General features: G+C 43.4%; 790 protein-coding genes, 7 tRNA genes and 5 pseudogenes (2 of these 802 running past the window's edge). 497 read left to right on the top strand and 305 right to left on the bottom strand.

Annotated features, from left to right (window positions below; genetic code table 11):
* Window positions 1-655, top strand: partial view of a GDSL-type esterase/lipase family protein gene (locus ABID99_RS18045; RefSeq protein WP_373614651.1) — the end only. 893 nt of this gene lie to the left of the window's left edge; the window shows 655 of its 1,548 coding nt (coding positions 894-1,548); its start codon lies beyond the left edge, outside the window; the stop codon is at window positions 653-655.
* A 94-nt stretch (window positions 656-749) separates the two neighbouring features.
* Here ABID99_RS18045 and ABID99_RS18040 read toward each other — a convergent pair whose 3' ends face one another.
* Both ABID99_RS18040 and ABID99_RS18035 read right to left on the bottom strand, forming a co-directional pair.
* Window positions 750-1,409: a hypothetical protein gene (locus ABID99_RS18040; protein WP_373614650.1), complete on the bottom strand. Its 660-nt coding sequence runs from the start codon at window positions 1,407-1,409 to the stop codon at window positions 750-752.
* 337 nt (window positions 1,410-1,746) lie between these two features.
* A complete protein-coding gene (locus ABID99_RS18035) occupies window positions 1,747-2,013 on the bottom strand; it encodes a hypothetical protein (protein WP_373614649.1) in 267 nt (88 codons plus the stop codon).
* 447 nt (window positions 2,014-2,460) lie between these two features.
* Here ABID99_RS18035 and ABID99_RS18030 point away from each other — a divergent pair, with 447 nt between their 5' ends.
* From ABID99_RS18030 to ABID99_RS17995, 8 genes are all read left to right on the top strand, one after another.
* Entirely contained in the window at window positions 2,461-4,002 is a 1,542-nt protein-coding gene (locus ABID99_RS18030) for a glycoside hydrolase family 28 protein (RefSeq protein WP_373614648.1), read from the top strand.
* A gap of 26 nt (window positions 4,003-4,028) precedes the next feature.
* On the top strand, window positions 4,029-5,879 hold the full coding sequence (locus ABID99_RS18025) for a glycoside hydrolase family 36 protein (RefSeq protein ID WP_373614647.1): 1,851 nt from the start codon (window positions 4,029-4,031) through the stop codon (window positions 5,877-5,879).
* Between the two features lie 142 nt (window positions 5,880-6,021).
* Window positions 6,022-6,648, top strand: a complete 627-nt coding sequence (locus tag ABID99_RS18020) for an RNA polymerase sigma-70 factor (RefSeq protein ID WP_373614646.1) — start codon at window positions 6,022-6,024, stop codon at window positions 6,646-6,648.
* A gap of 278 nt (window positions 6,649-6,926) precedes the next feature.
* On the top strand, window positions 6,927-8,138 hold the full coding sequence (locus ABID99_RS18015; protein ID WP_373614645.1) for a FecR family protein: 1,212 nt from the start codon (window positions 6,927-6,929) through the stop codon (window positions 8,136-8,138).
* Window positions 8,139-8,277: 139 nt separating this feature from the next.
* Window positions 8,278-11,664 (top strand): TonB-dependent receptor, encoded by a 3,387-nt coding sequence (locus ABID99_RS18010; protein ID WP_373614644.1) that lies wholly within the window; start codon window positions 8,278-8,280, stop codon window positions 11,662-11,664.
* A gap of 16 nt (window positions 11,665-11,680) precedes the next feature.
* Window positions 11,681-13,165: a RagB/SusD family nutrient uptake outer membrane protein gene (locus ABID99_RS18005; protein WP_373614643.1), complete on the top strand. Its 1,485-nt coding sequence runs from the start codon at window positions 11,681-11,683 to the stop codon at window positions 13,163-13,165.
* Window positions 13,166-13,449: 284 nt separating this feature from the next.
* Window positions 13,450-15,024 (top strand): FAD-dependent oxidoreductase, encoded by a 1,575-nt coding sequence (locus ABID99_RS18000; protein ID WP_373614642.1) that lies wholly within the window; start codon window positions 13,450-13,452, stop codon window positions 15,022-15,024.
* Window positions 15,025-15,326: 302 nt separating this feature from the next.
* Complete coding sequence (locus tag ABID99_RS17995) at window positions 15,327-16,772, top strand: hypothetical protein (protein ID WP_373614641.1); 1,446 nt, start codon at window positions 15,327-15,329, stop codon at window positions 16,770-16,772.
* Window positions 16,773-17,025: 253 nt separating this feature from the next.
* On the opposite strand, the gene ABID99_RS17990 is transcribed toward ABID99_RS17995, so the two are convergent.
* The 3 genes from ABID99_RS17990 to ABID99_RS17980 all read right to left on the bottom strand — a co-directional run bounded on the left by ABID99_RS17990 (window position 17,026) and on the right by ABID99_RS17980 (window position 20,451).
* Complete coding sequence (locus ABID99_RS17990) at window positions 17,026-19,179, bottom strand: TIM-barrel domain-containing protein (RefSeq protein ID WP_373614640.1); 2,154 nt, start codon at window positions 19,177-19,179, stop codon at window positions 17,026-17,028.
* Window positions 19,180-19,450: 271 nt separating this feature from the next.
* Window positions 19,451-19,960 (bottom strand): hypothetical protein, encoded by a 510-nt coding sequence (locus ABID99_RS17985; protein ID WP_373614639.1) that lies wholly within the window; start codon window positions 19,958-19,960, stop codon window positions 19,451-19,453.
* 218 nt (window positions 19,961-20,178) lie between these two features.
* Window positions 20,179-20,451, bottom strand: a complete 273-nt coding sequence (locus tag ABID99_RS17980; RefSeq protein WP_176628728.1) for a helix-turn-helix domain-containing protein — start codon at window positions 20,449-20,451, stop codon at window positions 20,179-20,181.
* 303 nt (window positions 20,452-20,754) lie between these two features.
* On the opposite strand from ABID99_RS17980, the gene ABID99_RS17975 reads away from it, so the two are divergent.
* Entirely contained in the window at window positions 20,755-20,949 is a 195-nt protein-coding gene (locus ABID99_RS17975) for a hypothetical protein (protein WP_373614638.1), read from the top strand.
* A 20-nt stretch (window positions 20,950-20,969) separates the two neighbouring features.
* Here the strand turns inward: ABID99_RS17975 and ABID99_RS17970 are convergent, their stop codons facing one another.
* The 15 genes from ABID99_RS17970 to ABID99_RS17900 form a co-directional block, all read right to left on the bottom strand.
* Window positions 20,970-21,860 carry a hypothetical protein gene (locus ABID99_RS17970; RefSeq protein ID WP_373614637.1) on the bottom strand — a complete coding sequence of 297 codons (891 nt, stop codon included), beginning with the start codon at window positions 21,858-21,860 and terminating at the stop codon, window positions 20,970-20,972.
* 80 nt (window positions 21,861-21,940) lie between these two features.
* Window positions 21,941-22,741: a hypothetical protein gene (locus tag ABID99_RS17965; protein ID WP_373614636.1), complete on the bottom strand. Its 801-nt coding sequence runs from the start codon at window positions 22,739-22,741 to the stop codon at window positions 21,941-21,943.
* Between the two features lie 10 nt (window positions 22,742-22,751).
* Window positions 22,752-23,864 (bottom strand): conjugative transposon protein TraM, encoded by a 1,113-nt coding sequence (locus tag ABID99_RS17960; RefSeq protein WP_373614635.1) that lies wholly within the window; start codon window positions 23,862-23,864, stop codon window positions 22,752-22,754.
* A gap of 1 nt (window position 23,865) precedes the next feature.
* Entirely contained in the window at window positions 23,866-24,483 is a 618-nt protein-coding gene (gene traK / locus ABID99_RS17955) for a conjugative transposon protein TraK (RefSeq protein WP_373614634.1), read from the bottom strand.
* A 2-nt stretch (window positions 24,484-24,485) separates the two neighbouring features.
* The gene (traJ, locus tag ABID99_RS17950) at window positions 24,486-25,610 is read right to left on the bottom strand and encodes a conjugative transposon protein TraJ (RefSeq protein WP_373614633.1); all 1,125 of its coding nucleotides are present in this window, start codon (window positions 25,608-25,610) and stop codon (window positions 24,486-24,488) included.
* Window positions 25,611-25,614: 4 nt separating this feature from the next.
* Window positions 25,615-26,262, bottom strand: a complete 648-nt coding sequence (locus tag ABID99_RS17945) for a TerB family tellurite resistance protein (protein ID WP_373614631.1) — start codon at window positions 26,260-26,262, stop codon at window positions 25,615-25,617.
* A gap of 33 nt (window positions 26,263-26,295) precedes the next feature.
* Window positions 26,296-26,967, bottom strand: a complete 672-nt coding sequence (locus ABID99_RS17940) for a hypothetical protein (RefSeq protein ID WP_373614630.1) — start codon at window positions 26,965-26,967, stop codon at window positions 26,296-26,298.
* A gap of 10 nt (window positions 26,968-26,977) precedes the next feature.
* A complete protein-coding gene (locus tag ABID99_RS17935) occupies window positions 26,978-27,652 on the bottom strand; it encodes a conjugal transfer protein TraI (RefSeq protein WP_373614629.1) in 675 nt (224 codons plus the stop codon).
* 1 nt (window position 27,653) lies between these two features.
* A complete protein-coding gene (locus ABID99_RS17930; RefSeq protein WP_373614628.1) occupies window positions 27,654-30,101 on the bottom strand; it encodes a TraG family conjugative transposon ATPase in 2,448 nt (815 codons plus the stop codon).
* Between the two features lie 60 nt (window positions 30,102-30,161).
* Window positions 30,162-30,956, bottom strand: coding sequence for a hypothetical protein (locus tag ABID99_RS17925; protein WP_373614627.1), 795 nt, complete (start codon window positions 30,954-30,956; stop codon window positions 30,162-30,164).
* Window positions 30,953-31,432, bottom strand: a complete 480-nt coding sequence (locus tag ABID99_RS17920; RefSeq protein ID WP_373614626.1) for a DUF4133 domain-containing protein — start codon at window positions 31,430-31,432, stop codon at window positions 30,953-30,955. Before ABID99_RS17920 ends, ABID99_RS17925 begins: the two co-directional genes overlap by 4 nt.
* A 6-nt stretch (window positions 31,433-31,438) precedes the next feature.
* Window positions 31,439-31,885, bottom strand: a complete 447-nt coding sequence (locus ABID99_RS17915) for a DUF1896 family protein (protein WP_373614625.1) — start codon at window positions 31,883-31,885, stop codon at window positions 31,439-31,441.
* A 46-nt stretch (window positions 31,886-31,931) separates the two neighbouring features.
* Window positions 31,932-32,264, bottom strand: a complete 333-nt coding sequence (locus ABID99_RS17910) for a DUF4134 domain-containing protein (protein ID WP_373614624.1) — start codon at window positions 32,262-32,264, stop codon at window positions 31,932-31,934.
* A gap of 263 nt (window positions 32,265-32,527) precedes the next feature.
* Complete coding sequence (locus tag ABID99_RS17905) at window positions 32,528-33,025, bottom strand: hypothetical protein (protein ID WP_373614623.1); 498 nt, start codon at window positions 33,023-33,025, stop codon at window positions 32,528-32,530.
* Between the two features lie 569 nt (window positions 33,026-33,594).
* On the bottom strand, window positions 33,595-34,917 hold the full coding sequence (locus ABID99_RS17900; RefSeq protein WP_373614622.1) for a WD40/YVTN/BNR-like repeat-containing protein: 1,323 nt from the start codon (window positions 34,915-34,917) through the stop codon (window positions 33,595-33,597).
* A 377-nt stretch (window positions 34,918-35,294) separates the two neighbouring features.
* On the opposite strand from ABID99_RS17900, the gene ABID99_RS17895 reads away from it, so the two are divergent.
* Genes ABID99_RS17895 through ABID99_RS17885 form a run of 3 tightly spaced genes read left to right on the top strand, consistent with a single transcriptional unit; the run spans window position 35,295 to window position 38,423 of the window.
* The gene (locus tag ABID99_RS17895; RefSeq protein WP_373614621.1) at window positions 35,295-35,834 is read left to right on the top strand and encodes a M15 family metallopeptidase; all 540 of its coding nucleotides are present in this window, start codon (window positions 35,295-35,297) and stop codon (window positions 35,832-35,834) included.
* A 52-nt stretch (window positions 35,835-35,886) separates the two neighbouring features.
* Window positions 35,887-36,684, top strand: coding sequence for a hypothetical protein (locus ABID99_RS17890; protein WP_373614620.1), 798 nt, complete (start codon window positions 35,887-35,889; stop codon window positions 36,682-36,684).
* 11 nt (window positions 36,685-36,695) lie between these two features.
* Window positions 36,696-38,423: a patatin-like phospholipase family protein gene (locus tag ABID99_RS17885; RefSeq protein WP_373614619.1), complete on the top strand. Its 1,728-nt coding sequence runs from the start codon at window positions 36,696-36,698 to the stop codon at window positions 38,421-38,423.
* On the opposite strand, the gene ABID99_RS17880 is transcribed toward ABID99_RS17885, so the two are convergent.
* Both ABID99_RS17880 and ABID99_RS17875 read right to left on the bottom strand, forming a co-directional pair.
* Window positions 38,383-39,603 carry a hypothetical protein gene (locus ABID99_RS17880; RefSeq protein ID WP_373614618.1) on the bottom strand — a complete coding sequence of 407 codons (1,221 nt, stop codon included), beginning with the start codon at window positions 39,601-39,603 and terminating at the stop codon, window positions 38,383-38,385. The genes ABID99_RS17885 and ABID99_RS17880 overlap by 41 nt on opposite strands.
* A 104-nt stretch (window positions 39,604-39,707) precedes the next feature.
* Entirely contained in the window at window positions 39,708-40,535 is an 828-nt protein-coding gene (locus tag ABID99_RS17875) for a hypothetical protein (RefSeq protein ID WP_373614617.1), read from the bottom strand.
* Window positions 40,536-40,853: 318 nt separating this feature from the next.
* On the opposite strand from ABID99_RS17875, the gene ABID99_RS17870 reads away from it, so the two are divergent.
* Together ABID99_RS17870 and ABID99_RS17865 are read left to right on the top strand one after the other, a co-directional pair.
* A complete protein-coding gene (locus ABID99_RS17870; protein ID WP_255485463.1) occupies window positions 40,854-41,165 on the top strand; it encodes an LLM class flavin-dependent oxidoreductase in 312 nt (103 codons plus the stop codon).
* 593 nt (window positions 41,166-41,758) lie between these two features.
* Window positions 41,759-45,169: an ABC transporter permease gene (locus ABID99_RS17865; RefSeq protein WP_373614616.1), complete on the top strand. Its 3,411-nt coding sequence runs from the start codon at window positions 41,759-41,761 to the stop codon at window positions 45,167-45,169.
* A gap of 723 nt (window positions 45,170-45,892) precedes the next feature.
* Here the strand turns inward: ABID99_RS17865 and ABID99_RS17860 are convergent.
* The gene (locus ABID99_RS17860) at window positions 45,893-46,291 is read right to left on the bottom strand and encodes a helix-turn-helix domain-containing protein (protein WP_373614615.1); all 399 of its coding nucleotides are present in this window, start codon (window positions 46,289-46,291) and stop codon (window positions 45,893-45,895) included.
* 691 nt (window positions 46,292-46,982) lie between these two features.
* On the opposite strand from ABID99_RS17860, the gene ABID99_RS17855 reads away from it, so the two are divergent.
* Window positions 46,983-48,251 carry a hypothetical protein gene (locus ABID99_RS17855; RefSeq protein WP_373614614.1) on the top strand — a complete coding sequence of 423 codons (1,269 nt, stop codon included), beginning with the start codon at window positions 46,983-46,985 and terminating at the stop codon, window positions 48,249-48,251.
* Window positions 48,252-48,614: 363 nt separating this feature from the next.
* Here the strand turns inward: ABID99_RS17855 and ABID99_RS17850 are convergent, their stop codons facing one another.
* Window positions 48,615-48,974 carry a hypothetical protein gene (locus ABID99_RS17850; protein ID WP_176628107.1) on the bottom strand — a complete coding sequence of 120 codons (360 nt, stop codon included), beginning with the start codon at window positions 48,972-48,974 and terminating at the stop codon, window positions 48,615-48,617.
* Window positions 48,975-49,466: 492 nt separating this feature from the next.
* Between ABID99_RS17850 and ABID99_RS17845 the strand changes: the two genes are divergently transcribed.
* Complete coding sequence (locus ABID99_RS17845; RefSeq protein ID WP_176628108.1) at window positions 49,467-49,922, top strand: hypothetical protein; 456 nt, start codon at window positions 49,467-49,469, stop codon at window positions 49,920-49,922.
* Window positions 49,923-50,100: 178 nt separating this feature from the next.
* Here ABID99_RS17845 and ABID99_RS17840 read toward each other — a convergent pair whose 3' ends face one another.
* Together ABID99_RS17840 and ABID99_RS17835 are read right to left on the bottom strand one after the other, a co-directional pair.
* Window positions 50,101-50,370, bottom strand: a complete 270-nt coding sequence (locus ABID99_RS17840) for a hypothetical protein (RefSeq protein WP_373614613.1) — start codon at window positions 50,368-50,370, stop codon at window positions 50,101-50,103.
* A 150-nt stretch (window positions 50,371-50,520) separates the two neighbouring features.
* A complete protein-coding gene (locus ABID99_RS17835) occupies window positions 50,521-51,063 on the bottom strand; it encodes a UpxY family transcription antiterminator (protein ID WP_373614612.1) in 543 nt (180 codons plus the stop codon).
* A gap of 439 nt (window positions 51,064-51,502) precedes the next feature.
* Here ABID99_RS17835 and ABID99_RS17830 point away from each other — a divergent pair, with 439 nt between their 5' ends.
* From ABID99_RS17830 to ABID99_RS17750, 17 genes and pseudogenes are all read left to right on the top strand, one after another.
* Window positions 51,503-55,969 carry an Ig-like domain-containing protein gene (locus tag ABID99_RS17830; protein ID WP_373614611.1) on the top strand — a complete coding sequence of 1,489 codons (4,467 nt, stop codon included), beginning with the start codon at window positions 51,503-51,505 and terminating at the stop codon, window positions 55,967-55,969.
* A gap of 48 nt (window positions 55,970-56,017) precedes the next feature.
* The gene (locus ABID99_RS17825; protein WP_373614610.1) at window positions 56,018-58,858 is read left to right on the top strand and encodes an Ig-like domain-containing protein; all 2,841 of its coding nucleotides are present in this window, start codon (window positions 56,018-56,020) and stop codon (window positions 58,856-58,858) included.
* Window positions 58,859-58,952: 94 nt separating this feature from the next.
* Window positions 58,953-62,801 carry a malectin domain-containing carbohydrate-binding protein gene (locus ABID99_RS17820; protein ID WP_373614609.1) on the top strand — a complete coding sequence of 1,283 codons (3,849 nt, stop codon included), beginning with the start codon at window positions 58,953-58,955 and terminating at the stop codon, window positions 62,799-62,801.
* A 398-nt stretch (window positions 62,802-63,199) separates the two neighbouring features.
* Window positions 63,200-63,994, top strand: a complete 795-nt coding sequence (locus ABID99_RS17815; protein ID WP_176628114.1) for a polysaccharide biosynthesis/export family protein — start codon at window positions 63,200-63,202, stop codon at window positions 63,992-63,994.
* A gap of 52 nt (window positions 63,995-64,046) precedes the next feature.
* Entirely contained in the window at window positions 64,047-66,341 is a 2,295-nt protein-coding gene (locus ABID99_RS17810; protein WP_373614608.1) for a GumC family protein, read from the top strand.
* A 61-nt stretch (window positions 66,342-66,402) separates the two neighbouring features.
* Window positions 66,403-67,389, top strand: coding sequence for a glycosyl hydrolase (locus ABID99_RS17805; RefSeq protein ID WP_373614607.1), 987 nt, complete (start codon window positions 66,403-66,405; stop codon window positions 67,387-67,389).
* A gap of 103 nt (window positions 67,390-67,492) precedes the next feature.
* On the top strand, window positions 67,493-68,662 hold the full coding sequence (locus ABID99_RS17800) for a glycosyltransferase (RefSeq protein ID WP_373614606.1): 1,170 nt from the start codon (window positions 67,493-67,495) through the stop codon (window positions 68,660-68,662).
* On the top strand, window positions 68,659-69,864 hold the full coding sequence (locus ABID99_RS17795) for a glycosyltransferase family 4 protein (protein WP_373614605.1): 1,206 nt from the start codon (window positions 68,659-68,661) through the stop codon (window positions 69,862-69,864). Before ABID99_RS17800 ends, ABID99_RS17795 begins: the two co-directional genes overlap by 4 nt.
* Before the next feature lie 43 nt (window positions 69,865-69,907).
* Entirely contained in the window at window positions 69,908-71,410 is a 1,503-nt protein-coding gene (locus tag ABID99_RS17790; RefSeq protein WP_176628118.1) for a lipopolysaccharide biosynthesis protein, read from the top strand.
* A 7-nt stretch (window positions 71,411-71,417) separates the two neighbouring features.
* Window positions 71,418-72,335 carry a glycosyltransferase family 2 protein gene (locus ABID99_RS17785; protein ID WP_373614604.1) on the top strand — a complete coding sequence of 306 codons (918 nt, stop codon included), beginning with the start codon at window positions 71,418-71,420 and terminating at the stop codon, window positions 72,333-72,335.
* A gap of 23 nt (window positions 72,336-72,358) precedes the next feature.
* Window positions 72,359-73,252, top strand: a complete 894-nt coding sequence (locus tag ABID99_RS17780; RefSeq protein ID WP_176628120.1) for a glycosyltransferase family 2 protein — start codon at window positions 72,359-72,361, stop codon at window positions 73,250-73,252.
* Between the two features lie 43 nt (window positions 73,253-73,295).
* A pseudogene (locus tag ABID99_RS17775) lies at window positions 73,296-74,628 on the top strand (UDP-glucose/GDP-mannose dehydrogenase family protein).
* A 259-nt stretch (window positions 74,629-74,887) separates the two neighbouring features.
* Window positions 74,888-76,264, top strand: coding sequence for an undecaprenyl-phosphate glucose phosphotransferase (locus tag ABID99_RS17770; RefSeq protein WP_176628122.1), 1,377 nt, complete (start codon window positions 74,888-74,890; stop codon window positions 76,262-76,264).
* A gap of 29 nt (window positions 76,265-76,293) precedes the next feature.
* Window positions 76,294-77,298 carry a D-glycero-beta-D-manno-heptose-7-phosphate kinase gene (gene rfaE1 / locus ABID99_RS17765; RefSeq protein ID WP_176628123.1) on the top strand — a complete coding sequence of 335 codons (1,005 nt, stop codon included), beginning with the start codon at window positions 76,294-76,296 and terminating at the stop codon, window positions 77,296-77,298.
* A 35-nt stretch (window positions 77,299-77,333) separates the two neighbouring features.
* The gene (locus ABID99_RS17760) at window positions 77,334-77,891 is read left to right on the top strand and encodes a D-sedoheptulose 7-phosphate isomerase (RefSeq protein ID WP_176628124.1); all 558 of its coding nucleotides are present in this window, start codon (window positions 77,334-77,336) and stop codon (window positions 77,889-77,891) included.
* 13 nt (window positions 77,892-77,904) lie between these two features.
* A complete protein-coding gene (rfaE2, locus tag ABID99_RS17755; protein ID WP_176628125.1) occupies window positions 77,905-78,411 on the top strand; it encodes a D-glycero-beta-D-manno-heptose 1-phosphate adenylyltransferase in 507 nt (168 codons plus the stop codon).
* An 86-nt stretch (window positions 78,412-78,497) separates the two neighbouring features.
* Window positions 78,498-79,661, top strand: coding sequence for a glycosyltransferase family 9 protein (locus ABID99_RS17750; RefSeq protein WP_373614603.1), 1,164 nt, complete (start codon window positions 78,498-78,500; stop codon window positions 79,659-79,661).
* Here ABID99_RS17750 and ABID99_RS17745 read toward each other — a convergent pair.
* On the bottom strand, window positions 79,658-80,008 hold the full coding sequence (locus ABID99_RS17745) for a hypothetical protein (RefSeq protein ID WP_176628127.1): 351 nt from the start codon (window positions 80,006-80,008) through the stop codon (window positions 79,658-79,660). The two genes, ABID99_RS17750 and ABID99_RS17745, sit on opposite strands and share 4 nt — an antisense overlap.
* Before the next feature lie 954 nt (window positions 80,009-80,962).
* On the opposite strand from ABID99_RS17745, the gene ABID99_RS17740 reads away from it, so the two are divergent.
* The 3 genes from ABID99_RS17740 (at window position 80,963) to ABID99_RS17730 (ending at window position 84,154) form a co-directional block, all read left to right on the top strand.
* A complete protein-coding gene (locus ABID99_RS17740) occupies window positions 80,963-81,550 on the top strand; it encodes a response regulator (RefSeq protein WP_373614602.1) in 588 nt (195 codons plus the stop codon).
* A 417-nt stretch (window positions 81,551-81,967) separates the two neighbouring features.
* Entirely contained in the window at window positions 81,968-83,212 is a 1,245-nt protein-coding gene (locus tag ABID99_RS17735) for an MBOAT family protein (RefSeq protein ID WP_255485415.1), read from the top strand.
* Window positions 83,213-83,215: 3 nt separating this feature from the next.
* Window positions 83,216-84,154, top strand: coding sequence for a hypothetical protein (locus ABID99_RS17730; RefSeq protein ID WP_176628130.1), 939 nt, complete (start codon window positions 83,216-83,218; stop codon window positions 84,152-84,154).
* A gap of 82 nt (window positions 84,155-84,236) precedes the next feature.
* On the opposite strand, the gene ABID99_RS17725 is transcribed toward ABID99_RS17730, so the two are convergent.
* Both ABID99_RS17725 and ABID99_RS17720 read right to left on the bottom strand, forming a co-directional pair.
* Complete coding sequence (locus tag ABID99_RS17725; protein WP_176628131.1) at window positions 84,237-85,220, bottom strand: UDP-glucuronic acid decarboxylase family protein; 984 nt, start codon at window positions 85,218-85,220, stop codon at window positions 84,237-84,239.
* A gap of 313 nt (window positions 85,221-85,533) precedes the next feature.
* Entirely contained in the window at window positions 85,534-85,902 is a 369-nt protein-coding gene (locus tag ABID99_RS17720) for a helix-turn-helix domain-containing protein (protein ID WP_373614601.1), read from the bottom strand.
* 400 nt (window positions 85,903-86,302) lie between these two features.
* On the opposite strand from ABID99_RS17720, the gene ABID99_RS17715 reads away from it, so the two are divergent.
* The 4 genes from ABID99_RS17715 to ABID99_RS17700 all read left to right on the top strand — a co-directional run bounded on the left by ABID99_RS17715 (window position 86,303) and on the right by ABID99_RS17700 (window position 89,567).
* Window positions 86,303-86,698: a response regulator gene (locus ABID99_RS17715; RefSeq protein ID WP_373614600.1), complete on the top strand. Its 396-nt coding sequence runs from the start codon at window positions 86,303-86,305 to the stop codon at window positions 86,696-86,698.
* Window positions 86,699-86,866: 168 nt separating this feature from the next.
* Window positions 86,867-87,337, top strand: a complete 471-nt coding sequence (locus ABID99_RS17710; RefSeq protein ID WP_373614599.1) for an acyltransferase family protein — start codon at window positions 86,867-86,869, stop codon at window positions 87,335-87,337.
* An 85-nt stretch (window positions 87,338-87,422) separates the two neighbouring features.
* Entirely contained in the window at window positions 87,423-87,962 is a 540-nt protein-coding gene (locus ABID99_RS17705; protein ID WP_373614598.1) for a hypothetical protein, read from the top strand.
* An 873-nt stretch (window positions 87,963-88,835) separates the two neighbouring features.
* Entirely contained in the window at window positions 88,836-89,567 is a 732-nt protein-coding gene (locus ABID99_RS17700) for a hypothetical protein (protein ID WP_373614597.1), read from the top strand.
* Window positions 89,568-89,638: 71 nt separating this feature from the next.
* On the opposite strand, the gene ABID99_RS17695 is transcribed toward ABID99_RS17700, so the two are convergent.
* Complete coding sequence (locus tag ABID99_RS17695) at window positions 89,639-90,730, bottom strand: glycosyl hydrolase (RefSeq protein WP_373614596.1); 1,092 nt, start codon at window positions 90,728-90,730, stop codon at window positions 89,639-89,641.
* A gap of 1,245 nt (window positions 90,731-91,975) precedes the next feature.
* On the opposite strand from ABID99_RS17695, the gene ABID99_RS17690 reads away from it, so the two are divergent.
* On the top strand, window positions 91,976-93,028 hold the full coding sequence (locus ABID99_RS17690; RefSeq protein WP_373614595.1) for a hypothetical protein: 1,053 nt from the start codon (window positions 91,976-91,978) through the stop codon (window positions 93,026-93,028).
* Between the two features lie 232 nt (window positions 93,029-93,260).
* Here the strand turns inward: ABID99_RS17690 and ABID99_RS17685 are convergent, their stop codons facing one another.
* Window positions 93,261-93,680, bottom strand: a complete 420-nt coding sequence (locus ABID99_RS17685; protein ID WP_373614594.1) for a hypothetical protein — start codon at window positions 93,678-93,680, stop codon at window positions 93,261-93,263.
* A 568-nt stretch (window positions 93,681-94,248) separates the two neighbouring features.
* Here ABID99_RS17685 and ABID99_RS17680 point away from each other — a divergent pair.
* Window positions 94,249-94,407, top strand: a complete 159-nt coding sequence (locus ABID99_RS17680; RefSeq protein WP_176628483.1) for a Na+/H+ antiporter NhaA — start codon at window positions 94,249-94,251, stop codon at window positions 94,405-94,407.
* Between the two features lie 163 nt (window positions 94,408-94,570).
* Here ABID99_RS17680 and ABID99_RS17675 read toward each other — a convergent pair whose 3' ends face one another.
* Window positions 94,571-95,035, bottom strand: coding sequence for an alpha/beta hydrolase (locus tag ABID99_RS17675; protein WP_373614593.1), 465 nt, complete (start codon window positions 95,033-95,035; stop codon window positions 94,571-94,573).
* Window positions 95,036-96,032: 997 nt separating this feature from the next.
* Here ABID99_RS17675 and ABID99_RS17670 point away from each other — a divergent pair.
* From ABID99_RS17670 to ABID99_RS17660, 3 genes are all read left to right on the top strand, one after another.
* Window positions 96,033-100,268 carry a two-component regulator propeller domain-containing protein gene (locus ABID99_RS17670; protein ID WP_373614592.1) on the top strand — a complete coding sequence of 1,412 codons (4,236 nt, stop codon included), beginning with the start codon at window positions 96,033-96,035 and terminating at the stop codon, window positions 100,266-100,268.
* 348 nt (window positions 100,269-100,616) lie between these two features.
* Window positions 100,617-100,895, top strand: coding sequence for a DUF72 domain-containing protein (locus tag ABID99_RS17665; RefSeq protein WP_373615914.1), 279 nt, complete (start codon window positions 100,617-100,619; stop codon window positions 100,893-100,895).
* 49 nt (window positions 100,896-100,944) lie between these two features.
* Window positions 100,945-101,838, top strand: coding sequence for an alpha/beta hydrolase (locus ABID99_RS17660; RefSeq protein ID WP_373614591.1), 894 nt, complete (start codon window positions 100,945-100,947; stop codon window positions 101,836-101,838).
* 245 nt (window positions 101,839-102,083) lie between these two features.
* Here the strand turns inward: ABID99_RS17660 and ABID99_RS17655 are convergent, their stop codons facing one another.
* The 5 genes from ABID99_RS17655 to ABID99_RS17635 all read right to left on the bottom strand — a co-directional run bounded on the left by ABID99_RS17655 (window position 102,084) and on the right by ABID99_RS17635 (window position 104,917).
* A complete protein-coding gene (locus ABID99_RS17655) occupies window positions 102,084-102,611 on the bottom strand; it encodes an SDR family oxidoreductase (protein ID WP_373615913.1) in 528 nt (175 codons plus the stop codon).
* Window positions 102,612-102,620: 9 nt separating this feature from the next.
* The gene (locus tag ABID99_RS17650) at window positions 102,621-103,274 is read right to left on the bottom strand and encodes a hypothetical protein (RefSeq protein ID WP_373614590.1); all 654 of its coding nucleotides are present in this window, start codon (window positions 103,272-103,274) and stop codon (window positions 102,621-102,623) included.
* A 31-nt stretch (window positions 103,275-103,305) separates the two neighbouring features.
* Entirely contained in the window at window positions 103,306-103,842 is a 537-nt protein-coding gene (locus ABID99_RS17645) for a hypothetical protein (protein ID WP_373614589.1), read from the bottom strand.
* Window positions 103,843-103,933: 91 nt separating this feature from the next.
* The gene (locus tag ABID99_RS17640; protein WP_373614588.1) at window positions 103,934-104,383 is read right to left on the bottom strand and encodes a hypothetical protein; all 450 of its coding nucleotides are present in this window, start codon (window positions 104,381-104,383) and stop codon (window positions 103,934-103,936) included.
* A gap of 57 nt (window positions 104,384-104,440) precedes the next feature.
* Entirely contained in the window at window positions 104,441-104,917 is a 477-nt protein-coding gene (locus ABID99_RS17635) for a hypothetical protein (RefSeq protein ID WP_373614587.1), read from the bottom strand.
* A gap of 198 nt (window positions 104,918-105,115) precedes the next feature.
* Here ABID99_RS17635 and ABID99_RS17630 point away from each other — a divergent pair, with 198 nt between their 5' ends.
* Together ABID99_RS17630 and ABID99_RS17625 are read left to right on the top strand one after the other, a co-directional pair.
* Window positions 105,116-107,119 carry a sensor histidine kinase gene (locus tag ABID99_RS17630; protein WP_373614586.1) on the top strand — a complete coding sequence of 668 codons (2,004 nt, stop codon included), beginning with the start codon at window positions 105,116-105,118 and terminating at the stop codon, window positions 107,117-107,119.
* Window positions 107,112-107,741, top strand: coding sequence for a response regulator transcription factor (locus tag ABID99_RS17625; RefSeq protein WP_176628148.1), 630 nt, complete (start codon window positions 107,112-107,114; stop codon window positions 107,739-107,741). The genes ABID99_RS17630 and ABID99_RS17625 overlap by 8 nt, the downstream gene beginning before the upstream one ends.
* Window positions 107,742-107,842: 101 nt before the next feature.
* Here the strand turns inward: ABID99_RS17625 and ABID99_RS17620 are convergent, their stop codons facing one another.
* Window positions 107,843-109,084 (bottom strand): hypothetical protein, encoded by a 1,242-nt coding sequence (locus tag ABID99_RS17620; protein WP_373614585.1) that lies wholly within the window; start codon window positions 109,082-109,084, stop codon window positions 107,843-107,845.
* Between the two features lie 110 nt (window positions 109,085-109,194).
* Between ABID99_RS17620 and ABID99_RS17615 the strand changes: the two genes are divergently transcribed.
* The 5 genes from ABID99_RS17615 (at window position 109,195) to ABID99_RS17595 (ending at window position 114,300) form a co-directional block, all read left to right on the top strand.
* Window positions 109,195-110,196, top strand: a complete 1,002-nt coding sequence (locus ABID99_RS17615; protein WP_373614584.1) for a sensor histidine kinase — start codon at window positions 109,195-109,197, stop codon at window positions 110,194-110,196.
* Window positions 110,181-110,900: a LytR/AlgR family response regulator transcription factor gene (locus ABID99_RS17610; RefSeq protein ID WP_373614583.1), complete on the top strand. Its 720-nt coding sequence runs from the start codon at window positions 110,181-110,183 to the stop codon at window positions 110,898-110,900. Before ABID99_RS17615 ends, ABID99_RS17610 begins: the two co-directional genes overlap by 16 nt.
* 221 nt (window positions 110,901-111,121) lie before the next feature.
* Window positions 111,122-112,192, top strand: a complete 1,071-nt coding sequence (locus ABID99_RS17605) for a helix-turn-helix domain-containing protein (protein WP_373614582.1) — start codon at window positions 111,122-111,124, stop codon at window positions 112,190-112,192.
* Window positions 112,193-112,316: 124 nt separating this feature from the next.
* A complete protein-coding gene (locus ABID99_RS17600) occupies window positions 112,317-112,946 on the top strand; it encodes a DUF2306 domain-containing protein (protein WP_373614581.1) in 630 nt (209 codons plus the stop codon).
* 928 nt (window positions 112,947-113,874) lie between these two features.
* A complete protein-coding gene (locus tag ABID99_RS17595) occupies window positions 113,875-114,300 on the top strand; it encodes a hypothetical protein (protein ID WP_373614580.1) in 426 nt (141 codons plus the stop codon).
* Between the two features lie 72 nt (window positions 114,301-114,372).
* Here the strand turns inward: ABID99_RS17595 and ABID99_RS17590 are convergent, their stop codons facing one another.
* On the bottom strand, window positions 114,373-115,050 hold the full coding sequence (locus ABID99_RS17590) for an SGNH/GDSL hydrolase family protein (RefSeq protein ID WP_373614579.1): 678 nt from the start codon (window positions 115,048-115,050) through the stop codon (window positions 114,373-114,375).
* A gap of 124 nt (window positions 115,051-115,174) precedes the next feature.
* Window positions 115,175-115,771 (bottom strand): hypothetical protein, encoded by a 597-nt coding sequence (locus ABID99_RS17585; RefSeq protein WP_373614578.1) that lies wholly within the window; start codon window positions 115,769-115,771, stop codon window positions 115,175-115,177.
* 214 nt (window positions 115,772-115,985) lie between these two features.
* Here ABID99_RS17585 and ABID99_RS17580 point away from each other — a divergent pair, with 214 nt between their 5' ends.
* On the top strand, window positions 115,986-117,530 hold the full coding sequence (locus tag ABID99_RS17580; protein WP_373614577.1) for an IS630 family transposase: 1,545 nt from the start codon (window positions 115,986-115,988) through the stop codon (window positions 117,528-117,530).
* A 411-nt stretch (window positions 117,531-117,941) separates the two neighbouring features.
* Here ABID99_RS17580 and ABID99_RS17575 read toward each other — a convergent pair whose 3' ends face one another.
* Entirely contained in the window at window positions 117,942-118,796 is an 855-nt protein-coding gene (locus ABID99_RS17575) for a nucleotidyl transferase AbiEii/AbiGii toxin family protein (RefSeq protein WP_373614576.1), read from the bottom strand.
* Window positions 118,793-119,431, bottom strand: a complete 639-nt coding sequence (locus ABID99_RS17570) for a hypothetical protein (protein ID WP_373614575.1) — start codon at window positions 119,429-119,431, stop codon at window positions 118,793-118,795. The genes ABID99_RS17575 and ABID99_RS17570 overlap by 4 nt, the downstream gene beginning before the upstream one ends.
* Before the next feature lie 75 nt (window positions 119,432-119,506).
* On the opposite strand from ABID99_RS17570, the gene ABID99_RS17565 reads away from it, so the two are divergent.
* The 3 genes from ABID99_RS17565 (at window position 119,507) to ABID99_RS17555 (ending at window position 121,324) form a co-directional block, all read left to right on the top strand.
* Window positions 119,507-120,271 (top strand): hypothetical protein, encoded by a 765-nt coding sequence (locus ABID99_RS17565; protein ID WP_373614574.1) that lies wholly within the window; start codon window positions 119,507-119,509, stop codon window positions 120,269-120,271.
* 131 nt (window positions 120,272-120,402) lie between these two features.
* A complete protein-coding gene (locus ABID99_RS17560; RefSeq protein ID WP_373614573.1) occupies window positions 120,403-120,897 on the top strand; it encodes a hypothetical protein in 495 nt (164 codons plus the stop codon).
* Window positions 120,898-120,928: 31 nt separating this feature from the next.
* Window positions 120,929-121,324, top strand: coding sequence for a hypothetical protein (locus tag ABID99_RS17555; RefSeq protein ID WP_373614572.1), 396 nt, complete (start codon window positions 120,929-120,931; stop codon window positions 121,322-121,324).
* Window positions 121,325-121,799: 475 nt separating this feature from the next.
* On the opposite strand, the gene ABID99_RS17550 is transcribed toward ABID99_RS17555, so the two are convergent.
* On the bottom strand, window positions 121,800-122,984 hold the full coding sequence (locus tag ABID99_RS17550) for a DUF3738 domain-containing protein (RefSeq protein ID WP_373614571.1): 1,185 nt from the start codon (window positions 122,982-122,984) through the stop codon (window positions 121,800-121,802).
* 122 nt (window positions 122,985-123,106) lie between these two features.
* On the opposite strand from ABID99_RS17550, the gene ABID99_RS17545 reads away from it, so the two are divergent.
* Both ABID99_RS17545 and ABID99_RS17540 read left to right on the top strand, forming a co-directional pair.
* On the top strand, window positions 123,107-124,570 hold the full coding sequence (locus tag ABID99_RS17545; protein WP_373614570.1) for a sensor histidine kinase: 1,464 nt from the start codon (window positions 123,107-123,109) through the stop codon (window positions 124,568-124,570).
* Window positions 124,570-125,256 carry a response regulator transcription factor gene (locus tag ABID99_RS17540; RefSeq protein WP_373614569.1) on the top strand — a complete coding sequence of 229 codons (687 nt, stop codon included), beginning with the start codon at window positions 124,570-124,572 and terminating at the stop codon, window positions 125,254-125,256. Before ABID99_RS17545 ends, ABID99_RS17540 begins: the two co-directional genes overlap by 1 nt.
* A 49-nt stretch (window positions 125,257-125,305) precedes the next feature.
* Here the strand turns inward: ABID99_RS17540 and ABID99_RS17535 are convergent, their stop codons facing one another.
* The 7 genes from ABID99_RS17535 to ABID99_RS17505 form a co-directional block, all read right to left on the bottom strand.
* Window positions 125,306-127,588, bottom strand: a complete 2,283-nt coding sequence (locus ABID99_RS17535) for an outer membrane beta-barrel protein (protein ID WP_373614568.1) — start codon at window positions 127,586-127,588, stop codon at window positions 125,306-125,308.
* Window positions 127,554-127,985, bottom strand: coding sequence for a MauE/DoxX family redox-associated membrane protein (locus tag ABID99_RS17530; protein WP_373614567.1), 432 nt, complete (start codon window positions 127,983-127,985; stop codon window positions 127,554-127,556). Before ABID99_RS17530 ends, ABID99_RS17535 begins: the two co-directional genes overlap by 35 nt.
* Window positions 127,975-128,997, bottom strand: a complete 1,023-nt coding sequence (locus ABID99_RS17525; protein WP_373614566.1) for a hypothetical protein — start codon at window positions 128,995-128,997, stop codon at window positions 127,975-127,977. Before ABID99_RS17525 ends, ABID99_RS17530 begins: the two co-directional genes overlap by 11 nt.
* A gap of 2,392 nt (window positions 128,998-131,389) precedes the next feature.
* Window positions 131,390-134,311 carry an ATP-binding protein gene (locus ABID99_RS17520; RefSeq protein WP_373614565.1) on the bottom strand — a complete coding sequence of 974 codons (2,922 nt, stop codon included), beginning with the start codon at window positions 134,309-134,311 and terminating at the stop codon, window positions 131,390-131,392.
* A gap of 42 nt (window positions 134,312-134,353) precedes the next feature.
* Window positions 134,354-135,244, bottom strand: a complete 891-nt coding sequence (locus ABID99_RS17515) for a hypothetical protein (protein WP_373614564.1) — start codon at window positions 135,242-135,244, stop codon at window positions 134,354-134,356.
* 17 nt (window positions 135,245-135,261) lie between these two features.
* Window positions 135,262-136,182: a hypothetical protein gene (locus ABID99_RS17510; protein WP_373614563.1), complete on the bottom strand. Its 921-nt coding sequence runs from the start codon at window positions 136,180-136,182 to the stop codon at window positions 135,262-135,264.
* A 67-nt stretch (window positions 136,183-136,249) separates the two neighbouring features.
* Entirely contained in the window at window positions 136,250-136,519 is a 270-nt protein-coding gene (locus ABID99_RS17505) for a hypothetical protein (RefSeq protein WP_373614562.1), read from the bottom strand.
* Between the two features lie 116 nt (window positions 136,520-136,635).
* On the opposite strand from ABID99_RS17505, the gene ABID99_RS17500 reads away from it, so the two are divergent.
* The 5 genes from ABID99_RS17500 to ABID99_RS17480 all read left to right on the top strand — a co-directional run bounded on the left by ABID99_RS17500 (window position 136,636) and on the right by ABID99_RS17480 (window position 138,824).
* Window positions 136,636-137,094: a PA2169 family four-helix-bundle protein gene (locus tag ABID99_RS17500; RefSeq protein ID WP_373614561.1), complete on the top strand. Its 459-nt coding sequence runs from the start codon at window positions 136,636-136,638 to the stop codon at window positions 137,092-137,094.
* A 138-nt stretch (window positions 137,095-137,232) separates the two neighbouring features.
* Window positions 137,233-137,391 (top strand): lmo0937 family membrane protein, encoded by a 159-nt coding sequence (locus ABID99_RS17495; protein ID WP_143020773.1) that lies wholly within the window; start codon window positions 137,233-137,235, stop codon window positions 137,389-137,391.
* A 56-nt stretch (window positions 137,392-137,447) separates the two neighbouring features.
* Window positions 137,448-137,726, top strand: coding sequence for a hypothetical protein (locus tag ABID99_RS17490; protein WP_373614560.1), 279 nt, complete (start codon window positions 137,448-137,450; stop codon window positions 137,724-137,726).
* Window positions 137,723-138,493, top strand: coding sequence for a Ku protein (locus ABID99_RS17485; RefSeq protein WP_373614559.1), 771 nt, complete (start codon window positions 137,723-137,725; stop codon window positions 138,491-138,493). Before ABID99_RS17490 ends, ABID99_RS17485 begins: the two co-directional genes overlap by 4 nt.
* Before the next feature lies 1 nt (window position 138,494).
* Complete coding sequence (locus ABID99_RS17480) at window positions 138,495-138,824, top strand: cupin domain-containing protein (RefSeq protein ID WP_373614558.1); 330 nt, start codon at window positions 138,495-138,497, stop codon at window positions 138,822-138,824.
* Between the two features lie 716 nt (window positions 138,825-139,540).
* On the opposite strand, the gene ABID99_RS17475 is transcribed toward ABID99_RS17480, so the two are convergent.
* Both ABID99_RS17475 and ABID99_RS17470 read right to left on the bottom strand, forming a co-directional pair.
* Entirely contained in the window at window positions 139,541-139,768 is a 228-nt protein-coding gene (locus ABID99_RS17475; RefSeq protein ID WP_373614557.1) for a hypothetical protein, read from the bottom strand.
* 1,023 nt (window positions 139,769-140,791) lie between these two features.
* Window positions 140,792-141,907: a S1/P1 nuclease gene (locus ABID99_RS17470; RefSeq protein WP_373614556.1), complete on the bottom strand. Its 1,116-nt coding sequence runs from the start codon at window positions 141,905-141,907 to the stop codon at window positions 140,792-140,794.
* Window positions 141,908-142,056: 149 nt separating this feature from the next.
* Between ABID99_RS17470 and ABID99_RS17465 the strand changes: the two genes are divergently transcribed.
* Window positions 142,057-142,200 (top strand): hypothetical protein, encoded by a 144-nt coding sequence (locus tag ABID99_RS17465; protein WP_373614555.1) that lies wholly within the window; start codon window positions 142,057-142,059, stop codon window positions 142,198-142,200.
* Window positions 142,201-142,597: 397 nt separating this feature from the next.
* Here ABID99_RS17465 and ABID99_RS17460 read toward each other — a convergent pair whose 3' ends face one another.
* Window positions 142,598-143,572, bottom strand: coding sequence for a hypothetical protein (locus ABID99_RS17460; RefSeq protein ID WP_373614554.1), 975 nt, complete (start codon window positions 143,570-143,572; stop codon window positions 142,598-142,600).
* Between the two features lie 367 nt (window positions 143,573-143,939).
* Between ABID99_RS17460 and ABID99_RS17455 the strand changes: the two genes are divergently transcribed.
* The 12 genes from ABID99_RS17455 to ABID99_RS17400 all read left to right on the top strand — a co-directional run bounded on the left by ABID99_RS17455 (window position 143,940) and on the right by ABID99_RS17400 (window position 156,278).
* Window positions 143,940-144,098 (top strand): hypothetical protein, encoded by a 159-nt coding sequence (locus ABID99_RS17455; protein ID WP_373614553.1) that lies wholly within the window; start codon window positions 143,940-143,942, stop codon window positions 144,096-144,098.
* Window positions 144,099-144,185: 87 nt separating this feature from the next.
* On the top strand, window positions 144,186-145,865 hold the full coding sequence (locus ABID99_RS17450; RefSeq protein WP_373614552.1) for an ATP-binding protein: 1,680 nt from the start codon (window positions 144,186-144,188) through the stop codon (window positions 145,863-145,865).
* A 7-nt stretch (window positions 145,866-145,872) separates the two neighbouring features.
* Window positions 145,873-146,541 carry a response regulator gene (locus ABID99_RS17445; RefSeq protein ID WP_373614551.1) on the top strand — a complete coding sequence of 223 codons (669 nt, stop codon included), beginning with the start codon at window positions 145,873-145,875 and terminating at the stop codon, window positions 146,539-146,541.
* 412 nt (window positions 146,542-146,953) lie between these two features.
* A complete protein-coding gene (locus tag ABID99_RS17440; protein ID WP_373614550.1) occupies window positions 146,954-147,160 on the top strand; it encodes a hypothetical protein in 207 nt (68 codons plus the stop codon).
* A gap of 322 nt (window positions 147,161-147,482) precedes the next feature.
* Window positions 147,483-149,480: a phospholipase D-like domain-containing protein gene (locus ABID99_RS17435; RefSeq protein WP_373614549.1), complete on the top strand. Its 1,998-nt coding sequence runs from the start codon at window positions 147,483-147,485 to the stop codon at window positions 149,478-149,480.
* Window positions 149,473-149,784 carry a hypothetical protein gene (locus ABID99_RS17430; protein ID WP_373614548.1) on the top strand — a complete coding sequence of 104 codons (312 nt, stop codon included), beginning with the start codon at window positions 149,473-149,475 and terminating at the stop codon, window positions 149,782-149,784. The genes ABID99_RS17435 and ABID99_RS17430 overlap by 8 nt, the downstream gene beginning before the upstream one ends.
* A gap of 120 nt (window positions 149,785-149,904) precedes the next feature.
* Window positions 149,905-150,474 (top strand): hypothetical protein, encoded by a 570-nt coding sequence (locus ABID99_RS17425; RefSeq protein ID WP_373614547.1) that lies wholly within the window; start codon window positions 149,905-149,907, stop codon window positions 150,472-150,474.
* 33 nt (window positions 150,475-150,507) lie between these two features.
* Window positions 150,508-151,878 carry a DUF4236 domain-containing protein gene (locus ABID99_RS17420; RefSeq protein WP_373614546.1) on the top strand — a complete coding sequence of 457 codons (1,371 nt, stop codon included), beginning with the start codon at window positions 150,508-150,510 and terminating at the stop codon, window positions 151,876-151,878.
* 99 nt (window positions 151,879-151,977) lie between these two features.
* Window positions 151,978-153,051: a type I restriction endonuclease gene (locus tag ABID99_RS17415; RefSeq protein ID WP_373614545.1), complete on the top strand. Its 1,074-nt coding sequence runs from the start codon at window positions 151,978-151,980 to the stop codon at window positions 153,049-153,051.
* Window positions 153,052-153,062: 11 nt separating this feature from the next.
* On the top strand, window positions 153,063-153,758 hold the full coding sequence (locus tag ABID99_RS17410) for a hypothetical protein (protein ID WP_373614544.1): 696 nt from the start codon (window positions 153,063-153,065) through the stop codon (window positions 153,756-153,758).
* A 135-nt stretch (window positions 153,759-153,893) separates the two neighbouring features.
* Window positions 153,894-154,445, top strand: a complete 552-nt coding sequence (locus ABID99_RS17405) for a hypothetical protein (protein WP_373614543.1) — start codon at window positions 153,894-153,896, stop codon at window positions 154,443-154,445.
* Window positions 154,446-154,514: 69 nt separating this feature from the next.
* Window positions 154,515-156,278, top strand: a complete 1,764-nt coding sequence (locus ABID99_RS17400) for an ATP-dependent endonuclease (RefSeq protein WP_373614542.1) — start codon at window positions 154,515-154,517, stop codon at window positions 156,276-156,278.
* Between the two features lie 756 nt (window positions 156,279-157,034).
* On the opposite strand, the gene ABID99_RS17395 is transcribed toward ABID99_RS17400, so the two are convergent.
* Both ABID99_RS17395 and ABID99_RS17390 read right to left on the bottom strand, forming a co-directional pair.
* A complete protein-coding gene (locus ABID99_RS17395; RefSeq protein ID WP_373614541.1) occupies window positions 157,035-157,310 on the bottom strand; it encodes a potassium channel family protein in 276 nt (91 codons plus the stop codon).
* The gene (locus tag ABID99_RS17390) at window positions 157,291-157,884 is read right to left on the bottom strand and encodes an ion transporter (RefSeq protein WP_373614540.1); all 594 of its coding nucleotides are present in this window, start codon (window positions 157,882-157,884) and stop codon (window positions 157,291-157,293) included. The genes ABID99_RS17395 and ABID99_RS17390 overlap by 20 nt, the downstream gene beginning before the upstream one ends.
* Window positions 157,885-158,033: 149 nt before the next feature.
* Between ABID99_RS17390 and ABID99_RS17385 the strand changes: the two genes are divergently transcribed.
* Together ABID99_RS17385 and ABID99_RS17380 are read left to right on the top strand one after the other, a co-directional pair.
* Complete coding sequence (locus ABID99_RS17385) at window positions 158,034-158,828, top strand: hypothetical protein (RefSeq protein WP_373614539.1); 795 nt, start codon at window positions 158,034-158,036, stop codon at window positions 158,826-158,828.
* 94 nt (window positions 158,829-158,922) lie between these two features.
* Entirely contained in the window at window positions 158,923-160,218 is a 1,296-nt protein-coding gene (locus ABID99_RS17380) for an Ig-like domain-containing protein (RefSeq protein WP_373614538.1), read from the top strand.
* Between the two features lie 256 nt (window positions 160,219-160,474).
* Here ABID99_RS17380 and ABID99_RS17375 read toward each other — a convergent pair whose 3' ends face one another.
* Together ABID99_RS17375 and ABID99_RS17370 are read right to left on the bottom strand one after the other, a co-directional pair.
* The gene (locus ABID99_RS17375) at window positions 160,475-162,163 is read right to left on the bottom strand and encodes a P-loop NTPase fold protein (protein ID WP_373614537.1); all 1,689 of its coding nucleotides are present in this window, start codon (window positions 162,161-162,163) and stop codon (window positions 160,475-160,477) included.
* Window positions 162,164-162,166: 3 nt separating this feature from the next.
* Window positions 162,167-164,896 (bottom strand): hypothetical protein, encoded by a 2,730-nt coding sequence (locus ABID99_RS17370; RefSeq protein WP_373614536.1) that lies wholly within the window; start codon window positions 164,894-164,896, stop codon window positions 162,167-162,169.
* Window positions 164,897-165,331: 435 nt separating this feature from the next.
* On the opposite strand from ABID99_RS17370, the pseudogene ABID99_RS17365 reads away from it, so the two are divergent.
* The 8 genes and pseudogenes from ABID99_RS17365 to ABID99_RS17330 all read left to right on the top strand — a co-directional run.
* Window positions 165,332-166,480 (top strand): annotated as a pseudogene (locus tag ABID99_RS17365) (TraM recognition domain-containing protein); the annotation flags it as partial.
* Between the two features lie 57 nt (window positions 166,481-166,537).
* On the top strand, window positions 166,538-166,828 hold the full coding sequence (locus ABID99_RS17360; protein WP_373614535.1) for a helix-turn-helix domain-containing protein: 291 nt from the start codon (window positions 166,538-166,540) through the stop codon (window positions 166,826-166,828).
* Between the two features lie 3 nt (window positions 166,829-166,831).
* Window positions 166,832-168,700 carry a site-specific DNA-methyltransferase gene (locus tag ABID99_RS17355; protein WP_373614534.1) on the top strand — a complete coding sequence of 623 codons (1,869 nt, stop codon included), beginning with the start codon at window positions 166,832-166,834 and terminating at the stop codon, window positions 168,698-168,700.
* A 4-nt stretch (window positions 168,701-168,704) separates the two neighbouring features.
* Window positions 168,705-169,616, top strand: coding sequence for a hypothetical protein (locus tag ABID99_RS17350; protein ID WP_373614533.1), 912 nt, complete (start codon window positions 168,705-168,707; stop codon window positions 169,614-169,616).
* Window positions 169,606-172,365, top strand: coding sequence for a DEAD/DEAH box helicase family protein (locus ABID99_RS17345; RefSeq protein ID WP_373614532.1), 2,760 nt, complete (start codon window positions 169,606-169,608; stop codon window positions 172,363-172,365). The genes ABID99_RS17350 and ABID99_RS17345 overlap by 11 nt, the downstream gene beginning before the upstream one ends.
* A 23-nt stretch (window positions 172,366-172,388) precedes the next feature.
* Window positions 172,389-177,239 carry a DEAD/DEAH box helicase gene (locus ABID99_RS17340; protein ID WP_373614531.1) on the top strand — a complete coding sequence of 1,617 codons (4,851 nt, stop codon included), beginning with the start codon at window positions 172,389-172,391 and terminating at the stop codon, window positions 177,237-177,239.
* Window positions 177,240-177,405: 166 nt separating this feature from the next.
* On the top strand, window positions 177,406-179,307 hold the full coding sequence (locus ABID99_RS17335) for a Piwi domain-containing protein (RefSeq protein WP_373614530.1): 1,902 nt from the start codon (window positions 177,406-177,408) through the stop codon (window positions 179,305-179,307).
* 7 nt (window positions 179,308-179,314) lie between these two features.
* Window positions 179,315-180,364, top strand: a complete 1,050-nt coding sequence (locus ABID99_RS17330) for an SIR2 family protein (protein WP_373614529.1) — start codon at window positions 179,315-179,317, stop codon at window positions 180,362-180,364.
* 1,175 nt (window positions 180,365-181,539) lie between these two features.
* Here the strand turns inward: ABID99_RS17330 and ABID99_RS17325 are convergent.
* Window positions 181,540-181,944, bottom strand: a complete 405-nt coding sequence (locus tag ABID99_RS17325) for a helix-turn-helix domain-containing protein (RefSeq protein ID WP_373614528.1) — start codon at window positions 181,942-181,944, stop codon at window positions 181,540-181,542.
* Between the two features lie 8 nt (window positions 181,945-181,952).
* A complete protein-coding gene (locus ABID99_RS17320; RefSeq protein WP_373614527.1) occupies window positions 181,953-182,336 on the bottom strand; it encodes a helix-turn-helix domain-containing protein in 384 nt (127 codons plus the stop codon).
* A gap of 509 nt (window positions 182,337-182,845) precedes the next feature.
* Between ABID99_RS17320 and ABID99_RS17315 the strand changes: the two genes are divergently transcribed.
* From ABID99_RS17315 to ABID99_RS17300, 4 genes are read left to right on the top strand one after another with little or no spacing between them, the layout of a single operon-like run.
* Window positions 182,846-183,103, top strand: a complete 258-nt coding sequence (locus tag ABID99_RS17315) for a hypothetical protein (protein WP_373614526.1) — start codon at window positions 182,846-182,848, stop codon at window positions 183,101-183,103.
* A gap of 58 nt (window positions 183,104-183,161) precedes the next feature.
* Window positions 183,162-184,484, top strand: a complete 1,323-nt coding sequence (locus ABID99_RS17310; protein ID WP_373614525.1) for a TlpA family protein disulfide reductase — start codon at window positions 183,162-183,164, stop codon at window positions 184,482-184,484.
* A 24-nt stretch (window positions 184,485-184,508) separates the two neighbouring features.
* Complete coding sequence (locus ABID99_RS17305) at window positions 184,509-187,784, top strand: SusC/RagA family TonB-linked outer membrane protein (RefSeq protein WP_373614523.1); 3,276 nt, start codon at window positions 184,509-184,511, stop codon at window positions 187,782-187,784.
* A gap of 11 nt (window positions 187,785-187,795) precedes the next feature.
* Window positions 187,796-189,172 (top strand): RagB/SusD family nutrient uptake outer membrane protein, encoded by a 1,377-nt coding sequence (locus ABID99_RS17300; RefSeq protein ID WP_373614522.1) that lies wholly within the window; start codon window positions 187,796-187,798, stop codon window positions 189,170-189,172.
* Between the two features lie 44 nt (window positions 189,173-189,216).
* Here ABID99_RS17300 and ABID99_RS17295 read toward each other — a convergent pair whose 3' ends face one another.
* Both ABID99_RS17295 and ABID99_RS17290 read right to left on the bottom strand, forming a co-directional pair.
* Window positions 189,217-189,453 carry a DUF6520 family protein gene (locus ABID99_RS17295; protein WP_373614521.1) on the bottom strand — a complete coding sequence of 79 codons (237 nt, stop codon included), beginning with the start codon at window positions 189,451-189,453 and terminating at the stop codon, window positions 189,217-189,219.
* Window positions 189,454-189,564: 111 nt separating this feature from the next.
* On the bottom strand, window positions 189,565-189,999 hold the full coding sequence (locus tag ABID99_RS17290) for a MauE/DoxX family redox-associated membrane protein (RefSeq protein ID WP_373614519.1): 435 nt from the start codon (window positions 189,997-189,999) through the stop codon (window positions 189,565-189,567).
* Window positions 190,000-190,088: 89 nt separating this feature from the next.
* Between ABID99_RS17290 and ABID99_RS17285 the strand changes: the two genes are divergently transcribed.
* Entirely contained in the window at window positions 190,089-193,112 is a 3,024-nt protein-coding gene (locus tag ABID99_RS17285; protein ID WP_373614518.1) for a lantibiotic dehydratase, read from the top strand.
* A 2-nt stretch (window positions 193,113-193,114) separates the two neighbouring features.
* On the opposite strand, the gene ABID99_RS17280 is transcribed toward ABID99_RS17285, so the two are convergent.
* Together ABID99_RS17280 and ABID99_RS17275 are read right to left on the bottom strand one after the other, a co-directional pair.
* On the bottom strand, window positions 193,115-193,840 hold the full coding sequence (locus tag ABID99_RS17280; RefSeq protein ID WP_373614517.1) for a LytR/AlgR family response regulator transcription factor: 726 nt from the start codon (window positions 193,838-193,840) through the stop codon (window positions 193,115-193,117).
* Window positions 193,837-194,838: a sensor histidine kinase gene (locus ABID99_RS17275; protein WP_373614515.1), complete on the bottom strand. Its 1,002-nt coding sequence runs from the start codon at window positions 194,836-194,838 to the stop codon at window positions 193,837-193,839. Before ABID99_RS17275 ends, ABID99_RS17280 begins: the two co-directional genes overlap by 4 nt.
* 294 nt (window positions 194,839-195,132) lie before the next feature.
* Between ABID99_RS17275 and ABID99_RS17270 the strand changes: the two genes are divergently transcribed.
* From ABID99_RS17270 to ABID99_RS17260, 3 genes and pseudogenes are all read left to right on the top strand, one after another.
* On the top strand, window positions 195,133-196,299 hold the full coding sequence (locus ABID99_RS17270) for a hypothetical protein (RefSeq protein WP_373614514.1): 1,167 nt from the start codon (window positions 195,133-195,135) through the stop codon (window positions 196,297-196,299).
* 285 nt (window positions 196,300-196,584) lie between these two features.
* On the top strand, window positions 196,585-196,845 hold the full coding sequence (locus ABID99_RS17265) for a helix-turn-helix domain-containing protein (protein ID WP_373614513.1): 261 nt from the start codon (window positions 196,585-196,587) through the stop codon (window positions 196,843-196,845).
* A 1,088-nt stretch (window positions 196,846-197,933) separates the two neighbouring features.
* Window positions 197,934-198,152: pseudogene (locus ABID99_RS17260) on the top strand (helix-turn-helix domain-containing protein); the annotation flags it as partial.
* Window positions 198,153-198,168: 16 nt separating this feature from the next.
* On the opposite strand, the gene ABID99_RS17255 reads toward ABID99_RS17260, so the two are convergent.
* The 9 genes from ABID99_RS17255 to ABID99_RS17215 all read right to left on the bottom strand — a co-directional run bounded on the left by ABID99_RS17255 (window position 198,169) and on the right by ABID99_RS17215 (window position 202,971).
* On the bottom strand, window positions 198,169-198,744 hold the full coding sequence (locus tag ABID99_RS17255; RefSeq protein WP_176628208.1) for a Crp/Fnr family transcriptional regulator: 576 nt from the start codon (window positions 198,742-198,744) through the stop codon (window positions 198,169-198,171).
* Window positions 198,745-198,760: 16 nt separating this feature from the next.
* Entirely contained in the window at window positions 198,761-199,117 is a 357-nt protein-coding gene (locus tag ABID99_RS17250; protein WP_176628209.1) for a DUF1330 domain-containing protein, read from the bottom strand.
* A 62-nt stretch (window positions 199,118-199,179) separates the two neighbouring features.
* The gene (locus ABID99_RS17245; protein WP_373614512.1) at window positions 199,180-200,088 is read right to left on the bottom strand and encodes a helix-turn-helix domain-containing protein; all 909 of its coding nucleotides are present in this window, start codon (window positions 200,086-200,088) and stop codon (window positions 199,180-199,182) included.
* A gap of 13 nt (window positions 200,089-200,101) precedes the next feature.
* Window positions 200,102-200,455, bottom strand: coding sequence for a hypothetical protein (locus ABID99_RS17240; protein WP_176628211.1), 354 nt, complete (start codon window positions 200,453-200,455; stop codon window positions 200,102-200,104).
* Window positions 200,456-200,457: 2 nt separating this feature from the next.
* On the bottom strand, window positions 200,458-200,658 hold the full coding sequence (locus ABID99_RS17235; RefSeq protein ID WP_373614511.1) for a hypothetical protein: 201 nt from the start codon (window positions 200,656-200,658) through the stop codon (window positions 200,458-200,460).
* A 20-nt stretch (window positions 200,659-200,678) separates the two neighbouring features.
* Complete coding sequence (locus tag ABID99_RS17230) at window positions 200,679-201,113, bottom strand: DUF2147 domain-containing protein (protein WP_373614510.1); 435 nt, start codon at window positions 201,111-201,113, stop codon at window positions 200,679-200,681.
* Window positions 201,110-201,913, bottom strand: coding sequence for an SDR family oxidoreductase (locus ABID99_RS17225; RefSeq protein WP_373614509.1), 804 nt, complete (start codon window positions 201,911-201,913; stop codon window positions 201,110-201,112). The genes ABID99_RS17230 and ABID99_RS17225 overlap by 4 nt, the downstream gene beginning before the upstream one ends.
* Window positions 201,914-202,016: 103 nt before the next feature.
* Entirely contained in the window at window positions 202,017-202,391 is a 375-nt protein-coding gene (locus tag ABID99_RS17220; protein ID WP_373614508.1) for a hypothetical protein, read from the bottom strand.
* Between the two features lie 28 nt (window positions 202,392-202,419).
* On the bottom strand, window positions 202,420-202,971 hold the full coding sequence (locus ABID99_RS17215; RefSeq protein WP_373614507.1) for a hypothetical protein: 552 nt from the start codon (window positions 202,969-202,971) through the stop codon (window positions 202,420-202,422).
* 187 nt (window positions 202,972-203,158) lie between these two features.
* On the opposite strand from ABID99_RS17215, the gene ABID99_RS17210 reads away from it, so the two are divergent.
* From ABID99_RS17210 to ABID99_RS17190, 5 genes are all read left to right on the top strand, one after another.
* Window positions 203,159-204,010 (top strand): helix-turn-helix domain-containing protein, encoded by an 852-nt coding sequence (locus tag ABID99_RS17210; RefSeq protein ID WP_373614506.1) that lies wholly within the window; start codon window positions 203,159-203,161, stop codon window positions 204,008-204,010.
* A gap of 63 nt (window positions 204,011-204,073) precedes the next feature.
* On the top strand, window positions 204,074-204,910 hold the full coding sequence (locus tag ABID99_RS17205) for an NAD-dependent epimerase/dehydratase family protein (RefSeq protein ID WP_373614505.1): 837 nt from the start codon (window positions 204,074-204,076) through the stop codon (window positions 204,908-204,910).
* Window positions 204,911-205,091: 181 nt separating this feature from the next.
* The gene (locus tag ABID99_RS17200) at window positions 205,092-205,292 is read left to right on the top strand and encodes a hypothetical protein (RefSeq protein WP_373614504.1); all 201 of its coding nucleotides are present in this window, start codon (window positions 205,092-205,094) and stop codon (window positions 205,290-205,292) included.
* On the top strand, window positions 205,255-206,091 hold the full coding sequence (locus tag ABID99_RS17195) for an aldo/keto reductase (RefSeq protein WP_373614503.1): 837 nt from the start codon (window positions 205,255-205,257) through the stop codon (window positions 206,089-206,091). The genes ABID99_RS17200 and ABID99_RS17195 overlap by 38 nt, the downstream gene beginning before the upstream one ends.
* Before the next feature lie 8 nt (window positions 206,092-206,099).
* Window positions 206,100-206,987: a helix-turn-helix domain-containing protein gene (locus ABID99_RS17190; protein ID WP_373614502.1), complete on the top strand. Its 888-nt coding sequence runs from the start codon at window positions 206,100-206,102 to the stop codon at window positions 206,985-206,987.
* Window positions 206,988-207,033: 46 nt separating this feature from the next.
* Here the strand turns inward: ABID99_RS17190 and ABID99_RS17185 are convergent, their stop codons facing one another.
* Window positions 207,034-207,963: a PHB depolymerase family esterase gene (locus ABID99_RS17185; protein ID WP_373614501.1), complete on the bottom strand. Its 930-nt coding sequence runs from the start codon at window positions 207,961-207,963 to the stop codon at window positions 207,034-207,036.
* A 96-nt stretch (window positions 207,964-208,059) separates the two neighbouring features.
* Here ABID99_RS17185 and ABID99_RS17180 point away from each other — a divergent pair, with 96 nt between their 5' ends.
* Window positions 208,060-208,260: a hypothetical protein gene (locus ABID99_RS17180; protein WP_373614500.1), complete on the top strand. Its 201-nt coding sequence runs from the start codon at window positions 208,060-208,062 to the stop codon at window positions 208,258-208,260.
* Window positions 208,261-208,300: 40 nt separating this feature from the next.
* Here the strand turns inward: ABID99_RS17180 and ABID99_RS17175 are convergent, their stop codons facing one another.
* On the bottom strand, window positions 208,301-209,512 hold the full coding sequence (locus ABID99_RS17175) for an epoxide hydrolase family protein (RefSeq protein ID WP_373614499.1): 1,212 nt from the start codon (window positions 209,510-209,512) through the stop codon (window positions 208,301-208,303).
* 273 nt (window positions 209,513-209,785) lie between these two features.
* Between ABID99_RS17175 and ABID99_RS17170 the strand changes: the two genes are divergently transcribed.
* Both ABID99_RS17170 and ABID99_RS17165 read left to right on the top strand, forming a co-directional pair.
* Window positions 209,786-210,529: a sulfite exporter TauE/SafE family protein gene (locus ABID99_RS17170; RefSeq protein ID WP_218117298.1), complete on the top strand. Its 744-nt coding sequence runs from the start codon at window positions 209,786-209,788 to the stop codon at window positions 210,527-210,529.
* Between the two features lie 479 nt (window positions 210,530-211,008).
* The gene (locus ABID99_RS17165; protein ID WP_373614496.1) at window positions 211,009-211,494 is read left to right on the top strand and encodes a DoxX family protein; all 486 of its coding nucleotides are present in this window, start codon (window positions 211,009-211,011) and stop codon (window positions 211,492-211,494) included.
* Between the two features lie 256 nt (window positions 211,495-211,750).
* Here ABID99_RS17165 and ABID99_RS17160 read toward each other — a convergent pair whose 3' ends face one another.
* Together ABID99_RS17160 and ABID99_RS17155 are read right to left on the bottom strand one after the other, a co-directional pair.
* Window positions 211,751-212,482, bottom strand: coding sequence for an NAD-dependent dehydratase (locus ABID99_RS17160; RefSeq protein WP_373614495.1), 732 nt, complete (start codon window positions 212,480-212,482; stop codon window positions 211,751-211,753).
* A gap of 26 nt (window positions 212,483-212,508) precedes the next feature.
* A complete protein-coding gene (locus ABID99_RS17155) occupies window positions 212,509-212,637 on the bottom strand; it encodes an NAD(P)-binding domain-containing protein (protein ID WP_373614494.1) in 129 nt (42 codons plus the stop codon).
* Window positions 212,638-212,643: 6 nt separating this feature from the next.
* Between ABID99_RS17155 and ABID99_RS17150 the strand changes: the two genes are divergently transcribed.
* Window positions 212,644-213,096 carry a winged helix-turn-helix transcriptional regulator gene (locus tag ABID99_RS17150; RefSeq protein ID WP_373614493.1) on the top strand — a complete coding sequence of 151 codons (453 nt, stop codon included), beginning with the start codon at window positions 212,644-212,646 and terminating at the stop codon, window positions 213,094-213,096.
* A gap of 204 nt (window positions 213,097-213,300) precedes the next feature.
* A complete protein-coding gene (locus ABID99_RS17145; RefSeq protein WP_373614492.1) occupies window positions 213,301-214,605 on the top strand; it encodes a spondin domain-containing protein in 1,305 nt (434 codons plus the stop codon).
* A 141-nt stretch (window positions 214,606-214,746) separates the two neighbouring features.
* Here the strand turns inward: ABID99_RS17145 and ABID99_RS17140 are convergent, their stop codons facing one another.
* Window positions 214,747-215,040 carry a putative quinol monooxygenase gene (locus ABID99_RS17140; protein ID WP_373614491.1) on the bottom strand — a complete coding sequence of 98 codons (294 nt, stop codon included), beginning with the start codon at window positions 215,038-215,040 and terminating at the stop codon, window positions 214,747-214,749.
* Between the two features lie 182 nt (window positions 215,041-215,222).
* Between ABID99_RS17140 and ABID99_RS17135 the strand changes: the two genes are divergently transcribed.
* From ABID99_RS17135 to ABID99_RS17125, 3 genes are read left to right on the top strand one after another with little or no spacing between them, the layout of a single operon-like run.
* Window positions 215,223-215,417 carry a hypothetical protein gene (locus tag ABID99_RS17135; protein WP_373614490.1) on the top strand — a complete coding sequence of 65 codons (195 nt, stop codon included), beginning with the start codon at window positions 215,223-215,225 and terminating at the stop codon, window positions 215,415-215,417.
* 60 nt (window positions 215,418-215,477) lie between these two features.
* Window positions 215,478-216,158, top strand: coding sequence for a peroxiredoxin-like family protein (locus tag ABID99_RS17130; protein WP_373614489.1), 681 nt, complete (start codon window positions 215,478-215,480; stop codon window positions 216,156-216,158).
* Complete coding sequence (locus ABID99_RS17125) at window positions 216,139-216,600, top strand: thioredoxin family protein (protein ID WP_373614488.1); 462 nt, start codon at window positions 216,139-216,141, stop codon at window positions 216,598-216,600. Before ABID99_RS17130 ends, ABID99_RS17125 begins: the two co-directional genes overlap by 20 nt.
* 55 nt (window positions 216,601-216,655) lie before the next feature.
* Here the strand turns inward: ABID99_RS17125 and ABID99_RS17120 are convergent, their stop codons facing one another.
* The 3 genes from ABID99_RS17120 to ABID99_RS17110 form a co-directional block, all read right to left on the bottom strand.
* Window positions 216,656-219,649 (bottom strand): glycosyl hydrolase 115 family protein, encoded by a 2,994-nt coding sequence (locus ABID99_RS17120; protein ID WP_373614487.1) that lies wholly within the window; start codon window positions 219,647-219,649, stop codon window positions 216,656-216,658.
* A gap of 1,506 nt (window positions 219,650-221,155) precedes the next feature.
* The gene (locus ABID99_RS17115) at window positions 221,156-221,440 is read right to left on the bottom strand and encodes a hypothetical protein (RefSeq protein ID WP_373614486.1); all 285 of its coding nucleotides are present in this window, start codon (window positions 221,438-221,440) and stop codon (window positions 221,156-221,158) included.
* Between the two features lie 959 nt (window positions 221,441-222,399).
* Window positions 222,400-222,921 carry a helix-turn-helix domain-containing protein gene (locus ABID99_RS17110; protein ID WP_373614485.1) on the bottom strand — a complete coding sequence of 174 codons (522 nt, stop codon included), beginning with the start codon at window positions 222,919-222,921 and terminating at the stop codon, window positions 222,400-222,402.
* A gap of 761 nt (window positions 222,922-223,682) precedes the next feature.
* Here ABID99_RS17110 and ABID99_RS17105 point away from each other — a divergent pair.
* From ABID99_RS17105 to ABID99_RS17015, 19 genes and pseudogenes are all read left to right on the top strand, one after another.
* A complete protein-coding gene (locus ABID99_RS17105; RefSeq protein WP_373614484.1) occupies window positions 223,683-224,264 on the top strand; it encodes an RNA polymerase sigma-70 factor in 582 nt (193 codons plus the stop codon).
* 178 nt (window positions 224,265-224,442) lie between these two features.
* Window positions 224,443-225,489, top strand: a complete 1,047-nt coding sequence (locus ABID99_RS17100) for a FecR family protein (RefSeq protein ID WP_373614483.1) — start codon at window positions 224,443-224,445, stop codon at window positions 225,487-225,489.
* 250 nt (window positions 225,490-225,739) lie between these two features.
* On the top strand, window positions 225,740-226,258 hold the full coding sequence (locus ABID99_RS17095; RefSeq protein ID WP_373614482.1) for a carboxypeptidase-like regulatory domain-containing protein: 519 nt from the start codon (window positions 225,740-225,742) through the stop codon (window positions 226,256-226,258).
* Window positions 226,200-229,031, top strand: a complete 2,832-nt coding sequence (locus ABID99_RS17090) for a SusC/RagA family TonB-linked outer membrane protein (RefSeq protein ID WP_373614481.1) — start codon at window positions 226,200-226,202, stop codon at window positions 229,029-229,031. The genes ABID99_RS17095 and ABID99_RS17090 overlap by 59 nt, the downstream gene beginning before the upstream one ends.
* An 11-nt stretch (window positions 229,032-229,042) precedes the next feature.
* The gene (locus ABID99_RS17085; RefSeq protein WP_373614480.1) at window positions 229,043-230,680 is read left to right on the top strand and encodes a RagB/SusD family nutrient uptake outer membrane protein; all 1,638 of its coding nucleotides are present in this window, start codon (window positions 229,043-229,045) and stop codon (window positions 230,678-230,680) included.
* Window positions 230,681-230,749: 69 nt separating this feature from the next.
* A complete protein-coding gene (locus tag ABID99_RS17080) occupies window positions 230,750-232,729 on the top strand; it encodes a glycoside hydrolase family 127 protein (protein ID WP_373614478.1) in 1,980 nt (659 codons plus the stop codon).
* 4 nt (window positions 232,730-232,733) lie between these two features.
* The gene (locus ABID99_RS17075; protein WP_373614476.1) at window positions 232,734-234,557 is read left to right on the top strand and encodes a hypothetical protein; all 1,824 of its coding nucleotides are present in this window, start codon (window positions 232,734-232,736) and stop codon (window positions 234,555-234,557) included.
* Window positions 234,554-234,931: an SxtJ family membrane protein gene (locus ABID99_RS17070; protein ID WP_373614475.1), complete on the top strand. Its 378-nt coding sequence runs from the start codon at window positions 234,554-234,556 to the stop codon at window positions 234,929-234,931. The genes ABID99_RS17075 and ABID99_RS17070 overlap by 4 nt, the downstream gene beginning before the upstream one ends.
* Window positions 234,932-234,942: 11 nt before the next feature.
* The gene (locus tag ABID99_RS17065) at window positions 234,943-235,092 is read left to right on the top strand and encodes a DUF5989 family protein (protein ID WP_373614474.1); all 150 of its coding nucleotides are present in this window, start codon (window positions 234,943-234,945) and stop codon (window positions 235,090-235,092) included.
* Window positions 235,093-235,096: 4 nt separating this feature from the next.
* Entirely contained in the window at window positions 235,097-236,905 is a 1,809-nt protein-coding gene (locus ABID99_RS17060) for a carbamoyltransferase (RefSeq protein WP_373614472.1), read from the top strand.
* A 405-nt stretch (window positions 236,906-237,310) separates the two neighbouring features.
* Window positions 237,311-237,682: pseudogene (locus ABID99_RS17055) on the top strand (integrase core domain-containing protein); the annotation flags it as partial.
* A 718-nt stretch (window positions 237,683-238,400) separates the two neighbouring features.
* Complete coding sequence (locus ABID99_RS17050; protein ID WP_373614471.1) at window positions 238,401-240,272, top strand: DUF4859 domain-containing protein; 1,872 nt, start codon at window positions 238,401-238,403, stop codon at window positions 240,270-240,272.
* Between the two features lie 500 nt (window positions 240,273-240,772).
* Entirely contained in the window at window positions 240,773-241,672 is a 900-nt protein-coding gene (locus ABID99_RS17045; RefSeq protein WP_373614470.1) for an AraC family transcriptional regulator, read from the top strand.
* 349 nt (window positions 241,673-242,021) lie between these two features.
* A complete protein-coding gene (locus tag ABID99_RS17040; RefSeq protein ID WP_373614469.1) occupies window positions 242,022-242,171 on the top strand; it encodes a hypothetical protein in 150 nt (49 codons plus the stop codon).
* Between the two features lie 696 nt (window positions 242,172-242,867).
* On the top strand, window positions 242,868-246,053 hold the full coding sequence (locus ABID99_RS17035) for a SusC/RagA family TonB-linked outer membrane protein (RefSeq protein WP_373614468.1): 3,186 nt from the start codon (window positions 242,868-242,870) through the stop codon (window positions 246,051-246,053).
* 51 nt (window positions 246,054-246,104) lie between these two features.
* Window positions 246,105-247,604, top strand: a complete 1,500-nt coding sequence (locus ABID99_RS17030) for a RagB/SusD family nutrient uptake outer membrane protein (RefSeq protein ID WP_373614467.1) — start codon at window positions 246,105-246,107, stop codon at window positions 247,602-247,604.
* Window positions 247,605-247,628: 24 nt separating this feature from the next.
* Entirely contained in the window at window positions 247,629-248,324 is a 696-nt protein-coding gene (locus ABID99_RS17025) for a hypothetical protein (protein WP_373614466.1), read from the top strand.
* Window positions 248,325-248,356: 32 nt separating this feature from the next.
* Entirely contained in the window at window positions 248,357-249,331 is a 975-nt protein-coding gene (locus ABID99_RS17020; RefSeq protein ID WP_373614465.1) for a hypothetical protein, read from the top strand.
* A gap of 43 nt (window positions 249,332-249,374) precedes the next feature.
* A complete protein-coding gene (locus ABID99_RS17015) occupies window positions 249,375-249,668 on the top strand; it encodes a hypothetical protein (RefSeq protein WP_373614463.1) in 294 nt (97 codons plus the stop codon).
* Between the two features lie 553 nt (window positions 249,669-250,221).
* On the opposite strand, the gene ABID99_RS17010 is transcribed toward ABID99_RS17015, so the two are convergent.
* Window positions 250,222-251,682, bottom strand: coding sequence for a PAS domain-containing protein (locus tag ABID99_RS17010; protein WP_373614462.1), 1,461 nt, complete (start codon window positions 251,680-251,682; stop codon window positions 250,222-250,224).
* Window positions 251,683-252,173: 491 nt separating this feature from the next.
* Here ABID99_RS17010 and ABID99_RS17005 point away from each other — a divergent pair, with 491 nt between their 5' ends.
* The 5 genes from ABID99_RS17005 to ABID99_RS16985 all read left to right on the top strand — a co-directional run bounded on the left by ABID99_RS17005 (window position 252,174) and on the right by ABID99_RS16985 (window position 254,978).
* Window positions 252,174-252,317, top strand: coding sequence for a hypothetical protein (locus ABID99_RS17005; protein ID WP_373614461.1), 144 nt, complete (start codon window positions 252,174-252,176; stop codon window positions 252,315-252,317).
* 60 nt (window positions 252,318-252,377) lie between these two features.
* Complete coding sequence (locus ABID99_RS17000; protein ID WP_373614460.1) at window positions 252,378-252,539, top strand: hypothetical protein; 162 nt, start codon at window positions 252,378-252,380, stop codon at window positions 252,537-252,539.
* 258 nt (window positions 252,540-252,797) lie between these two features.
* Window positions 252,798-253,181, top strand: a complete 384-nt coding sequence (locus ABID99_RS16995; protein ID WP_373614459.1) for a hypothetical protein — start codon at window positions 252,798-252,800, stop codon at window positions 253,179-253,181.
* A 421-nt stretch (window positions 253,182-253,602) separates the two neighbouring features.
* Window positions 253,603-253,998, top strand: coding sequence for a hypothetical protein (locus ABID99_RS16990; RefSeq protein ID WP_373614458.1), 396 nt, complete (start codon window positions 253,603-253,605; stop codon window positions 253,996-253,998).
* 5 nt (window positions 253,999-254,003) lie between these two features.
* Entirely contained in the window at window positions 254,004-254,978 is a 975-nt protein-coding gene (locus ABID99_RS16985) for a cytochrome-c peroxidase (RefSeq protein ID WP_373614457.1), read from the top strand.
* A gap of 197 nt (window positions 254,979-255,175) precedes the next feature.
* Here the strand turns inward: ABID99_RS16985 and ABID99_RS16980 are convergent, their stop codons facing one another.
* The 7 genes from ABID99_RS16980 to ABID99_RS16950 all read right to left on the bottom strand — a co-directional run bounded on the left by ABID99_RS16980 (window position 255,176) and on the right by ABID99_RS16950 (window position 260,190).
* On the bottom strand, window positions 255,176-256,066 hold the full coding sequence (locus tag ABID99_RS16980; RefSeq protein WP_373614456.1) for a helix-turn-helix domain-containing protein: 891 nt from the start codon (window positions 256,064-256,066) through the stop codon (window positions 255,176-255,178).
* Between the two features lie 20 nt (window positions 256,067-256,086).
* On the bottom strand, window positions 256,087-256,674 hold the full coding sequence (locus ABID99_RS16975) for a DUF1569 domain-containing protein (protein WP_373614455.1): 588 nt from the start codon (window positions 256,672-256,674) through the stop codon (window positions 256,087-256,089).
* Window positions 256,634-257,470, bottom strand: coding sequence for an oxidoreductase (locus ABID99_RS16970; RefSeq protein ID WP_373614454.1), 837 nt, complete (start codon window positions 257,468-257,470; stop codon window positions 256,634-256,636). The genes ABID99_RS16975 and ABID99_RS16970 overlap by 41 nt, the downstream gene beginning before the upstream one ends.
* A 22-nt stretch (window positions 257,471-257,492) precedes the next feature.
* Window positions 257,493-258,371 carry an NmrA family NAD(P)-binding protein gene (locus tag ABID99_RS16965; protein WP_373614453.1) on the bottom strand — a complete coding sequence of 293 codons (879 nt, stop codon included), beginning with the start codon at window positions 258,369-258,371 and terminating at the stop codon, window positions 257,493-257,495.
* 75 nt (window positions 258,372-258,446) lie between these two features.
* The gene (locus ABID99_RS16960) at window positions 258,447-258,968 is read right to left on the bottom strand and encodes a DUF420 domain-containing protein (RefSeq protein WP_373614452.1); all 522 of its coding nucleotides are present in this window, start codon (window positions 258,966-258,968) and stop codon (window positions 258,447-258,449) included.
* The gene (locus tag ABID99_RS16955; protein WP_373614451.1) at window positions 258,968-259,597 is read right to left on the bottom strand and encodes an HD domain-containing protein; all 630 of its coding nucleotides are present in this window, start codon (window positions 259,595-259,597) and stop codon (window positions 258,968-258,970) included. The genes ABID99_RS16960 and ABID99_RS16955 overlap by 1 nt, the downstream gene beginning before the upstream one ends.
* A complete protein-coding gene (locus tag ABID99_RS16950) occupies window positions 259,594-260,190 on the bottom strand; it encodes a carbonic anhydrase (RefSeq protein ID WP_373614450.1) in 597 nt (198 codons plus the stop codon). Before ABID99_RS16950 ends, ABID99_RS16955 begins: the two co-directional genes overlap by 4 nt.
* 123 nt (window positions 260,191-260,313) lie before the next feature.
* On the opposite strand from ABID99_RS16950, the gene ABID99_RS16945 reads away from it, so the two are divergent.
* The 4 genes from ABID99_RS16945 to ABID99_RS16930 all read left to right on the top strand — a co-directional run bounded on the left by ABID99_RS16945 (window position 260,314) and on the right by ABID99_RS16930 (window position 265,730).
* The gene (locus ABID99_RS16945) at window positions 260,314-260,922 is read left to right on the top strand and encodes a TetR/AcrR family transcriptional regulator (RefSeq protein WP_373614449.1); all 609 of its coding nucleotides are present in this window, start codon (window positions 260,314-260,316) and stop codon (window positions 260,920-260,922) included.
* A 620-nt stretch (window positions 260,923-261,542) separates the two neighbouring features.
* Window positions 261,543-262,517, top strand: coding sequence for a helix-turn-helix domain-containing protein (locus ABID99_RS16940; protein ID WP_373614448.1), 975 nt, complete (start codon window positions 261,543-261,545; stop codon window positions 262,515-262,517).
* 56 nt (window positions 262,518-262,573) lie between these two features.
* Window positions 262,574-264,979 carry an ABC transporter permease gene (locus tag ABID99_RS16935; RefSeq protein WP_373614447.1) on the top strand — a complete coding sequence of 802 codons (2,406 nt, stop codon included), beginning with the start codon at window positions 262,574-262,576 and terminating at the stop codon, window positions 264,977-264,979.
* A 313-nt stretch (window positions 264,980-265,292) separates the two neighbouring features.
* Complete coding sequence (locus ABID99_RS16930; RefSeq protein ID WP_373614446.1) at window positions 265,293-265,730, top strand: DinB family protein; 438 nt, start codon at window positions 265,293-265,295, stop codon at window positions 265,728-265,730.
* A gap of 418 nt (window positions 265,731-266,148) precedes the next feature.
* On the opposite strand, the gene ABID99_RS16925 is transcribed toward ABID99_RS16930, so the two are convergent.
* From ABID99_RS16925 to ABID99_RS16855, 15 genes are all read right to left on the bottom strand, one after another.
* Window positions 266,149-266,469, bottom strand: a complete 321-nt coding sequence (locus ABID99_RS16925) for a hypothetical protein (RefSeq protein WP_373614445.1) — start codon at window positions 266,467-266,469, stop codon at window positions 266,149-266,151.
* 13 nt (window positions 266,470-266,482) lie between these two features.
* Window positions 266,483-267,796, bottom strand: coding sequence for a hypothetical protein (locus ABID99_RS16920; protein ID WP_373614444.1), 1,314 nt, complete (start codon window positions 267,794-267,796; stop codon window positions 266,483-266,485).
* Between the two features lie 37 nt (window positions 267,797-267,833).
* The gene (locus ABID99_RS16915; protein WP_255485421.1) at window positions 267,834-268,433 is read right to left on the bottom strand and encodes a Crp/Fnr family transcriptional regulator; all 600 of its coding nucleotides are present in this window, start codon (window positions 268,431-268,433) and stop codon (window positions 267,834-267,836) included.
* A gap of 220 nt (window positions 268,434-268,653) precedes the next feature.
* On the bottom strand, window positions 268,654-269,181 hold the full coding sequence (locus ABID99_RS16910; protein WP_176628251.1) for a GNAT family N-acetyltransferase: 528 nt from the start codon (window positions 269,179-269,181) through the stop codon (window positions 268,654-268,656).
* A gap of 15 nt (window positions 269,182-269,196) precedes the next feature.
* The gene (locus ABID99_RS16905) at window positions 269,197-269,406 is read right to left on the bottom strand and encodes a hypothetical protein (protein ID WP_373614443.1); all 210 of its coding nucleotides are present in this window, start codon (window positions 269,404-269,406) and stop codon (window positions 269,197-269,199) included.
* 268 nt (window positions 269,407-269,674) lie between these two features.
* Complete coding sequence (locus ABID99_RS16900) at window positions 269,675-270,364, bottom strand: hypothetical protein (RefSeq protein ID WP_373614442.1); 690 nt, start codon at window positions 270,362-270,364, stop codon at window positions 269,675-269,677.
* Window positions 270,365-270,683: 319 nt separating this feature from the next.
* Window positions 270,684-270,926, bottom strand: coding sequence for a hypothetical protein (locus tag ABID99_RS16895; protein WP_176628254.1), 243 nt, complete (start codon window positions 270,924-270,926; stop codon window positions 270,684-270,686).
* A 112-nt stretch (window positions 270,927-271,038) separates the two neighbouring features.
* Complete coding sequence (locus tag ABID99_RS16890) at window positions 271,039-271,182, bottom strand: DUF1810 family protein (protein WP_373614441.1); 144 nt, start codon at window positions 271,180-271,182, stop codon at window positions 271,039-271,041.
* The gene (locus ABID99_RS16885) at window positions 271,179-271,379 is read right to left on the bottom strand and encodes a hypothetical protein (RefSeq protein WP_176628256.1); all 201 of its coding nucleotides are present in this window, start codon (window positions 271,377-271,379) and stop codon (window positions 271,179-271,181) included. The genes ABID99_RS16890 and ABID99_RS16885 overlap by 4 nt, the downstream gene beginning before the upstream one ends.
* 97 nt (window positions 271,380-271,476) lie before the next feature.
* Window positions 271,477-272,256, bottom strand: a complete 780-nt coding sequence (locus ABID99_RS16880; protein ID WP_373614440.1) for an HAD-IIA family hydrolase — start codon at window positions 272,254-272,256, stop codon at window positions 271,477-271,479.
* Window positions 272,257-272,304: 48 nt separating this feature from the next.
* Window positions 272,305-273,195, bottom strand: a complete 891-nt coding sequence (locus tag ABID99_RS16875; protein ID WP_373614439.1) for an amidohydrolase family protein — start codon at window positions 273,193-273,195, stop codon at window positions 272,305-272,307.
* A gap of 23 nt (window positions 273,196-273,218) precedes the next feature.
* The gene (locus tag ABID99_RS16870) at window positions 273,219-273,755 is read right to left on the bottom strand and encodes an ester cyclase (protein WP_373614438.1); all 537 of its coding nucleotides are present in this window, start codon (window positions 273,753-273,755) and stop codon (window positions 273,219-273,221) included.
* A gap of 7 nt (window positions 273,756-273,762) precedes the next feature.
* Complete coding sequence (locus ABID99_RS16865) at window positions 273,763-274,362, bottom strand: DNA polymerase domain-containing protein (protein WP_373615912.1); 600 nt, start codon at window positions 274,360-274,362, stop codon at window positions 273,763-273,765.
* 90 nt (window positions 274,363-274,452) lie between these two features.
* Window positions 274,453-274,617 (bottom strand): DUF3606 domain-containing protein, encoded by a 165-nt coding sequence (locus ABID99_RS16860; protein WP_373614437.1) that lies wholly within the window; start codon window positions 274,615-274,617, stop codon window positions 274,453-274,455.
* 85 nt (window positions 274,618-274,702) lie between these two features.
* On the bottom strand, window positions 274,703-277,612 hold the full coding sequence (locus tag ABID99_RS16855; protein WP_373614435.1) for a PAS domain-containing protein: 2,910 nt from the start codon (window positions 277,610-277,612) through the stop codon (window positions 274,703-274,705).
* Between the two features lie 327 nt (window positions 277,613-277,939).
* Here ABID99_RS16855 and ABID99_RS16850 point away from each other — a divergent pair, with 327 nt between their 5' ends.
* Entirely contained in the window at window positions 277,940-278,179 is a 240-nt protein-coding gene (locus tag ABID99_RS16850; protein WP_373614434.1) for a hypothetical protein, read from the top strand.
* Window positions 278,180-278,819: 640 nt separating this feature from the next.
* Here ABID99_RS16850 and ABID99_RS16845 read toward each other — a convergent pair.
* The 3 genes from ABID99_RS16845 to ABID99_RS16835 form a co-directional block, all read right to left on the bottom strand.
* On the bottom strand, window positions 278,820-278,963 hold the full coding sequence (locus tag ABID99_RS16845; RefSeq protein ID WP_373614432.1) for a hypothetical protein: 144 nt from the start codon (window positions 278,961-278,963) through the stop codon (window positions 278,820-278,822).
* A gap of 70 nt (window positions 278,964-279,033) precedes the next feature.
* On the bottom strand, window positions 279,034-281,358 hold the full coding sequence (locus ABID99_RS16840; protein WP_373614431.1) for a histidine kinase dimerization/phosphoacceptor domain -containing protein: 2,325 nt from the start codon (window positions 281,356-281,358) through the stop codon (window positions 279,034-279,036).
* Window positions 281,359-281,553: 195 nt separating this feature from the next.
* Window positions 281,554-284,157: a sigma-54 interaction domain-containing protein gene (locus ABID99_RS16835; RefSeq protein WP_373614430.1), complete on the bottom strand. Its 2,604-nt coding sequence runs from the start codon at window positions 284,155-284,157 to the stop codon at window positions 281,554-281,556.
* A 405-nt stretch (window positions 284,158-284,562) separates the two neighbouring features.
* On the opposite strand from ABID99_RS16835, the gene ABID99_RS16830 reads away from it, so the two are divergent.
* Entirely contained in the window at window positions 284,563-285,978 is a 1,416-nt protein-coding gene (locus ABID99_RS16830) for a sigma-54-dependent transcriptional regulator (RefSeq protein WP_373614429.1), read from the top strand.
* Window positions 285,979-286,087: 109 nt separating this feature from the next.
* On the opposite strand, the gene ABID99_RS16825 is transcribed toward ABID99_RS16830, so the two are convergent.
* The 4 genes from ABID99_RS16825 to ABID99_RS16810 all read right to left on the bottom strand — a co-directional run bounded on the left by ABID99_RS16825 (window position 286,088) and on the right by ABID99_RS16810 (window position 289,325).
* The gene (locus ABID99_RS16825; RefSeq protein ID WP_373614428.1) at window positions 286,088-286,774 is read right to left on the bottom strand and encodes an alpha/beta hydrolase; all 687 of its coding nucleotides are present in this window, start codon (window positions 286,772-286,774) and stop codon (window positions 286,088-286,090) included.
* A gap of 82 nt (window positions 286,775-286,856) precedes the next feature.
* Window positions 286,857-287,552, bottom strand: coding sequence for an alpha/beta hydrolase (locus tag ABID99_RS16820; protein ID WP_373614427.1), 696 nt, complete (start codon window positions 287,550-287,552; stop codon window positions 286,857-286,859).
* Window positions 287,553-287,686: 134 nt separating this feature from the next.
* A complete protein-coding gene (locus ABID99_RS16815; protein WP_373614426.1) occupies window positions 287,687-288,178 on the bottom strand; it encodes a Dps family protein in 492 nt (163 codons plus the stop codon).
* Between the two features lie 724 nt (window positions 288,179-288,902).
* The gene (locus tag ABID99_RS16810; RefSeq protein WP_373614425.1) at window positions 288,903-289,325 is read right to left on the bottom strand and encodes a hypothetical protein; all 423 of its coding nucleotides are present in this window, start codon (window positions 289,323-289,325) and stop codon (window positions 288,903-288,905) included.
* 104 nt (window positions 289,326-289,429) lie between these two features.
* Here ABID99_RS16810 and ABID99_RS16805 point away from each other — a divergent pair, with 104 nt between their 5' ends.
* Both ABID99_RS16805 and ABID99_RS16800 read left to right on the top strand, forming a co-directional pair.
* Entirely contained in the window at window positions 289,430-290,026 is a 597-nt protein-coding gene (locus ABID99_RS16805) for a UPF0758 domain-containing protein (protein WP_373614424.1), read from the top strand.
* A 118-nt stretch (window positions 290,027-290,144) separates the two neighbouring features.
* Window positions 290,145-290,741: a hypothetical protein gene (locus tag ABID99_RS16800; RefSeq protein ID WP_373614423.1), complete on the top strand. Its 597-nt coding sequence runs from the start codon at window positions 290,145-290,147 to the stop codon at window positions 290,739-290,741.
* Between the two features lie 123 nt (window positions 290,742-290,864).
* Here the strand turns inward: ABID99_RS16800 and ABID99_RS16795 are convergent, their stop codons facing one another.
* The gene (locus ABID99_RS16795) at window positions 290,865-291,134 is read right to left on the bottom strand and encodes a hypothetical protein (RefSeq protein WP_373614422.1); all 270 of its coding nucleotides are present in this window, start codon (window positions 291,132-291,134) and stop codon (window positions 290,865-290,867) included.
* An 84-nt stretch (window positions 291,135-291,218) separates the two neighbouring features.
* Here ABID99_RS16795 and ABID99_RS16790 point away from each other — a divergent pair, with 84 nt between their 5' ends.
* The 6 genes and pseudogenes from ABID99_RS16790 to ABID99_RS16765 all read left to right on the top strand — a co-directional run.
* Window positions 291,219-292,178 (top strand): toprim domain-containing protein, encoded by a 960-nt coding sequence (locus tag ABID99_RS16790; protein WP_373614421.1) that lies wholly within the window; start codon window positions 291,219-291,221, stop codon window positions 292,176-292,178.
* 191 nt (window positions 292,179-292,369) lie between these two features.
* On the top strand, window positions 292,370-292,771 hold the full coding sequence (locus ABID99_RS16785; RefSeq protein WP_373614420.1) for a plasmid mobilization relaxosome protein MobC: 402 nt from the start codon (window positions 292,370-292,372) through the stop codon (window positions 292,769-292,771).
* 17 nt (window positions 292,772-292,788) lie between these two features.
* Window positions 292,789-294,048: a relaxase/mobilization nuclease domain-containing protein gene (locus ABID99_RS16780; RefSeq protein ID WP_373614419.1), complete on the top strand. Its 1,260-nt coding sequence runs from the start codon at window positions 292,789-292,791 to the stop codon at window positions 294,046-294,048.
* Between the two features lie 117 nt (window positions 294,049-294,165).
* The gene (mobC, locus tag ABID99_RS16775; RefSeq protein WP_373614417.1) at window positions 294,166-296,151 is read left to right on the top strand and encodes a conjugal transfer protein MobC; all 1,986 of its coding nucleotides are present in this window, start codon (window positions 294,166-294,168) and stop codon (window positions 296,149-296,151) included.
* A gap of 217 nt (window positions 296,152-296,368) precedes the next feature.
* On the top strand, window positions 296,369-296,539 hold the full coding sequence (locus ABID99_RS16770; RefSeq protein WP_373614416.1) for a hypothetical protein: 171 nt from the start codon (window positions 296,369-296,371) through the stop codon (window positions 296,537-296,539).
* A 94-nt stretch (window positions 296,540-296,633) separates the two neighbouring features.
* Window positions 296,634-297,416 (top strand): annotated as a pseudogene (locus ABID99_RS16765) (recombinase family protein); the annotation flags it as partial.
* Window positions 297,417-298,152: 736 nt separating this feature from the next.
* Here the strand turns inward: ABID99_RS16765 and ABID99_RS16760 are convergent.
* The 3 genes from ABID99_RS16760 to ABID99_RS16750 form a co-directional block, all read right to left on the bottom strand.
* Window positions 298,153-298,225 (bottom strand) — tRNA-Lys (locus ABID99_RS16760).
* An 87-nt stretch (window positions 298,226-298,312) separates the two neighbouring features.
* Window positions 298,313-298,385 (bottom strand) — tRNA-Lys (locus ABID99_RS16755).
* Between the two features lie 132 nt (window positions 298,386-298,517).
* Window positions 298,518-299,540 carry a WD40/YVTN/BNR-like repeat-containing protein gene (locus ABID99_RS16750; protein WP_373614415.1) on the bottom strand — a complete coding sequence of 341 codons (1,023 nt, stop codon included), beginning with the start codon at window positions 299,538-299,540 and terminating at the stop codon, window positions 298,518-298,520.
* Window positions 299,541-299,680: 140 nt separating this feature from the next.
* Here ABID99_RS16750 and ABID99_RS16745 point away from each other — a divergent pair.
* Both ABID99_RS16745 and ABID99_RS16740 read left to right on the top strand, forming a co-directional pair.
* Window positions 299,681-299,764 (top strand) — tRNA-Leu (locus ABID99_RS16745).
* Between the two features lie 63 nt (window positions 299,765-299,827).
* Window positions 299,828-299,911 (top strand) — tRNA-Leu (locus tag ABID99_RS16740).
* A 68-nt stretch (window positions 299,912-299,979) separates the two neighbouring features.
* Here the strand turns inward: ABID99_RS16740 and ABID99_RS16735 are convergent.
* Window positions 299,980-300,324, bottom strand: coding sequence for a hypothetical protein (locus tag ABID99_RS16735; RefSeq protein ID WP_373614414.1), 345 nt, complete (start codon window positions 300,322-300,324; stop codon window positions 299,980-299,982).
* A 48-nt stretch (window positions 300,325-300,372) separates the two neighbouring features.
* Complete coding sequence (locus ABID99_RS16730; protein ID WP_175489880.1) at window positions 300,373-300,840, bottom strand: terminase small subunit; 468 nt, start codon at window positions 300,838-300,840, stop codon at window positions 300,373-300,375.
* A 175-nt stretch (window positions 300,841-301,015) separates the two neighbouring features.
* Here ABID99_RS16730 and ABID99_RS16725 point away from each other — a divergent pair, with 175 nt between their 5' ends.
* The 5 genes from ABID99_RS16725 to ABID99_RS16705 all read left to right on the top strand — a co-directional run bounded on the left by ABID99_RS16725 (window position 301,016) and on the right by ABID99_RS16705 (window position 304,716).
* Complete coding sequence (locus ABID99_RS16725; RefSeq protein WP_090523737.1) at window positions 301,016-301,519, top strand: antitoxin Xre/MbcA/ParS toxin-binding domain-containing protein; 504 nt, start codon at window positions 301,016-301,018, stop codon at window positions 301,517-301,519.
* A gap of 97 nt (window positions 301,520-301,616) precedes the next feature.
* Window positions 301,617-302,081, top strand: coding sequence for an RES family NAD+ phosphorylase (locus ABID99_RS16720; RefSeq protein WP_167516197.1), 465 nt, complete (start codon window positions 301,617-301,619; stop codon window positions 302,079-302,081).
* Between the two features lie 83 nt (window positions 302,082-302,164).
* Window positions 302,165-303,409, top strand: a complete 1,245-nt coding sequence (locus ABID99_RS16715; protein WP_090523743.1) for a hypothetical protein — start codon at window positions 302,165-302,167, stop codon at window positions 303,407-303,409.
* Window positions 303,410-303,683: 274 nt separating this feature from the next.
* A complete protein-coding gene (locus tag ABID99_RS16710) occupies window positions 303,684-304,280 on the top strand; it encodes a hypothetical protein (RefSeq protein WP_090523746.1) in 597 nt (198 codons plus the stop codon).
* A gap of 145 nt (window positions 304,281-304,425) precedes the next feature.
* Complete coding sequence (locus ABID99_RS16705; protein ID WP_090523751.1) at window positions 304,426-304,716, top strand: RNA-binding protein; 291 nt, start codon at window positions 304,426-304,428, stop codon at window positions 304,714-304,716.
* 282 nt (window positions 304,717-304,998) lie between these two features.
* On the opposite strand, the gene ABID99_RS16700 is transcribed toward ABID99_RS16705, so the two are convergent.
* The 4 genes from ABID99_RS16700 to ABID99_RS16685 all read right to left on the bottom strand — a co-directional run bounded on the left by ABID99_RS16700 (window position 304,999) and on the right by ABID99_RS16685 (window position 306,985).
* Window positions 304,999-305,346: a hypothetical protein gene (locus ABID99_RS16700; protein WP_090523753.1), complete on the bottom strand. Its 348-nt coding sequence runs from the start codon at window positions 305,344-305,346 to the stop codon at window positions 304,999-305,001.
* A 217-nt stretch (window positions 305,347-305,563) separates the two neighbouring features.
* Window positions 305,564-306,076: a GNAT family N-acetyltransferase gene (locus ABID99_RS16695; protein WP_090523755.1), complete on the bottom strand. Its 513-nt coding sequence runs from the start codon at window positions 306,074-306,076 to the stop codon at window positions 305,564-305,566.
* A gap of 1 nt (window position 306,077) precedes the next feature.
* Window positions 306,078-306,278: a hypothetical protein gene (locus tag ABID99_RS16690; RefSeq protein ID WP_090523758.1), complete on the bottom strand. Its 201-nt coding sequence runs from the start codon at window positions 306,276-306,278 to the stop codon at window positions 306,078-306,080.
* Between the two features lie 5 nt (window positions 306,279-306,283).
* Window positions 306,284-306,985 carry a S24 family peptidase gene (locus tag ABID99_RS16685; RefSeq protein WP_090523761.1) on the bottom strand — a complete coding sequence of 234 codons (702 nt, stop codon included), beginning with the start codon at window positions 306,983-306,985 and terminating at the stop codon, window positions 306,284-306,286.
* 206 nt (window positions 306,986-307,191) lie between these two features.
* Between ABID99_RS16685 and ABID99_RS16680 the strand changes: the two genes are divergently transcribed.
* Together ABID99_RS16680 and ABID99_RS16675 are read left to right on the top strand one after the other, a co-directional pair.
* Window positions 307,192-307,386 carry a hypothetical protein gene (locus ABID99_RS16680; protein WP_373614413.1) on the top strand — a complete coding sequence of 65 codons (195 nt, stop codon included), beginning with the start codon at window positions 307,192-307,194 and terminating at the stop codon, window positions 307,384-307,386.
* Between the two features lie 67 nt (window positions 307,387-307,453).
* Entirely contained in the window at window positions 307,454-307,870 is a 417-nt protein-coding gene (locus tag ABID99_RS16675) for a hypothetical protein (RefSeq protein WP_373614412.1), read from the top strand.
* Between the two features lie 92 nt (window positions 307,871-307,962).
* Here the strand turns inward: ABID99_RS16675 and ABID99_RS16670 are convergent, their stop codons facing one another.
* Both ABID99_RS16670 and ABID99_RS16665 read right to left on the bottom strand, forming a co-directional pair.
* Window positions 307,963-308,271 (bottom strand): alpha/beta fold hydrolase, encoded by a 309-nt coding sequence (locus ABID99_RS16670; RefSeq protein ID WP_373614411.1) that lies wholly within the window; start codon window positions 308,269-308,271, stop codon window positions 307,963-307,965.
* Between the two features lie 133 nt (window positions 308,272-308,404).
* Window positions 308,405-308,743, bottom strand: coding sequence for a hypothetical protein (locus ABID99_RS16665; RefSeq protein ID WP_091163246.1), 339 nt, complete (start codon window positions 308,741-308,743; stop codon window positions 308,405-308,407).
* 197 nt (window positions 308,744-308,940) lie between these two features.
* Here ABID99_RS16665 and ABID99_RS16660 point away from each other — a divergent pair, with 197 nt between their 5' ends.
* Both ABID99_RS16660 and ABID99_RS16655 read left to right on the top strand, forming a co-directional pair.
* Entirely contained in the window at window positions 308,941-309,276 is a 336-nt protein-coding gene (locus ABID99_RS16660) for a hypothetical protein (protein WP_176623330.1), read from the top strand.
* 171 nt (window positions 309,277-309,447) lie between these two features.
* Window positions 309,448-309,810 (top strand): helix-turn-helix transcriptional regulator, encoded by a 363-nt coding sequence (locus ABID99_RS16655; protein ID WP_090523778.1) that lies wholly within the window; start codon window positions 309,448-309,450, stop codon window positions 309,808-309,810.
* A 108-nt stretch (window positions 309,811-309,918) separates the two neighbouring features.
* Here the strand turns inward: ABID99_RS16655 and ABID99_RS16650 are convergent, their stop codons facing one another.
* Complete coding sequence (locus tag ABID99_RS16650) at window positions 309,919-312,153, bottom strand: tetratricopeptide repeat protein (protein ID WP_373614409.1); 2,235 nt, start codon at window positions 312,151-312,153, stop codon at window positions 309,919-309,921.
* 206 nt (window positions 312,154-312,359) lie between these two features.
* The gene (locus ABID99_RS16645) at window positions 312,360-312,581 is read right to left on the bottom strand and encodes a hypothetical protein (protein WP_139159906.1); all 222 of its coding nucleotides are present in this window, start codon (window positions 312,579-312,581) and stop codon (window positions 312,360-312,362) included.
* A gap of 311 nt (window positions 312,582-312,892) precedes the next feature.
* On the opposite strand from ABID99_RS16645, the gene ABID99_RS16640 reads away from it, so the two are divergent.
* From ABID99_RS16640 to ABID99_RS16605, 8 genes are all read left to right on the top strand, one after another.
* Window positions 312,893-313,483 (top strand): TetR/AcrR family transcriptional regulator, encoded by a 591-nt coding sequence (locus ABID99_RS16640; RefSeq protein ID WP_373614408.1) that lies wholly within the window; start codon window positions 312,893-312,895, stop codon window positions 313,481-313,483.
* Window positions 313,484-313,487: 4 nt separating this feature from the next.
* Window positions 313,488-313,871 carry a VOC family protein gene (locus ABID99_RS16635; RefSeq protein ID WP_229701616.1) on the top strand — a complete coding sequence of 128 codons (384 nt, stop codon included), beginning with the start codon at window positions 313,488-313,490 and terminating at the stop codon, window positions 313,869-313,871.
* Between the two features lie 39 nt (window positions 313,872-313,910).
* Window positions 313,911-314,192 (top strand): YciI family protein, encoded by a 282-nt coding sequence (locus tag ABID99_RS16630; protein ID WP_090523789.1) that lies wholly within the window; start codon window positions 313,911-313,913, stop codon window positions 314,190-314,192.
* 106 nt (window positions 314,193-314,298) lie between these two features.
* Window positions 314,299-314,514, top strand: a complete 216-nt coding sequence (locus ABID99_RS16625) for a hypothetical protein (RefSeq protein ID WP_373614407.1) — start codon at window positions 314,299-314,301, stop codon at window positions 314,512-314,514.
* Window positions 314,515-314,643: 129 nt separating this feature from the next.
* A complete protein-coding gene (locus ABID99_RS16620; protein ID WP_090523794.1) occupies window positions 314,644-314,859 on the top strand; it encodes a hypothetical protein in 216 nt (71 codons plus the stop codon).
* 185 nt (window positions 314,860-315,044) lie between these two features.
* Window positions 315,045-315,794 carry an outer membrane beta-barrel protein gene (locus ABID99_RS16615; protein WP_373614406.1) on the top strand — a complete coding sequence of 250 codons (750 nt, stop codon included), beginning with the start codon at window positions 315,045-315,047 and terminating at the stop codon, window positions 315,792-315,794.
* An 85-nt stretch (window positions 315,795-315,879) separates the two neighbouring features.
* Window positions 315,880-316,251 (top strand): DMT family protein, encoded by a 372-nt coding sequence (locus ABID99_RS16610; RefSeq protein WP_090523799.1) that lies wholly within the window; start codon window positions 315,880-315,882, stop codon window positions 316,249-316,251.
* A gap of 167 nt (window positions 316,252-316,418) precedes the next feature.
* Window positions 316,419-316,817, top strand: coding sequence for a GNAT family N-acetyltransferase (locus tag ABID99_RS16605; protein ID WP_176623364.1), 399 nt, complete (start codon window positions 316,419-316,421; stop codon window positions 316,815-316,817).
* A gap of 48 nt (window positions 316,818-316,865) precedes the next feature.
* On the opposite strand, the gene ABID99_RS16600 is transcribed toward ABID99_RS16605, so the two are convergent.
* Window positions 316,866-317,687: an N-acetylmuramoyl-L-alanine amidase gene (locus tag ABID99_RS16600; RefSeq protein ID WP_373614405.1), complete on the bottom strand. Its 822-nt coding sequence runs from the start codon at window positions 317,685-317,687 to the stop codon at window positions 316,866-316,868.
* A gap of 223 nt (window positions 317,688-317,910) precedes the next feature.
* On the opposite strand from ABID99_RS16600, the gene ABID99_RS16595 reads away from it, so the two are divergent.
* The 3 genes from ABID99_RS16595 to ABID99_RS16585 all read left to right on the top strand — a co-directional run bounded on the left by ABID99_RS16595 (window position 317,911) and on the right by ABID99_RS16585 (window position 320,119).
* Entirely contained in the window at window positions 317,911-318,732 is an 822-nt protein-coding gene (locus ABID99_RS16595; protein ID WP_217633090.1) for an alpha/beta fold hydrolase, read from the top strand.
* A gap of 419 nt (window positions 318,733-319,151) precedes the next feature.
* Window positions 319,152-319,316 carry a YdeI/OmpD-associated family protein gene (locus ABID99_RS16590; RefSeq protein WP_176623366.1) on the top strand — a complete coding sequence of 55 codons (165 nt, stop codon included), beginning with the start codon at window positions 319,152-319,154 and terminating at the stop codon, window positions 319,314-319,316.
* Window positions 319,317-319,543: 227 nt separating this feature from the next.
* On the top strand, window positions 319,544-320,119 hold the full coding sequence (locus tag ABID99_RS16585) for a YceI family protein (RefSeq protein ID WP_090523809.1): 576 nt from the start codon (window positions 319,544-319,546) through the stop codon (window positions 320,117-320,119).
* Between the two features lie 472 nt (window positions 320,120-320,591).
* Here ABID99_RS16585 and ABID99_RS16580 read toward each other — a convergent pair whose 3' ends face one another.
* Complete coding sequence (locus ABID99_RS16580) at window positions 320,592-320,990, bottom strand: hypothetical protein (RefSeq protein WP_129568859.1); 399 nt, start codon at window positions 320,988-320,990, stop codon at window positions 320,592-320,594.
* 238 nt (window positions 320,991-321,228) lie between these two features.
* Between ABID99_RS16580 and ABID99_RS16575 the strand changes: the two genes are divergently transcribed.
* Together ABID99_RS16575 and ABID99_RS16570 are read left to right on the top strand one after the other, a co-directional pair.
* On the top strand, window positions 321,229-322,479 hold the full coding sequence (locus ABID99_RS16575) for a DUF2130 domain-containing protein (protein ID WP_175489883.1): 1,251 nt from the start codon (window positions 321,229-321,231) through the stop codon (window positions 322,477-322,479).
* Window positions 322,480-322,916: 437 nt separating this feature from the next.
* Window positions 322,917-325,901, top strand: a complete 2,985-nt coding sequence (locus tag ABID99_RS16570) for a lantibiotic dehydratase (RefSeq protein WP_373614404.1) — start codon at window positions 322,917-322,919, stop codon at window positions 325,899-325,901.
* A 1-nt stretch (window position 325,902) separates the two neighbouring features.
* Here ABID99_RS16570 and ABID99_RS16565 read toward each other — a convergent pair whose 3' ends face one another.
* A complete protein-coding gene (locus tag ABID99_RS16565) occupies window positions 325,903-326,640 on the bottom strand; it encodes a LytTR family DNA-binding domain-containing protein (RefSeq protein WP_090523820.1) in 738 nt (245 codons plus the stop codon).
* Complete coding sequence (locus tag ABID99_RS16560) at window positions 326,627-327,709, bottom strand: sensor histidine kinase (protein ID WP_090523823.1); 1,083 nt, start codon at window positions 327,707-327,709, stop codon at window positions 326,627-326,629. Before ABID99_RS16560 ends, ABID99_RS16565 begins: the two co-directional genes overlap by 14 nt.
* A 145-nt stretch (window positions 327,710-327,854) precedes the next feature.
* Here ABID99_RS16560 and ABID99_RS16555 point away from each other — a divergent pair, with 145 nt between their 5' ends.
* From ABID99_RS16555 to ABID99_RS16545, 3 genes are all read left to right on the top strand, one after another.
* Window positions 327,855-328,022, top strand: coding sequence for a hypothetical protein (locus ABID99_RS16555; RefSeq protein ID WP_373614403.1), 168 nt, complete (start codon window positions 327,855-327,857; stop codon window positions 328,020-328,022).
* Between the two features lie 63 nt (window positions 328,023-328,085).
* The gene (locus ABID99_RS16550) at window positions 328,086-331,199 is read left to right on the top strand and encodes a lantibiotic dehydratase (RefSeq protein WP_373614402.1); all 3,114 of its coding nucleotides are present in this window, start codon (window positions 328,086-328,088) and stop codon (window positions 331,197-331,199) included.
* Window positions 331,200-331,410: 211 nt separating this feature from the next.
* The gene (locus ABID99_RS16545) at window positions 331,411-332,313 is read left to right on the top strand and encodes a metallophosphoesterase (RefSeq protein WP_373614401.1); all 903 of its coding nucleotides are present in this window, start codon (window positions 331,411-331,413) and stop codon (window positions 332,311-332,313) included.
* 62 nt (window positions 332,314-332,375) lie between these two features.
* Here the strand turns inward: ABID99_RS16545 and ABID99_RS16540 are convergent, their stop codons facing one another.
* Entirely contained in the window at window positions 332,376-335,435 is a 3,060-nt protein-coding gene (locus ABID99_RS16540) for a DUF2723 domain-containing protein (RefSeq protein WP_373614400.1), read from the bottom strand.
* Between the two features lie 172 nt (window positions 335,436-335,607).
* Here ABID99_RS16540 and ABID99_RS16535 point away from each other — a divergent pair, with 172 nt between their 5' ends.
* From ABID99_RS16535 to ABID99_RS16525, 3 genes are all read left to right on the top strand, one after another.
* Window positions 335,608-336,393, top strand: a complete 786-nt coding sequence (locus ABID99_RS16535) for a mechanosensitive ion channel family protein (protein WP_373614399.1) — start codon at window positions 335,608-335,610, stop codon at window positions 336,391-336,393.
* Window positions 336,394-336,404: 11 nt separating this feature from the next.
* Window positions 336,405-336,908, top strand: coding sequence for an inorganic diphosphatase (locus ABID99_RS16530; RefSeq protein ID WP_373614398.1), 504 nt, complete (start codon window positions 336,405-336,407; stop codon window positions 336,906-336,908).
* A gap of 80 nt (window positions 336,909-336,988) precedes the next feature.
* Entirely contained in the window at window positions 336,989-337,171 is a 183-nt protein-coding gene (locus tag ABID99_RS16525) for a hypothetical protein (protein WP_354481372.1), read from the top strand.
* 80 nt (window positions 337,172-337,251) lie between these two features.
* Here the strand turns inward: ABID99_RS16525 and ABID99_RS16520 are convergent, their stop codons facing one another.
* The gene (locus ABID99_RS16520) at window positions 337,252-337,653 is read right to left on the bottom strand and encodes a helix-turn-helix domain-containing protein (RefSeq protein WP_090523849.1); all 402 of its coding nucleotides are present in this window, start codon (window positions 337,651-337,653) and stop codon (window positions 337,252-337,254) included.
* 92 nt (window positions 337,654-337,745) lie between these two features.
* Between ABID99_RS16520 and ABID99_RS16515 the strand changes: the two genes are divergently transcribed.
* Window positions 337,746-338,105: a DoxX family protein gene (locus ABID99_RS16515; protein ID WP_373614397.1), complete on the top strand. Its 360-nt coding sequence runs from the start codon at window positions 337,746-337,748 to the stop codon at window positions 338,103-338,105.
* Between the two features lie 126 nt (window positions 338,106-338,231).
* Here the strand turns inward: ABID99_RS16515 and ABID99_RS16510 are convergent, their stop codons facing one another.
* On the bottom strand, window positions 338,232-339,107 hold the full coding sequence (locus ABID99_RS16510; protein ID WP_373614396.1) for a glycoside hydrolase family 25 protein: 876 nt from the start codon (window positions 339,105-339,107) through the stop codon (window positions 338,232-338,234).
* A 216-nt stretch (window positions 339,108-339,323) separates the two neighbouring features.
* Between ABID99_RS16510 and ABID99_RS16505 the strand changes: the two genes are divergently transcribed.
* The 4 genes from ABID99_RS16505 (at window position 339,324) to ABID99_RS16490 (ending at window position 342,488) form a co-directional block, all read left to right on the top strand.
* The gene (locus ABID99_RS16505) at window positions 339,324-339,761 is read left to right on the top strand and encodes a MarR family winged helix-turn-helix transcriptional regulator (RefSeq protein WP_373614395.1); all 438 of its coding nucleotides are present in this window, start codon (window positions 339,324-339,326) and stop codon (window positions 339,759-339,761) included.
* Between the two features lie 27 nt (window positions 339,762-339,788).
* Window positions 339,789-341,048 (top strand): MFS transporter, encoded by a 1,260-nt coding sequence (locus ABID99_RS16500; protein ID WP_373614394.1) that lies wholly within the window; start codon window positions 339,789-339,791, stop codon window positions 341,046-341,048.
* A gap of 13 nt (window positions 341,049-341,061) precedes the next feature.
* Window positions 341,062-341,622 carry an isochorismatase family protein gene (locus ABID99_RS16495; protein ID WP_354481386.1) on the top strand — a complete coding sequence of 187 codons (561 nt, stop codon included), beginning with the start codon at window positions 341,062-341,064 and terminating at the stop codon, window positions 341,620-341,622.
* Between the two features lie 209 nt (window positions 341,623-341,831).
* Complete coding sequence (locus ABID99_RS16490) at window positions 341,832-342,488, top strand: phosphatase PAP2 family protein (RefSeq protein ID WP_254780040.1); 657 nt, start codon at window positions 341,832-341,834, stop codon at window positions 342,486-342,488.
* A gap of 167 nt (window positions 342,489-342,655) precedes the next feature.
* Here ABID99_RS16490 and ABID99_RS16485 read toward each other — a convergent pair whose 3' ends face one another.
* Window positions 342,656-344,065, bottom strand: coding sequence for a hypothetical protein (locus tag ABID99_RS16485; RefSeq protein ID WP_354481391.1), 1,410 nt, complete (start codon window positions 344,063-344,065; stop codon window positions 342,656-342,658).
* Window positions 344,066-344,388: 323 nt separating this feature from the next.
* On the opposite strand from ABID99_RS16485, the gene ABID99_RS16480 reads away from it, so the two are divergent.
* The gene (locus ABID99_RS16480; RefSeq protein WP_090523867.1) at window positions 344,389-345,198 is read left to right on the top strand and encodes a patatin-like phospholipase family protein; all 810 of its coding nucleotides are present in this window, start codon (window positions 344,389-344,391) and stop codon (window positions 345,196-345,198) included.
* Window positions 345,199-345,416: 218 nt separating this feature from the next.
* The gene (locus ABID99_RS16475; RefSeq protein ID WP_188833120.1) at window positions 345,417-345,821 is read left to right on the top strand and encodes a VOC family protein; all 405 of its coding nucleotides are present in this window, start codon (window positions 345,417-345,419) and stop codon (window positions 345,819-345,821) included.
* A 95-nt stretch (window positions 345,822-345,916) separates the two neighbouring features.
* Here ABID99_RS16475 and ABID99_RS16470 read toward each other — a convergent pair whose 3' ends face one another.
* Both ABID99_RS16470 and ABID99_RS16465 read right to left on the bottom strand, forming a co-directional pair.
* Complete coding sequence (locus ABID99_RS16470; RefSeq protein ID WP_373614393.1) at window positions 345,917-347,236, bottom strand: SGNH/GDSL hydrolase family protein; 1,320 nt, start codon at window positions 347,234-347,236, stop codon at window positions 345,917-345,919.
* Between the two features lie 19 nt (window positions 347,237-347,255).
* Window positions 347,256-348,479 carry an OmpP1/FadL family transporter gene (locus ABID99_RS16465; RefSeq protein WP_090523876.1) on the bottom strand — a complete coding sequence of 408 codons (1,224 nt, stop codon included), beginning with the start codon at window positions 348,477-348,479 and terminating at the stop codon, window positions 347,256-347,258.
* Window positions 348,480-348,694: 215 nt separating this feature from the next.
* On the opposite strand from ABID99_RS16465, the gene ABID99_RS16460 reads away from it, so the two are divergent.
* The 15 genes from ABID99_RS16460 (at window position 348,695) to ABID99_RS16390 (ending at window position 368,903) form a co-directional block, all read left to right on the top strand.
* Window positions 348,695-349,582 (top strand): AraC family transcriptional regulator, encoded by an 888-nt coding sequence (locus tag ABID99_RS16460; protein WP_090523879.1) that lies wholly within the window; start codon window positions 348,695-348,697, stop codon window positions 349,580-349,582.
* Window positions 349,583-350,095: 513 nt separating this feature from the next.
* Window positions 350,096-351,892 carry an acyl-CoA dehydrogenase family protein gene (locus tag ABID99_RS16455; RefSeq protein WP_373614392.1) on the top strand — a complete coding sequence of 599 codons (1,797 nt, stop codon included), beginning with the start codon at window positions 350,096-350,098 and terminating at the stop codon, window positions 351,890-351,892.
* A 222-nt stretch (window positions 351,893-352,114) separates the two neighbouring features.
* On the top strand, window positions 352,115-352,858 hold the full coding sequence (locus tag ABID99_RS16450) for an electron transfer flavoprotein beta subunit/FixA family protein (RefSeq protein WP_373614391.1): 744 nt from the start codon (window positions 352,115-352,117) through the stop codon (window positions 352,856-352,858).
* A gap of 317 nt (window positions 352,859-353,175) precedes the next feature.
* The gene (locus ABID99_RS16445) at window positions 353,176-354,153 is read left to right on the top strand and encodes an electron transfer flavoprotein subunit alpha/FixB family protein (protein ID WP_373614390.1); all 978 of its coding nucleotides are present in this window, start codon (window positions 353,176-353,178) and stop codon (window positions 354,151-354,153) included.
* 12 nt (window positions 354,154-354,165) lie between these two features.
* Window positions 354,166-354,609, top strand: a complete 444-nt coding sequence (locus ABID99_RS16440; protein ID WP_373614389.1) for an acyl-CoA thioesterase — start codon at window positions 354,166-354,168, stop codon at window positions 354,607-354,609.
* A gap of 79 nt (window positions 354,610-354,688) precedes the next feature.
* Window positions 354,689-354,958 (top strand): acyl-CoA-binding protein, encoded by a 270-nt coding sequence (locus ABID99_RS16435; RefSeq protein ID WP_373614388.1) that lies wholly within the window; start codon window positions 354,689-354,691, stop codon window positions 354,956-354,958.
* A gap of 320 nt (window positions 354,959-355,278) precedes the next feature.
* Window positions 355,279-355,731: a DUF2147 domain-containing protein gene (locus tag ABID99_RS16430; RefSeq protein WP_373614387.1), complete on the top strand. Its 453-nt coding sequence runs from the start codon at window positions 355,279-355,281 to the stop codon at window positions 355,729-355,731.
* Between the two features lie 39 nt (window positions 355,732-355,770).
* The gene (locus ABID99_RS16425) at window positions 355,771-358,149 is read left to right on the top strand and encodes a 3-hydroxyacyl-CoA dehydrogenase/enoyl-CoA hydratase family protein (RefSeq protein WP_373614386.1); all 2,379 of its coding nucleotides are present in this window, start codon (window positions 355,771-355,773) and stop codon (window positions 358,147-358,149) included.
* Between the two features lie 27 nt (window positions 358,150-358,176).
* Window positions 358,177-359,352, top strand: a complete 1,176-nt coding sequence (locus ABID99_RS16420; protein WP_373614385.1) for an acetyl-CoA C-acyltransferase — start codon at window positions 358,177-358,179, stop codon at window positions 359,350-359,352.
* A gap of 30 nt (window positions 359,353-359,382) precedes the next feature.
* The gene (locus ABID99_RS16415; RefSeq protein WP_373614384.1) at window positions 359,383-361,197 is read left to right on the top strand and encodes a long-chain fatty acid--CoA ligase; all 1,815 of its coding nucleotides are present in this window, start codon (window positions 359,383-359,385) and stop codon (window positions 361,195-361,197) included.
* A gap of 3 nt (window positions 361,198-361,200) precedes the next feature.
* Window positions 361,201-361,977 carry an enoyl-CoA hydratase/isomerase family protein gene (locus tag ABID99_RS16410; RefSeq protein ID WP_373614383.1) on the top strand — a complete coding sequence of 259 codons (777 nt, stop codon included), beginning with the start codon at window positions 361,201-361,203 and terminating at the stop codon, window positions 361,975-361,977.
* A gap of 6 nt (window positions 361,978-361,983) precedes the next feature.
* Window positions 361,984-362,895, top strand: coding sequence for an SDR family oxidoreductase (locus tag ABID99_RS16405; RefSeq protein WP_373615911.1), 912 nt, complete (start codon window positions 361,984-361,986; stop codon window positions 362,893-362,895).
* 158 nt (window positions 362,896-363,053) lie between these two features.
* The gene (locus ABID99_RS16400; RefSeq protein ID WP_175489885.1) at window positions 363,054-363,569 is read left to right on the top strand and encodes an SHOCT domain-containing protein; all 516 of its coding nucleotides are present in this window, start codon (window positions 363,054-363,056) and stop codon (window positions 363,567-363,569) included.
* Between the two features lie 603 nt (window positions 363,570-364,172).
* Window positions 364,173-367,160: a SusC/RagA family TonB-linked outer membrane protein gene (locus tag ABID99_RS16395; protein WP_373614382.1), complete on the top strand. Its 2,988-nt coding sequence runs from the start codon at window positions 364,173-364,175 to the stop codon at window positions 367,158-367,160.
* A gap of 12 nt (window positions 367,161-367,172) precedes the next feature.
* Entirely contained in the window at window positions 367,173-368,903 is a 1,731-nt protein-coding gene (locus ABID99_RS16390; RefSeq protein WP_373614381.1) for a RagB/SusD family nutrient uptake outer membrane protein, read from the top strand.
* A gap of 63 nt (window positions 368,904-368,966) precedes the next feature.
* Here ABID99_RS16390 and ABID99_RS16385 read toward each other — a convergent pair whose 3' ends face one another.
* A complete protein-coding gene (locus tag ABID99_RS16385) occupies window positions 368,967-370,601 on the bottom strand; it encodes a DUF6377 domain-containing protein (protein WP_373614379.1) in 1,635 nt (544 codons plus the stop codon).
* A 390-nt stretch (window positions 370,602-370,991) separates the two neighbouring features.
* On the opposite strand from ABID99_RS16385, the gene ABID99_RS16380 reads away from it, so the two are divergent.
* Window positions 370,992-373,157, top strand: a complete 2,166-nt coding sequence (locus ABID99_RS16380) for a TIM-barrel domain-containing protein (protein ID WP_373614378.1) — start codon at window positions 370,992-370,994, stop codon at window positions 373,155-373,157.
* A 134-nt stretch (window positions 373,158-373,291) separates the two neighbouring features.
* On the opposite strand, the gene ABID99_RS16375 is transcribed toward ABID99_RS16380, so the two are convergent.
* Window positions 373,292-374,209, bottom strand: a complete 918-nt coding sequence (locus ABID99_RS16375) for a helix-turn-helix domain-containing protein (protein ID WP_373615910.1) — start codon at window positions 374,207-374,209, stop codon at window positions 373,292-373,294.
* A gap of 62 nt (window positions 374,210-374,271) precedes the next feature.
* Window positions 374,272-375,099, bottom strand: coding sequence for an SDR family NAD(P)-dependent oxidoreductase (locus ABID99_RS16370; RefSeq protein WP_373614377.1), 828 nt, complete (start codon window positions 375,097-375,099; stop codon window positions 374,272-374,274).
* Window positions 375,100-375,616: 517 nt separating this feature from the next.
* Here ABID99_RS16370 and ABID99_RS16365 point away from each other — a divergent pair.
* The 11 genes from ABID99_RS16365 (at window position 375,617) to ABID99_RS16315 (ending at window position 389,349) form a co-directional block, all read left to right on the top strand.
* Window positions 375,617-375,793: a hypothetical protein gene (locus ABID99_RS16365; protein WP_175489886.1), complete on the top strand. Its 177-nt coding sequence runs from the start codon at window positions 375,617-375,619 to the stop codon at window positions 375,791-375,793.
* Complete coding sequence (locus ABID99_RS16360) at window positions 375,790-375,987, top strand: hypothetical protein (RefSeq protein ID WP_090523922.1); 198 nt, start codon at window positions 375,790-375,792, stop codon at window positions 375,985-375,987. Before ABID99_RS16365 ends, ABID99_RS16360 begins: the two co-directional genes overlap by 4 nt.
* Window positions 375,980-376,945: a sterol desaturase family protein gene (locus tag ABID99_RS16355; protein WP_090523924.1), complete on the top strand. Its 966-nt coding sequence runs from the start codon at window positions 375,980-375,982 to the stop codon at window positions 376,943-376,945. The genes ABID99_RS16360 and ABID99_RS16355 overlap by 8 nt, the downstream gene beginning before the upstream one ends.
* Window positions 376,945-378,087, top strand: a complete 1,143-nt coding sequence (locus ABID99_RS16350) for a formylglycine-generating enzyme family protein (RefSeq protein WP_090523928.1) — start codon at window positions 376,945-376,947, stop codon at window positions 378,085-378,087. Before ABID99_RS16355 ends, ABID99_RS16350 begins: the two co-directional genes overlap by 1 nt.
* Window positions 378,088-378,280: 193 nt before the next feature.
* Complete coding sequence (locus tag ABID99_RS16345) at window positions 378,281-378,457, top strand: hypothetical protein (RefSeq protein WP_373614376.1); 177 nt, start codon at window positions 378,281-378,283, stop codon at window positions 378,455-378,457.
* Window positions 378,454-381,543, top strand: coding sequence for a SusC/RagA family TonB-linked outer membrane protein (locus tag ABID99_RS16340; RefSeq protein ID WP_373614375.1), 3,090 nt, complete (start codon window positions 378,454-378,456; stop codon window positions 381,541-381,543). Before ABID99_RS16345 ends, ABID99_RS16340 begins: the two co-directional genes overlap by 4 nt.
* Before the next feature lie 25 nt (window positions 381,544-381,568).
* Entirely contained in the window at window positions 381,569-383,125 is a 1,557-nt protein-coding gene (locus ABID99_RS16335; protein WP_373614374.1) for a RagB/SusD family nutrient uptake outer membrane protein, read from the top strand.
* 88 nt (window positions 383,126-383,213) lie between these two features.
* Window positions 383,214-385,049, top strand: a complete 1,836-nt coding sequence (locus ABID99_RS16330) for an arylsulfatase (protein ID WP_373614372.1) — start codon at window positions 383,214-383,216, stop codon at window positions 385,047-385,049.
* A gap of 93 nt (window positions 385,050-385,142) precedes the next feature.
* A complete protein-coding gene (locus tag ABID99_RS16325; RefSeq protein WP_373614371.1) occupies window positions 385,143-387,023 on the top strand; it encodes an arylsulfatase in 1,881 nt (626 codons plus the stop codon).
* 2 nt (window positions 387,024-387,025) lie between these two features.
* Window positions 387,026-387,757, top strand: coding sequence for a thioredoxin domain-containing protein (locus tag ABID99_RS16320; RefSeq protein ID WP_090523942.1), 732 nt, complete (start codon window positions 387,026-387,028; stop codon window positions 387,755-387,757).
* A gap of 8 nt (window positions 387,758-387,765) precedes the next feature.
* The gene (locus ABID99_RS16315; RefSeq protein WP_373614370.1) at window positions 387,766-389,349 is read left to right on the top strand and encodes an arylsulfatase; all 1,584 of its coding nucleotides are present in this window, start codon (window positions 387,766-387,768) and stop codon (window positions 389,347-389,349) included.
* Between the two features lie 385 nt (window positions 389,350-389,734).
* Here the strand turns inward: ABID99_RS16315 and ABID99_RS16310 are convergent, their stop codons facing one another.
* The gene (locus tag ABID99_RS16310; RefSeq protein WP_090526149.1) at window positions 389,735-390,214 is read right to left on the bottom strand and encodes a Dps family protein; all 480 of its coding nucleotides are present in this window, start codon (window positions 390,212-390,214) and stop codon (window positions 389,735-389,737) included.
* Between the two features lie 95 nt (window positions 390,215-390,309).
* On the opposite strand from ABID99_RS16310, the gene ABID99_RS16305 reads away from it, so the two are divergent.
* From ABID99_RS16305 to ABID99_RS16295, 3 genes are read left to right on the top strand one after another with little or no spacing between them, the layout of a single operon-like run.
* Window positions 390,310-391,074, top strand: coding sequence for a DUF4905 domain-containing protein (locus ABID99_RS16305; protein WP_176623441.1), 765 nt, complete (start codon window positions 390,310-390,312; stop codon window positions 391,072-391,074).
* A 21-nt stretch (window positions 391,075-391,095) separates the two neighbouring features.
* Window positions 391,096-392,109, top strand: coding sequence for a LysM peptidoglycan-binding domain-containing protein (locus ABID99_RS16300; RefSeq protein ID WP_090523953.1), 1,014 nt, complete (start codon window positions 391,096-391,098; stop codon window positions 392,107-392,109).
* On the top strand, window positions 392,102-392,734 hold the full coding sequence (locus ABID99_RS16295; RefSeq protein ID WP_091163301.1) for a uridine kinase: 633 nt from the start codon (window positions 392,102-392,104) through the stop codon (window positions 392,732-392,734). The genes ABID99_RS16300 and ABID99_RS16295 overlap by 8 nt, the downstream gene beginning before the upstream one ends.
* On the opposite strand, the gene ABID99_RS16290 is transcribed toward ABID99_RS16295, so the two are convergent.
* The 3 genes from ABID99_RS16290 to ABID99_RS16280 all read right to left on the bottom strand — a co-directional run bounded on the left by ABID99_RS16290 (window position 392,731) and on the right by ABID99_RS16280 (window position 395,123).
* Window positions 392,731-393,069 carry a superinfection immunity protein gene (locus ABID99_RS16290; RefSeq protein ID WP_090523962.1) on the bottom strand — a complete coding sequence of 113 codons (339 nt, stop codon included), beginning with the start codon at window positions 393,067-393,069 and terminating at the stop codon, window positions 392,731-392,733. The two genes, ABID99_RS16295 and ABID99_RS16290, sit on opposite strands and share 4 nt — an antisense overlap.
* Before the next feature lie 409 nt (window positions 393,070-393,478).
* Window positions 393,479-394,135, bottom strand: a complete 657-nt coding sequence (locus tag ABID99_RS16285) for a 3-oxoacid CoA-transferase subunit B (RefSeq protein WP_090523970.1) — start codon at window positions 394,133-394,135, stop codon at window positions 393,479-393,481.
* Between the two features lie 289 nt (window positions 394,136-394,424).
* Entirely contained in the window at window positions 394,425-395,123 is a 699-nt protein-coding gene (locus tag ABID99_RS16280; RefSeq protein WP_373614369.1) for a CoA transferase subunit A, read from the bottom strand.
* Window positions 395,124-395,291: 168 nt separating this feature from the next.
* On the opposite strand from ABID99_RS16280, the gene ABID99_RS16275 reads away from it, so the two are divergent.
* Window positions 395,292-395,849: a hypothetical protein gene (locus tag ABID99_RS16275; RefSeq protein WP_373614368.1), complete on the top strand. Its 558-nt coding sequence runs from the start codon at window positions 395,292-395,294 to the stop codon at window positions 395,847-395,849.
* Between the two features lie 128 nt (window positions 395,850-395,977).
* Here ABID99_RS16275 and ABID99_RS16270 read toward each other — a convergent pair whose 3' ends face one another.
* The 4 genes from ABID99_RS16270 to ABID99_RS16255 all read right to left on the bottom strand — a co-directional run bounded on the left by ABID99_RS16270 (window position 395,978) and on the right by ABID99_RS16255 (window position 401,405).
* Window positions 395,978-397,063 carry an SGNH/GDSL hydrolase family protein gene (locus tag ABID99_RS16270; protein WP_373614366.1) on the bottom strand — a complete coding sequence of 362 codons (1,086 nt, stop codon included), beginning with the start codon at window positions 397,061-397,063 and terminating at the stop codon, window positions 395,978-395,980.
* A gap of 847 nt (window positions 397,064-397,910) precedes the next feature.
* Entirely contained in the window at window positions 397,911-398,273 is a 363-nt protein-coding gene (locus ABID99_RS16265; RefSeq protein ID WP_208102442.1) for a VOC family protein, read from the bottom strand.
* Window positions 398,274-398,461: 188 nt separating this feature from the next.
* Window positions 398,462-400,825 carry an endonuclease MutS2 gene (locus ABID99_RS16260; protein ID WP_373614364.1) on the bottom strand — a complete coding sequence of 788 codons (2,364 nt, stop codon included), beginning with the start codon at window positions 400,823-400,825 and terminating at the stop codon, window positions 398,462-398,464.
* A gap of 4 nt (window positions 400,826-400,829) precedes the next feature.
* A complete protein-coding gene (locus ABID99_RS16255) occupies window positions 400,830-401,405 on the bottom strand; it encodes a DUF4296 domain-containing protein (RefSeq protein WP_090523992.1) in 576 nt (191 codons plus the stop codon).
* A 43-nt stretch (window positions 401,406-401,448) separates the two neighbouring features.
* Between ABID99_RS16255 and ABID99_RS16250 the strand changes: the two genes are divergently transcribed.
* The 5 genes from ABID99_RS16250 to ABID99_RS16230 all read left to right on the top strand — a co-directional run bounded on the left by ABID99_RS16250 (window position 401,449) and on the right by ABID99_RS16230 (window position 405,577).
* Entirely contained in the window at window positions 401,449-402,138 is a 690-nt protein-coding gene (locus ABID99_RS16250; RefSeq protein ID WP_090523995.1) for a YggS family pyridoxal phosphate-dependent enzyme, read from the top strand.
* Window positions 402,139-402,530: 392 nt separating this feature from the next.
* A complete protein-coding gene (locus ABID99_RS16245; protein WP_090523998.1) occupies window positions 402,531-403,049 on the top strand; it encodes a GNAT family N-acetyltransferase in 519 nt (172 codons plus the stop codon).
* Between the two features lie 10 nt (window positions 403,050-403,059).
* Window positions 403,060-403,857 (top strand): DUF3298 domain-containing protein, encoded by a 798-nt coding sequence (locus ABID99_RS16240; protein WP_373614363.1) that lies wholly within the window; start codon window positions 403,060-403,062, stop codon window positions 403,855-403,857.
* The gene (locus ABID99_RS16235) at window positions 403,858-405,114 is read left to right on the top strand and encodes an aspartate kinase (protein ID WP_373614362.1); all 1,257 of its coding nucleotides are present in this window, start codon (window positions 403,858-403,860) and stop codon (window positions 405,112-405,114) included. It begins immediately after the preceding gene.
* A gap of 10 nt (window positions 405,115-405,124) precedes the next feature.
* Window positions 405,125-405,577: a DUF6756 family protein gene (locus tag ABID99_RS16230; protein ID WP_373614361.1), complete on the top strand. Its 453-nt coding sequence runs from the start codon at window positions 405,125-405,127 to the stop codon at window positions 405,575-405,577.
* Window positions 405,578-405,685: 108 nt separating this feature from the next.
* Here the strand turns inward: ABID99_RS16230 and ABID99_RS16225 are convergent, their stop codons facing one another.
* Window positions 405,686-405,913 (bottom strand): hypothetical protein, encoded by a 228-nt coding sequence (locus tag ABID99_RS16225; protein WP_373614360.1) that lies wholly within the window; start codon window positions 405,911-405,913, stop codon window positions 405,686-405,688.
* Between the two features lie 189 nt (window positions 405,914-406,102).
* Between ABID99_RS16225 and ABID99_RS16220 the strand changes: the two genes are divergently transcribed.
* Window positions 406,103-406,963, top strand: coding sequence for a YitT family protein (locus ABID99_RS16220; RefSeq protein ID WP_188833151.1), 861 nt, complete (start codon window positions 406,103-406,105; stop codon window positions 406,961-406,963).
* 97 nt (window positions 406,964-407,060) lie between these two features.
* On the opposite strand, the gene ABID99_RS16215 is transcribed toward ABID99_RS16220, so the two are convergent.
* Both ABID99_RS16215 and ABID99_RS16210 read right to left on the bottom strand, forming a co-directional pair.
* The gene (locus ABID99_RS16215; RefSeq protein ID WP_090524011.1) at window positions 407,061-407,444 is read right to left on the bottom strand and encodes an acyl-CoA thioesterase; all 384 of its coding nucleotides are present in this window, start codon (window positions 407,442-407,444) and stop codon (window positions 407,061-407,063) included.
* Window positions 407,445-407,495: 51 nt separating this feature from the next.
* Window positions 407,496-408,494 (bottom strand): beta-ketoacyl-ACP synthase III, encoded by a 999-nt coding sequence (locus ABID99_RS16210; RefSeq protein WP_176623466.1) that lies wholly within the window; start codon window positions 408,492-408,494, stop codon window positions 407,496-407,498.
* Window positions 408,495-408,715: 221 nt separating this feature from the next.
* On the opposite strand from ABID99_RS16210, the gene ABID99_RS16205 reads away from it, so the two are divergent.
* From ABID99_RS16205 to ABID99_RS16195, 3 genes are read left to right on the top strand one after another with little or no spacing between them, the layout of a single operon-like run.
* Window positions 408,716-409,444: an intradiol ring-cleavage dioxygenase gene (locus ABID99_RS16205; RefSeq protein WP_176623468.1), complete on the top strand. Its 729-nt coding sequence runs from the start codon at window positions 408,716-408,718 to the stop codon at window positions 409,442-409,444.
* Window positions 409,445-409,472: 28 nt separating this feature from the next.
* Window positions 409,473-409,994, top strand: a complete 522-nt coding sequence (locus tag ABID99_RS16200; protein ID WP_373614359.1) for a hypothetical protein — start codon at window positions 409,473-409,475, stop codon at window positions 409,992-409,994.
* 1 nt (window position 409,995) lies between these two features.
* The gene (locus tag ABID99_RS16195) at window positions 409,996-410,697 is read left to right on the top strand and encodes a hypothetical protein (protein ID WP_373614358.1); all 702 of its coding nucleotides are present in this window, start codon (window positions 409,996-409,998) and stop codon (window positions 410,695-410,697) included.
* 115 nt (window positions 410,698-410,812) lie between these two features.
* Here the strand turns inward: ABID99_RS16195 and ABID99_RS16190 are convergent, their stop codons facing one another.
* Both ABID99_RS16190 and ABID99_RS16185 read right to left on the bottom strand, forming a co-directional pair.
* Window positions 410,813-411,577 carry an SDR family NAD(P)-dependent oxidoreductase gene (locus ABID99_RS16190; protein ID WP_373614357.1) on the bottom strand — a complete coding sequence of 255 codons (765 nt, stop codon included), beginning with the start codon at window positions 411,575-411,577 and terminating at the stop codon, window positions 410,813-410,815.
* Window positions 411,578-411,684: 107 nt separating this feature from the next.
* On the bottom strand, window positions 411,685-412,476 hold the full coding sequence (locus ABID99_RS16185; protein WP_176623475.1) for a carbon-nitrogen hydrolase family protein: 792 nt from the start codon (window positions 412,474-412,476) through the stop codon (window positions 411,685-411,687).
* A gap of 189 nt (window positions 412,477-412,665) precedes the next feature.
* On the opposite strand from ABID99_RS16185, the gene ABID99_RS16180 reads away from it, so the two are divergent.
* The 8 genes from ABID99_RS16180 to ABID99_RS16145 all read left to right on the top strand — a co-directional run bounded on the left by ABID99_RS16180 (window position 412,666) and on the right by ABID99_RS16145 (window position 422,538).
* Window positions 412,666-413,709 (top strand): NAD(P)-dependent alcohol dehydrogenase, encoded by a 1,044-nt coding sequence (locus ABID99_RS16180; RefSeq protein ID WP_090524030.1) that lies wholly within the window; start codon window positions 412,666-412,668, stop codon window positions 413,707-413,709.
* A gap of 148 nt (window positions 413,710-413,857) precedes the next feature.
* Entirely contained in the window at window positions 413,858-414,418 is a 561-nt protein-coding gene (locus ABID99_RS16175; protein WP_373614356.1) for a dihydrofolate reductase family protein, read from the top strand.
* A 103-nt stretch (window positions 414,419-414,521) separates the two neighbouring features.
* Entirely contained in the window at window positions 414,522-415,058 is a 537-nt protein-coding gene (locus ABID99_RS16170; protein ID WP_176623479.1) for a hypothetical protein, read from the top strand.
* A gap of 186 nt (window positions 415,059-415,244) precedes the next feature.
* Complete coding sequence (locus ABID99_RS16165) at window positions 415,245-416,555, top strand: SWIM zinc finger domain-containing protein (protein ID WP_373614355.1); 1,311 nt, start codon at window positions 415,245-415,247, stop codon at window positions 416,553-416,555.
* Window positions 416,555-418,036 carry a DUF5691 domain-containing protein gene (locus ABID99_RS16160; protein ID WP_373614354.1) on the top strand — a complete coding sequence of 494 codons (1,482 nt, stop codon included), beginning with the start codon at window positions 416,555-416,557 and terminating at the stop codon, window positions 418,034-418,036. Before ABID99_RS16165 ends, ABID99_RS16160 begins: the two co-directional genes overlap by 1 nt.
* Before the next feature lie 10 nt (window positions 418,037-418,046).
* Window positions 418,047-419,123 carry an AAA family ATPase gene (locus tag ABID99_RS16155; RefSeq protein ID WP_354481509.1) on the top strand — a complete coding sequence of 359 codons (1,077 nt, stop codon included), beginning with the start codon at window positions 418,047-418,049 and terminating at the stop codon, window positions 419,121-419,123.
* A gap of 18 nt (window positions 419,124-419,141) precedes the next feature.
* Entirely contained in the window at window positions 419,142-421,406 is a 2,265-nt protein-coding gene (locus tag ABID99_RS16150; protein WP_373614353.1) for a DUF5682 family protein, read from the top strand.
* The gene (locus tag ABID99_RS16145; protein ID WP_373614352.1) at window positions 421,396-422,538 is read left to right on the top strand and encodes a VWA domain-containing protein; all 1,143 of its coding nucleotides are present in this window, start codon (window positions 421,396-421,398) and stop codon (window positions 422,536-422,538) included. Before ABID99_RS16150 ends, ABID99_RS16145 begins: the two co-directional genes overlap by 11 nt.
* Window positions 422,539-422,649: 111 nt before the next feature.
* On the opposite strand, the gene ABID99_RS16140 is transcribed toward ABID99_RS16145, so the two are convergent.
* On the bottom strand, window positions 422,650-424,329 hold the full coding sequence (locus tag ABID99_RS16140; protein ID WP_373614351.1) for a beta-xylosidase: 1,680 nt from the start codon (window positions 424,327-424,329) through the stop codon (window positions 422,650-422,652).
* 232 nt (window positions 424,330-424,561) lie between these two features.
* On the opposite strand from ABID99_RS16140, the gene ABID99_RS16135 reads away from it, so the two are divergent.
* The 4 genes from ABID99_RS16135 (at window position 424,562) to ABID99_RS16120 (ending at window position 428,566) form a co-directional block, all read left to right on the top strand.
* The gene (locus ABID99_RS16135; RefSeq protein WP_373614350.1) at window positions 424,562-425,398 is read left to right on the top strand and encodes a phosphatase PAP2 family protein; all 837 of its coding nucleotides are present in this window, start codon (window positions 424,562-424,564) and stop codon (window positions 425,396-425,398) included.
* A 129-nt stretch (window positions 425,399-425,527) separates the two neighbouring features.
* The gene (locus ABID99_RS16130; RefSeq protein ID WP_090524054.1) at window positions 425,528-425,929 is read left to right on the top strand and encodes a BlaI/MecI/CopY family transcriptional regulator; all 402 of its coding nucleotides are present in this window, start codon (window positions 425,528-425,530) and stop codon (window positions 425,927-425,929) included.
* Between the two features lie 15 nt (window positions 425,930-425,944).
* Window positions 425,945-427,537, top strand: coding sequence for a M56 family metallopeptidase (locus tag ABID99_RS16125; RefSeq protein ID WP_373614349.1), 1,593 nt, complete (start codon window positions 425,945-425,947; stop codon window positions 427,535-427,537).
* A 159-nt stretch (window positions 427,538-427,696) separates the two neighbouring features.
* Window positions 427,697-428,566, top strand: a complete 870-nt coding sequence (locus ABID99_RS16120) for a hypothetical protein (RefSeq protein WP_373614348.1) — start codon at window positions 427,697-427,699, stop codon at window positions 428,564-428,566.
* 142 nt (window positions 428,567-428,708) lie between these two features.
* Here the strand turns inward: ABID99_RS16120 and ABID99_RS16115 are convergent, their stop codons facing one another.
* Complete coding sequence (locus ABID99_RS16115) at window positions 428,709-429,287, bottom strand: Crp/Fnr family transcriptional regulator (protein ID WP_373614347.1); 579 nt, start codon at window positions 429,285-429,287, stop codon at window positions 428,709-428,711.
* Between the two features lie 135 nt (window positions 429,288-429,422).
* Between ABID99_RS16115 and mgrA the strand changes: the two genes are divergently transcribed.
* From mgrA to ABID99_RS16070, 9 genes are all read left to right on the top strand, one after another.
* The gene (gene mgrA / locus ABID99_RS16110) at window positions 429,423-430,421 is read left to right on the top strand and encodes an L-glyceraldehyde 3-phosphate reductase (RefSeq protein WP_373614346.1); all 999 of its coding nucleotides are present in this window, start codon (window positions 429,423-429,425) and stop codon (window positions 430,419-430,421) included.
* Window positions 430,422-430,883: 462 nt separating this feature from the next.
* On the top strand, window positions 430,884-431,477 hold the full coding sequence (locus ABID99_RS16105; protein ID WP_354481528.1) for an RNA polymerase sigma-70 factor: 594 nt from the start codon (window positions 430,884-430,886) through the stop codon (window positions 431,475-431,477).
* A gap of 55 nt (window positions 431,478-431,532) precedes the next feature.
* On the top strand, window positions 431,533-432,615 hold the full coding sequence (locus ABID99_RS16100) for a FecR family protein (protein WP_373614345.1): 1,083 nt from the start codon (window positions 431,533-431,535) through the stop codon (window positions 432,613-432,615).
* Between the two features lie 160 nt (window positions 432,616-432,775).
* Window positions 432,776-433,840 (top strand): carboxypeptidase-like regulatory domain-containing protein, encoded by a 1,065-nt coding sequence (locus ABID99_RS16095; protein WP_373614343.1) that lies wholly within the window; start codon window positions 432,776-432,778, stop codon window positions 433,838-433,840.
* Window positions 433,794-436,124 (top strand): SusC/RagA family TonB-linked outer membrane protein, encoded by a 2,331-nt coding sequence (locus tag ABID99_RS16090; protein ID WP_373614342.1) that lies wholly within the window; start codon window positions 433,794-433,796, stop codon window positions 436,122-436,124. Before ABID99_RS16095 ends, ABID99_RS16090 begins: the two co-directional genes overlap by 47 nt.
* A 28-nt stretch (window positions 436,125-436,152) precedes the next feature.
* A complete protein-coding gene (locus ABID99_RS16085; RefSeq protein WP_090524070.1) occupies window positions 436,153-437,709 on the top strand; it encodes a RagB/SusD family nutrient uptake outer membrane protein in 1,557 nt (518 codons plus the stop codon).
* A gap of 170 nt (window positions 437,710-437,879) precedes the next feature.
* Complete coding sequence (locus tag ABID99_RS16080; protein WP_217633091.1) at window positions 437,880-439,367, top strand: arabinan endo-1,5-alpha-L-arabinosidase; 1,488 nt, start codon at window positions 437,880-437,882, stop codon at window positions 439,365-439,367.
* 537 nt (window positions 439,368-439,904) lie between these two features.
* Window positions 439,905-440,339 carry a CBS domain-containing protein gene (locus ABID99_RS16075; RefSeq protein WP_090524079.1) on the top strand — a complete coding sequence of 145 codons (435 nt, stop codon included), beginning with the start codon at window positions 439,905-439,907 and terminating at the stop codon, window positions 440,337-440,339.
* Between the two features lie 100 nt (window positions 440,340-440,439).
* On the top strand, window positions 440,440-441,732 hold the full coding sequence (locus tag ABID99_RS16070) for a DUF885 domain-containing protein (protein WP_373614341.1): 1,293 nt from the start codon (window positions 440,440-440,442) through the stop codon (window positions 441,730-441,732).
* Between the two features lie 123 nt (window positions 441,733-441,855).
* On the opposite strand, the gene ABID99_RS16065 is transcribed toward ABID99_RS16070, so the two are convergent.
* Window positions 441,856-442,482, bottom strand: coding sequence for a CatA-like O-acetyltransferase (locus ABID99_RS16065; protein WP_373614340.1), 627 nt, complete (start codon window positions 442,480-442,482; stop codon window positions 441,856-441,858).
* 144 nt (window positions 442,483-442,626) lie between these two features.
* Between ABID99_RS16065 and ABID99_RS16060 the strand changes: the two genes are divergently transcribed.
* Entirely contained in the window at window positions 442,627-443,469 is an 843-nt protein-coding gene (locus ABID99_RS16060) for an oxaloacetate decarboxylase (protein ID WP_373614338.1), read from the top strand.
* Here the strand turns inward: ABID99_RS16060 and ABID99_RS16055 are convergent, their stop codons facing one another.
* The gene (locus ABID99_RS16055) at window positions 443,470-443,952 is read right to left on the bottom strand and encodes a hypothetical protein (protein ID WP_090524087.1); all 483 of its coding nucleotides are present in this window, start codon (window positions 443,950-443,952) and stop codon (window positions 443,470-443,472) included.
* Window positions 443,953-444,060: 108 nt separating this feature from the next.
* Here ABID99_RS16055 and fabF point away from each other — a divergent pair, with 108 nt between their 5' ends.
* Window positions 444,061-445,305, top strand: coding sequence for a beta-ketoacyl-ACP synthase II (fabF, locus tag ABID99_RS16050; RefSeq protein WP_090526151.1), 1,245 nt, complete (start codon window positions 444,061-444,063; stop codon window positions 445,303-445,305).
* A gap of 87 nt (window positions 445,306-445,392) precedes the next feature.
* On the opposite strand, the gene ABID99_RS16045 is transcribed toward fabF, so the two are convergent.
* Window positions 445,393-447,066 carry a patatin-like phospholipase family protein gene (locus ABID99_RS16045; RefSeq protein ID WP_090524090.1) on the bottom strand — a complete coding sequence of 558 codons (1,674 nt, stop codon included), beginning with the start codon at window positions 447,064-447,066 and terminating at the stop codon, window positions 445,393-445,395.
* Window positions 447,067-447,160: 94 nt separating this feature from the next.
* On the bottom strand, window positions 447,161-447,334 hold the full coding sequence (locus ABID99_RS16040; RefSeq protein ID WP_175489889.1) for a hypothetical protein: 174 nt from the start codon (window positions 447,332-447,334) through the stop codon (window positions 447,161-447,163).
* A gap of 126 nt (window positions 447,335-447,460) precedes the next feature.
* Between ABID99_RS16040 and ABID99_RS16035 the strand changes: the two genes are divergently transcribed.
* Window positions 447,461-447,853, top strand: a complete 393-nt coding sequence (locus ABID99_RS16035; RefSeq protein ID WP_090524093.1) for a VOC family protein — start codon at window positions 447,461-447,463, stop codon at window positions 447,851-447,853.
* A gap of 14 nt (window positions 447,854-447,867) precedes the next feature.
* Here ABID99_RS16035 and ABID99_RS16030 read toward each other — a convergent pair whose 3' ends face one another.
* The gene (locus ABID99_RS16030; protein WP_090526152.1) at window positions 447,868-448,695 is read right to left on the bottom strand and encodes a hypothetical protein; all 828 of its coding nucleotides are present in this window, start codon (window positions 448,693-448,695) and stop codon (window positions 447,868-447,870) included.
* A 14-nt stretch (window positions 448,696-448,709) separates the two neighbouring features.
* The gene (locus ABID99_RS16025; protein WP_090524095.1) at window positions 448,710-450,527 is read right to left on the bottom strand and encodes an ATP-binding protein; all 1,818 of its coding nucleotides are present in this window, start codon (window positions 450,525-450,527) and stop codon (window positions 448,710-448,712) included.
* A gap of 275 nt (window positions 450,528-450,802) precedes the next feature.
* Here ABID99_RS16025 and ABID99_RS16020 point away from each other — a divergent pair, with 275 nt between their 5' ends.
* The 6 genes from ABID99_RS16020 (at window position 450,803) to ABID99_RS15995 (ending at window position 457,335) form a co-directional block, all read left to right on the top strand.
* Window positions 450,803-451,270, top strand: a complete 468-nt coding sequence (locus tag ABID99_RS16020; RefSeq protein ID WP_139159908.1) for a nuclear transport factor 2 family protein — start codon at window positions 450,803-450,805, stop codon at window positions 451,268-451,270.
* 122 nt (window positions 451,271-451,392) lie between these two features.
* Window positions 451,393-454,353, top strand: coding sequence for a two-component regulator propeller domain-containing protein (locus ABID99_RS16015; RefSeq protein WP_373614336.1), 2,961 nt, complete (start codon window positions 451,393-451,395; stop codon window positions 454,351-454,353).
* A 2-nt stretch (window positions 454,354-454,355) separates the two neighbouring features.
* On the top strand, window positions 454,356-454,982 hold the full coding sequence (locus ABID99_RS16010; protein WP_090524105.1) for a response regulator: 627 nt from the start codon (window positions 454,356-454,358) through the stop codon (window positions 454,980-454,982).
* Window positions 454,983-455,615: 633 nt separating this feature from the next.
* Window positions 455,616-455,981 (top strand): VOC family protein, encoded by a 366-nt coding sequence (locus ABID99_RS16005; RefSeq protein WP_091171082.1) that lies wholly within the window; start codon window positions 455,616-455,618, stop codon window positions 455,979-455,981.
* A 12-nt stretch (window positions 455,982-455,993) separates the two neighbouring features.
* A complete protein-coding gene (locus tag ABID99_RS16000; protein WP_373614335.1) occupies window positions 455,994-456,860 on the top strand; it encodes a helix-turn-helix transcriptional regulator in 867 nt (288 codons plus the stop codon).
* Between the two features lie 301 nt (window positions 456,861-457,161).
* A complete protein-coding gene (locus ABID99_RS15995) occupies window positions 457,162-457,335 on the top strand; it encodes a hypothetical protein (protein WP_373614334.1) in 174 nt (57 codons plus the stop codon).
* An 80-nt stretch (window positions 457,336-457,415) separates the two neighbouring features.
* On the opposite strand, the gene ABID99_RS15990 is transcribed toward ABID99_RS15995, so the two are convergent.
* The 11 genes from ABID99_RS15990 to ABID99_RS15940 form a co-directional block, all read right to left on the bottom strand.
* A complete protein-coding gene (locus ABID99_RS15990) occupies window positions 457,416-459,479 on the bottom strand; it encodes an alpha-galactosidase (RefSeq protein ID WP_373614333.1) in 2,064 nt (687 codons plus the stop codon).
* 75 nt (window positions 459,480-459,554) lie between these two features.
* A complete protein-coding gene (locus tag ABID99_RS15985) occupies window positions 459,555-461,894 on the bottom strand; it encodes a glycoside hydrolase N-terminal domain-containing protein (protein ID WP_373614332.1) in 2,340 nt (779 codons plus the stop codon).
* Window positions 461,895-461,924: 30 nt separating this feature from the next.
* Window positions 461,925-463,232 carry an alpha-L-fucosidase gene (locus ABID99_RS15980; protein ID WP_373614331.1) on the bottom strand — a complete coding sequence of 436 codons (1,308 nt, stop codon included), beginning with the start codon at window positions 463,230-463,232 and terminating at the stop codon, window positions 461,925-461,927.
* A gap of 96 nt (window positions 463,233-463,328) precedes the next feature.
* Window positions 463,329-464,558, bottom strand: coding sequence for a DUF4998 domain-containing protein (locus tag ABID99_RS15975; RefSeq protein WP_373614330.1), 1,230 nt, complete (start codon window positions 464,556-464,558; stop codon window positions 463,329-463,331).
* Between the two features lie 27 nt (window positions 464,559-464,585).
* Complete coding sequence (locus ABID99_RS15970; RefSeq protein ID WP_175489891.1) at window positions 464,586-465,824, bottom strand: DUF5000 domain-containing lipoprotein; 1,239 nt, start codon at window positions 465,822-465,824, stop codon at window positions 464,586-464,588.
* 43 nt (window positions 465,825-465,867) lie between these two features.
* Window positions 465,868-467,778, bottom strand: coding sequence for a RagB/SusD family nutrient uptake outer membrane protein (locus ABID99_RS15965; protein WP_373614329.1), 1,911 nt, complete (start codon window positions 467,776-467,778; stop codon window positions 465,868-465,870).
* 26 nt (window positions 467,779-467,804) lie between these two features.
* The gene (locus ABID99_RS15960; protein WP_373614328.1) at window positions 467,805-471,122 is read right to left on the bottom strand and encodes a SusC/RagA family TonB-linked outer membrane protein; all 3,318 of its coding nucleotides are present in this window, start codon (window positions 471,120-471,122) and stop codon (window positions 467,805-467,807) included.
* Window positions 471,123-471,315: 193 nt separating this feature from the next.
* On the bottom strand, window positions 471,316-473,304 hold the full coding sequence (locus ABID99_RS15955) for a GDSL-type esterase/lipase family protein (protein WP_373614327.1): 1,989 nt from the start codon (window positions 473,302-473,304) through the stop codon (window positions 471,316-471,318).
* Between the two features lie 397 nt (window positions 473,305-473,701).
* The gene (fucP, locus tag ABID99_RS15950) at window positions 473,702-475,000 is read right to left on the bottom strand and encodes an L-fucose:H+ symporter permease (RefSeq protein WP_373614326.1); all 1,299 of its coding nucleotides are present in this window, start codon (window positions 474,998-475,000) and stop codon (window positions 473,702-473,704) included.
* Between the two features lie 15 nt (window positions 475,001-475,015).
* On the bottom strand, window positions 475,016-475,780 hold the full coding sequence (locus ABID99_RS15945; protein ID WP_373614325.1) for an SDR family NAD(P)-dependent oxidoreductase: 765 nt from the start codon (window positions 475,778-475,780) through the stop codon (window positions 475,016-475,018).
* 9 nt (window positions 475,781-475,789) lie between these two features.
* Entirely contained in the window at window positions 475,790-477,019 is a 1,230-nt protein-coding gene (locus ABID99_RS15940) for an enolase C-terminal domain-like protein (RefSeq protein WP_373614324.1), read from the bottom strand.
* A 220-nt stretch (window positions 477,020-477,239) separates the two neighbouring features.
* Here ABID99_RS15940 and ABID99_RS15935 point away from each other — a divergent pair, with 220 nt between their 5' ends.
* The 4 genes from ABID99_RS15935 (at window position 477,240) to ABID99_RS15920 (ending at window position 483,849) form a co-directional block, all read left to right on the top strand.
* Complete coding sequence (locus ABID99_RS15935) at window positions 477,240-478,115, top strand: AraC family transcriptional regulator (RefSeq protein ID WP_373614323.1); 876 nt, start codon at window positions 477,240-477,242, stop codon at window positions 478,113-478,115.
* A 375-nt stretch (window positions 478,116-478,490) separates the two neighbouring features.
* Window positions 478,491-481,931 (top strand): ThuA domain-containing protein, encoded by a 3,441-nt coding sequence (locus tag ABID99_RS15930; RefSeq protein ID WP_373614322.1) that lies wholly within the window; start codon window positions 478,491-478,493, stop codon window positions 481,929-481,931.
* Window positions 481,932-482,052: 121 nt separating this feature from the next.
* The gene (locus tag ABID99_RS15925; protein ID WP_373614321.1) at window positions 482,053-482,910 is read left to right on the top strand and encodes a sugar phosphate isomerase/epimerase family protein; all 858 of its coding nucleotides are present in this window, start codon (window positions 482,053-482,055) and stop codon (window positions 482,908-482,910) included.
* A gap of 3 nt (window positions 482,911-482,913) precedes the next feature.
* Complete coding sequence (locus ABID99_RS15920) at window positions 482,914-483,849, top strand: sugar phosphate isomerase/epimerase family protein (protein ID WP_373614320.1); 936 nt, start codon at window positions 482,914-482,916, stop codon at window positions 483,847-483,849.
* 195 nt (window positions 483,850-484,044) lie between these two features.
* On the opposite strand, the gene ABID99_RS15915 is transcribed toward ABID99_RS15920, so the two are convergent.
* Complete coding sequence (locus ABID99_RS15915) at window positions 484,045-484,566, bottom strand: protease (protein ID WP_373614318.1); 522 nt, start codon at window positions 484,564-484,566, stop codon at window positions 484,045-484,047.
* Between the two features lie 143 nt (window positions 484,567-484,709).
* On the opposite strand from ABID99_RS15915, the gene ABID99_RS15910 reads away from it, so the two are divergent.
* Complete coding sequence (locus ABID99_RS15910) at window positions 484,710-485,822, top strand: metallophosphoesterase (RefSeq protein WP_373614317.1); 1,113 nt, start codon at window positions 484,710-484,712, stop codon at window positions 485,820-485,822.
* 48 nt (window positions 485,823-485,870) lie between these two features.
* Here ABID99_RS15910 and ABID99_RS15905 read toward each other — a convergent pair whose 3' ends face one another.
* A complete protein-coding gene (locus ABID99_RS15905; protein ID WP_176623573.1) occupies window positions 485,871-486,467 on the bottom strand; it encodes an FMN-dependent NADH-azoreductase in 597 nt (198 codons plus the stop codon).
* Window positions 486,468-486,872: 405 nt separating this feature from the next.
* Here ABID99_RS15905 and ABID99_RS15900 point away from each other — a divergent pair, with 405 nt between their 5' ends.
* The 28 genes from ABID99_RS15900 (at window position 486,873) to ABID99_RS15765 (ending at window position 526,099) form a co-directional block, all read left to right on the top strand.
* Window positions 486,873-487,457 (top strand): DUF4255 domain-containing protein, encoded by a 585-nt coding sequence (locus tag ABID99_RS15900; RefSeq protein ID WP_090524152.1) that lies wholly within the window; start codon window positions 486,873-486,875, stop codon window positions 487,455-487,457.
* 39 nt (window positions 487,458-487,496) lie between these two features.
* Window positions 487,497-488,681: a hypothetical protein gene (locus ABID99_RS15895; RefSeq protein WP_373614315.1), complete on the top strand. Its 1,185-nt coding sequence runs from the start codon at window positions 487,497-487,499 to the stop codon at window positions 488,679-488,681.
* 18 nt (window positions 488,682-488,699) lie between these two features.
* Complete coding sequence (locus tag ABID99_RS15890; RefSeq protein WP_176623577.1) at window positions 488,700-490,154, top strand: phage tail sheath C-terminal domain-containing protein; 1,455 nt, start codon at window positions 488,700-488,702, stop codon at window positions 490,152-490,154.
* An 11-nt stretch (window positions 490,155-490,165) separates the two neighbouring features.
* A complete protein-coding gene (locus ABID99_RS15885; RefSeq protein WP_373614314.1) occupies window positions 490,166-492,157 on the top strand; it encodes a phage tail sheath C-terminal domain-containing protein in 1,992 nt (663 codons plus the stop codon).
* Window positions 492,158-492,269: 112 nt separating this feature from the next.
* Window positions 492,270-492,701, top strand: coding sequence for a phage tail protein (locus tag ABID99_RS15880; RefSeq protein ID WP_090524162.1), 432 nt, complete (start codon window positions 492,270-492,272; stop codon window positions 492,699-492,701).
* Window positions 492,702-492,703: 2 nt separating this feature from the next.
* A complete protein-coding gene (locus ABID99_RS15875) occupies window positions 492,704-493,162 on the top strand; it encodes a phage tail protein (RefSeq protein ID WP_373614313.1) in 459 nt (152 codons plus the stop codon).
* 4 nt (window positions 493,163-493,166) lie between these two features.
* The gene (locus ABID99_RS15870) at window positions 493,167-493,349 is read left to right on the top strand and encodes a DUF5908 family protein (RefSeq protein WP_090524169.1); all 183 of its coding nucleotides are present in this window, start codon (window positions 493,167-493,169) and stop codon (window positions 493,347-493,349) included.
* A complete protein-coding gene (locus ABID99_RS15865) occupies window positions 493,349-494,020 on the top strand; it encodes a LysM peptidoglycan-binding domain-containing protein (RefSeq protein WP_373614312.1) in 672 nt (223 codons plus the stop codon). The genes ABID99_RS15870 and ABID99_RS15865 overlap by 1 nt, the downstream gene beginning before the upstream one ends.
* A 6-nt stretch (window positions 494,021-494,026) precedes the next feature.
* Complete coding sequence (vgrG, locus tag ABID99_RS15860; protein ID WP_373614311.1) at window positions 494,027-495,778, top strand: type VI secretion system tip protein VgrG; 1,752 nt, start codon at window positions 494,027-494,029, stop codon at window positions 495,776-495,778.
* 9 nt (window positions 495,779-495,787) lie between these two features.
* The gene (locus ABID99_RS15855) at window positions 495,788-496,078 is read left to right on the top strand and encodes a PAAR domain-containing protein (RefSeq protein WP_091171180.1); all 291 of its coding nucleotides are present in this window, start codon (window positions 495,788-495,790) and stop codon (window positions 496,076-496,078) included.
* 3 nt (window positions 496,079-496,081) lie between these two features.
* Window positions 496,082-496,504, top strand: a complete 423-nt coding sequence (locus tag ABID99_RS15850) for a GPW/gp25 family protein (protein ID WP_373614310.1) — start codon at window positions 496,082-496,084, stop codon at window positions 496,502-496,504.
* Between the two features lie 9 nt (window positions 496,505-496,513).
* Window positions 496,514-499,813: a baseplate J/gp47 family protein gene (locus ABID99_RS15845; protein WP_373614308.1), complete on the top strand. Its 3,300-nt coding sequence runs from the start codon at window positions 496,514-496,516 to the stop codon at window positions 499,811-499,813.
* The gene (locus tag ABID99_RS15840) at window positions 499,810-502,521 is read left to right on the top strand and encodes a hypothetical protein (RefSeq protein WP_373614307.1); all 2,712 of its coding nucleotides are present in this window, start codon (window positions 499,810-499,812) and stop codon (window positions 502,519-502,521) included. The genes ABID99_RS15845 and ABID99_RS15840 overlap by 4 nt, the downstream gene beginning before the upstream one ends.
* 18 nt (window positions 502,522-502,539) lie before the next feature.
* Window positions 502,540-506,718 (top strand): hypothetical protein, encoded by a 4,179-nt coding sequence (locus ABID99_RS15835; protein ID WP_373614306.1) that lies wholly within the window; start codon window positions 502,540-502,542, stop codon window positions 506,716-506,718.
* A gap of 9 nt (window positions 506,719-506,727) precedes the next feature.
* The gene (locus ABID99_RS15830; RefSeq protein WP_373614305.1) at window positions 506,728-508,215 is read left to right on the top strand and encodes a contractile injection system tape measure protein; all 1,488 of its coding nucleotides are present in this window, start codon (window positions 506,728-506,730) and stop codon (window positions 508,213-508,215) included.
* Window positions 508,212-510,770 carry a DUF4157 domain-containing protein gene (locus tag ABID99_RS15825; protein ID WP_373614304.1) on the top strand — a complete coding sequence of 853 codons (2,559 nt, stop codon included), beginning with the start codon at window positions 508,212-508,214 and terminating at the stop codon, window positions 510,768-510,770. Before ABID99_RS15830 ends, ABID99_RS15825 begins: the two co-directional genes overlap by 4 nt.
* Window positions 510,742-511,803 (top strand): hypothetical protein, encoded by a 1,062-nt coding sequence (locus ABID99_RS15820; protein WP_373614303.1) that lies wholly within the window; start codon window positions 510,742-510,744, stop codon window positions 511,801-511,803. Before ABID99_RS15825 ends, ABID99_RS15820 begins: the two co-directional genes overlap by 29 nt.
* Window positions 511,800-512,783, top strand: a complete 984-nt coding sequence (locus ABID99_RS15815; RefSeq protein WP_373614302.1) for a tetratricopeptide repeat protein — start codon at window positions 511,800-511,802, stop codon at window positions 512,781-512,783. Before ABID99_RS15820 ends, ABID99_RS15815 begins: the two co-directional genes overlap by 4 nt.
* Window positions 512,784-512,790: 7 nt before the next feature.
* Window positions 512,791-513,744: a DUF4157 domain-containing protein gene (locus ABID99_RS15810; RefSeq protein WP_373614301.1), complete on the top strand. Its 954-nt coding sequence runs from the start codon at window positions 512,791-512,793 to the stop codon at window positions 513,742-513,744.
* Window positions 513,713-515,074: an ATP-binding protein gene (locus tag ABID99_RS15805; RefSeq protein ID WP_373614300.1), complete on the top strand. Its 1,362-nt coding sequence runs from the start codon at window positions 513,713-513,715 to the stop codon at window positions 515,072-515,074. The genes ABID99_RS15810 and ABID99_RS15805 overlap by 32 nt, the downstream gene beginning before the upstream one ends.
* Before the next feature lie 289 nt (window positions 515,075-515,363).
* Window positions 515,364-517,676 carry a histidine kinase dimerization/phosphoacceptor domain -containing protein gene (locus ABID99_RS15800; RefSeq protein WP_373614299.1) on the top strand — a complete coding sequence of 771 codons (2,313 nt, stop codon included), beginning with the start codon at window positions 515,364-515,366 and terminating at the stop codon, window positions 517,674-517,676.
* 3 nt (window positions 517,677-517,679) lie between these two features.
* Window positions 517,680-519,629, top strand: coding sequence for a sigma 54-interacting transcriptional regulator (locus ABID99_RS15795; protein WP_373614298.1), 1,950 nt, complete (start codon window positions 517,680-517,682; stop codon window positions 519,627-519,629).
* Window positions 519,630-520,159: 530 nt separating this feature from the next.
* Complete coding sequence (locus ABID99_RS15790; RefSeq protein WP_373614297.1) at window positions 520,160-520,342, top strand: hypothetical protein; 183 nt, start codon at window positions 520,160-520,162, stop codon at window positions 520,340-520,342.
* 208 nt (window positions 520,343-520,550) lie between these two features.
* Window positions 520,551-521,096 carry an N-acetyltransferase gene (locus tag ABID99_RS15785; RefSeq protein ID WP_090524217.1) on the top strand — a complete coding sequence of 182 codons (546 nt, stop codon included), beginning with the start codon at window positions 520,551-520,553 and terminating at the stop codon, window positions 521,094-521,096.
* Between the two features lie 6 nt (window positions 521,097-521,102).
* The gene (locus ABID99_RS15780; protein ID WP_373614295.1) at window positions 521,103-522,275 is read left to right on the top strand and encodes a M20/M25/M40 family metallo-hydrolase; all 1,173 of its coding nucleotides are present in this window, start codon (window positions 521,103-521,105) and stop codon (window positions 522,273-522,275) included.
* A complete protein-coding gene (locus ABID99_RS15775; RefSeq protein WP_373614294.1) occupies window positions 522,250-523,590 on the top strand; it encodes a sigma-54-dependent transcriptional regulator in 1,341 nt (446 codons plus the stop codon). Before ABID99_RS15780 ends, ABID99_RS15775 begins: the two co-directional genes overlap by 26 nt.
* Window positions 523,591-523,954: 364 nt before the next feature.
* Window positions 523,955-525,346, top strand: a complete 1,392-nt coding sequence (locus tag ABID99_RS15770) for an outer membrane beta-barrel protein (protein WP_373614293.1) — start codon at window positions 523,955-523,957, stop codon at window positions 525,344-525,346.
* 150 nt (window positions 525,347-525,496) lie between these two features.
* Window positions 525,497-526,099, top strand: coding sequence for a hypothetical protein (locus tag ABID99_RS15765; RefSeq protein WP_373614292.1), 603 nt, complete (start codon window positions 525,497-525,499; stop codon window positions 526,097-526,099).
* 57 nt (window positions 526,100-526,156) lie between these two features.
* On the opposite strand, the gene ABID99_RS15760 is transcribed toward ABID99_RS15765, so the two are convergent.
* Both ABID99_RS15760 and ABID99_RS15755 read right to left on the bottom strand, forming a co-directional pair.
* Window positions 526,157-527,314 carry a PLP-dependent aspartate aminotransferase family protein gene (locus ABID99_RS15760; RefSeq protein ID WP_373614291.1) on the bottom strand — a complete coding sequence of 386 codons (1,158 nt, stop codon included), beginning with the start codon at window positions 527,312-527,314 and terminating at the stop codon, window positions 526,157-526,159.
* Between the two features lie 2 nt (window positions 527,315-527,316).
* Complete coding sequence (locus tag ABID99_RS15755; protein ID WP_090524233.1) at window positions 527,317-528,645, bottom strand: APC family permease; 1,329 nt, start codon at window positions 528,643-528,645, stop codon at window positions 527,317-527,319.
* Window positions 528,646-529,042: 397 nt separating this feature from the next.
* Between ABID99_RS15755 and ABID99_RS15750 the strand changes: the two genes are divergently transcribed.
* The 3 genes from ABID99_RS15750 (at window position 529,043) to ABID99_RS15740 (ending at window position 533,537) form a co-directional block, all read left to right on the top strand.
* Window positions 529,043-530,074 (top strand): LacI family DNA-binding transcriptional regulator, encoded by a 1,032-nt coding sequence (locus ABID99_RS15750; RefSeq protein ID WP_373614290.1) that lies wholly within the window; start codon window positions 529,043-529,045, stop codon window positions 530,072-530,074.
* 338 nt (window positions 530,075-530,412) lie between these two features.
* Window positions 530,413-531,084 (top strand): basic secretory protein-like protein, encoded by a 672-nt coding sequence (locus tag ABID99_RS15745; RefSeq protein WP_090526159.1) that lies wholly within the window; start codon window positions 530,413-530,415, stop codon window positions 531,082-531,084.
* Between the two features lie 143 nt (window positions 531,085-531,227).
* Entirely contained in the window at window positions 531,228-533,537 is a 2,310-nt protein-coding gene (locus ABID99_RS15740) for a GH92 family glycosyl hydrolase (RefSeq protein ID WP_373614289.1), read from the top strand.
* A gap of 1,233 nt (window positions 533,538-534,770) precedes the next feature.
* Here the strand turns inward: ABID99_RS15740 and ABID99_RS15735 are convergent.
* Both ABID99_RS15735 and ABID99_RS15730 read right to left on the bottom strand, forming a co-directional pair.
* The gene (locus tag ABID99_RS15735) at window positions 534,771-536,342 is read right to left on the bottom strand and encodes a TROVE domain-containing protein (protein ID WP_373614288.1); all 1,572 of its coding nucleotides are present in this window, start codon (window positions 536,340-536,342) and stop codon (window positions 534,771-534,773) included.
* A gap of 297 nt (window positions 536,343-536,639) precedes the next feature.
* Window positions 536,640-537,680, bottom strand: a complete 1,041-nt coding sequence (locus tag ABID99_RS15730) for an IS110 family transposase (protein ID WP_091169225.1) — start codon at window positions 537,678-537,680, stop codon at window positions 536,640-536,642.
* 759 nt (window positions 537,681-538,439) lie between these two features.
* On the opposite strand from ABID99_RS15730, the gene ABID99_RS15725 reads away from it, so the two are divergent.
* From ABID99_RS15725 to ABID99_RS15715, 3 genes are all read left to right on the top strand, one after another.
* A tRNA-Pro gene (locus ABID99_RS15725) sits at window positions 538,440-538,513 on the top strand.
* 13 nt (window positions 538,514-538,526) lie between these two features.
* Window positions 538,527-538,599, top strand: a tRNA-Ile gene (locus ABID99_RS15720).
* Window positions 538,600-538,605: 6 nt separating this feature from the next.
* Window positions 538,606-538,679, top strand: a tRNA-Cys gene (locus tag ABID99_RS15715).
* 331 nt (window positions 538,680-539,010) lie between these two features.
* On the opposite strand, the gene ABID99_RS15710 is transcribed toward ABID99_RS15715, so the two are convergent.
* Together ABID99_RS15710 and ABID99_RS15705 are read right to left on the bottom strand one after the other, a co-directional pair.
* Window positions 539,011-539,175 carry a hypothetical protein gene (locus ABID99_RS15710; protein ID WP_176623620.1) on the bottom strand — a complete coding sequence of 55 codons (165 nt, stop codon included), beginning with the start codon at window positions 539,173-539,175 and terminating at the stop codon, window positions 539,011-539,013.
* A 107-nt stretch (window positions 539,176-539,282) separates the two neighbouring features.
* Window positions 539,283-540,074, bottom strand: a complete 792-nt coding sequence (locus tag ABID99_RS15705; protein WP_373614287.1) for an NIPSNAP family protein — start codon at window positions 540,072-540,074, stop codon at window positions 539,283-539,285.
* 191 nt (window positions 540,075-540,265) lie between these two features.
* Between ABID99_RS15705 and ABID99_RS15700 the strand changes: the two genes are divergently transcribed.
* Window positions 540,266-540,952, top strand: coding sequence for a DUF2461 domain-containing protein (locus tag ABID99_RS15700; RefSeq protein WP_373614286.1), 687 nt, complete (start codon window positions 540,266-540,268; stop codon window positions 540,950-540,952).
* A gap of 3 nt (window positions 540,953-540,955) precedes the next feature.
* Here ABID99_RS15700 and ABID99_RS15695 read toward each other — a convergent pair whose 3' ends face one another.
* Both ABID99_RS15695 and ABID99_RS15690 read right to left on the bottom strand, forming a co-directional pair.
* The gene (locus ABID99_RS15695) at window positions 540,956-541,273 is read right to left on the bottom strand and encodes a hypothetical protein (RefSeq protein WP_373614285.1); all 318 of its coding nucleotides are present in this window, start codon (window positions 541,271-541,273) and stop codon (window positions 540,956-540,958) included.
* Window positions 541,274-541,399: 126 nt separating this feature from the next.
* Window positions 541,400-541,555, bottom strand: a complete 156-nt coding sequence (locus tag ABID99_RS15690) for a lmo0937 family membrane protein (protein ID WP_112652139.1) — start codon at window positions 541,553-541,555, stop codon at window positions 541,400-541,402.
* Window positions 541,556-541,717: 162 nt separating this feature from the next.
* Between ABID99_RS15690 and ABID99_RS15685 the strand changes: the two genes are divergently transcribed.
* Window positions 541,718-542,053 carry a hypothetical protein gene (locus ABID99_RS15685; RefSeq protein ID WP_090524273.1) on the top strand — a complete coding sequence of 112 codons (336 nt, stop codon included), beginning with the start codon at window positions 541,718-541,720 and terminating at the stop codon, window positions 542,051-542,053.
* Window positions 542,054-542,138: 85 nt separating this feature from the next.
* Here ABID99_RS15685 and ABID99_RS15680 read toward each other — a convergent pair whose 3' ends face one another.
* The 4 genes from ABID99_RS15680 to ABID99_RS15665 form a co-directional block, all read right to left on the bottom strand.
* Window positions 542,139-543,272 carry a glycoside hydrolase family 76 protein gene (locus tag ABID99_RS15680; RefSeq protein ID WP_373614284.1) on the bottom strand — a complete coding sequence of 378 codons (1,134 nt, stop codon included), beginning with the start codon at window positions 543,270-543,272 and terminating at the stop codon, window positions 542,139-542,141.
* A gap of 505 nt (window positions 543,273-543,777) precedes the next feature.
* Complete coding sequence (locus ABID99_RS15675) at window positions 543,778-545,211, bottom strand: tetratricopeptide repeat protein (RefSeq protein ID WP_373614283.1); 1,434 nt, start codon at window positions 545,209-545,211, stop codon at window positions 543,778-543,780.
* Window positions 545,212-545,294: 83 nt separating this feature from the next.
* Entirely contained in the window at window positions 545,295-545,474 is a 180-nt protein-coding gene (locus tag ABID99_RS15670; protein ID WP_373614282.1) for a hypothetical protein, read from the bottom strand.
* A gap of 231 nt (window positions 545,475-545,705) precedes the next feature.
* Window positions 545,706-546,308 carry an NUDIX hydrolase N-terminal domain-containing protein gene (locus tag ABID99_RS15665; protein ID WP_373614281.1) on the bottom strand — a complete coding sequence of 201 codons (603 nt, stop codon included), beginning with the start codon at window positions 546,306-546,308 and terminating at the stop codon, window positions 545,706-545,708.
* A 373-nt stretch (window positions 546,309-546,681) separates the two neighbouring features.
* On the opposite strand from ABID99_RS15665, the gene ABID99_RS15660 reads away from it, so the two are divergent.
* Window positions 546,682-547,275, top strand: a complete 594-nt coding sequence (locus tag ABID99_RS15660; protein WP_373614280.1) for a dihydrofolate reductase family protein — start codon at window positions 546,682-546,684, stop codon at window positions 547,273-547,275.
* A gap of 20 nt (window positions 547,276-547,295) precedes the next feature.
* Here the strand turns inward: ABID99_RS15660 and ABID99_RS15655 are convergent, their stop codons facing one another.
* The 4 genes from ABID99_RS15655 to ABID99_RS15640 form a co-directional block, all read right to left on the bottom strand.
* Window positions 547,296-548,039 carry an AAA family ATPase gene (locus ABID99_RS15655; RefSeq protein WP_373614279.1) on the bottom strand — a complete coding sequence of 248 codons (744 nt, stop codon included), beginning with the start codon at window positions 548,037-548,039 and terminating at the stop codon, window positions 547,296-547,298.
* A 157-nt stretch (window positions 548,040-548,196) separates the two neighbouring features.
* Window positions 548,197-548,856 carry a hypothetical protein gene (locus ABID99_RS15650; RefSeq protein ID WP_373614278.1) on the bottom strand — a complete coding sequence of 220 codons (660 nt, stop codon included), beginning with the start codon at window positions 548,854-548,856 and terminating at the stop codon, window positions 548,197-548,199.
* An 81-nt stretch (window positions 548,857-548,937) separates the two neighbouring features.
* Window positions 548,938-549,378, bottom strand: a complete 441-nt coding sequence (locus ABID99_RS15645) for a hypothetical protein (RefSeq protein WP_373614277.1) — start codon at window positions 549,376-549,378, stop codon at window positions 548,938-548,940.
* 89 nt (window positions 549,379-549,467) lie between these two features.
* On the bottom strand, window positions 549,468-550,922 hold the full coding sequence (locus tag ABID99_RS15640; protein WP_373614276.1) for an RtcB family protein: 1,455 nt from the start codon (window positions 550,920-550,922) through the stop codon (window positions 549,468-549,470).
* 306 nt (window positions 550,923-551,228) lie between these two features.
* On the opposite strand from ABID99_RS15640, the gene ABID99_RS15635 reads away from it, so the two are divergent.
* From ABID99_RS15635 to ABID99_RS15625, 3 genes are all read left to right on the top strand, one after another.
* A complete protein-coding gene (locus ABID99_RS15635; RefSeq protein ID WP_373614275.1) occupies window positions 551,229-552,290 on the top strand; it encodes a helix-turn-helix transcriptional regulator in 1,062 nt (353 codons plus the stop codon).
* 24 nt (window positions 552,291-552,314) lie between these two features.
* A complete protein-coding gene (locus tag ABID99_RS15630; RefSeq protein ID WP_373614274.1) occupies window positions 552,315-552,869 on the top strand; it encodes an RNA 2'-phosphotransferase in 555 nt (184 codons plus the stop codon).
* Window positions 552,870-553,164: 295 nt separating this feature from the next.
* A complete protein-coding gene (locus ABID99_RS15625; RefSeq protein WP_167516184.1) occupies window positions 553,165-553,302 on the top strand; it encodes a hypothetical protein in 138 nt (45 codons plus the stop codon).
* Window positions 553,303-553,536: 234 nt separating this feature from the next.
* Here ABID99_RS15625 and ABID99_RS15620 read toward each other — a convergent pair whose 3' ends face one another.
* Window positions 553,537-555,102 carry a M20/M25/M40 family metallo-hydrolase gene (locus ABID99_RS15620; RefSeq protein WP_373614273.1) on the bottom strand — a complete coding sequence of 522 codons (1,566 nt, stop codon included), beginning with the start codon at window positions 555,100-555,102 and terminating at the stop codon, window positions 553,537-553,539.
* A 355-nt stretch (window positions 555,103-555,457) separates the two neighbouring features.
* Between ABID99_RS15620 and ABID99_RS15615 the strand changes: the two genes are divergently transcribed.
* Complete coding sequence (locus ABID99_RS15615) at window positions 555,458-555,922, top strand: hypothetical protein (RefSeq protein ID WP_139159911.1); 465 nt, start codon at window positions 555,458-555,460, stop codon at window positions 555,920-555,922.
* A gap of 294 nt (window positions 555,923-556,216) precedes the next feature.
* Window positions 556,217-557,083: a ChbG/HpnK family deacetylase gene (locus ABID99_RS15610; RefSeq protein ID WP_373614272.1), complete on the top strand. Its 867-nt coding sequence runs from the start codon at window positions 556,217-556,219 to the stop codon at window positions 557,081-557,083.
* A gap of 23 nt (window positions 557,084-557,106) precedes the next feature.
* On the opposite strand, the gene ABID99_RS15605 is transcribed toward ABID99_RS15610, so the two are convergent.
* A complete protein-coding gene (locus tag ABID99_RS15605) occupies window positions 557,107-557,316 on the bottom strand; it encodes a hypothetical protein (RefSeq protein ID WP_090524308.1) in 210 nt (69 codons plus the stop codon).
* Window positions 557,317-557,487: 171 nt separating this feature from the next.
* On the opposite strand from ABID99_RS15605, the gene ABID99_RS15600 reads away from it, so the two are divergent.
* The gene (locus ABID99_RS15600; RefSeq protein WP_373614271.1) at window positions 557,488-558,495 is read left to right on the top strand and encodes an ABC transporter ATP-binding protein; all 1,008 of its coding nucleotides are present in this window, start codon (window positions 557,488-557,490) and stop codon (window positions 558,493-558,495) included.
* A gap of 161 nt (window positions 558,496-558,656) precedes the next feature.
* Here ABID99_RS15600 and ABID99_RS15595 read toward each other — a convergent pair whose 3' ends face one another.
* Both ABID99_RS15595 and ABID99_RS15590 read right to left on the bottom strand, forming a co-directional pair.
* A complete protein-coding gene (locus ABID99_RS15595) occupies window positions 558,657-559,613 on the bottom strand; it encodes an EamA family transporter (protein ID WP_373614270.1) in 957 nt (318 codons plus the stop codon).
* Window positions 559,614-559,619: 6 nt separating this feature from the next.
* Complete coding sequence (locus tag ABID99_RS15590) at window positions 559,620-560,099, bottom strand: Lrp/AsnC family transcriptional regulator (RefSeq protein ID WP_090524317.1); 480 nt, start codon at window positions 560,097-560,099, stop codon at window positions 559,620-559,622.
* Window positions 560,100-560,335: 236 nt separating this feature from the next.
* Here ABID99_RS15590 and ABID99_RS15585 point away from each other — a divergent pair, with 236 nt between their 5' ends.
* The 4 genes from ABID99_RS15585 to ABID99_RS15570 all read left to right on the top strand — a co-directional run bounded on the left by ABID99_RS15585 (window position 560,336) and on the right by ABID99_RS15570 (window position 561,920).
* On the top strand, window positions 560,336-560,911 hold the full coding sequence (locus ABID99_RS15585; protein ID WP_243770747.1) for an RNA polymerase sigma factor: 576 nt from the start codon (window positions 560,336-560,338) through the stop codon (window positions 560,909-560,911).
* A 20-nt stretch (window positions 560,912-560,931) separates the two neighbouring features.
* Window positions 560,932-561,333 carry a hypothetical protein gene (locus ABID99_RS15580; RefSeq protein ID WP_373614269.1) on the top strand — a complete coding sequence of 134 codons (402 nt, stop codon included), beginning with the start codon at window positions 560,932-560,934 and terminating at the stop codon, window positions 561,331-561,333.
* 149 nt (window positions 561,334-561,482) lie between these two features.
* Complete coding sequence (locus ABID99_RS15575) at window positions 561,483-561,698, top strand: hypothetical protein (protein ID WP_354481722.1); 216 nt, start codon at window positions 561,483-561,485, stop codon at window positions 561,696-561,698.
* A 12-nt stretch (window positions 561,699-561,710) separates the two neighbouring features.
* On the top strand, window positions 561,711-561,920 hold the full coding sequence (locus ABID99_RS15570; protein ID WP_176623663.1) for a hypothetical protein: 210 nt from the start codon (window positions 561,711-561,713) through the stop codon (window positions 561,918-561,920).
* A 17-nt stretch (window positions 561,921-561,937) separates the two neighbouring features.
* Here the strand turns inward: ABID99_RS15570 and ABID99_RS15565 are convergent, their stop codons facing one another.
* On the bottom strand, window positions 561,938-562,426 hold the full coding sequence (locus tag ABID99_RS15565; protein WP_354481725.1) for a VOC family protein: 489 nt from the start codon (window positions 562,424-562,426) through the stop codon (window positions 561,938-561,940).
* Window positions 562,427-563,223: 797 nt separating this feature from the next.
* Between ABID99_RS15565 and ABID99_RS15560 the strand changes: the two genes are divergently transcribed.
* Complete coding sequence (locus tag ABID99_RS15560) at window positions 563,224-563,370, top strand: hypothetical protein (RefSeq protein ID WP_175489897.1); 147 nt, start codon at window positions 563,224-563,226, stop codon at window positions 563,368-563,370.
* An 89-nt stretch (window positions 563,371-563,459) separates the two neighbouring features.
* Here the strand turns inward: ABID99_RS15560 and ABID99_RS15555 are convergent, their stop codons facing one another.
* Together ABID99_RS15555 and ABID99_RS15550 are read right to left on the bottom strand one after the other, a co-directional pair.
* Window positions 563,460-563,660, bottom strand: coding sequence for a hypothetical protein (locus ABID99_RS15555; protein WP_090524329.1), 201 nt, complete (start codon window positions 563,658-563,660; stop codon window positions 563,460-563,462).
* Between the two features lie 110 nt (window positions 563,661-563,770).
* The gene (locus ABID99_RS15550) at window positions 563,771-564,628 is read right to left on the bottom strand and encodes a family 16 glycosylhydrolase (RefSeq protein WP_373614268.1); all 858 of its coding nucleotides are present in this window, start codon (window positions 564,626-564,628) and stop codon (window positions 563,771-563,773) included.
* Window positions 564,629-565,189: 561 nt separating this feature from the next.
* Here ABID99_RS15550 and ABID99_RS15545 point away from each other — a divergent pair.
* The 3 genes from ABID99_RS15545 to ABID99_RS15535 all read left to right on the top strand — a co-directional run bounded on the left by ABID99_RS15545 (window position 565,190) and on the right by ABID99_RS15535 (window position 569,956).
* Window positions 565,190-566,455, top strand: a complete 1,266-nt coding sequence (locus ABID99_RS15545) for a metallophosphoesterase (protein WP_373614267.1) — start codon at window positions 565,190-565,192, stop codon at window positions 566,453-566,455.
* 85 nt (window positions 566,456-566,540) lie between these two features.
* Window positions 566,541-566,756, top strand: a complete 216-nt coding sequence (locus ABID99_RS15540; RefSeq protein WP_090524337.1) for a hypothetical protein — start codon at window positions 566,541-566,543, stop codon at window positions 566,754-566,756.
* Window positions 566,757-567,112: 356 nt separating this feature from the next.
* Window positions 567,113-569,956, top strand: coding sequence for a hypothetical protein (locus ABID99_RS15535; RefSeq protein ID WP_373614266.1), 2,844 nt, complete (start codon window positions 567,113-567,115; stop codon window positions 569,954-569,956).
* A gap of 12 nt (window positions 569,957-569,968) precedes the next feature.
* On the opposite strand, the gene ABID99_RS15530 is transcribed toward ABID99_RS15535, so the two are convergent.
* From ABID99_RS15530 to ABID99_RS15515, 4 genes are all read right to left on the bottom strand, one after another.
* Window positions 569,969-570,730, bottom strand: a complete 762-nt coding sequence (locus ABID99_RS15530; protein ID WP_176623673.1) for a hypothetical protein — start codon at window positions 570,728-570,730, stop codon at window positions 569,969-569,971.
* Window positions 570,731-570,734: 4 nt separating this feature from the next.
* A complete protein-coding gene (locus ABID99_RS15525; protein WP_176623675.1) occupies window positions 570,735-571,481 on the bottom strand; it encodes a copper homeostasis protein CutC in 747 nt (248 codons plus the stop codon).
* Between the two features lie 148 nt (window positions 571,482-571,629).
* Complete coding sequence (locus ABID99_RS15520; protein ID WP_090524345.1) at window positions 571,630-572,640, bottom strand: N(4)-(beta-N-acetylglucosaminyl)-L-asparaginase; 1,011 nt, start codon at window positions 572,638-572,640, stop codon at window positions 571,630-571,632.
* Between the two features lie 151 nt (window positions 572,641-572,791).
* Window positions 572,792-573,232, bottom strand: coding sequence for a DUF2007 domain-containing protein (locus ABID99_RS15515; protein ID WP_090524347.1), 441 nt, complete (start codon window positions 573,230-573,232; stop codon window positions 572,792-572,794).
* Between the two features lie 53 nt (window positions 573,233-573,285).
* On the opposite strand from ABID99_RS15515, the gene ABID99_RS15510 reads away from it, so the two are divergent.
* The 4 genes from ABID99_RS15510 to ABID99_RS15495 all read left to right on the top strand — a co-directional run bounded on the left by ABID99_RS15510 (window position 573,286) and on the right by ABID99_RS15495 (window position 575,774).
* Complete coding sequence (locus tag ABID99_RS15510) at window positions 573,286-574,233, top strand: helix-turn-helix transcriptional regulator (protein ID WP_373614265.1); 948 nt, start codon at window positions 573,286-573,288, stop codon at window positions 574,231-574,233.
* Between the two features lie 122 nt (window positions 574,234-574,355).
* Window positions 574,356-574,811 carry an EVE domain-containing protein gene (locus ABID99_RS15505; RefSeq protein WP_090524351.1) on the top strand — a complete coding sequence of 152 codons (456 nt, stop codon included), beginning with the start codon at window positions 574,356-574,358 and terminating at the stop codon, window positions 574,809-574,811.
* Window positions 574,799-575,221, top strand: a complete 423-nt coding sequence (locus ABID99_RS15500) for an SRPBCC family protein (RefSeq protein WP_373614264.1) — start codon at window positions 574,799-574,801, stop codon at window positions 575,219-575,221. The genes ABID99_RS15505 and ABID99_RS15500 overlap by 13 nt, the downstream gene beginning before the upstream one ends.
* Window positions 575,222-575,315: 94 nt before the next feature.
* Window positions 575,316-575,774, top strand: coding sequence for a GyrI-like domain-containing protein (locus ABID99_RS15495; protein WP_373614263.1), 459 nt, complete (start codon window positions 575,316-575,318; stop codon window positions 575,772-575,774).
* Window positions 575,775-575,940: 166 nt separating this feature from the next.
* Here ABID99_RS15495 and ABID99_RS15490 read toward each other — a convergent pair whose 3' ends face one another.
* Together ABID99_RS15490 and ABID99_RS15485 are read right to left on the bottom strand one after the other, a co-directional pair.
* On the bottom strand, window positions 575,941-577,275 hold the full coding sequence (locus ABID99_RS15490; RefSeq protein WP_176623683.1) for a dihydroorotase: 1,335 nt from the start codon (window positions 577,273-577,275) through the stop codon (window positions 575,941-575,943).
* Window positions 577,276-577,340: 65 nt separating this feature from the next.
* The gene (locus ABID99_RS15485; protein ID WP_090524359.1) at window positions 577,341-577,787 is read right to left on the bottom strand and encodes a helix-turn-helix domain-containing protein; all 447 of its coding nucleotides are present in this window, start codon (window positions 577,785-577,787) and stop codon (window positions 577,341-577,343) included.
* A gap of 80 nt (window positions 577,788-577,867) precedes the next feature.
* Here ABID99_RS15485 and ABID99_RS15480 point away from each other — a divergent pair, with 80 nt between their 5' ends.
* The 11 genes from ABID99_RS15480 (at window position 577,868) to ABID99_RS15430 (ending at window position 589,436) form a co-directional block, all read left to right on the top strand.
* Complete coding sequence (locus ABID99_RS15480) at window positions 577,868-578,752, top strand: NAD(P)H-binding protein (RefSeq protein ID WP_090524361.1); 885 nt, start codon at window positions 577,868-577,870, stop codon at window positions 578,750-578,752.
* A gap of 243 nt (window positions 578,753-578,995) precedes the next feature.
* Window positions 578,996-579,463 (top strand): MarR family winged helix-turn-helix transcriptional regulator, encoded by a 468-nt coding sequence (locus tag ABID99_RS15475; RefSeq protein ID WP_373614262.1) that lies wholly within the window; start codon window positions 578,996-578,998, stop codon window positions 579,461-579,463.
* A gap of 5 nt (window positions 579,464-579,468) precedes the next feature.
* On the top strand, window positions 579,469-579,972 hold the full coding sequence (locus ABID99_RS15470; RefSeq protein WP_373614261.1) for a transposase: 504 nt from the start codon (window positions 579,469-579,471) through the stop codon (window positions 579,970-579,972).
* A gap of 136 nt (window positions 579,973-580,108) precedes the next feature.
* Window positions 580,109-581,461: a DEAD/DEAH box helicase gene (locus ABID99_RS15465; protein WP_188831552.1), complete on the top strand. Its 1,353-nt coding sequence runs from the start codon at window positions 580,109-580,111 to the stop codon at window positions 581,459-581,461.
* Window positions 581,462-581,470: 9 nt separating this feature from the next.
* Window positions 581,471-581,737 (top strand): hypothetical protein, encoded by a 267-nt coding sequence (locus ABID99_RS15460; RefSeq protein WP_090524369.1) that lies wholly within the window; start codon window positions 581,471-581,473, stop codon window positions 581,735-581,737.
* A gap of 8 nt (window positions 581,738-581,745) precedes the next feature.
* Window positions 581,746-582,078 (top strand): gliding motility protein GldC, encoded by a 333-nt coding sequence (gldC, locus tag ABID99_RS15455; protein ID WP_090524371.1) that lies wholly within the window; start codon window positions 581,746-581,748, stop codon window positions 582,076-582,078.
* A 9-nt stretch (window positions 582,079-582,087) separates the two neighbouring features.
* Window positions 582,088-582,522 carry a hypothetical protein gene (locus tag ABID99_RS15450; protein ID WP_176623693.1) on the top strand — a complete coding sequence of 145 codons (435 nt, stop codon included), beginning with the start codon at window positions 582,088-582,090 and terminating at the stop codon, window positions 582,520-582,522.
* A gap of 88 nt (window positions 582,523-582,610) precedes the next feature.
* Window positions 582,611-586,069, top strand: coding sequence for a response regulator (locus ABID99_RS15445; protein ID WP_373614260.1), 3,459 nt, complete (start codon window positions 582,611-582,613; stop codon window positions 586,067-586,069).
* A gap of 2 nt (window positions 586,070-586,071) precedes the next feature.
* Window positions 586,072-586,902, top strand: a complete 831-nt coding sequence (locus ABID99_RS15440) for a protein-glutamate O-methyltransferase CheR (RefSeq protein WP_176623697.1) — start codon at window positions 586,072-586,074, stop codon at window positions 586,900-586,902.
* Window positions 586,892-587,479 carry a chemotaxis protein CheB gene (locus tag ABID99_RS15435; protein ID WP_176623699.1) on the top strand — a complete coding sequence of 196 codons (588 nt, stop codon included), beginning with the start codon at window positions 586,892-586,894 and terminating at the stop codon, window positions 587,477-587,479. The genes ABID99_RS15440 and ABID99_RS15435 overlap by 11 nt, the downstream gene beginning before the upstream one ends.
* A gap of 28 nt (window positions 587,480-587,507) precedes the next feature.
* Complete coding sequence (locus ABID99_RS15430) at window positions 587,508-589,436, top strand: response regulator (RefSeq protein ID WP_373614259.1); 1,929 nt, start codon at window positions 587,508-587,510, stop codon at window positions 589,434-589,436.
* Here the strand turns inward: ABID99_RS15430 and ABID99_RS15425 are convergent.
* Window positions 589,433-589,918, bottom strand: a complete 486-nt coding sequence (locus ABID99_RS15425) for a methylated-DNA--[protein]-cysteine S-methyltransferase (protein WP_373614258.1) — start codon at window positions 589,916-589,918, stop codon at window positions 589,433-589,435. The genes ABID99_RS15430 and ABID99_RS15425 overlap by 4 nt on opposite strands.
* Before the next feature lie 92 nt (window positions 589,919-590,010).
* On the opposite strand from ABID99_RS15425, the gene ABID99_RS15420 reads away from it, so the two are divergent.
* The 14 genes from ABID99_RS15420 to ABID99_RS15355 all read left to right on the top strand — a co-directional run bounded on the left by ABID99_RS15420 (window position 590,011) and on the right by ABID99_RS15355 (window position 605,061).
* Window positions 590,011-590,694 (top strand): heme exporter protein CcmB, encoded by a 684-nt coding sequence (locus ABID99_RS15420; protein WP_188831556.1) that lies wholly within the window; start codon window positions 590,011-590,013, stop codon window positions 590,692-590,694.
* A 201-nt stretch (window positions 590,695-590,895) separates the two neighbouring features.
* Window positions 590,896-592,137: a hypothetical protein gene (locus ABID99_RS15415; RefSeq protein ID WP_373614257.1), complete on the top strand. Its 1,242-nt coding sequence runs from the start codon at window positions 590,896-590,898 to the stop codon at window positions 592,135-592,137.
* An 11-nt stretch (window positions 592,138-592,148) separates the two neighbouring features.
* Window positions 592,149-592,574, top strand: a complete 426-nt coding sequence (locus ABID99_RS15410) for a ubiquinol-cytochrome c reductase iron-sulfur subunit (RefSeq protein ID WP_090524386.1) — start codon at window positions 592,149-592,151, stop codon at window positions 592,572-592,574.
* Window positions 592,575-592,583: 9 nt separating this feature from the next.
* A complete protein-coding gene (locus ABID99_RS15405) occupies window positions 592,584-593,654 on the top strand; it encodes an imelysin family protein (RefSeq protein WP_090524388.1) in 1,071 nt (356 codons plus the stop codon).
* 8 nt (window positions 593,655-593,662) lie between these two features.
* Entirely contained in the window at window positions 593,663-595,036 is a 1,374-nt protein-coding gene (locus ABID99_RS15400; RefSeq protein ID WP_188831558.1) for a di-heme oxidoredictase family protein, read from the top strand.
* A gap of 375 nt (window positions 595,037-595,411) precedes the next feature.
* On the top strand, window positions 595,412-596,596 hold the full coding sequence (locus tag ABID99_RS15395; RefSeq protein ID WP_176623706.1) for a carboxypeptidase-like regulatory domain-containing protein: 1,185 nt from the start codon (window positions 595,412-595,414) through the stop codon (window positions 596,594-596,596).
* A gap of 133 nt (window positions 596,597-596,729) precedes the next feature.
* The gene (locus tag ABID99_RS15390; protein ID WP_373614256.1) at window positions 596,730-597,437 is read left to right on the top strand and encodes a hypothetical protein; all 708 of its coding nucleotides are present in this window, start codon (window positions 596,730-596,732) and stop codon (window positions 597,435-597,437) included.
* Window positions 597,438-597,694: 257 nt separating this feature from the next.
* Window positions 597,695-598,351 carry a hypothetical protein gene (locus ABID99_RS15385; protein WP_373614255.1) on the top strand — a complete coding sequence of 219 codons (657 nt, stop codon included), beginning with the start codon at window positions 597,695-597,697 and terminating at the stop codon, window positions 598,349-598,351.
* A 240-nt stretch (window positions 598,352-598,591) separates the two neighbouring features.
* Window positions 598,592-599,266, top strand: a complete 675-nt coding sequence (ccsA, locus tag ABID99_RS15380; protein ID WP_373614254.1) for a cytochrome c biogenesis protein CcsA — start codon at window positions 598,592-598,594, stop codon at window positions 599,264-599,266.
* Window position 599,267: 1 nt separating this feature from the next.
* Window positions 599,268-599,477, top strand: a complete 210-nt coding sequence (locus ABID99_RS15375) for a CcmD family protein (protein WP_090524403.1) — start codon at window positions 599,268-599,270, stop codon at window positions 599,475-599,477.
* A gap of 152 nt (window positions 599,478-599,629) precedes the next feature.
* Window positions 599,630-601,066, top strand: a complete 1,437-nt coding sequence (locus tag ABID99_RS15370; protein ID WP_373614253.1) for a Glu/Leu/Phe/Val dehydrogenase — start codon at window positions 599,630-599,632, stop codon at window positions 601,064-601,066.
* A gap of 391 nt (window positions 601,067-601,457) precedes the next feature.
* Entirely contained in the window at window positions 601,458-601,868 is a 411-nt protein-coding gene (locus tag ABID99_RS15365) for a cytochrome c maturation protein CcmE (RefSeq protein ID WP_091171412.1), read from the top strand.
* 9 nt (window positions 601,869-601,877) lie between these two features.
* Complete coding sequence (gene ccsA / locus ABID99_RS15360; protein ID WP_373614252.1) at window positions 601,878-604,340, top strand: cytochrome c biogenesis protein CcsA; 2,463 nt, start codon at window positions 601,878-601,880, stop codon at window positions 604,338-604,340.
* A 10-nt stretch (window positions 604,341-604,350) separates the two neighbouring features.
* On the top strand, window positions 604,351-605,061 hold the full coding sequence (locus tag ABID99_RS15355) for a phytanoyl-CoA dioxygenase family protein (protein WP_373614251.1): 711 nt from the start codon (window positions 604,351-604,353) through the stop codon (window positions 605,059-605,061).
* On the opposite strand, the gene ABID99_RS15350 is transcribed toward ABID99_RS15355, so the two are convergent.
* Together ABID99_RS15350 and ABID99_RS15345 are read right to left on the bottom strand one after the other, a co-directional pair.
* Window positions 605,058-605,801, bottom strand: coding sequence for a hypothetical protein (locus ABID99_RS15350; protein ID WP_373614250.1), 744 nt, complete (start codon window positions 605,799-605,801; stop codon window positions 605,058-605,060). The genes ABID99_RS15355 and ABID99_RS15350 overlap by 4 nt on opposite strands.
* A 30-nt stretch (window positions 605,802-605,831) precedes the next feature.
* A complete protein-coding gene (locus ABID99_RS15345; RefSeq protein WP_373614249.1) occupies window positions 605,832-606,752 on the bottom strand; it encodes an alpha/beta fold hydrolase in 921 nt (306 codons plus the stop codon).
* An 82-nt stretch (window positions 606,753-606,834) separates the two neighbouring features.
* On the opposite strand from ABID99_RS15345, the gene ABID99_RS15340 reads away from it, so the two are divergent.
* The 6 genes from ABID99_RS15340 (at window position 606,835) to ABID99_RS15315 (ending at window position 610,595) form a co-directional block, all read left to right on the top strand.
* Window positions 606,835-607,617 (top strand): Rossmann-like and DUF2520 domain-containing protein, encoded by a 783-nt coding sequence (locus ABID99_RS15340; RefSeq protein ID WP_373614248.1) that lies wholly within the window; start codon window positions 606,835-606,837, stop codon window positions 607,615-607,617.
* Between the two features lie 19 nt (window positions 607,618-607,636).
* Window positions 607,637-607,969, top strand: coding sequence for a 2Fe-2S iron-sulfur cluster-binding protein (locus ABID99_RS15335; protein WP_090524420.1), 333 nt, complete (start codon window positions 607,637-607,639; stop codon window positions 607,967-607,969).
* A 90-nt stretch (window positions 607,970-608,059) separates the two neighbouring features.
* Complete coding sequence (gene iscX / locus ABID99_RS15330; RefSeq protein ID WP_090524422.1) at window positions 608,060-608,302, top strand: Fe-S cluster assembly protein IscX; 243 nt, start codon at window positions 608,060-608,062, stop codon at window positions 608,300-608,302.
* Window positions 608,303-608,451: 149 nt separating this feature from the next.
* Window positions 608,452-608,973, top strand: a complete 522-nt coding sequence (locus ABID99_RS15325) for an HAD family hydrolase (RefSeq protein ID WP_090524424.1) — start codon at window positions 608,452-608,454, stop codon at window positions 608,971-608,973.
* A gap of 171 nt (window positions 608,974-609,144) precedes the next feature.
* Window positions 609,145-609,717 carry a nucleoside triphosphate pyrophosphatase gene (locus ABID99_RS15320; protein ID WP_176623720.1) on the top strand — a complete coding sequence of 191 codons (573 nt, stop codon included), beginning with the start codon at window positions 609,145-609,147 and terminating at the stop codon, window positions 609,715-609,717.
* Window positions 609,718-609,929: 212 nt separating this feature from the next.
* Window positions 609,930-610,595 carry a DUF4136 domain-containing protein gene (locus ABID99_RS15315; RefSeq protein WP_373614247.1) on the top strand — a complete coding sequence of 222 codons (666 nt, stop codon included), beginning with the start codon at window positions 609,930-609,932 and terminating at the stop codon, window positions 610,593-610,595.
* Between the two features lie 48 nt (window positions 610,596-610,643).
* On the opposite strand, the gene ABID99_RS15310 is transcribed toward ABID99_RS15315, so the two are convergent.
* From ABID99_RS15310 to ABID99_RS15300, 3 genes are all read right to left on the bottom strand, one after another.
* On the bottom strand, window positions 610,644-610,844 hold the full coding sequence (locus ABID99_RS15310) for a hypothetical protein (RefSeq protein WP_090524429.1): 201 nt from the start codon (window positions 610,842-610,844) through the stop codon (window positions 610,644-610,646).
* A gap of 16 nt (window positions 610,845-610,860) precedes the next feature.
* Complete coding sequence (locus ABID99_RS15305) at window positions 610,861-615,558, bottom strand: T9SS type A sorting domain-containing protein (RefSeq protein WP_373614246.1); 4,698 nt, start codon at window positions 615,556-615,558, stop codon at window positions 610,861-610,863.
* 631 nt (window positions 615,559-616,189) lie between these two features.
* Entirely contained in the window at window positions 616,190-618,175 is a 1,986-nt protein-coding gene (locus ABID99_RS15300; protein ID WP_373614245.1) for a M1 family metallopeptidase, read from the bottom strand.
* Window positions 618,176-618,335: 160 nt separating this feature from the next.
* Here ABID99_RS15300 and ABID99_RS15295 point away from each other — a divergent pair, with 160 nt between their 5' ends.
* The 4 genes from ABID99_RS15295 to ABID99_RS15280 are packed head-to-tail and all read left to right on the top strand — an operon-like array spanning window position 618,336 to window position 621,522.
* Window positions 618,336-619,043, top strand: coding sequence for a carboxypeptidase-like regulatory domain-containing protein (locus tag ABID99_RS15295; RefSeq protein ID WP_373614244.1), 708 nt, complete (start codon window positions 618,336-618,338; stop codon window positions 619,041-619,043).
* A gap of 22 nt (window positions 619,044-619,065) precedes the next feature.
* Window positions 619,066-619,818, top strand: coding sequence for a prolipoprotein diacylglyceryl transferase (locus ABID99_RS15290; protein ID WP_373614243.1), 753 nt, complete (start codon window positions 619,066-619,068; stop codon window positions 619,816-619,818).
* Window positions 619,811-621,208 (top strand): radical SAM protein, encoded by a 1,398-nt coding sequence (locus tag ABID99_RS15285; protein WP_373614242.1) that lies wholly within the window; start codon window positions 619,811-619,813, stop codon window positions 621,206-621,208. Before ABID99_RS15290 ends, ABID99_RS15285 begins: the two co-directional genes overlap by 8 nt.
* Complete coding sequence (locus ABID99_RS15280) at window positions 621,205-621,522, top strand: hypothetical protein (protein WP_373614241.1); 318 nt, start codon at window positions 621,205-621,207, stop codon at window positions 621,520-621,522. The genes ABID99_RS15285 and ABID99_RS15280 overlap by 4 nt, the downstream gene beginning before the upstream one ends.
* Here ABID99_RS15280 and ABID99_RS15275 read toward each other — a convergent pair.
* The 5 genes from ABID99_RS15275 to ABID99_RS15255 form a co-directional block, all read right to left on the bottom strand.
* The gene (locus ABID99_RS15275; protein ID WP_373614240.1) at window positions 621,519-622,454 is read right to left on the bottom strand and encodes an exopolyphosphatase; all 936 of its coding nucleotides are present in this window, start codon (window positions 622,452-622,454) and stop codon (window positions 621,519-621,521) included. The genes ABID99_RS15280 and ABID99_RS15275 overlap by 4 nt on opposite strands.
* A 97-nt stretch (window positions 622,455-622,551) precedes the next feature.
* Window positions 622,552-623,805 (bottom strand): ABC transporter permease, encoded by a 1,254-nt coding sequence (locus ABID99_RS15270; RefSeq protein ID WP_188831573.1) that lies wholly within the window; start codon window positions 623,803-623,805, stop codon window positions 622,552-622,554.
* Window positions 623,798-624,718, bottom strand: coding sequence for an ABC transporter ATP-binding protein (locus ABID99_RS15265; RefSeq protein WP_188831574.1), 921 nt, complete (start codon window positions 624,716-624,718; stop codon window positions 623,798-623,800). The genes ABID99_RS15270 and ABID99_RS15265 overlap by 8 nt, the downstream gene beginning before the upstream one ends.
* Window positions 624,719-624,772: 54 nt before the next feature.
* Window positions 624,773-625,429, bottom strand: coding sequence for a hypothetical protein (locus tag ABID99_RS15260; RefSeq protein WP_188831575.1), 657 nt, complete (start codon window positions 625,427-625,429; stop codon window positions 624,773-624,775).
* 145 nt (window positions 625,430-625,574) lie between these two features.
* Window positions 625,575-626,723 carry an exo-alpha-sialidase gene (locus ABID99_RS15255; RefSeq protein ID WP_188831576.1) on the bottom strand — a complete coding sequence of 383 codons (1,149 nt, stop codon included), beginning with the start codon at window positions 626,721-626,723 and terminating at the stop codon, window positions 625,575-625,577.
* 181 nt (window positions 626,724-626,904) lie between these two features.
* Here ABID99_RS15255 and ABID99_RS15250 point away from each other — a divergent pair, with 181 nt between their 5' ends.
* Both ABID99_RS15250 and ABID99_RS15245 read left to right on the top strand, forming a co-directional pair.
* On the top strand, window positions 626,905-628,878 hold the full coding sequence (locus ABID99_RS15250) for a S9 family peptidase (protein ID WP_188831577.1): 1,974 nt from the start codon (window positions 626,905-626,907) through the stop codon (window positions 628,876-628,878).
* Between the two features lie 38 nt (window positions 628,879-628,916).
* Complete coding sequence (locus tag ABID99_RS15245) at window positions 628,917-630,917, top strand: prolyl oligopeptidase family serine peptidase (protein ID WP_373614239.1); 2,001 nt, start codon at window positions 628,917-628,919, stop codon at window positions 630,915-630,917.
* 104 nt (window positions 630,918-631,021) lie between these two features.
* On the opposite strand, the gene ABID99_RS15240 is transcribed toward ABID99_RS15245, so the two are convergent.
* From ABID99_RS15240 to ABID99_RS15225, 4 genes are all read right to left on the bottom strand, one after another.
* A complete protein-coding gene (locus ABID99_RS15240) occupies window positions 631,022-631,558 on the bottom strand; it encodes a pyridoxamine 5'-phosphate oxidase family protein (RefSeq protein ID WP_188831579.1) in 537 nt (178 codons plus the stop codon).
* A gap of 118 nt (window positions 631,559-631,676) precedes the next feature.
* Complete coding sequence (locus ABID99_RS15235; RefSeq protein ID WP_090524459.1) at window positions 631,677-633,041, bottom strand: exonuclease domain-containing protein; 1,365 nt, start codon at window positions 633,039-633,041, stop codon at window positions 631,677-631,679.
* A 215-nt stretch (window positions 633,042-633,256) separates the two neighbouring features.
* Entirely contained in the window at window positions 633,257-635,104 is a 1,848-nt protein-coding gene (yidC, locus tag ABID99_RS15230; protein WP_373614238.1) for a membrane protein insertase YidC, read from the bottom strand.
* A 22-nt stretch (window positions 635,105-635,126) separates the two neighbouring features.
* Complete coding sequence (locus tag ABID99_RS15225) at window positions 635,127-636,737, bottom strand: CTP synthase (protein WP_373614237.1); 1,611 nt, start codon at window positions 636,735-636,737, stop codon at window positions 635,127-635,129.
* Window positions 636,738-637,033: 296 nt separating this feature from the next.
* On the opposite strand from ABID99_RS15225, the gene ABID99_RS15220 reads away from it, so the two are divergent.
* On the top strand, window positions 637,034-638,611 hold the full coding sequence (locus ABID99_RS15220) for an IPT/TIG domain-containing protein (RefSeq protein ID WP_373614236.1): 1,578 nt from the start codon (window positions 637,034-637,036) through the stop codon (window positions 638,609-638,611).
* A 58-nt stretch (window positions 638,612-638,669) separates the two neighbouring features.
* On the opposite strand, the gene ABID99_RS15215 is transcribed toward ABID99_RS15220, so the two are convergent.
* The 6 genes from ABID99_RS15215 to trpS all read right to left on the bottom strand — a co-directional run bounded on the left by ABID99_RS15215 (window position 638,670) and on the right by trpS (window position 644,748).
* Complete coding sequence (locus tag ABID99_RS15215; RefSeq protein ID WP_373614235.1) at window positions 638,670-640,202, bottom strand: ATP-binding protein; 1,533 nt, start codon at window positions 640,200-640,202, stop codon at window positions 638,670-638,672.
* 3 nt (window positions 640,203-640,205) lie between these two features.
* Window positions 640,206-641,342, bottom strand: coding sequence for an FIST signal transduction protein (locus tag ABID99_RS15210; protein WP_373614234.1), 1,137 nt, complete (start codon window positions 641,340-641,342; stop codon window positions 640,206-640,208).
* A gap of 250 nt (window positions 641,343-641,592) precedes the next feature.
* Window positions 641,593-642,327 carry a 3-deoxy-manno-octulosonate cytidylyltransferase gene (gene kdsB / locus ABID99_RS15205; protein ID WP_373614233.1) on the bottom strand — a complete coding sequence of 245 codons (735 nt, stop codon included), beginning with the start codon at window positions 642,325-642,327 and terminating at the stop codon, window positions 641,593-641,595.
* A complete protein-coding gene (locus tag ABID99_RS15200) occupies window positions 642,324-642,998 on the bottom strand; it encodes a hypothetical protein (protein ID WP_090524474.1) in 675 nt (224 codons plus the stop codon). Before ABID99_RS15200 ends, kdsB begins: the two co-directional genes overlap by 4 nt.
* 14 nt (window positions 642,999-643,012) lie before the next feature.
* The gene (locus tag ABID99_RS15195; RefSeq protein WP_090524476.1) at window positions 643,013-643,627 is read right to left on the bottom strand and encodes a deoxynucleoside kinase; all 615 of its coding nucleotides are present in this window, start codon (window positions 643,625-643,627) and stop codon (window positions 643,013-643,015) included.
* A gap of 125 nt (window positions 643,628-643,752) precedes the next feature.
* Window positions 643,753-644,748 (bottom strand): tryptophan--tRNA ligase, encoded by a 996-nt coding sequence (trpS, locus tag ABID99_RS15190; RefSeq protein ID WP_373614232.1) that lies wholly within the window; start codon window positions 644,746-644,748, stop codon window positions 643,753-643,755.
* Window positions 644,749-644,785: 37 nt separating this feature from the next.
* Between trpS and ABID99_RS15185 the strand changes: the two genes are divergently transcribed.
* From ABID99_RS15185 to ABID99_RS15165, 5 genes are all read left to right on the top strand, one after another.
* A complete protein-coding gene (locus tag ABID99_RS15185; protein WP_373614231.1) occupies window positions 644,786-645,541 on the top strand; it encodes a lysophospholipid acyltransferase family protein in 756 nt (251 codons plus the stop codon).
* 40 nt (window positions 645,542-645,581) lie between these two features.
* Entirely contained in the window at window positions 645,582-645,968 is a 387-nt protein-coding gene (gatC, locus tag ABID99_RS15180; RefSeq protein ID WP_371328316.1) for an Asp-tRNA(Asn)/Glu-tRNA(Gln) amidotransferase subunit GatC, read from the top strand.
* A 171-nt stretch (window positions 645,969-646,139) separates the two neighbouring features.
* A complete protein-coding gene (locus ABID99_RS15175) occupies window positions 646,140-646,880 on the top strand; it encodes an ABC transporter ATP-binding protein (RefSeq protein WP_090524482.1) in 741 nt (246 codons plus the stop codon).
* Window positions 646,881-646,946: 66 nt separating this feature from the next.
* Window positions 646,947-647,762, top strand: a complete 816-nt coding sequence (locus tag ABID99_RS15170; protein ID WP_373614230.1) for a helix-turn-helix domain-containing protein — start codon at window positions 646,947-646,949, stop codon at window positions 647,760-647,762.
* 58 nt (window positions 647,763-647,820) lie between these two features.
* Window positions 647,821-649,470, top strand: a complete 1,650-nt coding sequence (locus ABID99_RS15165; protein ID WP_373614229.1) for a serine hydrolase domain-containing protein — start codon at window positions 647,821-647,823, stop codon at window positions 649,468-649,470.
* A gap of 138 nt (window positions 649,471-649,608) precedes the next feature.
* On the opposite strand, the gene ABID99_RS15160 is transcribed toward ABID99_RS15165, so the two are convergent.
* Together ABID99_RS15160 and ABID99_RS15155 are read right to left on the bottom strand one after the other, a co-directional pair.
* The gene (locus tag ABID99_RS15160; RefSeq protein WP_354481827.1) at window positions 649,609-650,232 is read right to left on the bottom strand and encodes a hypothetical protein; all 624 of its coding nucleotides are present in this window, start codon (window positions 650,230-650,232) and stop codon (window positions 649,609-649,611) included.
* Window positions 650,233-650,305: 73 nt separating this feature from the next.
* Window positions 650,306-651,331: a chitinase gene (locus tag ABID99_RS15155; protein ID WP_373614228.1), complete on the bottom strand. Its 1,026-nt coding sequence runs from the start codon at window positions 651,329-651,331 to the stop codon at window positions 650,306-650,308.
* 241 nt (window positions 651,332-651,572) lie between these two features.
* Here ABID99_RS15155 and ABID99_RS15150 point away from each other — a divergent pair, with 241 nt between their 5' ends.
* The 3 genes from ABID99_RS15150 (at window position 651,573) to ABID99_RS15140 (ending at window position 652,697) form a co-directional block, all read left to right on the top strand.
* Window positions 651,573-652,121 carry a cob(I)yrinic acid a,c-diamide adenosyltransferase gene (locus tag ABID99_RS15150; protein ID WP_090526166.1) on the top strand — a complete coding sequence of 183 codons (549 nt, stop codon included), beginning with the start codon at window positions 651,573-651,575 and terminating at the stop codon, window positions 652,119-652,121.
* A 94-nt stretch (window positions 652,122-652,215) separates the two neighbouring features.
* Window positions 652,216-652,437, top strand: a complete 222-nt coding sequence (locus ABID99_RS15145) for a DUF2795 domain-containing protein (protein WP_002996718.1) — start codon at window positions 652,216-652,218, stop codon at window positions 652,435-652,437.
* 110 nt (window positions 652,438-652,547) lie between these two features.
* Window positions 652,548-652,697: a lmo0937 family membrane protein gene (locus ABID99_RS15140; protein WP_110585189.1), complete on the top strand. Its 150-nt coding sequence runs from the start codon at window positions 652,548-652,550 to the stop codon at window positions 652,695-652,697.
* 41 nt (window positions 652,698-652,738) lie between these two features.
* On the opposite strand, the gene ABID99_RS15135 is transcribed toward ABID99_RS15140, so the two are convergent.
* Complete coding sequence (locus ABID99_RS15135; RefSeq protein WP_354481830.1) at window positions 652,739-653,467, bottom strand: 2-C-methyl-D-erythritol 4-phosphate cytidylyltransferase; 729 nt, start codon at window positions 653,465-653,467, stop codon at window positions 652,739-652,741.
* A gap of 100 nt (window positions 653,468-653,567) precedes the next feature.
* On the bottom strand, window positions 653,568-654,617 hold the full coding sequence (gene queA, locus ABID99_RS15130) for a tRNA preQ1(34) S-adenosylmethionine ribosyltransferase-isomerase QueA (RefSeq protein ID WP_090524496.1): 1,050 nt from the start codon (window positions 654,615-654,617) through the stop codon (window positions 653,568-653,570).
* Window positions 654,618-654,877: 260 nt separating this feature from the next.
* Between queA and ABID99_RS15125 the strand changes: the two genes are divergently transcribed.
* Window positions 654,878-656,125: an ABC transporter permease gene (locus ABID99_RS15125; protein ID WP_091171548.1), complete on the top strand. Its 1,248-nt coding sequence runs from the start codon at window positions 654,878-654,880 to the stop codon at window positions 656,123-656,125.
* 7 nt (window positions 656,126-656,132) lie between these two features.
* A complete protein-coding gene (locus tag ABID99_RS15120) occupies window positions 656,133-656,666 on the top strand; it encodes a DUF3347 domain-containing protein (protein ID WP_176623784.1) in 534 nt (177 codons plus the stop codon).
* A 385-nt stretch (window positions 656,667-657,051) separates the two neighbouring features.
* Here ABID99_RS15120 and ABID99_RS15115 read toward each other — a convergent pair whose 3' ends face one another.
* Complete coding sequence (locus ABID99_RS15115; RefSeq protein WP_373614227.1) at window positions 657,052-660,333, bottom strand: PAS domain S-box protein; 3,282 nt, start codon at window positions 660,331-660,333, stop codon at window positions 657,052-657,054.
* 132 nt (window positions 660,334-660,465) lie between these two features.
* On the opposite strand from ABID99_RS15115, the gene ABID99_RS15110 reads away from it, so the two are divergent.
* Window positions 660,466-661,752, top strand: coding sequence for a citrate synthase (locus ABID99_RS15110; RefSeq protein ID WP_373614226.1), 1,287 nt, complete (start codon window positions 660,466-660,468; stop codon window positions 661,750-661,752).
* A gap of 281 nt (window positions 661,753-662,033) precedes the next feature.
* On the opposite strand, the gene ABID99_RS15105 is transcribed toward ABID99_RS15110, so the two are convergent.
* The 3 genes from ABID99_RS15105 to ABID99_RS15095 are packed head-to-tail and all read right to left on the bottom strand — an operon-like array spanning window position 662,034 to window position 667,775.
* Window positions 662,034-663,062 carry a SusE domain-containing protein gene (locus tag ABID99_RS15105; protein WP_354481837.1) on the bottom strand — a complete coding sequence of 343 codons (1,029 nt, stop codon included), beginning with the start codon at window positions 663,060-663,062 and terminating at the stop codon, window positions 662,034-662,036.
* 60 nt (window positions 663,063-663,122) lie between these two features.
* A complete protein-coding gene (locus tag ABID99_RS15100; protein WP_373614225.1) occupies window positions 663,123-664,706 on the bottom strand; it encodes a RagB/SusD family nutrient uptake outer membrane protein in 1,584 nt (527 codons plus the stop codon).
* 30 nt (window positions 664,707-664,736) lie between these two features.
* Window positions 664,737-667,775, bottom strand: a complete 3,039-nt coding sequence (locus ABID99_RS15095; RefSeq protein ID WP_090524510.1) for a TonB-dependent receptor — start codon at window positions 667,773-667,775, stop codon at window positions 664,737-664,739.
* Between the two features lie 413 nt (window positions 667,776-668,188).
* Between ABID99_RS15095 and ABID99_RS15090 the strand changes: the two genes are divergently transcribed.
* The 8 genes from ABID99_RS15090 (at window position 668,189) to ABID99_RS15055 (ending at window position 676,352) form a co-directional block, all read left to right on the top strand.
* The gene (locus ABID99_RS15090; RefSeq protein ID WP_373614224.1) at window positions 668,189-669,262 is read left to right on the top strand and encodes an alpha/beta hydrolase; all 1,074 of its coding nucleotides are present in this window, start codon (window positions 668,189-668,191) and stop codon (window positions 669,260-669,262) included.
* A 153-nt stretch (window positions 669,263-669,415) separates the two neighbouring features.
* Window positions 669,416-671,311: an ATP-dependent DNA helicase RecQ gene (locus tag ABID99_RS15085; protein WP_373614223.1), complete on the top strand. Its 1,896-nt coding sequence runs from the start codon at window positions 669,416-669,418 to the stop codon at window positions 671,309-671,311.
* A gap of 368 nt (window positions 671,312-671,679) precedes the next feature.
* Window positions 671,680-672,279 carry a GIN domain-containing protein gene (locus ABID99_RS15080; RefSeq protein WP_373614222.1) on the top strand — a complete coding sequence of 200 codons (600 nt, stop codon included), beginning with the start codon at window positions 671,680-671,682 and terminating at the stop codon, window positions 672,277-672,279.
* Between the two features lie 425 nt (window positions 672,280-672,704).
* Window positions 672,705-673,046, top strand: a complete 342-nt coding sequence (locus tag ABID99_RS15075) for a helix-turn-helix transcriptional regulator (protein WP_090524524.1) — start codon at window positions 672,705-672,707, stop codon at window positions 673,044-673,046.
* Window positions 673,027-673,491, top strand: coding sequence for an SRPBCC family protein (locus ABID99_RS15070; protein WP_090526167.1), 465 nt, complete (start codon window positions 673,027-673,029; stop codon window positions 673,489-673,491). Before ABID99_RS15075 ends, ABID99_RS15070 begins: the two co-directional genes overlap by 20 nt.
* 339 nt (window positions 673,492-673,830) lie before the next feature.
* Window positions 673,831-674,439 carry a GIN domain-containing protein gene (locus ABID99_RS15065; RefSeq protein WP_090524526.1) on the top strand — a complete coding sequence of 203 codons (609 nt, stop codon included), beginning with the start codon at window positions 673,831-673,833 and terminating at the stop codon, window positions 674,437-674,439.
* 116 nt (window positions 674,440-674,555) lie between these two features.
* Window positions 674,556-675,278: a head GIN domain-containing protein gene (locus ABID99_RS15060; protein ID WP_090524528.1), complete on the top strand. Its 723-nt coding sequence runs from the start codon at window positions 674,556-674,558 to the stop codon at window positions 675,276-675,278.
* Window positions 675,279-675,368: 90 nt separating this feature from the next.
* Complete coding sequence (locus ABID99_RS15055) at window positions 675,369-676,352, top strand: cytochrome c (RefSeq protein ID WP_373614221.1); 984 nt, start codon at window positions 675,369-675,371, stop codon at window positions 676,350-676,352.
* A 157-nt stretch (window positions 676,353-676,509) separates the two neighbouring features.
* Here the strand turns inward: ABID99_RS15055 and ABID99_RS15050 are convergent, their stop codons facing one another.
* Window positions 676,510-677,550: an IS110 family transposase gene (locus ABID99_RS15050; protein WP_091169225.1), complete on the bottom strand. Its 1,041-nt coding sequence runs from the start codon at window positions 677,548-677,550 to the stop codon at window positions 676,510-676,512.
* 637 nt (window positions 677,551-678,187) lie between these two features.
* On the opposite strand from ABID99_RS15050, the gene tig reads away from it, so the two are divergent.
* The 4 genes from tig to ABID99_RS15030 all read left to right on the top strand — a co-directional run bounded on the left by tig (window position 678,188) and on the right by ABID99_RS15030 (window position 683,057).
* The gene (tig, locus tag ABID99_RS15045) at window positions 678,188-679,546 is read left to right on the top strand and encodes a trigger factor (protein ID WP_373614220.1); all 1,359 of its coding nucleotides are present in this window, start codon (window positions 678,188-678,190) and stop codon (window positions 679,544-679,546) included.
* A 436-nt stretch (window positions 679,547-679,982) separates the two neighbouring features.
* Complete coding sequence (locus ABID99_RS15040; RefSeq protein WP_112574025.1) at window positions 679,983-680,711, top strand: ATP-dependent Clp protease proteolytic subunit; 729 nt, start codon at window positions 679,983-679,985, stop codon at window positions 680,709-680,711.
* 158 nt (window positions 680,712-680,869) lie between these two features.
* On the top strand, window positions 680,870-682,108 hold the full coding sequence (gene clpX, locus ABID99_RS15035; RefSeq protein WP_373615909.1) for an ATP-dependent Clp protease ATP-binding subunit ClpX: 1,239 nt from the start codon (window positions 680,870-680,872) through the stop codon (window positions 682,106-682,108).
* Window positions 682,109-682,199: 91 nt separating this feature from the next.
* Window positions 682,200-683,057 carry an AMP nucleosidase gene (locus tag ABID99_RS15030; RefSeq protein WP_090524536.1) on the top strand — a complete coding sequence of 286 codons (858 nt, stop codon included), beginning with the start codon at window positions 682,200-682,202 and terminating at the stop codon, window positions 683,055-683,057.
* Between the two features lie 113 nt (window positions 683,058-683,170).
* Here ABID99_RS15030 and ABID99_RS15025 read toward each other — a convergent pair whose 3' ends face one another.
* Together ABID99_RS15025 and ABID99_RS15020 are read right to left on the bottom strand one after the other, a co-directional pair.
* Entirely contained in the window at window positions 683,171-683,968 is a 798-nt protein-coding gene (locus ABID99_RS15025; RefSeq protein ID WP_373614219.1) for a hypothetical protein, read from the bottom strand.
* A 35-nt stretch (window positions 683,969-684,003) separates the two neighbouring features.
* Complete coding sequence (locus ABID99_RS15020; protein WP_373614218.1) at window positions 684,004-689,052, bottom strand: alpha-2-macroglobulin family protein; 5,049 nt, start codon at window positions 689,050-689,052, stop codon at window positions 684,004-684,006.
* Between the two features lie 170 nt (window positions 689,053-689,222).
* Here ABID99_RS15020 and ABID99_RS15015 point away from each other — a divergent pair, with 170 nt between their 5' ends.
* Window positions 689,223-690,584: a cystathionine beta-synthase gene (locus ABID99_RS15015; protein WP_188831600.1), complete on the top strand. Its 1,362-nt coding sequence runs from the start codon at window positions 689,223-689,225 to the stop codon at window positions 690,582-690,584.
* 70 nt (window positions 690,585-690,654) lie between these two features.
* The gene (locus ABID99_RS15010) at window positions 690,655-691,026 is read left to right on the top strand and encodes an NTF2 fold immunity protein (protein WP_188831601.1); all 372 of its coding nucleotides are present in this window, start codon (window positions 690,655-690,657) and stop codon (window positions 691,024-691,026) included.
* Between the two features lie 44 nt (window positions 691,027-691,070).
* Here ABID99_RS15010 and ABID99_RS15005 read toward each other — a convergent pair whose 3' ends face one another.
* The 3 genes from ABID99_RS15005 to ABID99_RS14995 all read right to left on the bottom strand — a co-directional run bounded on the left by ABID99_RS15005 (window position 691,071) and on the right by ABID99_RS14995 (window position 695,185).
* On the bottom strand, window positions 691,071-692,633 hold the full coding sequence (locus ABID99_RS15005) for a glycosyltransferase family 39 protein (RefSeq protein WP_188831602.1): 1,563 nt from the start codon (window positions 692,631-692,633) through the stop codon (window positions 691,071-691,073).
* 238 nt (window positions 692,634-692,871) lie between these two features.
* Window positions 692,872-694,179: a UDP-N-acetylglucosamine 1-carboxyvinyltransferase gene (murA, locus tag ABID99_RS15000; protein WP_373614217.1), complete on the bottom strand. Its 1,308-nt coding sequence runs from the start codon at window positions 694,177-694,179 to the stop codon at window positions 692,872-692,874.
* A gap of 265 nt (window positions 694,180-694,444) precedes the next feature.
* Window positions 694,445-695,185, bottom strand: a complete 741-nt coding sequence (locus ABID99_RS14995; RefSeq protein WP_090524547.1) for a DUF4290 domain-containing protein — start codon at window positions 695,183-695,185, stop codon at window positions 694,445-694,447.
* Between the two features lie 206 nt (window positions 695,186-695,391).
* Between ABID99_RS14995 and ABID99_RS14990 the strand changes: the two genes are divergently transcribed.
* Together ABID99_RS14990 and ABID99_RS14985 are read left to right on the top strand one after the other, a co-directional pair.
* Window positions 695,392-696,489, top strand: a complete 1,098-nt coding sequence (locus ABID99_RS14990; RefSeq protein ID WP_354484328.1) for a dipeptide epimerase — start codon at window positions 695,392-695,394, stop codon at window positions 696,487-696,489.
* Between the two features lie 5 nt (window positions 696,490-696,494).
* The gene (locus ABID99_RS14985; RefSeq protein WP_373614216.1) at window positions 696,495-696,950 is read left to right on the top strand and encodes an N-acetyltransferase family protein; all 456 of its coding nucleotides are present in this window, start codon (window positions 696,495-696,497) and stop codon (window positions 696,948-696,950) included.
* A 62-nt stretch (window positions 696,951-697,012) separates the two neighbouring features.
* On the opposite strand, the gene ABID99_RS14980 is transcribed toward ABID99_RS14985, so the two are convergent.
* The 7 genes from ABID99_RS14980 to ABID99_RS14950 form a co-directional block, all read right to left on the bottom strand.
* Window positions 697,013-697,150: a hypothetical protein gene (locus ABID99_RS14980; RefSeq protein WP_188831604.1), complete on the bottom strand. Its 138-nt coding sequence runs from the start codon at window positions 697,148-697,150 to the stop codon at window positions 697,013-697,015.
* Window positions 697,151-697,254: 104 nt separating this feature from the next.
* On the bottom strand, window positions 697,255-698,625 hold the full coding sequence (locus ABID99_RS14975; RefSeq protein ID WP_090524552.1) for a dipeptidase: 1,371 nt from the start codon (window positions 698,623-698,625) through the stop codon (window positions 697,255-697,257).
* 122 nt (window positions 698,626-698,747) lie between these two features.
* Window positions 698,748-698,915 carry a hypothetical protein gene (locus tag ABID99_RS14970; protein ID WP_354481868.1) on the bottom strand — a complete coding sequence of 56 codons (168 nt, stop codon included), beginning with the start codon at window positions 698,913-698,915 and terminating at the stop codon, window positions 698,748-698,750.
* 60 nt (window positions 698,916-698,975) lie between these two features.
* On the bottom strand, window positions 698,976-699,884 hold the full coding sequence (locus ABID99_RS14965) for a hypothetical protein (RefSeq protein WP_373614215.1): 909 nt from the start codon (window positions 699,882-699,884) through the stop codon (window positions 698,976-698,978).
* 69 nt (window positions 699,885-699,953) lie between these two features.
* Complete coding sequence (locus ABID99_RS14960; protein ID WP_167516176.1) at window positions 699,954-700,106, bottom strand: hypothetical protein; 153 nt, start codon at window positions 700,104-700,106, stop codon at window positions 699,954-699,956.
* 35 nt (window positions 700,107-700,141) lie between these two features.
* Window positions 700,142-700,285, bottom strand: a complete 144-nt coding sequence (locus ABID99_RS14955) for a hypothetical protein (RefSeq protein ID WP_175489904.1) — start codon at window positions 700,283-700,285, stop codon at window positions 700,142-700,144.
* A 50-nt stretch (window positions 700,286-700,335) separates the two neighbouring features.
* Window positions 700,336-700,497 carry a hypothetical protein gene (locus ABID99_RS14950; protein ID WP_175489905.1) on the bottom strand — a complete coding sequence of 54 codons (162 nt, stop codon included), beginning with the start codon at window positions 700,495-700,497 and terminating at the stop codon, window positions 700,336-700,338.
* Between the two features lie 567 nt (window positions 700,498-701,064).
* Here ABID99_RS14950 and ABID99_RS14945 point away from each other — a divergent pair.
* Window positions 701,065-702,495 carry a tetratricopeptide repeat protein gene (locus ABID99_RS14945; RefSeq protein WP_373614214.1) on the top strand — a complete coding sequence of 477 codons (1,431 nt, stop codon included), beginning with the start codon at window positions 701,065-701,067 and terminating at the stop codon, window positions 702,493-702,495.
* 27 nt (window positions 702,496-702,522) lie between these two features.
* Here the strand turns inward: ABID99_RS14945 and ABID99_RS14940 are convergent, their stop codons facing one another.
* The 3 genes from ABID99_RS14940 to ABID99_RS14930 all read right to left on the bottom strand — a co-directional run bounded on the left by ABID99_RS14940 (window position 702,523) and on the right by ABID99_RS14930 (window position 705,863).
* Window positions 702,523-702,822 (bottom strand): hypothetical protein, encoded by a 300-nt coding sequence (locus ABID99_RS14940; RefSeq protein ID WP_373614213.1) that lies wholly within the window; start codon window positions 702,820-702,822, stop codon window positions 702,523-702,525.
* Between the two features lie 220 nt (window positions 702,823-703,042).
* The gene (locus ABID99_RS14935; RefSeq protein WP_373614212.1) at window positions 703,043-703,411 is read right to left on the bottom strand and encodes a helix-turn-helix domain-containing protein; all 369 of its coding nucleotides are present in this window, start codon (window positions 703,409-703,411) and stop codon (window positions 703,043-703,045) included.
* Between the two features lie 166 nt (window positions 703,412-703,577).
* Window positions 703,578-705,863: an ATP-dependent helicase gene (locus ABID99_RS14930; RefSeq protein WP_373614211.1), complete on the bottom strand. Its 2,286-nt coding sequence runs from the start codon at window positions 705,861-705,863 to the stop codon at window positions 703,578-703,580.
* Window positions 705,864-706,014: 151 nt separating this feature from the next.
* Here ABID99_RS14930 and ABID99_RS14925 point away from each other — a divergent pair, with 151 nt between their 5' ends.
* A complete protein-coding gene (locus ABID99_RS14925; protein WP_373614210.1) occupies window positions 706,015-706,518 on the top strand; it encodes a hypothetical protein in 504 nt (167 codons plus the stop codon).
* Between the two features lie 9 nt (window positions 706,519-706,527).
* Here the strand turns inward: ABID99_RS14925 and ABID99_RS14920 are convergent, their stop codons facing one another.
* Window positions 706,528-706,887: a two-component system response regulator gene (locus ABID99_RS14920; RefSeq protein ID WP_373614209.1), complete on the bottom strand. Its 360-nt coding sequence runs from the start codon at window positions 706,885-706,887 to the stop codon at window positions 706,528-706,530.
* Window positions 706,888-707,324: 437 nt separating this feature from the next.
* Entirely contained in the window at window positions 707,325-709,289 is a 1,965-nt protein-coding gene (locus tag ABID99_RS14915) for a M1 family metallopeptidase (RefSeq protein WP_373614208.1), read from the bottom strand.
* Between the two features lie 269 nt (window positions 709,290-709,558).
* Here ABID99_RS14915 and ABID99_RS14910 point away from each other — a divergent pair, with 269 nt between their 5' ends.
* Together ABID99_RS14910 and ABID99_RS14905 are read left to right on the top strand one after the other, a co-directional pair.
* Entirely contained in the window at window positions 709,559-711,580 is a 2,022-nt protein-coding gene (locus tag ABID99_RS14910) for a thioredoxin domain-containing protein (RefSeq protein WP_373614207.1), read from the top strand.
* A 12-nt stretch (window positions 711,581-711,592) separates the two neighbouring features.
* A complete protein-coding gene (locus ABID99_RS14905) occupies window positions 711,593-712,096 on the top strand; it encodes a peptidylprolyl isomerase (RefSeq protein WP_176623843.1) in 504 nt (167 codons plus the stop codon).
* A gap of 141 nt (window positions 712,097-712,237) precedes the next feature.
* Here ABID99_RS14905 and ABID99_RS14900 read toward each other — a convergent pair whose 3' ends face one another.
* Window positions 712,238-712,954, bottom strand: coding sequence for a hypothetical protein (locus ABID99_RS14900; RefSeq protein WP_373614206.1), 717 nt, complete (start codon window positions 712,952-712,954; stop codon window positions 712,238-712,240).
* A 68-nt stretch (window positions 712,955-713,022) separates the two neighbouring features.
* A complete protein-coding gene (locus ABID99_RS14895) occupies window positions 713,023-715,812 on the bottom strand; it encodes a TonB-dependent receptor domain-containing protein (protein ID WP_373614205.1) in 2,790 nt (929 codons plus the stop codon).
* A 128-nt stretch (window positions 715,813-715,940) separates the two neighbouring features.
* Between ABID99_RS14895 and ABID99_RS14890 the strand changes: the two genes are divergently transcribed.
* The 29 genes from ABID99_RS14890 (at window position 715,941) to uxuA (ending at window position 756,493) form a co-directional block, all read left to right on the top strand.
* Entirely contained in the window at window positions 715,941-716,507 is a 567-nt protein-coding gene (locus ABID99_RS14890) for an acyl-CoA thioesterase (RefSeq protein WP_090524579.1), read from the top strand.
* 52 nt (window positions 716,508-716,559) lie between these two features.
* Entirely contained in the window at window positions 716,560-718,464 is a 1,905-nt protein-coding gene (locus ABID99_RS14885; RefSeq protein ID WP_373614204.1) for an ATP-binding protein, read from the top strand.
* A gap of 258 nt (window positions 718,465-718,722) precedes the next feature.
* Window positions 718,723-719,793: a fatty acid desaturase gene (locus ABID99_RS14880; RefSeq protein WP_373614203.1), complete on the top strand. Its 1,071-nt coding sequence runs from the start codon at window positions 718,723-718,725 to the stop codon at window positions 719,791-719,793.
* 569 nt (window positions 719,794-720,362) lie between these two features.
* Window positions 720,363-721,892, top strand: coding sequence for a TolB family protein (locus ABID99_RS14875; RefSeq protein WP_373614202.1), 1,530 nt, complete (start codon window positions 720,363-720,365; stop codon window positions 721,890-721,892).
* A gap of 16 nt (window positions 721,893-721,908) precedes the next feature.
* A complete protein-coding gene (locus tag ABID99_RS14870; RefSeq protein WP_091175478.1) occupies window positions 721,909-722,823 on the top strand; it encodes a TIM barrel protein in 915 nt (304 codons plus the stop codon).
* Between the two features lie 180 nt (window positions 722,824-723,003).
* Window positions 723,004-723,615, top strand: coding sequence for a gluconate 2-dehydrogenase subunit 3 family protein (locus tag ABID99_RS14865; RefSeq protein ID WP_354481894.1), 612 nt, complete (start codon window positions 723,004-723,006; stop codon window positions 723,613-723,615).
* 3 nt (window positions 723,616-723,618) lie between these two features.
* Window positions 723,619-725,337 (top strand): GMC oxidoreductase, encoded by a 1,719-nt coding sequence (locus tag ABID99_RS14860; RefSeq protein ID WP_373614201.1) that lies wholly within the window; start codon window positions 723,619-723,621, stop codon window positions 725,335-725,337.
* A 184-nt stretch (window positions 725,338-725,521) separates the two neighbouring features.
* A complete protein-coding gene (locus ABID99_RS14855) occupies window positions 725,522-727,201 on the top strand; it encodes a GMC family oxidoreductase (protein WP_354481899.1) in 1,680 nt (559 codons plus the stop codon).
* A 36-nt stretch (window positions 727,202-727,237) separates the two neighbouring features.
* A complete protein-coding gene (locus ABID99_RS14850; RefSeq protein ID WP_188831618.1) occupies window positions 727,238-728,665 on the top strand; it encodes a Gfo/Idh/MocA family protein in 1,428 nt (475 codons plus the stop codon).
* A 125-nt stretch (window positions 728,666-728,790) separates the two neighbouring features.
* Window positions 728,791-729,357 carry a gluconate 2-dehydrogenase subunit 3 family protein gene (locus tag ABID99_RS14845; RefSeq protein ID WP_090524595.1) on the top strand — a complete coding sequence of 189 codons (567 nt, stop codon included), beginning with the start codon at window positions 728,791-728,793 and terminating at the stop codon, window positions 729,355-729,357.
* Between the two features lie 150 nt (window positions 729,358-729,507).
* Window positions 729,508-730,659: a Gfo/Idh/MocA family protein gene (locus tag ABID99_RS14840; protein ID WP_373614200.1), complete on the top strand. Its 1,152-nt coding sequence runs from the start codon at window positions 729,508-729,510 to the stop codon at window positions 730,657-730,659.
* 26 nt (window positions 730,660-730,685) lie between these two features.
* Window positions 730,686-731,738 carry a sugar phosphate isomerase/epimerase gene (locus tag ABID99_RS14835; RefSeq protein WP_176623863.1) on the top strand — a complete coding sequence of 351 codons (1,053 nt, stop codon included), beginning with the start codon at window positions 730,686-730,688 and terminating at the stop codon, window positions 731,736-731,738.
* Between the two features lie 437 nt (window positions 731,739-732,175).
* Window positions 732,176-733,483 (top strand): sugar MFS transporter, encoded by a 1,308-nt coding sequence (locus ABID99_RS14830; protein WP_090524599.1) that lies wholly within the window; start codon window positions 732,176-732,178, stop codon window positions 733,481-733,483.
* Between the two features lie 142 nt (window positions 733,484-733,625).
* Complete coding sequence (locus tag ABID99_RS14825) at window positions 733,626-734,069, top strand: c-type cytochrome (RefSeq protein ID WP_090524602.1); 444 nt, start codon at window positions 733,626-733,628, stop codon at window positions 734,067-734,069.
* A 34-nt stretch (window positions 734,070-734,103) separates the two neighbouring features.
* Window positions 734,104-735,354, top strand: a complete 1,251-nt coding sequence (locus ABID99_RS14820) for a nucleoside permease (protein WP_090524604.1) — start codon at window positions 734,104-734,106, stop codon at window positions 735,352-735,354.
* Window positions 735,355-735,356: 2 nt separating this feature from the next.
* Window positions 735,357-736,250 (top strand): hydroxypyruvate isomerase family protein, encoded by an 894-nt coding sequence (locus ABID99_RS14815; protein ID WP_090524605.1) that lies wholly within the window; start codon window positions 735,357-735,359, stop codon window positions 736,248-736,250.
* 50 nt (window positions 736,251-736,300) lie between these two features.
* Window positions 736,301-737,176 (top strand): sugar phosphate isomerase/epimerase, encoded by an 876-nt coding sequence (locus ABID99_RS14810; protein WP_090524607.1) that lies wholly within the window; start codon window positions 736,301-736,303, stop codon window positions 737,174-737,176.
* A gap of 18 nt (window positions 737,177-737,194) precedes the next feature.
* On the top strand, window positions 737,195-737,965 hold the full coding sequence (locus ABID99_RS14805; protein WP_090524609.1) for a DUF1080 domain-containing protein: 771 nt from the start codon (window positions 737,195-737,197) through the stop codon (window positions 737,963-737,965).
* 314 nt (window positions 737,966-738,279) lie between these two features.
* Window positions 738,280-742,470 (top strand): two-component regulator propeller domain-containing protein, encoded by a 4,191-nt coding sequence (locus ABID99_RS14800; protein WP_373614199.1) that lies wholly within the window; start codon window positions 738,280-738,282, stop codon window positions 742,468-742,470.
* 32 nt (window positions 742,471-742,502) lie between these two features.
* Complete coding sequence (locus ABID99_RS14795) at window positions 742,503-743,285, top strand: NIPSNAP family protein (protein WP_139159914.1); 783 nt, start codon at window positions 742,503-742,505, stop codon at window positions 743,283-743,285.
* A 452-nt stretch (window positions 743,286-743,737) separates the two neighbouring features.
* On the top strand, window positions 743,738-744,982 hold the full coding sequence (locus ABID99_RS14790) for an efflux RND transporter periplasmic adaptor subunit (protein WP_090524613.1): 1,245 nt from the start codon (window positions 743,738-743,740) through the stop codon (window positions 744,980-744,982).
* Window positions 744,983-745,102: 120 nt separating this feature from the next.
* Window positions 745,103-746,560: a TolC family protein gene (locus ABID99_RS14785; protein ID WP_090524615.1), complete on the top strand. Its 1,458-nt coding sequence runs from the start codon at window positions 745,103-745,105 to the stop codon at window positions 746,558-746,560.
* 79 nt (window positions 746,561-746,639) lie between these two features.
* Window positions 746,640-747,305, top strand: coding sequence for an ABC transporter ATP-binding protein (locus ABID99_RS14780; RefSeq protein WP_090524617.1), 666 nt, complete (start codon window positions 746,640-746,642; stop codon window positions 747,303-747,305).
* A 25-nt stretch (window positions 747,306-747,330) separates the two neighbouring features.
* Window positions 747,331-748,566, top strand: a complete 1,236-nt coding sequence (locus ABID99_RS14775; protein ID WP_090524619.1) for an ABC transporter permease — start codon at window positions 747,331-747,333, stop codon at window positions 748,564-748,566.
* A 31-nt stretch (window positions 748,567-748,597) separates the two neighbouring features.
* Entirely contained in the window at window positions 748,598-749,788 is a 1,191-nt protein-coding gene (locus ABID99_RS14770; protein ID WP_090524621.1) for an ABC transporter permease, read from the top strand.
* A 21-nt stretch (window positions 749,789-749,809) separates the two neighbouring features.
* Window positions 749,810-751,183: a sigma-54 dependent transcriptional regulator gene (locus tag ABID99_RS14765; RefSeq protein WP_090524622.1), complete on the top strand. Its 1,374-nt coding sequence runs from the start codon at window positions 749,810-749,812 to the stop codon at window positions 751,181-751,183.
* On the top strand, window positions 751,167-752,465 hold the full coding sequence (locus ABID99_RS14760) for a PAS domain-containing sensor histidine kinase (protein ID WP_373614198.1): 1,299 nt from the start codon (window positions 751,167-751,169) through the stop codon (window positions 752,463-752,465). Before ABID99_RS14765 ends, ABID99_RS14760 begins: the two co-directional genes overlap by 17 nt.
* A 385-nt stretch (window positions 752,466-752,850) precedes the next feature.
* Window positions 752,851-754,521, top strand: coding sequence for a hypothetical protein (locus tag ABID99_RS14755; protein WP_373614197.1), 1,671 nt, complete (start codon window positions 752,851-752,853; stop codon window positions 754,519-754,521).
* 778 nt (window positions 754,522-755,299) lie between these two features.
* On the top strand, window positions 755,300-756,493 hold the full coding sequence (uxuA, locus tag ABID99_RS14750) for a mannonate dehydratase (RefSeq protein ID WP_373614196.1): 1,194 nt from the start codon (window positions 755,300-755,302) through the stop codon (window positions 756,491-756,493).
* An 83-nt stretch (window positions 756,494-756,576) separates the two neighbouring features.
* Here the strand turns inward: uxuA and ABID99_RS14745 are convergent, their stop codons facing one another.
* Complete coding sequence (locus ABID99_RS14745; RefSeq protein WP_090524628.1) at window positions 756,577-756,939, bottom strand: nuclear transport factor 2 family protein; 363 nt, start codon at window positions 756,937-756,939, stop codon at window positions 756,577-756,579.
* 180 nt (window positions 756,940-757,119) lie between these two features.
* On the opposite strand from ABID99_RS14745, the gene ABID99_RS14740 reads away from it, so the two are divergent.
* The 5 genes from ABID99_RS14740 to ABID99_RS14720 all read left to right on the top strand — a co-directional run bounded on the left by ABID99_RS14740 (window position 757,120) and on the right by ABID99_RS14720 (window position 761,084).
* A complete protein-coding gene (locus ABID99_RS14740) occupies window positions 757,120-757,668 on the top strand; it encodes an RNA polymerase sigma factor (RefSeq protein WP_373614195.1) in 549 nt (182 codons plus the stop codon).
* Between the two features lie 12 nt (window positions 757,669-757,680).
* Entirely contained in the window at window positions 757,681-758,496 is an 816-nt protein-coding gene (locus ABID99_RS14735) for a zf-HC2 domain-containing protein (RefSeq protein WP_373614194.1), read from the top strand.
* Window positions 758,497-758,510: 14 nt separating this feature from the next.
* Window positions 758,511-759,374, top strand: a complete 864-nt coding sequence (locus tag ABID99_RS14730; protein ID WP_373614193.1) for a hypothetical protein — start codon at window positions 758,511-758,513, stop codon at window positions 759,372-759,374.
* A gap of 11 nt (window positions 759,375-759,385) precedes the next feature.
* A complete protein-coding gene (locus tag ABID99_RS14725; protein ID WP_373614192.1) occupies window positions 759,386-760,210 on the top strand; it encodes a DUF4097 domain-containing protein in 825 nt (274 codons plus the stop codon).
* Window positions 760,211-760,673: 463 nt separating this feature from the next.
* A complete protein-coding gene (locus ABID99_RS14720; protein ID WP_090524634.1) occupies window positions 760,674-761,084 on the top strand; it encodes a hypothetical protein in 411 nt (136 codons plus the stop codon).
* An 87-nt stretch (window positions 761,085-761,171) separates the two neighbouring features.
* Here the strand turns inward: ABID99_RS14720 and ABID99_RS14715 are convergent, their stop codons facing one another.
* Window positions 761,172-762,515, bottom strand: a complete 1,344-nt coding sequence (locus tag ABID99_RS14715) for an FAD-binding protein (RefSeq protein WP_373614191.1) — start codon at window positions 762,513-762,515, stop codon at window positions 761,172-761,174.
* Between the two features lie 251 nt (window positions 762,516-762,766).
* Between ABID99_RS14715 and ABID99_RS14710 the strand changes: the two genes are divergently transcribed.
* From ABID99_RS14710 to ligD, 4 genes are all read left to right on the top strand, one after another.
* Complete coding sequence (locus tag ABID99_RS14710) at window positions 762,767-763,411, top strand: carbohydrate-binding family 9-like protein (protein WP_373614190.1); 645 nt, start codon at window positions 762,767-762,769, stop codon at window positions 763,409-763,411.
* Window positions 763,412-763,442: 31 nt separating this feature from the next.
* Window positions 763,443-764,738, top strand: a complete 1,296-nt coding sequence (locus ABID99_RS14705; RefSeq protein WP_373614189.1) for a sugar MFS transporter — start codon at window positions 763,443-763,445, stop codon at window positions 764,736-764,738.
* 498 nt (window positions 764,739-765,236) lie between these two features.
* Window positions 765,237-765,413 carry a DUF3606 domain-containing protein gene (locus ABID99_RS14700; protein WP_175489907.1) on the top strand — a complete coding sequence of 59 codons (177 nt, stop codon included), beginning with the start codon at window positions 765,237-765,239 and terminating at the stop codon, window positions 765,411-765,413.
* 7 nt (window positions 765,414-765,420) lie between these two features.
* The gene (gene ligD / locus ABID99_RS14695; RefSeq protein ID WP_373614188.1) at window positions 765,421-768,147 is read left to right on the top strand and encodes a DNA ligase D; all 2,727 of its coding nucleotides are present in this window, start codon (window positions 765,421-765,423) and stop codon (window positions 768,145-768,147) included.
* Between the two features lie 131 nt (window positions 768,148-768,278).
* Here the strand turns inward: ligD and ABID99_RS14690 are convergent, their stop codons facing one another.
* Entirely contained in the window at window positions 768,279-768,785 is a 507-nt protein-coding gene (locus ABID99_RS14690; RefSeq protein ID WP_373614187.1) for a hypothetical protein, read from the bottom strand.
* A gap of 208 nt (window positions 768,786-768,993) precedes the next feature.
* Between ABID99_RS14690 and msrA the strand changes: the two genes are divergently transcribed.
* The 3 genes from msrA to ABID99_RS14675 all read left to right on the top strand — a co-directional run bounded on the left by msrA (window position 768,994) and on the right by ABID99_RS14675 (window position 771,300).
* Window positions 768,994-769,602, top strand: coding sequence for a peptide-methionine (S)-S-oxide reductase MsrA (msrA, locus tag ABID99_RS14685; RefSeq protein WP_373614186.1), 609 nt, complete (start codon window positions 768,994-768,996; stop codon window positions 769,600-769,602).
* On the top strand, window positions 769,602-770,120 hold the full coding sequence (msrB, locus tag ABID99_RS14680) for a peptide-methionine (R)-S-oxide reductase MsrB (protein ID WP_188831636.1): 519 nt from the start codon (window positions 769,602-769,604) through the stop codon (window positions 770,118-770,120). Before msrA ends, msrB begins: the two co-directional genes overlap by 1 nt.
* Window positions 770,121-770,268: 148 nt before the next feature.
* Window positions 770,269-771,300: a class I fructose-bisphosphate aldolase gene (locus ABID99_RS14675; RefSeq protein ID WP_188831637.1), complete on the top strand. Its 1,032-nt coding sequence runs from the start codon at window positions 770,269-770,271 to the stop codon at window positions 771,298-771,300.
* 47 nt (window positions 771,301-771,347) lie between these two features.
* On the opposite strand, the gene ABID99_RS14670 is transcribed toward ABID99_RS14675, so the two are convergent.
* Both ABID99_RS14670 and ABID99_RS14665 read right to left on the bottom strand, forming a co-directional pair.
* Complete coding sequence (locus ABID99_RS14670; RefSeq protein WP_373614185.1) at window positions 771,348-772,445, bottom strand: alginate lyase family protein; 1,098 nt, start codon at window positions 772,443-772,445, stop codon at window positions 771,348-771,350.
* A 7-nt stretch (window positions 772,446-772,452) separates the two neighbouring features.
* Window positions 772,453-774,015: a M20/M25/M40 family metallo-hydrolase gene (locus ABID99_RS14665; RefSeq protein ID WP_254780048.1), complete on the bottom strand. Its 1,563-nt coding sequence runs from the start codon at window positions 774,013-774,015 to the stop codon at window positions 772,453-772,455.
* A gap of 206 nt (window positions 774,016-774,221) precedes the next feature.
* Between ABID99_RS14665 and ABID99_RS14660 the strand changes: the two genes are divergently transcribed.
* The 7 genes from ABID99_RS14660 to ABID99_RS14630 all read left to right on the top strand — a co-directional run bounded on the left by ABID99_RS14660 (window position 774,222) and on the right by ABID99_RS14630 (window position 789,402).
* Entirely contained in the window at window positions 774,222-775,508 is a 1,287-nt protein-coding gene (locus tag ABID99_RS14660; protein ID WP_373614184.1) for an esterase-like activity of phytase family protein, read from the top strand.
* A 417-nt stretch (window positions 775,509-775,925) separates the two neighbouring features.
* Window positions 775,926-779,126, top strand: coding sequence for a SusC/RagA family TonB-linked outer membrane protein (locus tag ABID99_RS14655; RefSeq protein WP_373614183.1), 3,201 nt, complete (start codon window positions 775,926-775,928; stop codon window positions 779,124-779,126).
* 26 nt (window positions 779,127-779,152) lie between these two features.
* Window positions 779,153-780,892, top strand: coding sequence for a RagB/SusD family nutrient uptake outer membrane protein (locus ABID99_RS14650; RefSeq protein ID WP_373614182.1), 1,740 nt, complete (start codon window positions 779,153-779,155; stop codon window positions 780,890-780,892).
* Between the two features lie 97 nt (window positions 780,893-780,989).
* The gene (locus ABID99_RS14645) at window positions 780,990-784,559 is read left to right on the top strand and encodes a VCBS repeat-containing protein (RefSeq protein WP_373614181.1); all 3,570 of its coding nucleotides are present in this window, start codon (window positions 780,990-780,992) and stop codon (window positions 784,557-784,559) included.
* Between the two features lie 141 nt (window positions 784,560-784,700).
* Complete coding sequence (locus tag ABID99_RS14640; protein ID WP_373614180.1) at window positions 784,701-786,536, top strand: family 16 glycoside hydrolase; 1,836 nt, start codon at window positions 784,701-784,703, stop codon at window positions 786,534-786,536.
* Window positions 786,537-786,548: 12 nt separating this feature from the next.
* A complete protein-coding gene (locus ABID99_RS14635; RefSeq protein WP_354481962.1) occupies window positions 786,549-788,513 on the top strand; it encodes a c-type cytochrome in 1,965 nt (654 codons plus the stop codon).
* 118 nt (window positions 788,514-788,631) lie between these two features.
* Window positions 788,632-789,402 (top strand): DUF1080 domain-containing protein, encoded by a 771-nt coding sequence (locus tag ABID99_RS14630; RefSeq protein WP_176623915.1) that lies wholly within the window; start codon window positions 788,632-788,634, stop codon window positions 789,400-789,402.
* Between the two features lie 261 nt (window positions 789,403-789,663).
* On the opposite strand, the gene ABID99_RS14625 is transcribed toward ABID99_RS14630, so the two are convergent.
* Window positions 789,664-790,893 carry an MFS transporter gene (locus ABID99_RS14625; protein WP_354481965.1) on the bottom strand — a complete coding sequence of 410 codons (1,230 nt, stop codon included), beginning with the start codon at window positions 790,891-790,893 and terminating at the stop codon, window positions 789,664-789,666.
* A gap of 56 nt (window positions 790,894-790,949) precedes the next feature.
* Window positions 790,950-791,603 carry a FadR/GntR family transcriptional regulator gene (locus tag ABID99_RS14620; protein ID WP_176623919.1) on the bottom strand — a complete coding sequence of 218 codons (654 nt, stop codon included), beginning with the start codon at window positions 791,601-791,603 and terminating at the stop codon, window positions 790,950-790,952.
* 186 nt (window positions 791,604-791,789) lie between these two features.
* Here ABID99_RS14620 and ABID99_RS14615 point away from each other — a divergent pair, with 186 nt between their 5' ends.
* From ABID99_RS14615 to ABID99_RS14595, 5 genes are all read left to right on the top strand, one after another.
* Complete coding sequence (locus ABID99_RS14615; protein WP_354481968.1) at window positions 791,790-792,398, top strand: sigma-70 family RNA polymerase sigma factor; 609 nt, start codon at window positions 791,790-791,792, stop codon at window positions 792,396-792,398.
* A 48-nt stretch (window positions 792,399-792,446) separates the two neighbouring features.
* Window positions 792,447-793,385 (top strand): FecR family protein, encoded by a 939-nt coding sequence (locus ABID99_RS14610; RefSeq protein WP_176623923.1) that lies wholly within the window; start codon window positions 792,447-792,449, stop codon window positions 793,383-793,385.
* Window positions 793,386-793,495: 110 nt separating this feature from the next.
* The gene (locus ABID99_RS14605; protein WP_373614179.1) at window positions 793,496-796,855 is read left to right on the top strand and encodes a SusC/RagA family TonB-linked outer membrane protein; all 3,360 of its coding nucleotides are present in this window, start codon (window positions 793,496-793,498) and stop codon (window positions 796,853-796,855) included.
* 33 nt (window positions 796,856-796,888) lie between these two features.
* Window positions 796,889-798,403: a RagB/SusD family nutrient uptake outer membrane protein gene (locus tag ABID99_RS14600; RefSeq protein ID WP_373614178.1), complete on the top strand. Its 1,515-nt coding sequence runs from the start codon at window positions 796,889-796,891 to the stop codon at window positions 798,401-798,403.
* Window positions 798,404-798,461: 58 nt separating this feature from the next.
* Entirely contained in the window at window positions 798,462-800,297 is a 1,836-nt protein-coding gene (locus ABID99_RS14595; protein ID WP_373614177.1) for an alkaline phosphatase, read from the top strand.
* A 91-nt stretch (window positions 800,298-800,388) separates the two neighbouring features.
* Here ABID99_RS14595 and ABID99_RS14590 read toward each other — a convergent pair whose 3' ends face one another.
* The 3 genes from ABID99_RS14590 to ABID99_RS14580 are packed head-to-tail and all read right to left on the bottom strand — an operon-like array spanning window position 800,389 to window position 804,297.
* A complete protein-coding gene (locus ABID99_RS14590; RefSeq protein WP_373614176.1) occupies window positions 800,389-801,120 on the bottom strand; it encodes an MIP/aquaporin family protein in 732 nt (243 codons plus the stop codon).
* Between the two features lie 24 nt (window positions 801,121-801,144).
* Window positions 801,145-802,659 (bottom strand): glycerol kinase GlpK, encoded by a 1,515-nt coding sequence (glpK, locus tag ABID99_RS14585; RefSeq protein ID WP_373614175.1) that lies wholly within the window; start codon window positions 802,657-802,659, stop codon window positions 801,145-801,147.
* 57 nt (window positions 802,660-802,716) lie between these two features.
* Window positions 802,717-804,297, bottom strand: a complete 1,581-nt coding sequence (locus ABID99_RS14580; RefSeq protein WP_373614174.1) for a glycerol-3-phosphate dehydrogenase/oxidase — start codon at window positions 804,295-804,297, stop codon at window positions 802,717-802,719.
* 152 nt (window positions 804,298-804,449) lie between these two features.
* Here ABID99_RS14580 and ABID99_RS14575 point away from each other — a divergent pair, with 152 nt between their 5' ends.
* Window positions 804,450-805,214, top strand: a complete 765-nt coding sequence (locus ABID99_RS14575) for a DeoR/GlpR family DNA-binding transcription regulator (protein ID WP_373614173.1) — start codon at window positions 804,450-804,452, stop codon at window positions 805,212-805,214.
* 4 nt (window positions 805,215-805,218) lie between these two features.
* Here the strand turns inward: ABID99_RS14575 and ABID99_RS14570 are convergent, their stop codons facing one another.
* Window positions 805,219-806,247 carry a LacI family DNA-binding transcriptional regulator gene (locus ABID99_RS14570; protein WP_373614172.1) on the bottom strand — a complete coding sequence of 343 codons (1,029 nt, stop codon included), beginning with the start codon at window positions 806,245-806,247 and terminating at the stop codon, window positions 805,219-805,221.
* Between the two features lie 258 nt (window positions 806,248-806,505).
* On the opposite strand from ABID99_RS14570, the gene ABID99_RS14565 reads away from it, so the two are divergent.
* From ABID99_RS14565 to ABID99_RS14545, 5 genes are all read left to right on the top strand, one after another.
* Window positions 806,506-807,126, top strand: a complete 621-nt coding sequence (locus ABID99_RS14565) for an RNA polymerase sigma factor (RefSeq protein WP_373614171.1) — start codon at window positions 806,506-806,508, stop codon at window positions 807,124-807,126.
* 79 nt (window positions 807,127-807,205) lie between these two features.
* On the top strand, window positions 807,206-808,240 hold the full coding sequence (locus ABID99_RS14560; protein ID WP_373614170.1) for a FecR family protein: 1,035 nt from the start codon (window positions 807,206-807,208) through the stop codon (window positions 808,238-808,240).
* Between the two features lie 11 nt (window positions 808,241-808,251).
* Window positions 808,252-811,704 carry a SusC/RagA family TonB-linked outer membrane protein gene (locus ABID99_RS14555; RefSeq protein ID WP_373614169.1) on the top strand — a complete coding sequence of 1,151 codons (3,453 nt, stop codon included), beginning with the start codon at window positions 808,252-808,254 and terminating at the stop codon, window positions 811,702-811,704.
* A gap of 17 nt (window positions 811,705-811,721) precedes the next feature.
* Entirely contained in the window at window positions 811,722-813,254 is a 1,533-nt protein-coding gene (locus ABID99_RS14550; protein ID WP_176623948.1) for a SusD/RagB family nutrient-binding outer membrane lipoprotein, read from the top strand.
* A gap of 83 nt (window positions 813,255-813,337) precedes the next feature.
* Window positions 813,338-814,966, top strand: a complete 1,629-nt coding sequence (locus ABID99_RS14545) for an alpha-L-fucosidase (protein WP_373614168.1) — start codon at window positions 813,338-813,340, stop codon at window positions 814,964-814,966.
* Between the two features lie 57 nt (window positions 814,967-815,023).
* On the opposite strand, the gene ABID99_RS14540 is transcribed toward ABID99_RS14545, so the two are convergent.
* From ABID99_RS14540 to ABID99_RS14515, 6 genes are read right to left on the bottom strand one after another with little or no spacing between them, the layout of a single operon-like run.
* Window positions 815,024-818,662: a hypothetical protein gene (locus tag ABID99_RS14540; RefSeq protein WP_373614167.1), complete on the bottom strand. Its 3,639-nt coding sequence runs from the start codon at window positions 818,660-818,662 to the stop codon at window positions 815,024-815,026.
* Window positions 818,663-818,684: 22 nt separating this feature from the next.
* Window positions 818,685-819,572 carry an ABC transporter ATP-binding protein gene (locus tag ABID99_RS14535; protein ID WP_373614166.1) on the bottom strand — a complete coding sequence of 296 codons (888 nt, stop codon included), beginning with the start codon at window positions 819,570-819,572 and terminating at the stop codon, window positions 818,685-818,687.
* A gap of 17 nt (window positions 819,573-819,589) precedes the next feature.
* Complete coding sequence (locus tag ABID99_RS14530) at window positions 819,590-820,327, bottom strand: hypothetical protein (RefSeq protein ID WP_373614165.1); 738 nt, start codon at window positions 820,325-820,327, stop codon at window positions 819,590-819,592.
* The gene (locus tag ABID99_RS14525; protein WP_373614164.1) at window positions 820,311-820,718 is read right to left on the bottom strand and encodes a GntR family transcriptional regulator; all 408 of its coding nucleotides are present in this window, start codon (window positions 820,716-820,718) and stop codon (window positions 820,311-820,313) included. The genes ABID99_RS14530 and ABID99_RS14525 overlap by 17 nt, the downstream gene beginning before the upstream one ends.
* Window positions 820,719-820,729: 11 nt before the next feature.
* Window positions 820,730-821,500: a hypothetical protein gene (locus tag ABID99_RS14520; RefSeq protein ID WP_176623957.1), complete on the bottom strand. Its 771-nt coding sequence runs from the start codon at window positions 821,498-821,500 to the stop codon at window positions 820,730-820,732.
* Entirely contained in the window at window positions 821,493-822,341 is an 849-nt protein-coding gene (locus tag ABID99_RS14515; RefSeq protein WP_176623959.1) for an ATP-binding cassette domain-containing protein, read from the bottom strand. The genes ABID99_RS14520 and ABID99_RS14515 overlap by 8 nt, the downstream gene beginning before the upstream one ends.
* A gap of 183 nt (window positions 822,342-822,524) precedes the next feature.
* Here ABID99_RS14515 and ABID99_RS14510 point away from each other — a divergent pair, with 183 nt between their 5' ends.
* From ABID99_RS14510 to xth, 3 genes are all read left to right on the top strand, one after another.
* Window positions 822,525-823,541 carry a hypothetical protein gene (locus tag ABID99_RS14510; RefSeq protein WP_354482020.1) on the top strand — a complete coding sequence of 339 codons (1,017 nt, stop codon included), beginning with the start codon at window positions 822,525-822,527 and terminating at the stop codon, window positions 823,539-823,541.
* Between the two features lie 42 nt (window positions 823,542-823,583).
* Entirely contained in the window at window positions 823,584-823,775 is a 192-nt protein-coding gene (locus ABID99_RS14505) for a hypothetical protein (RefSeq protein ID WP_139159915.1), read from the top strand.
* Between the two features lie 111 nt (window positions 823,776-823,886).
* Window positions 823,887-824,666, top strand: coding sequence for an exodeoxyribonuclease III (xth, locus tag ABID99_RS14500; RefSeq protein WP_090524720.1), 780 nt, complete (start codon window positions 823,887-823,889; stop codon window positions 824,664-824,666).
* A gap of 66 nt (window positions 824,667-824,732) precedes the next feature.
* Here the strand turns inward: xth and ABID99_RS14495 are convergent, their stop codons facing one another.
* The 4 genes from ABID99_RS14495 to ABID99_RS14480 form a co-directional block, all read right to left on the bottom strand.
* A complete protein-coding gene (locus tag ABID99_RS14495; protein WP_090524723.1) occupies window positions 824,733-825,344 on the bottom strand; it encodes a hypothetical protein in 612 nt (203 codons plus the stop codon).
* A 151-nt stretch (window positions 825,345-825,495) separates the two neighbouring features.
* A complete protein-coding gene (gene topB / locus ABID99_RS14490; RefSeq protein ID WP_373614163.1) occupies window positions 825,496-827,355 on the bottom strand; it encodes a DNA topoisomerase III in 1,860 nt (619 codons plus the stop codon).
* A gap of 115 nt (window positions 827,356-827,470) precedes the next feature.
* Window positions 827,471-828,556 carry a phosphotransferase enzyme family protein gene (locus ABID99_RS14485; protein ID WP_373614162.1) on the bottom strand — a complete coding sequence of 362 codons (1,086 nt, stop codon included), beginning with the start codon at window positions 828,554-828,556 and terminating at the stop codon, window positions 827,471-827,473.
* Between the two features lie 82 nt (window positions 828,557-828,638).
* The gene (locus tag ABID99_RS14480; protein ID WP_090524728.1) at window positions 828,639-829,664 is read right to left on the bottom strand and encodes a LacI family DNA-binding transcriptional regulator; all 1,026 of its coding nucleotides are present in this window, start codon (window positions 829,662-829,664) and stop codon (window positions 828,639-828,641) included.
* Window positions 829,665-830,053: 389 nt separating this feature from the next.
* On the opposite strand from ABID99_RS14480, the gene ABID99_RS14475 reads away from it, so the two are divergent.
* The 9 genes from ABID99_RS14475 (at window position 830,054) to ABID99_RS14435 (ending at window position 845,933) form a co-directional block, all read left to right on the top strand.
* Window positions 830,054-831,394, top strand: a complete 1,341-nt coding sequence (locus ABID99_RS14475; protein ID WP_373614161.1) for a DUF3472 domain-containing protein — start codon at window positions 830,054-830,056, stop codon at window positions 831,392-831,394.
* A gap of 25 nt (window positions 831,395-831,419) precedes the next feature.
* On the top strand, window positions 831,420-832,769 hold the full coding sequence (locus tag ABID99_RS14470; RefSeq protein WP_373614160.1) for a Gfo/Idh/MocA family protein: 1,350 nt from the start codon (window positions 831,420-831,422) through the stop codon (window positions 832,767-832,769).
* Window positions 832,770-833,359: 590 nt separating this feature from the next.
* Window positions 833,360-836,470 carry a SusC/RagA family TonB-linked outer membrane protein gene (locus tag ABID99_RS14465; protein ID WP_373614159.1) on the top strand — a complete coding sequence of 1,037 codons (3,111 nt, stop codon included), beginning with the start codon at window positions 833,360-833,362 and terminating at the stop codon, window positions 836,468-836,470.
* 40 nt (window positions 836,471-836,510) lie between these two features.
* On the top strand, window positions 836,511-838,031 hold the full coding sequence (locus ABID99_RS14460; protein ID WP_373614158.1) for a RagB/SusD family nutrient uptake outer membrane protein: 1,521 nt from the start codon (window positions 836,511-836,513) through the stop codon (window positions 838,029-838,031).
* Window positions 838,032-838,118: 87 nt separating this feature from the next.
* Window positions 838,119-839,519: an aryl-sulfate sulfotransferase gene (locus ABID99_RS14455; RefSeq protein ID WP_188831669.1), complete on the top strand. Its 1,401-nt coding sequence runs from the start codon at window positions 838,119-838,121 to the stop codon at window positions 839,517-839,519.
* A gap of 10 nt (window positions 839,520-839,529) precedes the next feature.
* Entirely contained in the window at window positions 839,530-840,546 is a 1,017-nt protein-coding gene (locus ABID99_RS14450; protein WP_229701476.1) for a c-type cytochrome, read from the top strand.
* A gap of 153 nt (window positions 840,547-840,699) precedes the next feature.
* Window positions 840,700-843,681 carry a glycoside hydrolase domain-containing protein gene (locus ABID99_RS14445; protein WP_373614157.1) on the top strand — a complete coding sequence of 994 codons (2,982 nt, stop codon included), beginning with the start codon at window positions 840,700-840,702 and terminating at the stop codon, window positions 843,679-843,681.
* Between the two features lie 315 nt (window positions 843,682-843,996).
* Complete coding sequence (locus ABID99_RS14440) at window positions 843,997-844,557, top strand: inorganic diphosphatase (RefSeq protein ID WP_090524744.1); 561 nt, start codon at window positions 843,997-843,999, stop codon at window positions 844,555-844,557.
* Window positions 844,558-844,811: 254 nt separating this feature from the next.
* On the top strand, window positions 844,812-845,933 hold the full coding sequence (locus ABID99_RS14435) for an XrtY-associated glycosyltransferase XYAG1 (protein WP_373614156.1): 1,122 nt from the start codon (window positions 844,812-844,814) through the stop codon (window positions 845,931-845,933).
* Window positions 845,934-846,039: 106 nt separating this feature from the next.
* Here the strand turns inward: ABID99_RS14435 and ABID99_RS14430 are convergent, their stop codons facing one another.
* The 3 genes from ABID99_RS14430 to ABID99_RS14420 are packed head-to-tail and all read right to left on the bottom strand — an operon-like array spanning window position 846,040 to window position 848,377.
* Entirely contained in the window at window positions 846,040-846,363 is a 324-nt protein-coding gene (locus ABID99_RS14430) for a hypothetical protein (RefSeq protein WP_188831673.1), read from the bottom strand.
* Between the two features lie 35 nt (window positions 846,364-846,398).
* Window positions 846,399-847,331 carry a cation diffusion facilitator family transporter gene (locus ABID99_RS14425; protein WP_373614155.1) on the bottom strand — a complete coding sequence of 311 codons (933 nt, stop codon included), beginning with the start codon at window positions 847,329-847,331 and terminating at the stop codon, window positions 846,399-846,401.
* A gap of 5 nt (window positions 847,332-847,336) precedes the next feature.
* Window positions 847,337-848,377, bottom strand: coding sequence for an AI-2E family transporter (locus tag ABID99_RS14420; RefSeq protein WP_373614154.1), 1,041 nt, complete (start codon window positions 848,375-848,377; stop codon window positions 847,337-847,339).
* A 227-nt stretch (window positions 848,378-848,604) separates the two neighbouring features.
* Here ABID99_RS14420 and ABID99_RS14415 point away from each other — a divergent pair, with 227 nt between their 5' ends.
* From ABID99_RS14415 to ABID99_RS14380, 8 genes are all read left to right on the top strand, one after another.
* Entirely contained in the window at window positions 848,605-849,843 is a 1,239-nt protein-coding gene (locus ABID99_RS14415; protein ID WP_373614153.1) for an MFS transporter, read from the top strand.
* Window positions 849,844-849,850: 7 nt separating this feature from the next.
* Window positions 849,851-850,705, top strand: coding sequence for an ROK family protein (locus ABID99_RS14410; protein WP_373614152.1), 855 nt, complete (start codon window positions 849,851-849,853; stop codon window positions 850,703-850,705).
* Between the two features lie 12 nt (window positions 850,706-850,717).
* Window positions 850,718-853,378, top strand: coding sequence for a glycoside hydrolase family 2 protein (locus ABID99_RS14405; protein WP_373614151.1), 2,661 nt, complete (start codon window positions 850,718-850,720; stop codon window positions 853,376-853,378).
* A gap of 163 nt (window positions 853,379-853,541) precedes the next feature.
* Entirely contained in the window at window positions 853,542-855,344 is a 1,803-nt protein-coding gene (locus ABID99_RS14400; RefSeq protein ID WP_373614150.1) for a M61 family metallopeptidase, read from the top strand.
* A gap of 107 nt (window positions 855,345-855,451) precedes the next feature.
* Complete coding sequence (locus ABID99_RS14395) at window positions 855,452-856,408, top strand: adenylyltransferase/cytidyltransferase family protein (protein WP_373614149.1); 957 nt, start codon at window positions 855,452-855,454, stop codon at window positions 856,406-856,408.
* A gap of 390 nt (window positions 856,409-856,798) precedes the next feature.
* Window positions 856,799-857,077: a 30S ribosomal protein S15 gene (gene rpsO / locus ABID99_RS14390; RefSeq protein ID WP_090524765.1), complete on the top strand. Its 279-nt coding sequence runs from the start codon at window positions 856,799-856,801 to the stop codon at window positions 857,075-857,077.
* Window positions 857,078-857,204: 127 nt separating this feature from the next.
* Entirely contained in the window at window positions 857,205-859,337 is a 2,133-nt protein-coding gene (pnp, locus tag ABID99_RS14385; RefSeq protein WP_354482072.1) for a polyribonucleotide nucleotidyltransferase, read from the top strand.
* A gap of 155 nt (window positions 859,338-859,492) precedes the next feature.
* Window positions 859,493-859,765: a hypothetical protein gene (locus ABID99_RS14380; RefSeq protein ID WP_090524767.1), complete on the top strand. Its 273-nt coding sequence runs from the start codon at window positions 859,493-859,495 to the stop codon at window positions 859,763-859,765.
* 151 nt (window positions 859,766-859,916) lie between these two features.
* On the opposite strand, the gene ABID99_RS14375 is transcribed toward ABID99_RS14380, so the two are convergent.
* Entirely contained in the window at window positions 859,917-861,083 is a 1,167-nt protein-coding gene (locus tag ABID99_RS14375) for a putative sensor domain DACNV-containing protein (protein WP_090524769.1), read from the bottom strand.
* Between the two features lie 240 nt (window positions 861,084-861,323).
* On the opposite strand from ABID99_RS14375, the gene ABID99_RS14370 reads away from it, so the two are divergent.
* The 8 genes from ABID99_RS14370 (at window position 861,324) to ABID99_RS14335 (ending at window position 870,350) form a co-directional block, all read left to right on the top strand.
* A complete protein-coding gene (locus tag ABID99_RS14370) occupies window positions 861,324-861,494 on the top strand; it encodes a hypothetical protein (RefSeq protein WP_373614148.1) in 171 nt (56 codons plus the stop codon).
* Window positions 861,495-861,565: 71 nt separating this feature from the next.
* Entirely contained in the window at window positions 861,566-862,726 is a 1,161-nt protein-coding gene (locus ABID99_RS14365; RefSeq protein ID WP_090524771.1) for an MFS transporter, read from the top strand.
* Between the two features lie 95 nt (window positions 862,727-862,821).
* The gene (locus ABID99_RS14360) at window positions 862,822-863,337 is read left to right on the top strand and encodes a DinB family protein (RefSeq protein ID WP_373614147.1); all 516 of its coding nucleotides are present in this window, start codon (window positions 862,822-862,824) and stop codon (window positions 863,335-863,337) included.
* Window positions 863,338-863,478: 141 nt separating this feature from the next.
* Complete coding sequence (locus ABID99_RS14355) at window positions 863,479-864,081, top strand: TetR/AcrR family transcriptional regulator (protein WP_090524775.1); 603 nt, start codon at window positions 863,479-863,481, stop codon at window positions 864,079-864,081.
* Window positions 864,082-864,498: 417 nt separating this feature from the next.
* Entirely contained in the window at window positions 864,499-865,644 is a 1,146-nt protein-coding gene (locus ABID99_RS14350; protein ID WP_373614146.1) for an efflux RND transporter periplasmic adaptor subunit, read from the top strand.
* A 24-nt stretch (window positions 865,645-865,668) separates the two neighbouring features.
* Entirely contained in the window at window positions 865,669-868,869 is a 3,201-nt protein-coding gene (locus ABID99_RS14345) for an efflux RND transporter permease subunit (RefSeq protein WP_373614145.1), read from the top strand.
* Between the two features lie 67 nt (window positions 868,870-868,936).
* Window positions 868,937-869,746, top strand: coding sequence for a TolC family protein (locus tag ABID99_RS14340; protein ID WP_373614144.1), 810 nt, complete (start codon window positions 868,937-868,939; stop codon window positions 869,744-869,746).
* Window positions 869,724-870,350, top strand: coding sequence for a TolC family protein (locus ABID99_RS14335; protein ID WP_373614142.1), 627 nt, complete (start codon window positions 869,724-869,726; stop codon window positions 870,348-870,350). The genes ABID99_RS14340 and ABID99_RS14335 overlap by 23 nt, the downstream gene beginning before the upstream one ends.
* 90 nt (window positions 870,351-870,440) lie before the next feature.
* Here the strand turns inward: ABID99_RS14335 and ABID99_RS14330 are convergent, their stop codons facing one another.
* Window positions 870,441-871,994: a hypothetical protein gene (locus tag ABID99_RS14330; RefSeq protein WP_373614140.1), complete on the bottom strand. Its 1,554-nt coding sequence runs from the start codon at window positions 871,992-871,994 to the stop codon at window positions 870,441-870,443.
* A gap of 323 nt (window positions 871,995-872,317) precedes the next feature.
* Between ABID99_RS14330 and ABID99_RS14325 the strand changes: the two genes are divergently transcribed.
* Window positions 872,318-874,105, top strand: a complete 1,788-nt coding sequence (locus ABID99_RS14325; RefSeq protein ID WP_373614139.1) for a beta-N-acetylhexosaminidase — start codon at window positions 872,318-872,320, stop codon at window positions 874,103-874,105.
* Between the two features lie 45 nt (window positions 874,106-874,150).
* On the opposite strand, the gene ABID99_RS14320 is transcribed toward ABID99_RS14325, so the two are convergent.
* Window positions 874,151-874,492, bottom strand: coding sequence for a hypothetical protein (locus ABID99_RS14320; RefSeq protein ID WP_176624006.1), 342 nt, complete (start codon window positions 874,490-874,492; stop codon window positions 874,151-874,153).
* A 333-nt stretch (window positions 874,493-874,825) separates the two neighbouring features.
* On the opposite strand from ABID99_RS14320, the gene ABID99_RS14315 reads away from it, so the two are divergent.
* Window positions 874,826-876,601 (top strand): glycoside hydrolase family 9 protein, encoded by a 1,776-nt coding sequence (locus tag ABID99_RS14315; protein ID WP_373614137.1) that lies wholly within the window; start codon window positions 874,826-874,828, stop codon window positions 876,599-876,601.
* Between the two features lie 99 nt (window positions 876,602-876,700).
* Window positions 876,701-877,486 carry an alpha/beta fold hydrolase gene (locus ABID99_RS14310; RefSeq protein WP_373614136.1) on the top strand — a complete coding sequence of 262 codons (786 nt, stop codon included), beginning with the start codon at window positions 876,701-876,703 and terminating at the stop codon, window positions 877,484-877,486.
* Here ABID99_RS14310 and ABID99_RS14305 read toward each other — a convergent pair.
* The 4 genes from ABID99_RS14305 to ABID99_RS14290 all read right to left on the bottom strand — a co-directional run bounded on the left by ABID99_RS14305 (window position 877,483) and on the right by ABID99_RS14290 (window position 883,589).
* On the bottom strand, window positions 877,483-878,520 hold the full coding sequence (locus tag ABID99_RS14305) for an Atu2307/SP_0267 family LLM class monooxygenase (protein ID WP_373614134.1): 1,038 nt from the start codon (window positions 878,518-878,520) through the stop codon (window positions 877,483-877,485). The two genes, ABID99_RS14310 and ABID99_RS14305, sit on opposite strands and share 4 nt — an antisense overlap.
* A 3-nt stretch (window positions 878,521-878,523) precedes the next feature.
* Window positions 878,524-880,851: a family 20 glycosylhydrolase gene (locus ABID99_RS14300; protein WP_373614132.1), complete on the bottom strand. Its 2,328-nt coding sequence runs from the start codon at window positions 880,849-880,851 to the stop codon at window positions 878,524-878,526.
* Window positions 880,852-880,939: 88 nt separating this feature from the next.
* The gene (locus ABID99_RS14295; protein WP_373614131.1) at window positions 880,940-882,850 is read right to left on the bottom strand and encodes an AAA domain-containing protein; all 1,911 of its coding nucleotides are present in this window, start codon (window positions 882,848-882,850) and stop codon (window positions 880,940-880,942) included.
* 94 nt (window positions 882,851-882,944) lie between these two features.
* Window positions 882,945-883,589, bottom strand: coding sequence for a two-component system response regulator (locus tag ABID99_RS14290; protein ID WP_090524795.1), 645 nt, complete (start codon window positions 883,587-883,589; stop codon window positions 882,945-882,947).
* Between the two features lie 444 nt (window positions 883,590-884,033).
* Between ABID99_RS14290 and ABID99_RS14285 the strand changes: the two genes are divergently transcribed.
* Window positions 884,034-884,567, top strand: coding sequence for a DUF4142 domain-containing protein (locus ABID99_RS14285; RefSeq protein WP_090524797.1), 534 nt, complete (start codon window positions 884,034-884,036; stop codon window positions 884,565-884,567).
* Here the strand turns inward: ABID99_RS14285 and ABID99_RS14280 are convergent.
* The gene (locus tag ABID99_RS14280; protein ID WP_373614130.1) at window positions 884,559-885,761 is read right to left on the bottom strand and encodes a DUF763 domain-containing protein; all 1,203 of its coding nucleotides are present in this window, start codon (window positions 885,759-885,761) and stop codon (window positions 884,559-884,561) included. The genes ABID99_RS14285 and ABID99_RS14280 overlap by 9 nt on opposite strands.
* 196 nt (window positions 885,762-885,957) lie before the next feature.
* Window positions 885,958-887,868: a long-chain fatty acid--CoA ligase gene (locus ABID99_RS14275; protein WP_373614129.1), complete on the bottom strand. Its 1,911-nt coding sequence runs from the start codon at window positions 887,866-887,868 to the stop codon at window positions 885,958-885,960.
* A gap of 146 nt (window positions 887,869-888,014) precedes the next feature.
* On the opposite strand from ABID99_RS14275, the gene ABID99_RS14270 reads away from it, so the two are divergent.
* Together ABID99_RS14270 and ABID99_RS14265 are read left to right on the top strand one after the other, a co-directional pair.
* Entirely contained in the window at window positions 888,015-888,611 is a 597-nt protein-coding gene (locus ABID99_RS14270; protein ID WP_176624024.1) for a short chain dehydrogenase, read from the top strand.
* A 221-nt stretch (window positions 888,612-888,832) separates the two neighbouring features.
* Window positions 888,833-889,663, top strand: a complete 831-nt coding sequence (locus ABID99_RS14265) for a nuclear transport factor 2 family protein (RefSeq protein WP_373614127.1) — start codon at window positions 888,833-888,835, stop codon at window positions 889,661-889,663.
* A 111-nt stretch (window positions 889,664-889,774) separates the two neighbouring features.
* Here ABID99_RS14265 and ABID99_RS14260 read toward each other — a convergent pair whose 3' ends face one another.
* The 3 genes from ABID99_RS14260 to ABID99_RS14250 form a co-directional block, all read right to left on the bottom strand.
* A complete protein-coding gene (locus tag ABID99_RS14260; protein ID WP_091168048.1) occupies window positions 889,775-890,101 on the bottom strand; it encodes an iron-sulfur cluster assembly accessory protein in 327 nt (108 codons plus the stop codon).
* Window positions 890,102-890,235: 134 nt separating this feature from the next.
* Entirely contained in the window at window positions 890,236-890,649 is a 414-nt protein-coding gene (gene iscU, locus ABID99_RS14255) for a Fe-S cluster assembly scaffold IscU (protein ID WP_076378185.1), read from the bottom strand.
* 121 nt (window positions 890,650-890,770) lie between these two features.
* A complete protein-coding gene (locus ABID99_RS14250) occupies window positions 890,771-891,982 on the bottom strand; it encodes an IscS subfamily cysteine desulfurase (protein ID WP_188831696.1) in 1,212 nt (403 codons plus the stop codon).
* A gap of 110 nt (window positions 891,983-892,092) precedes the next feature.
* Between ABID99_RS14250 and ABID99_RS14245 the strand changes: the two genes are divergently transcribed.
* Both ABID99_RS14245 and ABID99_RS14240 read left to right on the top strand, forming a co-directional pair.
* Entirely contained in the window at window positions 892,093-892,245 is a 153-nt protein-coding gene (locus ABID99_RS14245; RefSeq protein WP_373614126.1) for a hypothetical protein, read from the top strand.
* Between the two features lie 7 nt (window positions 892,246-892,252).
* Window positions 892,253-892,492 carry a VOC family protein gene (locus tag ABID99_RS14240; protein WP_373614124.1) on the top strand — a complete coding sequence of 80 codons (240 nt, stop codon included), beginning with the start codon at window positions 892,253-892,255 and terminating at the stop codon, window positions 892,490-892,492.
* A 13-nt stretch (window positions 892,493-892,505) separates the two neighbouring features.
* Here ABID99_RS14240 and ABID99_RS14235 read toward each other — a convergent pair whose 3' ends face one another.
* Window positions 892,506-893,615, bottom strand: coding sequence for an NHL repeat-containing protein (locus ABID99_RS14235; RefSeq protein WP_373614122.1), 1,110 nt, complete (start codon window positions 893,613-893,615; stop codon window positions 892,506-892,508).
* A gap of 242 nt (window positions 893,616-893,857) precedes the next feature.
* On the opposite strand from ABID99_RS14235, the gene ABID99_RS14230 reads away from it, so the two are divergent.
* The 5 genes from ABID99_RS14230 to prmA all read left to right on the top strand — a co-directional run bounded on the left by ABID99_RS14230 (window position 893,858) and on the right by prmA (window position 897,719).
* Complete coding sequence (locus ABID99_RS14230) at window positions 893,858-894,106, top strand: type B 50S ribosomal protein L31 (protein WP_090524811.1); 249 nt, start codon at window positions 893,858-893,860, stop codon at window positions 894,104-894,106.
* A 64-nt stretch (window positions 894,107-894,170) separates the two neighbouring features.
* On the top strand, window positions 894,171-895,355 hold the full coding sequence (locus ABID99_RS14225) for a GlmU family protein (protein WP_354482121.1): 1,185 nt from the start codon (window positions 894,171-894,173) through the stop codon (window positions 895,353-895,355).
* Between the two features lie 116 nt (window positions 895,356-895,471).
* The gene (gene tpiA / locus ABID99_RS14220; protein WP_090524814.1) at window positions 895,472-896,236 is read left to right on the top strand and encodes a triose-phosphate isomerase; all 765 of its coding nucleotides are present in this window, start codon (window positions 895,472-895,474) and stop codon (window positions 896,234-896,236) included.
* Between the two features lie 120 nt (window positions 896,237-896,356).
* Window positions 896,357-896,827: a hypothetical protein gene (locus ABID99_RS14215; RefSeq protein WP_090524816.1), complete on the top strand. Its 471-nt coding sequence runs from the start codon at window positions 896,357-896,359 to the stop codon at window positions 896,825-896,827.
* 55 nt (window positions 896,828-896,882) lie between these two features.
* Window positions 896,883-897,719, top strand: a complete 837-nt coding sequence (gene prmA, locus ABID99_RS14210; RefSeq protein ID WP_354482124.1) for a 50S ribosomal protein L11 methyltransferase — start codon at window positions 896,883-896,885, stop codon at window positions 897,717-897,719.
* 87 nt (window positions 897,720-897,806) lie between these two features.
* Here the strand turns inward: prmA and ABID99_RS14205 are convergent, their stop codons facing one another.
* Entirely contained in the window at window positions 897,807-898,448 is a 642-nt protein-coding gene (locus ABID99_RS14205; RefSeq protein ID WP_354482127.1) for an NAD(P)-dependent oxidoreductase, read from the bottom strand.
* A gap of 53 nt (window positions 898,449-898,501) precedes the next feature.
* On the bottom strand, window positions 898,502-898,909 hold the full coding sequence (locus ABID99_RS14200) for an Rrf2 family transcriptional regulator (RefSeq protein WP_354482130.1): 408 nt from the start codon (window positions 898,907-898,909) through the stop codon (window positions 898,502-898,504).
* Between the two features lie 386 nt (window positions 898,910-899,295).
* Here ABID99_RS14200 and ABID99_RS14195 point away from each other — a divergent pair, with 386 nt between their 5' ends.
* A complete protein-coding gene (locus tag ABID99_RS14195) occupies window positions 899,296-899,562 on the top strand; it encodes a helix-turn-helix domain-containing protein (RefSeq protein WP_373614121.1) in 267 nt (88 codons plus the stop codon).
* A 23-nt stretch (window positions 899,563-899,585) separates the two neighbouring features.
* Here ABID99_RS14195 and ABID99_RS14190 read toward each other — a convergent pair whose 3' ends face one another.
* The 6 genes from ABID99_RS14190 to ABID99_RS14165 form a co-directional block, all read right to left on the bottom strand.
* A complete protein-coding gene (locus ABID99_RS14190; protein ID WP_176624046.1) occupies window positions 899,586-900,707 on the bottom strand; it encodes a GNAT family N-acetyltransferase in 1,122 nt (373 codons plus the stop codon).
* An 84-nt stretch (window positions 900,708-900,791) separates the two neighbouring features.
* On the bottom strand, window positions 900,792-900,986 hold the full coding sequence (locus ABID99_RS14185) for a hypothetical protein (RefSeq protein ID WP_090524826.1): 195 nt from the start codon (window positions 900,984-900,986) through the stop codon (window positions 900,792-900,794).
* Window positions 900,987-901,126: 140 nt separating this feature from the next.
* Complete coding sequence (scpB, locus tag ABID99_RS14180) at window positions 901,127-901,678, bottom strand: SMC-Scp complex subunit ScpB (RefSeq protein WP_090524828.1); 552 nt, start codon at window positions 901,676-901,678, stop codon at window positions 901,127-901,129.
* A gap of 72 nt (window positions 901,679-901,750) precedes the next feature.
* A complete protein-coding gene (gene mqnC / locus ABID99_RS14175; protein WP_176624050.1) occupies window positions 901,751-902,875 on the bottom strand; it encodes a cyclic dehypoxanthinyl futalosine synthase in 1,125 nt (374 codons plus the stop codon).
* 146 nt (window positions 902,876-903,021) lie between these two features.
* Window positions 903,022-904,524, bottom strand: a complete 1,503-nt coding sequence (locus ABID99_RS14170) for an ATP-binding cassette domain-containing protein (protein WP_373614118.1) — start codon at window positions 904,522-904,524, stop codon at window positions 903,022-903,024.
* A gap of 97 nt (window positions 904,525-904,621) precedes the next feature.
* The gene (locus ABID99_RS14165) at window positions 904,622-904,846 is read right to left on the bottom strand and encodes a hypothetical protein (RefSeq protein ID WP_090524834.1); all 225 of its coding nucleotides are present in this window, start codon (window positions 904,844-904,846) and stop codon (window positions 904,622-904,624) included.
* Window positions 904,847-905,208: 362 nt separating this feature from the next.
* Here ABID99_RS14165 and ABID99_RS14160 point away from each other — a divergent pair, with 362 nt between their 5' ends.
* Window positions 905,209-905,376: a hypothetical protein gene (locus ABID99_RS14160; RefSeq protein ID WP_175489913.1), complete on the top strand. Its 168-nt coding sequence runs from the start codon at window positions 905,209-905,211 to the stop codon at window positions 905,374-905,376.
* 82 nt (window positions 905,377-905,458) lie between these two features.
* Window positions 905,459-905,914: a PA2169 family four-helix-bundle protein gene (locus ABID99_RS14155; RefSeq protein WP_373614117.1), complete on the top strand. Its 456-nt coding sequence runs from the start codon at window positions 905,459-905,461 to the stop codon at window positions 905,912-905,914.
* Between the two features lie 79 nt (window positions 905,915-905,993).
* Here the strand turns inward: ABID99_RS14155 and ABID99_RS14150 are convergent, their stop codons facing one another.
* A complete protein-coding gene (locus ABID99_RS14150) occupies window positions 905,994-906,437 on the bottom strand; it encodes a hypothetical protein (protein ID WP_090524839.1) in 444 nt (147 codons plus the stop codon).
* A 126-nt stretch (window positions 906,438-906,563) separates the two neighbouring features.
* Here ABID99_RS14150 and ABID99_RS14145 point away from each other — a divergent pair, with 126 nt between their 5' ends.
* Window positions 906,564-906,764 carry a hypothetical protein gene (locus tag ABID99_RS14145; protein ID WP_373614115.1) on the top strand — a complete coding sequence of 67 codons (201 nt, stop codon included), beginning with the start codon at window positions 906,564-906,566 and terminating at the stop codon, window positions 906,762-906,764.
* A 172-nt stretch (window positions 906,765-906,936) separates the two neighbouring features.
* On the opposite strand, the gene ABID99_RS14140 is transcribed toward ABID99_RS14145, so the two are convergent.
* Window positions 906,937-907,140: a hypothetical protein gene (locus tag ABID99_RS14140; RefSeq protein ID WP_090524841.1), complete on the bottom strand. Its 204-nt coding sequence runs from the start codon at window positions 907,138-907,140 to the stop codon at window positions 906,937-906,939.
* A 329-nt stretch (window positions 907,141-907,469) separates the two neighbouring features.
* Between ABID99_RS14140 and ABID99_RS14135 the strand changes: the two genes are divergently transcribed.
* Together ABID99_RS14135 and ABID99_RS14130 are read left to right on the top strand one after the other, a co-directional pair.
* Window positions 907,470-908,039: an RNA polymerase sigma factor gene (locus ABID99_RS14135; protein ID WP_090524843.1), complete on the top strand. Its 570-nt coding sequence runs from the start codon at window positions 907,470-907,472 to the stop codon at window positions 908,037-908,039.
* Window positions 908,040-908,051: 12 nt separating this feature from the next.
* Window positions 908,052-909,143 (top strand): S1C family serine protease, encoded by a 1,092-nt coding sequence (locus ABID99_RS14130; RefSeq protein ID WP_373614113.1) that lies wholly within the window; start codon window positions 908,052-908,054, stop codon window positions 909,141-909,143.
* 192 nt (window positions 909,144-909,335) lie between these two features.
* On the opposite strand, the gene ABID99_RS14125 is transcribed toward ABID99_RS14130, so the two are convergent.
* The 3 genes from ABID99_RS14125 to pdxH all read right to left on the bottom strand — a co-directional run bounded on the left by ABID99_RS14125 (window position 909,336) and on the right by pdxH (window position 911,867).
* Complete coding sequence (locus ABID99_RS14125) at window positions 909,336-910,460, bottom strand: NADH-quinone oxidoreductase subunit D (protein WP_090526184.1); 1,125 nt, start codon at window positions 910,458-910,460, stop codon at window positions 909,336-909,338.
* A 265-nt stretch (window positions 910,461-910,725) separates the two neighbouring features.
* Window positions 910,726-911,223: an NADH-quinone oxidoreductase subunit C gene (locus ABID99_RS14120; RefSeq protein ID WP_090524846.1), complete on the bottom strand. Its 498-nt coding sequence runs from the start codon at window positions 911,221-911,223 to the stop codon at window positions 910,726-910,728.
* Complete coding sequence (gene pdxH / locus ABID99_RS14115; protein ID WP_090524848.1) at window positions 911,220-911,867, bottom strand: pyridoxamine 5'-phosphate oxidase; 648 nt, start codon at window positions 911,865-911,867, stop codon at window positions 911,220-911,222. Before pdxH ends, ABID99_RS14120 begins: the two co-directional genes overlap by 4 nt.
* 108 nt (window positions 911,868-911,975) lie before the next feature.
* On the opposite strand from pdxH, the gene ABID99_RS14110 reads away from it, so the two are divergent.
* Window positions 911,976-912,539 carry a YqgE/AlgH family protein gene (locus ABID99_RS14110; RefSeq protein WP_090524850.1) on the top strand — a complete coding sequence of 188 codons (564 nt, stop codon included), beginning with the start codon at window positions 911,976-911,978 and terminating at the stop codon, window positions 912,537-912,539.
* A gap of 175 nt (window positions 912,540-912,714) precedes the next feature.
* Here the strand turns inward: ABID99_RS14110 and purE are convergent, their stop codons facing one another.
* From purE to ABID99_RS14090, 4 genes are all read right to left on the bottom strand, one after another.
* Window positions 912,715-913,215: a 5-(carboxyamino)imidazole ribonucleotide mutase gene (gene purE / locus ABID99_RS14105; RefSeq protein WP_090526185.1), complete on the bottom strand. Its 501-nt coding sequence runs from the start codon at window positions 913,213-913,215 to the stop codon at window positions 912,715-912,717.
* Window positions 913,216-913,254: 39 nt separating this feature from the next.
* Window positions 913,255-913,605, bottom strand: a complete 351-nt coding sequence (locus ABID99_RS14100; RefSeq protein WP_090524853.1) for a four helix bundle protein — start codon at window positions 913,603-913,605, stop codon at window positions 913,255-913,257.
* 40 nt (window positions 913,606-913,645) lie between these two features.
* Window positions 913,646-914,785, bottom strand: coding sequence for a 5-(carboxyamino)imidazole ribonucleotide synthase (locus ABID99_RS14095; RefSeq protein WP_090524854.1), 1,140 nt, complete (start codon window positions 914,783-914,785; stop codon window positions 913,646-913,648).
* A gap of 65 nt (window positions 914,786-914,850) precedes the next feature.
* Window positions 914,851-915,240, bottom strand: a complete 390-nt coding sequence (locus ABID99_RS14090; RefSeq protein ID WP_090524856.1) for a hypothetical protein — start codon at window positions 915,238-915,240, stop codon at window positions 914,851-914,853.
* A 194-nt stretch (window positions 915,241-915,434) separates the two neighbouring features.
* On the opposite strand from ABID99_RS14090, the gene ABID99_RS14085 reads away from it, so the two are divergent.
* Window positions 915,435-916,316, top strand: coding sequence for a glycosyltransferase family 2 protein (locus ABID99_RS14085; protein ID WP_373614112.1), 882 nt, complete (start codon window positions 915,435-915,437; stop codon window positions 916,314-916,316).
* 490 nt (window positions 916,317-916,806) lie between these two features.
* On the opposite strand, the gene ABID99_RS14080 is transcribed toward ABID99_RS14085, so the two are convergent.
* Entirely contained in the window at window positions 916,807-918,021 is a 1,215-nt protein-coding gene (locus tag ABID99_RS14080; RefSeq protein ID WP_373614111.1) for an NAD(P)/FAD-dependent oxidoreductase, read from the bottom strand.
* Here ABID99_RS14080 and ABID99_RS14075 point away from each other — a divergent pair.
* The 7 genes from ABID99_RS14075 (at window position 918,020) to ABID99_RS14045 (ending at window position 922,118) form a co-directional block, all read left to right on the top strand.
* Window positions 918,020-918,631: an NADH-quinone oxidoreductase subunit A gene (locus ABID99_RS14075; protein WP_373614110.1), complete on the top strand. Its 612-nt coding sequence runs from the start codon at window positions 918,020-918,022 to the stop codon at window positions 918,629-918,631. The genes ABID99_RS14080 and ABID99_RS14075 overlap by 2 nt on opposite strands.
* Window positions 918,624-919,106, top strand: coding sequence for an NADH-quinone oxidoreductase subunit B (locus ABID99_RS14070; RefSeq protein ID WP_176624065.1), 483 nt, complete (start codon window positions 918,624-918,626; stop codon window positions 919,104-919,106). The genes ABID99_RS14075 and ABID99_RS14070 overlap by 8 nt, the downstream gene beginning before the upstream one ends.
* 17 nt (window positions 919,107-919,123) lie before the next feature.
* Complete coding sequence (locus tag ABID99_RS14065) at window positions 919,124-919,552, top strand: ankyrin repeat domain-containing protein (protein ID WP_373614109.1); 429 nt, start codon at window positions 919,124-919,126, stop codon at window positions 919,550-919,552.
* Window positions 919,553-919,555: 3 nt separating this feature from the next.
* Window positions 919,556-920,008 carry a hypothetical protein gene (locus tag ABID99_RS14060; RefSeq protein ID WP_373614108.1) on the top strand — a complete coding sequence of 151 codons (453 nt, stop codon included), beginning with the start codon at window positions 919,556-919,558 and terminating at the stop codon, window positions 920,006-920,008.
* Between the two features lie 47 nt (window positions 920,009-920,055).
* Window positions 920,056-920,964: an alpha/beta hydrolase fold domain-containing protein gene (locus ABID99_RS14055; protein WP_373614107.1), complete on the top strand. Its 909-nt coding sequence runs from the start codon at window positions 920,056-920,058 to the stop codon at window positions 920,962-920,964.
* A 120-nt stretch (window positions 920,965-921,084) separates the two neighbouring features.
* Window positions 921,085-921,570 carry a hypothetical protein gene (locus ABID99_RS14050; RefSeq protein WP_373614106.1) on the top strand — a complete coding sequence of 162 codons (486 nt, stop codon included), beginning with the start codon at window positions 921,085-921,087 and terminating at the stop codon, window positions 921,568-921,570.
* A 14-nt stretch (window positions 921,571-921,584) separates the two neighbouring features.
* Window positions 921,585-922,118 carry a GNAT family N-acetyltransferase gene (locus ABID99_RS14045; RefSeq protein WP_373614105.1) on the top strand — a complete coding sequence of 178 codons (534 nt, stop codon included), beginning with the start codon at window positions 921,585-921,587 and terminating at the stop codon, window positions 922,116-922,118.
* Window positions 922,119-922,184: 66 nt separating this feature from the next.
* Here ABID99_RS14045 and ABID99_RS14040 read toward each other — a convergent pair whose 3' ends face one another.
* On the bottom strand, window positions 922,185-922,746 hold the 3' portion of the coding sequence (locus ABID99_RS14040) for a fasciclin domain-containing protein (protein ID WP_373614104.1). 20 nt of this gene lie beyond the right edge of the window; the window shows 562 of its 582 coding nt (coding positions 21-582); its start codon lies beyond the right edge, outside the window; it ends in the stop codon at window positions 922,185-922,187.

Here is a 922,746-nt window from a genome sequence, read left to right as displayed (position 1 = left end):
CGAGGGAGATGTTTCAACCATGAAACCTTTAACCCAGCACCGTGACAGAAATTATGACTGGCGGCAAAGGCATGCAGATCAACTCGCTTTGATCAAAACAGGGTTCCCCAAAAATATCATATTTGCCAATTCTATTATTCACTACTGGGGTGGGCTGCCGCAATCAACCATGGCAAGGGGAAAAGATTCGTGGGATACTTATTTGCAGCCCTTAGCGGTACAAAATATGGGTTTTGGCTGGGACAGGATTGAAAATGTACTCTGGCGGATCTATCATGATGAGTTGGATGGCTTTAAGGCCGGGCACATTTTATTGATGGCAGGCACAAATAATCTGCAATCGAATACCGACCAAGAAATTATCAAGGGGCTTAGGCAGCTTATTATTGCTGCTAAAACGAGGCAGCCTCAAAGCGGGTTACTCATTTCCGGTATCATGCCGCGCCGTAACCTGGAGGCAAGGATCGCTGTGCTTAACGGCGGCATTGAAAAGCTTGCTTCAGAAATGAATATTAAATACATTAATCCCGGGGCAGTGTTACTTGACGATGCCGGCAAAATTAAGGAGGAATTATTTGGTGACGGTCTTCATCCTAATGCAACCGGCTATCGCCTGCTTGCTCCGCTCATCAAGAAAGCATTCAACGAAAACTAAGCTTAAAAAGAGCAAATAGCTTAGGGCTTAAAGCTGGTACTGTACAGACTCCTTCCTGTTTTATAATACCATTAACCGGGTTTAAAATATCCGGTTATTGGTTAAACTCGTCACCATATACCAAATGATGCTGTTGATCATATACCCTGATAAGATCAAGTTGTCCTGTTCCTTTAAACCGGCAAAAAAGTCCGCGGATGTTGCCTATTGGAGTGTTGTAAACCGTTTTGTATTTAAAAACGTTGTTTATATAAACCATGCTGGTTTTATTTCGCGTTTCGATGCGTACCACGGTCCATTTTGACAGATCAATTCCCAATGACGATAAGTTGTGGAAGTTTCCGGTTAACTGGGTATCTCCAAACTCGGTATCAGCAAACTGGGTACAGCCGGGTTTAACAAATTTGAAACGGCCCCGCCCGCTTTCTCCTGTAAACTCCAGGCTGGTGTCAAAGCAATCGAATCCACCCATGTCCTGGCTATTGCGCAAACGAAATTCAACAGTCATTTGATCTCCGTCCACATGGAAATTTTTGATGTTTCGATAGTCAACCCAATATTCCTCTTTGGTGTCAATATTAAGACCGCTTATTACTGCCGGTGCAAAATACAGGGACGTTTTATCGCTGAATTTGTTTGAGTCGATTACTACCCTTGCATTCTGGTCATTATTGCCAACATAACAAACCCATCCGTTTGTTTGTACATCAACCGCGTTTTTTGCCAATACGCGGCCATCAACAATCAGCCTCATTTTGTAAAAGTTAGGTGTTTTGTACTGATAGGTAAGCTCGCCTTTGGCGCCGAGCAGCAGTTTATATTCACCTCCGCTCCCAAAATCTATAAACGCGTTTTTATAATTTAAACCGGATAGGTCATAACTAATGGCAGCGGTTAACGGGGCATGTCCCGAAGTGTTCTTTACGTTGAAGGTAATATCGGGTTGATGGAAAAAAAATGTTATCCCAATTGTGGCGACGATTAACAGAAGCCCGCCGGCAATCCAAAAGCCCCGATTACTTTTTTTACCAGTGACCGGAATATCTGGATTAACAACACTGGCCGGAATTTCAACAGGTTTGGCCTCCTTTTCAAAATTTTTCTTTTAAAAAAAACGCCCAGTCCTTATAACCAAGGTATTGCGCCATCGCGTTTTTAGTTGCGATTTGCGGTTCGTAATTATCGTTTACCTTGAAAATACGTTTCAGTGTACGTACACTGATCGAAATTTTGGTTGCCTCAAAAATCTGGTCATGAAGCATGGTATAATTGTAATCAATCCAGTCGCTGCTCGGGCCCGACTGCATTTTATCCTCAATTAACTGAGTACATTTTAGCAAATAATCAGGGTTTTTCATTTCAGGTCAACGATCGTGCAAAAAAAATCAGCGGTGGAGCAATTAGGTTGTTAGGGGGCTCTCAAATATGCTAAAATGCGATCTTAATTTGTTACAGTTGGTGTTGTTTTTTAAAGTTTTTTTGCGCCGGTACTTTGGCTTGTTAATTGGAAGCATCAGTCCGGTTAACAATAATACAGGTAAAATAATAAAAAATTAAGGAAGGCTCATTGTGCTTGACTCTGCCCGAGAATGCATTTAACCTGAAATATACTATTTGATAGTTTCGCTGTCATTGTCTCCCGGTCCTGTGCTGGAGGCTTTACCAATTTGAACAATGAATGGATTATGAGAAACTATTTTCTGTCGTCATTTTTTCTTTTTGCCGGTACCCACCTGCTGGCATGGCCCGCCGAATCTGCACAAAGCCGGCAACGCTCAAACAGCAAACAATCAAATTAAATAACGATGAAGAAGATCATTGCCCTGCTCTTTGTTAGTATTGCTTTCCCCTGTATAGCACTTGCCACCGACTACCTTATCACAGATTATGGCGCGATAGGAAACGGCAGTCAATTATCCACAAAGTATATTCAGAAAGCTATTGATGCGTGCAGCGCTAATGGCGGCGGGCGGGTAGTGGTGCCTTCAGGAGATTTTTTGACGGGGACAATATATTTAAAAAGCCATGTTGAACTTTATGTGAACAGCGGGGCCAAAATTTCGGGGAGCAGGAATCGTGCTGATTACCCCAAAGTTTCCGGTGAGCGGGGGCTGATATTCGCTTTGGAAGCCACCGACGTAGGCATTACCGGCAGCGGTGAGATCAATGGGAACGGGGGCTCCTTTTATAAAGGCGATAACGCACCCGACAGGCCATTCCTGGTCCTGATCAAGAAATGCAGTAAGGTATTGGTTTCCGGCATCAGCCTTAAAAACCCGGCTTTCTGGACCTTTCGCCTGCTGTATAATGACCGGGTGAATGTTGAAGGTATCTATATATACGCCCACGTTAATTTTAATAACGACGGATTGGATATCGACAGTAAGAATGTAACCGTTAGTAACTGCATCATCGATACTGACGATGATGCTTTGTGTTTTAAAAGCGACAGCAGTTTCATTTGCCAAAATGTAACCGTATCCAACTGTGTGCTCGCCTCCAATTGCAATTTTATTAAAATGGGTACCGCCTCTGTAGGAGGCTTCAAAAATATCAGTATAAGCAGCTGTATTTTGCAGAGGGCTTCCGAATCGCGTTTGCGCTTTTGGGAACGAAGTGTGCCCGGGGTAACGGAACCGGTGACGGGGCTGGCAGGGATTGCGCTGGAGATAGTTGACGGTGGGGTGATGGATGGCATTAATATCAACAATATTGTGATGGATGGCGTACAGACACCGCTATTTGTCAGGTTGGGTAGCAGGAGTAATGCCGCGGGCATTGTCAGGAATGTAATGATCAGCAATATAACCGCCAAAAGCGTAAGCAGGATAGCGAGTAGTATTACAGCAATTCCGGGTTTCCGGATAGAGAATGTCGTGTTGCGCGACATCAACATTCAAAGTCCCGGGGGAGGAAGTGAAACCGATTATACCGCTATAATCCCGGAGCAGGAACGTGCTTATCCCGAAAATCGGATGTTCGGCGTCATTTTGCCTGCCTATGGGATATATCTCAGGCACGTTGGTGGTATCAGCCTTTATAACGTTCAGTTCAGGCCAGCTGCGGGCGAGGCCCGGCCCGCTGTGTACGTTGAGGATGGACGTGAAATCCGGGTTTCTGACCTAAAAGCAACGGCACCCATACAACATGCTCCATTGGTTGAACTAAATGATGTTTCGGGATTTAGTTTTGAAGGCGATACAGCTGATCAAATAATCCCGCTCCTTTTCCGGATCCGCGGTGCGCGATCAAACCACATCAGTATAACCGGGAAGTACGATGACCATATCCACCGCCTTTATGAATTAAAAGATTCGGCATCGAAAAAGGCGCTTACCATCAGATAAATATTTATTGATACCTGAATAAGCAAATGAAAATTACCATATCTAAACCTGAAAGCAAAAAAGGCGCTGAAACTGCTCCTGTTTTTAAACTGCTGTTATTCGTATTTTGCTTTGTGTGTATACAAGGCAAAGCCCAGGAATACCAGGTGGGCGCTTTCACATTTACTGTTCCAAAGCAGGAAGGCCTGAACGTTAATATCAGTCATGCTTACGCTAAAGCCGGGGTTTTACTCCTCACCTGCCGCTTTACTGCTACAGGAACATTTAAGAATGAAATTAACATTCAATGGAGCTCGCCGCTTCGCGACATTACAGGTTTGTGGACTACTAATGGTAACGAAGCACGTTTTATGCACGCAGGCTTTAAAACGCAAGCTAACCTTGCCAGCCAGGCACCGGTTTTGGCCATGTATAACGATGCCGGGCGAAACCGGTTAACGGTAGCTTTGTCTGATGCATTTCACAAAACTGTATTATCTGCCGGTGTAAATGAAGATAATTCAGTACTTAATTGCAGTGCCGCCATCGAACTCACCGGCGAAGAGCGGAACAGCAGGTCGTACCAGGTTACCGTGATGCTGAATGACCGGGATGAAAGGTATGAGGGAGCGTTAGGCCGCGTAGCCGCCTGGTGGTCTGCTATGCCTGAGTATCATCCTGCGGTAATCCCGACGGCGGCGAAACAACCTTTATATTCGACATGGTATAGTTATCATCAAAATTTTAACGAGGCCTTATTGCTTAAAGAATGCATAGAAGCCCGTAAACTGGGTTATACCGGAATTATTGTTGATGACGGCTGGCAAACGGTCAGCCATGCGGGTGGCTATGGCTTTACCGGCGACTGGAAGCCGGAGCGACTTGTACATATGGCTGATTTTGTGAAGAAGGTACATGCAACCGGGATGAAATGCCTGCTTTGGTATTCGGTACCTTTTATGGGTTATCACGCCGAAGCTTATGAACGTTTTGAAAATAAATTTTTATATAAAAGCGACCGTCAATCTGCCGCGGTACTTGATCCCAGGTATCCAGAGGTGCGAAAGTTTATAGTTGATCGTTATGTGTCGGCCTTGAGAACATGGAAGCTCGACGGCTTTAAACTTGATTTTATTGACAGTTTTACGAATCAACCAGGTGAGCCACCAAGTGTTAGTAAAGATGCAGATTATCAATCGGTTTATGCAGGTCTTGATGCGTTGATGTCAGAGATAAAGAACGCGCTCACTTCCGTCAAACCAGATATCCTGATCGAGTTTAGGCAATCATACACTGGACCTGCAATGCGTAAATATGGCAACATGTTCAGGGCAGGCGATTGTGCTGCGGCTGCGCTTACAAACCGTATCAGGATAACAGATATCAGGCTGCTGGCAGGTGCAACAGCAGTTCATTCTGATATGCTCACCTGGAATTATAATGATACGCCGGATGTTGCGGCCCTGCAGTTCCTGAATGTGATTTTCTCCGTTCCCCAGCTTTCCGTACGGTTAGGTGACATTCCTACGTCACATCTGAATATGATCCGGTTTTATACCCGTTACTGGCTCAAAAACAAAGATGTTCTGATAAAAGGTAGGTTCCGGGCTTACGGGCCGGAAATGAATTACCCGGTGCTCAGCAGCGAAAAAGGAGGTAAGCTGATCGCCGGTATTTATAGCGATCAAAGCCAACCGCTTCTTTTAAATAAACCGTTTGTAGATATCATTAACGGGAAAACCACCGGCGGAGTATTGATAAAGTTAATGGCAGCCCGAAGCTATAGCGCAGCGATATTTAACTGTGAAGGGAAAAAAATACGGGTTAGCAAATTAAAAGGTGGTTCAGGTATTCAAAGGTTGAGTATTCCGCCTTCAGGGATAGCTTACTTACGGTAACTGGATTACAGATCTGGCCATATAAATAAGTGTTTAATAGCTACTAAGCCGGCTCCCAATAGGATCCTTCCAGTTAGCAAAGTTAGATCCGGCTTCGCTCAAACGCGTTGACATTTTTAGTTTTAATTGTATAGATTTGTATTTGGGTGTACTTTCCCCCGACGCCATGGCGGTTGATCAATTAAAAAACCTGAATGAAAATGAATTAATGCACAGGCTGCAACTTGGCGACATACAAGCGTTTGATCATGTTTTCGAAAAGTTTTATAACGCCCTGTGCTTTTATGCGACCAGGCTAACATCTGATAGATTTGCAGCAGAAGAGATTGTTCAGGATATTTTTTATAAGCTATGGAACAAGCATGCCGATTTTATTTCTCTGAACTCGATAAAAGCTTTTTTATACATCAGCACCCGTAACGCTTCGATTAATTTTCTAAATAAAGAACAACGGAAAATAAAGCATGACGCTGAGTTCGGCTTACTGGAACATGAATTTCAGGAACCGGTAATTAATGAGATTATTTACACGGAGGTATTACGTGAGATTGCGATTGAAGTAGATGCCCTCCCTGAACAATGCGCGAAAATCATTAAGATGATCTTTGAAGACGGTCTGCAACCTAAGGAAGTTGCGGACAAACTTAATATAACGACAAGCACCGTTTACAACCAAAAAATGCGGGGGCTTTCGATTTTAAAGAAACGTCTTTCGGGAAGATCATTTAGTATTTTAACTTCCGTGATGCTATCCATGTATTTCAAATAAGAAACAATTCCGGTCTTAAAGTTTTAAGGTTACGTTGCCCGGTATGTTCTAATTCCCTATTACATGCAGTTGCCCGGCTTTCTGTACTATGCTGCTATATCATCACCTTTTTTTATTGTTTCAATTGGCACGCTTTTCACAAGGGACTGACTGTAAATTGAATAAGGTTTTCCTCACTGAATACGACGAGTATTTAAGAACGTAAATATTTTTTTCAATGTTTTAGAGGAAACACCCGTATGCATTGTTTCTATAACATTAACACCAATTCATAGGCCATGTCGAATAAAAAGTTGTATGATTCATTTCATATAAGCAAACTTTTAGCAGGGAAACTTAGTGATACCCTCACAGCAGCAGAAGAGGCCGAACTGGAGGCGTGGTTAGACAGGAACGCCGGCAACAGGGAAATCCTTGAAAGGTTGTTAAGTGAAAATATCCGCGACGGCGATATCGGGCTCCTGCTGGAATTTAATGTTGAAAATGCATTAAGGAATATGAAAGCCCGGATCGCTCATGACCGAGACCATGACCTGAGATCTGAAAGAACAAAAAGCTATCCCTTGAGGATTGCTGTAGCAGCAACGGTTCTTATAGCGCTATCTGTTGGCTTCTGGTTATACAAAGGCAAGCCGCGTAAAGAGCAGCTATCGCTTCGTGTTAAAAAGATCGAGATTACGCCGGGTGTCAATAAAGCAATATTGGTTTTGTCCAATGGAACTAAAATAGATCTTCAAGCAGCCCAAAGAGGAAATATCACTAATCAGGCGGGCGCCGTTGTCCGTAAAGAGGCGGACGGCAAAATAGCCTATCGGGACGCCGGTTCTGCAGGCACTCAACCGGATACAGAGAACGAATTAAACACTTTGTATGTTCCCAAAGGGGGGCAATATCAGGTGACCCTTCCGGATGGTACCCGCGTCTGGCTTAATGCGGCGTCATCATTAACCTATCCAGTTGCCTTCAAAGGCAAAGAACGCCAGGTAAAATTAGCCGGGGAGGCCTATTTCGAAGTGGCTAAGAATCCCGAAAAGCCATTTCATGTCAACGTAGGAAGCAAGCAAACGGTGGAAGTATTGGGGACGCATTTTGAAATCAAGGCTTATGATGATGATGCCGATATCAGGACAACTTTACTGGAGGGCTCGGTAAAAGTAAGCTGTAAAAACAGCCATGTCATTATAAAGCCGGGCCAGATGGCCGTGAATAATCTGAAAGAGCCTTTAACTATCAGAAATGCCGACCTGGATGAGGTGATGGCTTGGAAAAATGGCCTGTTTGTTTTTAACGATGAGCGGATTGAGGACGTATTAAAGATAGCTGCAAGATGGTACGATGTGGATGTGGAGTACCGCGCCGGTGCAGGCCAAAAGAAACTAAGGGGTATTGTATCCAAATACAAGAACATTACGGAACTGCTTGATAACATAACCATAACATCCGGGATTCACTATAAAATAGAAGGAAGGAGGGTAATCTTGATGAATTAATATTCTACTAAAAGAGATTACCGGAAAAAGACCAGGGGCGTTGCAACCGCCCCTGGTGAACACAGTCTTGAGAACTGTGTAAGCAGGTAATCAGTATGATCGCTGTTAACAACCAATTATTAATTAACCTAAGATTCAAATGTATAAAATTTATACAGCATTTGAGCGTGGGCGTATGTTCCATGTTCATCCTAAATTATGGAGAGTAATGAAACTTTCTTTTTTTATCTGTCTTATCGCTTTCGTTCAGGTAAGTGCTTCCTCTCTTGCTCAAAAGATTAACCTGAATAAAAGGAATGCCCCGCTATGGGAAACCTTAAACGATATCCACAAACAAACTGGTTACAGTGTTCTTTGCGACCCGGAAATTTTAAGCAATGCCAAACCTGTTACGGTTAAAATAAAAGACGGATCATTGGAAGAGACCTTAAAAGCGTGTTTTATTGACCAGCCCTTCCAATATGTGATCAATCAAAAAACGATATTAATCACACCCGCAAAATCGCCTGTGCCTATCCTCAGTGAATCTGTCGCCGCTATCAAATTAACGGGCAAAGTGACGGATGAGCAAGGAGATCTGCCCGGAGTAAGCATCAAATTCAAGGATTCCAATATAGGGACGATATCAGATGCCAAAGGCAATTATGCTCTCAGTGTTCCCGATGGTAAGGGAACACTTGTTTTTACCTGTGTCGGTTATTTGACCCAGGAAATTCCTATTGAAGGGCGCACTACAATTAATGTTCAGTTAAAAGTGGAAGCAAAGGGATTGAACCAAATCGTAGTGATCGGTTATGGTACGGTCCGCAAAAAAGACCTAACGGGTTCGGTTTCCTCAATAGGGGCCAATGAAATCAAATCGCAACCGATTAACTCGTTTAACCAGGCATTGCAAGGGAAAGTGTCCGGTGTGCAGATTACTCAGGCATCTAATGCACCCGGCGGGGGGATAACTATTCGCGTGCGTGGCGGCAATTCTATCTCTGCCAGCAATGATCCTTTATATGTCATTGACGGTTTTCCAATTTCGGTTCCTGTCGCTGCAAACGGTGCCAGTGGCAGCGGAGCCAGCTATGCTAACCCCCTCTCTACCATTAACCCGAATGATATTGAGTCAATAGAGGTTTTGAAAGATGCTTCAGCTACTGCAATATATGGTTCGAGGGGAGCGAATGGTGTGGTATTGGTAACCACCAGGCGTGGAAAACTTGGACAAGCTAATATTGAATTCGAAACCTATGCCGGTGAACAGCAGGTCGTTAAAAAACTAAAGCTAGGGAATGCAATGGATCATCTCAATTTGAAGAATGAGCAACTTGTCAATCTCGGCTTCCCGTTACGGTTTGGAAACCCCGGTGGTGCTTATCCTCAACCTGTTGCCTCATATGGAGAGGGTACCGACTGGCAAAGAGAAATCTTTAGGACCGCCCCGGTGCAAAGCTATCAATTGTCCATTACCGGTGGCTCCGATAAAGTAAAATACCTGGTTAGCGGGAATTATTTAAATCAGGACGGCATTGTCATAGTCAACAACTTTAAACGCTACGCATCGAGGATAAACTTAGACGCCACCTTGAGCGGGCACGTTAAAATTGGGTCCAACCTTGCTGCATCGCGGACAGTTAATAACGGCGTGTCAGAAGGCCTGGTTGCGGGTCCTATATACGAGGCGCTGACGATATCACCAGCCAGCCCCGTTTACGCAGCGGATGGTAACTATCAGTTATTGAATTTAGGCCCCGGAACAGGTTTCGCGAGTACGCCCAACCCGGTTGCTGTGCAAAATACATCAACGAATTTGCTTACAACTGACAGAATGCTGGGTAATGTATTTGGCGATTTCGGCCTAACAGAAGGCCTGAAGGCCCATATCAGTTTTGGTGCGGACGTTCAAAATTCATTCAGAAACGTATTCTTTACCCCACAAACTCTTGCAGGGAGTGGCCGAAACGGCTACGGCAGTAACGGCACTTCTGAAAACATCAATACGTTGAATGAAAACACGCTTACGTATACCAGGAAAATAAATGCTAATCACGCATTTGATATACTTGCTGGCGTCACCTTTCAAAGCAACAGGCTGCAAACAACCTATCAGGAAGCGGAAAATTTCCCGAACTATGTATTGGGTGCCAATAACTTATCGGCAGCCAATACACTTGATATTACAAGCAGCAGGCTGGAGAAGTGGGGCCTGAATTCCTATTTGGCCAGGATAAATTACCGTTTTAAAGGCCGTTACCTGTTCACGGTTAGTGCACGCGAAGACGGCTCGTCACGCTTCGGTGCCAATAATAAGTATGGATTTTTCCCCTCCGGCGCATTTGCCTGGCGTATTTCTGACGAGAATTTCTTAAGAAACAATCCTGCTATAAGCGACCTCAAGTTTAGGGCCAGTTACGGTATTACCGGGAATGATGGAATTGGCTTATATAATTCGCTTCCTCAATACACCATCGGGAAAACTGTATTTAATGATATCGAAGTACTTACCAACCAAGTCTCGCGTATTGAAAACCCGGATCTGAAATGGGAAAAAACCGCACAACTGGATATCGGTCTCGATGCTGGTTTTTGGAATAACCGAATCACCGTTGTCGGAGATTATTACTTGAAAAAAACCAGCGGTTTATTGTTATATGTGGATTTACCCGCAACAACAGGCGCTACCAGCGTCTTGCGTAATATTGGCAGTGTACAAAATAAAGGGTTTGAATTGGCAATTACGTCTGTAAATATTGACAAAGGTGCAAACGGGTTTAAATGGACTACGGCCGGTAACGTTTCTTACAACGAAAACAAAGTCACCGCACTAGCTAATGGCGTAGATCATTATTTTTCCGGGTTAACGATAATTGAGGTTGGGAAACCCCTTGGGTCCTTTTACGGTAATGTATTTGATGGCGTGTGGCAAACAACGCAACAGATTGCGGCCGCGGGTCCGTTGGCACAAGCGGGTAGTTTGCCTGGCGCGTATCGCTGGAAAGACGTAAATGGTGATGGTGTCTACAATGAATCGACAGATCGTCAGGTATTGGGAAACGGCCTCCCTAAATTTGTTTTTGGCCTCACCAATAATTTCGCATACAAAGGGTTCGACTTCTCGTTTTTCCTGCAGGGTGTTCAAGGCAATAAAATTTACAACACGTTCACGACTTTGATAGATGCGCAATACAACCACCTCAAATCATACTACGAGAATCATTGGACACAAAGTAACCCGAGTAACACTGTTGGAGGTATACGTCAGTGGGTTTTGCCTGCGGTTTCGAACTTTGCGATAGCGGATGGCTCGTTTATACGCTTAAAAAATGTTACGTTCGGGTACCAATTGCCAACATTTACGAAAATTATCAAGAAAGCCCGTGTCTACTTTAGCGCGCAAAACCTGCTTACGTTCACTAAGTACAGCGGCTATGATCCTGAAGTCAACGGCGATTTCAACAGTAACACCGTGTACGGAAGAGATAATTTCAATTATCCGCCGTCAAGGATCTATATGCTTGGTCTGTCTGCTACATTTTAAATTAAATCTGATAAACATGAAACCACAATATAAATTTTTGAGCAAAATGCTGCTTTTCAAGGGGCGCACTCTTTGGTGCGGTTTACTGGCTTTGGTGTTGATACTGGGAGGCAGTTGCAAAAACAATCTCGTCGAAAAGCCTTATTCGTTTTTAGGGGAGGAAAATTCTTTTAAAACCGCAAGTGATGCTACGGTTGCACTTGATGCCGTATATGACCGGTTAAGAACCATATATGGTATGACAATGATTAACCTGGCTGATCTTAATTCAGAAGAATTGAACGTTGAGTCAACCGTTGGCGCCACGATATTAGATTTTAAAACCAATACCTATTCCTCCTCCAACCCTACTTTTGATTCTTTTTACACCAACTGTTACCTGTTGATTGACCGGGCAAACCGTGTGATCAAAAACGTTCCGGGGATTGCGATGGATGCTACCGCTAAAGCGCAGGTAATAGGGGAGGCGAAGTTCCTGAGGGCACTGACATACTTTAACCTGGTACAGGCATTCGGGGACGTGCCGTTGGTTACTACACCTACTTCCGATGTCGTGAATGTTAGTATACCGCGGACTGCCGCTAATGATATCTACACGCAGATCATTAATGATTTAAAAGATGCGGATGCCGCAGGGCTGCCGCTGAAATACACTGCCGCCGGGACGATCGGGCGGGCGACAAGCGGCGCCGTGAAGTCGATTCTTGCAAAAGTTTACCTTACCCGCAAGGACTACACCAATGCGGTTCTGTATGCCAAGCAAGTAATTGATTCTAAGTTATATAGCCTGTTTTTGGATTATAAGAACATTTTTCCGCCTGAAAACAAGAATGGCCAGGAGCATATTTTTTCAGCACAATACAGTTGTGTAAAGACGGCTTATGGCAGTCCGATGGCTGAATTTTTTTCAATTTATTTTTCATATCCTATCAACCAGGGCGGTGGGTCATACAATGTAGAACCCGCCTATGTAAATTCTTACCTGTCAGGCGACTATCGCAAACAAGTTACTATCATCACTCAAAAAGTAAATCCGGCAAACAATCAGTTGGTATCTGCCCGCAACGGCCCTTGTGTTGATAAATACTGGGACCCCTTACCTTGCGCGGAATTTGATGCGCGGAATAATTTTATGATTATACGTTATGCTGACGTGCTGCTTATGTATGCCGAAGCGATTAATGAAGTCAATGGTCCAACGCCTGATGCCTATGATGCCATTAATCAGGTGCGTACGCGTGCAAGAAACGGCAATTCATCAGCCAATCCTCAAAACCTGACCGGCTTATCGCAGGCTCAGTTCAGGGATGCGGTTTTACAGGAACGGGGCTGGGAGCTTTGTTTTGAGGGGCATCGCCGCTGGGATTTGTTAAGGACGGGCAAATATATTAGCACTTTGCAAGCTGCAGGAATACCGGTTTCACAAAAAAATCTGCTTTACCCTATCCCGCAGCACCAGATCGATGTAAATCCGGCACTTACACAAAATCCCGGTTATTGATCAGGTCCTGATCAAGGATAATCGCGAATGAAATGGGTTGAGAGGGTACTCGTTCTGAATTGGATTAAGCGGTTCGTATAGCAAAAGCATGATGATTATCTGTCTGACGCTGATTTTGCCGTAAGATTCAAATCAACTATCCTGCTTCATTTCCGACCGGAAAATCAGAAATCGAAAGCTTGTTGCCTTGGTTACCGGTACTGAGATACCAAAAGATGCATATCGTCCGGTAAACTTAAGCAGCGGCTGTTACCGATAGGCAAACCTGTATTATAACTAAACAGATGAAAAAAACATATAGAGTAATTGTATTGCTGATACTTTACGCTTTCAGGTCAAACGCTTCCGACAGGCCTACCGTAGTAGTTTATGGTGGAACGCCCGGCGGGATATCAGCTGCAGTAGCGGCGGCCAGACAGGGTGCTAAAGTCATTTTAATTGAGCAGACCCGCCATGTAGGTGGTATGAATACCAGTGGAATCGGAACTGCGGAAACCGAACATATGATTGAGGAAACGATCTCGGGAATTCCGCTGGAGGTCTATACCCGAATTGGTAAGGCTTACGGAATGAATAAACCCGCTTTTTACTTTGAATCGCATGTTGCAGAAAAAATATTTGTTGCTATGCTAACCGAACAGCATATCTCCGTTGTTTACGGTGCTTTTGTTCATATCGTAAATAAAAGAGGCGGCGCTATCCAAAGTATAACATTGACCAACGGAAAAAGAATAAGCGGAGATACTTTTATTGATGCAACTTATGAAGGCGATTTAATGGCAAGGGCAGGCGTATCCTATACCTTTGGGCGGGAAAGCAAAATGCAGTATGGCGAATCGCTTGCCGGTATACGTTTGTTGGATAAACCTATAGACGTTTCGCCCTATGATGACAATGGAAATTTACTTCCCGGATTTGCAGCAGCAAAAAATTTAATAAACGGGGAAGCCAGTAAAAGGATCATCAATTATAATTTCCGGTTGATGATGTCTACCAACACCGATAAGGTACCGTTTCCTCCGCCATCGCATTACGATGCAAACCGTTTCCTTACGCTCAGGCGCCTGCTGGCTAAGCATCCTGATACCATACTGGCAGATATTATCGATTTATATTCCTGGAACTATCCGCCGGGAAAGTTTGAAGCCAATAATAAACAAAATTCGGTTATCTCACTTGGGCTTTTTGGCGGTAACACCAGTTATCCGGATGCCGGGTACGAAAAGCGGAAACAAATTTTCCAGGATCATAAGGATTGGACATTAGGCCTTCTCTATTTTTTGCAGCATGATCAGTCCGTGCCAAAACAATTACTCGATGAGGCGAACAGATACGGTTTGGCGCCTGATGAATTTAAGGACAACCATAACTTTCCTTATTACTTGTATATCCGCGAAGCGCGCCGAATGATCGGAAGTTATGTACAAACACAAAAAGACATTTTTGAAGAAACTGCAAAAAATGATGCGATTGCATTGGGATCTCATTTTGTGGATTGCCATCACGTGCAAAAAGTGGCGATATCCAAAACACAATACATAAATGAAGGCCGTATCTGGGTTAAAGTCGACAAGCCGTATGAACTTGCTTATCGCATTATTACCCCGAAGCGAAATGACTGTACCAATTTATTGGTGCCGGTTTGTGTCTCCGCTTCCCACGTCGGTTTTTGCTCCATCAGGGTTGAGGTAACTTGGATGCAACTTGGCCAGGCCGCAGGTATAGCAGCAGTGATGGCTGCTAAAAACAAACAGCCTGTACAGGAAGTGAATACCAGGAAGCTGCAGGAGATTTTAAAACATGAGGGCGTTTTGTTTAATCGGGATGAGAAACAATGGATATCGAATGATAAACAGTGACAACCGGATTCTAAAGTCTGCTACCTTAATTGGGATTAACCCGATGGTCTTTGGTCCGGATAGCTGATCCTTCCATACCGCGGCAGGTAACTTTAAAATGACGGATCCCAATCGGCTGCGGTTCGCATCAAATTAAAGGGCAGAGGCTACAGTGATTTTGCGGATAGTGATCCTGTTGGGGGCCGCCTGATAATTAAGGTCGTTCGATTTGTCGGCTGTTACCCGAATAAAGCAAATGTAAACACTCGTAAATAATAAAGTTCACGGGTCGCAAGCTATATGATATTTAAAAACTTACAACAATGAAAAAGACACCATTGCTATATACCACTTTGTTAGCGGCGCTGGCAACGCTTTTGTTTTCCTGTAAAACAGAAAAGCCTTCAATTGCAGATCCTCCAAATAATCAAAGCAAGGCTTTGTCCGGCCAGGTCCAAATTACCCAGACGCCACTTGCCGCGTCCGACTTTGTCAATTCCGTTGGCGTTAATGTCCATCTCAGGTTTCCGATATATAAAAGCAGATTTGATGACGTTGTTTATCCGTCATTGAAGACGCTGGGGATTAAAAATATTCGTGATGCAGTGCCTTATCATGCTTTTATACCTTCCGCAGATACAGATTTGATTAAAAATCGGTTCATTAAACTTTATGAGGAACTGGGCATTAAAGTAAGTTATCTCCTGGATAGCAGAAAGGTGGTAGATAGTTTAAATTTACGCGATGATGCCGCATACCTTTCGATATTTAAAAATTCAGCCCGGCTGCGGCAAACTATACAGCATCTGGAAGGCTTTAATGAACCGGATCTAACTATCAACAGCTGGTATCCCAATGGATGGGATACCTTGACTTATAAAATTCAAAAAGCGCTATACACCAGGGCGCATGCTATGCCCGAGTTAGCAGGAATCAGGATAGTTAATACAAGCCTGGTAACTTACTGGAGTCTGCCCTCAAAACCCAATAAAGTAGCAGCTATTTCACCTTCGATCAGCAATTATTGCGATTACATAAATTTTCATACTTATGATAGCGGTAGCTCGAACTGGAAAATGTTTCCGGGAACTTATTTTGATTTAACAAAAGGCTTTTTTCCACCAATCCAAAATGGAAAACCTTTTATGATTACCGAGATTGGTTATGAAAATGCCCGTAATTATAACCTGCCCACATCAGCGGAGTACAATGCCAATGCGTATCATTATTTGTCCGAACTCAGTTCCGGGAAGTACTATTCCGTTTTATTTATGGAGCAGTTGAAGCGGGGAGCGGTTAAGACCTACGCCTATGAACTAATGGATCAAAACAGTAATGATCCCAATAATAGTGAGAATAACTTTGGTTTGATTCACACGGATGGTAGTGTTAAGCCGGCATTTACGGCCATCAAAAATACAATTGATTTACTGAAAGACGTTTCCGGTAGCATTACACTGGCCCCACTGACATATACAGTTGCCGGAGACACGACCAATCTCCGAACTTTGTTATTTCAAAAAAACACCGGCAGTTACTATTTAGCGCTCTGGCAGGGACAGCCCGCAGGTGTCAATTATGATTTTAAAAATTTTCAAGATTTGCCGGATGATGTGCAAAATATTTCAATAACATTCCCGCATAGTTTTTCGGTTGTAAAAACATACCAGCCACTGAGCTCTGTTAATGCAATCACAACAAGTACTCATATTTCAACTTTGGCTTTAGGCGTACCAGATCAATTGCTGATTGTTGAGCTTCAACCTTAACAGCTATGAAAATAATAGAAGCTATGCAGTTACCTTACCCTGTATGATATATCCTCTGAACCTTGAAAGGTAATCAGATAGTGTGCCGTTATCATTAAGGTTTTATTTAAGAACTGTTTAATCCCGGCAGAAGGGAGGCAATATTGATGAATTAATAAACTTGTAGTAAGACAGATGATCAAAAAGCCACCGGGGTCGTTGCAACCGCCCCGGTGGCATACAGGCCAGAGCGCTGTATAAGCAGGTAGTCGCTTCAATTAATTACGATCCATTTTTTAACCTTGTATCTGTTGCCTTTAAAACCGCCGGCCCTTTTAACGGAACCTTTACCTTTGGTGTAATTCAATGTCAAAAGGTTGAAGTTCCCTTTTTCAAAATTAAAACTGACACCGTCATCTTCGAATAAGGATGCAGGCTCTGCCCGTTCACCATACACCTGGCAAGTCAGCTCGAAGCGGGTATCCGGGCCTATATGGTCAACAGGTTCGGCCAGTGGTAATATAGTCCCTTCTTTAATAAAAACAGGCAGGTCGGTCAATCCGATTTTAACGGTGTATGCTTTTCCGCCAACGTATTTTTTTTGGGTGTTAAAGTCGTACCAGTTTCCGGCTGGCAGGTAAACCTTCCGTTCCTCCATGTCTTCGGTAAGCGGAGCGGCCAAAATTCCTTGTCCGATCATATATTCATCGTCAATATTAAAAACTTTTGCGTCTTCCGGGTAGTCGACCACCAAGGCCCTGAAAGGCGGAACGCCTTTGTTATGGTAATCAGCAAATGCGTTATAAAGATAAGGGACCAGGCTCATCCGGAAATCAAGCAGTTTACGTACGGCTGCTTCGACTGACTTTGCATTTTCCATCAATTGGTCCTTATTATTTTTTTCAATATCGATTTGAAGCCAGGGGGGATTTTGAAGGTACCAGGAGTTGTAAAGGGTTTGAGCAGAAAGTACGGCTGTTTGACTCCTGCGCAGCAGATCAGCGACAGACCTGGATTCCCTGACCTCAGGCGACCATAGTAGCCCGGAAAAACCGGCGTTACTGATCATTTGAATGTATTGATGATGATCGTAGGTATCGCTGTAAAGGGATGCCGGATAAGAGGAAGCAAACGCATTTGAGGCCCTGACATCCAAATAAGTGCGTGTATTTAATGCTTTGTAGATGCTATAGATCGCCTTTTGGTAAACGATGCCAAAGACCTGATGCATTTGCTCTCCGTTAATGCCAGACGGGAAGCGGCTGTGCTCAGGGAAACTCCAGGTTGCATCGCCCATCGTCAGGTTGGAGTTATCGCACTCGTCCATTTTAAAGCCTGATATGCCCTTTTGCACGAAGGTTTGTTTATGATAATCCGCAAATAATTTACTGGCGGAACTATCAACAAAATCTGGAACGAGCCCATTCCAGACCAAATAGTTCCCCGATTTATCTTTAAGTGCTGGGTAAAGGGGCGATTTGGGGTTTACGAAGGCATGCTCCCATAAATTTATGTGATAGCCTTTGGTCTTCATCGTGTCTATAAACTTATCATGCGACGGAAAAAAATCTTTGTTCCATACATAAGAACATGAGTAGGCCGTAGTCTGCCATTTGGGTTCCAGGCCAAGCACATCGCACGGAATTTTGTTTGCCCGGAAATAATCTGCCATTTTACCAACTTGCTGCTGGTTAAAATTACCTTTTACACGATACTTAACGCCTAATCCCCATAACGCCGGCAAAGCCCCGCCACCAGAAAAAAGATTATAGCGCTGCAAAACTTCCAGCATCTGCGGCCCTTCAAACACATAAACTTCCACGCCCTTTACGCCCGGCACATCTACCGCAACATAACCGGATGCCCTGCTTTCATTCTTGTATAATTCCTCCACTGAATTGCCATCTTTCGCGTCTTTTAACTTTACTATACCGGTATTCTTTGCCGTGCTGCCACAGTAAAAAGTGGTGTAATGAGACGTATTAACCAGGATGCCATACCCTTTATTAGATATATAAAATGGTTCGGGTGCATGAGTATAGCCCAAGTTATGCGAAGGGTTATCATTGACGATTGGCTTCTTTCTGAGTCCTTTTTGATTGAACGAGCCCATTTGTAAACCAAACCCATAAAGTTGCTCCTCGTCGGTCAGCGGAATTTCCACGACTATGCCGCGGTCAGATGCAGTTATTTTAATTTCATCCGTGTTAAAAGGCAGTTTACCCGCCGGCAGTTTAGCCATGGCATCTGTCATAGGTTTTGTACTGCAAAAACTATATGGCGAAAATTGTTCCGGTATGCCACATGTCAGTTTTTTTACACCAGGGGCAACGGTTGTGACCTGAATAGCTTGCTGAGAAACAGCGACCAAAGTCATGCGCTGAAAAAAGAACAACACCAAGTTGATTCGTAGTAAAAGCTTCATCATTTAATTACTCAATTATACTGGTTTTTAAAATGCGTTCAAATGTAAGGAGGCGTCAAACATCACCTCAGCCAATGCTAAATCGTTTGAACCGGATGGCCTTGGCCCGGTAATTTTTGAATATGCTGAAACCGGACGCAGCTTATGTTGAATCCAGTCGATACTAAATTTTGCGTTAAATTAATCGAATCATGGGCTAAATGTCAAGGTTTAATAAATTATCTTAGAAAAAGCACCATACCGGGTTCAGACAAATCGCCTTTTGTGGCACTCCTCAAACAACTTTGTCTATTAAGTTACCTGGGATAGCCAGTTCGTTAGGTCTGATGATTACTTTTTGGGTGATATCAACTGGTTTACTGCCTGCCAGGTCCCGCGCAATGATTTTCTTGCATCGTGTTGTGGATGCGTTCCGGATGGTTAACTGATTGTAGCAACCAGATATACCAAGTGGTTTATCAAGAAAATCCACCTTGAACAGCACATTTGCGCGCGCTGTAATGTAAGCCCGCTTTATTGTCCTTCCGATGGATGATACGACGATGGCCATATCGGGATATTTTGAAGTCAGCATATATGGCTGTAGAGTATCACCTTTACCGTTCAAAGAAAATTTGAGAGACGAATTAGGGCAGGTGATCCACGTAAACGGCGGCGAAGTAGTGAACGGATAAAAAATTAACAGGTTGAGCTGGCGAACAAATTGATTGCTATATCGCGAGCAACAGTTCCACTCGGCTACCGAGGCGCGGGTGGTAAGATGGTGTGTACCTGATATAGCCATAGTCCTGAAGCTGGCTAATGCATTTGTGATAAGTGATGTTACTTTGAATGCGAGACAACTTCATAAGTTTCCTTCGGGAAACATTTATAGATTTTTTCATGCCGGCGGATTGCCATAAAAAGTAAATCGCCATATAGAGACTCAGGTGCCCGGCGGTAATCCGGGCGTCTTCGCTGAAGCAGTGAAATAGACGGGATAAATGTTGAGCAGCGGACATGTTAACGAAATGCCTCCCTGCTGTTTTCCAATAATTTAATGATGTCCCGATGGCGATAATAATAAGTTCCCCCAATCTTGGAGTAAGATAATCTACCCCCTGTCCGGAGATTTTGCAAAGTGCCCTGTGATACTTTCAACAGTTGCCTGACTTCAGCACCTTTGAGCCATTCTTTTTGGATATCTTTTTTTGTGTTCAACAAATCATTGATATCATTAAGTAATTGCAGCCTGAAATGCTGCAGATCTTCTTTGGTAATAATCTCTACACTCATGGTCTATACGATATGGTAATGTTGTTGAATGGATTTCTTTTGAATGATGGTATTGATAAATATTCCGAGGTCGAGCAGACACAGGATACGCTTACGATAATTCATACTACCTGAATTCTTTGCGATATTTATAATTTTATATGCAATGGTTCTCGTCATGTTGTACATCGGGCATTATGATTTTTTTTAATTTCCTGCAATTACTTTTTATCGCTTGCAAACAGGTAGATCCCGGGGAACAAGAATGATTTTACTGCGCCTCTTCTTGTTGAAAGATGGGAAATATTGTAAATAACCAAAGTCATGCAGGTCCCGGATACAGCGATGATAAGTAGCCCGAGAAGAAATCCGGGCCACCTCCATCACCTCGTAACTATAAACCTCGATATGATCCGTAAACCCGCCACGCTGCCACAACTGCAGGAGCGTAGCAAAAAGGCCAATATGGGCAATACAGATCCGGGGATCGCTGCCGACCCGTTCAAAGAATACCCATAAAGGCCTGCACAGCTCCATACTCAGATCTTAACAGCTTGCTTGCGCTGCGGGGCCGGTTCCTGTTTTTGCCCGGTTGCTGCTTTCTGACCTGCTGGTGCTGCCTCATCCGCCGCTTGGGTGCCATCTTTGGCTGCGGTTACTTTAGCTATAGCCGCCCGTTGCACTTCCTGCGGTGATAGATCCGACTTTTGGCTTTGTCCAAAGGCCTGCCTGTTCACCGGTTTGATATCCAGCTTTTGGCCGTTCTCATCATAAAAGTCGATGCGCATCATCGGCGCATTCACCACCATTTGAGCTTTTACCTCCTGGCCGTCCTTTAATACGTTAACTTCAACCTGGTTTCCTTTTTGCAATTGCGCCAGCAAACGCGCCTGCATGTATTTCTCTTCCGCGCCGACAATCGGGAATTTTTCCAGTGCCTTACCCTGGTCATGCCAGCGGATCATCTTGGGTAAAAAGTTCCCGTGCTGATCGGCCTCTTTAAAGTTGAGCGCCCGCCAGGCCCAGTAAGTTTCACCGGTCGGCACCATTTTCAGTTTACCGTCCATTTCTTTCCTTTCCAAAACAGGTTGTTCCCGGTAAACCGCACGACCGTCCATCATATTGTAGCGTTCCTGGAGCGTGTAGTTATATTTCGGCCCGACAAAGAAGGTCTGCGAAAGGTCTTCCATACCTTCTTTTTTTAGCGTCGAAGTGAAACGGTTAAAAAACGTAAGGTCTTTAGCGGTATCATCGCCCTTAGAGAAATACAGCACCGAATGCAGTTCGTCCTTTCCGAACTTTCGTGTGTGGTCCAGTGTAAACTCGGTCAGGTTCTGTTCCATTTTTGTATGTAAGGATTTCGCGATTTCTTCGCCAAAGCCCAGATACTGAAGTTGCTCCCTGTTGTACTCAAAACTTTCCTGATTCATAATACTTAAATTTTAATGGTTAATACTTCTTTGATTAAATGTGTGGGATAGGTTGAAGCAGCTAAAAGCCTTGGATCCGTCTATTGCAACTGATCATCATGCAGCCTGATGGCACCGCCGCTATGGTATAAGCGGGCATACAGCCTTTGTTCGATGGTCAGCGGAGGGTATAGCGAATGGGGCGTTGAGCATTGCAGCCTGCCGTCCCGGTTGCCATGAACCCTGAACAGGGCGATACCGCAGTGCTTTTCCGGGTAACTGTCCGGGTCCGGGTTGAGCAAGCGCCCGCGGTATTCCCCTACCAGGATCAGATCGGCAGGCTTTTTATCCGTCGCCAGTCCTTTGGCTTTTTCACGCTGAAAAATTGCGCCGTCCGCCTGGCTCTTGAAATGTTTTAAAATAGCCACCTCGTGCCCGATCTCATAAATGTGGTGCCCCGGATGGGTATGCTTGATCACCAGAAAGCGCTTCACTTCTTTTCGCGGCTCGATATCCTGCCGCCAGTGCACGGGGATAAACATCTCCGTCTGCAGGTAAGGGCCGAGGCCGTCTATTTTGCAAAAGGGTTGCAGCTCCACATCAAGTTCCGCTAATTGCTGCCTGATATCCGGCAGGTTACCTTCACCTATCACTGGTTTTTGATCGAAGCCTGCCGCCAGGTTGGCCACCGGAATAAGGGCATCATCCGCCGCTGCAAAACCCTGCATGAGATAATCGAATACATTGTTCGATGCCGACCAGAATTCCGAAGCTTCACCGATGGAAACATACCCATGAAAGACAGGTTGATCCCTGCTCCGGTCAAAGGCCGCCCGGTTCCATTTTTGCTCCGCGGCTTTGGAAAAAAAATTGGCAATGGCTTTGCGATCCGTTAATTCCATAGCCAAAAGATTAATGCAATACCTTGTTGTCGCGCAGCAGCAGTTCGTGCCCGTCCTTCAGTTTTCCTTTCACGCGTTTGACCTTTTTGGAGAAAAGCCCTTTGGCCGTATTGATCCCGGCCGTCGTCAGCTGCGCTGTCACCGAGGGGTCGAGGCTCAGCATATCCATGGACTGCACCCCGCTGACGGCGCCTTCGCGCAGCGCTTCACCGGTTACGGCTTCCGGCACGCTGATGCCCTCCATACCGTCCGTCCGGTCATACACGGTCAGGTCGACGGGGATAATGTTCAGTCCCACATGGATCAGTTTGATATTGATTTTTACCCGCTGGTTATAGAGGTCGCCGCTGCCATAGATCAGTTGCCCTTTGGCGAAGAGTTGCCCGTTCAGCCTTACCGAGTCCAGCAGGCGTATGCGGATCACCGTGCCCTGCACGATCTTCTGGTTGCCATCGATCACTGCGGGGATCGCCTGGAATTGTTCCGGTGCAGTTTTTACAACGATGTCCTCTTTTTTATCCTTCAGCCGCTCCGGGTGCTGGATATCCAGGATTTTTTCCAGTAAGCCGTTCATCTGTTTCATTTCCGGGTCTTCGCTTAGGGGCGCAGGATATCGCATGGAATCCGGGCGGCGGTTAAGCGCTGGTTTAGGTATTGTTGTACACACTGGCGCAGGCGGTTTGTTGATCACCGATTGTAACTGTTTTAACCGCTGGCTGATCTTGGCGGCATTAACCGCCGGGTCACCGTTATTGCGGGAAACCTGGTCGTCCAAAAGCGAGGGCTGGCGAGGGGAAAAAGGGAGGTTGTCGTCCGGCGGGGCGAAGGCCCCGCTGTCCGCGCCGCGTTTGAAAAAAGGGTCTGTCTTGCGCAGTTGCGCCTGTTTATCGGAGTCGGCACGGGCACGGTCGTAAAAGCTCATTTTATCGCCGTCCTGGTTGCCGCCCAGCAGCGCGGGTGGTATTTTGTACCGGAGGTTTTGCCGGACCGTGCTTTGCCGTTCCGGGCCTTTGCCGCCGTCGAAGGCCCAGAAGCATACGGTGCTCAGGCAGAAAATAATAAGCGGCATGACCAGCAGGGCTTTCCGCTGGCGTTGCAGTTTTAAAGGGTTTTTGGTTTCCATATTAATGATTGCTGATGGTTAAAACTTTGTTTTCTATGGTGCTCCAGTGCTCGATGAGGAAGCCGAGGAGGTTGTTGTCGCTGCGTTCCACTTCGCGGAGGTCGCCTTCGGTGATGAGGCTTTGCGCGACCTGGCTGGTGGAGCGGATAATGCGCAGGGTGGCATAGCACCGGAAATGGTAAGGACTGGCGCGGGTATCGACCTGTACGCTGTCGACGTTGAGGCGCTGGCTGATATTGCCGGCGATGATATTGGCATAATAGCCGCTGACGGAAAGGCTGTCGTAGACTTTGCGGGCGGAATTGTCCGCGAGGTAAAGGGCGCGGGACAGGTTGCGTTTGTTGACCTTTTCGTCGGGGTCGAGGGTGAAGAACAGCTCGTGGAAGGCGCGGACATGGCCGCGGGCGGCGAGGGGCAGGTACTCGGCGCGTTCGACGGCTTTGGCTGACCAGGCGGTATTGCCGGAAAGGACGTAGACCTTTTTTTGCAGGGCGACCGATTCGGATTTCAGCAGCCAGGCCATGAAGCAGACGGCGGCAAAGGCCAGCAGGATGATGGCGATGCTGAAAACGCGTACATGCTGGAACGCGGTCTCCAGGTTTTTGAGTTTTTTAAACATGGTCAGGATGTTTTACCGGAGCCACCTTTCAGCTTTTCCGTGTTGTAATTGTTGTTTTGCGTTTGTTTGCTGCTGTTTTGCTGGTTATTGACCTGGCTGTTGCCGGAAAAAGCGTTCCGTATGACGGAGCCGCTGAACCAGGATACGGCCATCGAGGCCACCGCCGAGGTTTTGTTGAACAGGGCGTGCCCGCCGACGTTCATGATGTAATTCGCGATGCTCGGTACGGTGAAGTATCCGAGGATACCGATCAGCAGGAAGATCAGGTAGGCCGTGCTCGTATTGCCGAATTCGTTGCCGCCGGGGTTACCGCTCTGGATGGCCAGCAGCATGTTCACCTGGATCCTGGCGATGATGGCCCCGAAAATATTGGCGACGGGCAGCCACATGAACACGTTGACATAACGGGCGATCCATTGCTTCAGCGTGTGCTGGAAGCCGTCGAAAATGCTCAGCCCGAAGCAAAGCGGTCCGAGAATGGCCAGCACGATGAGTTTAAACGTACGGATCGTGTCAAGGCATAGTGCCGCGGCCTGGAAGAGTACGTTAAGTACTTCATAGATGAATTTACGCGCCCAGTTCTTGATGCTCCAGCCGGAAAAGGCATCCGAAATGGGGTTGCCCGCGCTGGCATCGGTACCGTCGGGGTGGCTGTACTGGTACCATTTGTCCGGGTCGGAATTGAGTTCGCCGGGCGTTTGCTCGTTATCGTTTTGCGGTTGTTCACTAAGCAGGCGCTCGATGGCCTGGTTGGAATTGGTCACCATATTTTCCGTGGCGGTCACTACGGGCTGGAGCAAGCCGTTCATCAGGCGGAGTACCAGCGGAAAGAAGGCGACGCAAAAGCCGATGCCGAACGGGCGCAGGAGGGGATAATAATCGATGGGTTCGGCTGCGGCGAGGTGTTTCCAAACACGGGCGGCGATATACCATAAAGCGGCGAAACCACCGATGGCGCGGGCGACGCCGATCATGCCGCTGCAAAGCGGGATCATCTGGTCGTAAAGCTGACTGAGCATGTCCTGCAGGCTGTGCAGGTCGTAGGCTACGCCCTCGGCATGGGAAAGTAAAGGGCAAAGCACGCCCAGGGTTGCCAATGTCGCAACTGTTAACGTTTTCTTTTTCATAAGATCAGGGTTTAATGCCGTAAATAGAATGCAGCGCCTGCCTGTCCTGTTCGATCAGCGCGCGTTGTTTCACCATAGCCGATGCCTGCCCATTAAAGCGCCGCAGGTAAGTCAGCTGATTGTGGCTTTCGTGGTACAGCCGGTCGATGGCCCTGAGCCGCTCCGCATCGCTCATCCGCAGCTGGCTGTCTGTAATGATCATCACCAGGTTATCGAGGTTTTGCAGGCTGGCACTGACGAGGTTATTATAAACGGTCATCATATAAGTCAGTTCATCGGGCTTGAACCGGCCGCTGCGGCTGAATGAACCGGACGCTTGCCGGTATTCGCTGACGAGCGTCGCCTGGTCGTTGATGATATCCGTGATGCGGGGGTACTTGCGTACGGCAGGGCTGATGAGGTAAAGCCCGTCGAGAAATGCCTCGTGCAGGCTGAAGTTACCCTGCGCGACACCTTTTACGGCGCTATATCCTTTGGACAATACCTCGTAGCCCTGGTACATCTGGCTGAGGATGTTTTTCAGACTGGCCAGTTTTTCATAGTCGAGTATGAGCTGCTGGATGCAATCATCGACCGATTGCGCTTTTGATTGTCGCGGCAGCATGCCGCAAAGCCCCGCCGTCAGCAGGATCATAAAAATTAACTTTTTCATCGCTTTCAAGATCTCTTTTCATGTTTGTTTTGGCTATTGTATGCCGTAAAGTTTTTTCATCTGCGCCCGGTCTTTTTGCTGCTTTTGCCGGTTCAGCGCCAGCTTGCGGCATTTATTGCTGAAGTAAGTAGCAAAGGCCTGCTTGTCTTTCATGCGTGCGTAGAGCTGATCCAGCCGGCTGAGGCGCTCGGCGTCGCTTAGCTGCAACCTGCCCGGCGTCAGCACGTCGGTTAGTTCGTCCATATCCGTTTTACATTTGGCCAGCAGGCCGGCGCTTACTTTGTCGAGGTATCGCAGCTCGGTCAGGGTCAATAAGTTTTGTTTGGCCTGCCATTGTTTTTCGTTCGCGAACAGCGAACGGATATGCCGGTACAGGCTGTCGGTGGCCCGGCCTTTCGGGTCGTTTTTCACCACGGGCGCTACCTGCTGCAAAGCATTGAAATAAGCCGTATGCAGGCTGAAAGTGCTGTTCTTCAGGTCATGCGCTACCGTCAGGCCTTTACCGGCGATGGTGTAACCGGTTTTGATAGCGCTCAGGTAAAGCTGGTAACCGGCGACTTGTTCGGTCATCAGTTTTTTCTTCGTGGCCTGCTGGCTGAAGAAGCCGCCCAGGAACTGGGCTTTGGCCTGCATAATGCCGGGGCTGGCGAGGGAAAAAATAAGGACGGCGGCTGAGCGCGCGGGTTTGCTGAATAGGTTTTTCATATCATTAGGTTTATTGTATCCAATAAAATTGCTTCACCGCCGCGCGGTCACGTCCGTCTTTGGCCCGGAGCAGGCTGAGGCTTGTGTTCTGCCTGTTGAACTGCCGCAGGTGGCCGAGGTTAGTTTGCATGGCTTTGGCCGCCAGGTTGATCCGCTCCAGGCGTTCGGCATCGTCCATCTGCGCCGCCAGGTCGCTGATAACCGTGATGGTTTCGTCGAGGTTACGCAGGCTTTCCTGTAAGATGCCGTTATAGATATTGCCCATGTACTTCAATTCCGTGGGGCTGAAATGCGGGTCGCGATTGAACTGCGCGCTGGCGTTCCGGTATTCACTGACAAGCTGGCTTTGCTGGATGACGATGCGTTTGACCGCATCATAACTGGCGATCAGTCGCCTGACTTTGGAGAGTTCCTGGTAATAACCGGCATAGAGATCCTTTTCCTTGCTGAGCCAGTCCGAGATCCCGTTCAGGCTGTTGAGGTGCAAAGTGTTTTCGATCTGCTTTTCGGCGTTTTGCAGCGCGATGGTCCGGTTTTGCAGGCGCTGCACTTTGATGTCGATGGCGACGATCACCTTTTTGATCAGGCCGGTAAAGGCGCTGGCTGCAGGTACTTGCGCTTTGGCTTCAGGCGGGCACAGGAAAAACAACACGCAGCCCACCAGGATGAGAATATATCTTTTCATGCTATTTCTGATTAAGTTTTTCGGCAACCAGCGCGGCGATGCCCGCCTCGATGCCGCCGTGTTTTTCCGCGTATTCCCTTACCTGAACCCGCTCGCGGCCCTCGGTAGTAAAAGCGTAATATTCTTCGGGGCAGAGTTCGTTTTTGTAGACCTTCATGACCTGCCCGCCGATGTCCACGAAAATCTCCCGGTTATCTTTATTCACTGACAGCAGGATGGTTTTCCCTTTATCCGATAAACCCAGCGCGTTTTGCAGTTTGTCGAACTTGCCCTGGAACTTGCGCATGTCCATCAGGATTTTAATATCCGCGTTATTGATAATGGCATCCTTGATAACCGGTGAGGAAATCAGGTCGTCCAGTTCCTGCGTACTCACGATAGGCACCCCGTTGAACTTACGGATGGTTTTAAAAGCGTAACGCAGGAACTCGGCCATGCCCGATTTGGCGATGGCCTTCCAGGCTTCGTCTATCGTAAGGACTTTACGGACGCCGGCCAGTTTGCGCATTTTGGAAATGAACAGTTCCATAATGATGAGCGTCACGACCGGGAAAAGGATCGGGTGGTCCTTGATCTGGTCGAGCTCGAACACAATGAACGGCTGGCTGAGCAGGTCGAGGTTCTCCCGGGCGTTCAGCAGGTAATCGAATTCCCCGCCTTTGTAATAAGGCCGTAATACATACAGGAAATTGTCCATATCAAACGCACTTTCTTTTACCCGGTGGCTTTTCAGCACTTCGCGGTAGTCGCGTTCAAGATATTCATAGAAAGAATCGAAGCCGGGGAATACCGGGGTGTTTTGGGCGAGGTATTCATAATAACCCTGCAAGGCGTTGGATAGGGCCACGTATTCCGCCCGGTTGAACGTTTCGTTTTCGCCTTTCCAAAGGGAAACCAGCAAGGCTTTTAAACTTTCTTTTTTCTCGGTGTCGAGCACTTCGCCTTTGGAAAGATAGAACGGGTTAAAACGGATCGGGTCCGTTTCGGTATAGCTGAAATAATAGCCCTTCACGGTATCGCAGAGGCCAAGGTAACTGCCTCCGATATCGACGGTTACGCAATGTGCGCCCTGGTCATAGAGCGAACGCAGGATATGGTTAACGGTCATGGATTTGCCGCCGCCCGATGTACCGCACACCAGCGTGCCCATATTGGAGGTGATGCCTTCTTTGCGCGGTGCATCGAAAAGATCGGCATAGACCGGGCGGCCGGAAAGGCGGTCGCAGAAGCGAATGCCTGCACCGGCCGGGCCGCTCTGATAATTGCTTTCGAGGTTCAGGAAGCAGGCGGCCTGTTCGGCGAAGGTATCGAAAGTGTCATTGACCGGGAAATCGCCTGCATTGCCGGGAATGCCCGCCCACCAGATCTGCGCCGCGCCGTCAGTTTCCGGTTTGGCGGAGGCATCCATAGCGGCGAGCGCCGATAAGACCTGGTTGCCTTTGCTTAACAGCTGTTCCCGGTCATCCGACCAGACCATCACGTTAAAGTGTGCTTTGACCGGCAGGCGCTGGCGGCTGATGGCCTCGTTCAGGTATTCGTTCGTGGCCTCCAGCGAGATAGCATTCTCCCGGGAATAAGCCGAGAGCGATTGCAGCCGCAGCCTTTTCTTTTCCAGTTGTTTGAGTGTAGCCTGCGCATCACCAACAAAAATGTACTGGTTATAGATATGGCTGGTTTGCAGCAGCAGGCCGAGCCGGGCGGCGAAGCTGACCGGGAATTTGGTCTGGTCGGTAGAATAGGTTTCGTAGGTCAAGCGCGAACCGCAGTTGGCCGGCAGGCTTTCGGTATCGCCAAGGGTATAAATGGCCATTTGCCGGTTGCCGATACGTACTGCTTCGTCAAAGCTGATATCCTGGTATAAAGCCGGGTCATCCCTTTCCGCTAAAAAACAATAGCGTTCGATCAGTCCGGTTTTTTTTAGCTGGCTTTGCAGGTCGGCGGCGGTTAAGGGCGTAACGCTCATCAGTCGGGTATCTTCCAGCAGGCGTTTGAACCGGGCGCCCACATCGCGAAATTCTCGGACGGCTTGTGCGCCCAATAATTCTTTGGGTACCAGGGTCTGCCGGATCAGGCTGGAAAACAGCGAGCCGGTGGGTTTGCTGCCCTGCGGTTTTTTGGTCAGGTAAACGACGCAGTCATGCGCCAGGTATTTCCGGCCTTCAAAGTAACGGGCGCTGGCCTGGTTCAGAAAGCTTTGACCGCAGCAGGTTTCGCCCTGCGTGGTTTCTCTTTGTAAAAACCAGTCCTGTTTATGCAGCACGCTGTCTTTGGGCAGTACCCGGATGGCTTTTACCCAGGCCTGGTGCAGGTGCTCGTAATCCTCATCCGAGAGCGTAAACACTTCCGGCAGGCTGATGCGGAAGGCCAGTGTAAACGCCCCTTGTTTGGAGAGTATAGCGTCGTTTTCGATCCCGAGGATGGGCAGTATGTTTTTGAGTTGTTTTTCCATGTCACGTATCTTTTTCACATCATTTATAGCCCTCTCCTTTGGGGAGGGTTGGGTGGGGTTTCAAAAGCGGTGGCGGTTGCGTGGCCTGGCCTTTTGCATGTTTTCCTGGTGGTCACGCTGCAATTGTTCTTTATTCTGCCGGATCATCCTCGGGATATCCGTTTCGGTCAGCGGAATAATTTCGGCTTTCAGCTCTTTTTGGATTGGATGGCGGCGCAGCAGCTCGCGTTCGTCCATGCCGTAGATCTGCGCTGCACCTACCGGGTCGAGCCCGATGTCGTTGGGCAGTATGATCTTGATCACCCCTTGCGGGAATTCGAGCAGTTTCGGGTCGATCTCCACCACCTGTTTCATCAGCGGCTCATAAAAAGCCTCGTAATTCCAGCCGTCATCGGTCAGTTCAAATGACTTCAGGCTGATCACCGGGAAGAAGTGCTGTGCGTGGCGGAGTTCGTGCATGCGCAGGTCGACGACGAATTGCTCGCCGGCAATATCGATCTGCGGGAGAATGTTTTGTTTGCGGCCCGCCAGTACCTGTTGGTCAATGATGACCTCGAAGTCGCTCATGGATTGCAGCTTTTCGACCGGGATGCTGTATTTTTCAAACATGCCTTGCGGGTCAAGCTGGACGAGCTGTGGAATGATATAAGCTGCTGCTTCCTCCGGATCGGTGGTGACCTGTTTGGTGTTTTCGTTCCAGGCGAGCAGATAATGATCACCGAAATCGGTCAAATCCCTGATGAAGGATATCTCGTTTTCGGGCTTATCCGTTTGACGGAGCACCTGCTTGTCGATGTCTACAACAAAGCTGGTACGGTCGATGCTGTAAATAACGGGTTCTCTGAACTTGCTCATAACAGGTTTTCTTTATGGATTAATTGCTGGAAAAAGCGGCGGCCGTAAGATTTCAGAACGCGGGGCACGCGTTTGCGGGCCATGGCCTTCATCAGGCCGTGTTCGCCGTACCTGCGGCTTAAGGCAAATATTTTCATAGCGCCGAATAGCGCTGCCGGTCCGCAAACGGCGAGGCAGATGATGGTGCCGGCGCCGATGATATACAGAACAGCGAACAGGATCATCAAAGTGAGCGCCAGCCCGGCGAAATACCAGATGTATTGCGCCCGCAGGCCGTGGAACTCGATGCATTTGTTGATGCCTTTATTAATGGTATAGATGCTGTTGTTCATGGTATGTTCTTTTTTCGTAAACTTTGGTGCGGATCGCCAGGGCGCTTTGATAAACGTGGATAACACATCGCCTGGCTGGTAGGCCAGCGCGGTGCGGATCGCTTCGATGTTATCGCGTAGTTTATGGAATGGGTTAAACGACATGCCGGTTTAGTTTTCGGGTTGCTGGTTTTCGAGGTATTCGGCGATCAGGCCGGTGATGGCGGCGCGCAGGCCGCGGTGGTCTTGGTGTTCTTCTCCGAAACCGAAGATTTCGAAAATGGGTTCGCAGGCACCTATCAGGTTGATCAATTCGTAGGTCAGGATGCCGCTGCGGTTAAGCCGCTGGCAGTCCTCCGGAAATTCTTCCTCCAGCAGCTCGCGCATCCAGCTGAAGCGGGAAGGGCGCAGGTCTCGGGTAAGTTCTTCGAGGCAAAGCGCTTCGATGACATAGGCCGGGCGGTTGTCCCGTTGCAGCTCTTCGATCAGTCCGCTGATGGAATCGATCTTGGTGCTGAGGTAATGGTTCAGCCGGTGGTCTTCCTGCAAAGCGATGAGCAGGTCGGTATGGTGCTGCACCATATAGTTATGCAGCTTGCCGATGAGTAATGTTTTCATTTGCTTGTTTTTAAAGCCCTCCCTTCCGGGCAGGGTTGGGTGGGGCTTACAGGCCGAAGAATGATTTGATGATGGTGGCCACGACGACCAAAAAAATGCAGGAGCCGAACCAGGCTGCAGCGACTTTGGAGGTATCCTGGTCCCCGCTGTTCCACTTCTGGTAGACTTTGACTGCACCGATCAGGCCGACGATGGCCCCGATGCCGTACATCAGGTTGGTGCCGCTTTCAAAATAGCTCCTGACCTGGGTGTTGGCCTCCTGGATGCCGGCGTTGCCGTCCTGGGCCTGGGTAGTTAAATAAGTCAGGGTGATCAATACCACGCACAGGGTGGTTTTTGGGAGGGGGCTGCTCCACGATTTTCTCTTGCACTTTTCCATTTCACTATCGTTTTGTTGTTATTGATGTCGGTTCCGGCTTGGCGCTTTCTCCTTTTTGCTTTCAGCTTTCCTCCTTTTTGAGCAGGGGTTTCCCATACCCGCTCCCGGTGGTTTCCGGGAGGGGCGGGGAAAAGCTGCAGCCCTAACTCATTCCTTTGCGGTCATGGCGCTACAGCACGGGGCCGGGGCAGCTTATTTTTTTGGGCTTTGGTTTCCCCTTTATTGGCCCCGCGGGTTGCGGGGCCGGGGAAAGGCACGGCGGGCTAAGCGTTCCACCACTGATCCACTTCACCTTCACTCAGCAGCGCCGTGCCGGTATTGTCACATTCGCTGACGACAAGGGTGTTGATCTTTTCGCGGTCGGTTGTCGCAGCGACATCAGGGTAATCATGGAGTATTTTCCGGAGTGCGGGGATGAGCAGCTGTGGTGCGAAGGGTCCCTCAGCGGCGTCATAGATGCACTGCCGGAGTTGCCGGGCGAGGTCGCTCGCAGTTCCGCTGAAGGGCAGCTTCTGGCTGTAGGCTTCTTCGGACGAGATGACCGCTGGATTAACCTGTTCCGGCTCAATCTGTTCTGACGGGTATTGCAATACAGCAGGCCGCTCTTCCGGAGCGCCGGCTTTGGCACGCAGCCTGGCGATCAGTTGCCTGATCTCATGACGGTAATATTTCCAGGCGATAAAGGCGTAATAAAAGACCGCTGCTGCAAAAGCGGCGTATAGGTATTGTTTCCAGGTAGTGTTGTTCAATAGATGCTCCATGTTGTTATTGCTTTAATATTTGTTTTGAGCAGGTTACTGCCGTTTATTGATACAAAGCAAGGTGATAATGACATGCTGATAAACTTCAAGATGATACTGAAGTTTTTTTTGCTATTATCGAAGCCTGTTTTAAATGAGGTTGTTAGGATGTTTTTATGAAAAACGATGTGTAATACAAGTTTCCATGTACCCTGCGATTGACACATGGGAGGAAGTTTGGGATTAGTCGCGCTGAGTTAATTTATTTTTTTGAGTAGCGCCTGAGTGGGGCTTGAAAGCGTGGTGTTTGTGATGGTATTTCGAAGGGCACGGAAGCGGTTTTATCCTCGGAATAGTGGTGTCCGCGGTTATTTCCATACCTTATCCCAGCTTACGTTGATGCTTTGCAGTATAACGAATAGTAGCAGGCCTTCAGTTAATAAGAATGAAAAACGGCCTCAACGTGCGTTAACCCGGCCTGAAGCTTGACGGATTTAATTAGAAAGTGTTGTTCCCTGAAACTACGCTGCTTTTGGTAGCCGTAAATTAGATTCTTGTCGTTAGCCAATGCGCTGCGGCCATCCCCCCAATCATTTACTATAATACCTGATATAAGGTTTTCCCCAGTTGGCTACGATCAAATTGCCATTTTTTGCAACAATATAAGGCTGCAGCCCTGTGCCCTTAAACGGGAATACCAATGTGCTATTGTTATAGTTATTAAGCATATAAAGGCCATTGCTGTCATCTTCAAAATAAAACCTTCCATCACCCTGTACACTCATATTGCCATACTTTTGACCACCAATCATATAACCAGTATAGCCCGTTCCTTCATCCTCTGATATATATATTCCGTTGGTATGAAAGATGGAACAGACAAAAAAATTATTGTTCGGGCCAATGTAAAAAGAATAAAATATACAGGGAGTAACGCTTCCGCCTATAGGCACAGCGTACCACGTGATGCCGGCGTCCCCCGATTTAAAAAGGTTCATGTTATAGGCGTCTGTTACATATATGTTTCCTTCCTTGTCCTCTGACGGGCAGTCAAAATAGGGCTCGATGGGCTGGGCTGCGGGGAAAGCAGCCTTTGTCGTGGTGGTCCAGGTTTTACCTTTGTCACCGGAAACAAATGCAGCTGCCGGTTCGCTGGTCGTCACCACCAGTTTTCCGCCATGTGTTGCAGCTGCAGCATTTATGGTGGCGGCATCAAAAGGACTGGCACCTGAGTTCGTCCAGTTCTGACCGGCATCCTTTGAGTAAAATACGCCATCGGTTGTTAATGCATAAACTTCATCCGCAGCGCTCGACACAACGTAGTTGATCTGGTGACTGTTGCCCAACGGCACGACAGCGTTCCAGTTTGCGCCATTATCGTCTGAATATCCTAGTGAAGCCTTGCCTCCTGCGAAACAGGTAAATAACCTTCCTGTGCTTAACTTACAAAAGCTGGCAGGGCTTAGCCCTGTTTGTATTGTACAGCCTCCATTGTGCCAGCCCGCTGCCCCGGCAATAGCAGTAGCTTTGATTTTAACCGAATCTACTTTTTGATAATCTGAATTAAGCACATAAGCGGTTAAGATCTGTTGTCCCACATTGCCCGAAAGCGACCATGTATAATAAGCCATTCCGTCTTTGCGACTGATATCCGGTACCGTGTTACCGAGGTTGCAGCCAGATCCTTTGAATTCAATTGAATAGCCGGCTAACGGAACACCATTCGCAGTAACCTGTACAGCTATTGGATTCGTCAAAGGATCACCTATTGTGTCCGTTTGCCCATCCCCGCTGACAAGTTTTATTTTAAGTGTGCCCATGGTCAGAATGTCCTTGTTGCCGGACCCTGATTTCGAGCAACCCAACGGAACAGTACACGCAACCACAATCAATAAAATAAAACATTTTTTCATGGTAAAGTATTGGTACCCTAAATATAATAATAAATTAACGTGAGTTCGGGTTAAGCGACTAACAAAAATTGGTTATCGTGGTCCCCAAAAAGTAAAAAATAGGAGAGATAAATAAAACCTTTTACCTGTTTTTTGACAGGGGAGGTTTCAGTAATGGTATACCTGCATATCATTAATAACTATCAGAACACTAATAAGTCGGAGAAATGCTATGCACCATAACTACCGCAATGTTTAAGCTGCCCCGGCCGGCCCAATGTACTTTGGCGGGAATTATTAAAAAAAGGGTGTTTTTCCGGTAGGTTTTGTATGGCGTATTGCTTAAATTAGCTTGCAAATCACTTATTCACAATTTGTTAAACCCTATACCTGATCCGATGAACACCCCAAACGGTTACAAAGAAATCAATGCCTTGTTCGGCAACCCCGCCAATCCCGATGGTTCTGAAAACAAAGCCTGGGTACACGCGCACATCCAGCTCGTCAAACCGCCTGCCGGCTGGAAACTATACTACCTGGGCGACAGTGGTTCACTGACCCCTTACCCGGGTTTACAGATGCATGTGCTGCTGGCACCGGTATTCACGACGGTCATGAACGAGATCTGGGCCTATGCCGCAGGACAACTCAAAAACCCGGGTGACGATGATGTCCGCGCCTGGTTGCACCAGCACCGCCTGGACATTACTGCCGGCTGTTTTAATTTCCGGCCAAGTTCCGGGGACCATACCAAGCTGTCCTTACACAGTTACGGGATCGCGATCGACTGGGACCCGTTACATAACCCGCATAAAAAGCCGCTGACCAAAACCCTGCCGGACTGGTGGTACGCGATCTGGCAAAAGCATGGCTTTAGCGATGGCCGGCATTTCAAGACGCCGGACCCGATGCACGTGCAGTTTGCCACCGGGGCTTAATCGGCCAGGCGCTAAGGTCCCCTGATTTATACAAACCTGAAAATCAATCACCATGACCAAGATCCGAATCCTGTTCATCATCCTCGGCGGTTTCCTGTTGCCGGAGCTCACCGCCGCACAGAACCCGGCCCTGGACGTGACCTATGTCCGTGCGCTCCAGCAGAAATACCCGTCGGTCAGCTCGCCGCTTTGCGCCGCCTGCAAACTGTGGGAGAATCCCTACTTCAAATCCATTGCGGATACCGCGGCGCACCGCCCTGTCGTGACCTTTTATGTCTATACCCGGGAACACCGGCTGGCGCAGGAAGCGCTGAACATCCCCCGCACCGGGATACCCGCCGCCTGGAGTTCCGGTTACGGACAGCCCGACGAGACGATGATCTACCGGGCCGCCAATAAAGAATCAACTGACATGATCGCCAAAGGCCATTGCCAGGCCTGGATCCTGCTGGCCTGGTGCCTGGATGCCGCCATCCTGTCGGATACCTACACCTTTAATGCCGGTATGGAATTCCAGGGACAGAACATCGGCACCGAACTGGCCACCGAAGAACTCTGCCGCAAACTGACCGGCTTCAAAGGGCAGGCTGTGACCGACAGCGTACAGATCTGGTGCGGCACCAGCGGCGCACAGCACATCTACAGCCAGGGTGCACTTTCAGTCACGATGCCCGAGGCCTATTATAAGATCATTACTTATAAAGACTTGGTCACTCACCAGCCGGTCCAGCTCTGTTACTGGCTGCCCAACCAACCATCCGAAAAGCGGGATAAACTGCCGCAGCGCATAATTGAATTCAGCGCTTTAGTTAAAAAACTGGGATTTGATCCGACCATTGTATTACACTAACACCTTTGATCATGAGCAATACGAAAATTTCAACACACCCGCTGGAGAAGATCGACCTCAGCTGTTCCGGCGGCGGTTACCGCGCTGCCAGCTACCACCTCGGCGCCATGTCCTACCTGAACCGGCTGCAGTACCGGGGCAAGCCCCTGCTGGAAAATGTAAAAATGATCTCCACCGTATCCGGCGGGACCATCACCGGGATCGTCTATGCCCTGGGTAAAGCCCATAAGGACGAATTCGAAACGATCTTCAACTTCCTGATCAGCCAGCTCAAGCAGCTCGACCTGGTGAAGGCGGGCATCAGCCAGCTGAACCCGGACGCGGTCTGGGCCAATACCGCCAAAAGCAGAAACCTGGTCAACGCCTTCGCCCTGCAGTATGATGAACACCTGACCCGGCACGCCACGATCGCCGACCTGGACCTCAGCCAAACCCACCTGGAAGCCGCTGTCTTCAATACCACCGAATTTACCAATGCCGTCGATTTCCGTTTCCGTAATAAAGGAGCCGGTTATTGCGGTAATTTTTACCTGAAGGTAGATGCGGCGACCGCGGCGGAAACCAGACTGGGCGATGTGATGGCCGCCTCATCCTGTTTCCCGGGCGGTTTCGAGCCCATCCTCTGGCCCCAGGATTTTGTTCATGAGCAGGCTCCAAGGCTTAAAGCACTGGCGGCAGCGAACAAGCCCACCGGCCTGATGGATGGCGGCATATATGATAATCAGGGCATCAGCTCGATCCTGAACTACCGCAAGAATGACGCAGAGCCCTATTTCGATCTCATCATCGTTTCTGATGTCGCCTCACCCTATATGGAAGCCTACCAGCCGGTGCCCGAGGCTGCGAAAACCGGTTTTTACAAATGGACGCTCAAAGACTTGGCCACCAGATCCGCTTCGGTCAGCAACCGGGCAAGCTATGTGCTGCTGGGTATTGTCCTGCTCGGTTTGATCATCCCCGTATTTACGCAGTACAGGCTTAATTTCGGCAATGGCCTGTCGCTGGGCTTTGCGGCCGCTGCACTGATCTTGTGGATCGGCAAGGTGCTGGCCGTCAAAAGGCTGCGCGCTGCTTTATCCTGGACCTTTGATCGACTGACGCAAAAGATACCGGGCTTCTACCGCGATAAACTCGCCCACCTGCATGTAGAAGACCTGTCCCTCCACCGGATAGAGCCCTTGGCACTGAACCGGCTGGTGTCGCTGGTGGACCTGCTTATGAACGTCTTTCTGAAAGTCGTACGCCGGCTCAACTACAATATCCTTTATCATAATCCTGCATTTGATTACCGCCGGATCGGCAACCTGATCAAACAGCTGACCGAAGAAGATTTTGTGAACAGCCGCGAGCGGCTTGAGCAGGACGGCGGGCCGGACCCCAATGTGGCGGAACACAGCGTGCTTACCGGAACCTACCAGGAGGTCATCGGACCTGAACTTCAAAAGATCAGCGAGGAAGCGGCCAGTTTCGGCACCACGCTTTGGTTTACCGACCAGGACGTGGTCAGCGACATGCTGGATAAACTGATCATCACCGGGCAGGCCACCATGTGCTATAACCTGGTGGAATACCTGGAACAGCTCATTTATACCACCGGCAACGGTTTTGCCGCGCTGCCTTCGGAAGGGCAGCAGGCTATACAGGAAACCTATGATCAGTGCAAGACCGACTGGAAGAAATTCAGGGAGGCTCCGGGATTTATGCTGAAGCCTGGTCCGCAGGAGCAGGGGAAGGTGTGACCGGGCTGCCCGCCGCAGCTACGGGGCGCGCAGCATTTGTATTCTCCGGCCCCTTGGCGCCCAGGTAAGAGGCCGAACTGATCCCCGCTAAAAAGAGAATCGTGGAAGAGAATTCCGGCATGCTCTTGTTATCGATCGTATAGATGATGAAATACATACCGAGCACCAGGTTCCAGGCAAAGGCCTGGATGCGCTGCACGCTGTAGCCGTTCCCGTCCGTGAGGATGTCTTTTAAGAAGGTGGCATGCTGCTTTTGCGGCGCTCCCGGGTTGTTCTTCGCGAAATTACTGTCGATCACATAAGCCAGGCCGGTGGTACCCGCGCTGACGCCCAGGAGCAGCAGGATAGACGTATTAAAAGTGGTCACGATATCCGTCAGCACCAGGGTATAGATAAAAGCCCCGATCACCAGTGTTGTCCAGAACATCAGCTGGCTTAAGGACAGGCTGTACGCGCCGCCGCGGCCGCCGTCCTTCAGCGCATCGGTAAAGACGCAGATATAAACGAAAAGCCCCAGCACGATCACAAAAAGCAGCATCCAGCAGACAAACACCCAGATCCGGTAATAGATGATGGTCACCCGCGGCGTGCCGGGTACTTTCTGCAGCTCCGACATGCCCTGCCAGCCGATGGAAGCATTCAGGTTGGCAAAGTTATCATAGAAGTGGCCGGTATTGCTGTAAAAGAACTGCCAGGCATTCCGCGTGCTGTCATTCCGCCGCAAAGCAATAAAGATATCCGCGGTATTCCCCAATGCCGGTAATTGGCCGGCATTGATCTGCAGCCGGGTGATCTGGCTCATCCAGTCGGACACAATGCCTTTCATCTCCACCCCGTTTACATAAAGCACTACTTTGCTGTTATCAGCCGGACGGGTGTTTAGAAAAGCCATGGGGTTGCTGATCGTGAACCGGATGATATTGCCCGGATAGACCGCGACTGACTGGGTGCTGTTATTGATCGACAGATTGTCTTCCCGGGCCGTCTGCTCCTGGGAAACTACCGAATAAACCGGCTTGATGGCCAGCACTTGCGGCAGGACAACTGTGGCCGGTTCCGTACCGGGCGAGGGGTCAGGCAGCACCGTTTTCGGTACCTGGGCGTTATCCAGCGCCAACGAAGGTCCGGTCCAGAAACACACAGCAAACAAGGCAGCGAACAAAGCGGTGAACTTTTTCATGATGGAAGAGTTAGGTGGCTTAAAGATAGGCATTTACGATTTAAATTATTCACAAGTCCGATAAAACGCCGAAATCTGTCATTGACCGGTCCGCCCGCTGCAGATTAATTATTGTTATTTACTTCGGGTTTTAACTGACTGCCGGAATTGATGGTGGTCAAAAACTCGCGCAGTCTGGATAATTTATCAGTAGTAATCAGATCTACCCCGCATTGTAATAATTGATGCCATACCAAAGGGCTGTCTGGCGAATGCCATAAACGCACTTTGGCGCCGCATAAATGCGCTTGTCTAACGTAAGTCGTCAGCTTCAGGCTATCTTTTAGTGACAGGGCGCCTGTTCCTTTCCACTTTAAAAGTTTAGAATATTTACAGCTGGCCATGGCCAGCAGCTTATCGTCGGCCGCGGTGCGGTTAATTTTACATAAATCGGCATCAAGCGTTACCAATTTGGCGGTATCGGCAATTACCTGGCCGTATGGTTTATTTCCGGAAAGCACAATGCTCACTTGTCCGTTAAGCGCTGTATGATATTCCTCCAGCAAGGGTTTCAGCAACTGATAGGTTTTCACCGGATCAGACTTGATGTCAATCATCAGGGTAATCGGTTGGTTATAGCCTGGATAGATTTGCCCCTTGTTGCCGCTGATATATTTGGCCAGAGGGGCAAGGTATAAACCTTCTAACGTGCGCCGGTGATGAATAAGCGGAAGAACATGCGTAACTACCAGGCGGTTCTTGTGCACATAAACATCGGCTTCAATATAGGTATAACCGTTATTGAGCGCTTCAAAAAGCGGTAGTTTATGTTGGTAATCGTTATGTGAAAATGCATTTGCGAGCGGTATGTTTTGAGCCCGGCTATAACGGGGTAAAAAAAATAGAATTAAAGCCGTCAGCATCAAAGGGATGATATCAAATGTCTTCATCATTCATTAATTATGGTACGCTAATTTATTTGCGTTTCATGAATTTATGATGATGATTTTGAAAGTGGACAAGTGAAAAGACGGACCTTCGGTAGCCGACGGCCTGTTGCACGCTCGGTTATCCCGCGCTGTAGCTTATTCCCCGAGATGGCGGTACAGGTCGGGGACGGTATTAAGGATGCGAATTGTCGTTGATGCCAATAGGTGTTCAAAAAATAGAACCCGGCAGTCTCCGCTGGAGTTCAGGTCGCATTTAAGTGATTGTCGTTAAAATGGGACTGATTTGACAGAAGCCGGCCTGCGGCCTGTTAACTTTGCGGCATGGCAGCGATCAACTATTCAGTGCTCGACCTGGCAACGGTCATCCAGGGACATACCATTGCGGACAGTTTTAATTATAGCGTAGCGAATGCACAACAGGCGGAAGCTTTAGGCTACACGCGTTACTGGTTCGCCGAACATCATAATATGGTGAGCGTGGCCAGTTCCGCTACCAGTTTGCTGATCGGGCATATCGCCGGTAAGACCTCCACGATCCGTGTCGGCTCGGGCGGTATTATGTTGCCCAATCACTCACCTCTGGTAGTCGCCGAGCAGTTCGGTACGCTGAAGGAAATGCCATGTGTACATTGATGTAAGCTTTTCAAGTGGCCGGCATTTCTTCAATACCTGAAAGTAAATCAGAGGGCCTAAACCCATGAGGCTGTCTGGCAGATCAACAGGGAACCGCCCTTTTATAGCCACGATGCTCACAAGGGAAAATTGCATCAAGACCAGGGCCACTGCTAATGGCCAGCAATCCTTCCTCGGGCTTCTTTTATCAACAACCAGAAGTGCAGCCATACCCAGGCTACTATAGATCGCTCCCAGGTAAACTATCTCAGTAATGCCGATCTTTATTGTAAAGTTTTCCAATAAAAAGTTTGCAACAATACGCATTCCATGGGTGAATATTATTGAAAATTAATTATTTATGATAAGGTAGCAAAAACAGGTTGTAACGAAAACGGACGATTTGTGTTCGATTCCGGCAACTTCTGGATTTACTCTCAAATCTGTATAGCTATTTCAGGACGGGTCAATCATCCTATTTCAACGAACACCTATTGTGCGATTTCGTTACATTTGTCCTGAATTCATTTAATTTAAAATACTATTGATCAGGTTCTTATTAGTTTGGAATATGTCTTGACGCGAGAAAAGGAATGAACGGATACCAGTTGCATATGAATTTAGATGACATGTTGCTGGTCGGCCTGGTATTTATCGGGCTGGCTTTTGCAGCGTTGTTATGGCTGATTAAGGGGCCCGAGACAAAAGCCAACAGGTTTCTGGGGTTGGCACTTCTTGGTGTAAGCTTTTGGCTGATCCGGGTCATGGGCGGACAGCTATGGCCGCTCAAACTTTCACTGGCAATCGGGCCGCTGCTCTACTTTTATGTGCGTCAGCTAACCCAGCCGGATCAACAGAATCGCTACAAGGATTTTCTGCATTTCGTTCCTGCGCTGGCGGAACTGTCCTTGCAACTTGCAGGCCGGGACCTGAGCCCGGGCTTTACCATTTGTTCTGCCGGCGTTTATTTATACCTGTCGAGCCGTGCCGTGACTTGGTTTTATAATGCCCAGCAATTTCAGGAAGGTGACCGTTATCGTAACTGCTTGAAAAACGTTCAGATCTCGTTGGGCCTATTAGGAATTGCTGTACTATTAGCGTTAGGTCACGGTATGGTCAACCTGTTTTTTTACCGGTTAAACTTAACTTATACGCCTTGCTACCTATTACCAGCGGCAATGCTGATCCGCATGGCAGGGATGTCAATCATTAAACCGGTGACCCGGCCGGTAGCGACGGTTGTACCAGTTACCCAGCGCCGGTCGGAACTGAAGCGTGAGGCGGCCTGGTTAAAAAGGTCGGTACAAAGCGGTCACTATCACCGGAACCCGGAACTGACACTGAACAGCCTTGCCGAAAAGTTGCTGCTGACCACGCATGAACTTTCCCGGCTGATCAATCAGGGGTTGAAAAAGAGCTTTAACGATTTTATCAATGAACGCCGGGTAGCCGAAGTTATCCAAAAAATGCAGGATCCGGCTTTTGATGAGTTTACCCTGGAGGGCATAGCCTTCGATTCTGGTTTTAACTCGCCCAGCACCTTTCATCGCGCATTCAAGCAGGTGACCGGAAAAACCCCTGCGGCGTATAAAAAACAACTGTCATCTTATAACTTGACATATGGTTCCCGGCCTGCAGTGGTAATTTCGGACCAGGTAAACCGCAATCATATGTTTAAAAATTATTTGAAAATTGCCTGGCGAAATACGACCAGGAACAAAGTTTCTTCCTTCATCAATATCAGCGGCCTTGCCGTAGGGATGACTGTGGCCATGCTGATCGGTTTATGGATCTGGGACGAAGTGTCGTTCAACAAATTTAACACGAATTATAAACGAATCGTGCAAGTGCTGGCCAACAAGAACGTCAGCAGCGGCCTGGCAACGCAGGCTTCACAGCCCTTTCCGCTTTCAGCAGCATTGCGTGACCAGTATGGCAGCGACTTTAAAGCTGTCGCCGCCGCAGTGACCTACGAACAGAATATCAATTACCAAAACCACGCCTTTTCCCGTACCGGCTGTTTCGCAGAGCCTGCAATGACCGATATTATTACGCTGAATGTGGTGAAGGGATCGAAAACAGCGTTTAAGCGACCGGGTATCATACTAATCAGTGAATCGCTTGCCCGCTCGGTGTTCGGAAACGCCGATCCCATTGGCAAAATATTAAAGATCAGCAATAATTACCTGGTCCAGATAGGTGGAGTGTATCAGGACTTGCCTCAGAACACGCACTTTGGCAATGTTGAGTTTATAGCGCCAATCCGTCTGCTGTTTAATAGTACCAATGACATGAATAACTGGTACGACAGCTCATACCAGATTTTTGCCTTGCTGAATGAGGGAAGCCAGTTGCAGCAAGTAACACATAAAATACAATACCTCCTCAATGAACGCAGGAAAGATCCTACGAAGCCCGCGCTGACTTTATTTCCGATGCGGGCTTGGCATCTTTATGAGTTTAAGGACGGCGTTGCCGTGCCGGGAAGGCTGCAGTTCTTATGGCTTTTTGGCATTATTGGCTTATTTGTTCTGCTGCTGGCCTGCATCAATTTTATGAACCTGAGCACAGCGCGAAGCGAAAAGCGCGCAAAAGAGGTGGGCATACGCAAAGCCATTGGCTCCCTGCGCGGTCAGTTGGTGGCGCAGTTCCTAAGCGAATCCTTTTTGATTGTTGCCGTGTCATTTCTGTTCGCCATCCTGCTCGCGTGGCTCAGCCTGCCCTTGTTTAATGATATTTCGGGTAAGCGGCTGCACCTGATCTGGACAAACCCGCTGGTCTGGCTGATCTGCTTTTGTTTCTGCCTTTGTACAGGGCTTATCGCAGGCAGTTACCCGGCGCTTTACTTATCTTCATTTAACGCGGTAAAAGTATTAAAGGGCACTTTCAAAGCGGGGCCCGCCGCCGCCATGCCCCGAAAAATATTAGTGGTCATTCAATTCGCTGTGTCAGTCACCATTATCATCGGCACCATCGTAGTTTTCAAACAAATTGAATTCGCAAAAGACAGGCCGGTAGGTTATGACCGGGACCACCTGGTATCGATTCCTTATAATGCAATCAAGGAGTATAGCGCTTTCCGTCAGGAACTGATGAACACAGGCGCGGTGTCCGGCGTATCCCCATCGGGCAATCCGACGACAGGGGTCTGGTCGAGCGCGGATAACCTGAGCTGGCGAGGAAAAGACCCCAACCGACAGGAGGTATTCGGCACGGTGCTGATCGATCCGGATTTTGGCAGTGTGGTTGGCTGGAAAATGAAGGAAGGCCGGGATTTCTCCAGGCAGTTCCTGAGTGATTCCTCGGGCTTTATATTTAATGAAGCGGCCATCAGGCAAATGGGTCTAAAAGAACCGATAGGTGAAATCATCAAATGGCACGGTAAAGACTGGAAGGTACTGGGTGTGGTGAAAGACATGGTGATGAATTCGCCCTTCGACCCGGTGACACCCGTTGTATTTTTGATGGATGACCGGGAACGGTCATTCAATGTGATCAATTTAAAACTCAGGGCGGGCATGCCCGTTGCCGGTGCATTGGCCAGGATCGAAGCGGTGTTTAAAAAATTTGCGCCGGAAGCGCCTTTCAATTACAAATTCGTGGATAGTGAATATGCGCAAAAATTCTTAGCGGAAGAACGTACCGGTAAACTCGCTTCTGTCTTCGCTGTGCTAGCTATTTTCATATCCTGCCTTGGATTATTCGGTGTGGCATCATTTATAGCCGAGCAGCGGATCAAAGAGATCGGTATCCGCAAGGTACTGGGCGCATCGGTAATGAGCATCTGGGGCTCATTGTCAAAAGAGTTTGTCATGTTGGTAGGAATCGCCCTGCTCATCGCCGGTCCGTTCTCCTGGTATTTCATGCATCAGTGGCTTCAGCGTTATACATATCGTGCCGGGTTGTCGTGGTGGGTTTTTGCATTGACCGGTGCCGGGGCGTTACTGATCACTTTGCTCACCGTTAGTTATCACAGCATCAAAGCCGCATTGACCAACCCGGTGAAAAGCCTCCGGTCGGAGTAATGACGCCACAAGCACTTAGCGGAGGCCGGGATCTAGTTGAATCTGATTTGGTCCTGAGTGAGATACATTATTAGTGGTATACAATTTGGTAAACAGGTATTTACCAGATTGCCTACTGACAAGTTATCATACGGCAATCCAGGCTACGACAGGGATTTATGAAAATAAAAAGCATTTGATATTATTCAATATGAATTCACCTGGCAAATGCAATTAAGCCAGAATGCTATCTTTAGCAGGTTTTGCAGGGTCAGTTAGGAAACCAAACTCACCAAAATGAAGATTATACTTGAAAAACCATAGCCTAACCAGGAATGACTGCTAAAAGGGTGAACATTTTCAGCGTTTTCATAAGCTCGAATTTTGGTGAATGATGCATCAAAATTAGCTGGCTGAAGAAGACGCCTCAATAGAACAACGATAGAATCCTAATAGATTTTCGCGCTGTAAATGCTATCATGGACGATAACAATTTTCCAATCATTTCATAAAGTGTTGGTGCTTTTTTTGAGCAAATGCGATTTTACCCAATAAAAGTATGAATGCGATTAATAAAGATTGTTTCATGTCGGATTAATGTTGGCAAGGGTTTGCGGGGGATTATAAGAAAGTACTGGCGGAGACAGTTGCAGAAACCGGAGGTTATGACATTAATAAGCTTTTAACTCAACTAAAACATCAAATTATTCGGGGAACAAGTGATTTGTGAAACCTGTAATTTATTTATTTAAAGTCGTCCCGGGGTTTATCTGCCCCCTCATCTGCCAATTCATTAAATTCGATAGAACGCAGGTAGCTATTGAAATCGTTTAATAGCGTCTGATATTTTTTTTGCCAGTTATTTATCCTATCCGCACCATTGCAACAATTATTATTGATAAATAAATCAGATTGTTCTGAAATAGCGAAGTCAGCGGGAACAAAATATTCGGGAAATTCTTTCGAAAAGTCGTGTCTTATAACAAGACCTATCTTCCGGATATTTGGCGGAGGGAGATTTTTTTGTTGAAACCAATTGTAACAAGAGCGGCGATTTATCTGTAATGCCCGTGCCAGGTCACTGATATTATAACCGTTCTTCCGTACTATGTACTCCGTAATTTGCCCGTTATGTTTCTCCATAATTATAAGTTGCATTTTTACAATACAAAATTCCGACCGAAAATGAAGAAACACCGTTTTTAAAAGCTAATGGTTTAAGATTTTTCCGTTCATTGTATTTATTTTCTTAAAACGAAAATAAAGTTTAGTGTTTTAACGATTACCGGATCTGGTGGATGTTTTATGATACAAAAATGCTCACAAAAAAAGACTTTCCCATACATGGCGTTTTGTATATATAATATTTTGTTAATCAGTCTTTTATCTTATTTAAATAAGGAATTGACGCAAAGTAAACTGTGGGTTAATAACTGTTTTTAACTGGGAGTTTAAAAAATAATGAATACAAACGATTCAGCTACTAAGTGTTTGCTGAATTTCATTTAACGATAATTAATTTGTTATTACTTTATTGATGTCAGGGATATTTTTAATCAAAAGATTATAAAAAGCATACATTGAAAAAAAAAGCCTGTTATTAAAGAAAACTTACAGCAATTATATAAAATGATGTAAATTAAGTCAATTCATTTGAAACATGGAAAGACCCCGATACCAAAGCGTTACAATCCCAATAATATTGTCTTTCCTCTTGATAATTATAACGTTTTCCTATGGCATTTGCACTGCTATTGACGTCGAACAAGACGAATTGGGCGCTTTAATAAATACATTTGTTCCGCTTGTTCTTGGAGGGGTAAGTTTGGTTATTATGGCAATAGTGTTAATTTTTTCGAGGAAGGAAAGAATTGCCTTTTACACGCTGATATTTTTAGCTGCAGTTAACTTAGCTACAGCAGTTTTTCTTAAGTTCAATTTTAAAGATTTCTCACCGCTAAATTCTGATCACGGCTTAACTACGTCAAAAATTCTGCTCTCTTCGGTTTTAACACCAGTTAACGAGCGTAGCAAAATTATAATTGAAAATCTAGACGGCTTGCCTGATAATGATGTTCTCGCATTTTCATTTGTGCATAAATCCGGTATTGCCGGTAGTGATATCCGCAAAAAAACCTTTGACCATCAGGAAGTAACGGTCTGTTTAACCAATAATGCGTCTTCTGATTTGATAATCAGCGGTATGGCGCTATCTGACGATGAACTTTGGCATATTAAATCAATAAAAAAGGATGACAAAATACAAAGTACTTATCCTTTAGTAATCACGCCTTCAGGCCATGTATACATAACAGTCGAATTCACCGCAGCTAAGATCGAACAGCGCATCAAAGCCCCGTGGTGGAAATATCTGCTTAAAGCTCAAAATTTTTTGGCTGTACAATCAAGAAATTTCAATTATCAGAAATTGAGAGGCGCTACCTGTATCAATACAAACGGGCTTTTGGTTTTAAAAACCGACAGTAAAACGGAGCCATACCGTAATATTCATCTAAATGGTTTATGGCAATATAAAGTAGAGGGAGACTGGGAACCAGATTTGCAAAGAGTGGTTAATACGTTAGGCTTCGGGACCGTAATAGGCTTTAAAAATTTCGACAACGGTTTAAATGGGGATAAGCTTGTTCCTTTTTCTGACGAGGTTACAGGTAGCTGTTTCACTGTTGCCGACCAGAATAAATCCGTAAGGGTAACTAAGATAGCCGCCTATCACGGCTGTTGTTCTGTCGAGGCTCTGGATTCTGCCTGTTACTATTATCCTGCAAAAAATAAAATGTTTCCTTTGTTTGTGTCAATGCCGCGCACCGGGCAAATGCTGTTTCCTAATGGCTATAATATGGGTGTAAATTCAGTTTGTTTTAAACCGGATTATCCGTTTGTTTTAAAAGTTGGCAAATCTGATATGGAGAGAAAACGAAACTTTCAGAGTAAAATTGGATTGAGGATATGGAAAGCCCGCGATTTAAACGGCTCACCTATTTCAAACGCCTTTATTTTAGGTGCTGATCATTTAGGTGCAAAAGGCACCAATTATGATTATCAGGATGAGGTTCTTTATATAGAAAATGTTAAAATTAAGTGACGCTCTTTGTAATTGCATTGCCGGTAAAATAAAGATACTAAAGACATCAACCTCCCATAAATTAATGATTTAATAATTTATTTTACCTGACTCAATGTGTCCTCCTGGCCTTTAAACTGTTAAGTACATCGTCTGTTATAATTCTGAAATTTTTGACTGATATATTTCCTTTACAATGCTAAGTATTTTGAATTGTCTAACTTAAACATATAGCTGTCTGATGTTAGAATTATCGTAAAATTTAAAAACATTTAACACGCGTTTTACTGCATTTTTTAACAGTTGCATACGTACTACGCAGGTTGTAATGTTACGGCTAAGCCTATCGAAAAAAACGACATTTAACTATAAATACATCGGAAACTACAGGTAAGCACGGTCTTGCAGGATCAGGTCATTGAATTCTTGTAGTAAGTGTAAATATTTCTCTTTCCAAAAATCATTTTGGCTTTGTGTAAAATTACTGATATAAATTACCGGGGCATCCTGCATTTGATGGATAGATTTAAAATCATCCCTATTGAAAAATTCCGGAAACTCGTGCGAGAAATCATGCTTTATTGTTAATCCTATCCTGAGAATGATTTCTTCCTTTAGGCGTTTAGAATTAAACCAATTGTATACTGATCTCCGATTTATGTTGCATGCTTTGGCTAAATCACTAATACAATAAGCATTTTTTCTTACTCTATATTCCACAATTTGCCCGTGATGCTTTTCCATAAATTTAAGATATTGATAGTTGGCTATAATTTGTTGTTTATAAATGGTCAAAAAAGATTTACATTACTGGTGGTTCGATAGCTAATTAAAAAATATTGGCAGACATTACGGCACATCCCTGTGTTGTTTATTATAGACATAGACAATTATATTTAATAATACTAATGATGTAACTAATGCCTCCATAAGGGTAGCGTAAAAGGTTAAAATATCAATGGAAGTCAAATTTAACTAACGCGACAACGAAAATCTACAATTTACTACCTCGCAATTTGATACAATAATATGCTCATAAATGACCCTTTTTTGTGATGGTTTCTCGTTTTCTAAGCGGGAAGCAAGTACTAAAACTCATTATTGGTCTTCATTTATAAATACAATTAAGATATGCTGGGTTGGATTTACAATTATTCTCATAATGTTATACACTTTTGTGTATGAGGCATTTCGTTGGTTTTGATGTACTATTTTTACTAAAAAAAGATCAAGATTATGGAAATTTTAGACAAAAAATTAAAGTTAGGGATGTTAAGCCAAGGGAGTGCAAATGCTTTAAATGTAACTACATTTATTAAACGAGTGGGATGTTTATTTTTAGCGGCCGTATCGTTTTTTGCAAATTCAGGATGTAGAAAGTTATCAGATGAGGATATACAAAATAAAGGCAGCTATTATGGTTACGGCAAACTTGTAGTAACTTGCGGCGGAGAATGTAACGTGTCGTTTGGAGAAGTTGGAAAAATGAATGTCTATACTGTTAGCTCAACAACAGCTACATATAGCTTCAGGTATCAAACCAAATACCAGCTCGGAATTTCTATCACTCCGACAGATAAGGACCAAAGCATAAAAATGGATGTATATAGCAGGGAAGAGAAGCAAATTTTTCACAACACCGTCAATCAAAAGGTTAATGTTCCATGGCAATCACAGATTCTGGTACCATAATACTAAACATGGTGCTGATACCCCGAGAGTTTAATTGAAGTTTAAAATATTTTTAATAAGGTTTAATTGAATCCGCCTCCAAAGGGCCTGGTGCACAAGTATCAGGCCTTAATTAGTTGGATGGCTATAAAAAAAGGGACCCTATAAGGGTAATTGCAATTGAAATGATTATGACCGGTTAAGAATGCCGGTTACTTTCAACCCTGCTTCTCAATAGGGTATTGTATTTCTCAAGTAATTCAATGTATTTGTCCTTCCAGATAGCGTTTACATTTTCGGACGGATAATCGCTATGAAAACCACCCTGTGTTTGCATAAAATCGCTTTTTCTAAATAATTCAGGAAACTCTGCGGAAAAATCATGCGAAATTAATATACCTATTTCATGAATAATTTCCTGCTTTAAATATTTTTGGTTGAACCAATTATAAACAGATCTTCTGTTCATGTTTGTCATTCTGGCCAGTTGGCTTATACTGACCCCTTTTTTTCTGATGACTAATTCAACTATTTGCCCATAATGCTTGTCCATGCCGGTAGAAATTTGGAGGTTAGGTTATACAAATTACTCAAATGAGTATATAAATAAAAACGCAGATCAAACTTGTTGATATGCACGGAGGTTTTGCAACGGTTCACCAACCCGAGACAGATGCTCCGGCTTGATTTTAACAGTTAATGCAAATCCCAGATTTTTAATCGTCAAAATAACCAACCTACCGTTGTAAGCTGTTACAGTACCCTGGTGATGGGATAACAAACCATCTTTAACTTTTATTTGCTCGCCTAATCTATAAGGCTGCACTGAAACAACCTCAATATCTGTATAAGTGCGTATTGTTGATTTTATATTTTCAATTTCCTGAATTGTAATAACCACCGGATTGCCGCAGTGCTTCACCACGTGTAACACACCTGATATCTGCATAATTTTAGCGATATCATAATTATTGGCTAAAACAAAGGTATAAGATGGAAAAAGTGGTATTTCCACAGATTTTAAGCGGTCTGCCCATTTTCTGGTAACGCGTAACAAGGGGCAGAATGATTTGAAGCTATGATCTTTTAAAGCCTGGTCGATTTTTTTTTCCCACCTCGGTCGTGTGTATAAAACAAGCCATTTCTTTTCAATCTGATCCATTTTTGTAAAAGATTTTATCTTTTTAAGCGATTTCCGGTTGGTTTCAAATGTGTGTTTAACTAATTCTTCACAACAATTGTTTCTAAAGATAAACGAAAACTGGTACGGGATTGTGCAAGATGGGAAATTTGTGTATGAACATGAGAAATGGTGAGAAGCAGAATAGAAAATATGTTACAGTCTATTACAAACAAAGCATTTACTACATTTCTTGTCCGGGTCGCTGTTGCTTATTAGTTTCTCACATTTATACAATTCAGCATCAACGATGCTTAATATCGGCTTTTTATGTCATTTTATAGGTAAAATTGCTATCGAGGGTATTACAAATAAAATGATTTAGCCAAGGCGGTGAAGTTATCTCTTATGCTATTGTAAAAGGTAGTTATCAATAACAACTCAAATGGGTATTAATGATCGACCATAAAAAACAGAACATATGACCAGATTTTTCCCCATATTGTTTTTGCTGCTTATAAACTTTATTCATCTCAGCGCGGCTACCGGTATTATTAATCATAAAGTTTTGCGCGGCGGGATAAAGACAAAACCGGATACCTGCAGCAGTATCAGCACATTGCCCTGTAGTGCCCTTACCGTTACCCTTCCTTTCAAATTATCATTCGATGCCTCAGTCCCCAATACTATTATTGATAGAAATGGCCAGGGAACAGGTTTTACAACGGTAAACAAGTACTCTGGTGTAAGATTGGCGGCTGATGGTAATCCGTCAAACCCAGTCATGCCTGGTTATGAAGCATCAAGAATAACCGTAATGGGCGGAATTTTACAGCTGGTTACCAATAAGGGCATTGATATATTAACTAATAACAACCAACTAAATGTTTTGGGTGTAAAGGTTAATCCGGTAAAAAAACTACAGATAGATGTGAAGGTTATCAACCCTGTGAATGGAGCACAGGCCCAGCAGGCAGGTATTTGGTTCGGATTAAATGATAAAACATATCTTAAACTGGATGTAAGCAATAATAAAATTGAATTAAGAAAAGAGATTAATGATGTTACCAGTTCAATATCTGGTATTGCTAACCCGGATCAACGTATTACGCCAACTATCACGGCTTTAAGTGCCAAAACAGTAAGCCTGAGGTTAGTGATCGATTCTGTAGCCAAAACAGCAGAAGGCTTTTATTCAACCGACGGGGTAAATTTTTTAAGCACTGGGGCGGGCTATGCGGCGCCCTATATCAGTATTGATAGTACTGGTATAATTAACAATGCAAATTACGCAGGCATTTTTGGAACGCACCGTAACGCCAGCGGGGCGGTAACCTATAGTTTTGACGACTTCTCGATCACCGATATAGGTTCAAATTCAAAAGTGCTTTCCTTTTCTCAAAACATACTCAATATATCAATAATCAAAAAAGGGCTGGTATATCCGCAAACAGTGAATATTACTTCAAACGTTGCTTTGCCGGCAGCTTACACGCTAACTAAAACAGATGCAAATTGGTTGAATTTACCACAACCTAAAAATAACCTGTTAACCTTTGGTGCCAACGCAATCGATTCAAATACAAATGCAGGTAGTTATCAGGCTGTCGTTACCTGCGCCGCCACCGGTTACAAATCTGCAACATTACTGGTAAACCTTAACGTAGTTGACGGTCAATTCTCACAACCGATAAATGTTAATTTTCAAGACCCGGCAACAGTTCCGCCTGTAAATTATATGAGAGATTATGGCCAGGGCTATGCCCTGCGTACAGCGCCATTACAGGGGAGTGGGTTGGAATTTGGTTGGCGACGAAAATCTGATGGCTCGGCGATAAATATAACCGGTAATGGCCGGAATAGAAATAACCCCGAAGACGTATTGTTGGCCACCTTAATTCATATGCAAGCCAATACCATCAGCGGATCGTTTAGCGGCACCAAGGTCGAATCGTTTTGGGAAATTAAGGTTCCCAATGGTATTTATGATGTAACGGCATCTGTTGGTGATGGTTATGTGGGTTCGGCACCCGAGTTTCATTCGTTAAATATTGAAGGCGTTAATGTGATAAACCGCTTCTCGCCGATTGGTAAGGAAGGCTCGATAGGGCGATTTAAGGCCGTAACCAGCCGCATAACCGTTAATGACGAAAAACTAACTATAACAGCAGATGGCGGTACAAATACCAAAATAAACTATATTAATATAGTGCCATATTCTTTGAGTTCGTATTTGTTTTGGGGCAAGGGCAATCAAAATTTGATTGTGAATGCAGGAGCAAAAGATGTAAGCACATTCTCCATACCGTTAGGCAGCTCAAATAACCAGGCAACATCGTACACCGTTAGCGCAAGTTATACAGGCGTGAATAATAACTGGCTTACTTTTACTCCCTCGCAAACGGGCGTGCAACCCGAAGTTTTCTTTAACTATACTGCCACAAAAAACTTACCAATAGGTAATTACAAAGCCGTGATTACGGCGAAAGCGCCACAGTTTACGAGCAGTACACTTATTGTGCAGGTAAATGTTGTTGATAGTTTAAGGCCCTATGTGATATCATCATCGCCGGCCAACGGGGCAACGAAAGTGCCGTTAAATTTGGTTAGTATAGCCGCGAATAATTTACATGTGCCTGTGGCTGCCGGGTATCACGGCGGTGTGGATAACAGCACCATCACTAATAATACTGTTAAATTATTTAAACTTGTTGATACATCATATATTGAAGTGCCGGGTGTTGTGCAAGGTACCGGTGGGGGCGACGCTATCAGTATTTCGCCTTCGGCATCCTTAGATCCTAATGCCATTTATAAGTTTGTTATAACTTCGGGAGTAAAATCGTACGCAAACATCCCTTTTGTGCCTTATGAGATGACGTTTACTACCGATGCTGCGCAGGTAGATTCGTCGGCTCTTTTAAACGCTCAGTTTACCAAGGTGCCCATTGCAGGAACACAGAATAAAAAGTATAGTTCGTTAGCTATCGCCCCCGACGGTAAATTTTATGCTCTGCGCCTGGATGGAACGATCGAGCGTTATTTAATGAACCACACCGACGGATCCCTTACGCTGGATAAAACAATGAGCACCTTGGTAACCAAATATGGCGAGCGGACAGCTATTGGCTTAACCTTTGATCCTATGTCTACCTCAAGCAACGTAATTGTATGGGTTTCTCATTCTTCAGGCGGATTGACTGCGGCCCCGTCATATGATGGAAACATATCTAAATTATGGGGAGATAGTTTACAATTTGAACAGTTGGTAATAACAAAGCTACCTCGGTCAACCCGCGACCATATGGTAAACAGCTTGGCATTCGGACCTGATCACGCACTTTATATATGCCAGGGCAGTAACAGTTCGGCCGGATCTTACGATAATGACTGGCAGCGTAATGAAACATTATTATCAGGGGCTATATTACGATTGGATTTAAACAAGCTTAATAGTTTTGTTTTACCACTAAACGTGCAAACTACCTCTAACCAAACGGTGATAAACGCCGCTCCCGGCAACACTGCTGCCATGTCTGACGGAACGTATAATCCTTATAGCACGGTTTCGCCGCTAACTATTTATGCTTCAGGGGTGCGCAACGCTTTTGATATGGTTTGGCATAGCAACGGGCAGTTGTATTTGCCAACCAATGGCTCGGGCGGTGGAGGTAATTCGCCGGCATCCGTTGCCGGTACCCGCAGACCTGACGGCAGTTTTTATCACGGGCCGGCAGTTGCCGCTACCGTTGGTGTAAAAGTACAAAACGACTGGCTGTTCAGGGTAAATCCCGATTTGCCTGTTGGTTTTTTTGGTCATCCCAATCCGTTGCGCGGCGAATATGTTATCAATAGGGGATATCCCGATAACCCGCTTTATTCACCTACGGTTAATCCCGATTCCAATTACAGGGCGGCATATAGCTTTGGTTTAAATAACTCGCCGGATGGTGCTTTGGAATATAAAAGCAACACTTTTAACGGCGCTTTAAAAGGGAAATTATTAGTATGCAGGTTTAGCGGCGGTGGTGATATCATTGTGATGGAGCCCGGCGCGATGACTAAAACTACTTACTCCGGAACTAATGATCATATCTATGATATAGTAAAAGTTACCACCGGATCAAGTAACAGTGGCTTAATAGGTATGTCGGGCTTTGCAAATCCTCTTGATATAGTGGAAGATGCAGTAAATGGGAATTTGTATGTAAACGAATTTAACTGGAATAACAATACAAATCTTATTTCGCAGATAACCTTATTAAAGGTTTCAAGCCCTGCTCCGCCAATGCCGGTTTTGGCGGTTAGTGCCGTGTCCCGCTCATCTGTTAATGATAACGATGATAAAGAATACCAGATAACACTGACTAATAAAGGAGATGGGGTATTAAAGATCAAGAATATACGGCTATCGGGGCGTGATGCCGGACGTTTTGCGATCAGCAATATTCAACTGCCATCTGAACGGTCACTACTTGTGCTTAATAAAAACAGATCTTTAAGTTTCAAGGTTAACTCCAAAACTAAGCTCGATGGCAACTTAAATGCCTTATTAAAAGTAACGAGCATTGACGATACCACTAAAACAGTTCAAATAGATAATTCTGCGCATGTAGATTCGGTTATCATCAAAAAAAGTACTGATGAATTTAAATCGGTGGCTGCAAGTGGCGACGAACGTGTGTTGCAGGCTTATCCTAACCCCATAACAAACGGAATAGCGAACGTTAAGCTATCGCATTTCAAGCCAAATGAGCCTGTATCGATTTATGTTTTTGATATGACGGGCAAGAAACTCAAAACAAACAAAGCCCAGGTAGATGAAAAAGGGTCTTTAAATACAAAATTCGAGTTGGAACAGCGGGGGCTTAATAAATTCTACATTATCAGGGCCGTATACAAATCCGGTTACAAGTATGCCAAAATAATTGTTGATGGTGGCAATTAATAAAACAGCTGCCAAATGGCAGCTATATAACTATAAAGATTGTTTTAGATGAGGCGGTTTTTAAAAAAAAGTTTAAGAGTTTATTTAATTTATTTAACAGCGTTTGGCTGTATCGTATTCCTGTTTTGCAGTAATTATGAAACAGTAATTAAGCCTTCAATTTATAAACATGATGAAAAACTTGTTTCATCACTGCTTTGCATAGCCGAGAACCCCGTTATAGAGCCTGTTAAGATAAATTTTCAGGATGAAAAAACCGTACCGCCTCCGGGGTGGCTTAAAGATTTTGGCGGCCAGTTTGAAAACAGGCCGGGTGTGTATGAGGGATCGCAGTTAATGTATGGCTGGAAACGTGTTGATAACGGGCAACCGGTAGACATAACCGGTAATGGACGTGCGAGAAATGAACCAGAAGATGTTCTGCTGTCAACCTTTGTACATATGCAGGCCAATGATATTAATACGCTGTTTTATGGAATTTTTAAGGGGAAAAAAATAGATAGCTACTGGGAGCTTAAACTGCTAAATGGAGTTTACAAAGTTACCGTAGCGGTTGGAGATGGAGAAGTTGGCAGGGCTGCCGAAAAGGATTGTATAAATGTTGAAGGCGTAAAAACGATTTATAATTTCACGCCGATGGGACGCGTTCGAAGCCCCGGGAGATTTAAAACCTCTACCGTAACTGTTACCGTAAGTGATGGCGCATTAACGATAGATGCGATAGGAGGTACCAATACCAAGATCTGTTATGTAGAAGTTGATCCCGTTAGCATATCACCATATGTTTATTTATCAGCAGGTTCTCAAAACCTTCTGGTTGATAAAAATAATAAAGACAGTAATACGATAGACGTCAATATCCATAATTCATTAAACACTAACATAAAGTACGAAGTATCAACAAGCTATGACAAGGAAAGCAATGGGGTTGGCTGGTTAAACAAATTAAAAAATGTTAAAGAGGGAGATTCAGTTATAACTTTTGATTATTCGGCAGCAAGAGCAATGCCTACAGGCACTTATACAGCCTCTGTACACGTTTCGGCCAATGGATACAGTAATGCCGTTATAAATTTAGCCTTGCGGGTTGTAGATCATAAACGGCCGTATGTTATATCCGCTACACCAATAAATGGCTCAAGCGTAACCTGCAATAATATCACTATAGCGGCCAACAACCTGTTTATACCTGTTGCCAAAGGAGTAAAAGGAGGGGTTAATAATTCAACAATAACCAACGAAACCGTAAAACTCCTGAAAATAAGCAACGGTGAAAGTATAGAAGTGGCTGGAAATGTGCAAGGTACGGGTGGCGGCGATGCGATCAGTTTTGCGCCTGCAAAGCCGCTTGAACCCAACACCATTTATAAGTTTGTTATCACAAGCGGCGTAAAGTCATACGCGGGAACATCTTTTATGCCTTTTGAAACTGCTTTTTCAACTGCTTCAGCGCCCGTTGATTCTGCCAATCTTCTGAATGCTTCTTTTACCAAAATTTCTATCCCCGGCACACAGAATAAAAAATACACCTCGCTAACTTTTGGGCCCGACGGGAAGTTTTACGCCTTGAAAATGGACGGAAGCATAGAGCGGTTTGACGTAGACCATACAAGTGGAATGTTAACCAACATGACACTCATCAATACGCTTGTCGCAAAATATGGTGAAATAACCGCCATCGGATTAACATTCGATCCGGGTTCAACGTCATCAAACCTTGTAGCTTGGATTTCTTTTTCCTCATCGGGCCTTACGGCAGCCCCGGTTTTTGATGGTAACATAACCAGGCTAAGCGGTAATGCTCTGAAAGATGAGCAGCTTATGGTTACCAGGTTGCCACGCTCAACACGTGATCATATGGTAAATAGTATGGCTTTTGGTCCGGATGGCGCTTTGTATATATCAGTAGGCAGCAATAGTTCGGCCGGCGAATATGACAAGGGATGGCAAAGGGATGAAACGTTGCTGGCCGGTGCAATTTTAAGGCTTGATTTAAAAAAATTAAGAGATGTAAAGTTGCCGCTTAATGTACAAACAACTGCTAATCAGGGTCTGATAAACCAGGCATCTGATCTGGCCTTGAAGTTACCAGACGGTACTTATAATCCTTATTGCTTAACAGCGCCGCTTACAATCTTTGCTTCAGGCATACGTAACGCGTATGATATGGTTTGGCATACCAACGGCCAGTTATATGTCCCGGCGAATGGGTCAGGCGGTGGTGGTAATTCACCAGCATCTGTAAAAGGAACCAGGAGACCGGATGGTACATACTACACCGGTGCCGAAATACCTTCTACCAGGAGTGTGCCGGTTCAGCATGATTGGTTATTCAGGGTAAATCCTAACAAACCGGTTGGTTTCTTCGGGCATCCTAACCCTTTAAGAGGCGAATATGTAATTAACCGTGGTTCGGTGGATAATCCTAATTACCAGTCAAACACAAAGCCTGATATCAATTACAGGGGTGCTGCATACGATTTTGGGTTTAATAAATCGCCAAATGGTGTGATCGAATACCGGAGCAACAATTTTAACGGGGCCCTTAAAGGTAAATTATTGGTTTGCAGGTTTAGCGGTGGTGGCGATATTATGGTTTTAGAGCCGGGATCGATGCTAAAGCAAAATAACAAAGGGGCATCTACCGATGATCACATTTATGACATAACTCATGCTGCAACCGGTGCAAGTAACTATGGGCTTGAAGGGATGAACGGATTTGCCAATCCGTTGGATTTAGTAGAAGATACCATAACCGGCAATTTATATATCAGTGAGTTTAACTGGAATGAGAACCCAAACTCTATTTCACAAATAACTCTGTTAAAAGCTAATAAAAAAGATATAGAACAATCTAAACCCACTGTGTATGCGTCGGGTAAGCGTTGATCTTGTCGCGTGTGGATGGCATTAAAGCAATTTGTAATGTTTTTTAGTCAATAATTATCATAAGATACGCTAATAAATTTAAATCTCCTTTTTCATGGAAAAACACAGGTACATTTTAATTGACAGCTCAATAAGTAAGCGGTGTTACAGTGTTTTAATTTTATTATGCCTCGGGATAGGCATTGCTTATGGAGCAGATAGAACAGCAGTGAAAGACTCTGTCAAAGGTATTACCGATCGCGTTTTGATTCAGGCAGCTGATGGGTGCATACCTATTAGTACGCTGCCATGTTCGGCAATTACAGTGAGTTTGCCATATAGCTTGTCATTTACCAGCAGCGTAGCCTCCTCCATTGTTGATAAAAATGGTTTAGGTACAGGCTTTACTACGGTTAATAGTTATTCAGGTACACGATTATCTGAAGATGGTACACCTACTGATCCATCGGTTCCGGGCTATGTACCTTCAAAGATAACTGTAACAGGAGGCAGGCTTCAACTGGTTACCAATAAAGGCATAGACATGCTTACTAACAATAACCAGTTGAATGTACTTGGGGTTAAAATTGTTGCAGTATCAAAATTGCGATTAGACGTAAAAATAATAAATCCCGCAAATGGTACCCAATCACAACAGGCGGGGTTGTGGTATGGGCTAAATGATAAAACCTATCTCAAACTGGATATTAGCGGCAATAAAATAGAGTTAAGAAAAGAATTTAACGATGTTTCCAGTTCAGTATCCGGCACCACTAACCCGGACCAACGGATCACGTCAGTAATTAGCGGATTGAACACTCAAACTGTTAGCTTAAGGCTAATAATCGATTCGACAACCAATACGGCGGAGGGCTTTTACTCTGTAGACGGCGTAAATTATTTAAGCACGGGCGCCGCTTATTCAATTGCAGGGTTAAATATTGCCGGAACAGGCTTAACAACAGGGGAGCAATTTGCAGGCGTTTTTGCAACCCATCGTAATTCATCAACGGCACTTACATATACTTTTGACGATTTTGCAGTGAGTAGCATTGCGGTTCCAATCACCACTAATATTGATTTTTTACCTGCCGGTTCAACTGCTCCGGCAGGTTTCACTGCAGATAATGGCTTGCCTTATGATGCGACAAGAAAATACGGGTGGGTTAACCCGGTAACAAAGGTTCCTATAGATCTAAGTGCCAATATGCGCTTGCGTACAGGCACAACCGATGCAAAACTGCGGTCTGTAGTTCAGATGCAAGCCAGCACCAACGGGCAAAATCCGGGTACCTGGGAATATGTTGTTCCAAACGGAAAGTATAATGTAACAGTAAGCGCGGGCGATGATGGCTATTACGACAGCAACCATCAAATTAATGTAGAAGGTTTACCTACAATAAGCGACTTCACGCCTTCAGCTTCAAATAAGTACAAATCAGGAAATGCAACTGTGCAGGTAAGCGATGGGAAATTGACTATCGATGCCAATGGCGGTACTAATACCAAAATGAACTATCTGACATTTGCTCCATTTAGTGCCGTAACGGATAACACGGCGCCTACAGCCAGTGTCAGAACGGTTGGTTCGCTAAAGTCAACCGGCGTTTACTATGACCTGGTGCGGGTTTACATCACAGCGGGCGATGTTGGTGGATCGGGCTTAAGTTCATTGCAATATTCAATAAATAATGGCGCCTATGTTAATTATACGGTGCCATTTTTCTTAACAGCTACCGGTGCCTACAAAATACAGGTAAAAGCTACGGATGGTAACAATAACCAGGTAATTACAAACGCCTACAACTTTAGTATCGTCCCTTCTTCGGGTGCATTTATGGTATTGAACAACCCGGATGCTTTTCCAAGCAATGATCGTTTGGTGTTTTCACGTATTCAAACGCCATGGAGAAGAACCAGCCCGGATACCACTGCTTATAATGCCAATCACGATAAAGTGAAGTTACGGATAAACAATAAAGGTACAGGCAACCTGGTGTTAAGTAACCTTACTTTATCAAATAGTACAGCCTGGAAAATAGCATCTGTTAATACAGATACAAACAGTGTTGTCCCTATAAGTATAGCGCCTTTATCGTATGCGGATGTTACTGTGCAATTCATAGCCCAAAATGCGGCCACAAGGCTTAAAGTATTTAATGATACTTTAACTATAGCGAGTAATGATAGTATCAGTCCGCAAAAAAAGGTTGTCTTAGGTGGGATATGGCAAGTGGCAGGGGAGAGTACTAACGAACCCTATGCGCAGCAAATAATAACGGCGTTTGGTTTTAATACCAGTACAGGCTATGGGCATGATGACGGCGATATAGACGGCACAACAAGGGTTCCTAATTCGAGCGAAGTAAACGCGGGGTATTTTGTAATTGCAGATCCAAGTAAGCCGATAACGGTTCATCAACTTGCTGCTTATCACGGTTGCTGCTCGGCGGTAGAAACTTTTGCCTATTACAAAAAAGGATCGAACACGCTTACCACATTGTTTACGCATAGTAATTTGGATGGGCAATCTGTTTTGCCGCGATTAACAAATACAACAAAAGGGTCGGCACAAGGTTCGTTCACCATATCGGGATCTTTTGGAATTAAAGTTGGTACATCATATTCTGATCGTACTAAAAATTTCAACGGCCTTATAGGCATAAGATTTTTAAAGGTATATGGACCTGATGGTAACATTGTTCCGGATGCCTATATTTTAGATTGCGATTATTTAGGTACATCTGCCACCAATTATGATTACCAGGACAATGTTTATTACGTTGATAATATTAAACCGGATTCTGGTTCGCTGCATCATTCTGAATTGGCGGCCTTACCCAACACGGCTGTTAATTTCGACCCCATTAAAACCGGTACATCTTCATCATTTGTAGTAACGATAAAAAATCAGGGTATTACCTATCCGGACGGCACCGGCGATTCGCCAATTACATTAAAAAGCGCGGTTATATCAGGGCCGGATGCTTCGGAGTTTACTGTAAGTGCATTAAAAACTGCTACTTTGGCCGAGCAGGCGACTACCACGCTTACCGTTAAATACACACCTGCTTCTGTTGGTATTAAAAATGCTGCCTTGCTTGTAAACTATAATAGTGATGCTTCACCATTGAGGGTGCCATTATACGCTATAGCCAATAATGCAAATAGCACGGTTAGTATTGTAAAACGCATTAAAGGGGGCTCTGACGTAAACCTGACTATCGGCAATCAGGTTTATGAAGCTGACAAAAATTATCGTTCCGGATCGATCAAATTTGATTCCCAACAGGTACTTACCGGGGTTGCCGGAACTGATATCGATTCATTGTATATAAGTTATTTGTCGGCAGCGGCAGATCAAGCACAAACGAGATATGAGATCCCGGTAACAAATGGGGATTACTTACTAAGGTTACATTTTGTAGAGAACTTTTGGACGGCACCCGGCTCACGGATCTTTAATACGACAATAGAAAATAAAGTAGGATTGCAAAATTTTGATATTTTTAGTGAGGTTGGATACCGTACGGCATTGGTTAAAGATTTTACTACCACTGTAACCGACGGTTCATTAAGTGTAAAATTTGACCCGACCGCAAATAGGGTTGCGTTGGCCGGTCTTGAGCTGTTTAAGGTGAGCACACAGGCTGCCTCATTGGCATCCACATTTATCGCGCCTGCGGGACCACCTATCACCACCAAAAAAATTGTTGTGTTCCCTAACCCAAATTTCGGAGCATCATTTAGTCTTAACGCTGCAAATTTCCCCGTGAATGAACCAGTTCAATTATCGATAAGTAATATAAGCGGTAAATTGATCCAAACACAAACGTTTACGACCGATAAGTTTGGCGCTGCGGGGATACAAGTTACTTTTAAAAATAAGTTGGAACGGGGTGTATATATAATTAATACACATTCTTCTTCCGGAAATCTTTATTCGAAATTGCTGGTTCAATAGCCAGGTGATTTTTAATAATCATCGAGTTGAATTTGGCAGGAAACCTGTCAGATTCAACTTTTTTTTTTGAGGATTTTCAATTAAAAAGATGCCAATAAAACCGCTGTGCTACCTGTACATTATCGCTGGTTTTCACACCTATTCTCACAATTCTACATTAAAGTATCAATGCTCAAAACCAGGCCTTAATAATTGATATTTTGATAATATTTGTTGGAGATCAATGAGGAAATGCTTCAATAACTCATGAAATATTAAATTGATCGTAACTGATAGCCAAAACCTTACACGCTGTAAGCGAGATGGCAACGCTGTATCGAATCAATAACAATATATATATTTTACAAAACTATACAGATTAATAAGTAAAACGAGAAATGATTATAAAATACCTATACATGAAAAATAACCGTTACTTCCTTGCTTCAATAGTTGCACTTGTTGGCTTCATGTTATGTTCATGCGGAAGCACAAAAAAGCTAATTTACGCGCAAGACGTTTCACAGGCGTCTACGCCAACTTCCCTGGCACTTGGTAACTATACAGAGCCTGTAATTCAGCCGGATGATATCCTGGCGATAAATATAAATACAACCGACCCAAATGCGACCTTGAGCATCAATAATAAAAATGGTGTTTATGCAAACGGCGGCACCTCAACCAATGGCTCTTCAAATCCGCTCGCGGGTTATTTGGTAGCAAAGGATGGAAATGTTGATATCCCGGTTCTGGGAACAGTGAAACTTGCCGGTTTAACAACGTTTGAAGCTCGTAAGACGCTAAAGGCTGTTGCTAAAAAATCCTTTGAGAACCCAACCGTTGATGTTAGGTTTTCGAACTTTAAGATCACTGTTTTAGGCGAAGTGAATCATCCTGCGGCTTATATCGTGCCTAACGAGCAAGTGACAATTTTAGATGCCTTAGGATATGCCGGTGACTTGACAATTTACGGACGCCGCACAAACGTATTGCTTATACGCAAAAACCCCAATGGCAATGACTTTTCTGTAAGGCTGGATATGACGAGAAAGGAATTTTTGAACTCGCCATACTACTACCTGAAGCAAAACGATGTATTATACGTGGAACCGCTTAAAACAAAGGTTCTTAACAATGATAATAATCTGGTTAAATACTTGTCGTTGGCAGCTACCTTACTTACTGCTGCAATATTTGCAAAACGCTATTTGTAGTAACTGTTTAACGCAAGTTAATTCTCTATCTATAATTCACCCCAGGAAACAAATGAAAACAAGATATTTAAACGGGAACGATAAAAATGACAATAAGTTACTGTCGCAACTAAAGTCCTATTGGTATTTATTCTTACTATGCCCGATACTATTTGTGGCATTGGCATATTTTTTTACCATTTATGCCACTCAACAGTACCTTGTAAGCAGTTCGATGTTATTGCAGCAGCAGCCTAATAATCCAGATGCCAGCTCCGCATATGCAAACGGCGGCGCAACATCTGCATTAAATCTGAGTGAGATTATAAAAAATGAAGGTGATGTGCTCCGGTCACGCAACCTGATTCAGGAAGTGGAGCAAAAGCTGCACCTCAACATTAAACTGTTCGCTAATAGTGGATTGTTCGCAACAGAGATCTATGAAGAATCGCCTTTTGACGTAAAAATAGCCAAAACTAAAGTCGACTCTTTGAAAAGGCGGGAGTACGTAATTACTCCGGTGGATGGTACCCATTTAAACATTGCCAACTCAAAAGAGAACGTAAACTTAAATGTAAGCTACGGAGCTGCTATCAAATTGCCCCAGTATGACCTGATAGTTAACAAGAAACCGAACGTGCCGGTTTTGTTAAGCGAATATTCTACACAAATTGTATCTGATGATGACGCCATAGCGGATATTACCCGCAACTACGACGCGGAGTTTATCGATAAAGGTACTACCACCGTTGCGCTAACGCTATATTATCCAAATTCAAAGAAAGGTGAAGTGATATTGCAATCCTTAATGAATCAATATCTTGAGGATAACCTTACACAGAAAAAAGCATCGATTGACAGTACTATTAACTTTATTAACTCTCGCCTGGGGGTTGTGGAAGATGAGTTAACTAACGTTGAGAAAAACTACCAAAACTACCGTAGCAGTAATAATATCGCGGATCTTGATGAACAGTCGAAAGTTTTGGTTGGCTCCGCAAGCGAAAACACCAATAAATACCAGCAACAACAAATTCAGTTATCTATAATTAAGGATATAAAAAGCAGGCTCGACGATCCTAACAATAAGCAGGTTATTCCAAGCTCGTTGAATATCCAAAACGCTTCGTTTGCAGCAAGCTTATCCCAGTACAACAATTTGTTGAATGAAAGAATAAAACAGCGTTTATCCTTCACAGAAACCAATCCGGTTATCGTTAATATAGATCAACAGATACAAACAGTACGGCATAATTTGTTGCAAAGCATTGACAGTTACAAAAATGAAATGGTTTTGAACAGCTCAGGAATTAATGCTCAAACTAATATACTGAGTAACTCCATCAAACAGGTTCCGGGCAAGCAACGTACTATTATGGATTTTAACAGGCAGCAGGAGCTTAAACAGCAACTATATGTATACCTGTTACAAAAAAGAGAAGAAACTTCGATGGCCAAGGCGGCCAATATATCTTATTCCAGGATAATTGATAACGCTAAAAGTTCAAAAGATCCTGTTAAACCTATCAAGCCGCTTATTTACGCCATGGGCTTTTTTATGGGGCTGATAGTGCCTTTCGGTATAGTTAATTCTAAAAAGCTGATACAGTCAAAAATTGTTTCTGAGGGAGATATAGAGCAACAAACCGATGTTGCGATTATAGGTAAAATTGGGCATCAATCGCTAAAACTCAATTCAAAATCAGATCAATTGGCCCGGACACAGGTTACAGAAAGCATGCGCACATTGCGAACTAAACTTAGGAATATATTGGATAGCGGCCAGTCCAGTGTGATAATGGTTACCTCGAGTGTAAACGGCGAAGGGAAGACTTTTCTGACCAAGAACCTGGGTGGCACTTTTGCAATGGCCGGGAAAAAAGTATTACTGATGGAATTAGACCTCCGGAAACCTAAGCTCTCATCCGTATTGAATGTTGATAACGCAGATCTCGGTTTTTCCAACTACGTTTTAGAAAACATCAATGCCGATGATCTTATCAAGCCCAGCGGATTTGATGATAACTGCTTTGTAATAACATCGGGACCGGTTGTTTCAAATGCCAGTGAACTTTTGTTGACAGATAAATTGGGTGAACTTATAACCGAAATGAGAAATAAGTTTGATTACGTTATTATCGATAGTTCGCCGGTAGGGCTGGTATCAGATGCCCTTGTGATCCAAAAGCATGTTGATATGACCATTTATGTTTGCCGTCATAATTACACAAATAAATCCCAGATTGAAATCATAAACGAAATTAAGGAGAAGGATAACGTGGATAACCTGTACCTGGTTATTAATGACGTTAATTTTTCGAAAGCAGGTTATTTCGGGTATGGATACGGTATTGGCTACGGCGATTGATCTACTGATATAGTCTCATTAATATAAAAAGCTTCAATACATCTTTTAAAAGCTCGTTTTTATGATGAAAGTATCATTTGTGGTTACCACGTGCGTGTTGCTGTTTTACACATGCCGTGCGCAAAGCCCTAAATCTCAGTTTGTATGGGGTATAAATGGGCATCCCTTAACACAAAAGGACTATAGTAATAATTTAGATGACCAAATAACAGCTTTAAAAGATTTGAATGTTTCCAGCTATCGTTTTGACGTAATCCTCACCAAGGATGGTTATGCAAAAAATCAGCCGGCGTTCATGAAATTGCTTCAAACGCTTAAGCAAAACAATATTTTGCCTTTTGCCGCCGTGATGCAAACAGGTGTTGGCGGGATGCTACCAGATTCCGTCTATCAAATCGCGTTTTCACAGGGGAAGAATTTTGGTGTAGCCTACGGTGATTATTTTACCGTGCTTGAAGTAAACAACGAAGTTGATAACAAGATCAGGGTAAGAAATGTACCGGACGGAGTTAGTCCTGATGCCGGGTATGATATCGAAAAAAGTAAGCGTTTCATGGCGCAGATATCAGGCTTTATAGATGGTGTCAAAACGGTTAAGCCCTCTATAAAGATCTCGCTGTCAGTTAGCTTTACCCATTTTTACTATCTGGAGCTATTGAAGGAAAACAAAGTGAACTATGATATAATTGGCTGCCATTGGTATTCCAACATGGGAGACATGCTTGCTCAAAAACTACCAATAGCAAATGTGCTTTCCTATATACAAGGGCATTTCAATAAACCGATCTGGATTACGGAGTTTAATAGGTTTAAAGGCACAGGGGCAGTGAGTTTTGCTATGCAAAGCCAATACATAACCGATAATATCCCTAAGCTGATAGCGCAGAAGAAAATAGGTGCATTTTTCGTTTACGAGCTTTTTGATGAACAGTCTTTATCCGCAAAATTCCCGTTAGAAGCAAACTATGGTATCATGTATAAGGATGCTTCGGGTAATTATGTTAAAAAAGATTCTTACTATGGATATAAAGGCTTGATATACAGGTGAATAAATAAAGTATTGAAAGTGGTTGACTACGGCTCTGATATCACCAGGCTGCTAACCAACCCAATAATTTAAGTATTGCGTTAAAATTACAAATCTCACAGCTATGAAAATCGCAATTGTACATGATGACTTGGTGCGTAAAGGTGGCGCAGAACAGGTGGCTTTAAGTTTTCACCATGCATACCCGTCGGCACCAATTTATACGCTTTCTTATGATGCCGCCAATACTTATCCGGAGTTCAAATCGTGCGATATCAGGACAAGCTGGTTTGGTAAGTTCATAAAAAAAGAAAAAAACATGAAGCGTTTTTTCTATCCTCTTGGGGTGATGGCCATGCAAAGACTGGATTTAACTGACTATGACGTTATACTTCAATCAACAACACATTGCGCTAAATATGTCAAAGCGGGTGCTAATACACTGGTAATTACCTATTGCCACAATCCCTTCAGATTGGTTTGGAGCCCAGATTCTTACGAAAAAGTTAGAGAATCAGGCAACCTAAAAAGGAGGTTATTAAACAAGGTGCTGGCCACTTTGAAAAGCATCGATATCGAGGCGGCCGATCGTACAGACTGGTTTATCACAAATGCAAGGGAGGTTGTATCAAGAATTGAGAAAGCTTACCACCCAAAAAATCCAATAGTGGTTATCAACCCTCCCGTGCGGATTGAGAATTTCTATGTTTCAAATTCCGTGAGCGATTATTTTTTGGTGGTTTCCCGTTTCGAGTCCTATAAAAAAGTAGACCTGGTAATTGAGACATTCAACCAGATGCCAAACAAAAAACTTTTGATTGTAGGCAAAGGCTCAAGAGAAAAGGAACTAAAGGAAATAGCCAATAGTAATATAACATTTTTGAGCGGGCTTGATGCCCGCAACCTTGCCAAGCTTTATGCTAATTGTAAAGCGTTCATTTTTCCACAATTGGAAGATTATGGTATAACCCCCTTAGAAGCAAATGCATCGGGCAGGCCCGTTATAGCTTATAACAAGGGGGGAGTATTGGATACAATGATCCCCTATACCGATAATCCGATGAAATCAACAGCAATTTTCTTTGAACACCAGACTGTCGAATCGTTAAAAGAAGCCATTTTATTATTTGAGCAATTGGAGTTTGATACCGCCTTTATAAGCGCGCACGCGCGCGGTTTTGATGAAAATCATTTTATTGAAAAAATAAGGGCCTTTGTTTCAGAAAAATATAGCGGCAGCACTGGTGAACCAAGCTTCAAAGAGACGATAAAAGTGGAGAAAGTTCGTATATGAGAGTTTTGCTAACAAACAGTTTTTATTACCCTGCTTTTGTGGGCGGTGCCGAAGTTTCTGTTAAAATTCTGGCAGAAGGTCTTGTAAATGCCGGTCACCAGGTATATGTATTAACAACCGGATTGGATGATCAGGTTTACCGGGTAAATGGAGTAATTGTAATCAGCCTGAAACAACGAAATATTTTCTCAATATATGGCGGTACTGACGGCGTCTCTAATCTGAAGAAAAGCATTTGGCATTTAATTGATTCTTGTAACCTGTTTTATCACACCCGGATCATCTCTATATTAAAAAGGATCTCGCCCGATATAGTAAATACAAATACCATACAGGGGTTTTCACCGGTCTTGTGGCTTACAATCAAAAAGCTCAAAATCCCGCTGGTACACACCATGCGCGATTATTATTTATTGTGTCACAAATGCAGCATGTTTAACAACGGTAATTGTGCCACTTTATGTGCACCATGCAAGGTTACCCATCAGGTAAAAAAAAACTTTTTATCATACCCAGACCATTACATTGCTATCAGTGATTTCATTTTGAGAAAGCACCGTCAGTTTTTCAATATAGCAGATGGCCACGCTACTACAATTTACAATGCGGTATTAAAGGCTGGAAACACTAAGCACAACACCGAAACCGGAAAGTTCAGGTTAGGCTATATAGGAAGGGTGGCAGCTGATAAAGGGGTGAGATACCTTGTTGATGAGTTGTTAAAGCTTCCTGATGACAAAAAAGATATGCTAAAAATTATTTTCGCCGGAAAAGGCGACCCCGAATTTGTAGCACAATTACAAATTGAACTTACAGGAATTGAACATGCGTTTCTGGGCGTTATAAGTCCAGCCGATTTTTATGGGCGTATTGATACCCTGATCGTCCCGGCGCTTTGGAACGAGCCTTTCGGCCGTACGGTAATTGAGTCCCTATCTTTTGGCGTGCCAGTATGCCAAAGCGACAGGGGAGGCCTGGAGGAGATTTTTAGTGCTGATTGCTCCTGGCTGTTTTCACCGGATGAGGGTAACCTTTTAGACTTACTTCAGTATGTTTTAGATAACCGTGATGAGGTAGAGCGAAAAAAGCAAAATTGCATCCGTCGGTCACGTGATTTTTCGGCAGATAACTATATCAAAAATTACCTGGAATTATATCATAAAATACTTGTACCCTCGGCCTTACTCCAATCTGCAAATTGATTTACTGCCGGCGATAAAACACCGTCCTATTTTTTTAACTTATATGGATAATGCAATTCTATCAAACGAAAACACACAAGAACTCAATATCAAAAAAACAGGATCTGACAAAAAAGTTGTAGTGTCCGGTATCTTTTGGAATTTTGTTCAGTTAGTCGTTAATCAATCCTTCAATTTTCTGCTAAAACTGGTATTAGCAAAATTGCTTTTTCCCGGCGAGTTTGGAATAGTAGGCATGGCAACCGTGTTTACGGGCTTTGTACAGGTATTGAATGATTTGGGCGTTGGTGCAGCGTTGGTACAGAAAAAAGAAGACACTTTACGCGCGGAGCATTATCATACCGCCTTTTGGACCGGGGTTGGCTGGTCGCTGTTTTTGTTTCTGGTGATGAGTTTTGCGGTAGCGCCCCTGGCTGCAATATTTTATAACAAACCTATTCTCGAATCAGTAATACCGGTACTTAGTATAGGTATTTTAATAAGCCCGGTTAATTTAGTTCATAAGGCCCAGCTTACAAAGCAAATGGCTTTTAAAAAGCTGGCTTATATTGATAATGTATCAAATATTGTAGTTGGTTTGATAGCCCTGGTAATGGCGTTTAAAGGGGCCGGGGTTTGGGCTTTGGTTTTTAACTCAGTTGGTAATGTGTTTTTTGCCATGCCTTTGTTTTTCAGGGCAACCAGGTGGAAACCGGCCTTCATTTGCGAAAAAAAAGCATTTAAGGAAATATTTGGATTTGGTGTTTACACAACCGGCTCCAATATCTTAAACTATTTATACAATAACATTGATTATTTGTTAATCGGCAAGCTTTTAGGCGCATCTGCCCTGGGTTTGTATACGTTGGCTTTTGTGCTTACAGATACTTTTCGCGGAAGGTTGATGGCTGTTATCAATAACGTGATGTATCCTATTTATGGAAAAAAGCAAAACGATCTGGTGGCAATTAAAAAGTATTATCTAAAAGTAGTTTTATTCAATTGTTTACTGGTTTTTCCGGTAATGATCTTTTTTATCGTAAATGGTGAGCCCTTTATTATCCATGTTTTTGGTGCCAAATGGCACGACACCGTAGCTCCTTTACAGATTTTATCGGGTTCTGTCATGCTGCATATTCTCGTTAGCGGGAACACTTCTTTGTTGAGAGGTTTAGGACGGCCAGGCATGGAGATGAAGCAGCAGCTTCTAAAAGCCGCGATATTTCTCCCTTCTCTGGCATTTGGGATATACTACGATGGACTTGTTGGAGCAGCCTGGGCAATTTTAATCAATAAACTTTTTGTAGTGCTTATAGCACAATATGGGTTTAGCTTTTTATTGACGGTTAAAATTTCTGTAAAAGACTTTTTTACAGAATTAAAGGTTCCGTTCATCGCGGCGGCGGTTTCATTCATCACCATTTATTTGTTAAAAATGGTTGGGGTAAACTTTATTATAAACGGTATTTGCCTTTGCATAGTGTACTTCGGCCTGGTTTATTTGCTGATGGGCGATGAGTTAAAGAGACTTTATCAAGGATTTAAAACGAAGAGGACGCAATCTTAAATTTATAATGATATCTGTTATAATACCATGTCATAATGCTGCAAGGTTTGTTGAACGGGCCATTAGGAGTGTATTGGTTCAAAGTTATAAACACATCGAAATTATCCTGGTAAATAATAATTCGACGGATAATACTTTGCAGATATTAGAGCGTTATGCTGCCTCTTATCCCGGTAAAGTATGGGTTTTAGACGAGAAGAAACCAGGTGCACCGGCAGCGCGCAATACCGGCCTTAAAAAAGCTCGTGGTGAATGGATTCAGTACTTGGACGCGGATGATGAACTGATGCCCAGTAAACTCAGCCATCAGTTCAATATTACCGCACTACACCCGGAGGCGGGTGTTATTGCAGGTGGGTGCATACTGAATTATTATAATACCGGTAATCCGGAGGAAATCATAAGGACTGTTGATCACCACATTTGGCGGGGGCTGATCAACTCTAACTTGGGTATCACCAGTTCCAACCTTTGGAACAGGGCAGCTTTAAATGACGCAGGCGGCTGGGATGAGAATATTACATCGTCGCAAGAATATGATTTACTGTTTAGATTGCTAAAAAATGGAGTTGTAATAATTACAGATCCTGGTGTTAATACGATAATACATTTTTCAGATAATTCCATCTCTAAAAGCAAGGACAAAGAAAAAATCAAAAGGATTTTAGATAACCGTATCAACTTCCGGATCCGGATCCGAACAGAACTTAAGTCGATTGGTATGTTAACTGCCGAATTAGAGGAATGCATTGACAACTACATCTACATGGAAATTATGCGCAATTACTTTGATGTGCCTGCTTACGCTAAAGTTTTGCTTAAGAAATTCCCTTATAGAATACCTTTTCACCGTGCCGCTTTACTTAAATCAAAAATGCAGGTTAAGCGGCTGCGAACACGAATTAGAAATTACATCATCCGCTAATATCTCAATCACATTTTGCCTGTATGAACAATAAAAAAGTTACGATAATAATTCCAACTTATAAAGACTGGAGTAGATTGTCGTTGTGCTTAAACGCCCTTGAGGCACAAACCTATGATCACGATTTATTTGAAATCATTGTTGTTAATAATTACCCAAACGACAAAATACCTGCTGATTATTTTATACCTCAGAATTGCAAGATCATTGTTGAAGGCAAGCCAGGCTCATACGCTGCCCGGAATGCCGGAATCGCAATGTCTACCGGCAATATCATCGGTTTTACTGACTCTGACTGTATCCCCGATATAAACTGGGTAAAAAATGCTGTTACCTTTATGGAAGCAAATCCCGATTGCGATAGAATAGCCGGCAGTATAAAGCTATACTACCATTCAAATAAACTTACAGAAGCCGAATTGTACGAGAAAATTTATGCCTTTAACCAGGACATCTATGTCCATAGGGATGGAACCGGTGTTACAGGAAACATGTATAGCTATCGCCATGTATTTGATGCTGTTGGCATTTTTAAGGATGATTTAATGTCGGGTGGCGATTATGAGTGGTCGATAAGGGCAAGGGATGCCGGGTATAAAATCAAATACGCCGAGGATGTTATAGTAAATCATCCGGCAAGGAAAAATATATCTGAACTGATAAATAAGGCCAAGCGAGTTGGTGGAGGACAATCCGGGTTTAATTCGACCTCTGGCAAAAACAAGTTCAAAACCATTGTTAGCTTCCTTTATGATCTGAGGCCTCCAATTAAAAGCATAAAACTGATAGTGAAGAAAGGCAAAGATCTTCATTTAACACAAAAGCTTACCGTGTTTTATATCCGTTATTACCTTTCAATTATCACTGCACGCGAAAAATTTATGGTAAGCCTCGGCAAAAGTGCCCAACGCCAATAAATATTATAACTCATTTAAATAATAACCTTAAAAAAACATCATTATGAAAATTGCTATTGTCGGAACCGGCTATGTTGGATTAGTAACCGGAACATGTTTATCAGAAACTGGAAATGATGTAACCTGCGTTGATATAAACAAACAAAAGGTTATGATGATGCAGCAAGGTCAGCTGCCAATTTATGAGCCCGGATTAGAGGCATTGTTCCAAAGAAACATCATTCATGAAAGATTACGTTTTACAGACAACCTGAACGAAGCGATAGAACACGCCGAGGTAATATTTCTCGCGTTGCCAACCCCTCCGGGCGGAGACGGATCAGCAGATTTAAGCTATGTGCTGGGCGCAGCTAAAGATATTGCTAATTTGATAACCGATTACAAAGTAATAGTCACAAAATCAACGGTGCCGGTTGGCACAGCCGATAAAGTAAGGGCCGTTTTCAAACAGCATACTGATATTGAAGTCGCTGTGGTATCTAATCCGGAATTTTTAAGGGAGAGGCGTTGCCGTTGAAGACTTTATGAAGCCTGACCGCGTTGTCGTTGGCACGACGGATGAAAGGGCCAGAAAATTGATGGCGGAATTATACGCGCCATATGTAAGGCAAGGTAACCCCATAATTTTCATGGATGAGAGATCATCTGAATTAACAAAATATGCAGCTAATTCATTTTTAGCCACAAAAATCACTTTCATGAATGAAATAGCCAATTTGTGCGAGCTTGTTGGTGCCAACGTGGATATGGTACGATTGGGGGTTGGCTCGGATGATCGTATTGGCAAGCGCTTTTTATTTCCGGGTATAGGATACGGCGGTAGCTGCTTTCCAAAAGACGTTCAGGCGCTTGCAAAGTCGGCAGAAGACAATGATTATCATTTCCGGATATTGAATGCCGTTATGGAAACGAATACCATACAGAAAAAAGTTATGGTTGAGAAGTTAAAAAAGTACTATAACGATGATTTGAAAGGCAGAAAGTTTGCTATTTGGGGGCTTGCTTTTAAACCCGAGACTGACGATATCAGAGAAGCTCCAGCCCTGGAAATTATTGGCGAATTGCTTCATGAAGGCGCTCAAATTGTAGCGTTCGACCCGGAAGCCGCCAATAACGTAAAATACCTGCTTGGTGATAAGATCGAATATGTTGATGACCATTATGATGCACTGGCAGGTGCAGACGCCTTGTTAATATTAACTGAGTGGAGTATTTTCAGGAACCCGGACTTTGCGCTAATCCAAAAAAGCTTGAAAGCGAAAGTGATTTTCGATGGCCGGAATCTCTACGACCTTGATAAAATGACCGAATTAGGATTCTATTATAACAGTATTGGGCGGAAAACTATTAACGATTCTGTGCCTTCTGTTGCGTAATGGCAGCGTGGTGATTATACCTTCATTCAACCACGATTTACCGTAACAATTTGAGATTGCACAGTTTTATACATATTAGTGCCAGAATCATAATTTGCCTGAAAGAGTAGCGTGTATATTGTATTATTGTTAAAGAATTCGCCATTAGTTTGTTAACTTTTTCTATTTGAGTTGTTAAGCTTATTATTTTTTTATTTTAAATATTTAGGCGAAGTTAATTTGAAAGCATTCTAAACATGGTATTTTAAAAAACACTCCTATGAAGACACGCTACCTTTTTTTAATTTATTTTGTGATGGCCGCCACCGATCTTGCTGTAATTAACCTGTCATTTTTGCTGGTCGTTGATTTGCTGGGTTATGATAAGACAGGTGTTGATATTGGATCGATGATGAGTGCAAACTACCTGTGGTTGCTCGCAGCCCTGTTGTCCGGCCTTTATACGAGTAAATCAATTCATCGTCTTGACAATATTTACCGGTTAACAGTAAAGAGCTTCATTGTATTTTCTGTGCTGTTTTCGTCATTCATCGTATTGTCAAAAGCGCATCAATTCTCCTTCACTTTAATTTTCCTGTTTTATTTACTGGTTCTGGTAGGCCTCGCGTTGAGCCGGGTTTTAGGAGCCGCTTTTGAACGGACACTTAAAAAGAATTTCAACATCACGCGATCTGTCGCTGTAATAGGTTTGAATTCGATGGGGCTTCGGTTGGCCGGCTTTTTTCAAGATACTGATAATCACTTTTCCTTTCAGGGATTTTTAAACCAGGAGGATAACTCAATACTTGATAAAGGCGGTGAGCTGTTGGAATCTGTTAAAGAGCAGATTGTTAGCGCAGCAAATTCTGGCATAAGAGATGTTTACGTGTCCCTATCCCCAGAGCGTATCACTGAATATAATAAACTACAAGAGGAGGCGGATAAATCCTGCCTTAGGTTAAAACTTGTACCGGATATATCAAATTCAACTGTGAATAGCTTGAAACTAAGTTACATGGGGGATTTTGCGGTATTAAGTAATCGTAACGAGCCATTGGAAGAGATTGAAAACCGTTTTAAAAAGAGGGTTTTTGATATTTTGTTCAGTTTGTTGGTCATTGTCTTTTTGTTAAGTTGGTTATACCCACTTATCGGGCTGCTGATCAAGCTTGAAAGCCGCGGTCCGGTGATGTTTAAACAGTTAAGAAGCGGCAGGGACAACAAGTCATTTTTGTGTTATAAGTTCAGGAGCATGAAAGTGAATAACCAGGCAGATTTACAAGCCACTAAAAATGATAGCCGGGTTACGAAAATAGGAACTTTCCTGCGGCGTACCAGCCTCGATGAGTTACCACAGTTTTTTAATGTATTGCTTGGCGATATGAGCGTTGTTGGCCCGCGTCCGCATCCGCTTAACATGACAAAGCAATATAGCCAGATCATTGATAAATATATGGTAAGGCATTTTCTAAAAGCTGGGATAACCGGCTGGGCCCAGGTAAATGGTTTCAGAGGTGAAACCCACGATCCTGCCCTGATGGAACAGCGAGTTAAACACGATATCTGGTACCTGGAAAATTGGTCGATGTGGCTCGAGTTGAAAATAGTTTATAAAACCGTTTACAACATTATAAAAGGCGAGGAAAACGCCTACTAACAAAATTTTTAACTTAAAAGCCAAGCTTTATGTTAACACAAAAACTATCAGAGATACAATTCAAACAAAAACCTAAAATATTGGTAGTTGGCGATTTGATGATTGACCGTTACATATATGGTAGTTCGAGCCGGTTATCGCCCGAGGCACCCGTTCCAATTGTTAATGTTCAAAATGAATCGATTACACTGGGCGGTGCTGCTAATGTGATCCAAAACCTGGTTAGTTTAGGCGCAAATGTTAGCGTAGCCGGAATGATTGGGAATGATAATGCCGGTGTTCAGTTAATTGACCGTTTAAAGATCGATTTTTTAGAAACAGACCTTATAGTAAAAGATAACACCAGGGTTACCACGTTAAAAACGAGGGTTTTGGTTGGAAACCATCAGTTGCTCAGGCTTGACAACGAAGTTGTCCATCCGATTTCCACAGCGCTTGAGAATGAATTGATAGACAAAATCAATGATGCGGTTCAGGAAACCGATCTGGTCGTGCTATCCGATTATAATAAGGGATTGTTTACAGAATCTTTCACAAACCGCGTTGTTGCATTGGCCACACAGCATGGCAAACGAGTTATTGTTGATCCCAAAGGCCTTGATTACAAAAAGTACAAAGGGGCCTTCCTTATAAAACCAAATAGAAAAGAACTTGCTGAAGCTTCAAAATCTGAAAATATTAATTCAATTGAAAAGCTGAAGAATGCAGCTAACGTTATATTCGATCAAACCGAAGTGCCTTACCTGGTAGTTACACTATCAGAACAGGGGATGGTTCTCCTCTCGCCCGACTCGCATGTTGAGCTGCCGGTAAAAGCTACAGAAGTTTTTGATGTTACCGGTGCCGGAGATACCGTAATTGCCTGTATAGCTTACTTCATTTCATTAGGCATGGATTTGGCGGATGCCTGCGAACTTGCCAATCATGCGGCTGCTATTGTAATTCGTCGTTTAGGCGCGGTTACTACTACGGTTGAGGAGATCCTGGCAAATCTTACCCAAAGAGGAGTGCAAGGCGTTCAGCTGGTACCTTAAATCTTTACATTATAACATCTACAACTTAAATTATCATGATTTCTGATGAATTAAAAGATCACGGTGACGTTATCACGAAGGTGATTGACAACCTTGTTCCTGATATTGAAGCCGCCTGTGCCATAATTTGTGAAGTTATTAAGGCCGGTAATAAAGTTTTACTTGCCGGAAATGGCGGAAGTGCTGCCGATGCGCAGCACATTGCCGCCGAACTTACCGGCCGGTTTGTTAAAGAGCGAAAACCATTACCCGGTATAGCACTTACTACCGATACTTCTGCACTCACAGCTATAGCCAATGATTACGGTTATGATCAGGTTTTTTCCAGGCAATTAGAAGGCTTGGCGTCTGCAGGTGATTTATTTATTGGCATATCAACGAGTGGTAACAGTGCTGGTATTATTAAGGCTTTTGACGTAGCCAGGGCTTTAAATTGTAAAACCTTAGGCTTATCTGGCCGTGATGGAGGAAAAATGAATGATTGTTGTGACCTGAATATCATTGTCCCTTCAGTCGTTACTGCCAGAATACAGGAAATGCACATTTTAATTGGGCATATTTTATGCAAAGCAGTCGATAATTTATTCGAATAATATCCTGTAAACAATGGAAAACAGCCTTTCTGCATTATTAAGCAAAAAAGTATATAATTTACCGGCATTACTGCAGCAGGTAACAAACTGGAAAGATGAAGGTCAACAAATTGTTTTTACAAACGGAGTTTTTGATGTTCTACATATTGGACATGTTAGTTACTTGCTCAAGGCTAAGGAATTAGGAGATAAACTTATTATCGGCCTTAATTCTGATACCTCTGTTAGCCGGCTGAAAGGGCCTAATCGCCCTATAAACAACCAGCACGACAGGGCGGCTCTGTTATCCGCATTATATTTTGTTGATGCCATAGTTGGATTTGAAGATGATACCCCACTTAACCTGATCACCAATATCAATCCTGATATACTTGTAAAAGGAGGGGATTACACTGTGGAAAACATAGTTGGAAGCCAGGAAGTGCAAGCCAGGGGGGGGCGGGTAGAAACAATCATTTTTGTTGAGGGCGTTTCATCAACGAAAATTATTGAAAAACTTCAGGCCCAGGCTTCTGAATGACAATCGAGGACACACAATTTCCTGCTTACCTGGGAATGTGACAATACCGTTTCTTTATTAAATATTTTAAAAGCGAAAACACAACAATGAAAACGCCGGTTAATTATCGATTCTATCCTGATTCGTCAGAAAGATCTATCAAGATCATTAAGTTGATCGACCGGATAACCTATTTTTTTAAAAGCGAAAACGATCATAGATTTAAGGGTGATGAAAAAGAAGAGATCACACTTGTACAGTTAGCTCATATTGGTGATATGATATTAATGCTACCCGCCATAAAGGCTTTAAAAATTATGACGGGGGCCAAAATAAGCCTGGTAGTTAGCAGCGGAAATTTTAAAATAGCTACCAAAGTGCCTTTTATAGATGCGGTGTATGTTGCCGACGCCCCTTATTTTTCAAGAGACAAAAAAATATCCTATCTGAAATTTTTGGATCAACTACGCAGAATAAAGACAGGGATACTGTTTGACGTGAGAGGGGATCTAAGAAATAATTTATTTTTAAAGCTTTTTGCAAAAAAAAAAATATTTGCCGGTTATAACGTTGGGGGCGGCGGTGCTTTACTGGATGCAGAATTACCTTATGTGCACCGAGGGCATGTATCAAAAAGGATTAATCCGCTTTTTAACTATCTGAATTTGCCCGATCCCGTGTTTTCAGAATACTGGGAACCGAACGATTTACCCTGTGTTCCCATTGAAGACGTAACATTACCCGAAAAATTTGTGTTGGTGCATTTAGGCACTGGAGCACAGGCGCGGAAATGGCCGGTCCAAAATTTTATTCAGGTAATTAAAGGGATAGCGTTATACTTTCCAGTATATGTGATGGGAACAGAGGCTGATTTATCGCCAGATGAAATGACGGAGATTTCCCTGCTTAATAATGTCACCAACTGTGTTGGCAAATTTTCAATGTTACAGTCAATTTCCGTCGTTAAAAGATGCACATTGTTTTTAGGTTTAGATTCGGGCTTTTCACATATAGCAGCGTTGCTTTATCGAAAAATAGTTTTAATATTTAGCGGGACTGTTAATGTCGATGAATGGAAACCAATATCCTTATACAAGGATCAGGTAACTATTATAAAAGAAACTGTTGATTGTGATTTTACTACCGGCTGCGGGAAATTAAAATGCAGCCATAATATATGTATGACTCGTATATCGCCACATAGGGTTGGTGAAGCAGTACTACGTAATGCACACGAAGCACCTGCTATAAATAAACGTGAAATAAATTAACCAGTCCGCTGATCTGTATTGAAAGAACCGGTATCCACGTCGCTGCTACTGTCTACCTTCTTAATAAGAAGGTCTAACTCTTGATGATAATTATCGAGGCTCATTTTTGCCTTGCCCATCTTATCAAACAATGATTCCAACTCAATTTTGAGTAGCTCATTTTTATTGAGGCCGTCAATTACTTTAAGCGTACCCATGGAGTAAGAAATGAATTCAGGTTCCTGGAAAAAATTAAGTTCTTTTTTAAGGTATTCAATTTTTTCTTTTTCGAGCTTAACCAAGTTCAAAACCGCTAAGTTTTTTTTGGTTCGGATAATGTTCAAAGCGCGTTTTCGTTGGTTGCTCATTTTATAATGTCTAAAAGGAGGTGCATTTTTTGATAAACATCGTGAGTTTCTTGCTGTATGTATTTATACGCAATCAATTGGTGTTTGTTGTGTTTATTTAAAAATAATCAGTAATAATAACTAAAAAAAAGCACTAATTTTCAATGAAAAAAAATGGACAAACTGCAGGCAAATGACCTTCGCAATACACTCTTGCAAAGCTGGTTTATAATCATGAAGAATGAATGAATTCATTGTTTACTTGTTGGCAACCTCCCGAACAATTTCTAATTTAAATTCGGCCCGATTTTTTCCTCATCGCGGCGGTTTTACCGGAATTCTTAAATAAATTAGCCCTTCGATCGGGCAAGCGCCGGGCCCCTGCGCAGGTACCGATAGAATCCGCAGGCCTCCGTATCGCTGATGCGTAATTTCCAGGCAACATTCACCAGGCTAATTGGACTAACCGTTCTCTATTTTCATGGATTTACCCTATGTCCGGGTGATCAAGAAAATATATTGAAACAAAAAGGCATGTTAAAATGAGTTTATCTTTCGTGATATCAGCAATTGGATACTATTCAAAGTAATTAGCATTCCAGGTGCTTTGATTTAGAGGTATCTTGTTTGTATATTAGTTTTAGTATTTAAGCTGGATTTGTATAGGGCTATGTTAAATTTGTTGCTTTTTAAAGTTGGATAAATGCAAAAAAACATATATCGCCTGAGGCTAATAAAGAAAACAATCAGTAATCCAATAACTCAATAAATTAATATAAAGAAATGAGCATATGTGTGTAATATATTGTGTACCAGTGAGAAGGTTATTGCCGCCCCCTTTTATTACTTTTGAAAGTGGATTTTTAAATTGTGATTTATACGATATAGAATAGGCCCTGAAGCGCTTATTCTATTTTTTAAGTAAAGAGATAGGAAAAACCCTGGTTTGAGCTTTTACTCAGATAAGTTGTTGTGATGAAAAATTCGACATTTACAATTTGTTATTGCTTTAATAAAGACTGTCCGAATTCGGTATACGGTTACCAATGTGTGCCCGTTAAATTGAGTGAGGAAGCGGTGCTTACTCAATCGTTCGGTTGTGCTACTTGTGGTTCCGAACTTTTATCTTCTGTCACGCTCGATTTGCAAATTAAGCTTTTTTCGATGCTAAATCACAGGCCAATAAAATCAATAGCGATAGTCGATGACGACCTGATCTATCATTATTCTGTTAAGAACCTGCTTCGAAATGCGCCTTTTATCAAAGCAGATTTTTATAAAAATGGAAAAATGCTTCTCCATGACCTGGAAATTAATTTAAAAAACAAAAGTGGTTTACCCGCTATTATATTTTTAGATATACACATGCCGGTTATGGATGGTTGGGAGTTTCTTGAACATTTTGAAAAAATTAATAACAATTTAGTTGTTCCTATACACGTTCATCTCGTTTCAAATTCAATTGAACCTTTAGATAATATTATAAATCAGCGTTACCCTTTTATTAAAAGCTATATACCCAAACCTTTAACAATGCAGTTGTTAACACAAGTGTTAACCTGAAGCATTAAAACCCGTGCCACATCTCTTACTATTATATGCGCTTGGTTTTTGCGCATAATTGCTCACAATTTGTGCATTAAACTGTCGCTTCAAAAAAGCTTTTTGTTAATATAATCCTACTATTTTTATCGATAGCAAAAGGAGCTAAAATGAATTCGATTTTCGATGCAATCCATTTATATTTAGCTACTTAGCTGGTTGTATTTAAAATAATAGCCTATGCTTTTTAATTCACTTAACTTCGCCTTTTTTTTACCAATCATTTTCTGTTTATACTGGTTAACAAATAAAAATGGATTAAAAATTCAAAATATACTTTTGTTAGCAGCCAGCTATTATTTTTATTCTTGCTGGGACTACAGGTTTCTTTTTTTACTGATCTTTTCAACCTTACTTGATTATTTCACCGGGTTGAAAATGGAGGACGCAAAGAGCTTAAAACTAAAGCGGTTTTGGTTTTGGCTAAGTGTAACCGTTAACCTTGGTTTTTTAGGTGTATTTAAATACTATAACTTTTTCGCTGAATCGTTGATTTCAAGTTTCAGCCATTTCGGAATAAAGCTTCATGCTTCTACAATTAATGTAATTCTACCGGTAGGTATTTCGTTTTACACATTTCATGGACTATCCTATGTTATCGATATATATAAAGGACGGATCAAACCGGAGCGTAATTTTGTAGATTATTCCTTATTCGTGAGTTTTTTCCCACTGCTGGTAGCAGGCCCAATTGAAAGGGCGACTCACTTATTACCGCAAATAAAGCAGAAAAGGGTTTTTGATTACAGTAAGGCAATAGACGGATGCCGGCAAATTTTGTGGGGACTTTTCAAGAAAGTGATTATCGCCGACAATTGCGCCGAATATGCCAATATGGTTTTTAATCATTCTTCAAATTATACAGGCAGTACGTTAGCATTAGGGGCCTTGATGTTTACGTTTCAAATATATGGCGATTTTTCAGGCTACTCAGATATCGCTATCGGAACGGCTAAGCTCTTTGGCATTGACCTGCTTCGGAATTTTGCGTTTCCTTACTTTTCGCGCGATATGGCAGAATTCTGGAGACGATGGCATATCTCGTTATCAAGCTGGTTTAAGGATTATTTGTATATCCCTTTAGGCGGAAGCAAAGGAAACCTTTGGATGCGGATAAGAAACACTTTTATCATATTTATAGTAAGTGGTTTCTGGCATGGCGCAAACTGGACATTTATAATCTGGGGTTTTTTAAACGCGTTGTTTATCATACCATCCATAGTGATGAAAACAAACCGGAGCAATCTCGAAATCGTAGCCCAGGGTCGTTTGCTACCATCATTTAAGGAATTAATGCAAATGGTTGCCACATTTTCGTTAACTGTAATTGCGTGGATATTTTTCCGATCAGCCAGTATTGGCCAGGCTTTTCAAATTATAAGAGACCTTTTTAACCGCACCTTGTTCACTGCTCCCCATAATCCTCCCCGCCCGGTAATGTTATTGATCCTGGTTGTTTTTATGGCGATTGAATGGATTGGAAGGGAGGGTAGATATGCTATAGAGAATGTTGGTTTGAGATGGCCACCCATTTTGCGTTGGAGCTTTTATTCAATTATCATAGTTTTTATAGGAATGTACATGCAAACGGGTGGTTCTGATTTTATTTATTTTCAGTTTTAGATCATGAAAAAATTTGTATTCAGATTTTTCTTTTTTTCTGTGTTTTGCAGTTTATTTTATGTTGTACTAATACTATTATATGGCACGATAGTGCCTGCATCATTTGCAGTGAATTTTAATTATTTCGGTGGGATGGGGTTTACCAGGCAACGATTTGATGAAGTTTCGAAAATAAAAAATGTTGATTTGGTGGTAGCCGGGTCGTCGCACGCTTATCGCGGGTACGATCCCAGGATATTCAAAAAATCGGGGATATCAATGTTTAATTTAGGGTCAAGCTCGCAATCGCCCTTACAAACGCGTTATGTTTTAGGTAAGTACGTAACAAAATTAAAACCTAAATTGGTTATTGTTGATGTTTATCCGGTTTTGTTCGGCGTTGATGGGCTTGAATCGCAAATAGACCTCATATCAAGCGGGCTAATAGATAAAGATATTGTTGCTTTATCCTTTAAAATTAACAACATCAAATTATACAATACCTTACTGTTTGGTGCTTTCAACAATGAATTTCACATAAAAAAGCAGAAGCTATCAGACAATCAAGGAGATACCTACATACCCGGAGGATATGTCCAATCTTTCAGGCATTTGCAATTCAAAAAAACAAGATTTAAACAAAACGTTAATATCTCTGCCACACAGTTGGAAGCTTTTAAAGCAGGCTTAAATGAGTTGCGGTCGCAACAAATAAAATTCGTAATTATCCAGGCACCCTTTTCAAGAAGCAATTATGCTTCATATCAAAATAATGATGAAATAGATAGGGTATTTTCCAGCCTTGGTGAATACTATAATTTCAATAAAATATTAAACCTTCCGGATAGCATGTACTATGATGATAGCCATCTAAACCAACGGGGGGTAAATATTTACAATGCTAAACTTATTGATACACTGTCAAAAAGAGGGCACTTTCGAAAGTTGTCAATGAATAATTAGCCGTCGTACGATGATATAATGCAGGGACTTCATAAATAGCATAATGCCGGTAAGCCAAAAGCACACCGGCATTGTCATTTTGTTATTTGTTATAGTAGTAAAAATCCTTATGCTCAATCTCCATTTTTGAAAGAGATTTGAAATACTCAAGCGTTATTTTTAATCCTTCGCTTCGTGAAACCTGCGGCTCCCATCCCAATATAGCTTTAGCTTTTGTAATATCGGGCCTGCGTTGTTTCGGATCATCGGTCGGCAATGGTAAACAAATTAGTTCCTGGTCGCTCCCCGTTAATTTAAGTATTTCTTCTCCAAACTGGCGTATCGTTATTTCATCGGGGTTACCGATATTCATGGGTTGAACATAGCTGCTATGCAGGAGGCGATATATTCCTTCAATCAAATCATCGACATAGCAAAAAGAACGGGTTTGCGAACCATCGCCAAATATAGTTAAAGGCTCTTCCCGTAAAGCCTGCCCAATAAAGGCTGGCAGCACGCGGCCGTCATTTAATCTCATCCTTGGCCCATATGTGTTAAATATCCTCACAATTCTTGTTTCCACACCATGAAATGTATGGTAAGCCATTGTAATGGCCTCCTGAAAACGTTTCGCTTCATCATAAACGCCTCTTGGTCCCACAGGATTTACATTGCCCCAATATTCTTCGGGCTGGGGGTTAACGGAAGGATCTCCATATACCTCAGAGGTTGAAGCTATAAGAATCCTGGCATTTTTAGCCCGGGCCAATCCCAATAAATTGTGAGTGCCCAGCGAGCCCACTTTTAAAGTCTGTATGGGGATTTTTAAGTAATCAATAGGACTTGCTGGTGATGCAAAATGTAAAATATAATCTAATTCTCCCGGAACGAAAATGAATTTAGATACGTCATGGTGATAAAATTCAAAGTTTTCCAGTTTGAACAGGTGTTCTATGTTGCGGAGTTCCCCGGTAATTAAATTGTCCATCCCTATAACATGATAATCCTCCAGGATAAATCTATCACAGAGATGAGAGCCTAAAAAACCTGCGGCTCCGGTGATCAAAATTCTTTTTTGTTTTCCCATTTTGCTGAATTTCCAGCTATTTTAACAAAAAAAAATGCCGTTACAGCTGCTGAAATGAGATTGCGATTTTATTGAGAATAATTGAGCAAATGTGTACAACAGCGCGTGGTGATTTAAAATCAGTCTCTTGTATATTGTGTGTGGGGGTATCGTAGCATTTATAAAATACTATAATAGAGGTATTTATTCGGCCTGAAACGCGCAGTTATGAGGCGGAAAGTTTCTCAGTTATGTGTATTTAGCATAAAATTATACACAATAACTTTAATAATAAAGTTGATGGAAGAGCTATTTGTCGGCGAAAAAAGAAAATTTATTTTACGTTCACTAATCGCTTTTTGTCGGCAATTAGTACTGCGGTATCATATTCTTCTAGCAGGCGTAAATATTTTTCCTTCCAATCCGTTAATTGTTGTGGAGTGGTTGAAACCAAGATGTTATCAGCATAACGTTGATTGATAAACTTAAAATCATCTTTAGTAAACATATCAGGAAATTCAATTGAAAAATCATGCCGTATAACATTTCCAATTTTAAAGATATGTGCGGCACTCAGGTCCTTTTGATTAAACCAGTTATACAACGATCTTCTGTTGATGTCTAAACTTCGGGCCAGATCGCTTATATTAAAGCCTTTTTTCCTGATAACGTATTCAATTATTTGTCCGTAATGTTTTTCCATATGTCAATAAAGTTTAGTTGTTTAATATCCAAGTTAGAAGTAGGTTAACAAGTGGATATATGCTCCAAGATAAGCTATTTTTTTCTTAATGTGAAAAAGATTATGAACAATTTGCGAGTTCCGTAGTCAAATAGTTGCCGGCAGAGGTAAATTTAAATCCAAATCGAGAATATTTTATAAAAATTTAGCGGTGAAAGAATAAAAAAAACTCTTAACACCGGGTTAACATTAATTTGGTAGGTTTTGCTATAAAAAATGGCGTTATTATCACAATTTTTAACCAATTATTTCACTAAAAATGAGCATTTTGGGGTTTTTAGAAGTAGCAGCATTAAATATTTCAGATAAATTGATAGGTTAGTATCGTTGAAGATTAGGGTGTTGTACAGGCTTTGAATATATGTTGAAAAATGTCTTATATATTGATGATAATCAGTTGGACCTTTATATTCTGACACTTCTGCAAAGAAAATATCATTTATTTAAATCCTGTATTACAACAGTAGATGCGGTTGGCGCACTTCGGGAATTAAAGGAATGTGCGACTGATAAAGATCATTTGCCTGAAATTATATTTTTGGACTTGTACATGCCTAAGTTTAATGGCTATCAATTTTTGGATAAGTTTGAGCAGATCTATCCCTTGTTTACAAAAAATATTGAAGTTCATATATTATCTTCGTCAATGAGTCCTAAGGATATGCAACGATGTATGCTGTACCCGCATGTTTGCACATATCATGTAAAACCGATAACCATCGAACAGCTTTTAAGTGTTATCGGAAGTAAACCATAACTGTTTCTATAAAATAATGTTGAGCAGATCCCGAAAGTGAGTAGTTGTATTCTGTTTATTAATTCTTAATATCTCATAAATACACATTTTAGTATCAATTGTATTTAAGTGAGATTAACTTTAGTTAAAACCCGTTAGTTTAGTTTTTTCGCAAACAGAAAGTTTTATATGCAGAGCTACATCCAAGCACAAACACCAGGGGTAACTAAGCTCCATAACCTAAGCGATAGATTGTTGTGGGTTGATTATGCTAAAGGAGTGGGGATTGTGTTGGTTGTTTACGGCCATGTGTTGCGCGAGATCAGGCCGGTAAAAGGATTATTTAGCCAATATGCAAGCTTCTTTGAGTTGTCTGATAAATTTATCTATAGCTTCCATATGCCTTTGTTTTTTATGTTGTCCGGATACTTTTTTATGTCGTCGTTATACAAAAAGGATTTTCTGTTCGACAAAATTAGGGGATTGGTTTATCCGTTTATTATCTGGTCTATACTGCAAACATCGGCCGAGATCCTAATTTCTACCATGAGCCCCTATACCAATAAGCAAACACCCTTAAACCGAATTAATTACCTGTCTGATAATACCAAGAGATCAGTTCTGGTTTTTATATGCGTTGTTTTTCATTACAATGATTAATTATTTTTTATTCCGGATAAACGCTGCGGCCGGGATCTATTTTTCAACAGCATTATGGGTTGCATATGTTTTATTCAGGCGGTTTGTGCCCGAAACATTTAATAACACTTTTCAATTTTTAATATTTTTCAATATAGGGATATTATTTTCTCAAAGCCGGAGGTTTATTTTAATAATAGGACAGTGGAGTTTTTTGTTGGCAGGGATAATTGCTTTTGCGGCAACGGAATACTTTTATTTATCCGGAATTTCTCCTTTCAACTCAACAATCTTGTCGAAGTTTTTAGTGGGTGTTGCAGGATCGGTGTTGGTAGTTCAGCTTTCAAGGCTTGCATTAGCAGCAAATTTTCTTTCGATACTTAGTTATATCGGAAAACGGTCACTGCCTATTTACCTTGCCCATATGCTTGTTGCAAGTGGAACGCGCATTTTTTTATTAAAAATTTTAAAAGTAGATAATTTGGCTATTAATTGTGTAGCAGGTACATTAGCGGGCATATTTATACCTCTGTTTTTGTATAAGATAATAGTGAAGAACGAGTATACCGCCTGGTTATTTATGTTCCCAAAAAAAATCGACAAAAAGCGCGGGTCAATAAGGCAAACTATTATAAAAACCGCCTGAATCTATGGGTTTGGTGTTTTTGTAATTACCGGTACCATCAAAGGCGGTAAGTCCTAACCGTAGGAGGGAATGTAAATTTAGCACACTATTATACAATATTTCACATAAAGCACCCAATCAATCAAGCCCGGTTATTAATGGATAAAACTTTGCAATATTTGCTTAAATACTTATTTAACAAGTATTGCGCAATAAGACAAATGCTTCCTTATTCAATTATAGCACATGAAGAACTTAATGATAAATGGGCCGGCCTATATGTTGGATGCCAATGCTGATGCAGCTTTTGTAAAGAGATGTGTTAATTTTTTGATGCTTTTTTTTCCGATTACAACCTTCGTGCTTGTACCCTCAATACCTGGTACTACTATTATAACAGTTTTTGCGGGTTTGCTATTTCCGTTTATTCCGCTGTTGCCATCAATAGCAAGTAAAAGGCGTTTTTTTCGGGAATTCGCCTGTTTTTTTTGCGTAATGCTAATATTCGCCTTTTCATCACAATTGATCAACTTGCTTATAAATTTAAAATTAACTAACGACCTGTTGCTGATCAACAAAAACAATTTTACTAAAACTTTCTTTCGTACCTCGTTAATTACCCAATCGCTGTCATTGATAGTCGGGTTTGTTATTTATTTGTACGTCAAGAACTTTTCTAATGATAAGATAATCAATTTTATATACTTCGGATTAAGATTGTTGTGTTTTTATGCGTTATATGAATTTGTGCTTTATGCGGCAACAGGTATAAATGGTGATTTTATGGTTAATCGAACTTTTGGAGACGATGCCTCATCAGGTTCCCTGTTTCAAACAGTTAGCCTTGGCGGCATAGGGCTGATGAGGTTAAAAGGCTATACCGGTGAGCCCTCTATGTTTGTTTATACCGTTTTTCCTTTTTGGGTGTTAGCTTTTGGCTTAAAAAGGAATTACGATATCTGGCTCCTATTTACTTGCTTATTATTTACCTTTTCAACAACCGCATATGCATCAATGCTATTGTTTTTGGGTTTTTGGGTATTGTATAAAAGAAATTTTCAAATATTCTTCTATGCATGTGGTCTTATGGTTATCATATGCGCGGTACTGCAAATGGACAAATTTCAGCACCTTTTGGATAGTGTATATGATTTTACATTTGGAAACAAATTGGGCGGTCAAAGTTCGTCTTCTGAATCAAGAGGTAAGGATTTTGTTAATCATATTTCGTTTTGGGCTAACCTCAACGGTTGGAGTCAGGCTTTAGGTATCGGCTTTGGCTATGTTCGCTCCGGAGACTATTTTTCAACCTTAATGCTTAATAATGGCATTATAGGATTTTTAGTATTTAGCTGGTTTGTTCTAAGGAATATGTTTCTGTCAATTCCAATTAAGTTGGTTTCAATTGGATATAAATTAGGTTTGGTGATGGTTTTCCTGATCTTAATGACCACGGTACCTGAATTTGCCTACCCATCCTTTTGGATATATTTAGCGTTGGGCTTTGTGTTGGAGCGCCTGGATGTACCGCGTAAAACAAGCGATAAACAAACAACCGTGCACCCATCAAAAAGCGCAACACTTGTAATAGCTGACAATGAAAAAGTGGCTGTTTCTACCGTATGAGATCAGCCACTTTTTCGGTTCTTTTATTTTGGCCTAGCCTTCAAAATGTTTGAAAGCGGATGATGGCCACCTTAGTAAATGGTTAAGTTGGTTGCTACCTGTTTCTTTGCCCAGCTGGTATAAGGAGTGGTCCATTTCAAAAATCCGTAGCTGCCTTCCTGCGCGCTTTTTAAAGGCTCATCAAATAATTCGTAAAACATCAATACTTTAACCTGGGGGTTGGCTTTACATTTGGCTACAAAGTTGGCTACGAAAGTATTTTGATTTTGCTCTTTTTCGCTTTGTGTCTGGGTGCTGCTGTACCTGATGTTAGATTCTGTGATCCAGATTGGTTTTTTAGGGAATAAACTTCCAAGCTTCACTGTAATGTCGTTTATCTTGTAGTTAGGAGCAAGCCTTTCCATTTCTGAGTACCAATGGTAAGCTACCACGTTAAATTTTACGCCATAGGTGTCGCACATTCTTAAAAACGCGTATTGTAACCAACCAGCAGAAATCATGGTTTTTGCATTAGGGTCTTGAGATTTTAAACCCTCATCCATACCTTTTAGATATGCTGCCGTTCTGTTAAATTTCGTCCTGTCAAAATCGTACTGACTCCAGCCTACTTTTCCTGGAAGCAACAAATCTAAGGTAAGGTCGTTTCCGAGATCATAGTACTCAAAGTTTTGCGCATACTTGGCACCAAAATTAGTCCCCAGTTTTTTGCCAGCCTCGTAATTGTAGCTTTGGCTTTTGGTTAGATCCATGGTTCTGGTGTAAAGCATTGGTAAAATGTTTACTTTACCGGCTGCGGCGGCATCTAACAAAGGGCTTAACAGGTGTGGTACGGTAATCGTACCGTCAGATTGTGCCATGCAATCTATCCTGTACCAGTTCATACCCATCCCCTTTAAAAGGGAAATTTGTTTGGTAGCGGGAGTTTGGATGTAAGGCTGATCGCCAAGCGGGTGGCCGTTGATGCCTAATTGGAGTGTTGAGCCGGCAACGGTAATTTTTGATGAAACCGTGGTAGTTGCCGTGCTTGCGAAAACCGTTGATTGATTTTCAGGGATTGTAGCCATGTGGGCGGGTTGTACGTCATCTTTAATTGAACAAGATGCCAGACAACATCCGGCCGTGACGCCAAGTGCCCATAGTTTTGTACGATCGAACTTTAACATGATATGGGATTTAATTAATAGTTAGGGGTCAAACGGTGATTTTGTTATAGATGTTGCATTGATTTTGGTAATTATTTGAAAAAAATGAATTAATTGGAACCTTAATGATAATTGTTTGCTTTTTTATTAGTTGTTATTGCCTGTTTTTGAGTTAGTTATATTGTTGCATAGTGTAATGGAATTGTTGCAAAAAAAAAATAAAAAATTCATATTTTTTTTGCATTAAATGATGATGTTAACTAGTGGGCAATAGTTTTTCAGGGAATTTATCCCCAAAAACTTAATTATTGTCAGCATTGACGCCGGCATGTCTTTCAAACATAATGCATTTCAAGTCAGGCTGCGAGCTTAGCCTATGACCGGTATCGGCTTGGATGCGCCCGTATAGTGTTATAACTACACAAAGATAGGCCGAACCCCTAAAAACATAATGTGGCTTTTTGACCAAAAAAAACACATTTTTTGGTCAAGAATAATGAAATTGTGAAATTTTCTGTGTATTTGAAAGGTTTTGCTCCTTTTTTCAAAATGGTGTTAAACGTTAAATGACGCTTTGGTTTTTTAAAAAACACATGATGTCCACAATATATCTTGTGTGTGGATTAGGCCATAGAAAAATGGCGCTTCGAATTTAGGTTATTTCTCATTGATACACAAATTGTTATACGTTTGTGACCTACATGCAATCGCCTGTTAAATACTTTGTAATATTGCCGCATGTAAACCTACAATTCGGCTATAGGTAAGAAAAAAAATAATGTTATTGCGTTTGGTTGCGTTTTGCTGGTTGTAGAACAGGCCGTGTTAAGACCGTAACTCCCCCTGATATTAATGCGTCACTGGCTGTAAAGAAACCCTGTGTACCGGAAATTAAGGTGGGAGTCATAGCCGGAAATTTATTTCAGTAGGCAGGTGCCCTTTTAATTAAACAGGTCGGACCTGACGCTAAATTTTGGAACCATTTGCCACATGAATAGGTATTGATGGAAGCATATACACAGCCGACTTTTTGGACGTCTAATAAGAATAGAGATATCAGTACCAACAACGTACCAACCACGGCGGTACCTAATGCCTTTCCACCGTTACGAGAAAATAGTGAATTGGGGGTGATGGCATCTTTTATATTGTATCGGCAGGGCAGGCGGTCGGGATTTATAACGGAAATCGAATTGATTTAACAAAAGTATTGGCAATGCCAATTCGGATTTGGATATTAAATGGATGACAATTAATTGAATATAAATGAGGTATTTAACCATTTGCTTGACGTTTTGCATATTGCTTTGCGTTATCGTTTCCTGTAAAAAGAATTCGGAGTATGCTCCGGGCAATTTAGCATTAACTAACACCGCCGAGGCCGTTTTTACGTCAAAAACCAGTAATACACTTGCTGTTACGACAATTGCCGGCACATTTAATACAGAAGGATATCGGGACGGTGTGGGGAAGAACGCGTTATTTATGTCGACGGTTGGGATTGAACTGGCAAATGATGGAAGCCTTTTGGTGGCTGATACAAGAAACAATAAAATCAGGAAGATCACGCAAGAAGGGGATGTATCTACCTTGGGTGTGCCGCACGCTAGAGACGGATCAAGATTAATTAATCCCTATTTTGTTAAACAGGCAAATGATGGAACAATTACAATTTTTGCCAAGCAAGTTGATTTGGATTTAAAATATAAATTTTGGGTATGGAAACCAGGAGGCTTGACTATAGCTGTTAAGGCAAATAAAAATGCTGATTACGGTGGCTGGTCAAGTGACCCGTTTAATGACTATTACTGGACTTGCGGTTTGGAGTATACCGCGGCCGGGTTTAAAGGATTTATTGAACAGTTTCTGCCTGGCGGAAGGCAGGGTGTAAATCCATATTATTTAGCTGAATCTTCGCTGCTCCCCGCCGATCAAAAATTTCCGGTTGTTTCTAAAATCTTTTCTGCCTATAATGGTGTAAAATATTTGGTGGTTAATAACACGCATATTTACAAATATACTTCATCCGGCGAATTGACCCGACTTGCCACGCCCGTTGCTTTTGGTATAATAGACGATATTATAGCAAATAAAGATAGCAGAACCATATACCTTACATCTGGAGGCCGAATTTATGGCCTTTTTAACGGTGAGGTACATTACCTGGTGGGGCCACATATGCCGGAAGATGGGCATGACGGCATTGGTAATGGTGCAGACGTGCACGCGTTTAACCTGGCGCTATCCAAAGATGAAAATACGCTTTATTTTACTGATAATAGAACTGTTCGTAAATTGATCCTCAGAGCAAACCGATGATGTCAATAAAAAGAGTGGGTGAGTGGATGTTCGTTGATTCGCAGGGTGCAGTAGATGAGTAAGTTGGCTATTAGTTGTTTAGTTGGCAAAGATGATTCAGCCGGTCTGTATTATACTGCAAGCTACGTGAATTGTGATACCATTGATTGAACGATGTAACCTGCCATATCTAAAGTTAACCTATCCACCTTTGCCGGACATCCTTCCATGCAGCTAACCAAAGCAATTGGATTCAATCCATTTTACAATTTAGAGTTTCGTTATATCTCTCCAGCAAGCGAATATATTTTTCCATCCAGTAATGTACCGCCTCCTGTTCTTTATCAGTGTAAAAAGCTTTAGTTCCCTGGATTTTCAAGCCTGATAGGCTTTTCTCATTGATCTCAGAAGGAAATTCTTTTAAAAAGTTGTGATTTTTAGCAAGGCCGGCCTTCATCATATTGCTCGTTTCAAGGTCTTCTTTTTCAAACCAGTTATACAATGTCCCCCGGCTGACGCCGACTTTTCGCGAGACTTCGCTCAAACCCATTGATTGACGACGTATAGTAAGTTCTACAATTTTACCGCGGTGGGGATTCCGCTCTTTCCTTGTTTCAGCCTGCTTTGTTAATCTGCCAGGCGTGCTAATCATTAGACTGACCACTTTTGCCATATCACTACTTGTTTTTAAAATAACTGAAACTACCGGTTAATAAAGATGCTAATTCAGTAGCCATTTCGTTCTGTTACTTCCTTACACAGAATGGAGCTTTAAATAATTATTTGTTAATATTTTGACTGCTAATTTAAATGTCATCAAAGATGATGCTTGCTGGATAGTATGATTGTATACCGAAATGTATATCAGTTGGGAAGTTTTTGCGAGCCACAATGCATTCAATATACCGCAATTAACACCTCAGTCTTGGCTTAACGTTAGATTTAATGACTGCGTACTGTTAATCCGTTGTTTCAATAACAAGTAAATGTGGGTTTTGTACAAAGAATAGTCCGTTTAATTTAAACATTGGGGTACTCTTTAAGCTAAATTTCACTTACCAAATATAACTGCTTTATAGTGGGGACTCAAGATTGACTGCCATGCTACTTTCTGTCCGGATTTGTTATATCCCTTAAGCAATAACAAAAGATTTATGCTGTATGTAGTAATCAACGTTCTGGCTTGCGCTGTTATCCGTTAAGTCTCAAACATTTGTACGTTAGCGCCAATTATCATCCGCATGATGATAAAGGCCAGGAGCATCCGGCCGGTAAGCAAATTTATTCACTTGGAGTATACAAGTGGGATGGTTTTATTCTTGGCGGTAGTGCTTGCTATCATCTGGGTTAATTCCCCTTTTGCGGATGCTTACCATCACAAGCTCAAGTTTCACGCTTAACCTTCATGATCTTCCTTAAAGTCCGGTAGCACCGAAAATAGCCAGCTGCTAATCGCCTGGTGAAGGGTCAGTATCTTTTCCGCGTACGTCCACCTGCTCCTAAATGTTCGGGGGGGGGGATAAAATGACCTTCAGCTAATGCACGCTCGATGCCGAACCGTTTTCATGAAATTATTTGTTTTGTATCTGTAGCAGCTGCAATAATCAACTGAGCTACCTCTTTAGCGTGCGAAATGTAAACGGAATGGCCGGCTCCTTCTATTTCCACAACATGACTTTTTGCACGTTTTGCGTACATCCGTTCAAGATCCGGGTTGATGATACGGTCTGACTTAGCTACCATATACCAGCTTGGCTTCATTTTTCCGGCAGGATTGCGGATGATCGCATGGAATACGGTATCTGCTGTTGGCGGTTGCGAGTTAGCCATAAAATCCGCTCTTGAAGCTGGCAGGTCCCCTGAAAAGTCAGCTGCGAAAAATTTTGGGTCGATATAATCCCAGCCGTCCTTTCCCTTGATCAGCGACCTGTAAGCGGAAGGATGCATCTTACCGTGATTTGCCTCCGACTCCCCATCATCAGGGGGCATGCGCAGCGATATATACCAAGCCGGCCACTTTGGGGTCATTGCCGGCTACAGTCATAACGGCTCCCCCGTAGCTATGGCCAACCAGGATACAGTGACATTTTGGGTATTATTCAGTTATTTTTTTATTTTGGGGCTGCTGGGATGATGTACGGACTAAAGCATAGCAAGTCATTGTCTTTCTCCGTCGCTGCTGCTACCCCAACAGGTCCTGCCGTTTGCGGGGCTCAGCCCAGCTTTCGAAGAACCAGCCATCCAGCCAGGCGATACTTTCCACTGGCAACAGTTCAAGCGGGCAAGCCGGCACGCTCGAATTCGGAGATCAGCGCGGAAGACGATGATAAAATGTTGCAGGCTGCATGCCGGGAACACCCGGAGCCGGCCGATGAATTCCTGATACTAACTATGCTCTGCACATAGCTGACACATCTGGGTTATGGATCAGGCTGCTTTGCAACGCCGCTACCAGGGATGCAGAATGGGTGATAGCAGACCTCAGCAGAACACCGTTACTTTTCAATATCCTACCGGCTTCCCACAGGTGAGCAATACGGTCTGCTTGTTGCTGCAAATGGTATAAGGACATGCAGGACCATCAGGTCCTGGCTTTTATCCGCTAAAGGCAGATTATATATCGACAGTATATATGGGTACCCAAAAGGCAAATCATCCTCATATGAGCAGCCCCGGAAGTTGTAACCCTTTTTGTTTGTTTTTCGTTATAGGATAAAAACAGCGCATGGAAAAAACAGCGTTGATGTAAATTGTTATTTTCCTGTTAATTAATTCCGGGATTGACAGTATATCTGCGCTTGTCTGCCTGGTATTGTTCGGGGCACTGACGGCAAATTTATACAGCAGGGCCTGCTTACCGGTGTTTACATCAAACAGTTAATTCAGGATTGCGAAACCCGGATGGAATCACTCAATATGTTGCTCAAAAAAAGTTGAAACTTAACTTAAACATGACTATCCTGTTAATGACGGACCTTTGTAGAAATGCGTCACGTATAACAAGTGTCCGCTCAATTTTACTGGCATGCGCAAAATAACCGCAGGTTATCTTACCCTATTTGTATTACTCTTTATTATCCGGCCTGTAAAAGCTCAAAAGCCGATTTTAAATTTTTCTATCTTAACCAGCTCCGATGGTTTATCGCAGAATAGTGTGCAATGCCTGTTGAAAGATAGCTATGGTTTTTTGTGGGTTGGAACACAAAACGGGCTAAATAAATATGATGGATACAGCTTTATGGTTTACAGGCACAAGTTCGGCGACAACCATAGTGTTAATGCCAATGGGATCAATTGCCTGGCAGAGGACCACGAAGGGAATATCTGGATTGGTACACGTCTTGGCGGTCTGAGTAAATATGACCGGAAATTAAATACATTTACAAATTATCGACACAGCTCAAGTGATGCGTCAAGCCTTTCCAACAATAATGTTAATTGCATTCTGGAAGATAAGGATCAGCAAATATGGGTCGGGACAGAGGATGGTCTGAACAGATTAAATGTTGGAACAAGCCGGTTCGACCGTTTTTCCGGTAAACGCGGGCTGTCGAGTAATTGGATCACTTGTCTTTTCCAGGATAAAGACGGTCTTTTATGGGTTGGTACAGACTTTGGCTTGAATTTGTACAATTCCAGGGCCGGTTCTTTTTCATCTTACCGGCATCATCAATACGGTTCTAAAAGTATCAGTGACAATATGGTAGCGCATATCAATACTGATTTTCGTGGCAATTTATGGATAGCAACCTATCATGGTTTAAATCGGTTCAACAAAAAAGACAAATCTTTCGAGAGATACTATCCGTTGGCAGATAGAAATTCAGTAACCGGCAAGAATCCAATATATAGTATCAGGCGAAAAGGTTCTGCGCACGCATTTTGGGTTGCCACCAACACGACCATTCAAATATTCGACCTGGATACAAAGAGGTTTCATTCATTGGGTAAAGAATACGTACTGGGGACTGTTGAACCTGATGATGCACAAAATGATATTATTGAGGATAAAAACGGGATACTTTGGGTAGCCACTTCCTCTCTGGGTATCTATAAGTTCGATAGCCACCTGACTTATTTCCCATCTTATAAATACGCCCGCAACAACGCACCTTCAGCAGCAAATATTATCCGTGGAATCGCTGCCGATAACAAACAGGGACTTTACCTGGCTACAGATTCGGGGGTAGATTATCTGAACAAACTGACCGGATACAGCAGGCATTTTAGCCATCATGCGGAGGATGCAGCCAGCCTATCCAATAACTACACGCTGTCCGTCCTGGTGAACAGGCAAAATACTAAGGTTTGGATAGGGACATATACGTCAGGGCTAAATTGTTTGGATATCAAATCCGGCAAAATAAAGCGCTTTGTGAAGGGGAACAAGTCGTATAACCTGAACAATAATTCTGTTTACGCTTTGCTGGAAGACAGCGAAGGCATGATTTGGGCGGGCACAGCAAGCGGTGGTATAAATGTGTTTGACCCTCGGGCAAGAAAATTCATTAAAATCGTAAATGACGCCCATGATGAACACAGCCTCGGAGATAATGGGGTAGACGCCCTTTACGAGGATAAAGCAGGGAATATTTGGGTCGGCGGTTATTCCAACGGTATCAGTATCTTCAACAGGCAGACCCGGAAATTTACCAGGTATAATATGGGTAATAGCGGATTAAACTGCAATACAATCAATTGTTTTTTTGAAGATGATCAGGGCCGTATGTGGATCGGTACGATGGAGGGTGGGTTAAACTTTTTCGACAGGCATTCGAAATCGTTCAAACATTATACTGAAAGGGACGGGCTCGCCGATAATGATGTCAATTATATCAGCCGGGACCACACAGGTAAAATCTGGCTAAGTACTTTGAAAGGCATTTCTCAGTTTGATCCCGCTAATCAGAAATTCAGGAATTTTAATCGTTACAACGGGTTGAAGAGCGAAGAATTCAATCCGGGTGCGGGCATTAAGGTGCCCACGGGAGAAATTGCTTTTGGCAGCATCAACGGTTTTGTGGTTGTCCGCCCGGAAGATGTGTTTCTAAATTATAATAAGCCCGCGGTCGTATTAACAGGACTTGAAATATTCAATAAGTCCGAAGACTTTGGTGAACGGAATTCACCTTTGAAACAAAGCATATCGACCACCAGCGAGTTGGTATTGCCTTATGCACAGGCGGTGATCACATTCAAATATTCTGCACTGAATTTTACGGTGACGCCGCTGAACCGATACGCTTATAAGCTGGAAGGTTTTGACAAGGAATGGGTGTATGCAGGCGAACAGCGGCAGGCTACCTATACTAACCTTGATCCGGGCACCTATTTTTTCAAAGTCAGGGCAGCAAATAATGATGGTGTATGGAGTACCAGGCCGCTCATGCTCAAGCTTGTCATTGTCCCCCCGTTCTACCTGACATGGTGGTTTCGGCTAATGTTTTTTAGCGCGATTCTTCTCGGTGCATACGGCCTTAACCGTTATCGTCTGCGGGAAGTAAGGCTTCAGAATGACAAGCTGGAATCGCTGGTGAAAATCCGGACGGATGAAGTTCAGGCCCAGTCCCGGGAAATTCAGGCCCAGTCTGAAGAACTGATGTCCATCAATGAAGAACTAAAGGCCCAGTCTGAGGAGTTGCTGGAACAAAAGGCCGAGGAATTGAAATCCCGGCGGAAAGCGGAGGAAGCAAGACTGGAGGCTGAGCGGGCTAACGAGGCGAAGACTGCATTTCTTTCCACGATGAGCCATGAAATACGCACGCCGCTCAATGGTGTGATCGGTATGTCTTCCTTGCTGGCCGAGACAAGGCTTAATGAAGAGCAAAAGGAATATACTGCTATGATCCTGGCAAGTGGAGAAACGTTATTGAACGTCATTAATGATGTTCTCGATTTTTCAAAAATTGAGGCGGGCCAAATGGAAGTTGAGCACCATGTTTTTAATTTAAGAACTTGCGTCGAAGAAGTAATTGATCTGTTTCTTCAGAAAACCATGAATTCGCCGATCGATCTGATATATATGATCGATCGTAGTGTGCCAGAAAGTATCGTTGGGGACAGTTTCCATCTAAAGCAAATCCTGACCAATTTAATAGGAAACGCATTTAAGTTTACGACAGAAGGTGATATCTATATCGGCATAAGTGCTGTCAGCCGAAACGACGGCACGCACTTGCTTAAAGTCGAAGTCAGGGATACCGGCATAGGTATAGCTGAAGAAAAGGTTGATAAATTATTCAAGTCATTTTCGCAGGTCGACTCGTCTACGACCAGAAAATATGGCGGGTCTGGTCTTGGACTGGCCATATGCCAGCGACTCGTCACGTTGATGGGAGGGACTATTAATGTCAAAAGTATCCCAGGGAAAGGAACTGCTTTCTTTTTTGAGGTATCCTATTCGGTGCCTGTTGGGCTGCCCGTAGCATCCCTGCTGAAAAATTTCCAGTTTGACAGGGAACGAAAAGTTTTGATTATCGACGACAACCTAACCCAACTGGAAACATTAGCCAAACAACTGACAGACTGGAAATTGAAGTGTATAATTACCCAATCCCCGATACAGGCATTGCAAATTCTCCGTGAAAGCGAAGCCTTTGATGTGGTGATTACCGATTACAGTATGCAGGAAATGGATGGAGTAATCCTGGCATCGAGGATCAGGGAACTTTATCCGCAGGTCCCTGTGATATTGTTAAACCCTCTAGGTGGTCAGACAGGCAAAATAAACATGGCTATCTTTTCTGGTATAGTCAGCAAGCCCATTAAACAGCGTCAGCTATTTAATACGCTTGAAGGAGTGCTAACAAGGACTGCGACGAACATCCTGTCTGGTGGAACTGATAGAAAGCGATTGAGCGAACCTTTTGCAGTAGATCATCCTTTTGATATCCTGATCGCTGAGGATAATATCATTAATCAAAAATTAATCGTCAGAATCTTATCAAAGCTGGGCTATAGTCCTGATACTGCAGCTGACGGTGTCGAAGTATTAAACATGCTGGAAAAGAAAAAGTATGATTTAATTTTAATGGATATCCAAATGCCTCATATGGATGGCATCGAAGCTGCCGGTGCGATTCGCAGGAATTATGTACAAATGCCTTTTATAGTAGCAATGACCGCGAACGCTTTTGACGAAGACCGGGAACGTTGCCTGAAAGCCGGCATGGACGACTATATAGCAAAACCGTTTAAACTAGAGGTGCTCTTAACTGTGCTGACAAGGTTGTCGCTCAAAAAAAATACTATATATATATAATCCAAGCCAAAATCCCGATATGGCTATCAGAAGAAATAACTTGCAGGCCGTTTGGTTAAGATAACATGCCTGACAATGCCTATCTGCGAATTAGCGTCAAAGAGACTTTTAATTAAAGCGGCTTTTCTACCAAAAAAACAAGCGGGAGAGAACATGAATATAAACCTGTGCGGTCATGCAAAGCGACGGAAGCGTGTTAATGCTGCTTCACGCTAACGTGTTTCACGCGGATATGCCAGCATGTTGACCATACCGTTCGGGCCATCAGACCAATGTGTTGTTGCGTAGTCATTTTCAAATATCTGGTTTAGGAAAGCAGCATGGTCAACATGTAACGGAACGCCCTGAATTCCTATCTGGAACGCATGGATCGCGCCGGATCGACTGGCAAGGGTGTTGGATCAGCTCGATCCGGGGTTTGATAATGTGCTGGAATTTCGCCATCCGGGCTGGTGGCGGGAAGAGGTTTACAGCGCTTTACGACAACGGGGTGTGGCCTTTTGCGGGATAAGCCACCCGGAATTGCTGGACGAAGCGATGGTGACCGGCCGGTGGCCTATTACCGTTTTCACGGCGCGCCCGACCTGTACCGTTCGTTTTACAGTGATGAGGCGCTGGCTGGATTAAAACAAATCAGCAATCAGCATAGTTTTGTTAATATCATTTACAAATTACAATGCCTGAAATAAAATATGCGGTTACTCCGGCGCTTAAAATTGCCTATTTGGAGTTTGGTTCTGCACAGGGCTGGCCGGTCGTCCTGACCCACGGGTTTCCCTACGACGTTCACGCATTTGACGAGGTAGCTGCCATTCTTGTGAACAATGGCGCCAGGGTAATCCTGCCGTATATTCGCGGATTTGGCCAGACAAGCTTTATTTCAGCAGAAATAATTCGCAGCGGTCAGCAGGCTGCAAGAGGCAGCGATCTGATCAGGCTGATTGAGGTACTGGGGTTAACAAAGCCCATCATAGGAGGTTATGACTGGGGCGGCAATGCGTCCTGCGTTGCCGCCGCATTATGGCCGGATCATATCGGTGGCCTTGTTTCCTACGCAGGTTATGACATTATTGATATCGTCGAACAGCAGCATCCCTTTCCCGCGTCCCTGGAACGAATATGCTGGTATCAGCACCTCTTCCAAAGTGAGCGTGGGCGCGAATGTCTGAACCAAGACCGTCACGCTTTATGCCGTATCTTATGGCAGGAATGGTCTCCGGAATGGGCCTTTGATGAGGATATATTCGAGCGGTCTGCTGCTTCGTTCGATAATCCTGATTTTGTGGATGTCGTGCTACATAGTTACAGACACATGCACGGTTCGGAAAAGGGTGATCCGCAATTTGAATCGCTGGAAATAATTCTCGCCGGAAAGCCTTCGATCAGTATTCCTTCAATAACGCTCGACGGCCATTCCGACCCGCTGAAGCCTGGAGGAACCGCAGATCACGCGAAGTATTTTTCAGGACAATACGAGCACCGTTCATTTGCCTGCGGCCATAATTTTCCGCAGGAAGAGCCAACCGGATTTGCCGAAGCCGTGCTCACTGTAAGGGATTGGATAAGCTAGAACGAAATGCAAGCCCTGACCAATTGCATCAGATAACCCGGAAATTTATTGAGTGCAAGGTATTGGCATGAGGCACGACCCTTGCTCATAAGGCGTAATTTTATGACCTGTAAAACGGCCGGCAGGTTAAAGAAAAGCTGTTTAATTCGATTGTGCAGCGTTTACCTGATGGATGAACAGGCATGTTAACGGCAAAAAGCAGCAAGCCGGAATGCCCGGCTTGCTGCACATTAAGGCGTTCGATCTTAACCAAACATAGTTATGTTAGTCACACCACCATCTGAAATGAGTTCGGTGCCAACTACAAATGTGGAATCGTCCGAAGCAAGAAACACTGCGGCATTACCTAAATCTGATGGTTGCCCGATACGTCCTGCAGGAATAAGGTCAGTCCAGATTTTTTTAACGGCATTAACCTGTTCTTCCGGAAAGAACTTGTCGAACACAGGTGTATCAATCGTACCTGGTGACAAGGTATTAACCCGGATCTTCCTGTCCAGCAGATCTAACGAAAATCCTCTCGCGAAGGAAATCACGGCGGCTTTCGATGCACCATAAACTGGCACGCCGGGGAAGGCCCGGTGCCCTGCTATTGAACCGACCAATATGATCGAAGCACCATCGTTCATGTGTGGCAGCGCTTTATGCACTGTGAAATAAACACTCTTTATGTTGAGGTCGATGTAGGCGTTAAAATCAGCCTCACCGGTATCAGCAACTGAACCCATTTTCGTCTTCTGTTTAAAAGCTAAACGGTTACCTTCTCGCTGTATTGAAATCGATCACGAACCGGCAATTTTTAGATTGCTGATAAATAATTTTGCACCGTTTTCAGATTGATTAGGGCCGCTGATATAAAAATACCTGGCTGATCCGGGTTGAAACAGCACAGTATCTGACAACTTGGTGTTATCCAAATATACGGCCATTTGAGTGCCGCTTACTACCAGCTTGACATGCAGTGGACGATTAGCCGTCGCAGAAAGATCAAACTTCGTATTTGCCTCCTTGCTTAGGTCGTAGTTACCAATGTTCACAGCGTCCGCATCATAATAATGCAGTTGCACAAAAGCCCCGCCATTGCTGATGTACTCCCGGGCGGCATTGTCTTTTACAAAACCGAATGATATCGGCGACATATCCTTGATTTGCTCCGCCTGTGCCAGTATATCAAACTCAAAAATAAAGCTCTTGGGAAGGGAAGCAGGCCGGTTAAGCTTATAGGTGATGTTATCCTGAAGTGACAGCCATTTACCTTCCTGGCCGGTGGGCCGGGCAATCGTGGCCGCGCCATTTGTTTTAATACTGCGCGGGGTAGCGCCGATTTGGTACTTAGAGAAATCTTCGCTAAAATCGATATTTTGCGCCGCCGCCCGAAATACTGCAAGGCTGCTAAAAACAATAACCAGTCCCGTGATTAAAAAATATTTTTTCATAGATGAGATACATGAAAGATCAAGTAAAAAATCAATTATAGGGTGCTGAGAATTTACCTTCTGTAACCGTAAGATATTCTTCGCCACCGAGCAGTTTTAGCTTTCCTGAGAAGGTTCCTTTAACACCCCATTTCGTGAAACTGGTTATGGTTAAGGTAAAGCTGCTTCCATCAAGGTCCCCGCCATTATAGATAGTAGTACCCACGATTTTACCATCCTTCATATTCTGGATGTAGTATTTACCGGCAAGTAACAGGTCGCTTGCATCGTTGGCAGTGTAGGTAGTCTCCTTCGCACCTTCCTTCAGGTGCATGTCTATGCCAAATCCGGTAACCATGTCCTGCTTTTCCCATCCGCCAATTACTACAAAATGTACGGTGTCCGTAGCAGGTTTATCATTGGCATTCACACTGTAATTAAACTCGTGCAACTTGCCGTTGATCTTACAGGTAAGATATTTTTCGCCGTCTCCCGCTACTGCACCACCGTTCTTTTTGCAGGCAGACAGACCCATTATGACCAGCGCCATGAGGCAGGAAAGTTGAGCCTTCCTTATTGTATTTTTCATATGGTGTTAATTTGATTTAAATAAGCTGTTCGATGAAGATGATCAGGTTCAGCAAACAGCAAGTCCGGTATAATCCCTGGTCCGGTGATGGTTATTTCAGTTTAATGGATATCTCACCGTCATCCATGCCCTCAATATTTTTTTCCGCAAACGCTTCCGGAGAAGCTTTTTGGAGGGTTTTAAGAATGTCTGATGTAGAACCTGAATGCTGAAGCGTAATCGAAGACCCCGATGCGCCGTATTTCATCTTGGTGCTTTCAATCCCTTTCGCTGCCTGCAGTTTATCATTAATGTTCCGTAAGGTTGCAAAGTCAACGCCGCTAATTTTCACTGTAGTTTTTGTTTCTGATGAAGAGCCGTTCTTCTTTTTTCCAAAAAAACCCAGGATTTTGTCGCCGGTACTTTTTGTTTTGTCTGCGGTATGACCCGCACGGCCGGCTTTGTCGTTTGCCCTGTCGATTTTATCCAAAACTGCTTGTGCCCTGGTTGTTGTGAAGCTGAATAACAGCAGCGCCGAACAAATGATCATGATCTTTTTCATCGTTGTTTATTTTAGTGTAGATGTTAGCTATTAAACCATTGTATGGTATTCACCTTTTTAATAGGTATAATCGTGGGTAAAATCTGTGCTTTGGGTAACCGTAAAATCTTTTTCATCGTTTTTAACCTCACCGTTTATTTCTGCTTTGTAACTAATTTTGTAAGGCGAGTTTTCCACGTTTAAACACTGCACTCCTACACTGATCGCACTTAATGGCTTAATAGATTCAATGACATAAGTTTTAGTAGTTCCGCTAAAGTTATTTTTACCGAGGCTAACTGAATTCTCGCTGTTTTGTACCACACCGTTTACTTTCCAAACAGTACCTTCTTTCGGGTCGTTGGTTAAACCTACCATTACAAAGGAGATATAAGCGGATGACGGTGCGCCGGTCACGGTAACCGTAAACTTGGCATTACGCCCGTCTGAGGGTGTAGGATCGCCGCTGCTTTTTTTGCTGCATGATGAGAAACCTGCAAACAAAACGGCACAAATAGTAAAGGCAATTAAATTTTTAAAAATGGCTTTTTTCATAGTTATTTGATTAAGATAATAGATAGACCGCAAAGCTATTCGTTGGCCTTAGTACTTAAAATCCCCTAATTGGTGGTTTTTTTTCTCCTGATTTTTAGGTATTTTATCAACAGCGGCCGTAACTTTTAGCAGGTTCTGAATTTTTAGCTGCATATTTAAAACCGGCAGGCCATATCTGTTGACCTGCCGGTGATTGAAATGAAGAAGATTTATCTGATCCCAGTCTGCCTGCTGATAACCGTCTACGCTTTAGCACAGCAACAGATCCCTCTAAATGAAAGACAGCACGTCGACAGTTTGGAAAAAGTCCTGCGGTCAAATGGACCGGATAGTGCAAAGGCCAATGCTAATTTCCAATTGGTGGAATACTGGAAATTCAGGGATACCGTGAAAAGTAAAACGTATTTAATGCGCGGCAAACAACTTGCAGCGAAATATCCCTATTTTAAAGCATTGGCGCATTTTTATGAAGGGCAGTATTATTTTAACTGGAACGCGGCTAAAGCTGCTGCTGCCTTTAAAAAAGCGGAAGAGGCCTTTTCGGCGTTTAACACCCCGAAAGCACACGGCAGGCGTGCAGCTGCATGGTTCAATTACGCTATAATGAACAGGGAAACTAAAGGATACGAGTTTATTACCCGCATTATACTTGAAAAAGTTCTGCCGGAAGCGGAAAAAGCTGGTGAAAAAGTAATGCTGGCGCATTTCTACACGCAGCTCTCTACCGTATTGATGAACAATTACCAGTTCGCCAAGGCGGCGACCTATAATCAAAAGGCAATTGAGCTGTTGCAGACCGAAAGCCCGCGCTCAACCAATCTTTTGTTTGCTTATCTGAGTGGTGTAAGTATCTATTGCTATGACGGCAAACCAGCAAAGGCAAAGGCTTTGTTAGCAAAAGCTAAAGCGATAATAAGTGCCTATCCCGAATCCGTAAACTATCCGCTGTATTATTATAACGAAGCTTTATACTATTTTACTGTTAAATCTTTTGAACAGTCGCTGGTGAGCGCTGATAAGGGAATTGTTCTTGCAAAAAAATACAATCAGAAACAATTGCATCAGCAGTTCCTGTTCAGAAAATATGAAGTCTACGGACAGCAGAAAGCGTATGCCAAAGCCAGACAAATTTTACTGGATATTGCGAAGGATGGCACGCTTATGGCAACCGCTAATGATAAGGCGACGATTTACGCAGAATTGTCAAAAACCAGCAAAAACCTGAATGACTACAAAGCCGCTTACTTCTGGATGAATAAGTATCAGGTATTAACAGATAGTATCCACAAGGACCAGACCGCGCTAAAGATCAATGAACTGGAGACCAAATACCGCACTGCGGAAAACCATCAGAAAATTGCTGCTTTACAGGCGCAAAACAAACAAGCAGCATTGAAAGCCAGGAATGAGCATTTATACAACTGGCTGCTGGCCATCGGTTGTTTATCGCTGCTCATTACGCTTGGACTGGTGATCCTGAATGCGAAAAACAACCGGAAACTTGCGGCTCAAAAAGAGATCAACTACCAGCAGCAACTCCATGAACTGGAGCAAAAGCAACAGCTTAAAGTAACCAAGGCCATGCTGGATGGCGAAGAGCATGAACGGGAACGCGTTGCCCGCGACCTTCATGACGGACTGGGCGGAATGCTGGCGGGTGTAAAAATAGGTTTATCGGGTTGGTCAAACAATAACTCGGACCTATCCGAGGACAAAGACCTGAACCACATTATTGGCCAACTGGACTCTTCGGTTTCGGAGCTGAGGCGTATCGCCCGTAATTTGTTACCGGAAACGCTTCTGAAGTTTGGGCTGGAAGTGGCATTGAAAGACTTGTGTGAGTTTTATATGCGCGATGAGTTACACATTGATTTTCAGACTTTTCATATCCAAAAAAATATCGCTTTGAGTATTCAGCTGAATATTTATCGCATCATTCAGGAACTGATCTCCAATGCTGTTAAACATGCCGGGGCATCAAATATCATGTTGCAGTGCAGCCAGAATGATGGCGTTTTTTTTGTCACCTTTGAAGATGATGGCTGCGGATTCGATACGGCTATGCTGGAAAATAAGAAGGGTATGGGTTTAGATAACCTTAAAAACCGGATCACTTTCTTAAATGGCAGGTTTGAGCTAAAATCTGTGATTGGCGAGGGAACTACCATTAATATAGAGCTTAATACAAACGTCGATGGCTAAACTACTGACCGCTATAGTTGATGATCATCCTATTGTGATCGAAGGATTAAAGGTTCTGCTTCAGCATGAGGAAAACCTGCAACTTGTTGGCGGTTTCTGCAGCGGCTCGGCTATTCTGTCTTACCTAAACATCAACCGGGTTGACCTTATTCTACTTGATATTACGTTGCCCGATATCAATGGCATTGAGCTGTGTCAACGAATAAAAGAAGTATCTGTAGCAACTGTCGTCCTCATCTTGAGCAATCATACCGAAAGGAGTATTATAATGCAAACGATTCAAAACGGAGCAAGCGGCTATCTGCTTAAAAATAGTTCCATTGATGAATTGCGGCATTGCATCTCAGAAGGGCTTAAGGGTAATATCTGCTACACTAAAGAGGTCATGGAAATTATCAGCAGGCCTTCTAAAAATCAAATACAGGGCATGCCCCGTCTTACACGCCGGGAAAAGGAGATACTGGCCTTAATCGCAGCAGGTAAGACCAGTCAGGTGATCGGCCAGGAATTATTTCTGAGCCCGCTGACCATAGATACGCACCGTAAAAACCTGATCCAGAAATTTGGTGTGAAAAATGTTGCTGAACTGATCATGGCTGCTACACAACAGCAAATACTGTAGATTACCCGGCTACTGATATCATACCCGGTTCTTTTATGACAGGAAAAACAATCAAATCGCGCGCAGCCGGGCGTTACGTCTACCCAACAGCTTGCGGTTTGTCAATTTGAACTAAGCGTGTAATGCAAGTCGTCGTTTTTGACAAGGTGCCAGCCGTCCGCCAGATCCAGCACCCAACCGTCACCCTCTAAGCTCCGGGCGGCCAGATCCAGCTGGCCGCTTACTGATACGCTTACGATGTGCCAATCTTTGAGCAACATTCCGCCTTTATTTACTTTGAGGTGTCCCCAGTTATCTTTAACTTCACCCGTTGGGTAGATGGTACCGTAAGTGCCGAGGTCGAAAAGTGTGTTGGGGTTGAAGATCACGCTCATTTTGACCAATGTAATGCGCAGCACCGGCCTTTGCGTAAAAGTTTCGGTATAGGCGGCCACAGTTTCCAGACGAATGGTTTCTTTGTGTTGTTCGGATGATCGGATGACCGTCCCATTATAGATCGATTCGTCCGGCGCGTTGCTGGCTTTGACCTGGTAATAGCGGCTGATGAGGTCCGGGAAATCAGCATTGGAGTCGATCTGCTGTGTCCAGTGCCTCGCTTTTTCCTGTAAGAGCAGGCCATAGATTGGCCCGGTTAGATAGGCAAAGGAACGGATCAGCGACTTTCGGTTAGCGGCCGTATCGATCTGTGCATACAAATGCGGTCGCAGATCGCTGCGGCCAAGCGATGCGCCTGTGTATTCGGCCAGCCCTTCGTTCATTTCCAGCATACGTTCATTGGCAAACGCTTTGGGAAACAATCGTTCCCGGTTTTGACGGAAAGCTAAAGCATTAGCCAGGTCTGTTTGCCTGCGATTGACCGGTTTCTGCAGCGCCGTTTTAAGTGCTTGCAGCTCCAAAAAGAAATATATGCGTCCCTCCATAGTGCTTAAATGATCGGCGGTCGGGCTTTTAGCGGGGAAACCGATCTGTTCCTGGATGCGGTGAAAAGATTCATGTAACAGCAGGTTAACCCGTTCATTGCGGCCTTCCGGCAAAGGCCATAATAGCACCGACCAGCTGCGGCCGCCCCACTGAATGGACGTATTGGCGACCATCACATCTTTTGGCAGCGAACCGACATAAATCCCGCTATCTGATTTCAGTATTCCAGCGCTGTCGGGCATATTGGCGTAAGTGAGCCGGCTTTGCTGATCGACAAAGAGCATCGGGCCGTAGAGCGGTACTTTCCATAACTGTTGTTTTTGAGCGGCGGCGGCCACTTCCTTGAAATAGGATGCAGCCAAAGGCACCTGTGCAACAGCGGTACCGGCGAAAAACAGTAAACAGATCAATAGCTTTTTCATGGCACCAAAATAATGGCTTGTTATGAGCGGGTGCCACGTTATTATACCAATGGTGCTAAATTTTATACGAGCGGTAAGACGCCTTTGGCTGATGATGCGTACTTTAGACTATGCGTAAATTTGGGGTGCATGCGGGCTTTTGGCTGGTGTTCTTTTTGATCTGGGACCGGCTTTTGTATTTTTATGTCAATAACGAATGGAACCGGCTGTATTTTTCGGCCCTGGATACCGGGCTTATACTGCTGACCTTTTATGCGATGTATACTTATTTGATGCCCGATTATTTTCGGCGAAAGAGTCTGGGCAGGTTGATCATATTGTCGGTTTTGCTGGTGTTGGTTTTGGCGGCCCTGGCTGCGTGGATCATGGGGTTGCTGTTGCAAAACATGATCGTGCCCATCCATTTTGATTTTAGCTGGACATACAAGGATATGCAGTATAACCGGTTGTTCATGGCGTTTTTAGGTGTACTGGCTGGTATATTCGTTAAACTGGCGCTGGACCGTTTCGAGTTGCGGCGCAGTTTAGCGGCGCTGGAAAAAGAACGCAGCGCGGCGGAATTGACCTATCTGAAAAACCAGCTAAACCCGCATTTTCTGTTTAATTCACTCAATAGCCTATACAGCCAACTGGAACTTGGAACAGGTGATCCGAAGCAGACGTTGTCGGCACTAGCCGATATGCTGCGGTACCAGTTGTATGATTCGGGGCAGGACCTGGCCTCTTTAAATAAGGAACTGGCTTATTTAGCCGATTATATCGCTTTGCAAAAGATGCGGATGGATAATTGCGCGGTCACTTACGCCGTAGCCGGCGATATAACAAGTCAGGGAATCGCGCCGCTTTTGCTGATCACCTTTGTAGAAAATGCATTCAAGCACGTTTCCGATAATTTGACAAAAAACTTTATTGATGTCCAAATTCGGATTAATGAAGGTCAACTCGATTTCAATTGCCGGAATAGCTACGAAGCCGGTGTTACAGGCAAGGGAATTGGCCTGGGCAATGTACGTAAGCGCCTGTCGCTGATCTATGGCGGCCGCCAGCAATTGCAGATCAGGCAAGAGAATAATGTTTACGAGGTAAAATTATCGCTATGCTTAAAGTCCTGATCGTTGATGATGAACCGCTGGCGCGGCAGCAACTGGAAGCCTACGTCAGCCGCCTGCCCTTCCTGCAATTGGCGGGGGTGGCACGTAATACGGTGGTAGCAAACGGTATTTTGCATAGTACGCCGGTCGACCTGATCTTTTTGGATATCCAGATGCCGCAAACGAGCGGAATTGAATTTCTAAAAAGTCAGGAGATCGTACAGCAAGTCATCCTGGTCACGGCTTTTCCCGAATACGCGATAGAAGGTTTCGAACTGGCAGTTACGGATTATTTATTGAAGCCGGTGACTTTCGAGCGTTTCACCATGGCCTGTGAACGGGCTCTGGCCAATGTCAGCGGCCAGGGTCATGTGAATTTATTAAAACAACAGCCTGGCTATTTATATATCAGATATGATCAGCGCCTGCAAAAGATCCGCATTGCCGATATCCTGTTTATAGAGGCGATGGCCAACTATGTGCATATAGTTTTAGGGGATCAAAAGTACACGGTCTATTCCAGCTTAAAGGGTTTGGAAGCTCAACTACCGGCCGGCGCTTTTGTCCTGACCCACCGGTCTTTCTTAGCGGCGGTCAGTCATATTGATAATGTGGGCCGGGCAGAAGTCTTAATCGGCGAACATCGCCTGCCACTCAGCCGTTCGCAGCGCAAACTCGTGCAGTTGCTTATTCTTAAAAAAAACGTCATCAGGTCAAAGCGCTGATTAGCGATCAGGGCAGCCACTTATTGATGCTCTTATTGATCTGCATACCTCTCAACAAAGCTCATAAACATGATAAACGCTATTTGTTTTTCCAGACCAAAGCATGAGTTTGGAAACAGTAGCTAACCGCTGAATTCATGCATCTACATTTGTTTATCGTTTATATTTGAAGAATAATTACCTGTTACCGCATGTTGCATATCACCGGAATAATTATTTCCTTGTTTCTTTCCATCCTTCTTTTTACCAAAAAAGGTAAATCTGGAGCAGATTTGCTACTGGCTTTCTGGCTGCTATTAATTTCATTGCACCTGGTCACTTATTATCTGTTAGCCACAGGAAAGTTCATCGAATTTCCTTATTTATTGGGTGTTGAAATTGCTTTTCCGTTTATTCACGGCCCTTTTTTATATCTGTATACCTCCCTTCTAACGGGAAAGAAAATCACTAATCTAAAGTTCGGTCTTCATTTTATCCCAACATTATTAGTATACGTGGTATTATTAAAATTCTTCCTGTTACCTATAGCTGAAAAAATTCTCGTTTATGAAAATCAGGGCGCCGGTTATACAACCATATTAAAAATCATCCATTTTGCCGTAATACCTTCGGGAGTTGTATATATCGTGCTTTCGTTATTGTTGTTAAAAGAACATCGCAAAATCATTTCAAATCAGCTTTCCGCTGTAGAGAAAATCAATTTAAATTGGTTAAGCAAGCCAATGATTGGTATGGGCCTGATCTGGCTGTCTGTTCTTTTTGGCAACGATAGGACTACTTTTACCTGTGTCGATTTATTTATCCTGTACATTGGCTATTTTGGTGTGAAACAGGTGGGCATCTTTACCAATAAAATAGATGAGCAGCCACTCCCTCATGAAGAGATCGCATTCCCGGTCAAATATCAGAAATCAGCCATCGGAGAAGTGCTTTTGTCAGAGATACATGCTGAGCTTTTAAAACTAATGGAGCAAAAAAAACTCTTTAGAGATCCGGAGTTAAGTTTGAACGAACTCGCTAAACAGTTGTGCGTGCATCCAAATAGCTTATCCCAGGTTATCAATACTCTGGAGCACAAGAATTTTTACGATTATATCAACGCGCTAAGAATAAATGAGTTTAAAACAATCATGCTTTTTCCTGAGAATCAAAAGTTCACCATGCTGTCACTAGCTTATGAAGTTGGTTTTAACTCGAAAACTTCCTTCAACAGAAATTTCAAAAAGATCACAGGATTATCGCCAACAGCGTATTTAAAACAACATAAAATTCGGCTCCAAGTCACAATTTAAACAGCAAATAAGTGCCACCTTACAAAGTGGAACTATTTAAATGCCAACAAGACACATCTTTGTGCATAATGTTGGTCAGGCTTATGTTATGAGTTGCCTGTCTGGTTTAAATAGATTAATTGAAATGAAAAAAAAGATCTTTTGGATTCCGTTTGCTGTATTGTCTGTCCTTATTGGGCTATATCCGCTTAAATATCTTTTAAATGCGGGGAAAATTGGGATATTAAATGGCAAACCGGACTGGCTCTTAAATAGTGAAACCTGGAAGCTTTCCTTTTATACACATATTGTTTTGGGCGGAGTGGCATTACTTATCGGATGGATCCAGTTCAATAAGAAGCTCAGACTCCATAAGCCTTATGTTCATCAATTCATCGGCAAAATATATGTTGTGTCGGTTTTACTAAGTTCCTTTTCGGGCTTTTATATTGCCCTGTTTGCAGACCAGGGGCTGTGGGCTTCACTTGGCTTCAGCTGCCTGGCTGTAATTTGGTTCTATACTACCTTGATGGCTTATTTAGCAGTTAGAAATAAACAGTTTTTAAGACATCAAAATATGATGATCTATAGCTATGCAGCCTGTTTTGCAGCTGTAACACTGAGGATTTGGTTACCTGTTTTAATTATCATTATTGGTGACTATGGCACATGCTATATTATTGTGGCCTGGTTATCCTGGATTCCCAATCTGTTTGTTGCTTATTTAATTGTAAAAAGAGCAGCGTTCAACAATATTCTTATCGCTAAATCTTAAATCATTACATCTTGCCTCCAGAATGTCCAATATAATCGATCAAAATATCAAATCCACGCCTGTACTTAAATAATCGTGATAGCGTTCTTTGTCAAATTTGTAAAGCCATGGAGAACGATGCGCCCCTATTTTTTTGTTTCTTTCAACTTGATCAGGATGCCGTTTTTCATTAATTTCTTCGTGATCACCGCGTTCTGGAAAAAGAGTGCAGTGTGTTCTGTTACACTTTGCTATTGTTAAATAGCTGATTTAAAATTTTTGAAACTATTATTCAACCAGACAACTCATTGACCTAATTCGCACGGAACAGCATGGTCAAGTATGACCGAACGTCCAGCTTGATATGCCAAGGGGACCAGAGCCGGCCGATCCCGCTGCTGGCACCGGTAATAACGAATACTTTTCCTTCAATCCCTTTTTTCATGATCTTTGTATCCATTAAGGCAAATTTCCGGAATCCGCTGATTTCGGATGTAGCCGATCTGGTGAGATGTGTAGCCGGTCTGGCAGCAGGACTAAGGATAAAAAGGAAATAACAGCGTGTTTTCTGCCATCCCCTTTCTAAACGTAGGTTTTGTAAGCAGAACCAAACAGGCTTTGACTTATACGCCTGGCGCTTTAGCGAACGGAGTTCCTGTTATAGCAGGGGGGGGATGCCTATAATTCCGTAACAAATCCGAATATTGACAATATAACCGACCATTTTATAGTGTTGGTCGGACCGGCAATGATTCAAACGGAAATTTTATCCGGTTTATCGATAACCAGACAAGCCGCCTGTCTGCAGGAACCAGTTCAGAAAACAAATTATATTGTAACGCGACCACTGGTGTTATTTCGGGGAAGAAGTCAAACGACTTATGGAAATGACCCGCATGGGCTGCTTATAGAGTAACTCAGTCAGGAAAAGTATTCATAAATAAAAAGTATGAAAAAGATAATTTTGATAATCGAACGTGCTTTTTGTTCAATAAATCTATTTGGACAGCAAAGAGCATTTAATGAGGGGTGCGATTTCCTAAAAAATCCGCAGTATAAAAATGGCTCTGATACCGTGACTGTTTTAGGTAAGCTGACCGAGCTGAGTAAGGTTAATATCTATGGGGATTTGATGAAGCTCGCAAAGAAGACAAACACGGACATCAAAGACTATAATACTGGTATTGTTATTCAACCGGTCAATTGCGGTAAAGAATATTTGGTCGCGGCATACCTGAAAAGTCTTGGAAAAAACGGCATTTCATTGATGAAACCGGACGAGAACATAATACTCAAATTTAGATGTATTATTTTCGAAGGCTATTTCAGTGGCATCCAACCTTTATTCATTGTTGATAAGGTTTCTAAACCATGATTTATTAAAAAGCATTTTGTTGTCCCGCCGATAAATGGAAATAACTCTAAGATTCTTTAGATTGATAATTAACTAATTAACATATTTATTTATAAGCCGCCGCCAATTGAAATACCCGGCGTCTGATAAATGAGTGCCGTCAATTGTTAAATCAGGATCTATCTTGTTACCTCTTAAAAATTCGGAATAAAGGTCGATAAAAGTTACAGCTCTCATTAAACAGATATTTTTCGCTTCTTTATTGTACCTGACGATTTTATTATTCAAACTGTCAATATTAGTTGGCAAAACAGACTGTACATAAACACCCGTATTGGGAGATTTATCCTTTATCAGATCTAGCATTGAAACCAGGTGGGCTTTTACCGTATCCATACTTATACCGTATTTAAAGTCATTTACACCAAACTCAATAAATAGCTTTTTAGGTTTACGGTATATCAGTTTGTTTATCGCCTGGATGCCGTTTTCAGATATACTCCCGGCAAAGCCCATGTTTTTAACAAGTGGATTACTGAACTCATATTTAACATTAAAGTCTTCCGTAATGCTCGTGCCTAAAAATATAATTTCTCCTGTACCCGCTTTTGACTTCAGAAAATCAGCCCAACGTTCATCTTTGGTTATAACGTGATGAAAAAGCGATTGATGACTGTAATAAAACCGTTTGCCAATAAAAAATAATACAAATATGATATTGAGTGATAAAGAAACTGTCGCCAGGCCTCGTTTGAATCGATTATTAAACATTAATGGTATATTATTATAAACGAAGATATAATTTATTACATTTTTATGCATCTAATCGCTATTATATTTAAGACGTTCGACGCTGTCTTCGTTAACGCGGGCATTTGAAAGATACCTCCTGTACTTATACCTGAAAGCTTTGATGCAACGCTGTTTTTACTTTGTCCATATCGCTTGCCAGGATATCGTATATTTCATCATACTGATTGCACAAATCAAATATGCCTACGCTGTATTGACCAAGATACCGCTCGCTGTCTTCTTCGCTATCTGCGGCCCGTAATTTACTCCCGATATCCAATATCTTCAAATACAGCTCATGTGATTTATTATTGGCGGCAATCAGTTCATCATAGGATAAAGTGACATCGAAGTAAAGCCCGATAAGGTTATGCCTCCAGTTAGCGACATTCATTTGTTTTAGCCGGGCATCAGCTTCCGCTAAACTTTCTGTCATCGATTTATAACTTGCCTCGCTTCGTTGTAGATTTCTACCCTTCCATAGTTGAACGCTTTTTTTTAGGATAGACATCGTTTCGCCAGTCACATAATAATAATGCTCCGCTATCTCGACCTTTTTTGCCCTGTAATCTTTCTTAATTTCAATATCAGCCTTTCTTTTATCACCAACGTAAGCAAATAAGCCAGTTAAAGCTTGTGTTATTAAAGCGCCTGCAAGACCTGAGAATGCGCTGACAATTAGGGTTGTGTTTTCTGCCATGTTAATTTATATGTTTATTACAGATGAGCGAATGAAACGTTTCGGCGTTTTGATAAATTTCGCTGACTTCGGATATGATTTTCTTAATTAAAACTACCATTATAAAATAGCAGATGAATCGGCGACTGATGGTTACAATGCCGGGTAAGCCAGCTTTGGTGAAACAATTGTTTAGCCGTTTGGTTCAAATTCATATAATCAACGGCTAACGGCCATGAGACGGCACCAGATTCCTCAAAAGCAAATTGACATTATGCGGCGGCAGTTCATACGAGGCGATGAAACAGGCTACCGGATCGCAAAAAAACTGGGCATTTCGACGGTTACTTCCTGGAGATACATGACTGAGTTTAAGCGCATCAAAGCAGCTTACCCGGAAAAACTAAAAAATATGAAGTTTTTTATGCCTGAAGAAGCTAAGCAGCATAGAATGACTCCATTGTATGTTCAATTTCTCAGAGTTTTACCACGTCTATTAGCCGACGAGGTACCTGGAGTGAAAGCAAAACCCGTTTGGAGGAAATACCGAAAGTTATACCCTGAAGGCTACGCCTATTTACCGTTCACTGAATTATTTTACATATGGATTAAAGAAAACGATGTGCCGGGAAAACCTAAGATAATTCAATCTTTACCGGAGAAAGACCTGAAGGTTTTGAAAAAATGGAAGCGTTCGGCAATTCGAAGGAATTGGCAAATCGCTACTACGCTGCTCATGGCGCTGGAAACTTCCTGTTACAAGGATATCACTGATAAAACAGAGGCAACATTTCAAACGATAAAAAGCTGGATCAGTACCTACGAAGAGAAAGGTTTAAGTGCATTTGCGTTGCCTAAGCACAAAATCTTTCCTACCGTAATCAAGCGGATGAACGCGCGTGCCGGCAAGGTCATCAAATTGCTTCATGAATCTCCGAAAATGCACGGGTTGAACCGTACCAGCTGGACTATAACTGCTTTGGCAGAGACCTACGAAAAGGTATATGCTGAGAAAATCTCCTGGGGTCAAATATCTTATACGCTCAAACAAAACGGGTACCGTTTTAAAAAGTCGCGGGACATGCTCACTAGTCAAGACCCTAAGTTCCGCGAAAAAATCAACAGATTGCAAAACGTCCTGAGGCGTTTGAAGAAAGATGAAAAGTTCTTCTCTATCGATGAATATGGCCCTGTTGGCGTTAAAATCAAAGGTGGCCGAATGCTAAAGAAAAAGAACGAAGACTATCAAATACCGGATAAGCAGAAGCACAAGGGCGTGGTGATATGCACCGCCGCACTCGAGTTATCTACTAATCAGGTAACCCATTTTTATTCCACCAGGAAAAATACCTTCGAAACCATGAAGCTCGTCGAGATGCTGATATCTAAATATTCGGATCAAAGGCGTATTTTTCTTTGTTGGGATAACGTAAGTTGGCACCGGTCAAATATCCTGCTCGGGTTTATCAAAGAACATAATAACCAAAGTCGTCCGCTGGTGGTGCCGATGCCCTTACCCTCCAGTGCCCAGTTCCTGAACGTGATTGAATCTGTTTTTGGCGGCCTCGCAAGAGCTGTTATACACAACAGTAACTATGAGGGTCTTGAAGATTGCAAGGCCGCCATTGACAGGCATTTTATGGAACGAAATGAGTATTTTAAAAACCACCCGAAACGTGCGGGTAATAAAATATGGGGTAAAGAGCCCGTAGCGCCCAGGTTTTGTGAGACGCAGAAGTGCCGGGACAGAAGAGCGATGCGCGGTGCTGATCAAAAGTAATAAGCCTGTGGAAATTGTAATTTTGCCGCACCTGCGCTACCTCCTCCGATTTAACTTACCAGCGATAAACACTACTGGCAGTGCCTTAGTTGGATATTACGGCAGGCTTGACCATATTGTTCCGCGCTTTTTAGAGCAACGAGTTGTGTTAATGGATTTCTAATTTAGCAATCTAAGGGAAGAAGATAGCATAGTCAGCGTGTAACGGAATGCCCTGTCTTATTTTTCGGAATGAATTGGTCAACGGTTCCGGAATATCCGCCTGCTGGTACTGATTCTTCCAGTTTGTACGGTAAAAACGTCAATCGGTTCGGACCATATTCCTTAAAGATCACCTTACCTTCCATGTCTTTAAGTTACATAAAATCCGCCTTAAAATATAAAAAGCCGGCTTATGAGACAACCTCTACATCATTCTTCAAACTTCAAATTCGCGATGAGGTCGCTGAAGTATTTCGGCCCCCAGATTTCTAAAACGCTGTCATCTGCAATGAAGCGTACCACATCATCCTTTATGCTATCGAAATCCACGCTGTTGATCCTGTCCCGTAAGCGTTGCAGAAACTGTTCTTTGGTGATCGTTTCTTCTGTCCAGTTACCGCTGTCTTTCGCTCGCAAAAGGAAGTGCCCCAGGTCAAGTTTTACACCTTTACGGATATACCATTCCAGGTCGTACCAATCCCTGCCTTTGACCCGGTTCTGCCATTTGCGGAACAACAGCGCATGCATCTTTCCTGCAAAAAGGCTCGGCAAGGTAAAGGTCTTCGCATAAAAGGAAAACGGGCGGGTCAGCAGCTTTTCTTCCGTCTGAAAGCCGAGCGGAGGCTCGGTATCCACCTCGATCTTTATCTTCAGGTCCGGCATCATCTTCAGGCCGGTCTGCGGTACCACACCTTCGAGGACAAGCTCTTTCCAAATGGTATCAGATTTTAAAAAAGCCGATTCGACGTTGGACCGCTTCGCCTTACTCTTTTCATTAATACTAACCTGTATGCCGAGCGCCTCGAACTCTGCCTTAATGGCATCGAAATAAGGCTCCAGTGAAAATTCAGGATCGGCAGCCAGAAGCGAAAAGTCCAGGTCTTCCGAGTAACGGTTAAGCCCGTAGAAGATGCGGAGTGCCGTGCCGCCGTAGAAAGCGGCTTTTTCAAAAAAACCTGCGCGGCTGAGCCCGGCTAATGCGATCTCCTGCATGATCTCGCGCATGGCGTCAAATGCCTCCTGCTGATTCTGCGCGTTATATGTTTTCAACCAATCTGCTATCATAGAGTACTTAATGCCTTTGTTAACATCTTTAAACTGTTTCGCTTGGGCGCATCGGCAATCCAGGATGCCAGCATTTGGTTATTCAACCCCCTCAGGCGATCCTCATCGATACGCAGGTCTTCGGTCAAAAAGGAAATCGCCTGCGCCGGGCTGCGGAGCTGGATGCCTGGTGTCATCACGATCTTATCGCAGATTGCCTTTTCCGGTGAAGCGATCAACACTACCTGCTTTTCCGATAAGCTTACATTCTTGATCCCAAAAGTGTAGTATGGCAGACCTGCATGCCGGTAAGTGAACCTCCCAGCCTTCGTGCGGTACTTCTTGGATAGCTTCGTGGTGACGGAGCTGATCTCGTAAACCTTTTCCGGTATGAAGCCCCAATAAGACAGTGCGGTTTCAAATGAAACGTAGCTGGGCCCCCAGAGATGATTGGCGATCAGTAGGGGTTCCGGCTTGGCAATCCTGCTCTTCCGGCCCGGGATGTACAGGCCATTCTTCACGCTGGTCAGTTCTTCGCTCTTCAGCAATTCACCGATCTTGTCATTAGGCCGTTTGTAATCCTTTAGTAAGGCGAGCATCAGCTGTCGGGTAAGGGGTTCCTCTGCGTACATTTCCAACTGTTCCTGAAATTTCATAATGTGAAATTATGAATAAATAATCGGATTTATTCCGTTTTTTTATTGATAATTTTACAAGTAGTGTTAATGTGGATGAACCACTACTTATTGAGCCTTGTCGGCCAATTTGACTTTTACACTGCCAGGCAGGCTTTAGTCGATTCAGAACTGATTGCAAATATGACGGAGAACGACCTGAAAGTGCTGAAGGAAGGAATGTTAAGATTTGAAAAAGCCCTGGAGAAATACCGGGGAAATGAGTTGATGCTACGGGGGATCGGACGAGCGAAGGCTGCGTTAAAGTTTTACGATGATGCTGATCTAAAACTCGAAATATCAAATCCGTCGCTTGCACATCGCCTTAGATTTACGGATGATTTTGGAGATATATCTCTGGAGTTCATCCTGAAATTAAAGCTAAATAATCAGGAATATGTCTCTTACTGGAGCCAGCTAAGCGACGCAGAGAAAGCAATCGCGAGGGCTGATGAGTACAACTATTTCAAGAACTGGTACAATGAGAAAATTGATACTATAGTACAAGGTTGGAAGGACTGGGTTGATGGAGACAAAAACTTTGGATATAAGATATATGAATTGCAAACCTTAGCAGAGATGGAAGTAAAATACAAAGCTGGATTTAGGCCGACTACTAAAGGAGAAGCGGGTGACGCAATTGCCACTACGGGGCCGCTTGCCGGCAAAAGCTTCGACGCTTTCGGAACACCCGCATCTGCTTTTGAATCAGATAGGTGGAAATTTAAATATAATAGGTCTTTAAAAGAACTGAATGAAGCAGTTGATGTCCATTTTGCAAAAAATAGCAACACCTCAATTAGGGCGGCCACCGTTGGATAAATTTATCCTCGATTTTAAAAATTACAATGATGAATTGAGAAAAATCGTGTTGGACAGAATTTATGACCCGACATACCCATATAAACAATGGGTTATTCCTGAACATTTTGAAATTATAAACTAAAAATATTATGGCACGAGAAACAATACTGAAATACAATGAAAAAGGTATTTGGATAGATCAGGATTTTGTCCAAGTATTAAGCTACTTTATCTGCAAAGCTTTTGAAATTAAAGGTTTAGATACCTTTCCGCCAAATTTGAAAGGAATTTATGACGATTGCTATTACAACAGAAATGGCGAAAGCGCAGGGATGGTTAATATATTATTTGATGATTCAATAACCGGTCTAGCGGAAAAGGATGCGCTATTTGAAATATTCCAAGATGCCAGAAGTTTGGTATCCGCCTACGGAGAAGCCATCAGTGTAAATATTTTAAATCAATTTGAAGATTTAAAAACTTATCCGGAATTTAAATCATTGTGGACTATTCCAATAAAAACCCAGAGTCTGATAACGACCTTAAACATTATCGAGCAAATGATAGACGGTACTTTGCAACCGTCACTGACTTCTATTTATTATTCAGGGTTTAATAACCCAGACGGAGTGCCTGAGGTTTAACATGCTAAACAATCTATAATGGTTAACTAATATGGCAGAGGAATCAAATATTATTTACAAGGGAAAGGGATTTTGGATACCCGAGGGGTTTATAGAAGTTTTAAGCCAATACATTTGCGAAACTTTTGAAAATATTGGTGTCAATACATTTTCAGCAAACCTTAAGAAAATTTATGGGAGTTGTGATGGGAACAGATCCGGTGGTTATTCAGGTATGGTTTCTATTCCCTTAGACCAATGCATAATTGACCAAACGGACAAGAGTGATTTTATTCATGTATTGGACAAGGTAAAATCATTACTTCAATCTAAGGGCACTAAGCTTAGTATAACCATTCTTAACCAGTTCGAAAATAACAAAATAGACCCATACTTCATTGACCGGATGGAAATTTTTATACGTTGGATAATTTTACCATGTTGTTGAGGCAGATTTCCTTGCAAGGAAAAGCAACTACCATAACGAAGAATTTACCGGTTACTGACGGCTTGGGGGTTGACAGTAAATAAAAGTGGTTCGAGCCCGGTTTGGGGAAGGGGCAAGATACTTTTGGTGTTACAAAAAGACATCTTGCTGTTGAAGAATCAACGGAATTTTGGATTATGTTTTTACCTTTTTTGTATGTTTTAACAAAGTATAAAGTTCGTTTTTAGATTATCATTTATTAATTACAATCTGATAAAATTATATGTTTAGCATTTTGTAGTGCCATTAACGCAATATTCTGCTTTTCTCCAAGAAGCAAAAAATCCACATATATTTTTTGTGCCAATCTTGGCCGCCACTGTTGCTTTTGGTAGCTTCTGTAGCAGTACTTTCGGGAACTATCACAATAAAAACTTCTCGCACTTCATTTTTGGTAATTTGAAGCATTTGGCTGGCTAAATAGCTAAATTGCATTTTATGGATTATACAGCAACAGGAAATTAATTTCTCGTTGCTCTTTCTTTAGTCCAAGCCCGAGATTGTCTAATACTCGGGTTAAACTTGCTGGATCTTCTGGCTGAAAGGAAAATTTAATATCAAATTTGTCATGCTGGTTGGTTTCATTCACTACAGATAGATTTCTAACACCATAATTTTCAAGGTAATCGGCAAATTCATCCATGGTAATTGCCTGTTGATCAATCTTTCCGTGGCTCGAATTATAGGTTCTGATGTTCGAAGTATTGAGCGGTATTCTCCTTAATTTTCCTAAATCTGTTACCGTAAGAACGTAAACGTCCTTGAGTTTGGATTCTATTTTCGCTTTTAGGTCGAAGCGATTTAAAAGCTCCTTTTGTAAGGTAGGTAAAAGATCCGCTTTATTCTCAACAATGAGGTCAAGACAATAGCTTGGTTCATTAATTGATTTCTTACTACAATCGATTATCCGGTTACTGGAAAAGCCGCCAAAAGCAATATTATATAATGTTTGTATTGATAAGTTGACACAAAATAACCTTCTTCCATTAAAGATACTATCAGAAAAGTGAGTGGTACTTACTGTTAAGGCCCCCTTGATTTCAGTTTGCATTATAAACCTGTTTTTAACCGTATCTTGTGCGAAGAAGTATTGTTTAACCAATTCTTCCGGTCCACTCAGATTGTCTTTTTTTTGAGGGATATGCACATGCCTTTTGTTCCATAAACTATCTATGATTCGTCCGGATATCAGTTCAGGACTGGTATTGGCAATTAACTTTCCGTCCCTCCCGATGAGTACCGTGTGCGGTATGATGCGATGAGGAAATATATTTGCTATCGCGCGATCAGTATCTATGGCAAACCATAAATTGGAAGGCTGGAATCTTAAGTATTGCATCGTCCGACTTACCGTTTCGTCGGTCACTGCGATTATCTGTAACTTGTGCGGATACTTTTTTTGCAGCTGTTTTAAATGGGACATAGCATCGATACAAGGGGCGCACCATGTTGCCCAAAACTCAATAATCACAATTTTCCCTTTTAGCTGACTAAGCCCAATACGGCGAACAGGCGCATTCAGAATAGTTTTAAATTTCAGATTTGAAGTTGGTCCGATATTTTTAGCGATGATCAAGGTGCAATTGATCAAAAGGATTAACGTTAAGACCATTTTTTTCATAAGTATTTTGTTTCTCCAAAGGACGGTTGAATTGCTTTTGAGGCAGGTTAATCCAGGTTAATTAAAGTTAATTAGAGTTAACGCCGTCCGGAATATAAAAAAGGGATGCTACATTTATCGCTATGAAAAAACGTATTGTTTTGATTTTGATATCCATGTCACTATGTGTTGCCGGCATCACCGGACTGCAACTGTTTTGGAACTATCAAAATTACAGGAACACCGTTAAGACCTTTAACCATGATATTAATGATGCGCTAAACACCGCTGTAAACAAAGAGATCGATCAGAGACAGCAAAAGATCATCTCAGTATTTAAACAATGGTTAGCAGATACCTCGTTTGTAATGATCACCTGTAATATTGATAATCGGAATAGTATAACCGCTTTTCATATAATGGATTCACATCCGTATTTGAAAGGTGAAAAAGGCATCACACTGAGTTTTATAGATTTTAAAGAAAAATTAAAGCAAATCACGCCATCGGCCAAAGCATATTTTATTGAGCGCTTTAGCAATACCAGGCTACGAAGTGATTTGATAAATGGCGATGTTTATTACTATACGCAGCGATTAGGAGATAGCTTATCTAATATTTACGCTAAAAGTAAGTTGAATACTGTCTCTCTATGCGAATTGTATAAAGCAGAACTTTCGTTAAAAGGCATTAACACTTCATTTAATTTAACCAAAGCAGCGTCAAATAATTCAAATTTATTTCTGACAAATCAAGTAAATGCCGCTTTGCGCAGGCCATATCAAAAGGAACTTATCCAGGCGGCGTTTCAGAGCCCAGGTGTCTATTTTATCAAGGAAATGAAGTGGATTATCATCAGCTCCTTTTTACTTATTGCAATCACTATAACATGTTTTGCATATACCCTAAAGACGCTCTTGTCGCAACACAAATTAGCTGAATTAAAAGATGATTTTATCAATAATATGACCCACGAGATAAATACTCCTGTATCTTCAATAAAAATAACAACAGAAGCATTAAAAACCTTTGACCTTGATCAAAGAACACGAAAAGAATACTTGGATATTATTAGCTATCAAGCCGAAAAATTGACCACACTAACGGAGCAAATATTAAATATAAGCAAGCTTGGTCAGGTAAAAACGGAGAGCAACACCCGTATTGAACTTAACAAGTTGATTAGAAACGCAATTTACGATATCGGTCCTCTCGATAATGATAGAATTATCAATTTTCAACCCGTTCATCAGGAAATATACATCTGGGGAGATGCTTCGAGTATACTGAACTCTTTTATCAATATCATAGACAATGCTTTGAAATACAATGAGGGCATTGCTTCAGTTGACATTAAATTGTCTTCTAATAAAAATACAGTTGAAGTGATTTTTACCGATAACGGGATTGGTATTCCGGTAGAATACAGGGACAAGATCTTTGATAAATTTTTCAGAGTCCCCAAAGGTAACACGCACGACGTGAAAGGATATGGTTTAGGTTTAAATTATGTAAAACAAACTATTGAACAACATAGAGGCTCTATTGCTGTTAGGGCAAATGTGTCGTGCGGAAGTATATTTACTATCAGATTACCTTTGATCTAATGGAACAAACTCATATACTGTTAGTAGAGGATGAGCATTTTTTGGCCAAGGTAGTCAAAGATAGCCTGGAACAGCGAGCTTTTAAAGTTACTCATGCTGCAGACGGAAGAAGAGCTTATAGCTTATTTCAAAACAATATCTTCTCCCTTTGTATAGTAGATGTCATGTTGCCATATACCGACGGGTTTACGCTTGTTAAACAAATCAGAGCTTACAATACCCATATTCCCATATTATTTTTAACCGCCAAAACAGCTACAGAAGATATCGTTGAAGGGTATAAAAGTGGAGGCAACGACTACTTAAAGAAGCCTTTTGGCCTGGAGGAACTTTTTCTCAGAGTTAATGAGTTGTTAAAAAGGGGAATCATTGAACGTCAAACGAACGAGGAACAATTGTTTATTGGCGAGTTCATATTATTCCCCAATAAACAATTGTTACAATTCCGGCAGGGTACAGAGCAAAAGTTATCCTTTAGAGAAACCCAGCTACTGCAAATGTTGTATGATCACAAAAACACGTTATTGGAAAGAAGAAAGGTCTTATTAACTATCTGGGGAGATGATAGTTTTTTTAATACGCGTACGATGGATGTATTTATAACGAAATTGCGTAAACATTTAAAACAAGATGCATCTGTGGAGATCTTAAATATTCGGGGCATGGGGTATAAATTAATATGTTGAGTTCATAAATTAAACCGTCACACCGGCTGTGTACGGATTTCGGCATTTGTTATAGGTGTTTTTCCTGTTTTAAATCGGTGTTTTCTACATTTTTGGTCTTGGGCCTTTCATCTTTCGATTTCCCAAAGATAAAGGCGTAAGCTAAAGCAACTCCTCTGCCCAGGTAATAACTATTACCTGAGTATACAAAGCCTGCTCCGTTCCCATTAGAAGATTGATTGATCTTATTGATAATCGGGTTTGTCAACTGTATCAAAAATGATGAGTTCTTATACTGATACCTGGCCATTACATCCATAAAACTACTATTTCCCGATTTTCCTTGCAAGTAAATATAGTTCCCTAAATAGTTAGCAGACAAATCAATTGATAGCCTTTGTGAAGCGTTCAACGTGAGACCCGTATTTATATCTTTAATCAAACCTTTATTAGTTTGTGATCCATCAGTGATATAATAAGGTTTTAAACTACCTGAAAAGTTCATATATAACTTCTCTTTGACAATAGGAGAATTCAAACTGAAATAGCCTTCCAATGAATGTGATTTTGAGAAATTTCCATAGAAAGTATTAATTATATAAGATTCAACATTTCTTTTACTGCTAATCAAATTTTTACCTTTAACATAAGAAAATGATAAGGAAAGATTGCTGCTGCCCAGTACAAGATCATCTTCCAAGCTTGCAGTTGTAAAAACTTCATTGACTAATGCCGGATTTCCTGTTACTGTGTTTAGCGGATTATCCTGATTGATAAAATTACTTAATAAAAAGAAGGCTGGCCGGCTGATGCTTTTTCTGTAAACCAGTTTAATCGAATGATTTTGGGTAAGATCATAAGTCATCAGGACATTGGGAAGTATATTGAACGTTGAGTTTTGATTGCCATTAAACTGGTTATTGGTGTTTTCAAAACGTGTGCCTATTCGGATGTAGATTTTTTTTTGACTCTTACTTAGTGAAAAATAGCCGCTTGCTATCGTTTGATTAAAGTGAAGTTCATTTCCAGGTATATCATTATATATTGGAGAAAGATCATAGAGCCGATCAATGAATTTACCGCCGAATTCGGTTTTAAGCCCTCCTTTGAAAGAAAGTCCGTAATCAAGTTGTGATGTAAACTCTTTGTTGGTCGTTACAGACCGATTATTAAAGTAAGTCGATGGGCTATAAGATTTCAAATCATAGTGATCATGGCTTATATTTAAGAGATTAGAGAAACTAATCTTTGAAGATTTGCTGATCTTTCTAGCGTAATTTAAATTCAGGCCAGTGTTAAAGTCATTGCTGTTGGTTATGTTATTTGAAATTAAGATGGCTTCGTTCGGCAGGATTTTTGAATTATATGAGGAGTTTAATTTATTGCTTTGAAACCCAACTTTTGCACCGACACCCAAAAACTGGTCTTTAGGAAGCGTCCATTCTGTAACATAATTTACCAGGAATGAAGGTGCTTTGTTTTTGGAGACCATCTGTTGCCTGGTATTGAATACGGTATCCTGAAAAAGTGTAGTTTGATTGTCATTCCCGGCGGTGACACGATCATACGAAAGATCCACATTTAGATTGGTATTAGTCAATTTACTGGTATTGGAATAGGATGCCCCGATCGAACTTGACCTGGTGCCAAGCCTGGAGAAAAACGACCCGCCCTGAAATCTATCGTCTTTTTTAAATACGACATTGATAATACTTTTAAGTGTTCCGTCATATTGTGCGGATGGTGAAGTGATTAACTCAATGGAATCAATTCTGCCGGCAGGCATTGATCTTAAATCTTGTATCGTTAGATTGCTGGGATTGCCATTTTTCAAGATAATATAGTCTGTATTTCCCTTAATTAAAAACTGGTCACTGGTCACCGCAATAAATGGGATATTCTTCATCACATCTATAATCTTTTTCCCCTTTGCTGCCTTTGAGGTAACACGGTAAACCATTCTGTCGTGTTTGTTCTCGATAATCGATTTCTCAGCCGTAATATGAATATCGGCTAACTGAGTTGTAGCTGATTGTAGATTAACCTGGATGCTAGTATCTCCTGCCAGATGCAGTTTTTGGGAATATTCCTTATAGCCGACATATGTGATCTTTAATACCTGATTGTGCCCTGTATAAAACTTCAGGTCAATATCTCCGTTCGGGTCTGAAAACCCATTTAAAGACTTTAATGAAATTTCATCGGTTAGTATAATACTAGCCGAAGCTATAGGGGATTTTAAAACAGAATCTTTTATCGTGATTTTAATATGCCCTTGCGAAAAGCAAGAGGTATATGTCAGTAGAAACAGAACGGTGTTAAATAAGAGATACTGCAGTTTCAGTTTTTTCATATAGGTAAAGAGCGAATCCAGCTAGTAATGTAAAGGAGATATTGAAAGCGATATGAACAGGATAATCCATTCCACTTAGAATTCCCCCGCAGGCACAGGGCGGTTTTGAGTATAAGGTAAATAGCATAATTAAATAGGTGCTGAAAAACAACATCAAACTAAAGGACACCCATAAAAGCACATGCTCCAACTTGGCTGACAGGATCATTAGAAGCCCTAGTACGATTTCAAACAACGGAGCACCAAAAGCTAAATAAGGTACTATAAATGAGGGTAATAATGGCGATTGATACATCTGGGACGCAAACAAGCTTACATCGGTTATTTTATAGGTTCCCGCATAAATAAATAATATGGAAAGAAGGTATTTGACAACAGTGATATACTTAGTTTTCATTGTTTAAAAGTTTAGAGAGGTCGTAATGAACAATGTTTTTCCCATAACAAGCATATAATGTTTTGTTATCGGCGATAGCGAAATCTGATGCATTCTCACCTGAAAACCTGGGCAAATAGAAGCTGTGTATATATTTCCCGTCCTCGTTAGCGTATACATCAATCGTGGAGTTATCTTTAAAATCACTTTGAGATTGATTTTCAGAACGTACATAGCTTAAAATAAATAGGCGCGATTTGGAAGAGAAAGCACAAGGCCTGATAAAATTTGCGTCAGGGCTGAGATAGAATAAATTATTCTCTTTAATGATCTTTAGCTTCTGGTTCTGAAAATCAATTGGCTTGAATTGATATCTGATCCTGCCACTGGAGTTAAAGCAAAGGATATGATCATCATAAAACGGAACGAAGAAATAGCTGTCCTTCTGTTGTGAAATAGTCCATAAACCGGAATATTTCATTCCCGACCCCGCATCCTTTGAAAATAAAGACCGGTCAACGGTGTCACGATTATGATCATAGTCTATATAATGCACCTGCATCGAGGCATTGCCCAATACGCTTTCTAAAAAGATGAAAGAGTTATTTTTTAACTTAACAAAATAGGTAATGGGAAAACTAAAGTTAAGACTGCTTTGTGATGAATCCTTTGCATTAAAGAAGTTGATCGTTTTTGTATTAGCCTGATAATAATATAAACTATCATGTTGCACATAAAAATTAATTATCGGTCTTTTATCAACACTGTATTTCGCAGGAATGATGATCTGCTGCTTGCCATCTTTATTATATTTAACGATATAGGCACGCTTGTTTATCCATAAATTATTTTTATCCGCATAAATACCGTCTGAAACTTCCGCTGCTCCTAATTTTATAGTATCCAATGCAGGTATTTTTTGAGTCACGAAAGTCCGGTGGAAACTCCCCTGTAAAGCGCTTTTTTTTGTTTTAAAATATAATGCAACAAGAATAATTACCGGGATAGCAATAAATAAGTACTTTTTTTTCATTCAACAATGTTAGAATAGATGAAAAATGCCTTGGAGGACTAACCGCTATTTTGATGTCCAGAATCTCGTCCCGAACACTCGCTAAAAATGTCAATCGCTCCAAGACATCTTAAATGGGCGAATTCTGTTTTTAGTTAGCCGGGGCCTTAGTGTAGTACATTGCTCCAAAAACATCTTTACAACATTGGTCTTTACCTCCTCCACATTCTGAATTTCCACAAGCAAATGAAGTGTAAACGCCTAAGCAACAAGCAGCTGCAAACAGTACGATTTTAAGTTTCATAAAAAGAATTTATTTTGTTTGTGCCTACTCTATTTATGATTTTCGGCTTCCTCATTTATTTTCAATATTGTGGTATTAATTACCTTCAGTAAAAGGCTCAAGAGAGCCATTATAGGTTAATATATGATTAGTTAACCGGCGGCTTTTGATAGTAAGTAATACCATCCACTGTTCTACAACAAACATTTGCCCCCGGAACAGGGCACTCACTGGCACTACACGCCAAAGAGGCATATGCGCCTATGCATAAAGCAAAAGAAAAGACTGCTATTTTGAATTTCATAAAATTTGAATTTGTGCCTACTTACTTTTTGTGGGTTTTCGGCTTCCCTGATAAGCTTTGAATTATTTACTATCTTCGATTCCTTCCGTAGGGAAGAAAATCTAGTTTACTGGCTTTTTAAGATAATAGGTAGCGCCAAAGCCATCCTTACAGCAGAAGTCGGGACCTCCACCGCATGTAGATTTACCACAGGCGAATGAAGAATAAATACCTAAACAACAGGCAATTGAAAACAGTGCGATTTTAAGTTTCATAAAAAAATAAATATTTAGTTATGCCTACTCTTTTAATGATTTTCGGCGTCCTCATTCATCGTATTTTCCGCAAAAAATGGCGGTCTACTAATTCTTATTCATAGCGATTCCATTAGGCACAAAAAGTCCATTTCAAATAATATCATAATTGAGCACCTTATTTACTTGTAAATAATAAGACTTTTAGAAAATAACTGAGTGAATTTAGGATGCGTGAAGAATAGCCCTCTCATATGCTATTTCGCATCCCTTACATCAATACCCCCTTGTGTTGGCCAAGTGGAGACAAAGTGAATCGGCTTAGTTATTTTTATAAAGGTAGTAGTAGATGTATTTTAATATTATCAATATATTAACATGATATAGCCGGATTTTATCCAAATGCCGATGATATTAAAAGAAATAACGCCAATCATTGGGTTTATGACAAAAACGCAAATATTTCTCAGTTTAGATACCTAATGTAGAAAACTACTCATAATCCCGATATTACTAAAAGCCTAATCATACTTTCATGAAACCATCTAGCGCGAGATTGTGTTAGGTGAAGAAGTAGCTCGGATTGAAAGTGAATAGCCTAAACAGCAGAACAAAATTTTTCGGTATAGGGAAACATGACGCGGAAATAAAATTCCCATTTGGGAGACCGTTAAAAGCTCAGGAGGGAACCAGAACCCCAAATTAGTTACTGACTTTTATGACAAAATGCCTTCCCATCGAAATGCCTCCTCCATTACTATAGCATCCCTTATTGTTCTAGCATTGGGATTATTAAAAATCGTTGTTGCGATATCCCCTTCCCTAATTTTGTAAATATTACGATCTTTAGTCTTAAAGCTTTAAAGGAAACGCCCCATACGATTGTTCCTAGCAATGTTAAGCTTAAAAATACCAGTGGAGTGTTTGGATAACAGAAAACCCCATTTTAACGCACGATTGAAAGCGTAGCGCTTATGCTCTCAATATTTGACCCGGTATTATTAAAAAAATAATGTAAAATTCCTCAATCGGACCTAGTATATGCACTAAGAATGGCTCTAGGTCTTGCCTAGCTATAAAATAATTTTCGTCGCTTAACTGGGTTATTCTAGAAAAATGGTCATCAGCGTCCAATAAAATTGCCTCCATATTTGATGAGGGATATGGCTAAGTTTTAGGTACAATATCGGTTATCAATATTTTTTGCATTTCCATCTTTTGGAAAACTAAAAATAACCGCAGTTAAAATATTATGCAATAGGTGTTTTCACGCTATCTATCTAATTTTTTAAATAAGGATTTACGATATGCCTCTCTTAAAGAGTCAATGTGGATGAACCACTGTATATTGACCCCAGCCGGCCAATTTGGTTTTGACCACTTTTGGCTATTAGAACCAAATAGTTAAGGATGTAAATGAAATTGGCCGACAGGGGGCGATCAAAATGGTTTTTCCAATTTACCGCTAATCTTCGGTAAGTGGTATGGAAGTCATCATAACTTGGGCGGCAGCAACCTGTACCGGTTCCAGGGCAAGGAGCTGGTTTCGGTCGAACCCAACGCATCTGACTGCTGAATATTTATTATACCACGTCAATGATCATTTTTTACATCTCTTGGCGCATAACCGAAATAGTTGGAAAAACTGGTTGAGAAACTGGCCGGACTGCCAAAACCGACGCTATATGCAATCTCTGCCACGGTAAGGTCTCCTGATTTCAATAGTTGCAGTGCTTGCTGGAGGCGTATCATGCGGATCAAGTCTCCGGGTGAATGACCTAGTGTATTTTTGAGTTTGCGGTGCAGTTGTGCCTTGCTTAGTCCGATGCTATCGCATAACTGATCCACCCCGAATAACTCGTTAGCTAAATTCGAATTTATAAGGTTACGTACTTTCTCTAAGAAGCGCAGTTCCTGAGGCGGCAAAACACCGGCAGCAGGCTTCCAGGCCTCCTCGCGCCGGTAACGCTCCTGTAACAACAGCCTGTTCCCGATGAGTCCGTCTGCCAGCGCAAGTAGTTCCGCCCGTTCAAAAGGTTTTGACAAGTAGGCATCTGCACCTGCGCTCCATCCTTTGTTACGGCTTTCCAATGCATTTTTGGCAGTGACCATCATTACCGGTATATGACTGGTTAGTTCCTGCATTTTCAATTTACCGCAAACCTCATAGCCGTCCATTCCCGGCATCATCAGGTCGGTGATGACAAGATCAGGAATATGCTTTTTGGCCAGCTGTATCCCTTCCTCGCCATTTCGCGCAGTTAATGTTCTGAACTTTACGTTTAGCGTTTCGCTTATAAATGCCCGAAGCTGATCATGATCCTCAATAATGAGCAGTAAGGGGCCATCGTTGGTAAGATCATCTTTCTCATCCGTTTGCGTAGCGCCCTTTTCGGCTTGCAGTGACAAATCTCCATCGCCGATGTTGGCCAGTGTAATGTTCACCGGCAGTCTTATGCGGACAACCGTACCAACATTTTCCGTACTGTTGATAGCGATCGTACCGTTCATTAACTCAACTAGTTCCCTGGTAAGCGCCAAGCCAATGCCGCTGCCTTCATTTGAGCGGGTATCAGAGGAATCTGCCTGATAAAACCGGTCAAAAACGTATGGTAATTTAGCTGCCGAAATACCAATGCCCTGATCAGCGACAGTAAAGACCAACGCAGTAGGTTGCTGAGCTTTTTCCAAATCAACCGTTACATGTATTTCACCGCCGGGCAAACTGAACTTGATAGCGTTTGATAACACATTCCTTAGTATCATGGTTAACTTCCCCTCATCAACTACTCCCCTTAACTTGCTAAACCGGCTTTTGAGTGCAAGCGTAACCTGCTTTTGCATAGCGGCGTTGCTAAACGGAAGCAATACTGCTGTAGATATTCCGAGGATATCGGCTTCGGCATTTACGATTTCCATTTTGCCTTCTTCCAGTTTGCTTAGATCAAGCAATTGGTTGATCAGGAGCAACAATTGCTGCGCATTCTCTTGGATGAGCTTGCCCTGTTTTCGTTCAGCGTCGGTGCCGGCGTTTTCCGCTATCAGGCCGGCCGGTCCGATGATCAATGATAAAGGCGTGCGGAATTCGTGGGTCAGGTTAACGATGAACCGGGATTTGAGTGCATCCATCTCCTGTAATTTTTGAGCCTGGCTGCGTACCTCCAGCGTACGTGCCGCTACCGTTTTTTCCAGTTGATCGGCCTGTCCGGCCAATATTCTGTTCTTTTCCGTTTCCTGCGCCAGGCTTAATTCAGACAGTTCCTGTACTTCTTTCAGCCGTGCGCTCAGGCTGCGATTAACAGCCGAAAAATCAAGCGCAAGGTACACCGAAAAGCTTAATGGGATGGCCAGCAGCCCGATGCTCATCCATTTACCAATTAACTCATCATTACCCTTCATCAGCCCAAAAAGGTCGCTGCCCACCACCAGATAAAACAGGGTTAAGGTGAGCATGCCCGTGCCGATAAGCCAGATCCTCGGCTTCCGGCGGAGCATTGCCCTCACCAGCGCAAATAAACCATCGGCCATTACCAGCAGGAAGTAAAAGATTTCCAGCCAAAAGATAGTCGCTCCGGAAGCATTACGATACTGCAGGAAATAATCCAGTAAGGTCAACGAACCTAACACGGCACTAATGAGTATACGCTTGCGTGGCAGGTGATCATCACTCACGCCATATAAAAGAATTGCGGCAAGGAAGGCGGCCACAATGATCCCTGTTTCAAAAAGATCGGCGGTTATCCGCTGCAGGTAGGGATCGCTTGTACCAACGGTTAAATAGCGCAGGTAAAGCACCGCTGAAGTAGCAAATAGAAAAAGGCTGTAATAAAGATTCAGCCGCTGTTTGGGATAAAAGGCAAATAGCGCCAGGTGCAGCAATACGAACGCCAGTTGCGCGCCAATACTGGCCAGTAAAAAGCTGTTCATCTTTAAGCTATCAAGTGCCCGGCTGGCCAATTGCTCATAGGTACCTGCCCATAACCGGAATGCGACATATTCCGGGAACGGCGGCTGCTCATTAACATATCTGACCGCGAGCAGGTGCTGCCGATGATCCGATAGGATAAAGGGATATACGCTGAAAGGGGCACGGGCAGAATGAGTTTCTTTGTTTGTTTTGCCGATTGTACCGGCTTCGCCGATCCTTTTTCCATCAAGATAGATCTCTGCGGCCCCGGTTTGGCTGATCCGGAATGCCAGCACCTTATCGATCAGGTTGTCATCTGCTTTTAACCATAACCTGAACCAGCCGCTTCCATTCCAGCCATTGGGTTGCCCGGTGCGGCCAAAGGCTGTTGTTGTAACCGCCCATGTGCTGTCCGGGATAGCAGGGTCGCTATAGTCTCTTCCATCCATCGTGTGGAAGCGCCAGGAAAAAGTATGGAGTGCAAAGCCTTCCTTATGGGCTTTTAAACTGTCTGTGAGAAGTACAGGAAGCCGGCTCATACCCTGCGGATGGCCCGCATTAAGCAGGAACAGACAGGTCAACAGAACATAAAACCGTAATCCGGGCATAGGTAAATTTATGATTTTTGAAATAATTGCCAAAGAAGCGGCTCAGGGACATTCCGGACGGGTATACAGCAGTTTAATTCCCATGAAATAAAACATGATAAAAGGGATGGCCGGTATGGAAACCAGATAGCTCATCGTGGAAAAAAAATCCGGCGCGGAAGGGGGCACTAAATTGAGCAGGCCTGCACAGAGGCTGATGATCACATAAGCACGTACGGCCCGAAACTTAAGGTACCCGGTCCTGCCCAAGGCCATTGCAAACATGGCAGTCGCCAGATAAATCAGCGAAACCTCCGCTGTGCTGATCACGAAGAATAGTTCGCGAAAAGCAAGATACCAGTCAGGCCGGTTTGACGTTTTGAAACTTTGGAAAGACGCGGAAAGAAAACTCCCCCAATAGGCCATATTGATCAAAAAAAGAGGTATCGCCAATGTCATTAAAGCGAGGCCCAGTGCTGCAAATGTTTTTTCCTTATGTTGCAGTAATTGATAAAGCGATGTGGTGCCGAGGTAGGCCAGTATCCCGCCAAGGATCAGCAGGTTAAACCTGGTATGCTGCTCTCCCTCCAGGTCCAGCCAGCCCTGAATGGTTTGCGGCGGTCTCCCCATTCCGGCAAAAAGAGGGAAAATGATCCAGGGAGCGATGAGCAATAGCGCGGTAACAATAGCTAACCGGCTACCAGAAGGATGGGATCTAGGCAGTTGACGCATGGCCAGCGCCATTATCAGGATATTGATCAGCCAGGCCGGCACATACCATTGCCAGTTTACATGGCCTACACCGAAACCCAATAGAAAGGTTAAAAAGGGTACCGAAAAGAGGTAAGTTAAGCTTACTTTTTGGATAGCATTTAGGTGACGTCTACCAGAAGCTCCAGGCGTGGCACCGCCATCTGCGTTTGGAGCGCTTAATACTTTTTCTGTGATCATCATTCAAATAGTTGTCGATGTTATTGATACGAATAGTTATAGGTTGTGACGTAATGGGTATTTAACCCGGTAAAATAACTGGTATTTATCGTGATCTGCGTGGGATAGCCTTTATCGTTATAAACGTAGGCCAGATCATCCTGCTGATATTTAACAAGGGCGTTTTTAACCTGGTCATATATTTCTGTAACGATCTGTTTAGGGTTGTTTTTACAATAAGCCAACGCAAATTCAGGAATATACCCCTGGGGATACGACGCTACCCAATAGTACCTGATCGCCGAAAAAGGTGAAGGCTTATCGTCGAACCCAGTAAAAGTTATACGCTGGTACATTTCACCAACCCGGACACCCGACAGGCGTACAAATTCGGCCGTTGCCAGGTTGCCCTTATCGTCGTACCTGTAATTATAGTTGAAGCCACCCCCATCAGCAGTAATCGACTTCAACGGCAAGCCCTCTTTATTGTTTTCAAATTGCCATAGGCCACCGGGCTTGGTTTTCGAAACCCCGCTCGCGACGTCCTTGTCGATATAGGTATAAGTAACCTGAGTTGGTGCGGTTTTATAAATATTAACAGGCTTATCGGGCAATCCGACCAGATTATAAAGAAAACTTGTAGTGCTTACATGAACCAGCTCCTTAAATGAATTATACTCGTTAACATTTAGGTCAACCTGACTGGTGCCAACATTGCAGGTCACCACATTATCGGTCCGCGCATATTTTACCAGGTTGTTATCCTTATCATATTCATACTTATAAACATAAGTATTAGTCCCATCGTTCTTCGACTGACTGAGCGGGTACATGACCTGAACCTGGTTACTGTCAACCGGAGAAACGGGCTTTGGGTTGATATTTTTTTTCTGGCAATTGCTTAATAAAAGGATTGTGCATCCTGCAAGTGCATAAACTAATGTTTTAATAATTTTTTTCATGGTAAATGAGTCTTTTTAATAGCGTTAAATGGGCTGAGGCGATCAGATCACCATTGAGGATCACCAGTTAATGCCCGGCACAAATAAACGTCAAAGGCGAAAGGAACACTTTCGAATTTGTTGCAATTGCATTCGAATTTTTACCGCTATTTTCGGCAACAATACGCTTAGGTAGCATCCACCTGCCATTAAGATCAGCCATATTATTTAACGGACAGTGGCGATACTGACCTCCATCGCCGTTGCATGGATAAGCGCAGGCTATCAGGCAGTGGTTGGCTCGCCAGCCAACCCGGTGAAAGTTTGAGCGGCTGGTAGGTCTGATCCGACATTCCATTCGTTTAGAAAAAAATACGCCTCTAGTATTTTTTATTGAAATTTCTTACGGATTAAATTTATTTCTTATAAATGGCACGGTATTGGAGATAAGTCAAGCCTATCAAAAAGAAAAACATGATGAGTACTACAACAGCAGCAACAGGCGTAATTAATGACCTGATCGAGATCAACAACGACCGCGTAGCCGGTTTTGAAAAAGCAATCGCGGATATCAAAGACGAAAATATTGACCTTAAGGAACTGTTTCAGCGTTATGCTGCACAGAGCCGCAAAAACAGCCAGGAACTGGCGGCGCTGGTAGGCAACGTCGACGACGTAGAAACCGGTAACAGTGTTAGCGGTACCTTGCACCGCGCCTGGATCGATGTCAAATCTTTATTTGGGGGCAGCGACCGTGCCGGAATCTTATCGGAAGCGGAAAGGGGTGAGGATGCGATCAAAAAAGCCTATCAGGATGCTTTGAACAGTGAAGACCTGCCGGTAAACGCCCGCGAAACAGTCAGCAGTCAGGCACAGGAGATCAGTGCTGCACATGATCAGATCAGAGCCTTGCGGGATGCCGCAAAAATCTAATTTCCGTGTAGTTTTTATAGGGCTGTCTTTAGGGACAGCTTTTTTAAAATGCTATGCAGCGAAAAGAAATTTCTACCTGGCAAGGCAATTGAAACAGCTTTGCATGTTTATCATATCATCTACTTAAAGAAAAATAAAATGAGATCATTACTGTACATCGTAGCCGTCATCCTTATCATCGGATGGGCTATCGGAACATTTGCATACGCAGCCGGGGGGCTGATCCATGTATTATTGGTTATCGCGATTATATCCTTAATCCTGGGGTTCCTCAGGAGGGATACCACGGTAGTTTAATTTATTGACAACCAAATAACCCGGTTTATTTACCGGGTTATTTATTATGAAACCTTATGGCCAATTACCCCATCACTATAACATTAGATAAAGAGGTTCATCACTTTGAGGTCGGAGAATATCCGCACCACGACGAAACCCGGTGCCGTTATCATGTCTACGAGGGAGGTAGCATGGTAGCCAGCTTTGAACCGGATGCACAGGATTTCCTTCATATATGCCAGAACAAAGCCGGGTTCAAAGAAGAATTACTTTATTTGCTGGCTGACCAGATCGAAGCTCAATTACAGCATCCCGGCAATAAGCACCTGGACTTTAAAAACAAGGAGCAATGAGATCAATCTGGACAGGATCAATCGGTTTTGGGCTCGTAAGTATCCCGATCAAGCTTTTCTCAGCTGTGCAGGAAACAAGGCTTGACCTGGATATGCTTGACAGCCGTGACCATGCGAACATCAAGTTCATGCGAGTGAATGAAAACACCAGGAAGGAAGTTCCCTACGACAAAATTGTCAAAGGCTATAAGTATGATGATGATTACTTAATCATCGAAGAGGCAGACTTTGAGGCGGCAGCGCCGGAAAAAACCAAAGTGATCGAGATCGAAAATTTTGTCGATCTGGCTTCGGTCAACCCGATGTATTATGAAAGTTCCTATTATACCCAGCCGGCCACGAGGAAAAACAAGGCCTATGCGCTGTTGCTGGAGGCGCTGAAAAAGTCGGGCAAGGCGGGCTTAGCGCGTTTCGTGCTGAGGAGCACAGAGAGCCTTTGTATCGTACACCCGGTGGATAAGGATATCGTGGTTACCCGTATCCGCTTTCAACAACAGATCCGCAACCAGGAAGACCTGGCGCTCGATGATGACATCACCGTGAGTAAAAAAGAACTGGACATGGGCCTGGCGCTCATCAACCAATATGCGGAGCCGCTGGACCTATCCAAATATAAAGATCAGTACCACGATGAGCTGATGAAGATCATTGAGGCAAAAGCGAAAGGTAAACGGCCGACGATCAAAAAACTTAAACCAAAAGCAGCCAAGAGCGATGACCTTTACGATCAGCTGATGAGCAGTTTGAAAGCAAAAAAGGGGGCCTGATATGAGGATGCAATTGATCGATCCACTTTCGTTGCCGGCAGCCAACAGTAGCCCATATTTGAATACGGCCATCAGCGAATTGAATGACCATGTGGTGCGCATGGGGGTAATGACAGCACCCTACCCCTGGCATTATCATCCGAATTCGGACGAAACCTTTATCGGCTCGGAGGGCGTGGTCATCATTGAAACACCAAACCGGATTTTTGAGTTATCGCCCGGCATGGTGCTCACCATCCCCCAAGGTGTCCCTCACTGTACCCGGCCGAAGGGTGAACACAGCGTTAATTTAACGATAGAGCGTTCGGATATGGAAACAATATTTACCTGAAATTACATTTGATCTTGCAATATTGGTTCTACGCAATTTGCAGATCGTTTAAACTGCAATTTTTCATTTGAATGCGATAGGTTGAATAATAGTTGGGTTAATATTGCCTTGTATTGGAAATGGGTTATAATTACCACCTTATTTTGTTGTCCGGTATATACTATATTATCGTTTTCTCGTCTGTTTCGACCACAGTCCCTTGTGATATCAGAATTGTTGTATGTTTTTTTTGGCCATAACAGGGTTGGAGGTTTTGAAGATGTATGACAGGTGGATACGGTTTGGATGTTTTCTGACCGGTTATAAATACGAAGTATTAAACGGTCGCAGCGAGGTCGCGCACCGCGCAGTTAAACGCTATCCAACCGCATTGCTCATCATCTTCATCTTGTGGGGCTTTATTGGTTAGGCCTGTGTTAGCAAATATCTGGCAGTCAGTTGGTATTACGCGATATCAGGCGCAGCCCGCTTTATCGTCGTCATCCTTCAGGTAGAACGGCAAATCATACTTTCCCATTCAATGAGCCGGTGGAAATATGGCGTGCGTACTTTTATCGTCCTGATCATGGCGGTCATCCCTCGATTATTATCGACCGGATCTTTTTTGGGACGCAGGAATATAACTAAGTCGTTGATAATCTAAAAAAACGACCGACAAAGCCGCGTTAGACATTAAATTAGCCGAAGAGCGAGCCCTCCGGCTTAACACTTACAACTTAGCAAGGATCTTTTCTCCAATGATCCGGAATATCCCTGTTTTGTAAGTGGCGCTCACGCGCGACATGAACCGGACTGTAACCTTGCTTACAAGCATAGTCCTTGGCTTCTCGTTGGGTATCAAATTTGCCGCCAACGGAAGCACCATTAACGATAACGACATGATGGTCGACAGCCGCATTCTTGTCTGAAGAAATTGGCCTGTGTTCTACATAAGCTGCTGCCATGATAAAATTATTTAAATATAGAATCAAAACTAAGTCCTTAACAAATCATTTTTTTACGGATTCCCGCATATTCCAAAACAGCAACCTCTTGCTTGTTTTGGAAGCGAACTGTCCACAATGAGCAAGTGAAGACCTTGATAGGACCTTTGTGAAGTCAACGTTGACCCGTTACAAAGCAGATCATACCCCCCAACTTCATCTGTTGGAAGTATACGAAAGAGGGTATTGAACTCAATGACCTGAATTATGAATTTGTAAGCCATTTGGACTACCTGGCTGAACTGAAAGGAAATGCAAAAAGTATGTTGCTTTAAAATATATCTGTAATCTGAAAAAGGTCGTGCTTTACACTCAGCTAAATCAATATCATTATTAAAAACCCATACCGTGTAGTCACAGCTTAACGCAGTTGGGCACAAAATTAATATAGGTTGGGCCTCCACTTCGAATTTACCCAACATGTAAGCAAATTAGTATAGTTGTTTCTAATCAATAATATCGCTTTAACAATTTGTGAATGGTTATTGGAATTTATGTTCTTTAAATTGCCTGTTAATTAAAACAAAGCGCTCGATCTCGAAATTTTTATTTTGAAAATAAACTATAAAACACATCTGCGCTGTAATCACCTCTAATACTTACATTTTAGATACCCAATATTTAGATCTATCTCCAACTGCAAGGCGTGCTTTCGTAACGCATGAACCATCTTTGTTAAACAGGCCCACTCGTAATTGTTTTTAGTGATTGTACGATCGATTTGTGCATCCTATGCCATAAATAAAGGATAACTGAACATTTATCTTTTATACATAGAATTAATTGGAGTTGTTATCGTAAAAGAACGGCTTTTGTCGCCAAAAGTAATGCTTTGGAAAGGAACGAATTTGGAGTTATAAGGTTAAGTGAAATTAGTGAGGGGGCAAGTGGTTGCAGCAGACAATTGAAAAAAAACATATAAAATAAACGCCAGACCTGATCAGCCTGGCGTTTCCTGTTCCAAAATACTATAGCTTCGTTAAATCAATTTTCAATACTTAAAGCGTGCGTATCCTCAACAACAATCTCAGGCTTGCCCTGATATTCAATTATCTTTCCCTGTACTGTTACAGTTCTATTTGCTATTTGAGATGTTAATTGCCTGGCATCGCCCTTTAACACGACTGTCAGCAGCTGCTTGGGGTAAGGCGCACCGAGGTTAACCAATACCATGCTCTTGATATCTTTGCTACTAAACACTTTCCCGGTAACAGAAACAGCTTTCCCAACATTATTTTTTACATCCTCAAGTTTGATCTTCTGAGCCGGAGCTGAATTGTTTGATAGAGTAGGAGTACTTGCCGGGTCAGCTTTAATCGCCTTCACTTTGGTATCACTAAATAACTTATTCAGTTCTCCCGCCAACCTGATGCCAGCCTGACCGATCCGTAAGTGTACGGTTGGAATATACTTCTTATAATAAGCTTCATCAATATTTTGCCCTGATTTAATATCCGCGTAAAGTTCAGAACTGATCTGATAGCTCTCCCAAAGCCATTCCATCGGGCTGGCCGCCTGCCATTTCTCGATTTGCGCATCATTGGCCCAGTCATATTGTTTGGCGATCTCTTTCTCACTTAATCCCTCATGATCGATTAACTTGCTGTCCCATAAACTGTGCAGGTTAGTCCCTGCATGATCAAATCGCACCTGGATCGTATTGCCTCCCTTATCTTCGGCACGGCTGACATGCATAGGCTGATGCGCATCACCGACTAAATGGATCAGGTATTTAAGCGCGCTGTTCTTTTGATCCGGTGTCGAAGCCTGATCTTTTAAAATAGCTTCCTCTTTAAGTATGGCCCCGTAAACATTATCATTGCTTTGCTGGTTAACAAAGTCAACAAATTGCTGGTGGCTTAGACCCAAAGGGAGGTTTAAAAAGTGCCACTTACCCGTTGTAGGGTTGCGATGGTCATCAGCCCAGGTGCTCACATCCGCCATGCTTTCGCCTTTCAAATAAGCGGAAACCGCATAGGCGGTATTTGAAGTTAAATGCTTTTGTGCTATCGTCGCCACCGCCCTGTGCCCTTTGTATCCCCATGAAATTAAAGCCGCCGATATCGCTATCAATGCTCCTGATAATACTTGTTTTCTCATGTGGCAAATGTAGGAAAGCAAATGACAGATGAAAATCTTTATTTGAAATTTTGCTAATTAATTTAGTATGGTCTTTCTGAAATCAGAAGTCACGACGGCAAAAAGCCCGGAAAAGGGTTTAAAAAGCCAGCCTTGATAAACGTATTTTAATGAAGCTAAGTATTTGTTTATCAAATGACTTTGACGGGTTTGATTTGTCAGGTGGGTTTGGTAAGTTTAGCAACCAAAAACTGAATGATCATGAAAAGACACCTTATCCTGCTGTTCCTGATTGCCGGAACGTTATTGTGTAAAGCAAGCTTTAATTCAACTGTTAAAACCTCGAATAGCAGCTTCGCGACCTGCAAGGGAGAGAACCCATGCAGGGCCTGCAAGAATTGCAAATATTGTAAGCGTTGTGCTAAGCAGGGGCTGACCTGCGGGGTTTGCAAAAAATAGGCTGAACGCCTTAACCAGATACAAGGCTGGCTGCCCGGGTTGTTGGTAGTAGCAGGGCATGCTTTTGCGGGATTTTGACTGGTGGGAGGCCTGTCAACGCCCGTTTTCATTATAGAATTATCGGCGAAAGCTAGAGGCTGATGGCAATCATATCCGCTTTCCTGCCTGTCTGGTAATCGTATATCCGGCCGGCATTCGTTGCCGTTGCCGTGTTGGAAGCGAAGCGCCTTCCATGCTGATGAAAACTTGCCATTAGTTCTTTGCCACCGTTGCCGGCGCAGCGTGGCTGGCGTATTTGTTCAGGATGTATATGGTCACCGGCTTCAGCTTTCGTTCCCGGTGAACCGGGTGAAAGCCGCCCGCGGTATAAAATTCGACATCTCCGTCGATTTTGGAATACCAGACATGGCCCAGCGACCTTTGGCTGAGCGTGTCCGGCCTGGTGATTTTTCTGAAATGGGCCATTTGCAGGCTGTCCATCCCAAAAATATCCGAACCGCTCAATTTCTCCCGGCAGGAGATGGAACGGTAATGGTCCCCTGCCCAGCACATGCACTGTTCCTTAATTTTCTTCGCGTTCCAGGCCCAAAAGATCCCTCCGCCTGAGGCACACAATAACAACAGTAAAACAGCCGTATTTCTTAACCTTGAGTTTCGGGAAGTTTTAATCGTGAGCGGGCGAAGAACAGCCTGGTCATGCGTTTCCGCTGCGTGGTGACCGGGCAACTGATTTTTTGTCTGTGCAGGTACACCGGGCGTAGTCATGACAGCTCGCCCTTCCTTTTCTTCTTCCCGCTTTTCCTCTTCTAAGATCCTCCCCGGCAAATCCATTTGTCCGGCTTCAGGATGATGCGCCCTTTCTAATTCCACATAGGAACGGTCCCACGCGTAGGGGCGGGGGCTGAAGTCGACCAGCCAGGCCAAAAGCTCGATGTTTTTTTCCTGAGTGACGGAGGTACCCCCCTTTAAAAAATTATCAAGCGGTTTGAATTTCTCTGCTTTAAGATTGGTGATCGCCCGCAAATACGCGGCCGCATCTTCGCGATGCCCGAAGAATTGCCGGAGTATTTTTTCGTCATGATGGTGGTCGTAGCGCGCGGTAAAAACGGCCATACATTCCTCCCGCAACCTGCCGGGCGTGGTATTGACCAAATTGGGCGAAAGCCGGTTCGCCGTTTTCTTTTCGTGATAGGTCAGCAGGACTTGCTTTTGATAATCAGCAAACATTTTCCAAAAAAATTTAAAGTAAAACTAAGGGAATTTTCGGAATTCCGGTAGCATTTACGGAATCCTGCCGGAATGACCGGAATTACCGGAATTCCTTGCTGCAAAGCGGTTTAGGCCGCTATACATTTGCTTTCGTAATCAGACGGGCAGCCCGATAGCTAAGGGAAAACCTCCCCGCCAGGTTTCAAAAAAAGAGCAGCGAAAGCGGCGGCCGCTAACCGGCTTGGGAAGCGGTAACCCGGCTTCTGCGATCGTTGCCCGCACTTCCCAAAAAAATGTAAGAAGCGCTTCTTACGCAGTTTGCCAGGCCCGGGACCGATCCCCCCGGGTGCCGGCCATTAGCTTACTTATTTAAATTTTTTGGAAAATGTTTAATCTATTCTTTGCAATATTTATGGCATTCGCATGCCCTGCACATAACCATCAGACCGGAACAGGCAACGGCACAGTAACGATTAATGCCGACAGCGGCGGCGATAACGGGCACCTGCCCCCTCCGCCACCTCCGCCGCCAGGTGGTTTTTAAATACTGTTATCAAGGCAGGCCCGGAAGGCCTGCCTTTTTTGTTTCCGTCCTGTAGTACTTCAAAGCTTTTTCCTACATTTAGCTCCCATGATCACACCGGGAAAGCTGTCTTTATGCATAGGCCTCTGCCTGGCGGTACTGTGTTCCTGCCGGGAAGCCAAACGGCCGGTTCCGAAGGCGAACTGGGATACTTACCGGAAAGCCTACGCTTTCCTTTCCAGCCGGCCAGACTCCGCTTTTTACTATTTCAATGAGGTCGTATCGGCTTCCAAAGACAGCCAGCAGGTGGCCATGGCCTATACCAATATGGGGATGATCCAGTCGGAAGCGGGGGATGATTTTGGTGCGCAGGAAAGCCTGCTGCTCTCGCTGAAGTTCCTGGATGAAAAGGATGGCAAAGACCACAGCAGCCTGGTCAATGATTACAACGAGCTGGGCATGACCAGCTTCAACCTGAAGAACTACGGGGCCGCGATCAGCTTTTATGACCGGGCGCTCGCTGCCACGACCGATGAGCAGCTGAAGCTGGTGATCCTGAACAATAAGGCCAATGCTTACCGGGAGCAGAAAGCCTATAGACCCGCGCTGAACATCTATCGGACAATTACGGCGAAAACCGGGAAGGATAAGGCTGCTTACGCGCGGGCGCTGACCAATATGGCGGCCACCCAATGGCTGAGTAATCCCCGTTATGATGCCGCACCGGACCTTTTAAAAGCGCTTGCTATCCGCGTGGAGGAAAAAGATGAATGGGGGCAGAACTCGAGTTTTGCGCACCTGGCGGATTATTATGCCCCCAGCCGCCCGGATTTGGCCTTAAGTTACGCCCGCAGGCTTTATGCTGTGGCGCAACGGCTTCAAAGCCCGGACAACCGGCTGGACGCCCTGGAAAAACTGGTCAGGCTGGCACCCCCGAAAGAAAGCAGGGGCTATTTTGTAAAATACCGGGAGCTCGGGGATAGTATACAAACCGCACGCAATGCATCCAAGAACCAGTTCGCCCTGATCCGTTATAATGTACAGAAAGAACGGGCGGACAAGCTCAAACTGCAAAAAGAAAATACGGAGAAAAAGTACCAGATCGACCGGCAAAGGGTGGTCATTGTAGGGACTTTTGTCCTGATCGTTTTGGGCGTGTTCTTTTTGCGGTTCTGGTATCGTAAAAGGAGGCAACGGTTGGAGCTGGAGGCGGCGAACGCGATCAGGGAAAGTGAGCTGAAAACCTCCAAAAAAGTACACGATGTGGTGGCCAACGGCCTTTACCGGATCATGAAGGAAGTCGAAAACGGGTCCGGAATAGACAAGGCGGTGCTGCTGGACAGTATCGACAACCTGTATGAAAGGTCCAGGGATATTTCCTATGAGGATCAAAGGCCCCAGGTAACACCATTCCATCAGCGTGTCGCCGCCATGCTGAATTCCTTTGCCACAGACCGGATCCGGGTGCTGTCCGCGGGTAATACGGAAAATTTCTGGGCACATACCGGTCCGGAACAGCAGGATGAACTCTGGGCAGTCCTGCAGGAGCTCATGGTCAATATGCGCAAACACAGCCAGGCGGAAAACGTAGCCCTCCGGTTCAATGTCGAAGACAAAAAAATACATATCCACTACACCGACGATGGCAGGGGCATCAGCGGCATCCTGAAAAAAAAGAACGGCCTGCGGAATACGGGAAACCGTATCAAAAGCATTGGCGGGGAACTTAACTTTGACACTGACCAGGAAAAGGGCCTGAAAATCCATATCACCTTCCCGGCCATCTAAAAGCTGTATGATGTTTAAAAACGTATTGATCGCCGAAGACCATGAAAGTGCCAGCATTTCCGTCAGGAAGACGCTGGCGGATTTGGGGGTGCCGGACCCGGACTTTGCTTATTACTGTGACGAGGCCCTGAAAAGGGTGACGATTGAACTGAGAAACAAACGGCCTTACGGGCTGTTGGTTACGGACCTGTTTTTTGAACCGGATGATAACCCGCAGCGGCTGGCGGATGGCGAAGCGCTGATCAGGGCGGTGCGGCAGGTGCAGCCGGACCTGAAGGTATTGGTGTTTTCAGCGGAACACAGGGCGGGGGTGATCGAACCGTTATTCGAAGGACTGAAAGTCGACGGCTACGTCCGCAAGGCACGTCATGACGCGCAGGAGCTGCGCACCGCTATTGAAACCATTTTTTCCGGGAAAGTACATTACCCCACACACCTCCGGCAGGTTACAGCCCGAAAGAATGCCTACGATTTCACCGAGCTGGACGTAATGATCATCACCCTGTTGTCCCAGGGGGTGCTCCAGAAAAATATCCCCGATTATCTGCAACAAAAGAACATGCAGTCCTCAGCTTTACGCAGCGTTGAAAAACGCCTGAAGCAAATGCGGGACGCCCTGAACTTTTCGAAGAACGAGCAGCTTGTGATTTTCTGCAAGGATATGGGCATCATCTGAAACAAGCAATACGTAGGCCGCTCATACCAGTTCGGGATAAAACATAAAAAATAACAGGGGACGCAGCATCGCGCCGGTCCCCTGTAAACCTAAACCTTATCACAAATCGGGCCGGATGGCCCTTTTCTTTTGCTAAAGTAAGCAATTTCATGCGTAAATAACACCTTTTATCTTTCAGGCAGCGAAGCCTGCTTTTGAACAGCTTCAGGGCATCCGCGGTGTTTTCTGGTATCAGCTTCTTTTTTTTAGTGTAGCCCCAAATTCATTTTCTTCCTTTCAGGCCTGCCCGGTTAGCCCTATAACCCCTCAGTCGTCGGATGAACTGCAAAGCCCTAATCCCGGGCGGTTTCCCGCAAAAAAGGGGGCTTCGGGAGCGCTAATTTTGAACAGACACTAATTAACAAACATGGTTATGAAAACTTATTACGTAAATACCAAGCCCCAGGCTAACGGAGATCATGAGGTTCATCAGGATGATTGCCGGTTCCTGCCGGCACCGCAAAACCGGAAACATTTGGGTGCTTTTGCTTCCTGTAGGGGAGCCGTCACTGAGGCGAAAAAAACCTATCCGACGGCGGATGGCTGTGCTTTTTGTTCGCCGGATTGTAATAAAGGATAATCTACTGCGATTGCTGATTCCATCTTTCCGGTATCGATACAATTGTAAACGGTTGTCAAACCCCGTCAACAAAAGAGATGAAATCATTTCCACTTGCTCTTATTCCTTACTGATGCAGGGTGTAAAGGTTTGGATATCGTATCGGTTTGTGTGTCGGTTTAAATGCGGAAAACACCATTACAAAGCGCATTGCCGGAACAGGAGCTTGTTGTTGACAAATGATAAAACGACGCTGGGAAAGGCGGGCCATAACGTTTTTGTTGCCCGGGAAAATAGCTTTCGGGGGCGCATGAAACATCAAAAATTTAAATCTTAAATTTCAATGGAGCTGATCGATCAACAGGTTATCAACGATAACAAGGACATTTATGCCAGGATACAGACAGAGTTGCTCAAAGCAGAATTCGAGATCCTTATCGCAACGGCCTGGTTTACGGACGAGGATCTCTTTAATATCCTGGTCACCAAACTATCCGAAGGTATTCACCTCGAAATCATTGTTGCTGATAATCAGGAAAATGAAAAGCTGGATTTTAGCCTTTTGAGTTCAAAAGGGGCCATCGTTCATAAGATCAAAAATATTGGCTACGGTATCATGAATCAGAAGTTCTGTGTGATCGATAAACGGATCGCCCTGCACGGCTCTTATAACTGGACGGTGAACGCCCGGAAAAACAACCATGAAAGTATCATTAGTACGAACCACCAGGAAACCGTAGCCTCACTGATTGAGAATTTTGAGGCTATAAAAAAGAGAATTGAAGCGGTAAAAGGGGAGACTGCTGACGGTCGATCTCCTGTTGCCAAAAATGAAAGACCGAAGGGGATTCCCATCGAAGTGCCGGCAAAGGTAGGCGCGGAGTTCGAAAAAGTGCTGGATTCAATGATCGCGGCTGAAGTAGGAAGTTTCGACAGGCGGTTATTGCGGGAACAGGGATACGAACGGTGCAGCGCAAACAATGGAGACCACCAGGTATTGCACAAGGCTTTTGATACGTTATATTCTGTTTTTATCAACGATATTGATGTGATCGACGATAAAAAGAAACGCTTATTGACCAAGATCGAGGAACACCGCGTAAAAAACCTGGATCTTCTGGCGAAAAATTGCGAACTCCAGATTGATTTCCTGCAGCGGGAGCATGAGATCAGCAAGTCGAACCTGGAAACCAGGCGTACCGGATTGGAAGTTGAAGCGGATGTTGCTTTAAAAAATATCGATGATCTGAAGCTCATCAAAATACCCTTTCTCGAAAACAAGAATGCGGAGCTCGATCAGCAGATCAAACTGTCGGAGCGGGAATTTATCAAACCAAAGTTTAAATGGTTTGACTTTATTCCTACGGCTATATTCAATCTGACGCTGCTGGTCTACCTGATCGTTTTTTATTCGTCCGCTGCTTATATTTTACTGTTCAGCGTCGCTGATGCCAGGGAGGCGGAAGCGCAGGGCATGCCCATAGCGGCTGCCCAGATTTTTAATCCGGACGCAATGGGCAGAGCACTGCATAAAAGTGGTACCGCCCCGCTCTTTATATTTCTATTTGTGATTATACCGCTTGCTTTTGCTGTCATCGATCGTTTTCTGACCAACAAGTGGGCTGTGATCGCCGGGTTTATTTTCGGCATTGTCTTGCTAGACGGGGCTGTTGCTTTCAAAGTCACACAGGCGGTATATGAGGTCAACTTCGCAAAGGGGAACGTCACGGAAGCCTGGCGCAATGGAATGGCTTTTACAGATACTAATTTCTATCTCGTATTTGTTTTCGGCGCATTTGGCCTTTTGCTGTTCAAGCTCGCTTTTAAAAAGCTGATGGGGATTTTCGAAGACCGGAACCCGGACATTGCAATGCAGCGTAATCAGTTGCTTATTGCGCACCTGCGGGAAGAAATCAACCTTAATGGTGAAAAGATAATGCAGCTCAAAGAGGATGTATCCGCCTTGGAAAAGAAGATCATCCAGTTTAAAGCCGATATTAAACTCAGTGAAAACGAGCTGGCCGGATTGCCTGTAATCCTGAACCAGAACCTGCAAAAGAAAAAAAGCCAGCTGATTACGGACAACAATATCATAGACCAGATCGCTGCCATTTATACAGTGCATATCCAGTCAGATAACCTGCCGATTTCGGTTGACGCATTGAAGGACCGTATTAATGTTTTTCTGGAGGGTTGGAACGATTTTCTATTCAATGAATACGCCATAGCAAAAGCATCCTTAAAAACTTCCGAGGCAGCCAGCGTCGCGCTTGCCTGGCAGAACGAAAAACTAAATATGAACAAACTCGACAAGAGGGTAAAATTAAATACAGGTGAATAAGCTTATCATTTCAGGGGCTATCGCGCTGCTTTCGCTGAACTGCAGCAGCCCGTTAAAAAGCGAAAAAGAGCCGGCCGCGCCGTCAAAAAGAAATTATGTGATCACGCATTACAATATCACTTTTGCGCCGGATCTGTCTAACCGGGTCAACCCTAACTTATACAGGCGGCCGCTCAACGATGTACAGATCCTGAACATCATTACCGCTGACATGTACCCGCAGATTCTGCGCACCCACCGGTCAGAGAACCAAAAGGATAAGCTGCTGGTCGATTTTGTCAATAAAGGGCTGATCACCGAGTAAGCCGTACAAACCGACAAGCTCTTCATTGATTTCGGGCGTTTCCCCAACCAGATCGAACGCATAAGTTATATCTTAAACAAGGTACCTGCCAAGCCTACTTTAAAACAGGATATCGGTAAAATGTCGGCAGAGTTCACGCGGATCAACCAGGCGGCTGGCAGCAAAAATTTCGGCGCCGATATTTGGACTTATTTCAACCAGGGAATCGATGACAAACGCGTGCTCCCGGCAGAGGCGCCCAGGAAGGATGAGGAACTGACCGTTGTGAATACTTACCGCAACGTGTTGGTTTTGACAACAGACGGTTACATCGAGGCGGGAATATTCGGGAAAGGTTTCGATCTGAGCCAGAAAACCATAAACGGTTTCAGAAAGGCTTTCCTGGCTTCCGGCGAAAATGATATCAAAGTTTTTTTCCGGAAAAACAAATCGTTCCGCATCAGGCCGGTCAATAATGAGAACCTTAAAAACCTGGAGGTGCTGGTCATGGAGCTTTATGACCGCTCGATGTCGAAAGGGGGCAGTGCGACCGTTCAGCCGACAGATATGGAGATCATGAAACTTTTCTGGACGGACTGGCTGGAGCAATCCAGGGTAAAGCGCTTCGAACTGCATCCATACGCTAATTCCGCAGGTGAGGCTGAACAGATCATTCTGAATTTTCTTGGCGTTAGCAAAATTCAATCCTGAACTTCTTAATGAACAACCTAAACCTTATCAAATATGAGCTGGTCATATCGTAAGTCTTTCGGATCGGGGCCGTTCCGGGTCAATTTTTCTAAAAGCGGTATCAGCTATTCTCTGGGTGTGAAAGGGGCCCGCGTTAACGTCGGGCCCAAAGGTACCTTCGTCAGCCTGAGTGCACATGGTATTACTTACCGGAGGAAATTACAGGGGCCAGCATCGGCAGGGGCACCAGAAAAGCATCGGGCATTAGCCCCCGTAATTGACAAAGGCCATGATATCGCTTCCGCAGCTATCGGGCAACTGACAGATACAGATTCTATGGACTTCGTAGCTGAACTGACCCGGAAAGCGGGCCTGATAGCTTATGTGAACTGGCTGGGCATTCCGCCGCTTTTGATTTTTATTGCGGCCATGCTGTGGACTTCTTTTGGCAGCCGGACTGTGGTCAGGCGGCCTGCAAGGGATAGCATCTCGGTTATGGTGACCTCCTATGAAGGTGTAAACATCCGGAAGCGCGCGGATGCCGGTTCTGACATTGTCAGAGCGGCAGTTTACGACGAAGCTTTTCGTTTGACCGATTCGACCAATACAAAATGGGTTGGCGTAGGCTTCCATGATTCTACCGGATATATCAACCGGCGTTTTGTGCGTATTGATCATGTGCCATTGGAAGCGGTTGCAGAAACGCAGGCCTTCCTGGCCAATCCATATGCCGTTTATGAATTCCTGCTGGGCATCCTTGTTTTTACGGTACTTATCCGCTGGTTGCGGAAGCTGGACAAAGAGCGCTTTGAGATGGAACTGCATTACGACATGGATCCGCAGTTTCGAAAGGTGTATGAACAGTTTGGTGTTCATTTTGCCCGGTTTTCCGGTTCAGCAAGAATCTGGCAGTATCTGAACGCGCAACAAACCAGCGATTATAAACGGAATGCCGGAGCGGGTAAGCTCATCAAACGAAAACCATTACGCGGTGTCTTCACCAATAAACCTCCACTTCCGTATTTCATCACCAACGTATCCACGCCCTGCATTAAACTGAACACCCTTGAATTTTATTTTCTGCCGGAAAGGCTGCTGATCAGGGAAGGAAACTCATTCGCGGCGGTGTTCTATAAAAATCTGCGGATAACCGGGTATACGACGCGTTTTATTGAAAGTGAATGGCTGCCACCGGATGCACAGGTAATTGATCAAACCTGGCGGTATGTCAATAAACGCGGAGGACCGGACAGGCGCTTTAACAATAACCGGCAAATCCCCATTTGCGCTTATTCTGAGTATACCCTGACTTCCGATACCGGGATTTACGAAATCATCTCCACCTCGAAGAAAGGTGCGATGGACGATTTCGCAAGCTTTCTGGGACAGATCGGCAACCTCCAGGCAAGGATGCCCACGGGTTAAGCCGAAGGCTCGAAACCAATCAGGCAGATGAAAAGTGCCCATGAAAAGCGCACAGGAATTAATGATTCAATTTTGCTACAGCTAAAACTTAATACGATAATGGATTTTAAAGATCAGATACTGCAATTAGCCTCCCGTGTCGAGAAATTGATCCCACAGCTCAAGACCGAGGAAGCCACCAAAAACGCCCTTATCATGCCTTTCATACAGGTATTGGGCTACGACGTATTCAACCCCTTCGAAGTTAACCCCGAATTTATCGCCGATATCGGCATCAAGAAAGGGGAAAAGGTCGACTACGCTATCATGAAAGACAGCGAACCCGCCATCCTCATCGAATGCAAGCACCACCTCGAAGACCTTGATCCGCACAATTCGCAGCTGTTCCGGTATTTCCATACCACCAAAGCGAAATTCGGGCTGCTGACCAACGGGCTGAACTACCGGTTCTACACGGACCTCGTAGAAAAGAACAAGATGGATGCGACCCCTTTCTTCGAGTTCAATATTACGGAGATCAAGGAAACAGAAATTGTGGAACTGAAAAAGTTCCATAAATCCTATTTCGACGTGGAAAGCATCACGAACACCGCCAGCGAGCTGAAGTACCTGAATGAACTAAAAAGCCTGCTGAACAAAGAAATGATCCTGCCTTCGGAGGCATTTGTGACCTTCCTGACCAAACAGGTTTATTCCGGCGTGATCACGACCAAGGTAAGAGAGCAGTTTACCCCGATCGTCAAGCGTTCGCTGAACCTGCTGGTCAGCGATGCGATCAGCGAGCGGCTGAAGTCTGCATTGAACCAGGAAAAGCAAATGGAAGTCGCCGAGGCCGTGAAAATGGAAGAAGCCGTAGCTGAACCGCAGAACGGTATCGTCACCACCGAAGAGGAAATCGAAGGCTTCCATATCGTCAAATCCATGCTCCGGCAGCATGTGGGGGCCAACCGGATTACTTACCGGGACGCTTTATCCTATTTCGCCATCCTGCTGGACGACAACAACCGCAAGACCATCTGCCGGCTGTATCTCGGTACAGGCAGGAAATTCCTCGTGGTACTGGATGAAGCCAAGAAAGAAGTCAGGCATGAGATTCAGTCCGTAGATGAAATCTACGGCTACCTGGACGCATTGCTGGTGGTTATCCAAAGGTTGGAAAAAGTTAAAGTTTAAATCTTGTCGAGATGCCTTACCGGTTTGAAGAGTATAGGGCCGCGGTGCTCCGGGATTACGAGGAGCAAAAAGCGTCGGGCAAACTGCCGCTGAAGCTTGCTTTTCCCACAGTGGTTAATTTAAAAGAACATGCGCTTTCAGCCTGTAAAGAACGGTTTCTGCGCCAGGATGAGAACGTGCTGATTTCATTCTTTGAGCGACAGTCAGATCCGGACGCCTATATAGATGCAATCAATAAGGCTGATGCTGACATTTTCCGGCCGGTAAACTATTTTTTAAAAGGGAGGACACAAAGCCCGGAGGAAAAGCAGATCGAACTACTGGCCTGGTTAACCGATTTCGAAAACCGGCCGTACTCGAATTACATTTCGAAAGTGGCAGAAAAAAAAGGAGTCCGGACCCTCATAACTCATATTGGATCCATTCCCCAAACCCTTTGGGAACATATCCCCAAAAAGTATTTAAAGCTTTGCATGTATGTAATAATACCGGTTCTTTTTTTAACCCTGTTCCTGTTGAATAATACGGATGGACCAGAGCACTCTGTACCCGGGTTTGTCTACGTTTGCGAAAGCTCAACCGCAATAAGATATCATCTGCGGAATAACTGTATAGGCTTACGTAATTGTCAACATCGCATTATAAAAATCAGCGTGAACGAAGCAAAGAAAACCGGGCGGACGCTTTGCCACCTGGAAGGTGGTTAGTGACAGATCCGTTAAATAAAACGGATCTGAATTTTTTGACTCGTTGTAGTAAAAACGAAAAATTACTTAACAAGTTTTTTCGGGCTTCTGTTACCGAGGTAAATATTAAAAATCAACCATTTTTAAAACCATACAATGAATATTAAACTTACCCACATTTTTGCACCTCTCATGGTTGTCCTGTCATCATGTGCTAACAATAATACCCAGATCGCGGAGAACACTTTTATTCACGGGGATAAGATCTATAAACTGATCGATAATGAATTAAGGGAGATTGGCGATCTGAATGCCAAAGAGATTAAAAAGTTCGAGATATCAAAGCCTAAACAACGGGATTTAGGTTTGGCTTCCCTGAACTTTGTTAAAAAGGGAGCCTATACAACACTCAAAGCCTTGTACAGGGGCAACTTTTTATACTATGCGTTGAAAGTACAAGGGTTGAACGACTTGCGTGATAATTACCAGCCCGGACGGATCACCATAGAATTTATCGACGAATTTGGCTTTATACTCCATTCGATCGAAATACCGGTTTCAGATCTGACCGCCATAGTTGGTGATGACGGCAAACCGGCGGAGTTCGTCTACAATGGCAAGACCGAAATGAGCACTGAAATAAACGCTGCTATTAAATCCTATGACGTTACAGCGGGTATAAGACGTAAATCCTTTTATGGCTATTAACGAACTCAACCTTGGAGATCACGATATAGCTGTTAAATTAAAATAAACCAATAAATAAACTTTATAACAATGGCAAAACCAAAGGCTACAGCAACAGAGGAAGTATTGCTGGATTCTGGTAATCCAGCAATAAACAGACCAAGACTTACCAAACTCATTATTAAAAACTTTCGGGCTATTGGCAATAAACCGGTTGAGATAGATCTCAATGATATCGTAGTCCTGGTTGGTGGAAATAACGTCGGTAAAAGCACCATATTAAAGGCCTATGAAATTGCCATGTGCCAGGGCTCAAGTAATGGAATACTCTCCATAGATGATTTTCCACGGGGAGAGGTGACTTTAGATGAGCTGCCTGAGATTGAAATTCAAACTGTTGTATTTGACAATGCGCCTGGGGAAGAATGGATCACCGTGACAGATCAGGGTGAAAGGTTAGTACGAGAGAAATTTACATGGTCGGAACCAGGAAAGTCTTCCAAAAGACAAGGATGGGATTCGAAGAAGGAGATCTGGAGCGAAAAGGTCCCCTGGGGGGCGCCTAATGTTGCTAACTCCAGGAGACCCGAACCACACCGGGTCGACGCTTTTGATGATCCTGCAAAACAGGCGGAAGAAATTAAGAAACTTCTCAGAAAGGTACTTGATGATAAAGTAAAGCAACATAAAGGGTTTGAGGATCAGGAGAGCGTGTATAATTCATTATTAAAACAGGTAGAAAAGCTGCAGCGTGCTATAGTCGCCGAAGCTGAAAGTGAAATAAAGGAAATCAACCACGAATTATCGCGAATGATCGGTCAGGTCTTCCCTAACTATAAAGTTGACTTTGATCCGAGGACGACTGACGGAATCGATAAGACGATCAGTTTATTTAAAGGCGAGGCGCAATTGTTGATGGGACCTGAAGACGGTTACATGAGCAGTATAGAAAAACAGGGCAGCGGTGCCAGGAGAACATTGCTTTGGTCGGCATTGAAATATATTTCAGAAACGAAATCAAAGAAGAACGACGATGGAACACCAGTTCGTCCGCATTTGCTGTTATTAGACGAACCCGAAATTTGCTTGCATCCGAACGCCATCCGGGAGGCCTGTAATGTGCTTTACAATTTGCCAAATAACCATTGGCAGGTAATGGTGACTACCCATTCGCCTATTTTTATTGACCTTTCCAAGGATAACACAACAATTGTAAAGGTAGAACGTAAAGCGGATGATTCTATCGTTGGTACAACCGTTTACAGGCCCGACCGCTTAAAATTAAGTCCGGATGATAGATTAAATCTCAAATTATTAAACATTTTCGACCCTTACGTCGCCGAGTTTTTCTTCGGAGGTAAAACCATTATCGTGGAGGGGGATACGGAGTTTACTGCCTTCAAGTATGTCATACAAATGAAGCCCGAAGCATATAAGGATATCCATATCATAAGGGCGAGGGGTAAAGCTACTATTGTATCAATGATAAAGGTTTTGAACCAGTTCGGGGCTGATTATGCTATTCTTCATGATGCTGATTCGAAACTGGCAAGCAATGGCAATGCTAATCCGGCCTGGAAGATTAATGAAAATATCCTGAACGAAGTACAACTAAAGCCGGAAGGTGTCAAAGTAAGATTACTTTCCTCTATTACAACTTTTGAGGCTGCGTACTTTGATGAAGAGATAAAAAGTGAAAAGCCTTATAACGCTTTGCAACAGCTGAGCACAAACCCGGTTTTTTTTAATCGGATTGAACGGTTGTTGTTGTGCCTCATTGATCATGCTGCAAGTCTTCCCGAAAAGTGTATGGAATGGAAATCAATGGAAGAACTTGAAATGGCTTGTCAATAAATGGCTTTCGGTTAATACTTAAAGCCCTGCAACAAAGTCCTGCGGATGGAGTCTTTCAGTTGCTGGGTAGGTTTTACTTTTGGATTTTTGCGTTTAAATCGTTGTACAATGCGGATTCCCAGTCTTCATACGCCAGGTTAGGTTAGGGAATACGATATACCTCTCACGCCAAAAATGTGTCAGGCTGTCAACTTCATGATTTCTGCGGCTGTTATCCTGACTCAGGGTACCTTGTTTATCGAATGCTTTATTGATATCAGTCAGGTTATTTCCTAAAAGCAGGATGATCGTATTTTTTAAGCTGATTTGTTGCCATCTGGTTTCTTTACTGCTTGGCGTATTGCGACGCTGAAACTTAAAACGGCAGGTATCGGCAGGGGTGCAGTAGGGGAACCCGAGTTCTGCCTACCCCGTAGTGTAAAGACACAGACTGAATCATCGTATTCACTATAATCGGTATCGAAATCACCGGCGCGGAGATTGGAAAGCGGGATCTTTTTCAATGTCTCTTCACATGCGTGCTGGCCAAATGCCGGGAGCCGACAAATTAGTATGAGCAAAAAAACGAAACATATTCTGTGCATGACCGGTAAAGGTTGTTGTACCTAAATTACCAATTAAGCTGCTTATATAAAAGGGGATTGTTCGAAGGGAAAATAAATTATTCGCTTTTGTTTTTATCCATCAGCGTGATTACCCGTCAGTAGGTATATACCTGCAATAGCCGGGAACTAAAAACCCTGGATGTGCTAATAGTTAACCATGCAGTTCTTTCCCGCAATGAGGGCAGGTCGCATGTGATGTATTTCTTCGCTTAAATTCATCGGAAAACCCGGAAGCTAAAATACCGGCAGGAAGGGCGAACACGCCGATGCCTAGTATGGAAATGCATGCGGTGAGCGTCTTACCGATGGTTGTTATCGGATAAACGTCGCCGTATCCTACGGTTGTGAGAGTTGCGACACTCCACCACATTGTTTCGGGGATACTCGAAAACTTATCTGGCTGGACATCATGTTCTACAAAGTACATGACGCTGGATGCCAGTATGATCAACGAAAGCACGATGAGCATACTGACGATCAGTTCTTCCTTTTTTTGCTTCAAAGACGCGCCGGATCACCCGAGACGCATTGAGGAAACGACCTAATTTAAAGAAACGTACAAAGCGGATCATTCTGATCAGCCGTAAGGAGCGTAGATCGAGGCCGGATATCAAAGGTAGGTAAAAGGGGAGGATCGCTGCCAGGTCCACAAGCGACCCAGGTGAGATGAGGTATTTTAATCTTCCTTTAACCGGGTGCCGGTATTTTTTCATACTTGTGCATGACCAGATGCGTAGAAGATACTCCAGTGAGAATATGAAGATGGAAAAAAGTTCAAAATCTTTGAACCAAATCTGGTTGGCGCGGTAGTAACTGTCGACAGTTTCCAAGCATACGGCGATGAGATTGAGGAGGATGAGGCTGACGATGATGCTGTTGATGATGCGGTCCCACCTGGTGCCGCCGTCTGAAGGATCAAGTAAAAGGTGTACTTTTTTCTTAATCTGGTTATAGCGGCGGCTCTTTTGATTCTTTTGTAAGGTTTGGGTTAAGCTGTACATTGGTGATCGGTTTAAACAGTTGAAAATACAAAGTCGCAGCTTAATTATTATTGGTCAGCATAAATATTTAGTTGAGGTGAAAAATACCTATAGATTTGCCCGGATTTTCAGAAAGTATTATTTTGGCTGCATAAACATAAACCTTATCCATGTTAAAATATTTATTAGCCGCTTTTTTAATTATTTCTGTTTACAATGCCTTTGCCCAAACTTATGTGGATGTAGCGAATCAGACTATTACTCTCAACTCTACTTCTAATCTGACCGGTAATAACCGGAATTATGTGCGTGTCGATTTCCCTGATAAAACAGCAGCTTATATTTGTCGGATCACAATTAGTCCCAAAGACCGAAACCAGCAGATAAACCATCTTTTCGAACTGATCAACAAACTTGCGCCGGCTGAGCTGGCTGTTAGCGCTAATTTGGCCAGATATGCCGTTAATACCAATGATGGTTCAGCGGTGGACACCTATGTTTTTTCCAATACTTATGACGCTGATAGCTTCGTGCAAAAAAAAGACGAAAACCTTTCTGCATGCCAACAAAGTAATAATGTTGTCAATACTTGTTATGCCTCGAACCAATGTTTGAACCCTTCGCTATATTTTGGCTTCCGGAATAATAACTTGGTAAACGGGCTGGATGTGCATTTAGAGGTAGTGGCGCTGGTTGATTCCGGAAAAAAGGGGAATTCTTATACCTATTCAATCGCCAATGGTGCTAAACAGGAAGTAAAATGCCTTGTTAGCGCAGACAGGCAGCATTGGGAGAACGTAAGTTTAAGGCAGGGTTATTCAATCACTTTCACTAAGGAGCTACCAGTACTCTATTTCCGGATGTTTACTTCTGTACTCAATTTTGTGAACTATGATCTGCGACCGGATGAGCGATATAAAATTATCTGGAGCAGCACCAATAAATGGGACTTGATAAGGTATTGATTGCAAGGGCGACGGAAATAGCCGGTGCGTTCCGCGTGTTAAACAATCAGATTTGGATGTAACATAATTAAATTAGATTCGTCTATGAATTACCATGAAATATATTTACCTACTCGCTGTCACTTTTTGTTTTCCTTTACTAATTCAAGCGCAACAACGCAATTTGAAGATCGTTTATACCGATGATGTTGACCGATTTTGGCAAGCCTATGATAGTGTCGCGACTACAAGTGATACAACAAAGCAAGTAGAATTTATTCAACGTATTTACGTGGATAAGGGCACACCGGGCCTGAAAGCTTTTATGAAAGCCCGCGACTACAATGCAAGGTTGTGGATTACACTGATTCATAAATACCCTAAGTTTTGGAAAAGCATCAGGAGTAACACATTGAATATCAAAAATCAAATTCCTGCTATTACGAAAAGTATTGATAATTTCAGAAAGTTATACCCCGAAATCCGCCCGGCGAAGATGTACTTTACAGTGGGAGGTTTACGCTCAGGAGGCACCACTACTGATGATATGGTACTTATTGGTACAGAAATCGCAACAGCAGACGAAACTACTGATGCTTCGGAATTGAACGATTGGTTAAAGAATGTTTTCAAGAACCAACAGCCGTCAAACCTTGTTGCGCTAAATGTTCATGAATATGTGCATACCCAGCAAAAGGCTGGTGAAGGGCAGCTGTTGCTTGCGCAAACCATAATGGAAGGATCCGCAGACTTTGTTGCAGAACTGGTTACTCACAAGAAAGACAATAACGCTTATATGATTTATGGCCGGAACCATGAGCAAGAGCTAAAAGAAAAATTTCTCGTTGAGATGTTTAGCACAGCGACACGTAACTGGTTATATAATGGCTCCAACAACTCACATCCGGACCTTGGTTATTTCATGGGTTACGTTATATGCCAGAATTACTATTTGAATCATACTGACAAAAGGCAGGCGATAAAAAAGATCATCGAATTAGATTACAACAACGAACAGCAGGTTACAGATTTTCTCAGGGAATCAAGGTTTTATACAGAGCCGATTGACAAGCAGGCGCTGTTAAGCAAATTTGAAAAACTGCAACCGCAGGTAGTTAGCCTTACTCCGAACATTAATAAGCAAGAGGATGTTTCGTCCTCACTCACGGAGGTTACCATTAACTTTTCTGAACCTATGGGTGAAGGCTATTCTTTTAATTTTGGCGAAGGTGGTAAAGAGCATTTTCCCATTTCAGGGGTAGCAGGATTTACGAATGATCGCAAATCATTTAAACTCAAATTAAATTTAAAATCCGGACATAGGTATGATTTTGTAATTACTGACAGATCATTTCAATCTAAAACAGGCTATCCTCTACAACCTTACAACGTGCATTTTGAAGTAAAGTAGTTTATTTTTAGAGGAACCTTATTGCAATTTAAGCATGGTTAGCTTAAGAGATTTTTAAACTACGATCTTTAGATGTCATCCTAAAGGTAATGTCAGCTATAGGATAAAGCTTTTATATCAGAAATTTCAGGAACAAGGACACATGTTACCTTGTGCAGAAAACGAGCCTTTTCAGGTTAGTGCCTTTTGGAAATTGAATATTTGAACCGTCGTACGGGGTAATTGCGTTGGTAAATTTAAGTCAAGAAAATCATCATTACTTCATGGTGACTGTATCTCCGCTGGAAGGTGGCCGTGTCGTGGTCGTAGTCCGGCCAGAAAAACTACCCGAAGTGGGATTATCATTAGGTGCGGGGATCTCAGGTGGTATAAAATCATCGGTTTCCGTGTTGATTTTGTAAGTAGGTGTAGTTTCTAATAGCGGCATCCAATTGATCTCTTTCATGTCCCACGCTGGGTAATGAGCAAGATCATCAGGTTCAGCAAATAATAAACCCCTCAGTCCCTCATGCTCTATCCATGGGGCGTATGCTGGTCCTGAATTCTTGGCCAGTGTCTTATCTAAAAAATCAGGGTCTTTTTCCAGGCTTATGATAAAATCCGGATAGAGCATCGTCAGCGCGACAAACTTTCCCAATTGTGGAATGGTTAAAGCCTTTCTGCCATTATTTTCATCACTTTCCGTGAACAACCCGGTACTATTTGAAATATGGGCCTTCAATCTGAAAATATTGACAAATTGCTTCATCCGCCTTGGATTATGATCAAAGAACGATGCGAGTTCAAAAACGACCTCACGAAATTCCGCTGCGTCCTGTCCCTCGGTGATTTGTAACATGGGTTTATAGGTCACCGGCGTGTTATTGGTTTGTACTTGAATGCCGCTAAGGGATTCAATGAATGCGCGTGTATAGTTGGATGAAGGCCGGGGCACTTCAAAAGATAGTTGAATAAACTTCTCGATAAAACGGTAGCCATAATCGCGGGCATTGCGGAAGCTTTCCGGGCTATTCAGCGGCCCTTTATCCGGGTACAGGAAAGGCAGTAAGTCCTTATATTTTGCAGAGACACCGGCGGCTACTTTTTCCCGGTCCATACCAATAATGAATATCAGCCTTGGTGAATCGGCGATCATCATATTGAGCCCCTGCATTAACTCCGCAGCTTTAGGTACATCGGCCCTGTCCAAGTCATCCACAAATACGAATATTTTTTCCTTGTCGTCTGTCAAAACGTCGATGATATGCGCAAAATCTTTGTGAAACTCTTCAATAAAAGATACGTTACCTTCGTATTTGGGGGTATTTACAAATTTTTCGAGGTCATTCTTAAAAGGATTACCGAATATTTCTGCCAATTGTTTTAATACCAGCGGAAATATGACCAGGGTTCCGGCAGTACCCAAGACTTTGATAATGCTGCCAAGATCTGCCTTATCTTCTTTTAGAAATTGGGACAGGCTTGGCGAGCTATTGAGCAGTTCAAAAAGAATATAGCCATAAATTAATACCATAGCCGCTACCTTGATGATGCTGAGCCAGCCTTTATGCCATTCAAACCTTTTGGCACGGAGTCTTAAATTGGCTATCCAACGCTCACAGAAACAGCGCCTGGCCAGCAGTTTTTCCATAAAAGTCAGCGCAAAAGCCGCCCACATGGATTCTACTTTATCCTGGCGCCAGGCATTAAAGCGAATGGTTTGGTAACCACCGGCTTTCAGTGAATCTTCTAATTGCAACATGAAAGACGATTTACCCGAGCCCCATTCCCCTTCTATAGACAAAGTAAATGGGGCTTTCGTTTCCGGGTTAACCAGAAAAGAATAAACCCCTTCCACGTACGGCCTGAAACCGAGGTAGTCATTTTTTAAAGAGGCGGGTGTATCTTCATTACCGGCCCCACCAATCTCCATGGTGCCACCGGCATTGATCTGTATATTTGCCATCGTTTAGTGCTTGTTATGGGTAATGGCATTCACGGATCTGCATAACTGACTGATGCGCACTGCCTCTTTGTTGTTTGCTATACTTTTTTGCATTTGCTCCAATGCGAAGTCCGATATCTGCCATCCCAGTGGCAATACCGGCCAAACTTTTCTACTTGTACCTACCGCTATCATTTCCGGCCTGATCTGGGTATAACCATAGTTTTTTCTAAAGGCGAACGATTTGTTGTCTCCTTCCCGCGCTTCCGCAACGGTGTTGATCAAACTGACCAGCCCGATAGGAGGCACCAATGGTTCAAAAAGGTGAACCGGTGCATGACTCCTGAGGATAGGTACACTGTTGGGCAGAGACAGAAATTGGATGTTGATCTGCCGGTAAACCGTATCTCGCGCGGACAAGCGTTCAAGAGCCCTGGCAAACACGCGATAGACCTGCGCAGAGGTCTCGGCGCCGGAATTGTCCCAGGTCCCTCCATCCGTAAAATTATGTTCCCCGTAAAGTTTCGCGGTAGGGCTTACATAAGGAAACCGGGCGCTTAAAAATGCCGCGGTGCTCAGGCGGATATCATCTCCTTTTTTTAGGCCGGAGGCCACAAACACGGCCCCTGGAAAATCGAGTGAATCAACCAAGACCGGCGCGATGACGCCTTTTTTGCCTACCCTCGCATCATGGGTATTGGGAAAGAATAAGGGTAATTCATACCGGGTGTTTTTTTGGAGTTCACCTAGCTTAACGCCCAGGGGTATACCCAAATTCCCGCAATGTCTTTCCCAGTCTTCTTCCTGGAGCCTCCCTCTGTCTTTCCATGCCGAGAGGCCAAAGGCAGAGGCCCAGGCGTCACGCCCCAATAAGGCAACAATATCGGCTGTCAAATAATCGTATTGGAATACTTTTAAAATTCGATTGGGATAGAGGGCACGGTCCTTACCCGGGCAGTCGAGGTGCATCTTGCTGGAAGCAACGACTAAAGATAAGCCGATCGAGCCGCCCGAGGCCCCCGAATAGGAAAACACATAGTGCTCGAAGTTTTTGGCGGAGGGGTCGCTGTCGTTTCCTTGAATTACCAAACTGTCCAGGGAACCCATTACCATGGCTGTCCAGGCTGTGGCCCGTATACCGCCGCCAAAGGCATTGACAAAAAACACCGGATAGGGTTTTTTACTGCCGTTTTTGGACAGTGTTTCGAGTTCCGGCCTTCTGTTCTCCAGCCAACGGGTGGCATAAGTTTCCAGGCTATCCGGGAAGCGCGTATACCTGGGATCGTGCTCTACGAGGATATTGTGGTAATCCGTTATTTTAAAAACGGCAAAGCAAGTCATGATCACCAGCAAAAGGCTGACATACTGCACCCCGCGGCGTTTACCGAGGTACATGAGAAAGGCAAAGAACAACAGATAACCGGCAATGCCGCAAAACACGACCGGCATCGTCCAGAAGCGGTCGATCAAGGTCAATTCCCGCTGAATAGATCTGATATTAAAACTAAGAAATATGACCCCGAGAAAAACGCCGCTGACTGTGATCCATGGAGTGATCTTCCAGTTGCCAAGAACAATATCACAGGTACGCAATGTGGTGGTGATCAAAAAAGCAAGGGACAATAATAATAAGTCAAGGCTTAAATAAACCAGGTAATAAGGTTTGGTGTTGCGTTCTGCATCATCCAGTCCCCAATAGATGATCAGGGCGAATATCACGCCCATGCTGATCCAGTAAAAAGGGCGGTTAACACCTGCTCCCTTTTTATAAATACGATCGATCAGGTGGTAACGCAAGATAATGGTATAGATGGCCAAAAAGATAAAGGGGATCGAGATCGGCGGGATTTCTGACAAAAAATAATCCATATGGTATTTTTGCATGGTCTGAAGAATGCCCGCGGCGGGTATTAAAAAAGCTAAAGCCCCCAACAGTCTCCCGATATCAATCTTCGCTGATGGCCGGCCGGCAGCAGCGCCACCAGACTTAAAATCCACCTTCCCGAACCAAAATTGGCAGAAAGTAATCTGTTTCGCATTATCAATCGCCTTCGGCAAATGCCAGCACAGCAAAGCTAAAATGGTAACGGTAAAAAGGAAACAAATGCAAGCCTTGCGGGTACTGTTAATGGTGATCAGCAGGTCCTGCCCCTGATCACTCAGGAACAATACCAGAAAATAGAGTATTAACGTAATCAAAACGATCCGGAAACGCCACATAAGGATCAGCACAGCGATCAGGTTGTCCGAAAGCTCTTTTATCCATCCGTTCCATTTTTGCAAATGAAAGGCTTGACTTACCAGGTAAATTAAGAGTAAAGCGATGGTTACCCACTTGATCAAGGCAGGCAGGAAGATACATAAACTATTGATCCCATCCGGAGCCGCAAGAATGGCCCGATGTGTTCCCCAATCCTCCAGCACGTCCGTTAAGCCTGCTAGTAAGATCATCCCGGCAAACAAGCCGATAGATTTGATGTGCCGGTGGTATGCCAGCCTCAAAAAAATAAGGAAGAATAAAAACACATACAAGCCGATAAAAAAGTAATCCATTGTATTCTGATCGTCGGCTACTTTCAAACCGGTAAAGGTTCGTCGAATCAGGCTGTCACCAAAAAGCTGAATGGTTTCCGTGTGATTTTTCCAGTCCGATAATACCGCCCGCTGGATACCATTGCTCGGATTAAGCTCCCAGGAGATAATACCTGCGGGTAAATGGCCTGAAGCCAACATCCAGGAGTCCTTGTTCATCATGATCGTAGTGATGATTAGTCCGCCAGCCAATAGCAAAAAAAGAGGCCTGAAATTGGTTGTACACCAAGCTTGGAGTTTTTGATAAAAGCCCATCGTCAAAAGGTTAAAGGTTACATGAAGATACGAAAAATATTACAAAATACTCAAAGACAGGCTTTTATTAGTTACCTCGCTCTACTAACAGCACCAGCCGAAAACAGAAGTAAAAGAGAAGCAAGCTTTCGTGGGCGTAGGGGATTATGGATGCCTTAAACTTTAACCCTCAATCTTTGGGATTCGATAATAAATAGTTATCTATTGTTCGGCAATGAACATTTAAATGATTGATATGCTCAACCTGATTTAGTTATGAGATTATAGTTAAAAACTAATGAGAGCTAAAGCATACAAGCGCAACATAAGGTCATTTTTAGAGGTGAAAACTATGTTTAGTAGCTTGCCCCCGCTTCCATGTTTGATATAACGGATGCGGCAGAGTCAGCTAGAACCATATTGTTGGGCTTAAACCGTGAGTGGATCAAAAGGCAAGGCGACTTCTTCGTGGAATCACCTATAAGCTTTCTGACTGCTATCATTTGGTTCTCAAAAAGTATGAAATGGCGAATACTGCACTCTACCGCACGTTATTGAACTGATGCAAATGGATTACGATAGTTTGTTTACTGTTTTAAGAACAGAGAAGGAAATTGAAGTCTTGATCAATCCCTTTGTGAATGCTTACTTGAATGATGTAATGGAACAATTGGAAGGCCAAATCGCATAGGCAAAGATTGTAATGGCGAAGTTGTCCTCCCCTCAGCTTATTATGTATTGTCCGGTTCAGATTTCACCTTGGACATAAATGATATAGAAAAGCCAAAGCTGGTTTGCATGGGAAATAATCCCCAGAAGTTCCAGATTTACGGTGCTGTCCTGTCACTATATGTAAAGAGGTTAGTGAAACTGGTTAACATGAAGGGCAAGCTTAAAAGCAGCCTGATATTCGATGAGTTTCCTGCAATCTATCTCAATAATATGGATACCTTAATTGCAACAGCTCGTAGCAATAAAGTGGCTGCTTGCTTAGGTATCCAGGACTTCAGCCAGTTAAGAAAGGACTATGGTCGTGAGCAAGCGAACGTCATTGTGAACATTGTCGGAAATATTGTTTCCGGCCAGGTAACCGGGGATACAGCTAAACAACTAAGCGACCGATTCGGCAAATTCATGCAGGACAGACAAAGCCTTTCAATAAACAGCCAGAACACTTAAATAAGCAAATCAAAGCAATTAGAAGCAGCTGTACCTCCTTCAAAGATTTCTGGTTTAAGTTCCGGAGAATTTGTTGGGATGGTTGCTGATAATCCAGATGAAAAATTGACTTAAAAGCGTTTCACTGCGACATAAATTAATAATCATGCTGCAATAAAAGCTTAATATGAAAATTACAATGCAATACCAATATTCTCCAGTGTTATTCCGCAAATCGTCCAAGCAAATTACCTACAAGTAAAGGGATATGTAAGAAATATTATTGAGTCAGAAATTGAGCGATTAACAGCCGACCTATCAATGACTCATCTAATAATCGGTAAACATGAATGAATTAAACATCGGGATAAAACATTTATTATATTTGACAAATAGTGACAAGTCAATATCATGAAACGAAAGTCTTTTGGTGAAACTGTAAGAGAATTGAGAGAAAAAAAAGGTTTGCTTTTAAGGCAAGTAGCTGCCGATTTGGAAGTAGATACAGCATTAGTAAGCAAAATAGAACGAGGTGAAAGGACAGCTCAAAAAGAACAGGTATTAAAACTTGCCATGGTTCTAGAGTACAATCTAGACGATCTTTTGGTTACATGGCTTTCGGATAAAATCGTTAATATATTAGAGGAAGAGCCACTTGCACAAAAAGCATTGAAAAATTCAGAAAAAAGATTAAAAAAATAAGACATGGACGGTAAGTCATTCAATATAACCACGAATTTAATAGCACAATTAAAAAATATTATTCCGGCCGCGTTTACAGAGGATAAATTAGACATTGAACAACTGAAGCAGTTGTTTGGCGAAAACGTTAACACCGATAATGAACGGTATCAGCTTAATTGGGCAGGAAAAAATGAAGCCTACAAAGTGTTGCAGTTACCGACGACCGCAACGCTTATTCCCGACAAGATTAATTCTCTTAACTGGGAAACCACTGAAAATATTTTCATTGAAGGAGAAAACCTGGAAGCCTTAAAGATCCTTCAGAAAGCTTACTATGGTAAGGTGAAAGCGATTTGTATCGATCCCCCGTATAATACCGGGTACGATAGCTTTATATATCCCGACAAATTTTCAGAAACCAAGGAAGAGTATGCCCGACGGGTTCGGGATAAGGATGAAGATGGTCTGATGATGAAAGAGGGGCTGTTTCGCCAGAATAAAAAAGAGAATGGACAATTTCATTCCAATTGGCTTTCTATGATGCTGCCCCGCCTTTTTCTCGCCAAAAACCTTCTTTGCGATGATGGCGTGATTTTTATCAATATCGACGATAATGAACTGGCGAATTTAAAGCTCTTGATGGATGAGGTCTTTGGTGAAGAAAATAAAGAGGCAATTATCACGTGGAGACGTCGTCATAATCAACCGAATGATAAATCCAAAATGATTTCTAAAGTTGCGGAGTACATCCTTGTTTATGCGAAAAACTCCGAAGCCTTAAAGCGGAAAAACACTTTTTATGGCCTGCCACTATCCGATGCGCGGCAAGGCAGTTACTCTAATCCGGACAATGATCCGCTAGGCCCGTGGGACTCCAAACCTTGGAAAGCGGGTTCCGGCCAATCAGGTTCCAGATATAAAATTAAAACGCCCACCGGAAAAGTCTTGGATGAAGAATGGATGGGCGCAGAAACCACTTACGCACAATTACTGGCAGCGGGTAAGATATATTTCCCGAGCGGCGGAGATGGTTGGCCGCGTAAAAAGTTCTATTTAAGTGAGCGGATGGCGGAAGGCCAGTGTGCACATAACTTTTGGGGGCACCAGGATTTCGGGAGTAACCAGGAAGGGTCAGCGGAGTTAGCAGAGATATTTAACGGTAAAAATGTTTTTGACAATCCTAAGCCGACTAAACTATTAAAAGCATTGATAAAAATAGCCACCGGCAAAGATGATATTATATTGGACTTTTTCGGCGGCTCCGGTTCCACAGCGCATGCGATCTATGAACTTAATGAAGAAGAAGGTGCCAATAGAAAATTCATACTGGTACAGCTTCCTGAAAAAATAAGTGAATCTGAAGAGGCTTATAAATATGGATTCCGGACCATAGCTGAAGTAACCAGTGCTCGCTTAACAAAGATCGTCCAACAACATAACGAACAACTGGGCAAAGGGCTGAATTTTGACAAAACAGCACCTGTAGGTTTCCGTTACTTCCGGCTGGCGGACTCTAATTTCAAGATTTGGCGCGGAGACTTTTTAAAAACAGAAGCTGATATTGTTGAACAGTTGCAAATGTTCAACACGTTGGAGAAACAACGCTCCTCCGGCGAAAATATGTCTTGGGAGATCGCTATCAAAAATGGAGTTCGTTTGTCCGCTGCATGTTCTGTGCTGGAACTAACAAATGACAGATTTTACTATTATCCTGAAAGGGAACTGATCATCGGTACGGATGCGATAGAATCAGCATCCGCCAAAGAGGTCATCAATCGAAAACCCGCTACTTTCATCTGTCTTGATTCGATATTCAAAAAGAATGATAAAGACAAAACCAATATTCAACTCCTGTTCGAAGACGCGGGAATAACTTTTCATACCATCTGACACTATGATCCTATTGATACCCGGCAACAGAATTTGTCAAGGAAAACAAACACGGTTCCCTATAACAGGCTATAACCCTGTTCTATGGCTGAAAACTGAGAATGAAAATTATTCCGTCATTAGTATTGACGGATTTATCGTTAACAACCAAAATACAGTTAACGGGATATTTAAGAAACTGGAATATACTGAAGAAACACCGGGTGAAGATATTTCCTTGAATGATATCAGAACACTCGTCTCTGGCAATGAGCTGGCGCTTATCAAACAGTTGGCTGATGTCCTGCAATGCCGCTTTTATATTTTCATATGGCCGGAAAATTATCCGGAGGGGTACGACAAAGACCAGGCTTTGATCCACTCCATAACACTTACGCTGGAAGATGGGGAATTAAAGTTCAATACACACAGGAAAGTTAATCTTGATACGCTGGAAAAAGGGATACGAACCATGCGTGGCTTTACGTTCCGTCATGTAAAAAATCTGAATTCCGCTTCCTCAAACCTGGAATGCTATCTCGCCAATCACACCACTAACCCCTGGCCGGGGGATATTGATGCGATGATCTACAATTTGGGGACGGGGCGTTTCGAGGCGATCATCGAATTTAAAACACATAATATGGACGCCCCTGTACAGAATGAATGGATAGGGAAATATGGCGATGAGGACTGGCGCAGGTTCAATGTACTTTTCGACCTGATAGATAACTTTAATAACCGCCTGGGCTACCGGCCAAAACTATTTTTTATCGTTTGGGGGACAAATGCAGCCAACCCTAATCACGCAAATATTAAGGTCGACCTCATTGAACGGGGCCGGGTAATCAGGTCAGTGCTTTTCCCCCGGCCTCCCTACAATGTTTTTTCGAATGATCTATTCAATTATTTAACCGGCGTTATCAATGAAGTTTAAGTTTGATAAAAACCAGCCTTATCAGTTAGCCGCTATCCAATCTGTTATTGAACTGTTCGAAGGTCAGCAACTGAGTAATTCGGATTTTGAGTTTTCTTATACTTCCAGCGATAGCGGAAGCATAAAATTCAGCGATACAGGTATCGCTAACAACCTGATGATCACTGAAGATGAACTGTTGAAAAACTTGAATAAAGTACAGGTCGAAAACGAACTTCGTGCTGATGAGCTGTCGACCTCAATCGAGAAATTGTGGTATTACGATGATGGAAGACCGCAACTTTCAGGGCCCGATTCTATTATTGCAACTGAATTTCCCAATTTTTCTATTGAAATGGAAACGGGAACGGGAAAGACATATGTATACCTGCGTACCATTTATGAACTGAATAAAACCTATGGTTTTAAAAAGTTCGTGATCGTCGTTCCTTCGGTCGCTATACGAGAGGGCGTATTAAAGAGCCTTTTGATCACATTCGATCATTTCCAGGATATTTACGAAAAGCAGCCTGCGGAATTTCGGATGTATGATGCCACAAAGTTTACGGAACTGGCCAATTTTGCGAAAGGTAATTCCATTCAAATACTGGTGATCAATATTGATAGTTTTACCAAGGATGCCAATGTGATCAATCAAGTCCGGGAAACAGGGATAAAGCCGATAGAATATATTCAGCGTTCCCGTCCCATTGTGATCATCGATGAGCCGCAGAACATGGAAACCGACATCCGTAAAAGGGCTATTGCCAATTTAAACCCTTTGTTTGCGTTAAGGTACTCCGCGACGCACAAGAACCTGTATAATCTCATCTACAAGATAGATCCCGTAAAGGCATACGATCTCGGCCTGGTCAAGCAAATAGAGGTAGACTCTGTCGTGGCTAAGAATGACATTTCCGGCGCGTATGTCAGCATAGACAGTTTTAAAACTGCAAAAAGGTCGGTTATGGCTAAGATCACTCTTTTCAGTAACGAAAAGGGCGGCGTACAGAAAAAGCAAGTTTCCGCAAAGACCGGTGATGACCTGTATCACCTTTCTAAAGAATGGGATATTTATAAGGATGGCTACGTAATCAATGAAATAGATGCAGAAAACGGCTTTGTTGAGTTCTCGAGCGGCAAAATAATTTATCGAGGGGATGCAACAGGTGGTTTAACCGATCAGATACTCAAGGAGATGATCGACGCAACGGTAGAGAACCACTTTAAAAAGGAGAAAGAGCTTATGCTCCAAGGGATCAAGGTCTTATCCGTTTTTTTCATTGATCGTGTGGCTAACTACCGCAGTTATGATGATAAGGGAGCCGCGCAAATGGGAAAATTTGCTTTATGGTTCGAAGAGAGTTTCTCGAAATGGCAAAATATGCCAGCCTATCGCGGATTATACCCTTATGAAGGGAAAGATGTTCATAATGGTTATTTCAGCCAGGACAAAGGAAAATACAGGGATTCCAAGGAAGGTAAATCATCGAAAGCTGATGATGAGACTTTCAAGCTAATCATGCAGGACAAAGAAAGACTTTTAGATATTCACACGCCGCTCCGATTCATATTTAGTCATTCGGCATTAAGAGAGGGCTGGGATAATCCGAATGTTTTTCAGATATGTACGCTGAACGAAACGAGATCTGATCTGAAAAAACGACAGGAGATCGGCCGCGGCCTGCGCTTGTGTGTTGACCAGAACGGGGAACGTAACTTAGAACGTTCAGTGAATAGGCTCACTGTGATCGCCAATGAATCCTACGACGCTTTTTCCAAAGCACTCCAATCAGAAATTGAAGAGGACACGGGGGTGAAATTTGAAGGCCGGATCAAAAATGCCCGTGAGCGAAAGAAAGTACAGTTAAAAACAAAATGGCTGGAGGATAGCCTTTTCCTGGAGCTTTGGGAAAAGATCAGGTATCAAACCGAATACAAAGTTAACTATGATACTGATGAGTTAATCCGCAACTGCGTAAGCGCATTACAGCAAATGTCTCCTATTGAAAAACCCGTAATTTACCGGGAACGTAATGTCGCTAAATTCATACGGGACAAAAATGGTCACCTGATAGAGCTTGGAGGGGAACAGAAAGGGTCCAAAGAGAAAATAGTCAGGGATGCCCAATATGAAATACCTGATTTTATTGCCTATATCCAATCTAAGACGGAGCTTACGCGAAATACGATCACGCAGATCATATTAGCGTCGGGACGCTTAAAGGATATTTTCAGTAATCCTCAGTTATTTATGGATGCTGTCGTTAAAACGGTCAGACAGGAATTTGATAAGATCAAGATCAACGGTATCGAATATAAAAAGATCGGCGGGCAGGTGTATGAAATGAAACTGTTCGAAGCGGCCGAAATCGAACAATATATGGACAATCTTATCTCCGTTAAAGATCAGGCAAAAACACTTTATAATTATATCGTTATCGATTCCCTGAGCAGCCCGGAAAAAAAATTTGCGGAAGATTGCGAATCAAGAGACGATGTACTTTTTTATGTTAAGCTTCCCGCTAAATTCCAGATCAAAACACCCATCGGCCCCTATAATCCAGATTGGGCACTTATTAAAAAGGAAGACGGGGAGGAAACCAGGATCTATTTTATTGCCGAAACAAAAGATCATAAATCTGTTGTGGATAGTTCACTTTTAAGAGATAAAGAGCGAATGAAAATTGCCTGTGCTCAAAAACACTTTGCGGTAATTGACGATGTCCATTACCGCGTAGTAAGCGCTGTTAATGAGCTGAAAATATAACCTAACAATTTCAACCTTATTGCATGAACAATCAGTATTTTAACACACTTCGTGAAATCAAAAACAATGATGTAAAAGTCCTTTTAAAAAAATCTTATCGGGGCATTTGGGAAACCGCCATAAAAAAATATTCCGACTCGGCGCACTTTATCTATGAACTCTTACAGAACGCAGACGATACAAAGGCGAGCTGGGTGGAGTTTGAACTGCAAAAAAACGGCCTTTGGTTCAGGCATAACGGCTCAGTTCGTTTTACGATCTCCGATCCTGAGCATGAAGAACCGGATTCCGAAAGCGGCGCGCTTGGCCATATCAATGCGATCACGTCTATCGGTAATTCAACGAAGATCGATCAGCAAAAGATCGGCAAGTTCGGGATCGGGTTCAAGGCCGTTTTCGCGTACAGTGATACCCCGCATATTTATGACGATGCTTTTTCTTTCAAACTGGAGAATTATATCGTACCCCACGTGATCGACCCGGACGGAGTGAAACGGAAACAGGGTGAAACGCTCTTCTTTTTTCCGTTTAACCATAAATCAAAATCTCCCGACGAAGCCTATCAGGAGATTGAAGCAAAACTGGATAACCTGTTTCAGCCTATTCTTTTCCTTAACAACGTAGAAAAGATCGCCTGGCGATCCTCCAGCAAAAATGGTGCTTACAATAAGAAAGAAATCGAAGAAACACAACACGGGGGCATCACGGCGCAATTGCTGGAAGTGAACAGCAGTGCCAACAGTGAAGAAATGAATGAACAGCTATGGCTTTTCGGCAAAAATATTGTTCAAACTTCTACCAATTCGAAGTTCAAAATAGCTGTTGGCTTTTTTGTGCTTGATGGCAACAAGAAACTGGAGACTGGTTATACGTACGAAGCATTCTGCTTTTTTCCTACCAAGGAAGATACGAAACTTGGGTTCATCATCCAGGCCCCGTTCCTGCTAACGGACAGCCGGGAAGGTATTAAAACAGGCGATACCTGGAACACATCCCTGATCCAATTAATTGCCGAACTATCAGCCCAATCCATCGGGATACTGAAGGACATCGGCATAAAAAACTCTTCCTACTTTTTGGATGATTCCATATTGGATATTATACCCTACAATCCTAACGTTTATAGCCAGCAGGGAAATTCATTAAAAATATCTTTTTCACCTTTTCATACAGAAATAAAAAAAGTTTTTCAAACGCAGCAGATCATACCCGGTAACAAAGGAAAGTATTTTCTGAGATCCAAAGCCTATTGGGCGGCGGATACTGAACTTTCTGAGTTGTTCAGCGATGAGCAGATAAGCGATCTGTTCAATAATCCGGGAGCAGGCTGGGTATTCGTATCCAAAGGACAAAAGCAACTTAACCAGGCGAATAAACCTATGGAATCATTTATTGACGGGATCATTCAGGATACCATTGATGCCAAAAAGCTGCTGCGCTTATTTACGAAACAGTTTGTGGAAAAACAGACAGATGAGTGGCTCATTCAATTGTACACTTACTTAGCTGACCGTAAATATTTGTGGGATGATAAGGACAAACTGGCGGTACGGCAACCCATTTTGCTTAACCAGGAAAGAAAGGCCATTTCTCCTTTAAATGCTGATCAGACAGCCAACCAGATATTTCTCCCTGTAGACAGGGTATCCAGCTATGATACGGTTTATCAGCCCTTTGTTGACGATCCTCATGCACTGGCCTTTTTAAAGGCCATCGGTATAGACAAGCCGGACGTTCAGGCGGAAATTTTCAATGCTATCATTCCTGAATATACCAATGGCTTTGACTATGCTAACACAGATAAGATCCTACAGCACTTTGAAACTTTTCTGAATTACTATGATAATTGCTCCTCATCACAGCAAGCCGACCTTATTTTAAAACTCAGGGAAATCCCATTTATTGCTACGCGGAAAGGTAACGAATCCGGAACAGCTTTTTTTGTAAAACCCACAATTGCCTATTTCAATGACGAGAAACTGGAGATATATTTTTCGGACACTGCGGATATCCATTTTCTTGATGACCAGTTTTATGCAGAATTTCTATCGGGAAATCAACAACAGACCACAAAGCGCTTTTTAGATGATCTGGGCATCGCTATTTATCCACGGTTGTTTAGCGAGCAGCTGAACGCTGACACGGAGACCAAGGAAATGTTTGGCCTGGACTCGATATTGATCTCATTTAAATATGCAGACGATCAGGAGCTAACCGACAAATCCCTGGACGGATTAGGCAACGCGATCAAAAGTATCACTGAAGAACGCTCAGTTCTTATTTGGGAATACCTGTTGCATTTTGCCAAAGGGCAAACCGTAAGTTTATTAAAAAGCAAATTTTCAGGAACGTTCAGATATTACCCGCGCAATGCCAGCTATAAATACACGGCCAACTTTGATTCTACACTTGCTGCCGCGCTCAGAAATGATAAATGGTTGCTTAATAAAAACGGGGAATGGGTTTCTGCTGCTGAATTAAACATTGATGAGATCAATGCGTGTTATCACCTTGACGATCCTTATGCCGGCATATTATTAGAATATCTCGGTGTAACCAATCCGGATGCCGGTCTTGAGTTAAATGAAGAGCAAAAGAAAGCCTACGACCTCGGCAAAAAATTACTGGCTGAGAATATAACCACGGAAGAATTAAACAACTGGCTGGAAGATCTCGCCCGAAGAAGAAACGTTAATCCATCAGTAGATGAGTCTGCTGAACCGGATGATGAAATTCCGATAAGTGAGCACGATCTGCAAAAGACGCTTACGGGTATTAATAAGGGGATAAGAAAAGCCCGAAAGCAAAAAGAAGATCAAAGGAATAGAAATGATGGACAAAAAGAAGAACCAATTCCTTCTCAACCGGATCTGGCTTTTGAAGAAGCCGACATGCCGGAGGCAGATCAGGATGATTTCACCAAGCCGTCAGTAGACCTGGGAAAAAGGATCGAAAAGTTAAAGCTGCAGGCAGAAGCCCAGATCGAAGAACTCACGCGCATTGAAAAATTAACAGAACTCGCCAATACTTCGGAAAAATATTCCTATGGTTGGTTCAAAGCGCTCCTGGAACTCGAATACCTGAATAGCTCTGAAGCAAACGCACAGGGTAAACAGATATCTATACAATTTGCAAAGATAGAACTGGAAGCGGGAACTGAACGGACGCTGGTCCTTAAGCACCCCAACCGTTATATCCCGCAATCTATCGAAGATATAGGTGATATGCAGATCCGCATCTACCAGGGAGATCAAACGACAGCTGTAACGGTGGAGGTCGTAAATGTTAAGGAATATACACTGCGTGCGAAACTGAAAAAATCTGCGGACATAACAGCCATCGACCTGGAAAAAGTTTCAAGAGCCGTTATTGATATTAAAAATCCGGTTTTTATTCTGGAGGAATTGAGAAAAGCCTTTTACCAACTTCATTTAGATGACAACTTTAACCTACAGCAAAATCTAACTAAAAATATCCGGTTTATTTTTGGACCTCCGGGAACAGGTAAAACCACTTACCTTGCTGCTGAAGAGATCATTCCTTTGATGAATGACGACGAAGATCTGAAGGTTTTGGTATTAACGCCTACGAATAAGGCAGCAGATGTCCTCACAAAAAGGATAGTTGAAAAGATGGGAGATGACGAAAGTTATTACCACTGGTTGTTACGCTTCGGAACGACAGGCGATTCCGAGCTGGAGAATAGCGGACTGGTCGTTGATAAAAGTTTTGATATACGCAAGAGACCTAAGAATACAACGATCACCACGATTGCCAGGTTCGCTTATGATTATTTTCAACCGGAAGAACACGAAGAAAGGTTACATCTGAAATTTCTTGAATGGGATTACATCATTATTGATGAAGCCTCTATGATCAACATTGCTAGCATCGCTTATGTTTTGTATCAAAAGCCCCAAACCAAGTTTATTATTGCTGGGGATCCTTTTCAAATACAGCCTATCACTCAAATTGAGCAATGGAAAGATCTCAATATATATGAGATGGTACATCTGACAAGATTTGTTGATCCCGTAACCGTTCCCCATGCCTACGAGATCGTTAATCTTAATAAGCAATACAGGAGCCTGCCTACTATCGGAGCGGTATTCAGTCATTTTACTTATGGCGGTACACTTTTGCATCATCGCGAATTGTCCAGTCAAAAGCCCTTAAATATCCCGGGACTACCACTCCAGGATATCAGCATCATTAAATTTCCGGTACAGAAGTATGAAAGTATCTATAAGCCGAATTCTCTGAATAAGTCCAACTATCAGGTTTATTCTGCCCTGTTCGCTGTAGAATTTGTCATGCAATTGATCAGACATATCCGGCAAAGTCATCACGAAAAGTTCCGGATCGGGATCATTTGCCCATACAAAGCCCAGGCAACGATCATCGAGAAATTACTGGCAAGGGTTCATGACGATGACGAGAAAGCAGAAATATTAATCGGAACCATACATGGGTTCCAGGGTGACGAATGTGATATCATTGTGTCGCTATTCAACCCTCCATTTAACATTAGCAGACATCCTTCGATGTTTCTCAATAAACAAAATGTCTTGAATGTTGCAATAAGCCGTGCAAAAGATTATTTATTCATACTCATACCAGACGATCGAACGGACAGCGTGGAGAACTTGTACAGGATTAAGAAAATAGAAAAACTGGCACACACCCATGCTGCAGGAAGAATAGCAGTATATGATGCAGAACTGGTCGAAGAAAATTTGCTAGGCTCAAAAACCTACATTTATGACAATTCATTTGCCACCTCTCATCAATCTGTCAATGTATATTCCAAACCTGAAAAGAAATATGAGGTGCGCTGCGAAGAAATTGCCGTTGATGTACAACTAAAGCCCTAAATGTAAACGCCATTGAAATAGCATATGAAACTCAATTGCTTTATCAACCACAAATCAAGTTACCCGTCTGCAGGTAACTTGATTAACCTACCGGATGAAGCTATTTATTAACAATGGTTAAATTTCCCCGTTTCCTTATTACTTTTATAATAGCAATTTTTAATACATGGCGGGAATAAAGCTTAATTTTTTACCACTCAAAAAAAACAAATTTGAATTTTCGATTTACAAGCGTCTGAAACAGGATACTGACGAAAAAACCGATGACTTGTTTTTCTATCATTTAGCAGATGATGCAAATCCAGGTGCAAAGGCTCAATATGCTATCTCTTTTAAAAATTTTGATGGAGCGACTTTCGCCACCGTTTCATCATTTGAATCCATTGACCTTACCAAAAGGTATTTGTTAAGTGCGCTGGAATCCGAACTATCGGGTAAAGAAACTATATTTCCTTTCGAAGTTCGTCATCGCCTGGCGACACACCAGGTAGAATTTACAATAGGCGAAGTTCCGGAAGGGAAGAAAATTATTTACTTATCTCCTTACTTTCTGGAGGACCAATCTAAATTCGGGTTTATCATCGATTACAAGTTTGCAAAAGCACCTGACGTAGTTTTCGATAAAAGCATACAATTTCACAGTTTGAGCCTGGATCACCAATATAGAAGCAATAAAAACTTTTATGCAGACAAATTTCATCTGTTGGCAAATTTCATTGAAAAGACCTATAAAGATTGGGGGATAATTACAACTTCAGGGGGAGATGCCATTGAAGTAGCCGGACAGCTAAATGAATCGCCTGTTTTTTCCCTGAGTAAAAAAGAATACATTTTTAATAATAACAATACAGCATATTCGCAGTTCCAGGGTATCAAAAATTATGGGCCTTTCCGAAAGCTCGCGGAAGATGTCATTTTCGTTTTCCTATTCGAAGAACGATTTAAGTCTTTTGCCAATGAACTTTATCTAAGTTTAGTTGGAAAATCCAATCCCGGGACGTTTCCCGGCTTTGAACCTATTTTCAAAGTGACCATTAATGTACAGAACGTAAAACAGGTGCGCCTTGAAAATTATCAGCCTGAAAGTCTAAAATTGGCGATTGATAAGGTGAAAGAATTTCAGCAACCCGGCAAAAAAATCATCGGTATTTATTTAGAGGATTATGATAATGACCGGGAGGGACCGGCATCTCATGCGTATTATTTTTTAAAATATCAATTTATAAAGAATGATATTCCTTTGCAAACCGTTAACTACCGGAAACTTGGTGATAAAAATGCTTTGAAGTGGTCAACCTCAAATATCGCTTTAGCGATATTTTCTAAACTTGGCGGGATACCGTGGCTGGTGAAGCCAAACAATAATAATTGCTTGATCCTGGGTATAGGCAGCGCACACAAGAAAGATCCCAATACAAATAAGGTAAGCAAATATTTTGCCTATAGTGTCTGTTTGGATTCAAGCGGATTGTATAAAAAACTTGAGGTACTGGCTGATGAAGATAATCAGGAACATTATTTGGAAAGACTACAATCTAACCTGGTCAATTTACTTAAGTCTGATCTACTGGCCAATTATAAATCCTGTGTATTGCATCTACCCTTTAAAATTAAAAGAGACGAAATAAAAGCACTGTCACAGGCAGCACAGTCTGTGAAGGAGTTACAATTTGTTGCTATTAAAATCAATACTGATAATAAATTCTTCGGGTTCAGCAACCATAACACTTTTGTCCCGTATGAAAGTAACTTTATTAAGCTGGCTAAAGAACAGTATTTGGTTTGGTTTGAGGGTTTACAATTCGGAAGAGAGGTTGTCGATAAGCGGTTAGCTAGCCCGGTGCATATTGAATTTCTGAATATGGACAAAGAAGAAGAGCAGGACGAGAAAAGTTTCCTTCAGGATGTCTTAAATCTTTCCGGTGCAAACTGGCGCGGGTTTAATGCCAAGGCGATACCTATTTCTATTTATTATTCACAAATAATTGCGTCATATATGGAAGGCTTTGAAAATCTCGAAGATTACGAAGAGCAATCACTATCAAACGAAAAGCCGTGGTTCTTATAGTATTAAGATGGAAATAAAAGGTGAAGATATCGTTTTCTTACTTGGAGCAGGTGCCAGTGTGGAGGCCGGCATACCCATTTCAAATAAAATGGTTGAGGAAATTGAAGACTTGGTCAAAACTAATCGTGAATGGAAGGTCTACAAAGACCTATATTATTACCTGAGAAGTAGTATACACTATTCGGATGGTATAATGGGCAAATTTGCGGAGCCTTTTAATGTTGAACGGCTCCTAGTTGTGATCTCCCAGATCGAGGAGAGGGAACGTAATATTATGTATCCATTTATTGGTGCGTGGAATAGTAGGCTAATTGACTTGGCAGGTGTCAATTTTGAGAACGTTTCCAAATTTAAAGAGCTGATCAGGAAAAGGCTTTATGAATGGGTGGGCTTGCGAAATTATGAATCGGCCAGCTACTATCAATCCTTTAATACATTAGCAAGTGATGTTGGGACCCTCATCAAAGTTTTTACCTTAAATTATGATCTATGTTTTGAAACGGTCGTCGGCAAAGGTAAGGAAATCAAGTTAGGCTTTACAAAAAGTAGTAGCGAATGGCATTATTCTAACTTTGACAGTGACGAAGGAGTCAGCTTTAACCTGTATAAACTGCACGGTTCTATAGATTGGTATATCAATAATAACAAACTATATAAAAGTGAAAGATTAGAACAAAACCCTGAACTGATCTTCGGTATCATGCATAAGATGACCTCCGTCGACCCGTATTTTTATTATTCTTCCAAATTGCGCGAAGTTTGTTTTAATGAAGCTAAGATCATAGTTATTATAGGTTATTCCTATGCAGATGAATATGTAAACGTCATATTAGCACAAGCCCTGAACGCCAAAAGTAATCTTCGGATCATCAACGTTTCGCCGTGGAAAGAAGGTCTGGAGATAATAAAAAAAGATATAGCCCAAAAATTACATATAGAAAACCCTGATCAGATAATTCCGGTTCAAGCGACGGCAAAGCAATTCTTAACGGATATAATGAACAAGGAATATTTGGCTAGCCAACTCGCTGAACCCGACGATGTACCTTTTAATTAGACATAAGGATAATTAAGTTTTACTTCATTAATATAACTCAAAAGCTGCGAAAATGTGCATGTTGTGAATATTAAAGATTTGCAACGGAACATTAAAAATCCTCAAGCTGAGGATAGAATTGCATTTGCCAAAAGAGAACTAACAGTAATTTCGGAAAGTTTAACTGATTATATTATAGTTGGAACGACCCAATCATTAATGCTACAATGTAAGGGTTCACTTAATATTCATATAAGATAGTTCAAAATATTCTTAATGGCATACTTTAAGCCACATAATCAGCAGGTGCCATTATTTTCGACGTACTTGCACTCTGAAAAAGGATTGCCATCGCTGCAAAAAATGACTAAGGTAGTGCTAACATTAAAGATGAGAATGATTATTACAAGGGGTGAACCATCCCGCTTTGTAGTTAGGCGGATTTACAATATAATGCAAAACAGTTATTTGCAATATATCAACGACAAATAAAAAGAACATACCCTAGGACAACAATTACAATAACTGGATAGACCTTACCGATGACAGCAGTGAAGAATGGCTTTTTGAAGTAAAGTCCTTTGAAAGCAATATCCCTGCATCAGGAAGATATTGAGCAATTTGTGAATTAGTATGTCTGTTCGAAAGCAATGAGAATTTGATTATTATCATCGTTGACCCGAAGATACCGAAAACGGCTGGCTAGCGTTTCACCAAACATGTTAAGGGAACATTAGGTGCTACACGCGGATATTTACATTCTATTATCCCAATCATCCCTATGCGTATCACGATGGGGCAATAAAGATAACTGAACATTATCGTAAGTGCCCTAATAAATTAGAAGATGTCGCAAACATTCCATAAATTTAGCAAACCAATAAGGGATAACTAATAATTATCATATGTGAATATGGATAAAATAATCAATGCTGTAAACATCGCACAAGCACAGCATGATTTATTGCGGAAAGTCCCGCTAGCTATGTTGCAGTTCAGGGCACAATGGAAGGCGTTAAACGAATTGATGCATAGCATCATAAAACTATCTCAACTGAATTATTGTTGCTGCATACTTTTTACAGGAAACACATAAAAGAAACGCCAGGCTTAATCAGCCTGGCGTTTCCTGTTCCAACATAAAGTTATGGAAATGATCTCTATGAATCACACAATTATTTTTTCAACAACTATAGTTAATCCTTTCGCTTAAGTGCCTCATCTATTTTGCTTTGAATAGTAGAAAGTTGTTTTTCATATAATTCAATCACTTCCTTTAATGGATTATTGATAACATTTTCGACATTAGCACTAACTGTTGTTGCCGCGACGCCGCTATTCTCATAGAAATTTATAGTATTATAGAGTACTTTTTCTTCATTGAAGTTTTTCAATCCGTCAAAAGTGACGCCTAAAGCAAAGGCTATATCCTTTAATCTTTCATCGTCGATGTCTTCTGATTGTTCTATTTTCGATACAGCTTGCTTGCTTATACCTCCTAATTTTTCGCCCAAATCGGACTGCGTCATACCACGCAGTTTCCGTACTCGCTCTATCTTCCTGCCTTTATGAAGAGTAATTGTATTGGATATTATTTCCATAACTAATTTTATAATTTAGTTTCGATCAGTTTAGCCTTTTCTTTTTCACTTGCAAGTAGTCGTTCATACAATTCGATAATTTTTTCGATTGGATTGAATTCTTGCTGGATCGCGATTGAAGAATCAGCGAATGTATTATTCTCTACATTATTGTTGATGGTATAAATTGCTAAATTATCATCAAAGCTTTCAATTGCATCGGGGCTAACTCGCAGTGCAATTGCTATTTTATTAAGGATTTCGGCGTCTACATGTCCAGTTTGTTCTATTTGAGAAACTTCTTGCTGACTAATACCTACTTCCAATGCCAATGCTTCTTGCTTTATTCCTCTCAATGATCGAATCATTGATATCTTATAACCGAGATGTTTAGTTTGATCACTGTGTTCCATGGTAAATTGATTTCAAATATTGGTAAAGATATTAAAAGTCAACCAAAAAACAGTATAAGTCAACTCGTAATTATTATTTATTTATAATTTATACTGTATTTTAGTATTCATATGCAAATGACTACTAATGTGAAATATAGTTTTTTTTCGTCTGTTGAAATTTGTCATTTCAGGACGAATCGATTATATCACAGATTGCATTTGCAACTTCGCGAAATTGAAGCTTCGAATCTCTCCAAGAATCTTCATGCAACGATAATTAAAAGCCCAACTTAAATACCGAAAACGGCAGCTCCGTTAATAGTTAATCAAAACCGGCTGCCGTTTTCTTTCTTTTTGCCTGACCGTGAAACCACAGGTTTTTCACCGGAAGGGTTGTGCTATGTCGTTAGTTTATGGTTTATTTCCTGGTCGTATATGGGTGCTATAGTTGTGGATTTGAAAGATATGGGTGTGCGGACGCCGGAGCAGGCGGTTCGCGTATTTTTTGAAAGTTTCGGCCTGAAGAAGTGAGGGTAGGGCTGTGGGAGGCCTTTCGCGGGTTTGCCCTGGCATCGGGTTCCACAACGGGCAAAGCGCTGCCTGATATTGAGGATGTAGCCATGCTTTTTGATGGGCTGATCAGCCTGGTCAATGGTATTTACGATCTGCAAATTAAAACAAGCGGCCGCTGTGTGATCTGCGGGAGAAGGGGGGATGTTGGTCTTAGTGGAAAGGGTGGAAGCAGTGGTGACGATGATGATGATGATCCGCATAATGCGGGTTAGTGATCCGGCTTTGCCGGTTTGTTCTGGTTAAATAATTTATTTTTTAATGTGATTTAAAATGAAGCGATTTTTTTGCTTCCTGGCCTTGCTTTACTTTTTTTTCGGAGCGGGGGCACAGGAAAATACGGATATAAAGGCGGGTGCCGGCATGGTAGTTCCGCTGAAAATTGGGGATAAAGTGCCACCAGTGGCACTGTCCGGTTTGATCAATGGTGCGGGCTTATCGGGGAAAGACCTGTCGGCGTTTAAAGGTAAACTGCTGGTGTTGGATTTCTGGGCTACCTGGTGCGGCCCCTGCGTGTCCATGATGCCTAAAATGGATTCGCTGCAGGCGGTATATGCCGGGAAAGTACAGTTTCTTCCGGTGGCCTACCAGCATAAAACAGCGGTGGAAACTTTCCTGGCGAAGCTGGAAAAACAGAAGGGGCGTAAAGAGCAATTACCGGTACTTACCGGCGATACGCTGTTGGTCAGATTGTTCCCGCATTCGGTATTGCCGCACCTGGTCTGGATCGGCGCTGAGGGAACTGTGAAAGCGATTACCGATCAGGATGCGTTAGTTGGCACGGTGATCGAACGCCTGCTTGCCGGTAAAGACCCTGGCGTACGGATGAAAAAGGACGAGGCGATGACCTATGACCAGGGTTCGCGTCTTTTTTCAGCAAGTGACGGATCGGAGCCCGGCGTTTCCTTTGCCATCTCCGGCTATAAGGAAGGGGCGGGCCGGGGTTTCTATAACGATACCATGATCCCGGGTAACGGTGCCGACAGGCGGATAACGGCCCGGAACAATACCTTGCCGGAGCTGTACAGGCTGGCTTATGCCAAGCAAAAGAAAGAGACGGTGCTGGAACTGGCCGATACCTCCGTGGTATCCGCAGAAAAACTGCATGGCGACAGCTTCCTCGACTGGCTGAAACAGGGACATGCCTACTGCATGGAACTTGTATTGCCCGATAGCGCCAGGGCCAATGCGTATAACATTTTGCGGAAACGGCTGGACAGTTATTTCAGGGCTTATAGCGCCTCGCTTGAAAAAAGACATGTCAAATGCCTGGCACTGGTCAGAACGTCCGCTGCAGACAAGCTGAAATCTGCAGGGGGCAAGCCTGCCGTGGTACAGGATGCTTTCGGTGCAAAGTTTGAGAACTGTTACCTGCGTGTTTTTATGAGCCGGATGCAGCTGCCTTTGCAGTTTAACCCGCTCCCGCTGGTAGATGAAACGGGTTATACCGGCAAGGCCGACATCGAGTTGAGCGGTGACCTGTCGAACCTGTCGGAGCTGAACAGCGAACTGGCGAAATATGACCTCCGTTTTGAGGAAAAGCCCGCCAATCTCGAAATGCTCGTTATCCGGGATGCCGCTGCCCTTAAACCATGATGATCCACCTAAACCCAGCCAATCATGAAAATTAAACGTTTACGAACTGTAGCTGACTTTGTCCATCGCCGGTCCCCGGTCTTTCCTGTACTTGTGGTTTTGTTTTTCATTTTTTTAGTGGGGGCGTTTTTCCTGCCGCTGAAAGCTTGCGCGCAGGAAGGTACGGTCAGGGGACGGGTCGTTTCTGAAGCGGGTTCGCCGCTGCAGGGAGCCACCGTATGGGTGAAAGGAGGAACCTTGATGAGCCTAACGGATACCGCCGGGAACTTTGCCATCCGGTTATCCGGTAAAACCGTGCTGCTGGTCTCTTATGTCGGTTATATCCCGCAGGAGATCAGCGTGAGCGCAGGGGCTGCAGGCCCGCTGCTGATCGTGCTGCGGCCGATGGCTGCCGAATTGAAAGAAGTTGTCGTTTCCACCGGCTACCAGTCCATCCCTGCCGAACGGGCGACCGGCTCTTTCGTGCAGGTGGACAATAAGCTGCTTAACCGGCGGGTGAGCACCGGTGTCCTCGACCGGCTGGAGGACGTCACGCCGGGCCTGGTATTTAACAAAAACAAATCGGCCGGCGGCAACCTGATCAGCATCCGCGGGCAGAACACCATCTACGGGAACGCGAACCCTTTGATCGTCATCGACAATTTCCCTTATGACGGGGATATCAGCAATATCAACCCGAATGATGTGGAGAGCATCACCGTGCTCAAAGATGCCGCCGCAGCCTCGATCTGGGGATCACGGGCAGGGAACGGCGTGATCGTGATCACCACGAAAAAGGCGGCGTTCAAACAGCCGCTGCGGGTGTCCTTTAACGCCAATACCACAGTAGGCGGGGAGCCGGATGCCTTTTACCAGCCGCGGATGTCTTCTTCGGATTTTATCGATGTGGAGAAAATGCTGTTCGCCAAAGGCTACTACAAAAGCCAGGAGAACGGTTATAACCACCCGGCGCTGACGCCCGTGGTGGAGCTGCTGATCGCGGGCAGGGATGGTAAGCTGAGCGCTGATGAGGTTAACAACCAGGTGGACGCCTTGCGCGGACTGGATGTGCGGAACGATTTCGGTAAATACTTTTACCAGAAAAGCATCAATCAGCAGTATGCGCTCAACCTGAGCGGTGGCGGGGAGAACCAGCGTTTTTATATCGGGGGCGGTTATGACCTTAACCGGGATAACTTAACGGCCAACGGCTATCAGCGTTATACGCTGAACACCAGCCAGACGGTGTCCATGCTCAAAAGGAAGCTGGAACTGACAACGGCGTTCTACCTGACGGAAAGCAATAAGCAGCAAGGCAATGCCGGTACCGGACTGATCGGGCTGAAAACCGGTAACGGCGCTTCGTTGTATCCTTATGCGCAGCTGGCAGATGCCGCAGGTAACCCGCTGGCCATCGCCCATGACCACCGGCAGGTATTTATCAATAGTGCGGAACAGGCAGGCCTGCTGGACTGGGCTTACCGCCCGCTGGAAGAACTGCGGCTGGCGGACAACACAGTCAAAGTGACCGACTACCGCCTGAACACGACCTTGAGCTATAAGATCACAACAGATCTGTCTGCGTCTGTATTGTACCAGTACGGGCATACCATGACCACCGGCAGGATCCTGCAGGGGGAAGGGACTTATTATGCCCGTGACCTGGTGAACAGCTATACCCAGGCGGATGATGCCGGAGCACTGAGCTACGGTATCCCCAAAGGCGGCATCCTTGACCTCGCGAATACTTCGGCAACCAACCAGAGTTTCCGGGCACAGCTGAATTTTAACAGGAACTGGCAGGACAAGCACGGGCTGAGCGCTATCGCGGGTTACGAACTGCGGGATTTTCATACGGTGACCAATAATAACCGCTCCTATGGTTATGACAATGAACATGCCACGGCGCTGCCGGTCGATTATGTCACCCAGTTTCCGCAATACCCGGCACCGGGTAACGCGGTGGCCGTACCTTATTACAACAGCCTGTCGGACCTGACAGACCGGAACATTTCCTATTACGCCAACGCAGCCTATACCTATGCTTATAAATATACGGTTTCGGCCAGTGCGCGGCTCGACCGGAGCAACCTGTTCGGGGTGAACGCCAACCAGCAGGGGGTACCCCTGTACTCAGCAGGGATCAGCTGGAACATGGATAAGGAGGATTTTTATAAACTGGACTGGCTTCCCTATTTAAAACTGCGGGCAACCTATGGCTATAACGGGAATGTCAACAAATCGCTGTCCGCTTATACGACCGCGCAATACCTGGACGGTAACCCGATCAATACGATCTATGCCGAAGTGCGCAACCCGCCCAACCCGGACCTGCGCTGGGAACGTGTCCGGGTGATCAATGCCGGGCTGGATTTTGAGACGGCAGGGAACCGGATCAGCGGCACCATCGAACCTTACTGGAAAAGGGGAAGCGACCTGATCGGCGATATCGCTTTTGCGCCCTCTACCGGTGTCACGACTTTTCGCGGCAATACCGCCAACACGAAAGGCCGGGGCATCGACCTGACGATCAATACGCATAACCTCAGCGGCGCTTTTAAATGGCAGACAACTTTATTGTTCAGCCATGTGACCGACGAGGTGACGGGATACGCTTTTCAGCAGGCAGCCAGCCGGATCTCCACGCTGGGCGACAGCCAGGTATTCCCGGTGAACGGCAGGCCGTTCTATGCGCTGTACAGTTATAAATGGGCCGGCCTCGACCCGCAGACCGGCGACCCGCAGGGTTATATTGGCGGTCAGGTGAGCAAGAACTACGCGCAGCTCATTAATTCGGCAACGGCAGACAGTCTGCAGTACAATGGCCCGGCAAGGCCGACAACCTATGGTGCCCTGCGCAATACCTTTTCTTTCCGGCGTTTTTCGCTGTCGGTGAATATCAGCTACCGCTTCGGTTATTATTTCCGGCAGCAGGGGATCGCTTATAACAGTATCCTTACGGGACAGGGTTATTTCTTTGGCCGGTATGCTGACCGCTGGCAAAAGCCGGGTGACGAACGGCATACCAATGTGCCCTCCATGCCTTCCGGGCTGAATGCCTCCAGGGATAATTTTTATAACTATTCCGCTGCGCTGGTGGAAAAAGGGGACCATATCCGCCTGCAGGACCTGAGCTTCAGTTACACGCTGGACCGGTCGGCCTGGAAAGGCTCGCCCTTCCGTCAGCTGCAGGTGTATGTATATGCCAATAACCTGGGGATATTCTGGAAGGCGACCAAAACAAAATTTGACCCGGACTATGCGTCGGCTGCCTACCCGCCGGTGAAAACGGTAGCCCTGGGTATTAAAGCAGATTTTTAACAAGACAGGACATGAAAAGAATGACGACCAACAGCATCAATGGATTATATATCGTACTGCTTGCAGTCATGCTGGCGTCCTGCCAGAAAGGCTACCTCGGTAAAAAGCCGGATAAGTCTTTACTGGTACCCAAAACGCCGGCGGACTTCCAGTCCTTGCTGGATAATTTTAATGTGTTTAATGTCAGCCCGGGCTTGAATGTCATCTCGGGTGATGAACTGGCGATCCCGGACGAATTGCTGGACGGTTTCGGCAATACGACGGAAAAGAATTGCTATTTATGGGCAAAAGACCTTTACGGCGGCGAGCAGGGTTACGAATGGAACCTGCCCTATCAGCAGGTGTTTTACACGAACATTATCCTGGACGGGCTGCCTGCGGTTAACGGCAGTTCGCCGGCTGATGCCAGAAAGGTCAGGGGAGAGGCGCTGTTTTACCGGGCTTTTGCTTATTTCAACCTGGTCCAGGATTTTGCCAAAGCCTATGACCCGGCTACTGCCACCATCGATCCCGGGGTGATATTACGGCTGCGCTCAGATGTCAACGACAAACCCGGACGGGCGAGCGTAGCGCAGGTTTATGACCAGGTGCTTAAAGACCTTGCGGAAGCGGAGGCGCTGCTGCCGCTTACTGCGCCGTACCAGAGCCGGCCGGTCAAAGCTGCGGCACAGGCCCTCCTCGCCCGGGTTTATCTCCAGATGGGGCAATACGATAAAGCATTAGCCTGGGCGACTTCGGCACTGAAGCTGCACCCGGAACTGATCGATTACAATACGCTGGATGAATCGGCGGATATGCCGTTTCCGAATTCCCCGGCGGTCAGCAATGCCGAGGTCATCCTGTACACCAGGAATGCCGCCTATGAGTACAGCATTGCCAGCAATACCATTGTATCCCCGGAACTGTACGCCCTTTACGGGGATAACGATCTGCGGAAAAGTATCTTTTTCAGCGGAGGGGAGGTCAATTATTTTAAGGGAAGGTATACCGGGTCGGGGTATGACCTGTTCGGCGGTTTCGCTACAGATGAGCTTTACCTGATCAGGGCAGAGTGTTCGGCAAGAGCCGGCGATGGTGCATCGGCACTCGCGGACCTCAATACCCTGCTCATGGCCAGATGGAAGACGGGTACGTATATCCCCTATACCACAGGGAATGCCGGGAATGTATTGAGCCTGGTATTGTCGGAGCGGCGAAAGGAACTGGCCTGCCGGGGCCTGCGCTGGGAGGACCTGAAGCGGCTGAACAGGGAACCGGGCTTTGCAAAAACACTGGTCCATCTGCACGGGGGACAGGATTACAGTCTGGCGCCCGGGGATCCGCGTTATGTGTTCCCGATCCCCGCGCAGGAAATTACGATTAGCGGGATCGCGCAGAACGAAAGATAAAAAAAGACCGGCGCGGGGCCGGTCTGGATCAGGAAGGGCAGGCATTATTGGAAAGTGCCGGTTTCCTGGCTGACAGGGTTGCTTGGGTCCAGGTTCGGGTCCTGTCCGGCAGGGTAGGTGACGGTACAAATGTTGGATGAAGTGATACAACGGTAAGTACCTGTTACCTGTTGGTAGCCGCTGGCGGTCAGGTGCCATTTTACATTGGCAGGTTTTGCGGAAGTGGCGAATGCGGCACCGGTGCCTAATAATACCGCGATGGCGGCGAGGTTTAATTTCATGCCTTTCATGATGTGGGAACGCTTTATTGGATCAAAAAGCATTCAGAAAAACTTTGGTTAAGAAATGGTTGCCTACTCTTTTCGCAGGTTTTCGGCTTTCCCCTGTTTGGATCAGTCAGTTAATAGAGGCTGTTGCTTTCGTTCAGGAAGTTGCAGGTATATGGCGATCAGGTTCAAAATCAGGAAAAACCAGTTGAAAATGAGATGCGCTGTCCAGGACATGTGGCTCAGGATACCGCCGCAGGAACAAGGCATGCGGTCCCAGTAATGCAGCATCACCAGGGAAATGTAACCCGTGAAGGCAACAAGCAGTATTGCCGAGAGAAAAAGCCCGGCCAGTACCGTCCGCTTAAAGCAAAGAAAGCCGGCAGTTATGATCTCGGCGCCAGGCAGGAAATAAGTTAGGAATGCCGCAAAACCGTGTGAGAAGTTCTGATTGTATAACTGCTGCCTGAAGTCTGAAAAGGTCAGCAGCTTACTTAAAGCAGCATAGATAAACAGCATGATCAGCAGTGAAATAAGCAAGGATTGAATGGTTGTTTTCATGTTCCGGTGATTGTCTGGAACAAAGTACGGGACGACCGAAATAGTAAAACAGTGGTAAATGGGTTGCATACCCTTTTTTAATAATGTATATGGCTGTAATTGAGTATTATAATTTTTTTGACCGGGTGTTTTTACGGGCACCGTTCTATAGTTTTGAAAATTATGACCTGGGGAAAGTATCCCGGGTGCTCAGCGATCCCGCCTTCCGGGACGCGGTCTGGCTGGCCAGTCCTGTTTATCACCGGGAATTGGAAAAGAAAGGGTTTGACTTCAACCTTTTATCGGAGAAGGAGCGGTTTACGCTGTATAAGTATTATAACCGGATGTCTTTTCGTTGTACGCCTTTTGGCGCGTTTGCGTCATGTACAATGGCCGGTTGGTCAGCAACAGACGGGCTTGTACTTGAAAAAAAAGCTGTTCTTTATGTACTGCCTTCCTGGAAATGGTTGCAGGCGAGAAATGCTGTATTAAAAGAAAGCTCCGGGGATTTCATGATCTGCAGTAACCCGTCATTGTACCGGCAGGGAAATTTCTGGCGGTACACCGTCTCCCGGGCGGGCGCCAATGGGAAACTTGACTTTTCCATGCAGGGAATAGCAGCGGAGCCTCTGAATAATTACCTGATACAGTGGGCGGCCGGGAGTCCCCTTAAGCGTTCCGAACTGGTCACTTTGCTTATGGAACGTTCGGGATGCAGCGTTGACGATGCGGTAACTTATGTTGCTTTTCTGATCGATGAGCAGGTGTTGCTTTCTGAATTTGACGGGTCATTGCTTGAAAATGAGTTGATGGACAGAAACAGAACTGATCCCGAGCTGGCTGCGAAATTTTGGGAGGAGCAAAGATCAGTCGTTATACCCGCGGCACCGGCTATTGCGGAGCGTGCGGCGAAGTTGCGTGAATTGAATATGGTCTCCGGGATAAACGGCGGTGCAGACCTGTTCTATGCGGGTGTGGGGCGGGCCCTGAAAACGGGCGGTATAGGAGAATGGCAGCAGCACGAACTCGGGCAAGCTATCGGATTTCTGGCAAGGCTCGTTCGGCCGTTTAACCCGCCCGCGATGCAGGATTTTATAACCGCATTTAAGCGCCGCTTTGAAGGCCGGCGGGTGCCATTATTGGAGGCGCTGGACCCGGATACCGGGATTAGTTACGACGGTCTCCATAATGAGGCAGCGGGTAATGGTTTGCTCGCAGGTTTGAGCTTTCCGGCAAGTAACAAGACGGTTGCCAGTCATGATTGGGATGCGGTAAGGCAACTTTTTCTCAGGATATGGTTACAGGACAGGAAAAGGGGGGAATGGGATAAAGTAGTTCTTCGCCAAGAAGATTTGAGCTTCCCGGTGAGCGCTGAAGAAAGACGCCTGAAGATGCCGCCCTCCCTGTCGGTATTATACAGCAGGGCGGGAGACCAATTAGTGCTGGATAATGTCGGCGGAGCAAGTGCTACCGCACTAACTGGCCGGTTTTCGGTTTTTACAGGCGAATTGAGTGCTTTCTGCAGGCAAATCGCCCTGGCGGAAAAAAATGCGAACCCGGATATTTTGTTCGCTGAACTGCACCAGTTATCCCATGAGCATGTAGATAACATCAACAGAAGGGTGCAAATATACGATCACGTCATAGCATTATCCGGATATCCCACGGCTAAAGCAGCCGGGATAGTGCTTCCAGCAGATCTCCTGCTGTCTGTTCAGGGGGATGAGCTTATCCTGGAATCGGTGTCCCTGGGAAAGCGCTTAATCCCCCGGCTACCGACTGCCTATAACTATCATCATAATGAAACACCAGTTTTCCGGCTGCTTGCCCATCTTCAGTTTCAGGGGCTGCAGGTAAATTTTAATTTCGACCCGGAGAAGCTTTTTCCCGGATTGCCATTTTACCCGCGGGTTGAATTCCGGCGCTGTATTTTTTCATTAGCAAAATGGATCTTGAGCGGCGAGGATATCAGGTTCCTTTCGGACAAACCGGTTTCCCTTGGCCGGTTACATCAGTTTCGGCAGGAAAGAGGGATTCCGGCTTTTGTCTCCCTTGGAGGAACGGATCAGCAATTGGTCTTCGATCTGGTCAATGATTCAGAAGCAGTTTTTTTTCTGGATTGTCTCCGGGGAGCCGGCAGAACCGTGCTGCATGAATTTCTGCACCCAGGTGCAACGGTTTCGGACGGATCGGATTCATTCGCCGCGCAAAGCATCGCTGTATTGGTCAATCCTATGCCTGTATACAGCTGTCTGTCACGAAGCTATCCAGTTCGAATGAAACTGCCGCAACGGCGGTTTATGCCGGGCAGCGGGTGGCTCTATATACGGATGGCATGCACAGAAAGGAGCGCTGATCAGTTATTGACAGGGGTTGTGGTTCCCGTCATCCGTAAAAATGAAGCTATTATCGATCAATGGTTTTTTGTCCGTTACTATGACCCGGATCACCACATCCGCCTGAGGTTTAAAGTAAATTCCGAAGATACCGGCCGTCTACTTTCCGCATTTCATGCCGGTTTCTCCAAAGAAATATACAGCCCGATGGTAAAGGAACTTCGTACAGAAACCTATATCCGGGAACTGGAACGCTACGGCCCTGAAATAATCGGAGAGGTGGAGGCATTTTTCTTTGCTTCAAGCGAGTGGGTGATTAACTATCTCGGAATGAAAGAGCACCTGGATGCCAGAGCAGATGAGCTCCTGCCGATAATTTTGGTTTATAGAATGTGCGGGGCATTCTTCCAGGATCTAAAGCAGTTTGAAACCTTTCTCACGGTTGCGGATGCCGGGTTTCGCCGTGAGTTTGACGCAGATAAAACACTGTTGGTCGGGATGGATGGCAAATACAGACAACTCGCCAGAGATCTTACCCGCATGCTGGAAGACGGACCGTTAGAAGCTGAATTGTCGGCCGCCGGAACCGGACGGATGTTGCAGATGCTGGAGCATTTCAGGAAATTGTGTAAAAATTGGGAACAGGCACGGCAGGAACGGTTGCTGGCAGATCTTGTACATATGCACCTTAACCGTTTCTTTTCTTTCCGGCAACGGCAGCAGGAAGGACTCGTTTACTTTTGCCTCCGGAAATATGTATCTTCCCTGGTGGTACGAAAACGGGATGGCACCAAATAATATCACTGTTCCCGGTAACTTGAAAACACGGGATCGCTGATGTTTTGCAAAAAGGCTTTTTTGTAATCACGACCGATAGGTACGATATGATCCTGTTCCAGGAACACTTGGCCGGCTTCAATAGACTTTATCCTGGCGGGGTTAATAATAAAGGACCGGTGTATTCTCAGGAACATGTTGTGGGGTAATTTCTCCATGATTTCGCGAAGGGTAAGATAAGCAGAGATGACTTGTCCTGAAAGGTATATTTTTACGTAATTGCCGTCTGCTTCAATAAACAGAATATCCTGAGCGATAATCCTTTGCAGTTTGCCTTTTGCTTCGGTCTTTACAAAAAAGGAAAAGCTGTTATTGGTTGACATGGTTTCGGATATCGCGTCGGTTCGGATGCTGTGGATGCATTCCAGAAAACGCTCAAAAGTGATCGGCTTGAGCAGATAATCATCGGCCTTTAAGTCATAAGATTCGGGGCCGTATTCCCTGTAAGAGGTGGTAAAAACAATTCTGGTAACATTGCGGATCAGTTTGGCCAGTGTTAACCCGTTCATGACCGGCATGCCAATATCGAGGAATGTTACTTCAGGCTTTATGGCGGTTATTCTTTCCAGGGCCTCTAAAGGGTCACCGGATGTTCCGGCCAATATCAGACCGGGTGTATTCAGAACGTATCCTTTGAGTTGTTCTACGGCATGATACTCGTCATCGACTATAAAAATGGAGATGTTCATAATTGAATTTGTAAAGAAAGTTGAAAAAAGTTTGGCAGCGTGTCGTCAATGTGCAGTCGGTGGGAGGGATAAGCGTATGCTAACCGTAACCGTGTGTTGTGCAGGCCGGTGCCTTCTTTCAGATATGCGTTTCCCTGGTAGGACTTTTTGTTCCTTGTTTCAAATGTCAAGTAACCTGATGCCGTCACGGACAGACTGATAAAAATGTCTTCATCTTTCAGAATACCATGTTTGAAAATATTTTCGGTCAGCGTGAGCAGGACAAAAGGTATGATGGAATATGTTTTAGTGTCACTTTTATAATCGAACCGGATATTGAGCGGATAATCAAATCTTGCCCGGTTGATCATGATCAGATTGTTGATCTGCTCTACTTCATGACTTAATGCTACTTTAATATCTAATTGAGACGCAGATATGCTGAAGCGGAGTATCTCAGTAAGCCGGTAGATAACATCGGCGGCTTTTTCCGAATGTTTATAAACGCTGTAATGGACAAAGTTAAGTGCATTAAAGACCAGGTGCGGATTGATCCGTTGTTGTAACAAAGCGTTTCGGGTATTACCTAATTGTATCGTCGTTTCTGCGGCCTCTTTTTCAAGGCGTGAAAAACCGCTTGCTGACCAGTACAGGGTGCCGAGCCCCAAAAAGTACACATTTCGAAAAAGATCCAATATGATATACTTGCGGAACAGTGCTGAATTGTTGATGTGAGTTTTTGCAGCATCAAAAAAATATTCCCCGGCGGATTTCAATAGGAGGAAGAATACAACCGCTCCGAGGACCGAAATAAAGCGTTCAGTATATCTTCGTCTGCGAGGCCCGTGACTCATCTTATTTAATATGTAAATATACATATAAAACAAGCCAATATTGCAAAGGAAATAATAAAGGTAAGAAAATGAAAGCCCTGATTTGTTATTTAAAAACCAAACGAAGGCCTGCTCGTAGACGGCGAAAACTAACCAGCCAGTTATATGAACGATGATTTTACGCATTGAAATAATTGGTTTGAAGCGTGCAGTTCCCCGACCTGGTTTAACGTTTACATGCCTAATACTGTCGTTTGCGTAGCGAATTGCGATCACTGTGATATTATTGTAATATAGAAAAAAAAATATAATATGAAAACAAATAAAAACAAGTTGCCTAAAAAAGGCGTGGTGAAGTTCTACAATTACAACAGCAAGCCAATCAGTAATGGGTTGGAAACCTCGACTGCTAGTGATCCGACAACGACTTGCACGACTGTCCTTACAACGACGCATTAATTGCTTAGAAAAAGTAACCTTATGGGCCCGCTCAAAAATGAATTGGTATCAGTGATGGAAAGTACAAAGTTGCCTTCAAGCGCAACTTCCATCTCAGATTGCAGTTCAGGGAATTCCGCGGGCCCTGATTTTTTATGCTTCAGCCAACTCTGTGAGCAGGTGCGCGAAGGCTGGGCCGATGCGGTATTTTCCGATGCCACCGACGAGGCCTTAAGTCGTTATTTTAACTACCACTTCGATCTTCTACGTGATTTATTAAGCAACTCCCAACTAACAGCGACTGAGATTTCGCAACTGTTGGCCCTGATGGACCATCTGCTGCTGTTCTTTAAAAAGTACCTCGATTGGGAAAGACTGTTACCAGCTGCTTACCTGTCGTTTAAATTTTCCGATATAAAAGAACAGCAAAGTTCAATCAAAAATGTGCTTAACAGATTTCCTGTTGATGACGCACTCCGCAAATGTCTTAAGAAATACTTTTCCGGCATACTGGACGCAATAATGGGCGGTTGTTTATCTTTAGGTGAATTTATCTTTGCCAATAAACTGCTGAATGAACTAGCTGTTAAGCTAAAAATGTCCGGTAAGGAAGGTATAAACCAAAGCATTTCAGAAGTACTGATCCATCTGAATTTTAATCATCTTGATTTTTTTGTCTACCTGAAAAATAGGACCAATGCCGAACTGGCCGCCTTTGCTGAACCGGAACGTATTCAAGTGCTCAAGCAAAAAGCCGCAGAAATTCAGCTTAACGGAAGCTCTCTCCGTTGTATTTATGATCAAAACTTAGCGCCTATATTAGTGATGTTAAAAGGCTGGATGACAGAGGAAGCTGTGTTAATGGAGGCTGCATTGGAGAAAAACAAAGTCAGCATTCCTGATGCCTGGCCGGGGAAGGTCGGCCTTCGGCTTTCTGTTCCGCAATTGGCTTGTCTGATCCACGTTTTTTATGAAGCCGGTATTTATGCCACTTCCAATCTTACCCAAATATTTAAATCTGCCGCGTTTAATTACAGTACCATCAAACAAGAAAATATATCCCCGGATAGTTTAAGTAAGGAGTTATATGGTATCACCCAAAATACCGCGAAAAAAGTAATGGAGCTGCTGTTACAGATGGCCGAATTTATTAAACTTTCTTACTTCCCGGTAGTGGCTGTAATAAGTGTAACAATCCTTTGTCGCTAAGGTATTCGCTCAATTCAGCAAGCCAGTGGTAATTAAACTCTTTTTTTTGTTGCAATGCCGGTAGTCCGCAGTCAATAATCTCAGCCATTGTCCGACATCCCATTTCTTTTGAAGTAACGACGAACCGGGGACTGAGCCCCAGCACTTCGAGTGATTGTTGTAAAACCTGCTGATCTTCCATGCCTGGATATGAATCGCAATTTAAGCATAATTTATATAATGCCTATTATAATAGGTATAATATAATAGGTAAGATTAAAACAGGTATTTCGGTTTCTTTGCCCTATGTGCGCGGGAAGGAAAAAGCTAATCGACGAAGATCAGTCGGAATACTACAAAAAAGTAGGCCGGCGTCTGAAGCATTTCAGAAAGCTTCGGGGCTTCAGCGACTACGATAAGTTTTCTTACGCACACGATCTTAACCGGTCCCAGTATGGTGACTATGAAAAAGGCAAAAATCTGAATATCGGCACTTTGCATAAACTGCTGAAGTTGCTGCAAATCAACGAATCTATATTTTATGGCGAAGGCTACGAAGAGACATAAGACACAAAAGAGCATCAACCCGGAGTTCTTTATAGGATGAGGCAGTTAACAGATAATGATTGCCATAAAAAAGGAGAGTTGGTTGACTCTCCTTTTTTTTATACAGATTTATTGCTTTGGTGTTAACGAAAACCTTTCCTTCGGAAACTTAATTATCTCCTTTATACGGCAGCCGGTAAGGTGCACTGATTAGCATTTTCGATCGTTGCAAAAAACGCCAGGGCTTAATGGTATCGGGGAAAGGGCGATGATTTCGCCGCCTCCAAGGTCGACATTTATGTTGAACAGATCTGCTCAACATAAATGACGGCGTCGCCGTCGACATACCATTTAACCCATGTTGGTCATTTATTTCGTAAAATTAGCCTTGCACTTTTACCCGGCGGATCATATTTGAAAATGACTCTTCGGCTTCCATGGTTTCCTTTATTACACAGAAGCCTTCTAAAGAATACATGGAAGCCGTGCTCAAGACAGAACTGCTGTATATGGACAGGACGGATTTTTGGTAGATACGCTCCCTGTATAGGAAAAATTCTACCGCCATCAGCTGAATATGCTTATGTGATCAACACGAACAGGCTGATGCGTTTTATCACCAATGATGCCACAGAACGTTAACTTGCCTTGCTGAAGGAAAACCCGGAAATCGTCAGACGGTTGCCTAACCGGCTGGTGGCTAATTACCTGAACATAACGCAGGAAGGGCTGAGCAGGCTGAAGTCGAAATTATAGTGTTCCAACGGACAAAAAAGACTTTTCAAACAGCTCAGAAACAGGAGAAGAGTTATCGTATAAAAGCGCAGCCTTATCCTGTTTTGAACCGAGTAAGATATCATGTCGTTTAACAGAAACTTTAAGAAATGGATGATTGCGGGCTTCGCTGACAATTAGATGACCCCTTTTATTGAAATACGCGGATTTTTACGTTTGTTGATATACATCAACGTCCGTTAAAAGTTTGAAGGGTAAATTTGTATCGAAAATCTCAGCCATTATCGGGACAATCCTGGAACTGGCCACAAGTCTGACTTGCATGTTTTTTAAAGCAGGAAGCTTATGCAAAAGTTTACCGGCAGCATTACCTTTCCGCTATGCTTAAGTCTCTGACCGGAAAAACCACACAGCAGCACATTCATTTAGCATTGACCGATAAAGCAAAAGTGCTGTTGAACCAAACCGGCCTTACTACGGCCGAGATCGCTTACCGGCTGGGTTTTGAACATCCACAATCGTTCAATAGACTTTTTAAGCAGCGCACCAATCTATCGCTGGTACAATACCGGGATCGATTACGGGGGAATTGAATTGTCCATAGATATCTTAAAGGTCTTTTTCCTTCCGCATCATACTGAGGAAGGCGGCGGTGATCCCCAGATAGCTGGCAATATGTTTTTGATTGATCCGCTGCTCAAGCCCGGGATAATGCCTGCGAAATTCAAGGTATCGCTGTTCTGCTGTCAGTGAAAGACTGGACGTGAGCCGTCGCTGGAACATGTCAAACCCGTTCTGGATCAGAATCCGGAAGAACCGCTCCAGTTTTGGAACGCGGTTGAAAAGATCTTCCAGATCTGGCAAGGTAAAATAACATAGCGCTGAATCTTCCAGCGCTTGTATGGTATGGGTTGCAGGTTTCCTCTTGAAAAAGCTTACGTTATCGCAAGCCCACCAATTCTCCGGATAAAAGCAAAGGTTATGTTCCTGGCCATCCGTATCAGTATGAAACATCCGCAAGCACCCTTCCTCAACAAAGTAAATGTGCCGTTCTGTTTCCCCGGGAGAGACTAACAGCTCCCGCTTCCTGGCGGTTTTATGATGCATCAATGCAAGTACCTGCTCCTCTTCCTCAGGAGCAAGTACGACGTGCAACGCGAAATTACGCAGGATAAGTGGAGACATTGCGCAAGTATAACTTTTAAAAGTCAATTTGCCGGGTCATGATCAGTTTAAGTTCCGCGGTGCCGGCCAAGCGGAGCGGGTTTGCTATAGTTTGGTAAACCCCGCTTTGCGCAATGGTCATGAACGCTTCGGCACTTGGATATTCAACAAGTACAACCTCGTCCCATTGTTCATCCTCATCGGCAACTATGTTTGCTATCACTTCGCTTACAAACCTCACATTAACACCTTCAATACCCAACTGCTGTACTACTTGCCCAAAGGCTGGGATGTAGTCTTCGAAATAGACTTTCTTGTCTTTAAACTTTATCAGGTTCAGCATCACCACAGGTCCCTGACCTGGTTTGATATCGGGAAATTTGATCTCTTCCATAACACAAAGGTCGCCAGTCATTGCCGGAATAAAGTTCAGGTAGTTGAAGAGTTTTTTTGATCTCAGTTGAACGAAGCCCTGAACTCCAGCGGCGATTGCTTGGTTTTGCTTTTGAACAACTTGCTGAAAGACTGGGAATGTTCGAATCCGAGACTATAGGCGATCTCACTTACCGATAACATCGTGGTCGATAATTGCTCTTTGGCTTTCTCGATCATTTTCTCGTGGATGACCTGCTGGGTAGTCTGCCCCGTGAGCTGTTTTAACAGGCTGCTCAGGTATTTTGGTGAAACGTTCAGCGTGTCAGCGAGGTATTGCACGGTCGGTGCGCTTTTGGATAGCAAAGCTTCATCGCTAAGGTAGTCCTTTAACAGGTTCTCAACCTTCTCCAGTATCTTATGATTGGTGATCTTACGGGTAATAAACTGGCGCTGGTAAAAGCGTTCCGCATAGTTCAGCAGCGTTTCCAGGTTGGCGATAATAATATCCTGGCTGAATTTGTCAATGTTGGAATGATATTCGTTCCTGATATTTCTAACCAGGTCATTGATAACCGATTCTTCTTTGTCAGACAGGAATAAAGCTTCATGGGTAGCATACCCGAAGTAATCGTATCTCTTGATTTTGGATGCAAGCGATGTGTTCCATAAAAAATCCGGGTGAACGAAAAGCATCCAGCCTTCCAGGCTGGCAGGTATCCCGTTCTCATCTCCCCGTAAGAGCTGACCGGGTGATAAAAAGGCCATTAAGCCTTCGTCAAAATCATATTTCTGCTGCCCGTAGATGAGGTTGTCGCAGCCTCTTTTCATCGAGATCACGTACAGGTCAAATACAACAGCATTAATGTCGTGATCATTTTTCAGGCCTTTCAGGTCAACGATACTGATCAGCGGATGTTGCGGTTTGGGCAGTGCCATGAGCCGGTGTATCTCGGTGATAGAACTGATCCTGTATGGCTGAGCGTTTGGCATATGGCAAGTTAGTTTAATTTTTGAAAGGATATTTCAACCATATCATTATTAATGGCATGAACAGGAACGGAATCTCGATCAGGGTCATTCTGATATTTCCTGCTCGTAATGCCAGCCCTATGACCAGGATGATGGTCATCGCGTTGAGCATGTTTCCAATAAAAAATGTTTTTGGGAGCAGCAAAAGTATGCCTGTCATAACGGCCAAAATTACGAAGACCGGGATCATGGATATGCTAATGCCCAGGCTTTCCATCATTTTGAAAGATTCCGGGTTGCCTTGGTAATGCGCCGTATCCCAGGCATGTTTAAAGCTTAATGATACGGATACAATGAGCAACAATAAAGAGATAAGGTTTTTGATCATGATCATTTTAATAGGTGTGTATTGATAATATAGCTCATCACCAGTGCCATAGGCACGCCGATCATCGCACTGGTCAATGCCCTGTTGGCTTTTTTTGGATGGTTTTTTCTGTGTTTAAAGTATAGGAATACACCTACCGGAGGTACGGCATTGGAAACCATGAACCAGAACCTCGACAATTCGTCTTTTTGCATGTCTTTCATGTTTGTTAATTTATAATGAACTATTGAACCCGTTTCCACTTAAAGGTTTTACCCAACATTGGCACGCCTTTATAGCCGCGTGTTTCCAGGTCATTGATGCCGTTCAATTTGCCTTTCAGACTATACGTATTACCATCTTGTACGCTATACAACTTACCATCTGCATACCCGCTGTCCTTGAATACCAGCGCTGTGATGTGGGTAAGCCCTTGTACCGGCCTGTCCCTAAGTTTTACATCAGGATTCTTACTATCTTTCTTTGATGTTTTGCCGTCAGCCTCGAACATATCTTTTGACCAGAGCAGCTTTGCGGAATAAGTATTCCCGGATCTATAAACCTCCATCCTATAATCGCTGCATTGCCAGGTGCCCAGTATCTGGTCGGCCGGAAGCTTTTGGGCGAATGATGTTATCGCTGCGAACAGCAGGATGACCGCTAAAATTGTTCTCTTCATTTTGCTGATCGGTTTGATTGAACATTTAGTTGCTTGAATTTTTCGAATTGTTGATGGCCGAAATTGATCAGGGTGCCTGGGGTGATCCTGCTTAGCCACTTGATCACCGTGATCAGAAATGGCTTAAGTTCCGGCCTATCCTGTTGAATGCCTTTGATCGTAACTTCCACCATCTTGTCCACCTCCATCGTCATGGATGATTTCGTATCCGTTGAGATCACCCAATCTTTTTGCAGGTTGGTTTTTATGCCCGGAGGGATCATTTCAAAGACTTTAACGTTCGTGCCTTTAAGCTGTAAGCGTAAAGCCTGCGTGTAAGCCCGTACACCTGCTTTGGAAGCGCTGTAAACCGGTGCAACCGAAAAAGGCATGAAAGCAATTCCGGAGGAAACATTGACGATGGCTGCTGAATGCTGTTTTATCAAATGCGGCAGGAACTGGTGAACCATCTGTATCGTCCCGGAAAGATTGATATCGATCTCACGGGTCATGTTCTCTAAACTATTGCTGGTATCCTGCAGGTCAAGCAACCGCATTTCACCGGCGTTATTGATCAGGATATTTAGTTCGGGAAATTGCCGGGTGGCATCAGCATATAACTCGGCTATATTTTGCGAATTGCTGACATCATTCTGAAATATATGGATCGCTGGAAATTGCTTTTTGGTCTCTTTAAGTTTATCCGGATCCCGACCCGTGATAATGATGTTCGCCCCAATTTGAGTGAGCTGTCTGACCATCTCTAAACCGATACCGCTGCTGCCTCCGGTGATCAGTACCGTACTATGTTGTAAATCCATATTGCTGTAATTTTATACAGCAAAGTTGCCGGATCACGAGTGACAGAATGTGTTCAAAATTCGCAACATTGTAGCCAAAAGTCACCATATGATATTTACAACTTCAGACAAAAGAAAGTTTGCTGCTGCAACAACCAACTCCGTCGGCCAATTTGCTGCCTCGCCAGGCTCTTTTCGAATACCATGACCAATTCTGTGGAGGGGCCGGAGTTCTACTCAGATTGGTTTTCAGCAATATCGGGAAAAAGATGCAGTGATCTGATCTTACCATTTGCTGTTGCCGCAATATCCATTCCTGTAGCCAGGGGTGGTTGGCCGGATATACGGGACGTGTCAGCTCAAACCTAAATTCAAGGGGCCATTGCTCCTGCAGTTTGGCGATCAGCTCAATGATTGACTCGTAAAACACGATGTCATCTGTGTAAACCGCTTTCATTGCCGCCAGCCTGCTTTCGGCTTGCCTGTCATTCCATATCATTGCAGGGGGATTGCGGTAGGTTGTTGTGCTAACCGACCTTTTCGAATACGGTTTTCCAGGCGCGCGCTTTACTGTATAGGCCTGACCGGGCATTTGCCTGCACGGTAATCGACTTACCATTGGGACTCAGGTTCCAAACCTCTGTAACGTATACTTCTGTTTGCTTTTGATCGATGATCAGGCGCACCGTCGAGTTCACCGTCAGCGTTCGTCCATCAGCTGACCACTTGACGGTAAACTTTTTTCCTCTTCCCCGGCCATGAGCAATTTCGCTGGCTTTACCGTCGAAGGACATTTTTTCCAGGCCGGCCACCGGTGCTGTACCCGGAAACCCGCTGGACACCGCTACGGTCAGCCCGCCTGCCTGCGGTGCTATTTTCATCGTTTGCGCGAGCAGGCGGTCACCTGGGTCAAAACAGCAAACGATATTGCCACCCATCGCTATCGATGTTTTGGCGCGCCATTCGCCTGAAAAGTCAGCGCGTTGCGCACCATTTTTTTGCCCGGCTTGTACCGGAACATACATCATGACAGCCAGTACCATCGCCAGGCTGTACCAAACATTGCTTTTATTTTTCATGTCTTTTGAAATTGATTCAGCGAATCTAAGTCGACATTTTTCGGCGCGGCGAATTTGGATTGTAAATAAAAATGTAAACTTTGTAAATAAAATCTTGACATGATGCCTTTTTAGCCGAAATCATGGCGTTATACCAATTCCAGTTGTCACATTACATTTCAAGGTTTGATTTTGTTAACTTTGCCGGATGACAGAGGAAATTCCGGGCGTGAATATGGCAGACTTGCGGCTGAAAGGCTTCCGGGTACATGCCCTGCAGGCCTCGCAGGAACTCCCGCTTCGCCGAGGCCGCCGCGACTTTTATAAAATGGGCCTGGTCAACGGCGACATGACCGTCCAATATGGCGGGAAACTGCTGGAGCTCAAGGGCACCGTGCTCTTCTTTGTGAACCCCAAAGTGCCGCATTCGGTGGTCAGCCGAGTGAACCGGACCAGCGGCTATGCCTGCCTGTTCACCGAAGCTTTTATGAACAGCCGCGAACTGCACGATTCGCCGCTGTTCCGTGCCGGCGACAACCCCGTGATCCCGCTCGACAGCGCACAGGCCGCTTTTATGGACGGCATTTTCCGCGAAATGCTGTCGGTGTACCAGGAAGACTATCCTTATAAAAGTGACCTGATCCGCAACTGCATTTCCGTGGTCTTGCATGAAGCGTTGCGCATCCAGCCGCCGAAACAGGCCGCGGCTTTTCAAAACGGCGCGGGGAGGGTGACGCATTTGTTCCTGGACCTCCTGGAAAGACAGTTCCCGATCGAACGGCCGAATGAGCCGCTGCGGTTGCGCAATCCACAGCAATTTGCAAACAGGCTTTCCCTGCATGTCAATTACCTGAACCGGGCGGTCAAATCGGTCACCGGTAAACCGACCTCAGTTCATATCGCCGCGCGCATAGCTGCCGAAGCCAGGGCGCTTTTGCAGTATACCGACTGGAGCGTAGCCGACATTGCCTATGCGCTGGGTTTTGAATACCCCGCCTATTTTAATAATTATTTCAAGCGCTTGATCGGCACCACGCCCAATACCTTCCGGAAGGTTTGAAATTCATAGTTTTTGGTTTGATTATCGATTGTGGACGTGCGTCTTTCCGGTCAACTTTGTGCCATGAAAATATTAGTTACAGGAGCTACAGGAAAAGTTGGCAGCCGTTTGGTGCCACGCCTTTTAGCAAAGGGGTATGATGTCACCATTTTAGTACGCGATGCCGCTCAGGTAATACCCGGTACCCGGGCAGTCGCCGGCGATCTTTTTGACCCGGACACCTTGCCTGCAGCCGTAGCGGGTATGGATGTGGTCATCCATCTGGCGGCCTTATTCCGGACTTTTACCGATAACGAAGGCATTGTCAAAACCAATCATTCGGGTACCGTCGCTTTAGCCCGGGCGGCGGTGGCCGCCGGCGTGAAGCGCTTTGTCTTTACGAGCACCAGCAATGTTTACCATGCCGGATACGGCCATCCGGCCAAAGAGACCGATCCGGTGGATATCAATGATCCGCGGGCCTATGCGGCCAGCAAGATCGCCGCCGAACAGGAATTATTAATTCTCCATCACGATGTAAGGATCTTACGCCTGGGCTTTGTCTATGGCGACCGCGACCCGCATATCGAAGAGATCATGCCGGTCCTCAAGCAGTGGAAACGCCATCCCGGGTACCGCATGCATATGGTTCACCACCTGGATGTGGCCCAGGCGCTGCTGATCCTGCTTCAGCACGACGGACTAAACGGCGAGATCTTCAATATCGCAGATGACGCCCCGATCAGCCTGTACGAACTGGCCGACTCGGTCGGAAAGGCAGCGGAAACGTTCGATACTGAGCCCGGCCCACTCAGCGACCCCTTCGAAGGCGTCCTGGACAGTTCCAAGCTGCGCAGCCGGACCGGCTTCCGTCCGCTGGTGCCCAGCTATTACGTGGCGCGGGATATGGACCTGCTATAAGGAAACTATAAGACGGTACGGTTTTCCGCCCAGCCTGCTTTAACAGCCGGCACATCGCATCGTAAGATCATCGCAAACCAATCATGAAGCTCAGGCGAAAAATATTCCTTGATTTGCTTACAAGCCTCAGGGGTTTGCATACATTGGCCTGTTTGAGTTTATCGAATTTTGCGTCATGGAATTGAAACAAATAGCACTGGGCAGCCAGGGATTGGTGGTGCCGGTGATCGGATTGGGCTGTATGGGTATGACCGGTTTTGAAGAAGGGCATATGTACGGCCCTGCCGATGAGCAGGAAGCCGTCGCGACGATCCATCGTTCGCTGGAGCTGGGTGGTAATTTTTTTGGACACGGCCGATCTGTACGGGCCGCTGAAAAATGAGCAGTTGATTGCCAGAGCTATTAGCGGCAAACGTGATCAGTTTATCCTGGCCACGAAGTTTGGCTGGGAGATCGATGATAACAAAAAAGTAACCTGGGCCATCAATGGTAAAAAAGACTATGTAAAGAAATCGATAGAACGATCGCTCAAAAATCTTAATACCGATTACATAGATCTTTATTATATGCACCGTTTGGATAAAAGCACGCCGATAGAAGAAACGGTTGGAGCCATGGCAGAACTGGTTAAGGAAGGTAAGGTAGGTTATATCGGTCTGTCGGAAGTCTCTTCTGAGACCGTTAAGCGGGCAAACGCGGTTCATCCCCTTACTGCTGTACAAAGCGAATATTCCTTGTTTGAGCGGACGGTGGAAGAACGCGGGGTTTTGGCTACCTTAACGGAACTGGGTATAGGATTTGTCGCTTACTCGCCGCTGGGCCGGGGCTTTTTGTCAGGTCAGATCAAAAGTGAGGCCGACCTGCCGGATAATGATTTCCGCCGGGGCATGCCGCGTTTCCAGGGGGAACACTTCGCCAAAAACATTGAACTGGTCAAGGCCATTGAAGCTATGGCGGCAGCAAAGGACGTCACTTCCTCACAACTGGCTTTGGCCTGGATCATGAACAAGGGGATCGTGCCGATCCCGGGAACGAAACGGAGGACATACCTGGAACAAAACTTGGCGGCGACTACGATTGCCTTAACAGACGCCGATCTGTCACAACTGGAAAGCATAGTGCCTTTAGGTACGGATACCGGTGCACCTTATGATGAGTTTGGGATGGGATTAAATGATTAAATTTGTTTATGAATGCCATCAATTCCATATCCGAGTTTCATCGCTTGCTGTCCTTACCCGGGCCCCGTCACCCGCTGGTGAGTGTGATCAACCTGGCGGAAAGTGTTTTCCTGGAGGACGAGGTATGGAAAGGTTTTGTGAATCGCTTTTATTGCATGGCGCTCAAACGCGAAGCCAAAGGTAAGATCAGGTATGGGCAGCAGCATTATGATTACGATAAAGGCGTTTTAAGTTTTACTGCACCTAACCAGGTGCAACAACTGGACCTGCAAAATATGGAATGCGGGTCCGGCTATCTCCTGATCTTTCATCCGGACTTCCTGTTACATCATGCGCTGACGGGCAACATTCACCACTACGGATTTTTTGATTACGCGGTGAATGAGGCGCTGCACCTTTCAGCCCAGGAAGAAAATGACCTGATCGTTATTCTCCATAAGATCGATCAGGAATGCCGGCATATCGACCGGCATACACAGGAGATCATCTTAACCCAAATTGAACTACTGCTTAATTATTCCAAACGCTTTTATGAAAGACAGTTCATAACACGTAAGTACAACAATTCCGACTTGCTGGTCAAATTCGAAAAGATCGTGGACGAATATTTTATGGGAGAGGTAGCTGGTTTGCTTACCGTGCAATATCTGGCTACGCAAATGAATCTGTCGCCGAACTACCTGAGCGACCTGCTTCGGGTCCATACCGGGCGGAATACGCAGCAACATATCCATGAAAAACTGATCGCGAAGGCCAAAGAAAAACTGTCTACGACCAGTCTGTCCGTCAGCGAGATCGCTTATGCGCTGGGCTTTGAGCATGCGCAATCCTTCAGCACGCTTTTTAAAAAGAAAACGGATTTATCACCGATGGAATTCCGGCAATCTTTTAACTGACCGTTCTGTCAACTATCGTTGGTCCAATCCCCAGAATGCGATGGCTTTACGGGCGGCGCTGAAATCTCTGTTCACTTTTCCCATCAGTCTTGGGAATTTGGCTGTCGTTTGTGGGACGACATGGCCGCCCCCATAAACCGTATAATTCAACGACCTTTTGTTCGCCCTGTGACCAGGTCTTGCGTTCAACACTTGTCGGATCATGTGGATCTAAGTGGGGCAGGCGTTCAATCTGTATGGTCTTCGGCCCTGCGTGGGTTTCGGCAATTGCTTCGGCAGTAGCTGATGCGCTGAGGACATTGCCAAGATCCTTGCCAAAGAACCTGACCCGGCCGCCGTCATATGGAATAATTGGATCTTTGGTGCCATGGATCATCATCACCCGGGGCATGGGTGCCTGAATATCGTCTGTGCGGTTATCGGGTGTCGGCAGGTTGGCACCCACGATAGCAATGCCGGCCAGCAAGCCAGGTACCGATGCCGCCAGCCGGAGCGCCATCATACCGCCATTGGAGTAGCCGAACACATAGACCTGCTGCAGGGCTATGTTGTGGGAGACCTGGAAACTTTCAATGAGCGACCGGATAAAACCGGCGTCATCGATATTTTTCTGCTTTGCGGGAAAGGGCGCGTTCTTACGGATATCGTTCCAGCTGCGCTGATAACCATCCGGATAAGCCACCGCGAAACCATATTGATCCGCCAGTTGGTCAAACGCATAACCGGTCCAGGCCCGTATTTTGACCCCATTGATACCAGAGCCGTGCAAAACAATGACCAGCGGCACCTTTTGTTTTCCCAGAGCGCCGGGAGCGTATTTCCAACAGGTACGTTTTTCGGCGCCGACCGTCAATGCTTCACGGGATAGTTTTGCCGATAAGCTAGGCACTTTTGGCGTAGGTGCATAAGCCCAATACCAGAATAAAATGGATGCAGTGAGGGCTAACAAGCCGGAAATGGCTACCACAATCATCATGGCTGCTAAATTTTAATTTCGGTCAAAGATAGCTACCTTTACTTACCAAAATCCAGTAGTTTACAAAAGGTAACTACTAACCTTAAGGTAAGCAGTATGTCAAAAAAAGAAGAAATCAGGGTACGGGAACTCGGCTGCGCCGAAAAGTTACAGGCCGTTGGCGACTCCTTGTATGCGATCGGCGGCAAGTGGAAGCTCCGGGTCATCATTGCGCTTTCACAGGGCACAAGCGGTGTACTTACAGTCGCAGGTGACAGCTTTCGACGTGCAGTTTTTCCATTCTCCTGGTGCCGTTGATTTGCTCCCGCCATCATTGTCTTTTTACATACCCTTGTATTTAAAAAGTTAAATCGCGGAAAGTTGCCCTGAGATCATGAACGACTGCTTCGGTGTTTTCATAATAGCCAAAATGACCGCCTTTTTCATGAGCATTCAAATAATGGACATTGTATAGCTGATATTTTGGGCCTTTCTTGAACGCACTCACGCGCTGGTCTGTCGTAACACCTGCCGGGTTTTCACCACCCAGAAAGGTAATACCGACCGGAGCCTCTATAATTGGCGTACGACCATGAGCCGGCTGCCAGGGATACTTTGCGCTGTCCGCGTAGAAACGCATCGAAGATGCTACCGTCCCGGTTATCCAATAGAGCATTGTGTTCGTAATCATATGTTCTTTGGGAAACACAGTTTCAATATTTCCATTTCCAGTTTGCGCCCAACTCTTCCAGCGTTCAAGCAACCAGGCAAGCAATCCTACAGGTGAATCCTGCAAGCCATAGGCCAGCGTTTGAGGGTCAAGCATATGTACTGCATAATGGCTCACAAAGATCTTCATCCTTTCCAGGCTCTGCTGCCTGATGTGGACAGGTGTCGTCTCGGCAGTTTTATGGCCTGCAAATACATCCCACGGCCTTTCCTTATTGAATTGATCCAGCTCCATGGTATGCATTAAATGTATGCCGTACAAACTATCTGCATATTTATGGCCAAGCTGAGAAGTAATTAACGCTCCCCAGTCGCCGCCACTTGCTGCATATTTCTGATAACCTAATGTTTCGGTCATTAACGTATGCCATAAATCTGCTGTCTTCCAGAAGTTAATGCCGGCTGGCGTCGGGGTCGAAAATCCATACCCTGGCACCGATGGTACAATCACATCGAACGCGTCTTTCTCATCACCGCCAAAAGCTTTTGGGTTAGTCAGCGGCCCGATTATCTTATGCATGTCCCAAAATGACCAGGGCCATCCGTGGGTTAGGATCAACGCTTTACAGTTTTTACCAACTCCCCGTTGATAAATAAAATGAACCGGCACGCCATTGACGGGAATACGATATTGCGGGTATGAATTGATGCGCTGTTCTGCCAGACGCCAATCATAATCATTCGCCCAGTAACTAACTAAGCTTTCAAGATACTTTCTATTTACGCCATATTTCCAGTCGACATTATCAACATCCGTCGGCCACTTAACATGTGTTAAACGATATTTTAAATCAATAAGGTTACTTTCCGATATGTGTATCTTAAATGAGTATTCTTCCATGCGTAGAAATCTGCTTAAGTAAATGATCAATGTAATAGCTTAAATCCTTATGGATTTTAGTCGAAAGACAAGCGATACCCTTACGAACAATAATTATTTAAGCTAAAAAATGTCAATTCTAATTTATTTCAAAATTTTTGTAAGGATTAGTAAAGCTATCCGTCAAAAATACCATAAGCTTTATAAACTATTATTAGGGGATCGTTGTCGATGCTTAATTTGTAAAAAATGAATATTTAATTTGTAATAAACTAAAGTCGGAAAATAGTGGGTTTGATCAATGCGACCGTTATAAAAATAGACATCATCATTTTTTTTGCTACGATATTCCGTTCCGCCTTTGGGTTTGGCGAATCTATCATAGCGGTACCACTGCTCGCCTTATTTATGCCGCTTGAGGTTGCCGTTCCGCTGTCGGTATTTATATCTGTTACGATCGCAGGCTTCGTAGTTGTTCAGGACCGGAAAAAAATACATTTTAAAAGTGCGGGCTGGCTGATCGTATATGCGATAATCGGCATACCCCTCGGCTTATGGTTGTTAACCCATGTGAGTGAAGCCTGGGTGAAATGTATTTTGGGAACGGTGATCATCGCATTTTCTATTTATTTGTTGACTGGCACCAGACTTAAAGCACTAAAGCAAGATGATGGTCGTTGGCTGTTTGGATGCGGGCTACTGTCTGGTATTTTAGGCGGCGCTTATGGTATAAACGGCCCTCCGCTGGTTATTTATGGTGCGAAACGTGGGTGGACCGCGCAGCATTTCCGGGCAACTCTGCAGGCCTATTTTCTTGCTGCAAGTTTGGCGGGCGTGTTGGGCTATTGGTACAGTAATTTAATCACCCGGGAGTTAATGTGCTATTTTTTGTTCGCCTTACCAGTGCTTGTACCTGCCATTCTTATCGGTCGTTACATTAACTCTAAAATGCAGGGAAGCCAGTTTTTTAGATACAGTTATATTGTTCTGTTACTGCTGGGGACTATGCTCTTGGTGAATGTGTTCGTTTCGAAATAAAAATTTATAAGGAAATGGCAAGAAGTAAAAGACTCATTTACGGGAAAAACAAGTTTATGGGCATAGCGTTGATCGCAATGTTTTTAAGCCTGAGTTTCTGCCCATTGCGGAATACGCTGTTTGCAGTGATTGCTCATTCCATAAATTCAGTACCCAAAACAAGTGGTGCGCACCTGCTAAACGCCCAGGATGATTGCAAAACGACTGCCTTAAATGTTATAACAAACGCACAACGTTCAAATAGCTGGCATCCGCCTTTACCGTGTTGTGTCGTTTCCGTTTATTTATTCATCGCGGCAATCTTATTTTTGAAATGCCGGGATACTTCGCTCAACGCTGTTGATCGTCGCCCGCAGACAGTGCCGCTGTACACTCTTAATTGTACGTTTCTAATCTGATGATATGTTGTCATTGGTATAAACAACTGATAATGGATATGCTGTTGTCGGCAAATCTCAAACAACTTAAAATCAAATGCAATGAACAACAATATTTTTTCTATAACTGGTAAAAATTACCAGCAATTTGCGCCTTTGCTTTTGCGCCTTATTATCGGATTCGGATTCTTAGCCCATGGATGGGCAAAGCTCATGCGTGGTCCTGAAGCTTTTTCCCATTTGCTCACCCAACTGCATGTACCTGCCCCGGAGCTGGTGGCATGGATATCTACGCTCACGGAGGTCTTCGGCGGCATAATGATTATGGCCGGCCTTTTTACCAGTATAATGGCATTGCCTCTTATTGGGACCATGCTGGTAGCTATGTTCACGATTCATATCCATTATGGCTTCAGTGCCGTGAAGACTATTGGCCTGACTCCTCAAGGTCCGGTATTCGGACCGCCGGGATATGAAATAAATTTAGTTTACATAGCTGGCTTACTGGCTTTAATTTTACTCGGAGCGGGACGTTATTCATTAGACGCGTTGTTAGCCAACCGATTGATTGCGAAACGAGATCAATAATTTAATAAAAAAGCCGTCTCATAAGTGAATTACGAGGCGGCTTTTTTATTTCAAGTGATTGAGATAAGCTAACTGATCAGGGTAATATTTCTTTAAGACAACTTTTTCGCTTATGTCTTTAAGATACTCCAAATTTTCGTAAGAGTAACGCGGCCGCCTCACTTTGAGACAACCTCGTTTAGTTTGAGCTGTTTTTTGTGTGTTAATTTATACCGCATAAGTAAGTGATTACCAAAAAGTATGAACCTAATTTAGGTTACGCCTGATGATATACTTTTGCAAATTCTATGGCAAACTCTTCAAATTTTCTTTTGCTTAAAACTGGTTTATTCTTATAAAACTCTTCTGTAATCCTCCCGTTTCCTAAGGCTATTCCCATTTCTGCTAAACCTTCCGCCGCATGCTTCGAAAGATGCCCGCTCTGCAGCAAGCCGCCAATAAATTGCTCATTGGTAAATTCAACCCATTTCAAATCTGGTTTGCCAATGGCATTTCCTAAAATGCGGGCAACTTCTGTTCCGGTTTTTTCGTCGCTGGCAACGAAACGAATTTTATTACTGGAAAAGGGGCCCGTAATTTCTTCAAATGCCGCGTCAGCAATATCCAGCGGGTGTGTTAATAGCAACTTTGTAGTGCCCGGATAATTAGAGCCCATCATTCCTGTATTCCTGATCAGGGGTATACTGTTATAATAATTGATGTAAAATGAGGCGGGGCGGAGATGCTTTACTACTAAACCGTCCATGTTATTAAAAATAGCCTCGTCATAGAACATGGATGAAATCGGTCCGGCACCTTCTTTCAGGTGAGCACCATTACTACTTAAATTAACAAGTTGTGATACGCCGGCAGCTGCAAGTGCATTTGCGTATGTTTGGGCAATTTGCGTTATGTAGTCTGTATAATTTGATACCTGAAGGTTATCGGGTATCATGGTATACACCACATCAGCGCCTTTAAAAGTTGCTGCTAAAAATGCTTCATCCATTATCGAACCTATAGCCGCATTTGCGCCTATGTTTGGATTACTTCTTTTTTATTTTCATTGCTGCTTATAACCGTTACGTTATGCCCGGCTTTTACAAGCCGCCCGGTTAGTGACCGGCCGATATTTCCTAATGATCCTGTAATTATGATTTTCATGATAATATGATTTTATTTGGCAGCAAATCTATATTTGCAGCTAACGTTGCACAAGAACTTACCCCAAGGTATGCCCGTATGACTAAAGTAAAAGAAACCTCGACACGTCAACATAACAAGGCCAAAAGGAAGATTACCTGTCCGCTTACCTATGCCGTGAATAAGATTGCGGGCCATTGGAAATTAATCATTATAAAAGAGTTAAGAGGCGGCCCGCTACGTTACTATGAGTTAAGGAAAAGCATGCCTGACATTAGCGAGAAGGTATTAATTCAGCAATTAAAACAACTACAGACAGATGAAATTGTGATTAGACGTGCTGTGGAGGTAATACCCCCTGAAGTGAGTTATGAACTCAGTGATTCGGGAAAAGAATTGACTGAAGTGTTGGATGTAATGGCTGCCTGGGGTCGCAGAGAAAGCAAACGGCAAAATGACAAAGAACATACAATGGGTTAATAACATTACCTAATAATCATCATAATCAAATAGCAATTAAAAACCTGGCTGATAAATAAGCCACGTTAAAGCTGACTTATGACACGGCCTCATTCTTTTCGACATTTATTCGAAGCGCCATGATAATGTCAGCGTTCGCTTTTTTTTGAAAAAGCATTGTAAGAAATTTCCAGACCGAGCGACAAACCTGGAAAATCTTATAATATGAATCTACTTAAAAACCCCAAATCAATTTTACTGGCAGCAATTGCTCCATTAGCATTAACAGCCTGCAAAAAAGACAACAACAATGGCTCAGTAACAACTCAACAAAGCACAATCACTGTCGAAAACGTGCTTCAGTCCCAACCGCTGGTAGAATCGGGCACTTTCCAGGGCACAGGGACACCGGCATTAATTCAACCAGGGCAGTCGACGACAATCACATTCTCAGCCGCAAAGGGTGAGGCCTTGTCTTTCGCCACCATGTACGGCGCCTCAAACGACCTTTTCTTTGCCCCGGACAACCCAGGTATCCAGGTTTATGATAGCAACGGCAACCCGATTGAAGGTGACGTTTCAGCACAGGTCAAGCTTTGGGACAACGGAACCAGAGTTAATCAAAAACCAGGTGCAGGAGTGACTCACCCCGGCGTCGCGGAAACAAAAAATATCTCTGAAGTAACCGGCGCAGATGCACAGGGAAATACCTACCTCGCTGCATCTAAGCTGGTTAAAGCAACACTGAAGTACAATGGTAATTCGACCTTTGCATTGACGCTGCAAAACACCTCCGGAGGTACGGCCAACGAGACACCGCTAAGCCCGGGCGTATGGAGCGTTTCTTACATCGTTGGTGGAACGCTGCAAGCTCCAAAGCCGCTTTACACATCCGGTCAGCCGACAGTGAATGGTTTAACGAACATCGCCGAAGCCGGTGATAACATGGCGCTAAGCGCATACGTTAAATCAATTACAGGCATTTTCACCCCGCTGTCTCCAATCCTCGTAGTAGTTTATAACGGAATCGACAACCCAATATATAAAGCGGGCACAATCGATGCTGGTAAAGGGCTTACGACATTGGCCCAGAAGGGTAATGCAGATACGCTGGCGGCTTATTTAAAAACAGTTAAAGGAGTTAAGGCAGTTTATGTTTTACCTGCGCCGAATACCAAGGTGTTACTGCCAAGTATAGCCGGTAAGCAAGGAGGCGTCGTATCACAGCAGCTTAACGTTGCCGCAGGAGACCGTTTGGCCATTGCCACCATGTACGGCTTTTCAAACGACTGGTTCTTTGCTTCTGCCGATAATGGTGTAGATGCTACTCAAAAGGGTGACATATCAGGTACCATTAAATTATTTGATGATGGGACGGCTATCAATCAATTTCCCGGTGCCGGCTTAACCCAGTTCAATCTTGCTGGAATGCCATTAAAGGAGAGTCAACCAATTGCTGCGGTTCCAAATCCAAATGCATTTACCACACTGCCGCCAGTTACCGGTATTATCAAAGTAACCCTTAAATAATCTAATTACGGGCTGCCTGTCAGGCAGCCTTACATTGTTTTATAATAGGTGTTACTGGCTTGCCAGTTGATTTTCCACCTGCTCCGGTGATTTAATACGTAAATTAGATAAAGAAGTGCGGCCTTGGCCGCACTTCTTGTTTTACTTCGCAGTTAGTATATCGACCTTCTCAATGACAGGGCTGGCAGACAGCAATTCTGGAGCTTTAGCCATTAACGCTGCAGCAATCGGTCCGTTTAAGTGTGCGTCGCGCGCTGCTTCCGTTTCGAACGAATCAAAAATACCGAAAGTTGAAGGCCCTATTTGAAGGGCATACCAGGTAACCGTTCCGGTTTCCTGTTGAGCTAATGGCAATGCGCTTTTAAGGAAATCACTTAATTCTTGTTCTTTTCCTGCTTTTGCTTCAAGCCTGACCAATAATGAAAATTTTACCATGGTGGATGTTTGTTATTTAATAATGTAAGTTGACAAATTAAGCCGCGTGTATGCCACTTAATGCAATGGTTAGTCGTAATTACGACAAGATCCTTACAATGAACATTTGAAATTTTTATCAGAAATATTGTAAGGTATCGCATAGTATTCCTACTAACAGGAAAAACTAAACTAAAAACAAAATGAAAGCATTAAAATTAAAAGCTCTTTCGGTAATGGCAGTTGCCGCAATCTGTTTAACATTAAGCGTGAATGCGCAGGATAAAATGGCTCCAATGAAAAAAGACACCATGAAAATGTCCAAAATGAGCCATCAGAAAATGAGCAAAAAATCGGGCAAGATGTCGAAAGTGAAAAAAGACACGACCAAAATGTAATGTCATTCGCCTGCAGAGAAAGCTCTGCTGGCAATTTTTAATCCTATTAATTCAATCTAAATGAAACCACAGGTCAACCGCAATTTTTTTTATTTAACCATCTTTACCACGGTATTGTTAGGTTTTACAGCTTTTAATGCTGCTGCCATATCATCAAATGTGCGCGATACGACAGCCATGCAGCAATACCCGAAGCAATCAACGGATATCAGTCCGCTTCTAATCGGCGAAAAAATCCCTTTGGTGAACATTCCGGATGCCAACGGCAAGCCCTTTGATCTGAATGCACATGTTGCGGACAAGTCAACCATTTTAATTTTCTATCGTGGAGGCTGGTGCCCGTTCTGCAATAAGGAATTAGCAGGCTTACAAGGCATCCAGGCGCAGTTGGTAAAAATGGGCTATCAAATCATTGCCATAAGCACCGATAGCCCTGAAAATTTGAACAAGAGCATTGACAAACACCAGTTATCTTATACTTTGCTTTCCGACGCTGACCTTGCGGCATCCAAGCAGTTCGGCATCGCATTTAAAGCACCGGCCGCTTACGATAAGACAATCGCTGAAGGCTCGGCAGGCAAGGATGTAGATAAATTATTGCCTGTACCATCCGTTTTTATTTTAGACAAAGGCGGCATTATTCAATTTGAATACATCAATCCTGACTATAAGCGGCGCATTAGTCCAACGCTTTTGGAAGCTGTAGCCACGGCATTGAAAAATGAAAATCCTATTAGGTAACTTTATAATGATTTTTAATAAAAAACATCCAGGGCTTATTTGCGCCTTGATACTACTGCTGAGCGGACATAGTTACGCGCAGCAGCCTAATAAAAAAAGCGGCGTTAGCTTTAAAGGCGGAAATCTCGACGCTGCGCTATCGGAGGCGAAACGGCAGCATAAGCCAGTTTTTGTAGATGCCTACGCGGTATGGTGTGCGCCATGCCAACAGCTTAAAAAGACGACCTTCCAGGATAAGACATTGTCTGCCTACTTTAATTCACATTTTGTGAACCTTTCTATTGATGTAGAAAAAGGAGACGGTGAAAAGTTTGCTGAACGCTACGATGTTAATAGTTACCCTACATTGTTGTTTATCGATGAAGACGGGAAAACGATTACCAAAATTGAAGGATTTGTTGAAGCCAAATCATTGCTAAAGACCGCAACATCCCTCAAATGATGATTCAGGATTTCGCCAAATTTGCCTTATTTAGACGCATTCAAACAAGGCTTAACTAAGGTTCAGATGTTACACCACTCGCCGCCTTGTGCTGAATGTCCGGCGCACCGAAATAGCTTGGATACCTATTATCTGGATTAATAACTATTCGTTCCAAAACAATCTCAGGATCTACCATGTATACCTTGAGGGTGTGCATACCCGGTTTTTTCACATTTACGTCTACGTCCAGCCAACGCAGGTTGTCAAAAATCTCATTCCGCCTGGGTTGTCTGCGTGAAACCAGCGCATAATCCGGCCCCAAAGGAGGTAGAGCCTTTAACACAAGAGAATGCGAAAGATTAGCCGGGGTGTATTCGTTAAAGGTGTCAACATAGCCTTTACGGGCATCTAATATAACAGGTTTTCCACCGTCAATAGCGACACCAATTCTTAAACCCCGGGCGGGGTTTACATCCTGCGAGGGTAATACACCCAGGCAAACCCTGGTACCACCTCTCCGGGGCAGGAATATGTTATACTCTAATCGCGGAGCTTTATCCGGTGTCGCGCTTGGAGCAGTAACAGGGTAAATTCCCATGCAGGCTTCAGTCCGGCCAAGGCCGGGCAGTAATATCCACTTTGCGCCTTTTCCTGCAATTTTGGCATTGTACTTTCCTGCCGGAATAGAGAACTCTCCCGAAAAGCCGCCATAATATGCTTGCTTGGTAACAGGACCTGCCTTTTTAAGAATATTCACAAGTATCGGGACTTTTGTATCGCCCTGAGCAATTTCAATAATCCCATTTGCAGCGCCTTCCGGTGCGGTCTTCCAGTCAATAGTTACCGAAATACGTTGCTCCTTTGCTACAACTCCTTCAAACGAACTTACTTTTATCCAGGGTTTATCAGTTTTGGCAGTATACTGAACAATACCCATCCCCCGGTTGAATATATCAATATAATAAGACTGTTTATCAAGCATATCAAATTGTGGCAACTCGGCTTTAGTTATTGCGCCAGGCCAGGCATCTGTACTGCCTTCTACAGCTACGCCCAAAGTAGGTTCTGTTAATGGCGTAACTAGGGATAAAGAAGGTAAAGTGTTTTGACGCGGCATGGACCATTGTTTGTAACCAATATGCACATCGATCATCATATTCTGCCATTTTCCGCCAGCGATAGAATCGTTATAACGATTACTTAACCGTTGGTCAAGTTCAAATAAATCATTAGCTTGCTTGGCGTAGTCGTTAGCGCTTGTTCTTCCTTGTTTGGCAAATAAATTATTGCGCCCGGCAGCTATATAAATCCCGGCAACTCCCGCTGATGCTCTGGCGGGATAAAGAACCAATTGATAATAAGCATCTTTAGCATCAGCTGGCATCTTTTTTTCAAGCGACTCAGCTTTTGCAACCAGATCCCTCCACTGTTTGAGTACCCTGTCTGCCTCATTATAATTTACGAAGCTAAAGATTCGGGGGGCTTCCACTTCTGGTTTACGCATTAGATTGTACTTGGAATAGTTGGATACGATATCTGCAATTTCTCTGGCATGTTCTTGCCCAAAAATCCCCGTAGCCCAATCTGTTAAATAATTGAAGGTTTGATTAGCTGATAGTGTAGTAGGGTTCCAGGCATACCGCATGATAAAGTCAATCGGCATCTCCTTCGGTTTCAGATCACCTACATTCACAATCCAAATCCGGTCAATACCGGTTTGATATGCCAAATTAAGTTGTTCACGTAACTTGGGAATAGTAGTCGTGTTGATCCAACGATCATTCCAAGGACCGCCATTCATATCAATGTGATAATACATACCAAGGCCTCCTTTGCGCTTGAGTTCCTTTGCTGGCCCTGTGCGACGTATGTAGCCCCAATTGTTATCACAAAATAAAAGTGTAACATCGTCAGGGACATTCAATCCAGCATCATAATAACGCTGTACCTCGGTGAAAATGGCCCATAGTTGTGGTACTTCAGACGGATCTTTATGGTATACATTTTTGATGATAGTACGCTGATCTGCAATCACCTTTTTTAGCGTATTTATATTTTCGGCATCATCTCCTTTGCCCATAGCTACATCGCCGTCCCCGCGCATTCCGATGGTAATTAAGTTGTCATAGGCTTTATTACGTTCCAATCCGTCTGTCCAGAATTTCTTCAAATTGTCTGCATTGGCGACATAATCCCAGGGACCTACTTCTTTTTTTCGATTAGTATACTCTTTTTGGGCGCGCATCATGGGCTCATGATGTGATGTCCCCATTACAATGCCATATTCATTGGCAAGAACGGGGCTCATCGGGTCATCCTCATTAAAGGCATTACCCCACATGGCGGGCCAAAGGTAATTTGCCTTTAAACGTAATAGCAGTTCAAATATATGGACATAAGCTTTAGAGTTGATTCCTCCAAACTTAGCATGTGCCCAGCCAGAAAATGAGGGGCTTTCATCATTAATAAATATGCCGCGATATTTTACCTTTGGCGAGTTCTGAACGTATGTACCGCTTTTAACGTACAAATTCTTGCTTTTTTTTACAGGTGCATCTGTCCACCAGTACCACGGAGAAACCCCTATCTTTTCAGAGATGTCATAAATGCCGTAAATTGTGCCTCGCTTATCGCTTCCTGCAACAACAAGATCATCTCCCACCGTTTGTATGATAAAGGATTCCCATTTCCCTTTGATCTTGCTTACATCAATTTTTTTCTCAGCAATAAGCTGATCTATGATATGGCTTTTACCAATGGTGCCTACAAGGATGGCATTCTTGCTAATAGTATTACTTTCCAGAACCTGGGCCGCGTTTCCAGTTACTTTTCTTACGTCATCGCCCAAATCACCCGCTGCGCGAATCACACCTTTCCAGTCCTCCGGATCTACATAAATGGTTGCCGCTTTTCCTCCGTCTGCAATGGTAAATTGCTTTGTGTTTGATTTAACAGTAATATATTGTGGTAGCGTCCACAAAAGGTTAGAACGCGTTGTCTGACTAAAAGCCGGGTTAAAAAAAGTTATAATTGCAAAAACGCTGAACTTGATCTTTTTCCTAAACATATCCTAACTGTTAAGCTATTTATCCGCAAGTCAAAAAATATTTTATCTATTAAGATGCCTCCATGATTTTATTTCATCGGTGCACAATTCAGACAAACTTTATTCAAACCCGGACGGTGAAAATAACGGATCAAAACTATTTAACCCGGGTCAGAGCCACTATCACGAATTGATATATTGATAGGACAAATGTAATTTACACTGTCTTGCTCTCTGGTTAATAAAATTGACATCACAGTATGATGGCCCTGTGTATTCAGCAATCTGCGCTATCGAAATCTCTATTTATCCGGTAGCGAACTCATGACAGGTTTTTTAAACAAAATACGATTTCACTTATACTGTTAATAATTTCGACGATAATCAGCGTGACGTTGAGGCTATTGAATCCAAACATCGATCTGGAATGTTTCGTTCTTACTTAAATATGACCAACGAAGTAACGCTATGCCACATTTGTGCTATACATAAACAAACGTCATACTGATCGACTTTAATTGGTCGTAACTTAGAACGTTGAAAAATCAGATATGCCTGTTTCGATCGGATGCACTTGGCTGCCTTCAACCGTCTGAATTATTATATGGGACTATCAGACCATAACGGGAATAATGTCAGAAGCATCATCAATCTTGCGCAATGGTATCGCCCGCCCGATCCGCAGGACGGCGGCTTCGGGTAAGGGACGGCCACTGCTAATCCGGCTAATCACAGCGTTCGTAAAATATTCATTGTCATTTAATCAAAATCCTTTGCGCAAGCAGATATACTGGGTTATTAATTTAAAGTATAAACGAAACAGATAATAATAATAATGAATTTAATATTTGGAATGTCGTTCGATAAGTCGTGTTATTCCTGCTACTCGTATTTACCGGCCAAAAACTTGCTGCTCAAACGGTGATCTCAGATGAACGGCCAGCCTTTATCAAGGGAACTCTAAGAGGCCCTGAATATGTAAAATCCGGTGTTTTCAAATATATTAATCCGGTTATAAGCGACTCAGCGATTGCCATGAGGGATCATTTTATCTTAAAGGTTGGGCATACCCTGAGACGGCCTTCCCATTCCAGCCATTTACCGTGGTTAAGGGCTCAACGGAGAGTTATTTGCTTACAAGGGTAATACTTGTATTGTTAGATGGACTAACCGATCCATGAATGCCGATGCTTATGTGAGCTTTTTTGAAGATGAGAATGGAAAAGTAACGGGTTTTAAAATGAAAGCGATTTCCCCTGAGACAGATTTTAGCTACGACTTTCAGGATTTGGATTATCATCGGAAATGATAAATCTTGACAAATTCTGCGGAATGAACCGAAGGGTATCATCGTCTGAGAGCAGTTGATAGATTTCTTTGACCCGGTCGTCATAATGAGCGAGGTCCTCAGGACCGGTGGGACGAAGCAGGCATTCGTTCTCCAGGGAGAATGTAGTTAGCATATAGCCGGCGAAATATTAATCTTTAGTGTTGACTGCAAGTTTCATCGTAAATTTCCAATAAAATTCAACCCGCGGATTTCCAGATTTTGAAGCTGTTTTCATAGATACCCTCTGCATCACGGATGATCAGGGAAAGGTTTTCCTGCCTTATGGGTATATGCTGGTCTACAAGCTGGTAGATCTGTTGCAATATATTACCCAGCCGGTTCTCTACCTCGAAACGTGACAGGGAAACAATGACCTGGTTCGCGACTGAGGTGACATGCCCGGATACGCCTAATTCTGATTTGATCAGGCCTGTAACTGCGTTGCAGAGTTCTGCCAGATGGGTTATTTCAAGAGGGTTCATATACTGCTCCTTTAACCGTAAAATGAATTCCTTGTTTTCGGAAATTCCGAATCATGTGATTTCACCGTCTAAAATAACATAAAACCGACATTTATGCTATCAGGGAGGAGTACTAACCGAAATTTTACAGGCAGAAAAATCACCAAAGTATGGCAGGCTGGGAACGTGAAGGTGCTTTGATTTCCTCTTTAAGCCTCGCTGATGCCGTTACCTCCGGTCCGGGCTTTTCTTTGCAATCGTTTTAAAAGAATTTTCGCCGCGATCCCAAACGGATTATTGGTTTGAGGTTAAAAAAACAAGCTAAAGTATTCGGAGCGATGTTTAAATTTAAGCTTACCGGCAGTCGGCTGTAACGTATATTAGCGGTTAGCTATAAGATAATGATTGCCGCAAAAAAGGAGAGTTGGTTGACTCTCCTTTTTTATACAGATTTACAGCTTTGGTGTTTTAACGAAAACCTTTCCTTCGGAAACCTGATTATCTCCTTTATAGGGTAGCCAATAGCGTTCGCTGAATAGCATTTTCGACCATTCCCGAAAACGCAAGGGCTTAATGGTATCGGGGGAAAGGCCGATACCTCCGCTGATTTCGCCGCCTCCAAGGTCGACACAAGAAGTTGAACAGATCTGCTCAGCATAGATGACGGCGTTGCCGTCACCGTCGACATAACCATATAAATCTTGTTGGTCATATATTGCGTAAAATTAGCCCTGCACTTTTACCGGGCCTTAAAAAGTACTATCCGAACCCGTATAATGAAATAACAAATTATATTCATCAGATTATTTATCTACTGGTGAAAGAAAATATACAGCAGGGATTCAGGAAGGATTATATCGGGAAGAGTTTATCCGGAAGCTATTGCAGGCTTTCTTTTAAAAACTTTAAGAACCTGCTTTGTGCGGGACCTACGCCATTAAAAAAGCGTTCTACGATGAACGGTTCGCTGCTGTTCGTTGTCAGGCGGAAACCCGGGTGCGTGCGGGCGCTGTTCCGGTGTATTTTTTAAAGAAATTGGTAAAGTATGCTGGTTCTTCGAAGCCAAGTCCCCCGGCAATTTGCGCAACGCTCCAGTCGGTATGCTGCAGCAGCGCCTGGGCTTCTTTGATCATGCGGTCTGAGATCACGCGGCTGGTCGTGCGCCCGGTGACCATTTTAACTGAACGGTTCAAATGATTGGTATGAACAGCCAATCCCTGGGCAAACGCTGCCGGGGTGCGTAAGGCCATCGACTGTCCGGGCGAATCGATGGGGAACTGCCGCTCCAGCAAGGCCAGAAACTGTGCGGTGATACGCGCCGCGGCCCCAGCATGGCTGTCTGCCGGAACAACCGGAAGCATGTTGAGTGATTCGTGCATGAGTATACGCAGATAACTGCGCAGCATATCATATTTAGCGCGGTAATCGGATGCCATGACGGCACGCATACGGTTCAACAGGCCGGAAACCAGCGCTAATTGCGGCTCGTCAAGTTCCAGCACATGCCCCTTATCTGCCTGGAATAGCGGAAACTCGGGTAGACGCCCCTTGTTGTTTGTTAATTTATTCGATTTAGCTCTAAAGGCTGCTGAGTTCTTAAATATGGCAGTTCAGACGTTTTATGGCAAGGTTAGTCGGAAAGAAATTCCTGTAAATAAACAATGAAAGCATTTACATTTTTATGTTTCTGAGTTAGAAGACTGGCTACAACGAGGAAGGAAAGAACTGTTGACGAGATCAAAGAGAATGTTTTTAGTTTCCAAGAAGGCAGGATAATCTGAGACGTTCTCCGGGGGTGCTGAGAGCCTTTTTTCTAAATTAGAGCGAGGAGGGTTAGGGAACAATAACTGGATTAATTTCCGCTATAAATCAATGCTTTGCATTTTCATTCAATTAGAGGTCACCTAATAGATCACCTTATAGAACTAAATCGCTTGTGCATATTTAACAAAGATAAAGGTATCGGTACATACTTTAACAGGTCAACCTCATATGGTTTATTATTAAAGAAAATCGCTAAAAGGATTCTTATTAATTTTTATTAGTGTTGTAAGTACAATTAATTTGCTTTTTCAATGTAAATTATTCTTATATTGGCTTCGTTATAACCTAAAATAATTTATTCTTTTGCATTAATATTCGCTTAGGGGGTACAAACGTAAACAGTAGTCTGAATTGATTAAATTTATTGCGTTTTATTAAATGTGATTTAAACGCTTATAATGCCGTGTGTGTAATGCCGGTAAACATGATTTTATCTTGAATGAAAAGGCTTAGTGATCATACGGATGTTCAATTAACCGAGCTCTTTACGCTTGGAGATATTGATGCGTTTGAAGAAATCTACAACAGGTATTGGCTAAAGCTTTACTCAGCCGCATATAAACGCATAAAAGAAAGAGCGACTGCGCAGGAAATTGTACAGGATTTTTTTACCAGCTTTTGGATCAACAGGGAGCAGGTAAAAATCCAGACATCATTGCAGGGGTATCTTTTTACCTCTATCAAATATCTTGTATTAAACTACAAAAGGGCCCAGGCAGTTAGAAATTCATATGCCGAAATCTTGCTGATGGTCAATAACAGCTTTGATAATTCAACAGAAGAGAATTACAACTACAAAGAGCTATTGGAACGTGTTGAAACAGAAGTGAATCAATTACCTCCAAAATGCCGCAATGTATTTGAGCTAAGCCGCAAGCAATACAAAACCAATAAGGAAATAGCCCAATTGATGGGTATTTCAGAAAAAACCGTCGAGAATCATCTTACCAAAGCATTAAGATATTTAAGGGTTAATCTTAATAGCCTGCTTTTACTTACTTTCCTATTTCTGCGCAGATAGCTATTTTCCGTTTTACAAAAACGAGACGTTGTTTAGGTATTCAGAGCTCTTATATCTTTTTTCCTAATCGTACTTCCCTGAATTTTTTGAAAAAAATAACAATCAGAGTAGGGGGTGGGCCTTACCTGGGTTACATCTTATTATAAACCATAATAATTCTTGTCCTAAAACAAGCTCAATGAAGAAGAATTTACCTGCCGAACTATTGGATAAATATTTTGCTGGCACCTGCAATGAGCAGGAGTTGGCTTCAGTTCATGCCTGGTATGCTTCTTATCAAAATACACCAGATGATATAGCTGTTTTACCCGAAGATGAACAGCGGTTATTTAAGGCCCTGATGTGGGAAAATATCAAACAGAACATTAATGTTGCAGCAAATGAAAATGTGGTTTCGCTACAGCCTGGAAAGTCCAGACTGAAACAGGCAGTTTATTGGCTATCGGGTGTGGCCGCTGTGTTGATAGCAGTGTTTTTTGTTCGGCTAAGAACGTCTCCTGCTGGAAGTGCGCTTAAAACATTTAACGATCAGCAACTGGTATTTACCAATACAACCGGTGCTATCAGGCAAATCACCTTATCAGACGGCAGCAGGGTATGGGTGAGCCCTAATTCAACCTTAACCTATTTAAAAGCCTTTGAAAAGCAAAGCCGGAAGGTATCGTTAAGCGGCGAGGCTTTTTTTGAGGTTACTAAAGATCATAAGCGCCCGTTCTCTATTTATACTGGCAACGTGATAACCAAGGTATGGGGGACAAGTTTCCGCATTCGGGCCTATGCAGGCGATAAAACAACCAAGGTTGATGTAGTTACCGGAAAAGTATCCGTATCGGTTGCCGGGAAAGGCGTTGCACAGGTAAATAATGCCCAGGCTGTTATTGCCGGTTCGGGCGATGGCGTAATGTTGCTGCCCAACCAGGAGGCGGTTTATGATAAACCTGCCGATAACCTGAAAAAGAACATGGAAATTAAAGATGTTTCAATAGGTATGTGGAAAAAAACAAGCCTGTCTTTTAATAACACTCCCCTTAAAGAGGTGTTCAGGGTATTAAACAAAAGCTTCAATGTAAACATCAGTTCGGTTGACGAAAGTATTAATACCGATAACCTGAAAGCCGATTTTACAAACGAAAACCTGCCGACAATACTGGAGATCCTGAAAAAAACGCTGAATGTAACCTACCGTGTTAACGGCAACCAGTTTGTGTTGGAGAGTACTAAATAACCAATTATAAAACACCAATAAAACCCTAATTAACCTATATGGAGAAAAGAACCGATACGTAAACCATCCCCTCAAATTTTCCTGGAAAAGGAAATAGGAGTGCTGGAGACACTCCTATAAACTTTTAATCCCCGGTGTGCAACGCCTTTTACAAGGTGATCCGGGAATCCTTTGTCTCAATTTTTTTCAAAAAGAAACACTTAAATGTATGAAGATTTATTTACAAAACCACTTTGACTGGTGTAAAATTATGAGAATCACTTTTAGTCAAATTATAATCCTGCTCGTTTTCACAGGCGTTTCCCTGGCTAATCCCAGCAAGGGGCAGAGCCTGCTTGACAGGCGCGTGGATTATACTATTCAAAATGCAAGCCTCATCAAAGCAATCCAACAGCTGGAAAAAGCCACCAGCCTCAAGTTTGTTTATCATATGAACCTGGTTGAAAAAGAACAGGGGCTTTCGCTTGACGCTAAACAGGAAAAACTGGGCGAAGTGCTTGACAAATTGCTAACCCCAAGAGGAATCACTTTTGATATTATTGGTGATCAGATAGTATTAGGTAAGGCAAAATCAGTTATCCGGCAAAATAACACCGATGATAAAGAAAACGAATCGCTTGCCGTTGCCAAAACCATAACGGGTAAGGTAACTGACGATCATGATCAGCCCCTGCCAGGCGTTACAGTAGCGCTAAAAGGTACCACTACCGGTGCCCAGACAGATATCAACGGAAAATATAGTATCAATATACCTGATTCAGAAACCTGAAAGGGCAATTTTGTTATTCTCATTCATCGGTTTTACATCGCAGGAAATTCCGGCTGGCGGCCGTACGGTGATCAATGTACAGTTAAAAGCTACTCCAAGTTCATTGAACGAGGTTATTGTGATTGGTTACGGCAGTCAGCGTAAAGGAGATGTAACCAGCTCGGTAGCCACAGTTAAAGCCGAGAATTTTGTTAAGGGCCCGGTACTGGATGCCGGTCAGCTTTTGCAGGGCAAAGTAGCCGGTCTTACAGTATCAGCCCCAAGCGGTGACCCTACATCAGGTTCGCAGATAGCATTAAGAGGGAATACTACATTATTTGGCGCCAATTCAGATCCCCTGGTTTTGGTTGATGGCGTGCCGGGAAGCTTAAAAACAGTAGTACCTGAAGATATTGAAACCATCGACGTATTGAAAGACGGTTCGGCGGCGGCAATTTACGGTGTACGCGGTACAAACGGGGTTATCATTATTACTACCAAAAGGGCAACAGGGAACTTTACCAATGCTGTTGATTACAGCGGATACGTAAGTACCCAAACGCTTGCCCGTGAACCTAAGCTATTTACAGCAGCCGATTACCGCGGGCAGATCGCGGCTGGTACAAGGGATAAGTCATATGACAATGGCAGTTCAACAGACTGGCTTAAAGCTATATCTAATAATTTGCCTGTTACCACGGTACATAATTTGACGTTACGTGGTGGCACCAGCAAAACCAATTACCTGGCTTCAGTTAATTATCGCTCATTGAATGGTATTTTCCAAAAGTCGGACAATAAAACATTTTCGGGCAGGGTTGATATCAATCACTACATGTTTGATGATAAGGTAAAGATCAACTTTGGTTTACTGCAGCAAAATAACAGCTTTACCCAAACTCAGGATGGAGGCACTTTCAATGGCTATACTTATCGCCAGGCCATATTACAAAATCCTACATCGCCAATAAAAAATGGCGATGGTACTTATTTTGAGCAGCCAAGCATTTTCAATTACCAAAACCCGGTGTCAATGTTGTACAACAGCGATGGCCGTACATCTAATACAACCTCAAAATATAACTCAACCATAACCTACACGCCAATTACCGGACTTAAACTTTCGGCACTGGGCTCGTATACCCGTTTTAACCAAGTGGCAGGTTATTCAGAAAATAAGCAACATATCTCCAATATCCGCGATCACCTGAATGGTTATGCAGGTGTAGGTCAAACCCAATCAGTTGACAGGTTATTAGAGCTAACAGCCGAATACCGTAAAACTATCGGTAGTCATAGCTTTTCGGTCTTAGGCGGCTATAGCTACCAGGATAATGACACATTCGGTTTTTTTGAACAAAACCATGATTTTCCTACCGATATCTTTAGTTATAACAACATTGGCCTTGGCCGTGCCGCTGCTAAAGGTTTGGGTGTGGAAGGTAGCTCAAGGTCCCAAACAAACCTCATCAGCTTTTTCGGTCGTGCAACTTATAACTATAAAGACAGGTACTTGTTGTTAGCCAGTGTACGCCGTGAAGAAGCGAGCCAACTATATGGAACCAAAGAACCCTGGGGTACATTCCCGGCAGTACAGGTAGGCTGGCGTTTAACCAAAGAGCCGTTTATGCAGGCCCAGCATATTTTCGATGATTTGAAATTTCGTGCGGGTTACGGTGTTACCGGTAACCAGCCAAGCCAGGGATTTTTGGGTGTTGGTTTATTGGGATACGGAAACTATGTACTATCAAACGGGCAATGGATCCAAACGCTTGGTCCGTCACAAAATCCAAATCCTGATTTGAAATGGGAGGAGAAGCACGAGGCTGACCTTGGTTTGGATTTTAGTTTGCTAAAAGGCGTGGTTACAGGTTCGGTGGACTTATATGACCGCAAAATCAAAGGCTTGTTATATGACTATGCGGTACCAAGCCCTCCAAACTTATACAGCAGCACAAGGGCTAATGTGGGTACGATGCAAAATAAAGGTTTTGAGGCGATTGTGAATATTACACCGATCCGTTCGGCAAATTTTCAGTGGACAACCAGCTTTAATTTCTCAACCAACTCTAATAAACTCATCAGTTTGTCAAACAGCATTTATAAAACTACCAGCGATTATTTTACTACAGGCGGCACAGGCGAGCCAATCCAAACCTTTACCAACATAGTAAGGATAGGTAAGAATATAGGCGATTTTTATGGTTTTAAAGTTACCGGGGTATCGCAGGACGGCCAGTGGATTTACGAAGATGCCAATGGCAAATCGGTCGCTTATAAAGATTTTACTCACTCGTTTGAAGATAAACGGGTACTTGGCAATGGTTTACCTAAATACTATGCAGGCTGGAACAACAATATCCGGTATAAAGACTGGGATTTTAGCGTAACCATTCGTGGCGCTTTTGATTACCAAATCCTGAACTTTCAGCGCATGTATTATGAGAATACCTCTATTCAATACTATAACCGTTTAAAATCAGCTAAAGACAAAGTTTTTGGAACTGCGGTACTGAATAATACCATGCCACTTGAGTTTAACAGCTACTATATTGAAAACGGCGATTTCTGGAAAATTGATAACATAAACCTTGGCTACACCTTTAATAACCTTAAGTCTAAATATGTACATGGGCTGCGTGTTTATGTATCAACGCTTAATACGTTCGTGATAACCGGGTACAAAGGTATTGATCCGGAGGTTGACAGGAGCGGACTTGCTCCGGGTAACGATGGCCGCGACAAGTATCCAACTACAAGGACATTTACTTTAGGTGCAAGCGCAAGCTTTTAATCATTAACATCATGAAAAAGATATTTTATATACTAAGCAGTATCATCATAATCAGTGTAATTACCTTTACATTTTCCTGTACGAAATTAAAGGACAAGGATTATGCAACCATTGTAGCCAGTGACTTTAAACCCGGTACCGAAGATCTTGCATCATTGCTTGGCGCAGGATATACCTATTGGCGCCCGCTTGAACTTGGCCGCAGTGCAAACTCAGTTTTCAGGACCAATGAGATTTCAGCCGATGAGTTAGTAATCCCGGAACGTCCTAACGGATGGGTTGACGGTGGCATCTATCGCCGTATGCACGAACATAAATGGACCTCAGACGAAGATAACAGCTACCAGATCTGGAACAATGCCTATGCCGGTATCACTACCTGTAACCGTGTTATCTACCAGATTGAAAATGGCCTTATCCCGATGACGACGGGTAAAGAAGCTGCTCTGGCCGAACTGAAAGTGCTGCGTGCTTCATTCTATTACCCGCTGTGCGATTTTTTCGGCGGTGTACCTATCATTACCAAATTTGATCTGCCATCGGGATTTTTGCCTACGCAAAGCACCCGTCAACAAGTTTATGATTTCATCGTATCCGAGGTTACCACCAACTTGCCGCAATTGAGCGCTGCTAATGATCAAACTACCTACGGTAAATTTAACCAGTGGGCGGCCCATGCTTTATTAGCGAAAGTGTACCTGAATGCAGGCGTTTATACCGGTACTCCGGCCTGGGACAAATGTATTACCGAATGTAATGCCATTATCAATTCGGGCGTAGGCTTTGGTTTGGAATCAAACCAAAGTTCAGTTTTTGCAACAGAAAACGAACTTTCAAAAGAGATCATTTTTGCCATCCCTTTTGATGAGAAATTTACACCTGATAATGCCAACGCTTTTGCTTTGCACATGGAAAGCCTTGAGCCAGAAAATCAGGCAACTTATAATTTCCAATATTCGCCATGGGGCGGCATCTGCGCGATACCGCAGTTCATCAATACGTTTGATCCTGACGACAGCCGCCTGAAAAATAACTGGATCCAGGGGCAGCAGTATACGCTGGCCGGGTTGCCTATCAACGGTTCGTTAGGCGCATACACCGGTAAACCGTTAAATTATATCAACGTGGTGCCGGGTGTTGATTCAACAGAAGAAGTGCATGGCTTCCGTTTAGGTAAGTTTGAATATAAACAGGGTGCTTTATTAGGTTTGAGTAATGACTTCCCGTTATTCCGTTATGCCGATGTGCTGATGATGAAGGCTGAATGTTTGCTGCGTACAGGTGATGCCAACGGTGCTGCCACATTGGTTACCCAGGTTAGGCAAAGGGATTTTACAGCTAACCCGTCAAAAGCAATCGTTACCGGTGCTCAACTGCAAGCCGGCAGTGTATATGATTATGGTTTGAGAAACCACATCAAAACCACAACTGAGGGTGGGGCCGATATTCAATACGGAAGATTTCTGGATGAGCTTGGCTGGGAATTTAATACCGAAGGCCGCCGCAGGCAGGATCTGATCCGCTTTGGCGTATTTACCAAAAAATCCTGGCTTTCACATGCGCCTAATGGCGATTACCGGGTTTTGTTGCCGCTGCCAAGGCAGGAGGTTGTTAAAAATCCTAACCTGAAACAAAATACAGGCTACTAATAAAATTAATACCAGGCACAGGATGGTCGGCTGATCTCCTGTGTTTTTTTGAACTTATATATCATCAGGATGAAAAAAAGATTACTTATTGCATTATCATTTTATTGCGGCATTGCTTACGCGCAAACTAAGGATTATCCCATTAAGCCGGTATCATTTACCAATGTGAAGCTTAACGATAAGTTTTGGACCTCGCGTATTGAAACCAACCGTACGGTCACCATCCCGGCATCATTTGCCCGGTGCGAGAATACCGGCAGGGTTAAAAATTTTGAAATGGCGGCTGCCCGCAGCGGTAAGTTTTGTACTAAGTTTCCTTTTGATGATACGGATATTTATAAAACCATTGAAGGCGCATCTTATTCTATGGCCGTTCATCCGGATGCAAAGCTGGATGCCTATGTCGATTCATTGATCACGATAGTAGGGAAAGCGCAGGAGCCGGACGGATATCTTTATACTGCCCGTACTATTGACCCATTGCATCCGCACGCATGGTCGGGCCCGGAGCGTTGGGTAAAAGAGAACGAGCTGAGCCACGAGCTATATAACTCCGGACACATGTTTGAGGCCGCGGCCGCACATTACCTGGCTACCAACAAGCGCAATTTTTTAGATATCGCCCTTAAGAATGCTGACCTGCTGGTTAAAACTTTTGGGCCGGGTAAAAGGCATGTAGCGCCCGGACATGAGATTGTGGAAATGGGCCTGGTACGCTTGTACCGCATCACCGGCAAAAAAGAATATCTCGATCTTGCTAAATTTTTTATTGACGAAAGGGGGCATCGCACCTATGATAAAACCAGTACCGACGAATGGAAGAACGGGATGTACTGGCAGGACAATGAACCTGTTATAGCACAGGAAGATGCCGAAGGTCATGCCGTAAGGGCAATGTACCTGTACTCGGGCATGGCCGATGTTGCCGCTTTAACCGGTGACAAGGAATACATTACCGCCATTGATAAGATCTGGAACAACATGGTTGGCAAAAAAATCTACGTACAGGGTGGCATCGGAGCAGTACCGGGCGGTGAACGTTTCGGAGCCGATTACGAGCTGCCAAATACTACCGCTTATAATGAAACCTGTGCGGCAATAGGTGATGTGTTCTGGAACCAGAGGATGTTCCTGCTGCACGGCGAGTCGAAATATATTGATGTGATGGAAAAGGTTTTATATAACGGGTTAATTTCGGGTGTTGGGCTGGATGGCAAGACATTCTTCTACACCAATGCCATGCAGGTAACCAATGGGGTTACACATCATGAACTTGAGCCCGAGCGTTCCGGCTGGTTTGAGTGCTCATGCTGCCCAACCAATATGGCGCGTTTCCTGCCCTCATTGTCAGGCTATATGTATGCCCAAAAGAATAATAGTGTATTTGTAAACCTGTTTATTGCCGGTACAGCCAATATGGAGGTAAGTAATAAAAAAGTGAGCATTGTTCAAAGCAATAATTACCCATGGAGTGGCGCCCTGTCGTTTGCCGTAACACCGGAAACTCCAACTAATTTTGCCATGCACATCCGGATCCCGGGTTGGGCAAGGGCAGAGGCGATCCCGTCTGATCTGTATGCTTTCCAAAATAAATCAGCCGCAAAAATCAGTCTGAAACTAAACGGCAAAGCGGTTGCTTATAAAGTTGAAAATGGCTACGCTGTAATTAACAGGCAATGGAAAAAAGGTGATAACATCCAATTAAACCTGCCAATGGAAGTTAAAAAGGTTATAGCCAATAAGGCATTGGTTGATGATAAAGGTAAAACAGCCCTGCAACGCGGCCCGATCATATACTGCGCCGAGTGGAAAGATAACGGCGGAACGGTGAGCAATTTAGCAATCCCTGCAAACGCAGCTTTTAAACCTGTAACCGAACCGAACCTGTTAACTGGCGTAACTGTTTTAAAAGGAGAGATCCTGAGTAAAACAAAAGGCGAAGCTGCTAAAAAGGTAGAGCTTACGGCCATTCCTTATTATTCATGGGCAAACCGGGGTAAAGGCGAAATGACCGTTTGGTTTCCCGAAGTAAATGCCGCTGCCAAATAAATATATGAAGCCTCAGCAGTTATCACGCAAAAAATTAAGATGGTTCAGGGTAACAGCTTTCAGCATCCCCGTACTTATTTTGCTGCTTGCCGAAGGATTGCTGAGGCTTTTCAATTACGGACATGACACCAGCCTGTTTGTCAAATACCCCGATGACCATAACTACTGGGTGATCAATAAATACGCATCCGAAAAATATTTTACCGATACTGCCAATGCCACCCAAGGCAATATTGAGCCTTTTAAGGTTGAAAAAGCGAAAAACACTTTTAGAATATTCGTACTTGGCGAATCAACAACAGCCGGGTATCCGTATTTGCACAACGGTTCATTTCACCGCTGGCTGCAATATAGGCTCATGCATACTTACCCCGATATTAACTTTGAAGTGATCAATGTATCATTAACGGCTGTAAATTCCTATACGGTACTTGATTTTGGCAAGCAGGTGGTTAATTACCAGCCCGATGCAATATTGATTTATACCGGCCATAACGAATATTACGGTGCTTTGGGCATTGGTTCAACCAGTCATATTGCCAACAACAGGTTTTTGGTGCAAACCGTGCTGGCGCTTAAGCAGTTCCGATTGGTTCAATTGGTCAATGATATAATTGGCAGCTTAAAACCTGCAGCAAACCCTGATCAGCGCGAAAACCTGATGAAGCGCATGGCGCGCCACCAGGGCATTCCTTACCGGTCCGAATCTTATAAGGCAGGGATAGCTCAGTTTAAGAACAATATGACCGAACTATGCCAGTTTATGCATGATAAAAATGTGCCTGTATTTTTGAGCACGCTGGTCAACAATGAAAAAGACCTGAAACCTTTTATCGGCGACGGATCTGATACTTCTGCCAATATGATGTATGCAGGGGCAAATGATGCGTATCAATCGGGTAAATATGTGCAGGCCAAACAGGAATATATCAAAGCAAAGGAGTTTGACCTTTTACGCTTTCGCGCTCCCGAAGCGATGAATGGAATTATAACGGCTCTGTCTAAACAATACAGCAATGTGCATTTGGTGAATTGCCGGGCTGTTTTTGAGCAGCATTCGCCAAACGGCATTTTGGGCAAAGAAACCTTGCTGGAGCATGTACATCCAAATTTATATGGTTATGCCCTGATGTCGGAAGCTTTTTATCAATCCGTAAAAAACGCCCGATTGATTAAAGCTCGTCCCGACAAGGAAATGAGTTTAGCTGAATTACTCAACCGGATGCCTGTTACCAAAATTGATTCGTTGTATGGCGCTTATACCATCATGATGCTTGAAACCGGCTGGCCATTTAATAAGCCTATCCCTGCCGGGTTTAGACGCGGAGATGATATCGCTTCACAACTGGCTGGTGCACTATCGGTAAACCGGATCAACTGGCTGGATGCTATGGATCAACTGTTCAAATACAGTATGAAAGCGGGTGATAAAAAGACGGCGCTGAAAGCAGTTGAAGCCGTTATGCTCGAAAAGCCTCAAAACACAACTTATCCCATTTATGCAGGCAGGTTAAGCTTTGAACTGGGCGATCATGAAGGCGCCGCTTTTTACTTTAAAAAAGCCTATGAGCTTGATCCTTCTTTTGCCAACACGCAAAATATGTACCTGGTATTTTTAAAAAGCGATCAGCCCGCAAAGGCTATTCCCTACATTGATTCGGCGATACAACAGCATCCTTCGGATATTGAACTGGTGAATTTAAAAGCTATAGTGGCAGAGATCATCCGCCTAAAAAACATGGCCGGTAAAAAATCCAACATGCAGATAGCTGCGGACTACCATGCCATTGGCGCAGACGAGGCCGCTACGAAATATAAACAGCAATGAACATCAGGAAGGTAAATCAGAAATTTGGCTCGGTAGCCGGCGGTGCATGTTTGCTTATGGTCGCATGGCAATATTTTGTACACCATCATTCTATAATCTGGCTGTTAGCAACAGGGGTACTGTTAGTGTTACTTGCTGTCATCATCCCTCAAATTTTAAATCCTTTACGATTAGTTTGGGATAGGATAGGCCATGTCTTAGCTGTGATCAATACTGCCATTATGCTATTTTTACTGTATTTCCTGATCATCACGCCAGTTGGTCTCATCATGCGTTTACTTGGTAAAAATGGCTTGGATTTAAAGTTTGAGCGTAGTGCAGCCACTTATTGGAAGCCGGTAACCAGCCAAAGTTCAATGAAACAACAATTTTAACACACGGCATCATGGAAGTAATAGCAGAGTTTTTTGTATTTCTGAAAGCAAGAAAACGATTTTGGCTTTGGCCTTTATTTATTCTATTGTTTTTACTAAGCCTGCTGCTGGTTTTAGCGCAGGGGTCGGCATTGGCGCCTTTCATCTATTCCTTGTTTTAGGTTTATGTATATTCTTGGTATTTCGGCTTATTTCCATGACAGCGCGGCCTGTTTACTTAAGGATGATTACATTGCAGCAGCTGCCCAGGAGGAGCGTTTTACCCGCAAAAAGAACGACGAAAGCTTTCCTGTAAATGCTATAAAATATTGCTTACTTGAGGCAGGGATCTCTTTAAATAAGATTGACTATATCGTTTTTTACGAAAAACCGTTCCTGAAGTTTGAGCGCTTGGTAGAAACTTATCTGTCCTTTGCTCCATCGGGTTTTATTTCTTTTATGAAAGCTATGCCGGTATGGCTTAAGGATAAACTGTTTCTGAAAAAAAACATCCTCAAACAGCTCAAATCAATTGATGGTTCCTGGGACGAAAAAAATGCGAACCTGTTATTTACTACACATCACCAGTCGCATGCAGCGTCGGCTTTTTATCCTTCACCATTTAATAAGGCCGTTATCCTTACTGTGGATGGTGCAGGGGAATGGACTACCACCTCGGTTTCTATTGGAACGGGCAATAAAATAGAACAGGTCAAAGAAATTTGTTTTCCGCACTCTATCGGTCTGCTTTATTCGGCATTTACCTATTACCTTGGTTTTAAAGTTAACTGCGATGAGTATAAGGTAATGGGGCTGGCGCCTTACGGTAAGCCTGTTTATGTTGATCTGATATTTAAATACCTGGTAGATCTAAGGGGAGATGGTTCATTCCGATTGGATATGCAGTATTTCAATTATTGCCAGGGGCTCACCATGACCTCGCCTTGTTTTGATAAGTTATTTGGATCTCCGGCCCGTAAACCGACGGAGGCGATCAACCAGTTTTACATGGATCTTGCGTGCTCAGTACAAATTGCCTCCGAGCGTATCATGCTCACCCTAGCCAGGGGGTTGTTTAACGAATACCATATTGATAATCTGTGTATGGCAGGGGGTGTGGCGCTTAACTGCGTGATAAATAGTAAAATATTAAAGCAATCGGGATTTAAGCAGTTGTGGGTGCAGCCCGCTTCAGGTGACGCAGGTGGCGCTTTAGGAGCAGCCTATGCAGTTTATCATCAATATTTGGGGAATAGGCGTGATGAAGAAGAAGGGACAGATAAAATGCAAAATGCGTTGCTTGGGCCCTCATTTGATGATCATGATGTAAGGGAATGTTTAGTGGCCAATAATCTCCGGTTTAAAAAAGTAAATAGATTCGATCTGCATAAAGGAATTGCTAACCACCTTAATGAGGGTAAAGTGGTTGGGTATTTTAGAGGTCGTGCGGAATTTGGACCTAGGGCGTTGGGTGCTCGAAGCATTCTTGCCGATCCGAGGCGGGCTGACATGCAATCGGTTTTGAATCAGAAGATCAAATTCCGGGAATCGTTCAGGCCATTCGCACCCGCGGTTTTAGCGGAATATGTTTCAACTTATTTTGACCCGGAGATAGCAAGCCCATATATGTTGCTGGTTAATACGGTTAAACCCGAATTCAGGATCGCCCTGGCTGATGAGAGCAGGTTGAGCGGATTTGATTTATTAAAGATCAAAAGCTCTGTTATTCCAGCGGTAACGCATGTTGATCATACCGCCCGTGTGCAATCAGTAAATCAAAATAGTCACCCTGACTTTTATAGCCTTATTAAAGCTTTTTACGATTTAACAGGTTGCCCCACCCTGGTTAATACTTCATTTAACCGGATGGACGAGCCTATCGTAAACACACCACAGGAAGCGATAAACTGTTTTCTCCAAACTAATATAGACATCCTGGTAATTGAAGGCTATTGTATAAAAAAAGAAGACATACGCAGAAATAGCCGGGGGTAATTGTTAACCTGCAAAACCCCGCCATTTACAGGTAGCTGACTTAGATTAGCGACAAGTGGCTGTTGACCAGCAGCGCTGCGCTGTTCGCAGAGCAACTGTATTATAATAAGGAACCAATAAGCATTATAACGGCAATAACGTTTACCGGTTTTGGGGATACCGGGCACCGTGGACAAACACTATAGCTATAATTGAACAGGCTGCAGCAAGGTTATAGCTCGACGGGAGATCATGAACGGCATTACTTATGACCTGATGGGTAATATCAGGACCCTGTATCGTTATGCGGCCACATCTACTACGTTGATCGACCGTTTAACCTATAATTACCCGGCAAACTTGAATCAGTCTGGTAGTGTTACAGATGATAGTGGCAATGTATTGAGGCAAAACCGGGAACGGTTGCAGCATGAGTTCCGGTTATACCTGGCCATTGAAGATATAGACCATACCAAAACAAAGGCCAAAAGCCCACAAACGAATGGTATCTGCGACCGCTTTCACCGCACTATTCAGGATGTATTCTACGTTATTGCTTTCAGAAAAAAGAGCTATCGCAGCATAGCTGAACTACAGGCTGATCTGGACAGACGGATGTGCAATTATAATAATGAACGAACGCATAGCGGGAAATATTGTTTTGGTAAAACGCCCATGCAAACACTCATCGACAGTATCTCTTTGGCTCAGGGAAAGTTACTGGAGAGGCCCGGCGAAGACCAGATTCTTCAGAACCCTCACAAAAAGGCGCAGAAGAATATGAGTCGATGCATTTAGACGAGAAAAAGCTATATTCACAATAATATCTGACCACTTATAAAACTAACCAACTGTCAAATTAAATCGTGATTATCTCACTTTAAATTATCAAACACCCCAAGTAGTTCATCAACAAAAAATCCCTGCTGGTATTAACCAACAAGGATGATCTTTAAATCATTGATTTCTGTCAACCTATTTTAGGGACGACTCATTATTGTTTCGGCGGTTATTGTAAATGTGCGGTCTAAACACAGTGGAGAAGCCGACCGATTCATGTGAACCTTAACAGCTTCTTTCTCTTCCTGTCATTTTTACCCAGCCGGGTTGATTTTGCGCATGTTGTCAAATAATAGCATTCCCATTCTAATTTGAACCCGAAGCCTTCATTTAGTCGCATATCATGCTAAATGAACACGGCCATATTGGCCACCTTTTTTTGACTAAGTTAAATGTTCCGAATTGTCACATCTGCCAGCCCGGTTTATAAGAGGTTAATAATTGATTCTCATTGGATAATTCTTGGGTGAACTGATAACCAATTGTTTGATAGAATTGCCAAGTCTTTTAACTGGTATATAGACAGAGCTTAAGGTTCTTATGTTCTAAAAAAGTTAAAATCAAGATAAGCAATATTTAGAAGGACAGGCTTTTGCCCCACATAAATTTTGTAGTAAACCGCAGCATTTTTGTTTAACCTGTATAACCATTTTTAATTATTATAAATCGAATCACTATGAACAATTTTTCTATCACGGCAATAACAAAAACTTTTTTTGTTGTCCTATGTCTATCCTTACTTGTATCCTTAAACGGCTGCAAAAAACAAATAACCAAACCCAATGATCCCGAAACGGCAGTTGTAAAGCCCCAAGCTCAGACGCTTGCCATCTATAAACCGATAGAAATGCAGAATATGAACTGGGATTCTGACACCAGCAAATTCTGCTATGCACGTTCAAAACAATCAGCTCATTTTATCCTTTTTTGGTCTAAAGAATATGGCAAGGATCTGCCTTCCGCAAGTACTGTACCTGATGCCTACCGGGTAGACATCGAAGACCTTTTAAGTAAAGCAGAAACCTTTTATGACCTGAACGTGAATAAACTCAAGTTTGCCGACATAAGCAGCGGAACCTCCAAACTGAGTAAATACAAAATGCTGATCTTTCTTTACCACCGGGATGCCTGGCTGGCAACTGGTTCGGGGTATGATGATACAATTGGTGCTTTATGGGTTAGCCCTTCAACCTGTAAACCTGTAGGCTCGGTAATTGCCCACGAGATCGGCCATAGCTTCCAATATCAGGTATCATGCGATTTGGGTCTAACCCATGGTTTCAGATATGGATACGGGCCGGACGCTTCCGGTGGAAACGGATATTGGGAACAAACCGCGCAATGGCAGGCATTTCAGGCTTATCCGTCAGAAACATTTACCGCCTGGGAATTTGCAGATTACTATAAGAATTACAATAAACATCTCCTTCATGAAGATTATCGTTATGCAAGTTACATCATTAATGATTTTTGGGCCCAGAAACACGGGGTGGATATTATCGCCAGGATATGGCGGCAGTCTGCTAAGCCTGAAGACCCGATTCAGGCATACCAAAGACTAACCGGAATTGATAACAACAAATTCAATGATGAAATTTACGAGCAGGCAAGTAAAGTAGTTACATGGGATTTGGATGTTTTAAGGAACGATGGCAGGCCTTATATTGGGAAACTGTATTACAAAATGACCTCGCTGGACAAAGGATGGTTTCAGCCCGATTATAGCTTTTGCCCGCAAACAACCGGATTTAACGCGCTTCCATTGAACGTACCCGAGGGAAGCACAACGGTAAGTGCCGATTTTGTTGGTATGGCAAATGCTGCAGGTTTTAATCAGGTAGCCAATCCTGCAAATGCTGGTTGGCGATATGGTTTTGTGGCATTGATGAAGGACGGAACTCGTGTTTATAGTAGCATGTTCAACAAAAATAATGGTAAAGCAACTTTTGCCGTACCGGCCAACTGCGACCGCCTGTGGTTTGTGGTTACGGGAGCGCCTAAAACGTATTCCCCACATGCCTGGGACGATAATAACAGCAACGATGAGCAATGGCCCTATAAGGTGAAGTTTACCAGCACAAACCTTTTAGGCTATGCAACCCCAGGTAGCTCTGCCATTCCCAAAGATGTATCTTTTTCATATGATGTGTCTATAGCCCATGATGGCATTAATTACGCCTCGACGCAGATAAATGTTGATGTTTCAAAACTTATCAGTGCATTTTTGTTGCAGTCCGATCAGTTGACGAGCCTCATGGGCTCGAGTATTAAGTTTTATGCTGTTGAAAGTAATGGACAATTAAATGCAACTACGACTGCCAACGGATACGGCCAATGGTTTAATACCTCCGGTAACGTAGTACCATGGGGAACGGACGCAGTGGTCTGGTCCGAATATGATGAGAAGAACTTTATTTTTACTGTGGGCCAATATCCGGGACATGTGAAAGCAGGTGATAAATATACAATCAAGCAAGCTCTGATATACACCACACCAAGCAACAATAGCGCAAAGGCAACCTTTACGTTTAACGTTACTATTTTGTAATAAATTTTGAAGATGCGCGGCGTTTTCGAAAAGTTAAAAACACAAAGCTGTATCACTATTCGAAGTGTAACCGAAAAGTTAGACAAAATAATTTAATTATTCATGATGAGCCCGGTATTTATCGGGCTCATTTCTTTTAAGGTGAATTTAATTCTATTGTGGTATTTGATAGCCGGCAAGGCTGCAATACAAGATGTACATAGTTTGGGAATGCCAGCGTGAAATTATTTAGTACGGCATTTAAGTTCTATTGTTTTCTAATCAACCTGGATTCAGGTAGGTATATCGTTAATCAATTAGCTAATATTACCGCATCTCCTTGATTGTTTATAAACGTATAAAATACAATTATAATTATCAACAATTCTATAAAATTTCACTTTTAAGGCATATGCGGCAATAAATTATCCTTTCATTATATTAAATTATCCAAAAACTTTAAAGGCTTGTTTCGTGATATTTATTAATTGTAAATTAAACAACAATTAATAAGCCCCTGTATGAAAGTTTTGCAGTTTACCATCCCTGTCGCTTACGATAAAACTGTGATCGCAGAAAAAGTTTGCCAGAAACACCATTATCCTTATCTGCACCGCCATAAAGAAATACAAATTACCTGGATCAGAAAAGGAGAAGGAACGTTGATAGCGGGAAACCATATGCATGATTATACCGCCGGCGATATGTTTTTTATCGGAGCTAATATGCCACACGTTTTCAAGAGTAACCCGGATTATTTTCTTACAAGCCCGGATAAGGAAGTAGAGGCTCTTACCATATTCTTTAACCCGGAGGGAGGACTCACCCAATTGTTTGGCCTTCCGGAAATGAAGCAAACATTATTTTTTATACAGCAGCATCAGCAAGGGTTTAAATTTCCGGCTTATCTGCGGGGAAAAATATCAAGCGCTATGGTTAATTTAGAACAGGTTTCCGGGATTGACCAGTTAATTGCCTTCTTCGACCTGCTTAAATTGGTTGTTGATATAAAAACAAAACTTGATCCATTGTCCTGTGGAAATCTTCCTGCAATTACTGATCATGAAGGTATCCGGATTGGCACCATTTACGACTATATTATCCACCATTATGGTAAGGAACTAACCTTGGAGGATGTCGCGAAAATAGCATTTATGACCCCGGAATCATTTTGCAGATATTTTAAAAAGCATACCGGACACACGTTTGTTTCTTTTTTAAATGAAGTGAGAATTAATGAGGCTTGTAAAAAGCTTGTAGCAAACAGATTTGAAACCATAAATACCGTTGCCTATAAATGCGGATTTAAAAGCATCACCAATTTTAACCGGGTGTTTAAATTAATTATCGGCATAACACCCAAAAATTATATGGACAATTATAACCAAAATATTTTAGCATTTAACGTCCAGGCAGGTTGATGTTTCACGTTTCTAACCGTAAGTACGATTAAATTATTACTTACTTAAAGTACGATAAACCAGTGTGAAAAGAATTATTGATGGGAACCCTTTTACGTTCGGCAGTAAACTTAACTTCAGTCGTTTCAGCCTCAAAACCGTTATGGGTGTGGAAGAGCCCGGGGCCATAATGGGCCTTTGTTGCTGATGCATTATTCACAACGATCAAAAAGATCAACTGGAACTGTAACTTCCTTGCGGTCCTTTTATTTATAAAACTTTACTGGCGATTTCGTTAAAGAAGCCGGGCTGCGGGCCTGAGCGGTGCATAGAACGATCAGCAACAGGCAATCATATTTTAAAGCCGGTGATGCGCAAATCAGCCTCCCGGCAAACGGAGACGCAGGGCAGATACTATTTCAAAACAACCGTTCCCGGCGGGGAATTGCAGTGGGCTGTTTACCTGTTTTCAACCGGGCCGGCGCGTGCAAACCAATACGCAGGACGGCTGGAGTTTTAACAAGTATTTACAACTTCAACGATCAGGGAATCTGTGATCAGGTCTGATATATGGTAAAACCTGGAACAACATTCCGGGGCGTCAGGTGATCTTGATTATCAGCCATAGCTGCGAACGCCGTGCTGTTAACCGGAGTAACCTTCGGGCGCTTCTCAATGATCGGAACTGAAATCTTTCGGTGCGGCAATACCCGCCTTGCTTAGGCATAAGTTTCACGGCTCATCTAAACTTTAAGTACAGCGATATATTCAATTAATCATTGGTGTGGTTCGCTCTTGTATAAATGGTCGATTTCTATCGATGTATGCATGCTGCGTCGACTGTAACCGGTACAACCGGTCCGGGTAGGTTTGTTATTGAAATGCGCCCGCCGCCGGCGTATTTAGCCTGCATTTATTCATTCAAATAATTTACAAAATGTTATTATCAAAGGGTAATTTCTGACTAAATGGCGGTTTAATATCTGTTTACATTTGGTTAACAGCAAGTTATTGTCGGGAATTAAAACAGCCATTACAAAACTAAAACTGAATACCCGGCAGTAATATACCGATTCAACGGCGGTTAAACTGATTATTTAAAATTAAGATTTGCCTATGACATAACAACAAACGGTGGCATTCCACGGATGTTACCAGTACATCAACCTGTTAATTAAAGTTCAACATTCACTAATTAAATTTAAACATCAACGAAATGGGAAAACGTTTACTAATTTTAATGCTTTGCTACTTTTTCTGCAATAGTGTTACAAAAGTTCTGGCGCAGACCAATGCCGTAACCGGCGTAGTTAAGGACAACGAGGGTAAAGCGGTGCCGGGAGCTACTGTGGCCGAAAAAGGAATGGCCACTAACGGTACTACCACCGATCTTAATGGTAAATTTCAGCTTACCTTAAAAGGCAATTTAAATACTATCACCGTCAGTCTAATCGGTTTTAGAAGGCAGGAAATTAAAGTGGACGGCAAACCATTAATAATAACCCTGCAAATTCAGGAAAATTCTTTATCAGATATCGTTATTGTAGGATACCAGAAACAAAACAGACGGGAAGTCACCGCGGCGATATCTTCCTTAAGTGGAAAGGACATTGCCAATATACCGGCGGCAAGTTTCGATCAGACGCTTCAAGGGCGCCTTGCCGGTGTGAGCGTTTTGTCAAGCACTGGTGAACTGGGGTCAAAGCCCGCTATTGTAATCCGGGGGTCAGCCAATATAGACTTTGGGAACGCTAACGGTGGGAACACAGGACCCCTATATGTCATAGACGGTATTATTTTCGACGTCAATGCTATGGGTAGCGCTTATGGGAATAACAATCCTTTATCACTCATCAACCCTAACGATATTGAATCGATAGATGTGCTAAAAGACGCTTCCGCGGCTGCCATATATGGTGCACGGGCGGGTAATGGGGTAATTATTGTAAAAACAAAGTCAGCCAAGCAAGGAAAGCCTCAGGTTACCGTATCCGCTTTTGTAGGTTCGGTTACCAAGCCTAATTTTATCAAAGTTTCGACGGGAGCGGCAGAGAGGTCGCTTAAGCTTGCATTGTTGCAGCAGCTTACCTATGGTGACCGGCAACTTGGTGTCATACCGCTGGCTATAACCGATAGTCTCAATTCCGCTTTTAACAACGATGTTGATTGGCAGGGCTTGCTTGTTCGGCAACAATCACTGGTCAATAGCCAGGATGTAGCAATTTCTGCAATCACTGGTTCGACATCATACCGGTTATCTATCAACCACTATAACGAACAGGGCGTTTTGCACGGTTATGGGCTGGAAAAGTTTTCTCCTCACTTAAATCTTACAATCAAACCGCTGAAAGGCATGGAATTAACCGCCGACCTGTTAATGTCTTCTCAGCGCCAGCAACATGGGGTTGGAGGAGCAGGAGCCAATCTTTTTGGTGCATGGAATTTTCCAACTTCTTTTGCACCGTTGACACAGGCCCAATATGACGTTTACACCGGCAAAAAACACTATTATGATGATGATCGTGCATTTTCAATTATCGGCTCTTTACAATTGAAACAACAGATCACTCCTGACCTTATATTTAACAGCACCTACGGGTCGACCAATTATACCAATAAATACGGTTACTTTTCTCCGGTTGAATTAAATGGCACATTAAATACAGCTTACGATATTTATGCCAGCAACCCATCCTGGTCATTTGAGAATTTTCTGCAATACAACAAACGGATTGGCAGGCACAACTTTCTGCTTGCCGCAGGGGCTTCGCTCTATAGCTATGAAAATTACTATAATTATGCTTCTGCAGCAGGTATTTCCGTTTCGGGGATAAGTACTGTTCAGACCGTCCCTCCGGGAACGAACCTGAATGCGTCTACCTCTTATCAGCGAAAAACAACCGAGTCTTATTATACCCGCATTAACTATGATTATGCCGGCAGGTACCTTTTAACCGCCAGCATACGCAGAGACGCAAGTTCTATATATAGTTCAGCCTATAGATGGGCCACTTTTCCAGCTGTTGCTGCCGGGTGGATTGCTTCGGACGAATCATTTTTTGAGCCAATAAAAAAAACTGTCAATTTCTTTAAGATCCGTGCAAGCTACGGCATAACCGGAAAAGATCCTGGGCAATGGTATTCTAAATACCAGTCACTGTCAAACGATGCAAGCTACTTCGGCGGTACAAACGGAACAATTAACAACTTTGGGCAGTTGGGTGGAAATGCCAGCACTTATAACGGCACTACGGTTGTATCTCCTTTTTCTTATTACAATAACTTTTCGAACTATGGAACAAAGGCAAATTCAACGGTAAGGTGGGAAAGGGACCCCCAACTGGATTTTGGTGCTGATGTGGAGCTTTTTAACAGCCGGGTTAATTTAACTTTTGACTGGTACCGGAAAGATTCAAAAGATGTATTCTTCTATAATGTCCCCGCTCAGGCGACGAGTGGCTATCAATATCAATCCGGTAACTATGTCGACTTGCGTAACCAGGGCCTGGAGTTTGCTGCCAACATCAACGTTTTAGGTGCCAAGTCCCCTTTTCAGTGGAACTTCAACTTCAACATTTCCTTCAACAAAAACATGGTGACCAAATTGCCAAATAACAACCGCGATTTCTTGTTTGATGTGCCATGGTTTTACAAAACATTAACCTTAGGCAAACCGATATTCAGTTACCGGATATTCCATACCAACGGTGTTTATGCTACAGATGCGGAAGTTCCTATTGATCCGACTACGGGCGCAAAAGAAACCGCTAACGGTGTGCCATTGAAAGCCGGTGATCCAAGATATGTCGATGTAAATGGCGATTATAACATTAACAATGACGATAAGTATGACGGAGGTAACCCCAATCCTAAATACACAGGGGGGCTCGGTAGTACATTCCGATACAAGCGCATTTCGCTGAGCTTCTTCGCATCGTATGTCTTTGGAAGGAAAATATTAAACGGAGCGCTTTCCGACGAGTTAAATGGCAGCAAATACCCAGGTAGTTATGGTACTACAGCGGGGCCGGCTACCTATGTCAGCCTGCTTAACCAGTTCTGGCAAAATCCTGGGGACCAAACTAAATATGCGAGGTTAGTTTACAGTAACGCGGACGCCAACGTGAAGGATCCCTGGAATATAGGAAACGAATACTTTGTGGAGGACGGAAGCTTTGTAAAACTCAAAAACGTGACTTTAGGCTATGATCTGCCAGACAGATGGATTAAAAAACTCGGTATGAACAGATTTAATATATACGTAATGGGCGACAATCTGGCCATGTGGAAAAAAGCCAAGGATATAGCAGATCCCGAATTGGTAGACCCGACAACAGGCTCCGCAAACATCATATATCCGACAGCGGCGAAATTTACCCTTGGTGTTAACATCGGTTTTTAAAAGAGCGGGATAAACCTTAATTCTAGCAAATAACTTATAAATCATACTCCAATGAAAAGAAAATACATATTGATATATATCGTGGCTGCGGCGTTATTTACTGCTTCCTGCCGCAAATTTCTTGATCAAACGCCCGTAAGCACACCTACAGATGCGACTACATGGCAAGCCGACGGTGATGCGAATACCGGCGTAGCGGCTTGCTACTCCCTGATCAGAGCGGCATTTAACGCTTCCATAGGATATTATGCATATGGAGATCTTGCGTCGGGCGAATTCAGCAGCTCCGACCAGCCCGACTTTCAAAAAGTGATTGACTTTAACCTTGGCGCGGGAGTAGCTTCAACGGCTACCGATAACCCGTTGTTAAAATTAAGGTTATGGACTCCGTTTTTTACCGCCATTGCACAAAGTAACAGGGCAATATCGTTTATTACAGCCATGCCGGTCACCGTTTTTAACGGGACATCAGATGCCGAAAAACTTGCCCAAAAGAACAAATATCTGGGCGAAGCTTATTTTACCAGAGCATTTTGTTATTTCACAATGGCCAGGATATGGGGAGATGTTCCTTTGGTGTTGGAGAATAGCGACGCGACGGCGGCTCAACAGTATGCAAGGTCTCCGCAAACTGATGTGCTTAAGCAGGTAATCAAAGATGTTAACCTGGCCATTCAATACCTAAATTGGAAGGACAGTGGTTCGTCTGATCGTTCAGTTCGCGCAGATAAGGGTGCAGCTTACGCTTTGCTTGCTCATATTTACGCATGGATGGGTGATTATCCGGCCTGCAATACCGCCTGTGACGCCATTATTAACTCCGGGTCATATTCCCTAATGCCTGCAGCATCCTTTATGGATATTTATAAAGGCCAGTCGCAGGAAAGTATTTTTGAAATTGCGCAAAACACGCTGGCGGAAGGTTACAATGCAAACGTTTATTACACCCTGGCATCCCAGACACTTACTGCTCCTTATTTAAATAACACTGTTCCGGTCTGGCATGTGAATAATTCGCTTGTTCAGAGCTTATACAGCGATACGGCTGACGTACGCTTAAAAAAGGGATTTATAATAGTAAAAAATGGAACGACATCTTTTTACGAATGTGTCAAATATACCAACATTCAAACAGTTAATAACAATACCGCGTTAAAGGTTGCGCTTAATAATATAGTGATATTCAGACTGGCTGATATCATATTATTAAAAGCGGAGGCATTAAGTGCCGGACATACCGCCAACTATGCTGCAGCGTTATCTCTTGTTAATGCGGTGCGTAGTGCCAGAAATGCCAGACCCCTGGCCGGCGTCTCGGGCACGGCAGTTGTTCAAGCCGTAACCGATGAAAGAGGGCGTGAATTGTTCCTGGAAGGACACAGAACATTTGACCTGATCAGGCTGGAAAGAATAACGAAGCAACAACAGTTTGACAATGTCACGCCGGGCGAATTTGCAGCGGGGAAAACTTATTGGCCTATCGATCCAAATTTGTTTCTCAATAATTCTAAAATTATCCAGACCCCGTTCTGGATCGGGAAAGTTAATTGATCCACAAATAAATAAAGACATACGATGAAAAAATCAAATCATTATTTAAGTATTGTGCCGGTGGCACTATTGCTCCTGCTTTGTTTAGGTGCCTGTAAAAAGAATAGCTACCTTACCGACGGCGGCCTTCAAAAAGCTGCGACTCCGTTCTCAACATATGATTATCTGAAAAACAACAAATTTCACCAGTTTGACACCTTGCTTACTTTAATTGATTTCTACAAATTAAAGGACAGCATAAATAACAGTAAGACCTTTTTTGCACCTCCCGATATGGCTATCAACTTGTTAATGAAAAGAATAACTGTAAAGAGGGAAGTAGATGGTGCCATACTTTCCAGTCCAATTACCAATCTGAAACAGCTTACAGATTCTGTCAGTGCCAATCTGTTTAAACAATATATGTTTAACCAAACCATTACGCTCGACGGGGCAGGTATTACAGCGGTTTCTTACGCCAACAAAGCGGGTTCCGCCGCCCCGTGTGCTATAAAAAAAGTTGCAGGAATAAGCTCTGTCTATTTGTCCAACAGCGCTTTAAGTTATAATTATTATACGTTAGAGTATGTAGTGGTGAACGGTACGATAGATGGCCCCTCCGGTCCGTCTCCAGGCGACCTGGTCGACGCCAGTTTACCCTGCCAGACGTCAGGTATCCAAACCAGTACGGGCACCACGCTTCACGTGCTGGCTAACTTTGCCGTATTGAGAAAGTTATAATATAAATTATCAAGTTATTTAAATTAATTATCATGCGTAAGAATTTTACATATTGGATAGCAGTAACGCTGCTGCTGACGATAGCAACCTTCAGTTGCAATAAAATAAAAACAGGGTTTATAAGCGACAACATCTACTATAATGTCAATCCGTTTACTGTAGCACAAGGAATTACAACCGTGTCCGCCGGCTTAGTGATTGATGGTTCCACGACACCCGTCAATGTAAAATTGCTGGCAGTCAGAGATATGGCAACAGGCGCTGACGCTTCTAAATATCTGCTGACAAAGGATACTGTGCGGGTATATAAAGGCAATGTTACTGCTGACGACTCTACGATTGCATTGTTGAGTACAAAACTTAAGGATAGTACACTAGCTCCATTTAGTATTAATCCAATAGGTGGACGCCTTCAGTTTACGCAAGCGTCCAAGTTTGTTCCTGTAGGGTCTTACAATATCGATTTACAGGTATCTAACGTCAGAGGAACACGGATATTAACGAACGCCTGCAAAATAAACGTAGTAGGTAGCATACCTGATACGATAAGTTACAAAGCATATAACCATTCTGACGCAACGTATACTAGCTTCGTGGGTTTTTCGGCTTCGTTATTAGATATTAAAGTTACCTATAAGCCGGACGGGCCGGACAAAATCATCTATGTATGGAAAGATAAAAATGGCAAACCTTGGAACCCGGCCAACGGGGAAGTTATCGGACGGCCTGGAAGACCGAATTTTTCGGACTTCGACCCTTATTATCCAGTGGCGAAAACAGATACCTCATTAGAATACAAGTATCCGGGCGGTGTTCCAGTTTTCCCGGTTTTTACCACTTCAAAAAACTATCCCGGTTTTGTCGGTGGACCTTATTATTACAGTATTGTTGGAAAGCACACTGACGTTGCAATGGCTGTTAATACGACTTTAACTGTAGGTTTTTTTCTGACAAAGGGAACTTTTGTTGTTACAACTAAGGTAACAGACGTAACCAGAGTCCCTTAAGTAAGGTCATTTTCCGGCTGTATTCATTATCTCGTAAAGTGCAATGAAACTAGTCTTTAATCCTTGTCAATTTGCGCAAAACAGTTCCTTGCGGTTTCCTTTCAGGGAAGACCTTAAAAAAGACTTTCTGTTGATCGGTGTATGCCTGCACCGATCAGCAGATGGTGAACTTTTCTTCTTAATGGAGGCTATTCCGCGATTTCCCTTACCTGAGTTTGTCAATGTTTATGCTATGGAGCGTATTATGATGAAAAATACGAGGAAATACGGTGTAATAAATTTCTCTATCCTTGCTCCTGTAAATGAATTATTGCCGATAGCAAAGATAATACCGTGACGAGGCGAGGGACCCTTTTCACGAATTTTAGTCGGCCTTTTTGGTGTTGCTGCCGGACTGGCCCTTTCCGGAACCTTGCAAAATTTTGCCAGCGGGAAGTCATCTAATTGTAAGCTGCATTTAAAAAGATGTGCTGATCGTTAGATTATTACTATTGGTTAGCCGGATAGACCAGTCGGCGTTGTCGCTTTTCCTGATGTCCATCAGCACGTCATTCTGGTAGCTTTTGCCATTATAATCAAAACTGACGTCGGCATGGCCGAGACTATTGTTAGCGCTGTCATGAGGCCGGTAGGAGCGGCTGCTGTGACTGGAGGTAACGCAGCCTGAACTGGAGCAGTTGATGCGATATCGCTATAATCAAAGAAGCGTGCAGTGCCATTTAAACGCAAACCGTTCCATTAAAAGTAATGGTCACATCCTAATACATCATTTTTCCTTGTCCCGATTTTTCGAAGGTCATGCTGAAAAGCGATGGAGTCGTTTAGGTTATGCACCTATCGACATTCCTTTATAGGCCCGCCATTAGTAAATATCGTAATGGTGGCAAAAACTACAAAATCAAAGTAAAGGTTGTCCCCTTGCCGACTTCACTATCTACCGATATATCACCTTCGAGCGCTGTGACGTGGCTTTTTACGAGAAACAATCCAAGTCCTTTTCCTTCTCTGCTAAAATCAAATCGCTTGTAAGGTTTAAACAGGTCTCCACCATGTTTATCGATGTCGATCCCTATCCCGTTATCACCAATCTTGATGATGGCCTTGTTGCCGTTTATTTGTATATTCACCATTATCTCCGGCGTTTGCGTCGACCTGTATTTTAAAGCATTGCTGATGATGTTAAAAAAGATGCTGTGGAGATAAGCTTTATGCGATGGAATGATAAACGAACCTTCTGGAAGATGAAGCAGCGCACCCGATTTGTCGATATTATTTGTTAAATCCGCTTTCACATTTTGTAAGATTTCAAGCAGATCGACCGGCTCCCTGTTAATCTCTGCAGAACCGTCACTTACGGATAAAATTTTACTTAGGTCCACTATTATCTGGTCCAGCCGATTAACGGAGGTCTTGAGATTTTCAATACAATGTTCCATGACCTCAGGGTTATCTTTTTCCATTCCCATCAGGTCACTGATGCCTATAATATTTGCTACCGGAGACCGAAGGTTGTGTGATACCACGTAGGCAAACTGCTGTAGTTCACGGTTGCGGACAAAAAGATCATCAGCAAATTGCTTCATTTCTTTGAGCGACTTCTTCCGCTCGGAAATATCATGCATTGCGCCGACCATCCTCACCGCTTTCCCATCAACGCCCCTGATTACAAAGCCACGGTCAACTACATCAGCATATGTTCCATCTGCCCGCTGGTAGCGGTATTCGTCTTTCCAATTAGTTTCAGTACCGTAAATCACCGCGTAAACACTGGCGACTACGCGGTCAAGGTCTTCAGGATGTATATGATCGGTCCAAGAATGTAGATCCGGGATTACTTGATTTTTAGGATAACCGAATATTGCCTCGAAGCCCTCGCCCCAAAATAAGGTGTTTTTTTTCAGGTCCCAATCCCATATGGCATCTGATGTGGCCTTTGTCACATATTCATAGCGCTGGTTACTTTCCTGAAGCGAAAGTCGGAGTAATTCCCCCTGGCGTTTAACAGTGCCGTCACGCGCGATACAATGCAGTTCTTTTTCTTCCTCATCCCAACTGGCAGACCATAACATCGGTATGTGCTTTCCCGCTCTATGTATACAACGGTTCTCAAACCTGTTTGAGGAACCTTCATTCATTATATCAGCTATAGATGCTCGGGTTAATTCTAAATCATCAGGATGGATAAGTTCGAGATAAGTTGTAGCAGTAAGTTCTGAAGGGCTATAGCCTAGTAAAGTGTTAACGGCGGAACTCACTCTTAAAAAGCGCCCATGCTGGTCAATCGTACAAATAATATCGAGTGAAAACTCAAATATCTTATCAAGTTCCCGTTGGGTCTTCTCTAATGGCATGCAGTGTTACTTTTGTTGGTGTAAACCGACTCGTTTATTTGGTTAGTTACTGTCTTTGTACGGAGTGTCACCCTAAAAGGATTTGTATATTAACTATTCGCCTGTGACCTAATTGATCGTACTGCCGGTTGGACTGGAGCATCGCTGTCGGCACTCAAAGCAACCTCTTGCTAAGGATTTACATGCTGAGGCTTTTAGTACTCACACATTTCATCTTGTAGATTATTATTCTGCGCAAATAGATCACGCAACAAGTTTTTTTACGATCTAACACCAAATTATGGCAAATCAAACGATTCCGTAAAGTATGGGGCAACTGTCATGTTAGCTATCATTATTGGCTTAGTGTTAGGCTACCTATTAAGGGGCCGCCGCCGCTCCGTTTATCCGTTTTCGCCAACCGTTGCGCAAACGAAAACCTTCCGAAAATATTTTTGTCATAATTAAATCACTTACCTGGAAAAGAAAATATAGCAGCAAGAGGATCAAAAGTGGAAAGAAATTCCGTATCGGAACAGTCACACGAGCTAAAATACGAGGCAAAGAAAACGGGGACTTCCAGTAAGGAAGTAGAAGCCGCAAAGAAATCAGCCAGCACCAATCAGCGTAAAGCTGTTGAGAAAAAGCTAAAGTAAGCTGAGCCGCGACAAAAAACAAAAAGCCCCGAAAGGGGTTTTTGCATCAAACAGGAATTTATGAGCAGTGCATTTGTAAAAGAAGGCGAATCCGACCAAGGCATAGACATCACGCCAAATATGGCTTCTTTGCTGATCTTTCTAAAAAGAGAGAATGGCGGACCAGTTCGTGAACTGCAAAACCGTTTCAGGGATAGACATCAAAAGGAAGTCCATAAATGAGCGATTGCCTTATATGATCAACGATTAGAACCAATGGCAGGTCATACTAGAGTAGCATGGCAGAAAAAGCTCCAAGTACCCAAGTCGCCATTTATCAATAAAATACTCTATACGAAAGGCGCCAAAATTTACTATGTGAAACCGGAATAAGTAGCCAACTTTGAATTCGCTACCTGGACAAAGACCGGTCGCATCCGCAAGCCGACCACCTTCCTCGGTTAGCCTGATTAACTTCGCTTTCACTTAACGAAAAGTTTCGTGGACGAAAGCAAGGATAGCCAAACCGTGAAAGTAGATGGCTGCCCATTAACGTTTAACCACCTGAGTAAAGTTTATTGGCCGGAGGATACCATTACCAAACGGGATATGTTTAATTATTATGATCAGGTCGCCGAGTATATGGTGCCTTATCTGAAAGACCGCCCCATGTCGCTCAACCGTCTTCCCAACGGTATCCATGGTCCGAATTTTAATCAAAAGAACGTAAAAGATAAAGTGCCGGATTGTATGGCAACGATGCCACATACCAATGATAAAGGTGAAGAAAAAGAATACCTGGTGGCTATCAATAAAGCCAGCCTGTTGTGGATGGCCTCTTTTCATCAGATACCGCTTGATGAGAGCAAGCATAGTTACATGTAACTGTTGTTTGAACAAACTTGCTTTAAATAATTCACGGAACCTATAGAGACTGAGAATTCGGCGTAAGAAGCTCCATTCTCCGTTGATTGAAAACCCTCCGATGACGCAGAACACAATCATGAGTATGAACAGTATTTTCATAATATGACGTATTTACGTATTAATTACATGCTCCATGACTTTTCGGTGCCTGTCCCGGTTTGGTATTTACGCCTCAAGAGTTAGTGTTACTGCAATTCTCTTATTCATAAGGCGTGTATTTGGTTCGTTGAAGATTTAACTGCTCTCGAATTTATAAAGTCTTGTTGCGCAAACTTCATAAGCTATGCAACAAATTCGAAAGTAATTGTAACATGCGCTAAAGTGCCTTTATGAAATATGACTTTTATTTGCGATAGTCAAAGGCCTTAAAATCAACTCAATGAGAACAAAATCTCTGTTAACCATTTTCAGTATTGTTTTATTTGCCGCCGTTTCATTTACTAGCCAAACCAATCCGCTGGTAGGGAAATGGGAAAATTCCGGAGTGTTCAAAGGCGATCCTTACAAGTTTCTTGCCATTTTCAGGGCAAACGGAACCTTTGATGGTTTTATGAATAACAAGGAATTCGTAAGCGGGACGTATCATATGAACCACGATACACTTTATATGTCGGACCCTACCTGTAACGCGAAATACGAAGGCAAGTACAAAGTTGAATTTTTCGGGCAACTTGATTCCCTGAAATTTCATGTCATCCAGGATACCTGTAAAGGACGTGTAGAAGGAACAAATGGATTCTTATTTAAAAGAGTTCGCCAGGCAGTTAAGAAATAATTTTAATGAAAAAGTTTTGGATCATCCTTTTAACATTGGGTATCTCCCTGATCATTTCGCAAGGTGCATTCAAAGAACCTGATTCAATAACTGCTGTCATGTTAGGACGGAAACTTTTTTTTGATCCTATACTTTCACGTAATGGTAAGATCAGCTGCGCATCCTGCCATAAAGAGGAATTCGCCTTTTCAGATACTTCTCCCATAAGCTTAGGCGTACATAACAGAAAAGGTGTGAGAAACACACCATCAGCCATGAATATGAGATTGCAGGTAGCTTTCTTTTGGGACGGGAGGGCCACTACGCTGGAACAACAGGCTTTGATCCCACTCCAAAACCCGATTGAAATGGATCTTCCTTTAGCTACGGCGATATCTCGTCTCCAAAACAATGCTTACTATAAAAAGGCTTTCCAATCTGTTTTTCATTCACTACCAAATGCAAATAATTTAGCTAAAGCAATAGCATCATTTGAACGGGCCCTTGAAACCAGCGATTCACCATTTGACGATTGGCGCATGAACGATAATGAAGATGCAGTAAGCGAATCTGCAAAACGGGGCTTTGCCATTTTCAATGGCAAAGGACGTTGCATCCAGTGCCATTTCGGACCAGACTTCAATGATGTTGAATTTCGTTCCATCGGCCTGTATGATGCTAAAACATTACAAGACAGCGGTCGGGCCTGCGTTACGAAGAAAAAAACAGACCTTGGCCGGTTTAAAATAGGTGCCTTGCGAAATATTGCAATTACCGCCCCTTATATACACAACGGCATGTTTAAGACTTTGCGACAGGTAATTGACTACTATAACGATCCGGATAAAATAGTTCCTCACTCGATTAATCGCGACACCTTACTCAATACTCCAATGGGCCTGAGCGAACAGGAGAAAATCGATTTGGAGAGTTTCCTGGTTTCTTTGACAGATAAGCGTTTTGCATCAAAAGCTAAAAAATCCCAATCTTTTAAAAAGTAAATTACTTATGAATATCAAAAAACAACCTTAAATGGAAATATTCTGTTTCTTCGCCCCACCTGATTTACAAGTTATCAGACTTATAAGACCGTAATGTAATTTCACCGGGATCTTTTTGAAGAGATAGACCTGCCTATCAATGATCAGTAATCACCACATTGGGACGTTCAATCTTTTTTTGATAACAATTTACTGCTTTAATTTACAAGCCGTTTTTTAAAATCTTTAGGGGTGGTCCCAACCTCTTTTTTGAACAGCCGGGCGAAGTAAGACATATTTTCAAAGCCGAGGGAATAGGCGATCTCGGAGACGTGGTCGCCGGATTCCCGCAACCGGTTCTTGGCGACTGAGATCAGGGCGATATGGATCAGTTCCTGCGCGGTTTTGCCGGTCTCCAGCTTCAGCGCGTTGCTGAGGTAACGGGGAGACATATTCAGCTCAGCGGCGAGGGTGGACACGGAGGGCAGCCCTTCTTTCATCAATTTGTCCTGGCTGACGAGATCATCCAGCAGCCTTTGGAAAGCCGTGACCGTCTTACCGCTGAGTTCCCGGCGGTTGATGAACTGCCGTTTATAAAATCGCTCAGCATATTTCAATAAGGAATCGATATTGACCAGGATAATATCACGGCTGAATTCGTCCTGATTATTACTATATTCGGTGTCGATCGATTCGAACAGGCGCATGATGATCTTTTCTTCTTTGGGTGCCAGGTGTAAGGCTTCGTCCGCCTCATAGTCAAAAAACGAATACCGCCCGATCTCGCGCTGCAGGGCGCTGCCCAGTAAGAAATCTTCATGAAACAGCAGGATATAGCCGCCCTCTTCCAGCTCCAGGTTATGGATCTCGATGACCTGTCGCGGTTTCCAGAATACCATCGAACCTTTTTCATGATCGAATCGCGTGCGCCCGTACAGCCAGTGCCCGGCTTTGATGTGTTTGAGGCCGATCATGTAGCAGTCGCAAGTGAACTCCCTGAAGTTTAGCACCAGGCCGGGCGTGATCCTGATCAGGCTGAGCATGGGATGCTCCGGTTCGGGCAGGCCATTGTCGCGGTGCATCTCGCTTAAGGAACGGTAATGTTTCATCAGGTCTAATTTAAAAAAGATCAGGCACTAAATTGTCTTAAATGGTAATCGATATGGATCAGCGCCAGTTTACCCCATTGTTTGCGGGTTAGCCGTCCGAACAGCGGATGCGGCCCCCAGGCTTCGGTTGGCGTGGTCCAGGCTTTGTCCAGAATCTCCGGCAATAGCTTTTGCTCCTGCTCGAAATCATATGGTGCGTCATGTGGTATCACAAAGTTAAGCGGCATGCGCAGGCCACGCGGCTGCTCAGGGAAGAAGTCCACCAGCAGGCATTTGAATACCGAACGGCTGAGTCCGTAACTCTCGTCCCAAAGATCGAAATAACCCAGCGCCCCGCCCAGCGACAGGTTGAGATGGTGCAGCATTTGCGCTGCAGCCATCGTACCCCATGCCCGTTTGGAACCGGGCGTCAGGCTTTGCACCCGCCGCCGGAACTCCGCCTGCTTTTGCGGGCTGTAAAACAGCAGTCCGTCTACCTGTGGCGTGATCAGGGCTTTGGGAAAATATTTCAGGATAGCGATAAAGGAATACCACAGTTCCTTATTGATCAGGTTACGTTTCATGGCTTTAGATCTCTGTAGGGCTGAACTTTCCGGCCCAGGCCTCAATTTCCTGGCTGGTTTTATCGCGGTTGGTCCGGTAGGTTTGGAGGGAATCCAGTCCGACCGGTAAATGAAGCGGCGGATTTTCGGTGTTTGCCAACTCCAGGATCACCTGCGCCAGTTTGGCTGGGTCGCCGGGTTGGTTGCCATGCAGGGCTTCCGGAACTGCTTTCATCTGGCCTACTACGGTAGGTTGATAGTCTGCAATTGATTCCTTAGTAAGGGAATAGCTTTGCGCGTTCAGGAATTGTGTACGGAACAAGCCTGGTGCCAGGGCAGTAACCTTGATGTTAAATGGTGCTAGTTCCAGGGCCAAACCTTCGGATAAGCCTTCAACGGCGTATTTGGTCGAGCCATACAGGGCCCAGCCTGCTAAGGCACCGTAACCGAAGAGCGACGAAATATTAATAATGTGTCCAGCCTTTCTTTCCCGCATACCGGGCAACACCGCGCGGACCAGGTTCAGCACGCCGAACACATTAGTGTCATACTGCCGCCTCACTTCTTCAGCCGAAGCTTCCTCAATGGCGCCGACGATGCCGAAACCGGCATTGTTGACCAGCACGTCAATCTGCCCGAACTTCGCCAGGCCTTCGCCGACCCCTTTTTGTACTTCAGCCTCCTGGGTAACATCCAGGTTGACGACCAGCAGATCGGCCGGGTTTCCTAAAGCTGCCTGCAAGCCGGCGGCATCATTCCTGACGGTAGCGATCACCTTGTCGCCCGCTGCGAGAACGGTTTTTACGATTTCCAGGCCGAAGCCTTTGCCGGCACCTGTAACCAGCCAAATTTTCTGTTTCATGGTTATTGATTTTTAAAATGATTTAATTAAATACAGCTTTATTTTTACTAAAAAACGCTGCCAGTGTTTCCGGCTGCTGGCCGGTGATCGTTTCGATCAGGTCGTTCGTCCCGGCGAAAATGCCGTTCACACAATCTTCCGCGACGTGGGTCACATGCTGGATGAAATGCTCACTGGCCGGTCTTTTGGCATTGCGTTCAAAAAATTCCGCGATGCTCACGGGTTGGTACCTGATCATTCTGCCGAGTTCGCCTGAGATGACCGCGGCCATTTCCGCCAGGTTGTATTCCTGCGGGCCGTAGAGTTGAAGGATCTGCCCGGCATAGGCGTTGATATGGGTGGCTACTTTGGCGACCACGCGTCCCAGGTCGGCGGAATCCACCGGAGCCCAGCGTCCATTGCCGAAAGGCAGGGCGATCTCGTTGTTTTCCCGGATCAGGTCCCGGATATACAGGAACCAATCGTCGAAAAAGGTCGGCCTTAAATGCACGGTAGGGATGCCGGTGGCGTTGAGCAATTGCTCGCCGGCCCAATGATCCTGGGCGGCGTTACTTTTGGCATCCCGCCTGGCCGAGATCTGCGACATGTTGACGATGCCTTTCAGGCCGTTTTCTTTAGCTGCAATGGCAAAGTAAGCGGTGGCCTGTAATACGCCGGGTACCAGCACAGGGTAACACAGGTAGGCCGTGTCGACGCCCTGCATGGCGGCCGAGATGTCATCCAGGTTTAACAGGTCACCGGCGACTACCTCAACACCTTTGGCGGCCAGTTGAGCTGAACGTTCGTCTAGCTGGTGAACGAGCGCCCGTACCGGGTAGCCCATTTTTAACAACTCATCGACAGCGGCGCCGCCGCTCTTGCCGGTCGCGCCGGTGATGAGTACTTTAATTTGCTTTTCCATTTGTTTTGAATTGAATACTCAAAGGTAGCCCTGGCTTAGCCGGGGCTGCTAACCCGGAACCGCCAATTACTGACACTAATTGACGTAATAAGGTGCGATCATCAGGTAGACGATCACACCCGTGAGACTGACGTAAAGCCAGATCGGCATCGTCCAGCGGGCGAGTTTCCGGTGCCGGCCGATCTCGTCTTTGAGGGCCAGCGCCATGGTATACATCGCCAGGGGTACAATGACGATGGCCAGCAGGATATGCGTGGTCAGGATCAAGTAATACACATGCCGCAGGATGCCGGCACCGCCGTAGCGGACCGACGGCGTGGTGAAATGATAGGCCAGGTAACTGACGAGGAACAGGCTGGTTGCAGCAAAAGCGACGCCAATGAAACGACGGTGCCAGCCGCGGCGCTTACGCCGTATAGAAAGTAGTGCAACCAGTAAGGCCGCAAAGGTCAACCCGTTAAGAACGGCGTTGACCTTTGGCAGCAAGCTCACGTTTATGCCGGCAAGCATGGTCGCTTTGGGTAAGAAAACGGAGAGGGCAATCAACCCGTTGATGGCCAGGGCGAGTGCCCAAATGTATCGTTGCTCTTTTTTCATCAGTCGGCAAATGGGGCGCTACCTAAAAAATCTTCCGGTTTCGGGATATTGAGCGTATGTGTACGGTGATGCTCAATACAACTGCAGAAATGAAAGCGGTGCGGGTAAGGCTGTTTGCTGTCCAGTTCTCTGGTAAAGAGCTCCAAAAAAACCTGCTTGAAACCGAGGCGCGGATAATGGTGAAGCACTTCGGCAACATCTTTGGGATCAAGGGATAACTCCGGCGGTAATGCCGTAAGATCGTACAGGATACCCTGTTGCATCAAACGCGTCGGTTCATCTTTAAACAGGTTCAGGTCGCCCACGTGAAGGGCTATATTATGCCACACCTGCCAGGCCCGGTCATCCGGCACGCCGTGATCCAAAAGGAACTTTCTGGCCGCGTGCGCACCTTCCACTTCGAAGCGGTGCGGCCCTTTTCCGGCTTCGGTAAAACCCAGGTCATGCAGCACGGCAGATACAAACATGAGCTCATGATCAACTTTAATACCTCTCTTCCGGGCAAACAGCTCCCCGAAAAAATAGCAGCGCATGACGTGATTAAACAGTACGTCGCTTGAATACTCGCGTGCATATTGCTCCGCCTGGCGTGCAATGGCCGAGTTAGGCGCTTTGATACCTGCGATCATGACCCCGACCTTTCGCTGGCGGGTACACGGACCACCTCGGTCAGCTGGCCGGAATTGATCTCATAAAAGAAACCATAGAGATTGAGGTGTTTGGGTACGAGCGGACTATGATCGAGCAGATCTACGTCGTGTTTGATGGTCTTCTCATAGTCTTCGATAGCCATGTCCTCGTGGTCCCACAAGCCGGAAATATCTGTATGGTGATGAATGTGGAACTTCTCGATCAAAAGCTCGGGCGTATAAGAGGTCATGCCACAGAAAGAGTGGTGAACAATGACCACATTTTGATAATGGAACAGGTAGTCCATCGTGGCGATGGATTGCAAGGATTGCAATGCGCGGCCGCCTCCGTTCGATAAAGCGAATAAGGTCCGTGTATGGCCGATTCGCACACCATTCTCATCCGTGATGTTCTCGCCCGGGTAAACCTCATCACCCAGGTAATCGGCTACGGCTTTTGGGACTTCCGCGGCCCTGGGGTCAAAGCAATAGATTACGAGCGTTTTCATCGGGATGGCTTTATCAAAACCATCAAAAGTGTTCTGGTCGAACCCAGGCAAGTTCCTGAATTCGAATTGGCTGAAATTTGTCATGTCTTTTAATTTTATGGATCAAATGTATACAGGTCTGTCTACTTTAGCAATTAAAAGTATACAAGTCTGTCTACTTTGACAATTCGCTGATATTTCCTGCGGTTAAAAGGCTTAATTTTGGGTATGGCAGATACAATGAGCCCGTTCCGTGACTTGCGATCAGAAAGGATCGACACCCTGAAACCGCGCGAACGGATATTAAAGACGGCTCTACGACTATTCAATGAGCATGATGTGCATACCATTGGTATCGACCGGATCATTGCGGAAAGTTTGGTATCCAAAAGAACCTTCTACAGTTATTTCCCATCAAAATCAGACCTCGTCGGCGCTTACCTTGACTTTTGGGATGCATTTCGTTTTGATATCCTGGAAAAACGGGTGGCGACTGCGGGCGATGATCCTAAAGCCCAGCTGCTGGCGGCCTTTGATGCGGTGGATGACTGGATCGCCGACCGGGATTTCAATGGTTGTGTCTTTACGCGGGGCTTAAGTGATTTCAGCACGGAGGAGGAGAAACCGCTTCGGGCAAAGGTGGACGGGCACCTGGAAAAAGCGGCAGTATTTATACAGCAACGTTTAGATCAATTAGTTGAACCGGCTCAGGCTAAAATGCTGCTGCCGCAGTTGCTCAGTCTCATACTTGGGGCGATGGTTGTAGCGCAGGCGACGGGCCATAAAGATGCAGCCCTGTTTAATAAATCTTTGGTTAGCGAAATACTCAAGCGCTAACATATCGATTGTTAATGCGCCCTCGATAACGCCTTGCATAGATGATCACCACTTACATGATCCTAAAAGGCTGTGTATACTACATCATTTACTGAAAATGAACTCCTTCTTGCTTTTTGGGTGCTTAAGCGTCAAGCTGATAAAAACAGCACCTAAAAACGCAATGTCATAAAATGTAAAATGGAGTGTAAAGGGCATCAACTGAGTTTAGGTAGTTTGTCGCTTTCTCAAACCTAAGAAAATATTGATACAAATTCAATGAGCTATTGACTAAAGGACTCATTTAAAACATTTTTTCTGCTAAACCAATTTGTTTATCAGTTGTGAAGCCATAAAAAAAAGTTGCCGATAAAATTGACAACTTGCCTAAAAACGTGATCCCGACTTTACAAATCTCGAACTATTTGCTGCTTGATTTGCGTTTGTTAGCAGATTTGGATGCATAGAAAATATAAAATGTTTGGGATCAAAAGAGCTGCATTGGCAAAATATCGATCAGTGAGGTAGAGGAATCTAATTTACTTTTTCGTTTCATTTACGGGAGACCTTATTTATGATCGCATAATTTTTATATAATAATATATTTTAAATTTGGAACAGCCCTTAGCTATGTCAATAATTTGAATCCTGATATTTTTAATACTAACCTTTCACATGTAGCCGCGATGGCAACCCTGTTTTCGGGTTCTACACTCGCGTTGCTTTTGGCATTAGCAAAAAGAGAAGGCCAAATAGCCAACCTGTTTTTAAGTGCCGCTTTAATTGTAATTGTAATGAAGACTGGCGGGATTACGCCTTTTGTTTTACCGGCGCTGGGTCCGCTGTTTTATTGCTATATACGGCAGCTAACCGGTACTAACCAGAAATTTGGCCGCAAGGATATACTTCATTTTTTTCCGTTGCTGGTGGCATATTGGATGCCGGGTTGGCTTTTGCCAGTTTCGTTTGTCATTTATTTATATCTGTCGTACCGATTGATACAACATTTTTATAGCCGCTTGCAGCCAACTTTAATGGATAAGCCGCGATCTGAATTTCGACAGTTAGAAAAGTTCGTTCACTGGCTCGGCTTGCTTTGTGTGTTATGGTTATTTAATGATGCCGTTAGTTTTATCATTGCTTTTGTGCTTATTGGATTGGCTGCAGGAGTGATACTTAAATTGGATGGCAACGCACAAATAGCCACGGCGTTAACTGATAGGCATGATGCAAAAGAAAAAAGCCGCAGATTAAAGGCGGCGGTGGCCAATAACCGGTTTTATGAGGATGCTGAATTAACATTGACTACCCTGGCACTAAAGCTTAATATGCATCCGCATGATGTATCACGGATTATTAATGTTGGATTGGGTAAAAACTTCAGCGACTTTATTAATGAATTCAGGGTTCGTGAAATAGCCCGGAAGATGCGCGAACCGGCCTTCGCCAATTTAACGCTCCTTGGAATCGCCTACGAATCGGGGTTTAATTCGCAAAGAACTTTTAATAGGGTTTTCAAAGAGATGACCGGCAAAACCCCCGTAGAATACAAGAACGGGCTGAAAAAAGAGTTGCCAATTCATAAATGGCTACACCTGTACACTTATCGCCGGTAGTATTGCGTTCAGGAAGCCCGCCAGGTTGGGCTGCTGTAAAACTAAATCGCAATTTTATGATTAAAAGTTATTTTAAAATAGCCCTTCGCGCGCTGGCAAAACAAAAGGTGTTGTCCTTCATCAACATATTTGGGTTATCTGTCGGGATTGCCTGTTTCAGTTTGTTTATGCTTTATGCTATAAATGAATTTAGTTTTGATGGTTTCCACAAAAATGCAACTAACACTTATCTTGTTTTAGACGCAAATGGAAAGCAAAATATCAAAGCACTTGCAGGAGTTGTTTATACCCCGATGCCCCTGGGGCCTGCCATGAAACAGGAGCTACCCGGAGTAGCGAATTATGTTCGTTATATTCAGCCTTATGAAACATTTGTAAAAATAAAAAATGAGACGAGGCGAGAAAATATCGCCTATGCCGACTCGTCCTTTTATCATGTTTTTTCATTTAAATTTAGATACGGGAATGCTAAATCGGCTATAAATGGTTTGCACAGCATTGTATTAACTGAAAATACTGCTGAAAGGCTTTTTGGTAAAACAAATGCTATTGGGGAATCATTGCAGGTAAAGATAGGGGATGTGCTCGAAAGCTTCATAGTTACAGCAATTGCCGAAAACCCGCCATCCAACTCTTCCTTCCAGTATAGTATGCTTATCAACTTTGATTGTTTTGGTAAAACAAGATCAGGGAAAATGGGTGCAAATGATTGGTGGATGAATGTGTTTGTAACCATTGTTCAGCTAAAGCCCGGAAGCACATTGGCGGGTAACAGCAAGTTGTTGAGCAGTTTTTGGCAGAGGCATTTCCCCACAGAAAAATCAGGCGGGTATAACCTGGTACCAATCAGAAATATTCACACCAGTGCGGCGCTGGCTGGTATGAAAGTTCCACCGGTCGATCCAAAATCGATTTGGATCTTACTCAGTATAGCAGGCGGCGTTTTATTAATCGCTTGTATTAATTTTACCACGCTCGCAATGGGCCGTTCGGCAAGCCGCGCAAAAGAAGTAGGTATTCGCAAAGTTATCGGCGGGACTAAAAAGGCGTTGGCAGTTCAGTTTTTGACAGAGTCATTGTTGCTTGCTTTTTTTTCGACGATGATAGGCCTGATACTTGTATACCTGCTTTTACCTTACTTTAACCAATTATCCGGCAGAGAACTGAGTTTCTCTTTTGCGCAATTCCCAATGTTAACCGTTTTAATAGCTGGCCTGGTACTGGTTGTTGGCGTACTTTCCGGATGCTACCCGGCTTTAGTGTTGGCTGGCTTCAACACGGTAGAAGTGTTGAGGGCCAAAATCAGGTTAGGTGGGGCAAATTTTTTTACAAAGGGATTGGTCACTTTTCAATTTGTACTATCCGCAACGCTTATTGTTTCTGCCATTATTATCACGCAGCAATTACATTACATGGAATCAAGAAGCCCTGGTTTTAATAAAGAAAACGTACTTGTTGTGGGTACGTTAGGAGTGCCGGGTTCGAAACAGTTATTCCCTCTTTTCAAGCAGGAATTATCCAGGTATCCAGGCATTTCAGGTTTGGCAAGTGCCGACATTGGCCTTGGCGAGCATGAGGGGACGGGTTTTGCAGATTTTAGCTACAATGGCAAGCCAATAAATACCAAACAATTTCATATCGATCCCGGGTATATCCCTACATTGGGGATGCATTTGCTTGCGGGAAGAAATTTCGACCCGGTAATTGCCTCAGATACCGTGAACGCTGTAATAATTAATGAATCTATGATGAAAGAATTGGGGTGGCGGTTAGAAAGCTGTATCGGCAGACAATTGGAAGGTTACGGCGACCTTGGCTTTAAAAATCCAACAGTGGTAGGCGTTGTGCGGGATTTTAACTTTCAGCCCCTTACAGATCGTGTACAACCAGCTTTGTTTCATCAATTTGAAAGAAGCAGGGAAAGCCTTAATTTTTTTTATGTGCGCCTGCAGCCGGGCAATCCTTCAAAAGCTTTGGCCGCGGTGCAATCCGCATGGAAAAAAATTGCGCCCGATTACCCGTTACAATATAATTTTCTCGACGAAGATATTAACCGCTTCTATCAAGCAGAAGCGAGGCTGGGCAATATCATTAGCTGGGCAGGGGGGATTGCCATTTTTCTGGGATGTCTGGGCTTGCTGGGGCTTTCAGCGCTTGCAGTTGTCAATCGCACTAAGGAGATCGGCATACGCAGAGTGCTTGGAGCATCGGTTCCGGCCATCATTAACCTTATTTCAAAAGATTTTTTAGGACTTGTTGTAGGCGCGTTTCTTATTTCCACTCCAATAACCTGGTGGTTTATGAATAAATGGCTACAGGCCTATGTGTATAGGGTAAGTATTGAATGGTGGTTTTTTTGCCTGGGCTACATAGCAATCATCTTAGTAGCGTTGCTTACACTACTTTTCCAGGCAATCAAGGCAGCCATTGGAAATCCGGTAAAGAGTTTGCGGACGGAATGATTGTTAAAAATACCATTTGGCAAATGGGGGGGATGGGCTAACCGGTATTGTGATACTGTTAGCCCCAATGGTGGGACCAATTATAAAAAAGTTGTCAATGAGATTGACAACTTTTTTATGGATTGAGTAATTGTGGATAACCGACTCTACCTCTTGAGATAATCGCTATATGGAGCGATAGCATGACAGATCATGCATCGCATCCCACGATCACCACATTCATACGCCGGAGAACCCGATAACCTGCAATCCCGCTTGTTGATACCGGTTGCTATCGCTACCTTGTGAAAAAAATAATATGCTTACCGATATTTTGCAATCGCTCTTATGCCGCGACCTGAATAAACTGAAAGAAGAATTGGAGCTTTACCGGGATGAAGCCAACATCTGGCTTATAGACGGCAACATCCTGAATTCAGCGGGCAACCTGTGCCTGCATCTGGTTGGCAACCTCAATACCTATATCGGCGCAATTCTCGGCGACTCCGGCTACGTCCGTAACCGACCGGAAGAGTTTTCATTGAAATATATACCCAGAAACGAACTTGTTCGTAAGATTAAGCAAACGATTGCCGTTATCGAGGCAACACTACCGCTTGTCACTGACGCTCAAATGCAAAGCGAATACCCGCAGGAAATAAACGGTGGTAAACAGACTACCGGGTATTTTCTTGTTCACCTCGCTACGCACCTCAGTTATCACCTGGGGCAGGTCAATTATCACAGGCGGCTTCTTGACCGTAAAGCATGATACTTAGTAAATAAGTCAGAACAATTTCGCTTCCCTGCTGCGTTTTCAATATCTCGCGGGAACTTAGCTTGAAGTTTGACTTTGCTTTCCCATAGCCCGTACTTTTTCAATATGGGGCCGGTATTCATGGTGTGTGAAGGCGACCTGATAGGCGGCGCTTGTTTCAGTAAGGCCTCAGCCAGGTGCAGCCGCACGCGGTATAGACAACGCCCGGCCTGAAAGTGGCCGGCGAAGCGCAGTAAGCGGCATCACCAACCAGCACTGGCACTCCGGTCAGCCGCCCGGCGTATGGGGATATGCGATACCGCTTGAAGAATTGCGTCGTCTTCGCTATCCTCAATAAATAGTACCTGACGGAGAGGCAGGATATGGTCTATTACCATTTGCTTAACACTTGGTGAAACAGCTACTTTTTATACTATTTGTTAGTTTTTTCTTTATAAGGGAGGCGATAGCGTTCACTGAACAACATTTGGGACCATTCCCAGAAGCGCCAGGGCTTGATGGTAAAGCTGCGGTAAAGGCGGTTGTCGCCCTGGTCTTTTTCGGGGTGTTCACATAGAAAATGTCCATAAGACCTAACACAGCCTATAAAAGATTTTCCTTTTCCAGACTCTTCTGTATACGTAAATGAAGAATCAAAATTTTGGTATTGATAGTTTTCTTGAAAGAGGAAATTGAAGATCGGTAGATTGCTGATTAATAAGATCGCTGCGATGATAATTAATGTTTTTTTCATTTCAATTCATTATTTAATTACATGGCCCTTTACTAAAAGGAGTATTTCCACCCGTAGTATTGACATTTGGATCGCCTTTTTGTTGCGCGATACTGCTGCCGAGCGCTGCGGGCGCGGGTACCGGGTGGGCGGGGTATAGGGATGAATAAGCAAAAGGGTTGGGGATTATGACGTTGCCAGCCAGGCAGGCACTGTTAACAAAACTGGTGCAGTTGAATTCAGTGATGTCGTACGTGGCGGGCGGGTTACTGATGTAATTGACGATCCTGTTGAAGTTTTCGGCCGTGACCTGGTAAGTGATGCTCACATTGTATTCGAGGTCGCCGCCGTTGTCGACGATTTTGGATGGGGCATGCATTTTATCGAGGCCGCTGGCGTCGGGGTAAAAGCCGACGGTCTGAGTAATGCTTGTACGGCCATTGCTTTTGGTCAGGCTGATGGCGGTATGGCCCACGCTGTTTGGGCCTACATTGAAGGTGGTGCCGGGCCAGGGTTCCTGAACGTATATGGTGATTTTCATGATCGCACCGTTGTCCGGCATATTTTGAAAGCATTTCATAAAATCTTTGGGATTGATCCCATTTTTATTTTCGTCCGGGAGATTAGAGGGCTCCGGTGCGGAAGCCGGGGCTGCGCCTCCGCCGGCCGTAGGTGCAGCAGGCTGTCCGCTGAATGGGTCTGGGCTCCCCGGGCCGTCACCGCTTCCCATGTCCAGGAAGTTAACTGCGCAGAGCCTTTCGGAATAGATGACCGCGTTTCCATCGCCGTCGACATAATTATTATCGGTCCAGCCGCAGGTTACCACGGGTTCGAGCCTGTCGGCTTTAACGGGCTTTGCTGCGGAGTTTGCCGGTTTGATCTCCCCGGCGAGTTTGCCGGTAACGTAGATCCTGCCGTACAACAAGCGGTAGGTGGAATCGTAGGTAAACACTCTCCCGGTGAAATCTGCCTGGCTGATCTGCTTTTTACGCTGGAGATAGATCACATCGGGGATGATCTCCAGGATCCGGCTGTTTATTTTTCCGTCTTTGTTTTTATAAAATGTCATGGACCGGTAGCCAAGGCCGAGGGAGTCGAAGCGGGGCCTTCCGGGGAAACCGACCAGCCAGTAGGGGTTAGGCTTGGCAGCGATATAGATGGCTTTATCCCAATAGAGATGACGCCTGGTATCAGTTTGACTTGCTTTGACTTGCTCAAGGCTGAGGCTTGCCGTTGCTGTGGTTGTTTCCTCCGGTCGCCGGGTTTCTTTCCGGCAGGCTAATAAGAGGAACAGCAACAAGGTGAAGTAGCTTGTTTTTGTTTTCATATTGCGGTGATGTCTGAACAAAATTGGGATATTGTTCCGGGGAATAATTTGATTTAAATCAAATATCTCTCCTGGCGCGGATCCGGCTAAGGGTCTCGAGCGTGATGCCGAGAAAGGAAGCGATCTGGCCCAAAGAGGCGTGCTGGGTGATATCGGGCTGTTTTTGCAGCAGCAGTTTATAGCGTTCGGCGGGTTGTTTGTTACGCAGTAAAATGGCGCGCTCCTCGGCCATGATGTAATACTTTTCGGTAACGAGCCGGCCATGGAAATTATATTCGGGGAACTCGGCATATATGATCTGCAGCTGGTCCCAAGTCATCGACAAAAGCGTGGAATCTTCGAGGAGTTCGATATACTCGGCAGCGGGTTGCTGGGTATAGAAGCTATAAACTGAGATCATCAGGTCATATTTGCTCATGAACCAGGTCGTGTGTTCCCGACCTTCGCGGTCCAGGTGATAGGCGCGGGCGGAACCTTCGGCGATAAAATAGATCCGCCGGGAAATCTCGCCTTCACGCAGGAGCAGGTGTTTTTTCTTGTATTGCCTGGTGATGATAAAATCTTCAAACCGTTTCCGCAGTGCACCCGATAAGGGCGCGATCATGGTCAGGATCTGGAAAAGCATGTCAAGTGCTGTCGGCTGGTCAATATTATCCATAATAATTTGATTAAGATCAAACCGTCGGATATTACAGGATTTAGCTTTTGATTAACAGATAATAAGTTGAAGTTAATAAATTATATTTTATAATAAATAATTATTATAAAAATAAGTGAAATGATACGGTGCCCCGGGGCGTATCTATCATATATCATGTGGCAGGTAATTTGCCATCCAGGCTCCCCGGGGGAAAAAGTACTTCAAGTTGCCGGGCAATTTAAAACAGGTAAATATCCTGGAGCGCATCAAACTTTCCCTGAAGCCGGAAGCCCGAACGTTTCAGTACTTTATGCGCCGCCAGGTTTTGCCTGTTGACCACCGCGGCAAGCTCGTCTATGCCCTCGTTTCGGAGATGCGCTGCGACCTTTGGCAATAAACGCGACATCAATGCATTGCCCCTGGCGCTGCTTTTCAGATAAAATTCAATAAAATACGGATATTTTGTTAAGCGGTAATGGTCCCGGGCTACACACGGCGGTATCAGGTCAATAATACCCATAAGGGTGCCCGTCCCTTTTGACCGGATCAGATGTACCTGGTTGCGGCCGGAATGAAAGTTCAGGAGGGCGGTGTTCAGCCAGCTTTTTGCCGCTGCTACGGAACCCAGCTTTTTTTCTGGCAGGAATTGCAGGGTAAGTTCATCAGAAAGCAACTGATAGATTTCCCCGGCCAGCTCCTCATATTGTTGCAGGTCGCTTGCCCCCAGCGGGGCGATACGATAGCTCTCGTTTTCTATAGTGGTCATATACTCATTGCAGCATTACAACTGAGTTAGGGCGGTAACCGGCCCGCGGGATACCCCATCATTCTGCGCCCCCGGTAAGCTGCATTGGCTGTCTTTGATCATGGAGCGAGTCATGCTTTTTAACAACAGGATAATCAACCCGGTTTTGCAGCGGTCTGAGGCGTCGTTCGGGGTTCCGAAGGTGTGATCATTACATTCAAGGCTGTTGCATAAAAGGTGTACCATAACAAGCGGCTTAAATTATGGTTTTTTTTTAACCGCTCAAACAAATTTATCGGCGTTATCGTGCAGACTGGGGCAAGCGCCTACGGATACTTCTTAGCTTCAGCAAGTTGCGCGGATGCAGGCATGTCAGTATTTGTTTGCCCTTGACGTTTCTTCCTGCGCTATCGCCCGGTCGGTTGCTGTGGGAAAAGCGTAAGACAAGGAATGTAAATGATATGATCTTCAACAGTGCTGTCGCAGAAAAGAAACCAGCCGCTTTATGGCGCTCTCAATAGTTTTTGATTCGTTTGATCAGTTGCTCCAGCGCGGCCGTGGCCACCTGTTTGTCCCTGTCTTCCATTTTCATCGTGCTGCTCCTGGCGCTTTTCCAGGAGAAATCCTGCATCCTTTCGGTGGAAAGATACGGCGTTATACTGCGCAGTACGAGACTGAAGGACCTTGCGGTCAGCAGCCTGGTATCATCTGCCGCCTTGAGTATAATGGCGATTTGATCTACGCTAAGCCTGCATGTCACTTTGTAAACGGGGGGTGTTCTTTCGGTTGTACCGGCATGCCGGACGGAGTTAGTTGGAGGACAATCAGTAAGATAACGGGCGTATCGCCGTTGGAATTGCGTTTGTAACTGCCCGAGCTCAATAAGGACCTGCCCGCAAAAGGCATTGAGCGGATCGTCTTCCGGGTAAGCGGCCATGTTGACCATGGCCTGCCGTTTGAGTTCCTCTAAGCAGTCCTGGTAATGCGTCAACATGGTACTTACCTTTTTGGAACTGAGTAAAGAAAAAGCTTGTGATTTCAGGTTTTTCCAGACGCTGCTGGTTTCTGACCGGAGTCGGTGCTGCCAGCCTGTTAGTTCCTCCTGTTTAATCCGGGATCCAGCCGGATGTTGCGGGTTGAGGTCTTTGCCGATTACTTCATCAAGCCAGTCAAAGGGGTAATGTGCCAGGTCCTTGTTTTCCATATCCATATTTTAAAAGATGGTCGCGGAGGTTTCCTAATTTTTTCCTGATTTTTATAAGATTGTCGTAGCGCCGGTACTGTTCGCCGGCGCTTGCTGCTATCAAAGTTAGGCAGGGTGGGGGTAGTGTCGGTTGATCGAGATCAAATTTTGATATAACCGGTTTTGCATTCGTCATTAGTGCCCTGATCGTTTGTAACAGGTGTTTTTTGCCCCTGGGAATGCTGGTTTCCAAGTGTGCAATAACACTGTCGCTACCTCTTGAATAAACGTGCGGCGGGTCATAGAGATTTCGGGCTGGTACGCCTGATCGCGCTTCACACTACGGCATTTGATTTCGATCAAGAATAAGCTCAGCGCTGCTATGGTTATTTCGCAGCCGCGGCGTCAGCACCTCTTTGTCATACATATTTTGTACTGTCTGTTTCGAGGGTGCCGTTGCCATGAACTTTTGCAGGAGGTCATCACGCTCCCCGGGCTGAACAAACCCGGAAAATATTCCAAAAAATTGGTGGGCAGGCCCCTTGCTTTGTCCCGCCTCCGCAAATAATGCCGGTTGTTCCATTATTCCCCCAGTGGTTTTTACGTAAGGTAATCTTCAGGTTTTCTGAAGACAGGGATGGTTGCGAAGGAAATTTATTCACTTCGGTCCGTCGGGGTCTGGATTGATCCCGTGCTTAATGTGCGCGCGTTCCAAGACCGGCGACCTGCGGAAAGATATGCCACATCCAGTGCCTGCATTTCCGGCCGCCACGGGTCCCGGCTAATGCGGTCGCGTAATTTCGCTGCTGCGCGTCCGGAAACCAGTGCAGACCGTTCATTGTTTTGCTTCTTCTTTGGGCACTTCTTCCGGGTGTTCCTCAAAATGTTTGCGCGCATGCGACAGCCCGGTGGCGATAGCCTCGCCTTCGTTACCGGTAGACTTTAACACTTCGTTCGCGATCTCGACCGCTTTATCGCGCAGGTATTTGGGTTGGTTCTTATAAGATGGCGGGTAGTCGCCGTTATACCAGGGCATAGCTCCTCCTTTTTAAAGGACAACAACAGGAATAAAGATTGGTTTCCCGTCGCCGGAATGATTGATCCGGGAAGGCGCCGATCAGCGATTAGTTGCATTACTTCCACCAGTCGAGCGGGAACCGGATATCCTTGACCGCATCCACCACGAGGCTTGGTTTGTAGCCATAATGGTTGAGCTGATCTTTATCCGCAATGCCTGACAAAACCAATATGGTTTTATAGCCCATATAGATGCCTGCTTTGATATCGGTTTCCATGGTATCACCCAGCACGGTGGTCTGTTCAGGGGAGAGTCCCATGTAAGCGCTGGCATAGCGCATCATGACGGGGCTGGGTTTCCCGATCACAAATGCATGACGGCCGCTGCCTTCCTCGATCATGGCGGCCGTAGCTGCGATACCGAGGTTGTTCCAGCCTTCCCTGCGCGGTGAGGGATCTCGGTTTGTGGTGATGAACCTTGCACCGGCGATAATCATATCCACGGCTTTGTGCACCATCTTCAGATCGAATTGATGTCCCTCGCCCAAAATGACAAAGTCGGGTTGTCTGTCGACCAGCCTGATCCCGGCATGTTCCAGGCTTTTGAGCAGGCCGCCCTCGCCCAGCACATAGGCGCTGCAGCCGGGAAATTCGTCTTTCAGGAAGGCGGCGGTTGCCATGGCGCTGGTATAAATGTGATCTTCAGTGATTCCTTTGACGCCCACGTTTTCCAGTTTTTCGACGGCTTCCCGGCGGGATCGCGAACTGTTGTTCGACAGGAAAATAAAATCGATCTTTTCTTTGAGGATCCGCGCGACAAAGCGGTCCGCATCTTTGATGAGTTCTTCGCCGGCGTAGATCACGCCGTCCATATCGATCATGAGTCCTTGTTTCATTTTCTTGATGGTTTGGTGTTTGGGCAAGAGGTATACACGATCGCTGGCTCAGGTGTTTAATTTTAATAACCTGTCGGCATTGCCGTGGGCGAGTTTGGACAGGTCGGCATCGGGCAGATCGATCCGGCGAAAAAATTCCATACCTTGCTCGTTGGTACTGAAGGGGTAATCTATGGAAAACATCAGGTTGTCGATGCCGAAAGTATCCAGCGCGATTTGTAGGGGTGGCAGGGTAAAGAAGCCGCTGGTGGTGATATGAACCTGCTGGCGCAGGGTATCACTTAGCTTGCGCTGGTTGGCGCCGCCCGCGCCTGGCTGAAAGGCCCGCTCTGACCTGGCCATCTGGAAAGGCAGCATTTCACCCATATGACCGATGATGATTTGCAATTTGGGGTATTGATCGAAGATGCCGGCATAAACCAGGCGCAGGATGTGGAGCGCGGTTTCAGCATGCCAGCCCCAGCCATAGGCAGCGAGGGCTTCCGCTATGCCAGCATGATTGGGCAGGCCGCTGTAATAAATATCTGCGACGCCTTTAGGCGGCAGACCGGGATGCAGATAGATAGGTACCTCCAATTTTTCGGCGCGTTCCAGTATGGGGGAGAACCTGGGATGGTCCAGGAACTGGTCTTCCGTCAGCCCGCGGATCATGGCACCCCGGAAATGATGTTCTTTTACTGTTCGCTCCAGTTCATCGGCGGCGGCAGCCGGCGCAGTCATCGGCAAATGGGCAAACGCGTTGAACCGCGTTTCATAACCCCTGATCCTTTCTGCGATCAAATCATTATACTGCATGGCAAATGCCGGGCCTGTATCTTCGGCCAGCAGGTTGGCGCCCGAACTGTCCACCGATAATATCTGCATGCTGATGCCATTGGCATCCATGGATGTTAAACGGTCCCCGGTGATATCCGCCAGTTTGGGTACCAGCTGTTTCATTCTTTCGTTTTGACCAAACCCACCTAGTTTTTCCGTAGGTATCTGGCCGGCCATTTCCGGAAACGAGAGGTGTTCTTCAAGTGTAACGATACGCATGTCCAATAAACCAAGACCAGGAGCAGATTGTTTGAGGGCGGTCTGCGGGCTACAATATACTTTATGGTATTTGTTGAAAAGGCCTGCTCGCGGATCGCGTCTTTATCGATCAGCGACCAGACCTCGCTGATTTTATCGTCGCGAAGCCTGTAAAATACGTGTTCTGAAAATAGAACTCTCGGGTCATTGACCGGGATATCCATAAACCGGCCAGCCGGTGTACAATCGAACAGCAACCGGCTGGCTATATGGTTGTCTCCGGCCACGATAAGCTCGGCCTTGAAATATAGATTCGGTATATCGCTTATGTTGTGTACAAGCACCTCCCGGTAATCATTTAATGCCATGTCCGTTCCATCGTAGGTGAGCTGTTGATGTACAAAAGCGCCTAAATTTTCCAGCCTTCGGCTGTTCAGGCAATCGAGATAGGCTAAATACAAACTGCGGAGATCTGAAGCGTTCATAACGGTTTTAAAAGATGCTTTGTGCTTTTTGAATGGTTTGTGACAAGTCGATACCCACGCCTAACACGCCTTTGAAGAGGTCGTCGGTTTCTTTAAGCCTTGGAATGGCGTTATGAATGGTAAAGTGGCGCATGGTCAGGCCGGGCTTTACTTCCTCCCAATCCAGTGGCATGGAAACGGTGACGCCGGGTTTGGGCCACAGGGAGTAAACGCCGGCTATGGTCGCGTCCGACCGGTTTTGTAAAAAATCCAGGTACATCTTGCCGCCGCGGTTTTTGACCATCCGTTCGAGGCTGGTGTATTCCGGGATTTGCTTGTGCACCTGTGTCACAATGATCCTGGCGAACATTTCGGACTGGTCGTAAGTGTATTTTGCGCCGAGCGGGATGTAGATGTGCATACCCGTCGAGCCGGACGTTTTGGGGTAAGCCCTGACGCCGACGGCATCCAGCACTTTTTTGACTTCCAGTGCGGCGCTGATCACCTGGTCGAAATGCTGCTTATCGGGGTCGAGGTCGATGACGCAGAAATCGGGGTAGCCGGGTGAATCGACGCGGCTGAACCAGGGGTTGATCTCGATACAGCCAAGCGAGGCCATCCAATGCAGGCTGGGGACTGCGCTTTATTCATCGGAAATCGTTTAGACAAAAAAGCCCCGGTCCGGAGCTCTTTGAATAATTAAAGTATCGGCTATCGCTTATTTCAGCTTTTTCTCTACGGCTTTGCGCTGGTTGGAACCGGCTGATTTTTTAGCGGCTTCCACTTCTTTGGTGCTGGTGCCCGTTTTGCGGGCTTCATACTTTAGTTCGTGGGACTGTTTCGATACGGAATGGCGTTCCACTTTTGATCCTCTTGTGCTCATAGGTATATGATTTTGTTCGTTTAAATAATTAATAAATATCATTCCATAGGGTTTTCTGGTTGCGCTTATCCGCTCAGGTTGTCTTTTAGCTTTTAACTAACCATTTTAAAGCTTCGGCTTTATCATCAAAGAAAGCGACCTGTACCGCATCGTATTCAGAGGGCAGGCTTTTGTTGGCTGCGATGCGGCTGAAGGTGCTGGGCGAATAGATCCAGGCGAACCTTTTCAGGCCGGCCTCGGCCATGGCGGGGAACCAGTATTCAGCGCCCCAGTCGGATGCTTCCGACCAGTTGCCTTTGACATGGGTGTTGTCATTGAGTACCCAGCGGCAATCATTCTTTTTCAGCAGGTCCAGCATGACCTCGCAGCCTTTCACGACCGACTCATAGTTTTGGTAGCCCTGCCAGTCCACATCCAGATAACCGGCTTCAGGGACATATTTCATATCGATGAAACTACCGCTGTAAAAGGTCTGACCGTCACCGTCGGTATCGTAAAATTCCTGACGGCCATTGAGCGGCAATAAAAAGAAGAAGGTGGAGCCTTTACCGGGTTCGCTTTCGATCCAGAAGCTGCCGCCGTGCCTTTTAACGATCTCGTTGGCAATGAACAGGCCGAGGCCCAAACCCTGGAAACGTGCCGATGAATTATCGACCCGGTAAAAGCGGTCAAATAAACCTTTCAGGTGTTCCCCCGCGATCCCGATACCGAAATCCTGCACGGATACAATGATATTCCGGTTCTCCAGTTCACAGCGTACGATGATCCGGTCAGCTCCCGGCGAATACTTGATCGCATTGTTCAGCAGGTTGATGAGTACCTGTTCCAAACGGTGCTGGTCGCCGTGATAGTCGATTTTACAGTCGTTCTCTAGTTCGATGTGGTGTCCCGGCGCTGTTTGCTGCACGCTTTCCGCCGTGTCGGCCAGGAGCTTACCAAAATCGAAGGCTTCCTTATTGTAGACCATCTTTCCGGCATTGATCTTGGAGACATCCAGCAGGTCCTCGATCAGCCGGCCAAGGCGTTCGATCTGCCGCTCCGCTTTACCGACAAATGGGTTGAGTTTACCTGGTGCACCGGTATCGCGTTTACTTAACTGGAAAAAGGCCTTGATCGTGGTGAGCGGCGTTTTCAGCTCGTGGCTGGCGATGCTGATGAATTCGTCCTTGCGCTGCTCATTGGCCTTTTGCTGGTCGATGTTCGTATTGGTGCCCAGCCAGAAGGTCACAGTGTCATCCTTGACCATCGGTATCGCCCGGGTGAGGTGCCAGTAATAATTACCATCGGCGAAGCGCAGGCGATATTCGGTCAGGTATTCGCGGCGGGATTGCAGCGAACGCTTCCACCTGGAAAGCGCGCCGGGCAGGTCGTCCGGGTGCACAAAAGCCTGCCAGCCCTGGCCTACGATCGCTTCGGCGCTTTCTGCAAAATCAGTGGTAACGACCTCGTTAACGTAATTCAAGGTGCCATCGGCACGGGCGGTCCAGACTTGTTGCGGCATGGCATCCAGCAGGAAGCGGAAGCGGCGCTCGTTCTCTTCGCTCTGCAGGCGCGCCAGGACCTGTTCGGTGACATCAATGGTGATGGCGATTACGCCCAGCACCTCGCCGTTAGCATTGCGGTAGGGTTCGTAAACAAAGTTTTGATATACGGTCTCGGGCCGACCTTTGCGCAGCAGGTGGACGGGCATTTCGCTGGCCCGGAAGGTTTCGCCATTTTGATAGACGTCTGCCAGTACCTGCTCCAGGCCCTGGCCGCGGGCATCCGGCAAAGCCTCGAAGATCGGCTTGTTCATGACCCCCGCTTCGGGCTTGCCCCACAATTCAATGATCAGCGGGTTGGCCACGCTGATCACGTGTTCCGGGCCCAACATAATGCACATCGCGACCGGCGCCTGCAGGATCATGTTATGCAGGTTACGTTCGCTTTGTTCCACTTGTTGGCGCGCCAGGACCATATCGGTGACTTCGGCCGCCGTGTTCATCACGCCGTAAATGCGGCCTTGCTGGTCGAACAGGGGCGTAAAACTGTAATTGAAGTAGAAGGGTTGTAAGCGGCCGTCCACGACCAGGTCCACCCGCTGCGCGCGTGTGTGAAAGGGGACTCCGGTGGTAAATACGCCATCAAGTTGCTCGTAGATACCTGTTCCGGCCAGTTCCGGGAGGACCTCGGCATAAGTTTTACCGGAAACATCATTGCCTTTACCCCAGACGTCCATGATCGACTGGTTGGCCAGTTCAATGCGCATCTCCCGGCCGGTATAAACGCCGATCGGGAAGGGTGCGCTGGCCACCACGCTGCGCAATCTATGTTCGCTGATCTCAAGGTCAGTAACCGCCTCCTGCAGGCGGGCCTGGGTATTCCGCAGGTCGTCATTTGTTGCCGTCAACTCTTCATTGATCGAGATCAGTTCTTCATTCAGGGCCTGCAATTCCGCTTCGCTGGCTGCCAGGGCAGTCGTCCGCGCCTGCACTTTTTGTTCCAGTTCGGCATTCAGGCGCGCCAAAGTGGCCTGCGCCTGAGCGAGTTCTTCATTGGTCGATGCCAGCTTCTCATTCAATTGCTGTTCACGGCTGAGCGCATCAAGCTGGACGTCAATGTCGCGCAGGGCCTGTTCGCCCCGCAGTTTATCGGTAACATCCGACGCCGTGTGCAGGATCAGCCGTTGCTGTCCCTCCGGCAGATCGACCGCCAGGTACTGGTACGCGTACTGGCGGCTGACCAGTTCACCACCGATCAGGGTCTCTGCCGGAATAACGCCCTCATCGGTGATACCGGTGCACATGACCTCCTGGAGCATGGCCTTCAATGGTTTGCCCTTAAGCTCAGGCACGCCTTCTTCTAATGGTTGACCAATAATGCGCTCATCTTTTCCCCAAAAGGCCAGCATGGCGCTGTTGGCAAATTCAATGACAATATCTTCGCCGCTGTAAACGGCGGTCGCATTGGCGGAGCGCGAAAGGACCTGAAGCAGATTGGCGGTAGAAAAAGACATCAAACCACCAACATTTTCGGCAGCAAAATGTTTGTCTTGACGATCTCAATGCCGTTTCACGCGCCATTTACACTTCGCTCCATACCAAAATTTCGGCTGTTCCGGACCGTTCCGGCCTCATTGTTTGTACCGGCAATCTGAATTTGTCATGCGCGACATTCGTCAATATAGTAATCAGCATTCAATTTGCTTATCTTCGCCTATGATACGCCTTTGGAATTCCGGTATTCCCTGAATTAATGATCAATGCTTCGCCTGCTGTAAGGTGATCGACTATAAGGGCAAGCCGGAGATCGTGGTGACGAGTAAGGATCAATTGAAAGTGCAATGAACGAGCCGTTCACTTTAGAAATCACTTATCAGAACAAGCCGCTGGAGTTCCCGGCCGCTTTTCAGCGTTTCGGCTATACCTACCGGATAGTTGTATCGATCAATGATGTATCTTATGTTTTTGAGCCGGATAAAGAAGGGCAGTACCGGCTATTAGCTGCGCCGGCTGATGTGCAGCCGGATGTGGGCCTGTTGCGGGCGATTGCCGAAAAGTTACAGCGATTGGGAAATTTATAATTGGTTTTGCTGCGGTAAAAGCCAGTTCACCTTCGCGCTGCGCGCTGGCGCGCCAGCCGCTGCGGTTCACCCGCTATTATCGCCGACGCAACCGCCGCCGTTTTGGGTACGCTGCGCCGGCGCAGGCGGCTGAAGCCGTACCTGCACCGCTCAAAACCACGGCCGTTGCTGTGTTATTTATTTTTCTGATATGATTTATCCGAAATGATCTGCGCTTCGAGCGTATGGCCGTGTGAGCAGCGGAAAAAAATGCCGTTGGGGGGCCTCAATGGTCCTTTCATTAAATTCCTTTTTTGTTAGTTCGTGGAGGAAATAGCCTTCCCAACCGTACAATAATTCATTACGTATAACATGGTTACAGTGTGGGCAATGGTTCATCCACGCTTTATTCTTATCTACAGGGGCACGGTCTTTAAAATAAGTTGGCGCTGACCGGGCCAGCTGGCTGGCCATCGGTTATCCATGTGATATCGTACAGCGTTAAAGTTTAGCCCGCTGGCCCCTTTCGGTTTGGTTGGGATAGGTTTCCTTTACGTGATAATCCAGCGTGTTCAGCCCGTAAATTGTGATTGGCTAATCGCAGGCGGGCTAAATGCGGTTGTGCTGAAAGTTGACATAAATAAAATAAGGTCGGGGGATTTTAGCGGGAACTAGCGTTCATAGATATCAGGCCGTTAAACACATCCTCCGGAACAAATGATTGCTGCGTTAGCGGATCAAATTCGGCGTCGGTCTCCTGAACTTTTGCCTGGTCGTACCACGGCACTTTTAATCTCAGCGGCATAGCGTCAGTTGAAGTAGATCTCGTTACCGCAATAGTGATATAAACACTGCAGAGATGCATTTGTTCCGGATTAATTTATATCCAAATCCGGCAAGTGATTTAGTGCAATGTCGAGGTTGATTTCTTCCTGAGGGGTTTCGTTGTTGCAAACCACGATGATTCTGGTTCCTGAAGTATTTTGAAAGGTGACCCTGGCATCGATGTCCTCGCACAAACCGTGGATCAGTTTTAAGCCCATGCCGCTGTTCTTCTTTGTTTTTTCCTGGGTGTTCATACCCTTACCGTTATCGGCGATTTCCAACCTGTATTGTTCCTTAACCCTTGCAAATGCCACATAGATCTCTCCATTTTTTTGATCCGGGAATGCATATTTAAAAGCATTGGTTACCGCTTCGTTGACAATAAGGGCCAATGGCAGCGCCAGGGAAACATCGATGATCAATTCTTCTGCCCTTACCCTGACATTAACCTGGGTGGCTCCTTGAAAAGTATCTTTAATATGCCCCACCAGTTGTGGGAGGAACAGGCCCATATTAATCGATGTTAACTGGGATGATTCGATCAGTTTATCATGTACCAGCGACATCGCATAAATGCGGTGCCGGCTGATGTTTACGGCATCAAAAGCTTCTCCTTCGAGACTCGCTGCCTGGTTTTCCAATAATAACATGACGGACTGCAGGTTGTTTTTTACCCGGTGGTTAACCTCTCTAAACAGTAACTCTTTTTCTTGCAGCAATTCATCCTTATCCTTCAGGAGCTCGTTTTTATCTACGATCAGTTGTTGAAGGATATTATTCTTATGGTCAATTTCTTCTTTTTGCGAGGTCAGCAAAGCATTGCTGCGTTGCTTCAGCCGATAGCGGCTGTAGATCAGACCCGTAATAATCAGCAGCAGCACAGCTCCGCAGAAAGTGACCTTCTGAATAAGCTGGTTGCGCTTCAGCTTGACCGCCTTCAATTGTGCATCTATGGTCAGCGAATCGATATGCCTGTTTTTTTCGAGGGATTCATTTTCCATATCCAGCAGGAATATCTGATAAGCTTTTACTTTATTATAAGCGGAATCTCTGATTTCCTGCTCTTTAAAAAACTGTCCGATAACGGACTTTGTATTGCGGTTCAATTTAACCAACTTGTAATACCGGCCTTCATCCACGGTGATATCTTCCATATGATTGAACTTGTGGGCCATTACGGCATATAATTCCGCGTAATGATAAGCTTGTTTGAAGTGATTGATTTCCGAGTAATAGGATGCAAGCGCATTATAGGCGTCCATTTTCGCCGTGTTGTTATCAGATGGAATTCCTGAGAGCAGTTTTTTTACTTCCTGTGCGTACCGGCCAGCTTGTGAAAGTTGCTTTGCATAAATCAGCGTATTGAGAAAAGCCACGCTTACAGAAAGTTTATCCAGATCGCTGCCGGCCTTGCTTTTCATTTCATTAAGTATGGATAAAGCTTTGGACAGCCTGTTCGTATGTGTGTATTCAAAAGCAAGCACTGAAGATTCCGTATTAACGAAGTCTGCTTCATGATAACGTTTTGCCGTCTCCAAAGCTTCAATAGAATACGGGATAGCGCGTTCGTAATCTTCCGCTTTGATATAGGTTGAAGCAATCAGATGCTTTATCCAAACAGCCTGTATGGTCGTATCATTGACCTCATGCGCAGTTTTGAGTGCCAACAGGTTATATTTTAAGGCATTGGTATGGTCCCCTATGCGTATGGATATTCTGCCGATATTCCAGTAAATCCCCTCGACGGTCCTTCGGCTTACAGCTTTTCCGAGGTTTAAAGCTTCGAACAGTAATTTAAGTCCTTCGGTAGTTCGTCCCGCCTGAGCTAACAGGTCCGCATTTTGGGTCAGCAAATAGGAAAGCCAGAGGTTGTTGCGGTTTTTCCGGAATGCGGCTATGGCCTGGTTCATGTAAAATATCCTGTTCCGAAGGGACACGGAATCAGCAGGTGTGTAGTATTGCGCTATCAGATGATAGGATCGTCCCTCGCCATTACTGTTATGATGCATTTTGGAAAAGGAAAGCGCTGTTTTAGCGATTGCCAACCCTTCTTCCTTTTTTCCCCGGTGATAGCATGTTTCGGTACTCAACAGCATCGCATTGATTATACCAAACTCATAGTTGAGCTTATGGCTGAGCGCGGCTGCCTGAGCCGAAAAAGATCCCGCCGAATCAATGTCCTTTTCTCCGCTGGTCGCCTTCAAAAACATTAGATGCCCTAAGGCCAGTTGTAACTTGACTTTATTCGTATCGTTGGCGCTTAAGGAAAGTTTCTCTCTTAATACCGGCAAGGGCAACTCGTCAAAGTCGCTTGTTTGTGCAAGAGCTGGTTTTGCAAAGAATAGCAGCAGTATAAACAGATGGCACTTTTTCATAAATGTACAGGTAACAAATGTTCATCGACAGCATCAATCTATAGATGAAAATACGCATAAATAGTGAATATCAGTTTTTAAAATTCGTGGTCTGTGCAGCCACATTTTATCGTGGTGCCGGTGAAACAGCATCAGCAGGGGCTGCAACATGCAAGACAATCATGCAAACCTGTCGGGCGAAGTAAAATGTTCCCACTATTCTATTTTAGCATTTTTGGTGATACCGAGTTTTCTCATTTTGGAGTTTAGTGTTGATGGGGGGAGCTTTAATAGTTCGGCCGCGCCTCCTTTTCCGGATATCTTTCCGCTGCACTGCCGCAGGATATTAATGATGTGTTGTTTTTCAACGGATGCCAGGTTAATGGCGTGTTTATCCTGCCCGCCGGGTACAGTGTCGTTCAGATCCGGCAAAGATATTTTGGTTAGTATTTTACCGTTGGAAAGCAATATGCTTCGCTCGATCAGGTGTTCAAGCTCGCGGACATTTCCGGGCCAGTGGTAAGCTTTCAGCTCGTTTATGGCGGCAGCCGAGATACCGGTCACTTTACATCGGTGATTGTTGTTATATCTTTCAAGAAAGAAATGCGCCAGGGATGGAATGTCTTCACGCCGCTCACGCAAAGGAGGCATGGCGATAGGAAACACATTCAGCCGGTAGTAAAGGTCGGAACGAAATCGTCCGGCATTTACCTCCGCCAAAAGATTGCGGTTAGTTGCCGCGATTATCCGGACATCGACTTTGATAGAAGTTTTACCACCTAACCTTTCAAATTCCCGTTCCTGTAAAACGCGCAACAGTTTTACCTGGACTTCTAAGGGCAATTCGCCGATTTCGTCAAGAAACAGGGTGCCATGATGCGCAAGTTCAAACTTCCCGATCCTTCGCTCGAACGCGCCGGTAAATGCCCCCCGCTCGTAACCGAATAGCTCGGACTCTATTAGTGTCAGCGGAAGCGCTGCACAGTTCACTTTAACCATCAGCTTGTTCTTTCGCGGGGATGATTCGTGAATGCCACGGGCAATCAGTTCTTTACCCGTACCGGTTTCACCCTGAATAAGCACGGTTGCGTTGGAATGCGCTACCAGTGACATTAATTGATAAACACGTTGCATCGGCGGACTCGTCCCTATGATATCAGAAAAATTATAGATCGACTTGATTTGCTCCTGCAAATGTTCATTTTCAATTTCCAGTAGTTGCTTATACTGGATAAGCTGTTCGTTTGCCATAATATTCGACATGGCTATCGAAATCTGGGCGCACATGCTATCCATCATTTCGATATCCGGTTCATCTGAATCGACCCAGAAAATTCCCAGCTTTTGGGTTGCCGTCTGTAAGGGTGTCGCCACACATTTCTCTACGCTCATGCTTCTCCAGAATTGAAAATAGGAAGGTGCGTTTCCTTTATCGATCCATTCCTGCAAATCAAATACGATCGTGGCATTTCCCGCTAAAACAAGATCGGATATGCCATCCGCTATCGGATAAACGGCATCCAGCACGAAATAGTGGCCGAGCTCTTCAATAGCCGTTTTTACATGCTTGTCATATAAAAAAAGGCTCATGGTTTTTTGATCTTCATTGATTCCCCGGATCACGAACCTGGATATGCTGGATAACTGGCTGACTACTTTCTCTATCGCCTTGGTGAGGTCATCCTTATTACGGACTGCTGCAATATCGTGGCTTAATGAAAGCAGAAGCGCCCGGTGTTTTTCTTTACGTCCCAACTCTTCATTGGCCAGGATATTCGAAACGGTGGTAGCGAGGTGGCGGGAAATACACTGTGTAATGTGCCGGTCAAGAGGGTCAAACACGTTTTTTTTGTATGAAATAAGGATCAGTCCATACTTGGAATCGTTATTTTCCGAAAGGATCTTCAACATGATTTCGCCGCCATTATGCCTATCGGCCGGATCAAGGCATGGAGGGGCATCATGGAAATCGATATCTTCAACGTTGATAATGACCGGAGCGGTTGTATTGGCCGTTTGTTGCCAAACAGTTTCGTTGGTCATATTTGTCCGGATCCAGTCCAGCAGTTCCGGTTGCGGACCAAGGCTGGTCAGCAAGATGGTATCGCTGTTGCGGGGAGGGGCAAAAGTGATGATCAGGAACTCGTCAAAATGAAAAAGCTTTTTCAGATCACGTTCCATAACGAGATGAAGCTCTTGCCGCGTACGTATGGCAGATAAATCATAGCTGAAGTTTAAAAGCATATCATTGATCCATCCCCGGGGATCAAGCATTTCATGAATGATCGTATTGGATACTGCGTACGCCAGTTCTGTCGACAGACTATCCATAATATGGATAAATGTGCTGCTGAACGAGTTTGATTTGTCAGACCAGCAATAGCATATGCCCACGATGTCGCTTTTGATCTTCAGGGGAGTGACTAATACTTCCCTGAGGCCATAATCTATATTCACGCGCAACCAATAGGGAATGGGTTCGGCACAGGCAAAATCATTTAAGCAAACGATAAAACTGTTAGCAGCGACGATTGCATCACGGATGATCGGATCGTCTAAGGAGGCCCTGGCGTTTGAAAGTGCTTTGAATTCACTGAGGTTTCTTGCGCCTGATTTTTGATCTAGAAAGAAAGGAAAGTAGGTGTTGGTGCGATGGTCGACTGAATGGATGCGGACGCTGGAAAATTCGTTTACGCTATGCAACGAATCTGACAACAGTTTAATGAGGTCATTGCGTTCCCGCACATCCGCAATTTGCTTTCTTAATTCAGGGATGAAATGGGCAAAATTATTTTTCCATTCACTTTTAGGCTCTTTCATGGTCTTATTCTTTCGAAGAAAGCTCTTGAAAAACTTCTTCCAGGAGCAATTTTTTAAACAATCTATGCTGCTTCAGCAAAAAAATCATTGGTGATCATGATCTATTTTGCAAATAGCATGCCTTTTGGTAAGTTATTGAGAAGTAGAAAGTTGGCTTTGAGTTCGGGCTTTGGTTTGTTGATATAGCATCAAAACTGATTTGTTGTTTGGTGTTATATCAACAAACTTAAGAAAGGATTGTGTAAATGATCAGGGAAGTACTTTGGGAGCCTTTAAGCGGTTCATAGAATTGTCTGAAATTGCTTAATATTACTTGAAAATTAAGATTTGTGTAGTTAAAGATCGGCAAGATACACTGGCAGGCGAGATGAGTCCGGTCCGATCAAGAACTAAAGAATTATCAGGATGAAATACAAGGCTAAAATTCTGATCGTAGAAGATCAATACATGGAAGCTAATAATCTTGAGGTGATGTTGAGGAGGGCGGATTACCGGGTATGTACCGTTGCCAGGTCCGTTTCAGCTGCCGTTAAAATCATTGAGCAGGAAGGTCCCGACCTGGTGCTGCTTGATATTCAGCTCAAGGGAAGATTGAACGGGATCGATCTGGCTAAATTGCTTTCACGAAAAAATATCGCTTTTATATACCTCTCGGGAAACTCGAAACAGCAATTTCTTGATGCGGCGAAAATAACCCGGCCTTACGGCTTTCTGGCTAAGCCATACCGGGAAAAAGATATTCTGATCATGCTGGAGGTTGCCTTATATGCGCACCAGGAAAATCTCTATTTGACCAAGCAACGACTGGACGCCACTGCGGACCGGAATATGGATAACCAGGCATTCGCAGGCATGATCGGGCAGTCAGACCAAATCCGGGCCCTGCAACAACAAATGCTAAGGATCGCATCGTCCGATGTTTCGGTAATGATTTTTGGTGAAAGCGGCACCGGAAAGGAACTGATCGCACGCCATATTCATTTGTTGTCCACGCGGGCCAGGCAACCGTTAATTTGTATCAATTGTGCGGCATTGCCCCCAAGCCTGATCGAGTCTGAACTTTTCGGGCATGAAAAAGGCGCTTTCACCAACGCATTGGATAAACGGATCGGCCGGTTTGAGCAGGCCGATGGCGGGACGATCTTTCTCGACGAGATCGGCGAATTACCTGTTGATGTTCAGGCCAAGTTTTTAAGAGTATTACAGGAAAAGGAGATCGAAGTGATTGGTGGCAAAACCAAGAAGGTCAATGTTCGCGTTATCGCAGCGACTAATCGCAATCTTCAGGAGGATATAATTGCGGGTAGATTCCGGGCGGATTTGTATTACCGGCTCAACGTATTTCCACTGGTCTCACCGCCATTGCGTGAAAGAAAAGGGGATCTGCCGTTACTGATCGATCATTTCATTGCCAAAATAAGCAAAGTAGAAGGCCGTAGTGTTACCGGTATCAGTGATGTGGCGATGCGGGAGGCTCTGAATTATGATTGGCCGGGCAATATCCGCGAGCTCGAAAATGTGGTCCACCGCAGTATCCTGTTAAGCACGGCATCCATCATTTCGACATTTGGCCATCTTCCGGAGCCTGCAGGTAAAACTGCCATAGAAAAAAGTCATTTGAGGACGATAGAAGAAGTGGAACGTGATCATATCATCGCGGTGCTGGAAAAATGCAATTGGAAAGTATACGGGCCTGGAGGGGCGGCCGAAATATTGGGAGTAAAAGTGCCTACGCTTAATTCCCGGCTCAAGAAACTCCATATTGAGAAAGTCCGGGTCAAATCTTCTGACAAGGGTCTCAGAAGCCATCATAAAGGCTGATTACCGGAAATAATTGAAAGTATATAAGCTGTTCCGGTTACTTATTCATTTCTTTATACGCATAGAGATCGCTAAAGCGGTCTCTATGCGTATAATTGATATAAATTTGTTAAACAGCTGACACCGCCTCGCAGATCACATCAACAACGGCTTCGGGGTGAGATAACATTGGCACGTGGCTGCTTTTTATCTCGGTCACTTTTGCACCCATACGTTCAGAAACCCAACGCTGCAGCTCGGGATTTACCGTGTGGTCTTCGGTACATAGGATATACCAGCTTGGTTTGGTATCCCAGGTGATCTCCTTTATGCATTGCTGGTCAAACAACTCTACAGATGGTGCATAATGTGTCGCCCATACTACTTTTTGCTCGTCTTCCGGAAGGTCGCCGGCAAAGAATTCGGTTCCTGACGGAAGCATCCAAACGCGGCCGTCAGCCACTTCAATACGGGTGAAGATGTCAGACGGGAATTTTTTAAGCTGGCCATTAACCGTTTCACCCGGAGCAGGTGCCACTGCGGCAATGTATACCAATCCAACTACACGGTCATCACTTGCGGCGGCAGTGATTGTTGCACCGCCGTATGAGTGGCCAACCAGGATTACGGGGCTGCTTACGCGGCTGATCGTACGTTTAATTGCTGCGACATCATGGTCAAAGTTTGTCAGTCCGTATTGAACGGAGATTACTTCATGCCCGCGGGCAATCAGGATGGGGATGATCTTGTTGAAGCAGGAAGCATCGGCCCATATGCCATGGCATAATACGATTGAAGGTTTTTTCTGAGAGCTCATAATGATTAAATTTTAAGAATTTGATATGTTTTGTTTAAAGAAATTTTACTTTGTGGAAACTGGTAGCATTGCATGTGATTAATTAGCTGGCAACGCTTTCTGCTGCTTCGACAATAACCTGAGCTACCAGTTCCGGATGGGACATGAAGATGACATGGCTGCCTTTTATCTCCGTGATTTTGGTGTTTGAACGGCTGTACATATTGCGCTGAATATCGGGGTTAATGGTTTTGTCCTCAGTCGCGACGCACCCCCAGCAGGGTTTGTTTCTCCAGGCCGCGTTCGTAACTGGTGTCGCAAATGCGCTCGCGTAAAACGCGCCTTGTGAAGCGCACATAAACTCGGCTTTTTTTGCGTCGAGATCCGCACAGAAAGCGGCGTGGAATTTTTCTTTGGCGATATAAACGATCCCGTTATCATCCGGAGGGAGGATGCCGTTTTCCGGCAAAGGCGGCAGCGAAGAAATGCAATCCAGTGCTGACTGACCTTTATCGGGTTGTAAAGCTGCAACATATACTAAAGCTGCGGCGTTCGTGTGGCTTCCAGCCTCGGTGATCACGGTACCACCCCAGGAATGTCCGACCAGCACTGCTGGGCTGCCGATCCGGTCCAGAACGATGTTTACCTGTTCGACATCCGCCTCCAGGGAGCTCAAAGGATTTTGTACAATTAGAACATTAAAGCCTTTGACTGTCAGGTTGTGGTACAAGGCTTCATAACCAGAGCCGTCAGCAAATGCGCCATGGACGAGCACTACATTTTTGATTGGTGTTTTCATTGTCGCTAGATTTGTTATTGTAATAGGAGAGTGGATTAGATTTTTCAGTGTTAAAGGCGTGTTTTCTTTAGCCGGGACGATAGATTATATCCGAAGTATGAATTATTCCCGGTAACCCTGCCTGTTATCGATGATCAGATACTCGTGAGCTTGTCGTTCAAATGCGCGCTGAGCATCCAGGCCATTTTTTCATGCTCAACGATCAATGAGGTCAGGAAATCGCTGCTTCCATAATCTTTGTATTCGGTTGCAAACAGATCGATATTCGCTCTCAGGGTTATCATGAGGCTTTGATGGTCGTTTGACAGGTTTTTTATAAAAGATACTGCTGAATGATCACCTTGTATGGTTTCTGATAACCGGGCATGTTGCAGGAAATCTTTCAGCGAGGCCAGTGAGAAATGCCCCAGGGATCTGATGCGTTCTGCAATCCGATCTACGATTTCATCGATTTGAATGAATTGGCCTTCAAAAAATGCGTGCAACCCGTGAAATCCAATTCCCTCTACGTTCCAATGCGCATTTTTTGTTTTTGTAAAGAGCATGAACTCATCAGCCAATAGCTTTGATAATTCATCGACTACTTTTCTGGTGCTCGTTTCGCTAATCCCGATATTGATTTTCATACTTCCTGTTATGCTAATCCCATTCCAAGTTACATTGTATTGATTGTCAATTGCATAGGAAACGATAGCTCGAAAATATTTGCGACATTAGACGATTAAGCGGTCGAATTGTTGAAATATTGAAGATGATGGTATTGAATTAAAACAGTGATCACCGGAACTAAAAATCAAAGGTTGTGCGTGGCGAAACTGTTAACAAATACGGAAGCTAATGCGCTGACAGGCATGGGTTGCACATTAGTAATGATCGGGCGATGTGCTGTTGCTGATGTTGGATATACAAATGCGGCAAGAATAAATGAAAAATAAGATGAGCACTCCCCGTATTGTTCACGAGTAGCTAAAATAATAATTTGTTGGTACTAGGATCGGCGAAAAGCCAGTTCACCTATGCTCTGCGCGCTGTCGCGCACGCCGCTCCGGCTCACCCGCTTTTCGCCGCCGACGCAACAGCCTCCATTTTGGGTGCGCTTCGCCGGTGCAGGCGGCTATCGCCGACCTGCACCGCCCAAAATCATGGCCGTTGCTGTTTTATTTGGTGCGTTCTTTTAAAAATAATTCAGTTAATTTTTGCTGCGCACAATACATGCATGGTTCCTATGAGCAGGACGCGAAGAATCAGCAAGTCGATTATTTATATTTTCTGCGGGTGTCGATCCTGATCCTCATCAAGCTTCGTGACGATGCTGTTTTGAAGCGTAGGTGGTTTTCGGATTGATTTTAATCAGCAGAAGATTTCCTGTACGTTTTCCTCGATGTAAACCCTGCCGGTGGAGGTGATATGATACCCATAGTCGAAGCAGAAGTTAAATGTGCCGACTTCTGGCATTTCGTACTGGCTGGTAAAATATTTCAGGTTAAGGCCTTTGCCGAGCAGGTCGCGGAGCATGTAGGGTTCGTCTTTGTAAAGACTGTGCATCATCAGTAGCTCCCGGTTGCTTAATAATATTTCGTAGATCTTCCGGAAGTTGGGGCTGTCCCGGTGGTCTGCTTCGGGTTCCTTTTGGTTGTCTTTGCGCCTGCGGTTGTTATAGGCGGTCCGGCAAATATCATTGCAGAATTTGCGGTCGTCACGGCCTGCACCAAGCGGCTGGCCGCATTCAAGGCAGGCCTTTTCATTTGTGTTATTGAGGTTATAAGTTATCATTGGATCGGCTGGGTTTGAAACGTTTATAATCGTTTAAATAACAGTGTTGTGTCTTTTTTGATTGATTTACTGTGGAGTTTTGTGCTTTACTAATTCAAACGGTCATGGAAAAAGCACAGCGCACAACAAATTATCCCAACCTGGCGAGTGAAAATTTCGCTCATGGGAAGAAGCGTTATTTTATCGATGTGAAGAAGGCGGCGAATGACAGTCATTTTTTGCTGATCACCTCAAGTGAGCAGTATGGAGAAGGTGAATATCACCGGCAGACGGTCCAGCTCTGGGAAGAGGATCTGGGGATGTTTGTAGAAGGTTTGTCGATGGTGCTGCGCCGGTTGGCACATGGCGACCTGGCTACTGCGGAACCGGTGATGAAACTGGTCAAAGATGTTACGGGTATGGAGGCTGTGGCGCTGGAAGACAGGCCACGGGAGAAGCTGCATGCTTTTGGGGCAGCTGCGCTAAGTAATACGGAGTTGCTGGCGATCCTGTTTTGTACGGGCAGTTCAGAACTGTCGGTGCTGGATTTGTGCGGACAGGTGATGGCATCTATCGGTGGTGAGGCGGCGGGTTTGAGGAGGATGACGACGGAGCAGCTGTGCGCATTTAAAGGCGTTGGTGCGGCAAAAGCGGCCACGTTGCTGGCGGCGCTGGAGTTGGGGCGCCGGGCGTTCACTTCGTCCATCAGCCAAAGTTTTTAGGGCAGGCAAAGGTCGCGCGGGCACAACCTGTCCGTCAAGGGTCTATAAACCGGGGCTTTGCCCCGGCCCTTGACAGACAGGCCGTGCCGCGCGGTTGGGCCTTAAAAAACTTTAGCTTATGGAAAAGTTCGCATTAACCCTGCAATCCCGGCCCGACATCGATGAGCGCCTCGCCGGGCGCCTGGTGCCTTATGAGCGTGAAATATTGAATGAAATTGCGGCTGCTATCCGTTCGGGAAACCTGGAAACATTGCAATGGTTCGCCGGTTTTGGCGATAGCCTCAGGGCGATACTGATGAATGTTCATGCTTACCGGAAGGGGTTGGCGTTTGGTTTTACGGAGATCGCGTTTGATCAATATGGCTGGTTTGTCCGCCCGCGGTTTTTGGATTACGAAGTCGTAAAGTTAGGGAATATCGCCCTTTATGGCGAGTATAGCGAGATCCGTATTGGTCGCGGTGTTAACGGGATCTGGTCGTTTGCACTGAGCTATAGTTTTGGCTGCGCAGGCGGCGGCTCTGCCTTATCTGTTTATGATCCGCCATTTGCGAGCCGCGAGGCTGCGCTGACCACGGCGCTTAGTAAGCTGAAAGTGATGTTTACTGAAAAGATTGGTGCAACAGATACGACTAATTACAAACAGGATGTGATCTTAAAAACTTTGAAAGCCATTGAAGGGGCACAGGTTAATATGGTACAACTGAGCCTCTTTTAGGGGCTTGATTTTTTATTTTTCTTTCATCAATAAGGTGATCCGGCAGATTAATGAACGGATATTGGCTATCCGTTGGCAAGGCTGATTGACGGTAATTAAAAGGGGTGGTGCCCACCCCTGATTTTAAAATAATTTGATCTTTTCGCTCAGTTCTTTGAGCCCAGCCTTTTTCAGGCATTCATCAGAAAAGTTCCTGAGTTCTTCTACATCTGCCGGAGGAACCAGGGCCAGCAGGTTAGCTTTTGCCTGATCGGGTTGCAGGCCGTTTTCGATCACGCTGCTGAATAGTAATACAACCTTTCGACTAACCTTAAGGTCGATTTTCACGCCTTCATTCATCCCCGGTGTACATAACAGGGTTTCGTACACTGTTCCCAACACATCTTTTGCCATGTCGTAAAATTTAAATGGTTAAATAATGGGACAAAGCTAAGGTGTAGCATCGAAACGATCCTGTTCAAAATTTAGTCGGGATGTGTGGATGTCGTTTGGCCGCTTTACTTTTGGTTGTTCGTGATGATGGGGGAGATGGATATGGAAGCGGAACGGATGTCATTGGATCAGATCAGGGCGCTGGATATAGTGGCCTGGCTGGCGGGTCTGGGCTTTGAGCCGGAAGTGGTGAAAATGGGTTGTGAGTACTGGTACCGGTCGCCTTTACGGGAGGAGGCGGACGCCAGTTTCAAGGTCAACCAGCGGCTGAACCGCTGGTATGATTTCGGGCTGGCTGCGGGTGGTAACCTGGTGGATCTGGGGTTGCGTTATTTTGGCTGCACGGTTAGTGAACTGCTGGTGCGGTTTAATAATGGTGAGGGGGCTGGCGGGCAGGTGCTGCACACCAGGAAGCCGGTGGTTGCGGAGCCGCAATTGGTGGTTAATAATGTGCGGCCGATCTTTTCTTTCCCGTTCAAGAATTACCTGCATGAGCGGGGTATCCCGGTGGCGGTTGCGGATGAGTTTTGTGTGGAGGTTCGCTATAAGGTGGGCGGTCACGAATTGTATGGCATCGGGTTTAAAAATGATGCCGGGGGGTATGAGATCCGGAGCAAGATTGCTAAGTGCTGTTGCTCGCCAAAAACGATCACAACTTATAATTATGGGGCGCCTTCGGTGCAGGTTTTCGAGGGCTTTTTTGATTTGCTTTCCTGGCGGGTATTGCACCCTTATGATGATCCCCGGGCGACGAACCTGGTGGTGCTGAACAGCGCGGCTTTGTTCGGGCGGGCGCTGCCTTTTCTGGAATCGCATGAACGGGTGCATCTATGGCTGGACAATGATGCTACCGGTAAGCGTTACCGGAGCGAGGCCCTGGCTTTGGGAAAGCGTTATTGGGATGAGAGCGGTTTTTACAGCCAGTTTAAGGATTTAAACGAGTGGCTCTGCCGTAAGGGGTTGGTGCCGGAACAGCGTCAACGCCTGAAGGTCGGCGGTTTGTGAAGCGGGTAGGCGGTTTATTCTTTTTCCCCTCGCCAGCCCGTGGTTTGAGTTTGCCTTGTGCGCAAACGGCAAGATGTATAGTTGTCTTACAACTATTTCCTGCCGCCCTCGGAACTCGGGCGGCTTCGTGTGGAGAAATTGAGCTGTTATTGGGTGTCTATACTGATTTTGGGCTGTTTTAATTGGATGTGATGGATGAGGTAAAAGCGCAGAAAAAGACGGGTCGCTGGAGGGTGATCAACTTTCGGCTAACGACCGAGGAGTATGATTTGCTGTCTGGGCGCTGGAAGCAAACGACGCTGAAAAAGCTGAGTGCTTATGTCCGGCAGGTATTGTTCGGGCGGAAGCTGACGGTGAAAACGCGCAATGTTTCGGCGGATGAGCTGGTGGCGGAATTGGTGCTGCTGAAGAAAGAGCTGAATGCTATCGGCGTGAATTTTAACCAGGCGGTACACCGGCTGCATACGCTCGATCATGCGCCGCAGATGCAGGATTGGCTGCGGCGCTGGGATGCGGATAAGGTGGTTTTATTTAAGCAGTTGTCGGCCATATATGCGCGGATGGCGGTGATCGAATCGGCGTGGTTGCAGTAATCCATAACAGCACTTCGATGACCCGGGTGATCAGCTATAATGAGCATAAAGTTAAAACGGATCAGGCCGACCGGCTGGAGGCTTCGGGCTTTCTGAAACATCCTTCTTTATTGGGTTTTACGGAGTTGCTGCGGCGCTTTGAAAAGCTGACGGAATTGAACCAGCGGACGAGGGTAAATAGTCTGCATATCTCGTTGAATTTCGATCCTTCGGAGCAGCTTTCGGAAGACAAATTGCTGGCGATTGCGCGCGACTACCTGGAACGGATCGGCTTTGGGGAGCAGCCGTTTTTAGTCTACCGGCACCGGGATGCAGGGCATCCGCACCTGCATTTGGTGACAACGAATATCCGGCCGGATGGCAGTGCGATTACCCTGCATAAACTGGGTGTGAACAAGTCGGAGCCGGCGAGGCTTGCAATGGAGGAAAAGTATGGCTTGGTGCCGGCGGAAAGTAAACAAAGACGGGCCGTGTTAAAGCCCGAGGCTATTGACGCCACGCGGGTATTGTATGGGAAATCGGAGACGAAAAAAGCTATTGGCAGGGTGCTGTGTTTTGTGCTGAAGGAGTATAAGTTCGCGTCTCTGCCGGAATTGAATGCGGTGCTGGGTTTGTATAACGTGGTGGCCGATCCGGGTGCGGTGGATAGCCGGGTCAGGCGGCAGGAGGGGCTGGTGTTCCGCGTGCTGGATGCGGATGGGAATAAGGTGGGTACGCCGCTTAAAGCGAGTTTATTTGCGGGTAAGCCTGTTTTGAAAAACCTACGGGCTAAGTTTGAACGGAATAAGGTTAAACCAGTTGAGGGACAACGGCATTTGCGGACGGTTATCGACCTGGCTTTGTCGGGAAGAGAGCTGGAATTGGATGCGTTAAAAGCGGTTTTGCAAAAAGAGGGTATTGATCTGGTTTTGCGGCAGAATGAGGCAGGGCTGGTTTACGGGATCACGTATGTGGATCATGTTCACCGGGTGGCGATGAATGGTAGTGAGCTGGGAAAAAACTATAGTGCCAAAGCGATGCTGGAGCGCTGCAAAGGTCTGGTTGCGAGTGAGGGGAAAAAACAAAGCGGCGAGGCGCAGCGGCCGGGTGGCGGGGCATGGCGGGTCGGCGAACCGGTGCACGGGTATGGTGGATATGGGAGGGCTGGCGAGGGAAAAAGAGAACCTGCGGCCGGGTTGGTGGAGGTATTGCTGGATACCGGTTACCAGCCGGAGGCGATGGACTGGGAGTTGAGACGCACGAAGCGTAAGAAAAAACGGCGTTTGTCGCCGGGGTAGTTCCTGAATTTTTTGGTGTTGAGCAGGCCGTTTTTCCGGTGAGGAAAAGCTGGCAGGCTATTGTTGTGCCCAAATTTTCGGGTGAGAGTTGAGGATTGATCAGGTGAGGAGGATAAGATGCAGACGGGAGAGAATGATCAGGCCATGCGCCAGATCCTGGATATGACGCGGCTGATTGCAATTGTGCTGTTGGCTTTACACTTTTATGTGGTTTGTTATGGGGCGTTTGCCGGATGGCGGCTGACGGCGCCATTAGTGGATCGCATGCTCGAAAATGTGGGGCGAACGGGTTTGCTGGATGGGTTTAACCGGCCTAAGTTTTTCGCACTGGGGTTCCTGGTGATCGCGTTGATCGGGGTGCGGGGGAAGAAGGATGAAAAGCAGACCTGGAAGACGGCAGCGCTTTATCTGGCGGTTGGGCTGGTGCTGTTTTTTGGGAGTGAGCTGGTCTTGCTGACCAGAGGTAATCTGCAGTTGGTGGCTGCTGGCTATATGGGGCTTTGCAGCCTCGGTTTCCTGTTGTTCCTGAGCGGCGGGACGATGCTATCGCGGATCATCCGGGACAGGCTTTCGGGGGATATTTTTAACCGGGACAACGAGACTTTTCCGCAGGAGGAGCGGCTGCTGGAAAATGAGTTTTCGGTGAACCTGCCGACGCGTTACCGGTTGCGGGGGAAATGGCGGGTTGGCTGGCTGAATATTATCAACCCCTTCCGTTCGACGGCGGTGATCGGTAGTCCGGGGGCGGGTAAGAGTTATTTCCTGATCCGGCATTTTATTACGCAACATATCCGCAAGGGCTTTGCGATGTTCGTGTATGATTTCAAGATGCCCGACCTCTCGGTCATCGCTTATAATACCTGGCTGAAATATAAGGGTGGTTATAAGGTCACGCCGGATTTCTATAGTATCAATTTTGATGACCTGGCGCACAGCCATCGCTGCAACCCGCTGGATCCTTCGGCGATGCACGATATCACCGATGCGGTGGAATCTGCGCGGACGATCCTGCTGGGGCTGAACCGGGAATGGGTGAAGAAGCAGGGGGACTTCTTTGTGGAATCACCGATTAACTTTTTGACGGCGATTATCTGGTTTCTGCGGCGTTACCAGGACGGCGAGTTTTGCACACTGCCGCATGTGGTCGAGTTGATGCAGGCGGAATATGATAAGCTGTTTACGGTGCTGCGCACGGAACAGGAGATCGATGTGCTGATCAACCCTTTTGTCAGCGCTTACCTGCGGGACGCGGTAGAGCAACTGGAGGGGCAGATCGCTTCGGCGAAGATCACCATGTCACGGATTGCGTCACCGCAGCTGTATTATATCCTGTCGGGCAACGAGTTTACGCTGGATATCAACGACCCTGCCAAACCGAAGATCGTTTGCATGGGCAACAACCCGCAGAAAATACAGATCTACGGGGCGGTGCTGTCGCTTTTTGTGAACCGCCTGCTGAAGATCATCAACCAGAAAAACCGGTTGAAGTGCAGTTTGATTTTGGATGAGTATCCCAGCCTGGTGGCGGATGTAATTTCTACGATTGCAACCGGGCGAAGTAACCTGATCAGTACCTGTTTGGGGATACAGGATGCCAGTCAGTTGCGCAAGGAGTATGGCCGTGAAGCGGCCGATGTGATCATGAATATTGTCGGCAATATGGCGGTAGGGCAGGTGGCGGGCGATACCGCCAAAATGGTTTCCGAAAAAATCGGGCGGATCATGCAGGACCGGGAGAGTTTATCTATCAACCGGAGCGATACTTCGATCAGCCGGTCTAAGCAGTTGGAAGCGGCGGTGCCGGCCTCGCGGATCTCGGCATTGAGTTCAGGTGAGTTCGTTGGGTTGGTTGCGGATAACCCTGATGAAAAGATTGAACTGAAGGCCTTTCATTGTGAGATTGTGAACGACCATGAGGCTTTGAAGAAAGAGGCGGATGGCTATAAACCGATACCGGCTGTGCGGGTGATCAATGCGGGTATCGTCCAGCGTAATTATTTGCAGATCAAACAGGATGTCAGGGAAATTATCGAGGAGATATTTGAACGGTTATTGAATGATCCGGCGAAGGCTCATCTGGTGATCAGGAAAAGCACCAGATGACAACTGATAAGCGATCAACTGTCGAATTTCAAGGGATAATTCAAATACGCATGATGGCTTCAATGTTGAATATAAATTTTAAAGTAGAGCTTCTCCCAAGTCCAGTCGTAGAAACTTATTGGTGAAGTTGTATTTAACATGTTTACAGATTGAACAAGGAGAAGACAAACGCTGAATCTATTTTTATTATCAGCTTATAGTTCGAAGAATTAAAATTATGATTTGGGAAAACGAGGGTGAAAAGATTTCTATTCCAAAAGCAATATCGATACTTGAAAAGGATGGTATTAAGGTAAATGAAGATCAGGCAAAAATAATAGTCGATTTTCTCACTGTAATGGCAAATATCGTAGTGGCGCAATATTTAAGAAAAGAAAGAAGTGATTAGTTTATTTTGTAAATCCTAATTTTAATAGTAATTAAAGGTTTATAATAGCACGAAACAAAGTGTTTTAGACGTTAATATTTCAAATGAAGCTACAATGAAACGTATCGCCAACTTGTACATCCGCGTTAGCACTGACGAACAAGCTGAGAAGGGGTTTTCCCAACGGGATCAGGCAGAACGCTTAATAAAATATTGTCAAGTCAACGGAATCGAAATTTCAGAATTGATTTACGAAGATCACTCAGCCAAAACATTCAACAGGCCGGAATGGAAAAGAATGTTGACCGATATTAAAAAGTCTTCCTGTAAAGTTAATCTAATCTTATTCACGAAATGGGATCGGTTTAGCAGGAATACTGGCGATGCTTACCAAATGATCAGTATTTTGACACGGTACGGGGTTGAACCCCAGGCGATAGAACAGCCTTTGGATATGGAAATTCCCGAAAGTAAAATGATGCTTGCAGTTTACCTGGCTGCACCAGAGGTGGAAAATGACCGAAGGGCATTGAATGTATTTTACGGGATGAGGCGAGCACGTAAAGAAGGAAGATATATTTCGACAGCACCAGTGGGATACATTAACCGGCATACTGAAGATGGTAAAAAATACATCGCAATACATGAGAGTGAAGGAAATATACTGCGCTGGGCGTTTTCGGAATTGGCTAACGGAAAAACAAGTACCGAACAGGTTTGGAAAGCAGCCCGGGAGAAAGGGCTAACCAGGGGAAGCAAAAATAATTTTTGGGTTGCTATCAGAAACCCACTTTATTGTGGTAAAATCTTTGTTCCAAAATTCAAGGGCGAAGAAGCGTATTTCGTACCAGGGCAACATGAGGCTCTTATCTCTGAAGAGTTGTTCAACGAAGTCCAATTGGTTTTGGACGGAAAGACAAAAAACCAACGTCCTAAACAGGCTATCGATGACAATTTGCCATTAAGAGGATTTTTAATTTGTCCTAATTGTAATAAGATGCTCACTGGAAGTGCGTCAAAAGGCCGTAGCAGATACTACTATTATTACCACTGCAGCTCCGAATGTGGCGTAAGGTTTAAAGCAGAATATGTAAACATTGAATTTAAAAAAGAGCTCAGAAAGTATACAACCACATTACCAAATCTAACGCTATACAGAGAGGCCATTAAGATTAGCTACAAGTCTCAGACTGCCGCAACACGGCAAATATCGGATTTATTAAAAAAACAGTTAGCGGATGTTAATTCAAAATTGTCAAAGGCGAGAGATCTCTTGCTGTCGGATGCAATAGGGGCAGACGATTTTAAAGTCATTAAAACAGATTGTGAAAGTAAAATAGCACTATTCGAAGAGCAGCTATTCTTAAAACCTAAAAATGCGCCAGATTTGGCTCCTCTATGGGAAATGGCCATTTCAAGCCTTTCTAACATAGAAAAAGTTTATGAAGAAGGCACAATCGAAGAGCAACGACTTATAATTGGTTCGATGTTCCCCGAAAAATTGACATTCGACGGAACACAACATCGAACCGCACGTGTTAATGAAATTGCAAAAATTATCTCTTTGATTGACAGTAGTTTCGGTGGGAAAAAAAATGGGACAAGTCGTGGCTTTTTTGACTTGTCCCAAGAGGTGATCCCGCTGGGACTCGAACCCAGGACCCCAACATTAAAAGTGTTATGCTCTACCGGCTGAGCTACGGAATCATTCTTTAAATTTTTCGCTTACTAAGGCGTGGCTGTTTAAAGGCAGCTTTTGTTTTTAAATAAAAAAGCCTCTTTTCAAAGGCTTTGTGATCCCGCTGGGACTCGAACCCAGGACCCCAACATTAAAAGTGTTATGCTCTACCGGCTGAGCTACGGAATCATTCTTTAAACTTCTTGGTTCGGTTAACCGTTTCCGTTTAAAGTGGTGCAAATATAGGGTTCTTAATTATTCCCTGCAAGCTATTTTTTAAATTAATGTTAAGGTTTTTTTAAGCCGTTAAAAACCAGTAAACTACAATTTTAGAACGGCTATTTTACCACTATTCCCGGCTAATAATACAAGCTTACCATGTTTTGCCTTACGGCAAACGTTAAAACTTGTGCTATCTATTTGTTTCCATGTTTGGCCGCCGTTTGTTGTAATATTGCTCCCGGGTGTGCCTGTAGAAAGAAACATTCCGGATTTTATGAGCTCAACACTTGATTGAAAACCTGCCGGCCCTGTTTGGGGTTGTGTAAATGTGAGGACAGGGTGAACCGCCAGGATAGTCGCCACTGAATCTGTTTTTTTTTCACTGGCATAATCACCTCCGACAATAATGCCGGCATTTTGCCCTATCGATATTGAAAAAGCGCCTTCACTGCTTTTTCCATGTGTAAGAGAAAGGTTTGAATACTGCCATTGGTTATTATAAGGCTGCAAGGAAATAAGCCTGGCGTTGCTACCTCCTGAAACGATGTATATTGCCTCTTTGCCTGATACTCTCAGACATGTGCCGCTTGCGGCAAATGATGCCTCTCCGGGCAATGCATCCGGGGCATTTTTTGACTCGTTCCAGGTTTCACCGCCGTCTTTGGTTTCCAGTAATAAAAATTTATTGTTGATCGGGTCGCCTAATATGTAGCCATGAAGGTTATCGGCAAAATCCATGGCGTCTAAAAAATAGGTGGTATCTGTTTTTCGATATTTTTCCTGCCAGGTTTGGCCGCCATCAACCGTTTTTAAGATGAGGGACGGCGTGCCCGAACTCATGATCACGGCTTCCTGATCATTGAATGCTTCGATATCCCGAAAGTCGGATTTTTCATATCCCTTTATTTGTTGCCAGCTCCAGGTTTTGCCGCCATCGTTTGTTTTGGCGATGTATCCTTTGCTGCCGCTTATCCATGCCGTATTATCATCAACTACAGATAAACCACGGATGCTTGTTGGCTTATCCTGTTGTAAAACGGTAATAGTTTGTGCTTTCAGGACAGAATTGAACCACAAAGAAAAAAGTAGGGTACCTGAAATAAAAATGCGGTTTAGTTTCATTACGTTTGATATAAAGAGTTTTATGAAACCTAAGTTAGATTTTCAAAGGCCGTTAAACAACATAATATTGATTTTTTAATTTATTAAGTTGCAATTTGCCGGAAACGATTATATTTGCACGCTTGTTAATAAAACGATAAGCCCGGATGGCGAAATTGGTAAACGTTGCGGTCTCAGAAGCCGTTGAGAATTGTCTCTTGAGAGTTCGAGTCTCTCTTCGGGCACGCCTTTTTTAAAGTAAGAAAAATTAGAATGTGAGAATTGAAAGATTCTCACATTTTTTAAAAGCCCAGGTGGCGAAATTGGTAGACGCACCATCTTGAGGGGGTGGCATTCGTAAGGATGTACGAGTTCGAATCTCGTTCTGGGCACACCTCTTAAACAATGTATTTAAGATCTCTTCCCGTCTTTTAATCCACGGACTTCCTGCTGTAAAACATTAACTGCTACCGTTGAGAAACTCGAAAATACGGTCGCTTTTATTATAGCTTTTAATTTTTGCCTGTAATACCGGCGAAGAGCTGTATATATTTAGAGCATCGCGCAGGGCGCCTGCTTTAAGGTTAGGGATATCCTGTCCAACTATGGTGATCACCTGTTTGGGGTTTTCGCAGGCAAGGCAAAACAGCGCCTGCTCAATGGCAAATGTTTTACCGCTGCTGGTGCCTCCCTGGTTAATTACCACATGCGCGGTTGAAAGATAATTTTGTTTGAACAGGACAGAGCAGTGAAAACCTTCCGGTTCTTTAAATGGAATGTCGGTGATTATTTCTTCATCGGTCATTGTTACTGATTTTAATCTGATAGCTGAGGTTGCAAACGGGTACCGGAGTTATAGTTTTACTTCTTTTTCGCTGCCGGCAGGGGGAGGTCCTGAGCTAAAGACCTTTACTGTTAAAATGTTCCCTGCTTCTGTATTTGGTAATTGATCATGTTTTTCGCTCCACCCCATATTTTTTAGCGCGAACATTGCCCCGGTTACATTTTGGTGCAGATGGGCTTCATAGCAGGCTTCTACGCGTAAAACGCCCTGTTTAACTGCCTGTGAAAACGGGCCGTGCTGTACATAAGTATAAAACTCCTGCCGGCTGCTAAAGCCAAGGGCAAGGGCCAGCCCTGATAATGTTGCAGGTTCGGGTTCACGGTCCCAAACCTTTTGTTCAATAGTTTCTGCATTGTCTTTACTGTTTTTTACCGGTTTTTGTTCAATATGATATTTCCCCTTTATATAGGCGAAATATTTGTCAATAAGCCGCTCAACCTGGGCCGCGTTATCAAAGGAAGATATATAGGGCTTCATTATGTTGTAAATGCCGATTGGCATAAAGAATAATCAAATGTCGGGAATATTTTTTACAATTGCTAATTTTATTGGTGATTTTTTATTTAAGCAGATATAAGTGGATAGGCATAGGCGGTGGAATAAATAAAATGTAAATATTTTCTTTTTTAATAGAAAATATTTACATTTGTGTATGAGCAAAGCAATTAAACGTAATACAGCTATTGAAGGCAGGCAAGGGCAGGCTGCATCCCGCCCGTATGTATTTACCGATGCGCCTATGCAGGTTTTTAATGATCTGCTGATGCCTTATGAAACCTATTTTAAATCGCCTTTGGCCAAGCTTGGGGCTATAAAACAAGGGTTGCGTTCAAATTCCATCACTGATTTAGTAAAGGTAACCGGTGCTACTCAAAGTGATATTGCCAAATGGTTGCATATAACCGAGCCTACTTTGCGTAAGCATTTACAAAGCACACATGAGCTAAACCAGGGGCTGAGTGAGCACATCATTCAACTGTTTGAGCTTTTTGACAAGGGCCTGGATACCTTTGGCTCCCTTGATGAGTTTAAAGGCTGGCTAAAACATTATAATCCGGGTATTGATGCTATCCCATTTGATTTACTCGATACCATAACAGGCATTGGTATTGTAATAAGTCAGCTTATCCGTATTGATTACGGTGTGCTTGCCTAAAAATAATTATTGAATTAATGATTTAGTGAATTATTGATTGCATTTTTAACGCAAATTTATGATCACTAAATAGGTTATTAATCTTTCCTTCTATCTTTTGAACGTTTACCGGATAAGTCAAACCAAATATGCCCATGACCGCAAAGGCTCAGGAATTGACGGCCGATGGAATTCATTGGGACAATATATGATCTATACAGGCGGTTCATTGGCTCTTTCATGCCTTGAAAAACTGGCGCACTCGCCTGGCACTGCTTTATATGCAGGTGATTTTTCGGTTATTATATTTCAGATACCGGATAACCTGCCTGTTTTTGAAATCACTGTAAACAAACTCCAAAAACTTAATGCCAATTGGCACAAGGTAATTAACTACCCGGTTACTCAATTGCTTGGCGATACCTGGCTTCGTAAAATGGAAACGGCCGTATTAAAAGTACCATCGGCAATTATTGACCTAGAATATAATTACCTGCTTAATCCGGCCCATCCCGATTATAACAAAATAACTATCAGCAGTGTAAATAAGTTCACTTTTGATCCGCGGCTTAAAGCTCAATAAAATCTTGTACAAACAAATAACTTAAATAATTATTTTATAATTGCACGGATAAACCTTTACTTTTCCTGCATCGAATAATTATAATGGGTATTAATAAAACAAGCATTTTAATTTTTGCAGGCCTGCTCATAAGTATCAGAGTACACGCCCAGGATAAAAGATACATCCCGATAGGGCACACTAAATATAAAGATACAATACTGGTTACCCATCCCGATACCACTTTTGAAAAAGATATATTTGACGTTATAGGATCCATTTTTGGTGAAAGCAAGAAGCCCGGCAAAGTTGATTCTGTAACTTCAAAACCGGTAATATCAATTATTCCGGCTATAGGTTACACTTTACAAACAGGGCTGGCGGGTACTATATCAGGCAATGTGATTTTCAGATTAGCACCCGATACCCGGATCTCCACCATAACAGTAAACCCTGCCTACACTCAAAATAAGCAGGTGATCGTCCCCATCCAATCAAACATATGGTCGAAAAATAATAAATATGATTTTATAGGCGATTTCAGGTTTTACAAATATCCGCAAAGCAGTTTTGGCTTAGGCAGTAATTCTGACAGGGATAATGAAAATCCCCTGGTTTATAGTTTTTTTCGTTTTCATGAAACTGTTTTGCGCAATATAACCGGAAATTTTTACGCCGGTTTGGGATATATTTTTGATGACAGGTGGAATATGTACGAGAAAGGGCAGTTAAACGGAAAAACGTCCGACTATGAAAGGTACGGCCCTGTTAGCCGCGCTATATCAACCGGGATAACGTTTAGCGGGCTCTATGACAGTCGCGATAACCCGATCAATGCGTCGCGCGGATTTTACACCTCGTTACAGTACCGGGATAATTATACTTTTTTAGGTAGTACAACTGCCTGGCGCTCTTTAATTGTTGATGTGCGCAAATACTTCAGGTTTCCGGAAAGCTCGGATAACGTGCTGGCCTTTTGGTCATATAATTGGCTGGTAATTAATGGACGGCCGGCATATCTCGATCTGCCCGCTACAGGGCACGACCCAGGCTTTACTACCGGGCGCGGATACATACAGGGCAGGTTTAGAGGGGCGCAAATGGTTTACCTTGAAAGCGAATACCGGTTTAAAATAACCCGTAATGGTTTACTTGGAGGGGTAGCTTTTGTAAACGGCGAGTCGTTTTCGGCGGCGCCGGGTACGGCTTTGCAAACTGTGCAACCCGGTTTTGGGGCCGGTTTAAGGGTTAAACTAAATAAGGTATCCAAAACAAACATAGCCATTGATTATGGTTTCGGGCGCGAAGGGTCAAAAGGCTTGTTTATTAATGTGGGCGAAGTGTTTTAATTGGCCGATATTGATTTGATTAACAGTATGTTGCCTGTAATTTGTATTTTAATTTTTACATTTTGGATGGTGAAAATTCCTGAAAATAGGCCGTAGCTTGTCTGTTTTTTGCATTTTTATTAAAAGTGCATTACCGCGCGTAAACCGGCAACTTTAGCATGACTATTGACGTATATTCATATAAAAGTTAAAAAAAGTTAAAAAATTAATTCGTTTAACCATATTTAATGAAATTTGTAATTATTTATTGCTATGTTTATTTGCCAATAAGCCTATGATACGTACCAGTTTTACTAAATGGTTTGTTTTACTAAGTTTATCCATCTCGGTGGCTTTAACTTCCTGCCAAAAAGACGAGGAAGTGAAAGATATCAGCGCGGTTAAAACATCAGGCAGTAAGGACAGCGTATCGTCAGTAAACATTATCAATACTCCGGGTAATTTTCTTGCAGGCAAAGGTACTTTAAAAGTTACCATCGAAGATTCAACTTACACTTTCGATGCCAGCCAGGATTCAATTGCATTCATAAACGTGCATAATGGCGATAACAAATACTTTGGCATCACAGCGATCAATAAAGCGCATAACATGAGTTTTGGCATCAGCTCGTTAGGATTGGCTTCTGTGAAAACCAGCAGCGACGTAGCCGGAAGTCAGTTTTTGTTTAAGGTTGATGAAAAAAAACCTTTGCTTCAATATACCCTGACCAAATATGCCGGACAACAGGATTTTGGTAAGATTGATATAGATCAGTATAATCACGAAAATATGATTGCTAAAGGTACTTTCTTTACCTTTTTAGCTAAAGACGATAAGTCTGACTCTCCTTTTTACCGCGTTGAGGGAAGCTTCGAGCTACAACTCAAATAAAATCCGGTTCTGTTTTTAACATTGGTTTGGAAATTTTACTCAGTAATATGAAGGTAAAAAAGCCATTACCTAATCATCATTAGTGCCGGGCGAGGCAGGAATCCGGCTCTTTTTTTGTACCTTTACGCAAATTTTAAAAACATTGATGAAAGTATTTATTGCAGGTCTTCCTTTAGAAGTAGATGAGGCCGAATTAACAGCTGTTTTTGGTGATTTTGGGCCGGTTAAATCGCTCAGGATTATTAAAGATCGCGAAACAAAAGAGAGTAAGGGTTTTGGTTTTGTGGAGATGGTTAACGAGGATGAAGCGAAAGAAGCGATACGTTGCATGAATGGAGCAAGTTATTATGGCCGCAGGATCACGGTTAACGTAGCCGAAGATAAAGGTCCTGGCTTTAACGGCGGTGGCCAAAAAGGTGGCTTCAGACGTAATTAATACCAACTAAAACATTATTCTTCTTTTTTAAAAATATTAGCCGGCTTAGTCCGGCTTTTTTGTTTTTGGTGATGTCGGATTTTATAATTTAAATTAATTTGTTGCTTTCCAAACAACAGCCCTGAAATTGATCTGTTTACGTGCGCAATTTAATGGGTACGTGCTGCCGGCCGGGACTTATTATTACGTGGTTGATCTTAAAGATGGTAAGAAACCGCTGTCGGGGTATGTAACACTTTTAAAGTGATATATGCGAGCCGGCGCAATTAAGTAACTTATTGTTTATGATGCTTGTGCCAGTGAATTGTTAACATCGAGGTTACTAAGTAAGTTGTCAAGCTTGAGGTTAAATTCTTTCAATTTGATATCGCCTTTTTCAAAAGCCCCTGTTAAGCGTGTTAACTCCTGTTCAATACTTGTTACAATGGTATTGTTGGTATTGGCAGCATTCTTTTGCAAATCTTCAATTACTTCTATTTTATGTTCTGCAGCTTTAAGCAGGTATAGCTGTTGCACATCGGCGGTTATATGACTACTATCGCCAGCTTTTGTGTTTTGCCGTTTGTTAAATTCAACTAAAATTATGGCAGCAATAATAGCCGCGATTACCAGTATCATGATAGGTTCCATCTTCTTCTCTTTTATTACAACTTTATCACTCCGGCAGAGGCCTGCGGTTTATAATTACTATAAATATAATTGAATAAAGAATAAACTAAAAAGCTATTGTTGATAAAATGCCCATTTGTGAATAACTATTGAGAAATGGTTGTAAGTTTTGTGTAAATATGTGAAGCTTTAAATAGATGGAAACAGGTTAGCCATGCCGGATAGCTGTTGTAATTTGTTATTGTTTGCTATTGAGCCGCTTTTCGTAGCACAAAAAACTTAAACCCGGCCTTATATCCAGGCTAATTTCGCCGGCCAAAACATAGCCCAGCTTTGGGAATAGCTTTTGCGTTGCCATGTTCGCAGTATTGGTGTCAATTCGTAATGTATTTATTCCTCGCTGTATAGCTTCATGTTCGGCCTGCTTGAGAAGTGCTGTGGCGACGCCCCGGCCCTGGTAGTTAATGTTTACAGCAAGCCGATGCGTAACTATAGCAGCTTCACCGATATCAAGCCCGGCCTGCGCATATTCTGCATCCTGATCGGTAGTTAGGGCAGCCACACCCGCAATTGCTCCTGTAACTTCGGCCACCCAAAGTTGGTTAAGGTTAATGTCATCTGTAAATACTTGTTTATTGGGATAGTCGTCATTCCATTGAAAATTACCTGCTGCTTTCATGCCAGGTATTACTTCAGCTACAAAAGCTAATATCTGGGGTATATCATTGAGGGTAGCCAGCCGGATTGTCATTTTATCTGTCAAATAAATTGTAATTAAAAATAGGGAAGTGTTTAAGATATGATAGCTTGCCTTTTGTAATAATGATCAGCTTATTTCGCCGTAGGGTTTTTATACGGTTTTCGGTATTCATTTTATAAGTATGATAACTGGTCACCGGGCAGGTAATAATGGCGGTAGAATTTGTTTTTCTTTTAACAAATTCTACCGCCATGCGGGTTAATGGTTATGCTTTTTGTGGATATCTTTAACAAGGCAAAGTTTTTTGATGTCGGCTACTTTTATAATAAATGGGGCATATTTAAGCCGGTTGCCAACCATCTCGGTTGTATTATCTGAATGTGCAATTACTTCATCAGGGCTATCCCCTGCAAGCAGGCGTTTATACATGCGGTAATCTCCCCACTCAATGTAATAAACCTCGCCGGGTAGGATCTTTTTGTCATGAATTATTTTTAGTGCAACCCAGCAGCCGTTTTCAAGGTATGGATACATGCTGTGCCCCCAAACCGGAAGTGCGAAATCGCAGTCCTCAATGCCCGGGAAATTCATATGACCAACAGGCTGTGAATCATTAATGTCGTTATATACTTCTACGCCTGAAGCGGTTGCAGAAATTTCATACATAGGTATGCCCTCACTGTGTTTGGATACAGGCTTTGATTCAGGAAAATTCTGTGTTTTATCTCCTGCTATGTAGTCTTTGTATTTTTCTTTGAAAATACGGAGTTTTTCTGGATCTATGTTCTGTCGGCTCTTTATTATTTCAGTGATCGAGCTTGGTGAATTAAAGCCTAACGCTTCAGCTAATTGAGCATTTCCGTTAAAAGCTTTTCCCTTAAGCTGATTATAAAGTATGATGAACTCCAATGTTTCGGGCCGTACAATCTTTATTTTGTTTGGTTTTATCTCGTTTTCCATGGATGAAAATAATTTAAAGATTTTTCTTGATTATAATAAAGATTATTCTGTATATTTGTTTCGTTGATAATTGCTAATGTAAGTCAAATTATTCACAAATCAAAATGATCGGTTCGTTTTATAAAGAGTATTCTTTTAGTGAAATACAATGTTCTGTAATTTAAAATCAAGAAATAATATCAATAAATAATCAATATCATACTACCATGCATATAGCATTTTCGGCCTTGCGGCAATTGACAGGAGGTAATAACAATCAAGATAGTCGGGATACTTTGAATGAACATGAGGCTTTACAGCGCTTTGAGGGTTACAAAACTGCATGTGAAAAATATAGAAATGAAATTGCTGCTATCCAAAAGTATATGCCGGGATGGATGCCCGTTTTTAAACGGTCATAACCTGGTTGCAGGTATTGCGGTCTAAAATGCTCAATTAAAATAATATGAAATCAATACACTAATTATCATGATAAAAATTTCTCAAAAACTTAAAAGCCAGCTTTGGTGGCTTATTATATCGGTTGATTATGATTACAGCCGGATAACTATTGCCGAACACGATATTACTGATGAAGTGCTTACTTTGTGGCTGGAGGATAAACAGGATTTTAAAAACTCAATTGATGAATGCCTTCAGGTAGATATCCGGATCCGTGACCTTGCCCGGATCATTAAAGCCGAAAATCTGAATAGTTACGAGGGTGCCAAATTACACCCAACCAAAAACTTTGCCTACAAGGCCCGCATCGAAATTAACACCCCCTTGCAATGGTATAAAGAGGATGCCTCGTCACCCGAACAGCAATGGACCCGCGAAGCTGTATTAAAAGCTTTGCTTACACAACTTGTAGAAGAGGGTGCAGCAAGCGATTATACTTATTAAATTAGCTATAAAATATGCTATTTGGCATTTGTTACATAGTTGACCGTGTTGTTAAAATTGCTTTAAATACTGTTTAACAGGCTTGAAATCATTCACCGTCCATGAGTTGCGGTTTTTCTTGATTGGCCATAACCAGGCAAATCAATCGTAACAACCCGGTATTTATTACCAAAGTATTTTACCTGATTGTTGTTAAAGTAGCTTTTGTCAATGCGCCATCCATGTACAAAAAGCAATGCGGTATCACCTTTACCCGAATCTGTGTAAGCAATGTTAACTTCATGGTTGCTGATTTTTACAGCAGACTTATCAACAGCGTTTTTGTTTTTCGGGTGCTGGGTGTAGGCATACCACAATCCAATTGAGGTTGCCAGTGAAAACAATGCGGGTAACTTTTTCATACAGACCGATAATTATATGCAGCAGTTTCGCTATATAAATATCCGTTTATGAATAGGTTGCGGCCAAATGTTTAACTTATTTTAACAAAGTAATATTATTGCCTGAAGGAAGGCCGGCATGCAGGTCCCGAGGCTATTTTACTTTTACCAGCTGTTGTTCTTTTTCAATATGCTCAACAAGCTCCAAATCTTCGCTAACAGCTTCGGCTTCAGGACTTGCATAGTTTAGTTTGCGGAAACGCCACTGGGCAAAAGCAGGTTCCTGGAAGCGGTTTATCAGTTTAAAAAATTTGGGGAAATTGTGTACTTCTTCCAACAACAGGCCGGTTACAATACCATTGTTATCAAGTATTTCGCGTATGGTGTATTCCTTATCTTTGGTGATCCAAATCTCAAAGTCCTGTCGTATTTCAGCCATCTTTTCAGGATCTATTTTGTCGTTTATACAAATTACCTTATCGCCCGGTTTCATAATGATCGCAATTTTATGTGTCTCTTTTGTTAAGAGATTGTGAATGTAAAGGTCGGCTTTTTATGCGTATTTTAAAATTTGTGCAGAAGGATTTTTGTCGTAGAGAAATATTTGAAAAAAGTTTTAAATATTATGCAACCTTATTTTATTGGCTTCGTATTAAAATGTATAATGAATGTTTAATATCAGTGCTTTATATGGATTATTTTTATTTGTTTATGATAGCGGGGCTCGGACTGGTATTTGTTATTTTACAGTTTGACAAGCAACAACGCAGCAGGGTTAATTTATTGCTGAAAAACGCGAATGATGTGCAGCCGTTACTGATGAAACGATGCATGGATCAAAAAATAAGTAAAATTAATGCCGGGCTCAGTGCTGATACCTGTCATATGAATATTCGTAACGATGCGAAGCAAAAAATAGGGACAAACCTGCAACAGATAGCAGATGAGTACCATGCAGGAAAGATCAGTTTGCCGGTTTATAATGATAAGCTTGGCGAGCTGCTTGAAAATTTAGGAAATAAATAATTTATGGTTTAACCTGAGTTTATTTTATTGTCATATATAGTTTTTGTTGGTTAGTTTTACTTTAAGGTCATTTGCTGTTGGGGCATTTGACCTTTTTTGTTTTGGGTGCTTATTCAATAAAGTAATTATATATTGCATGGATAAACAAAATGATTATTATTGCAGTCACTTATGTCTGACGAAGCGATTATAAAACGGTTAAAGGTAGTTGTAAAAGAGCACGGCGGCCAGCTGGGGCTTGCCGGGGCCATTGGTGTTGATCAGGGTTTCATTAGCAAGGTGATCAACAAAAAGCAGGATATTAGCTATTATCTTATCCGGAAGCTCTGTTTTCAGCTTAAATACTCGCCCGAATGGCTTATTCTTGGTACGGGCGAAAAAATGATCAATAAACCCGAATCGGCCAAGCTTATTACCGAAATACAAATGATGCGTACCGAGGTTGATATTTTACAGGCCCGTATGCGCGCCTACGAAATGGAATTGAAAGAGCTGCGCGCGCAATTACATATAGAAGATAAGAAGGCGGTATAACCACTCCAAATCCGCGTAAATGTAAAAGCCCCTTTCGGGGCTTGATTGTTATTTATAGATCAGTTAATAGTTACTTATTATACGAGTATTGTAAATGAAAAGTTATTGTTATTTGCAATATTTTATAATAAAATCAGATGCTTCTTTTACGCCCATACTTAAAGCTTTATTCATATCGGCGCAGCCGCCCGTTCTATCATCAAGGGCTATTTTTGCAAGCCCCCTTTGTAAATAGGCCCGGCCATTTTTCGCGTCAAGGCTTATAGCGGTATTACAGTCTAAAATTGCTCCGTTCAGATCTTTTAAATTTATTTTGGCGGCAGCCCTGTCAATATATAGATCAGGATTGTTAGGGGCAAGTTTAACCACGGCTGCAAAATCTTCTTTCACTCCCTGGGCATCCCCGAGATTACTTTTAGCAATACCGCTATGTGAGTAAGCTTTTACATTGGTATCGTTCATATAAATGGCATTATGATAATCATCGGCAGCGCCGGCATAATCCTTCATAGCCATTTTAGTATCGCCCCTGATTAAAAAGGTTTCGTCGTTTGAGTAAATTGACACGGCACGGTCGAGATCAGCGAGGGCGCCTTTATAGTTTTTAAGTTTGGCTTTTACAAAACCCCGCGCTTGCCATACTAAAGCCGTTGAATCTGATAATGAGTCAATTTTTAGTGCGTTGTTCAAATCGGCTATGGCGCCGTTGTTGTCTTCAGCGTCTGCTTTGGCCAGGCCCCGCTTCAACAATAGCGTTATATTTTTAGGGGCTTTTAGTACACCGGTATTATAATCGGCCATGGCCCCTTTGGCATCGCCGGTGGCGGCTTTTGCTTCACCCCGATAAAGGTAAAAATCAGCATTTGCAGGGTTAAGTGCTATAGCCTTGTTAAATATTTGTACGCCATTGTTAGTGTATTTATAAAAATTATTGATTTTACCCAATCGTGAATAACCATTTTGTTGTTGTGGGGCAATACTGATCAGTTTTTCGAGGTCATTTACAGCCGCGGCATAATCGCCCAGTTTGCTTTTTTCAATGGCCCGGTTTAAAAAGGCGTAAGTATAAACCGGGTTTATAGCAATGGCCTTGGTATAGTCGTTAATAGCAGCTAAGGGAACCCCCAAATCGCGATAAGCATCGCCGCGCGACAGGTAAGCTTCATCACTTTTACCGTTCAGGCTGATTGCTTTTGTTAAATCGGCAATCACTCCCGCGGTATCTTTCATGGCCATTTTAGCTTTGCTCAAGGTTACGTAAGCACTTATGCTGTTGGGGTTTATTTTAATTGCCGAATCGGCATCAGCTCTGGCGCCTTCGTAATTGCCTAATGCCAGCTTTGAAAATGAACGACTTTGGTATGCATCGCCGTTTTTGTGGTCAAGGGCAATGGCTTTGTTAAAATCTTCCAACGCGGCATTATTATCTTTTTTGTCGCTTTTAATAATTCCACGATAAAGGTACAGATTTGCATTCCGGGGAAATTGAGCAATTGCCTTGTTGAAATAATCAAGAGCGCCATTTGAATCGCCCAGGCTGCTTTGGGCATTGGCCATGTAAAGCAAAAGGTTTTTAAGGTTGGGGTTGATAGCGGCCGCTTTTTTATAATCATCAACCGCGCCTTTAAAATCATTTAGTTTTGCCCTGGTATTTGCCCGATAAAAATATGCTTCAGCGTTATCGGGATTAAGCGATAATGTTTTGGTATAATCAGCAATAGCGCCATTATAATCGTTTATGCTGGCCTTGCTGCCTGCCATGTATTGATAGATTTCGGCGCTGTTAGGGCTTAGTTTAACAGCCATATTATAATCAGCAATGGCCCCGGTAAAATCGTTATTATTGTTTTTGGCCAGGCCCCGGTACTTGTAAAGATCGGCGTTGTTTGGTGTAAATTGAAGTGCCGTGGTAAAATCGGCAATAGCGCCGGTATAATCGCTCATGTTACTTTTAGCATTGCCTCTGTAGTGGAACATGTCTGGAGTTTTTGGTCCCAGCGCTATCGCACGGTCAAAATCAATAATGGCCGCCTGATAGTCTTGCATGGCAGCCTCTGCATTGGCTTTATACAGGTAGGCGTTGGTCAAATCGGCTTTCAGGGCAATGGCCTGAGCATAATCATTAATAGCTGCTTTATAGTCTTTGAGGTTGCCATATGCATTGGCCCTGTAATAAAAAACGTCCGCGTTTTTGTTGTTTAATTCTATAGCACGTGTAAAATCTTGTATGGCATCTTTGTAATTCCCTACATTGGCTTTTGAGTTTCCCTCCTGAATATACTTACTTGCTGTTTGGGCAAGTGAACATAGCGGCAAAAAAAGCAGAAATAGAATTTTTTTCATGAACACGGCAGCGGTTTATCAAATATCAATAAAAAACTGTTATTGACTATGGCAAAACTTATACCATCATTAAATATCTAAAACTAATAAGAAAGGAGCGGGGGGGGCAGTGGGCATTGGGGGTAAAATTGGGGCGTAAAAGCCCCAATTTTAAAGAGTTTAATTACAACCGGACAGGAATATTCCTTTATTTTTTAATCAATGGATCAGGAAAAAGAAGCTTCGTTCGTTCTGTCCTGATTCCGTTTTTTTCCATATGCTATTGCGGCTGTACAAAGCGCAATGCACACCAATAATGCTACCTCAATTACAATGTGAATTACCGGAACCTTCCCAGGGAAGTTTGACAACAAAATACCTGCATCCGGAACCAACAGACCAACAAGCGGGAAGCAAAAGAACATTCTTAATATTATTAATTTTTCCATAATTATTAACATTTAGTATGACAATGCTAAGGTACGTATTATTTATTTGTAATTTAAATAAAATTGCATTCATTTAATTGAAACCTTCAAAACCAGCCGGGTAACTATTTTGAAGGCATCTTTATAAAATGCCTCTTCATTTTTTAGTAATTATTAATTAAGTGATGATAGAACATTGCATTCCCGGTTATTGTTTTAACGTTCGTGTTTTTTTTAGATTTTTTTAGGATGATACAAGTTTTTAGCCTATATCCGAAAGGAATAAAAATAAATTTTTAAATAAGCGAACGCTCACTTATCTTTGTGTTGAAATGAGGCCACGTGACGGACATAAAGAATACCAAATACGCCAGAAGGCGATAGAATTGATAGTGGCTGAAGGTCTTGACGGTTTTGGGGTGAATAAGCTTGCGCGGTCGGCAGGAGTGTCACCAGCTACCATCTATATCTATTATAAGGATAAAGAAGAATTAATAAGCAGTATTTGCGTTGGTGTAGCCGAAAAGATGATGACTTTTAGTCTTCAAAATTTTTCGCCTGATATGGATTTTGCAGATGGGCTGAGGGTACAATGGCGCAACCGTCTCGAGTATTTCATGCAATGTCCGTTAGATATGGAGTTTATTGAAATTATGCGCTATACACATTTTTATGAAAAAGTAACCGCTATGCTTACCGTTAATTTTGGGCAGGTACTGGGCGCATTTATGCGTAATGCAGAAGAAAAGCAGCAATTGATGCCACTGCCTTTTGAGGTTTATTGGGCAGTAGCATATGCGCCGCTTTATCAGCTCATCAAATTTCATAACCAGGGCAACAGCTATGTGAACAGTAGTTTTAAATTGGATGATAAACTGATGGAACAAGCACTGGGGTTGGTTTTAAAAGCATTAAAGCCCTAATAATATGTCAGCAACAACTATTAAACTTAATCATGTTAATTTGCCGGTGACCGATGTTGCCGCCTGCTCCGAATTTTTTGAGCAATATTTTAACTTTAAATGTACCGGTGTAAAAGGTAATAATATGCTGGCCGTAATGGAAGGCAAGGATGGTTTTATCCTGGTGCTTATGGCTGATACCTTTAACCGGAATGGCAATAACAGTTACCCCGATGCTTTTCATATCGGTTTTTTGGTTGACAGCCATGAACAGGTTGCCGAAGTTTATGACCGGCTGGTAAAAGGGGGAGTAGCTGTAACGCAAGCTCCTGCGCCTTTGCGTGGTGGCTATGGGTTTTATTTTAATGCTCCGGGTAATATATTAACAGAGGTTACTTGTTTAGCTTAATCAGTTTAATAATTAAGTATTAAATAAAATAGTCAACTTATGGTACATGCATCAGCCTATAAAGACCCGCATCACGTGATGCTTTTTTTTGAAGAGATTGGCAGCCTTGCGGATAACGAACAATGTTTAGTTGATAGAAATGGTTATTACGCTGACCTTAAAAGCAATGGCAAAGTTGTTATAAGCGGTAGTTTCTGGAACCAGGATAAAAATTTTGTAATTGTTTCTGTATCAGACGATGATGAGCTTGTTCAGATCATTGAAAACGATCCTGCAATAAAACAAAATGTACTTGAATTGGTAAAAGCAATGCCTTTTTAACCCTTTTTTAGGGTGAAAATACGTAGTGTAAAATGGGTTAAAATACGGGGTGCGTGGAGCTTGTATATCCGTATACTGCACAATATTTTTGTGTAAACGGATGCCCATGGAGCCTTTTGAACTAAGAGTTAATAAGCGGACTTATAAAATTATACCTTCGGTTGTTAATGAAACTACCTTCAGTGTATTAAACTACTCGGCTTTTTACATCATAACCCGGTTAACAAAAGGTTACTGGGAAATTATTGAGCATCGTTTTGGAGATCATCTGATCCCGCTGCAGGAAATAGGCCGCTCAATTGAGGAATATTATAAACTCTGATGCCGTTTAAATCTATAAAAGCTTAAATTAACCATATCGAAAATATTTATTGCTTTTTAATAAATATTATTTTTTTTATTGCTTTCTAAAGTGTTAAATTAGACGTATTAACTGATACCTTAAAATATTATGGAAAAATTAGCAATTTTAAGAATGTTTGCCGGCTTTCCATTGTTCGGCTTATTACTGCCTGATATTTCTACTTTTATAGTTGGCCGTTTTCAAGATATTTCGCCGTTTCATATATACATTGAATGCTTTTTATTTCTTTTTATAATTGCTTGTACATTGGGCATAGCCTATATCCGGAAACTTGGCGACAGGCCTGGTTCGCAGTTGCAATAATAAATTACGGGCCTCGGCCGGTTACCCGTAGTTTTTAACATTAATCATTATAAACCAAATATATTGTTTAGTACCCTTAAAGCCCTGTTGCCCGGTTTATTTAGGCCGGGCTTTTTTGTGGCTTTACATGTTATGAAATTAATTTACTGTTCGGGGTTAACTTTTTTTTTTATTTTTACGGGTAAATGAACCCTAAACACCATTATCTAACTTCTACCCGTAAGGCGCACTTACTCCTCATGAAAAAATCAGCTGTCTGTTTTAAGATATTTTTAATAGTTATACTGTTTTGTTGTTTTAATGCTGCTATGGCCCAGCATCATTCAAGCCGGGCATTAACATATGGTGGGGGAGGCAGCGGCGCTGTTAATTTTAGCGATGGCTGGGGCATAGCCGCAGGTACAGGTGTCGATATTCCGCAAGGTAACTTTAATTATACCTTTAAACCTGCCATTAATTTTAATGCCAGCGTTTACAGGTTCTTAGGCCCTTTTACAGCAAATCTGAGCGTAGGGTACATGAATTTTAAGCCCGATGAATATTTAATTTCAGAAGAAGTTGAAGGTACCGGCTCAACTGCAAATACGTATTATGCGGATATGCCCGTAATTGCCGCGTATGGCGGTGCTGCTTATAATATTGATATAGCCGATAACTTCAGGGTATATGGCGGCGTGAACTTAGGGGTATATTTTACTGATTTTGCTGTGGGGTATGAAATTGATGGCGTAGATCCATTTGTTTATGATAAATGGTCGCATTCATTATATTATGCTCCTAAGGTAGGGGTAATATTTCCGATAACTCCTAAATTAGGGATCAGCATCGAATCAAAATACAATTTCTTTTCCCAGAAACTAACTTTGGGTGATGTTTCGGGAAAACAAAACTGGAACTCGCTTTCGCTTGGTGCCGAACTGGTTTTTAAATTTTAAATTGTTATAAATAATAGCATAACAATTTACAGCCCCTGGTGTTATCAATCTCAATTTATTGATATTTGCACAAAAAATTGTATTGATGAAAGGCTTGCGTACTGTTACATTTCTGTTTATATCCAACACCTTTATGACATTTGCGTGGTATGGGCACCTTAAGTTTAAGGAGTATGATTGGGGCAAAAACCTAAGCTTAATAGCCATTATACTTATAAGCTGGGGATTGGCGTTTTTTGAATACCTGTTCCAGGTACCTGCTAACGAAGGAGGCTTTAAGGAAAACGGCGGCCCCTTTACCCTGGTTGAATTAAAAACCATTCAGGAAGCCATTACACTTACGGTGTTTATGATATTCACAACCCTGCTTTTCAAAAATGAAAAACTGGGCTGGAACCATTTGGTAGGCTTCGGGCTAATTGTGCTGGCGGTATTTGTTATTTTTAAAAAATGGTAATTAACTAACACTTAGGTAAAGCGGTCTGAATGATACGCTGTAAAACTTACTGCCCGCTTCCCGTTTTCATATTTGCTGGACTACCTGCTTTCTTAATCCTGGCTTATTGGGATAATGCGGATGCTGTTTACATTTGATTAAAAGCTTGTAAACAACTCAATAACAATATGGAAATAACTTATAAAACCGGTACAATACCATCCGCCCGGCAAGTGATAGAACTTTATGATACAGCCGGGCTGAAACGCCCAACGAATGACGAGCAGCGGATTGCCAGGATGTACCAAAACTCAAACCTTGTGGTAAGCGCCTGGGATGGTGATAAACTGGTAGGCATATCTCGAGCGCTGACCGATTTTTGTTACAGCTGCTATCTTTCAGACCTGGCAGTTACTAAAGCTTATCAAAAAGAAGGGATAGGCAAAAAGCTGATTGAACTAACTAAGGAAGCCATTGGCGATGAAACTATGCTTTTACTGCTTTCGGCCACAACCGCTATGGAATATTACCCTAAAGTAGGTATGGAAACTGTTCATAACGGCTTTATCATCCATAGGGTAAAATAAAATAAGGGCAGCAGGGATATAAATGTTGCCTCCTGCCTTCATTTATTTTTAGTTACCCTCCAAATTATTACGGTATTGCTTTAGCGCTGTTAGAATTGATCGTACAATTTCGTTTTGTCCGCTGGCCGAGTTCAGGTATGCTTCATCAGATGGATTATTGATAAACCCGGTTTCAACCAATACGGCGGGCATACCGCTTTGTGCTAATACCAAAACACCCTGCTCCTTTACACCCAAACTATGCCTTCCATTGGTTTTGCGGAACTGGCTATCAACCAAATCGCCAAACTGGATGCTTTGCTTGCGGTATTTTTGCTGAAACGCGTTAAGTACAATAGTATTTACCGCAGCGTCATCGCCATAGCCATTATATTTTTCTTTGTAATCCTTCTCTATAAATATCGAAGCATTTTCGCGCAAGGCTTCACGCTGCTCCTGGCTGCGGTGAAAGCCGTATACAAGCAACAATGTTCCTCTCGATGATCCTTTTCGCTGGGGGGATGAATTACAATGAATGGAAATGAACAGGTTGCCGTGATTGTCGTTAGCGATATCGGTACGTTTGTGCAACTCAATAAAAACATCGGTACTGCGGGTCATTACTACTTTAATGCCGCTCATTTCATCATTTATGGCATCCCTTAACTTTTTGGCGATACTTAATGAAACGTTTTTTTCCTTTGAATAAGCCCCGTGCGATCCTGGGTCTTTTCCTCCGTGCCCGGCATCGATAATAACTGTTTTAAATTTGAAACGATTGGGGCTTGCTGTTGCAGACTGTTGCCCGAAACACCTGGCGGCGAAAAGCACGCATAGCAAAGAAAAAAGCGAAATAAATATTTTATATTTTTTAGGAAAGGAAGCAGGCATGAACATATATGTATACAGGTTTATAAACATTCATTCTATAACAAATAATTATAGGTATGATATTGTTTTAACCGTATGGTTTAAAAAGCGCATTTGTTAAAGTGCGCAAATATAATACATGTTTGATTTACAGCACTATCTAAAAAATAATAGCCTGGGTCCGTAACAGAAGTTTAAACTTTGCATTATGTATGTATATTTAATGACTTAAACAGGTGTGATCATGATGTTAAAAAAGTTGTTGTTAATTGTATTGGTATGTCAGGCATTTTTGGCCTGCAGCCAGCAAAAAGGTATTGTTTATGGCGATAATGCCGCTGCCGGTAAGTATTATGATGTTAGGGGGATAAAACTTTATGCCGAAGTTTATGGTAAAGGCAAACCCCTGCTGATGATACATGGCAACAGTAGCAGCATCAATGCCTTTAAAAAAAATATACCCTATTTTGCAAAGAAGTACAAAGTAATAGCTGTTGACAGCCGTGCACATGGCAAGTCCACCGATCCGCGCGATTCACTTACTTTTGAAATGATGGCCGATGATTTTGCTGCTTTGCTCGATTTAATGCATATCGATTCGGCTTATGTGATAGGATGGAGTGACGGTGGCATTAACGCGCTGGTGATGGCTATGCGCCATCCCAACAAAGTAATAAAACTGGCCTCGACCGGTGCCAACCTCTGGCCCGATTCTACAGCGCTGATCCCTTCCTTATGGAAGGATATGGAAAAGGAATATGCCAGCAAAAAGGATTATCATTTTATCACTGCCAAAGAAAAGAACGACAGGAAGGTGTTTCTGCTTGATTATAAAGAACCCAATATTAAACTATCGGCATTGAAAACTATTAAATGCCCGTCGCTTATTATTGCCGGCGACCATGACCTTATCGTAACAACACACACCGTTCAGATAGCCGAGAATATTCCGAACGCTTATTTATGGATCCTGCCCAATTCGGGTCATGGCACATTGGTCGAACATACCGATGAGTTTAATAAAAAAGTGGATGAGTTTTTTGAGCAACCGTTTCACCGGCGTTAAAGGAATATAAAAAGAGGGGTAATTGGTTATAAAGCCTTTAAAAAAAAGATAGCCCGGTTATTAGGCCGGGCTATCTCACATAATTACTTTATTTTAGTAAAATCTCAATTATTGTTAGGTAACAATTTTATTTGCCTTAGGTTTTATAAAATTTGCGTTACATAGGCTTTTGGTGCAAAAATACTATAATAATTACGGCCTGCTGCCGTTTTCACAATAACTCAACCGTAAGCTAACCTGCAGCTTTTACTGTTTAAGTAAAGTAATATGGAATCAAAAAACCAAAGGCTGCTTATCGACACGCTCTTAGCTATCTCATTTCTTTTAATAGTTTTACTTGCCGTAATTATGGTTTTTCAGCCCGGTGTTTATGCCAATTAATATTATCTTTATCGGCAAGTAAACCCAGATGAAAAACCGTGCTTAAACCCGGCGAACATATTGAAGGTATACCTGCCGAACTGCAGGCCCTGCTTGGCAACGATGCTGAAGCCCATGTATTTTTTGCAAGCCTGTCCAAATCATACAAACAAGGTTATTGTGATTGGGTAGGTTCGGCTAAACAGGAGGCTCCCGTAAAGTAAGGGCCGATAAGGCATTGAGCATGCTCCGTAACAAACAAAAAACCTTAAAAACCCAAGTATAAATCTCCCCGGAAATAGTTTGTTTTTCTTGTAAGTTCTACTAAAATGGTAGTATATTGTCATCCGATTTCAATAAAAACATGTTTAAACATTTATTTTATTTGAAGTCCGGATCATTTACATACTTTTGAGCCATAAATCAAAAACAAAAAAAAGAAATTAAAACAATGAAAAAGATTTTTATCCTGTTAGCAGCAGCATTCACCTACACGGCAGCATCAGCACAAACTACCTGGACTGTAGACAAAGCTCACTCAAACGTTAAATTTACAGTAACCCACTTAATGGTATCTGATGTTGATGGTATTTTTAAAAACTATGATGCAACCATCACTGCCGCTAAACCTGATTTCAGCGACGCTAAATTTCAGATCAGCATACAAACAGCCTCAGTAACTACAGATAATGATCAGCGCGATAAACACATCACAAGCCCTGATTTTTTTGATGTTGCTACTTACCCAACTATTACTTTTACCAGCACCGGTATCACCAAAACATCTGATAAGCACTACAAACTTACCGGTAACTTAACTTTACACGGTGTAACCAAACCGGCTTCATTTGATTTATGGTACCGTGGTACTATCCAAAACCCAATGAGCAAAGCTGATGATGCAGGTTTCCAGTTAACCGGCACCATCAAACGTTCTGATTTTAACTTCGGGTCAAAATTTGGCAACGCTATGGTAAGCGACGAAGTTGCTATTAAAGCAAATGGTGAGTTTGGCAAAGCCAAATAATTGCAAAAATATATTAACAGGAACGGCGCGGATAACCCGCGCCGTTTTCTTGTTTTATGATACAGGCAGTGGAAGATCTATGCTTAGGAATGCAGATACTGCATTTTTAATCCTTGTTTTTTTTGATAGCGGATTATTAAGGAGCAAATGCTAATTATTGAAATAAGGGCCGCGCTTGCTACAACATGTGTAAAGGGTACTTTAAACTCCGGATTGATAAGCGTTTCGGTTATGTCAGGAATGATGATTGCGATGAGGGGCAGGCAGGAGAATAGCCTCAGGAAACCAAGTTTTTTCATAAAAAAGTGATAATGGTATTTAGCGCAAATAATGCGCTGCAAATATGTCACTATGTTTCTTTTTATAAAATACCCGTTACACGGTATTTTTACAACCTGAATTGGTAATTTGCTGAGCAACTGCTTAGCTTTGAAAGAAGCGCCGGTAAAAAGAGGGAGAAAAGAAGATCTGCTTAGGCCTTGCGGGAAAGCAGTTGTTTTAGGGTATTAAACCACAATTGATTTTTAGCTCCAAAAAGAGTATGATCAACAATAAGATATAAGGTGATAAGCTCTTCTTTTAGCCTGTAGCGTAATCTTAACGGCTGCCAGAATAAACCATTGTTCCGTACCATCGAACGTTTGTAAAGCTCGTCAAAACCTAAATATAACTGCTCAAGGCTATCAAGCGGGATATGTTCATAACTATCGCCGTCAAGTACAAGGCTTTTAGGGGTAAGTATAATTTCACCGTTATAATGGTGTGGTGGCGGGGTAAATGCAAATAATGCTCCTCCGTCATTTGCCAACCCTAATGTGGCCAGGTCATAATCGTGACTCCACATTACCTTTCCAATTCTCAGTATCTGCATGTTATAAACTTCGGTATTTTAAACGGCATTTACAACAGATTGTTATCATTGTAGTTTCATTTTGTTACAATAATGTTAATACCCCTTATGGGTTACCATATCATGTGCTAAACAGTAAAATCCCTATCTTTGATTTATAGGAAATATTTTCCTCTTATTAAGTAATTGAATAATATCAATAATCAAGTTATTAGCTTAAAGCTTTGTGCATTCAGCTCTCAGCTTTTATATAAATAATATGGCTACAGAAGTTAAGTGCCCAAGTTGTGGTTTCGGTTTTCCGATAGAGGAGGTAATGGCCGAGGAGTATAAAAAAGAGCTCAGGGTTAAAATGATGGATTATACCCGTCAAAAAGAAGAAGAATACCGCAAAAAGGATGAGGAGTTTTTAAATAAGGAGCGCCAGCAGCAGGCAGCCTTTGAACAAAGGCTTAACAACGAAAAAAAGCAATTGCAGCAAACGCTTGAAGACAACCTGCGTAAAACCATAAGCCAGGATTTTGAGAACCAGCTTGTACTGCTCAAAAATTCAGCAGCTGAAACTGAGGAAAAACTAAAAATATCACGCCAGAAAGAGCTGGAATTTTTGCAGCGCGAGAAACAACTGCATCAAAAGGAAGAGGAAATGGAGCTTGCCGTACAGCGCAAGCTGCAGGAGCAGCGGAACGAACTTACCGATCAGATCCGCAAGCAGGAAGCTGAGCGTCACAGCATTAAAGATACCGAATACCAGCTAAAGGTAAAGGAGCTTGAAAAACAGCTTGACGACCAGAAGAAACTGGCCGATGAAATGAAGCGCAAAGCCGAGCAGGGTTCTATGCAGCTGCAGGGCGAAGCCCAGGAGCTGATACTGGAAGAGTTATTACGCAATTATTTCCCGTTCGATATCATAAGCGAAGTAGGGAAGGGCGTACGTGGTGCCGACTGCGTACAAACTGTGCGTAACCAGTTTGGCCAGGAATGCGGCCGCATTATTTATGAAAGCAAGCGTACCAATGCTTTTTCGGCAGATTGGATCGAGAAGCTTAAAAAAGATATGCGCAGCATGGGGGTTGATGTAGCCGTTATTGTAACCCAATGCTACCCAAAAGGCATGGATTGTTTTGGCGAGCGTGACGGGGTTTGGATTTGTAGTTTTGATGAGGTGAAGGCAGTATCCTACATTTTAAGGGATGGGGTGATGAAATTATCAAACCTGGCCAAATCACAGGATAATAAAGGTGATAAAATGCACCTGTTGTATGATTACCTTACCAGCAGCGAGTTTTCGGAGCAATGGAAGGCTATTCGCGAAGGATATATGAGCATGCGCCAATCCATTCAGCGCGAACGCGATGCCATGGAAAAACTCTGGAAAGCCCGCGAAAAGCAATTGGATAAAGTGCTGCTAAGTGCCGCTCACATCCGCGGCAGTATTGAAGGGATTGCGGGGAGTGATACTATTCAGCTTAACCTTACCGATGATGAGGATGCGTTGCTGTTGGAGTAATTAATGTAGTTTCAGTCGGTCCATATGCTATCGCGAACGTCGTCGCTTGTGGTTATCATGCCGTATCATGCGGATTGCTTGCGAATTGATAACCTGAACCTCGGCTATAAGTGAAGGCCCAGGAATCAAATGTTCTTAATTACCGAAGGATGATATTTTGTAAGTTTTTGCTGCCTTATTTTGGATAATGTACTTGCATGGCAATTATTTTGATCGCCTCGTTAATATATCAATTTTTGCGTTAAATACAAAGGCATGAAGCAGGGCGATATTAACTAAATTGATTAATCATTCTTGTTGAAATGATTAATCAATTTAGTTTTATAGTAACCATATTATAAACAAAGAAATAGACAGCACCCATAACAAACCTGCCAATAAAAATAGCTTTTACTTAAATTAGCTGTTTACATACTGAACCTTGCCTGTACATCCAGATGAAAGTTAATTTTATTAACGGTTTAATTTTACGCTCGGCTGCTTTGTCGTACAGGCAAAAGCTTGATAAAAAAAGCTTGCTTACATTATGGAATAACAGGTTAATCAAAGAAAGTATTTACCTGGCAAGTAAATCGCTTTATAATGAACTGGATGCTTTTTTTGCAAACGGGCAGCAAACGAAAGCTAAAGAAGCTCAATTACTATCAAGTTTTTATAAATATATGGCCCGTATGGCAAACCGGGCTACGCCGTTTGGGCTGTTTGCGGGTTGTTCATCGGTTTACTGGGGGGCTGCAAATAAAGTAAAACTTACGGCAAAGTTCAGGAGACATGTAGTGCCCGACGCTGTGGTGAGTTTCTCGCTTGCCAAACAAATTGAAAATGCCAATCAAATATCTGCAGGATATAAGCTAAATAATACCCTTTATAAAGTGGGGGACGATTTACGATTTATTACTTATCAAATTATTGATAACCAAAGGGTTTACCAGGTGAGCGCCATTGCCTGCAATGAGGTGCTTGATGACATAATTACCGTTGTTGGTGATAAAATATGGAGTAAACAGCAACTGCTCGAAAAATTCCCGGATTTTGAGCCTGATGATTTCATTGTGTTTATTAATGACCTTATTGAAGGGCAACTGCTAAAACCGGCATTTGAGCCGGCAATAGGGTATGATTTTCCAGTCTTTTTGCAAAAGACTGATGATCCGGGATTAAGGGATACCATTAATGAATTGGTCGATTTGCTTAATAAAATTAATAATGGAGATGTTGAAAGCTCAAACTGGTTTTCGTTATATACTGCTATTGAACAAATTACTAATCACATAACCGGCAGGGAACTTAAAGACCAGGTACATGTAACCAGGTTTAACGAGATGGAAAGCCGGGAGCTTGACCAATCATTGCAATGGAAAATAACTAAGGCGATTGTATTGCTTAATAATGTGAGTGCCGTGGCTCCCAATAAAAGGATTGAGCAGTTTAAAGGCAGGTTCAGGAAAAGGTATGAGGAGCAGAGCGTACCGCTGCTGGAGGCATTTGACACCGATACAGGAATCGAATACGGACAATGGTATGAGCATGAAACCCTTTTTACAGAAGGGCTGTACACCGGAAGTGAAGGGGGCCCTTCGTGGGTGGATTATACAGAAATAGATTTTAAAATGCTCAACCTGTTAAACCGCGCCAAAATTGAAAAACAGTATAAAGTTATTATACCTGATAATTTTGCCAGGGAACGCAGCCCGGATCATTTGCCATTTTCCATGTCGGCGGTTTTTCAGCTTTTTGAAAACGATATGGTATACCTGGAGAGAGTTACCGGGCCCGGCGCTTTAAACATGATAGCACGGTTTGCAGTTGGGGATGCCGAAATTTATAAAACAGGTTTAGAGATAGCGGCAAAGGAGATCGCCAACTGCCCGGATGCCATGTTTGCCGAAGTGATCCATATGCCCGAAGAACGGATCTTAAACGTCATGATGCACCCGCCTTTCTGGCCCCATGAACTGGCTTATATTGATGATGCCAAGGGAAGTTCAGTTTTGAGGCTTGACGATATCTACATAAAGCTTGAGCAGGGCGTTTTTAAATTGTTTTCAAAAAAACATCAGTGGGAAGTAGTTCCGCGCTTAAGCAGTGCTTATAATTATAACAGGTCGCAGCACCCCATTTACACCTTTTTGTGCGATATCCAGCATCAGCGGGGCAATGGCAGCTTAAGTTTTAACTGGGGGGCACTCTCTACAGATTTTGTATTTTTTCCACGCGTTGAAACCAGCTTTGGCGTTATCCTGCACCGTGCCACCTGGAAGTTTACGCCCGCTATCTTGGGTGAACTTTGCAAGGCTGAAAAATTCATGGATAAATTCGGCGATTTGTTTAACAGCTTTAGGAATGAGTGGTTACTGCCCGATAAATTTTATATAATAAAGGGCGATAATGAATTACTGATTGATACTGAAAATGAGATTAGTATACAGGTACTTGCAAAGGAAATAGCAAGGCAGGACCCGGTTTTGATTTTATCTGAATGTATTCACCTTCAGCATGAGGCTATTGTACGAGATGTGGATGGCGATCCTTACATGCACCAGTTTGTTGCACCCTTCCATTTCGACAGGCCTTTAAAGCCTCCATATTTTCAATATATCGAAAATACACTTCAGCGTAATTTTTTTCCCGGCAGCGAGTGGTTGTTTATCAAGCTATACCTCAGCAGTAACATCGCCAACGAGGTGCTGTTAAAATTGGATGAACTGTTAAATTATTCAGGTACTGTTAAAATAAAACAATGGTTTTTTATCCGGTACCATGACCCGGATAATCACATTCGGGTTAGGATTAATTTGCTTGATGAAGGTGATTTTCAGGATGTTTACCTGGCTGTGCGCGAGGTGTTGTCGCCATTTTTGACAAGCGGGCAGCTTCATGTCGTACAGCTTGATACCTACGTGCGCGAACTGGAACGTTACGGGCAACAAATTGAACAAGCCGAGGGCCTTTTTTGCATTGAAACTTCGTTTTGCTGCAGCGTATTCAGGCTGCTTGAAAGCAACCGCTATGATACGGAAGACTGGCTCCTGATTTTTTGGCTGATCAAAGATTACCTAAACCTGATGAGCAATGACCTAAACGACCAACTGCAATTTGTTGAAAGGCAGCAGGCTTATTTTTTTGCCGAGTTTGATGATAAGGCGGTTAAAATACAGATTGATCAATTATATAGAAAATATCATGGCAGCCTTAATAACCTGCTTTTAGCATATGATGACCTGCTTCGGCAAAAAAGAATGCAGGTAGAATTACTGCTGCAAAACTACACTATTGATTGGAATGCGAAGTTTTTGAGCAGCGTGATCCACATGGCAGTTAACCGCTATTTTAGCAGCCGGCAGCGCCTGCATGAGTGCATCCTGTACGGGATGCTCTTAAAGTTCCTTAAATCGGAAAAAGCCCGTAAAGGGAAAGTATAGCTTACTTGAACATCTTATTATTGAGCAGTGCGAAAAAGCTGTCGCGGTAAGTAACCCCTATGGGGATCTTTTCTTTAATCTTATCAAAGATCACCATGTTGCCATCAATAGCTTTAATGCGTTTTAAAGCAATAATGTACGATTTATGGGTCCGCGCAAAATTTTCCTGGGGTAGGGTATCAACCAAGGTTTTCATGCTCACCAACGAGATATGCCGTTCATTTTCTGTAAAAACCGAACAGTAATTTTTAAGTCCTTCTATATAAATGATATCCTCAAAGTTGATGCGCACAATTTTACCGTGATCGGTTTTCAGGTAAAATGAGTCGGGCTTTGGCTGCAGGTCAATTACCGGCGCTGGCTTATTAGATGAAAGCAGTATTAGCTTATCAAGGGCTTTTTGTGAAGCCTGTAAAAACCTGTCGAAAGCGAAGGGCTTAAGCAGGTAATCGAGCACATTGTTTTCAAATCCCGCCAGCGCAAATTCACTAAAGGCTGATGTTATGATGATCTCCGTGCTTTTAGGCAGCATTTTAATAAGGTCGATACCTGAAAGCTCAGGCATGTTTATATCAAGAAAAATGAGGTCAGTGGCTGATCCTTTTAAATATAATAGTGCTTCAATAGGATTGGTAAACGTTTCGGTAAGGTTAATGAAAGGCACTTTTGATATAAAATCGCTTAAAATATCAATGGCATAAGGCTCGTCCTCAACTATAATACAGTTAATTACTTTCATGATATTTTAAAGGCATGGTAAGTTTGCATTCATAGCTATTGTGCGTTTCATCCACCAGTAGTTCATATCCGTCCCGGCCATATTCGTCCGTTAATCTTTCGCGAATATAATTTAATCCTATCCCGTTCGATTGTATTTTGTTAACGCTGTTATTGTTTTTATAATTAAGCGAATAAAAATGCAGCTTCCCATCTACAACGGTAATGCTCAACACAGCCTCCTTTGTGCTTTGATTGAAAATGCCGTGCTTAAACATGTTTTCGATGAGGGTAATTAAAACCAATGATACTACCTTATACGGAATAACACCGCTTTCGATACTTATCTTCATAAAAAAAGCTTTGCTGCGGTCTTCATGAATTTTTATGAAGTCTTTGATATAGGCAAGCTCACTTTCAAGGCTGCTAAACCCGTCCTCATTTTTGGTTAATGCATACCGCATAATGTTTGAAAGTGTGATGATTGATTGTCCTACTTCCGGGAGTTTCTTATAAGTTTCAGCATATAAAAAGCCGAGTGTATTAAATACAAAGTGCGGATTGATCTGTGATTTTATTACATTTAGTTCGGCCTGAAGGGCTTTCTTTTCAAGCTTTTGCTGTTGTTCAAGTATCTGAGCCTTTTCTATGCTGTGTTGAGCCACTTCGCGTTCCCGTTGTATCAGTTCTCTTGCAAAGCCAAATGCAGCCCCCATTCCGCCAAAATATATTGTGCGCATAATAAGGCTGGAGATTTTATCAGGATCGGCCGAAACCTGAAACGACGTATGGTATATCAATGCATCAACCTCAAGCTTAAACAATACCGTTATAGCAATGATAGCCGTGGATACTACAAATAAAACAGGTGCCAGAAAAAAAACATTAGTGATCTTCTTACTTATGGCCCTTAAAATTTTCCAGGTGTTATAAAATATAATGGCATTTACAATAAAAGCAAAAACAGTGCTTATGTCAATTTTTGAAAAATAGACAACGGCCTCTTCATATAATATATAAATAAGCCATCCAAGCAGGTGTTGAAAGAATACCCTTATCCTGGATTTTGGCCGCTCTGCATTCGTTGTCATAAATTTTTTGTCCTGCTTTTAATGGGTTTGGTCGTCCCCAACGGCGCATTGGTACTAATTTTTTCCTCTCCTGCATCCGCTTAGCCACATTTATCCTATAACAACAGATAAATCATCATTCACACCCTTTAAAAAGCTTAAAAGTATGAAAAATTATAGCAAAGCATCTTTACCAAAGATCCAAATTAAACAAGTGCAAATTTTAAACCGGGCACTTACAAATAACATTGGAAAAAATGGTGGCACTGTAGATTTCTATATGACTATGACGGGTACTACAACAGAAAAAACTTCAAGTTCAACAGGGTTCTAAGGACGAACTTAGATCATATTAAGTATGTCTGTTTTATGATAAGAACCATCAGAGGTAACTACAATGAAAACAGCCAAATTATCCGAACAATATAAATTCTCATCGGGCCTGATGTTCAGGTTTCCTGCATTTGATTGCGTGGAAACAGTTGATAAAGAAACCATCAGGGCATTCACAAAAGATGAATTGTTTATGCAGGCGCTTTGGCTTACCTCTAAAAACTTGTATGAAGCGGTTTTGCATATAGATGATATTACAGATGCGAAAAAACTGGAGAAGCTTGAAATAACCTTGGCCAAATTTATTAACAGGAGCGCTACTGGCACCAATCCATCAGGGTTATTTGCAGGTTGCGCTCCTGTTACCTGGGGGAATACGACCGATTTACAGCTTGGTAATGCTTACCAGCATGTAAGGCTTAATGTTGCCGCAGCGGTTAATTTGAACGGTCAGATTTTAAATAATCGCCTCATACGGACATTGTTAAGTTACAAGGTAAATAAAACAATGTATACCTTAAACGGGACCTACCGTAAAATTGACCGTCAAACTGTAAACCGTGGTAAATACAAAGCATCGCCGGTAAAGATATCTGACGATCTGCAGGCGGTTATCGGGTTTTGTGAAAACGCCAGGACATACAATTCGATAGGCTTATTTATAACGCAAAAACTTGGCAAAAATCCGGAATGTGCCGCTGCTTTTTTGGATCAATTGATTAAAAACCAGGTTTTGTGGAGTGAGCTTGAACCGTGTATTGACAGCGGGGAATACCTTGACCAGGCCATCGGCATTTTTACCCGGTTGGCACATCAAAGTATGCAAGCGCAAAGCTATTTGTCAAAACTGAATACCGTTAAGCAGGTACTGACGGGCACCGATAATGTAATTACAAAAAATAATAAGGTTGCTATGATTTTGAAAGATTTGCCAGGTGATGCCTCACAGGGGACATTGCTGCAGGTTGATTATTTTAGGCAGGCAGATTCGGCTACGCTTGATAAAGCTTATGCTGATAAATTGCTCGATGCCATTGATCTGCTTAACCGGATCACACCCAGGCATCAAAGTAAAAACCTGGAAACGTTTATAAAACGCTTCCGCGACCGGTATCATGAGCGGGAGATTTTGCTAACAGAAGTGCTTGATCCTGAAAAAGGTATCGGCTATGCCATAAACTGTTATACAGAATCCTCCGGCTCTGCAACTGATGGTGAAAATCTGCAATATACTAGTGCCGTGAAGTGGCTTATCGGGCAAATTGTTAACAATCCCGGGCAGGAAATTATCCATTTGCAAAAGTCACAGTTTGAAAACGTTAAAGCTTACGATGATGAGTTGCCGCCAAGTTTTTCGGTAATGTTTCGTATTTCGGGTCATGATGAGCCCTTGCTGTATCTTGAATATTGCGGGTGGCCGGCCGGTACCTCCATGTTTGGCCGTTTGGCTAATGCCGAGCGGAATTTTGGCCAGATCCTTGATGAAATATCCGAAACAGAAACCCGTATTTATGAGCCGGCTATAGTTGCCGAAATTGTACACACGCCTGATGACTACCTGGGGAGCTTTACCTCTGCACCATATCGGGATTACCAGTTTCAAACGCCGGTAAAGGCCGGTGACCAGGAGGTTAATTTAACAGATCTGCTTGTATCTGTTAAAGGGAACAACGTTGTGCTGCGTTCGGCCAAATTAGGCAAAAGGATTATCCCACGCTTAAATACAGCATATAATTACGGTATGACGGCCTTACCAGTGTACCAGTTCCTGGCCGATCTGCAATGCCAGGATTCAAAATACGAGCTTGGGTTTAATCTTGACATATTACCTAAACTTGGGGTAACCAAAACGCCAAGGGTAGTTTATGAAGGTGTAATATTAGCCTTAAAAACCTGGTACATCACCAATGCTGATTTACAGCAGCTGTTAAAAGAACTGGCTGTTGATTACAACGAAGCGTGGGCGAAGTTTGTTAAATACTGGGATCTGCCTGAGGCTTTTGTTTTTACAGATATTGATAGTGAATTGGTCGTACATACTAACAGCAGGCTTGAGGTTGCTGCATGGCTTTCGTCATGCAAGAAAAAGAATGAAATTATTTTAAAGGAATACATTGGCGAACGCGATAATATCATGCTTAAAAAGAAGGATGAAAAGCTTATCGGTAACCAATTTGTGGCTGTTTTAAAACGGGGCGAAAAGATAGCCGGCAAGTATACCGGTATGGGGCCGCTTAGTACAAATGCAGCTAAACGTCAGTTTTTCCCGGGGGATGAATGGTTGTATGTAAAACTGTATTGCGGTATTGAAACTGCCGAGCATGTGATAGGCAATGAGCTGATACAGCTAAGCAAAAAGCTTTACCATGAAGACTTGATTGATCAGTGGTTTTATGTACGTTATGCTGATCCTGAACCTCATATTCGTTTCAGGGTCCATCTGGCTTCTGTATTTGCATTGGGCAGGGTCATTCAAAATATTAACAATTGCTTTTCGGCCTTAATTAAATCAAAGCAGATCTGGAAGGTTCAGTTTGATACCTACGAGCGCGAACTGGAACGTTACGGAGAAGCATCCATTGAGCTTGTTGAACAGTTGTTTTTTAACGATAGCCTTGCCATAGCCAGCCTCATATCAAGAGCGGATGTGACCGAAAACTTTGAAGAGGTGAGGTGGCTCTGGGGACTGTTATCAATTGACAGGCTGTTGAATGATTTTGATTTTCAGATCGAACAAAAAAACGAGCTTATGGAGCTGCTTGTAGCCTCATCATATCCGGACGTTAATTATGATAACCTGCTTTCAAAGCAACTGACTTTTAAATACAGGCATTACCGCAACAAGATTGAGGGCCTTTTTGCCGAAGGTGCCGCGGTTGCAGGCAACGACCTGCTCAGGTACCGGAGTTTAAACAACAGACCGGCAGCTTTATTGCTCGCCGAGCTTATTTCATCCGGAACGGTACCGCAGGATTTGAACCTGCTTGTGATCAGCCTTATTCAAATGAGTATGAAGCGCTTGTTTAAAACCAGACAGCAGGTTCGCGAACTGGGTGTGTACGATTTTCTGCTGCTTTATTATAAATCCGTTTTACAAAACAAAGAAACGGGTTACGATAATAAATACATTGCCGGGGCTGTAAATGAGTACATGGCAGGCAGGCCATATCTTCAATAATTAATAGCTAAGCGTCTCGAAATAATATTTTAACCTTCCCTACACAAATCTATTAAGTCTTCTGCTAACGCGGAAGGCTTTTTGTTTTATACAGATGTTTCGGTCATTATTTTCTTAATAAAAGTTTAACAGAAATTCCCGCGACCTACCAATATTATAAATGTATTTTTAACCCCAAAATTGCCTGAACCCGGGAGGCAGCTTTTATATTATGGAAAGAAGATCAGCATTAAAAAATATAGGTGGCCTGCTTCTGGCACCTTCATTAGCACTTGGCAATACAACACCGGCTGCAAAGCCATCATTGCGAATAGCCCACATTACCGATGTGCACCTGAAGGATAAGTTTGATGCCCCTGCCAGGTTTACCAGGTGCCTTCACCACCTGCAGCAACAAACGCCAAAGGTTGATATGGTATTAAATGGCGGCGACATTGTTTTTGATATGAACAAGGAAAACATCAGTACCATCAATGATCAATGGAAGCTGGTGCAAAACATCATGAAAAACGAATGCAGTTTGCCCGTTCATTATTGTTTGGGCAACCACGATATCTGGTGGTACGAGGACGACAAGGGTCAGGCCATCTACGGAAAAAAATACGCACTGGATAAACTGCAGCTTGTAAAGCCTTATTACAGCACGGAAAAAAACGGCTGGAAGATCATTGTGTTGGACAGTGTGCACTTAGATATTGATAATACCTGGTATATAGGCAAGCTGGGCGATGAACAGCTTAACTGGCTTAGCGATGAACTGAAAGCTACAGATGCCAATATGCCGGTAATGGTCATGTCGCACATACCGATATTGACCGCTTTACTGATGATAGAGGATGATATTGTAAACAAGTGGACAATGCTTGGCGGCGACATGCATACTGATACTGCTAAAATCATCAACCTGTTTTACCAGTACCCTAACGTAAAATTATGTCTGAGCGGTCACCTGCACATGCGCGATAAGGTGGTTTATAACAATGTTACTTACCTGTGCAACGGCGCCGTTTCCGGTGCATGGTGGGAGGGTAACCGCCGGGAAACAGCCCCAGGCTATGGTTTGATAGACCTGTATGCCGATGGTACTTTTGAAGAAAAGTATGTGAATTATTAAAATATAAAAAAGGGGCAGGCTAAATCAAATAGCCTGCCCCATAGCATATATATGTTGGTTGTTTAGAGCTGGAGAATACTTTTAAACTTTTCGGCATAATCATTAAGCTGGGCAACTAATTGTCCGCTTAGTTCTTTTTGATTGCCGTTATGGGTGATGGCAACCATGTTGTTCAACAGCGACATGCTGATCTGCACATCGCGCGGACTTAACCGGCCTGTATCTTTTTGTAATTGATGGTAGTTATAATCAAGCTGATCGGTTAGGTAGCTGTTAACACTTTTAATCAATTTATTACCCAGCTTGGCATAGTCCAACTTATACGAGGTATCGGCCATTGTTATTTTGCCTTGTGCGGTCATGAAATTGGGGTTGATATCAGGCATTACCTCTTCATATTTGTGCAGGGTATTAAGTGCCAGGTTACGATGGCCCTCTTTCAGTAATGTCGCCGACAGATCAGAAAAAGCAGACACCATTTGCGGAAAAAACATGGTTGTTGATTGCTGATCAAGGTATTTGGCTGTTTTGAAATTGCCGAATTTAAACTTATCCATCATGTTGCTGTACATCACCAGGCTGTTGATTTTTGAAAGCTGATCTGCCAACGATGAATCAGTTTTGAAAGGCAACAAGCGGTAAGTAAACCCTTCCTGGTATAAATATGGCTGTAAACCAACCATGCTTGTTTGCCCAATGGATATAGTGAAGCAAATTGGACGCTTCCAATCATTGTGCGCCAGTATATCTATCATGGCAAGGTTTTCTTTGGTGATATAATTAGGAGGGAATTTCCATTTCATGGTATCCGTTAGCATGCCTTTTTGCTCAGGTGTAATAACCTTGTTTTTCATTACATCATCAGCATTAACCGCCAGCTTGAAGTTTTTGGTAGGCAGATAATTTTCGGTGGTGCCGTTGGTGTACTCAACGTGAGTACGTTTATCATCTGATGTGATAAAATCAAAAATATCTTTTACGTCAACATAACCCGGTACTTTGGCATCATTATACCTGATCACGTCACGGGTACCGAGCTTGTATTTATCAAAGCTCATGGTGATGGGCAGCGCATCGGCCTGGTTTATTTTGCGTTGCATTTGCCTTACCGACCAATCGGCGCTCAATAGGCTCAGGTTTACAATACGCACATCGGGCCGGATGTTCTCCACCTCCTGGTCGTACCATAACGAGTAGGTGTCGTTATCACCCAAATCAAACAAAATGGCATTTTTTGGGCAGGACATGAGGTAATTGTAAGCCATATCATGCGCCGCCATTTTGGTTGAGCGGTCGTGGTTTTTCCACTCCTTGCTTGCCAGTAAAATAGGGCCAACAATTGTACAAATAACCATAGCGCCAATGGTGGCAAACCGCGGACTGATTTTTTTAGGCATCATGTCAATCAGCGCTATCAATCCTAAACCAATCCAAATGGCAAAGGCATAAAATGAGCCAACGTACGAGTAATCGCGTTCACGGGGCTGTACAGACGGCTGGTTAACATATAATACTATAGCCAACCCGGTGAAAAAGAATAGCAACGTTATTACCAGCGCGTCTTTCTTTCGCTTTTTGAAATGGTAGAGCATGCCTAACAAACCAACCACTAAAGGCAGTGCATAAAGCGGCGTATAGGTAACATTATTCAATACAAACTTAGGCGTATTGGAGGCGTTGTTGAACAAGCCCGATGTCCAGTTGCCGCCGATGCCATTCATATTGGTTTGGCCTTCCATATCATCGTCATTATAACGGCCAACAAAGTTCCACATAAAGTAGCGCCAGTACATCTGGTACATTTGCCAGCTGAACATCCATCTTAAATTATCCGAAAAGGAAGGCGTAGCGTTATCGCTCAACTGCAGCCAGTCGCGGTAAAACTGGGCATCCTGGGCGTAGGTGGTATTCTCCTCTGTCGACCACATGCGGGGCAGAATGCTGGTGTGGTCATAAACATAATTGGGCTTATTATAGGCTACCTCGTATTTCGTCTTTCCTTTGCGGTAAAGCGGTGTACCATCGGTAACATCCGTTATTTTGGCATCGAAGTAAGGGCCCTTAAGCAATGGTGTTTCACCATATTGGGTACGGTTAAGATATTCATACATCGTAAAGGCGTCGCTGGGGTGTGAGTTGTTCAGATTGGTTCCTGCCGATGCCCTGATAGGGATATAAACAAAAGAACTGTATCCAAAATAAACAAACACAATGCATAGCAGGCTTATATTTAAAAGATGTTTCTGCTTGCGGATGCTGTACTGGATCCCGGCGATAAGCAAGCCGATGATCAGCAAGAAAAAGAACAATACGCCGCTGCCAAAACCAAGTCCAAGGCTGTTTACAAAAAAAAGATCGAACCGGGCGGCGAGGCCAATGGTATATCCTCTTATACCAAACTGAACAAAGGCCAGGATCAGGATGCTGACGGCGAATGCCCAAAGTCCGCTTTTAACATTAATGTTTTTATGCCTGCGGAAATAATAAACCATTACCAAAGCAGGTATGGTTAATAAATTAAGCAGGTGAATGCCGATAGAAAGGCCGATTACATAAGCTATAAAAACCAGCCATCTGTCGGCTCGCGGCTCATCGGCAACGGCATCCCATTTTAAAATAGCCCAGAATACTATAGCTGTACATAACGATGCCCAGGCAAAAACAATGGTTTCAACTGCCGAAAACCAAAAGGTATCGGTAAAGGTAAATGCAAGGGCGCCGGTTAGCCCGGCACCCATTATTTGTAAGGTTTGGGTTGTATTAACAGGAGTATTTTTTATAGCAAGCAGTTTTTTGGCAAGGGCGGTTATGCTCCAGAATAAAAACATAATGGTAGCCCCGCTGGCCAGTGCCGAACCAAGGTTGGTAAAGTAGGCAACTTTTGTCCTTTCGCCCATGGAGAGCAGGGAAAAGGCTTTGCCTATCATAGCAAAAAGCGGGTAACCCGGTTGGTGCGATACCTGGAGTTTGTAGGCACAGGAAATGAATTCGCCACAGTCCCAAAAACTTACAGAGGGTTCTAAAGTAAGGATGTAAGTTAAGGATGCAAGGGTAAAACAAAGCCAGCCCAAAAGGTTGTTGATCTTGTTGTAGCTCATGATAAAGTGTAAAAGTTTTTTCAAATATTTAACACCAAATTAGGGCTTAAAATTGGTAACGTATTGAAATTTAACACTTTTAACATTTGTTAACACTTGTAGGGTTGAAGTGTTAAATGGTTGTTAAAACAAACCCTTACCCCAAATATGCGTTAAGCATAGGGGGTTTTTATGCGGAAGCTAAACGATTTGTTTTATGAAGATTGAAAAGTTTTATGAACAGGTATACATTTGGGTGATCCGTTACGCACCCAGTTTTTTGATTGGGCTGGTAGTTTTGTTCATCGGCCTTTGGCTGATTAACCTGCTGCTGAAATGGTGGCAGGGGCATATGCAGAAAAAGGAAATAGATCCTACCATTAAACCCTTTTTGCAAAGCCTTGTGGGCGTTATATTACGTGTGTTGCTGATTTTAGGAGTTGTGCAGATCATGGGCGTGCCTATTACCTTGTTTACCGCGCTTGTTGGTGCTTTTGGTGTGGCGGCCGGTTTGGCACTTTCAGGTACTTTGCAAAATTTTGCAAGCGGTGTGTTGATACTACTGCTCAAGCCCTTTGTTGTGGGCGATAATATTATAGCTCAAGGACTTGAAGGCACTGTTACCGCTATCCAGATCTTTTATACCGTTGTTAAAACCTTCGATAACAGGATAGTTATAATGCCTAACAGTAAGCTCTCAAACGAAGTGATCATCAATATCAGCAGGGAAGGTACCCGCAGGCTTGATATCGAGCTGAAGTTTACCAATAATATTGACTTTAATGAGGTAAAATCGGTTATTAACTCTTCTATCGATAAATCAAAGAACATATTGGAAACTCCGGACAGGAGGATAGGTATTGCCGGTTTAGATCCTGATGGTTATCGTGTAGGGATTAATGTTTGGGTTCATGCACACGGTTTCCAGGATACCAAACTGGCCGTACAGGAAAACATTTTGCAGGACTTGAAAGCTTCCGGGGTTAAAATACCGGGTTTATAAAATATGTGTACATGGATAATTTAGAAAACAAGATCACGGTGATTGTTGAAACGCCTAAAGGCTGCGGCCACAAGTATGATTATGATGCCACCACAAATCAGTTCAGGCTTAAAAAACTACTGCCTGCAGGTATGGTTTTTCCTTTTGATTTTGGCTTTATACCCAATACAGTTGGGGGCGACGGCGATCCGCTGGATGTACTGGTCATATCGGAGATCAGTACTTTTCCGGGCTGTGTGATAGATTGCCGGCTGATAGGGGCTTTTAAAGTAGAACAAGCCGGTCCGGATGGGAAACGCTACCGGAACGACAGGTTGCTGGCAGTGCCCATTGTATCAAAAATTTTTACCGGTTTGCATGATGCCGCGCAACTGCCGCACAGCCTTACCGACCAGATAGAGGCTTTTTTTACAAACTATAACCGTCTCGAATCTAAAGAATTTAATTTAATGGAACGCCTTGGTGCAGAGGGAGCTATGGAACTTCTTAATAATGCAACTACCGGTAATGGATAGTGGGGGCTAATTTTATAAAACCCAATTACTGTTTGCTTGTAGTAACTATATAAACATTGTTGAATTTAAATATAGCTACTATGAAAGGTCAACAGCATTTTAAGAATAACACCGATGCACAGGGCAAACCAACTGCCGATCGTGCCTTTGCTAACCACAATGATGCCCAAAAGCAAAAAGGTATCAGTAATGCGGGCGGGCAGCGATCCGATCAAACATCAAGCCGGGATAGCGCTCATCGCCCCGAGAAGAAAAAAGCGTAATGTTATTGTTTATAAAAGCGCTTTTGCTTACCAGGCAAAGGCGCTTTGTGCTTCTAAATTCTGAAGAGCTATTTACTACATTATAATGAAACTGCCATTGTTTTTTTGGCATCGGCTTCAGCCCGGCTCATTTGTTTAATATGTTCACGATGGTTCATGCCCCATTCGCGCAATTCTGAAACAACCTTACCAAGCGTATCAGCATATTCGGTACGTTCATAAATTACAGTTACCGGTGTGGTATCATAAACCGTCCGTTTAACAAAGCCATTTAGTTCAAGCTCCCTTAACTCTTTCGAAAGTATTTTAGGCGTGATGCTTTCCAGGTCGCGCTGAAGTTCCTTAAACCGTTTAGGGCCGGTCATCAGGCTTACCAGCATCGGCAGCTTCCATTTACCGTTTACTACATAAAGCGTATCGCGTACTGCGGTTACAGAAGCTTTGCAGGTCTCTTTATTGTGAATGATTTGTTCGTTATTCATACTTGCTATCCTTAACGATACCGGTATCCTTTAGGATAGTAGTATCTTTTTAATAGCAAAGGTAGTTAAGTTTGCGACAAATAATTCATTAAATGAAAGCAACTAAAATTTTTTACTGGATACTAACCGCTATTGTAGCATTGATAATGGCTTTTTCATGCTATTCATACTTAGCTAAACCCGAAATGGCTGCAGCCTTTCATCATTTAGGCTTCCCTGATTATTTTAGGGTTGAACTGGCAATAGCAAAGCTTATCGGTGCAATATTATTATTGGCACCAGTGCCTGCCAGGTTAAAAGAGTGGACTTATGCAGGATTTACCTTTGTATTTGTTTCGGCGTTTATTGCACATAGTGCATCAGGTGATCCGGTAGCAAACCGTGTGATGCCGTTGGTGTTTCTGGCGATTTTGGGAGGATCGTATATTTTTAACTATAAGAAGCAGCAGTAATGTGAGGGATGTTCCCACCACGTCATTGCGAGGAACGAAGCAATCCCCATGAAGTAGAGCGACTATGCAAGTCTCCCTGTAGAGTCGAGGATTGCTTCGTTCTTTGCAGTGATGTTAGATACAATCCTACGGCACCAGCAATTTCTCAAACTCCGTACTATCGCCCTTAAACACATTAAAATCCACAACATGGTTAATGCCGTTAACATGGGCCTTATCCGAGTGTTGCCAAAACTTCCAGTTGGTTTTGTTGGATACAAGCAGCTTGGGCTGGTAGTAATGTGCAATCCACAGGGTATAACCATCAAAATAACCTTCCAGGTAATCCTGGTAAAATTTTAGGTTAGTATAGATGATGGGCTTAATCCCTGTACGGTTTTCAATGGTTTTGATAAAACTCTCCAGTTGCTCTCGCATCTTTTCAGGACTGGTACGATATAATCGTTCCACGTCTACCACCATAGGCAGGTCGCCTTTTTCGGTTTTTACGGTTTGCAGGAAAAATTTGGCCTGCCATACACCACTTTTTTGCGGAAGAAAAAAATGATAGGCGCCGCACATGATCCCCGCCTTAGGTGCTTCGCGCCAGTTACGCTGAAAATATGGATCGACACTTAGCACGCCCTCGGTAGCTTTTATAAATGCAAAACTGATATGAACATCGCCCTCGCGCATGGCCTTTACCTGTTTCCAGTTAATGCGGCCCTGGTAGGATGACACATCAATACCATATACCGAATAACCGTCGGGAATATGGATAGCAAAGTTCTTATATTTTCGGTAATGGGTATCCTCACCCGCATCCATGATCCACCGCCAGGTGGCACTGCCGAATTTTAAAATATAACCATAATAAAAAGGGGAGAGCAGGATAAGGAGCAAAGCCCCGATAGCCACCGCCCACTGTGTAGAAAAGCCAACTTGCTGTTTTGCTTTAGTCGCTGGTTTTTTGCGGGCAGGCGCTTTCTTTCTTACAGGTGTTTTCTTTTCAGGAGCAGGCACGGGGTAAAAATAGCAAATCTGAACCGGGATTTGAACCTTGATTTTTAGGATTAATGGATTCCCCTGATAGCAGGTTGTTTACCATTAAAATTATTGAGCAGTATCCAAAACCTAAATCAGGAAATCTTCAAATCAAGAAAATCAAGGTTTACATTCCCTTAACAAAATAATCTCTATATTTGTAAGGTAAACTTACAAGTTTAACTGATTAATTGTATGAGCGACGAAAAAGAGATCCAACTGGCTTCCGAATTGAGGTTTATCATAGGGAGGCTGAGTAAAAAAATTAGGAAGACTTCGGCTACTGCTGAAAAGCTTTCGCTTACCGAGCGGTCGACCATGGCGCTGATCTTTCAGCATGAAGAGATCCTGCCCAATGAGTTGGCAGCTATGGAGAAGATCACCACGCAATCCATGTCGCAGATCCTGAGTAACCTGCTCAACCTTGGGTTGATCAAAAGGCGTATCTCCGAGCTGGATAAGCGTAAGGTGATCATTTCACTATCGGAAGCTGGGATCAGCCTCATCCACAAATCCAGGAGTGAAAAGGATGAATGGCTTAACCGTGCGCTCGAAACTACCTGTACTGCCGAAGAGCAGGCAGTTTTAAAGAAAGCCCTGGCACCCCTGGCCAAACTTGTTGACTTTGATTAATTAATAAAAACTGACAGAAAGGGATAAATGAGTAAGTTAAGTACATTCAACGCTTTTAAAAGCCGCAACTACCGGCTGTATTTTGCCGGGCAATCCGTTTCATTGTTGGGTACCTGGATGCAGAAAACCGCTGTAAGCTGGGTGATCTATTCGCAAACACACTCCAAGTTTATGTTGGGGCTAACCTTGTTTGCAAGTTTGTTCCCCTCGTTTCTTTTTTCGTTTTTGGGCGGTGTGGTTTCTGACAGGTATAACCGCTTTAAAGTATTGTTGTTTACGCAAGTGGCTTCCATGGTACAAGCCATTTTGCTCACCGTGCTGGTGTTTTTTGGGTATTATTCGGTTTGGGCTATCATGGCTTTGACTGCTGTTTTAGGGCTGATCAACGCATTTGATGTTCCGGCAAGACAATCGTTGGTATATGAAATGGTTGATGATAAATCCGACCTGCCTAATGCGCTTGCCCTTAACTCTTCCATGGTGAACCTGTCGCGGTTAATGGGGCCGGGGATAGCGGGCCTGATTATTGAAAAATTTGGCGATTCGGTTTGTTTTGGGGCCAATGCTCTGAGCTTTATTGCGGTAATTGGCTCATTGCTGATGATGCGTTTGCCCGAATTTATGCCCAAGCCCCACGGTAAAAACGTATTTGCCGATCTAAAAGACGGCTTCGAATATATCCGCAATACCCCCACTATAAAGTTCATGTTACTGATGCTTGCTTCCATAAGCTTGTTTGTACTGCCTTTCAGTACGCTGATACCGGTTTATGCTAAGGACATATTTAAGGGAACGGCCTCTACTTTTGGGGTTATAGATAGTGTTATAGGGCTTGGTGCTTTTGGCGGCGGGATTTTCCTGGCCTCATTAAGTGCCGGTACCGATCTAAAAAAGATTCTGGCCGTTAATACGCTGATATTTGCCGCGGGGCTAATCGCATTTTCGCATATGCACAATTATCCTGTTGCGCTGTTTTTTTCAGCAATTATCGGTTTTGGTATGATGTCGCAGGTTACCATTGGTAATACCATTATCCAAACTACTGCGACTCCCGAAATGCGAGGCCGGGTAATCAGTTATTACGCTATGTCTTTTTTTGGGATGCAGCCGCTTGGTGGACTGCTTATTGGCGCAGTTTCACAAAAGATAGGCGTGCCCGATACCGTTATGGCCGAAGGTATGATAGCACTGCTTTTAGGGGTTTTACATTTTGCTTTTTTAAGGCGCAGCAGGCTTAAAAAGAAAACTATGGAAGCCATGCAGCAGCCCGCCGAAGCAATTTCTTAAACAATCAACTACCATGATAACTACATTAGATCAAAATACAGCACTGGTGCTGATAGATTTGCAGAAATACATTGTACAGCTTACATGTGCCCACCCAATGGCCGGCATTTTGGAAAAGTCGGCTCAATTGGTTGAAGCCTTTCGTAAGGCCGGTAAGCCTATTGTTGTTGTTCATGTAGAACCTATAGGTGCGGCTTTTAAAACCAGGCGCGACAACAATAGAAACAGCATGACCGAACTCCCCGCCGATTGGAACGAAATTGCGCCTGAAATTGAGACCGGGCCAACGGATATTTTTATCACCAAAAAAACCTGGGGCGCTTTTTATAATACAGGTCTGCACGAGGAATTGCAAAAGAGAGGCGTCACGCAAATTGTACTGGCCGGCGTAGCCACCAGCATAGGTGTTGAAGCTACTGCCCGCTCGGCCAACGAGCATGCCTACAATATAGCCTTTGCTAGTGATGCCATGACAGATATGTTTCCCGAAGCGCATGCCCACAGCTTTAAATACATTTTCCCGAGAATAGGGCAGGTGGGTACTACCGCCGAGATTATTGAGAAGTTGGGATAGATGAGGGTAAGTGTATAATAGGACGCATCTTTGCTTTGTATCTACCCTTAGTAAGTTGAAGAATAAGACTTACAAAGCTTCAAAAATTTCGTAAGTCTTATTCTTCTGGTCATCCATTCTTTGTGGTTCTGTTTCGGCGAACAAACAATCTCTATGCAATAGGCATTTATAGTTAAATTAGCAGTGTGGATATTGCTACTAAACCGCCTATGAAAAAGATCTCCCCGCTTAAATCCCTGGTAGTTTTAATTCATTTGCAGTGCTTATTTATTTGCTTCACAAACAAAGCTTTCGCTCAGGCGGATTCGGCGAAAGTCACCGTAAATAGTCCTGCATTTATTCCCCCCGCTGTTCAGCGCTGGGACGACCGTGTCATGATCGATCTGCAAAATCAACGCACACCCGGCCAAACAGGTTTTTTCATGTTCCTGAGCAAGAATGTTTTGTACGGCGATATCGGGATCCCGGCGGGCTTACTGGTAGGAGGTATTGCAAGCAATAATAAAGAAATGCGCCAAAACGCAGGTTATGTAGCCAGCAGCACGGCCATATCATATGGTTTTATGCTGCTGATCAAGCATCTGGTGAAAAGGCCGCGGCCATTTATTCAAAATATCAATATCACGCCGGTTTACCGGGCGGGCGGTACCTCGTTCCCCTCGGGGCATACTTCATCAAGCTTCGCTACGGCTACGGCTTTATCGGCGGCTTATCCTAAATGGTATGTGATAGCGCCATCTTTCTTTTGGGCGGGCGCCACCAGCTATTCAAGAATGTATCTCGGTGTTCATTATCCAACCGATGTGGCAGCCGGGCTAACAGTAGGGGCGGGAAGTGCGGCGGCTATGTCGTTTTTGAAAAAGTAGAGGTAATTTATCGCCTGAAAGTCTTTTAGTTATGATTTAATCGCTATCTTTAGTTATCAATTTGTCAGATATATGATTGCCATACTTGATTTTTTAGCTGGATTATTACTCACCGACTGGAAGCGTATCCAGAGGCTTAAATGGAACCGCAACAGCTAAGTATACACTTAGCTTCCCGGCATTTTCCAACTATCTTCGGTTAAAACAGGATTAAACTCGATAGAGGTCGTGTTTGACACCAGTTTGTTTTTTCCGTCGGATGATTCGGTGGTAGCAGGATAGGTGATGCCATTGGCTTTTGTGAAATCTTTGTAGATAGAAATATTAGCAGGCGCTGAATTGATGGAGTAAGCATTTCCTTTCAGGCTATAATCACTACCAATCAGGTACAACAGTTTATTCTTACTTCTGTAAAAAGTGACGATATAATCATCGCCCGATGCGGATACTGTGCCTGTAAGGAAAGAGCTGTTTAGTTTTTTATGCAAGCCCAGGATCCCCTGGTACAGGCTTAAGGTTAGTTCGTCTTTTTCATCCTGCGTTAAAGGCTTTTTTGTGCCGTTCATCCATTGCCAGCCTTCGTTTCCGTCCAGCTGTTTTACCAGTAGTAACTTGCCGTTCTGTCTTACTTCTGCACGGATCCTGTTATTAAGGATATCGGTTAAAGCGATAATTTGCATGTTACCTGTTACCGTAGCCGTTTCCCTAACAGTTGTTAACTTGTCTATGTTTTCGCCACCATATTGTGCCCTGAGTTGGGTAAGCAAACGGGCCGGCGCAGGCAGGCCGGTTGCTGCAGGTTCACTTGTATTTGTCTTTGAACCAACGGAGGTTCCTTGTGTAATTGCAGGCTTTTCTTTTTCGTCGTCCTCTCTGAAATAGAATTCACCATTCAATAAAACCAGGTCTTCTTCATTTGGCGGACTGTAAAAGAAGCTGTGTTTGGCAACAGTGCCATTACCAAATGTTAAAGTTATTTCTTCATCGCCCAATTTATAAGTTCCACTGGTTTTACCGTTTTTTTCAAATTTACCACCTATAGTACCGCCCACTGCATCACCCGTTACACCAACAACGCTCGACCGTTCTGTTGAAAAATTTCCTTTACCATCAAAATAAATTAAATCAGAAGAAAAAGCGCCCACCGCCGGCATTCCCGTACCTATTCCCCCACTGGTGGAAGCGCTTCTTTTTTCATATAGCCCGGCAGGGATAACAGTTACTTTTTTAACCTTATACAAGGTATGTTTTATCCCTGCTGTACTTTCAAGGTGTCCATTAGCTGCCAGTTTATATTTTTTGCTTTCGTCGCCGTTTTTAAATGTGAGTTGTACAAGGTTGTTCTTAACTGTGTAAGAACCGCTGGATTTGGTTTTCCAGTCTGCCTGGTTCAATGCGTTATTGAAAGTGCCATCGCTCCGGAAACTGATCACGATATTGTTGATCTGCATGCCGTTAAAAGGCGTGTTGTATAACTCTGCACCAATGTATACGCCATTGAGCGTTGGTGATTGTGCGCACACTAAGGAGGTTTTTACAATAAACAGGCACAGGAAGAGGAGAAGGTTTTTTGTCATCAGGTAAAGAACCCGAAAAACTGTACCAAAGAACCTGTAGTAAAATTAATTTTCCGTTAAATCTTTAAAAGATATGATATTTTCTTCGGTGAGATAAATACGTATATGATATATTGATTGTATTCTTAATTGATAACAAAAAACAAGGGCGGCACCATTTGATACAGTTGATGTATAGAAATTATGCCATCTGTCGTCCGGCGAATAAGATTAATAAAGTTGATCATTTAAAAAATTAACATTATTAAATTAAAAAAGTAATATCTTGACCTCAACGGTCCGATGATTTTCCCGGGTAACGGACTGGTGGTAATCTATAAAAAATGAATACAAATATTGATCAAAACGGCTCAAGAAAGATAGGATTAGTGTTGTCTGGCGGGGGGGTAAGAGGGGTGGCCCATTTGGGGGTGATGCAGGCCCTAACCGATTATGGTATCAAATTCTCGCATATCTCGGGCACAAGTGCAGGCGCAATAGCTGCGGCTTTTTTTGCAGAGGGATATACCCCAAAAGAAATTTTACGCGTCATCAAAGACAACAGCCTGCTCAAATTGCTGCGCCCGGCATTTGGCAGCAACGGTTTGATCTCAATAACACATGCCAGGGTATTGATCAATAAATATATTCCACATAATTCCTTTCAAAGCCTCAAAACACGTGTTACCATTCCGGCGGTCGACATTGGAGAAGCAAAACTGGTTTATTTTACCGAGGGCGAGTTGGATATAGCAATTTTAGCGTCATGCTGTTTGCCAGGTATTTTTAGGCCCATCATCATTAACGATCATATGTTTGTTGATGGCGGCATACTCAATAATTTTCCGGTTGAACCATTGGTGGGCAATTGTGACCTCATCATAGGTTCATGCTGTAACCATTTGCCTGTTGTTTCAACAATTAAATCCTTTGTGAACCTGGTTGACAGGGCGGCCATGATAACGATTAATTCGGGCCTCAATGCGCATAAAATGTTGTGCGATATAGTTATCGAGCCGCGTGGCTTGGGTGGTTATGGTATTTTTGATACCGATGCCGCCGAAGAAATTTATATGATAGGGTATGAAGAGGGTTTAAAAACCATCAACAGCAACGAAAAGTTAAAAGAGGTTATTCATAGGCTGAAAGGGTAAGAACCTGTCCGCAAACGATACTGCAGTGTAGCTTTAAAATTGTCGTTAGTATTGGATAAACGATCTGAAAACAGATTTGGTAATGTCTTAAAATAGATGGAAATTGCTCAGGAAGCTGTGCATAAAGAAGTATTTAACAGGTGTTAAATAGCATTCAAAATACTGTACAACTTTCCTTCTATGTTATAGCAACTTAATCATACAAACAGAATTAAACTATGAAAAAAGTAACGGGCCTTGGAGGCGTATTTTTTAAATGCGACGATCCGAAAGGTATGAACGAATGGTATGTCAAAAACCTTGGACTGCCTTCCGGCCAATACGGGACAACGTTTGAGTGGCGGCATGCAGATGATCCGTCGAAAATAGGGTCCACCTCCTGGTGTACGTTCCCGCAGGATACCAAATATTTTAATCCGTCGACTAAGCCTTTTATGATTAATTACCGGGTAGAAAATCTTGTTGCACTGGTAGACGAATTAAAAAAAGATGGCGTAACCATTATTGACGAGATTGCCGAGTATGATTATGGCAAATTTGTTCATATTCTCGATCCGGAAGGGAACATTATTGAGCTTTGGGAGCCAGGCGATGAATCGGAACCGGATAGTGCTGCGGGATAATTTAGTTCTAAGTTGAAAGTCTTGAGTTCTAAGTTAGGATTTATCCCTATCGACTTAGAACTTAAGACTTTCGACTTAAGACTTCTTACTAACGATCAGGGAAACTTAACCCCGTTATAATCTGATATATTCACCTGTGGTATTGATGAATTATATTTATCATTGATGGCTTTGATAAATTCATTGGCCACAATTGCATACCCGCGCGGTGTAAGGTGTACTCCATCCAATGAGAACAGACCGCCGCTGATGTAATTTGAATTAACGCTTACCCCGTCAACCACCAGACCGTTCAGTTTAACATTTTGCAGAAAGGTATATGCATCAAATACAGCCAGGCCTTTTGCTGCCGCTATAGATTTTATGGTGGTGTTATAAGAAGTTACATAATCCTCGGTAAGGGCAACCTCCTTTTCGTCAAGTACATATTGGTTATCTATCGGCGTATACGGCGTTAAACCGTAAGGCAGGTTGCCAACAGGAGTTGCAACCGGCTGCCCGATCTTGCTCGTCGGAAAGGTAAGTACGATAAGATCGTTAGGCGTTGCTGCGCGCGGCGCATAAGTACTGCCCGAAACCAACGCGTTGATATACAATGCTTTTGCACTTGGATTGGCTTTTTGTACGCCAGCCAGTATTGCAGAAACGGTGATGGTATTAAAATAAGGTATTGAGGTTACATCCGGTACGGTTGCAACTACGCCTTTCTGTCCCTTAGCAGTGAGGGTGTTGATCAATACATTATACAAGGCAGCAAAAGTGTTTTTATCTGTCAGCACGTCGCCGGCCCCACCGGATGTGGCGTAACTTAAAGCGTCATTGTTCCCCAGCCAGTTTGAGAAGAAAGTGAATGGCTTCGACATTACAAAATTGAGATAAGAGGTGGAGTTTGTTGGCGCGTTACCGGGCAACAGTCGTTCAAAATACCCGTTAAGGTTGCCATAAGGTGCGTAGGTGATATGCATCAGCTTAATGCCGGGCACACCGTAATTATTGATATCGCCGGTGTATTTGGTATATAAAGTCACGTTTCCGAAGCCGGGTACAGGCAATAAGCCGCGTACTGCCAGATTGGTAGTTACAGGAGTTGTAATCGGTGTGCCATCGGCATTAAAGCCGGTAAGTGATAAATACCCGGACCCATTTGCCTGGGCCGTGCTGAATAGCGGCTGCGTAAATGTACCCCCGCCCACCGACTGCATTTGCTTGCCGATGATGCTGGGATAAGATACCTGCTGACCTGCAAGGTATAAGCCCCCATCGGCATAACCGGCAGTGAGCGAATTACCCAACGCAATGTATCTTGAAAAATCGACAGAACCTGCGGATGGTTTTGGCGTATGGATTTCGGGCTTGCAGGCACCTAATAACAGTAACCCTGCAACAATATAAATATGTAGTTTAAACGTTTTCATGAACTGATTTCTTTAAGGATTACCAATGATAGGCTAATGAGATACCTGGTATGTAAACATCGGTTTTAAATGTTCCCGATAATTGCGATTCGATATTGGTTTGCGTGCGCTTCATTAGGTGCTCGTACTCAAAGGAGATATCTATATCCAGGCGTTTGGCTACGGTATAACCTAAGCCCAGGGTACCATAAACCCGGTTGGCATCCGGCACTTCGGGAGTTACATAGCCATCTAAAACGGCGGTGCCGCCATAGCCACCGCCAAAACGCAGGGCCAGTTTATCGGTAGCCTTATATTGAGCGCCCCCGCGTAAGCTAAACGCCTGTTGGTAGTTCCGGGCGGAGTGGGTGTCCTGTAATACAGCCGTATTGTTTTTATAATCAAACGATAGCGTTTTATAACTATCCCAGTTAACCAGGTTAACATCAATGGCCAATATCCATTTGCTGCTGGGGTAAAAGCCGAAACCGATGGAGTTAGTGGCCGGTAAGGGTATGGTTGAACTAAAGGTATTGGGCTGAGGGAAACTACTTTGCAGCGATGCAGGTACAGTAAAAATAGCGTTCCCTGCCGAAATTGTGGTATTTACCTGCGAGCGGTGTGTGATCCCTATGGTAATACCTGCTTCTGTTTTGAAGTAAACGCCCGCGTTCCACCCGTAGCCTTTGCCGCTGCCTTTCAACCGGGCCTGTCCCGGGTCGCCGTTGCTGTTTGCAAGTGGGATAGCCCGCGTCAGATCAACGCTGCCATGGTTGTAAACGAAGCCTCCGCCGATGCTCATCCAGTCGGCCAGTTTTATACTTAGTGTTGGCTGAATATAAATGGCTTTCAGGTCGAGGCTTTCCAGTACATATTTGCCCTGCCAGGTATTGCCCCAGTCGGTTAAACCGCCAAAAGGGGTATAAACGCCAAGTCCCAGTTTCCAGAAGGAAGATTTAGGGCCCCATACCGCATAAGCATGGAACGGAGTAGCAACTTTATTAGAGGTATGGTCCTGTATTGATGTCCCCGAGGGGTTGAAAACAGATTTGAACAGTAAAGGGCTTATTCCTCCCTGTATGTAATTTTCGGGCAGCATGGCTACTGCGCCGGGGTTAAAAAATACGGAAGCTCCATCCTGTACGATACCCGTACCTGTATGGCCCATTCCTATTTGCTTTTGTCCCCCAAGGTTCACCTGGAAACCCTGGGAAAAAGCTAACAGCGGTGCTGCGGTGAGCACCAATAGTAGAATTTTTCTCATAAAAATATAATTGGTTCGTGACAGGAAATTGCTTGTAGGTTACAATTTGAAACTGTCAGGGATAAAATTAGTTTGGATTAAAAAGAAAAAAAGGGCTATAATGCGGAGATATTAGTCAAAAAGTCGGATAAAGCTTATTTTTAATATCAGATAAGAAAATTGCTTTACAATCGTCTTTAATAAATACAATAGTTAAAATTATATATCTAAACTATATGAATAATAAAGTTGGACAATTAAGCCTGTCGAAATTTGCAGATCTTTATGCAGACAAGCTGGCTGGTGCCGATTTTTTTGTTGTTGACGAAAAGCAATTATTGAGCCTGAGCGAATATCCTTATCGTTCGGACGGTTATATTATAGGCATTTGTACCAGGGGCACAGCCAAAGTAGAAGTAAACCTGCAGGTTTACGATGCCCGGCCGGATGCCATGCTTCTGGCAACCCCCTTTCATGTTTTGAGGATTTACGATAGCAGTGCCGATTTTTTATGCCGGTTTGTTGTTTTCAGCAAAGCCTTTTTAATCGAAAATAACGCCAATAGCCATTTCCTTGAATCATTCAGTTATTTTAACAGCGCATCTATCCCGGTAATTTATCCGGGCAATGCCGATGCCAAAATGATACTGGAAATTTATTTATTGATCCAGCGCAAATTAGCGCGCGAAGGGCATCCTTATGATGTTGAAATATCCAGGAGCATATTAATGACGCTGCTTTACGAAATACAGGCCATTTACGAAAAGCAACACCTGATAATAAAAGGTAAACAAACCAGGAAACAGGAACTGAATGTACTTTTCCAATCCCTCATTTTCCATCATTATAAAGAACACCGCAGCGTGCAATACTATGCCGACGCGCTGTATGTATCTCCCAAACATTTAACCGAAACCATTAAGGAAGTAACCGGGCGAACCGCGGGCGAATGGATAGACGACGCGGTAATATTGGAAGCCAAAGTATTACTGAGGAATCACGAGATCAGCATCGCCCGCGCCGCCGAGAGCATCCATTTCCCCGACCAATCATCGTTTGGCAAATATTTTAAGAAACATACCGGCATGTCGCCTTCTGACTATAGAGCGATATCTGCGCATTGATTGTTGTCGTTTAGACAAAAACATCTCATTGCAAATAACGAGCAGGGCACCCGGAAAAATCGTGATAACGTATAAAATATTTTTTAGCGATGGTGCGAGGGGTTGCGTTAGGGATGGGAGCGGATACCGGCCTGTGGCTAAGGCCTGTGTAGTATGAGCGTACAGCCCGGGCCGCAGGCAACGCCATAATTAATGCGGATCCGGTCGTGTGTTTGATAATCAATGACTTAAAACGGCGCCATTATAGGCGGAGTGTGGTAATGCACAGAAGTGTACCCATCTTGTGTAACATGCAAAGCCTTCGCGCACGAAATAAACTAAGGGATAGGTTAATCCTTCTATCAATGACATTTTTTTCCTCTGAGCACTTCTGCTTTATCGTTATACCACATTTTTCAAACCTGATCATCCCCTCTTCTTTCCGACTTTTTGACTAATATCTCCGCATTGCTGCCCTTTCTTTGGCTTAATAATGCCTCTAATTTTACTCCTGATTATAAACCAAAAAACTTTATGAATGCCACAGAACCGATGAAAGCCATAAAAGGAGGGGAGTTTCTGATCAGGGAAACTTCTGCGGATAGCATTTTTATTCCCGAAGAATGGAATGAAGAGCAGTTAATGATCGCCGAAACATGTACCAATTTTTTGGCACAGCAAGTAACACCAAACCTACAGCGCATTGACGAGCAGGAAGAGGGATTAATGCGTCATTTAATGGACGAAGCAGGCGCACTTGGATTGTTAGGTATCTCCGTGCCCGAAGAATACGGCGGTTTTGGTAAAGATTTTAAAACCGCCATGCTGGTTACCGAAAAGCTGGGTGCCGGTCACTCATTTTCGGTTGCTTTTTCGGCGCATACGGGTATCGGCACCATGCCTATATTATACTATGGCAACGATGCCCAAAAACAAAAATATATTCCTAAACTGGCCAGCGGCGAGTGGAAAGGGGCGTATTGCCTTACAGAGCCAGCCGCAGGCTCAGACGCCAATTCGGGTAAAACCAGGGCAAAACTTTCTGCTGATGGCAAGTACTATCTCATCACCGGGCAAAAAATGTGGATCACCAATGCCGGTTTTGCCGATGTGTTTACCGTTTTCGCCAAAATAGACGACGATGAAAACCTGAGCGCGTTTATTGTTGAAAAGGATTTTGAGGGTCTTTCGCTAAATACGGAAGAACACAAAATGGGGATCAAAGGGAGCTCAACGCGCCAGGTGTTTTTTAACGATTGCAAGGTGCCGGTTGAAAACCTCCTTTCCGAACGGCAGAATGGTTTTAAGATAGCAGTTAACATCCTGAATCTCGGCCGCATCAAATTAGGCGGCGGCACCGTTGGGGCCAGTAAGGATGTGATCACCTCATCGGTACGTTATGCTAATGAGCGGGAGCAGTTCGGTCGCGCTATTTCCAAATATGGGGCGATAAGATATAAACTGGCCGAACAGGCTATCCGTACTTACGCGGCAGAATCGGCCGTATACAGGGCCAGCCAGAATATGGAAGAGGCTACAGAAATGTTAATGGCATCGGGCCTTGATGAAAACAAAGCCAAGCTGAAGGGGACTGAGCAATTTGCCATCGAAGCAGCTATCCTAAAAGTTCATGCTTCGGAGGTTCTGGACTATGTAACCGATGAAGGTGTGCAGATTTACGGTGGCATGGGCTACAGCGCAGAGGCGCCGATGGATAGGTCGTACCGCGATTCCAGAATCAACCGGATCTTTGAGGGCACCAATGAAATCAACAGGTTGTTAACCGTTGATATGATGCTGAAACGTGCCATGAAGGGTGAGCTTGACCTGATGGGGCCAGCCCAGAAAGTAGCCGGTGAATTGATGAGCATCCCCGATTTTGGCGCAACGGAAGAAGATGGCCTGTTTACTAAAGAAAAGAAATACATAGCCAATTTTAAAAAGGCCATATTGATGGTAGCCGGTAGCGCTGTTCAAAAACTAATGATGCAATTGAGCAAAGAGCAGGAAGTATTGATGAACCTGGCCGATATGCTGATAGAGCTTTATGTAAGCGAATCGCTGCAATTGAGGGTAGAGAAATTGGTTAGCTTAAGGGGCGAAGAAGCGTGTAAAGAACAACTAGACATAATGCGGGTGTACATCAATGACGCAGCCGAACATATTGCCAAATCGGGTAAAGAAGCACTGAACTCATTTGCCGAAGGCGATGAAAGAAGGATGATGCTCATGGGACTTAAGCGTTTCACCAAAACCGAAGATATTAATACTACCCAGGCACGCAGAAATATCGCTTCAAAATTGATTGCTGAAAATAAATATTGTTTTTAGTGCTGCATTTAAGCTAAAAAAAATCCCCTCTTGAGAGGGGGCGCGAAGGAACGAGTGATAGCAGGGGTGTGTTTATGCTGTATGCTTATCAAAGCAGAGACACACCCCTCCGCCCCTCTCAAGAGGGGAATCGCGCGTTCCCATGCTTTTTACTCTATAGATTAACGGCAACGGTACTTCATTTCCCTAAATAATATCAACCTAAAAAACAAAATTCTGATAATGAAAATATTAGTGTGTATAAGCCAGGTGCCCGACACCAGCACCAAAATTGTATTAAAAAATAATAATACTTCTGTTAACAGCGATGGGGTTACTTATGTGATTAACCCGTATGATGAATGGTACGCGTTGATTAGGGCTATCGAATTAAAAGAAAGCGGTATCGCCACCGAAATTCATTTGATAACTGTAGGTAAGGCCGATGTTGAGCCCGTGATCAGGAAAGCGTTGGCGTTGGGTGGCGATGAAGCTATCCGTATTGATGCTGAGAGCAATGACCCTTATGAAACGGCTCATTATATAGCCGAATATGCGGCCGGGGTAGGTTATGACCTTATTTTATGCGGTAAAGAATCTATCGATTACAATAACGGTACTACAGGCACCATGCTGGCCGAATTGCTTGATCTCGATTATATTGGTTTTGCAACCGGGATCGGCATAGAGGCCAATACTGCTGTGATAAATCGTGAAATAGAAGGCGGTGAAGAAACAGATGCCTGTAATTTACCGCTGGTTATTTCCTGCCAGAAAGGTGTAGCCGAAGCCCGCATTCCCAATATGCGCGGCATCATGGCAGCACGTACGCGTCCGTTAAGGGTCATTACGCCTTCAGGAATAGCTGCTGTAACCGAAATACTGTCGTACGAATTGCCGCCTGCCAAGGCCGGTATCAAGCTGGTAAGCCCGGATGATATGGATGAACTGGTGCAGTTGCTGCACACGGAAGCTAAGGTGATTTAATAATCATTCTTATTTACCCGGCGATGGGTGACCGGAAGATTTAAAAGGCATGGGGATTGTGCGATTCCCTCCCTTGGGAGGGTGTAGGGAGGGGTTTCGGCGAGATGCCTTGTCGTTACAAAGGCGTATAAACCCCTCCCTGCCACTGCTCAACCAGCCGCACCCCTCCCGAGGGAGGGAATTAAAAAATCTTCCGAACACTTATAGTGTGAGCAGCGGGGCATCTTATAGGGGATGTGATAATAGCATTTGATAACCAAATTATTGGCTTTAAGCTTTGTGCATTCGGCTTTAAGCTTTTATCTAACTAAAAAAAAATGTCTGTAATAGTATTGGTAGAACATACCGAAGGAATTATAAAAAAACAAAGCTTTGAGGCTGTGCAATATGCCGCTCAGATAGCCGAAAAAATGGGAACCACAGTAACAGCAGTTGCTTTAGGCAGCATTGCCGGAGCCGAAATGGAAAACCTTGGCCAGTATGGTGCACAAAAAGTGCTGCACGTTGCCGATAGCCGGTTGGACGAGTTACATTCAAGGGCCTATGCCGGCGCCTTAATAGCCGCGGCACAAAAGGAGAATAGTAAAGTAATTGTAACCCTTCATGATATTAAGGGCAGGGCGGTAGCGCCGCGGGTAGCTGTAAAATTAAAAGCAGGCCTGGTAGCCGGTGCGCTTTCATTCCCGGATACGGAAAAAGGCTTTGTGATCAAAAAAGCCGTGTTTTCGGGCAAGGCATTTGCCTATGTAAACATTTTAAGCGACGTAAAGGTGATTATGCTGATGCCTAACACTTTTCCCCCTAAAAAGGAGGAGGGTAAGGCGATTGTTGAGCAACTGGATGTTAGCTTAAGCGAAAAGGATTTTGGCGTAAAAGTGAAATCGGTAAATAAAGTGACCGGCGAAGTACCGCTTGCCGATGCCGAGCTGGTTGTTTCGGGTGGCCGTGGTTTAAAAGGTCCTGAAAACTGGGGCATACTGGAAGACCTGGCGAAGGAGTTAGGCGCTGCTACTGCCTGCTCGCGCCCGGTAGCCGATTCGCACTGGCGGCCGCATCATGAACATGTGGGCCAAACAGGTGGCACCGTTCGCCCAAATCTGTATATCGCGGTGGGAATATCCGGGGCTATCCAGCACTTGGCCGGGGTTAACGGTTCAAAAACCATTGTTGTGATTAACAAGGATCCCGAAGCCCCATTTTTTAAAGCAGCCAATTATGGTGTAGTTGGTGACGCGTTGGAGATTCTGCCACGACTAACGGCAGCTGTTAAAAAGTTCAAGGAACATCATCAATAAATAATCAGGGTTATGGAGTTTTTTTATGAAGGACAGGTGCTGTGGTCGCAGATAGATTCGAACCAGCACATGCGGCATTCTGCATATGCCGATCTTGCAGCACAGGCGCGCATCACCATGCTCGAAAGCCTGGGTTTAAAACTGCCTACACTTTATGAATACAAAATAGGGCCTGTATTATTCAGGGAAGAAATGATTTACCTGAGAGAGATCGGGATCAATGAGCAGATCAGGGTAACCTGCCAGCTTACCAAATCCAGGCCTGATGGTTCCCGCTGGGCAATCAGGCATGAGCTGTACCGGGGCGACGGTGTTAAAGCCGCAATCGTAAATGCCGAAGGTTCATGGATAGATATGGAAAAGCGTAAGCTGGCCGTATTGCCCTCAAAACTAAGCCAGATGTTTATGAAGGCGCCCCGGAGCAGCGATTATGTGGAAGAGGCCAATCTAGCCTGAAATAATTAAATAGTGTTGAATATCAGTTTATAAGCTTTGGGCTTTATGCCTTCTGCTTTTAGCTTTAAATAATTTATCTATGACCGATCTGAAAGGCACTTTTGAAAGGGCCGTTAAAGAGAGTAAGGAACTACCCTCAAAACCTGATAATGAAACATTATTACGCCTGTACAGTTTATATAAGCAAGCAACGGAAGGCGATATAAATACAGAAAACCCTCCGGGTATGTTTGATTTTGTAGCTAAAGCAAAATATGATGCCTGGCTAAAACAGAAGGGCACTACCGCCGATCATGCCATGCAGCAATATATCCAGCTTGTAACGCAATTATCAAATAAAACCAGCTAACTTTAATTCCGAAATATTGACAAATGTTTCCGCCGTTTAGACCTTTATAAAGCACCGCAGAAATAGATATTTGTTATTATAAACCATCCCGGTATCGGGGATATGATTAGAATCTATTAATTCACATAGATAATTAAATAATAATAACCAGGCTATTAGCTTTAAGCCTTGTGCATGCTGCTTTTAGCTTTATATAAACCATTTTATAATTCTACTCTGTCTCTTTTTAGGTGGCTTCCAATACCCGTATTGATATTGGGTAAGTGCGACAGATGACCTAAAAACCGACTTGTTTTTAACTATAAAAAACACCTAAGGCAATGTCAGCATCAAAAAAACATTTCACCCGTTTTGTATTAATCCTGCTAACCATTGTGGCGGTCAGCATCAACGCAAAAGCGCAAACCGATAAAATTGAAGGTTTATGGTACAACGACGTAAAAACCGCCAAAATCCAGATCTCTAAAGAAAGCAACGGTAAGTTTTATGGTAAGGTGGTATGGCTTAAGGAATCATTAAAAGATGGGAAGCCGAAAGTTGACGAAATGAATAGTGACGAAAAATTGCGTTCAAGGCCGAGGCTGGGATTACCCGTACTGGCTGATTTTGTGAAAGATGGGGATAACAAATACTCGGGCGGAACAATTTACGATCCTAATAACGGCAAAACGTACTCCTGTAAAATGACCTATAAAGGTAAAACCCTGGATATCCGCGGATACATTGGTATTTCGCTTTTCGGGCGGACAACAACCTGGTCGCGGGCAGAGTAAATTAAAGATAAAGAGTTTTAATAACACAAGCAGATACTAATGAATGCTAAACGAATTATAAAAAAGGTTGCAGTATTGGGGTCGGGAGTAATGGGCAGTCGTATCGCCTGCCACTTTGCAAATATCGGCGTACAGGTACTGTTGCTTGATATTGTACCCAAGGATGCCCCGGCAGATAAAAAAGCGCGGAATAAAATTGTTAATGACGCGCTGGACTTCGCGTTAAAGTCAAACCCCTCGCCCATCTACCTTAAATCATTCGCAAAACGTATCATAACCGGCAATTTTGAAGATGATATGCCCAAAATTGCGGATTGCGACTGGGTGATAGAGGTAGTTGTGGAACGGCTGGATATAAAACAACATGTCTTTGAAACAGTAGAAAAATACCGGAAACCCGGCACGCTGATCACTTCCAATACATCCGGTATCCCGATACATTTAATGGCCGAAGGCAGGAGCGATGACTTTAAAAAATATTTCTGTGGAAGCCATTTCTTTAACCCTCCCCGGTATTTAAAATTACTGGAGATCATTCCCACAAAAGACACCTTAGCGGGCGTTGTGGATTTTTTGATGGACTATGGCGCAAAATACCTGGGAAAAACTACAGTGTTAGCCAAAGATACGCCGGCATTTATCGGTAACCGCATCGGGGTTTTCAGCATCATGAGTGTGCTGCATTATGTGGAGCAAACCGGTATGACGGTTGAAGAGGTTGATAAACTGACAGGGCCTGTAATAGGTCACCCAAAATCGGCCACCTTCCGCACCAATGATGTGGTGGGTTTAGATACGATGGTACATGTTGCCAACGGTCTTTACAAAAACGCACCTGATGATGAGGCAAGGGAACTATTTAAAATTCCTTCATTTGTTGAGGGAATGCTAAAAAATAACTGGCTGGGCAGTAAAACCGGCCAGGGTTTTTATAAGAAGGAAAAAGGCGAAGGTGGAAACCAGTTTTATGCGCTCGATCTGAAAACGCTTGAGTACAAACCCTCTCAAAAAGTAAAATTCGCTTCGCTTGAAACTACAAAGGCGGTTGATAACTTAAAAGATAGGCTCAGGATCCTGGTTACAGCAAAAGACAAAGCCGGCGATTTTTACCGCGCTACCTTTTATCAGTTATTTGCCTATGCCAGTAACCGCATCCCCGAAATAGCCGACGAACTTTATAAAATAGACGCAGCCATGAATGCGGGCTTCGGCTGGGAACTGGGCCCGTTTGAAAAATGGGACGCGCTTGGTGTTGAGGATACGGTAAAAGCCATGGAAGCCGTGGGAAACAAACCGGCCCAATGGGTATATGACATGCTTGCGGCGGGTGCCAAAAGCTTTTATAAAATAGAAGATGGCAAACGCCTGTATTATGATATTCCGTCGAAAAGCTACAAGGTGATTCCTGGTACCGAAGGCCTTATTTTGCTCAGTAATATCCGGGAAACAAATACGGTGTGGAAAAATAGCGGTACTACCATTACCGATATTGGTGATGGTATCCTGAACCTTGAGTTTCACACCAAAATGAATACAATAGGCGGTGAGGTGATTGAAGGCATCAATAAAGCCATCACCCTTGCCGAGGCAAGCTATAAAGGCTTAATTATATCAAACGAGGGCGCAAATTTTAGCGCAGGGGCCAATGTGGGCATGATATTTATGATGGCCGTTGAGCAGGAGTTTGACGAGCTCAATATGGTGATCAAAGCCTTCCAGAATACAATGATGCGCATCCGTTATTCATCGATCCCGGTGGTTATAGCACCTCATCAAATGGCCCTGGGTGGTGGCTGCGAAATGTGCCTGCATGCCGATAAGGTAGTGGCACATGCCGAGCTATACATGGGTTTGGTTGAGTTTGGTGTTGGCTTGATTCCCGGAGGTGGGGGCACAAAGGAATTTGCCCTGCGCCTTTCAGACGAACTACAGGAAGGTGACGTAGAACTCAATAATTTCCGCGACCGTTTTTTAACCATCGGCCAGGCCAAAGTATCCACTTCGGCTTATGAGGCATTTGAATTTGGCTATCTTAAAAAGGGCAGGGACATAGTGGTAGTATCGCGCGAGCGGCTCCTTGCCGAAGCTAAACAGCAATGCCTGCAGATGGCGAACGAAGGGTACATACAGCCTATTCCGCGCGGAGATATCAGGGTGCTGGGTAAGCAGGCCCTGGGTTTGGGTTATGTAGGGGCCAATACCATGTACAGTGGTAATTACATAAGCGAGCACGATGTGAAAATTTCGCAGAAACTGGCTTATGTGCTTTCGGGCGGTGATCTGTCCCAGCCTTCAATGGTGAGCGAGGAATATTTGCTGGGGTTGGAGCGTGAAGCCTTTGTTTCGCTTTGCACCGAAAAGAAAACGCTTGAACGCATTCAATCCATTTTAACCGGCGGAAAAGTGTTAAGGAACTAATTTTTTTAAGTATAAAATCTCAATAAAATGAACGCATATATAGTGGCAGCCAGCCGCAGCGCTGTTGGAAAAGCTACCCGGGGCGGGTTTAGGTTTACCCGTCCGGATACGCTTGCGGCGGATGTGATCAGGCATCTGCTGGCATCAGTGCCGAATGTTGATAAAGAACAGATTGATGATGTAATTGTAGGCAATGCTACACCCGAAGCCGAACAGGGATTGAATGTTGCGAGGCTGATTTCATTAATGGCGCTTGATACCGATAAAGTACCCGGCATGACGGTGAACCGCTATTGCTCGTCGGGGCTGGAAACAATTGCCATTGCCTCTGCAAAAATACACAGTGGCATTGCCGATTGTATTATCGCGGGTGGTGTAGAAAGTATGAGCCTGATCCCGATGGGGGGCTGGCGCATTGTTCCTAACGCCGATATTGCCCTTGCACATCCCGATTATTACTGGGGCATGGGCCTCACTGCCGAAGCTGTTGCTAAAGAATATCATATCGGCCGCGAAGAGCAGGACCAGTTTGCTTATAACTCCCACCAAAAAGCCATCAATGCTATTAAAGAAGGCAAGTTTAAAGATGAAATAGCGCCGGTAAATATTGTGGAAACCTATGTAGATGAGAGCGGCAAAAAAGCGAAAAGGGAATTTAAGATAGATACAGATGAAGGTCCGCGCAGCGATACCTCAATTGACGCGCTGGCAAAGCTTAAACCGGTATTTGATGCAAAGGGAGTGGTAACTGCCGGTAATTCGTCGCAAACCAGTGATGGGGCGGCCTTTGTCATGGTGGTTAGCGAACGTTTTATGAAACAGAACAACCTTAAACCTATTGCCCGGCTGGTTAATTACGCGGTTGCAGGTGTTCCGCCCCGGATCATGGGGATAGGCCCGCTGGTGGCGATCCCAAAAGTGTTGAAAATGGCCGGGATGAAACAGCAGGATATTGACCTGATAGAACTGAATGAAGCTTTTGCTTCACAATCACTGGCCATAATAAAAGAGCTGGAGCTTAATCCCGACATTGTAAATGTAAACGGCGGTGCTATATCGCTTGGTCACCCGCTTGGTTGTACCGGCGCCAAACTTTCTGTTCAGCTTTTTAACGAATTGAAACGGCGGGAGAAAAAGTATGGCATGGTTACCATGTGTGTAGGCACCGGGCAGGGTGCGGCGGGTGTATTTGAACTATTATAGGAATTTACCTTTATCTAAACCATTGCAAGCATGGAAAAGGCGATAAGATTGTTTGATTGCATGATTACCCAGGCTAAAGAGCCTAAGGTGGATCTTTTGAATGCGAAGGAGAATGGTTCCTGGAGGTCATACAGTACCCAAGAAGTGCATGCCATGATCAACCAGCTATCCGCGGCCCTGTTGGCCCTGGGAGTTTCAGGCGGTGACGGCACTACCGAAGACCGTGATAAAATAGGTTTGATAAGCAACGGCAGGCCTGAGTGGATCATAACCGATCTGGCAGTACAGCAAACGGGTGCCATATTGGTCCCGCTATACCCTAATACAGGGACTAAAGAAATTGAGCAGATCCTGAACGAGGCCGGAGTTAAATATGTATTTGTAAGCAGTAAAGATTTATGCGATAAGGTTAAGGAAGTTCATTTAAATATCCCCTCGTTAAAAGGCATATTTACTTTCGATAACATCGATGGCTGTGATTATTGGGGCACATTGCTTAAGCCTTTGCAAGAAGGTTATCAGCAAAAAATACAGCAGATCAATGATCAGATTACTGAAGATGATGTGGCAACCATCATTTATACTTCGGGCACTACGGGCCGGCCAAAAGGGGTAATGCTTACGCATAAAAACATCATGACCAATGCCTCGGCATCCGGCGACATTCTTAGCCGGATCCCGGTTACAGAAAAACGTGCTTTGAGCTTTTTACCACTGAACCACATTTTTGAAAAGATGTGTACCTATGTTTATCTATACTACGGTTTTTCTATTTATTACGCCGAAAGTATGGACACCATCGGCGCAAATATGAAAGAGGTAAAGCCTTCACTTTTTACCGCGGTTCCCCGCTTGCTCGAAAAAGTGTTTGAGAAAATTATGGTGCAGGGGCAGAAACTAACCGGTATTAAAAGGAAGATCTTTTTCTGGTCGGTAAAACTGGCCGAAGCTTATGAAATTAATAATACCAGCCTACCGTATAAGATCAAACTGGCCATAGCCGATAAATTGGTTTACAGCAAATGGCGTGCTGCTATAGGCGGAAATATAAAAGCCATCGTAGTCGGCAGTTCGGCCTGCCCCATTAAGCTGGAAAGAATTTTTACCGCTGCCAATATTGTGATTATGGAAGGTTATGGGCTTACCGAAACATCGCCTGTAATTGCTGTTAACTGTTATGAAAAAAGCGGGAGGAAATTTGGCACCGTAGGTCGTTTGCTTAGCGGTGTACAGGTGAAGATCGCTGCCGATGGCGAGATCCTCTGCAAAGGCCCGAATGTGATGCTGGGCTATTATAAAAACCCTGAACTAACGGCAGAGGTACTGGAAGACGGCTGGTTCCATACCGGGGATATAGGCGAACTGGACCGGGATTCGTTCCTGAAAATAACAGACCGTAAAAAAGAGATCTTTAAAACCTCGGGCGGTAAATACGTGGCCCCGCTACCCATCGAAAATAAGATGAAGGAAAATTATTTTATTGAACAGATGATGGTTGTTGGTGCGGAAAAGAAATTTGTCGCGGCGCTCATTGTACCATCCTACACTCATTTAAAACCCTGGTGTAAGGAAAATGACATCACTTTTTCATCCAATAGTGAATTGGTGAAAAATGCGAAGGTGATTGAATTGTATCAATCCATTATCAATAACTATAATCCCGAATTTAACCATGTTGAACAGGTGAAGAAGATAACCTTGCTTCCCAACGAATGGTCGATAGATAGCGGTGAACTGACGCCAACCGGAAAAATGAAGCGAAAGGTGATCACCGAAAAATACAAAACCGAGATAGATAAAATGTATCCCTGCGAAGTAAGTGAGGATCCAACTCTTGTCAATTAACCGATGAATACATTTCAAACAACAATACAGGGACGATTGGTAGTGATTTCGCTTGACAGGGGTCGGTCAAATGCCATTAATCATGAAATGGTTAAAGAACTGGCGGCCTGTATCAAAACATTGGAGCATGATGACAACGTGGGCGGGGTTATTTTAACCGGCAAGGAAGGTTTTTTCTCGTCGGGGATAGACCTGATTGAGGCATATGATTATGATGAAGCGCAAAGCCGCCAATTTTGGGTGGATTTTTTGGCGTTACAAAATACTTTAGCCGCTTTCAGGAAACCTTTGGTAGCTGCTATAAGTGGCCATAGCCCGGCAGGAGGTTGCATATTAGCCATTTGCTGCGATTTCCGGGTAATGGCAGAAGGTACGTTCATTATCGGGTTAAATGAAGTTCCGGTTGGTATTATCGTTCCTGATAGCGTTTTTAGCTTATATGCCTTTTGGCTTGGCCAACGTAAAGCTTATCAATATTTGATGGAAGGGAAGCTGCTTAAGGTAGACGAAGCTTTGGAAGCCGGGCTGATCGATGAAGTTGTTTCACCGGATAAGTTAATGAACGCTGCAATAGAAAAGGTAACAGCCTTTATGAAACTGAACCCGGTTACCTGGACTGAAAGCAAACTGAACTTGCATAAAGAGTTGATAGGTAAACTAAAAGCCGATCAAACCGACACCCTGGACAAAATGCTGAAGCAATGGTGGGCACCCGAAACCAGGCAAGGCCTGCAAATGATGATCCAGAATTTAAAATCAAAAAATACAGCTGTTAAATAATTGATGATGACTGATCCGACAACTTCAAATAATGCCGCAAACCATAATCCCGCAACTGCCGGTGGAATGTTAAGAGATGATGCTTTAAAAGGAAAAACCATCATTGTAACCGGCGGCGGAACAGGGTTAGGTAAAGCAATGGGGGCTTACTTTTTGCATTTGGGTGCTAACCTGGTAATTACCAGTCGCAAATTGGATGTGCTGCAACAAACCGCTGCCGAAATGGAAGCCGAAACCGGGCGTAAAGTATTGCCAATAGCCTGCGACGTGCGGAAGTACGACGAGGTGGAAGCAATGTTGCAGCAAGCTATTGAAACATTTGGGCAGGTTGATGCACTATTGAATAACGCGGCAGGTAATTTTATTTCGCCTACCGAGCGTTTATCGGCAAACGCGTTTTCGGCTATTATCGATATTGTTTTAAAAGGCTCGGCTAATTGTTCGCTGGCTTTGGGCAAATATTGGATCAAGGAGAAAATGCCCGGAAACATATTGAATATTATTACCACTTATGCTTTTACCGGTTCGGCGTATGTCGTGCCCTCGGCCTGTGCAAAAGGCGGTGTGCTGGCCATGACCAGGTCCTTAGCCGTTGAGTGGGGCAGGCATGGCATCCGTGCCAATGCCATTGCGCCGGGCCCATTTCCCACCAAAGGCGCATGGGAAAGATTATTGCCCGGAGATATGGCCCAAAAGTTTGATTTTAAAAACAGGGTGCCCCTTAAACGTGTAGGCGAACACCAGGAGCTGGCTAACCTGGCCGCTTTTTTGGTATCCGATTATTCAGGATACATTAATGGTGAGGTGATTACCATCGATGGGGGAGAATGGCTGCAGGGTGCCGGTCAGTTCAGCGGGCTCGAAATGATACCGGATGAAATGTGGGATGATATTGAGAAGGCTACGAGGTCGGCGTAGGGTGGTCGGTAGTTAATAAATAGATTTTTTCAAAAAAACTCCGTGTAATTTGTTAATTGCTCCCAATATATTTCTTCATGCAAGTATGTTAGGTAAAGTTTGTCAACTTGGAAAAGTTTAGGGTAATGGCTAAGTTTATAGTCACCAAGCTAAATCACATGAGAAAAACTTTACTCTTAATCTTTTTATGTATTCCGCAATTATTATTGGCTCAAATTCCGGGCGGCAAGTGGGATGGCCCTTTGATTACGAAATACGGCACATTTCACAAGGGAGATACGCTAAAAGTAGGTTTGGGTTCTGATCCGAATGGCGATTTTAAATTTATCTATCAACCTGCAAACGATTTGCTTGGAACTGATCAAGTGAACTTCCCAAAAATGTATGCAAGTACAAGGCTTATCGTAAAATATTTTAAAGAATGGGAATCTCACAAATTCGGGCTTAAACAATTTACCGTTGTAGGTTTCCCATCAAGAAATGGTGTAGTCGAATTAGAAGCAGCTATCGAAGCTGGAGAGATAATCGTGCCAAATTTCAAGCCTAAACAATTAAATCAAGTCCCACAATTCAGTGTCGCCGACGAGTTAACAAAACTTAAAAGACTATTTGACGATGGTGTTTTAACGAAGGATGAATACGAATCGCAAAAGAAAAAGTTATTGGGAAACTAAAAAATCCAGTCTTTTTAACAGCTCATTCTAACAATGAAAAAGCCCGCCGCTTAACGAAACGCTTTCCAAAACAAGTTTTCCTACAAGGGCTCGAACCTCAATCTTCAAACATAGTGGCAAAACCTTTCAGATCATAAATTGGTTCGTGGGAGTGTCGGGCTTGCGTACTATTTTGGGCAAGTTGTCAACTCGACTGACAACTTTTTCTATGGAATGAACTTTAGCTCCTCACACGCGCCTTACTTTCCCCTGTTACATCAATTCGGTTTGATCTGTGCTCAATTGAAAATGATAACTTGTTTTTAATTGAGATTTTTCTCGTTTTTATTTGAGTTATATACTTGTTATGCAGGTATTTGTATTTATTTGTTGTGAGATTTTTTGCGGATGCCGGCCACGATTATGTATTTGGGATTACTAACTTTCTAATTTCACAACATACCAATTTGCGCTTTGCCAATACCTGGCGGCCATCAAAATCTCACTTTATGAAAACAGAAAACCGGGCACATTCCCCGCCTTAATGGCACTCATTTTCGTCGTGGCCGGAGGCCTTATTTCACGGCCAAATTAACCTCAAAAATCAATCTATAATTTCTTTTTATGTACAAGAAACTTTTACTCAGGCTAAGCGCCATAGTGCTCTGTTGCATTTTTACCGGGACGGCGCTGGCACAAAACAGAACTATATCCGGTACTGTTACAGATGCTGCCGACGGTTCGCCTTTACCAGGTGTAAGTATTGTGGTAACCGGGATGTCGGTAGGTACTACATCCAATGCTAAGGGCGTTTATACGCTTAGCGTTCCCGCATCTGCTAAAACGATCTCTTTTTCATATATCGGCTACACCTCCAAACAAATGCCGTTAACTGCCGATGCCACATTAAACGTAGCCCTTTCTGCGGCAAATAATTCATTGCAGGAGGTGGTTGTTGTAAGCGTTGGCTATGGCACGCTTGATAAACGTGAAGTATCGAGCGCTATTACACACGTTTCCTCAAAAGATCTGCTTCCGGTAGCCTCAAACAGCCCCCTAATGTCGTTACAGGGAAAGGTTGCAGGACTTAGTATTACCAATACTTCCGGTGCAGATCCCAATTCATCGCCCAGTGTTCAGTTGCGGGGCGTTTCATCGCGTAACGCAGGTTTAGGGCCGCTGTATGTGGTGAATGGTGTACCCGGCGGCAACATTGATAATATCAACCAAAATGATATTGAAAGCATCGATGTGCTTAAAGGCGGCGCCGCATCGGCTATTTACGGTACACGCGGAAGCAACGGCGTTATCATCATCACCACAAAAAAAGGCTCATCGCAGGCGCGTACGTTTTATGAAGGTTATGCCAGTTTTGACTATTTAACTAATCAACTGCAAAACCTTACACCCGAACAGTTTATTGCCGACAGGGTAAAAAATAGCCAGGGACAGGATTACGGCGCTAAAACAAACTGGATGGATGCGGTTACCAATTCGCCGGCATTTGCTCAAAAACATACAGTTCAATTGTCGGGTGGTTCTGGTAAAACGAATTACTTCGCATCGGCCGACTACCGCAATGCGGATGGAATTGACTTGCGGGCGCATAAAAAGGAATATGGCGCGAGGATCAACGTAAACCATACATCAGACAATGGCGTTTTCGTGGCTTCCTTGAATATCGCGCCCAGGTATATGAATACCAAAAACTCTGATCAGGGTAATTTCAACAACGCGCTCACTTTAAATCCGACTTATCCAATTTACGATAACGCGGGAAGGTACAACTATATCAATACCGGCTTTTTCTCCAATAATCCGGTTGAGAACGCTAATGTGATCAAATCTGAAGCGCAAATCAAAGAAATGGATCTTAACGGATCGTTAAAGGTAAATATTCTTAAAAGCCTGAGCACAACGGTAACGATATCTGAAATCAGTAAATCGACCAGGAGCTTCAATTTTACCCCTTCAACATTATCATCAATTTTGCACGCGGGCAAAATAACCCAAACCAATTTCGCATCGCAGCGGCAGGAAGAGAATGACCAAAAAAACGTGGAATGGACAGGAAATTATTCGCTCAATCTCGGTCGACATCACCTCAAAGCCTTAGGCGGTTATTCATATACCCTTTACAACTATAATACCTTTTACGCCCAGAATTATGATTTTCCATTCGATTCATACCTGTGGAACAATCTTGGCTCGGGTTTATACAACGGTGGTGCCGCCGGGCAGGGTCAATCTGCCGTAAGTTCAACGCAGAATGGCTCAACATTGATCTCATTCTTCGGTCGTTTGAATTATGATTTTAACAATCGTTATATTCTTACGGCAAGCTTGCGTAGGGAAGGATCATCCAAATTCGGTATAAAAAACAAATGGGGTAATTTTCCCGCAGCTTCGGCTGCCTGGCGTGTATCCGAAGAAAGTTTCATGAAAGGTGCGCTGCCATGGGTAAACGATCTTAAACTACGTGCAGATTACGGCGTTACAGGTAACCAGGATTTCGACAGTTATCTTTCATTGCTGCTATATGGTGGTGCGGGCTATTTTCCGTACAACGGTCAAACTTACCAGGTTTATGGCCCTACATCAAACGTAAACCCCGATTTGAAATGGGAGAAATCGATCAACTTTAACGCTGGTATTGATTTTTCTATCCTGGATAACCGCATCTCTGGTTCACTTGATTATTATATCCGTAAAAACAAGGATTTGCTTGGTTATTATAACGTGCCTTTGCCGCCAAACTCCCAATCGCAAACCTTCGCCAACGTAGGTACTATGAAAAACTACGGCCTGGAATTGGCTTTGAATGGCAGCGTAATCAGGCAGCCGGATTTCAGTTATAACATAACCGCGGCGTTGGCTTATAACCGTAACAAGTTCATTTCCTTCTCTAACGATGTTTACAAAGGCGCGCCATTTGTTGAATTGGCCGGTTTGCCTGCTCCGGGATCGCCGGGTAATATACAGCGTATCCAGGAAGGACGTAGCATTGGCGAGTTTTATACGCTGCGCTCGGCAGGGGTGAATAAGGATGGGGCTTTGCAGGTTTATAAAAAAGATGGCACCATAGTTCAGGCCAACCAGGCATCATCAGATGATAAACAATTTGTAGGGAACGGTTTACCAAAGTTTATCGGTTCCATTGGCAATACTTTCAGGTACAAAAGGTTTGATCTGGGGATATTTCTGCGCGGCACATTTGGTTATAAAATATTCAATACCGCTGCCTTCTACATAGGTACACCATCAAGCCAAAGCGATGCTAACGTGTTGCGATCGGCCTATGATAGTAAAAGTAAATACTCGTTGTTAACTAATCCGGCAACAACAGCTATCGCTTCAGATTATTTCCTGGAGAACGGCTCGTTTGTAAAAATAGATAACGTGGCTTTAGGTTATACCCAGCCGTTTAAAACCAAATACCTTAAATCAATACGTATTTACGCCACCGGCAGAAACCTGCACACCTTTACAAGCTTTACCGGCGGCGATCCTGACCTGGTACAGGTTAACGGACTTACACCGGGCGTGAACACCTCGCTGAATTATTATCCGGCTACACTTCAACTAATCCTTGGCCTGCAGGCAACCTTTTAAAATTGAAAAGACATGAAAAAATATAAAGTATATATCAGCGGTATTTTACTGTCGGCCATGCTGACTGCCAGCTGTACAAAACTCGACGAGCACGTGTATGATAAGGTAGATGCCGCGAGTTTTTTGAGCAGGAGGGATGATGTGATCAGGGATTTTTTACGCCCATTTGAACACGCGTACTGGAGTATCCAGGGCAACGATGTTTATGCTGCAGGCGAAGATTGTACCGACGAAATGGCTACCTACAACCGCCAGGGCGATTGGCAGGATGGTGGCTACTATCAACGTATGCATTACCATACCTGGACTATTACAGATGGCTTTACAAGCGGTGCATGGACAAACTTTTACCAGGGCATTGTGCTGGCAACCAACTCGCTTACCGATATGGAAGGCATCAAAGACCCGGCAAAACTCAGTGTTACAGATGCAGAATTAACCGATTTTAAATCAGAACTGCATACCTTACGGGCTTGGTTTTATTTACGGGCATTTGATTTTTATCGCAATATTGAAATTGTTACCGATGTAAAAACAGCTACACACGGTAACCCGCAATCTACCCCGCAGGAAATGTTTAATTACATCGAATCGGAATTGAAAGGCGCTATCGATGGATTGCCCACCCGGCAACAGCTTGGTGCAGCAGGTATAGGGCGCTGGACCAAAGCTGGTGCTGCATCATTGCTGGCCCGACTTTATCTCAACGCCAAAGTTTATACCGGTACCGATAAATATGCCGAATGCGAAGCCGTTTGCCGTGACATCATTAGCGGTAAATACGGCGCTTATCAACTTGATACGCGATGGGATGCCCCTTTCGATTATACCAACACCACATTAAACTCGGAAGTGATCTACGGTTTCCCAGGCTCACTGGCGCGCACACACTGGCAGTACGATGGCGGGATGTTTTTTTGGGGAATGACTTACGACGCAGCTCCGCTATACTGCGGATTTACAGATTTCGGGCAGGCTAACCCGCGCTATGCATTACAACCCGGGCATGATATAGATAGCGTTGAGTACGCTTTTCAGTTGGGCAAACCTTTTGTTAAATTTCATAAATACCCCGATGACCTGCGGTTAAAGAAATATAAAAACCTGGGCAACAGTACTCGCGAGGGTATGTTTTTGTATGGCTATCTGCCTTATACGCATTTGGTAAACGGTGTAAGTCGCACCGATACTGTTAAAGGCAATAAGGGCCCTTATCCACTTTACATCCGCGACCAGGTGGGAATGTTCCTCGGCGCAAAACCGGGAACCAAAATTGCAGATAAGGAGTCGGATATGAATCATGCCGACCATAACTCAGGTATTTTCATGGTGAAATATCCTATTTATCCAACTCCAGATCCTAACAGGATCACTTCAGCTTACGCGGAGATCAGGTTATCAGAAATTTATTACACCCTGGCCGAGTGCCGTTATAGGGCGGGTGATAAAGCCAGTGCCGCCAATTATCTGAACCAGGTAAGACGACGCAACTATCCTGATGGGTCTTCAAGCCTTTATAAACCGGATGGTAGCCAGCTCACCGACCAGGAAATGCTTGACGAGTGGGGCCGGGAATTTCTTGGTGAAAACCGGAGACGTACCGACCTGATCCGTTGGGGAGTGTTCAACACCGGTACCTGGTGGGATAAGAAACCTGATGGAGACAAGCATACCGAGATATTTCCTATCGGGCGGGATATTATGAACGTTAACCCGCAATTCAAACAAAACCCCGGCTATTAAGCGGTTGGTTTAACCCATAGCCACCGGATATTTCAGGATCCGGTGGCTGTTTGCTTTGGCACCTTAGGTCAATAACGATGCACCGACAGGTTGCAGATCATCTATAAATTTGATCTCCATTATTTTTCGCTCAAAATCCTCGGCAGGTACCATTGCCTTCACTTTTACCCGGTTTTTGTAGGTGTACACCGTGCTTACGCTATAATCAAGTATTTGGGCAATAGTTTCTAATTCGCTTACCCCCAGGCGCACCAAAGCAAAGATCCGGAGGGTGGCATTCAGCATTTCACCGCTTTTAGGCCAGATCTGGTCTTCGGTTTTTAACAGGGCATTGAAAGATGTTATAAAATTGGGGAAGAGCGTTAAAAACATGGTATCCAGAGTGTCATACAATTGATCTTTTTCTTTGTCTACCTGTACTTTGTCAAGCACCGCGTTGGCTTCATTGTATTTGCCAAGCTTAATATTATGCTGCGTACGGCGTTTAACTTTATCAAGTGTTTCGATATAAGATGAACAGGTTTTAAAAAACAAGCCAATAAATTCTTCTTTAATTCTTGATGATTCCCAAAGCTTGCCGTTAATGCTTTTTAGGTCGCTGTTAATTTCCTTAATTACACGCTCGTTATTTTTAATGCGTTCAATCTGCTTCCGGTAAATCACCAGTAAAAAGAAAAGTACTACAGCAACAATCAAAAATATCAGGAAGCCTATCAGTAATTTATCCCTTTCGTGTTGTTTCTGGTCGATAACCTTACCGGCAACAAGTGGTAATATGGATTCTATCTGCACCTCCCGGCTCCGGGCTCCGTAAAACTTTGCATTTTTTACAGCATGCTGCATCATAATATATGCGTCTTCGGTTTTGCTCCGCTTAAACAGTTCCTGCCCCAGCAGAAATATCGCCAGTGTTTCTTTGGTTGACGATCGAATATCGTTTATCGCGGCAAGTGCCAGGAACAAGATCCGGTTATCGCCGGTGTAGGCAAAACTGAGCCTGGTGGCAACCATAGCCACTTTGTGTTCGGGCAAGTCCTTACTAATGATAAAGTTATAGTAAAAATCGGGGGTTAGTTTTTTGTCCCTGATCGAGTCGGGTTGAAATGCCATGTTAATGGTTTTTTCAAACTCATTTGATGGCGTTGCGACCTCGGCATTTTTAAAATCTTCGTCAGATCGCTGACGATAGATCTTCGAAAAATAAGCGTCATCATCATAATCACCAATCCCCGCGTTTAGCCTTGCGCGGAGGTTAAAATAATCTGCTTTTAACGAATCGGATAAGCCATGAATATTAATGGCCTCAACAGCATCAAAAGCCTCTTTATAAAAACCGGAGTTAAGCAACGTGCTGCCGAGCTGTACCTGGCTCCTGATTAGTTTGTTGGTATTGTTAAACTTTTCTGAAAGGGTGATCATCTTCCTCGCGTACATAAATGCCGAATCAAACTTAAAGGAATGGTATTCATCAAAAATCTGGCTGCAAAGGGCGTATTGGGCATTAAAGTTCTTTTTGTCGCTGAGGTTAAGCTGAATGCGGAGCTGTTTTATGCGGTCTTCTTTTTTAAGATCGTACGAGTTCTCTTTTTCGAGTTCAGATTTCAGAACAGCTAATATTTTATCAGATCTCAGTTCCTGCGAATAGCAGCGAACTACCAGGGATAATGAGGTAATAACAAGCAGTAAATTTTTCTTCATTTTCAACTATATAAATTTGAATGATTTCGGCAGATGTTGTGTTTGCATGATAATATACTAAGGCGGCAAAAACCAATTTTGAAAACAAAAGAGGGATGCTTTATGCAAACGGGGATAAAATTACATCTAAAATTTACAAGCTCTGTTTTAAGGAAAGGGATATTCGCTCGAAAAACGCGGTTTTTTAAGCTATGCATTGGCTGGTTGCGCGGTTTTTATGAGATTTTTTTTATGTGGATTCTGTTTAAATGGCTGAATATCAAATTGTTAATTAAATATATTGCTGGATTTTTTGACCTGTAGAAACAACTTGTTGCTCACGGTGCTGCCTTCATGTTTTACTTTGATCCTGTAATGTTCAGGATTAAAATTCATCAACTAAAACTTTATATGACAACATCTATCAGGTATTATCTGATTCTCTTTTTTCTGCTGGTCTTTTCTTGGGGCAATGCAAAAAATATCCCTATCCGGCAATCGGGCCTCATCGGCAAATCCATTGTCGAATTTGTTCCTGAAGGTTTCGATCAATCTAAAGTTCCATCTCTGATGCTCCAAAGGGAACCTTCTATTAAAAGAGCTGTTCCGGCAGGATGGCGTATTTTTCCTGAGTTTAATTTGAATGAGGGGAAGGCAAGCGCTGTTGTTCATTTGGAGGGCGACATTAGCCTATATGGCGGTGGAGAAGTCACTGGCCCGCTATTAAGGAACGGCCAAACTATAAAACTTTGGAATACCGATAACGGTGCTTATGGCACAGATAATGGAAAACGCCTTTATCAAACCCATCCCTGGGTAATGGGTGTACGGAAAGACGGCACCGCTTTCGGAATTCTTTTTGATAGCTATTGGAAAGCGGAGCTGAAAACGGATTCGAAAGAAATAACCTACAATACCGAAGGTCCGTTATTTCGTGTCTTTGTGATCGATCGTCAATCACCGCAAGAGGTGGTTAAGGGGCTGGCCGAAATGACCGGCACTATAGAAATGCCGCCAAGGTGGGCTTTAGGTTATCAGCAGTGCCGTTTTTCATACGTTTCAGAGCAACGTGTGAGGGAAATAGCCAACACCTTCAGGGAAAAGCAAATACCTTGCGATGCCATTTGGATGGATATTGATTACATGGAAGGTTTCCGTGTTTTTACCTTCAATAAAAATAATTTTCCAAATCCTAAGCAACTGAACGATGATCTGCATGCCAAAGGTTTTCATTCTGTTTTTATGATAGATCCAGGTGTTAAGGCTGATAGTTCATATACGGTTTATCAATCCGGATCAGCTAACGATATTTGGGTTAAAGACCCTGGCGGTAGGGAATATCACGGCAAAGTTTGGCCGGGCGATTGTGCTTTCCCTGATTTTACCATGCCTGCAGCGCGTAGATGGTGGGCGGATTTGTATCATCAATTTATGGCTACCGGGGTTGATGGTGTATGGAACGATATGAACGAGCCGGCGGTAAATGACGAGGCTTTACCGAAAGAGCAGAGATTAGGTACCATGCCTTATAATAACCAACACAGGGGTGGAGATGCACTCCCCGCCGGGCCGCATTTGTTATACCATAATGCTTATGGGCGGTTGATGGTTCAGGCTACCCGGCAGGGCGTGATGGAGGCCAATCCAAATAAGCGGCCGTTTATTTTAACAAGAGCCAATTTGCTGGGTGGCCAGCGCTTCGCCGCAACCTGGACGGGAGATAATTTAGCCGACGAACGGTTTATGAAAGTATCAGTACCGATGTCCCTTACCCTTGGTTTGTCAGGTCAGCCTTTCAGCGGGCCCGATATTGGTGGCTTTTTGGGTAATACCAGTCCTGATCTGTGGGCCAAATGGCTCGGCTTCGGTGTGTTTTTGCCGTTTGCCCGGGGGCACGCCTGCGCGGGTACTAACAACAAAGAGCCATGGGCATTTGGCGATGCCGTTGAAACAACTTCGAAGATCGCAATTAGTCGTCGGTATCGCTTATTGCCATTGTTTTATACGCTGTTTTACAATGCCCACAAAACCGGCTTGCCGGTAATGCAACCATCCTTTTTTGCCGATCCGAAAGATTTAAGTTTAAGAAGTGAAGAGCAGTCATTTTTATTAGGCAACAACCTTCTGGTAGTTCCATCTTTTGCTAAAGATATCAAACTGCCTGCCGGAAAATGGGAGAAGGTAACGCTTGTTGATGGCGAAGAATCAGATCCTTATCAGGCTAAATTATTGCTGAAAAGCGGTGCTATTATTCCTGCCGGAAACGTTATCCAAAATACAGGCGAGAAATCGTTGAACACTTTAACGCTATATATTAATCCAGATGCAAAAGGCAACGCTACGGGCGAACTTTACTGGGATAGGGGCGAAGGTTGGGAATTTAAGAAAAAGCAGTACAGCAAAATCAAATTCAAGGCAACAAAAAGCGGCCACGAAATCATGTTGCGTGTGGTTGCCCAGGAGGGCAATTATCCCATTAATAAGGAGGTTGCCCATTTAAAAGTTGTCGTTCTTAAAGATGGCAAAGAATATTTTGGCGCAGGTAATTTGAAAAAGGGCGTTTCTGTGCAAATGTAAACGTTTCTGGCGACTGCAAACCCCGGTAGTTCAAGTTGCGGAACAACCGGCAATTCTGGCAGCTGCAAAAAACGGGTCAACTGTTATCTGCCAAACGTTTAATTATTAAAATGATAGCGGATAACAGTAAGTTGTCAATTAAAAGATTTCCTGAATTCCAGCGGCGAGAGATTCGTCCTGGTCTTAAATAGCTTACTGAACGACTGTGAATGCTCAAAACCTAAGGCATAGGCCACCTCGCTGACCGACAGGCTGGTGGTGGACAATTTTTCCTTCGCTTTTTCAATGAGATGGTCATGAATGTGCTGCTGGGCGCTTTGTCCGGTCAGTGATCGCAGCATGTCACTCAGGTAGTTAGGCGAAAGGTTCAGTTTTTCGGCCAGGTAAGCAACGGTAGGAATGCCGCGGCTCAACGTCAGTTCATTATTGAAATACGCGTCCAGTGTTTCCTCCAACCGTTGCAGGATATCGGTGCTGGCCGCTTTGCGCGTCAGGAACTGCCGCTTATAAAAACGGTTGGCATAACTGAGCAGCAGTTCAATCTGGGAGATCATCACCTCCTGGCTGAAGTCGTCGATCCGGCCGTCGAGTTCCTTTTCCATAAAGCTAAAGATAGCCAGGACCGTGTTTTTTTCTTCTTCCGAGAGATGCAGTGTTTCGTTGGTGCTGTAGGAAAAGAAGCCATATTGCTTGATCTTTTTGGCCAGTGGGTACCCCAAAAAGAAATCCGGGTGGATGATCAGGGTGTACTCTGAGCATACCGTCCCCTCCAGGTCGTTACCGCCGATGATCTGCCCCGGTGCGGCGAATAACAAACCGCCGTTATCAAAATCATAATAACCCTGGCCATATTTCAACTTACCGCCCAGCCTGGGCTTGTAAGCGATCTTGTAATAGGCCAGCACATGCCGGGTGGGCAATTTGCCTTCCAACAAGATGTGTGCGCCGTTAATCAGGCTGATCAGTGGGTGTTTAGGCTGCGGCAAGCCGAACATCCGGTGCGCCTCGGTCAGCGACTCCAGTTTCAAGGGCGGGTTCTCATCCTTTTTCATCATAGCTAAGTTAAGGACACCAGGCCGTAATTTGCAGTGGCTGGTGTCCGTATTTTGTAATTTCATTGCGCCGAGCGCGAAACTTCATCCCAGGCTTCCCAGGTGGCAATGCGCTCCGTATAGGCAGCTTTCAGGCCGGTAAGGTTATGGCTACCAAGGTTAAAACGTAGCGGCGGGTTTTCAGAGTCCACCACTTTGAACAGCGCCTGCGAGGTAGCGGCCGGGTTGCCTCTCTCCATGCCTTTTAGTCCCTCCATGAATTTCGCTTTAAAATCGTGGTAGACCGGATTTCCTTCGAAAACCTTCGGGATCTGATCGCTACCAAATTCTGTTGCATATGCGCCCGGTTCAATGATGGTGACTTTGATACCGAACTGCGCCACTTCCAGGGCCAGGCTTTCATGGATCGCTTCAAACGCCCATTTGGATGAGCAGTAATAGCCCAGGATCGGCATGGCCAGATGCCCCAGGTTACTGGAAGTACCCAGGATATGTCCGTAACCTTGCCCACGCAGCAGCGGCAAAGCCGCCTGGATAACACTAACAGGGCCTATCACGTTGGTTTCGTAAAGGGCGCGGATATCGCCGGCACTGCCGTCCTCGATCGTCCCGATCAGTGGGTATCCCGCGTTATTCAACACGATGTCCAACCGGCCAAAATGCTCATGCGCTTTATTTACGACTTCTTTAACCTGAGCAGGGTTAGTCACGTCGAGTTCCAGTGTCAATACCCGATCGCCATATTGTTCTTTTAATGCAGCGATGCTGCTCAGTTCGCGGGCCGTCGCGGCCACCTGATCCCCGCGCTCCAATGCCGCTTCTGTCCATATACGTCCCAGACCGCGCGAAGCGCCAGTGATGAACCATATTTTATTCGTTTGCTGTGTCATACTATATTTTATTTGATGAAAGCAAAGTTCGGGGAACAAGCCTTTTGCTTTGTAGCCTAATTACGGTTCTTTGTAGGCTGATCTCTGTATTTGTTCAGGTAATCCGGGACGTAGCCAGAGGTATCTCAAAAAAGCGCCGGGACATCTTTATTTTTACCCATAAATTATTATTATATAATTTCTATAGAATTAGTAGTATTTATCAAATCTTTTTTTACATTTGCCTCAGAAAATTAATAACAACAAATTAAAATCTTTAAAAGCACCCATCATGCAACCCGAACTTTTACCTAAATACGGCCTTGCTAATTATCAGTTAATCGCTGTTGCTTTTACTTCCTGTTGTTATTCTTGTTGTTGCTGCTAATCAGTACAAGGGGTAATCCCTCCTCCATAATCGTGCGTTGATCGCACGGTACTCAATTTTTCAATTCATTACATTATTTACCAGGCATTGCTGCTTTATGCGGATTGCTATGCAACGCCTGCATTGTTAATCACTTAATATAAGTTCATTATGACCATTAACGACGTTTCCCTGATTGGGAAAAAGGTGTTGGTAGGCGTTATAGTAACCCTCATACCTTTTGTTATCATTTTCGGCGGGCTGTGGCTTGGCCGTAAGCTATTGGAAAAAGGCCCTGCAACTAAAACAGCGCAAATTGTTCAACCTCAAAACAGTACACCCTCATGAAACTGGATCAATCAACCAAAAAGCAGATTATCAAAAACGCTTCATTGAGCCTGCTGCTTTATATCCTGCCTATCGCGCTCATGTTTGGCACTTTCGCCATCACCGGTCAGCGCCCATGGGAAAAGAAGCAACATCAGCATAAACAGGAAAACACCATAAAAACTAAAACATCAAACTCGCCAGACAATGATTGATCAGATAAAGCAAATAATAGAAAACCTTAACGGCTATGGCTTTTCCGTTTTGGTATTGGTACTCGGTGTATTGGAATTTTCGTTCGGCCTTTATAAAAAGCGCTGGAACAAAAATGAAAAATGGGTTGATATTGCCTGCTTTACCATCCCTAAACTGGTGGTAAAACCATTGGTGGCCTATTACGGATTAAAAGTGCTGCCGGCTGTATTACCAGGATTAAAGAACACCTTTGATTGGGTTCCGTTTTTCTGGGGATTCATCATCATCGCGGTAGCCGATGATCTTACCCAATACTGGTATCATCGTTTACACCATCAGGTGCCCTGGCTATGGCGTTTTCACCGTACACACCACTCGGCATCGTACATGGGTATGGCAATGGCCAGCAGGCAAAATATCATTTATACCATCTTTTTTTCGCAGACCTATTTAACAACAGCTTTGGTTTATCTCGGCTTAGGCATCCCGGCTGTAGTGGTGAAAGGTATTAAAGGTACTATTACCACCCTGGCGCATTCAAGTATTCCCTGGGATAAACCATTTTATCAGTATAAAATATTACACCCCCTGGCCTGGATCCTTGAACGTACCATTTCAACGCCTGCAACGCATCATGCGCACCATGCAGCTACTACCGATGACGGGGTAGGCTATTATAAAGGTAATTTTGGTAATATGTTCTTTTGGTGGGACATTATTTTCGGTACGGCTCATATCTCGCGTCAGTATCCTAAAGCTTATGGTATTTCGCATTATGAAGGTGACCAATGGTATGCACAACTGGCCTGGCCTTTATTTAAATCAAAGATACCCGGAAGTGAACTTGCGGCCGATGGCCCGATGATTAGAGAAGATGTGCCTTTGCAACCTCATCACTTATACCGACCCGATGTTGCAGTGCAGCCCGAAGCTGAACAGGTTGACACAGCATTTCAATTGCAACCTGTAAAAGCATAATGAATAAGATTGTACTTATACTTTTTAGTACCGTATGGTTAGCATCATGTAAACAACCGGCGAAACCAGTGGCGGGTATTGCGGTTGCCACGGTTCCCGGTGCTAAAAAGAAACTTTGCTGCGAATCAAATATTCCCAACAGGTTTAAGGCAGCAGGACTAAACGGTGCGGCGCTTAGTTTGCCTGATACCGGTAATACTCATGCCAGCCATGCGGGGATGGCATGGGTACCAGCTGGAAGTTTCAGAATGGGGGCCGATAACCAGCAGGCTGAGCCTGATGAATACCCCAAACACGATGTAAGTGTCGATGGTTTTTGGATAGATAAAACCGAGGTTACCAATGCCCAGTTCGAAAAATTTGTGAAAGCCACAGGCTATATCACTACAGCCGAGCGTAAACCCGACTGGAACGAGCTCAAAAAGCAAATGCCCCCGGGTACCGAAAAGCCTGCTGATAGTTTGCTGGTCGCGGCCTCGCTGATATTTGTGCCGGCAAATAAACCGGTTAACCTGAACGATTACAGCCAATGGTGGGCGTGGAAGACAGGTGCCAACTGGAAACATCCACACGGGCCGGGTAGCGATATTAAGGGTAAAGATAATTATCCGGTAGTACAGGTTTCATGGTACGATGCTGTGGCCTACAGCAAATGGGCAGGCAAACGTTTACCAACCGAAGCAGAATGGGAGCGGGCGGCGAGGGGCGGTCTTGAAGATAAGATCTATCCCTGGGGAAATGAAAAAGTGAACGAAGGGCAGCCCAAGGCAAATACCTGGGAGGGAAGTTTCCCCTATAAAAACACTCAGCGCGATCATTACTATTATTTGGCTCCGGTTAGTTCATTTGCGCCCAATGGTTACGGTTTGTATGATATGGCCGGTAATGTATGGGAGTGGTGTGCCGATTTGTACAATAACAACTACTACAAAATAGTAAGCAGCCCGGCGGGAGTTAAAAACCCCAAAGGCGCTTCAAAATCATATGATCCGGATGAGCCTTATGCCATAAAAAGGGTAGTGCGCGGTGGCTCTTTTTTGTGTAACGATAGTTATTGTTCAGGCTACCGGGTGTCGCGCCGGATGAAAACTACCGAAGACAGTGGTATGGAGCACCTTGGCTTTCGTTGTGTAAGCAATTAAAATAATACCCCTAAAATAAATGATTGATTGGCCTGCTTCAACAGGCATAACCAGAAAGGAACATGAAAAAGTAAACAATTACATTCTTCAAATAAGGGAAAAGCAAAGCCTTTCCCTCAGTCATTAAAACAACGAAACAGGGATCGATTGGCGTTGAGCCTGTTTCAATTGAGTCATTTTAATATTCAAATCTATGCAAAATATTGCAAATGCAGGGATTGGCTATGCGTTGCCTTTTCCGCTGCACGCGGCATCTTTTACGCTGCAAATTATTGAGGATGTCTTTCATCCGCAGCAATTATACAGGCCCTTTAATGCGGTTACTGATCAGTCGTCCGGTTTTTCATCTTCTAAAAACCTGTCGACATGAAAAAACTGCTATTAATCCCATTTCTGTTGTTGATCGCTTTTCCGCTGTTAACCATCGCGCAGCAAACGCAGCCTACCATCAATTCGCACCTGGTTGGCCGTGTAATTGACAGCACAACCCGCGAGCCATTACCCGGTGCCGTGGTCAAGATCCAGGGTACCACGCACGTAGTTTCAACCGATATCGAAGGTAAATTCAGCTTTATAACCGGCCAGAAATTTCCATATAAACTTATTATCACCTTTACCGGCTACGAAAGGAAAGAATTTATTGCTGATGGCAGCCCGGTTGAAATTAAGCTTAAAGATGCCCAAACCCAGCTAAACCAGGTGGTTGTGGTGGGTTACGGTTCCCAAAAACGTAAGGATATCACCGGTTCGGTAGCGTCGGTACCTGCGCTTGCTTTGAAGCAGCCGGTCCCTTCGCTCGACAGGGCTTTGCAGGGCTCTGTTTCGGGCATCCAGGTTACTCAGGCTACCGGGCAGCCGGGAGCGGGCGTAACTGTACAGATCCGCGGTGTAAACTCTATCAATGCCGTTGCCGAACCATTATATATTATTGATGGTTTCCCTACTTCTAACAGCAACTCGCTTACCGATGCAGGTGTAACCAACGGTCCTAAGATCAACCCATTGGCGTCTATCAATACTTCGGATATTGAAAGTATCGAGGTTTTAAAAGACGCTTCAGCCACGGCTATTTATGGTACACGCGGGGCAAACGGTGTAATTATCATCACAACCAAAAAAGGAAAAGCCGGTGTATCATCTATCAATTACGACGGTAGCTACGGCAAGCAGGAGGTAATTAAAACCTTGTCGCTGCTTAACACCCCGCAATGGGAAGCATTGCGTAACGATGCTTTGGTAAACACGGGTAAAACCGCTCAAACAGAGGCTCAGCTTAATCCTTACAATGCCAATACCGACTGGCAGGCCGCTGCCTTCCGTAAGGGGACTTCACAAAATCATAGTCTTTCAATATTTTCTGGTACCGAGCGTACAAGGCTTGCATTTTCCGGCAATTACTTTAAACAGGATGGTATTTTACAAAACACCAACTTTGAGCGTTACGCCGGTCGGGTGAATGTAGAGCACGATTATAACGACAGGTTTAAGATTTCATCATATATCACGGGCAGCCGTACTACTGCACAAATTGCACCGCAGGGTGTGGTACCTGCTATTTTGCTGATGACGCCAACTACGCCTGTTTACAATAGCGATGGTTCATTCTTTATCAAAAACGTATTTGAAGGCACTTACGGAAACCCGATCAATACACTATATAATCAAACCAATACCACTACCACGAGCCGCATTTTAGGTAATATAGCCGGCGATTATAAGATCACCGAAAACCTTACTGCAAGGGTATTGGCCGGTGTGGATATTATCGACAATAAGCAAAACCGTTACCTGCCTGCTACCGTTTATGAGGGTTCGGGCTATTCAGGCCTTGGCGAAGTTGGTACACTAAACTCGTTTAACTGGCTTAATGAGAACACGCTTACCTATAACAAAAAGTTTGGCAAACACTCGTTAAATGTATTAGCAGGTTTTACCCAGCAGCAGTTTAAGGCCGAAGGCGCCATAACAGGTTCATCGGGCTTTGTGAGCGATTATGATACTTTCAATAACCTCGGTTCGGGTAGTGTAACCAACGTTTCAGGAAGTGGTTTCGCGATAGCGCCATCCTCATCATCAAATACCTGGGCCTTAAAATCCTATCTGGGCAGGATCAATTATGGTTTTAACAGCAAATACCTGTTAACCTTAACCCTGCGTGCCGATGGCTCGTCAAAATTCGCGCCAGGGCATCAGTGGGCATCTTTCCCGTCGGCAGCCATAGCCTGGAATGCATCCAGCGAAGATTTTCTGAAAAATGTAACTGCCATCAGCCAGTTGAAACTGAGGTTGAGTGCGGGACAAACAGGTAACAGCGATATCCCGGCTTACCAGTCGTACTCGCAGTTGGGTTACTATCGCTATAATTTTGGTAACGCTACGGTTGCAGGTTTCGCGCCAAATAGTTTGTATAATCCGAACCTAACCTGGGAAAAAACAAGCCAGTACGATTTTGGCTTCGACCTGGGCTTGTTTAAAGACAGGGTTACTGTAACGGCCGACGTGTATTACAAGAAAACCACTAATTTATTACTGTATCTGCCTTTACCGGCAACAAGCGGTTTAACTATCATTACCAATACGGCTATTACCAACCCGCAGCAGTATGAAAACGTAGGTTCGGTACAGAATAAAGGTTTTGAGATCGGCATAAACTCGCGCAATCTTGTTGGCAGTTTTGTATGGAACACCAACCTGGTGTTTGCACTTAACCGCAATAAGGTATTAAGCCTTGGCGGCAACGGTGTTAATCAGTTTATCCCCGATTCGTCGCTGCCGTCCATCATCAAAGTTGGCGAACCTATAGGTTCATTTATCGGTTACAAAACCAATGGCCTTATCCAGGCTGGCGGGCCGGTACTTACCCCGGCGGCTAATACTTCACCGGGCGGTCAAAACTACCAGGATATTAATGGCGATGGTAAAATAACACAAAGCGGCGACCGGGTAATTCTTGGCAACTCGCAGCCTAAATTTACCGGAGGTATCACTAACACTTTTGCCTATAAAGGCTTTGACTTGAGTGTGTTTTTACAGGGATCTTACGGTAATAAGATCTACAATCAGCAAAGAGGTGTTTTGGAATTAGGAACAGGCTATACCAATGCTACAACTACCTTGCTAAACCGCTGGACACCAATCAACACCAATACCGATGTTCACAGCGCATACCAGGACCCTGCGCCAACTATATCGGATAGATTTGTGGAGAATGGCTCATACCTGCGCCTTAAAAGCCTTGGTTTTGGTTACACTTTTCCGCAGTCGGTACTTTCCAGGTCGCCTATCAAGAAAGTCAGGATCTACATGAGTGCTCAAAACCTGGCAACCTGGACCAAATATACCGGTTACGACCCTGAAGTAAGCAGCAACGAGCAATCGGCCATTACATCAGGAGTTGATAACGGTGCTTACCCGAACAATAAATCTGTAATAGTTGGCATAGGGCTTACCCTGTAACGGCTAAACCTTGATTTTTTAAGATATGAAGACGAAAAATATTAAATACCTTATTATACTGGTTGCTTTTGCCGCTGTTTCATGCGCCAAACTTAAGGAAGACCCTCGGTCGTTCATTCCCGCAAGCCAGTTTTATAAAACCCAGGCCGATGCCGTAGCGGCAGTCACTGCGGCTTACTCTCTGCTTAATGCTGGTGCAAACGCGGTGCAAACACCATACAATACCCTTTTTAACACAGGTATGAATTTTATGGGCGATGATGAAGGCCCGGGCCCAGGTGCTACCAACGCAGATGTTCGTTCACAGTCGGTATTGGGCCATTCTGCATCAGGATTGCGAATCCTGCAGATCTGGCAGCAGCATTACGCGGCTATTAAAAAAGCTAATATCGCCATTGATACCATTCCTGATATCAAATTTGATGCTACGCTAAATAAAAGGCTTGTTGCCGAGTCGAAGTTTTTGAGGGCATTGTATTATTTTAATTTAGTGCGTTTGTATGGCGATGTGCCTCTGGTATTGCACGATCAAACATCAATTAATCTATCTGATCTGCAAATTCCGAGAACAGCCGCGGCTACCGTTTATGCACAAATAGAAACCGATTTAACCAATGCAGCTGCCGATTTGCCAAATAACTATACCGGTCCGGATGTAGGCAGGGCTACAGCAGGCGCAGCTAATTCATTACTTGCTAAGGTTTACCTTACCGAACGTAAATGGGATAAGGCTGTGGCGCAGGCCGAAGCTGTAATTAATGGCCCATACGGCTATGACCTGTTTGCCAACTATGCCGATGTGTTTTTGCCTGCAACTAAAAACGGAAAGGAGCATATTTTTTCGGCGCAGTTTAAATCAAACTCACAGGGACAGGGCAACAACCAGGCTCCGCGATCAATATTGAACGGTATCCCGGGTATAGTGGGCAGCTATGCCGATCAGGTGGTGTTTTACCCGGTACCTGATGCTACCAAACCCGGCGGCGTAGATAAGTTTTTCAGCATTTATAAGTCGTATCCGGCCAATGATAAGCGTAAGCGGGTGAGTTTTGTAACGCGCTTTCAAAGTCCTGCAACTAATCTGTGGTATGGTAAGCTGAATGACGCTACTATTCCCAACGACTCTATCCCTTTCTTTAATAAATATTATGATCCGGGCGTGGCATCTAACGAAGCCGAGTCGGGCGCCAATGTGCCTATCATCCGCTTTTCGGATGTGTTGCTGATCCATGCCGAAGCAGAAAATGAATTAAACGGGCCAACTGCCAAAGCATATGCTTCTATCAACAGGGTGAGAAAACGTGCCGGGCTGGACGATCTTGCCGGGCTTGACCAGGCTTCATTTCGTAACGCGGTTTATTTAGAGCGCAGACTGGAATTTGTATTTGAATACCAGCGTTGGTTTGATCTGATCCGCGAGCGGGATGCATCGGGTAAAGGCATTCTTGAGGCAAGTCTGCTGAAAGTTGGCAAAACCAATGTAAGCAAAGGCGCGGCTGGCAAATTTTACCTGTTCCCGATACCGCAGCAGGAAATTGACAATAGCAATGGTAAGCTTACGCAAAATCCCGGCTGGCAGTAATCTCAATTAGCATTATACATATTAACCAAAGAAAATGGTCGCTGGGGCGTGAAGTTTCGGTCCGGCTATGCCGAATAAACTATTACCAATGAAAACAAAGAAAATAACATTGCTCCTGTCGCTTGGCTTGCTTGCAGCATTTACAGCCAAAGCACAAAACGGACAAACGCCGGTATTTGGCGGCACGGTGGGCAAAACGCTTGATGATTCGAAGGAGTGGTGGCCTGAGCCTCATAAAGCGCCCACCGGCGCGCCAAACGTATTATGGATCATTTTGGACGACGTGGGCTTTGGTGCTACAAGCACCTTTGGCGGCATCATCAAAACCCCCAATTTTGATACGTTGGCCAATAATGGCTTACGGTATACCAATTTTCACACTGCGGGGATCTGCGCGCCAACGCGATCAGCTTTGTTAACCGGACGTAACCATCATTATGTTCACGAGGGTGGTTTTTCGCATGTAACTTTGTCGGCCGGTTTTCCGGGTTATGATGGGCGGATCCCATCAGATAAAGGGACCATAGCAGAGATCTTGCGCGAGAATGGTTATAACACATTCGCGGTTGGCAAATATGGTTTAACACCCGATGAGGACGCTACCGACGCAGGCCCGTTTGACCGCTGGCCTACAGGTAAAGGCTTTGATCATTTCTTCGGATTTTTAGGGTCAGCTACAGATCAGTATAAACCCGATTTGGTTGAGGACAATGCCCACGTAACACCCGATGGCCGTCACCTTACCGATCAAATCACGGATAAGGCTATCTTCTATTTAACACGCCAGCATAAGGTTGCGTCTGATAAACCCTTCTTTTTATATTATGCGCCGGGTGCCACGCATTCGCCCCACCAGGTAGCAAAGGAATGGAGCGATCTGTACAAAGGCCAGTTTGACAGCGGCTGGGACGATTTTAGGGAGAAAGTTATCGCAAGGCAAAAGCAATTGGGTATTATCCCGGCATACGCCAAACTACCCGAGCGTAACTCTCGCATCCCGGCCTGGAAATCATTACCCGATGCCGAGAAAAAACTGTACGCCCGTTTCATGGAAGTTTATGCCGGATATTTGACCTATACCGATCATGAGGTCGGCAGGCTCATCAATCACCTGAAACAAAGCGGTCAGCTGGATAATACGCTGGTATTTGTGATCATTGGCGATAATGGAGCCAGTAAAGAGGGGACGGTTCATGGTGTTATCAACCCTAAAAAGAACTCGGCTAAACTTGTTGCAGAAGACGCGTACCTAAAAACCAATATTGAAGACATTGACGATATCGGTACACCACAGGCCAGCACTAACTACCCGTTAGGCTGGGCACAGGCGGCCAATACACCATTTAAATACTGGAAACAGGATGCCAACTCCGAAGGTGGTACCCGTAACCCACTGATAGTTTACTATCCAAAAGGCATTAAAGACAAAGGCACTATCCGCACCCAATACGGGCATGTGATTGACGTATTGCCTACTACATTGGAGTATACCGGTATTAAACTGCCCGAGTATATCCGCGGCATTAAACAGGATACTTTGCAGGGCACTTCTTTGGTGTATTCATTTGATCATCCCGAAGCAAAATCAAAACATGTTTTGCAGCACTATTACATTTTTGGTTCGAGGTCGATTTATAGCGATGGCTGGAAGGCCGAAGCTGCACACCACCCGGATAACGTAGAACTGGGTGACTTTAAAGTTGGACAAAATGTGCCCGATAAGAGCTTTGATGAGGATACCTGGGAGCTATATAACCTGAACGAGGATTTCAACGAGCGGATTGATCTCGCCAAAAAATATCCCGAAAAACTGAAAGAGTTGAAGGCTGTATTTGAAGCACAGGCTAAAAAAAATAACCTGTATCCATTTATCGACTGGTATGATGTTTACCACCAGCGTATCCACAAAAACTATAAAAAGTAACTAATAACATGAAAGCTAAAAACGGAAGGCAGAAAGCCCAAAGCTAATAGCTTGATTGGATTAATTAAAAAACTTATATAACCATTTACAATTATGAAATCCGTTTATCAACGTATTGTCGCCATGTCGGCAATGGCCGTTGCCTTCAGCGCACCTGTTTTTGCGCAACTGCCGCATGTAAAGGTAATACCGGCCAACATAGCGCCAATTGATCCCGCTAATTACAAGGGCGTGGAAGGCAAAACGCTTGCCGAATCAAAAGAGTGGTGGAATAAACCACTCAAAGCACCAAAAGGTGCGCCAAACATCGTTTGGATTTTGCTTGATGACGTAGGCTTCGGCGCGTCAGGAACCTTTGGCGGGCTCATCAGTACGCCCAATTTTGATACGCTGGCCAACAACGGCTTACGCTATGTTAACTTCCATACGGCAGGCATTTGCGCACCAACACGGTCGTCGCTGCTTACCGGGCGTAACCATCATTATGTACACATGGGTAACTTTGCCCACGCTTCAACTGCTGCCGGTTTCCCGGGGTATGACGGCCGCATCCCGCCTGATAAAGGCACCATTGCCGAGGCGCTTCGTGCTAACGGCTACAGCACCTTTGCTGTAGGTAAATGGGGCGTAACTCCTGATGAGGATACCACCGCCGTCGGTCCGTTTGACCGCTGGCCTACCGGTAAAGGCTTTGATCATCACTTTGGTTTCCTTGAATCGGCTACTGATCAGTATAACCCGCCGCATTTGGTGGAGGATAATTTCCACATCAAACCTGATGGCCGTAACCTGAACGAGCAGATCACTGATAAGGCTATCGCCTATATCGATGCCGCTCATAAAGCTGCACCTGATCAGCCTTTCTTTTTATATTATGCACCGGGAGCTACCCATGCGCCACACCAGGTGAGCCATGAATGGAGCGACCTGTATAAAGGTAAGTTTGATGAGGGATGGGATGTCTATCGCCAAAAGGTTTTTGACAATCAAAAGAAAGCCGGCTACATTCCTGCTTATGCAAAACTGCCCGAGCGCAACGAACGGATCCAGGCCTGGAACAGCCTGCCTGCCGATCAGAAAAAATTGTATGCCCGGTTTATGGAGGTTTATGCAGGATATCTGACTTACATCGATCACCAGGTTGGCCGCGTGATTAACTATCTGAAAGCTTCCGCGCAGTTTGATAATACCTTGGTTTTTGTGATGATAGGGGATAACGGTGCAAGTAAAGAAGGAACTGTACACGGCGTTATCAATCCTAAAAACTCGGCTGCAACCACACCTGAGGCCGATTATATCAAAAAGAATGAAAGCGATTACGAAACCATTGGTACGCCGGAAGCTTCCACTAATTATCCTTTAGGCTGGGCACAGGCTGCCAATACGCCTTTCAAATACTGGAAATCGGATGCTGACGCTGAGGGTGGTACCCATAACCCGCTGATAGTTTATTACCCGAAACTCATTACCGAAAAAGGCGGCATCCGTACACAATACAGCCATGTATCTGATGTATTCCCGACCACTATTGAAGCTGCCGGTTTAAAACTGCCGGAGTACGTTAAGGGCATTAAGCAGGATACGTTGCAGGGCAAGTCATTTTTTAGCTCGTTTAACAACGCACAGGCAAAAACATTGCATACGCAGCAGTACTATTACATTTTTACTTCCCGCTCTATCTACAAAGATGGCTGGAAGGCCGAGGCTGCACACCGCCCGGATAATGTGGATCTGCTGAACTTCCCGAAAGAGAAAACCATCCCGGAGCGTAATTACGATAAGGATGTTTGGAAGCTTTATAACCTGAACGAGGATTTTAACGAGCGTGTTGACCTCGCCAAAAAATATCCTGAAAAATTAAAGGAACTGAAAGATATGTTTGACGCGGAAGCCAAAAAGAACCACATCTATCCATTTATTGATCGCGATGACATCAACAACAAACGGATCCATAAACTCGAAAACAATAATTAATCATGAAAAACCTGAAAATCGCTTTATTGGCCCTGCTGGTAATTTTTACCGGCGAAATAAAAGCCCAATCACCTGCTTTATTATCGCTTGAAGCATTTACGGCCAAACTAAAACAGGCAAAAGAACCGCAGATCTTAGATGCCCGTTCGGCAGAAGAGTTTGCGCAAAATCATATCAAAGGTGCAGTAAATGTTGACGCAAAAGGGGCAGACTATCAGCAAAAACTGGATGGTTTGGATAAAGGAAAACCAACGTTTGTATACTCGATAGCTAATGGTCGCAGTACAGTACTTTCGCGCGAGCTGAGGGCTAAAGGATTTAAGGATGTAGAGGAATTGCCCGGTGGTTTAGCCAATTGGATAGGTTCGGGTTATCCTATCATTTCTACAACCCAAAAAGGCGTTTCATTATCAAAGGCCCAATTTGATGAGCTGGCGGCTTCATCACAATTAGTGTTGGTTGATTTTGGGTCGAAGTATTGCGGGGCCTGCAAAAAGCTGGTACCTGTATTGGATTCACTCAAAGCAAATTCGGCTTTTACGCCTAAAGTTATCAGTATCGAAGTTTACGACAACACTAATCTGGCCAAAGAGCTAAAGGTAAATGTATTGCCAACGCTGGTACTGTATAAAAGTGGCAAGGAAGTTTGGAAAAAACAGGGCTTTTCATCAACTGCCCAGGTTATCGCAACAACCGAACTGGCCAAAAACGGATTGGCCGCCAATAATAAATAAGCTGTAACATGATCAAATACATTGGCTACCTACTGGTAGTTATATTTTGCACGGGGCCTGTATTTGGGCAGGCCCCTAAGCAAAAGCCCAATATCGTCATTATTTTGGCCGACGATATGGGCTTTTCTGATATAGGCTGCTTTGGCTCAGAGATCAACACGCCTAATATTGACAGACTTGCCCGGGAAGGTTTAAAAATGACCCAGTTTTATAACGCGGGCAGGTGCTGTCCGTCACGTGCGGCATTGCTTACCGGTTTGTATCCGCACCAGGCAGGTGTGGGTGATATGGTAAAATACAAAGGTTCTCCGGCATACCAGGGATACCTGAATGAGCATAGCGCCACCATCGCCGAATTGCTGAAAGATGAGGCGGGTTATAACACCATCGTATCGGGTAAATGGCATGTTGGGTTGCAGCAATCTGCACTGGCCTATAACCGCGGGTTTGATCAATCATTCACCATGCTGAACAACGGGAGTAGTTATTTCAACTCGGCACCGCTTTATAATGATGGCAGCAAGATCACTTTTATGCTGAATGATAAAGAGATCACCCGCAGCGATACTTCAAAATATCTTACGCAAGCTATTACCGATTTCGCGATCAGATCATTGTATGAGATCAAAGATCAGCAGAAACCATTCTTTATGTATGTAGCTTACAATGCCCCGCACTGGCCTATTCAGGCACTGCCACAGGATATTGCAAAGTTTAAAGGCCAATACCTTAAGGGCTGGGATGTTTTGCGGAAACAGCGGTATGTGAAACAATTAGCTACAGGTATCATTAAAAAACAATGGCAGCTATCAACCCGAGATAAACGTGCCCCTGCATGGGATTCATTATCTCCCGATGAAAAAGATAAATGGGATACCCGGATGGCTATTTATGCCGCCATGGTTTACCGCATGGATGCCTGCATAGGTGAGATTATGACCAAATTGAAGCAACTGGGAAAAGACAAAAATACCATTGTCCTTTTTGCATCAGACAATGGAGGCAGCGCCGATGAGGTTAAAAGCCTGGCAACAGTAATACAAAAGAACGGCCCCCCCGGCTCCGTAAATTCGATCGACAGTTATGAGATACCCTGGGCAAATCTGAGCAATACACCATTTAAGTTGTTTAAACGCAACACACATGAAGGTGGTATAGCCACTCCGTTGATTGCCTGGTATCCGGGACATATCAAAGCCGGGACTACCAATAGCAGCACTGGCCACTTGATCGATCTGATGCCTACCTGTTTGGAACTGGCCGGGGTAACTTATCCGGCTCTGTTTAAAAACAGGCGCCTTACAACATTGGCCGGTACCAGTTTGCTTAATGTTTTTAAAGGCAAAGCTGCGTCAGGTAATGAAACTTTATTTTGGGAGCATGAAGGTAGCAGGGCCATAAGAAAAGGCCAATGGAAGCTCGTAGCCGAACCGAAGCAACCCTGGGAGTTATATGATCTGGAAGCAGACCGATCTGAAACGAAGGACCTGGCTACGAAATATCGCGCAAAGGTTATTAAACTGGAAAAGGAATACCTGGCCTGGGCAAATAAAGTTGGCGTGGTTGACTGGGAAACAATAAAGAATTTGTAACTCAACTGTCAGATTAAATCGTGCCTATCTCACGTTAATAGATATAAGTTTTTTGTTTTACATAATTTTCAAATGATATAGGCATGTTTTCTTTATAATGTCTTTAATAAAGGCTACAAAATGCAAAAAAAGCCCTTAGCGATACGCTAAGAGCTTTCCAAAACAAGTTTTCCTACAAGGGCTCGAACCTCAATCTTCAGAGCCAGAATCTGACGTGCTACCATTACACCATAGGAAAATAAACAGAACATCTGCCACTTAAAGTGATGGCATTTTGTTTAGTGCAAATATACGAAATATGCAAACCGGTGTAAACCTCGTTTTAAAAAAAGCCACATCCGGATTGTCCGTGATGTGGCTTTTTTACAGTAAGATTATGTGCGGGTTAGTCCTCGTTCACGAATGAACGCAGCATCCAGGTGTTTTTTTCGTTGAATTGCATGAAGCGGTTGATCATGTCGTTAGTGCCATCGTCTCCAGCATCGGCGGTGATGGTCAATATCTCGCGTTCCATTTTTATCAGCGCAGCCAGGTCCTCAATAATAGCTTTCACCATCAGGGTATCCTTTAGGCCGATGGTCTGGATCTCTTTGATGCTTGATGTTTCAATATAATCTTTAAAAGTACTGATAGGAGGTTTGCCAAGGCTCAGGATCCTTTCGGCAAGCTCATCAATAGTAACCAGCGCGGCAGTGTACAGCTCTTCAAATTTCAGGTGCAGGGTAAAAAAACTTGTGCCTTTAACGTTCCAGTGGCAGCCGCGCAGTTTTTGGTAATGGATATGGTAATTAGCCAGCAGGTCGTTCAGGTGGTCAACTACGGGTTTTACTTTAACTTCTTCGAGGCTTATTTCTTTAGCATTCATAAATAAATTTGATGTTTTTAAGTGTAACATGCCTTTGCGGGCAATGTTTGGTAAAGGTAAACAGTTTTAATTTTAATGAGCATATTTGCAACTTTATGACTTCGCTTTTACCCTTCATCATCAAAAATTACCAAGCCCCGGTTTGGCGTATGGAAATTGACGAAAGCAGCCAAACGCTGTTTCTGGAGATCAGGGACCATGCCGATAAGCAGGTTAGTTTTTCGGCCCTGAACCTGCAAACCGGTGAGGTTTATTTTGAAGGTTTAACTACCCCCGAGCGCTGGCTTACTGGTATTGAAGCTGCTTATGGTGGCGTATTACTACTCCATAATTACCAATCGGCCACAGGGCCGGTACATAAGGGCTTGACAGCTATTGAAGCTACAACGGGCAAGGCATTATGGAGTAATTTTACTTTAGCTTTTGATCATCTGTCGGTAAATGGCCCTGTAGTTTACAATGCCCAGCTACAACCAAAGAAATTATTTTTACTTGATGTTAAAACCGGCAATACACTAAGAGGATACGAGCCGGTTCCTGATCAACCGCTGAATAATCAGATCATTAGCCCTGAACTGTTGCCCTCAGCGGAAGTAAATAGTTTATATTTACCGCTCAGCGTATATGCAAATGCGGTTCATTATATCAGCTACAATAGATTCAGAATTGTATCTTTGCACACGCTTTTGCAGGAGCATCTTGAACAGCACTTGTTTGTATTTAACGAGGAGGGTACCCTTTTGTATCACGATTTGTTACATAACGCTATACAAAAAATGCAGCCCGAGGCGTTTGTACTACATAATAATCAGCTCATCTATTTAAAAAACAGATCGGGCTTAATAGTGTTGAACTTGTAAATTACTGTATTATAATTTATTATGAAATTTAAGATTTTATTATTGGTCGCTCCCTTACTCACACTCTCCATATCGCTTTTTGCAAACCCAGTTGTTGATTCAATTGGTGTTGAAAACCTGAACGGCAAAAAAGTGATCGTTCACAAGCTTGATCCCAAAGACAATTACTACTCTATAGGCCGTCGCTACAACGTCAGCCCTAAAGCTATTATACAGTTTAATAATAACGCCCCGCTTAAAATTGGCGGCATTGTTAAAGTACCTACCGAATTACCTTTTTCAGGTGAAGCTGCTGCACAGCCTGCCGTAACTGCGCCTGCAAAACAGGTAGCAACTACTTCTGCGCCTGTACAACAAAAGCCGGTTACCCAGGCCCCTGTTCAGCAAAACAAACCACAGGTACAAGCTCCGGTTAGCTCACCTGCGCCTGTAGCCCAAGCTACAGTAAATAAAACACAGCAAGCAGCTGCCGATACCGTTAAAAAAGTAAGCATGCTTAATGTGCAGCAATACAAAGTATCGGCGGGCGAAACCTTGTTTTCTATCGCCAAGCGTTTTAATACATCTGTTGAGGATATCAAAGCACTTAATAAACTAAGCTCTGATTCATTAGCACCTAACCAGGTGATTAATGTGCGCAGCGGTTTACCTCCCGAAGAGGTTAAACAGCCAGTAATGCAGCGCGATTCAACTTCTGTTGCTGCGCAGCAGGACACCACCGGCGACCATGGCAAAGCTAACCGTTTTGGTTTATACGAGAAAGTTGAAAAAGGCGTGGCTACCTGGATGGATGACGCCGGTTTAGATCCTAAAAAGGAGTTGGTGCTGCACCGTACAGCACCAATAGGCACCATCATTAAAATTACCAACCCTATGAACAATCATACCACCTTTGCAAAGGTTGTTGGCCGTTTTACCGATAACGAAACAAACAAAAATGTTTTGATCATCATGACCAAGAACACTGCCGATGCTTTAGGTGCTTTAGATAAACGTTTCCAGGTAAATATCAGCTACGGCAGCCCGAATGAATAAACCTTATATTATTGGAATTGCCGGCGGAAGCGGCTCAGGCAAAACCTTTTTTTTAAAGTGCTTTTTAGAACATTTTACTGCCGACGAGGTGAGCCTCGTATCGCAGGATGATTATTACATCCCGGTAGCACATAACATGACCAAGGAGGAGAACAAAGAATATAATTTTGATCTTCCTTCAACTATTGATCATGAACATTTTCAGCAGGATATCAGCAAGCTTTTAAATAAGGAAGCTATCCTGAAACAAGAATACACTTTCAATAACCCCGATGCTATCCCCAAAATGATAGAGATCAAGCCTGCACCTATTTTGATAGTGGAGGGCTTGTTTATCCTGCATTTTAAAGATATATCGGAGCTGCTTGATTTGAAAGTGTTTATTGATGCTGATGAAGACATCGCCCTGCAGCGCCGCCTTAAACGCGACCTGATAGAACGCGGCTATTCGCATGATGATGTGATGTACAAATGGATCAACCACGTGGTGCCGGCCTACAAAGAATACCTGCTGCCCTACAAAGATGAATGCGATCGCGTGATCACCAATAACACCCACGTTGCCGAGGATATTATGGTGATAACAGAAGAAATTTCGGCTGATTTGAGGGGACGTTTATTTTAAGACAGATCGCCTAAAATCTCTTTCAGTGCTTTGTCGTAATCGGCTTTGGTAATAACGCCGGCATCAAATTGTTTGTATAGTTCATGCAGCTTCAGCGCTTTTTCGGTTGTATAACCAGGATAGCCGGCTTTATAATAATCTAAAGGCGCTTTTTCCTTTTCAAACGACCAGATAAGCGCCCAAATCCAGCCGATAATAGTCCAGCCCAGAAACAGGTTTAACAGGAAGATTAATTTAAAGTCGGCTTTTTCGCGGGCAATTATAGCGGGTATAAAATACAGCAGTGCGCCAATTGCCATGCCCATCATTCCAGCAATGCCAAAGATGAAATTCATGTTTTAAAGATAGGAGTTTCTTTGAGGGATGCTATAGCGTTTTACTAAATCGTCATTGCGAGGAACGAAGCAATCGCGAGCTATACAGAGCGGACTTGCTTATTGGGGATTATTAATAATTGTAATTTGATTTTTATAGGTATTAATGAGCTCCCTACGGTCGGTTGTCTTCGTGCCTTATGATGACGTCATCGTAAATAATTGATTATCAAGTTGGTTTTTTGGGGCCTGTTTTGTGATATGGGCGTTGCCTGTGGCCCGCGCTATACGCTCATACTGCACGGGCATTAGCCACAAGGCCGGTATCCGCTACTATCGCTAACGCGCCCGGCGCACCATCGCTAAGATATATTTTATACGTCATCGCGGTGTTTTTCAGGGTTTCCTTGATGGTTACTCAATGACGTGACTACAGAATTATTTCCGGCACGTCGCCTTCAATAATAAGCTTCCCTGCCGTAGCCTGTTTTATTTCTTCAACACTTACTCCCGGAGCCCTTTCAATAAGCCTGAAGCCACCTTCGGGCAAAACGTCAAATACACCCAGCTCCGTCACAATTTTTTTAACGCAGTGTACACCGGTGAGGGGCAGTGTACATTGAGGCAGCAGCTTTGATTCGCCTGCTTTGTTTACGTGCTGCATGGCTACAATGATGTTTTCGGCCGATGCTACAAGGTCCATAGCGCCGCCCATACCCTTAACCATTTTACCGGGGATTTTCCAGTTGGCAATGTCGCCGTTTTCGGATACTTCCATAGCACCCAGGATGGTAAGGTTTACCTTTTTAGCCCTGATCATCCCAAAGCTCATCGCCGAATCAAATATTGCCGAGCCGGGTAGCATGGTAATGGTTTGTTTGCCTGCATTAATGGTATCAGGGTCTTCCTCCCCTTCAAATGGGAAAGGCCCCATACCCAATAAACCATTTTCGGACTGTAATACCACATCCATAGTATCCGGTATATAATTGGCTACCAGCGTAGGGATCCCAATGCCAAGGTTAACGTAGTAACCGTCTTTTATTTCTTTTGCAATTCGCTTTGCGATGCCTTGTTTGTCTAACATAATTCAATTTGAAAATGTGTTTTGTAGCTCCCGTCATTGCGAGGAACGAAGCAATCCCCAACAAGCGCAGCAGCGAAGCAAGTACCCCTGTATAGTTCGCGATTGCTTCGTACTTACCCATGACATAATTAAAAAAGGGTGTCATGCTGAGCTTGTCGAAGCATAGCGGGGTGGGCCTCTGCACGCGTCCTTCGACAAGCTCAGGATGACAAGCCATCCACGCCTAATGTCATTTCACCTTCAGAGGACTTCGGATTTTACCTACTCACAATGACGTGATGTTTTAAGCTTAGTTTTTACTCCTTACCGTCGCATGCTCTATGCGTTTTTCATAGTTACTTCCTTTGAAAATCCTGTGTACATAAATACCCGGTGTATGGATATGATCCGGATCAAGTTCGCCGGGTTGCACCAGTTCTTCTACTTCGGCAATGGTTATTTTTCCGGCCATGGCCATTACCGGGTTAAAATTGCGGGCGGTTGAGCGGTATACAAGATTACCCATAGTATCACCTTTCCAGGCCTTTACAATGGCAAAGTCGGCATTAAAAGCCATCTCCATTAAATAATCCTTACCATTAAAGTTGCGCACTTCCTTGCCTTCGGCCACTTCGGTGCCAATACCTGCGGGGGTGAATATGGCGGGCATGCCGTAACCGGCGGCCATACAGCGGGTGGCCAGCGTACCTTGTGGTATCAGTTCCACTTCAAGCTCGCCGCTTAGCAACTGGCGTTCAAATTCGGCGTTTTCGCCCACGTACGATGAGATCATTTTTTTTACCTGGCGCTGCTTCAGCATTAAGCCGATACCAAAGTCATCAACCCCGGCATTATTGGAGATACAGGTGAGATGCTTAACCCCTTTTTTTACCAGGGCGGCAATACAATTTTCGGGCAATCCGCATAATCCGAATCCGCCGAGCATAAGGGTCATGCCGTCGGTAATATCGCGGATGGCCTCATCAGCACCACTAACTACTTTATTCATATATTATAATTGGTTGCTATAAATTTAAGTAAAATAAGCTTAATGCTTATTGTTATGTAGATAACTTCCTACCGCACCACTGTGTTTTTATAAATGATGTTTTATAGGTTTTATAAAACAATTGGAAATTAATTGTATTAATAATTAATACATCAAATATCAAAACCTATGGAATTACGAGATGACGAGTTCAGGAGCGACGAGCTTAAACGCCCCGAACATGAAGGAAATAAACCCAATGCTTACCGGGTAGATGACGACAATAATGAGGATGAAAAAGACCTGAAACGAAGTTATTTGTTTGGCAGCTCAGAAATGAAAAGCCCAAATGACCCGGGTATGGAAGGAAACGGTATGGGAGGCCAAAACTTTGGCCAAAACAATATCACCCCGGCGGGTAATGATAAAGACAACCCCTCGCAAATGGCGGGCAATAATAACGAATACTTTAACCGCACCCAGCCTGCCGAAGAACATCCCGAAAACAGCAATTTTAAAGATCCTAACCAGGCAGGTAACGCCAACTACGGCAATGTGATCAACGTGTCACAAAACGGCCGTTCGGATGAAGACAGCGGACAAACGGAAATCAGTAATAGCAAGCCCAACCCGCAGCAGCAATACCAGGAAGGAACTGCTGACGATGACGGGGATGCCAGCAAAAAGCAACAAACCAATATTCCCGGGCCTAATGAGTTGCCTGATCAGCAGAGGGTAGGAGAGTAGGATAGAGTCTTGCGCTCGTTTGTAACGAGCGCTTAACCTGGGTTAGCGTTTATAACGCGACTGGCGATGCAATCGCCAACCATAGTAAGCGCTCGTTGCAAACGAGCGCAAGAAATAAGGATATCATTTTACCACTTAACCGTCTTCTCCATAAAAGCGGTCAAATCATCGGCCATAGCTTGCTGCTCTTTCAGGCTCGGATGCCCCGGTGTATTTTTATAAGGAATAAAGTGCGTGTAAATGCCTTTATCGTTTAAAGCAGCAACGGCCTTTTCGATATAACCAGGCCATGGCGATCCTGCTTTGGTTGCATCCATGCTGCCCAGCGCGCAAATGATCTGTGCTTTAGGATATACCTTGCGGATATTTTTTACAAACTCTTTATAAGCTTTAATGATCTGCTCCGGCTCGGGGGCTTTACTGCCAAAGCGCTCTTTAAACTGTGGATTGTTGGGTTGGTTTACAATCCACGAATCATTTTGAAACAGGTTGATCACTACTACATCGGGCGTATATTTTTTGAAATTCCAGGTGCTTGTTGGGTCTGTTGGATCAAGGCGGTTATACATTTCGGGCATAATGAGCGGGAACCAGCTCACCGTAATGCCGATACCGCTTTTAGAGGTGCAAACATACTGTGCATCAAAGTGACGGGCGGTAAGGGCTGCATAGCTAAGGTAGCCGTTTTCGTAAGGGGCGCTGCCGCGGTCTTGCCCGGTGGTGTCCTCATCGGCATAGCCGCAGGTAATGGAGTTGCCGAAAAATTCGATCTTACGTTTTTGGGTCTCCGGAGGAGGAAGGGCAGTGGCGTCTTTAGCTAAGGTAAACTGATAAAAAAAGGTTTTGCCTTTGTCCCATTCAGTTCGTTTAAACAGCTCGAGGGTGTGCTTGCCCGCTGGCAGATTTTCGGCAAGGGTATAAGCCTGCTTGGTATTATCAAGGTGAATGGTGTTTACAACCTTGTCATCAACAATGATGGTAAAATAGTTTTCGCCCCGTTCATCCTGCATCACAGCCGATGCGCCTGTTCCGTCAAAACTAATTTTTAATGATGAGCCCGTCCAGTACAGTTCGGCAGCTTCATCAGTTTGATTGATCCGCCCGGTGTAACGGATGCGCTGATCTTTGCTCTTTAAAATAATATTTTGAGCAAGACAGCTTGTTATTGAACCGGTAAATGCAATGAAAAGTACAAGAAAATATAATCTGCGCATCTTTATTAGGGTTTGGCCGCCCTAAAAATAGGAAACTTATACAAAATCAATGCAGCAAAAAAAATCTCCTCTATGCCTGCCGTTGTTGGTGTTGTCACCAACAACTTCTAAATTATGTTTTTTAATTACGTTACCGTTAATAAAACTGGTAAGCAAATGTTGTTGGTGACAACACCAACAACGGCGGGGGGAAACTTATACAAAATTAATGCAGCAAAAAAATCTCCTCTTGAGAGGGGGCGCGTAAGGAAGGTGTGTTGGCAGGGGTGTGCTTATGCGATTGACTTGCCAAAGCAAAACATACCCTTTTATGTCGTTGTTTGGTGTTGTTAGGAAACTATATACCTGTTAGATCATGGTTATCCAACTGAATGATATTTTATAATGTGGAGTATTTCAAAAAATAACAACAATCCCACTAAAGTAATGCCCGCATAAATAATGAACCACCATATTTTTAGAGAGGTTGTCTTATTCGAAATTTTTTTTCCATTTATTAAATACAAGATTGTTGCACCGATCAGTACGAGTATTAAGGCCATAAGCTATTGCTTCTTAGGTTTGTCTGTGCCGTTGTTGGTGTTGTCACCATAGGTGTTCGGAAGATTTTTAATTCCCTCCCTTGGGAGGGGTGCGGCTGGATTTCGTGGTGGCAGGGAGGGGTTTATACGTCATTTCAGGCTAATAAGTCTGTGAATGAAACCCCTCCCTACACCCTCCCAGGGGAGGGAATCGCACAATCCCTCGCTTTTTTTATTTCTTCCGAACACTTCTGGTGTTGTCACCAACAACGGCGGGGAAGCGGATAAGTCATTGGCTTATCCACTAAATATTTGTTAAGAAACTATCATTCAATCGGCATCCCAAACTGCAGCAGGTAACCATTATAGTCAAAAACGCCGAACTCGCGCATGCCGTAATTAAAATCTTCAATGGGGTAGCAAATTACTGCCCTGTCTTTCAGTTCGCTCCACAAGAGGTCAACCTTATCCGTGCGGATATAAAATGAGCCGGTAAATTTGGGCACGGTGAACGATGCATTATCAACAGGCAAAGCTAACATGATCTCGATATCATCACGGCTTACCGTGGCCCAGCCCCAGTCCTCATCATAGCCAATACAGGTAAAACCAAGGTTATTAATGTAAAAATCAACACTTTCCCGAACCTGCCGGGTGTATAACATAGGAGCAATAGATTTTAAAGACATAGTTTATTTGAAATAAGTTAAGGTTGAATAGGTAAATTAATGCTAACAATCGTGAACCGTCATTGCGAGGTACGAAGCAATCCCCGATTGGCAGAGCGAATATGCAAATGCGCTTTGTATAGTTTGGGATTGCTTTGTACCTTATAATGACATTCCTTGTTATTTGGTTATTTATTTTAACCTTGCGTTTACTTCAAATATACATAAGTTATTCCATCTCCGCCACGGTCGGCATGTTCATCTTCCATCCGGTCAACCTGCTCATATTTTTTAAGATATTGCCTGATCATTTTACGCAAAATCCCATCGCCCTTGCCATGAATGATCTTGAGGTTGTTAAAGCCCATCATCAGTGCGCGGTCAAACAGTTTTTCAATGGCGTGAAGCGCATCTTCGGTGCGCTGGCCACGCACATCAATCTCCGGACTAAAACTGGCCATATCACTGGTATGCGAACTAAAATTACGCCTGATCTCTTTAGGTACCGATGATTTGGAAACTTTGATCACGCGTTTCTTTTTAGCAACCGTACGCAAATCGCCTATAGCAATCACCACATTTTCTTTAATGATCTCTATCACCTGGCCTGTAGTTTCCGAATCGGTGAGTTTCACCCAGTCGCCGGGTTTTAGCTCCTCATCAACAGGAGCAGCAGGTTTTGGGGCCTCAGTTTTAACGGTGTTCTTTTTAAGCTCAACATTCAGATTTTCGCGCAGCTGCTTTGTTTTTTCTTTATCGGCATTGCTGCTCTTTATTTCGGATATGGTATTTTCAACCAGCTTGTTTGCGTTCAGGATAATGTTCTTGGCCTGATCCTTGGCTTCCTTAATCAGTGTGCGTTTATTTTCTTCGAGATAGCTTTTCAGTTTCTCGTTTTCTGCAAGCAGCTCATTAACCTTTCGTTGTTGTTTGTCCAGTTTTTGTTTGGTTTCAAAAATGGAGCGTTTTTCACGTTCAAGATCAACCAGCAGGGTGTCCACCTTTTTTTGCCCTTCGCTTATTTTGTTTTTGGCGAGGTTAAGCACGTTGGCCGGTAATCCTATTTTTTGGGCAATTTCAAAAGCATATGAGCTGCCGGGCTTGCCAATCTCCAACTGGTACAGCGGCCTCATCTCAATGTTATTGAACAGCATAGAGGCATTTTCAATGCCCTCGGTATTGCTGGCAAATATTTTAAGGTTGGAGTAGTGCGTGGTTACCATTCCCTTAACTTTTTTTTGATTGAGTGATTCCAACACAGCTTCGGCAATTGGCCCGCCAAATTGCGGATCAGTACCGGTACCAAACTCATCTATCAGGATCAGGGTTTTGCCGTTGGCCTGCTCCACAAAATTTTTCATTTTGGACAGGTGGGCGCTATACGTACTCAAATCACTTTCTATCGACTGGTCATCGCCTATATCAACAAAAAGTTGCTTGAACACACCTACGACACTGGCTTCATCCGCGGGGATGAGTAAGCCGGCCTGTACCATCATCTGTAATAAACCAACGGTTTTCATACAAACAGATTTACCGCCGGCGTTGGGGCCCGATACCACGATGATGCGGGTACCTTCGTCTATCTGCATATTGAGTGGGACAACCGTTTTTTTCTCTGCCTTAAAATTCAGGAACAATAGCGGGTGACGGGCATTGTATAATTTAACCCTGGCCTCGTTTATCACCTGCGGCATTTCGGCCTCAATATCAATGGCAAACAGGGCTTTGGCGCGCACAAAATCAAGCTTGGTTAACAGGCCGTGATAGGAGAGCAGCAAAGGCACATAGGGCCTTAATTCGGTGGTTAAAGCGGTCAGAATTTTTACTATTTCCCGGCGGCGTTCAAATTCCAGGTCGCGGATGCGGTTGTTGAGTACAAATACCTCTTCGGGCTCAATGTAAACTGTTTGGCCCGAGGCCGACTCATCGTGTACAAAGCCTTTCAGCTTGCGTTTGTTTTCGGCCAGCAGGGGGATCACCAACCTGCCATCACGTACAGTTAATGAACCATCGGCAGCCCAACCGTTTGATGTGGCATTTTTAAAAACCATATCAATTTTTTTGCGGGCTTCCTGTTCGGCTTTGGCAATGCCTGTGGTAATTTCCATCAGTTCGCGCGATGCATTGGGCCTGATCTTGCCTTTTTGGTCAATCACGGCGTCTATCTTTTTAAGGATCGCCTTTTCAATAGGCAGGTGCTCAAAAAGGGCTTCAAGGTTAGGGTACAGGCCTTCACGCTCGTTAAAATAAGCAATAACGGCAAATACCGTGGTTAACGAAGCCTGAACCTGGTAAAACTCTTCTTCGCTTAAAAAAACGCCCTCTATACGGGCTTTATTGGCAAGGGACTTTATATCGAAAAAATGCTGAATAGGCAGCGCCTCATCATTAACCAGGATATTCTTAAACTCGTTTGCCTGGCTCAGGAATTTATGGATCTGGTCGTAATTGCTCATCACCTGGATCTTGTCAACCATTTGTTGACCCATTTCGCTCAGGCAATGTGCTTTTATCAGTTCTTTTATCTCGGTAAAACCCAGCTTATCTACACTGTTTTGGGGGTAAAGCATCAGGTTATGACTTTAAGTTTTTTAACGAGTCGGCTTTGCGGGCTTTCTTGCTTTTGCGGGGATGGAATCTCCTTGCCGAGTCGGTTTTTAGTTTAGTTTTTAAATTTTTCAATGAGTCGGCTTTGCGGGCTTCCGTGTTTTCATGAGGATGCATTTTTCTTGCCGAATCTATTTTAGTTTTAATATTTAAGTTTTTTAACGAATCGAGCTTACGCGTAGCCTTGCTCTGCTCTGTTTGCACTTTGGCAAGCGAATCGGTTTTACTTTTAATTTTTATATCCACCTGGTCATAAATGGCCAGCAGTTTATCGGGCTGCATGGCGTAGTACCGCATGCTGCGGTTAAAATGCGCGGTATCGGTATGCAGGCGCTGAAACATGGCAATGTATTTACCCGCGCCGTATTTATACAAACTATCGGGTATTTGCGTAGTATTATACAGGCTGCCGTCGATGATGTGCATTTCGGTTAACACCGCTGCCATAGCGTCGGGTTTGAGGACGTCGTTGGGAATACTTTTGCCATTGCAGGCACATAAAAAAAGTGCTGCAGAAAAAAACAAGGTTATATATTTATGCATTCAGTAATTTAGCGGCTGATTAATTAAGCAAATTTACGGATAAATGAGCATTGCAGATAACATCAGAAGCTTAAAAAAGGAAACGGAAGCAGATAAGGTAATATTATTGGCCGTATCAAAAACAAAACCTGCCAGCGATGTACAGGAAGCCTATGATGCCGGACAGCGCCTTTTTGGCGAAAACATAGTGCAAGAAATGGTTGAGAAGTATGAGCAACTGCCTAAAGATATCGAATGGCATTTGATTGGTCACCTGCAAACCAATAAGGTAAAGTATATAGCGCCTTTCGTAAGTATGATCCAGTCTGTTGATAGCCTGAAGCTTTTGCATGAGATCAACAAACATGCTGAAAAAGCCGGAAGGGTAATTGATTGCCTTTTGCAAATTTATATAGCCGACGAAGAAACCAAATACGGATTGGGCTTTGATGAAGCCATAGAATTGCTGCGCTCTGAAGAGTTTGCTGCGATGAAAAACATCCGCATCCGCGGATTGATGGGCATTGCTACAAACACCGATAACGAAAAGCAGATCAAGGAAGAATATTACGAGCTGAATACCTTTTTTGAAGGCATAAAATTGAGCTATTTCCGGAAAGAGGAAAGTTTTGATATCCTGTCGATGGGTATGTCGTCGGATTATAAACTGGCTATTGAGCAAGGCAGTAATATGGTAAGGCTGGGCAGCACGATATTCGGAGGTAGGGTGATCAAGCACTGGAAGAATAATTAATAAGCCCATCATGTCATTGCGAGCGCAGCGCGGCAATCGCACGAAGGCATAGCCGCCTTGTGTAGTATGCGATTGCTTCGTCATTCTTGCTATGGCCGTTGTTGGTGTTGTTACCAGCAACATGTTTTTTGCAATGAAATTTGAGTGTTCAATTTTTCAAAAACGGGTGTTCAACTTTTAAAGTTGCAAAAAGTTAAGTGGTTGATTGTCAGTTATTATGCGTTCATTGTTGCTTGAATGTGCAGCGGGTGGTAAATTAAATATCTGATTATCAATTAGTTTTGTTTTGAAGGTAACTATGAGTGTTCACACCTAAAAAAGTTGAACACCTGTTAAAATAAATATAAAATTGTTGGTGACAACACCAACAACTGCGAAGCGAAAAGATAAAAATGAATAATACAGAAAATAAAATTGAAAGTCAGCCCCCTCTTCAGGGGGCCGGGGCATTAATTATAAGGGAAGCTATTCAAACCGACTGTCCGCGCCTGATGGAGCTGGTGCATGAGCTTGCCCTCTATGAAAAAGCCCCGGACGAGGTTACCGTAACCTTGCAGCATTTTGAAGAAACCGGGTTTGGCCCTAACCCGGTATGGAAAGCTTTTGTGGCCGAAGTTGACGGCGTTGTGGTTGGTTTTGCCTTGTACTATGTTCGCTACTCTACCTGGAAAGGCTCCCGCATGTACCTGGAAGATCTCATTGTAACTGAAGATATGCGTGGCAAAAAGATCGGCAAACTACTTTTCGACAGGTTGATCCAGGAAGCTAAAGAAAGAGGTTTCAGCGGTATGGTTTGGCAGGTGCTCGACTGGAATGAACCGGCCATTAACTTTTACAATAAGTACGGCGCGAATATTGAGGCGGGCTGGTTAAATGCTTCGCTTTCAAAAGAGCAGTTGTTAAACTACTAATACTATACCTATGAAAAATCTGGGCCTGTTGTTTTTTATGGCGATGGGATTATCATCGTGTCAGTGGGGCGTTCCTAATAAAATCCCCGAAAAGTCATTTGATACCCTGCGTTATGCTTATAAAGTCATCAAAGCGCGGGCGGCAGATTGCGGCACTAAATCCGATAGCGCCTGTACGGTAGTGAAAATTAACTACCCAGTTTTTGACAGCGCCAAAACTTTAAATGATACCGTAACCCGTAAGCTTACATTGATGTTTGCTACGGATGGAAGGCCCGACACCAGCCTGGAGCTGATGAGCAAAAAGTTCCTGAAATCATATGATGATTTCAGGAAGACTAACGCGCGGTCGGGAATGTTTTTTACGCTGGATGATTCCGTTAAGGTAATCCACCAGGATTCGAGCTTAACAACGCTCGAAGTTCGGGGTTATTCATATACTGGCGGTGCTCATGGCAGCACATCTGTCGGCTTTATAAACTGGGATACCAAAGCCGGTAAAAACCTCAAACTTGATGATGTTCTGGTTGAAGGGTATCATGATAAATTAAATGCCGTTGCCGAGAAAATCTTCAGAAAGAATGAAAAATTAAGTGATACCGCATCTCTCACCACCAATTACTTTTTTAAGGATAACAAATTCGCGCTCAATACCAATTTTTCCATTACGCCACTCGGGATTAAATTTTTGTATAATCAGTATGACATTAAACCATACGCGGCCGGTATTACCGAACTGTTTATTCCTTACGCACAGATCAAATCATTAGTACAGCCGGGTTCGGTTGTAAGTCAATTCATTAAATAAATGCTTGTTTTTAAATTCGGAGGGGCATCAGTTAAAGATGCTGCGGGTGTTACCAACCTTGCTAATGTTGTAAAACAATATACTGATCAACAATTGCTCATCGTGGTATCGGCCATGGGCAAAACCACCAATGCGCTCGAAAAGCTTACCAAAGCCTACATGGAGCAAACCGATGATATGCACGGGATCTTTAACGAAATCAAAGAATATCACTACAACATTTTGAGCGGATTATTTGAACCGGGGCACCCTGTATTTGATGAAGTTGCCAATACCTTTGTGGAGATTGACTGGGCCATAGAGGATGAGCCACACGATAGCTATGATTTTGTATATGATCAGATCGTATCCATTGGCGAACTGGTGTCAACCCGGATTGTTAACGCCTACCTGAACCAGGTTGGCCTCAAAAGTAAATGGCTTGATGTACGCGGATATGTGCATACCGATAATACATACAGAGAAGGCGTAGTTGACTGGGATAAAACTAAAGAAAGCATCAATAAAGATCTCCCGGCTATGCTCGAAAAAGGTATTGTAATAACCCAGGGCTTTTTAGGCGGCACTTCTGAAAATTTTACAACTACACTTGGCCGTGAGGGCTCTGATTATACCGCATCCATATTTGCAGCCTGTTTAGAAGCAGAATCGGTAACTGCCTGGAAGGATGTACCCGGCATTCTGAATGCTGATCCGAGATACTTTAACGACACGGTAAAATTTGATGAGCTCTCCTATACCGAAGCCATTGAAATGACCTATTACGGGGCCAGTGTCATCCACCCGAAAACTATCAAACCCTTACAAAATGCTAAAATACCTCTGCTGGTAAAGCCGTTTACAGATCCATCCGCACCAGGTACGGTAATTAAAGAAGATGGACATAATCAGTTTACCAAACCGGTGATCATCCTGAAACAAAATCAGGTATTGCTGTCAGTATCAGGCAAGGATTACTCATTTATAACGGAAGATCATCTGAGCGATGTATTTCGCCTGTTTGCGCAAAACAATGTTAAGGTAAATGTGATGCAAACCTCAGCACTAAGTTTTTCGGTTTGCTTTGATTTAAACGAAGAACGTTTTGAAAAGTTGCTGAACGGCCTAAAACGAGACTTTAAAGTGAAGTATAATGATGGGTTAACGCTCATCACAGTACGCCATGATGGCGCTAATACCATCAAGAAATTAACCGAAGGCAAAACTATTTTGTTGGAACAAATTAGCAGGAATACGATTCAGGTGGTGGTTAAGTAAACAATTTAATATGGGTGAAGTTACGAAGGAAGTAGAAGAAGCGATAGCTACTCTAAAACTGGATAAAAACATCATTTCCAAAATTGATGCCCGATATAACGATATACTTTATTTTGATCTCCTTGCCCATTTTGTAAATGGTAAAGATCGGCGATGGTGGTGGGAAGCATTTAAATCATCGTTTAGCTTTAAAACATTTGACTATCCTCCTGACCGCTTTTCAGAGATTATTCCCGACCTCACCCGAAAGGTATGGCTAATGGTTGAAGATGATCAGGAAAAGTTTTATCCGATCTATGATGTTGACCCGAAATACATTTGCGGCATTTTAAATGAGTGTTTTGGGTTTGAATATTATATCATAGATAAAGATTACAAGTGGCTATTGTGTGAGAATCACCATGGTCGTCTTATTGGCGTCGGGGAGGTGTTAAAAAAGCACAATTTGTCTTTGTTAATTTAATACTCTAATTTGATAAGACTTAGGTAAATCAGCAAGGTCTCCTTCCATCGATGGGTATTTTTTGCAAGCCGTTTTAATTCTTTACTAAAACTTGCTATAGGTATAATATTAAAGCTCATCAAGTAATTCTCTTGCTGTCTTAAATTTTGTTTTTCCTTCCAGATGTAATTTGATCTCATGAAAAGCTCCTTCAAGATCAGCTTTAAATTTTTTCTTTAGAGAAGAATCTTTGGAATTGTCTGTATTTATAACCTTAACTTTTCCTCCCAGTTTTGAGATGACTTTCAAAATCATTTCAGTGTCTTTTTCTTTCAATTTCACTTCAGCGGTTATCATAAACAATTATTCAAATAAAGATAAGGAATTTGTATAAAACAAACTGGTTTGTTGAGCAACAACGATACTTAACTAAGTTCTTTTCCTAAAAAGGGTTTAGCTGAGTATTGTTTACGATTTCGGCTGCTCTGTTTTTGCCTATTCATCCTTATTATACCCGCTTTTAGCTCCAAAAAGCTATATTTGGGCATGAAGGCAATCAACACGATCAGGGATTCAGCAAATATCGGACTCGGGATTTTATCGGCAGCTTTTGGTCTTAAGGGATTTTTATTATCGAGCCACTTTATCGACGGAGGTGCTACCGGGGTATCCATGCTGATATCTGATATAACCTCCATCCCCATATCTGTTTTGATCTTTGTTATCAACGTGCCTTTTTTGTGGATCGGTTACCGGAAGCTTGGGCTTTGGTTTGCTATTAAAAGTACCGCCGCCATTGCTTTGCTTTCATTATGCCTTGCAGTTGTTCAGTTTCCGGATGTTACTCATGATAAATTGCTTACCGCGGTATTTGGCGGCGTGTTTATTGGTACCGGCAGCGGCCTGGCCATGCGTGGTGGAGCGGTGCTTGATGGTACTGAAATAGCCGCTGTACTGGTAAGTAAAAAGACTCAACTGCTAAAGGTAAGCGATTTTATTTTGCTGCTCAACGTCTTAATATTTGGGGTTGCGGCGTCGGTATTGGGTGTTGAACCGGCCATGTATTCAATATTAACCTATATGGCTGCCGCCAAAATGATCGACTTTTTGCTGAACGGTATCGAGCAATATTCGGGTATTACCGTAATCTCGACTAAAAGCGATGCGATACGGAGGGCGATAACAGTTACGCTTGGTCGGGGTGTTACTATCTACCAGGGTAAAAGCGGTTATGGAAAGGATGGTCATGTCAATGATCCCCGCGATATTGTGTTCACTGTCGCCACCCGTTTGGAAATTCCATCATTAAAACAAACTATTTTACGGATAGACCCCAAAGCCTTTATTGTACAGCAAAGTATTGACGACACAACAGGTGGGTTGTTGAAGCGCAAGAAACTACATTAAGAAGCTAAAAAAGAGCTTGGAGCATAAGGCTGAAAGCTCAAAGCAGTTTTGTATACGGGAAAATCGGGCTTTAGGCCTTAGGCTTTCCGCTTTAAGCTTACAAAACGCTTACCGGGTGCTTATGATCATCAATGGCAACAAACGTAAAAGTGCCGGTGATAGCTTTTTCGCGCACAAAAGAGTACATTTCTTCAATATAGATTTCAACCAAAACTTTTAGGCTGGTATTGCCGATATGGGATATACGGCCAACAAGTTCAATAATGGTACCTGCCGGGATAGGACGGTTAAAGTCGATCCTGTCGGATGATACGGTAACCATTTTTTTACGGGTGAAGCGGGTGGCCGTAATGAAAGCTACCTCATCCATCATGGCCATTGCCGAACCGCCAAAAAGCGTGTCATAATGATTGGTATCGCTTGGGAATACGGTTTTGAATATCCGTGATTCGGCTTCTTTAATTCGTTCTTCAGTAGTCATTGAGTTGAATTTTAACTCCCTCTCCAAAGGAGAGGGTTGGGATGAGGTTGATTATCTCAATTTACCCCATTTTAAATAAGTAGCGCCCCATGAAAACCCTGCGCCAAATGCTGTCAGGATTATGTTATCGTTCTCTTTAAAATCTTCTTTATAATCCCACAACGCCAGCGGGATAGTGGCGGCTGTGGTGTTACCATAACGGTCGATGTTGATCTTAACACGGCTTTCAGGCAGGCCCAAAGCATCACCTACGGCGTGGATAATGCGGTAATTGGCCTGGTGGGGGATTAGCCAGTTAATATCATCTATGGTAAGGTTGTTACGCTGCAGCACAGATGTGCAGCTTTCGGTCATGCCTTTAATGGCCGCTTTAAAAACTACGCGACCGTCCTGACGTATATAGTGCAGTTTACCATCGAGGGTTTCTTCTGATGCAGGGTTCATAGAGCCGCCGCCAGGTACATATAAATGTTCCCGCCCGTGACCATCAGTTTTAAATACACTGTCAATAACGCCCAGATCTTCAGAAGATGGTTCAAGCAATACCGCGCCGGCGCCATCGCCAAAGAGGATACAAGTGTTGCGGTCGGCATAGTTTACAATGGCGCTGTTTTGATCGGCACCGATAACTATTACTTTTTTATAACGGTTGCTTTCAACCAGGCTCGAGCCAAGGGTAAAGGCATAAAGGAAACCACTGCAGGCCGCATTAACGTCAGACGCCCAGGCATTGCTTAAACCGCATTTATCACAAACGATGCTGGCGGTAGAAATAAGCAGATAATCGGGTGTTGAAGTGGCTACAATAACACAGTCAATTTCAGAAGGATCAACTTGGGCATTTTCAAGTAAATTTTTTACCGCAAAGGCAGCCATGTCTGAAGTAGCGAGTGTTCTGTCGGCGAGGATTCTTCTTTCTTTGATCCCTGTACGTGAAACTATCCAGTCGCTGTTAGTTTCAACCATTTTTTCTAAATCACTGTTAGTTAAAATGTTGTCGGGAACATATCCACCTACACCGGTAATCACCGCACTGCTTTTTAATGCCATAAATATTATATACTCTCAAAAAAACATGCAAAGATAGAGAAATTTGACGGTTTAAAGCTGTCATGCAACTGTATGTTTATACAATCTCATCTTTTCGCACACCGATAATTTGCTGTTTATCGACACAAAAACGCATCTAACCGACACATGTTTTAACACTTATTGTACTGCTTTTACTTTTGAATCAACGATTTAGATTAAACTTAAAAGGAGAACAAACAATGGAAAGAAAGAACTTTTTAAAAAGCCTGGTAATTGGCGCAGTGTCATCGTCGGTATTGGTTGAGGCCTGCAAAAAAGATGCTGATACCGTCACAACTACTACCACTTCATCTTCCGGCAGTACCTCGGGTTCAACCGACACAGGCAGTTGCAGTGTTGCGCCTACCGAAACGGAAGGTCCATATCCAACACATTCGCCTGCTTCATATGTAAGGAGCGATATTACCGATGGCCGTACCGGGTATAAACTTACCGTGAAAATTACAATCAACAATAGCAATAATAGCTGTAGCGCGCTATCGTCAGCGTTGGTTGATATCTGGCATTGCGATGCGGAAGGCAATTATTCTGAATATGGCGGCAGCGGTACACAATCAACAAATTATACATCAGTTCATTTTTTACGTGGCAGGCAAACTACCGATTCAAATGGCCTGGTAACTTTTACATCTATATTTCCAGGGTGGTATACGGGCAGGGCTACACATATTCACGTTCATGTGTATAACTCATCGGGTACATCATTGAAAGTAACACAGATCGCTTTTCCGGAAGGTTCCGGCACGGCCCTGGCGGCTGTTAATGGTTATGCTAAAGGCATGAGCGGATATACGTATAACGCGAGTGATAATGTGTTTAGCGATGGATATACGCTTGAAACTGCTACTGTTACCGGTAGCACCACCGCCGGTTTTGTATTGGCTATCAGCTTAAGTGTACCTGCTTAAAAAACCATTTTGTTTTTTGAACCATCATATGCAAAAGCGCGTCATCATTCTATGTTATCGTAAAATCATCGATATCCGGTCGGCCAAGCAATGGGATAAGCTGGTTTTTGAAAGCACCTACCTGGAATTTAAAATGCAGGCCCAAAACTTTAGCCAGGGAACAGCCTATACTTCCTATGCCGAATTGTTAAGAAATGTGCCCAATGCCCAACGCTTAGCTGGTATGGTCACCCCATCGCTTACAGGTTACATTCAGCAGCTTGGCAGCATTATGCCCGATGTTTTAAACAATATTGGCAGGCGGTTCCTTACGTTCAGCAAGTTTCAGTTGGAGATCATCAATTCGGATATTAGTGATAAGGATAAACACCAGGTGGCTGTTAATTTTTATTCCGAACCATTGTTTTGGCATGATACCATAGATAATTACCTGCTCATATCCGCTCAACAGGCCGAAAATCAGTTAAATGTCGAAAATAATTGCATATCTACCAACCTTATGCAATTGCAGCCGTATATAAACATAACTTCATTGCAATATCACAATTAACATGGAAAAGATCTCACCGGGACAAATACATTTGGCCGACCAAAGAGGTTTCACGAAAACCGCAACCCTGCGGCGTTACAGTAGTTTCAATTATGATAACTATTTTAACGAGCATCGTAAACCCTTTGGCCGGTTGGAGGTATGGAATGATGAAATGCTGGCGGGCGGCAGTTCGATTGATGTCGCCGTCGAAAACTCCGGCTGGTTTGTTTTGATGCCGGTTACAGGTGAAGTGCTACTAAAAAGGGTAAACGGAGATATCCGCCTGATTGATGTTGGAGAGCTGTTTGTAGGTTATGCTGTTGCCGGTGAGCGTCTTGAATTAACTAATCTTTATAAAAGCGATTGGATCAATTACATTTATTTTCAGTTAAAAGATGATGAGGTTATAGATCTACCGCGCGACGCCGTTTTTAAATTTGATATTACCAACAGACAAAATGAACTGATCGACCTGGTCCCCACCAGCGGAATGCATCCGTTTCGATTGCATGCAGGGGTATTTGGCGGGAGGGCTGATGCGCTTTATCAACTTCAAAACAATAAATCGTTATTTTACGCATTTGTGCTTGCCGGGGCTTTTGAGCTGCAGGGCCGCCTGATGCACGAGCGTGACGGATTGGCGTTATGGCAGTTGGAAGAGGCTGACATGGAAGCGTTAAGCAATAACGCGGTGATTGCGATATTGGAAATATTAAAATAAATCGCCTGTTGTAGGGACGCATAATTGACACTTTTTGTAATATACAGCAGGCCCCTTACAAAAAGGGTACCTCATTAATTTAACGAGGTACCCGACTAATCAAGATGTTTCTCATTTAAATTGCCATACCGCCCGATGCTTCAATACGCTGGCCATTAACCCAACGCGCATCTTCAGTACAAAGGAAAGCTACAACGCCGCCAACGTCCTCCGCAACGCCTGGTCTGCCCAGTGCAGTTATGCTGCTTACCATTTTTTGTGTTTCTTCGCTGTTGCGCAAATGGCCGCCGCCAAAATCGGTCATGATGGCGCCGGGGGCAACCACATTGGCCCTGATACCTCTTCCGCCAAGTTCTTTAGCCAGGTAACGGGTGAAAATTTCTACCGCCCCCTTCATAGATGCATAGGCCGAAGAACGCGGAACCGATACCCGCGTCAACCCGGATGATACGTTGACAATCCCACCGCCATCGGCCATCAACGGGATCAGTTTTTGAGTTAAAAAGTATACACCTTTAAAGTGCACGTTCAACAAATCATCAAAGAATTCCTCGGTAACATCGCTGATGGCGCTGTAACCGCCTTGTCCCGCATTATTAATTAAAAAGTCGATATGATCGGTTCCAAATTTATCCGTCAAAACTTCACGCAGTTTTTCGGTAAATGCATCAAAGCTTTTAATTACTCCGGTATTGAGTTGCAATGCTGCTGCCTTTGCGCCGCTTTGTTCTGCAAGGTTAACTACCTTGGCTGCCTCCTCTGCATTGGTATTGTAGCTTATAATAACATCTATTCCTTTTTCGGCAAGTCTTAAGGCCATGTCCCGGCCTAAGCCACGGCTGCCGCCGGTTACCACGGCAATTTTATTTCTGTTTTCCATTTTCTTTTTTGTTTTGATACAAAAGTAAAACAGATGGGAGGGGAGTCGTTTTAATAAATCAATCCATTATTTACAAAATTCAAATAATGGTTAAAATATCGGCGCCTTTAATAATCGTACAACTGTGGTTTAAATCTTTTAGCCAGGTAGCCAGTAGCTTTTTCTAAATCGATATCAGCTATAATTACGCCAGTTGTGCCGTAAGCCTGGTAAACTAAACAGGTGCCATCCGGTGCTATAACTGAGCTTGCCGATTCGGGGTAAAGCGAACCATAATTGGAACTGGCAAAATAGATGGTGTTTTCCAGCGCCCGCATCATCATCGCCTTTTCGTAATAAGGGTTGGTCATGCTACCCCACTCGGTAAGCAGCACGCCTTCGGTATTACTGCCCGAAAAATGCGGGTGGAAAACGATGTGCGCGCCATTACGCGCCGCCCATCTTACCGATTCGGGATAACGGAACCCTTCGTGGCAAATGGTAACGCCAAATTTTAAGCCATTTACCTCGAAAATATTTCGTTGTGTGCCCGGCACCCAAATGGCGTCTTCCGATGGGTCTAATTGGTTTTTAGTTTGATATCCAAGTACCTTGCCGGTTTGGGATATCACATGTGCAATGTTTAAAAGCCCGTCTTCGCTGTACCAATCCATAGGCATAATTACCGCTATATTATTTTCGGCGGCAATCTTGCATACTTCATCCAGCGCCGATTGCAGTATCTCCGGCGATGTTGGCTCCGGATCGGCTATCATACCCGGATATCCAGGTATATATGATTCAGGGAAACAGATAACCTCTGCCTGTTGTGACGCTGCATCTTTAATCAGCTTTTCGGCTTGTTGCAGACCGTCATTAATTGATTTCGGAAAAGGCGGAGTAGCAATGGCTATTTTCATGCGGTGTTAATCTGTATGCTAAATTAAATGATTGCTTTTATCTGTGGTTAATATTTATCCCCTCATGTGTCACTTTTTTATTTCAACCCATACTTGGCCGATATTTATAAAATTATCATTGTACATTTGTTATGGAGATCCTTTCCAGACTCAATAAATCATCATTCACACTACTTAACGTTTACTACTATGATTGAAACTAAAGCGTATGCTGCGCAAGATGAAAATACACCGCTTGCCCCCTGGACTTTTGAGAGGCGCGAAGTGGGTGCTCATGACGTGCAGTTTGATATTTTGTACTGTGGCGTTTGCCACTCCGATTTACACCAGATCAAAAACGACTGGTTCCCCGGCATTTTTCCTATGGTGCCCGGACATGAAATTGTTGGCCGCGTAGTTAAAGTTGGCGAGCATGTAAAAGGTTTTAAAGTTGGCGACCTTGCCGCTACCGGCTGTTTGGTTGACTCATGTCGTACATGCGAAAACTGTAAACGCGACCTTGAGCAATATTGCCTCAATGGCAACTCCCAAACTTATAATGGCCTTGAACAGGATCATAAAACACCTACTTATGGTGGTTACTCAAACACCATTGTTGTTAATGAGGATTTTGTGCTGCACCTTAAGGAAGGCGTTGATCTGGCCGCCGTTGCCCCGTTGTTATGCGCCGGCATTACAACCTACTCGCCGCTAAGGCACTGGAAAGTTGGCAAAGGCCATAAGCTTGCCGTGCTTGGCTTAGGCGGCTTAGGCCACATGGCTGTTAAATTTGGTGTTGCCTTTGGTGCCGATGTTACCGTATTAAGTACATCGCCTAAGAAAGAAGAAGACGCTAAAAAATTAGGCGCTCACCATTTTGTGGTAACTACCGATCCAAAACAGGTTGAAGCAGCTAAAAACTCCTTCGATTTTATTTTGGATACCGTATCGGCCGAGCATGACTTTAACATGTACCTGTCGTTATTACGTACCGATGGTGTTCATATTTGTGTGGGCGTTCCGCCTAAACCAGCTCAGATTGCTGCCTTCAGCTTATTGGGCGGCCGTAAAAGCTTAGCGGGTTCAGGAATTGGCGGCATTAAAGAAACCCAGGAAATGCTTGATTTCTGTGCCGAAAATAACATTGTTTCGGATATTGAAATGATTGATATCAAAGATATTCACACCGCTTATGACCGTATGGAAAAAGGCGATGTGCGTTACAGGTTTGTAATTGATATGGCTACGTTGTAAAGTAATTTATAATTGATAACAGAAGACCGTGCGAGAGCATGGCCTTTTTACTATAGTCATATTTACACCCTTTAAAAGTCGCTTTAGCCCCCTGCATACGAAGGAGCACCGGTTTAATTTTGATATGAAAAATATAACCACTGATATTATGAGAAACTTAGTATTGTTTATGCACATTTCGCTCGACGGTATGGTTGCCCGCACTGATGGCGCTATGGACTGGATAAAAGTGAGCAATGAGCTGTTTGAGTATGCCAACGCCCGCACACAGGTAGCTGACACCGCCCTATATGGCCGTAAAACCTTTGAAATGATGGATGCCTACTGGCCAACAGCGGCCAATGGGCCAAACCCCTCAAAGCATACTATTGAACACGCAACATGGTATAATAATACACTTAAGTATGTGGTGTCTGAAAATGCTGCCGGGCAAAATACCGATAAGATTAAATTTATCAGTGATGATGTAAAGGCGCGGATTTCAGACCTCAAAAAGCAGGAAGGCGGCGAGATCATCATGTTCGGCAGCCCCGGCCTTGCCCGTTATTTGATGCAGGAAGGATTGATTGATGAATTTTGGCTGTTTGTAAACCCGATAGTGCTTGGTGCCGGTATTCCGCTGTTTCCTAATACCGAGATAAAGCTCAAACTGGCAAAAAGCACCACTTTTGCCGATGGTGTTCTCGGGGTGCATTATATAAAAGAGTAGTATTTTGCAGGGAGATATCTTACCGTTATAAAAAAATCTGCAACCTGAGGCAACGCCTTTGCTAAAATGGTAGTAATCATTATGTACACAAACATATTACTACATGAAATTACTATCAAAGTTAACAGCAGCGGCCCTTGTGACAGGAGCACTGTTTTTTTCAAATACGGTAAAAGCGCAAACTACTCCTGCAAATGCGTTCCGTTTAGGTTTAGGAATTGAAACCGGCTTACCTACAGGTGTAGCAAAAATTGGCACTACTTTTACCTTAGGTGGTACAGCCCGTTTGCAATATGGTATAAGCAATAGTTTTGCGCTTACTTATACTATGGGCGGGTATCATTTTTTTCAGAAAGAAAATCCTGCTACGGGTAAACGCTATCCGAGCTATGGCGAAATCCCTATTAAATTCGGTTTCAAAGAGTTTTTTGTACCAAGTGTATATGTTGCCGGCGAAGCTGGTATCGCTTACGAAAAACTGGAAGAAGGCTGGGGCCCGCACAGGCTTGATCTTTCGCCTGGTATAGGCTGGGCCAATAAAACCTGGGATGTAAGTGTACGCTATGAAAACTTTTCGGGCGCTAACCAGGATCATTTTGGTATGGTTGGCCTGCGCTTAGCTTACGGATTTGCTTTATAATTTCGCACTTAATGTAACTATTAACTAACAGGCCCCGACTCACCCGGGCACGTTAGGTTGGCTGACCCTCTTTCGGTTATTACCGGAGGAGGGTTTTTGTTTATTTTCGGGTTGACAGCTAATTATTTTATCCTGATTTTAGGAACGAGAAACCTAACCCGTTTTTTTTACTAAATATCACAAGTTTTGCAGCTAACAGAAGATCAGATATACGCTCTCGCACCTGATGAAGCTTCAAAAAAAGCAGGTCGTGATTTGGCTAACCCGGCCAAATGGGGAAGTAAAGGGATTAGTGAAGAAGCCCTTTGGGGCGAATGCCAGGGCAGCGGCAGCAAACCTTACCAAACCCAGGTTGATCTTGGCGCTATCGCCTTTAAATGTTCATGCCCCAGTCGTAAATTTCCATGTAAGCATGGCTTAGGCTTAATGCTTTTATGTGAGAGGGAACCAGGCTTATTTGCCAAATCAACAATGCCTGCCTGGGTAAGCGACTGGATAAACAAACGAGCCGAAAAAGAAGAAAAAAAAGTTGAAAAGGCGGCCGAAAAATCTGTAGATGAAAACGCTCAGGCTAAACGTGTACAGGCACGTGAACAAAAAGTAAGCGCAGGGATAGCCGAGCTAATGGTTTGGATCAAGGATATTGTACGCGGCGGAATTTTAACCATCCCCGAAAAAGCGCCGGCTTACTGGGATAATATGGCCCGCCGTATGGTTGATGCCCAGGCATCGGGATTGGCTGGTATGGTGAGGAACCTTGGCGCTACCAACTTTTGGAACGACGGCTGGCAAAGTGGCTTTATAGATAAATTACTCCAATTATATTTAATTGCAGAGGGGTACAATAACATTCAAAATATTGACCCGGATTTGCAGCAGGATTTACGCACTGTCATAGGTTTCACCACCAACCAGGAAGAGCTGCGGGCGCAAACAGGTGTAAGTGATACCTGGCTTGTTATTGGAAAGGAAAGCCGCGATGAGCAGCAACTGACCATTGAGCAAAACTGGCTTTACGGTTTAAAAACCAACAGTTATGCGCTGGTGCTGCAATTTACGGTTAAAGGGCAATTCCCGCCGCTTAACTTTTCGCCGGGGATGTACCTGGATGCTACCCTGGTGTATTTCCCGTCGGCCCTGCCGTATCGTGCTATCGTTAAGGATTATAATATCATAAGGCAAATCGATAACGTTAACATAAAAACATTTGCAGGCTGGCAGCAAGTTGCCGGTTATGAAACTATACTAAACAGCCGTTTGCCATTTCGTAGTGAAATGCCCCTTGTTATAGCGTCGCTAACACCGGTTTTCTACCAAAAGCAATGGTGGCTACAGGATAGCGAAGGCTGCCTCTGCAAAATATCAGCAAGTTATACCAACATCTGGCAACTGATTGCCATAAGCGGAGGCGACCCGGTAAATATGGCCGTCATCGGTAGAGAAAATGAATATCGCCCGATTGGCGTTTGGCATCAAAATAATTACAAAAGTATCTGATGAAGGCCTGGGAAAGTATCATAAACACCGCAATGCTGGGTACTGATAAACCTACACCTGCTATTGCTGATTTGCCGGAAGAAGTAGCCCTGATCGCTAATGCGATAGAGGCTTCAGCAGGCTTAGATAAAGAAGAACGCTACCTGCAAAAAGCTGCTGTGATCTACAATTACAGGCAATCGGGTTTTATACCATTTCAAAAAAATGATCTGCCGGCTAATAAAGCGCTTGCAGAAACAAAACCGTACTGTTCACCCGAAGCTGCCGGGATTTTGAACGCCATATTGGGCGAGGAGAACGATCAATTACTACAATTGTGGTTAATGCAATGTTGTAAATCAGGGCAATTACTAATGCCTGATGTGTTGCCGGTCGTATTTGAAAAAGCACAAAAGGAGATGGTATTGCGCAAAGCTGTTATTGAATGCAGCGGTAACAGGGGAGTTTGGCTTAGTAAAATGAACCCTGCGTGGAACTGGTTTACTACTATAGCCGATGAGGAACTATGGCAAATGGGTACGTCGGCCCAGCGTTCAGAAATATTGAAAAGCTTAAGACTGAATGAGCCCGCCAAAGCTTTAGAATGGCTGCAGCAAACGTGGGAGCAGGAGAATGCAGCCGGTAAATTGGAATTGCTTAAAGCCATGAAAGTGAATAGTAATGCTAATGACCTGCCATGGTTGGAGGGCTTGCTCAACGAAAAAGGGCAAAAGGTTAAAGATGAAGCTTTGGCCCTGCTCAAAAGTATTTCTGGTTCGTCGGTTGTTAAACAGTATCAGCAGTTGCTGCGTGAATCTGTATCGCTAAAAAAAGAAAAGGCCTTATTAGGTTTAACTACTAAAACTTCCATCCAAATAAAACTTCCCGCCGTAGTTGACGAAAGCATCTACAAATCGGGCATCGAAAAATTATCGGGGCCTAAAAGTACGGTAACTGACGAAAACTATGTTATTTATCAGCTCATCAGCAGCGTGCCGCCGGCGTTTTGGGAAGATCAGTTTGAAGCAACGCCCATTCAGATAGTTGAATATTTTGAAAAATATGCACCTGCTATGGTACCGGCTTTGGCCAATGCGGTAGCAAAGTTTGGGCAAAAGAATTGGGTGCCGTTTTTTCTCGGGCAAAGTATGTTCTACCCGGATTTTGTTGAAATGCTAAGCGGCAGAGAACAGGAAAAATACCTGCTGAAAGCCTTGGGCAATGATCCGCAAAATACAATTGCTCAGGCCATCCGCATTAGTGATGAATGGGGCACCGAGTTTGCGGTTTCGGCCTTGCTAAAAATGGCTAACTGGCCTTACGAATATAATCGTGGTTTTTTTACCCGGCATATCAGCCTGATCCCTGTCGGGGCTTTGAAACATGTCGAAAACATAACATCGCAGCAGGTTAACCTCCAGCCAACCTGGGACAAAACCCGCAATCACTTAATTAATTTACTCAACTTAAAACAGCAAACGCTTAAAGCCTTTAACGCATAAAAACTTTAACATGTCACAGATATTACGTCAGCATGCAGAGCAATTATTTGCACACGAACTGGAAGAATTGAAAAAGCAGGACGGTGATAAGCGTCCGGCCAACTGGATACTTTCTCCTCAATCAGTAGTAACCTACCTGGTTGGCGGGAAGCTGAAGAATGGCTTTGAGGTTTCGCCAAAATATATTGGCAACCGCCGCTTAATGGAAATAGCGGTAGCTACGCTCACAACAGATCGTGCCCTGCTATTATACGGTTTGCCCGGTACAGCAAAAAGCTGGGTGAGTGAGCATTTGGCAGCGGCTGTAAGCGGCGATTCAACCATGATTATCCAGGGAACAGCCGGTACAAGTGAAGAGGCTATCCGCTATGGCTGGAACTATGCCCGCCTGATAGCACAAGGCCCATCGCCAGATGCGCTGGTAGAAACGCCTGTAATGCGCGGGATGAAAGATGGTAAAATAGTTCGTTTAGAAGAGCTTACCCGTATTGGCGCCGACGTGCAGGATACACTGATCACCATTCTTTCTGAAAAAACACTGCCCGTACCTGAGCTCAATATCGAAGTGCAGGCTGTTAAAGGTTTTAATATCATAGCCACAGCCAATAATCGTGATAAAGGTGTAAATGAATTATCAAGCGCGTTAAAGCGCCGTTTCAATACCGTTATCCTTCCCTTGCCTGATTCGGTGGAAGAGGAGATAGACATCGTACGCCGCCGGGTTGAAAGCTTTGAAAAAGTAATGGAACTGCCGGCCGAACCGCCGGCATTGCAGGAGATCCGCCGGATAGTGACCATCTTCCGTGAACTTCGTGCAGGCGTTACGCTTGATGGCAAAACCAAGATCAAAGTGCCGTCAGGTACCTTAAGTACTGCCGAAGCTATCTCCGTTGTGAACAGCGGTTTATCAATGGCTGCTTATTTTGGCGATGGACAATTGAAGGCAGCAGATCTTGCCGCGGGCATCATCGGTTCGGTAATTAAAGACCCGGTGCAGGATAAACTGGTTTGGCAGGAATACCTGGAAACTGTAGTAAAACCACGTACCGATTGGGCCGACATTTACCGTGCCTGCCGCGATCTGTAATCAAAAAACCTTAAGCCAATGGCAGTACATATTTTAGGCATAAGGCACCACGGGCCGGGTTCGGCGCGTAACGTGAAAGCTTTTCTGGAAACGGTTAGGCCCGATATTGTTTTGGTTGAGGGGCCACCGGAAGCTGATGCCATGCTGCAATGGGTAAGCAACGAAGGTTTGAAACCACCTGTAGCGCTGCTTTGCTATCAGCCGGATTACCCGCAACGCTCGGTGTTTTATCCCTTTGCCGATTTCTCGCCCGAATGGCAGGCAATTCTTTATGCCCGCAGGCAAAATATCCATGTGCGTTTTATGGATCTCCCTGCCGGTAACCAGATGCTTGTTGAAAAGGAGCAAAAGGTTGTTGAACAACAACAAGATCCGGATACAGTTCACATCAATAGCGAGGGACAAAGCCTTGAGCAACTCTATAAAAGTCCGATAAGTTATCTGGCAGATGCCGCCGGCTTTGCCGATGATGAAAAATGGTGGGAGCATACGTTTGAGTACCGCAATAATAACGATGAGGTTTTTAATGCGGTATCTGAAGCTATGCAGGCGCTCCGCGAGAGTTTTCCTAAAAAGGATAAAAAGCTTGAACAGATGCGCGAAGCATACATGCGTCGCACTATCCGCCAGGCCGAAAAGGAAATGTTTCATACCATAGCCGTAATTTGTGGAGCATGGCACGCACCAGCTTTACAGGGAAAATCATCGCAAAAAGATGATAACGAAATACTGAAGGGGCTTCCAAAAGTAAAAACAGAGTGCACCTGGATTCCCTGGACTTTTAACCGTTTAAGCTTCCGTAGCGGCTACGGTGCCGGTATCAATTCGCCGGGGTGGTACAACCACATCTGGAACCATCCGCTTGATGATGGTACCTTGTGGATGGCCAAGGTGGCACAACTTTTCCGTAAGCAGCAGATGGACACCTCCGTTGCCCATATTATTGAAGCGGTAAGGTTGGCCGGTGCGCTCGCTTCATTGCGGGGTTTGCCCAAAGTAGGGTTAGAGGAACTGAATGAGGCCACGCTGAGCGTGCTTTGTAACGGCGAGAGCATTTTGCTAAAACTGGTACATGACGAATTAATAGTTGGCCACCAGATAGGCGAGGTGCCGGTTGAGATTCCCAAACCGCCGCTGCAACTCGATATTGAAAAACAACAAAAGAAATTAAGGCTGCCCGCAACAGCTGATTACAAAGATTATACACTCGACCTGAGGAAAGATACCGACCTGGAGCGGAGTATCTTCCTGCACCGCCTGCAATTATTGGGCATTAATTGGGGCAGGCAGCAATACACCAGCGGTAGGGGTACTTTTAAAGAGCAATGGCGCCTGCAATGGGACCCCGGCTATTCGGTGGAGATTATTGAACGCGGCAATTTGGGCAATACCGTAGCTGAAGCGGCCGCGAATAGCGTCCTCAACCAGGCAAAAGAAGCAAAGGAACTGAAAGTTATAGGCGATCTGCTTGAAAAAACGATTCCGGCAGAATTGCCGGGAGCCATTGAAGCGTTGATTAGTCAGCTTAATAATCTCGCTGCGGCCTCTGCCGATGTTATCGAACTCATGGAGGTGGTGCCTGGCCTGATAACTGTGGCAAGGTATGGCAATGTACGCAAAACAGATGCCGAATTGGTGATCAGCATTATCAATAGCATTATTACCCGCGTTTGTATCAGTTTGCCCAATGCCTGTATCGCTATTGATGAAGATGCCTCTCAAAAGCTGCTGGAACTGTTTTTTAAACTGAACGATGGCATTAACCTATTGCAGGATACGGGCATAATTAACATGTGGCAGCAAACGCTGTTGACTATAGCAGCTAATAAAAACACCTCGGCGGTTATAGGAGGATATAGTACCCGTTTGCTGCATGACGCCCGTAAATTGGAGGGCGACCAACTGATGCAGTATTTCAGTTTTGCTATGTCATCGGCCACGGCCCCGGTCATCGCCGCAGCCTGGCTCGAAGGCTTTTTGAAAGGCAGCGGTACTTTATTGTTGCTTGATCAGGACCTTTGGCAAGTGATCGACAATTGGGTAGCCAGTCTTGCCGGTGAGGTTTTTATGCAAGTGCTGCCTTTACTGCGCCGCACCTTTGCCAATTTTACCAATCCTGAAAGGAGAAAGCTTGGCGAAAAGGCCAGATCCGGCGGTGGGACGGGGCATCAGCATACAAACATCAGCGCTAATTTTGATGGCGAAAGAGCTAAGCAAGGTTTGCCGGTTATTATGCAATTATTGGGTTTAACCATAAATATTAACGACACAAATGGAAATTGAACCGGAGCACCTGCGCAAATGGCGGTTAATACTGGGCGGTAATCAAAATGAAGGCACCGGATTTAGCCTCGATGATGCCGACCTTAAAGTTGACCGCACACTTGAAGCTTTATATGACAGCGACAGAACCGGAGGCCTCGGTGTATCATCACCGAATGTAAGCCGTTGGCTGGGGGATATCCGTACCTTCTTCCCATCAAGCGTAGTACAGGTAATGCAGCAGGATGCATTAAAGCGCCTGAACCTGACCCAAATGCTGTTTGAAAAGGAGATGTTGGAAAATGTAGAGCCAGATGTTCACCTGGTAGCAACTTTGATGACATTGAGCCGCGTTATTCCCGATAAAACAAAAGATACCGCCAGGCAGGTAGTACGTAAAGTTGTTGACCAACTGGTAAAAAAGTTAGCCGAGCCCACGCGCCAGGCCATAACCGGTAGTTTAAATCGTAGTACCCGCAATACAAGGCCGCGGCATAATGAAATAAACTGGGGGGCAACTATTCTTAAAAACCTTAAGCATTATCAACCCGAATATCAAACCATTATTCCCGAAACAAGGATTGGTTACGGTCGTAAGCGCTCATCATTAAAGGATGTGATCCTCTGTCTTGACCAAAGCGGATCGATGGGATCATCAGTGGTTTATTCGGGGATTTTTGGAAGCGTTATGGCTTCTATCCCAGCCATAAAAACTAAAATGGTGGTTTTTGATACGGCTGTAGCCGATTTAACCGAAGAGTTAACCGACCCGGTTGAGTTATTATTCGGCGTGCAATTAGGTGGTGGCACGGATATCAATGCAGCTTTAACATATTGCCAGCAGATAGCTCCCCGGCCCACGGATACCGTGTTGGTGCTCATTACCGATCTTTACGAAGGAGGTAACGTTGCCGAAATGCGCCGTCGTGCGGTAGAACTGGTTGCGGCAGGTGTGCAATTGGTAGTATTGCTTGCTTTAAGCGATGACGGCTCTCCATCGTATGATCATGGCAATGCACAGTTCCTGGCCGATATGGGGGTGCCCGTTTTTGCCTGCACACCCGATAAATTTCCCGATCTGATGGCCGCCGCGCTCACTAAACAGGATATTGGTATGTGGGCGGCCAGGGAAGACCTTATTATAAAAAAGTAAAGGATTGGCGATTTTACCGATAACCCACCCACCTATACGCTCGATACTTTATCAAAAGTATTACGGTTAGGCAGGCTGGAACAATTTTATAGTTTGATAGATGCTGTTTGCTTACCAGCTAAACTTTAAAAGAGCCACCCCTTGCCTTGGTAACAATACGGTGGCACCTGCCAGCCCTGATTTAGCCTGCAGCGTAACCTGTTTGCCAAACTGTTGTAATTGCCCTGCTTTTTCAAGTTCCTTAATTTGCGCAGCTGTAGGTTTTTGCGGTGAACCCATCTTTTTCCATACCTCATAAGCATTGCTGTGTTCGTCATCAATGCGGTATTGGGTAAGTTTAACGAAGGTTGGTGGCAGGTGTTCTATCCTGATCTTTACGGTTTTTCCCGCATCGTGCAGGTCATCATCATGGTAGTTCCACAGCAATACGGTCATTTCTTTTTTATCTGCTGCTGCCAAGGCACCGATATCTGTATTATTTCCCCTGATGCTTGAATCAGCTACGGTTTTAAGCGAATACATCTGGTCGCCGGTTACTTTCAGGCGTTTGCCTTTCATCATGCCCAACATCCGGAAAACGTTAATTACCGGTTTATCAACTCCGTTGGTGGCCAAATCGCGAAAGCCATAAAACCAGGGCTGATTTTCAAACTCGAACGACCATGATACCGAGCCCATAAAGTTTACACCTAATGAGTCGGCCAGTTGGTATTCGCGGGCTATGGAAGCTGCCGTATAGCTCGAATACATAGTGCCATTACGGTAAGCATTTGAAGGGTTGGTAGCCATACCGCAGGCCGCGCAGCCTTCAGGGTCCGATTCGCCTATTACTATGGGCGTGTTTTTAGTTTCGGGGTGAGATGCTACAATTTTAAAGCCTTCCCTGATATCGCGGATCTGCGGGGCCATGTTCATGCGCACCCGGCCATTGATCAGCGTAGGCTGCCCTTTGGCATGGAAAGAGATCACATCAATAGGCGAACCTATTTTGCCTGTTGCGTAATTGGTATCAGCAATACAATGTTTGATAAATGCGTTCAGGAATTTCATTCCGCCGGGGCTTGAGCCACCTGCAACTTCCGGTCCGCCCACGTGCGCGGTAGGGAGGGCGCGTTTTACACCATGGGCGGCATAATCGTACAGTTTAAAGAACTCTTTCATAGTACCTTTCCAGTAGCCTATGTTTGGTTCGTTCCACACTTCCCAGTACCAGCTTTCAACCTCGGCCTGGCCGTAGCGCTGTACACAATGCTTTACCCATTGATAAATAAGCTCTTCCCATTTATTGTAATCTTTGGGAGGATAAGCCCAGCCGGTATAAACATCATCATAGTTATCGCCGGGTTTCCAGTAATGGCGATAAGGTTTGGGGTGGGTTGACAAGGCCTCGGGCATAAAACCTATCTGGGCATAAGGTTTCATACCCAGTTTAACGTAAGTGTCAAATATGCTGTCAACCAGGTGCCAGTTATAAATAGGTTTGCCGCTGGCATCCTCAGTATAGGCATTGGTTGATCCCCACTTTAACGCGGCTGTACCATCGCCGGTGGTAAGCAGGTTGTGCACACGCATGCGTACCGGTACCGGGCTCAAAGCGGCCAACTCCGACAATAGTTTACGGCCATCCTTCATGTAGGTATAGTTAGGCTCGTCGTGACCAAACCATGCCCAAAAGGGGTACATATCGCCAATTTTATCATTTAGGCTGATGGCGATATTGGCCTGGTTCTGGGCAAAAATACGGCCGCTGATAAATAATAAAAGGAAGGAGATAAGTTTGATGGTCTTCATTCAGGTAGTTTGGTGATTTATAAGGAGTACAGATCAAACATAGGTAATTTTATTTATTGTAAAAAGAACAATTAAAATAAGGGGCTGGCCTTTCAATCAATTTTAAATCACATACAACATATTGAATATTATTTACGTTAACAGCGTGTTAATTTATTGTTTACGCGCTTCAGAAATTCTACAGAATTAAATTGTATAATTGTGCTTACCAGCGCTTAATAAGGGGGATTCTTTGCAAAAGTTTAGGTTTTATTTTATTTCGATGCTATTGGCGGCTTCATCTTCGCTGCCTGTTTATGCCCAAGTTAAGGATACATTACAAAAAGTTGCCGTAAAGAAGGATTCCCTGCAGAAAGACTCTGCAAGGAATATCCTGACATTGCCCGATACGGTTAAACACCTTCAAAGTAAGTTTCCATCATACATACCGCCGGCGGCTTTTATTACTTATGGCCTGCTATCCTTAAAAGTAGGATTTATACGTAATATCGATTATCGTGTACGAAATGACATGAACAAGGATCATCCTGATTTTCACACTAAGGTTGATAACTACATGCAATACGCGCCTATCGTGTCTGTTTATGCGCTTAACCTGGCTGGTGTTCATGGTAAAAATACATTTATCGACCGTACCATGCTGCTCGTGCTTTCCGAAGCCATATTTGCCGGTACCACTTTTGGCTTAAAACGTGTTACCCACCGTGAGCGGCCCGATGGCTCTGATAAGTTTTCGTTCCCTTCAGGCCATACCGGTAACGCTTTTGTTTCTGCCGAGTTTATGGCCCAGGAGTACGGCGACCGCTCGCCCATATACGGTGGGGTAGGCTATGCATTTGCAACTACCACTGCTATTTTGCGTGTATATAACAACAAGCATTGGTTTAGCGACATCATAGCAGGAGCCGGTTTTGGGATCTTATCAACAAAAGCGGCTTATTACCTGTACCCGCTTATCCGTAATGGCATATTCCGTGGGGGGAATGAGAAAGGAAAAAACAACAACTCCTTATTGTTGCCAACTTACCAGGACGGAAGGGTTGGATTAACTTTCGCCAAGAGTTTTTAAACGACTGATCTTATATTTATAATGTACAACCACCTTAGTATTAGGGTGGTTGTTTTGTTTTAGAGTTTTTTTTTAATAAAAAATAACTTAGCTATTGCAACGTACGTTTTTGATACGTACCTTTGGTTTATGAGTTTGTTTAAAAAGGATATTACTGCTGATTTAACGCCAACCAAAACAGAAATGGACGTTTTGCGGGTGTTGTGGCAGCATGGCCCGTCGACGGTGAGGTTTGTGCATGATAAGCTTAATGAACAAAAGGAAGCGGTAATTTACACCAGTACCCTTAAGCTGATGCAGGTAATGAAAGAGAAGGGGATGCTTGAACGTGACGAAACCAATATGAAGCACATTTACAGCGCCGCAGTTGAAGAAGACAAAGTGAAAGGGAACATGCTTGGGCGCTTTGTTGATTCGATGTATAATGGTTCGCCGAGCGATTTGATGGTAGCCCTGTTGGGTAACGACAAAACATCGGCCGAAGAACTCAGAAAAATAAAAGAGCTGCTCAAAAAAATGGACGATCAATAATTAAACTTTACAGATATGTACCTGCTCCTTAACACCAACACCATTTCCCACAGCCTGATACAGGCTTTTAGCTGGATGCTGATCCATTCGCTATGGCAAGGGATGTTGCTGGCGGTTATCAGCGCGGCGGTGATGTTCTTCACCAAAAAAGCAAGCGCGGCAGTAAGGTACAACCTGGTACTTGTACAGTTTTTATTATTTGTTGGGGCCTGCCTGTTCACTTTTGTTTGGGAATGGAACAAGCAGCCGCAGCAAAATATGGTACAGTTTGGTGATGCGATGGGCGGCAGGGCATCAGCTTTATTGAGCCTTAATGCTGATGGGATCCGAGTTTTTGCCAGTACCTGTATCGGTTATTTTACAGCCAACGCGCCAATGGTTGTGCTGCTGTGGTTTGTGTTTTTCCTGTTTCGGTCGGTACGGATGATGCGCGGGCTCATGTTTATCCATAATGCCAAACACAGGCAGGTATCCGAACCTGTTGGATATTGGAAAAACAGAGTGGAACTGCTTTGCAAAAAGCTGCAGCTGAAGCAGGCGGTTAAACTGCTTGAATCGGGTTATGTGAAAATACCCATGGTTATCGGGCACCTGAAACCGGTAATCCTGATCCCGGCGGGTTTATTGGCAGGGCTGCCGCCCGAACAGGTGGAAGCTGTACTGCTGCACGAACTGGCGCACATTCGCAGGCATGATTATTTCGTTAACTTTTTACAAACCATTGCCGAAACCGTATTTTTCTTTAATCCCGGCTTATTGTGGATCTCGTCCCTGCTTCGGGATGAGCGGGAAAACTGCTGTGATGATATCGCCCTCGCCCAAACAAAAAACAAACGCGATTTTATACAGGCATTGATCAGCTTTAAAGAACATTCGCTTTACGGTGCAAATTATGCGGTTGCATTTCCTGGTAAAAAGAACCAGTTGTTGCAAAGGGTAAGCCGTATCCTTGGTAATAAAAACAAAACGGTAAGCCAGGGTGATAAAGTATTTTTGATAAGTGGTGTTGTTATCCTTTCGGCAATAATAGCTACGGCGACTATCGCGCAGATCCGGCAAGTTAATAATCCCGGTAATGATAAAACTTATGTGTATAAACAGGAGCGGCATATCACACCATCTGCAGGTGTACAGCCGGTTGCACCCGTTAAATCTGTCGATAAACCAAAACACCCAAAGCGCAGAAACATTGCAGTAGCTCAGAAGCCTGTTGCTGCAAATGAAAATGTGATTATAGCTAATACTGAGCCGCGTTCTCCGCAGGAGCAGCTTGAAGCTGATGCGAAGCTCGCAAAACAACAGGCCGAAAAAGAAAGCCAACAAGTTTCGGCCGATAAAACCGAATATAACCGCGGGCAGGAACAGGCCCGCCGGGATCAGGAACATGCCAAAGTAGATCAGGACCAGGCTCGTCGCGACCAGGAGCAGGCTAAACGTGATCAGGAACAAGCCATGCGGGATCAGGCGCAGGCTAAACTTGACCAGGAACAGGCCGAAAGGGACCAGGTACAAGCTAAGCGCGATCAGGAGCAGGCGCGCCGTGACCAGGCACAGGTAAGTAAACCCAAAACAGAACCTATAAAAAGCAAAGTAAGCGTTCAGAATTAAGGAGGTACATTTCTTATTTGATTCGTAAAGCAGGAGTGCACCCCGTTTTATCGGCCGGACTATGCAGTAATTAGTCATATTAACAATCAATTTTTAACCTGCCCCTGGGCGGAAGGAAAATCTATTGCCCAAATTTTAAACTTTTAAATCGACAGAAAAATGAAAACCAATTATTTAACAAGCGCGCTGTTGTTGATTGCGGCAACGGCATTAACAACTGCAGCAAATGCACAGAAGCCGGGAAAAAAAACGGCCTTCAACGCCTATAACAATTACGATACTTTTGATGGTAAGGGGCGCGAACGCATCCAAACTAACTGGAAGGGTAAAACCTACCAAATGGAGCTGGCGAACAACAAGCTGGTGGCCCTGGCAGTCGACGGTGAGATTATCCCATCAACCCAATGGAACGAATACAATACGGTTATAGCAGCTATCCGCGAGCAGATCAGGAAGGACAGGATCCAGGCAAAAAAGGATCAGGCGCAGGCTAAACGTGATCAGGAGCAGGCCGGTAGAGATCAGCAGCAGGCTAAACGCGACCAGGAGCAGGCAGAACGTGATCAGCGACAAGCAAAAGTTGAACAGGAAGAAGCCGAGCGCGACCAGCAACAAGCTAAGCGTGACCAAGAACAAGCATCCAAAGACCAGGTTCAGGCCAAACGCGATCAGGAGCAAGCCAAACGCGATCAGGAACAGGCCAGCCGAGATCAGGTACAAGCTAAACACGACCAGGAACAGGCGCACTTAGATCAGATTCAGGCCAAAAAAGATCAGGAACGCGCCGCCGAAGATCAACGGCTGCTAAAACAGATGACAGGTGATTTGGTAGCTGATCATATTATTCCCAATGCGGAAGCTTTGCATGAGCTTTCATTTAACGGCGAGGAACTAATCGTTAACGGAGTGAAGCAACCTGAGAGCGTATTTAAGAAATACAGTGCAAAATATCCGCGCTTTGCCCAAGGCAATACCAGTTATGAAAATGGCAAACGGCAGTTTAACGGCTTGCATATTCATAGGAATTAAGTATAATGCAGATGCTATAACTTTAAAATTGTTAAAGGCAAACTAAGGGCGTCATTGCTGGGAGGTACAAAGCAATGACGCTTTTATATATTAAATGCGTGAGTTAAAGTATTAAAGAGTAAAGCTAAGGTCAGCTCGCCAGTTACTTTTTCAAATTCCTCGCCCTCAATTTACTCAAAAACTCGGGCGAGATCCCCAAATACGAGGCTATATAATGCTGTGGCACCCTTTGCGGAATGCCAGGGTAGCGATTAATAAACTCCAGGTATTTTTCCATAGCGGTGGTTGCCATGGTTTTAAATAACCGTTTTTGAACTACGGTAAGATGCCTTTGCAGCATGAGCCTGAACATGCGTTCCAGTTTGGGAACTTCGTTAAGCAGCTTTTCTTTTGAGTCGCGGGTGAGGATGAGCAGTTCGCAATCTTCCAATGTTTCAATATTCATGTGGGCAGGGCCTTGATCCTGGAAGCTGGCCAGGTCGCTTACCCACCAGTCTTCAATGGCAAATTGCAGGGTTACTTGTGCGCCGTTCTCATCAATGATGTATTCGCGGATGCAGCCTTTGTTTATGTACGCTTCAAAATTACAAACGTCACCAGCCTGGAGCAGGCGGGTCTTTTTAGGAACTTTTCTGTATTCCAATATCTCATTGAAAAGGGCTGTTTCCTCTGCAGTTAAACTAACTGACCGTGCCGCGTAATTATTGATGTTTTGAAACATGGCTCAAATATAAGCGCGGTTAGGGTTATACCCGCAAACATCGGGGCGCTAAATAATTTCATTTCTTGTTCCAGTTCAATGGATTTTTAGGATAGATAAGTCAATTTTGCCTCTTATAATTTTTATTAATCAAATATGACCTATCTACCCAATCAAAACCGTTACCAGGATATGGAGTACCGCCGTTGCGGTAACAGTGGTTTAAAACTGCCGGCAGTATCGCTTGGCTTATGGCATAACTTCGGCGGTATCGACAGCCTTGAGAATGCCCGTAGCATTTTACGTTTAGCCTTTGATAAAGGCATCACCCATTTTGACCTGGCCAACAACTATGGCCCGCCGCCGGGCTCGGCCGAGGAAAGTTTTGGCCGTATTTTTAAAGATGATTTTAAAAACTACCGCGACGAGCTTATCATTTCAAGCAAAGCCGGATGGGGTATGTGGGAAGGCCCGTATGGCGACTGGGGCTCAAAAAAATATTTGGCAGCCAGTTTAGATCAAAGCCTTAAACGTATGGGGCTTGATTATGTAGATATTTTCTATCATCACCGTCCTGACCCTGAAACTCCCATCGAAGAAACTATGGGCGCGTTGGATCTGATAGTACGCCAGGGCAAAGCTTTATATGTTGGGATCTCAAGCTATAGCGCTTCTGAAACAGAAAAAGCCATCGCGGTGTTGAAAGAACTTGGTACACCTTGCCTCATCCATCAGCCTAAATATTCCATGTTCGACAGGTGGGTTGAAGGTGGTTTGCTTGATGTGCTGGAAGATAAAGGTGTTGGCTGTATTCCATTTTCGCCACTGGCCCAGGGTTTATTAACCAATAAATACCTGAAAGGTATCCCCGAAGGCTCGCGGGCTGCAGCTCATCGTGGTAATGGTGCTATTGATGAAGATGCTATAACCGAACAAAATATAGCCAAAGCAGCAAAGCTGAATGAAATTGCATTGCAGCGTGGTCAAAACCTGGCGCAAATGGCATTATCATGGATTTTGAAAGATAAACGCATTACCTCGGTATTGATTGGTGCAAGCAAGCCCGAACAGGTAACTGATTCTATCGGTTGTTTAGCCAATATTTCATTTAGCGATGAGGAGTTGAAGTTGATCAATAATATATTGGCGTATTAGTGTCAAGTTCTGAGCCTTAAGTCTTCAGTTAAAAGTACAGAAAAGAAAAGCCTGACTAAAGACTTATAGCTAAAAAACGCAGGCCCCGCCGAAAGCCGGGGCTTTTTTGTTGTAAGTTTTTGCAAAATCTATTCCGGCTTTATATTAATTATTGTTTAAATGACACTTTATTTATAGGTTAATATGCCTTGAAAGAGCGAGAAGATTAACTAATTTTAAAGTTGAATTCTTAACAGATGCTTCCGTTAGTTATCTTTTGTAGAATAATTTAGGAGGGTGTTTTTTGGGTATTTGATTTTTTACTAAAAATATTTTAATTGTTTTTTGAACAATTAAAATAAATATTATACCTTAGATTTTCATTAGCGTGATAACCTCGCTTTAATGAAGCCAATTATATTAATTTAAACCATACTTAACCCGTACCGGGTTTTGATATAAGTAATTACAACCGATAAGGAGATGCTGGACACCGAGATTAGGTACTTGCTTAATGACATTGCTTTAAACAGCAGCAGGGCTTCCTTTAAAAGGCTGTACTTATTTTACTATGGTAAATTGTTTAGCCTCGCAAAATCGCTGGTTAAACAGGATGAACTGGCTGAAGAGATCACCAACGACGTTTTTATGAATCTGTGGACACGCCGTGCCTCGCTGCCTGAAATCAATAACTTTACTTATTACTGCTACACATCGGTTAAAAACAAATCGCTTACCTGTCTTGCCAAAAATCAGCTTAAAAGTGTGAATATTGATGATGTGCATGCAGATGTTGCCGATTCAAGCGCAACAGGGGAGGACAAACTGGTTTGCGAGGACCTTACCAAACTGATCAATACTACATTGAGCAAACTATCCGATCAATGCCGCCTTGTTTTTAAGTTGATAAAGGAAGACGACCTGAAATATCGTGAAGTAGCCGATTTACTCGATATCTCCATAAAAACTGTTGAGTACCACATGGGCAACGCCCTGAAAACGCTTGTGCTGGGGCTAAAGGATGCCCAAAAATTGCCTGGCACAGTTAGCCCCGAAAAAATTTCAAAAAATATTTAATTCTACACTGGGGTATCCCGATTATTTACAGTCTTTATATATAGAGCCGTAAATAATGATTAATAACATCTGGATACTTATTGGTAAAAAGTTAAATGGTGAAGCTTCGCCCGAAGAGTTACTTGAACTTGAGCAACTGTTACAGCAACAGGGGGATACCGTTATGTACCCGATGGATGAGCTGGAGGAAATCTGGAAAAATGATCAGCAAATTGCCGAGGATGAAAAACTGCTAAGCAAGTGGGCTGCTTTTGACGCCGAACTTGATGCTGTTGAAGAAAAGGAAGCTGAAGAGGCTGCGCAGGTTATCGCTGTTCAAACCAAAAAGAAAAAAGCCAGGATCATTAAACTGGGCTCATTGCTGGCCGCGGCCTGTTTAATGTTGGGTGTTTTCTGGTTTACCCGTAAAGAAACCATGGTGCCGGGAAAGTCCAACGAAATAACTGCTCCTAAAAACGGGATCAGTAAAATTCAATTGCCCGATGGCAGCCGTGTTTGGCTCAATATGGGCAGCAAGCTTACTTATAATAATGATTTTGGTACCGAGGAAAGAAAAGTATCCCTGGTAGGTGAAGCCTTTTTTGATGTAGTTAAAGATCCGCAGCACCCTTTTGTAGTTACTACCACAACCATCAGCATCAGGGTGTTAGGTACTAAATTCAATGTGCGTTCATACAATAATGATAAAACATCCGAAGCCGCACTCATTCGCGGAAAAATTGAACTTACCGTTTTAAAAAATCCCGAAAAAAAGATCATCCTTAACCCATCAGAAAAAATTACGGTAATCAACAACCAGGAACTACAACTTAAAAGTAATACCCCAGCGTATAAGATAGCTGAAGAAACTCCGCTTATAGCACTGAGCCGTATCCACCAGGCCAAAAAGGACACTTTGCCATCAGAAGCCTTATGGCTTGAAAATAAACTGGCCTTTGACGCTGAAGACTTTGAAAATATCGCCCAAAAAATGGAGCGCAGATATAATGTGAACATCGTTTTTGAAAATGAGGATATAAAAAAGCTGCGCTTTACCGGTAAGTTTGAAAAAGAATCGATTAATAAGGCTTTATTGAGCCTGCAGAAAACGGCGGCTTTTCATTATAAAATTGACACTAACCAAATTGTAATTTATTAATTAATAAACCTTTATGAAAGAGCCTATGCGTAAATAAGTATCAAATCTGAAACCATAAAAAATGGGAAGATGTTCCCGCATCCCCCCATTATAATGTGGTACAAATTAACTACCAGTCCTTCTATAAACCAAATAGTTAAAGTAACCTTAATGCTAAATTATGAAAAAAAATGCACACCGCATTAACCCATTGCGGCTGAACCAATTTTTGAAAGTACTTCTTATGTTTAAATTTATCTGTATCCTGGTACTCGCCTCCTCGTTGCAGGCGTTTTCAAAGGGATATGGTCAGACCCGCATCAACGTTAATTTCCAAAACATGCCCCTGAAAAAGGCGTTAAAGGAAATCGAAAAAAAGTCTGACTATCGCTTTTTGTATAACGACGATATGTTGTTGAAAAACGATATGCCCGCCAGTTTAAATACAAAAGATGCATCGCTTGAAGAGGTGATGAAAATTGTACTTAGCAATACCAACCTGAGTTATACACTGGGTGATAATAACCTGGTTATACTTACAGAAAAGGGCAAGGCAATGGCCCCGGGCACAGTGAGTGGTAAAGTGACCGACGAGGCCGACCTGCCCATGCCTGGTGTTACCGTGAAGGTAAAGGGCACCAATGTTAGCGCCCAAACCGATTTGCAGGGGCGTTATACCTTAAATATTCCCGATAATAATACAGGTGGTGTAGTGCTTGTATTTTCGTTTGTTGGCTATGTCTCGCAGGAAATAACAGTTACCGGCAACTCGTTGATCAATGTACAGTTAAAAGCAGCATCCAATTCTTTAAACGAAGTAATTGTGGTTGGTTATGGCACTCAAAAAAAGGAAAACCTTACAGGTTCGGTTGCTGTGGTAAATCTTAAAGACGCCAATAAACGTGTAACACCTGATGTTGCCAGGGCTTTACAAGGCCAGGTTGCGGGTGTACAGGTAAATGGTTCGGGTGTGCCAGGCGAAGGCGTTTCTATCCGTATCCGCGGTGTAAGCTCATTAAATAGCAATAACCCGTTGTTTATAATTGACGGTGTGCCAACATTTGAGCCTTTTGACTTCCCGAATACTGATATTGAAAGTTTGCAAGTGATTAAAGATGCATCTGCGGGCGCAATTTATGGGTTTCGTGGTGCTAATGGGTGTAGTTATCATCACCACCAAACGGGGCAAAAATGGTCCGATGAAGATCAACTACAACGGTTATGCAGGCTTTCAGAAAAACCCTAAAACGTTATCCGTTACTGATAGGGTAGGTTACCAGAAAATTGTCAATGCCGCTGAAACCAACGCGGGTTTATCTTTAGCGCCGGGTAATGACCCATCATCGAGCAAATTTATTAGTAATGTAAATACCGACTGGCAAAAGTCAGGTTTCAGAACCGGCTATACGCAAAGCCATGACCTTGGTTTATCAGGCGGTAATGATAATATGAGCTATAACGTTGCTTTTGATTATTTTAACCAAACCGGTACAACCGTATCAGGCCCTTCATATACCCGTTATAACCTGAGCGGTAATATCCAGGGCAAAAAAGGTATCGTATCCTTCGGTACAAAGTTTGCCTATACCGAAGGTGATTATAACAACCTCGCATATCCGCACCTGCACGGTACAGGTAACCAGATAGTTGACCTGGTTACCGCTATCCCAACCATGCCTATTTACGATCCTAACCGCGTTGGCGGCTACGGGGGCGTTGATCAAAATACGCAAAGGGCTATCTCGCTCAATATTATAGGTGTCAATAATTTATTGAACAGCACAGGCCAGCGTAACCGTATGATGGCATCGGCCTGGATGGAGGTAGATATACTTAAGAACCTAAAATACCGCATCAGCGGAAGTTACGATCGCAACGATTTTAGAAACACTTATTTTGATCCTATTTATGATTTGGGCTGGTTTTATCCTAATACAACTGCTTACTACAGTGATGCCAGGGGCAACTATTATACCCAATTGATAGAAAACACGCTGAGCTATAAACTGAATGTTAAAAAGCATAATTTTGAGATTTTGGCAGGTACCGCGTATCAGAAAAATGCTACCAGCAATTTAACAGGTGTAGCATTAAACTTGCCCCAGCCTTATTTATTCTCACTTGACAACGTAAGTAACCCGGCTAATAAAACAGCTTACAGCAACAGCTTTATTACCAAATTTTATTCGCCGATATTTGCACGTATCAATTACAATTATGATGACAGGTATCTGTTAACCTTTAACTATAGGCGAGACGGTAGCTCCCAACTTACTCAACAGCATCGTTATGGGAATTTTCCGGGAGCATCAATCGGTTGGAACATCAATAAAGAAAAATTTATACACCTGCCAGAGGCTATTACGCAGTTAAAACTTAAAGCCGGGTACGGAATATTGGGTAACATAAACGCTTTATCTAATCCATATCCTTACCAAACCATTGTAAATGGAAATGCAAGCTATGTGTTTGGTAATACACTTGCTACAGGAACAACCCAAACCCAGGTGTTTGACCAAACCAATAAATGGGAAGGTAAAAAAACAACCAACATCGGCCTTGATTTAAGCTTGTTTCATGACCAGCTTGCATTTTCATCAGAATATTATATCAATAAAATTACCGGTGTATTGTTAGGGGTGCCTATTCCGCCTTCGGTAGGGGCAATTAATACGCCGCTGGTTAATGCTGCCTCTTTTACCAATAAAGGTATCGAGTTTACGGTAACTTATCGCAGCAGGGATACCGGTCCGTTCAATTACACCATTAGCGCAAATGCTTCAACCGTTAAGAATAAGGTGACATCATTAGGCAATGGCGGTAACCCGATATATGGTGCGTACAGCAAAACAGCAGTAGGCGGCGAAGTTGGTGAGCTATATGCTTTTAAAACCGAAGGCATTTTTAAAAATGCTGCCGAAGTGGCCGCCCATGCTACTCAAACAGGTGCCGCTCCCGGCGATGTTAAGTTTGTTGATACCGACCATAACGGTATTATCAATGATGATGACCGTGTTTATCTGGGCTCTGCAATTCCAAAACTTTACTATGGATTCAATTTTAGCGCCAACTATAAAAACATTGATGCGTCAATATTTATACAGGGTAATTACGGCAGCAAAATTGCCAATGGTGTTTATCAGGCTTTAATGACCGGTCAGTATGGCAATCAAAGTACTGATGAATTAAATTACTGGACACCATCCAATACCAATACTAATGTGCCAAGGCCAATTATCGGCGATCCGAACGCGAATGGTCGCAATTCGGATAGGTTCATTCAAAGTGCCTCATATGCCCGCCTGCAAACTGCACAATTAGGTTATACGTTGCCTGCTGCTTTATTAAACCGCACACACATATTCAGGAGCGTAAGGGTCTATTTGTCAGGGCAAAATCTTTACACAATAACCAAATACAAAGGTTACGATCCTGATTTTATTAATGATGGTACAATTAACCGCGGTTTTGATTATGGTTCGTTCCCTAATCCGCGCACTTTGCTGGTTGGTTTACAGATAGGCTTATAATTATTGATAAACATTAAACATTAGTATAATGAAAAATATATTTAAAAAGGCCATAGTTACTGGTTTAGTACTGTCGGCTTTTGCAATGGGGTGTAAAAAAAGTGATTTAAATACTGTAAACCCTAACGCGCAAACAACCCAAACGTTTTGGCAAACTTCTGATGATGCTGTAAAAGGGATAAATGCGGTATATGGCAGTTTAATTATTGATGGTTCATACATGCGTTTTTCGCCGATAGTGGAAAACACCAGGGGCGATGATGCTACAAGCTACAGTCCATGGGACCAGATCTATAACATGGGTAAGTTCAATATGCAAAGCAGTGGCGCGGGCGTACTGTTTTCATGGACAGCCTATTACCAGGGTATTTTACGCGCAAACGAAGTGCTGAAATATGTACCCGCCATTAATATGGATGCCGAACTAAAAAAACGTGTATTGGGTCAGGCCTATTTTCTGCGTGGCCTGTACTATTTTCACCTGGCCGATTTTTATAAAAACGTGCCTATGCCGTTGGTTCCTGCCGGCTCAAGTGCCGATTATTTCCAAAAACAACAGCCCCAGGATGTAGTTTGGGCACAGGTGATCAGCGATTTTAAAGCTGCCGAAGGCATGCTGCCAACAACTTACAGCGGCTTATCGCCCGATGGACAGATAGGTCGCGCTACCAGGGGAGCTGCAGCAGCGTTTCTGGGGAAAACCTACCTGTTTACAAAGAAATATGCCGAGGCGGCTGCCGAGTTCAAATCAGTTATTGATATGGGTACTTATAGCCTTGTGCCTAATTACTACGATAACTTTTTTGCCAATAATGAAAATAACTCCGAATCAATTTTTGAAGTTCAGTTTTCAAGGGATGCCGGAGGTACTGATCTGGGCTGGGGAGGCGATCCGTCATCAGGATGGGGCCGTACATCTGCCCGTGCCATCACCTTTGGCGCGGCAAGTTTTGGTTTTACAGATGTGCAGCCAACGCCTGCATTATACAATGAATATCTGCAGGAAAAAACAACCAGCGGCGGTGTTGATCCCCGTTTGGATGTAACCATGTATTACAACAAACCCGGCGAAAAATTATATAACCAGGATTTTGCCGCACGATACGCCGGCAGTTCCTCATTAAATGCCCTGTTTTGCCATAAGTATGAAAACGGCGACAGCGGCCAGGCCGATGAGTATGACTGGAGATCAGGTATCAACGAAAGATTGATGCGTTATGCTGATGTACTGCTGATGTACGCTGAGTGTTTAAACGAATTGGGCCAAACAAATGATGCTTATCAATACATCCAGCGGGTACGCAGCCGTGTTGGTTTGCCAAACTTAGCTACGGTAAAACCGGGCATGAGCCAGGCTGAGATGCGCGATCAGATAGGTCACGAACGTTTCCTTGAATTTTCGTTGGAGGGTCACCGTTTTGATGATATCCGTCGCTGGGGCTGGTTACAGGATGCAGCTAAACTGGCCTGGCTAAAGTCCCGCGACCCGGAATTTAATACCTACACCGCAGGTAAGGAGTATTTGCCGATACCGCTTAGTGAGGTGCAAACCAATGTTGGTTTGGTACAAAATACAGGGTATTAGAAAAAAGAGCGGGGGAGGTGCGATTCCTTCCCTGGGGAAGGAGGAGGAAGGGGTTTATGAATCATGGCAAATATACTGCTTGTATAAACCCCTCCCTGCCACTTCACAGTCCACCACACCCCTCCCGCGGGAGGGAATTAAAAAATTAAGTGAAAGAGATGACTAAGACGATGAATACAGCGAAAAATCTATACTTAATAACCGCACTGGCAACAATGCTGTTTTCTTGCTCAAAAAAGGAGACACCTGCGCCAACTAAAACGGATACTACCACAACTCCACCGGTAACAACAGCGTTTGATATCAACAGTATCAGTGATACTTATGCGGATATTGCGGCATTTACCTATTATCCTAAGTGGACAGTGTATAACGTGCATGACCCATCCATTAAAAAGTTTGGTGATTATTATTATTGCTACAGTACCGATGTGGCTTTTGGTACTGATGTAAGGCCGGGCTTGCAAATCCGCAGGTCGAAGGATTTGGTGCAGTGGGAGTATGTGGGTTGGGTATTTTCGTCATTGCCGGCGCAGGGATCTGCCTATATTGCGGGTAAAGGCGGTACGCCTTACAACGCCTTATGGGCACCTTATGTAATGAAGGTGGGTTCAGAGTACAGATTGTATTATTCGCTTTCATCGCCTGTAGCACGCCTGAGTGTTATCGGTATGGCGACGGCTTCATCGCCTGACGGCCCCTGGACGGAGAAAGGCCTCGTTGTAACATCAGCCAATGATGCCAGTATCCAAACAAACGCTATCGACCCAACCGTAATAACTACAACCACCGGCGAGCAGTATATGTACTACGGCTCGGCATGGGACGGCATCTATATCCTTAAACTTGACCCTTCAACCGGTTTGGCGGCCAATTCGGGCGATAAGGGCAAGCGCATTGCCAACCGGGGTTTCACCGGCGGCAAATACAATGGCAATATTGAAGGCGCGGAAGTGATCTACAACCCCGATCTGAAAAAGTATTTCCTGTTTATCAGTTATGACTGGCTGCAAACCAAGTATAATGTTAGGGTGGGGCGGGGCGATAGCCCGACCGGTCCGTTTTATGATTATAACGGGCATGACATCAATACCGATGAGGATCATGGCCCCATGATCCTTGCGCCATACCAGTTCAGCAACCAAAGCGGCTGGCAGGGCACAGGGCATTGTGCAGTGTTTGACAACGGTAGCGGGCAATATTACATGGCGCACCAGGGCAGGCCGGGTATTAACTCCTACTTTATGGACCTGCACGTTCGTAAAATATCATGGACAACCGACGGCTGGCCAATAGTATCGCCTGAGCGATATGCCAATGTTGCTCAAACAACTATAGCTGCAACCGATGTGGCAGGGACCTATGAAAAAATTACGCTGAATTATCATGTTGTACCGGGTTATGGTACCGAGCAAACCAATCCGGATTTCCAGGTTTCAACAACCTTTAAACTGGATGCTGCCGGTACTATTGATGGTAACGCTGCTGATAAATGGACATTTACCGCTCCGTGGCTTGAGCTTAAATACAGCAACGGCGATACTTACAAACTAAAAGTTGAACGTGAGCGCGACTGGGAAAATAAAATAACATCAACCCTGATATTTACCGGGTTAGATAACCATGGCACTGCCATTTGGGGAAAGAGAAAACAATAGGTTTGTTTTTATATAGGTTGGTAGCCCTTCGGTTTAATTATCGGGGGGCTTTTTTAATAAAATAAATTGAGATTGTTGGTGAAGCTATTTTGTCAGCGCCTTTTATTATTGGGGTAACTTATTCAAAAAATTACGATAAAAACAAAAAAACAAGTTGAATAAACATGGCGTCAAATCTTCTGTAAAATACGTATTGTTTTATTCTTATTAGTTTTATTTACTGACTATCAGTTAGTTGAATGTGTTTTACTGAATGGGTTAATTGTTTGATTATCAATTTGTTTCATTTTTATGCTGTCCTGCGTTTCAGACTCAAAAAATGGAACATTTATTTTTCTGCAAAAAAGACAGCTGGCGCTTCTTTAATTTTTTTTCGGGAATCAAAAAATTGGGACGCCCGTTTTGTTACAATATAAGGATTGGTTTAACTGCATGGCCGAACGGTTTTTTTAGCCTGAATAGATTTTGTTTTCCACAATCCATTGTTTTTCTGTTACTTATTCGTATCTTGAATTTACCAAATTAACCTGAGTATTTATGAAAAGTGTAAAGCATATCCTGGCCCGTAAGGGGAACAACGTTACTGCAGTACCTGCCGATACCACCGTGTTTAACGTGTTGAAACTGATGGCCGAAAAAAACATCGGCTCGGTAGTGGTAACCGAAAATGGCAGGTATATGGGCCTGATGACAGAGAGAGATTACTCCCGTAAAATCATTTTAATGGGTAAACACTCCGACGAAACCACCGCCGGCGAGATCATAAGTACCAATTTCCCGAGGATCACCCCCGAATCATCAGTTGATGAATGCATGCTGATCATGAGCGAAAATAATATCAGGTATTTACCGGTGTTTGATGTGGCCGATCAGCTATGCGGTATTATTTCAATGAGTGATGTGGTGTACGAAACTATCCATTCGCAAAGGGAAACCATTGAGCAGTTGCATAGCTATATCCAGTCAACATAAGCAAAAATGCTTTTGGATTGCTGATAATGGTTAACAGGAGATTTGTTTTTGCATAAATTAATCAAAGCAAATATTTAGGTTTGTTAACCACTCCGTTGTTATGAGGCGACCTCTTGTTTTTTTGTTTTTTATTTTAACTTCTTCTTTTGCTTTTGGTCAGCAAACGTTTGATGCTTTTTGCAATGATTTTGTAGCCGGCTACACCAAATTGCATTTACCACAATTGGAGTTAAGCTACGTAAGTGGCTTAGAGCATATTGGCACAGCCGCCGATGTGCAAAAGCAACTGGACTTTTTTACAAAAGTCAAAACCGGCTTATCGGCTTTTAAGGCAGATCAGCTCAGCGAACCGGAAAAAGTAGATTATCAGCTGATCAGTTATGAAACCGGTCTAAACCTGGAACGGATTGCCCTTGAACAGGATTGGTTAAAAAACAAACCGGCGGCTGTTCCAACCAATGGTATTATCAACCTCCCTAACGGAAAAGCCTGGTATGCCTACCTGCTTAAACGCTGGACCAGTGCCAGCGCCACTCCTGATGAGATCTACCAGTTTGGCCTTACCGAAGTGGCCCGCGTTCAAAAGCATATTGAAGCTATCCGCCTGCAAACCGGGTTAAGCCAGGACGATTTTTATAAACACATCAATGATCCTTCCTTTTTTATCAGTGACCCGAAGGCAGTTCAGCAAGCCTTCGAAAATACCAAAGCGGTCATTTATGCCAACATGCCCAAACTGTTTAGCAATACCAATATAGCCCCGCTAAAAATTGTAAAAGGCGAAAGCAGGCAACTGGCACAAACACCCGGCTATTACGATAGTAATGTGTTTTATTATAACCTTTTTGATACCCCATACAATAAGCGGCAGGTCGACTGGCTTTTTATGCACGAGGGCGTTCCCGGTCACCATTACCAGGCGAGTATGGAGGCACTAACCAAAACATCAGCCGTGCAGCAGCTTTTTTATTATATGGGCTTTGCTGAGGGTTGGGCGGCATATACCGAAGAGTTAGGCAAACAACTTGGCATATACAAAACGCCTTATGATGAGCTGGGTAAATGGGAGTGGGACATTGTACGGTCGGTACGTGTACCCTTGGATGTAGCGCTTAATTATTACGGCTGGACAGATGAACAGGCGCTGGCATTTTGGAAAAAGAACATCCGGGGACAGGATGATATTGCCATGCGCGAAATTGCCCGCATGCGCCGCTGGCCGGCACAGGTAGTTACCTACAAGTATGGCGCATTACAAATACTGCATTGGAAAGAGGAATTGCAGCAAAAGCAGGGTGCGCAATTTAACATCAGGGATTTCCATTCGCGCGTGCTTGATCATGGCTCGCTGCCGTTGTTTATGGTTAAGGAGAATGTGTTTAAAAAAAGTTAAACTTTTTATCTTGTAAATCAATAGATGGAAAGATAGCACCAGAGGTGCTAAAGGGTTGTAGAACAATTATTAAAGGGTTTTAGCGTGCCTGAGGTACGCAACGTCTGCGCGTTTTACGGCAGCCTAAAATCCTTTGTTCAGCAGCTCCTGGTAACAATCTATATACTGGCCCACGTGGATGCCATCAATCAACGCGTGATTTACATGGATGGATACCGGCATGGTGCGCTTACCATGATGTTCGGTCATTTTACCAAACGAAACCTTGGGGCAGCTGTCCATAAATGAAAACATGCGCGCATGCGACAGTGAGGTAAAATTGATCCAGGGTAGCGAAGAAAAACGGATCACATTGTTTAAAGCTTTGCGTTCAAGTAGGTTGTTACTTTGCACGCGTTCAATTTCTTTATTTGCATCGCGGGCAAAATCTTCGTACAACGGATGAAAAGGCCATTCACCAAAGCCAAATGTGCCATTAGCCCGCGGAACGGTTGAGCTGGCATCAATCTGGTCGTAAATAAAAACATCATTGCCCTCCATACGATATTTGAAAGGCTCAATAATTTGCGAGGCAGCTAAAGACTGGTACATGGTATAAAGGAAAAACGAGATCCCGTTATCCTTCACAAACTTATAGGCGGCTGTTACATCAACGTTTACGTTTATGCCATAATAGGGCTCTTCAAACTGTTTAAAAAAGTTGTAATGCTCTTTCCTGGTCCAGTTTTCAATATCTACTTTTTGTTTCATAACTATTGCTGTTGCAATAATAGGGATATTAAGTCGGAAGTTAGAAGTCGTAAGTCTTAAGTCAAAAAGCAAATTTCTGGCTTAAGACTTGTGATTGCAGGCTAACTTTTGCTTAATTTCGATAAACACTAATCTAACCTTCAAATGTCATCTGCAATAAACAATTACCAATATCAAAAAGCCGAAGTTTTTAAAGCTCTGCATGAACGTGATGGCCTGTTTGTTATCCCTAATCCATGGGATGCAGGTTCGGCTAAAATTTTAGCCGGTTTAGGCTTTGAAGCTTTTACTACTACCAGTGCCGGGTTGGCTTATGCACTGGGCCGGCCAGATGGTTATGCCCTGATCAGCCGCAGTGAAACACTGGATAATGCCCACGCCATTATTAACGCAACCCATTTACCGGTAGCCGCCGATTTGGAGAATGGTTTTGGCGATACGCCGGAGATTTGTGCCGAAACTATCTTAGCCGCAGCGGAAATGGGACTGGTTGGCGGTTCGATAGAGGATGCTACGGGAAATGATAAAGATCCCATTTACAATTTCGACCTTTCGGTTGCACGGGTAAAGGCTGCTGTTGAAGCTGCGCGAAGCCTTCATTTTCATTTTACATTGACCGCCAGGGCCGAAAATATGATCCACGGGAAAATAGACCTGCAGGACACCATAAAACGCCTTGTTGCTTATGCCGATGTAGGTGCCGATGTGCTTTTTGCGCCGGGCCTCAAAACGAGGGAACAAATAAGCGAAGTAGTAAAGGCCGTTGCGCCTAAGCCCGTGAATATTGTACTTGGCGCAGCAGGTTTTGATATTAGCTTCAATGAACTTGCCGACCTGGGTGTAAAAAGGGTAAGTCTTGGTTCGGCATTGGCAAGGGCTGCTTTGGGCGCTTTTCAGCGGGCCGCTGTTGAACTTTCACAGGGAAGTTATGGTTTTGTAAATGATGCTGTTCCTTACTCGGAATTAAATAAGATTTTTGGGAAGTGATTAAACAATTTGCTTGTCATATTTAGCTAATACCCGTTGAACGGCAGGTTGTATATGCCATAGACCGATAGGAAAAAAAATAAGACAAATTATTGCTTTAAGGGCATCGCTATTGCCAACTATTTCTCCTTCAATTACTGATTCAAGCATTTTGCCTGCAAAACCACAGGCACATATGAAACCTATAACATAAATAATTCCTCCTGTTGCAGAAAACCATATTGCTAAATTATCTCCGCCAACTTGCGCAATCCTGGAGATTATTAATGCAATTATGATCAGCAGTAAAGAGAACCGAAAATATTTTATATCAGGTTTTATTACTGGAATTAAAGAATGCATAGTAACGCCTATAGCATAAATCCAGCTAAGGCCTATTAATAAGCTCAAATACATGAGTACTGTGTAGCTATTAGGGACGAAAGCCGGTATTACAATGAGAGCGAATAATTGCCATGATTTGAGTTTTAATAAAAAACGCATTTCAGATGTTTATGCATCGAAGATATGTAAAATTACACTATTTAAATGTTGAGCAAAATACCAAGTGGTATATATTTATATCTTTGCGCCGATTTTAATAAAACCATCATGTTAAACAGAGTAGTTATAACAGGTCTGGGCGCTTTAACACCGCTTGGAAATAATGTAGAAACTTATTGGCAAAACTTAATTGCCGGTAAAAGCGGTGCTGCAACCATCACCCGTTTTGATGCATCATTATTCCGTACGCAATTTGCCTGCGAACTGAAAGATTTCAATATCAAAGATCACCTTGATAAGGCCGAATTAAAACGTACCGATACCTTTACCCAGTACGCGCTTGTTGCAGCCGATGAAGCTATCAAAGATTCGGGTTTTGATCTGAGCAAAATGGATCCCTTTGATGTTGGTATTATCTGGGGCAGCGGACAAGGCGGTATGGAAACTTTTGAGGAGCAGGTAACTGAATACGCCAAAGGTAACGGACAGCCAAGGTTTAGCCCTTTCTTTGTGCCGAAGTTTATTTCAAACATGGCTTCGGGCATGATCTCTATCCGTAACGGTTTTATGGGGATCAATTATACCACGGTTTCGGCCTGTGCTACGTCCAATACCGCTATTATGGATGCCTTTAACTACATCCGTTTAGGTAAGGCTAAAATTATTGTTACTGGCGGTTCAGAAGCGCCTATTACGCCTGCTTCCATTGGAGGTTTCAGCTCAATGAAAGCGATGTCGGGCCGCAATAACGATCCGCAGCATGCTTCACGGCCATTTGATATTGATCGTGATGGTTTTGTTATGGGTGAAGGCGCCGGTGCCTTGGTACTTGAAGACTATGATCATGCAGTTGCCCGCGGCGCACATATTTACGCAGAGGTGACCGGGGCATCTATGACTGCTGATGCATACCACATGACAGCCACTCATCCGGAAGGATTAGGTGCTGCCCGTGCCATGCAGCAGGCATTGACCGAATCGGGTTTAAGCATTGAGGATGTAGATTACCTGAATATGCACGCCACATCAACGCCGGTTGGCGACTTATCTGAAATTAACGCTTTGCTTGCTGTTACAAAAGGTAAAGAAACAAACACCATCATCGGTTCAACCAAATCAATGACTGGTCACCTGCTTGGTGCCGCCGGTGCTATTGAAGCCATAGCTGCTATAAAATCAATTGAAAATCAAATAATCCCGCCAACAATCAATACCACAACTTTAGACCCCGCTATTCCGGATAATTTGAAGTTTGTATTGAAAGATGCCATCGACCATAAAGTGAAAGTAGCCATGAGCAATACTTTTGGCTTTGGCGGGCATAACGGGATAGTTGTATTTAAAGCTATTTAAAGCTCAAATGAGAAAGCTATTGAAGACTTACGAAGTTTTTTAAACTTCGTAAGTCTGGATTTTAGTAAGTTTAATTTCATGTGCTGCTTACGGCAGTAGCTTCCAGGTTTTTAGTTCGCCTTTTATCACCACCATAATTTTATTGGTTACCATTTTATTGAGGATCACCTTAGCGCCTATCCACAACAGGCTTTTGGTAAGCCACCCTAGATCTGCTACATTGAGCATAATGGTTTGAGCCCGATTTTTTAATCCATCACTAAAACGGTCTATATCCTGTTCTTTAATAGTGGGCCAGTTGTTGCCCGAACTAAATTTAATATCCGGGAATTTGATATCTTCTTCAAATACAGGGATGATCTGGTAACTATCACTTTGGGTTGATTTAAATTTGGCTTTGTCGGCATTAGCATAGCCATCTTTAAAAATAGGGTTGGTGGTAAGTGCTTTGGCTGGTATGGTAAAGTAATCGCGCAAAAAGATCTTACAATTGTGCCGGCCTAAAAAGAAATCATGCACCCTGAATTCTTTATTTAAAAAACCGCTAAATCCGCTCAGCGCACCGCAGGCTATGGCTTGCTCGCCGGTTAGGTCTGTCGATTTGCCATCGGGCGTATCTACGCGGCGCGATGGCGTGATCAGGTACTGACCTGCGCAATCCTCGTCCATAGCGTCTTTAATATTAACAGCCTTTGAGCGCATTTGCGATAGCATAGATGACAACGTTAAACCTACTACGTTTGATATAGACCTTGACTGTGAAATTGGCGTGGGCGCCTGGGTAGGGAAAGGTTCAATCATCAGCACAGTTGAAACAAACTTGTTAAAGTTGTTGTAGTCCACATCGGGCTGACCGGTAAGATCGTCCAAAACACTTCTGACTTTATCAAAAGGTTCGTTATTGATCATGCCGCCATCAACGTTGAGAGTTTGGTATGCACCGGCATCAATAGGGGTATTAACCAGGTAATTGCTTAACCATGGGTTATTGTTAACATATTGGGCATCGCGTTTAACTATCCTTGATTGCAATCCAACCGGAAAGGCGCCGGTGGCCATTGCAGCGTCGGCGGCTATATCCGTATTAATATTATTTTTCAGGTCAAGCGGCATCCAGCCGTTATTATGCCCGGCAATGGCGTTTTCTGTAAGTTCAAAGCATGCGTAATCATTATGGATGCGCATGTTATATTTGGTACGCTGCGGCGATGACGAATTAAACGGAACATTGTAGGCGTAGCCCTGCAGGTTTGTAAGCGTGGTAAAGATCTTTAAACCGGGTTTAATATAAGCGGGCAGCGGCTGCCATTGTTTTGGATCGGCAGCAACTACGCGTTTGGCAACATCATTAATAAAATCAGAATTAAGTGCCGATATTACACCCGAGCTTTTGATGTCGCTGGTATCCAGCATTTTTGTGAACATATCAGCCTGCACAAGGTCAACCCAGGAGTGGTAGAGCTTGTTTTCGGGATGTTCGGTTAAAAGATCTCCTGATGGCTTGTCGATATGGGTTATCGGGTTGTTAAGGGAGGATGCGGCCATGATACTGGTCATACCGCCTGCCGACGCGCCGCCCATTACCGGGATCTGCACCCTGTGCGATGGGACACCGGGTTCATTGCGATGCTTTTCCCATTCTGCTAATGCCTGAAGCAGGTAATCAATAACGCCTGCTGTATAGGCTCCGGCAGATACGGCGCCGGCCATACAAAGTCCTACATAAAATACTTGCTGATCTGAAGTTTTATCTGCTGCCATGAGATAGATATTAGGTTGGGTTGTTAAATTTAAAAAAAAGGATCGTACAAAATGATACGTGAAACTACGCGAGTTGATAGCGGGTTTTACCCGATCACATGGCTTTATGGGCTTTTTGAGGTTTGGGGTGTTCCCTTGGTTTAAGTTCCCGGTCAATGATCTGCCTTTCAAAGTCTTTTTCGTCTTCACGGTTAGTTTTAACTATCCATATCATTAATGCTATTAACAGGGTTGTCACAATGGCTACTATGAAATAATTGATCTGCATGTTTATATATTTGGTTAGCTCAATTTACTCCGGCTGTATTAACTGGCGATTAAATTTGAGTGTGAAATAAAATCAGCCAGGAACCCTGATTTCATGATTGGATAGGATCTAATAAAAAAATATACAATGCAGGCCCATCTAACCGCCATTACTCTTGCAGTTAAAGATCTTGACGAGGTCAAGGCATTTTATACCGGGAAATTCGGATGGCAGATGCTTGCCGAAAACGAAAAGGTAATAATGTTAAAGCTTGATAATTTGGTGCTTACCCTGTGCAGTGAGCTGCTTTTTTCAAAGTACACAAATATAAGCAATAATGCCGGAAGCAATCGTTTTTATCTTACTATAAATCTGGCTTCAAAAGCTGATGTTGAAACCAAAATAGCCCAATTGAGGTTGGCAGAAGTACAAATCCTGAAGCATCCGGCTGAAACTTTCTGGGGCGGTTATGCCGGTTTTATTGCCGACCCTGAAGGGAATTGCTGGGAGATCTGTTATAATCCGTATGTTGAAAATTAATAAATGCTTTAAATCTATAGTTGTACATGAATATGGTCGTCATGCCTTACTGCACGGCATCCGTGAAATCGTAGCTTTGGTGTTTGGATGCCCAGACGATTTTTTAAATGAGGTTCGATAAATATTTTTTTGATGACATTTTTCGATGCAAAGAGGGTTACAAGTGCCTTTGTTCGTAAACTGTCAAAAGTAAAATTAACTTTATTGCTCTGGGGAACCATTTTAGTCAAAAAGCTGTACTGCCAATAACCCTTTATCAGGCAAGCCTGTGTTGTGTTGATTTCCCCGGCGCGCGGCTCTTCACTAATTCCGTATCCGATTGGCGAAGGTGTTTTATCGGTTTCTGAGCCTGTTTTGTTATCAATATAAAAAAATGCGAGATCGAGTTTTTTACCATCGTTATGACTCAGGTGGGGCATAAGCGGAAACCCATTAATGAACGGAAAGCTCGCGTCAAGATAATTCAGGGTACTTCCCGGATACTTATCGTTCATTTCGGCGGCTACGGCAAATGCAGCCTGCTTAAGTTGCGGGCGAACATAATTATGGTTGAACAGGCAGGTTAGCCGGTTTAGCGGCTTTAAATGATTGATTTGGGAGAAGGGGAGCGGCACCCTGCCCGAAAGCCTGGCAAGCGGAGGTACAATTAAAAAAGTGGTAAGGCAATATAACACCATAAAAACTGCAGCCTTGGTGATTTGCCGGTAATATTTATTATTTACGGTTTTGTTGATTAGTTTATGCAGGCTAATTGAAATGAGATAAACCAGCCCACCAATTTGTGTAAAAACAGTGAGCAGGCAAAACAATAAAACGATGATTATGGGTTTTACTATTTTCAATCGGGATTTAAATTTCAATTTAACGGTATCGTAAACCAAAAGGTACTGCCTTTATCTACTTCGCTTTCAACCCCCATTTCGCCGCCGTGAAGCTCAATGATCTCCGCGCTGATATACAAGCCAAGTCCAAGCCCTGAGTATTGAATACCCGAGGTATCAACCCGGTAGTAGCGTTCAAATAAATGCGGGATATTCTCCGGCGGGATCCCCCGGCCAAAATCCTGTACCGATATTTTGGCCATGTTGTCCTGTTTACTGATATTGATGACAATCCGGTTGCTGTCGGGTGCATATTTAACCGCATTGTTTACAAAATTAACAACAACCTGGTCTATCCGTTGTCTGTCGGCGTATAGTTCCAGATCGGTGTCACCTGTAAGTTCAAGTTCATGTGTACCTGCAAGCCTCACGTGGTCGCAGCACTCATTGATCATTTGGGCTGCCAAAAAACGTGTTTTATGAAGTGCAAGCTGCCCCGCGGTAATTTTTGAAACATTAAGCAAGCTATCAACCAGTTGCTGCATTTTATTCAGGCTGCTATTGCCGCGGCTAATAAACTGGGGGATCTTATCAGATGAGGGATCAACCTTGATCAACCTGTCCAGCAATTGCATCGATGCTTTGATCGATGTCATTGGCGTTTTTAGCTCATGGCTGGCAACGCTGATAAAATCGTCTTTTTGCTGCTGCAAATGTTTAAACTCGGTAATATCAAGCAAGGTGCCCAGTATACGCAACGGTTTGTTTATTGAGCCATAATAAACCTTACCCTGCGTCCTGATCCAGCGTATAGAGCCGTTTGGCCAGATGATCCTCGCTTCATAAAACAGTTTTCCGGTAGTAAGAGCTGTTTTATGGGCATTATTGCGTAGTTCAAGGTCATCGGGATGCAGTGCTTTCAAAAATAAATCGCGGGGGGCATCACGCCCAACTCCAAAAATAATGTTAAACCTTTCAGATGTAAGTATCTCGTCGGTAACGAGGTCAAGATCAAAGGTGCCGATTTCAGCAGCTTCAACGGCCAGCCTGGCCCTTTCTTCGGCTTCCTCAATTTTGCGGCGTGCAAAAACTTTTTCAGTTACATCAATGGCAATTACCATAATAGCGCTTATCTCGCCGTCAAACCCTTTAACAGGCTCATAAACAAAATCAATAAATACCATTTCGGGTACGCCATTGCGTACAAGCAGCAGTTTATGCTCCTTGGCGGTAATCGGTTGCCCTGTTTCAATAACATTATCCATTACGGGGGCATACAATTCGGCCGTTTCGGGGATGGCTTCCCAAACGCCCCTGTTTTCCATTTCTGCACGTTTACGGCCTACCAGCTCAAGATACGAGTCATTCACTACTTCAATTACCAGGTTATCACTGTTTATAATGCAAATGCCCACGGGGGCTTGCCTCACCATGTTATACAAGGTATGCCTGCTCTCTTCCATGGCCTGTCGAGCATGTTCAATTTCGGTAACATCGGTCGAGAAACAAATAACGCCAACTATCTTACCGCGCGAGTTACGTACAGCCTGGTAAGTAAACTTGTAATAATTAATTTGCCGTTTGCCGTTAATTATAAATTCGGCAGGTGCATTGTTGCCGTGATAAGTTTCGCCGGTACGGTATACTTCGCTTATGAGGCTGCTGAACGGCTGGCCCTGAAGGTCGGGCAGCGCCTCGTCAAATGGTTTCCCAATTATCGATTTGTCTTTTCCCCATGCTTTCAAGGTAGCATCATTGGCTATGGCAATGAGCTTATCCGGCCCCATACACATATACACCGGAAAAGGCGAGGCCTCAATAATGCTTCGGAAAAAGTTTTCAGTCGGTTCCAAGTTATGGCGTGGTTTTAATCGGTGAAAGATGCTCTCAAAAATAAAAATATTTTCGTACAGATTTAAATATGCAGGACAGGTTCTGCTATGGTTTATTGATAATTAAAGAATTATCTGAACAGATTTTCAGATTAATTGCAGATCTGCTCAAAAAGTGCAAAAAATGACCTTTATAGGCGAAAGGCACCAGCCTGCTGTATGGCCGGGTTGCTTGGTGTGATAGGCATATTTTTTTGATCAAAGCCTGCCCACATTTGATCAAAAAAATATCACAAATGAAAAATAAATTTTTATTGGCATGCATAGTAGGGTTATTATCTGCCAGCACCATGTATGGCCGTCCGGCCGCCGAAACAGGATACGCCAGCGTGATCCGCGACTTCATTGACAGCCACATGACCTCCAACTTTAAAAAATTAAAATCAATCATGAGCGATAATTCCGTATTAAAGTTACCCCGTGGTGAAAAGGTACTTGTACAGGAAAAAGACGACCTGGTAAGCATGATGAAAAAGGATGCCGGGACCCAGCAAAATTGCCAGTCGAATTACGAAGTGCTTGCCAAAAGCGATGCCATGGTAATTGCACGGGTTGATTTTAACTACGAAAACTGCACGCAGCATGATTACCTCATCATCGAGAAAAATGACCGGCACGACTGGAAAATTACACAGGTTTGCAAAATGTTTGAGGACATAAAAACGCCTTTAAACAATGGCAATTCTGTTGTAGCCAAAAATTAAAATTTACTCCCGTAACTGATAATAATTAATCACCCTATTGGGGTGATTTTTTTTATTTTAATTAGCTTTAATTTAACTTTTTAATTGTACCCCCATACAGGTAATTTAATTTACGTTTTTAATTGAATAAGCTATCGCGTTTCCCCGTTTTTCTGATTTTGTGTTTCCTTGCAGGTATGCTGTTGTTTACAAGCCAGGTCCATGCACAGAAATACATTTTTGCGCACTATGATATTGAGGATGGGCTCATCCAGTCGCAAATAAACAAGCTTTCCATGGATACCGATCATCGCCTTTGGATAGGTACCTTTGGCGGGGCCTGCCGTTTTGATGGTAAAGACTTTACCGCATATACCCGCTTAACCGGTTTGCCGGATAACTATGTTGCAACCATTTTTTCGGATAAAGGGGGCTGTACCTGGTTTGGTACCATGAACGGGCTTGCAAGGCTTTATAATGGCCGGATTGTGAAGTATAAACCAGATATACCGGTTAAACGCTCTTTTGTAGGCAACATAACCCAGGATGGAGAGGGAACTATCTGGGTTACAGCAGCCGGGATGCTGTTCAGGATAAAAAATGATAAGATGCAGCATGTCCCTATTAATGATGATCCTGATATTTTTATCACCAGTTTGGCTGTTAACAGCGCAGGTTCGTTATACGTGTCTGTTTACAAAAAAGGTATTTATCGCCTAAAAGGACAAAAATGGGAGCATGTAATTGATATTGATTCCCAATATAGTGAGCAAATTATCAAAAGGATTTTTTTCGACCGTTTTGATAAAAGCAAAACCTATCTTTTAACCCGCTCGGGTTTGTTATGCGCCAGGAATGGTATGGCTAAACCACTGGATATAAAAAATATTACGGGAAAAATAAAAGGTCAGTTATTGTGCATTGAACAGGACGCTGATGCCAATATTTGGCTGGGTACCGATAATGGAGCATATTGTATTATGAGTGATGGTGTGATCCACTATAACTCATCAAACGGACTTACCGATAACTCTGTCCCTGATATTTATTTTGATGCCGATAAAAACCTGTGGCTGGGCAGTCTTGGTAACGGTCTTTACCGCTGCGAAGGCGACCGGTATACTATTTTTGACCGCACACAAGGTATTCCCGAATCAAAAATCGTAATGTCGGTAACTGAAGACTGGAACAAAAATGTTTTAATGGGGATTGATGGTGGTGGCATTTTGCGATATGATGGAAAAAGGACCAGCGAAGTGCCCGTACCAACCGGTTCGCCATATTTAAAGGGGGTGCAAAGTTTATATACCGATAAAAACGGCACTGTTTGGATTGGTACCGGGCAAACTGGTTTATGGCAGTATGATAAAAAGGGTTTCAGACAGGTAAAAAACAGTTCATCTTTTGCTTGTAATTTTATTACTGCCGATGACAGTGGTACTATATGGCTGGGCACGTCAATGGGCTGTTTCTATTACCAAAACGGCGAGCTGAAACAATTGGAAGGTATTCCCCCTTATTCGTCCGCAATGCTTCGCCTGGGGCGCGATTCTCTTTTGATAGGCACCCAAAACGGTGTTATGCTGGCCGTAAATAAAAAAATAGTTCCGGGGTTTAAACTTAAATCATTTCCGGCTACCGCGGTTTACAGCATGATTCGATATCGCGACCTGCTGCTGGTTGGTACAGATGATAGCGGTTTATACACCTGGGATATGACAACCGGAGCGGTAAATATTTATAATGTTGATGACGGGCTCAAAGCCAATAGTATTTACAGCCTTGCTGCTGATGAACGTGGCCGCCTTTGGATGGGTACCGGCAGGGGAATTAACCGGATGCAATACGACCCTGCAAAGAAAACTTTTTGGGTAATTGATAACATAGGCTCAAAGGAACCGGTGGTAGAGGCCAACCAGAATGCCATTATGCACCGCGGACACGAGATTTGGATCAGTACCACCAAGGCTGTTATGGTGTATAATACCATGACAAAAATGGTTCCCTCGCCGCCGCCGCATGTGTTCATCAAATCGGTACAGTTGATGAAGGAGGATGGCGAAAAACGCTCTTCTATCGACCTTAATGACTGGGCTGAGCTTAAACATAATCAAAATCATTTGTCGATATCTTTTCTTGGTGTTTACCTCAAAAATCCTGACGCGGTATCTTACCAGTATAAACTGGTTGGGCTGGATAGTGCTTTTAGTTCGCCCATGCGCAATAATGTGGTCAATTATCCTTCGCTGCCGCCCGGTACATATACTTTCAAGGTAAAAGCCATAAGCCCCGACGGGCAGGTATCGCCGAAGATGGCCAGTTTCAGTTTTGTGATCATTCCGCCTTTTTATCAAACTTTTACCTTTAGGTTATTAGTCATTATATTTTTAGTTCTGCTGGGTTTCGGAGTGCAAAATTTAGTGCATCAGCGTAAAATAAAACGTCAAAAGGCAATTGAAGCCATGAAGCGGGAAGAGAAGTTAAAGATCCGCCAGCAAACAGCCGAAGATTTTCATGACGATCTGGGTAACAAATTAACCCGCATCACCGTCTTATCAGAAATACTGAATGCCAAAATAGATAAGGAGCAGGCGGATCAGCGTGGAATCGTGGATCAGATCAAGCAAAACGCGGCATCACTATACAACGGTACAAAGGATATCCTGTGGGCGCTCGACCCTAAAAGTGATAACTTATATGAAACCCTGAACCATATCCGCGAGATAGGGATAGAGGTTTTTCATGATGTACCGGTTGATTTTGAGTTTGCTGCCGTTGATGAAGATATCCAGCTGGTAAAACTGCCTATGGAATACAGCCGTAACATCACCATGATATTTAAGGAGCTATTAAATAACATCCTTAAACATGCCGATGCCGGACAGGTAGTTTTTGAGCTTGATCAGAGCGATAAAAGCGCGATAGCACTCCGGGTTACCGATGATGGTAAAGGGTTTGATAGCAGCGCAGCTCATCGCGGCCGGGGGATCAATAACATTCATGCCCGCGCAAAACGGATCAACGCATCACTGCTCATTAATTCGGAAGCAGACAAAGGCACATCAGTAACTTTAAAGTTTAGTAAAAATCAGTTAAGCAATTAAGCATGGCCCGTAACATTAAGGTAAGTATTATTGAGGATGATGAAACCCTGCGCGATGGCTATGCCTTTTTAATTGGTGCTACCGAGGGCTATGATGTGATCAGTACCTATTGTTCATATGACGAGGCTGCTAAAAAAATAGCTGCGGATAAACCCGATGTAATCCTGCTGGATATAGAGCTGCCCGGAGTTAACGGCATTGACGCTATACCCAAATTAAAAAAGCTTTTGCCCAACTGCTATATCTTAATTCTAACTGTTTACGAATCTGAAAAACAGATTTTTAACGCGCTGGCCAACGGGGCATCGGGCTATCTTACAAAAAACACCCCGTCAACCAAGATCATCGAATCGATAAAAGAAGTACGTGAAGGCGGCGGCCCTATGAGTATCAACATTGCACGCCTGGTAATCCGCTCGTTCCAAAAAAATCAGGAATCGCCGTTATCTAAACGTGAAACCCAGATCCTGGAGCTGATAGGCGAAGGTAAAAGCCGCGGCCAGATAGCTAATGAATTGTTTATTGACCTGGAAACCGTTCGGAGCCACATCAAAAACATCTACCTAAAACTCGATGTAAACTCGCGTGCCGATGCTATTAAGCTGGCAAGGCAGAATAAACTGATATAGGCTTAGAGGATGTTTGAGGGGGGCGCAGATTTTCGTATATAATTAAGTTGATGAAAAATGTTGGTGACAACACCTACGTTGGCAGCGCTAATGTCGAAAAATGTCATTGCGAGGAACGAAGCAATCGCATATTATACAGGGCGGTTACGCTTCCGTGCGATTGCTTCGTTTTTTATAATGGTGTGATTGTAGGTTGTTGATTATTAGCTTTTTTTTGATTTGTTTCGTAACATGGGCGTTGCCTGCGGCCGGGCTGTACGCTCATACTGCACAAAGCCTTAGCCACGGGCCGGTATCCGCTTCCATCCCTAACGCAGACCCATGCACCATCTCTAAAATATATCTTAGATTTCATTAAGATTTTTTCCGGGGGGGCTGATGTTACAGCAATGACATGATTAATCACTAATAGCCGTTATCGTCCGGTAATAAATGCTCCAAACCCTACTAATTCACAAATCCCCCAAATAGGGGGATACTATCCCCCTGCAGGTAAAGTACCTTTGATATGTTAAGTAGTTTTAACTGACCGGCTACTGTAAACCCGCTTCAAAAATTATCCTGTTTGCTGCCCCTGGCCAACAGGTTGGTTTCCATCATTACAATCTGGTTTCCGTTAATAGCTACTGTAAAATGAAATTGAAATATATACCTGTGTATACAGCCGACTTTGAGGGACAAATTGATTTTTATACTCAAAAATTAGGTTTCAAAATAACAGGTACAATGACATTTTACGAGGGCAGGGAAAGCACGGTGATCCAGTCGGATAAATTAAATGTGGCGTTGCTTGTAACTAATAACGATAGCAACAGTGATAAGAGTAATATTATCATTAACACTGCCGACTGTTTGAACGATTATCATGTGCTCCGTACGGCCGGCGTATTTTTTTGCAAGTCGCCTGCATATTTACCAGCCGGACTGGCAGCCGAATTTTTGGATCCGGCGGGCAACAAATTCATGTTACTGGAAGAAAGAAATTATAACGAACAATAAAATCATATCACAATGGACTATTCAAAAGTATTACGCAACAATAATAAGATTGTAAGCCGCACCGGCGGTCAGAGACAGGGGCCGCAGTATACTTCAGATTTAAGCCTTCGCTTTGTATTAAGCGGTAATGAACGTTATGATATTGGCCGCAGGCATTTGTCCATATATCCCGATTCGTTCCTGATCCTGAACAGGGGTACACAATATTCAACCGACACAGATCTTGGCCAGCAGGTACAATCATTTGCCATCAATTTTGATCAGCAGTTTTTGCAGGATTTTAAAGATTGCTGGACCTTTGACAATGACACTTTGTTAACTAAGGGCTATGGTAACGGCAAAATACAGCCGGAGTTTAATGAAACTATATATCCGTTTGCGGGCGATATCAAGTACAATGTATTTCACCTGAAACAACACCTTGACAATGGCATGCAGGATGAAATGCTGATCAACGAATACCTGCACCATACGCTCATCAATTATTTTCATATTTATAATGATGAGATCTGTAAAAAAGCCGAAAAGCTCGATTTTTTAAACCAGGGTACCAGGGTTGAGATCCTGCGGCGTCTTAACCTGGCTAAAGAGTACTTGTACAGTAATTATAACCAAAACATTAGCCTTGAAGATCTTGCCGAACATGCCTGTCTTTCGGTTAACCATTTGCTGCGCACTTTTAAGCAGGCTTTTGGTTTAACACCGCACCAGTTTTTGATCCAGCTGCGTTTAAAACGCTCACTAATGCTGCTGAAAGATACTCGTTATCCTGTAAATGAAGTAGTTGGTATGGTAGGTTTTGAATGCCCAAGTTCGTTCATCAGGTTATTCCGCACGCATTATAAGATAACACCATTAAAATACAGGCAATCAGCATGATATGAAAATGTTTTTTGTGTGCCAAGATGGTGCTTTTCACACATGTAGCACGTACTTAACACACTATGTTTGCAGTACCAGATAGTTTTTTGTTAAGGATATTTGGTCAGTTAATAGTTAATGAAAAAGTCAGTAACGCGAGGTCACTGACTTTTTGTTTTTGAGGGGTAGGAGGATGAGGAGAACATAAAAATGACATTGAATGATGGTCCTGTTAAAAAAATATGCGAAAATCAACATTTGGCTAATTAACTGTAACATTCGCAAAAAAACATCGTCTCTTAAGTTAAAACCTACTGCTATGAAATTTTTTACCATACTGGCCGTTACCGGCGGATTGTTTTTTACTTCGCTCCAGATAGAAAAGACTAACATTGCGGGCGTTAAACACAAAAACAAATGCTGCATGAACGCAAAAAAATCAAAATGCCCGCTTGCATGCAAACGGGCAAAATCAGCTAAATTGAACAGTTAAAAACGATACAGGGTTTCATCCCCTCAAAAGGCGTCCGGCGATTAAAGGGGAATCTGTTGCCGGCGCCTTTGCAGTGTTTATTAATTCAATTCAAATTTTAATAATTCTGCATCTCCTGCTTTCACTAAAACGTTTTTTGTGTTTACGTTAGTGCCTTGCAGTAACGATTTAGCATTTGCTGCTTTTTCGGCCCCCATACCAACTCTTTTCGGGTCGATAGTATACACTTTATCAGTTTCACTATAGTTAAACAGTGCCAGGTAAAAGCTGTTGCCAATTTTTTGCGTGAACTGCTCGGTTGTATCTGTTTCGGTGTTACCTTCAACCGGCCAGAAAGCTTTTCCATTTTGGACAATTTTCAAAATCTCAGGATTCTGGTACATAGCTTTTGCTCTGTCACTCCATTGCCCATGTGTCGAAAAATCATCACCGGTTATGAACGTGCCGGTAACAACTGCCGAGAGCATCCTTGCCCTGTTTGCGCCCTCGCTTTCGGTTGAAAGTACAACATGGTCGGCATCAATGTAATTATATAGGTAAGTTTGCCACCAGCCGTAATTTACGCTGTTGAGGGTATAGCGGGTATCTTTTACAGTTTTAAAAGCATCGCATGCAATGCGCCTCATATGCGCGTAACGCCCAGTTGCCAGGCTGGGGGAAATGGCCGCATAAATCAGCATCTGATCACCCAACTGGTCAATCAGATGTTCCATTCCTTTTTTATAGGCTTGCATACCGGTGGTGATTTTGGGATCATAAAAATGGCTTGATTCGGCTGCCGCATGGCCTAAAAAGTCAATCTTGATCATTTTAAAACCACAGGCTTTTAGTTTGCCAATTACATAGTCAATATGTTGCAAAGTGCCCGGATGGGTTGGATCGGTTGCACGGGCGCCATCTATGTCGTGATAGCTGTCGCCAACTTTTGTCCATGTTTCACCATAGGTGTAGTTACTTCCTAAAACTTTACGATCGGGGCCACCTTTCCATCCCCAATCGGTAAATGGGGCCCAGTACACGCCGGGTTGTAAGCCTTTTGATTTACAATAATCGGCAAATGATTTTAGCTTGCCAAAATCGCCTTCCCAGCCACCGCTGATCATGTTATCCCAAAACGAATCGAGATCAATAAACGCGGTATTGCCGTTACGGAATGCAGGGATGCTGTCGGCAAAAAAGTTAGCTACTTTAATAGCTTTGTCGTAGCTGAGTTTTTCCTGCATTACGCCCCAGCTGTTCCAGCCAATGGGGGTAGGTTTGGTCCAGTTAAAAACGTAAGGTGGTTCGGCAATACGGTTGGCTTTACCAAACTCTTCCATACCATTGCGCCAGTCGGCAAACCAACCAACAAATACTTTGGGCGATTTAACGGTATCACCGTTGATATAACCATGTGCTATCTTGTCGCGGTTTACGGCCTCTTCGGTATAACCGCCCCATATCTCAAAGGTATTGGCGCTGTCTTTTTTGGCGATGGTACGCACGCCGGTTTTCCAGATTTCGTGTTCCACAGATCCAAACACAAAACCGTTACGGCTGCTGTTATCAAAAACAGTACCTACTTCGGCGCTGGTATTGGTAAGCGGCGCTTTAAACGCTTTTGAATCATAACTGATAAAGGTATCGTTATCAAAAGGTACAAATAACGAACGGGTATCGCCGGGTATTGTCGCCATATTTCCGGCTATTGGCTCCGTATAATTTGTTTTCAGGTTTTTGCCTTCAATATAAAGTTGAACAAAAAAATAGCCTTTATGCGATGGGTAGGTATAAAACACCTGTACCATGTTTGGCAAATTATTGTCGGTTAGTGTAAAGGTATGTTTAACACCCTTGCCAAAGTCATCAGTTATCTGGTTTTTGTTATAAGTGATATGTTTATAATCCCTTGAGATAATGAACTTTCCGTTGATATAGGCTTTACTATAGCAATTGTTAAGTACAGTTTTACCGTTTTCGGTAACAGAAAAGGTGCCGTTTTTTTTGTCATAGCTAATAGTGCCGGCGGGGCTATATGAAAACGATATGCCGCCTTGTTGAGACGGCTGGATATTGGCCGATGCCGAAACAATTGCCGGCTGCCAAACGCAAAGCAAGCCGGACAATTGCACAGCAATTATAAAGCTATTAAGAAATTTTTGCATGAATTTTAGGTTATTGTCAATTTGTTATAAATAAGGCACCTCTTTCAGGGTACCTTATTTGCTTATAAGGTGTTTTTAAGCTTTAACGGCCATTATGCTTTTGATCTGTCCGTTAACTTTTATTTTAACTGTACGCGGAGTAGGGGAGGTTACCTTGTAAGCGGTTACTTTACCATCTTTCCATTTCATATCAACAGTAAAATTGCCGCGGGCTTTAAGTCCTTTTACCTGGCCCTGGACTTTCCATGCGTCGGGGATAGAAGGGATAAAATCAATGAACCCGGCATGGCTCTGGATCAGCATTTCGGCAATACCGGCTGTTGCACCAAAGTTGCCATCAATCTGAAACGGCGGACCGGCTGATAGCAAATTAGGATATACGCCGCCGCCTGCACCGTAGTTAATATCGGTTTTGATGGTTGGCTTCATCAGTTCCTTAAACAGTTTGTAAGTGCGGTTTCCGTCATGCAAACGTGCCCACCACAATATTTTGTAGGCGATAGACCAGCTTGGGCCATCGTCGCCACGTACTTCTAAAGTTTTTTTAGCGGCTTCGGCAAGTGCGGGTGTAGCTTCTGGTGTAATCTGAGATGCCGGAAATAAACCATACAGGTGCGATACGTGGCGATGCTGCGGTTCGGTTTCTTTATAATCCTCCAGCCATTCCTGGATGCGCCCATCCTTAGATATAACACCCGGCGGCGGGAGCTTTTTCACTTTAGCAGCCAGTATTTTGCTGAATGCCTCGTCTTTGCCCAATACTTTGCTTGCTGTTATCACATTGTTAAACAACTCGCGGATGATCTGATTATCGATAGTTGGACCTACGCAGATGCTGGCATGTGTGCCATCGGGCAGGTAAAAACTATTTTCGGGCGATGATGAAGGAGAAGTAACCAGCCAGCCGGTTTTAGCATCGCTGATGAGCATGCTGTTGTAAAACTGCGCTGCACCTTTCAATATCGGGTAAATTTGTTTCAGGTAATTTTTATCTCCTGTAAAATCATAGTGCTGCCACAGGTTGTCGCAAAGCCAGCCCGAACCAACTTTGCAAATCCCCCATGATGCGCTTTCACCAGGCTCGGTAAATCCCCATGGGTTGGTAATTACGTGTGCTACCCAGCCATCGGCGTTGTAATAAGCTTTGGCTGTTTTTTCGCCATGTGGCACCATCCCTTTAACCAGGTCGGCAAGGGGCAGGTTCAGTTCTGACAGGTTAGAAACTTCAACCGGCCATTGGTTCATTTCAATGTTAATATCCAGGTGATAGTCGCCGTTCCACGGGGTGTGCACTTCGTTAGCCCATAAACCTTGCAGGTTGGGTGGCAACAGGCCTACACGGGTGCTGCAGATGCTCAAATAGCGGCCAAACTGGTAAAACAGAACCGGCAGACTTTTATCGGCGTCAGGGTTGTTGCGAAAAGCGATAAGTCGTTGGTCTGTTGCTAATTTTTCGGCCTCTGAAGTGCCAAGATCAACGTTCACCCTGTTAAATAGATTTTGAAAGTTGGCGATATGCTGCTGTTTTTCCGAAGCATAAGGGCTTTTCATAGCGGACTTCAGCGCACCGTCTATTTTGCTAAGGTATTTCGGATTTTTAAAATCCGTACCTGCTGATACGTAAATGATCACCTCAGTAGCGTCTTTAATAACCAGCGAAGTAGGAGTGGTGCTTAATGAACCACCGGTTAGCTGTGCTTTTACCCTTGCTTTGTATGCAACCCCCTTACCATCTGTACCATTATCCAACTGGCCGGTAAGGTCAAGCTCATTACCTTCTACTGAAGTAACCCCACGTTCCGGGCGACTGATATTGATGCTCAGGTTAAGCATTCCCGGCTTGTCGGCGCTTAGTTTTATCACATCTACATCATTACCAAAACTGGTAAAATATTCGCGTTTGTAAGTAACACCGTTTACCTGGTAAGTAGTTTTGGCAAGCGCGTTATTTAATGATAGCTCACGCTTGTAATTATCGTACTTTACGTCTTGGCCCTCAACACCTTTGTATTGGTAGCTCAGGTTTAAATCGCCAAGCATTTGGAAGCAGCCAAAAGGCACCCCGCCCGATCCTTTACCAGTACACACAAATGATTTATCGATAATGGCCTGTGCTTCTACGTTTTTACCGGCTGCAAGCAAGCTCCTGATCTCAGGCAATTTTTTATAAGCTTCGTAATTGTTGGCATCCTGCGATGATCCCGACCACATGGTGATATCATTCAACACCACTTTTTCATTAGTAATGCCACCATCGGGCATCATCCCTAACCTTCCGTTGCCAAGTGCAAGGGTTTCTTCCCAGCGCTGTGCAGGCTGTTTGTACCAAAGTTTTAATTGTTTTGTTTGTGCGTGAGTAAACGTTGTAATACCTGTTATCATTACAGTTATTAGCAGGGGCGTTCTTTTTAGCATGTTTATGTTAATTAGGTTTTCTGTTTTATTTTATTTACCTGCGGCAATTACAGGGATTTCTTCGGCGTTTTTGTTCAGTTCCAATACTATAACATTGCTGTTTGCATCGGGTAAGGTCTGAGGCAAATCAATACTATAGCCTGTCGCATCCAGCTTATAATTTACTTTGGGTCCGCTCAGCACGTAGGCGTTGGTTATGTTAATGCCTGGCAGGTTAGGCAACGCAATTTTATTACCTTTTTTCTGAAATATATGCAAATAGAGCTTGTTTCCCTTGCGTGTAACAGCATAGTTATCATTTGGGGCAATCGGGCCGCCTTTGGTGCCATAAATACTTTCACCATACTTTTTTAGCCAGGCACCCATTTGCCGTAATGTTTCAACTTGCCTCACTTCAATGCGGCCATCAGGCATAGGTCCAACATTTAATAGTAGGTTGCCATTACCGGCGGCTGTTTTTACCAGTGTTTGGATACACTCCTGCGCGGTTTTCATTTTATCATTAGGTTTCCATGCCCATTGCTGGCAGATGGTGATGCAGCTTTCCCATGGTTCGTTCATATTCAGCTGACCGATGCGCTGTTCGGGCGTAAGGTAATCACCTACCGATTGGGCGTTCAGCTTTTCGCTTTCTTTGCCTAAGCGGTTGTTTACGATCACCTTTGGATCAATACTTTTAATGTACGAATAGATCTCCTGCCCGTCGGCATTGGTCCATGGTTTTTCCCAGTAGCCATCAAACCAAAGCAGGTGGGGATGATATTTGGTGATGAGCTCTTTTAGCTCATTCTTCATTTGCGTTTTAAAGGCCGCCATATCACCCCTAACATTCTTTGTCGAATCGTAAGGGTTATGGATAGGGTAGTTAGGGTCGTGCCAGTCGAGCACGGTATGATAGATGCAAAACAGGATACCCTGTTTTTTGCAGGCCGTAGCCAGTTCGGCAACCATATCGCGTTTATATGGTGTTTTGCTGATGTTATAGTCAGTAAAAGCGGATGGCCATAAAGCAAAGCCATCATGGTGTTTTGCCGTAATCACCAGGTATTTCATGCCTGCATCTTTGGCGGCTTTTACTATGGCATCGGCATTAAATAAAACCGGGTTAAACTCCTTGTACAGGTTATCATAGTCATCTTGCGCTACTTCTTTGTTGCGGCTCCAGCCAATTTCGGTACCTCGTAAAGTTACCGGCCCGAAGTGCACAAACATGCCGAAGCGTTTGGTCATGAAATCGTCCAAAATTGCCTTCGGTGTTTTTAAAGGAACAGCCTGCTGAGCGAAGCTAAGTTTGATTATAGAAAACAGGTAAAGGAGGATAATTGCCGGTTTTTTCATTGCGGAATTTTTGAGGTGAACATTATAGAGGCCAGTCGTTTTTATACTTTTTAAAATATGACCAGGCCGCCAGGCAGCCCGGTCATTGGGGTGTTATTATAGTAGTGCGTTATTCCAGAAGGTAAGCTCGCTCATATTGGTGTAGTTACCCTCGTTGTTTGAGTTGTGTTTGATCCTGATGCGGATGTAACGTACCGCCGGAGGATTAGGATCGAAGTTTACCTTTAATGGCGCGCTGCCGTCGTCGGTCCTTTTAATCTCTTTAAGCAGTTTCCAGCCTTTGGAAATAGATTCGGCAGTCCAGCCAGCATCATTAGCTTTCAGGGTAGTAGCAGCGTTGGTAATATCCGCAATGCCCCATACTTCAAAATCATCGGGGTTGTGACAACAGTTTCGGCCTGTCTCTTCAATAGCTACCAGGCCTTTGTAAAGTGCGCCCATATCAAAAGTAATAACTACCGGAAGAGGGCCGTTACCATCGCTATGGAAAATGTTAGGGAAACCCTGCGGGCCAACGCTGCCGTCCCAAAGCCTGTCTATGTCGGTATCGCCTTCATAAGGCTTGGCATCATTAGGCAGATATACTTTTTTGAAAAGCTTTTTATCGCAAACAGCAACAGAATTAATGGCTGGGAAATCCTCATAGTTAGCTACATAAAAGGTGTCAAGAGCATTTGCCGTTGGTTTAAAGGCCGAGATGAATTGGATCTTCGTATCCGCCTTATAGTCTGCCAGGGTAACCGACATGCTATCGGCGCTAAGTTTTCCAAAACTTTCTTTACCGGCTTTATTGGTGTATTTTATGTTTGTGAACACATTATGGGTACTGGTATCAACTTTTAGGAAATTAAGGGTAAGCTTTCCATCGGCACTGATTCCATATGGATTGGTAACATTATACCCCCTGTTTGCTAAGCCCGATTGATAAATAGGCCCATAAACTCTTACATTGTTGATATCAAGCGGAATAGAGCGGTTGCCTTTGGCATCGTACGAGAAAACAGTGAACGAATAAATGTATTCGTTCAGGTTTGGTATAACAACCGTTAAACTATCCGACGTATTGTGGTTGGTGGAATTGTAAATGATTGAATCGGCCTTATTGTTCCAGTATATCACGTAACGGGTTATGCTGGGATCGGAGCTTGGGTTCCAGGTAAGGGCGGCACGTAAATTTCCGGGACGGGAGTGGGCATTGGTTACTGTGCCCGGATACTTAACTTCATGACCGTTTAAGTATGATTCAAACTGTGTGTCTTGCTTGCTGCAACCATACAACAGGTATCCAAGCAAACAGAAAGCAGCTATTCTGACAATATTTTTCATGTTCGTTTAATCTAAATGAGTTAATACCTATTGTGGGTTACCATAAATTGAAAGTTCCATCATGTGGGCAAAGTCACCGTTTGACCATGTGTCATGCACCATAAAGCGGAAGTATTTAATAGGCGTTGAACCCGGAGGAATATTAAAGTTTACTCCCGCGGCAACAAAAGCAGCGTCGGCAGCATTGGTAAAGCCCGGTGTAAGGCCAGATGGCGGATTTGGGTAATGGTAGTTCCCGATGTTAACCCAGTCGCCAACTACAGTTCCTACAGGAGCATAATCAGGGAGCCTTACATCCTGCGGTGCGTTGACGTTTGATCCCCAGATGCTGAAATCTTTAGGGTTACCGTGTGCGTAAGCATATTGATCGGGCCTTTCCCATAAAACAAAACGGCTTAACTGTGCCGATACACCAAGACTAAAGGTAACTTGTATTGGCGCCGGTGCTCCGGGAGCTGTGTGCCAGCCGTTTGAGTAGCCGTCGGTTTTGTTATCCCATAGGTAAGGCACTTCCCAACCATAAGCTGTAGGGCTATCAGTAGGGGTTTTGTATACCGAAAACTTGCTCTTATCAAGTATCGTTTCAAATATCGGGGTGATGTTTACAATGGTAGTATCAGATATATTGCCAAATTTATCAGTTACGTATACACCAAATTTTTGTGATACCGCCGGATAGCCTCTTATAGAGTAATTAATGGTATCAACCTTGGTATAATGCTGATCGACAACCTCCAATGCCTGGGTTGATTTATCAAAGGCCAATAAAATTACACCAATGTCCTTTTGGTCGGGGTTCATAGCTTTGATGTTTACGCCGCCAAAATCAGATGTGATAGTTAATGTTGGTTTGATGAGCTTGTAAAAAGGCGTATCTGGGTGTACTTTAACTACAAGCGGATCTGACTTTACGTTAGCCCGGCTCACCGAGTAAAGTGTTACCTCATATTCCTGGCTTTTGGCAAAGCCATCAACCGTAACGGTATCTGAATAATAGCTCGATTTAGTTTGGCGTGTAGTTTTATCATTGATGCGGTACTCGGCCTGCACGTATAGCAGGTTATCTGAGTTTGGCAAATCGTAGGTAATATAAGCACCGCCGTTAAAGTTTTTAACTTTTACGTTGGTAACCACGGCAGGCTTGCTCATATCGGTCGAAACCTCTTTAACGTACCCGTCGTTTTTTTTGCATGAATTTAAGCACGCCATAAACAACGCTGCTGCAAGCACCAGTGCTGTTATCGAATAATTTTTAATGCGTTTCATAATTCTTATCTATGTTGAATTAATTCATTTAGGTTGATGAAGGCTACCAGTAGGTGGTTTGTACCAGGTTGTTGTTAACGATCAGATCATTATCCTTTATAGGCCAGAAATAGTTTTTTAGCCCGAAAACCGGCGTTAACACGGTATGCAGCCTGTAATAGTTGCCGGCTTCGGATTCATATATATTCCAGCCCTGTAGCGGTACACTCAATACGCCCTGAATCTCTTTCCAGCGGCGAAGGTCCCATCCGCTTTGCGCCTCAAAACACAACTCAATGCGGCGCTCGCGATGTATGATGTCACGTAAACCTTCTTTAGTTGTTGGTTTGCCGGGATTTTTTGAATAGGTTGACCATGATTCCAACACACCTTTTAAACCAGCCCTTGTTCTTACTTTGTCAATGTAATTGTATACATCGGCAGTTGGGCCGTTTGCCTCGTTCAGGGTTTCGGCATATAAAAGATATAAGCCAGCCAGCCTCATTAGTGGCAGGTGAAATTCAATAGGTTGAAAGCCATCATCATAAACTGAAAGATAATTAGCCAGCTTTTTAGGCCAGTAACCGGTAATGTTAAGGGTGTTCAGGTCTTTTGGGCCTGCCAGTGATCCCGAACCGCGTGCTTCAACATGGTAAGCCTGGTCCTGGTTGTAAATGCCGTTACCATACCAGATGCTGCCATCAAAAGCGATATTAGCATAAAAGCGGCTTTCGCGGTCATAATGCTCATTGATAGTTGTATATCCTTGAGCTATATAGTATTTATCGGCGTCGCCTGCTGTTTTCAGGGCGAAACGGTTGGCATAATCATAATCTTTATCCTCTGTTAACGGTACGCCGTTAGCAGTATAAAAAAGCTCCTGCGTTGAAATCGGAACAGCGAATGTTGACGGGTTTGAGAAGATATTAACGGCCGATTTTGGCGTTAACCTTGGTGTTGCATAGCCCTGGCATGGGAAGGTAGGGTTTAATGCCCAGATCAGTTCGGGGTTTACATCCCATTTTTCGGTAACCGCGTTTTGGATGGTTAGCTCGTTACGCAACTGATCTGAAAGGGAACCAACTGTAGGTGGTGCGACAAAGGTGTAAAGTTTAAGCCCGTTGGCTTCGCAGGCATCAATGGCAGCTTTACAGGCATCGGCGGCACGTTTCCATTTTTGCGGGTCGGCAGTACTTGAAAATAAAGGCTGGCCATCTTTGTTTTTCATGCTGGCGTAGTCCGGGTTGCCGTTGAAAAGGGGACTGGCCTGAGTGGCTAACATTTCGGCTTTAATTGATAAAGCGGTTAGCTGGGTAATGCGGCCAAGCTCTTTTGCCTGGTTGGTGATAACCGGCGGCAAATCTGGAATAGCCTCATCCAGTAATTGCACGCAATAGTTAAATACCGAATCAACCGGCGAGCGTTTTACCCTAACCTCTTCGGTGCTGGCTGTTATATCAATATTGGTTTTTACCAGTGGTACCGGCCCATACAAGCGGCACAGGTAATAATGGTAATATGCTTTAAGGAACTTTACCTCGGCAATCCATCTTGCTTTTTCAGATGGTGAAAGGTCAACAGGCTTGTCGATGTTTTCAAGCATGATGTTACACCTGCGGATAGAACGGAACAGCGCCTGTCCGCCATTTTCGCCATCCCACCAGTTTACACCGGGCCTTGCGCTGTTTTGTGTACCCCGGATAAGGCTAAAGCCATTTTCATTAAGCGGGTGATTGGTGAGGTTGTTGGGATAAATGATCTCCGATGATGTGGTGAAGCCGATATTTGATGTAGGATCAGAAAACTGCTGTAAAGTTGCATAGCAGGTAAACAGGTAGTTTTCGGCCTCATTACGGTTCCTGAACGCGTACTCAAGGGTGCCGGTATTATCTGGCGTAACATCAAGATATTTTTTACATGATGCGCCCGAAACCAGGAGCCCTACCAGTAATAAAATTTTATAATATTGTTTCATAATACTAAGTATTGATCAGTAAAAAATTATAGGTTAACGTTTATGCCTAAGTTGAACACCTTTTGTATTGGGTAGGCAAAACCATTACCACCAAGCTCAGGGTCCCAAAGTTTAAAGGCGCTCCAGGTATACAGGTTTAAGCCGTTAAAGTAAATGCGGCATTTGGTTACGTTTAAGCGTTTTAAAATGGACGGTGGCAATGAGTAACCTATCTCCACCGATTTAAGTCTGAGGAAACTACCATCGCGCATCCACCACGTACTGTTTTGACGGTTGTTTTCGATCTGGTTCCCGGTTACACCTAACCTTGGATAGGTTGCATATAAATCCTGGTTTTCTTCGCTCCAGTGACTATCAGCAAATGCTTTGATCAGCTGGGTATTGCCATATATGTACGGATCGGGGCTTTGAATGAATGGGCTGGTACGGCTTGGATCGATAAAGAACGATACACGCGCCTGGCCCTGGAAAAAGCAGGAAACATCAAAGTTTTTGATCCCGGCTGATAAGCCGTAGCCATATACAATTTCGGGCACTGTTGGATAGCCGATAAAGGCTTGGTCTTTATCGTCAATTTTGCCATCCCCGTTTAAGTCGCGGTATTTGATATCACCGCCGGCCGGAGGGACGCCGTTGAGCGAAAAAATCTGTGAAGGGGAGTTCCTGGCTTCGTTATCGTCTACGAATAAGCGTTCGGCAATATAGCCGTATTGCCTGTTTATTTCCTGGCCTTTATGGTAACGGTAAGCTTCTTTATACTGGGGCTCTTCATAGTTACCGTATTTACTGCTGGCCAGGGTAAAGTTGCCGCGGCCCTGTAGCCAAACATCTTTATTAATAGCCGCCTTATAATCCATTTGCAGGTCGATACCTTTAGTATCTGCCGTGCCAATGTTGGCAGTAACATTAGGAGTTCCATATTGGTTAAGTGCTTCAAGTCCCAATGTAGTAGGGAGCGAACTACGTGTTTGAAGAATATTATAACGGTGATATTTATAAACTTCGGCTACTACATTGAGGTTTTTAAACATGGTGAACTCCAGGCCAAGGTTTAGCTGGCGCGAGGTTTCCCAGGTTACGTTAGGATTTTCGTAATTCCTGATGTATACACCGTTGCGTGAGTACCCATTGTAAGTACCGAACGATGCAGGATTGCCACCATTAAGGTCAACATCCGACAGGAAGAAGAAACGTTGTGAGCCAATAGCATCATTACCTACCAAGCCGTAGCTGGCCCTTACCTTCATGCGGGAGATAACATCATAAAGTCCAGATCCCCAGAATTTTTCGTCGGATACGATCCATGAACCGCCAATGGTTGGGAAGAAACCAAACCTGTGGCTGGCCGAAAAGCGCTCGGTACCGTTATAACCAAAGTTAAATTCCAGGAAATAGCGGCTTTTAAATGAATAAGTAGCACGGCCTGCAAGGGTTAAGTTGCGGTAAGGCAACGAATACTGCAAAGTAGGGTAGTTTAATACCGGGTCTTTTGCTGCCGAATAAACCGTTTGCTGACGCGTGCCAATCAATGATGCGCTCAGGTTATGACTGCCAAAGGCATGATTGTAATCCAACACGCCTTGAAAATAGATGTACGTATTTAGATTATCAGTGCTTGGGTCGCGGTAATAGCTCAAATACTCGGTGGCTACGTTATTGCCGGTTGGCTGTGGGTTAAGCCAGGTTAAGGTGTACTGGTTAGTAGCTTTATCATAAGTATTCACATTATAGTAAAATGGCGAATACCCCATTTGCGACTGAAAGTATGAATACCTGTTGGTATGAAATAAGCCATGAAAGTTAAGCCCGTCGGTTATGAAATTCAGTTTCTGATTTAACTCCAACTGGGCAGATAACCTTGATTCTGAATAATTTTTATGGCCACGTAGCAATGCAGCATATGGGTTGTTGTATGCAATGGCGTTTGATGCTGAGCCTGCGTTGGCAGGTGCTGCGTTACCAAACAGTATGTGCTTAACATTGCGGTTGGCCGAATCGGCAGGGAAATATGCCGGGAACAATACAGGGCTGGTATGCACGGCAACATTATAAAGATCTGTCGAGAATGAAGCGTCGGCGGTAAGAGGCCCGTTATACTCATTGAACGAACCTGCAAGCCTTACAATAAGCTCGGTACTTTTACTTAAGTTAATGTTAACATTTGAGCGCAGCTGGTAATTTTCAAACTTTACGTTGTTGTTATTATTATTGGCAATATCCTGCCTCAGGATCCCGTGGTCAACATTATATGAGCCTGATACATAGTAACGGGCCACATCGCCGCCGCCGCTTACGCTCATATCTGCACGTTGCGTAGCTGTGCGTTTTTTGAAAAGCATATCCAGCCAATCGACAGCGGGATAAACATACTTGTTGCTGCCTGCGTCGCCGCGTATGGTGGCCTCTGTATTTAATATTTTATTTTGTGAGAAAGGGAGCGGACTTAACGGATCGCGGGTGATGGTAGCTTCGTTAAACAACCTCATGTAGGTGATTGGGTCGGCAAGCTGCAGTGTTTTGGCAGATTGTGATATGGAATTTTCCACACGCGCGTTGATCTTGGCCTTACCAACCTTACCTTCTTTGGTGCTTACCAAAATTACACCGTTGGCACCGCGGGCTCCGTAAAGCGCGGTGGCACTCGCGTCTTTCAGGATCGAGAAGCTGGCGATATCGTCAACCTGTAAGCGGGCAAGGTCGGTTGTAGAAAGCTCAACATTATCTATCAAAATAAGTGGGTCTTTTTTATAGCCGAAGGTGGTTACACCGCGGATAAAGAAGCTGGAATTATCCTGCCCGGGTTGGCCGCTTGGCTGAAACGCGATGATCCCCGCCACCTGGCCGGCAAGTGCATTGGTTAAGTTACTGGCGGGTATTTTCAGATCGGCCGGTTTAACGGTTGTTACCGAACCTACTACGGCTTCTTTTCGTTCTTTTTTGCCGTAGGCCAATACCACAACTTCTTCGAGGCCGCGTTTGGACTCTTTAAGCTCAATATTTACTACCAGCTTACCGGCTGAAACGGTGAAGGTTTGATCAATAAAAGTTACGTACGATACTTTAAGGATAGTACCGGGCTCGGCATCTATTACAAACTTGCCGTTAATGTCGGTAGTAGTGCCCAGGTTTTTGCGGTTGATAGCCACAATGTTGGCGCCTGCAATTTTACCGCCCAGTGTGTCGGTCACGAGGCCGGTAATGGTTACTTTACTTTGCGCGTGTGTAAATTGCGCTGAGCAAATAAAGCTCAGCAATAATAATACAAAGCAATAAAAACCCGGTGCAGACTTATGAGACCGTCTAAGCTCCCGCCGGGTTTTGATCCGTAGGTAAAATTCTTTCATAAAATTGGTTTGATAATGGTTTTTTGTTTTTGAGATTTGGTTGATGGGTTTATTTGTTTTAAGTGCCATTTAAATGCGCAGATGGTAAAAGGTTTTTCCAGTGGTAAAAGGTTTAATCATTTTTTAAATATGTTAAGTTGACAATTAAAAGTTTTGAGCTGCGTTTACAGCGTATTGCTGTTTTTTAAAAAAATTAATTGGTTAAGAAATAGAGTACCTGGCACGTGTTCCCCTTGCTGTTTTTATTCTTATCGGTGTCAATTTTCAGGCTGAGCGTGTGCTGGCCTTTTTTGAGGTCGGTACTAAAGGTTACATACCAGGGCAGATAAATCCATGAACTGAACTCTGTGTACAGGTCCATCGTTTTCTCGGTGCTTCCGTCAATGCTGTAGTTGATAATACCTGCATCCGGTCCGGATACAATGGCCATCCCAATAGCCGTGCCGGTAAAGGGCAATGTTAATGATGAGCCTGGTTTGGTAGCGATAAGCATCGGTTTGTGTACAAAGCCAGGGCGGGTGCTCAGGTTATTGTTTGGTGCCCAATCGGGGTTGATGGCCCAGCCGTTTAAATTTTTTGCATTTTGAATGCTGTAATAGCGGCCATTGTTGAGGTTAAGCGCGTTAAGCGGTTTGGGTAATGGATTGGCTTTAATAGCAGCAATCTGCTGTTTGTCAAAACATGAATTAAGCAGGCTTTTTATGGTTGCGAAATAAAGCTCCTGCCCGTAAATGGCCGGGTGGAGGTCTTTAAAATCATATTGCCATGAAAATTCCTGGTTATTAAGTTTATCAGTAACTTCTTTGGCCAGGTTAATGGACGGCAAGCCGTAATGTTCTGCAATTAATTCATGATTTTTGATTTGCAGCGGGGTTTTGCCATTGTTGTAATCCCTGATCTTATCCGGATCAACAAATGACATCATGACGATGTCCATCAGCGGATTTGCTTTTTTTGCATGCCTTACGATGCCTTCCAGTGCACGTACCTCGGTAAGGCTGTCCAGTCCGTTCACGTTATCGTTTACTGCGGCTTCAACAAACATCAAATCAACCTTGCCCGAATCAAGTACGTCCCGCTGTAAGCGGAAGGCATGCGGTACACTACCCAACGAGGGAATCCCCGCCTGTATAAAATGAAAACTGGTTAAAGGAAAGCGTTCGATAAGGTAGCGGCTTATCTTTTCGCGCCAACCGGGGTTATAGGTAATTGATCCGCCTAAAAAAGCTACTGTAGCTTTCTTGCCTGCACTGAATACACTGAGACTGTTGACCAAGCCGCTACGGGTTATAAAGTAATCGGTATATGGCAGCACTTTTTTTACCGGATAACTGTAGCCCATGATCATATCAGCCCAGCGTTCAGGATGTTCAATAGGGAAGTGGTGCCCGTTCAACTCCTGCGGACCGGCAGTTACCGGGTATATCATCATCGGCCCGCCTAACGCGTTATAGCGTTGAGCAAGGATATTGGTGTTTTCGGCATTAGGTACCAACTTGTCGTTTATACCTATGATGTGCATAACGGGTACTTTAAAAGCAGCAAGGCCATCAAGGTTATCAATAGGATTGTCTTTGTAATCAAGCGCTTGTTGTTCGGTAATGTGATACACCTGTTGCAGCTGTTTCCACAGAGCGGCATCGCCCGGGGCACTTAGTTTACCTCCCGGCCAGCTTTGAATATTGCAAACAGGGGCTTCATTATAAATGCAACTAATTTTATCAGGATTGCGTTTGGCCCAGCCATATACATATAAACCGCCACGACTAACGCCTTCAAGGGCAACTTTGGCAGCGAAAGCTTGTTTAGTTGTTAAATACTGATAAAAAGCATCCCAAACCTGCAAAGCATAAGGGCTGCCATATTGATCATCAACATTCACGAAAGCGACATGAAAGCCTTTGGTTAGCAGGATGCTGTCGATATCGGTATGCCAATCAGGAAATGAAGCCCGCCAAACCCATGGATTACCTTCGAGCGCCTTTTCAGGTTTTACATAGTAGGCTTTGTGAGCGCCTATGGTAATATTGACACGTTCAAAACCTTTCCAGCTATCATTAGCTGTATGTTGAATAGTATATAAGGCAGGGGCATTGCCTGTGTCGTCAATTTGTTGGTTTTGAGCTAAGACAGTACCAGCTGTGAACCCCAATAATAGCGTAATTAGTAAAGCTTTAATCATTCAATTTTGGATATAAAAATTCCACTTCAAAAACTTCGTCCTTTTTTGGGATTGCTGTTTCTGATTAAAAATGTTTTGTAAACTTTTAGTAGCTGGCGTTTATAATCAGGGTAAAAATATGGAGGGTATTAACAATAAATTGCACTTAAATTGATTTGTTTCGATACTATTTTGACATCGATTTTTTGATTTCGGGCAAAAAGTGACTTGCTGAAACAATTTAGTTGTATTAAGTGTAGTTTTCACAACAAAATAATATTGAAATGCAAAAAGTTGTGCAATATGGCATTGGTTGCTTTTAGTTCATGGTTCATTGATGATGGTTCATGGCAGCATCAAGAGGGGTGAAGGTTCAGAAACTTACGAAGTTTTTAAAACTTCGTAAGTTTGGTAAAAGTTAATGTCCAATTACTGTTAACAGAGGTTCTTCCGGCTCATCGGAATAAAGCTTGTTTTTTACAACATAACCCTTCAGTCCGTAATATAATACGTATACATAGCACACCAGCGGCGCAATGAATGCCATCCTGATGCCTGAATGGTCTGATATCAAGCCCATTATTGGCGGGATAACAGCACCGCCTACCACTCCCATAATAAGTAATGACGAAGCAACCTTTGTATAATCGCCTATATTTTTGATGCTGAGCGTAAATATGATAGGATACATCACGGAGGTAAACAGTCCTACTATTGACAGCGAGATTATGGATACATAACCACCCGTAAGTACCGATACCAATACCAGCGTAAACGCACCTATGCTGCATAGGGTAAGCACTTTATTGGGTTTAATCTGCTTAAGTAAAAACGCCCCCAGCAAGCGCCCGGCTAAAACCAACGCCATGTAAAGCGTGATAAACAGGGCCGATTTTTGCTCGGTAATACCTGTAATATTTAAGGACTTTGTATACCTAATGATAAAACTCACCACGCCAACTTCGGCACCCAAATAGGCAAAAACTGCTAATACGCCCAGCATAGTATGCTTGAATTTAAATACTCCCGATAGTTTTTGACGGTTGTTACCTTCATGCATAACCGGTAATTTCAAAAAATAAAGTACCACGCAAAGGGCAATAAATAGCGCAGCCAGTGTCAGATAGGGTGGGATAACCAAATGCGCCTCGTTGTTTAAAAACGCCTTTAGTTGTTCGGGGCTAAAGGATTGGATAAGCTTTGCAGGGATATCCTTTTCGTGCAATAAAAATTTAGAACCGATGAAGGGCCCTATTGTAGCGCCCATGGAACCAACTGCAGCCGCCAGGCTTAACCGGCTGGATGCATGATCCGGGTCGCCAAGTTTTGAAATATAGGGAGTAGCCGTAACCTCCAGTATGGCAAAGCCTGATGCCATGGTAAACAATGCCAGCAGGAACACAGGATAATACCTGGTGGTTGCTGCCGGATAAAATATGGCGGCGCCAATAGCCGCCAAAATCAAACCGGTAAGCATCCCTGCTCTGTAACCCATTTTTTCGATAAAGCGACCGGCAGGCAAAGCCATCAAAAAATAAGCGCCAAAAAATGCCGACTGGATCAGCGACGATTGCAGATCAGTTAGCTGGCAGGCCCGTTTCAGATGGGGGATGAGTACATCATTAATATTGCGGCTCAAATTCCAGAAAAACATCAGGCTCATTACTATCAGCAGCGGAGCCAGGTATTTTGATGCGTTACTGTTGGTTTTGTTCATGGTTAAGATCTTGTTTTATCGTCTGTATCCAAGTTCGGCGCCGCCGCTTACAGGCATAATGCAGCCGGTTACAAACCGCGCAGCGTCCGAAAGCAGGAAAACTGCGGCATCTGCTACTACATCGCCCTCTGGGCAGTAACCTAATGCATGGATATCGTTTAAGTATTTTTCTATCGATCCGGGATCGGGCTGTTCGGCAGCCCATTGTTTAAGCAATGGTGTCCATACGCCGGCAGGCGAAACAGCATTTACCCTGATGCCATATCGCGCATAATCAAGCGCCATTGACTTGGTTAGGGCATTGATGCCGCCTTTGGTTGCGGTATAAGCAGCATGGAGGCTTTGACCTATATCGCCCGCCATGCTGCTGGTGTTTAAAATGCAGCCTTTTGAAACTTTGAGCAGATCAATACCATATTTGGTTGTCCAATACAGGCTTTTAAGATTGATATTCATCAGCACATCCCATTCATCCTCTTCGGTTTCGTCAACCGGTTTTGAGGGATGGGCTATAGCGGCATTGTTATGAATAGCATCAAGCCTGCCGTAGTGTTTCCGTATGGCATCGAAAGCAGCCTTTACATCAGCCGCCTTTGATACATCACCGGCAATACCTTCATTGTTACCACCAAAATGGTCGAGTGCTTTATAAAGGGCGCGTTCATTTATATCCATTATAAAAATGGTTGCTCCCTCACGGATATAGGCTTCGGCGCAGGCCAGGCCAATGCCCGATGCGCCTCCGGTAATAAATATTACTTTGTTTAATAACTGGTTCATTTTGGGTTTTTAGGTGGTTATCAGGTCGCTGCTGTTGCCTGCTTCGGCAGGCACGGCATAATACCCCCCGCTAATATTGGCCGGATTTTTAAAGTATTTGGCCAAATGCGGTATGTGTTCCAAAAATAAATTTTCGTGACCAATAGCCACATGGTTAAACAGCACTAAGTGCTGATGGATCTGCCCCATGTCGCCAACGTGCGGCACTACCGGTATGTTGAATTTTTTTGCCAGCAGGCTTATCGTCAAAAATTCGGATACACCGCCAACCCGCACGCAATCAACCTGGCAAAAATCCATGGCGCCGGCCTGCAAAAAGTTTTTAAATATGATTTTATTAGGGATATGCTCGCCCGCAGCGATTTTAAGGGGCGCAATTTCTTTAGCTAATGTTTGATGCGCCAAGACATCATCGGGGTGAGTGGGTTCCTCTATCCAGTAAGGGTTTATGCTGCTCAGTTCTTTACAAATGGAGATGGCCTGAGGCAGGTTCCATTTTTGGTTGGCATCCAGCATAATAGTTGTTTTATCACCGGCTTCGGCCCTAACCAGCTTTGCCCTGCGGATATCACGTTGCGGATCATTTGAACCAACTTTTAACTTCATGGCGGTAAATCCTCGGTCAATGGCGCGGGCTACGTTCTCTTTGATCTTCTCGTCAGAATAGTTAAACCAGCCTACTGATGTATCGTAAGCCTTATAACCTGTTTGTAAAACACCATTGCGTAATGTTCGGCCTGTAAAATTGCCCTTTAAAATGTTTTCTGCTTCTTCAACAGTCAATACATCTTCAAGGTAGTTTAGATCGAGCGTTGCCACCAGTTCTTTTGGGCTTAAATCAAGCAAAAGTTTCCAGAGCGGTACCTGGCGACTCTTGGCCCAAAGATCGAAGCATGCATTTACTATAGCTGCAAGGGCTAATTGCATAACGCCTTTGTGCGGACCCAACCAGCGGTAGGTGGGCGAATCCAGTATCGAACGGTAAACCGAACCAAAATCGGCCATAAGTTCTTCAATCTCACGTCCTTTAAGTGTTCCGGAAAGATATTGTATGGCTTTGCATACCAGGTCATTACCGGCACCGAGGGTGAAAGCTAAACCTATGCCTTTTACACCGCTATCGGTATGCAGCTCGCAAACGGCGTAAGCATACTGTGTTGAATCGTTTACTGCATCAGAGCCGGCGCCATTGCCTAAATTAAAACGCTTGTCGGTAACTTCAATTTTATTGATGTACATGTAGGTAAATATATTTTTGCAAATAGTTTCAGGCCGTTCTATGCCGAAAAGCCGTAATGAAATCTTGTTCCTTGTGTTTATAAATCGGTTTATTATACCTTTCCGGATAAGGTATGATGCTGTAAAATTAGCGCGGTTTGATTTTTTACTTTCATTTTAATTGGCAACTTTCGATAGTATTTTTGCTTATATTTAGCTTTTCTCTTCATGTTTTGTTAAAATGAAACCAATTTTAGCCGTATTGTCTGACGGGGTACAGTCAGAAGACCTGTTTGTTGCCAGGGAAGTAAAGCTTCCTTTTTTCTCAAGTGAGTTCCATTTTCATGAAGAATGCCAGTTGGTACACATTGTAAAAGGCTCGGGCAAGCGCATCATCGGCGATCTGGTTGATTATTTTGAAAGCGGGGAGCTTATTTTTCTTGGTTCAAATATTCCGCATGTTTGGCATAATACCCAGGAACAACCCAACGAGGATGACCCTGAATATTATGCGCATTCATTATCTATTCACTTCAATCCGTCAAAATTGCTCATGAATCTTTCAGCATTTGGTAACATACGCAAAGTGGAGTCGTTTTTAAGTAAGGCGCAAAGAGGGATGGAGCTAAAGGGTAAAAGCCGTGATATGGTAATAAAACTGATGTACCAGATAGTACAGCAGGAAGGGTTGCAAAGGATCATCACCCTGCTCGAGATCCTAAATATCATGAGTGCAGACCCGGAGCATAACCTGCTGGCCAGTATCAACTATATCAACTATTATCAATACCATGACAGTAAGCGTATGGACCAGGTGTTTAAGTATATTTTTGACAATTTCAGGGAGGATATTTCACTAAATACCATTGCCGATGTGGCTAACATGAACACATTTGCCTTTTGCCGTTTTTTTAAGGCGCGTACCCAAAAGTCGTTTACCCAGTTTGTAAATGAAACAAGAATTGGTTATGCCTGCAAACTGCTAAGTAATAAAGATAACAGTATTACAGATATAGCCTATGAGTGCGGTTTTAATAATGTATCAAACTTTAACCGCTTTTTTAAAGTGATTAAAAAGGTAAGCCCGCGTCAGTACCGGAACCAGATTTTGTCTTAATATATGACGATTACTTACCGTCGAAGTGAGCTTTCGCTGCAAGGTGACTTACTTTATTAAAAATGTTCCTCACCTTACCTTTATAATGAAGCCGGCGGAGGCTCGGTTATGCACTTCTGCATCCGGCAGATCCCATCTTGTATTGATGGTAGTAACAATTCAATTACAAATCCATTCCTGCTAAAAATAAAAGTGTAATTAATACACAGTGAGTTTTTTAAATAGTAATATTGTGTTAGCCAATTGTTGAACAGCCTTTTTAGCGATACTGCATTTCATATTTTTTGCCTTGTTTATAAATCCTTTTAGCAAGGTGATGGATTAATGCTGCTTTTATGGCTGTTCATTAAATGTAAACCAATAATAACCTCAAACATGTCATTAAAAACAAAACTCACCTTCGTTTTTTTGACAGGATTAACTTTCCTGCTCTATTCCTTTAAAAAGCCGTCTGACAAGCCGCGTGTGCTGGTGTTTTCAAAAACTTTAGGCTGGCACCATTCATGCATCCCGTTTGGGATAGCGGCCATTCAAAAATTAGGTAACGAGAATGGCTTTGATGTGGATACCACCACCAACTCTGCTAATTTTAATGACGATAATCTTAAAAAATACCAGGCGGTAATATTTAACTGCACCACCGGCAATGTGCTTAATGCCGTTGAGCAGGCAGCTTTTGAACGTTATATACAGGCAGGCGGTGGTTTTATGGGTGTACACTCTGCGGCTGATACTGAGTACGACTGGCCATGGTACGGCAAACTGGTTGGCGCCTATTTTTCAAGCCATCCCAATAATTCCAACATTCGCAAGGCAACAATAGATGTAACCGATAAAAGCCAGCCGGCTACTGCTAACCTGCCCACAAGGTGGGAGCGTACTGATGAATGGTACAATTACAAATCTATTTACAGTGGCATCCATGTGCTGGCAAGTCTCGATGAAAATACTTACGACGGTGGCACCAACGGCGCTAATCATCCCATAACCTGGTATCATGAGTTTGATGGCGGCCGGGCATTTTATACAGGCTGCGGCCATACCGACGAAAGCTACAGCGATCCCCTGTTTTTGGGGCAATTGCTCGGCGGGATCAAATACGCTATGGGCAGTGGCAAACCGCTTGATTATGGTAAATCATATTCTAAAGTCGCGCCCGATCAAAGTCGTTTTATCAAAACTGTGCTGGTGAGTAACATTGCTTCACCTATGGAACTGGCGGCAGCAAAGGATGGCCGTGTGTTTTTCACCCAGTTATTGGGCAATTTTTCCGTTTATAACACCAAAACCAATAAGTTTAAATTAATCCATAAATTCCCGATCACCTATGAAGGTGGTACGGGTGTTATCGGCCTCACGCTCGACCCTGATTTTGACAGGAACCAATTTGTTTATATCTACTATATGCCCGCCGGGCAAACCATTGAACCGCTTAATTTCCAGCTTTCGCGCTTCAAGTTAAGTCCGGCGGATGTACTCGACCTTAAATCGGAAAAAGTACTGCTTAAAGTGCCTGTACAAAAGGTGAGCGGTGCTCACCACGGTGGCTCACTGGCCTGGGATAAGGATAAAAACCTGTACTTGTCAACAGGTGATAGCTCAAGCCCTTTTCCTTCTGATGGTTATGCACCGCTGGATGAGCGCCCCGGAACGGAACATTACAGCCTTGACGCGCAGCGGAGCGCCGGCAATACCAACGATTTTAAAGGCAAGATCCTGCGGATCCACCCCGAGGCTGATGGAACTTACACCATCCCCGAAGGAAACCTTTTCCCGAAAGGGATGGCTAAAACCAAGCCCGAAATTTATGTTATGGGCTGCCGTAATCCATACCGGATTGCGGTAAATCCTAAAACATCGGTTTTATACTGGGGCGAGATCGGGCCTGATGCAGGTAAAGATTCACCGCGGGGGCCGCGCGGGTACGATGAGTTTAATCAGGCGCGCAAAGCAGGAAACTTTGGCTGGCCATATTTTGTGGGCAACAACTTTGCTTACTCGCACTGGGATTTTGTGAATGCCAGGCCAGGGCCAAATTTTGATCCTAAAGCACCGGTAAATAATTCGCCGAATAACACCGGCTTAAATATACTACCTCCTGCTACCCCGGCCATGATCTGGTATCCTTACGCCGCTTCCGATGAGTTTCCCGAGTTGGGTATGGGTGGCCGCTGTGCCATTGGCGGCGATTTTTATGAGTTTGATAAGAATATCAAAAATCCGAACAAATTCCCTGGATATTATGACGGCGCCTTGTTTGTGGCCGACTGGATGCGCAACTGGGTGATAGACCTTAGGTTTGACAAGAATGAGAATTATTTACGCAACGAAGCCTTCATGCCCGCTAACGGCGATTTCCGCCGGCCTATTGATATGGAATTTGGACCGGATGGCGCCCTGTATATGCTGGAGTATGGCTCAGTTTACGGTGCTCAAAATGAAGATGCCCGGTTGGTTAAGATTGAGTACAATACCGGCAACCGTGCTCCGATTGCCAAAGCAAGTATTTCGGACACAGCTGCATTTAACAAATTCGCCAAATCCAGGTTTTTAACCGCGGAGTTAAAAGAGTTCCCTGCTAAAAAAGAAATAGCCGGCCAGGCCCCGCTTAAGGTAACTTTCAGCAGCCAGAACAGTAAAGATTTAGATGACGACGATAAGATCACTTATCAGTGGTTGTTTGATGGTAAAACTGTTGGGGCTGCCACACCATCGGCAAGTTATACTTTTACTAAGCCGGGCGTTTATAAAACCATTTTAAAAGTAACGGATAAGGGCGGCTTGTCTGGTCGGGATACGGTAATTGTAAGGGTTGGCAATACCAAACCCGAAGTTACCATAGCCAGTGCTGATAACAAATCATTCATCTGGAAAGGCAAACCTTTCCGCTATCATGTAGTGGTTAGTGATAAGGAGGACGGTAAAATAGATCCCAAAAGGGTAAAATTATTTTTTATCTATAACCCGCAGCCCTCGGCCAATAGCACCACACAAAACTTAACGGCTTTGTCAACTACCGAGGTAAGCTATCCGGGTAAGGGGCTGATGGCTAATAGTGATTGCAAATCGTGCCATACTGTTAACAAAACTGCCGTTGGGCCAAGCTTTTTAGCTATTGCAAAACGGTACAAAACACAAAAGGAAGCTATTAATCAGCTCTCTAAAAAGATAATTGCGGGCGGCGCGGGTAGCTGGGGTACCGAGCATGTAATGAGTGCGCATCCGCAACTATCAAATGCCGACACGCGAGAAATAGTGAAATACATTTTTTCGCTTACGGATAAAAAGAGCCCGGTATTGCCTTTGCCTTTAACCGGCGTGCTCAATCTGAAATTTAATGATGCCGAACCGCGCGGAGAATACACGCTGCTGGCATCTTATACCGATAAGGGCGGTAAAGTTGTTGGTCCGCTGAAAGCTACGGATATGGTGGTGTTGCGTAGTGCTGCAGAGAAGGCTGTTTATGCCGATGAGTTGAAAGGCTTTAATAGATTTAAAGATGACCTGTCGGCAGGTAACCATAAATCATACGTGCTATTCAGGAATATCGACCTGACCAACATCAGCAAGTTTGCTTATACATACGCATCGAAGGACTACGACGGGGAGATAGAGGTGAGGCTCGATTCGCAGGCGGGGCCGGTGATCAGTTCCGTAGCTTACCAAACCACTGGTTCATGGGATAAAACCGGTGAAGTAACCGGGACTTTAAGTAAGCCCGTGAGCGGAAAGCACGATGTGTATTTCTTCGCGATAAAACATTCTAAGCCGAGTGACGGTATTTTAAATTTGAAAGGTATTGAGTTTGTTGAATAGTTTTATTATTAATAACGTCATTGCGAGGTACGAAGCAATCCCCAATAGGCGGATGCGCTCTGTATAGTTTGCGATTGCTTCGTGCCTCGCAATGACGCCGTTTTTTAATCCTGATTAAAACATGAAAAAATCAATCTTGTTTATTGCTCTTTTAGCCGCCATGGCCTTTGGACAAAACAAAGCTTCAGCACAAGGCAAACCATTATTTACCGGCCCGATAGGGGTGCAGGCTTACACATTTCGCAATAGTATGCCAAAAGCTACCGCTGCCGTGCTGGATACTATAAAATCATTGGGCATCACTGAAATTGAAGGCGAAGGGCCGAAAGGGATGCCACCCGAAGAGTTCAGGAAAATGTGCGATGACCGCGGTATCAGCATCCCATCAACCGGGGCGGGGTATGAGGCAATTGTTAATGATCCGGGTAGTGTGATCAAGCTGGCTAAAATACTGGGCGCCAAATATGTGATGGTTGCCTGGATTCCGCATGGCAAGGAGTTTACTCTGGATGATGCCAAAAAAGCTGTTACAGATTTTAATCATGTAGGTAAGATCTTGAGCGAAGCCGGGTTAACTTTCTGCTACCATAATCATGGTTACGAATTTGGCACTTACAATGATGGTACATTGTTCGATTATATCGCCCAGAATACTAATCCCAAGTATGTTTCATTTGAGATAGATATCCTGTGGTCGTTCCACGGCGGACAGGATCCTGCCGCGCTTATTAATAAATATCCTTCGCGTATGAAACTGATGCACCTGAAAGATATCCGCAAAGGCGTAGCTAACGACCTTACCGGCGGTACCGATACCAAAAATGATGTTGCCTTAGGTACCGGGCAAATTGATATCCCCGGAGTGCTGAAAGCTGCAAAAAAGGCGGGTATTAAACACTACTTTATTGAGGATGAAAGTCCCTCGTACAGCCAGCAATTGCCTGTTACCATTGCCTATCTGAAAGGTTTAAAGGATTAGTATATGAGTAATTTAAACCGTAGGCAAGTGTTAAAAGCGATAGGTTTAACGGCGGGGGCTGCCGTATTGAGCGAAACTGGAGCGGTAGCAGCGCCCATAGCTCCAAAAGCTGGTAGCGGCTTTGTTTACTCATTAAATATGAGCACCATCCGCGGGCATAACCTTGGTTTTGTTAAAGAGCTTGAAGTAGCTGCCAAAGCCGGTTTTACCTCGGTAGAGATCTGGATAGATACCCTGCAAACTTATCTGCAAAGCGGCGGGTCATTGACTGAAGCCAAAAAGATCATCGAGGGCTTAGGCCTTAAAATTGAAGATGCCATAGGTTTTGCTCCATGGCTGGCCAATGATGAACCTACCCGTAAAAAAGCACTGGAGCAATTACAGCATGAAATGGAAATGCTGGCTAAGATAGGTTGCCATCGCATTGCAGCCCCTCCGGCGGGCGTGACTAAAGGCCCTGTACTTGATCTGGATGTGGTAACCGAACGATATCTTACCATCCTGAAAATGGGCGAACAAACCGGTGTTATGCCTCAACTGGAAATGTGGGGCGGCTCACAAAATCTGAAACACATAAGCCAGGTACTGTATGTAGCTACGCAATGCGGTAAAGCGAATGCCCGCATTTTGCTTGATGTATTCCACATTTTTAAGGGGCAGTCAGCAGTGGAAAGCCTGAATTATGTTGGTCATCACGCACTGGATATTTTTCATGTAAATGACTATCCGGCAGGTATCAGTCCTGAGCTGATCTCCGAACCCGACAGGATCTATTGCGGAGACGGTATCGCCCCGCTTAAAGAGATCCTGCAAATAGTTAAAAACCCCGAACGGCCGCTGGTGATCTCGTTCGAGGTTTTTAATAAAAGTTATTATGCACAGGATGCTTTAACGGTGGCCAAAACCGCGTTGAAGAAAATGAAGGAGGTAGCCTCTTGAAGAACATATAAAAGAGGTGGGATTGTGTGATTCCCCTCTTGAGAGGGGCGGAGGGGTGTGTTTCTGCTTTGATAAGTCTACCGCAGAAATACACCCCTGCTACCGCTCATTTACCCGCGCCCCTCTCAAGAGCGGATTTTAAAAGCTCACCATCGATGAGCATAAATAAGCACCAAATATTAAATCTTTCCTTTTTTATTTCCCTTCATAAACAAACGCTACACTGTCTTTCACGGTAAGCCCGCTCATATTTTGCCCTACGTAAATAACAGTATATTTCGACGGTTTACTGATGTCATAAGCCTTTAGCAGGTCAATGGTGGCCGATAGGCTATCTTTAGGATTAACCTTAATATAGCTGCTGGGCGGTGGCGGCATAATTCTTTTGGCCATTGCGCCTTTGTACAGCATTTCCTGACCGCTTGCATCTTTTACGTCGAGGTATTTGCTCATCAATGGCTCAAATGGGGTATGCCATTTGCAAAATTGACGGGATGTGTCGGCATCGTTGTAAACAGTGAATTTTAGCTCAACGGCGTCTCCAATTTTAATTGTGGGCTTTATTTGCATTTTGGCAAACAGGCTGGCGCTTATAGCAGGGGCAGAACTTTGATTTTTAGCAGAATCAGAACCGGCAGATGTGTTTTTAACATGATTAACAGTACATGCCGACAAAGTAAGCAGGGTTGCAGATAAGATTATTTTGTAGTTTTTCATGCCGCAAAGGTAAGCACTTCAATTACCATTGGCCTGATAGAATTTTGAACCCGTGATTTCAGGCTGGCCCTGTTAAACCCTAAACCCCAATTTAACCCTGCCTTAATATTAGGTTGCGTAATTTTGTTGACATCATGGAGCAGATGGCTTTAATTTCCTCGTTAAAACACACAGGCCCGGTCATCAAAAAAGATCAGCCGGATGACAGCTATAAATTTCAGCCCCTGCCCGAGCCCTCCGGCAATTATCCCTATCATCTATCCATACATGATGTAGTGCACGGCATTGCTGATGACAAAATGGTTTTTCATATGGTAGGGGATACCGGCAGCATCCGTAATCCGGGTTCGCAAAGGCGCATAGCAGCTTTAATGACCGCACAGTATAAAGTGCTTTCCGGCGCCGGTAAACCAAAGTTTTTGTACCATTTAGGTGATGTTGTTTACAACTACGGAGAGGCTCAAAACTATTATGAGCAGTTTTTTGAACCCTATAGCCTTTATCCGGGGCCGATATTCGCGATAGCCGGTAACCATGATAGTGATGTAAATCCTGCTGCTGCAATGCCGTATCAAAGCCTTGATGCTTTTACAACTGTGTTTTGTGATACTGTTTCGCGCCCGGTAATGCTGAGCCGAAGGATAGACCGCAAAAGCATGCCGCAGCCCAATATTTATTGGACAATGGACACCCCGCTGGCAACCATCATCGGTTTACATACCAATGTACCTAAGTATGGCGTTGTTACCCGCGAGCAGCGTGAATGGTTTATGGAGGAACTGCGATCTGCCGATATGCAGCGGCCAGATAAGGCAATTATCCTTTGTATGCACCATGCCCCTTATTCGGCAGATATTAATCATGGAGCCAGTTTGCCGATGATTGATTTTTTAGAAGGTGTTTTTGAAGAAACCGGCATCAGGCCTGATATAGTTTTTAGCGGGCACGTACACAATTATCAGCGTTTCAGTAAGGAATATAATGACTTAACCATGATGCCTTATATTGTTGCCGGTACCGGAGGCTTTGATGAATTGCATCCAATTGCTTTGACCGACAATACGGGTTTTACTGCCGAAGATTCCAGGTTTGATGGGGTTAGCCTTGAATACAGTTGCGATACCCGTCATGGTTTTTTAAAGATCGCTGTTGAAAAGATTAACAATGGGCTCACCTTAACCGGTGAATATTACACTTTAGCCGATGAGGACGAAAATACAGCTGTTTTAACGGATAGCTTTGTTATTAAAATTTAAAACAAGAACACCCGAAGAAAGCAACTACTTCCTCCGGATGTTTTAATATTAAAGCTCAATTGCCTGTATCGCTTTATCTAAAGCAATTTCCTGCATGCCCGGTACCTTTACGCCCTCAACTCTAAATGCTTTAATATCCGTCATCCCCATAAAGCCCAGTACTGCCCTTAAATAGGACTCAGTGAAATCATAAGCTTTCATGAATCCTTCAGAATATACTCCGCCCGATGAAATGGCAAGGTATACTTTTTTATTTTTAACTAATCCCTCAGGTGTTTTTCCATCGTATTTGAAAGTTTTGCCTGCACGTGCAACATGATCTATCCATGTTTTTAAGGTTGATGGAATGCCGAAGTTGTACATCGGTGCATCAATAACTATGGTATCGGCATTCATTAGTTCGGCAATTGCCTCGTCCGAATGTTTAACGGCTTCAACAAGCTCGGGTGTCCTTTTTTCTTCAGGAGTGAAAAAAGATGTTATGTGTGCTTCTTCCAGGTGTGGGAAGGGGGTAGCTGTTAAATCATGTGTGATTAAAGTATGATCCGGGTGGGCCGATTGTAATTCACTTACGATGGCCTTGCCTAATTTTACGCTGAATGATGCTTCGCCCCTCGGGCTGCTGATGAGATGTAATATTTTCATTGCTCTTTATTTTGTAGCAGCAAAATTACCTCTCATAACTATCAAAAAGATACCACTATCCTAAAGGATACCGGTATCCTTTAGGATAGTGGTATCCTTTAGGTGAATTATCTGAAGTTCAGGAGTACCGGAAATGTGCAGATCCGCGAAGCGCTAAAATTTATGGTTTTTAAACAAAGGCCTGTTTGGCGGCAAATGCTTAAACAAAAAAAGCCCGTTTTAACTATAGATTAAAGGTTTTGTGTTTTTTTAACCCATTCATTACCACGTATTTGTACGTGGGTCGATTGCGTATAAATACGTGGTAATTAACGTGCATACACTTGCTTGTTACTAAAGCCAGATGCCCAACTTTGGATTAACATCAGCAGCTAACCTGCAACCACCTATAAACATCTAATTATCATGATTTACCAAACCGTAAGTTTTTTAGCCGAGCAGTTAAATAACTATCTCAAAACAACCGACGGGAACAGCGGGCTCAGCTCAAGCTTCACCCAGCTTAAAAACGTGGCCCACCTGAGCGATGATGAGATCAAAGGGCTTGAGAATATCCTGGTAACGCTGGTAAATATATCCGAAGAGTTTACCATGAAAAACATACCGAACTATGTACGCAACGGCGATGATATTAACTATCGCAACGCGCCAATGTACCTTAACCTGTATGTTTTGTTTTCGGCTTGTTTGCATTCTTCTTATGAAAAATCACTGATCTTCCTGTCTCATATCGTCGAATTTTTTCAGGGGAAGAGCACTTTTACCAAACAAAACAGCCCGACCACGAAAGTAGGACTCGGCGATTTTCGCCTTATACTTGATATCTACTCGCCCACATTTGAGCAGGCCAATTACCTGTGGAGCACGTTGGGTGGTAAACAATTTCCATATGTATTGTACCGCGTCAGGCTGATTGAAATACTGCGCGATAATGTGACCGAAACACGGGGCATCATTAAAAAGATAGAACTGAGCGATAAACTAAGCTAACGATTAGTGCCGGCGATTAACCTGTAAATTATAAACCCGATGGTACTGGACCTGAACTACGAAACGCTTTTTGAGGTTGACATCCGTCATCATTATCACCTGGATGACGGGATCACACTCTTTGACACGCTGAGCGCCGATGCACGCCTGGCCATGCTGGAGCGTTATGACATAGGCAGTTTCATGAGCGTAACGCCTACTAAAGCTACAAGGGCAAAGTTCGCAGGCTTGCACATGGTTTATAAACAAACAGAAACCGGCATTATTACCGGTATTCCTTATACCCTGAACGGCACCAAGGAACAGCCGCAGATAGTACCACCGGATAACACCGTATTTAGCTTTAGTATGGCTATTAACGACGGGCTTTTTGCGAACTATAGCTCACTGCCTTTAAAGGCGCCGGATGGTATGGTATACTTTTTTACCAACGATCCTTCGTATTCGCCGCGTGTGGCGCCGTTTTTAACAGCGACACCGAATGTGTACAAGGCTGCTACCGACTATTATCCTGGCGATATGCTGGTAGATAACCAGGCTTCGCCAACTAAATTATTTATCGCCCAGAAAAAGAACAACCTTGATCCGGCAGCGGGCGCTACCCCGGCGGGCAACTGGGTAACCGATCCGCTGGTAGGCGGAAAACCGCTGGCCTACGCAAGTAATAATGATTTGATCCGCCAGTTTGGGCGCATATTTACCTACCAGGTAATGGTGGCAAATAAAACCCCGGCACTCACTATAAAAGATCGCTTTGGCAATGTGGTAAACGTGTCCGGCAGTGTGGAAACCGGGCCTTTGAATATCATCAAAGCTGATATGGGCAATTTGCCCGAAGGCTTATATACTGCCCACCTGGCAACTGCAGGTTATACTGACGACTTTCCGTTTTATTACAGTATGGACTCATCGGCCTGGGCTTTTATTGATATCTGTGTTAAAACAACCGGTGCAACGTATAACCTGTTACAGGCCGATACCACGCTTAAATCGCCGGTGTTTAGCTTACGGTTTAAAAACCGGGCAACCTATTGGCGCTACATAGGTAAAACTTTTGGCGCGGCATCAGTAACTGATAATGCGCTGCCCCTTACCCGGCAGGGTTTTATAGCCGTGAAAGTGAAGGATAAAAATAATCATCCAACCACTATCGACCTGCCCAATGCAACGGCATCCCTTATTAAACCAGAAACCAATCAGATTTTTTCAGATATATTTTTTTAGGAAGTAAAAAACAGTAATATGGCAACAACATACAAAACTCCGGGTGTTTACGTGGAAGAAATTCCACTCCTACCTCCATCGGTAGCCGAGGTTGAAACGGCTATCCCGGCCTTTATAGGCTATACACAAAATATTAGCTATAACGGGGCATCGCTGCAGTACAACCCTGTCAGGATCAAATCGCTTAAAGAGTATGAGCAGATTTTTGGTTTTGCCGAGAATACCCTGTTCACCACAACCGGAACGGCAACCGGTATCAAAATCAAAAAGGCGGCCGGTGTATTTTCATTTGATGCCGCGGTTGACGATCCTTACGCAGCCTTGAAATTCAGGATGTACTATTGCCTGCAGCTTTACTTTGCCAATGGCGGCGGCCCTTGTTACATTGTTTCGGCAGGCCAAACTGGTGCGGCTGTTAATGTTGACAAAGCCTTGCTTGGTAACGCGCTTGCCGCGGTTCAAAAGGAAGATGAGCCCACAATCTTGCTGTTTACCGATGCCGTAACCCTTACCGCACCTGCAGATTATTATGGCTTGTTTACCGCGGCATTGGCCCAGGCTGCATTTCTGCAGGATAGGGTGGTACTTATTGACCCCTATGTGGCAGTAGCCGATAAAGGGAAAAAAGCGTTTGGCGATATCGCCACTGCTTTCCGCACAGCTATTGGGGTTAATAACCTTAGTTATGGTGCTGCCTATTATCCATGGCTGCAAACCAGCATCAACTATTTTAGTAATGAAAGCAAACAGCTGATTGTTTCCGGAACAGGCGTTACACCAACTGATTTTCCGGCCACTGCCGTTCTGCGCGACGATGCCAATACAGCCAATTCTATCTATCACTTAAACAGTGATCTGTATAACTATATCAAACAGCAAACCAGCCTGTTCTCAGTTATTTTACCTCCGGCAGCAGCAATAGCAGGCGTATACGCTTCTGTTGATAATACTCGGGGTGTTTGGAAAGCGCCGGCAAATGTAAGCCTTAACATGGTTGTGGCCCCAATGGTTAAAATTGATGACGCCGACCAGGAAGATATGAATGTTACCAGTACCGGTAAATCAGTAAATGCCATCAGGGCATTTTCGGGCAAGGGTGTATTGGTTTGGGGAGCACGTACGCTGGCAGGTAATGACAACGAATGGCGTTACATATCCGTAAGGCGTTTCTTTAACATGGTCGAAGAATCGGTTAAAAACTCAACCCAACCCTTTGTATTTGAGCCTAATGATGGTAATACCTGGGCAAAGGTACGCGGTATGATAGCCAACTTTTTAATACTGCAATGGCGTGCGGGAGCTTTACAGGGCGCCAAGCCTGAGGATGCCTTCTTTGTACACGTTGGTCTTGGCGAAACCATGACCTCGTTGGATATCCTGGAGGGCAGGCTCATTGTTGAAGTAGGCATGGCTGTGGTCCGCCCTGCCGAGTTTATCATTCTTCGTTTCAGTCATAAAATGGTTCAATCTTAAATCAATTAGTCATGGCTTATAAAACACCCGGAGTTTATGTGCAGGAAATTGCACTGTTTCCGCCATCAGTTGCCCAGGTTGAAACCGCTATACCCGCCTTTATTGGTTTTACAGCTTTTGCATTAACTCCTGAAGGCAAATCGCTGGTAAATGTACCAACCCGTATAAAATCGTTGCTGGAGTTTGAAAGCTTATTTGGCGGCGGCTATGTACCTGCAACCATTAAGGTTACTGTTAACCCGGCTACAAACCAGATCCTGAACGTAGCACCCGATAAACGGTTTCACCTGTATGTATCGCTCAGGCAGTATTTTGACAATGGCGGTGGGCCATGCTATATCGTTTCGGTGGGAGATTTCTCGTCTGCAGTAACGGCGCCGCCTATATCTGGAGGTATCGATACCCTATCGGCCGAGGATGAGCCTACGCTGATCCTGTTTCCCGACGCGGTTGAGCTGGTAAGCGGTGGTAACCCCGATCTTGTTGCCTTTAGCGGTTTGCAAACCAAAGCGTTGGGCTTGTGCGCTTCCATGCAGGATAGGTTTTCGATACTTGATGTGCTGCAGGGCGATAAACGCCAGGATGTTAGCAATAAGCCTATTGATGACTTCCGGAGCTCGATAGGGATCAACAACCTCAATTACGGCGCGGCTTATTATCCCTGGATCATAACCACTTATGATGTCAATGTTGATTTCAGGCAGATGGAATTTTGGAATAATGCAGGGGTACCGGCCAAGATCACCAATTATGATGGCTTTTCAAAAAGCACTGATGAAAAGGCGCTGGTAACCAACCTGCAAAATGCTATCAAAGATACTGATAAAGTAATCGGATCTGTATTTAGCAATGCCGCCGACGCTACTGCATTGAGGGTAGGCGGGGTTGATGCAGTTAAAGCAAAGTTAACCGCACTGGCAAATAATATCGCTCAAAATGTAACTCCCGATGTACAGCTGACCAGTTACCTCGATTTGTTGGCCGCCATTGTTACCGCGGGTAAAAAGGCTAAAGATGCACCCGCTGTTGGTGCGTTGTATGGCAAAGATATTGATGCCTTGAGCAAAGATGCAAAGCTTGCCGCTGCCATCACCAACCTCATTGCTTACGAAAAAAATGCCAAGGTTGCTGCTAATACAACCGCCGGCCGCAATCCAACGCCCGTTTATTCGGTATTGGATAATACACCCTGGTTAGCCAACTCAAACTATGCGGCTGTAGCCGCCAATGCAGACAACTTTACCAAGGATGCCGCCGGCGCGCTTTCCATTGTACAGGCACTGCAGGATACCGTTGCCACCATTTTAACAGGTTTTGGCGCATTAATAAATGGCACCCTGTTTTATGAAAACCTTGCCGAGCAGGCTTTATTCTCGGGCAACGTATTTTTCAGTGCCGCCAACTCGGCAATAACACTTAAAATGAGCACTATTCCGCCGTCTGGGGCAATAGCGGGGGTGTATGCCAATGTTGACGGTACCCGGGGAGTTTGGAAAGCACCTGCCAACGTAAGCCTTAACAATGTGATTGGCCCCGCTGTAAAAATTGACAACAGCGACCAGGACGATATGAATGTTACTGCCACCGGTAAATCAATCAATGCTATCAGGGCTTTTGCGGGCCGGGGCACTTTGGTTTGGGGAGCGCGTACCTTAGCAGGTAATGATAATGAATGGCGCTATATCCCTGTCAGGCGTTTCTTTATCATGGTTGAAGAATCGGTTAAAAAGGCTACTTATCCTTTTGTATTCGAGAACAATGATGCCAACACCTGGACAAAGGTGCGGGTAATGATCCAGAACTTTTTAACGCTGCAATGGCGTGCCGGGGCCTTACAGGGCGCTAAACCCGAAGACGCATTTTTTGTACACGTTGGCCTTAACGAAACCATGACCGCGCTTGACATTTTGGAGGGCCGCATGATAGTTGAAATTGGTATGGCTGTAGTAAGGCCTGCCGAGTTCATCATCCTCCGCTTCTCACACAAAATGCAGGAGAGTTAATTATATAAAAGCTAAAAGCGGAATGCATAAAGCTTAAAGCTATTAATTACTTGATTTAAAGCTAATTAATAGGTTCTATATAAATCAATGAATTTCATTTAAAACAAATAAAATGGCAAATTATCCTCTACCCAAATTCCATTTCCAGGTTGACTGGGGTGGCACACGCATCGGTTTTACCGAAGTAACCGGCTTACAGATTGAAACCGAAGTGGTTGAATACCGCGAAGGCAGCAGTAAGGAATACAATAAGGTAAAAATGCCCGGCATGCGCAAATACGGTAACATCACCCTAAAACGCGGCACATTTGCTAACGATAACGAGTTTTATGATTGGATGAACACCGTAAAACTAAACCAGATAGACCGCCGCGACCTTACCATTAACCTGCTTAACGAAGAGCATCAGCCGGTAGTTACCTGGTCGGTAAAAAATGCCTTCCCGGTTAAGATCCAGTCGGCCGATTTGAAAGCAGATGCCAACGAGGCAGCAATTGAAACACTTGAGGTTGCTCACGAAGGTTTAACCATTAAAAACGGCTAATCATGGCCTTCGACGCTAAATCGGGTTATCCGCCTTTAGGCTTTCACTTTAAGGTGGTGTTTACGGGCATCGGCGATGAAAATATCGACAGCAGGTTCCAGAATGTATCCGGCCTATCCATGGAGATGGAAACAGAATCCAAAAAGGAGGGCGGCGAAAACCGTTTTGAACACGCGCTGCCGGTAAGGGCCAAGTTTCCGGCACTGGTGCTGAAACGGGGGCTCGTTACCGAATCAAAACTGCTGATGGACTGGTGTAATAACGTGTTCAATAATTTTATTATCGAACCCAAAGACCTGACCGTAAGCCTGCTTAATGAAGAACATGACCCGCTTTTAACCTGGAATGTAGTGCAGGCCTGGCCAAAAAAATGGAGCCTGAGCGATTTGAATGCCGAGCAAAACAGCATCGCAATTGAAAGCTTTGAGCTGCAATACCAGTATTACACCCTTCAAACCTGATGTTATGCCAATTGAGATCAGAGAACTGAACATCCGCGTGAGCGTAAATCAAAGCCCTGCCGAACAGGATTCAAAGCCCTCGGGTGTCGGTGGCGGTAGTGGCGGTGGCGGCGGTGATAAAGATGAGATCATTGCCGAATGCGTGGAGCAGATACTGGAGATTTTGAAAAATAAAAACGAACGCTGATGGCCGATAACGTAACCAAAATGAAGATCGTGGCCTGGTCCGATCCGAAGAGCAAAAATGAAGAAGGCTCTATGACGGTACAGGTTAACCCCGAAAGCTACAGCCAGAAGATCGAGATCAAGTATTCTGATAAGCAGGCGCAGGGAACCTCGGGCAAGTTGCCCAAGTTTTCCAAAATTGAGCCCCAGAAAATGGATTTCGAGCTGATGTTTGATCGTACCGGGGTAATCAATGGTGCTACCGCCGGTGAGTTAGGGGTTGACGAGGATATCGATAACCTGCAAAAGCTCATCATCGAATACCAGGGCGATAAGCACCGGCCAAGGTTTGTAAGTATCTATTGGGGAACGCTTCAGTTTGACGGTGCCCTGGAAACAATGGATATCAGCTATAAACTGTTTGATAGCCAGGGCCGCCCGCTCAGGGCAATTGTAAAAGCTTCGTTCATTGGTTCGGTTGAGGATAAAAAGAGGATAGCTAAAGAAAATGCCCAGTCGCCCGATTTAACAAAAGTGAGGGTGATTAACGAAGGGGACACATTGCCGCTGCTCTGCTACCAGATATACGGCGATTCAAAGTATTACATAGAAGTAGCCCGGGCAAACAGTCTTAACGATTTCAGGTACCTTAAAACAGGCACAAAGCTCAAATTTCCACCATTAAATCAATAACAAATCATGGCAGATAGCCGCACCATAGAAACCACCCGGCCAAGTACCGTTGTTACCCCGATTGTAAAAATTGAGGGCACCGAGATACCCCGCACCATGCAGGTGGAGGCTATGGTGATTGATAAAGGCGTAAACCGGATTGCAGCCGCCAAACTGGTGATTATTGATGGTGATACCTCGGCCCAAAAGTTTGATGCCAGCAACGGTGACTTGTTTGTGCCGGGTAAAAACATCGAGATTTTGTGTGGTTACGAATCGGATAATTATACACTGTTTAAAGGTGTGGTTATCAAGCATAGTATCAAGCTGCGTAACAGCGGCTCGCAACTGGTTATCGAATGCCGCGATAAGGCCATTGCCATGACACTTGCCCGCCACAGCAAGTACTTTGGCGAAAACGTGAAGGATAGCGACGCCATAACCACCGTTGCCGGTGCCTACAGCGGTTTAAGCACCGATGTTGCCGATATGAACATCACCACCAGCGACCTGGTGCAATACGAAGCCACCGACTGGGATTTCATAACCGGGCGCGCCGAACTGAACGGGATGCTGGTTTATACCGATGATAATACCCTTTCCATCAAAAAGCCGGAAATAAGCGGCACCGCGGTTGTGGAATTATCATTTGGCGCAACAATGCTGGAGTTGGATGCTGAGATTGATTCAAGGATCCAGTTCCCTTCCATAACAGGCCGCACCTGGAACCCGGCATCACAGGAAATTGAAAAGGTTGATGCTAATCCGCCATCAGGCGAACTGAACGGCAATCTGACAAGTGATGATCTGGCTGGCGTATTTAATGAAAGTAAATATCAGCTTAACCATGGCGGCAAGCTTTCGCAGCCCGAGTTGCAGGCCTGGGCAACATCGCTCAAGCAAAAACAGGTGCTTTCAAAAGTGCGGGGCAGGGTGAAATTTAAAGGCATCCATACAGTAAAGCCGGGGATGATCATTAAGCTCAGTAACCTGAGCGACAGGTTTAACGGCAACACCTTTGTAAGCCACATTCAGCATCATATCTCGGCCGGCGACTGGCAACTGGAAGTACAGTTTGGTTTGGATCCGCAATGGTTTACCGAAAAGTTTGAAACCAGTATAAAGCCTGCTTCGGCTTTAATTCAGGCAATTCCGGGTTTGCAGATTGGGGTTGTAACACAATTGGAAAGCGATCCTGATGGCGAATGCCGCATCCTTGTACGTATGCCGGTGATCAGCGCTGATGATCAGGGGATTTGGGCGCGTGTAGCAACTCTGGATGCCGGCAAGGAACGCGGAAGTTTCTTTTTGCCCGAAGTTGGGGATGAGGTAATTGTTGGTTTTTTAAACAGCGATCCTCGTAAACCGGTGGTACTGGGCATGCTTAACAGCAGCAATAAGACCGCTCCTTTAACCGCGGCCGACGCCAACAACCAAAAGGGTTTTGTAACCCGCAGCAAAATGAAACTCATTTTTGATGACGATAAAAAATCAGTAACCATTGAAACGCCGGCAGGGAAAAAGATAACGATGGATGAAGACGCCGGGGCGATTGAGTTAAAGGATGAGAACAACAACTCGATAAAAATGAACAGCGATGGCATCACCATCGAAACCCAGGGCAAACTTGTACTTAAGGCTCAGCAGGATTTTAACGCCGAAGGAATGAACCTGGGCCTGAAAGCCAATACCGCCCTTTCGGCCGAAGGATCGGCCAGTGTGGAAGTAAAATCAAGCGGTACGGCGGCACTGAAAGGCTCAATTGTACAAATAAACTAATAACAAAAAATGGCAGCAGCAGCAAGGATAGGCGATATGCACGTATGCCCTATGTTCAACGGGCCTTCGCCTCACGTAGGCGGCCCGGTAATAGGACCGGGGGTACCAACGGTGCTCATTGGTGGTATGCCGGCGGTATGCGTGGGCGATATGTGTACCTGCGCCGGTCCGCCCGACTCGATAATCATGGGTTCGGCAACGGTGCTGATAGGAGGGAAACCCGCCGCCCGTATGGGCGATAGCACAGCCCATGGCGGATCAATAGTGTTAGGCTGCCCAACAGTAATAATCGGAGGCTGATCAATGGAACCAAAAATACATTTTATAGGCAGGGGATGGAGCTTCCCGCCAAGCTTTGACAAGGCTGCCGGTAAAGTTGAAATGCTTACCGACGAGGCCGATATTGAAAGCAGTTTGGGCATACTGTTCAGCACCCGGCTGGGCGAGCGCATTATGCAGCCAACTTTCGGGTGCGATTTACAAAAGATAGTTTTTGAGGCTGTAAACCTTACCCTCAAAACCTATATCAAAGATTTGATTGAAACCGCCGTACTGTATTTTGAACCCAGGATAACGCTCAACAGCACCGAGGTTGACACCAGTATGGATAACGAAGGGATATTGCTTATTAAGCTCAATTACACGGTACGTACCACCAATTCAAGGTACAACTATGTGTTCCCTTATTATAAAAATGACATTACCAGCATAACTACCAACCAATAAGAACTAACCATGGCCTGTAACGATAAAAATCCGCTTCAACGTGATGGCTCAAGCCAGTCACAGCGCTTCCTGAAAGCGCTTGACCCAGCAAGCGCCCCAATTGAGGAATTGGGCATGGAAGACTGGCTGACGTTCGCGGCTGCTTATGCCGATAAAATAAACTATTATACTTTGAAAGACAGCAATTACCCCCAGGGCGATTGGAAACCGTTTTTCATCCAGGATAAAAAAGCGCTGCAGGATTTTTTGAAGCAGGTTGAGGTTAAAATGCAGAATGCCGGCCTGGGTTTTCCCGACTCAAGTATCAAAAGCGATGTTGAACCGCACCTGGCCCTGTTTATGTGTTTCATTATGCTTTTACAGCATTCGGAAGATGCATTGAACCAGTTTACCGGCCGGCACCTTGATTTTTATTTTAAACGGGTATTGCAGCTGCGTAACCGCCCCGAAGTACCCGATAAGGTACATGTAATATTTGAGCTTGCCCGTAACCTCACCGGTTTCCTGTTGCCGGAAGGCACACCACTTGATGCCGGTAAAGATAAAAGCACCAAACCCAAACCGGTTGTTTTTAAAACAAACGCAGAGCTGGCTGTAAACAGCGCCACTATAGCGGCTATGAAAAGCTGGTACCAATCGTCCGCGGATAAGAAGGTAGCCTATGCCGATGTTACTTTTTCGGCCGATGGTTTGGGTACACCTTTTAAAGATGATGTACCTAAGTGGAATCCTTTTGGCAGCAAGAGCTGGCCAACAGCATCAATGGGCTTTGCTTTTGCATCAAAAGTATTGCTCATGAGCGAGGGTGACCGTACCATAACTTTAACACTCAACTTTTCGGGGCTTGGTACTACTATTGATCCTGCACTGCTTGCCCAACTGTTTAAGGTTTTTTTAACATCCGAAAAAGAGTGGCTGCAGGCCGATTTTCCAACTACAGATGCCTTTAAGGTTAATCAGCAGCAAATTATTATTACAGTAAATATACCGGCAAAGGCTAAGGCTGTTGTGCCCTATGATCAGGCTATTCATAAAGAAAATTATAAAACCGATTTCCCGGTAATCCGCCTGCTGATGAGTGTTCAGGATAATGCCTATCCTGTTTATGTTGCGCTGAGTAAAGCTAAGCTCAATAATGTGCAGATAGATGTGACTGTGAAGGGCATGAAAAACCTGGCTGTTGAAAATGATAACGGTAAAGTTGACCCATCAAAGCCCTTTTTTGCCTTTGGCGCACTGCCAAAAGTTGGCTCAACCCTATACATCGGCAGTACTGAGATCTTTCAAAAAGAGTGGACAGAAATTACGCCTCATATAGATTGGAAAGGCGTACCTGATGATCTGAAAAGTTATTATACGGCTTATCGTACAGATTATCTCAAGTCGACATTAAGTCCCGGTGCATATAACATTAACGCCAGTAATGAGGCTTCCGATACTACGGGGACCTCGAGGGTGATAACTGCCAAAAGTGATTTTAAAGCAAAAGTAGCCTATATCAAAAATGGTGCATTGTTCCCAAGCGAAGGCAGCGAGATCAATGTGCTCGATAATACCTTTACACTTAAGCCGGATGGCGTTCAGCAAGCGGTAAATCCCGCACCTTATTTTATTAATAAATACCTGTATTTTAATGTATCGGGCTCTTTTAAACAGGGTAGCTGGCCGCAGGCCGAAAAGGCGTTGGTGCAACAGTATGTGCAACCTATGCAGATGTTTTTCCCGGTGCTGGGTTTTGTTGGTTTTCAGCAAACTGCTACCACACTTCAAACACAAACCGAGAATTTCTCAGCAGGAGTTAAGGATAATTATATCCTTATAAGCCTTGCAAAGGATTTTATGCATAGTATATATCCGCAATTGTTTGCCGCTGCCATGACAGATACAACAAGGGCCGCGCTTATTCCTAAAGAACCCTATACTCCCGAAATAGCATCGCTAAAGCTCGATTACAAGGCATCGGCTAAAAATAAGATTGATGATTTGACCGGCAGTAATGATAACCCAGGTTTGCTGAATGACTACGTGAACCATAACGTCCAATTTTTTCACGAAACACCATTTGGCCAGGCCGAACAGCATGCTTTCCTCAAAAAACAATATCACGGCCTTATTGATGGCAATATCACAGCCATACCACAAGCTCCTGATCTTGCCGCTTTTTACATAGGCATTGGAGGTATCGAAAAGGGGTCTGTAGCCAGTATTCTTTTCCAGGTAGCCGAGGGCAGTGAAGACGCGCTTGCTCCCTCGTTCTCGGATACTATTCAACCTAAATGGTATTATTTATCGGGCAATGAATGGCTTGCTTTGGATAAAAGGAATATCATCAGCGATGATACCAATGATTTTTTACGCTCGGGGATCATCAAATTTTTAATCCCCGAAGGTGCTACAACCAACAATACATTCCTAAACCAAAGCCTTACCTGGCTCGGGGTTGAACTGCCAACTGCAGTAACGATAGATTCGGTTTGTAAATTCATCAACGTACATATCCAGGCTGCCGAAGCCGAATTTGCCGATAATGATAATGAACTTTCGCACCTGGAAACCGGGTTGCCCGCAGGTACAATCAGCAAACTGGTCGACAGGCTGCCGCAAATCAAATCGGTTACCCAGCCATATGCTTCGTTTGGCGGTTTACTGCCGGAAGATGATGGCGCTTTTCGCCTGAGGGTTAGCGAACGCTTAAGGCATAAACACAGAGCTATCACCATTTGGGATTATGAGCACCTGGTAATGGCGCAGTTTCCGCAGGTGTTCAGGGTTAAATGCCTTAACCATACCAACGATAATATTGAAGTTGCCCCGGGCAGCGTAAGGGTGGTGGCCATACCCGATATCCGTAACCAGATCAGTTTTGATCCATTTAAGCCCCGCGTGAGCAAAAATACCCTGAGCGAGATCACCAAATACCTGTCGGGCTTAAATTCTATGCATGTTGACCTGCTGGCTATTAATCCTGATTATGAAGAGGTAATCCTTGATTTTAAGGTGAAATTTTACTTCGGGCTGGATGAAAACCTATACGCAGCTAAGTTGAATACCGATGTGATCAACTACCTGTCGCCCTGGGCTTTTAACCGTAATGCCGATATTGATTTTGGCGGCATCCTGTACAAAAGTGTGGTGATCCGCTTTATTGAAGAACTACCCTATGTTGATTATATAGTCGATTTTAAGATGTACTTCACAGCATCGGGGCCCGCAAACCCCGATGTTTTGGAGGCAGGCAATTCAAAGGCAATCCTTGTATCGGCAAAGCAACATTTAATTGATACCAAAACCATACCTACATGCCCATGATTGATCAGTTAACCATACCGAAACAAATTGATACCAGCCTTGGGCCCGAGTATAATACTTTGCGCACCGAAGGTATGCAGCATATCCGCGACCTGGCCAGTGCCATCTGGTCGGATTATAACGCGCATGATCCGGGCATTACCACGCTTGAGATGCTTTGCTATGCGCTTACCGATCTTAACTACCGCATTACCCTGCCCGTTGAAAATATTTTGGCGGTTGATCACGACAATACCAGCAGTATGCATGAGCAGTTCTTATCTGCCATAAAAATACTCCCCACTTACCCGGTTACGCCCGACGACTACCGTCAATTATTTGTGCGGATAGATGGTGTGCGGAATGCCTGGATCAAAAAATCGCCCCATAGTATTATAGCTAACTATAAACAACCTGATGGTAAACCATTGCTGCGTTATGCCAAACCCGGTGAAAATACCCTGACCGGTAAAGAGGTTAAATTCGATCTAAAAGGCATCAACGATATCCTGATAGATTTTGAGGATTTTCCTGAACTGCGGGGCGATGCAGCTAAGATCAAAGCCAAACAGGATGACATCATCAAACAAATAAAATCGGTATACCATTACTTCCGTGAGTTGTGCGAGGACCTTGACCAGGTAAAGGCGGTCGAAAACCAGGAGATCGTGATATGCGCCGAAATTGAGCTTCAGCCCCAGGCCGATCCGGAATTGATCTGGGCGCAGATCATGTTTAATATTGAGCAATACCTTACACCCGATATTAAATTTTACCTGCTTAAAGAATTGCTGGATAAAGGCATGCAGCCCGACGAGATTTTTGAGGGTCCGGTGCTTGATTTTGAAAACCTGCAGGGCATTGATACTAAATTTACAAAACAAGGATTCATCATCCCGGCCGAACTTGCGGCCTCGCAATTGCGTACAGAGGTGCGCCTGTCTGATCTGTACCGCATTATCATGGAAATTGACGGTGTACGATTGGTGAAAAGAATTTCCTTTGGTTTTTGTGGCTGTACCGCGCCGCAGAGCGAGGTTGCCGATAAGATCTATAAATCAAACGAATGGCTACTTTGTGTACAGGATGGCCATAAACCTGTTTTATGCGAAACCAACTCGTCATTCACATTTTATAAGGATGTGGTGCCTATCGAACTGAAACAGTCCGAAGCCCAGGCAGATCTAAACCAGCTTCGGAAAGACTGGCAGGACAATGTAGAGGCTAAAAAGATAGTTGATTTGCCGGTACCCGAAGGCGATTACAGGGATATAGGGCACTATGAAACCCTGCAAAATCAGTTTCCTGAAAATTACGGTATCTCGCCGCTGGGCCTGCCTGAAACTGCTACAACTGAGCAAAGGTCGCTGGCCTTACAGCTGAAAGGCTACCTGCTGTTTTATGACCAGGTGCTGGCCAATTACTTCGCCCAGCTTTCAAATGCCCGGATTTTGCTTACTGCCGACGACAGCATCCGCAAAACCTATTTCAGTAACACGGTAAATGGCATCAGGGATGTAGAAAAGCTTGTGGACGGTTATGCCCAATGGGAAAAAACGGTTGATGATGTAATTAAAGAAACCGGGCAGGATAACTACCCCGAACGGAAAAATAAATTCCTCGACCATTTGCTGGCCCGTTTTGCCGAACAGTTTAACGAATATGTTTTTTTGATGTACCGCATTTACGGTGAAGATTACCAGCGCAACATCATCAGGCATAAGGTTAAGTTTTTGAAAGACTATGACCAGATGAGCATTTGCCGCGGCAGCGGGATGGATTTGTACAACGCCAAAACACCGGATCAGCAACTGGTGAACGTATCGGGCATGGAAAAACGGATCTCAATGCTGCTGGGTTTCTCCAACTATAAAATGCAGCAGCTAAGTGTTGAAGATTACCTTTTGTTTAAAGCAGATGCTCTGCATTATAACTGGACGATATCGCAGCTTGGTGTGGTGAAATTTAAGGGTAATGCCAACTTCCTGAAGGAGATTGATGCTTATGAAGATCTTGGCCTCGTATCCGTACTGGCCTGCGACAGGGAAAATTACCGCTTAAGTCCGGGAGCTACCGCCGGTAAATATGTATATAACATAGCCAACTCTGCGGGTACTTTGCTTACCCATAATGATATGGAGTTCAGCGCTGCCGCCATCGAAACCGAGATAGCATTTATCATCAAATTTATGCAGAACGATTTCAAGATGGAGGGCATGTACGTGATTGAGAACATCTTGCTGCGCCCGCCATTTGATTATACCGGCGATGATAGTACCCACCACCAGTTTATGCCGGTTTGCCTTGATCCAAACGGTGTGTACTGCGAGCCGCTTGATCCATATTCGTTCCGGATTTGTGTGATACTGCCGGGGTACAGCGTAAGGTTGCGAAACACAGCCTTCCGAACCTATGCCGAGCGGCTCATCCGCACCGAAACACCGGCCCATGTGTTGCCGCGCATCTGTTTCATCGGGCATGATCAGATGGTTGGTTTTGAAGCGGTTTATAAAGATTGGCTTGCTGCCAAACACATAGCGGTAAGTACCGATACGCCTATAGACCCTGTATTGAACAGCAAATTTATTGATGTACTTGAAAAACTATACACTGTTTATCAGCAGGGCCAGCTAAGCGATTGCGACGATGATACCCAGGAAACCAACCCGATAATATTGAACAAAACCAGCCTTGGCACCTTGCAGGGCGGCACAAATAATAACAGTTAAAACCTAAATGAAAAAGCCATGCCACCAGTAACCAACATAAAGCTCACCGATATAACTTTAGAGTATAACTCCTTTGTTGACAGCCAGGTGCTTACAGCCAAACAGCTGAATGATATTGTAGAGTTTTTTGAAGATCAGCAGCGCCTTACCCGTACCTGTTTAATTGGTGTTGGCCTGGTATGCGGCTTAAGTTTCAAAGGCGATGCCAACGGCATAACCATAGGCAAGGGCTGCGGCGTAACTACCGACGGCGATTTGCTTTACATGCCCGAAACAACCTATAAAAACTTCAGGGCCTATGATAATTCGCTGATCAAATACCCGCCGTTTTATCCCATGGGCACCGATGCCGCACAAATGGCTTTATGGGAGCTGGTAACACCCGATGATAAAGGCGCTTTCCCGGTTGATAGTTTTGCCTTCACCAATTTTAAATCAAAGGCTGGTAAGGAACTTACCGAAATGTACGGCCTGCTTTACCTGGAGTATTATTCTAAAGATCCGGATGCCTGTACGGCTATTGATTGCGACAATCAGGGCCGCAAGCAGGTAGCCAAACCCAAAGTGCTGCTTATTGCACAGGCAGATATGAACCAGATCATTGAGCAAACCGGTTCGGAGGTTATTTATGACGATATCTACAAAAAGTATTTCAATGCTTATAACGCGTACTTTGATGCCCCTGTGCTGGCGGCAAAACGGGTGTTTTTCAATAAGCAGACTACCGCTTCATCATCAGCGCTTACCGCTGCCTTTTCAAAAATTGCAAATGATGGTGCCGGTGGTTTATCAAGTGCTGTTCAAACGCTCTACAACACATTCAAATTCGCGCTCGATCCGCAATCTGTTTATCCTATTACCAGTATCGTTGCCAATATCAATACAACGCTGAGTAAAGCTACAGCCCCAATGCAGGCGCAATATCTGTATGATTTTTACAAAGATCTGTTAACCGGGTATAATGAATTGAGGGCTATACTTTCGGATATCATTTACCAGTGCTGCCCCAATATTTATGCTTTCCCCAAACATATTATGCTGGGTGCTTTAAATGTTACGCCTACGGCCAAGCCAACGCCATATCGCCATAAATTTTATGCCTCGCCGGCTATCAGCGCCAATAAAGATAAGCTGAACATTGCCATTAACCTGCTCGACAGGCTGAACGTTATGAGCAGCGGGTTTACGCTGCCTCCGAGCCCGGTGGTGAAAATAACACCATCTACAGATAACAGTAAACCTTTAGAGGCAAGGGCTATCCCTTTTTATTACGGCAAACCGGTCGACCTGGCTCAAAAGTGGAGTTATAACCGGTGGCTGCAGGGCACAGATAAGCTGATCCTTGGTTATAATGCCGGAGCTTATTCGCCCGCAAATGATATGGTGGTAAATCCGCTCGCCTATTCAATCGACTCCAATAATTTTTTCAGGATTGAAGGGCATATCGGCAAGAAATATACCGAGGCTATTGCGGCGGTTGATAAGATCAGGCAAGACAGTAACCTGCCATTTGATGTGGTTGCCATCCGTTTGGGGGATGTAAGCCTTAGTGATATTGATATCGATGATTATGCCTGCCAGTTTAATGATCTGGAGGCTACATTAAAAGCTTTCCAGGCAGAGCAGAATTGCCTTTATGGTGATGTAAGCAAGTTTTTTTCAAGCTTTAATACCAAAACAGGTTATTCGGTGGCGAATGAGATCCGGTATCAGGCGGCCCAGCAGAAACTGGAATTGGCCAATGAGGAAGAAGCAGCCACACCTAAAATGCGAATGGCTGCTGCCAAAACAGCGGATACCGGCGAAATACAGGCAACTGCACGTGAGCAGGTAAGCAGCGGATTTGCGATCAATAAAAGCACCGATAAATATGTGATGGACGGCGGCATCGACGCGGTTGACAATAATATCAATATTGCTCAAGGCAGTATAGGTTATTATGTAGATCAGATCCGCAGGCAGGGCGGGGCCATCAGTATTTCTGACTATGCAGATGCCGCAGGCAAAACTGTGGATACCTCTGCAACAGGTTCATATGAACAAGCTATTGCTGTGGATATCCCTGTGCGTATGATAGCCGGTACCCGTAACATAAGCCAGTGGCTACCCGACAGGCTGGTTGATATTGACGAAGATACCATTGATAATTTTACAGCCCGCCTGGATGACCTTTGCAATGAAGTAAAGTTGGCTGCTCAAAAAAGCCGCCAGATTTTTGCTAAAAGCGACTATGTACGAAAAGGGTATGAAGATGATTATGAATTACAGTTATGGCGCTTATCTGAAAATTGCTGTGCAGGTCAGGCGCTTGCCGTAATATTAAAGGAAATACAGGACCGCAAAACCAAGCTGCTGCAACAGCTTACCTTTTCGGCCTATGCCGCTAATCATACCGGGTTAGAACACCTGGCAGGTGTGCCGGCGGGTGGTACCTTTGTAATGGTTTATGCTACCGCGGTAGCTGCACCCAGTCCAACTACCCCTTCAGACAAATTTCCGCTCGAAGACAGGTTAAAGGCGCTTGAAAGCGAACAGCAGTTTGTAAAAGGTTTTGCAAGTGATAGCGACGTGATGGTTTATATCGCCAAAAATACCGAGTATGATGACATTGCCGATGCTGTAAAATATTATGAAAGACGGTCGAAACGTAAGTATACCCCGACAAATGAGGCCGAGATCATCAAGAAAACTCAGGCCTTAGCGCTCGAACTGGGAAAATCAAGAGCTGTAGCTGCAAACCCCGATGTGCCTGCCGATATAGTATTTGCCGATTTCTGCCTGCCGTATATGTGCTGTTCCGATTGTCCGCCGGTAGCATTCATTATGCCTAAGCCACAGGTAGGGCTCAGTTTGCCTAAGGCTGTAGCATGTTCGGATGAAGGCTTGCTGCAATTTAAAGTTAGTCCTGCTGATGGCGTTATCAAGGCTTCGGCTGGTTTTGAAACTACAGTAGTAACTAAAGACACAATAACCTATTTTGATACAACTAAAGTTAAAGACGGTGCATTTGGTCAGCAGATTAAATTTACGGTAAATGATCAGCCAACCGATTGCACTATTACCGTATTTAAACACCCGGCTGTTAAACCTGCGGCCAGCATAAGTGACACCACGCAGTTTGCCGTATTTATTCAGCTAACGGCTACAACCAATCAGGCAGCAGGGGATACATTTGCTTACACCTGGACTATGCCCGACGGACAGGTACATGCTAACCTTACCACACCGGATGATAACATTACCTTCCAATATGCTGATCTTCGTGCCAAATTCCCTGATGGTAAACTAACCTTCATCTTATCTGCCAATAACCATGATTGTACCGATTCTGAGCAGGTTACTATTACAGTAGAGATTCCTGAGGAACCTGTAGACCTGCAGTTAGCTGCCAGCGAAGTTTGTTCGGATGAGGGTAATATAAACTTCACTGCCGTACAACCCGCAACAGGGATTATCACCTCAAAAGTAGCGGGAAATGCAGTTAAATTATTGGGGAGCCAGTGGGTTGTTGATCCATCGAAAGGTCCTTATGATGTCAGCATCAACGACTTTATGGTGAACGGCAAATCGGTTCCTGCTTGTACGCTCATGATACATGAACATCCGCAGGCCTCTTTTGACTATAAAGTGTCTATGGATAATGAAAAAGGTGCTGCCACGGTTACTTTAACAAATAAAACACCTAATCCGGGCAGCTTTAAGTTTACATGGACATTTGACGATGGAACTACCAGTAATGAGGTAAACGCAGTAAAAGTGTTTGATATGCGCCAGTTTCCTCGCGGCCGTAATACAGTTATTACACTTACAGCAGTGAATGGTAAGTTTGAGAAGTGTCGTGCCGTGTTTACGCCTACGCCGCCTGTTGCTTTGCCTCCTATAACCACCACTCCGGTACTTACCCACTTGCCGCCGGAAACCACTACACCGGTAGTTACTAAAGTTCCGCCTGTGGTTACTACGCCGCCAACGGGTACTACTGTACCGCCGGTGATTACAGTTAGGGATACACCTGCGGTAACACCATCGGTAACACCAACACCAACGGTAGACCCATCTGCGATTAAAACGAGTACAACTGTAACACAGGCGGCTACACCGAAGACAGATCCGGCTGTAACTCCTGTGACACCCAAAATAGCTTCGAAGATTATCAAAAAAGATCCGGGTACTACAGATCCGGGCACTGTTAAATAATGTTGAGCTATGGCAGGAAGCACACATATCATCCATAAGCTTGTACTTGATATAGAAGTATCGCATCGAAGCACTGCCCAAAAGGTGCAGGACGAGGCCGTGCGGTACTTTGAACAGGTGCTGCTCAAAAAACTGGAGCAATTGCTGGATGATATGGATCTGCCTGCCCATGTTTTGATAGATAAGATTGATCTTGACCTGGGCTCGGGTAAACTGGAGGATGTATTTGAACAATTGCAGGCAAGCCTTGCTAAGGTGCTTGAGCCGGTTTTAAATCCTGCCGCATTACCCGTAGGTGATGAGCAAGATAACGAGATAAGCTATTCATTGCTTACTGAAGAGCAGCAGGCCTTTAATGTATTTGTTTATTTCCTTAACACGGGCAGGCTTCCTTGGTACGCAGTGGCTGCAACAGAATGGCTACAGCAGGAAAATGTTTGGTTGAATAAATTATCGGGGCAGTTGATCAATGATAACGTTTATCAATCAAAACTTATCAATCTTTTTAAGAGCTCACCTCTTGCGGCAGCCAGGTTATTCAGCCAGTTTGGTATGGCTTTTATTAAAAAGCTGGCAATGGTTTTACTTCAGGCCGAGACTTATGGATTTCAAAAAAAGGTCGACGCTGTTGTTGAAGAAATCAGGCGTTTGATAACTGGTGAATCAGCAACAAACATACACGCTAACATTAAAGAGGTTTTACCGGCGGAATTTAATAGCGACTCCGGGCGGCAGATCATTGAAAAGCTCTTGCTGATGATTTGCCTGCGGACAGGCCATAGTGAATTTGCTGGTGATAGTGCAATCCTGAAAAAGCTAACCGCTTTAATAACCGGAGAGTTAAAAGCTTCTGTTTCAATTTCTGCGATGAGCCTCATTCAAATAGCCGAAACAGTTATCCAATCAACAGAAAATAAATCGCTACAGCAAAGTAATAAGCCCATAATCACACCCGATAACACTCCGGAAACAAGCTTGAAAAAAGAAGAAGAAATTGCCGGAACTTATGTAGCCCAGGCCGGTTTGGTGATCCTGCACCCGTTTTTGGAGTATTTCTTTAAAGATTTTGGTTTGCTGCAGGATAACGATTTTGTTGATCTGCCCGCAAGGCAACTGGCCGTTCACCTGCTGCACTATTTAGGTACCGGTAATGTGAATGCCTTTGAATATGACCTTTATTTTGAGAAATTTTTATGCCGGTGGCCACTTGACGAGCCATTGGAACGTGAAGTTGAAATACCCCAACGCATGCTTGATGAAGGCGACAATATGCTCCGAACCGTGATAAAATACTGGAAAGCATTAAAAAATACATCGCCCGGCGGCTTGCGCGAGGCATTCTTAATTCGCAACGGGAAACTGATTGAAGCAGAACAGCCTGCCCGCCTTATTGTAGAGCGGATGGACCTGGATATCTTGCTTTCATCATTGCCATGGGGCATTGGCGTAGTTAAACTGCCCTGGATGAATGAACCTTTTTACGTGGAATGGCAATGAAGACACCGCAAAAGGCAGCACCTGCAAACACCAAACAAAACCAGCCCGCAAACAAGCAGGGGGCAGGGAAAGATCCTTTTTTCTCTGCCGCTCATGATGTTGAACAGGTGCAGGAAGCGCCCTTTTTTGAAGGGAATAAGGTTCAGCGTAAAATGACGGTGAATGAACCTGGCGATCATTTTGAACGGCAGGCCGACCAGGTGGCTGATAAAGTTGTTCAGCATATTAATCAGCCTAAAACTGCAGCTAACACTGCAACTGCTTCTACTACTGCAACTGCTCCTGCCACTGCCACTGCAACTAACTCCGCTGTGCAAAAGAAAGAAGATAAGAAGGAAGATAAACAGGAAAAAGAGCAGAACGGAGCTGATAAAGAATTACAGCGCCGCCCTGTTTTTGAAAGCGATGGCGACCCGAACGAGGGCAATACGCTAAAACGCAGCAGCCAGGCGGCCGCGCCGGATGTATCACCGCAAACCCAGCAAAAAATTGAAGGCAGCAAAGGCGGCGGCGAACCATTGCCTGCCAATACCCGCGAGGAAATGGAAGGAGCAATGGGCAGGGATTTGAGTGGGGTACGCATCCATAACAACAGTGAAGCCGCCGGTTTAAGTAACGACTTACAAGCACAGGCGTTTACCCACGGCAATGATATTTATTTCGGGGCGGGTAAATATGATCCGCAAAGCCAGGCCGGGCAGCACCTGCTGGCGCATGAAGTGGCACATACGGTACAACAGGGGAGTGGAGTAAAAAAGAAAATACAGCGTAAACCAACTAAGGGCGATGTATCGGGTAATGCAGGTCAGGTTGCTACCGCCGAAAATCCGATTGATACAACAGCATCAAAGGAATCGCTTTTTGTACCTAAAATAAACATACCAGGCTTAAAACTTGGCCTTATGCCTGGCTCAACAACTAATTATTCTTTCAAAAAAACTGAGAGGTCGGGCAAACACCTTGCCGATTGGAACGACGCTGCAACCAAAGGAGCTGGTTTTGAAACCGTTTTCAATAATAAAAAAACGGCCGAGATCCCCAAAGAGGCTAACGCCTCCAATTTTTTCATGACGCTTGAGTCGGAAAAAAAACTTACTAACCTGAAGCACCTTTTTACCGGCTCCATTACCCAGCTCAAGACTACTTTTGCACGCCCGTTTTGGAACGATAAAGGTCATGAAATAAATAATGGCTATGATGTTGATCACAAAGTTGAGTTACAATTAGGTGGAAAAGATGGCATCTCCAATCTTTGGATGCTTGAGGCCGCAGCAAACAGGTCGTCTGGTTCAAATATCAATACAGAGATCACCTCAAAAGTTGAAGCAGCATTGAATGCCATTACCACCATGCCCGACGGACAAACCAAGCCGGGTGCAGCCGAGGTAATGAGTAAATATACCATTACTGCCGGAACGCTTGACGGGAGCTTGCCTATTAGCGGCGGTAAAGAGGCCTGGGAGTTAAGTGAAATTGAGGCTGGCGACCATCTTAAAAAATTGGTATTTCTCTCAGATACAGATAAAGCGAGAGCAAAACTTATAGATAGCACTAATCTTTCCCTGATCACGAGCGAAAGATATGGAGCAACACAAAATATTAAATGGGCTCCTGAAGCGGGTAAAACAACCGAGAAAGATGTTAATGTTCAGGTAGGGCATATAAAGCGAAACGGTGCTAATCTGAAAATAAGAAAGATTTCTTATGAAGATAAAGACAACACCACGATACTCAGTGCGGGTTCAAAAGGATCTGCTACTATTGAGGTATTCATGGATAACGCGTTTGTGGCGGGGATATCCACAACACAACCAATAGAACCGGTGCCCGGTATATACGGCGGTAGGTTAAGTGGTGTAGCTGTAAAACAGGCTTTAAGTGCAGGGCTAAAGGCAAAGGGATTAAGCCCCATAACAATAACGGAGTTAGATATCGGTGAGTCTGGTTTGATAGGATTCGGCAAGATCAATACCGATGTTCCGATTATCGGAGGTTCCGCTATCGACATTATTTTTAATGAAGATGGTATCAAAATAAGTAAGGTATTTAATTCGGGAGAGATCAAGGTACCACCGCCTTTTAAAATCACCAATACTTCGCTTGAAGTATACGCAGCTACCTCAGGAATCGGCATAAAGGGAGAAGCTAATTTTGAAATAAAGAAGCTGGGTAAAGGTAAAGTTGGCGCTATGGCCAACACGTCGGGAGAGTTTGCGCTTGAGGGGTCTTTTGATTTTGACTCAAAAACCTTCAATCCGGCACAAATAAAAGCCTCCTATCGTAATGGAGAATTTAGCGCTTCGGGAGATATTGGCATTCCTGCCGGTAAAATAAAAGGTCTTAAATCGGCGCATATCAATATAAATTATGCCAACAACATATTTAATGCTTCCGGAACAGCCGAGCCTGATATCAAAGGCGTAAAAAGCGCCGAGATCCACGTTACTTATGGAAACGAAACATTGGTTATCGGCGGCAGCTTCGTTCTTGACGAAAATATGCCGGGCATCCAAAGCGGCAGCGGGAATGTTGAAGTTTACCCGGGGGCCGGATGAAATTTACCATGTAAAAGCCAATGGTAAGGCGATACCTAAAATACCGAAGATCAATACCGAGCTGTCAATCTCTTATGACGATGGCGCGCTGACCATTGAAGGCAAGGCATCTTACGTTGCTGACCGGGTATCAGGCGAAGTCACTGTTGGCGCAACCAATCGAGCTATTGCCGCTGATGGTACACCATCGGGCCCGGCAGGAGATAAGTTTACCGCCTATGGCTCGGGTAAGTTAACGCTTAAAGTTACCGATTGGCTGCAGGCATCAGCAAGTGTGAGGGTAACCCCAGCCGGCGAAATTGAAGTTGTTGGCCGTTTGGACCTGCCTTCGGCGGTTGATGTTTTTCCTAAAAAGAGCATCAATAAAGAGCTGTTCAAAGTACCAACCATCCAGATTCCAATATTCGCCATCCCGCTTGGCCCTAAGAGCATAGGTATCGTAGCCACTATTGATGGCGGCCTTGATTTTGACGCCGCAGTAGGCCCCGGCCAACTCAAAGACGTTTTTGGACAGATAGAATTTAATCCTTCACATCCCGAAAATACCCGGATCAGCGGTGGGGCAAAATTTGTGATCCCTGCACATGCCGGTTTAAAATTAAAAGCCGCGCTTGGTATTGGTTTGAGCATCGGGCCTGCCAGCGTTACCGGTGGTATTCAGATAGTGGGTGGATTAGGGTTGGAAGGTGAGGCAAGCGCGGCTGCCGACCTGGCCTGGTCGCCCACAACCGGGTTTGAGTTTAACGCTTTGGGTGAGATCGAGGTACACCCTAAGTTTACGTTTGATGTAAACGCATTTATTAAAGCCGAACTTGATCTTTTGGTCACCGATATTTCAAAAGAGTGGACTAAAAACCTGGCGTCATTTAGTTATGGCCCGGATCTGCAGGTTAAAGTTTCGCTGCCAATCCACTATAAAGATGGCGAACCGTTTGATGTGAAAACCGATGATATTAAAGTTACCTATCCTGAAATCAGCATTTCTGATATAGCAGGTGGTATAGCAGATAAAGTAAAAGAAGAAATGTTATGAGCAACCGAAGCCAACTAACCGAACTGATAAACCTTGGTGCTATACAGCAGCTTAACGGCAATTTTGAAGCTGCCGAGGCTTATTATGCAAAAGCTGCCGATTTAAATGAACCCAATGTTACCCTGCTCAATAACCGGGGAATGTTGTTTTACCAGCAAAATAAATTTGCCGAAGCGAAGCCGCTGTTTGAACGTGCTTTAGAAATTGACAGCCAAAACGCTCCGGCATGGCTTAATTTGGCTAATACCGAAGTTTTGCTGGGCCAGTATGATAAGGCTCTAAACGCTTTCAGGCAAACTATTAGGCTTAAGGCCGATCAGTTTGAAGCCTGGGAGGGCTTGGCAAAACTGTATATGCTATCGGCTGATATGGAAAGCGCCGAAACATGTTGGCTTAAAGCGGTGGAACTTAACCCCACAAGTTTAAATCTATTGATGGGACTGGCGCAGGTTTACCTTTCAACCGGCAGGTATGATGAAGCTTTTGAAATGGCCGATTATGTATTATCCGAAAACCCGCAGAACAGCAGGGCTTTGCAAACTGCAGGTCTGTCGCAATTAATGATAAAAAACTATGCATTGGCTACAGGGTACCTGATCAGGTATTTAATGTTGTTCCCTGCCGATATTGCCGTGCGTAACCACCTGGCGGTTGCGTATTTGCAAAGCGGCCAGTTAAATGAAGGGGCGGCAGAATACGAGCGGATCCTGGAATATGACCCCGAAAACGAGGAGATAAGGCTAAATACAGGAGTGCTTTGCCTTGGGCTTAACCGTTTTGACGCCGCGTTTGCACACCTGGAACTATTGCTTGAACAACATCCCGAAAACAAAAAAGGAAAACTATACCTGGGCATAGCGTTAGCTAATTTAAATAAGAGAGATAAGGCAAAGATGATTTTTGAAGACCTGCTGCATGATGCCGGCGAATGGGGCGCTCATGCCAAAAAGCAATTGGATCTGTTAAACAATTTAAACTAAACCTCCTATGAAATACATCCAAAATACACGCCAGCCGCTTAGTCAGAAACAGGCGGATAAAGCCGAGAAACCGTTTTTTAATGGCAGCCGCGAAAAAAGCAAGCAGGATAGTGATGCCTTTTTCCAGGCGAGGAAGATTGACGGCAACCAGGACAGTGCCCTTGAACAGGAGGCCGATGCGGTAGCACATAAGGTGACTATGGCACAGCAGGCCACTGCTAATTCATCGCAGCGAATGGGACAAATGAGCGTTCAGAAAAAAGGAGCTGATGAGGAAAAGGATGCTAAAGGAACCCAAAAGAAAGAGCAGAAGGATGAGAAAGAAGAGGGTAAGCCGCAGAAAAAAGACGAAAAGAAAGAAGAAGAGAAACCAACTCAAAAGAAAGAAGAAGATAAAAAAGATAAAGAGCCGCAGAAAAAGGAGGAGGATAAAAAGGATAAGGAAGGCGTTCAGAAAAAAGAGGAAGAGAAAAAGGACAAAGAACCGCAAAAGAAGGAAGAAGACAAGAAAGACAAGGAGCCGCAAAAAAAAGGCGAAGAAGATAAAAAGGACGAAGGCAAGCCCCAGAAAAAAGAAAAAGGCGAAGAAAAAGACGATAAGGCCGCTGCCCAAAAAAAGGAAGAAAAAGGTGGCAGTGTGGAAAAAACCGAAGGCAGGCCCGAACCCCCGGAAGCAAAGTTTGACAGGTTGCTGAACGAGAGCAAAGGCGGAGGTAGTCCCTTACCTGCCAAAGTACGTACGCAATTGGAGCATCAGATGAACGCCAATTTTGAACAGGTGAAAATCCACACCGGGCAGCAGGCTGTTGAGCTATGCAACCTTTCAAAAGCACAGGCGTTTACGCATGGTAACGATATTTATTTTAACGCAGCCAAATTTGACCCTGAAAGCACAGCCGGTATGAACCTGTTGGCGCACGAATTAACCCATGTTGTACAGCAAAACGGCCCGCGTAAATAAAATGGATACTAATATTAAACAGTTAAGAGCGCTGATGCAGTATACGGCTGGTTGTATTGAAGCCAGGTTGCAAACTGTATTTGGTAACGACGCAACTTATTTGCCTCCGCTGCTGCCCCAGTTGGAGCGAAATGGCAGTGTGCTCGAAAAATTAATTGACGATCATGGCTTGAACAGCAATGAGGTTATTATACTAATGATGGCCCTGGTACCTCATTTACAGGTTGAGTTTTTTGATGAAATTATTCAGCCTTACATGCGTGAATCGGGCGATTTTCAGCAGATTGGTGGTGTTAGGAGTCGTAACGGGCGCAGTTTTTTACCGACCGGCCAAACAGCGGTTTTTGTTTTGGCAGGCGATGATATTGAAAAAAGGTTGGAGATAGCGGAGCTTTTCCATCATCACGGTAATTTGGCAAAGCAGCATATTTTACATCTGGAGGACGTGCCTGAAGGAGAGCCCGCCTTATCCGGAAGGTTGGTGTTGCAGCCCGAATATGTTGAACTTCTGGTCAGCGGTACCGAATCTATTCCCAAACTAAGTATGAACTTTCCGGCACAACACCTGGAAACTACCTATAACTGGGATGACCTTGTACTCAACGATACCACCCGCAGGCAAATTGCCGAGCTGGAAAACTGGGTGAATTACCAGCAGGTATTAATGACCGACTGGGGCATGGAACGGAAACTGAAACCAGGCTATCGGGCATTATTTCACGGCCCGCCGGGAACGGGCAAAACGCTCACTGCATCTCTGCTCGGTAAGTATACAGGCAAGCCCGTTTTCAGGATCGATCTGTCAATGATCGTATCCAAGTTTATAGGCGAAACAGAAAAGAATCTCTCCAAGCTATTTGAAAAGGCCGATAATAAAAACTGGATCCTGTTTTTTGACGAAGCCGATGCGCTTTTTGGCAAACGGACTAACGTTAAAGATGCACACGATAAATATGCCAACCAGGAAGCATCGTACCTGCTGCAGCGTGTGGAGCAGCATAATGGCCTGGTAATACTGGCAACTAATTTTAAAAATAACATTGATGAGGCCTTTATGCGCCGGTTTCAGTCGGTTATTAACTTCCCGCTGCCTAATGCTGATGAACGCTTTACTATCTGGCAAAAATCATTTCCGCCTAAAGCCAACCTCAACGGGCACATTAACCTTGAGCAGATCTCGCGTAAATATGAGCTCAGTGGTTCCGGGATCTTGAATGTAGTACAATTTGCCTGCCTGCAAATGCTGGCCCGCAAGGAAAGCCGCATAACCTCTGAACTAATATTGGAAGGTATTGAAAGAGAGTATACTAAAGAGAACCGGGTTTGGTAGGAACCTCCGGGATATAAATCCGAAATTTCCCTGCTATCTATAATCTGTACAATCGAATCCATGATCTGTACATTGACTGGTTGAGCAGGCTTCGGGATTTTTATGCCGGTCCGGATCCTGATTATCTCGGCAATAAAGAAAATTTAGCTTTCTGCTTATTGATGACGTTTGCATAAAATTGAATAAATTTAGCAAATCATCGCCTATCACTATTCCGTGACTTTCACAGGAGATGACTTCGTTATGGTTTTGTCGGTAATTATCTCTGGGGCAATAAAATACTAAGTATATGTTTAAATATATAGCGACATGTTTTATTGCTTTAATTTTTGCCCCAAGCGTTTCCGGGCAAAAAAAGATGGACATTGCTACCATTAAACTAAAGCTTGATAACCAAAAAAACAAAGCCGACACCAATACTATTAAGCTGCAAATACAATTAGGTAGCTATTATCTCAACAAGCAAGGCGACCACAAAGAGGTGTTGGATAGCGGCATCACCGCTTTCAATAAAGCCATACAAATGAGTGTTGCCATCCATTCGGCAAAGTGGCTTAACGAAGCTATGATGCTTAAAGGGGCGGCGTATCTCAAGCAGCACAACCTGAAGCAGGGTAAAGCTGTTTTTATGGAAGTAGTTGGTTATTACCATAAAACAGGTGATCAGTACCAGGAAGGTAAAACCCTGGCCCGCTTAGGCGATAATATATCTATAGACGATACAGTTGCCATTCCTGATAAAATAAATAGTTATGAGCAGGCCCGGGCCTTATTTCAGCAAACGGGCCATAAACTGGATGAGGCTGATATGAACAAAAACATAGCCGACATCCATCTTAGCCAAAAGAAACTTGATCTGGCCGAAACCGAACTGCGCCAGGTGCTGGCCCAATACAAAGCAATAGGTTACAAAAAACTTCATTATACCTATCATTCCCTTGCCGAGATAAGCAAACAAAAGGTTGATCTGCATAACGAGCTTTTATATCGCCACGAGGTAATAAAAAGTATGAACGCCACGGCTGATACGGCTTTGGCCGATTTTTATTACGCTAAACTTGCATTGGTGTATGCCGACCTGGATAAGTACGACCAAAGCCTTATTTACATCCTTAAATCGGCCGAGATATTAAAGCATAGAAAACAGTACGAGGATTTTTATGGGTACCTGAGCCTCATTATTTATGATTTCATAACAGCTAAAAGGCCTAAAGAAGCACTGGCATACTTGAAACAGGCGGTAAAAGATGTACCGCCGAAGATCCTGGCGCAAAAGGTTGATATGTATGAGGCATTTGGTAATATCTACGTTGCCCTGAAAGATTACCCGGAAGCCGAGCAATACTATCTGAAAATGATGGAAGTATATAAGGTTACTAACTTTAGTAAAGACTTTTATACCACCAACGAGCAAATGGTTACTGATTTTGTTCATTACAACGAAACCATGGCCGGCTTTTACCTGCTTATTCAACAATATAAAAAGGCTGGCATTTATACAAAACAGATCTTGTCACTGCCATCTAATACCATCAGGCCTATCACACTCACCAAGATCCATCGCATGCAGTTTCGGGTCGATTCTGCATCGGGCAACTATGTAGCTGCAATAGAACATTTCGAGATCCATAAACGCCTTGATGACTCGTTGTTTAATGCCATCAAAAACAAGCAGATAGAGGAGCTTGATATCAGATATAGGACTAATGAAAACAAGCAGTCGATAAGGTTTTTACAGGAACAGAGTAAGAATCAAAAAGCCGAACTGCAAAAGGTAAACATGCAGCGTAACATTACTTTTGGCGGCGTGGCCATGCTTATCATTATAGCTGGTTTGGCATTTAACGGTTACCGGCACAAGCAAAGGAGCAATCAGCAATTACAGTTAAAACAAACGGAAATTAATAATCAGAACCTATCGTTGCAAATTCTGCTTAACGAAAAGGATGGTCTGTTAGATGAAAAGGACTGGCTGTTAAAGGAAGTGCATCACCGGGTAAAAAACAACCTGCAAATTGTAATGAGCCTGCTTAATACGCAATCGGCATTTTTGAAGAACAACGCGGCGCTTGCCGCAATCCGGGAAAGTCAAAACCGGGTACAGGCTATAGCGCTTATTCATCAAAAGCTGTACAGTAATTCGGATGTGGCTTATATCGATATGTCGGTTTATATTAATGAGCTGATCAATTACCTTGCCGATTGTTATGATCCTGGCGGCAGGGGAATTCGTTTTGAGCAAATGATACAGCCCGTTAAGCTTGATGTTGCCCAGGCCGTACCCGTAGGCCTGATACTAAACGAGGCCATTACAAACGCCATAAAATATGCCTTCCCTGCGCAGCGGGGCGAAATAAAAGTGGCCTTACAGCTGGCCGAAGAAACCATTATACTCACCATAGCCGATAATGGAATAGGCTTACCTGTTGATTTTGACATCCAAAAAGCAAGCTCATTGGGAATGGAAATGATGAAAGCGTTAAGCAAACAACTGGGCGGTTATTTTAAAATAGAAAATTACGGCGGCGCGATAATTACCGTGGAATTCAGGGCCGAGAAGATGTTAAGTAATATTGAACGAAAAACTTTTGCAGCTAATTAAAATATGAACAAAAAGATATTAATAGTTGAGGATGAGTCGCTGGTGGCGTATGATCTGAAATTAATATTAACCCGTGCCGGTTATAAAGTTTGCGGCATTGCCGATTCTGTACCCGAAGCACTCGAGATCATTGAGGAGCAAAAACCTGAAATGGTATTGCTTGATATATTTTTAAAGGGCAGCCTGAATGGTATCGACCTTGCCAAGGTGCTTACTTCAAAAAATATAGCATTTGTATACCTGTCGGCTAATTTTCAGGAAAGTATTCTGGAACGGGCAAAGGCTACGCAACCCTATGGTTTTTTGGTAAAGCCATTCCGCGAAAAAGAACTACTGATAACCCTTGACGTGGCATTTTATCGCCATCAAAACAGTATTGAATCCAAATTGCGCCAGGAGCAGGCCCTGGAACAGGTATTTAAAAATATTGTTGCCGAACCGATAAACTGGAAACAAAAATTGCTGAAAATAGCAATGAGTATCCAGCCGCATGTACCGTTTGATTATTTAACTGTTACCATGAAAAATGGTGCGGGTTTTCCTGACAACGCTATTTCATTTTTGCGTACAGGATTTGATGAATACCAGGTTATAGGCCCGGATGAATTGGTAAACATCACAAAAACAAATAAAAAACAACTTAACCAGATGCAGGATGACAGTCCGCGGATAACCAAGGCTGATTTTTATAATGCCGGCAATTTTGTTAAGATTTGGCCGCAGTTTCCCGTTAAAAAGCTTATTGCCCAGGTTTTTAATATGCAATCGTTTTTAGGATTGCCTTTGCTTTCGTCTGGTGGGGATGTTATTCATTTTTCGTTTTACAGCCGCAAAACCGATTGTTATACCAATGATCATTTGATCTTGTTAGATCGGCTGCACAGATCATTACTGACCACGGTGGAGGCGATCATCCCATTTGATGCGCCTGAGCCGTCACCACCCAGAGTTGATAGATTAGGCCAAAATCAATTGAGTGAAAAAAACAAAGCAGCAGGCTTTAAAGATATTATCGGTAAAAGCCATCAGATGCTCACCGTACTTGATCACATTGGTATAGTGGCTCCGCTTGATACATCGGTATTGGTTTTAGGCGAAAGCGGTACCGGTAAGGAGCAGATAGCCAAGAGTATCCACTATCTGTCGCCCCGTAAAAACAAGCCTTTGGTAGTGGTAAACTGTGCCTCCATGCCGGCTACCCTGATTGAGTCCGAACTGTTCGGGCACGAAAAAGGTGCTTTCACCGGGGCTGTGGAAAAACGTACGGGCAAATTTGAACTGGCCGATGGCGGTACTATTTTCCTGGATGAGATAGGCGAAATGCCGGCCGAGCTACAGGTGAAGCTGTTACGCGTATTACAGGAGCAGGAAATTGAACGCATTGGCGGCAGGGGCCCGGTGAAGATCAACGTACGCATAGTTGCGGCTACTAACCGCAACCTTGAAAAAGAAGTTGAAGAAGGCCGCTTCAGGCTCGACTTATATTACAGGCTGTTTGTGTTCCCAATCATCATTCCACCTTTAAGGGAACGTAAAGATGATATTCCGGTATTGGCTAATCATTTCCTGGCACGATACGCGCAAAAGATCGGTAAAGCGGTAACGGGGATCTCAGCAAACGTAATGGCCCAACTGCTTGAATACCACTGGCCGGGCAACGTGCGCGAGCTGGAACATTTTATTGAACGCAGTATCCTGTTAACGGATGGCCCGGTAATAAAAGATGCTTACCTGCCCAAGCTGCAGGGAAAAAAGGAAAGCCCTGCCTTTGCCGATATAGCAACCGACAGATTGAAAACCATTGATGAACACGCCCGCGACCATATTTTGGAGGTTTTGAAACGGTGCAATGGTAAAATAAGCGGCAAGGACGGGGCCGCATCTAAATTAGGTTTGCCGCCATCAACCCTGCATTCAAAAATGCAAAAGCTGGGGATCAAAAAGTGGGAGTAGGGCTGCTATATTTTATAGTAACTTATTGATTTCAAGCTTGTTTTGATTGGTGCAGACTTAAAGCAAACTTTCTCGCCGGGAGACTGCTTTGAGAGGTAACCCTGTCTCTTATTTAATTTATTGATTATTAAGCATATGTGTTATATTTTTGCGATTTCTGTTAACTCTGTTACCCCCCCGCTGGCCATTAACTTAAGGGATTGAAGTGTGAAGAAATGGGCGATTCCCCGCCTTAGAGGGGAGAGGGGTGTGTTTCTGCTTTGATAAATCTACCGCAGAAACACACCCCTGCTGCCGCTTAAGAGATTGTAAAGTTTTTGACCGATCAGTCATTTAATTTACACACCTCTTTAATAATATCGGCCTGCTTTCAATACTTTATCATTTTGATAATTTATATATCCCAAAATGATAGGAAGGCGGTGGCTGCTCATGGCCGCTTTGGTGCAGTGTGCGTATTTTAAGGGCTTTTATTAGCTTTTGGCATATGTTTAGTTTGTTGCCGGCTTTTATCATTAAGTTAAAAAGTCATGGCAGCATTTTATATTATACTTAAAATTACCGCTTTAATAGCAGTCATCATTGTTTCAATTACCGGCCCTAAAAAGAAAAAAGGAACCCCAAAAACTGAAATGAGTGGATTGGCAGTAAATGCCGATGGCTACCTTGAGCATTTCAAAAACAGCCCTGAATACCATCAGCCGGTTCAATAATTATCGAAATATCTTGTTTTGAAAATAGAAGCCTTTCATTTTGATAGGCTTTTTTTATGCCCTAACTACCCGCCAAAGATTAAAATCTTCATTTACACGGCTTAAACCTATAAATGGTACAAGCGTGCCACAACGGGCATTCTTTTGGCATTGGGGTATGTACAGTTATTCAACAAATCCGTGCTGATAGCTGAAATAAACATATAAAATGGAAGATGAACGAATTATTGTAAGGCCGGCTATTCCGGCCGATGTAGTGTTCGCCGACGAAATTATCAGGGAAATGGAAAGTTCGGCCATAGCAAGAGGCTCGGGTATTTCCAAAAGATCGGCCGCCTCAGTAATAGAAAAAATCGATACTGGCAAAGCTATAATGGCCGTAACTGAAAATGGCGAATGGGTAGGTTTCTCCTACATCGAAACCTGGGACGATGGGAAATTTGTATCCAACAGCGGGCTCATCGTATCACCGCAACGCCGTAACCAGGGTGTGGCGTCTGAAATTAAGAACCGTATTTTTAACCTTTCGCGCAGTAAATACCCAACCGCCAAAATATTCAGTATCACATCTGGTTTGGCCATCATGAAAATGAATACCCGTCTTGGCTTTGAGCCCGTAACCTATGCCGAAGTAGCAGGTGAACCTCGTTTTTGGGATGCCTGCAAAAGCTGTGTAAACTACGATGTGCTGCAAAGTAAAAATCGCTGCAATTGCCTGTGTACGGCCATGTTATTCGACCCCCAACTAAACTAATCAGTTATGATAAAAACATTGAATGAGCAGCCCGTCACCTCTCTGGTGGGGCATATCATGCCTTTAAACCCGCATTTTTTTAGCGAATCAGTTGTGCTGCTGCAGCACATGATCAGAATATCGTCGTTTAGCGGCGATGAATGTGCGGTTGCCGATACTATACAACAGCATTTGCTTGGGTATTCGGTAAAGGTGAAACGGCAGGGAAACAATATCTGGTGCTTTAATAAATACTACGATGAAACTAAAGCGACAATATTGCTTAACTCTCATATGGATACGGTTGTGCCAAACGAAGCTTACACAAAAGACCCGTTTTGTCCGGAAATAAGCGAAGGGAAACTTTATGGCCTGGGGAGTAATGATGCGGGTGGTTGTGTGGTATCGTTAATTGCTGCTTTCCTGCATTTTTATTGCTATCAGGGCCTGGGTTTTAATTTATGCCTCGCCATTACTGCTGAAGAGGAGAACTCCGGCGAAAATGGCATTAAATCAATCCTGCCCCTGCTGGGCAATTGCGAGCTGGCTATAGTTGGTGAGCCTACTTTATTGCAGATGGCCATTGCCGAAAAAGGCAATTTGGTTATTGATTGCGTAAGCAATGGCCGCCCCGGTCACGCCGCGCGCGAAGAGGGCGATAATGCCATTCACAAATGCCTGCGTGATCTGGAATGGTTTAGCCTTTACCAGTTTCCGCAACAATTAAAAGGTATTGCACCCGTAAAAATGACGGTAACCACGATTAAGGCAGGTTCGCAACATAACATTGTGCCCGGCCGCTGCGAGTTCACTGTTGATATCAGGCATGACGATTCATTTTCACAGCATGAAATTGTTGATATCATCAAACGTAATGTATCCTGCCAGGTAAGTCCACGCGCCGGTTCATTAGCCGCGTCATCGGTATCTCCTGAGCATCCTATAGTTAAAACGGGAATAGCTGTTGGCTGCAAAACTTATATCTCGCCTACCACATCTGATCAGGCCTGGTTATCCATCCCTTCGGTAAAGATTGGTCCCGGTGATTCGGCCCGCTCACATTCGGCCGATGAATTTATTTACCTCGAAGAGATCAAGAAGGGGATCAGCTTATATGTGAGGTTGCTGGAAACACTACCGCTGATGCTCATCAATAATCCAAACAAATACAAAAATGAAATCAGGCATATTAATAATTGATGACGAAGTTAAGCTGAGCGAACTGATGGCCCGGATCCTGGTGCTGGAAGGTTATCACGTAATTCAGGCACCAAATGCCAAAGCTGGTCTGCGGATCATTGAGCGCCAGGATGTGAGGGTGGTGCTGAGCGATGTGAAACTGCCCGATGCCAATGGCGTTGAACTGGTGCAGCGCATCAAACAAATAAAGCCCTACATCGAAATCATCAACCTAACGGCCTTTGGTACCATCAGCGACGGGGTGCTGGCTATTAAAAACGGAGCCTTTGATTATATAACCAAAGGCGATGATAACGATAGGATCATTCCGCTGGTAAGTAAAGCGCTTGATAAAGCCAACCTGCAATATCACATTAACGAGCTGCAAAATGAGGTTGAAGCCCAACATGGTTTCCCTATAGTGTTAGGGCAATCGCCGGCGATACTGGAGGCGGTTGAACTGGCAAAAAAAGTAGCCTGCACTGATGCCACCGTTTTGCTTTTAGGCGAAACCGGCACAGGCAAGGAAGTATTTGCCGAAGCCATCCATTATGAAAGCCTGCGTAAAGACAAGCCTTTTGTTGCCGTTAACTGCAGTGCTTTTAGCAAAGAGTTATTGGAAAGTGAATTGTTTGGTTACAAGGCCGGGGCATTTACCGGTGCGCTCAAAGACAAGAAAGGCTTGTTTGAAGAAGCCAATGGTGGTACTATTTTCCTGGATGAACTTGGCGAAATGAGCCATGACCTACAGGCCAAACTGTTGCGGGTATTAGAAAACGGTACTTTCATTAAAATAGGCGAAACCCGAACCATTAAAGTGAACGTACGTCTCATTGCAGCCACCAATCGCGATTTGCAAAAGGAATCGGAAGACGGGCACTTCAGACTCGATCTGTTTTATCGCCTTTCCGGCTTTTCTATAGTACTGCCGCCCCTGCGGGATAGGATAGGTGATATTGAGGTGCTGGCACGGCACTTTATCAAACTGTATTCGGCCAAAGTTAAGAAAAAGCAGCCTGATGTGGACGAGAACTTTTTTAAACTGCTCAACCAGCATAAGTGGAACGGCAATATCCGCGAACTTAAAAATGTAATTGAGCGGGTTATCATCCTGATGGACGAACCTATACTCACTCCTAAGCTACTCCCCAACGAATTTCATAACGGTGGTTATTATGACCTTGTAGCACTTGATTTGGATAGCGTAGAACGCCACCACATCCGCAGGGTCCTGAAATATGTGAAAGGCAATAAATCAGAAGCTGCAAGGGTGCTTGGAATTGGTTTAGCCACCCTGTACCGTAAAATTGAAGAGTATCATATTATTATGAATTGATTAACAAAGAGAGGATGTCATGCTGAGTTTATCGAAGCATAGTGGGCAGGCCTCTGCCCACGACCCTTCGACAAGCTCAGGGTGACAGGACCCACTAGTTTGATATTACACTTCAGAGACTACGAACTCTTATCTAATCACCATGAGAAAACCGCCTTCTCAAAATGAAACAGAACATTCAACTATCCCCAACCAAAATATAAAACAAAAACTAATAAAGAGCTGATAATCAAATCGGCGGAAAATATTGCAGCCGCTTTGGTATAGCAATTGGCAGGCGTGCCATAATTAACGCAGGCAAGAGCAATTAAAACTAAAACACTGCAACCCGCTCCGGCCGCGAACAAATAATCTCATACAAAAAATGAAAAAACTTCTCTTATTTATTGCTTTAGGCCTTACTTTACTTTTAGCCTATGCCCAGGCAAACGCTGCATCATTACCAGATAGCACCACAATTAAAGACACCGTAAAAACTAAACCCGAACCATTTGCCTTTGGCGATTTTACCTGGCTTAACGGCAACGACCGCCGTCATAAAGCCCTGCTCGATACTAAATACTTTACCGGTCGTTTCCTGCTTGATTTTAACTATACCGCTTCAAACAATAACCCGATAGACCATACCGTGGTTGGTTCAACCGCTCTGGCGCGTGACCATGAGTTTGAGATCTCGACGGTAGCTTTCGGCGGAGATTTTCATTATGATAACGTGCGTGCCAGCGTACTTACCCAATTTGGTACGCGATCAACTGTAGTGCCCCGTAACGACTTCAGTGTTACCCGCGGACAGTTTGATCTTTCAACAGCTTACCGCTACCTGAGCGAAGCCAACGCCGGTTACCATTTTAATGTGTTGAACGGTATCAACGTTGATGCAGGTTTGTTCATGTCGTACGTAGGTTTGTTCTCGTACTATAATGCCGAAAACTGGGCTTACCAGCCATCCTTCACCAGTGATAATACGCCATGGTTTTTTAACGGTGTGCGTGTGCAGATCTTTGTATCGGACAAACTGAAAATTGAGCCTTGGCTGATTAACGGCTGGCAATCATACGGGATGTTTAACAGCAGGCCAGGCATTGGTGGTCAGGTTCTTTGGCGCCCTAAAGAATGGCTTCAGGTGCTAAGTAATAACTATTATGGTGCCGATACCCAGGATAAACCGGGTCGTAAGCGCTTCCATACTGATAACAGCGTGGAGGTACGTTATTACAAAAATAAAAACACTTTCGTAAACAGTGCGGCCTTCTCTATAACAGGCGACCTTGGCGATGAAAAAGGCGATGGCGTTAACGGTTTCAAATCCGATCCTGTTAAAGGGCCGGCCCAATACTTTGCCAGCGCCATGTTTTATCACCGTATGGTAATGGCTAACGGCCATTTAGGCTGGACAGTAGGTGGTGGTGTGATGAACAACCCCGGCCGTTACCTGGTGCTTTACCCAACGGGCGATGCCAACCCCATCCCGGCAGTGGGCACAGGTGCAGTTGGTACACATCCGTTCTCGGCTAATCCCGGCGATAAGTTCCATGCTTATGACTATTCAACTACCGTGGATCTGATGCCTAACGATTACCTGACTTTCAGGATGGAAGTGGTACACCGCCATGCCGATGTTCCTTACTTTGCCGGTCATGGTGGCGTTACATCTCCTGATGGTTATAATACTACACCACTTGGCGGTACTAATTTTGTCCCCGATTTGGTGAATTCTGAAACAAGATTTATAGCTGCCTTATTGGTGCGTTTTTAAGCGCAAAGAGGCGTGTAACATAAACGTACTTTAAAACCGCGATAACTTATCCCGTTTGGATTGCAGGGCTAGGTTTAGTAAAGGTTGGAGGCCGGGTTTTGCCGCCCGGCTTTTTTATGCCCTTAATTTTAAGATTAAATAGTAAACAAAATGAAAAATTCAATTAAAATGATCATCATCACAATGATGATAAGTATACAGGCGAACCGACTTGTGGCACAAAACACAAATGCAAACGCAGGTATTTATTTAACTGTACAGGATTACAAAGCCGGCAGGCTAAGCTATGTGCCCGAAGCTGGTGAAAAACTAAAAATCAATGATTTTTTTGGAGGAAAGCACATCAGCGTTAAAGCCGGAAGTAAAAAGATCAGTCTGTTAAAGGGCAATGTTTTTGGCTACCGCGACGGAGGTAAAAATTACAGGTTTTATCAAAATGAAGCATATGAGATACTTGACACAGCCGGTTTTCCGCTTTATACACATGCACAAATAATACCGCAAGGAAAAGGCTATGCCCGCTACGAAAAGTATTTCTTCAGTGCCGCTATAGCAACGCCTGTTTTAAACTTAACTGTAGCAAATGTGTACAAGAGTTTCCCTGACCAAAATGATTTCAGGTATAGCATCCGCAATTACTTTCACGGCGATGCTGATCTGATGGCTTATGATAGTATTAACAAAGGGTATCAGATCAAATACCTGTATTTTGAACATCAGCATGCAAAGGGTATTCAGCATGCGTCTCTATAAAATAATTAAAATTGATTTCAAAACCAAACAGTAATCCCGGCGCGGAGCCGGGACTGTTTACTTTTCTAAAGCTTGTTTGATATCCGCTATCAAATAATATGGATCTTCCAAACCAATATACATCCGGATTAATTGATGATGGTCGTTATCGGCCGAATACTCATCCTCACTAAAAGAAGCGATGGCCGGCACAACAAGGCTTTCATGACCTCCCCAGGAAACAGCAAGCAGGATATGCTGCAGGCTATTACAAAACTTTTCGATTTTGCCGAATGTGCTGTTTTTTAATATAAGGCTAAACAGGCCCCCGCAGCCCTGCATTTGTTGGCTAACTAAATCGGCCTGATTGAATTTGGGACTAAAAGGCCAGATCACCTCCTGTACAGCCGGATGGGAGGCAAGCCATTCTGTAATGAGTCTGGTACTTTCAAAACTGCGTTGCAGCCGGAGCGGGAGCGTTCTTAATCCCCGCAAAAGCAGCCATGCCGAATGGGGCGACAGCGCCGGACCGGTATTCATGAACTCGTGCTCAAAGATTTTTTTAAGCATAGCCTTGCTGCCGGTAAGCACACCTGCCACAACATCCGAATGGCCGCCGATATATTTTGTTGCTGATTGCGCCACAAGATCAACCCCCATTGATATGGGCTGCTGATAAAGGGGACTACAGTAGCTGTTATCAATCATGGTTGTGATGCCCCTTGATTTGGCAAAGCCGGTCACTTTTCTGATGTCCTGTAAGGCATAACAAAATGTATTAGGGCTTTCGAGGTAAATTAAGCGGGTTTGCGGAGTTGCAGCTTGTTCAAAATTTTCAAAAACTGTTCCGTCAATAAATGTGGTTGTAATGCCAAATTTGGGTAAAAAGTCTTTAAATAATTTAATTGTCCAACTGTACAGGTTATCCACGGCAATAATATGATCACCGGATTTTAACAGCGATAAAATGGGGACACTTATAGCACTGATACCGCTGCTGAACAGCAGGGCGTCTTCCGCGCCATCTAACGCGGCGAGTTTTTTCCTGAGTATAGTGAGTGTGGGATTTTGTCCCCTTGAGTACAGGCTGCTTTCAAATTCATCATTCATTGCCCCCCTAAGTGCTGCAACGTCTTTAAAACAGAAATTGCTTGATTGCATAATTGGCGGCGAAACGGCGTTAAAGTAGTTCTCTCTTTCCTCCCCAAGCTCATTTAAAATAAATGACAAATCCATAATTAAAGTATAGTGTTAGGTTTTTGGCTTCGTTTTGTGATATAGTAGATAATAAGGCCGGCAATAAAAGCACAGATGCATATTAAAGCAGCCTGTGGGTTTTCAATAAAAATGCTGATAGTAACAAACCAATAGGTTGTAATAAATATGACAGGTATAACAGGGTACCATTTCATGATATAGATGCCTGTATTATTGAGATGTTTGGTTTTGCGCCGTAAAACGAAGATCGTTATAGCTGCAGTTGAGAGGCCAATGGTGTCAAAAAACATTACATAATTTAATATGTTTTGAAACGAATTGGCAAAAAACAGGATAATGAGCACCGCGCCAACAAAAAAGCTCAATCCAAACTCCTGTACCTGGGTTTGGCTGTTTACACGTTTAAAGCGGGCAGGTAATATACCATCTTCGGCCATGGCGTAATAAACACGCGGGTTGGCCATAATATTAACGTTAACGAAAGCCAGTACCGAAACAAACATAAGCAGCGATACTATTTTATATCCCGCAGCACCAAACAAAACCCCTGCAAGGGTTGCCGCTAACGTAGTTTTATGCTGTAGCCCGCTGATACCTAAAACCGAATAATAGGCAAAGTTGATAAGCATGTATAATGATATCACGGTAGCTATTCCAAAAAATATAGCCTTGGGGATATTGATCTTCGGGTTTATAATATCGCCTCCAAAATTTATAGTTTGCTGATAACCGCCATAGGTAAAAAATACAGCTACCAAACTTATTCCGAACGCGCTTATATTGTTATTATTATGATATGCGATAACTTCTTTGGTAGCATTGATGTTACCTTTAAATACTGCCGCACACAAAATCAGGATCATGCCTATTTTAAAAAGCGTAAGTACGTTTTGAGTACGGGCACTCATTTTAATGCCCAGGTAGTTGATAATATATAAAACAACCACGGAAGTAATGGTCATGATTTTGATGCCCGCATCGTTTTGCAGGCTTTGTGGCATAATAATGGGGTTAATGTATTCCGCGCCTATCAATGCTACGGCAGCTACCGAAGCAGCGTTGCTGATCACCAACACCCAGTTAATCATAAAAGCAAAAGCAGGGTGGAAGCAATATGAAAACACTTTGTAGAAACCGCCTGTGGTAGGGTAGCGGGCACCAATTTCGGCAAAGGTGAGCGCCCCGCACAGGCTTACTGCTCCCCCAAGCAGCCAGGCTCCGAAATACAAAAGAGGTGTGCTTGAGTTTTTTGCTACTTCTGCCGGTGCTGCAAAAATGCCCATGCCTATTACGAGGCTCACAACAATCATTGAAAGATCAAAGCGGTTGAGTTTCGGGGTTATACTCATGAAATTTTAAAATACCAATTAATCAGGGAAAACACAAAATCTAAATTTAGCATTAATTTGTCAGCAATTGATACGATGAAAGCTTTTATACACAGGTCTTCTATTTTGATTTTTTAATGATCTTAATGAAAGTTTATAACTGTTTTGCAATAAATTGTTGTTGAAAAGGTCGAAAATGCAAGCCATACGCTATATTTACCAGTCCGGTTTTAAATGTTTATATTACAAGGTTAAAATATTGGCAATTAGCAAAATTAACTTGCCGGGTTTGATTGAAATAAAGCAAAAAGTTAAATTTTAACAGATATCTGTTTGACTAATTACCGGTTTAACATAAAAATTGATAAGACTTTAAGATGCAGGGCATACTAAACCTTAAACCTGAATTTAAAAAACGATGATGAAAAAAAAGATATCCATTAAGGATATAGCCAAACTTACCGATACGTCAATAACTACTGTTTCATTTGTTTTAAATGGTAAGGGCCGTATCAGCAAAGAGATCAGTAAGAAGATATTGGATGTGGCCCAAAAAAATGGTTATGAACCTAATCGTATGGCGGTTGGTTTGCGTACGGGTGTTTCAAAAGTTATCGGGCTGATAGTGGAGAGCATTGGCGGGCCGTTTTTTGGAGAGATGGCAAAGGTTATTGAAGAGGAGGCTGAAAAAGACGGCTATCGTATTATTTATTGCAGCACCAACAATAACTTGCAAAAAGGTAAGGATATGATCAGGATGCTAAGCCAGCAACTGGTTGATGGTTATATTATTACCCCGATGAGGGGGCTGGAAAAAGATATCCAGAACCTGGTTGATAATGAAAAACCTGTAGTGCTTATTGACGGATATTTCCCCGGGACAAGCATCCCTCATGTGCTGGTTGATAATTATACAAGCGCCTACAACGCGGTTGATTGTTTTGTACGATCGGGATATAAAAATATCGGGATGGTGACTGCCGACCTCGGGCTGATCCAGCTAAACGACCGGAGCCTGGGCTACAAAGCTGCTTTAAAAGATAATAACCTGAAAGATAGCAGTAAGATGGTTTTAAAGGTTCCCTTTGATATGGACAAGAATGACGGGGTTGAGGCTGTTAAAGCATTTATTGAAAAGCAAAAACAAATGGATGCTGTTTTCTTTACCACCAATTATTTGGGTACCATGGGTTTGCAGGCCATCAAAGATCTTAAGCTTAGTATCCCCGATGATTTGGCGGTGATAAGTTTTGATGATAATGAAGTGTTTAGCTTATACCCACCGGGTATCACTACCATACAACAACCTACTTACGATATTGCAAAATCGGCAATTGATATTTTAATGGCGCAGATCAACACCCATAAACTTGATGCTTCAAAAATTGATCTGAAAATCCCGTCGAAACTGATTGAGCGGGGATCAACCCTGTCGAAGGCCACAGCGTGACAATAGTTTAGTATTGGTGCACGGATATCCTTAAAAATCATTTGGTAAAACGTTTTATTTAATTAGCTTTGAACACTGATGCTGCTCACCTGGTTAGTTAGAACCGGTTGGGGTAGTAGGGGGCTAACTCCACCATAGTTCAACTGCTTCATAGTTCTTTTTTGATAATATTGTTTAATTAAAAAACGCCTGTTGTTTGAAGAGCAACAGGCGTTTGTTTTTGAACAAATTGAAAGGAAACTATTAATAATATTACAGAGGAATATGTTTTAATGATAAAACGTTTTATCTATATTTGGATGGTTTATCATTATCAATCGCAAAAACCAAAACTATTCATGAAAAAAATATTTATTTTCTCACTATTCTTAATTTCGGGCTTGTTCATGGGTTTGAATGCCAATGCGCAGGAAGTTTTTAAACAAAAAGGCTACCAGGTAACTTTTATCAGTAAGGATGCTGCATTTAGCACAGATTTGAAAGACAGGCTGATCAAAACCTTTTTTGAAGTGTATCCAAAACTTTCAAAGGAGTACAACAAAAAAACATCTAAAAAAGTAACGTTTGTTATCGATACCGCTTATGACGGCGTAGCTGCTACCGGAAATGATACCGTAGTATTCAGCGCGAAATACATGACCAAACATCCCGGCGATATTGACGTGGTTACTCACGAAGTAATGCATATTGTGCAGGCTTATGGCAACAGCGACGGCCCCGGCTGGTTAACCGAGGGGATTGCCGATTATGCCCGTTTTAAATTTGGTGTTGACAACGCCGGGGCCAAATGGGCATTACCCGCATTTAAATCGACCCAAAATTATGATAATGCTTACCGTGTAACTGCACGCTTTTTGCTTTGGGCGGAAAAAAACGCAAAGCCCGATCTGGTAAAAATACTTGATAAGCAACTGCGTGAACATACTTTCACCAACGATAGCTGGAAAACCCTTACCGGTAAAACAGTGGATGAGTTGTGGGCCGCTTACGCTTCAAATCCCGCGGTTTAAACCGTTTGTTACAGGTATCTGTAACAAATACCACGTACTCCCATATTTAGCGGGCTGCTTTACATAAATTAGTTGCTTTGTTAAAAAGAGGTTACAAGGCCAGGGGCCGCGACGCAGAATTTCCTCATATATGAGAGGAAACAATGAATATACTTAAGATTACAATGAGAAGAATACTTACAGCATTATTAATAGGTTCGGCCGTTTATAGCCAGGCTCAAACCAAAACAGAAAAGCTGGTTGATTATATTAACCCTATTATAGGTACACAGCGCATGGGGCATACTTATCCGGGGGCAACGGTGCCGTTTGGTATGGTACAGTTAAGCCCTGAAACGGACACTGCCAGCTACGAAAAAGACGGTCACTACAATCCTGATGTATACAAATATTGTGCAGGATATCAGTATGACGATAAAACGATAGTAGGCTTTAGTCATACCCACTTCAGCGGTACCGGTCACTCAGATTTGGGCGACTTTTTAATTATGCCAACCGTTGGGGCTTTGAAACTTAATCCGGGTGTGGCCGATAAGCCCGGCAGCGGCTACCGTTCGGCATTTTCGCATCAGAATGAGGTTAGCGGGGCCAACTATTATAAAGTAAAACTTGACGCTAATAATATTACTGCCGAGCTAACTACCACAGCAAGGGTTGGTTTTCATCAATATACTTTCCCTAAGTCGGATCAGTCGCACATTATACTCGACCTGATGGCCGGGATCTATAACTACCCCGACAAAAATGTATGGACTTATCTTAAAGTAGTTAACGATTCAACAGTTGTAGGCTACCGCCAAACCAATGGCTGGGCCCGCACACGTACTTTGTACTTCGCTATGAGTTTTTCAAAACCTTTTTATCAACATGGGTATAAAAAGTACGATAAACGCGAGGTGTACGGCGGTTTCTGGGGTAAATTCAATCAAACCAAAAACTTTCCTGAAATTGCCGGCAGGCAGATCCGCAGCTACTTTGACTTTAAAACAGAAGAAGGGGAGAAGATCAAAATTAAGTTTGCCATATCTCCCGTAAGTATGGACGGCGCGCTAAATAACATGCGTACCGAAGCACCGGGTTGGGACTTTGATAAGGTGAAAAACGATGGTCAGCAGCTTTGGGAACAGGAACTGCATAAAATTGAGATAGCCGGAAGTAAGGAAACCAAACAAAATTTCTATACCTCCATGTACCATACCATGATCAATCCTACGTTGTACATGGATGCTGATGGTCAATACAAAGGCCTTGATCAAAATGTACATAAGGCTGATGGTTTTACCAATTACACTACATTTTCGCTTTGGGATACTTACAGGGCATTACACCCGCTGTTCAATATCATTGAGCCGAAACGTAACGCGGATATGATCCAGTCGATGCTGGCCCATTTTGATCAAAGTCCGGAGCATATGCTGCCGGTATGGTCAAACTCCGGTAACGAAAACTGGTGTATGAGCGGTTACCACAGCGTTGCTGTAATTGCCGATGCTGTAATAAAAGGTAATGTGAATTTTGATGCTAATAAAGCGCTTGATGCCTGCGTTACCACCGCCCGCCACCGCGATTATGAAGGTATTGGTGAGTATATGGATAAAGGATACATCTCTGATGAGAAAAGTGGTGTGTCTGTATCTTCAACCCTGGAGTATGCCTTTGACGACTGGGCAATTGCTCAGCTTGCAAAAAAACTAAACAGAAACGATATCTACGAGGAGTTTGTCAAGCGTTCAGAAAACTATAAAAACGTTTATGACGCCTCAATAGGTTTCATGCGCCCAAAACTGGCCAATGGTTCATTCAGGACTAAGTTTGACCCGTTGAGCACCATTAACGAAGGTTTTATTGAAGGTAACAGCTGGAACTATACGCTATTTGCGCCTCAGGATCCTGAAAGCCTGATCAAACTGATGGGCGGTGATAAGCGCTTTGTACGTTACCTGGATTCATTGTTTACCATGAACTTGCCCGATAAATATTTTGCCGAAACAGAGGATATTACCCGCGACGGTATTATCGGTAACTACGTGCACGGCAACGAGCCATCGCACCACGTAGCCTACTTGTACAACTGGACCGATAAACCTTGGAAAACGCAGGAACGCGTACGCATGATTTTACCAATGATGTACAAGCCAACCCCCGATGGTTTAGGAGGCAATGATGATACAGGCCAGATGAGCGCCTGGTACATATTCACCTCACTTGGTTTTTACCCGGTTGCTCCGGGTTCAGATCAATATTCAACCGGTAGTCCGGCTATTGACCATGCGATTATTAATTTGGATAATGGTAAAAAGTTTACCATCAATGTAAAAAATCAAAGTGCCAAAAATGTTTATGTGCAAAAGATGGCACTGAATGGCAAACCGCTTGATAAGCTATTCATTAGCCATGATGAGATCATGAACGGAGGTGAGATTACTTTTTACATGGGCGCCAAGCATAAATAGAGATTGGTTTTGATTTCGGATTTCCGATTTCGGAGTTAAAAAAGGGCTTTCCGCATTGGAAGGCCCTTTTGTAGTTGACTTTATTGGAGGATAGCTCACGATTGCAACATGCCAAAGAAACGTTATTACTGAGCACGAAGCAATGCCAAACTCTACAAAGCGGCTTTGCAAACCGGGATCGTCGTGCTTCCATGTTTTAAACAGCTTTTACATGTAATATGGCAGTGAGCTATAGTTGGCTGTTTTCATAAAATTCAGCTCTTATTTGCAATAAGATAGCTTTTTTTAGTTTGCTCTAATTCAAGAAACTTTTGTTGTATAGTTTCAATCATTGTTTTTAATATTAAAAGTTAAAAAAAATGAAAGAGCTACAGGTAGCAGGTGTATTCCGGATTCGAACCGGCACTCATGTATTGCTACATGTTTTCAACCATCGAAGTAGCACCCACTTACGGCATCTTTCATTACTTACCCCCGAAGGGTGAAGTTTTTTTGTTTAAAATCAGGGAGTAAAGAGCGATGAATGGTAGCGCTTGGCTTGACAGGCGAAGTAACGCTTACCAACGGCATCTTTATTCCTGATTGCAACAGGTTTAGGTAAAAGAAATTTATGAACAACAGGCCAAAGGCAATGGCTAACAAGTGGTTCAGTCGTCCCATGCTCCAAACTGTCTGAGCTACTTTAGCTTGCGGCTAAAGGCCGGATTTTTACCGGCGACCCTGGGGTTAAAAGCGAAGTAATACTTATTTACGGCACTTTAACCTGTTGTTCATTTAAAAAAATAAGGGCAATGGTCAACAAATCTTCTGCATTATGCTCTAACCAACTGAGCTACCGCGGTTACCAGCGGCCGGGTTCGAACCGGCGACCCTAACGTCCCAAATCGAAGTAGTACTTGTTTACGGCACCTTATTTTATTTTCAATTTTTTAAAAGAAGGGTAATAAGCTATAAGTGCTTGCTTACACTGCGTTCTAATCGTTTAAACTACCCTTTCGGGGCCGGACTCAAACCGGCGTCTCAGTTGGGATCATCGAAGTAACACTTATAAACGACACCTTCTTTTATAAAGAGCAACAGGCGGTAAGAGACTTGGGGGCTTGCAAGCGAGGACTCGAACCTCCATCATGACCTTCATCACAATGCCCTCCCCATTATTGGTTGCGAAGTAACTCTCACCTAACGGCATCTTTATTTCTTTAAGTGCAGGGATGTTAGCCTCCCTGCACGTTTTTATAAATCTATATTGTTAATAATGTTCAGCGCCGAGCTTCCGTTTTCAATTGCCGCTAACACATCAAAAACTTTATCGCTCCAGCCTGCAATTAAATGCACATCGTTTTGCAGTAACTGCAAAGGTACCTGTCCATAGCCCGCCAGGTCAAACAGGTACAGTTTTGCCTGTGGTGCAATGTGTTGTTTGTAGTAAACCCACTGCTCCTGGATATGGTTGCTACCTCCGTTACTGTTCCACAATTGGCAATCGGTAAATAACATTACCTTATCCATTTGTACGCGGCGGGTACTCAGGTCATGGATAACCAGGTAACCATTGGTAGAGTAACCCACTTCACCTTCGCGGCGATAAAACTCCTGCACGTTGCCCAAAATGTTGCCGCGTGGTACAGTAATGGTCTTCCAGCGGTCACCAAACATACCTACCTCCACATTTTTACAACGCGATTGCAGCAGCATCGCCAGCATTAAACCAATATCGTACAATAGTACTTTTGACTTAGCCGAGATCGGTTGCTGCATGGATCCGGACACGTCGCAGGCCAGCAATACGCGGGTATTTTCATCAAAGCCCCTGATATTGGCTGCGCTTGCCTGTACCGCTTTTTCCAATGCATCCAGCAGTTCTCCGGTGTAGCCTTTGTTGCCGGTTATAGCTGCTTTGGCTGCCCTTGCAATGTTTTGCACCGCCGAGGTTGGCGTTATCAGCTCACGGTAAGCAGCCAGGTAGCGGAATGGAAATTGTTTGGCTTTAGCCACCTGTTCGCCGTCGGCAATGGTTGTACACACTTTTTTAAAGTGGGCATAGCTTACGCCGGCTTCCTGGATATTGCGCAGGTTACGCAGCAAAGCCATATAACCCAATTTACCGCTGTCAATCAGTTCCTCCCATTTGGCACGGAACGCTATTGCTTTAGCTTCGGCGCTATCAAAATTTAGCTGACCAAGGGCCGAGAGTTCTGTTTCCCAGGTGTAAGGCGTTTGCAGCTCGTTTGTGGCTATCTTGTTAAAGATCAACTGCTGCAGCTCATCTTTAGCACGTGGGTGCACCAGGAACAAAGCGTCGCGCATTTTAATAGCGCCATCGCGGTTATATTTAGCAAACTGGTATTCGTCAAAGCGGTTAAAAGCCTGTGATAAACCTTTTTGCATTTGCTTTGACAAGCGGTTGAGCTTTTTAGTGCCCTTACGCTGGTTTAATGTTTCGTAGCAGGCCAGCAGCTCGGTGATCTCATCTGCGCGACCGATAACCCCGTCGGTAACCCGGGCAACCAGATCGTTGCCCGAGTGCAGCTTAGCCAATTCGGTAACCAGCACCAGCGGCACCGAACGCATATACATTTTGGTACGTGCATAAACTGCCAGTTTACCAACAAATACCGGGTTGCATTTAGCTATCAAATTACGCAGGCGCTCCATACGTGCCTGGTCTTTTTCATAAAAGGTGTCGTTTAAGCTCCAGGTTACTACCGTGGTGTACAATTCCAGTTCGGCACTCATGGTAAAGGCTTTTGCACCTTCATGGTTTACCGTTTTGGTTTTTACTCTGCTTAACAGGTTGAATTTCATTTTGAACCTCCTTTATTTTGTTTTGTTGATACAAAGGTTAGAGGCTACTGCGCAGTGTATTTGCGCAGTGAAAAATATTTTTATTTTTTTTGAATTTATTATTACGCTGGGCAGTTGTTAGCTTCTTACAACATTAAAAAAGTGGGTATAAACGAAGAATATTTTAGGTTTTCAACTTTCGGTGCGCAAGCCAGCGTTAGATTCTGTGTTGATATGCAAAAGTTATTTTTTATTTTTGAGTCTTAGGCAGCTTTATGTTAGCCTGTTTAGGGCAGTCCTTCAATTGAAGCGACTGCTCTAACTATTTTCGGATATGTGTGCATTCTGTTGAAGGTAGTCTTTTTCGAATGGTTTGTTGGTTTTGTATATAGTGTATACCATCTCCAATAATTTTCTTTGTACTGCTACAGTAGCTTTCATTTTCACGCTATTTCGGGATACGATCCGGACAAATATAGCTTTATATCTTTCTGAATGTCTTATGGCCGCTAATGCAGGTAAGTGCATGGCTTTTCGTAAATGCTTGTTCCCCCTTTTAGATATCTTGGGTTTGCCCTTAACGGATGAGCCGGATTCTTTTTCCCTGACATCCAGCCCGGCGTAACTGGTCAGCTGCTTTTTACTCCTGATCAGCTCAAAGCCGTTTGTTTCGGCTATGATCACAGTGGCCGTTAATAAGCCGACTCCAGGAATAGTGGTAATGGTAGCCAGTGTTTGTTTTAAATGTTTGTCCTGTGCTACAGCTGTTCTAATCTCAGTAAGTATTTCTTTAAGTTGTTCACCAATCATCTTTATCCTGTCCATCATTCTGCGGATAGTATCTTCCCCCGGAAAAGCTTCGGACTGTTCAGCATGTAGCTGGTTCTTGATCATGGTTCTTTCTGCAATAAGTTGTTCTCTTTCACGGGTTATCTGCCGCAGGGTCCTGAACACCCTTTTGGGTTGTACCCAGTTATCCAGTTTCTTTTCAAGTCCGAACATGGCTATGGCAAAAGACATTGATTTATCGGTAATTGTTTTGATCTCCAGTGTCTTGAAGAAGTTTGAGATCTTGTTGGGCATGACAATACTTACAGCATACCCTTTGCCGGCCAGATAATAAGCAAGGCGCTCGTGGTATACACCTGTGGCCTCCATTACATATCTTAATGGATATTGGGGGATGCTTTGCTTGTTTATCCATACTTCCAGGTTTGCAAATCCTTTTTCATTGTTTGGAAAAATCTTGTTCGCATAAACTGTTATAACTGCCTGCTCATCCATCTTGCCGATAGAAACCACCAGCTCTTTTTGAGCCACATCAATACCTACTACTTGTTTTAATAATCTGCTTGCCATTGATCAAAGTTTTTAACTGTTATAAGTGAAAACCTTTCTTCGTTTTTCCTCCTGTTGGTTATCCTGGATATACTGCCTGGTCGTATTCCTTACATTCTGTTCAAACTCAAAAAAGTAAAGGAGTGAGGCTATATCTAACGCTCAACATGCTCAAGGCTGTTTGGGATTGCTGTGCTCTCACTCTTTTCACTCATAAAATCATTACAATAATATTAGATGTAAACATAGGAGGGATTGTAGTGTAAAGCCCACAGCGAGGGGTGAATTGTGGGTCGGAAAGGCGAGGACTTGCAACGGAAAGCCCGGGCCGTAGGCAACGACATTGTCCGAATCAGAATTTACATAATTTGAGAATTGACTGAATGCTAAACTAATTGAAAAAGATCTTAATCCCTTAATTGGGAGATGATATAAACAAATCCGAAACCGAAAATTCCAAAAATTCCAAATCCGAAATCAATTATGGCGTTACCTGCGGCCCGCGCTATACGCTCATACTGCACAGGTATTAGCCACATTGGCCGGTATCCGCTACTATCGCTAACGCGGAGCTTGGGGTAATTGAAAAAAAAATATTTTTCATAATTATTTTTTAATTTAAATATTGTTTGTATAATTGCATCATGAAAACAACAATATGTATACAGTGTCCATCACCCATACTGATTTATCAGAGGAGATAGCTGTGTATATATAGTAAGTATATAACAACATTAAAAAATCCTCTTAGATAAAAACTAAGGGGATTTTTTGCTTTACAGGGTAGTATATCAATTGGTCAGATTACCACATTTGGGATGTGGAGGCTCCCGGTTCAAGTTCGGGTTACCCTACTGATTTACAGCTGGAAATATAGCTCAATGGTAAGAGCAGCACCCTTATACGGTGTCGGTTAAAGGTTCAAGTCCTTTTATTTCCACAACATGGCCGGTTGCCCGAGTGGTTCAAGGGAGTCCTCTGCAAAAGGAATGTCCGCAAGTTCGAATCTTGTACCGGCCTCTTTTATTTTTGCCTGCGTAATAGCATTACGCCCGGGCCTTAACTTTCATAATCCCGGCGCAGAGCCGGGTATGGATAACTATTGTTTTTACTTATTTAATAGTATTTTTTATGGTATTTGCTGAGTATTTCTTAGCTTCTGTGATGGTTGATGGAAGTTATAAGTCTCAATAAGAATTGCGCACCTTTGGCCTTTCTCAAAACCAGGGGCTTTTGATCTTAATTAAGGCAATATCTATTTAAAACAAATGTTGAGACAGGCAGTAGAGAAATTAAGGGGGAATATGGTTTTGGAAAGGCTTAATATTTCCTCGTCAAATACATCCACAGATTATTTGCTGATAACTGGTTTATGTACTATCGAAGTCTTGCTCATGGTTTGTTGTATCTTGTACAAACGGGTGGCCATTTGAAAACGCTCTTTATAACCTCGTTTCAAGCCTTCTTTCAGAAGTTCAATCTCAGCCTCACTGAGTGTTTGCCTGTTTGCCTCCATATCGTGGCTAATAAATTTATGAAAAATAAGCTGTATGATGAAATTCGAAAAGCCCGTTGATAAGCAAGACTTACGAAGTTTCCAAAACTTCGTAAGTCTGTAAAAAATTAAATCTGTGAGTAAGTTGTTGGCATCAGCATAGTTGACGTTATTTTGCTCACCAGCAGCGCATCGGCATATTCGGGCATAGCGCTGATTTTTTTCCATTGCAGATCACTACCAAAAGCTTTCCAGTGAGCGTTTTTTGCGTCAAGGTCATCAAAGGTGATCATATAGGTAAGATTAGGCCTTTGTGAACCTATTACGGTTTCGCCCCAAAAAACGGGCTTGAAACCGAGGCGTTTAAATACATCTATTTCGCCTTCATCATTAAACATTTCAATCTTCTTTTTACCTGCGGCTTCAGTTGCGCTTTGATACTGCCTCAACTCAAAGATCCTCGTTTTATTTTCGGGTGCTTCCATGTGCGGCATGTGTACAAACGCTTTTAACAAAGAGCTTTCTATCCGTTCATAAGCCGGGGCAGCGGCCGGGGCATTAAGATAAGCGGCGCCTTTGGCCTGCAGTTCTGCATCGCCGGCGAAACTATCGGTCACTGCTGCGAAATGGGCAAGACTGTTAAACTGCACCAGCACAAAAAGCCTGGTTTGGCCTTCGTGCTTCATTTCGGTAAATACGCCTACATGTTTTACACCTAACCGGTTGAAGGCAGGGATAGCAGTATCTTTCAGGAAATCCTCTACCAGTTTTTGCTGTTCCGAATTTTTAAGGTTGTATACCCTTAGTTCATAGTATTCGGCAGCTTTGGGGGGAGTTTCTGTAGCTTTGCTCATGGCAGGTAAAACAGTTGCGGTTACACCGGTTAACAGGGTTGATTTAACAAAGGAGCGCCTTTTCATAGCAGGTTTGATTGTTTGGCTAAGATAGGTTTTTCGGCAAAAAACAAGTGTCACATTTTTGTTTTGAGGGGAAATCCGGTGCTTAAGCATCATCCGAATGTATTATTAAACAGTGCAGGCGGATTCGATTTTGGACAGCCTGCAAATTTCTCTAATTTGGCTTTCCTGCTTTTTGCAGATTATTTTTAATTATGAGCCAGCTAATACTACCCGCCTCCACTTTTGATTTTATGAGGCAACTGAAACAGAACAATAACCGCGACTGGTTTGCCCAACATAAAGAGGCATATCAACAGCAGCTTGAACTGGTGGAGGCTTTTACTGTCGGGCTACTAAACCTGCTCAATACGCATGACGTTATCGAAACGCCCAACGCAAAAAAGGCCCTGCACCGCATCTACCGCGATATCCGTTTTTCAAAAGATAAAACGCCTTTTAAAACTAACTGGAGCGGGAATTTTAAACGGGCGGGAAAGCATCGCCGCGGTGGTTATTATTTTCACCTGGAACCGGGCAATACATTTATAGCAGGTGGCTTTTGGGCCCCGGATACGCCCGATCTTAAGCGGATCCGCGATGATATCGCTTTTGATGCCTCGCCGTTGAAGCAAATCATCGGCAGTAAGGAGTTTACAAAAACTTTTGGCGTTTTAGAAGGCGAACAGCTGAAAACCGCACCCAAAGGTTATGCTGCAGATCATGAAGCTATTAAGCTGCTGCGTTATAAACAGTTTTTAGTAAGACGACGCTTTACCGATGAGGAGGCTTTAAGCCCGGACTTCATCATAAAGGCTTCTGATACTTTTAAAAATATGCGCCCCTTTTTTGATTATATGAGCGATGTGCTCACTGCAAATGTAAATGGCGAGGAAGATTAACTATTAGTGCCTCGTTGAGCCGTCATTAGCCTCGGTGATCTTGCTGAGGTTGTAATGCATCTGCCCGTTATGTTCTTCGCCTTTAATAAGACCTTTATTGTAAAGGCTGACAAGGGTGGTTTTAACCAGCGCGGCGACCTGTTCGTTCACAACGCCGGGCTGCAGGGTTTCCAGTTCTTTCAGTACACTATCCGCCGTACCTTCGCCAATTTGTGCCAGCGCATATATGGCTTTATTTTGCTGGGTATCCAGTGGGTCAAAATGTGAGGGGATGTGCAGTGGTTTATATTCTTCCCTGAATTCTTCGTCGCTTAATGTCATCGTCGTAAAGCTTATAGTAACACTAAACAAACGTTATGAAAGTTTGTGTGATATTTTTAGCTTAAATCCGAAACAATAAACGCGGGCTTGCGGCCCGCGTTCTGTTTTCTTATAGAAAAATAGTTTTTAAACTGTTGAAGGGCTTCTGATAATGCCAAGCAAAAATGAAATTACGGCAATTACCAATAAAGCATGAATTAAACCTGTTGCCGAATAGGCAAACACACTGATCGCCCATCCTATTATCAGGATAACTGCGATGATATACAATAATGATCTCATAGTTTGATGTATTTAGTTTGTTATATATAACACTTTAAAAATCGTGCCATAATTCAATCTTTATTGAAAAATATTATTTATATTGAAAGTAAATTAATTTTATCGAAATAAGGATTATGGCATCTCTCTTGCTATATCTTGATGCTGCACTTAACGCTACATATGAAACCATTCTTTATTACTATAGCTAAAAATTTAACTCTTCTTATAATACCGGACAGTGATGCCCATGCAGACGGTCACCCGGTGTTAACCTATACTTATAGTATTTATCGCCGCGATAAATCAACTTTAGGCAAGCTTAACCAGCCTGATAAGCTTTTGCAGGTAAATAAAAAGAATAATCCCGATTACCTGGGGTATATTACTTTTGAGCAACCCGGAAAAGTTTTTAGTTACGTTGCCGACGGCGAAAATGAGCTATCGCCCGATGAGGTACTGGAAGTGATTGAGGAGATCAATCATTTCAGGGATACGCCGCAATTGTGGATTATTTAAATTATGTATAAACGCGGACAAACGCGAATGCGCTAAATGATTTTTAGCGCATTCGTGTTTTGTGGGAAATAGCAGAGCGTAATGCTTATTTCTTAGTTGGAGGTATCAACTGCATAAAAGTTACAATGCTGCTGGCCTCATATGATTGAATATCGCCGGTTGGGGTAGGCACGGCGTAATTACGATAAGTAAGGTTCCTGCCATCGCGGTTTTTCCAGCCGGTGTTAACGTTGGTTTGGATCCAGCTCAGGTATTGACTCTGGGCACCCTCGTTGATCAGTTGCACTATATATTGCGCGAAAATAGCTTTCAGAACACCCTGTTCGTTAAAATCCCCTTCGGCAGGTAATATACCGTTGGTGCACATATTGTTTTTTACATAATCGGCATATAGTTTGGCGTCGTTAAGGTAAGCTGCATCGTTGGTTTGTTTGTATAAGGCCATGGCTGCACCAATAGCGGTACCAGAATTATAGGTATAGTCCTGACCACCCGGAGGGTTGTTGCCTATTTTGTTATCGTTCACTTTGCCCGATGCATCCACCAAATTAGTTTTCGACCAGGCATAGATAGACTTGGCCTTATTAAGATAAGAGACATCCTTAGTGATATTATACAATTTCATAGCTGCTATAACGGTAGGGAAGTTGATACATGAGTTTTTTCCGCTGTGCTGAAAATCCCAGAACATGCCGCCATCTATAGGGTCATAAGAGCCGTTCCAAACCCTGTCGAACCCGGATTTTGCTTTTTCAAGATAAGTGGCATTGTCGGTAAGCTGGTTGGCGCGCGCCAGGGCAATAACCCACCACATCATATCGTCATAAATAAACCAAACGGTGGTGTTGTTCCAGTTGTAGCCATCGTAATGATTATAATTACCCTGGTATATATCGCCAATGCGGGTAAGCTGTGCAGGGGTTTTGGTACGCTCATAAACATTCATGGCCATATCCCAGTAAATAGCCTGCGTCCATATAGCTGCAACGCCATCTTTTTTAGTGGTGCTGAAATATAGTTTATTATTTGAATCGTAAAAGGCGTTATTGAATGCTGTATAGGCAAGATCGGCATCGGCGCTGCTAAAACCGGTACTATTATCGGTTGGGGTAGTATCCGGTCCCGGTTTAGCGGTAACGGGGGTAATATCTTTGCCCTTGCTGCAGCTTACGATAGTAATGAACAAGTTCAGGATCAAAAAGCAGATTGGTTTTTTCATATGATAAATGTTGGTTAGTAATAGGCTTATGTCTGGTAGAGGAATAAGGTTTTAATTCCTGGTTAATTATTCACAGGCAAGGCAATTATAGGTTTAAAAACGACCGCTGACCAACGTTTTAACCCACAAAAAATCATTAACCCAATTTTTAACCGTGATTTTAACCGGTTGAGGGGGCGTTTTTACGTAAGACATAATAAACTTCGTCATGTTGAACTTGTTTCAACACCCCATTTGCTAAGACGGTGGCAAAGCAAACGTTTATTGAAATTGCTGTTTTTGGTGGTTAAAAGCTGAGTGATCTGCACGGCGGATACCTCAGGGTCCTCTGCGAGAGACCCTGAGGGGACGAGAATATCCTTAGCCCAAGTTTTGCGGGCCTGGATTGATGAGTCGGGTAACTTGGGCTTGCGTATCACAAGTCAGCCAGCACACATCCGAGCCCGCAAGACTTGCGCTAAAAAAAGTAAATAAAAGCTCTAAAAAAATGAAACTGTATTTAACCTTACGCAGGTTTACGTTTTGCGGCAGGTGGTTTAGTTTCCTTTTTCTCTGGCGAAGGTATCGCTGCGGTAACTGGGGGCTGTTGAGGTTTATGCCCGTGTACCAGCCGCTCATGCATGAAGTGTGTAAGCTTATGATGGAATGGTACCAGCACGGAGGCCAGGCATACCAGGATCACCAGTTCAAGCACGGGCAAATGGTTACTGAGGCGCTGTACAAAAGGATGGATAAACAGTGTTAGAAATTCAAAAGCCAGCAGCAGGCATAACACGCTCATAAACTCAATCACCTTGCGGTGGGTACGGCTTTTGCTCAGCAGTAACACTACCAAAAAAAATGTCGGGATAAAAACAGCTATGCCTACCATTTGCAGATTAATTATCCGCGCCTCTTCTTCGCGGTGCTTTTCTTCGGCAATTTCTTCCTGCCGGGCTGCTTCGTTAAAACTTAGCGTTTGGATCTGCTTAATTTTTTCTGCATTGAACATACTGTCTTTAGCGGCGAGGGCGGTTTTTAAATAAAGCAGTTCGAGGTGCTCATTTTTGCCCCGGTACACATCGGTAAGCAGGTTACTGGCGTGAAAAATCCCCTCGGGATATAGCGCAGTTTTTGCGGCATTAAGGGCCAGCGTTGCATAATGGATGCTTGAATCGGCCATACCTTTTTGCTTATAGAGTTGTGCTACGCTGTTATAGCTATCGGCAAGGCTGTTTTGATCGTTTACTTTTGCAGCATAACTTATACTCACCCGGTAATAATCAAGCGCCAGGGCGGTGTGCCCCATTTTATAGTTAATGTCGCCTAAAATGGATAAGGTGTTAGGCATGGTAGCTGTATCTTTCAGGGTTTGCTTTATGGCATAAGCCTGCATCTCATAGTTTAAAGCCGAATCAACCTTGTTAAGCTTGATGTAGCAGTTGCCGATATTGGCCAGAATAATCCCCAGGCGCGCTGTTTCATGCAGTTCTTCGGCGACAGCTTTAGCCTTAAAATGGTAGGATAGGGCTTTTACGTTATCCAATTGGTCGGAGTAAACGATGCCTATATCGCTGAGACTTTTTAAAATACCCAGGCGGTCGTTAATTTCTTCGCGTATTTTTAGTGAGTTGAGCAGAAAAGAAAGGGCCTGGTCATACTTGCCGTTTTTCCATAAAACCACACCCAGGCGGTTCATGCAATCGGCCTCGCCTTTTTTGAACGAGAATTTGCGGGCCAGTTCAAGCCCCTGCTGTGCATAAATCAGCGCGCTATCAGGCTGGGTGGCCTGCAATTGTAAGCTTAATTGGCGTAAAGGTTCAACACCCGCGGTATCATTTTTATGCCGGGCCGCTTCTGATTTTAACCGATTTAATATGTTTTTTTGAGCATAGGTATCCGTGGCGATGCCGGTTAAAAGGCATACGCAAACCATTCCCTTTAGTATGTGGTTTAGCATAAATTATAAAATAAAACAAAGCCCCCATTTTAGGAAGGGGATAGATATACAGGGCAATGATACCAGCCGGATAAAACAGTTTCCTAACTATCCATCGAAGGTTCTTCAGCTGCATTATCCGGGTCGGGCGAAGCTACAAATCCGTCGGCGGCTTCGTCTTCGGGCTCAAGGGCTGTTTCATTATCAGCAAATCCCATTGAGGTATTTTTGTCCCTAAAACCCATAGAGGTGTTTTTGTCGAATGCTTTGGTTGATGTACTCATGGCTTTAATGTTTAAAAATCAGTTTGAGTTCAGTTAATTGCTAAGCGAGCAGGTATATAAATATACATTTATATTTTACTGATGGTCAAATCTTTACGCATTATGTGAAATGCTGTGCCGTTTTATGTGGATAGTTGGCGGTTTTGTGGAAAGTATATTAAATGAGACTGAAAAAACGAAACCGTCAGCTCATAAAGGAGTGGATAAAATAGAAGTGACCGAAACAAATTTTTATACTCGCGACATGGCTTTTTTTCGATGAAGTAAGGCTTCTTTTACATACTCCCCGTGGTTTTTATGCCAGCTGGTTATTTCGGCCGGATCAACAAATTTTATTTCGAGGCTTTCTATGGATGTTTCGATATTGCCGCTAACGTATTTGCATAAATAAAGCACTACTACCGAACTATGGGGCTGCTGAAACTGTCCGGCGGGGACAGCGAAGAATTTAATGATCTCAACCGGTTCAACAATTAGCCGGGCCTCTTCCCAAAATTCACGTTTCATGGCTGTTTCAGGGTCTTCGCCAATATCAACCCAGCCACCGGGCAATCCCCATAAAAAATCGTCGCTGCGATGTTCAACCAGCAGGCGGCCATTGTCATCAAACAAGATACCGTTAACGCCTACTTTGGGTGTGGCATATCCAAGGTCTTTATTAAATCGTTCTTTTAAAACTTCGGTTTCCAGGCCGGTAAATTCGCTGTACTCCTGTGTGGCTATATCCAGCAGCTTTTGATAGCGCTCCATATCGAAAGGGCTTTTGGTATACCTGATACCGGTTTGCGCCAGGGCATAGATGTTTTCAAGCAGGTCGATATAGTTCTTTTTCATATAGTGCCTGCAATATAGCTAACAGCTGATATAACCGGGGTAAAGAAATTATAAAATCATTGTTTAAAGATGTTTGCGGATGGAAGGAATTTATTACTTTTAAAAATCCTTGGATTTTCTTGTACCTGCTTCCTGCCGATTAGGTTCGGGATATACGAGTTCGAATCTCGTTCTGGGCACACTTTATAGTTTCACGGCAATCTATAACTCTTGAGAGTTCGAGTCTCTCTTCGGAAATGAGTACTTTATTCTCTGTCGCATTCACCCTATCATTGGTCGCATATACACCGCAGGCATTATTGCCTTATTGCTGAGATTTGTATCATAATAAAAAACAAATTTTAAACATCAACCACATCAGGAGGTAAATCTTATGAGAAAGATAATCGTTTTAACATTCATGACATTAGATGGCGTAATGCAGGCACCCGGTGGTCCGGAAGAAGATCAATCAGGCAGTTTTAAATATGGCGGCTGGTCGGCACCTTTTATGGATGAGGTTTCTGCTAAACTCATGCAGAAACAAATGGAAGCCACAGACATTCTGTTAGGCCGGAAAACGTTCGATATTTTTGAGGAGTATTGGCCTAAACATGCAGATTACTGGCCAGGTATCAATGATGTAACCAAATACGTATTGTCCAATACAAAGGATAAATCCGATTGGAACAACAGCGTGTTTCTTAAAAGTGTAGATGATATTAAAAAACTGAAAAATTCAGAAGGTTCGGACATCAAAGTTTGGGGCAGCGGAGAATTGGTTAAGCTGTTACTGAAACATGATTTGGTAGACGAGCTTTGGCTTAAAATATACCCGGTACTGCTTGGCAAAGGGAAAACCATATTCAGTGAGGACACCATGCCTACGACTTTGGAGGTAACAGAAAGCACCGTTACACCAAGCGGAGTGGTCTTTGTTAATTACAAACGCGCCGGGGAGGTTAAGACCGGTAATATGGGAGCTTAAAAGGTTTTGGAGGGAGTTGCTCACTCTCCAAAAAGGATCCGCGTCATTTCCTCATAATTATTCAGGAAATGTTTGGTAACCATATAATGCTCCGTTTCTTCGTAATGAATCTGTTTTATGCCCGAATCGTCTAACTGGTAAATGGTTGCGCCCGGGTAGGCTAATAAAATGGGGGAGTGGGTGGCTATAATGAACTGTGAATTTTCATTCACAAGCGTATTGATGAGCGAGAGTGCCGCCATTTGCCTGTTTGGCGATAAGGCGGCCTCGGGCTCATCAAATATGTAAAGCCCGTTGCCGGTAAGCCTGTTGGTTAGCGTTGCCATGAACGATTCGCCGTGTGAGCATTCATGAAGCGACCTTACTCCGTATTGCCGTTCAAACCTGCCTTTGTCGTTTTCATAAACGTTTTCCATATAGGTGGCTACGTTATAAAAGCTTTCGGCCCGAAGAAAGAAATGATCGGTTGGCTTTTTGTAGCTTTTTATACCGGTTAAATAATTGAAAAGTTGCGACGAATTATTATGCGTTTGAAACTGCGCGTTTTTTGAGCCGCCCTCGATACTGAAACCCATATGCAAAGCGATGGCTTCTACCAGTGTTGATTTCCCCGAACCATTTTCGCCAATGATAAAAGTAACATCGCGATGGAACTTTAATGACTTTAGGCTTCTGATGGAAGGGATGTGAAATGGATAGGCATCAAAAGATGGTACCGTATCGCGTTTCAGTTGGATCTCCTGGAGAAAAGGTTTAGCTTCCATAGTAGGGTAAAGATAGGGATTGGAGGTGAATAAAGATTATAATCGAAATAGCTTAGCCAGTGCACGATATATCACCCATACAACAGGATAACACATCGCAATTGCCAATATTATTAATGATATAGCATAGAGATCTTTACTGAATTTATATGTTAAATCAACCTTTGATAATATTACTATTTCGGCTCCCAATATCAATATATACAATGCCATTGTTTATAGTAAACTGGTGTATAAAATTGATGGGGTTTTGCGCCTGCTTGACTGTCTCGTTTTGCTCAATTCTTTGTTGTGTTATATTAAAAATGAGTGTCTCGATTTGGTCATTTATGGAAGGCCACATATCGTAATTGTCCAATGCAAAATCTCTATAGATCGATAAAAATTCTAATATTTCAATACGCAGATAGTCGTAGTGTTCCGGGCGGAATGCTTCCTGCAGCTCATCGCTAAACTGGTATAACGAACCCATTTTGTCACCGGCCATCGTATCATTTAACGCGATGCGGTCCATTACTTCGCATGCTTTTTGTAACCCGATATTATTGCTATTGAGTTTATAATAAATTAGCCCGAGCAATACATTGCCTATAATAGTTGCATTGCTTATACCTATTTTGTCTTTGATAAGTACCTTTGCTTCTGTAACGCTCTTGCTCATTGAAAGCTCAATGAAAAAATAATCCGGAATATCTTCTGTAGTGATGATGATATCATCGGCCCATTTTACAGCTTCGGCTTTTGTAATTAGTTCCCATTGCAGGCCCCAATAAAATACTTCAAGCAAGAGGTTATATGGTTGCGGTGATGTGGACATTTAACGATTTATGATGGAGGTGTAAGTTAATCAAGTAAATATCCTTCGTTATAGGTTTTGATTGGCAATTACTAATTACGATTAGCAGGTTTGTTTAGGAATGTTTCTTTTAAACTTGATAAATTCTCTCTCAATTAAATCAAAATAGTTCACTTTAAGTGAGATGTTGCGAATGTCAATTATACGACTATTTTCAATCGGTTCATGCCAGTCTCCATCCCAACAGCAATAGTATTCAATGTCGTCGTCGATAGTTAGCTTATTTAATAGATCGATAAATGCCTGCACTGTTGGTTTACTATCCTGCCATTCCGGATCATTAAATAAATGAGAATGAAATTCCAGTCCACATGAGCATTGAGCATCTGAACCAACATAATAAACATAAGGCAGGCTTAATTTATCTTTTAAACCCGTCAATTCATCTGCACTTGGTTGTATTAGATAAATTAAAGTTTTTCCTGCCACGAAGTCGCTTGCCTGCTGCGGAGTTGAAGTAGCTATGAAAACTGCGTAACACATACTTTTAATAATTGAATAATTGTTGCAAATCTTAGCTGCAATCGGTTAAATTGGAAATACAAACTCCCCCTTTAGGGGGCCGGGGGCATCTAATCCTCCGGCTTTTCCTTCGCATCCGCCATCCTCACAATCCTCGGCTGAAAGCTGGCTAATACATCAACCAAATCATGCTGGGCAGCCATTACAGCATGGATATCCTTGTAAACCATCGGGGCTTCGTCCAGGTCGCTTCCCATCAGGGTGATGCGTTTATCTACCAGGTTAGCGGCAACTGCTTTCGGGTCGACAGTTTTGAAGGCGGCGCTTCGGCTCATTAAGCGGCCTGCACCGTGTGAGGCCGAGTTGATAGAAGCCGCATCGCCTTTACCGCGCACTACAAAGCCAGGTGTGCTCATACTGCCGGGAATGATCCCTAATACACCTTCGCCTGCCGGAGTAGCGCCTTTTCGGTGTACCATTACTTCGGTACCATCGGCAAGCTGCTCTTTCCAGGCAAAGTTGTGATGGTTTTCTATCATCATTACCGGTTTAAGGTTAAGCGCACGTGCTATTTTATTATGGATCTCGTGGTGGTTGGCACTGGCATAATCGCCGGCAAGGTTCATGGCAATCCAGTATTCCTGCCCCTCGTCATTATCTAAATTTAACCATGCCAAATGTTTGGCTTCATGCGGAAGCTTGGTTTTGCTCATAGCAATTTTTGAGTAATGATCGGCAATGCTCCCACCAAACCCGCGTGAGCCCGAGTGCGATAACAAAGCCAGGTAACTACCTGTCGGGATGCCTTCGAGGGTATCTTCGGCAACGGTAAGCTCACCCCATTCAACAAAGTGGTTGCCGGTACCTGAAGTTCCCAATTGGGCATAAGCCTTATTCTTCAGGTTCCGGATTGTCTTGGTTTCGCTCCATACAGGGCTGTCGAACAGCGAGGTATCAAAATGCGTTTTGGTAACCCCGCCAATCCCAAAGTTGGTATGATCAAGCAAAAGGCCTTTAAGCATGTCGGTTTCGGTATCAACCACACCGGCAGGCAAATCAAAAATGCTCAGGCACATGCGGCAGGCAATGTCTACCCCAACCGCAAAGGGGATGATGGTATTGGCAGTTGTAGCCAGCACGCCGCCGATAGGCAAGCCATAACCCTGGTGGGCATCGGGCATTAAAGCGCCCGCAACGGCTATGGGTAATTTAACCGCGGTTTTCATCTGTGCAAGCGCACCCACTTCAATATGCTCAAGGCCGTAAACCGGGAAATCGGCAATTTCCTGTTTCAGTGCGAAGTTGGTTCGCGGCTGTTTCAAAAATTTCCCTTCTTTTCGTAAGTCGATTACCGCTTCGGCCAGGTTCTTGAACTTACCGCCTTTTTTAAGGGCGTAAGGCATCGGGTCGTCAATAAGGGCTTCCAGGGTGGCCAGGATCTGCTCCTTATCCATTACACCGTGTTTTAACAGGCCATTGGCCACACGGCTAAAGTTCTCTAATATCTTTACGTCGTTAATACCTAATGAGGTTAATTCGTTGTTGCTTATTTTTATCTTTTCCATAGCGCTCTTAAACCTCCGCCAATTGGCGGAGGGGTTTCTTAATTAGCTGCTTTTGTTATTTAACGATACAAAGTAAAATTGCAACTGCGCAATGTATTTGCGTAGTAAAAAATAATTTAATAATATTATAAAAAAAATGAGGAGTTTGTATTTAATCCGCTATTCATTTATTAAGACCGTCATTGCGAAGTACGAAGCAATCCCCAATAGGTAGAGCGGCTATGCAGATCTCCCTGTAAAGTTTGGGATTGCTTCGTACCTCGCAATGACGGGTGTTGACAAACATCCTAAATCCGAAATCAAAATATGCCCGTAAACCGCAATGCCCTTATCCGTTACCGAACCATTGACAGTTGCCTGCAAAACCGCCGCCGGCAGTGGACACTTGACGGTCTGATTGAAGCCTGCTCCGAAGCTTTGTACGAATACCAGGGGATAGACAGCGGGGTAAGCCGCCGCACCGTACAGGCCGATATTGAAATGATGCGCAGTAATAAGTTGGGGTACGAAGCGCCTATTGTAGTGGTTGATAAAAAGTATTACACCTACTCCGACAAGAATTACAGCATCAATAACATCCCCCTCAATAACCAGGACATGCAGGTGCTTAGCGAGGTAGCCGGTTTGCTGGGGCAGTTTAAAGGCCTGGGGCATTTTGCCGACCTTAACGAAATGGTAACCAAACTGGAAGACAAGATCTACAGCCAGAAAACACACAGTGTGCCGGTAGTTGATTTTGAAAAGAACGATAACTTGAAGGGATTGGAATGGATTGAGATTATCCGCAAGGCTATTGTAAGCAAGAATACGTTGTGTGTTAGCTATCAGTCATTCAAAGCAAGGGAGGCCAGTACATTTTGCTTCAGCGCTTATTTGCTGAAGGAGTACCGTAACCGCTGGTTTATGCTGGGAGTAAAGAATGTAGGAAATAAACAATTGCTTACACTGGCGCTTGACAGGATTCAGACTGTCGAAGTACACGCTGATAATTATATTGAAAATACACAGGTTAACCTGGCTACTTATTATAATGATGTATTAGGCGTAACTAAATCCGCGGGACAGCGCGATGTTGAGGTTACTTTTTGGGTAGATGATAAAAACGCTCCTTATGTTGTTACGAAACCTTTACATCACACCCAAAAGATACTGCAGGTTACAGTAGATGGGACAATATTCAGCATAAAAGTGGTTTTGAATTTTGAGCTTGAACGGGAATTGCTCGGTTTCGGGCCTAAACTGAAAGTGCTTGGTCCGCGGATTCTGGTTAAGCAAATGAAGGATCTGTACCGAAAATCACTGGAGCATTATGCTGGGGATAGCCCCATCCCGCAAGGAGGTAGTTTGAGCAGGTTGTTAAATTCGTGACATAAAGCATTTATATTAGCATTAATGATAAGCGAAAAAGAAACGACCAGCTTAAGTAAATTTTTAAGCCTGGTATTACGTCATCAGCCCGAAGCAATAAATATTAAACTTGATGAGCAGGGCTGGGTAGCCGTTGACGAGTTGCTGCTGAAAGCGGCTGCACATGGTAAAGCCATAACTCTTGAAATACTGAACCATATAGTTGAAACTAACGCCAAAAAGCGTTTCGCATTTGATGATGCCCGGCAGAAGATCCGTGCCAACCAGGGGCATTCGGTTGAGGTTGAGTTGGGTTATGAAGCACAAATACCACCGGATGTGCTGTATCATGGCACAGGGAGCCAGTCGGTTGAGGCGATTTTGCAAACCGGGCTCGAAAAGCGGAGCCGGCAGCACGTACACCTGAGCAACGACCTGGAAACGGCTGTTAAGGTTGGTCAACGCCATGGTAAACCTGTGGTGTTAACCGTTGCGGCGGGTGAAATGCACCGGCTGGGTCATAAATTCTATCTGTCAGAAAACAAGGTGTGGCTTACCGATTTTGTACCGACAGATTTTATCGGAAAATATTCCTCTTAACCTATCCATGATAACTTAAAAAATGGGTGTCATACTGAGCCCGTCGAAGTATAGCGGACAGGGCCTCTGCACACGAGTCTTGGACAGGATCAGACTGACAGGCCCTCTTTGTCATCTAACCTTCAGAGTCCATGGATTTAATCACTCAGGATAAATCCCAAATCGAACATCCGAATTCCGAAATTGGAAAATGACATTTTTTTGACTTTTGTACCAAATTAGTCGAAACTTTATTTTAAAAAATGCTTGCAGGTTATGTAGCAAACCTGTTACATTTAGGAAATTATAAACTGAAATGCCAAAGCACATCCTAATTATTTACGTATTAGTTGCCTGTTGTATCCTGGTTATTATGGTCAACTCATTTGTTAAAAACAGGTTAAACAAAAAAGCAGAAGACCGGCGGATCCTGAAACCTGTTAACCGTTCTTAACTATTTTTCAAACCCATTAAGAAGGCCGGCTCTGTGATCAAAGCGGGGTCGGCTCTGCAAAGCATCGATATTTCCTGATGCTTATATGTAATGTTTATTACCCGTCGTTTTTTTGAAGTTTAAACAAGCCTGTATTAAAATATACGTTGAGGAAAATATTTTTCGCTAAGACGCAAAGATTTTTTTTGCCTTTGCGTCTTAGTATGCTTATTTAATCACGGACGTGCTATTCTCCTAAAACCCATCAAAAACAAAAGTTTCGTTTACAAGCGGTTTCCTTGGCAGCATTTCAGGGCGGATACTGGCCTGGTACACAAATGAGGCTACGATGATGGCGGCCTGTTTCAGATCGTCTATCATCAGGTGGTCGTAGTCGTCCATATTGCTGTGATGTGTGCGGGTTTCATAATCAATAGGGTCCTGCACAAACTGGAAACCCGGTATGCCAGCCCAATCAAATGCCAGGTGATCGGTTGACCCGGTATTGGCCATAGTTACCGTTGTGGCACCAAGGTCATTAAAGGGTTTTAGCCACTGTTCAAATATCGGTTTCATTTTTTCGTTGTTTTGCGCAAAGATCCCCCTGATTTTTCCTGTACCATTATCCAGGTTAAAATAGGCTGATACTTTAGCCTGCTCGGACTTTACAGTAAACTTAACGCCATCCCTGAAATGTTTTTTAACGTAACCGAATGAACCCAGCAAACCCTGCTCTTCGCCACTCCACAGTGCAATGCGGATGGTGCGTTTAGGTTTAAGCCCAAGTGAATCGAGCAGGCGAACGGCCTCCAGCATCACAATACAGCCCGCGGCATTGTCTGTTGCACCGGTAGCAGCCTGCCACGAATCAAGATGGCCGCCCAGCATCACCAGCTGCGATTTTAGTTTGAGATCGGTACCGGGGATTTCGCCTACTACGTTGTAGCCGTTTGTATCTTCGGTAGATGTTTTGTCTGTAAAACTCATGGCCAGTTCAACTTTTTGGCCCGATTGGATCAGCCGTTTGATCTTCTGCCCGTCCTCTGAGGCCATAGTAACTTGTGGTACAGTTTCCGGATCAGTTAATTTATAGCCGTAGCGGCCTTGTACAAAAACGGTTCCGTTAACATTACCGCGGCCCGCGCTAATGAATGCCAGCGCACCGGCGTTTTTCAGTATCCGGTCTGCTGTTTTAAAGATCTTCAGGTATTTAGTAGTATACATGTCGATCATGGAGCGGGATACCATATAAGTATCCTTCAGGTTGGCTAATGCGGTGTCGGCCAGTCTTTCGGCCGATGGCTCAAAGTCTTTTTTATAATCAGCCGCATCACCGGTAACCAACACGAATTTTCCCTTAAACCCCGCGGCGTGACTATTCAGATAAGTAGTATCTATAGCCTGTGCCGATGTAATTATCATAACTTCACCTTGCAGCAGGCCTTTGCTGCCCGGGCTCCATGGATTAGGATAAGCCCTGATCTGAGCATTATAGGGTGCGCGCATCATCATACTGAAATCCTGCACTTCCCATTGTTTGCCAAAAGTGCCCCAGGGCTCGGTAGCGGCATTGGCCATTCCCCATTTTTTCATGGTGGCAACTGCCCAGCTTGCTGCCCGGGCATAACCCGGCGAATTGGTTAACCGCGGACCGGATACATCGGTTAAATAATGCGCTATCTGCGGAATTTGTGAGCTGCTAAGTTCTGCCTTACGGATACGGCTGAAAGCTGCAGTATCAATAACTTCCTGCTGGGCGTAGCTGCCGGTGCCGGCAAGCAACAACGCGCCGAAAATAAAATTGCGTTTTATATATTTCATAGTGAGGGTTTTAGATTTGAATATAGAGCTTTTAGTTTGAAAAATATAAATATGAGAGGGTAAAACCCGAACTAAGCCGTGCCTTTAACACAATAAAACATTGGTAATACGGCTGATATTCATTAAATAACGTAAAAACCGCATCCCGAAAGCGTATAAACACTATGTTACCCGGGTGTTTTTATCGTCAATTTTATCTTCTCTAATTAAAGCCATTTAACCCGGAGGCTATTTGCAGTTTTCTGAATCAGCAAATAGCTTGAAGCAATAGTATTTATAGTGTTCGGGCCGCCTGTATAGGCTTTAAATGTTTGTGAACCAACAATCAAATTATATAAACTTAAAACTACAACCTATGTCTTTTTTATCAAAAATGTGGGATCATGTAAAATCCCTGTTCCACAACGCTTCAGACGTTGTACATGAAATCATTACCGTAGCCGACAAAGTTGCTAACGGACTCAAAAACCTTGAAGCAAGCCAGGCTGGCCAGTTTTTGGAAACGACACTGGAAACCCTGGTGCCGGCATCAGCAGTAATTGTGAATGGCATTAAATTATGGCTGCCCAAAGTGGTTACCGATTTAAACTGGGCCGTACAGGAAGATGGCAAAACAGATGCGCAAAAAATAGCCGACGCGGTGGCTTATTTAGCAAAACTGAAAGGTGCCAATCCCGATGCTTATGCCAGCCAGCTGAACACGTTAAATGCACTGATTCAAAAATGGATGTCGGACCAGCAGGGTGCCGGGCTCAACATTCAGCAGGCCCTCACCATTAGCCAGGTAAACCATAATCCCGACCTGGTTTCGGCCCAATAATATTAAATTGCTGAGGGCAGCACACCAGGGGCCGCATCATAAAACAAATGATGTGGCCTTCTTTTTTATAATTATTTTATTGATATGACTGGTCTTTCTTTTAAAGTTTGAGAGTGCTTCGCCTCTATGTAACAATATGCTATCATGTTCAATTTAGTTTGTTTTATTAAGCTTCATAATAAGATATTTATAATGTTGAGTAGGAGCCGGTTTTCCGCCAACCTGACGTTTGTAAACCTTTTTTTATTGAAGATAAAAATGATGAAACGGATATTGTTTTGTTTACTTATGCTGATGACTTGTTTAGGAAGCAAGGAAGTACGCGCGCAGTCACTAAATGGTAATTTGCCGCGGTTACTCATCAGGCTGGATGATATCGGTATGAACCATTCTGTAAATATGGCTTTGCTTAAGGCTGCTCAAACAGGTATGCCGCTTTCTGCTTCGGTGCAGTTTGCATGCCCCTGGTACCAGGAAGCAGTTGAAATACTAAAGCAATATCCTAATGTTACGGTTGGGGTTCATCTTACATTGACTTCCGAATGGAAAAATTATCGCTGGGGGCCTGTTACCGGCCGTACGGCTGTTCCGAGCCTGGTTGATTCAAACGGGTATTTTCCGCAATCAACGCGGGCGTTTGCTAAAAGCGGCTATAAACTTAGCGAAATTGAAACCGAGTTGTCGGCCCAGATTGAAAGGGCGCAGGCATCAGGATTAAAAATAACCTATATCGACCCTCATATGGGCATAGCGCTTTCAACACCCGAATTGCGCGCCCTGACCGAAAAACTGGCTCATAAATACAAACTGGCTATATCAACCCTAAGCAGTGTAACTTATTTCGGCGAAACCTATAAAGAAATGTGGGGTGAGCCTATCGCTACAAAAAAAGAAGCGTTTTTAGTTTACATAAGCAAGCTAAATCCCAATAAGCCCAATATGATGGTGCTGCATACCGCTACTCCGAGCCCCGAGATGGATGTGCTGGTTGATATGAACAGTAACATGATGAACTCAAAAGAGGGTAAGCCCCTTACCAGTTTGCACCGCCAAACCGAACTTAATGCCTTGCTCTCGCCCGAGTTTGCAGCAATGAAGGGTAAAAAGTTTCAGCTGATCAATTATCAGCAACTGCTTGCCGGTAAGGACATTAGCACTTAAAGCGGCAGATAATAAATAAGCCCCTATTTTTTTGAAGTAGCAACTACAACAATGCCGCCTATAACTAATAATCCGCCCAGGTAGGGCGGCCAGTTAACAGTTTTTTCCCTATCGGCCGATACCTGTATAGGGCCGGCATCAATGATCTTTTCTTTTTTGGTGTAAGTAAAGCCTGTCCAAATGAGCATGGCCGCACCTACAATAATGAGTACAATCCCTATGGCTTTGTTCATGGTTATATAATTTGGTTATTGATAATAAATAGCGTTTAGTTACTATTTGTTTTGCGCTTGTCGTTCAGATTGGCATATTAAGTTTTTTTGCTTTCAACTTTTCTTTAGATTAGAAGCCTGGACCAGGGATGAATGGTTTTCCAATAACATCCTGAAAATTAATTACCGTAGATGCAAGATGATCTGATACTGGAAACCATATCGGTTACTAAAAACTTTTTTGGGGATAAGTCTTCGGGGGTTAATAACGTTACCATTTTTATTCCGAAAGGAAAGATAACAGCGATAGTAGGTGAAAGCGGCAGCGGGAAAACCACTTTGCTTAACCTGTTATATGGTACCCTGGAGCCCGACCATGGCGAGGTGTTTTTTAAGGAAGAGCAGGTATTAAGCAGGCAAAAAGGTATTCAGCATGCCCACAAGGTTATGAGGATGGTAGCGCAGCACGATAACGATCTTGATCCGCGAATATCGGTATGGGACACCATATGTGAAGGTTTGCCTGCCGAAGATCAAAGTCAGGCTATCCATCATGTTACCGAAGCTTTGAATCTTTTAAATATCTACGCCATTAGGGAAATGCCCTTTGGTAAATTAAGCGGTGGTGAAAAGCAGCGCGTAACCATTGCCAAAGCATTGATTAGCCGCCCGGAAGTTTTACTGCTCGATGAACCCTTTAACCAGGTAGATGCCACCTACCGGGAAGGTTTACAGCACGATATCAGGTATATTGTAAAGGAATGGGGAGTTACCGTAGTATTAGTATCGCATGATCCTGCCGAGATCCTTTCCATGGCCGATGAACTTATTGTACTTAAAGAAGGGGAAATAGTGGAGAACGGCAGTCCCGAGCAGTTATATCATTCGCCTAAATTAATGTACACAGCGCAAATACTGGCCAGCTGCACCCGGCTAACATCGGCCCAGGCAAAAATTTGCGGCATAAAAAGTAAACGCAGCGTTGTAGTGGTTTACGCGGAGCACATTAAAATAAGTAGCCTGGGCAGCAAATGGCTGGTGAAAATGGTGTTGTTCAAAGGCTTTTTTGAAGAACTTATTGTTGAAAAAGATGGTTTAACACTGCGGGTACTCAATTACGACAGGCGTAAATACTCCGTTGGTAGTAAAGTGAGCATCAGCATCAGCAAATATTTTGAGTTTGGGAAGTGGGAGAGTTGATTTATACTTTTGTCTCTTTGGGACTTTTTAATAAAAATGTCGTTGCGAGGAGGAACGACGAAGCAATCTCGTAGCTATGCAAGCCGGCCATGTATTGGCTACGAGATTGCCGCGCTGCGCAATGACATAGTTTTTATTTTTTTTCGTTCCAGCGCTTGTCGTCACTTCGCTACCGCTAATTCTCCTGTTTTCGCCTTTCTGTATTTTGATAGATTGATCAGCAACACGCTGCTCAATATTACAACCAGCCCAATAACCTGGATCAGCGTTACATGTTCGCCTGCAAAAATTACCCCCAATAATACGGCTATCACCGGGTTAACATACGCATAAGTACCAACCTGGGTGGCCGGCCTCACCTGTAAAAGCCATACATAAGCGCTAAATGCCGCTATCGATCCAAATATAATGAGATAAGCCAGGGCATACCAGCTTTGTGCCGGTATAGCGTGCCATTGTACGGTTTGTACCTCGTTGTTAAAAAAACTTGCAGGAATAAAAAATATGCCGGCTCCAAGCATTTGCCAGGCCGTATTTACCGATACGGAGCCTTTGGTGTTATAATGTTTTGAATATAATGATCCGGAAGCCCAGCCCAGTGTACCAAGTAAAAGCAATATCATTCCTGGTAATTTTGATGGACCTGCCGATGATCCCAATACGTCCGCGATCTGATCCCGGAATAAAAGTATCACACCTATAAAGCCAATGATGAGGCCGACAATGGTGCTTTTGCTTTTAAAGTTGGTGCTCCAGTTGGGTTTATCAAGCAGCACGAACCAAATTGGCGGCGATGTTACCATAATGGCCACCATAGCGCTTGGTAAAGTTTGTTCGGCCCATATTACTGCACCGTTACCTATTACCAGCAACAGGAAACCGCTTACTGCTGCATGTAATATGTTTTGTTTTACAAAAATCTTTTCACCCTTAATTGCACACCACGCCATTAACAGCAAACCCGCTGTGAAGAAACGCAGCGCGCCCAACAGCAGCGGCGGAAAACCGCCTACTGCAATTTTTATAAAAAAGTAGGTAGAGCCCCACACTATATAAACAGTGGCGAAAGCTATAATAACTAATATGGGCGAAGTGGATTTTGCAGTAGTAGGTGCCATGATATATTATTTTTCGGGTATAACCAATTGTTGTTGTTCTTTTTTGGTTTCGAGCACTATGGTGGTGCGGGTGCTCAAAATATTGGGTATTTTACTGAAGTGAGTGCGCATTAAATTCATTAGCGAGGCGGAGTCATAAGTACGCACTTTTATTAAATAGCAATCGTCGCCGGCTATGTGGTGCACTTCCTGTACTTCGGGTATCTTGGCCAGCTCGCCTGATGTAGCATCGCTTCCTGGCCCATCGGCCGCTTTCATAAATATAAAAGCAAGCATTTTTTGCTGCAGGGCCGCCGGATTGATGCGCGTTGTATATTGTTGGATCACATTTTTTTGTTCCAGTTTTTTTACGCGCTCAAGTATGCCGGATGGCGCCATGCCAAGCTCACGGGCCAGGTCGGCATTAGAGATCCGGGCGTTTTCCTGCATCAATCGCAAAATATGCAGGTCGGTTTTATCTAAAATAATTTCCGGTTCGTTAATCATACAGTAATATTCGATATAAATTGAATAAAGTTCAAATATTTTTAATTAAAATGAATTTAATTCGACAAAACTATCTTTATGATGTTTGAACATCAGTTGCTTAAGTCGCTTCTGCAATCAAATAAATATTGTTTAGCTGTCTGAAATGACTTTTTGATATGCAATAGTTTTTTTTGAAAAAAAATTAAAATGTTTTTAAATCACAATCGTCTTTATCTTTAAAAAGGATAAAGAAATTGACAACAGCGATAATGCCCCAGGACAAAAACAGCCACATCATACAAACAATTGCTTCGTATGGTAAAAGCTTGTTGGGATTTATTCGCCGGAGGGTAAAAAACGATGCCGATGCCGAGGATATACTCCAGGATGTTTGGTACCAGTTTAGCGCTGTGATCAATTCTGAACCGATTGAACAAACCAGCGCCTGGCTATACCGGGTGGCCCGGAACAAAATAACTGATAAGCATAAAAAAAAGACGGAAACCCTGCTTGATGATATGCTGGCCGATGATGAAGATTATGACGATGAGGCACCGGACTTTAAAGCCATACTCCTTACCGAAGCTACCACTCCCGAAACCGAGTATTTGCGCAACCTTTTTTGGGAGCAGTTATTTTTTGCGCTGGATGAATTGCCCGAAGAACAAAAACAGGTATTTGTTTGGCATGAGCTTGAAGATATCCCCTTTGAGGAAATTGCCAAACGTACCGGGCTAAATACCAACACGCTGGTATCAAGAAAACGTTACGCCGTACTACACTTGCGCAAACGGCTTGCCCAGCTTTACACGGAAATTACTGAATATTAAAAATTAAGACATTATATAACATGAAACCATTTTTTTATAAAAGGCGATTTTTCTTCATCCCGCTTGGGGTGCTCGCTTGCCTGGCCGTCATCAGCTTTGTGGTAATGCAGCTGTGGAATAATTTATTGCCGGATATTTTACATGTAACAACCATTACTTACTGGCAGGCCGTTGGCATATTTATTTTATGCAAGATTTTGTTTGGTTTTGGGAAAGGCGGCCCTAAAAGCGGAGGAGGAGCGCCCTGGATGCGCGGACGCATGGCCGAACGTTTTAAGAATATGAGCCCTGAAGACAGAGATAAGTTCCGCGCTCAGTGGGAAGACCGCATGTGCGGATGGAAAGGCCACGGGCATGGCAGGTTTAGCCGTGACTGGGACGATTTTAAGACTACCACAAACGAAGAAAAGAAAGCGGAATAAAAAAACTTAAGGATTATATGAAATTCATTAACTGATTTCATATATGGCAATAATTGTCACTAACGATCAGGAATATCAGCTTTAAGCTTTATGCATTCCGCTTTCAGCTCTATATAAATTAATATTTATCTACCTTAAATAAAATAACAATGGATGTACTGGTATTTGCAACAAGTGTACGGCAGAGACGGCAGGTGAGCCGGGTACAAAATTTATTAACCAAAATACCTGCCATAGCCCAATGGAACTTTGACCTGGAAGACTGCGATAATATTTTACGGGTGGAGGCTAAGGATCTTTCACCACGTTATATCGAATCGTTGTTGCAAAAGGCCGGCATCCATTGCCAGGAGCTTGATTATTAATACCTGTTTACAATGACAGCCTCGCTTGAACGTAAGGTGATCCGATGGGTCCATATCTTGTTAAGCATCCCAGTTGTAGGGTATATTTATGGCCCGGTTGCTCAAATTCCTAACGCGGCTGCAGCGGTAAAATGGGTGTTCTTCCCGATAATAGTACTTTCGGGATTTTGGTTGTGGAAAGGCTATTGGTTTAAAAAGAAATACAAAAATTTAGTTAAGTGATTGTTTGGCAGCCCGGCTTATTTTTTGGCCGGGCTGTTTATTTCAATCCAGTAGCCATCCGGATCCTGGAAATACAGTTGCAATACGCCATCTGCCCGGTAGGTAGGTTCTTTACTATCGCCTTTCCAGTTTGAGTAAGGGATATTCATTTGATCAAGCGTTTTTGCAAACTCTTTTACCGACGAAACGGTGAAGCAAAGGTGTACGCCTTTAACCTGTTTTTCATTCCGTTCCGCCTGTATAACATGTAGTTTTACATTATTGCCAAGGCTATACCATTGGTGTACGGTATCTGCAAAGGGGTTGTCAACTTTTTTAAGGTGTAATACTTTGGTATAAAACTCGGTGCTTTTTTTAAGGTTACCGGTAGTAATGGCGATATGATCAATTACCGGCGAGATATCGGTACCGTTTTGGGCCTTGCACACCATAGGCAAAAGCACAGTTATTGCCAGCAGCAACGTGGTTAGTTTGGCTGTTTTAAAAATTATTGATAAAGATCTCATTGTTAGGATTAGTAATTTAAATGCCTAAAGATATAGGTTTAGCATTATGGTTAAAGTAATGCACAAATAAATTACACAAGCATTCAATGAAAACTGAATATCAATCTTTCGTCCAGGGGATTAATACAATTGATATTGTGTAAATTCCAGTCATTAATATCAATAAGGCCCGCATCGGTCCTGTAATGACTGTCATCAACAGGGCATTTTACTACATATCCAATATCTTTAATCAGCACAATTATTGGTCTTGCACCGCAAACCTTGCAGCAGTTACAATCAACCGATCCTGGTATATTTACATAGCCCCTCATACTTCATCCGGCGTTTAATTAAGTTTTTAATTGCGATTAGTTATCAGGTCAATCAACTTGTTAAAGTACTCGTATTTTATCCCCAAAAATTAAAAAAATGCTAATTGAGAATAAAATCCTCCATGAAAATATAATACGTATGAAACTGAATTTATGTTACCGCCCTTTGCAGATTATTATTTATTTAAGGGATAATAATAGTTTGTTTGTATTTTACGGTGCCGTTTTATATTAATTTAACGCTGCAAACAGCTATAGAGCAATATCATTATGATGCTTATAACCTTTCTGGCTATCGGTTTTTTGTTTGTTTGGATTAACCGGGCCATGGCGCGACGGAGTTCCTGAGTTGTAGCTTGAAATAGTTGTCGACTGATGATTATTCCACTGTAACATTCCTTTTACCGCTTTGTCGCCGCACTCTTATGGCATGATAAGTGTTTGGCCATAGTTTATCTATCGAAAACTAATAAATCATTTGCTATGAAAACTACTGTTTCACGCTCAATTTCATTATTAATATTAGTAGCAATGGGCTTTACAAGCTGTTCGGCCGAATACCGGGAACGACACAGGCGACGACATGACGAAAGGGTTCGTGTACACGAACGGGTAGTTATACATAATTAAACAGGTAAATACAGCAAAACAGGCCGTGCTTCATCAGCACGGCCTGTTTTGTTTATGGCGTTTAAAAACCGGGATTATTTATGGTAAAATCAATCGTTCCAGAGGTGCCGTGAATGAAGGCTGCCTTCCAGTTTGTTTTTAATTATAAGGTCGTCTTTATGCAAAATGCAATCGCCCTGATTGATGTCTTCTTCGGCAGTAACTTTGATGATGCTGCCTGATATCTGTTCAACTATACTTGATAAAGTAAAGATCTCTGAGTCGGGTATTTGTACGGTTAATATTGCCATGGGTAGATGATGTTATTTTTAATAATTCAAAAATATGGCAATAAAATTTACCCAGTGTTTTATGAAAGTAAAATTTAAATAACCTTTATTTTACAAATGTATCAACAATATTAATTCGCGGTTTTAGTTACCAGTACCCAGTCCACAATGGTTTTGGCGCTACCTGCTTTTATTTTGTTAACTGTATTTTCTGGTAAACCATGATAGGGTTTGGTAACCTTGTTAACACCACCAGGATAGCCACCGCCTAATGCAAAATTAAGGATGATGAATTTTTTGTTATCAAAAGCCCAGCGGCCATATTTTTCAACCATTGCTTTTGTTACCGTATAGGTGATTTTGCCATCAACCTTAAAAACAAGGCTCTCAGGCAACCAGTCTACCGAATATACATGCCACTGGGTAACATCAATGCCTGTGGGGAAAAGTACACGTTTTGCAAGCGGCGTATCGCCAAAATAGCCGGGGCCATGTAAAGCATGGCTTACCCAGCTTGAGTCGCCTACGGTTTCCATTACGTCAATTTCGCCGCAATTGGGCCATTTACCGTTTCCAAGCAGCCAAAAAGCTGGCCATAGGCCTGCGCCTGCGGCCATTTTCATTCTGCATGAGGCTGTACCATATGTAAGCTCCATTTTAGCACGGGTATTAATGCGGCCTGAAATGAAATCATATTTACGCCGCTCTTTACTGGTAAAGCCGGGTTTATATAAAGCCTTTAAAACAAGGGCGCCATTTTTGGCACCTTCGGCTTTACCATCTATCATATAAATGGTAGCCGCCGAATCAACATAGGCCTGCTGCTCGTCGTTAACAGTATTGCCTGTAACTTCAACATTCCATTTGCTCCTGTTGAGGGTTGGTTTGTTAAAATCTTCAAAGAAAACAGTATCGGTAGTTTTATTCTGAGCGAATGCCTGTAACGCTAATAAAAGTGGAGCTGATAGCAGCAGATATTTTAGATTCATTTGAGGTGTGAGATAAGGGTTTAAAAGTAGATAAATTGGATGAGAGGAACTTAGTATTTACCAATTGCGATCATAATTTTACAGTGGCGTCCCGGTTTGAAAACTAAAATACATCGATAAATAAACAGATGAAGAATCTCTGCTTACATTGTTATATTTGTGTAATACTCATCTTAAGGTCATGGGTAATAACACAACAAATTTATATTTCAGGTCAAAACAGGTTTCGTTAATAATGTTGGCGGTCATGGCTATCATTTGCTCCAGGTTGCTGTTCTTTTTTTTCAATGACCCCGAAGGCCCAAATCCTTTAATAGTTGGAGGTTTGGCACTGGCTGTATTTTTGCTATCCTGGGCGGTATATGTATTCGGCCCATTTAAAATAAATGGCTTTAAGAGACTTTTCGTGGTAATTTGTATCCAAATACTATTGGTTATTGGCCTCTATTTTGGGTTGAAGTAATTTCTCGTCTTTCTCAAAACTTTAAACCTGGCCTGCATCTGCAATTTTACCCTCTAATTACCTTTACTTTTTTAAATTGCAATCTTATATGGATCTATATGCACAGTAGTGGCTTTTTGAAGGTATTCGCAATTATTGCGTTGATTAGTTTGTTGTTTGATTGGTACATCCATTCCGGCCTTAAAACCTTAACTGCCGACTGGCCATCAAACCTATGGCGCAATGTTGTTTTATGGGGGTATCTGATCATATCTGTAGGCGTAACTGCTTTATTTTTACTTGGCTTTGGCGCTTTTAGTACAGCAAGCGGCATGCGCCCATTTCATGAATGGATGCTAAGCCTGTTCCTGACGTTTTTTATTACCAAATTGGTTTTCATAATCGTGCTATCCCTCGGCGATCTCGGGAGGTTTTTCGTAGGTGTATTCAATTTGATCGGTGGTTCGGGCAGGGTTGCCGGGCAGCCGGCTTTTCCAGGCCGGCGTAAGTTCATCAGTGAAATAGCGGTACTGGTGGCTGCCGTGCCTTTTACTTCGTTTTTTTATGCCATGCTTAAAGGTAAATACGATTATAAGCTGCATAAAACCACTCTTTATTTTGATGATTTGCCCGATGCCTTCGATGGCTTTACCATCACCCAGCTTTCTGACATCCATTCGGGAAGCTTTGATAATACCGAGGCTATGCAACGCGGTATCGACCTGGCTAAAGCGCAAAAAAGCGACCTGTTTGTTTTTACCGGCGACCTGGTGAATAATGCAGCATCGGAAATTGAGCCTTATATTGACAGGTTTGGGCAGATCAAAGCGCCTTACGGACAGTTTTCCATTTTAGGTAACCACGATTACGGTGATTATATCCATTGGGATAACATGCAGGAAAAGGCAGCCAATCTCGATAAACTTAAACAACATCACAAAGCCTTAGGCTACCGTTTGCTGCTGGATGAAAATGTAACCATTGAAAAAGGCGGACAATCGATCTCCCTGATCGGGATCCAAAACTGGGGCAGAGGTTTCATCCAGATAGGCGATTTGAATAAGGCGCTTCAGGGCGTACCCCCGGATGCCTTTAAAATCCTGCTTTCGCATGACCCTACCCATTGGGAAGAACAGGTTCGTTATAACCCAACAACCATCCATCTTACCCTATCAGGGCATACTCATGGTGCGCAGTTTGGGGTGGAGGTCCCCGGCTTTAGGTGGAGCCCGGTAAAATACCGCTATGTTGACTGGGCCGGCCTCGCTAATGAAAAGAACCGATATCTGTACGTAAACCGTGGTTTTGGTTTCCTGGCATTTTCGGGAAGATTAGGTATTTGGCCTGAGGTTACGGTTATTGAGCTGAAGAAAAAGGTAGTGTAACGTTATAAAATACGGATTTGATTTATCGGGCTTGATTTGTGGCAAGGTTTTTATGCTTTTTATATGAAGCATTAAAACTAAGATTATGGCAACCAACGATATAAAAAGGATAGGCAAAAACGGTCCGCAGGTACAGCATCAGCATAGTAATGCCTGGCAAGTGATGAAGCCTTTTGTACATTTTGGTGTGAAAGCTATAAGCGCAATAGCCCATACGCTTATCTACATTATAAAACATATTCCCAAACCTGATTCGCCTAAACCTTCCGGGCAAAAAGGCGGTAAGATCATCAAAATATGAAATAGTAAGCCCGGTATATTCATATCGGGCTTTTTTGTAATCCAGTACTGGTTATCTACCGTTATTAAACGGAATAAAATACCGTGTTTTCACGGGTTGCGGGACCGTTTTTAAATGGCGAGATTTAAGCGTTGATTAAATCATGCAAAACAAGAACTGCCATTACCTATCACAGGTTGCTAATATTGCCTTCAATAATAATTGATATAATATTTAAAACCTAAACCTTAACTTTAACCTTGTCCTTACACCCGTCAGTTTGATGGGTGTTTTTTGTTTTATACCAGTTCAAATTCATGAGCGTTCAGTAAGTGGCTTGTTGTTTAAATTACAATTTGTACTTACTTTCACCCTCAATGAATCATCTGTTTACCGGTTACAAAACGCTTCAAAAATTAATACTTCCGGCGCTGTTACTTTCTGCTACATTATCATCAAAAGCGCAGGTGTTTGGCGGTAATCCGCCATCTATAAAATGGAAACAGGTAAACACACCGCCAGCCCGGGTGATATTCCCGACCGGCTTGGATTCGGCGGGGTTAAGGGTTGCCAATATCGTGCAGCAAATGAATGGCCTGATCCGGCCAACAATCGGCTTTAAGCAAAAACAAATCAGTATTGTATTGCAAAACCAAACCACCGTAGCCAACGGCTATGTAGGATTGGCCCCCTTCAGGAGCGAGTTTTTTTTAACCCCAGAGCAAAATAGCTTTGATATAGGCAGCCTGCCATGGCCGCAGCAACTGGCTATTCACGAGTACAGGCATGTGCAGCAGTACAATAATTTTAATGTAGGCCTGTCGCATTTACTCCGCATAATTTTTGGCGAGGGCGGGCAGGCGCTGGGTAATGATTTGGCTGTACCTAACTGGTTTTTTGAGGGCGACGCTGTATTTAACGAAACCCTGGTAAGCGAACAGGGCAGGGGCCGGCTGCCTTATTTTTTTACAGGTTACCGTGCGTTGTGGGCTGCGGATAAGAACTACAGCTATATGAAGCTTCGCAATGGCTCGTACCGCGATTATGTGCCCGATCATTACCCGCTCGGCTATATGATGGTAGCCTACGGTCGCGAAAAATATGGCAGCGAACTATGGAAAAACGTAACACATGACGCCGCGGCCTATCGCGGTGGCTTTTATCCTTTTCAATGGGCTGTTAAAAAATACACCGGCGAAAGTTTCAAAACCTTTTCAAATAACGGGTTTGCTTATTTCAAACAGCAATTTGCCGAAGATAACACCCAACCAGTTGCAGAACGAAGGACACATTTTGACGCCAACCGGCAATACCCGGCTTTTGTGAATGATAGTACGCTCATCTATGCCAAAAATACTTACGATCACTTGCCCGCCTTTGTCATTAAAAACGGTAGTAAAGAAGTGAAAATCAGCACCCGTTCCTATTCATTGGATAGTTATTTTGATTATCACAACGGTAAAATAATTTATACATCCTATCGGCCGGATTTACGCTGGGGCTACCGTAATTATAGTGAATTGATGCTGCTTGATGCAAAAACAGGCCAGGAACACCGGATCACCTCAAAAGCAAAATACTTTTCGCCTGCTTTTAGTGCCGATGGTCAAAGTATTGTTGCTGTACGGGTTGATCCATCAGGTGCAAGCCGGCTACATATTTTGGATACTGCAGGGAAACTGCAACAGGAAATTCCAAATCCCCGGGGGCTGTTTTATACTTACCCTAAGTTTTATGGCGATGGCAAACTGCTGTCGGCAGCGCGCAATAAGGATGGGAAAATGGGGATAGCGCTTACAGAGATCGCTAACGGTAAAACAACGTATTTAACACCCCTGAGTTTTCGCCCTATAGGTTTTATCGCGCTGAAAAAAGATACACTTTACTTTACCCAAACCGATGGCAAAAACGACCGCCTGTTTGTAATGATGCTTAACGATAGAAGTGTTTATGAGATGCTGCCTCCCGGTAACGACAGTGGTATTGGCTATTACCAACCTGCTGTAAGCGACAATAAACTGGCCTGGGTAGGTTTTACTGCCGATGGTTACCGGATTAACCAGGCTAACAAAAAAGATTTAAAATGGATAGCCGCCGGGGGGGATTATGCACGCTACCTGCCCGATCTGGGTATCACAGCACTCAAAAAAGATTCGGCTGCCAATTTAGTAACGGGGATAGTTGATAAGCCATTGCCGGTTACCAACTATTCCAAAGCACATGGGTTGTTTAATTTTCACAGTATCATCCCCAACATCAGCGACCCTAATTATTCATTCGCTATCACGGGCGAGAATGTGCTGAATACTTTTCAGTCCGAATTGTCTTTTGATTATAATACCAACGAAGGCTACAAACAGTTTGGTTTCGATGCCATTTACGGGGCCTTATTCCCCTATATTTCGGCCGGGGCCGATTATACACTCGACAGGCGGAGCTTTTATAAAGGCCAATACGTATACTGGAACGAGACTGCTGTACATGGTGGCTTGCGGGTCCCCCTGAATTTTAGTGAAGGCAAGCGTTTAACCAGTATTACCCTTGGCAGCGACCTGTATTTTAACAGCATCAACTTTCAACAAGCCTACAAAAGCAGTTTTGCAGATAGATCGCACAGTTATCTGAATAACTATATCAGTTTTAGCAATCAAACGCAACAGGCACAGAAAAATATTTATCCCCGGTTTGCGCAAAGCATAGGCGTCAATTATAAATCGGCAGTTTCGGGCTCAGGAGCAACACAACTGTTAACAACCGGGTCGTTTTACTTCCCTGGCTTGTTTGTGAACCACAACTTTGTCATCAGCCTGGCGCGCCAGCAAAAAGGAAAAGATAATGTAATCAGTTTCTCTAATGATTTCCCTTTCTCCAAAGGTTATACCGCCGAAAACCTGGATAATATGAATAAGATTGGCTTAACCTATCATATGCCAATAGCGTATCCTGATGCAGGTTTCGGTAACCTGTTTTACCTGTTACGCTTACGTACTGCATTGTTTTTTGATTATACCCATGCCAGCGCATCAAACTTTTTTACCGATGGCAGCAGCTTTAAACAAAACTTCAGGTCAGTGGGCGGTACCTTGTATTTCGATACCAAGTTCTTTAATCAAAATAGCATCACATTTGGTATCAGGTACAGTAGGTTGCTTGATGAAGACTTTTTTGGTGGGACAGGGCGAAATAGGATAGAGCTGGTTTTACCGGTGACTTTCTTTTAAAGAATTATTGAATTAATAATCGGTACTTACTATACCCGTTAGGCAACCGGCGCAAGTAACAAGTGCCGATTTTCTTTCTTTAATATGAGCAGCTATTTTAATTATATCGGAAGAAATATCAACATCTTTTTTTTGAAGCATTTGTATACCGGCAACACCGTATGCTTGTTCTTCGCAACAAAAGCTAACTAACAGGTTTTTGAGTTTTTTGATATTGTTATTTTTTACAATTCGTTCAATGTATTTGCCCATCGCTGTTTGAGGGCTGCCATCTCCGCAAAAAAACGCATAGGTCTTATCTAAATTTAATTCATGTATTAAATCATTAATGCTTTTTGACGATTTATAAAAAGCATTACGTCTTTTTAAATACTCCAATACCTGTACAGTGTCTATTTTGGGGCGGTTTTCTTTTTGATTCATCTTATCGAAAGCTGGGTCTTCATAAAATGAATTATCGTATATGACAGAGCTAAAAAGGATACAGTCGTCCTTAATAAGTAAGTTAACCTGGTATCGATTTAAGCCATTAAAAACTACGTTTATCCGTTGATGCTTATAGCCAAAATCTACATCTCTGTCAAAGTAAGTAGTTACTTTGCTATCATGGGGCTGCCGGGTTTGTTTAATGCTGTCAATTCTTTGGAAAAGCTTGGTAGCGCTCTTTTCATTATTAGATACTGATTCTATTTTGTGATAATAAGTCTGAAGCTGGGCATAACTTTTTAAAATGGTAACTTGGAATAAAAACAGAAAAAGTATTTTTCTATTCATAAATTTAACTATTCGCCAACCGAATCAATTCCCTAACCCGGTCAACGCCGGTAATATCAATACTATATTCATCGCCGGCTTCGGCGCTCATCATGATGCTTTCATTATGAAACTTCATTTTACTGGCAACCTTGATCCTTGCCGATGAATGAACTTCTTTAACCCCGGTAAAATGAACGAGGTCTGCTACGTTGGTCTCACTTACGCCGCTCCCGGGCATAATGCTGATGCGGCCGGCGGCTTGTTCAACGAGGCGGTTTAAATTGCTGGCACCCTCAATAGCGGTGCTTTTGCCTCCTGAGGTAAGTACGCGCTCGCAGCCCATTTCAATAATTTCTTCAAGGGCTTTATGCTGATCGGCACACATGTCGAAGGCCCGGTGGAACGTTACGCCCAGGCCCCATTGCCGGGCGAGGCGCACCATTTCGGTACATCGTTCTATATCGATGGAGCCATCTTCTTTAAGGATACCTATCACAACGCCGTCGCAGCCGGCATCAATGCAATACCTGATATCGGCCATCATGAGCTTGTACTCCATATCATTATACAAAAAATCGCCGCCGCGCGGGCGGATGAGCACATACAGCTTGATATGGAGCAGGCTGCGGGCCATTAATATCGTACCGTGAGATGGGGTGGTGCCGCCATCCTTCAAATTTTCGCAAAGTTCAACACGCACAGCGCCGCCCTCCTGGGCCGCCAGGGCCGATGTAACCGAATTAGCACAAACTTCGAGCGATACTTGCATGTTTTTTTAAGTCCATAGTCCATGGTCGATAGTCCATAGCCTTTTTTGTTCATAGTCTATAGTCGATAGTTCATAGACTACTACTGTTAAGTTAACTATATTCTGCAATATTAAGCCATGGACTATCGACTATGGTCCATGGCCTAAATTATTTATAATAACTCTTGCCAGGTATTAACAGATCCTGCTGCTGCGCATTGCAAACAGCGTATGAAAAACCGCTTTGTATGGCATATGCGCCATATTCACCCTTTTTATTGATAGCTAAAAAGCCAACCTGGATCTTTTTTGCTATTTCCGGCTTCTTTTTGATAATGCGGTTTACGGCTTCCTTACAGGCATCCTCGGGCGATAAACCCTGGCGCATTAATTCAACCACCAAGAAGCTGCCCACATTGCGGATCACCTCTTCGCCAACACCGGTTGATGTAGCACCGCCAACTTCATTATCTACGTAAAGGCCCGCGCCTATAATAGGACTGTCGCCAACACGGCCATGCAGTTTGAAGGCCATACCGCTGGTAGTGCATCCGCCCGAGATATTGCCTTTGGCGTCAATAGCCAGCATACCAATAGTATCATGGTTATATTTATTGCCAGGTTTGCCGCCGTTTTCGATATTCATAACGGGGCTGTACTGGGCCTTTTTAAGCCACTCCTTCCAGATCTTTTCTGTTTCGGGGGTTAGCAGTTTTTCTTTTTTCATGCCCTGCTCAACGGCAAACTGGGTAGCACCTTCGCCAACCAGCATTACGTGAGGGGTTTTCTCCATCACCAAACGGGCTACCGAAATAGGATGGGCTATATTCTCCATGGCAGCTACCGAGCCACAGTTGCCAAACTCGTCCATGATACATGAGTCGAGGGTTACATGTCCGTCACGATCGGGCAGGCCGGTGCGACCAACGGTATGGTTGGTAATATCTTCGGCTTCGGGAATGCGGGCGCCGGCTTCAATGGCGTCGAGCGCACGGCCCCCGGCTGATAATACTTTCCAGGCTCCTTTGTTGGCTATAATGCCAAAATCCCAGGTTGAAATTACGATAGGATAACCGCCTTCGGGCTTTGATATGACAGTTTTTGCGATGGCAGATTTAGAAAGCGCTGCAAATGAAGCACCTGCAGCAGATAATTTAATGAACTTACGGCGGTTGTACATACCGCTAATATATGAAAAACAGTTTTAAGTCGTAAGTTCTAAGTCTTCAGTCTGAAGTCGTAACTCTTGAGTTTTAAGTTAAGACCCTGTCAGGTTATAAAAATGAAGGTTTTTGACCCGCGACTTAAGACTTTCGACTTTGAAAAAAAAGCTATTCGAAATCCCGCTGGCAATTAAAACAATGCCAGGCTTTACGGCTATAAAACGGGAATATCATCAATAAAAATGAGATGATGGCAGTGAGCCAATGAACCCTTTTTTCGGTTGCAGAACCGTAGCGTACATTGGTTGAGCCACAATAAGGGCAAATCACCGCATTAAGCGTTTCGTCGTCAATTTCAATATGGTCCTGGTCGTGCAGGTCACCTTCGGCAGCTAAGATTTCACGGCAACGCTCCAGGTCGCGCTCAAATATTTTTAGTTTAATACCGCCTACAGCCTGGTTGTAAAGCGGGTTTGAACCTATGGTGTTTTCATCGGCAATAAAGCAGGGAATGCCATAACCCTCCAGTTTGGTGCGGATGATATGTGCAAGCATCACATCATAATAAGTTTCAAATGTTATGATCTTTTCTTCGGGTTGAACGGCCATATGTAGATAAATATTAATCAAAGGTAAATTGTTTTTTATTTAATTTGGACGCCATGAACCGCATCGACCGAATATCAGCCATTTTGATCCAACTACAATCGCGCAGGGTAGTAAAGGCCGGTGATATTGCCGATAGGTTCAACATTAGCCTGCGTACAGTTTATCGCGACATAAAAACGCTTGAAGAAGCAGGCATTCCCCTTATAGGCGAAGCCGGGGTTGGCTACTCTATTATGGATGGTTATCGCCTGCCCCCGGTAATGTTTACCCGCGAGGAAGCCACCGCTTTTTTAACAGCCGAAAAGTTTGTTGAAAAGCTTACAGATACCTCAACCATGGCGCAGTACCAGTCGGCCATGTACAAGGTACGGGCCATTCTTAAATCATCAGAAAAGGATGCTTTGGAAAACCTTGATGGTAGTATTGAAGTACTGAAAAGCCATAGCCAAAAGCGGGCCGGTAATGTTGATCATATCCAAACCATACTTGATTGTATCATTTGTAAGAAGATCATGTGCATTGACTATTTCGCCGCCCACTCACAGGAAAATACCAAACGCGACGTAGAGCCCGTGGGCGTTTTTTTTCTTGACAGTTTCTGGCACCTGATAGCTTACTGCCGCCTGCGTAATGATTACCGCGATTTCAGGATCGACCGTATCAAAAAGCTGATGGTAACAGATAAAAGTTATATCAACAGCAAGCACCCTACGCTAAAGGATTACATTGATAAGATGGCCAGCGAAAAGCAGCTTGAACAGGTGGTGATCAAAGTTGACAAGGAGATTCACAGCTATCTTGACCATCAAAAATACTATGGCGGTTTTGTATCTGAGAAAACCGTGGGCAACAAAATTGAGATGACTTTTTTGACCATTTCATTAGAAGGTTTTGCCCGATGGTATATGACCTTTGGCGACCGCGCTGAAATCATTAAACCAGATACACTGCTGCAACGTGTACGGGAGATCACAGCGACCATAGCCCAAAAAATAAATTAACTTCTTTTCTTTTTTTCCTGCTGACATAAGGCTGTCACCAGTGCGTTGTTACTTTGTTTCATAATGGCAGGGGCAGGGCTTTTATTGGTCGTGTTTTTGCGGGTAATTTAAACCATACACTTATGAAACATTGGATAATAGTAGTATCAAAAGATCACATTGGCCGCGGCATTTCCGGGGGATTTATTCAGGCCAATCATGGTAAACTGGCGCCGCTTAAACGTATGGAGGTTGGCGACTGGGTGGCGGTGTATTCGCCTAAACAAAAGATGAACGGCAATGAGCCTTTGCAGGCTTTTACAGCCATTGGCCAGGTGCGTGACGAGGATATTTATCAGAAGCAAATGGCTATTGATTTTATCCCATACCGCCGCAATGTAAATTACTACGAATGTGCCGAAGTTCCGATAGCCCCGATGATTGACGAACTCGATTTTATCACCAACAAAAAAGCGTGGGGTTACAACTTCAGGTTTGGATTTTTTGAAGTTCCCGGCGCAGATTTTAAGAAGATAAAGGAACAAATGATCACTGCAAAACAACCACTATTAAATAAAGCTACGTTATGGAAAAATTAACAGTAAATGTGCAGGTAAAATTTAAAGCCCCGATGGCTAAAGTTTGGCAAGGCCTGACTGATCCTGCTATGGTAAAAAAATATTTTTTTGGTACCGATCTTGAATCGAGCTGGAGGGTAGGGGAGCCCATAAAATTCAGCGGGGAGTGGGATGGTAAAAAGTATGAAGACCATGGAACTATACTGGACATTGATCCCGGTATATTTGTAAAATATAATTACTGGAGCAGCATGAGCGGTACCGAAGACAAGCCCGAAAACTATGCTAATATTACCTATAACCTAACCGGGAATAATGGCGAAACCGAGCTTACCATTACCCAGGATAATGTAAAAAATGAGGAAGCCAAAACGCATTCAGAGCAAAATTGGAAAGGGATTTTTGAGGGACTGAAGAAGTTGGTTGAATAATAATAATTATAAACTAATAATTTATATAATCATTATAATTAACTGTATAAAAATTAATTATATATCAATATAACAAATAGTAATAGCTCCAGGTATGGATAAAGTAACAATAAAAGGCTTTTTTTTGGTCGGCATTTCGGTGCGCACCACCAATCAGGGTGGCCAGGCGATGAAGGACATTGCCGGGCTCTGGAACTGGTTTATGAGCGAGCACGTTTTACAGCAGGTGGTGAACCGTGTCAGCGATGATATTTATTGTGTTTACACCGATTATGAAAGCGATAAGGATGGCTTTTATACCGCAGTACTGGGTTGTAAGGTAGCTACTAAAGACAATATCCCTGAAGGGCTGATCTGCATTACTGTGCCTCCCGGAAACTATAACCGTTATATTGCCAAAGGTGCACTGCCGCAATCAGTAGGGGAAACCTGGCACCAGATCTGGACAAGTGATATCGACAGAAGATATATGGCTGATTTTGATGTGTATGGAGAAAGGTCACAAAATGCTGATAATGCCGAGGTAGAGGTTTTTGTTGGGGTGAATAACTAATCATCGTCATGCTGAACTTGTTTCAGCACCCCATCAGAAGAGCCGCCTGGAATCTTGCTTGTGAGGTGCCGAAATAAATTCGGCATGACTTTTTAGTTAAAAGAATATAGCGTTTAGACTCCAGAAAATTCTGTAATTTCTAAAATTCTATAAATTGTAATTGATATTACCTGTTAAAAGTCAATCGTTTGCCGGTTTTACCTTCAATAAGACTTCCATTCGCATATGCCAGGTTTCCCGATATCAAAGTATAAGCTACCTGCGAGCGGAAGGTATTGCCTTCAAATGGGCTCCAGTTACATTTATACAGGATATTACTTTTATTTACGTTCCAGGGTTTGTTTAAATCTACAAGTACAAGGTCGGCCCAGTAACCTTCGCGGATGAAGCCACGTTTTTCTATTTGAAAAAGGGTAGCTACGTTATGCGCCATTTTTTCTGCGATTTGCTCGAGGCTTATTTTGCCATGATGATATAGCTCAAGCATAGCGGGCAAAGCATGCTGAACCAACGGTCCGCCGGATGGTGCCTGCAGGTAAGGCTGCTCTTTTTCTTCAATAGTATGCGGGGCATGATCGGTGGCAATAACATCAATGCGGCCATCCAAAACAGCACGTAAAATACCATCACGATCTGCCTCTGTTTTTACAGCCGGGTTCCACTTAATATAGTTGCCTTTTGTTTCATAATCTGCATCGGTAAACCATAAGTGATGGATGCAGGCTTCGGCAGTAATCCGTTTATCTTTTAGTGGTGTTGTGTTGTCAAAAAGATGAGTCTCCCGCTCGGTAGAAATGTGTAAAATATGCAGGCGGGTGTTGTGTTTTTTTGCAAGCTCAATGGCCATTGATGACGACAAATAACAAGCTTCAGCACTCCTGATTTTTGGATGCATCCGCACCGGAATATTTTCACCAAGCAGTTGTTTGTAGTGTGCAAGATTGCTCTTGATGGTAGCCTCATCTTCGCAGTGCGTAGCGATCAACATTGGTGATTGTGCAAACAGTTTTTCGAGCGTGTGCGGGTCATCAACGAGCATGTTCCCGGTAGAGGATCCCATGAACACTTTGATACCACAAACCTTACTGATATCGGTGCGCAAAACCTCATCTAAATTGTTGTTAGAAGCGCCCATAAAAAATGAATAATTAGCCAGCGAATTGCGCGACGCAATCTGGTATTTATCCTCCAAAAGTTCCTGCGTTAAAGTGTTGGGAACAGTGTTGGGCATCTCCATAAATGAAGTGATGCCGCCTGCAACAGCAGCCCTCGATTCTGAATAAATATCGGCCTTATAAGTTAAGCCCGGCTCGCGGAAGTGTACCTGGTCGTCGATGCAGCCGGGCAGCAAATGCAGGCCTTCTGCGTTGATGATTTCATCGGCTTGCGCGTCAATTACCGGATCGATACGATCTATCAAACCATCTTTGATCAATACATCGGCAACGTATTGTTTATGCTCGTTAACTATGGTGGCTGCTTTTATCAGAATTGTAGACATGTGTTGATTTCGGATTTGGGAATTTCGATTTCGAATTTATTTATGATGCTTATAACAGGTCAAACTTACGAAGTTTTTGAAATTTCGTAAGTTTCAATAGCGGCGGCTATTTCCTGCTCTATCGGGAATTGTCCCAAACTTTTATAAATAGCAGTACCATTTGCCTCACTATCCTTCACGGCCCATGTTGCCATTGCGTACATTACCGGCCGCAATTCCATGCCCGATTCGCTGAGCCGGTAGGTTACGTACGGGGGCACAACAGGTTTTGATTCCCTTATGATGATACCATCAGCTTCCAGTTGTTTCAGGTGCTGGATCAGCATTTTTTCGGTAATGGTGGGAATAGATTTTTTTAGCTCGCTGTAACGCTTGCTTCCGGCTAAAAGGTGAAACAAAATGATCGGTTTCCAGTACCCGCCTATGCGTTCCATAACATAAGTTACCGGGCATTCTTTAAATGCGGCTTGTTTGTTTTCCTGTATGGTTGAGCTTTCTTTTATTGCTGTCATGGTGATACATACTTTAGGGTAAGTACTTGTAAAAAAGTAAGTACAAAAATACCTTTGCTTTCAATAAAAACAAAAACATTATGAAAATTATAGTAACAGGTTCAACAGGCAATATAAGCAAACCTTTAACACAAACTTTAACAGCCGCAGGGCATAACGTAACCGTAATCAGCAGTAACGCCGATAAGATAGCAGAGATAGAATCATTAGGGGCTAAAGCTGCAATTGGCTCGCTAACAGATGCCGATTTTTTGACCGAAACATTTACCGGAGCCGACGCGCTTTACGCCATGGTGCCGCCAAACTTTGGTGCAGAAAGCTTAAGGGCATACCAAAACGAAACAGGTAAAAGCTATGCCGAAGCCATTAAACGGTCGGGTATAAAAAAAGTAGTTGCGTTAAGCAGCATCGGGGCGCATTTGGATAACGGTGTAGGCCCTATAAAAGGCATCCATGATGTTGAGGGGATTTTGAACGGATTAGATGGTGTGGCCGTTAAGTTTATCCGTGCACCGTTCTTCTATATCAATTTTTTCAGTAACATCCCGCTTATCAAGCACCAGGGGATCCTTGGGTCAAATTATCCCGCAAATACAAGGCTGATCATGGTACACCCTAAAGATATTGCGGCAGCAGTTGCTGAAGAGTTGCAAAAAGATTTTGCAGGTAAAAGCATACGCTACATTGTAAGCGATGAGTCAACATCCGGCGGGGTTGCAGCGGTTTTAGGTGAGGCTATAGGTAATCCTAACTTGCCATGGATTGAGTTTACTGATGAACAGCTTGCAGAAGGCTTATCTCAGGCAGGTGTTCCACTTGAAATGACCCGCAATTTTGTTGAAATGGGCACTGCGGTAAAAAGCGGAAAGATCTGGGAGGATTATGATAAGCATAAGCCTGTATCGTCCGGTAAGGTGAGTTTGCAGGATTTTGCCAGGGAGTTTGCTGCGGTATATAACGGCTAATTCTTTTAATCATACTTAATTTGTTCGACTAAAATTTTACATACGAAGTTTTAAGCCGGACGCCTTCAAATCGAATTACATGAATTTCAATTTAACCTGATTGGAATCCGTGTAATTCGATTTGCCATGTTAGGAATCTGCATTTTAAGGAGATCAAGTGCTTCAAAAGCGAGAAATTAACTAAACAATAGTTTGCGTAATTGAAATATAAATAAATATCTTTGTATCTAAGATATTTAGATAATGAGAGAAAATAATGAGGCTGATTTACTGTTACAATTCAAGGCTGCCAGCAGGCAATACTCCGATGCCTCTGTTCTCATGCACGAAGCGATAGCCCGAAAAGCAGGGCTTTCCGGTACAGATCATAAGTACTTAGGACTGATACTACAGCATAAATCCATAACAGCGGGTGAAATCTCAAAGCTAACCTGGTTAACTACCGGCGCGGTAACCGGGTTGGTTGACCGCCTGGAGAAAAAGAAGCTTCTGAAAAGACAATTTACCAAAGACGACAGAAGGAAAGTAATCATTGTTCCTAACGTTGAAAACAGTATGAAGCTTTTAACACCGCTCTTTGATGAACTGCAGCAGCAAACTATCGAGCTCATTTCAACGTTCTCAACCGGCGAAATCCAAACTATTGAACGCTATTTTACAGGGGCAACAGCAATAATGAAAACAATAGCAGATAAGTTAAATAACAAATAATAACAATGGAAAATATAACTTCAAACTATCTGGCAAGAGCCGAAATATGGCTTTGCGTCAGTACCCTTATCTACTTTTTGATGAACGGAGCACAGATATTTGAAACCTTGGTTTTTGTTCCCAAGTGGACGGTTTCACCACCAGACAATTTTAAACTCCTCTTGGATGGAAAAGGTGTAAGTCTTAAAAATTTTTGGATAGGGTTCCACTCCCTTCACGAAATCACATTTATCCTTGCGCTTATTTTTTGTTGGAAAATTGACCCTGTAAAGAACTGGCTTTTAATTTTGTTTGCAGTTCACATCGCTGCCAGGGTATGGACATTGGCATTCTTTGCTCCCAATATTATAAACTTTCAAAAAATGGTCGGAGAACAGGCTCCGTCAATAGATCTGATAAACCGAACTTCACTTTGGCAAACACTCAACTATATAAGGGTTGCCATTTTCATTGCCATCTCCTGCGGACTTATCCCACTGTGCATTAAACTATTTAGTATGCGCCAATAAAATCATATTAATTTCTTTTATCTCTTATCCAACCGTCTTGTCTCCTGACTCTTGACTTCCTGCTTCTATTCAATTCCTGACACCGCCATGTTTTGGGCCATTGTTCCTACTTCAACAAAAAGCCTATCTTTGCGGCATGGCAGTAACCTTTGAAGATTTTAAATTTAACCGGCAAATTTTGAACGCGATAGCCGATGCCGGTTATACCGAAGCTACGCCTATCCAGCAAAAAGCCATTCCACCGATATTGAACGGGCAGGATGTAATGGGCATAGCGCAAACGGGTACCGGTAAAACAGCGGCCTATGTGTTACCTATTATCATGAAGCTGAAATATGCTCAGGGTGAGCATGCACGCGCGCTCATCATTTCGCCTACCCGTGAGCTGGCCATGCAGATAGAAGAGAACGTGAAAATTTTCGCCGCCAATACCGATTTACGTGTGGTGGTGCTTTATGGCGGTATCGGCCCTAAAACACAAATTGAACAGATCAACAAAGGGGTTGATATTATTGTTGCTTCTCCGGGCCGTTTCATGGATATTTACCTTGCCGGGCATATCGTAACCAAAACATTGCAGGTGCTGGTTTTGGATGAAGCTGATAAAATGATGGATATGGGCTTTATGCCCCAGATAAACCGCATATTGGAAGTGGTACCTGTGAAAAGGCAAAACCTGCTTTTTTCGGCTACGATGAGCGAGAAGGTGCACCAATTGTCGGCTAACTTCCTGGAGTTCCCTACGGTTATTGAGGTTACCCCGCAGGCAACGCCCGCGCAAACGGTTAACCAGCATTTATACCATGTGCCTAATATCAAAACCAAAATCAACCTGCTTAAAAGGTTGCTTGATAATGAAGGCGATATTACTAAGCTGATTGTATTTTGTAAAACCCGTGCGGTGGCCGAAGACGTATTTAAATTTCTGACCCGTAAATTTGGCGAAGAAGAAGTGAAAGTGCTGCACGCCAATAAAGGGCAAAATACGAGGATCAACTCTATCAATTCATTTAAAAACGATGATGTGAAGATCCTTGTGGCTACCGATGTGGCATCGCGTGGTATTGATGTGAGCGATGTAAGCCATGTCATTAATTTTGATGTACCGGTGGTGTATGAGGATTATGTACACAGGATTGGCCGCACAGGCAGGGCATTACAATCAGGCGAGGCCATTACTTTTGCTACGCCGTCTGAAGAGTATTATATCCGCAAGATTGAGAAACTCATCAAGCAAACCATTCCCGTTGAGCGTATCCCCGACGATGTGTTTATTGAAGAAACCCTATATGAGGAAAGGCAGGACCAGGCGCGGGAAATAGATATGCAAAAGCGCAAAGAAGATCCCGATTTTAAAGGCGCTTTCCACGAAAAGAAATCCCTTAACCAGCGCAAAAAGTTTGATGCCAATAAGGATAAAGCTAAATACGGTTCAAAAGCAGCAAGGCAGGGTACAGGCCGATCATCCAAAAGCAAAAAAAGACACTAAGCCCCATCAATGAAATTCAGATTTACCCCTTTAAACTTTTTTACCGCGTTTTTGGTGGCGGTAGCAGCCTATGTTTTTATTTATGGAGCTGGTATGGCCGGACGCCCGCTTGAACATTGGGGTGGTACCATAGGTTGGATCTTTTTGCTGTTTGCCTTTGTGGTTTTTGTGATTGATATCATGTTCCGCAACTTTTTTATCGAAACCAAAAAAATATGGATGGTGGAGACCTTCTTCATCGTTCTGGTTATAATTATATTCTTACTTGTTAAATAAATTTTGAAATGAAAACCGCTGAAATAAAGCTTACCGTTACGCTTGATGATAATAATGTTCCTGAGCACATTCTTTGGGAATCGACCGACTCAACCAACAAGGAGGCGTTGCCTGTAAAATCAATGATGCTTGCCCTGTGGGATCAAAGCTATAAAAATACCCTGCGCATTGACCTTTGGACAAAGGATATGCCGGTTGACGAAATGAAGCGCTTTTTTTATGAAACCCTGCAAACCATGGGCGATAGCTTTTTACGCGCTACCGGCGAAAAGAATATTGTTGAGGACCTGCGCGATTATTGCGCCCACTTTGCCGATAAGATGGAGATAACTCAAAAATAACAACCTAATATGCGCCTTAGCTCAATTTTATCATTCGCAGGGTTTGCCCTGTTATTTGTTGCAACCTATTGCCCGTTGCTGCGGGTATTCCATGTAACCAGCTGGAATATTTATAAGCTTAACCAACCTTATGGGCTGGTGCTTTTACTGGTAGCTGTTGTCGGGATCATAGTATCGTTCCTTAACCAGGCTAAAATTATGCGTGTGACTGCCTGGCTTTCGGTGGCTCTTGTAGTATTGCTGCTGGTTGCCGCTATTATGAAGGTTAATTCGGCATTTAGCTTTATTCCGTTTAAAGGTATTAACAGGTTTTTAACCAGCCAGCTTAAATTTCAATGGGGGTGGTACGTAATGTTTGCCGGCCCGGTTTTGGCTTTAATTGGTGCATTAAGCGGTAAGCCAAAAACTTTTATGCCAACTACTGCAGATCCTGCTGCAAATTAATACTCCCCGGGTGTTTAAAAAAAGCTGTAACGTTTACTTTACAGCTTTTTTTAAACATATTTGTAATTCAGATTAATACGGATACCTAATGTCAAAGTTTTCCTTCCGCCAGCAGGTTTTAGCTGGCTTTGTAGTATCAATCATTCTTGTTTTTGTGGTGGGCGTTTTGTCTTTTAACAGCCTGCGCCAATTTGAAGAGGATAATGCCTGGGTTGATCATACTCAAAAGGTTATTCATACGTCAACAAGTTTATTGCAGGACCTGGTAGATGCCGAAACAGGCATGCGTGGCTATGGTGCTACCAATAACAAGGCATTCCTTGAACCCTATAACGCCTCTTTGCCTAAAATAGCCGATGGCCTTGCCACTTTGAAGGATTTAGTGAAGGACAATCCTGTACAGGTAAAACGTATTGATTCGATAAATAAACTGGTAAAGGAGCAATTGCTGATACTCAAAACAAACGTTGAAACACGCGGAAGCCAGGGGCTTGACTACATGGTGCAACGGGGCATGTTTTTAAATGGCAAAGAGAATATGGATCAGGTCCGTATGCTTATTGACCATATGACCAACGCTGAAGAGCGATTGCTTACCAACAGGGAGGAAAGCTCGCAGGAAGCATCTACATTTGCTAAGATCGTAATTGCATGCGGTTCATTGATCTTCCTGTTCATTATCCTGATGTTGTTCTTCTATATTCAAAAAACATTTGATCAGCAAAGGAAGACTGAAGAGGAGGTGCGTGTTGCCAATATTGAACTTGGTAAGGTACTTGCCGATAACGAAGCCAAAAACTGGCTGCTCACCGGAACCGGCCAATTGAATGAGAAGATGCAGGGCCAACAGGTTGAAAAGGAACTGTCAAATAATATTCTGTCTGAAGTTTGTACTTACACCAATGCCGCAGCAGGTACATTTTACCTGTATAACGAAGCAAACAACAGGCTTGAGCTTTATGCTTCATACGCCTTCCACAATCCTGATTTTGTTAAGAAGTCGGTACAAATGACCGAGGGCTGGCTTGGCCAGGTAGCCAAAGATGGCAAAGCTGCGGTTGTAAAAGGTAAACTGAACGATAAGCTTGAGCTTTCATCATCGGTATTAAAAACTGAACTGGCCGAATCATTTATCATACCTTTCTTTTTTGATAAAAAGCTAAAAGGCGTAATGGAGGTTGCTTTTAATGAAGGGATCTCGAAAAATAAATCGGAATACATCTTAGCAATCGCTAATGATATAGGTATAGCTATTAATACATCGCAGGCACGTACTATTATGAACGACCTGTACGAGGAAACCCAGCAGCAGGCCGAAGAGCTGGAAGCACAACAGGAAGAGTTGCGGGTTACCAACGAGGAGCTTGTTCAAAAAACTGAAGAGCTGCAGGCCTCAGAAGAAGAGCTCCGGGTACAGCAGGAAGAACTGCGTACCACCAATGCCGAACTGGAAGAAAAAGCCAGTTTGCTTGAAGAAAAAAACCAGGCCATTGAACAGGCCCGCCAGGCTATTAACCTTAAGGTTGAAGAACTGGAAACCACGGGTAAATACAAATCGGAGTTTTTGGCCAACATGAGCCATGAGCTGCGCACACCGCTTAACAGTATCCTGGTACTGGCGCGGATCCTTAAAGATAACAAGCCTGCCAATCTTTCTGAAGACCAGATCAAATATGCCAGCGTTATCTTCAACGCCGGTAATGACCTGCTTACTTTGATCAATGATATCCTCGACCTTTCAAAAATTGAATCGGGCAAGCTGGATATGCAAAATGAAGATATTAAGGTAAGCGATATTGTTGGCGATATGGAAATGCTGTTTGCCGAAGTAGCCAGCAACAAAAAAATTAATTATACAACAAGTATAGACAGGCAACTGCCGCAAACCATATTTACCGATAAGGTACGTATAGAGCAGGTGATCAAAAACCTATTAAGCAACGCGTTTAAGTTTACTTCTGAAAATGGTTCTATCGCCATTATTGTAAAGTCGGGTATTAAAGATAAAACCATCAGCTTTGCTATCAAAGATTCGGGGATCGGGATCCCTGCGGATAAGCAAAAAGTAATATTTGAGGCATTTCAGCAGGCCGATGGTTCAACGAGCCGTAAATATGGCGGTACCGGTTTAGGTTTATCTATAAGCCGCGAACTTGCTTTCCTTTTGGGCGGCAGCATAACCCTGAGCAGTGAGCCGGGCATAGGCAGCGAATTTGTACTTACTGTGCCTTTTGAAGCTAAATTAACACCCGCCGCCTTAATTGAAGAGGCTTTGCCAACTGCCGAAACTTTTAAGCCTGTAACAGAGTTCCTGAGCCCGGTTAAAGCTGCCCCGCGCGACCCCGGTAAAGAGCCTTTGGTTGTAATTGTTGAGGATGATAAAAACTTTGCAAACATATTGCAGGATTATGCCCGCGATCATGGTTATAAATCAATCATGGTGTATGAGGGTACCCGGGCGGTTGAAATTGTGAAGGAAGCCAAACCTGATGCCGTGATCCTGGATATTATGCTGCCTGGTAAAGACGGCTGGCAGATTTTGAAGGAGTTAAAGAATGATGAGGATACGATGCACATCCCGGTTCACCTGATGTCGGCCGGGGATGCCGCAGCAAACCGCGTACGCCGGGAAGGTGCCATCAACTTCATGAAAAAGCCTATTAATACCGAAACGCTGGATAAGCTTTTCGCCGATATCATGGTGCAAAGCGGCACAAGGTTTAAACAGATCCTGCTGGTTGAAGATCATAAGGCCCAAAGCCAGGCCTTGAAAGACCTTATGCAGGGGCAGGGGATTACCGTCGACCAGGCTTTTGACGGGGAATCGGCATTCAGGTTGCTGCATGAAAACGAGTACCAGTGTGTGATCCTTGACCTTAACCTACCTGATATTTCGGGCTTGGATTTGCTGGATAAGATCAAAGAGGTTGATCGCTTTGCTTCATTGCCTGTTATCATTAATACAGCTATGGAACTTGATAAAACATCGGTTAACAGGCTAATGCACTATGCCAACGCCATGGTGGTTAAAACCAATAAATCATCCGACAGGCTGATTGATGAGGTTAACCTGTTCCTGAACAAGATAAGCGAAACGGCAAATGGACAGCCACAACAGGTGTCACCTGCAGTTCCTGCAAAGCCTAAATCATTAACTAAAGGCAAAGATGCTATTAAGGGCAAAAAAGTGCTCATTGTTGATGACGATATGCGCAACATTTTTGCGCTGAGCAGCGCCCTGCAAAGCTATGACCTTAATGTAGAGATAGCTAATGACGGTGAAGAAGCCATAGCTAAACTTGAGGATATAAAGGATATTGATATAGTGCTTATGGACATCATGATGCCAAAAATGGATGGCTATGAAGCTACCAGGCATATCCGTAAGCAAAACAAATGGGCTAAATTACCCGTAATAGCATTAACTGCAAAAGCAATGAAAGACGACCGCGAAAAATGTATAGCGGCCGGCGCCAATGATTATATCACCAAGCCAGTTGATATAGACAGGCTGATTTCGTTGATGCAGCTTTGGCTTGAAAATTAGTTATGGATACAGAGCAGGGAATTATATCACATGCGCAGGTTCATGAACTTATTGATATTGTAAGAAAGGTTCATGGCTTTGATTTTTCGGGTTATACCAAAGCTTCATTAAAACGGAGGTTAACCCGTATTATGCTGCTCAATAAGTTTGAGTTTTATGACCTTAAACATGTGCTTATTAATGACGCAGACTTTTTTCAGGGCTTTTTGGAAGAAATTACGGTTAACGTAACCGAGATGTTCCGCGATCCTTCATTCTATCGTGCGGTTAACTCACAGGTTGTTCCATATCTTTCAACTTATCAGCACGTCAAAATCTGGAGTGCAGGCTGCTCAACGGGCGAAGAGGTTTACTCTATGGCCATATTGCTGAACGAGGCCGGTTTGGGAAAAAAGTCGTTCATATACGGTACGGATATCAATACCGAGGTTTTAAAGGAGGCCCGCAAAGGGATCTACAGTTTGCGTAATATAAAAAGCTACGCAGAAAATTATCAGTATACTGATTTAAAAGGTTCAATTACAGACCATTTTACCATTTTGTACGATGCCGCGTCGATACACAATGAGTTAAAACAAAATACGCTGTTTTCGGTGCATAATTTAATATCTGATACCGTATTTAATGAGTTTCAGATGATAAGTTGCCGGAATGTTTTTATTTATTTTGAAACGTACCTGCAGGAACGGATCCTTGACCTGTTTTATAAAAGCCTTTGCCCGCTGGGTTATTTATGCCTTGGCAGTAAAGAAACTATCCGGTCAGATTCGTTTAAGAGTAAGTTTAAGGTGATCAACCAAAAAGAAAACATTTACCAAAAAGTTGGGACCTGATAAAAAGTTACTGGAAAGATGGCATGCCGCCCAGATCGTATTATTGGGCGGATCGGCAGGCTCGTTCAAAATTTTATTCAAGATCATAAAAGATCTTCCCGAAAAACTGGGGAAAACTGTAATTCTTATCATACACAGGAAAAAAAATTTTTTCAGCGAAATAGAAAAACTATTTGCCGAGAACAGTCGTATGTACATGCGCGAAATTGAGGACAAGGATATTCTTAAAACGGACACTATGTATATTGCCCCGGCAAATTATCATACCTTAATTGAACGCGGCGGTTATTTTAGCCTGGATGTTTCGGAACCGGTATGGTATTCAAAACCGTCAATTGACGTTACTTTTGAAAGTGCCGCCGAAGTTTATGGTGACAGATGCATGGCGATATTGCTGTCGGGAGCTAACCAGGATGGCGCCGAAGGCTTATTAAAATTAAAGAAAAGCGGCAGCCTTACCATAGCGCAGGAGCCCGGCGACGCGGAAATGGCCGAAATGCCAAAGGCAGCTATAAATTTAGGTGCTGCCGATTACGTTTTAACGCAGGATGAGATTTTTAAACTTTTACTTTCATGACAATCACCACCCCCCTAATTAATATTAAATGACCCCTGTTAATATTCTTATAGTTGATGACAGAGAAGAGAACATCATTGCTCTGGAGGCATTGCTTAAGCGCGATGATATCAAAATATTTTCTACTACCTCGCCAAATGAAGCCCTTAAAATTGCCTGGGAAACCAATATTGCCATTGCTTTAGTTGACGTGCAGATGCCCGAAATGGATGGCTTTGAACTGGTGGAAATGCTCAAATCAAACCCACGTACCAAAGATATCCTGGTTATTTTTGTTACAGCCATTTCAAAAGAAGCCAAGTATGCTGTTAAAGGCCTTGGTACCGGCGCCGTAGATTATCTTTACAAACCGCTCGATCCTTACATTACATCGGCCAAGGTTGATTCATTTGTACAACTGGCCCGCACCCAGGCCGAAATAAAACAAAAGAACGATGAGTTGCAGAATTATGCCATCGTTGTAAAAAACTCGGCCGATATTATCACATCGGTCGACGCTCAAAGTCTCCGCATTGACAATATCAACCCCACCGTCGAAAAGATAATGGGTTTCAGGCCTGATGAACTTATTGGTAAAAGTATTGTTGACCTGGCCATCGACGATCATAAGGCGCCGTTTCGCAAAAAACTGGGCGAGATCATTAAAGACAACCTCAGTTATGCCATTTTTGAATTTAAGTTTGAAACCTTTGATAAAAGGGTAATTTGGGTGGAGTGCCGGGCTGCATACCGCAACAAAACCATATTTATTAATATCAGCGATATTTCTCCGCAAAAAAGTTACCAGGAGCAGCTCATCAAATCGAAAGAAAACGCGGAGTACAGCAAAAAGGTGAAAGAAACCTTTTTGGCCAATATGAGCCATGAACTGCGTACTCCGGTTAATGGCATAATAGGTATCACTTCGCTTTTGCGTAAAACAGGCCTTACCGATCAGCAAGTAGGTATGCTTGATTTGCTTGATACTTCCTCAAAATCGTTATTGGGTGTGATCAATGATGTACTTGATATCTCAAAAATTGAGGCTGGTAAATTCAGTATCATCCGTACGGCCAATAATGTTTATGACATTGTTAACTCGGTTTTTAACCTGCTTAAGTTTAAAGCCGACGAAAATAATATTGAGTTTTTGCTGGATATTGAAGATGAAGTACCTGAATACCTTATGGTAGATTCATTACGCCTGAACCAGATCTTGATGAACCTGCTGAGCAACGCCCTTAAGTTTACCGAAAGGGGCTATGTAAAGCTGAAGATCACCGTACTTCAAAAACACAATGATAAGGTAAAACTGAAATTCAGTGTTGAGGATACGGGCATCGGGATCCCAGCCGACAGGCTTAACAGGATCTTTGATTCATTTGAACAGGCCGAAGAAGATACCGTAAGCAAATATGGTGGTACCGGGCTTGGGTTAACCATAGTGAAAAAGCTGGCCGAGCTAAAGGGAGGCGAACTTACCGTAAGCAGCCAGGTAGGCAGGGGCAGTACTTTTAACTTTGTATGCTGGTATACCATCAGTGTTAAACCCAAAACTAAGGTAACTCCCAAAACTGATAAGATATTGCCGCCGTTTAATAACGTACGGGTGCTGGTAGCTGAGGATAACATGGTTAACCAGTTTATGCTCTCCAAGATATTAAAGGACTGGAATGTAGAGGTGGAGATGGTTGATAACGGCCGTAAGGTTATTGACAGGCTTACCAATAAAGACTATGACATTGTTTTAATGGATACCCATATGCCCGAAATGAACGGTTACCAGGCAGCCAAAACCATCCGTGTTGATTTTGAGGAACCTAAACGGAGTATTCCAATCATATCGCTGTCGGCAGCAAGTTATGACCATGAGCAGCAGGAGGCATTATCGGCAGGGATGAACGATGTGCTTTCAAAGCCGTTTCAGCCTTATCAACTGCATGAAAAAATGTCGAGGTTATTGAAGGTGGGTGTTTAAAAATCCAGCTTGGTTTGCCCAACGCCCATTACCTTTGCCTCATGCTCAAGCAGCCATTTTTTGCGCCATATACCGCCTGCATAGCCGGTCAAACTGCCGTTTGAACCTATTACCCGGTGGCAGGGCACTACAACCCATAGGTTGTTACGGCCGTTGGCAGATGCTATTGCCCTTATAGCCAATGGATTGTTCATTTGGTTTGACTGCTGGGCGTAAGTAATGGTTGTTCCATAAGGGATCTGGACCAACTCGTCCCAAACCTGTTGTTGAAACTCGCTGCCTTCCTGCTTTATAGGAAAGGTAAATTGCTTCCTTGTACCGGCAAAGTATTCATTTAACTCATCAATAGCAGCTTGCAGCAACGGGGTAGGAGCAGGTTCAATGTCATATTCCTCATCCCGTATCGATACTGATGCTATAAAGCCCTCTTCTTCAGTAATGCGGGCAATGCCAACAGGCGTGCGGAAATAAGCTACAGACATAGTAATTGGTATGTTATATTCAAAATTAAGCTAATTTTTTTAGCTTGTCAAATGCCCTTACTCACTCGCAGGTAATTATTACATTTGCGGTGATGAAACTTGTTAATGAAACCTGGTGCCTGCTAAAAAAGGAAGTTTTGCTGGAGTGGCGGTCTAAATATGCTTTTAATGGCGTTTTGCTGTACGTGGTTTCAACGGTTTTTGTTTGTTATATCTCCCTCAACTTAAACCCAGGCTTTTCTAACAGCAGCGGTTACCCCATAGTTTGGAACGTGTTGTTCTGGATCATTATGCTGTTTGCATCGGTAAATGCCATAGCCAAAAGCTTTATGCAGGAAAGTAAAAGCAGGTTGCTATATTATTACTCCATTGCCAGTCCGCAGGCAATCATCCTGTCAAAAACAATCTATAATATTTTGCTGATGGCTTTGTTAAGCACATTGGCTTTAGTGGTATTTAAAGTGTTTTTCCCTAATACCCTCGGTGACCCGCTGTATTACTTTCTTGCCGTATTGCTGGGGAGCGTCAGTTTTTCTACCGTTTTTACCATGATCTCGGCCATCGCGTCAAAGGCCGGTAATAACGGTACCCTAATGGCTATATTAAGCTTCCCGGTTATTATTCCTGTTATACTGGTGCTTATTAAGTTAAGCAAGAGCGCTATGGATGGGGTAGACCGGAGTTTTTTTTACGGCAACATAGGCGTTTTGTGCGCTATCAATGCCATTGTAATAGCTACTGCTTTACTGCTTTTCCCATACCTGTGGCGCGATTAATTGCCCCATTATCATCTGACCGGTATTCATTCTGAATTTTTTCCGATCCCGTTTCATGCTGACATTTTTGGACGAGCATGCTTTGCATGGCCGCCAACGGTAAATTTTTGCCCTCTTATCGGCATTTTTTTTCTAATGTTATTTTAATTTGGATTAAGTCTAAATTAATATTTACTTTGTTGCCAACTTAACCAAACAACAATGCATGCTAAAACCCTTACTTTAGTCATTTTCTCCTTTCTTGTTTCGGACACGGTACTGGCACAGCAGCCCAATACCTCAACTGCCGAAGATTCACTTAATAACAATACCGTTAAGAGTTCGCTTTTATCAAATACTACCATTGGTGGTTACGGTAACGCTTTTTACCAGTACAATAACAATCAAAAAACTGCCAAAGTTGATTTGGAGCGCTTTGTGTTGTTTGTTGGCCACAAGTTCAGCGATAAGATCTCTTTCTTTTCCGAAACCGAACTGGAAGACGCTAAAGTAAACGGCGGCGAACCCGGAGGGGAGATCACCATTGAGCAGGCCTACCTGAAATTTAACTTAAATCCTAACCAATACATAGTTGCCGGTTTGTTTTTGCCGAGGATAGGTATCCTTAACGAAAACCACCTGCCAACCACCTTTAACGGTAACGAGCGTAACTATGTAGAAATCCTGGTGATTCCTGCCACATGGCGCGAATTGGGTGTTGGCTTTTATGGTCGCTTAAATAACTTACCTATCAATTATTCGGTTGGGTTGATGAATGGTTTAAGCGCCGGCGGCTTTACCCATGGTACAGGTATTGTTGATGGCAGATTTGAAGGTCGTAATGCAACCGGTACAAACCTTGCAGTTACCGGTGCGCTTCAGTATTACCAAAGCGGGTTTAAGGCCCAATTATCCGGTTATTACGGTGGCACCGTAGGTATCCGTAAAACAGAGGCTGATAGTCTTGGTTTAAACTCTGGCGTTTTTGGTACTCCGGTTGCTATGGGCGAGGGGGATATCCAGTATAACGGGCAAGGCTTTTCGGTAAAAGTATTGGGTACTATACTTTCTATTAAAGATGCCGATAAGATCAACAAGGCATACGCCAGCAACACACCCAAAACAGCTTACGGTGCTTATGCCGAAATAGGTTACGATTTGCTTTATCGCAGCAATTACGGCAAAGCAAACGCACCACAGCTGATTGTTTTTGTGCGCGATGAAAAACTCGACCTGAATGCCAGCATCCCTTCAAACGGAATAACCGATCAAACGCTGAATAAAAACTTTATTGTGGCCGGCCTTACTTACCTGCCGCTCCGTAACGTAGTGGTTAAAGGCGATATCAGGCTGGCACATTCAGGCGTGCAAAACCCGGAGCTGATCATTAACCCAAGTCCGGTTGCGTTGCCATACCAAACCAATAATACTTTGATAAACCTGGGTATTGGATATTCATTTTAAACTTAAACAACATGGATAGAAGAGAATTTGTAAGGCAGTCATGCTCATTATGCCTTGCTGCTGGTGCCGGTATGCTGGTGGGCTCCTTATCGGGCTGTGCTACCTTGCCTGTTTATAAAGCAGCAGTAGCCAATAACACCGTAACTGTACCCGAAACGTTGTTCGGCACAACCAATTTTCAATTGATCCAGCCCAAAAACCAGTATTACAATATCGGTTTAAAAAAAGAGGCTAACGGCACTTATACCGCTTTGCTGTTAAAATGTACCCATGCCGATAACCAGCTTACTCCTGTTGGTAATAACGGTTACAAGTGCGATTTGCATGGCAGCACTTTTAATAACGAAGGCCAGGTAACTGCGGGTCCTGCTGAGCGTCCGCTTAAGAAATACACAACAGAAGTACTATCGAATCAAATTATAATTCATTTAACTTAATCTTTTACCATGAAAAACACTTTACTTGGCCTGTCATGCATAGCTGCTGTTGCCCTTAGCAGCTGCGGAAAAGACAAAACATCAGTTCAAAACACAACGGTTGATGAGCAGGAAGTAATAACCCAGTTTGTTAATGTTGTAGGTAATCCTAACTATGTTGATATTCAGGCAAAGGCAACTTTGTTAAATACATCAATAACTACGTTTTTAACAACGCCCACTGATGCTAATTTGACTGCTGCCCGTACAGCCTGGAAAAATACCCGTCAACCATGGGAACAGGCTGAAGGCTTTTTGTTTGGTCCGGTTGAGGACGATAATTATGACCCAACTATGGACAGCTGGCCTTTGAACAGGACTGACGTTGACGCTTTAATAGGAAGTTCAGATGTTATAACATTGTCTTATGTAGATGGGCTGGATGGTTTCTCAAAAGGCTTCCATGGCATTGAGTATATTATTTTTGGCCCGGGTGGTACAAGAAAAGCCGCCGATATCACAGCCCGCCAAAAAGATTATCTGAAGTTTACTTCTCAAAGTTTATTAAATACCACTACTGCGCTTATGAATAGCTGGGCAGCTTCGGGTGATAACTATGCAGCCAAAATCACTACAGCCGGAAATGGAAGTACAGCCTTTAAAACGCGCAAAGAACTGTTTACTACCATTGCTACTCAAATGGCCGCCATTTGTGAAGAAGTGGGTACAGGTAAAATGGCCGAGCCCTTCACCGAAAGGGATTCGACTAAAGATGAGTCATCATACTCGCATAATACCACTACCGATTTCATAAATAATATACAAGGCGTACTTAATGTATATACTGCCACTTATAATGGTGCCAAAGGCACAACAAGCTTAAGCGCTTTGGTTGCTTCAAAAAACCTGGCTTTAGATACTAAGATCAAAACACAAATACAAACTGCACTATCAGCGATGGCTTTGATAACCCCAACTTTTGAAAAAGCTATTTATGATAACCGTGACAAAATTTCAAATAGCCAAACTGCCCTGGCAACCCTGCAAGCCACACTTGAAGGCGATTTGGTCACTTTTATACAAACTAATATTAAGGACTAATTTTTAAAGTGAAAAAATTAAGCGTAATAGGCGCGTTGGTGCTTTTGGTGTTGCTGCTGGCAAAATGCCAGAAAGCAGCCCAGTTCCCTGCAGATAAATATGACGAGCGTTTATCAGGAGGCGATGCCACTGTGTTTGATATTACCTCGCACTCGTTTGGCAATATGTTTCCCGGACTTTCGGGCTATGATGCAGAGGTTCACGGCTTAGGTGATGCAGCATTCAGCAAGATCTTTGTTACTGCGCCTGCACCTATTAACCCGGGGTTGGGAACTATTTTCAATAACAATTCCTGCATTTCGTGCCACCATAATGATGGGATCGGCCTGCCAACTGCCGGCGAATCAAATTCGTCGCTGTTAATGCGGATCAGCATTCCCGGTACTGACGAACATGGTGGACCGCTTGCCGCGCCGGGTTACGGTTTACAATTGCAGGATAAAGCCGTTTTTGGAAAAACGCCTGAGTGTAAGGTTAATATTACATACAACGATGTGACATATAACTTTCCTGATGGCGAAGCGTATGCCTTACGTACGCCTACTTATACACTAAGTAATTTGTATACGGCTCTGTCGGCCGGATATATGTTGTCACCGCGCCTGGCACCGCCAATGTATGGTTTAGGATTGCTGGAAGCAATACCTGAAAGTACCATTGTTGCCATGGCCGATCCTAACGATGCCAACGGCGATGGCATAAAGGGGCATGCAAACTATGTTTGGGATGTGGCAACGCAATCGCGCAAATTAGGCCGTTTTGGATGGAAAGCCAATACTGCATCTATACTTACCCAGGTAGCAGCTGCTTATAACCAGGATATTGGTATCACTAATAAGATATTCCCGGTTGAAAACTCTTTTGGCCAGGTGCAGTATGATAACTTGAAGGATGATCCGGAATTGGCAGATAGTACACTAAATGCCGTGAGGTTTTATGTGGCTACGCTTGCAGTGCCGGCGCGTCGTGATGTTACGGATGCTACTAATAAAAGGGGGGAGCTGTTATTTAAACAAGGGAAATGTGAAAGCTGTCATCGCCAAACCCTTACAACCGGGGTAAATGTAGCTTTTAAACCTTTGTCAAACCAGGTTATCCATCCTTATACCGACATGCTGGTGCATGACATGGGCACTGGCCTTGCCGATAACCGCCCCGACTTTTTAGCCGGAGGGCAGGAGTGGCGTACAGCTCCGCTTTGGGGCCTGGGATTGTTTGAAAAGGTCAATTATCCGGGCTATTACCTTCATGATGGCCGTGCACGGAGTATTACCGAAGCCATTATGTGGCATGGCGGTGAAGCGGAATCATCAAAAGTTTTCTTCAGTACGTTATCTAAAGTTGATAGGGACGCGATGCTAAGCTTTTTAAAGAGCTTATAATTTATTTCCTGATGAAATTGAAAGCGATATGGAGTAATTCATGCCGCTTTTTTGTTTGATAAAGCCCTATTTAAATCCATGTCATTGCGAGTGCAGCGTGGCAATCGCATGCTATACAGGGCGGACATGCTTCCGTGCGGTTGCCACGCTGCGCTCGCGAAATGACATGGTTTTTGTTTGTTTTTCCATGCAGCTTTTATCTTCCCAACACCTGTGGTTAAAAACAATCGCAATAAAAGTTCTATAAATTCTCTAATTCAATAAATTCGAGTTCAGACAAACCCACCGCAACAAAAATTATACACCGGCAATTCATTAACCGTTCATAAAAAATGCGTTTTTTAGCAGATTGAAAAAATATCCTAATTTTATTTAATGCGTTTTTATTGGTTTTTGCTTATCGCGTTTATATGTCCGCTCATAGTTTCGGCACAAACCGGTACTATTACAGGTAAGGTAGTGCGGGCTGATACCAAAAGCCCGGTAGCCAATGCCAGCGTGTTTTTAAACAATGCCACTTATGGCACTTCCACTGCCGAGGATGGGACCTTTACTTTGGCTGGTGTTAAGCCAGGCCAATACCAGCTGGTGGTTACCGGAGTAAGTATTGAAGAATATTCCACAACTGTATTAGTTGGTAAAGAGCCTGCAAAGCTAAATATCGAGGTTAATCAAAAAGTGCTGATGCTGCGCGAAGTAGTGATCAGCAGCAGCGCCGACTGGAAAAAGAATTACGAACTGTTCCGCAAGGAATTTGTTGGCGATACCGAAAACGGCAAGGAGTGTAAAGTTACCAACCCACATATTTTAAATATTATCTACCACAGGGGAAAGCAGCAGTTGGAAGCCTCTGGCGATGAGTTTTTGGTGGTAGAGAACCTGGCCTTAGGCTATCGTACCAAATTTTTGCTCAAAAACTTTTTGTATGATGCTATTGAGCATACCATATCCTATTCGGGAAGTGCGCTTTTTGAAAACCTGCCCGGCAGTGCAGCACAAAAGAAACTCTGGAAGCAGAAACGCGAACAAGCCTATTACGGATCGGCCCAGCATTTTTACCGTTCGCTTTATAAAGGAACGTTAAAACAAGAAGGGTTTGAAGCGCATGATTTTACAAGGCAAATTAATCCCGAACGCCCTGAAGAAGCTGTGTTGATGCAAAAGATGAAAAAATACCGGGAAGGCCCGCGCGATTCGGCCATGCGTTATTATAACCTGTCGAAGATGACCAAATGGTACCGGGAAAACCTCGCTAAGCTGCCTTACCAGGAGTTTGAGATTTTGCGTAAAACACCACAGGATGGCATTTATGCACTTACCTTTCCGCATTTTTTATATGTAGTATATACGAAACGCGAAGAGACTACCGAGTTTAAGGACGTTTATCATCCGTTGGATATGCCCAATTATGAAACCAGTATCATGACCAAATATTCGGGCTATATTGCATTTGATATGAATGGCATTGTGGTATCAAGCCCGAGCCCGCTTTATGAGGGCTCATGGTCGAAGGCTAAGCTTGGCGATTTATTGCCGGTGGATTATGAGCCGGGGGATTAGTTTGGGGAGTAGGCGAAATTGGTATTGAACGCAATTCATTAAAAAGAACTGATAGGCGGGTAAGGTGCCACACACCGTTAATTATATTTCCTTATCAAATGTGACTTATTGTACTTTTGAATAAGGAACAATTATGGAATTAGAAGAACTTAGTAAATTGCTTAACGACCTTGACTTTGATAACGTCGTTAAGCAAGAATCAAGAGAGTATCTCGAAGATGGTTATAAATCTGTGTCGTATAATGACAGAAATGACGATAAAAAGTTTATCACCAACGGACTTAAGAGATTTTCAAACAAAAGTGACAAAATAGTTTTTTTGATTGAAGCGATCAATCATCAAAATGAGGAATTAGAATCTGTATTAGAAAGGATTGATTATAGTGCTATTGAAAACTACAATGACGATGAGTTTTCAGTTTTCGATCATCAGAGGTTGCAGCATCATCAAGATTTAGTTAAAAGTAAGCGAAATCATGAGGCAAGGATTTTTTATGCTGTTAGAGAACTTGAAAAATTAGGCTTGAATGACTTAAATAAAAATGCGTTTTCTCAATCACAAGTAACAGATTTAATGAGGAAAATTAATGCATTATTAATAAAAATAGACGAGCTTTCTGTAGGTCAAGAGGTAATTTTTAATTTTATTGATGATCTGAAGGCTGACTTACAAGACCTGAATAAAGATTATCCATTAGGTAAAAAACGTTGGTATCAACGTTTCTCAGGTATAGTAGCAAGTTACTTGGGTAATAAAGGGGCTGATGCTTTATATGAATTAATTAAGCCGGATTTAACAAAGATTTTAGAGAATGTAGTAACAAGTAAACTGCTGCAATAAGAGGTGATTTTTAGACCTAATTGTTTTAATACGTAATCTCTGTTGCAACAACAGCACCCAACAAATATTTTAGCTTTTGATAAGAATGGTGTTATAATATCTAATCCCAGTTTGCTATATGAGGTGCTTGGTCTAAGGTCAAGTTGGAGGATTTGTTGCTTGTGGATTATGAGCCGAGTGATTAAGATCAAAGTTTTGCGATAAATCATTGATTGTTGACTCCGGTTTTTTTATTCAACTTACAATAATATTTGCGGATGAGTTACCTGTTTATAGATCGTGAAATTATCATTGGAGAGATTTTATATCATCAAAATCTTTTTGATGGTGCAATGTGTGGATTAGTCATGTACAAGAAGCAATATCGTTTATCATGGATTCAAGAAATAGATAATATTTCTGATTTTGAAATTAAAGAAATTACAAAGCCTAAGTGTTTTATTCAAAGAACGGGTTTAGGTGTTATTAGATTAAAAGAAGACAAATTCTATTTATTTGCCACAACTGGTAAGCTTTTATTTAAGGAGCAATATGAAGATCACCGAGCGGCTCTGTCCAAAGCTAAAATTGGATTGAAGGAGTTCCAGTTCAGTTATTATCATTCAGTAGTAGTTTGTCACATTGCATCCAATGATTATATTAAATCTTTTATTAAAAAATTGGGATTTGTTGAAGTACATGATCTTCTTTCAGATGATGATTTTATGCCGTATATAAACTTTGGAGTAAAAGGGCTTAGTAAAAAGATTTTGGATAGTTACGATTCTGGTCATGTTAGTCTGTGGTTTAATTATTTTTCGAAGTCTTTCAAGAATATGTATGACGTACCAATTCGCGATAGGTTGTTGTACTATTTTGATTCTGAATGGTCGTTATGGGATTCTCAATATATTTATGATGATATGTTTAAGTAAATAAGCAAGATACTAATGCTGATTTGATTCCCATTTTATATCTCAATATTACTTTTTATGGGGTCTAACAGCATCGGATTAGGACTGAAAATGCTTTCAAGCTCAATGATATTTTATTATGCATTTCGATCTACACATCACGATTTCAATAATGTGAACCAATCTTTTTCTATGAGATATATCATTTTGTTTGCTTATTTCACTCCGTGATTTTTCCTTACCTTTACCGCCATAAATCATATGAAGTTTATTTATCAAACATGGTGGAAGGTTGCGGCTGTTTTGCTGGTGCTATCTACCTTTTACACCGGCCTGGTTTTCAAAGCGCCGAGGCTGCCAATTATTCACGAAACCATCCGTAACCTATATTTCCACGTACCTATGTGGATGGGGATGTTAACTGTTTTTGTTGTATCAGTTTATTTCAGCATTAAATACCTGCAAACTGGCAAAGAGGAGCATGACCTTGCAGCCGTAGAGTGCGTTAATACCGGGCTGCTGTTTTATAGCTTAGGGCTTTTAACTGGTATGCTTTGGGCAAAATATACCTGGGGCGAGTTTTGGAGCGGTGATCCTAAACAAAACAGTGCTGCTATTGCATTTTTGTTGTACTGTGCTTACCTGGTGCTCCGTAACTCTATTGATGAGGAGCAGAAGCGGGCCAAGATTTCGGCCATCTACAATATCTTCGCTTTCCCCATCATGATTGTGCTGATATTTGTTTTGCCCCGCATGACAGATTCATTACACCCCGGCAGCGGCGGTAACCCTGCATTTGGTAAATACGACCTTGATAACGGTATGAAGATAGCCTTTTACCCGGCTATGGCAGGCTGGAGTTTTATTGCCCTTTGGATAGCAACTATCCGTTACCGCATCCGTTTAATTGAGAATAAGAAGAACGCTATAAATTAAGATGAAGAAATTAACGCTTTTATTGCTACTGCTTACGTTTTGTACCGCTGTTTTTGCACAGCCAGGGCAGCAGGTTGAAATGGCCGATGCCCTGCGCCAATCGGGAAAAATTTACGTGGTTGTAGCAACTATTTCCATAATTTTTGTTGGACTGGCTATTTACCTGTTTACTATAGACCGCAGATTAAAAAAAGTCGAAAACGAAAAGTAGTTCAAATAATATGTTTAAACAATTTAAACATATCATTCGTAACGGTGTTGACTGGTGTATAGGGCACACTAACTAAGAAATATTTGCAATATTGATAAAAATTGTACCAAATTTGCTCACTTTTTTAAGAGATTAATATTTATACAATAGTTATGGCTACGAATATTTTGATTGCCGACCAGGAAACACACTTCTTCAGCGACGTGTGCAAAAACTTCGATCATGCTGCCCAATTCACCAAACACGATGCAGGCCTGCTTGATCAAATTAAATCATGTAACAGTGTTTACCGCTTCCGTTTCCCCATTCGCAAGGGTAACAGTTTTGAGGTAATTGACGCCTGGCGTGTGGAGCACTCGCACCACCAGTCGCCAACCAAAGGAGGTATCCGCTACAGCGAAATGGTGAACGAGGATGAGGTAATGGCCCTCGCCGCGCTCATGACTTACAAATGCGCCATTGTTAACGTTCCGTTTGGCGGCGCCAAAGGCGGTATCAAAATTAATCCTAAAAACTATACCGTAAGCGAGCTGGAAAACATCACTCGCCGTTATACGGTTGAGTTGATCAAAAAGAATTTTATTGGCCCAAGCATTGACGTCCCTGCACCTGATTATGGATCGGGCGAGCGCGAAATGAGCTGGATTGCCGATACCTACGCTACCATGAACCCCGGTCAGTTGGATGCTATGGGCGCTGTAACCGGTAAGCCTATCGCCCTGCATGGTATTGCAGGCAGGAGAGAAGCTACCGGCCGTGGTGTAGCTATTGCCACCCGCGAGTGCGTGAGCGTTGGCGAGGATATGCAAAAGATTGGCCTGTTGCCGGGCTTATCAGGCAAAAGGGTAATTGTACAAGGCCTTGGTAACGTAGGTTACTATTCGGCTAAGTTTTTATCCGAAATGGGGGCAATAATAGTCGGCTCATGCGAATTTGAAGGCGCTATTTATAACGAGAACGGTTTAGATATCGAGGCTGTATTTCAGCACCGTAAGGCAACAGGTTCTATTTTAGGATATGCTGCTGCAATACAGGAATTTACCAATACCATGGAAGGCCTTGAGCAGCCATGTGATATCCTGGTACCGGCAGCTCTTGAAAACCAGATCACCGAAGCAAACATCCGCAACATACAAGCTAAGATCATTATCGAGGGCGCTAACGGCCCAACCTCGCCAGAGGCTGAAGCCATATTTTATGCCAACGGCGGTATCATCGTGCCTGATATGTTTGCCAACGCAGGCGGTGTTACCGTATCTTATTTTGAATGGTTGAAAAACCTGAGCCACGTAGCATTCGGCCGTATGAACCGCAGGTTTGAAGAGAACTCCAACCTTAACCTGGTAAATATGGTTGAAGGTATTACCGGTGTAGCTTTAACCCCGATTCAGCGTTCAACTATTATCAAAGGCGCATCAGAGCTTGAACTGGTAAACTCAGGTTTAGAGGATACCATGATCCGTTCATACCACGAGATCAGGGAAATCTATAAAAGCAATCCTGAGATTGGCACCCTGCGTAACGCAGCCATGGTTGGCGCTATTAATAAAATAGCGGTATCATACCAAAATTTAGGTATCTGGCCATAATTAAGGATTTAATAGTTTTATATATAGCGAGGTGGGTTTGAAAAAGCTCACCTCGTTTTTTGTTTTCAATCATGCCGCGATAGGGATCGCAGCGGATACCGGCCACTGAGCGTAAAGCCTGCAGGCGTATGAGCGTAGAGCCCGGGCCGAAGGCATCGCCAATAAAACACTATAATAAATAACCGTCATTGAGGAACGAAGTAATCCCCGACTTTACAGAGCAGCCATGTAAATGTCCTTGTATAGTTCGCGATTGCTTCGTTCCTCGCAATGACGCTGATTTGCATTCAATTAAGAATGATTCTAAATAATACATATGTCTTGTAATAAACATTATTCGCTGCACGTTTTGTATTTTTGCAAATCGTTATTTTAATAATATAAACCACGGATGAAAAAAAGTGCAATTTTTGGTCTTGTTGTTATCGCTATAGCCATAGCGGTTATCATTAGTGTTTATTCAAGCTCAAGCACCTATGCAACCTTTGCCGAAGCGCAGCAAACCAGCAGCGAACTGCATGTAATAGGCCATTTCAGCAAGGGAAAGGAAATGGTTTATGACGCTGCTAAGGATGCCAATTATTTTTCATTTTATATGAAAGATAATAAAGGCGAAGAGCGTAAAGTTGTTTTTACCGGTACCAAACCGGAAGATTTTGAGCGTTCGGAGCAACTGGTACTTACCGGCCAGATGGTTGGGAGTGAGTTTCATGCCTCAAAGATCCTGATGAAATGTCCTTCCAAATACACGCAGGATAAGTTAGAAGTTACAGAAGCGAAGGCTAAACAAGCCAGCATTTAATCATTTTTGATGAATACAGTTTTTAAGGGCGAACACCTTTTACCGGGACAAATCGGCCAGTTTTTTATTGTTCTTTCGTTTGGTGCAGCCCTGCTGTCATTTATAAGTTACTATTTTGCTACTACAGATGATGCCGGTAAGGCCGACAGCGGCTGGCAGCGTTTAGGCCGTTTAGGTTTTTACGTAAATTCTATCTCTATTTTAGGAATGGGCACCTGCCTGTTCTATGTGCTTTATAATCATTATTTCGAATATCATTATGCCTGGGCTTATACCTCGCGCTCATTGCCTGTTTATTACCTGGTATCGGGTTTCTGGAACGGGCAGGAGGGTGGCTTTTTGCTTTGGGCTTTTTGGCAGGCCGTTTTAGGTAACGTACTTATTGCAAGGGCCAAATCATGGGAGCGCCCGGTAATGACTGTTGTAGCCCTGTCGCAGGTAATACTGGGTACCATGGTGCTGGGGATCGATATCTTCGGTCAGCGGATAGGCAGTTCGCCGTTCCTGTTGTTACGTAATTCAGGTATCGAAGCGCCCATATTCTCGCAGCCAAACTACCTCGACTTTATAAAAGACGGACAAGGGATGAACCCATCGCTGCAAAATTACTGGATGGTGATTCACCCGCCTACCTTGTTCCTGGGGTTTGCATCTATTATAGTTCCGTTTGCTTACGCGGTTGCCGGGCTTTGGCAAAAGCGATATAAAGAGTGGGTACAGCCCGCTATATCATACGCCTTATTTGGTTCGATGATATTGGGTACCGGTGTAATCATGGGCTCGTTCTGGGCATATGAGTCATTGAACTTCGGTGGTTTCTGGGCCTGGGACCCTGTTGAGAACGGATCGATATTTCCATGGTTAACTATGGTAGCGGCCTTGCACGTACTTATCGTATTTAAAAATACAGGTCATTCCTATTTTACAGCTACAATGCTGGTACTGCTAAGCTTTGTACTGGTATGGTACACCTCATTCCTTTCAAGAAGCGGTATTTTGGGCGAGAGCTCGGTTCACGCTTTTACTGATCTGGGCATGTTCTGGCAACTGGTTATCGGCATCCTGATATTCCTTGTTTTATCTGTTTGGATTTTGGTATGGCGATGGAAAGAACTGCCTATCACCAAAAAAGATGAAGAAACATACTCACGCGAGTTTTGGATGTTTGTAGGTTCGGTATTTTTAGGGCTGTCATGCTTCCACCTTATTGTAGTAACTTCGGTACCTGTATGGAATGCCATGTTTGGTACCAAAATTGCACCTCCTTCTGATGCTGTTAAACATTATAACGTGATCCAGTCGTCATTTGCGTTTGTGGTGACTTTACTTACTGGCTTTACGCAATTCCTGAAATATAAAAAGACCGATATTACCCGGTTCTTTATAACTACCGGTGTTTACCTTGTGTTTGCCATACTGGTAACAGCGCTTGTTGTTTACTTAACCGGGGTTTATCGCCTTAATTTCGTATTCAATCTGGTAATGTGCGGTTCGGTTTACTCGGTTATTGCCAATGCCAAAGTTTTGGTTGATGCCTTTAAGGGCAAGTTTAAACTGGCCGGCTCGGCAGTGGCGCACTTGGGTTTTGGCTTGTTGATGGTTGGCGCGGTGATAGCTGCAGGTACCAGTAAAGTAGTTTCTGAAAACGCAAGCGGTGTGGTTAATGTGCAGGGTTTTGATGCCAAGGCTGGTAATGCCCGCGAAAATATCATGATCTACAAAAATACCCCGGTAAAAATGGGCGATTACACAGTTACCTATCTTGGCGACTCGATATCATCACCATACCATTTTTACAGGGTTGATTATAAAAAGTTTGATGCTAACGGTAAACTGCTTGAAAACTTTGTGCTTAAACCCAAAGTGCAGGCCAGCCGTGATGCCGGAATGTCTTCTTCGCCCGATACCAAACATTACCTGTTAAATGACTTGTATACCCATGTCACCGCTATCCCAAGCGAAGGTTTTGCCATGCAGGGCGAGGCCGGTCACGACGAAGGTAACGATGATAAAAACTACGATGAGCCTGTAGCCCATGAAGTGGCTATCGGCGATACCATCAGGTACCGCGACGGCTTTATGCTGGTTAAATCACTAAACAAACAGGCCACGGTACAAAATATCCCGCTTACAGCTAACGATGTAGCTATCGGCGCTAATATCGAAGTTCATGCGCATGATGGCAAGGTGTATACTGCCGAACCTGTATTCATGATCAGGGGCGGTAACGTGTTTGATTTTGCCCGCAAGGTAGAGGACGCAGGTTTAAAACTGCGCTTTTCAAGGATCAACCCTGAGAATAAAAAAGTAGAAATCACTGTTTATCAGCAGCCGCAAAACAAACGCCCATGGATTGTGATGCGCGCTATCAGCTTCCCGTATATCAACTTCTTCTGGAGCGGTACTATCATTATGGTGATTGGCTTTTTGCTTTCTATCCAAAGGCGTAATAAAGAACTTAAAACCGTTTAACTGTTGTTAAATGGATATTACCAGGCATCAGTATGAAATAGCCCGGCAGGGGTTTTCTGTTGTTGAGCATATTTATACTGAAGCTGAAGTAAAAGTCATCGTCGCCGCTATTGAAAACGCGGATAAAACCAGTCCGCTGTTCAGGCAAACAGATGACCTGTTTGCCATAAGACAGTTTTTAAAGGCTGTGCCCGAAATAAGCCCACTGATTTTTACGGGGAGATTAAAAACCTGCTTACAGCAATTGTTTGGTGACGGTTATTTTGCCGTTAAATCTATCTATTTCGATAAGCCCGAAACATCCAACTGGTTTGTAGCCTGGCACCAGGACCTGACCATTTCTGTTGATAAGAAAATTGAGATAGCAGGTTACGGCCCCTGGACGGTTAAGCATAACCAGTTCGCCGTTCAGCCCCCGCTTCATATTTTGCAGGATAACTTCACCATCCGGATCCATTTGGATGATACCGATGAAGGCAACGGGGCTTTGAAAGTGTTGCCAGGTTCGCATCTCAAAGAGATCTATCGTCCTGAAAATATCGACTGGCAGCAGGAAACCGAAGTAAGCTGCAATGTACAGGCAGGTGGTATCATGATCATGCGGCCCTTACTCATGCATGCCTCAAACCGTACTACCAACAACAAACGGCGTAGGGTAGTGCATATTGAGTTTAGCAGGACTGAATTGGCAGAAGGGATTGATTGGGCTGAAAGAATTTAATTATTCGGAAAGTCATATGTTTTTCCGGTAGTTCCGTAAGAGACACCAATGTCGATAAAAAAATCTCTAAGCATTTGATACTTTTGTGTGCACGGCACCCCTTCATCTATTTTTCTTGATTCAGATTCACTTCTTTGGCAGTGAAAACAAATGTCCAGGTGATCTATAAGTTTACCTTTTTTGTCAAGAAAAACAATTGAGTTGCGCGGCTCAAAGCAGTTGGTGAATCCTACTATAAGGTAGTTCTTCATGCCGCTGTAACCATAGTTATAGATAATATCGGTGAAATTTTCTATCTCTTTATTAGTTAATATTTTCGATTGTTTAACATTATCGTATTGCAAACGGTGATTTTCAATAATGATGCCCGGAATCGTATCCGGGGCTTGTTTAGGGTTTCGTATCGAATTACCTGCAGAGTCTATTATTATGTCCTGATTTGGTTGCCCTCCTCCCACATAAGATATTGCTATTATTTTAGCAGCAACTGAAAAAGGATATTTCTTTAATCGTTGAGCAACAGTAAACCTTTTTGTATAAATGCAATTATCAAATTCAGGTTTATAGCCCTTAATACTTTCACGCGTGTAGGTAACATGTGGTACAATTTTTCGCTTGAAAATATGTTTTACTTTTTGATGAACCGTTGTATCTGTTAAATAATAACCATTGCGACTACAGTTTGCGTAACAGGCAAGGTTTATCAATAACAAAAAGCAGGTAATCAATCTAAATTTCATCTGATAAAACTATAGATAAAATTGATTTTCTTACCCCTTCAAAAACGAAAGGATCTTAGCATTTACGGTGTCGGCCTTTTCAATCATGGGTAAATGTGCTGCGCCATCAACAGGGAAAAAGTCGGTCTTTAATACGCTGCGGATAGAATCGCTGAAACGTGGCAATACTGTTTTATCGGCTTTACCCCATATCAGTAATACGCTTTTGCCTGCACTGTTGAGGCAGGTATTGCTCTCACGACCATTTTGATTGTAATTGTACAGCGTTGAAACCAGCGCGTTTCTAAACCCTTTATACTCCATTTGGGGGAGGTAACGGTTTATCCACCCGGGGTGGTTTTTGGGATAAAGAAAATCGGTTGTTTGTCCTTTTGCTCTTTCGGCGGAGTTCACGGCTTCGTTATAAAGTGTGAAATATTGCGGGGCCACGGGCTTTTTTTGTTCATATACCGGGTCGATAAGGATTAGTTTATTAACGAGGTTGGGGTGGCTGCAGGTAAAGTTTGTTATTACCGCGCCACCAAATGATACGCCTGCTAAATTTATTTTCCCGTTTAATTTAAGTTGATTAATGAGATCGAGCAGTTGCGTATTGTAAAGCTGCTGGTTATAGGGAACATCGGGCCTGTCTGAATAACCGCGCCCATACATATCATAGCGTAATACTTTGTAGCCTTTTTTTACAAGATAATCATAAGTAGGATCCCATATATAATAAGGTACACTAAAACCGTGAACAAGTATAATAACCTGGGCACTGTCGGGGCCTTCAAGCTGGTAGTGGGTTACGCCCTGGCTTAATTTAATGAAACTTCCGGAAATGTTTTTACGGCCGGCATCGGTTAGCGTTTTGGTTTCCTTATTGTTATACCTATAGAAGCCATAAAGTATCAAAGAGGTGGCTCCGACAAGAAATATCACAATTATTATGCTTACTTTAAGTATTTTCATGCGGTATTAGATGTTGGTTCCTAAAATACAGAAATATTTATACTACAGTTAGTTAAATAATTTATCCCATTGTAAAGATAATATGAACATTACCATAATAGGCTCCGGTAACGTAGCTACGCACATGGCAGCGGCCTTTAAGAATGCCGGGCACCGTATTGTACAGGTATACAGCCGCGATATGCAGCATGCCGCGCTACTGGCCTACCATGTAGCTGCCGAAGCTGTTGATAACCTTGACAATATTAATCCCGATACAGGATTGTTTGTTGTTTCGGTTAAGGACGATGCTATAACGACTGTTGTTAAAGCGTTGTCGGCCCATAAAAAGTTAATAGTACATACATCGGGCTCAACCGATTTGAACAGTTTGCTGGCTTTTACCCCGAAGGCCGGTGTATTTTATCCCCTGCAAACGTTTAGCAAGATAAGAGAGGTTGATTTCCGATCTGTCCCGCTCTGTCTTGAAGGTGCTGATGATGGTATACTTGCTGATTTAAAGCAGCTGGCATTTACCATCAGTAATAATGTATATAGCGTTAACTCCGCCCGGCGCAAAATATTGCACCTTGCCGCGGTATTTGCCTGTAATTTTCCCAATTATTTGTACGGGGTTGCCCAGGACCTGCTTGCGCAAAATCAAATGGAGTTTAACATGCTGCGCCCCCTGATCCTGGAAACTGCCCAAAAAGTGCTTGAGCAGGAACCGCGCAATGTACAAACCGGCCCTGCAGTACGTAATGATGAGGGCACTATGGCTACTCACATGCAGATGTTGAGCGAGATGCCTATGTTACAGGATATTTACAATTTATTAAGTCAGGGTATTATCAAAAACAATAAAGGGTTTACCGCACCCGAGTAATTTTGTTACTTTTGCTTAAATGAACATTTATAAAATAAAGATCAATTTCGAGGAAAAAGGGCACGAAAGCGTTGAGTTACCTATAGCCGAAGGAGAATCTGTATTAGACGTATGCCTGGAGAATGGCATTGAACTACAGCACAATTGCGGTGGTGTTTGCGGATGCAGCACATGCCATGTTTATGTAAACAAGGGGATGGATAATATCCAGGAGATATCCGATAAAGAAGAGGATTTTATTGACAGGGCTGTTAACCCGCGCATTAATTCGCGCCTGGGTTGTCAGTGTGTGATTGTTGATGGCGACATTGAAGTTACCCTGCCGGATCAGTCGCAGTTTTTAGGCCACTAATATTTGCATCAATCCGTTTAAACAATAAATAAAACGTATAATTTACAACGTATTAGCGTAACCCCCGGGTAGTACGTAAAATCAACAACAATGAGCGATAATAAATTTGCCTTACCAATTCACTGGAATGATTATGAAGATATTGCCATTGAACTTTATGAAAAGTTTGGTGACGATTTTGACGAATCAAAAATATACCGCATCCGTTTTACCGAACTGCTGGAATGGGTATTGAGCCTGCCTAATTTTGCCGGTACCCGTGCCGAATCAAACGAAGGCCACCTTGAGCAGATCCAGTCGGCCTGGGTATATGAGTGGCGGGATAATCAATAATTCAATTGGCAGTTTTGAGCTGGCGGTTTGCCGTTTTAAATTTGCGATTAGCAGTTTAGCACGAAGCAAACATTCTATAGTCAAAGAATCGGTGAAATCACCTCAACAAATCGGTGTAGTCACGAAACAAAATCGGTGTAATCACAACCATGGAATCATTCCTGAATAAATTAAAAGATATTACTACCCTCATTTTTGATGTGGATGGCGTTTTGACCGACGGATCTGTTTTTGTAACGGAAGCCGGCGAACAAAGCCGCGCCTTTAATATTAAAGATGGCTACGCGCTGCAGTTAGCTGTTAAATGCGGTTATAATGTTTGCGCCATATCGGGCAGCCGCTCAAAAAGTGCCATGTACAGGTTAAACAGCCTTGGCATCCAGGATGTGTATATGGGCACACATACCAAATCGCAAAGGTTCAAGATCTACCTGGAAGAAAAAAGCATTATTGCCACCAATGTATTATACATGGGCGATGATATTCCCGACCTGGAAGTGATGAAGCTTGCAGGCCTGCCTGTTTGCCCTGCCGATGCTGTTGAAGAGATCAAAGCGGTTAGCGCTTACGTATCGCCCTACGGCGGCGGCAAAGGCTGTGCCCGCGATATCATTGAAAAAGTGCTCAAGGTTCAGGATAAATGGATGAGCAAACAGGCGTATAGCTGGTAGGGTTTGGTCCATAGTCCATAGTCGATAGTCCATAGATAATGGTTCATGGAATTAACCCGGCAGATCATGGTTATAAATAGTTTTGCTGCTACTATGATCTATGAACCATTTGCTACGAACTAATCAATGCAGCTACCATGATCTATGAACCATCAACCATGAACTAAAAATATGAACATCATCCCACCCGTAATTCTCGCATCAAAATCGCCAAGACGGCAAGAGCTGCTCCGGCTTATGGATATTGATTTCAGGGTTGTGCTTAAAGAGGTTGATGAGTCATTCCCCGATGGGCTTACCCCAACAGAGGTTGCCCTGCATATAGCCCGTAAAAAAGCAGAAGCATTTGACGAAACGGTAGGAGATGAGGTAGTACTTACTGCCGATACTATAGTTTGTATTGATGGCCTGATACTGGGTAAACCCGAAACCCGCGCACATGCTATCGAAATGTTGCAAATGCTATCGGGCCGTGTACACCAGGTTATTACCGGTGTATGTTTGTTATATAAAGGGCGTTATAACAATTTTTATGATCTTACCGAAGTGCTCTTCCGCAAGCTTTCTGATGCCGAGATCAGTAATTATGTAGATAAGTACCAGCCGCTTGACAAGGCCGGATCATACGGCATCCAGGAGCTGATAGGCCTGATAGGCATCGAACGGATAGAAGGCTCATATACCAACGTTGTTGGTTTACCTACCCAAAAGGTTTATGCACAATTGCTTAACTTAAGCAAATAGATTTCACATACAGGCGCAAGTATTGTGCGGCTGCCTGTGCGGGGATTACTTGTGCCTTTCGCAAACCATTTTATTCGTCGTTACAGTTTCGCTAAACATCGTTACTTTTTGATAAAGCGTGTTTTTTCCGGTACAATTAAATAAATAATTATTTAATTTAAACCTTTGTTTCCTGCATAGTCTAAGGTGTTAAATAAAGGGAGTAATTTGTCATGAAAAAAACTATTAATACAGGGCTGGTGTTACTGCTGGTGGCCACCTTGTCTGCATGCAGCAGTTACAATTATTACACCGCAGCCCGAAACAAAACAGATTTATCCGCTTACCGTACATTTGCCTGGCTGCCTCCTGCAACCATGACCAATAAAGCCGGCGCAGTTGTAAAAAAGGAAGTGGCTGATGAAAAGGTTAAGGACGCGGCTATTTCGGCATTGGAAAACAAAGGGTTAAAATTCCAGGAAAACAACCCCGATTTACTGGTAAGTTATACCACAGTTACCGGCCGGGGAATGAAAACTGAGTTTTATCCTTATTACTATGGCGGTTACCCGGGCTTCGGTTTAGGATTTGGCTGGGGTTGGGGCGGTGGCTGGGGCTATCGTCCGTTTTATGGCTACGGCGGCTGGGGTTGGGGATATCCTTATGGTTACGGTTATGGCGGCGGCGGTTATGCCCGCGTACCTTACAAAGAAGGTACCCTGATTATCGACATTATGGATACCAAATCGCGCAAACTGGTATGGCGTGGTTTTGGTGTTGGCGAACTGCACAACCCGCAAAAAACTGTAAAAGAACTGCCCAAAGTAGTTAACGGCATTATTGAACAACTACAGCTTAACCAGGTACAGCAAGAACAGGTGCCAATGAAAAAAGCATAAGAAATTTCCTGATCAATTATTGAACTAATGCAAAAATCCCTTCGGGCGCTAAGCCTGGAGGGATTTTTGTTTGCGGTATAAATGGGTTACAGCAAAAGTAAGGGCAGCTACGGCTAAAACAATAACCCAGGCATCAAGCGGGCAGTTAGCGTCGCCGTCGGCATTATCACATGGATTATCTAACTGGGCAAAACAGCTTAGGGTGGCGGCCGCAAAAACAAGAGCGGTTAAAAAGAACTTTTTTTTCATATGCGCAAATCGCTTGTTATTGTTTTAAAAATTTACCGGTGCCAATCAACTGCTTGGTTTTGTTATCGGTAACCCTTATGATATATGTCCCGGGTACCAAACCGGTTACGTTGTTTTTCCAGTAAAGCTGTGTGATGTTTACTGCCTTCAGTATCACGCCACTGCTGTTAGTTAACTGAATATTATAGTTTGCTGAAGCGTTGGTTTGCCCTATGGTTAGGTTTAATGTTTCCGTTACAGGGTTTGGATATATCGTAAGCAGGCTATTGCTTATGTTATTTTTTGTATTGGCATACATTAATGGCAGCTCTTTTGACAGGCTGATATCATTGTTTAAATCAGTTAACTGAACACGGTAATTATTTAAGCCTTTTGCCGGGTTAGGGTCGGTATAAAAGTAAGTTCCCAAACCGTTCGATTTTATCACATCCAGGTTTTCCCAGGTTTTGCCGTTATCGGTGCTTCTCTGCAGTGTAAATGTGGTGTAGTTGGCCTCATTTTCAACAATCCAGGTTGTTTTAGCGCCGCCGGTTGCTTTTACTGCATTAAAATCAAGCAGCCGCAGGCCCAATTTAGGTGATTGGCGCAATATCAGCTGAAAACGTTTTTTACCAAAAGTAGCCGGGGTACTTTTATCAATATTGTAGCTGTAAATGTTGTTGTGTTTAAGATCCAGCGAATCTTTAGTAAAGTTATCCTTAAGCCATATTTCATAAATGGCAGGTACGTTACTAAGCGCTCTTAGTTTTAATTGATATGGCCCGGATGAGGTAGCGTCAGACGTTAGGGGGATGATCTCCTGCTGTTTTTTAGGGAAAGGCCGGTGATGGATAACGGTTTTAACGCTATCGCTTGACAGGGCCGACAAGGCTATCTGTGCACCATTGGTTCCGAGGTCTTCCGCGTCTTTACTATTTTCAAAAGCCGTACTGGCGTCGTTGTTAAACGCAATAACAATATCATCGGTATTAATGGAATCCTTTATCATTTGCAGCCTTAATATCGGTTCGGCCAATGATGATGCATTTTGTTGTGATGCTGCTGATTGTGCTTCGGCAGCCTTCAATATGTCCATGTCGGCAGCTGTGGCAGCCAGTTTCTGTAACCCCTTATCAGCAGGGGCACTTAATAAGGCTATCAGATTTGATGCCGTTGGTTGCGTTGTTGACTTCGCCGATTCCCTGAAAGTTAATGATTGCGAAGCTGAGGTAGCCTGTATAAAAAACGCCTGCCCGCTGGCTATCATATTACTTGCATAGCCATCGCTCGAAATACCGGGGTTAATATTGGTAGTCGTATCTGCCGTAGATATAGCAGTGGCCTTTTGCATGTAGCTGGCATACTGCTTTGTTTTTGGATTGTAAACCCATATTTTGCCCGGAGCAGATAGGGTTGCAGCCGAAGATACCTCTGAGGGGAAACCGGCCCCGTAAATTGATGATGTGGCGGAAACGGTTGTTGTTGTGCCCCTGCGGTTAAATTTTTCCCAATTGATGGTGGCCGCGTAAGGATTTCCAACCAGGTTATATCCGTTAACCAGGCTGCCTGTAGTATTGCTGAACAAGAGGCTGGTTGTGCCGCTGTACCAGTTGGTTACTGTAATGTTACCTGTATTTAATGTACCTGTTGCTGTTAAAGTGGTGTTGGTGGGCACATAGCTTGCGGTTGTTGAAGTTGCAAGATCGGCGGCCGTCCTGTCTCCCCTGAAAAAGAAAAGGAAACCGTTGCCGACAGGTATGGTATGTGAGCCGTCGGTATCAAAAATATAAGTTGGCGGGGAGTTGATATTGTTGATGCCCCTGAAATTACCGGCTGTAAAAGACACTTGCGACGAGGCTATGTTTTCCCTGAAGCAGTAAATTGTGGGATTGCCCGATTTATCAAAGCCGCCCGTTGTGCCTGTAGTACCGGTTATCCATGATGAGTTTTTAAGGTAATTTACACTGATTACCTTGGCTGCTGAACCTGTATTAACAGGAGATGAAAGTAACCTGTACCCCCGGTTATATGAATTGCCACCACTTATAAAACGCTGTACGTTTACATTGCCTGTAATTGCTGTTCCGGAAGGGATAGCATCTACAGTGGCCGAACCTGTTGCATCGGAGTTTAATGTTAACACACCGCCGGCGGCAAGGGTAGCTGTACCCCCCATACTAAGTATACCCGAAGATGATACCGCGAATTTACCCGTGCCCGACATGGTTTTTATACCGCTGCCATTAACAGTAACATTATTGAATTTTGTGCCGTTGGTGCTGTTGTCTGTAAGAGATTGAGCGCCAGCTTTGCTAAAAAATACTGTTCCGGTGCCTGCCGTAAATGTACCTGTATTGGTGTAATCGCCATTGAAAGTTAGTGTGCCCGAGCCGGCTGTAATAACAGCGCTGTTAGTAGCGTTACCAGTAATGCTAATATTGCCCGAACCCTGGGTTACGTTTGCTGAATTGGTCCAGGTTCCTGTAACGGCTATAACGGGGTTGTTCGTGTTAAGGTCTATTGCACCACCGCTTGTGATCCAGTTTCCGCTTACGGTTAGCGCGCCTCCGTCGACAGTTTTGGCAGCGGCGCCCGATAAGGTAAGGTTATCATAGTTGGATGGGTTTGTACCTATAAAGCTGTCATTAGTAGCGTATACTGTTTGCGTGCCGGAGGTAGCTGCGTAGTTAACGAGTCCGGTGCCGGTGCCGCCGGTGGTGAAATCGATAGTGCCACCTGTAGCAGCACTTATTGGGGTATTACCTGTTAAAGTTAATGTGGAGGCGCCGGTACCGGTATCCATATCAACTAATGCGGCGTTGGTTACAGTTACTATACCATCATTCCTGTTTACATAGTTTGAATTGGTGGTGGCTATGTTGCTTGCAGTTAATGATCCGGAATTTAGATGAAATGCCGCATTATTTACCGAATAGTTTTGCAGGAACCCCAAGGCGTAATAGCCAATTGCCGACGAGGTAGTATTTAACGATAACGAATTGGTGATATTAAATACAGGGACTGTGGTATTGATGGTAGTGGTATTTGATGTTGGCGAGGTAAATATGTTTGGCGCCGGTGGTGTTGTATTATCGCCCACTATAAATGAGTTGCAGCTTAATGTTGCATTCCCTGTACCTGTAATGGTTGTTGTTACGTCACCGCTGATGCTGTTGTGGTTTTGTGTGATGGCGCCGTTTACTGTAAGCGAATAGGTGTTATTGATGGTTAAGGTAATTGACGGAGACCCGAATAGGGTGCTGGTTAAAGGGCCAAATTCCATGGATGCTATACTGGGTACACTACTTTGAACAATAGGTTGGTTTTTAAATGAAACAACACCTATGCGTGCCACATTGGTAGAAGTTGGCACCGTTGCGGAGCTCCAGTTACCGGTATTGTTCCAGTTATTGTCTGAAGCGCCTGTCCAGTCAATTGCATTTGCAAAAGTTATGATATTACCATTTGACGAGGGCCCCGTATAAGTAATGGCCGAGCTGTTTCCATTCCCCGTAAGGGTGTTAATGCTGGTGACGGTAATAGTACCTGTAGGGCTGCCACCATAATTTAGCTGGCTTTTTACCGTACCTGTATAAAAATAATAGCCGGGGACAGAGTAGGATCCATCTGTATTGCCCGAGCTTGAGATAAGGTCGCCCACACTATAATCTTGTATAGCATTACCGGTGTAAGTTACTGAACTTATCAATGCATCAGACGAGGTAGAATAATACGAATCATCTGATCGGTATAAGCTCCCTGAACTATTGAAATAGGCCTCGAACCCTGCACCGGATGTGTTCATTACCAGTTGGTTAATAACAAAGTTGCCCCTTGATATTATTTTGAGGCCATAGAGGATTACACTTTCGCTTTCATAATAAGCAGGTTGCGTTACGTTATTAGCCGTTCCGTTTGCCCCTGTGGTGGTAAATTGAAGCACACGGGTATACATATCAAAATTATCCCATTGGAAGCGACCGGCAGTAGTACATGTTGATTCGAGATAGGAATAATAGTATGTGCTGTAGCTGCCGCCTGTTGTGCTTGTACTTGAAGCAACAAGCGTTTTAGCCGTAGTCATGCCTGCCACAAAAACATCTTTAAAAATTGCCCAGCGGCCATCTTTCAAACGTTGCACTTTGATCATGTACGTTTGCTGATCATTGGCCATTGTAGCGTTAAGGAGCTCGTTATAATGGCCTGAAAAAGTGCCATTGTCATACCTGTACCGCAAGCTGAGTGTAGTACCCGTATGGGTTATGTAAATACCCTGCATATTATTGGTGGTATAGCCATTGGCAATAAGCCAATAACGCCAGGTATTGTTACCAACAGCCATCACGTCGGGATCAGAGGGGCCTGTACTGCTGTTGTTTTTATAAATGAAGTTCCACTCAAAATCATTGGCGGTAAGATCTACGCTCCCTGATGTGCCGCTTCCGACAAAATCCCACCTGATAGCGCCAATAGCGTTGGTTGCAGGTACCGCGGATCTCAGGCTTACCGAGCCGTTTAAAGGACTTGTAGTTGATGCATCTATGGTAACCGATGAACTTGTGCGGGTGGCATTACCAACCCCGGTTGCTCCTAATGATGTTGTAGTACCGGCAGAGGAAGTTTCAAAGTTATTGTAATAGTAGGTAAGGTTATCGCTGGTTTCCTGGGCCGCAACTGCGCTGATCAGGCATAGCAGATATCCGGTAAATAAAACGCAGCGTAATTGTGTTTTCAAATTAATAGGGTTTCGGGCAAATAATGTCAATAATGATGCTGATTCAATAAAAACGGGATTAAAGTACAAATTTCAACTCAAATATGGGTTTGCGTTGCCAATGGCATCAGTCGTGATGTCTTTTATTGAAAAAATGGAAAATTTGGAGAAATTAATTATTGATTATTGTTTACACACTTTGGGGAATATTTTCTACTATGCTTTTAATCAATAAGCAGTCTGTTAACTTACAGTAAGGGCTAATTAATCACTGCGCAACGATAAATATTTCAAAATATTCCTGTTAGGAGTGAGGATTTTTGTTTCCGGTAAAAAACTGTTCAGGTTTGATTTGGGGGGTATGTGTCTTTAACAATCATCACCATTAACAATTAGTCAACTGAAGTTAATGTGACGATGACTATACGCTACATGGGGTGTTTCAGAGCGGCGTCGGATAAGTGTTCAATTTTAAAAAAAACGGGTGTTCAACTTTTTGTAGTACGGAATTGTAATGTTCTGATTATCAATGCATATTTGTTCAATCTGTATTTTATATAAAATGTAAGTGGTTGATAATCAGTGTTTGTTTGTTTTGAAAAATACACCAGGTGTTCCACATTAAAAAATTGAACACCTGGCGTTATATGCTTTATTTAATCTTTTGGCTGTTATTGCCGCGGTTAAGATCAGGCAGGGCGTTGTCGGGATCAATGGTCACCGATTCAGCTTCCTGTGTAGTAGGCAGTGTATAGGTGATTTGCCCGGATTGCAGCCAGGTTTCAACCGGCAGGTAAAAGCGTTTCTTATTGCCGTCTTTAAATTTTACCTCAACAGTAAACGGCATGGGCAACTGCTCTTTGTTTACTGCTTTGATGGTGATACCTTTGGATGCATCTTTACCTGCATATTTCGCGTCGATAAGCGCTATATCAACCAGCCAGTTATTATAAAACCAGCCCTTCCAAAACCAGGAAAGGTCTTCGCCGGCTCCATTCTCCATCGAACGGAAAAAATCATCAGGCTGTGGGTGTTTGTAAGCCCACTGGTTAATGTAGTTTTTAAAGGCATAGTCAAACCTGTCTTTCCCTAAAATTTGCTCGCGGAGCAATACCAAGCCAAAGGCCGGCTTATAGTAGGTAAGCGGATGGCGGTATTTTTCGGGGATGGCATCAGGAGCCGTCATAATACTTGGCGATTGCGGATCAAGCAATGATGGGATAATTTCATCGGCAGGGTTGCCACCGCCGGGAGCATACTCACTATCACGTTTGGGGGCATATTCGCCTTTATTAAAGGCGTCGGAAGCATATATATCGATAAAGGTGTTAAGGCCTTCATCCATCCAGGCATAACGGCGCTCGTTTGATCCTACAATCATCGGGAACCAGTTATGACCTATCTCATGCGCGGTTACCCAGTAAAGTACACTGCCTTTATCGGTAATGCCATCAAACACAATACCCGGGTATTCCATACCGCCGGCAATACCGGCCTCATTAATGGCTACCGGGTAAGGGTATACAAACCATTTTTCAGAAAAATACTCAATTGATTTTTTGAGATATTCGGTAGCCCGGCCCCAGGCATCGTTGCCATAGCTTTCGGCAGGGTAAACGCTCATTGCCAATGATTTTTTACCACCGGGCAGGTTCACCCTCGCTGCATCCCATATGTAAGCTTTTGATGCACCAAAGGCAACGTCACGGGTATTGAGCATTTTGAAATGCCAGGTGAGGGTGCCCTTGTTAACCGGGCGACTGGCCGGATCATTAACTTCGGCCAAATCACGGACCATGATGGTTTTATCACTGTTGCGGGCTTGATCTAAGCGGGCTATTTGTTTAGCGGTCAAAACCTCCTTTGGGTTAAGTAATTCGCCTGAGCCTGCTACGATCATATCCCATGGTACGGTTACCTGGTAATCGATATCGCCGTAATCTAAATAAAACTCACCACTGCCCAAAAATGGCAGGGTGTCCCAGCCGTGGCTGTCGTCATAAACACACATCCGGGGAAACCACTGCGCAATTTCGTAGATCTTGCCATTTTTGGTATCGCAATAATCAGTACGGCCTCCAAAGGCACCGGGAATGGTATAATGATAATTGATGCGCAACTTTATTGCACCTTTTTGCAGCGGATGTGCAAGGCGCACCTGCATCCTGGCATCAGTAATTACATAAGATACAGGTTTAACCACATCACCATTATCAACCGATACGGATTCTATCTGATAGCCGCTGGTATGCTGGTCGGCGCTGGGCGCATGGTCTGTGAAAAAGTTAGAGCGGGCATCCTGTTTATAAGTATTTTGATCAAGCTGCAGCCAAAGGTAAGGCAATGCATCCGGGCTGTTATTGGTATAGTTGATCACCACAGTACCGCTGATTGTTTTCTTTACGGTATCCAGGGTAACTTTCAGGTTATAATCGGTCCTGTTTTGCCAGTACCTTGGTCCGGGTGCGCCATTAGCCGAATGGAAATCGTTACCTTTTTCGGTATAAAACATAGGCGAGAAAGCCTCCGCCGGGTTATAGTTTGACGACGTATCGTTTGGATTGAGTTTCCTTTTTTGCGCCGACGCGCCAAGTGCTAAAACCGACAGTAAACCAATGCCGATAAATTTTAATTTCATGGTGTGCATTTAAGCACCCAATATACAAAGGATGGCCGGAAAACAGTTTGTTAAAAAAGTTTTAAATAATTATGGAATTTTATGCCGGGTAGCATCATTATAATAAACTACTTAATCACCCGGATGAATTAATATATTTATCAATTAAAACGTTGGTATAATGTCTATTCAACAAATCAGCATACCTAAACCCTGCCACGAGCAATGGTCACAGATGGTACCCGCTAACAGCGGTCGTTATTGTTATCACTGCTGCAAAACGGTTATCGATTTTACGGTAATGAGCAATGACGAGATCATTAAACTTCTTGCGGCAAAGGATAATGTTTGCGGCAGATTTGGCCAAATGCAGCTGATTGAAATTAATGCGGGTATTGGTGCAAATAAAAAGCGATCCTTATCATGGATTGGTATCCTGACAGCAGCAATAATAAGCTTAACCCAGCTTGAAAAAGCTGAAGCCAAAACCAGGCACAGCATTGAACAGGGAGAGTTTCAACGTAAAAGCAATTTGCTCATACCTGTCCCTACCGGTGTTCAAATATTAGTAAAAGGCCTTGTAACCGAAAAAGGGACTAATGTTCCGATTCCCGGCGCTACAGTCCGTTGTAAAAACGGTGAAAGTGCAAGCACTGATGTTGATGGCGAATTTAAGTTTTTGGAACTTTCGGAGACAGATACCCTTGTTGTTGGCTTTATCGGTTTTAAGACACAGGAAATAAGGCTTGTCGACATAGCTGACAGGTCGCAAATAAAAATAGAATTAGAGCCGGAACCGCTAACTGAACAATTTGTTGTGGTAGGAGGTGTATTTGTGCGCCATTCTTTTATTCATCGCCTGTGGCATAAAATAAAAAACATATTTTAGGGCTTTATTTTAAAAACTAAACTTGCACTTTCCTGTAAATATACCTTTAGGCCGGTCATCCATTCCGGTACATTTTGTTTGCGAAACATTGTCGTACTTTTTAGGTTACCGGTATTACGCTTGGTTACGGAAACATACTGCTGATAAGATCAGTACCGATCATCGACTTATCATCTTTATAGGTGCGGCGGCAGGCGCATTTATTGGTTCGCACCTGGTTGGGATCTTTGAAAATCCGCCTTTGCTGTTTTCGCATTTCAATATCATTTACGTAATGGGTAATAAAACTATAGTAGGCGGCATGCTTGGCGGGTTGATTGGTGTTGAGCTTACCAAGAAGCAATTGGGGGTAACGGTTTCATCCGGCGATCTGATGGTTTATCCGCTGATCCTGGCTATGGTTATTGGCCGTACCGGGTGCTTTTTGGCCGGGCTGGAAGATGGGACTTATGGCATAGCCTCTAACCTGCCCTGGGCTATTGATTTTGGTGATGGCATCCGCCGACATCCTACTAATTTATATGAAATTGTATTTTGGCTGATACTTTGGGCCGCGCTCAAAGTCATCGAGCAAAATCACCGTTTTGCCGATGGCGCGCGATTTAAAGTATTCATGGCAAGTTACCTTGTTTTTAGGTTACTGGTTGAATTTATTAAGCCCGATTATTTTTTCAGTTTTGGTTTGTCGGTAATTCAGTTGGTTTCTATCGCCGGTATTTTGTATTATTATAAAGTATTTTTATATCCTAAAAAGCTATTTGTAAACCATGCCTGAACGCCCGTATATATACTATGATTTTACGTTAAGCATCTGCTCTACCTGCTTACGCCGGGTTGATGCCAAGATTGTTTTTGAGGATAATAAGGTTTACATGCTTAAAAACTGCCGCCGGCATGGTTTTGAAAAGGTGCTGATTGCCACAGATGTGGAATATTATAAAAACTGCCGCAACTATGCCAAGCGGAGTGAGATGCCGCTTAAGTTCAATGCCAAAACGCATTATGGCTGCCCTTATGATTGCGGCCTGTGCCAGGATCATGAGCAGCACTCATGCCTTACCGTTGTTGAAGTAACCGACCGATGTAATTTAAGCTGCCCTACCTGCTACGCCATGTCATCACCCACATATGGCAGGCACCGCACTTTGGCCGAGATTGAACAGATGCTGGATGTTGTAGTGGCGAATGAAGGTCAGCCTGACGTGGTGCAGATTAGCGGAGGAGAGCCAACGGTGCACCCGCAGTTCTTCGAGATCCTGGATATCGCCAAAACAAAGCCCATTAAACATTTAATGGTGAATACTAATGGTATCCGCATAGCTAAGGACGAAAATTTTGTAAAGCGGCTGGCCACTTACATGCCTGATTTTGAGATCTACCTGCAATTTGATTCTTTCAAAAAAGAAGCGCTGGTGCAATTGAGAGGAGAAGATCTGCGTGAGGTAAGGCAAAAGGCCATTGAAAACCTTAACAAATATAACCTGTCAACAACACTGGTGGTTACTTTGCAAAAAGGTTTAAATACCGATGAGTTGGGGACAATTATTGAATATGCCTTACAGCAACCCTGCGTTCGTGGGGTAACCTTTCAGCCAACACAGCAGGCCGGCAGGTTAGAGAATTTTAATGAACAGACTGGTCGTTATACCTTAACCGAAGTACGCAACGCCATATTGGAGCAAACCAAAATATTCAATAAAAACGACCTGATCCCGGTACCTTGTAACCCGGATGCCCTGGTGATGGGTTATGCCCTTAAGCTTGGAGGCGAAGTGATCCCGCTGACCCGGATGATAAACCCGGATGACCTGTTGGATAACTCAAAAAATACCATTGTTTATGAAAATGATGAGCGTTTGAAAGGTCACCTGCTTAATATGTTTAGCACCGGTAATTCGGTTGATAAAGCTAAAGAACACCTGCACTCATTGTTGTGCTGCCTGCCTGAAATTGATGCGCCGAGTTTAAGCTATGACAACCTGTTCAGGGTGATTATAATGCAGTTTATAGATGCGCAAAACTTTGACGTTCGCGCTATCAAAAAATCATGTGTACACATCGTAAATAAAGACATGCAGATCATCCCTTTTGAAACCATGAACATTTTTTACAGGGATGATAAGCGGGAATATCTTGAACAATTAAGAGGAGAAATTTTGGTATGATCGAAGGCGAAAATAATAATATACAATCTCAAGCGAATAGTAAGGTTCCCGGTAATAATGAGGGAAAGAAGCCATCTGCAATGAAAATAGTTGGGTATAACCTGCTGGTATTCGCTGTTTACACCGTTATTTGTGCAGTTACGAGTAAAGATGGCGGGTTTGTTTTTGATATGTTTTTTATAGGTATACAGTTTTTTGCTTGTATCATATTTGCCATCATCAATAGAAGTTGGGTGTGGATATTAAGCGCGCTAATGGTTTTAATCATCGGGTTTTCGACCTGTGTAGGCATGTTGAGCATCAGCGGACTTTAATTGCCAGCTCTCAACATCTCCGCCAAAACCCCTTCTTTTAATGAATTAGTACACATGCTCACCTTATGAAGATCCAGCGCATGCATAATGAAGCGGGTAATCAACGAAGCAGCTACGATCATATCAACCCGAACCGGAATAATGCCCGGATTTCCCAGTCTTTCTTTATGGCTTGAAAGGATAAGCTTATTGGTGATGGTTAGCAATTCTTCTTCATCAAAATCATAGTGTTGAATGCTCTTGAGGTCAAATGGTTTTGCTTTTTCGGTTCCTATGAGCCCTGCAAAAGTTTCAAACGAGCCTGATGAGCCAACAAGGGTATCTAATTCAATACCGGAGGTGGCAATGAACAGATCATTCAGCGTATCCTCCAGATACAAATTCATAGCCTCGATAGATGCGGGCGGAATAGGGTCCGTGTGGTGAAACTGGTCCATAAGGCGTGCGGCGCCAACTTCAAAGCTCTGTTTCCACAGGATTTTATCGGTGTTGCCCAAAATAAACTCCACACTGCCGCCTCCAATATCCATGATGAGCGAATTTTTAGCCGATAGGCATCCACTTAACTTTACGCCATTATAAATAAAAACGGCTTCCTGTTCTCCGTCGATAATTTCGATAGCGATGCGTGTTTGGGCCTCCACTTCTTTAATGAAATCTTTTCCGTTTGAGGCACTCCGCAAGGCCGAAGTAGCAATTGCCCTTACACTGGTGACATTGTTGGCAGCAATGAGTCCTTGAAAATGTTGCATGGTATTCACGCCGCGCTGAAAGGCATCAGGCAAAATATAACCCTTATTAATGCCCCCCTCGCCTAATTTAACGGCTTCTGTAATATGTACAATTTCACGGTAGTCATGGATATCGCCTTCGGCAATCAATAAATGGAAGGTGTTTGTACCCAAATCCATTACTGCAACGCGTTTACTCATACGGCTAAAATAAATAATCCCCGAAAATGTTTATCATTCCCGGGGAATTTTATTCAGTAAATCCGAAATCGAACATCCAATATCCGAAATCAAAAAACTATTCTTTATAAAAGAACCACTTAATCAGTTCTTTATAACTTGCTTTTTTGCCATACATCAATACGCCAACACGATAGATCCTTGCCGCGACATAGGTAGTAAATAAGAAGCCTACCACCATCATACACATAGATACGGCTACCTGCCAGGGTGCCGGATCAAAAGGAAGGCGTACCATCATGGCAACTGGGGCTGTAAAAGGAATTATAGACAACCAAACAGCCAGTGGGCTATCAGGAGCCCTAAAAAGTACTGATACCGATAAAATATAAGTGAACAGCAACGGCATGGTAATCGGAAACATGAATTGCTGGGTTTCTGTTTCACTATCTACTGCCGACCCTACTGCCGCAAACAGGGCTGCATATAACATGTACCCACTTAAAAAATAAAATATAAAACAGCCCAAAATATATCCAAATGGGATTGTTGATAAAGTAGCTATTATACCAGCCATTGGGCTTACCGGCGAATTGAAAGCATGCCCGGCTATTTTAGATGAAATTAGCGATAAGATTATCCAGGCACTGAACTGTGTTAAACCAACCAGTCCAACGCCGATAATTTTACCTAACATTAGTTGAAAGGGTTTAACGGATGATATTACTACCTCGATAATGCGGTTGGTTTTTTCCTCAATAACACCGCGCATAACCTGTCCTCCATAAATTAAAAGCGAGAGGTATATAAATATGGCACAGGCTATACTAACGCCTATATTGGCGCCGAGATTGGCATCTTTATCGCCTGCCTTCGTAATTTCGACCGCTGTTACTGAAAAATCTACTTTTTTTAGTGTATGAAGAACGGCAGTGTCAATATGATTTTTCTCCATAATATTAGCTGCCGTGATTTCATTCAATTGTTTTTGAATTTCATCGGTGATCTGTATAGCTGCCTTTTTCTTTGAAAAAACCTGTATAGCGCCAGATTTATGATAATTACCGGGTATATATAATGTTGATACAGTTTCATCGTCTTTAAATTTCGCTTTCGCTGTTTTTATATCTTCGTTTGTTACTGTAAATTTGATGTTTGGCGTATCATGAAATTTGTTTGCATATAATTTGGTATCATCAACAACATTTATTACATGCAATCCGGCAAGTTGCTCGCTGCTTTTTGCTATCCAGACAATAGCTCCACCCATAGCTAAAATCAACAAGGGCACTACAAATATCATAATGATGAATGATTTTTTGCGTACCCGTGTAAGGTACTCGCGTTGTATAATGAGTAATACTTTATTCATGGCCGGTGGAATTTAGGTTTACTTTTTCAATAAAAATTTCGTGCATACTCGGGATAACCTCCTGCAGCATATTTACCCGCGCTTTAGGAATTAAGTATTGAAGCACATCATTGGAATTATGCCCTTCCTTTAGTTTTATCTTGATATTGTGACTGTCGTCATCGGCAATAACCTCGCTCATTATTTCAAAGGGCTGGCTGCCATTAAATGCAATACGTTCGCCGGCATACTCAATAAGGTAGGTTTCGTTACGGTATGAGTTGCGGATATGTTTAACCTTGCCATCCAATATCTTGTGCGATTTATGGATGAGGGCAATGGCGTCGCAAAGCTCTTCTACTGATTCCATTCGGTGTGTTGAAAATAAAATAGTAGCGCCTTTTTTATTCAGTTCCAGTATTTCGTCTTTAATCAGCTCGGCATTTACGGGGTCAAACCCGCTGAAAGGCTCATCTAAAATGATCAGGTCGGGCTCATGCAGTACAGTTGCCACAAACTGCGCTTTTTGCTGCATGCCCTTTGAAAGCTCTTCTATTTTCTTTTTCCACCAGGTTTCCATCCCCAGTTTCTCAAACCAAAATTTAAGGCGTTTTTGTGCTTCGGCGCGGCTTAAGCCTTTTAACCGGGCCAGGTAGATCATCTGCTCACCGATCTCCATTTTTTTATAAAGGCCACGCTCTTCGGGCAGGTAACCGATCCGTTCGATATGCGATTGATTGAGTTTTTCGCCGTTAAAATAAATCTCGCCCGAATCGGGAGCAGTAATTTGATTAACTATACGGATAAGGGATGTTTTACCGGCACCGTTAGGGCCAAGCAGGCCAAAAATCTGCCCGCTTTCAACTTCCAAACTTACATTACTGAGTGCACGGTGACCGGCGTATTGTTTAACAATATTGCGGATGCTTAGCATTTATTACGGTTTATGTATCTGTTTTGCTTGTTAGATGGAGTTAACCAATAAAAGTTACAGCTCCGGTTTATCATATGGCTGGTTGGGGTGGTCCATTTCATAGAACGGTTTTTGCCATTGCCGGTTATCGATAACATTTAAGGCTGTTACTGCTATATAAATTCCAATAGCAGGAATTATCAGATATACAAGTCCGAGATATCGGATATAAAAAATATAACTGGAATTTCCGATGAATGTAAATACTAACGGTACAACTATGTAAAATACCTGGATAAATAGCTCGCCCAGGGCAAAAAGCCGTAATGGCAGCCTAAATTCTGTTGGGCGTAACAAAAAAGTCATGGTCACGAGGCATATTATTATCATGAAATTGATGGCACCGCTAACTTGGTAAAAGATGATTAATGATTGTACATTGACTTGAAAAATGCCGATAGCCGCACTAACTAAGCCCCATACCACACTATAGATCGTGTAAATGATAAATGCGTTCACTATAAAAGGTTTTTCATTGGTATATTTTAAAATACTTATCACAAATATCATCAGCCACGCAAAACAGATGACCGGAATAAATGAGAATAAATGCCTGACACTTTCCGGAATTGTAAATGAAATGGTTTGCATGGCCTGCATTAGCAATAATACCAAAGCACTTATTACTGATGTGGCAATGGTAAGGTAGGCAGTATCTCGAGTTGGTTTCATAAGCAGGGTAGGTTTATATTTAAAGTGAACTGCATAACAATTTAGCCTGACCGGTAATAAGGTATGGCTGTTTATTGAAATTAAAAAACGGTGTAATTGTTTTGGTACAAAATACGTTGTTTGTTTAATTATATAGCCTGCGGATTTATTTCAGTTGCTTCAAGCTAAACCTCAGCATTTCAATAGCTTCCTTTTGCCTCGAAATGATTACATACATATAGCCATTATAAATAATGGTATGCGGATAACCATATTGCCCGCCTTTCCACAAACCTTCCTTTTTAAGATGATAAAGCTCATTGGCTATGATATAGTTTTTGTCGAATGATTTGCCATCGGCAGAAAGGGATAACACCAGCGGGTTACGGTCATAATGGTGCAATGTATCAGGGATACCGACATAATAAAATCGCTTATCCGGCAACCGACCGAAATGAAATTTACTGTCATTATCTGAAAATGGAGCTTCCGCCGGGCGCGACCAATTGCTACCGTTATCCCTGCTTTCAGTTAGCCATAAATGGCCTTTCCAGCCTTTACCTGTTACCCTGAGCAGCATATGCAGAACATTGTCATCTGTTTGAAAAAAAGATCCTTCGCAAAGCGGAGGTAAACCAGATTTTGCGGCAGGCGCGTAAAACATGGCAGGGTTATCCTGCTTATAAAGGGAATCAGGGTAGAAACTGCTTAGCTTCCAACCAGAAAGTCCGTGGGGATCATCTGTATAAGGAAAAGTAAAATTACCGCTGATGATCAGCCTGCCGCTATTGGTAACCTCCGGACCGTGGTTTGGTACAACAGGCAAATGCATATCAAGCGGTTCGCTCCAATGCTCGCCGTCGGTGCTGGTTTTGGCCCACAAATGGGTGTTATTGCGATGCTTGTCATAGTCGCCGTAATAGGCTACTAAGGTCCCTTCATATTGATAAAGCCCGGCGGCGGTGAGCACCGTGAGGGTATCGTTGATTTTGCCCGGAGTGGCTAATGTTTTTAACGTCGACCAGTGTTTAAAATCTTTAGAAGTGGCGTAAACCACCCTTTGCCCCGGCGAGTCCTCATCGATCATTCCGTTGCTCCATATTGCCACAAAGCGGTCTTTAAAATGAATGATAGATGCATGATGGTTATAGAGCCATTCTTTATCCGGCGAGTAGATCATTGATCGTTCGATGGTTAGCTTTGGCACTCCGGCTTCGGTTTGGTAATTGTTGCGAATAGTCGAGGTTTGAGCATGGGTATTAAGAACGGATAAAAAAAAGCAGGTAACAAAAAGGAGCTGGAATTTTGCAGACATGATCCTAATTAACGCAAATTATCCGGTAAGTGAAAGTGGAGTTGAGGTGCCCGCGTTTGTTTATCCAGAAAATCATCGTTATTAATATGCGAAAATTTTATAACAAAATCGTGGCAATCCTTTTATCCCATAAATCAAGGTTCTTTTACTAAATTACAGGCTCTATCAACATACATCATTTATGAAGCTAGCCTTATTCCTTATACTTACGCTTTCTGCCGCCGTTAATGTATCTGCCCAACAGAAAAAAGCTTTAAAACCTGCTGATGTTTATCGGATCCCAACGGTAAGCGATCCCCAGTTATCGCCCGATGGCAAGTGGGTGGCTTATAGTGTTTCTGAAGTTGATACTGCAAAAGACCGCCGTGTATCACACCTGTGGATGCAGAGTTTTGATGGCAAAGAGTCTATCGAACTGACCCATGGTGAGGAGGCTGCCTCGTCGCCGCGCTGGAGCCCGGATGGTAAGTATTTATCATTCCTTTCCTCGCGCGATTCAAAAACAGGCTCACAGGTTTGGCTCATCGATCGCCGGGGTGGCGAAGGAGTAAAACTGACCAATATTAAAGGCGATTTGAGTGACTACGCCTGGAGCCCTGATGGCAAGCGTTTGGTAATGGTGATAGGCGACCCGGAAAATAAAGGCAAGGAAGAACCTAAAACCCCCAAGCCCATAGTTATTGACCGTTATCATTTTAAACAGGATATAGTTGGGTACCTTCAGCACCTGCATAACCACCTGTATTTAATTGATGTAACCACAAAAAAACTGGATACATTAACCAGGGGCGATAAAGATGAAAGTTCGCCGGTATGGTCGCCTGACAGCAAAACCATTGCATTTGTGAGTAACCGCAGTGCCGATCCCGATAAAAATCAAAATACCGATATTTTTACCATTGATGCCCGGCCAGGCGCCAGCATGTTGCAGCTAACCACCTGGAAGGGGAGGGACGGTAACCCGCAATGGAGCCCAGATGGCAGGTATATTTCCTACCTGCGCTCAACCAGTGATGCGGATTATATGATGTACGATCAAAATGTGGTTTGCATAATGGATGTTGTGGGGCAAAATAACAAACCGCTTACGCTGCAGCTTGATCGCCCCGCCGGGGCGCAAACCTGGGCCAAAGACAGTAAGAACATCGTATTTATAGTAACGGACGATCGTACCCGCTATTTGGCTAATATCAACATCAACACTGGCAAAATCACGCCGATTAACAAGGGTGATTATGTTTTCAACGATATAAACACCAACCTTTCGGGCAACTGGGTAGTACAAAAAACAGACCCGTATACCCCCGCCGAATTATTCGCTTTGGAAGATAGGAAGCTTCGCAGGTTAACTTTCCACCATCAGGCCTGGTTAAACACTGTACAACTGGCTTATGTCAAAGGTTTTGAATCAACCAGTGTTGATGGTACAAAAGTATCTGGTATCATTTTAACGCCCGACAGCGTTCCCAATAAAAAATATCCGTTGATCCTTTTTATTCATGGCGGCCCGGTAGGACAGGATGAATTTGGTTTTGATGCTACAAGGCAAACGCTGGCTGCTGCCGGTTATGCTGTAGCTGCTGTGAACTACAGGGGCAGTAATGGCCGCGGGCTGGATTATTGTAAAGCCATTTATGCCGATTGGGGCAATAAGGAAGTAAAAGATTTGCTTGGAGCGGTCGATCAACTCGAGAAATTAGGCATCGCCGATCCTGATAAGCTGGGCATAGGTGGCTGGAGTTATGGCGGCATCCTTACCGATTATACAATAGCCTCCGATACCCGCTTTAAAGCAGCAGCCAGCGGAGCGGGCAGTGCGCTGCAGCTTTCGGTTTATGGTAGCGACCAATATGTGTTACAGTACGAAAACGAAATAGGCGTACCGTGGAAAAATGTTGATAAATGGATCCAGATTTCGTACCCGTTTTTTCATGCTGATAAAATAAAAACCCCGGTATTGTTTATGTCGGGCCTGAAGGACTTTAATGTGCCGACCATTGGCAGTGAGCAGATGTATGAAGCATTACGCACACAAGGTATCCCAACCGAATTGATATTATATCCCAATCAGTTTCACGGCCTTACCAAACCAAGCTACCAGGTTGACAGGTTGCAGCGCTATGTGGAATGGTATGATAGGTATTTAAAAAAATAATATTTTTATGCCCTCGAAACGGTTTTTTATCGTATTTTATGAAATATGTCCTGTTGATTTTAGGCGGATTGGCTTCTTTACCGTTGATTGCTCAAACTGCGAAAAAGCCACTTAAACCTACCGATCTGTATAAACAGCCAACGCTGATGGCGCCGCAGCTTTCTCCGGATGGTAAATGGGTGGTTTACGAATTATCTGAGGTGGATACAGCTAAGGATAAGCGTGTGTCGCACTTGTGGATGCAGAGTTTTGACGGCAAGCAATCCATTCAGCTTACTTATGGTGATGAGCCGGCATCCACTCCTAAATGGACGCCTGATGGTAAGTTTATTTCTTATCTGTCCGAAAAGGATTCAAAGAACGGCGGGCAGGTTTGGCTGATGGACAGGCGCGGTGGCGAGGGGCACAAGCTGACCGATATTAAAGGTGAACTAGAAGAGTATGTTTGGTCGCCGGATAGCAAAAGGCTGGCATTGATCATTAAAGATCCCGAAAACAAAGGAAAGGAAGCTCCTAAAACCACGCCTCCTATAAAAATAGACCGTTACCATTTTAAGCAGGATATTGAAGGGTATCTGCAACACCGGCATTCGCATTTGTATTTGTATGATGTGGCCGCAAAAAAGCTGGATACCCTGACCAGCGGTAATATGGACGATAGTTCCCCGCAGTGGAGCCCAGACGGAAAAACGATTGCCTACGTAAGTAATCATACAGTCGATCCGGATCGGAATGAAAACACAGACATCTTTACGATAGAAGCTAAGGCCGGTGCTGAGCCTAAGCAGCTTACTACTTTTACCGGCCATGATATTAACCCCATTTGGGGTCCTGATGGTAAGCATATTGCCTATCTCCGCTCAACAAGTGATGCTGATTATTTCATTTATCAGCATGATGTATTGTACCTGATGGATGCCGACGGGAAAAATAATCGTCCGTTAACAGATCAGTTGGACAGGCCTGTTAGCAATATTGCCTGGAGCCGGGACAGCAAAGACCTGGAATACCTGGTACACAGCGACAGAGTCCGTTATATCAACAGGTATAACCTGCTTACCCGTAAATCGGTATTGGTGTATAAAGGGAACCAATGCAGTTTTGCTGATATAATGAGCCATTCGTTAGGTGTATGGATAGGGAAGATGACCACACCCTACATGCCGCATGAGCTGGTGGCGATTGAAAACGGAAAAATCCGCCGTTTAACTTTTCACCAGGAGAAATGGCTGAACGATGTTAAGCTGGCCTATGTGAAAGGTTTCCAGTCGTTCAGCGGCGATGGTACACTGGTTTCGGGGATACTTTATACGCCCGATAGCATAGTTACTAAGAAAATGCCCTTTATTCTTTATATTCATGGTGGCCCTACCGATCAGGACGAGTTTGAGTTTGATGAGATCAGGCAAACGCTGGCCTGCGCCGGTTATGCTGTAGCCGCTGTAAATTACCGTGGCAGTACCGGGCGCGGCATCGAATACACCAAAGCTATTTATGCCGATTGGGGCAATAAGGAAGTGAAAGACATACTGGGTGCTGTAGATGAACTGGTTAAACTTGGGATAGCTGATAAAGACCGCCTGGGAATTGGCGGCTGGAGTTACGGAGGCATCCTTACCGATTATACCATAGCTACAGATCCCCGATTTAAAGCAGCATCAAGCGGGGCGGGCAGTGCCTTACAGTTAGCCATTTATGGATCAGATCAATGGGTGATGCAATACGATAATGAATTGGGCCCGCCCTGGAAAAATGCTGATAAGTACATTAAGCTGTCGTACCCGTTTTTTCATGCCGATAAAATAAAAACGCCAACCCAGTTCATGTCGGGTTTAAAAGATTTTAACGTGCCGACCGGCGGGGGCGAACAAATGTATGAAGCGCTGAGATCGCAGGGTATACCAACGCAACTGGTGCTTTATCCTGGTCAATATCATGGAATCACCGTACCAAGCTACCAGGTTGACCGACTGAAGCGCTATATTGAATGGTTTGATAAATATTTGGCCCCCCAATCCCCTAAAGCGGGAGCTTTTTGATAGGCTAACTTAAAATTTGAAAAGGATCGAGCTGCTTAACCCGATCCTTTTTAAATTCTTCAATTCCTCAAATTCGGAGAAATTCGGGGTCAGACATTCTGATTTCAGACAACCAGCTTTCCCTCTACCGAATCATCAATAGTTTTGCCGATAGCAGCACCGGCTAGCCGTTTTACAAATGCAACGGCATTGCCATGTTTATTGTCCCAGTAATAGCCTTCAGTTGGTTCAACTTTAATAACGCTGATGCGCGGATCGTCGATACCTTCGGTAAACCACACTTTGAGTGTCGGTTCCCATAGTTCTTTGATCTTTTCTTTATCTTCGGTAATGGTGGCTATCCCATAAAGATTTAAAAAGTCAGAATATCCGGAACCCTGGAAAAGCAGATGAACAAAGGGGTCTTTAGCCAACTCCTCATTTTTATGGCTATCATTAGCGCTCAGAAACCAGAAATTGCCCTCATCGTCAATTTTCTGTGCCGACATTGGCCTCACTGAAGCGGGTACGCCTGTTTTAAGACTGCTCACAAAGAAGCAACTTTTTGCGCTTTCGGCAAGTTCTTTAATCTTGGCCAGGGCTTCAGGTCCATTCAAATCCTTCATATTATCCTCGGGCTGTTGTTGATTGATACTATCCATTGTTTCAAGTTTTTGTTGGTAAATGTTATAAGAGTAACCAATCAAAAACTCAATTGTGTGGATTTATTTAACTTAGTAGATAATTATTTAGTTAGAAGTTTTTATTAGAGGGGATAGTCTACCCAAACACCACCATCCTGTCCGGATATTTGGAAGCATAAGTTGCTACAATATTTTTGATATAGTCATTCCCCGGATAAGGTGTGAGATAGCTTTTGAGTTGCTGTATATTATTGGCATCAAAATAATGGGAGATATAGCCCATGCCATAAAACTGGCCTTTTTCCACCAAAATACAGCTGTGTTCATCACCGGTACGGCCCTCATCCCTGATAGCGTACGTTGGTAAAGCTTGCTTAAGCTGATCGATGGCATTGTTAACCTTTTCGTTATAACTGTCGGGAGGTTCAACACCTTCGCAGGCACAGGTACTTCCTGCTGCACTGACGCAGGGCTCATTGTTTTTTTGTATAAAACAAAGCTTAGGGCACAGGTCAAATGCTTCTATCAGTTTGTTGAGCAGGTTATAGCCATCAAGCAGGGAATTGCAGGTGTATATCGGGTCGCTGTATTTGCGGTATTTATCAACTGCCAGGCGAATATACCCGCGTTGATCTTCAAAAGCGTAAAGACAGAAAGCATTTTCAAAGCGTTTTAACGAGCGATTATATTTGGGCCATAAGCGTTTGATCTCAATAGCTTCCAACACAAAGGCGATGAGCTCGGTGCCGCAAACCTGATAGCTGATCTGGTATATATTGCGTAAAAATTCCTGGCGCTGAAAGCCGGGGTTGTTGCCTGTAAAGTGGCTGCTTACCCTTTTTTTAACGTTTTTGGCTTTACCTACATATATCACTTTGCCTTTTTGATCATGAAAGTAATATACGCCCGGTGTATATGGCAACTGGTCAATGTCTTTTTTGGATAGGTTGGGTGGCAGCACCTGATCTTTTGAACCTTGCTTAAGGGATTGTTTAATGTGATTATCGGTATCACTGTTCAGCAGCAGGGTAAACAGTTCGGCTGTAGCTTCGGCATCGCCCATAGCCCTGTGGCGGTTTTGATTATCGATACCCAGATGTTTGCATAGCCTGCCCAGACTGTATGAGGGTAATCCCGGCAATATCTTTCGGCCAAGCCTTACAGTGCAAAGCTTATTGGTTTGCAGATCGTACCCGGCAGCGGCGAGGTGATATCGAACAAAAGAAAAATCAAAATTTACATTGTGCGCTACAAAGATTTTACCGTGAATGAGGTGGTAAATATCAGCTGCCACATCCTCAAAAGGGGGGGCATCCTTTACCATCTCGTTGGTAATACCTGTTAAGGCGCTGATGTAAATAGGGATTTCACGCTGTGGATTAACAAGCGTTTCAAACCGCTTTACTACTTTTTTCCCATCATGTATGCATATCGCTATTTCGGTGATACCATTAGCGCTGGCATGCCCCCCAGTAGTTTCTATATCGACAATTGCATACATGATATTTCAAATGTAATATAAATTTGCTAATTATTTTAGTGTTGTTTAAAAAAGTCGGGAAGTCTGCAGTCTGCAAGTCGGAAAGTTTTTTGTTTAAGAGGGATTGCCCAGCTTATAAAAACAGAAATAAGGCAAAAGAAAAAGCCCCTGAGAAACTTTCCCAGGGGCTTAAATATCTTTCAGACTTTCCGACTTGCGGACTTCCGACTAAAGACTTAAGACTTCTTATTTTTATTAGCCTGTATCTGTTGTTGCTGGCGCATCATCTCCTCCATTTTGGCGCCAAAGCCTGATTTTTTCTTCTTAGTATCTTCAGGTTTCTTTTTGTTTTCCTGGATCTGGGCATGGATTTTTTTATCATCAACCATGAATTTGATCAGGTATTGCTGTAAAAAGGTGAACATGTTGGCCAAAAAGTAATAATAGTTCAAACCGGCAGGGTAGCTGTTCAGCGTGAAAAGGAAAATCAGCGGAGTAATGTAGCCAATGTATTTCATTTGCCCTGTAGCACCGGAGATCTGGTTGTTGAAATAAGTATAGATCAACGTTGAAATAGTCATCAGTAAACACATTAAGCTAATGTGGTTAACACCGCCAAGGAAAGCTATCGGAGCAAATTTAATAACCGAATCATAAGTTGAAAGGTCATGCATCCACAGGAAGCTTTCGCCCCTTAGCTCAAATAGGCTTGGGAAAAAGCGGAAGAACGCGATAACTATAGGCATCTGGATGAGCAATGGTAAACAGCCGCCCAATGGGTTAACACCTGCTTTTTTGTAAAGCTTAAGATACTCCTGTTGTAATAATGTAGGGTTATCCTCACCAACTTTAGCTTTGATCTCATCCATTTCGGGCTTCAGCACACGCATTTTGGCCATTGAAAGGTATGACTTGTAAGTAAGCGGTGATAACACCAGCTTAAGCAATACAGTCAATACCAGGATGATCAAACCATAGTTCCAGTTAAACTTGTTAAGAAAGTTAAATACCGGCAATACCGCGAAACGGTTGATGTATTTTAACGGTCCCCAGCCCAGGTTAACCAGTTTATCAAGGTCATGCCCCTGGTCTTTAAGCGTATTAAAACGGTTAGGTCCAAAGTAAAACTCCAACGGTAAAGAACCATCAGTGCCGCGGCTAAGCGACAGGTCGGCTTTCATTTGTTTTACATCGGTGGTATCGTTAAAATCAGTAGCAACAGCAATATCTGTTTTGGAAATGCCGCCCTTAGCTATCAGCACATTTGAAAAGAAGTGTTGTTTAAAAGCAACCCAGGCCATTTTTTTATCGCTGATAGTTTTTTGATCGTCTTTGCCTTCGCTTAGGTAATCAGCATCCCCATCGGTATTGTAATAGTACACCGTTGAATACTGACGCTCCATTTTGATGTCTTTTTCCTGTTTGCGCAGGCTGGTGGCCCAGTTAAGGTTAATGGTGCTGCTGTTGGCAATAACGCCGTCAAGGCCGGTAGGCTTAATGGTTAATCCAAGTTTAAAACCATCACCTTTTAAGCTGTATATATAATCAATATATTGGGTAGGGCTATAGCTTAAACGCATAGTAACCGAACCGGAATCTTTTTCGGCTATGTTAAGTTCTTTTGCACTTGGGGTAAAATAGTAATTGTTGGTATTGATATTGGCAACACCGGCGGCAAACTTCAATCCAAATTGGTTATTGTCGCCGCTGAAAAGCACCAGGGGCTTCTTATCAAAAGTTTTGTAGTTTTTTAACTCAACGGAAGCTACCTTGCCTCCATGGGTGCTTAATTTAATAAGCAACTCTTTATTACCAATGGTAACAAACTCTTCTTTACCAACAGATGCGGCGCCAAAAGGCATTTTTAACAAGGCCGAATCAACTTTGGCTGTTTTGGCGGTATCAAACTTAGCTGTGGTTTTAGCAGCAGCGGCAGCTACAGCGGCGCCGGCTTTTTTCAGCGAATCCTGGTGCTGTACCTCGCGCTCTTTTTTAAGGTCGGCTTCCGATGGCTTTAAAAAGTATATCGAGCCGGCAATGATCGCCATGATCAGGAATAATCCTGTAAACGTATTTTTATCCATTATCTAATTATCGTACAATTACTTATTTTTTGCGGGCATAAGCCAGCGAAGCGGCGACAAAGTTAATAAAAAGTGGGTGCGGATTAGCAACTGTTGATTTTAATTCGGGGTGAAATTGCGAACCGACAAAAAACGGGTGGTTTTTAAGCTCTACAATCTCCACCAGGCCATTGTCAGGATTAATGCCAGATGGGGTAAGGCCCGCAGCCTCATATTGCTTAAGGTACTCGTTATTAAACTCATAACGGTGACGGTGCCTTTCCGAAATATGGTTTTTTCCGTAAATAGCCGCCGCTTTAGTGCCTTTTTTAATATCGCAGGGATAAGCGCCTAAACGCATGGTACCGCCTTTGTTGGTGATATTTTTCTGATCTTCCATCATGCCGATAACCGGGTAAGGGGTTTCGGGATTCATTTCGGTACTGTTGGCACCCTCAAAACCTAATACGTTACGGCCAAACTCAACTACCGCACATTGCATACCTAAACAGATACCAAAGAAAGGGATATTATTTTCGCGTACGTGGCGGATAGCCTGGATCTTACCTTCAAAGCCACGCTCGCCGAATCCGGGGGCAACCAACACGCCGTGCATGCCTTTTAATTTTTCAACAGCGTTTTCGGGCGTAAGCTGTTCTGAAGGGATATATTCAATCCGCACTTTACATTCCTGTTTAGCACCTGCGTGGATAAAGGCTTCAGTAATGGATTTATAAGCATCCGGCAGCTCCACATATTTACCAACCAGCGCAATACGTACATCGGCAGTCGGGTTTTTCAGGCGGCCAAGAAACTCTTTCCAGTTTTCGAGGTTTGGTTCGTTTTTGTGCGGAAGTTTTAATTTAGTCAATACGGTTTTGTCAAGCTGTTCTTTCAGCATTAACAGAGGTACATCGTAAATACTTGGCGCGTCAATAGATTCAATCACCGCGTTGATATTTACGTTACAGAATAGTGCAATTTTTTTGCGGATATCATTGGTAAGGTGATGTTCGGTACGGCAAACCAGGATATCGGGCTGGATACCATACTCTAATAGCATTTTTACCGAGTGCTGCGTAGGTTTGGTTTTTAATTCGCCTGCTGCTGCAAGGAATGGTACCAGTGTAAGATGGATAACTAAAGAGTTAGCCGATCCAATTTCCCAACGGAATTGCCTTACAGCCTCAATATATGGTAATGATTCAATATCGCCTACAGTACCGCCAAGCTCGGTGATCACGATATCGTAATCGCCGCTTTCGCCCAATATGCGGAAGTTTCTTTTTATTTCATCGGTAATGTGGGGCACTACCTGTACAGTTTTTCCTAAAAAAGCTCCTTCACGTTCTTTATTAATTACATTTTGATAAATGCGGCCGGTAGTAATGTTATTGGCTTTTGAGGTAGGAGTGTTCAGGAAACGCTCGTAGTGGCCAAGATCAAGATCGGTTTCGGCACCATCTTCGGTAACGTAGCATTCGCCGTGTTCATAAGGGTTAAGGGTTCCCGGATCGATATTGATGTAGGGATCGAACTTTTGGATGGTTACACGGTAACCACGGGATTGAAGTAGTTTGGCTAAAGAAGCAGAGATTATACCTTTTCCTAACGATGAGGTAACACCGCCCGTAACAAAAATATATTTAGTCATGATTTTTTTTGAAAATGACCGGGCTTTTATACCGCGACCAATTGTTTCTGTACGGGATACAAAAGTACGAAAATTTTCACGCTTCGGCGTAGCTGTTTTTAAAAAAGGGAACTGTTAATGTAATTTATTTGTAAGTGTTTTATAGAGAGCGCTTTATGGGGATTTCTTGTTCCTTGTGGGCATACGCCCAGAGTTTTAACAGACTTCGGATACACGATAATCATCTCTCTTTGATTTAGCGACGAATATTTATAGATATATTATTAAATTTGTCGTCGATATATCAACCTAAACCGATGAAATACTTATCTAAACTATTTTCACTTTTAATTTTGTGGACTTTTTGCATGGGGTGTACCAAGCATGGAGAGTCTGATGTTCTTATACCAATTGTAGATACTATTGCGCCCAATGTGGGCTCCGCGGGAGATCAGATAAATATTATTGGTTCCAATTTCAGTACAAAAATCAAAGATAATGTCGTTATTTTTGGAGTCGGGCAACCTGCAGTGGTTACAGCAGCTACGCCTACACGGCTAACAGTAACGATACCAGAAGCATCAGACGGAGCCTGGGTTTTGATGCTCAGGGTTAAAAACAGCCAAACTATTAGAGCTGGATTGGTAACAATAGTATCCCTACCCACTATTACCAGCATGTCACCAGTTACTGGACCGGCCGGCACACAAATAACACTTAATGGTACGAACTTTAGCTCCACGATTTCTGATAACGTTGTGAAAATTAATGGAGTAGATGCCACTATACAGAAGGTTAGTGATACGCGTTTAACGGCTGTTATACCACCTGGGGCTACCAGTGGTCCGGTAACTCTTACCGTAAGGGGTAAAAATGCAACTATGATAGCCGGAAGTAACTTTAATAACTTCAAGATCGTTCCGGCTTCTGAATTTGGAACGCCAGGTCAGGCCTATGACATCAGTAGTACAGTATCATTTGATTATGCTAATGCAATTGACACCGATGGAAACTTATGGGGTATTAATTCGAAAGACGGCCAGATATACAAACTTTCATACAAAGACGGCAGTGTACTTAAAAAGGTTAGCATAGCTGATATTGGCTTTGATAATACATTAAGTAGTTATGGCGGCGTTGGTATAACCCGGGATTCCAACGGTAGGTTACATGCCTATATTGCTGGCGCTTCCTCAACAGGATCAAAAGCTTATGTTGTATCCATCACTAATACAGGTGTTGTAACTAAGGATTTTGCAACGGTGTTGTTAGGCAGTTCCGGGCTAACGGCACATGATTTTGTTATACTTAGCACGGGCGAGGTATTGACGACAAATGGTACAGGTTATTCAACGGATGATAATGACCTGGTTCGGCTAAATACAAACGGCACTTATGATATTTATTACGAAGGTGCTCGTGCAAGAGATTTGGTAGTTGAAGGTAAAGAATTGTATGTGTTAAGATATTTTAGAGGCGTCCCTACCCATGTGTTAATTGAATTTTATAAACTGGATCATAACAAAGTTAAAACAACAATAGGTTTCCCTTATTCTGCTCACAACGCCTCATCGGTTAATTATGTAAACGGTCCGCTAAATTCTGCCGTGTTTTGGCAGTTAGAGGCTTTTACAATGGCTAATGGTGATATTTACACGGGAGAATCCTATAATCAACTAATACGTAAGGTAGATTTACATACCAGCACACTTGAGGTAACCAAAATAGCTGGGATAGACCCATATACTCCCTTCCCGCGTCCTTTCCAGGTTTTTACCGGTTCATTTGATAATGTAACACTACCAATGATTACCAGCTTATTATATGACGATAAGCACAAAGTAATGTATGCTTTCGGTTTTGATGGAAAAATAACAAGATTGGCGCTTAATTAAGAGAATTTCCTTTAATTAAATTTAAGGGCATTGTATCTATGAAGTTAGTAAGTTGGCCTTACACACTTTCTCTTTGCCTGCTATACATATCTATCTTACGGTGCAACTCGTTAGGATTAAAAGGCTTGCTTACATAATCGTTCATACCTACGGTAAAGGCCATATCCTGGATATCAAGCATGGCAGATGCAGTAAGGGCTATAATGGGCAATTTTTTGTACTTATCATCAGGTAGTTCACGGATAGCGCGGGTAGCCTGGTAACCATCCATTTCGGGCATTTGCAGATCCATCAAAACCATGTCATAGTCATGGGTTTGCACCAGCATCAGGGCTATCTCGCCGTTTTCGGCAACATCACATTCAACTTCCCATTGTTTCATGAACTGTTTGGCCAGTATCACATTGATCTGGTTATCTTCGGCAATTAGCAGCCTTGTACCCTTAAGACTTTTTAAGCGATAAAACTCATCACTATCGGCTGTGCTGCTTAATTGTTTTTTGCTGTTTTTAAAGGTAAGGGTAAAATTAAATACCGAGCCTTTGCCATATTCACTTTCAACGGTAATATCGCTGCCAAGCAGTTGGAGCAGGCGTTTGGTAATAGTTAAACCCAAGCCTGTGCCGCCGTATTTGCGGGTTGTATCTGAACTGGCCTGGTTAAAGCTTTCAAAAATATGATCAATTTTATCAGGCGTTATACCTATCCCGGTATCGGATATCTCAAAATCAATGGTTGATGAGTCAGTTGTGCTGTTTGCTAACGACGCGGTTACCGTCACTTTTCCTTTATGGGTAAATTTAACAGCATTGCTCATTAGGTTGGTGAGGATCTGGCCCAGGCGCACCGGATCGCCAATGATGGCATTGGGTAAATCCTGGTCCATCATCAGTTTTATCTGGATGTTTTTTTCGTTTGCCTTTTGCAGCAGGGCCAGGCGGATATTTTTGATCAGATCGGTAAGACTAAAGTCAACGCTTTCAAACTCAACTCCGCCAGCCTCTATCTTGCTGAAATCCAATATGTCATTGATGAGTACCAGCAGATTTTCGGCCGAAAACTTCAGGAAGTTCAGAAATTCCATTTGCTCGGGCTTGGGGTCCTGGTGTATGAGCAGGTGAGTAAAACCAATAACGGCGTTCATTGGCGTACGGATTTCGTGGCTCATAATACTCAGGAATTGCGCCTTAGCCATGGCCGCTTTTTCGGCAAGTTCTTTTGAGTGGATCAGGGCAACTTCCAGTTCTTTGGCTTTAGCTATGCGCTCGTGCAAAAAGCTGATGATATGGATCAGGTCATCGTCTGAGTCGGAGATGTTTAACTCCACATCGGGATTAAGTGCCCTGATGGCTTCTTTCAATTGTGAGATGGAGCGCTGTTTGATCTCATTTTGTAACCGCAGGTTATCAGTAACCGTTACATATTCACGCTCACTTACATTAAAGGCATGGTCTGCAAGCTTTATCGACTTTTCAAAATTTTTAAAGCTGTTATTTACGGCACCTAAAAACTGTAAAATAGCTTCATCTTCCAGGTATTGCGCCGGGAGTAATTTTTTTATTTGCTTATCCAATAAGTGATGGTACTCCATAAATCAGCGTTCGGTAAAGGTTGTGATGGTCATGGTTTGGTTATGCAATTCGCAGTTCGACCCCTTGTTAAGGGGCGACAATTCTCCGTATGAATAAAAGCCCGCCATAGCCGTTTTATTGCCGAAGATATGTTTGGCTGCCATTAACTCTTCGTCTGTACGGTCGTTAAGCACCAGTTTTCGGCCCACGCAGCTAATCAATATAGCCAGATCGGCATGCTCCGGCCCGGTTACTGCGTCGGCAGCGGCCGATGATGAAGCACCGATCAGTTTTTCAAAATTGGCTTTCATCAGGCGTACTTTACTTCCTTCGGGTAAATTGCCGGCAAAGGTCATTGATTTTTTGTCTTCGTTAACGCTCAATATGGTTCGCACCAGCTTTTTGTCAGAGCCTTCAATGCTTAATGATAAAGGGAACAGCAGGGCCGAACCGGGCAGTTCTTTAGCATACTCACCTAAATATTCTTTATAAAGATCGAGCGCGCTTTTCCCATCTATCTCAAAAAGTACATTTTTATCCGACCTGGTAATGCTTCGCTGAGGCCCAAACTCTTCCCAGCCCCCGCTTGAGCCGTGACTGATATGCAGGCTATCACCATAAAAGCCTATGGCTATCACATTTCCTTGAGCGGGAACGGCATTAAGGCTGGTAAATGTGCTGTTAAACCGGGCTGCATCGCCGGCCAGGCCTCCGGTTACGGGAACCTTGCCCGGATTATCGCGGTTAAAGCCGTCAACCAGTTCACTTCCGTTTATAAAAGTGCCGTCGGATATAATGAATACACAATTTAAGCCTTTTTTATCCAATTGCGACATCAGGAAGGCTCCCGTTTCGGCACTGTTGGCCTGTTTGTTCACATGGGTAGCAGTACAGGCTATGGATGATTTTTCTAACTCAACCGCGGTTACAACAATGCTGTCGTCATACACATCACTGCCCATGATTTCGCCAGCTGTGGAGGCAAAAACTACATTAGCATTAGGATAGCTCTTTTTAAGATAATCATAAATTTCAGGACCGGTAATTAATTTCGGTGCACCGAAAGCAAGTACCAACTGACATTTTTCAGCACTAAATTCAGGGTCTGTAAAGTAATTTACCCAACCCTTGTTTACAAAATGATGCTGCCTTATCTTCATGATGATTTTAGGTTAATAATATGGTGATGCTACAGATGAAGTTAATAAATTAAGAAACAAAAATTGCTTGAAATATGAAAGTATTAAACAGCTTATTGTTTACAGAAAATTCATTAATTATAAATATTGGAATTGTGTTTTAATAGTTTAAATTGGACTTTAATACAGTACGCTTAATCTTATACGTATTAAGAATAACAAGGTTATCAGTACGGGAAGTGTTAATCTATTGGGAGGGTTGAATCAGAAACTATATATCAAACTTCAGTTTCTCCAGATCTTCAGGCACATCAACGGCATGGGTTTCCAACTCGGTTTCGGCCACTTTGATACGGTAACCATTATCTATCCAGCGAAGCTGCTCCAGGCTTTCGGCCTTTTCAAGCGGGGATACCGGTAGTTTGGTAACTTCCTGCAATATATCTGCGCGATAACCGTAAATGCCGATGTGTTTGAAAAAGGTGTGAAATTCGAGCCAATTCTCGGGTTCCTGGCCGCGGATATGGGGCAGGGTAGCGCGGGAGAAATAAATAGCTTGGGATAATTTATTGATCACCACCTTGGGCGAATTGGTATTATGGAGTTCCTGTTCGGTCAGGATCCTTTTTATAAGAGTGGCCAGTTGGGTTTCCGGATCGTTAAAGCAGGCTGTTAATTTGGTGATCTGCTCAGGGTCAATAAAAGGCTCATCGCCCTGGATATTGATGATCACGTCATACCCGGGGTGCAGGCGGGCAACTTCGGCACAACGGTCGGTGCCGCTTTGGTGGTTGGCACCTGTCATTACCGCAATGCCGCCAAAACCGTTTACGTGGTTAAAGATCCGGTCGTCATCGGTAGCCACGACAACTTCGCTCAGGCTCCGGCATTTTTTTGCCTGCTCATATACGCGTTGGATCATAGTTTTACCGCCGATATCAACCAATGGTTTACCGGGAAAACGTGACGATGCGTAACGAGCGGGAATAATGCCTAAGATTTTCATTTGATTTTTATTACAATGGTTTTAAACATTTGCAAAGCTAAGTCCTGATCCTGCTTTGATAAATTACTGCCTGATAGTTGGAAGTTTAAAGTTGATGATTTACTTTGATAATAAATACCAGTAATTCCTTTTGAAGGATTTTTTGGCCAAACTGTTTTTACAATAAAATCTCGTTTCGACTCTTCATTAAAGTTGTGATCTTTTATCTCTGCAGGGATTTCTATCGGAATATACACTGTACTATCTTTGGTAAGTATATCTGCAATATAGTCAGCTTTAGGAAATTTGCTTTTTTGCTTAGCGGTAGGTTTATGTATTGAAATTTTGACTTTTATATTGGGGGCGTCACTATATGTACGTTCTCTATCGCAAAAATCACATCCGCGTTGCCAGTCGTTAGTTTTTATATACTCCTGTTCTGATAGTAATAAGTGATTAGCATATCCCATCGAACTAATTTCGAAAGAGAGAGTATCGGTTGGAGCAATAATTCTACCTACAAAAGAGTCTATGCCTTGTTCCTGTTGGAAATGCCAGTTAGGAGGCAACCATAGTTTGAAACTATTCAAACTGAGCAGATGCCACGTGCTGATATTTACTTGTTTTTCTGAACTATGTTCGCAGGAGAATAAAAGAATAGATAATAAAGCGAAGATCAAAAACTTCTTCATACCCTATTAAACTATTAAAACAGCCCGTTAATCTCCCTTTCAATCAAGTTCACAATGGTTGCCATGTCCTCGGTATTGTTAGCAAAATCAAGATTGTCTTTATCAAGGATGAGGAGTTTGCCCAATTTATAATTGTTGATCCATTTATCATACTTTTCGTTCAGTTTTGAAAGATAATCTAAACGGATACCTATTTCATACTCACGGCCTCGGCGCTGAATATTGCTTACCAGGGTAGGCACGGATGCTTTAAGGTAAACCAACAGATCGGGCGGTTTAATAAACTCGGTGATATTTTGAAAAATTGATTCGTAGTTTTCGTAATCGCGCGTGGTCATCAGGCCCATATCATGCAAGTTTTCGGCAAAAATATAGGCATCCTCGTAAATGGTGCGGTCCTGTATAATATTATGCCCGCTTTTTTGGATATCGATGATTTGGCGGTAACGGCTATTCAAGAAGTAGATCTGAAGGTTAAAGCTCCAGCGCTTCATGTCGCTGTAAAAATCCTCTAAATAGGGGTTGTTATCTACTGCTTCATACAAAGGGTCCCATCCGTAATTTTTGGTCAGCATCTCGGTAAGGGTGGTCTTTCCGGCGCCTATATTTCCTACAATAGCTAAGTGCATATATTTTAGTTCATGGGTTATAGTTCATGGTTCATAGCTGATGTTTTTAACGAAGAACACCCGCTGTTTTGAAATGAACTCCGACTAATATACACTATGAACTATGAACTATCAAAACCCGCTATTTAAAATTTCCTGAAGCCGATGATCTCTCTAACTTCCTTTATCGTTCTTGACGCGCTTTCGCGGGCCTTTTCGGCACCCATTTCGGCTACTTTGCGCAGGTAATCGGCGTCGTTGGCAATGGCGTTGATTCTGTCGCGGATAGGGGCCGTTGCCAGTACCATATCTTCGGCAAGCTGTTTCTTTAAATCGCCGTAACGGATAGCCATTTTATTATAAAGCCCGTCAAAGTGGGCGAGAGTATCAGGGGTGGAAACAACCTTCATTAAATCAAACAGGTTTTGGATCTCCTGTGGTTTTTGCTGGTTTTCAACGGTAGGGCCGCTATCGGTTACCGCGCGCATTACTTTTTTGCGGATGGCTTCGGGTGTATCGCCCAAAAATATCGCGTTGCCTTCGCCTTCTGATTTGCCCATTTTTCCCTTGCCATCCAATCCCGGAATTTTTACCAAACTTTCGCCAAAGCTAAAGGCAAAAGGCTCAGGGAAATAATCATGGTTATATAGTCTGTTGAAACGGTTACCAAAAGTGCGGGCCATTTCAAGGTGCTGCTCCTGATCTTTACCTACAGGCACTTTAGTAGCTTTGTGGATAATAATATCCGCCGCCATTAAAACCGGGTAAGTAAGCAGGCCGGCGTTCACATTTTCGGGATTGGCGCGTACTTTATCTTTAAAAGAAGTTGCGCGTTCCAGTTCGCCCAAATAAGCGTTCATGTTCAGGTACAGGTATAATTCAGTAACCTCCGGAACATCCGATTGCACGTATATAGTAGCCTTTTCAGGGTCGATGCCCGCGGCTAAATATTCTATCAGCACCTGTTTTACGTTGCCATGTAAGTTGGCAGGCGTAGGGTGTGTAGTTAACGAGTGGAGGTCGGCAATAAAGAAAAAGCAGTTGTATTCGTTCTGCATTTTTATAAAGTTTTGCAACGCTCCGTAATAATTTCCTAAGTGTAAGTTTCCGGTCGAACGGATGCCACTAACAACAGTCTCCATAGTGTGGCGAAAGTAAGGAATTTTTCTATTTTTGGTAATGATGAAAATGATATTGAGAAAAGTACACGTATATCTTTACATTGTGAGCGTGGCCCTGGGCTACGTTATATTATGGCCTTTTTTCTATTATTTTTCTCGTAAGTCCGAACGCTATCATACGCTCAATTCATTCAGAAGGGTTTGGGGATTAGTGAGCTCTGCTTTTGCGGGCATATTTTACCATTTTGAATATGAACAACCGATTGACTGGAGCAGGCCTTATATCATTTGTCCTAATCATACCTCAAACCTTGATATTTCGGCTATGTGTATCCTGGTTAAAAGCAATTGCTGTTTTATGGGCAAACATGAGCTGGAAAATGGCCTGGTAACCGGCCTGTTTTTCCGTACGGTGGATATTCCTGTTAACCGTGATAGTAAAATGTCGTCGTTCCGGGCGTTTAAAAAAGCATCCGAGAAATTACAGGAGGGCGTTTCTCTTATCATTTTCCCCGAAGGCGGAATTTCGGATCATTATCCCCCGCAGCTTTGCCCGTTTAAAAATGGTCCTTTCAGGCTGGCTATTGAGTTAAAAATACCTGTCATCCCGGTATCGTCGGCCAATACCTGGCAAATACTTTGGGACACCGGCATTAAGCACGGCAGCAGGCCAGGGATCTCTAAATTTAAGGTTCATAAGCCTATTGAAACGGCACACTTGAGTATCGACGATGCCGATGCTTTACGGGATGAAGTATTTGAAATTATGAACAATGATTTAAAGTTTGAAGGCGCTGTTTCTACCCTGGCTTAGTCAATTATATGACAGCAGACCGGGAATTTGTAATATATTTGTGCATAAACCCATTGAAGCGGCCCAGTTAAGCATGGATAATGCCGGCGCACTGCGCGATGAGGATCACGCTATTATAAAACAAAAAACAACAGGCATGACCATAGATAAAGAAACCGTTGAAAAAGTAGCCCACCTGGCCCGCCTTGAACTTACTGAAACCGAAGTGCAGGATGCGATGAAGGATATGAGCAAGATCCTTGATTTTATGGCTAAATTGAACGAGGTGGATACCACAGGTGTTGAACCGCTGGTTTATATGACCACCGGTGCCAACGTGCTGCGCGAAGACGTAGTTAAACAACAAATTACCCACGAAGAAGCTTTGGAAAATGCCCCTAAACATGACGAAGACTACTTTTTGGTGGCCAAAGTGATTGAGAAATAGTTTTTTGTCCGAAAGTCGGGAAAGTCGGTAAGTCGGAGAAGTCCGAAAGTTAAGACGGTAGTAAGTTAGACTAAAAACTTGCGGACATCGGACTTACGTACTACCGACCACTAAAAATAAAAACCACTGTAACATTCGGCACCCCAGTGCAGTCCAAATAAAAAATAATTCATGGAGCCAATAAATACTGCCAAGCCGTTAATAACCATAAAAGATATCGGGCGTAAATATGTAATAGGTGCCGAGGTGATCCACGCACTTAAATCAGTTTCGCTTTCTATTAACAAAGGCGAATTTGTGGCTTTGATGGGCCCTTCCGGCTCCGGCAAATCAACCCTCATGAATATTTTGGGCTGTTTGGATACCCCAACCAAAGGGCAGTACATCCTTAACGGGATAGATGTGAGCCACATGACCGATAGTCAACTTGCCGAAGTACGTAACTCGGAAATTGGTTTCGTGTTCCAGACATTTAACCTGCTGCCCCGTAATACTGCTTTGGATAATGTGGCGCTGCCACTAATCTACGCCGGCGTTAATAAAGAAAAACGTAAGGAACGTGCCGGCAATGCATTGAAAAATGTTGGCCTTGGTCACCGTATGGATCACAAACCCAATGAACTTTCGGGCGGGCAAAGACAGCGTGTTGCTGTGGCAAGGGCGCTGATCAATAATCCATCCATTATACTGGCCGATGAGCCAACAGGTAACCTTGATACCAAAACATCCATCGAGATCATGGGCCTTATTGAAGATATCCACGCCAAAGGTAATACCATTATCCTGGTAACGCACGAAGAAGATATTGCCTTGCACGCCCACCGCATAGTGAGGATGCGCGATGGATTAATAGAGAATGACTACGTTAATACCAATGTTCAAACCGTTGACCGCAGGGTAGAGGAGGTGTAAGCCCCCCAGCCACTGAGGGGGGAGTTATAGCTTTTATTATCTACAGTATAATGCAAATCTATCTCCGTGAAACAACTACAAACAGGCAGCTTCTACGGACAAACCAATCAAACAACGCATTTACAGGGTATCACCATAACTGATACCGAATATACCCTTGATAAGGTGGACTGGCATTACCATGAAAATGCCTACTTCACTTTTATATTGGCCGGTAATGTTATTGAGGGCAATAAAAAGGAGGTTTATCATTGCCCGGCAGGCAGCCTGCTGTTTCATAACTGGCATGATCCGCACTATAACATCAAGCCCAAAGGCTTTACCCGCGGCTTTCATATCGAATTGCAAAAGCGCTGGTTCGATAACCTGGACTTTAAACAAGATAAACTGGAAGGCAGCTTTGCCATTCAGGACCCGGATGTGAAATTTATTTTATACCGGATTTTTAAAGAATCAAAGATTTGTGACGAGCTGACCGCAATGACTGTAGAAATGTTATTGCTGCAAACGCTCAATAAAATGCAGGTAAATAATACTGGCACTTCACGGCAAATTCCTGCCTGGGTTAACAAGCTAAAGGAATTATTGGGAGATGACCCGGCCCGAAAACATACGCTTGCCGAACTTTCCGGGCTATTACGGCTCCACCCGGTTCATTTATCCCGTAATTTTTCAAAATATTTCAATTGTACTATGGGCGAATATATCCGCAAGCTCAGGGTTGAAAAAGCGTTTGCTTTATTGGCAGATGGCGGGTTATCCTTAACAGATATCGCCTATGCCTGCGGATTTGCCGATCAAAGCCATTTTTTACGTTGCTTCAAACAGTTTGGCGGCAGTAACCCGTCGGCATATCGTAAGTTTTTATTAAAGCCATGTTAATTCTGTTCTATTTTAAAAGTGTTGATAGACGCAGATTTGTAATATCTAAACAATTAAAATGAAACGTTATTTACTCATAATCTCCATTATACTTACAACCGGCTGTAAAACATTCGCGCAGGTGGGCAATATCATCGAACCTGAACCTATAACCTCCGTTCTTCAAAAAGCCAATATGGGTAAGGTTGTTTTTGAGGCGGATACTATCCCGCTTGAAAAACTGGAACAAACCGATCTGTTAACAAGCTATGAGGCTAAACCTGCCAATAATTTGTACATGCGGCTTTTGTTGGCCAATTCATTAACCAATTACCAGCATAGCTTAGCGCCGTCGTTAAGTATTGAACAATTGAACGGGGGGAATTTTCAGTTTGTCTTTTATGTAGATGGCAGGCAGGTTTACCAGGAAAACCTGCATAAAGGGGCCAATTTGCCCATCGTAAAAAATACAAAAACCACCATTTTTGTTCCGCTCGTCAGTAGCCGGAGAGAAGATTCATGGGGACGCTTTTTGTGGGGGCGGTTTATGGCCCACGGCGGGGAAGACGCGCTTACTACAGGTGCGCACCGGCTCAAAATTGAAGTAAGGCCCTATGTTGCTGTCCCTTATTTGAAAGTAGGTGAGCCGATAGCACAGGGAGGGATTAGGGTTACCGTACCGGCAATTGATTTCAGAGGCGCCGAACTGCAAAATATAAAACCGGGCAGCGGCTGGCAGGTATCAAAAGAAGATTTTGATAAAAAGAAGATCATGGAGATGAATGCCCTTATTGCCGGCAACAGGTTTAAACAGATCACCAGCGTGGTAGTGATCAGGAACGGCAAGTTGCTAATTGAGGAGTATTTTAACGGCAGCGCGCGCGATTCATTGCACAATCCCCGTTCGGTTGGTAAAACATTTGCTTCGGCCGTGATGGGGATAGCAGTTCATGATGGCTATATCAAAAGCGTTGATCAAACCTTAAAGGAGTTTTATGACCTTAAGAAGTTCAGTAACTACTCACCTCAAAAGGAAAATGTAACACTAAAAAGCCTGCTTACCATGAGCTCCGTTTTTGACGCGGATGACAACCAAAGTGATTCGCCGGGGAATGAAGAAAATATGTACCCCACCGATGATTGGGTTAAATTTACCCTCGGCCTTAAAACAGACAGCAATAAAAGGGCAGGTAAACAATGGAATTATTTTACAGCCGGTGTGGTGGTATTAGGCGATATTCTGAACAAATCGGTACCCGGCGGACTTGATAAATATTCGGCCGAAAAGCTGTTCAAGCCATTGGGCATCAGTAATTATCGCTGGCAATACACACCACAGAATGTACCCAATACCGCCGGCGGCCTGCAAATGCGCTCGCTTGATTATGCCAAATTCGGGCAATTGTATAAAAATGGCGGTGTATGGAATGGCAAACAGGTAATTTCGCAAAGCTGGGTTAAGGAATCATTTACCAAACACCTTACGTTACCAAAAGATGTGGTAGGTGAGGGCTTTTACGGTTACCTGTTCTGGAACAAAACCTATTGGGTAAACAACGAAGCTTACGAAACTTACTACTGCTCAGGCAATGGCGGCAACAAGATCTTTGTTTTTACCGATGAGCCACTGGTAGTTGTTATAACCGCCGAGGCCTACAACACGCCCTACGCGCATTCGCAGGTTGATAGAATGATGAAAGATTATATTTTACCGGCGGTATTAAAATGATTTTCTGTAGGGGCGCATAATTGCGTCTCTGAATATATTGTAGGGATAGGTTACGGGAGACGCAATTATGCGTCTCTACAAACAACAGGAATTATTTTATCCGCTACTGTTATTACTATTCACATCTAAATTGTGTGCTCAATCGCAGGTGGTACACAGCCTCGAAACAAACTCTGCCAGATGCATAGCTTTTTCTGCAGATATGGCGTGGGTATTACCGATAATGAGGGTGTGCTCAACAATCTCTATTACAAAATCATCCAGCCTGATATCCATTACCACATTGCGGAAATTACGGTCGGCACCGGTAATTGCTTTTTGGCGGTCGCTTACCAGCATATAAAAAGTGTCACTAAAGGCCTTGTCCTCGGCAAAATCAAGCTCAACCGGGTGGATCAGTTCAATGATCTTGTCAACCAATGTTTCGCGCCTGATGAGTACCCGGCCAAAATCATGCTTTAAATAAGCCAGTGCCCAGGTTTGATATGGTGTGTAGGTTACAGCCTTGCCGTGATGATGCCCGATATGTTTTGACTGGCATTCGGTGAACAGCATATAGCTGTCGTTATTTTTATTTTTTATAGCATATGATTCTTTTACACTAATGTCGAGATAGTCTTTGAAAATGCTAAACTGCTCTAAATGAAAATCAATATGCCCGGTTTGCTCAATCCTGAATCTGTTTTTCAGGCTGTCCAGGATATCACCGAACTGGTCGGTAGCCGGGGGATACAAACCGGCGTTTTCAATAGTGGATTCCAAATGTTAAAGTTTAGTGTTGTATAATGCTAATATAATAATAACTTTTTTGCTTTGAAATTCAAAAATACAGCTGTTAATAATGATAAGGCTTCATTTTACCGCATGAACAAGCGCAATTAGCATCAGTAATCCCTAATTTCTTCAGGAAAAACTGGTAAAAGCCAATCCTGTCGTTCATATTATACATGTTTTCGCCCTTATTGCATTCTACTTCGCCGTTTACAATATTAATGGTCATACCAAAACCAGGTGTGCGGCCTGCGGCTTTATCTTCTGCATTGGGTTGCCATTTGCCTGTCATTACAGCATGCGCCGATGGTTTGTGGGTTTGAGGCGTCATCCAGAAATAGATGGCGGTTTTAAAAGCCATCACCGGGTCGGTTTCTACCATCTCGGGATTTTGGAGCAGTATTTTATCATCGCCTAAAATACAATCCGAAGCATAGCCGTAATTGCCGTTATAGCTCAATTGCATCGGCCCGCGGCCATAGTATTTTTTACCGGCCACAGGTGGGTATTCATCATTTTCGGCAATGTAAGGCAAACTGGTATTGCTTTCATGGATCAGCATTAGGCCATCGGTATATGTAGCATTCATGCCATGACGGGTTTCGTGCGCAATGTGCGCAAAAAAGGCAGCGAGTTCCTTTTTATTTACATCGGCACTGTATTCGGTGCAGAAATTGCCATAGTCAATGGTGTAGGTGCTATCTGGTTTGGCTTTGGCCCATTCTTCGTTCCAATCAACATCCTGGCGTACAACGGCCTTTTTGCCTGTTTTTTTATCGGTACGTATCAACTGGTAAACGGATGTTGCCCGGCGGGTTACTTTTATACTGATCATGCCGAGCTCATCGGCTGCTTTGATAAAGGCAGCATAAGTATAAAATTTATCACGTTGCGGAAAAAGATCATTAAATTGTTTTTCGCTTAATAAACTGGCCATGCTTACTTTAGGAGGGGCCGGTTTATCTGCCACCGCCTTGTTACTGTCGCTGCCACTGCTACTTTTACTGTTGCCGCCGCAGCTAAAGCCGGTTGAAAGCAGGATGATAAGCGATAAGGAGAGCAGCTTGGATGATAATATGATCGGTTTCATGAGTTTCACGCTAAGTATGTTTGATGATATCACGGATGCAAGTTTAAGCTAACATATTAAAAATTACACTTTATTGGCAAAAAATATGCTAAAGTGTTATGAAATACAAAATTTAAGATGATAGATTTGAAATAACACCAATCATGAAAAAAAGATTTATCGGGCTTGGTTTTAATTGCTTGATAATCAGAGTTGGCTTTTTTGTAGCCTGATTGTTGGCGGCTTATTTGTTAAATTAAGTATGAAAATATATACTAAAACGGGCGATAAAGGGTTTACCTCATTAATTGGCGGTACGCGCGTGCCCAAGCACCATATCCGCATTGAAAGCTATGGTACGGTTGATGAACTTAATTCGTACATCGGGCTTATTGGTGATCAGGATATTGATGCACATGATAAGGAGGTATTGAAGCAGATACAGGACAGGTTGTTTACAATTGGCTCTTCACTGGCAGCCGACCCTGAGCGGTCACGGATGATTATTCCGGACCTTCACATGAGTGATGTGGAAATGCTGGAAACGGAAATGGATACCATGAATGAAAGCCTGCCGGCGCTTAAACATTTTATTTTACCGGGTGGCAGTAATGTGATTTCATTTTGCCATATTGCAAGATGTGTTTGCCGCCGTGCCGAGAGGATAACCGTTCAGCTTGCCGAAGAAAGTACAGTTGATGAAAAAGTGAATATTTATCTGAACAGGTTGAGTGATTACCTGTTCACTTTGGCCCGCAAAATTGCTGATACTAATAAAATAGCTGAAAATCAGTGGATACCACGGGTTTAAAAAATTGAAAAAAAATATTGATATTCAATTTGAAAATGTTATACTTTTGCGAAAAAGTAAATTTTACTGATAATTATAAATATAAATAAAAACGATGTATTGGACACTTGAACTGGCATCGCACCTGGAAGATGCACCATGGCCCGCAACTAAAGATGAATTAATTGATTATGCTATCCGTTCAGGCGCTCCTGTTGAGGTTATCGAAAACCTTCAGGCACTTGAAGACGATGGCGAACCGTACGAAAACATAGAAGAGATCTGGCCGGATTATCCGACTAAAGACGACTTCTTCTTTAATGAAGACGAGTACTAAACACGATAATGAAACCCTTAGCAATGAGGGTTTTTTTATTAACCGCTAATTTTGGAATGGTTTTGGTATGGGTAATTACACATTTACTTAACTACTAAAAACATAACAAAATGAGAGGTTTATTGTACATTATCGCTGTTATCCTGGTTATAGGATGGCTGTTTGGAGCATTTATACACCCATTTGGGGGTGGTTTGATTCACATACTATTAGTAATAGCTATTATAGCTGTACTTTTAGGTGTAATCAGACGGGCATAACAAATTTAACCTTGTATTGCAAATCAAAAAAGCCGCAGACTTTATAGCTGTGGCTTTTTGCTTAAAAGCAGTTCGGCAATGGCGATATCTTCGGGGAAGGTGATCTTGATGTTGCTATGATCGCCTTCGGTAAGTTTTATTTCGGCGCCATATTGCTCAACAACGCTTGCATCATCTGTAAACCGGGTATCAAATGGTTGTTCATAAGCTTTTCTTAATAGCGAAGCCCTAAAGGTTTGCGGGGTTTGCACCAGGTAAATCTCATCCCTGACCAGGCTTACCGAGCGGCCTTCTTTTACCTGGCGTATCGAATCGCGGCTTTTAACGGCCACTACCGCCGTGCCATGCTTGGCGGCGCATTGGTAAGCTTCATCAATAATATAGGATGCAGTAAGCGGCCGTACGGCATCCTGTACAGCAACCAGTGCTTCCTGCTCGGTAATCAGGTTAAGCCCGTTTTTGACCGAATGAAAACGGGTTTCTCCGCCCATAACCAACTGATGGGAAATGGTAAATGAATATTCCTGAATCAATTGCCGCCAGTAAGCATGGTAAGCTGCTGGTAAAACCAGTATAATGGCTGGTTTCGCCTCCGATTGCTCAAAGGCTTCAATGGTATGCATTAATACGGGTTTACCGTTAAGCAGTAAAAATTGTTTAGGTACCGCCGATCGCATCCGGCTGCCCGAACCTCCTGCTACTATGATAACGTAGTTTTTGTTTTGAGCTGTGAGATGTGAGATATGAGATGTGAGATTGGAGGCTGTCATGACTTTATTTGACTAATATCTAACAAAATTGCCTGCAAAAAAAATGAGATATGAAACCATAGTCTCATATCTCAAATCTTATATCTCAAATCTAAGAAGATTAGATGATCAGCATCGCATCACCGTAGCTGTAAAAACGATATTTTTCTTTTACGGCAATTTCGTATGCATTCATTACATGCTCGTAACCGCCGAATGCCGAAATCATCATCAATAGTGTTGATTCAGGTGTATGGAAGTTGGTGATCATTGAATTGGCAATGCTGAAATCATACGGCGGGAAGATGAATTTGCTGGTCCAGTCGTTAGCAGCTTTCAGGGTTTTGTTTGCCGATACAGCCGATTCAATGGCACGCATTGAAGTTGTGCCAACTGCACAGATGCGTGCTTTGCGTTCAATACCGCGGTTTACAATATCAGCTTGTTTTTGTTCAATGATAAATTGCTCCGAATCCATTTTGTGTTTGGTTAAATCCTCAACCTCAACCGGGCGGAAGGTGCCTAAACCAACGTGCAAAGTAACTTCCGCAAAATCAACACCTTTTAATTCAAGGCGTTTCATAAGCTCACGGCTGAAGTGTAAACCTGCAGTAGGAGCAGCAACGGCGCCTTCATGCTTAGCAAAAATGGTTTGGTAACGCTCTTTATCTTCGGCGGTAGCTTTGCGTTTAATGTATTTAGGCAGTGGTGTTTCGCCTAAAATTTCAACGTTACGACGGAATTCTTCGTCGGTACCGTCAAATAAAAAGCGGATGGTACGGCCGCGTGAAGTGGTGTTGTCAACAACTTCAGCAATCAGCAAATCGTCATCGCCAAAATATAATTTATTACCTACTCGTATTTTACGGGCCGGATCAACCAGTACATCCCATAAACGCAATTCTTTATTCAATTCGCGCAGCAAAAATACTTCGATGGTAGCACCGGTTTTTTCTTTGTTGCCATATAAACGGGCAGGGAAAACTTTAGTATTATTAAGGATCATTACATCCTTATCATCAAAATAATCCAGCACGTCTTTAAATATTTTATGCTCAATTTTGCCCGAATCTTTGTGTAAAACCATTAAACGTGATTCATCGCGGGTGGCAGAGGGTGTATGGGCGATAAGAGATTCAGGTAAGTTGAATTTAAATTGAGATAATTTCATGCTTGTTTTTATGAATTTTCAAGGGCGCAAATGTACGAATTTTTTTGTTAATTTAACAGATTTTTTTAAGAAGCAGTTTTATTACACTACCGTTATATTAATTGCAAAATACTGTAACTTAAATCATGTTCTGTTGTCTAAAAAAATATTGGCAGGCGGCTTAATGTATCAGTAATAAAAACGCCCGTTATATTATTATTACCTCCACGCTTTAACCGTGCAATTAGGATTGATTAACAAGTAAGATCAAAATAAGTTATATGCTTTTTTTAAAACTTTTAAGGGAAAGTTTTTTGTTTGCCGGCGATGCCCTGCGGCAGAACAAAACACGTACGTTGCTGTCATTGCTTGGGGTAACTATTGGTATATTTACTATCATAGCTGTACAATCGGCAGTTGATACCCTGCGTAATAATCTGCAAAATAGTGTTAATAAGCTGGGTAATAACAGTATATATGTGCAAAAGTGGCCCTGGGTAGGCGGTAGCGATTTCCCCTGGTGGAAATACCTGCAAAGGCCTGAATCTGACCTTCGCGATTTTAACGAACTTTCGCGCCGTATTACAACCGCCGAGGCATTATCATACGAAATAAATATTGATAACCGCACTATAAAGTATAAGAGCAACACGGTTGAAGGCGCCCAGGTAGACGCTGCATCACAGGATCATGACAAAACCTGGAATTTTGACCTTGAGAGTGGTCGTTACTTTACCGAAATGGAATCAAAAACCGGTGCGCCTATAACCGATATCGGTTATGATATAGCCCAGGCCCTTTTCCCCGATGGCGATGCCGTAGGTAAGCAGATTAAGGTGATGGGGCGGTATGTGACCATTGTAGGCGTGTTTTCAAAACAGGGTAAGGATATGCTTGGTATCTCTACAGATAAGGAGGTGCTGCTGCCCCTTAACTTTGCCCGCAACTTAATTGATATACAGAGTTCAAAATATGGTCCTTCAATTATTGTGCGTGGAAAAAAAGGGATCCCGACCGATGATGTTGAAAGCGAGATCAAAGGGTTGATGCGTTCTATCAGGAGGCTGAGGCCCGGAGCCGATGATAATTTTTCGTTAAACCGTACAACCATGATCACCCAGCAGCTCGACGATCTTTTTAAAGTGGTCAACATTGCCGGTGCTATCATTGGCGGGTTCTCAATTTTAGTTGGTGGTTTTGGTATCGCTAATATCATGTTCGTATCGGTAAAGGAACGCACCAATATCATAGGGATACAAAAATCATTAGGGGCTAAAAACTATTTCATATTATTGCAGTTTTTAATTGAATCGGTTTTGCTTTGTTTTGTGGGCGGGATCATTGGGTTGTTTTTTGTATATCTGGCCACGTTTGCCGTAAAGGCCGCTTTAGATGTACAGGTAATACTTGATGCTGCTAACGTTACACGGGGCTTAAGCTATTCAATTATAATAGGGGTGATAGCTGGCATTATTCCCGCGTATTCGGCCTCGAGGCTGGACCCGGTAGAAGCTATCCGTACAAACTAATTGTAATATGAAAATAATTAAAGAATTTTGTTTTTTAGCGGCTTTAGCTGTTGCCGCTGCGTGTAACCAGCCTGCCAAACAACAGGATATTGCTAAAGTGGATACGACTGCTGCTGCCAAGCCTGCGGCCGAAGCCCAGGTTGCAGATACAGGTAACACCAGTGATGTTTTTAAGGCTTATATCGCTTTAAAAGATGAGTTTGTTAAATCGGACCCCGCCGGCATAAAAACAGCTGCTACAGCTTTGGAAGGTAAGCTTTCTGGTATAAAAGGCTGCAGCGAAACAGCTGCTGTGGCGCACCAGATAAGCAATGCAGCGGATATCAAAGCCCAGCGCGAAGCGTTTTTGGTATTAAGTAAAGATGTTATCGCTTTGGTAAAAGGTGCGAAATTCAAGTCGGCGCCAATTTATGTTGACTTTTGCCCGATGGCCGATGGAGGAAAAGGAGGGTACTGGCTTTCGTCAACAAAACCAATTGTAAACCCCTATTTTCCGGAGCACATGAAAGAGTGCGGAACTGTGAAGGAACAGATTAACTAAGACCGTTGATCCTTCTTGATTACACCGATTACGTTGATGATATTTAAAGCGATAGGCGATCCCTGTCGCTTTTTTTATTTTGAACCATGATTTTCATGATTGAAGGATTTTATGATATTTTAAAGCGATTTGCATACTGATCGCTTCGCCGCCCGTAGACTTCGTCTATGGATGATTTATGTATGTGGTTGCAAACCAAATATATAGGCTATTGTGATATGATTTAATTAGTGTGTAGGGCTGGAGTTACAAACTCCTGGCATAGTTCACCCGAAGGCATAGGCTTCGAATAACGGGGACTTCGAATAGCGGAGGTTTTTAAACCCTTAGCCTTTAACCTTTTACCTTTCGCCTCGATCCCAAATCGAATATCTGAAATCCGAAGTTACACTGATTGCCTGATATGTTTTGCCAATTTGCTGTACAGTACTTCAGGAACAAAAGGTTTAGTCAAATAATCACACATACCCGCTTCCAGCGCTTGTTGGTAGGTTTCGGGCATGGCGTCGGCCGTGAGGGCTATGATGGGCAAGTCGGGCTGTGTTTGTTTAATCATCGCCGTTGCTTCAAAGCCGTCCATAACAGGCATCTGCAAGTCCATAATAATAAGATCATAAGAGTTTTGGTTAACCAGGTCGACAGCTATTTGCCCATTTGATGCTTCCTGAACCTGGGCATTCCAGCGCCTTAAAAATTTGCCGGCTATCATCAGGTTCATTTTGTTGTCATCAACAACTAAAATATTCATGCCCCGTAAGTTGTAGTCTGAAGCATTCGCCGCAACAGCAACCGGTTTCATGGCAGCGACCTCAGGAGCGAGGGTAAAGTTTATAGCAAAACTAAATGTGGTACCCTTACCCAGTTCGCTTGATACAGCAATTGTACCTTTATGCAGTTCAACCAGCCGTTTGGTAATAGCGAGGCCTAAACCGGTACCTCCATAGTCATTATCAATTACTTGTTGGTCCTGCATAAAAGGATCAAAAACAATGTTGAAGCTTTCGGGCGAAATGCCTATACCTGTATCGGTAACCGCAAATTTAATATTAACGGTGTTTGGGGTTATCACATCCTTATCCAACCGGATAATAACCTTACCTGTATGTGTAAATTTAATGGCATTGCTGATCAGGTTATTAAGTACCTGGCTCAGCCGCATGGCATCGCCCATTAAATCTCCGGGAATGGTATCATCTGTTATCAATTCAAGCGTCAGTTTTTTTTCGGCCGCCTTTGGCTCAAAAGATTGCTTTATTTTATGGATTAGCTGGTGAATGTTGAACCTTGAGTTATTCAGTTCCAGCTTGCCAGCCTCAATCTTATTATAATCTAAAATGTCATTGATAATGGCCAGCAGGTTTTCGCCCGAAAACTTGAGCGTATTGAGGTATTCCATCTGTTCGGGCCTTGGGTTTTCGTCAAGCAGCAGGTTGGTTGTACCAATAACCGCGTTCATCGGCGTACGGATCTCATGGCTCATGATGGATAAAAATTCCGACTTGAACTTAGACGACTTTTCGGCCATTTCTTTAGCCCATATTAGGTCCTGCCGTGCTTTCTCCTGGTCTGTTATGTCTTCGCCAAGCGCTGTGGTCTCCTTAAAAACGCCGTTTTCGTCATAAAAAACCGTATTTTGCCAGCTTATGATCCGTTGCTCGCCGTTACGGCAAATAATAGGGTTAATGTAATGCGGTAAAAAATTGTCATTTATAAACCAGCTCTTTAAAAAATCTTTCAGATCATCGGGAATAAAATTGTCCATCCAATTCATGCCAATTATCTCGGCCTGGGTATATCCTACCAGGTTTGCCAGGTATTTGTTGCAAAAGGTAACAATGCCACTGTCGTTAACCGTTATTGCTATCATATTAACAGTTTCTAATACCCGCCGGTATTTGCTTTCGACGTTTCTGAAATCAAGCTCAGCCTGTTTGCGTTCTGTAATATCCTGCAGGGTGCCTATAATTTTGCGCACACTTCCGTCTTCATTATAAAGGCGTTTGCCGGCTATAATACTCAGGTGTTTGATATTGCCACCGGGAGTTATAATGCGGTATTCATAGGATGAATCCATGTTGCTTAACTCGTTACGCAATAAGCTCCTGACAATAAACCTGTCGTTAGGATGTACATGCTTAAGCAGCAACTTTATAAAACAGCGCTGGCATGAAGAGGTATCCTGGTCAAGCTCATAAATGACATTCAGCTCCTCCGACCAGGACAGGCGACGCGACGCTACGTCATATTTCCAGTTGCCTATTTTAGCAATGGCCTGGGCTTCCATCAGTTCAAGCTGGCTTAGTTTAACTGCTTTATCGGCAAGGCGGGCCTCGGTAATATCCTGGATAATGCCAAATGTGCGTGTAACTGTGTCTGACAGTAATTTCTTTTCGCCGCGTTGGATCCTGATATATTTTAAGTTGCCCGCCGGTGTGATAAATTTATGCTCAAGTTGGTTTTGTGCTGTTGTACGGATGGATGCAAGGTATTCAAAAACGTTCTCCCTGTCGTCAGGATGTACCAGGCTTATATAGTATTGAAAGTGGTTCATGCCGGTGGGAATATCTTCAATCCCGAGCAGGGCATTGAGGTTGGCCGACCAAAATGTTTCCTTGCTCTCGTGGTCATACCACCAGTTGCCTATTTTAGCAATGTTTTGAGCTTCCAGTAACTGATCTTCGTTTTCTTTAAGGGCCCGTTCATATTTCTTTTGTTCGGTTATATCCACTACTGAAGCCGAGATCCGGCCGGTATAACCTGTTGTTTTATCAAATACGGGGGTGAAGTTAGCCGTAAAGGAATGTCCGCTTTCGTAATCAGATAAAAACTCTATTGATATGGGTTTGCGGTTTTCTATTACGTAGTTTAAAGCGCTGTCATACTTTTCGGCTTTTTGCGGGCCCACTACCTTATCGAGTGTTTTGCCAATCGCTATCCGCGGATCAACTACGCGCTCGGTCATTTCATTAAACCATACGTTAATGCAGGTTTTGTTTTCATCAAACTCAAAAATGATGTCATTTAATGAGTTAATGAGCGCGTTGAGATGATTACGACTTTCACGCAGCTTGGCATCATTAACCATTAGGCTTTGGTTAAGCTTCATCACGTTATTAACAGCATTTTTTAGCTGGTATTGATAAGCCATCACCACTAAAAATGAGACATAGGCTATTACAGTGAAAACCAAAATAAGTACGATCAGCACTGCGGGCGAAATGGCAAGCCTGGGCGCGGTAAAATAGGCGGTTATAATAGCTGCAAGGTTAGCTTCGCAGATAATTATGAATTCCTGGCTTTTTTTGCAAAAAAGGGTTAAAGCAATAAAAATGGTTATTGCGCTAAACAGGTACACATGTTCAAATCCGTTTTTGCTAAGTAAAATGCAGTTGTTTATGACCAGGAAAGACAAAACGGTGGCAAAGATCCCCGCTTTATAAAAAACCTTATTATTAATGAAAGAAAAAAATAGCGTGATAGCACACAAAAAACAGTTTATAGCCCTTAGCCAAAAAGGATCGTAAGAATTGTGGAAGCAAAGATAGTGTAACGAGGGACTTGCAATAAATAAGCCTATGAGTAAAAGGCGATAAACGGTAGCTTGGTTTTGGATCATTACCAATGAGTTACCTTTTAACGACATGTTTTGCAGTAATTTTTTAATCAATTATTAACGTCTATAAGCACAAATACAGGTTGTAAAATAATAAATTTGGCCGAAAATTTTTACAAACAGTAAATTATATTAGCGGTTATTAATACGCAGATTTATTTACATTTGTTGCAGATACAAATTTCTATGGCGGAAACAGCACAACTAAAAATTGGTGATAAAACATTTGAGCTCCCGGTAATTGAGGGCACTGAAGGTGAAAAGGCAATCGATATTTCCAAGCTTCGCGATCAAACCGGTTATGTAACACTTGATATCGGGTACAAAAATACAGGCGCTACCAAAAGCGCCATTACTTTTTTAGATGGCGAGCAGGGAATACTTAAATACCGTGGTTATCCAATTGAGCAATTAGCCGAAAAATCATCATTTATTGAAGTTGCTTATTTGCTGATCTATGGCGAGCTGCCATCTGCCGAAAAGCTAAAATCATTCCAGTACGAGCTAAGCCGCCATACTTTGGTGCATGAGGACATGAAAAAGTTTTTTGATGGCTTTCCGTCAAAATCGCACCCGATGGGGCAGCTGTCGTCATTGGTATCTGCATTATCGGCTTTTTATCCCGAATCATTAAAGCCATCCCAAACCACCGAAGAGCTTAACCAAAGCATTATTAAAATGCTTGCAAAAATGGCTACCGTGGTTTCATGGATCTATAAAAAATCGTTAGGGCACCCTGTTATCTATCCTCAAAATAAATACGATTACGTTACCAACTTCCTGCACATGACTTTTGGTCAGCGTACAGAGGAGGTGGAGATCGATCCGGTGGTTATCGACGCTATGAACAAGCTGTTGATTTTACATGCCGATCATGAGCAAAACTGTTCTGCTTCTACCGTTCGCATAGTAGGTTCGTCCGATTCTAATATTTATGCTTCGGTATCTGCAGGTATTTCGGCGCTTTGGGGCCCGTTACATGGCGGCGCCAACCAGGCTGTAATTGAAATGCTGGAGAAGATCAAAGAAGATGGTGGCGATACTGATAAATGGATTGCCAAGGCTAAAGACAAGAATGATCCTTTCCGTTTAATGGGTTTTGGCCACCGCGTTTATAAAAACTTTGATCCCCGTGCAAAGATCATTAAAAAAGCCTGCGACGATATTTTAGAAAAGCTGGGGGTTAATGACGAGGTACTGGAAATAGCCAAGAAACTGGAAGAGGTTGCTTTGAAAGATCCATACTTTGTTGAGCGTAAACTTTATCCTAACGTTGATTTTTACTCCGGTATCATTTACCGCGCCTTAGGCTTCCCTACGGATATGTTTACTGTACTGTTCGCCCTTGGCCGTTTACCGGGATGGATTGCTCAATGGAAAGAAATGAAAGAAAACAAAGAACCTATCGGTCGTCCGCGCCAGATTTATGTAGGTGCAACCTCTAAAGAATATGTTGATATAGCAAGTCGATAAGTATATGGTTCATAGTTGATGGATCATAGTTCATAGAAGAAATATTATATAAAATAGGAAGCGATGGGGGATGACCTCATCGCTTTTTTTACCGCTGATTTTTGATTTTGATTAATATGATTACGCTGATTTGCTAATCTTATTATTTAATAATACTAAACGAGGGAATCAGCGAAATCAGCGTGATCATTCGTCAAAAATTAAGGTTCAGATAAAGAAGCCCCGCAGGTTTTCACCGTGCGGGGCCATATAAATAAATCAATCAACTGCAGTGGTTAAGCTTAAAGCTTAGTAATAGTAAAAGTGTTGGCGTTGGCGTTTAACACTATCTTGTAAGTGCCGCCGGCTGATATTGTATAATTAGCTCCGCCTGGCGTAAGTGCCGCTGGCGTTCCGCCCAAGTTTAAATCCCAGCTGTGATTAAACCTGAATTTTATATCCTTGCCCCCAATTAAAGCAGCGGTAACGCTCCAGGTTTTGGTAGTAGCGTCATAAAGCATATCGGTGTCAGTGCTCCAGCCGCCCGGAGTAGCATCGCCAATAATGCTCCAGAACACAGGGGTAGCCGTAAATGTGCCTTTTGTTTTATCGTTTTGATCAATAACAGCATGCAATGCATAGTATCCTGCGGCAGGTACTGAAAGGTTACCGCCGGTAGTACTTATTTTTCCGCTGCCTGCATCTCCGTATGCAACGTCCCAAACCTTTTTAGGAGTAAGTTTAAATTCAAGCTTACCTGCAGGGAAACCGATATAACCATCATACACACCGTCATTATTTGGCGAAGTAAGACTGTCGGCAGTTTTGGGATCCCATCCCTGGTAAGCACCGGGAACATAAATATAGCCTGTACCCTGGTATGGTAATACAGTTAATGTAATAATGTTTGAGTAGGTAGCAGCCAGGTTTGGAGCCGCTGATGATTTAATGCGCACCTCAACTTGCGATGGGTTGTCATAAGATAGCTTCAATGCTGTTAACATATCGTTAAGCACACCCACTTTAAGCGTTTGGGTAAGCTTGTCGGTGCTTACTTCTCTTGCGTTTTTAAAACTATTACCTTTTACATCTAACTGTATAGTATAGGTAATGGGGGCATTGTAACCAGTTACCGGGGTTGCGGCCCAGCTAAAGGTAATAGCATCATTATTGGCATTGGGTTTAGATAGTGCGGGAGCGGTTGTTGTTGAAGTTAAAGCACCCACTTTGCCCACGTTTGCTACAACCTTTACTTCATCCTTTTTACATGACGCCAGCATCAGCAGCGCTATGCCACCGAATGCCAGGAGCGTGGTAAATATTTTTTTCATATCCTTTTTAGGTTTTATGGTTTTACGGGAGATACTTTAAGAGCATCTCCCGGTATATTATTAATATCCTGTATTTTGTTTCAGATTAGGGTTAGCTGTAACATCTGCCGATGGTAACGGATATACCGTGCGAAAGCTTTCAACGCCTTTTCCATCTTTTGAACCACCTTTAAACGGCCACAAATAGGTAGCCTCTACAAACTTTTTGTAACGGATAAGATCCGTACGGCGGAAACCTTCCCAGTACAGCTCACGTCCTCTTTCATCAAGCAACAGATCGGTTGTTAAAGCGGTTAACTGGCCGGTGGTAGCACTTTGGTAGGCACGGGCCCTTAATTTGTTAACATAGCTTAAAGCAAGTGTGGCATCGCCGCCACCGCCGCGTGTAGTAGCTTCAGCATAGATCAAATACTGCTCGGCTAAACGGAAAATAGGAAGGTCCATATCTGCATAATCCAAACTTTGCGGGGGGGCACCGTTTATCTTAACATCTTTGAATTTACTGATAGCGTAGCCATCGGTAAAGCTACTTATGGTATTGATATCGATATTTTGGCCATCGGTATAAAACTGGGCACGTTTATCAGCACTCGAGGCGCCTCCCGGAAACAGGTTTACAAAAGCTTTGGTAGTACGTAAACCGGCCCAGCCGCCTGAAATACCATAATCAGCAGCAGGCATTGAGCCACCAACGGGGGCATGGGTCATAAATGTGGCACCACCATAGCTTTGGGTATGTAAGCCATCATAGTTAATGGTTAAAATAAACTCATTTTTATTGAGGTTGTTATCAGCGCGCATTAATTTGGAATAGTCACTAACTAATGAATAACCGGCATCAATCACCTTTTTTGAATAGGTTACCGCAGCTGCATAATTAGCTGTACCGGTATAAACCTCAGCATTAAGATAGATCCTGGCTAATAATGCCCATGCAGCCGCTTTATCTGCGCGGCCATATTCGTTAGTGCGAGCATCAGCAAGGCCTCCATCAATTGCTTTAAGCTCGCCTTCAATATAGGTAAACAGATCTTTACGGCTTATTTGCTTAGGCAAAGCACCACCCAAAGCATCGTTTTCGGTAACGAATGGAGGGTTTCCAAATAAATCCATTAAAATCGAATATTGATAGGCTCTTAAAAAGCGCGCCTCAGCAACATATTGATGAACTTTATCAGCATCGGCGCCGGTAATTCCCCTGCTGCTTAGTTTAGCATCAGACGACTGGCGGATAAAATCATTAGCCAATGTAATCTGATACATACAACGATAGTATAAACCTGTAAGGAACAGGTTGCTTGATGACCAGGTCATGCTGTGAAAATCCGGCAGCCCCACATCTCCCCAGCCAACAACAGCTTCGTCGGTCGGTAATTCCTGAGCACACCACATCAGGCGGAAAAAATCAGACGTGCCTTCGTCAATACCTTGTACGTCGCCGTTGCCGGCAGGCCCTGTATTACCGGTGAGCGCGTATGCTGCATAAACCTTGGCAAATGCTTGTTTGTAACCCTCGGGCGAGCTGTAAACCTGCTCCGCCGTTACATCATTGGTAGGAAGCAAATTAAGCTTCTTGGTGCACGATGTTAAACCCGCGGCTATCAAACCGGTTATTAATATATATTTTAATGAATTTCTTTTCATGTCAATCTTTTTTGCGTTATCAGCTTTATATTATAATGAAAGGTTTAAACCTAACACATAGGTACGCGGCCTTGGGTAAAAATTGTTATCAATGCCGCTGCTAACTTCGGGGTCAAGACCTTTATATTTGGTAATGGTAAATACGTTTTGTACGTTAGCACTTACGCGCAAATTGCCGGTGTTGCCAAACACTTTGCCAAAGTTATAGCCGAGGTTAATGTTATCCATTTTTATAAACGACGCGTTCTGTATGTAGTAATCGGATAGCCTCATCTTATCAGAAGAGCCCACTATACCAGTTTGAAGCAAACTTGTAGAAGCGTTGTTCAAAATTCCGATGCCGTTAAATACGCTTAATTGTGTGCCCGAGCTTGCAAGCACGTTGTTGTAAGCATAATTACCTACACTTGCCCTTGCTGAGAAGCCCGCCGACCATTTTTTATAATTGAAGTTTGAATTAAGACCGAAGTATGCCTTAGGATCTGAGCTTTTATATCTGTAAAGGTCGCTGCTATTGATAATGCCATCCTTATTGCGGTCAACAAAAACGCCGTCAAGCGGTCTGCCATCGGCACCGTAAACCTGTTGATAAACGTAAAAGGAAAGGCGGGGATAATTAACCGAATTGATTTGGATTGTATTACCGGTGCCGCCTGATATGCCCCCCGTTAACACACCGGGATAGCTTGGATCAGGAGCCAGGGTAAGCCGGGTAATTTTGTTGGTATTGTAGGTGGCGTTAAAGCCGATGCTCCAGTTCATATCCTGTGATCTGATCACATCTGCATTAAGGCTTAATTCAACACCCTTGCTGGTTAAATCGCCAATGTTGGCCACAATGGTATTTGAAAAGTTAGTACCTGCTGGCTGGGGTATGCTGTTAAGTAGTTTTGATGTTTTGCGGTAGTAAAAATCAAGGGTACCGGTAATGCGATTGTCAAGAAATCCAAAATCAAGCCCGGCATTTGATGATGCTGTTTGCTCCCAGGTACGTTGTGAATAATATCCGCCCGGACGGTACAGGTTGTATAAAATATCGCCTAATTGATATTGGGCGGCGTTACCACTAAGATTATAAAACGATATCACATCATAGTTACCAATGCCATCCTGCTGACCGGTTATACCGTAACCCAGGCGTAATTTAAGATCAGATAATGCAGTTATTCCCTTAAACATCTGCTCTTGTTTTAATTTCCAGGCAAATGCTACAGAAGGGAAGGTACCAAATCTTCTATCGGGGTTGAATTTTGATGAACCATCGCGGCGTACAGTACCGGTCAGGATATATTTATCTTGAAATACGTAATTTAAACGACCATAAACGGATATTAACCTGTTTTCTGGTTCATCAAAATTAAAGTTTGGATTAGAGCCTGGTCTTTCGGTTCCGTCAAATGCATAGGACCCGTAAAAGTAATTTTTTGTGCTAAAATCCTGATATGAGTAACCGGCAACTGCATCAATATGGCTTGCGATATTTTTTAGATCTTTAGCATAGCTGAAGTAACCTTCAAATATAGTATTTGATTGTGTGCCTCTATACGGGTTTCGCTGGCCGCGGTGAGTGATCCCTTTACTGTCTTGAAATCCGTTATAGTTTGAAGCCGCACTATCAGGAATGTTCACACTGCCCGAGCCTTTAGATACATCGTAGCCTAAGTTAACATTTGCATGCAATTCGGGCAAAAAGTGAAACTTATAATCCAATTGGAGGTTGCCTATACTACGATAAACATTACTGCGGTTGTCTTGCTCTTCAAGTAAGCCCAGTGGGTTAAGTGTGGCTAACCCTTTAAGCTGGCTTGTAGCTGGTTTTGATGGATCATTCAGCCATTCATAATAGCCACCAAAACGATTGCTGCCCGAGTAAACAGGTTTGGTAGGATCAAAGCTAACTGCCGCACCAATTGCCCCCTCATTGGCAAACCGTTGTTTCACCTGTGAGCCTTTAGCATTCAGGGTTACTTTCAAATGGTCTGTGAAAAAGCTTGGGCTTAAGTTAATTGCGCCGGTAAACCGCTGTAATGAACTGGTTTTTAAAATACCTGTCTGATCAAAATACCCGGCAGAGACACGATACGGCAGGTGTTTCGTTGCACCTGATATACTGATGTTATTGTCGGTAGTGATGCCTGTTTGGTAAATTTGCTTTTGCCAATTGGTATTTGCTGTTCCAAGCTGCGATTTTTGTATAGCTGTGCCATTGGCATTCACATAATCGCGTATTTGATCGCCTGTAAGTACGTCAACATATTTGTTAAGCTTGCTGGCCGAAAATTGAGTGCTGAAATCGATAACCGGTTTACCGCTTTTGCCCTTTTTGGTAGTGATCAATATGACACCGTTTGAGGCCCTGTTACCATAAATAGCAGCAGCCGACGCATCTTTCAGAATGGAAAACGATTCAATATCATTTGGGTTAATCAAGCTCAACGGGTCTGCAACGCCCGGTATTTTCGATGTGCCGTCACCGTTACGCGGACGATCGATAGGGACACCATCAATTACGATCAAAGGATCATTGCCTGCTGCCAGTGATACACCCGCACGCACGCGAATCGTACTACCTGCACCAGGCGCGCCGCTGTTTGATATTACGGATACACCTGCAACCTTACCGGCAATTAATTGCTCGGGGGTGGTAATAACGCCTTTTTGGAAATCTTTGGCGGTTACGTTGGTGATTGCGCCTGAAAGATCTTTTTTACGCTGGGTACCGTAACCTATAACCACTACCTCGTTAAGGCTTTTGCTTTCGGGAGCGAGGCTGAAGTTTTCGACCGTTGCGCCGTTAACGGTTACTGTTTTTTTGATGGTAATATAACCGATAAATTTTACACTTAGGGTGTAAGTACCGGCTTTAACATTGTTAATGGCATAGTTACCATTAGGGTCGGTAGTTGAACCAATAGTGGTACCATCGACGGTAACCGTAGCACCGGGGAGGGGCTGGTTGGTTTCGTCAGATACCTTTCCTTTAATACTCCCGGTTTGTGAAAACGCCATGAATGACATCATCAGGAAAGCACAAAGAAGAACATACTTTTTTGAGTAATTTTTTCTCATTTACTTATTGATTTTTATGAATAAAAAAAGGCTTATTTTGCCGTCTATAATTGGTTTATTATTGTGGCCGAAACAGCATGCGACTAATTTACATTTACAAATATCAATTGCAAATTTTATATAAAAGATAATTTTAAAGCGTTTAATTAAGTCTTTTTTAACTGTAAAGAAATATTGAAATTTATTAAAGAAGTGGGGAAAAATTATTGTTTTTATGCGAAATTTGGATTTAAACGCATATTTGTGAAATAAGTAAGTGTCATGTTTACACAATAGGTGATTTTACTTTAATGCAACCCGTTTCCGGGAACGTTCCCGGAAACGTTCCCGGTTTTTAGCTTTTTATGATGATGAAAAAAATAATTTTCTGCGCGTTTTTGCTTTTGGGCCGAAATTTTTTGCTTTTTAGCCAGGTGAAAATCTCCTTTTTTACCGGCAAAATAGCAGCGTTGAAAAGCCCGTCTGAACACCTGTTCCTGGCAGGTGATTTTAATGGCTGGAACCCTGCCGATAAGGCTTGGGAACTGGTTAAAAATGAGAAGGGAAATTACGTGATAAACAAAGACCTGCCGGCCGGGATTGTTCATTTTAAAGTGACCCGTGGCAGTTGGAGCACCGTTGAATGCGATGTTGCGGGTAAGGCCATTGATAACCGCAACCTAAAAATAACCGCAGATACAACTATTAAGCTGGATATTGAAGCCTGGCAGGATAACTTTGGCATACCTGAAAAGAAACATACCGCTACAGCGAGGGTACATGTGATCAGCGAAAACTTTGAAATACCTCAATTAGGCAGGCAGCGGAGGGTTTGGATCTATTTACCGGCCGGTTATGAGGCAGACAAAAAGAAATATCCGGTAATTTACATGCACGATGGGCAGAACCTTTTTGATGAATACACCTCAAGCTATAGCGAATGGGGGATTGATGAGCTCATGGATAGGATACCTGTTCAACAGGAAAGCATCATAGTGGGTATCGATCATGGTGGCGAATACCGCATAACCGAATATGATCCGTATAACTCAAGATACGGAGAAGGCAGGGGAGATGAGTATGTGCAATTTTTAATTAACGACCTTAAACCATATATTGATACCCATTACCGTACCCAAACTGATGCCGCGCACACAACCATTGCGGGCAGCTCCATGGGCGGACTTATCTCGATGTATGCCGCGCTTAAATACCCCAGGGTGTTTGGAAATGCAGGGGTATTTTCGCCCGCATTCTGGATAGCGCCGCAAATTTATGACCAGGCACAACAGGCTGCAATAAATAAAAATAGCCGTTTTTATTTTGTTTGCGGCGATGCAGAAAGCGCCAGTATGGTAGCCGATATGCAAAAAATGGCCAATTTGCTGAAATCAAGAGGGGTAAAACCCGAAAACGCCCCCGTTACTGTAATCAAAGGCGCATCCCACAATGAAAAGCAATGGAACGGCGACTGGCCTGGGTTTTATAAATGGTTGATGGAGTTTTGAAGGAGTCGGAAAGTCTGAAGTCCGTAAGTCGGGAAGTCCGTGAGTCTGCAAAGGCAATTATCGAAAAAGCTTTAATGATCTTTCGGACTTACGGACTTCCCGACTTTCGGACTAAATTTGCGGACCTCCGACTTTCGGACTAAATTACACCCCATGACCATCGAAGAAATATTAAAACAGTACTGGAACCATGATGCCTTCAGGCCTATGCAGGCCGAGATCATCCAGTCTGTTTTATTAGGAAATGATACTTTGGCGCTGTTGCCTACCGGTGGCGGTAAATCAGTTTGTTTCCAGGTGCCGGCGTTGGCTAAAGAGGGGATCTGTATAGTGGTGTCGCCGCTTATTGCGCTCATGAAAGACCAGGTTGAAAACCTGCGGGCCAAAGGCATCAACGCGATATCCATAGTATCGGGAATGGGTCGCCGTGAGATAGACCTAGCGCTGGATAATTGCATTTATGGTTCGGTAAAGTTCCTGTACCTGTCGCCCGAGCGCCTGCTGAGCGAATTGGTGCGCGAGCGGGTGAAGTACATGAAAGTAAACCTCTTCGCAGTGGACGAGGCGCATTGTATTTCGCAATGGGGTTACGATTTCAGGCCGCCGTACCTGCATATTGCCGATCTGCGGGAGCTGCATCCCAACGTGCCCGTGCTTGCGCTTACAGCAACAGCTACCGCCGATGTTAAGGCCGATATTCAGGAAAAGCTAAAATTCAAAAATCCGGTAGTTTACCAGCAAAGTTTTGAACGACGCAATATCAGTTATGTGGTGCAGCATGAGGAAGATAAGTTCCGTAAAATGATCAATATCGTACGCGGTGTTAAGGGAAGCGGCATTGTATATGTACGGAGCAGGAAGGAAACTTTTGAGATAGCGAAGTTCCTGACGGATAACGGTATAAGGGCCGATTATTACAACGCAGGCCTGACTGTTGACCAGCGCGCCGAAAAGCAGGAGGCCTGGAAAAATAACCGGGTACGGGTGATCGTAGCTACCAATGCTTTTGGTATGGGGATAGATAAACCGGATGTACGGTTTGTGATCCACAAGGATATTCCCGAAAGTTTGGAAGCCTATTATCAGGAAGCCGGCCGGGGCGGCCGCGATGGTAATAAAGCTTTTGGCGTACTGCTATATAACCCTGCCGATAAGCTGAAACAGGAAAAGATGTATGAGCTTAACTTTCCATCGGTTGAGGAGATTAAGCAGGTATACCATAACCTGGCCAATTATTACCAGGTAGCTTATGAGGCCGGCGAGGGTTTAAGCTTTGATCTCGACCTTGGCGAATTTTGCAGCCGCTTTAAGCTCGATGCTATTAAAACGCTCAACGCCCTTAAGTTTTTAGAGCGTGACGAATACCTTGCTTTTAACGAAAGCGTATTTTTACCCTCGCGTTTTCAGTTTGAGGTAGTTAACGAGCAACTATACAACTTCCAGATCCAGAACGCCGGTTGGGACCCTTTTATCAAAACCCTGCTGCGCTCATACGGGGGGGCTTTTGAAAATTATGTGCGTATAAAGGAGTTTGATATCGCAAGGCGAACAGGTTTAAGCGTTCAGCAGGTTATTGAAGGGATGTTACAGTTGCAGCAGTATGGATTGCTTAGCTATATGCAACAAACTGATAAACCCCAGGTTACCTATTTAAAACCACGGGTACAGGGCAGTCACCTCATCGTCGACAGGAAATATATTGAGCAGCGCAAAGAAGTGTACCGCCAAAAAATGGAAGCTGTTTTTGCCTACGCCATTCATAAACGCTGCCGGAGCCAGATGTTGCTGGCTTATTTTGATGAGCCAAATGGTCGTAAATGCGGGATCTGCGATGTTTGCCTTGAGGAAAAACGCAGGGTAAATCAAGACGAGATCTTCGACAACATCACCACCGAAATAGTTCAATTGCTTAGTATCAGCAACCCCGATATCGGTGGCCTGATAACCGGGATCAACATCGGTACCGAAAAAGAAAAAATGGAGGCCGTACGCCTGCTGATCGATGCAGGGAAGATTAAAACTGATGGTGAGGCTTATTATTTGAGTTGATAGGTTGTATAACAAGGGTTTTCACCCGTCCATCATGCCCAGAAACTCTAAAGGAGAAATGACAATATAAAAAAGGGGCCTGTCACCCTGAGCCTGTCGAAGGGTCGCGCGCAGAGGCCTGCCCACGATGCTTCGAGTGCCTCAGCATGACCCCATTTTTAATTGTGTCGTGCTTCGATCTAATTTATCTTTCTTTCCCTCAAATTCTCCACCCCATTTCACCGGGAAAAATCACCCCTTTACCGACAAAAACCTGCCCTACAGCTAATTAGCCCAAGCCTGCTGTAACGTTTTTTATTTGAGATCGTCATATGTATGTATTCAATGAAATAAAATAATAATCACTTGACAATCAAAATATTAATACCATGAAAACTACATTAACCGCCATCGCTACCGTACTGTTTATGGTACTTGGCTTCGCAAACATCGCATCTGCAAATAATGCTAAAAATGATGCAGGCATCATTTTAACCGACATCAGCAAAATCAACAAAATTGAAGTTTACGGCAATGTTGAACTGTACATATCAAGCGGCCCGGCCGACCAGGTAAAAGTTTACAACCGCTACTATTCTGAAAACGCTCTGGTTCAGTCACAAAAAGGCGTATTGCGCATATCATCATATAAAGCCGAAAAATTGGTTGTTTGGGTAACTGCAAACCAATTGAGTGCCATTAACGCGTATGATAATGCCGAGATTAAATCATTCGGCAGTCTTTCAGGCATCGAGCTTGATGTTAAATTAAACAACAATGCATCTGCCAATCTTAACCTGGATACTTATAGCGCCAGCATCACCCTAAGCGGTAATGCCAAAGCCGAGCTTAAAGGTAATACCAATGAGTATAGTCTAACAAGAAATGCAACTTCAAACGTAAACAGCAACGGTTTAGCCTACACTCATGCTACAGAAACCCTGAATAAAGAAACCAAACCAAGGGTTGATGAATTTGCAACTTTATAAAAGCCATTTTTTTGAGTCAATTATATATAGTGTAGCCGCCCTGAAAGGGGCGGTTTTTTGCGTGCTTTTGGGTTGCAAACAGGCGCGTGTTAAAAGATGCTTTACTATTATTACCAGTGAGATAACTAAAAAAGTTTTTGTTATGTTGTTGTTTCAATAATAGGTAGCGTTTATTTCAGGCGATATTCGCCATCTGCAACACCTTTATTGATGGTCTCAACAAAGTCTTTCTGCTCTGCTCGATCAGCCTTTGGCGAAGAACTGCCATGGTAATTTGAACTGACCTTAAATTGTTTTCTGGAGCGTCGTTACCTTTAATAGGGTGGCGACGTTTTTTGTTTTCTTATTGAATAAAACTATTTTCAAAAAATACTTGCGCAAGTAAATGCTTGCATTTATATTTGCAAGTACTTACTTGCGTAATTATGAAAGCCAGACGAGATGTTTACCAGGCGATAGCCGACCCCACCCGAAGAGCGATTATCAATATGATTGCTGCACAGCCACATAACGTGAATGCGATAGCTGCAAACTTTGATGTTACACGCCAGGCAATTTCACTGCATATCCAGATACTGGCCGATTGCGGTTTGATAAACGTTAAACAGCAGGGCCGCGATAGGGTCTGCGAAGCCCGGCTTGATCAGCTTGGCGAAATATCAGTTTGGGTTGATCAATATCGCCAGCACTGGGAAAATAAATTGGATAACCTTGAGAAATATGTAGTAAACCTAAAAAATGAAAGAAATGGAAAACAATCAAAGTAGCACTGCAGATCGTGAACTGCGCTTAACCAGAACTTTAGATGCCCCGGTTGAGCTGGTATGGGAAGTTTGGACCCAACCCGAACATATTGCCCAGTGGTGGGGGCCCAACGGCTTCACCAATACCATTAGTAAAATGGAAATTAAACCAGGAGGAGAGTGGGATCTGGTGATGCATGGCCCCGATGGAACAGATTATAAAAATAAGAGCGTATTTAAAGAAGTTATTCCACTTAAAAAGATAGTATACGAGCATGTCAGCAGTCCAAGATTTGTTGCAACTATTGAGTTTGACGAACGGGGAGAGCAAACTTTCCTGAGCTGGCACATGCTTTTTGAAACGCATGAGCAGTTTGTACAGGTAGTAAAAACATTTAAAGCTGATGAAGGCTTAAAGCAAAACATCGAAAAGTTGAACCTGTATTTAAAAGATGTGAGGAAGGGATAAACTCTATCGAAGGTCACATAGATATCTTCTTTTGTTAATGTATAAAGCGTTATTGAACAATAACGCTTTTTGCGTTTATAGCAGCCCCAATTAAAGAGGTTTCGAATGGCATTAATAGCATTGCCGTCATCACTTTTCATCTGCACATCTGAAATCTGCACATTTATAATCAAAAATTCTTCCGCTGTTTACCGATATAAATCCCCCGTTCGCCGACTAAAACCCGGTGTACATCTAATTTGCCCGAAACCGCTGTAACGTTTTAAAAATGGGAGCGTCTTATCTGTGTATTAAATGAAATAGGAACACAAATAATTGACAATCAAAATATTAATCATCATGAAAACTACAATATTAACAATCGCAGCCTCTTTAGTTTTAGCACTTGGCGTATCAACTGCAGCTAACGCAGCAACCAAAATTGACAACGGCGCAGCCGTAGTTTTAAATAACGTAAGCAAGATCAGCAAGATCGAAGTTCGCGGCAATGTTGAGGTATATGTATCAGCAGGGGAGAATGACAATGTTAAAGTTTATAACAAGTATTATTCAGAGAGCGCATTGGTACAAAACAACAACGGTACCCTACGTATCACCTCGTACAAAAACGAAAAACTGGTAGTTTGGGTAACTGCAAATGATTTGAAAGCCATCAATGCTTATGACAATGCCGAAGTTAAATCATTCGGAAAACTTGCAGCCCTTGAGCTTAACGTTAACCTTTATGACAATGCATCTGTTAAATTAAATGTTGAAGCTTACGCTGCCACCGTAAATGTTAATGACAAAGCTAAAGCTGAATTTACCGGTACAGCCGATGTTTATACCCTGAACCACACCCGCGAATCATTTGTAAACAATAACGCTTTCGCCGCAGCAAGCTTCACCGATAAGGTAACTAACGCTCCTGCCAAATACACTGTTGAAAATGAGTTTGCAGGTCTTTAATAACTTACTTTTGCAAAAGTCTATCATATATTCAAAAGCTATCACTCAAAATGTGATAGCTTTTTTTAATTTTGATGTAACACTAAACTGCCATTCGGCGTCATAACAACCATACTATGAAAAAATACCTTTTTACCTTCACTATAGCAGGCGCGTTAATAACTACAGCCATATTATCATCATGTAATTACAGATGCGTACATGGTTCGGGAAACCAGACTACAGAGAAACGCAAAGCTGAAGACTTTAAAAAAGTCGAGATCTCGGGCGCGTTTAAAGTACACCTGAAACAGGATAGTTCGTTAACTATCGATATCAAAGCTGATGATAACCTGCTCAAATATATTTCAACTTCGGTTGAAGGTGGCGTATTACATATTAAATCAAAAAAGAATTTCTGCGATCCCGGTGATATGGTGATCAACATCGGCGTGAAAAACCTTGAAGAAATTAAAGCTTCGGGCGCGGTTGAAGTTAATTCTGACGGCAAGCTCAACGCTAAAGATTTCAAGCTTGATCTTTCAGGTGCTACTAAAGTAACACTTGACCTTAACGCGGCCAATGTTTCAACAGATGGCAGTGGCGCCACAGAAGTACATCTTACAGGCCAGGCCGCATCACACAAAATTGACCTGAGCGGAGCCGGTAAAGTAGATGCCTTTGATTTTGTTGTTGGTGACTATGATATCGAAACATCGGGCATTGGACATTGCAAAATCAATGTGCTTAAAACACTGAATGTACATACCAGTGGCGCTTCCGAAATTCAATATAAAGGCTCGCCATCTACTGTAAACAACGATAAATCGGGAGCCTCATCTATCAAAAAAGTTGACTGATCGATATTATAATTAAAGTATAACAAAGGGGCCGGGATCTAACTAATTCATGGCTCTTTTAATTTATTAACCACCTATCACTAATTAAAAATGAAAAAGTTTTTAAAATGGACAGCCTATGCAGTTATAGTACTTATCCTGATTGCAATTGCTGGCGTATCGTACATTACGCTGGCCCTCCCCAACGTTGGCCGGCCCGAAGCTATTAAAGTAGATCCAACTCCACAGCGTATAGCCCGTGGTAAATACCTCGCAAATAATGTAACCGTTTGCCTGGATTGTCATTCCACCCGTAGTTGGGATAAATTTGCAGGCCCTTCAGATTCAACGATCTCCGGTGCCGGCGGAGAAAAATTTGATGCCTCAGCAGGTTTCCCCGGTACTGTTTATTCACCTAACATTACCCCGTTAAATTTGAGTGGGTGGACAGACGGTGAGATCTTCAGGGCAATGACCACTGGTGTTAAAAAAGATGGGTCGGTTATATTTCCGATAATGCCATGGCCTTATTATGCAAAAATGGATAGGGAAGATCTTTATTCCATCATTGCATATATACGTACATTAAAACCTAGCGGCAAAAATTATCCGGGTCATCAGCTCGATTTTCCGCTGAATGTTATTGTGCATACCATGCCGCAAAAGGCTGCATTGGGTAATATCCCCAATCCGGCAGATACTGTTAAATATGGAGCTTATTTATTAAATGCAGCGGCCTGTAAAGAGTGCCACACGCAATCAGATAAAGGTAAATTGAACGAAGTTATGGCTTTTGCCGGCGGACAAGGTTATATAGTACCCGGTGGAAGCAAAGTGTTTTCGGCCAATATTACGCCCGATAAGGAAACAGGCATTGGCAGCTGGACAAAAGAGCAATTTGTAAGCCGCTTTACTCAATTTGCCAGCGGTAAAATGCAACCGACTCAGGTAAAACCGGGCGAATTTCAAACCATTATGCCGTGGTGGAGATATGGCAGCATGAAAGTGTCCGATCTGGAAGCAATTTATGCTTATTTGAAAACAATAAAGCCCATCAGTAACCATGTTGTAAAATTTGAAAGGAATTGGAAATAGAGATTAGAGGTTGGTTGGGTTTAACGCCCGGTTTTACGGATAGTGCGTTAGCCGCGTTAGATTCTGTGTTGATATGCAAAAGTTATTTTTTATTTTTGAGTCTTAGGCAGCTTTATGTTAGCCTGTTTAGGGCAGTCCTTCAATTGAAGCGACTGCTCTAACTATTTTCGGATATGTGTGCATTCTGTTGAAGGTAGTCTTTTTCGAATGGTTTGTTGGTTTTGTATATAGTGTATACCATCTCCAATAATTTTCTTTGTACTGCTACAGTAGCTTTCATTTTCACGCTATTTCGGGATACGATCCGGACAAATATAGCTTTATATCTTTCTGAATGTCTTATGGCCGCTAATGCAGGTAAGTGCATGGCTTTTCGTAAATGCTTGTTCCCCCTTTTAGATATCTTGGGTTTGCCCTTAACGGATGAGCCGGATTCTTTTTCCCTGACATCCAGCCCGGCGTAACTGGTCAGCTGCTTTTTACTCCTGATCAGCTCAAAGCCGTTTGTTTCGGCTATGATCACAGTGGCCGTTAATAAGCCGACTCCAGGAATAGTGGTAATGGTAGCCAGTGTTTGTTTTAAATGTTTGTCCTGTGCTACAGCTGTTCTAATCTCAGTAAGTATTTCTTTAAGTTGTTCACCAATCATCTTTATCCTGTCCATCATTCTGCGGATAGTATCTTCCCCCGGAAAAGCTTCGGACTGTTCAGCATGTAGCTGGTTCTTGATCATGGTTCTTTCTGCAATAAGTTGTTCTCTTTCACGGGTTATCTGCCGCAGGGTCCTGAACACCCTTTTGGGTTGTACCCAGTTATCCAGTTTCTTTTCAAGTCCGAACATGGCTATGGCAAAAGACATTGATTTATCGGTAATTGTTTTGATCTCCAGTGTCTTGAAGAAGTTTGAGATCTTGTTGGGCATGACAATACTTACAGCATACCCTTTGCCGGCCAGATAATAAGCAAGGCGCTCGTGGTATACACCTGTGGCCTCCATTACATATCTTAATGGATATTGGGGGATGCTTTGCTTGTTTATCCATACTTCCAGGTTTGCAAATCCTTTTTCATTGTTTGGAAAAATCTTGTTCGCATAAACTGTTATAACTGCCTGCTCATCCATCTTGCCGATAGAAACCACCAGCTCTTTTTGAGCCACATCAATACCTACTACTTGTTTTAATAATCTGCTTGCCATTGATCAAAGTTTTTAACTGTTATAAGTGAAAACCTTTCTTCGTTTTTCCTCCTGTTGGTTATCCTGGATATACTGCCTGGTCGTATTCCTTACATTCTGTTCAAACTCAAAAAAGTAAAGGAGTGAGGCTATATCTAACGCTCAACATGCTCAAGGCTGTTTGGGATTGCTGTGCTCTCACTCTTTTCACTCATAAAATCATTACAATAATATTAGATGTAAACATAGGAGGGATAGAAGTGGAAAGTCCGCAGCGAACGAGGGGGAGCGTAGGGGCAAAGCGAGGACTTGCAACGGATAGCCCGGGCCGCAGGCAACGCCCATATTATTGTCTGAACCCGAATTTATTGAATTAAAGAATGTACCAGAAATGATATGCAAGTTCAATGTTTTCATCAACTTTAAAAAATTGTTTAATTCTGGTTCAGACAAACACAGGTTCAGACAAATATTTATGCTGTTATCATGTTGCCTTGCCGTTCAACCCGTTTAAAAGCTGCTTCATTTTCCTTGAAAACAATATAAAATCAAGCGCTAATTAAAAATAAATTCATACTTTTGCGCCTCGAATTTTGTATAGCACGGATTAGGTTTTAGGCTATATTTCAAAGGATTAAATTAAATACCCGGTAAAAAGATGAATATTACACAGGAAAAAATTAATGACCTGAACGCAGTTGTTAAAATTAACATCAACCCTGAAGATTACCAGCCACGTGTTGAAAAAGCTATAAAGGAAAACGCTAAAAAAGCAAAAATTCCTGGTTTTCGCCCGGGCATGGTGCCTGCATCGCACATCAAAAAAATGTACGGTAAAAGCATCCTTGTTGATGAGATCAACAACCTGTTACAAGATACTTTAAATAACTATATCGACGAGCAAAAACTGGCCGTATTGGGTCAGCCATTGCCTGCTGCAGATGATAACAAAGAATACAACTGGGATTTTGCCGATAACTTTGAGTTTAGCTATGAATTAGGTTTAGCTCCTGAGTTCAGCATCGACTTTTCATCAAAAGATAAATTAACCCAATACGTAATCAAAGTTGATGACGAAACGCTGGCTTCAAGGATCAAAAACATCCGCCGTAGCTATGGCAAAATGACAAATCCTGACGTATCGGCAGATGATGACGTTCTTTACAGCGAATTGGTTCAACTTTCGGCTGATGGTAGTGTTTTTGAGGGTGGGATAACCAACACGGCGTCTGTACGTTTAGATCAGATCAAAGATGAAGCAATCAAAGCTTCATTGATCGGTTTGAAAAAAGGCGATGTGTTAACATTCGATATTCGTAAAGCTTTTGATAACGACGCAGCTAAAATTGCCGGTTTATTGAAAATTGAAGAAGACGATGCAGCTGATTTAAGAGGCGATTTCCAATTAACTGTTAAAAACGTTAACCGTTTAGAAGAAAGTGACCTTAATCAGGAGTTCTTTGACAAATTATTTGGTGAAGGTACAGTGACTACCGAAGAGGAGTTCACAGCTAAAATTACTGAAGAACTTGAAAGCATGATGGTTCAGGATGCCGACCGCAAATTGCAGGACGACATGTACAAACTGGCTATCGCTAAAGTTGATTTCGCGCTTCCTGATGAATTTCTGAAACGTTGGTTAAAAGCAACTAACGAAAAACTGAGCGATGAGGAATTAGAAGGCGGTTACAACGATTTTGCTCAAAACCTGAAATGGACTTTGATTGAAAACAAGATCATTACTGATAACACAATCGAAATTAAATATGAAGATGTGTTTGAATTAGCTAAGATCCGTTTAGATCAGCAGTTCAGGATGTACAGCCCTACTGCTATCCCTGAGGATCAGTTGGGCCAGTACACTGTTCAGTACCTGCAAAACAAAGACAACGCTAACAAGATATTTGAAGAGGTAAAAGCATTAAAGGTATTTGACTATATCAAAAATGTGATCACTTTAGATAAGCAGGATATCCTTTACACTGATTTCAGTGTATTGGTATCTGCAGCACAGTAAGCTTCTTTCAATCGCCCTTATTAGGGTAGATTTTATAGTATATTCACCAAAAGCAACTCATCGGGTTGCTTTTGGTGTTTTATGAGGTCTTTACCGTATCGCATGCTATTTGCTCTCGCGCTCGTTTGTAACGAGTGCGTAACTGGGTTTGCGTTTATAACGCCTCCGGCCCGCGCGATACAATCGCGAAACCACTTTAAGCACTCGTTGTAAACGAGCGCAAGAAGCATAATCCTGGGTAATAGCCGTAAAATAAACCTTTGTGTAAGTATCATGTAACTTTCGGACTTTACTGACTTTCGGACGTCTGACTTAAAAGAGGCCTTATCAAAAAATTACGTAATAAAAACTATCTTGCAAAAAATCTATTGAACTAAAAACTATATTTATCGCGGGTAAGACGCCCGCATTTCCTAACGAACAACAAACAAAAACCATGAGCAGTAATATCGATAAAAACGAATTCAGAAAATATGCTGTTAAGCATCACCGTATTAACAGCCTTTATGTAGACAAATATATTGCAGGTGTTGAAAGAGGCAATATGCCAACAGGCGGTATTACAACCGTACCAACCGGCATGACACCATACATTCTTGAAGAACGCCAGCTTAACGTACAGGCCATGGACGTGTTTTCGCGTTTGATGATGGACCGTATCATTTTCCTTGGCGATGCCATTTATGATAATATTGCAAACATTATCCAGGCTCAATTGCTTTTCTTACAATCGGCTGATGCTAAACGTGATATCCAGATCTACATTAACTCGCCAGGTGGTTCGGTTTATGCAGGTTTAGGTATCTATGATACCATGCAGTTTATATCAAATGACGTGGCTACCATCTGTACAGGTATGGCGGCGTCAATGGCTGCAGTACTGTTAGTAGCTGGTACTGAAGGTAAAAGGGCAGCGCTTCCGCATGCAAGGGTGATGATCCACCAGCCATCGGGCGGTGCACAGGGCCAGCAGTCAGATATAGAGATCACTTACCAGGAGATCACCAAATTGAAAAAAGAGCTGTACCAGATCATTGCAGATCATAGTGGTGCACCTTACCAAAAAGTTTGGGATGCATCTGACCGTGACTACTGGATGATTGCAGAAGAAGCGAAAGAATTTGGTATGGTTGACGAGATTTTAAAAGGTAACAAAGGAAAGTAATCTTGAGTCCGCAAGTCCGATAAGTCGGAAAGTCCGGAAGTAAGTATGTTAAAATCAGAAAGTATCGTTGCTTTCGGACTTTACGGACTTCCCGACTTACGGACAATACTTTGTTTTTTACCACTAATTTTTTAACTTTGAGTAAGAAGACAAATCAGATGAATAAAAACAGCAAAGAGATCAGGTGTTCATTTTGCGGTGCCGGTAAACAGGATTCCCTGATGTTAATAGCAGGACTTGATGCACACATTTGTGACAAATGTGTGAACCAGGCCAATGAAATATTGGCTGAGGAGTTGAAGGTACGTAAAGTGAAGTCATCGCCTCTGGCGCCGGCCCTGCTTAAGCCATCAGAAATGAAGGCACATCTTGATCAGTATGTTATTGGACAGGATGATGCCAAAAAGATACTTTCGGTAGCTGTATATAATCATTATAAACGCTTAAATCAGCGTATTGATAAAGATGAGGTTGAGATTGAAAAATCAAACATCATCATGGTAGGTGAAACAGGTACGGGCAAAACCCTGCTTGCTAAAACACTCGCCAAAGTACTTAACGTTCCGTTTTGCATTTGCGACGCTACTGTGCTAACCGAAGCAGGCTATGTAGGGGAGGACGTTGAAAGCATCCTGACCCGCTTACTGCAATCGGCCGATTATGATGTAACCCTTGCCGAAAAAGGTATTGTTTACATTGATGAGGTTGATAAAATAGCCCGTAAAAGCGATAATGCTTCTATCACCCGCGACGTATCCGGAGAAGGTGTACAACAAGCACTATTGAAGATATTAGAAGGTACCATGGTTAACGTACCACCACAAGGTGGCCGTAAACACCCGGATCAGAAAATGATCACGGTAAATACCAGTAACATCCTTTTCATTTGCGGAGGGGCCTTTGATGGTATTGAAAGGAAGATCGCCAATCGCCTGCGTACCCAAACTGTTGGTTACAAGTTTAAGCACGACGAGGGCGATATCGATACTAAAAACTTCTATAAGTATATCACCCCGCAGGATTTGAAATCATTTGGTTTAATCCCTGAGTTGATAGGCCGTTTGCCGGTGCTTACCTTCCTCAACCCGCTTGATAGGGAAGCATTGCACAATATCCTTACCGAGCCTAAAAACTCATTATTGAAACAGTACAAAAAACTGTTTGAATATGAAGGTGTAAAGCTTGATTTTGAAGACGAAGTACTGGAGTTTATTGTTGATAAAGCAATGGAATTTAAACTTGGCGCGAGGGGCTTACGCTCAATATGCGAAGCTATCATGATTGATGCTATGTTCGAGTTTCCGTCTAAAAAGGATGTGAAACGGTTGAACGTAACATTGGATTACGCACGCGAGAAGTTTGAAAAATCGGATCTGAAAAAGTTAAAAGTAGCTTAACGCACAGTATATAAGCAAACACTTATATTTATTAAAAAATAAAGCGCGCCCTGGTTCTCATACCGGGGTTTGCTGTATAAAAAGAAATCATATGAACGAAGAATTAAACATTAAAAAGGACGGAGATGCCTTACCACCGCCGGTGAAAGAAGTGCAATCGCCCATAAAATCAGGATTAAAAACAAAAGAAGCAATTGTTGCTAACTGGTTACCGCGTTATACCGGCCGACCGCTTGAAGCATTTGGAGAGTATATTATCCTCACCAATTTTTCAAAGTATATCCAGCTGTTTTCGCAGTGGAATGATAACGCGCCTATTATGGGGCTTGAAAAACCAATGCAAAGCGTTACAGCAAACGGTATTACCATTATTAACTTTGGTATGGGCAGTTCGGTTGCGGCTACTGTTATGGACCTGCTCACAGCCATTCACCCCAAAGCTGTCATATTTTTGGGTAAATGCGGAGGCCTTAAGAAAAAGAACAACGTAGGCGACCTGATCCTGCCGATAGCCGCCATCCGTGGTGAAGGTACATCAAATGACTATTTACCGCCAGAGGTCCCTGCCTTGCCATCATTCGCACTGCAGAAAGCCATCTCAACTACCATCCGTGATTATTCACGTGATTACTGGACCGGTACCTGCTACACCACTAACCGCCGCGTTTGGGAGCATGATAAAGTTTTCAAAAAATACCTGAAAGATCTGCGTGCCATGGCCGTTGATATGGAAACAGCTACTATTTTTACCACCGGTTTTGCCAACAAGATTCCTACAGGTGCGTTGCTGTTAGTGTCAGATCAGCCGATGATTCCTGAAGGTGTAAAAACCGCCGAAAGCGATTCGTCAGTAACAGAGCAGTTTGTTGAAACACACCTGCACATAGGTATCGAATCGTTAAAGCAGTTGATCAATAACGGGTTAACGGTTAAGCATCTTAAATTTTAGTCATTTTATTCATTGAGTCATTTTGTCATTAGGTCATTTTTTTAATAGCTTAATGAATAAAAGACTTACGAAGTTTTTGAAACTTCGTAAGTCTGACAAAATGCAAAAATGACTTAATGACCTGATGCCCCAATGACCACTTGTTTCATCCCCTCTCTGCCGTAAAATACCGGAAAATACATCATTTCGGCTTTGGCCGGATTTAGGGTGTATTTACCGTTGTAACGGGGGATGAGATTTACGGTGAATGTATATTTGCCCTGTTTAAGGCTTCGGCAAAATATGCTTACTTTCTCTTTAAAATATTCGCGGTGTACTTCATTGTTGTCCCATTGCTGCTCCTTACTCTCGTACGAGCATCCGGCAGGTATCGGAATCTCTATCATCACAAAATCAGCATCGCCGCGGGCGGTTACTTCTGCTTTTAATAATACAGGTTCACCGCCTTTCAGGGTGGTTATTGTTTTTTCCTTGCGCTCAAACCAGGTATTTACTGTAAAATCTTTACTTACTTTTTCGGGCTTGTTGTTCCAAAACTGCTGATAGCCGGTAATGTATACAGGCAGGCTGCCTGTTTTACTGATACTGATTGTTTTATCAGTTAGCGTTGCCGAATAAGGGAATTTGTCGATCGTTTTTGTATCGGTGCCTGTAAGCCTGATCTGCGATGGTTGAACCTGTTTATTTTCTGTCAACAGATCTGGCAGAATAGTTTCCAGTATCAGCGCCGATTCATAAGTATTACGCCAATCTCCAAGACGGCGTTGTTCAAGGAAGTAGCCGCGGATCTTGGTTAATAGCTCGGGATGCCTGCCTTCGTTTTTGATAATGCGGTAGGCTAATACACTCAACTGTACCGAATTATCAAAAAAGCGATAACCGTCTTCGCCCCAATATAGGTTACCAAACATAGTATGTTTACTTGTGTTGATTAAACTGTCCATTTTTATGGATAGGCAGATTCCTGCCGCAATAACATCATTCTTAACTTATCATAACCCGACAACTTATAGTCGAAGTTTTTTTGTTCCTTAACCTGCTCTTTTTCAATGTCTGTTACATACTTCTGGTAATCAACTTTAGCGCTCAGTTTATGAAGTAACTCAAGGCAAAGTATTTTGTCCCTGCGTTTGTAACTTTCAAGCTGAAAGACGAGATAGTCGGTTAATTTTTGTTTATCTAGTTCAACAGCGTAACCCTCTTTTTGCGCATCTATCAATGCTTCTACCACATGCAGGCTAATCCAGAGTTCTTCGTTACTGTCCTTCCACCAGCCCCAGGTACCGTTACTTTTGCGGTTTTCCTGTAGCTTTTTAATTACGTCTTTTATATTTCTCTCGTATTTAAACTCTTCGCCCAAAAACTTTTTAATGTGTCGTTCCATGAGCAGGCCTTTCAATTTTGAAGCCAGCTGCTCATTGCACAGATACTTGTACTCCCTCAGCTTACGGGTTTCTTCAGTCAACGCAGGCAATACAGAAGCCTCTGCCCGGAAAGTGACAGGTCCCAAAGCCGGATCAAATTTCATGTTCACTGTGGTATCGCGGTCAAGTGCCTCAAAAACTCCTTTGGTTTCTTTAACACCCTGCGGCATTACCGGGATCCTGCGTTGCTCGCCGTCAAAATAGCCGTTATCCCGTTTAATGGTGTATTCAAAAGTGAGGCTGTCGGTAGGATTGGTAGAAGCAGCGGCAGTAGCAGTAATGGTAAGTGTGTCAATTTTAGAGTTTTTAACTTCCAGCTCGTCTTGTTTCAAAGTCTGGCCGTTGTATTTAAAAATTCGGGTAAGCTTCGCGGAGGTATTGTTGTAGTTCATTACCTTACCAATCAAGTTCATTTCGTCGCCGGCTATGGCAAATTGCGGTGCGACAAAATTTGCGCTTAATGGTTTATATGATTTGATACTGCTTTCGGTAAAGCCGGTTTGCTTGTTGCCCGTTATGCCGATGATAAATGTTCGCCAGTTGGTGATATCATCAGGGTAATTAACCATGAAACTTGCTTTGCCATGTTCGTCAGTAGTCAGTTTAGGTTGCCAGTAGGCATAATCAGAAAAGTTTTTACGCATGGTTTGCGAACTGCCGGTTTGTGTACTGTCGGCCCTTTGGCCTCCAGCCAAACCCGGTTTAGCTTTGGTCCGGATCACGATGACGCCATTTGCACCACGCGCACCATATATAGCAGTGGCGGCGGCGTCTTTCAATACACTAATTTCTGCAATGTCTTCTTTATTTACGTCAGATAGTTTATCAACAATCTCGCCATCCACCACAATCAGCGGCTGGGCCGACGGTGATGAACTAATGCCCCTAATCATGATATTGGCTTCGTTACCTACTGTCAGGCCAGCAAGCCCGCCTTCTAAGGAAGATACGGTTGCTATCGATCCGGTCATTTCCGCTTTTCGTTGCACGCCATACCCAATAACCACTACTTCCTGCAAGGATTTTGAGCTGGGTTTTAAGACTACCTTGATAGTTGCACCGGGTTGTATGCTTAACTCCTGTGTTTCGTGCCCTATAAAGCTTACAATGAGTTTGCCGGTTTTGGGTACTTTTAATTTAAAGCGCCCTGCTATGTCAGTTTGCGTACCTGTTGATGAACCCTTTACCCTTATGGTTACGCCGGGTACAACCAATTTATCATCGCTGGCGGTAACTATTCCGCTCATCATATCGCCGAAGTTGCCGGTATCAAGGTATTTATCATTAAACGCTTCTTTTATTTTCAGGGCATCGTTTTCTATTTCCCGGTCACCGTGATTATAGCCGCCCGTCCTGTTATTGATAATGTTGCTGATCCGGACACCTACCGAATCTTTGCCATGAGTGGGCAGTACCTCAAAGCTGTAAAAATTAGTACCGCCTGTTTTTATGGTTACATTTTCTTTAATATCATAACTATCGCCCTTAAGCAAAAATAAAAGCCTGTAGCTGCCGGCGTTTAGGTTGTTAATGTATGTGGTATTGCCGGGATAGATCAATAAAAAGTCCGGGTCATCATATTTATAAACGATCAGGTTTTTAACCAGCAGTTTTTTGCCCTTAGGTTGATCGATGCTCATACTTAGTTTACCTGTTTCGCCGGTGATGGTAGGGTTTACAAAAAGCGATTGCGTGTTGCTGCGCAGGTCAAGATATTGCTGCCAGATACTTTCGGCCTCGGGTTGGGTAAGTACCTGTTGTGTATAATCATCGGCCGGGCCCTGGTATGACGATAGTGTGGGGTTGAAGGGATAAGTAGTGGGGATACTTTTTTGTTTAATAAGGCCGGGCTCAAACTGAAATGAATAACCTGGTTCGGCAACAAAACGTCGTGATCCGCTGCCTTGTACATCTAAATTGGCAAAGTTTTCGGCCGACGGACCTATGAGTACGCTGTTGTTCCGGTAACCATAGTTCGGGTCGGGATTGATCATGAATACCTTTTCGTTTTGGGTAAGGAGGGCCATCTTCCAGCCAAAATTATTGATAACGGTAATCAGGTAACGGTTGATGAGATCGCATTCATAGGTACTCAATGTATCCAAAACCTTTGTTGAGTGCGCATTATCCGCATTAATGCTGAAGATCAGCTTTTTCGATTCTTGTACATCTACACTATCTACCCAAATGTTTTGATGGCTGGTCCTGAACCGGAACATGTGCCTGCCCGGCGATACTGCGAAGCTGTAGCGTTTAAGCTGCTGTGTTTGGTCGAAGTACACCGGCCGGTCATCAATATAAAGGATATGTACGGGCAGTACATCGCCGTTTTTAATCACAAAAGGCGCCACCTGGGTTAGCGAGTCTTTGGCGTCTTCTTCAACCCGGTAAATTTTGTTAGGGTGAGTAAACTGGTAGTAAGCAATACTGTCAAGCCCCATTTCCTTACTCCAGCGCTTCCAGTTGAGCTGTAATGACCCATCGCCATTTATATTGCCGGTATTAAAACCCATTTTTTGCTTGCGATACGGAAAACCTTTGCCAAGGTAGGGCACATACGGCGCCTTGTAGTCGGCAAACTTACTCGTCATTGACCAGGCCGTTAAATCAGCATTGGCTACAGGCTGGCCTTTGGCATCGGTAACCACGATGTCGGTTTTAGCTTGCTGCCCGGGATAAACGGACACCGGCTGACGAACGTTGATGGTCAGCAGCTTATCGCGGTACATGATATCGGTGGCTTCTGTTTTGCTTTCGCCTGCCCAGATATAATGCACCTGAAAGTTTACAAGGTTTTGATCATTGTAAGTACGTACATAAAACAGGTTATTGGCCTGCCCCGCATCAATTAATTTGTTGCCGCCAAATACCGAATACCAAAAATGGAGGTACCGCGGGTTTTCAACCTTTACAAACAGTGAATCGGCGGTGCGGTAGCCTGATAGCGAGATGTCTGCGCTATTATCTTTTAGGGCAAGATCGGCATAAGCGCTGTCTGTTTCAATGTCGTAGCTATCGGCATACGGGTTAATAATGGTTTTTGCCGGGAGCATTACCCTGACCCTGTTTATGATATCATACTTTGCGTTAAGGGTGCTGATGGTAGCCATAGTTTGTATGGCCTTGCCATTGTCAAAGGCGTTACTGATTAGTGTATCACCGTTTAATTTGGCGGTAATACTAAACCGGCTGTACCGATAACTCATATCGTTATTAGCTGATTGCTGTTCATTATTGCTGTTCAGAAATTCTGAATTATTGGTGTAAGTGACATCTGCCTTAGGAAAGATGGAATCGGGGATAACTAGCCTGGTTTCACCAACCGGGTCAAGCTGTAGCTGGTGTGTCCAAAGCTGGTCGGGCACAAAAGTGTAGCTTTGCCTGCGCGTGCCGGTGCCACGGGTATTGAATGTAACAGTAACCCTGCCATCCGTAACCGGCAGGTTATTTTCGTCAACTGCTTTTAAATATAATGTAGCCGGATTTCCGGGCCCGTGTTCTTCTTTATCAACCCTGGTGCTGAACGTAATTGATTTAAGCTCGTATTCTTCATATTTAAACTGGCCCGTCAGAAAAACCTTGCGTTTGGCTAAAAAGCCCTGATCGTCATCGCCGTCATAATCATCAAGTTTGTATTTTTCGCTCGACGGATCTTCGAGCGAGATGGTATAATCTTCATCAAGAGAAAGGTCAAGACTATCTGTGAGGGCGAAACTATATTCATAAGCTCCTTCGCGGTAACTGTTTACTTTGCCGATGATCTTACCGTCATCCTCATACCGTTCTTTGAGCCGTACTAAAAGCTGAGTTGTGGTTACAGGTTGTTTTGATTTTTTATTTAGGATGATCGCCTTGAATTTTACCGTATCATGTGGTTTATAAATGGCCTTGTTAAAAACCATGAAGCCTTCGTAATTATCTGCGGGCTGATGGCTGTAATATTTATCGTGCCCCTTAAACAGGTTTTTAAAGCGTTTCCAGGTAGCTTTAAAAAAACTCATATGGCGATACGGATTGTAATGATAATAAGATGAGCGCTGCTGTTTTTTTATAGCGTAGTAATTGGTTACGCCCGCGTAATCAACTTTTAGTATGGTATCCCTTTTTGAAGGGTTAGCTATATACAAGCCGGCTTTTGAATCATAAGTAACGGTATGATTGTTAAACTGCACTAAAGCGTTGTTAATGGCTTTACCTGTCTGATCAACTAAAATAAAGCGGAGGTCATAGTTATTAGCCAGCAGTTTTAAATTGGCCGAGCGGTTTTCGATAAGCGAATAGCTTAGCACGTTCTTTTTTGCAGCTACTTTCAAATAGTTACCGGGAGGGAGGGTATTGTTCCATTTATCGTTTGTTTTAAACGAATCAATGGGGTTGTGTAATATTTGCTCATCAGGTTTTTTACGTGGGTAGCGATAAAATTTAAGCACATCACCATCTGTTATTTTATATATGTAGGTATAATAACTGCTTTGCCGGCTTGGGGTAAGCGGCTTTTGCCCCAATGCGGCAGTTATACAAAAACTTAAGAAACTAAAAAATAATAACGATTTTTTTATTGGTGCCTGCATGTTTAGGTATATTTTGTGGTAATTGTCACCCGTTTAAATTTATTACATTTATGCTTGTGTGTTTATAGGATGCATATCTATTTACTATTCCATAAAAGAAATATCATTTAAGAAACTTATTTTTGAGGCGTAACCCTGCTTTATATACCGGGTTAGTAGAGATTTAAATTATGTGGTACAATAACATACTCGATACCATTGGCAACACGCCGCTGGTAAAACTGAATAAAGTAGCAAAAGACATCCCTGCTACCGTTTTAGCCAAGATAGAGACAACCAACCCCGGCAACTCCATAAAAGACCGTATGGCCCTTAAAATGATTGAGGACGCCGAAAAAAGCGGAAAACTTAAGCCCGGCGGAACCATTATTGAAGGCACATCGGGCAATACCGGTATGGGCCTGGCCATTGCAGCTGTGATAAAAGGCTACAAGTGTATTTTTACCAGCACCGATAAACAATCAAAAGAAAAATTTGATGCATTGCGCGCCTTTGGTGCGGAGGTAATTGTTTGCCCAACCAATGTGGAGCCTGAAGACCCGCGATCATACTATTCGGTATCATCACGCCTGGAGCGGGAAGTCCCTAACTCATGGAAGCCCAATCAGTATGATAACCTGAGCAACTCGCAGGCGCACTATGAAAGTACCGGTCCCGAAATTTGGGAGCAAACTGAGGGCAAGATCACGCACCTTATTGCCGGTGTTGGCACCGGTGGTACTATCTCGGGCATCGCCCGTTATCTGAAAGAGAAGAACCCTGCTATCCAGGTTTTGGGTATTGACACTTACGGGTCTGTATTTAAAAAATACAAAGAGACAGGTGTTTTTGATAAAAACGAGATCTATCCATATATCACCGAAGGTATCGGCGAAGATTTCCTACCGCAAAACGTTGATTTTAGCCTGATAGATCATTTTGAGAAGGTGACAGATAAGGACGCTGCCCTCATGACCCGCGAGATTGCACGTAAAGAAGGGATCTTCTCAGGTAACTCAACCGGCTCAGCCGTGGCGGGTTTGCTGCAGATGAAGGATAAGTTTAAAGAGGGCGACGTGGTGGTGATCATCTTCCCGGACCATGGTACCCGCTATCTTGGAAAAATGTATAATGACGACTGGCTGCGCGACCGCGGTTTCCTGAAAGACGAAAAACTAACCGCCCGCGATATCATCAGCAAAAAAGAGGTGCAGGAGATCATCACTATTGATTGTGAGAAGAGCGTGCTGGAAGCCATCAACACCATTAAATCGCTCAATATATCTCAGATCCCGGTTACGCAAAAAGGCATGGTAATTGGAAAGATCACCGAAAGCGATATCCTTGATTCGCTAATCGAAAACCCTTCGATCAAATCGCAGCCGATCAAAAACATTACCACTGCACCGTTCCCGTTTGTTGATCTGAACACTTCGATAGACAGGATCTCGGCCATGATCAATAAAGATAACATTGCTGTGTTGGTTGAAGACGGGCAGGGTAAAATCGAGATTATTACCCAGTATGATATTATAAACGCCATTTCTGCCTGATTTTAAGGCGAAAGGATAAAGGCGAAAGGTGTTATGTGATAAGCATGGCGCCTTTTTTTATATTTAGAGCATGAAACATTTTTTCGTTTTTACATCCATATTTCTGTTGCCGTTTATTAGTCATTCTCAAAAACACACTATACTCGGTGCCGAGGTAGCAAAGGAAGAACTAAAAAAAGCATTGACGGAGAAAAGGGAACGACAGGTAATTGTTGATAAGGTTATTACAGACAGACAAACTGCTATAGCTGTTGCCGAAGCGATTCTATTTAAAATATATGGGAGAGCGCAAATAGTTAATGAAAGGCCTTATGAGACTTATTTTATAAATGGCTATTGGGTATTAAATGGTACGTTGCCCGAAAAAATGTTGGGCGGCGGATTTTTAATTGTGCTCAATGCTAAAGACGGTCGAGTTGTTCGACTAACGCATTATAAATGATCAAAAAACCTTTCGCCTTTAACCTTTTGCCTTTCACCTCAGAATTACTCCAACCTCTTCTTCGCTAACTCAGGAGAATACCGTTCATTTAACCGATAATTTGGCGTGATAATAAACACAGCCGTACCTTTTTCGCGGGCAAGCGGATTAGTTACTTCGCCTACTTTCGTAAAACTGCCTATCATTTTCCCTTCCACAAACTCCTTAATATTTTTTCCGCCGTTTTCATCTACATAAATCAGGTATTTGCTTTTGAGGCTATCTGGTGCCCAAAGGGTAAAGCTGCTGTTCAGTGATATTACATCGGGATAGCCGTATTGCTTGCGGTAATGGTGGATTGCACCGGCTTCACCGTAGTTATCGGCATAAACCATAGTCTGTTTTTGATCTTCAGGGTTTAAGCTTTTGTAAGCTTTATCAACCAATGCCGCCATATCATCCCATCCCAGCATGTCGGCATAATCCTGTGTGGTAGCATGTTTTTTACCGTCTTCCCAGGTCATCGAAAAACGGGCAGCCGGAAGGTGTTTATCGGCAAATCGAAAAAAAGCCAGGGTTTGGTCCATTGGTAAAATGGGCAATAAGATTGGCAGTAACAAAGCATTGGGCAACGTAAACAATATTACCAGGGCGGTACGCAAAACATAGCCAGTGGTTTTTAATAAACGCTCAAAACCAAAGGCCCCTGCTGCAAACAACATGGGGTAGGCTCCAAATATGTAATAGCTTTTACCATCCATCATCAGTAAAAAAAAGAAGATGAGCGCATAAGCCAATGCCAGAAACTGGAAATTACGCAGCCTGAATGAAAATATCAGGAACGCCAGTCCGTTAAGCCATACAAATAACGCTATGCCGTTGACCAGTAGTTGCTGCTTAATAAAGTCGGTTGGGGTTATGTAATCCAGCTGCTGCTCGCGCAGGGCTTTCATATGCGTAAATACAGGCATGTGATGTGTTATTTGCCAGATGAGGTTAGGCAGTACGATAACTATTGTTATCAAGGCAGCACCAAGAATATGCTTATTGAACAGTAATTTACGCTGCTTGCTAATAAGAATCCCAATAACCAGCGAAGCTGCGAAAAATAGCATGGTGTACTTGGTAAGTACGCCAAAGCCAACGGCTGCCCCCAGCCAGTACAGGTACCTTACATCGGTAGTGTTGAGGTATTTTACGAGCAGCCAAACGGTTAATACCCACCAAAACTGATCGAATACTACAGGCTGAAAAAGATAGTCACTTGCTGCAAAGGCAGGCGCAAAAATGAGTGATAAACACGCAAGGGTTATAGCAAACTTCTTTCCACCAAATTCTATTACTATAAGTCCGGTGAGCAGCACAATAAGCCCACCAAACAGGGTAGGGAACAATCGCGCCGCAAAAACCGAGTTGCCAAAACAAGTTATAGAAATTTTTGCCAGGATGGCTATAAATGGCGGTACTTCCTTATATCCCCAATCCAGGTGGTCGGCCAGTACAAGGTGCAAAAACTCATCCCTGTGGAAACCAAAATGCGATATGGCGAAAAGATTAAGAACAACTTTAATAAATACAAATATCAGTACAAAATAAACGTAGGTAGATTTCCGGTTTTTGTAAGGCATTGTTTATAGAATGGTTTTTTAAAGGTAGTATTTTTGAGGTGAAAGGTAAAAGGTTAAAGGCGAAAGGTCTTTAAAAAGTAAATTATTAATGCCGCTTTATACGCAACTATTTAAGTATTTCCCGGTTAAGTACTATATTTTGATAGAAAAAGTTCTAAAATAAAAAAAGGTTAAAGGCTTTGCTAAGTGCAGCTACCTTTAACCTTTAACCTTTAACCTTTCGCCTTTAACCTAAAACTTAGATCCGGGTTATATCAGCGCCTAAAGCTTTAAGCCTGGTATCAATATGCTGATAGCCGCGTTCAATTTGTTCAATATTGTAAATGGTTGACTGGCCTTGTGCCGAAAGTGCGGCGATCAATAAGGAAACCCCGGCGCGGATATCTGGCGAGGTCATGGAGATACCGCGCAGTTTAACCTGGTTATCCAGGCCGATAACTGTTGCACGGTGCGGGTCGCAAAGGATGATCTGCGCGCCCATATCCAACAGCTTATCCACGAAGAATAAGCGGCTCTCAAACATTTTTTGATGGATCAGTACCGAACCTTTGGCCTGGATAGCAACAACCAGCACGATACTTAATAAATCGGGGGTAAAGCCAGGCCAGGGTGCATCGGCAATGGTCATGATACTGCCGTCGATAAAAGTCTCTATTTCGTAATGTTCCTGGGCCGGGATAAAAATATCATCACCTCTAAGCTCCAGTTTAATACCCAAACGCCTGAAAACATCAGGGATCATACCTAATTCTTTGTATTGAACATCTTTAATGGTGATCTCAGATCCCGTCATAGCTGCAAGACCGATAAATGAACCAATCTCGATCATATCGGGCAATAAACGGTGTTCTGTACCGCCCAGTTTTTCAACACCTTCGATGGTTAACAGGTTTGAACCGATACCGCTGATCTTAGCACCCATACGGCTCAGCATTTTACAAAGCTGCTGCAGGTAAGGCTCGCAGGCGGCGTTATAAATAGTAGTGGTACCTTTAGCCAATACCGCGGCCATTACCACGTTGGCCGTTCCGGTTACAGAAGCTTCGTCCAGCAGGATATAAGTACCCTGCAGGTTAGAGGCATCTACATTAAAGAAACCATTTTCGGGATTGTAGTTAAACTGTGCGCCGAGTTTTTCAAAACCCAGGAAGTGGGTATCCAGCCTGCGGCGACCGATTTTATCACCACCCGGTTTAGGGATAGAAGCTTTGCCAAAACGGGCCAGCAAGGGGCCAACGATCATGATAGAACCACGTAAGCCGCCGCCCTTTGATTTAAAAGCCTCAGACAGGAAAAAATCCTGGTTGATATCTTTGGCCTCAAAGGTGTAAGTATGGTCGTTGATACGTTCAACAATAACGCCCATATCGCCAAGCAGCTCTATCAGTTTGTTTACATCCTTTATATCGGGGATGTTGCTGATGGTTACTTTTTCTTCAGTAAGCAATACGGCAGATATAACCTGTAGAGCTTCGTTTTTTGCACCCTGCGGGGTTATTTCACCTTTTAGCGGTTTGCCGCCGTTTATTACAAATGCGTTAGTCATGCGGAGTTTCGGATAATTGATATGATCACCAATGATAAACTGTAAAAGCTATGATCGGTTTTGCCAAATAATTTATATGGGGCAAAGATTAGAAAATTAATGCAGATAAAATAAAAGGCAGATGGGATTTATCAATAATGATATTAATACAAAAACGTCATTGCGAGGTACGAAGCAATCCCAAACTATACAGGGCGGACCTGGTTATCGGGGATTGCTTCGTACCTCGCAATGACGTTCTTTTTGTCCTTCGGAAATACCCGGGCTAATATTTTTTTGCGCCGCCGTTGTTACGGTTGCGGTTTTGGTTGTTGTTGCGGTTTTGATTATTGTTTTGCCTGCCGCCATTACCGCCGCCACGGTTTTGATTGTTTTGGTTATTGTTGCGGCCGCGGTTGTTATTATTGGTATTGTTTTGCTGAAAGTTATTAGGGCGGAAATCAACGCGGTTAAGGTTGATGTTCTCTTCCAGTTTCAATGTACCGCCCGATAAAGCATATAAGTCAGACAGGATGCTTTCGTCGCTCACCGAGTCTTTGTTCCATTGCACATAAGCCATTTTCATAAAGTTAGCTATCGCCTGGATCATGTGGCGTTTGCGTTCCGGCTCCTCAATGGCTTTGGCCTTTTCAATCATCAGCTCAATGGTTTTGCCATAGTGTTTGTATTTGATACGCTGATGAGGGTAATTTAAAGGTGCGGGTTTAATATGCACAGCATCAGGCGATGGCTTGGGGTACGGTGAATCCACATCAATCTGGTAATCAGATATGATGTGCAGGTGGTCCCACAGTTTATGTTTAAAATCGGCTACATCGCGCAGGTGGGGGTTTAAAAAGCCCATCAGGTCAATAACTACCTGTGCGTAGCGGTTGCGTTCTTCTTTGGTTGGCAGCGCTACAATATATTTAACCATATTTTGTACGTTACGGCCATATTCAGACAGGATCAGTTTATTCCTGGTTGAGTTATAATCAAAATTTGCAGGCGTGTTTTCTTTAGCCATGGTAATAGTTTTTTAAGAAAGTTGAAAGTTAGCCAGGCAAATTTCCCTGATTGGAAGGGCAAAAGAGGCTAAAATTGAATTGTTACTTGTATTGAAGTAGTGCAAATATAAACTAATACTTATAATACGCAAATTACGTTGGTTAATTGTTGCACATATTTGTTTTATTTTAGCTTTTAAACATCTACAATTTGGAAAATCAGCAAATTACCATCACGCACACAGAGATCTACCGCTTCAGCATCCCGATGGAGCCGTTTACCATTGCAACCGGAACCTTATCTCACGCCCAAAATGTTTTTATCCGTGTGCATACCGATGCCGGTTTTTACGGTGTAGGAGAATGCTCAGCTTTCCCGATGATTGTTGGCGAAACACAGGATACCTGCCTGATTATGGCGCGTGAGTTTGCCCGCTTATGGAAAGGTAAGGATGCGCTTGATATCGAAGCCCGGCTTGGCGAACTTCACAGTTTTACTGCCGGTAATACCACTATAAAAAGCGCCTTTGATAACGCCCTGTTTGATATAGCTGCAAAAAACGCAGGCCTGCCATTATACCAGTTTTTGGGTGGCGAAAAACGCGTTGTTGAATCGGATATTACGATAGGGATCGCCGGGCATCATACCATGGCTTTAAAAGCGCTTGATTTTAAAGCTTCCGGGGCTAATATATTAAAGGTGAAGCTGGGCAAAAACGCCGTTGAGGATGTAGAGCGCATTAAACAGATCCGTGAAGCTGTTGGCCCGGGTATGAAAATCCGTATTGATGCCAACCAGGGCTGGACTTTTAACGAAGCCGTTTTTGCCTTACAGTCAATTGCGCAATATGATATTGAATTTTGCGAGCAGCCTATACGTACCTGGTATGATGACCGGCTGCCTGAACTTATGCAGTTGGCGCCGGTTAAGATCATGGCCGACGAAAGTGTGTATAATCATCATGATGCCCGCAAACAAATCAACGCCGGGGCGTGCCATTATATCAATATTAAAATGGCCAAGTCTGGAGGTATTTATGAGGCTAAAAGGATTCACGACGTTGCTGCTTCATACGGGATACCCTGTATGATGGGAGGGATGCTGGAAAGCCGGATAGCGTTAAGCGCCAAATTACACTTTGTATATGCCAGCCCCAATATCCGGTTTTATGACATGGATACCTGTAAACTGGGGCATTTGGTTGACCCGTGTGTTGGCGGGGCCATATATGATGGATATCATTTAACTATCGACGACGCGCCAGGCATAGGCGCCGATGCCGACGAAGCATTTTTGGCCGATTGCGAACGATTTACTATTTAACGAATATGCTGATCAGACAAGCTACCATTGAAGACCTGCCCGTATTGCTTCAATTTGAGCAGGGTATAATTACTGCCGAACGCCCTTTTGATAGCACACTCAAACCCGATCCTATCAGTTATTATGATTTGAAGGCGTTCATAACCTCAACAGATGTGCAGGTTTTGGTAGCCGAAATTGACGGGGAGATAGCGGGCAGCGGATATGCCCGAATTAAAAAGAACCCGGACGCGTACTATGACTTTGAAAAATATGCTTACCTGGGTTTTATGTATGTGCTGCCTGCATACCGGGGTATGGGAGTAAACCAGGCCATAATAGAAGAATTGAAGAAATGGACAGTTGAGCAGGGGTTGACCGAAATAAGGCTCGAGGTATATAATGATAATATTGGAGCCATTAAAGCCTATGAAAAGGCAGGATTTAAAAAACGTATGATCGAAATGCGGATAAGACTGTAATGGAATTATATAAAACGAGCCGATAAGTTTCCCTTGCCGGCTCGTGGGGTGTTATAAATATCTTATAGCAGAGGCTTTCGCTTCATTTTATTTTCGCTTAAGGCTTTAGCTGTTTTTGTTTTTTCCTGTTTTGATGATTTTAGATCGCGCAACTGCTTAGATGCATCGGTCTTTTCTTTGTCCAATTCTTTAGTTGCCATGTTTTTGATTTTTTGTATAGTTAGATAATATCATAAATATATTATTTGTTTTACCTAAATCAAAAAATAACTGCCGTCATCGCGCAAATTAAAGCTTCATAACATTAGTTTGATAACTCCGCGAAGTATTTGTGAAACAACGGAATGGTTTCTATGCCTTTATAATAATTGTAAATATCATATTTCTCATTAGGCGAGTGCAGGGCATCGCTATCAAGCCCGAAACCCATCAATACAGTTTTTAAACCAAGCTCGGCTTCAAACAAAGCAACAATAGGGATACTGCCGCCGCCACGGGTTGGGATAGGCTCTTTACCAAATGATTCGGCAATGGCTTTTTGAGCAGCACGGTAAGCCACACTGTCGGTTGGGGTTACAGCCGGTTCGCCGCCATGATGCGGGGTTACCTTAACCTTAACATAGGGAGGTGCAATACTTAAAAAATGGTCGGTAAAGAGTTTGGTTATAGCTTCTGACGTTTGGTTGGGCACTAAACGCATAGAGATTTTGGCATTGGCTTTTGAAGGCAACACTGTTTTGGCGCCCTCGCCTATATAGCCGCCCCAAATGCCGTTTAGCTCAAGGGTAGGACGGGTGCCTGTACGCTCGAAAGTACTGTAACCCTTTTCGCCCCAAAGCTCGGCTACATCAAGGTCTTGTTTGTACCCGGCTTCATCATAAGGTGCGCTGTTAAGGGCTTTGCGTTCTGCTTCGCTAAGCGGTACTACATCGTTATAAAAACCGGGAATGGTGATATGATTATTTTCATCATGCAGGCTGGCAATCATCTGGGCCAGGATGGTGATAGGGTTAGCTACAGCGCCACCGTAAACCCCCGAATGCAGGTCGCGGTTAGGGCCGGTTACTTCTACCTCAAGATAGGAAAGGCCACGTAAGCCCGTTTCAAGCGAAGGATGCTCCATGCTGATCATCGAAGTATCAGAGATCAGTACAACATCAGCTTTCAGTTTTTCCTTGTTGGCTTTTACAAAGATGCCCAGGTTTGAGGATCCTACTTCTTCTTCACCTTCAATCATAAATTTGATATTGCAGGGAAGTGTACCGGTTTGCATCATCAGCTCAAAGGCTTTTACATGCATGTAAAACTGTCCTTTATCATCGCAGGCACCGCGGGCGTATATTTTTCCATCCCGAACAGTTGGTTCAAAAGGAGGTGTTTTCCACAGTTCCAACGGATCTGGCGGTTGTACATCGTAGTGCCCATAAACCAATACGGTAGGTTTGGAAGCATCTATGATCTTTTCGCCGTATACAATAGGGTAGCCGGCGGTTTGGCATATTTCAACATTATCAGCTCCGGCATCGCGGAGCTTTGCTGCCACATAATCGGCAGTTTTTAATACTTCAGGTTTGTATTTTGGATCGGCACTAACCGATGCTAAACGTAACAGGTCAAATAACTCATCAAGTAAACGCTGTTTGTTTTGCTCAACATATTGCTTTATGTGCTGCATAATATTATTGTTTGCAGCAAATATAGTTAGTTCATTGGTTCACTCGTTCATTAGTTTATTGGTGAATGAAATTAACCGCGAAAACCAGTAATTCACCAATTCAATAATTCCCAAATTGATTATTAATCTGCCGAACCCAGATCTGATTTTGGTGTATTGACAGTCTTAGTGGCAAACTCAACTTTCTCGACTTTTATTTTAGCTTCTTGTTTAGGCGCTTTATGAGTTAATGATACAGCGGTAAGGCCTGTAGCTATTAAAACCGCTGCTGCAATGATGAATTTCTTCATGTTGTCAACTATTCAAATTTTAGTTTATAACATATGATTTTATAATAGAAGAGTTGTTGATTATGCCATAAAATCAGCAGAGCCTAAATCTCTTTTTGGACCAGGGCCAGACATAGCAAAATCAGCAGAGCCTAAATCTCTTTTTGGACCAGGGCCAGACATAGCAAAATCAGCAGAACCTAAATCTCTTTTTGGGCCAGGACCAGACTGAGCAAAATCAGCAGAACCTAAATCTCTTTTTGGACCAGGACCAGACATAGCAAAATCAGCAGAGCCTAAATCTCTTTTTGGACCAGGACCAGACATAGCGAAGTCGGCAGAACCTAAATCTCTTTTTGGACCAGGACCAGACATAGCGAAATCAGCCGAGCCTAAATCTCTTTTTGGACCAGGACCAGACATAGCAAAATCAGCAGAACCTAAGTCGCGTTTTGGCTGAGGACCGAAGGCGAAATCAGCAGAACCTAAGTCGCGTTTTGGCTGAGGACCGAAAGCGAAATCAGCAGAACCAAGATCACGTTTTGGCTGAGGACCGCGGGCAAAATCAGCAGAACCTAAGTCGCGTTTTGGCTGAGGACCGAAAGCAAAATCAGCAGAACCAAGATCACGTTTTGGCTGAGGACCGCGGGCAAAATCAGCAGAACCAAGATCACGTTTTGGTTGAGGGCCACGTGCGAAATCAGCAGAACCAAGATCACGTTTTGGTTGAGGGCCGAAGGCGAAATCAGCAGAACCTAAGTCACGTTTTGGCTGAGGACCGAAAGCAAAATCAGCAGAACCAAGATCACGTTTTGGCTGAGGACCACGGGCAAAATCAGCGGAACCAAGATCTCGTTTTGGTTGAGGGCCACGAGCATCAGCAGAACCTAAGTCACGTTTTGGTTGAGGGCCGTTAGCGGCATTTGCTAATGTGGTGGCCGATAATATGGTGCTTAATGCTAAAGTTGCTATTAGTGTTAAATTTTTCATGATGTTTTTAATGTGGGGGTACGTAAATATTTTTTGTTTATTAAATCTCTTGTTCGTTAATGTCTTTTTTTAGTCGGCGCTGCCTAAGTCTCTTTTAAAACCGGTTGTCAGCGAGTTCACTGGTGCAATCACCATTTTGGTTTTGTTTTCATTTTTGTTTGTAGCTGATGATAATGCACCTGCACTAAGGGCTACTGTTGCTATGAGGATGAATTTTTTCATGTTGTTTTATGTTTTATTGATCTTGAATAGATAAATCAGTCAGCACTTCCCAGGTCTCTTTTGTAACCGGTTGCGAATAAGTGAAGGTTAGCAAACTCAGCTTTTGGTCTTTCCTTTTTGCAGGATGAAATGACCCCGGTGAACAGAATTGCTAAAGCGATGGTGATTATCTTTTTCATGATCGTGTTATATTATCGATGTGGAACTTCCTGTATGATTTAATTGGATTTCAGTCGGCGCTTCCCAGGTCGCGTTTAAAACCTGCCGGCGTTTTGTTGAAATTGACAGCTGTTGGCTGTACGTCTTTTTTTGCCGATGATGACAAAACTGATGACGATGAGAGCACTCCGGCGCCTATGGTAAGGAGTACAAAAAACACTGCTTTTTTCATATTGATTAATTATTGTATTTAATATTCTATTTTTTAAATTAATACGATATTTGATATTTAATAAAACCCGTCAAGCTTATTTAAAGCTTATCACAAATATTTTAAAAAGTTGATTTTACTTTCTGTTTTTTAAAAACTCTGTTTTTCTAAAATTTTAAAAAAGATTCTCTGTTTCGTATTTTTACACTATTAATTATGGCGTTAAATTACTAATTTTAAATGTAATATCATCCAGATTACTTACCGGTATGGTATACAATTTATTGCACGATTTTACATTATTTCATTTATTTGATGTACAAACTATAATTATATTGTAAATCTCAGGACATATATTGCAATATTATTGTAATTGGTTGTAATATATTAGGAGTGATATTGTATAGGATGTTCTTTGTATTTAATATATTGTATTTCAGATATTTAACAATGCAAATATAGATATGTTTTTAATAGGGATAAAAAACATATGAAAATAATTTTCCACAGTGTTTTTTATTCTTAACATTAAATATAATTCAGCATTATTTTATAACTTTCACCCCAACAGAACGTAAAAGTGTTTTAATGAAAAAAATCGGCACATTTATATTATTCTTTTTATTATCGCTGTCGGTATACGCGAATGATATAATTGATGTTGCTGCAAAAGATACTAATGAGGTAATAAGCCTGAATACCAGCGCTTATACAAACAGGCTCACAAACCCCGAACAAACGGTAGAAGACGCTACCAAAGCGCTTAAGCTATCCACCAAACTCAATTATATTAATGGTATTGCAGAAGCTTATCGGGTTATCGGTATTGGTAAATACTACCTTGATCAGCCTGAAAAGGCTATTGAAAACTATCTGAACTCCCTTTCATATTTTACCCGCAACAATAACCTGAGGGGCGAAGCCAAGGTTTATAATAATATCGGGATCCTGTTCCGTGACCATGACTACGAACGCTCCCTTACCTATCTTAACCGATCGCTGGAAATAGCACAAAAAATAAATGATACCAAATTGGTAGGCTCATTGTATTTAAATATAGGCAACGTTTACACGCGTAAAAATAACCTGTATATGGCGCTTAAGTTTTATGATAAAAGTTTTCCCATATTTCAGAAACTGAGCGACTCGGTAAACCTGATCCAATGTTTGCAAAACCGTGGCGTTATTTATTTTAAACTTAAGGATTACGATAAGGCCCTGGGTTTATTGCTGGAGGCTAATGCCGGTGCGAAAGCGCGCGACCTGAATGAGTCAGTAGCCAGTGTTGACCTTACGCTGGCAGCGCTTTACATGACAAAAGGCGATTTTAAAAATGCGGAAAAGATGGTGCAGGAGGGGACCGCCTATACACAGTTAGTAAAAGACCCTAAGCTTGACTACGATTATAAATACACTACATACGAGCTGGAATATAACAAAAAGAACTTTGCCCGTGCGGTAAATTTATTAAGGGAAATATATACCCAGGATAGTGTTACCTACAAAACCAACGTATCGGCCCAAATGAACCTGGTTGAAGCCAAACGCCGGCAGGAAGAGCAACTGAAAGAAAACGAAAGAATTGCAGAACGGCAGGCTTACGACCGGTCGAAGTTTTGGGCGGTGACCGTGGTTGCGGGTTTGATGCTTGTAGTAATTGGTTTGCTGATCAGCAATGTAAAACGTAAAGCCAAAACCAATGCACAGCTTACATTGCTAAACGGTGAGGTATCCCGGCAAAAAGATAACCTTGATAGGATAAATCATCATCTTGAAGAGATCATTGACGAGCGTACCAAAGATCTGCAGTTAAAAAATAAAAAGCTTTCTGAGCATTCGTCATACCTGTCGCATCAAATCAGGGGGCCTATAGCTACGTTACGCGGTTTGATCAACCTCGAAAAAGAAGGCCTGGTTGACCAGGCCGAATGTTTGGATATGATGGATAAATGCGTATCCGAAATTGATGAAAAGATCATCGAGATGAGCGACATGCTGCATAACCCGCCGAGAGTTTAACTTTCGTCCGATCCTCCCTCTCCAGGTTTAACTAAAGTGTACAGGCAGGCTGGAGTGGATCTGCGCTTCCATAAGCCCCAGGTAAATGCAATACCACGATATCATTTGTAAAACCAGCAGCTGTCTGTGTTTATTATAGCCCTGTGTTTCAAAAGCCAGTGTTGTTTCATCGCCGGCAGTTACAAAAAACCTTACTTCGCCTTTGCTCGGTTTAAAACGTGCGCGCAGCAAATCAAACGCTTTAACTTTTAGCTTACTTTTAGGATCATGGATGATACCGTCGCTCGAGGTTTCGTTTTTTGATATGGAAATAAGATAATTTGACATACAATTTGCTTTAGTAAACTGCGTGCCACAATTATTACTCCAAAATGGCTATAAAACGCTCATTATGGATAAATTAGCCCATACAATGGGAGGCTTTTTTTTTCAAATTTCCTTTTGTTAAATATTGTTAACTACTATTTAATGTAGCGGATGAAACAGGACATTGATGCGAAGCAAACAATGTACACTATCGGTAAATTGTAATGTTTACTGCACACCTTTAGATGGCTACGCTGGCCTTATTGCGCAGCTCTTCATAAAGTAATATGACCTTACGCTGTAAACTGGCGATTTCTGATTCGCGATCTATCAGTTTTCTCTGTGCAAGGCTTAAACTCGACGGCTTCATATCAGTTTCGTCAGTATCGAGGGCCAGTATGTTCACCACGTTTACATCAAAAATATTGGCAATTTGTTCAAGACGCGAGAGGTTTATATCAGTTACTCCTGTTTCAATTTTTGAAAACGCAGGAATAGAGATGCCCAAACGGTTAGCCACATCTTCCTGGCTCCATCCGTGCTGATGGCGTAATGCCCGGATGTTTTTACCAACGGATTTGTTTGTTTGTTTCTTAATGGTATCGCTCATATCAATTAAATATTAATTAAGGAAAGGGGATACTTATGCAATCCAAATGGTATGCCATCATTAAATTACCTTTAAATTAGTGTTATTAAGGCGATTTAATGATGGACTGTGGCGAGGCTTGGGGAATCAATTCCTCAAAGTAGGGATTTTAACTCTTGGTTTATGTTTATTGAACTATGTAAAGTTTCGCAAATTTTAATAACAACTGCTTTTGACCAATCTCCTTAAAGAAGATTGTGGCTTTTATATCGGGCTTATTACCCTCAAGAGCGAGTACTTTGCCAAAGCCGAAACGTTCGTGTTCAACCTCCATGCCCACTTGTAAACCGGATGTATCAGAAGGTTTGAAATTGGCTGAAGGTACGTGCGCCTTGGCCAGTATCGAAGTGGTTTTTACCGGTGCTGCAGCTGCCGGTTTTGGTCGCGAAAATGTGTCGGGCTGTTTATCCCTGCTCCATGCTTTACGCTCATCATCAAAAAATGGATTATTGCCTGAAGCGGGTTTGGCGGTATAGTCGAGTTCAAGATATTTTGCGTCAATTTCATCCAAAAAGCGGCTTGGCTCGCAATTGATCAAGGTTCCAAACTTAAAACGCGAGGTGGCGTAACTAATATGGAGCTTGCTTTCGGCACGGGTAACGGCTACATAAAACAGGCGGCGCTCTTCTTCAAGATCGCTGCGTGAGTTAAGTGACATCTGCGAAGGGAAAAGGTTTTCTTCCAGTCCTACAACGTAAACCTGTGGAAATTCAAGCCCTTTTGACGAGTGGATGGTCATGAGCGATACCGTATCGGCATCTTTGTTTTTGTCATTATCATCATTGGTTAACAATGCCACATCCTGCATGAAAACATCAAGGCCTTTTTCTTCAATATCCTCCCGCTCTGAAAACTCCTTGATCCCGTTTAAAAGCTCCTGGATATTTTCGTAACGGTTAAGCCCCTCTACCGATTTATCTTCATAAAGGTCTTTCAATAAGCCCGAATGCTGCGCGATATATAAAGCCGACTCATAGGCAGACTTGGTTTTGGTCAACACCTGGAAGCTTTGGATCATGGTAGCAAAAGTGGACACTGCCCCTGATATTTTACCTTCAAGGTACTTGCCCGGCTCAACAATAACTTCCCAGGGGGTTATACCATGCTGATCGGCAGCTACAATGATCTTATCAACCGAGGTATCGCCAATGCCACGTTTAGGGTAATTGATAACGCGCTTTAAAGCTTCTTCATCATTAGGGTTAAAGGTGAGCCTGAAATAAGCTATCAGGTCCTTAATTTCCTTACGCTGATAAAACGAAAGCCCGCCATATATTTTATATGGGATGCCCAGCTTGCGCAAAGCCTCCTCCATAGACCGCGACTGCGCATTGGTGCGGTAAAGGATAGCAAATGCCGACCATTTAAGCCCGTTTGAGCTGCGGTCTTGCATAATAGCTTCGGCTACTATTTTGCCTTCCTCATTATCGCTGAAGGCTCGCATAACTTTGATCTTATCGCCCGATTCTTTTTCGGAGAATACGTTCTTCTTAAGCTGGTCTTTATTATTGCGGATGATGCTGTTGGCTACATTCACAATGTTTTGAGTTGAGCGATAATTTTGCTCCAGCTTAAACACTTTCAGATCGGGGTAATCCTTCTCAAAGTTTAAGATATTCTGAATGTTGGCACCGCGGAAGGCATAGATACTTTGGGCGTCATCACCTACTACGCACAGGTTTTCGTTAACAGCGGCAAGCTTTTTAACAATCAGGTACTGCGAAAAGTTGGTATCCTGATACTCATCAACCATAAGGTATTTAAACTTGTGCTGGTATTTATTGAGCACGTCGGGGTGCAGCTTCAGCAACTCGTTGGTTTTGTAAAGCAAATCGTCAAAATCCATAGCGCCGGCACGGTAGCAGCGGGTGGCATACATCTCATAGATCTTGCCCATTTGCCCGCGGCCGCTCGAAAAGTCGTCGGCCTGGATCTGCTCGTTCTTGTTATATTCCTGCCACGAGATCAGGTTATTTTTTGATGCCGAAATGCGGTTGAGCACAAAGTTTACATTGTACAGCTTATCATCAAGGTTCATCTCTTTTAAAATGGCCCTTAAAACGCTCTTGCTATCGTCGGTATCGTAAATGGTAAAGTTGCTTGGATAACCGATTTTTTCGGCCTCAACCCGTAATATTTTCGCAAACACCGAGTGGAAGGTACCCATCCATATGTTTTTAGCTTCCGCGCCAACTACATGGGTAATACGCTCGCGCATTTCGCGGGCGGCCTTGTTGGTAAATGTAAGTACCAGTATGTTAAATGAATCAACACCCTTGCGTATCAAATGCGCCACGCGATAGGTAATAACCCGTGTTTTGCCCGATCCGGCACCGGCAATGATCATCACCGGCCCCTCGGTTTGTTCAACCGCTGCCCTTTGTTCGGGGTTTAATCCCTGTAAGTAATCCAAAATCTTTTCCTCTTTTCTTGAAGCAGCGAAATTAAGGTTTTGGGGCGAAAGGGTGAAAAATTTCGGATATCGAATTTGAGATTTCGGAATTGTAGTAATGACTAATCGTTGTCGGTAATAAATATTCATTAAAATTGTAACTAACAAAAAAATGGCAGAAATCTTCGACACTTATACCCGCCGTCCGCTCATTTATAAAATGATGCAGATACCTGCGGTTTTATTATTGATTTTCTTTGTAATGGCTCCCTTTGCCAGGAATTTAGATAGGCCTTTGTTATTCGTAATGATTTTATGTTTCTTTTTGGGTTTTATCGGTTATTTTGTGAACTTGTTTTGGTCGAGTATGCCCAGTTATACAAAAGACGGAGAGTTGTTTTTTGCGGAAGATAGGGTTGTGTTGAATAACACTGTATTTATCTTAAATGATCTGAAACTGGTAGAAATAGATTGCCATAATTATGTAGGTAAGCCCGGAAGGTTAAGAAATAACGGCACTTATAACAAGATCAAAATCTCCAAAAAGAACGGAGAATCTATCGAATATCCCTTCGTTATTAATTCAGGCAAAAAATGGCATAATCTCGGGGTGATTATGAAGGAATGGAAACAAAATGGCTTTAAAATAATCTCTAATGGGATAGATCTTATCTAATTCCTTCCATCAATTCAAAAACTTGTTAATCGTTTTCACCAGCTTATTTATATCAAAAGGCTTGGGTACAAAGGCATCATATCCAAAATTAACCAGGGCAATAGCCTGTTCATGGTAAGCTGAAATCAGGATCACCGGGATATGCCGGGTATCTTCGTTGCCTTTAATAAGCTGACAAATACGACCGCCGTTAAGGCCGGGCAGCATATAGTCGGTTAATACAAGATCGGGGTTGTACGCTTTTACAGCACCAATAATATCATCAGTACGGTCAAGACCGGTAACCTCAAAATCATGAAAGGTGAGCACTGTTTCAAGTACCCGTAAAATTTCAGCGTCATCTTCAATTATGAGTATATTTCTTGCCATAGTTAACATGCTAATTGTAATTTGCTATTAGCCTTTAATATTAAAAATAAACAAAATGTTTTATAATTAAAAATATTTTCAAGTGTTTAATTGAAGTCGATATAGGTTTGTATTAGTGGGTATATTGCTTATTAACAGTTGGATATAGTGTTTTTTAAAGGGTATTTTATGATTTTGTAAAAGTTGCATAATTTATACTGACCGCGATAAAAACAACTCACAGTTAAGCAAACACAATCATCAAAAAAAAGCGATGAGCCCAAACACCCATCGCTTTTTGAAGTTCCCTCTAATCTCTAATCTCTAATCTCTAATCTCTAATCTCTAATCTCTAATCTCTAATCTCTAATCTCTAATCTCTAATCTCTAATCTCTAATCTCTAATCTCTAATCTCGCCACAAATCCGAAATCGAAATTCCCAAATCCCAAATCAAAATCACTCTCCCCTGTAAACGTTATTTTTTAGGTCAACGTCAGGTAGTTGACGATCAGGGTCTATTTCCATGCTTTTAATAGCCGATGTTGAAGGATATTTAAATTTCCAAACGCCATCGCGCTGCCAGATGTTTACCGGCAGGTGAATAGTTTCAGTTTTGCCGTTAGCCTGAACAATTTTAAGATCAACAGGCATAGCCATTTTTTCATTATTGGTAAGTGTGATCAGCGCACCTTCGGCCGGGTTGCCTTTGATATAGCTTACCGAAGTAATGGCCTGGTCAAGCTTCCAGGTAGTGAAGAACCATGATTTCCAGAACCAGTTCAGATCTTCGCCTGTGGCATCATTCATAGCCCTGAAAAGATCGTACGGAAGCGGGTGCTTAAACGCCCAGTTTTTAACATATTCGCGGAAAGCATAATCAAAGCGCTCTGGGCCAAGCACTACGTTGCGTAATATATCCAAACCTAACGCGGTTTTGGTATAATACTGGCCATAATCATTGAGCCCTATGGCTTCAGGAGCGGTCATGAGCGGGTCTTTGCTGTTGCGGTAGCCGGCCAGTACATTTTGCGCCGAGCCACTTTTCTCAACATATTCGCCTTTATTAAATTTTTCGGTAGCATACTCATTAATAAAGGTGTTAAAACCTTCGTCCTGCCACATGTATTTGCGCTCGTTTGAGCCAACTATCATCGGGAACCAGTTATGGCCTATCTCGTGGGTAACATCGCCCCAAAGCTGTCCTTTTTTCAGGTTGCTGAGGCAGAAGATAGCGCCCGGATATTCCATGCCTAATGCCACGCCCGATACGTTAACTGCCGAATTCCAGGGGTATTCAAAATATAGGTTTGAATAGATCTCCATGCTGTTTTTCAGGTACTCGGTTGAGCGGCCCCATCCGTCATTGCCCGAACTTTCAACCGGGTAGGCCGACATGGCAATACCCTTGCGGCCAGATGGGAAATTAACCCTTGCCGCGTCCCAGATAAAAGCGTCAGAAGCGCCCCAGGCGATATCGCGGGTATTCTGCATTTTAAAGTGCCAGGTAAGCGTACCTTTAAAGGGCCGGGTCGAGCCTTTGCCAACTTCACCTGCACTTATAATAGTTACCGTTTTATCGCTGTTGCGGGCTTCTGCCAGCCTTTTTTGTTGTGCCGGGGTAAGTACATCTTCAGGGTTTTGCAAATCGCCCGAGCCAACTACTATTTTGTTGGCAGGAGCGGTGATATAATAGTCAAAATCGCCGTATTCGCAATAAAACTCGCCTAAACCCATGTAGGGCAGGGTGTTCCAGCCTTCAACGTCGTCATAAACGCACATGCGTGGGTACCATTGGGCAATTTCGTAAACATAGCCCTGTTTAAACTTTTTACGGCCCATACGGTCGGCACCATAAAAGGGGATTGCAAAATCATAATTAACCTTGATCTCTATTTTTTCACCCTTACCATCCATTGGCGTATTAAGGCGTAACTGCATTCGTGCATCGGTAATGACAGGATCAACCTTGTAGGTTTCGCCTTTGTAAGTAACATCAACAGAGGCAATATGATAACCACCGCGACTAAATCCACGAACGTCAAACCTGTCGCCTGTATAAGGCGTTACCGCCGCGCCGCGCGAATCAGGTTTAAACAGGTTTTGATCCAGTTGCAGCCACAGATAATCCAACTTATCAGGGCTGTTGTTGGTATAGGTAATGGTTACTTCGCCGGTTATGGTAGTATCCTTGCCTTCATTAAGGGAAGCTTTGATCTGGTAATCAGCGCGGTTTTGCCAGTAATTTGGTGAGGGCTTGCCTGCGGCCGAACGTGTCCCGCCACTGGTAACGGGCCAGGTAATTGGGCCAAAAAGGTCCTGGTGATTGTATTTTGTGGTGTCGGTAGTTTGAGCCGATGCCGGTCGCGTTAACGGCATCAGCGCCACGGCGCATAATAAATAATTCAGTTTTAAACAGTTCATCTTAAATTTTTGATAACAAGGGGGCAAATAAAGGGAAATAATTTGTGAGTTTGGCAATTTTTAGGACTGAAAGGGTTGGAGATAAGTGATTTTTAACCTCACCTAAATCCTCTCCAAAGGAGAGGACTTTGATATCAGTGGCGAAGTATCAAAGTTTTTACACCCTCTCCTTTGGAGAGGGCGGGGTGAGGTTAAAACTTTTCTAAATAAATTCCATTTAACTTACAGGTGCAATTATATCTGCATTTTTGCAGCAAACACACAGCTATATGAATCGCCTGGCCAATTCCACATCGCCCTATTTATTACAACATGCCAATAACCCGGTAAACTGGTACCCCTGGGGCAAAGAAGCCCTTGATAAAGCCAAAGCCGAAAATAAGCTCATTTTGGTAAGCATCGGCTACTCGGCCTGCCACTGGTGCCATGTTATGGAGCACGAAAGCTTTGAAGATGAAGCTGTAGCCGCCGTAATGAACGAATATTTTGTTTGTATTAAGGTAGATAGGGAAGAACGCCCCGATGTTGACCAGATTTATATGAGCGCCGTACAACTCATGAGCGGCAGGGGCGGGTGGCCATTAAACTGTATCTGCCTGCCCGACCAAAGGCCTATTTACGGTGGTACCTATTTCCGTAAAAACGATTGGACATCGCTGCTCTTTAATCTGGCCGATTTCTACAAACAAAAACCCGAAGAGGCCGAAGATTACGCCGTTCGTCTTACCGAGGGCATTCAAAAATATGAGTCGATAGAATTTGTGGTGGCGCAGGCGCAATACAGTAAGACCGATCTGCAAGCCATTGGAAACAACTGGAAACGATATTTTGATAAGCAGGAGGGTGGCACCGGCAACGCGCCCAAATTCCCGATGCCAAATAACTGGCAGGCTTTAATGCGCTATGGCTATTTAATGAAAGATGATGAAGTAGCGGAGCAAGTGAAACTTACTTTGCATAAAATGGCTTTCGGCGGGATCTATGACCATATCGGCGGCGGCTTTGCCCGTTACTCGGTTGATGGTCGCTGGCATGTGCCGCACTTTGAAAAAATGCTGTATGATAACGCCCAGCTCATCAGCCTGTATGCCGAAGCTTATATCTGGCATCCGGATGAATTGTACAAACAGGTAGTTGACGAGATCATCACTTTCAGTACCCGCGAATTAATGTCGCCCGGGTATGGGTTTTATTCGGCGCTTGACGCGGATAGTGAAGGAAAGGAAGGCAAGTTCTATATTTTTACCAAAAATGAGATTGAAGAGATTTTAGGCGATGATGCCGGTTTGTTCAGTATCTACTACAATATTACGGAGGATGGCAACTGGGAAGAGGAGGAATCGAACGTATTGTTCCGGAAGGACAGCGATGAAGATCTGGCCGCAAAATTAGGGCTGCCTGTTCATGAATTGCTTGCCAAAATAGCTGCATCCCGTCAAAAAGTATTTGATGCCCGCGGTGTACGCGTGCGCCCGGGATTGGATAATAAGATCCTGGCATCGTGGAATGGCCTTATGTTAAAAGGACTGACCGATGCTTACCGTACGTTTAATAAGCCGGAATACCTTGAACTTGCACTGAACAATGCCGGGTTTATTTTAAATAACCTGCTTGGTCAAAATGGCAGGCTATCACGGGTTTATGGTGCCACATCGTCGCAGGATAAGCCTGTTGCTTTTTTGGATGATTATGCCAATATCATTGATGGACTTATTGCTTTGTATGAAGTTACCTTTAATGAGCATTGGCTAAAGGAGGCAAAAAAGCTTGCTGATACAGCCATAGCTCATTATTATGATGAAGCAAAGGGCATTTTCTTTTTTACGGCCGATGATGATGAGCAGCTGATTGCCCGCAAATCTGAAATTATGGATGGGGTGATCCCTGCCTCTAATTCGGTTATGGCACGGGTGCTTAAAAAATTAGGCTTGCTTTTTGATAACGAAAGTTACATTGAGGTTTCGGCACAGTTATTACGTAATGTAATGCCGCAGCTGGCAAAATATGGTTCGGCTTATTCAAACTGGGTGATGCTTTTGCTGGATGAGGTGTTTGGAATAAACGAAATTGCGATAACAGGAGCCGGAGCGGAAACTTTCAGAAAGGAAATGGAAAATAATTACATCCCCAATAAAATTATGTTGGGCGGTAATACAGGAAGTTTACCTTTGCTGCAGGATAAGTTTGGTGCATCAACGCAAATTTTCATTTGTAAAGATAAAACCTGCGGATTACCTGCTAATAACCCGGCAGATGCCCTTAATGAGGTAGAAGCCAGATTTTACAACTAAAAACAATTTACAATGAAGATTGCACCACAACACGTAGTATCATTAACCTACGATTTGTACGTAGACCGTGAAAACACCGGTACCGAAACTTTGGTAGAAAGTACCACCCAGGAACAGCCGCTTACCTTTTTATTTGGTGCAGGACAGATGCTGCCTAAATTTGAGGATAACCTGAGCACACTTTCAACAGGTGATGCCTACGAGTTTCGCTTATCTCCCGAAGATGCCTATGGCGTATATGATGAAGAAGCAGTAGCCAACCTGCCTAAAGAAATGTTCCAGGGTACTGAACTGCCTGAAATTGGCAGCATTTTGCCTTTACAGGATAACCAGGGCCACCGTTTCCAGGCTATGGTAGTTTCAATTGCCGAAGATGCCGTTATTGTTGATCTTAATCACCCTATGGCCGGTCAGGAACTGCACTTTAAAGGTAATATCCTTAACGTACGCCCTGCAACAGCCGAAGAGTTATCGCACGGCCACGCGCACGGTCCGGATGGTCATCACGATCACTAAGCCCCATTAATAGCGTAGCTATATAATTAAGCGTCATTGCGAGGTACGAAGCAATCCCCGATTAGCAGGTCCGCCCTGTATAGTTTGGGATTGCTTCGTACCTCGCAATGACGCTTTTGGTTTAAGAGGAAGTATGGATGCTTAATAAAACTCCAGCCCCCCGTCATTTCTGAAAGCGCATTTGATCAACACCCGGCAGCTAACGCCTTCGCCGTTTACGGTAGCCGGTACAAAAATCTTATCTGCCGGGTCGGGTACGTCAATGCTCATATTGAATGTTTTCTTGAACGAGCCGCTGTACACATGTACTTTAAATGATGCAAGCCTTCCTAAGGGACTAATCAACAACTCCACTGCGCCAAACGATACATTTGGATTAAGGTTCATTAAATCGGGCGGAAGCTTAAAGAGGTTCAGATAGGGGAGGTATCCAAAAAATCTGCCGCCTACTTTAAGTGGTTTGGTTGTTTTGGCCGAATCATTAAGTTTTACATCAACAAAATACTGCAGGTTTGAAGTACTGTCTTCAGGTGCTTCATAGGTGATCTGGTTGGTCCTGTAGTCGAAATTTTGTACCAGGTGTCCCCGGTTGTCGAAAAAGTGCCAAACGCCCGCCCTTTTGTTGTTGTCGTAATAGCCGCTGGCCAATGCATAGTTTTTTTGATAAAGGGCCTGGTATAAACCTTGCCGGATACCCTTATTACTCTTAAGTACGCTGAACCGCTCAACTACCGAATCGGTAAGACGATGTTTTTGGACCACTGTTTCCGGGCCGGTTTTTTCGGTGGCATCTTTGGTTTGTGCAATGGCACAGCCGATATATAGTATCGATATAAAGGTTAAAATAAGTTTTCTCAATGCAGGGATATAGATTGTTGTAAATATATAACAGCGCTTAACGTTTTTCAAAAAAAGCAGGATACAAATTATCCTCTGCCACCAAGGCGACCGCCGCCAAAGCCACCAAAGCCCTTACCGCCGCCGTTACGCCCGCCCTGTGGACGGCTGCCGCTAAATTTTTGAAGCCGGATGGTAAAGCTGAGCATAAAATACCTGCCCAGCCGGTTGGTACGTGTATCAATGATCTGGTTGCCTACGGCAGTGCGTGTTATACCTTTGTTTTCGTCAAAAATATCAAAAGCCTGGAACCGGAGCGAGGCTATATGCTTGTTTAAAAACTGGTATTCCAGGTAGCTGCTCAGCAGAGTAGGGTTCGCTTTCACGGTACTACTGAAACCGTGATTGATGGTTTGAGTTAAGCTGTAACCAAGCACCCAACTGTAAAAAAAATAATTGCGGCCGTCGAGCCCTAATGTCCAGGTTTGGGCATCGGTATTTAATGAGGACGGCAGGCTATAACGGGTAGTATTAATGCTGTAATTAGCGCTGATCTCGCTGTCCATAATGCTGTCAAGATCAACCCTAAGTTTAACACCCTGGTTAAGCACCCAGTTTTTTCCCTCATTGCGCTGATTTTCAATATATGAAATGTTGTTGTTGTAGCTTGCGCCGCCGTTTAAGGATACGGTGTACTTGCGTTCGGCGAATGGTTTTGAAAAGGAATAGTTGCCATTTACATTATAAAAACCGTTGGTGTTAATATAGCGGGTTGCCTGTATGGTATTGTTGCCTTTTGCGCTTTGGGTGCTATCAGTAACGGGGGCCGAATTGGTAACTATTTTATCCTGGGTTTCGGCAAATGATAAACTGGCGAACAATGAATTGCCGCTGGCAATATCAAACTGGTTATAACGCACATTAAAGCTGTTGGTAAATTCGGGTTTCAGATCAGGGTTGCCATAAACCCTGTTTTGGGGGTTTGAATAATCGGGCTGAAGTTGCAGCTGGCTAAATGATGGCTGGGCATTTGAGCCGCTATAGTTGAACGAGAATGAATGGTTTTTTGAAAAGTTATAGATAAATCTTGCCGTAGGGATGATATTAAAGGTAGATGTGGAGGTATGAAAATTGTGCGATTCCCCGTCAAGTTTTGAAGGCTGAACAGCCAGGCCCAGCGTATAATTATATTTAGGTTGTATCCCGCGAAGGTTTAAACCGATACGATTGGTGATGAACTGGTAGTTATACAATGTACTCAATGAATCAACGTAGGTTTGATTGCCTGTTACAGGATCAACCCGGTAGTTGTAGCGGTTATTATCGGTATTTGAATAATTATAACTGTAATTGCTTTCCAGGTAAGTTGTTTTGCCAACAGGTTCGATGTATGAAAAATGCACGCTTACCCTTTGCGATTGATTATCAGAGTTGATCTGCTGAAACAATGGCGTTACCACGGTATCCTGCCGGGTAGTATATTTATCATTCAGTTCCTGATCGTTTTTAGAATAGCTTACATTGGCATTAACACTGAAGTTCCGTCCTTTTTTATGGAACTTGTGGTTGTAAAGCACGTTAAGGCTGCCGGTTTGTGATGAGTTATTGGTGAGTGCCAGCTCATTGCCTGTAACTAAACTTTGGTTACGGGTATTGCTGAAGGTATCGGTACTCATGTTTTCGGCGGTGGCATATGAAAAACCCGGGTTTATTTTGATATAGTTAGACGTATCAATTTTGTACTCGATATTGAAATCAAAGCGATGGTTGATACCATGGTTATGGTTAGTGCTGTTGTCCATATTGATGATATTACCCGATTGATAAAGGTTTTGCTGCAAGGTTGTGCTGTTAATATCCCTGTCTTTATCGGCAAAACTATAGCTGCCATACACGGTAACTTTTTTGCTCCAGTCATCGCGGTAATTGGTACCTATGGAGCGGTTGGTAGTAATACCATTGGCGGTACTCACCCCGCCCGCGCTGCTGCCGCCTCCGCCACCTCCTCGTCCGGCCCGACCGCCGCCGCCACCGCTGCTGCCAAGGTTGAAGCTATTGGTGTTATTGTTATTCCAGGTGCCTATAACTGCCAGTTGCCTTGCATCATAAAATGAATTGGCCGAAAGACGGGCCTGATACCGGTCGTCATTACCAACGCCAACGCTGCCCTGGCCAAAATTACCTTTACTTTTTCCCTTTTGTATGGTGATGTTCAGGATCTTGTCCGGGTCGCCGGTTTTGATGCCGGTAAGGTTGGCCTGGTCGCCGTAATCGTCAATCACCTGTATGTTTTCCACAATATCGGCAGGCAGGTTCTGGGTGGCGGTTTGCACATCGCCGGTAAAATAATCCTTACCGTTAACCCGCACCTTGGTAACCTGTTTGCCATGCGCGGTTACATTGCCGTCTTTATCAACGCTTACGCCCGGCAGCTTTTTGAGCAAATCCTCCACCGGCGATCCTTCCCGTACTTTATAGGCGCTGGCTTTGTATTCAACGGTATCTTCTTTTATGGTGATGGGGATCACTGCCGAAACAACCACCGTGTTCAGCATATTGGTTTGCACCTTTACTTTGATGGGATCGAGGTTAATGGGTTTGGTATCGTTATCCATTACATAACGGCGGGTAAAGGGCTGGTAACCGATTCCGCTAATGGTGAGTTTAAAGTTTTTGGAGACAACGGCTGGGAAATAAAATGCCCCGGCAGTGCTGGTTGCTACTACTACGCTGTCTTTATCGGAGATTAGTTTTACCGTAATTCCGGGTACGGCTCCCACGCTGTCAACTACCGTACCGCGCACTTCGCGGGCTTGCTGGGCATAGGCAGTTGATAAAAAAAGAATACCGATAAACGCGAGCAGTAAGTGTTTTTTCATAGTTTAGGGTCAATTTAGGTTATTGACCATTAAAGTTTAACGAAGGTTTAACTATTTAACCCTATGTAATACTAATGTTGCATATATTGTATTTTAGTGCTTAACCTTATACTATATTACCATATATTATGAACCCCTTACCTGATATAGACGGCTATAAAAGCGTGGCATTTTCGCAGGCCACCATTACCGAACTGATGATCCCTTCGTACTCTAATTTTGGTGGAAAGATCCATGGAGGGATCTTGCTTTCACTTATGGACAAAGTAGCCTATGTATGTGCTGCCAAACACGCCGGTAATTATTGTGTAACAGCATCTATCGACACGGTGGATTTTTTGCAGCCCGTGGAAGTAGGGGAACTGGTATCGCTCATGGCATCGGTAAACTATGTAGGCAATACTTCGCTGGTGGTAGGGATTCGGGTGATATCTGAAAATATCAAAAACCATTCGGTAAAACATACCAACACCAGCTATTTTACTATGGTAGCTAAAGATGATTTTAACAAGCCGGCCAAAGTGCCCGGCCTGGTTTTGGAAAACCGGGAACAGGTAAGGCGTTTTATTGAAGCCCGCCGCCGTAAAGAGATTAAGCAGAGTTATATGAAAGAGGTTGAACAAATTCAAATGCCCGATAACTACGAGAATTGTATTGAACTGCTGCAGGGCGAGCGGTGCATTGTTGCCGGATAGCTATTGCCTATATTAAGTTTATTGTTAGATTGCAGTCTGAAACTGTTAGCGAATGACAAGGCCCCTTGGTTTATTATTGCTGTTATTAATGCATAGTACTGTTTATGCGCAAAAAACAAGCGGAATTGAGCCGGAAAAATCGCCGTCACTAATCAAAACCATCGACAGCCTTAACAAATTGGTTGAGGAAACCTATGTTAGTGCTCCCTACGAGGCAAGGGTAAGTGCTGAACATGCCTTGCTGCTTTCGGAAAAAATAAAATATAATGAAGGTACGGGCGCCGCTTTTTTAAATTTAGGGCATGTGTACTGGTCGCAGTCATACTATCCTATCAGTTTGTTTTATTTTAATTCGGCTTTAAATTATCTGCCCAAAAACAAGCCGCTGTTACTGGCCCACTGTTATAGTTCTATCGGCAGGGCTTATACAGATTTGCAAAACTATAGCAAGGCTATAAAAAATTTAGACATCGCGGCCCGGTTTGCCGGTCATGATCCTAAAATGCTTGCCGAAGTTTATAACGAACGTTCATTTGTTTACGCCAGGCTTAAACAATATGATAAAGGCATTGCGCTTGCCAAACTTGCCATGCAGCTTAGCCGTACGATAAATGACCGGCCTGCGATATGTATATTATATAGCCGGCTGGCTAATGCTTATCGGTTAAAAGGGCAGTATCAACAGGCGGTCGCTTATTCAGACACTGCCCTGCAAATGAGTTATATTGTTAATAATAAGCGTTTAAGGGCTATCTCATTTATTGAACGTGCTGTTATTTACAATTCGTTAAACCAGTTTGACAAAGCCGTTGACCTTGCAAAAAAAGGCGCGGATTTATCCGATAGCATCGGTGTTATGGATGGCATTTCGTCGGCTTATAAAACCATGGCCTACAGCTTTGAGCAAAAGCATGATATGGTACAGTCGTTAGCCTATCAGAAAAAGTACACCCAGGCGCTCGATAGCGTTAGCGCTGCCAATAAGCGTAAAAGTACCGAGCTCATACAGAGTTATTTTGAGCTCAACAGCCGTCTTAATGCTATTGCCGCGGTTGAGGAAAAGGCAGGGCAATACCGCGAAAAAATTCATTTGCAAAAGGTTATAATCATTACACTGCTTATTTCATTGCTGGTTGTAATATTGGCTTTGTCGGTTACCTATTACCTTTATAAACAAAAGCGGGTTTTAAATAACCGGATGCGCAAGCAGCATAAAGCCTTATTAATTCAAAAAGAACTGATAGAAGACCAATCGGCAAACCTGGCAAATATTAATAATCTTAAAGATAAGTTACTGGCTGTAATAGGGCATGACCTGCGTACACCGCTTGCTAATCTGAATTCTATATTACGTTTATACAACACCGGTGTTTTAAGCGATGATGAAGTTCAGGACCTGATGAAGGAAATAGAGCCGGTAGTACAGGGTGCCGAATTAACCCTTTCAAACCTGCTTGAATGGGCGGGCAGCCAAATCAAAGGCGTTAATCTTGAAGCATCAGCAGTCGATATTTATTTAATTGGCAATGAAATCGGGAGGATTTTTAGTTACCTTTTTCAGCAAAAAAATATCAGGTTTGAAAACATGGCTTTACCCGGGATGTGTGTACAGGCCGATGAAAGGCATGTAAAAGTAGTTTTAAGTAACCTGGTTAGTAATGCTATTAAGTTTACGGGCAATTACGGTATTATTAGTTTGCTAAGCACCGTTGATGAAGGTATGGTGGTGATCAGTGTTAACGATACCGGCAACGGTATTCCTGCAGAAAAACTTGGTAAGTTATTTAGCCTTAATACGAAATATACAGCAACAGGTACTTCCGGCGAGAAAGGCACCGGCATTGGTTTGTTTTTATGCAAGGAGCTTATTGAGTTTAACGGCGGCAGGCTTTGGGTAAATTCAGAATTGAACAGGGGCAGTACCTTCAGTTTTAGTCTTCCCTTGGTAACGGATTAAACTTTCCTCAAAAATTATTCCTATTTTAAATTAATGGTCTGCTATACGATTAATGCTTATTAAGTAATATGTAGCTGATATTAACTTTTATAATTTCTTATAAAGAAATTTAATTATTTTGAAAAAGTTTTAATCATTTGTTGGGTAATTTAAATCTATTTATCCCGTTGTTACGTATAAGCAGTAGGTACTTTTTACTATATTGTGACAATTTATAACAATTCTCCGACAATTTTAAACTAATCTCCCAAACACTTAATGGCATTTTTAAACACTGTGCTCGAACCACCTGCATATGGTTGGACAGATGGGCTTGGCAACCTCTCAAAACCTACTAACACACAAATTGTAAAAGAATTTTTTAAACGGCTAAATGTATTCAAGGATAAAAAAAACTGGCTTTCGTTTTTAAGCTGGTCGCTGGTGCTGGCTTTAGTGCCGTTCCTGGGGCTGTTCATCTTTAAATATTTCAGTATCACCGGGCTTATTGTTGCCTTCGTATACAGTATGATTATTATGGGCACCCATGGTACAATCTGGCACCACCGGTATTGCACTCACGGAGCTTACACCTTTAAAAATAAATTCTGGCGTTTTTTTACCCAGAACCTTACATTGAAGATCATCCCTGAAGAAATCTACGCAGTATCGCACCATGTGCACCACGCTTTATCTGATCAGCCGGGCGATCCTTACAATGCACAAGGTGGTTTTATGTATTGCTTTTTAGCAGATGTTAATCATCAGCCCATAGCACGAAACATGGACGAAGTCACTTACAAAAAATGTGTTAACCTGATGAAACACACGGGGGTAAATACAAATACTTACAAGCAGTATCAAAAATGGGGCACCCTGGCTAATCCAACCCGAACCATAATTGGTATTATACTGAACTGGGGCTTTTGGTTTACAGCTTTCTACCTTTTAGGCGGACCGGCATTAGCTTGTGCTGTATTTGGCTCTGCCGGCATTTGGGCAGTTGGTGTACGTACATTTAACTACGAAGGTCATGGTAAAGGAAAAGATATGCGGCGTGAAGGTATCGACCATAACCGAGAGGATATGTCAATCAATCAGTTGTGGCCGGGTTATGTAGCAGGTGAGTGGCATAACAACCACCATTTATATCCTAAAAGCGCCCGCTCTGGCTTTAAACCATATCAGTTTGATTTGGCCTGGTGTTATATTAAAATGATGAGTATGCTGGGAGCTGTAAGCTCATACCGCGATTCAAAAGCTGATTTTTTGAAGGAATATTGTACACCTGTTCCGGTAGCAGTACCTGCAGCTGTACAGGTTACCGAAATATTAGTAGCTGCGGAGTAAGCTGTTATTAAATACATTAAAAGGCCAGAGCGAGGTGATTGCTATGGCCTTTTTGTTTGGTTTGCCGCCACTTTGGCTGCTGTTAGTATTGTCATCGTCATCTTGTGGAAAGAAGAAAAGGCGTGGGATTGTGCGATTCCCTCCCCTGGGAGGGTGTAGGGAGGGGTTTCGTCGATGTGCCTATACCGGAAATAGCAGATGAACCCCTCCCTGCCATTACACATTTCCATCACACCCCTCCCAGGGGAGGGAATTGAAAAACTTTTGCCGTTGTTGGTGTTGTCACCAACAACTATGCGCTGTGCAATTCAACTGGTGATCTCCGCTCTATGTCATCCGACGCGTTAACCTATCTGGTGGTTGTTGGTGACAACACCAACAACGGCAATGTGACAATACCAATAACAACAGCGTCCTGTTTTAACCTCCTCTCCGTGTTAAAATTACACTTTGTAAAAATCTGGCTATATATCAAAAATGTGGAGAATTGTTAAAATAGTACTATCTTAATAGCGAATTGATTATATACCTTAGTGAACCGATTATAGTGTACACTAAACACCAAACCAATGCGCTGTAAAATATTAAATGTTGTGTTATGCATAGCTTGCATTGCCTTGTTTTCTGCCCGGGTTAGTGCTCAGGACGTAGGAATATTTGAAGGCCAAACCGATGTTGGTACGGTCAAGCATCAGGGCAGCGGTGTATATGACGCTAAATTACAGCAATATACGCTTATTGGTTCGGGCCAGAATATCTGGGCTACGCATGATGATTTTCACTTTGTGTGGAAGAAAATGAAAGGCGATTTCATTCTTCGCACCAACGCCGCATTTATAGGCAAAGGTGTTGAAGCGCATCGCAAGGTTGGACTAATGGTTCGCACCACGCTTGATTCAAATTCAAAACATATCAATGCCGTTGTGCATGGAGATGGCTTAACCTCGTTGCAATACCGTAAAACGGTAAGCGGCATTACCGAAGAAAAGAAGGCATCCATCACTGCGGCCGATGTGATCCAGTTGGAACGCAAAGGTAATACCTATACCATGTCGGTAGCCCGCAAAGGCGATCTCTTTGTGAGCGAGGAAGTAACCGGTCTTGACCTGGGCGACGACGTTTATGTGGGCATTTTCATCTGCTCGCACAATGCGGATGTTACCGAGAAAGCTGTATTCAATAACGTACGTATAGTTACACCCGCACCGGCCTCATTGATTCCTTATAAACAATATTTAGGCAGCGCCATTGAGTTGCTTGACCTCGAAAGTCAGAATGCCACGGTGGTTTATCAATCACCAAAATCACTTCAGGCACCAAACTGGACGCTTGATGGCAAATCACTCATTTATAACAGCGAAGGCTCATTGTATAAATTCGATCTTAAATCGCATACACCAACGATACTCAATACTGGCATCGCTAAAAATAATAATAACGACCATGTGCTTTCCTTCGATGGCAAAATGCTGGCTATCAGCAGCGGCGATGGTGGCCCATCAATAGGATACACAGTTTCTTCGGCCGGCGGCGAGGCTACACGGGTAACCCAAACCGGGCACGGCGCAAGTTATATGCATGGCTGGTCGCCTGATAAAAAGTACATCGTTTTTTGTGGTGAGCGCAATAAGGAATTTGACGTTTACCGCATCCCCGCCGCTGGTGGTCCCGAAGAGCGCCTTACCAACACGCCCGGTTTGGATGATGGCCCCGAATATTCGCCCGATGGAAAATACATCTACTTTAATTCTGTACGCAGCGGCCTGATGCAGGTTTGGCGCATGAAAGCCGACGGCAGTGAACAAACGCAATTAACCAACGATGACTATAACAACTGGTTCCCGCATATTTCGCCGGATGGTAAATGGATAGTTTATATCACCTTCCTGAAAAACGAAGTATCTCCCGGCGATCACCCCTTTTATAAACACGTATACTTACGGGTAATGCCGGTTAATGGCGGTCCGTCAAAAGTAGTAGCCTACCTGTACGGTGGCCAGGGTACTATCAACACCCCGTCATGGGCGCCGGATAGCAAGCACCTGGCATTTGTAAGTAACTCTGATTTATTGTTCCCTGTATTTCCTATTGCAAAATAACCTTAAACATATAACCATGTATACATCACGCAGATCATTTTTAAAAACCGGCGCAATGGCAGTAGCCGGGGCGGCGCTACTTCCTGATAGTTTATTTGCCGCTACGGATAGTAAGCTTAAACGGGTAGGGGTGCAGCTTTACAGCGTACGCGATGCCATGAAGGCCGACCCACAGGGAACGCTTAAAAAGATAGCTGATGCAGGTTACGCACATGTGGAACATGCTAATTACATCGACAGGAAATTTTACGGCTATACTGCCAAAGAATTTAAAAAGATCCTGGCCGACCTTGATCTTAAAATGCCAAGCGGTCATACTGTAATGACACCTCAGCACTGGGATGCAGCCAAAAATGATTTTACCGATGCCTGGAAATACACTGTTGAAGACGCTGCCACCATGGGGCAAAAGTTTGTGATAAGCCCCTGGCTGGATGAAAAGGTACGTACAGATACCGATGCCCTGAAACGTACCATGGAACAGTTTAACAAATGCGGTGAGCTTTGCAAACAATCGTCAATGATGTTTGGCTACCACAACCATAACTTTGAGATCAGTACTAAAGTAGGCGATATTACCCTTTATGATTATATCATCCAAAATACCGATCCGGCTTTGGTGGCCCAGCAAATAGATATCGGTAACATGTACACTACAGGTGGCAGGGCGTTGGAGTTTATCAATAAATATCCCGGCCGTTTCCAGTCCATGCACGTAAAGGACGAAATTAAAGTACCGCCACACGGTGGCGATGATACTGAAAGCACCATTTTAGGCGCCGGGATCCTGCCAGTTAGGGATATTGTAAAGGCCGGGGCAAAAAAAGGCGGCACCTCTTTGTTCATTATTGAGCAGGAAGCATACCAGGGCAAAGACCCAATCGATTGTGTAAAAATTGATTTACAAATCATGAAAAAATGGGGCTATTAATAGTATAAGACTAACTTACACCCGTGAAGATTTAATTTTTACAGCCTTTGATTTTGAATTGTAATTATTAAGTTTGGGAGCACATTATAAATCATATTAAGCCTTTCTCGTTACCTGTTCAGTAAACTAAAAGTTTTGTGACAGATAAATGGGCTTCGCTAAAACAATTTAGTTTAAACAATGGACCGGCGTACCGTCATCAAAAATCTGGCTTTGATAATAGGAGGGGCTGCATTGCTCCCGGCCTGTTCGCAGGATAAAGCAAAGTCGAAGGTTGCACTCAAAAATATTGATATCACTGCCGATCAGGAACAGTTGATAGGCAATGTAGCAGAAACTATTATACCTAAAACAACAACGCCGGGTGCCAAAGACCTGCAGCTGCATTTATTTGTGTTGAAAATGGTGGATGACTGCTATAAAAAGGAAGATCAGCAGGCATTTGTAACTGGCATGGGCCATTTCGCAGATCAATCTCAAAAATTATATAGTAAAACGTTTGACCAGCTTGATACTAAAACCCGCGAAGAATTTTTGCTGGATATAGAAAAAGAAGGTAAAGCGGAAGAAGAGGCGGCCAGGAAAAACAGTGATAAAAAAGATGCTGCACCTGCCACTCCTCCTGCAGGCAAGTATTCGCCCGAGCTTAAGAAGTTTTACAGCATAGTAAAAAGGCAAACCATAAACGGTTATACCAATTCAAAATATTTTATGACTAAAGAGGTGATATATGAGCTTGTGCCGGGCAGGTACAATGCGCATTTCCCTTACAAACAAAAGCAAGCAGTATAAGTAATGGCTAATTTAAATATCGACAGCGTTAAAGAACGCACTTTCGACGCGATAGTAATTGGCTCGGGAATGAGCGGGGGATGGGCTGCTAAAGAGTTTGCGGACAAAGGACTCAAAACACTGATATTGGAGCGTGGCCGCGATGTTAAGCACATTAAGGATTACCCGACTACCAACATGTACCCCTGGGAGTTTGAACACCGGGGCGAATTGCCGATGGCTGTACAGGAAGCCAATCCTATTGTAAACCGCTGTTATGCTTTTGGAGAAAGCGCCGCGCATTTTTTTGTTAAAGATGCAGAGCACCCATATATTCAGGATAAACCCTTCGACTGGATCCGCGGATACCAGGTTGGCGGCAAATCCCTGCTTTGGGCACGTCAAACCCAGCGTTGGAGCGATTTTGATTTTGAAGGCCCCGCCCGCGATGGTTTCGCGGTAGACTGGCCTATCCGTTACAAAGATATTGCACCATGGTATAGTTATGTAGAGAAATTCGCCGGCATTTCGGGTAACCGTGATGGCATTGCCGAATTGCCGGATGGTGAGTTCCTACCCGCATTCCCATTAAATACTGTTGAAGAATATTTCAGAGATCACGTAAAAAGTAAGTATAAAAACCGACATGTGATCAGCGCACGTTGTGCACACTTGTCAACCCCCAATCAAATTCATTTAGATCAGGGTCGGGTACAATGTCAAAGGCGTACTATTTGCGAGCGCGGCTGCCCGTTCGGCGGTTATTTCAGCGCCAACGCTACCACTATTCCCTGGGCTTTAAAATCCGGCCACGCCACATTAAGACCGTTTTCGGTAGTGGAGTCTATTATATATGATGATAAGCTGGGTAAAGCTACCGGTGTGCGGGTTATTGACACCAATACCAAAGAAGCTATCGACTATTACGCCAAAGTAATATTCGTTAATGCCGCGGCGTTAAATACCAACCTGATATTGCTTAATTCCAAGTCGCACCGTTTCCCTAATGGTTTGGGCAATGATAGCGGTGTGCTGGGTAAATATGTAGCATTCCATAATTATTCGGCCCATATTGGAGCCGAGTATGATGGCGCTAAAGAATGGACAACTGATGGGCGTAATCCTGCCGGCGGGGGGTATATCCCGAGGTTCAGGAACGTATATAAACAGGAAACTGATTTCTTACGCGGCTATGCTTGTGGTTTTGGCGCGTACAGATCCCCGCAGCGCAGCTGGGACGGGGTAGGCAGCAGCTTGAAGAACAACCTGGCTAACAAAGAGCTTGGCCCGTGGCGTGTAGGGTCGCACATGATGGGCGAAACCATCCCGAAGGAAAGCAATTTTGTAAGTCTTGATGACAAGCAAAAAGATGCCTGGGGCGTACCATTATTAAAGATGAACATTGATTACGACGACAACGACGAGAAGATGAAGAAGGATTATGTGGAGCAGTTAACCGAGATGTTCACCAGCGCGGGTTTTACCAACATTAAAGCCAGTACCGATAAACGAGCACCGGGGCTTGATATTCATGAAATGGGCGGTGCCCGAATGGGGAATGATCCTAAAACATCGATATTAAACAAATGGAATCAGGTGCATAGCGTTAAAAACGTATTTGTTACCGACGGCGCCAGCATGACGTCAACCTCGTGCCAAAATCCGTCGCTAACTTATATGGCCTTTACGGCAAGGGCGGCCGATTATGCCATGAGCGAGATGAAGAAGGGGAACCTCTCCTAAATCCTCTCCAAAGGAGAGGACTTAAAAAGGGCGGCGTAAGGGGGGCTCCCTCTCCTTTGGAGAGGGCCAGGGTGAGGTCCTTCGTGTAAAAAAAACACAATGTAATATTTGGAAAATGAATTTTATTCATACATTTAACGACACAACCAAGTACTAAACAAATTTAACTAATCATATTATTCGTATGTCTGCAAACACTTATGACGCAATAGTCATTGGCTCAGGAATTTCAGGCGGGTGGGCTGCCAAGGAACTAACACAAAAGGGTTTGAAAACCATCATGCTTGAGCGTGGCCGTAATATTGAGCACATTAAAGATTACGTAAACGCAACCAAAGATCCATGGGAATTTCCGCACAGAGGCGGCCGTACCCAGAAAATGATTGATGATTACCCGGTTCTTAAACGCGACTATCCGTTAAATGAAACCAACCTTGACTATTGGGCAAGTGATAAAGATAGTCCTTATACAGAGATTAAACGTTTTGACTGGTTCCGTGGTTACCACGTGGGCGGCCGCTCGCTGATGTGGGGACGCCAATCGTACCGCTGGGCTGATGTTGATTTTGAAGCCAACTTAAAAGATGGCATCGCTGTCGACTGGCCTATCCGCTACAAAGACATCGCTCCGTGGTATAGCTACGCCGAGCAGTTTGCCGGGATCTCCGGTAATAAAGATGGTTTACCTATCCTTCCGGATGGCGATTTTATGCCGCCTATGGAAATGAACGTGGTTGAAAAAGACGTTTCAAAACGTTTGAAAGAATTTTATAAAGAAGCGCGTCACATGATCATCGGTCGTACGGCTAATATCACTGTACCGCATAACAACCGTACCAACTGCCAGTACCGTAACAAATGCTGGTTGGGCTGTCCGTTCGGTGCTTATTTCAGCACACAATCGGCTACATTGCCTGCGGCTATGGCTACCGGTAATTTAACCGTTCGCCCTTGGTCTATAGTTACCAAGATATTGTACGATAAGGATACCAAAAAAGCCAAAGGCGTTGAGGTATTGGATGCTGAAACCAACAAAACTTATGAGTACTTCGCAAAGATCGTTTTCGTAAACGCATCAACCATTAACTCGGCCTGGATCCTGATGAACTCAGCAACCGACGTTTGGGAAGGTGGCTTAGGCAGCAGCAGCGGCGAGCTTGGCCACAACCTGATGGACCACCACCTTAATGTTAGCGCTTATGGCAGGATCGAAGGTTATGAGGATAAATATTATTTCGGTCGCCGTGCAAATGGTTTCTATATCCCTCGTTACCGTAACCTTAACGGCGAAAAACGTGATTACATCCGTGGTTTCGGTTACCAGGGCTCGGCAAGCCGCGAAGGTTGGAGCCGTGACATTGCCGAACTGAACATAGGCGGTGCGTTTAAGGATGCATTGACCGAGCCAGGTTCATGGCATATAGGTATGGGCGCTTTTGGCGAAACATTACCTTACCATGAAAACAAGGTTACCATCGACAAAACCAAAAAAGATAAATGGGGCTTGCCTGTTGTTGCCATTGATGCCGAATTAAAAGCAAATGAGCTGAAAATGCGTATCGATATGGAAAAAGACGGCAAAGAAATGCTGGAAGCCATTGGCGCTAAAGATGTACAAACTTCAAGTACTAACCCGTTCCTTGGCCGGGGCATCCACGAAATGGGTACCGCACGTATGGGCCGCGATCCAAAAACTTCAGTATTGAACCAGTGGAACCAGGTTTGGGATGCTAAAAACGTATTTGTTACCGATGGCTCTTGTATGACATCGGCAGCATGCCAAAACCCATCGCTTACTTACATGGCGTTGACTGCACGTGCCGCTAACTATGCCGTTGACGCACTTAAAAAGGGAGAAATTTAATCAGCATCACATAAAAACAACCTAATAAAAACACCTATGACTGAAGAAAAGGACAAAACCCCAAACCCGTCAAGACGGCAATTTATTAAAAGCAGCGCCATAGCGGCCGCTGGTTTTATGATAGTTCCGCGCCATGTTTTGGGCGGTAAAGGTTTTATAGCTCCAAGCGACAAGTTATTGATTGCCGGCGTAGGTGCCGGTGGTAAAGGGCAAAGCGATATTGCTAATTTTTACAAAAGCGGCAAGGCCGAGATCGCCTTCCTGTGCGATGTTGACGACCGCAGAGCGGCAAGGTCACGCAGCGATTTTCCTAAGGCAAAGTATTATAAAGACTGGCGCGAAATGTTTGACAAAGAACACAAGCATTTTGACGCGGTATCGGTTTCAACACCCGATCATAACCATGCCATTATTACCTATAATGCTATGCAGCTGAACAAACACGTGTATGTTCAGAAACCGCTGACACATGATATCTGGGAAGCCCGTTTATTAACAGAGGCTGCCAAAAAATACAAAGTGGTTACACAAATGGGTAACCAGGGTTCATCAAATGACGGTACCCGCTTAATGTCGGAATGGTATGATGCCGACCTGATTGGTGATGTGCACACCGTTTACTGCTGGACAAACCGCCCTGTTTGGCCACAAGGTATTGCATGGCCGCCACCACAGCCAAACATTCCTAAAGAGTTGGATTGGGACCTGTGGTTAGGTACGGCACCTAAAAAAGATTACGTTGATAAACTGGTACCATTTAACTGGCGCGGCTGGTGGGATTACGGTACCGGCGCCCTTGGCGATATGGGCTGTCACCTGGTTGAAGCACCTTTCCGCGTGTTGGGTATCCAATATGCTAAGGATGTACAGGCCAGTGTTGGCAGTGTTTATGTAGATGAGTTTAAAGAAGGCCACTTCCCTGAAAGCTGCCCTCCATCAAGCCACATTACCTTAACATTCCCTAAAACTGAAAAAACTAAAGGCGATGTTACCCTGCACTGGATGGACGGTGGTATCCAACCTGAAAGGCCTGCTGAATTATTAGCGAGCGAAGATTTTGGCGGTGAAGAAGGTAACGGTACATTGTTTATTGGTACAAAAGGTAAAATGTATGCAAGCACCTATTCTGATGCAGCGACATTATTGCCGAAATCGCTTACCAAAAGCGCTAAAGCTCCGCAGAAATGGGCACGTGTACCGGGGGGCGCTAACGGCCACTATGCACAGTGGGTTGAAGGCTGTATTGCCGGTTACGGTAAAACAGAGCTAAGCTCATCGTTTGATAAGGCTGGTCCGCTTACTGAGGCTTTATTGATGGCTAACCTTGCGGTTCGCGGTCATGAGCTAAATGGCGGCAGGGTAAAATTAGTTTGGGATAACCAGGCTATGAAAGTTACCAACTTTGATGCTGTTAACCAATATATTAAACGCGATTACCGCGAAGGTTTCGTGTTAAAAGCGTAAACAAAATAATTAGTGAATTAGTGAGTTAGTGAATTAGTGATTGAAAAATTGCTGTCACTAATTCTCTAATTCCTCAATTAATTAAAATCACTAATTCATTAATTCACTAAATCAATAACTAATTTATGAATAGAAGAGAAGCGATAGGCAGGGTAGGTTTGATCCTTGGCGGTACCATCATCGGCGCCGAGTTCTTCATCTCCGGATGTAAACCATCTTCGCCGAAAGTAAACGACCTTTTTACACAGGATGATGTGGCCCTGATGGATGAAATCGGTGAAACCATTTTACCTGCAACTTCAACCCCGGGTGCTAAAGCTGCCGAAATTGGCAAATTTATGACCGTAATGGTACAGGATTGCTATACTGCCGATGATCAGAAAATTTTCACTAAAGGCCTTAAAGACCTGAATGATGCGAGCGACAAAAAATTTGGCAAAAAGTTTTTAGAGGCTACACCTGAGCAACGTACAGAACTGTTAACCGAGCTTGACAAAGAGCAAAAAGCCTATACCAAAACAAAAAAACCGGAAGATCCTAACCATTACTTCAGGATGCTGAAGGAATTAACCCTGCTGGGTTTCTTCACTTCAAAACCGGGTGCCACACAGGCATTACGTTATATAGCCGTTCCTGGTAAATATGACGGTAACCTGCCATACAAAAAAGGTGATAAAGCCTGGGCAACCTAAAAAATTGCAATATCAATTGATTATACCTTTGATTTTTACAAAATTTGAATTGCTATCAAAAACAGCATTATGTAATAATGCTGTTTTTGATGTATACAATCGATTGAGAAGCGTTTAATCATCAAAAAACATCAACCCCAACAAAAACAAATGAAATTAAGATTAGGAATGATAGGCGGCGGACAAGGTGCCTTTATTGGTGCCGTACACCGCATAGCTGCCCGTATTGATGGCGAATATGAACTGGTTTGCGGCGCTTTTAGCAGTAATGCCGAAAAATCACAGGCCAGCGGCCTTTTGCTTGGCTTACCGGCAAGCCGCTCATATATCTCTTACCAGGAACTTATCGAAAAAGAAAAGCAACTGCCCGAGAACGAACGTGTGCAGGTGATCAGCATTGTAACGCCCAATCATGTGCATTTTGCCCCAACCAAAATGGCACTCGAAAATGGTTTTCATGTGGTGCTTGATAAACCCATGACCTTTTCACTTGAAGAAGCTAAGGAACTGGAAAAAGTAGTTAGTGCATCGGGTAAACTTTTTTGCCTTACACATACGTACACCGGTTACCCCATGGTTAAGGAAGCTAAGCAACTGATCAAAGCCGGTAAGATAGGAACCGTTAGAAAAGTTTATGTTGAATATCCGCAGGGATGGTTGAGCAGCTTTTTAGAAGGAGAAGATAACAAGCAAGCCTCATGGCGTACCGATCCGGGTAAAAGCGGGATTGCAGGTGCCATGGGCGATATCGGTACACACGCATTTAACCTGGCCGAGTATGTTACCGGCTTACAGGTTACTAAAATTTGTGCGGATATTAACATCGTAGTTGAAGGCCGCAAGCTTGATGATGACGGCGCGGCGTTGTTAAAATTTAACAATGGTGCAAGCGGCGTGCTCACGGCTACCCAAATTGCAGCCGGCGAAGAAAATAATGTGAAGATAAGGGTTTATGGTGAAAAAGGCGGTTTGGAATGGCACCAGAGCGATGCTAACTCGCTTACGGTGATGTATACTGATAAACCTGCCGAAACCTGGCGCACCGGTGGTGGTTATACCAGCTCATTCGCGCAGCATAATACACGTACGCCTGCCGGTCACCCCGAAGGTTATCTAGAGGCATTCGCCAACCTGTACCGTAATTTTGCTTTGACTGTTAAAGCCGGTTTAGAAGGTAAGCAGGCCACTCCCGAAGAACTTGATTTTCCGGGTATCGAAGAAGGCGTTCGGGGAATGGCCTTTATCGAAAATGTGATAGCATCAGGTAAATCGGACGTTAAATGGACTGATTTCACTATTTAATCCACCATCTATTTAAAACAAAAAACATGACTACTATAAAAGGACCTGGCATATTTATAGCACAGTTTATAGGCGACGCGGCACCATTTAACAGCCTGGAATCTATTTGCCAGTGGGCAGCGGGTTTAGGCTACAAAGGTGTGCAACTGCCAACAAATGATACCCGTTTCATCGATTTGCAAAAAGCAGCCGAGAGCAAAACTTATGCTGACGAAATTAAAGGTATAGTTAATGCCGCGGGGTTAGAGATCACTGAGCTATCAACCCACCTTCAAGGCCAGCTGGTAGCGGTAAACCCGGTTTATGACGATCTGTTCGACGGTTTCGCACCCGAGCATTTACGTGGTAACCCGGCCGAAAGGCAAAAATGGGCTGTGCAGCAATTGAAATATGCTGCGCAGGCTTCAAAAAATTTAGGTTTAAATGCTTCGGTTACCTTTAGCGGCGCCCTGCTTTGGCCTATGGTATACCCATGGCCGCAACGCCCTGCCGGGATTGTTGAAACCGCTTTTGGTGAACTGGCTAAACGCTGGACACCGATACTGGATGTGTACGAAGAAAACGGCATCGACCTTTGCTATGAAATTCACCCGGGCGAAGACCTGCACGACGGTATCACTTACGAAATGTTCCTTGATCATGTAAAAGGCCACAAGCGTGCTAACTTGCTGTATGATCCGTCGCACCTTGTATTGCAATGTTTGGATTACCTGGAATATATCGATCTGTACCATGAGCGCATAAAAATGTTCCACGTTAAAGATGCTGAGTTTAACCCAACCGGGCGTCAGGGTGTTTACGGCGGCTACCAGAGCTGGGTTAACCGCGCCGGCCGTTTCCGCTCATTAGGTGATGGGCAGGTTGATTTTAAATCGATATTTAGTAAATTAACACAATATGATTATAAGGGATGGGCGGTGCTTGAATGGGAATGCGCGCTTAAACATCCGGAAGATGGTGCAAGAGAAGGTGCTCCGTTCATCAAAGATCATATTATCCGTGTAACTGAACGTGCTTTTGATGATTTCGCAGCATCAGGTTCTGATGATGCTTTCAACAGGAAAACGTTAGGGATCTAATTTTCGATTTCGGAATTCGGATTTTCGATTTCGGATTTATTAAATTTAAAAAACGCGTCATGCCGAACTTGTTTCGGCACCCATAAGATAGGTATGCGAGTGCTTAGCATGGCTGCCTGGCAAGTGGGATGCTGAAGCAAGTTCAGCATGACGACATGAATTCAGACTTACGAAGTTTTTAAAACTTCGTAAGTCTGGATCTACAAATGCCAGATCAAAAACGGGTGTCATGGGTAGCCTGTCGAAGCATAGTGGGTTAGGCCTCTGCGCACGACCCTTCGACAAGCTCAGGGTGACATGCCTGCGCCCTGGTGTAATTAATGATTCGGCCTGTAAAGATGGGATTTACCAACCGGCGAATACAGCTGAAACAATTCAGTAAAAGCATTTTGATACAGCCAATTAACCAATTATCAAATAACCTTAAATAATTTAAAATGCAAACTATTAACCGTACACAGCTATTCAGGGCAAGCTGCCTGTCGTTGCTGGTAACCTCATTATCATTCGGTATCCGTGCCGGGATTTTGAATGACCAGGGCGTAAGATTTCATTTGAACGCTTCGCAACTGGGTACCATTGCAGCAACCGCTTTCTGGGGCTTTCCGCTGGCTATCATTGTAGGCGGCTTTATTGTCGATATCATTGGTATGAAAAAGCTGCTGGTGTCAGCCTTCGTATTTCACCTGGTGGGGATCCTGCTTACCATTTTTGCCAATGGCTACTGGACGCTGTTTCTTTCTACCTTAATGATTGGTATTGCTAATGGTACAGTTGAGGCTTCATGTAACCCGCTTGTAGCTTCGCTATATACAGATAATAAAACTACAAAGCTTAATCACTTTCACCTCTGGTTTCCGGCAGGCATAGTAATAGGTACTTTAATAGTATTCGGTCTGGATACCACTTTGGCCCATGGCGTATCGCCCAAACCATACTGGATCTCGCAGGTTGAAATTGCTTTGATGCTGATCCCTACCATTGCTTATGGGTACCTGTTCTCGAAATTGGATTTCCCGGTTACCGAGCGTGTATCTGCCGGTGTAAGTACCGAGGATATGTATAAGGCATTGATCAATCCCTTGTTCCTGTTCATGATCATTTGTATGTTCGGAACAGCTATTACCGAATTATTCACCAACCAGTGGACTGACGTTTTATTCAAAACAGTTACGGACAACGCCATCCTTATTTTAACTTTTGTTGCCTCGGTACAGGTATTGGGCCGCGCGTTTGCAAGCCCGATAGTTCATCGTTTGGCACCTCAGGGAGTGCTGCTAATCTCGGCCATATTATCGGCATTGGGCATTTATCTGATGGTACACCTGCATGGTGATGCTATTTACTTCGCAGCAGTAGTTTTTGGTTTAGGGGTAGCGTTCTTTTGGCCTTGCATGATAGGCTTTGTGGCCGAAAACCTGCCACGTACCGGTGCTGTAGGCCTAAACCTGATGGGCGGCGCGGGCATGTTCGGAGTGTCTATTTATATGATATTTATGGGCGGTTTTTACGATAAAATAATGGCTTCGAAATTACCGGCAGGTGCCAGTCTGGATGCTTACCGTTCGGCGCCGGCTGGCTCTGAAATGGCGAAGGCGTTCGATGCCGCACGGTCGGCGGCCGGTCCGGAAGTGTTAAACACAACCCTGATTATACCGGTTGTATTAATCGTGGCATTTATAGGATTGGTAATTTACATGCGCTCACGTAAAAAAACTGCTTCATTAGGCGCTATATCGGTTTAATAGGGTTTTAATTATGATAAAAAATTGTAATTTTCGCCTCATTAACCAACCCAATTAAAATTACATGATGAAAAATAGCAGGAGCTTTGTTAAGGAACAGATTTTCTGTTAGGTTATCATCGAAAACAACAATTAAACTCTTATGAAAAAAGTATTCGTTATTCTTTGTATCAGCGCGGCTTTTGCTGCCTGTGGCGGAAATTCATCAAAAAACACCGGTGGCAGCGACAGTACCCAGGGCGCAAATCAATCTGCTAAAGCGGCAAATTCTGATGCAGATACAGTTGTAGCTAAAACCGGTACCGAATCAACAGGCGGTTCTGCAGGTTCAGCAACCGGCGAAAAATTAATAGCAACGTTAGATTGCAGCACCTGTCATAAAGTTGATACCAAAGTTATCGGCCCTGCATTCCAGGATATCGCTAAAAAATATGATGCTTCACAGGCTAATATCGATATGCTTGCCAAAAAAATCATCAGTGGCGGCAGCGGTAACTGGGGCAACATAGCCATGACCCCGCACCCTTCATTACCTGAAAGTGATGCCAAAGAAATTGTACAGTACATTTTATCATTAAAAAAATAATAAGGGTAATTAAATCCGACCTTAAAGTATAATTATGACTATCGGAATTAGGGTAAAACTTTCAACAATGATGTTCCTGGAGTTCTTTATCTGGGGCGCGTGGTTTGTAACAATGGGCACTTATTTAACGGTTACGTTAAAAGCTACCGGAACGCAAAATGCTGGTGCTTACGCAACGCAATCATTAGGTGCCATTATCGCTCCTTTTGTGATCGGACTTATTGCTGATAAATACTTTTCGGCACAAAGGATCCTGGGTGTACTGCACCTGTTGGGCGCTGCCTCACTTTATTATGCAACTACCATAGCTGATTTTGATAAGTTTTACCCTAATATCCTGTTTTACATGATCATTTACATGCCAACACTGGCACTGGTAAATTCGGTTTCATTTAAGCAGATGCAAAACCCCAGTAAGGAGTTCCCTTTAATCAGGGTGTTCGGCACAGCCGGGTGGATCGTTGCAGGGATAGTTATCGGCTTATTAGGATGGGAGAAAAGCGGAACGCTTGTGCTCACCTTCAAAATGGCATCAATAGCATCTCTCATATTGGGTTTATTGAGCTTTACATTGCCTGATACCCCTCCGGTAAAAAGAGGGCAGAAGACCACATTTGGCGATATCATTGGCTTAGATTCAATCGGCTTGTTAAAAAACAGGTCGTATTTAATTTTCTTTTTGGCGTCGGTAGCTATATGTGTACCATTGGCGTTTTACTACAACTTTACCAACCCTTTTTTAAATGAAGTGGGCGTTAAAGCCGCTGCCGGTGTACAGGCCATGGGGCAGGTATCCGAGCTGGCGTTCATGGCAGCGATGCCTTTGTTTTTTGTGCGGTTCGGTGTAAAAAAAATGCTGGCTATCGGTATGCTGGCCTGGGTACTGCGGTATATATTCTTTGCCTACGGCGACGCAGGTTCAAGCTACTGGATGCTTATTGCGGGTATAGTAATGCATGGTATCTGTTACGATTTCTTCTTTGTAACCGGGCAGATCTATACCGATAATTTAGCGGGCGAGCGTTTTAAAAGCGCGGCCCAGGGCTTTATTACCTTAGCAACTTATGGCGTAGGAATGCTTATAGGTTCGTACATTTCAGGCCCTATTGTTGATCATTGGAAAGTATCAGATACATCACATAACTGGCAAACCATTTGGCTTATACCGGCAGGTATTGCCGCTGTGGTATTGATATTATTCCTCGCTTTATTTAAAGATAAAACAAGCATGGCCACAAAACCAGGTTTGGATATTCAGGAACCATCAGCACAAACCGAAATATAATTATGGCATCAAATCAAAACAGGCGGTCGGCTATTAAAAGCATGATCGCGGGCACGGCCGCAATTGGCGCGTCGGGTGTATTATCTTCATTTACCACCGAAACTGAAAAACATATGCAGGCTGATGATAAGCTCAAAGGCAATATTAACCATGCTGTATGCCGCTGGTGTTACGGCGATTTTACGGTAGATCAGCTTTGTGCCGCCGCTAAGGATATCGGCATAAAAGGGATCGACCTGGTTGGCCCTTCAGACTGGCCTACACTAAAAAAATATGGCTTGTTCTCCTCAATGTGCAACGGTGCCGAGATCAACCTTACCGATGGTTTTGGCGATAAACAGTTTCATGCCAAGCTGCATGAAAACTATACCAAAATGATCCCGCTGGTGGCAGAAGCCGGTTATAAAAACCTGATCTGCTTTAGCGGCAGCCGTCGCGGTAAAACCGACGAGGAAGGCTGGAATAACTGCGTTGAAGGCCTTAAACCTATGGTAGCCCTTGCCGAAAAACACAACGTAATATTGGTAATGGAACTGCTGAACAGCAAAATTGACCATAAAGATTACCAGTGCGACAGGGTAGAGTGGGGCGCGGAACTTTGCCGCAGGCTCGGTTCGGAAAACTTTAAATTGCTGTATGATATTTATCACATGCAAATTGATGAAGGCGATGTGATCCGCAATATCCGCGCTAATCATCAGTATATCGCTCATTACCATACCGGCGGTGTTCCCGGCCGTAACGAAATTGATGAAACACAGGAACTTTACTATCCGGCCATTATGCGTGCCATTGTTGAGGTAGGGCATAAGGGTTTTGTAGCGCAGGAGTTCATCCCGAAACAGAAAGATAAAATAGCTTCGCTTAAAAAGGCGGTGCATATTTGTGATGTTTAAACCTTACATCACCTTATCACTCTAAAAAGCTAAACTAATAAAACAAATACATGACAACCAGAAGAACATTTTTAGCACAAGCCGGATTAATGGCAGCAGGCGCAATGCTTGCACCGAAATTGGTATCGGCGAAAGCTTCAAATAAAGTGGGCCTGCAATTGTATAGCCTGCGCGATCAATTACCCAAAGATGTAAAAGGTGTTATTGCACAAGTGGCAAAAGCCGGTTATAATGAGGTTGAAACCTTTGGCTTTAACAAAGAAACAGGATATTGGGGATTAAAAGGTAAAGAATTTAGTCAGCTATTAAAAGATAATGGCTTAACAACTCCAAGCGGTCATTACGGACTGGACGAATACTTTGGCTCTGGTAAAACTGACGACCTGAACGCATATATTGAGGTTGCCAATACCATTGGCCAGTCGCATATTATTATCCCTTCTTTAAACCACAACTTTATTAAAACGGTTGACGACTGCAAAGGCGTTGCCGAGAAAATGAATAAGATTGCCGAGATACTGAAAGCATCGGGCTTAAAATTAGGTTACCATAACCACAACTTTGAGTGGGCGCCTGTCGGTGATACTACTTTTTACGATGTAGTACTTAACAACACCGACCCTAAACTGGTGGCCATGGAAATGGATCTTTACTGGGTAGTACGCGCCGGTAAAAACCCGGTTGAGATTTTTGAAAAACACCCCGGCCGTTTCGCTTTTGTGCATGTTAAAGACAGGGATAAAACCAATGCCGAACTAAATACAGAAATAGGTAACGGTGATATCGACTTCAAAACCATATTGGGTAAAGCTAAACTTGCGGGCATTAAGCACTTTATTGTTGAGCAGGAAAACTATACCAATATTGATCCGTATGTGAGCATTGCAAAAAGCGCTTCATATCTGAAAAATACGCTTCACGTTTAAACCAATTATTTTAGAGAGATGAAATATCCATTAATACTAACCGCCCTTTTAGCAGGAAGCTGCTTCATGGCAAACGCGCAAAATGCCAAACCTGAAGACACCGAGATTTGGGAACCGGTACCTAAAGTAGTTACGCCGGGCAAAAATTTAGGCGATGCCCCTTCAGACGCAATTATTTTGTTTAACGGTAAAGGCCTTGACGAGTGGGTTTCTGTTGAAGATAAAACCCCGGCTAAATGGCTGGTTAAAGGTGATGTACTTACCGTAAATAAAGCTACCGGTAATATTGAAACCAAAAGAACTTTCAGCAATTACCAATTGCATATTGAGTGGAAAGTGCCTGCTAACATTACAGGCAGCGGGCAGGCCCGCGGCAACAGCGGCGTGTTCTTAGCTTCGATAGGTAAAGGTGATGCAGGTTATGAGCTACAGGTTTTAGATTCGTACGAAAACAAAACTTATGTTAACGGCATGGCAGGCAGCTTGTATAAGCAAGTGATCCCACTGGCAAACCCTGGTCGCAAACCCGGCGAGTGGAATGTTTATGATGTAATTTGGACCGCTCCTGTATTTAACGAAGACGGTTCATTGAAATCGGCAGCAAGGGCTACCGTATTTTTCAATGGCGTGTTGGTTGAAAACAACTTTGAGCTGCTTGGTCCTACTCAATACATCGGCAAACCATCTTATGAAGGTAAAAAACATGGCCCGTCGCCAATTAAGTTACAGGCCCATGGCGATAAGAGCGAGCCGCTTAGCTTCCGCAATATTTGGGTAAGAGAGCTGTAAGCAACGCTACTAATTTTTGAACATATGATAAGCCTCCCGGTAATGCCGGGAGGCTTTTTTTGTGGTACCGTATTTAATATTCTAAAGGCAGACTCTACGGATGCTTAACGCTGTATTCGTTTATATATCGCTATCTGCTAATCCGTTTGTTAGCTTTAGTTTGGCGCATTCCGCTTTCAGTTTTATATGATTGGTTTTTTTTGTCTACATTAAACTTATAAATATTATAGCCGTATAAGCTAACTATAAACCATTTCTGTTTCTCTTTTGGAGCGGATTTTCAGGAACATTAAAACTCAACACAGCCTGTTATTTTGAATATCTATAAATATTTGTTTGTTGTGGTTGCCTTGCTGAGTGCCCGAAATGGGTTTTCGCAGGATAGGAACCTTAAGTTTGAACATATCGGTACCCGGGAGGGCTTATCACAAATTAATGTAAGTACCATAATTCAGGATAGCCGGGGTTTTATGTGGATAGGTACCCGCGACGGCCTTAACCGGTATGACGGGTACGGCTTTGTGATATATAAGCACAGTATCCAGGATGATAATTCATTAAGCAGTAACCTGATATCAGATATCGCCGAAGACAAAGAGGGCAACATATGGCTCGCTACACTTTTTGGCCTAAATAAACTCGACCGTAAAACAGGTAAGTTTATACATTACTTTCACGACAGCGCCAATTCAAACAGCATCTCAAGTAATTTTGTAAACAGGCTGATATTTGATCATGATGGTATTTTATGGATAGGCAGCCAAAAAGGCGGGCTCGACAGGTTTGATATCTACCAAAATAAATTTACCCATTATAAACACAACGAGGCCGACCTGTCGTCATTAAGTGACGATGATGTTACCGCGTTAAAGGAAGACTCCAAACACCGTTTATGGGTTGGTACCCTGAGCCACGGTCTTAACCTGTTTGACAGAAAGAAGGAAACTTTTACACGATATCAAAGCCAGCCGGGAGTAAATGCCAGCATTTCAGGAGGGTATGTAAGTACTATTTATGAAGATATTGCGGGCAGGTTATGGGTAGGAACCGAAGATGGCGGGCTTAATTTATTTGACCCGGGAAAAGGCACATTTAAACATTACCTCCAGAATAAAAAAGATTCGGGCACCATCTCGGGCTATACTGTTTTGGCATTAAGCATGGACCTGAACGGTAATTTGTGGGTAGGTACCGAAAATAATGGCGTTAATATCCTGAACCCGGTTACCGGAAAAATAACAGGCTATAAGCATGATGATATTGACAGGGGCAGTATGAATGGTAATTCCATTTACAGTATTTGCCGGGACAGGATGGGTAATATGTGGCTGGGGGCATTTAGTGGCGGCATTAACCTGTATAAGCGCAGTACCGAAAGCTTTTCGCATTTCAGGCATAGCTCATCGCCAAACAGCCTGGCCAATAATTTTGTACTTTGTCTGCATGAAGATCAGGATAGTAATATTTGGGTAGGTACCGACGGGGGCGGCGTTAATGTGTTTAACAAGGATGGTACCGTTAAACACTATATGAATGATCCGGCTAATGCCAATAGCCTGACTGGAAATTATGTATTGAACATCATCCAGGATTTTAAGGGTGACTTTTGGATAGGTACCTGGGCTGATGGCTTGTGCCGGTTTAATCCCCGCACCGGCAAGTTTACCGGCTTTAAACATGACCTGGCAAAACCCGGCAGCTTAAGTAATAATAATGTTTATGCCCTTACCCAAACCCGCGATAACCGCATTTGGGTAGGCACCTATAACGGCGGCCTCGACCTGTATGACGAAAAGTCGGGTACATTTTCGGCTTTTAATTATGATCCTAATGATCCTAAAAGTATCAGCAGCGATAGGATCTATTCTCTGCTTGAAGATCATAACGGCAATTTTTGGGTTGGCACTTTTGATGCCGGCCTCAATTTAATGGATAGGAAAACAGGTACCTTTACCCGGTTTCAGCACGACGAGAAGCGTAACAGCATCAGCAATAACAGCGTCCCCGATTTGTTTGAGGATAGTAAAGGCCGCATCTGGATTAGTACACTTTCGGGGCTTAATCTATTTAACCCGGTTACCAAACATTTTACGGCGTTTACAACCAAAAATGGCTTACCAAGCGATGTTATTTATGCTGTGCGCGAAGATAAGTTGGGCACCATATGGGTTAGCACCAATAATGGCTTATCCAACTATGATCCGGTTAAGAATACCTTTAAAAACTATACTATTGAAGATGGTTTACAGGATGAAGAGTTTAAATCACATTCGGCCCTGCAAACTAAGGATGGCAGGATCTTTTTTGGAGGGATTAACGGTTTCAATTCCTTTACACCCGGACAGATTTTAAAACCATCAGCCTTTATGCCCCTGGTTATCACCAATTTTCAATTGTTCAATAAAACCGTGAAAATTGCCCGCGGCAAGGATGACCCATCCCCCTTGAAACAAGATATAAGTGATACCAAATCAATCAAATTATCCTATACTCAATCCGTAATTACATTACAGTACGCGGCGCTTGATTACTCTTCATCTGATAAAAAGAAGTACAGTTACATACTCGAAAACTTCGACACAGACTGGAACAATGTGGGAAGCCGGAATACTGCTTCATATACCAATTTGCCACCGGGCGAATATACTTTTAAGTTAAAGTATCAGAATACGTCAGGGTTATGGTCGCCGCCTTCAGCGGGATTAAAAATTACCATTGTGCCGCCGTTTTGGTTAACCTGGTGGTTTAAATTAATTGCCGCGGCAACCATAATTGCTTTGGTATACTTTATTTTTAAATACCGGATTAAATTTCTGAAGGCACAAAAAACCGTACTGGAGCGCCAGGTAAAGGAACGTACCGAAAGCCTGGTAAAAATGACAACGAATGAACGCCTGGCCCGCGAGGCATCAGAAAAAGCCCGTGAAGAAGCCGAAAGCGCCAATAAAGCCAAGAGTATTTTCCTGGCTACCATGAGCCATGAAATCCGGACACCTATGAACGGTGTTATCGGTATGGCAACATTGCTGGCCAGTACCCGGCTTACCAGTGAGCAGGAGGAGTATACCGAAACCATAAAAAATTGCGGCGATGCCCTGTTAACCGTGATTAATGATATTCTTGACTTCTCTAAAATTGAATCGGGCAATATGGATCTTGATGAAGAGGATTTTGACCTGCGTGATTGTATAGAAGGCGTTTTGGATGTTTTTGCCGAAAAGGCTTCGCGGTTAAATCTTGACCTGGTTTACCAGGTTGAGCATAATGTGCCGGTACAAATTATTTCCGATTCGATACGTCTTCGACAGATCCTGATTAACCTGGTAGGCAATGCGGTGAAATTCACAACCCAGGGCGAAGTTTTTATACTGGTAGGGGTAAAAGAGCAAAAAGATGACGACCTGGAATTGATCTTTAAAATAAGGGATACAGGCATCGGCATTGCCGAGGATAAACTGGAGCGTTTGTTTAAGCCATTTTCGCAGGTTGATTCAAGTACCACACGTAAGTATGGGGGCACCGGTTTAGGTTTGGCTATAAGCGAAAAACTGGTTAAGCTAATGGGCGGCGAAATCAGCGTACAAAGCGAAATAGGCAGAGGGACTACTTTCTCGTTCACCATAAAATCAAAAGTGGGACAAAAGGTAAAACGAAATTACGTTTACCTTAACCTTGCCGAATTGGAAAACAAGCGGATTTTATTTGTTGATGACAATGCCACCAATCGCGATATAATTGACACGCAACTGAGGCAGTGGAAATATGAGCCTGTAGTTGTGGCATCGGCAACTGAGGCGTTAAAAGTGCTTAACGATCAGGATGAGCATGTTGACCTGCTGATAACGGATATGAGTATGCCCGAAATGGATGGCCTGCAACTGGCTAAAGAAGTAAAACGGAAATTTCCTGAAATGCCCATTGTATTATTAAGCTCGATAGGCAGTGAACAAAGTAAACGGGAAGACAACGTATTTAATGCGGTATTGACTAAGCCTACAAAGCATAATCTGTTACATAAGTATATAGTTGAGCAGTTAAAAGCCGGCAGCGGTATTAAAACTGAGTATCAGCAGGTGCAAACAGCGTTTTCTAAAGATTTTGCTAAAAATTACCCCATGAGCATTCTGATAGCCGAGGATAATTTAATAAATCAGAAACTTGCTATGCATATGTTAAGTAAAATGGGCTATAGCGCCGATATTGCGGAAAATGGGCATGCTGCGTTAAATGCTATGGTAACAAAACATTACAACCTCATTTTGATGGATGTACAAATGCCCGATATGGATGGTTTGGAAGCAACGCGCTTTATCCGCAGTAATATGCAGGACCAGCCGGTAATTATTGCCATGACCGCTAACGCCATGCCCGAAGATAAGCAGGCATGTATTGACGCCGGCATGAATGATTACCTGAGCAAGCCCATGAAACTTTCTGATTTAATGGAGATGCTTGAAAAATGGGGTAAATATATAAACGGACATAATAAAGGTTTAATGAATTGACGTTATATTTACTTCGAAAATATAACGCAGTTATGAACCCTTTTGTTAAATCATCTATCGCTTTTTTTACCTGTTTATTTATCGCTGCAGTGGCATTGGCAAATGCACCGGCGCGTAATTATTATCAACTTAAAATATACCATTACAAAACCCAGGCGCAGGAAAATACCATTGAAAAGTATTTACAACAGGCCTATATACCTGCGCTGCACCGGGCCGGTATTAAGAATGTGGGTGTGTTTAAGCCTGTAAGCCAGGTAGATACCGCGAAGCTGTTATATGTATTTACACCCTTTCAATCATGGGATAAGTTGATGGGTATCGATCAAAAGTTACAGGCCGATGCGGCGTATCTTGCCGATGGAAAGGATTACATTGACGCCGCTTATAATGAGCAGCCTTATACCCGTTTGGAAACTATTATACTACAGGCTTTTCCGGGTATGCCTTCAACAGCGGTGCCTAATTTGACCGCTAAAAAAGCCGACAGGGTTTATGAATTGCGCAGCTATGAAAGTCCTACCGAAAAATACAATGTCAATAAGGTAACCATGTTTAATGTGGGCGATGAAATAGGCCTGTTTAAACGGCTTGGTTTTAATGCCGTTTTTTATTCGGAGGTTATTGCGGGCAGTCACATGCCTAATTTAATGTACATGACCACTTTTAACAGTAAAGAAGACCGGGACAAACATTGGGACACTTTTGGTAAAGATGCTTACTGGAAAACGCTTTCGGCTAAAGCCGAGTACCAGCATAATGTTTCCCATGCTGATATTATCTTTCTCCGTCCGGCAGATTACTCTGATTTTTAGGTTGCCGGCAGGTTCAACTTATGGACTTGCACCAGAGGTGCAAAAGGTTTGCAGCATCTAAGAGTCTATTTAAAAATGACTATTTTGAATGTAGAGACGCATAATTGCGTCTCCTGGTTGCAAATCACGTCAGATCAAATGCAGTATCTTAAATTGCATGTGGGAGACGCAATTATGCGTCTCTACAAAAGAGATTCCTCTCATTTTTAAACAGCATCTAAATGAATTGCATTTTTAGTGTGCCAGGGTTACACAACATCTCCGTTTGGAACAACTCAACGGTATAAAAATAAATCAGCGGAATCAACGCAATCAAAAATCAATCAACGGTCGGTATTGAATATTTTGTCCGATATCGATCACTTTTTCAAAATTAAAAACATATAACTTATTGATATTTAATGTTTTAATATTGGTATAGCTCTTGCAAAACCTTATCCAAATTTATCACAATGGATAAGGAAATTACACTTGAAGTTACAGCTGCCAAACGCAAAAAAAGCGCGGTAGTCATCATTATCAGCATAACTGTTTTGGTGCTTGCCGTAATGCTTTTGCGGGGATATATTAAATCAACCATTACCAGGGCCGAAATTATAACCGCCAAAGTTGAAATCGGCAATATCGAAAATACCATCAATGCCACCGGCGAAGTTTTGCCGGAATTTGAAGAGATCATCACCAGCCCGATAAATGCTTCTATCAAAAGTGCGCTGATGGATGCCGGTAATAAGGTTAAAGCCGGCCAATCGATATTAACGCTGGATAAATCGGCTACTCAAACCGATTTTGAAAAACAGAAGTTTCAGCTCGAAACCAAACGCACGGAGATCAGCAAACTCAAGCTCGATCTGAACAAAAGCTTCTACGACATTCAATCCAATAATAATATTAAACAACTCCACATCAGCAACCTTGCCGATGCCGTTGAAAATGCCAAACGCCTGTATAAAGCCGGCGGCGGTACCCGCGAAAATATTGAACAGGCCGAGCTTAACCTCAAAGTTGCACAGCTTGAAAAAAAGCAACTGGAAAACGAGATCAAAAGCAAGCAGCAAACCATGCAGCTGGAGATTAAAGAAGCCGAAATAGCTGCAGATATCCAGCAGAATGATCTTAAAGAATTACAACGCAAACTTGACCTGGCCAATGTGGTGGCAACACGGGCAGGGGTGATCACCTATGTAAACAAAAATATTGGCGCCAATATCCACGAAGGTGAAACCCTGGCCCGTATCGCCGACCTGGGCAGTTTCAGGATCCAGGGCAGTATTTCTGATAACTCTGCCGATCAGCTGCATAGCGGCTTGCCGGTTATTGTGCGGATCAATGATGCCCAGCTAAGGGGGCATGTAAGCAATATATCCCCATCGGTACAAAACAGCATCATTTCGTTTGATGTGCAGCTGGATGACCGGGCCAGCAAATTGCTCCGGCCCAATATGAAAGTCGACGTTTTTTTGGTGACGGCTACACATAATAAAATTATGCGCGTGGCTAACGGCCCGGCATTTAAAGGCCCTTCCGTTCAGGACATTTTTGTACTGAACAATGGTAAAGCCGAACGCCGCACGGTACACATTGGTCTCACCAATTTTGACTATGTGGAGATTCGGGATGGCGTAAAACCCGATGATGTGATAATCACATCAGATATGAGCGAATATAAAAACTCGAAGGAAGTGACGGTAAAATAAGCATCAGCACCACCCAAACCCTCCCCAGAAGGGAGGGCTTAAAAGAGAGGGCTATAAAAAAGTCTCCCCCTTCCGGGGGAGATTTAGAGGGGGTGGCTGTTTATTTAAAAAGATATTATCATGAAATTTCTATACACCATATTATTATTAACCATAACCACGGGAGCGCTGGCTCACAGTGGTGCCGATACCCTGCGGCTAACGCTGCAGCAGGTGGTTGACATGGCCAAAGCCAATTCAATAGCCGCCAAGCAGGCTGCTACTGTACGCGAAACCAAATATTGGGAATACCGCACCTACAAATCAAACTACCAGCCGCAGCTGGCATTAAGCGGTACTTTACCTGGATATACTAAAACATTTTCGCAGGTGCAGCAGCCTGACGGTACTATACTTTTCCAGCCTATTCATAACGATAACTCATCATTACAGCTTAACTTTAGCCAAAGTATTACAGCTACCGGCGGTACTATTTATGGCACCACACAATTACAGCGGTTTGATGATTTTGACAGGCATAATGTATTGTATAACGGTATCCCTTACGGTATAAATTATTCACAGCCGCTGTTTCAGTTCAACAGCCTAAAATGGGATAAAAAAATTGAGCCTTTAAAGTTTAATGAAAGCAAACAGGTTTACATTGAAGCCCAGGAAAAGATTGCTGTTGACGTGGAAGGGTACTTTTTCGACCTGCTGCTGGCTCAGGTAAACCTCAAGATTGCCGAAACCAACTTAACTAATACTCAGGGAATCTTAAAGGTAGCCAACCTCAAGTACGAGTTAGGAAAGGTATCAAAAAACGAGATCCTGCAACTACAGCTGGAAAAGATCAACGCGCAGAAAGCCGTTGGTACAGCCAGGCGCGATATGGAGATTGCAACACTGAACCTGCGCAGTTTTACGGGGCAGGAAGGGAGTGAGCGGATAGTACTGGTAGTACCGAAAAATATTAGCCAGATGATCGTATCATCAGATAAAGTGCTGGCCGAAGCTTATGCCAACCGCTCGGATGCAATCGCTTTTTCACGCCGTATTGCAGAAGCAAAACGGGATGTGGCTAAAGCCAAAGGGCAAAATGGTTTAACCGCCACGCTTACCGCCAGCCTGGGCTTTTCAAATACAGCTACCAATATTCCTGATGTATACAAGAACCCTCAAAACCAGCAATTGCTGCAGGTACAGCTTTCTATACCGATACTGGATTGGGGCAGATCCAAATCCCGTGCTAAAACGGCTTTAGCCAACCAGCAGTTTACCGAATATGCTGTTGAGCAGGATAAACAAACTTTTAAACAGCAGATAGTAACCCAGGTATCGCTTTTTAATGTAATGAAAGAACAACTGGTTTATACCGCGCAGGCCGATAGTATAGCCGCCGAAAAATACCAGATAGCACGTGAACGCTACGTTTTAGGCGACCTGAGCATTACCGACCTTGGCATTGCCTTCCGCGAAAATGACCAGGCCCAGCGCGATTATGTAGCCGCCCTCCGTGATTTTTGGGGAGCTTACTACCAGTTGCGTTATCTTTCGCTCTATGATTTTGAAACAAACAAAAAAATCACCTATAACTAAATCAATAATTTATTTAACAGAAATCTAAACACATAAACGATAAAAATCACTAATTCATTAAATCAATAATTAATCACTCATGATACGTTTACAAAACATTGAAAAGGTATACCGTACTGATACCGTAGAAACCCTGGCCCTGAACAGCGTAAGCCTTGACATTGCCAAAGGCGAATTTTTATCCATCATGGGCCCCTCGGGCTGTGGCAAAAGCACCCTGCTTAACATCATGGGCCTGCTCGACGCGCCCTCAAAAGGACAGATCAGGATTGACGATCAAAAAACAGAAGGTATGAATGATAAGCAACTGGCAACTTTCCGGAATAAAAAGCTAGGTTTCATTTTTCAAAGCTATCATCTTATTAACGACCTGCAGGTGCTTGACAATGTAGAGCTGCCGTTGCTTTACCGGGATACCACCTCCAAACAGCGCCGTGAGCTGGCTGCCGAAGCACTGGAAAAGGTAGGGCTTGCTAACCGTTTGAAACATTTTCCTACACAACTGTCTGGTGGTCAGCGGCAGCGTGTGGCTATAGCCAGGGCCATTGTAGGCAAGCCCGAAATTATTTTGGCCGATGAGCCTACCGGCAACCTGGATAGCGCCATGGGCAACGAGATCATGGAGATCCTCTTGAACCTTAATCGCAACGACGGCACTACGATAGTAATGGTAACCCACGATGAAAATATGGCCCATAAAACCCACCGTTTGGTACGCCTGTTTGATGGCGCCCAGGTTCAGTAATTAACCGGTTTTAACATTAGAAGTTATGCTTAAAAATTATTTTAAAATAGCCATAGCGGTACTTAAGCGCCGCAAGTTTTTTACATTCATCAGCTTGTTCGGGATTAGCTTTACACTTACCATATTAATGGTAGTTACCTCTTTTGCCGATAAGATGTTTGGTCCTAATTACCCGGATAACAAGCGTGATAGGTCGTTATATGTGATTGAACATGAGGAGTTTGATGATAAAACGCAGGGGATGAATAAAGGGCCCATGTCGTTTTACTTCCTCAATCACTATGCTGCCAGTATGAAAACACCGGCAAAGGTCGCCATTTCATCAATGTTCACTTTTACCAATACGTATGTGAATAATAAAAAGATCAGTATCAGCCTGAAATTTGCCAACGCCGATTATTGGGATGTACTTGATTATAAATTTTTAGAAGGAAGGCCCTTTACAAAACAGCAAATTGATAATGCCGAAAAGGTAGCAGTTATATCTGAAGATACACGGAGGGATTACTTTGGCGATATACCATCAGTAGTTGGTAAATACATCGAGGCAGATAATGTTAAATACCGGGTTTTAGGCGTGGTTAAAGATGTGCCTGCAACTTTGTTTACCCTTTATGCAGATATCTATCTGCCATATACCGTATCTAAAAATGATTACAGGAATAAAGATTTCGGCGGCAACTATTCGGCTATTTTAATGGGAAATTCAAAAGACGATCTTCCCAAAATGAAAAACGAGTTTGCAAATGTTATCTCTCGCATTTCGATGAAAGACAAGCAGTTTAACCACCTGTATTGTTATGCCGATAGTTATTTTAACACGCTTGTGCGTACTATGGCCGGTAGAAAGGAGAATTCCGGGATGGCCACGTTCGTTGTCATCATATCTATATTCGTTTTCCTGTTTTTACTGCTGCCAACCTTAAACCTGGTGAATATCAACATCACCCGCATTATGGAGCGTTCGTCGGAGATTGGTGTTCGTAAGGCATTTGGTGCTTCGTCAAAAACACTGGTTTACCAGTTTATTATCGAAAATATTATTCTTACATTTTTAGGTGGGCTTATCGGGGTGGTATTATCTGTTATTGTTATAAAAATAATTAACGGGGCCAATCTTATAGCCCATCTTGAACTTACTTTAAACTTTACCGTGTTGTTTTACAGCCTGCTCACCTGTATTTTCTTCGGACTACTATCGGGCGTATATCCGGCCTGGCGCATGTCGCGGCTCAACGTGGTAACGGCTTTAAAGGCGTAATAAAATCAATTGACATTTTAATCAAAATATTATGTTTAAGCACTTATTTAAACTAATCTGGAATAAAAAGAAACAAAACTTTCTACTTATTTCCGAGATGCTGATCTCCTTTATGGTGATTTTCGCAGTATTCACACTGGTTGTGTATTACTACAGTAACTACAAAAACGCTATGGGCTTTGACTATGACAAGGTTTGGGTAATTAATTATAGTAATTCTGTAAAATCAACCCGTGCCGATTCATTGAGCTTGTTTTATGAAACATTAAAGCAAACTATAAAATCAATGCCTCAAATTGAGGATGCAAGCTTCGTAAGCAGTAACTCGCCCTTTTCGTTTAACCAAAGCAATGGCGGAGTAGAATATGAAAAGAGACATCTTAATAGCGTTGATTTTTTTACAGGGGATAATGATTACCCAAATGTTGTGAAAGTTAAAGTACTTGAAGGGCGTTGGTTTGGCAAACAGGATATAGTGTACAAAAATAAGCCGGTGGTTATTAATCAATCGCTTAAGGAAGAGGTATTTGGAAAAGAAAGCGCTATAGGTAAGATTTTAGGTAATGAAAAAGATAAAGAAGCCGATAAAATGCGCATTATTGGCGTAGTGGCCGATATGAAAATAAGAGGCGATTATAAACCTGCCGGCCTTGGCCTTTATAATAGACTGGATACCGGCTCATTCAAGTGGATAGGCACTATCCTGGTAAAGGTGCGCCCCACCGCCGATGCTGCTTTTGAAAGCCGTTTGTACAAAACCGTATCGAACGCCATGAAAGAGTCAAATGTAGAAATTGAGCATTTAGATAATAAACTTAAAAAGATAAATCAGGTATCCATTGTACCGGCCATCATTTTGCTGGTGGTAGCTACTTTTTTGATCATCAATGTAGCTTTGGGTTTGTTTGGTGTGTTATGGTATAATATTAACAAGCGCCGCTCGGAGATCGGGCTAAGGCGGGCAATTGGCGCAACTGGTAAATCGGTATCATGGCAACTGGTGAGCGAATCATTGATATTGGCTACAATATCGTTAGTTGTGGGTTCGTTTTTTGCGGTGCAGTTCCCGCTGATGAATGTTTTTGATATGCCGGCTACAGTTTACTTTATGGCTATTTTGTTGTCGGTTGTTTTTATTTATGCACTGGTGCTTCTTTGCTCATTGTATCCCGGCAAACAGGCCGCGGCTATTTACCCCGCTGTTGCTTTACACGAAGAATAATTACGATATTAACCGCCTGTTATGATATTGGTTATTGATGATGATATTGCTGTACGCACCTCGCTTATCCTGCTGCTAAAAAGCGAGGGGTATGATGCTGCAGGTACCGATGAGCCTGCCGAAGCCCTTAAGATCATTAAGAAAAAGGCTCCTGAGTTGGTCATTTTAGATCTTAATTTTTCGATAGATACATCAGGACAGGAGGGAATGGAACTGCTTGCAAAGATCAAAGCTTTTAACAGCGCTATCCCCGTGATTCTTATCACCGGCTGGGGGAGCATTGAATTGGCAGTTAAAGGTATGAAACTGGGCGCCAATGATTTCATCAATAAGCCGTGGAATAACGAGTACCTTATTCAATCAGTTAAAACCCTGCTTGATCTGCAGGATAAAAAGACCGAACACCATACCCGTAAGCAACTGGATAAAACCTACAACTTTGAAAATATTGTAGGCGAAGATCCCCGGATGCTCGATATCCTGGAAACCATTGGCCGGGTAGCCTCAACCGATGCATCGGTGCTGATCATGGGCGAAAGCGGCACAGGTAAAGAGCTGATAGCCGAGGCTATTCACCAAAATAGCCTGCGCCGTAATAAGCCATTTATTAAAGTAAACCTTGGGGGCATCTCAACATCGTTGTTTGAAAGCGAAATGTTCGGCCATATCCGCGGCGCGTTTACAGATGCCCGGTTTGACAGGGTAGGCCGCTTTGAAATGGCCAACAAAGGCACCATCTTTTTAGACGAAATAGGCGACCTGGATGCCGGCAGCCAGGTAAAGCTGCTCCGCGTATTGCAGGACCGCACCTATGAAGTATTGGGCAGCAGCCGTACAAAAACGGTTGATACCCGTGTTGTTTGCGCCACAAATAAAAATCTTAACGAGATGGTGGCCCGGGGTACTTTTCGCGAGGATTTATTGTACCGGATCAACCTCATTACAGTTTACCTGCCGGCCCTGCGCGAACGGCCGAAGGATATTCCATTGCTGGTTAGCTTTTTTATTAATAACTTGAAGCAGATCTATAACCGGCCCAATTTGTCGGTAGCACCATCGGCTATGAAGTGGTTACAGCAGTTGCCTTTACCGGGCAATATACGGCAGTTGAAAAACCTGGTGGAGCGCTCCATTTTGGTGAGCCGCAGGGATGAACTGAGTATCGATGATTTCCGGTCGCAATTGGAATTATCACCGGTTAAAAAAGGAAATATCCAGTTGCCGGGTGTGGGTACTTTAACTTTAGAAGAGGTTGAAGTGGAAATGATAAAGCGGGCATTAGATCATCATAAAAACAAGATAAGCAAAGCAGCCGCCGCTTTGGGGCTTACGCGCAGCGCCCTGTACCGGCGGCTCGAGAAATACCAGATCCCGTACGATGAAGCTGAGGACTAAATACATTTTATTCGTGGTGATCCTGCACCTGCTAACCCTGGTGCTTACTTATTTTATTTTCAACGATAACAAGATCTATTTTATCATATCCGAGGTGGTTGTGATCATTTCTTCGGTAATTGCCGTGCAGCTTTACCGGCAGCTCATTCAGCCACTAAAAATGCTGATGCAGGGCGTTGAGGCTATTAAAGATAAAGATTTTAATGTGAAATTCCTTTCAACCGGCAAGCACGAGGTTGACGCGCTGATTGATGTTTATAACCAAATGATGGACGAGCTAAGAACCGAACGGACACGACAGGAGCAACAGCATTTCTTTTTAGAAAAGCTCATCCACACTTCGCCAACAGGTATCATCATCCTTGATTTTGATGACCGTGTGCAGCAAATAAACCCTAAAGCTTTGCAGGTTTTGGGTATTGATGAAAAAGCGGTGGTTGGTGAATTGATTGGTGAATTAACCAACCCGATTTTTGAACATATCAAAGCTCTTAAATCGGGCGAAACGGAGGTAGTTAAGCTGGACGGTATCAACTCATTCAAACTCCAAAAATCGCATTTTATCGACCGGGGATTTTCGCGCCATTTTATTATGCTGGAGGATTTGACCGCTGAGATCCTGGCAGCAGAAAAGAAAGTTTATGGCAAAGTGATCAGGATGATGGCACATGAGGTGAACAATACCATAGGCCCGGTAAATTCCATCATGCAATCGGCCATGAAAACCGATCAGCTTTGGGCCGGTCATGATTTCGACCCAATAAAAGATGCCCTGCAGGTTGCTATGGACAGAAACCAAAACCTTAACCTGTTTATGCGTAATTTTGCCGATTTAGTGAAACTGCCACCGGCCAACAAACAACCGGTTGTATTGCAAAAGCTCTTAGCATCGGTAGTAAAGCTGATGAATATCCGTGCCAAAGAAAAAAATGTGGTGTTAGTCCTTCATTTACCCGAAGAACCGGTTAATATCATGGCTGATGAACAACAACTGGAGCAGGCATTCATTAACATTGTAAAAAACGCTATTGAGGCTATTGATGACCAGGGATCAGTAACCTTTACCATCAACCTCAAAGAAAAAAAGCTCGTTATCACTGATACCGGCAAGGGTATTACAGCCGAACAAAATGCCAACCTGTTTACTCCCTTCTTCAGCACCAAAAAAGACGGGCAGGGGATAGGCTTAACCCTGGTACGCGAGATCATGCTGAACCACGGCTTTGAGTTTTCGTTGAAAACCGTTGCCGATCAGCAGACGGAGTTTGTAATTTATTTTTGATAACATAGGCGACGGGGCCATAAATATTGATGTGATGGTTGTATTCTAATAAAAGTTATGTCATTGCGAGGAGCGGCACAGGCAAAAGCATTTGGGGCGACGTGGCAATCTCGTAGCTATGCACATCGGACAAGCATTGGCTACGAGATTGCCGCGCTGCGCTCGCAATGACATAAAAAATCAATATCTCCGCCGCCGCTCGGCCCAGCCGAGTGGCAACTATCAAGCGGCCTCCGGCCGCCGTTGAAAAAGCAGTCAAGATGAGTTGGTTGGGTAACTTCAATAAAAATTCAACATTGTATTAGTTTTTGCTTAATCCTTTTAGTAACGTTGTAAACCAATTTAAATGTTACCTTAACAGATAATCACTGCAATTACATCTACTATGCAAAGACGGCATTTTATCAAAATTTCTGCGGCTACATCGGCTGCCATGCTTTTCAGCAAGCTTACTTATTCGGCCTTGAGCGGAGCCGCGATGATGAACGCCCCTGATGAGGTTTGGGCTCAATCCGGTACTGATTGGGTTAAGCTTAACCCATCAAACGGCTCGCATTACAACTATAAAGAAATCAGCGTAACTCTTAAAACTAATGGCAATGCGCTTGGTGTGTATGCTTCATCACCGAAGCAGGAACTAAATAGCTTAAGGTTAAAATGGAAGCACAATACCGCCGCTTCAGCTAAGTTCCTGGGCGATCATTGGGAACGTTCTTATGGCGACCTGCAATGGAAAACCATGGTTGCCGGCATTAAAAATCCGTGGTATGTAATTATTCATGATGATAAGCAAACGGCCTGCTTCGGGGTAAAGACCGGTGCTAATAGTATTTGCTGGTGGAGCGTAAATAATGACAGCATTGAACTTACCCTGGAAACAACTTCGGGTGGAGTGGGAGTGCTGCTGGGCGACAGGCAATTGCATGCTGCCGATATCATAACTACCAATGCTAAAACAGGAGAGAATACTTTTGCTGCAACCCATCGCTTTTGTAAAATGATGTGCGAAAAGCCGCGGATCCCCAAACAACCGGTATACGGGATTAACGACTGGTACTTTGCTTACGGAAACAACTCGGCCGAACTGATCAAAAAAACCACCGCTATGATGGCCGAACTGGTTACGGATCATAGCAACAAACCATTTTCGGTAATTGATGCCGGTTGGGCCACTTATTCGCCATTATTACCCGGTGATGGTGGCTGGAATGATGATTTTTCAAAGCCCAATGATAAGTTTAAGGATATGCATGCGCTGGGCGATGAGATAAAAAAATTAGGTATGCGCCCCGGCTTATGGATGCGCCCGCTTTGCGCTAAGCATGATGAAAAAGCCAGCTTGCTTGCGCCAAAGATCCCCGGCCGTGATGATCCTAAAAACCCGACACTCGACCCAACCATCCCCGAAAATATAGCACGCATCCAACATAACTTCGATGTATACAAGCAATGGGGCTACGAAATGGTGAAGCACGATTTTTCAACTTATGATATCTCCGGTCGCTGGGGTTTTGATATGAAGGATAGCTTTACTTCGCCGGGCTGGCATTTTAACGATAGGAGCAAGACCAATGCCGAGATCATCCTGCACCTGTACCGCTCCATCCGTGAAGCCGCGGGTGATGGCATTTATGTGATTGGCTGTAATACGATGAGCCACCTGTCGGCCGGGGTGTTTGAACTTTGCCGTATCGGCGATGATACCAGCGGTCATGAATGGGCGCGTACCCGTAAAATGGGCGTTAATACGCTCGCTTTCCGCCTGCCGCAACACAATGCCTTTTATGCGGTAGATGGCGATTGCGTAGGTCTTACTAAAGATATTGAATGGAAAAGGAACAAGCAATGGCTGCAGTTATTGGCCGAAAGCGGTGCGCCGCTGTTCATCTCCGGTCAGCCCGAAGCCATGGGCGAAGAGCAAAAGAAAGCGGTAAAAACAGCCTTTGCACAAGCCGCCAAAGTGCAGCCACTGGGCCAGCCATTGGATTGGATGGAAACATTAACGCCTGCCAAATGGAAACTGAACGGCAGGGTGGTGGATTTTGATTGGGCTTAAACCAAGAGAGGGGCTTGTCACCCTGAGTGTTTAAATCCGGGGCCTTTGAAGGTGAAATGACAAAAGAGGGCCTGTCAGTCTGAGCCTGTCGAAGACTCGCGCGCAGAGGCCTGCCCGCCATACTTCGACGGGCTCAGTATGACACCCATTTTTTAAGTTGTCATAGGTAGCCAGTCGAAGGGTCGTGTGCAGAGGCCTTGCCTACCATGCTTCGACTGGCTATCCATGACATCCATTTTTTCTGAGTAGCGAAGGATCTTCTTCAATATGCAGAACTGCTATACAGGGCAAGAGTATGTTTCGTTATTACCCATAATAAGCTATAGAACCCAGACTTACGAAGTTTTCAAAACTTCGTAAGTCTTTCCCCGTTTCACTTATTCACTTTTCAACCTGCCTTATTCCCAAACCCGTGGCGATTATTTCTTAACCTGTCCGGGGAATGCGTGAAGAAATCCCTATTACGTATTCGTAACTCAAAATATTTGTAATTAACTGTTAGTCGATTAAAAAAATATAACGATTATTGGCGCGTGATAATTGCAGCTTGATTTGTGTTTACTGACATGGCTGTGTCAGTGTTCAATTTTTAAAAAGAAAGTGTTCAACGAAATAAGTTGTTAAATGTTATTTTATTGATTATTAGCGTTTTAGTTATTTTGCTGTGATATTTTGAACACTTAAGTGCTTGATTATCAATATTGGCTTTTTTTGAAGTGTTCAACCTTTCTAAAATTGAACACCCTGTTTTTGAATATTAAATCTACTACTATATAAAATGAGTGATACCAATACAAGCAATACCTTCAGCATGATCAATACCATGCGCTGGTATGGCCCTAATGACCCTGTAAGTTTGGCCGATATCAGGCAGGCGGGATGTACAGGCGTAGTAAGCGCACTGCACCAGGTACCCAACGGCCAGGTATGGACAGTTGAGGCCATTAACGAGCGCAAGGCGATCATTGAAGCTGCCGGGCTTACCTGGGACGTAGTTGAAAGCGTACCCGTGCATGAAGCCATCAAAACCCAAACCGGCGACTACCTGCAATACATCGAAAACTATAAACAAAGCCTGCAAAACCTGGCCGCCTGCGGGATCCATATCGTTACCTATAACTTTATGCCCGTGCTGGACTGGACACGTACTGATCTGGCTTTTACAGTAGAAGACGGCTCAAAAGCCCTCCGTTTTGAAAAAGCTGCCTTTATTGCTTTCGACGTATTTATGCTCAAAAGAGAAGGGGCCGAACAAGAATATACTGCCGATGAACTTGCCCGTGCCAAAGCCCGTTTTGATGGCATGAGCGACGATGACAAGCAACTGCTGCAACGTAATATCATAGCGGGCTTACCAGGCAGTGAAGAAAGCTTTACGCTGGATAAATTCAGGGAAGCCCTTGCTGCCTATGACGGCATTGATGCGGAAAGGCTGAGGCAAAATTTGATCTTTTTCCTGCAGCAGGTTATCCCGGTTGCTGATGCCAATAATATAAAAATGGTTATCCACCCGGACGATCCGCCGTACGCCATTTTGGGCCTGCCAAGGGTAGTGAGCACCGCCGAACATATCAACGCGCTTATTGAGGCTGTGCCTTCATTAAACAATGGTTTATGCTTCTGCACAGGTTCATACGGTGTAAGGTCGGATAATGACCTGCCGGCCATGGTAAAACAATTTGGCGACAGGATCAATTTCATTCACCTGCGCAGCACCCGCCGCAATGAGTTTGGCGATTTTTATGAGGATAACCACCTGGAAGGTGATGTGGATATGTACGCCGTGGTAAAAGAGTTGGTACAGGTAATGAAGCAACGTAAATTAAGTATCCCTATGCGCCCCGATCATGGTCACCAGATGCTTGACGACCTTAAAAAGAAAACTAATCCCGGTTATTCGGCCATTGGCAGGCTTCGCGGTCTTGCCGAATTAAGAGGGCTTGAGCTGGGTATTATCCGCTCAATGGAATAGTGATCTTTATTGCTCCGAAAATAAAAACAAAAGGCCTTTGCGGAGAGCGAAGGCCTTTGTCATTTATTATTGGTTAGGTGCGCTTAGCCCATATTATAAAAAAACTGCTCGGCTATAATTTTTCCGTCTTTCACTTCATAAACCGCAATTTCATTCATTGGCATACGGCCGCCTTCTTTATAGGTAACATCCATATCCATGGTTACCGCGAAAAAATTACCGGTAACAATCGGGTCAGATACCTCGCCGCTGTGAATCTCCTGAACCGAGGCATACCAATATTCTGTTTTGCCTTTAACTGCCTCTTTACCTTCGGTAAGCTCCATCGGCGAACCTTTTGGCTCACGGCTCACAATATTATCTGCATAAAGCTCATCAATAGCCTGGGTATGTTTGCCTTCACGGCAATACTGAACTAATTTTTCTGCTACTTCGGTGGTGGTCATGATCTTATGGTTTTAATTGTTTATATAAAGTTAGTTAATAACACTTCAAACCAATTGCCTGTTTGGTTTAAATTTCTGTTAAGTTTGATTGCCAATTGCATCCTCAAAAAAAAATAAAATTTTCTGTAACCATTTTACGCCGCCGAAGTACTTAAGGTATATTACATAATTACAAACTGATTGAATACGCTTACAGACAACGCCATTATGCTAAAGGTGAAAGCCGGCGACCTTGACAGGATGGGTATGCTCTTTGAACGCTACAATCGGCAGTTGTACGGCTTTCTGTTCCACATGACCTACCAGCGCGAACTGAGTGAAGACATGGTACAGCAGGTGTTTTATAAGATGCTCAAGTACCGGCACACCTTTACCGGCACCGGCGAATATATCCACTGGATGTACTCTATTGCCCGCAATGTGTTAAAAGATCACTGGCGAAAAAACAAGCAGCAGGTACAGTACGAAGGCGTGGAAGCGGCCGAAACCATAGCCGGGGGCCTGGTACCGGATGAAGCTTTTGAAAAAAAACAGGCCAAAGCCGAACTGCACCGGGCCATGGAAAAACTAAGTGAAAGCCAGCGGGAAATTTTGGCCCTGAGCCGTTTCCAGGAACTAAAGTGCCAGGAAATAGCCGAGATACTGGGTATGACCGAAGGTACGGTAAAAGTGCGCATCCACCGCGCTATGCAGGAGCTTAAAAGTATTTATGTAAAAATGGAACGATAAAACAGTAATAAGATGAAATGTGAGTTATATGAGGAGCTGTTTACCGGTTGGATAAACAAAGAATTAAGTCCTGAAGAAAGTGGGGCTTTAGAGCGCCATATTGCAGGCTGCGCCAATTGTCGCGAAGAGCTGCAGGGACTTCAGCAAATGTGGGATACAATGGGTCAAATCGAAACGCCCGAACCATCGGCCAATATGGGAGTGAAGTTTTATGCCATGCTGAATACTTACAAGGAATCGGTGAATGAGCAAAGGAGTTTATGGGCTGATATTAAATACCAGGTAAGCCGGATCTGGGAGTGGCAGCCACGCTGGCCCATGGCCTATAACCTGGCAATGGTTGTGATTTTAGTGGGTGCAGGCTACCTGTTTTTCGGTAAAAGCAAAAGTGATGACCAGGATAAACAACTGAAAGCCCTAAGTTCACAGGTGCATGAGCTTAAACAAACCATGATGCTGGCCCTGCTTGAAAATCCATCAGCCTCCGAGAGGATCAGGGGGGTGAGCTATACCAGCGAGATCAAGCATGCGGATAAGCAGGTGATAGATGCTTTACTGGCTACGCTGAATAATGACCCCAATGTAAATGTACGCCTGAGCACGCTTGATGCGCTTACACATCTTACCGGTCACCCGGAGGTAAGGGAAGGCCTCATCAAGTCAATAGTTGAGCAAGATTCGCCGCTGATGCAACTGGCCATTGCCGATGTGATGCTGAAACTGCAGGAAAAACGGTCGGTAAAATCATTTAAAGAACTGCTGAAACAAAAGGATCTTGATAATGGCGTTCGCGATAAAATCAAACAAACAATAACCCAACTAATTTAAAAATAAACCAAATCATGAAAAGATCATTAATACCTGTTTTAACAGGTCTGGGGCTTTGCCTTGCTCAAATTTCGGCCCATGCCCAGGATTATAAAGAGCATATCAGTAAGCAATTCACTTTGCAGGGAGCGGCTTCGGGCACTACGCTGGCCATTTACAACATTTGGGGTTCTATAAGCGTGCAGGGATATTCAGGCAACCAGGTATCAATTGAGGTAGATGAAACCATTCGGGGCAAAAGCGCTGGTGATGTAGAAACCGGTAAAAAAGAAGTTAAACTGGGATTTGATCAAAAGGCTGATAGTATTATCGCTTACACGGCCGAACCCTACGATACCCGCCCGCGTCGCAACTGGAACCGCGAAGATCATCACCATATGGATTATACGGTAAAATTAGAGTACACTGTTAAAGTGCCTTATGGCATGAACCTGTGCGTATCAACCGTAAACGATGGTAACGTTGAAGTTAAAGATGTTTATGGCGCATTAAAAGTAAATAATGTAAACGGCGGTATAACCATTGCCAATGCCAAAGGTACAACCAGCGCACATACCATTAACGGGCCGCTTAATGTAACTTACCTGTCGGTGCCGCCCGATGCTTCAAGCTATTATACACTTAATGGCAAGCTTGAGGTAACTTACCCGGCTAACCTGGCGGCGGACCTTGAATTTAAGAGTATGAACGGACAGTTTTATACCGATTTTCCGGATGCTGAGATTTTGCCTACGAGGGTAAGTAAAACCGAATCAAAAAGCGGCAGCAGTACTACTTACAAGCTTAGTAAAAATAATGGCGTACGGATAGGGGCAGGGGGAAAGCTATTTAAGTTCGAAACCCTTAACGGCAATATTTATATCAAAAAACAACAATAAAAGATAGCAACATGAAAACGATAAAATTTACAGGTATACTACTACTAACTGCGCTGTTAAGCACGAGGCTTTGGGCGCAGGACGGGGAAAAAGGGCAGTTGGTTGTGCCGTTAAGTGATCCGGGAAAGCCATATAAACTGGAAGTGGGACTGATTAATGGCTCAATAACCATAACAGGGTATGAGGGCAAGGATATCATTATTGATGCCCAGGGCGAGGAAAGAAAGCACCGTGAAAAGGAACCGGCGCCGGGCGGAATGAGGCGTTTATCGGCCGGGAGCAACCTCGATGTGCAGGCCCAGGAAAACAATAACCAGGTAAACGTTCATGGCAGCCCTAATAAAACTACTAATTTGACTATTAAAGTACCCATGAATAGCAGCAGCGTTAAATTATCCACAGTAAATAATGGCAACATCAATGCCAGCAACCTGAGTGGCGACCTCGAAATAAGGAATGTTAACGGCTATATCAAACTAAACAATATATCAGGATCTGTTGTGGCCAATACGGTTAACGGCAATGTTGAGGTCACCTTTAAAAGCATTGATGCAAAAGCGGCCATGGCATTTTCAACGCTTAATGGTAAGGTCGACGTTACATTTCCGGCAAGCCTTAAAGCTAATGTAAAGTTAAAATCAGACCAGGGGGATATATTTACCGATTTTGATGTGGTAACCGAGCAACGCAAACCGGTTGTTACAAAAAATAGCGGTGAAAAAGGGATGTACAGCCTGAAAATGGAGGATTGGGTTTACGGGAAGATAGCTGGTGGCGGTCCCGAATTATTGATGAAAACCACCTTCGGCAGTCTTTATATCCGCAAGGCAAAATAATTAAGCGGCGTTTAATAAGTTTTAACCAGGCATTACAATATTGGGGAACTATGGGTAAATTTATCAGCAAATTTCACCAGTTAAATGGTAATGCCTGGCTTTAGGAGCATTGATAAAAGAAAATGAAGCAGTAAATTGTCAAGCGGTACCCCATACTATATCGATCCTTTGAATAGCATCGGTCCTCAGGCATAACACTCGCGTATATGTGAGCAGCTTAAGCTGCTAAATAAAAGTAAGTGATTGATTATGAGTTGAAATAATAATTCGGACGATAAAGAGGCTTGAATGGGAGTAATCCAATACAATTGGCTACACAATTAGTGTGAAAAAGCATTCCGGGATAAGATCCGGAACGCTTTTTTTGTAAATAAGCCTTTAACAGGTGGTTAAGCAATAGGCTAAACCATTTTTGTGCATTATATTTGCTGACTGGTTACCTATTGCAATTACCTGGTAGAGTATGATTAAGCTTTTTATCGTGGGTTTTCCGCGGGACATGGAAGAAATTGAACTTGTTGAACTGTTCAGTGCTTATGGCACGGTAAGCACCGTGCGGATAATTACCGATAAAGACAGCGGCATTAGTAAAGGTTATGGTTTTTTAGAAATGACTGATGAGGCAGGCGCTCAACGTGCAATTGACGCTATGAATGGTGCTACTATCGATGAGCGTGAGATAAGCGTAAGGATAGCAGAACAAAAGCACCAGCCGCAACAAAAGCAGCAATTTTCAAAACCTAAGCCGGGTTTTAACAAAGTAAAGCCGCAAGGTTACAACAAGCCCCGCTTTCCGCGCGAAAATAACCGCTATGAGCAGCAGGACGCTGCGGCTCCGGTAAGAGCAAAACGCCCGCGCAGGCAACAGCCATAAGCTTTTTCAAAAAGCTTAAAGCAAATGCGTATGGCTAAAAGCTAATAAATTGATTTTTTAATTAGCAGCAGCCTTAGTCCATTGATTTCAGGAAGTATAAAGCTCGTTTGCTAAAAATTGGTTTCTGAATTTTCCATGCGGATCGTATTCGGTTACCAGGGCTTTAAAAGCATCCATCTTTTCGTAACGTGCTCCTAATGTTTTAGCAGGGATGGTAAAGATTTTACCCCAGTGTGGTCTTGCTTTAAACGGAGAAAGCTCCCGTTCAATTTGAGGGAGCAATTTCAACACAGCTTCTGTTTCCTGTTTCCAGGTAAAATGGATAGCCACCGATTTTTGATTATGGGCAGGGCTTATCCACAGGTCATCGGCGGCAATGGTGCGGATCTCGGTGATGAAAAGATGAGGGCCAATCTGCTTCCCTAATCGCGCCACTGCTTCGATAGCTTCAACGGCATGATCAAAAGGCACAAAAAACTCTGATTGCAGCTCCTTTCCGCTGCTTGGTGTAAAGCCCATTTTAAAATGCGGCAACCGCTCATACCATGGCCCCGGAACGCCCATTTGCTCGGTGCAGTTTTCGGCAGAAAGTCCTATAATTGGGTGCAGGTTTTTTGTAGCTGCTTTTGCTCCGTAAAATTCCCTCAGGTTTTCGCCTTTATCGGTACCCATCCGGCTTTTTATCCAAACTTCGTTAATATGGTCACTTTGCCAGTCGGTAAACAAGCTAACACTATACCCGGCCGAAACAATTTTTTCAAAATGCTGCTTTAGCTCGCTCATAGGCAAGCCCGTAAATACATATTGCTTCATCATATAAGTTGGCTGTATTTGCAGCGTAACTTTAGTAATTACACCCAAAGCTCCAAGCCCGACTACCACTGCATTTAGTTTGGCGGCATCTTTTGTTTTTGAAAGATGTACAATACTACTATCGGCCTTAACAATCTCTAAGCCGACCACGGCGCTTGAAAGATTGCCATTTTTTACGCCAGAGCCATGCGTGGCCGTTGTAATTGATCCTGCTACTGAAATGTGAGGCAAAGAGGCGAGGTTATGCAGCGCAAAGCCCTCTTTATCGAGATGCGGGGCAAGCTCGCCGTATTTTATACCTCCTTCAACCGTAACTGTATGATTTTGCTTGTCGATGGATACCACTTTGTTCAGGTCGCGCGTGGAGAGCAGGTTATCTTTACTGTCTGCGATATTATTAAAGCAATGCCTGGTGCCCAATGCTTTTATTTTATCGTGTTTATTAATGAGCTGCTGTACCTCTTCAACCGATTTTGGGTAAAATACATTGCCTGTGCTGTAAGTTAAATTACCCGACCAGTTTTGCAGGCGGGGTTGTTGCGCGAATGATTCGAATGATGATAATAAGGGAGACGCCATCAAGGTAGTACTTAATTGAATGAAAGTTTTTCTTTTCATAACAAATTGGTTAGTACAAGGTAGCTAATTATTGAACAGAAGTGAAGGGGAAATTATATGCAGCTTTTCAGAATTTACCTGGCTTTAAAAGTTTTTATATTTTTTTAATAAGTAAATAGAGATTATTAAATAATTTATAAACTTTTTGTTTATTTTGGTAGAAAAATTAACATTAGCGTATTAATTCTGCATGAATCATTGATTTGGGATGCGCTTTAGTAAATTGAAACCAAACATTTTATAAAATAACAGTGAAGGAAGTTTACGCCCCCTTTATTCCGGGTACTTACAATGAAAATAACCTTGATGACCTATCGGTTTTGCTCGAAAAAGGAAAAAAGTACGCTATCGATAATCTTTTATGGAGTGATACCGGATATTTCCCATCAGTTGATTTTTCAATAGCTCATACCGAAAATGGTATCGCCTTAAAATATTTTGTAGAAGAGCAGTATACACAGGCAACTTATAAAACAGTAAATGATCCGGTTTATAAAGATAGCTGCGTAGAACTTTTTATAAGTTTTGCTGATGACCAAAATTATTACAACCTGGAATTTAATGCCCTCGGGACCGCGTTGGTTGGCTTTGGTAAAGATCGTAACGATAGGGAAGCGGTACCTGATGATAAGGTGAGTGGTATAAAAACATTAAGTAATATCAAGTGGGCAAAAGACCCAGTCGGTTTTAACACTTGGGAGTTAACATTGTTAGTCCCTTTCTCCATTTTTGTTTATCACGATGTTAAAACATTGAACAGAACTACAAGCAAGGCAAACTTTTTTAAATGCGGCGATGACCTGCCCGAACCGCATTTTATAAGCTGGAGCAACATCGATAGCCCCGTACCTGATTTTCATTTGTCGCAGTTTTTTGGTACGGTAAAATTCATTTAAAATAAAATACCTCTAAATAAAATAACATACTATGGCCCAGGCAACAAGTTCAGTAATCGAATCGCCGGTAAAAAGATCAGCGATAAACCCAATTGTAATTATCGGCGCTTTATTTTTCATTTTTGGTTTTGTTACCTGGATGAACGGAACACTCATTCCCTACTTAAAAATAGCGTGCGAACTGAGTACAAAGGAAGCTTATTTTGTAACCACGGCTTTTTATATTGCTTACGTTGTTATGGGTATTCCCGCCGGGAAAACCATCAAAAAGTTTGGATTTAAAAACGGGATGGCCATAGGCTTGTTTGTAATGGCCATAGGCGCGTTGATATTTATTCCCGCTGCAATGACCCGTACTTACGGGATTTTTTTAATAGGCTTGTTTGTTCAGGGCACTGGGCTAACCGTGCTGCAAACCGCTTCAAACCCCTATATCACTATTTTGGGGCCTGTCGAAACTGCTGCCCGGCGGATCAGTATCATGGGGATCTGTAACAAGATCGCCGGCGCTTTAGCACCTGTTATTTTGGGTACTGTAGTACTCGCCAATATTGATTCGATAACCGAAAAGCTTAAAACTTTAAGTGCAGCAGAAAAAGCACTGGAGTTAAATGAGCTGGCATCAAGGGTGATTATGCCTTACAGTATCATGGTGGTAGTTTTGATTTTGCTGGCCATCCTTATTTATTTTTCATCATTACCCGAAATCAACACCGAGCATGAAGACGAAACGGTGGCTGCCGCAAATACCAATAAAACGAGTATTGTACAGTTTCCGCATTTGATGCTTGGCGTAGCAACCCTGTTTGTTTATGTAGGTGCCGAAGTTATTGCCGGCGATTCAATTTCACTTTACGGCACTTCTCAACATATCCCATTATCAACAGCTAAATTTTTTACATCATGTACTTTGATCTCCATGATCGTTGGTTACCTGGTTGGTGTTTTCTGTATCCCAAAACTGATCACACAACAAAAAGCGTTGGTAGCTTCGGCAATTTTGGGTATCATTTTAACCATTGCAACATTGTTAACCCATGGCTATGCATCGGTATTTTGTATTGCATTGCTTGGTTTGGCCAATTCGTTAATGTGGCCTGCTATATGGCCGCTGGCATTGGTGGGTTTAGGCCGCTTTACTAAAATAGCATCTTCATTATTGGTTATGGGTATTGCGGGCGGCGCTGTTTTACCCCCGCTCTACGGTTATTTTTCTGAAAAATTTTCGGCACAGTCTGCTTATACTTTACTCATTCCTATTTACCTGTTTATCCTTTTTTATTCTACAATAGGGCATAAGGCCGGCAGGCAAAACATAAACGCCTGATCGTAACATTCTTTTAAGCGTTTTATCTAAAAGCCTGGGAAGCGAAACTTCTCAGGCTTTGTTGTTTGAAACTGTCCTGAATGCGATTTAAAAACTGTTTATAGCGCCAATAAAAGGGGTTGGTTGTTTTGCCACTAATAATCGTTAAACAATCGTCGATACTCGAAATATGGTCAATTTTAATTAGTGGTGTCGGTGTAATTTACTGATGTTTAAATAGTTAGTAAATGGCACGCGGTATGTATCAGTTTTTTACAACAAACAAAATTAAAACATCTAAAAAATAACTATGGAAACATTTATATTCTGGGCAACCCGCTTAGTATTGCTTGCCTGCCTTGCCATACTGGTTTATATGATGATGCCAAACTACACCGAACAAAGTGATGGGTGGGAGTAAGCATGTGCTGATTAATAAATTTTATTACAATAATTTATTAATTAATAATCAAACCTTTAATTGGCCGATCTGTTAATATATCAATCATAAAACTAATCATGAACAACAGGAACAAAGCGGGATTGCATGACAACAGTCTCATCAATACCAGCGAAAATTATGAGGTTGAATACTGGGCAAATAAATTTGGTGTTCGCCCGGAAAGGTTAAAAACAGCGGTACGTGCCGTTGGAAATTCAGCCGCCGCGGTAGCCAAATTTTTGAACAACAAATAGTATCACTATGAGCCTGGAAAAATATGCGGAAAAACGCGATTTTAGCAAAACCCATGAACCTAAAGCGGGGAGGAGCAAAGACAAAGACCACCTGATGTTTGTGATCCAAAAGCATGATGCTTCGCGTTTACACTATGATTTCAGGCTTGAAATGGACGGCGTGCTGAAAAGCTGGGCTATACCCAAAGGCCCCTCAACCGATCCTAAAGTTAAGCGCCTTGCTATGATGGTTGAGGATCATCCTTTTGACTATCGGAATTTTGAAGGCCTCATCCCCAAAGGTGAATATGGCGGCGGTACCGTTATAGTTTGGGATGAGGGTACTTATGAGCCCATTGAAGAGATCAAAGGTAAAAAAGCCCAGGAAAAACACCTGCTTAAACAACTTGAGGCCGGCTCGGTAAAGATCAAGCTCCATGGCGAAAAGCTGGAGGGTGAATATGCCCTTGTTAAAACCCATGGTATGGGCGAAAACGGCTGGCTGCTCATTAAGCACAATGATCAATTTGCGTCGGTTAAAGATATTACCAAAAAAGATAAATCTATTCTTTCCGGCAAAACCATTGAAAGTATGGAAAAAACCAGCGAAAAGGTTTGGCAGCACGGGCATGAAGAAGATGTAGAAAAGCCTGAAAAAACAGGTAAAAAAAAAGTCCCGAGCGAACCCGTTGAACAACTGGAAAAGAAAGTAGACACTGATGATACGGAGGATTTTGATGTTGAGCAACTTCTGAAAAAAGCCCCTGAATCAAAAGCGCCAACTAACATAAAGCCAATGAAGGCCACCCTTGTAGACGAGCCTTTTGATGACCCCGATTGGCTTTACGAGGTTAAATGGGATGGCTACAGGGCCATTGCCGTGATCGACAAAAAAGGAGCGGAGCTGATCTCCCGTAATAATCTTCCTTTTGATAAATATTATCCAATTAATAAATTACTGAAAGACTGGCAGATCAATGCAGTAATTGACGGAGAGATCCTGGTATTGAATGATAAAGGAGTCTCCGATTTTGGAGCGCTGCAAAACTGGCGGAGCGAGGCCGATGGCAATTTGGTTTATTATGTTTTCGATATCCTTTGGTACGAGGGTAAAAACCTGATGGGATTGCCCCTTAAACAACGCCAGGCTATCTTAAGTGCGGTTCTTCCCACCAATGATGAGCGCATCCGTCAAAGCAAAGTTTTTGATACAGGCGGGATTGAATTTTTTAACGCCGCCGAAAGAATAGGCCTGGAGGGAATCATCGCCAAAAAGGCCAGCAGTGTTTATACTTCCGATCTTCGCTCAAAAGAGTGGCTCAAAATAAAAGTGCAGCGCAGGCAGGAAGTGATCATTGCCGGCTTTACCAAAAACGCGGGCACTTCCAAATCGTTCAGCGCGCTGGTGCTTGCTTTATATGATGATAAGGGCAAACTACAGTATGCCGGTAAAGTGGGTACAGGCTTTTCTGATAAACTGCAGAAAGAAATGATGGAACAGTTTAAGCCGCTTATTACCGATAAAAGTCCGTTTGAGGTGGAGCCTGATGTGGATAAGCCATCAAGGTTTAGGCCGCAGCGCTTAGGGGCTAAGCCCACCTGGCTTAAACCAGAATTGGTTTGCGAGGTGGCATTTGCTGAGGTAACCGGCGATGGGGTGTTCAGGCAAGCCTCTTTTAAAGGGATGCGTAGCGATAAAAAAACAAAAGATGTTGTACTGGAAACTCCGAAACATACAGCCGAAACGGTTGAGGAAGCCGAAGGAGCTGATAACGATACACACGCTAAAGCCATTAAACCCGTGAAAAATACTGACCGGAAAACTCTGCTTAATCCTAAAGATGAAACCCAGGTGCGCAAAATTTGCGGACATGAGCTTAAATTTACACACCTGAGCAAAGTTTACTGGCCCGAAGATGGTGTAACCAAGCGGGATATGTTCAACTACTATTACCAGGTCGCTGAATATATCTTGCCTTATTTAAAAGACAGGCCAATGTCGCTCAACAGGTTTCCTAATGGCATTCATGGGCCAAGTTTTTACCAAAAGGATGTGAAAGGTAAAGCCCCCGATTGGATCACTAAAACTTTCCCGTACACCACCAGCGAAGGGGAACATAAAGAATATTTAGTAGGTTCTGATGAATCTTATTTACTATGGATGGCATCACTGGGATGTATTGAAATGAACCCCTGGTTTAGCCGGGTACAATCGCCGGATAATCCTGATTACTGCGTGATTGACCTCGATCCGGATAAAAACACGTTCGACCAGGTTATTGCGGCCGCTTTGGAGGTGAAAAAAGTGCTGGACGCTATAGATGTACCTTCATACTGTAAAACATCGGGTTCAACAGGAATGCATATTTATATCCCGTTGGGCGCGAAGTATGATTATGATCAGTCACAGATGTTTGCGCGGCTCGTGGTGGGCATTGTTCACAAGCAAATTCCCGATTATACAAGTTTGGAACGTATGGTAGCCAAGCGAAATGGTAAAATGTACCTTGATTTTCTGCAGAACCGTCCGGGAGCTACCATAGCGGGGCCGTATTCCTTGCGACCTAAACCTGGTGCTACTGTTTCTATGCCCCTGCATTGGGACGAAGTGAAACCCGGGCTCACCATGAAAGATTTTACCATTTTTAATTCCATCGACCGCCTTAAAGAAACCGGCGACCTTTTTAAAGGTGTACTGGCAAAAGGCATCGACCTGGAAAAAACTATTAAGAAGGCGAAGAGTGTGTTTGAGTAAGCTATGTTAATCTATAGCAAAAAAAATATCATTGAAAAGAACGAAGCAATCCCAATACAGAACGGCTTTGCAAATCGGGGGTTGCTTCGTTCATCGTAATCATATTATCCTATCCTCATATATTTTAGTTGCTAAGCCACAGCAGCCGATAGTATTATTCCATTATGTGCATTCACTACACCGTTGGCATAGCCATTATTATCTATGAACATCTTTTCGTTTTCTATCAGGAAATGCGCTCCGCCAACAAAGAAATTTCCTTTAATGGTTAATACATGGTCAGGATGCTGCGCGTGGATCTCATTCAGCACATGGCTTGATAAACCGCTGTATTCATGCGGATCGAACTGATAAACGTCCAGCACAGGCTCCGCGTGTCCGGGTTGAAATACCTTAATACGGCCTTTAGTTACATCAAGGCGTATATCAGCGCCGTTTTCATTGGCATTAGCACTTATCCTGATCGTTTCGCCGTTAGGAGCGTTGATATTGGCCTCGATGGTAAGCACTTTACCTTTTTGCTCATTATAAAATGAAAGGATCCTCAAAAACTCAATATTACTAAGCCCATCGCTATAAGTAAGCGTATTTTGCTCGCACAAAAATATGGTAGTCCCAAAAATGAATGCATGTTTCATGACGGAAATTTTAATTGGTTAATTGATATTGATACAATTAGCAAAATCTCAAAATGTTTTAAATTTCCATTATTCTTTCGAAGTAAAACAGCATGTTTTGTCAAACAACTATCACAAAGCATTAATATGGTAATTTTGCTCAACGCTACCTATGTTTTTTACGTTAGTTGCTACAGATACGCATCGTATTAAAACCTATATGTTATACATGAAAAAAATAACTTGTTTCATAGCTGTACTGTTAACGGCTTGTTTCTCCGTGTCGGCATCTGCCCCTAAAAAAGTGTTAGATACCGCAACTTTTGCTACAGGGTGCTTCTGGTGCACCGAAGCTAAATTTCAGCAATTAAAAGGGGTTGAAAAAGTGATCTCCGGATTTTCCGGCGGGCATGTGGCCAACCCATCTTACGAGTTGGTTTGTACCGGTACAACCGGTCATGCAGAAGCTTGCAATATTATCTACGACCCGACAAAAATTACCTACGACGAATTGCTGGCTGCATTTTTTGTGGCGCATGACTCAACGCAATTAAACAGGCAGGGTAATGATGTAGGCACACAATACCGGTCGGCTATATTTTATCATAATGCCCGGCAAAAGCAAAAGGCCCAATATTACATTACGAAGCTGAATGCCGAAAAAGCTTATAAAGATCCGATAGTAACGCAGGTAGTTCCATACAAAGCTTTTTACAAGGCCGAAGACTATCACCAGAATTATTTTAACCAGAATGGCAGCCAACCATACTGTAAATATGTGATCCAGCCCGAACTGGAAAAGTTTAAAAAAGTGTTTAAAGATAAACTGAAGCAATAATGAAAGCGGTATTTATAATAGCAGCGCTGTTGTTTTTTACAACGGGAGTGTTTGCGCAGCAAGTAAAGACAATAAAGGGGCACGAAAACAACCCCTATTATTCCAATACCGATACAAAGCATTTGAATATATCAAATGCCGAGTGGAAAAAGATCCTGCCGCCTGCTTTGTACGCCACCGCGAGAGAACAGGAAACCGAACGCGCATTTACCGGTAAATACTGGAACAAGGATACTAAAGGCACTTATTACTGCGCGGTATGCGGCAATAAACTTTTTCGCTCGGATGCCAAATTTGCAAGCGACTGCGGCTGGCCGAGTTTTTATGAACCTGTGCGCAAAAACAGTGTAATTTATAAAGAAGATAACTCGTACGGCATGCAGCGTACGGAGGTGATCTGCGCCCGCTGTGATTCGCACCTGGGGCATATATTTGATGATGGTCCGCCGCCAACACATAAAAGGTTTTGTATGAACTCCGTTTCTCTTGATTTTGTACCTGAGGGATTTGGACTGTAAGCTGGTGTGACAATTATTAACGACCGGTTCTCTTTACATCAATTTACCTGCTAAAGTCATCCACAAGTAAAGCTGCAATATTCCATGCGCCGCTCAAAACAAGTATGAATTAACTTGTGTTATCCACCAACAACCAAGCAAATTACTTATGGAACTGCAAAGCCTGAAAGATATCGCAAAACAGCTGATGGCCGGTAATAAAGGCCTTTTGGCAATGGACGAAAGCACCGCTACCTGTAACAAACGTTTTAAAGCACTTAATATCCCGCAAACGGAAGAATACCGGCGAAAGTACCGCGAGCTGATTGTGACTACGCCGAGGCTTGAGGAAGCCATTAGCGGTGCTATTTTGTTTGATGAAACCATAAAACAAAGTACTGTGGATGGTAAGCTGTTTATAGATATATTGAAGGAGAAGGGCATTATCCCTGGCATTAAGGTAGATGAAAGCGCGAGGGATATGGATGGCTTTCCCGGCGAAAAAATCACTGAGGGCCTCGATGGCTTGCAGGAACGTTTGGCCGGATATTATGAAGCAGGTGCGCGTTTTGCCAAATGGCGGGCGGTTATAACCATAGGTGAAAATACCCCGACAAGTGGCAGTATCAAAGCAAACGCGTTTTTATTGGCCCGTTACGCTGCTATATGCCAGGAAGCCGGGATTGTTCCTATTGTGGAGCCCGAGGTTTTGATGGATGGAGATCACTCGCTTCAAACTTGTGCTGAAGTAACTAATGAGGTTTTGCATGCTGTATTTAACCAGTTGTACCAGCAAAGGGTAAATTTTGAGGGTATGATATTGAAACCCAATATGATTGTGCCCGGCATTAAAGCAACCCAACAGGATAGTGCTGATGTGGTGGCCGATGCTACCATCAATTGTTTTTTACGCTGTGTGCCTGCCGCTGTGCCCGGTATCGCGTTCCTTTCGGGCGGGCAATCGCCCGAACTGGCATCCGAACGGTTAAACGCTATGCATGTACGTTTTAAAGATAAAATGCCCTGGGCATTAACTTTTTCATATTCAAGGGCTGTGCAGCAACCTGCACTGGAAAAATGGGGCGGTAAAGATGAAAATATTGAAGAGGCACAAAAGCTGTTATATGAACGTGCCCATATTAATACAGTAGCCCGTGATGGCAAATATACGCCAGAACTGGAGAAGCATCCGGTAGCATAAAACAAAAACGCCGCCTTTTTTCGGGCGGCGTTTTTGTTGGCTTGTTTTTATAGCCCCTTAACTTTGTAATGGGTATAGGTAGTAAAACCTAAAAAAGTATTGTCGATAGGGACGCCAAGCGGTGCTTGTAAATCTCTTAAATATTTTAAGTTACCGGTATTGTAGTAGCCATAGGCAACCTCAATTCCCGGAAAAATTCGGCTGTTTAAGTTGCAGTAATCGCAGCCGGTTTTCTGCTCATAGGCTTTCCGCATAAAATCATATCCAAGACTGATGTTTTTATTGCCGATCTCCCATAAACTACTATCTCCCCTTATTTTGGCGATGGCAGCAGCATACGCATAGGCCGTTAGCGAATATTGATAATGAACGCAATCTTTACGAACGCATAGCTCAGGCAGGGTACCGTCTGCCTGAATGATGTTGGGCAATTCTTTTACCAACAAATCATACCCAGCACGATAAACCGAATCCTGATCTAAAAACACACCGATAGCCATTTTTGCATATCCGGCCGATGCATCCCAGTTGTTTTTATAGTCGGGGATCTTGCTGATGTAATTATCCTTTACATTGATAAGATATTTATTAAACTGCTCAATGTCAGCGGCCGTCCATCCCGCTGATTTACCCTTAACTTTATAATACCTGATAATCTCGGCGGCGGCAACAAAACACGGGGTAGTCCATGAAGCTTCCAAATCGGGTTGGTTTGGATTGGTTTTTCCTTCCAGCAAGCCATACTCCTTGAAAGCATATGCCCAACCGTTAAGTAAGCCTATCGCCTTTTTTGCATAATCAGCGTTACCGGTAGCAGCCCAGGCCAATGCAAAGGCGTACACCAGCTCGCAATCTTTTCTGATCTGCGTTTTTGACGGTGATGTAGCCCCATTTGAACCTACAACGATGGTGGATGGGAACGACGCCGGGTACTCATGATCTTTAATAAAATCCAGCACCTTTTGGTAGGCTGCGGTGCGCATTGTATCACCGGCCTTTAGTTGTGTGCTGATGAGGTCCAAACTGCCCCTGGTATTTAAAATACCAGGATGCACAAATTTGGTTTTATTGTTTTCCTGTGCCTGCAAACTAAAGCTTAAGAGCAGCAACAGGAATGTAAATAAGGCCGTTTTATTATATCTCATCTTCAGCCTACTTATCCAATCCGCCGCGGCGCGTTGCTTTAACCTGCGCCGGCCATTTAATGCCTTCGGTTTTGGTATTAACGGTTTTTTGCGGGTCTTCGCTGGCCATATAAGCCATGATGGCGGCTAAAATGGCATTGTTTTTCAGATCGTCGAAAACAACTTTATCATAAGTATCGCGGTTGGTGTGCCAGGTATATGATCCGTACGACCAGTTAAGCGAACCCAAAGAAAAGCCCGGCGCACCAACAGCTACAAACGATGCAAAATCAGACCCGCCACCGCCCGGCTGACCAGGAAATACGGTTTTGATCCGGTTTTTGATCGTATCAGGCACAGCGGCAAGCCATCTGCTTAAATAATCCTTAGCTTCCACAAAACCCTGCCCGGTAAGGTTTACTACGCGGCCGGTACCATTATCCTGATTAAACAGGGCTTGCAGATTACTAACAATTTCGGGATGGTCCTCAACAAAAGCACGTGAGCCGTTCAGGCCTTCCTCTTCGCTGCCCCAATGGCCTACTAATATGGTACGTTTTGGGTGAGGATAGAATTTTTTCAGCAGGCGCATCGCTTCCATCATGGTTAAGGTACCTGTACCATTATCAGTAGCACCCGTGCCGCCATCCCACGAATCAAAGTGCGCGCTCAGCATTACATACTCATTAGGTTTTTCGCTTCCTTTGATTTCGGCAATGGTATTAAAGGTTGGCACTACGCCTAATTCTTTTGATTCGCAATGAATACTGATCACCGGCTTGTTGCCTGATTCGCTCAGGCGGTAAAGCATACCATAATCTTCTAATGCAATATCAACCGTAGGCACAATTTTGGTATAAGCAGCAAAGATCTTATCAACCCCAAACCCGGCCGACCAGTTATTGGTCAGGATACCTGCTGCGCCCGCATTTTCCAATGCTACAGGCAAAGTTTTATTGGTAAACCCGGTTTTGCTGATGCGTTTTTTCCAGGCATCGGTTTGGGCGGTGCGTTCGGCTTTCATTTTGTCAAATGATTCCTTCAGGGCAAACTCCTGCCAGTTATAATCGGGCCTGCCGGTTGGCTGCAGCATGGAGATCATTACAAATTTACCCTTTACGTTGGGGAGCCATTGTTGAAAGGCCACCGAATCAGCCACATCCGGCAGAATAATTACTTCGGCAGTAGTGGTCTTTTTGCCCATGCCCGGGCTCCAGGCCAGTTGTGTGCCTTCTAATGATTTTGCCCTTGGCGATACCATATCAATATGCGAGATCCCGCGTTCCCAGCCGCGCCATTCGCCCCATTTTTCGTTTTTAGCCTGGATGTCCCAGCTTTTGTATTTAGCAACTGCCCAGTCGTTTGCCTGTTTCATTTGCGGCGTACCAACCAAACGGGGGCCGATACCATCAAACAGCTCATGCGCCAGCTTTTCCAGTTGAGAGTTGGTGGTTTCTTCGGTCATGATGCTGTTGATAACCGGGTTAGTTGATTGTGCCGAAGCTATACCGCTGCAAAGCAGCATGCCCAAAACAAAAGGCCTTGCCTTGTTCCAAAGGTTGTTGCAGGTATAATGGTAAATATGTTTCATAAGGTTAAAAATATGAAAAAGCGGATGAGGTAATACGTTTTATCTTAAACGATATTGGTAAGTAACATAAATATTGCAAAATGTTGAGTTGTTGACATGTTAAAATTTAATAGAATTTGTACCTGTAGGTTAAATTATTGTTATAGAATTAACAATAGGTTTACATATGGCCGATTCCTTTGTAAAACTAATCGATCACTTATCAAATGAAAAAACAATTCCTTAGCGTCATCGCGTTATCCGCGGCGATCCTTTCTTCCTGCCACGATGATAATAAGATAAACCCATTCAGCTATCCTGATATGGCCGAGGCGCAAAATCCGGCTATCCTTTTCACCACTGCCGACGGTGTAAAGGTTTATAATGGCGGCTTTGGATCGGCAGTGGCAGCAGATCCTAACCAGAAAGATGTGTTTTACCTGCTTACCGACCGTGGTTCAAACGTTGCCGGGCAGACAGCCAATTCCATCATCATCGGTAAACCAGACTTTGATCCGCAGATAGGTAAGTTCAGGTTGAAGGATGATAAACTGGTATTGGAACAAACCATAGAGTTAAAAAATGCCAACGGCGGGAAATTAAATGGTTTACCAAACCCCGCCGGAATGGGAGCTTCGGGCGAAATTCCATTTGATCTGAGCGGAAATCAGTTATCACCAAGTGCCGATGGTATTGATTCGGAAGGTTTGGTTTTGGCGGCCGACGGTACTTTTTGGGTAAGCGATGAATACGGTCCGCATATTGTTCACTTTGATGCCAGTGGCAAAACCATCGAACGCATTAACCCTTACGAATCAGGAACCGGCGGCCGTAAAATTCCTGCGGTATTTGCCACCCGCCGCGCTAATCGCGGTATGGAAGGGTTGGCTATAACACCCGATGGCAAAACACTGGTTGGCATGATGCAATCGCCAATGTATAACCCATCTAAAGCAAAGGTTGCTAACTCAACTGTATTGCGCATCCTTACCTTTGATATTGCAACGGGCAATACAAAACAGTATGCTTACCTTATGGATAATACTTCATTAACAGGCGTTAGCGATATAACCGCTGTTAATGCCACTACATTTTTAACTATTGAACGCGATGGTAAGTTTGGAGGTGCGCCTACCGATCCAGCTACGTTTAAAAAAGTATTTAAAATAGATATCAGCAATGCTACCGACATCTCCGACCCCGCGAACGGTGCTAACGGCAAATTATATAACACCAAAACTGTTGAAGAGCTTAATGATGCCGCCGGTTTACAGGCAGCCGGTATTACCCCGGTTACCAAAACACTGGTGCTCGATTTACTTAAAGACTTGCCAAAGGTATACCCTCATGATAAAGCCGAAGGTTTGGCTTTGTTGCCCGGTAATATCCTCGCTATATCAAATGACGACGATTTTGGTGTTGTTGATAACGGTAAAAATGGCTTTGCAGCTAAAATTCTGCCTGCTACAAATTCGGTTGACAGGAACAGGATCTATTTTGTGAAGCTAAAATAGGGGATTTAAAAAGTTAAAAATGATCAATGCCTTCCGGTGTTAACTGGTAGGCATTTTTGTTTATACAACCTGCACAACGTTAGGGTAATGTTTTAAAATTAAAATCAATTTTATTGTTAAAATAACATTTATTCGGTGATTTAATTTTAACATTGACATGTATTATTTTATCACGATGGCGATAATATATTGGCTTTTGGTTTTGTTTTGAAGTTTTAACTAATTGATAGTTAGTTATTTGAAATTTTAAATTTATATTTTTAGGTTATGTTAAAATAATACAAAAAACCACTCATATCGTATTATAATCGATTGTTACCTCTGGCTACTTTTACTTAGCATATAATCTCTTTGGCGACAACTGTTAAGAAGTGATCATGTGCTTTAAACCAATTTTAACAAATTAAAGTAAAACGTATGAGAGGAAAACTACGTATCAAAAAAGTTGTGGCCTTATTCTGTACAAGTTTATCATTTGTGTTGATAAGCCTGTCGGGGCAAGCCCAAAGTAAATTGATTACCGGTAAGATCACCGGTTCGGACAACGGACTACCTTTGCCGGGTGTTACCGTTAAGATAAAAGGGAGCACGCAGGCTGCGGGTTCAAAGGCCGATGGTACCTACTCAATAACCGCCGGCAACAATGAAACACTTGTTTTTAGCTTTGTTGGATTCTTAAACCAGGAAGTTGCCATAAACGGCAGATCGGTTATTAACGTATCATTAGTGCCTGATAATAAAACACTAACCGAGGTAGTTGTTGTGGGTTATGGTACTACTAAGCGTAAAGATTTAACGGGGGCTATTAGTTCAATCAACGCCGATCAGGTAGGTAAAGTGCCTGTGACCAGCGTTGACCAGGCTTTGCAAGGCAGGGCAGCGGGTGTACAGGTTACTAACAATGATGGCGCACCCGGTAGTAGTGTGAGTGTATTGATCAGGGGGGTAGGTAGTTTGGCTACAAATGGTAATGAGCCTCTATATGTGGTTGATGGTTACCCGATCAGCGGAGGCTTAAATAACGTTAATCCTAACGATATAGCTAATATTGATGTGTTGAAAGATGCTTCGGCAACAGCTATTTATGGTGTTAGGGCAGCAAACGGCGTTGTTATCATTACTACAAAAAAAGGTCGGAAGGATGGTGGGGTGCAGGTATCGTTAGATGCCTATGGTTCATTGCAATCAAAACCAAAAAAGTATAAAGTTCTTAACGCTCAGCAATGGGCAACCCTGGCCAATGAAGATCACGCATCTGAGGGTAATTTTACAGAATTGCCTGAATGGGCAAATCCTTCGGCATTAACCAGTGTCGACTGGCAGGATGCAATTTATCGCCAGGGGGCAAAACAGAGCTACAACCTTGGTATACGCGGAGGCAACGAAAAAATTCAATCTGCCTTTTCAGCTGGTTATTATGACCAAAAGGGGATTGTTTTAGGTTCATATTTTAAGCGGTTAAACCTGGGTATGAATATTGATTATACCGTAAGTAAATGGCTTAAATCATCTACCAGTGCTAAGTATTCAAGGCAGGATCAAAATAATCCATTTGGTTCAGGATCATTGCAGCAATTAACAGAGCTTATCCCTACGCTCGATGGTGGTAATAAGTTAACCAACCAGATAAAAGACAAAAATGGGAACTATGGTTTTTATAACCCGATCAATATTTACACAAAAAGCTGGAACAATCCATTATATGCTATTGAAAAAAACGATTATAAAAACCTAAATAATTACCTTTTGGCAAGTAGCTCATTAGAGGCTACTATTATAGACGGGCTTAAGATCAAAACCAATGCGGGCCTAAACGTAAGTGACTATTCGGGTTACTTCTTTCAACCGGAAGACCTTCGCTGGCAGGAGCAATATGGTTTAAGCGGAGCTAACCAAAATTCTGTTTATTCGCAAAGCGCTAATAACACTTTTGAGTGGTTATGGGAAAATACCATATCGTATGATAAAACCTTCGGAAAGCACGCTATTAACTTTGTTGGTGGTGTTTCAGCACAATCAAATACCTACCGGTATATGACAGGTACCGGAGATAAATTGATCAATAATGCCCTTCGGGATCTGGCGCAGGTTAACGATCTTGTTGTTACAGGCAGCCAATATACAACAACTTTTGCTTCACAATTTGGACGGTTAATCTATAAATACAATGACAAATATATTGTAACAGGTACCGTTAGGCGCGATGGTTCGTCGAAATTTGCTAACGGGCATCAATATGGTGTATTCCCTTCGGGTTCCGTAGCCTGGAAAGCTAAAGAAGAATCATTCCTGAAAAACGTTGCATGGCTGTCTGATCTGAAGTTCAGAGGAGGGTATGGCGAAGTTGGTAATCAGGGCTCTATTCCATTATTTCAATATAATGCCTTATATTCATCAGGTGGTGCAGCTACTACCGGCACAAACGTGGGTTACCCATTTGGTAAAAATGGTTCGTCAGGAGAGGTTTATCAACCCGGCTTGGCACCAACACAACCTGCCAACCCCGACCTCAGATGGGAGACTGATTACCAAACTGACATTGGTATGGATGCTGCCTTCCTGAATGGCGCGCTTACTTTTACAGTTGATTATTATAACAGGAGATCGAAAGACTTTTTGTTAAACCTTCCTGTATCGTCACAAACTGGCTTTAGCCAAAACCTGGCACAAAATGTTGGTGAAATTAATAACAAAGGTTTTGAGTTTGCCGTAAACTACAACCACACGGTAAATGATTTCAGGTATGGTGTGGGCTTGACTTTTACTACGGTTAAAAATAAATTAGTTAGCCTTAATAAAAGCCTAACCTTTATTGATAACCTTACCACGGTTACTGGTCTTAACGGTAATGGCTGGGGGCAATTCAGCGAAACCAATATCGGGCAGGCTGTAGGTGAGTTTTTTGGTTATAAATCATTAGGTATATTCCAGTCGCAGGCACAAATCAACGCTTTAAATACGGCCGCTGCAGCTAAATTTCCTAGTAACCCATATTACTGGAAAAGCGTTACCCAACCAGGGGATCGTTATTATGCCGACACCAACGGTGACGGACAGGTTACCCCTTCAGACAGGACAAGCCTCGGTAGTCCGATCCCTAAATTTTATGGTGGTTTAAACCTCGATTTTGCTTATAAGGCATTTGATCTTAACGCATATTTTTATGGCTCTTACGGAAATAAGATCCTGAATTATCAGCAAAGGACTCTTGAAAGCTTTCAGGCCCCCGGCTTTGTTGGTGTTGAAAACGTAGGTTACGATTATTATGTTAATCACTGGACCCCGAGTAATCCATCAAATCGTTACGCAAGGCTTACATATAATGATGATACCAGCGCAAATAATGTACCGTCAAGTGTGTATGTTGAAGATGGTAGCTATCTCCGTTTAAGGAACCTTACCCTGGGTTATACATTACCGTCTGACGTCACCAAAAAGTTAACCCTATCAAAAGTGAGGATTTACTTTTCCACCCAGAATTTGTTTACTATAACCGGGTATAAAGGCCTGGATCCTGAAATTGGCACAGCTAACGGAAGTGCAACAGCATCTGGTATTGATGCGGGTAATTACCCTTCATCTAAGTTTTATACACTTGGTTTAAATGTAACTTTCTAATTGGGCAGCGATAAAACAGTAAAGAAATGAAAATCAACAAAAAATATATCACACTAATTGCTCTCGGTGCCACACTTATGGTTCCATTGAGCTGTAAAAAGAATTTTCTTGACCAAACAAGCTATACACAGCTCACTAAAGATGCTTATTTTAATAAAGCATCTGACGGTATAGCGCTTGTAAACTCAATTTATGATACCTATCAAAATGCCGACTTGCTAAAAAAGTCGATCTGGTATTATGCTAACTTTCAAACCCATGATTTTTTTAACTGGGGAAATGACCGCTTTTATAATTACTACGCAATAACTACAGATTTTGGCCCGATCAGGACTTTTTGGCAACGTGCTTATGTGGGTATATCTCGAGCTAACTCTGCAATTGAAATCATTCCCGAAATGAAAGCCAAAGGGATTCTTGACGAAAGTTTAGCTAACCGATTGCTTGGTGAAGCCTACTTTTTACGCGGAATGACCTATTACTATCTGGCGGGTAGTTTTGGCGGTGTGCCACTGGAGCTTAAATCAGTAACTGATGGTTTAACCGCAAGAAGTACACAAGAACAAGTATTTGCACAGGTAATTGCCGACACCAAGCAGGCTGCAACTTTATTACCATGGAGGGAAGATTTGCCAGCTTCTGAACTTGGAAGGGCAACAAAAGGTGCTGCTTTAGCTTATGAAGGTGCTGCGCAAATGTGGAATAATGATTACGCCGGTGCATTGGCAAACTTTAACCAGTTGGATGGGCATTTTTCACTGATGCCTAATTTTATAGATGTAAATGAATACAACCATCAAAATAATGCTGAGTCGATATTTGAGGTGCAGTTCACAGTAGCAGGTACCCAAAGTTGGGGTGCAGGTAATGAAGTAGCCTGGATTTCGGATTTTAGCTGGCCGGAGGAGGTTTCAAACTTCGGTTATGATTATGCCAATCCGGGATTATATTATTCATACCAGGCTGGTGACAAACGTAAACTGGCAACAGTGATTGGCCCCGGCGATGAGAACATTAGTCCGGGAATTATAGGTCGGGGCGGCATTAAAGTTTATCCTTTAGTAGTAGCAGGTTTTGCGAGCTCCGATCCTAAGGTAAAAGCTAAATACACTGGGGATGACGGTAAGATCATCAATACCTGTGGTACACATGCCAATCCATGGTATGGTTCTGACGGTGATGGTTTACGTACCGGTTTCTACTGTGCTAAAATGTGGCGCGACCCCAACCTTGATGCTAACTCCGGTAATTCAACAATTTTTGGCGCTCAAAATCAAATACTGTTACGTTATGCCGAAGTATTGCTTGATAAAGCCGAGTGCCAGATCCGTACAGGTGACGCAGCAGGTGGCCTGGCCACGATTAAAAAGGTAAGAGACCGTGCGTGGGGCGGCACTGCGCCGGCTGTAATGCAGGATGGTGCAAATTATGACGGTTCGGCTTCAAGCCCAATCACAGACCCATTACAAATGGTTTACAGCGAGTACAGGCATGAACTTTCAGGTGAATATTCTGTGTTTTATAACCTGCGCAGGGCTGGTGTAGCTGCCGAATTCATTAAAAAAGCTTACGGTACAGTTGACAATAATACCAACATGATCCCTAACCCTAACACTGCAGATGCAAAGCTTGATGCAGATAACGGTTTAAAGCTTCATGGCTTGTATAATACATCACTTCCGGTAGGTCGTGATCTTTATCCTATTCCGCAGCTTGAGCGTGGGCTAAACCCTAATTTAACTCAAAATCCGGCATACGGTAATTAGTATATTGTTATCATTTAACAGAAAAGGCTTCTCCCGCAGGGAGAAAGCCTTTTTGTGTTAATTATTATCTTTAAAGAATAAACCAATCCCCTAATTGATGAAGAAAATTTTACCCATCGTTATACTATGTTCATTTGCCTTATTCTCCTGTAAAAAAGCTTCACTTTTTCAGCAGGTTTCATCATCTCATTCGGGCATTCATTTTAAAAATGAGATCATCGAAAACGATTCGATTAACCCGTTAGACTTGGTGAATATTTACAATGGAGGAGGCGTAGGGGTTGGCGATTTTAATGGCGATGGCCTGCCCGATTTATACTTTACGGGTAATATGGTGGCAAGTAAGCTATATCTTAATAAAGGTGATTTTAAGTTTGATGATATTACCGATGCCGCGGGTGTAAATGGCGCGGGCCGATGGGGAAGAGGTGTTGCGGTAGTTGATATAAACAATGATGGTTTACCGGACCTTTACGTTTGCAATACCATTACCAAAGACTCGCTGAAAAGGCGGAACATACTATACGTTAACCAGGGGAAAGGCAACGATGGTATTCCTCATTTTAAAGATGAGGCTTCAGAATATGGTCTGGAAGCTGGCGCGCAATCAACCATGGCCAGCTTTTTTGACTACGACAACGATGGTGACCTGGATATGTACCTTACAGTAAACAGCGCCACGGCAAGTTACAATCCTAATTTATTCGGTAATTCAAATTATACGGCAAATCATAGCCGGGGCAGGTTGTACCGTAACGATTGGGATGAAAAATTACATCATGGCGTGTTTCATGATGTATCCGCACAGGCAGGTATTAACCTGGATGGTTACGGCCATGCAGCCACAACGATCGATTTTAACAACGACGGGTGGAAAGACATTTACGTATCGGATGATTTTATATCAAACAACATCCTTTACATCAACAACCATGATGGTACCTTTACCAATCGTACCAAAGAATATTTTAAACACACATCCTACAACGCTATGGGGCAGGATGTTATCGATATCAATAACGATGGCTTGCCCGATGTTGTTGAACTGGACATGAATCCGGAGGATAACTATCGCAAAAAGATGATCCTCGGTCCCAATAGTTACCAAACTTATCAAAACTTTGATATTTATGGTACACAATATCAATATGTACGCAATACCCTGCAATTAAACCAGGGGCCGCGTTTAGGACAGAATGGTGCTATTGGCGCCCCTGCTTTTAGCGAAATAGGCTTTTTAAGTGGCATTGCTCAAACCGACTGGAGCTGGACACCGCTGATCACCGATTTTAATAATGACGGCTATCGGGACATGATCATAACCAACGGCTTCCCTAAGGATGTGTCTGACCATGATTTTATGACTTACCGTGAGCAGGCCTATGCCGTTACTTCCAAACAAAAAGTTTTGGATCAAATACCCGAAATTAAGCTGCATAACTATGCTTTTGCGAATAACGGCAACCTCACCTTTACCGATGTGAGTAAGGATTGGGGCTTAAGCCTGCCTACTTTTTCAAACGGTGCAGTGTACGTGGACCTGGATAATGACGGGGCTATGGATATGGTGGTTAACAATATCAACGATGAAGCTTTAGTTTATCGCAACACATCTCGCGATGATAAAAATAACCTCGATAAAACGCACTACCTGCAAATCAGCTTTAAAGGTGATAGGCAAAATATTAACGGCTTAGGTGCTACGGCCGAGATATTTTACGATAAGGATAAGACACAGGTATATGAAAATGATCCCTACCGGGGATATATTTCATCGGTACAAAGTATAGCGCATTTCGGTTTGGGTAAAGTTACCGCAATAGATTCGGTTTTGATCAAATGGCCCAATGGCAAAAGAGAAAAGCTGACAAAGCTAAAAGCAGATCAGTTAATAAAGGTTGATATAAAAAATGCTCAAGACCCTTATTCCTTTGTTCAGCCGCAAATAGCCGCGAACGCTTTATTTAAAGAAATAACAGATTCCATAGGGATCCATTATACCAACAAGGGAAGCGGTTTTCTTGATTTTAATATCCAGAAACTACTCCCGCACAAACTTTCGGAGTATAATCCGGCTTTAGCCGCGGGTGATATCGACGGTAATGGCTTTGATGATTTGATCATTGGCGGCACCGCTTACGATCAGGCGCAGGTTTTTTTCCAGATGCCCGATGGCAAATTTAACCGCCGCAACCTGTTAACAGGTAATATTAATCCTGTCCATAATTTTCAAGACGAGGGTTTGTTGCTTTTTGATGCTAATGGTGATGGCAAGCTCGATTTATATGCGGCCAGTGGAGGTTACGAATTTGCAGCAAATGGTCCAGAATACCAGGACAGGCTTTATATCAATGATGGCAAAGGCAATTTTACGCTTACTGCTGATGCTTTGCCTTCAAATCTCACCAGCAAACTTTGCGTACGGGCTTGTGATTATAATAAAGATGGCAAGCCCGACCTGTTTGTATCAGGAAGAGTTGAGCCATGGAAATACCCCAACCCGGTTTCGAGTTTTATTTTGCGGAACGATAGTGAAAATGGTCATGCAAAATTTACGGATGTTACAGCACAGGTAGCCCCGGCTTTGAAAAACATAGGCATGATTTGTGATGCCCTGTTTACCGATTATGATAACGACGGCTGGCCCGACCTGGTCATGGCCGGCGAGTGGATGCCGGTAACATTCCTTAAAAATGAACATGGTAAGTTTGTTAATACCACAGTTCAATCCGGCCTGGGCAATAAGCTGGGTTGGTGGAACTCATTGGTAGCCGGAGATTTCAGGCATACCGGCCGTACGGATTATATTGTCGGGAATTTGGGCGAGAATAGCCTGATCAAAGCCAGTGACCAATATCCTGTTTACATTACAGCTAAAGAATTTGATAAGAGCGGCATCTACAGCGCGATTCCGTCTATTTTCCTACCCGATCAAAACGGGGACAAAAAAGAGTACCCAATGTACGGTCGCGATGATATGCTGAAGCAAATGATCAGCATGAGAAAAAAGTTTACCAATTATCGCTCGTACGCTTTGGCAACTATGGATGAGGTGCTTTCATCCGAACAGAGGAGCGGGGCGTTGAAGCTGAAAGCTAATACCTTACAATCATGTTTTTTAAGGAATGATGGCAATGGTAAATTTACAGCTATCCCGCTGCCGGTTGAAGCCCAGGTATCGGTATTAAACGGTATGGAAACCGGAGATTTTGACGGGGATGGAAACCTCGATGTAGTTATCAATGGCAACGATTATGGCAGTGATGCTACTATCGGGCGTTATGATGCGCTTAACGGTTTAATGCTGAAAGGTGACGGCAAAGGCAACTTTAAGCCATTAAGTATTATGCAAAGCGGTATTTATATTCCGGGGGATGGTAAGGCTCTGGTTAAGTTCCGTGATAAAAATGGGCAGGTAATATTGGCCGCCAGTCAGCATAAAGATGTTTTAAAAGTTTTCAGATCAGAAAATAAAACAAAAGCTATCCCGGTTAAGGACAATGATGTTTATGCACTGATTAAATATAAGAACGGCAATACCTCAAGGCAGGAATTTTATTTTGGCTCATCTTTTTTGTCGCAATCAGCAAGGTTTATACAGCTTAATGACAAAATATTAAGCGTTACCGTTTTTGATAACAAGGGTAACCAAAGGCTTGTAAATTAGGTGTTTTGCCTCCGGGTGAAATTACACCCGAAAATGATTGAAATATTTTCGTAATCGATTGCGTAAATTAATTATCTTGCGGTGCTAATGTAAGGTCGACTATGCGCCTTAGCCAATAAACCATATTATAATTAAAAATCAATGCATTGCTTTAATCAATCTCCTAAGCTCTTCGGCAGAAAAAAGTTTTGGATAGCATGTGTTTGCCTGCTGGGTTGCCAGCAACTCAGGGCGCAAAACACGGTACCTCTTACTGATCTTTCTTTTTTTGATAATCCTTCACCTAACTGGAAAGTAGCAGCCGGCGTACAGGCTGATATTGCACAGGATGAAGTTTTAACCCTTAAAGACGGCAACGGGATTTTGGTAAACCTGCCCGGCAAAAAGGACGCAAAAGACCTGTTTACCAAAACCACTTATGGCGATGCCGATCTTGAGCTTGATTATATGATGGCCAGGGGTTCAAATTCCGGCATCTATTTGCAGGGGAGGTATGAAATTCAGCTATTGGATAGCTGGGGAACGGTAAACCCGAAATCGGGGGATAATGGTGGCATTTATGAGCGCTGGGACGATAGCAAGCCCGAAGGTCAGCAAGGTTATGATGGCCATGCGCCGAGGCAAAATGCCAGCCGTGCGCCGGGTTTGTGGCAGCACATGAAAATTTCGTTCCAGGCGCCGCGCTTTGATGGCAACGGCCAAAAGATTAGTAACGCCAAGGTTCTTTACATCTGGCTCAATGGTGTTTTGATCCAGGATAATGTGGAGCTTGCCGGACCAACCCGCGGAGCTTTTGATACTAAGGAGGCCGCCACCGGTCCGCTGCGTTTACAGGGTGATCATGGTCCGGTAGCTTTCAGGAATATCAGGATAACCAGTTTTGACAAGCCTCACCCTGCACTTTCAAACCTGAAATACGGGGTTTATAAAGATGGGATTATTGAGGGAGATAGTTATAAGAAACTAAAACCCGAATCAGAAGGAACTTCGCCTGTATTATCATCAAACCAGGGTAAGCTTACCAATGATTTCCTAATCCGTTATACTGGCAGTATTCAAATTAAAGAAGCCGGCGAATACGTTTTTAAACTAAATGTACCGGGTGGTAAAGGCAAGTTGCGTATTGACGGCGCCGACGCGGTTACGTTAACCGAAAACAAGGGAGAGGGCAAGGCCCAGTTACAACCCGGCGATCATCCGTTTGAATTACTCTACTCAAAAACTGTCGAATGGGCCAGGCCGGCTTTAGGGCTTACGGTGTCAGGCCCGGGCATCCGCGAGTATTTATTGAGCGATGCCAATGTAAGCAACAATGATCCTGTTGATCCTATTTTGATTAATGCAACTTCAAATACTGTATTACGGAGCTTTTCTGATTTACCGGGAGGTATCAGGGTTACCCATGGTGTAAATGTAGGCAGCCCTGAACTGTTGCATTACACTTACGATTTGGATAAAGGAATGATTGTTGAGATTTGGCGTGGTGGTTTCTTAGATGCCACACCCATGTGGCATGACAGGGGCGATGGCTCATCGCGCCCGGCTGGTTCTGTACAATACCTTGGCAAACCTGTACCCGCTATCGAAAAGTTGAGCGATGCAAATGCCGCCTGGGCTTTGGATACTGCAGGCACAGGATACAGGCCCAAAGGCTATGTTTTGAATGCCGACGATGTTCCGGCATTTAAGTACAATATTTATGGCACTTCGGTAAATGATGCCAGCAGTGTGATGGATAAAGGGCAAGGTATTCACCGGGAAGTAACGCTTGCCAATGCAGTAGACGGCCTGTTTTATCACCTGGCATCCGGCAATATCGAAACGCTGGGCAATGGATTATATGTCATTGATGATAAATCCTATTATATCCGTATTGATGATGCGGCAGGCGCCAAACCTATTGTTCGGGATGCGGGAGGAAAGCAGGAACTCATCATCCCCATTCAAAAGAAATTAACCTATTCTATCATTTTTTAAGCTGCCTTGATCATGAACAATACTTTAAAACAAATGATAAACAAGGGCACGTTTTTATTTACGCTTATAATTATCGCGCTGTTGAGCGATATCAAAAATACTTTTGCCCAGGCCGAATCGCCTAAAGAAGATGACTTTTTTAAGATCATGAAAGTGCCCGCGCCTGAGGGTACTATCCTGGAAGTTGGCGGTTTGTGTACGCTGCCTAATGGCACCCTGGCGGTAACTACCCGTCGTGGAGATATATTTATGGTCGAAAATCCAACCGGTCAGCATCCTTTTTTCCGCAAGTTTGCTTCGGGCTTGCATGAGGTGCTGGGTGCCGCCTGGAAAGATGGTGCGTTGTACGTTGTTCAGCGCGGCGAATTGACCAAGCTGGTTGATACCAATATGGATGGTAAGGCCGATGTTTTTGAAACTATTTATGCATGGCCATTATCTGGTAACTATCATGAGTATAGTTTCGGGCCTAAAATAGCGCCCGATGGCTCATTCTTTGTGACTTTGAACCTCGGCTTCCCGCCCGATTGGTGGCACCCGAAAAGCTTTGTGCCTTACCGGGGCTGGGCTTTAAATATTAAAGAAGATGGCACTGTTACGCCATGGGCAGCGGGCTTGCGTTCGCCTTGCGGTATTAGTATGATTGATGGCGAACTTTGGTATTCAGATAACCAGGGCGACTGGGTTGGTTCAGGTAGTATCATGCCGATCAAAAAAGGGGCTTTTATGGGGCATCCTTCAAGCCTGGTTTGGACGGGTTTACCTAACTCGCCGCTAAAACTCACATCCGAGCAATTCTTTGCCAAAAACAACCCGAGGATAGAATTTGATAAAAACGGTCAACCTGTAAAGCCACAAGATATTGTTAATGAAAAATTTAAAACGGAGTTTGAGGCTAAAAAAGAAATCCCTGAATTACAGCTGCCTGCTGTTTGGTTACCGCATGGTATCTTAGGTATCTCCAACTCCGAAATTGTTAAAATCCCGGAAGGCGCATTCGGCCCTTTTGCCGGGCAATTACTGATCTGCGACCAGGGCCAAAGTATGGTCGACAGGGTGTTTTTAGAGAAGGTTAACGGCGAATACCAGGGCGCGGCCTGGGCTTTCAGAAGCGGTTTCCAATCGGGCATAGTAAGGCTGGCCTGGTTACCTGATGGTTCATTGGCTACAGGCGAAACCAACCGTGGCTGGGGATCTGCCGGGGAGGCCACTATGGGCTTGCAGCGATTGGTATGGAACAATAAAGTTCCGTTTGAGATGCGTGCTATCCGTGCAATGCCCGATGGTTTTGAGATAGAGTTTACCAAGTCGGTTGATAAGAAAGTAGCTGAAGATATTGCTTCATACTCTGTAGAAAGCTATATCTATAAATACCATGGCGTATATGGCAGTCCGCCGGTGAATACCGAAAAATGCCCGATAGCAGGTGTGAAGGTATCGGCAGATGGTTTAAAAGCGCGATTGATTGTGAATAACCTGCGTAAATATTATATCCACACCATCACGCTTGCAGGTATCCGCGATAAGGAAAACTATTTCAATTTAGTTCACCCAACGGCTTATTATACGTTGAATAATATCCCCGAAGGGCAAAAACTTTCCATGACGGAGGTAAGTACGGTAAATTCTGCCAAAGCTGCAGCCGCGGCTGATCTGAAAAAGGGCGTTGCCGGTAAAAAATCTGCGGCGGTAAAATCTGCTGCAGGATTAAACGCGGTTCCTACTTATGCCGAAGTACAGCCGATCCTGCTGAAAAATACCTGTCTTTCGTGCCATAATGCTACAAAAAGGCAGGTGGGTCCGGCTTACGTGGATGTAGCTAAACGCAAATATAGCGTGGCCGAATTGATCCAGCTGATCCGTAGTCCGAAGCCCGAGCACTGGCCAGATTATTCAACGCCTATGCCACCTATGCCGCAGGTTCCTAAGGAAGAGGCCCGTAAGATAGCTTTATGGATCAAATCGCTTGCGAAATAAAGCTGAAAGCCGAAGGCTTAAAGCAAAAAGCTAAAGGCCCTGCCTTAAAAGCTTTTAGGCTTTCAGCTAAACATGAATTAGTTATCTGATTATTTAACCCTGATCAATTGTTTTAAAAATGAAACGCAAACTTATTTTCACTGCTTTATTAGCAGGCAGTTCTTTAACAATATTCGCGCAGCAAAATGCTAAGCCGGAGGATACCGAGATCTGGTCGCCGGTGCCGGCTGTAGTTACCCCTGGTAAAACTCTGGGAGATGCACCTTCTGATGCCATCATTTTGTTTGATGGCAAAAACCTCGACGAATGGGTAGCCACCAACGATAGTACATCAAACCATAAATGGAAAGTTGATAATAAAATTATTACGGTAGATAAAACCGCAGGCGATATCCAAACCAAACGTAAATTCATGGATTTTCAGTTGCACATCGAATATCGCATCCCATCAAACATAACCGGCAGCGGACAAGCACGCGGTAACAGCGGCATTTTCCTGGCAGCCCTGCCATGGGGAGCCGGTGGTTATGAGTTGCAGGTGCTTGATAACTATAATAATAAAACCTATGTGAACGGGCAGGTGGGCAGTTTATATAAACAAGCCATCCCCTTGGCAAACGCTTGCCGCAAACCCGGCGAGTGGCAAACTTATGATGTGATCTGGACAGCTCCCCGTTTTAATGAGGATGGTTCGTTAAAATCGGCCGCCCGCGCTACCGTAATTCACAATGGTGTGCTGGTTCAAAACAATACCTCATTAATAGGAGATACCCCTTACATTGGTAAGCCTGAATACCGTAAACATGGTGCTGCTCCCATAAAGCTGCAGGCGCACGGTGATAAAAGTGAACCGATCAGTTATCGTAATGTTTGGGTAAGAGAGTTGTAAAAAAAACGTCGTTGCGAGGAACGAAGCAATCGCAAACTGTACAGAGAGACTTGTATAGCTGCTTTGCTAATAGGGGATTGCTTCGTTCCTCGCAATGACGGTTTTAATAAATTGATGCCGTTTTTAAGGCGATCATCTTGCGCTCGTTTATAACGAGCGCTTAATATGGTTCGGCGATTGTATCGCCATTGCGTTATAAACGCAAACCCACGTTACGCACTCGTTGAAAACGAGCGCGAGATATTAAGGGCATTTAAAATCTTAACTCACTGCCTTCTTCCCCTCAATATTAGGCAATAAGCCGGTGAAGATACCTATCAGCGGCAAGTACGCGCAAACCTTAAATACATAGTTGATACTGGTCATATCAGCAACTTTACCCAATATAGCCGATCCTAAACCGCCCATACCAAAAGCCAGGCCGAAGAATAAGCCCGCTATTAAACCTACCTTTCCTGGTACAAGTTCGGTAGCGTAAACTAAAATTGCCGAAAATGCCGATGAAAGGATTAGGCCGATAAACACAGATAAAACGCCCGTCCAAAATAGCGATACGTAGGGCAGGAGCATGGTAAAGGGCGCTACACCCAATATCGAAATCCAGATGATGTATTTACGGCCAAAACGATCACCTAACGGCCCGCCGAAAAGCGTTCCCGCAGCTACTGATCCTAAAAACATAAACAGATAAATTTGTGATTGCTGAATGCTTAAATGGAACTTATTGATCAGGAAGAAAGTATAATAGCTGGTGATGCTGGCCAGGTAAAAATATTTGGAGAATATAAGCACCAGCAAAATGCCCAGGGAGAATATCACCCTTCTTTTGGAGATGTTCAACTGAACGGTTTCTTTAGCATTTTTGTTTTTTGCATTAAAACTGAGGCGTTCGGCATACCATTTAGCTATGCGGAGCAATACCAAAATTCCGGCGAAGGCGATAAGGCAAAACCAGATCACGTTTGATTGTCCGTAAGGGATCACGATAAGAGCTGCAAGCAGCGGTCCAATTGCGCTGCCGGCATTACCACCCAGCTGAAAAATAGATTGAGCCAGTCCTTTTTTTCCTCCCGATGCTAAATGTGCCACCCGGGATGACTCCGGGTGAAATATGGATGAGCCAATACCAATAAGACTTACGGCCATCAGCATAATAGAAAGGTTGCCGGCAAAAGAGGCAAGCATCAGTCCGGATAGAGTGAAACCCATGCCAATTGCCAATGAATATGGTTTGGGTTTTTTATCGGTATAAAGGCCTACAAATGGCTGCAAAATAGAAGCGGTAATTTGATAGGTGAAGGTGATTAGCCCTATTTGAGTAAAATTAAGACTAAACCGTTGTTTGATAAGCGGGTATATGGACGGTATAACCGATTGCAGCATATCATTGATAAAGTGTGCAAGGCTTATTGTAAACAAAATTGAATACACTGTTTGCTGAACCAATTTTTTAGGTTCGGGGATAATAGTTGTTGGCGATGTAGATTCCATTAGCGACAGATTAAATTATAAAACATTATATCATCAGATGAATTTGATGAAATTTTTTAATATTGATGAATTTCGATAACGGTATTCCAGGCCTGTTTCGAATCGCAATCGAGAATGTTTTTCAGGAGCTTTTCGTGCAGGTGCTGAGTTTCGATAAAAATGCGCGTATCAGGGTGGATTTCAGTGAACCAGTTTTTTAAATGTACGGCTGCCGTTTTATATAGATCGCTCAGGATCTCGTTTTTTGATGCTTCGGCAATAGCGATGTGAAATTTAACATCAGCGTCAATACACTCTTCCAATAGCCCGGCTTCGGCAGTTCTGTTCCGGGTTTCTAAATGGCTTTTCATGTTAAAAATATCTTTTTGCGAGCGGTTTATAGCAGCTTTCTCGGCTATTTTCATCTCCAGTAACTGTCTCACTTCGTCAAGGTCCTGTGACCGGGCGCGTTTAATACGGGCTTCCATTGGCTCCGGATTAACAGTACTGCGCTCTACAAAAGTACCCGCACCCTGCTGGATCCTAAGCAGGCCTGATTGTACCAGGCTTTTTGTTGCTTCGCGAATGCTTGAGCGGCCAACACCAAACTCGGTCATAAGCTCCGGTTCGGTTGGTAGTTTATCATTTATTTGATACCTTCCTCCGGCAATCTGCTCCTTCAGTTTCTCAGCAATCTCTTCAGCCAGCGACCTTTTAATAATTTTACTCATTTGTGTAAATCATCAGATGAATTACAAAGGTATAGGTTTGTTTGAGAAATAAAAGTTATTTTGGGGGCAAAATCTATTTTTAAAAAATAGTGCCAATTATTAGCCTGTGTTTTCTAAAGCATTAATATATATTTAAATTTAGCTTAACATTAGTGCCGTTACTTTGATGCCATAAAAATACCCCTTGTGAAACAATATTCGGATGCACAACTTCTACTTGAACTGCAGGGCGGTAACGATGGTGCATTCCAGGAAATTTATGAGCGTTATGCGGATAGGTTGATTGCCTTCGCGTTAAAGAAAACCCAAAACGAGGATGAAGCGATGGATATGGTACAGGAGCTGTTCCTCTCCATATGGAAAAATCGTAATACCATCCAGGTAAATGGAGCGCTTGAAGCCTACCTCATGGTTTCTGTTAATTACATGAGCTATAAGTGGTACAAAAAGCAAAGTGTCAAGCCACGACCGTTAGATGATCTTTCCGAATTACAGGAAACTTATGAACACAGCACCGAACAAAAACTTTCCCTTGCCGAATTGCACTTTTTGATAGACCAGGAAATAGCGGATATGCCCGAGAAAATGCGACAGGTTTATTTGTGTAGCCGCGAGCAGGATATGACCGGCCCGCAAATAGCCGAATTTTTAGGCTTATCGCATCAAACCGTGCGCAACCAAATTAGTAATGCTTTAAGCAGGTTGAAGAAATCTGTTCAGAAGTATTACGATGTCATCCCCTTTGATAATTACAGCAGATTTTTGCTGTTGATAATTTTTTTCAAAAAGTTATAGTACACTCCTCCGTCTCGGGTCACTTATCAGGTATAAAGCCCCTGTTAGGTGAATCAAAGAGAAATAAAAAAACTACTCAATAAGTTTAACGCCGGTAAATGCACCGACGAGGAATTGCAGCTTTTACAACAACTGATGCATAACCTTGACACGGATGCCAAAACCGGCGACAATGTTAAAGCCCTTAAGCAACCGCTTTGGGAGCGGATAGAAAAACAAACCATAGAAAGAGGTAAAATCCGCAGGCTAAATACCACCTGGTTGAAAGTTGCCGCTGCTGTTTTGGTAGCTGTATGTGCCGGACTGTTCTACTCAAAATTAGCCACCCACAAAAATGAGCAAATTGCTTACCAGGTAATCACCGCTCCTAAAGGCTGCATGAAACAGGTAATGCTGCCAGATAGCTCAACTGTTCAGTTAAACGCGGGTACATCATTAAAATTCCCGGTTAGCTTTGGCGATTCAAAAAGAGAAGTAACGCTGATAAATGGAGAAGCCTTTTTTGATGTGAAGCATGATATTAAAAGGCCCTTTATGGTGCACACCGCTAAGGTTACTACTCAGGTGCTTGGTACATCGTTCAATATCAAATTTTATAAAGAGCTGCCCGACCTGCAGGTTTATGTGAACAGCGGCAAGGTTGAGGTGCATGATCAGCGTCATACATTGGGTTTTTATACACCGAGGCAGCAGCTAACCTATAATAAACAGCATGAAAGCTTTACACACCAGGAACTAATGGCCGATCATTCCCTAAGCTGGATGCATGAGGAGTTGATACTGGATAATGCGTCATTTAAGGAGATCACCGTTTACCTGCAAAACCGCTACAGCGTGAATTTTAAATACAATGAAAAACGGCTGGCGCAGCAGCACTACTCGGTAAGGTTTTCAAATAAGTTGAATATCAGGCAGGTGCTGGATATACTTCAGTTTATTGATGGCCGAAAGTATAAGTTAAACGGAGATACAGTAAATATTAAATAACAATATAAAAGGAAAACCAATGCCTGCTCCAACAGGCACTGGCTCAATTAAGTGTAGCTGCCAAAACTAAAAGCCAACAGGCAGTTACTAATCACTTTAAAAACAAATGTATGGAAAAATCTTTAACCCGGATTTCAAGAAGATTAATCTCAGCAATTTTGTTGCTGGTAACAACCCTGACGGCAGTATTGCCCTCACGCGCCTTCGCCGAGCGTAGTGTGTCGCTGATGGATCAGCCGGTAACCGTAAAGTTTGCCGATGAAACCATGGACGCCTCGCTCGAGAAACTCAAAAAAGCGGTAAATACCGTTGCATTTAACTACAAGATGGATGATGTGGCCGTGGTAAAAGTAAAGGCAAATTCATTTGTTAACAAACCATTAAAAGATGTGCTTAACGCTTTAACTGCCAATACGCAATTGGAGTACCGCGAAAAGTACGGCACTATTATCATCTCGCACAAAAAGGTGGTACGTGCACCCGAAAAAATTACGGTGACCGGAACAGTGACCGATAAAGACGGTCCGCTGGCCGGCGTGGCTGTACGCAGCAAAACTTCAACTGCCGCCACTTCAACCGATGTTAATGGTAATTTTAAAATTACTGTTGAAAAGGGCGAGGTGCTGGTATTCAGTTTTATCGGCTACAAAAGCCGCGAAGTTACTGCCGGTCAATCGCCGCTTAGCATTACTTTGGAGGCCGACGTTACGGGTTTAAACGCCGTAGTAGTGGTAGGTTACGGTACTCAAAAAAATACCGATGTAACCGGTTCGGTAGGTTCGTTAAAAGTTAGTAATGTTAAAGATCGTTCGGTAGGTTCGGTGACCGAAATGCTGCAGGGACAAATTGCAGGTGTTACCGTACTAAACGAAGGTGGCGATCCAACTTCGGGCCCAAGCATCAGGCTACGCGGTCAAAGCTCTTTTAATACTGAAGGCCCGTTGATGGTTGTTGATGGTACTATTTACAATGGCGGCCCGATCGATCCGGCCGATATCGAATCAATTGACGTATTGAAAGATTCATACGCCGCCATCTACGGTGCCAAAGCTGCAGGTGGCGTAATACTGATCACAACCAAACGCGGTAAACAAGGCAAAACCAATTTAGATATTACCGCAAAAGGCGGCGTACAAAACGCCTTGAAAATATTACAGGCCTTAAACGCTGCTGATTATGCCGATGCGATCAACACAGCTTATGATAACGCAGGCAAAAAGCGTTTGCCGGCCTTTGATGCTACTGTAAATCCCGATTCGCGCATCACACGTACTAACTGGACTGACGCCTTGTTTAGGACAGGCTACATACAGGATTATAACCTGAATATCAGCGGCGGCAGCGAAAAATCTACTTTTTATATTTCGGGCGGTTATCGAAAAAACAACGCAATTCTTTTAAATACCAATGCTATCCGTTATAACTTTCGCGTAAACTCTGATCACCAAATCAACAACTGGTTAAAAATTGGTGAAAGTATGTCATACTCTTACAATAACGGCCAGGGCGCTAACACAACAAGCGCTTATACCGGTGCTATTTTATCAGCTATATTTTATCCGCCAAACGCTTCTATTTACAATGCCGATGGTAGTTTTGGCGGTGTGCCGGCTGACTACGCGGGTTCTTACGGCGACGTAATTAACCCGGTTGCTTACCTGAAACGTTTAGATAACAGTGATGGTGTAAGCAGCTTCAACGTTAACCCTTATGTTGAAATAAACCTGATCAAAGGCTTAAAATTCCGCTCAAATTTAGGTATTACCAAAAACTCAGAAACTATCAAAAACTTCAGCACAAGGATATTGGAGCCGGGTAAAAAGTTTTTTGACAACTTCCTGTTCCAGGAGCAGAACAACTCGCGTACCATTCTCGCCGAACAAACTTTAAACTTCGACAGAACATTTGGCGAAAAACATCACATATCGGCATTGGCAGGTTACACTTATCAGGATGATATGAACGAGTTTTTCAGCGTAAATACTGATAATTATCAGAGCGAAGATCCAGCGGTTCGTTATATCATTAATGGCACACTTAATCCTACAGGTTTGCCATTACAGGGAGCAAAATCTGAGCAGGGTTTAATTTCTTACATTGGAAGGGTAGGATACGATTTTGAAGGAAAATATTTTATTAATGGGATATTTCGTCGTGACGCTACTTCAAGCATCGCAGCGCAGCACAGAGTTGAAAACTACCCGGGGGTTTCCGGTGGTTGGATAGTTAGCAAAGAAGATTTTTTCCCTAAAGACGGCTTAGTGTCTTTTGCCAAAATAAGGGCAAGTTACGGTCAATCAGGTAACCTTGCAGGGCTTAATACCTACTTCCCTACTTCGGTTAGTGTGTCAAAAACATCCGGATATCTCGGAAACCCAGCTACAGGAGTTACCGGTGCAGCTGTTGATGGTTTAGCTAATCTTGATCTCATTTGGGAAAAAGCAGCACAAACCAACGTTGGTGTTGATTTAGGCCTGATGAACGGCAAGCTGAATGTTACAGCTGATGCATTTGTAAAAACAAATACTCATTTTATATTTCATCCACCAGTTGCAGCTGTTTATGGTGTATCAAACCCGCCGTATGTTAATGGTGGAAAGATCCAGAATAAAGGTATTGAGCTATCTATCAAATATCAGGGTAACCTAGGCGAACTTCATTACAATTTCATTGCCAATGGTTCATACATCAAAAATAAAATTGATGACATTTTACCTGGCCAACAAACCATTCTTGCTGACCCAAGCGTAAGGGGCAGCCTGGTGCCTGTTTGGTTGAAGCAAGGTTACGCGATGTATTCTTTCTTTGGTTACAAAACTGCGGGTTTATTCCAATCGCAGGATGAAGTGAATAACTACAAAGGTCCAACCGGAGCGCTTATTCAGCCAAATGCGAAACCTGGCGATATTAAGTTCGTGGATACGGACCATGATGGTAAAATAACCGAAGCAGATAAAACGTACATGGGTACACCGTTTCCTAAAGTTAGTTATGGTTTTACAGCCAACTTTAATTACGGCCCGTTTGATATGAGTGTGTTTTTGCAGGGTGTAGCAGGTAATAAATTGTTCAATGCAGTTAAATACACCGGCCTTAATGCATCTATTCAAAACTATAACCTGCTGGCTGATGCAAAAAATGCCTGGACACCAAGCCATACCAACACTAATATTCCACGTCTGTCGGCAAGTGATGCAAATGGCAATTTTGGCAACGTATCTGACTTTTATGTAGAGAACGGTTCATACATGCGTATTAAAAATGTAACCCTGGGTTATACCTTACCAAAAGCACTATTGACTAAAATAGGTGTACGTAGTGCCCGAATTTTCGCTAATGCGCAAAACCTGGCCACATTTACCAAATACACAGGTCTTGACCCGGAAGTTGGTATCAACCAAAATGGTGTTGATTTAGGCTTGTATCCACAATCAAGGATCATTTTAGTAGGTGTTAACGTAGGTTTATAAAAAATCAGGAACCATAATTAAGGAGATACAGAGATGAAATTTAAAAATATAATTAGCAAAGGCTTAATGGGTGTAATGATTATTGCACTGGCCCAAAGCTGTAAAAAAGGTACTTTAGATAATATTAAACCAGCAGGTTCGCCAACTACCGCCAACTTCTGGAAAACTGCTGATGATGCCCAGGTCGCGGCCAATGGTTTGTATGAAAAACAAAGTAACAGCGAAGACCTTTATGGCCGCGGTTTCTTTTGGTTCATTAATGCCAGCGATGACATGGTTGTTGGCCGTACATCTGCCGACAGGGAAAATATCAAAAACTTTATCTGTACCGGTAACGAGAGTAGTATTTACGCTCCATGGCAGTTGCACTTTGTTGTGATGAAACGTGCTAATGACGTGATCAACAACGTGCCGAACATCAACATGGATGCAGCTACCAAAAACTTTATTTTGGGCCAGGCTTACTTTATTCATGCTGTAATGCACCTGGAAATTGCCGATCTATACGGATCAGACAAACAAGGCGCTCCTTTGCAAAATCGCGCCAATCCATTAGCGTTCCCGGCGCAATTGCCTTCAGTTAAAGATAACTACGCTTATATCGAGGCTGATTTGAAAAAGGCAGCTTCTTTACTGCCTTACTTTGATAAGCTTGCCGCTGCCGATAAAGGCCGTGCTCATAAAACTGCTGCTTATGCTTATTTGGCTAAAACTTACCTGCATGCTAAGGATTACGCTAACGCCGAAAAATATGCCGACTCGGTTATCCTCAGCGGAAAACATGCTTTGCTAAGTAACTATGCGGATGTATTTAAGATCGCTAATAACTACAGCTCTGAGTATATCTGGTCGGTAGCAAGTAACCTGAATGGTCAAAGCATTTTACCGGGCGCTATGTTAGAGAACAAAGGCTGGGGTTTATATAATGGTTTTGGTTACTATCAGCCAACTAAAGAGCTTGTTGACGAGTTTGAGGCCGGCGATAAAAGGCTTCCGGCTACTATCCTGCAAAAAGGCGATAGCTTCCAGTATTTCGGTCAAACTTATACTTACCCAATTGGTGGTAAAAGCAACAGCTTAACCGGCTACCAGTTTAATAAATATATGGAGCCATTTAGCTATGCAGGCGGCATTCACGTAAGTCCTAACGGCGATGAGCCTTCTACAGATTTAAACGTACCATTGTTGCGTTATGCCGAGATCGTGCTGATTAAAGCCGAAGCGCAGATCATGCAGGGCAAAAACGGTGATGCCGCGCTTAACCAGGTGCGTGTACGTGCAGGATTGCCCCCGATTACTAATGCCACAATGGCAAACCTCAAACACGAACGTCGTGTTGAATTGGCAGGTGAGTGGAGTGATCGTAACTTTGACCTGGTACGCTGGGGCGATGCACAGGCAATTTACGCAAAACCGTTACACGGTTCGGATGGCTCAATTGTATGGAAAGCTCGTAACTTTGACCCGGCAAGGGATAACGTTTGGCCAATTCCGCCAAAAGATATCCAGATAAGCCAGGGCCAGCTGAAACAGAATGCCGGCTGGTAATTGACATATTGAAACTTACAAAACCGGGCTCAGCCCGGTTTTGCTATATCTACACCAAATGAAAAAAAGTACTACCCTAATTACGCTGGCGACGCTGCTGGCAAACGTTGGTTTAACGGCCAATGCGCAGGTTAAAAACTACACCGTAGCCGACGCACACTCCCACAATGATTACAAAAACAACATTCCTTTTTACAGGGCTTATGAAAAAGGTTTCGGTTCTATCGAGGCCGACTGTTATGCCGTTAACGGGCAGTTGATGGTGGCTCACGATAAAAAGGAGATTGACGCTAAGCGGTCGTTAAAGATCTTGTACATCGATCCGCTGATTGAAAAATTTAAACGCGACCCACAGCGCCATTTAAGGCTGCTTATCGAAATTAAGGAAGATCATAAGGCGGTATTGCCCTTGGTGATCAAAGAACTGAAACCGTTAGAACAGTATTTTAATTATGAAGGTCACCCGGGACGGCTATCTATAGTTATGACAGGAGCAGTACCCCCTGCGGCAGAGATGACCAATTATCCGGCCTGGATCTCGTTTGATGTTGACCATATGAACGGCTTTACACCGGCGCAATGGAAAAAGATTGGCATGGTAAGCTTTCCGTTTGGTAAATATATGCACTGGAACGGTAAAGGTGTATTGAATAACGAAGAGATCGCGAGGATAAAAGCGGGCATCGATAGCGTACATAACTCCGGTAAAAAGGTGCGTTTTTGGGAAACGCCGGATACCAAAAGCAGTTGGCTGGCGCTAATCCGTTTAGGCGTTGATGTAATTGGCACCGATAAAATAGAAGAGCTTGGCGATTTCCTGAACAAGAAGCCAACAAGTGAATATACCGCGCCACAAGCGTATGGCATTTATAAGCCAACTTATAAATCGGACGGCGCGGTTAAGAAAGTTAAAAACATCATTTTGTGTATCGGCGATGGTATGGGTTTATCGCAGATCTATTCGACCTATACCGCCAACCGAGGCCAGTTGAATATTTTCCAGATACTCAACATTGGCTTTTCAGTAACTAATTCTGCCGATGCTTATATCACTGATTCGGCGGCCGGCGCCACCGCTTTTGCATCGGGCCAAAAAACTAACGACAGGGCAGTAGGTGTTGATCCGTCAGGCAAACCATTGAAATCATTGGCTGATTACAGCGCCGAAGCAGGCAAAAAGACTGCCGATATTGTGGCCTGTGAATTGACAGACGCTACCCCCGCGGCCTTTTATGCGCACGACTCGGAACGGAGCCACTCTACGGCCATTGCCAATCAAATTACTTCATCGCCTATTGATATTTTTCTGGGCTCGGGATACAAAGATTTTATCTGGCCGGTAAATGGTGAAAGCCCTGTTAATAAAATGAAAAAGAGGGGATACACGGTAATTCGCAACTTTGATGAGTTTTTGAATAGCTCGGCCCCAAAAATCCTGGCTTTGATGGATGACAGCGTAACCCGCCCGAAAATGGAAGGCAGGGGGAGTTATCTGCCGCTGGCATTTAATAAAGTAACCCAAACGTTCAAAAATGCTCCCAAAGGTTTCTTTATGATGATTGAGGGCTCGCAGATAGACCATGGCGGCCATGCAAATAACCTGAAACAAGTAATAACCGAAAATAGCGACTTCGATCGTGTAGTTGGCGACGCCCTGAAGTTTGCTGATGAAGATGGCGAAACCCTGGTAATTGTAACTGCCGATCATGAAACAGGCGGCTTAACCCTGCTTGACGGCAGTATCAACGATGGTTACGTATGGGGCGATTTTAGCACCAATGATCATACCGGTACCCCGGTTCCGGTATTTAGCTACGGCCCGCATTCCCTGGATTTCAGAGGGGTTTATAGTAATACCGAGATCTTTAACAAGATTAAGGCGTTGCTACAGTAGTAGCACATGATAGCTGCCGTAGCTTAACAGAACTTTTAAAGCCTAACGAAGTTTTTAAAACTTCGTTAGGCTAATGCTGTTTTGATGAGATTTATAGCTTAATTGAAAGATACAATACAGCAGCAATGGAAGCCCCAACCAATGGGCCGATAATCGGGATCCATGCATAAGCCCAATCGCTGGTTCCTTTGCCTTTTATCGGTAATAGCATATGCATAAAGCGCGGCCCAAGGTCGCGCGCGGGATTGATGGCGTAGCCGGTAGTGCCTCCTAATGACAAGCCGATCACCCAAACCAGTAATGCTACCGGGATAGCGCCCACTGAGCCCAGGCCGATAGGGGTTTTAGCAGGGGTGATTTCGGCACCAGCTATGTAGAAGATGGTGAAGAGCAGTACAAAAGCACCTATTACCTCGCTGGCAATGTTTGATATGTAATTGCGTACGGCTGGCCCGGTGCAAAATACAGCCAATATAGAGGCAGGATCATTTGTGCGTTTAAAATGATCGTAATACATGATCCAAACTAAAAATGCACCGATACAAGCGCCCGCAAATTGGGCAATAATGTAGGGCGCAACGTTTGCCCAGGCAAACTTACCCGCAATAGCGAGTGCTATGGTTACAGCAGGGTTAAGGTGCGCGCCGCTATACGGACCTGCAACAACTACCCCAACAAAAACGGCTAATCCCCAGGCAGTGGTAATCACTATCCATCCGCTGTTATTTCCCTTGGTATCTTTTAAAACTACGTTGGCTACTACACCATCACCTAATAATATCAAGAGCATGGTGCCTATCAGCTCAGCTACAAATGGAGACATGTTAAAATATTTTAAAGATGGATATTAAATAACTGTTACAGGATGCCCGGAATTTGACCAGCATTGAGCAGTGCTTACCGCACGTTTCCAACCCGCAATGCCCGATTTTACTTCATCAAGATCGTCAGCCGGAGTAAATTCCGCTTCGGCGGCCCACAAGTGCTGAATTTCGGCTATATCTTTCCAATAGCCTACAGCCAACCCGGCCATATAGGCTACACCAAGTGCCGTAGTTTCGGTAACTTCGGGCCGGATCACTTTGCAGTTCAATACATCCGATTGAAACTGCATCAGCAGGTTATTGGCTGTTGCGCCGCCATCCACGCGTAATTCTTTTATCTCCATGCCTGCATCAGCCTCCATAGCTTTAAGCACATCCATGGTTTGGTAGGCTATTGATGCCAGTGCGGCTCTTGAAATATGGGCGGCAGTAGCGCCGCGGGTTAGGCCAACAATAGCGCCGCGAACTTCCGGGTCCCAGTAGGGGGCGCCCAAGCCTGCAAAAGCAGGCACAAAATAAACACCCGCGGTATCTTTTACTGATGTGGCCAGCTTTTCAACATCAGCGGATGTTTTGATAATGCCCAGGCCATCGCGCAGCCATTGTACTACCGCGCCGCCTATAAAAATGCTGCCTTCAAAAGCATAGGTGATTTCGCCGTTTATTTTCCAGGCGATGGTGGTAAGCAGGTTGTTTTTTGATTTGATAAACTCATGCCCGATATTCATCAGCATAAAACAGCCTGTGCCATAAGTGTTTTTAACCATGGCTTTATCAATACACATTTGCCCGAATAAGGCCGCGTGCTGATCGCCGGCTATGCCTGCTATCGGGATGCGTTGCGCAAACAAATTATTGGCGGTTTGTCCGTACAGCTCGCTCGACTGTTTTACTTCGGGCAGGATACTTTTTGGGATGTTGAACAGTTGTAACAACTCCTCGTCCCATTGTTGTGTGCGGATGTTGAACAGCATTGTACGGCCGGCGTTGGTTACATCGGTAGCGTGAACTTCGCTGCGGGTTAACTGCCAGATGAGCCAGCTGTCAACCGTGCCAAAAGCCAGTTCACCGGCTTCGGCCTGTGCCCTGGCACCCTCAACATTGTCCAGGAGCCATTTTATTTTTGAGCCGGAAAAGTAAGCATCTATTACCAGGCCGGTTTTATCGCGGATCATTTCGCTATGACCGTTTTGCTTTAGTTCATCGCAAAAGGCGGCGGTACGCCTGTCCTGCCAAACAATGGCGTTATGAATTGGTTCGCCGGTTTTGCGGTTCCAAACTATGGTGGTTTCGCGCTGATTAGTTATACCTATGGCTTTAATATTGCCGCCACCCAAGCCTGCTTTTGCAATAGCTTCTGCGGCAACCCCAATCTGGCCTGCCCAAATCTCATTAGGGTCGTGTTCAACCCAGCCGGGCTTAGGAAAGTATTGCTTAAATTCTTTTTGTGCCGAAGCAATAATTTTACCTGTATGATCAAAAACTATTGCCCGCGAACTGGTAGTGCCCTGGTCGAGCGCTAAAATATATTCCTGCATAATTTGGTTTGGTTTACCTTGGTTTATTTATTGAAAATCACATTAAATTTGCTCATTTTAATGTAGTGTTAGTATATAATTTTTTGCTGTTTCGTTAAATGCATTAATTTGTGCGGCTTCCCATGCTGCATCTTTTCCCAACTCAGCGGCCATAAGGTGTGCTACTTCGGCAGTCATTTCGGTAGCTAAGCGGGCATCTAAAAATAGTACACGGGTACGGCGCGCCAGGATATCCTCAACAGTACGCGCCATTTCATTCCTTACCGACCAGATTACCTCAGCCTTAGTATACCTATCTTTAGGGTGAACCGGGTTTCCCCAATCCGGGTTTTCATTTTGCAGTGCTACAATCTTTTCAATGTCGGCACCATAAACAAACATAGGGTTGGTACGGTCGGGGTTAGGGCGACTGCCATGGATGGGTAGAGATGCAGTTTTACAAGGTGTGTTTGTAAGCCCGCCTGTTTCAATAGCCTTGTCAACAATATCCTCGGCCATTTTGCGGTAGGTGGTCCACTTGCCGCCTGTTATGGTAATTAACCCTGATGCGGAAACGATTAATTTATGGCTTCGGGAAATTTCCTTTGTTTTTGATGATCCATCTTGTGGGGCGGCAAGCGGTCGTAAACCCGCAAATACACTTAATACATCGGCACGGGTAGGGGCTTTGGTGAGGTATTTGCCCGCGGTTCGTAGTATAAATTCCACTTCTTCGTCCAGTGCCACCGGCTCAAGGCTGTGCGAGTTGATTGGGGTATCTGTAGTGCCTATCAATAATTTCTCATGCCAGGGAACTGCAAAAAGTACGCGCCCATCTTCCGTTTTTGGGATCATCAGCGCATCGTCGGCCGGTAAAAATGAACGGTCGAGTACAAGGTGTACGCCCTGGCTTGGCCTAACCATGGGCTTCTTTTCGGGGGTATCCATTTTTAGTACATCATCAACAAAAACGCCGGTGGCATTGATTACAGTTTTTGCCTTTAATTGATAGCTGCTGCCATTTTCAATGTCGGTAGCTTTTACGCCTGTAATTTTATCGCTTGTAGTTTTGATCAATCCGGTTACTTTAAAGTAATTCAGTAAAGTCGCACCTTGTTCAATGGCGGTTTGTGCCAGGTTAATTGCCAGCCGCGAATCGTCGAACTGCCCGTCATGATAAACAACACCGCCGTGAAGTCCTTTTTCCTGGATGCCGGGCAGTCGTTTAATGGTGTCTTTTTTTGAAATATGTTTTGCACGGCCAAAGCTTAGCTTGCCAGCTAATAAATCATAAATGCTGAGACCTATCGTATAAAAAACACCATCCCACCAGCTATAATTGGGAATAATGAAGCTTTCGTTTTTTACAAGGTGTGGTGCGTTTTGTAATAATAATCCCCGTTCACGCAAGGCCTCGCGCACCAGGCCGATATCGCCCTGTGCTAAATAGCGCACCCCACCATGAACCAGTTTGGTAGCACGGCTCGACGTTCCTTTGGCAAAATCGGCCTGCTCCAGTAATAATACAGAGAAGCCGCGCGAAGCTGCGTCGACTGCAGCGCCAAGTCCGGTAGCTCCGCCGCCTATGATGATCAGGTCCCAAACCTTTTCGGTATCGTTGAGGTGGCTAAGGTTCGCTTCTCTTGTAAATGAGTTCATTTTATTTCGATATTTATTCAAATATATAAAATCGAAATAAAAACAAAACTAAATGAAATTAAAAATAATTTTATTTAGTTACATTTGACTAACAAGGAGCGCAGCAAGCTTTATAAACATTACAATTAATTTTTCTTTTTAATTTAGCGATTATGAGTAAAAACACCGACCGGCATAAGTTTATCCTGCAAAAGGTTGAGACAGATGGTTTTGTGAATGTGCAGGACCTGAGCAACCAGTTAAGTGTTTCGGAAGTTACCATCCGGAAGGACCTGAAACTTTTGGAAGATAAAAACCTACTTTTCAGAACGCATGGTGGTGCAAGCCAAACTAACCCTTATGCTAATGACAGGCCGGTAGCCGAAAAGGAGAAACTGAACGGCCCCGAAAAAAGAAAAATTGCCGCAGAAGCAGCGATAAGGATAGATACCAATGATTCGGTTATTATAGCCTCCGGCACTACGATGCTCGCCCTTGCCCGCGCCATGCAGCCTAACAAGCATCTTACGGTAGTTACCGCAGCTTTGCCGGTAGCCCTTGAACTTTTGCAGCATCCGCAGGTTGATATTGTTCAATTGGGGGGGCAAATGCGAAACACCTCATCATCGGTAACAGGTAATTATGCCGAACTGATGCTGGACGATATGTTATGCGGCGTGTTGTTTTTAGGAGTTGATGGCATTGATCCTGAAATAGGCTTGACTACTACTAATTTATCCGAAGCCCGCCTTAACCAAAAAATGATCAATGCAGCTCAAACAACCATTGTACTGGCCGATAGCACCAAATTTGGTAAGCGGGGCCTGGCAAAAATTTGCGCGCTTGATCAAATCAACGAAATTATTACCGATAGCGGTATTAGCCCGGCAATGCTCAATATGCTGGAAGAAAAAGGAGTGAAGGTAACGGTTGTGTAGGCGTTTAAGCCTTCACCGATGACGACCGTACAATCAATTGCGTATCCACTTTCTCAGTCGTAAATTCTTCAACCGGCCATTTGCTTTCTATGGTTTTAATAAGCATTTCTGTAGCCATTTGCCCAATCTGGAAGGCTGGCTGACGTACAACAGTTAATGGTGGATCAAACAGATCAACCACATCCGAATTGGTGAAGCCTGCTATCGCGATATCTCCCGGAACTTTTAAGCCCCATTTTTTTAATATCGACATACTGCTGATGGTTAGCCTGTCGCTGCCGCTAAAAATAGCCTCCGGTTTATCATCCAATGCCAGCAATTCTTTCAGTACAAGCTCCACTTCGTCGTGGATCATACCGCCATGGTTGCAATGTTTAAGGTATTCGGGCCTGAATTCGATACCGTGTTTATCAAGTGCGGCCTTATAGCCTTCAAAACGCTCGTGGCTGATAAGCAGGTTATTTGAATTGGTGAGGTGTGCTATTTTGGTAAAACCCGAATTGATCAAAGCTTCGGTGCCGTTAAATGAGCCCTGAAAATTATTGGCTATCACTTTGTGAGTATTCAGGTCAGGCGCTGCCCTGTCAAAAAATACGATAGGGAAACCTTTATCCAGCAGGTATTTATATTGAGATGTATCGGTTGTTTGCGCTGATAGCGATACCAACAAACCATCCACATGCCGCGATAATAAATGTTTTACATTGGCACTTTCCCTGTCAAATGATTCGTGTGTTTGGGTGATGATAACGTGATACCCGCGGTTATAAGCTATAGATTCAATGCCGTTAATAGCCTGCGAAAAATAATCGTTAGCCACTTCGCAAACCACTACGCCTATGGAGTGGCTTTTTTGTTCTTTAAGACTTAAAGCAATAGGGTTAGGCCGGTAGTTGATTTTTTCAGCGTACTCAAGGACAAGCTTTTTGGTTTCGGTGCCTATTTCATAGCTTCCGTTAAGCGCCCTTGATACCGTTGATGTTGACACACCCAAAGCCTTGGCAATATCCTTAATAGTAACTGATTCAAACATAATTTAGCGTGGCGATCGGTTTTTAAATATCAGGAAATATTTGATACGGGCTAAGTTATTTTAAAAATTGAAATATCTGAGTGTTTTCCATTGTCAAAAGGGTGTGGCTTTTTGGCGATAACTTCTTCAATTCCGGCAAAAGCAATTTTATGTCAATTTAATTGTATTATTGATTTTTAATTAGGTGTAAAATTATTGTTATAATTATTACATTGTACCTGATTTCAATTGTAAAACGTTTTATCCCCTGGTTAAGCTATGTCTCACGAACAAATTGTTCATGACGATCATAATACTGCTGTCTGGCTTGCTTTTAAAGAAGGCAATTGGGATGCTTACACGCAATTATATAACCAATATTTTAAGGTACTCAACAACTACGGGCACAAATTTACCAGGGACGTTAATGTAATTGAGGATGCCATACATGATCTTTTTATTAGGCTTTGGACAAACAGGGCGGGGCTTGGCAATCCTGTATCGGTAAAAAACTATCTTTTCAAATCGTTGCGCAGCATTATTTTCCGTAAGCTGCAGTCGAAATCGCGCTTTGTTGATATTGAGGATGAAGCGGAGCATAACTTTCCCTTTGAAATTTCATTCGATCAGCAGATCATGGCCGATGAGGAAGAGCAGGAACTACAGAAAAAAATTAAGTTTCATGTAAAAGCTTTGCCTGCACGGCAGCAGGAAATTATATACCTGCGTTTTTATGAGGGTTTAGGTTATGATGAAATTGCCGATATTATGGAAATAAATATTAGTTCGGCCTATAAACTGATCTATAAAGCATTCGATAACCTCCAGGATGTGCTAAAAACTTCAAAATTGGCTATTGTTTTAGCCCTGTATTCGTGCTTCTGCATAAATAATCATTAAAAAATAAATTTTTTTTCAGTTTGTAGGGATAATTGGGGTAGGGTGCTGTCTATAAGGAGTAAATAACACCTTATAAACAATGCAGATAGCCAAATACAGTAATTATACCCTGCCGGATTTTTTAGAGGACGATGATTTTCTCCGTTTTGTGATCAATCCCACACATAACGACACTGTTTTTTGGCAGCAGGTCACAGCAGAATATCCGCAACAGAAAGAAATAATTGCCGAAGCTTCAAAAATTATTAAAGCATACCGTAAACAGGATGTTTTTACCAACGAAGAAAATCAATCGAAAGTTTGGCAGAGGATTGAATCAACGTTGCAAAAAGATCGGGTTAAGCCAAAGATCTTCACATTAAACGGGTTCCTCCGTGTTGCTGCGATGTTGTTGCTTGTATCCTCCATAGGTATCGCTTTATGGCTGATAAAAGGCAGGCAAAATGAAATTGATACTACTTATGGAGAGTTGAGCACTGTCACCTTGCCCGATGGCTCAACCGTGGTGCTCAATGGTAACTCGAAATTAACTTACTCCGATAACTGGGATAAAAATTCAAGAGAGGTTTGGATAAATGGAGAAGGATTGTTCAATGTAACGCATATCAATAAAGACCCAGCCCATATTAAGCCTTCTGAAAGATTTATTGTGCATTGCCCTGATATGGATATTGAGGTGTTGGGCACAACTTTTAATGTCAGAAGCAGGCATAATAAGACCAACGTAGGTTTAGTTCAGGGAAAGATCAGGCTTGATTACGTTGATGCCGTAACGGGGAAACAATCGCTTATTATGAAACCGGGCGATTACGTGCAGCATACTTATAAAAAAGCACTTACCCGCATTACTCTTCCCGCTCCTGAAAAAATCACCAAATGGACAAAACACCAGCTTTTATTTAATGATGCCAGCCTGGCGCAGATCAGCGAGATCATGACCGATGATTACGGCTATCAGGTTGATTTTTCAAGCCCCGACTTAACCAATTTCAAAATAGAAGGTGAGATCAACGTGCCTAATGTTGAGGAATTAATTGAAACTATATCCACCACACTTCCGGTGAAAATTACCCGAACAGACAAAAATATCACTATAACAAAATTAAACCCCTAAACGAATAACTTATGAGAAAACTCGACTCATTCATTTTTTTAAGATGTTGCTGTTTCCTGATGGTATTGCTTGGCCGGTCGGCATACGGATATGCCCAAATGGCATTAACCAGTAACAACAGGATCCACGCAAAAAGTTACGGTTATACAGCTCCGCAAGCTGTTGAAAACAAGGTACTCCTAAAAGACGCACTTGAAAACCTGAAAAAACAATTCAATGTTCAGATAGCTTACCAGGAAGGTTTGCTTGATAACAAGTTTGTGCCCGCCAATTTAACAAGTAATATCAGCCAGTTAACGCTTGACGATAATTTGAAACAATTGTTATCTGCATTTCAGTTAACATATCGCAAAATAAATGATAACCAGATCTCGATTTTTACGATAAAGGACTTTATTTCTTCAACCAATGCAGCTGTTGCAGCAGTTACATTAACAGGTAAGGTAGTGGATGCTGGCGATGGGCAGCCGGTTGTTGGCGCATCTGTTTATTTAAAAATGGATAATAAGGTGGGTGCAATTACCGATATTACAGGCAGCTTCAGATTGATAGTGCCAGATAAGTACACGGGTAAGCCATTGACGCTGGTGGTAGCCTATGTAGGATACAACCAGGAAGAAGTTTCCGTAACTGACCCTGCATCACCTTTGCAAATTAAACTGATGCAAAATAACAAAGCCCTTAATGAGGTTGTGGTTACTGCTCTTGGTATCAGCAAGCAAAAAAAATCATTGGGCTATTCGGTGACTGAGGTTAAGGGTACCGAATTTACTCAGGCCCGTGAAAATAACGTGGCTAATGCGCTTACCGGTAAAGTAGCCGGTGTTAACGCGGCGGGCTTATCAACCGGTCCGGGCGGTTCAAGCCGCGTGGTGATCAGGGGTAACGGCGGTCTTGCCGGTGATAACCAGCCATTATATGTGGTGAACGGTATGCCGATTGATAACAGCGTACCCGGTGGCCCTGCTACGGTTAATGGTATTACCAATAATGTTGACCGCGGTGATGGTATAGCAGCTATAAACCCCGACGATATTGAATCAATCAGCGTGCTTAAAGGTGGTACTGCTGCCGCGCTTTACGGTTCAAGGGCTGCAAATGGTGTTATTTTGATCACCACCAAAAAAGGCCGGATCCAGAAAGGGGTAGGGGTTGAGTTTAACTCGACAGCCACCTATGATAATGTAGCTGTATTCCCAGATTACCAGTACGAGTACGGGCAGGGCGATGGCGGCGTAAAACCAACCACCTTGGCGGCTGCGCAGGCAAGCGGAAGGCGCTCATGGGGTTCGAAAATTGACGGCTCTACTGATTATGTAGCTGTTGATGGGAAAACCCACCCTTATGTTGCACAGAAAAATAATCTTAAAAACTATTATCAAACAGGTAGTACTTATACCAACAGTCTGGCTTTTTTGGGCGGCAACGAAGCTTTTACCTACAGGTTTTCGGCTGCCGATTTGAACAGTAAAGGTATTTTGCCGGGTACTACCTATGATCGTAAAACTTTTAATCTCGCCCTGAACGGCAAACTGAGCGATAAGCTATCGATTGAGGCTTTAGCACAATACAACGTTGAAACCGGTCATAACCGTACAGGCGCAGGCGATGCTTTGGGCAACCCAAACTGGACCCCGCTTGAGGTTGCTAATACCGTTGATGTTCGCTGGTTGAAGCCGGGCTATGATGCTTTGGGCAATGAACAGATCTGGAACGATGCATCCATCGCGTCAAACGGATATTTTGTGATCAATAAATACAAGGAAGATGATGTGAAGAACCGTTTTATTGGCCAGGGATCAGTTATTTATTCGCCTATAAAAAACCTTACTTTCAAAGCCACCATCAGCCGCGATTTTTTTAATTACAACTATACCAATATACTACCAACCGGTACGTTGTACATACCTAATGGCCAGTATGCAGGCATTAAATCGGATGTGTCTGAAACCAATGAGTTAGCTACCGTTAGTTATAAAACAAAGATCATTAGTGATTTAAATGTAAATGTTTTGGGCGGCGTAAACAGCCGTAAATACACAACCAATCAGCTAACGCTTAATGGTTCGCAATTTACGATTCCATATTTTTACAGCTTTACCAACCTTGCAGTTTCATCAACCCTACCATACAATGCCAAGATTGTGACCAACTCGATTTTTGGCTCCGCCGATTTTGATTACAAGAGCCTGGTGTTCCTGTCATTCACCGGCAGGAAGGATTGGTTTTCAGTGCTTAGTCCTAAAAGCAACAGTATATTTTACCCAAGCGTGGGCGGAAGCTTCATCCTCTCGGATGCAGTTAAACTCCCTGATTTTTTTAATCTTGTAAAACTACGTGGCTCATGGGCCCAGGTAGGCGGAGGCGATCCTGATGCATATGCTATCAACCTTACTTACAGTAATGTGCCAAGTGCCGGGCAACCTCTGCAAAATGTAACCAGTAATAATATTACCAACAGCACTCTTAAACCATATACTTCAACAACATTTGAAGGTGGTTTTGAATTGCAGATGCTTAAGAACCGTTTAGGTTTGGATGTTACGCTGTATGATCGTAAAACAACCAACGACATTGTAAATACGGCAATTTCTTCAACATCGGGTTATAATAACGTGATCCTGAACGTTGGTCAGGTAAGCAACAAGGGTATTGAAGTATTATTGAATGGTACGCTTGTAAAAACGAGCAGTTTTACCTGGAGCGCGAGTTATAATGTAGCCTATAATGATAATAAAGTGGTTAAGCTGGCCCCCGGCCTTAATACCATTCAGCTGGCCACTTCGGTAGGTAACTGGGGTATTTTAGATAACATTGAAGGTAAGCCCTTTGGCATGCTGATGGGTACCCGCATGCAAAGGGATGCTAATGGTACTGTAGTATTTAATGCTACAACAGGTTTACCGGTACAAACCCCGCTGCAACAGTTAGGTAAAAGCGTTGCCCCACTTACCATGGGTTTAACCAACGAATTCAGGTATAAAAGAATTTCGTTAAGCTTTTTGGTTGACGGTAAGTTTGGTAACAAGGTGTTTTCGGTTATGGAAGTTTACGCCACTCGTTTGGGCTTAATGAAATCAACATTGCCGGGAAGGGAAAACGGCTTAGTATTGAACGGTGTTGATCAAACTGGTGCTCCTTACACCCGCACGGTACCTGTAAGTGGTCTGAGGTCATACTATGATAATTACAAAACGTATTCCGAACTGTTTTTGCACGATGGCAGCTTTGTTAAACTTCGCCAGGTTATCCTGTCATATGCACTTCCAACAAGTCTTTTAAACAAAGTTAAGATCCAGTCGGCCAGTATATCATTTGTGGCCAGGAACCTCTGGACTATTTATAAGCAGACAGATAATTTCGATCCGGAGCAAAGCTTTACCAATAGTAAAACTCAGGGCTTCGAGTCTATTGGCTTACCGCGTACACGTTCACTTGGTGTAAACCTGGCTGTTAAGTTTTAACAATTAAATTGAATACGATGAAAAGACATTTAACCAAATATATTTATTACGCACTAATAATGCTTGGCATTATCGCCACACAATCGTGCACTAAAAACTTTGATACGCTAAACATCAACCCTGATGCATCATCAAAAGCGGTACCACAGTACATTTTTACCAAATCTCAATATGACGGTACAGCACGTATGCTTGATTTGTTACTGGGCACCATGCAGTACACCACCAGTTTTAATGACGTGGCCGGTTTCGGGTCAAAATATGTATTGAGCCAGGGCCCGCAGTCGGCGGCAGCTTTCTCCAATGCTTATCCTAATGAGATCAACGAATTAGGTGAGGTTTTAAAGGCAGTTGGCACCGATGCTTCACTGGTAAACCTGCAGGCCGAAGCGAGGATCTGGAAAGTATATTGCTTCAGCAGGCTTACCGACTTGTATGGCGATATCCCATATTCGCAGGCTGCACAGGGTTATAATCAGGCTATATATAAGCCGGCTTACGATGCACAAAAAGATATCTATGCCGATTTGTTGAAGGAGCTTGACCAGGCGGCCCAAAGCCTTGATGCTGCCAAGACAACTTTCGGTTCGGCCGATTTAATTTATGGCGGCAATACCGTAAAGTGGAAAAAGTTTGCTTACTCGCTTATGCTCAGGTGTGCCATGCGCATGACCAAAGTTGATATCGCTCAAGCGCAAACATGGGCAACAAAGGCTATAGCAGGCGGTGTTATTTTAGATGATGCCGATGTGGCCAAAGTAGCTTACGTTGGTGCCGGCCAGGACATCAACAAAAACCCTTTAGCGCTTGATCTTTATAACAACGATTATATTGCAGGTAACGGCAGTACCAATACCGAAGGAGGCAAGTACCAGGATGTGTTTATTAATTATCTGAAAGCCAATAAAGATCCGCGCCTGGCCGTAGTATCTGTAGTGTGGAACGGCGGCGTAGCTGATACTACTTCAGCTATTCAAAAAGGTATGTCAGCAGGATTAAATGCCAAACCTGCCGATTTTGTAACCTATTCAGAGCCAAATCCTAAAACGATATTGCTGTTAAATTCTCCGCGATTGGTTTTTACCGCTGCCGAAAGTTATTTCCTGTTATCTGAAGCTGCCGCAAGGGGATGGTATACCGCTGCTACCGCCGAGTCATTATACCAAAATGGCATTGCCGCATCCATGCGTCAATGGAGCATTATTGCCGGTAGCGCAGGTACTATTACAACGGCCCAGATCAACTCATACATTAACGCGCATCCTTTTAATACAGGTGGCACGCTTGATCAAAAAATGGAGCAGATCTATACCCAGTTTTGGGTTGGCATATTCCCTGATGCGCAGGAGGTTTTTGCAAGCTACAGGCGTACAGGTTATCCTGCTCTGGTGCCTAATAATTATGTTGGTAATGCTACAGGCGGTAAAATATTCAGACGGATGTTATACCCTGTTGGCGAGCAAAACCTTAACGCGGCATCATATGCCGCTGCTATCTCCCGTCAGGGGCCGGATGATTTTTTAACCCGGATGTGGTGGGATAAACAATAATGTTAAAGTTTGATTTGTTAAATTAGTTGATGTTGTTTCGGGGAGGGCGTGGGGCCTTCCCTGATTTTTTTAACCTTTTTTTGATGTATAAGAAATACCTTTTTTTCCTGCTGCTGTTTTGTTGTATTCAGCGCGTATCGGCACAAAATGATTTGGTTAAGGATGATAATGCAAGTAATTATAACCTGAACAAACCCGAGCGCGAACTGTGGCTTAAAAATACCGGCTTGGGCTTGTTTATTCATTTTAGTATGGATAGCCAGCTGGGTGTGGTGATCAGTCACTCGCTGGTTGGGGCAAGTGACGATTACGTAAACCGTTATTTTAATGAGCTGCCCAAAACTTTTGATCCCTCCAAGTTTGATCCGCACCAGATAGCAACGCTGGCAAAACTGGCCGGCATGAAATACATTGTGTTTACTACCAAGCATCATTCGGGTTTTTGTATGTGGGATACCAAAACAACCGATTTTAGTATAACCCATACACCATACAAGAAAGACCTGTTAAAAGAGTTTGTGGATGCCACTCGCGAAGCAGGTTTGCAGGTAGGATTTTATTTTTCGCCCGAGGACTTTAATTTTCTTCGCGATCATCATATACCTATTAGTCGTACCGATGTGAAGATGGATACCCAAACCCGCCATGAATATGACGAATACACCCGGAAGCAATGCGAGGAACTGATGACCAATTATGGTAAAATAGATATACTTTTTATAGATGGCGATCCTAAGGAAGTGGTAAAGCAAACCTGCTGGAAGTTACAGCCGGACTTGCTGATAACCCGCGGCGCCATCAAAACGCCTGAGCAGATCATGCCGGGTGCCATGATCAATGAGCCATGGCTGTCATGCATTACGATGGGAACTGCCTGGGGATATCAGCCAACTAACGAGCGCTATAAATCGGGCACCCAGTTAATTGGTTTATTGATAGAGGCGAGGGCCAAAGGTGGCTCCCTGTTGTTAAACGTTGGCCCGAAGCCTGATGGCGCCTTGCCCATTGAACAGGAAGAGCGGTTACGGGAAGTGTCGACCTGGTATTTTGTTAACCGCGAATGTATTGACAGTGTGCGAAGCTGGGTGATCAGCAAGGAGGGCGATACCTGGTTTACCGCTAAAAACGGGCATACACTTTATGCCATTGTTACCAATGCGGCTGATTGGAAGGAGGGGAGCCGCAAAACTTTTCTGATCCGTTCTGCCATCGCCAATGATCAGACTCAAGTAAGCGTATTGGGGCAAAATAGTAAGGTGATTGAATATAAAACCGATGATGTAAGCTGCCGGTATAAGCAAACCGATAAGGGGCTTGAAGTATCTGTTGTAAAGGCGCAGCGTATTTATGATGATCACCGCTGGCCTAATCCGGTAGTGATCAAACTGGAAAATGTTGACCCCGTTTTTAAAGAAGCCGCCATTGTTGAAACAGGTGCGGGTTCAAAAATAAAGACCGGTGCAGTTTTAAAAGGTAAAATCCTGAATTACAAAAGTATTTCGGCAAAAAGGGCCCGGTTTGATTATCGCCCTTACCATGGACAGGTAGAAACTTTATATGCAGGTAAGTGGACAGCCGGCACCTGGGTAAATATTAAGACTGATGGCACTTTTGAAGCGACCATTCCACTAAAAGCCGATTACGAATACAAGGCTATAGTTGAACAGGCTAATGTTGAAATAGAAGGGGAGAACAAATTATTTAAGCCGTAAAATTTGGTGAGATTATGAAAAACGGGGGTACGTTTTGCGCAACCCCGTTTTTTGCTTTTAAAGGTCTTTGATATTATCGTTAGGATTTCTGTCAATGAGTTTACTGAACGGATCGATGCCTACAGAGGCGGGCTGGCCTTTAACAATAACACTGATTTGCTGTACCCCGCGTTTAAGCTTATACTTTTTGATGTACAGGGTATTACTCACCATCCGGTTACCGGCACCTTGAACCTGCTTACCGAAAATCCCGATATCAATATAATCGTTCATGTTTACAGCCGGGATATCGTTGTTTTTGGCATCCTTCCAAACTTTGCTAACATCAAGCTTAAAAGTAATTTTATATTCATTTTTATTACCTGTCGGTTTGCTGCTGGCTTCAACCACCCTGTTATCATATAGTGTGATCTTTTGCCAGGTATCGGTAAGGTAATACTGCAGCGAATCGGGCACATGCTTTTGAAGGCATTGATAAAGATTGTTGGCGCCGGCAAACGGGCCGTCTGTTTTAAAAGTATAGGCCTTTTTAAATTCGCGCAGTGCCACGTTCAGACTGTCTTCGCCAATCAGGTCGCGCAAACCATACAGTGCCACGCTTGCTTTTCCACCCCATAAAAACCATTGATTGGCCTTGATCAAGGGATGCTCGTTTTCATTAAGGTGCCGCCTGATAAACAGGTAATACCATAACTGGTCTAAAACGATATAACGCATGTTGTCCTTACCGTATTTATGTTCGGACATTACCAGTTGATCATAGTTTGAAAGGCCCTCGGGGATCACTAAACTTCCTACAGTGCTGTTTGGGGCTGTCTGGAAACGCCACCATTGTTGCGACAGCAGCCTTGTTGTATTGGCATAGCAATAATCAAAGCTATTGGGATCCCTGAAATCGGCATTCCAGCCAAAGTATTCTGCGTAAGTGTCCAGCGTTGTCATGGAGGCATCCTGCGGACCGTAAACAGAAGTTTCCACCAGTCGGATATCATTAAACGGATAGGCACCATAAACCTTGCTGTAATAATTTAAACCATCTTTATAAGCCGCGATATACCTGTCGATATTGGTGCTGTGCTCAGGATTATAATAAACCTCGATATTTACGTTGTGGTCCAGTTGAACAGCGGCTTTTTTTACGGCCAGTCTTTCGGATATAATCCCCATTGGCATATACATACCGGGCTTATCCTGCACATAATGGAAGTAGTTACGGCCATTCTGCTGCCAGTTTTTTACGAGCTGCCCCGGAGCAATAGCTGTTTGACCGGCGAGTGTGCCAACTGTAACATCAAGTTTCAAAAGATCGGCGGCCCTACCTGCTTTAAGTGTATTGATGCCTTCAGTATTATTTTGCTGTATTTCCTCCTGCTTTTTTTCGGGCAAACCAGCCTTTTTGCGTTCATAAGGACTGTTTAATTCGTCATCTTCATCGTAGCCTAAACCCGGTAATCCTCCGTTAAAGAAGGTACCGTTGTTAATGAGAGCTGCAGCATACATGCCATTGGTAAACCCTTTATGCACTATTTCTGAGTTGATCTCTAATGTTAATGAATCGCCCGGCATTAGCGGTTTTATGAACTTGTATAACCGGAAGTCAGCAGTATCTGTCTTCGGCCTGAACCAGTTGAAAAATCCGCGGGGATAAAGCAGCGGGGTAGTAAACGGAACCAATACGCCATTGGTTTTAAGCGAATAATTGGTGAGCTCATCGCCGTCGAGCAGCATTTGTGATATGGCAACTTTGTTTTTATTGATGATGGTTACCAATGCGTGTGTGGCTACCTGTTGTTTATCCGGGTAAAGCTCTACCTGCATTTTTATGCTGGTTACTTTAGGCAGGGAAAGGTGCTCATATTTTTTGAGCGATTTTTCATACTGCACGGCCCTTGCGGTATTTTCATACTTGATGAGATAGTTGTTTAAAAAGCTCACATTGTAGTAATTCCATGCGCCTACAGCCAAAAATGCTATGGCTACTATTACAGTGATCAAGGCTGTACTGCGATTGAAGCGCTGAGGTAGCAGGCGTAATCGTTCTTTAAAGGACGATGTTACGCCTCGGTAATAAAATAATCCCGAAACAACGATCAGCAAACCAGCAAACAACATCCAGTACAGGTTGAACCAGCTAATGGGCGCTGCCATATGCCCTATGCCAGTCATATCAGATATTCCCGACGATGGGGTGTACGAGTACAGCAGCAGATTATAATCAAAAGTGCCGGTTTTGCGCAAAAAGAAAACAATCACCCATAAAAACACGCCTATGCCATGGGCTGCAAATTTGTTGTTGATAACAACGTGCACAACATAGCAAAAAACAACCATCTGCAGCAAAGCGGGCAGCAATATGTAGGCTATGTAGAGAAAGTACACTGATAGATTCAATGTGTGATAACCTTTTAATAATTGAACGATAACCCCGGTTAGTATGGGTAGGAAGGATAAGCCGGTACTAATAAGTAATAAGGTGATGAGCTTCGATCCGTTTAAAATCCAGTTTGGAGGCGGGAGAGAGTCATTGATAAATGCATAGCGGGTTGCCCTGTCACGGTGCAGGGTTTCGCCGGTATAAAACATCAGGATAAAGAAAATGAAAAAGGGAAAGGCATCGTTGAAGATCGCCAACAACGTAACTGTACGCGGAAAATCCGGTACGCCATTCCTGTTGTCGCCAAGCCAGAATACAAAACCGAGGAATAAGCTGCCGGCGATTAATATGATCCAGAAGTAGTTATCGCGGATGATGTTAAGCAGCTCAACCTTTACCAGGTTACTCAAGGTATTCCTGCTGTACTTGCCTGTAAAGCTAACTGTGGGTTTAATGATTACGGCATTCCGGGCTTTAACACCAACTTCGTCAATGGCTGCTTTATCACGTCGGCCACTAAAAAAGCGCTCAAAATTAAACCGTAGATAAGTGAAAATTACAACAAGTAACCCAATACCACCCCATACTATACGATTGAGCATAAATGTACCTGTTACCGGGAATAAAGTGGTGTTTTGCTCATTGACACTTGAAGAATTGGTTTGCATCCTGATGCCATTGAGGCCGAAAGGATCGCTGAGGTTTATTACTGTTGGATTGTTTATGTGGTTAAGGAAAAACAGTGCGATAAAGTAAAACAGGAATAGCAGGATACCCCCAAAGTAGATAACTTTCACGTTGCGGGTAATAGCAACCAGGCCAAAAAACAACGAAGATGTGAACAACACATTTGGCAGACCGATAGTAAAAAACGGGTGCAGGTAGTAAATGAGGTTATTAGGGCCGTATTGTTTTGCATCCGTCCATCCCATAGCAGGACCAAGTTTGGTGCCGATAAATGCGCCGATAATAATTGCCGATGCTATAAAGATCATGAAAACGAACGAGCCCAAATAACGGCCCCAGAAATAACCGGCTTTGGTGATAGGGTAGGTTAGGTAGTAATCTTTTGTATTGTACTCAATATCGCGGTACAAAGCGGTGCCCATAATGGAGGAGCTCACGAGCGTCATCATCATAGTGATGCCCGAACACCACAACGCAAGTACATAAGGCGCGTTGATGTGCTCTTTTTCGCCTAATGGTAACGAGCCTGTTGAAAAAGTGAACACTGTAAATATCAGTGCTGCCAAAAAATAAAGGTAAACGGCTGGCCTGCGGACCCGATTCCGGATCTCGAACAGAAATATTTTAAGGAACATAAACTATTGGTTTATAGTAGTTTTAAATGGTATCTACATCTATACGTGTGGCGATGTTGCTGAAGTATACATCTTCCAGGTTTGGCGTGCTGCTGATAAAACCGTTGCCGGGGTCGGCTTCGTTGATAATGCGGATGTGGAGTTTGCCGGTTTTAAGTTGCGTTGATATTACCTGGTAATCATCTTTGTAAAAGCCCAACTCTGATTGGGTTATCACTTTGCTGTAGATTTTTCCGTTCAATTCATTTACCGCGTTTTCAGGGTCACCTGCATATAACACCTCGCCCTGGCAAATGATAGCGAAATTAGCGCAGAGTGTGCTTACATCCTCAACAATATGGGTCGACAGGATCACTATGGTGTTTTCACCCAGGCGGCTCAGGAGGTTATAAAAACGGTTTCGCTCGGCCGGGTCAAGGCCTGCTGTGGGTTCGTCAACAATAATCAGTTTGGGATTACCGATTAGTGCTTGTGCTATTCCAAAACGCTGTTTCATACCGCCGGAGTAGGTGCCAAGGTGCTTTTTCCGGTCTTTATAAAGGTTTACGTTTTCCAGTAATTGAAGCACAAGGTCTTTGCGTTCGGCGTTGTTGCCAACCCCTTTGAGCTGGGCAATATGGTCGAGCATTCGTTCGGCCGATATTTTGGGATAAACACCAAACTCCTGTGGCAGGTAACCGAGTAGCTGTCTAACTTCGGTTTTATTTTTCAATACATCCAGTTCATCTAAGAAAATGCTGCCTTTATCGGCTTCCTGCAGGGTGGCTATGGTACGCATCAGTGATGATTTACCGGCGCCGTTTGGCCCAAGCAGGCCAAACATGCCATTATTAAGGGTCAGCGAAACATCTTTTAAAGCATGTACGCCGTTGGCATAGGTTTTAGAGAGTGAGTTGATTACTAATTTCATGATTTGCTAAGTTTTGGTCATTTATTATTACGGATCATCCTTGTATTTCCATTCAGGACGAGTTTAGCGCTGTCGGCAAGTTTATAGGTTATGTTGCTGAGGCTATCGTCCTTGATCCATAAGCGGCTTTTGTTTCGGATATCGAGGTTGGTTTTACTGAATTGGTTACCTGTTTCAATAGATAGATTTGAAGAGCTATTGTTGCTTTTACCGATAATGGCATTTAATACATTAAACTTGTTGTTTTTTAGCAGGACAGTGGAAGCATGGTCCTGGATAATGTTGAGCCCGTCCCCGTTGAAACCACTGATGGTAGTAGCGCGCCATTTGAAGTCTTGCGCGGCAGTGGTATCGACAATTTCAGTGTCGCCTGCCTTATATTTTGCATCGGCGTAAAACGCGTTTAATTGCGGCATGGATATGTACAGAACGTTTGGGGCTTGTACATTATGAAAGTTATCTTTAAACGCGGCACGAATAAAGAGCGAATCGTGCCGTTGTTCAATTTTCATGAACTCCATGGCGGCAGGGTCAGCAAGTATTTTGAATGGCCCTTGAACCAGCATAATATTGATAGCCGTCGATGAACCAAGCTCAATAACCTTGAAGTTTTGGAAATTTAGGTTGTTAAAGCCATTATAAGGGTTTTTATACTCACCTTTAAAATATTCTGCTTTCAGCTGAAAGTCATAGATCCCAACCGAAACTATCAGTAACAATACCGCGGTAAGTAAGAATTTATTGCTTGTTTTCATCGTTGCTTGCCTGGTTTAATTCATTATTTTGTTGCGCCTGGAAATGTTGATATTGAAGGCTGATCTCATCTATCGATATACCTAACAGGTACATGTTTTTAAAAAGTTCGGGTAAGTTCTGACGCACAAAGTTTTCTTTGCGGTAAGCTTTTACTTTGTCAAAGCCATTCTCTGCCACAAATAAACCCAGGCCGCGTTTGTTATAAATAATTTCGAGCCCCTGCAAAAATTCGTACGATCGCATAACCGTATTTGGGTTTACTTCCAGCTCAACTGCCATATCACGTACCGATGGGATCTTTTGCCCGCCGGGCCATTTGCCCATCAGGATCTGATCGCTCACAAAAGCCGCTATCTGGAGGTATATCGCTTCGTTGTCTTTAAATTCCATGATCGTCTTTTTTAAGCCTGTTTCTCCTTAAACCTAAAATATGCCGCTATCCAGATCAGCAGCGATATAATAGGAATCACAATAAAAGCCCAGGCAGATTGCTGCGCATTTAAACCAATGGAGTAAAAGTTCATACCATCCTGGAAATTGAGAAATGAAAAAGGCGTTACCGGTTTGATTGGCCTGCCAACAATAAATCTTACGAACACTGTATTCACAAGGATTAGCAGTGCATAAAAAATAAAGAAACTGAAACCTGTTTTTATAAAGTGTAATTTTTCGAACCGGATTGCTCCATATATCGTGACGGCATGCAGCAAGGAAAACAATATCATCACCAGTACAAATTTATCCTGAAATAGGGTGAGTATTTCAATTTGATGCGCCGGCCAGGGTTTGAGATTGATCAGGATAAATAATACCAGGTAAAAAACGCCTGTGTACACCAAAAGGAATATAACATACGAATAAACCCAGCCGACCATAAACTTCTCGAGTTGTGATGCAGGCAGGGTTAACATTGGAACTGCCCGGCGCTTATCACCCAGATCAGTAAAAACAGTGCTTGTAAATAATGGCCCTGCGATAATCATGAGTACTCCAAACATGGCCATCTGAAAGCCGGCATCTACCGGACCCGGGATCATATAAAACACAAACGAACCGCCAAGTAAAAATACCCCTGCCAAAACCGCTGCCGACATTAAATAGGCGCGGTAATGCTCAACAGTGTGCTTCATAAACAACAGGCCAAAGCGCTTTAAACTGAAGTAATTATTCATGATTTGTGCTTGGTTTTAGTGCGTTTAGTAATTTGCTGCTATTGGTTGTTGCTGCGTTAAATAATAACTCAAGGTCCATTTTTCCGTACTTGCCGGTGGTGTTTTGTACAATAGCGTATTTGCCCATGAGGGTTTCTTCTTCGTACAGCGCATTCATCCCGGTAAGGTCTTTAAAAACACCGAAAAATAGTTTCTCGGTAAGCTCGTCTACCGTATTTTCAATCACTATGCGGTGGTCATCCAAAATCAACACGGTATCAATGAGGCTGTCCAAATCCCTTACCTGATGGGTTGAAATAATGATGCAGCGCTCTTCATTTAAAACCGATGCGATCAATTTTCTGAACTGGACCTTTGAAGGGATATCAAGCCCGTTGGTAGGTTCATCAAGGATCAGCACGCTGGTATTGGTAGCCAGCCCGAAAGCGATGATCATCTTTTTTTGCTGCCCGTATGACATTTTGGTCATCAGCAGATCGGGATCAATATCCAATATTTTCAGATAACTGTAAAAGTCGGTAATGCTGAAGGCAGGGTAGAAGCTCGCTGTCCTGTCCAAAAATTGTCCCGGAGTTAACGCCGGCACGTAAACCTCTTCCGCAATAAAATAAAGGTTTTGTAAGGTTGATACCAATCGTTTTGAACTTTCTGTTCCGTTGATAAGACATTTGCCCGATTGCGGAAAAGCCAGGCCGGCAATATTTTTCAGCAGGGTTGATTTCCCTGCTCCGTTTTTACCCAGCAGGCCATAAATGTGGCCGGCCTTTAACGAAAGGTTCAGATTTTTGAACAAGGGCTTCCGGCTGTTGTAGCTAAAATTCAAATTGCTTATTTGAATCATTTTATAGTGTATTAGTATGGTAGTACACTACAAATGTAATTAAACATTTTTAAAATGCAAGAGGTTTTTTAATGGGATCATGACAGCGTATTGCAATAAGGTTTAGTCAAGTTGGAAATATTACCTCATAGTTAAAACCTTGCTAAGAAAGGCTTGTTTAATGGATACTAAATTTAAACCTTTATGGCACTAAAAAAAATTGCACAAACCCGCTGGGATATTGAAAGCGAGCGGGTGACATTGTATCCTTATCGTATTTATAATGTACTTAGCATTGGTTTCGCGGTAATATTTACGGCATTTATCATTTTCTTTTGTAAAACACTTTATCCCGACCCCTCGCAATCCGTATCGCTTATGATAACCATGTTCCTGGGGCTGACGATTATTGTTGGCATATTGTGGGGAGTTGGCCGTACATCAGTGGTTTTTGATAGCAGTGCACGGGTAATGCGTAAAAAACTTTTTGGTTGGCTTAATATTCGTTCTGAAAAATTTGACGATTTGGATAACATAGGCGTTGTGCGTAATACCATGGGGGGCTATAATTATCGCGCTTTTCCAAAAAGAAACAAATATGGAAAAGGGGTTGTAGTATCGGCAAATTATACAAAGAATGATGATGCGAACGCAATTGCCTTAACCCAGGAAGCGTTCCCGGTAATTATGCAATTCCTTTCGACGGGTTACATTGAGCCCACTTATGCCGATACAGCTATTACCGATTATAAATTTTATGACACCCACCCGCCTTATTATGCAATTAAGCGTAAGTGGATTGGCGGGCTATTGATTGGTTTATGTTTGATAGCCCTTGCTTTAAATGAATTCATCAATCAAGCTATGACTCATGATTCGGACCTTTTTCATAAGGTTTTAGTTATTGGGGGATTTTTGCTGGGGGGAGCAGCGTTTGTGTTTTCCGCCTTTACTAAAATAGTTTTCGATACGGCGAACAAGACTGTAAGCAGGATCAATCCGCTTGGTGTCGGTAATCAGACTTTTGCCTTTGCCGATTTTATTAATTTTCAAATCACCAGGCGTACCTATAATTTCGTTTACTCGGGTACCGATATTAACATGTATTTCCAGGTACCGGGATCTAACAAGCAAAAAGCATTAGTTATTAAAAGCTTTTCCAGCACGAAAAAGATAGACCAGTTTTTGCAGGAAACAAGGCACATTATGGCCCTTAAATAGTCATTTAGGAAAACCTATCCCGGGCTTGGTGGTTATTAAGATATGTCAAAAAAGAGAACCATGCCAAACGAGCCAGATGAAATGCCGGTAAACCCGGAGCGGCCGGAGATCAGGCAGCCTACGGACCCCGGAGAGCCGGAAATGCCCGAAGAAGCGCCGGAAAATATCCCGAATGAAATCCCCGATACTGAGCCAAGCCAGCCTGAAGTGGACCCGGATGAGTTTGAAAAGTAAGGGAATAATTTACCGCTCATGAATCATTGCAACTAATTGCTTGCGATGGGTGGCCGTGCTTTTAATATTTTGGAACATGCATGATATAACCTAAACTATTTAAATTGCATCATGAAAATAGCTACGTATAACGTAAATGGTGTAAATGGGCGCCTGCCTGTTTTACTCCGCTGGTTAAAGGAAACATCCCCTGACGTTGCCTGCTTGCAGGAACTTAAAGCTCCACAGGAAAACTTTCCGGAGCAGGCCATACTTGATGCAGGTTATAAAGCCATCTGGCATGGCCAAAAAAGCTGGAACGGCGTTGCAATACTGGCAAAAGACAGGGAAATTACAGAGGTATGCCGCGCACTTCCCGGCGATCCGGAAGATGAGCATAGCCGTTATATTGAAGCACTTGTTGATGGTATTACCATTGGCTGCCTGTACCTGCCTAACGGCAATCCTGCACCCGGACCCAAGTTCGATTATAAATTAGGTTGGTTTGAACGCCTTAAAATTCACGCAGCCGGTTTACTTGCTGCTGATAAACCGGTTATATTAACCGGCGATTATAACGTAATGCCTACCGAGCTCGATGTTTATAAACCCGAGCGCTGGGTAAATGACGCGCTCTTTCGCCCTGAAACACGCGAAGCCTTTAAAACACTGGTAGAACAGGGCTGGACGGATGCTATCCGCAAAATTTATCCTACCGAAGTGATTTATACCTTTTTCGATTATTTCCGCGATGCCTACGGCCGTAACGCCGGTTTACGGATCGATCATTTTTTACTGAGCCCTCACCTGGAAAAACGTCTGGTAGCTGCAGGTGTAAACCGGGATGTACGAGGCTGGGAAAAAACAAGCGATCACGCACCGGTTTGGATTGAACTGAAGGATGATGAATGAGTTTAAGAATTGAAGACTTACGAAGTTTTTAAAACTTCGTAAGTCTGGTTCAAAAACTTGTTGCGCTTACCTCCGCATACCAATGTTTTCGTGTACCCATTTGGCCTCTTCTTCCGGGGTTACTTTATCAATGGTACTGTTTACCCTGCTAAAAGTAGCCCCGGGGAAATCATAAGGTTTGCTATCGTCAAAAAACGGACCGACAACGCCAAGCATCCACCCGTTTTTAGCAGCCCAGTGGGGTGGGTTTACACGGTATTTAAACACCTCGTAGTGGATAAAATTGTTTCTGCCGTCAAAATCAATGGTAACCCGTTTAATATGTTCAATTTCGTCGGGGCAGGCATCCAATTCGGTAGGGAACTCCAGCCATTGGGCCAGTGAGCTTTCCGCCCCTTTAATAAGCGTAAGGTATGCCTCCGGGAACAAGTGTAATTCCTCAAGTTCTTTTAAATACAAAAAGGTGTCGTAGCGGGTAAGCAGATTTTGGGCAAAGGGCAAAACATCTTCGGCGGTTAAACCTGCAGACGCTTCCGCCTTTTTATAAAGTGGTAAAATCCTTGCTGATCGCTCCAATTCAAGTTTCTTCTTTTTCTTCTTAACATCAAATAACCTGAAAGCCGCAAATGCTATAATAAAAACTATAATGGTAATTACAATAAGCGTGGTTAGATCCATAATGCAATGAATGTAAGCTTTTATACGGACGAATATCAAATTTATCGTGTTACCAAAGTAAAATCGACACTTAACGTTTTAACCAGCGCCGGAGTAGTTGCAGTTAAGGCCCTGTTATTCTTATTGATAGCGCTATTCATGTCGCCATCCTTTAGGCTGTAACTTTACTCCCGACTGCTTCCACAGCCGGGATTTTCAATGATTTTCCCTGCGCCAGTAATTCGGAAGTGATGGCTCGTGTATAGGTTTTGATCTCGTTCTGGAATTCGGTAACGGATGCTCCTGAACGGATCTCTTCCAGACGTTTTTCCCATGTTCCGGTAAGTTCGGCCTGGGCTATCTGCTGATTTTTTACTACCTCATAAACGGCAATGCCGGTAGTTGTGGGTACCAGGTTTTTCTTTTCCCTGATAATATAATTGCGTTTTAGCAGGGTTTCAAAAATGGCCGCCCGTGTTGCCGGCGTTCCGAGGCCGCTGTCTTTCATGGCATAACGCAGCTCTTCGTCGTCAATCTCTTTGCCTGCTGTTTCCAATGCTTTAAGCAGGGTGGCTTCGTTATATAGTGGCCGGGGTTTAGTTTGCTTTTCAAGCAGGGCTTTGGCAGTTATCGGGAGGTTTTCGCCTTGTGTTACTTTAGGCAGCGTTGCGTTCTCTTCGTCCTTTTTGTCGTCTTCCTTATCGTTAAATACAGAACGCCAGCCGGCAGTATGGATCACCGTTCCGCTGGCGTTGAATTTAGCGCCCGATTGTACCACAATTTTGGTAACCTCCTTAATACAATCCTGGTGAAATGCTTCGAGCATACGACCGGCCACCATATCGTAAATGGCCTGCTGATCGGGCGAAAGCTGGTGCGGGTTTTCGCCGGTGGTAAGCACGGCGTGGTGATCTGTTACCTTTTTTGCATTTACACTTCGTTTGTTAAGCGTAGCGCTGCCCAACGCAATGGCTTGTTTGCCAAACAGCGGATGTTGTTCCAGCTTTTCAATTAATGCAGGTACACCTGCAAAAACATCGTCGCCTATATAGCGGCTGCCGGTACGGGGGTAGGTAACCAGTTTGTTTTCGTAAAGGTTTTGGAGGATGGTAAGGGTTTGATCGGCGGTGAAACCTTTGCGTTTGTTGGCTTCCTGCTGCAGACTGCTCAGGTCGTGCAGCAAAGGAGGTGGTTCTTTACGTGGTTTTGCTTCTACCTGTAAAATATGACCGCCCTGCGGAAAGCCGCCTTCAATATCCTGTACCTTGTCAAGCACGGCCTGTGCTTCATCTTTTGTTTTATAATTTTCGGCAGATATCGCTTTAAATACCTGCCCGTCTTTATCGGGGTGAATGCTTACCTGGTAAAATGTTTCGGGTACGAAGTTTTTGTTTTCCAGGTACCGAGAACAGATCATGGCAAGGGTGGGGGTTTGCACCCGGCCTAATGAAAGTACCGCGCCACGGATCCCCGATGAAAGACTAAGTGCCTGCGTGGCGTTCATACCTACCAGCCAGTCCGACTGGGAACGGCAATGGGCCGAATTGAACAGTGTATCATAATCGCTGCCGGGCTTCAGGTTACGGAAGCCCTCTTTGATAGCCTCATCAGTTTGCGATGAGATCCAGAGCCTTTTAAAAGGCTTTTTGCATTTTAAGTAATAGTAAATATAGCGAAAGATGAGTTCCCCTTCGCGCCCGGCATCCGTTGCTACAATGATCTCAGTGGATTCATCAAATAGCTTTTGAATGGTATCCAGTTGTTTTTTTACTGATGGATCATCCACCAAACCATCCTTGGTTTTTACTTTACGAATAGAGAGCTTAAACTTTTGAGGCAGCATCGGCAGGTGCTGAACGCTCCAGCCGTAATAACCATACTCCTGCGGGGCGGCAAGCTGCAGCAGGTGACCGAAAGCCCAGGTAAAGGTGAAACCCTTGCCTTCAATATAACCGTCTTTCTTTGTAGTTGCCCCAAAAACTTTGGCAATTTCCCTGGCTACAGATGGTTTTTCGGCTATAATAACTTTCATAAATGTTGTTTCCCATGCCCCGGTTTAGGCCGGTTGCTGCCAATACGGGCGTCGAAAGTATGAATTTAGCGAGGCCTGTGCAAGGTTTGTTGGTAACATTGTGCGGCCCGACAGGTTAAATGCCGTTGGCAGTGGTCAGTAATTCTTTATCTACACCGGCAATTATTTCACTAAATACAGGTTCGGCATTGATGTAACCTTCAAGTAGTTTAAACTGGTTTTTAGCCCTGATCAAATTATGCCCTTCATATTGTGTACCATAGTAAATATCGTTATTTAAAAAATCGGTTAAAAAACGGAGGCCCTGCATATAGATCATTAGTTTGCCCGAAAAGGTGAAATACTGTTTTTCATTTTCAGTAAGGATGTTGCTCATTTCACTCATATAACCTTTATATATCGCTCTGAAAAAATCTGTCCTGATGATAATTTTATCCAGATCTTTTTCCTCTTCGTTGGCGGGCGATAAATAGGTACGCATCATGTCGCCAACATCGCTTAAATAATAGCCGGGCATTACTGTATCAAGGTCAACAATACATAGCGCGTTTTGCTCTTTGTCAAACAGCACATTATTTATTTTGGTATCGTGGTGGATCACCCGGAGCGGGATTTCGTTATTGGTTGTAAACAGGTTATAGGTATGCAATATGTTGATATGATCATCAGCAGCTTTTACTTCCTTAGCTGCCTGTTCCAGTTTTCGGGGTTCGGCTGTTTTTAAAGCCTGTTCAAATTGTGCAACCCGTAATTTTAGATTATGAAAATCCGGAAGTGTGTATTCGAGTTTGCTGATGTCAAAATGATTTAACAAACGGGTAAACCGGCCAAACTGCACCGCAGCGCTATAGGCTTCCTTTGTATCCTGCAAAAAGTTTACTGTATGCGATCCTTCAATAAATGGGAAAAGCCGGTAAAACTTATCGTCGGCGGCTTGAATGATCGATTTCCCGTTTTGATTCTTTAACGGGGCTACAAATAAATAACCGGGATTGTGTTTATCAAGATATTCTTTGATTAGTACAAGGTTGCTGTCGATATGATCGGGCCTTTTAAAAACAGCGACGTTGATTTGCTGAAGAATATAGGAATGGTTAGCACCACTTATTTTATAAGTATAGTTTATTAAACCCGAACCAAAAGGCCGGATATCGTATTCAGAAACGTTTAATCCAAAATTTATTAGGATATCATCAAACATATTATAGACGTTAACTCATCAAACATAGCTAATTTGATAAACGATAGCCATGCGCAAACGTTTGAGTGTTTTTTGTTTAGGTTTATTTTTTGTTTTCAACCAGTTGCGATTCAATGATCACCTTGTAAAAGGCGCTTGGTTCATTGCCGCCGGTGCCCTGGTGATGCAGCAGGTCCATCAAAATATCAGTTGCTTTTTGCCCCTGTAAATATGGGAATTGTTCAACCGAGGCGGCGGGAATATTCTCCATATAATTGATTAGCGGTAAATTGGCATAGCTTACAAATTCAAGATCCTTATTGATCCTGATGTTTAGTTTACTGGCATGTTTAATAGCAAAAAGTGCTACATAATCATTAAAGGTTACTATAGCGGTTGGTTTGCGTTTGCTGGCCAATAATTCATCTAACGCTTTCCTGGTGCCTTCTTCGGTAAGGTCGCACGAAACTATGAGTGAAGGGTCATATTTAAGCCTGTTTTTGGTCATCGCTTTGATATATCCCTCTTTACGCTCGCCGGTAGCAACCATGGTTTGCGGCCCGTTGATCATGCCTATTGCCCGGTGACCTTTTTTTAGCAGGTAACTAACTGCCTCAATGGTGCCGATTTCCATATTACAGGCTACATAATGGATGTTGGGTATGGCCGGGATCCTGTCGAAATAAACTACCGGGATATTGTATTTTTTTAAGTTTTCAAAATGCTGGTACGAGGAGGTATTTTTCCCTACCGATACAAGCAGCCCATCAACCCGGTGGTTTTTCATTTTTTCAACCAGCTGTTTTTCCTTTTGCTCATCATCATGTGATTGTGCCAGCAATACTGTATAATTTTTTTTATAGGCAGTATCTTCAATAGCGCTTATGGCCGAGGAGAAAAAAGCCTCCGAAAGTTCGGGTAAAATGACCCCGATGGTGAGGGTTTTGCCCTTTTGCAAAAAAATAGCGGTTTGGTTAGGCTCATAGTTTAACTCGCCGGCCAGCTTTTTAACTTTCGCCCTTGTGGTGAGTCCTATGCTCGGATGATCATGCAAGGCCCTTGAAACTGTAGAAACCGAGATGCCTAATATTTGTGCTATCTCTTTTATAGTAGTTGGCTTTGTTTGCATTAATTACGGGCTAATGTTGTTTTTATAGTTAAAGTTAAGCGATTATTATGAAATAGCTTGTATTAACTGCATTGCAAACGTTTGCGTGGCTAAATCATCGGTTTGCATAGGTTGGCCGGTTAGTATAGTGGAGATTTGAATATTGGCGATGCCATATAGTGTCCTTTAATTTTATTTAGAGAGCCTGGCTTATCTGCAATAAAGAAATAATCGTTTAGCAGGCATATTTACCTCCAATTTTAGAAGCCGAAGTCATCAACCCATAATGTTTGATAAATACCTGTTTTTCAATTAATGCCAGTTAAGGGATAATTATGCCCATTTTTCAAACGTTTGCGTTGAAATTGAAGCATTTATTTTTTCCTAAAGCCACTAATGCGAGTACATTTATGAAACGATACTTGTGTTATGATTTAATGATGAAGAAAACCGCTATAATTTGCCTTTCAATATTGTTTATTTTCATAGGAAATAGGGTTGCTATTGCGCAAACTGTACACATTGATGCTTCAAAACTGAGACACGTTATCCCGTTTGGTGGTAATGCCTGGGTAAACGCGCCGGATACCATAACCGATGAAGGGTTGATTGGCCTGAAAAGCACAAAATCCACAGCTAATATTTATTTCAGGGTTAGTGTTGCACAGGACCTTGAGCTTGCGCTGGTGGTACGGGTGCCGCAGGGGAACAGTACGCTGCTGTTATCGGCAGGGAAAAATGCTGTCGTCAAAAAAATAAGCAATACCAGGTTTGATACTGTCAGTTTTGGGAAGGTTCACATCAGTCGGCCGGGTTATGTAAAGATCAATTTAAAAGGCATCAGTAAAACCGGGACTGTTTATGCAGATGTATCTGACCTTGTAGTCGCCCTGCAAAAGCCGGATAATGACATTTCATATGTTGCAAAAGGCAGCTCATTTCATTTTGGCAGAAGGGGGCCTTCTGTACATTTACGCTACCCAGTCCCCACCGACAAAGAGAATAAAGTAAAATGGTTTTATAACGAGATTATCGTGCCCAAAGGCCAGGACGTGATAGGCTCTTATTTTATGGCAGATGGTTTTGGAGAAGGATATTTCGGTATGCAGGTAAATTCGGCAACCGAACGAAGGGTGCTATTTTCAGTATGGAGTCCTTTTAATACTGAAGATCCGAAGAGTATCCCGGATAGCATGCGCATTAAACGGGTTAAGAGTGGCAGTAATGTACATATAGGTGAGTTCGGGAATGAAGGCTCGGGAGGCCAAAGTTATATGCGTTTCCCATGGAAAGCCGGACAAGCCTATGCCTTCTTGCTGAGTGCCGAACCTGACAATGCAAAGCACACCACTACTTATACTGCTTACTTTAAAGATATATCCGCCGGGAAATGGTTTTTAATAGCCAGCTTTACCCGCCCGCAAAAGGCTACTTACTTAACGCATTTGTATTCGTTTGTTGAGAATTTTGAACCTGACAACGGCGATAAGATCCGCAAAGCGTATTTTACCAACCAATGGATAGGTGACAGCGAAAATAACTGGCAGGAGCTTACCCATGCTATTTATACCGGCGATGCTACAGCTAATGCCAACTATCGTAAGGATTATGGAGGAGGAAAAGAAGGTGATAAGTTCTTCCTTCAAAACGGAGGTTTTTTTAACAATTACGTACCGCTTAAAACTCCGTACGATCGCAACGCAACAAAGCAAAAACCTTTAATTGACTTTGAAAAATTACCCAATAAATAAGCCCCCAAAAACCTCAATATTATATATGGAAAGAAGACAATTTCTGAAAACCAGCGCGATTGCGGCAGCCGGTTTTAGCATTTTACCGTCAGGAAGGCTGTTTGCATCGGCACCTGCGAAAGTCCGTTTAGGTTACATAGGCGTAGGTGCCCGCGGCATGAGCCATATTGCCGAAGGTTTGCTTCGCGATGATGTGGAGATCGTTGCCATTTGCGATACGCAGGAAAGCTCGCTGAAAATTTGCCGCGAATACATCGCCAAAAAAGGCCATGCACCCGTAAAGGAATACACCGGCGGACTGGATGCCTACAAAAAACTGCTCGACCATAAAGATATCGATGCGGTAATTATTGCCACACCATGGCAGTTTCATCACCCACAGGCTATTGATGCTATGAAAGCCGGAAAGTATGTGGGTTGCGAAGTAATTGCCGGTCTTACGGTTGAAGACCACTGGGATATCGTTAACACTTCAGAAAAAACAGGAATCCCATACATGACGCTTGAAAACGTTTGTTACCGTCGTGACGTGATGGCTGCCTTGAACATGGTACGCCAGGACTTGTTTGGTGAGATCATCCATTTGGAAGGCGGATATCAGCATAATTTAAGAGGTGTATTGTTCAATAACGGTAAGCAATATTATGGCGGTGGCGTTGAGTTTGGCCCTAAAGCCCTAAGCGAAGCCCAATGGCGCACGCAGTTCAATATCGATGTGGATGGCGATATCTATCCAACTCACGGTGCAGGCCCATGTATGCATTATGCCAATATCAATGCAGGTAACCGCTTTACTAACCTGGTATCATTTAGCACCAAAGCAAAGGGTTTGGCAGCATACGTAGAAGAATTATCGCCCGGTCACCCGAATGCTAAGATCCATTACAAAAACGGTGACGTAACCACTACTATGATCAACTGTGCCAACGGCGAAACAGTGTTGCTGAGCCATGATACACACCTGCCTCGTCCATATTCATTAGGTTTCAGGGTGCAGGGTACCAAAGGTTTATGGATGGATGTAAACAAAAGTGTTTATATCGACCATAAATCAAAAGAAGATGATTCATGGGATCCGGCAAAAGAATGGTTTGATAAATATGACCATCCGCTTTGGAAAAAATACGAAAAGTTTGCCGAAGGTGCCGGTCACGGTGGCATGGACTGGTTTGTGTTTAATGCTTTCGTAGAGTCGGTTAAGCAAAAACGCCAAACACCTATTGATGTTTATGATTCTGTTACCATGAGCGTAATTACGCCCTTGTCAACAAAATCATTGAAAGAAGGTAACGCAAGTGTGGCATTTCCTGATTTTACCAAAGGTAAATGGAAAGAGCGGAAGAATACCTTCGCGCTTGATGATAGCGGTTTTTAATTATCGTTTATATTTTTTGGACGTTTTATGTTTAGCCCGGCTTTTGGGCCGGGCTTTACTTTTTTAAAGCAATATGGCTACCCCCTGCTATAGCTAAGCGGTGGCTTTTGGTGTAACCCTGTTATTTGTTTATATTATTGATTTTTAGGTTGTTAAGTTTAAATAATTAAAAAACTGTTAACCCTGTTACCCCCCCCTTTTGCCGCCAAAGTTAACGGCTATAGCTGGAGCTGTGTGGCGGCTGATACTACAGTGGGGTAGCGTTTGTAGATCTTATTCCAATCCACTCATAATCAAATTCTTCAAGCTTAGTCCTCAAATACGCAGAATTCATAAAATTAGCGCCTAAATCATCCCGGTTGCGACCTGCTCAATACCACAAGAACCTTAAGGAATCAATTTTTTTCGCAGCAAAATACTTTGAGTCAAACGTTTGCATAAGCCTGATTTGGTTCAAAGCAAACGTTTGCGCTGTGTTTGCAGGGGCGTTTTTTTGCTTTCGAAATCCTGTATCTCTAATTTCCAATATTCAAAAACAAGGCTCACGACCACAAAAAACTAACAATTAATTAATACTAACACCACCACGTATGATTAAAATTTACTCAAACCCCGATCAGGGCTTTAGCAAACACATTTATTTAGGGAGGCAGATCAATGGCCTTTTTAAGTTGATGTGCTGTTGCCTGCTACTATTATTGCCGGTACTTGCCAGCGCGCAAACAATAATCAACGGCAGCGTAAAAGATAAAGACGGCCCGGTAATTGGCGCTACCGTTACCCAAAAAGGTGCTAAAAATACCACTACTACTGATGTTACCGGTAAATTTAAAATTACGTTAAAGGGCAATTCAACAATATTGGTTGTTTCTTATGTAGGGTATAAACCACAGGAAGTATCAATTAACGGTTCCTCAGACGTTACTATCATTTTACAAGAGGACCTTAATAAACTGAACGAAGTAGTGGTAGTAGGTTACGGTACCGTTAGAAAAGGCGACCTTACCGGTTCCATCAGTTCAATCAAAAGTGATAACCTGACGCTTGGTGGTACTACGGCCAACATTGGTCAGGCCATTCAGGGTAAAGCAGCCGGTGTACAGGTACAACAAGCCAGCTTTGCACCAGGCGCTGGTATTAATATCACCGTGAGGGGTGGTAACTCTATCAATACTTCTACAGCACCATTGTATGTGGTTGACGGTTTCATCAGTGAGGCAGGTAGCCAGGTAAACCCGAACGACATTGAAGACATTCAGGTACTGAAAGATGCATCTGCAACTGCCATCTACGGTTCGAGAGGTGGTAATGGTGTTGTTTTGATCACTACCAAAAAAGGAAAAAATGGTAAAGTTTCATTAGATGCTGATATATCAGGCGGTACCCAATATTTAACTTATAAGCCTAACCTGCTAACAGGACAGCAGTATACCGATATCCAAAACACTACAGCTCTTGAAGATGGTAAGCCCCAACCTTATCCATCAAGTTTCAAGGTGGCAAATACCAATTGGTTGAAACTTGCTACGCGTAACGCTACTGTTCAAAATCAAAGCCTTAGTTTAAGTGCAGGTGATCAAAATTCAAAATTATATATAGCAGGTAATCACATTAAACAAGTAGGTGTGCTGCAACATACCGGTTATGAAAGATATACTGCGAGGATTGGCGCCGAAAAAACTGTTAACGAGAATATTAAGATCAGCGGTAACTTTTACGGTGCAAATTCAACCTCAACTTTACAATCGTATTCAGGTGATATCACTGCGCCCTTATTTAGCTTATTGACTGCACCACCAAACGTAGCGCCATATAATGCTGATGGCACCTATAATTACTATGTTACCCAAGGTACAAAAACAAACGCGTTAGCTGGTTTATTGGAGCCAACTAATAACAGCGGTAATAAGCTGATCAATGCTAATATTCGTTTGGATTATAAAATCATCAATGGCTTAACTTATCACCTGACTGCTGGTACAGAATACAACCAAACCACCACCGGGCAGTACCTGCCAACAACTACAATTGCAGGCGCAAAACAAGGTGGAGTAGCTGCCGAACAGATCTATTCAAACTTCAGGTGGATTGCTGAAAATTACTTTACCTATAAATTCAATATCAAAAAGGATCACGATTTTACCGTATTGTTAGGTACATCAAACCAAAAAGATGTTGCTGAATCATTATTATCCGGTGCAAAAGGCTTTTCAACCGATGCGTTCCTGTACTATAACTTAGGTGCAGGATCATTAAGTAATGGTTACGGAAGCAGCAAAGCGGAAGCTTTCCTTACTTCATACTTCACCAGGTTAAATTATGCCTATAAGGATAAAATTTTGGCGTCGTTCTCTTATCGCGATGACCGCTCATCACAGTTTGGTTCAAATAAGCGTTCTGGCTTTTTCCCGGCGGGTGCTGTAGCTTATAAATTAACTGACGAGGATTTTGTAAAAGATCTGAATACTTTCTCAAATTTAAAGGCTCGTGTTAGCTACGGTGTTACCGGTAATGACCGTATTCCCGCAAGCTTATACCTTGCTACATTTGGGCCGTACAGCACAGTGCTTAACGGAAGCGGCCAGCTACAAACAGGTATCGAACCTAAAAACCTTGCAAACCCTAATCTTCAGTGGGAGGCAACAAGGCAATTGGATATTGGTTTAGATATGGGCTTTGCTAATGGCCGTATCAACGCAAGTATTGATTATTATAGTAAAAAAACTACCGACCTGTTGATCCAGGTTCCGATTGGAGCACAATGGGGGGCCACTAATGGAACCCAATATATCAATGGCGGGGCTGTGCAAAACAGAGGTATCGAACTTTCGCTAAATACAAGTAACCTGCGCAGTAAAGACCTTTCATGGAATACTACAGTTACGTTTGCTTATAATAAACAAAAGACGCTGAATTTAGGTCCGGGTGTTTCGATAATAAGCACAAACACTGCCAACCCAAGCGGTACCGTTTCGGGGCAGGAATTTACAAGGGTTGTACCAGGTATTGAATTAGGCGAACTGTATGGCTATGTTTACGAAGGTGTTATAAAAACTGGCGAAAAATATGGCCCGCAGCCAAACTCAAAAGCAGGTGACCCTAAATATAAAGACGTTAATGGCGACGGTGTAATTACCCCGGCCGACCGTACTTATCTGGGCAACTCTAACCCGCATTATATGGCAGGTTTCGGTAATGATTTTCATTACAAAGGCATCGATCTTGGTATATTTTTCCAGGGAGCGTTTGATTATTACCTGTACAACATGAACGCCATGGTACTGGAATCAACAACCGGTGCGGCTGCATTAAACAGGTTTGTTGCAGGTAAAAACGAAAATACATCTGTTCCGCGTGAGGGTTATTACCTGAGCACCTATGGCAGCTATGTTAACTCTCGTTTTGTTGAAAATGCTTCTTACGTGCGTTTAAAATCCCTTACGCTGGCATATAACTTCCCTGCCTCATTATTTCAGAATATGAAAATTTTACAAGGTATCAGGATCTATGCCGAAGCTCAGAACTTGTGGACTATCACCGGTTATAAAGGTACCGACCCTGAGGCAAACGTACATGCGGATGACACCAATGGACATCCTGGTCAGGTAGCCTTAAGGTCTGCTACTGCCGGTGGTTTGGACTTCAACTCGTTCCCGGCCTTTAAAACGATAACATTCGGTATTAAGGCATCTATCCGTTAATGAATTATCCATTTAAGGGATCAACAAAATTTAAATCAAAATGAAAAAATACAATATTCTACTCCTTGCAGCCGCGGTTATTACACAATTTTCGTGTAACAAGTCCAGCCTTGAACCAAAGATATATAGCAGCTTAACAAGCCAAAATGCATTTTTAACCAAATCGGATGCTATTGCTGCCGTGAATGCAGTTTATGCCCGCCTTAAAGGTCCGGCGGTTGGTGACAATTTTGATTATTGGACGGTAAGGCACTTCGCCCTTACCGATTTAACTACTGATGTAGGCCACTGTAGCTACGCCGGCGACCCGGGACAACTGTCACTGGTGCAATGGAACTCGGCCAACGGTTTGATAGCTGAAGATTACAGGCAGATCTATAAGCTTGTTGCCAATGCAAACAATGCTATTTACAATATAGCCGCGATGAAAAGTATCACAGATGCTCAGAAAAATCAGTTTTTGGCTGAGATGAAATTCTTACGTGCTATAGCTTACTCCGATCTTACAGATGCCTGGGGCCCGGTGATCTTAACTACCGAAAAAGATATAGCCAATCCTGATTATAAGGCTCAAATTGCGCCAAGCCCTGTTGCGGATGTTGATGCGTTAATGATCAGCGATCTGCAAAATGCGATCAATGTATTGCCTAAAGATTACACCAAAAGTGATATCTACACAACTAATGATGTTGGTCGCGCTACCAAAGGTGCAGCGATGTTCCTGCTGGCCAAGATCTATCTGCGCGAGCATCAATGGCAAAAAGTTGCTGATTTAACCAAACAGGTAATGGATTTGGGTATTTACCAGTTATATCCAACCTATGATGGTTTGTTTAAAGAATCCAACACCTGGTGTGCTGAAAATATCTTCTCGGTATTAAGCGATGCTAACGTTAACGGAACAGAGTTATTGAACCACTTCGGTCCGCTAAGCCATCCGGTGTTAACCGACAGGTGGCAGTACTACGCTGTAACCTGGGATTTTTACAACAGCTATGGCGATGAGGATGACCGTAAAAAGATGTTCTTCACCCAATACCAGGGCGTCGACGGCTTAACCCACAAACAAGCCCCTTCGCAGGGCGCTACCGCTCCGGATGGAGTATTGTATATGCCGGATGTTGCAACCATGAAGTATGCCGATCCAAATGGGGCCAACACTTACTATGATGGCCATAGTGTGGATGTTTTACGCTATGCAGATGTGTTATTAAGTCGCGCCGAAGCTTTAAACGAATTGAATGGTCCAACCGCAGAGGCTGTTTCATTAGTAAACCAGGTTAAAGGCCGCTCACATGCCAAATTATTGGTGCAGGCTAATTTGACCCAGGCAACTTTCCGCGATGCATTGTTACAGGAACGCGGCTGGGAGCTATATTATGAAGGCAAAAGAAGGGCCGACCTGAAACGCTTTGGCAAATATGATGTGATCGTGAACGCCTATCTGAAACGTGTTGGCCAAACCAATACCGTACAGTTGCCGCGCGACGAGTATTTCCCATATCCGCTTAACCAGGTTAACATCAACCCCAAGCTGAATAATGCGGGCAGGCAGCAATAAGCATAAAATTCAAATATTAGTAAAGAGTATACAGCCTTCAATGGGGTGTATATTCTTTACTGTTTAACCGGTATTACAAAATTAGTGATGAAGGATTGGTTTAAAGTTTTAGCGAAGGGGCTGTTGATTTCGATCATCTGTGGTTGCTCTGGTGGTAATCTGATAAAAGAAATTCACATAGGCCTGTATAATAATAACGAGCTAAAAATTAAGCTTGATGTTATGACCAGCAAGCCTGTTGATCTGTACGCCGAATACTGGATAGAAGGCAAGCAGCCGGTTAAATACCGGTCGACTACTACCAGTAACGGCACATCATATAAGCTTGTACTTTGCAATATTTTGCCCGATACCACTTATTCATACCATATTGTAACCGTTGACGGTGGAGATACGGTTGTCAGCAAACCTCATACTTTTAAATCGCACGAGTTGCCATTGTTTTTACAGGAACAGTTTCATGCAAAAACTGCTGCAAAAGCAACACTGCCGGTACAGTTTAATGACGGCTTAATGCTTATCAACAAACGTTATGCGCCCGGTGTGGCGTTTTTGGTTGATGCCAAAGGGCAAATCAGGTGGTACCACATGATTGACAGGTTGGGTTTTAAGGTGATTAACTTTACAAAGGAAAAAACCCTGCTCTCTATTTTAGGCCGTAATGACGAACCCACCAGCTATGGCAGCGAGATACTGGAGATCAATATGCTGGGCGATACTTTGCTGCACCTCCCCAAAGGGCAGGGTGATTTCAGGCAAACCATTCATCACGAAATCCTGAAGAATGATAAAGGCCAGCTGGTAACCATTTTTGTTGATCAAAAAATCATGGACCTCACATCAGTTGGTGGCAGTAAACAGGATACGGTTAACGGAGATGGCATTATGGTGATGGATAAAGCCGGCAAGCAGCTTTATAAATGGAGTGTGTTTGATGTAATGGATCCGCTGAAAGATCCCAAAATCCTGAAAACTAAAAAAGATTGGATGCATGCCAACAGTCTCAGCTATGATACAGACGGCAATTACCTGATGTCGTTCTACAACAACGGGCAGATCTGGAAAATTAACTCGCGCGATGGTAAGGTTATCTACAAATTTGGTAAAGGCGGTACCATAGCCATGCCTGCCGATTGCAACTTTACCCAGGCCCATGCCGCCCATATCAATAAACAGGGCAATCTGATGTTTTTTGATAATGGAGTGGAGAAACACCAGTCTGGCGTGTATGCAATGAAAATTGATGAGAAAAATCAAACGTCGACCATTGCCATGCACATTAAACTACCTAAAGAAATTTTTAACGGACGTATGGGCAGTGCCTATATGATCAATGATACAACCACATTGGTATGTTGCTCCAAAAGGCATATTGTGGTGCTGGCAAATGATAAAGGCGTTTTGCAATGGACGATGGAAACATCGGTGCCAACTTACCGTGCAGGTTTTATAAAATACGAACAGCTTGATCCATATTTAAAACCATAGATCATTAAAAATGAAAAAGAAATATCAATATATAGCTTTGCTGATGTTGTTAGCCGCTTTGGCGAGCGTTGCTCAGTTAGTGTCATGTAGCGGGAGCAAAGCCGAAGAGGCAAATAAAGCTGATTCAGCGGCTGTGAATAACCTGGTTGCTGTGGATAGCTCCAAAATGCCCGGCGGTAAATACGGCGATGCGGTGCGTTATGGCCGCGAACTGATGTTGCATACCGCATACTATATTGGCCCCGAAGGGGTTAACGGCCATTACACCGGCAATAAAATGAATTGTACCAATTGCCACCGCGATGCAGGTACAAGACCATACGCTTTTAATTTGGTTAGGTCATTTCGTGATTATCCGCAGTACAGGGCAAGAGAGGGCAGGATCTTATCTTTGGCCGAGCGTATCAACAATTGCGTAATGCGCCCTAACCTGGGCAAACCATTGCCGTTGGATGGAAAGGAAATGATCTCGATCATGGCTTACCTGAAATTTCTGAGTGATTCGTCAAACATATCTAAAACTACCAAAGGGTTAAAGAATATGGAAGTCGAACTGCCGGATGTTGCGGCATCATCAGACAGGGGCGAAGTGCTATACGCGCAAAACTGCGAGCGCTGCCATGCCAAAAACGGCGAAGGCAAAATGCGTTTTGATAATGTAACTTACGAATATCCACCGGTATGGGGATTATTGGCCTATCGCCCGGGTTCAAGTATGCACAGGGTTGTTAAATTAGCGCAATGGCTAAAAGGCAACATGCCTTATGATAAAACAGCCGAAGGCAAACCCTTCCTGACCGATGCCCAGGCGCTTGATATAGCTGCTTTTGTTAATGACGATAAAAAGCATAAACGTCCTTTGCCTAAGACTACTAAGGAGGTTGATTATCCGCATTACGAAGAAAAAGCGATTGATTACGACAAAGGGCCGTTTAAAGATCCTTTTTCCGAACTGCAGCATAAATACGGACCATACAAACCTATTATTGACTATTGGGAAGGCCAGGGGATTACACCGGCTATTTAGAAGATAATACCAAACCCAACTATGTCATTGCGAGGAGGGACGACGAAGCAATCTCGTAGTTATGCATCTTCGGTATGCATTAGCTACGCGATAGCCACGCTATGCTTATAATGACATAGTTTTTATTATAAAAAGACTGACTAAATTTATTTCATGAAAAAACAATTTTTAGCTATCACTTTCCTTTTATCGGGCCTTGCTGCTTCGGCACAAAAAGTGCCTTATACTAATTGCGATAAATGCTGGCTGGCCGATTCTTTAGGTAATCATCGTGTAGTGTTAATTTTTAACGGTACTGGGAAAGTGGCTAAAGCAGTGATCAACTGGCGGCGCAGGGATAATGAGCCCGAAAACAAGCGGATCATTATTCAGGACGCTAAAACCAAACAAAAGATCACCAATGTAAAAGTTGGCACAGTAAACCGAGAAAGCGGTGAACTGTATTTTGAGCCAACATCGGGCAAGGGCACTTACTTTGTGTATTATATGCCTTACAAAAATGAAGGGCGCTCAAACTATCCTAAAGGTGTTTATCTCAAACCCGAAAATACAGCTTCTACAGAGTGGCTTAACGCAGTAAGCGGCAAGGCGCCTGTAGCTTCGGTAAAAGAGTATCAGTCTATTGATGCTTTTAACAGTTTTTACCCGATGGAGGTGATTGCTACTAAAGCAGAAACTGAAGCGTTGATTAGTAAACATAAAGCAGAAGCGTTTTTAGTTTTCCCGGAAGACAGGATGAACTCCATCCGCATGACCAAAGATTTACCGCAACGCTGGATTGAGCTTGGTGCGAGGAGTACATATGCCGGTGAAGCAGCCCGCGGTGAAAACTTTGCATTTCAGTTGGGCATTTACGCGCTGCAAAATATCGAAAATGTACAGGTAACATTCAGTGACCTTAAATCGGCTACTGGTAAGGTAATCCCGGCTTCGGCACTATTTTGTATCAATACCGGGGGCACTGCTTATGATGCAAAACCACTTACTAATATTGTTAATGTTGCTAAAGGCGACATCCAGGCATTATGGTGTGGAGTAGATGTACCTGCCACAGTTCTTCCTGCTATTTATACCGGTAATGCCACTATTAGCATCAACGGAAAACCTGCAAAAACAATTGCCTTATCTGTTAAGGTAAATAGCAAAATATCGAAAGATGGCGGTGTAAGCGAGCCTTATAAAATGACCCGCCTGGGCTGGTTAAACTCAACCATGGCGCAACAAAATACCGTTATTTCGCCGTATACCCCGCTTGAAATAAGCGGCAATACTATTAGCCTGCTTGGCCGTAAAGTGGAGGTGAATAAAGATGGTTTCCCCAAACAGATCCAGACTTACTTTACCCCAGAGATGACGGAGTACGCGGCAACACCTAATAACCTGCTTACCGAGGGCATCCACTTTCATTTTATTGATGCCGCCGGTAAAAAGATAAACCTGAAAAGCCAGGGTGTGCAATTCACTAAAAAAGAGGCAGGCACAGTGCAGTGGACGGCAGTAAGCGCTAATGATAGTTTACAGATGGATGTAACCGCCTCGCTGGAGTTTGACGGCTTTATGGCTTATACCGTGAAAGTAAAAGCCCTGCAGGATGTTAGCCTGAAAGATATTACCATGCACATCCCTTTTAAAAAGGATTTTGCCAAATATATGATAGGCCTTGGTCAAAAAGGGGGCTACCGACCCGAAAACTTTGAATGGAAATGGGATGTTGCCCATAAAAACCAGGATGGTGCCTGGATAGGCAATGTGAACGGCGGTTTGCAGTATTCGTTAAGAGATGAAAAATATGTCCGTCCGCTGAATACTAATTTCTATTTGCAAAAGCCTTTGTTGTTACCAACTTCATGGGGTAACGATAACAAAGGTGGTATTAAAGTGGCATTTGACGGTAAAGCGGTATTGGCCAATAATTACAGCGGCGAGCACGACCTGAAAAAAGGGGATGAGCTTTATTATAACTTTACTTTATTGATAACGCCTTTCCATACCATCAATACCGATTTTCAGTGGGCTACAAGATTTTATCACGCGTACAAACCTATTGATACTATAAAAAAAGCTGGAGCAACGCTTATCAATATTCACCACGCAACGGTAATAAACCCAACTATTAACTACCCGTTTATTGCATGGCAAAAAATGAAGGCCTATGATGACTCGGCCCATGCCGCCGGGTTAAAGGTGAAAATCTACAATACCATCCGCGAGCTATCAAACCATGCCTATGAAACTTTTGCGTTACGCAGTTTAGGCCATGAGATCTATTCACCGGGCAAGGGTGGAGGTTTTAGCTGGTTACAGGAGCATGTAGGCGATGACTATATTGCCGCCTGGTTTGTCCCTGAAATCAAGGATGCCGCTGTTATTAACAGCGGCATGAACCGCTGGCATAATTACTACGTGGAAGGTATGAACTGGTTAACCCAAAACGTAGGTATCGACGGTATTTACCTTGATGACGTGGCGTTCGACCGTGTTACCATGAAACGTATCAAACGTGTATTAACCAAAGATGGTCATCCCGGCATTATTGACTTACATTCTGCTAACCAGTACAACAAAAGCGACGGATTTAATAACAGTGCTAACCTGTATATGGAGCATTTCCCTTATCTGAACCGTTTATGGTTTGGTGAGTATTTTGACTATGAAAAAAATGATCCTGATTTCTTCCTGACCGAAGTGAGTGGTATTCCGTTTGGTTTAATGGGCGAGATGCTGCAAGGCGGAGGCAATAAATGGCGTGGCATGGTTTACGGCATGACCAACCGTATGCCATGGAGCGACGGTGCCGATCCGCGCCCGATCTGGAAAGCCTGGGATAATTTCGGTATGAAAGGCACAAAAATGATTGGTTACTGGGTTGACGATAATCCGGTGAAAACCGATAAAGCCAAAGTGATAGCCACCGTTTACAAAAAAGATGGTGCCGCCATGGTTGCCGTTGCCAGCTGGGAAGATGCTGATACCGATTTTCAATTGAATATCAACTGGAAAAAATTAGGTATCAATCCGGCCGGAGCAACAATTACTGCTCCTGAGATAAAAAGTTATCAGCCTGGCAAAATATTTGGCTTGAATGACAGGATCCCGGTTGAAAAAGGCAAAGGCTGGTTGTTGATCATTAAATAACAGTTAATGGATAAAAAATGGTTTATAACCATATACTTTTACATTGGCAGATCACTGAGTTTAAACCCGCAGCCTGCCTTTGTGGTTTATTGATTGCTGGTTTATTATGTTAGTTTGCAGTGGTGGTATGTACCAAAAGCATGCATACCGCCTGCATTTTTATAAAAGCCGTAAACCCTTGAAACTGAACGGTAACAAGCTCTTTGATGCATTTGGGTAATAAAGTGAATTGAAATAAAATGAAAATATTCTAATCGAATCGGTAAATTGTTGGTACTTTCATAAAAAAATAACCAAAATATTGAATTACTACCAATGAATACACAGCATCCATGGCATGAAGTTTCAACCGGACCTAAAATTCCCTATGTTGTAAACGCCGTTATTGAAATTCCCAAGGGCTCAAAAGCTAAATATGAGATTGATAAAGAATCCGGACTTTTAAAATTAGATCGTGTGCTTTTTTCTTCTGTAATGTATCCGGCCAATTATGGATTTATCCCTCAAACCTATTGCGATGACGAGGATCCGCTTGACATTTTAGTTATATGCTCTGTTGATGTTTTTCCGATGTCTATTATTGAAGCAAAGGTGATTGGGGTAATGCATATGATTGATAATGGCCAGCAGGATGATAAAATTATCGCTGTTGCCAATAATGATATGTCGGTTAATTATATAAATGATTTAAGCGAGTTGCCGCCACATACTATTAAAGAGATTGAGTGCTTCTTTAAAGATTACAAGGTTTTGGAAGGAAAAAATGTAACTGTTGAACGCTGGATGGGGGTAAGTTACGGCCATCAGGTGATAGAAGATAGTATGGTATTATACGATGTTAATTTTAAACCGGTCCAAACCAAAGTTGCCGGTTGAAAATATTAAGGTCTGATAAAAAATGTTTAACTCTGCTTCTTTTTAATTGAGCTGCGGCGTTAAACATTTTTTATTTTTACTTCGTCCCGGCGGGGAGCGCAGCGCAGATAATCTTAGGAGTTAGTACCGTTGGTTTCGTCCAGGATTTGCCTGCTCCGTTTATACCTCGTTAATTTTAGGTTTAAAATTGCAGCAGGCTAAATAATCCCTCCGCGGGATGCATATTTGCATTCTCATATTGCTAATGATGTTTTATGAAAATACTGCACATTATACCTGCTTATAAACCCGCTTACGGCTACGGAGGTCCAACTGAATCTGTATCGCGGCTATGCGAGGGATTAGCAGCTAATGGGCATGTTGTTGACGTTTATACCACTACAGCCAACGGTAAAACCGAACTGGATGTAATACCCGGCACTATAACAAATGTGGAAGGGGTTAATGTAATTTATTTTAAACGGATCACCGGTGATCATACACACGTTAGTCCGGCATTATGGCGCAGGCTTGTTAAAACTGCCAACCACTATGATGTGATCCATATTCATTCGTGGTGGAGTATTTTAAACGTAATTGCTGCACGGCTCGCCTTGTTCAGTAAAGCCAAGGTTATTTTGGCGCCCCGCGGCATGCTAAGCGGGTACGTATTTGAAAGCGGGAACAGCAGCTACAAAAAATTGATTCATAAATTAGGCGGCCGTAAAATATTAAAGAAATGTGTGCTGCACACTACCGCACAATCCGAATATATGGAATGCAGAAAGTTGATTCCGGGCTGGCAGGGCTTTGTATTACCCAATATTTTATCATTACCTGATATCGAAATAAAGGAACCCCGCAATGAGTGTTTCACGGTTGTTTTTATGTCGCGCATTCATCATAAAAAAGGACTTGAAAAACTGTTTACTGCTATAAGCAAACTCTCTTTTAATTTGAAACTTGTCATTGCCGGCGATGGCGAAGAAGCATACGTACAGCAATTGAAACAACTTGCGGATGAGTTAAATATAGCTTCAAAAATTGACTGGATAGGCTGGGTGAACCGGGATGAGAAATTTGAACGGCTTAACCAGTCTGATCTGTGTGTCCTCACCTCCTTTAATGAAAACTTCGCGAATGTGGTGGTTGAATCATTGCATATGGGTACAGCTGTTTTAGTTTCCGAAAATGTAGGTCTTTCTGATTTTGTTGGTGAAAATAACTTGGGCTGGGTTTGTACATTAGATACCGTCGATATTGTCGAAAAGCTGAACGAAGCTCACCTTGGAAAGCAAAAATTAGATCACATCCGCAAGCATGGCCGCGAAATTATAAGAACGACGTTTCATGAGCAGGTGCTAATAAACAAGTATTATGAGGAGTATTTAAAATAATCCCTCCTTTTCTTTCGGTCAATTTACTATCCCCGATGGCTGCCTTCCTTTAAAGCTAAGGCCGAAATGTGGTTGGAAGCGAGGCTGGTATGGTTAAAAGGCCAGACTATTGCCGGCCCTGCTGATACTTATAATGTAAATTCTTTAGCGTTTCTATAGTCGCCTCATCTGTCGAGATCCCATAGCCCGTTACCAGTGTGCCTTTAATACCTTCCGCTGAAGCAAGGGCGTAAACAATAGCCTCATCGGCAGGGTCGGAGGGGCCTTCGTAGCGGTATAGATCCACTATTTCAAATTCTTTTACCGGGAAGTTTTCCGCGCCTGCCTTAAGATGGTCACCTTCCAGGCTAAATTCATGGGTATAGCCCTGTTCTTTTAATTTGGTTATAGCTTCGGTTACCGTTGCGTAATGAAATTTTTGTTCTTCCATGAGATAGGTGTTTGTTATCAATAGCTAATATACAATTAAAGTACGCTGCCTGTTTCAGTAATTTCTGCCGAAAATGTTTCGGGCTGTACCAATACAAAGCGCACCAAACTAAACTCCTGCTTAATACAATCCCGGATCCGGCCTATAGCTTCGTTGATTTGTTCAGTATTCAGATCATCTTTAAAAGCTACTATCAGCATCAAAATAATTTCATCGGGCGATTGATAAGTTGACAGCATGTGCATCACCTTTAAAACAGCATTGTCCTGTTCAACGAGGGTGCTTATCTTAGTCCTCGATTCAGACGAAATACCCTCGCCCATAAGCAAACTCCTGCTCTCCCGGGCTAATATGGCCGAAACACCAACCAATATCAATCCAACCAATAATGATGCTATACCGTCAAGCACGGGAATGTGGTAACGATGGTTCAGGAACATGCAAATGCCAACAATAAAAAGCCCTGCAACGGCTGCACTATCCTCAAACATCACTAAAAAGGTTGAAGGGTCTTTGCTTTTAACTACGGCGTCCCACCAGGTTTGATCGCCCCTTATGGCGTTAAATTCTCTCAGGGCGATGATGAGCGACGAGCCTTCAAATACGACGGATAATCCCAAAACGATATAACTCATCGTAGGATCGCCAATGGGTTTGGATTCGCGGATATGTAATATGCCCTGGTAAATGGATAGCCCTCCGCCCAGGCCAAATATCATGATAGATACAATGAACGACCAGAAGTACAGCTCCTTACCGTAGCCAAAAGGGTGGGTTTTATCGGGCTCTTTGCGTGCCCGGTGCAGACCAAGCAATAGTAGCAATTCGTTAGCAGTATCCACTAACGAGTGGATCCCCTCGGAGATCATAGACCCGCTTCGGCCTATAACGCCCGCTATAAATTTGGTTACTGCTATGAGCAGGTTGGCAATAAGTGCGCTATATATCGATTTTTTTGATGAGGGCATATTCCTTAATGCGCTATTACCTCGGCATCGCCAAGTTTTTTAACATACAATTCATCAACCAAAATCACAATGATGGCCACAATAGGAACTGCCAATATGATACCCAGTACCCCCGAAAGCGTTCCCATAACCACCTGGCTGATGATGGTAAGTGCAGGAGGCAGGTTGATCATACGGTTTTGTACTATAGGCACTACGATATTGCTTACTACGGTTTGCGATATTACATAAATGAGCGCAACTATAATAGCTGTATTTGTGCCCACGGTAAGGGCAAGTAATACACCCGGTATCATGGCTATAACCGAGCCCAGGTTAGGGATGATCTTTAACATGCCTGCAAATAAGGCTAATATCAATGCCGCCGGAATTCCCATAATGCTTAAGCCTGTGGTAAGCAGCAAGCCCAATAATACCATAGAGAGCAGCATCCCTTTAAGCCAGCCTTTTAATGAAAGACTGATCCTGTCCATAATATCCTGTCCCAAAGGTTTTTTTTGATCTGATAGCAGCATTAAAATGCCGTTTTTATAAACATCGGGATTGGTAGTAAAAAAAATACTCAGGAACAGGATGATATAAATATCACCCAGCACGCCAAAGCTGGTGCTGAAAAAGTGCTGTACCGTAACCACAACTTTATCGGGATCATTATCGCCCGAAAAATAATCAAGTATTTGCTGCCCTGTTGGGTTTGAAGCCAGTTTAGCCTTAAAATTATTAACCGTATGCGGGAGTGTATCTTTAAGTAAGGTTATCTGGTGCTGTATGGTTGTGCCCATTAAATAAAACAAGCCGGCTACAATTAAAAATGAACCAACTACAGATATGATCATGGCATACCGTCTGGGCATTTTAGTGTTGCGCTCTATCAGGTCGCCAAGGCCATGAAAATAAGTCGCGATCAGTGCGCCTGAAAGTACCATGAGCAGTACGTTAAAAGCCACCCGGGCTATCAGTATCACTACAACCAATAAGGCAACAATAGCAACAGTGTGCCATACTTTTTCGATATAAGTAAGCTCTTTCTCTTTTTTTGGGGTCATATAGCAGGTATTTGTTCCATTAACACATTCATGTACCCTAAATGTTTTGATTGAATTAAGTTAACAAGATATTACGAAAGAGGTTGAGATCGATTGCTTTTAAACTTTTTAAAATGTTTTAAAAAGGAAGTGTAACAATTTAAATAAGTTTTTATGAAATTATTCCATCAAAAGATTTTTAACGATATTTAGGTTATACCGAACCAAAAACCATAACCCTCCAGTTGATGAAGAAAAACTACTATATCGTAACGCTGATCATGCTTACGTTTTTTGTTATTTCGTTTTTAACCAATATCATCGGGCCGTTATCTCCCGAGTTTATTAAGGATTTCAAGCTGAGCGATGTAATGGCAGGGGTATTGCCCTTTGCGTTTTTTATTGCCTATGGGGTTATGTCAATTCCGTCGAGCATGCTGGTTCAAAAGTATAATGAGAAAACCATTATGGTTGCTGCTTTTGTGGTGGCGTTCTTTGGCTCTTTACTATTGGCTGTTTATCCTATTTATCTTACTGCCATTATATCCTTGTTTTTAATTGGCTGCGGTATGGCTATGCTGCAGGTGGTGATTAATCCGCTGCTCCGCACATCAGGCGGGGAGGAAAATTACGCTTTTACCTCAGTATTGGCACAGCTCATATTTGGCGGGGCATCCTTTGTTAGTCCGCTGGTTTATTCATACATGGTTAAAAACATGGGGAGCAGCAAGGGTGGTATTTTCCCTTTGCTTGAGGCGCACGTACCCACAGCCATGCCCTGGATTTCGTTGTACTGGCTGTTTGCGGTTATTTGTTTAGGTATGTTGGTGATCATGCTGATATCTAAATTTCCGAAGGTTGAACTGGCCAGCGATGAAAAAGCCGGGCCATGGAAAACCCACGTCGACCTTTTTAAAAAGCCCGTTGTTATAGCTTACTTTATAGCTTTGTTTTGTTATGTGGGCAGCGAGCAGGGCGTATCCTACTGGATGTCGCAATTTTTACTTGTTTACCACAAGTTTGATCCGCAAACTACAGGTGCCAGCGCGGTAGCCTATTTCTGGGGATTGATGACTGCCGGCGGCATTTTAGGCTTGTTTTTACTTAAATTGATGGATAGCCGCAAGCTGCTGGTGATCTTTACCATTTTGGCACTCATTTTCCTCACGCTTGGTTTGTTCGGCAGCGCTCAAACATCATTGTACTCATTTTCAATAGTTGGCTTCTTCATGTCGGTAATGTATCCCATTATATTCTCGCTGGCGTTGAGTTCGATAGCTGAAGATCACGGTTCATTTGCCGGGATCCTGGTTACCGGTATTATTGGCGGCGCGGTGGTTCAGCTCTTGATAGGCGGCTTGGGCAGCCTGTTTGGGTTAAGGCAGGGGATGTTTTTCCTGTACATTACATTCGGCTACATGCTTAGTATCGGCTTTTGGGCTAAGCCGCTGGTTACCAACAAAACTATTTTTGATAATAAAGCATAATAAATAAATGAGCAATATAAAAGTTATAGGTATTGATCTGGGTGCTACCAATATCCGCGGAGCGGTGGTTAATAATAACACCATCGGTAATATTGTATCGCAACGGATAAAAAGCGACGGCAGTGTAGAAGATGTGCTGAACGATATTTATACTGTTGTTGATGCCCTGTTGCAAAACGATAAGGCCAGCGCCATAGGCATAGGCGTGCCCAGCGTGGTTGACGTAGCCGAAGGTATTGTTTATGATGTGCAATATATTCCCTCATGGAAGGAAGTGCACCTGAAAAAACTGATGCAGGAGCGATACAACATCCCGGTATATGTAAATAATGACGCCAATTGTTTTGCCGTAGGTGAGTTATATTTTGGAAAGGGAAAGGGTACTGACAGCATGGTTGGCGTGACCCTGGGCACCGGGCTTGGCACCGGCATTATCACCAATGGCAAACTGTACGCAGGCCACAATTGCGGTGCCGGGGAGATAGGTCTTTTTCCCTATATCGATAACATCCTGGAGTACTATTGCAGCGGCTCATTTTTTAGTAATGTATACGGATTGGATGGCGTACAGGTATTTAAAGATGCACAGGCCGGCAAAGAGAGGGCATTGGAGCTGTATGCCGAATTAGGAAATCATGTGGGGAATGCAGTAAAAATGATCATGTATGCCTATGATCCCGAGCTGATTATTTTAGGCGAATCGGTAAGCCAGGCTTTTGAATATTTTAAAGATACTATGTGGCAGCAGGTGAAAACCTTTGCCTACTCAAAAACGCTTGAACGTATAAAAATCGAGATCTCGGAACTGCAAAACAGCGGTATCATTGGTGCGGCTGCTTTGTATTACGATAATCAGAAGTAAAGTCAATCTATCATGAAAAAAATATTATTAATGTCGGTAATAGCCCTGCTCAGTACAAGGGCATTTGCGCAGGAGCGGCAGGAGAATTTTAACTTACTGTTGAAGGATGACTGGCAGATGCAATCGACAGTTACAGTGCCCGCCGCCGCTACGGAGATTTCGAAAGAAAAATTTGATACCCAAGGCTGGCATAAAGTAAGCGTGCCATCAACCATTTTAGCGGGCTTACTGGCCAATCATGTATATAATTTCGACCCATTTATGGGCAGGAACCTTGAAAAACTGGCAGATCCGAAGCTGGATAAACCATGGTGGTTCAGGAAGGAGTTTACCCTGCCTGCTGTCGAAAATGGCAAAAACGTGATCCTTCGTTTACATGGCATCAACTATAAAGCCAACGTTTGGTTCAACGGGGTTAAAATAGCCGATTCAACAAAAGTGAAGGGCCCATATCGCATCATTGATCTTGACCTCACCAAAAATATCAACTATAGCGGCACCAACACTTTAGCTATTGAAGTGCTTAGGCCTTTTACCCCAAACAAACGCGATGGCGACCTTGCCATTGATTATGCCGACTGGATTCCCTATCCACAGGATTATAATGGTGGTATCATCAACAACGTTGAAGTGAGAACTTACAATAAAGTAGGCGTAAAGTTTCCATTGGTTACAACAGATTTCGATCTGCCATCGTTAACTATCGCTCATTTAACGGTAGACGCCCAGGTGACCAACTATACCAATAAACCACAGGATGCGGTGATCAAAGGCAGGATCAATGAAAATATATCCTTCGAAAAAAAAGTACACCTGCTGGCTAACGAGTCGAAGAATGTAAACTTTTCACCTTTGGAGTTTAAGCAGCTTAATATCAAAGATCCGTCCATCTGGTGGCCCTGGCAATATGGTAAGCCAAATCTCAACCGCATTGAAGTATCGGTTGTGGTTAATAAAAAGCTGAGCAACTCGGTGAGTGAGAACTTTGGGATCAGGCAGTTTACATCCAGGATTATTGACAATAACCAGTCGCGGGAGTTTATTGTGAATGGCAAGCCTATTATGTTAAGGGGCGCGGCCTGGTCGCCTGATATTTTCCAGCGCCGGTCGCCCGAAAGGCAGGAGCAGGAGATCCGCCTGGTGCGCGATATGAACATGAACATTGTACGCTCCGAAGGTAAAATGGAAGACGATAATTTTTACGATCTGTGCGATAAATACGGCCTGATGGTGATGAACGGCTGGATGTGCTGCGGCACCTGGCAGCATCCCGAAAAATGGGATGCGGCAGAACGAAAAGTTGCCATGGCGTCAGATAGTAGTGTGATGTACTGGCTGCGCAACAAGGCCAGCTTGTTTGTATGGCTCAATGGCAGCGATATGCCGCCGACAGATACCTCGGTTGAGCGCGATTACCTGAAGATTGAAAAGCAGTTAAAATGGCCTAACCCCTTATTAGCAACCGCTAATGAAAGTAAATCAAAAGTATCGGGCTATAGCGGTGTAAAAATGGCCGGCCCGTATGAGTGGGTGCCGCCTGTTTATTGGGAAACCGATGCCGCCAAAAAGTATGGCGGTACTTACAGTTTTGCTACCGAGATTTCGCCCGGTCCGTCAATCCCGCCATATGAAAGCCTGGTGAAATTTATTCCTAAAGATTCGCTGAACGTAACCTCGACCGCCTGGAACTATCATTGCGGTACAGGCTCATTTGGCACCACAAAGGTATTCACCAAAGCGCTTTACAGCCGTTACGGCGAAACTGCATCCGTCAAAAACTATGTAGCCAAGGCTCAGGCCCAAAACTATGAGGCCCACCGTGCCATGATGGAAGCCTACGGGTTAAATAAATATCAAACGGCCACGGGTGTAGTTCAATGGATGCTGAGCAATCCGTGGCCAGGCATTATCTGGCATACATATGATTATTACCTGTATCCGGCCGGTACTTACTTTGGCATGAAAAAGGCGATGGAGCCGCTGCATGTGCTGTATTCTTACAAAACTAATGAGGTAGCAATTATCAACTCCTATTTAAAAATCTTTACCGGTTTAAAAGTTAAGGCTGATGTTTATAACCTCGATGGGTCAAATAAATTCAGCAAAACCGCAACTGCCGATATAGGTGCCGATGCATCAAAAAGATTATTCGCCCTGCCCGCCATTACCGGTTTAACGGATACTTACCTGTTGCGCCTTGAGCTAAGCGATAAAAGCGGTGGAACTAAAAGCATCAACTGGTACTGGCTCTCCAAAAAAAGCGATGAGCTGAATTGGAAAAAATCAAACTGGTTTACTACACCACAATCGGCTTATGCGGATTATTCAGCCCTGCAATCTTTACCCAAAACTAAATTAGTGGTTAGTCAAACCGGTAAAGCTGAAGGGGACAGCACCTCGCATATGGTAACTATCAAAAATACAGGCAGTGCAGTTGCGTTTTTTGTACATCTGCGCGCTTTAAAAGGGCAAGGTGGTGACGATATTTTACCGGTGATCTTCAGCGATAATTATATCTCACTGGCACCGGGCGAAAGCAGGGTGATCAGGTGTACCTATAGCACTAAAAATGCCGATGGTACAGCGCCTTATTTCCTAACTTCGGCCTGGAACCTGGATATAGCTGCAAGCAGTGGCGATTGTGGGTTTGAAGATGGGCTGCCGAAGGAGTAGTTTATCCGGAAAATAAGCTGATCATGGCCTGTTTTCTTAAGTTAAAACATCTGGTAAAATTTATCCCCAGTGGATAAATACAGGCATTTTTCGGGCTAATTTCCGGTGATTGGTGAAATAAATAAACCGCTGTTTATTATATTCGGCAAAACCCAAGCAGATAATGAAATTACTATCTAATTTAACCCTGTCATTTTGCCTGTTTTTTTGTGCCGGCGTTTGGGCCCAGCAACCTGTTAATATGCAATATTCGGTGTCGATGGAAAAGGCGGCCGACCATTTGTATCATGTTGAGTTGACCAATAAAACCCACCTCAAAACGCTCGATTTTAAGATGTGCGTTTGGACACCGGGATATTACCAGCTAATCAATTTTGCCGGAGCTGTACAAAATTTTACTGTTGCCGATGCAAAAGGCAATTCGCTTAAATTTGATAAGCCTACTAAGGATACCTGGAAGGTTATTAACCCCTCGGCCGGAGATGTAAAGATCTCATACGATGTTAAAGCTGTCGTGCCGTTTGTGGGCAACGTTTACCTTGACGAAACAAGGGGCTACATTACCCCCGGTGGCTTGTTCATGTACCTCGACCAGGAATTACGCCATCCAGTCACCATCCAAATGAAGCCTTACAGTAAATGGAATGATCTGGTAGCAACCGGGCTGGATACCCTGAAGGGACAATACCATGTTTACAAAGCCGCCGATTTTGATGTGCTTTATGACAGCCCTTTTTTAATGGGCGAGCTGGAAGTTTTGCCACCTTTCAGCGTGCAGAATAAACCACACAACTTTATCGGTTATAAGTTGCCTGCTTTTGACAGGAAGGCGTTTATGAACGACCTAAAAAAGATAGTAGTGACCGGCAGCAACATCATAGGAGAAATTCCTTATACACATTATACCTTTTTATCAATAGGCGCTGGCGGCGGCGGTATCGAACACTTAAACTCAACCTCGTTAAGTTTTAGCGGAGGTGAAGGGTTTAATACTACCGAAGCTCGTAAAAAGCTGTACAACTTTATAGCGCATGAGTATTTTCACCATTACAATGTTAAACGCATCAGGCCGGTTGAGCTTGGTCCGTTTAATTACTCCAAAGAGAACCATACCAATATGCTGTGGGTATCAGAAGGCTTTACCGTTTATTATGAGTATATGATAACCAGGCATGCGGGTTTAATGAATAATGAGGATATGTTTGGTGATTTTCAGAATAACCTGCGTAACTATGAAAATGAACCCGGGCATTTGTATCAATCGGCAACGCAAGCCAGCCACAACACCTGGGATGACGGACCAAACGGCAGGCAGGGCGATGATTTTAATAAAACCATTTCATACTACGATAAAGGGCCGATTCTTGGTTTGATGCTTGATTTCAGCATCCGCTATGCAACGCAAAATAAAAAAACGCTTGATGATGTAATGCGCCTGCTTTATTATAAGTATTACAAAAAGCTGAACCGCGGTTTTACAGAACAGGAATTCAGGAATGAATGTGAGAAAATGGTGGGCGTACCTTTAACCGAGGTATTTGAATATGCATCCACCGTTAAACCGCCTGATTATCCAAAATATTTCGCTTACGGAGGACTAGCTGTTGATACTGCTACTAAAGTGGTATCGGAATCATGGGCTGGCCTTAACGTGCGGCAGCAGGGTGACACCCTCCGGATCAATACTGTTGCTTATAAATCGCCGGCTTGGGATAAAGGCATCAGGGGGCGTACGGTAATCCTAACAGTTGATGGTACTCCTGCCACAAAAGATATACTTTTTAAAGCTTTCGAAACCAAAAATACAGGAGATAGCCTAACATTGGGTTTGTTAAAAAACGGCGAAAAGAAAGACATAACGATTGTTTTGGGCAGGCTGAGGGAAAAGACATTTAAAATAACACCATTGCCTAATCCTGACCAATTGCAATCGGCTATTTTTAAAAGCTGGACAGAAGGGAAGTAATAGGTTTAGTGAGTGGTTGATTGGGTTGATCAGGTGAATGGTAGATTAAGAAATAACGTTTGTTATAATGTAAGGCACTTCGTAAAATTACGTGCAATTCAACGCTTATGAAAGTCATTGAAAAAGCTGAGCGATTGGCAAGGTTAGGGGTTGATCCAGTAGTGTTAAACCATTACCGCGAGCCCCATCGGTTTTACCACACCCTTGAGCATCTGGACGATGTATGGCAACAATTAGAGAAGCGGGGCTACAGTGACAATGATGTATTATTGCTGGCTACAATTTTCCATGATATCATTTACGATCCGAGATCAGGCACAAATGAAGAAGATTCGGCGCAATATTTTAACGAAACTTTTACGGGGGATGGAGCGCTCAAAGCTCTTGTAACGGATATTATCCTCGATACCAAACATCACAAGCCGGGCTCGGCATTGTCAGAGATTTTCAGTGCAGCCGATCTTAATATCTTAAAACAGCCATTTGATAAACTGCTGATTTATGAGCAACAGATTTTTAAAGAGTTTCAGTTTGTCGATCATAAGATTTACCGTGAGAAGCGGGTGGATATTTTAAAGAGTCTGCGACAAAGCATTGATAATCCGGCCCTGGATTATTTAATAGCCTATGTAGAAAACTTTAAACCCCGTATAGCAGTATATCCGGGGAGCTTTAATCCATTCCACAAAGGGCATTATAATATACTCCAAAAGGCCGAGCGAATTTTTGATAAGGTGATCATAGCCCGTGGTGTTAATCCTGGTAAAGATAAAGCCGCATACGAATTGCCGGAAATATTAAGATACAGGCAAACTGAAACCTACGAAGGGTTACTCACCGAATTTGTAGATGGTTTGGGGTATGACGTTACTATTATCCGGGGATTACGAAATGGATCGGATTTACAGTACGAACTAAACCAATATCGATACCTGCAGGAATTGGGTGGCAAGAATATTAGTGTAACGGCAATTTTTTGCGATATGGAATTTGAACACATCTCAAGTACCGGGATCAGGCAACTGGAGAAGTATGGTAAGGCGGGGGATTATTTGTTGCCTTAGAAGTGGGTGGTTGATTTAATTCTACATGAATTCGCGTTAGCGATAGGAGCGGATACCGGCCTGTGGCTAACGCCTGTGCAGTATGAGCGTATAGCGCGGGCCGAAGGTAACGCCATAATTGATTTCGGAATTGGGACCTTTGATTCCGGATTTATTTACGTCAGAACCCGGATTTATTGAATTAAAAGAATGGGCAGAAAATTGGTGCTCAGACAACAATAATCCATTACTTGATCCAACCTAAGTAACCATTCACCTAATCCAACCTAATCAACCACTTGCAAATTACCCCAAAAACAAATCCATCCGCCCCCTTGCTTTTGCATAATTAATCACTATCTTTGCACCCACAATTAATAAAATAGTTAACGCTTTAATATTATTCAAGTAATGTATTTAGGTAAAGAAGCAAAGGCAGAGATCTTTGCAAAACACGGTAAATCAGCAGCTGACACAGGTTCGGCCGAAGGTCAGGTAGCTTTATTTACTACCCGTATTGCTCACTTAACAGGGCATTTGAAAAAAAACAAAAAGGATTTTTCAACTCAATTATCGCTACAAAAATTAGTAGGTAAACGTCGTGCGTTACTTGCTTACCTGTATAATAAAGACATTGAAAGGTACCGTGCTATCATCAAAGCTTTACAGCTAAGGGATATCATTAAGTAATTCTCTCCTTTTTTATTTAAAAGCCATCCCCATTTTAGGATGGCTTTTTTACTTTTGCAACATATATTTACACACATAAAATCCGATGCGCTCCCGAAGATGAAAAGTGCATCACAAACAAAAAAAGATGAGTTTAAACGTAATTAAAAAAGTTATTGATCTGGGCGACGGACGCACCATTGAGATCGAAACAGGTAAACTGGCCAAACAAGCGGATGGTTCGGTAGTAGTAAAAATGGGTGACACCATGTTACTGGCTACTGTTGTATCATCGCCTGAAGCTAAAGAAGGAGTTGACTTCTTGCCTTTATCTGTTGACTACCAGGAAAAATACGCTGCAACAGGCCGTATCCCGGGTGGTTTTTTACGCCGCGAGGCCCGTTTATCAGACTATGAGGTTTTGATCTCCCGTTTGGTTGACCGTGCTTTGCGTCCTTTGTTCCCTGAAGATTATCACGCTGATACACAAGTGATGATCTCCTTGATATCTGCCGATAAAGACATCATGCCTGATGCTTTAGCCGGTTTGGCAGCTTCTGCAGCTTTAGCTGTTTCTGATATCCCTTTTAACGGCCCAATCTCTGAAGTACGTGTTGCTAAAATTGATGGACAGTTAGTAATCAATCCTACATTAAGCCAGCTTGAAAATGCAACTTTAGAATTTATTGTTGCAGGTAGCGAGCATGATATCAACATGGTTGAAGGCGAATCAAAAGAAATTCAGGAAGCTGAATTGGTTGAAGCCATCAAGTTTGCCCACACTGCTATTAAACTGCAATGTTTAGCTCAAAAAGAACTGACCATTGAAGTTGGTAAAACCGAAAAACGTGTTTACAGCCATGAGCATAGCAATGAGGACTTGAAAAAAGCTATCTACGCTGCTACTTATGATCAGGTTTACGCCATTGCTTCTGCTGCATCTGCAAAAGAAGAGCGGAGTGCTAAATTTAAAGAAGTGCGTGACGCCTATATCGAAACCTTAGGTGAGATAGATGATATTACTAAAGGCCTTGCTAAAAAATATTACCACGATGTGGAGTATGATGCTATCCGTAACCTTGTGTTAGACGAGGGCAAACGTTTAGATGGTCGTACTACTACACAGATCCGCCCGATATGGAGCGAAGTTGGCTATTTACCATCTGCTCACGGTTCGGCGATATTTACCCGCGGTGAAACACAATCATTAACTACCGTTACCTTAGGTGCTAAGGATGACGAGCAAATGATTGACGGTGCGTTCATTAACGGTTACCAAAAATTCTTGTTACACTACAATTTCCCTGGTTTTTCTACCGGCGAAGTTAGGCCTAACAGGGGTGCCGGCCGCCGTGAAATTGGCCACGGTAACCTGGCCATGCGTTCATTGAAACAAGTATTGCCATCTGAAGATGAAAACCCATACACTATCCGTGTAGTTTCTGATATTTTGGAATCAAACGGTTCTTCTTCAATGGCTACAGTTTGTGCCGGTACACTGGCGCTTATGGATGCAGGTGTTAAAATTAAAGAGCCTGTATCAGGTATCGCGATGGGTTTGATCACCAACGAAATGGGTACCAAATATGCTATCCTTTCTGACATTCTTGGTGATGAAGACCACTTAGGTGATATGGACTTTAAAGTAACCGGTACGAAAAACGGTATCGTTGCTGTACAGATGGACCTGAAGATCAACGGCCTTTCATACGAAGTATTAACCAACGCGTTAAACCAGGCTAAAGACGGCCGTTTACATATCCTTGGCGAAATGGCTAAAACCATTACCGAGGCACGTGCCGACTACAAACCACATGCTCCGCGTATCGTTACCATTAAAATTGATAAAGAATTTATTGGTGCGGTTATAGGGCCAGGTGGTAAAATCATCCAGGAAATGCAGCGTGAAACAGGCGCAACCATCTCTATCGAGGAAAAAGACAACCAGGGTATCGTTCAGGTATTTGCTGATAACAAAGCATCTATCGACGCCGCTTTAGGCCGCATCCGCGCTATCGCTTCAAAACCAGAAGTGGGCGAGATTTACGAAGGTAAAGTAAAATCAATTATGCCTTTCGGTGCGTTTGTTGAAATTATGCCTGGTAAAGATGGCTTGCTGCACATATCTGAAATTGATCACCGCCGTATTGAAACGATGGATGGTATCTTCCAGATAGGCGACGAGGTAAGGGTTAAGCTGCTTGACGTAGATAAGCAAGGTAAACTGAAGCTATCGCGCAAGGTTCTGTTACCTAAGCCTGAGCCAAAGCAAAATAATTAAGTGTTTTTATACAGTAGCAAAACCCTCTTTATGAGGGTTTTGCTATTTTGTTTTAATTTTTTTTATTTTTTTAAAACAAAAAGCGGATGTTTAAACTTATTAACTGTTAATACGTAGTTGATAAAACCATAATTCCGATCCTGTTTGATAAAAAAATGACCCCTGCTGCTAACGATCCTTTAGATTTCCTGAATAGCAATTCGGCTGGTATGCAGACGGGTACTCAGACGGATTTGGTTCAGCAGTTACTGTACGAAATAATAAGGGTGAAGGAAATCATTGTTTATTACGACTCCATCCCCAATGGAGGCGGGCAGCTTGGATCATCTATCCTCAATGAGCTGGTTTCAGAAGCTTATCAGTCGCTGGTTAACTACGATACCGTACTGATGCGGAAATATTACGATTTATTGTTGAATTGTGATTAAACGCCCCCCGGCCCCCTAAAGGGGGAGGATACATGCAAGATTTATCCGTTACTTAGTTTTGTGTTTATCTGGGACGAAAGCTTAAATGCTTTGGTGCTGCATCGCCATTCTTGAAATTCGCCTTTTACCTCCCCTTTAGGGGGCCGGGGGGCTACAACAACAATATATCAATCTGATGCGCATGCACCATGCCTACAACCGGCGACCATGCAAATACCGTAAACCGGCCGTCCTGAGAAGCTACCAGTGCTAAGGCATCTTTTTGGTCGAAGACAAACTGTGCTGCCGCTAAATGCCTTGTACCGCCGTTTTGCGCCGGGTGGATCACCCTGGTTGAGCAACCGACGATAGGCTCGGTCACTACGATCTCTTCGACAGGTGAGCTTTTTGCTGCACGACCTATTTTGGCGCCGAAAGCCAGCAGCTCGTGTTTATCATTTATTAGCGTAGCGCCGTCTATCGAGGTTAATCCGCCTATGGTATCAACCGCGCGGCGCATTTTTTCCTGCCATGAGGTGTGGTAACGGTCGATGCCTTCGTGAATCATCAAATCGGTAAGGCCCGAAAACGGAGGATCGACAGGGTAGGAGATCGGGGTAATGATAGATTCGCGCCATTCTTCGTTTCCGGAGGGCACAACTAATAATATGCCGCCACGTTTGTGGGCTTGCATGGAGGTAGCCAGCTGAACTAATACGTTTACCGGATCGTTCCATAGGGATGGTAAAGTAAAATCAAGCATGGCCGAAAGTACATTAGGGCAATCAGAAATGCTGGAGCCATGCTCGTCAACTACTTTAATATCGTCGCCTTTTAATATGGCTATGTTTACAAATTTGCCAAAGCCCTCTATACGGCGATGTTTGATCACTAATAATCCGGGTTCAATTACTTCCAGCACAAAACAATAAGCCGGGATAGCCAGGGTGGTCCCCCAGATGTAGAGTTCATCATCTTCTATCCAGATGCCCAAATGGATGCCCGGCTGTTGTACCGCCGAAGCAAATTTGGTGAGGATATTAGGCGCGAGTTTAATTTTACCGCCAAACAACAACGGCTGACCGGCAGCTTCGGGCGGCAAAAAAGCAAGCGTGAATTTTGGCGAAAATCCCTCTTCCCGGCGCAAGCTTGCCCAAAACGAGATATCGATAAGTGATTCAATAGTGGTGCAGCTGGGGGTAGGAGCAAGGTCTATCTCATCGTTATCGGCGAGGGCTTTGGCGTGAAAATGCCTGAAATGCCTTTCGATAATGGTTGCTACTTTACCGGCTGCTTTATATGTAGGTCCTGAACTCAAAGTTTTGGTGGTGTCTTTCATTTAAATACTTATCTCAAAAGTAAAGCTAAAAAAACATGCTAACAAACTAACGCATCAATATTGCAATTGGATGAGCAGGGCTCATCCCAAACTCTCTCCCAAAGAGAGGATTAGGTAGGCCGTTTGTCAACGGTTTATCATACTCATTATCAATTATCTTCCTAAAGTCAGTTGTTGATCCGGGTAAATTTTTTTTGAAACTATTGTAGCAATTTTGCAGCCGGAAACGATAATGTAATCATGAAACTCATATCACACCTCATATCACTCACCCTGCCGGATACCACACCACTGCAGGTATCAGCCCTTTTAAACCTCGGGTTAACTTACGTACAACAAGGTTTCGTTAAAGTTTTTCATAAAGCAGTGCGAAACAATCAGCCCTGCGGCGAGCTTCAGCCATGTATGTAAGCTGCATTTAATTGCAGATAACGGCAGCCGCACTTATAAATTATAGCTAAATTTGCGCTTAATTATTAAGTATGGATCAGCTAACGGCTGCGGGCAAATCAAAAATGCGGATTGCCAACAGTGTCTTCTTCTTTGTTTCGGGCTTCGGGTATTCTTCATGGGCCTCGCGTATTCCATCCATAAAACATCAGCTTAATTTAAATGAAGCCCAGTTAGGGGTTGTGCTGTTTGCCATGCCTGTTGGCCTGATGCTTACCATGCCTTTAACGGCTAAAATGATCAAGCATTTCAGCAGCCGTATAATGATGCTGATAGGTGCACTGGCCTTTAGCCTGGTGCTTTGCCTCCCCGGTTTTGCAGCTTATATGTGGCAACTGATAGTAGTTTTATTTTTTGTTGGCTCAACCCGTAATATATTAGGTTTATCTATGAACTCGCAGGCCGTGGGGATCCAGGCTTTGTATGATAAATCGATCATGGTAACATTCCATGGCATCTGGAGCCTGGCCGGTTTTGGCGGCGCTGCTGTCGGCTATTTAATGGTATTATTTAACGTGGCTCCTTCATATCATTTATTAGGTGTGGGAGTTGCGATGCTGATCCTCTCGGTAATATTTTATCCCTCAACATATGACTATCAGCCTGCCGAAACACCCAATAAATCGGTGTTTTCCATGCCCGATAAACACTTGCTTAAATTTTCTTTAATATGTTTCGCCTCTATGGCCTGCGAAAACACGCTGTACGATTGGAGCGGTGTTTATTTTGAAAAGGTAGTCCATGCCACCAAATCATTCGCTGAGGCCGGCTTTGTAGTTTACATGGTTACCATGACCATTGGCCGCTTCGCGGGCGATAGGGTAGTATCGGCCATTGGTATAAAAAAGGTGTTAACTTATAGCAGCTCGCTGGTTTTGGCCGGTTTGCTGGTATCTGTGTTTTTACCATATACTTTAACCGTTTATTTGGGCTACGCCATGATAGGCATGGGGGTGTCATGTATAGTGCCGCTGATTTTTAGCATGGCCGGTAAATCAAAAACAATGAACAGCAGCCAGGCACTGGCCGCCATATCAACAGTTGGTTACCTGGGTTTTGTTATAGTACCACCAATAGTTGGTTTTATTGCTCAGGCAGCAAACCTGCAAATAGCTTTTTTTGTTGTTGCCGCCTTTGCTGCCATGATGATATGGCTGGTGCGTAAAATTGAAGATGAGCCTGTGGTATCATAGTTTTGTCATATAAGCTGCTTAGTATTTACGCCAGCCCCGTTTTAGCTTATAATTGTGTCATCAAATCCACTGGTTTGATATAACATCTGCAACAAATGAGCACAAACATTACCGAAACCAGCATACAGCCGTCAACAGAATTATTTATCAAAATGGTAGTCTCCAACTGGGAACTGCAAAACAATCGCCTAAACGGTTTACTCGATAAGTTAACTGACGAAGCTCTTGCTGCCGAAACTGCTCCCGGCCGAAACAGCGGTATTTACCTGCTGGGTCACCTTACTGCTGTTAGCGACGGAATGTTTACTTTTTTAGGTTTAGGCGAAAGGCTCTATCCCCAGCTGGATCAAATTTTTGTTAAAAGTCCTGAAAATTCTGGGTTGGAGAAACCGTCACTGGCTGAACTTAAACAATATTGGGCTAAAGTAAATGAGGTTTTAACCGAAAGGATGAATGCTATGCAGCCCGAAGAATGGTTTAAGCCGCATAGCGCCATTGCAGCAGATGATTTTGCAAAAGAGCCGCACCGTAACAGATTAAATATCCTGATTAATCGTACTATACACCAGGGCTATCATATTGGGCAATTGGTTTACCTGGTAAAGAAATAAGCGTTTGCTGACCGGATTTGACTCAAAAGGTTTAATCCATGACAATTGGATGAAACGTTTTTTACAAAGGGATGGTAAATAATCCTGAAAACCGTTATACTTTTGCTTAACACTGTTAAATGATTTAATAGTGTAATCAAAATGGCAAGTAAAGAACGAATTCAGCGCTTAAAAGAGGAAACCCGGGTTAATATCCTGGATGCTGCGCTCCACATAGTTAAACATGAAGGCTGGCAGGCTTTAAGCATGCGTAAGATTGCTGATGTAATTGAGTACACCGCGCCCATTATATATGAATACTTTGCAAATAAGGATGCTATATTAATGGAACTTACCCGCAAAGGCTATTTGATATTAGCAAAGGACATGGAGGAAGCCAAAGAAAAGCACCGCCTGCCCGAAAAGCAATTGGAGGCCATGTGGCTTGCTTACTGGAACTTTGCTTTTGACAATAAGGAACTTTACCAGGTTATGTTTGGCGTACAGATGAACTGTTGCTGCGAAATGGTAAAATCAATGCCCGAAGCCCAGCTCCCTACTACTATGGTTAGCGAGGCTATTATGCAACTGATGGATATAAAAGATATCAATGACGAAATGATCTGCACCAAGTACTATACCTTTTGGTCGGTCGTACACGGTTTGGTATCCATTAACTTACTGAGCAGGGGATTCTCTGACGAAGTTAACCGCCAGGTTTTGAAAGATACCATAGGCGGTATCATCAGGTCGATGAAAGATTAATTCTTTCTGCGGCTTGAAAACTACACTGTTAAATTACCTTACAGTGTTAGGCAATTGTTAAGCACTTTTAAAACAAACTCTTAATACAATGAAAAAGCTCACTCACAACCCTCGCAATCTATTTAACAGTGTTAAACGATTTAACGGTGTTGTAACATCTAATTTATGTAACTGCTGTAATTAGCGTACATCGTTTCGGTATATCGTCATGAAAAATCGTGAAAATAACGATATAAGGCATTGGAAATTAAATATTATAAATATAAGTAATTGATAATCAGTTTAATTATATAACTGGCATCTCAATTGAAAATGATCGGCAACAGTAAAACAATGAAAACAATCAAATCATCATATATCACAAGCCCAACGGCTTTTTCTAATCCTATTCATTCACCACTCTTAAAATCATCACTCATGAAAACACTCCTTTTAGCAGCAGTTGCAGCTTTAACATTATACGGATGTTCATCTGCACCGCAGGCTCCCACAGCACCTCCACCGCCGGCCTTACCGGTTGCTTCTATAGTATCAGGTACCGAAACTACTTATCAGGAATATCCTGCTTCAATTGAAGGTGCCGTTAACGTAGAGATCAGGCCACAGGTAAGCGGTACTTTAGATAAAGTATTTGTTGACGAAGGCGCTTTCGTATCTGCCGGGCAGCCAATATTTAAAATTAACGAACAACCATACCGTGCGGCTTTAAATAACGCATTAGCAAGCTTACACGCCGCCGAAGCAGCACATGTAAATGCGCAACTGGAAGTTGAAAAATTAACTCCGCTTGTAGCTAATAAAGTAGTTTCTGACTACCAGCTAAAAACGGCTAAAGCAGCAGCTGATGTAGCAAAAGCCAACATCGAATCGGCTAAAGCTAACGTAGCTACCGCGCAGATCAATTTGGGTTACACCTTAATAAAAGCTCCTGTAAGCGGTTATATCGGTCTGCTTGCTAAGAAACAAGGTAGCCTTGTTGCTCCTGCGGATGTTGCTCCACTAACTCAATTATCAGATGTTCATGATGTACACGTTTACTTTTCATTGGGCGAAAAAGATTTTGTTGCCTTTAAAGAACAATATCCCGGCGCTAACCTGAAAGATAAATTGAAAAATGTACCATCAGTATCATTATTGTTAGCTGATAATACAGAATATGCTAAACAAGGTAAAATTGATATTGTAGACGGTCAGTTTGATAAAAACACCGGCGCTATCACCCTGAGGGCAAATTTCTCAAACCCTGACGGTCTTTTACGCTCTGGTAATACCGGCAAGATCCGTTTAAGCCTGAGCCATAAAGATGCTTTGATCGTTCCGGAAGCTTCAACTATCGAAATGCAGGATAAAGTATTTGTATTTGTAGTTGGCGATAGCAGCAAAGTGAAAAAACAACCTATCGACATAATTGGTAAATCAGGTGATCACTACCTGGTTAAAGATAAAGAAGCCATTAAAGCCGGCGACCAGATCGTGTTAGAGGGCATTGATAAATTACAGGAAGGTATGGTTATCCAGCCTCAAAAGGCTTCAGATAAAGTAGCCGCTGTAGTTAAGAAATAATACATACACTTAAACTTTAAAGTCATGTTTCAGAAATTTATAGAAAGACCGGTACTCTCAACTGTTATCTCCATATTATTGGTGATAGTGGGGGTACTTGGTTTAACAAAACTGCCCTTAGAGCGGTTTCCTAATATTGCCCCTCCGTCGGTATTAGTATCAGCCGTGTATCCGGGTGCCAATGCCGAAACTATTTTACGCTCCGTTACGCCTTCGTTAGAAGAAGCGATTAACGGGGTGGAAAATATGACCTATATGACCTCTACCGCCAGTAATGACGGTACATTGGGTATTACCGTTTACTTTAAACAGGGTACTAACCCCGATCAGGCAGCGGTAAACGTTCAAAACCGTGTTTCACAGGCTTCAAGCCAGTTGCCAGCCGAGGTTTTGCAATATGGTATTACAACCACCAAACAGCAAAACAGCTTTATCGGTGCTATGGCCATCTACTCTGAAGACCCCAAAAAATACGATCAAACTTTTGTGGCCAACTATGCACAGATCAATATCGTTCCGGAAATTAAACGTATCCCGGGTGTAGGTTCTGCCAGTATTTTTGGTGGTATTAAGGATTATTCAATGCGTGTTTGGTTAAATCCTACCCAAATGGCAACTTACAATGTTACACCGGCCGAAGTAACCGCCGCTATACAGGACAAAAACCTTGAAGCAGCACCAGGTAAATTTGGCGAGCGCAGCAACGAAGCATTTGAGTATGTAATTAAATATAAAGGTAAACTTACCAAACCAGAAGAATATCAGAACATCGCCATCCGTGCTAATGCAGATGGTTCTGTATTGCGTTTGAAAGATGTGGCACGTGTTGAACTGGGTGCATACTCATATAATAGTGTTAGTAACCTTAACGGCCACGATGGTATTATCATCGGTATTATTCAATTGTCAGGTTCAAATGCTAACGAAATCCAGATCGCTATCGACAACCTGATGGTGAAATTATCTAAAGATTTCCCTGTCGGGATTAAATACAACCAGTTCTATCGTACTAAAACCGATCTTGATGAGTCTATCAACCAGGTTGAGCATACATTAGTTGAGGCCTTCATCCTTGTATTTATCGTAGTATTTATATTCCTGCAGGATTTCAGATCAACTTTGATCCCGGCTATAGCGGTTCCGGTTGCTATTATCGGTACGTTCTTCTTCATGAACCTGTTTGGGTTCTCGGTTAACTTGTTGACACTGTTCGCGTTGGTATTGGCCATCGGTATTGTGGTGGATGATGCCATTGTGGTGGTGGAGGCGGTGCATGCCAAAATGGAGCATGACCCAAGCCTAACCCCTAAGGCTGCCACTACGGAAGCCATGCACGAAATTACAGGTGCCATTATATCTATTACTTTGGTTATGGCGGCGGTATTTTTGCCGGTGAGCTTCATGACGGGCTCAACAGGTATCTTCTATCGCCAGTTTGCCTTAACCATGGCTATATCTATCATTATCTCGGCCGTTAACGCGTTAACTTTAAGTCCGGCTTTGGCTGCGCTATTCTTAAAGAATAAACATAGCGAAAACGGTCATGACGCACCTAAGAAAAGCTTTGTAGAGAAATTTTACGCGGGCTTCAATGGTGGCTTCAATTATATGACCAACAGGTATGTTGGCGGCTTGAAAGTTCTGATCCGTAATAAATGGATCAGCATGGCCGGCCTTGCTTTAGTAGTTGTTGCTACAGTTTACATGGTAAACAAAACCAAAACAGGCTTCATTCCTACCGAGGACCAGGGCTTTGTGGCTATAGCAGTAAATACGCCATCAGGTACTTCATTAGCAGGAACTAACAAAACCTTTAAACTGGCTGAGGATCAGTTGAAAACACTGCCGTCAGCACGATTTGTTACCGCGCTTTCTGGTTTTAACTTCTTAACACAATCCAGCAGCCCGTCGGCAGGTGTTATCTTCCTGTTGTTGAAGCCTACTGAAGAAAGGGGAGAAGTTAAAAATATTGATGCTATCCAGAATATTGTGAGGGGCAAATTAGCAGGCATACCAGGTGGTACGTTCTTCGTGTTCAGTTTCCCAACCGTTCCTGGTTTCAGCAACGTGGAAGCGCTTGACGTAATGCTGCAGGATAAAACCAACGGCAGGCTGGATAAATTTAGCGGCGTCGCCAATAACTTTATCATGAAACTGATGCAAAAGCCGGCTGTTGCTTTCGCCTTTACTTCATACAAAGCTGATTATCCCCAGTTACAATTAGAGGTTGATGACGAAAAAGCCAACCAGTTGGGTGTAAGTGTTAAAGACATCCTGTCAACTATGCAGGCTTACTTCGGTACCGCACAGGCATCAGACTTTAACCGCTTTGGTAAATACTACCGTGTGGTTGTTCAGGCAGATATTGCCGACAGGACAGATCCATCAGCAATTGACCGTGTATTTGTTAAAAACAAATCGGGCGAAAATGTGCCGATCAACACCCTGGTTAAATTAACCCGTGTGTATGGTTCAGAAACTGCTTCACGTTATAACCTCTTCAACTCTATCGAAATCAATGCTATCCCTAAACCTGGTTACAGTTCTGGTGATGCCATTAAAGCGATTGAGGAAACTGCTAAGGAGCAATTGCCGCAAGGTTTTGCCTATGAGTTTACCGGCCAAACCCGTGAGGAGATTGCTTCAAGTGGTCAGTCGACTGTGATCTTCCTGTTATGTTTGGTGTTTGTATACTTCCTGCTGTCGGCACAGTATGAAAGTTATATCCTGCCATTGGCGGTAATACTTTCAATACCTACAGGTTTATTCGGGGTATTCATTGTGTTAGGCTTAACCGGTATCGAAAACAATATCTATGTACAGGTTGCGCTGATCATGCTCATCGGCTTGTTGGCCAAGAACGCGATCCTGATCGTAGAGTTCGCGGTGCAGCGGCGAAGGGCAGGGCATGGGCTGGTTCAATCGGCTATTGAAGCTGCTCAGCTCCGTATCCGTCCAATCATCATGACCTCCATGGCATTCGTATTCGGTTTATTCCCGATGAGTATCGCTACCGGCCCATCTGCACAGGGTAACCACTCTATCAGTATTGGTGCAGCAGGCGGGATGGTTTCAGGCGTACTGTTAGGTTTGTTTATCATACCTGTACTATATGTGATATTCCAGGGCTTGCAGGAACGCATTAGTGGCAAACCTAAGCCGCTTGCCGCTGCCGGCGACCATGGTAAAGATGCTGTAGTTTTAGAAAACGAATATTCAGCTTAATCAATCAAACATCAACTAAAACTATCACGGCCTTTAAAATCCGTGATAGTTTAAAAAAGATATAACAATGAAAAATATAATAGGCAGTTTGGCTTTAGCACTGGTAGTGCTGGCAGGCTGTAAAGTTTCAAAAGATGTTGCTACGCCAAAGGACGCGCAACCTGAAGCTTTCAGGAACGCGGTTACCACCGGCGATACCAGCAGCATTGCCGACTTGCAATGGAAAAACTTTTTTACCGATGCTGCTCTTCAAAAGCTGATTGACAGTGCCATCGTTAAAAATTACGATATGCAGGTGGCCGTTAAAAATATCGAGGCTGCACAATTGCAGTTTAAACAAGTTAAATGGAACTATGTTCCTACCCTTGGATTAAACGTTACTGCAAGCACCAACCGCCCGTCTGATAACAGTGTTACGGGCCTAAGCATCAAACAATACAATATTGGCACTAAACATGTCGAAGATTATAATGCTAACCTGGCGCTTTCATGGGAGGCTGATATCTGGGGTAAAATCCGCAGTCAAAACCGTGAAGCTTTGGCCCAGTATCTGCAAACTAATGAAGCTAAAAGGGCTATCCAAACCAACATCGTATCAAGTGTATCGCAAGGTTACTATAACTTGCTGATGCTCGACGAGCAACTTGAAATAGCTAAGAAAAACGTAAAACTGAATGACAGTACATTGCGCATCATCAAATTGCAGTACGATGCCGGCCAGGTGACGCTTTTAGGTGTTCAGCAGGCACAGGCCCAGTTAGAAGCTGCTGCGCAATTGGTTCCTCAGTTTGAACGCGATATCAATGTTCAGGAGAATGGCTTGAGCATATTGGCAGGTAGGTTACCTGACGCCATTGAACGTAGCGCTAAACCTTAATGATATTACTTTCCCCGAAACACTTTCGGCAGGCGTACCATCAGCAATGGTGAGCCGCAGGCCCGATGTACGCAGTTCTGAGTTGGCTTTAAATATTGCTAACGCGAGGGTTGGTATCGCTAAAGCCCAGCTTTACCCTTCATTAACTATAACCGGTCAGGGTGGTTTAAACTCATTTAAATCAAGCAACTGGTTTAATATTCCGGCTTCATTATTTGGTACTGTTGCCGGTGGTATTGCTCAGCCTTTGTTGCAACACAAACAATTGCGTACTCAATACGAAGTTGCCAAAGTTGACCGCGAAAAAACAGTGATCCAATTCCGTCAATCTGTATTAAATGCGGTTGGTGAAGTATCTGACGCTTTGGTAAGGCTCCAAAAACTTAAAGAGCAACAAACAATCGCAGCTAACCGCGTTAAAACATTGCAACAAGCTACAAGCAATGCGAGCATGTTGTTTAAAAACGGGCTTGCTACCTATCTTGAGGTGATTACTGCTCAGGGTAATGTATTGCAAGGTGAGCTTGAATTAGCATCTATTAAAATGGCTCAACTTAGTGCCAACGCTGAGCTTTATCGCTCATTAGGCGGCGGCTGGAAATAAGCTTTATCTACCCCCGTGAAAACGGAAAACGGCTGATCAGAAATCCTGATCGGCCGTTTTGCATGTTAGAGATATGCCTTTCCCTGCATTTTATTGCGCCGCCCTTTTTTTGACTGATGTTATATATTCATTTATAATCAGCAATAAAACGGGCAGCAGCAAACCCGTCAGTAATGCAAAAAAATATACTAATAATGATTTGGAGATCATTGATTCCCGCGTGTGCCACGTTTCATTTATAATGAGCCTTGGCCTGGGGGCTTGCCCGCCTGATCCATGTAACAGCCTGTAATACTGTTGTTGCTTACTTTCAATTATAGTGTTTATTTGGGCGATAGAATCATTCAATTGCAGCGATAAAAATGATGCTATTGATTTTGAATCTTTTGGCTGATCGATATCTTTTGGTTGCACACTATCTTGAGGTTGCTCAACATCTTTTGGTTGATCAATGTACTTAAGTTGGCGGACATCTTTAATTTGATGAGCATTTCTGATTTTCTGTTCTTTTACCGTTATGCTGTTAACAAGTGCTTCTTTTATTGAATTAAGTTCGAGTTTGAAGGCGTAAACACTTGCATCAGCATTGTCCGAATCCTGCATTACCCGCTGTTTATTGAGTTGCGCTTTATTAAAATCCTGTATGAGTGCTTCGATACGGTAATCGCTAACCTGATGATCATCCGGTATGATAACAAAAACATCATTAGGTTTCAAGGCGTATGTTTTAACGGCAGTAAGTGCATTTAAGCTGGCTCTTTCTTTTTCAGTCAATGCAGTCTTTACCGTCACCAGTACCGGAATAGCTCTCGGCTTTGGCATTTGCCTTGGTTTTTTGATGTTGTTCAGTATGGCTTGCTGTTCATGATATTTATCGGCCATTGCTTTATAGTATGCTATACTATCGTTTAATTTAAGAAGTAACATGGTATCAATAACCGCCGGTTTAGTGGGTGAGCTTGGTTTGGCATATTGGGCATTAATAATTTCTACAAGTTTGTTCAAAAAATCATGCCCCTTTTGAGCATTATTCGCGTTTATGCTCAATTCAAAAGTGTTGCTACTCAAAACTTTTGCAGTTAAACTTTTACTAAAATGTTCGGTTAAGTTGGCTGGGGGAGTGAGCTTCACTATCAGCGGTAGTTGTATTGGTTTAAAGGCAGGCCCTTTTATTATGGTATAACGTAAAGATCCGTATTTAACCGGGTGGTATAAAGGCACATCTGTGAGTACATTATTCTGATCAATCCTGCAAACGTTGCCATTAATTAAATTGATGGTGATCTCAACAGGAGCAGTATAGAAGTTGCTCTTTCCAGATATAAGCTTAATGGGTAATGAATCCCCGTAAATCTCTTTTGTTGTAAAAGTTCCCTTACGATAATAACTTACCTGGAGCCCTAACGCGTTGACCGCTTTTTCTATCGTGGTTTCAGAGCGCAGCTCCTTAATTGCTGTCGTTAGTAATTCCCAATCGCCGGAAGCAGCCAACTCTATGCTCACTTTGTATTTAGGAGATGAAAAAAGTAAATAAACTGAAGCTGCTAAAACAACAACTACTACTGAAGCAATCACGAAATATCTGTTGCGGAATAACAGGCCAGAAATATTCCTTCCCGCCCTTTTGATGCGAGCCTGGTTCATAGGATGCAATACTTGTGCTGATGTAAATTGCTGTAATTTAGTAATTTGCAATTTATCCGGAACGCTCGTTTTGCGATTGTTCTTCGCGCTGTGGTAATTTTAGTAACGCTTTACATGTTGTTATAGCTAAACTCACAATCGTATCTCAAAAATTGTGAAGCAATTTATACAACTCCCGGAACCCATTGATAGGTGATTTCATGACCTCACGGATAAAAATCTGCCTGGTTGCAGCAGTTAAACACTTTGTTACAAACAAATTACCGGGTTTTTCAAAGAAAATTCATATCATAGCAGCCCCAAACTATTTGAGTTGTTTTTAAATGAAATTTAAGATCGTACTTGTATTTATTTTGTTTTCCGGATACGTACGGGCGCAAAATGTCAATATAATCCCGCAGCCCAAGTCTGTTGTTAATGGTACAGGGCAGTTTACTTTTAGTAATCACAGTACCGTTGGTGTAAATGATGCTTCGTTGTTGCCAATAGCCCGTTACTTCCAAAAACAGGTAAGCCTGTCGGCCGGTTTTACGCTTGCCGTTGATAATAAAGATGCAGGCAGTGTTATTCATTTGTTGTTAACCAACGGCGATCCCGCCGCGGGGGCATATTCCTTAAAAATTGTTGCCAATGAAATTACCATTTCTTCGTCAAACCGTGATGGGGTGTTTTATGGGATGATCTCTTTGCTGCAAATGATCAAAGACCAGCCCCGGGGCGAAACCATCAGCTTAGCGTCTTTAACCATTACCGATACCCCGCGCTATCAATGGCGGGGTCTGATGCTCGACGAATCCCGCCATTTTTTCGGGATGGAAAAAGTTAAGCAGATCCTTGACTGGATGGCTTACTATAAGCTGAATAAATTTCACTGGCATTTAACCGATGCCCAGGGCTGGCGTTTGGAGATAAAAAAATATCCTAAGCTAACACTGATTGGCGGAATCGGTAATTACAGTGATTCAATTGCCGATCCTCAATATTATACCCAAACACAGATCAAAGAGATCATTGCTTATGCCGCGGAAAGGTTTATAACTGTGATCCCCGAAATTGATATGCCGGGCCATGCTACAGCGGCCAACAAAGCTTATCCGCAGTTTAGCGGCGGCAGTGTTGAAGGATACCCTAATTTTACCTTTAATCCTGCAATCGATAGCACTTACCAGTTTCTTGGTAATATCATTAAGGAAACCAGCACGCTTTTTCCTTCTAAAATGATCCATTTGGGTGGTGATGAAGTGGCTTTGGGTGTTAAAGCCTGGTCGCTTAACCCTTCAATAGCCGGGTTTATGCAGAAAAATAATTTTGCCGATGTAGGCGAGCTGGAGCGTTATTTCTTTAAGCGCGTAGCCGACACTGCCATAAACGCAGGTAATAAAGTATTGGCCTGGGATGAAGCTACCGGAACAAACCTGCCGGCTGATAAAACTATTATCTTTTGGTGGAGGCAAAATTTACCGGGCCAGCTGCATTTAGCCGTTCAAAAAGGCTACCAGGTAGTGCTTTGTCCGCGCCTGCCTATGTATTTTGATTTTGTGCAGGATGCTGATCATATCTCGGGCCGCAGGTGGAAAGGTGTGTATAATACCGTGGGTAGCGTTTATGGTTTCCCTGAAAGGCAGATGCAGAATAACGAAGACCTGCAGTCAAAACAGATCATTGGTGTACAGGCCAATGTCTGGACTGAAATGATCGGCTCTGAAAAGCGCCTTGATTTTATGCTGTTTCCGCGTATAGCCGGTTTGGCCGAAGCTGGATGGACAGCCCCTGAGCTTAAGGACGAAGAAGCTTTCAATAACCGTTTAAAAGCAAGTATCAAAATCTACGATGCAGCTAACATCTATTATTTTAATCCTTTTGATAAGTTTTTTCATGATGAGGCTATTGATTTTGGTCCGAAGATCAGGAAAATGGAGAGACCGGCAGATCAGAATATAGAAGATGAAGGATACCGCCCGAGGAGAAGACATGGAAAGTCTTCAAAAAGAACCTCTCATTCATCAAAACATTCTTCTTCATCAAAGCTTTCTTCCTCTAAGAAGTCATCTTCAAAAAAGTCTTCTTCTTCAGGTAAAAGCAAAAAATCATCTCATAAAAAAAGGAAATAGCCCCCTGACAGGTTATTTCCTTTTTGAAGTTACTTCCGGATATTATTATCTGTACGAAGATAAGTGCGTAGTTTTAATACTGAGGACAAACGATTTGCCAACGCTTATCTTTACATTTTTATCCTTTAAAATCGCTTTAACAGCTTCATCGGCTTTAAGGAGTTCGTACAAATCGCGCGCCACTGCCGATCCGCTGATGTTGTTGGTGACCTTGCCGTTTTCGATATTGATATTAAAGGTATAACCGGATTTCCCCTTGCTGCCGGCCGCTTCAAAATCAGTTATATTTAACTTAAACTGCTGCTCGTCTTGCAGACTTCTTTTCAAGTGCAGGCGTATTACAGGCATGTACTTTTGCCACGTGCTTAAATAATTTCTTTCGTCCATAATAGTGTTTGTAAAAGCGAAAGCCCTCGTAAAGTATTTATACAAGGGCTTCGGTTATCGGGTTAAAGAGGTTGTTACACCTCCCGTCATTAATAGTTCTCAATAAATCAGCTTAATGTAACGGCCAATTTTTATAAGTTTCAAAGTTACCTAAATAAAACGGGTAAACAGGCAGCATGTTATAGTTTGTTTTAATACCCCATTAAATTATAAAGCGTTTTTTGGATAAATTGTAGTGGTAAATTAGGGGTATGGTTGCCGCTTTTAGGCCAGGGTTACTAACTGTCGGTTTATAAATACTGTAAATTGCATTGATCATTAAACTGCATTTACATGAATTCATTTGTTCGCCGAATTATCCTGTCAGCTTTTTTTTCGCTGTTTTGCTATCTGTGTAAAGCGAATCCTGTTTTTTACATGAACCAGGTAGGGTATGATGCCCGGGGAGCAAAAACTGTTGTTGTGCGTTGCGACACCAAACTTGTGCCGGGTATACTTTTCGCGTTACAAAACTCAAATGGTAATGCTGTATATATTGCTCCGTTAAATGGTCCGTTAAAGGTTGAGGAATGGGACAAGGACGGATATTTTTACCAGGCTGACTTTTCGGAATTCAAAGCGGAGGGGAAATACAGGGTTTACATTGGTACTAAAGATTTTCATTCCCAATCCGATTGGTTTCAAATTAGGGAAAACGCACTGGCAGTAACTACCATCCCATCGGTATTGAGTTATTATAATAAGCAGCGGGCTAACACATCAACGGAGCTGCAGGCCGATGCAGCCGTTCAGCTTTATGGCAGCGATAAAACAGTTGACCTGCGCGGCGGCTGGTGTGATGCGTCGGGCGATGTAAGCAAATACTTTTCGCATTTGGCTTATGCTAATTTTATGTCGCCCCAGCAAATACCGTTGGTAACCTGGTCAATGATCAATACAATGCAAACCGCGCCGGGTTTGTTAAATAAACTGGGGATTTATGATGGCATGATGAATGAAGCACTTTGGGGGGCCGACTACATGATGCGCGCCCTGTCAAAAGACGATTATTTTTACATGATCGTATTCAGCTATTTTAATAAAGATCCTAAAGCCAGGCGTGTTGTAGGGTTAAAAGCAAACAGCGTTACAACAGATGAGTACCAGGCTGCTTTTCGAGAAGGAGGTGGGATGGCTATTGCATCGTTGGCGCGAATCTCGCAACTGAAAAAAGACGGTGACTTTAAGTCGGCGGAATATCTTGCCGCTGCCAAACGGGCTTTCGCGCACTTGCTGGCAAACAATACCCAATATGATGACGACGGCAAGGAAAATATCATTGACGACTATTGTGCCCTGATGGCTGCTACCGAATTGTGGATTGCTACCGATAGTTCCCTTTATCGTGATGAAGCCCGAAAACGTGCGCTAAGTTTGAACAAGCGAATGAGCCCCGCGGGATATTTTATTGCTGACGACGGCGACAGGCCTTTCTGGCACGCAGCAGATGCCGGCTTACCCGTTATTGCTTTATGCAGGTACCTGGATAAGGAGCAAGAAGCTGATGAGCGGTCCAATGCATTATCAACCATAAAAAAAGCACTGGATTATAACCTGGAGGTAACCGCTAATGTGGATAATCCGTTTGGCTATGCCCGCCAATCTTTTAAGTTTAGGGGTGCTGTAAAAGATGGCTTTTTTATCCCGCATGAAAATGAAACCGGCTGGTGGTGGCAAGGTGAAAATGCGCGCCTGGGCTCGCTGGCAGCGGCGGCATTAGTAGGCGGGCGGTTAGTATATCCCGAAAAAGGAGGCTGGGGCATAAAAAGAAAACTGGCAGAGTATGCATCGCACCAGATAGCCTGGATATTGGGTTGTAACCCTTATCAAATGTGCTTTATGTACCAGTATGGTAAAAACAATGTGCCTTATATGAGTTCAAATTTCGGCCATGGATCGGGCAAGGGTGGGATTTCTAACGGAATCACCGGTAAAAAGGAAAATCCCGACGGCAGCGGTATCGATTTTAAAATAAAAGACAAAGGCAACGAATGGCGTTGGACAGAACAATGGTTACCTCATGCCGCCTGGTATTTGCAGGCCGTTACCGCTATGGCTGTGCAGCAATAATTCGGAGCTGTCATTTTTTATACCTCAAATTGTCATATTTACTACCCGGCGCCTTATCTTCATACTGATAAGTTTGTATTGAAATTAAAACCTATGGATATGACACAAATAAATGTTTCCGGTAACTATGCCACAGTTAACGGCCTGAAAATGTATTATGAAATTCACGGCGAGGGCTTCCCGCTGGTATTAATCCATGGCGGCGGTTCAGATATCAGCGTTACTTTTGGCAGGGTATTGTCGGGCTTTGCGAAAAATCACCAGGTTATTGGGGTAGACCTCCAGGCGCATGGTCGTACGCCCGATAGAGGTGTACCTACCTCATTTGAACAAGATGCTGATGACGTAGCCGCTTTGCTCAAGCATTTGGATATAAAACAGGCCGATATTATGGGTTTTAGCAACGGAGGTAATACCGCTATGCAAATAGCCATCAGGCATCCGCAACTGGTTCATAAAATAGTGATCGCTTCTTCGTTTTATAAACGCAGTGGTTTTGATGACTGGTTTTGGGATTTTATGAAGAACGCGACCCTTGACAGTATGCCCAAACCTTTGCAGGACGCATTCCTCGCCATAAACAATGACCAGGCCGCTTTAGAAATAATGCATAAGCGTGACCTTCACCGGATGCAGGGTTTTCAGGATTGGAGCGATGAGGCCATCCGTTCAATAACAATGCCGGCGTTGGTGATAGCCGGAGATAAAGACGTGATCAGGCCCGAGCATACGCTTGAGCTATACCGCACACTTCCTAATGCCCAACTTTGTATTTTGCCCGCAGGCCATGGCGATTATATAGGTGAGATTAGTGAGGTTCGTGAAGATGGGAACTACCCGGCGGTAACTATCATTGAAGAGTTTTTAACTCAGGCAAAAGTTTAAGCTTTTGCCTGAGTTTCTTTACGTACAACAGGGGCAACCCTGGTGCCGTAAAGTTCAATTGCTTTTAAAATATCCTTATGTTTGGTGAAGCCGGTAACCAATTGGGCTACGAAACGGGTATTACCAAAAAGCTCATATTGTTGCATGATCTTGTCGATGGCTTGTTGCGGATCGCCTACTACCAATGGCCCAAAATCGCGCAGGTACTCAAATTGTTCCCTTGTCATGGGCGACCAGCCCCTGTCTTTGCCGACGCGGGTCATGAGGGCTTCATAGCTTGGATAAAACTCGTCGGCTGCTTGTTGTGAGTTTTCGGCAATATAAAATTGTGAACTGATGGCCAATTGGAGCTTGCTTACATCGTGCCCGGCTTTAGCTGCCGACTCGCGATAAAGCTCAACAAAGGGTACAAAATGTTTTGGCGCGCTGCCCAAAATAGCGATGATCATAGGGAGGTTAAGCGTTCCTGCCCGTTTTGCTGAGGCAGGGGTTCCGCCAACGCCAATCCAAACCGGAATTTCCTGTTGCAGCGGACGAGGATATACGCCCTGGTTCCGGATTGTTGCCCGGAAATTACCCTGCCACGAAACAATTTCCTGCTTGTTGATCTGCAAAAACATTTCGAGCTTCTCGGTAAATAATGCATCGTAATCATCCAGGTCGAAACCGAAAAGCGGGAAAGATTCAATAAAGGAGCCCCGGCCGGCTATCATCTCTACACGGCCACCAGATACCAGGTCGGCAGTGGCGAAGTTTTGAAATGTACGCACAGGGTCGACCGAACTCAATACTGTAACCGAGCTTGACAGCCGGATGTTTTTGGTAATAGCCGCTGCTGCTGATATCAATATTTCAGGTGCCGAGATCACAAAATCGGGCCGATGGTGCTCGCCGAAGGCATATACATCTAAACCAACCTCATCGGCCAGCTTTACTTCTTCCAATAACTCCTGAACCCGCTTATGGGCATTTACGGCGTTGCCGCTCGTCCCATCGGGGTGGATCTCACCAAAGGTGCTAATACCTAATTCCATGTATCAATAATAAAGATCAGCTGCATTCAACTCTTTCTTTTCAAAACTTCCCGGAGCAGTAACATATACTTTAAGCGGCGCTACGCGGGGCCTGTACCTGCCGGTTGGCGGTGGCGGCGCGTTGTATATATACTTTACCTTTATTTGATGAAAACCTTTTGCCAGCGGCAACGCGTATTCAGCTTCTGTTAGCTGTACGCCATCAATAAACAGTTGACTGGCGGCATAATTTGCAAGGGTAAAGTTATAAGTACCATCGGCCAATATATTCACGTAACCGTCATAAACTACACCAAAATTCGGGTTGTCTTTTTTCAAAGCTTCAGCATCCAGTTTATTGCTGACAGCCGAATCTTGAGGTGCTGTATAACTAAGCTGATCGGGTGAGGTGAATGTATTTTTTGTCCACCTGTATTTGAGCCCCTGTTTATTAGTCGTGTAGGTTACCGGAGGTAGTGGCGCTTTATTGTACATTAAAGTGCGGGTAGCAATACTCCTGCGCCCGGATGGTGTAATTACCCTTGTCCTCAATTCCCGTTTTTCGTTTTGCGGAATGGAGAACATGATAGGCCCCTCATACTGCAAATCGGTATCCAACGGGTCACGGCCGTTTAATGTATAATAAATCTTAGCGCCGGGTACCACCGATTTTAGCGTGTAAACAAAATGAGGGCCTACTACCATGGTATCAATTGTTGTCAGCGCAGTGGGAACACGGTAGTTATAATTGATGGCATCAAGCCTTGCAAAGTGTTTGGCGAGGCGTACTTCTGAAAAGTTTGTATAGTCCTTGTTCTCCGGCTTGCTCCAGGCTACTTCCGAAAGGGCGAATACCCTCGGCATGATCTGGTATTGAAGCTTGGCTACTGTAGGCACATACTCCGTCCAAAGGTTGCCCTGGGTGCCTATTACATATTTCCGTTCGTCGGGAGTAAGCTGCTTTGAAACAGGATCATAATTATAAGTTTCCTCTAAAGTAGCATAACGGCCAAATGATACAGGCTCCTGCGGCGAACTGCTTTGATAATGATCAAAGTAGTTACCGGTGGTTTGCGGTGTCATGATCACGTTATGTTTTTGACGGGCAGCGTTAATGCCTCCTTCTTCACCCTGCCAGCTCATCACGGTGGCGTTAGGGGCAAGACCGCCTTCTAATATCTCATCCCAACCTATAATACTGCGGCCTTTTGAGTTAATGAATTTCTCTATCCTTTGGATAAAATAACTTTGCAATTCCTTTTCATCTTTTAGTCCTTTTTCATTCATCAAAGCCTGGCAAAATGCCGATTGTTTCCATGGTTCTTTCCCTGCCTCATCACCACCAATATGGATGTATTTACTTGGGAAGAGTGCCATTACTTCGGTAAGCACATCCTGTAAAAAGGTAAACGTTTGTTCGGTAGGGCAGTACAAATTATTGATATCGCGCGGGGCTTTTTGTCCAACAACTGTATCACATTTAAACTCAGGGTAAGCACGTAAGGCAGCTTCGGAATGGGCAGGCATTTCAATTTCGGGGATAACGTTGATATACCTGTCGGCCGCGAATTTTACTACCTCTTTAATTTGATCCTGGGTATAATAGCCGCCGTAGCTAACCGAATCGGGCCAGTCGCGGTTGCTGCCAAACATGGTTTGCTGACGGAATGCACCCACCTGCGTAAGTTTAGGATATTTTTTGATTTCGATACGCCATCCCTGGCCATCAACCAAATGCCAGTGGAAGGTGTTGAGTTTGTAAGAGGCGATAAGTTCGATCACTTTTTTTACCTGCGGAATGGTGAAGAAATGACGCGATACGTCCAACATCATTCCCCGGTATCCAAAGCGGGGCGAATCTTCAATTACCGCGCAAGGCAATTTGTAAACGGCTGCGTTTTCAACCGGGAAAAGTTGCAGTAAGGTTTGGATACCGTAAAACAGGCCTGCATCCTTACCAACTATGATGATATTACGAGGGGTGATGGTTAGTTTATAACCTTCCGCGGGTAATTTATTGGCTCCCTTTGCAGTTAAGATCAGCCCCCTGCTTTTTGCGGCTTTAAGCTTTGAATTGTATTTAGTTATTTTAATATTCAGGTGCCGGGTATCCTGCAGATAGCTTTTTAGCCATAAAACAGCTTTATCTTTCGGATTATCGGCCTTGATTGCTGTAAGCTGGCTAAATGTAAACGTGCCGCTATTTTTGGTAATGGAAGCAGGGGCAGGGATAATGCCCAAATGTGGATCATCGGTCATGACCTGGGCCGACACTTTGTTTGTTTGCCCTGAAAAGATAAAAAAGCTTGCGAACGTGATGAGTTTTGTTAAATAGTGTGCTTTAAAATTCATACAAGGCGTGGATAATGTTGAAAGGATAAATTTAACCATTATCCTATGCTGGAATGGGGCTAAAGCTTATGTAACAAACAATTGACGTTTAATCGTAGCCTGCATAATCCCATGCGCTTTGATAGCCGTTTAGCTGTTCCGCATAACTGATCATATCTCCATAAAAAGGAGCATATGCAAGTGTTGAGCTATCACCGATCATTACCAATTTTTTGCGGGCGCGGGTCATGGCTACGTTCATGCGGCGGATATCGCTCAGGAAGCCTATCTCTCCGTTGGTATTGCTGCGTGTGAGGCTGATGTAAACCACGTCACGTTCTTGTCCCTGGAAACTATCAATAGTATTCACGGCAATTTTATCAGCATAAATTAGTAACTCCGGTGAATCCAGTAACAATTGGTTTAAAATCCTGATCTGTTCTTTGTATGGGGAAATAACTGCTATAGTTGGGAAGTTTTCTGTTGAATAAGATCCAGTGAGTTCGCTTACCAGCTTATGCAAGTGTTTGAACAGGAATGAGGCCTCTTCGGGATTCGCCGTACTGGTGCCTTCCTGTTTTTCATCATAACCACAGCCCGCGGTATCAACAAAGCTTATAGGCAAATCGCCGGGAAATAACAACTGATGGGCAACGATGGGGTGCGCTTTTAACCTGTTGTCATAAAACTCTTTGGATGAAAATCCCATAATGGCTTCATTCATACGGTATTGTTCTTCGAGCAATATTACCGCTCCGGGGTGGAGGGCAGCGCATTTTTCGAGCAAGGTAGTACTAAGGCCATCTTTGGCTGCCTGTTGCGATTTAATGGTAGGCGGGAGCTGCAAATGATCTCCGGCAAGGATCACTTTTTGCGCCTTCGATATCGGGATCCAGCAGGCGGGCTCAAGCGCCTGACCGGCTTCGTCGATAACCACCGTATGGAATTTTAAATTGCGGATGGTATAATGGTTGGCGCCTACAAGGGTTGCCGTAATTATCTGCGCTTTACCAATCAGGTCCTCCGTAATAAATTGTTCAGTTTTATCCACTTCTTTAATGAGCTGGTGGGCTGCATCAAAAAGCGCTTTGCGCTGATCGCGTTCGGCTTTGCCAAAATTACGCTTGTATTTGTGCGCCATGTTCTTGTACTCTGAAGCCTGCTTTTTAAGCTTTTTAATCTCCTTCATATCGCTATGGGCATTTATCCTGCTATCTAAAGTTAAAGCCATTAACTTTTCAGAGACCCTTGTCGGATTGCCAATGCGGAGTACATTTAAACCTTCATTACTTAACTTTTCGCTTAGCAAATCAACCGCTGTATTACTTGGCGCTACAACGAGGATCTGTTGTTTGTTTTGTTTTATCAGCGCTTTGATAGCCTGTACAAGCGTGGTTGTTTTACCGGTGCCAGGAGGGCCGTGAACTATGGCAAGTTCCTGTGCCTCAATTATTTTTTGAACAGCTTGTTGTTGTGAAGCGTTTAAACCATTAAGCGGGTGATGAATTGTTTCGGGGATAAAAGCCGGCGTACTTTGCCCGGTTAACACCCGGGTGAGGTGGCCTTCTTTATGATCATCAACAAGCATGGCAGATAGTTTAAGCGCCTTCTGCATCTCGTCATAGCTATTGTCATCAAACAGCAGGTCGATGCCAAGCTTGCCGCTCCTGGTCCAGTCGGGTAGCTCGTCGGTGTTCAAAGTTAATTTTAACCGGTTGCCGCCCTGGTACGATACTGTGCCGTTTACACGATCGGTTTTAGGATCATGGTTGGAGAACAATGCAGCCGAAGCGCCGAACCTGAACTGGTGACTAAGGTCCTGGTGAGAAGGCCGTTCCACCTCAACCGTAAGGTAATCTCCGCGGCCTACTTCGGTGCCTTTTATGGCTATGGGGTACCATGTAAGCCCTGCTGCCCGGCGTTCGGCAGTTGAAGATGTTTCAGTTAGTTTGAGGTAAGCCTGGCGGTCTTCGTCCTGCTCAGTTTGCAGTAAACTGAGCAGTTTTTTAAAATAGTCCATTTTGCAAAGGTAAAGCTTAGGCCCGGCTTTTGTGTAATCACATAAAACACAAAAGGGAACTTGAATTTTTCCTTTTCATATCCCGATTAACAATTTATTGCTGCCAGTTAGGTGCCGGTTTTGCTTCAAGAGCAATTGTATTCCTTGAAAGCTCTTCATTTATCTTACCCAAAAAATGCCTTGTTAATGGTTTTGAAATAAAGCTTTTAACAAAGGGGTACGCCTTGGCCCGTTTCTGATCGGCAGGGTCAACAGAGTTTGAAATAATATAAACCGACACAGGTTTTACTAATGAGCTGTAAATGTTATTGAATAACTTTAAAAATTCCCACCCATCCATTACCGGCATATCGAGGTCAAGAAAAATAATGTTGGGTATTTCTGCATGTTTATCCCGGTTGTTATATAATGCTTTGTAAACAGGTTCCGGATCCATATAAAAGCTTGCATTTAACCAATTATCTTTCAATATGATTTTAACCGTTTCATGAAAAATAATGTCATCATCAATGATAGCAACCGAACGGTGCCGATCGTCTTTAATAAGATTGAGGATATCTTTTTTGATTTCGATAAGTAACGGAGACAAAAGTTCGGTACCGCATTCAATGCAATTCAAGGTACGTGATAACGCAACCTCAAGTGGCACTTGTATCGATAAGCAGGTGGCATCGTTATATATGGAGTTTGCGCAGTCTTTATTAAAGCAATAACAGGTGATTTTTTCGGTGCTGGCCATAGTGTAAAGGTTTTGTTTAGTAGTTCATTTTAAATTGCCTCAACATTGATGCCCCTTGTTGGTTTGTAGTTAAATATTTACAAAGCAGCTTCTATTTTGTTAGGATTGTTAAGGCTTATAAAATTCAATTCCCTAATGCTGAGTTGATTATAATTATGGACTAAAATAGTTGCATTTTAACATTTTTATAACTGCAGCTGTTATGCGAATTAATTTAAATATAAAAAAGATTAACTATAAATACAAATGTGTTTTTTATAGCCCAAGTGTATGTTTAAACTGACAATCCGTTTCTTTTTGAGGCCGCCATCGGCAGTAAAATATTAACTTTAAGTGCCTGTGAACAAGTTGTTTTAAACGATGATTAGATTCTGAATTTAGACGGAATAAGTAAAAAAACCACTGCGACTTTTTTTTGTTATATTGAAACACTAAACTATTAACATGAGCCGATTAACCAGCTTTTTATTATTCCTATTTGCTTTAGTGATGGCACAATCATGCCAAAGTAACCGGCATGCCAATAATTATAACAAGGCCCTGGTTGATGATAACGGTTTATTATTTATTAAAAGCGGGGAAGAATCAACCCTCGCCTCTGTAAAAGCATCTGGTTTGGCAATCGCAAATTCAAAAAATCAACGCGTTATTCAGTTTGCCAAGCTCATGATTGATGACCATACTATGCTGGCAGATGATTTCAAAAAACTAAGGACCGATAATTTTATTGCCGATTCGGTTGTTATTAGCCCTATGCATCAGCAAATTATTAATGATTTGGATACAAAACGTGCCGGCGCGTTTGACAAGGCCTATATCCAAGTGGTTATAAACGATCATACTGAACAAATAGCTTTATACAAAACGGCGGGAAAAGACCGGAGAAATACGAGCCTTGCCGATTTTGCAAATAAAATGTTACCTGGTTTACAGGCTCATTTAGATACTGCAAAGCTGATTAGCAGTACATTAAAATAACTTTAATTGCTGCTCAACAGGTGGTTTGGCTTTGCCAAAAACGGTACGGCCCCCATATTTCCACGAGTCGTTACGTTCCTTTTCAATAACTTTATCAAAGTTGGCATTGGGCGTGAAATCTTTTTCAGCCCTTTCGGCTATTTGGGAAAGGCGTTTGATAGCTTCATTTTTATCGCTGTTGCCCATTTTTGCCTTTTGAATAGCCGTTTGCAGGGTACTTAAGGTTTCGTCATAAACTTTGGTAGGCACCGGGAATGGGGCGCCATCTTTGCCGCCATGGGCAAAGGAAAACCTCGCCGGGTCTTTAAACCGGGATGGTGTGCCATGGATCACTTCACTTACCAGGGCCAGCGATTGTAACGTGCGGGGCCCTAAGCCTTGCAGCAATAGCAGATCTTCAAAATCTTTGGGTTGTTTTTCATGAGCCAGCCAAAGTACGGCACCAAGGCGTTTCAGGTCGACATCTTTGGCATGTACTTCATGATGGCTGGGCATCACCAGTTTACTGATCTCGTTGATCATGATGCCCGGGTTTTCGGCGGCAATCTGCATAACACCGTTGCGCGAACCATCCGCTCCCTTATCTGTCATGTTAAGGATATAGCCGCTGTTTTTACCATAGATAAAAGTATGCGGGTCGTTAACAAATGAGCTTAACTGTTCGGAATGCCAGTGGTATCTGCGGGCCGTACGGCTTACATCGCTCATGCCTTGCTGAACCACGGCCCATTTGCCGGTGTCGCTTAAAATAAAATTATGGGTATAAAGCTGGAAGCCATCCTGTATGGCGGTATTATCAACTTTGGCGCTCAGTTTGCTGCATTTTACCAGGTAATTTGCATCCAGTCCGGTGGTTTGGCCAACTTTAACCAGTTCGGCAGGTGTTTGAGTAGAATGTTTTCCTTTACCGCCGCAGATATAAATGCCCAATTCGCGGCTATGCGGGTTGATGGACTTTTTTAAAGCGCCCATTACAGAAGTGGTTATGCCCGAGGAATGCCAATCCATCCCCATAACAGCGCCCAAACTCTGAAACCAAAAAGGATCGCTCAGCCGGCGAAGCACTTCATCTTTGCCAAAGTCCATCACGATGGTTTCTACCACAGCAAGGCCAAGTTTAGCCATGCGCTCGGCAAGCCATTGCGGTACATAGCCATAATGTAAAGGTAAGTCAGCACTGCCGGATCGCTTCATGCTAACAAATTTAGTATTTTTGGGATTACACCGATTGTTTTTTTGAGATTGCACCGATTGTTTGATGAGTTTCGAATTGATAGATACAAAAATGCCGCAGATTTGAGTCTACGGCATTTAAGTTATTAATCAAAAATAATCTAATCAGATTTTCAAATCGGTGAAATCAAAAATTAATCGGTGTAATCCCCAAAAACTAATCTTCCTCCGTCTCCCCAACATACAGTTCATCAATATCGGCGGCGTATTTCTTTTCGATGACCTTACGTTTGGCTTTCATGGTAGGGGTGATCTCGCCCTCATCCATGCTGAAAGGATTACGTTTTATTTTGAATGATTTGATGCGTTCAAACTTAGCCAGTTCATTGCTGTATTTCCTGATGTCGGCGGCTATCCAGTCAACTATTTCTTTATCGTTAATGAATACCTCAGGGCGTTCAAAGAAATCATTTTGAAGGTTAAAAGTTTCCTGCAGGGTCTCGCGTGCAGGCACAATAATGGCAGCAATATATTCACGTTTATCGCCCACTAAAAATACCTGTTCAATTTTAGGGCTTTTGAGGTAGGTATTCTCTACCGGAGTAGGGTAGATATTTTTACCATAGGCGTTCACCAGCATATTTTTGAGACGATCAGTAATCTGAAGGTTGCCGCGGAAAAACCTGCCGATATCGCCGGTATGGAACCAGCCATGCGAATCAATAACAGTGGCGGTTTCTTCGGGCTTGTTCCAGTAGCCTTTCATTACGCAATGCCCGCGAACAATGATCTCTCCTTCTTCGGTAAGGGTATCTTCTTTAAAGTTATCGTGTGTTTGGACGCTGTAAATGTGTTTGGTATCCACATTCTGGATGGCCACCTCAATACCGGGAATAATACGACCAACGGTGCCATAAATTACCCTGTGACGTTCTGTAACCGCCATTACGGGTGATGTTTCGGTTAAGCCAAAGCCCTCCAAAATTACAATGCCCAGGTCGCCAAAAAATTCACCGATGTTTTTAGGCAGTGCGCCACCTCCTGATACCATGAATTTCAGCCGTCCGCCGGTTTTTTCCTTGATCTTGCCGAATACCAGCTTTTCGGCAATTCCGTGCTGCGCCTTTAAAATAACATTAGGCGATTTACCGGCTTCCTGCACCAGGCGTACTTTTTTACCGATCTCAAATGCCCAAAGAAATATTTTTGTTTTAAGGCCACCTGCCGATGTGCCGCTTTTGATGGCTTTGTCGTGGATGCGTTCCAGTAATCGGGGTACGCAGCAAAGTATAGTAGGTTTAACCTCGCCCATGTTTTTGGCCAGCAGCTCCAAACTTTGGGCGAAAGCTATTTGTGATCCCCGGTAAATAGCTATATGGTAAATGGTGCGCTCGAATACATGCGATAGTGGCAGGAACGACAGAAATCTATCAGTTTTTTCAACAAACGGAATCTGAATTAAACTATTGATAGCGTTTTGCGTGAGGTTATGATGGGTTAGTACTACGCCTTTAGGTACCCCCGTAGTCCCCGAAGTATAAATGAGGCATGAAGTATCAGTTGCTAAGATAGCTTCACGGGCGGCATTAATGGCGTGGCGATATTGCTCCAGCAATTTGCTGCCTTCGGCTATTACCTGTTCAAAGCCAATTACGCCGGCATTTAAGCTTACCTTATCACTGAATTTTTCAAAATCATCAAATGCCGGGATCAGGCGGATCAGCTCCGGGCAGTTGTTGGCCACTTTTAAAACTTTTCTGAACAGGAAGGGGTTACCACAAATGATGGTGCGTGCCCCCGAATCGTTCAGGATATATTCGATCTCGTTTTCGGTAAGAGTAGGGTATATGGAGGTATTAACTGCGCCAATCTGTTGCAGGGCCTGATCGTAATAAACATAGTTAGGCCCGTTTTCGATGATTAATGAAAGCCTGTCGCCTTTCCTGATACCGATGTGCAGGAACCAGGCCGAAATCGCGTCTATTTTTTCTAAGGCTTCACCGTAGCTGATCTCCACCCAGGTATCTTTAACTTTATGGAGCAGGAAAGTATGATCTAAAGGATGAATTTTGGCAACGGTATTACGAATGAAACTCGGAACAGTTGAAAGCTCGGTATTTTTACTCATTTATATAATTGGATATTGGAAACAAATCTAAATCTATTTTTATAAAAACAAGCATTGATACAGGTATTTGACAAACTGAGCGCATCTTACTTTTTGATGATGCTGATTTAGTTAGCACTTGTTAACTTGTACAAAAAACATATACTATGAAGATAATTATCATTGGTGCCTCGGGCACTATTGGCAAAAAGGTTACTGAGGCATTGCAAGGCCGGCACGAGATTATAACTGCCGGTTCTAAAAGCGGAGCTTTTCAATTAGACATTACTTCGCCCGAATCAATTGAGTCGTTTTATAAAAAGGTTGGTCCGTTTGACGCGTTGGTGAGTACTACCGGATCGGGGCATTTTGGCCCGCTCGCAAGCACAACACCTGCCGATTTCAAAAAAGGAATTGAAAGCAAATTGCTTGGACAGGTAAATTTAGTACTGATAGGCCAGCATTATATTAATCCTAAAGGCTCGTTCACGCTCACCTCAGGTATTCTTTCGGAAGATCCTGTCGTAAACGGAGTGAATTTGGGTGCCATTAATGGTGGATTAAATTCATTTGTATTAGGTGCTGCCATTGAACTCCAAAACGGCGTGCGGATCAACGCGGTAAGCCCGGGCGTTGTTGAAGATTCGCCCGGCTACTTTGAATACTTTCCCGGTCATGAGCCTGTTGCTATGGATAAGGTAGCCAATGCTTATGTTAAAAGCGTGCTTGGGGCCATTACGGGGCAGGTGATCAAGGTGTTTTGATAAGCTTTGTCAAAACCGGAAGAGACTTACGAAGTTTTTGAAACTTCGTAAGTCTGGTAATTTCCAAACTTTCCTTATCTTCGCTTCATAATTACTATCTCCACATATAAAACAAGGGTAGCCTAAGGCCCCGGCCTGTTGATACAGGTTCGTAACACGCTGCAATTCGCGGCAGTGTTTAGTATTGTCTCAAAATTTCTGATCAATTTTATTTAACAGTAATGAAAATTACTCAAATATTTACTTTGGGCATTTGCTGCATTTTTACATGCATTGCCCGGGAAGCAAAATCATATATCTATATGGATACTATAACCAATAAACAAAAAGTACTATCATTTTATAAGCAAATAGTAGGGCAGCGTAAAACAGAACTAATCCCCGAATTTATAGTTGAAGACTATAAGCAGCACAACCCAACCGTTAAACAGGGGAGGGCAGGCATAACGGAAATGATCAATTACCTGAAAACCTTACCGCCGACACCTCAAAGTGCAAAATCACCAATTGTAAGGGCGATACAGGATGGCGATTTAGTAGTAATTCACCTCGATGTCTCATTTATGGGAAAACGGATGGCCGTGATCGACCTGTTTAAATTAAAAAATGGGATGTTAACAGAGCACTGGGATGCTATTCAACCCCTGCCCGATGAAAACGGGAAAACCATAACCGCTACTAACGGCACAACTGAAATTGACCATAATGCCTCCGTGGAAAATAGCGGGCTTGTTGTTGACCAATTTTACAAGACAATCGTAAACAAACAACCTGGTACTCGGTTTATCGATTCCGCTTATGTTGAGCATGATGCTTCTGTAATCGCGTCAGGCGTGGGATTGGCAGGCTATCTTTCGGAGCCTAATCGATCTGTTAAAATTCATAGGCTCATTGCTGAAGGGGATTTCGTGGTAGTTCAATCGCAGTTTAACAAGAGCGGTAAAACGTTTGTGTTTTATGAGATATTCAGGGTATATAATGATAAGATAGCTGAACACTGGAGTGTGGAGCAGGCTGTGCCCGATGGTGTTAAAGCAGAGGATATGTTTTAGTAGGCTCAGCTGAAAGCTGAAGCCATGTTTTACCGCGGGCCGGAAGCCCGCGGCAGACCGCAAAACAAAAAGAGGCGCTCATCGCGCCTCTTTTTATATTTTAAGGTTGAATTATACCGAAAAACTTTCGCCGCAACCGCATGTGCGACTGGCGTTAGGGTTGTGGAAATTGAAGCCCTTACCGTTAAGGCCGTCAGAAAAATCAAGCTCGGTACCGGCAAGGTACAGGAACGATTTCATATCAAGCGCCATACGGATTCCCTGGTCTTCAAAAAACTGATCGCCTTTTTTCTCTTCGTTATCAAAATCAAGATTGTATGATAAACCAGAGCACCCACCGCCCTGAACAGATACACGCAGGAAATAAGAGGCATCAAGCCCTGCATCCTGCATCAGGTGTTCTATTTTGCTTTTTGCTTTATCAGTTACAGTTACCATTTTTTAAAAGAGTCAAGATTGTTAGATTCAAGAGCCAAGATTTTTCACTCGTCTCTTGCGTACCATGCTATGAAGATTTAAGATACAAAGAAGGGAAAGTCTTGTTTTCTTGCCTCCTGCATCTTAAAGTCTTTTTAGTGATGTACTTTTTCGCTTTCAATTGGCGCTAAGCCGTTTTTAACGCGGAAATCATTGATCGCTGCTTTGATAGCATCCTCTGCCAAAACTGAACAGTGAATTTTTACCGGTGGAAGGGCAAGTTCTTCAACGATGTCCATGTTGTCGATTTTCATAGCATCGTCGATGCTTTTGCCTTTAAGCCACTCGGTAGCTAATGATGATGAAGCGATTGCTGAACCGCAACCGAAAGTTTTAAATTTTGCATCGGTGATAACATTGTTATCATCAACCTGGATCTGCAGGCGCATTACGTCGCCGCACTCAGGTGCACCAACTAAACCGGTACCTACTTTGTGGCTGCTTTTATCCAAAGTGCCCACATTGCGGGGGTTAGTGTAGTGATCGATTACTTTATCTGAATATGCCATTGTCTTTTTAATTATTGAATTAGTGAGTTAGTGAATTATTGAATAATTTAAACTCGTAATATTTATTTTTTGTATCTGAAATGAAAAAACCGAAATCGAACCTTCCAAATCCGAAATTAAATTAATGTTCTGCCCACTCAATTGAGTTAAGGTCGATACCTTCTTTAAACATTTCCCATAGCGGTGAAAGGTCGCGCAGGTGGGTAACCGCTTTTTTGGTTACTTCAATTGCGTAATCAACTTCTTCTTCGGTAGTGAAACGACCTAAGCCAAAACGGATAGAAGAGTGTGCCAGGTCATCAGACAGGCCTAAGCTTTTCAATACGTATGATGGCTCCAATGAAGCAGAGGTACAAGCCGAACCTGATGATACAGCCAGATCTTTCATGGCCATCATCAAACCTTCACCTTCAACATATTTAAACGAAATGTTAGCAACATGTGGTAAGCGGTGTTCAACGTTACCGTTTACATAGCTTTCTTCCAACACGGTTAGCGCTGATTGCAATTTATCGCGTAAAGCTGAAAGGCGTTTTGCCTCGCTTTCCATTTCCTGGCCGCAAAGTTCGCAGGCTTTACCTAAGCCAACAATACCCGGTACGTTAAGGGTACCTGAACGCATACCGCGCTCGTGACCGCCACCGTCCATTTGGGCTGTAACTTTAACCCTTGGTCCTTTACGGCGTACATATAATGCACCAACACCTTTAGGGCCGTATATTTTGTGTGCTGATAAAGCCAAAAGATCAATACCATCAGCATTAACGTCAACAGGGATCTTACCAACAGCCTGTACGGCATCGGTCATAAATAATGCACCGTGTTTGTGGGCAATAGCCGAAATTTCTTTAATTGGCTGAATAACACCAATTTCATTGTTGCCATACATAATCGATACCAGGATGGTTTCAGGCGTCATTGCCGCTTCTAAAACTGCAAGATCAACAAGACCGTCTTCTTTAACCGGCAAATAAGTTACTTTGCCGCCCAGTTTTTCAACGTGTTTGCAGGCATCAAGTACAGCTTTATGCTCTGTAACAGTAGTTATGATATGGTTACCTTTCTCTTTGTACATTTCAAACACCCCTTTAATAGCAAGGTTATCTGATTCTGTAGCACCAGAGGTAAAGATGATCTCTTTTTCAGATGCGCCTATCAATTTGGCTACCTGTTCGCGTGCGTAATCAACCGCCTCCTCTGCAACCCATCCAAACGCGTGGTTACGGCTTGCTGCATTACCAAATTTTTCGTTAAAATATGGTAACATAGCCTCCAGTACCCTTGGGTCCATCGGTGTAGTTGCATTGTTATCTAAATAAATTGGGATATTCATAGTCCTTTTGAAATATATTAACAAAACAAAGATACGCAAGTTTTTATTGAAATTCAGCTAAATTCCTTCGCAAATAACCAAAGCTGACCAATAATTTACAATATTTGGACATGAACAAAGTGGAGCACATTGGCATTGCAGTTAACAGTGTTAAGTTAGCAGGGGAAATCTACGCTAAATTATTGAACACACCGGTATATAAAACCGAAACCGTTGAAAGCGAACATGTGCTTACTGCATTTTTGCGAAGCGGACCAAAATAAGATTGAATTGCTCCAGGCGTTGAATGACGATAGTGCTATAGCTAAATTTATAGCTAAAAAAGGGGAGGGGATCCATCATATAGCCTTTGAGGTAGATGATATAGAACAGGAGATGAAACGCCTTAAAAGTGAGGGTTTTGTTTTGTTAAATGATAAGCCTAAACAAGGGGCTGACAATAAACTGGTATGCTTTGTGCACCCCAAAAATGCTAATGGGGTGCTAATAGAACTGTGCCAGGAAATTTAAACTTTAATCGATATTATTTTGCAGGTGGGATAATTTTCCTGATCCTGGCATTTTGTTCGTCGCCAACATATATGTTACCGCTGGCATCTACCGCTATGCCATGGGGGTCATTAAATTTAGCCTGTAAGTTTGCACCATCATAAAAGGCTCTTTCTTTTGTGCCTGCAAGCGTAGTTACCTCGCCACTTGCCGCTATTTTTCTAATCAAGCTTAGGTTATCGGTTACATATATGTTTCCGTTTTTATCTACAGCTACACCCAGAGGCCCGTTGAAGGTTGCCGATGTTGAAGCACCGTTGTCAGATCCGGGTGCAAGCTTGCCGGCAACTGTTGTAACTACCGCGGCGGGGGTTATTTTCCTGATCATATTATTACTATAATCGGCTACATAAATATTATCAGCACCGTCAATAGCTAAGCCTTCCGGTAACCGAAAATTAGCTTCTGAACCGGTTCCGTCTGCAAAACCGGGGCCCGAATGCACATTGCCTGCAAATGTTGTAACATCCTGTGATGGCGTAATTTTTCTGATAATGTTATGATTATCTGTTATATACAGGTTGTCGGCGTGGTCAATTGCTATTCCCGCCGGGCCATTAAAGGTTGCTAACGGGCCTTTTCCATCGTTAAAGCCTATTACTCCCGAACCTGCAAATGTACTCACAGTGCCGTCGGTTGCTATTTTTCTAATTACGTTGTTACCAAAATCGGCAACAAAAATATTTCCTTTCGAGTCGAGCGCAATACCTATGGGATTATCAAATTTTGCCGATTTGGCGGGGCCGTTAACCAGTCCGTCCCCCGTCCCGCCCGCCAGCGTAGTTACAATGCCTTCGGACGTTATTTTGCGGATAGCATTGTTGCCCTGGTCGGTAACATACAGATTGCCGGCGGCGTCTACCGCTACACCATTAGGATTATTGAGTGCTGCATTTGCTCTTAGGCCATCAACATATCCATACGTGCCATTACCTGCCAGGGTATAAGTATGTCCCGGAAGATTTTCTAATTTGGGGTTGTCATCTGTGGCTGGGGCTGGTTTATCTTTACTGCAGCTAAATAATGCTACAGAAGTTGAAATTCCAATAAGTAATAAAGCGGAAATAAATCTTTTATTATTCATGTTTGTGGATATGGTTCAAGTTTGATTATTAAAACAACAAACATCCGGTTTTATTGTAGCTATCGTTAAAAAGCTATCAAATAGTGCAGGGAGACTGTTTCCCCAAATATAAATTTAAAAGTAAACTGATAGGCGTCGTATCTGGTTGATTTTATTTTTAATTTGCTTTTCCAGTTTTCACTTTTATTATTACATTTGCACCTCTTTTAAGTAAAGTACAGAAGGTAAGTTTATATAATATAATGAAAAAAGATCTGCATCCATCAAACTATAGGTTAGTTGTATTTAAAGATATGTCAAACGACTATTCTTTTATCACTAAATCTTGCATCGATACCCGCGAAACCGTTAAATGGGAAGATGGTAACGAATATCCATTGGTTAAATTAGAGATTTCTCACACTTCGCACCCGTTCTACACCGGTAAAATGAAACTGGTTGATACTGCAGGTCGTATTGACAAATTCCGCTCACGTTACAACAAAAAGTAATTTTTGTTTAATTAATATTTACAAGTCCCGGCTTTGCAGTCGGGACTTTTTTTATTTTTGCGCCATGGCAATTATCCTTTTTGACGATAACGCACACCATACGCTGTTACCGCTTACCTATACCCGGCCGGTTGCCGATCTTCGTATCGGGATGCTCACCATTGCCGAAAAATGGGCCAGGCATTTAAAAAGCGCTTATTCTTTTCAAACGCTTGATTACCTAAAGATTAAGTTCCCGGTAAATATTGAAGCTGAAAACGTTTTTATCAATGGCGCTGTATGTCCGGATGAAAACCTGGTTGAAGCAATTGATAAACTGCAAACCGGGCAGGCGCTTAAATACAACGACCAGCTAATAGCCGTTAAACTTAATGCCGCGGATGCGGAAAGCTTTGATGTTAATGCTGATTTTGGCGATGTGGCAAGCTATTATAGCCTTTTTGTATCGATCAAATACCCTGAAGATATTTTCAGGAAGAATGACATTGAGCTTCGTAAAGATTTTCAACTACTTACTAAAGGACGAACAAGCGCGGCTATCAGTTCAACCAACGTTATTATAGGTGATGATTTTTTTGCTGAAGAAGGTGCTGTTGCCGAATGTTCGACATTTAACACGACTAACGGACCGATTTACCTTTCGGCTAATACCGAAATTTGGGAAGGTACCCATATCCGCGGGCCATTTGCCATTTGCGAACATTCGCAGGTGAAAATGGGGACTAAGATTTATGGTGCTACCACCGTTGGGCCGTATTGCCGGGTTGGGGGCGAAATAAATAATTCGGTGATTTGGGGGTATTCGTCAAAAGGCCACGAAGGCTACCTTGGCAACTCGGTTTTAGGCGAATGGTGTAATATCGGCGCTGATACAAATAATTCCAACCTGAAGAATAACTATGCAGAAGTAAAACTTTGGGATTACAGTACACAACGTTTCCGTAAAACGGGCCTTCAATTCTGTGGCCTCATCATGGCCGATCATGCAAAAAGCGGGATCAATACCATGTTTAATACCGGTACGGTAGTGGGGGTAGGGGCCAATGTTTTTGGAGCAGGTTTTCCGCGTAACTTTGTGCCCGACTTTTCATGGGGAGGCGCGCAGGGCTTCGAAGTTTATTTGATCAATAAAATGTTTGAAACCGCTCAGAAAGTATTCGACCGCCGCGATCACCGCGATTTCGATGAAACCGAACAAAATTTATTAACAGCCATATTTGAACTGACGGAGAAGTATAGGCAGTTTTGATTTTTGTGAGTGGTTGATTAGGTGAGTGGGGTAATATCACCATTTAATTGAACTTTGCAACTACTCACCTAATCAACCCAATCAACCATTCACTAAATAAATAAAAAAATAAAATCATGAGAAAGAAAATCGTTGCCGGAAACTGGAAAATGAACCTTGATTACAATGAAGGTTTAGCTTTATTTTCAGAGATCATCAACATGGTAAAAGATGAGGCTACCGGCACGCAGGAAGCAGTGATCTGCAGTCCGTTCATCCACATTCATAGCCTGGTGCAATTATCAAAAGGTTATAGCAAAATTGCTGTTGGCGCACAAAATGCCCACCAGGAAGAAAAAGGTGCTTATACAGGTGAGATCTCTGCTAAGATGATTAAATCTACCGGTGCCGCTTATGTGATCCTTGGCCACTCAGAACGCCGCCAGTATTTTGGCGAAACCAATGCTTTGCTTGCCAAAAAAACGGATACTGCTTTAAAAAATGATCTTCGCCCTATCTTCTGCATTGGCGAAACTTTGCAGGAGCGTGAAGCCAATACACATTTTGATGTGATCAAAACTCAGTTGGTAGATGGCATCTTTCACCTTGATGCTGAAGCTTTTGCCAAATTGGTTATCGCTTACGAACCGGTTTGGGCTATTGGTACAGGTGTAACTGCTACATCAGCACAAGCTCAGGAAATTCACGAGTTCATCCGTAAAGAAATTGCCGCTAAGTATAGCCAGGAAGTTGCTGATGCTACTACCATTTTATACGGCGGTAGCTGCAACCCAACCAATGCTGCCGAACTGTTTGCCCAGCCTGATATTGATGGTGGCCTTATCGGCGGTGCTTCTTTGAAATCGCGCGATTTTACGGATATTGTTAAAACGTTTAATTAATATTAGATATGAGATTTTAGATATGAGATCTGAGACAAGGCCCAAACCAAAGCGGGTTTGAGCTGTTTATGAAAATAAACTCTCAAATCTCATATCTCACGTCTCAAATCTAACAGAAGCATGAAGCTTTTAAAAGTTCTTTTACCCGTTTTGGTCGACTTTGGCGTATTTTGGGCGGTTGTATATCTCAATATGCCCGATCACCCTATGCGCATTGGCGAAATTGGTAACGGTAACCTGTATAGCCTCATGGCCTACTTCAGCCTTTTTTGGCCCTTATTGCTTGCAGATGGAATTCTCACACAGTACCTGATCATCATACCGCTTTGGAATTGGGTTAAACATAAAGGAGCTTCGGCGCGCTTTATTGCCGGAGCCTGCATTGCCCTGGTTTGTATATTATTTGCCGGGGCCCTAAGCTATATTATATGGTTGCCGGAAGATGGATATAGCCCCCTGTTTAGTTTTTGGTGGTATATGACCGAAATACAAGCTGTTTACTGGATTGTTAACTTTATTGTACTGTATTTACTCGACAGGAAGAGGACAAGCGCAGATAGCGAGCCGGTTGAACCTGCAGTTGCAGCTTAAATTCTCTGCCGGCCGACCGGATTTCTGGTGTAGGTTAACAACGAAAAAAATCAAAATGAATTACTACGAACTGTTTTTTACTACCATCACTACCGAAGATTACCAGCAGGACCTGCTGATAAATGCTTTGGGTGAGATAGGTTTTGATACTTTTGAAGAGCTTGAGCTTGGCTTTAAAGCTTATATTCCCGAAGATATTTTTGACCAGCAGGCGCTTGATGAGCAATTATTGCCTTATAAAGACCTGTTCACTTTTAGTTACGAGATAACGCTCATTCCGCAGAAAAATTGGAACGAGGTGTGGGAAAGTAATTTTGAACCTATAGAGATAGGGGATAAGATTTATGTACGGGCAACCTTTCATGAACCTAAACCCGAGTTTCAATACGAGATAGTGATAGACCCTAAAATGGCATTTGGCACCGGGCATCATCAAACCACAGCTATGATGCTGGGGCTGATGCTTGAAAATGAATTTGCCGGTAAAAAAGTGCTTGACATGGGCTGCGGTACGGGGATCCTTGCTATTATGGCAGCCAAACTGGGTGCCGACGATATCACCGCTATTGATTACGACCCGGTTTGTTATGAAAGCACTATCGAAAATTCGGCTTTGAATAATGTGGGCAATATCAAACCACTTTGCGGGTCAAAAGAAGTTATCCCGGATGAGCAATATGATACCATCCTGGCCAACATCAACCGGAATATTCTTATCGACCAGATGCCGCGTTATGCTGAAGTATTAAAGACCGATGGCGAGATTTACTTCAGTGGTTTCTATGAATCGCCCGACCTGGATATCATTACCGACGAAGCCCGCAAGTACGGCCTGAAATACATTACCCATAAAAAAGATAAAGAATGGGTAGCTGCTAAGTTTATAAAGTAAACCCCACCCAAACCCTCCCCTAAAGGGAGAGGGCTTAAGAAGAACGCTTTTAAAAGTCTCCCCCTTTAGGGGGAGATTTAGAGGGGGCTAATACCCCACAGTAAACCTTCTTTTCACAAACTGCTTGTTTTCCAGTTCGTCCAATATAGCAACTGCCAAATCTTCAACTGAAATTTCGTGTTCGTGCTTATCATTAAACACTGGCTCATCCGTACCGGTGCGGTATACACCTGTACGGGTGCCGGGATGCAGGTGTATAGCCGGGCTCAGGAAGGTCCAGTCTAAATCTTCTTCTTTTTTGATGATGTTCAGGTAATCGCGGGCCGCTGTGGCGCCTGTTTTCCATTCGGCAGGGAATTGAGGGCTGTCAACTAATTGTACGCCAGGAGCAATAAAAAGACTGCCTGCACCGCCTACAACCAACAGGCGGCTTATACCAGCTTGTTTAGTGGCCTGTTGTATAGCCTCTGACCCTTTAATAAAATCATTGTACAGGTTAGGATTAGCCCAGCCGGCGTTAAATGAGTTTACAACAGCATCATGTCCTTTCAATGTTTCGGTTAACTCATCAACGTTATATACATCGGCGGTTTTGAGTGTCAATTTAGGGTTTTCAATATCTGTTTTCGGGTTACGGGCTATGGCAGTTACCTCGTATCCACGTTGTAATGCTTCGTTTAAAACGGCTTTGCCTACAAAACCTGTGGCTCCAATTAATGCGATTTTCATTGTTTTTGCTTTTATATTGTAATTAAATTTGTTACAGTTTGTTTTAAATTTTTTTAATCAAATTGATTTACAAAATCAAAAATGCTTATGGTGCTTAGTTTTTTGATAATGGCTGCTTCAACCTCATCGGCCAAATGATCAAGGTGAGCTCCAATTTGCTTACCGACAGGGCAGGCAGGGTTGGGCTTATTTTTAGCCTGGCCTAAAGCCGGCGGCAGTTTTACAGCTTTATAAACATCGGCAAGGGATATTTTTTGCGGGGGGAGAGCCAGGCTATAACCGCCGGTTTTACCTTCCTTGCTTTCAATAAGCCCGCAGGCGCGTAATTTGCGCATTTCTTTACGTACCAGAACAGGGTTTACATTCATACTGCCGGCAACATAGTCAGACGATAATAGCTCGCCCGGCTGTTTGCAAAGCAGGGTTAATACATGGGTTGCTATTTGAAATTGTCCGTTCATTTATCTGTAATAAAAAATATTACAGTACAAAAATGAAATTTTAATTTTAAAAAGAAGAATTTTTTGCGCTTTTTTGCGCACTAAATTACAATGGGATGAAAATCCAGACCTAAATTACTCGAAAAAAATACCGTGTAGCAGGTATGTTTTAGAATGATTTATTTGCTTTAATTTAAGGGATTTGCCAATCGCAATAATTAACTACACTTTAAAATAAAAAATTACGCAAATTAGTTGATAATTAGCGTGATAATAAATATTATTGTAAAGTAATTAACTTTTGCGAAACCTACACTATTAATTTAACCAAATGAAAACTCTCGGAAAAAAAATTCAGATTATTACGTCATCAAAAGGGGTGGAGCCAGGAGGATGTTGCAAAGAGATTGGATATTTCAATTCCTGCTTTCTCAAAGATTGAAACAGGGATCACAGATATTAATTTATCAAGGCTTGAGCAGATAGCAAACCTGTTTGAAATGTCAGTAGTTCAGTTGCTTACATTTAATGATACCGAACAGGATCAGAAATTTGTTAACGAGCTTGAAACCGTTAACAAACGCTTAATGGACCGTGAAACTGAAGTAATCGATTTGCAGAAAAAAGTAATTGAGCTATTTGAAGAACTTCGACATTCAAAAGTAACCGCATAATTTGGTGGCCCGGTTTGACCGGGCTAATCAAAAATGTAACGCATTGTTAAATGCTTTTTGCCAAATGTAGCACCAACTGCTTCGTGGATGGCTATCATTTTGTCGTTAAAATCGCCTACCCAGGATAGTTCAAGCTCATCATAACGCTTGAGAGGCAATACATATTCCTTTAATTTTATAAACATCGCCGATTCGAGGCCGTGCTTCTGGTACTTTTGTTTCGTGCCCATCACAATAGCCCGCATGCGGGATACCCCTTTCCAGCGGTAGTATAAAAATTTAAGTTTACCTATCAGGTCCAGTTTGCCGTTTAGCGGTTTAAGCATCTGGTTGGCATCGGGTAAAATGATCATAAAAGATGCTGGTTCATCATCTACATAGGCAAACCAGATCAATTTTTCGTCCATCAGGGGCTTCATTTTTTCGAAGCTTTCCATGATCGTATCGTATGTGATAGGAACAAAGTTTTCAAAATCTTTCCATCCATCGTTATAAACCTCAATAAAATCAGCTGCGAATTTTTCTATTTTTTTTATTTCAAAGTGCCTGAAATCGTATCCGGGCTTTTTTGCTACCCAATTAGCTATTTTGGTAAATCGCTCGGGGAAAGGTTTATGAGCGTCAACATGGTTAGTGATCTGCGCGTACTGGGTTTTAAAGCCGTACTCATCAAAAAAGGCCTGGTAATACGGATGATTATAGTTCATTCCATAAGAGGGAGGAGTGAAGCCTTCAACCAGCAAGCCCCAAAAGTTGTCGTTTTCGCCAAAGTTGATGGGGCCGTCCATGGCTTTCATGCCGTTTTCCCTAAGCCAGTTTCTCGCGGTATCAAATAAAAGAAAGGCAGCTTCTTTGTTATCGGTACACTCAAAAAAACCCATGCCGCCGGTTGGCTGCTCGTAATTGTATGCCTTTTTTTCATTAATAAAAGCAGCAACCCGGCCAATTAGATGGTCATTGTCATCTGTCAGGATCCAACGGGTACATTTACCATGTTGATGAAAGTTGTTTTTTGCCGGGTTAAATACAGCTTCAATATCATTATCAAGCGGGCAAACCCAGTTATCGTCATCTTTATAAATGATGCGGGCCACATCTAAAAAAGCCTTTTTTGTTGCTTTGTCCTTTACTTCTGTTACTTTCATTTATTGTACGCTACCGGTAGATAATAAAAAAAGCATCCAGAGGCATAGTCTGAATGCTTTGTAAATGTTATGTATTAAAAAGAATTAATAGTCGTCTTCGTCGTCGTCATCGAATGACTCGTAACCCCTGCCCAGATCATCATCTAATGGTCCGTCAAAATCATCATCATCGTCATCAACTACCTTCTTTTTCACTTTTGGGTCAAACTCATCATCATCATCAGGATCATTATCTGAGTTTTCGATCTTTTTAGTGTTCGGTTTCTTTGGCGCTCCCATTGTAATGGATTTTATAAATTAAACTTTGTCAATAATAATAATTAAAATCAGATAAAGAAAAGCGTTTCTAAAATCTTTTACCCTATTGATTCAATAGTAAAAATAATGAAAAATGGTTTTTTTTAAAACAGAAATTAAAATTATTCTGATTGCTCGCCAATGGTGGCCGTGTTGTTTGTAAAGTCCTTAAGTTGAGGTAATTCCTCAATACTGTTAATGCCAAAATAGTCCATAAACAAAGCACTTGTACCATAAAGGATAGGTTTTCCGAGCCCTTCTGATTTGCCAATTATAGCTATTAGCTCTTTTTCGAGTAACTTTTGGATCGAATAATCGCAGTTTACACCCCTGATCTGTTCTATATCGGGCTTAGTTACGGGTTGTTTGTAGGCGATGATAGCCAGGGTTTCCAAAGCGGCCTGGCTTAGTTTTTTCTTTGACCGTTGCAGCTGCAAAAGGTTAATAACAGCATGATATTCCTTTTTAGTGAGAAATTGATAACCATTGCCAATTTTAACCAGCTCAATAGCTAAGCTATGATGCTGGTATTTTTCGTGGATCCTGCCTATAGCATCGGTTACTTCTTGTATATCAAAATCGCGCTCAAAAGCAGCCTGGAGGCAATACATGATCTCCTCCAACCGGATTGCCTGCTCTGATGCAAAAATTAGGGCCTCTATGTATTGTTCCATTTTTAGTCAGTGGCAGTTGCAGTTTTTAGTTGCAGTTATTTTTTTACTGCAACTGCCACTGCTACTAAGGGCTTAATAATTTATAACCTGTTCTTCAATTTCAACGGGGATTTCGCGCCACTCGTATCGCTGGGTACGAAGCTGGGGCTCAAAGCCGGCTTCTTTTATGGATTCCTGGATGCCTTTAGCGGTAAATCTGTGAGGTGCACCGGCTGCGGATACCACGTTTTCTTCAATCATGATCGATCCAAAATCGTTGGCACCGGCGTGCAAGCAAATTTGGGCAACCTGTTTACCCACGGTAAGCCACGAAGCCTGGATATTTTTAACGTTGGGCAGCATAATGCGGCTCAAGGCAATCATGCGGATATATTCGTCGCCGGTAACATTATTGGTAATACCGCGTACTTTACGTAAGAGGGTACCGTCATCCTGAAAAGGCCAGGGGATAAATGCTATAAAACCATAGTTGCCTTCGGGTTTTTCGGCCTGTACCTCGCGGATCCAAACCAAATGTTCAAAGCGCTCTTCAATAGTTTCAATGTGGCCAAACATCATCGTAGCTGATGTTGGCAGGTTAAGTTGGTGAGCGGCACGCATTACATCAAGCCATTCCTTACCGCCGCATTTGCCTTTTGATATCAGGCGGCGTACGCGATCATTAAGAATCTCGGCACCGGCACCCGGTAATGAATCCAGGCCTGCTTCCTTCATTGCTCTTAGTACCTCAATATGCGGCATGCCTTCTAATTTAGCAACGTGCGCAATTTCCGGCGGACCTAATGAATGCAGTTTTAATTTCGGATAAAGCTGTTTCAGTTCGCGAAACAGGTCGGTATAAAATTTCAGTCCCAGGTCGGGGTGATGCCCGCCCTGTAACAGCAGTTGATCGCCTCCGTACCGAAATGTTTCCTCGATCTTCTTTTTATAAGTTTCAATATCAGTAATATAGCTTTCCTCATGACCAGGACGGCGAAAGAAATTACAAAACTTGCAATTGGCTATACAAACGTTAGTAGTGTTAACATTACGGTCAATTTGCCAGGTAACCTTACCATGCGGAACCTGTATTTTACGAAGTTCGTTGGCTGTGTACATCAACTCGGCAGTAGAGGCGTTGTTATACAGGTAAACGCCTTCTTCAAGCGTTAAAAAATCAAACCGCAACGCGCGCTGCAACAGATCGGCTGTATTCATATTACGCAAATATACGCAAGTTGGTAATTTGATTTTAACGGCTGTTAAATAATTGACAAAAAAGATAGAAAAGCAGAAAGCCTAAAGCAAAAAGCCCAAAGCTTGTTATTCCTTCAGCTTTCGGCTTTCAACTTTTGGCTTTCAGCTCAAGAAACTACCTTTCCCTTATCCAACCTCAAAACTTTATCAACACTGTTGGGTATTTCATGTTGATAGTGGGTAACATAAATAAGTGTAACATTACCCAGGCTGCAAATGGTATCAACCAGGTTTTTAAAGTGGAGTTGCTGATGATCGTCCATGCCCTGGCAGGGTTCATCAAAAATAAGCAGTGCCGGGTTTTTAATGAGCGCCCGGGCCAGCAGACAGAGGCGTTGTGCACTTGCCGGGATGTTTTTGAGCAATACGCGAGCGTACTTTTCAATTTCCAAAGCTTTCATCCATCGTAAAGCAATTTCTGCACGGTCTTTATTGCTTGGCCTGAACAAGCCAAGAGTGTCGTAATAGCCCGACTCGATTACCTGCAAACAGCTATTATCAGTAGGGAAGTATTGATGCAGTTCGGGCGATACGAAGCCGATTTTTTTTTTGATATCCCAGATGCTTTCGCCTGTCCCGCGTTTTTTATCAAATAAAACAATGTTGTTAGCATAAGCCTGTGGGTTATCTCCGTTGATTAAGCTTAGCAACGTTGATTTGCCTGCCCCGTTAGGGCCCAACAAAGCCCAATGTTCTCCAGGGTTAATCTGCCAGTTTACATCATCCAGCACCACCTTATCGCCATACTTAATGTATACCTGATCCATTTTTACAATGTGCTTGTAAGCGGTCGGGTTTTTATCGATGTTGAGTAAGGCATTCAACTCGTTGGTATCAATCGTATCGCTTTTATCCTGCTCAAAAAGTTCTGCTTTAAAATCCTGTTTGGGGCTTTCGTGTATAATAACCCCTTTGCTTAACACGGCGACATGGGTAATAGCAGTTGGAATTTCATGGATGGAGGTGGCTATTATGATGTTAATACCTGATACCATGATCTGCTCAATAATCCCATTAAATTCTTCACGGGTTTTTACATCCAGGCCGGTTAAGGGGCTGTCGAGCATTAATAATACGGGATTTTTAAGCAGGGCGGCTGCCAGCATCAAGCGTTTGGTTTCGCCGTTTGATAGTTTGATGATCTGTTTATTGAGCAGTGGTTCGAGCCTTAATAATGAAACTACTCTTTCAAATGTCCAGGATGTACCGGTGCCGGGAAAGTGTGGTATGGTATCAAGATAATCTGTAACGGTAAGCGCATCTTCCGAATCGGATGAATTATAGCGTTGCTGGTAGTAGAAATCAGTAGTGTTTGAAAGGTTGCGGAAATGATGTTTAGGCTCAACCAGTGCTATAAGCTTATGCGGCGTGGCAATATCATTGGCCTTGAAAAATTTGGAGTAATCATTCCAGAAATGATAAACTATTTCGCCGCCTGTGATATTAAAACGCCCGGCTATGGTTTGTAACAGGGCACTTTTCCCCGATCCGCTTTCGCCGATAAGGGCCCAGCTTTCGCCTTTGTTTATATTAAAGCTTAAGCCGGTAAATAATGTTGTGTTTAAAAAACGTACAGTTGCTTTATTTATTGATAGAAGTGCATTTGTCATAACTTAGCCAGTAGAGTAGCGTGTAAATGTACTCATCTGAGTTAAAGCCATAAAAAATTTTTGTGGATTTATGGCGCTTGCTATCCTTCTCCTGTAATTAAGCCGTGCGTTTTAAGGTTTCAGTTGTAGCCGGTATTTCATTGGCCTTTTTGTTAAGCCGGTTCCAGGTGGCAAAGTCGATAGTGAGCGCTTTTACAAAATTTTTGCAGCTCTTGTTAGGGCATGTAAGTACCCAATATTTTTTATGCTGTTCAACATGGGGCCTGTTACCGCATTTAATGCAGTTTTCACATTGAATGTTTGGTTGTACCGGTATTATCATAGTTGGTTGGAGATAAATTGTTAATAAATTATTTTATGCTAAACCAGCACACCTGCTGTGGCCAGCCGGTGTAAACATGTAACCTTCTATAAATTATTGATATGTTTAATTGGTTTATAACTTATATATATGAACGCTTTATGGCAGTGTTTGGTTTTAAAAATTTGAGATTATTTAGAAAATATTTCGAAGATTAAATTCCGGTTAAAGGCGGCAGTTTATTTATCCTCCCCGGAAACATATTGTATATATAGCTATACAATTAATCAGCTTAAATATCCTGTTATCGAAATTGGTTTTCGACAATAAGCCTGAGGTTAAAAAGGCCTGATTATTGCATGCCTTTTTATCAAACATTAACCATGAAAAACGCACATTTTTTATTATTCATTTTCGCCTTATTAACTATGAGCGGGTGCTCGGTTATAGGCGATATTTTTAAAGCCGGGGCAGTAACCGGTATCATAGCTGTAATAATTGTTATCGCTATTATTATTTGGGTGATCTCTTTATTTAGAGGGAAAAGCTAATTTTCATTTTGGATTATTTTTTATATAATTAATTAAACAATTTAATTTTAAAGGGGTTGATATTATATAAAAACATCTAATCATGGAAAATACACAAGCAACCGTAGAGATTTTAAATGATCTGATACAGATCAACAATGACAGGATTGAGGGCTATCAACGCGCCTCAAAAGATTTGAAGGATGGCGACACTGAACTGAAATCGCTTTTTACAAGGTTTATTGGCCAAAGCCAGGGTTACAGGCTTGCTTTGGGTACAGAGGTTAGTGCTTTTGGAAAAGACATTGAAACCGGCACAACCACCAGCGGCAAAATACACAGGGCCTGGCTTGATGTTAAAGCCGCGTTTACCGGGCATGATACCCATAACGTGCTGGAGGAATGCGAATTTGGCGAAGATGCTATTTTAAAAGCATACCGTACCGCGCTTGAAGACGAAAATTTACCAGCCTACCTGCGTGAAACGATCAGCCAGCAGGAAAGTGAACTGCTTGACGCTCATGACGAGATTAAAGCCCTGCGGGATACTGTTCACTAAATTTATTGATAACTAATTAACCACCGGGGGGCAGTTTTATAACTGCTCCTTTTTTATGATTACTGTTAAGCGGTTGGTTTTATGGTTGAGGGATAATGTTTATATTTTTAACTTGCCAGCTATTTTTCTCGGCCCAGTCACCATCAGTATACAACATTTTAACTTCCCAGGCTGATTGTTCCATTTTGCCACTATCGTTCTCAATTTTTACTGTTGATTGTACCTCGTAGCTATTAATTGTTGTATCAATAACCGATTTAAAACTGTTGTTAGGAAAAACCGCTTTTTGAGGTTGTTTCAGCTTTTCCTTTACAAATAATTTTGCCATGGTAAAAGCTTCCTTTGCAGTTGGTTTACGGTTAAGATGAATTGCGCTGTTTTTACTTATGCCAAGCACTACAATAATAAATGTTATCGCAAAAACTATGGCAAAAAGGGTAGCAGTGCGTATATGCGGATGGCGGTGCCAGCCAATACTTTTACGCTCCTCGGCACTAAGCGTTTTCCATTCAGAATATTTCATATTTTATTATGTATCACATTAAGCAATACCAATAGAAATTGTTTGGCGGTTTTGAGCAAAAAAAAAACGCCTCCGGAAAACCGGGGGCGTTTTTTTTAACATAAAAAGTTAAATTACTTTTTAGTAGTGTCTTTTTTAGTGGTGTCAGCTTTAGTAGTATCAGCAGCCATTTTAGAAGTGTCAGCTTTAGTAGTATCAGCAGCCATTTTAGAAGAATCAGCTTTAGTTGAATCAGCAGCAGAAGATGATGAAGAACCTTTACAAGCAGCGAAAGAAACAGCGATAGCTAAAGCTAAAAAGCCTAATATTGAAATTTTTCATGTTTAATTTTTTTAATAAGTGATTTAATAGTTTACAGCTTAATACCAGAAATAAAAAAAGGTAACCCATAATTTTGAAAAAAAATTACAAGTCACCTTTTTTATTGATGGATAACTAAAAAATCAATAGAAAAAGATTAAAAATGATATTTAACTACTTTCTATCTTATCAGAAATAATTATTTCTTGGTGGTGTCTTTTTTAGTAGTATCAGCAACAACTTTAGTAGTGTCAGTTTTAGTAGAGTCAGTAACAACTTTAGTTGAGTCAACTACAGTAGTTTTAGTAGTATCACCTTCAGTTTTTTTAGAGTCACCGTTACAAGCTGAAAAAGAAGCTGCCAGAACTAATGCTACGAATGCTAATTTAAATGTGTTTTTCATTTTCTTAATTTTTAAAATGTTAACGTTTTGTGATCGTTTGTTACTTAATACGCATTAGTTGAAAAGGTAACCCATAAAAATTAAACCTTTGTAAATTCCATAGGGTTTGTAGTTTACGTACCGGTTTTTGCAAGCGGTTTTTTTATTGCAGATTTGCCTGCATAGTTTTTAACATTGGGTTACCTTGTTTACCTGCCGGTATTAACGTTAAATTAATGCAGCACACAATTGTTACAGGTAATGAAATGTAATGCCAATGTTATTAATTTATTTTAGTTTGATTTTTTTTGATAATAGTGGGTTACAATTTGACCTAAATAGTATTAAGAGTGAATAAAGACTTAAAAGCTTCGGCTCCAACAGATAGTGAAATAGTTCTTGGAATACTTAATAACTCGGAAATAGTGCTGAAGAGGCTCTACACAACTTATTTTCCGATGATATTACAGTTGATCATTAACAACAATGGCGATGAGGATGACGCGAAGGATATTTATCAGGAAGCCATTATCGTTCTTTACAATAAAATTAAAGCGGGTGATTTTGAGCTAAACAGTAAGCTTAAAACATATATATACTCAGTTTGCCGGCGGCTTTGGCTTAAAAGGCTGAGCCAAATGAACCGATATGGTGGTGACATCAGGGACTTTGAAGAACACTTACCCGTTGAAGAAGAAATTGATAACCATAACGACAGGGATATCCAGTTTGGTAAAATGGAGAGTGCGCTCCAGTTATTAGGCGAACCCTGTAAAACCATTATGGAAGATTTTTATATAAAAAACAGATCGATGCAGGAGATCTGTGAGCGGTTTGGCTACACCAATGCGGATAATGCCAAAACGCAGAAGTACAAATGCCTGCAAAGGCTGAAGAAACTATTTTTTCAGCAGAAATAAGGAGATCAAGAGATGAGTGATAACCAACTAACAGAATTTATTGAACGGTACCTCGACGGTAGCATGACCGCCGAAGAACGTGTTCAATTTGAGCTGCTTCGCAAAAACGATGCGGCTGTTGAAAGTAAAGTTACCGAACACATTAAATTTATAGGCTTACTGAAGCAATATGGCGAACGCCTTGAGCTTGAGAATCGCTTAAACGCCATTCATAATGAAATTGATGTTCATGCGCTGAAAGAAGAAGTAATGATCCATCCGGTATGGATTGTGCGCATGTGGCGTAATCATCATTCAAAAATATCGGTAGCCGCTTCAATTGCGATCTTTGGCGTTTTGACTATCCTGATCCTGACAGGTAAGCTGAATAATGATAAGTCAAAATATCAGCAACTGAGCGAAAAGATCAACAACATGGAGAAAACGGTTGCTCAGATAGGCCATGGACGTACTCCGATAAAACCCAAAATAACCAGGACACCAGCTAATTTCAGGGGCACCGGTTTTGCGCTTACATCAAATGGTTACCTGGCTACAGACTACCATGTTATTAAAAATGCTGATTCGGTTTATGTGCAGAATGCCGTGGGCGAATCATTTCATGCTAAGGTTATTTATACCGAACCACAGTATGACCTGGCTATTTTACAGATCAATGATCCATCATTTAAAAACCTTGGCCCTATACCATATAACGTTAAAAGGGCCGAAGGCGATCTTGGAGAGAGCGTATACACACTCGGTTACCCGGCCGATAATATGGTTTATGGAGGAGGTTATTTAGCATCGGCAGCAAATTATTCGGGCGATACTACCGAATATGTAATTTCTGTTCCGGTAAACCCCGGCAATTCAGGTGGACCATTACTTGATGAAAAAGGAAACGTGATAGGTGTTATTACCGCGCGTCAAACCCAGGTTGCAGGTGCGTATTTTGCTAAAAAATCAACTTACCTGTTAAAAGCGATACAAAATATCCCAACCGATTCATTATCGAAAACGCTTAATTTGAATACTAAGAATAAATTAGCTGGATTAAGCCGTACTCAACAGAGTAGCAAACTCAAAAATTATGTGTTTATGGTTAAAGTGTATAACCAGTAATCATCAATAGCCCACTCAATAAAAATTAATATATTAAAATGAGAAGAGACACCGTGAGGGGTCTCTTTTTTTGTTTGACAATAGTGTCACGTCATTGCGAGGAGGAACGACGAAGCAATCGCATACCGTACAGGGCGGTCATGCTTCCGTGCGATTGCCGCGCTACGCTCGCAATGACATAATAATTGTTGTCTACCTATCCACCTCGCCTAAAACAAAGTCGATAGAACCTACAATTGCTATCAAATCGGCAATTAATACACCCTTGGATAGCTCGGGCAGCACCGAAAGATTATTAAAGCTTGGCCCGCGGGATTTTACACGGGTTGGGATCTCTGATTTGCCGTCTGTAATAAAATAAAAGCCAAGTTCGCCTTTGGCGCCTTCGCAGCGTACATAATAATCCTGTGCTTTAGGAATTGTTTTGCGGGGCATTTTAGCACGGGGATCAAAATCAGGCGTACGTTTCAATTCTTTCTGCAAACGGTCAAGGCATTGTTCAACTATTCTTAATGATTGCTCAATTTCATCAACACGTACCTTGTACCTGTCCCAGCAGTCGCCAACTTTGCCCATCAGGCCCTGCCCAATCGGGATTTCAAAATCAATTTCAGGATAGGCCGAATAATTATCAATCCGCCGCAAATCCCATTTTAAGCCCGATGCGCGTAACATAGGGCCCGAGCAACCATAGTTAATAGCTACATCAAGCGGCAAAACGCCCACGTTGGCTGTGCGCGAAATAAATACCTGGTTGTCGGTAAGCAATTGGTTTAGCTCAACCATTTTAGGTTTAAAATACTCCACAAAATCCCGGCAGCGTTCTTCAAAGCCAACCGGCAGGTCATAAAATAAGCCGCCTACCCAAATGTAATTGTACAGCATACGAGAGCCCGACGCCCACTCCAGCATCCCCATAATATGCTCCCGGTCCCTGAAACACCACAGGAAAGGGGTAAAGGCGCCTATATCAATGCCGTAAGTGCCAATGGCTATCAGGTGCGATGCTATGCGGTTTAGTTCGCAAACCAGTACACGAATGTACTCCACACGCTTAGGGATATCCTTGTCAATACCCATCATCCGTTCAACACCCATTACAAAGGCGTGGCTGTTGTTCATCGAAGCCAGGTAATCCATCCTGTCGGTAAAAGGGATGGTTTGCTGGTAAGTTAATGATTCGGCATGTTTTTCAAAGCAGCGGTGCAGGTAGCCAATATGGGGGATCACCTCTTTTACGATCTCGCCATCGGTAATTAATTCCAGGCGTAAAACCCCGTGAGTTGAGGGGTGTTGCGGACCTACATTAAGTACCATATCCTCAACGCTGGCCCCGGCTATCTTTTTATTGTACCTGAGGAGTGCTTCTTCGTATTTGGGGTTTGTAATGACCAATTTTATATCCGGTTAAATTTATATCCGGTCATATATTGCTTGGGGCATATTGCCGGATACCAAAAATCAGCTTTTTTTTTTATTTATGGGCTACTTTCGCTGTAAAAATGAAGTAAACAAAGCTGTTATTTAATAGCCTGCCTTTGGCTCATTTTGCTCCGTTAATGCCAGGAAAGTTTATTGGAGGTTAATCTATCCTGATGCCTTTGTAAAATTCAGCGTTCTGGTAATCTTTCCGTAAAGGGAAACCTTCCCAATCATCGGGCAGTAAAATCCGGCGAAGATCAGGGTGGCCTTCAAAGTAAATCCCCAGCATGTCATAGGCTTCGCGCTCATGCCAGTCGGCAGTGCGGTAAACAGGGGTCACGCTTTTAAATTCGGGCAGTTCATTACTTTCTTTTGGATGGGCTTTGCTTATTTTTAAAGTAAGCTGTGTTTTATAGGGGATTGATGCCAGGTGATAAACCACACCATAGCGGTTTGCTTCGTCATTATAATGCACACCGCTCAGGCTCGACAGGAAATCGAAATAAGTTTTGGGATTGTTCCGCAATTCCAGGCATACGGCCGCAATATCATCAGGGTTAATTAACAAGGCGGGTTGCAGACCGCCTGTTTCTTCGCCGGTAATTACGGTATCACCAAGTTTTTCGGTGAGCAGGTTTTTAATATCATCAAAACTCATGGTGCAAGGCGTACTTTTTTCCAGGTTTTTTTATCAGTTTTTTTATACAGGATGCGGTCGTGCATGCGGCTTGGCCGGCCTTGCCAAAACTCAACCAATTGCGGGTTTAAGATATATCCACCCCAATACGATGGTTTAGGCACTTCCTTATCAGCATATTCGGCTTCCAGTTCGTTCCATTTTTGCTCCAATGCATCGCGGCTTTCAATTTCCTGGCTTTGGGGAGATACTATTGCGCCAACCTGGCTGCCTTTAGGGCGCGAATGGAAATATTTTTCAGACTCTTCTTTACTTACTTTTTCAATAGTACCTTCAATACGCACCTGGCGCTCAAGGCCTCCCCAAAAAAATGTTAGCGCGCCCTGCGGGTTCTTGGCAATCTCTTTGCCCTTGCGGCTTAAGTAGTTGGTAAAGAATATAAAACCGCCTGCATGAAAGCCTTTTAAAAGTACAATCCGTGCCGAAGGTTTACCGGTTACGGTGGCAGTTGAAAGCGTCATGGCGTTGGGTTCATGCAATTTTGCCTCCAAAGCTTCGTTAAACCATTGTTCAAATTGTTTAATAGGATCGCCCTTAGTGCTGTTTTCTGATAGGGTAGAGGCACTATAATCCTGCCTTAAATTTTGTATTTCCTGCTGATTCATTTCTATGCAAACTTACAAATTAATTAAACCGTATATAATGATGTAAATCATTATTCGTAATTGAACATATTTTTGCTATGCTTGTTATGTATTTAAACGCTAAACTTTATGCTTAGTCCTATAGCGGCCGCGGCAGGCCATTTACTTATTTCGGAACCGTTTATGATGGATCCGAATTTCAGGAGGTCCGTAATAATTTTAACAGAATACTCTGAAGAAGGAGCTATGGGCTTTATCCTGAACCATCAAAGCGAATATTTACTGGGTGATGTGCTGCCCGATGTATCATACTCCGAAATGCCTGTTTATGAAGGCGGCCCGGTAGCCAAAAATACACTGCATTTTATCCATTGCGCCCCCGATAAAATAGAAGGCGGCATTGAAATAGCCGATGGCCTTTACTGGGGCGGCGATTTTGAGCAGGTGAAATATTTAGTATCCAATTACCAGTTAAGTACCGAAGAAATTAAATTTTTTGCCGGATACTCTGGTTGGACACCGCAACAGCTTGATGAAGAAATAAAAGATGATAGCTGGATAGTAACCGATAAATTTGATATAGAAACACTGTTCACCCTTGATGAGCAAAATCTTTGGCGCCAGGTGGTGATCAGCCTCGGTCAGCGCTATGCCCACATCGCTAATTTTCCGGAAAATCCGGCGTTGAATTAGTGGCAGCTTTTAGTTGCAGCAGCAGTTTTTAATAGCAGTTTGCAGTTTTTAGTGACAGTGGCAGCTTTTAGTAGCAGTAAATAATAAAAGGGCGTGTTCATAAACTTGCCCTTTACTTCTTATAATCTGATTGCTGCTGCAACTGCCACTAACAACTGCCACTGCAAACTGGCAACTATTCTTCCCCTTCCATTTCCCTTGCCGACTCTTCAACTTTCTTTTTAAGGTTTTCTTTAAAGTCGATAAGGTTTTTCACCAGGTACTCATCTCCTGTTGACAGGATCTGTGCAGCGAGGATCCCTGCGTTTTTGGCTGCATTTAAAGCTACGGTGGCTACCGGGATACCGTTTGGCATCTGTAGTATAGATAGGATGGAATCCCAGCCGTCAATAGAGTTGCTTGATTTTACAGGTACGCCAATCACTGGCAAGTGCGTCAATGAAGCTACCATGCCCGGCAAATGGGCGGCACCGCCTGCACCGGCAATAATTACCTTTATGCCACGATCGGCAGCGGCACGGGCGTAGCTAAACATCCTATCGGGTGTGCGATGGGCCGATACCACGGTTATTTCGTATTCAACGCCTAATTCGGCTAAAACATCAGCAGCATCCTGCATTACATTTAAATCGGATTTGCTGCCCATTATAATGGCGACTTTTGTAGTGTTGTTCATAGTTAATGGTTCATAGATCATGGTTCATGGGAAGATCAGCTATATGGAGTTTTTTAACGCCGTGATCATTTTTACCAATACTTCATAATCAGCATAAAAAATTTTAAAGTTTTCTTCAGCGATATAGTTTCTTCTCTTTGCAATAAAAAGACAGCTTACCACTTCAATGGCAGATCTTAGTGAATAACCTAAAAAGACCTTAAAAACTGCTTTACTCTGTCCAGTTGATCCTTCAGCGATATTCAGAACAACAGAATCAGCCGCACGTTTTATCTGTGATGTTAAAATATAAATTTCTTCTTTGGGAAATGTTTTCGTTAGTTGATTTATTTGTTCATCCAAGTCCATAGCTCTCTGCCAAACCTGAAGGTCCTCAAATCTAAATGCCATCTGTTTTACTATGAACTATGATCTATCAACTATGAACTAATTAACTAATTACCTTTAAAGTTTTCTGCACAAACCGTGCCTTTTCAATCGCTTTTTCACGATCTGCGTCAACAATAGTGACGTGGCCCATTTTCCTGAAAGGCTTGGTCAGCGCTTTGCCGTAAAGATGAATATATACTCCCGGTACTTTCAAAATCTTTTCGATACCCTGGTAAATAGCAGGGCCTTCGTAACCGGCTTCACCTAAAACGTTCACCATAATGGCGTTGTTAAGGCAGGCTGTATCGCCCAAAGGCTGATTAAATATCGCCCTCAAATGCTGCTCAAATTGTGATACCACATTGCCTTCAATAGTTTGGTGACCACTGTTATGCGGGCGCGGGGCAAGCTCATTCACCAGGATGCGGCCTTGCTTATCTAAAAACATTTCAACCGCCAGCAAGCCCACAATTTTAAGACTATCGGCAATCTTTTTAGCTATTTGTTCTGCTTTTTGTTGGATGGCGAATGGAAGGGTAGAAGGAGCGATCAAAAACTCCACCAAATTGGCTTTAGGGTTGAACTCCATTTCAACCATCGGGAAAGCGCTGATATCGCCGTTTTCATTACGGGCCACAATTACCGCAATCTCTTTTTCAAAATCTATCCATTGCTCAATCAGGCTCGGCTCTTTAAAAGCGCCGGCAAGGTAGCTTTCATCAATTACTTTATATACACCTTTGCCGTCATAACCATCCTTACGTAGTTTTTGAATATAAGGGAAAGGGATTAAACTTTGTTGTAGCTGTTGGGGTGATGATATGATCTGGAAATCGGCAGTAGGGATATCGTTTTCCTTGAAAAATTGCTTCTGCAAACCTTTATCCTGAATCAGCCTGATAATGCGGGATTGCGGATAAACCAGTACGCCCTCTTTTTCCAATTGTTCAAGGGCGTCAACGTTAACCTTCTCTATTTCAATGGTAAGCAGGTCGACAGTTTTACCAAAGTTATAAACGGTTTCATAATCACCTAATGAGCCTACGGTAAACTCGTCACACAGTTTGCGGCAAGGCGCTTCGCGGTCGGGATCAAGAATTTTAACAGTAACATTATAGTTTATGGCTTGCTGTATCAGCATACGGCCTAACTGTCCGCCGCCTAAAATACCCAGTTTTAAATCTCCGTAAAATGCTTTCATATTTGAAGATGCAAGTTTAGCCTAAATCTTTCAAAAAGCCTATAAATGCTTTAAACAACAATGGTTCAACGTCGTTTTTTGGTCATTAGATAATAGAAAACGCTGTGTACTATGATAAAACTAATGGCCGTAATAAAGTAAAGCGTTTTGTTTTCGGGGTTTAGCTGTAAACGGAAGGCGGTAATGACAAATACAACAGAGCCCGAAAAATAAAGCACCAGCCTTATAGACAGATTGTTGTAATACGCCGGGTTGGCTAAAAACAACATGGGTAGGGTCATTATTAAAATAAAGATGTTGAGTAAAGCCACGCTTTCGGACAAGGAGGGGAGTATCCCGTTTAGGTCCTGGCTTACACCTTTGTGCTGCAGCGAGTAATAAACCGCACTTGCTACAATAGATATGATTACCGAAAAAAGAAAAGTTTTGAAAAGTTGCCTGGCGAGTGCCTTCATAGTGATATTTTATTGATATGTGGTACCGCTAACTGTGCAGTACATTATTATGTGCAAAGTAACGCATCGGGATGCAAACTGCCCTAATCCCAATGTCACAAATTGAAGATACCTGCAATCTGTTGAGCTTGGGAAGCGATGTCTTGAATCTTGTATCCTGAAGTCTTGATTCTGTTATTATCTTTACGCCGCTTATGAAAGTATCCGGTTTTACCTTTATCAGGAACGCTGTACGTAATGATTATCCCATTGTTGAGGCCATTACATCCATATTACCGCTTTGCGATGAATTTATTGTAGTAGTAGGTAACTCCGATGATGGTACCCGGGGATTGATCGAGGGCATCAACTCGCCGGTTATAAAAATCATTGATTCGGTTTGGGATGAATCATTAAGGGAAGGCGGAAAGGTTTTCGCTGCCGAAACAGATAAGGCTTTTGCAGCTATATCGCCCGATGCCGACTGGTGTTTCTATATCCAGGGCGACGAAGCGGTGCATGAAAAATATCATCCGCTTATCAAAAAGGAAATGCATGAAGCTTTAAATAAACCCAACATTGAAGGCTTACTGTTTAAATACCTGCATTTTTATGGCTCATATGACTATTACGGGCATTCAAGGCGCTGGTACCGCCGCGAAATCCGGTTGCTCAAAAATATTAAGGGTATCCATTCATATCGTGATGCTCAGGGATTCAGGCTTGATGATCGTAAAATCAACGTAAAGCTTATTGATGCCTATATATATCATTACGGCTGGGCAAAGCCACCACAAGGGTTAACCCATAAGGTGCGTAACTTTAATAAGTTTTATCACGACGAAACCTGGTTTGCTGAACACTTGCCCGAAACCTATGAGTTTGATTATGGCAATGCAGATCGCTTGATCCGCTTTACCGGCACGCATCCGGCAACCATGCAAAAACGAATAACAGCTACTAACTGGAATATCGATTTTGACTCCAAAAAACTAAGGGCTGGCATGGATTTCCGCCGTAAGGCACTGCAAAAGATTGAAGACCTTACGGGCTGGCGCGTTGGCGAGTACAGGAATTATAATATAGTGGAACGGTAGATAATAAACGCTATTAAAAATAGGTATTTACACTCATAACTTTGGTGGCGCTATGTTGTCAGCAATATTCCTAACCGATGCGGTCAATATCAAAAAAATCAAAAAAAGCATAAAAAAAGGCGAAATAAAAAGGGTGTTTTAACCCATCGGTGAAATAGGAAAGATTTTACTCTTAAAAGTTTTAATTATTGATAATCAGATATTTAATAATGTTTCGGGTAAAATATTATGTGTCTGATAATCAGTGTGTTTCATTTTTAAGGTGTTCCGCGTTTTCACTCTCAAAAAATGGAACAGTCCTCTTTTTTAAAAAAGAACGCCGGGCTTTTTTTTATTTTTTTGGAGAATCAAAAAATTGGGACACCCGATTTGTTACAATTGCAAAGGAGGATTTCCCGGTATCACCGAACGTCGGCAAATGAATGATAGTAGCAGGTTAGTTGGTAAAATAGCATCAACGAAATCAGCGTAATCGCAAAAAAGTCAACGGTCATATGTTTTGCGCTATCACAAAGCCGCTTGCCCAGGCCCATTGAAAATTATAGCCCCCAAGCCACCCGGTAACATCCACACACTCGCCCCCAAAAAACAGCCCGGGGACTTTTTTAGCTTCCAATGTTTTGGATGATAATTCATCAGTAGCCACACCACCGCGCATTACTTCGGCTTTGTCATAACCTTTATCGCCGGCAGGTTTTACCTTAAAATCATGAATGAGGGTGCTGATATTTTCTATGTCGGCTTTGGTGAGCGATGCCATGTTTTTTTCGGCTGGGAGTTTATCGCTCAACGCTTCGGCAAACTTGCGGGTATATAAAGATGCGATGTATGCAAGCAACATTTTTTTGCCGTTGGTTTCCTTTTCCTGTTGAATCAGGCCGGCAATGTTTTGATTGGGGAGCAGATCGATGTTGATGGATTCTCCTGGTTTCCAATAGGAGGAGATTTGTAATATGGCTGGTCCGCTGAGGCCCCAGTGGGTAAACAGGATGTTTTCTTCAAAGCTTGCCCTATCGTTCCAAACCCTACAAAAAATGCTATTGCCTGATAATTGCTCATACCAGGACTGGTCTTTGCCGGTAATGGTAAGGGGCACCAGGGCAGGGGCGGTGTCGGTAACTTTTAAACCAAAATTTCGCGCCGTTCGGAGTCCGAAATCGGTAGCACCCATTTTGGGGATGGGCAAACCGCCGGCAGCCATCACTACACTGGCAGCGCTTATATATTCCTGTTTGCCGTTAACTTCGGCCCGAACTGTAAAACCATCGTCAGTTTTTTCTACCATTTTAACTTCGGCATTTACCCAGATCTCCTGGCCAAGGTCATCGCACAGGTTGGTGAAAACTTCAACCACATCTTTGGCTTTATCGCTTACCGGGAAAAGCTGGCCCAGCGTTTTTTCTTTACCGCTGATGCCATAAGTTTCAAAAAAGCTAATGGTATCATCAACCGTCCATTGTGAAAAGGCTGATTTACAGAAGTGTGGGTTTTGCGAAATAAACTGCTGATCGGTAGCGTAAAGGTTGGTATAGTTACAACGCCCGCCGCCACTGATGAGTATCTTGGCGCCAACCCGGTCGTTTTTTTCAAGTACCAGTACCCGCTTGCCTAAAAAGCCTGCTTGTACGGCACACATGAGGCCGCATGCGCCTCCGCCAATTATTATAGCGTCAAAATCTGTTTGTTTTACTAAATTTGTACTCATGACGGATGTTTCGCAAATATCAGAATTTGGAAAGATACTCATCTTTATTATTACTGGGATAATAATGGTGTGCGTGATATTTTTTATCAACAAACTTTTGGCCCCCAATAATCCCAACGCCGAAAAATTAAGCTCATATGAATGTGGCGAAGAGCCTACCGGTAATGCCTGGTTACCCTTTAATCCCCGCTTTTATGTGATAGCGCTGGTTTTCCTGCTTTTTGATGTGGAGATGGTGTTTATTTTTCCCTGGGCAACCGTATTTGGCAGTCATGAGCTTGCAGCACAAGACGCACGCTGGGGCTGGCTTTCATTTGCCGAAATGTTTGTGTTTTTGGGCATCCTGATTATAGGTTTAGTATATGTTTGGCGCAAAGGGGATCTGGACTGGATTAAGCCAACTCCCGTTGTACCGCATACCGATGTGCATATCCCGTCGTCGTTGTACGAACAGTTGAACCAGGAACAAAGCAGGTTTACAGTAAAAGCTTTCAACGCTGATACAGTATCAACTGCTACCGCGACTGTCACTGCTACTGCAACTTCATCAACTGAGCCTGCACGTAAACCTATGTTTAAACCCGCCTTTAAAAAGCCTGCAAATGAGTAACGATATAACAAGTGAGAACGGTGGTGTAGTGGTAACCAAAATGAACGACCTGCTTAACTGGGCCCGTTTATCCTCATTATGGCCGCTAAGTTTTGGAATAGCTTGCTGCGCTATCGAAATGATGGGCTCTATGGCCTCCACCTATGACCTCGATCGTTTTGGTGTTTTCCCGCGCCCATCTGCCCGCCAGGCCGATGTGATCATTATTGCCGGCACGGTAACCTTTAAAATGGCCGAGCGGATTAAACGCCTGTACGAGCAAATGCCTGAGCCTAAATATGTGATTTCGATGGGCTCATGCTCTAACTGCGGCGGTCCGTACTGGCAGCATGGCTATCACGTTGTAAAAGGCGTTGACCGGGTGATTCCGGTTGATGTGTATGTACAAGGCTGCCCGCCGCGTCCCGAAGCGCTTATAGGCGCTATATTAGAGCTGCAGAAAAAGATTGAAGGAGAGCAGTTAATCAAGGCTTAGATGCTAATATAATAGCTATGGATTATTTGCTTCATAAACAGGTGCTAACGCGAGAAGTACTAAATGTTGAGTCGGTATTACCACTTGGAGTAGATTTGAATGAACTTGATGAATTGGGGAATTCTCCATTGCATTGGGCTGTGATGAGAGGCGACCTTGATATAGTTGAACTATTGTTAAGATCAGGCGCCAATCCAAATGTCATTTGTTCGGATGGATATACCCCTAAATGGAGTGCTGCCGATTTCGGGTTGTATGAAATAGAATTACTTCTTGATTCCTATGGTGGTAAAATCCTTACTGATCATAATTTTGATAGAGTTTCATGGTCGGTCTTTAAATCTTTTGTTGGTGAACCAATGCCGGAAGAAGATCGGAGTAGTTCAGGCTTCGTAAACTTCATCAGACGTTATTGGAATAGATTGAGAAGAAGAAAAAGTTTGTAAGTTATGAAAGTCCTGCTCGTTCTCATCATAAGTTTTATCCTTACTGCTGTTATTTCCCGGCTTTTTATTGACGACTGGAATATTATGCTCAGTGGCAATGTTGCCATGATGCTGATGCTTTGGTTTGCCTCATTAGGGCATTTTATGTTTACCAAGGGCATGGTCATGATGATGCCTCCTTTTATTCCTTTTAAAGTGGCGCTGGTTTATTTAACCGGTGTCATGGAGATAATACTCGGGGCATTGCTGATTGTTAATGCCACGAGGCATATTGCAGGCATTATTTTGCTTGTTATGTTTGCGGTCATGCTGCCTGCTAATATCAACGCTGCCATAAAGCACGTGGATTTGGAAAAAGCCACCTACGATGGCAGCGGCCCTGGCTACCTGTGGTTTCGGATTCCCTTGCAACTGTTGTTTATAGCCTGGATATTATATTTTTCAGTTGGGATTTAGTTGTTGATTTTTAAGGATATGGATTATCTTTAAACAATTAACCAATTATGAAAAGGATAACCCAAAACCTGCTGATCATTTTGATCAGTGCTTTATCTGTGTCTGCTTACGCGCAAACATCAAGCCCCAAACAATCATTTTTCCCGAAGGGTACGATATTGTACGGAAATGTAAACTATGCCAGCGATACTTTAAAAAAGCATTTACTGGATATTTATCTGCCTCCAACATCAAAGGAGAGTTATCCGGTTATTATCTGGATCCACGGTGGTGCATGGATGCTGAATGATAAATATGCCGATATGGGCTATATGCAAAAAACTGTTCAGGGTTTTATTGATAATGGTTACGCTGTGGCCTCTATTGATTACCGCTGGAGCACTTCTGCACCATTTCCGGCACAGATCCAGGATTGTAACCAGGCAATTGAGTTTCTTTATCAAAACGCATCAAAATATAAGCTTAACAAAGATAAGTTTGGGGTGATTGGTTTTTCGGCCGGAGGGCATCTGGCATCGTTACTGGCTTTATCCAATAACAATAATATTAAAGAGTTTTATCCCAACGGAAACAAACCTCATTTTAAAATAAAACTGGCGCTTGACTTTTACGGGCCGTCAAATTTCCTGTCGCTTAAAGGTACCGATGTTAATGATCCTAAAAGCCCGGTTAACCTGCTGCTTGGCGCTTATACTATTGAGCGGCCCGATCTGGCCAATATAGCCAGCCCGGTTACCTATGTTGATAAAAACGATCCGCCATTTCTCATTGTTCAGGGCGAAAAGGATGAATCGGTCAATTACACCCAATCGGTTTTGCTAAGTTCATACCTTAAACTTGCCGGTGTTAAAAATGAACTTATTATTGTACCCAACGCGCCTCATTACGGGGTAATGTTTGATGCCGAAGAGATCAGGAAAAGAGTGTTTTATTTTATGAATGAATATCTGAAGTAATAATCAGATCAACTGATTAAAATGGAAGTTACGCTCCTAAAGCTAATACGTAAAAAATATGTTTCATACACAATTTATCGAATCCTAAAAGCATAAATTTACGCTTTTGTAATTTCTGCCATGTTAAAAAAAGAAAACCCGAAAAAGAAAAGTAAACTTGTCAATATCCTGTTCGCCGGGTTTATAACGGGTACGCTTGATGGACTTGCAGCCATGATCCTGAACTATAAAGTAAATCCTGGTGTTATTTTTAAGTTTATTGCCAGCGGGGCCTTTGGACCGGCGGCCTTTGCAGGTGGGGCAGAAATTATAGTTGCCGGGATTGTTTTTCATTATGTGATCGCTTTTATATTCAGCGCGGTGTTTTTTCTGCTTTATCCCTTCTTTTATAATGGATTGCGCAATAAATATTTCGTGGCTGTTACTTACGGGATAGCTGCCTGGCTCATCATGAATTTAGGTGTTGTGCCGCTGAGTAAAATAACCATGAAGCCGGGATATCATATCCCGGTAAGTACTATTCTGACCGGGATGTTAACGCTGATAATTTGTGTTGGTTTACCCGTGGTTTTCATTGCCGATAGAGAAAACCAGAAATTCAAATAGTTATGATGATGGGAATGCAAATTTTAAATACTGACCGTTTGGGCTTGCGCGGATTACTTGAGTCGGATGCACCGCAAATATTGGCTCTCCGCTCCAATGCCGAAGTGAACAAACACCTTGACCGTGCTGCTAATACCACTGTTGATGAAGCGCTATCATTTATTAAAAAGATAGAGGTTATTGTGAGTAATAACGAAGGCTTTTATTGGGCTATAACCTTAAAAGACAAGGATGAGCTGATAGGAACCATTTGTTACTGGAACCTTAATGCTGCCAATAAAAGTGCAGAAATAGGTTATGAACTCCACCCGGATTATCATGGGCAGGGCTTTATGCAGGAAGCCATTTCAGCGGTTTTGGCCTTTGGTTTTAATGATCAGCATTTTGAATTGATAACTGCCTGCCCGAAACAAGGGAACGAAAGTTCTATGAAGTTATTGAAGAAAACAGGTTTTTCGTTTACGGGAGATTTTACAGATGCGGAAACTGGCAGCACATATCTCGATTTTAGAATGAATAAAGCCGATTACTTAACAGGCCTGTCATAAATGGAAAAACCCGGCGTCAACAGCCGGGTTTTTCATGGATTTAAAATTAAACTAAGTATTTTGTGATTAAGGCATCATGATGCCATTAATGCCATGTACAACACCATTGCTGGCCTCGGTGTCAAATGCGGTAACCAACACTGCATTGCCTTTGGCATCGGTGATCTGCAAATTGCTTTTATCATTTACAGATAAATGCAATGTTTGCCCGTCGATGGTTTTTAGGTCGGCTTTGCCTTTGCCTGCACCTAAGGCCTTAATGATATCGGTTTTAGTGTATTTACCTGCTACCACGTGATACTTCAGTATCGGAGCAAATTTAGCCGGATCTTTCATTAGGGCATCAAATTGTGCTTTTGGCAATTTACTGAAAGCTACATCATTGGGGGCAAATATGGTGAACGGGCCGGCTGCCTGCAATGTTGGCTCAAGCTGAGCTGATTTTATTGCAAGCGCCATTGGCGCGTAGTTAGTTGAGGTCGACATCACACCAACCACATCGCCTGATGCGGCAGCTGTTGATGTTGCAGGAGCAGCAGTTGCTTTAGTAGTGTCCTTTTTGGTTGTATCCTGTGTTTGGGCTATTGCCTTGTTTGATAAAAAACCAATAGCTAATAAAGCAACGGCT

It is taken from the genome of Mucilaginibacter sp. OAE612, from assembly GCF_041806395.1.
Taxonomy (GTDB): Bacteria; Bacteroidota; Bacteroidia; order Sphingobacteriales; family Sphingobacteriaceae; genus Mucilaginibacter; species Mucilaginibacter rubeus.
The sequence above is the reverse complement of the archived record's forward strand: the minus strand, read 5'-3'. Positions and strand labels throughout refer to the sequence as shown.

Bases quoted from the DNA above. Each gene is read 5' to 3' on its own strand.
- ABID99_RS16870 (WP_373614438.1), bottom strand. From the start codon at position 273,755: ATGAACGCTTCAGATCTCCGCAGTTTGTATTTAGCCTATCTCGATTGC.
- ABID99_RS15690 (WP_112652139.1), bottom strand. From the start codon at position 541,555: ATGAGATCATTATTGTATATCATCGCAGTTATCCTGATAATAGGATGG.
- ABID99_RS14415 (WP_373614153.1), top strand. From the start codon at position 848,605: ATGAAGAAAAACTACTATATCGTAACGCTGATCATGCTTACGTTTTTT.
- ABID99_RS17475 (WP_373614557.1), bottom strand. From the start codon at position 139,768: ATGGCAGCAGCTTATGTAGAACACAGGCCAATTTCTTCAGACAAGAAT.
- ABID99_RS14365 (WP_090524771.1), top strand. From the start codon at position 861,566: ATGGATCAGCTAACGGCTGCGGGCAAATCAAAAATGCGGATTGCCAAC.
- ABID99_RS15735 (WP_373614288.1), bottom strand. From the start codon at position 536,342: ATGAAATTCAACCTGTTAAGCAGAGTAAAAACCAAAACGGTAAACCAT.
- ABID99_RS17930 (WP_373614628.1), bottom strand. From the start codon at position 30,101: ATGGAAAAACAACTCAAAAACATACTGCCCATCCTCGGGATCGAAAAC.
- ABID99_RS16380 (WP_373614378.1), top strand. From the start codon at position 370,992: ATGACAACATCTATCAGGTATTATCTGATTCTCTTTTTTCTGCTGGTC.
- ABID99_RS15535 (WP_373614266.1), top strand. From the start codon at position 567,113: ATGAATCATCTGTTTACCGGTTACAAAACGCTTCAAAAATTAATACTT.
- ABID99_RS14070 (WP_176624065.1), top strand. From the start codon at position 918,624: ATGAGTAACGATATAACAAGTGAGAACGGTGGTGTAGTGGTAACCAAA.
- ABID99_RS17210 (WP_373614506.1), top strand. From the start codon at position 203,159: ATGACAGAGGAAATTCCGGGCGTGAATATGGCAGACTTGCGGCTGAAA.
- purE (WP_090526185.1), bottom strand. From the start codon at position 913,215: ATGAACAACACTACAAAAGTCGCCATTATAATGGGCAGCAAATCCGAT.
- ABID99_RS15965 (WP_373614329.1), bottom strand. From the start codon at position 467,778: ATGAAACAATATTATAAAATTTTATTACTGGTAGGGCTCCTGGTTTCG.
- ABID99_RS16320 (WP_090523942.1), top strand. From the start codon at position 387,026: ATGAAAAACCTGAAAATCGCTTTATTGGCCCTGCTGGTAATTTTTACC.
- ABID99_RS15240 (WP_188831579.1), bottom strand. From the start codon at position 631,558: ATGGATAGTATCAATCAACAACAGCCCGAGGATAATATGAAGGATTTG.
- ABID99_RS15050 (WP_091169225.1), bottom strand. From the start codon at position 677,550: ATGGCAAGCAGATTATTAAAACAAGTAGTAGGTATTGATGTGGCTCAA.
- ABID99_RS15030 (WP_090524536.1), top strand. From the start codon at position 682,200: ATGAACGAAGAATTAAACATTAAAAAGGACGGAGATGCCTTACCACCG.
- ABID99_RS16600 (WP_373614405.1), bottom strand. From the start codon at position 317,687: ATGCCTGCTTCCTTTCCTAAAAAATATAAAATATTTATTTCGCTTTTT.
- ABID99_RS16350 (WP_090523928.1), top strand. From the start codon at position 376,945: ATGAATAAGATTGTACTTATACTTTTTAGTACCGTATGGTTAGCATCA.
- ABID99_RS14295 (WP_373614131.1), bottom strand. From the start codon at position 882,850: ATGGACTATTTTAAAAAACTGCTCAGTTTACTGCAAACTGAGCAGGAC.
- ABID99_RS16345 (WP_373614376.1), top strand. From the start codon at position 378,281: ATGCAAAATATTGCAAATGCAGGGATTGGCTATGCGTTGCCTTTTCCG.
- ABID99_RS16560 (WP_090523823.1), bottom strand. From the start codon at position 327,709: ATGACAACGAATGCAGAGCGGCCAAAATCCAGGATAAGGGTATTCTTT.
- ABID99_RS14075 (WP_373614110.1), top strand. From the start codon at position 918,020: ATGACGGATGTTTCGCAAATATCAGAATTTGGAAAGATACTCATCTTT.
- ABID99_RS14310 (WP_373614136.1), top strand. From the start codon at position 876,701: ATGACACAAATAAATGTTTCCGGTAACTATGCCACAGTTAACGGCCTG.
- ABID99_RS15665 (WP_373614281.1), bottom strand. From the start codon at position 546,308: ATGAAAAAGAACTATATCGACCTGCTTGAAAACATCTATGCCCTGGCG.
- ABID99_RS16075 (WP_090524079.1), top strand. From the start codon at position 439,905: ATGAAAAGTGTAAAGCATATCCTGGCCCGTAAGGGGAACAACGTTACT.
- ABID99_RS15770 (WP_373614293.1), top strand. From the start codon at position 523,955: ATGAAAAAACTTCTCTTATTTATTGCTTTAGGCCTTACTTTACTTTTA.
- ABID99_RS17715 (WP_373614600.1), top strand. From the start codon at position 86,303: ATGTTGAAAAATGTCTTATATATTGATGATAATCAGTTGGACCTTTAT.
- ABID99_RS14955 (WP_175489904.1), bottom strand. From the start codon at position 700,285: ATGAAAAAGATAATCACCATCGCTTTAGCAATTCTGTTCACCGGGGTC.
- ABID99_RS14735 (WP_373614194.1), top strand. From the start codon at position 757,681: ATGAAATGTGAGTTATATGAGGAGCTGTTTACCGGTTGGATAAACAAA.
- ABID99_RS17550 (WP_373614571.1), bottom strand. From the start codon at position 122,984: ATGAAAAAAATGGTCTTAACGTTAATCCTTTTGATCAATTGCACCTTG.
- ABID99_RS14230 (WP_090524811.1), top strand. From the start codon at position 893,858: ATGAAAAAAGATCTGCATCCATCAAACTATAGGTTAGTTGTATTTAAA.
- ABID99_RS17980 (WP_176628728.1), bottom strand. From the start codon at position 20,451: ATGAGTGTAGAGATTATTACCAAAGAAGATCTGCAGCATTTCAGGCTG.
- ABID99_RS17555 (WP_373614572.1), top strand. From the start codon at position 120,929: ATGGCAGAGGAATCAAATATTATTTACAAGGGAAAGGGATTTTGGATA.
- ABID99_RS16115 (WP_373614347.1), bottom strand. From the start codon at position 429,287: ATGTTTCAAAACATCAATAATTACGCGGCACGGTCAGTTAGTTTAACT.
- ABID99_RS15555 (WP_090524329.1), bottom strand. From the start codon at position 563,660: ATGGCAATATTAACCGTACAAATACCCGACTCAGAGATCTTTACTTTA.
- ABID99_RS17580 (WP_373614577.1), top strand. From the start codon at position 115,986: ATGAGACGGCACCAGATTCCTCAAAAGCAAATTGACATTATGCGGCGG.
- ABID99_RS17590 (WP_373614579.1), bottom strand. From the start codon at position 115,050: ATGTTTAATAATCGATTCAAACGAGGCCTGGCGACAGTTTCTTTATCA.
- ABID99_RS17770 (WP_176628122.1), top strand. From the start codon at position 74,888: ATGAAGACACGCTACCTTTTTTTAATTTATTTTGTGATGGCCGCCACC.
- ABID99_RS17240 (WP_176628211.1), bottom strand. From the start codon at position 200,455: ATGATCAAAAACCTTATCTCTTTATTGTTGCTCATTGTATCCGTATCA.
- ABID99_RS16655 (WP_090523778.1), top strand. From the start codon at position 309,448: ATGTCTGACGAAGCGATTATAAAACGGTTAAAGGTAGTTGTAAAAGAG.
- ABID99_RS17070 (WP_373614475.1), top strand. From the start codon at position 234,554: ATGAACATCAGGAAGGTAAATCAGAAATTTGGCTCGGTAGCCGGCGGT.
- ABID99_RS17785 (WP_373614604.1), top strand. From the start codon at position 71,418: ATGATATCTGTTATAATACCATGTCATAATGCTGCAAGGTTTGTTGAA.
- ABID99_RS14795 (WP_139159914.1), top strand. From the start codon at position 742,503: ATGAACCCTTTTGTTAAATCATCTATCGCTTTTTTTACCTGTTTATTT.
- ABID99_RS16235 (WP_373614362.1), top strand. From the start codon at position 403,858: ATGCTTGTTTTTAAATTCGGAGGGGCATCAGTTAAAGATGCTGCGGGT.
- ABID99_RS15960 (WP_373614328.1), bottom strand. From the start codon at position 471,122: ATGAAAGAATTTTACCTACGGATCAAAACCCGGCGGGAGCTTAGACGG.
- ABID99_RS16990 (WP_373614458.1), top strand. From the start codon at position 253,603: ATGAGAACAAAATCTCTGTTAACCATTTTCAGTATTGTTTTATTTGCC.
- ABID99_RS14215 (WP_090524816.1), top strand. From the start codon at position 896,357: ATGAAGCTTTTAAAAGTTCTTTTACCCGTTTTGGTCGACTTTGGCGTA.
- ABID99_RS17145 (WP_373614492.1), top strand. From the start codon at position 213,301: ATGAATCTACTTAAAAACCCCAAATCAATTTTACTGGCAGCAATTGCT.
- ABID99_RS15990 (WP_373614333.1), bottom strand. From the start codon at position 459,479: ATGCAAAAATTTCTTAATAGCTTTATAATTGCTGTGCAATTGTCCGGC.
- queA (WP_090524496.1), bottom strand. From the start codon at position 654,617: ATGAAATTATCTCAATTTAAATTCAACTTACCTGAATCTCTTATCGCC.
- ABID99_RS15780 (WP_373614295.1), top strand. From the start codon at position 521,103: ATGATAAAAACATTGAATGAGCAGCCCGTCACCTCTCTGGTGGGGCAT.
- iscX (WP_090524422.1), top strand. From the start codon at position 608,060: ATGAGCGATAATAAATTTGCCTTACCAATTCACTGGAATGATTATGAA.
- ABID99_RS16910 (WP_176628251.1), bottom strand. From the start codon at position 269,181: ATGACCACTATAGAAAACGAGAGCTATCGTATCGCCCCGCTGGGGGCA.
- ABID99_RS16180 (WP_090524030.1), top strand. From the start codon at position 412,666: ATGATTGAAACTAAAGCGTATGCTGCGCAAGATGAAAATACACCGCTT.
- ABID99_RS15995 (WP_373614334.1), top strand. From the start codon at position 457,162: ATGAAATTTTTTACCATACTGGCCGTTACCGGCGGATTGTTTTTTACT.
- ABID99_RS17135 (WP_373614490.1), top strand. From the start codon at position 215,223: ATGAAAGCATTAAAATTAAAAGCTCTTTCGGTAATGGCAGTTGCCGCA.
- ABID99_RS14445 (WP_373614157.1), top strand. From the start codon at position 840,700: ATGAAAAAACAATTTTTAGCTATCACTTTCCTTTTATCGGGCCTTGCT.
- ABID99_RS17235 (WP_373614511.1), bottom strand. From the start codon at position 200,658: ATGAAAGACATGCAAAAAGACGAATTGTCGAGGTTCTGGTTCATGGTT.
- ABID99_RS14620 (WP_176623919.1), bottom strand. From the start codon at position 791,603: ATGAGTAAAATTATTAAAAGGTCGCTGGCTGAAGAGATTGCTGAGAAA.
- ABID99_RS14545 (WP_373614168.1), top strand. From the start codon at position 813,338: ATGTATAAGAAATACCTTTTTTTCCTGCTGCTGTTTTGTTGTATTCAG.
- ABID99_RS14235 (WP_373614122.1), bottom strand. From the start codon at position 893,615: ATGAATAATAAAAGATTTATTTCCGCTTTATTACTTATTGGAATTTCA.
- ABID99_RS15615 (WP_139159911.1), top strand. From the start codon at position 555,458: ATGTCTTTTTTATCAAAAATGTGGGATCATGTAAAATCCCTGTTCCAC.
- ABID99_RS14650 (WP_373614182.1), top strand. From the start codon at position 779,153: ATGAAAATCAACAAAAAATATATCACACTAATTGCTCTCGGTGCCACA.
- ABID99_RS16455 (WP_373614392.1), top strand. From the start codon at position 350,096: ATGAATGCCACAGAACCGATGAAAGCCATAAAAGGAGGGGAGTTTCTG.
- ABID99_RS15545 (WP_373614267.1), top strand. From the start codon at position 565,190: ATGCACAGTAGTGGCTTTTTGAAGGTATTCGCAATTATTGCGTTGATT.
- ABID99_RS15490 (WP_176623683.1), bottom strand. From the start codon at position 577,275: ATGTCTACAATTCTGATAAAAGCAGCCACCATAGTTAACGAGCATAAA.
- ABID99_RS17030 (WP_373614467.1), top strand. From the start codon at position 246,105: ATGAAAAGAAAATACATATTGATATATATCGTGGCTGCGGCGTTATTT.
- ABID99_RS15790 (WP_373614297.1), top strand. From the start codon at position 520,160: ATGGCAGCATTTTATATTATACTTAAAATTACCGCTTTAATAGCAGTC.
- ABID99_RS15375 (WP_090524403.1), top strand. From the start codon at position 599,268: ATGAAGAAATTAACGCTTTTATTGCTACTGCTTACGTTTTGTACCGCT.
- ABID99_RS16010 (WP_090524105.1), top strand. From the start codon at position 454,356: ATGGCCCGTAACATTAAGGTAAGTATTATTGAGGATGATGAAACCCTG.
- ABID99_RS16880 (WP_373614440.1), bottom strand. From the start codon at position 272,256: ATGAAACAAGGACTCATGATCGATATGGACGGCGTGATCTACGCCGGC.
- ABID99_RS17845 (WP_176628108.1), top strand. From the start codon at position 49,467: ATGGAAATTTTAGACAAAAAATTAAAGTTAGGGATGTTAAGCCAAGGG.
- ABID99_RS14380 (WP_090524767.1), top strand. From the start codon at position 859,493: ATGACCCCTGCTGCTAACGATCCTTTAGATTTCCTGAATAGCAATTCG.
- ABID99_RS15800 (WP_373614299.1), top strand. From the start codon at position 515,364: ATGTTTAAATATATAGCGACATGTTTTATTGCTTTAATTTTTGCCCCA.
- ABID99_RS15920 (WP_373614320.1), top strand. From the start codon at position 482,914: ATGAGTAATTTAAACCGTAGGCAAGTGTTAAAAGCGATAGGTTTAACG.
- ABID99_RS17400 (WP_373614542.1), top strand. From the start codon at position 154,515: ATGGCAAAACCAAAGGCTACAGCAACAGAGGAAGTATTGCTGGATTCT.
- ABID99_RS17560 (WP_373614573.1), top strand. From the start codon at position 120,403: ATGGCACGAGAAACAATACTGAAATACAATGAAAAAGGTATTTGGATA.
- ABID99_RS15450 (WP_176623693.1), top strand. From the start codon at position 582,088: ATGCGCCTTAGCTCAATTTTATCATTCGCAGGGTTTGCCCTGTTATTT.
- ABID99_RS14205 (WP_354482127.1), bottom strand. From the start codon at position 898,448: ATGAAAATCGCATTAATTGGAGCCACAGGTTTTGTAGGCAAAGCCGTT.
- ABID99_RS14870 (WP_091175478.1), top strand. From the start codon at position 721,909: ATGTATACATCACGCAGATCATTTTTAAAAACCGGCGCAATGGCAGTA.
- ABID99_RS15425 (WP_373614258.1), bottom strand. From the start codon at position 589,918: ATGTCTGTAGCTTATTTCCGCACGCCTGTTGGCATTGCCCGCATTACT.
- ABID99_RS15925 (WP_373614321.1), top strand. From the start codon at position 482,053: ATGAAAAAATCAATCTTGTTTATTGCTCTTTTAGCCGCCATGGCCTTT.
- ABID99_RS17925 (WP_373614627.1), bottom strand. From the start codon at position 30,956: ATGAGCAAGTTCAGAGAACCCGTTATTTACAGCATCGACCGTACCAGC.
- ABID99_RS14860 (WP_373614201.1), top strand. From the start codon at position 723,619: ATGGCTAATTTAAATATCGACAGCGTTAAAGAACGCACTTTCGACGCG.
- ABID99_RS16795 (WP_373614422.1), bottom strand. From the start codon at position 291,134: ATGGCAAAAGATGTGTTGGGAACAGTGTACGAAACCCTGTTATGTACA.
- ABID99_RS17100 (WP_373614483.1), top strand. From the start codon at position 224,443: ATGAAGAAGAATTTACCTGCCGAACTATTGGATAAATATTTTGCTGGC.
- ABID99_RS16085 (WP_090524070.1), top strand. From the start codon at position 436,153: ATGAAAAATATATTTAAAAAGGCCATAGTTACTGGTTTAGTACTGTCG.
- ABID99_RS14785 (WP_090524615.1), top strand. From the start codon at position 745,103: ATGAAATTTCTATACACCATATTATTATTAACCATAACCACGGGAGCG.
- ABID99_RS14420 (WP_373614154.1), bottom strand. From the start codon at position 848,377: ATGACCCCAAAAAAAGAGAAAGAGCTTACTTATATCGAAAAAGTATGG.
- ABID99_RS15660 (WP_373614280.1), top strand. From the start codon at position 546,682: ATGAGAAAGATAATCGTTTTAACATTCATGACATTAGATGGCGTAATG.
- ABID99_RS14285 (WP_090524797.1), top strand. From the start codon at position 884,034: ATGAGCCGATTAACCAGCTTTTTATTATTCCTATTTGCTTTAGTGATG.
- clpX (WP_373615909.1), top strand. From the start codon at position 680,870: ATGAATAAAAACAGCAAAGAGATCAGGTGTTCATTTTGCGGTGCCGGT.
- ABID99_RS16605 (WP_176623364.1), top strand. From the start codon at position 316,419: ATGGAAATAACTTATAAAACCGGTACAATACCATCCGCCCGGCAAGTG.
- ABID99_RS14855 (WP_354481899.1), top strand. From the start codon at position 725,522: ATGTCTGCAAACACTTATGACGCAATAGTCATTGGCTCAGGAATTTCA.
- ABID99_RS14495 (WP_090524723.1), bottom strand. From the start codon at position 825,344: ATGGATCTAACCACGCTTATTGTAATTACCATTATAGTTTTTATTATA.
- ABID99_RS14880 (WP_373614203.1), top strand. From the start codon at position 718,723: ATGGCATTTTTAAACACTGTGCTCGAACCACCTGCATATGGTTGGACA.
- ABID99_RS16240 (WP_373614363.1), top strand. From the start codon at position 403,060: ATGAAAAATCTGGGCCTGTTGTTTTTTATGGCGATGGGATTATCATCG.
- ABID99_RS18000 (WP_373614642.1), top strand. From the start codon at position 13,450: ATGAAAAAAACATATAGAGTAATTGTATTGCTGATACTTTACGCTTTC.
- ABID99_RS15200 (WP_090524474.1), bottom strand. From the start codon at position 642,998: ATGAAGAAGTTTTTGATCTTCGCTTTATTATCTATTCTTTTATTCTCC.
- ABID99_RS17850 (WP_176628107.1), bottom strand. From the start codon at position 48,974: ATGGAAAAGCATCACGGGCAAATTGTGGAATATAGAGTAAGAAAAAAT.
- ABID99_RS15220 (WP_373614236.1), top strand. From the start codon at position 637,034: ATGAAATACTTATCTAAACTATTTTCACTTTTAATTTTGTGGACTTTT.
- ABID99_RS16695 (WP_090523755.1), bottom strand. From the start codon at position 306,076: ATGACAATCCGGCTGGCTACCCTCAATGATATACCCCAGATATTAGCT.
- ABID99_RS17480 (WP_373614558.1), top strand. From the start codon at position 138,495: ATGAGGATGCAATTGATCGATCCACTTTCGTTGCCGGCAGCCAACAGT.
- ABID99_RS15595 (WP_373614270.1), bottom strand. From the start codon at position 559,613: ATGGCACCTACTACTGCAAAATCCACTTCGCCCATATTAGTTATTATA.
- ABID99_RS16410 (WP_373614383.1), top strand. From the start codon at position 361,201: ATGAATACATTTCAAACAACAATACAGGGACGATTGGTAGTGATTTCG.
- ABID99_RS15410 (WP_090524386.1), top strand. From the start codon at position 592,149: ATGGATAGAAGAGAATTTGTAAGGCAGTCATGCTCATTATGCCTTGCT.
- ABID99_RS14550 (WP_176623948.1), top strand. From the start codon at position 811,722: ATGAAAAGACATTTAACCAAATATATTTATTACGCACTAATAATGCTT.
- tpiA (WP_090524814.1), top strand. From the start codon at position 895,472: ATGAGAAAGAAAATCGTTGCCGGAAACTGGAAAATGAACCTTGATTAC.
- ABID99_RS15420 (WP_188831556.1), top strand. From the start codon at position 590,011: ATGAAACTTGTTAATGAAACCTGGTGCCTGCTAAAAAAGGAAGTTTTG.
- ABID99_RS16780 (WP_373614419.1), top strand. From the start codon at position 292,789: ATGACCCGGGTGATCAGCTATAATGAGCATAAAGTTAAAACGGATCAG.
- ABID99_RS18035 (WP_373614649.1), bottom strand. From the start codon at position 2,013: ATGAAAAACCCTGATTATTTGCTAAAATGTACTCAGTTAATTGAGGAT.
- ABID99_RS17320 (WP_373614527.1), bottom strand. From the start codon at position 182,336: ATGGAACACAGTGATCAAACTAAACATCTCGGTTATAAGATATCAATG.
- ABID99_RS16315 (WP_373614370.1), top strand. From the start codon at position 387,766: ATGATCAAATACATTGGCTACCTACTGGTAGTTATATTTTGCACGGGG.
- ABID99_RS15610 (WP_373614272.1), top strand. From the start codon at position 556,217: ATGACTTGTTTAGGAAGCAAGGAAGTACGCGCGCAGTCACTAAATGGT.
- ABID99_RS16040 (WP_175489889.1), bottom strand. From the start codon at position 447,334: ATGCAGATCAATTATTTCATAGTAGCCATTGTGACAACCCTGTTAATA.
- ABID99_RS14965 (WP_373614215.1), bottom strand. From the start codon at position 699,884: ATGAAAAATTTAACACTAATAGCAACTTTAGCATTAAGCACCATATTA.
- ABID99_RS18010 (WP_373614644.1), top strand. From the start codon at position 8,278: ATGTATAAAATTTATACAGCATTTGAGCGTGGGCGTATGTTCCATGTT.
- ABID99_RS16855 (WP_373614435.1), bottom strand. From the start codon at position 277,612: ATGTCTTTTTCTACCGCCAATCTGCTTCAGGTCCTTTCGCGCTCCGCC.
- ABID99_RS16935 (WP_373614447.1), top strand. From the start codon at position 262,574: ATGATTAAAAGTTATTTTAAAATAGCCCTTCGCGCGCTGGCAAAACAA.
- ABID99_RS15675 (WP_373614283.1), bottom strand. From the start codon at position 545,211: ATGCTAAACCACATACTAAAGGGAATGGTTTGCGTATGCCTTTTAACC.
- ABID99_RS17380 (WP_373614538.1), top strand. From the start codon at position 158,923: ATGAAATATATTTACCTACTCGCTGTCACTTTTTGTTTTCCTTTACTA.
- ABID99_RS14895 (WP_373614205.1), bottom strand. From the start codon at position 715,812: ATGAAAAAACACTTACTGCTCGCGTTTATCGGTATTCTTTTTTTATCA.
- ABID99_RS16970 (WP_373614454.1), bottom strand. From the start codon at position 257,470: ATGAAACAGAAAATTTGGCTGGTTACAGGTGCCGGCAAAGGCTTCGGC.
- ABID99_RS15260 (WP_188831575.1), bottom strand. From the start codon at position 625,429: ATGAAACCAACTCGAGATACTGCCTACCTTACCATTGCCACATCAGTA.
- ABID99_RS16850 (WP_373614434.1), top strand. From the start codon at position 277,940: ATGAACGAGCCGTTCACTTTAGAAATCACTTATCAGAACAAGCCGCTG.
- ABID99_RS14350 (WP_373614146.1), top strand. From the start codon at position 864,499: ATGAAAACACTCCTTTTAGCAGCAGTTGCAGCTTTAACATTATACGGA.
- xth (WP_090524720.1), top strand. From the start codon at position 823,887: ATGAAAATAGCTACGTATAACGTAAATGGTGTAAATGGGCGCCTGCCT.
- ABID99_RS17065 (WP_373614474.1), top strand. From the start codon at position 234,943: ATGGAAGTAATAGCAGAGTTTTTTGTATTTCTGAAAGCAAGAAAACGA.
- ABID99_RS14515 (WP_176623959.1), bottom strand. From the start codon at position 822,341: ATGATTCAAATAAGCAATTTGAATTTTAGCTACAACAGCCGGAAGCCC.
- ABID99_RS14665 (WP_254780048.1), bottom strand. From the start codon at position 774,015: ATGAAACATATTTACCATTATACCTGCAACAACCTTTGGAACAAGGCA.
- ABID99_RS16220 (WP_188833151.1), top strand. From the start codon at position 406,103: ATGAAGGCAATCAACACGATCAGGGATTCAGCAAATATCGGACTCGGG.
- ABID99_RS14780 (WP_090524617.1), top strand. From the start codon at position 746,640: ATGATACGTTTACAAAACATTGAAAAGGTATACCGTACTGATACCGTA.
- ligD (WP_373614188.1), top strand. From the start codon at position 765,421: ATGAGCCTGGAAAAATATGCGGAAAAACGCGATTTTAGCAAAACCCAT.
- ABID99_RS17310 (WP_373614525.1), top strand. From the start codon at position 183,162: ATGAAGCGATTTTTTTGCTTCCTGGCCTTGCTTTACTTTTTTTTCGGA.
- ABID99_RS16055 (WP_090524087.1), bottom strand. From the start codon at position 443,952: ATGCGTTTTTTATTAAAACTCAAATCATGGCAATTATTCGCTCTCATT.
- ABID99_RS14355 (WP_090524775.1), top strand. From the start codon at position 863,479: ATGGCAAGTAAAGAACGAATTCAGCGCTTAAAAGAGGAAACCCGGGTT.
- ABID99_RS17410 (WP_373614544.1), top strand. From the start codon at position 153,063: ATGCCTTACCGGTTTGAAGAGTATAGGGCCGCGGTGCTCCGGGATTAC.
- ABID99_RS14160 (WP_175489913.1), top strand. From the start codon at position 905,209: ATGAAAAACGCACATTTTTTATTATTCATTTTCGCCTTATTAACTATG.
- ABID99_RS14330 (WP_373614140.1), bottom strand. From the start codon at position 871,994: ATGAACCAGGCTCGCATCAAAAGGGCGGGAAGGAATATTTCTGGCCTG.
- ABID99_RS15215 (WP_373614235.1), bottom strand. From the start codon at position 640,202: ATGGAGTACCATCACTTATTGGATAAGCAAATAAAAAAATTACTCCCG.
- ABID99_RS17330 (WP_373614529.1), top strand. From the start codon at position 179,315: ATGGAAATAAAAGGTGAAGATATCGTTTTCTTACTTGGAGCAGGTGCC.
- ABID99_RS15120 (WP_176623784.1), top strand. From the start codon at position 656,133: ATGAAAATAATTAAAGAATTTTGTTTTTTAGCGGCTTTAGCTGTTGCC.
- ABID99_RS14960 (WP_167516176.1), bottom strand. From the start codon at position 700,106: ATGAAAAAATTCATCCTCATAGCAACAGTAGCCCTTAGTGCAGGTGCA.
- ABID99_RS16250 (WP_090523995.1), top strand. From the start codon at position 401,449: ATGAGCATTGCAGATAACATCAGAAGCTTAAAAAAGGAAACGGAAGCA.
- ABID99_RS17750 (WP_373614603.1), top strand. From the start codon at position 78,498: ATGAAAACGCCGGTTAATTATCGATTCTATCCTGATTCGTCAGAAAGA.
- ABID99_RS17390 (WP_373614540.1), bottom strand. From the start codon at position 157,884: ATGTACAGCTTAACCCAAACCTTACAAAAGAATCAAAAGAGCCGCCGC.
- ABID99_RS15195 (WP_090524476.1), bottom strand. From the start codon at position 643,627: ATGCACTTAGCTATTGTAGGAAATATAGGCGCCGGAAAGACCACCCTT.
- ABID99_RS14790 (WP_090524613.1), top strand. From the start codon at position 743,738: ATGGATAAGGAAATTACACTTGAAGTTACAGCTGCCAAACGCAAAAAA.
- ABID99_RS16155 (WP_354481509.1), top strand. From the start codon at position 418,047: ATGTCACAGATATTACGTCAGCATGCAGAGCAATTATTTGCACACGAA.
- ABID99_RS15745 (WP_090526159.1), top strand. From the start codon at position 530,413: ATGAAAAAAATATTTATTTTCTCACTATTCTTAATTTCGGGCTTGTTC.
- ABID99_RS15395 (WP_176623706.1), top strand. From the start codon at position 595,412: ATGCGTTTTTATTGGTTTTTGCTTATCGCGTTTATATGTCCGCTCATA.
- ABID99_RS17345 (WP_373614532.1), top strand. From the start codon at position 169,606: ATGAAGTTTAAGTTTGATAAAAACCAGCCTTATCAGTTAGCCGCTATC.
- ABID99_RS17275 (WP_373614515.1), bottom strand. From the start codon at position 194,838: ATGCGTAAAATCATCGTTCATATAACTGGCTGGTTAGTTTTCGCCGTC.
- ccsA (WP_373614252.1), top strand. From the start codon at position 601,878: ATGAATACAGTTTTTAAGGGCGAACACCTTTTACCGGGACAAATCGGC.
- ABID99_RS17545 (WP_373614570.1), top strand. From the start codon at position 123,107: ATGAAAAAACGTATTGTTTTGATTTTGATATCCATGTCACTATGTGTT.
- ABID99_RS17420 (WP_373614546.1), top strand. From the start codon at position 150,508: ATGAGCTGGTCATATCGTAAGTCTTTCGGATCGGGGCCGTTCCGGGTC.
- ABID99_RS17835 (WP_373614612.1), bottom strand. From the start codon at position 51,063: ATGGATCAGATTGAAAAGAAATGGCTTGTTTTATACACACGACCGAGG.
- fabF (WP_090526151.1), top strand. From the start codon at position 444,061: ATGTTAAACAGAGTAGTTATAACAGGTCTGGGCGCTTTAACACCGCTT.
- mqnC (WP_176624050.1), bottom strand. From the start codon at position 902,875: ATGAATACAGCCGATCTGTTGCAGCGCGCGTTGCGGTTTGATTTTTTA.
- ABID99_RS17965 (WP_373614636.1), bottom strand. From the start codon at position 22,741: ATGGAATTAACGGATCGCAAAGCCATTGCCAATTTTTTTTCCAAAGCC.
- traJ (WP_373614633.1), bottom strand. From the start codon at position 25,610: ATGAAAAAGAAAACGTTAACAGTTGCGACATTGGCAACCCTGGGCGTG.
- ABID99_RS16000 (WP_373614335.1), top strand. From the start codon at position 455,994: ATGGACTATTCAAAAGTATTACGCAACAATAATAAGATTGTAAGCCGC.
- ABID99_RS14480 (WP_090524728.1), bottom strand. From the start codon at position 829,664: ATGCAAACAAAGCCAACTACTATAAAAGAGATAGCACAAATATTAGGC.
- ABID99_RS15110 (WP_373614226.1), top strand. From the start codon at position 660,466: ATGGCGGAAACAGCACAACTAAAAATTGGTGATAAAACATTTGAGCTC.
- ABID99_RS16070 (WP_373614341.1), top strand. From the start codon at position 440,440: ATGAGGCGACCTCTTGTTTTTTTGTTTTTTATTTTAACTTCTTCTTTT.
- ABID99_RS16425 (WP_373614386.1), top strand. From the start codon at position 355,771: ATGAATGCTAAACGAATTATAAAAAAGGTTGCAGTATTGGGGTCGGGA.
- ABID99_RS15530 (WP_176623673.1), bottom strand. From the start codon at position 570,730: ATGAATAGAAAAATACTTTTTCTGTTTTTATTCCAAGTTACCATTTTA.
- ABID99_RS14435 (WP_373614156.1), top strand. From the start codon at position 844,812: ATGAAAATACTGCACATTATACCTGCTTATAAACCCGCTTACGGCTAC.
- ABID99_RS17735 (WP_255485415.1), top strand. From the start codon at position 81,968: ATGGAGGACGCAAAGAGCTTAAAACTAAAGCGGTTTTGGTTTTGGCTA.
- ABID99_RS14595 (WP_373614177.1), top strand. From the start codon at position 798,462: ATGAAAAAAAGTACTACCCTAATTACGCTGGCGACGCTGCTGGCAAAC.
- ABID99_RS15930 (WP_373614322.1), top strand. From the start codon at position 478,491: ATGTCATTAAAAACAAAACTCACCTTCGTTTTTTTGACAGGATTAACT.
- ABID99_RS17465 (WP_373614555.1), top strand. From the start codon at position 142,057: ATGAAGCTAAGTATTTGTTTATCAAATGACTTTGACGGGTTTGATTTG.
- ABID99_RS15005 (WP_188831602.1), bottom strand. From the start codon at position 692,633: ATGCCTTACAAAAACCGGAAATCTACCTACGTTTATTTTGTACTGATA.
- ABID99_RS16710 (WP_090523746.1), top strand. From the start codon at position 303,684: ATGATACGTACCAGTTTTACTAAATGGTTTGTTTTACTAAGTTTATCC.
- ABID99_RS17445 (WP_373614551.1), top strand. From the start codon at position 145,873: ATGATGTTTAAAAACGTATTGATCGCCGAAGACCATGAAAGTGCCAGC.
- ABID99_RS17205 (WP_373614505.1), top strand. From the start codon at position 204,074: ATGAAAATATTAGTTACAGGAGCTACAGGAAAAGTTGGCAGCCGTTTG.
- ABID99_RS15325 (WP_090524424.1), top strand. From the start codon at position 608,452: ATGGAATCATTCCTGAATAAATTAAAAGATATTACTACCCTCATTTTT.
- ABID99_RS15575 (WP_354481722.1), top strand. From the start codon at position 561,483: ATGGATGTACTGGTATTTGCAACAAGTGTACGGCAGAGACGGCAGGTG.
- ABID99_RS14320 (WP_176624006.1), bottom strand. From the start codon at position 874,492: ATGGACGAAAGAAATTATTTAAGCACGTGGCAAAAGTACATGCCTGTA.
- ABID99_RS15080 (WP_373614222.1), top strand. From the start codon at position 671,680: ATGAAAACTACATTAACCGCCATCGCTACCGTACTGTTTATGGTACTT.
- ABID99_RS14950 (WP_175489905.1), bottom strand. From the start codon at position 700,497: ATGAAAAAAGCAGTGTTTTTTGTACTCCTTACCATAGGCGCCGGAGTG.
- ABID99_RS17680 (WP_176628483.1), top strand. From the start codon at position 94,249: ATGATGATAAAGGCCAGGAGCATCCGGCCGGTAAGCAAATTTATTCAC.
- ABID99_RS17730 (WP_176628130.1), top strand. From the start codon at position 83,216: ATGAAAAAATTTGTATTCAGATTTTTCTTTTTTTCTGTGTTTTGCAGT.
- ABID99_RS16925 (WP_373614445.1), bottom strand. From the start codon at position 266,469: ATGAAAAAAACATTAATTATCATCGCAGCGATCTTATTAATCAGCAAT.
- ABID99_RS17085 (WP_373614480.1), top strand. From the start codon at position 229,043: ATGAAAAAGATATTTTATATACTAAGCAGTATCATCATAATCAGTGTA.
- ABID99_RS17865 (WP_373614616.1), top strand. From the start codon at position 41,759: ATGAATTTAGATGACATGTTGCTGGTCGGCCTGGTATTTATCGGGCTG.
- ABID99_RS17190 (WP_373614502.1), top strand. From the start codon at position 206,100: ATGAATGCCATCAATTCCATATCCGAGTTTCATCGCTTGCTGTCCTTA.
- ABID99_RS16610 (WP_090523799.1), top strand. From the start codon at position 315,880: ATGAAAGGCTTGCGTACTGTTACATTTCTGTTTATATCCAACACCTTT.
- ABID99_RS16275 (WP_373614368.1), top strand. From the start codon at position 395,292: ATGGAATTACGAGATGACGAGTTCAGGAGCGACGAGCTTAAACGCCCC.
- ABID99_RS15315 (WP_373614247.1), top strand. From the start codon at position 609,930: ATGAAAAAAACTATTAATACAGGGCTGGTGTTACTGCTGGTGGCCACC.
- ABID99_RS15500 (WP_373614264.1), top strand. From the start codon at position 574,799: ATGGAAAAATTAACAGTAAATGTGCAGGTAAAATTTAAAGCCCCGATG.
- ABID99_RS16390 (WP_373614381.1), top strand. From the start codon at position 367,173: ATGAAAAAATATAAAGTATATATCAGCGGTATTTTACTGTCGGCCATG.
- ABID99_RS17860 (WP_373614615.1), bottom strand. From the start codon at position 46,291: ATGGAGAAACATAACGGGCAAATTACGGAGTACATAGTACGGAAGAAC.
- ABID99_RS14185 (WP_090524826.1), bottom strand. From the start codon at position 900,986: ATGGGAGCGCCAAAGAAACCGAACACTAAAAAGATCGAAAACTCAGAT.
- ABID99_RS17435 (WP_373614549.1), top strand. From the start codon at position 147,483: ATGGAGCTGATCGATCAACAGGTTATCAACGATAACAAGGACATTTAT.
- ABID99_RS16645 (WP_139159906.1), bottom strand. From the start codon at position 312,581: ATGGAAAAATTAATAATATTAAGAATGTTCTTTTGCTTCCCGCTTGTT.
- ABID99_RS16515 (WP_373614397.1), top strand. From the start codon at position 337,746: ATGAAAGCAACTAAAATTTTTTACTGGATACTAACCGCTATTGTAGCA.
- ABID99_RS15040 (WP_112574025.1), top strand. From the start codon at position 679,983: ATGAGCAGTAATATCGATAAAAACGAATTCAGAAAATATGCTGTTAAG.
- ABID99_RS17910 (WP_373614624.1), bottom strand. From the start codon at position 32,264: ATGGAAAAGTGCAAGAGAAAATCGTGGAGCAGCCCCCTCCCAAAAACC.
- ABID99_RS15340 (WP_373614248.1), top strand. From the start codon at position 606,835: ATGAACATTACCATAATAGGCTCCGGTAACGTAGCTACGCACATGGCA.
- ABID99_RS16420 (WP_373614385.1), top strand. From the start codon at position 358,177: ATGAACGCATATATAGTGGCAGCCAGCCGCAGCGCTGTTGGAAAAGCT.
- ABID99_RS17880 (WP_373614618.1), bottom strand. From the start codon at position 39,603: ATGAAAAAGTTCACCGCTTTGTTCGCTGCCTTGTTTGCTGTGTGTTTC.
- ABID99_RS14810 (WP_090524607.1), top strand. From the start codon at position 736,301: ATGACAACCAGAAGAACATTTTTAGCACAAGCCGGATTAATGGCAGCA.
- ABID99_RS14225 (WP_354482121.1), top strand. From the start codon at position 894,171: ATGGCAATTATCCTTTTTGACGATAACGCACACCATACGCTGTTACCG.
- ABID99_RS17625 (WP_176628148.1), top strand. From the start codon at position 107,112: ATGGCTAAACTACTGACCGCTATAGTTGATGATCATCCTATTGTGATC.
- ABID99_RS16335 (WP_373614374.1), top strand. From the start codon at position 381,569: ATGAAGACGAAAAATATTAAATACCTTATTATACTGGTTGCTTTTGCC.
- ABID99_RS17790 (WP_176628118.1), top strand. From the start codon at position 69,908: ATGGATAATGCAATTCTATCAAACGAAAACACACAAGAACTCAATATC.
- ABID99_RS16895 (WP_176628254.1), bottom strand. From the start codon at position 270,926: ATGGAACAACCGGCATTATTTGCGGAGGCGGGACAAAGCAAGGGGCCT.
- ABID99_RS15765 (WP_373614292.1), top strand. From the start codon at position 525,497: ATGAAAAATTCAATTAAAATGATCATCATCACAATGATGATAAGTATA.
- ABID99_RS15970 (WP_175489891.1), bottom strand. From the start codon at position 465,824: ATGAAACGCATTAAAAATTATTCGATAACAGCACTGGTGCTTGCAGCA.
- fucP (WP_373614326.1), bottom strand. From the start codon at position 475,000: ATGAACAAAACCAACAGTAACGCATCAAAATACCTGGCTCCGCTGCTG.
- ABID99_RS15155 (WP_373614228.1), bottom strand. From the start codon at position 651,331: ATGAAACCGATCATATTATCATCCAAGCTGCTCTCCTTATCGCTTATC.
- murA (WP_373614217.1), bottom strand. From the start codon at position 694,179: ATGACTAACGCATTTGTAATAAACGGCGGCAAACCGCTAAAAGGTGAA.
- ABID99_RS14425 (WP_373614155.1), bottom strand. From the start codon at position 847,331: ATGCCCTCATCAAAAAAATCGATATATAGCGCACTTATTGCCAACCTG.
- ABID99_RS17250 (WP_176628209.1), bottom strand. From the start codon at position 199,117: ATGGAAGAGATCAAATTTCCCGATATCAAACCAGGTCAGGGACCTGTG.
- ABID99_RS16440 (WP_373614389.1), top strand. From the start codon at position 354,166: ATGGAGTTTTTTTATGAAGGACAGGTGCTGTGGTCGCAGATAGATTCG.
- ABID99_RS15480 (WP_090524361.1), top strand. From the start codon at position 577,868: ATGAAAATTATAGTAACAGGTTCAACAGGCAATATAAGCAAACCTTTA.
- ABID99_RS14265 (WP_373614127.1), top strand. From the start codon at position 888,833: ATGAAAATTACTCAAATATTTACTTTGGGCATTTGCTGCATTTTTACA.
- ABID99_RS17290 (WP_373614519.1), bottom strand. From the start codon at position 189,999: ATGAAAACAACCATTCAATCCTTGCTTATTTCACTGCTGATCATGCTG.
- ABID99_RS16955 (WP_373614451.1), bottom strand. From the start codon at position 259,597: ATGATCGCAGGTATCAAAGCGCCTAACTCGGCCATTGCACGCCAGGCG.
- ABID99_RS15015 (WP_188831600.1), top strand. From the start codon at position 689,223: ATGTGGTACAATAACATACTCGATACCATTGGCAACACGCCGCTGGTA.
- ABID99_RS16290 (WP_090523962.1), bottom strand. From the start codon at position 393,069: ATGAATTTCATCTTTGGCATTGCTGGAATGATGGGCATGGCAATTGGC.
- ABID99_RS16100 (WP_373614345.1), top strand. From the start codon at position 431,533: ATGATTAATAACATCTGGATACTTATTGGTAAAAAGTTAAATGGTGAA.
- ABID99_RS17180 (WP_373614500.1), top strand. From the start codon at position 208,060: ATGTCAAAAAAAGAAGAAATCAGGGTACGGGAACTCGGCTGCGCCGAA.
- ABID99_RS15910 (WP_373614317.1), top strand. From the start codon at position 484,710: ATGGCTTTAATTTCCTCGTTAAAACACACAGGCCCGGTCATCAAAAAA.
- ABID99_RS17620 (WP_373614585.1), bottom strand. From the start codon at position 109,084: ATGAAAAAGCTATTGATCTGTTTACTGTTTTTCGCCGGTACCGCTGTT.
- ABID99_RS16205 (WP_176623468.1), top strand. From the start codon at position 408,716: ATGGAAAGAAAGAACTTTTTAAAAAGCCTGGTAATTGGCGCAGTGTCA.
- rpsO (WP_090524765.1), top strand. From the start codon at position 856,799: ATGTATTTAGGTAAAGAAGCAAAGGCAGAGATCTTTGCAAAACACGGT.
- ABID99_RS14405 (WP_373614151.1), top strand. From the start codon at position 850,718: ATGAAAAAAATATTATTAATGTCGGTAATAGCCCTGCTCAGTACAAGG.
- ABID99_RS17920 (WP_373614626.1), bottom strand. From the start codon at position 31,432: ATGTCGTTTAACCCATTCCATAAACTACGCGATAACATCGAAGCGATC.
- ABID99_RS17895 (WP_373614621.1), top strand. From the start codon at position 35,295: ATGAACACCCCAAACGGTTACAAAGAAATCAATGCCTTGTTCGGCAAC.
- ABID99_RS17415 (WP_373614545.1), top strand. From the start codon at position 151,978: ATGGATTTTAAAGATCAGATACTGCAATTAGCCTCCCGTGTCGAGAAA.
- ABID99_RS16310 (WP_090526149.1), bottom strand. From the start codon at position 390,214: ATGAATGCTAAAGAAATAAGCCTCGAAGAAGTTAAAGTAAAACCCGTA.
- ABID99_RS15890 (WP_176623577.1), top strand. From the start codon at position 488,700: ATGGCAACAACATACAAAACTCCGGGTGTTTACGTGGAAGAAATTCCA.
- ABID99_RS14305 (WP_373614134.1), bottom strand. From the start codon at position 878,520: ATGGAATTAGGTATTAGCACCTTTGGTGAGATCCACCCCGATGGGACG.
- ABID99_RS16905 (WP_373614443.1), bottom strand. From the start codon at position 269,406: ATGGTACACCTTTTATGCAACAGCCTTGAATGTAATGATCACACCTTC.
- ABID99_RS16520 (WP_090523849.1), bottom strand. From the start codon at position 337,653: ATGAATAACGAACAAATCATTCACAATAAAGAGACCTGCAAAGCTTCT.
- ABID99_RS14770 (WP_090524621.1), top strand. From the start codon at position 748,598: ATGTTTAAGCACTTATTTAAACTAATCTGGAATAAAAAGAAACAAAAC.
- ABID99_RS14815 (WP_090524605.1), top strand. From the start codon at position 735,357: ATGGCATCAAATCAAAACAGGCGGTCGGCTATTAAAAGCATGATCGCG.
- ABID99_RS16555 (WP_373614403.1), top strand. From the start codon at position 327,855: ATGAAAAATTATAGCAAAGCATCTTTACCAAAGATCCAAATTAAACAA.
- ABID99_RS15135 (WP_354481830.1), bottom strand. From the start codon at position 653,467: ATGACAGCCTCCAATCTCACATCTCATATCTCACATCTCACAGCTCAA.
- ABID99_RS15550 (WP_373614268.1), bottom strand. From the start codon at position 564,628: ATGAATCTAAAATATCTGCTGCTATCAGCTCCACTTTTATTAGCGTTA.
- ABID99_RS15825 (WP_373614304.1), top strand. From the start codon at position 508,212: ATGAAGACACCGCAAAAGGCAGCACCTGCAAACACCAAACAAAACCAG.
- ABID99_RS17505 (WP_373614562.1), bottom strand. From the start codon at position 136,519: ATGGAATGTCGGATCAGACCTACCAGCCGCTCAAACTTTCACCGGGTT.
- ABID99_RS15695 (WP_373614285.1), bottom strand. From the start codon at position 541,273: ATGACATTAAGCGACGAAGAATTCAGGGAAGAATATAAACCACTGCAC.
- ABID99_RS16785 (WP_373614420.1), top strand. From the start codon at position 292,370: ATGGATGAGGTAAAAGCGCAGAAAAAGACGGGTCGCTGGAGGGTGATC.
- ABID99_RS14760 (WP_373614198.1), top strand. From the start codon at position 751,167: ATGAAGCTGAGGACTAAATACATTTTATTCGTGGTGATCCTGCACCTG.
- ABID99_RS16550 (WP_373614402.1), top strand. From the start codon at position 328,086: ATGAAAACAGCCAAATTATCCGAACAATATAAATTCTCATCGGGCCTG.
- ABID99_RS16470 (WP_373614393.1), bottom strand. From the start codon at position 347,236: ATGAAAACGTTTAAACTACATATTTATATTGTTGCAGGGTTACTGTTA.
- ABID99_RS15560 (WP_175489897.1), top strand. From the start codon at position 563,224: ATGAAAACTACTGTTTCACGCTCAATTTCATTATTAATATTAGTAGCA.
- ABID99_RS14505 (WP_139159915.1), top strand. From the start codon at position 823,584: ATGTCAAAAAAGAGAACCATGCCAAACGAGCCAGATGAAATGCCGGTA.
- ABID99_RS15355 (WP_373614251.1), top strand. From the start codon at position 604,351: ATGGATATTACCAGGCATCAGTATGAAATAGCCCGGCAGGGGTTTTCT.
- vgrG (WP_373614311.1), top strand. From the start codon at position 494,027: ATGGCAGATAGCCGCACCATAGAAACCACCCGGCCAAGTACCGTTGTT.
- ABID99_RS17050 (WP_373614471.1), top strand. From the start codon at position 238,401: ATGAACAATTTTTCTATCACGGCAATAACAAAAACTTTTTTTGTTGTC.
- ABID99_RS17140 (WP_373614491.1), bottom strand. From the start codon at position 215,040: ATGGTAAAATTTTCATTATTGGTCAGGCTTGAAGCAAAAGCAGGAAAA.
- ABID99_RS15525 (WP_176623675.1), bottom strand. From the start codon at position 571,481: ATGCAAGTATCGCTCGAAGTTTGTGCTAATTCGGTTACATCGGCCCTG.
- ABID99_RS17020 (WP_373614465.1), top strand. From the start codon at position 248,357: ATGCGTAAGAATTTTACATATTGGATAGCAGTAACGCTGCTGCTGACG.
- ABID99_RS15755 (WP_090524233.1), bottom strand. From the start codon at position 528,645: ATGAGTATAACCCCGAAACTCAACCGCTTTGATCTTTCAATGATTGTT.
- kdsB (WP_373614233.1), bottom strand. From the start codon at position 642,327: ATGAAAATCTTAGGCATTATTCCCGCTCGTTACGCATCGTCACGTTTT.
- ABID99_RS15650 (WP_373614278.1), bottom strand. From the start codon at position 548,856: ATGTCCACATCACCGCAACCATATAACCTCTTGCTTGAAGTATTTTAT.
- ABID99_RS17515 (WP_373614564.1), bottom strand. From the start codon at position 135,244: ATGATGATCACAGAAAAAGTATTAAGCGCTCCAAACGCAGATGGCGGT.
- ABID99_RS14725 (WP_373614192.1), top strand. From the start codon at position 759,386: ATGAAAACGATAAAATTTACAGGTATACTACTACTAACTGCGCTGTTA.
- ABID99_RS15300 (WP_373614245.1), bottom strand. From the start codon at position 618,175: ATGAAATTAAAATTTATCGGCATTGGTTTACTGTCGGTTTTAGCACTT.
- ABID99_RS14805 (WP_090524609.1), top strand. From the start codon at position 737,195: ATGAAATATCCATTAATACTAACCGCCCTTTTAGCAGGAAGCTGCTTC.
- ABID99_RS16230 (WP_373614361.1), top strand. From the start codon at position 405,125: ATGGGTGAAGTTACGAAGGAAGTAGAAGAAGCGATAGCTACTCTAAAA.
- ABID99_RS14275 (WP_373614129.1), bottom strand. From the start codon at position 887,868: ATGAGTAAAAATACCGAGCTTTCAACTGTTCCGAGTTTCATTCGTAAT.
- ABID99_RS14635 (WP_354481962.1), top strand. From the start codon at position 786,549: ATGAACAATACTTTAAAACAAATGATAAACAAGGGCACGTTTTTATTT.
- ABID99_RS15055 (WP_373614221.1), top strand. From the start codon at position 675,369: ATGAAAAAGTTTTTAAAATGGACAGCCTATGCAGTTATAGTACTTATC.
- ABID99_RS17385 (WP_373614539.1), top strand. From the start codon at position 158,034: ATGTTAAAATATTTATTAGCCGCTTTTTTAATTATTTCTGTTTACAAT.
- ABID99_RS16060 (WP_373614338.1), top strand. From the start codon at position 442,627: ATGTCATCTGCAATAAACAATTACCAATATCAAAAAGCCGAAGTTTTT.
- ABID99_RS15985 (WP_373614332.1), bottom strand. From the start codon at position 461,894: ATGCTAAAAAGAACGCCCCTGCTAATAACTGTAATGATAACAGGTATT.
- ABID99_RS15430 (WP_373614259.1), top strand. From the start codon at position 587,508: ATGACCCCTGTTAATATTCTTATAGTTGATGACAGAGAAGAGAACATC.
- iscU (WP_076378185.1), bottom strand. From the start codon at position 890,649: ATGGCATATTCAGATAAAGTAATCGATCACTACACTAACCCCCGCAAT.
- ABID99_RS17035 (WP_373614468.1), top strand. From the start codon at position 242,868: ATGGGAAAACGTTTACTAATTTTAATGCTTTGCTACTTTTTCTGCAAT.
- ABID99_RS16715 (WP_090523743.1), top strand. From the start codon at position 302,165: ATGGGTATTAATAAAACAAGCATTTTAATTTTTGCAGGCCTGCTCATA.
- ABID99_RS14155 (WP_373614117.1), top strand. From the start codon at position 905,459: ATGGAAAATACACAAGCAACCGTAGAGATTTTAAATGATCTGATACAG.
- ABID99_RS15085 (WP_373614223.1), top strand. From the start codon at position 669,416: ATGACCATCGAAGAAATATTAAAACAGTACTGGAACCATGATGCCTTC.
- ABID99_RS16355 (WP_090523924.1), top strand. From the start codon at position 375,980: ATGATTGATCAGATAAAGCAAATAATAGAAAACCTTAACGGCTATGGC.
- ABID99_RS15140 (WP_110585189.1), top strand. From the start codon at position 652,548: ATGAGAGGTTTATTGTACATTATCGCTGTTATCCTGGTTATAGGATGG.
- ABID99_RS17000 (WP_373614460.1), top strand. From the start codon at position 252,378: ATGAGCAGTGCATTTGTAAAAGAAGGCGAATCCGACCAAGGCATAGAC.
- ABID99_RS17670 (WP_373614592.1), top strand. From the start codon at position 96,033: ATGCGCAAAATAACCGCAGGTTATCTTACCCTATTTGTATTACTCTTT.
- ABID99_RS15875 (WP_373614313.1), top strand. From the start codon at position 492,704: ATGGCCTTCGACGCTAAATCGGGTTATCCGCCTTTAGGCTTTCACTTT.
- ABID99_RS16325 (WP_373614371.1), top strand. From the start codon at position 385,143: ATGAAATCCGTTTATCAACGTATTGTCGCCATGTCGGCAATGGCCGTT.
- ABID99_RS14720 (WP_090524634.1), top strand. From the start codon at position 760,674: ATGATTAAGCTTTTTATCGTGGGTTTTCCGCGGGACATGGAAGAAATT.
- ABID99_RS16690 (WP_090523758.1), bottom strand. From the start codon at position 306,278: ATGGCGGTAGAATTTGTTAAAAGAAAAACAAATTCTACCGCCATTATT.
- ABID99_RS17520 (WP_373614565.1), bottom strand. From the start codon at position 134,311: ATGCCCGGATTACGGTTTTATGTTCTGTTGACCTGTCTGTTCCTGCTT.
- ABID99_RS17175 (WP_373614499.1), bottom strand. From the start codon at position 209,512: ATGGAAGAATACTCATTTAAGATACACATATCGGAAAGTAACCTTATT.
- ABID99_RS15895 (WP_373614315.1), top strand. From the start codon at position 487,497: ATGGTACTGGACCTGAACTACGAAACGCTTTTTGAGGTTGACATCCGT.
- ABID99_RS14525 (WP_373614164.1), bottom strand. From the start codon at position 820,718: ATGGAATTTAAAGACAACGAAGCGATATACCTCCAGATAGCGGCTTTT.
- ABID99_RS15905 (WP_176623573.1), bottom strand. From the start codon at position 486,467: ATGAAAATATTACATCTCATCAGCAGCCCGAGGGGCGAAGCATCATTC.
- ABID99_RS15635 (WP_373614275.1), top strand. From the start codon at position 551,229: ATGCCCGTAAACCGCAATGCCCTTATCCGTTACCGAACCATTGACAGT.
- ABID99_RS18005 (WP_373614643.1), top strand. From the start codon at position 11,681: ATGAAACCACAATATAAATTTTTGAGCAAAATGCTGCTTTTCAAGGGG.
- ABID99_RS17740 (WP_373614602.1), top strand. From the start codon at position 80,963: ATGAAAAATTCGACATTTACAATTTGTTATTGCTTTAATAAAGACTGT.
- ABID99_RS15285 (WP_373614242.1), top strand. From the start codon at position 619,811: ATGCCTGAACGCCCGTATATATACTATGATTTTACGTTAAGCATCTGC.
- ABID99_RS15865 (WP_373614312.1), top strand. From the start codon at position 493,349: ATGGCCGATAACGTAACCAAAATGAAGATCGTGGCCTGGTCCGATCCG.
- ABID99_RS15785 (WP_090524217.1), top strand. From the start codon at position 520,551: ATGGAAGATGAACGAATTATTGTAAGGCCGGCTATTCCGGCCGATGTA.
- ABID99_RS17270 (WP_373614514.1), top strand. From the start codon at position 195,133: ATGGGCCCGCTCAAAAATGAATTGGTATCAGTGATGGAAAGTACAAAG.
- ABID99_RS14100 (WP_090524853.1), bottom strand. From the start codon at position 913,605: ATGGCATTTAGATTTGAGGACCTTCAGGTTTGGCAGAGAGCTATGGAC.
- ABID99_RS16175 (WP_373614356.1), top strand. From the start codon at position 413,858: ATGAGAAACTTAGTATTGTTTATGCACATTTCGCTCGACGGTATGGTT.
- ABID99_RS16885 (WP_176628256.1), bottom strand. From the start codon at position 271,379: ATGCCCTGGTATAACGGCGACTACCCGCCATCTTATAAGAACCAACCC.
- ABID99_RS14555 (WP_373614169.1), top strand. From the start codon at position 808,252: ATGAGAAAACTCGACTCATTCATTTTTTTAAGATGTTGCTGTTTCCTG.
- ABID99_RS16365 (WP_175489886.1), top strand. From the start codon at position 375,617: ATGACCATTAACGACGTTTCCCTGATTGGGAAAAAGGTGTTGGTAGGC.
- ABID99_RS18025 (WP_373614647.1), top strand. From the start codon at position 4,029: ATGAAAATTACCATATCTAAACCTGAAAGCAAAAAAGGCGCTGAAACT.
- ABID99_RS17285 (WP_373614518.1), top strand. From the start codon at position 190,089: ATGGCTGTAATTGAGTATTATAATTTTTTTGACCGGGTGTTTTTACGG.
- ABID99_RS16670 (WP_373614411.1), bottom strand. From the start codon at position 308,271: ATGAAAAAGTTACCCGCATTGTTTTCACTGGCAACCTCAATTGGATTG.
- ABID99_RS17525 (WP_373614566.1), bottom strand. From the start codon at position 128,997: ATGAAAAAAAAGTACTTATTTATTGCTATCCCGGTAATTATTCTTGTT.
- ABID99_RS14260 (WP_091168048.1), bottom strand. From the start codon at position 890,101: ATGGTAACTGTAACTGATAAAGCAAAAAGCAAAATAGAACACCTGATG.
- ABID99_RS14245 (WP_373614126.1), top strand. From the start codon at position 892,093: ATGAACAAAGTGGAGCACATTGGCATTGCAGTTAACAGTGTTAAGTTA.
- ABID99_RS17350 (WP_373614533.1), top strand. From the start codon at position 168,705: ATGATCCTATTGATACCCGGCAACAGAATTTGTCAAGGAAAACAAACA.
- ABID99_RS15265 (WP_188831574.1), bottom strand. From the start codon at position 624,718: ATGCTAAGCATCCGCAATATTGTTAAACAATACGCCGGTCACCGTGCA.
- ABID99_RS14535 (WP_373614166.1), bottom strand. From the start codon at position 819,572: ATGAAATTAGTAATCAACTCACTCTCTAAAACCTATGCCAACGGCGTA.
- ABID99_RS14370 (WP_373614148.1), top strand. From the start codon at position 861,324: ATGAAACTCATATCACACCTCATATCACTCACCCTGCCGGATACCACA.
- ABID99_RS14605 (WP_373614179.1), top strand. From the start codon at position 793,496: ATGGAAAAATCTTTAACCCGGATTTCAAGAAGATTAATCTCAGCAATT.
- ABID99_RS15515 (WP_090524347.1), bottom strand. From the start codon at position 573,232: ATGGCCGTTCAACCCGAAGAAAAGATCATAACATTTGAAACTTATTAT.
- ABID99_RS15075 (WP_090524524.1), top strand. From the start codon at position 672,705: ATGAAAGCCAGACGAGATGTTTACCAGGCGATAGCCGACCCCACCCGA.
- ABID99_RS15565 (WP_354481725.1), bottom strand. From the start codon at position 562,426: ATGAGATCTTTATCAATAATTTTTAAAACAGCCAAACTAACCACGTTG.
- ABID99_RS16915 (WP_255485421.1), bottom strand. From the start codon at position 268,433: ATGGATAATATTGACCAGCCGACAGCACTTGACATGCTTTTCCAGATC.
- ABID99_RS17160 (WP_373614495.1), bottom strand. From the start codon at position 212,482: ATGGATGAAGCATTTTTAGCAGCAACTTTTAAAGGCGCTGATGTGGTG.
- ABID99_RS17095 (WP_373614482.1), top strand. From the start codon at position 225,740: ATGAGAATCACTTTTAGTCAAATTATAATCCTGCTCGTTTTCACAGGC.
- ABID99_RS16080 (WP_217633091.1), top strand. From the start codon at position 437,880: ATGAATACAGCGAAAAATCTATACTTAATAACCGCACTGGCAACAATG.
- ABID99_RS17905 (WP_373614623.1), bottom strand. From the start codon at position 33,025: ATGGAGCATCTATTGAACAACACTACCTGGAAACAATACCTATACGCC.
- ABID99_RS15405 (WP_090524388.1), top strand. From the start codon at position 592,584: ATGAAAAACACTTTACTTGGCCTGTCATGCATAGCTGCTGTTGCCCTT.
- ABID99_RS15645 (WP_373614277.1), bottom strand. From the start codon at position 549,378: ATGTGTTACGCAGTTTTCATAGCTACTTCAACTCCGCAGCAGGCAAGC.
- ABID99_RS15245 (WP_373614239.1), top strand. From the start codon at position 628,917: ATGAAATATGTCCTGTTGATTTTAGGCGGATTGGCTTCTTTACCGTTG.
- ABID99_RS15100 (WP_373614225.1), bottom strand. From the start codon at position 664,706: ATGAAAAGAAATTCATTAAAATATATATTAATAACCGGTTTGATAGCC.
- ABID99_RS16385 (WP_373614379.1), bottom strand. From the start codon at position 370,601: ATGAAGAAAAATTTACTGCTTGTTATTACCTCATTATCCCTGGTAGTT.
- ABID99_RS14890 (WP_090524579.1), top strand. From the start codon at position 715,941: ATGAACCCCTTACCTGATATAGACGGCTATAAAAGCGTGGCATTTTCG.
- msrB (WP_188831636.1), top strand. From the start codon at position 769,602: ATGAAAGCGGTATTTATAATAGCAGCGCTGTTGTTTTTTACAACGGGA.
- ABID99_RS17995 (WP_373614641.1), top strand. From the start codon at position 15,327: ATGAAAAAGACACCATTGCTATATACCACTTTGTTAGCGGCGCTGGCA.
- ABID99_RS16375 (WP_373615910.1), bottom strand. From the start codon at position 374,209: ATGAAAAAGGATGAGAACCCGCCCTTGAAACTGGAGTCGCTGACCGAG.
- trpS (WP_373614232.1), bottom strand. From the start codon at position 644,748: ATGGAGACTGTTGTTAGTGGCATCCGTTCGACCGGAAACTTACACTTA.
- ABID99_RS16625 (WP_373614407.1), top strand. From the start codon at position 314,299: ATGGAGCCTTTTGAACTAAGAGTTAATAAGCGGACTTATAAAATTATA.
- ABID99_RS15795 (WP_373614298.1), top strand. From the start codon at position 517,680: ATGAACAAAAAGATATTAATAGTTGAGGATGAGTCGCTGGTGGCGTAT.
- ABID99_RS15730 (WP_091169225.1), bottom strand. From the start codon at position 537,680: ATGGCAAGCAGATTATTAAAACAAGTAGTAGGTATTGATGTGGCTCAA.
- ABID99_RS14655 (WP_373614183.1), top strand. From the start codon at position 775,926: ATGAGAGGAAAACTACGTATCAAAAAAGTTGTGGCCTTATTCTGTACA.
- ABID99_RS15940 (WP_373614324.1), bottom strand. From the start codon at position 477,019: ATGTACATCAATAAAATTGAAGTTACCGACAAGCGTTTTAATTTAGGC.
- ABID99_RS15705 (WP_373614287.1), bottom strand. From the start codon at position 540,074: ATGAAAAGGCGCTCCTTTGTTAAATCAACCCTGTTAACCGGTGTAACC.
- ABID99_RS17870 (WP_255485463.1), top strand. From the start codon at position 40,854: ATGGCAGCGATCAACTATTCAGTGCTCGACCTGGCAACGGTCATCCAG.
- ABID99_RS17945 (WP_373614631.1), bottom strand. From the start codon at position 26,262: ATGAAAAAGTTAATTTTTATGATCCTGCTGACGGCGGGGCTTTGCGGC.
- ABID99_RS16190 (WP_373614357.1), bottom strand. From the start codon at position 411,577: ATGGAAAACAGAAATAAAATTGCCGTGGTAACCGGCGGCAGCCGTGGC.
- ABID99_RS15670 (WP_373614282.1), bottom strand. From the start codon at position 545,474: ATGAGTACATCAACCAAAGCATTCGACAAAAACACCTCTATGGGTTTT.
- ABID99_RS15440 (WP_176623697.1), top strand. From the start codon at position 586,072: ATGGATACAGAGCAGGGAATTATATCACATGCGCAGGTTCATGAACTT.
- ABID99_RS14140 (WP_090524841.1), bottom strand. From the start codon at position 907,140: ATGAAAAACACATTTAAATTAGCATTCGTAGCATTAGTTCTGGCAGCT.
- ABID99_RS17675 (WP_373614593.1), bottom strand. From the start codon at position 95,035: ATGACCCCAAAGTGGCCGGCTTGGTATATATCGCTGCGCATGCCCCCT.
- ABID99_RS14940 (WP_373614213.1), bottom strand. From the start codon at position 702,822: ATGTCAAATTATCTTATTTCCATATCAAAAAACGAAACCTCGAGCGAC.
- ABID99_RS16260 (WP_373614364.1), bottom strand. From the start codon at position 400,825: ATGCTTTACCCCCAAAACAGTGTAGATAAGCTGGGTTTTACCGAGATA.
- ABID99_RS14465 (WP_373614159.1), top strand. From the start codon at position 833,360: ATGATTAAAATTTACTCAAACCCCGATCAGGGCTTTAGCAAACACATT.
- ABID99_RS14485 (WP_373614162.1), bottom strand. From the start codon at position 828,556: ATGTTTGATGATATCCTAATAAATTTTGGATTAAACGTTTCTGAATAC.
- ABID99_RS17960 (WP_373614635.1), bottom strand. From the start codon at position 23,864: ATGGAAACCAAAAACCCTTTAAAACTGCAACGCCAGCGGAAAGCCCTG.
- ABID99_RS14510 (WP_354482020.1), top strand. From the start codon at position 822,525: ATGGCACTAAAAAAAATTGCACAAACCCGCTGGGATATTGAAAGCGAG.
- ABID99_RS16800 (WP_373614423.1), top strand. From the start codon at position 290,145: ATGGAAAAGTTCGCATTAACCCTGCAATCCCGGCCCGACATCGATGAG.
- ABID99_RS17830 (WP_373614611.1), top strand. From the start codon at position 51,503: ATGACCAGATTTTTCCCCATATTGTTTTTGCTGCTTATAAACTTTATT.
- ABID99_RS16580 (WP_129568859.1), bottom strand. From the start codon at position 320,990: ATGCAGATACTGAGAATTGGAAAGGTAATGTGGAGTCACGATTATGAC.
- ABID99_RS17815 (WP_176628114.1), top strand. From the start codon at position 63,200: ATGAAAAATAACCGTTACTTCCTTGCTTCAATAGTTGCACTTGTTGGC.
- ABID99_RS16340 (WP_373614375.1), top strand. From the start codon at position 378,454: ATGAAAAAACTGCTATTAATCCCATTTCTGTTGTTGATCGCTTTTCCG.
- ABID99_RS15750 (WP_373614290.1), top strand. From the start codon at position 529,043: ATGATGAAAAAAAAGATATCCATTAAGGATATAGCCAAACTTACCGAT.
- ABID99_RS17645 (WP_373614589.1), bottom strand. From the start codon at position 103,842: ATGAAAAATACAATAAGGAAGGCTCAACTTTCCTGCCTCATGGCGCTG.
- ABID99_RS16305 (WP_176623441.1), top strand. From the start codon at position 390,310: ATGACTTCGCTTTTACCCTTCATCATCAAAAATTACCAAGCCCCGGTT.
- ABID99_RS15415 (WP_373614257.1), top strand. From the start codon at position 590,896: ATGCATGCTAAAACCCTTACTTTAGTCATTTTCTCCTTTCTTGTTTCG.
- ABID99_RS15175 (WP_090524482.1), top strand. From the start codon at position 646,140: ATGGAGCCAATAAATACTGCCAAGCCGTTAATAACCATAAAAGATATC.
- ABID99_RS14125 (WP_090526184.1), bottom strand. From the start codon at position 910,460: ATGGTACTTAATGTAGGTCCGCAACACCCCTCAACTCACGGGGTTTTA.
- ABID99_RS17360 (WP_373614535.1), top strand. From the start codon at position 166,538: ATGAAACGAAAGTCTTTTGGTGAAACTGTAAGAGAATTGAGAGAAAAA.
- ABID99_RS17375 (WP_373614537.1), bottom strand. From the start codon at position 162,163: ATGGCAAATATACAGATCAATGCCGGTGGCACCATGGAGATTGGTGGG.
- ABID99_RS16210 (WP_176623466.1), bottom strand. From the start codon at position 408,494: ATGGCATTAAAAAGCAGTGCGGTGATTACCGGTGTAGGTGGATATGTT.
- ABID99_RS17530 (WP_373614567.1), bottom strand. From the start codon at position 127,985: ATGAAAACTAAGTATATCACTGTTGTCAAATACCTTCTTTCCATATTA.
- ABID99_RS14055 (WP_373614107.1), top strand. From the start codon at position 920,056: ATGAAAAGGATAACCCAAAACCTGCTGATCATTTTGATCAGTGCTTTA.
- ABID99_RS15700 (WP_373614286.1), top strand. From the start codon at position 540,266: ATGAGCCAGCTAATACTACCCGCCTCCACTTTTGATTTTATGAGGCAA.
- ABID99_RS14110 (WP_090524850.1), top strand. From the start codon at position 911,976: ATGCTTAGTCCTATAGCGGCCGCGGCAGGCCATTTACTTATTTCGGAA.
- ABID99_RS14920 (WP_373614209.1), bottom strand. From the start codon at position 706,887: ATGGCAAGAAATATACTCATAATTGAAGATGACGCTGAAATTTTACGG.
- ABID99_RS15150 (WP_090526166.1), top strand. From the start codon at position 651,573: ATGAAAATATATACTAAAACGGGCGATAAAGGGTTTACCTCATTAATT.
- ABID99_RS16615 (WP_373614406.1), top strand. From the start codon at position 315,045: ATGAACCCTAAACACCATTATCTAACTTCTACCCGTAAGGCGCACTTA.
- ABID99_RS17245 (WP_373614512.1), bottom strand. From the start codon at position 200,088: ATGCCAAACGCTCAGCCATACAGGATCAGTTCTATCACCGAGATACAC.
- ABID99_RS15980 (WP_373614331.1), bottom strand. From the start codon at position 463,232: ATGAAAAAACCGGCAATTATCCTCCTTTACCTGTTTTCTATAATCAAA.
- ABID99_RS14625 (WP_354481965.1), bottom strand. From the start codon at position 790,893: ATGGAATCTACATCGCCAACAACTATTATCCCCGAACCTAAAAAATTG.
- ABID99_RS16630 (WP_090523789.1), top strand. From the start codon at position 313,911: ATGGTACATGCATCAGCCTATAAAGACCCGCATCACGTGATGCTTTTT.
- ABID99_RS15775 (WP_373614294.1), top strand. From the start codon at position 522,250: ATGAAATCAGGCATATTAATAATTGATGACGAAGTTAAGCTGAGCGAA.
- ABID99_RS16860 (WP_373614437.1), bottom strand. From the start codon at position 274,617: ATGAGCACAAGAGGATCAAAAGTGGAACGCCATTCCGTATCGAAACAG.
- yidC (WP_373614238.1), bottom strand. From the start codon at position 635,104: ATGGATAAAAATACGTTTACAGGATTATTCCTGATCATGGCGATCATT.
- ABID99_RS17745 (WP_176628127.1), bottom strand. From the start codon at position 80,008: ATGAGCAACCAACGAAAACGCGCTTTGAACATTATCCGAACCAAAAAA.
- tig (WP_373614220.1), top strand. From the start codon at position 678,188: ATGAATATTACACAGGAAAAAATTAATGACCTGAACGCAGTTGTTAAA.
- ABID99_RS14645 (WP_373614181.1), top strand. From the start codon at position 780,990: ATGAAGAAAATTTTACCCATCGTTATACTATGTTCATTTGCCTTATTC.
- ABID99_RS16450 (WP_373614391.1), top strand. From the start codon at position 352,115: ATGAAAATATTAGTGTGTATAAGCCAGGTGCCCGACACCAGCACCAAA.
- mgrA (WP_373614346.1), top strand. From the start codon at position 429,423: ATGACCTATCTACCCAATCAAAACCGTTACCAGGATATGGAGTACCGC.
- ABID99_RS14375 (WP_090524769.1), bottom strand. From the start codon at position 861,083: ATGAAAGACACCACCAAAACTTTGAGTTCAGGACCTACATATAAAGCA.
- ABID99_RS14745 (WP_090524628.1), bottom strand. From the start codon at position 756,939: ATGACCACCACCGAAGTAGCAGAAAAATTAGTTCAGTATTGCCGTGAA.
- ABID99_RS17890 (WP_373614620.1), top strand. From the start codon at position 35,887: ATGACCAAGATCCGAATCCTGTTCATCATCCTCGGCGGTTTCCTGTTG.
- ABID99_RS14540 (WP_373614167.1), bottom strand. From the start codon at position 818,662: ATGTTCCTTAAAATATTTCTGTTCGAGATCCGGAATCGGGTCCGCAGG.
- ABID99_RS16065 (WP_373614340.1), bottom strand. From the start codon at position 442,482: ATGAAACAAAAAGTAGATATTGAAAACTGGACCAGGAAAGAGCATTAC.
- ABID99_RS17340 (WP_373614531.1), top strand. From the start codon at position 172,389: ATGAACAATCAGTATTTTAACACACTTCGTGAAATCAAAAACAATGAT.
- ABID99_RS16825 (WP_373614428.1), bottom strand. From the start codon at position 286,774: ATGAGCTCTCAGAAAAAACCTTCAATCGTATTATGCCATGGCATATGG.
- ABID99_RS15320 (WP_176623720.1), top strand. From the start codon at position 609,145: ATGAACATCATCCCACCCGTAATTCTCGCATCAAAATCGCCAAGACGG.
- ABID99_RS14325 (WP_373614139.1), top strand. From the start codon at position 872,318: ATGAAATTTAAGATCGTACTTGTATTTATTTTGTTTTCCGGATACGTA.
- ccsA (WP_373614254.1), top strand. From the start codon at position 598,592: ATGAAGTTTATTTATCAAACATGGTGGAAGGTTGCGGCTGTTTTGCTG.
- ABID99_RS16145 (WP_373614352.1), top strand. From the start codon at position 421,396: ATGGAAATTGAACCGGAGCACCTGCGCAAATGGCGGTTAATACTGGGC.
- ABID99_RS17440 (WP_373614550.1), top strand. From the start codon at position 146,954: ATGAAAACTTATTACGTAAATACCAAGCCCCAGGCTAACGGAGATCAT.
- ABID99_RS16505 (WP_373614395.1), top strand. From the start codon at position 339,324: ATGAGCGACGAAAAAGAGATCCAACTGGCTTCCGAATTGAGGTTTATC.
- ABID99_RS14915 (WP_373614208.1), bottom strand. From the start codon at position 709,289: ATGAACTGTTTAAAACTGAATTATTTATTATGCGCCGTGGCGCTGATG.
- ABID99_RS15885 (WP_373614314.1), top strand. From the start codon at position 490,166: ATGGCTTATAAAACACCCGGAGTTTATGTGCAGGAAATTGCACTGTTT.
- ABID99_RS16435 (WP_373614388.1), top strand. From the start codon at position 354,689: ATGACCGATCTGAAAGGCACTTTTGAAAGGGCCGTTAAAGAGAGTAAG.
- ABID99_RS17305 (WP_373614523.1), top strand. From the start codon at position 184,509: ATGAAAATTAAACGTTTACGAACTGTAGCTGACTTTGTCCATCGCCGG.
- ABID99_RS14775 (WP_090524619.1), top strand. From the start codon at position 747,331: ATGCTTAAAAATTATTTTAAAATAGCCATAGCGGTACTTAAGCGCCGC.
- ABID99_RS14395 (WP_373614149.1), top strand. From the start codon at position 855,452: ATGAAAGTCATTGAAAAAGCTGAGCGATTGGCAAGGTTAGGGGTTGAT.
- ABID99_RS15605 (WP_090524308.1), bottom strand. From the start codon at position 557,316: ATGAACAAAGCCATAGGGATTGTACTCATTATTGTAGGTGCGGCCATG.
- ABID99_RS16965 (WP_373614453.1), bottom strand. From the start codon at position 258,371: ATGGAAAAGCAAATTAAAGTACTCATCACCGGCGCGACCGGCAAGAGC.
- ABID99_RS15445 (WP_373614260.1), top strand. From the start codon at position 582,611: ATGTCAAAGTTTTCCTTCCGCCAGCAGGTTTTAGCTGGCTTTGTAGTA.
- ABID99_RS17220 (WP_373614508.1), bottom strand. From the start codon at position 202,391: ATGATATGGAATGACAGGCAAGCCGAAAGCAGGCTGGCGGCAATGAAA.
- ABID99_RS14755 (WP_373614197.1), top strand. From the start codon at position 752,851: ATGCAAAGACGGCATTTTATCAAAATTTCTGCGGCTACATCGGCTGCC.
- ABID99_RS14945 (WP_373614214.1), top strand. From the start codon at position 701,065: ATGAAAAAAATCGGCACATTTATATTATTCTTTTTATTATCGCTGTCG.
- ABID99_RS15485 (WP_090524359.1), bottom strand. From the start codon at position 577,787: ATGACAGCAATAAAAGAAAGCTCAACCATACAGGAAAACAAACAAGCC.
- ABID99_RS17840 (WP_373614613.1), bottom strand. From the start codon at position 50,370: ATGAACAGAAGATCTGTTTATAATTGGTTCAACCAAAAATATTTAAAG.
- ABID99_RS15095 (WP_090524510.1), bottom strand. From the start codon at position 667,775: ATGAGAAAAAATTACTCAAAAAAGTATGTTCTTCTTTGTGCTTTCCTG.
- ABID99_RS17700 (WP_373614597.1), top strand. From the start codon at position 88,836: ATGTTTGTTTATACCGTTTTTCCTTTTTGGGTGTTAGCTTTTGGCTTA.
- ABID99_RS16360 (WP_090523922.1), top strand. From the start codon at position 375,790: ATGAAACTGGATCAATCAACCAAAAAGCAGATTATCAAAAACGCTTCA.
- ABID99_RS17460 (WP_373614554.1), bottom strand. From the start codon at position 143,572: ATGTTTGCTGATTATCAAAAGCAAGTCCTGCTGACCTATCACGAAAAG.
- ABID99_RS15845 (WP_373614308.1), top strand. From the start codon at position 496,514: ATGGCCTGTAACGATAAAAATCCGCTTCAACGTGATGGCTCAAGCCAG.
- ABID99_RS16095 (WP_373614343.1), top strand. From the start codon at position 432,776: ATGAAAAAAAATGCACACCGCATTAACCCATTGCGGCTGAACCAATTT.
- ABID99_RS16215 (WP_090524011.1), bottom strand. From the start codon at position 407,444: ATGACTACTGAAGAACGAATTAAAGAAGCCGAATCACGGATATTCAAA.
- ABID99_RS14475 (WP_373614161.1), top strand. From the start codon at position 830,054: ATGAAACGATACTTGTGTTATGATTTAATGATGAAGAAAACCGCTATA.
- ABID99_RS17105 (WP_373614484.1), top strand. From the start codon at position 223,683: ATGAAAAGGCTTAGTGATCATACGGATGTTCAATTAACCGAGCTCTTT.
- ABID99_RS17060 (WP_373614472.1), top strand. From the start codon at position 235,097: ATGTATATTCTTGGTATTTCGGCTTATTTCCATGACAGCGCGGCCTGT.
- ABID99_RS15805 (WP_373614300.1), top strand. From the start codon at position 513,713: ATGTTGTACAGCAAAACGGCCCGCGTAAATAAAATGGATACTAATATT.
- ABID99_RS16370 (WP_373614377.1), bottom strand. From the start codon at position 375,099: ATGACACAGCAAACGAATAAAATATGGTTCATCACTGGCGCTTCGCGC.
- ABID99_RS16635 (WP_229701616.1), top strand. From the start codon at position 313,488: ATGTCAGCAACAACTATTAAACTTAATCATGTTAATTTGCCGGTGACC.
- ABID99_RS16535 (WP_373614399.1), top strand. From the start codon at position 335,608: ATGAAGATTGAAAAGTTTTATGAACAGGTATACATTTGGGTGATCCGT.
- ABID99_RS17915 (WP_373614625.1), bottom strand. From the start codon at position 31,885: ATGAAAACATTACTCATCGGCAAGCTGCATAACTATATGGTGCAGCAC.
- ABID99_RS17295 (WP_373614521.1), bottom strand. From the start codon at position 189,453: ATGAAATTAAACCTCGCCGCCATCGCGGTATTATTAGGCACCGGTGCC.
- ABID99_RS17575 (WP_373614576.1), bottom strand. From the start codon at position 118,796: ATGATAGCAGATTGGTTGAAAACATATAACGCGCAGAATCAGCAGGAG.
- ABID99_RS17690 (WP_373614595.1), top strand. From the start codon at position 91,976: ATGAGGTATTTAACCATTTGCTTGACGTTTTGCATATTGCTTTGCGTT.
- ABID99_RS17600 (WP_373614581.1), top strand. From the start codon at position 112,317: ATGAAAAAAAAGATCTTTTGGATTCCGTTTGCTGTATTGTCTGTCCTT.
- ABID99_RS15900 (WP_090524152.1), top strand. From the start codon at position 486,873: ATGATTTACCAAACCGTAAGTTTTTTAGCCGAGCAGTTAAATAACTAT.
- ABID99_RS15850 (WP_373614310.1), top strand. From the start codon at position 496,082: ATGGAACCAAAAATACATTTTATAGGCAGGGGATGGAGCTTCCCGCCA.
- ABID99_RS17855 (WP_373614614.1), top strand. From the start codon at position 46,983: ATGGCAATAGTGTTAATTTTTTCGAGGAAGGAAAGAATTGCCTTTTAC.
- ABID99_RS14400 (WP_373614150.1), top strand. From the start codon at position 853,542: ATGAAATTACTATCTAATTTAACCCTGTCATTTTGCCTGTTTTTTTGT.
- ABID99_RS18030 (WP_373614648.1), top strand. From the start codon at position 2,461: ATGAAGAAGATCATTGCCCTGCTCTTTGTTAGTATTGCTTTCCCCTGT.
- ABID99_RS14825 (WP_090524602.1), top strand. From the start codon at position 733,626: ATGAAAAAAGTATTCGTTATTCTTTGTATCAGCGCGGCTTTTGCTGCC.
- ABID99_RS15255 (WP_188831576.1), bottom strand. From the start codon at position 626,723: ATGTCTGCAAAATTCCAGCTCCTTTTTGTTACCTGCTTTTTTTTATCC.
- ABID99_RS17780 (WP_176628120.1), top strand. From the start codon at position 72,359: ATGAACAATAAAAAAGTTACGATAATAATTCCAACTTATAAAGACTGG.
- ABID99_RS16950 (WP_373614450.1), bottom strand. From the start codon at position 260,190: ATGACAAATTTCAGCCAATTCGAATTCAGGAACTTGCCTGGGTTCGAC.
- ABID99_RS17510 (WP_373614563.1), bottom strand. From the start codon at position 136,182: ATGAAAAAAATTATTAAAACATTAGTTTATGCACTTGCAGGATGCACA.
- ABID99_RS14660 (WP_373614184.1), top strand. From the start codon at position 774,222: ATGAAAAAACAATTCCTTAGCGTCATCGCGTTATCCGCGGCGATCCTT.
- ABID99_RS15655 (WP_373614279.1), bottom strand. From the start codon at position 548,039: ATGGAAGCTAAACCTTTTCTCCAGGAGATCCAACTGAAACGCGATACG.
- ABID99_RS16225 (WP_373614360.1), bottom strand. From the start codon at position 405,913: ATGATAACCGCTGAAGTGAAATTGAAAGAAAAAGACACTGAAATGATT.
- ABID99_RS16020 (WP_139159908.1), top strand. From the start codon at position 450,803: ATGAAAAATAAATTTTTATTGGCATGCATAGTAGGGTTATTATCTGCC.
- ABID99_RS15740 (WP_373614289.1), top strand. From the start codon at position 531,228: ATGAATATACTTAAGATTACAATGAGAAGAATACTTACAGCATTATTA.
- ABID99_RS16985 (WP_373614457.1), top strand. From the start codon at position 254,004: ATGAAAAAGTTTTGGATCATCCTTTTAACATTGGGTATCTCCCTGATC.
- ABID99_RS16980 (WP_373614456.1), bottom strand. From the start codon at position 256,066: ATGAAACATTACCGTTCCTTAAGCGAGATGCACCGCGACAATGGCCTG.
- ABID99_RS16640 (WP_373614408.1), top strand. From the start codon at position 312,893: ATGAGGCCACGTGACGGACATAAAGAATACCAAATACGCCAGAAGGCG.
- ABID99_RS17075 (WP_373614476.1), top strand. From the start codon at position 232,734: ATGAAGCCTCAGCAGTTATCACGCAAAAAATTAAGATGGTTCAGGGTA.
- ABID99_RS16255 (WP_090523992.1), bottom strand. From the start codon at position 401,405: ATGCATAAATATATAACCTTGTTTTTTTCTGCAGCACTTTTTTTATGT.
- ABID99_RS16400 (WP_175489885.1), top strand. From the start codon at position 363,054: ATGAGAAAAACTTTACTCTTAATCTTTTTATGTATTCCGCAATTATTA.
- ABID99_RS15295 (WP_373614244.1), top strand. From the start codon at position 618,336: ATGTCTATTCAACAAATCAGCATACCTAAACCCTGCCACGAGCAATGG.
- ABID99_RS16730 (WP_175489880.1), bottom strand. From the start codon at position 300,840: ATGAAGCCCTATATATCTTCCTTTGATAACGCGGCCCAGGTTGAGCGG.
- gldC (WP_090524371.1), top strand. From the start codon at position 581,746: ATGAAAACCGCTGAAATAAAGCTTACCGTTACGCTTGATGATAATAAT.
- ABID99_RS16570 (WP_373614404.1), top strand. From the start codon at position 322,917: ATGAAAGTTAATTTTATTAACGGTTTAATTTTACGCTCGGCTGCTTTG.
- ABID99_RS15270 (WP_188831573.1), bottom strand. From the start codon at position 623,805: ATGAATAAAGTATTACTCATTATACAACGCGAGTACCTTACACGGGTA.
- ABID99_RS16945 (WP_373614449.1), top strand. From the start codon at position 260,314: ATGGCAGATACAATGAGCCCGTTCCGTGACTTGCGATCAGAAAGGATC.
- ABID99_RS16890 (WP_373614441.1), bottom strand. From the start codon at position 271,182: ATGAACGGTCTGCACTGGTTTCCGGACGCGCAGCAGCGAAATTACGCG.
- ABID99_RS14530 (WP_373614165.1), bottom strand. From the start codon at position 820,327: ATGAAAACAAGCAATAAATTCTTACTTACCGCGGTATTGTTACTGATA.
- ABID99_RS17165 (WP_373614496.1), top strand. From the start codon at position 211,009: ATGAACAACAATATTTTTTCTATAACTGGTAAAAATTACCAGCAATTT.
- ABID99_RS16245 (WP_090523998.1), top strand. From the start codon at position 402,531: ATGAATAATACAGAAAATAAAATTGAAAGTCAGCCCCCTCTTCAGGGG.
- ABID99_RS17725 (WP_176628131.1), bottom strand. From the start codon at position 85,220: ATGGGAAAACAAAAAAGAATTTTGATCACCGGAGCCGCAGGTTTTTTA.
- ABID99_RS15510 (WP_373614265.1), top strand. From the start codon at position 573,286: ATGAACCGCATCGACCGAATATCAGCCATTTTGATCCAACTACAATCG.
- ABID99_RS15310 (WP_090524429.1), bottom strand. From the start codon at position 610,844: ATGAAAAAAAAGTTCTTTTTAACCGCTCTTGTTTTTGCGGCCGCCACC.
- ABID99_RS15350 (WP_373614250.1), bottom strand. From the start codon at position 605,801: ATGAAATTTAGATTGATTACCTGCTTTTTGTTATTGATAAACCTTGCC.
- ABID99_RS16680 (WP_373614413.1), top strand. From the start codon at position 307,192: ATGCATATAGCATTTTCGGCCTTGCGGCAATTGACAGGAGGTAATAAC.
- ABID99_RS15250 (WP_188831577.1), top strand. From the start codon at position 626,905: ATGAAGCTAGCCTTATTCCTTATACTTACGCTTTCTGCCGCCGTTAAT.
- ABID99_RS14200 (WP_354482130.1), bottom strand. From the start codon at position 898,909: ATGAACGGACAATTTCAAATAGCAACCCATGTATTAACCCTGCTTTGC.
- ABID99_RS14690 (WP_373614187.1), bottom strand. From the start codon at position 768,785: ATGAAACATGCATTCATTTTTGGGACTACCATATTTTTGTGCGAGCAA.
- ABID99_RS17640 (WP_373614588.1), bottom strand. From the start codon at position 104,383: ATGAAAAAGATCATGATCATTTGTTCGGCGCTGCTGTTATTCAGCTTC.
- ABID99_RS16395 (WP_373614382.1), top strand. From the start codon at position 364,173: ATGTACAAGAAACTTTTACTCAGGCTAAGCGCCATAGTGCTCTGTTGC.
- uxuA (WP_373614196.1), top strand. From the start codon at position 755,300: ATGAGTGATACCAATACAAGCAATACCTTCAGCATGATCAATACCATG.
- ABID99_RS15590 (WP_090524317.1), bottom strand. From the start codon at position 560,099: ATGATTAACGAACCGGAAATTATTTTAGATAAAACCGACCTGCATATT.
- ABID99_RS17900 (WP_373614622.1), bottom strand. From the start codon at position 34,917: ATGAAAAAATGTTTTATTTTATTGATTGTGGTTGCGTGTACTGTTCCG.
- ABID99_RS15935 (WP_373614323.1), top strand. From the start codon at position 477,240: ATGAAACCAATTTTAGCCGTATTGTCTGACGGGGTACAGTCAGAAGAC.
- ABID99_RS14975 (WP_090524552.1), bottom strand. From the start codon at position 698,625: ATGCAGCACATAAAGCAATATGTTGAGCAAAACAAACAGCGTTTACTT.
- ABID99_RS16265 (WP_208102442.1), bottom strand. From the start codon at position 398,273: ATGTCTTTAAAATCTATTGCTCCTATGTTATACACCCGGCAGGTTCGG.
- ABID99_RS16105 (WP_354481528.1), top strand. From the start codon at position 430,884: ATGCTGGACACCGAGATTAGGTACTTGCTTAATGACATTGCTTTAAAC.
- ABID99_RS17500 (WP_373614561.1), top strand. From the start codon at position 136,636: ATGATGAGTACTACAACAGCAGCAACAGGCGTAATTAATGACCTGATC.
- ABID99_RS14450 (WP_229701476.1), top strand. From the start codon at position 839,530: ATGAAAAAGAAATATCAATATATAGCTTTGCTGATGTTGTTAGCCGCT.
- ABID99_RS15280 (WP_373614241.1), top strand. From the start codon at position 621,205: ATGATCGAAGGCGAAAATAATAATATACAATCTCAAGCGAATAGTAAG.
- ABID99_RS15495 (WP_373614263.1), top strand. From the start codon at position 575,316: ATGGATAAAGTAACAATAAAAGGCTTTTTTTTGGTCGGCATTTCGGTG.
- ABID99_RS16445 (WP_373614390.1), top strand. From the start codon at position 353,176: ATGTCTGTAATAGTATTGGTAGAACATACCGAAGGAATTATAAAAAAA.
- ABID99_RS15710 (WP_176623620.1), bottom strand. From the start codon at position 539,175: ATGGAGGCAAACAGGCAAACACTCAGTGAGGCTGAGATTGAACTTCTG.
- ABID99_RS15620 (WP_373614273.1), bottom strand. From the start codon at position 555,102: ATGAAATATATAAAACGCAATTTTATTTTCGGCGCGTTGTTGCTTGCC.
- ABID99_RS15460 (WP_090524369.1), top strand. From the start codon at position 581,471: ATGAAATTCAGATTTACCCCTTTAAACTTTTTTACCGCGTTTTTGGTG.
- ABID99_RS17990 (WP_373614640.1), bottom strand. From the start codon at position 19,179: ATGATGAAGCTTTTACTACGAATCAACTTGGTGTTGTTCTTTTTTCAG.
- ABID99_RS14470 (WP_373614160.1), top strand. From the start codon at position 831,420: ATGGAAAGAAGACAATTTCTGAAAACCAGCGCGATTGCGGCAGCCGGT.
- ABID99_RS15820 (WP_373614303.1), top strand. From the start codon at position 510,742: ATGTTGAAGTTTACCCGGGGGCCGGATGAAATTTACCATGTAAAAGCC.
- ABID99_RS16675 (WP_373614412.1), top strand. From the start codon at position 307,454: ATGATAAAAATTTCTCAAAAACTTAAAAGCCAGCTTTGGTGGCTTATT.
- ABID99_RS16900 (WP_373614442.1), bottom strand. From the start codon at position 270,364: ATGGAAAACAAGGACCTGGCACATTACCCCTTTGACTGGCTTGATGAA.
- ABID99_RS17255 (WP_176628208.1), bottom strand. From the start codon at position 198,744: ATGTCTCCACTTATCCTGCGTAATTTCGCGTTGCACGTCGTACTTGCT.
- ABID99_RS16405 (WP_373615911.1), top strand. From the start codon at position 361,984: ATGACTGATCCGACAACTTCAAATAATGCCGCAAACCATAATCCCGCA.
- ABID99_RS17335 (WP_373614530.1), top strand. From the start codon at position 177,406: ATGGCGGGAATAAAGCTTAATTTTTTACCACTCAAAAAAAACAAATTT.
- ABID99_RS17395 (WP_373614541.1), bottom strand. From the start codon at position 157,310: ATGTACTTTGTAGAACATGATGTCCAGCCAGATAAGTTTTCGAGTATC.
- ABID99_RS14670 (WP_373614185.1), bottom strand. From the start codon at position 772,445: ATGAGATATAATAAAACGGCCTTATTTACATTCCTGTTGCTGCTCTTA.
- ABID99_RS17115 (WP_373614486.1), bottom strand. From the start codon at position 221,440: ATGAACCCTCTTGAAATAACCCATCTGGCAGAACTCTGCAACGCAGTT.
- ABID99_RS17610 (WP_373614583.1), top strand. From the start codon at position 110,181: ATGCTTAAAGTCCTGATCGTTGATGATGAACCGCTGGCGCGGCAGCAA.
- ABID99_RS16035 (WP_090524093.1), top strand. From the start codon at position 447,461: ATGCAGGCCCATCTAACCGCCATTACTCTTGCAGTTAAAGATCTTGAC.
- ABID99_RS14455 (WP_188831669.1), top strand. From the start codon at position 838,119: ATGAAGGATTGGTTTAAAGTTTTAGCGAAGGGGCTGTTGATTTCGATC.
- ABID99_RS16150 (WP_373614353.1), top strand. From the start codon at position 419,142: ATGGCAGTACATATTTTAGGCATAAGGCACCACGGGCCGGGTTCGGCG.
- ABID99_RS17125 (WP_373614488.1), top strand. From the start codon at position 216,139: ATGAAAATCCTATTAGGTAACTTTATAATGATTTTTAATAAAAAACAT.
- ABID99_RS15580 (WP_373614269.1), top strand. From the start codon at position 560,932: ATGAAACCATTTTTTTATAAAAGGCGATTTTTCTTCATCCCGCTTGGG.
- ABID99_RS17325 (WP_373614528.1), bottom strand. From the start codon at position 181,944: ATGGAAATAATATCCAATACAATTACTCTTCATAAAGGCAGGAAGATA.
- ABID99_RS16195 (WP_373614358.1), top strand. From the start codon at position 409,996: ATGGAAAAGATCTCACCGGGACAAATACATTTGGCCGACCAAAGAGGT.
- ABID99_RS14600 (WP_373614178.1), top strand. From the start codon at position 796,889: ATGAAATTTAAAAATATAATTAGCAAAGGCTTAATGGGTGTAATGATT.
- ABID99_RS16280 (WP_373614369.1), bottom strand. From the start codon at position 395,123: ATGAATAAAGTAGTTAGTGGTGCTGATGAGGCCATCCGCGATATTACC.
- ABID99_RS14150 (WP_090524839.1), bottom strand. From the start codon at position 906,437: ATGAAATATTCTGAATGGAAAACGCTTAGTGCCGAGGAGCGTAAAAGT.
- ABID99_RS16820 (WP_373614427.1), bottom strand. From the start codon at position 287,552: ATGAAAACACCAATCAAAAATGTAGTGCTCGTCCATGGCGCATTTGCT.
- ABID99_RS14730 (WP_373614193.1), top strand. From the start codon at position 758,511: ATGAAAAGATCATTAATACCTGTTTTAACAGGTCTGGGGCTTTGCCTT.
- ABID99_RS14700 (WP_175489907.1), top strand. From the start codon at position 765,237: ATGAACAACAGGAACAAAGCGGGATTGCATGACAACAGTCTCATCAAT.
- ABID99_RS16495 (WP_354481386.1), top strand. From the start codon at position 341,062: ATGATAACTACATTAGATCAAAATACAGCACTGGTGCTGATAGATTTG.
- ABID99_RS15225 (WP_373614237.1), bottom strand. From the start codon at position 636,737: ATGACTAAATATATTTTTGTTACGGGCGGTGTTACCTCATCGTTAGGA.
- ABID99_RS15235 (WP_090524459.1), bottom strand. From the start codon at position 633,041: ATGTATGCAATTGTCGATATAGAAACTACTGGGGGGCATGCCAGCGCT.
- ABID99_RS16525 (WP_354481372.1), top strand. From the start codon at position 336,989: ATGAAAGGTCAACAGCATTTTAAGAATAACACCGATGCACAGGGCAAA.
- ABID99_RS17975 (WP_373614638.1), top strand. From the start codon at position 20,755: ATGCAGGTCCCGGATACAGCGATGATAAGTAGCCCGAGAAGAAATCCG.
- ABID99_RS16465 (WP_090523876.1), bottom strand. From the start codon at position 348,479: ATGAGAAAAATTCTACTATTGGTGCTCACCGCAGCACCGCTGTTAGCT.
- ABID99_RS17370 (WP_373614536.1), bottom strand. From the start codon at position 164,896: ATGATGAACAAGGACTCCTGGATGTTGGCTTCAGGCCATTTACCCGCA.
- ABID99_RS15105 (WP_354481837.1), bottom strand. From the start codon at position 663,062: ATGAAAAAAATATTTACCACGCTCCTGGCATTCGGTGGCATAGCGCTG.
- ABID99_RS15810 (WP_373614301.1), top strand. From the start codon at position 512,791: ATGAAATACATCCAAAATACACGCCAGCCGCTTAGTCAGAAACAGGCG.
- ABID99_RS17760 (WP_176628124.1), top strand. From the start codon at position 77,334: ATGATTTCTGATGAATTAAAAGATCACGGTGACGTTATCACGAAGGTG.
- ABID99_RS15830 (WP_373614305.1), top strand. From the start codon at position 506,728: ATGGCAGGAAGCACACATATCATCCATAAGCTTGTACTTGATATAGAA.
- ABID99_RS17265 (WP_373614513.1), top strand. From the start codon at position 196,585: ATGTGCGCGGGAAGGAAAAAGCTAATCGACGAAGATCAGTCGGAATAC.
- ABID99_RS16650 (WP_373614409.1), bottom strand. From the start codon at position 312,153: ATGAAAAAAATTCTATTTCTGCTTTTTTTGCCGCTATGTTCACTTGCC.
- ABID99_RS16815 (WP_373614426.1), bottom strand. From the start codon at position 288,178: ATGAAAATCAATATCGGGATTAGCGAAACGAGCACCAGAAAAGTAGTC.
- ABID99_RS14820 (WP_090524604.1), top strand. From the start codon at position 734,104: ATGACTATCGGAATTAGGGTAAAACTTTCAACAATGATGTTCCTGGAG.
- ABID99_RS14080 (WP_373614111.1), bottom strand. From the start codon at position 918,021: ATGAGTACAAATTTAGTAAAACAAACAGATTTTGACGCTATAATAATT.
- ABID99_RS14270 (WP_176624024.1), top strand. From the start codon at position 888,015: ATGAAGATAATTATCATTGGTGCCTCGGGCACTATTGGCAAAAAGGTT.
- ABID99_RS16685 (WP_090523761.1), bottom strand. From the start codon at position 306,985: ATGGAAAACGAGATAAAACCAAACAAAATAAAGATTGTACGGCCCGAA.
- ABID99_RS16660 (WP_176623330.1), top strand. From the start codon at position 308,941: ATGGATTATTTTTATTTGTTTATGATAGCGGGGCTCGGACTGGTATTT.
- ABID99_RS14830 (WP_090524599.1), top strand. From the start codon at position 732,176: ATGCAAACTATTAACCGTACACAGCTATTCAGGGCAAGCTGCCTGTCG.
- ABID99_RS14060 (WP_373614108.1), top strand. From the start codon at position 919,556: ATGAAAGTCCTGCTCGTTCTCATCATAAGTTTTATCCTTACTGCTGTT.
- ABID99_RS15010 (WP_188831601.1), top strand. From the start codon at position 690,655: ATGAAACATTTTTTCGTTTTTACATCCATATTTCTGTTGCCGTTTATT.
- ABID99_RS16475 (WP_188833120.1), top strand. From the start codon at position 345,417: ATGAAAAAAGTAACGGGCCTTGGAGGCGTATTTTTTAAATGCGACGAT.
- ABID99_RS14460 (WP_373614158.1), top strand. From the start codon at position 836,511: ATGAAAAAATACAATATTCTACTCCTTGCAGCCGCGGTTATTACACAA.
- ABID99_RS14875 (WP_373614202.1), top strand. From the start codon at position 720,363: ATGCGCTGTAAAATATTAAATGTTGTGTTATGCATAGCTTGCATTGCC.
- ABID99_RS14130 (WP_373614113.1), top strand. From the start codon at position 908,052: ATGAGTGATAACCAACTAACAGAATTTATTGAACGGTACCTCGACGGT.
- ABID99_RS15185 (WP_373614231.1), top strand. From the start codon at position 644,786: ATGATGAAAATGATATTGAGAAAAGTACACGTATATCTTTACATTGTG.
- ABID99_RS17720 (WP_373614601.1), bottom strand. From the start codon at position 85,902: ATGGAAAAACATTACGGACAAATAATTGAATACGTTATCAGGAAAAAA.
- ABID99_RS16845 (WP_373614432.1), bottom strand. From the start codon at position 278,963: ATGCCGCTGAGATTAAAAGTGCCGTGGTACGACCAGGCAAAAGTTCAG.
- ABID99_RS14580 (WP_373614174.1), bottom strand. From the start codon at position 804,297: ATGAACTCATTTACAAGAGAAGCGAACCTTAGCCACCTCAACGATACC.
- ABID99_RS17080 (WP_373614478.1), top strand. From the start codon at position 230,750: ATGAAAAAAAGATTACTTATTGCATTATCATTTTATTGCGGCATTGCT.
- ABID99_RS15275 (WP_373614240.1), bottom strand. From the start codon at position 622,454: ATGAGTAAACGCGTTGCAGTAATGGATTTGGGTACAAACACCTTCCAT.
- ABID99_RS14170 (WP_373614118.1), bottom strand. From the start codon at position 904,524: ATGACAAATGCACTTCTATCAATAAATAAAGCAACTGTACGTTTTTTA.
- ABID99_RS16700 (WP_090523753.1), bottom strand. From the start codon at position 305,346: ATGGAACCTATCATGATACTGGTAATCGCGGCTATTATTGCTGCCATA.
- ABID99_RS14705 (WP_373614189.1), top strand. From the start codon at position 763,443: ATGGCCCAGGCAACAAGTTCAGTAATCGAATCGCCGGTAAAAAGATCA.
- ABID99_RS17535 (WP_373614568.1), bottom strand. From the start codon at position 127,588: ATGAAAAAACTGAAACTGCAGTATCTCTTATTTAACACCGTTCTGTTT.
- ABID99_RS16875 (WP_373614439.1), bottom strand. From the start codon at position 273,195: ATGAAACAGCTGGTACCCAAACTGGCGGATATCACCGGGGACCGTTTA.
- ABID99_RS15465 (WP_188831552.1), top strand. From the start codon at position 580,109: ATGGCAGTAACCTTTGAAGATTTTAAATTTAACCGGCAAATTTTGAAC.
- ABID99_RS14065 (WP_373614109.1), top strand. From the start codon at position 919,124: ATGGATTATTTGCTTCATAAACAGGTGCTAACGCGAGAAGTACTAAAT.
- ABID99_RS16430 (WP_373614387.1), top strand. From the start codon at position 355,279: ATGTCAGCATCAAAAAAACATTTCACCCGTTTTGTATTAATCCTGCTA.
- ABID99_RS15880 (WP_090524162.1), top strand. From the start codon at position 492,270: ATGGCAAATTATCCTCTACCCAAATTCCATTTCCAGGTTGACTGGGGT.
- ABID99_RS14095 (WP_090524854.1), bottom strand. From the start codon at position 914,785: ATGAAAGCATTTTACGGAGATTTAAAACTGGGTATTTTAGGCGGCGGA.
- ABID99_RS15145 (WP_002996718.1), top strand. From the start codon at position 652,216: ATGTATTGGACACTTGAACTGGCATCGCACCTGGAAGATGCACCATGG.
- ABID99_RS14910 (WP_373614207.1), top strand. From the start codon at position 709,559: ATGAATCGCCTGGCCAATTCCACATCGCCCTATTTATTACAACATGCC.
- ABID99_RS17015 (WP_373614463.1), top strand. From the start codon at position 249,375: ATGAAACTAGTCTTTAATCCTTGTCAATTTGCGCAAAACAGTTCCTTG.
- ABID99_RS17355 (WP_373614534.1), top strand. From the start codon at position 166,832: ATGGACGGTAAGTCATTCAATATAACCACGAATTTAATAGCACAATTA.
- ABID99_RS17120 (WP_373614487.1), bottom strand. From the start codon at position 219,649: ATGTTTAGGAAAAAGATCAAGTTCAGCGTTTTTGCAATTATAACTTTT.
- ABID99_RS14090 (WP_090524856.1), bottom strand. From the start codon at position 915,240: ATGAAGGCACTCGCCAGGCAACTTTTCAAAACTTTTCTTTTTTCGGTA.
- scpB (WP_090524828.1), bottom strand. From the start codon at position 901,678: ATGGAACAATACATAGAGGCCCTAATTTTTGCATCAGAGCAGGCAATC.
- ABID99_RS17710 (WP_373614599.1), top strand. From the start codon at position 86,867: ATGCAGAGCTACATCCAAGCACAAACACCAGGGGTAACTAAGCTCCAT.
- ABID99_RS17495 (WP_143020773.1), top strand. From the start codon at position 137,233: ATGAGATCATTACTGTACATCGTAGCCGTCATCCTTATCATCGGATGG.
- ABID99_RS16830 (WP_373614429.1), top strand. From the start codon at position 284,563: ATGAAATACAAGGCTAAAATTCTGATCGTAGAAGATCAATACATGGAA.
- ABID99_RS15165 (WP_373614229.1), top strand. From the start codon at position 647,821: ATGAAACGTTATTTACTCATAATCTCCATTATACTTACAACCGGCTGT.
- ABID99_RS15975 (WP_373614330.1), bottom strand. From the start codon at position 464,558: ATGAAAAATATTGTCAGAATAGCTGCTTTCTGTTTGCTTGGATACCTG.
- ABID99_RS15540 (WP_090524337.1), top strand. From the start codon at position 566,541: ATGGCAACCAACGATATAAAAAGGATAGGCAAAAACGGTCCGCAGGTA.
- ABID99_RS17585 (WP_373614578.1), bottom strand. From the start codon at position 115,771: ATGGCAGAAAACACAACCCTAATTGTCAGCGCATTCTCAGGTCTTGCA.
- ABID99_RS17540 (WP_373614569.1), top strand. From the start codon at position 124,570: ATGGAACAAACTCATATACTGTTAGTAGAGGATGAGCATTTTTTGGCC.
- ABID99_RS14570 (WP_373614172.1), bottom strand. From the start codon at position 806,247: ATGTTTGAATCAGTTACTATTAAGGATATTGCCAAGGCTTTGGGTGTG.
- rfaE1 (WP_176628123.1), top strand. From the start codon at position 76,294: ATGTTAACACAAAAACTATCAGAGATACAATTCAAACAAAAACCTAAA.
- ABID99_RS17485 (WP_373614559.1), top strand. From the start codon at position 137,723: ATGAGATCAATCTGGACAGGATCAATCGGTTTTGGGCTCGTAAGTATC.
- ABID99_RS17650 (WP_373614590.1), bottom strand. From the start codon at position 103,274: ATGAAAAAATATTTTTTAATCACGGGACTGGTTATTGTTTTTAGCAGC.
- ABID99_RS16295 (WP_091163301.1), top strand. From the start codon at position 392,102: ATGAATAAACCTTATATTATTGGAATTGCCGGCGGAAGCGGCTCAGGC.
- ABID99_RS14715 (WP_373614191.1), bottom strand. From the start codon at position 762,515: ATGAAAAGAAAAACTTTCATTCAATTAAGTACTACCTTGATGGCGTCT.
- ABID99_RS15915 (WP_373614318.1), bottom strand. From the start codon at position 484,566: ATGAAAAACTACAAAATAATCTTATCTGCAACCCTGCTTACTTTGTCG.
- ABID99_RS15475 (WP_373614262.1), top strand. From the start codon at position 578,996: ATGAGAGAAAATAATGAGGCTGATTTACTGTTACAATTCAAGGCTGCC.
- ABID99_RS14925 (WP_373614210.1), top strand. From the start codon at position 706,015: ATGGCAGAAATCTTCGACACTTATACCCGCCGTCCGCTCATTTATAAA.
- ABID99_RS17985 (WP_373614639.1), bottom strand. From the start codon at position 19,960: ATGGCTATATCAGGTACACACCATCTTACCACCCGCGCCTCGGTAGCC.
- ABID99_RS17455 (WP_373614553.1), top strand. From the start codon at position 143,940: ATGTTTAATCTATTCTTTGCAATATTTATGGCATTCGCATGCCCTGCA.
- ABID99_RS16120 (WP_373614348.1), top strand. From the start codon at position 427,697: ATGAAAACCAATTATTTAACAAGCGCGCTGTTGTTGATTGCGGCAACG.
- topB (WP_373614163.1), bottom strand. From the start codon at position 827,355: ATGAAAGTTATTATAGCCGAAAAACCATCTGTAGCCAGGGAAATTGCC.
- ABID99_RS15570 (WP_176623663.1), top strand. From the start codon at position 561,711: ATGACAGCCTCGCTTGAACGTAAGGTGATCCGATGGGTCCATATCTTG.
- ABID99_RS16460 (WP_090523879.1), top strand. From the start codon at position 348,695: ATGAATAATAAAGTTGGACAATTAAGCCTGTCGAAATTTGCAGATCTT.
- ABID99_RS15020 (WP_373614218.1), bottom strand. From the start codon at position 689,052: ATGCAGGCACCAATAAAAAAATCGTTATTATTTTTTAGTTTCTTAAGT.
- ABID99_RS14280 (WP_373614130.1), bottom strand. From the start codon at position 885,761: ATGAAGCGATCCGGCAGTGCTGACTTACCTTTACATTATGGCTATGTA.
- ABID99_RS15640 (WP_373614276.1), bottom strand. From the start codon at position 550,922: ATGGAAAAGATAAAAATAAGCAACAACGAATTAACCTCATTAGGTATT.
- ABID99_RS15210 (WP_373614234.1), bottom strand. From the start codon at position 641,342: ATGAAGATAAGGCAGCATCATTTTGTAAACAAGGGTTGGGTAAATTAC.
- ABID99_RS17040 (WP_373614469.1), top strand. From the start codon at position 242,022: ATGCGCAAATCAGCCTCCCGGCAAACGGAGACGCAGGGCAGATACTAT.
- ABID99_RS14980 (WP_188831604.1), bottom strand. From the start codon at position 697,150: ATGGCAACTAAAGAATTGGACAAAGAAAAGACCGATGCATCTAAGCAG.
- ABID99_RS15855 (WP_091171180.1), top strand. From the start codon at position 495,788: ATGGCAGCAGCAGCAAGGATAGGCGATATGCACGTATGCCCTATGTTC.
- ABID99_RS16125 (WP_373614349.1), top strand. From the start codon at position 425,945: ATGTACCTGCTCCTTAACACCAACACCATTTCCCACAGCCTGATACAG.
- ABID99_RS14985 (WP_373614216.1), top strand. From the start codon at position 696,495: ATGCTGATCAGACAAGCTACCATTGAAGACCTGCCCGTATTGCTTCAA.
- ABID99_RS17280 (WP_373614517.1), bottom strand. From the start codon at position 193,840: ATGAACATCTCCATTTTTATAGTCGATGACGAGTATCATGCCGTAGAA.
- traK (WP_373614634.1), bottom strand. From the start codon at position 24,483: ATGTTTAAAAAACTCAAAAACCTGGAGACCGCGTTCCAGCATGTACGC.
- ABID99_RS14250 (WP_188831696.1), bottom strand. From the start codon at position 891,982: ATGAATATCCCAATTTATTTAGATAACAATGCAACTACACCGATGGAC.
- ABID99_RS16140 (WP_373614351.1), bottom strand. From the start codon at position 424,329: ATGAAGACCATCAAACTTATCTCCTTCCTTTTATTATTTATCAGCGGC.
- ABID99_RS15335 (WP_090524420.1), top strand. From the start codon at position 607,637: ATGAACATTTATAAAATAAAGATCAATTTCGAGGAAAAAGGGCACGAA.
- ABID99_RS14345 (WP_373614145.1), top strand. From the start codon at position 865,669: ATGTTTCAGAAATTTATAGAAAGACCGGTACTCTCAACTGTTATCTCC.
- ABID99_RS17450 (WP_373614552.1), top strand. From the start codon at position 144,186: ATGATCACACCGGGAAAGCTGTCTTTATGCATAGGCCTCTGCCTGGCG.
- ABID99_RS17570 (WP_373614575.1), bottom strand. From the start codon at position 119,431: ATGAAATTTCAGGAACAGTTGGAAATGTACGCAGAGGAACCCCTTACC.
- ABID99_RS15870 (WP_090524169.1), top strand. From the start codon at position 493,167: ATGCCAATTGAGATCAGAGAACTGAACATCCGCGTGAGCGTAAATCAA.
- ABID99_RS14290 (WP_090524795.1), bottom strand. From the start codon at position 883,589: ATGGCCAGCACCGAAAAAATCACCTGTTATTGCTTTAATAAAGACTGC.
- ABID99_RS15600 (WP_373614271.1), top strand. From the start codon at position 557,488: ATGCAAGATGATCTGATACTGGAAACCATATCGGTTACTAAAAACTTT.
- ABID99_RS17130 (WP_373614489.1), top strand. From the start codon at position 215,478: ATGAAACCACAGGTCAACCGCAATTTTTTTTATTTAACCATCTTTACC.
- pdxH (WP_090524848.1), bottom strand. From the start codon at position 911,867: ATGAATCAGCAGGAAATACAAAATTTAAGGCAGGATTATAGTGCCTCT.
- ABID99_RS16805 (WP_373614424.1), top strand. From the start codon at position 289,430: ATGGAAAAAGCACAGCGCACAACAAATTATCCCAACCTGGCGAGTGAA.
- ABID99_RS16835 (WP_373614430.1), bottom strand. From the start codon at position 284,157: ATGAAAGAGCCTAAAAGTGAATGGAAAAATAATTTTGCCCATTTCATC.
- ABID99_RS15370 (WP_373614253.1), top strand. From the start codon at position 599,630: ATGGCTACGAATATTTTGATTGCCGACCAGGAAACACACTTCTTCAGC.
- ABID99_RS17685 (WP_373614594.1), bottom strand. From the start codon at position 93,680: ATGGCAAAAGTGGTCAGTCTAATGATTAGCACGCCTGGCAGATTAACA.
- ABID99_RS14840 (WP_373614200.1), top strand. From the start codon at position 729,508: ATGAAATTAAGATTAGGAATGATAGGCGGCGGACAAGGTGCCTTTATT.
- ABID99_RS16530 (WP_373614398.1), top strand. From the start codon at position 336,405: ATGGATAATTTAGAAAACAAGATCACGGTGATTGTTGAAACGCCTAAA.
- ABID99_RS17970 (WP_373614637.1), bottom strand. From the start codon at position 21,860: ATGAATCAGGAAAGTTTTGAGTACAACAGGGAGCAACTTCAGTATCTG.
- ABID99_RS17695 (WP_373614596.1), bottom strand. From the start codon at position 90,730: ATGTTAAAGTTCGATCGTACAAAACTATGGGCACTTGGCGTCACGGCC.
- ABID99_RS14560 (WP_373614170.1), top strand. From the start codon at position 807,206: ATGCAGATAGCCAAATACAGTAATTATACCCTGCCGGATTTTTTAGAG.
- ABID99_RS17230 (WP_373614510.1), bottom strand. From the start codon at position 201,113: ATGAAGAGAACAATTTTAGCGGTCATCCTGCTGTTCGCAGCGATAACA.
- ABID99_RS14865 (WP_354481894.1), top strand. From the start codon at position 723,004: ATGGACCGGCGTACCGTCATCAAAAATCTGGCTTTGATAATAGGAGGG.
- ABID99_RS15125 (WP_091171548.1), top strand. From the start codon at position 654,878: ATGCTTTTTTTAAAACTTTTAAGGGAAAGTTTTTTGTTTGCCGGCGAT.
- ABID99_RS16270 (WP_373614366.1), bottom strand. From the start codon at position 397,063: ATGCGCAGATTATATTTTCTTGTACTTTTCATTGCATTTACCGGTTCA.
- ABID99_RS16185 (WP_176623475.1), bottom strand. From the start codon at position 412,476: ATGAAAATAGCCATTGCTACTCCGCCTTTTCCGAAATCAATTAATGAC.
- ABID99_RS17635 (WP_373614587.1), bottom strand. From the start codon at position 104,917: ATGAAAAAAGCCATTTTTAAAAATTTAATTGCCTTTACTATTTGTGCC.
- ABID99_RS15065 (WP_090524526.1), top strand. From the start codon at position 673,831: ATGAAAACTACAATATTAACAATCGCAGCCTCTTTAGTTTTAGCACTT.
- ABID99_RS15815 (WP_373614302.1), top strand. From the start codon at position 511,800: ATGAGCAACCGAAGCCAACTAACCGAACTGATAAACCTTGGTGCTATA.
- ABID99_RS17215 (WP_373614507.1), bottom strand. From the start codon at position 202,971: ATGAAAAATAAAAGCAATGTTTGGTACAGCCTGGCGATGGTACTGGCT.
- mobC (WP_373614417.1), top strand. From the start codon at position 294,166: ATGCAGACGGGAGAGAATGATCAGGCCATGCGCCAGATCCTGGATATG.
- ABID99_RS17025 (WP_373614466.1), top strand. From the start codon at position 247,629: ATGAAAAAATCAAATCATTATTTAAGTATTGTGCCGGTGGCACTATTG.
- ABID99_RS18015 (WP_373614645.1), top strand. From the start codon at position 6,927: ATGTCGAATAAAAAGTTGTATGATTCATTTCATATAAGCAAACTTTTA.
- ABID99_RS17615 (WP_373614584.1), top strand. From the start codon at position 109,195: ATGCGTAAATTTGGGGTGCATGCGGGCTTTTGGCTGGTGTTCTTTTTG.
- ABID99_RS17885 (WP_373614619.1), top strand. From the start codon at position 36,696: ATGAGCAATACGAAAATTTCAACACACCCGCTGGAGAAGATCGACCTC.
- ABID99_RS14440 (WP_090524744.1), top strand. From the start codon at position 843,997: ATGAATACACAGCATCCATGGCATGAAGTTTCAACCGGACCTAAAATT.
- ABID99_RS17300 (WP_373614522.1), top strand. From the start codon at position 187,796: ATGAAAAGAATGACGACCAACAGCATCAATGGATTATATATCGTACTG.
- ABID99_RS16770 (WP_373614416.1), top strand. From the start codon at position 296,369: ATGATTTGGGAAAACGAGGGTGAAAAGATTTCTATTCCAAAAGCAATA.
- ABID99_RS15680 (WP_373614284.1), bottom strand. From the start codon at position 543,272: ATGAAAAAACCAATCTGCTTTTTGATCCTGAACTTGTTCATTACTATC.
- ABID99_RS16750 (WP_373614415.1), bottom strand. From the start codon at position 299,540: ATGAAACTAAACCGCATTTTTATTTCAGGTACCCTACTTTTTTCTTTG.
- ABID99_RS17875 (WP_373614617.1), bottom strand. From the start codon at position 40,535: ATGATGAAGACATTTGATATCATCCCTTTGATGCTGACGGCTTTAATT.
- ABID99_RS14430 (WP_188831673.1), bottom strand. From the start codon at position 846,363: ATGGAAGAACAAAAATTTCATTACGCAACGGTAACCGAAGCTATAACC.
- ABID99_RS17045 (WP_373614470.1), top strand. From the start codon at position 240,773: ATGAAAGTTTTGCAGTTTACCATCCCTGTCGCTTACGATAAAACTGTG.
- ABID99_RS15505 (WP_090524351.1), top strand. From the start codon at position 574,356: ATGAAACATTGGATAATAGTAGTATCAAAAGATCACATTGGCCGCGGC.
- ABID99_RS17595 (WP_373614580.1), top strand. From the start codon at position 113,875: ATGAAAAAGATAATTTTGATAATCGAACGTGCTTTTTGTTCAATAAAT.
- ABID99_RS16485 (WP_354481391.1), bottom strand. From the start codon at position 344,065: ATGACAAAAAACCTTCTCCTCTTCCTGTGCCTGTTTATTGTAAAAACC.
- ABID99_RS14360 (WP_373614147.1), top strand. From the start codon at position 862,822: ATGAGCACAAACATTACCGAAACCAGCATACAGCCGTCAACAGAATTA.
- ABID99_RS16045 (WP_090524090.1), bottom strand. From the start codon at position 447,066: ATGGCAGCAGATAAAACTTCAGATCAGCAAGTATTTTATGTAGGACTT.
- ABID99_RS17425 (WP_373614547.1), top strand. From the start codon at position 149,905: ATGTCGGCAGAGTTCACGCGGATCAACCAGGCGGCTGGCAGCAAAAAT.
- ABID99_RS17805 (WP_373614607.1), top strand. From the start codon at position 66,403: ATGATGAAAGTATCATTTGTGGTTACCACGTGCGTGTTGCTGTTTTAC.
- ABID99_RS16285 (WP_090523970.1), bottom strand. From the start codon at position 394,135: ATGTTAGACAAACAAGGCATCGCAAAGCGAATTGCAAAAGAAATAAAA.
- ABID99_RS14085 (WP_373614112.1), top strand. From the start codon at position 915,435: ATGAAAGTATCCGGTTTTACCTTTATCAGGAACGCTGTACGTAATGAT.
- ABID99_RS17155 (WP_373614494.1), bottom strand. From the start codon at position 212,637: ATGAAAATCATAATTACAGGATCATTAGGAAATATCGGCCGGTCACTA.
- ABID99_RS14340 (WP_373614144.1), top strand. From the start codon at position 868,937: ATGAAAAATATAATAGGCAGTTTGGCTTTAGCACTGGTAGTGCTGGCA.
- ABID99_RS16330 (WP_373614372.1), top strand. From the start codon at position 383,214: ATGAAAACAAAGAAAATAACATTGCTCCTGTCGCTTGGCTTGCTTGCA.
- ABID99_RS14165 (WP_090524834.1), bottom strand. From the start codon at position 904,846: ATGATAATACCGGTACAACCAAACATTCAATGTGAAAACTGCATTAAA.
- ABID99_RS16160 (WP_373614354.1), top strand. From the start codon at position 416,555: ATGAAGGCCTGGGAAAGTATCATAAACACCGCAATGCTGGGTACTGAT.
- ABID99_RS14315 (WP_373614137.1), top strand. From the start codon at position 874,826: ATGAATTCATTTGTTCGCCGAATTATCCTGTCAGCTTTTTTTTCGCTG.
- ABID99_RS17940 (WP_373614630.1), bottom strand. From the start codon at position 26,967: ATGAAAAACCTATTCAGCAAACCCGCGCGCTCAGCCGCCGTCCTTATT.
- ABID99_RS16960 (WP_373614452.1), bottom strand. From the start codon at position 258,968: ATGAAAAAAGAGCAACGATACATTTGGGCACTCGCCCTGGCCATCAAC.
- ABID99_RS17490 (WP_373614560.1), top strand. From the start codon at position 137,448: ATGGCCAATTACCCCATCACTATAACATTAGATAAAGAGGTTCATCAC.
- ABID99_RS16500 (WP_373614394.1), top strand. From the start codon at position 339,789: ATGAGTAAGTTAAGTACATTCAACGCTTTTAAAAGCCGCAACTACCGG.
- ABID99_RS17405 (WP_373614543.1), top strand. From the start codon at position 153,894: ATGAATATTAAACTTACCCACATTTTTGCACCTCTCATGGTTGTCCTG.
- ABID99_RS16130 (WP_090524054.1), top strand. From the start codon at position 425,528: ATGAGTTTGTTTAAAAAGGATATTACTGCTGATTTAACGCCAACCAAA.
- ABID99_RS15365 (WP_091171412.1), top strand. From the start codon at position 601,458: ATGAAAAAAAGTGCAATTTTTGGTCTTGTTGTTATCGCTATAGCCATA.
- ABID99_RS16565 (WP_090523820.1), bottom strand. From the start codon at position 326,640: ATGAAAGTAATTAACTGTATTATAGTTGAGGACGAGCCTTATGCCATT.
- ABID99_RS14575 (WP_373614173.1), top strand. From the start codon at position 804,450: ATGAGTAAAAACACCGACCGGCATAAGTTTATCCTGCAAAAGGTTGAG.
- ABID99_RS17820 (WP_373614609.1), top strand. From the start codon at position 58,953: ATGGAAAAACACAGGTACATTTTAATTGACAGCTCAATAAGTAAGCGG.
- ABID99_RS17470 (WP_373614556.1), bottom strand. From the start codon at position 141,907: ATGAGAAAACAAGTATTATCAGGAGCATTGATAGCGATATCGGCGGCT.
- ABID99_RS15470 (WP_373614261.1), top strand. From the start codon at position 579,469: ATGGAAAATATAACTTCAAACTATCTGGCAAGAGCCGAAATATGGCTT.
- ABID99_RS17150 (WP_373614493.1), top strand. From the start codon at position 212,644: ATGATTTTATTTGGCAGCAAATCTATATTTGCAGCTAACGTTGCACAA.
- ABID99_RS16545 (WP_373614401.1), top strand. From the start codon at position 331,411: ATGGAAAGAAGATCAGCATTAAAAAATATAGGTGGCCTGCTTCTGGCA.
- ABID99_RS15070 (WP_090526167.1), top strand. From the start codon at position 673,027: ATGGAAAACAATCAAAGTAGCACTGCAGATCGTGAACTGCGCTTAACC.
- ABID99_RS15955 (WP_373614327.1), bottom strand. From the start codon at position 473,304: ATGATTAAAGCTTTACTAATTACGCTATTATTGGGGTTCACAGCTGGT.
- ABID99_RS15685 (WP_090524273.1), top strand. From the start codon at position 541,718: ATGAAACCATTCTTTATTACTATAGCTAAAAATTTAACTCTTCTTATA.
- ABID99_RS14050 (WP_373614106.1), top strand. From the start codon at position 921,085: ATGTTAAAAAAAGAAAACCCGAAAAAGAAAAGTAAACTTGTCAATATC.
- ABID99_RS16840 (WP_373614431.1), bottom strand. From the start codon at position 281,358: ATGAAAAAGTGCCATCTGTTTATACTGCTGCTATTCTTTGCAAAACCA.
- prmA (WP_354482124.1), top strand. From the start codon at position 896,883: ATGAATTACTACGAACTGTTTTTTACTACCATCACTACCGAAGATTAC.
- ABID99_RS16005 (WP_091171082.1), top strand. From the start codon at position 455,616: ATGAAATTGAAATATATACCTGTGTATACAGCCGACTTTGAGGGACAA.
- ABID99_RS14850 (WP_188831618.1), top strand. From the start codon at position 727,238: ATGACTGAAGAAAAGGACAAAACCCCAAACCCGTCAAGACGGCAATTT.
- ABID99_RS17795 (WP_373614605.1), top strand. From the start codon at position 68,659: ATGAGAGTTTTGCTAACAAACAGTTTTTATTACCCTGCTTTTGTGGGC.
- ABID99_RS17810 (WP_373614608.1), top strand. From the start codon at position 64,047: ATGAAAACAAGATATTTAAACGGGAACGATAAAAATGACAATAAGTTA.
- ABID99_RS17630 (WP_373614586.1), top strand. From the start codon at position 105,116: ATGAAGAAGATTTATCTGATCCCAGTCTGCCTGCTGATAACCGTCTAC.
- ABID99_RS16090 (WP_373614342.1), top strand. From the start codon at position 433,794: ATGAAGATCAACTACAACGGTTATGCAGGCTTTCAGAAAAACCCTAAA.
- ABID99_RS16575 (WP_175489883.1), top strand. From the start codon at position 321,229: ATGGCTACAGAAGTTAAGTGCCCAAGTTGTGGTTTCGGTTTTCCGATA.
- ABID99_RS15630 (WP_373614274.1), top strand. From the start codon at position 552,315: ATGATAAGCGAAAAAGAAACGACCAGCTTAAGTAAATTTTTAAGCCTG.
- ABID99_RS14995 (WP_090524547.1), bottom strand. From the start codon at position 695,185: ATGGCTAAAGAAAACACGCCTGCAAATTTTGATTATAACTCAACCAGG.
- ABID99_RS16725 (WP_090523737.1), top strand. From the start codon at position 301,016: ATGAGCAAAGCAATTAAACGTAATACAGCTATTGAAGGCAGGCAAGGG.
- ABID99_RS17565 (WP_373614574.1), top strand. From the start codon at position 119,507: ATGAACCACTACTTATTGAGCCTTGTCGGCCAATTTGACTTTTACACT.
- rfaE2 (WP_176628125.1), top strand. From the start codon at position 77,905: ATGGAAAACAGCCTTTCTGCATTATTAAGCAAAAAAGTATATAATTTA.
- ABID99_RS16735 (WP_373614414.1), bottom strand. From the start codon at position 300,324: ATGACCGATGAAGAAATAATCACCGACATTCCATTTAAAGAACCGGAA.
- ABID99_RS15760 (WP_373614291.1), bottom strand. From the start codon at position 527,314: ATGGATTTGTCATTTATTTTAAATGAGCTTGGGGAGGAAAGAGAGAAC.
- ABID99_RS15625 (WP_167516184.1), top strand. From the start codon at position 553,165: ATGCCAAAGCACATCCTAATTATTTACGTATTAGTTGCCTGTTGTATC.
- ABID99_RS17935 (WP_373614629.1), bottom strand. From the start codon at position 27,652: ATGAAAAGATATATTCTCATCCTGGTGGGCTGCGTGTTGTTTTTCCTG.
- ABID99_RS15835 (WP_373614306.1), top strand. From the start codon at position 502,540: ATGCCACCAGTAACCAACATAAAGCTCACCGATATAACTTTAGAGTAT.
- ABID99_RS15345 (WP_373614249.1), bottom strand. From the start codon at position 606,752: ATGAAAATACTTAAAGTAAGCATAATAATTGTGATATTTCTTGTCGGA.
- ABID99_RS14565 (WP_373614171.1), top strand. From the start codon at position 806,506: ATGTCTCACGAACAAATTGTTCATGACGATCATAATACTGCTGTCTGG.
- ABID99_RS14765 (WP_090524622.1), top strand. From the start codon at position 749,810: ATGATATTGGTTATTGATGATGATATTGCTGTACGCACCTCGCTTATC.
- msrA (WP_373614186.1), top strand. From the start codon at position 768,994: ATGAAAAAAATAACTTGTTTCATAGCTGTACTGTTAACGGCTTGTTTC.
- ABID99_RS16480 (WP_090523867.1), top strand. From the start codon at position 344,389: ATGAATACAAATATTGATCAAAACGGCTCAAGAAAGATAGGATTAGTG.
- ABID99_RS14120 (WP_090524846.1), bottom strand. From the start codon at position 911,223: ATGAGTTTTGATGATATTAAAAACCTGCTCACCGAAAAACTTGGTGAT.
- ABID99_RS16810 (WP_373614425.1), bottom strand. From the start codon at position 289,325: ATGATAACTTATAACCTCAATAACACAAATGAAAAGGCCTGCCTTGAA.
- ABID99_RS14045 (WP_373614105.1), top strand. From the start codon at position 921,585: ATGCAAATTTTAAATACTGACCGTTTGGGCTTGCGCGGATTACTTGAG.
- ABID99_RS17825 (WP_373614610.1), top strand. From the start codon at position 56,018: ATGAGGCGGTTTTTAAAAAAAAGTTTAAGAGTTTATTTAATTTATTTA.
- ABID99_RS17010 (WP_373614462.1), bottom strand. From the start codon at position 251,682: ATGCCATTAGAGAAGACCCAACGGGAACTTGATAAGATATTTGAGTTT.
- ABID99_RS14630 (WP_176623915.1), top strand. From the start codon at position 788,632: ATGAAACGCAAACTTATTTTCACTGCTTTATTAGCAGGCAGTTCTTTA.
- ABID99_RS16170 (WP_176623479.1), top strand. From the start codon at position 414,522: ATGAAATTACTATCAAAGTTAACAGCAGCGGCCCTTGTGACAGGAGCA.
- ABID99_RS14935 (WP_373614212.1), bottom strand. From the start codon at position 703,411: ATGAGCGATACCATTAAGAAACAAACAAACAAATCCGTTGGTAAAAAC.
- ABID99_RS15060 (WP_090524528.1), top strand. From the start codon at position 674,556: ATGAAAAAATACCTTTTTACCTTCACTATAGCAGGCGCGTTAATAACT.
- ABID99_RS14190 (WP_176624046.1), bottom strand. From the start codon at position 900,707: ATGAAAGTAACAGAAGTAAAGGACAAAGCAACAAAAAAGGCTTTTTTA.
- ABID99_RS16705 (WP_090523751.1), top strand. From the start codon at position 304,426: ATGAAAGTATTTATTGCAGGTCTTCCTTTAGAAGTAGATGAGGCCGAA.
- ABID99_RS16620 (WP_090523794.1), top strand. From the start codon at position 314,644: ATGGAAAAATTAGCAATTTTAAGAATGTTTGCCGGCTTTCCATTGTTC.
- ABID99_RS16200 (WP_373614359.1), top strand. From the start codon at position 409,473: ATGCAAAAGCGCGTCATCATTCTATGTTATCGTAAAATCATCGATATC.
- ABID99_RS16415 (WP_373614384.1), top strand. From the start codon at position 359,383: ATGGAAAAGGCGATAAGATTGTTTGATTGCATGATTACCCAGGCTAAA.
- ABID99_RS16585 (WP_090523809.1), top strand. From the start codon at position 319,544: ATGAAAAAGATTTTTATCCTGTTAGCAGCAGCATTCACCTACACGGCA.
- ABID99_RS16490 (WP_254780040.1), top strand. From the start codon at position 341,832: ATGAAAAAGATCTCCCCGCTTAAATCCCTGGTAGTTTTAATTCATTTG.
- ABID99_RS14640 (WP_373614180.1), top strand. From the start codon at position 784,701: ATGCATTGCTTTAATCAATCTCCTAAGCTCTTCGGCAGAAAAAAGTTT.
- ABID99_RS17800 (WP_373614606.1), top strand. From the start codon at position 67,493: ATGAAAATCGCAATTGTACATGATGACTTGGTGCGTAAAGGTGGCGCA.
- ABID99_RS14675 (WP_188831637.1), top strand. From the start codon at position 770,269: ATGGAACTGCAAAGCCTGAAAGATATCGCAAAACAGCTGATGGCCGGT.
- ABID99_RS16300 (WP_090523953.1), top strand. From the start codon at position 391,096: ATGAAATTTAAGATTTTATTATTGGTCGCTCCCTTACTCACACTCTCC.
- ABID99_RS16595 (WP_217633090.1), top strand. From the start codon at position 317,911: ATGATGTTAAAAAAGTTGTTGTTAATTGTATTGGTATGTCAGGCATTT.
- ABID99_RS17185 (WP_373614501.1), bottom strand. From the start codon at position 207,963: ATGATGATTGTGGTAGCCATTTCCGGCTTGTTAGCCCTCACTGCATCC.
- ABID99_RS14300 (WP_373614132.1), bottom strand. From the start codon at position 880,851: ATGAATTTTAAAGCACACTATTTAACAAAACTCATCACGTTCGCAAGC.
- ABID99_RS15385 (WP_373614255.1), top strand. From the start codon at position 597,695: ATGAGTTACCTGTTTATAGATCGTGAAATTATCATTGGAGAGATTTTA.
- ABID99_RS14845 (WP_090524595.1), top strand. From the start codon at position 728,791: ATGAATAGAAGAGAAGCGATAGGCAGGGTAGGTTTGATCCTTGGCGGT.
- ABID99_RS15390 (WP_373614256.1), top strand. From the start codon at position 596,730: ATGGAATTAGAAGAACTTAGTAAATTGCTTAACGACCTTGACTTTGAT.
- ABID99_RS14520 (WP_176623957.1), bottom strand. From the start codon at position 821,500: ATGAATAATTACTTCAGTTTAAAGCGCTTTGGCCTGTTGTTTATGAAG.
- ABID99_RS14970 (WP_354481868.1), bottom strand. From the start codon at position 698,915: ATGAAGAAATTCATCATTGCAGCAGCGGTTTTAATAGCTACAGGCCTT.
- ABID99_RS15025 (WP_373614219.1), bottom strand. From the start codon at position 683,968: ATGTTTGGTAACCTATATTGGGGCGAAGACGGTTATCGCTTTTTTGAT.
- glpK (WP_373614175.1), bottom strand. From the start codon at position 802,659: ATGCAGGAATATATTTTAGCGCTCGACCAGGGCACTACCAGTTCGCGG.
- ABID99_RS15520 (WP_090524345.1), bottom strand. From the start codon at position 572,640: ATGTACAACCGCCGTAAGTTCATTAAATTATCTGCTGCAGGTGCTTCA.
- ABID99_RS14410 (WP_373614152.1), top strand. From the start codon at position 849,851: ATGAGCAATATAAAAGTTATAGGTATTGATCTGGGTGCTACCAATATC.
- ABID99_RS14590 (WP_373614176.1), bottom strand. From the start codon at position 801,120: ATGTCTCCATTTGTAGCTGAGCTGATAGGCACCATGCTCTTGATATTA.
- pnp (WP_354482072.1), top strand. From the start codon at position 857,205: ATGAGTTTAAACGTAATTAAAAAAGTTATTGATCTGGGCGACGGACGC.
- ABID99_RS16665 (WP_091163246.1), bottom strand. From the start codon at position 308,743: ATGAAACCGGGCGATAAGGTAATTTGTATAAACGACAAAATAGATCCT.
- ABID99_RS14885 (WP_373614204.1), top strand. From the start codon at position 716,560: ATGACAAGGCCCCTTGGTTTATTATTGCTGTTATTAATGCATAGTACT.
- ABID99_RS14835 (WP_176623863.1), top strand. From the start codon at position 730,686: ATGACTACTATAAAAGGACCTGGCATATTTATAGCACAGTTTATAGGC.
- ABID99_RS17660 (WP_373614591.1), top strand. From the start codon at position 100,945: ATGCCTGAAATAAAATATGCGGTTACTCCGGCGCTTAAAATTGCCTAT.
- ABID99_RS15945 (WP_373614325.1), bottom strand. From the start codon at position 475,780: ATGAACCAGTTATTAAACAAAGTAATATTTATTACCGGAGGCGCATCG.
- ABID99_RS18040 (WP_373614650.1), bottom strand. From the start codon at position 1,409: ATGAGGCTGATTGTTGATGGCCGCGTATTGGCAAAAAACGCGGTTGAT.
- ABID99_RS14905 (WP_176623843.1), top strand. From the start codon at position 711,593: ATGAAGATTGCACCACAACACGTAGTATCATTAACCTACGATTTGTAC.
- ABID99_RS17225 (WP_373614509.1), bottom strand. From the start codon at position 201,913: ATGGATTTACAACATAGTACGGTACTGATCACCGGAGGCAGCAGCGGT.
- ABID99_RS15840 (WP_373614307.1), top strand. From the start codon at position 499,810: ATGATTGATCAGTTAACCATACCGAAACAAATTGATACCAGCCTTGGG.